Below are 922,746 nucleotides of genomic sequence, written 5' to 3'. Positions count from 1 at the left end.
GCTTCCTTAGCAATTTTCTGTAAGCGCTCTTGCTTCTTTTTACCTTTTTTCCCATCCCATTTGACAATTGATCGCTCAGCTTCAAAAGGAAGTAATGCATGCATACCTAACTCAGTTGACTTTTGGACAATTAAATCTAACTTATCGCCCTTTGGTAAACCACAAGCTATTGTTACTCGAATAGGTAGTTCGGGTGATGGCATTACATCGTCAGTCTTTTCTACATGTACGCCCTCTTCAGTAAAGTCCGATATACGACTGATTGTTGCTTCACCATTATGAACAACTATGATTTCATCGCCTACACGCATACGCATCACTTTTGTTATATGATGTGCATCTTCGCCACTAATTATGGCTAATTGATTATCAAAGGATTCGTTTATAAAATATCGTTGCATAGTAACACTCCATCAATTTACTGATTTTCGTGAAATAATTGCTACCCAATCTTCCATCATCATTACTTCTTCGATTATAAAGCCTGCTTTTTCAAGAGATACTTTCACATCGTCCTTCTTTGCTTCAATAATACCCGAAGTAATAAATAGGCCGCCAGGTTTTACGATTGTATAAGCATCATCTGTGAAGGTCATAATGACTTCAGCTAGGATATTAGCAACTACAACGTCTGCAGGCTCTTTAACAGTATCTAAAAGATTTCCTTGCATAACATCAATAACTTCTTCAACCTTATTTAGCTGAACATTTTCAATTGCTGAGCGTACGGCTACTTCATCCAAGTCAAGTGCATGAATATGTTTTGCTCCTAGCAACGCCGCACCGATAGATAAAACACCTGATCCTGTACCAACGTCTACAACTGAGTCGGTAGCTTTAATTGTTTTTTCTAATGCTTGTAAACATAAAACAGTTGTAGGGTGGGTTCCTGTACCAAAAGCCATACCCGGATCAAGTTCAATGATTAGCTCATCACTGTTTACAGGTTCATAGTCTTCCCAAGTTGGCACAATCGTGAAACGGTTAGAAATCTTCACAGGATGATAATACTTTTTCCATGCAGTTGCCCAATCTTCCTCATTCACTTCATTCAATGTCACTTTATTGTGACCAATATTAATGTCATAATTCACAAGATTATTGATGGCAACTTTAATTTCTTCAACAGTTTCACCTAAAAAACTTGTTTCAGCCAAATAAGCTTTTACAATGACACCATCCTTAGGAAAATCTTTAGGATTTAAATCATAAATCTCTCCAAATTGATCTGCACGTTCTTTACCATAATCCTCTGAATCCTCTATCACGACACCGCTTGCTCCAGCTTCGTGAAGAATATTCGAAATCGCTTCAACCGCTTCACTTGTTGTATGGATGGATAGCTCCGACCATTTCACTTGTAGCCAACTCCCTTATTCACCTTTAAATTTGTTTTTAATTTTATCAAACAATGTGCTACCTTGCTCTTCTGGGATATCTCCTGAAATACTAGCAAATTCGCGCAATAATTGTTTTTGTTTTTCAGTTAATTTCTTCGGTGTTACAACGCTTACGATAACATGTTGATCGCCTGTTCCATAACCATGAACGTTCTTGACGCCTTTTCCTTTTAAGCGGAATCTATCTCCAGATTGTGTACCTGTAGGAATTTTCATTTTCACTTTACCATGGACTGTTGATACTTCGATATCATCACCAAGAGCCGCTTGAGCAAATGTAATTGGTAGCTCTAGATAAATATCGTCGCCATCACGTTCGAATTTATCATGTGCACGAACATGGAATACGATGTAAAGGTCACCTGCTGGGCCACCATTCGTACCCGCTTCACCTTGACCACTTACGCGCAATTGTTGACCATCATCAACACCTGCTGGAATTGTAACTTTGATTTTTTTACGTTTTTTAACTGTCCCTGCACCGTGACAAGTTGAACACTTATCCTTGATAATTTGACCGCTACCTTTACAATAACCACAAGTACGGCGGTTTACCATTTGACCAAATGGTGTAGTCACTGTCTCATTGATTTGACCTTGGCCATTACAGTGAGAACATGTGTCTTTTGATGTACCTGGTTTTGCACCAGAGCCATGACAAGTTTCACAATTTTCATCACGAGGAATTTCGATTTCAGTTTCTTTACCGAATACCGCTTCTTCAAAACTAATCGTCATGCGATATTGCAGATCATCACCTTTTGTTGGTGCATTTGGATCACGACGACGGCTTCCGCCACCTCCGCCAAAGAATGAACTGAAAATGTCTTCAAAGCCGAAGCCATCTCCGCCACCGCCACCAAATCCTTGATTAGGATCTTGATGTCCAAACTGGTCATAGCGTGCTTTTTTTTGGTCATCGCTTAACACTTCATAAGCTTCAGCAATTTCTTTAAATTTTTCTTCTGCCCCTGCCTCTTTGTTCAAATCAGGGTGGTATTGTTTTGATAGTTTACGATAAGCTTTTTTAATTTCGTCTTTTGACGCTGATTTTTGAAGACCTAAGACTTCATAATAATCTCGTTTATTCATTTTTCACACTCCGCTCCGTTTGCATAAAATATATTGTAACATGGAAAGAACAAATGGCAAAAAACATTGAAAAAAGCCAAAGCCCGAGGCGGTCTTTGGCTTCTTTCAAAACAACAATGCATAAAATTAATTTGCACCGTTCAAGCGCACTAAAAATGCGCTCTATTTTTTAGCATTATTTGTTATCGTCAACTTCAGTGAAGTCTGCATCGACTACGCCGTCATCTTTTTTATCAGCTGTTGGGCCTTGTTCGCCTTGTGCTGCTTGTTGTTGAGCTGCTTGCTCATATACTTTCATTACTAAAGGCTGAAGAATGCCTTCTAATTTTTCTTTAGAAGTTTTGATGCCTTCGATTTCGCCAAGTTCAATTGCTTTTGTTAGCTCTTCTTTAGCATCTTCTACTGATTTTTTCTCATCTTCAGTGATTTGTTCGCCAAGGTCTGTGATTGTTTTATCTACTTGGAAAACAAGTTGGTCTGCTTCGTTACGAAGTTCAGCTTCTTCTTTACGTGTTTTATCTTCTTCAGCGTGTAATTCCGCTTCTTTTACCATGCGTTCGATATCTTCATCAGATAATGAGCTATCAGACTGAATAGTAATAGTTTGTTCTTTTTGAGTTCCAAGGTCTTTAGCTTTAACGTTTACGATACCGTTTTTATCAATATCGAATGTAACTTCGATTTGAGGTATGCCACGTGGTGCAGCAGGGATATCTGAAAGTTGGAAACGACCTAAAGTTTTGTTATCAGCAGCCATTGGACGTTCACCTTGTAATACGTGAATATCTACAGCAGGTTGGTTATCTGCGGCTGTTGAGAATGTTTGTGATTTAGAAGTTGGGATCGTTGTATTACGATCGATTAATTTAGTGAAAACGCCACCCATTGTTTCGATACCAAGTGAAAGTGGAGTTACGTCAAGAAGTACAACGTCTTTTACATCACCAGTTAATACGCCACCTTGTACAGCAGCACCCATAGCTACTACTTCATCAGGGTTAACACCTTTATGAGGCTCTTTACCAGTTTCTTTTTTCACTGCGTCTTGTACTGCAGGAATACGAGTTGAACCACCAACAAGGATTACTTGATCGATTTCAGAAGCAGATAGTCCAGCATCCTTTAATGCTTGACGAGTTGGAATCATTGTACGTTCAACTAAATCAGCTGTGATTTCATTGAATTTCGCACGAGATAAAGAAACTTCTAAGTGTAATGGACCTGCTTCACCAGCAGTGATGAAAGGTAGTGAAATTTGAGCTGTTGTTACACCTGATAATTCTTTTTTCGCTTTTTCAGCAGCGTCTTTCAAACGTTGTAACGCCATTTTATCTTTAGCTAAATCAATGCCGTTTTCTTTTTTGAATTCAGCAACTAAGAAATCGATAATTTTTTGGTCAAAGTCATCTCCACCAAGAGCGTTATCACCAGCTGTTGCTTTTACTTCGAATACACCGTCACCTAGTTCAAGGATCGATACGTCAAATGTACCACCACCAAGGTCAAATACTAGAACAGTTTGATCTACATCTGTTTTTTCTAAGCCGTAAGCAAGTGCTGCTGCTGTTGGTTCATTGATAATACGTTCAACTTCAAGACCAGCAATTTTACCAGCGTCTTTTGTAGCTTGACGTTGTGCATCGTTGAAGTAAGCAGGAACTGTAATAACAGCTTGTGTTACTTTTTCTCCTAAGTAGTCTTCAGCGAAGTCTTTTAAATGTTGTAAAATCATTGCTGATACCTGTTGAGGAGTATATTCTGTACCTTCTACAGTTATTTTGTAGTCAGTACCCATATGACGCTTAATAGACATGATTGTGTTTGGATTTGTAATTGATTGGCGTTTAGCAACTTCACCAACTTGGCGTTCGCCGTTTTTGAATGCTACAACTGATGGTGTTGTACGTGCGCCTTCTTTGTTAGCGATTACGATTGGTTCTCCGCCTTCTAATACTGATACACATGAGTTTGTAGTCCCTAAGTCAATACCGATAATTTTGCTCATTACATAGTCCTCCTAGATTTTCATTCATTTTTTCTTTTTAGAATTTATTCATTAACTTTAACCATTGCTGGTCGTAGTACACGGTCTTTTAGCTTATACCCCTTTTGTAGCTCTTGTAAAACGATTCCTTGCTCTTTAGAATCATCCTGTTCTTGCATAACAGCGTGGTGAATGTTTGGATCAAACGCTTCTCCTTCAGATGCTACCGGTTCTAAGCCTTCTTTTGTTGTTGCTTCTATTAATGAACGGTATACCATTTCAATCCCTTTTTTCATGGATTCGGCATCTTCCGTTGTAGCTTCAACTTGTAAAGCTCGTTCGAAATTGTCTAATACCGGAAGCAAATCCGTTAACAAATTTTGCGAGCGATACTTCTCTTGTGCCACGCGTTCAGTTTGAGAGCGGCGTTTTAAATTATCGTAGTCCGCACGTAATCGAAGGAAACGACTTTCTGCTTCGTCCAATTTTTGCTCTAGCGCTGTAATTTCTGCTTGATGCTGCTCCTCAACAGTTAGTTCAGGTGTAGCTTCTACAGCTTCAGAATCTACTACGTTTTCATCTTGTTCATTTAATTGTTCTTCAACTACTGCATTTTCTTCTACTGTTTGCTCTTTAGTTTCATTTGTTTTAGACACTTTCCATCCTCCTATAATGTCGCTCTCTACCTCGGTTTTTGTGTCAGTTGGCGCGTTAAATCGCCACTCATAAAGTCGAGTAATGCAACGACACGTCGATAATCCATCCTTGTTGGGCCGATAATGGCTATTGAACCACTTTGTCCCTCACCTACTGAGTAAGATGCTGTGATAACACTGCAATTTTCCATCGCTAAATGATTGTTTTCAGAGCCAATACGAATGTGTATTCCTGATTGGTTCAAAGGGAAAATGGATTGGATTTGAGTAGTTTTTTCCATTAGTTCCATAAGCATTCGAACTTTGTTTATGTCATGAAACTCAGGTTGATTGAACATATTCGTTTTGCCACCATAGAAGATTTTACCTTCTGATTGATGTGCTGTCACGTCTATTAATGACGAAAGTAATCCGTCATAAGTCCCGAGATGTTGTTTTATAACCGCTGCCGTTTCAAGTTCGAGCTTTCTTTGAAGATGCTCTAACGGAACGCCAATTAGTCGTTCGTTTAAAATATTTATGACCTTCTCTATATCCGACGGTGAAAAATCCGACGGTAAAGAGAAAATGCGATTTTCAACATGCCCATTATCTGTAACGATAATAGCGACTGCAGAATCAGTTGTTAAAGGTACAATTGAAAATCGTTTAACTTTATGCAACTGCACATCCGGCCCTAATAATATAGATGTGTATGACGTCAATTCAGATAAAATCGTAGCTGACTTCCGAATTACTTGTTCAGTTTCCATAATCCGATCTTGGAAAACAGATTGGATTTTGTGAATCTCTTTTGTTGTAATTACTTGAGGTTTAAGCAAATGATCCACATAAAATCTGTAACCTTTTTCAGACGGAACTCGCCCCGATGAAGTATGCGTTTTTTCTAGGTAACCTAGTTCTTCTAAATCCGCCATTTCGTTACGAATGGTTGCTGGACTAAAAGTAATACCTTCCTTCTTCGAGATCTGTCGAGAGCCAACTGGTTGCGCTGACATAATGAAGTCATCTACGATTACTTGCAATACTTGTAACTGCCGATTTGTTAGCATGATCATCACCTCTGTTAGCACTCACTAAAGAAGAGTGCTAATACTATATTTAACTTATCAAATCTATTATTTTATGTCAACGGAAACGCATGTGTTTATAGTAAAAATTCTTCAAAAACTTCATTTCCCACAAAACGTCCTTTTTTCGTTAACTTTACAGCGTCTTTATCATTAGATAAAAGCCCCACTGAAACGAGTGATTTTAGCTTTTCATCATATACGCTTTCAATCGTACAGCCAAACTTCTCTTCAAAATGAGATTTAGATATTCCTGCTGTTTTTCGTAAACCTAGAAAAAGTTCTTCTTCAATTTTTTCATTTTGTGTTACTTCATGCGTTTTTAGTATGGGTCTTTCTCCGGATTCTAATGTACTGATATATTTTTTTAATGGAGCATGGTTTGAGTAACGAATGCCATTGACATAACCATGAGCTCCTGCACCAAAGCCAGCGTATTCATCATTGTCCCAATAAATACGATTATGAATAGAAGAATGTCCATCTTTGGCGAAATTACTTATTTCGTATTGATGCCAACCATGTGACTCCATTTGTTGCATCAATTCCTCATACATATCTGCCTCTTTGTCTTCACCAGGCAAGCTCAATTTCCCTTTGTTCATTAAGTTATAGAAAATCGTCTTGGACTCTACAATAAGCGAATATGCTGAGTAATGCGGGAGATTTAAGTCAAAAGCCATTTTTAGCGTTGCTTTCCATTCGTCCATCGTTTGACCAGGTAGTCCATACATTAAATCAATGCTAATGTTCTCAAATCCTATTTTTTTTGCTTCCTTAATCGTTTCAAAAACATCTTCATTGGAATGTGTACGCCCTAGTTTTTTCAATAGTTCTGGTTGAAAAGCTTGTACACCTAAACTTAAACGATTTACTCCACCGTTAAAAAGTACTTTTAATTTTTCTTTTGTTAATTCATCTGGATTTGCCTCTGATGTAAATTCTGTAACATGTTCCATTGGAATATACGTTTTAATCAAAGTTAATAATCTTGAGAGTTGAGCTGGGGATAAAGATGTTGGTGTTCCTCCACCTAAAAAAATGGTTTCTATATGACTAAAAGCCTCTTTGTCTTCAGTCCATAATTTCATTTCCATACCTAATGCTTCTATATATTCATCGACCGGCTGGTTTTTGAAAAACACTTTATTAAAATCGCAATAATTGCAAATTTGATGGCAAAATGGAATGTGTATATAAACGCCTCTAGCCAATCTGATTCCTTCTTTCTTGTCGAAATTTATCTGTTCTTATATAAATTCACTCTTTCAAACACGTAGCTTCATTCTATAGTATTTAAGCTGAAACGCAAAACAATGGAATTATCGTCACTTTAAAACGAAAAAAAGTTACAGCGATAATAATACCCACTGTAACTTCTTTACACTGCTTTTTTATATTCAACAATTTCATGCTGTATATTTGCTTCTTCTTGTTTAATTTCATTTAATTTTTCCTGCATATGAGCCACACGTGCCTCAAAAGCTAAAAGTTCAGCTTCTAGCGTTGCCATTAAGCGATCCAAACGGTCGTTTCCATCACGATAGTCGATTTGAACTCACTCCTTACATTCATTAATCCATAAATTCACTATACATATAGTGTTTAATAAGCTTATCAAAACTTTTGTATTTTGAATACCTCAAATCTCACTTTTTAGCGAAAAATGTCGAAAACTTCCCTGTTTTTATATGATTTTACCTCGTAATAAGTTTTTACCCTGTTTATTCCTGCGTTAAACCTAAAAATAAGGTACAAAGTCAAAAAAATTTTAAAACCCTTTAATCTCTATAAAAAAACAAAAAGCGGTGGTAATATGGTGGCTTCAAACCTCCATATCACACAACCGCTTAGTTATAATGATTTATCATGTGGTAAATCATTATTATTTTTTAGGTGCATCGTCGTCCATTTTAAGTACAGCCATGAATGCTTCTTGAGGTACTTCAACTGAACCGACTTGTTTCATACGTTTCTTACCTTCTTTTTGTTTATCTAAAAGTTTACGTTTACGAGAGATATCTCCACCGTAACATTTAGCTAAAACGTTTTTACGCATCGCTTTAATTGTTGAACGAGCAACGATTTTTTGACCGATTGCTGCTTGAATCGGTACTTCAAATTGTTGACGTGGAATTAGATTTTTAAGTTTTTCAACGATGACTTTACCACGTTCATAAGCAAAATCGTTATGCACGATGAAGCTTAGTGCATCGACTTGTTCACCATTTAAAAGGATATCCATTTTCATCAATTTAGATGGATGATAGCCAATTAATTCATAATCGAAAGAAGCGTAGCCCTTCGTACTTGATTTTAATTGGTCAAAGAAATCATAGACAATTTCTGAAAGTGGAATCTCATAGTAAATACTTACACGAGTCGAGTCAATATAGTCCATCGTCATAAAGTTACCACGTTTACGTTGGCAAATTTCCATAACTGCTCCAACATAATCGTTAGGTACCATAATTGTTGCTTTTACATATGGTTCTTCAATACGATCAATTTTTTGAGGGTCCGGCATCATAGACGGGTTGTCCACTTGAACTTCAGAACCGTCTGTCATCTGCACATGGTAGATTACGCTTGGTGCAGTAGTGATTAAATCGATTTTGAATTCACGTTCAATACGCTCTTGAATGATTTCCATATGAAGTAAACCTAAGAAACCACATCTGAATCCGAAACCTAAAGCTTGTGAAGTTTCAGGTTCATATTGTAATGCAGAGTCATTTAGCTCTAGCTTTTCTAATGCATCACGAAGATCATTATACTTAGCAGTATCGATTGGATATAAACCACAATAAACCATAGGATTTAACTTACGGTAACCAGCTAATGGCTCGGTAGCAGGATTGTTGGCTAAGGTAATAGTATCACCTACGCGCGTATCACCTACGTTTTTGATAGATGCTGTTAAGAAACCTACATCACCGACAGTTAATTCTTTACATAGTGTTGGCTTAGGTGTTGATACCCCTACTTCAACAACTTCAAATTCTTTACCTGTCGCCATCATACGAATTTTATCGCCAGCCTTAACTGTTCCTTCTACAACCCGGATGTAAGTAATTACACCACGATATGAATCATATAAAGAATCGAAAATTAATGCTTTTAGTGGCGCATCAGGATCTCCTGTTGGCGCAGGTACCTTTTCAACAATTTGTTCTAAAATATCTTCAATACCGATACCTGCTTTAGCAGAGGCAAGTACTGCTTCAGATGCATCTAAACCGATGACATCTTCTACTTCTTGACGTACGCGTTCTGGATCTGCTGAAGGTAAATCGATTTTATTAATAACAGGAAGAATTTCAAGGTCATTGTCTAATGCTAAATATACGTTCGCAAGTGTCTGCGCTTCAATACCTTGAGCAGCATCGACAACTAAAATAGCACCTTCACAAGCTGCAAGACTACGAGATACTTCGTAAGTGAAATCGACGTGTCCAGGAGTATCGATTAAATGGAAGGTATAAATCTCTCCATCCCTAGCTTGATATTGTAATTGAACTGCATTTAATTTGATGGTAATGCCACGTTCTCTTTCTAAATCCATAGAATCTAGAAGCTGATTTTTCATCTCGCGGGAAGATAAACTTTTTGTAGTTTCCAATATACGATCTGCTAATGTTGATTTCCCGTGGTCAATATGAGCAATAATGGAGAAATTTCTAATATTTTCTTGTCGTTTCAAACGTTCTTCTCTGTTCATGCGTGTCCACTCCTATATAAACTATTTTGAATTATAGCAGTGAACAGCTATTTTATGCAATATTATGATGAAGTTTGATTTGAAAATGCTTCCGAAATTGCTCTTGCCAAAATGGCAATGGTACGGTTTAATTCGTCTTCCGTATTATCTACTCCACCTAATTCAACTACTAGAAGTTTTTTTGAAAGATCTTGGTTATATATACCGTTTACGCCCGAACCTTCTTTTTTCATAACACCTCTAGAGATATTAGGAACGAGCTGGTTTAAATGAGAGGATAGCTGATTAGCATAAGCTTCATTCCATTTAGAGTGTTTATTTTCACCACCAACTACAACAGCAATTCGCGCGTACTTTTCACCATTAAAGGTTGTTGTTGTGGCTTTTTTATTTGCTGAATCACGATGGATATCTAGCACCAAATCATATTCTTTTTTCTCTAATTGTTTTTCCACATATGGCCTTACAGCATCATACGCTTTAAAAAGCGCTATATTTTTCTTCTGCATTTCTGTCATCGTATCAACTTCTAAAATATCAGTTGAAAGATCATTTTGTTTAAAATGGGCTTCGATAACTGAACCTAGTTGCAAAACATTAGTAGCATTATGATAGGCTGTTATTTTTTGATTTCGGCTTTTCAAAATAGGATAGTAAGCTTCATGGGAATGCGTGAAATATATTAGTGTATTAAATGAAGCGTCCTTATTATTTGTCAAAGCATTTTTTTCAGTGGCAGTATTGGCAGCATAGACTATTTTCGTATCTTGTTTTGCTGATGGTGTTGTTGTTGTTGCCTCTTGCTGTGGCCAGATTGGTAACTTTACAGTAATAATTGGCAGCATAAAGAAAAAACATAGAAGACCAATCCACATTTGCATTTTCCGTCGCATCTAACATCCCCCTCCTCCTATCAATGTATGGAGGAGGGGAGTTAATTAGAACAGTTTACGTACTTTCAATCCATTCCGTTAACGTATCGGAAATCAGATAAGCATAGTTGTGTACCCATTCATCTATGTTTTTCGGTGTTACAAACAATCGGTCATGCCCAACAAGAGACTCTTCAAACAGCTGTAAACGCTCCTCTTTTGGCCAAGTCGACCATTCGCCAAATATCGGTTTTATTACCTCTAGATCTACCTTAGACGAGTCTGATGGTCTCCAGGGTGTTACAGACAAAGCGGAGGACGGACTATTTTTTTCCTGTATTTTAGCTGCAATAGATTGGAAAAGTGTATCGACAGCATCTGCGATAAGTACTGGTCCGTCGACAACTGTAGGTAAGCCAATTGCAGTTACAGGACAACCAATTGTTTCTTTTGAAATTTCTTTACGCATATTACCTACGCCAGACCCGGGATGAATCCCCGTGTCTGTCATTTGAATGGTTTTACAAAGTCGATTACTAGCTCTTGTAGCAAGTGCGTCTACTACAATAACTAGTGCCGGTTTTATTTGTTCAGCTAAAGCTTTTATAAAAGAACTCGTTTCGTAGCCTGTCTGTCCTGTTACTCCTGGTGCATAAATAATACAACGCTCTTGAATCGATGTGGCACTATTTTGCAGTTCATCAATTGCTAGTGGCCCTACTGCATCAGGGGTAATGGTCTTATTCCCCAGCCCAATAATAAGTACTTTGCTGTCATTTTTGTCTTTAATAAAAGGATGAAGTGTTGTTAATTCTTTTGCTAAAACTTCCCCGAGTTGCTTGAATCCTTCTTCATCATCTGTGGTTAATGTCGGGATGGTAAAAGTAAAATAAGTCCCTTCCTTCTTTCCTATTTTTTCTGCGCCACTCGAATCGACATCTACGCGCGTAATTTTAACGCGCCCGCGATCTTCCTCTAACACCTTAATACCTGTAGAATCACGCAATGTTTCGCGCTCTTCCTTTGTCCTATGATTAATAAATTCTTCCGTCTCATCTACTAAATCTGTTCGATACCATTTATTCTTTTCCAAACTAATCACCTCTCTTTTTATTTTGGTCCAACTGTCAAGTAAATATTCTTTGCATTTGATGCTTGATTTTTATACTGTGATTTGCTAAAATGATGTCTGTTGTATAGACACTTGAAACAGTTGAGAATTTACTCATCTCGATCCTTTTTAGGAGGTGAAAGTTAATGCCAAATATTAAATCTGCTATCAAACGCGTAAAAACTAACGCAAAAGTTAATGCACAAAATTCGCAAGTGAAATCTGCTATGCGTACTGCTGTGAAAAAAGCTGAAACTGCTTTAGTTGCTAAAGAAGATAACGCAAAAGAACTTTTAAGCGTAGCTGTTAAATCATTAGATAAAGCAGCATCTAAAGGCTTAATCCACAAAAACGCAGCTTCTCGTCAAAAAGCTCGTTTAATGAAAAAAGCTTAATCCATAATGGATTCAAAGGGACTAGAGATATATCTCTAGTCTTTTTTTGTGTTTAAAATTTAAATATTTTTTAAGTATTGCATTAAAACAATACGAACAACTAACAACTTCGTAGAAAATGACTACTTAAAGCGCTCTCATATTAGTATCACGAAAGATTTTCAACATCTTAATCTATATGTTACGATTCGGATTCATACAGTCACCTTCGTTTTTTTATTCAAATAATCCCTCATTAACATTTCATCACAAATATTTAAATAATAGGAAATATCGTTATAATTAGATATATCATCTCTACTCAGTCATTACCCTAAGGTACTTAGTACAGTTTTACGAACTTATTTGAAAAGAAGGTGTGAATGTATGGGAATAACATTTATATTCATTAGTTTTTACTTTACTCCAATTTTATGCATTATTTTTTGTCTAAATCTCGTAGCAATCCTAAAAAAAATAAAGAACGATGAAAAAACAGCTAAAAATACATTTTGGCTTACAACATCATTTCTTTTAATTGTATGGAGTATTGCAGTAACAGCTATATTAGATACATAAGTTAGTAATTAAGACTTATTTAACAATCCAGGATGCAGATTTTTTTTATTACATGTTTAGTTGATTGGAGCGAAGGTGGCGACTCCTGCGGGAAAAGCGGGACAGTCCAAGACCCTGCAGGAGCATAGCGACGAAGCGACTTGGCGCCCGCCCGCGGAATGCGTCCACCGTAGCAGAAATCAACGGTCTTATTTGTTTATTTATTAGTTTATTTATTAGTTTATTTATTTGTTTATATTACATGTTTAGTTGATTGGAGCGAAGGTGGCGACTCCTGCGGGAAAAGCGGGACAGTCCAAGACCCTGCAGGAGCATAGCGACGAAGCGACTTGGCGCCCGCCCGCGGAAAGCGCCAACCGTAGCGGAAATCAACGGTCTCATTAAAATAAAAAAGACTGTATAGAAACTCAAGTTTCTATACAGTCTGACGCACTCACACCAGAGAGTGCATTCCTCTTTAAATTGGTTTCATCATAAATAATTCTAAATAGCGTTCTCTTCTTCCGCTCATTGTTTTTAACTGATAATCAACTTCGCTTAATCCAAATAATGCTTTTAGTAAACTATCCTCTGAAATTTTCCGACGATCTTCAACAATTCGTTTAACACGATAAGGATTGACCTTTAGTTGTTTTGCAATTTGTTGCGAATGGTATCCCTTTTTTAGTAAATAATAAACATTCGACATTAAACGAATTTGGGATGCAAGTAATGCTACAAGTGCGATGGGCTCCTGTTTTTGACGAATAAGATCATGGTAAATAGTTAGTGCACTAGAAACATCTCTGTGTAAAAAAGCATTAAGCATCTTAAAGGCATCTTGCTCAAGCGTTTTCGCAACCATTTCCTCTACCAGGGCTTGCGTAATTGTATTCTCGTCACCTAAATATAAGCTTAGTTTTTCAATCTCTGACTGTAAATGAAGCATATCCATACCTACTAGCTCGATTAATTTACTAGCGGCATCTTGGTCAATTGTTTTTTTTTGCTGACTTACTTCATTTTGTACCCAAACCATTAAATCATTTTCTTTCGGCGTTTCAGCAAGTAAATAAACAGCTCTATCTTTCATTAACTTTGTTACTTTTTTACGCTCATCAAGCTTTTCATAAGGTGCAATAAAAATTGTTATCGATGTATCTGAAGGATAGTCTAACCATTTTTCTAATCGTTTTAAGTCATGATCAATTTTCTCTTTGCCTTTTTCGGTTGCTTTTAAAAACGATGCATTTTTTGCAATGATAAGTTTTTGACTTGAGAAGAATGGGATTGTATCTGATTCATCAATCACATAATCGACTGGCTGCTCATCCAAATCAATTGAGATTGTCTCAATTTCTCCAGCTTCTTCAAGTTGCGTTTTAATACGTCTTATTGTTTCATCTATAAAATAAGACTCTAAGCCCGCAAGTAAGTAGACAGGCTGTAAATCTCCCTTTTTAATATTTTTCCATAATGTTGAAAACATAGTCTCACCTCTAATTGACATTGATTACAGTATACCGTAAATTTCTCATTCTGTGAGTTTGAACAAATTGTGTCATTCTAGCGCAGTCATCTATTTTTGCCTTTTCAATATAGCTTTTTTAATATGCATACCGTATAATTAATGAGAATTAGGAGGGGTAGCAATGAATCCATTTGAAGAAAACGTACAATCAAAGCGTAACGACGCAATCGATTCAGGAGTAGGTTTTGGCGTATCATTCGTGTTTTTCGCACTTATTTTCATCATTGCGACTGTCATCGATTACGCAGCTCTATAAGATACAGTTAAAAAGACATTATCAATTTGATAATGTCTTTTTCTGTTTTTGCAGCTCTTTTGTTTTAAACACTGTAAATCCACTCTTAGAGATGATTACTTCAATTGTTCCCACTTCTGCCGTATTTAAAGTCGGTAGCTGCATTTCTTTGAACCTTGCAACAACATCCTTATTCGGATGACCGTAACGATTATTTAAACCGCTAGAAAATATCGATAGTCGAGGCTGCACTAATTTTAAGAAAGGGTCTGTTGAAGACGTCTTACTGCCATGATGCCCCACTTTCAAAATATCTATTTTAGAAATAGTTTCTTGATAATTTTCTACCAAGATTTTTTCCCCCGTTTGTTCTAAATCACCAGTAAATAACGCCTTAAAACTTGCATGCTGTAACATTAAAACAAGAGAATCATCATTGCCCTCATAAATCAAATCATCTGGGGATAAATAAGATAATGTAGTTTCTCCTTGCATCCAACTCCTCCCTGCCATCTGCTCACGAATTGGAATACCGTCCTTATGTGCGATGTCTACCACATCTTTCATAACTGATTTTTGCCATGAGTTTGGCGACACATGAATTTCCTTAACACTAATCTCTTCCATTACCTCCTCAGCACCTTCAGCATGATCTGCGTCAGCATGTGTCAATATAAGCGTATCTACAGTCCGTATACCACTTCCTTTTAAATAAGGAACCACAATCCCTCTACCGACTTCATACGGCTTTTTAGGCTGCTTCCATGCCTCCTGATCAAATCTTAGTACTCCTCCGGTATCTATGACATAAATTTTCTTTCGAAATGGTAATTCAATAATCGCACAATCACCCTGACCTACACTTAAAAATATAATTTTTAAGTCTTCATCCCAAGCAGGACTTTCATGAATCAAAAATGCAGGAAATAATAGTGTAGAAGCAATAAGGAACCAATGTTTTCTTTGTTCTATTTGCATTAGCACGAAAATTACACTAGCAAACGCTAAAAGCAGAAGACAGACAGAAGGTCTTCCTGGCGTCCACATTTGGTATGGGATCGTCTGTAACCACATGATAATCGTAGACAATAACTCACGAGCAGGTTCATATATAAAAAAACAAACCCCAGCTAATGGATTTGACACGTAGGTGAACATTAACAACATTAAATTTGTTGGTAATACAACAAACGAAAATAGCGGAACAAAAAAGATATTGGCAATAAACGAAGACAAACTAATTTCAAAAAAATGATACAAAAGCAAAGGATAGACGAGTAGCTGACACACAAAAGTAATCGCAAATGATTGTTGCCAGGTATTTCTCGCTAATGAGAAGATCTTTCCCGAAAATATTAACGATACAGTCGCCAAGTAAGATAATTGAAAACCGATTTGAAACACTACGCTCGGCTGTAATAATACAAATCCGATAAAACTCAATGCTAGCGCATCATCAATTGATAAGCGATTCGAAACAATTCTGCTTAGCATTACAAGCTCAACAACTGATACAGCCCGCCAAACGGACGGTGCACCTCCTGCGATACAAGCATATATAGGAAGTCCTATAATAAGAGCCCATGTTGCATGTTCTCTGCGTATATGTAACCTCAGTAACAATTCATACACAAGCATCGAAACGAGCCCAACATGCAAACCTGAGATAGCAAATAGATGTGTTATACCTAGTTTTTGATATGCACGTTCAACATCCATATCGACATTTTCACGTTCACCTATTATAAGTGACTGCGCTTCAGCTACTAAACTTTCTGGGAATGTATTTTCTATATGCTTTTTCACTCTAAATCGTTGCTCTGCAAAGAACACAGATAACGATCTTTCTTTTGATACAAAGTGGAAACTCTTTGCTTCAAAAATACCTTGTGCACCATTACTTTCAATATAATTAGCCATCGAAAAAGCGTAACGATGAGCAGGTATTGCAGGTTCAACCAATTCACCAGATACCCGAAAAACTGAACCGCATAAAGATTGCTCTTCAAATTTTTTCTTTTGCTGTTCTGATTGTAGAGTGAAAATAATATATACTTTTTGACCATTTTGCAATTTGGCAAAACCTCTTAGCTTCTGTCCATTTACCTTATATTGATCGGTCCAAGTAATATTTATGTCATTTGGGATAGGGGTAACTCTAGTAGTTATAATATGTGAGAAATAACTATATGCGGAGAGAGTGACAAGGATAATACATAGCATCATGATTATTTTTTCTTTTTTTAAATAAAGCCAAATACTATAGGGGATTAATATAAAAAGTAGCTTTGCCGATTCATGAGCAGCAACCGTTGCTAGTAAGATCGACAAAGCAAAGAAAATTATTTTATGTTGGATATTTGCAAGCCAAATAGTTCTTTCACCTTCTCTTCAAAAGGAGCTAATTCCTCATTTGAAGCACCGCTGTCACGCAGTTTATTTAATAGTTCAACGTACAGCGCCATTTTTTCATCGCTTAAAAAGTCAACTTTTCGTTCATCAAAAGGAACATACACAACATTTACTCCAGCTTGCTTAAACAATTCGATAGCATATTCATTGTTTTTATAATCTGTTGCGTAATATAAATTATGAATACCTGATTGAATAATAGATTTAGTACAAGGGAGACAAGGGAAATGTGTCACATATAAATCTGCTCCGTTTGTTGATGTCCCGTATTTTGCACATTGTAATAATGCGTTTGTTTCTGCATGCACTGTACGCACACAATGGTTGTCCACAACGTAACATCCTTTGTCGATACAATGATCATCTCCAGAAATCGAACCATTATAGCCACCTGCAATAATACGTTTATCACGTACAATTGTTGCACCAACAGCTAATCGGGTACATGTACTTCTTAATGCTAATAAATGGCTTTGTGCCATGAAAAATTGATCCCAAGTAATACGCTCCATATGAATGCCTCCTGAATAAATCGTTCTAGTATAAATTTAGCCACAACCAACTTAAACCGTCAATGCATCATTTATTGAACGGTAATAAAGTCGCGTAAATTTTCGAACGTTTTATCGCCAATTCCTGTTACATTTTTTAAATCTTCTATCGTTTTGAACGGACCGCTGTCATCACGATAACTTAAAATCGCTTTTGCCTTTGAAGGACCGATTCCATTTAAAGTCATAAGTGCTACTTCATCAGCTGTATTTAAATTGATTTTATCTGACTGATTACCAGTTTGACTACTACCCGATTGAGTAGATGGTGGTACCGTCGATTGTTGAATACCAGCAATTGCTTGTACTTCCGTCGGCTCTTCACCTATTTTAGGTACATAAATGACCATTTCATCCAGTAGTCTCTGGGCATGGTTAATACCTACTGAATCAGCATTTTTTGCGTAGCCACCAGCTAGTAAAATAGCATCAATCACCCTACTTTCTGCTGATAATGAGTAAACCCCAGGGTTTTTGACCGCCCCCTTGACATCTACAATAATGGATGTATCCGCAATAATACCTTGTGATTCTTGCTGTTCAGTAATTGATGGTTTTTCCGTTTTTGTTTCTTCTGGGATTGTTTCGAAAATGTCGGTTTGGGGAGTGTCCGACTGGTTGTTGGAGAAGTAGAAATAAAAAAAGCACGACAAAATCATGATCCCTGGGAGGAGATACTTTTTGCCATACTGCTTCAAAAAAGAAGGAATTAGTTCGCACCATCCTTTCTTTTCAGAAGGCATAACACACGAAGCTAATTCCATATTATAGTATATTTTAAGAATTGAAAAGAGTTTATTTTACAGCGTGGAAGAATAATCGTTCAGATTCTGCTACTGGAGCTTCTTCCTTATAATCTGCTGTAATTGATACTTTAGAAAATCCTGCATCATTAAGCCATTTAACGTATTGCTCAGCCGAGAATGTACGTTGATAATGATACTCTTCAAATCGCTCGAAAAGCTGCTCATTTGCATGGACATAAAATGTCATATCATGGTGTACAGAATGTGGAGCTTCTCCCGCCTCCGTATCCCAAATATAGGTGATTTCTCCGTTGTCATACGTAAATGGTCCATCTAGGAAGATAGCATCCATTTTGAATAATGAGTGAACATCAAAGAATAAATGACCACCATCACAAAGTGCCGCATGTATGTGCTCAAATGTAGCAACAACCGCCTCTTCATCCGCTAAATAATTAAGGGAATCAATTGGAATCGTAACAACATTTAAATCAGAAAAACCATCAAGCTCGTCCATTGATTGACAAAATAATGGGATAGCGAGTTTTTCGTTCATAAAGCGTTCACTTGCAATTGCTAGCATTTCTTCCGATAAATCAACACCACTCACATCATATCCTTGTCGTGCAAATTTTGCAGCCATCACGCCCGTCCCACAACCAACATCTAATAACTTAGGTGCAGTTATGCTCGGTGCATGTTTCACTACCCAATCTACATACTGATCATATGGGATATCCGTCATTAATGTATCATATACTTCGGCAAAACGCTGGTAGCTACTCATAGTTCTTCAACATTTACGAACGGAGCATCTCCCCATAAGCGTTCCAAATTATAAAAAGTACGTTCATCGCGGTGGAATACATGTGCCACAACATCGCCCATATCTACTAGTACCCAGCGAGCTGCGTCAAAACCTTCTAAGCGTTTCACTTCAAAACCTTCTTTTTGTGCTACATCTACCATTTCACGTGCAATTGCTTGCACTTGACGATCAGAATTGGCATGACAAACGATAAAATGATCTGCTAATGGTGAAATTCCTTGCATATTCAATACGACGATATCCTCCGCACGTTTGTCGTCTGCCGCTTTATATGCAAGTTGTAATAAAGTTTTAGTCATTCTTTCACTTGTCCTCTCTTTAACATCAAATCGTTATAACATTTGAATGAATCCGGATACACCGGTTGATTTTTATTTATTAAAAATGCGATGGAATGGCGTATGCACGCAATCATCACTTCGTTTAAATCGTCACCCTTTGCAGCAGTTCGTAAGTCTTCTACGCCAGGGTATCGACGATTCGGTTCAATCATATCTGCAATATAGACAATCTTTTCTAAATCGCTCATACCTTTACGTCCTGTAGTATGGTAGCAGATGGCGTTTAGTATGTCTTGATCTTCAATATTAAATTCTTTTTTCGCAACATAAGCGCCCATTGGTGCATGCCAAAGTTCATGATGGTATTTTAGTAGGGTCGAATCCATCTCTTTGTCGATAATTTTCGATTTCATCCAATCTCTATCAGCATACTTGCATGAATCATGTAGAATTGCTGCAGCTTCTGCTTTTTTGGGATTGCTCCCAAAGCGTTCTGCCAATGCAATTGCCGTTTCAGTAACACCAATTGTATGGATATAACGTTTTTCAGGCATACGGTCTTTCATCGCTAATAATAATTCATCGCGTTCCATATAACCCTTCCTCTCGTATAAACTGTTCAACTTCTGTTGGTACTAAAAAAGTAATTGTGCGATTTGACTGCACCCGCTCGCGAATTAAAGTGGATGATAACTCAATGAGTGGTGCATCTATTATTTGCACAGGATATGTTGTTTCTGCTTTCGAATGTGGACGATTAACACCAACGAATTTCACAAGTTCCATTAGTTCATCAATTTTATACCAGTGATCAAGCATATCAATCATATCACCACCGATAATAAAAAAAAATTCACAGTCAGGTTCACTTGCAGTTAGTCTCTTCATCGTTTCATACGTATAAGAAATGCCACCACTCTCTATTTCAAATGGCTCTATTTTAAAGTGCTCATATGAAGCAATAGACAATTCCGTCATTCTCATACGATCTTCAGCTGTAGCATCGTGAGTCGTCTGCTTATGAGGTGGAATGGCATTGGGCATGAACCTAACTTCATCAAGCCCAAGTGCATCATATACTTCATTTGCCATTATTAAATGACCGATATGAGGTGGATTAAACGTACCACCTAATAAACCAATTCGTCGCATAAAACCAAATCCTTATTTAGATTTTGGTAATTCAATACGTTTGTTATCACGAGATTCTTTATATAATACAACTGTTAATCCAATTAGCTGCACAAGTTCTGCACGAGCACCTTTTGCTAATGCTTCTGCTACTTCATGCTTATCTTCTTCACAGTTATCTAAAATACGAACTTTCATTAATTCGCGTACTTCAATTGCTTCTTTAATATGTTTGATTAATGCGTCATTTACCCCGCCTTTACCTACTTGGAAAATTGGATTTAAATGATGTGCTTCCGCACGTAAAAAACGTTTTTGTTTACCTGTTAACATTATTTCCTCCTAATTGTTCCGTTAACGAATCTTTCATAGAAGTCGTATTTGGGAACTGTCCTAACCAATAATTAAATGCTAAAGCCCCTTGATGAACGAACATTCCTAATCCTGTCACCACAGTTGCTCCGCGTTGTTCTGCCACCTGTAAAAAAGGCGTCATTAAAGGATTATACACAATATCCGCAACAATTGCTTTAGTTGTGAGCTGATCTAGTTCAAATGGCAGTTGTAAAGTACCATTTTTTAGACCAGCTGGTGTTGTTTGAATTAATATATCATAGTCACCTAAAGTTGCTTCTGCCTCTTTCAGTGATACTGCTTTAGCTTGATCGCCAAGTTCTGTACAAATTTGTTCTGCATTCGCTACAGTACGGTTTGCAATCGTAATGGAACGATATCCAGTATGCTGTAGAGCAAAAGCAATCCCTCTAGCTGCTCCACCAGCACCGATTAACAATACATTGCCATCTCGGTGTGTGGTGCCAATTGCTTCCTCAAGAGAGCGTACAAATCCAAGACCATCTGTATTATAGCCTTTTAACTTGCCATCCGCTTGTCTTACAACTGTATTCACAGCCCCCATTTTTTCCGCCATAACATCTAGCTCATCCAGAAATGGGATAATAGTAGTTTTATGTGGAATCGTCACATTCCATCCACTTGCTCCAAGTAATTTTAAAGACTTGATAGCGTCTTCTAATTTCTCGGGTAATACATGGATTGGTAAGTAAGTTGCATCTAAATTTTCTTCTGTGAACCACTGATTGTGCATTGCTGGGGACATTGAATGCTCAATAGGATCTCCAATAACTGCAAACCATTTTTTCATAGCAAAATCCTCCTAAATAAGCGATGGGCGAATTTGAACTTCGACACCTTTAGGGGCATATGCCGCAATGACAACATTTGCATTTTGAACGGTAATCCAACCTAAACCAGAAAAGACGATATCTGTTTTCGCTTCTTTAATCGAGAATTCATAACGCACTAACTCTGGCAATTGATCGATATACTTTTCAGAAGGTGGAGCTAATAACTCACCTCTGTGAGTTTCATATAAGTCATCTGCTTTTTCTAATTTTGTACGATGAATTTGTAAGTCATTTGCAATATGAACAGTGAATGCAGCACGAGCACCTTGTATGAAATCAAAGCGTGCTAATGCACCAACAAATAATGATTGGCCTTCGTTCAATTGGAATACTTTTGGTTTAATTTCTTTTTTCGGCATAATATATTTAAGTTCAGACGGGTCTAGATAATGTGCCATTTGATGATGATTAATAATTCCTGGAGTATCAAAGATTGCTTTACCATCCTCTAAAGGAATTTCAATCATATCTAGAGTTGTTCCAGGGAAATAAGATGTCGTAATAACTTCTTTTTCACCTGTTGCTTGTTTAATAATACGGTTGATAAAAGTTGATTTACCAACATTCGTACAACCAACAACATATACATCTTGTCCACGACGATATTCATCGATAGCGGCCATTGCTTCTTGCATGCCCATACCTTTATGAGCGCTAGCAAGCCTAACGTCAATTGGTTTTAACCCTAATTTTTTCGCTTCTTGCTTTAACCAGTTAACAACTTTTTGTTTTTTCACTGACTTTGGTAGTAAATCTGCTTTATTGGCAATTAAAAGTACTGGGTTATTGCCCACAAAGCGGTGTAAGCCAGGTAACCAGCTTCCATTGAAATCAAAGATATCAACGATTTTAACAATTAAGCCTTTTTGCTGACCTAAACCATTTAAAATACGCAAGAAATCATCATCCGTTAATGCTACCGGTTGTAATTCATTATAATTTTTCAAACGGAAGCATCGTTGACAGATGATACTTTCCTTTTCAAGAGATGAAGCCGGTGCATAACCTGGCGCTTTTGAATCGTCTGTTTGAATAATTGTTCCACAGCCGATACAATTTGGCATTTCATTCATTTATTTATTCCTCCCAAGTTTTGACACCATGTTTTTTCAAATAATTAAAGACACGTCTTTCGACCATACGATTAAAGCGTGTGACGAAGCCATCAGATTGAGCAACTGGCTTCACTAGAATAGTGTGAATGTGTAAACGATTTCCACCGAGTACATCCGTCAGCATTTGATCGCCTACCATGACAACTTCATGTGGCTGCATATTCAGTTTCGTTAAAGCTTGTTTAAACGCATTACCCAAAGGCTTACGGGCTTTAAAGATATATGGTAGCTCTAACGGATCTGCGAATGCTTTAACACGAAGCTCGCCGTTATTTGAAACGATCATCACTTGAATATCTGCTTCGCGAATTGTTTTCAACCAATCGATTAGCTTTTCAGTCGCATCTGGACGATCCCATTCGACAAGCGTATTATCCAAATCTGTAATAATTCCGCGAACACCAAGTTGCTTTAGTTTGTCAGGTGTAATTTGATAAATCGATGTGACAAATTCTTTTGGCATTAAAAAGTTATACAAATCATGTTCCCCTTATCTATCATAGTCAACGTTATTTAGTGTTTGCTCACTAAACTAGACGTATTCTCTTTAATTCACTTTATCGATTATAACATATGTGCGAACGCTTCTCCCACACGAATCCGTCCATCTTTCACAACATTTTCAAGGAATGCTGCACGATTCTTTTCGAAAATCATGACGACTGTCGAACCGAATGTGAAAAAACCAACTTCCTCGCCCTTTTCCCAAGTGTCTGACGTATTCGTTAATTGAATTGAATTCACGAACATCGCGCCAACTTTTATCACTTCACAATGCGCACCACTATTCGTTTTTAGCTCTGTAACACTACGATAATTGCCTGAAATCGGCTTATCACCATATGTAAGACCTGTGCCGTTAACTGGATACGACTTCGCACCAAGTATATATTGACGAACAACTTTCCCATCAATCGGACTATGGATACGGTGATAATCTCTAGGGCTTAAGTAAAAGACTATATATTGGCCATTTTCAAATGTTTTAGCATGCTCTTTTTTACCTAGTAGGTCTACTAAATCGTAGGTTTTCCCTTTTACCAAAAACGATGTATTGTTTTCAATCGTTCCAAACGATTCAATTTTTGCATCAACAGGACTTACATACATTTCTGGATTATGATCAATAGGTCTTGCTTCTATGACGAGCTTACGTGTGAAGAAATCATGTAAACTAGTAAAAGATTGCATGTTTTTTGAAACCTCGTCCGTTTTAATATCGTATATATCAATATAGGACGGTATTATCTTCTTACTTATAGACGATGTGGTAAAGCGTTTTAAAAGCACCGAAGACCATTTACCATTCGTTAGTTCAATCGCTTTTTGATAAAATTTTTCTTTCATCTTGCATTGTCCTCCATTTCAAAAAAGATTTACGGAACCTTATAAAAGAAGTATAATGTTCTAATACTGAATAACAAAGGAGTGTTGTCCATTGTTTTTACTTCACATGGTGGATACCACAGTTAAAAAAATGAAATCACATTTAGCAAACTTAATCACTATTGGAAATCTATCTTTTGGTGGTGCCTCTATTATGGCTACCATCAATGAATCATACGAATACAGTGTGTTATTTATTTTTATAGCTGCCTTGCTAGATCGCTACGATGGAAAAGTAGCAAGAAAATATAACCAGGAATCGGCGTTAGGTAAACAACTTGACTCGATGAGTGATATTATATCATTCGGCGTTGCCCCTGCGTTATTAATGTACGAAGTGGTGTTAAGTCAATTTGGTACCGTTGGAATGGTAGTGACTGTCATGTATATGGCTTGCGGTGCATTTAGACTAGCCCGTTTCAACATTACAGAATCAAACGGCTTTTTCACAGGCCTGCCAATTACAGCTGCAGGTGCAATCTTAACTGCCTCATTCTTTTTTATATCTATACTTTCAACGGCATTTTACATGTTTTTGTTCCCGATTTTATCTATTTTAATGATTAGTACTTTTTCTTTGAAAAAAGTTTAAAAAAGAATGTCTGAAGCGTCCAATAAAATTGGGCGCTTTTTTACGTACTTAGACAACCACAAGCTGTCATATATTGATGAACGATGACAGAAAGGATGTCTGAAATGAGTACTCTAATAACTACCATCATCCAACTTTGGATGGAGCTTCCCTCAATCGTCGGCTATTTAAAAGGTCAGGCGTTCCCTCAACCATTCTCTAAGGAAGAAGAGGCCATTTGTTTGGAGCGCTATTTAGCAGGCGATGAACAAGCGAAACTCGAGCTTGTCGAAAGAAATATGCGTCTTGTCGCCCATGTCGTGAAAAAATTCCACCCGAAACACGAGCAACTTGATGATTACATTTCCATCGGTACCATTGGTTTAATGAAAGCTGTTAGTAGCTTTACACCAGATAAGAAGACACGTTTAGCAACTTACGCCGCACGCTGTATTGAAAATGAAATTTTAATGTTCTTAAGAGCTCAGAAAAAAGTACAGAAGGATGTTTCTTTATATGAACCAATAGGAACAGATAAAGACGGGAACGCATTAGAAATTACAGATTTACTACAAAGTGATGAACGACCAACTGATGTGCAGATTGAGCAACAGGAGGAGGAACAGCATTTATACAGACATCTCGATAAATTGGATGAACGAGAACTCGAAATTATTCAAAATCGATATGGACTTGGCGCGTTTGAACCGCTGACTCAAAAAGAAATCGCAAAAAAATTAAGTATTTCCAGAAGTTACGTTTCTCGCATTGAAAAACGCGCATTGATAAAGCTTTATCAATATTTCAAACATGAAAAAAACTCCCTCTGAGAGGCATCTCAGAGAGAGCTTACTAGTTATAAAGTTAGTCAGTTGTTTCACCTGTAATAATTAAACTTGCAATTGCTGTAATCGCCATTGCTCCTGCCATTAAAAATACCATGTCAAATCCTCCTAACATCCCTAGAATAATGTGTAGCTTCCCTACATCTATTTTACCATTAGGACGTTTTTTAGATTAGATGATATATGAACATCTTCTGTCAAATAATAGGCAGAATTGTGAACATTACAGTTTCTCAATAACGCGTAACACAATTTCAGTTGAATGTTTTGCAGCCACTGGTAAAAATTCATCAAAACTAATATTCGATTCTTTTCCTGCAATATCAGATAACGCTCGAATAACGACGAACGGTGTGCCGAATTGATGACAAACTTGCGCTACCGCTGCCGCTTCCATTTCAGCAGCCTTCATTTGTGGGAAATGACTTCTAACAAGCGCTACACGTTCAGGATCGTTCATAAACGAATCCCCTGTCGAAATGAGACCTGTTGCAAATTGATGCTCTCCAAGCTCTGCTACGGCTTCCTCAGCTACTTTACGTAGCATCTCATCCGATTTAAAAGCAGCAGGCATTTGTGGTACTTGACCCATTTCGTAACCAAAAATAGTAGCATCTACATCATGGTGACGTACTTCATCAGAGATAACAACTGCTCCTACTTCTAAATTCTCATCAAAACCACCTGCTGAACCTGTGTTAATGACAACATCAGGTTTGAATTGATGTAACAGAATAGTCGTTGACATTCCAGCATTAACTTTACCAATTCCACTTTTAAGTAAAATAACATCATTCCCTTTATATGTACCTGTTGTATATTCACTTTTTGCGATTGTTGTTGAAGTTGTATTTTCTAGTGTTGCACGTAGAAGTTCTACTTCTTCTTCCATTGCACCAATAACTGCGATTTTCATATTTCTCCGCCTTTCTTTTTTCGACACTTCTCTAAACATAAAACAAAAGGCGTGCATCCGTCAAGAACGAGGATGACGCCTTTTCAATTTCATAAAAGAGATTATTGATTTGCACTGGGTAAAGTATTTAGAACTTCCATTTTAGTTGGTTTCCATCCTTTGTTTTTAACCCATTTCATATATACACGGTATTTATCTTTTTTATCTTTTGAAGAAACTGTCCCAATTGCTGTATCAGGACTGCCACCATTTTTCACGTACCATACAATCATATTCTCTTCATTTAGGCCGGTTGTTGAAGCAAGAGTAGTAACCTTCTCTTTCCAGTCTGTTGACTCTGTATCGTAACTAGAATTATGCGGTGCATCTGACTCCTTTTGAGAAGTAGCCGTTGGTTTCCAGTTAGAGTCTTTAATGACCTCTTTAACATTAGCATCTTCTGAATCCTCTTTTTTCGCTGTTGAACTGTTTGTTTTATCTTCTGATGAATTTGAGTTATTATTTGATTCTTTCTCTGTAGAAGTATTACTATCGGTTTGTGTTTGGTCTACCGAGTTATCATTCTCTGTATCTTCTTCGGTATTAGTAGTGCTATCAGTGCTATCTACATCATTATTCTCTTCATCATTGTCTTCTGTTACAGGTTCTTCTTCTGGCTCGTCTGTCTCTTCTTTTTCTTCTGCAGGTTGTTTAGTAACAGGTTCTTTTTGTTGTACTTTATCATCCTCTTTTGCAATGTCTTTGTCATCAGACTTGTCGCCCAGTATAATCATTGTCGCTACTACTAGTATAAGAAGTACAACGACACCTATTAGTCCATTCAATAATTTATCCATTTTTTTCTTTTTATCTTGCGGTCCATTTGGTTGTGGGTTGTATCGACGTTTCGTCTCAGCCATTTTGATTCCCCCTGTGTAAAATCTCTCTTATATCGTAACACGAATTGTTTCATTGTCCCAAGCAAAAAAAGCCTATTCATTTAGAATAAGCCTTTTTGCATAATCATTTTATTTGATTGTGATGATACGTACGTCCATGTCTCCACCCGGTGTAGAGACTTTTAACTCTTCTCCGACTTTACGGCCTAGAAGACCTTTAGCGATTGGTGAGTCATTTGAAATAAGACCTTCGATTGGGTCTGCTTCTGCAGAACCTACGATTGTGTAAGTTTCTTCATCACCATCTGGAAGTTCTAAAAATGTAACCGTTTTACCAATTGCTACAAAATCATTACTTAATTGGTCTTCTGTAATAATAACAGCATTACGGACCATTGCTTCAAGAATCGTAATACGACCTTCAACAAATCCTTGCTCATCCTTCGCTGCGTCATACTCAGAGTTCTCAGAAAGATCTCCGAAGCTACGAGCTATTTTAATTCGCTCTACTACTTCTTTACGTTTCGTTGTGATTAAGTACTCTAATTCATCTTGTAATTTCTGTTTACCCGCTGTTGTCATTGGGTATTGTTTTTCATTTGACAAAGTATTCCACTCCTTAGATAATTCACTACTTAATAAAAATACTATGCCGCTTCTATGGAAAGAATGCGACATAGTTTTTATGAAAATATTGCCAATCCATAAATATCATATTACACTATAGTTTCAGATTCAAGAATTGTTTTAATTTTTGTAACCATTAAATCGATTGCTACTTCATTTTGACCACCCTCAGGGATGATAATATCAGCATATCGCTTTGTCGGTTCTATGAACTGATTGTGCATTGGACGGACAACAGATAAGTATTGGTCAACTACAGAATCGATTGAGCGGCCACGTTCATTAATATCACGAACAATACGACGGATAATACGTAAGTCGGAATCTGTATCAACGAATAATTTAATATCCATTAAATCACGTAGACGTTCATCTTCTAAAACTAAAATTCCCTCTAAAATAATTACATCTTGAGGCTCGATGTGAATTGTTTCTTTTGCACGTGTATGTAGGGCATAGTCATACACTGGTTTTTCTATGGCTTGTCTATTTAAAAGACTTTTTATATCTTCAATTAATAAATCTGTATCAAATGCATTTGGGTGATCATAGTTTGTAGCTAAACGTTGTTCAAACTCCAAATGACTCTGATCTTTATAATAATAGTCTTGTTCGATAACTACAACTGAGTGCTCTTTAAATACATCATGGATAGCATGTGTCACACTCGTTTTACCTGAACCCGAACCACCGGCAATCCCAATTACAACAGGACGTTTTTTACTCATTAACGGGTCTCCTTACGCATCATATTATGTGGGAATAATTCTTTTTCGCATTTGAAGCGAACAATTTGTAATGGATGGCGTGCTGCGTCTAGTGTATTGCCATCCTCATCCCACACCTCATCTAGTGTTACACGGAAATTTTCAATTTCAGGACCGAAAAATTCTACTTCTTCACCTGGTTTAAAGAAGTTACGTTGTTGCAAAGTAACCATTTTAGTTTCCTTATCATAATCAAGCACCATACCTACGAAATCATATTTCGTTTGTTTGCCGTGCTCTCCAAACATTTGTTGCTCGTAACTTGGCTCACCTTCAAAGAAAGATGATGCCGCTTCACGATTTGCACATTTATCTAGTTCTTCTAACCAAGCTTTATCGATTTTGAAGTTTTCTGGGTCTGCACAGTATGCATCCATTACTTTGCGATATACGCTTACAACTGTTGCTACGTAGTGAATGGACTTCATACGACCTTCTACTTTTAATGAATCGATACCTAGCTCTATAATTTTCGGAATAGATTCGATTAGTTTTAAATCTTTGGGACTCATAGCAAACGCTTCATCATTTTCAGTAAATAATGGTTTTTCAACGCCATCTTCTACTTCGTATAAATCATAATCCCATCGGCATGATTGACAACATCCACCGCGGTTAGAGTCACGTGCTGTCATATGGTTAGATAGCACACAACGTCCACTATAAGCGATACACATTGCACCATGTACGAAAGATTCAATTTCGATATCTACTTTTTCTTTCATTAGCTTGATTTCCTCAGCACTTGTTTCACGAGCTAAAACTACTCGGTGTAAACCTTCTTCTTTCCAATACTGTACTGCTTTCCAGTTGGATAGAGATTGCTGTGTGCTTAAATGGATTTCAATTTTCGGTGCCACTTCACGGCATGTTTCAATGATAAGTGGGTCTGCCACGATAATACCTGTAATACCTGCTGATTCTAGGTCACGCAAATAATCTTCAAGACCGTCCATGTTATCATTATGAGCAAAGATATTCGTTGTGACATAGATTTTAGCGCCATATTTTTTTGCAAATTCAACACCTTCACGCATTTCGTCAATGGAGAAGTTGCCTGCATTTGAACGTAAACCAAATTCGCGTCCGCCGATAAAAACAGCATCTGCACCGTAGTGTACAGCTATTTTTAATTTTTCTAAGCTACCTGCTGGTGCCAATAATTCAGGTTTTCGCACGATGACTCTTTTGCCATCAATGATTTCGCTAATACGATCATTTTGTAATGTTGTCAAAGTGAACCTCTCCCTTCTTAATAGACTGTTTCTTTAAAGAAGAATCCAGTATCTAATGGACGAATTGCTGGTTGAATTTCTTCAATTTTTGCTAATAAGTCATTTTTAATTTCAAAATAGCTATCAGTTGATTCCGCATATGCATCGATTGCTTTACGATAACATTCAGTCACAGTAACTACATATTCAGGTGATTGCAGTACACCTTCAATTTTAAATGAATCAATACCTGCTTCAAATAACTCATCTAATTCATCAATAATACATAAGTCATTTGGACTGAAAATGTGTGTACCATTTAAATCTTCATAAATTGGATATTTGTTATTACGTTCGTCATCATGTAAGAACATATTACGATTTTCTTTACGGTTTTCAACTTCCATTGCTTTATCTTGGTATAAGAAATAGTTACCAAGTAATGAACGTTTTGATTGGAACATACAAGTCATACCATGCACTTGTACTTGGATTTCAAAATCAGTATTTTCTTTAATTTCAACCACTTCATCCATACTTAACTCACGAGCTAAAACCGTACGAGTTGCACCGCGTTTACCCCAGTAGTCTGCTTGGAACCAGTTAGTTGCAATAGTTTCCGGATTCCAATGTAGTGGAATCGTCACTTCTGCTTCGCGACGTGCAACGATCATAGCAGGGTCACCGAAAACGATTGCATCTACGCCAATTTCCGCTAATTTTCGCATATATGGCGCAAGTGAGTCTACTCGGTCATTATGGAAAATAGCATTCATCGCTACGTATACTTTTTTACCTGCTGCATGAATTTTCTCAGTTGCTGCAGCTACTTGTTCTATTGAAAATTCACCTGCTAAACGTAGACCGAATTGTTGTTCACCTATTAAAAAAGCATCCGCTCCAGCTTGGATGAGTGCTTCAACATGCTCAACAGATTGTGGTGTAACGAGTAATTCAGGTTTCTTCATGATTGGTCACCTCTTTATACATATCAATAAACCGTCCCCTACTGGAAAGAATGTGGATTTGTAATCAGGATGATTAATAATCCAATCTGCAAAATGATGTAGGTTACGGATCATCGTTCTTTTTCTTCTCGGCACATCTTTCATATCTAGATCTGATAGGCCATGCATATACATATTATCGATATATAGAATACCGCCTGAACGAACTAGCGGACTATATTTATCAAAAAAGCGTTGGTACTGACCTTTTGCCGCATCAATAAAAACAGCATCAAAAGTTGGATGATTCCTCTCCACATCCACTTCTAACGCATCTCCTTCAAGTAACTCAATATTCTCTTTAGCAACCGATTGTGCGATAAATTGTTTTGCGTGTTGAATACGTAGGGCATCACGTTCAATCGTCACGACCTGGCATTGTGGTAATGTCTCTGCCATACGAATAGCGGAATAGCCAATGGCTGACCCTATTTCTAAAATAGATGATGGCTGTTGTATACGCAGCATTTGAAGTAATATCTCGATTGCAGGTAATTGCATAATTGGTACATGGTTTTCTTCTGCGAAGCGTTCCATTTCCATTAGCAATTCTGATCTTGGTTGGATGAAGGTTTGAATATATGAATCCGAAATGTTCATACTTTCATAGCTCCTTAAGTATCAAAAATACACTTTATATTATCATGAAAATAGAAGAAAAGCGAGTGGTGCTTTTCTTCTACAGTTTGTTACTTAATATATTTGTCAACATTTCTCAAATGTTCTTCGTACTTTTCTGCGAAATGATTGATACCATTTTTATCCGCTAGGAAGTACAAATATGGCGTTTCAGCCGGGCTAATCGTCGCATCTAATGATTCTTTTCCTGCATTGGCAATCGGCCCAGGTGGTAAACCTTTCACTTTATAAGTGTTATAAGGATTATCTACTTCTAGGTCTTTATATAAGACACGGTCCTTATGCTCACCTAATGCATATAAAACTGTTGGGTCTGTTTGTAATGGCATACCAGCTTCAATACGGTTATTGAAAACACTTGCGATTGTTTCTCGGTCGGTTTTAGCTGTTGCTTCACGTTCAAGTAATGATGCAAATGTTAAAAATTCATGAACTGACATATCCTTTTCTTTTAACTGTGCACTATACTGCGTTACCACTGTATTTGTTTGAGCAATCATTTGATCTACAATTTCTTCTAAAGAAGGTTCTTCTTCAAAGAATGCGTAAGTAGCTGGATATAAATAACCTTCTAACGCATAACGAATGTTTTTATTACTCACTTTTTTAGTAATCAGTTCAGGATATTTCGCTTTCATCTTCTTAACGAAAGATTTACTTGTAACAAGCTTCATAAATTCATCCGAGGAATACTTCGTACTCTTCGCCACGCGATTTCCAATTTGATCGATTGTCAATCCTTCTGGAATGATAAGAGAGAAAGTTGGCTGACGATAAAGTTTACCTGTTTTTAAACTTTCAATAATTTCATCGATAGTCATTGATTTTGTTAATTTATATGAGCCTGCTTGGAACTCTGATTCATTTTTAAATTTTGTATAATATTTAAAAACCTTGGCGTTTTTAATGATGTTCTTCTTCTCAAGTGTGGCAGCAATTGAATTGAGAGTAGAGCCAATTGGCACTTCGACCTTCACTGATTTGTTAGAATCAGGGTCAACAGGTTTTAATGCACTAGATACATAAAAATACATGCTTGTACCGATTATGGCAGTAACAATAATAACGATTAAAGCAATGATGAAAACAATTTTACGGACGGTTTTAACTTCTTTTTTGTGTTCCTTCATTTTGTCTAACATTGCTTTTTTTTGAGATTCCTGGTCCACTAGCTGTCCTCCTATTACCTATCTAAACTATTATCATAAGAAAAAGCGGAATGAAAAAACCATTCCGCTTTCATAAAGGCTTACAGATTACTCTTCACCGAATTCAGCGTCAAGCGTGTTCAATACTTCTTCAACCATATCCCACTCTTCATCTGTTTCGATTTCTTCAAGTGATTCAAGTTCACCGTCTTCTGATAGTATTGTTTTAGCAGCGAAAACTTCTACTTGTTCACCCTCTTCAAGGCCCTCTTCATAATAAAGTACATATGATTGTTCAGTAGCATCTACTGTAAATTCATAAAGCACAGCATATGTGTGTTCATTGCCTTCTTCATCGATTAGATGGATATGTTTATGATCGTGTTCTTGTTCATTTGACATGCTTTTCACCTCTTATTTAAATTAAAAATTATTCAGCGTCGATATCTTCATCAAGCTCATTTACAACTTGCTCAATTAAATCCCATTCAGCTTCTGTCTCGATTGGTGCTAATTCACCGTCTTGACCATCTTCAGATGGAGTGAATGCTGATGCAAAGATTTCTACTTCGCCTTCTTCATCTTCAGTACCGATTACGTAGTAAAGTACGTAAGATTTACCGAATTCTTCTGAGTCAAATGTGTGTAATACTTCACATAATTGTTCGTTGCCTTCTTCATCTACCACTGTGATGTTGCGTTGTTCTTGTTCTTGTTCGTTTGTCATAATATATTCACCTCATAATTGTTTTCGGTCTAAAAATCCTTGAAGGATCATAACCGCAGCCATTTTATCAATAACCTTTTTTCGATCTTTGCGACGGACATCTGCTTCAATGAGCAAACGCTCCGCAGCCATCGTTGTTAGACGCTCGTCCCATAACGTTACCTTTAAAGAGAAGGTCTCTTCTAATAGCTCTTTATAGCGTTGAGAAGCTTCTCCTCTAGGTCCAACAGTATTGTTCATATTTTTGGGGAATCCAACAACGAATTCCGTTACTCCATATGATTGGACAAGTTCACGAATTCGGTCAATACCAAATTCTTCGTTTTCTTCGTCGATTTTTACAGTTTCAATTCCTTGAGCAGTCCAACCTAGTGCATCACTGATTGCTACTCCCACTGTTTTAGAACCAACATCTAAACCCATTATTCTCATCATTATGCCTCGTTATTCTTTTTAATGTAGAACTTCACAAGTTCTTCTAGTATTTCGTCACGCTCAAGCTTGCGAATTTTGTTACGAGCCTCTTGATGACGAGGAATATATGCTGGATCACCTGACAGCAGGTAACCAACAATCTGATTAATCGGATTATACCCTTTTTCTTCTAGTGCCGCATGAACATGAAGCATAGTTTGCTTTACTTCTTGTTCCATAGATTCTTCCGGAAAATTAAATTTCATCGTTTGATCGAACGAACTCATGCTCAGCACCTCACTTTAAGTTTTTGAAAGTATAAAAAATCTTCTATTCACAGTAAGTATACCGTATTAGAGCTACCATTTAAATAGATTTTACATAATCATAAACAGATTCAAGCGCTTCTGCAAGTTTAGAGCCATCTTTTGCTCCAGCCATCGCCATATCTGGGCGACCGCCACCTTTACCACCGCATTGTTCTGCTACTTGTTTTACGATATTTCCAGCGTGATAGTTCCCACCAGCTATGTCTTTTGTAACACCTGCGATAAGCATTACTTTGTCACCTTCAGTTGCACCTAAAACAATAACGCTGTTCGACATTTTCTCTTTTAAATCATCCATTAATTGACGTAATTGATTATTGTCTTTTGCGTCTACTTTTGTTGCAAGAACTGTCACTTCACCGATTTCTTTTGCCGCAGATAAAATGTTAGATGCTTGGGCATTCGCAATTTTAGAAGATAGTGCAGCATTTTCGCGTTGTTGTTCTTTGTAATCGTTTTGTAAACCTTCAACACGAGCAACTAAATCTTTTGGATTTGCTTTTAATAATGCTGCTGCATGTTCTAAAATGTGTTGCTCTTCTTTTGCTGCTAAGAAAGCTGCTTTACCTGTTACAGCTTCAAGACGACGAGTACCTGCTCCAATTCCGCTTTCAGATACAATTTTAAAGAAACCGATTTGTGATGTACGTTCTACGTGAATACCACCACAAAGTTCCAACGAGTAGTCACCTACTTGTACAACACGAACTACATCACCATATTTTTCACCGAATAGAGCCATTGCTCCCATCGCTTTTGCTTCATCGATTGCTTTGTTTTCAATAATAACAGCAATATCATCCCAAACTTTATCGTTCACAATTTGCTCAATTGTTTCTAACTCTTCTTTTGTAACTTGGCCGAAGTGAGAGAAATCAAAACGTAAACGATCTGGCCCTACATAAGAACCTGCTTGGTTTACATGATCACCTAATGTATCTTTTAATGCACGTTGTAAAAGGTGAGTTGCTGTATGGTTTTTAATCGTTTGATTGCGAGCATCGCGATCAACAACTGCTTGAACGGCATCTTCAATATGCATTTCTCCAGTTTCTACGATAACTGTATGCAAGTTTTGACCATTCGGTGCTTTTTGTACGTCTTTAATTGACGCAGAAAATGAGTCATTCGAGATTGTACCAAGATCAGCAATTTGACCACCTGATTCTGCATAAAATGGCGTTTCCGAAAGAATAACTAAGACTTCTTCACCTTCAGAAGCTTTTTTCACTTCTTGTCCATTTGCTACGATCGCAACTACTGTTGTTTCAGTTGCTAATGTTTCGTAACCCACAAATATACTTTCTTGATTTAAGTTAGCTAATACTTCAGATTGAACATGCATAGAATCAACGTCTTGACGAGCTGCACGAGCACGGTTACGTTGTGCTTCCATCTCTTTTTCAAAACCTTCGTGATCTACAGTCATATTCACTTCTTCAGCATATTCTTCTGTTAATTCAACAGGGAAACCATAAGTATCGTAAAGGCGGAATGCATCCTTACCTGGTACGATAGTTGAATTTGCTGCCTTTTGCGTTTCAACCACTTCATTGAAAATAGCTAAACCACCGTCTAATGTTTCGTGGAAACGTACTTCTTCGTTTTTAATTACACGTTGGATGAAATCTTGTTTCTCTTTTACTTCTGGATAGAAATCCATCATAATTTCACCCACAGTTGGTACTAGTTCATACATAAATGGTTTTTCAATACCTAATTGTTTTGCATAACGTACTGCACGTCGTAGTAAACGACGTAATACATAACCGCGTCCTTCGTTTGATGGAAGTGCTCCATCACCGATTGCAAATGCTACTGTACGAATATGGTCTGCGATAACTTTGAATGCTTCATCTTTGTTTGCATCAAAGTGATATTTTTCTCCAGAAATACGTTCAGTATGCGCGATAATAGGCATAAATAAATCCGTATCAAAGTTTGTTGGTACGTTTTGTACAACTGAAGCCATACGTTCTAGACCCATACCAGTATCAATGTTTTGTTTTGGCAGTGGTGTATATGTTCCATCAGGGTTATGGTTAAACTCTGAGAATACAAGATTCCAGATTTCTAAGTAACGTTCATTTTCTCCACCTGGATATAGTTCAGGATCTGATTCGTCAGCACCGTAAGATTCTCCACGGTCATAGAAAATTTCTGAGTTTGGACCACTTGGACCTTCACCGATATCCCAGAAGTTCCCTTCAAGACGGATTAAACGTTCTTCAGGAATGCCAATTTCGTCTTTCCAGATTGTATATGCTTCTGTATCTTCAGGGTGTATCGTAATTGAAAGTTTTTCAGAATCGAAGCCCATCCATTTTGCATCCGTTAAGAATTCCCAAGCATAGTGAATTGCTTCTTTTTTGAAGTAATCACCTATAGAGAAGTTTCCTAACATTTCAAAGAATGTATGGTGGCGAGCTGTTTTACCTACATTTTCAATATCATTTGTACGAATAGACTTTTGCGCATTAACGATACGTGGATTGTCTGGAATAACTCGTCCATCAAAGTATTTCTTTAATGTTGCTACTCCTGAGTTGATCCATAGTAATGATGGGTCATTAATTGGCACAAGTGGTGCACTTGGCTCTTGTTGATGTCCTTTTTCTTCAAAGAACTCGATAAATTTACGACGAATTTCTGCTGCTGTTTGCATTTGTTAATTCCTCCTTTAGACAATAAAAAACCTTCATCCACTATAAAAGGGACGAAGGTTGAAAATTCGCGGTACCACCCTAGTTACAATAGACCGGTCTTGCGTCTATTGTCTCTTCATTAAGCCTTAACGTGGCAAACGACAGGGATTAGCTGTACTCAGGATGAGCTTTCCAAAATGATTTGTGAAGGTTCTCGCAGCCTAGGAACCTCTTTCTGTGCACATTGCATAATGTACTTTTATCCTTCGTAGTTTTAAGCGATATATATATTGTTAGTTACAAATATTCGAAAATAAGATTGTTTTCAAATATCAACTCAATCTTATTTTAAAAAAGGTCTTTGTATCTGTCAAATCTCTTCTTCAAGAAAATCATAAGGACTAATACCTTTCATACCGATTAAAGGGTGAATATCCAAATAATTTTTGGCATTTAAGGACTGTGTTTCGAGAGATAATTGCTCAACTTCCACTTCGTCAGTTGTTGTTTCAGTGGTTTCGGATACTTGCGACAATTCAGGTTCTGCTGATTCCATAACGACTTCTAGCACTTCCTCTATTTGCAAGCGCTGTGCTAAAGTCGTATTTCTTTGCAGATCATCCGTTCTAAGCATGCCGTATTTAAACACATCAATTTCACCACAAAGTATAAGGAAGTTTTTTGCCCTCGTAATTCCTGTATATAGCAAGTTTTTACGTAACATTTTAGAATAACCACGTACTACTGGCATAATAACTGTTTGAAATTCACTGCCTTGTGATTTATGAATTGAACAACAATAAGCCAGGGTAATCTGATTCAAATCACCACGCTGATACGTCACTTCAATACCATCATAGGAAGCTACAAGTAAGTCCTGCTTCTCTATTGTCTCATTTGCTTTGATAATGCTAATTACTTCTCCCATATCACCGTTAAAAACATTACTATTTGGTTGATTGACAAGCTGTAATATTTTATCACCAATCCGATACGTCACATCACCGAATGTTATTTCCTTACTCTTTTCGGATTTTTTTGGATTAACAAGTTCTTGAATCATTTTATTAATAGCGTCAATGCCAGCCGGTCCTCTGTACATTGGAGCTAATATTTGCACATCATGAATGGAAAAGCCTTTCTTCACAGCACTTGATACGACTTGTTTAATGACATCAGCTACTTGGTCGGAGCTCGCTTGGATAAAAGAGCGATCAGATGTTTTTACGAGCATGTTTTGTGGCATCTCGCCTTTTTTCATTTGATGGGCAAGTTCAATAATAGATGACCCGTCTGCTTGTCTATACACATCTGTTAACTCGACAGTTGGAATTGCTTTAGAAGCGAGTAAATCTTTTAACACTTGTCCAGGACCTACAGGTGGCAATTGATCTTGGTCACCAACAAAAATAACTTGGCAATCATCATTTAATGATTTCAATAGTTGATGAGCGAGCCAAGTATCAACCATCGACATTTCGTCGACGATGATAAGTCGCCCTCCAACTTCCTTCTCCGTTTCCTCTTCCTTTTCTTGCCCAGTGAAGCCGAGCAAACGATGAATTGTCATTGCTGGTAATTCGGTCGATTCACTAAGACGTTTAGCTGCTCTCCCTGTTGGAGCCACTAATACAATAGGAAAAGGCTCTTCTTTTTCTGCATACTCTTTTGGATTCAAAGTTAGACCATGAAGCTCTGCATAAACGTCTACAATCCCTCTAACTACCGTCGTCTTCCCTGTACCAGGCCCACCTGTTAAAATCATAACAGCTGAGTTAATCGCCTTCTCAATTGCGTCCACTTGCGTTTCTGCGTATGAAACACCAAAACGCTCCTCAGCATCACCGATAAATTTCCGGATTTCAGATGTAGGGAACGCGGAGTGCTCAGCATTTTTTTGTACTAACTCTGTTATTTTAGAAGCGATACCAATTTCAGAAAAATACAGAGATGGCATATAGAGCCTAGTTTCTTCACCACAAATTTTACTTTCCTCACGAAGTTCGATACAAGCTTTTGAAATTGCTTCAAACGGAATTTCATATGCTTGACTCATTTCAAGTAGACTTTTCGCTTGTGGCAAAATATCCTGAGCATCCATATACACATGTCCTTCTGACAAAGCACCAGCATTTAAAAGGTGTAATACCGCTGCTTTAATACGGTCGGGATGGTCGCCTGTAATATGTAGTTTAGCTCCTAATTCATCTGCTCGTTGAAAACCTACACCTTCAACTTCTTCAATTAGTCTATAAGGATTTTCGGTTAACAGTTGAATAGTATCATTTTCATACACTTGGTAAATACGGACTGCAAGTTGTGGACCAAAACCCCAGTCATTTAATTGGATCATAATACGATCCAACCCCAAATTTTGTTCAAGTACGGAGCGTAATGTCTCTTTTTTATCTTCCGTAAGTCTTGGAATCTCATCAAGTGCATCCGGATTATTAATAATAATTTTGATAGCATCTTTCCCTAACTTTTTAACGATTGTCTCAGCCGTTTTATGACCTATTCCTGGAAATAAATCACTCGACAAATAATGAACGACCCCTTGTTCAGTGCCAGGGATCTCTTTGACAAAAGTATTTGCTTGAAATTGTATGCCGTATTTTGGATGTTGTTTCAATTGCCCTGTAAAACGATACAACGTCTCTTGAACGACAGAAGGAAAAAAACCTGTCACGATTATTTCCTTTTCTTGATACGTTGTATTCGTTTCTTGGATTTTCAACTTAATGATGGAAAATAAATTCTGAGGATTATGGAAGATAGAGACGACAGGCCGACCGACGATAAATAGCTGTTCTTCTTGAAACAATGATACATTTTCAGTCAACTCTGTCCCCTCCTTTTTATTGGTTCTTCATAGCAATCATATCGTGGATATAACGCGCTTGTTCAAACTCAGGCTGTAATGTAAATGCTTGTTTTAAATGATATAAGGCATCTTCAGTACGCTCAGTTGACACTGCATATAGAACGCCTAAATTATAGTGAGCATCTGCATTATTCCAGTCTTGATCGATAACATATTGCAATTCTTTTTGTGCCACATCAAACATTTCTAATGAGCATAGTAAAATTCCATACGCAAGACGAACTTGCACGTCTTCTGGAGCTAATTCCGCTGCTCTTTGTAAATAAGGTAACGCTAATTTTGTTTCACCAGCGCGTTCAAAGCTCTTACCAAGCATATAAAATGCATCTTCACCTTCAATACCAAGGCGAATAGAGATTTCATATAATTTAGCAGCTTCCATAAAACGTTCGCTGTTGTAATATAAATTAGCTAACCCGTAATAGGCTGTTGCTGCTTTTTCATCTAAAGTAATTGCTTTTTGGAAAAAGCGCTCCGCTCTTTCTGTTTCATCCATAGATGCTAGTAGGTTACCAAAGTTGATGTAACCTACTGTGTTATTTGGTTCTTCTTCTATTGCTTGTGTAAAAGCTTTCACTGCATCCTCGTAACGCTTTTCTTGAATAGCTTTTATACCTTGTTCGTTAAAATCCACTAATTCCACTCCTATTAACCAACATAAGTTAGTTTTTTACCGTCTTTAAATACTTCATCAATTGTTGCGCCACCTAAACATTCATCACCATCATAAAATACGACAGATTGTCCTGGTGTGATGGCACGTATTGGTTCTTCAAAAGTAACACGAACTTTATCCTCACCCAACATTTCAACTTCAACAGGTGTATCTTGTTGGCGATAACGGAATTTAGCTGTACAACTAAATTTCTCTTGTTTTTGCTTATTTGAAGTAAAACCTAATTTCACAGCTGTTAAGCTATGAGAATACAGTTTGTCATTATGGAAGTTTTGTCCGACTAATAATACGTTCTTTTCTAAATCTTTACCAAGTACAAACCAAGGTTCACCATCGCCACCAATACCTAAGCCGTGGCGTTGTCCAATTGTATAGTACATTAAACCATCGTGTTTACCCATAACTTTGCCATCCATTGTTTCCATATTGCCAGGTTGAGCGGGTAAATATTGGCTTAAAAATTGTTTGAAATTACGTTCACCAATGAAGCAAATACCTGTTGAGTCTTTTTTCGCAGCAGTTGCTAGTCCTGCCTCAAGTGCTATTTCACGTACTTTTGGTTTTTCCAAATGACCAATTGGGAACATTACTTTAGACAGTTGTTCTTGTGATAGTTGGTTCAAGAAATACGTTTGGTCTTTATTATCATCTTTTCCCCGTAGCATGACTGTTTCACCATTTCGTTCTGCTACTTGTGCATAGTGACCTGTTGCTAAATAGTCAGCACCTAGTTTTAATGCGTGCTCAAGGAATGCTTTGAATTTGATTTCTTTGTTACACATTACGTCTGGGTTTGGTGTACGACCTGCTTTGTATTCATCTAAGAAGTATGTGAAAACTTTATCCCAATACTGCTTTTCAAAGTTTACAGCATAATAAGGGATTCCGATTTGGTTACATACTTTAATAACATCATCATAATCTTCCGTTGCAGTACAAACACCAAATTCATCTGTATCGTCCCAGTTTTTCATGAAGATGCCAATTACATCATAGCCTTGTTTTTTCAATAAATACGCAGCAACTGAAGAATCGACTCCTCCAGACATGCCGACAACAACGCGTGTTTTTGAAGGGTCTTTTGTTGCGTTCATAACATTCACCTTTTTTCTTTTATTTCGCTAAGCGTTCTACAATTTCAACCGTTTTAGTAGCAGCTAATTGAACATCCTCTAAAGTGAGCCCAAGTCCGAAGCTAAAACGAATTGAATTACGCAGTTCTGGTGCACCTTTTCCGTACATTGCAACTAACACATGCGATGGATCGATTAATCCAGCCGTACATGCAGAACCACTTGAAGCTGCGATACCTGCCATATCTAAATTTACTAGGAAGGATTCCACATCCATACCTTTAAAACTAATGTTCAATACATGTGGTAAATAGTTATTTCCATCACCATTAACATGATAAGCAACTTTAGCTTGATCTAATGTATTTAAAAATAGTTCTTTGAATTTAATAAATTCTTGCTGTTTCACTTCAAAATTTGCTTGTGCAATTCGTACTGCTTCTGCAAAGGCACCAATAGCAGGAATACTTTCTGTTCCTGCTCGACGTTTACGCTCTTGTTCCCCACCAAGCAATGTGGATTGTAATGGTGTATTTTCACGCTGATATAGGAAGCCTATTCCTTTTGGTCCGTTCAATTTATGAGCAGAAACCGAAAGTAAATCGACTTGCAAATCTTCCACGTCAAATTTCTCTATACCATAAGCTTGTACTGCATCAGTATGGAATGTTGCCTTGTGACCTTTTAATAAAGAGCCAATTTCTTTAATCGGCTGTATAGATCCTACTTCATTATTACCATACATAATTGTTACTAATATCGTTTCATCTGTTAATGCTTGTTGTACGTCTTGAACAGAAATAACGCCCTGTTCATTGACAGGTAAATACGTTACTTTAAAGCCTTGTTTTTCAAGACGTTCGCAAGTATGCAATACTGCATGATGTTCGATTTGAGACGTAATAATGTGATGACCTTCGTTACGGCGCGCATATGCCGTACCGAAAATAGCTAAATTATCTGCTTCAGAACCTCCACTTGTCATAACGATTTCGTGGTCTTTTGCACCGATTGACTGTGCTAATATCGTTTTTGCATCGTCCAAATATTTTCTTGCATGACGTCCAATACTATGAATACTAGAAGCATTGCCGTACACAGAACCCATAAGGTCAGTCATTTTCGCAATAACGTCTGGATGCATAGGTGAAGTGGCTGCATGGTCTAGATAAATTTCTTTCATCGTAAAAAACTCCTATCAAATTCGCCTTGGCATATTTGTTCCTACCGCTTTGCTTTCATCGCAGAAAACAATGCTCACAGATTAATATCGGACTTACCCAATATTAATCTGCGGCATTTGCCTAAGGCTTTAACTTAATTCAGCCGGGGTTTGACCTCCACTGAATTATATACATCTGTTGCATGCATCTCATCAATTAATAAAATGATAAGATAAATTCATTTAAATATAAAACATATAGCCTTCATCAGAATCTTGTTCTTTATAAGCAGCTAAATCCTCTAATGATGTTGTATCTAATACATTTTTCACTGCATCACGAATACTCATCCATAGCTGTCGCTGAGGTGGTGCTTCATTTTCAATTCCTTCAACTGGTTGAATCGGTCCTTCAAGTACACGAATGACATCAGCCGCTGAAATTAAATGCGGTGGTTTGGATAACATATAGCCACCATAAGCTCCGCGAACACTCTTCACTAAACCTGAGTTTCTAAGGGGTGAAACAAGCTGTTCTAAATAAGCTTCTGACAAATCATTGTCCGCTGCAATTTGTCGCAAAGGAATTGGACCTTGCCCGTATTGTTTAGCTAATTCGATCATAATTGTTAGACCATAACGGCCTTTAGTTGAGATTTTCAAAGTATACACCTCTATATAGTAGCTTACATTTATACGTTAAAGTATAGCATATTTCCTTCCATTCTACTCGGGAATGCTTTATCATAAATGTTACAAGCTGTAAAATAGAACAAATGTACGAGAGGAGGTAATTGTTTTGCCAAATGAACCACTCGCATTCCGCATGCGACCACGTAACTTAGATGAAGTCGTCGGTCAAAAAACCATCATTGGAAAAGATACTACTTTATATAAAATGATTTCAAACGGGCATGTTCCTTCCATATTACTATACGGCGAACCCGGAATCGGAAAAACATCAATTGCCTATGCTATTGCCGGTACTTCTCATCTGCCATTCTTTGCCCTTAATGCCACACGCGCAGGAAAGAAAGATGTTGAGGACGTCGTCGCAGAATCACAGTTAACAGGTAAAGTACTACTGTTTTTAGATGAAATACATCGTTTCAACAAATTACAACAAGACACATTATTACCTCATGTAGAAAATGGCTCTATCGTGTTAATAGGTGCGACAACCGAAAATCCCTTTCATGATGTGAACCCAGCCATTCGCTCACGCTGTGGTGAAATTAAGCAGCTTAAGAGATTAACATATGAAGATATTGATGCACTAGTGTTACGCACTTTAGAAGATAAAGAACGTGGACTTGGTCGCTATACAATACGATTAAGCGATTCACAACGTGACAAAATAGTGGTCGCAGCACACGGTGATGCACGAAAAGCATTAACATTATTGGAGTCTATTTATTTCGCTTCTGATGAAGTGAATAATGAAACGATTGTACAGGATGATACAGTCAAAAATCTAGCAGAACGTATCGGGGTATTTGGAGACAAAAAAGGTTCACATTTTTATAATTTACTATCCGCTTTACAAAAGTCAGTCAGAGGTAGTGATACAAACGCAGCACTCTACTATTTAGCGCATTGTCTAGAAAATGGGGACTTAGTGGCCGTTTCACGTCGATTACTCGTTATGGGCTTTGAAGATATCGGCCTTGCAAATCCAGAGGTAGGTGGGCATGTATTGGCCGCTGTACAAGCAGCTGAGCGCCTTGGCTTACCTGAAGCACGTATCCCATTAGCACAAGCTGTTATTGAAATGTGCTTAGCATCCAAATCAAATTCAACGATATCAGCAATTGATGCTGCCATCGCTGATATTCGCGCCGGGAAAACAGGAGATATTCCTATGCATTTACGTGACGCTCACTATGCAGGCGCAAAAACATTAGGTGTAGAAGGTTATCAATACCCACATAACACCCCTATCGGTACATTTGGTGGCTGGGTCAATCAAGAATACTTGCCTGACGAACTTGTCGGCACCGAGTATTATAAACCTGTCATTGCCGGCGAAGAAAAACGCATGGCTGGAATTTATGACAAGCTGAAATCGTTTAAAAAATAGAAAAAGGGCTACCTGTAAGTCCTAACATTGTATGGTAAATTCTTTTGACGTAAATCTAATGTTTCGAATTTAATTAAATTATTATTTTTCATCGGAATTAATGATTACAAAATAGTGAAAACCCTCCATAACAAGTTAAGGACAAGCCACAGTTTAATACAGACGTAGGGGATGAATTAGATGACCATTAAAGCACTAGCAGAAAAAATATTACTTCAATTTTCTACACGCACATATAAAAACCGCCCTCTAATTGTGATCTGACCCAAGAAAGTTAGACATATTTAGTTAAGCAGCTTCTAAGACCTGAGTTCGGTATTCCACCGGGCTTAGGTCTTTTAATTTTTCCTTCATTCGTTTGTGATTGTAATAGTGAATATAATCTGCGAGCTCCTGTTCAAAATGTGCCATGGATTCAAATTCTTGTAGGTAAAGGAGTTCAGATTTTAATAAGCCAAAGAAGTTTTCGATGACTGCGTTGTCCAAACAATTGCCCTTACGGGACATACTCTGCGTAATTCCATGTTGCTTTAATGTTCGTTGATACTTTTGCATTCGATAGTGCCAACCTTGGTCCGAATGAAGGATGACTTGATTACCTGATTGAAGGCGCTCCAATGCTTGTTCTAACATATCATGGACTAGTTTATACACTGGACGATTCATTACCGTGTAGGCAATGATTTCACCATTACACAAATCAAGTACCGGTGATAAATAGCGTTTCTCACCAAATAGATGGAACTCTGTCACGTCTGTTACCCATTTCTCGTTCATCTTCTCCGCTGTAAAATCACGTTGTAATATGTTTGGGGCAGTTTTCCCGACATTTCCTTTATACGAACGATATTTCTTCATACGGACTGCACATTTTATGCCAAGGGCATTCATCAAACAGTTAATCGTTTTAGGATCATGATGAAAGCCGTATTTTTTCAATTCTTTGGCAATCCGACGATAACCATAACGTCCCTTATGTTCATGGTAAATGGAATGAATTGCGACTTTTACATCCGCGTATTTATCAGTACGATTCAAACGCTTTTCCCAATAATAATACGTGCTACGTGGAATATCAGCGACTTTGATTAATTCCACTACTTCATAGATTTCCTTTAGTTCATAAATTACTTGCGCTTTGATTTGATTGGTAATTTTTCTTGCATTTGAACTAAAGCATTCAACTTTTTTAAGTACGCATTCTCCATTTCTAATTGTTTTATACGTGCCTCTAATGCCCCGACAGATCCTTTAGCTGATGTTGGTTTCGTTGTTCTTTTTGTTTCTTTTTTCATGGATGGACGCCCCTTTTTCTTAGAAACAAGGGCATCATAACCACCAAACTCAAACTTCCTTCGCCATTTTCGAATCATGCCAGGAGATGAAATGTTAAATAGTGCAGCTGCGTCAATTGAAGATGTACCTGTTTCGTTCATATAATTTAGTACATTCATTTTATATTCAGCGGAATATTTTGTATAGGACTTTAAGAAAGTCTCTACACCATTTTCTTTATAACGGCGAACCCATTCACTGACAACCCGTTTTGTGATTCCGATATCTTTCGCGATTTCACTCATGGATTCATATCCATTTAAGTATCGTTGAACTGCTTGAATACGTTGTTCAGCACTTACTTTTGTCATAAAAAACCCCCGTAAAAGTTAGAGTGGTGTCTAACTTTTACGGGGCAGTTCATTGTTGCAATAGATGGTTTAAGTGGTGCAGGTAAAACCACATTAGTAAAAAAGATCGAGCAAGAATTAAATATCAATAATAAGGTGGTCATTTTACATATTGATGATCATATTGTGAAAAAAAATAAAAGATACCAAACCGGATACGAGGAATGGTATGAATATTACTATTTACAATGGGACATTAAATTGTTAACAACAAAATTATTCGAAGTATTAAAAAATAGTAAAAATGATATCAATTTACCTTTCTACAATAAATCTGCTGATACAATCACCACTAAACAAATTTCTGTAACATCTGATAGTATTATTCTTATAGAGGGTATATTTCTACAAAGAAAAGAATGGAGAAAGTTTTACGACTTTATTATATTTTTAGACTGTCCTCGCGAAGTAAGGTATGAAAGAATTTTAAATCGTGATTCGTATATCGGAGATGAACAAGCAATACTTTTAAAGTATAAAAGAAGATACTGGTTAGGAGAAGAACATTACCTGGATAAAGAAAATCCCATTAGAAATGCAGATATAATATATAACGTATGTATTTAAACAAAGGAACCCCTTGCTTTAGTAATTAAAGCAAGGGGTTCTCCTTTATATTATTATTGCTCATATATACTATCTAAACACAACAACACTTTATCATGTCGTTACTTTTAAAACCGTTTTGATCTTTTGGATAATACCACCCGCGCTATACGTTAGTACGCTACGTTTATAGAACGATAGACTAAGCATGAATAATAAAACTACAGTCGCAATAAGTATACCCAGTGAGATCATCGGCTCTGTTGCTGCAATATCAGTAGCCCCAATCCGTAGTGGCATAATCATTCCTGATGTAAATGGAATGTAAGAGAATACTTTTACAAGAATTGTATCTGGGCTATACATACCAGACATTAAAACGTAAAACCCAATCATTCCAAGCATCATTGCTGGCATTATCGCTTGACTTGATTCTTCTACTTTAGACACAAGCGAACCAAGTAAAGCTCCCATAATTAAGAACAACATGATTGATAATAATAAAAACGCAAGCGCATAACCAACATAGCCTGCAGACAACCCTTCTACCACTTCAATGACAGTATCCCATTTCGAACCGCCATCAGCTACGATAAATAGCAGCGATAGTGCCCCAAGTAAAATGACAATTTGTGTTAATGCTAATAAAAATGTACCCGCTAGTTTCGCCAAAAAATGTGTAACCGGTTTGATACTTGCAAGTAGTACTTCTAAAACACGTGATCCCTTCTCGGATGCAACATCCGTCGTAATCATCGATAAGAATGACATTACAAATGAGTAGATCATAATCCCTACTAAAAATGAAGCTCCAATACCAGCTGATTTCTCTTCCTCACTTTTCCCACCAGCTGTATCTTCGTTCAAATTTTTCATTGAAATTGTTGTTTCAGATTGCAAAATTTTATCCGCTTGCTCTGCTGATAAATTAAGTTGCTGTACTTCATAAATCTTCCCTGCATATTGAATACTAGAAGATACCGTTTGTTGGTCATTAAACGTTAGCGGAGTAAATGTCGCAATTTCCGCTACTAACGATCCGCCCTCGTCTTTAATAAAAATTGCAGCATCTAATTCTTCCTCTTTAACCTTTTTCTCAACTGCAGCTCTATCTTCTTTTGGGAATGAAAATTCCATCTCTGGGTTTGAAGTAAATAGCGCTTTTAAATCTGCATCTGTATCATTTAACAAAGCAATCTTCAAAGGCTCCTCTGCAAACAGTGCATCTTTAATATTTGACCAGAACATAACACAACTGATGATTACAATATATAATAGAATAGAGAAAATAAATGACTTCGCTTTAATCTTTTGTGTATATAATTGCTTCACTAACAGCCAAAACTTAGACATTGACGCCACCTACCTTATCTTTGAAAATTTCATCTAATGATAAATAATCAAGGCTGAATTTTTCAATATAACCACCATTCGAGACGATATCGAAAATCCCTTTTGCATACGATTCATCCTCTAAAGTAATTGTGTATTGCTCTTTTCCTATGGCTACATCTTTAACACCTGGTAAAACACTAAGTTCCGCAACCGTCTTTTCAGTTCTTACAGTTAACTTTGTTTTGCCATACTGTTTTTTCAAATCTAATAAACTACCAGAAAACAATGATACCCCTCGTTTTAACAAGCATAAATGATCACATAACTCTTCTACATTTTCCATCTGATGACTTGAAAATAGAATTGTCGTACCATTATTCTTTAAGAACAATATCGCTTCTTTTAATAAATCTTTGTTCACAGGGTCTAACCCACTAAATGGTTCATCTAAAATCAAAAACTCCGGCTTATGTATGAAACTTGCAATAAGCTGAACTTTCTGTTGATTCCCTTTAGAAAGTGTCTCTGCCTTGGCTTTGCGCTTATCTTCTAGTTCAAAACGCTCAATCCAATAATTCACATCCTCTTTTAAATCTTTTTTCTTGCGACCTCTTAGTTCTCCAAAGAAATACAGCTGATCTTCCACTGTCATAGTCGGGAAAATACCTCGTTCCTCAGGCAAATAACCAAGCAAATCACGATCTATCGAGTGTATTGACTGCCCGTTCCACGAGATCGTCCCCGCAGTTGTTTCTTGTAAATCTAAAATCATGCGGAAAGTCGTCGTTTTTCCAGCACCATTTTGACCAATCAGACCGAAAATCTCCCCTTGCTCAATCGTAAAAGAAAGATTATCTACTGCCACAAAATCTTGATATCTCTTTGTCACTTCTTGAATTACTAAAGCCATTGAAAGTCTCCTTTTATTCTAATTTTTCAATATATTACTATACGTATGTACATCAGATATGTATTCAATTTAATTATGGAAAATTTCTTTCTCTTTTTGTAAGGACCGTATTCTTGTATACACTTGTACCATTGCGATCAACAATATTAGCGATGCACTAACATTTATTAGCCCACCCCATACACTAGTCGATACAATAATATTTAAAATCGAACTAGATACATTTAAAATTAATACAAAACTATAGAGAAATAAAATTTTACACAAATAAGCGATTTTAGATGTACTATCCGAATACAATTCAAATGAACGCTCTTCTTCTTTTTTTCGGACATATGCCCAAAACATGAAAACCGCTACTATCTCCACTCCAGTAGAGGCTAAAAATTCTAAATACTCCTTACGCCCCTTTGGTAATAATACCAAGCGATAAGTGTATTTCTCTGGAACGCCTTCTTCAAATTGGTAGTAGCAGGGAATTGCTTTTTTTAAATGTAGTCCTTTTTGACTTTGAGCATCGAGCCATTTTTCCTCCTTTTCATAATCGATAAAAAAGCGAAGCGCTTTTATCATAAAGGCCCCTCCTGATTTAGTATATTTTGCCCATTCATATATAATTCTTTTAATCGTCTCATCTCCTCTTCGACAACTTCTTTGCCAAGAGCTGTGATGACATATTCCTTTTTCCTCCCATCTTCTTCATAGGGTACAATCCACTTTTTAGTCACTAAAGACTTTATAGCCCCGTATAATGTACCTGGCCCAAGCTGGACCCGTCCATTACTTAATGACTCCACCAATTGCATAATGCCATATCCATGTCTTGGCTCATACAAGGCTAGCAAAATATAATAAACACCCTCTGTTAAAGGAGCATTTTGCTGCATAAACCCCACCTCTTTACATCGCTGGAAGATATATCAGCAGACGATATAAAAAATATATCAGTAGACGGATATATTTGTCAATACATTTATGTCCATTTAATAACTACAATGGTATCTATTACATAAAAAATAGTGCAAAAGCATATTTGCTTCTGCACTATTTTCACTACATGAAAGAGAAATTTCTAAGCTTAGTCTCTTACCGTTTTTATTTCAATATCACTCAAAATATCTCGCACTACCCAGCTAGCAGCGATTAGACCAACAGATGATGGTACAAATGCATTTGAAGATGGTGGCAATTGCGCTTTACGAATTTCCGCTTCTGGTTTACCGACTGTTTGTACAACATCTGGACGAACAACAATCGGGCTCTCATCAGAGAAAATTACAGGTATTCCTTTTTTAATGCCTTCTTTACGCAATTTCACACGAATCACTTTTGCAAGAGGATCGGTATGTGTTTTAGAAATATCAGCAATTTGGAAACGCGTTGGATCCATTTTGTTTGCTGCACCCATACTCGCAATGATTTTCACACCACGTTTTAAACATTCTTTCATAATATGAATTTTATAAATAACTGTATCTGATGCATCAATTACATAGTCAGGTTCATAACTGAAGAATTTTTCGTACGTTTCTTCAGTATAGAACATATGCAAATCGATGACTTCGCAATCAGGATTAATATCAGCAATTCGTTCTTTCATAACAGCTGATTTTGAGCGACCGATTGTAGACATATAAGCAACTAGTTGACGGTTAATATTCGTAATATCTACATCGTCTTTGTCCACTAAAATAATGCGACCAACACCACTTCTTGCACAAGCTTCGGCAGCGAATGATCCAACACCGCCTATACCTAAAATTGCTACTGTTGTATTTTTTAGTTTATCTATTCCATCTGTTCCAATGGCTAATTCATTACGTGAAAATTGATGTAACATATGCCTTTCACTCCGTTTTATTTAAATTTTGTAAGTAATCCTATCCTATTACTAAGAAAATAGGTATCGTGAAAAATATATACAAAAAGCAAGAGGATTGCAAGGATTGACTTGAGAAATATGTATGTCAAGATGAATTAAGTTTAAATTAAGATTTCTTGAGTTACTACTTGCCCCAAAGTAATCATTTCGATTTGAACTTTTAAAAAATATATAGATAGGACCGTTGTTTTCCGCTACAGTGGACGCTTTCCGCGGGCGGGCGCCAAGCCGCTTCGTCGCTATGCTCCTGCAGGGTCTTGGTCTGTCCCGCTTTTCCCGCAGGAGTCGCCACTTCCGCTCCAATCAACTAAACATGTAATATAAATAATTTTTTTGAGACGATGGAAATTATGACGAGAAAAAATAAACATGAAATAGATAATAGCAACATTGCAGTATACTTTACACTTCACTACCTGATGCCAACATTTGTTCATTAAAAGTCTCGACAAACCTTTGATCAACATATTGCCCACATTTTCTTAGTGCTCCTACAACTGCTCCACCAATTGGTGACATAAGAGCAGGCTGAAACTTTATCTCTACAACTTCATTACTTGCTAACTTTTGAAGAATCGGAATGAAAAGTTCTACATTTGAGAACACACCTCCTGCTAATACAACAGGAATCGTCTCTTTTGACCAAGTCATTTGACCTAAACATGCTTTGATTGATTGGAAGTATTTTTCGCAAGCTTTTTGAATAATGATTCTTGCGACAATATCCCCTTTCAAAGCTTCTTCACTCACATACAAACTTAGTGGAGAAATAATAGCTCTTGGATGCCCTTCTCCATAGATATGATCTATTATTTGCGGAACCGCGTCTACTTGAAAGTGTTGGTATAACCTTGCTGTTAAATTGGTTTGATAACCTCGACCATCAAAAGCTTTAAATACTGCTTTTAAAACTTGTGTTCCTAAATCATAGCCACTTCCTTCATCATCAAATAAATATCCCCAACCGGAAGTTCGTACAATGCGATGTTGTTCATCTAACCCCAATGTAATTGCTCCAGTTCCCGCTATTTGTACAATTCCTTCAGAACCCAAAGTACCTGCATACAATGCATTTGTCGCATCATTTGCTATCTCAATCGTTGCCTCTTTTGGTAAGTGATTATGTAAAACATTCATTAGAATTGAATCATATTGTTTTTCTTTCACTCCAGCCATACCCGCAAAGCATCTTACAATTTGTGTAAAGGCAGTTGTGTTTTGTGATTTCAGTAGCATTAATACTTGCTCAATTACCTGTTCAAATTCTATTTTACTCATAGTCGTCGGATTACTTTTACCGACTGTTACCATTGCATGGATATGCCCGCGTTCGTCACAAATAACAGCACATGTTTTGGTGCCGCCGCCATCAATCGCTAATACAAACATCTTCATCCCCCTAGATACTTACTTCATCCAATATAGCAAAAAGGTTGAGAACTATAGATCATAGCACTCAACCTTTTTACTCATCCTACCTTTTTTTCTCTACCATTTTAAAACCAAATGATTCCCATGGCCGAATTTTCTCAAGTAAATAAATTTCTTCAGGTACTACTTTCGCTACAATATTCGTACTTCCTGAATTCGGTATATTCTTTAGCACTAATTGTAACTCACCTTTGTAGCGGATATCCTCGTCATTATCGATTGTAATGTCACCTGTTTGAATATTTAATACATCATGCGGTTTGAATTGCACTGCTTTGTATTTAACGCGTGATTGCGTACTGCGAATCACATATTCAGAGACATCACCCCGATTAAAGTGAGGTTCATCAAAAATAATTTTATTTTCCACTTCTGAATTTTCCGCTGATGGTACAATATCAAGTTCTAATTTTTGGCGATTCAGTTTTCCTAATGCTTGTAGCTCTTCTTCCGATGCATACATATTCCCAATGATCAAATCATCTATTAAACCCGTATGCCATAAATCCTTTGCTTGAACTGTAATTGGTAAACCGCGATGCTCCTCTAATGTAGGTAAGCCATGCAGTGTTTCCTCCCATGGTCCAAACTTTGCATGATTCGAAGAAATCATCGCCGCAGTACGGATATGATTATCTTTGAATAACTTTGAAGATTTAATAAAATGCGCTCTCGAAAGACCTGTATACTTTCTTGGATAGAAATTATGGCAGCCGATAATATTTTCAAGATTTGGTTGATAAGACAAAATATTTTCTACATACTTTGTACCATTACTAATATTAAGTTCGACTTTTAAGTTAGAAGCGTCCAATGACATGAACGCCTCCTCGTGTCCAGAGAATCCCATATCTAAGCGTAATGCAGCTAAATGATACTGTTCTTTCAAGGTGCCAATATCACGATAAGTTAAGCCTAATTCCTCAAAAACTTGCGGAGCGATGTCAGCGGAAATATCAAAGCCAAGCTGTTGCGCAAACTGATTGATTTGTTGTAACTTTTCTTTTTCCTCAGTATTTTTCACAGACATTAGACAAGTAAAAATGCGACTAAAACCATGATCATGCGCTAGTTGGATATAGTTTTGCATTTCTTCTAACGTACTATGTTGAGGATAAATTGAAATTCCTAATCTTCTCATTTGAATACCTCCGCTTACCATCTATTAAACGTTCACTTTTTCTGCTTCTGGTTTTTTCATTAGTTCTGATTGATTTGTTGTAGATTGTTTTTTTCCTTCTGTTTTATCTACTTTAGTTCTCGATGCTGCCACTATAAACGGTAAGTAGATACAAACTGAAATAGCGATTAAAACGACACTTAAAACTCCACCTGTCCATGATTGCGTTGTTAACCACCCATTGATGACTGGTGGAACCATCCAAGGCGTCGCAACAGTTGCTGCTGGAACCCATCCCCATTTCGTTACGAAATAAGCAATTGATACATTGATCATTGGTGTTAGAACAAACGGAATAACTAAGCTTGGATTTAAAATGATTGGTAAACCAAACATCAATGGCTCATTAATATTGAATAACGAAGGTGCGGCACCAACTTTACCTACCGTAGTGTACTGCTTATTCCTTCTAGCGAATAGGAATATAGCAATAACTAAAGCAATTGTTGTACCAGATCCACCCATATTTACGAAAGCATCAAAGAATGGTTTGTTAATAATATATGGTGCAACTTCACCAGCATTAAGTGCTTGAACGTTTTTAGCAATTGCATCAGCATTAATAGTTTGCATAAATGGATCGATAATATTTGCACCGTGAATACCAAATGACCAGAAGAATACAGGAACAAACGCTAAGATCAAAGCTGCAACCCACGTGTTTGTTAAACCCATAAATGGTTCTTGAACTGCTGAATAGAATGATGCAATAATATCAGACATATTAAAACTTGTTGAAATGATTGTTCTTACTAAAGCAAATAATGAAATTGTTATAATAGCGGGTAATAATGCCGCAAATGATTTTGTAACTGCCGGTGGAACACCATCAGGCATTTTAATCAATAAACGCTTGTTACCAGATAATCGTGAAAACAGTTCCGAAGATACGAGTGCAGCTATTAATGCAACGAATATACCACCGGTTCCTGTGGTTAGACCACTTAAGCCGCCTTCACCGAATGTTCCGAATGTCAGATAACAAGATAAACCAATTGCTCCCGCAGATAAGCCATCTTTACCATAGCTTTTAGCTAAATGGTACGAAACTGTAAAGGCAAGAAGTAAAGACATAATGGCGAATGTCGCACTCCACACGTTCCCCCCCCATTGCGTCCATGTTCCATGTGCCCAAATTGAATCCATTAATTTTTGATAACCTTTAATCGGTAAGTTATTGATTATTACTGCTAACGAACCTGCAATAGTTAACGGCATGATTGTAATAAAGCCGTCACGAATTGCAACTAAGTGCCTTTGATTCCCAATCCTCGCTGCTGCTGGAACGAACTTCTCCTCAAAAAAACGAAACATCCCTCTCCACTCTCCTTTGTGTTATAGATTATTTCTATGGTAAACACCAAAATTGATGTTAAGCCCCTTATAGACGGTCATATAAATCTATAATTTCTATTGCTAAATCTTTAAAAGTTATGGCATTCATCAAGTGATCCTGTGCATGAATCAACATTATAGAAACTTCTACCTTTTCCCCTCTAGCTTCTTGTGTTAATAACGCCGTTTGAGAATGATGTGCTTCTACTAAAGATTTATTAGCTAAGATTATTTTCTCTTTAGCAGCGCTTACATTTCCTTGTTTAGCAAGTTGAAGCGCTTCCATACAATCACTTTTTACGTTTCCACTATGCAAAATCAGCCCCATAATTGACTGTAACAAATCCGTTTCTTGCATGACCGTAAACCTCCTTGACTATCCAATTAAATTAAGTGCGTGTTGCAATACTTTTTCGCCATTCATCATGCCATAATCACTCATATTGATGACTTCGATTGGGAAGTTTTTAGCTTTATATTTTGCTTCAAATGGTCCTTTCAAATAACGCACTTGAGGCCCCAATAATAAGACATCGATATTTTTTGTTTCTAATGTTGAATCAACTTCACTTTCTGAAATTGCGAAAATATCTGCAGCTAAATTTTGTCCCTCAGCAGCTTTTTGCATTTTAGTTACTAGTAAACTAGTACTCATACCTGCCGCACAAACGAGCATAATATTTTTCATGAAGAGCACCCCTTTTTTGTAATATAACTCCTAAATTGAGAATAGCAGAAATTGGTCTATACCACAATACCCTTAAAGTGCATTATTTTCCTTTTTTCCGCATTTTTTAATTGGCATATTGTTAAACGGCTTGAATTTACTGATTCTTCTAACAACTGGTATAGTCCAAAATTTTCATCGAAAAAATTTTTTATATAAGATATAAATGTTTAAATACATATTAAAAATACTCATAAAATGACGGTTTTTCTGATCTTAAAGCTTTAATCCAGAGATTTAAGGCTTTTTCATCTAGTTGATGGTTAGCATAGAGCAAGGCTTCTGTAACAGTTAAATACCCTACTATCAGAGCTGAAAAAATATTAATCGACAATGATAAAACTTGATCATTCTCAATTATATCCGTTTCAACTACTTCAATATGTCCCCCACTAGTAATACAGTAAAGCTTCTCATTCCACTGGGCAAACGGGTCTTGAATACGTAAATACAAGTTTTCCGTTAATTCCGCCCAATTGTATTTTTTTAAAAACGCTGCAACATCTACAATTCTCACCATGCAGTCTTGAACAACCTCTTTTTTAAACTGTGGCTGGTTAAAATGGAATCCAAAATGACTCGTTGCTGCAGTAGTACCAGTAATATGATAAACACTTGCACTATGAGACGAAATATAACGCCAAATTGCCTGCTCAGCAAAATGATCCTTTACGACAAAGTCTTTAATAATAAAAGTGAGATTTTGAATTTGATAGCGTACAAAGCCATGGATTTTATCGTCTTTATAATAAATCGCAAAATGACTATCAGGCTCTCTGCGCTGAATTCTTTTCCACCAAGCAGTATCACGCTTCATAAAGCCATTAACATCATCTGCATTGTCATTATAAAAAGTATAGATGTCTTCAAAAAGTTGTTCATCAAGCCATTCAAAACTAAATCTTTTTATATCATCTAACTGGTTACCGAAATTAGGGAAGGCTGCACTAGGTATTGAATAATTCAGCTTATCAAAAAATAACTCCCATCCGAAATAACGATAAAAAGAGACAGAAAATGGAGCTAATACAGAAACGCATTGGCCATTTTCTCGCATTTCTTCCAAAGCACGAATCATAAGTTTTTTCATAATCCCTCTATTTCGATACTCTGGATAAGTACATACAAATCCAATGCCTCCCATCTTGTACGAGATTTGATGAATAGTCATATTCAAAGGGAGTACGAGCAATTGACCAACTAATTTTCTTCCATCATATGCTCCAATCGTTGTACTATATTCTACCCAATGTTGGAAATCTTCTCTTTTTTCTCCAATATATTTATTCGAAAAACTATAATCTCGCAAACGATGAACTTGTTCACTATCCTCTAGTGGTACTAATTGAATCATCGGTATCTCCCCCTTAATAGTACAACCGTGTTATATCTTCTAATTATGGGAATTATAATGGTTTTATTGATATTTTTTGTATAAAAAATGTCGACAATTCCAATCTTCAGGGGTTGCCGACATTCCATTGACGCATGAAAAATTCCTTTATAGTAATAATCAAATTAGTTGCTCATATTTAATAGTTTTTTCATATATTGTTCTACTTCCATTGATGTAGCTAATGATAAAATTTTTTCTAAATGTTGCGTTAATTCTTCTTTCGAGAGGTCTGAAATTTGCGCACGCGCACGTAATATAGAAGATGCACTCATTGAAAATTCATCCAATCCTAAAGCAAGAAGAATAGGTATAGCTATCTCATCTCCAGCCATTTCTCCACACATCCCTACCCATTTACCATTAGCATGAGCAGCATCAATCACCATTTTCACTAGGCGCAGAATGGCAGGATGAAATGGTTGATACAAGTAAGCAACTTTTTCATTCATACGATCTGCCGCTAAAGTATATTGGATTAAATCATTTGTACCAATAGATAAAAAATCAGCTTCTTTAGCAAATAAATCTGCAATGAGAGCCGCTGAAGGTATTTCTACCATCATTCCTACTTCAATATCTCTTGAAACTTCAATTCCTTCTACTAATAACTTTTCTTGTTCCTCTTCTAATAATGCCTTCGCTTTGCGGAATTCATCGAGTGTTGCAATCATAGGGAACATGATCTTTAAATTACCGAATATACTTGCACGAAGAAGTGCACGTAACTGAGTACGGAATATATCCTGTTGCTCCAAACAAAGCCTCACAGCTCTATGCCCTAAGAAAGGATTCATCTCATGCTCTAATTTCAAATATGGTAATTCTTTGTCTCCACCTATATCTAATGTTCTAACAACAGTAGGTTTATTCCCCATCTTTTCCAGTACTGTTTTGTAAGCAGTAAATTGCTCTTCTTCTGTTGGTAATTCTTGACGATCCATATATAAAAACTCTGTGCGGAATAAGCCAATGCCATCACCGCCGTTAGCTAAAACATTATCTACATCCTCTGGCTTACCAATATTGCCTGCTAACTCTATATGGTGTCCATCTGCACTTACACTTTCAGATGTCACAAAGTGTTGGAACATTGCACTCTCTGCTACAAATGCTTCTTGGGCTAATAAATACTCCGCAACTATTTCTTCTGTGGCATCTAATATTACAGTTCCTTTTGTACCATCTAATATAAGATTTGCTCCATGAGGTATAATAGTTGTTGCCAATTTCGTTCCTACAACTGCAGGTATCTCCATTGTTCTCGCAAGAATGGCTGAGTGAGACGTACGCCCTCCAATATTTGTTACAAAGCCCTTTACATGCGTTTTATCAAGCTGAGCAGTCATCGATGGTGTCAAATCGTCAGCAACGATAATTACATCATTTGATAGACGACTATAATCAGGCAATTCAATGCCCAATAAATTTGCTAATAAACGCTTTGCTACATCGCGTATATCAGCTGCGCGTTCTTGCATGTATTCATTATCCATAGATTCAAATAAATTGATAAACATAGTTGATGTTTCTTGTAAGGCAAATTCGGCATTTACACCTTCACTAATCTGGACTTCAATTGCATTTAACATCTCTGGGTCTTGTAATACTAGTAAGTGTGCAGAGAAGATTTCTGCTTTATCGTGACCAAATTTCTTCTCCGCAGCTTCACGAATCGCTTCTAGTTCCATTTTGGTCTTAGAAACAATTGCATTAAAGCGTAATTTCTCCGCTTCTATATTAGTAATAGTCAATTTGTCAAAGGAAAGATCCGGTTCTACTAAGCAGTACGCATTCGCTATAGCTATACCATTTGAGACTGCAATGCCTTTAATCTCTAACATTCTTGTCCTAGGCCTTCTGAAATCATCAATTCTGAAACTTTTGCGATTGCTGCTTCTGCATCAGAACCATCTGCTTTAATAGTTACCACTTCACCGGTTGGAACTCCTAATGACATAACGCCCAAAATAGATTTTAAATTGACTGTTTTACCTTTGTACTCGAGCTGTATATCTGATGCAAAAGGTGTTACACCCGCAACTAATACTGTTGATGGACGTGCATGTAATCCTACTGAACTAGTAATTTTAAATGTTTTCTCCATATTGATCTCCCCCGTACTTATATTTACTCGAAGTTTATTCGTCTACTATACTTTGCTATCATATAATCATTTTTCTCTTTACTACCATCTAGATTTGCACTTTCAAATACAGGTGGCTCTTCACCTTCTCTAGCAAGAATTTCAATCACTTGAGATAGCGTCGTATTCAATATGGCTGAACCGATTGTAGTAGAAGCAGGGCCATACTGTACGCTATCCTGCCATAACAATCCATCACCTATTGGAATATGTGTATCTAAAACGAAGTCTACTGTTTCCTCTAGGCGTTTCCGTGTACTATGTTTTGATACTTGCTCTTTATAATGAAGAGACTGTAATGAAATAACACGCACCCCAGATTCTTTTGCTAGTAGTGCTACATCAATGGGTACAACATTTCTACCTGACGTAGAAACAATAATTAATACATCATTTGAGTTAAACTCAAATTGATGACGATGTTGTGCTATGAAATTAGGATCCTTTTCATTAGAAGAAGAAGTTAGTGCACCCTTATGTAGCATCAAAGGCTCTATGAATATGGGACGAACAGGTACTAAACCACCTGCCCGGTAAAAACCTTCTTGAGCTAATATATGAGAGTGACCACAACCGAATAGTTGTAAAATCCCTCCGTTTTGAATACGTTCTGCAATCAATTCGGCAGCTTTTGTCATATTAGATTGTTCTTCTTCTACAATAACGTTTAATAATTGTTGAACCTCTTGAAAATATTGATGCATGTTATCACCTCTGAATTTCACTGATAAATTTATAGCGATCTGCACGATATGTACTTCGCACTAATTCAAATGGTACTCCAGTGTTTAAATAACTTTTTCGTTCAATAACTAATACAGCTGATGGTTGCTCAATATTCAGCAGTTTGCTATCTTCTTTTGATACAAGTGCTGCTTCCATTAATTGAGAAGCATGACCAATCTTTTGATGATTTCGCTCTTCAATTAGTGAGTATAACGAACCCAAAACCATACTCTTATCTAAATCGGGAATAATTTCTACAGGTATATATGTTCTTTCAATGGCCATTGGTAGCTGATCCGCGTTACGAATTCGAACAACCGAAAATACTTCATCACCTGTTTTCATTTGCAATGCTTTGGCAATGTCGATTGGAGGTATAATCTTTTCGAAACGAATAAGCTTATTGCTAGGTTCATAGCCTCTTGAACGCATATCTTCCGTAAAACTAGTCAGTCCACTTAATGGCTGCTCTAATTTTGGATTCGCTACGTAAGTACCTCGACCTTTTTCTCGATAAAGTAAACCGCTATTAACTAAATTTGTGATAGCATGCCTTACAGTCATACGACTTACGCCTAACTGTTCGGAAAACTCTCTCTCAGAAGGAATATTTTCACCTACTTTATATTCCTCTTCAAAAATTTTACCTTTTAAAAACTCTTCAATTTGTATATACATTGGAACTGGTGAATTTTTATCTAACAAGCATTTCTCCACCTTTCATGTAGTCAATTATAAACTACAGCTTGTTATTCTTTCTCAAATACAACTTTACCGTGGCATATAGTCTTTTGTACATTTAAATTTGTATCTAAAATAACTAAATCTGCATCCATCCCTGGATTAATATACCCTTTAAAAGGTAAATTCAGTTGTTTAGCAGCATTATTGGAAGACATAGATACTAATTCCTGTAATGAACATTTCGTGACAGCATACATGTTTTTGACGGCTTGCGCCATCGTTAATACACTACCAGCTAACGTACCATCAGATAAGTGTGCACCAGTTTCTGTTACCTCTACTGCCTGACCACCTAAATCATACACTCCGTATTCGAGTCCTTTAGCTCTCATTGCATCAGTAATTAATATAATTCGTGAGGCTTGCTTTAACCTATAAGCAAATTCCACTGATTTTGGATGACTATGTATGAAATCTGCTATTATTTCTACTTTTAAGTCATCTTCTAGTAGAACACCACCGACAACTCCTGGTTCTCTATGGTGAAAAGGACGCATTTGGTTATATAGATGAGTTGCTTGCTTTGCACCGAGCAGAACGGCACGCTCTACTTCATCTGACATAGCATCTGAATGCCCTATTGACACGACGATTCCTACTTTACTAGCGGCTTCGATAAATTCAAAACCGTTATTCACTTCGGGAGCTACTGTAATTTGTTTAATACGACCTTTACTAATATCTTGCCATTGAAGAAACTGTTGAATTGAAGGTTCAATAATATATTGTAGTGGTTGTGCGCCAGCTCTTTCCTTAGAAATATACGGGCCTTCAACATGTATCCCTAACATTTCTGCTTCATCTAAACCACCTTTATATGCAGCAGCATTTTGAAGAGTTTTCTCAATAGCATCTATAGACTGCGTCATAGTAGTAGCAAGAAAACTTGTTGTGCCCTCTTTAGGTAATGAACGAGCAATGCCTTGCAACGCTTCTTCCGTTGCATCCATTACATCAAAACCGTCTGAACCGTGTATATGCATATCAATATATCCAGGGAAAACAATCCAACCTTTAGAAGTTCCGTCAATAGTATGTTGTGCTTGAACTCTTAATCCCTTACCAACTTTAGCGATTTTACCACCTACAAGGTAAAGGTCACCTATAAATGCATCTTGGTCATAGTTTACAATCGTTACGTTTGAAATTAAAATTGTTCCACTCATATACTGTCTCTCCTAAGTAAAATCAGCATTAAATTTGTATATTCTGATTTTTATTATCCTAACTTACCTCAGCTAAATTGCTTACAAGTATAAAAACGTGGATAGTTCTCGTTCTCTATTGTATGCACATTAATATTTGAAAACTCTATCCTACTCTCTTATCCTATCTTCAATGCATCATTGTCATGATTGTGAATTTCAAAGATTTAATCATCTTTAAAGACACTTATTTAAAATCTCTTATTTAATATATCCATAATCACCTTTTGGTATAGTTGTCTATACCAATTATAAAACGTTTCCAAATAAATGAAAAGAAAAAACTCAATATTTCTTTATTTTTTTACAAAATAACTAGAATAGTAAGTCTATTTCAACTTATAACAGTTAGTTTAAAAGCTTCTTTTCTCAGTTTCGAGTTCATACTTTATTTCGCAAAAATGCTTCTCCTATATCTAAACTATATTCTCCCTCATAAGCATTTACTACTCTCACCAATATTTTTTCCATCTTTGGTATACAAAGAAATCTTTCAAGTTGCTTGGGATAGACAATACCCATTCACCTGAAAGATGTGTAAACAATCTATTTAGATCACCAAATCTGTTAACACAATTACATTCGGATGTTTTTTCAAGATCGTTACTGGTATTTCCTCTGTTACTTCACCTTTTAACAATGCTTCTAAAGCAGGACGTTTCTTCTCACCAACCGCAATTAATAAAATTTGTTCAGCACGCATGATTGAAGAAATCCCCATTGTAATTGCTTTTGCAGGTACTTCATCTAAAGAATTGAAAAATCGTGCATTTGCTATTCTTGTTGATTCTTCAAGTTCCACAACATGTGTTTCGCTATCAAACGGTGTACCTGGTTCATTAAAACCAATATGTCCGTTCTCCCCAATACCAAGTAATTGGAAATCCAAAGTCATTTGTTGTAGAAGCGTTTCATAACGAGCGGCTTCTACGTGTGGATCTACTGCTTCACCATTAGGTAAATTAGATTTTTTAAATGGTTTATCATTGAACAGCTGTTGTTTCATAAATGCTATGTAACTCTCAGGATGAGCTTTTGGTAGTCCAACATATTCATCTAAGTTAACACTTTCACACTGAGTAAAATCAAGGTCACTATTACGAATTCGGTCATAAAGCGGTAACATTGTACCACCTGTAGCCAAGCCAAAGTTTTTAGAACCCTTATCTAAGGCGTTTTTTACAACAATAAACGCTCGGTCATATAATGCTCCTAAATCATTAATTGTTTCAATCTTCAATTCGGTTTTTATGTGATTGCTCAACTCCATTAATACACCTTCTCATTTCAATTTATTTACTTACACTTTAAACCATTATTTCCATGGAAGCCAACAAAAAAATAAAAAAGTGTTTATTTCCCCAATGATATACCCATATTTTTAAAAAAACTATTGATTCCAATTTTTTATATAAGAACTAGTAAAAAGTAGCAAATGTACTAAAAAAGTTACAATTTACAAGTTACCAGTAAGTTAAATTAAATCCACATCATTAATCAGAGAATTTCAAATATACAAGACATATAAAAAACCTCCCAATTTTCATTGAGGGCACTGAAAAAGTCCATAAAATGCATTTTAGCCATGGCTTTTTCTTCGATGCCGTTAATTTCCGTTCCGGCGGACGCTTTCCTGGGGACGAACCTTGAGCCTCCTCGTCACTAACGTTCCTGCGGGGTCTCAAGATGTTCGCTAGTTCCCCAAGGAGTCGCCGCCTGCACTCCAATCAACTAGTTTATCTTTTTTCTGAGTTTTTCTTTCTTTCCGATTCACTAATTCAAGGTGGTACTATCCATGATTTCCAAACAAGAAACATTCAATCTAAGCCTTTATATCGTTACTATTCAGAAAAAAGGTAATTTACAGTATGCACAAACTGAAAAGATTCAACTGATATCAAAATTAAATCCGGTGATAACAAATGGAAGCGATTCGAAAATCGCTAACGAATAAAAAAGACGTAGATAAAAATCAAAAACAAACGTATTACTTTGACATAGAAAAATGTAAGGTTTGTCCAATACAAGATGGCTGTTATTAAGACGGTGCCAAAATTAAAACGTATTCAGTTTCCATAAAATCAACCGAACATGAAGAGCAAGGAGCTTTTCATGAAACGGAAAGGTTTAAAGACTTTGCGAAAAAGTACTATAAAATTGAAGCGAAGAATAGTGAGTTGAAAAATCCGCATGGCTACAATCGACAAAATCGGTGGTCTATTTGGCCTGGAAGAGACCAAGGAGCTACAACAATATTTGCGGTGAATTTGAATCTTATCTTAAAGCTATTAAATGAAGAATAAGAGAAATACCAAAAAACACCTGCACTTTCTGTTCAAAATCAAACAAAAAGTGCAGGTGTTTACTATTGAAGAACATTACATTTTAAATACGCAAGTTTTTCTGTGCCCTCAATTTCATTGAGAGGGTGTTATTTAATAATTAACGAATCCCGATTGTGCCGTCTTAAAATCTAATCGTTTTGAACCCGCAATAAGCAGGTGGGTGTTCTCTTCAAAACTTTAAACGTCCCATTACAGGCATGTTCGCCATTTCAAAATGTGAACTCCCAACGATAAAATGTTCGGTCAAAACTGATAAGCTTATAACGAACACATCAGGATTCGCGTTAAATATATATTAACACATTAATTCTGATAATTCAAAAGATTTATTATTCGTCCGCCAAAGTTTTTGTGCGGATATTTAGCTCGTCTAACTGCGCTAATGATACCGTGCTAGGAGCGTTTGTTAAGACGCAGCTCGCACTTGCAGTTTTAGGGAATGCAATAGTATCACGTAAGTTGTCACGGCCAGCAAGTAGCATGATGAAACGGTCAAGACCAAATGCTAAACCACCATGTGGAGGCGTTCCATATTCAAATGCATTCATTAAGAAACCAAATTGTTCTTTTGCTTCTTCATCTGTGAACCCAAGTGTTTTGAACATTTTTTCTTGTAAATCTTTTTCGTGAATACGTAATGATCCGCCACCAAGTTCATAACCATTTAATACGATATCGTAAGCTTGTGCTTTAACTGCACCCGGTTCATTCTCCATTTTCTCAAGATCTTCATCGAATGGACGAGTGAATGGGTGATGCGCTGCATAATAACGGTCATCTTCTTCGCTATATTCAAGTAATGGCCACTCTGTAATCCATAGGAATGCAAAGCGAGATTCATCAATTAAACCAAGGTCTTTTCCTAGTTTTTTACGTAAAGCACCTAGTGAATCAGCAACAACTGATTTTTTATCAGCTACAAATACTAATGTATCACCTGGTTCAGCTTGCATACGTTCAACAAGTTTTTCGCCGAATTCGTCATCAAAGAATTTACCGATTGGACCAGTTAATCCTTCTTCAGTTACTTTAATCCACGCAAGACCTTTCGCACCGTAACGGCCAACAAATTTCGTTAATTCGTCAAGATCTTTACGAGAGTATTTATCATTTGCACCTTTAATGTTAAGACCTTTTACTTGTCCACCGTTTTCAACAGTACTAGCGAATACTTTGAAGTTACAACCTGCAACAACATCGCTTAATTCAATAAGTTCTAGATCAAAACGAACGTCTGGTTTATCAGATCCATAACGAGACATTGCATCGTTATACGTCATACGTTGGAAAGGAGCTGGAATATCAATTCCTTTTACTTCTTTCATCACTTTTTGAATTAGTTTTTCATTTAATTCAATGATTTCATCTTGTGACATGAAGCTCATTTCCATATCGATTTGAGTGAATTCAGGTTGACGGTCAGCACGTAAATCTTCATCACGGAAACAACGAGCGATTTGGAAGTAACGCTCAAAACCACCAACCATTAGTAATTGTTTGAACAATTGTGGAGATTGTGGTAATGCGTAAAATTCGCCTTCATGTACACGTGAAGGAACTAGATAATCACGTGCGCCTTCTGGAGTTGATTTTGTTAAAATTGGCGTTTCAACTTCTAAGAAACCTTCATCTTGTAAAAAGTTACGAATTACTTTTGTCACGTCAGAGCGAAGTTTGAATGTATCAAACATTACTGGACGACGTAAGTCTAAGTAACGGTATTTTAAACGCAAGTCTTCGTTTACTTCCGTACGATCTTCAATTGCAAACGGTGGTGTTTTTGCTTTGTTAATGATTGTTACTTGATCGATTAAAACTTCAACCATACCTGTTTCCATGTTTGGATTGATCATTTCTGGATCACGTAATGCAACAGCACCTTCAACTTCTACAACGAATTCGCTACGAAGAGAATCTGCAATATCTAATGCCTCTTGTGAATTTTCAGGGTTGAAAACGATTTGTACAAGTCCTGTACGGTCACGTAGGTCAACGAAAATTAGTCCACCAAAATCGCGACGACGTTGTACCCATCCTTTTAATACGACGCGTTCACCTTCATGAGTGCCGCGTAAAATACCACATTCATGTGTTCTTTTTGCCATGATTATTTCCTCCAATTATTGTTCCTGTTGTTTTGTTAAGTAGTTCACTAAATCATGGAATTGTACTTTTTCTTGGCTACCCAATTCCATATTTTTCACATTAGCAGCTTGTTCATCCAATTCAGACTCACCAAGCACGATAACCCATTTAGCACCTAAACGATCTGCTGATTTCATCTGTGCTTTTACTTTGCGACTTCCATAATCAAGCTCAGTTGAAATACCTTTCGCTCTAAATGAGCTCGCTAATTCTACTGCTTTTAACTTCGCTTGGTCATCCATTGCAACGATGTACATGTCAAGTGCACTATTAGTATCAAGTGAACGTCCCTCAGCTTCTAGAGCAAGCAATAGGCGTTCAATACTCATTGCAAAACCGATACCAGGTGATTCTGGACCACCAATTTGTTCAACTAGCCCATTATAACGACCACCACCACATAAAGTAGTGATTGCGCCCAGGTCCGCTGCCGTGCTCATAATTTCAAAAGTCGTATGGTTATAATAATCCAAGCCACGTACTAAGTTCGGATCTACTACATACGTAATACCTAACACATCTAAGTATTTTTTAACAGCTTCGAAGTAAGCAGCCGATTCCTCATTTAAGTAATCTGTTAATGCTGGTGCAGTAGCCATTAACGGATTTTCGCGATCCACTTTACAATCTAAAATACGTAACGGATTTTTTTCTAGACGATTTTGACAATCTGAACAGAAATCTCCGATATGTGGTTCAAAATGTTTGATTAAAGCATCACGGTGCGCTGCACGAACATCTGCATCACCTAAAGAATTAATCACTAGTTTTAAGTTTTTCAATCCAGCAGTTTCATACACATCCATTGCAAGCGCAATGACTTCGGCATCAATTGCAGGATCTTTACTGCCTATTGCTTCTACTCCGAATTGTACGAACTGGCGGTAACGCCCAGCTTGCTGACGCTCATAACGGAACATTGGACCGATATACGATAATTTTACTGGTTGATCAGGTTGACCGAACATTTTGTGCTCAACGTAAGATCGTACAACAGCTGCTGTACCTTCTGGACGAAGTGTTAAGGAACGGTCTCCTCTATCTTTAAATGTGTACATTTCTTTTTGTACGATATCCGTCGTATCTCCAACACTACGTTGGAATAATTCCGTTTGTTCGAAGATTGGAGTGCGAATTTCTTGATATCTATATACTTGGCAAAGCTGACGAATGATTTCCTCAACCTTTTGCCATTTCTCAGACTGTCCAGGTAAAATATCTTGAGTGCCTCGAGGTACTTTATAATTCATCACATTAACTCCTTTCAAAAATTCAGATTAATTGTAGACTTACAATATCCTTTATTTCACGATTCTCTATGATGAAACTAAAAAAGCCCCCGCCCCTTGCATTAAATGCAAGGGACGAGAGCTGTATAAGCTTCCGCGGTTCCACCCTAGTTGATCTAGTATAACTAAATCCTCTCATGTCGGATAACGGCCGATTCCGTTTTCCCCTAATAAGCATAATATATGCCTTTCGAAGAAAAACCTCTCGAGTGTTATTCACCATACTGTACTGTAGAAAAGATTTCAGCCACGTCTTTTCCTCTCTTTATCAGCCTCATAAATATAGTTACTTGCTCGGTCATAGGTGATCTTAAATAAATTCAGATTACTAAATATCTTACCCACTATAAAGAAATATGTCAACTTTTTTGAAAAACTATAGATTTTTCATGTCACTTCCTTTTACAATAGATAAAAAGGAGGATTAACATGAAAACAAAAATAGTAAAAACGTTTAGTACTTTTTTGATATTAACCACACTTATATGCTCATATTTTTACCAACCAATACATACGGAGGCATCTTCTTCAATATCTTATAAGGTAACAGCAAGTCAGCTTACTTTACGTGAAGGTCCTAGTACAAGCACTAAAAAACTTACGTTAATTCCAAAAAGCACAAAATTAACAAAAATTTCATCTAAAGGATCTTGGATTAAAGTAAAATATAGTGGGAAAACAGGTTGGGTTTCTTCCCAGTACTTATCTAAAGTAAATACAAACGTTGTAACTGCTGCTGCATCGAAAACAGCTGTTGCAAAAATAGGCAACCTAAATATTCGCACCGGTGCTGCAGTTAGCTATAAAAGTCTTGGTAAATTAGCAAAAGGAACAAAAGGGACTGTGTTAGACGAAAAAAATGGTTGGGTGAATATTAAAACATCGAAATATACAGGCTGGGTCTCTAAAAGTTATGTAACGATTAACTCAACTACTTCTTCCAATACAACTACTTTGGCTAGTAATGTTGGTAAATATTACTACATAACAATTGCTGATTTGAATGTGCGAGAAAAAGCTTCTTCATCAGCTGACTCAGCTATTATTGGTAGTGTAGTAAAAGGCAATGAATTTAAAATTTTAAAGGAATCTGGTACTTGGGTACAAATTCAATATACGACAACTAAAAAAGGTTGGGTTTCTTCCAAATCAGCATATGGGAAGATAAGTTCTAAAAAACATACGAGCCAAACATCTAACCCAAACGGACCAGATGAGGAGACAGATTTAGAAACGGACCCGTCAGAACCTGAAAATCCAACACCAGAAGAACCGACTGACACGCCTGAAGATAATGTCGTTTATACGAAGCCTTCAAAAACAGAATATATCTTTATACAATCTGGTTACTTAAATATCCGTTCAAAACCGAATACAACTGGAAAAATACTTTCTGAAGCTAATGCAGGAAGTTACTATACAGTACTGCAATATGCGACTTACCCATCAAATGAATGGGTTAAAGTAATGTATGCTTCTGGACAAGAAGGTTGGATTTCAAATAATACATCAAATAGTTATATAACATTATCGAATCCAGCTACAAACCCACCTGCTTCAAAGAAAAAAACGATTATATTAGATGCAGGGCATGGTGGTTCTGACCCAGGTTCAGGTGGTGGTGGTTATAACGAAGCCGCTCTTACTTATACATTTACAATGAAAACAAAAAACCAACTTGAAAGTATGGGGTACACTGTATACACTACTCGCGGCCAATCAACCGCTTGCTCAGTCTCTACAAATAAAAAAGTAGATTTACAATGTCGTGTTAACCTTGCAAAAACAAAAAAAGCAGATATTTTCGTTAGTATTCATATGAACTCAGCAAGCCCTACTGCAAAAGGGACTGAAACTTATTATGCTTTAGGTAACCCGTATCCAACTAAAAGTAGACAATTAGCAAATGCGGTACACAATTCATATCAACCAGTTATGGGTAGTCTTGACAGAAAAGTTAAACCCTATTACTTCTTTGTAAACCTTTGGGCTCCTGTTCCCTCTATCCTTCTAGAGGTTGGCTTTATTTCAAATGTTGAGGATCGCAGTAAACTTATTAATGCGACTCATCAAAATAATGTAAGTAGAAGTATTGCACAAGGTATTCACAATTACTTCAAAGCGCAATAACCACATTTAATAACTAATAGCCTTACTAGTTCTTCTACAAGAAAACTATGGTAAGGCTATTTTTATAGCTTCTTCTATGCACGCATACTTAAATCCCAGAAAAAACATCTAAAACTTTTTTTACATCTAATAAACAATTATCTTGATGTTATTAACTTCTCGCTTGTTTAGCTTGTAACAACTTCTAAGTGGCTGTTATTGCATTGGCATTACTGATCCTGATAGAACAAAAAAACCTCGGGAACTTCCATACAAAATTGTATGAAAGAGTCCAAGGCTTTATGATTTTCAAAATTGTAATATAGGCGATTGTTATACATTTATCCTTATATTCATATATGAATATTTGCTAAAGTAATGACTATTATCATTTTGATTCAATGACTATTGTGACAGGTCCATCGTTTGTTAATTGGACATCCATCATGGCGCCAAAAATTCCTGTTTCAACACTTAAACCTAGGTTTCGAAGTGTTTCATTGAAATACTCCCATAAAGGCTCTGCTTCCTCGGGTCGTGCGGCTTCAATAAAGCTCGGACGATTTCCTTTGCGTATATCAGCATATAAAGTAAATTGTGAAACAGATAAAATAGCGCCACCGTGATCTAAAATAGAGTGATTCATTTTGCCATCAGCATCTTCCCATAGACGCATCTTCGCAATTTTATTTGCGATATACTCAGCATCTGCTTTTGTATCACCATGTGTAAGTCCAACTAACAATACATACCCTTGATCAATCGCACCTGTAACTTGTCCATCTACAGTCACTGATGCCTTTCTACTACGTTGCAGTACTACTTTCAAAATGAAAACTCCTATCTTAGTTTGTTACACGCTGTACAGAATAAATGTCAGGAATTTGTTTAATACGATCAACAACTTTATATAAATGAGCAATGTCACGAATACGAATTGTTAAGTTAATAGTAGCTAATTTATCTCTATCCGCTCTTCCACTTACAGCACTAATATTCGTTTTAGCTTCATTCACAACTTGCATTACTTCATTCAGTAAACCCGGACGATCATAGCCTGAAACTTCGATGTCAACAGAATACTCTTTTTTCTCATGAGCAAAAGCAGAATCCCATTCAACATCGATTAAGCGTTCTTGTTCTTCATTGGATTGCACATTTGGACAATCTGCACGGTGAACAGAAACACCTCGACCTTTTGTGATAAAACCAACAATATCATCCCCTGGTACTGGACTACAACAGCGCGAAAGACGAATTAGTAGATTCTCTAACCCTTTTACGACGACGCCGGACTCCGTTGACTTTCTCTTTTCAGGTGAATTCATTTCTTTATTGATTTTCACTAACGCTTCTTCATGATCTCGTTGTTTACGAATTTTTTCTGCAAGACGATTAACGACTTGTTGTGCCGTCATGCCATTAAAGCCAACAGCCGCTACTAAATCGTCTTCGCTTGCAAAATTCATCTTCTCACATACTCTTTTAAAGTTTTCAGGAGTTAAAACTTCTTTAGGATCGAAGTTTTGCTCTTTAATTTCTTTATCAATTAATTCGCGACCTTTTACAACGTTGTCTTCACGTAATTGCTTTTTAAAGAATTGTTTGATCTTGTGCTTGGCTTGTGAAGACTGTGCAATTTTCAGCCAATCACGACTTGGTCCAAATGATTGCTTAGACGTCATAATCTCAATAATATCACCTGTTTTTAAAGGTGTATCGAGTGGCACCATTTTGCCATTTACTTTTGCTCCAATAGTTTTATTACCAATTTCAGAGTGTACGCGATATGCAAAGTCAATCGGTACAGATCCTGCAGGTAATTCCATGACATCGCCTTTTGGAGAAAAAACATAGACCATATCAGAGAACAAATCAAATTTTAAAGATTCCATAAACTCTTCTGCATCAGAAGATTCATTTTGGAACTCTAAGATTTCACGGAACCATGTTAGTTTACTATCGATATTTGAGTTACTCATATCGATATTTTTGCCTTCTTTATAAGCCCAGTGTGCGGCAACCCCGTATTCTGCTATATTATGCATGTCCATCGTACGTATCTGCACTTCTAATGGGTCACCGTACGGTCCAATTACTGTCGTATGCAACGATTGGTATAAGTTTTGTTTTGGCATTGCAATATAGTCCTTAAAACGGCCTGGCATCGGTTTCCAAAGAGTATGCACTATTCCTAACACAGCATAACAGTCTTTAATACTATCGACGATTACACGTACGGCAAGTAAATCATAAATTTCACTAAATTGTTTATTTTGCATAACCATTTTGCGGTAAATGCTATATATATGTTTTGGACGACCTGATAAATCTGCCTTAATTTCAATATCATCTAGCTGTGTATTAATCTCACCCATTACAGACGATAAATAAGCTTCGCGTTCTACACGCTTTTTCTTCATCAAATTAACGATACGGTAATATTGCTGTGGGTTTAAATAACGAAGTGCTGTATCCTCTAACTCCCATTTAATCGCCGAAATACCTAAGCGATGAGCTAGTGGGGCAAAAATTTCAAGCGTTTCCTTCGCAATACGTCGTTGCTTTTCAACAGGTAAATGTTTTAATGTACGCATATTATGTAAGCGATCCGCTAATTTGATTAAAATTACACGGATGTCTTGCGCCATAGCAACAAACATTTTACGATGATTCTCAGCCTGCTGTTCTGCTTTCGATTTATATTTAATCTTACCTAGCTTTGTAACACCATCCACAAGCATAGCAACATCTTCACTGAACGCTTCTACTAGATCCTCGCGTGTTACTGGAGTATCTTCTACAACGTCATGTAGAAAGCCTGCTGATACTGTTTCTGGATCCATTTGAAGTTCAGCTAAAATACCTGCTACTTGAATGGGATGTAAAATATAAGGCTCCCCCGAGCTTCGAAACTGTTCTTTATGCGCTTCTCTCGCAACCTCATATGCTTTTTGTACAAAAGCAACATGTTCGGTATTCATATAAGAAGAAAGAGTTGCAAAAACGTCTTCTACTGTCATCACTTGATCCTTCGCCATGTTAGCCACCCTATTCCGTAAATTTTCCGATTAGATTTAACTTTTATTGTATAAAAAAAATAGCCTTGTTGTAAAGGCTATTTGCGTCAAAAGCGGTTGGCAATCATAATAACTCTATTTATACGATAAAAACCCCCTTGTTAAAAACAAGGGCACTGAAAAAGTCCATAAAATGAATTTTAGCCATGGCTTTTTCTTCGATGCCGTTAATTTCCGTTCCGGCGGACGCTTTCCTGGGGGCGAACCTTGAGCCTCCTCGTCGCTAACGCTCCTGCGGGGTCTCAAGATATTCGCTGGTCCCAGAGGAGTCGCCGCCTGCACTCCAATCAACTAGTTTATCTTTTTTCTGAGTTTTTCATTTTTTCCGATTCACACCTAACTCTTTATAATGAAAGGACTAATTCAAGGTGGTACTATCTATGATTTCCCCAAAAAAACATTCACTCTAAGTCCTCATTTTAGGGCATAAACAGGCGGATTCTTCTCCCTTTGGATTTAAAACGCACATTGCGATGAGTGATGAACGAATTATTACAGCGGCAGTTGTGACAACAGGTGAAAAAAGTGACTGACATTGGCAAAATCGGTGGATTTATTTGGCCTGGAAGTCCAAGTATCTACAACAATACTTGTGTGAATTTGAAACGTATTTTGATGCTATTAAATGAAGAATAAGGGAAATACAAAAAACACCGGCACTTTCTGTTCAAAATCGAACAAAAAGTGTCAGTGTTTACTAGTAAAGAACATTACATTTTATAAACGTAAATTTTACAGTGCCCTCGTTAAAAGCAAGGAGGTTAATTTATTAATATTGCATTAATGTAAAGATATCATGCCCTTTAATCTTATCACGGCCGTTAAGCTCTTCTAACTCGATTAAGAATGCACACCCTACTACTTCTCCACCTAATTCTTCAATAAGTTGGATTGCTGCTGCTACAGTTCCACCAGTTGCAAGTAAATCATCAACGATTAATACTTTTTGACCAGGTTTAACAGCATCTTTGTGCATTGTTAATGTGTCTTTACCATATTCCAAACCGTAATCAGCACTGATTACTTCACGTGGTAATTTACCTGGTTTACGAACAGGGGCAAAACCGATTTCTAAAGCATAAGCAACCGGGCATCCTGTAATGAACCCACGAGCCTCAGGACCAACGATTAATTCGGCCCCTACTTTTTTTGCATATTCCACGATTTGATCTGTTGCGTATTTATATGCTGTTCCATTATCCATAATTGTCGTGATATCCTTGAAAGAAATACCTTCTTTTGGCCAGTCTTCAACGACCGTCACGTATTTTTTTAAATCCATTACTGTTCCTCCTCAGAAACTGTTTGAGCGAATAATCTCGCATCAAACCACTCTCTTAAATCTTTATATGGTGCATACAACAAAGTCTGTTCTAAATCCATTTGTTGGGCACGTGTTTTATAAACGGTTGCACTTGATAATTGTTTTTTGGGAGCACCTTCTACAATTTTTGCAAGTCCGTTCTCTATTGTAACAAAACCGAGTTCAAAAAACACCTGGGTCATGAAAATTAACATATCACGACTCCACCCTTTATGTTTAGCCAAATCGTTTAAATGTTGTCTTAAATGGAATTCACGACGTTTATTTAAAAACGTATAGTACCAACCGAACTGTTCTCTCGTTGGCATACCATCAAAATAATGCGAATCTGGAATATAGAAGTGAGCATAAATTCGAGTTGGTTTTACTTTTGTTAATAGTTCTTCTAACATTTGAACATCTTGTGGCATATCTAATAAGACGATAAAAGGACTAACATTTTCTAATAATAGCTCTTCACTATAGGGCATTATCTTTTTTGGGATTAAAGATTCATAATATTGCATTGTATCAGGCTTAAATGCTATAAATGTAGATTCCTCTAAAGGTACCGTTTGTAACCATCTAGCAACTTGTCTAATTCCTCGTAAGTCAAATAACTGCCATTCATCTGTACGTACATCTGAGATCATAAACTGTGGCTTCTTTCGGCCATTCCATTCATTAATTTGCAAATCACCTGCAAAAGAAACATTTATACCATAAGTGAGCTCATCTGCAAGATACCCTTTGTGGAATCCAACTGCATCAATGGTGGCATCCGGTTGGCCTATTTCCATCTTCAAATGATCTTCATTGGCACCAATTTTCCGCATAGATTGTATATGTTCATCTTCAATACCATACATGGGTTTTGGAAAACTCATTCCAAAAGGGGCTAATTCTCTTACTTCCGCAATTGAATCCGTATCAATCTCATCTATTTTCAGAGGAATATCTACTTGAAGAATAGGAATTAAGTCTTCTTCAGTTAAACATTCTCTTCCTTGTATATCTAAGCGTTCACGCAATTCATCTACATCTTCCATCGCTAGTGTCATACCTGCTGCCATTGGATGTCCACCGAATGCTGGTAAAATGTCTCGATTTTTTGCAAGCTCTTGATACATATTAAAACCTTCAATGCTTCGCGCTGAGCCCTTTGCGATACCTTTTTCAATATCAATGCATAAGATAATCGTCGGTTTATAGTATTTTTCAACAAGTCTTGAGGCCACAATTCCTACGACACCTGGATTCCAGCCTTCTTCTGCTATAACTAGTACTTGTGAATTGCGAATTTCATCGATATTTTCAACCATTGCAACAGCTTGCTCAGTAATATCAGAAACAATTCCTTGGCGCTCTTTGTTTTTATCATTTAAGAGACTAGCCATTGTCGCAGCACTCGCCTCATCTTCTTCAAGCAAGAAGTCTACGCCAGGGTTGGCATCACCAAGTCGTCCTAATGCATTTAACCTTGGACCAAATCCAAAACCAATGGTCTCTTCTGTAATGTCATTTTGTTTCGTACCAGCTACTGTGCATAATGCCTTTATCGAAGGTCTTGTTGACTTTTGCAAGGCTAGAATACCTTGCTTTACTAAATAACGGTTTTCATCCAATAAAGGTACTAAATCAGCTATTGTTCCAATAGCTACAAATTCTAGCAAATGTTTTGGAAGTTCACCGTATAAAGCATGTGCCACTTTAAATGCCACACCAACACCCGCAAGCTCTCCGAAAGGATAGTCCCCCTTTGGATGTCTTGGGTGAATAATGACATCGGCTGGTGGCAATTCCTCTCCAATTTCATGGTGATCTGTCACAATGACATCCATCCCAAGCTCTTTTGCCACTTGTACTTCATGATTGCCTGAAATACCATTATCAACCGTGATGATTAATTTGAACCCTTGCTCATTTGCTTCCCGGAATAACTGTTCACTTGGACCATAACCATCAGTAAATCGATTAGGAATTTTGTGTTCTACTTTCGCATCCAAGTCTCTTAAAACGGTCATCATAACAGCTGTACTCGTTATGCCATCAGCATCGTAATCACCATAAACAAGTATCTTCTCATCATCATTAATTGCTTGATGAATACGATCTACTGCCTGTTGCATTCCGTACATTTGGAATGGATCATTTACAGATTGATGATCTATATTTAAAAAAGCACGTGCAGATTCGACTGTATCAAAACCACGTGCTGCTAATATTTTTGCAGAAATTGCAGGTATATCGAGTTCCTTTTGAAATGTTTTTACAAGCATTTCATCTGGTCTTTCTATTCGCCATCTTTTATTTGTCATTACCATTCTGTCACTTCCTCACGCGTTTCATTATACCTAATTTTGCTTACGAAAAAAACCTTTAGACATGGTAACTTAAAGGTTAGTCTTTGAAAAAAGATTATACCTATATGCCCTAATCGTTTACTTTCGATATTAATAAATCAAACTTTATCTAAAGCTATTCATAATCTAATAAATCCATAAAAAAACTACCCTACACTTTAAAAGTGCAGAGTAGTCTAAATGAGCTGAACACTTTCGTATTTAATTATACGACTGGTTCGTCAGTGCCCCATTGTTTTTTCTTTTTACCGACATCTAAGTTGCCTTGTTTTTTCATTTGGCGTTTTTTCAGTGAGAACCAAACTTGTGCTGCGATAAAGATTGAAGAATACATACCTGTAATTAACCCAATTAATAATGCAATCGAGAAGTTTTGGATTGAAGGTGCACCTAAGAACAACAATGCAACAACAACAATAATTACTGTTAATACTGTATTTACAGATCGCCCTAAAGTTTGACGAAGCGATTTGTTAACAATATTAGCAAGGTCTTCAGAGTCTTTCACTTTACCAACACGATGTAAGTTTTCACGAATACGGTCAAACGTTACAATTGTATCGTTTATTGAATAACCAACGATCGTTAATACGGCAGCGATAAATGTAATATCCACTTCAAGGCGGAAGAAACTAAATAACGCGACCATAAAGAATACGTCATGTAGTAATGATACAATCGCTCCAACACCCATGCGCCATTCGAAACGGAAGGCTACATAAATGATGATTCCAAGAGCTGCAATTGCTAATGCTTTAATTGCAGATTTCACTAACTCTTTTCCTACTGTAGGAGATACTGTACTAATACTTGGATCATGACCAAATTCTTTTTTGAATTCTGTTTTAACTTTTTTCACTTCATCTTTTGTTAAATCATCTTTATAACGAATAACACCGACGTTACTTTTATCACCAGAAATGACAATATCTTCAGATTCAAAGCCGATTTTAGTGATGAAATTAGATACTTCTTCTTTAGTTAACTTATGCTCAGATTGAACTTCCACTCGTGTACCACTTGAGAAATCAATCCCTAAGTTAAGCTTGAAGATTCCTAAAATAGTAAACCCAGCAATAATAAATATTACTGAAGCTGTGTAGAATTTTCTACGATTATGAACAAAGTCTAATTTATCAAAGCGAGTTGATAAATCTAGTGTGTCCAGGCCTTCTTCAATTTTGTGTACTCTCTTTTTGCTTACACCAAACCAAGCAGGCTTATTATCAAAGAATCCGCTGTTTACAAGTAAGCCTAGTAAAATACGAGTTCCCCAAACTGCAGTGATAAAGCTGACTAAAATACTAATTATTAATGTAGTTGCAAAACCTTTAACAGAGCTTGTCCCAAATATAAATAATACAGCAGCTGCAAGAAGCGTTGTAATATTAGCATCGAAAATCGCTGTGAATGACGATTTTGCACCTGAGTTATATGCCGTCTTAATGGACTTACCTACACGTAATTCTTCACGAATACGCTCGTACATTAAGATATTGGCATCTACGGCCATCCCTACCCCCAGTACGATAGCTGCAATACCTGGTAGTGTAAGCACTGCATTAATCCAGTCAAAGATAACAAGGACTAAGAATGTGAAAACAACTAATGTTAAATTCGCTACTAAGCCAGGTAAACGGTAATATACAAGCATAAAAATAAAGATTAATCCAATACCTACAAGACTTGCAAAAATGGTACTTTTCAGCGCTTGGTCACCAAATTGCGCTCCTACTGAAGTAGAATATTTCTCAACTAATTTAACCGGCAAAGCACCAGCATTTAAAATGCCCGATAAATCTTTTGTTTGTTGTACAGTAAAAGCACCTGAAATTTGAACGTCTGGTGAATTGATGACTTGCGTTACACGTGGATCAGAAACAAATTTCGGGTTTGCCTTTTTAACTTCTTCTGCGTATGAGTCTTTACCTTCTTCAAAGTCTAACCAAATGACTAATAAGTTATTTGGTTCTCCCATAGCAGCAATTTTCGATGTTACTTCAGCAAATTTCGATGGGTCTTTTAATTTCAAAGTAACTATCGGACGATTTTGATCATCAAAGGAATCTTTTGCTCCACCCTGTTTTAAATCGTTCCCGTCTAACAAAACTTTGTCATTAACGTCACGGAATGTAAGGTTAGCCTCAGTAGCAAGTAGTTCACGAGCAGTTTCTTGATCTTCAACACCTGCTAATTGAACTCGAATACGGTTGCCACCTTCAATTTGAATACTTGGTTCACTAACACCCATTGCATCTACACGTCGTGACAATGCTTGAGCCGTATCCTTTACATCATTTTCCGTTATTTTCGGACCACCATTTAATTCTTTTACTTGATAAAGAACTTCAAAACCACCTTGTAAATCAAGGCCTAGTTTAATATTGTTCAAGACTCCCTGAACAGTCGTACTCATCGTTGCACCTAAAACAACAACCAGTAGTAAAAAAGCAACGATACGGCTTCTTAATTTCATTCAAACTTCCTCCTCAAACAAATACAACGGTATGACTATAAAAACATTTTACTCAATAATCTATATTATGACACGAATTTATTCATAAAGCTTGTAAAAACTTCGAGACTAAATACTCATAATCTATGAGAAGTGATATAAAAAGTACCGAAAAATGTTTTTTAGTATAAAAACTGTTTTATTCGTACTACATTGAACTTTATAACTTAACAGGTCTATTATGAAACACGTTGACCCTACTGTCAAATTGACCCTTTTTTCGTTTATATAAAACTTTTATCATTATTTCTTTTTAGTGTTCCTCACTACCATTCCCGTGTAATAGCAGTTGTAATTCATCTTGATTTAACTCCGAGAACCAATTAGATGTCCTGGATTCTTCGATTTGAGTATAAGTCATATATTGCGCTGCGCTTAGAGAAAATAAATCCTCAACCAATTCGTAGGCATGCAACGTCTGAACATTTCGCTTTTTCCACTTCTTTTTCACACACACTCCCCAGATGTCCTCCACTGTAACAGTGTTATACCCTTGCATAATAAATTCATTTCTTTTACTAATTAAAGCTGGTAAAAACTTTTGAAATAAAGCTTCGTACTCAATCGCCATCATTTCACTTCCTTTATGGTAGTTTTATCCGCTTCTGTTCGTGCATAGGATAATTGTATACGAATTTTCTTGAATTGAGAAGGAAGGGATAATATTGACTTCTTTTTTTCATGGCACTTTTTTATTAATGGGTGCTGTGTTCTTATCTAAGCTCTTGGGTTTCTTGTTTCGAATGCAATTTATGAGGGTTGCGGGCGAAGAGGCTGTAGGTACATATATGGCGGCATATCCGGCTTTTATTTTCTTCCTATCCCTAGTCCAACTCGGCATTCCAATTGCAGTAGCGAAAATTATTGCTGAACTGCATGCGAAAAAAAAGAAAGATCAATTAAGTGCTGTTATGAGAACAGCTACTTTACTGACCTTTCTTGCTGGTATTATCTTATTTCCTTTGATAATGCTTTTCATTCCGTATTTGTCCAACAATTTACTTCATGACGGACAAACCAAGCTTATTTTATATGTTGGCCTGGCAACGGTTCCAGTTGCCGCTGCATCTGCCCTACTCAAATCTTTCTTTCAAGGGCTAGCACGTATTGCAGAAACGGCTTGGTCTCAAACGATGGAACAAGTTATCCGTATTATTCTTATTACTTTTTTATTACCTTATGGTGTAAATGTAGAAGAACCAGCTTTAACTGCAGGGTTTGCTATGGTCATTACAGCAATTGCTGAAGCCGTCGCTTTCCTCTATCTGTATTGGCATTATCGAAAAGCAAATCGTTCAGGAATTCTACAGCCATCGAAAGATTATTATCCACCTAATCCAATATTAAAAGTAGCTCTTCCCTCAACTGGTAGTAAAATTTTTGGTACATTCACATGGTTTTTAGAGCCCATTGTCTTTTTAAAAGCGCTAACCTTAGCTGGTATGACAACCGTCGTTGCGACAAAATTATACGGGGTCATTTCTGGAGTGCTTGTTCCATTATTGTTATTCCCAGCTTTTGTACCATTTGCTCTATCAGTTGTACTTATACCCGCTGTAAGTGATGCTGTTGCTCGTGGAAATCACAAGTTATTAAAAGATCGTGTCCAAATTTCACTTCGATTATCGACGCTTGTAGGCTGTTTTACGGCTACATATTTTTTCATTCACGGTGATGAACTTGCGATGAAACTTTTTCATCTACAAGAAAATCGTGGTTATGTGAAATTATTATCGCCTGTCTTTTTCTTTTATTATATTCAAAGTCCACTAAATTCAATTTTACAGGCAGTAGATGAGGCAAATGCAGCTATGATGAATGCAGTGTATGGCGGTATTGGTAAATTGTTTATCATGTTCGTCCTTGCTTCTCAGTCAGGTTTACAAGAAAAAGGTGCGGTCATTGCGATTGGTTTCGGCGTACTCGTCACATCCTTCTTACATATCGCAACTATTCGTCAGAAGAAATACTTGCATACTGGCTTCCGGTTATTTGTCGTCCCTTATGGCTTATTCATTTTCGTAATCGTATTACGAACCATCCTAATGCCTACTGCAGGTCTTTCTGTTATCTGGAATAGTGCTATAACCTTAGGTATACTTTCTGTGCTTTTAATACTTTTCAATCAAATTAGATGGCGTGACTTTATGTATTTAACAAGAACAATGAGGAAACGGCTATGATGCCGCTTCCTTTTTTTGTACGTACAATTCATTTTTCTCAAAACAGCAATAGAATACTTCGGTAATATCATTAATATCTCGTTGCAATAGCTTTTCCAATAACCATTCTTCTGTTTTTTGTGTTAGCTTGAGATTACGATGTTGTACATCTCCATCAATAATTAAAGGTAATGTGGGTGGATCTTCATCTTTTACAAAAACAGAAAGATTGCCAGATGGTTCTAAAAAAGCATAAGCAACTTGCTGAACAGATCCCACCTGCTGTTCTCTTAACTGCTGACATAAATCATTTAAGTTATAACGCTGCTTCCTCATTTCACTTTCCATAATTACCCCATCCCGAATAATCGTAACCGGGTCACCATCAATTAAATCGCGAATCTTTTTACTTTTTAAAGTTATAAATGACAAGACAACTTGAATAAGGAGTAGCATAAGCATTGGCAAAACAGATTCAAATAACTTGCGCTGTGGATCATCAATCGCAAATGCCGCCACTTCTGCGATGAGTACGAATATGACAAGGTCAATCATACTCAGCTCGCCAACCTCTCGTTTCCCCATGAGCCGAAAAATAATCAAAATAAGAAAATATAAAAAGAAGGTACGAAATGCAATGATCATTAAATCGTTCATAGACGACTCCTTTTTTAAATAGAATGTGGAATATTGAACGATTTATACGAAAAAACATCGGTTTCAAAATAACTATTGTCTACCTATTTTAAAAATAGAATTGTTTGACACTTTAATTAATGTTCTACTTATAAATTATGGTTATATACTTTCTTAAATTATTGTTAAAAAAAAGACTACTCCACAACTTAAGTGTGGAATAGTCTTTTGGTTCGCTTTTAATTAGTTAGTTGCATCTTCAACAACACGACCTATTGCTGCGCGCTCGAAACGTAGTTTTGTGCCATCAGCAACTTTGATGACAACTGTTGTATCGTCAATCGCGTCAACTTCACCGTGTAATCCACCGATTGTCACGATTTGATTGCCACGTGATAAACTATTTTGCATTTGAGACGTTTTCTTACGTTGTTTTTGTGCTGGACGAATTAATAGTAAATACATCACACCAAACATAAGAATAATCGGGCCAATACCTTGTAAAATATCCATTGTATAAAATCCCCCTTTCTATATCTTTCAATAGTATACAAGAATCAGAAATTTTTTGCATTTGGTTTGTTGAAACCATATGCTTCAAAAAATTCTTCTCGGAAGTCACCAAGTCGATCCTCACGAATCGCTTGTCTTACTTTTCTCATTAGATCTTGTAAGAAATATAAATTATGATAAGAAGTTAATCGGATTCCAAATGTTTCTTCCGCTTTCAACAAGTGACGAATATACGCACGTGAATAGTTGCGACAAGTATAACAATCACAGTTCGGATCAAGCGGACCAAAGTCTCTTGCGAATTTCGCATTTTTGATTACTAAACGACCTTCGCTTGTCATGCATGTACCATTACGAGCAATACGTGTTGGTAATACGCAGTCAAACATGTCAATACCGCGAATTGCACCATCGATTAATGAGTCAGGAGAGCCTACTCCCATTAAATAACGTGGTTTTTCTGCTGGTAATAACGGTGTTGTATATTCAAGCATACGGTTCATAATATCTTTTGGTTCCCCTACAGATAGACCACCGATAGCGTAGCCTGGGAAATCCATTGATACAAGATCCTTGGCAGATTGCTTACGTAACTCTTCAAATTCTCCACCCTGCACGATACCAAATAGACCTTGGTCTTGTGGACGAGCATGAGCCTCTAGACAACGTTCTGCCCAACGAGAAGTACGTTCTACACTAGCTTTCATATATTCAAAAGTAGCTGGAAACGGAGGACATTCATCAAATGCCATCATAATATCTGCTCCAAGTGCATTTTGAATTTCCATCGCTTTTTCAGGACTTAAGAATAGTTTATCACCATTTAAGTGATTACGGAAATGAACGCCTTCTTCTTCAATTTTACGGATGTGGCTTAAGCTAAATACTTGAAAGCCACCCGAATCTGTTAAAATCGGACGATCCCAGTTCATAAATTTGTGGAGACCACCTGCTTCACGAACAATTTCGTGACCTGGGCGTAACCATAGGTGGTAAGTATTACTTAAGATAATTCCTGCTCCCATATCTTTTACTTCTTCTGGAGACATTGTTTTAACAGATGCTTGAGTACCTACTGGCATAAATGCTGGTGTCTCGAAAGAACCGTGCGGAGTATGCACGATACCAAGGCGTGCGCCTGTTTGCTTATCTGTTTTAATTAGCTCATATCTGATTGCTTGAGACATTGATTAATTTCCTTTCTGTGCTTTTGGACGGATAAACATCGCATCGCCAAAGCTAAAGAAGCGATAGCGTTCTTGTACTGCGATATTGTAAGCATTTAATATTATTTCACGAGTTGTTAATGCACTTACTAACATAACTAGTGTTGATTTTGGTAAATGGAAGTTTGTGATTAAACCATCAATTGCTTTGTATTCAAAACCTGGGTAGATGAAAATTGAAGTCCAACCACTATCAGCTACAACCTTACCATCATGGCGCTCTGCTATAGTTTCAAGTGTACGAGTAGATGTTGTACCCACTGCAATTACACGACCGCCATTTTGTTTCGTATCATTAATAATAGCTGCTGTTTCTTCTGTTAGATTATAAAATTCAGAGTGCATTGCATGTGTTTCAATTGTTTCGACATTAACAGGACGGAATGTTCCTAAACCAACATGTAATGTTAAGAAAGCTATTTTAACACCTTTCGCACGAATTTCATCTAATAAGTCTGATGTGAAGTGTAAACCTGCAGTAGGAGCCGCAGCTGAACCACGTTCTTTCGCAAAAACAGTTTGATAACGATCTTGATCATCTAGCTTTTCACGAATGTATGGTGGTAGAGGCATTTCTCCAAGTTGATCTAAAATTTCATAGAAGATTCCTTCGTAGTTGAATTTGAATAGTCTTCCACCATGATCTAACTCACCTGTACATGTTGCTTTTAGTAGTCCTTCACCGAAAGTTATTTCAGTACCTACTTTCACACGTTTTGCAGGTTTCACCAGTGTTTCCCATTCATCTTCATTTGACGTTTGTTTTAATAATAATACTTCGACATGTGCGCCTGTTTCTTCCTTCACACCCATCAAGCGTGCAGGCAATACACGTGTATCATTTAATACAAGGCAATCACCATCGCGTAGTTCTTCGATAATATCACGGAAAGTATGATGTGTCACTTCACCTGAATCACGATCTACTACCATTAAACGGCTTGATGTACGGTCTTTCAGTGGTGTTTGTGCAATTAACTCTTCTGGTAGTTCAAAATCAAAGTCTTCTAATTTCATTATTAACTTCCTTTTGTTTTATGTTTGTGATGGCAATGGATAGCCAAAATGCTCATAAGCTAGCGTAGTAGCTAAGCGACCTCTTGGCGTTCGCTGAACGAAACCAATTTGCATTAAATAAGGCTCATAGACATCTTCAATTGTCATCGATTCTTCGCCAATACTTGCTGCAATCGTATCTAAACCAACAGGACCACCTCTAAAACGTTCAATCATCGTTGTGATTAGTTTGTGATCGATATGATCTAAACCTAACGGATCAACTTGTAGTAACTCAAGTGCAGCTTGTGCCATCTCTAGTGTAATATCCCCGTCTCCAATAACTTGTGCATAGTCTCTAACCCTTTTTAATAATCGGTTTGCGATACGAGGTGTTCCACGGGACCTTCTAGCAATTTCTCCTGCTGCTATTTTATCAATATTGACATCAAAAAGCTCAGCACTTCTACATACAATTTCTGTTAATGATAGCTCGTCATAATAATCAAGTCGTAACAATACACCAAAGCGATCTCGAAGCGGAGCTGATAATGCACCTGCTCTTGTAGTTGCTCCTACTAATGTAAAAGGAGGTAAGTCAAGACGAACAGAGCGTGCCGCAGGACCTTTCCCAACGACGATATCTAAACAAAAGTCTTCCATCGCAGGATACAGTACTTCCTCAATTGCTCGAGGTAGACGATGAATTTCATCGATAAATAAGACATCTCCAGGCTCAAGAGAACTAACGATTGCTGCCAAATCTCCTGGTCGCTCAATAGCGGGTCCGCTAGTCATACGAATTTGGACATTCATCTCATTAGCAATAACTGCAGCTAAGGTTGTTTTACCTAGCCCTGGAGGTCCATATAGAAGTACATGATCCAGACTTTCTTCGCGCATTCTCGCCGCTTCGATAAATATCTTCAAATTATCTTTAACTTTTTGTTGGCCAATATATTGTGCTAGGTTCTGAGGTCTTAGTGATTGCTCAAATTGTTCATCAAAGTTAGATGCTTCACTCGATACAACGCGCTCGTCCATGAACTATTCCTCCTTTCTTTTATTTTTGTTTTAATAATAGTTGTAAAGCTTTCTTCATATATGCTTCAGTTGAAGTAAGTAGATTATCTTCATCAAGTAGCGGTCGAATTTTTGTTAACTCACGTTCAGAATACCCTAAAGCCGTTAACGCTAGTAAAGCTTCATCTAATTCATGTTTGTTTGGATTCACTCCAAATAGAGGCAATTCATCTTCTCCACTTGGTAACTCAACATTATCAAGTAATGCATCTAGTTTTCCTTTTAAATCTAAAATCATTTGGCGAGCTGTTTTTTTTCCGACACCAGGGAACTTTACAAGGAATACTTCATCTTCTTGTTCAATTGCTTGTATAACTTGAGACGGATTGCCACTTGCTAAAATAGCCATTGCTCCTTTAGGTCCAATACCCGATACTTGTATTAGTTTACGGAATAATTCGCGTTGCTCTAATGATTTAAAAGCAAATAATAGATGTGCATCTTCTCTTACGTGATGATGCGTATAGACTTGTAGTGATTCTTTTTGAACATGAAACGCAAATGGATTTGGCGTATACAATTGCCAACCAATTCCTTGCTGCTCCATGACGATATATTCTGGAGTAACTCTTGTTACTTGTCCAATTATGTAGTCATACATAGCAATTCCCCTTATATTCAACGCTATGATTATAGCATATTATTTGTTTCATTAGGATGTCAGACCTTTGTCAGATGACAGTAGAAAAAGATAGATCGCCTAAACGACCTATCTGAAGCTTATCTGTCATATCCTTTTCTCAAAAAAAGACAAACATCTATTCTATTTAAGACTTCCACTATCATACCATAATTTCGGCCAAGATGAGAGCGCCACATTTGTAAATGCCACAAGTTCTTCGATGAAAGCCGCTTTGCGCTGCGTAGCAATGACATCAACATAGAGCCATTCTCTTAACAGCTCATTAGGATAACGAATCGCCAGTAATTGCTCTTTCGGAAATCCTTGCAAAAGTGGCTGCTCCTCTAAAAGTTTAGGCAAATTGTAATCGACATGAGGAAGTACACGATGCATCCACATGATGATTTCATCCTCAGCATAACCAATAGCTGCTAAATCAAAATCAATCAAATACACCTTGCCTTTCTCTGTCATTAAAAAATTATGATGCACAACATCTCCATGCAAAATTGTTGTTTTTTTGTTTTTTACAGGTGGCATACTTTTTAGCGCTTGTTCTGCATAAATAATAAGCTGTTCTACAGCCGGAAAACCTAAAAACTGCGCTATCTGCTCTTTTTTAGCCTTGAATTTTAACAAACGATCGTGCCACTTCAACTGTAAATCATATTGTGGCAAAAACACCCCGAACTCAGGCCAATTGATATCACTATTTGTTGCATGTAGCCTATACAACAATTCTAATGTTTTTGTTCGCTCTTCAATACGGTTAAATTTCACTGATCGCACATTAGATGCCCATGGTTGCACTATAGCAGCAGGGTCATCACTTGCAATAACCGGTAATATATTCGGAAATTCAGCCTTTTTTAATTGGTGATGAACAATACGAACCTTGTCAGCCGTTCCTTTATTCCCGTACCGTTTAATCGAATAATTATGCCCATTAATAGTCCATTGCCAAACGTTCGGCTTAACCCTTCTGAAAATACCGCTCTGATTCACTTCAATTATAATCTACAGAAGTTCTAGGTTGTGGGTACGGTTGGGGCTGTTGACAACCACCCGGAGATGTCGGCCAATTTGGCATTGGCATACTTGGCATCGGCATATTCGGCATTGGCATCGGCATTGGCATTGGCATCATATTGTTAGGTTGCTGCCATTGTTGTCCTTGAACTGGCCATTGCGGTGGCATTGGTTGCTGCCATTGCGGTGGCATTGGTTGTTGCCATTGCGGTGGCATTGGTTGCTGCCATTGCGGTGGCATTGGTTGTTGCGGACCATGGTGATGTCCAAAACCTAAAGACTCATCAAATCCACAATCTCTAGTTGATTCAGGCATTTGCCAACCTGATGGCGGCATTGGTGGCATTGGTTGTTGATTTTGCCAACTTGGTTCTTGTGGCATTGGCATTGGTGATACTCCACCCCATGGCGACATTTCATTTGGCGGACTTGCTGGCATGCCTGTTGGTGGCCATGGTTGTTGATTTTGCCAATTCGGTTCTTGTGCCATTGGCATTGGCATTGGCATTGGTGATACTCCACCCCATGGCGGCATTTCATTCGGTGACCATGGTTGTTGATTTTGCCAATTCGGTTCTTGCGGCATCGGCATTGGCATTGGCATCGGCATTGGTGATACTCCACCCCATGGCGGCATTTCATTCGGCGGACATGGTGGCATGCCTGTTGATGGACATTGTTGCTTCATTGGTGGCGGACATGGCGGCATCATTGTTGGCGGACATGGCGGCATCATTGGCGGCGGGCATGGTGGCGGCATTGGCGGCGGCATTGGTGGCAGACTAGGCTGTATCGGCTTTATCGGCGGCGGCGGTGGTGTAGGCTTATGTTCTCTTATCGGTTGAATAATTATTTCCTCTTCACGTTGTTCAACAAACTCTATACGTGTTTTGACTGGACGATGATGTTCATGTGGATGTATATGTGGAACAGGTACTGGCTCCACAATTGGTGCTTCTTTTACTGGGTGATGTATTGGCGCCTCTTTCACCGGACGATGGTGATGTATTGGTGCCTCTTTCACCGGATGATGGTGATGTATCGGTGCCTCTTTCACCGGATGATGGTGATGCTTTGGTGCCTCTTTCTCATGATGGTGGTGATGCATCGGTGCTTCCTTCTCATGATGATGGTGATGCATCGGTGCTTCCTTCTCATGATGATGGTGATGCATTGGTGCTTGTTTTACCGGTTGGTGCATTGGTGCTTCTCTTACTGGATGATGTATTGGTGCTTCTTTTACTGGGTGCTCCTTATGTGAGTGAGTCGGCGCGTCCTTTTTAGGTACAGCAGGCAAGAAAATCTCCATACCCGGTACGATATAATCGGGATTCGCCAAATGGGCATTTAAGCGTTTCAAATCTTCAAAAGAAATGCCATACTGTCTTGCGATTTTCCATAAAGTATCGCCTTTTTGGACCGTATGAGTGCGCATTTTATTCCTCCTTCCGTCTTTACATCATATGAAAAGCTTTCACAATTGGTCACCCGATTTTATATTTCAGTGAGGGCCTTTCATGTTACACTATGAGTTGAGAAGGGCAATTTATGCTTGCATTAGAGGTGATTTAGATGAAAAAATTATTAGGAGAAGAACGTAGAGAGATACTTCTGGATATGCTAAAGCGAGAAGGACAACCAATTACCGGTACTGAACTCGCAAAACGCACCAGTGTATCGAGACAAGTTATTGTCAGCGATATAGCCTTACTAAAAGCACGTAATGCACCGATTATTGCGACTAGCCAAGGTTATGTATTATTTACTGCTAATGCAGATACAACGCTCTATGAACGTCAAATTGCATGTCGTCACACATCTACCGATACTGAAGAAGAATTAAATATAATCGTTGATGCCGGAGTCACGGTGAAAAACGTTACTGTAGAACATGCCGTATATGGGGAAATTACAGCTTCCATCATGGTCTCAAGTCGTCACGACGTACAACAATTTATGCAAAAGCTGACCGACACAAAATCAAATCTTTTATTGGAGCTAACAGAAGGAATTCATATCCACCTTATTTCTGCTTCCTCTGAAGATAAATTAAATTTTGCTGTACAGCAATTACAACAAAAGGGCTTTTTAATTGCGACAAATTAATTTTCTGTATATAAAAACCTCTTAGCAAAAAGGCACTGACCTAAAAATATGAGACAAATAAAAACACCTTTCGTTGAAAAAATGGGTATCCTACCTTTAAAAACCAACGTGGAGGTGTTTTTTCTATGGGGACAAGAGTCAGTTATCCAGTAGAAATTAAAATGAAGGCAATTGAGATGAGGTTAGCTGGGATTCCTGTAAAGCAAGTATTAGAAGAGTTGAATATTCGTAATCACAGTCAATTAAAAACATGGTTGAAATGGTATCGAAATGGTGAATTACATCGGATTGAACAGCCAGTGGGTAAACAATATACCTTCGGTAAAGGCCCTGAATATGGAAGTGAAACCGCAAAGTTACAAGCTGAAAATCGTTATCTAAAACAACAGATTGAAGTATTAAAAAAGTACGCAGAGTTGGAGAGGAAGTGGTCTCAAGAGTCGTAGTTCAATTAGTGGAGGAGTTAAAAGGAAGAATGTCAATTGGTGAAATCTGTCTTCATTTAGGAGTTGCCCGTTCGTCTTACTATCGTTGGAAAGCAAAAGTTCATACGCAAACACCAAAGGAGCTTCGAGACCAACAAATTGGTAACTTGTGCAAGCTACACAAATTTAGATACGGTTATCGAAAAATCACAAAATCATTAACAGGTATTAGTGAGAAAACAGTGCAACGTGTGATGCAAAAATATAACTGGCAGTGCCGTGTAAAAGTAAAGAAACGTAAACGTACGGGCCAACCAGCTTACATCGCTCCCAATTTATTAGCCCGCAATTTTAGTGCAACAAAACCATTAGAGAAGCTCGTAACAGATATTACCTACTTGCCTTTTGGACAAACCATGATGTATCTTTCAAGTATATTAGATCTGTTTAATGGCGAGATTATTGCACAAACTATTGGGTCTAAGCAAGATACAGCCTTTGTTTTAGATACGCTCAATCAATTACCTAATTTACCAGAGGGCTGCATTCTGCATAGTGATCAAGGATCTGTATATACATCTTATGTATATCAAAAAACAATCAAAGAAAAGGGAATTACCATGAGCATGTCTTGTAAAGGCACGCCCGTTGATAATTCCCCAATCGAAACGTTTCACTCCTCGCTAAAGTCTGAAACGTTCTACCTCGACGAAATTTACCGCACGACAAATGCGCGCGTAATAAATATGGTCGAAGAATACATTTATTATTATAACAATATCCGGATTAAAACGAAATTAAACAGCCAGTCGCCGGTACAATATCGTCAACTGGCTGCAAAATAAGGTGTTTTCTTATTGTCTCAAAAATGATACTCAGTGCCAAAATGCTAAGAGGTTTTTATATTTGTTTTTCAACCTTGACTATTTTTATATGTATAATACGTGCCGAGTGATTTTACCGAACATCCTAATGCAGATAGCTCATCAATCGCACCTCTCATCATCGGTGCATTTTCATCTTCTAGCACATCAACAATAAAGAAATAGTCGCCTAAACCAGTTTTCAACGGTCTTGACTCGATTTTACTTAAGTTAATTTGGCGCCATGCAAATACAGATAGTACTTGATGTAATGCTCCTGAACGGTCATTAGGTAACGTAATCATTACCGTTGTTTTGATTTGTTCCTCGCGCTGCTCTTTTTCAATCCGTTTATTAGTTCTTGATAGAACGAAAAACCGTGTATGATTAAAATGGAAATCATGAATATTATCTTGAACAATGTTTAAGCCATAAGTCTCTGCTGCAGAAATATTACCAATTGCAGCAATACATTGATCAGGGTTTTCAGCTATATATTGAGCTGCTGCTGCCGTCGATGTGGTTTGATTTAACGGAGTCCCTCTAAATCTGTAATATAAATATTTGTGACATTGAGCAAGAGCATGAGGGTGTGAATAGATGCCCTCAATACCTTCCCAATGATCAGCGTATTTTGGATTTACCATTAAATGTTGTGCAATTGGGGATAATACTTCTCCAACTACATATAAATCCGCTTCATGATATAAATAGTCAATTGTTAACGGTACAGATCCTTCAAGCGCATTTTCTACAGGTACTACTGCTAAATCCACTTGACTGGATGCGACTGCTTCAATGCACTCCGGAATTGTTTTGTAAGGAATAAGCCATTCGTTTGGAAATAACTCTTGCGTAGCTAAATACGTAAACGTGCCTGCTGGGCCTAAATAAGCCACTCTATTTTCCCACTCTTTTGATGTCAATTCAAAAAAGCCCCCTTATAATGCGCCTGAACTAATTACCTCTGCTGACTCTACAAAATCTAATTTTTTTAGTTGCTGTATTAAATCATCTAACTCTATATCCATAGCTGTCACATCTAACGATAAAGTCACGTTCGCTCTTCCTTGAATTGGAATCGTTTGGTGAATGGTCAAAATATTACAATGCGTTTCAGTGACAGTCGATAATAGACGTGCTAATGTTCCTTTACGATCTTCAAGCTGTAAAAAAACAGTTAAAATACGCTCTTGAACAATAGAGTGAAAGGGGAAAACAGCATCTCGGTATTTATAAAATGCACTACGAGATAAATCTACTTGCTTAACAGCATCCCATATTGAAGAAACGGCACCCGTTTGTAATAGATACTTCGCATCAAGTGTCTTTTGCATGGCATCTGTCAGAACATCTTCGCGTACTAAATAATAGCGTTGATCTGCTACATTTTTCATCTCTTTCCCCCCTAAATACTTACTCTATAAATTCAAATTCAAATTCAAGTAATCGAACAATATCGCCGTTTTCAGCGCCACGTTCTCTTAATGCTTCATCAACACCCATACCGCGTAATTGACGTGCAAAACGTCGAATTGAATCTTCACGACTGAAGTCAGTCATTTTGAATAATCTTTCGATAGAAGAGCCACTTAATACGTACGAACCATCATCGTCACGTGAAATTTCGAAGTCAGGACCTTGTGATTCATGTTTGTATAAAACAGTAGCATCTGTTTCTTCTTCTTCTACATCATTCAATGCAAATTCAGGTGTTACTTCTAATAAGTCTGCTACAGCGAATAGTAATTCTTTCAACCCTTTACGAGAAACAGCAGAAATCGGGAAAATTTTCGCATCTTCTCCTACTTTTTCACGGAAAGCTTGTAAGTTTTCTTCCGCATCAGGCATGTCCATTTTATTGGCAACAATAATTTGTGGACGTTCTGTTAAACGTAGATTATATTGTTCTAATTCTTTGTTAATTGTTAAGTAATCTTCATAAGGTTCGCGGCCTTCCATACCAGACATATCAATAACATGCACGATTACGCGTGTACGCTCAATATGACGTAGGAATTGATGTCCTAGTCCAACACCTTGGTGTGCACCTTCAATCAACCCTGGTAAATCTGCCATTGCGAAACTACGGCCATCTTCTGTTTCAACCATACCTAAATTTGGCACGATTGTTGTGAAATGATAAGCACCGATCTTTGGTTTTGCTGCAGTAACAACTGATAGTAATGTTGATTTACCTACACTTGGGAAACCGACTAAGCCTACATCAGCTAATACCTTTAACTCTAATATAACATTAAGCTCTTGTCCTGGCTCGCCTTTTTCAGAAAGTTCTGGCGCAGGATTTGATGGTGTTGCAAAACGAGAGTTTCCTCGTCCTCCACGTCCACCGCGAGCAATAATAGCCGTTTGACCGTGTTCTACTAAATCAGCAATAACTCGTCCATCTTCTTCAGAAGTTACGATAGTACCAGGTGGCACTTTTACATAATAATCTTCTGCATTTTTACCATGTTGGTTTTTACTCATACCATGATTACCGCGTTCTGCTTTGAAATGACGTTTATAACGGAAATCCATTAATGTACGTAGACCTTCTTCAACGATAAAGATTAAGTCCCCACCGTTACCACCATCGCCACCTGCTGGGCCACCATTTGGTATAAATTTTTCGCGACGGAAAGCTACCATACCATCTCCGCCGTCTCCACCTTTAACAAAGACCTTTACGTGATCAACAAACATTTAAATACCCTCCTTGCTTACTTCTATGCAATAACACCAATCTTCATTTGTATAATGATTATTTTTAATCATTATTGATTGATGCTCTAATTTTTCTTCGAATGGCTTCATATCCCATGAGCCCTTTAAATGAAATGAAATTTCTAATTTTTCTTGCGTTGAGTTGATGTGAAGTGATAGATTTTGCTCTATATATGGGTTTAATGAAGAATATACATAGGAGACAGTCCGCTCTAAATGATCTTTGATCGGTCTATCTAATGCTATATCCACCTCAGAGTCAACGTTACTTAGAATTGTTACTTGATAGGACGGATAACGCCATTTCAATGTGTGTAACCATTCAATCGTTTTTGGTAATCCTAATTGATTAATATTGAAGAAAATACGGCATTGTTCTGCCACTCCAGAAACAACTTCCTTTGAGCCCTCAACACGTCCCATATCCAAATTAATCTTTATTAGTTGAAGCTGATTTAAAAAATCATGGTGTGCAAAGCGTAGCACTTCATTTACGGTGAGAGGCTTTTCAGTCATTGTACACACTCCTCCAATAAGATGTTCAGTCTTCAGTATACCAATTTTTCATCGGTTTTTCTCGCATTAGAAAAACAAGGCCTCCGCTAACTTGAGCGAAAGCCGATTTAGAACAGGAACTGGTTACTAAAAACATACTTTTTACCAGTGCATGAAAAAGGACTGCAATAAATGCAGTCCTTAGCTTTTGAAATTAAGCTTCTTGAGCGACAGGGTATACACTTACTTTTTTCTTGTCGCGACCGTAGCGTTCAAATTTAACTACGCCGTCAACTTTTGCAAAAAGTGTATCGTCTCCACCGCGGCCAACGTTTTCACCTGGATAAATTTTAGTACCGCGTTGACGGTAAAGAATTGATCCACCAGAAACGAATTGACCATCAGCACGTTTAGCTCCAAGGCGTTTTGACTCAGAGTCACGACCGTTCTTAGTAGAACCTACCCCTTTTTTCGAAGCGAAAAACTGAAGATCTAAAGTTAATAACATCATCTGTTCCACCTCCTACATTTGGGAATATGATATCTGAATATATTGTCCGTAACTCCCACGACTTTCCACAATTGATTCCAATTGTGTAATCATTGTTCGAACAATAAGTTGTAATTGACTGTCTAATTCTTCATCTAAATCGGCTGGCAATGTGACGTGGAGATATCCACCTTCACCATTTTGCTGAATAGTCGGCTCAACTTTTAGTATTTTGTACATGGCATTAACACCGCCAAAGGCAACTGTTGATGCTGATGCGCATACTAAATCTTTACCGTGTTCATCAAATTCTGCGTGACCTTTCATTTCAAATGAAGATACATGTCTGTTTTCATCGTGATTAATCGTTACTTGGATCATTTAATCACCCTCACTATTAAGCGTTGATAGCTTCAACTACTAATTTAGTGTAAGGTTGACGGTGACCTTGTTTACGACGGTAGTTTTTCTTAGCTTTAAGTTTGAAAACAACGATTTTCTTTTGACGACCGTGTTTTTCAACTTTAGCTGTTACAGTAGCGCCTGCCACGAATGGAGCACCAACTTTAACTGCTTCGCCACCTACGAATAAAACTTTGTCAAAAGTAACCACTTCACCATCTTCTGCGTTTAATTTCTCAACGTAGATTTCTTGGCCAGCTTCAACTTTGATTTGTTTACCACCAGTTTCGATAATTGCGTACATATCTGCACCTCCTCTTATAACTCAGACTCGCCCTCAATCAGGTGATCCCGAAAGATACTTAAAACCTTTTCAGCGCGGTTGTAGTAGCACGGGTGCTACAAACAATAACATTAAAATACTACCACATAGAATCTACTAAGTCAATATATTCAACGCATACTTTTCAAATGCTTTAGTATATTTTCGATATCGCCACTCTTTTATATTTTGAAATAAAATAAATAGAAATAAAAAGAGCAAAAAAACGGATTTTGGTAAAAATAAAATACAGCATACCAGAACCGCTAAACAAGTGATTATTGAATACTTTAAAAAAAACTCATGTATTTCATACATTGGTTCTTTTCCACTTATTAAAATTTCAACTATACGACCGCCATCTAATGGCCAAATCGGCAATAAATTGATAAATAAAATAAAGCACTGTATGTATATTAACGGTTCTTGAAGAGGCCCTGGCATGAATAGAGCCATAATTAAGAGAAAAAGTGTAGCAATAGGTCCAGCAGCCGCAACTACCAACCTATGCCTTTTACGAATCTTCTGCGTTTTCGAAAGTCTAATTTCCCCACCATAAGGCATGATCGTACAACCTTCAATTATAAGTTTATATTTACTTGCAGATATTAAATGACCACACTCATGCCAAAGCAATGAGCCGAGAATCATGGCATAATGAGCTACATTACCTGACAACAACAATATAATTATTATCGGTATCATTGTTGGATGTATACGAAATTTCTGTAACTTTATCTTCATCCTTACTTCATCCACTCTTTTATCGCAGTTGAATCAAGCATAGTACCCTTTTTCTCAACTTGTAAATAAAATCGACCTGACGTTAAATTCGAAATTGTTTCTCCTTCTTTAATAGAGGTATATGGTAGTATTGTCAACTCATCTAGAAAACCATACGTAACATTTTCTCCATTTTCATAAATGACAGTCATCGTCTTCCCTAACGATTGCGTATGTCCAGTAAAAATGACAATTCCATCTTGTCTTGCTCGGATACTAATATTCTCTTTATAAGAAAGAAGAGCACCGTTCGAAAACGGCTGTAAAGTTGAAAACGCAGCGAGCTCTCCCTCATACAGAGGGGCTGTTACAGTAATTGACTCACCTTGTTTACCATCCGGATTAAGCAAACCCTTTGTCCAATTTCGTAGCATAACAAAGTCTTCACCAGAACTTGTAATTTGCTTAATGTTCGTCTGCATCGTGCCATTTTTTTCAAGCAACGAAACCGTGACTACACTAAGTGTAATGAGGAATGCCAAAATCCACTTCATTTTATTTTTCAAAATCTTCACCTCATAGTATTCTTTATTGCAATATATGAGAAGAGTCAATATTTCATTACAGACTGTAGACAAACTCGAAAATACCGAGTTTTCTGCAGTCTTTTTATTCTTATACAAGATAGATCTGGTTTTCCGAAGCTTACCGCTCGCTTTCCACGGGCGAGCGCCGAGCCGCTTCGTCGCTACGCTCCTGCAGGGTCTCGTCTGTCTCGCTTTTTCCGCAGGAGTCGAACAGACGCTTCTCCAAACCAAAAAACGCCAACTCCCGCTTCCCCATTATTTACATGTTACATATAAACTTTATAGCAAATTATTTATGATTTTTGAGAGAAATGAATAATTAAACTCGTTTTTTCGGTACTGAGTTTAATTTCCTTATTCCCATATTTACCTTTAATATTACTTTCAAACAAAAAGACTACTCCACACATTTTAAATGTGGAGTAGTCCAACTAAAAGAGAACAATATTTACCTCATCCATGCTTGTCCAATTACGGAAGAGTTTATTTAGAGAATAGTGATTTGAGTTTAGCAAACATGCCTTTACTCTCACCTTCCAATGTCATAAGCGGCACCGATTCACCTAGGATTCGTCGTACGATATTGCGATATGCTAAAGCCGCTTGTGTAGTCGGCTCCATCACAATCGGCTCACCCTTATTGGATGAGCTAATCACATTTTCATCATCTGGAATGATTCCTACCAAATCAATTGATAAGTGTGTAGTAATTTCGTTCACATCTAATGTATCGCCGCGATTCATTAAATGTGGACGAATCCGATTAATTATTAATTTAGGTGGTTCTATTTCTTCTTGTTCTAACAAACCAATAATACGATCAGCATCACGTACCGCTGAAATTTCAGGTGTTGTTACAACTATTGCTTTATCTGCACCAGCAACAGCGTTTTTATAACCTTGTTCAATTCCTGCTGGACAGTCAATTAAGACAAAATCATAATCTCTTTTTAATTCACCAATTAACTGTTTCATTTGTTGTGGTGTTACTGCTGTCTTGTCTGTCGTTTGAGCAGCAGGTAATAAAAATAGTAATTCATCAAAGCGTTTATCTTTTACAAGTGCTTGATGAATTTTACATCGACCTTCAATAGCATCTACTAAATCATAAATAATGCGGTTCTCTAATCCAAGGATAACATCAAGGTTGCGTAAACCGATGTCTGTATCAACTAAGCATACTTTTTTTCCTTGAAGGGCCAATGCAGTTCCTAGATTTGCAGTAGTCGTTGTTTTACCAACGCCTCCCTTACCAGAAGTTATTACAATTGCTTCTCCCACATTAGCTTCCTCCTTTAAATGTAGACAGATTTGGTCTAAATAAACGCAAATCTTGCAAGCGGTCAATCGTAATATGACCATTTGAATGTATGTACGCACATTCCATTTCAGGTGTTTCAGATAAAACGGCTAATTCATTTGTCATAAGTTCCATCAAGTCTGCAATCAGTAGATGGGTGGCTTCAAGCCAAGACGCTGCTATAACTGCTTCACGGTTACCTTTTGCTCCTGCATGAGCAATTCCCTTTAAACGTCCTAAGACGAAAATACTACCGCCAGCTTCAACTCTAGCATTAGGATTTACATCTCCAACAACTACTAAGTCACCTTCCGCACGAATAGTTTGTCCCGATCGTACGATACCCACATAAGTAGCTGATCTGCTTTCTACCACTCTACGATTACTTTCCTCTACAGAAATTACATCGCTCTTAATCTTTGAAACTTTTAAATGCTCGGATTGCTGAACAATATGCAATATTTCTTTTAATTGTTCTTCATCACAATATCGATTTCCTAATTGAATCTGTACTTCAGCTTGACCTTCCATACCTTCTTCGGACACCTTACGCTTAAGTTCATCGATTAACTCTGAGTAAGCGCATTGATCGTCTAGTCGAAGCACAAGTCCATCCTTCGTACCTTTAATATAGACTAGCTGCTTTGTCGACAAATGCGTCACCTCACGATTTTTTATAAAATGGATTGATTTGCTTTTTGCAATACGCGCGCTTGTATTAAATATCTAAACGTCCAACCAAGCATAATGAGGAAAATGGAGTTCGCAATCATTGTTGGTATTAGACGCTGATTTAAAAATTCTGAAAATGGAATAGTCGTAAATCCAATTATTAAGAAAAATTGATGTAAGATTATCTCTAGTAATGCGACTAATAGTAACGATAATGTTGTTGTTACAAACAAATGCTGATGGATATATTTTACTGTAGAACCTGCTATAAAACAAATAAATGGGTACAAGAATGAATATAATCCAATAATATCAATGTAAAAGATATCATACAAGAGTCCAAAAATTAATCCATATAGCATAGCTCGTTTCCGATTATAATAAATCGAAAGAAATATCAAATATAGTATCAAAAATCTCGGTACTAAATAGGCTAACTCACCATTCCACTCAATCGGTGAAAATAGAGCGAATTCAGTTTCCAAAAAGAACAGCACAACAGCGACTAGAGGAATTAGAAAACGTGCCATCATTTTCCATCCCCAGTCGTGTTAGTAGTAGTTTTATTTGTTTCGTCATTGTTTGTTTTATTACCATCAGAACCATCGATATTAATAGATTCTCTTTTCGCAATAATAACATGATCAAGCATTGAAAAATTAGCAGCTGGTTTCACATAAGCAAGTTTTGTTAAACCATAATCATCTGTAGTAACTTTCGTTACTTCCCCAATCAGAATACCTTTCGGGAAAATACCGCCCAAACCAGATGTCATAACTTTATCGCCTTTTTTCACATTCAAACTAGAGTCAATACGTTTTAGTATTAATTCGTTACGTTTTTCATCGAATCCTTCTATTAAGCCAAATACTTGTTTTTTATTTGCAACAACCGCGGAAACACGATAGTTCGGATTATTTGTAGTCAATAACTCTACTTCGGATGTATACGGTGTAGTTTGCACAATTTTACCGATTAAGCCTTCAGATGTTCTAACAGCCATGTTGACTTTTATACCATCCATCGTACCTTGATCCAGGATCAACTTTTCTTCCCATTGATCAGGATTACGCGCAATAACCGTTGCTTGAATTGGGTTGAATTTCTTCAAATCCGCTTTTTTATCAATTATAGCTCTTAGCTTGTCATTTTCAATCTTTAAATCATTGACTTCGCCCTGCAGTACTGCAAATTCTTCCAAACGCGATTTTAATCTTTTGTTTTCATCATACGTGTTTAATAATGCATCGACATTATTAAAGATTCCTGTTATATAGTGCGCCGGCTTGGACACTATAGATTGTCCAAAACCGACCGTATCTTTAATAATTTGTTCAGGAAGCGAGGCGTTTTGACGATCGCGTAAGGAGAAGCTAATCAATGCCACGAGGAAAATTACGCCGACAAGCAGCAAAATTAATCGCTTATTCGAGAAAAACTGTGGCATTGCCTAAACCTCCTTAACCTTTCGTTTGTTGACGACGTACTAAATCGATATGATCTAGCGCCATACCAGTACCAATTGCAACACAATCAAGAGGGTTTTCAGCAATAAATACCGGCATATTTGTTTCGCTACTAATAACTTTATCTAAGCTTTTCAGTAAAGCTCCACCACCAGTTAATACAATACCGCGTTCCATAACATCAGCAGAAAGCTCTGGAGGAGTTTGTTCTAATGTTTTCTTCACGCCATCGATAATAGCAGAGATAGATTCACGTAATGCTTCAGCAATTTCGATAGAAGAAATTTCAATTGTTTTTGGTAAACCAGTTACTAAATCACGACCGCGAATTTCCATGCGCTCTTCTGGACCTTCAGTGCTAGCAGAACCAATTTCCATTTTAATAGATTCAGAAGTACGTTCACCAATTGTTAAATTATATGATTTACGAATATAAGCTGTGATAGCTTGATCCATTGCGTCACCTGCAACACGTACAGATTCACTTGTCACAATACCACCTAATGAAATAACAGCAACTTCAGTAGTACCACCACCGATATCAACAACCATACTACCTGTTGGTTCCCAAACTGGTAAGTTAGCACCAATTGCTGCAGCAAATGGCTCTTCAATTGTGAAAGCATCTTTTGCGCCCGCTTGACGAGATGCATCTATAACAGCACGTTGTTCAACAGATGTAATACCATAAGGTACACAAATCATCACATTCGGCTTCTTCCAGTTACCACCTGAAGATTTCATAGCCTCACGTAAATAATATTGAATCATAGTAGTAGTAATATCAAAATCAGCAATAACGCCGTCTTTCATTGGACGGATTGCTACGATTGAACCTGGAGTACGTCCAATCATATTTTTCGCATCGTTACCTACTGCTACGATTTCACCTGTTTTTGTATTTTTCGCAACTACAGAAGGTTCTCTGAGTACGATTCCTTTTCCTTTAATAAATACCAATGTATTTGCTGTGCCGAGGTCAATCCCGACATCTTTCCCACCTAATCCAAACACTATTATGTTCTTCCTTTCTCTATAGCCATAACTTTCTTAGCTGTCATTAAATCATAAGTTTTATTATAACGGAAAGGAATGAAAAATTACAGTGTTACATGTACCCTTTCTCCTTTAAACTTATAAATTGGTGATCCCCAATTATGACATGATCTAAAAGCTCTATACCTATTATATAGCCGGCTTCTTGAATTCGTTTTGTCACTTCAATATCTTCTGGTGAAGGAGCGGGGTTGCCAGAGGGATGATTATGCGCACAAACAAGCGAAGCAGCAGATCGTTTAACAGCTTCACGAAAAATTTCGCGTGGGTGGACGATACTCGCATTTAAACTACCAATGAAGATTGTTTGCTTATGAATAATTTGGTTTTTTACATTCAAAAACAACACTACGAAATGCTCTTGTAGTAAAGCAGTCATATCAGCCATTAAGTATGTAGCAGCATCTTGAGGAGAACGGATAGTATAGCGGTCTTCTATTCGCTGTTGCGACATCCTTCTACCAAGTTCGATAGCAGCAAGTAATTGAATTGCTTTTGCCTCTCCAATTCCTTTTACAGACATGATTTCCTCAATGGCTGCATGCTTTAATTCGTGAAGCTGTTCGAAAGAGGTTAACACTCGATTTGCAATATGTAAAACAGATTCTTCTTTTGTTCCTGTCCGTAATAATATTGCGATAAGCTCTTGGTTCGATAAACTCTCTGCGCCTTGTCGTTTTAAACGTTCCCTAGGGCGGTCATCTTGATGTACATCACGGATCATAATCGATTTAATAGTGTCAGTAGACATCGACTACCTCCTCTTCCTTTGCAACAAGAATCTTTTTGCTAATTAAATGCTCTTGCAAAGCGTTGATTGGTAATCCCGCGACATTATCAAAATCACCTTCAATAGATTGCGATAAATTTGCCCCTAATCCTTGTATATTATAACCAATATCATGTTCAAAAGGTTCCCCCGTTTCAACATAATGTTCAATTATTTTTTTAGAGAGCTTTTTCATCCTTACTTTAGACTCCACCACAAGCATTGTTACCTGCCCATGATATCTAACAGCAACCGCAGTCGTTACAATATGTTGACAATTTGATAATTTAGCTAAATAACGATATGCTGCCCGTCTAGTAGTAGGGGGGCATAAAATTTCCCCATCGATACTAATGGTCCTTTTCACCGAAATATATGCCTTATTATGATCCACCATAAACTGTCGCCACAAAGTCACAAAAGAACAATACACAGTAAAATCCAAAGGCGATGCAGCCGAAGGATAATCAATGGCTACATGATGATACTCAACCTCATAAGGTACCTGAATACTAGAAAAAATATCCTCTGCGTTGCCCCTTGGGCTCACTAAGACAATAGTCGTAACTGGATTTAAAGTCATTCCAATTCCCTCCTTTTTTTGACATCATAATCGAAACGACATTTTTTTCAAAAGTGTTAAAATCAAGATTTGACCGTTATTAACACCTTAAAATCCAATTTTGAGACATTTGTTTTGAGCTGTATAATGGCTAATTAGCTGTAATCTAATCACTAGAATATCATCAGAAACCTTTGACACCGCTTCAATGTTAGAAGCCCATTTAGAAGGTGGTTCTATCTTTTTCTTAGAGCTATCAAAAGTAAACTTTGACACTTTTGAAGCACTCAGCACTTTCGGCATTTCGACAAGTGCAGGATTTTCACACTTAGCACCGCTAAAGCTAATCTCTTTTACGAAAGAATCTTTATCTACCCTTTCTTTAATTTCTTTTTCTTTTGTTCCAACAGCAGACCATACAAAATATTGACCACCAAATGAAACGATAGCACTGTTATATAGCTTTGGATTAGTACCTAGAAATTCCGTTGCGGATTGCTCACTTGAAAAAACACCATATTGCTGCACATAAAAAGTATATGCTTTGTCATCAACCTTAGCAGTTGTTGTCGTTTTTGTTGCAGTTTTCTTATTACTAACTTGTTCATCTGCTTGTCCATCAAAAAAATGCAATGCAATGAAAAATAGAAATACTCCTGCCACACCAATAATCACACCATGGACCATAGACAAGAGCAGCATTTTTTTATTATTTCTAGATTCAAATTTCATCTCATCACCCCTCTATTAACCGTAGCATGATGACCATAAAAAAAGACAAGACTCTTGTCGTCTTGTCTACAAAATTTATCTTGTTAAAATAACAAATTCATATACCATTCGAGGATTTGTTCACCATAGAAATACGCAAGTATACTTGCAACTGCAATCGATGGACCAAAAGGAATCGGCGTTTTACGTCCCTGCTTTCGGTAGATTAATAGTATAGCACCCGCTATTAAACCAATGACCGAAGCCAAGAATAACGCAAGTAATGTCGAAAAAATACCTAACACTAGTCCTATAATGAAAAATAATTTAATATCCCCGCCCCCTATACCACCTTTCGACAGGATAGACACAAGTAATAATATTAAAAAACCTCCAATTGCACCAACAATACTATTCCACCACGGATCCGTCTGGATGAATATACGTCCCACCGCTAATAACACACCAAAAAACAATAAAATCCTATTAGGTATCAACATATACGCAATATCTGAAACAGTAATAATGATTAACATCGAAATAAACAATAGTGCGATAATTAATTCCGGCTTCAATCCCAATTCCAAATATGCCAATGCAAAAAAAACACCTGTTAAGAGTTCCATTAACGGATATATCCAGCGAATTTTTTCATCGCAACTTCTGCACTTACCTTTCAAAAACAAAAAAGATAAAACAGGCACTAAGTCCTGATATGTTAGACGCCTTTGACAATTTGTACAATGTGAAGGCGGTCGAACAATCGACTCTCCTTTAGGTACCCTTAACCCAACGACATTAAAAAACGAACCAAAAACTAAACCAAATATAAAAAAGAATAGTGCATAAACAGTTATCATTTATATCCCTCTTATTATAGTTTTATTTTTCTAGTGGGCCCTCATAATAGAATACCGTAAGTTGTACGGTTGCCTCAAGACCTTCCACTGTCTCTGAACTTTGTACATCTATATTTGGCACCTCATACTCAACAGAGTCAATACGCATAATACGAGGCAATACTTCTACCTCTTTTAAGAACGCTCTTATTTCCTCCTTATCTTGTGCGCTAATTGATAGTTTCATAGTCATTAACTTTAAAGTTTCAGGTAAACTGCTAGAAGTAATAGGGGAGACAGGCGTAACAACCTCTTCATTATCACTATTTTTTGCATCAGTACTAGGTGATTGATTTTGAGTTTCAACACCAGTAGAAGAAGTCACCGGTTGTTCGGCAGTTTGAATACTTTCTTTTACAGCAGTATCATAGTTATTAAAAGTAACGTCAAGCACCTTCGTTTCACTTACTAATTCAACCTGTTCAATCGAATTTAGTATATTACTTAGCTCTCGAGTTAAAGGTACTTTTGTTTTTAACTCATTAATACTTTTCTTATTAGCCTGCTGTTCTTTCTTTATCACACCAAGTTGCTTTGCTAAAGTAGCTTCCTTATCCCTCGCATCAGCTATTTGATATTTCAATAAATTACTTTCCTCCATTTTCGGATAGATAACGTAATAAAAGATAGAAAATAACAAGGCAAAAACAAGTACCCCGATTAGAATATATGCTGATTTCCTATTGTTTGCTAATGAAGTCATGGATGTTCTACCTCCGCAAGTAAATCTGAATTACTAATAGCCAATTTTATCTCTGCTGTATAACGGGGTACTAAGTCCTCATCTGAATCGGCATTATTATACTCATTTTTTTCTGGTTTAAAAGCCGTAACTTTATCAATTTGGACATCTGTATATAAATTGTCCTCTAATAACTTTTGAACATATATAGAGACATCATTAAGCGTTTCAAAATCGATATTCACCGTGATACCCTCATCATTAAAGTTCATCTTTGTAAATTTTTCGTAAGGTTCAAGATGTCTCTCTACACTATCTATTATCGGTGTAACCGGATAAGAAACTGATTCAACAAATTGTACTGATTGTTCAAGAGAGCCTTGTGATTGTTGCTCAAAATTAGAGATTTGATCATTATAGTCATCAATTTTAGCCGATATCTCTTGCTCCTCTGCAGTCAGTGTTTCAATCTCACTTTTTAATGCAAAATATTTCACCCCAGCAGCAATAAGCAACAAACAAACGACAGCCACAAATAACCATAAAAGTAGACTGCTTGTCTTTTTCCTTTCTATCTTAGGTAAGAGATTAATATCTGGAATCATATCCTACTCTACCTCCTTTAAGGCTAATCCAATTAAACTCGATTGTGATGTCTTAAAGTTAGGGAACTTACTAGTAATCACTGAATCTGTTAAAGTATGTATCGGCAAAGCTAATTGACTTTCTAGCATGTCAATTATATAAGGCAACTCTGGAGAATCTCCTATAACAACAATATCTTCAACACTTTTTTCACCCTTATTCAAAGAATAATGATAGAAGTTTAAAATACGGTCAATTTCAGATAACGGCTCCATCAATGCTGTTTTATAATTCATCACATTATCACTGTAACTGAAATAAAAGGCATCTTCTGTATGTTTAGGAAACCATTTACTACGCTCTGTATTAATCGTTTGATAACGTAAAAATTCGACTTCCCCCTGCGAATAAATCGTTAATGAGAGCTCGTTAATAGACCAATCTGTGATTAGCGTGATGCTATTATGTATATTCGGCATAACCATCTCAAGCAAACGTAGATTAGAAATAGCTTTAATATCTGCAACAATAGGCGTTAAACTAGCATCAGCTAAAAGCCCCGTCAACTTCTGTACCTCATCTGTACTCGTAGCAAACAAAGTCGCCTTGCCATCCCCAGACTGTGCATCATAAATATCAATAAGCGCATCTTCAAAAGGTAGATGAATAGAACGGCCTAGCTCCATCTCCACATACTCTTCAATCTCTTCTTCTCCTTTTAATTCCTGCGGATGGTCAATCATCTTCATCATGACTGTGCTATCCGGCACAAAAAAACGTACATCCTGGCCTTTCAAACTCCACTTCTTCACTTGTTCCTTTAATATCTCAAAAAAGGAAAGCTCGTCCTCAATAATTCCATCAACAACGATTCCCTCTTCTAATGGCTTACTTTCTATTTTAGATAGTGTTAAATCATTTAAACTGACTATTAACATATGCATTGCGTAGTCATTATAAACTAGCGACAACTGCCGCTTCTTCTTCTTAAATATCATCAGAGGACCTCCTAGATGCAAGCTTTAATACTTCGGTGGAGAAAGCAGAGAATGCAAAAGAAATGCTATGACTTTCTTCAACGAAAGATTAAAGGGAATACAGCAGCGAAGGGCTACTGTATTCTGTTTTTATTCTTTTGTTCCTTCTTTCTTATTACCCATTAATTCTGCCAGTTTATCACTTGTTATGGTACCTTCTACTTTGCCCTTTAATTTCCCTTTCATATTAGCTAGTTCAGGATAAGTTAAAGTGTAAATATTTTTATCGCGTGTCACACTAACACCCGTTAAATCAGTTCCATCTTTACTAACAAATTCCTTCAAATTCTCTGCAGTGCATGACGTTTCACTCTCACATTCACCATCCGTAAATGCAATTTTTGCACCAGAAATAATACTTGAAGCATCAGCTAGGATTGCTTTATCATGAGAGTTATTAATAATATTCCCAATTGCAGGAATAGCAATTAATGCGATAATCGCGATAATTACGATTACTGCTAATAGTTCGATTAGTGTCATACCTTTTTCATTTTTCATTAATTTCATTAGTTTGTTCATGATAAATCCTCCCTCATTTTTGTATGTAAGCTCTTCACTAGATGTCAGTTCTATTCGGTCGTTCGTCATCTACTTTTCACCTCCCTTCAATTAGAATTCACTAAACTTGTTCATATAAACTAAACATCGGCAGCATAATCGCAGCTACTATAAATCCTACAATTGCCGCTAAAAGTAAAATCATTAATGGCTCGATTAAGGACTTCAATGAATCTACTGTACGATCCACATCATCCTCATAAAACTCTGCAACTTTTTCTAACATATAGTCTAGCGAACCCGTTTGCTCCCCAATGGATACCATCTGAGTTACTAGCGGCGGAAATACCCAACTTTGCTCCAATGGTTTCGCAAGCGGACTTCCTTTTTCTAACGAACTCTTCGATTCACTAATTACTTCTTCAATAATTGGGTTACCGATAACTTTCTCAACAATGGCTAATGCATTTAATATAGGTACAGAGCTACTAAAAAGAGTTGCTAAAGTTCTTGTCATACGAGCAATCGCAGATTTTTGAAGTACTTTACCGAAAATAGGCATTTTCAATAGTACATAGTGTGTAGAAAAATAGAATTTTTCATTTTTTTTATATAGAAATATAAATCCTACAATTATAGCTAAAGTTATGAGTAAAAAAGCCCACCAAAAGTTTCTCAATGCATCGCTAAACGCTAAAACAATCAATGTAATTGCAGGAAGCTCTGCTCCGAAACTAGCAAAAGATTCAGTGAATCTTGGCACAAGCCATAGAAGCATAAAGAATGCTACAAAAATAATTAATATAATAAGAACAACCGGATAGGTCATAGCAGATTGAATCTTCTTCTTTAACTTAAACGATTTCTCATAGCTAAAAGCCATTCGATCTAATGTATCGTCCAAATTACCCGTCGCTTCTCCAGCCTTCATCATGTTTATAAAGAGCATTGGGAAGACCTTAGGATTTTTTGCTGCAGAAGCAGAAAAGGCAATACCAGAACGAATATCTTCTTCCACATCTTGTAATGCTTTTTTTAGCGCTTTACTAGAAGTCTGGGTACTTAGAATTCGCGTAGCTTCTACGATTGAAATTCCTGCACGAATTAGCGTTGCGAATTGACGACAATATATAACAAAGTCTTCTTTCTTCACACCACCACCAAACTTTAAATCTTTGTGCAAAATACTTTTAGACTCTTCAATTTGCCTCGGGTTAATGCCTTTATCTCGTAATTTTTTTACGGCTATTTGTTTTGAACTCGCTTCTATAATCCCTTTCTCAGCAACACCTTTAGAAGATCTACCACTATAGCGGTATACTGTCATGCAAACTCACCTGCACTCAAATATGTCTTGGCAATTTCAAAACCAATTTTTTTCTGAGCTATAAGCTGTTGAATAGAACTATCAATCGTATGCATACCAATCGCTCGGTTTGTTTGCATAACATTAGGTATTTGATGTACTTTATCGTTCCGTATTAGATTTGAAATTGATGAAGTCTGTACTAAAATCTCCGTTGCCGCTACTCTCCCTGGCTTGTCTATACGTTTAAATAGCCTCTGCGAAATGATCCCTTGTAACACATTGGCAAGTTGAATACGAATTTGACTTTGTTGATGAGGTGGAAAGACATCGATTATGCGGTCAATCGTAGTTGGAGCACTACTTGTATGTAGTGTCGCCATTACTAAGTGACCTGTTTCAGCAGCAGTAATTGCTGTTGAAATCGTTTCATGATCACGCATTTCTCCCACTAAAATAATATCCGGATCTTGCCGAAGAGCTGCTCGTAAACCATTTGCAAAACTCAAAGTATCAGTACCTACTTCTCTTTGATTAACTATCGACACCTTATGTTTATGCAAATATTCGATTGGATCTTCGAGGGTGATAATATGTTTAGCATTATTCGTATTAATATAATCTATCATTGCCGCTAAAGTAGTTGACTTACCAGAACCTGTTGGACCGGTTACAAGTATTAGCCCTTGAGGTTTATTACATAAGGTTTTTAATACTTCAGGCATGCCCAATTGCTCGATAGTCGGTATTTCAGATGTGATTTTACGTGCAGCTATTGTACAGCTATTTCGTTGATGATAAGCATTTATACGAAACCTGCACCTTCCAGGTAGCGAGTAATTAAAATCGGCTTCACCTTTTATTTCATAATCTTCTTGCCGATGCGTGGGTAGAATTTCTTTAATCATTAACTCTAGGTCATCAGGAGTCAGCTTCTCTTCTCCATAAGGTTGCAATTGACCGTTTATACGATAATACGGGGGAACACCAACAGTTGCATGTAAATCCGAAGCATCGCTATCGTCCGCATAAGTTAGTAATTCTATAATAGATTTTGTCATAATCCTCACATCCTAATTATCAGTTGCTACACGTAGTATTTCTTCTGTAGTTGTAACACCCTCTGCCACCTTTAACAGTCCATCTTCTAACAATGTCCGGTAATTTTGGGTATACATATACTTTTTAATTTCTGCAATCGCAGCTTTATTTAGTATCATTTCTTTTATGTGATCATTGACTTCAAGTATTTCATGAATTGCTAGTCGCCCTCTATAACCAGTCTTATTACATGATGGGCAACCTTTCCCACGTTTCACTTTGTCAATTTGAATATTGTATTTTAGGAAGATATCATGCTCCTGCACTGATAAGTTATGATATTCACCACAATCTCGACAGACACGTCGAACGAGACGTTGCGCCACGACTCCTACAACTGATGATGAGATCAAGAAAGGCTCGATTCCCATATCAAACAACCTAGAAATTGATTCAACTGCACTATTTGTATGTAACGTACTCAATACTAAATGACCTGTTAAAGATGCACGTGTCGCAATTTGAGCTGTTTCTAAATCTCGTATTTCACCTATCATAATGATGTCCGGATCCTGACGTAAAATGGATCTTAAGCCGTTAGCAAACGTCAAACCTATTTCCTCACGAACTTGAATTTGATTTACACCATCCATCTGATATTCGACTGGATCTTCAACTGTAATAATGTTTACATCATCACTATTTAAATGTTGGAGGGTCGCGGATAGTGTAGAAGATTTACCAGAACCCGTCGGACCTGTAATAAGTACAATTCCATTAGGTTTTGAAATCATTCCTTTAAAAAGCGTTAAGTTATTATCCGAAAAACCCAATTTTCTTATATCTCCATGCGAGTTATTCAAATCTAATACGCGCATAACAACTTTTTCACCGTAAAGAGTAGGTAACGTAGATAACCGAATATCGACCGGATGAAGATTAATATTCGCCTTTATTCTTCCATCTTGCGGTAAACGATTTTCAGTAATATTCAAATTCCCCATAATCTTAATACGAGCAATAATCATATTTTGCATATGCTTCGGAAGTGCACGTTCATTTTTCAAAACACCATCAATACGAAAACGAATACTAAGTTCTGTTTCTTGAGGATCAAAATGTATATCACTAGCTCTTTGGACAACAGCACTTGAAATAATTTGGTTAACTAACTTAACAATGGGAGAATCATCGTCAAGAATTTCGTTTTCTTCATCCTTTTCTAATGGTATAAAATCATTTAATGCCGCATCCATCGTTTCCTGTAAATCGTAGTATTTAGAAATAGAACGGTATAAATCATCCTTCATCGCGATACTCGTTTCTATTTGGCAGCCCGTCACCATTCGTACTTCTTCAATCGCGAAATAATCCATAGGATCCGCCATAGCAATGAGTAATTTATTCTTTTCTCGCGTCAAAGGCATTAATAATGAGCGTTTAGCTAATTCTCTTGGTACTAGTTGGATGAGCTCCGGCTCAATTGCATATTGACTGATACTAATATGAGGTACACCTAATTGGAATTCCAGTACTTCAATTAATAGTTGTTCCGTTAGTAAATTTTCTCGAATTAGAAAATCTCCAAGCCTTTCATTTGTATTTCTACTTTTCAGAGCATAATCTAACTGTTCTTGAGTGATTGCGTTTGCCTCGACCAATAAATCCCCTAGTCTTTTTCTTTTCACCCTGCTCATTGTTCATTCACCTCTTTACCACCTTATTTTGTATCACCAGGCGTAACAATATCTCCTGATTTGGTATAATAACTCCCCTCTGGAACAGGGCTACCATTTTTACTTTTGGTTGCTGTTTTACGTTTAGTAATTGTTTGTTTACAAACATTTGAAGAGGTAGATGTATCATCTCCATTACATTCATCTAAAGCTGTTTCTTCACTTGAATTCGTTTCAACAAGTGTTTGTATAGATGACAACTCAATGATTTCATTTAATGGAGCGTAGTAATTTTGACTGATCAACTCGGTTTTTTCTTCCTCGGCATCGTTAGTAATCGTCCGATAAATTAATAGTTGTAAACCAGATTTTGAATGTTGAGCTATCTCTTTTTCACCTTCTTCAATATAAGAAGAATATCTATATATAGTACGTGGCTTAACACTCTTTTTGCCATTGTCAAAGACGGACACTTTTGGATTCCCCGGAAGTGAATATAGTTCAATTTTTAATTTACCTGATTTTACTTTGGCTACAATTTTCGCAGGAACTTTACTATGAGATACAAATCGAAAGTCCCTCTTTAACAATGGATTAACAACCGCTTCATAACCTGCATTCACATAGGTTGGAACTTCATTAGCTTGATGCCTTTCCAATATTTCAAAGCTACTTTGCAGCACTGCACTATGTAAAGCTGAGGCTACAATCGTCATTGTATTTTCATTGTTGGAAGTAGTAGCAATTAGATCATTAAATGAAACTTCAATTTCCGGCTCGATCATGTAGTCATTTAATTTATTGGCAATTTCCGATATTTCCGCAAATTGGTTGTCATTTATTGCTATGGTTTCAAACGAGATTCGTTCGGCGTTTTCAATAGATAAACTTTTTACTTCAACCTTTATAGGACCGTTCTTTAAATAAGATGCTGCTTCAAGAACTTGAGTAGTTAGATTTTCATCTTTTAAATTTGTTTGATATTCAATTTTCTCTTTTAAACTAGCATTTCCTTCTACTATCAAAGGTTCATTTACAATACGTTTCTTTTCCCAAAAAGCATACCAAGGTCTCTCTACACTAAGTTCATATTGCTTAATAGAGGCATTTATATCGAAAACAAAATCTTCTCCAGGTAATGTGACTTCTTTTTCTCCAATAGTTATATATATTTCACTACCTTGCCATTCAACTATAGCTGCATTTAATTTTTTCTTCATTTCTCCTTTAGACAAATCCTCGATAGGTATATTACCAATAGTAGATCCTTTAGAAGCAGCTAATACTTTATCCCCAACATATTCAAATGAAACAAGAAAACTGAATACCAGTAGGGCAATTGTGATTTTCGTAAATAACCTCATATTCCAATTCTCCTATTATAAATATTTTTATATACACATATATTTCTAACTATAAAATAGATTATAAATAAAATTTTTCCAAAAAGATACGACTTTTATCACACTTTAAAATTTATTTAGGAATTTTATCTAAAAACGTATGCTATATATCACAGAAGGAGTTATGATTAAAGTGTATATTTAAATATATTAAACTATGATATTTGATTTTTTTATATTTATTGACATTTATTATGCTATTTTTTATATGGCAGCCCATATTGTTGAAAAGATATATTCTATCAATCTTACGAAAGAGGTTTTAAATAATGATTTTTAAACAGGTTCATTCAAATGAAAAAGGGTTCACACTTGTCGAAGTCATGGCATCGTTCGTAATATTAGCAATTCTATTAACTGCATTTTTCACCTTCTTTATTCAAACAGCGAAAACAGGAAAGAGCTCTGAAAATATTGTAGATGCGACTTATATCGCGCAAAGTGAAATGGAAAAAGCTTTCGCAGTTAGTAAAAAGGCTACCAACCGAGAAGAAGCGATTAAAAGCTTAGGTTATAAAAAAGAGGATAGCAGTTCCGATTTCACTAAAAAAGATTCTAAAATCACTATTAAATTAAAGCTAAAAGGAAACAACAGTGCTCCGAATTTGACAAATATCATTATTGAAGTCTACGAAAATAACGAAAATAACTTGAAAGCAAAAATGGAAAATGTATTCGTATGGAAATGAGGTGAACCATGAGAAATATATTAAATAATGAAAAAGGGTTAACATTGGTAGAAATACTAGCTGTTGTCGTCTTAACCGCTCTTGCGGCTATTCTAATATTTAAAGTTCAACTAACTAGCTCTGAACAATATGACAAACAATTAAAACAAAACCAACAACTCAATGAAATGTCTTATGTACTTAAAGTCATTACAAAAGAAATGCGGAAAACGACTGATATTACCTCTATTAATGATGGGATAAAAATAAACAATGTAGAATATAAATTCGATAAGAACACAATGAGCATCAGTAAAGACAATGAAAACTTTGCTACGAATATTAGGGAATTTAATGTCAAATATAAAGACAATGGGTGGAATATTATTATTGAAAATCTTGATGGGAAAAAAGCAGAAACAAAAATAGTCGTTAGGAGTGGGAGCTAATGAGAAAAATAATAAAAAACCACACTTTTATTAATGAAAAAGGCTATACCCTTGTCATTGTTTTAATGGTACTAATCGTCATGTCAGTACTTGGTGTTGCATTAATGAGCGTTACAGCCACAACAATGAAGCAATCTTCAAACGAGCGCACTGACCAATCTGTTTACTATATTGCAGAAGCAGGTCTTGTACAAAAAAGAGAAGAACTAAATGATAGGGTTAATGATGCTTTTATTACTACTAAAAACCACTATGCAACTTTAAGTAATAAAGACAAATTAAAGTTCAAATTCAAAGACTATTTCTACCAAGTGGCAGAAAGGAATATTGCAAGTTCAACAGTTAATCAGTTTAGTAATTATGAAGAACATTTTGGTAAAAAACCCAAATCGACTATAACATTAACTAAAGATAAAGATGATTCTAACAAATACAATATAAAATCACTTGGTGAAATTGGTGATAAAAAAAGGGTAGTTACCCAAGTGTATATGGTTTCTCTAATTGTCCAAACAACTCCCACACCGGAAACATATACACCTAAATATGCAGTCCATGTTAATAATAAAATTTCATTATCCGGAAGTGCTAATATTTATGGAGCAGATATCGCAACCGAATCATCTAATCCCGGTAGTATAGATATTCCTTCTTATTATGACCATAAACCTAAAGCTGATCTTAGCACACCTATCGATATCGAGTTACCTTCTTTTCCTGAGGATGATTATAAAAATCTTGAGCTTTTAGGATATCCTAAAAATGAAATAGTCAAGATAGACAATTCCGAACAAGCAAACGTTATACATGACGGGGATTTATTAATTAATCACAACCTTACTGATAAATATACACTTAACATGACAGATAATATGAAATTCAAAAACATCATACTATCAAGTAATTATTCTTTAACAATCAATGTTGGGAATACTGATAAAGCAATCCTAATTGATCACTTAAATATTGAAAATGGACATATAAACATAGTAGGCTCCGGAAAACTATCTATTTATGTGAAAGACAAAATAACAACAAATTCCTCAAGTTCAGTAAATAACAATGGGGATATATCCCAATTAAAAGTATATTACAAAGGAAATAATGCAATAAACATGAGTGGTGATCAAAAAATATTTGGTTCACTTTATGCGAAAAATGCCAATATTAAATTCAGAGGTAGCGGCGGATTCCAAGGCGATATTTATTCTGGCGGAAGTAAAGTTGAATTAGATGGAGATTCATCAGCTATTACCAGGGTATTTTTTACACCTAATGCAGATGTCACTTTATCTGGTAGTGGAAAAATTACAGGAGCAGTCATTGCAAAATCTTTTACTGCTTCTGGTGGATCGTTTGTTCAATTTGCTTCCTCTAACCCTATACCTATTGAAACAATTCCGACTTATGATGATGCTAAACAATTATCCAGTCAAGGAGCTTTAATAGAAGAATAGAATTATATTGTTATACTATTGCAAAAGAGGCGTTTCAAAGTCAGATCAAGACTTTGAAACGCCTCTTTATTTTTTACATTTTCTTCAAAAAGAATATCCACTAATACGTCTTATCCTTATAGTAGAAAGTCGTGAGCTGCAGTGTCGTTTGAATGGTTTCTTTTAAACCATTTAAAACTGCATCTCCGTTTGGTACAGAAAAACTTATTTTATCTATACGAACTATGCGCTCTAATCTTTCTACTTCTTTAATAAAATCATAAACATCATCATAATTTGGAGAGGTTAGTAATGCATCAAATGTTATACACTCAGGCTTAATTGAGCTCGCTTCAGATGCATTTGTAAATACGGGAGTTTCAGACTGCATTTCCTCAACTTGTTGTTTAGCTGACGGAAGATTAAGGGGTTTTGTTTCTTCAGTAGTTATTGATTCGTTATTATGATTAGTTATTCCTTCAAATAATTCTTTTTTAGACAAATTAGTTACAATTATGGTCTCATCATTTTTTATTACAACGCGATTAATCTTGGTGATAGTTAATTGTTCAATATTCTGGAGTGCTCGAATGACCTTTTCTAACTGTCTTTTTCCAGGATCTTTGCTTAGATATTCAAGTTGATTGATTTTAAGTACATCCTTTCTTTTAAATTCCACGTTTTCTCTACGCATTTTCTACAGTATATCAATAGTAGTGCTGGCATTCATAATCAATTATGCCTCGGCATAATTGCGTCCGGAATTGGCTTTGTGCTTGCACAAAGAACTCCTTTCCGATTCCGTGACATCCACCGGAGGCTTTAACTTCTTTCAGCGGGCGTTTGGACACCCGCTGAAAAGTAGCTTAAATCCGCATTCATCTCACCACCTATAGAGGTGGGAGACTTCTGCTGAAAGAAGTTAAAAAAAAATGTTTAACTGATATGTATACTGCTATTAATTATATGTTGCAATAGCTAAGAGAATTCTAGAATCCCCTTAGCTTTTGTTTAGGTTTTTAGATACTCCGCTACGCGATTTCGACCTTTTTGTTTAGCTCCTACATACAAAGCCCTATCAGCATTTCGTAATAGCGCCATAGGATTATCACAATCCTCAGGAGCAGTTGAAACACCAACACTAGTCGTGATTGTAACATGTTCTCTTATATGATTCACACTCAAATCCGATTCGATTTCAAATGATTTAAATTGCACTTTCATACGAATTTCTTCCGCTAAGTGAAGAGCCTCACTTTTAGATACGTTAGGCAGTAGAATTACGAACTCCTCACCACCAAATCTAGCTAGTATCCCTCTATCTCCCACTTCTTCCTCTAATGTTCGAGCAAAGTCACATAAGATATCATTGCCGCTTTGGTGACCATATGAATCATTAATAAGTTTAAAATGATCAATATCGAGCATGATTAACGATAGCTGACGCATTTCTCCATCTAGCAATTCTTGCATTTTAAATGTAAGTTGTTCCTCAAAATACCTGTAATTATATAACCCAGTTAGGCCACAACGTTCACTTTTGTTTAATGTTACCTCAAGATATCGTGAGCGCTCCAACGAAACTGCAAAATAAGAACATAGTAAGTCCAATATACGAATTTGATATTCTTCAAAGGATTTCTTCTTATTAGAAGCTAGCAATAAAATTGCTACCATTTTTTGATTTATCGAAATTGGCATCATGACTATACTTTGCGTGTCAAAGGGTAAAAAACCAGCCCCCATACTTATCCATTCGGACTGTTGGTTATACACTATTGCTTGCTCTGTATTCATTATTTCTTTGATTGGAGTTTTTAAAATATTTTCGTGAGAAACATTAACATCTGTATCTACACCATTTTCATGTGACCTGTCGAATTGTAGTTGACCATTCACTATATCGATAATGTAAGCATGATCTACAGGCATGATTTCAATTGTTTTACCCATAAATAAATCCACAACTTCATCACTCGTTAAGCTATCCCCTAACTGATGACCAAAATGCGCTGCCATCGATAAGTATTCATTTACTCTTTCTGAAGTACTATACATTCTTAAAATCTGAGTCACTATCAAAAATGGCATACCTAGTAAAACAAATGCTATAGGCCCTACATATTCTGACAGTAGATATAGTGTTAATCCCATAGGAAAAGTGAATAGCATACTATTATAATCCCAATAATCATCTTTTGTTAGAAATGGAGCTCTTTTCTTCATAAAGATTAAACTTAATTTCAGTAATACATGATTTATAAAAGTATTCACTAATAAATAAATCATTCCGAATACGACAATATGAGGTATACTAAGCGAACCAAATTTTCCACCAATTAAGATAAAAAATAAACCACTAATAAATGATACGAGGAAAAACATAATCGAATTCCAAGGAATACGGTATAAGTCTGGCTTTAGTAGTTTAGCTCGATATAAAAATGGAATTAGTGCAATTTGGAATACAATTAATTCTATAAATAATCCATATTTCAAAAAAATCGCTAAGTTTACCCATTGCATAAAAAATAAAGATACTCCGTTTATAACAATAGGAAAAATGGTTGTAATGATTGCCAACACTATGAAACCTATAAACTCAGACCAATCAATATTTGTTGGCGGAGGGAAATAGAGATATACCACATATAAACTAATTGGTACAGTGGCCAACCATACTGCAAAGACGGTCCATTTGAACTTTAGTGACAAATTCACTTCTCACACCCCTCACCGTGAGTATTTATGCCTACTTTTAAGCAATTATAGCAAATCGTTTTACCAAAGTCATCCATTTAATGCAATTCAATTAAATGTTTCATGCAATATTTTTCGCCATTTTGCTAACAAATATAAGGAACCAGTCATGAAAATTACTTCATTCAACAGCAACTTTTGTTGAATAGTAGTCAAAATGTCATATGTTGTCGATTTATTTTCTGCATTACTCATTTTCACAATTTCATCTGCAGCCATTGCACGTTCATTCGCAACCTCTACGAAACTAAAAGTTGTACCCACTTTTTCTAATTCCTCAAGAACTCCTCGGACATCCTTGTCCGCTAACATACCAACGATAAAATGGATGGGTTCATTAGGAAATTGCTCACGGATCGCGTCTACTAAACTTTTTGCACTAGCTGGATTATGCGCTCCATCAATGTAGAGCTTTGGCGCAAGTTGTTCAAAGCGACACGATAACTGAGCTCCTTGAACCCCACTGTGAATTGCATCGACACTTATTTTCACTTCATTTATTTGTGCAACGATTTTAAATGCCGTAATTGCAAGCGCCATATTACTACGCTGGTGTAACCCCAGCATTGTACGTGTTAAATTCGTTATTCGTATATCATTAGCAATATATGTTTCCGTCGCATTTTCCTCAATAACATTGAAATCTTCAGTATAGATAAGTAATTGTGCGTGATGTTTCTTCGCTTCTTGTATAAAAATATCCATTGCTTCAACTGGTAGAACACCTGTCACTACTGGTTTTCCACCCTTAATAATACCTGCTTTATGGATTGCAATACTTTCAAGGGTTGAGCCTAAAAAATTCGTATGTTCTAATGCAATACTCGGTATAACTGACACAATAGGCATCACAACATTTGTGCTATCAAAACGCCCCCCCATGCCACATTCAATAATAGTAATGTCAGGTGCAAATCGCTCGAATGCCAGAAAAGCTGCTACTGTTAGAAGTTCAAAATCTGTTAACTTACCGTCTAACCCTGCATCCGCCATAATGCGAAATACTACATCCATCTCTGCTGGCGAAATCGGTTGTTCATTTAACCTAATTTGATCATGTACATCTTCTATACACGGTGACATAAAAGTAGCAGTCGAAAGTCCGTGAGCCTTACTTATATGCTCTAAAAAGGTAATGGTTGAACCTTTCCCATTAGTACCCGCCACATGGACAACGGATAAGTTCTTATGTGGATTTCCTACTAATTGCAATGCTTCAGTAATTGCTGTTAACCCTGGTTTTATCGAGGCATCACTACGTACTCCCCATCTTTCTTTATAACGATCTAATTTTGGAATCATGTCAGCACCTCATTTATTGCTTCACTTTATTGTTTAAAAACGCACGTACTTCAGAAATAAAATACAGAGATCCTGTTATGACTAATACATGCTCTTCCTCTTTTTCCTCGGCTGCCCGTTTCACTACACGTTCCCATTCTGCATCAAAATGAGTATGGTGGTGCTGTGATAGTGCAGCTAATTCAGCGGCTGGTGCGGCATTAGGCATACTTATTTGCGTAAATGTCATAGAGGATGCTACTTCCTCCATCATTTGAATACTTTTCAGATGATCCTTATCCTGCATAGCAGCATAGATAAAATCGTATTCCCTTGTTGGATATTTCGCTTTTAAAGTAGCGATTAATGCCTCTGTACCTTCAGGATTATGGGCACCATCAATTATGATATGATGGGCATATTCTTCAAAGCGACCAGCCCATTTTGCTTCTTTTAAGGCTTTTCGAACGGCTTCTTCTGTTATATCAAAGTATCCAGCATCTCTTAATAATAATGCCGTCGTAATAGCTAATGAAGCATTGTTAATTTGATGAGGTCCTGCCATACGTAATTCAACATCATTTATTACGTAATCCCCTTTAGCATAATTAAAAATCTGCGTATGTTCCTTTTGAGTGACTTTTGTAACCACAAAGTCCTCATTGATAATTGCTATAGATGCGTGCTTCTCTTCAGCTATTTTCCGCAGAACTTTTAACGCTTCCTTATTTTCTACCGTTGTTACAACAGGTCTATTTTCTTTAATAATGCCACCTTTTTGATAGGCAATTCCCTCAAAAGTGTCACCCAATATTGCTGTGTGCTCTAAAGAAATCGTTGTAATAATTGAAACGAGGGGATTAATAACATTAGTTGAATCTAATCTGCCCCCAATGCCAGTTTCAATTAGAGCCACATCTACTTTTTCATCCGCAAAATATAAGAATGCTACAATCGTCATAATTTCAAAAAAGCTAGGGTAAACCCCGTCCTTTTCATCTATAGCTACAAATACTTTATTGATGTAAGAAAGGAATTGCTCATCCGATATTTGCTTGTCACTTATAGTAATACGCTCATTTATACGCTCTAAGTGCGGAGAAACAAAGCAGCCTATTTTTTCAACTTGGCTGTACTTTAATATTTCCTTTAGTGCATTTAAAGTAGAGCCTTTGCCGTTTGATCCTGCTAAATGGATTGTCTTAAATGTATGTTGAGGGTCGCCAAACTCATGTAAAAGTGATTTAACGACTTCTAACGGAATCGAAGTACTACTACCTTTTTTTAATGAGGATAAAAACTCGACGCACTGTTCTATATTAGTAAACACTATTCAACACTCCTGGTATGTATATTGTGCTTGTTTTCTTCTTATTTACTTTCCTATTATAAGCCATTTTAAAGACTAATAACTACAATACATTTTGGTTATAATTACCGCTTGATTTTTACTACTATACCGTTTTAAATTGGCCTAAAATATTTATCAACATATATCCAGAGGGTTTTACTTAGTAAATGATTTCGCTTAATTTATCGGATGTTGTTTATTTTAGTTAACAGAAAAAATCGCTCAAGCAAAATACTTGAGCGATTTTTTTGATTACATATTTTTTAATTCGTTAATACGTTTCTCTACTGTTGCGTATTTTTCAATATAGTCTGCTTCTTTTGCACGTTCAGCAGCTACTACATCATCTGGAGCTTTAGATACGAAACGCTCATTGTTCAATTTACCTTGAACACGTTTCACTTCTTTACCCCATTTCTCAAGTTCATTTGATAAGCGCTCAACTTCAGCCGCTACATCGATTAACCCTTCAAGAGGTAAGAATAGTTCAGCACCAGATACTACAGCTGACATATATTGACCAGGAGCTTCAATGCCTTCACCAAGCGTTAACGGCTCTGGGTTACAGAATTTTTCTAGATAAGATTTGTTATCTTCTAGCACTGCAAGTGTTACAGCATCTTTAGCTGAAACATAAAGAGGTACTTTTTTACTCATTGGCGTCTGTACTTCAGCACGAATGTTACGAACAGCACGAATAATGTCCATTAATAATTTCATGTTATCCGATTGCGTTTGTGAAGTTAATGATTCATCAACTTTCGGCCAAGCTGCTACTGTGATCGATTCACCTTGATGAGGTAGGTTTTGCCAAATTTCTTCAGTGATAAATGGCATAAATGGATGTAACAGGCGCATTGTATTATCTAAAACATATGCTAGTACAGAGCGCGTTGTTTTCTTCGCTGCTTCATCTTCACCGTATAATGGCAATTTCGCCATTTCGATGTACCAGTCACAGAAATCATCCCAGATGAAGTTGTATAATTGACGACCTACTTCACCAAATTCAAACTTCTCAGCTAAAGTTGTTACTTGTTCGATTGTTTCGTTCAGACGAGTTAGAATCCATTGATCTGCCACTGATTTTTTACCAGTTAAATCGATTTCATCGAAAGCCATGCCTTCCATGTTCATCAAAGCAAAGCGTGAAGCGTTCCAAATTTTGTTTGAGAAGTTCCAAACAGCTTCTACTTTTTCATTTGAATAACGTAAATCTTGACCTGGAGAAGAACCAGTTGCTAAGAAGTAACGTAATGAGTCAGCACCGTATTTTTCGATAACATCCATTGGATCAACGCCGTTACCTAGAGACTTAGACATTTTGCGACCTTGTTCGTCGCGAACTAGACCGTGAATTAATACGTCTTCAAATGGACGTGAACCAGTAAATTCAATACCTTGGAATATCATACGAGAAACCCAGAAGAATATAATATCATAACCCGTTACTAAAGTATTGGTTGGGTAATAACGTTTAAATTCTTCGTTCTCTTCATCTGGCCAGCCCATTGTTGAAAAAGGCCATAACGCAGATGAGAACCAAGTATCTAGTACATCCGTATCTTGATTCCAGTTTTCAGCATCAGCTGGTGCATCCGTACCTACGTAAACTTCACCTGTTTCTTTATGGTACCAAGCCGGAATTCGGTGTCCCCACCAAAGTTGACGAGAAATACACCAATCACGGATATTCTCCATCCAACGAGAATACGTATTTTCAAAACGTGAAGGTACAAAGTTTACTTTGCCTTCTTCATCTTTTTGAAGCTCTAGTGATTTATCAGCAAGAGGTTGCATTTTTACGAACCATTGTGTTGAAAGATATGGCTCAACAACTGCATCAGAACGTTCTGAGTGTCCTACTGAGTGCACATGCTCTTCAATTTTGAAGCAAACATCCATGTCTTGTAAGTCTTTAACGATTGCTTTTCGGCATTCAAAGCGATCCATACCTTTATATTTACCAGCATTATCATTCATTGAACCATCTTCGTTCATTACAAGAATACGTGGTAAGTCATGACGGTTACCTACTTCAAAGTCATTCGGGTCATGAGCTGGGGTAATTTTCACAACTCCCGTACCAAATTCCATTTCAACGTAATCATCTGCTATGATTGGAATTTCACGACCTACAATTGGTAATGTTACTGTTTTACCGATTAAATGTTGGTAACGTTCATCCTTAGGGTGAACAGCGATTGCAGTATCACCTAACATTGTTTCAGGGCGAGTAGTTGCAATCTCAATTGTTCCAGTTCCATCAGTTAAAGGATATTTGAAGTGATAAAAAGCACCTGGAATGTCTTTGTAAATAACTTCAATATCAGATAACGCAGTTTTAGTTGCTGGATCCCAGTTGATGATATATTCACCGCGATAGATTAAACCTTTTTCGTAAAGTTTTACGAATACTTCTTTTACTGCATCAGAAAGTCCTTCATCTAATGTGAAGCGTTCACGAGAATAATCTAGCGCTAAACCCATTTTCGCCCATTGCTCACGAATATGACCTGCATACTCTTCTTTCCATTCCCATGTTTTTGCTACGAACTTTTCACGGCCTAAGTCATAACGAGTAACGCCTTCTTCACGAAGTTTCGCTTCAACCTTTGCTTGTGTTGCAATACCTGCATGGTCCATACCTGGTAACCAAAGTGCATCGTACCCTTGCATACGTTTCATACGAATTAGGATATCTTGTAATGTTGTATCCCAAGCGTGACCTAAGTGTAGTTTACCTGTTACGTTTGGCGGTGGAATTACGATTGAATACGGCTCTTTGCCACTTTCAGGTTGTGCTTTAAAGAAATCTCCCTTTAGCCACCATTCATAACGTCCTTGCTCGATAGACTGTGGATCATATTTCGTTGGCATTGATGTCGTTTGTTGTTCTGTCAAATTGACGACCTCCTTTTAATTTTTTTGTTAACAACGAAGTATCTTGTAGTTTTTTGCAAATAAAAAACTCCTATCGCCTAAAAAGGACGAAGGAGTTGAATTCGCGGTACCACCTTTATTTCAACACAAAAAGACGTGCTGACACTTCATTGTATAACGGCTTCTAACCGGCTTCTGCTAAGCTTTATCAGGTTCACAGAAACTGCTCCAGGGCGACCTTCAAATGTGTGTATGCGGAAACTTTCACCATACGTTTCCTCTCTTTGGCAAACACAATGCATTTTACTCTTCCCTATCTATGCATCTATATTAAGATGACCTAATTGTATCGGAAAAAAGATGCATTTTCAAGTTTTTTAGAAAGGAGGGCTACATTTCATGTCACGTAGAAAATATAATCCTTATTTCCTGCCACCTTGGCTACGGAAAACAAGATTTTACTGTAGACATATTATCGTTCCTATTTGTCTCTTCCAAGGTATACGTGTAATTATTATCCCGACAACAGGGGACATTATCTTACTTTTTATTTTAGCGTTATTGTGGTGGTTACTGTTTACGGATTTCCTTTAAATGATAAGTTTTAATCGTATACGCTTCTGCTAAATCCCATAAGAATGCATTGGATTCTGGTTTTTCTTCCGCGCTTGCCTCTGCAGTTGTAGTAGATGGACTTTCTACTACCTCTGCTTCTACTTGCGCAGTAGCAACTTGCGGCTCTTCATACTGACATGTTGCCCGCCAGTTAAAATGACAGCTACCATCCTCTTGGAATGTTGTCGTTATATGCTCTACTTTGATTTCCACAGGGACGTCTTTATTCACTCGTTCTCGTGGTAAATTTACATGTAATGGCACAGCATATTCAAAATAACCTGATTCACCTTGCATGTCTAGATCTTCTATTGTTGTCCAAGTTGAAGTCCCATGATGTGGTGTTTCGCCTTCCGCAAATGCTACATTGGCAGAAATATGATATATACCTGTTAAGAATAATGATTCACCTGACTCTTCCTGTGTCCAACGAGGTGTAATTTTCACATTTGATGTATCTTGCGGTTTACCAAAACTTTCAGGAAAGTTAAATCCTTCTGCAATTTCCCAGGAAATATGTTGCATAGCTTGACCTCCTTCATATATCTAATAGATTATATGCTAGGTAGTATAATGATTATGCATTATGTTATGTTGATGGTTTGAAAGGTTTTAATTAGTCAGTCGTTTGTCGAGTCTGAAATTAAAGAAGATACTCTAAATGAAAAGATTAGCTATTTCATGTACATTATCAATGTATTTATATGCATTGAAAAGGGCTTTCTCAAAATAGAGAAAGCCCTTTTCTTATAGTAGTATAAAATTATCGAGCAAGTTGTTTGAATACTTTTTGGAAAGCTTGAACTGTTTTTGCAATGTGTTCTTCAGTATGCTCTGTAGAAACAAATACACCTTCAAATTGTGACGGCGGTAAGAAGATTCCTTCATTCGCCATTAAACCGTAGTATTCAGCAAACAATTGTAAATCAGAAGTTTTTGCTGTTTCAAAGTTAATAACATTTTCATTCGTTAAGAAATAACCAATCATCGAACCCGCACGATTTACTGTGTGGGGGATGTTATACGTTTCTGCAGCTTCACGGAAACCTGCTTCTAATTGATCACCTAACTTTGTAAAGTAATCATATGTTTCAGGTTTTAAATGACTAATTGTCGCTAAGCCAGCAGACATTGCAAGTGGGTTACCTGATAATGTACCCGCTTGATAGATTGGACCTGCTGGAGCAATTTTCTCCATAATCTCACGCTTACCACCAAATGCACCTACAGGCAGACCACCACCGATTACTTTACCAAGACAAGTTAAATCAGGTGTTACACCGAAGTGTCCTTGAGCACTATGATACCCTACACGGAAACCAGTCATTACTTCATCAAAGATCAATAGTGAACCAGCGTTTGATGTTAATTCACGTAATCCTTCAAGGAAGCCTGGAAGCGGAGGAACGACACCCATATTACCGCAAACTGGCTCAACGATTACAGCAGCAATTTCTTCTCCAAATTTTTCGAAGACTAGTTTAGCCGATTCTAAATCATTATAAGGAACAGTTAATGTGTTTTGAGCGATTCCCATTGGTACGCCTGGGCTGTCTGGTAAACCAAGTGTTGCTACACCTGAACCAGCTTTAATTAGTAAACTATCACCATGTCCGTGATAACTTCCTTCAAATTTTAAAATTTTGTCTCTACCTGTAAAGCCACGGGCTGCACGTATTGCACTCATCGTCGCTTCCGTACCTGAAGATACCATACGAATCATTTCGATTGAAGGAATACGATCAATTACTACTTTTGCTAGTTCATTTTCTACTAGTGAAGAAGCTCCAAAACTCGTACCTGTTTCAGCTACCTTTTGAATAGCAGCTACTACATCAGGATGTGTGTGACCAATAATTAGTGGACCCCACGATAATACATAGTCAATATAATCATTGCCATCAATATCAGTAATGATTGCACCTTTACCACTAGCCATGAAAATTGGATCCATATCCACTGCTTTAAACGCACGAACTGGGCTATTTACGCCGCCCGGCATTAAGTTCACAGCTTCTTTAAAAGCTTGTTTTGATTTTTCATATGAACGTGTCATAAATTATTTTCCCTCCATCCAACGAACTGCATCTTTCGCATGATAAGTAATGATTAAGTCTGCTCCAGCACGTTTCATACCTAGTAGTGTTTCTAGAACAGTTTGTTTTTCGTCAATCCAGCCATTAATAGATGCTGCTTTAACCATTGCATATTCTCCACTTACATTGTAAGCAACAATCGGTAAATCGTAATTATTACGTACATCACGTACGATATCTAAGTAAGCTAATGCTGGTTTAACGATTAGGAAATCTGCCCCTTCTTCCACGTCTGAAGTGGCTTCACGCATTGCTTCCATACGATTTGCAGGATCCATTTGATATGTTTTACGGTCGCCAAATTTAGGCGCGCCATCAGCAGCATCACGGAATGGACCATAGTATGCTGAAGCATATTTTACTGCATAAGACATAATTGGAACATCTTCAAATCCAGCATCATCTAAGCCTTTACGAATCGCAGTTACAAAACCATCCATCATATTAGAAGGCGCAATAATGTCTGCTCCCGCTTCTGCTTGTGAAACTGCTGTTTTTGCTAATAAATCTAGTGAAGGGTCATTTAAAATTTGTTCTTTGTCATTCACAACACCACAGTGACCGTGAGAAGTAAATTCACATAGGCATGTGTCCGCTATAACAACAATTTCCGGATAATTCTTTTTCACAAAACGAGTTGCCTCTTGAACTATCCCGTGATTATGGAATGCTTGAGTACCAACCTCATCTTTTTCAGCTGGTAAGCCAAAAAGAATAACTGAAGGAATACCTAGTGATACTACTTCATCCATCTCTTCTCCTAAACGGTCAATTGAAAATTGGAAAACACCTGGCATTGAAGATACTTCATTTTTAATATTTTCGCCTTCCATGACAAAAATTGGATAGATGAAATCTTCTTTATGCAAGTATGTTTCTTTTACCATTGAACGCATAGTAGCAGATTGACGTAAACGTCTATGTCTTTTAAATGTTAAATCTTTCATTTTAGATGTTCCTTTCTATTAGCTAACTCTTGAATTAATGCCTTCATTGTATAAGTGGATGGCATTATATCAACTTTAGATCCTGCCTTAATTAACGCTTGCTCAGTAATATGTCCTATGGATAGAACTTTAAATGAATCCCAACCAATTACCTTCGCAATATACTCTGTAAAAACCTCTACTGCAGATGGACTGGCAAAGGTAATACTTACATTTGACGATGCTTTTAAAAGAGTTAGCAGTTCTGTGATATGTTCTGTCGTTTGAACCGTTTCATAGATAGTCCATTCATCGACACGATAAGATAAACCTTTTACTATAGTATCCTTTGCCATCGAGCCTTTAAAAAACTGACAAGATACGCCGTCTCCTGCAACAGCAGGAAACTCTTGTACAAATATATCTGCACTAAAAGTTGATGGCATGAAGTTTATCTCAAAGCCTATCGTCTCAAGAGCTTCCGCTGTTTTTGCACCTACAGCAGCTACTTTACATGACCATTCAGATGCATTGAAATGAAAACGCTGTATTTTACTTTTAAAAGCAAGGACCGCATTTTGGCTTGTGAAAATAAGCCAATCATACTGCTTACTTTTTTCAAGACGCTGTCGGTCCATATCACTTTTAATCTCATTAATAGTAATAAGCGGTAGGTGTATAGCCTGACCGCCTAATTGTTCGATTTGCTTTTCCACGGATGCTGTAACATGCGTGCCTGTTAAAACTATTTTCTCTCCTCTAAGAGGTAAATCATTTAGCATCTTGCTCAGCCTTAACTTTTTGAATTAAATCAAAGGCTCCTTGCTCTGTCAAAATACGAGCAACTTCTTCACCAACTGCTTTAGCATCTTCCATCGTTACCGTTTCTTTATAAATAACAGAGGCATCTGGAGCAGCTACTAAACCAGTTAATTCAATTTGTTTTCCGTCATATTTTGCGTAACCCGCGATTGGTACTTGGCAACCGCCATCCATCGCTGCAAGATATGCTCGCTCCGCATGTGCTTCTTCCCAAGTTGCTTTGTCTGTTAATTTTGCAAGCTCAGCTAATAATTCAGCATCATCACTACGACACTCAATACCTAGAGAACCTTGTCCAACAGCTGGGATACACATTTCGGCAGATAAGTATTCTGTTACGACATCTTGACTCCAGCCAAGTCGTTTTAGACCCGCTGCTGCTAAAATAATCGCATCATATTCACCTGTTTCAAGTTTCGCCAAACGTGTATCTACGTTTCCACGAATCCATTTAATCTCGATATCTGGACGTTGAACTAATAATTGTGCACTACGGCGTAAGCTACTTGTTCCAACAACCGCACCTTTTGGAAGGTCCGCAAATTTCACATGGCCTTTTGAAATGAAAGCATCACGTGCATCTTCACGCGGAGGTATACAGCCGATTACAAGACCTTCTGGTAGAACAGCAGGCATGTCTTTCATACTGTGCACGGCAAAATCAATTCCTTTATCGAAAAGTTCTTGTTCGATTTCTTTTACAAATAGACCTTTACCGCCCACTTTAGAAAGTTGTACATCTAAAATTTGATCACCCTTAGTCACGATTTCTTTGACTTCAAATTCAAACGGAGCCCCCGCCTGTTTCATTTGATTGATAAACCAATTAGTTTGCGTTAAAGCAAGTTTACTTCTTCTTGAACCTACTACTATTTTCCTCACAATAATCCAACCTCTCTATTAATACCAAAGATGAAAATCAGACAACCTGCTTCCTAAAAAGAAATTGATAATCACGAATAGAAATGCATACACATGAGCCCATGCATAATTCGTTGAATATAATTTTCCTTTTCGATTTCCATATATGATGAAACAATATATTAACAATGAAATAAATGAGCCCATAATTTTCACATCAAATACAGATATGTTATCTAATGTTAAATATGCCCATTGTAAGCCTAAAATTAAACTTATTAATAATAACGGTATACCCGTTAATAATGAAGCCGTCATCCCTTGCTCAGTTTGCTGTAATGATGGAAGTCTCGACCATTGTTTCGTCCATTTCTTTTTCTTTAATACATTATATAGAATCAAATATAATGTCGAAAAAACAAATGATAACGAGAATGCCACATACGAAAGTATTGCAAACGTGATATGGATAAATAAAAGTTCAGAACTTAAAGCTTCTCCTACTGGTGACTGTCCAATTTGCGCTGGTGCAAATGTATGAATCGTCATGAAGATGAACCCAATTACGTTGATAAAGAACACAGGTAAATCTACTCGATACACACAATGTAAAAGAATCGAAATAGTAATTAATAACCATGCGTAGAAATATATCCCTTCAAACAATGATAGTATAGGGAAACGATGCGTCTCCACTATATACATTACTAAAAACACTGATTGTAAAACCCATACGATGGAAAGTAGCCAAAATGCAACACGGTGAGCTTTTGCATCCTTATTTAAATAATCTATAAAATAGAATACAAGACTGATTGCATATAAGACGACCATCGCTTCATGTAGTCTTGTCATCGTCAAATCAGCCATAACTTACTCCTTTATATTTAACTTTCGTCCGAAAAAAAAGACGATTTCGCATCTATTAGTTTACCATACAGATACGAAAACGCCTCCTAAAAAAATTTCATTAATATGATAATCCAGGACTAGAAGATTGTGCTTCTTCTGCTATTTTTTGCATTCGATTTTTTTCTTCAAGTTGGTGCTTTTCCACCTCATCTTGCACAGCATCTTCGATTCCGAAAATTTGTTGGAATAGCTGTAATTGTTCATTGGCTTTTGATGAACTCGCCATTTCCTTAGCTTGCAAAATTGGTTCTTTCAATAGTTGATTAATGATTGACTTCGTATGCTTACTTAATACTTTTTTCTCTCGATCAGTTAAATCAGGCATTTTATTTTCAATACTTTGCATTGTTTCCTCTTGAATTGTTGCCGCTTTTTTACGAAGTGCAGCAATTACAGGGACAACACCGAGCGTTGTTAACCAATCTTGGAAGTCACCGATTTCTGTGTCAATCATTGACGAAATTTGCTTAGCAGCACGTTCACGCTCAGCAAGATTTGCCTCAACTATACCTTGCAAATCATCGATATCATATAAAAAGACATTTGGTAAATCGCCAATACTTGGATCTAAATCACGCGGCACAGCAATATCTACCATAAACAATGGCTTTCCTTTTCTTAAACGTTCTACAAATTGCATTAGTTCTGAGTCAATCACATAGTTTGTCGCACCAGTTGAACTGATTAAAATATCAGCTTCAAGAAGTGTACATTGGAGCTCTTGCATTGATTTTGCTGTTCCTTCAAATTTAGAAGCAAGTAATTCTGCCTTTTCAAATGTACGATTAACGACTGTAACTTTACCAACACCGCTACCATACAAGTTTTGAATCGCTAGCTCACCCATTTTACCTGCGCCTAAAATAGCCACATGCTTCTGTTCTAGTGAGCCAAAGATTTTCTTAGCCAGCTCTACAGCTGCATAAGAAACAGACACTGCATTTTCGCCAATGGCTGTTTCACCATGTGCACGTTTTGCAAATGTAATTGCTTGTTTAAATAACTTATTGTATACCGTACCAGTTGTACCGATTTCTTGACTACTTAAGAAGCTTGTACGAACTTGTCCAAGGATTTGTGTCTCTCCAAGTACCATTGAATCTATTCCTGCAGTTACACGGAACAAATGCTCCATCGACTGTTCATCTTCACGAATATATAAATGAGCAGAAAAAGTTTCAACAGGTACTTTAAACCAATCTGCAAGGAATTGTTTTATATAGTGGCGTCCGGTATGCAATTGATCGACAACAGCATACACTTCTGTTCGGTTACATGTAGATACAATTACGTTTTCTAATATGCTTTTTTGATTTTGAAGAGCTCTCATAGCATTCGGTATTTCACTCTCAATAAATGAAAATTTTTCACGAATTTCTACGGGCGCTGTTTTATAATTCAAGCCTACTACGATGGTATGCATGAAATCATACACCTCTCACGTTCATCTAATTCACGATTTCTATTATAGCATAAATGTCTGTCACGGCTAGGTTTAATTGTGAACAGCGTATGAATGATAATAGATAGTATCTTATTTAGAATAATTATAATGTAAGTGTATCAAAAATATTGTCGAACAACAACTATATTGCTTTAAAATTATTTTCCCCAAACGAACACATAACTATTCAATACATAATAAAAGAGCACAAGAAAATATCCTTGCGCTCTTTATATGAAACTCTTACATTCTTTTTTCTATCTCTGCCCAAGCTTGGTCCATTCCCATACTTTTTTCAGAAGAGAATAAAATAAGAGGATCATTCGGATCCATATCTAAAACTTCTTTAACAACTTTTTTATGCTTATCCCACTTACCTTTTACAATTTTATCTGCTTTCGTTGCAACAACGATAACCGGAATATTATAATGCTTCAAGAAATCATACATCATACAGTCATCAACTGTTGGCTTATGACGAATATCTACAATTAACACAACCGCCTTTAAAATCGGGCGACTTGTGAAATATTGTTCAATCATTTTGCCCCAAGCTTCACGCTCAGATTTCGAAACCTTCGCATACCCATAACCTGGAACATCCACAAAAAATAGCTGCTCTTCAATTTTATAAAAGTTTAGCGTTTGCGTCTTCCCTGGTTTAGATGAAATACGCGCCATGCTTTTACGTCCAATCATTCGATTGATAAAAGATGACTTCCCTACATTTGAACGTCCTGCCAAAGCGAACTCTGGCAGACCGTCCTCTGGATATTGTGCTGGTCGAACTGCACTAATGACCATTTCTACATTATTAACTTTCATATTTCTCCTCCGTCTAACGCTATTTCCAGTACTTCATCTGCGTTTGACACTATCTTAAATGAAAGCTGTTCACGAACACTATCTGGTATATCATCAATATCGCGTTCATTGTCTTTCGGTAAAATAATTGTCGTTAAGCCTGCACGATGCGCCCCTAACGTTTTTTCTTTCAAACCACCAATTGGTAATACTCTTCCTCGCAACGTCACTTCTCCTGTCATACCAACTTCTCGTCGGATTGGACGTTTCGTAATAGCAGATGTAATGGCTGTTACCATTGTAATACCCGCTGATGGGCCATCTTTTGGTACGGCTCCTTCTGGCACGTGAATGTGAATATCATGTTTGTCGAAGAATTCTGGGTCAATATTCAGATCCTCCGATTTTGAACGTACATAAGATAATGCCGTTTGAGCAGATTCCTTCATCACGTCACCAAGTTTACCAGTTAACTGTAATTTACCTTTACCAGGAGTTAATGATACTTCAATTTGCAAAGTATCACCACCAACTGTTGTATAAGCTAATCCAGTCGCCACACCTATTTGGTTTTCTGTTTCAGCTTGTCCGTAATGGAAACGGTGTTTTCCAAGAATATCTTCAAGGTTTTTAGCCGCCATTACAACACGCTTTTTATCACCTGCAACTATTTGCATCGCTGCTTTACGGCAAAGTGTTGCAATTTGACGCTCTAAGCCCCTAACACCTGCTTCGCGAGTGTAAAATCTGATTAAATCAATAATAGCATCATCACGAATTTGCAATTGAGTTTTCGTTAAACCATGCTCTTTCAGTTGCTTCGGAATGAGATGTTTTTTCGAGATTTCATGCTTTTCTTGTTCTGTATATCCCGCAATTGTAATGATTTCCATACGATCAAGCAATGGGCCAGGAATCGTACTTAAATCATTTGCTGTCGCAACAAATAATACATTTGATAAATCATAAGTTTCTTCAATGTAATGATCACTAAATGTATTGTTTTGCTCTGGGTCTAACACTTCAAGCATAGCAGCCGAAGGATCTCCTCGGAAATCATTTGACATCTTATCTATTTCATCTAGTAGAAATACAGGGTTTACTGTACCGGCTTTTTTCATACCTTGTATGATACGGCCAGGCATTGCGCCCACATATGTTCTTCTATGGCCTCGAACCTCAGATTCATCTCGTACACCACCAAGTGAAATACGGACAAACTTACGATTTAAGGCTTCAGAAATCGATTTAGCTAAAGAGGTTTTACCTACTCCAGGAGGCCCCGCTAAACATAGAATTGGACCACGTAAAGATTGTTTTAATTGTCGAACTGATAAGTATTCAAGAATACGTTCTTTTACTTTATCAAGCCCTTCATGATCACGATTCAAAACTTTTTCTGCCATTTTAATATCGTGTCTATCTTCCGTCTTTTCCTTCCATGGTAAAGCAACAAGCCAATCAATATAACTACGAATAACGCCACTTTCAGCTGCTGCTGCAGGCAATTTTTCGTATCGATCTAATTCTTTATACGCTGCTTTTAATGTAGATTCAGGCATTCCTGATTCTTGAATTTTCTTTTTTAGCTCAGAAACTTCACCGGTTTTGCCTTCACGATCACCTAGCTCTGTTTGAATCGCCTTCATTTGTTCGCGTAAGTAGAATTCTTTTTGCGCTTTTTCCATTGCACGTTTTACTTTAGAGCTGATCTTTTTCTCAAGATTCAATACTTCTTGCTCATCATGTAAACGTTGGATTAATATCTCCAATCGTTCCTTTACGTCGATGATTTTAAGAATCTCTTGTTTACCATTAATTTTTAACGGCAAATAAGAAGCAACCATATCTGCAAAGCGGCCTGGTTCTTCAATATCAGCAACAGTATCATATGTTTCTGTTGTTACTTTACTCGAAGCTTTTGAGTACTTTTCAAAATAGGTAAGAAGAGTGCGCATTAAGGCTTCTGTTTCAGGATCTACAGTGTTGGAATCTTCGAAGTTTTCTATTTCTACAACTGCAAATTCTTCAGCATCGCGATAATCAATGACTTTCGCGCGATTTAGCCCTTCAACTAGGACACGAATTGTTCCATTTGGTAACTTTAGCATTTGTTTTACATATGCGACTGTACCGACTGAATATAAATCATCCGGCGTTGGGTTTTCAATGCTCATCTCTTTTTGAGTGACTAAGAAGATAAGATTATCTTCCAGCATTGCATGTTCAAGAGCTGCAACAGAACGCTCACGACCTACATCGATATGTAATACCATTGTGGGATAAACGAGTAAACCTCTTAAAGGCAATAATGGGATATTTTTCGTTTTTTTCACTTCAGTCATGCGGGTGATCACCTCCATTAGATTTTGTCCGATTTACCCGCAAATCAAACATTATTAATTGCAGAAATGATTACCATTTCAATTTTACTCTTCATAATTGTTTATCGACTGAGTTTTATCTAAAAAAAGCCGGCTTTCGAGTAGTGCTGATTGGCACTTATTCGAAGCCAGCTTTTCAATCAGTGATTAAGCAGATGTTTTTTCGCTGTCTGATTTTAACTCAGTTCCATCTTCAAGTAGAAGTTTTGGACGAGCTTTTTCTGTAATCGTTTCTTTCGTAATGATACATTTTGAAATATCATCACGAGAAGGTAGTTCAAACATAACATCTAACATAATGTTTTCGATAATCGAGCGTAAACCACGAGCACCTGTTTTGCGTTCGATTGCTTCTTTAGCAATTTCCAATAATGCATCTTGATCGAACTCAAGTTCAACATCATCAAGAGCTAGCATTTTTTGATATTGCTTAGAAAGCGCGTTTTTAGGCTCAGTTAAAATTTGAACAAGCGTTTCAGCATCAAGCTGTTCAAGACTTGCTAATACCGGAAGACGACCAATAAATTCAGGGATTAATCCAAATTTCAATAGATCTTCTGGGATTAAATATTTCATCAAGTTATTATCTTCTGGTTCGTTTTTCTTACCATTCGAACCGAAACCAATTACTTTTTGGCCTAAACGTCGTTTAATGATAGATTCAATTCCGTCGAATGCTCCACCAACGATGAAGAGAATATTTGTTGTATCAATTTGGATAAATTCTTGATGTGGATGTTTACGTCCACCTTGTGGAGGAACACTAGCAACTGTGCCTTCTAAAATTTTCAGAAGAGCTTGTTGTACACCTTCACCAGATACATCACGAGTGATCGATGGATTTTCTGATTTACGGGCTACTTTATCGATTTCATCAATATAGATAATCCCTTTTTCAGCACGCTCGATATCGTAATCTGCAGATTGGATTAGTTTAAGCAGAATGTTCTCAACATCCTCACCAACATAACCAGCTTCAGTTAAAGATGTAGCATCCGCAATAGCAAATGGTACATCAATAATACGTGCCAACGTTTGAGCTAGTAATGTTTTACCACTACCAGTTGGTCCGATTAATACGATGTTCGATTTTGAAAGTTCTACATCGTCAATTACACTATTTGAGTTCACACGTTTATAGTGATTATATACCGCAACAGATAGGGCCTTTTTCGCACGCTCTTGACCGATGACATAATCATCCAAAATTGCAAGGATCTCTTTTGGTTTCGGAATATCTTTTAGTTCTACTTCTTCTTCTGTACCTAGTTCTTCAACTACGATTTCAGAACACAACTCGATACATTCATCACAAATATATACACCTGGTCCTGCAACCAGTTTACGAACTTGTTCTTGTGGCTTGCCACAGAATGAGCATTTTAAATTGCCTTTTTCGTCATTAAATTTGAACAATTATTTCACCCCTATTCAAGCAATAATGTTACAAGATTACGTTAACATTATCAAATATAATGATTTCGTTCCTCATGTTACACTTCGCTTTATTATTCTCTCTATGTATTACAAAGTATTAATTATGTATGTGATAAAACAAGGTACGCTAAAAACCACGTACCTTGTCCTATCAATTCATGGTGCTATTTAAATATTACTCAGTAATTTTTGCGTTATTAGCTAAGAACTCAACTGTTTTTTGGATTTTGATATCGTGTTCTAAAACATGAGTACCACCTAAAGCAGTTTTAATTTGTTCTGCGTCCATACCGAATTGAGCAGACATTTTTTCTAACTCAGCAGTTAAATCTTCTTCAGTTACTTCGATTTTTTCTGCTTCAGCAATTGCTTCTAAAACTAATGATACACGTACGCGGCTTTCAGCGTCAGTTTTCATTTGTCCACGAAGAGCTGCTTCGTCTTGACCTGAGAATTGGTAGTAAAGATCAAGATTCATACCTTGCATTTGAAGGCGTTGAGTGAATTCTTGCATCATACGATCAATTTCAGTGTTAATCATAGCTTCAGGAATATCCATTGAAGCATTAGCTGCTGCTTTTTCTACTAGTTCATCACGTAAAGCTGTTTCAGAAGCAGTTAATTTTTCAGCTGCAGTTTTTTCTTTTAGTTTAGTACGTAGAGCATCTAAACCTTCAACTTCGCTATCGATTTCTTTTGCAAGATCATCGTTTAGCTCAGGAAGTTCTTTACCTTTAACTTCGTTAATAGTTACTTTGAAAGTTGCTTGTTTACCAGCTAACTCAGCTGCATGGTATTCTTCTGGGAATGTTACTTCAACTTCTTTTGCTTCACCAGTTTTTGCACCTACTAATTGTTCTTCAAATCCTGGGATGAATGAACCAGAACCGATTTCAAGAGAGTAGTTATCGCCTTTTCCGCCTTCGAATGCTTCGCCATTAACGAATCCTTCGAAATCGATTACAGCAGTATCGCCATTTACGATTGCTTCATCTTCTTTAACAACTAGCTCAGCAAGACGTTGTTGTTGTTCTGTTAATTGAGCTTCGATTTCTTCATCAGTTACAGCTGTGTCTTGTTTAGTCGCTTCTAAACCTTTGTAGTCACCAAGAGTTACTTCTGGACGAACAGTAACTTTCGCTGTAAATGTGAAAGCTTCGTTTTTATTGATAGCTTCGAAGTCAATTTCTGGTTGATCAACTGGTTCTACTCCAGCTTCATCAAGAGCTAATGGATAGTTACCATTTACTAAGATTTCTAATGCATCTTGGTATAATGATTCAACACCAAAGCGTTGTTCGAACATTTGACGAGGCATTTTACCTTTACGGAAGCCCGGTACGTTAATTTGTTTTACTACTTTTTTGAAAGCTTGATCTAAAGCTTCGTTTACTTTTTCAGCAGATACTTCTACTGTTAATAATCCAGTATTACCTTCTTGTTTTTCCCATTTCACTGACATTTATTCTACCTCCAAAAATAATTTCAAATGTTAGACATTCATTCGTTTTTACGATTTTGACAACCATTTTAGTATATCATAGATAGCTATACTTTCAACTTATTTCATACATCAGGCAGTTCAGAAAGTTGCTCAAGCTTGTGGAAAAAGTCCATCAAGTCATAGTCGGTTTCTTTTACTTCTCCGAACATTGCATGTACAAAATCTATGTAGCCATCCGCTATTTCCCGTGCATCATAATCGAACCATTCGAATGGATAAGTTACGACAATATGTCGTTGTATTAAATATTGTACCATATCTAGTGCCGATGGTTCCTGCTGTAGGTCATCTTCAACAACTGCCATTACTGTTTTTGTTACTGGTAAAGTAGTTGGTTCTGCTAACTCAGCGGGATTAACCGTACACTGAACATTGAATTTAGTAACCGTTACAGTTGTATCTACCTGTTGATTTACTAATAATAGCAATGCCTCACTTTGAAGTAATGGATGAATCCGCTCATCTTCGATAATAGCTACTATTTCCTCTTTTATATGACGAATATTCACTTGCCGAATACTCTGTAACAATTGAAATTGTTTCATATAAGATAAAGAGAAAAAGCGCTCCGGTTGCAACTCTGTATTATCAATCTTCATATCGACAATAGGGTCATCTATCTGGATAAGATTTTCTGCTATGCGGGCGTTTAGTTCTTGTAAGCGAATAAACTTAGGAATTGAATCCTCAGGAATCACATTTTCTTCAAGTAACGATCTGATTAACTCTTCTACCTGATTGAACTCTTTCAATTCCATGCAGACAGTGAGATATAATTCCATCGCTTCTATGTATTTATGAGGACCTATTGCGAGCAATTCCTCACATGCCTCTTTCGCTTTTTCAAAATTTCGTATTTCATATAAGGAGAAAGCATATACACTAAGCGTACTTTCATCACCTTCAGTATACTGCAATGCTTCACTAAGAGCTTGCACAGCTAAGTCGTATTGATAATGCTCAGCAAAGTGATGCCCATCAGCTATTAGTTTGTTAATAGTTCCAGGAAACACAATGATATTATCTTGTTTTTGAATATTGTGTCGTTTTTTTCGCAAGTGAGCTCACTCTCCCATTCTATTTTATCATATGTTGTATATACAGAAAAACATTTTATACCTCTATATTATTCCTTATTAGACAATAGATTATTGAAATAAAAAGGATTTTACTTCCATTATTATATAGGTAGAAACTCTGCCTATCTCTTTCTAAAATAGGCGTCTTCCACCCATTATAACCGTCTTCTTTGCTATATAATCGATGACTCCTTGTTAAATATACTACAAGGGTTTATTTGTTGAAAAATGTTCCTCAACTGATTGCAAGAATTGTTGTATTGCTACTGGTAGATGGCGATTTTTCATATATGCTAGATAGACAGTTCTTTCAAGGAAGGGGTGATCGATCGGTCTTCGAATAACCGTCTTGTCAATTGGCTCCATAACATAATTTTCAGGGACAATTGTAACTCCTAAGTGATTTCTCACTAAGGAAACTGCTGTTTCAAAACGTTCTATCTCAAATAGAATATTCAACTTTAATTGCTCTTCTTTAAAAGCGTTAATAATATCTATTCGTGTTTGAAAACCTTCCGTGCTAATAATGAAGGACTCCTGCTCTAAATCAACTAAGCTTATAGTCGTTTTTTTTGACAGTGGATGCTCTTGCGGCAATACGGCTACTAATCGTTCTTTATAGAGTGGAATCGATTCTATATCCTCCTCATAAATCAATTGATTCGTAATGATTGCATGTGATTTATATGTTTGAAGAGTTTGTTTAACATGCTCTACACTTAATACATCAAAAAGCTTAAATACCATCGCAGGGTAGCTTTGTTTATAGTTATAAATCAACTTAGGTAGCCAAGTCTTAAGTGATTCAATAATACCTAATACAATTTCACCTTTTCCTCCAACAATTACTTCTTTCATTTCTTTATTCATAATATCCATTTGAGATAGCATGATTGTTGCTCTCGTATAGAGCAGTTCACCGGCATCCGTTAATGCAAATTTCCGAGTACTTCTTTCAAGCAAAGGTGCTCCAACTTCATATTCAAGCTTCTTCACCGCATTGCTTAAGGAAGGTTGCGAAATATGTAATTTTTCAGCTGCTTTTGAATAGCTTTTGTTATTCACAATTGTGATGAAATAATTTAATCGTTTTAAATCCATTCTAATTATCTCTCTCCACTTATAGTTTTTAACTATTATTTTATAATAATTATATATTAGAAATTATAATTTTTGAAATATATAATGAATTTACAATCAAGTTTCATTATTCTAAACGTTGAGGTGAAATATATGTATACAACGATTACAAAAGAACAATGGCAAGGACGTACAGACCATCCGACTAACAGAGTGAGTTTTAGATATCACCAAGTGGTCGAACCAATTAATATTCAAGAGATTGAGGTAAGTACAACGCCCACTTCAACTATTATTGGCTTTGAATGCGAAGAAGGCGTTAGAAGAAATCAAGGGCGTCTTGGCGCAGCTGCTGCTCCTAATGCTATAAGATCCTCATTATCAAGTTTGCCTTGGGTACTATCAACTGAACATCGGTTACAGGATGCTGGCAATATAGCTTGTAAAGCGACAAATCTTGAAGAAGCTCAAATAGAGTTAGGTAATGCTGTTACAAACATTGTGAAGTCTAAGTCTAAGTGTATCGTACTCGGAGGAGGTCATGAAACTCTATACGGTCATTACTTAGGCATTAGAGAAGCAATTGGAGCAAATAAAAAACTTGGCATTATCAATATAGATGCGCATTTCGATTTACGATCATATGAAGTTGAACCGTCTTCTGGCACGATGTTCCGACAAATTTTAGAACAAGATACGAATGCTAGCTATTTTGTACTTGGTATTCAACGGTATGGCAATACAATGGAATTATTCGAAAAAGCTGATGAACTTGGTGTTCACTACATCTATGAAGATGAGCTAATTACTGATACATCTCAATTTTATAATAACGAGATACAAGAATTTATCGATAATCATGACGCAGTGTTGCTGACACTATGTACCGATGTATTAAACGCTGCATTTGCTCCTGGTGTTAGTGCACCTTCTCCATTTGGTTTATCTCCCCAAATTGTGCGTTCTATTATTCAATTTGTTACAGGTCATGAAAAAACACTATCATTTGATATTTGCGAAGTAAATCCATCGCTAGACGAAGGGGGAAGAACTACTAAATTAGGTGCTTATTTCGTCAACGAAGCGATAGTTTCATTTAAAAAGGGGTATGGTAGATGTTAGAAATTAATCAAATTACAACCGTCTTTCTAGCGGTTGCGCTATTAACGCTAGGTAGTTTCTTCATAAAAAAAATAGGTATATTACAGCGTTTTTGTATACCTGCACCAGTTGTTGGAGGCTTAATATTCGCAGCACTTACAACTACATTACAAGCAACAGGTACTTTAGAAATTTCATTAGATACTTCTTTACAAAGTTTATTTATGATTACTTTTTTTACGACAGTTGGCTTAGGTGCAAGCTTTAGATTAGTAAAGCTTGGTGGGAAAATTTTAATCATTTATTGGCTAGCTTGTGGCTTTTTAGCGCTTATGCAAAATGTAATTGGTGTCTCACTCGCATCATTATTTGGCATCGACCCTTTAATAGGAATGATGGCAGGCGCTGTATCAATGGAAGGCGGGCATGGTTCTGCCGCCGCATTTGGACAAACATTAGAGGATCTAGGGATCTCCTCAGCTATGACTATTGGCGCTGCAGCTGCAACATGTGGTCTTGTAGCAGGTGGCCTTATCGGTGGTCCGATTGTAAAATATTTAATTACTAAACATGACTTAAAACCTGCAGAAGAAGAGGAAATTGCAAGCCATGAGGATGATGACTATCCGATTACCTCTGAGTCTTTCTTATTCCAAGTGTTTATCATTACATTCTGTATGGCTGTTGGTACATATTTAGGTACACTATTCTCTGAAGCTACAGGATTTGTTCTTCCTGGGTATGTTGGAGCTATGTTCACTGCTGTCATTGTACGAAATGTGTTGGACAAAATCAAACCACATTCTGTTCATATGAAGAGTGTAAACTTAATTGGTGATGTGACATTAGGCATCTTCCTTTCAATGGCATTAATGAGTATTAAACTTTGGGAAATTGCAGATTTAGCATTACCATTATTTGTTATTGTATTTGTTCAAGTATTATTTATCGTTGTATTTAGTATCTTTGTATTATTCCGTATACTTGGAAAAAACTACGACGCCGCTGTTATGGTTGCAGGATTTGCCGGACATGGACTAGGTGCGACACCAAATGCAATGGCCAATATGTCTGCCGTTGTAAACCGTTTTGGTCCATCTCGCAAAGCATTTTTAATTGTACCGATTGTTGGCGCATTCTTAATTGATGTCTTTGCAATTCCAATCATTATCACGACCATTAATCTATTCAAATAAAAACTGGACCGTTATCCACTTGGGTGACGGTCCTTTTGTCTTTTCCTACCGAATCCTATAGCTATCTTGTTATGCCCCAAAACTGCTCTTGTTGCTGTTGGAATTATCAAAAGATAACTATTCTAAAAAAGACATCTAGGCACCCCATTTTTCGCCCTTGTTAATTTCACTTTTTTTCGATATCGTCCTTTATTTATTGTATTTACGAAAGAATTCTTGATCTTATACATGAGCAACATGCAAAGGATGATCAATGTCCTCCCCCGTAATAATAAGGATTCTGTACCGCATTATAATATGGATGATAATTTATAATTGGGGTACTTGGTTGTTCTATGTTCGTATTTCTAGGTTGTTTTACACAATTGTCCGTTGGTCCAATAAGAATTGATTCGTTATTTAATGGTGCAAGTGTTTTTTTCAATTGATTGGGATCTAAACAATAAGCATACGCCAGCACTTCAGTTGGTGTTTTTGTTAGGAGATCTGACCCTAATATAGATTCTGGATAAGGGGCATCAAATATCGCCAGTAAATGTGTATTCTCTTTAGTAGCTATTTCCCAATGCCACCAACCCTGTGGAACATTCGCAACTTGACCAGGAGTTATAGGTATATGTGACACTTTATTAGTAAATGGATTAATCAAAGAAACGACAGCTGATCCTGAAATACAATTTACTAGCTCCGCAGCATTTTGGTGGTAATGCGGTTCTATTATACGATCTTTGCTTAAAAATATATCAAAGAGCGACACGTCACCAAGCGTGTTTAAATTATTTCTCCCTAAACTATTAATAAAATTTTCATTGTTACGTGTAAATAATCTGTTTTTATTAAGATCAAAAAAGAATTCTACATTTGGCTGTGTAAAATCCATGTAAGAAATAGACATTAAGCAAAAACCTCTTTTCCTTAAATAATTCGTTTCATCGTATTTTATGCGAATGGCAACAATGCGTGACAAATGCCTATACGAAAAAAGGAAACCCTTTAATTTAAGGATTCCCTGGATTCTTACACTATTAATTTCATACACGTTGCCAGAAACGTTGAATCGTCATCGCTTCTATAAATTCCTTTGCGAATGTTTGCGAATTTTCATCTACTAATACACCTGGCTTCCCTAAAATTCCTAGCGACTCTAAAATTGGTTCAGCCGCTTTTGAAGCACCAATTGGTTTAAAATGATTATACGTATCTATTAAAAATGACTTAGTTTTCCACAGGAAGTTTTCATTTGCATTTGGACTCACTCCTACATACAATCCATCATAAAGTAAAGGCGAACCCGTTAAAAAACTTTGATTTACTTTCAATTCACTTCCATCACTACCTTTCACTACACCTAATTCCTCGTGAACAATGACAGGTTGGAGTCCAACTTTTTTCCACTGCTCCAATAAATAATTTGTTTCCCTACCATTAAATCCACTCTCTAAAATAACACCCACTTTTAGAGTTTTTGGAGAAAGTTTAGTATTAAAAAGACTTAAGGCTGGTGACGACTTTTTCACCTGTGATTCTTGCACTTTTGGAACCTCTAATCCTAATGAATTAGCTACAACAGTAGCTAATTCTGTACTAATATGCCCTAGCATATTTACAACTTGTTGCCTTACAGAGACACTTTGTACTTTACCTAACTCAAAGCTAAATGCTTGCATAATATGGTCTTTTTCCACTGGAGTCATACTATTCCAAAACAAACGTGCTTGCGAGAAGTGATCTTCAAAACTTTCCGCTGTTTCTCTGACTTTTTTTCCATTTACCAAAGAAGGATAAGTGACAAATCCTCCTTTTGCTCCAGGTACTGTGTATGGTGTATTATCCGCTAATGAGTTTTTATGGTAAGCTATTCGATCTTTATCGATAATATAGCGTGAAGCACCATCTCGCTGGTTATTATGGAAAGGACAGATAGGACGATTAATCGGTAACTCTTGATGATTCGTTCCTACACGATAAAACTGTGTATCAGAATAAGAAAATAATCGACCTTGTAGTAATGGATCATCTGTAAAATCAATACCACGCACAATATTTCCAGGATGCAATGCCACCTGTTCCGTCTCAGCAAATACATTATCTACATTTCGATTCAAAGTAATTTTCCCAATCATTCTAACTGGTATATCTTCTTCTGGCCATAATTTAGTGGAGTCCAATATATCAAAGTCAAACTTAAATTCATCTGCTTCTTCCAACACTTGAATACCTAGTTCATACTCTGCATAATTACCATGTTCTATATTTTCCCATAGATCTCTTCTATGGTAATCTGCATCAGCCCCACCTAACTTTTGGGCCTCATCCCAAATGAGTGACCGTAAGCCAAGTACTGGCTTTATATGAAATTTCACAAAGCGAGATTTACCATGCTTATTAACGAAACGGAATGCATGAACACCAAAGCCTTGCATCATGCGGAAACTTCTTGGAATAGTTCTATCTGACATGATCCACATTGCCATATGGGCAGATTCCTGATTATTTGCTATGAAATCCCAGAATGTATCATGCGCAGTTTGCCCTTGAGGCATTTCATTATTCGGCTCAGGCTTAACTGCGTGGATTAGATCCGGGAACTTAATACTATCTTGTATAAAAAATACGGGAATGTTGTTTCCTACTAAATCAAAATTACCTTCTTCTGTATAAAATTTTGTTGCAAAGCCGCGAACATCTCGGTTCGTTTCATTTACCCCTTTAGAACCTGCTACTTGCGAAAAGCGAATAAATAATGGTGTTTTAACAGCAGTATCATTAAGGAATTTAGCCATCGTCAACTCTTCTAGTGACTCATACAATTCAAATTCACCATACGCTCCGTATCCACGGGCATGCACAACTCTTTCAGGAATTCTTTCTCGATCAAAATGTGCCATCTTTTCACGGAAAAGAAAATCTTCAAATAGGGTCGGACCTCGGTCCCCTGCCTTTAAAGAATCTTCATCGTTGGAGATTTTAGCTCCTTCATTCGACGTCATGATTTTCCCTTCATTTTGGCGTACAAATTGCTGTAGTTGCTGTTCCTTTTTATCCATCTTATCGTTATTATTTTTCAAAATACCACCTCATTCATACTCTATGCACGTGTTGATTTCATTAGTAGTAAAAACTGGATAAAATATAAATACACACAAAAGCACCTTTTAATGAGGAATAGAAGGTGCTAAGTCCAGTTATAATTCTTTTGCCATAGTGGATACTATTTTGTCGATAGTTGGAATGGTGTCTTCTTTATTCTGCACAAGTACACTAAAAATGTACCACTCCCCACTATCAGCTTGCACATATCCGCTTAATGTATTAACGCCATTTAGTGATCCTGTTTTCGCAATAACCTTACCTGCTGTTAAAGGCTCTTTAAAACGATTACGTAACGAACCCCCGACCATGCGTTCAGCATTTGCTGCTACGGGAAGACTATTATAAAATGTTTTGTACCAATTTTTTTCATTTTGAACTTTGTAAAGCAGATCCGTTAATGCCTTACTTGAGACACTATTCTTATGAGACATACCTGAACCATCTTCAAAATTCCATGAGCGCATATCAAGCTTTAATGATTTACCGTATGATTTTACAACTTTTAAACCAGCTTTTGTGCTGCCATTATGCTTTTTAACTCTCCCCATTGTTTTCACTAAAATATCAGCAATTCCATTATTACTGAGTTTCATATATGGAATCATAATTTCTTTTAACGGCATTGATCTTTTTTCAACCAATAAAGTAGTCTTTTTAGGCGTCTTCATTACTTTTAGTGTATGACTGCTTTTTAACTGGATTCCAGCTTCTTCTAAAACCAATTGGAACAATGATAGTGTGTGTATAGTCGGGTGTTTCACCGTAATCCACTCTCGACCAGTTTTACCTATTGGTAGGTTTCCGCTAATTGCAATCTGATTGGAATTATATAATCTCGTAATATCTAATGTATTCTTTTCATTTTCTTTTACTGTTTTTGCATTATTAATGACTTCCATTTCCCCAATATATGGTGTGACTTTGATCGTAGGTGCTGTATCAATTGACTCTGCCGATACATCTACAATAACAGTTCCTGTATCATAGTCAGTATTAGGTGAAGTTGTTAATGCTGTAATCGGCGCAGCATAATAGTACGGTTCATCATCCCATACAATGCCTGGCGTAAGTAATTCACTATCAAACCAAGTGTCATCACCGATAAGATCCCCTTCCACTGAATGCACACCTTTTGACTTCAACTTCTCTGCAAACTGTTCCAAATCTTCTTTCATTAATGTAGGGTCCCCTTCTCCCCTTATGTACAAATTTCCTTTTAAAAGACCATCAATAATCTTACCGTCAGTAAACAATTGTGTTTTAAATCGATAATTATTGCCTAATACATCTAAAGCGGCTGCTGAGGTTAGCAATTTCATATTAGATGCTGGTTTGATTTCTTGACCGCCTTGGTATGAATAGATCAAACGCCCAGAATTTTTTTGCCGAATGGAAATACTCACTGCTGCTCCGTCAAGCTGCTCTTTTACAACCGTTTCGATATCGTCTCTTAAATGATTTAGATCTTGGGTACCAGCATCAATTGTTTGGCCAAACAACAAAAAACTGACCATGAGCATGAATACTTTCAATAATAAGGAAAACCTGCACCGCATACTTATCCCCCTTTTCTAATTTGTTAAAGTTATGTAAATTAAACTTTGGTCCAGTAGTATATGCTATGTTTTCCCTCTCAATTCCCATTTACTATTATTGATACATGCCCTTTTCAGAAGTGATAAATAGTGTGATTGGTATTACGTCTCATTGAACCGCTTGAATACGTTGTTCAACACTTACTTTTGCCATAAAAAAACACTGTAATAGTTGAGATCACTGAAAAAGTCCATAAAATGAATTTTAGCCATGGTGGAAACGATTAATTCGTTTCTGCCATGGCTTTTTCTTCGATGCCGTTAATTTCCGTTCCGGCGGACGCTTTCCTGGGGACGAACCTTGAGCCTCCTCGTCGCTAACGCTCCTGCGGAGTCTCAAGATGTTCGCTAGTTCCCCAAGGAGTCGCCGCCTGCACTCCAATCAACTAGTTTATCTTTTTTTGAGTTTTTCATTCTCTACGATTCACACCTAACCATTTATAATGAAAGGACTAATTCAAGACCGTGCCAAAAGCAAAACGTATTCAGTTTCCATAAAATCAACCGAACATGAAGAGCAAGCAGCTTTTCAAGAAACGGAAAGATTCAAAGACTGGCGAAAAAGCGCTATAAAATTGAAGCGAAGAATAGTGAGTTGAAAAATTCGCATGGCTACAATACTGCAAAATCGGCGGGTTTATTTGGCTTGGGAGTCCAAGGAGCTACAACAATATTTGCGGTGAATTTGAAAAGTATCTTGAAGCTATTAAATGAAGAATAAGGGAAATACAAAAAAACAGCGGCACTTTCTGTTCAAAATCGAACAAAAAGTGCCGCTGTTACTATTGGAGAACATTACATTTTAAAAACATAAGTTTTTCAGTGCCCTCAAAAGATAGATTGGTATCTACTTTTACGGGGCAATTCATTTTAGGTGTGCTTCAACTTAATTACTTTTTGCATTTCAAAACGACAAGCGTCAATAATTGCGTCTTCTAATTTGATATTCCTTACCTCATACCATGGTATAGCTACATTTTTCCCACTAGTTGTACATTCCATCCTTACTAAAATGCTGTCTTTTTTATCTACAATATAAACATCCCAAATCCAAGTATCAACACTTTTGCCAGATGAGACATATGGTACATCATAATTCATCTCTAAAATTCGATGTTTTACCGTATAGAATTTCCCTTCCAACTCAACACCTCCCTCTACGTTAAAGTATTGAACAGATAAGAGGTGTATATACACAAATCAAAGTTACGACTAGAGGATTAGTTTAATTAATTTTTAATTCTAACAAATAATTAAATTGTCTTTAGTATTCTTGCCACTCAATCAAATTAGGATTTCCGTCTAATATTGAGGTATATTGCCTAATATCCCCATACTTAGCTCCGGGATCTAAAGTTTTATACCTTTCAAATTTTTGCAAACGCTCTTGCTCGTTCGCCCAACCTAGATGTTTTAAACGTAACTGACTAATACTGTTTGGTAAATTAAATATATTTTGCGGATAACGACCACAGTGCTGAAGTGTATCTTTCCAAGTGTAGTCAAAATCTTTGCGATATCTAAGTAAGAACGGTCGATAATATAGATGAGCCTGCCAATATTCATCTTCTCTATATTGGGTCAAATTCCAGAAGTCATATAACCGAAAACTATAAAGATCGAATTCATCCTGCTCCAGTAATTTATGCACTTCATCAGCGAACTTATCCTCAAAAATTTCATCAGCATCTAAGTTTAAAATCCAATCAGGATTCGTACTTATCGTCTCTTCCCACTGCTGTTTTCTAAGCTCTACTTCATTTCCAAATTTAGATTCTTTGTTTTGTACCATCCGAATAGGAATATCTTTTAATACTTCCAAACACACTGCTACACTATCATCAGTACTAGCATCGTCAATAATAACTGCTTCATCAATAAACTTCCGATGCGCTTCGAGTGCCTTTTTAAGATAACGACCACTTTCATTTTTCACTACCATAGAAAGAGTTAGTTTTGGCTTTCCCTTAGTAATGACCTGTACTTGGCTATTTGGTGTTTCCCAACTTTTTTTATATGCCTCTACTTGTTCCAAATCTGATGCGCGGTACAAATGTAATGGGGGGACATGCGTATCTACATGCATGGATAATCCTAGTGCACCAGCTCTAATACAGAAGTGACGGTCTTCTCCCCAGAACGAGAGATTTTTAATCTGTTTAAAATTCACACCTGCTAGAAGGGCTTTCCTACTGATTAATGTACAAGCCCCTAATCCACCAACCTCATAAACTCCAGGTATCCGTAACTTTGAGAGAAATTGCATATAACGCGCCGCTTTTTCTTGCTCAGTCAAATGCTCTCCTCTTTGTTGATCAAATTGCGTATACTCATTTGATACCCACACTTGTGGCTGTGCATGTGCCTCTGGTTGCCACTTCGTCCAGAAAATCTCCGAAATAATATCCTTATCCGCCTTGAGAAGCCAGTCAATTGTATCCGGATGAAGGATTAAGTCCGAATCAACTAAAAATAAATAATCATAATTTTCATCAATAGCCATGTCAATGATCTGATTTTTGTAATCCGCTACTTTCCAAATAAGCTGTTCATTCCAATAATGTGTATGGTCGTTACGAGCATACACATCAGATACTTCCACTTGTTCGATTCGTGTATTATTATTCTGCTCTTTAAATTCTAGCAGCATGTCGGTCGAGAGGGATTCTTCATTATTTTCAAGAAAAAAAATATCGAGATTAAATTGATCTTTTGGCAAATTAGATACCGATGACAAAAACTCTTTAAGAACCTCAGGACTTTGACGAACAGGACTTCCCAACAGAATATTAGGTTTACTTGCTATCAAATGACCATCCTCCTTCAATAGTACTTAACAATCCATTGTAGTATAGAAATTCTACCGGTCTATCAGTCGATGATTAAAATCCTGCTTTTTTTATACACTTAAATACATATGTTTAATTTGATTAACTCGCCATAACAGGTTAGTCCTTCTTTTTTTCAATTAAACACAGGCTAATTATGCTAAAGGGAGAGCATATTTTAGAAACAACCTTTTTTTAATCAGACTACAATTTATCTCTAAAATCCCTTTTTCAAAAAACTAATTACGGTTCATCTAAACCTTATATACAATATATGTCGAGTTATTGAATCGTACCAGGCTTTGTGACTTACTCAATTTGGGAGAGCAACATTTAAGGTTTTGGCTTATTCAAAAGTTTTTTCAGAAAAAATGTCCATATTTATTTCAATGCCTGAGAGAAGCAATAATTATTTTATATTGAGGAATTATTCTAAGTTAAAAAACAAAAATACTCACTGCGATTGCAGTGAGCATCATAAAATTCTTCATTATGTTCATAATTCATTTTTCACCTACACCACCGCCAATAACAACGATTTCATTTAGACATCCACTCAGTTATGGATTGGATACATAAATACAAGTAATTGTTTTATACGACCCTCATGATTATCTAGAAGATGATCAACCTCTTCAATTTTCTCCAATTTTTCCACTCACCTTTCCTGAGTAGGTAAAAAGCACATCCAATTGGATGTGCTTTTTATGACATTTTTTTGCTATTTCACTCTTAAAATTTGTCCTACATAAATTGTATAGTTGCTATCAAGACCATTCCACGATTTGATTTGATCGACTGTGCTGCCATATTGCACACTCAGTGAATAAACTGTATCACCTGAAATAACAGTATGATACGTTGCAGAGTCTTTTTTTGGAAGATTGAAGCAGTTTACTAAGCCGTTTACATGCCCACGCGCTACACTCGTAATCCACGTATCATTCTTCATCTTTGTAGCATCGCTTGCAGTATCGATAAAGCCGTTTTCAGTTAAAAGTGCAGGCATGTTCGACTCTCTTAAAACATGTAAATCGGATTGTTTTTTGCCACGGTCCGTTAACTGATTCACTTTCATAATTTCCGAGTGAATATTGGTTTGATATGTTGTAGAGGGTACCCCAACCCCTGGATACACATAACTTTCAAAACCAGTTCCCCCACCAGCATTGATGTGGACTGAGAGGAAGAAATCCGCACCCCATGCATTTGCTGCATTAGTACGTTCCGTGAGACTTGGAAACGAGTCACTTGTTCGAGACATTAAAATAGTTACATTATTATATTCCGCTGTGAGAATATCTCGAATCTTTGTCCCAATTTTTAGCGTAATGTCCTTTTCTTGAATTCCGTTTCCTAAAGCCCCCGAATCGCTCCCACCGTGTCCTGGATCAATAAAGATTTTTACCATACTAACATCCCCTTCGTTTGTTATTAGTAAGTACTTACAACTCAATAATATACGAACAAACGTTCTAAATCAAATACTTATTTCATATTATTGTAAAAATAGATAATAATACCTAATATTCTCATGAAGAACTGTTTAATAAAGAATAAGGGAAATACAAAAAAACACCGGTACTTTCTGTTCAAAATTGAACAAAAAGTGCCGGTGTGTATTATTTAAGAACATAACATTTAAAAACGTAAGTTTCTCGGCTGCTTTGCATTAAATCACTTCGAAATATCTACAATTCTACCTTCTGTTGTTGGTTTAATTTCTTTTAGTGATGTTAAATGCTCCGCTAGATTTTCCCAATCTGATAGGCCTAGATCTGTTACGCGGCCTTCTGCATATGCTTTGGCAAAGATATCGTAGCCGTCTCCACCTTTTGCTGTGAAGGCGTTAGTTGCTACTGTGTAGTTTTCGGCGTCTTGGATCGCAGTGTAATTGCCACTTGCATCTTTGTATTTAATCGAAACTACACGTTGGCCTGCTGGTTTGCTTGAGTCAAATTCTACTTTGGCACCAGATACGTGAAGGAAGCCACCGCTTTCTGCCGGGTACTCTTTAAAACTTGTTTCGAATCCTAGCTTTAAATCGGCACCTGTTAGTGTCATTGTTGCTAATGTATTACCAAATGGTAGTACTGTAATCACTTCGCCTACAGTGATTTCACCCGCGTTAATACCTGCTCGAATGCCACCGCCATTTTGAAGCGCCATAATAACATTTTTATTTTTAGACTTTGCTTTATTAAGCATACCGTCAGTTATAATGTTTCCAAGTGCTGTTTCATTACTGCGTACACTAATACTGCCCGCTTCTGAATTTGTTTTTCTCGGATTTGTCAGTTCTCCTTTTGCTTCTGCGCCAATAGGTTTACTATTTACTTCAACGAGTTTATCAGAATATGTTTTTAATATTGCCGCTGCTTCTGGATCAGCTGCTACAGGTTCTAAATCGATGAGCTTACCATTTGATTTGACTACTGTGCCTTTATCATCAAACTCTACATCTAACGTGCCTAAAAAATCGCTATATTGGTAGGCTTGAACAATTACAGTTGGATCTTTTTTCTGTTTCTTGATATCTTGATCTACAATAACAGGTTCAGCTAATTTTGTATGGCTATGTCCACCAACGATGACGTCAATGCCTTTTACCGTTGCTGCTAATGTTAAATCATTATCTACTTCCGCATTGTCATCAAAACCAATATGTGTGAGCGCAATAATTTTATCGACGCCTTGACCTTCAAAGGCTTTTACTGCTTTTTCGGCCTCTGCAATATAATTTTCGAAGACTATGCTACCAGGACTCGCAATATCTGCTGTTTCTTCAGTTGTTAATCCGAAAATCCCTACTTTTTCTCCATTAATTTCTTTAACAATACCATTATAAATCTTTCCTTTTTCAGGTTCACTTGAAATTAAATCTGTAAATAGACCTGTAAAACGCTTATCCGCTGAGAAATTCACGTTTGCGCTAATGAATGGGAAGTTTGCTCCTTTAATGAAGTCTGCTAAAGCTTGATGCCCTTCTGGACTTGAACCTAAATCGAACTCATGATTACCAAAAGTCATGGCATCATAACCCATTAAATTCATCAACTTCAGGTCTGCTTGTCCTTTAAATTCATTGAAATACAACGTTCCACTGAATACATCACCTGCATCAAGTAGTAATGCATTTGGGTTTTCGGCTCTAATATTTTTGATTGCAGCTGCTCTTTTTGCCGCTTTGTCTAAATGAGCATGCGTGTCATTTGTATGCATGATTGATAATGAGTAGTTCTTTTCTACGCCATTAACTACTGTAATTTCTTTGCCATCAGGTGTTTTGATTTTGCCGTTCGCAATCGTAGAATCTTTATACCAGATGTCTTTGTATTTAATGACACCTGTATTCGGCTTGTCACCGTTATATAATTTTTCTTTATATAGAGCTAAGCCTACATTTAACTTACCTTTGACAAAGTAACGTCCAGTTTTTTCTGAGACCCCTGTTAATGGCTTGCCCTGCACATAATAAGTGCGTTTGGCTCCGTCACCATACCAACCTGTACTTAATTTACCTTTTTTAAAATATCGGCCCGTACCGGCAGCTATTCCTGTTAGCGGTTTGCCCTTCACATAATAGGTGCGAGCTTCGCCTTTACCATACCAGCCTGTCGCCACTTTGCCCTCTTTATAGTAAGTGTTGTTTTTCAATCCTGTATAAGCTCGTCCTTTTGAGTAATACACTCCTTTGTATTTAGCAGTACCCTTTTTGCCACCTTTATAATAAATGCCACCTTTTAATCCTGTATATAGCTTGCCGTCTTTGTAAAGTTTACTGTTATATTGCTTATAACCTTTTACAGATTTACCCGTTTTTTTAACTACTAATTTACTATTAGAAACTTGATATTTTGAAGAGGCAGCATCCGCTGATTCCGTCGTTGCAAGAGAACCTATTAAAACGGTTGCTCCTAATATTAATGATGCAGCTGGTTTTACAAATTTATAATTATGTTTCGCCATTTAAACATCCTCCTAAATTATCCTTCTATTGGTTTTGTACAATCCAAAATCGATGACTCTACCTTTATCATTATATAACTCTTTGAATATAATTACATAATATTCTTAATTTTTTATGAAACTGACATTTTACTACCAAATACGATATAGTTGTATAGTGCCTATATTTAAAAGATACGAAAAAAAGAGTAGCATTGCTACTCTTTTCAGACTATAGATAAACCCGAAGAAATTCGAGTTTATCTCGGTCTTTTTTCTTTTTAAAAAATCGAAAAGACCGTTGATTTCCGCTACGGTGGACGCTTTCCGCGGGCGGACGCCAAGTCGCTTCGTCGCTATGCTCCTGCAGGGTCTTGGACTGTCTCGCTTTTCCCGCAGGAGTCGCCACCTTCGCTCCAATCAACTACACATGTAATATACAAATCTTTTGAGGTGATAGAAAATAATAATAAAATCCTGACAGAGATCAAATTGAAATGATTGCTTTGGATTCAATAGTTTCTCAAGAACATCTTTTGGGAAAAATGAAGATGCGGTGGAAACTTTAAAAGGTCTAAAGAGTGTCCTTACAGAGATGCTTACTGGCTGTGAATTTAAAGAAACTCGGCAATTGTACTTGGCAAAGTTCAAAAATAGAGGACAAGTTAACACTCAAAGAGTATTTTATCTATAACAGAGGGCCTCCAATACTTAAAATATATAAAAATAACAAAAGACATTCAGGATGTGAACACTCTGAATGCCTTTTGTCGACATACTGAAAAGAGGAGCACTGCTACTCTTTTTTATTTTTATAGAAGAATCTTTTTATGCAAACTTAATCTAATCAAAAATGACACGAATAGCACCTTTGATCATATCAAAATCATTACAAATTTTTTCAAATGCACTTCTTGTTAATTAGCATGATTAAATTCGATTTCAACAAGACAAGCTTATTTTACTCTTTACACTTGACGACTAAGAGACTATTTAAAGTTATTTTTCTTGCAGACAAAATAATTCAACACCATATATCAGAGCGGTTAATTTCATATACTGATCATCATAATTTTCGAATGTATAATCTGAAAAAATTGAAAGAAAAGCATCTTCTGTGATCTGTATACTCGCACTATCAAGTCCAAAGTAATAATTGATTACCTGCGGCTGATAGGTCTCTTTATACATATAAAGCTGTTGTATTCTGTTTACAATTTCACTCAGCCTTTCTTTAGTTAAGGTATCTTGTTGATTGTTAACAGTTTTTGAAGGAATATAAGGTGCCTTTTCATACACACCGCATATTTCATATACATCTGGAATCGGGTCTCTCTCCCAACCAAGGACATCTCTTTCAATTCCTTCTTCATCAAAATACACTCCCCCATCTTCATACCCACCTGACTTGAACACTTTATACAATTTCCCGTTTATTGTATTTACTTTAAACTCATCTGAACGGTGTAGGTTATGGAAACGAATGTAGTCGCCAACTTTAGCTTTACGAAATACTTTGCATAATAGTTTACCTTTAAGATGGATTACTTCATCCTCTTCTTGCGCATCATTTTCTATAAAATCCATCTTTTCTAAGCGATTAAATTGCTTCATGCTACTACCTCCCAAATGTAATTTGTTAAAAATGTGTATGATAATTTGCCAAGTACGAATAGAGTAGCTACATCTATTATTCCTGTAAGGAACTGATTGTATTCTTCTATCAATTCACTATTTCTATGTAGTTGTATATTATCCGATTTTTCTCGGAATGTAAAACGATTATTTTCGAATTATCTATATTATTTCCGATTATTCCCGGAATTTTAATTGCACATAAAAGTGTAATCGATTATGATTAATTTAACTATTTTAGGTAATTGGAGGAAATAATATGTTAGACAGAGATTTACCTCTTAAAAAGGAGATTGCCAAAAATATTAAAGATCTCCTTAAAAAGAACGGTTTAAATCAAATCAAGCTTAGTGAGCTATCTGGTATTTCAAAAAGTACGCTTTCTGATTATTTAAATTGCAAAACGCTCATTAATATTAGCAATGTAGAGAAGATGGCCGCTGCCTTAAACGTAGAAAAGTCAAGAATTGACCCATCATTTGCAACTCATAAAGAATTATCATTAAAAGAAAAAACGATAGAGACCATTGCAGCACATATAGATGATGATGTAACTGAGGAAGAAATGGAGGTTATCAAAAACTACATAGATTTTATTAAATCACAACGTAAATAGTGAGGTGAATTAATGTTATACGAATCACTTATGTCGCAATATAGACATTTAACATTCAAAGAATCCTTGTTAATGCCGACAGGGCTATCCGGACTCTATATAGATAAACAAATCATAATAAATAACCGACTAAGCCTTTACGAAAAACATTGTGTTTTAGCAGAAGAGATTGGACATTATGAAACAACTTATGGAGACATTACGAATTTAGAAAGTGTCAGCAATCAAAAATTAGAACTTACAGCTAGAAGATGGGGTTATGAAAAGATAGTTTCCTTGGATAAATTAATTGAATGCTATGTAGCTGATCACAGAACCGAAGAAGACATTTGCACTTATCTAGAAATAACCCCACAATACTTATATAGCGCTATAGATAGATATCGACAGCGCTTTGGCTTATCTACAGTATATAATGGCTATCTTTTATTTTTTGATCCTTTGAATATTGAAAAGGATTTTTTCAGCAACGAATAGAACATACGTTTATTTTTACGACAATTAAATTTGACGTGTATTTATAAGGGATCAGGATCCCAGTAATTCAAATGGCAAGTGCAGTGTGTAGAATAGAAGATGAAAAAATTTAAGAGTATTGGATTCAGATTGATAGGTCTGGAATCCAAAGGCAATTAGAGTGCAATAAAAATATTACGTAGTTTTCATCTCATTTACAATTAGTTTTACATTATTTAAATACATTGATGTTAGACCGTTCAATTTGAACGGTCTTTTTATTTATCTTCCGAAATTTCAAAAGAATTTGGCTAAAAGTAAGCAAAAGTGGGTATTCATAGAAGGTTCATTTGTCTTATTTTCCATTTCATCAAATTGTTATGGAACAACAGATATAAAAAAAGAGTTGCAATAGGAACAACAACTACGCAGGCAAAATATATTAATGTGAAAACAACTTCGTTAGCGCATCCAATCATCAAACAGAGTTACTTCTTACGTAAAAGGTACTCTTCAAAAAAACACATACGATATTGTCTAAACAAAGCATAGATGGACAGGATTTAGCTAAGCAGGGCTGTTATTATTCGATTAAAGGGTGAGAGGTATGGATTGTGTTGAGTCATTAAAGTAAGCAATTGAGTGTATGGAAAAACATTGGTCAACTAAAATCTTATTATCGCTTAGTAATCCAAGTTAGTCAGAAAGGAGTAACACATGAAAAATAAAATTGTTAAAAATGAAGAAAACATTAATGGTATCCTTGATTTCGAGGATGAAGTTAATGTAAGTGAAATAGATGGTTTATTATTCGAATCGAACAATGGAGAAAAAAAAGTTCATGGTGAATGTGTAAACAGTAGAGTTATACAACCTGAAGTTAAAATGAATTATTGGAAAGCCAGAGTATATTTTAGAAACTGCTATTAGTGGTCAAAAATAGCCTAGCATCATTGCATAACTAGTCAAAGCTTGAGCAATAAAACAAAGCCACTTCATTATGAGTGGCTTTGTTTTTTACTGTGAGAACCAATAAAGTGCTAATACAAATCAACATAGTTCAATTGTAGACACTATAAACTGTACGGTGCATTTACAGTCCCTATTAGCCTTATCCTTTGTAACGTTTATGTAGTTTTTCTTGATGAGCATTAAAAACTTCTTCGAGGGGTATATCATATTTATTTGCGATAACAATAATATTCCCTAAGACATCGCCAAGCTCTTCCACTAATTCTTGTTTTTTTTCCTCGTAGGAACTTATTACTTCATCCGGGCGATCTCGTCCAATTTCAATTGCTCTAATTGCACGTGCTACTTCACCTGTTTCTTCCGCTAAGAAGCCTATTCTTGTAAAAATATTGAGATCAGACCAACCTCGTTCTTTATAGTAATCCTTCACCCATTGCTGAAATACATTTAACTCCATTCATTTAAACCCCGTTTCATTTAAAAAACTTAATATACTAATCTAGTATAATAGAAAATAGTGGGAAGTGAAAAAGAGCGATGACCACTAAAGTCTATCACTCTTTAACACTTACTATATTTCAACCCATTTCTAGCCTTACCTTCTTTATTCTTTTAACCTGTATATAATAGTATATAATGAATTGCTTCCTAGATTGGACTTGTTATTTTATCTCTTCTTTCCGTATGTCATATAGCGCCATACTTTCTCCAATGGTCCCATAGGAAAGAACTTGAACCAGATATTACTGAAAATAATTTGGATAACATAAATCATGATTGCGATATAAACAGCATCCTTTGGCGAAACGACTTCGAGGCCAATTAGTGAAATGATTATCGTCCCTATAATGCTTTGTGCAATATAATTTGTAAATGCCATTTGTCCCACACGTGCAATTGGTTTCAATACTTTTTCGATACGTTTATTTTCTAACATTAAAAATAAAGTTGATAAGTAAAACAGTGTTGTTGGAATTACTCCTAATTCAACAAATAATTTCATATTATTATAACCGCTTTGCTCAGCATACCAAATGCATATAGAGGAAATAATGAACAATACGAAAGTTATCATTTGAATTAGTCTAATCTGTTTTGACAATTCTTTTATCTGTACTAGCCATCCTGATTTAGCGGTTAAAAACCCAGCTAAAAACATGATAAAGATTAGTATAAAATCATTAGAAAAGAAATCTAGTATAGGTGAGACTATTTTAATAGTTGGAAAGAAAACCTTCACTATCAAAGAAAATACGTAAATAGTTACAATACCAACAAACCACTTTTTCACTGTAGCAACCTTCGTGGCATAAAATGGAATTAATATTAACCCTACGATTGAGTATATCGGTAATATTGTGCCCCAAAAGATAAAAAAGTGGACAATTCCAAGAAGTAAGAGGGCTAGTAAACGTCGTACCATTCGCAATGTAGGTTTATCTCCACGACTTTCCGCTCTTGAAGCGAAAATATATAGACCAACTCCAAATAGAAAAGAAAAAATAGAAAAGAATTTTTTTTCAACTAGGATTGTTATCAATGTACTAATAATTCCATTAACGCCACTGTAGTCTGGCAAGGCGCCACCTTCTGTAATAACTATAAACGCTCCAACATTAATAAGTAGTATGCCAAAAAGAGCAAGTCCACGTATAATGTCCAATGAAATAATTCTTTCTTTTTGTGTAATGGATGGATTCATGTATATCTCCTTTAAAATTCTTTATTTTGTATAATAACCAGTATAGCTTGCTAATCTTACGTCATATTAATGCTAACCTTACAGGAACCTTAAAACATTATCCGTACTCAACTTAAGATCACCTCAGAACTTATCCTATTTCCAAAAAACTCCATTGACTTAAAAATCATTATAAAAAGCCCAATCCTCCATGTGTATATGGAAGACAGAGCTAGTAAAATTGAATTCATTTAAAAATAAAAAAGAACAGCTACTTGTTAATGTAACTGTTCTCTAGTTAGATACATCTATTATTATTGGTTTTCTGAATTTCCTTTCACCCGGAGCTAGAGTCCATTCTTTAATAAATGCACTTTAGAACTCGTAGTTTAAAGCTTTCGATTTAATCAATAACAATTTTATTTCCTATTATTGTTGAGATAATTTACCGAATTCTTCTACAAGCTCACTGAATATCTTCAATGCATTTTCAATTGGTTCTGGTTTCGTGAGATCCACGCCAGTTTTCTTCAATAATTCAAGTGGATACTCGGAACTACCGCTTTTTAAGAAGTTTAAGTAGTTTTCAAGTGTACCTTCTTCTCCAGATAGAATTCGATCAGCAATATCGATTGCAGATGCATAACCTGTCGCGTATTTATATACGTAGAAAGGACGATAGAAATGAGGAATGCGTGACCAGCCATACTTCACTTCTTTATCTAAAACAAGATCTACACCATTATATTCGCGGAAAATCTTTTCAAAAACGTTATTAAAGGTTTCTGCGTTTAATGGTTCATCATTTTCAGCTTTTTCATGTGTGATTTTTTCGAACTCACCAAACATAACTTGCGTGAAAAACGTGCGTTTAAAACTATCTATGAAGTGATTCAGAAGATACTTTTTCTTATTTTCATCGGTTGTAGTCTTTAATAGATAACGAATTAGGAGAATTTCATTAACAGTTGAAGCCACTTCGGCAACGAAAATTGAATATCCCGCACTGATTTGCGGTTGGTATTTTGAGCTATAATAGGAATGCATCGCATGGCCTGATTCATGAGCTAGCGTAAACAAACTGTCTAAATCATCATGATGATTTAGTAGAACGAACGGATGAACACCATACAACCCCATATTATAAGCCCCCGAGCGTTTTCCAGGTGTTTCTCTTACATCGTAATAACGATTTTTCTTAAAATCTGCAAGTGTTGACACATATTCATCCCCGAGTGGTTTAAGCGCTTCAAGCATGATAGAAAATGCATCCTCGTAGGAAATTTCTTCTTTCGCCTCGTGAACGAGTGGCACGTTTAAATCATAAGCACGTAACTCTTCAACACCTAAAATCTTCTTACGTAATTTTATATAGTCATACATCGGTTGGATATTCGCTTTCGTAGCTGCGATTAAATTCTCATAAACCGTTGTCGGTACTTCATCAGAGAACAGTGATTTCTCAAGAGCTGATGGATAGTTTCTAGTCTTTGCAAGTGTCACATTGTTTTTAATAGCAGATGACAGTGTACTAGCAATCGTATTTTGTAATTGCAAATATGGCTGATAATACGCTTTATAGGCTTCTTTTCGTTTATCGCGATTCAAATCTTCCGTTAATTTGCTGTACATCCCCCGAGTAAGCTCCACTTTTTCTCCTTCATCGTTTGTAACCATACCAAACTTGATATCGGCATTATTGATCATACCAAATGTTTTTTGCGGAGAAGAAAGTGCTTCTCCGAGTTTGGATAGAATCGCTTCTTGATCCTTATTTAGTACATGTACCTTATATCTGTATGAATCCAGTAAATCATCCTCGAAGTAGCGAAGCCCCTGAATCTCTTCTATGTATGATTTCAATCTATCTTCCTCAAGGCTTAATAAAAACGGCATGAAAAACGAAGTGGCACTGCTTATTTTTTGCCCTAATTGACTCGAACGATCTACTAAAGCCTGTGATGCTGGTACCCTTGTGTCAAGGTCTGACTGAAGCATAGCGTATACATAGAGCTTCTTATACTTGTAGCCAAGTTCCTCACTTAGAGTTAAATAATCGTAAAGTGACTGAGCACTATTAATTTCCCCATCGTATTGCTTTAATTTTTCAGTCTCCTTTAAAACTGATTGATAATCCCGCTCCCATGTCTCCATACTCGGATAAATATGTTGGAGATTCCATGTTTCTTCAACCTTAACATCTGCTCTTGAATGATATTGTGTCATTGTTAGTCCCCTTTTCATAAGTATTATCTCCATTATATAGAAAAAACGCCAAACAGTATAACTGGAAAACACTTTCCCTTCAATGCTTGATGAATATAACTTTTAGAGAAATAATAGTAAAAAAATAAAAAGGCCAACCAGAAATTTCTGGCTGGACTTTTGAATTGTTCACACCTATCATCAAATACAAATTGTAACAGTATTTAACAAAGCTAATTAAATAAATAGACCAACTATTGTAGCAGATAAGATAGATGCAAGCGTTGATCCGAAGAGTAATTTCAGACCAAATGATGCAACTTCTGATCCTCGTTTATCATTTAGGGCTTTAACTGCACCTGTAATAATCCCAATTGAACTAAAGTTTGCAAAACTTACTAAGAATACAGATACCATTGCTTCTGTTTTATCTGATAAGTTCGCTTCAATATCTTGGAAACTAAGAATCGCTACGAATTCATTCGTTACAAGTTTAGTCGCCATAATACCACCTGCTGTAACAGCCTCAGACCAAGGAATACCCATGATGAAAGCAATTGGAGCAAACACATAACCAAGGATATCTTGGAATGAAATGTGGAATACTAGATCAAATAGATTGTTAATCATTGCCATTAATGCAATAAATCCAATCAACATAGCACCTACAATAACCGCTACTTTAAATCCATCCATAATTGCTTCACTGATCATTTGGAAGAAAGATTCTTTTTCTTTGTGTTCAGCTTCATCACTGATTACCGTATAATCTTCCTCTGGTTTTAACTCATAAGGATTCAATAAGTTCGCAACAATCAATGCTGAGAAAATATTGATGATAATCCCTACTACAACATATTTAGGTTCTAACATAGTCATGTATGCGCCGATTACGGAAACGCTTACAGCACTCATCGCAGAAGTACACAACGTATACAAACGTCGTTTAGAAATTTTGTTTAACTGTTCTTTCGTAGTTAAAAATACCTCTGATTGTCCAAACAATGCAGATGATACAGCTATATAGTTTTCTAACTTACCCATACCGTTTAGTTTACTCATAGCAATCCCTACATATTTAATAAAGATTGGAAGTACCTTAATGAAATTTAATATTCCAATAAGGACAGAGATGAAAACGATTGGTAATAGTACGTTTAAGAAAAATACAGCTCCTGGCTGATTTTCCATACCACCAAATACAAAGTTTACACCTTCTACACCGTATCCCATTAAAGTATCAAATAATTTTGATACAGCGCCAATAATGCTCAAACCAATTGTTGTGTTAAGTATAAAGAAACTTAGCGCTAACTGCGCTATTATCATCATTGCAATCGGACGTACTCGTATATCTTTTCGGTTATAACTAAATATATAACCCATCAAAAATATAAAAAGTAAACCTGTAACTAAAAAAACAAAGTTCATATTTATCCTCCTACATATTTAAAATTTTTTTAGTTAAAGTAAGAACTAATTCTAAATGAACTAACTCAATTTAAGTCATTTATCTCAAATTTTTCTCTACAGATATTATCAAAATAAACTTGATATGTAAAGTATCTCCCACTGCATTATAACATTATACTCAAAAAACGAATATTCATTAGTTATTAATTTATTTTTTTGAATATTCACTTTATACATACCTAATAATGTAATATTTAGTTGAAATTAAACTAATTCATCAATAATTATACCAAAACAATAAATTATTTAAATATAATAATTTATTGTTTTCATTAGACATTGGTTGCAAAAAAATACGCGGTAAACAATACCACACTTTATACTTTTTCATAATCTTGGTGTATATAAAACAAAATATTTATATCTTTAAAACTTGTTAATAAAGCCTCTAACAAAAAAGCATCACATTAAATAGGGACTGACCCTATTTAATGTGATGCGAATGTTCAAGTGACGTTTTTGGCGAATATTAACTGTGAAATATTTAAGTTCAACAACTCTACAATCACTTCACGTGAATTTTTTAACATAAGTCCTGATACTACTTTATTGGCATCAAATAGTAATCTCCTAAGAAGTTTAAGAACTGGACTAATTTTTCCGCATTGTTTGTTTAGTATACCAACTATGGTTTTATTTTAATAACTGGTCAATCCAATTTTGCACCTTTAAACCTTCTGCAAATGAAACTGTCTGTGCCTCTCCGCCATTTAACAAGCTATGACAAGCATCTAGTAGTGTAATAGGCTCTATAGCTGGTATCATTTGGACAGCCTCTTCATTTATCCTGCTTACCCATAGCTCCGACCAATTTCGAAGTGTAATTACTTTTTTCGTACCGAAAATCTTGAAATCTATACGTTCTTGCTGTCCGATTCCTGATAAGCCATTCAGCACAATAGGGATACCACTTTCTGTTTTAGCTAAAGCTGATATTCCTGTTTCACATAATTCTAAATCTTGTGGATAGGTAGTCTCGTGAGAAAGAATCGTTAAATCGCCAAATAAGTGATTCATCACTTGAAGATAATGTGGGAAAATTTCTCTTATAAAACCACCTTGCTCTCTCGAAGCAATCCACGGATTTTGCTGCCATTTTCGTGGCCACTCTGGAAAATACGTATGTAGTTCAATTCGAACAATTTCACCAAGTGAAGCTGTCATAATTTCTTGTTTTAAACTATGTACTGACGGACTGTACATTAGCGGAAAATGCATCGCTGTATGCACATTTGCATTAGCTGCTGCTGTTACCATCTTCATTCCGTCTTCCATATCATGAGCAAGTGGCTTTTCGGAAAGAATATTCAAACCAAGCTCAGCTATTTTTTCAGCTAAAGATGCATGACTGACAGGAGGAGTCCCGATATAAACCCAAGTTGGTTTTGTTGCCAAAAGCTCGTCTAAGTTTTGGGCAACTGGAAGATGATACTTTGTTGCAATTTCCTGTAACCTTATTTTGTTCTCATCGAATACAGACACAATTTCACAATTAGAATTAGCCAAAATCTGATTAATGATTCGCTCTCCAACAACGCCTGTTCCTATTAATGCGAAGGTTGTTTTTGTCATAAAAGTATTCCTCCCTATATGTACTTAGTATCATTTTAAAAAACTAAATTTTCCAACAAAACCTATCGTAGCATAGCCGAAGTAGAATAGAAATATCACATATCCATAATTAACAACAAATTCTCTGTATTAGAAATATTAAATCCAAAACATCCATAACTAAAGAAAGAGTGACAGCTTATAATACAGCTTGCCACTCTTTAAATCCCTCTATATTCCAAACATAATTATTAGTTCTTAGCTTATTCCACTTTCAGCAAAGCTCTCATGTACAGAAGTTGTAAAGGAATGTTTTCTAAGACTTTATTTATCAATCGTCTCTTTAAATGATTTTCTTTGGGTTTTGAATTTATTGATTTTTACACTGAGCTTCATGGAATCCTCATTTAACTCCACTTTTCCGTTCTTCTGAAACTTTTTCCACGCCCTTACATTTTCCCGATATAAGTACTCTGATAATCGATAGATGTCTGCATCATTTTCCAACGCCTCTTTATAAGTATCTTTAATTTCTTTTTCAACTTCTTTTATTACCTCTTTGCGAATTTGATCGATTGGTACTTTTTTCTGGAACTCACCAATGTTCGCATTGAGTTTTATATCTATATCAAACTTCACTTTATCTTCACTAACGATGGGTTTCACTTTTACCTTTACTTTATCAATTACCACTGTGAAGTGTTGTTCATTATTCGAACCTACTGTGGTCGTAACTTCTCCTCTCTTTGTATCTTCCGACATCCATTGTAATCCTCGTGCCTGTTTTGCTGGGATAAAACCTTTAAACTCATGAGGAGAAAGCACACCAACTCCCGATAATACAGCCTCATTTTTGACCTCTTGTTCCGTCTCCCATTCTTTGATAGAAACGAAAGGTATACTTACTTCATGATTTGGCTCATTCAGTCCAATTATCAATGTTCGAAAATCGATTGGTTTAATAAAGGATTCTTGTTCATAAGAATTCTTTGGATTTCCTAACTCTGATAATATAAGGGATTTATTGAGGTTCGGTGTGGTTAACAGTACATCTTTTACAGACCCCATAGTACCGTACATCCAAATTTGATATCTCGTTTCTCTATATCGAATAAAAGTGTCAATAATTTGATTGGCTCTTTCGTTTTTCAAAGCTTCTTCAGAGAAAATGATATACGAAAAAAAGCCCCAAAGAACCTTAGAATCCAAAGAATGATATAATTTAAAAACCGCTTCATTAACGGTTTTACCTGTGGCATACCCAACTTCAGACTGCGTAGGCTTATTAACTGTTTGTTCATTTTTAGCAGTATTAGAAAAATCAATAATTTGAGCATATACTTCATACTGTCCGTCCTTGAAATCAACACCCATACCATGAATATATAACATCTGTTCAGGATCGTTTACATCCCAACAACCCGTGAGAAGAGTCGAGAGTATGATTACTATTATCAATAGTCCCTTATTCATTTTTGTCCTCTTTTGTCCGCGATTTATCTTGAGGATCTAACATATTTGGACGTTTATTATAATATTTTTGTGGCAGTCGAAATAGGGATTTTGTGATTGTTGACCAACTTAAATCTGTTGCAATATTCATGTAGGGTACACCAAATGTTCGTATACTTGATAAATAAAAGAGCGTAAAGAAAAGTGACATAAAAAAACCAAAAAAACCTAAAAACGCAGTAGCTACGATGAAACAAATACGTAAGACACTTATTGCAGTAACAAGTGACTCATTTATTAACGTAAATGTTGAAATGGTTGAAATAGCTATAACCACAATAATTGCTGGACTTGTTACCCCTGCTCGAATGGCAGCATCTCCTATAATTAGCCCACCAACCACACTAATTGTTCCACCTATGGCTGTTGGAAGGCGCATGCCAGCTTCACGGAACAACTCAAACATGAGTAGCATAAGTAGCATTTCGATTGCGGTTGGAAGTGGTAAACCTGTATTTAATTGGACTATTGTCGCTAGCAATTGGAGTGGTAACTGATTTTGATGAAAGGTCGTTAAAGCGAGAAAAAAGGACGGTAGAAGTAATCCAATTAATAAACTTAATACACGCAATACCCGTTCAAATGAACTAAAGACGGTGGTATTCTCGTTATCCTCACCCGACTTTAAGAGTAACAACATATTGACTGGCGTGATGACAGCATAAGCTGTCCCGTCTACTAGAATAATAAAACGTCCTCTGACAAGAGATTGAATAGCATGATCTGGTCTACCTGTATAATCTATCCTTGGAAGGAGCATCCCACTTGTAATAATACGTTCCATTAACAAATTCCCGCTCCAAACGATATCTGTATCGACTTTTTTTAATTCATTTTTGATTTCATGCAATATTTGTTTATTGGCAATATCATCAAAATAAAGGACGGCTACTGACGTTTTTGAACGATCTCCCAATTCGAATTTTTCTACGCTCAATGAATTTGTAGGTAATCTCTTCCTTATAATAGCTATATTAACTGATATATCTTCAATGAAGTTATCTCTTGGTCCTTTTATTACCATCTCCATACGTGTCTCTTCAGGTTTCCTATTCGGCTTTTTAGCAATATTGCTAGAAAATAAGAGGAATTCATCCTCAAAATAAATTAGTAGATGGCCGGTAAACACACGTAATATGGCGTCTTCTTTATCTTCTACTTTTAATATACTTGGTATATATAATTTAGCTAATACTGCATCTTCCAAAGATTCCTCAGCTAAGTTTGCTATGACATTTTGAACTCTTTGGACAATAACTTCATTTAATAGCTGTTGATCAATCATTGCATCACATGTAATGAAATGCACTCTATGTTGATGGAATGTATACGATTGAAAATGAACATCCGCAGACTTTTGAAATAATTCCCTCAAGGTTTTTATATCTATTGGTTTTTTAGCCGATTCCATACCATTCCACTACTTTCTACATAATTATTTTGTTTTGGGCTTTTTAAATGCTCTTCCTGAAAAGAAAGCTACAATCGCAATAATATAGAACACAATGGAAGAAGCAACTTTAGCTATTCTCCTTTTTAACTAATTTTTAATCGGCTCTTGTTCTGATTTATCATGTATATAAACTAAAGTAAAAAGCCAAGGAATGTAGCTACAGTGGCTATTATGACAGAGGCCACTCTGCAACTTTTAATAATAATTGAAAATTAGTTACATGTTTTTTAAACTGATGACATTCATCGGCAAAAAAAATAACATTATACTAGTTGCATATCATTTTTTATTGGTACTTTTTAGTTTTGCCAATAATGTTTAATATTATAAGTAACTTTATGTGGTTGAAAAAAGTTAACACTTGTAATGGTGATGGTAACTTATCCAATGGAGCTTGTAGGTTAATATTATTACTTTAGAAATAATAAAGTTATTAAATTTTGCCGTAAAAAATCAAAGGGAGATACTACTTGTGAATGTAGTATCTCCTTTAAAGTTCTTTTAATATATGCGTATCTAATATAAATTTAGCGAATCAAACGAATAATATAGTTGTTTAATTCGAACTCGCACATTTAAGTTAAGTCCCCAAATTTTAATTAGCTTTTTTAGCAACTGTTGATTATGCAAATAAATCGCACAGGACAATAAAATAACTACATAACTTAAACCTCTCCATTCGATAGAATTTTCTGTCATTAATAAGTAAAGAAATGCAAAGAAATTTATTAATCGAAAGCGTTTTAATTCGTATTTATATTTTTAGCTGATATGGGAATAATAAATATTAAAGGAGGTTTAACATGTTTAGTTTTATTTGGTTTCTTATTATCGGCGGTATTTTAGGATGGGTAGCGAGCCTGATTATTGGTAAGGATATCCCAGGTGGAATTATTGGTAATATTATTGCAGGTATTATTGGTGCTTGGATAGGTGGGAAATTATTAGGTAAGTGGGGGCCTACACTAAGTGACTTCTATATTATCCCGGCTTTAATTGGTTCCATCGTGTTGATCTTTGTTGTAAGTTTCATTTTAAAATTAATGCATAAGGATTAATTTAGACCTGGGCGATTTGCTCAGGTTTTTTAATTTACTTAGAAATTAATAAGACCTATGCAATTTAAGATTGGGCTATTTTTTTATATTTCACAGTTTATAGTATAACTAGAATACTCTCATTTACTACACTTTTTCTTCAAATTTCTGTTTCAGTGCAATTTACATACTACTTATTGTTATTAAATGATATGCATTGCCCTCTTTAAAGCTATCTACAATCGGCTTTTTCATTAACTTTTAAGCATGTACTTTTATAATCACCAATGTTAACCTTTTTTAATCTATTGACTTTTGTGATTTTTTTTGCAAACTTCAGCCGACCTAGTAAATTATGGAATCACACTCAACCTAATAATAAGAAGAATCCGCTTCTAGCATTCATAGATATATTAGCCAAATTAGCCAAATATAAAAAATAATTTTGATATTATTGAATTGTGTAGATTATTGTCGAAATATAACTATATATAGTTGTGGGGGAAAGCAAATGAAGAAGATAAATTTACAGTTACGAAGCATCTCAGGGAAGTTAATGCTACTAATCACAGCTATTATACTTGTGACAGTTGTGATTATTGGCTCAACAAGTTATTTTGTTGCCAAAAGTCAGCTCTTAGACTCAGGTGAAAGAGAACTACAAAGCATTGTCGAGGGGGCCTATACTTCATTAGAATTGATTAATAAAGAAGTGGAAATTGGCAAAATAACACTAGAAGAAGGAAAAGAACAAGCGAGAATTATTCTAAATGGACCAGTAAATGAAAATGGAGAGTACGATTATCAAAAGTCCCGTTTTACTTACAAAGAAAATGGTTATATTTTAGCTTTTGACGAGGATTTAGTGTTACAACTCCATCCTTCTAAAATAGGTGGAGCTCCTGCCGATGAACTAAACAGAAGTAATCGAGAAAAGATAGTTGCAGGCGGCAAGTCCAAAAATGAATCAGATCGCTATGTCGTTTATAATGACAAACAGCCAGATGGTTCTTTTAAAGATAAAACAGCCTATACAGAATATTTTGAGCCTTGGGGTTGGACTATTGGAATTGCTGTTTTTCAAGATGAATTTTATGGAGAATTAAACATTTTACGATATATTATCTTTGGTGCAACAGTTGTACTCATTATTTTAAGTTCACTTGTTTTTTATTTAGTTATTCGGAGGAAGGTAAATACATTAAAAGAGGTAGCTGAAGCATCTACAAAAATTGCTGATGGTCATATAATTGTTACCCACCTACCTGAATCAAGTGATGAAATTGGACAACTTGCGATTGCTTTTAATAAAATGTCACAGCAATTAAGCACGCTCGTTGAAAAGACTAAAAATACTAGTGAGCAATTATTGGATTCAGCTACTAGCTTATCAGCAATTTCAGAAGAAACATCTGCTAGTAGTGATGAAGTTGGTAGAGCAATTACCGAAATTGCTACTGGTACACAAGAACAAGCCCATGATTTGGACAAGATAAACCGAACAGTAGAGCTATTATCAAGTTCTATAGAAACCATGGAAAAACAAAGTAAAGTTATGTACGACATTACAAAACATGCAGAAAAAATATCATCCGAGGGAATTGAAATAGTTCATCAATTACAACAATCAAATACTGATTCGTTAGCAGCATCACAAGAAGTCAGTTATGAAATTAAAAATTTAAATGGTAAAATAAATCAAATTACACAGGTAATGGAAACAATTGTAACGATCGCCGAACAGACAAATTTACTAGCTTTAAATGCGAGTATTGAAGCAGCAAGAGCAGGTGAGTATGGTAAAGGATTTTCAGTTGTTGCCGATGAAATAAGGAAATTAGCAGAACAATCAAAAAATGCAACTCACCAAGTACAAGGAGTGGTTTCATCCATTGTTTCAGAAACTACTAAAACAGTTGAAACTGTAGAAGGAACAATGAAGACTGCTAAAAAGTTAAATGATGATGTAGTTCTAACACAAAGTAAATTCAATCAGATGTCTGATTCTGTTAAACAAATTGTAGAATCAATATTAGCAGTTAGTAAAGAAATGGACGTTATGACATCCTATAATAACTTGATGAGTGAAGGAATCGAAAGTGCGTCCAGCGTATCAGAACAGAATGCCGCTTCAGTGCAGGAAATTGCTTCTTCCATAGATGAGCAAATTAAAGCAATTGCTGATGTTGCTAATGCTGCTGAAAAACTAACGGATTTAAATCGTGAATTAAATTCCTTAATGGAACGATATACTTTATAAAAGACTAGTGATGTTATTAACATAGTCTAAAACGGCTACAAAAGATAATCGTTTTATTAATGAAGGTATTCCAGAGCGTTTGGAACTTTTGATGAAACATACAATAGATTATAAAACAAATGCATCGAATCAAAAGATTCGATGCATTTGTTCTTTTTAGTAGGTTGACTATTCAATTTCCCCTTAAATCCCCCAAAAATTGATATCCAAATTTTTTGGTGTTGTTCAACAATATGGCCCTTTTGTTGAATACAAGTTAAACAATACTCTATACTCTTCAACTAACCTGCTCGTTAGTTGAATAAAAAAGCTGTTTGAACAGCTCAAAGATTTTCTACTAAAGCACCTGTTCGTGAAATAAACTAAGACATTCTTACTTTCAAAAAACTCTTTTAGCCTAAATTAAGAAATTTCATTCTAACTCTACCTATTATATATTAGTCCGACTTATGCGAATAATTAACAACTTCCCATTTTCTCTATTTCATGTCGTGAGTTTTCATTTTATCCAGTTCCTTTTTTCTTTTCTCGTGAAGATACTTTCTACCTCCATTCCATTCTGCACATAGGAAAAGTATCCCTAATAATAGGTAGAGGAAAAAGCCCATATTACTTTCAATATGATTCGTTACAAACAGCCATGTCAAAAATACAAAATATGCTACTGGTAAAATCGCTCCCCAATAGATATTGTTCCTAGTTGAAAAGAAGAATTGAACAGCTAAAATACCAGCAATAATAAAAACCCCATAAATCCCTAATGACATTACTTCTCATCTCTTTCTTGTTTATATTTTTCAATAATTAATTTTGCATCTGCTACACTTATGCGATCATCAATCGACATGCTCTTGATAAATTTAATAAATTCCTCGTTTTCTACGGCATCATTCATTTTTATTTTATTGATTAATCTATCAAGTTTAAGTCTTACTGTTGGATAAGATACCTCATAAACCTTTGCAATCTCTTTTAAAGAACCTGAATGAAGTACTAAGTTTTTAACAAACTCTAAATCCTCATTTTCCAAGACTAAAATCCAGTTTGGAATATTGTTAATATCCACGGATATGCCCTCCTTTTACTTTTGATAATATCACTTTAACATAATTATTAATAATGTTAAAGTGTTTTTTAACTTAGTTAAAAATAATATGTTATTTTTATTTAATTATTTATAAAATAAAAGAATCCATTTGAATTAAACTCCTCAAATGAACTCTTTCCTTATCAATTCAACTATGCTTTTTTTAAAATTTAAATTACTTTTTTTGTGTGTGAAGCATCCGATTAGGGAAGATAGCTATTTATGAATAACTGGCTCTATCCTTACTGTAAATTTCATAAGCAAAATATCCAAATAATAACCCTACTCCAGCACCTAAACTAATGGAAGTTGGCAGAGCTGTATGGAAAAACATGCTAAGAATCACACCGAAAGCACTACCAAAAAGCATTCCTAATGGAATTAAACTATCTAAGAAATTCTGAGCATTTTTTGACTCTTTCTTACCAAGGGAACCTTTTTTATATTTAAGTTCAAGTCTTTTAATTACAAAAACCACAATCGCTCCGACTATAGCAAGTGGTAGTAAAAGACGTATGATCTCCACAACTAACACCAAGTTAGAACCTCCCTTCAATTTTAACAATCTGGCACGATTGTTGAACACAAGTTCAACAACACTTTTCAACTATCCTGCCCCGTTAGTTCAATAAGAAAAAGGCTCTACTTCTTATTGAAGCAAAGCACCTCATTAGTTGAATAAAAAATATATCCTTTCTACAACTTCTTTAGGTCTAACATCTATTGATAAAAGGCTTTCTATGTCTACCCACATCGGCTGATATGTACCTCTATTTCTATTTTCATCTGTGTATTCTTTACCTTGCCCAGTACCAAAAGAACCTTCAATAATTTTAGCTAAGAAAAAGTATTGTATACCGTTAAATTCAACTTTAGAAATGCACTCGTTAACATTGACTTTAACACCTAATTCTTCAAAAGCCTCTCTTTTTGTGGCTGATTCAGGAGTTTCACCTTTTTCAATTCCACCACCAGGAAAGACAAAGTAAACTGAACCTTCTCTAACTCTTTTAATTAGTGCTACCTTATTATTTTCTATAAGAACTACAGAGCCTCTATCTCTCAAAATGGTTCCCCTAATCCATATTTTTTTATTTCTATTTTCCTCCGTTAGTGGGATAAAAATAGAGCTGTCTGAACAGCTCAACGATCTTCTACTTAAGCACCCGTTAATCCAATAAGAAGCCCTGTATAGGAACGAAGAATTTAAACAAGGAGACAATAATGCACATGTATCCTTCAAATCTCTTTCTATCTTTTTGAAGTTCTTCTAATCCCATTACCAACATAAACGCAATCGGATTGTTTTAGAATTACTAGGTAGAAAATGATCAAACTTTATTCCAAACCAACTGCTTATCAGTTATTGTTATTGCATTAGCAGGTTATAGTCTAATTACCAAAAACTTTGAGTTTATGTCATATTGGTATAAATATTATATTTTTGCTAAGACCGAGTTAACAAAATCGTTTTTTTCTTCTGGATATTTGTGTTTATTATGGGTCAAGACGTTGATAGCTTACATTTCTTTGGATCCTATTCTACTAAGGATTCTGTTATTTTCCCATCTAGATTTTTAATCGCATGCACCGAATTATCCTGAATGATGCCTGTTTCTACAAAACCAAATGAAGCGTATAATTCTTTAGCTATGATATTACTTTTATGATAAAAGAGGTCTACATATTGTGCTTCCATATGGGATATTTTCAATATCCGCCAACATTTTTTCAAAGGCAAGCTTGCCATATCCTTTCCCCTGACAACTCTTATCATCATAAAATGCCAAATGAAATAGGTCTTCTTCCCGTAATAAACTTCATTTTGAAATGATTCATGATCCGTCGTATCATAAATATACATCAAAAATCCGACCGCAACTCCATCGGCATAAATGGCAATGGGAGTCGCTGGTATCCCGTCTGCGTTCAACATATGAGCGTCTGCAAAGCTTCTGAGGTTAGTAGTTTCTATAAAGTCTTTCTGGTTTTCTCCAACTTCTAGTGCTATTACTTCATCTATGTTATCCCCGGTTATTTTTCATAATTCAATCATTTTTTTATCCCCTCTCCTAAGACAAGCCACCTTTCACAAAATGGCCCGTTTGTTGAATTGTCATAATCCATCTTATCAATGCAATTGCATTATATCTTTTACAAATTATAGGATTATATTACAAATTATAGGGCTTCATTGCAAATGATCAATCTTTATTTTAAATCTACATCAGTATCTTTAAATTCACGAATAATCAATTTATATTTTCCCCTACTAAAGAATCGTATTTACTTATGATATAATTCTCCATCCTTTTTCTATATAGGGCTCCCGTCAAAATGCCAGAATAAGATACCTCCTATTATGGTATAATTGTTATATGTTTACATTTCGTTATCTATGTTCTACGTAACGGGGGTGGATATGACAATTCATTCCCTTACTGACGAAAACTAATTTTTTTGAGGAGGATGTTCTTATGAAAAAGATAATTGGATTAAGTTCTATTCTATTTGCTGGAATCATATTATCCGGATGTTCAGATACAATAGAAGAAACTAAACGAGAAATAGAAGATTCTTTAGATTCAAGTGATAGAGCCGGTATTGAAATTGTTACTAAAGGAGAAACTGGAAACGGAAGTATTGAATTATTAACACCAAAGATTACAACAAAAGATGATCAATTAGAATTTATGACTGAGGGAATTGATGAAAATAAAGTGACCTTTATTTTTGTTGCCAATAAAAAAGTATTTGAACAAAAAATAAAAAATGATGAATCCTACAAACTTGACATTAATGGTATCAAAGATGCTCATAGGACTGACTACAAGCCAAAAGTTCAACTTTTGCAAACTATAGATGATATTGAAGATGGAGACATAGTAACCTTTAAACAAGTTAGATATACAGTTAAAAAAGATTAGTTTTATAATTATTTAATTCCCATCCTAATGAAAAATTATCGGAACATATTTCTCCATTAGGATGGGAACACATTGATTGTCCTACTCCTTATTGTAGTAAAGCCTCCTTTAGTTTAAGTGCAATCATTCACATACTAAAGGGATCGTTAGTCAAATCGTTGAATTAACCTTAGAATTGATTCCAGTCTCTTTTTAACAAAGAAAAAGAGTAGTGGTCATAATACTTACCTCTAAATAAATGCTTATCTCTGTAAATCCCTTCATTCTTAAATCCTAGCTTTTCTAATAATTTTATAGAATTGATATTTTCCAAAGCTACAAATGCGTTAATTCTATTCAGTGCCATATTATTAAAGCCACTTTCGATAGCAACTATCAATCCCTCTTTCATATATCCCTGTCCCCAATATTCGTGCCATAAATCATAGCCTATCTCCGCTATATGGTTCGTTCTATCCCAAGAATCATATCCACACGTTCCAATTTGTTGCTGATTATTTTTTTCGACTAATATCCACCGATTAAATCCTTTTTCTTCAGGATTTGAATTCCATTCAACAAACTCTGTAGCTTCATTTCTAGTCGTATACCATTCTTCATCATATAAAAATTCACATACTTTTTCGTTGCTGAAGTGTCGATAAATAAAGTCAATATCCTCATTTCCCACATTCCGCAAAATCAATCTCTCAGTTTCTAAATTAGGGAATTTACTATGTACAGTCAATTTAAGCACTCCTTATGATAACTAAATTAGGAACGTTTATTCTTAGATGAACAACGTCAAATCTTTACATCTTAAATATTTCGACAGTCTTAAAAAAATACCTTCTTATTCAACTATCCTGCCCCTTTAGTTCAATAAGAAAAAAGAGCTACCTAAGCAGCTCAATGTTCTTCAAATAAAGTACCCGTTAGCCATCCATGAAGCGCAAAATCAGCGCTTCACCACAGAGAATGAAAATGGTGAAAAACCGTCCATACTGATTCTACGGCTGGGAGAGGAAGGTCGATGAACTATGGTGCGTTAGAGCCCATCCGTTAGTCTGACTCCAACGACCACGGTGCACCACTGACTGTCGCTCCCTTACGGGAAGCACACATGGTAGATTAATCCTATTCTGATTGTTGCACCAGCCTCCAATAATAATTAGAGCCGTAGAAAGGATGTTTTTCAATGGATGTTGTCATTGAAAGAGCATGTGGAATGGATGTGCATAAGGACAATATAACCGCATGCATTATCACACCAGAAGGAAAGGAGATTAAAACGTTTTCAACTAAAACTATTTTTTTAATACAGTTGGTCGACTGGATTAAGGAGAATAACTGTACGCATGTTGCCATGGAAAGCACAAGTGTTTACTGGAAACCTATTGTGAATTTATTAGAAGCTGAAGATATTGAGTTTCTAGTTGTGAATGCCCAACACATGAAGGCGGTCCCTGGACGTAAAACAGATGTGAAGGACGCAGAATGGATTGCTAAACTCCTTAGTCATGGGCTTTTAAAAGCTAGTTATATTCCCGACAGAAATCAGCGAGAACTCCGAGAACTAGTTCGATACCGTCGAAGTATTATTGAAGAACGCGCTAGACAACATAATCGCATACAGAAAGTATTAGAGGGTGCAAATATCAAACTTGGTTCTGTTGTTTCAGATGTCATGGGTGTTTCTTCACGAGATATGCTTAACGCTATCGCCAACGGCGAAGCAGATCCTGAAATTCTATCAAACTTCGCTCGACGTACTATGAAAAAGAAAAAAGAAGAACTGGAGCTAGCCCTAAGGGGATATATTAATTCTCATCAACGCTTAATGTTAAAGACTATTTTAAAACATATAGACTTTTTAACTGAGCAAATCGAGATGTTAGATCAAGAAGTAGCTGAAAGAGTAAGCACACATCAAGATGATATTGACCGACTAGATTCTATTCCTGGAATAGCTACAAGAATGGCGGAACAAATTTTATCTGAAATTGGTACTGATGTGAAAAAGCAATTTCCTAGTGCAGCTCATATGTGTTCTTGGGCAGGATTAGTTCCTGGTCATAACGAAAGTGCTGGAAAAAGAAAATCAGCTAAAACCAAGAAAGGAAACAAATATCTGAGATCAGCATTAACAGAAGCAGCTCATTCTGTAAGAGGATCTAAAAACTATCTCGGCGCACTGTATAGGCGTACAGCAGCTCGAAAAGGCAAAAAACGAGCAGGAATTGTAGTAGCACATGCCATGTTGCGAATATCTTACTACCTATTAACACGAAAAGAAATGTATGTAGACTTAGGTGAAGACTACTTTGATAGAAAGAGACAACAATCCATTGTTCGGCATTCCTTACGAAGACTTGAGGGTTTAGGATACACAGTTACATTACAAGAACCTGAAGCATCTTAATCCATTCCATCTACCTACAATATTCCATTGAATTAGACGCTCTCCCCTTTTTTAAAGACGAATGAGCTGCGTCTTCTTAAGTATTGCCTTTTCCCCTAAATTACAGAAGTTTATTTTCATGGTAGTTGAAGAAAAGTTAAGAATTAATAAATGTTAGTACAATTTTTTACCTCTCCAAAAGTAATTTTCATACTTGGTGTGTATACTAAAGATGAATCGAAACTAAATACTTGTGAAAACAGTTGCTCGACTTCATACTGTTCCTGAGCATCCTTCAATGTGACCCCACGATTTTTCAAACCTTCAATAAAGGCTTGTCTATTAGTAAGTTCTTCACCCAAGCCTTCTTCTTTTAAAGAATTATACAATTTTTGTTTATCTATTTGATTCATATTGGGATTGAGGAAATTAACTTTATCACTAATTCTGCACTCAATGTTCTCCACACCCAATTCTGTTAAATATAACGGAATTTTTGCTCCTATATTTCCATCTTTTCCTTTTTGTTTTACATCCTCTTCAAATAGTTTTTGAAGAATGCCAAGTTTGATAATTTGCGTTTGTTCATACCCACTTACATAGTATGATGACATATTTGAAATCCAGTGTGGTTCAAAACAAATTATTTTGCCTGTGTTAACAACAGATTTGACCATTTTTTGAAGCATTCTTTTGGGTTCGGACATATGTAAAAGAAAAGCATGGCAAACAGCAATATCATACTTACACTCAATCTCTATCTCATTTGTATCAGCTACAATGAATTCAGTTTCATATTTCAGATTATGAAAAAGCTCTCTCGCCTTATTAATAAGCTGTTGCCCTTTATCTATTCCTGTATATTTTGAACCAGTTGGTAATAGAGGTAATAATTTAAGTCCTAAATAACCATATCCACAACCAAAATCAACAATATTTACAGGTTTAGAAAGCTTCCAAACGTATTTCACTAAAAACTCTAAATAGTCATCGTTATAATATAAATCTCTTGTTCTTTTGAGGTATTCAAGTTTGGTATCCCAATAATACTCTTCCAATTAATGTCCTCCTTTATCTAAATAGGCTATTGTATATTGTTCGACAGATTATAGAGTTTCCCCTGTTCTTATTGAACAAAAATGTACTTTAGTGGAATAAGAAAAAGGGCTGCCGTTGCATGCTTGCTCATATGTCTCCCTCATCCAGCCAACTACCTAATAACTCTTGGAAAAAGAGTCCCGGTGCAGATTGCTGGTCATTTCGTAGCTGGCTTTTTGCCACAGCCATAATATTTAACTTCGGAACAATAAATATATATTGTCCAAATATGCCATTAGCATAGTAATAATCAATCGGGGTGTTAGTATTAGTATATTCATAAGTCCATAGCTGATATCCATATCCATATGTTCCTTCTTTTGTGGTTTTAATTTGTTTATATGGTCTTTTTGCCTGAATGAGCCAGTTGGATGAAATCACCTGATTTGAATTAAATCGCCCTTCGTTTAAAAACAACAATCCAATCTTCACCATATCATCTAAATTTAACGAAATACTAAAACCACCCCCGTGAATTCCTTGTGGGTCCTTTTGCCAAGTGTATTTATTTATCCCTAATGGACGGAATAGATATTTTTCAGCAAATGAAGCGGTGGGAATTCCAGAAATTTTTTGTATTATCGCACTTAGTAAATGAGAGTCTCCTGAATTATACTGAAAAGTTGAACCTGGTTTATGTATAATTGGTTGTCCTAGTATGAATTTAACCCAATTTTTCGATCCTTGGAAATTCCCTACTTTTAAACCCGAAGTCATGGTCAGTAAATGAAATATTGTAATTTCTTTCTTTTGCGGATCATCAGACTCTAATATTTCTGGAAAATAGTTTTGTATGGGTTCTTGAATATTTTTAATTAAACCTTTATCTACCATAATTCCAATTAATATAGAAACAATGCTTTTTGTAATGGAATAAACCTTTGACGGCTTTTCTATAACCTTTTTATTCTTCAAGTATTCGAATATCCGTGTATTCCCTTTATAAATGACAAATGCTTCAATTCTAATACTTTTAAGTTTCTTTTCTAACTCAAAAAAAGATATTTTACTCATATCTCTAACCCCTTTCAAAAACTATACTAATATATTCTCCTTTTATAACTTATTTCCTTCTTTATTATGCTAACCTGTCCCGTTAGTTGAATAAAAAAAAGCTGTCTGAACAGCTCAAAGAATTTCTATTAAAGATGAAGTTTGATCATTTTTGAGATCCATCTTCCATTAAAGCGCCCGAAACTTGAATAAACATTTTGTTATTTTAGCTGGAACATGCTTGTTTTCTAATTTATACTTCATCTTTACTATTAATATAAGAATGTCTAAAAAACAAAAATAAAGGTAGGGCTAAAGATAATCCAACTGTAAACAGAGATAAAAGACAAATCCATTTTTCTTTCATGTTATACTTTCGTGATTCATTGAACATAAATACCAAGAAAACAACACATGAGATTAAAAAATCAACTGCAAAAAATGCTGATATCTTGTTAGTAAATAATAATTCCATTAATAAACCTAAATCAAGTCCGTTATCCCTAAGGAACTGAATAAAAAAATAATACGGAAAAACAGTACCAATTAGCCCTAAAATTAAATATAAATTTTTCACTGGATAATTCCCCCTTCTTTACAAAGTTGCTATTAGATTACCATAACTAGTTCTAAGGTCATTCAAAATATATATATTATTGGAAATCCTTTACTGAACAATCTGACCCTTTAATTGAATACTACAGATGGAGTTTAAAAGCCAAAAGAAAAACAAAACTATATCTGTCTGAACAGCTCTACGATCTTGTACTAAAGCAGTGTTAGTGACCAGTAAATCTTTTTATTTACATTAAACAATTTTAATTCCACTTCCTTTATATACTATTCAACTATTAATTCTACGAAAGGGGGTATAACTCCTTCCTGAAGTAAACTGCCCCGTTAGTAATCTATTAGTTATAAACCCGAATTGTTTAGAAAAGAATAATTTTTTTAGACCAAATTATCAAATATTAAAAATAGAGACAAAGATTATTTATTTAGCCGTCATTCTTCCAAAATGGATGAATGACGTTTTTTATATTCGATAAAAAGCAAATAAATTTACCTTAAATAGAAAAAAATATAATTTATTGAGAGGAATTAGAGATTTGTTCGTTATAGTAGTAGGGAGGTGAATCGGATGGAAATGGATGAAGTGATTGTGCGTGTAAAGAACGGAGAAGATCATTACTTTGCACACGTAATCAAACATTATGAACAGATAGTATTTACCACTGTTCTACGAATTGTCCGTAATCGTATTGTTGCAGAAGATATCGTTCAGGATATTTTTATAAAGGTGTACTATAGCCTACATAAGTATGAAAAAACAGGGTCATTTAATGCATGGCTTTATCGAATTGTGGTCAATAATTGTTTTGATCATTTACGAAAAAACAAGTATCAAACTAAACCAGCCGATATCGAAGTAACGGATAGTCGATATCCTGAAAAAATATTGTTATTATGTGAAAAAAATGAGCAAGTAGAGCAGCTTCTTCAGCAGTTAGATGAAACCGAATATTTTGTATTGTTATTGAAATATGTGAATGGGCTTAGCTACGATGAAATTGGGCAAGTGCTACAAATTTCTTTAAACGACGTTCGTAACAAACTGCACCGTAGTAAAAGAAAACTAAGGTCAATCGGAACTACAAAGGGAGGTTATTTTTATGAAATGTGATTCGCTACTGTTAGAAGATTATGTGGAAGGCTTTTTAGAGGCTAACAAGCTACAGAAACTTGAAGCTCATTTGCAATACTGTAAAAATTGTCAAAATGAATATGAGCAATTAGTAAATGAACAAAAAACATTATTTGCACAGCTCAATAAGCCAATGATGACACATAGTCAAGCTGATTTCATAATGCAACGTATTCAAACAAATACTAAGCGTAAGAAATTGTGGCATAGCTTAAAAATTAGTGTAATTAGTGCTGCAGTTCTGGTCTTAAGTTTCGCACTTTATTATTGGAATCGAATGCCGAGTGATGAACCAACGGCATTAATCGAACCTAACAGTGGTAAACAGGAGGGGCTTGCAACTGGTGAACAAAATCGTAGCTTAGATGCACCGTTTTTGGATGTTTCAATCGAGCAAGTGGTTGATGATGGAGATAACATTGAAATTCAATTTCGCGTAAAATTCAATGATGAAAATCAGCGTTATTATGAAAATTTATACAGTCAAATTCTAACTCGATATGAATATGATGAATTTCTAAATCCACCATATGATAAAATGGAAGATTACTTTTTCGGTCAAGTTTTGACAAAGGTCTATTTTGCCCTTAGAAATGAAGCGGGTAAATTGATTGCAGGGCAGGGATTAAATGAAAAACCGTTAGTCGACATTTCTTTTAGTGGGAAGGGAACTAATGTATTAGGTGAAATGATTTATTCGGTTTCTGTTCCAAGTAACACAAAGCCAACTATATTTGAAGTGTATGCTATGGAAAAAAATGTACACAATTTAAATGAGACGCAAGTAAATCCTCAACAGCCGCAACCATTTCAATTTGAAAACACAGAATATACAGTAGATTCAGTGGGAATTAAAAATAATTCATTGCACATTCAAATTTCTACGGAAGGTGAACCGAAGATAAGGCCGACTGGATGGAATATTGTACTCGATAATCGCTTATCTGTTGCTAATAAAAGTTCTAGTCAATTTAATGGAAAACGTACCAATAATCGTACCGTTTATAAACTACAATTTGATGGTCACGAACAAATTCCAAGTAAATTCAAATTAGTGCCGGATACTGTAAAAATAAACAAACAAATTGAACCAATCGTATTAGAATTAAACTGATTACAAGACTCTCACTTAGTAAATAATTGCAGTGAGAGTCTTTTAGTGATGAAAAATATTTTAGTTGTTTAGCATTTTAAAATTGATAATAATCTTTAATCATCAATAGCAAAATTTCTAGCGAAAAGAATATTAAAATTTTTTTTAATATCAATAAAAGGTATCCCAATTGAATCAAGTACCATTGTGAAGTACAGCCATTGCAAAATCATGGTATAAAAGGATTTACTCCTTCTTGATGTAAAGCATCCGTTCGTATTATAAGGTCAGCCAGAGAAATCTGGTTGACTATTTTTTATTCAATTTATAGATTGATAGTAGCCGGGGTAGAACGGAAGCACCCGTGGGACTTGATCCCGACAACTAAACTGTTCGCCCTCTACTTGTTAACACATGATTAGGCTGGTTGGGACATAGTGATCCCGTATAACAAGCGAAGATATGAATAACAAGCTAGATAGAGGTTACCGGTCAATACACTACATGAGGAGGAGATAAACTATGAATCCAGTAGTAGGTCTGGATGTCGCAAAAGGTGAAAGTCAGGTTCAAATGTTCTTGGATAAAAAAATTCCCTATAAAAGCAGTGTGAAAGTGGACCATACGGTGGAAGGATTGGAAGAGTTACACTCTTATTTATTAGATGTAGAGAATCAAACAGGGATGAAACCACCTATTGTTTTAGAAGCGACAGGTCACTATCATGCCCCAGTTGTACAGTTTTTAGAGGCAAGAGAGTACATTGTCATAATCGTAAATCCACTGGTATCTTATCGAGCAAAAAGCTCTAACTTACGAAAAACTAAAACAGATGCCATTGATGCCTATCACTTAGGTGAACTGTATTACAAAGAGGATTTAGAGCCTCAGAAAAAGCGTGGTATTCAGCTTTTAAACCTTCGGCATCTAACAAGGCAACACGAAAATATGACAGGAATTATGGTTCAAACAAAGCTTCAATTTCAAGCTGTATTAGATCAAGTATTTCCAGAGTATAAAGGCGTTTTTGGTGATTTATACGCTGAGATTTCATTAAGGACTTTACAGTCCTTCCCTACATCGGAGTCTGCCTTAAAAGCAGGTGTAGATAAGCTTGCACAATTTATTGATAAGCATTGTAAAGCGCGTTCATTTAATTGGGCGTATGAAAGAGCTGAGTTATTAATCGCCGCTGCGGAACGTAACCCATTTCAGTCAACGCTTTATCAAAGCCTTCTCGTCAGTCTGAATATGTATATTGATTTACTTCAAGCGTACCGACAACAGCTTTCTACGTTAGAGCGTGAGATTAATCAATTGGCGGCACAACTCGAAGAATATGAATTAATCCAATCGCTTCCCGGTATAGGTGAAAAAATCGCGTCCACGATACTTTCAGAAATTGGGGAGATTGACCGGTTTAATCATCCAAAAAAGTTAGTAGCCTTTGCGGGACTAGACCCAAGTGTGTTTGAATCAGGGCGCTTTAAAGGCACGAAAAATCACATTACCAAACGCGGCTCAGCTAGACTTCGCCACATGCTTTACACAGCCGTCCGTTGTTCAATTCGAGATAGCCGTAAAAAGAAAACAACAGATGAAACCCTTGCACGAAATAAACGATTACGAGCCTTCTACGATTTAAAACGCGAAGAAGGTAAACCGTATAAAGTAGCTATTATTGCCTGTGCTAATAAGCTTTTACACTGGATTTATGCGATTTTAAAAACGAAAACACCGTTCCAAGAAACTATTTAGTTACAGTATTTTAAAATAAAACAAAATCCTTCCAAATTAAATTCGGAGGGTTATTTATCTTGTGCTTTTTAGTATAACATGAAGTGTTTTTCGATTAAAAATGTTTTACTTGACATTCTATTAGCTGGTTTAGTTGAACAACATTTTTTTATGATAGTACGCTTTTTAGGACTCGCTTAAACTTGAACTCTTCTTCTAAAAATGGATAATGGTTACTTTGTTCAAATATATGTAATGCAGCATTCGGAATTAAATCATTCATTTCGATTGAAAAATCCACTGGGCATTGAACATCATGCCTACCGCAAAGAATGATAGTTTTTGTTTTAATAGCTGATAATTGGCGGGTAACATCAAAAATCAGTTGTTCTCTACTAAAAAAATTCAATCTATTTGCAGACATTTTTTTCATTATATTTCCCGAAAAATATAGGTCATAATTTTCAGGTTTAAATAAAGATAATTGAGTTCTTTCCTTAGACAATCTATTCCTGTCATCACCGACTGTACGTTGAAGCTTTAAAAGTTCCATTAATTCTTGCATCCTTTTAAATTTAGGATGTCCATCATTATATATACACTTACTTGATGATGAGCTATATTCTCTTGCAGAAGAGCCTACAAGAATGAGGGAATTTAAAGAGGCTGAAAAATGAATACCATATAAAACTCCAATCATTCCACCTGTAGAATGTCCAGCAAATATCCATGATGAGTAACCCTTCGCTTTTCGAATCTCTTCAAGGTCAAGTACTGCGTCCACCATGCTTAATTCATAGGCATTCTTTGCTTTATCTGACCTTCCTGCGTCTTTTAAATTAACTAAAAAAACTTTATTATTGTCTATAAATGTTTCAGCAAAGTAGTCCCCAGACTCATTAAATTCCGAATAATGATGAGTTATACACACAGGTTCACCCACTCCTTTTTGAAACACCTCAAAGCACCCACGAGAAGTTTCAATCATCTCTCTTTTCCATTTGGACATAATAAGCTTCCTCCTTTCTAAACCTACTACTCATGTTCACTAAACTGCCCCTGTAGTTAAATAAGAACAATTATTAGGCTTATTTCGTTAGAGAGAACACTTGAATAATACCCTCATAATTCCTTCATTTTTATTACTTAGACTGTTTCATCCTTATGTATCCTGTGAGGATATCCATTATAAAAGCTTAAAATCTTTCATACTTTCTCCAAGAATCCACCCCTGCGGTGTTTTAACAACTCTTTAATTGTCAGTTGATTGCACCAATCAAACCATTCATCTCTTACCTGCCAGTTGTATTAAAGAATTTAATCATTGTAAGCAATCCAATCTAGCTTATTACATTATATTTCGATGTAGATGCAACTATTTCCTTCTTCAACTAACCTGTCCCGTTAGCCATCCATGCAGCACAAAATAGTCCTGCACCACAGAGAATGAAAATGGTTAGTGGAGTCAATACTAATAGTCTACCGAAAACAATAGTCTTATTAATGTCCGCTCTCCTCTTTTTTTAACGATTAGGCAGGGTCTTCTTAAGTATTGTCATTTTTCTTTTCTTGAAGAAATTAATTTTCATGGTAGTTGAAGAAGAAAAAAAGAGCCATCTGAACAGGGCACTGAGTATCATTTTTGAGACAATAAAAAAACACCTTATTTTGCAGCCAGTTGACGGTATTGTACCGGCGACTGGCTGTTTAATTTCGTTTTAATCCGGATATTGTTATAATAATAAATGTATTCTTCGACCATATTTATTACGCGCGCATTTGTCGTGCGGTAAATTTCGTCGAGGTAGAACGTTTCAGACTTTAGCGAGGAGTGAAACGTTTCGATTGGGGAATTATCAACGGGCGTGCCTTTACAAGACATGCTCATGGTAATTCCCTTTTCTTTGATTGTTTTTTGATATACATAAGATGTATAGACAGATCCTTGATCACTATGCAGAATGCAGCCCTCTGGTAAATTAGGTAATTGATTGAGCGTATCTAAAACAAAGGCTGTATCTTGCTTAGACCCAATAGTTTGTGCAATAATCTCGCCATTAAACAGATCTAAGATACTTGAAAGATACATCATGGTTTGTCCAAAAGGCAAGTAGGTAATATCTGTTACGAGCTTCTCTAATGGTTTTGTTGCACTAAAATCGCGGGCTAATAAATTGGGAGCGATGTAAGCTGGTTGGCCCGTACGTTTACGTTTCTTTACTTTTACACGGCACTGCCAGTTATATTTTTGCATCACACGTTGCACTGTTTTCTCACTAATACCTGTTAATGATTTTGTGATTTTTCGATAACCGTATCTAAATTTGTGTAGCTTGCACAAGTTACCAATTTGTTTGTCTCGAAGCTCCTTTGATGTTTGCGTATGAACTTTTGCTTTCCAACGATAGTAAGACGAACGGCCAACTCCTAAATGAAGACAGATTTCACTAATTGACATACTTCCTTTTAATTCCTCCACTAATTGAACTACAACTCTTGAAACCACTTCCTCTCCAATTCTACGTACTTTTTTAATACTTCAATCTGTTGCTTTAGATAACGATTTTCAGCTTGTAACTTTGCGGTTTCACTTTCATATTCAGGTCCTTTACCAAAGGTATATTGTTTACCCACTGGCTGTTCAAGCCGATGTAATTCGCCATTTCGATACCATTTCAACCATGTTTTTAATTGACTGTGATTACGAATATTCAACTCTTCTAATACTTGCTTTACAGGAATCCCAGCTAATCTCATCTCAATTGCCTTCATTTTAATTTCTACTGGATAACTGACTCTTGTCCCCATAGAAAAAACACCTCCACGTTGGTTTTTAAAGGTAGGATACCCATTTTTTCAACGAAAGGTGTTTTTATTTGTCTCATATTTTTAGGTCAGTGCCACAGCTCCAAGACCTTCTACTAAAGTTACCGTTAAATGAAGAGCATAAAATCCTTACTTTTAATTAAAGTGGAACATATTCTCTATTTCTTCGCTAGCTTTGGGCAAATCCATTCCTTTTTTCCAAATCAAAATATTATCCTTTGGGCTTCCATAATACAACGCATTTATCCCCTCACCACGAACTATTTCTTGTTCCTTAATGTCAATAAAGTCATATCCCTTTTCCAAAACACTTAGTGGTCGTACCGTCTCTTGTTTAATAATTGGTCGTAAAGGATTGATATATAAGTTACCTTCTTCATCCATATCGTATTTTAAGCTATTCAAACTATAACCATCATTTATCTCGGCATAATAGACAATTTTGCCATCTGCCATTTCACTAATGTTCTTTATCTCTACCCTATCAGTTGGAACGCTTGTGATGTTCCAATGAAATAAACCAAAATATCCAAGTATGATAAGAGAAATAAATAATGCACTAATTATTCCCCCTTTAATAAATGATTTGGCTCTTGAACGGTTCCAGGAAGAAGATATATTTTTTATAACATTACCATCATTTTTATTTCTTTCAATTTCTTCTTTTGATAGTTTAAAATCAACTTGTATTCTGTCTAATTCTATTTTACAAATTTCACACTCGACAAGGTGTTCTTCTACCATTCTTTTACTAGCATCACTGCATACGTTGTCATAATACAATGGAAGCAAATCTTTAACTATTTCGCATGATACTTTACACAATTCTATTCCTCCCTCAGCAAGTCTTGAATTTTACGTTTAGCTCGGTGAAATGTGACTCTCGCCCAACTTTCTGTTCTCTCGAAAAGTTCACTTATTTGTTTAAAGGAAAGTTCTCCAAATACTCTTAACGTGAAAACTTCCTTATAAGGCTCTTCTAAGCAACGTAAGACTTTATGAATACGGAAAGTCTCTTCTTTATTTAGTATCATTTCTTCAATACTATATTCATTTTCTTCAGGTATATCCTCTGTATCTAACCGCTTTTGTTTGTCGAGATAGGTAAAGTATGTGTTTTTGGCTATTTGACAAAGCCAAACATTGAGTTTACATTTCCCGTTGAATTTATCAATGTTTTTTAATGCTTTAAAAAATGTTTCTTGTGTTATTTCTTCGGCTATCTTTTCGTTACGACTTAAAAATAGTACAAACGAGTAAACCTCTCGAAAATATTGATTGTAAATGCTCTCAAATTCGGTCACATTTCAACCTCCTTTCATAAGTAAGACTAAGTTAAGAGGGTTTCGTTACAAAAAAATAAAAAATTGGCAGACTCATACGTCTGCCATTAAGTCATATTCTATTTGCAAAATGGAATAATTGACCCTATAATATGTATTCTGTTAATTTTATTTTTCATACTACCTCTATACATTTCAAGTTATCTCCTCATCTCTAATCTGCCCCTTTAGTTGAATAAGAAAAAAGAGCCGTTTGAACAGCTCAACGATCATCTACTATAGCACCGGTTTGCTTAATAAACTTTCTTATCTAACCTTTGGTCTCCCAGCATATATACAATGATTTTTATCAAAAATAAACGATTCTTTTTCTTTAGTGAAACCAATTTTATCTGCTACACGTATAGATGGAACATTTCTAGGATCAATTATACTTATCAATTTATTCAAACCTAATTGATAAAAGCCATATTCTTTACAACCTTTAGCTGCTTCAGTTGCGAAGCCATTTGACCAATAGTTTTTATTGATATGATAGCCGATTTCTACCTCCGTTCTTCCATCTACTTTCTGTTTAACAAGTCCGCAATCACCTATTAATTCTTCGGTTTCCTTCAGACAAACTCCCCATAATCCATAGCCATCTTCTTCGTATCTTTCTTGGTTTTTCTTTACCCAATTTTGGGTTTGTTCTAAGTTAAATGGGGCTGGATAATATTCCATTGTTTCTGCATCTGAAAAAATAGAAAAAAGGGTATGTATGTCCTCTTTTCTATATTGTCTCAAGTACAACCTTTCAGTTTCTAAAATAATCATTTCTTTAGCTCTCTCCTATCTTTTTAAAAGTGTATTACCATATAATTCTGTGTTGTATCTTATCTTTCCTTTATTGACCTAACTTGCCCCGTTAGTTCCATATTACTTCTATTTAATTAATCATAATGCCTTAACCGCAGAGAATAAAATGTATAACGAAGTGCATAAAATGAAGATACCCCACAATAAACCCTGAGTTCTTTTATATTCTCGTAACCCCATTATAAGTATCGTTATACCCAGAAGTATGAGCATCAATGGTAGTAAGTTGTAGTTTTCCGTAACCTTACTGTAAATACTAATTAACATAACAAGGATTGCAAAAATTATTTGAAATAACATTAAAATATCAAACTTTTTTTCTTCCATTTATTTATTCCTCCCACTGATAACCTGTCACTTTCAAAAGATACCTTTTCAAACTAAACTGCCCTTTAGTTGAATAAGAAAAAGAGCTGCCTATGGGCACCCCCATTCAGTTAGCAACTAATGGAGATGAACTTGATTATTCTTTCATTCATTTTGAATCACCCGATTGTTGGTTAAAGCAAAAACAAAGAAATGACGTGAAAAATCTAAAAAAGAGTGAACCTTTGCCTTTTTAACTTACTTGATAAGGCTGTTATTTTATATAATCATTTTTATTGAACTAACCTGTTCCTTTAGTTGAACAGCTTTATTTGTCTTAATGCTTCATTAACTGCCCAACTTTGATGTTCGTGGAATAAGTTTACTATCGCTTGGATTGGTTCAATCCATTTAAGGAAATTGTGTTCTTCTGTAGGTTCACTTATTTGCCTACCCGTGTTGCATAAATAAAAATACCCTTCGCTAAGGTAATATTTATATTCATTTGTAGAATAAAAGTACCTTCGGGCACACCCTACAAAATGACCTACCTCAATATCCATCCCCATTTCCTCAAGAGATTCTCTTTTTAAACACTCTTCGTGTGTCTCATTTTTTTCTATTCCCCCACCTGGAAGAAAATACTTACCATCACTTGTTTGAATAATTGCTATTTTATTTTTCTGACTATCGAACATTAAACAATAAACAGCGGGTCTCAATATGTATTCCTTACCATCCTCTTTTTCACCGAAATTGATAATATCCATAATTAAACCACCTATTCCTTTTATTAACTATTATTAATTCTATCATTTCTTCTTCAACTAAACTGCCCCACTAGTACAATAAGTTCAAAAAAAAAGGGGCTGTCTAATAAGTCCCTAAAATAAAAGTTCCAAAGAAAAACGTACTGTTTTTCTTTGGAACTTTTTTCGTTTTTCTCTGTTTTGGTGAAAATAGCTGGAGGATTCCAGCTATTTTCAGTAAATTGTGGGCCATTGCCACAATGCCGTACTCCGTTCTCACTTTTTCTAAACCTCGAAGTGAGAATCGACGAAACGACCGATTGCCCTTGATATGACCAAATACACTCTCTACCTCGATTTTCCGTCGAGCGTAAATTTGTGCGTTTGGTTCAGACCAAAGGCTAGTTTGTGCTTTTGCTTTGAGTTCTTCATAAACGGTATTGTAGTGAATCTGTCGATTCCCTTTAGATTTTGAACATTGTGCTTTCAATGGGCAATCTGTACAATCTTCACATTCATATATTTTGAAGTCTCGTGAAAAACCATATTTATCTGTACGTGTAGAATAACGTTTAAAAGGTACTTTTCGATTGTTAGGGCATATGTATGTATCATCTTGTTCGTTGTAAACCCAGTTACTTGCATGACGAATGTCTTTTTTATAACTTCGTTTTTGTTCACTTAAAAATGTGCCATAAGGAATCAATGCCTGAAATTCTTGGTCCATTGAATAGAGATAATTGCTTTCACTTCCATAACCGGCATCTGCTATGACGTTTTTTGGGAACGGAACGGATGATTTTTTCAATTCTTCCAAATGTGGAATAAAGCATCGTGTATCAGTTGGACGTTGATGCAGAGTATAAAAAAGAATGAATTGATTTTCTGTTGCCATTTGTATATTGTAACCCGGTTTTAATTGTCCATTTTGCATGTGATCTTCTTTCATCCGCATGAATGTGGCGTCGGTATCCGTTTTAGAATAGCTATTGCGCTCACCGAATAACTGTTGTTGGTATTCATACTTTTCAAGGCGTGGACGAAAATCTTCACGAATTTGCTTTTTGAGTTTCTTGGATTCGCTTAACTTTCTACGTTTTTCCTTTCGGGCTTCTGGTTCTGTTTCATCTTGGAATTCTTTGGTTTGCTTGCTGATTTGGCGTGTAAGAATCTCTTCTGCTTGTTCTAGCTTCTCTTTTGGCGTAATAGAGGACTGGTTGTCCTCACTCACGATAGAGCATTCATCCCCTTTTACGACAGATTGAATAAATTGATAAGTCTCATCAATTTTCTCTTTCAGTTTTTCTTCAAAACGAGTTGTTGCTTTTTTCCATACAAAAGAATACTTATTAGCGTTAGCTTCAATCTTTGTGCCATCTAAAAAGTAGTTTTCCATTGTTATATACTTTTGTTCGATAAGTTGATGAATCATTTTTTCAAATAATAGTTGAATTCGTTCAACCATAAACGATGTTCTGAAACGGTTAATTGTACGATAATCTGGTTTTTGCATCGCAGCTAGCCACATTGCTGGGAGATTTTCATTCAGTAATTTGGCGATTTCTCGGCAAGAATATACTTTTTGCGAATACGCATAGAGAAGGACTTTTACCATCATTTTAGGATGATATGCACTGCGACCACCACCTTTGTATGGTTCGAAGAAGTATTCATCGTCTATTCCTTCGATCATTTCATCCACTACTCGCGCAATATGATTAATTGGAATAAGGTCTTGAAGATCGAAGAGGCATATACTTTGTTGGTTATTATATGGAATGAATGTAGGGTTTTCATTTTGATTTCTAGAAACGAGAGTTTCTTCCCCAATTTCTAGTGGAAGCGTTGTTTGAGTCATGTTATAATTTTCGTTAGTAGTCTTTGGATTGCTCATAAAAAATCGCCCTTTCCGTAATTGTTTGTTTTGTCACTTACATTTTACAAGAAAAGGCGATTTTTTTGTATTTAAATTTAAAGAAATAGGGCTGCACTCAAAAGTCGGTTTTCACCGACTTTTGGGACAGCCCCACCCGTTTATTGAATAAGGATTTACTGTTAGGAAATGAATAGTACATCGCACGACTTTTACCTTATCACCAACTTGAAATGTTTCGTCAGGATTCTTCGCCAGATTTACAGCAATTATTCCATAAACTGCATTACCTTCATCTTCAGATACATAAATTGCGGCACTCTGTCCAATACAGGAACATATTCTCCAGTTAAGTTTTCATTAGAATACACTAATTTAATTGAGAAATATCCTAAAGGTGTGCTTAAAATTATTACGATGAGCCCCAATAAGAAATACCACACTTGATTCTTCACAAACTATTCCCTCTTTTATAGTGACTTATTGAAGCAAAGCACTCATTAGCTCAAAAAGTATAAATGGCGACAAAAAAACCAAATGCTGCAGCAAGTATAGAAAGTATTGCACTTGTTTTCCGTTTTGCTTTTAGTTCCAAAAACCCCGTAACCAAAGAAGACACACCTAAGAACAACAGCATATATGGCATAAACTCAAAGTTTTTAGTAATAAGGCTATAACCTGCTAATGCAAAAGCTATAACTAACGAGATATCTCTTAATATTTTTAACATTACTTCTCCCCTATTTAAATCACATCATTGTGAATTCTATTTTTTGTTATGAAAATCGAATTCTTTCTTCCACTAAACTGGCCCGTTAGTTCAATAAGAAAAAGGCTCTACTTCTTATTGAAGTAAAGCACCCCGTTCGTATTATAAGGTCAGCCAGAGAAATCTGGTTGACTATTTTTTATTCAATTTATAGATTGATAGTAGCCGGGGTAGAACGGAAGCACCCGTGGGACTTGATCCCGACAACTAAACTGTTCGCCCTCTACTTGTTAACACATGATTAGGCTGGTTGGGACATAGTGATCCCGTATAACAAGCGAAGATATGAATAACAAGCTAGATAGAGGTTACCGGTCAATACACTACATGAGGAGGAGATAAACTATGAATCCAGTAGTTGGTCTGGATGTCGCAAAAGGTGAAAGTCAGGTTCAAATGTTTTTGGATAAAAAAATGCCCTATAAAAGCAGTGTGAAGATTGAACATACGGTGGGAGGACTTGAAGAGTTACACTCTTATTTACTAGATTTAGAGCGTCAAACAGGGTTAAAACCACCTGTTGTATTGGAATCAACAGGTCACTATCATGCTCCAGTTGTACAATTTTTAGAAGCTAGAGAATATATTGTCATTATCGTCAATCCGCTCGTTTCATACCGAGCTAAAAGCTCTAGTTTACGAAAAACTAAAACAGATGTAATTGATGCCTATCACTTAGGCGAACTGTATTACAAAGAGGATTTAGAGCCTCAGAAAAAACGTGGTATTCGCCTTTTAAACCTTCGGCATCTGACAAGGCATCACGAAAATATGACGGGGATTATGGTTCAAACAAAGCTACAATTTCAAGCTGTATTAGATCAAGTTTTCCCTGAGTATAAAGGAGTTTTTGGTAATTTGTACGCAGAGATTTCATTAAGGACTTTACAGTCCTACCCTACATCTGAATTAGTACTAGACGCAGGTGTAGAAGAGATTGCACAATTTATTGATAAGCATTGTAAAGCACGTTCATTTAATTGGGCGCATGAAAGAGCTGAAGTATTAATAGTAGCTGCAGAATGCAACCCATTTCAGTCAACGCTTTATCAAAGCCTTCTCGTCAGTCTGAATATGTATATTGATTTACTTCAAGCTTACCGCCAACAACTTTCTACGTTAGAGCGTGAGATTGATCAATTGGCGGCACAACTCGAAGAATATGAATTAATCCAATCACTTCCCGGTGTAGGTGAAAAAATCGCGGCCACGATACTTTCAGAAATTGGGGAAATTGAGCGGTTTAATCATCCGAAAAAGTTAGTAGCTTTTGCGGGATTAGATCCCAGTGTGTTTGAATCAGGTCGCTTTAAAGGCACGAAAAATCACATTACCAAACGCGGCTCAGCTAGGCTTCGCCACATGCTTTATACAGCCGTTCGCTGTTCCATTCGAGATAGCCGTAAAAAGAAAACAACAGATGAAACTATTGCCCGAAACAAACGATTACGAGCCTTCTACGATTTAAAACGTGAGGAAGGAAAGCCGTATAAAGTAGCCGTTATTGCTTGTGCTAATAAGCTTTTACACTGGATTTATGCGATTTTAAAAACGAAAGCACCATTCCAAGAAACTATTTAATAACAGCATTTTCAAATAAAACAAAAACCTTCCACACTGAATGAGGAGGGTTATTTGTCTTGCGCATTTTTAGTATAACATGAAGTGTTTTTTGATTATCAATGTTTTTCTTGACATTCTATTAGCTGGTTTAGTTGAACACGGTTTTGTGGTTTCCGCCTAAAAATCCAATTATTTAGTGAAGTTCCTCTACCTTTACTTTTAGTTTTATATCCATAGGAAACCCTTCTTCTACTACTAGGTAAGATATGACATAAGCACCTTCAGGGAATCCGTCAAATACCTTCTCATAACTTTCATTACTTTTTAAAACACCATTTGCTACAGTTGTTTCTTTATCTAGATTTTGAATTTTGTATAAAAAGCTTTCAGTACCAGTATTTAATAAGGTTATTTTAAATGGACTATCACCAGAATGAGTAAAATAAGATTTACTTTCACCTATAGGAGACGCTATCTCTTCATCAATCGCATGAGGATAAAAACCTCTTATTGGTTCTTCTTTCTCCATATCCGTAACATCTAAAATAACAGGTTCCTTTTTTACAACTTTTGTTATTTCTTCTGACGCTACTTTTAAGGATGGTTCTTCTGAAGCTACTTTTAAAGATGGTTCTTCTGTTTGAGAGGAAAATGCATTACACCCTGATAAAAGTATAATACAAGTACTTATACAAGCTATTTTATAATTTCTCATAACTTCTCCTATTCGAATGGTTAATTGTTATAATTATACCATAAATTACAGGTTGTTATTAAGTTTAAATTCGACATCTCCCACTTGATTTAACTACGGATAATTAATGTGAATTACATCAACTATCCTGCCCATTAGTCCAATAAAGAAAAAAGAGCTGCCTATGCAACTCAATGATCTTCAAGTAAACCACATTAGTTTAAGAAGTTCTAAAGTAAAAAGGGAACAATTTCATTCTCTTTCACTTTAATTTATGCTTTCAACTATTGTCATAAAGCTTTTAGTATTTTAAGACAAACACCTTTGACAGATTATTACCATGATTGTTTTTTGGGGAAATGCTAAGAGTTCGGTAAACCTCTTCGTAAAGATAATGCGTAAATACAAACAAAACCAGCAAAACACCTTTTCGGTGTCGTACTGGTTTTTTTGACGTACATCTTAAATTGTAGTTAGTTCAACGTAATTGCAAATTCCGAGTTCGGCGCGCCAGCAAATACAACCGTTCCGTTCTTCGGCAGTTTTACTTTGTTATTGCCGCTCACAAAGGTAAAGTTGACACTTACTCCATTCTCATCATACACCGCGAACGAACTCTTCGATGGCAACGCCACGGTCATCGTTTTCCCTGCTACCGCTTGCGGGATCGTAAACCATCCCGCATGCCCATTTGCTTGTAGCGTAACTTTGGATGATTGGCTTGCATCAAGCGGTTTCACGTTGGTTCCACTTACGTATAACAATCCGGACATTTCCATATATTCATTACCGCCTTCTGTATAGAAACGAGATTCCGTCGTATCACGGCCTGTCATCACGGGGATCTGGAGCTGATGCGCAGCCGTGTTTGGGCCTGTAATTTTTCTGCCGTCCCAATAGCCCTCTAGACCTTCATTGCGATTAATTTGTGTTGTAAGCAACATTGGTAAGAGATATTGAGCAGAACTATATTTCTCGTTTACGAGATAGAACTTAACGCCTTCCCGCTTCGCCCATGCGGCAGTGGTTTCCTTCGATAGCACATTGTCATCTAGTTTCTCGGCTATATATTGAGTAGCCGCTGTTTGCCCTAAACCTGGCAACGATATAAATGTGCTCTCCCTCAAATATGTTCGTCTATTCTTCTCTGTGACGAAGTTGAGCTTGGAGGTACCTGTCTCATTAATAAAGCTTCCATTCGCAGTATATACATATTTTTCTTCTGGATTAGCTGGTAAGATCAGTTCTCCATTCTTCGTAATTTTTATTTTGAAATGACTGAAACTATTGCCGTAAAAACCTGCTTTCTTTGCTATGTCTTGAGGCATCTTGGCCTTAACCGGCTTACCAAAGGATTTGTTCGGCTTGATATCCTTAATTGTGCCCTTCTCTTTTAGCGCAGCGAGCAGTATTTCTGTCGCCATCAGTTGATTTGTAGAGCTGCTACCGCCGGATGACAACACAGCCACTGCCATCTTCTGTTCAGGAAGTACGACCAGTGTAGCATGTTGCAGTCCCGTGTCGCCGCCTTTAGCCAAGCCCTTTATCCCATATTCACTGAATGGATATAGTTTCACGCTATCCCAACCAAGACCATAATTTACAATGTTATATCCATCCCCTGGCCACATTCCTTTTTTATATTCCTCTTGCTCCATCGCCTTGACTGCCTTATCAGAGAGGATTCCTTTTCCCCGTCCCATAAATATTTGTGAGAATCGCACCATATCTTCTGCCGTGGAAGAGATCCCTCCCGTACCAATCACATTCACCGATTCAGTAGGAAGCTGTCCTTGGTACGTTGGAAAATAAAGTCCAGCCCGCTTATCGTTTTCCCATTTGTCCTGCGGCGTTTTCGTATGATTTAGCTTTAAGGGTTCTGTAAACCGTTGATGTATAAATTCGGTAAAGCTCATACCGCTTACTTTTTCCACCATAATCTCAGCCAGCGTAAAGCCGTCGTTACAGTATACCGAGAACGCGCCAGGGTCCGCCTTCAAGCTCTGGCTGGACAATTGTTGCAACAAGTTATCATGGGCATAGGTATCATTATCTTTAAATAAAAAATTATTGCTATACTCAGTACCTTGCAAACCGGAGGAGTGGTTTAACAGCATACGTGGCGTAATGCGTTTGTAACGCTCGTCTTTCATCTGGAAATCAGGAACATAGTGGACGACAGGAGCATCCAAATCGACCTTTCCTTCGTCGACCAATTTCATCACAGCCGCCGCTGCATACATTTTACTGACTGAACCAATCCCGTATAGAGTATCTTTGGTCAGCGGCTGTTTCCCTTTCATATCGTTCTTGCCTGTCTGACCCGACAAAATAAGTTTGCCATTATCAATTAGCGCATACTGCACGCTAGTCGTCTCATAGGACTTCGTGAGTAGAGTAGCCTTCTCTGCCGCAATCTTTTTCAGTTCTTGGCTAGCAACTTCTTGGCTAACTACAACCATAGTCTGACTGCTAGAAAACGCCATCGCTCCTGTTGGTAGGTTCATCGTTAACGCTAATGTAGCAGCTAACACCCCAGATAATTTATTTTTCATAAAAGAATTGCCTCCTTAGATAAGTGATCGATTTTATTGCTTATTTCGAACAAAGATAACTCCTTGTTGTCCTTATTTAGCAGTAGACATAAACAAAACTAAAAAAGTAAACAAATGGTAAAATATATAAAAGCTGCCTTCCGTAAATACCATATGATATTAGTGGAGCTCAACTTATTTTTATCTCTTGTAATACTTATGTTTATAAACTTTTTGTAGACGCAGTATTGATTTCGTCGCTTTTCTATAAAGAATGGATTTAAGGCTATCATATAAGAGTATTGCAAAACTCCGCACTGTTTATATCTTGCCTACTTTCCTGCTTGTTTGTTGTCCGCTCTAACTTAACCAAGTTATCAAGTAATTTCTCAAAATTGATTGCAAGAGATTCAATTTTTTTCATTCATTTCTGTGTATAAGGAAAAGAAGCCTAAATCAATTAAACGTACAGTCTTTTCAAGCTCCAAATTTGTCGATTCTAGCTTGTTTTTAGTGCCAACATGCATGTGAAGCAAGGTGAAATTTATACATACCGTAGCACAAAAATGATGAAAGATTGAAAATAGCTCCCTTCAAAGACTTTTGTCAGCTGATTTGTTTTTAATATAAGTCATTTAATACCCCCTTTTATCTTGTACTTTTATTGTAAGAATCGATTTTTTCTTTTTTCTTACTCATTCCTTACAAATTTATTAATTTTAAAAAGGATCGTCTCATATGGCTTTTGGGGGAATCCTTCGCTATTTATGTAGCTTGAGAAGAAGGAATTATATGATGTAATGCTACAGCCCAATCCAATCTTTCTTTTTGCCATACATAACACAACCTGATTTTCACAATCCAAAAAATCCTATTAAATGTAATAATCACCTTAATTAGGGCGCGACAAGTTCAACATAATCCCCATCCCCGTAATGCGCTTTATCTAGATAGTTAATCGTATCTATTTTTTACTTTTCACCGAGAGTGCTGATTAGCCAAAATATTTTTTATAAAGTGCTCGTTTAGTCGTCCATTATTGCAATTGTCTACAAAATATAAGAAAAAACAAAAAAATTCAATATTTAGTGAAACCTTTTCATCTAAAATGTTACTCTAACAGTAATAGGAGGTATTTAAATGGAACAATTAGTAAGAGCAGCTATCGACGGTCAGCAAGATGCATTTGAGCAGCTAGTAGAAGCTGAAAAGCCTAAGCTTCTCGCAAAAGCTTACTCCTATGTTGGTAACAGAGAAGACGCATCAGACATTGTACAAGAAACATTGCTGCAAGCTTTCAAATCTATGCATCAATTAAAAGAACCAAAATATTTCTCTACATGGCTGTTTAAGATATTAATACGACACTGTTTTGCTTTTCTACGACAAAAAAAGCGTACACTAGTAGTGGAAACCGAGCTTATACAGCAACGGCTAATTGAACAAGAACAATCAATGAACTACGAATTTGTCCATGAGGCATTGTCTTTACTTCGAAAAGATTATCAAACCGTACTTATATTATTTTATTTTTATGATTTTAAAGTACAAGAAATCTCCTATCTCCTAGATAAGCCAATCAATACAATCAAAATGTATTTACATCGTGGTCGTATCCAATTAAAAAAGCAACTAGAACAACGCATGAACAAACCAATTAAGCAGAAAGAAGTGATACATATGCTAAAGGAACAACTAGCGAAATTAGCGTTAAACTTTGTGTCAGTTCCCGATAACTATCAATTACTAGTAGAGGATTATTCAAACGAACAAGCTACATTTATGTGGTCGACAGACGATTTAGAAGATGGAATTGAAGTGTCACTTGATCCGAACGGAAAATTATTAGATTTAACTAGACCTCCTTCGACAACAGGTACACTTGTCACAACGCAGCAGCAGCAAGCCATTGCAGAACAATTTTTAACAGAGCAATACACTGAAGCATTAGATTATTTAACTGTGTCTACTATCATTGAAAAAGAGGATGAAACAAAGTTTTTATATGAACAATTTGTGGGAGGCTATCCTCTTGAAAGCTATTACACAAAAATAATCGTTTCCAAGTACGGAGAAATCATTGATTTTAAGTACAATGGCTACACGAAAGCTCCACCAAAATTCCCAACGCAGCTTGTCAGCAAAGACAGGATTTTACAACAAGTATTTAAAGCCCCATGGACTTTATCGATGAAGTATTTAGTTAGTGACCATTATTCTGTTGCACAGTCTGACCTGTACCCGATTTACGAGAGTCCAATTGTATACCAGTCATTTAATGCAATTGATGGAAAAGCATTATTTGAAGAGGAAGTTGAGGAAGATGTAGCTTCCTTCACCAAGTTTCCATACGTACAACCACTCGAAAAGCAGACGACACTTGAAAATATTATAGGTGTAACAGATTGTATGGAAAAGCTACGGGAAGTCGAAATGGATGAAAATACACTCGGCATTGTATGGCGAAAAAAGGATTGGAAAGCTCCGAAAGATAAATCGATGGAAAATTTCCTGCTTGAACGTATGGAGGATACGGTGAAGGCTATGGTTGATAAGCATTCAAGGAAATTAAAGGAGTTCATGTGGTTTAAAGAGCGTACAGGTGAACTGGATCTTTCGTTTGAAGCTTGTTGCGATATTGCTTGTACATTTATTGCGACATATTTTAAAAAATATGTTCCTTATGTACAATTGCAAATCAAGAAACCATCCTTTAATGAGGTGAACCGTGCATTTTTCACTTTTCCGCTGCACGTAGCTCATGGCTTACAAATAGAGGGTGAACATTTTTACGTTGGCGTAGACAAAACGACAGGTTTCATCGATACATTTAGGTCTCCTCGTATTGACCTAGAACTTCTTTACTCCTATGATTCTCCAACTATTCAACCTATAGAGAACGTAATACCTGTCTTAAAAGAGGCCGATGCCTTTTTACAATGGTCTAGACAGTATGATGAAAATAAAAACGATGACGTATTACAATATCGATTGGGACAATCGGAAACAAAACAGCGGATTGTTGGTATAGATGCAACGACAGGACAACTTATCGTCAGTAAACTTTAAATAAAGCGGAGTAAAATAGCCCCGAGAATATATAACTTTTAAAAGCCTACAAATGAAACAAAGAGACCCAGAACAAGTTATCTTTTCATACCAAATTTAATCTAATTTATATTGAGGTTAGTGTTATCAAACTAAAAACTCTCCTATTCATTCTATAGAGAAAACCACCTAAAACATTATTAATCAATGTTCTAGGTGGTTCTTCTTATAAACCGCACTTACTTATGATACGGTTCACCGAAACTAATATTAAAGTGTATGGCTTCTTTTTCTTCTTCCATCTATTTCTATTGTTAAATGATATAACAAGCACCTTATTGAACTAACCTTCCCCGTTAGTACAATAAGTTCAACAAAAAAAGCGTTAATCCTTCTTGGATCAACGCACTCGTTTATTGAATAAGGATTTACTGTTAGGAAATGAATAGTACATCGCACAACTTTTCTATAAGATATTACTGAACTAATTCTACAGTAAGAGTAGTAATACTAAGTGGTGCTGTGTCTCGTATTGTCCCATTGTAACCGACTTTTACCTTATCACCAACTTGAAATGTTTCGTCAGGATTCTTCGCCAGATTTACAGCAATTATTCCATAAACTGCATTACCTTCATCTTCAAATACATAAACTGCGGCACTCTGTCCATTTATCTCTTCAATCACTCCTGTAAAAGTTGCCTTTACTTCACTCTCCGACCATACAAATAATAAACCGCCGCATAGTAGAAACGTAAATATCAAAATAACTTTCTTTTTCAAAATACAGTCATCCTTCAAAATAATATTTTTTTCAATCTTCACTGATTAATTCTATATAAAAAATCTTTCGTACATTAATATATATTCATTTTTATCTGTTTCTTCAAGTAAAGCACCCGTTAGTGACTTATATACAAAGCTAAATAATATTCACTTTTGAATTTCTGTTACTGAAACTCCTTCTGTTGTTACATGAAAGGTTAATGTGACAGGACCTTCAGGTGGATTTAAAGGACCTGTATACGTATCGTATTTTATTTTAACAATAAAATCATATTGAGAAAATCCACCCGTTAATCGTTTCACTTCTAATATTTCTGCATCCCAAAGTGCATAACTGCGATTAGGATATTGCTTTTCAATTACTTTGTTTGCATAAGGGTCTAATAACGCTAATAATAAGTCGTAGAAATCAGAATGGGAATTCTTTACGTGCTTTTCTTCAGCTCTGACTTCCTCAGTTTCAGCTGTACCTTTGTCCGACAACATCACTACCGTAGAAAATAACGTTAACACCAAAACAAACAAAGTCAAATTAAAGGTAAATTGTTTGCATTTCATATTTTTAATTACCACCTTACTTTATCAGCTATGGTAGTTTGCCCAGTTCAAATAAATTATGATGAGTTTGCCTAAACTGCTTCGTTAGTTCAAATAAAGAAAAAAAGAGCTGCATATGCAACTCTATGATATTTAAGTAAAGCACCCCGTTCGTATTATAAGGTCAGCCAGAGAAATCTGGTTGACTATTTTTTATTCAATTTATAGATTGATAGTAGCCGGGGTAGAACGGAAGCACCCGTGGGACTTGATCCCGACAACTAAACTGTTCGCCCTCTACTTGTTAACACATGATTAGGCTGGTTGGGACATAGTGATCCCGTATAATAAGCGAAGATATGAATAACAAGCTAGATAGAGGTTACCGGTCAATACACTACATGAGGAGGAGATAAACTATGAATCCAGTAGTAGGTCTGGATGTCGCAAAAGGTGAAAGTCAGGTTCAAATGTTCTTGGATAAAAAAATGCCCTATAAAAGCAGTGTGAAGATTGAACATACGGTGGGAGGACTTGAAGAGTTACACTCTTATTTACTAGATTTAGAGCGTCAAACAGGGTTAAAACCACCTGTTGTATTGGAATCAACAGGTCACTATCATGCTCCAGTTGTACAATTTTTAGAAGCTAGAGAATATATTGTCATTATCGTCAATCCGCTCGTTTCATACCGAGCTAAAAGCTCTAGTTTACGAAAAACTAAAACAGATGTAATTGATGCCTATCACTTAGGCGAACTGTATTACAAAGAGGATTTAGAGCCTCAGAAAAAACGTGGTATTCGCCTTTTAAACCTTCGGCATCTGACAAGGCATCACGAAAATATGACGGGGATTATGGTTCAAACAAAGCTACAATTTCAAGCTGTATTAGATCAAGTTTTCCCTGAGTATAAAGGAGTTTTTGGTGATTTGTACGCAGAGATTTCATTAAGGACTTTACAGTCCTACCCTACATCTGAATTAGTACTAGACGCAGGTGTAGAAGAGATTGCACAATTTATTGATAAGCATTGTAAAGCACGTTCATTTAATTGGGCGCATGAAAGAGCTGAAGTATTAATAGTAGCTGCAGAATGCAACCCATTTCAGTCAACGCTTTATCAAAGCCTTCTCGTCAGTCTGAATATGTATATTGATTTACTTCAAGCTTACCGCCAACAACTTTCTACGTTAGAGCGTGAGATTGATCAATTGGCGGCACAACTCGAAGAATATGAATTAATCCAATCACTTCCCGGTGTAGGTGAAAAAATCGCGGCCACGATACTTTCAGAAATTGGGGAAATTGAGCGGTTTAATCATCCGAAAAAGTTAGTAGCTTTTGCGGGATTAGATCCCAGTGTGTTTGAATCAGGTCGCTTTAAAGGCACGAAAAATCACATTACCAAACGCGGCTCAGCTAGGCTTCGCCATATGCTTTATACAGCCGTTCGCTGTTCCATTCGAGATAGCCGTAAAAAGAAAACAACAGATGAAACTATTGCCCGAAACAAACGATTACGAGCCTTCTACGATTTAAAACGTGAGGAAGGAAAGCCGTATAAAGTAGCCGTTATTGCTTGTGCTAATAAGCTTTTACACTGGATTTATGCGATTTTAAAAACGAAAGCACCATTCCAAGAAACTATTTAATAACAGCATTTTCAAATAAAACAAAAACCTTCCACACTGAATGAGGAGGGTTATTTGTCTTGCGCATTTTTAGTATAACATGAAGTGTTTTTTGATTATCAATGTTTTTCTTGACATTCTATTAGCTGGTTTAGTTGAATAAGAAAAAAGAAACGCACATTAAACAATCGCGCCCTTTAATGGACTAACGAACTAGCTTCTATTAGCTGATTTTTGTTAAACTAAGGGTAGAATATTAATAGAAGGAGAAGAACGATGAATAAGTTATTACAAGAAATCATAGATTGGGTCAAAATGACTGATGAACAGATTGTTATTGGCATTTCAGGACATGGTGCTGCTGGAAAAACAACATTTGCTAATAGACTCGTAAACCTATTAAATCAAAATGAAGTGAATTATATTAATACAGATCCATATATTGTTAGTTCAAACATACGTAAGCATGCAATTATCGACTATACATTTCAAAATGAAAATCATCGTTTTAAAATGACGGCTTGCCATCCATCAGCGCATCACTTGCCTTCTTTAGAAAGAGATGTTCAAATGGTTAGAGCTGGTTTAAATTTATATACCATAGATACACATTATATGAAAAGCGAGTTAATTTCTTCGAATAACAAAGTAACAATTGTAGAAGGTATGAGTGTCGCGTTTATTAATCCAGATTTATTTGATTTAAAAATTTACTTCTATACAGATGGTGAAACCGAATTAATGAGAAGATCGAGCCGTGATATTGTTGAAAGAGGGACCGATATCAATTATTTAAAACAGTCTCATGAAGAACGTAGGATTCAATATGAAGTATTTATGCATCCCTACAGTCAGCATTTTGATTTTATTATTAATACTTCTAATGAAGCAATATATCTAGAAAAAAATACATTTGAATTTAAATACAAGTAATCAAATGTTTAGTTTGTGAATAGCTTTTGCAGTTCAATAGATAGAAGAATAGCCCTTACACTGGAAATCCTTTTATCCAATTTCTTTGAAATTGATCTTCAAGAATATGGCCCGATTGTGTCACAAGTAGTCAGTTGGAAATATAGACGTACCTACAATAGATAATTATGCTATCTATATATTAGGGTGAAAACTTATCTGCTCTGGGTTCGCAAATAATTGTAATTAAACCAATTATAGAAAACATTTTTTCTTCGTGGTTTTTGAGAAGTTGTGCTATATTCAAAGTGTCAGGAGTGAGTTGATGAAAAAGTTTTTAACAATTACCGCAATAATTCTTGTTTTACTCGGAGCAGCTGGCTATGCTGTGTGGCATTTTGGGACAAATATCGCTTCCGAAATAATAATCGAAAAAGTGGAATCTACTTTAGATGACGAAAATCTAGAAGAAGTAAAATCCTATATCGAGCACGATTCGAAGGTTCAAGAAATTGTAAGCGAGGCAGCAACTATAAATCCGGATACTCTTCCCTTCCAAACTAAGGGAGAAGCAACACGTGTGTTAATAAAAAAAGTGGGCGTTAATCGTTTACTTGATATTCAGGAACAAGCGCAAAATGGTTCAATTAGTAAGGATGAAGTATTATCCGAAATTGAAGGTAAACTGTCTGAAGATGAAATTTCTGCTTTAAAATATGTTTTATATAAGGAATTGAATAAATAAAACTAGCCATTTAAAAGTTTAAATTAAAAAAGCAGAGAGGCTGAGATTCACATAAGGATTTTCAACATAGCTATTTTTTATTTACACTAACTCCAACCACTCGACAGCCTCGCAATGGGTCGAGTGTATGTGGCAACACATTGGTGCTGGTAGGTTTAATTATATAGGCTCGATTCCTATTTAGAGGAATCGAGTCCTTTTTTTCTTATCATTCTTCTACTGTTGCTTTATTAATCTAAAGCGCCGATTGTAGAACAACGAGTACCTATTGGTAATTCATACTAGTTCCTATCTTGAGGCTAATCCGTATGCTATTGCATAATTCAGCTAACTTCTCTAATATACAAATCGCAATTTTAGATGTCGTAGTGTACATCCTTAAACGTGCAGCTTCTAATAGATATTTGTCAGCTCTTCTTAAGTTCCTACAAATCCCTTGAATTTTGGCTTCATCACTAGAGGAAATAACAAACAATAAAGTTGGTAGCTCAACACCTAAATCAGAAGTATCTAATCTTTCGTTAATTAGTTCATTAACTCTATCTAAAAAGTCTCCTATTATCCCCGTACTTTTAATATCCTCTAATTCTTGGTCCTCTTCAGCAAACTCATCCAAAGCTTCCCCACTTAAAGTCATTAAATCAGATAAAACGGTCATATATCAGTCTTCTTTTAATCCTTCTAAGTCCCATAATAGGTTTGTCCCTAGTGCTTAAGTTAACTTGGTCTGTACCAACTGATCCAATCTGACACAATCTTCACCGTCAGGATGCGTTGGAAGGTATTGTTTTTTTTTCCAAAATAGGTTATTCTATAGACAGCTTAGCGATAAGCAAGTTCCTGACACGAAAGGAGATGTATTTTAATGGCAAATTCTACTTATATGGTGGTTTGGTCTTAAAACTGAATAGTAGGCATACGTGAAAAAAGCGGGAAAAAGCCCGTATTATTTGGTATGCCATTCAAAGTAACCTTTCGAAAATATTGCTGTTTGCAAGATACGATGAAGGTCGTATCTTTTTTGCGTCCTGATGCCGCGCGACAGCAGCTTCTTTAGAGGCTGCTTGTCCGTGGCATTTTTGCGTCCAAAAAACAACATTAAAGGAGCTAACAAAAAAACATGATGAATTTGAAAACCTATGGCTACACGGAAATAGAAGCAATTCCCGACGGATTATTGCCCGGCAGGGTAACGGAGCTTCGGCGCGAACGCTTCACGGTCGTGACCGAGCGCGGCGAAGTAACGGCGGTACTCAAAGGAGCGTTCTATCACAGCACGGAAACGCATGTAGACTTTCCGTGTGTCGGTGACTTTGTTTTGCTGCACTACAACGAGAGCGGAGATTCTCTCATCGTTAAGGTACTGCCCCGCCGCTCTAAATTCTCACGCGCAGATTACTCAGGGCATGCCGCAGGCTATGCCAAAACCATACTGGAACAGGTCGTTGCAACCAACTTTGACTATGTATTTATCCTTTCTTCTCTGAATTGGGATTTCAAGGTTTCCCGCATCATGCGATACCTGACACAAGCCAGGCAGAGCAATGCCCAGCCAGTCATCATTCTGACCAAGGCTGATCTCGTTGAAGATTATAGCCTCCCACTAGCAGAAGTTACACAAAGCATCCCTGATGTGGCGGTTCACGCAATCTGCAGTCATACAGGGCTGGGGCTGAACGAACTCGCCCCCTACTTGATGCCTGGTAAAACAGTCGTCTTTCTCGGCATGTCCGGCGTCGGTAAATCGTCTCTGCTCAATTCGTTGATGGAACAGGACGTAATGAAGGTTCAGGCGATCCGGGAGGTCGACAGCCGGGGGCGGCATACGACAACGCACCGTCAGCTGTTCATGCTCCCCTCCGGTACGATGGTCATCGATACGCCGGGTATGCGTGAGCTTGGGCTATTTGATGCCGATGAAGGCATACGCGCAAGCTTTACCGATGTGGAGGAATGGTTCCAGAAATGCCGATTTAGGGATTGCCGCCATCAGGCCGAGCCGGGCTGTGCCGTTCTCGCCGCGCTTGCCGACGGTTCGTTGCCGCTTGAACGGTGGGAGCAATATGTTGCCCAGCAGCATGAGAACAAGTTTGTCCAGGACAAGACCAGTTACCTCATCGACAAGAGGGCTCGAAACAAAACGAACGCCATGTGGAGCAAGCAAACGAAGAAAAACGGAGGACAGAAGAAATGATTATTAAATTAGAAACGCTAATCTATGCCTTAAGCCGACGGTTCAAGAAGGATATCATCTCTGCCGACTGCCAAACCATGCCGTTACAGGGAGGAACTGTGGGAAGTGTGTACCTAGTAACAGGGATCGCCGAAACCGTAGATGGTGAAGAATTGCCGTACCGTATCGTGCTGAAAATCCAGAAGAAATGGGAGCGTTACGGCGATCCGGGTTCATGGCGCCGGGAATATGATCTCTATGCGTCCGACTTGGGAGCGACGTTCTCAGATGCCTTCCGCTGGCCAACATGTTATCTCGCCGAGATCAATGCCGAAGAAAATGAATTCCAGCTGTGGCTGGAATATATCGATGGCGTAACCGGTTTAGACTTGACCGGTGACATGTTTGAACAGGCCGCGCTGGAGTTAGGACGCTACCAAGGAAAACTGTATACGGAGCAGCCCGCTGTGCTGCAGAGCCTGAACAACCTGAGCCATGCAGATCTCATGAAGAATACGTATCTGCATTACCGGTCATGGCCGGTCGTCTACAATTATATACGCTCGGAAGACTGCGAATTGCCGCAGCACGTGCGGCAAATGCTCATCGACATCGATAAGCACGCAGCCGAGATACTCGCCCGTATCGAAAGACTGCCCCTCGTGCTATGCCACCGGGACTTCTGGGTGACCAACCTAATCTATGCCGACGGGAAAATCGCGCTCATCGATTGGGACACATCCGGATGGGGTTACTTGGGAGAGGATCTCGCAAGCCTGATTGCGGATGAAACGGATATCAATCACATGGTCGAATACTACCAGCGATGCGTCCCCGCGTATTATAAAGGCTTTTCGGAGTATGCGGATGTATCCCATATCGCTGATCATTGCGTCTACGAGATGATCCTTCTCGTATTCGGTTACAGGCTTGTGGAGTCGTACCTCCACACAGAGGACGGTGACGAGAAGACAAAGCATGTCCTTACGCTCAAAAAAATCTATGAAATGAAGACCATCCCTGTGCAGGGTTGACTCTAAAAAAAGAAACTCCAAAAACCCTAGAATGTAGTGGGTTTTTGGAGTTTCTTTCATTACTCCCACTCGATCGTCACCGGCGGCTTGCTCGTGATGTCGTAGACGCCGTAGGGCATTCCAGTCGGTGAATCAACAGAGGAATTGACATACGTTTGCGGCGTCACATCGGACGATACATGCGATGAGTAACCAAACAATTTAAGCCCAAGAGGGATTCGAACCCCCGAAGTTCTTTAAACGTAAATTTATAGATACTCTTAGCACATCAATAATCCTTTTTGCACCATTGGCATAGCTGGAAGTGCACTCTTTGTACATCGGAAATCCAACTACGACAAATTGTCTCAGTTGAACTGTGAAGAAAATTCACAGTTGGGAGCAACCCCAATTTTTGGAACGCTTGATGTGGTGAAGGGAGGCTCGTTTCGGGCCCCCTTTGGAATAATACTTCACGAAAGGACTCCTGATTTAAGGCTCCCTTTTAAGGAATGCTTCACGAAAGGTGTCGTGAAACACGACACCCTTGGCGGAAAGGCTATAACCTGAGGTTATACCTTTAATGGAGTCAAAGTTGACTCCATTAAATATCCATTGAACCTTGTCTCAATCTTCTGTTATTATTATCATAATTACACAATATTAACCAATACATAATTACTTAATGATAAAAAATTACTGAGGGGTAATAACATGAAAAGAAAAACAAAATCGGTTATCAGTATCATTTTAATTTTAATCATTTTCGGTGGAGCATTTAGTTACTTCAAATTCACCGAACAAATAGAAAAACCTGTTCCTGAAAAAGAAAAAGCAATTGTTGAAAATGATGGAGAAATTCTTGAAAGTAAACCTATTACAAAAGAAGAACTGCTTTATCCTGACAACTTAATAGAACACAAAGTGAACGAAGCCATTCACAGCATGTCCCATCAAAAGGTTGAAACTAAAGTAAAATGGGGTCACGAGCAAATAACACAAGAAAAAATTGATCGATTGCTGGCTGTATGCAAAATGAACGATTATAAATTTAACGAACTTTACATTCCAATATTGGAAAGATGGTCAAAGGGTGATTTCTCTCATGCTGTAGAAGATCATAACGTAATTTGGGAAATGCAAGGTGGCGAAGATTCAAGAAACGCAGGGAGAGCAACTCGCTTATTAACTGCCGAGGAAGAAAAGCAATATATAGAACACAATTTAAAATTTGACTTATATGATGGCACTCATTAAATTTTTCATTGCTACAACATAAAGATATTTCAATAGGCACCAAACGTCATTTACTTAACCGTATTGACGTTTTTTGTTTAGGCGGATAAATCCATATGTAAAATTGTTTTCGATTAATAGTCGTTGTAATTTCGCCTTTAGCTTTGTTATTCTCAGATGTGCAGCTTGGCGACTGATTTTTAATTCTTTACTCAAGTGAGTTGAATTGTATAGCTTAGGGTTTAGGACATATTTGAGTACATTCAGTTCACGTCATTGTCTGTATCGCCACTGAATCTCGTAAACCAATAAATGTTGTAATATCCAAGAGTGAAAGCAAGACGTCTAAATCGTTTGAAGCTGCACCCTTCTTCACCTTTTTATCAACTTTGATTTGAATGTTTAACCAAAACTTAATCGGCAACCAACCATTATTATGGCATTTACCCAATACTGCCTTTAGACATTTTAATCGAGTTAATTTTGTAGAATCTGTTACGTTCATGCTTTCTAACCATTTGTAAATTGTATTCACATTGATTTCTTCAATGTATTTAATTCCTGCTGTTTCAACGAATTGATTAAAAATTAATTTGTAATCTTTTAATGTACGTTCACGATAACCATTCAACTCCATTTGACGAGCAACAATTTCAAGAGCATTTTCCGTAGTCATTCCTTTTGGTTCTGGTGCTACTTCTTTCGGTTTTAAATCATCAACTGCGATAGAAACATCAAATATACCTTTTTTCTTTGTCAAAACAAAAAACCTCCAATAATTATATTGGAAGTTGATTGCAACGATTTATCGGTGAGTTTTACGTTAGGTTCGAATACCTTTAGTAATACCTACGCCCGACAAACCATTGGTACTATTGAGTTTTCTCAAAAGTTTTTAGACGTCCCAGGAGGGATTCGAACCCCCGACCGACGGCTTAGAAGGCCGTTGCTCTATCCTGCTGAGCTACTGAGACAAATGTGCAATCCCGCGTTCCAACGGGAAAGACAATACTTAGTATATATCAGATATTTAAAAGTGTCAACATTATTTTTTTAATATAGAAAAATTCTCTTGTGTAATGATTTCATTTGTTTCTGTTTTGAATGTGACTTGCCACTTTTCACCGTCAAAATCGATGATTGCGTAGCTCTTTTCTTTACGCCCTCTAGGCAATTGAAGGCTTCCTGGGTTAACAAACAGTGTATCACCTATTAACTCCGCTCCTAGCAAGTGTGAGTGGCCAAATAACACGAGGTTAGCGCCTACTTCTGCTGCGCGGTATGAAAGTGGTAATAAAGTCAGTTTGACGTTGTATAAATGGCCGTGTGTCATATAGATTTTTTGACCATTTATTTCTTCAATGACGTCGTCTGGAAATTGTTTATCGTAATCGCAATTTCCTCTTACTTTGTACATATCACGTAATTCATCAGCTTCAAAGGATAATTCACTATCGCCGCAATGGAACACTGCATCGATATCCTGAACATTAGAAATGACTTGTTTTATAACGGCAGCATCACTGTGGGTGTCACTCATTACTAGAATTCTCATCATTTATCACTCCACTTCTGAGACCCAAGTTGGTAGTTGATCCGCTAATAAGCGAATGGCATTACCACGGTGGGAAATGGCTCCTTTTTCAGCAGGCGTTAGCTCTGCCATAGCTTTGTTAAGTTGTGGAACAAAGAAAATCGGGTCGTATCCGAAACCATTTGTACCGCGTTTTTCTGTTAAGATTAGACCTTCGCAAGTACCAAAAACAGTTGTTGTTTCTTGATTTGGTCCAGCTATGGCTAGTGCACAACAGAAGCGTGCTGTACGGTCTTCTTCTTTTATGCCTTCAAGGTTTTTCAATGCTTTTTGCATATTTGCCTCATCATCATGATCACCTGCATAACGTGCTGAGTAAACGCCTGGCTCACCGTTTAATGCATCAATTTGAAGGCCACTATCATCAGCAATGACGATTTTGCCAAGCATGTTAGCAACTGTTTCTGCTTTTAGAATGGCATTCTCTTCGAAAGTTGTTCCAGTTTCTTCGATATCTAAGTCAGGTGCTACATCAAATAATGTAACTACTTCAAAACCTAAAGGGCCAAAAATTGCTTCAAAATCCATCGCTTTTCCTTTGTTTTTCGTTGCGATTACGACTTGTTTCATTTTCCCGCCTCCAAATTACGTTCTATTCGAAGTGCTATTTCACCTAAAACTTCTTTTTGTGCATTGATTAATTGTTGAACACCTAATTCTCCTAATGCCAAAAGCTCATTTAACTGTTCACGTGAAAATGTAGATTCTTCACCTGTACCTTGTAGCTCAACAAATTGACCTTTGCCTGTTTGAACGATATTCATATCCACTTCTGCTGCAGAGTCTTCAAGATAGTTTAAATCTAAAATAGCGCCCTCTTCAGCAGCGATTCCTACACTTGTTGCCGCTAGGAAGTCTTTTAATGGGTAGTTGGTGATTTTACCAGCGTCTTGTAGTTTTGCCACTGCGTCTGCCATTGCTACAAACGCACCTGTAATAGAAGCTGTACGAGTACCTCCGTCTGCTTGGATGACATCACAGTCAATCCAAATTGTTCTTTCCCCAAGTTTCTCTAAATCCACTACTGCACGTAAAGCTCGTCCAATTAAACGTTGGATTTCCATTGTACGACCACCGATTTTACCAGCAGATGCTTCGCGGCGTGTTCTTGATGCAGTTGCTCTTGGTAGCATTGAATACTCAGCTGTTACCCAACCTTTGCCTTCTCCGCGCATAAATGGTGGTACTTTTTCTTCAATAGTAGCATTACAAATAACTTTTGTATTTCCTACTGTTATTAATACAGATCCTTCTGGGTGCATTAAATAATCCTTGTCCATTTGAATAGGTCTTAGTTCGTCTTTATTACGTCCATCATTTCTTGTCATGATGTACCTCCAATTAAGTTGTTTTAATTCATAGGAAAACCCCGAAATGTCCATCATTTCGGGCTTTTTCTATCCTTTTATTAACGCTATTACTTTTTTAAAGTAATTCTTTTCACTTGTATCTTCTGAAGTGGTAACCATTTGCTCGCAATTAATTGGAACATCGGCACCGAGCCCGTCGTAAAGAAACGGTGCTCTGGTGCTAATTGTTCCATTCTTGCGATATGATGATAACTCAGTAGATCTTGGACGTCCTTTGCAGTTTCTTCTGCTGAAGAAACAACATGAACGTGTTCACCTACTATTTGTTCAATATTTCGCTGAATAAGTGGATAATGTGTACAGCCTAAAATAACCGTATCAAAACTTGTTTTTTGTAATGATTGTAAACTTTCTTTTACTAACTGGTCAGCAAATTCCCCTTCGTACTCGCCACTTTCCACTAAAGGAACAAATGACGGGCAAGCAAGTGATGTTACCTTACTAGATGAAGAAAGTGAATAGAGCGCCTCTTCATATGCACCACTTTTCACTGTGCCCTCTGTACCAAGGACTACAATGTCGTGGCTTTTCGTCGCTTTAATCGCTGCTCTAGCACCTGCGTTAATAACACCGATAACTGGGAAAGGACATTTCTTTTGCAAACTTTCTAAAGCAACTGCTGTTGCGGTGTTGCAAGCAATGACAAGCATTTTGATATTCATTTTGGACAATGTATCCGCCATTTGCCATGTAAAGGTTCTCACTTGTTCTTGTGAACGTGGTCCATACGGGCATCTTGCTGTATCACCAATATAATATATGGATTCGTTCGGTAGTAATCGTAGCATTTCTTTTACAACGGTTAGTCCACCAACACCCGAATCAATCACTCCGATGGGAGCATTCACGTTAACCGCCTCAATCCTGGTTCATTTCATTATATAGTTTGTGTAATAATCTTGATAATTCTAGTACTTCTGTTTCGCTAAAATCTGTTACGATATCATTCAAGTATTTTTGACGTTTTACAATTACTTCTGCAATTATACGTTCGCCCTCTTCTAATAAATGAATTCGAACAACTCGACGATCTTCATTATCACGAATACGTTTAACTAGTGCATTTTTTTCCATGCGATCGACTAAGTCTGTAGTTGTGCTAAACGCTAAATACATTTTATTTGATAAATCTCCAATTGTCATGTCACCAATCTCATGAAGCCATTGTAACGCAACAAATTGCGGAGGTGTAATTGTATAGTTACTTAAAATTTCTCGACCCTTCTGCTTAATTAATGCCGAAATATGTCGAAGTTCTTTTTCCAAAAACGCTACTTGTTCAGCATTATGTGTGGACTGTGAATCTTGATTTGTCATGTGAACCTTCACTCCTCAAAAGGATTACTTATCCCTATATTGTGAAGTGTTTTGGCAAAAATGGCAAGGGCACATTCATCCTAAAGACAATTCTCCTAGTCGAAGAAGCTCTATCATTGCTTGTGCACGGCCTGACACACCGAGTTTCTGGATAGTATTGGAAATATGGTTGCGAACAGTTTTTTCACTTATGTGAAGTTGTGTCGCTATTTCCTTTGTCGAAAAGTCCTTTACAAGTAATTGAAAAATTTCACGTTCACGCTTAGTTAACAATGAACGATGATGTGAATGACTCATCACACGCGGCCCTCCAATCCCCTCTTCCATGTAGCGTATGTTGGAAGGAGCAAAGCGGTGACGGCTATTCAAATATTATGCTTCAACTCTTTCTAATTGTGTTTCAGTCCAACGTATAGACTTCCCTGTGACGCGGTTCATTTGTACAATTGTTCCGCGCCCAGTAAAGCACATCTCTTCCTTATTATTCATCGCTAAATAGTGTATATCTAATGATGAGTTGCCGATACTCTCTATTTTCACATAAATATTTAATTGTTCTTCAAAGTACACTTGCTTCACATAATCGCATTGAATATCTGCCACAACCGGTATAGCTTCACTATCTTCATGCATCCATTTACCCATAAAACCAAGATGCTTTAAAAATTCGATTCGTGCATATTCAAAATATGTAATTGGTACTGTATTATTCATATGTCCAAACATATCAGTTTCTGAAAATCTTACTTGCACAGGTACTGAATATGAAAACCCCTTTTTCCATTCTTCCATATTACTAATGTATGACGATTGCATCCGCTTTCCCCCTTCGAAAAATGAACAATGATTCATTTTATTATAACAGAAAACCCCAGAGACAAAAACGGATAACTATTTTTTATAAGACGCAAAAACAGCTCCACACTTATGTGTGAAGCTGTTTTATAAGTTTCTAATCTGTTACTTTTCAATAATAGATTAGTCAACCATATGGTCAGAACCAAAGAAGTTTTTGAACATTTGTACTGTAGTAGCACGGTTCAAAGATGCGATAGAAGTAGTCAAAGGAATACCTTTTGGACATGCAACTACACAGTTTTGAGAGTTACCACAGTTTGCAAGACCGCCTTCGCCCATGATTGATGCTAGACGTTCGTCTTTGTTCATTGCACCTGTTGGATGAGCATTGAATAGACGTACTTGTGAAAGTGGAGCAGGTCCCATGAAATCAGAGTGAGTATTCACGTTTGGACATGCTTCAAGACAAACACCACAAGTCATACATTTAGATAATTCATAAGCCCATTCACGTTTACGCTCAGGCATACGTGGACCTTCACCAAGATCATAAGATCCATCGATTGGAACCCAAGCTTTCACTTTTTTAAGTGAATCAAACATGCGGCTACGGTCTACTTGTAAGTCACGAACGACAGGGAAAGTGCTCATTGGTTGTAATTTAATAGGTTGTTCTAATTGGTCAACTAATGCTGAACATGATTGACGAGGACGACCATTAATAACCATTGAACATGCACCACAAACTTCTTCAAGACAGCTCATATCCCATGAAACTGGAGCAGTGTTTTTACCATCTGCAGTTACTGGGTTACGTTGAATTTCCATTAATATAGAAATTACATTCATTCCATGACGGTAAGGTACTTTGAATTTTTCCGTATATGGCTGTGCATCTGTAGCAGCTTGACGTTGAATTTCTACATCAATATATTTCGTTTCAACTGCTTGTCCCATGTTTATTTATCCCCTTTCTTAGAAGAATAGTCACGTTTACGTGGTGGGATTAACGAAACATCTACTTCTTCATAGCTTAATTTAGGCTCAGTTGAAGGAGTGAATTCCGCAATAGTTGTTTTCAAGAAGTTTTCATCATCACGTTCTGGGAAGTCTGGTTTATAGTGCGCTCCACGACTTTCATCACGATTTAATGCACCTAAAGTAATAACGCGAGCAAGAGCCATCATGTTTTTCAACTGACGAGTGAATTGTACACCTTGGTTACTCCATTTAGCTGTATCGTTAATATTGATGTTGTTATAACGTTCTTGTAATTCCATAATTTTATCATCTGTTGCTCTTAATTTATCATTGTAACGTACAACAGTAGCGTTTGCTGTCATCCATTCACCAAGTTCTTTGTGAAGTAAATAAGCATTTTCGTTACCATCTAATTTCAATGTATCATCCCATTTTTGCTGTTCTTCAGCAATTGCGGAATCGTAGATTGAAGAAGGAAGATCTTCAACATGTTTTTCAAGTCCTTTGATGTAATTTACAGCATTTGGACCTGCAATACTACCACCGTAGATAGCAGAAAGTAATGAGTTAGCTCCTAGACGGTTACCACCATGTTGAGAGTAATCACATTCTCCAGCAGCAAATACACCTGGAATAGTTGTATGTTGATCGTAATCTACCCATAGACCACCCATAGAATAGTGAACAGCTGGGAAGATTTTCATCGGTACTTTATGTGGATCATCACCAACGAATTTTTGGTAGATTTCAATAATACCACCTAGTTTAATGTCTAGTTCATGCGGATCTTTATGTGAAAGATCTAGATAAACAACATTTTCACCGTTAACACCTAGTTTTTGGTTAATACAAACATCGAAGATTTCACGCGTTGCAATATCACGAGGTACTAAGTTACCATAAGCAGGGTATTTTTCTTCTAAGAAATACCAAGGCTTGCCGTCTTTATAAGTCCAAATACGGCCACCTTCACCACGAGCAGATTCTGACATTAGACGAAGTTTATCGTCACCAGGAATTGCTGTTGGGTGAATTTGGATGAACTCACCATTCGCATATTTAGCACCTTGTTGATAAACAATAGATGCTGCAGAACCAGTGTTGATCATTGAGTTAGTAGATTTACCGAAGATAATACCAGGACCACCACTTGCCATGATCACTGCGTCAGAACGGAATGCTTTGATTTCGTGTGTAGTAAGGTTTTGTGCTTTAATACCTTTACATACGCCAGATTCATCAAGAACTAGTCCTAAGAATTCCCATCCTTCATACTTTGTTACTAAACCTTCTACTTCCCATTTACGAACTTGTTCGTCTAGAGCGTATAGAAGTTGTTGACCTGTTGTCGCACCAGCAAATGCTGTACGGTGCATTAATGTACCACCGAAACGACGGAAGTCTAGTAAACCTTCTGGTGTACGGTTGAACATAACACCCATACGGTCGAATAAATGAATGATACCAGGTGCTGCATCAGCCATAGCTTTTACTGGTGGTTGGTTCGCTAAGAAGTCTCCACCATAAACTGTATCATCAAAGTGGATCCATGGAGAATCCCCTTCACCTTTTGTATTAACGGCACCGTTAATTCCGCCCTGTGCACATACAGAGTGTGAGCGTTTTACTGGTACCAATGAGAATAATTCAACTTCTGTGCCCATCTCGGCTGCTTTCATAGTAGCCATTAAACCAGCAAGACCGCCGCCAACGACTATCAATTTACTTTTAGCCATGTTTTTTCTCACTCCTCTTTCAAATAGTAATCAAGCGCTTACATGATGTTAAGTGCATTCTTTTAAACGAATGCAAGTAATGCACTTACGCCGACTACTGATAACACTAAGAAAATTAAAACAGTAATGTAAGTTGCAATTTTTTGAGATTTTGGAGATTGAGTAATTCCCCAGCTTACTAAGAATGCCCAAACACCATTTGCTAAGTGGAAAGTTGCTGAAATAATACCTGCAACATAGAATGCTAACATCCATGGGTTAGATAGAACATCTGCCATCATGTTGTAGTCAACTTCTGTTCCAAGTGCTTTTTGGATACGAGTTTGGAAAATATGCCAAGCGATAAAGACAACTAGGAATACTCCAGTGAAACGTTGTAATACGAACATCCAGTTACGGAAAGTGCTAAAACGTTTAGTATTTGGTTGTGCAGTGAAGGCTATGTACACACCATAAAAAGCATGGAACATTAATGGAATGTAAATTACAATCCATTCTAGAGCCCATAAGAATGGGAGATTACCCATAAATTCACTCGCAGAGTTAAATGATTCTGCACCTTTTGTTGCTGTAAAGTTAATAAACAAGTGTTGCGTCAAGAACAGTCCAACTGGAATAATTCCAAGAAGTGAATGCAGACGACGCAATAAAAACTCTCGATCTTTCGACAAAACTGTTACCCCCCTTAATACTGAAAATAGACAGACGAACAACTACCGATGCTTTTCAACATGGTATCCATTGACTGCATATTTCATCATGGTACAATATTATGACAAGTTCATTGTACTCTCATCATGGCAGAGCGTCAAGGTAACCAACACTATTTCTAACTACCTTTAATATACGATTTCTTCTCGTAAATACATAAATATTCTACTAGAAAACGTTATTTTCTAACTCTGACAAAAATTAGACAAAATTAAATGAAAGAAGGCAAATCATGTCATCTACTAATACTCAACACTTCCCATTATTTGGTTACGAACTAATAAGAGATCACGTACTCTCATCTGTTCTTGGAAAAAACGAAGAGGATATCTTATATTGGTGCGGAAAAGAGTTAGCACGCAAGTTTCCTTTATACAGTATGGAAGAAGCTATTTCATTTTTCCACGAAGCTGGATGGGGCGATCTTTCTATAGAGAAACAATCTAAAGATGAAACGTTTTATACTTTAACTGGGGACCCTGAAGCATTACAATTTGAAAAACGCTGTTTCCGTCTTGAAAGTGGCTTCCTAGCAGCACAACAAGAAAAAATCAGTGGTTTCTTAACAGAATGTTACGACGAAAAGAAAGTAAAACGAGGGGTTGTCCGATTCCAGGTCAAATGGGATTTAAAAGATCAACTATAAAAAGCAGCTGACTAAACATCTATCAAGATGCCTAGTCAGTTTTTTTAATTTATATTTTTAAACTTGAATTGCGAGACTAGCTGCTAACTCAAATTCATCATGTAATGCATTTGCAGCCAAAAACATTGAATCCTGAGGTATGATAACAGAAATTTTAATTTCAGAAGTACTTACCATTTTTAGTGTAATATTTTCTCTATGTAAGCGATCGAACATTTTTGCAGCTACGCCAGGATTAGATACTATACCCGATCCAACAATTGACACTTTAGCTACGTCTTCTTCATAATTCACATGACGAAAACCAATTACAGATTTATTTGCTTCCAATACACGAGCGGTGTCTGCTAAATTTTCTTTTTTAATAGTAAAAGATACCGAAGGCTCTACACCTTCAATAAGAGTTTGGACGATTATATCTACGTTAATATGATTGTCTGCTAAAACTGTAAAAATATTTACTAAAGAACCATTATAATTCCCTTCATACCCTACGGTTACACGAATAATATCTGACATAAATGCAACCCCGCGTACTACTAAACCTTTTTCCACTTCTACTTCCTCCTTCATAATTGTTCCTTCATCATCTACATAACTAGAGCGAACTGCTAATGGAATATTATAGTTTTTCGCAAACTCTACAGCACGTGGATGCAAAACACCTGCTCCTAAATTCGCCAATTCCAGCATTTCATCATATGACAGTCCTTGCAGCTTGCGAGCTTTAGGAACATAACGAGGATCTGAAGTATACACACCATCAACATCTGTATAAATATCACAGCGTTCAGCACCTAATACTGCAGCTAAAGCAACTGCTGTCGTATCTGAACCACCACGACCTAGAGTTGTAATATTATTATTACTATCGATTCCTTGGAAACCTGCAACTACAGCTACACAGTCTCTATCCAATGCTTTCTGTATATTTGCCGTTTGGATTTCCACAATGCGCGAATCACTTGGAACGCCTTCTGTTAATATTCCAGCTTGCCAACCAGTGAAGGACTGAGCTTTTAAACCTATGCTTTGCAAAGCAATCGATAATAATGAGATAGTCACCTGCTCACCTGTTGTTAAGAGCGTATCCATTTCTCGCTTCGATGGATTTGGCATAATTTCATGCGCCATATCTACAAGTGTATCTGTCGTTTTACCCATTGCCGAAACAACAACGACAATATTATTGCCCTTTTCTTTCTCTTTCTGAATGCGTCTTGCTACATGCATTACGCGTTCAATCGTTGCAACTGATGTACCACCAAATTTAAAGACTAAACAACTCACCCATAACCTCTCCTTTACTTGTTATGACGACCGTATTCACAATGACATCTTATGAAAAAAGCAGCCTTTCACACGTTTCCATGTGAAAAGCCGCCTCCGTAGAATGCACGTTTAAAAGAACATTCATGTGAGATAGCCCTCCAGAACCGAAACGGATCTGACAATTCTACACTTGTTAAATGTAGAACCAGAAATAAATTGGAAATAGTCAATTTATCACTTCGGCGGCCTCCCCTTTCATCAACAGTCTTAGGATCTATTCATCCTCTTGCTGATTACTCTTGAAATCCGCGCCTCTATCATCACTAAATAGTGATTATTTAAATAGTAATGTTACCTTAACACAATTTTCTGATTACTACAATTTATTTTTCAGAAAAATAAGTAAATATTGTATAAGCTAGTTTTTTTGGTACATTCGCAGCAATTAACTCTTCATAGGATGCCTCACTAATCTTTTTTACCGAACCAAATTGTTTGAGAAGTTGCTGCTTCCGTTTCGGACCAATTCCTTCAATTTCATCGAGGACAGATGTGATGGCATTCTTCTCATGTAATTGGCGATGGAAGGTAATAGCAAAACGATGCACTTCATCTTGAATTCGCTGTAATAGATAAAATGCTTCACTCGTTCTCTTTAATGGAATAATTTCTGGCGGCGAGCCATACAGCAGTTGAGAAGTTTGGTGTTTATCGTCTTTTGCTAAACCAGCAATAGGGATATCTAAACCAAGCTCATCTTCTAATATTTCTCTTGCCACTTCCATTTGCCCTTTCCCACCATCGATAACGATTAAATCAGGTAAAGGCAAGCCATCTCTTAATACACGAGTATATCTTCGGCGAATGACTTCTCGCATTGCACCGTAATCGTCATGCTTTGCAGCCACTTGAATTTTATATTTACGATAATCCTTTTTGCTTGGCTTTCCGTCAATAAAAACAACCATTGCTGAAACGGCGTCAGCTCCGAAAATATGGGAGTTATCAAATGATTCTATGCGAAGCGGTGTAGCGATATTCATCGCATTTCCTAATTCTTCGCATGCACCTATTGTCCTTTTTTCTTGACGCTCAAGTAACTGGAATTTCTCAGAGATAGCGATTTGAGCATTTTTACTGGCTAAATCAACAAGTTCTTTTTTCTTTCCCCTTTGTGGGATTGTCACTTTTATATCAAGCACAGTCGCTAAAAGCTCTCCTTCAATATTCGAAGGTATGAAGATTTCCTTTGGCTTAATATGTTCTGCTTGTTCATAAAAGCGCCCGACAAACGTTAAGAATTCTTCCTCAGGATCTCTATAAATCGGGAATAACGAAACATCTCTTTCAATTAACTTACCTTGTCGAACAAAGAATACTTGGATACACATCCAGCCTTTATCTACCGCATAACCAAAAACGTCACGGTTCGTAAAATCAGTAAGGGTGATTTTCTGACGTTCCATGACCGTTTCTATATGGGCAATTTGATCTCGGTATTCTTTCGCTCTTTCGAAATCTAATTTTTCAGCTGCATCGAGCATTTTTGCATTTAAATCTTCTTTAACTTCTCCGTAACCACCATTTAGGAAACTCGTTATACCTTGAATGATTTCTTGATATTGGTCTTTCTCAACTTCTTTTACACAAGGAGCTAGACATTGACCTAAATGATAATATAAACAAACTCGGTTTGGTAAATTCGTACATTTCCGAAGAGGATACAGGCGATCAAGTAATTTTTTCGTTTCATTTGCAGCAAAACTATTTGGATAAGGTCCAAAGTATTTACCATTGTCCTTCTTCACTTTGCGAACGATAAGAAGTCGCGGGTGCTTCTCATTTGTGATTTTAATATATGGGTACGTCTTGTCATCCTTCAGCATAATGTTGTATTTCGGATCATGAGTTTTAATGAGGTTTAATTCTAAAATAAAAGCCTCTATATCCGAAGATGTCACTATGTATTCGAAATCTTCTATTTCACTTACAAGTCGTTGCGTTTTACCATCGTGACTGCCTGTGAAATAAGAGCGTACGCGATTTTTTAGCACCTTTGCTTTGCCGACATAAATAATTGTACCTTGTCGATCTTTCATCAAGTAACAACCTGGTTGGTCAGGTAGAATGGCTAATTTTTGCTTTATTAATTCGTTCATCTTATCACCTTCTTAGAAAAGTGCAAGCGCCTTGTTCATTCCCGATATGCATAAGACGAATTGGCATGGAGGTAGCTCTTTAACCTCATTTCGAATTTGGGTTATGACCTCGAGGGGCTAGGCGCTGGAACTAGATCATGTACAGAATAGTTTTATACTTCATTATTTCTAAAAAAAACCGGGTACCATTGTAGGAACCCGGTTTTATATTTATTTTTTCAAAGATTAAGCGTGTTTTTGAATGAATTCAACTAATGCTTCTTTCGGTTGGAAACCAACTGTTTTATCAACTGGCTCTCCGTCTTTAAATAACAATAGAGTTGGAATTGACATAATGCCAAATTTACTTGCTGTTTCTTGGTTTTGGTCTACATCAACTTTAACAATTTTAGCTGCACCGTTTAGTTCAGAATCTAGTTCTTCTAAAACTGGAGCGATCATTTTACAAGGTCCGCACCAAGTTGCCCAAAAATCAACTAGTACTAAACCTTCTGCGATATCATTTGAAAAGCTTGCATCTGTTGCGTGTACAATTGCCATATTAAATATCCTCCTTCAACTTGCGTATAACGGTAGTATAGCACGGATAAAAAGCACGAGCGACTGTTATGCTTATAACAGCATTATTTTGCAATAACGATAGTAAAATACGTATTTCACATGTCTATTTGTATACTTGTATGAAAAAAACCCTGTAAATAGTGTATCCATTTACAGGGTTTAGAAGCGTCAATTACGCGTTTACTAATAATTTTTTGAACTCTTCGGTAAGCATTGGGATAACTTCAAAGAGGTCTCCAACGATGCCGTAGTCAGCTACTTTAAAAATATTAGCTTCTGGATCTTTGTTAATCGCAACGATTACTTTTGAGTTAGACATACCAGCTAAATGTTGGATTGCACCTGAAATACCTGCTGCAATATAAAGATCAGGTGTAACAACTTTACCAGTTTGACCGATTTGCAATGAATAATCGCAGTAATCAGCGTCACAAGCACCTCGTGAAGCACCAACAGCGCCACCAAGTACGTTAGCAAGCTCTTTTAATGGAGCAAAACCATCTTCACTTTTCACGCCACGACCACCAGCTACTACAACTTTTGCCTCTGACAAATCAACGCCATCTGTTGATTTGCGAACGACCTCTTTAATAATAGTACGTAGATTCGTAATATCTACTGACATTGATGTCACGTCACCTGAGCGAGATTCGTCTTTTGTGAGAGGTGCAATGTTATTTGGACGGATTGTCACAAACACAAGACCCTCTTTCACTTGTACTTTTTCAAATGCTTTACCAGAATAGATTGGGCGGATGAAAACTGCTTTTTCATCTTCTCCTTCAATATCTGTAACATCTGATACTAAACCGCTTTGTAATTTACTAGCTACTTTAGGAGAAAGGTCTTTACCTAGAGCAGTATGACCGAAAACGATTGCTTCTGGTTGCTCTTGCTCAGTAACAGCCATAAATGCTTGGCTAAATCCATCAGAAGTATACTGTTTTAAATGTGGGTGTTCAACAGTCACTACACGGTCTGCACCGTTTTGAATAAGTTCCTCGGCAAGATTCGCTACAGCGTCTCCGATTAGAACGCCTACAACTTCTCCGCTACCAGACACTTTTTTTGCAGCTGCAATAGCTTCGAATGATACATTTCTTAAGCTTCCTTCGCGTACTTCACCTAATACTAATACTTTTTTAGACATGTTATGTCCCTCCCATACAATTTAAAATCAGCTTATACTACTTTTGCTTCTGAATGTAATAGACTAACAAGCTCTTTCACCTGATCAGATAAATCGCCTTCTAATACACGTCCAGCTACTTTTTGAGCTGGTAAGTAAATTTCAACTGTTGTTGTTTTTGCTTGAACATCATCTTCATCAATATCTAAATCATCTAATTCTAGCTCTTCAAGAGGCTTTTTCTTCGCTTTCATAATACCAGGTAAAGATGGATAACGAGGCTCGTTTAAACCTTGTTGTGCTGTAACTAGAAGTGGTAATTCAGCTTCAAGAACTTCTGAATCTCCTTCTACATCACGAATGATTTTAGCTGTTTTGCCATCGATTTCAAGTTTTGTAATTGTAGTTACATAGTTCATACCTAGTAATTCCGCAACACGTGGACCTACTTGACCTGAACCACCATCAATAGCAACGTTACCACCTAATATAAGGTCTGCCTCTTTATCTTTTAAGTATTCAGCTAAAATATATGCTGCTGAGAATTGATCAAGCTCATCTAAATCATCTTCAGTGTTGATTAAGACTGCTTTATCAGCACCCATAGCTAAAGCCGTACGGAGTTGTTTTTCTGCATCTTCACCGCCGATAGTAACAACTGTTACTTCTCCGCCTTGTGCATCACGAACTTGAATAGCTTCTTCGATTGCGTATTCATCGTATGGGTTGATGATGAATTCTGCTCCATCTTCTTGAATTGCTCCACCAGTTACAACAATCTTTTCTTCTGTGTCAAAAGTACGTTTTACTAATACAAAAATGTTCATTCAACAAACCTCCTAATACTATTTTTTATTTACCTGTGAAAGTAGGTTCACGTTTTTCGATGAATGCTTGAATACCTTCTTTGGCATCTTCAGACATGAAAACGGTTCCAAAAGCTTTTGCCTCAGCTTCAATGCCTTCATAGAATGAAGTGTGCTTAGCATATTGCAACATATCAATTGCAGCTTTTAGAGCAACTGAACTTTTCTTCGCAATACGTTTGGCTGTTGCAATCGTTTGAGGTAGCAATTCCTCATCAGAAAAGGCAGCGTTGGCTAAGCCCCACTTTACAGCCTCCGTGCCAGAAATAGGCTCACTAGTGAACAACATTTCTGCCGCTTTTGCTACCCCTACATAACGAGGTAGGCGCTGTGTACCTCCAAAACCAGGAATTAGCCCCAATTGTAATTCAGGTAATCCTAATTTCGCATTTTCAGTCACATAGCGGAAATGACAACTCATCGCTAGCTCAAGTCCCCCACCTAAAGCTGCGCCGTGAATGCCAGCAATAACTGGCTTAGGGAATTTCTCTAAACGTTCAAAAACATCTTGCCCGTTCGCAGATAATTTTACAAATTCAGCACCTGAAGCAACATCTGTAAATTCTTTAATATCTGCTCCTGCTGAGAAGAATCTTCCTTCCCCATGTAAAACGATAACTCGAACTGTTTCATCATGCTCTACAGCACTTAAAAGTTCGTTTACTTCTAAAATTAGACCCCGCGATAAGGCATTTGCGGGTGGGCGCTGAATCGTTGCAATTGCAACTCCATCTTCTACTGTCCAACGTAAAAACTCCATACTCCCATTTCCCCCTTTGCATTTTGGCTATGTAAGTAGTTTACTAGATGAATTGAAGTAATGGATTGGCTACTATCAATTCAGCTGTTGTTTACAGATGCCTATGCTTTTATTCCATTTAATATTAAATGTTGTACTTTCGGTGCTAGCGCAGTTAAGTCATATTTATGATCATTCATGACCCATGATGTCGTTACTTCATCAATCGTCCCAAAAATGAGCTGGCGCGCGAGTCGCAGATCCATTTCTGAATTAAATTCTTTCGTCTCCATACCTTCTACTAATATTTCATCAAGTAATATTAAATACTCTCTTAATACCGCATTAATTTTGAGACGAACATCTTTATTAGACTGACGAAGCTCTAATTGTGTAACTGTAGCCAAATGATGATCCCCTGCTAGAACCTGGAAATGATTCTCAATCATCGCCTTTAACTTTTCAGACGATGACTTTCCATCTCTAATTATACACTGTAAATTTTCTACAAACACAGACATTTTTTCCTTAAATACCGAAATTAATATGTCTTCTTTGTTTTTAAAGTATAAATAGATTGTTCCATCGGCGACGCCTGCCTGTTTAGCAATTTTGGAAACTTGTGCATGGTGATAACCATTTTCCGCAATTACAATAACGGCCGCATCGATAATTTGTCTATACTTCGGTTTGTCTTTCTTCAATACGATCACCACCATATAAAAAATGAAAATATGAATGACTATTCATTCATATTTTCATCTTATAATTTCATTTTACACTTGTCAAGCAGACTTGTCATTATTTTCACATAATTTTCAGTGTTCTTTCTTTATCTTCTTCTTGTAAAGTACGGCGCAGTATTTTACCGACAGCTGTTTTTGGTAGTTCATCACGGAATTCATAAATACGCGGAACTTTAAATGCGGCTAAGTTTTCTCGACAATACGTATTGAACTCTTCTTCTGTTACTTTCATGCCTTCTTTTAATACGATAAAAGCTTTCACTGTTTCACCCCGATATGGATCAGGAACACCGAGTGCTACACATTCCTGTACAGCCTCATGCTCATATAACACTTCTTCAATTTCCCTTGGATAAATATTGAAACCACCAGCAATAATAATGTCTTTTTTACGATCAACAACATAAAAGTAGCCTTTCTCATCCATATAACCAAGATCTCCTGTTAAAAACCAACCATCCCTCATGGTCATCTCAGTATCTTCAGGACGATTCCAGTAACCTTTCATAACTTGAGGACCTTTAATAGCAATTTCACCAACCTCACCAACTGGTAATCGTTCAGTTGAATCCATTTTGAAGATAGCAGAATCTGTATCAGGCCAAGGAACTCCGACAGAACCTCTCATCCGTTCACCATGCCAAATGAAATTCGAATGTGATACTGGTGACGTTTCTGTTAAGCCGTACCCTTCTACAAGCTTACCACCAGTAATTTTCTCGAATTTCTCTTGCACTTCTATAGGTAACGGTGCAGAACCACTTAAACACGCCTTAATGGAAGATAAGTTGTATTTCGCAATATCTGGGTGATTTAATAGACCAATATAGAGCGTAGGCGCTCCAGGGAAAAGCGTTGTCTTTTGTTTTTGAATCGTTTTTAACGTCGTTTCAACATCAAACTTAGGTAATAGTACCATTTTGTCTCCGCGCATAACCGATAATAATAATACTGTAGTCATCCCATAAACATGGAAAAATGGCAACACACCCATAATCACTTCTTCACCAGATATACACTCAGGCATCCATGCACTACACATTTGTACGTTCGCTACTAAGTTTTTATGTGTCAACATAACTCCTTTTGGATAGCCTGTCGTACCACCTGTATATTGCAACAGTGCAATATCCTCTTCAATGTCAAAGTTTAAAGCGATTGGTTCAGTTGTAGCTACCCTCAATATTTCAGTAAATAAATGATTGCTACCACTATGCTCAACTGTAACTTTAAAGCCATATTGCTTCTTTTGTATAAATGGATAAATTAAATTTTTCGGGAAAGGTAAGTAGTCTTTAATCTCTGTAATAATGACATGTTCTAAATGTGTATTCTTCATAACTTTTGCAATACGTGGATACAAAATATCCATGGATAAAATTACTTTTGCACCGGAATCCTTCATCTGGTATTCAATTTCTCTTTCTGTATAAAGCGGGTTCGTTTGAACGACAATACCTCCGGCATATAGCACCCCAAAGTAACCTATAACGCCTTGAGGACAGTTTGGTAGCATTATGGCTACGCGATCACCTTTCTCAATACCAAGAGATACTAAATAATTAGCAAATTTCAATGAGTCTTCATACAATTCTTTGTACGTAATATCCCTCCCCATAAAATGAATTGCAATTTTGGAAGGTGTTTTACTACTCGCTCGTGTCAAATACTCCTGCAACGGAATTTCTTCATACTCCATAGACTTAGGTATATTATCCGGATAATTTGACAGCCAAATCTTTTCAGTCATGTTCCATTCCCCCTTCGTCATTAAATTGTAAGAATACTTCTACAATTAAGTATAAATAAAAATGGTAACGCTTTCAAATTTTACCTCAATTTATTGAAAACCATCTTTCTTTTTATTTGTAATTGTAAAGATCTCAAAGTTCGTCCCCAGAAAAGCGTCCGCCGGAACGGAAATTAACGGCATTGAAGAAAAAGCCACGACAGAAACGATTTATCGTTTCCGCCATGGCTAAAATTCATTTATGGACTTTTTCAGTGCCCTCATTTATTCTTGAAATCATGTTTTTGTACTTGGAATACATTTACTTATTTATTTAATTCACGAACGAGATAGATACTGGATACATAGCCTAGTTTTCCATTCGGTAATTTTACTTTATACCAAGTGCCACTCATAATCGGCTTATTATCTTTATCTATTACGAGTTCAACAAATTGATAATTCAATAATTCACCAATTTTAGAACTGGATGCATTTCCTTCAGAGCGAACATTTAATGCTATTCCATTAGCTGAAGAAGTATTAACACGAGCTAAGTTCTTCACAGTAAAAAATTTATTGTAAGTGCTGAACTTTTGAACATTTGTATAATACTTTTTCCCTTTATATGATACCGTTAGCCAGTAATCATTGGACTTCTCTAGCAAGTTGAACGTTTCACCTTTTGCAATAGTTGATGAAACACTATCTGTACTTCCCTTTTTGCTGTATAAATTCAAATTACTATTCGCAATTGCTACCGTTCCAGTTGGGAACACATCTTTAAGATCAGGATAACTTGGTTCAGAAGGAACGTCTGTATTAGGGGTTTTTGAAACTGCTCCTTCTTTATCATATGCAAGAATAGCGTTCATATGATTAGCGATTGCGTTTCCCCAATTAGTATCACTTGCATAATAGAAATTCATCCCTTTACTTAAAGTATCAATGCGAACGCCATTAATGTCTTTAACAGAGTATCCTAAATAGGCACCACCATTATATTTCCAATTTAAAGGATTTAAATAGGTTGCTTTCATCGATTGTGCCACAAATTCCAAATTATCTCCAACTGAATCGAATTTAACAGCCCCTATGAATGGGGTGATATCATATGCTCCAAAGCCAAATAAGTTATTTCTTCCAAACGAAATGTCGGAAGTTCCAAATTTGCTCTCATGAATTGCATGTGCTGCAAAGTACAGAGCGTTTATCCCATACTTATCCGCTGCCTTAATAATAGCTTGTCCTTGACCTGTTAAAACACTAGTTTTTCCAACAGTCTTACTAGCAATATATTTATTAATTTGATCTGCTGCCACAGATGAATTGGTACGAAGATCCATGAACAGATAGCTATTTTGATTGGATTCTAGACTAGCGATTTTTAACTTCGTTGTTTCATCTATTAAATATGAACCTGATACAAAGCCTGTCATGCCTTCGTAGCTCACTTGGTACCAGCCATTATTCGTCTTATACGTTGTTTTCAACTGTGTATTTGCAGGAATCATCTTTAACAAATCTGATGATGTAGAATTCGATTGACGTAGTTTCAAATCAGCAATATTATAAATGTTCATCTGACTTATTGATGAACCACTTGGTAATGTTGGAGTGCTGTCGTCTGTACCATTAGCTGTCGTATCCACACTTGGCGTATAGACACTAAATTTAGTACTGTCTATATACCCCTCCTCACCTTCGTATGATACCTTTAACCAATTACCTATTCGATCAATCGATGTCACTTTTGTATTTTTAGGAATGCTTGTAATTTTAGTATGCGATACTCCCGCTTCCGCATATAAAGAGGTTGCTGAATCAGCTGTAAAATCCGTATTTTTTACTTTTGTAGGAATTACTTTACTAACTACAGTAGATTGCACAAAATAATACTTACCCTTATAGGATACACGATACCAAGTTTCTCCCTTACTATTAACAACTAATTGTGTTGACTTGAAGATATTATTTGTTGAAATTGAGTATACTTGTGCTTTCTTGGTGTTAGGTGTTATACGAAGTGTAGCTGTTTTCTCTGTTAGGTAATAAGTGGTTGCCGTCTTTTTATAGGCGTCATACTCTTTAACATATGAACTACTTACCCAACCAGTTTTACCTCCGTATGTTACTTTATACCAACCTCCAGATTTCCCAGTAGCTTTCACCGTCTTTCCTTTTGGTATCGATAATAGAATTTTCCCTTTTGTTGAACCGCTAGACCTTAATTTAACCTTTTCAATTGTTTGATAATTTGTTGCAGCAAAAGTGGAAACCGCCGTCATTTTAGTTGTTACTTTAATAGAGTTTGTACTGACATAGCCGATTTTCGCGCCATATTTCACCTTATACCAACCGCCAGTTTTAGAAACATATGTAACAGATTTTCCTTTTGGTATTGATAAAAGAATTTTTCCTTTTGCCGAGGCCTTAGATCGTAAATTAACCTTTGCAGTTACTGTATATGTTTTTACGGCAGCCGCCTCAACTTTTTTTGGTGATATCGGTGTTTCAAACGGATTCACACTTGAAGCGAAAAGAATTCCTATTGATACAAATGTACAATTTGTTAAATATAAAAATGTTTTTTTATTATTAAAACTCATATTGAACCCTCCTATATATTCGAAAAATTAATTCTACGAAAACATATACTTCCATAGAATATTGCTAAACTATTAATATTATATCTCTCTTGCTATTAAAATAGAATCATAACATATACACTATTTAACATATTTCGAATCATATTCTTTTTTCTGTAACGCTTTATGCGGGAATAGCGAGACAGTCGAGACCTGCAGAAGCGTAGCGACGAAGCGGCTCGGCGCTCGCCCGCGGTAAGCTTTGGTAAACCTTATCTATCTTGTATACATATAAAAGAAAGTAAAAGGTAGTATTTTATTGGTTTGGAGAAGCGTCCGCTCGACTCCTGCGGGAATAGCGAGACAGTCGAGACCCTGCAGGAGCATAGCGACGAAGCGGCTCGGCGCTCGCCCGCGGTAAGCTTCGGAAAACCTTATCTATCTTGTATACATATAAAAGAAAGTAGAAGGTAGCATTTTATTGGTTTGGAGAAGCGTCCGCTCGACTCCTGCGGGAATAGCGAGACAGTCGAGACCTGCAGAAGCGTAGCGACGAAGCGGCTCGGCGCTCGCCCGCGGTAAGCTTTGGTAAACCTTATCTATCTTGTATACATATAAAAGAAAGTAAAAGGTAGTATTTTATTGGTTTGGAGAAGCGTCCACTCGACTCCTGCGGGAATAGCAAGGCAGTCGAGACCCTGCAGGAGCATAGCGACGAAGCGGCTCGGCGCTCGCCCGCGGAAAGCAAGCGGTAAGCTTCGGTAAACCTGATCTATCTTGTATACATATAAAAGAAAGTAGAAGGTAGCATTTTATTGGTTTGGAGAAGCGTCCGCTCGACTCCTGCGGGAATAGCGAGGCAGTCGAGACCCTGCAGGAGCATAGCGACGAAGCGGCTCGGCTCTCGCCCGCGGAAAGCGAGCGGTAAGCTTCGGAAAATCTGATCTATCTATCTATCTATCTATCCTGTATACAAATAAAAAGACTGTAGAAAACTCGTTTTTTTCGAGTTTATCTACAGTCTGAGGAGCCCTATTACGGACTTCAAGATTAGTTCATTATTAAATAGACAATTCCTACTAAAATGAACGCAATACATACGCCAATTAGTATCTTCGATAAAGTTTCCATATACTCTCCCCTAAGAAATACTTGCACCAATAACAAATGACAGACCTACTGAAATCGTAAACGAAATAAAACCAACTGATCGATTATCCTTTTCAATTTCTTCATCTACCTTAAATGTCGGCGTCATAAATTCAAATAAAACATATGCAAATATTAGTAAGATAAAACCAAACAATCCCCAACCCATCATTTCTACGAGCGAGTTATGCTTCTCAATGGAGTAACGGAAAATATTACATACCCCTAATATCTTCCCACCTGTTGCAAGTGCAACAGCTACATTTCCTTTTTTTATTTCCACCCAATTTTTGTATTTTGTTACGATTTCAAATATCACCATTGATAGGATTAAGCAAAGGACAACAACACTGAAGTTACCAGCAGCCTCGACAGCAGGATATCGCCAAAATTCATTTAACAACTTTAACATCCCCCTTTCAGTGTCAAATTTTTTCTCTATTTTTGATTACTTTAAAAGGTTATTTTAGCTCGGCTACTGTTACGCCATAGCCGCCCTCTCCTGCTTCACCAAAACGATAAGATTTTACACGCGGATGTTTTTTTAGTAAGGCTTGAATTCCTTGGCGTAATGCCCCAGTTCCTTTACCGTGAATAATTGAAATGCGTTGATAATTTGACAGTAATGCATCATCAATATATTTTTCCGTGCGTACAATCGCATCTTCATAACGTTCTCCGCGAAGATCTAGTTCTAGCTTAACATTTGAGTCTCGATTACGAACGCTTGAAACATTTACAGTTTGCTTTTCTTTTTCAGGTTTCACGTACTCTAAATCTGATTCATTAAGCTTCATCTTCAGTATACCAATTTGCACGATCCATTCAGAATTTGATACTTTTTCTAGTAACACACCTTTTTGACCATAGCTTAATACTTTTACTTCGTCACCCTTAGATAATTCTTGAGCTCGTGCTTTTAATTGCTGTTGCTTTTTCAATACTTTATTTTCCGGTGCAGCTTTTTCTAGCCGTTTACGAGCATCAATGATTTCATGCTCTTTGACAATCTTGTTTGCATTTAAGCGCATTTTATGAAGTTCTGAAATAACCTCTTCAGCTTCTTTTTTTGCTTCATCCACAATTTTACGCGCTTTGTCTTTAGCTTTTTGTTCTAATGATTCTTTTTTATCATCATAAGCTTTAAGCTTTTCATCTAACTCTGCTTGAAGTGCTTCTGCTTGCTGGCGTAATACAAGTGTTCTTTCAGCATCTTCTTCTGATTGACGACGACTTTCCTCTAAAGACGCAATCATCGATTCTACTTCATGACGATCAGTACCTGTGAATGTTTTAGCACGATCAATAATAGCATCTGGCAAACCAAGACGTGTAGAAATTTCAAAGGCATTACTACGCCCTGGAACTCCAATTAATAGGCGATAGGTTGGGCTCAACGTCTCAACATCAAATTCTACACTTGCATTGACAACACCTGGGCGATTATAGCCGTATGCTTTTAACTCAGGATAGTGAGTCGTTGCCATTACTCGCGCTCCACGACCATGTACCTCATCTAAAATAGAAATAGCCAGTGCTGCACCTTCTTGAGGGTCAGTTCCTGCTCCAAGCTCATCAAAAAGAATCAGGGAACGGTCATCAAATTGATTTAAAATATCAACAATATTCACCATATGTGATGAGAATGTACTTAAGCTTTGCTCAATAGATTGTTCATCTCCAATATCAGCAAATAACTGATCAAATACTGCAAGATGAGAGCCATCAAGAGCAGGGACTGGAATACCAGACTGCGCCATTAGTGTACATAGTCCCACTGTTTTTAACGTAACCGTTTTACCACCTGTGTTAGGCCCAGTAATTACGATTGCGGTGAAATCTTTTCCAAATTCAATATCATTTGCTACTGCTTCATCGATTGGTAGTAAAGGATGACGCGCTTTTCCTAATTTAATATATCCATCATTATTCATAATTGGCTTTGAACATTTATTGGCTTGGCCGTATTTTGCTTTTGCCAAAATAACGTCAATTTCGCCAAGTAATTGCACAGTGATAAAGATGTCGTGTGCTACCTCTTGTACTTTTAGAGATAACATTAATAAAATGCGCGCGATTTCAACTTGCTCTTTCGATTTTAATTGATGAATTTCGTTATTCGCTTGTACGACTGCATCCGGTTCAATATATAATGTTTGACCAGATGAAGATTGGTCATGTACAACACCACCGTAATGACTGCGGTATTCTGATTTAACAGGAATAACAAAACGATCATTACGAATTGTAACTATTGCATCAGAAAGCATTTTCGTAGCATTAGTACCGCGTGTTAAGCTCGCTAACTTTTCACGAACACGCCCTTCTTGTGCTCGTAATTGCTGACGTATTGAACGAAGCTCAGAGCTAGCAGAATCTAAAATAGCACCGTTATCATCAATACAAGCATTAATCTCATGCTGCAAGCCTGCTAATGTCGGGATACTTTCTTTCTTCTGAATGAAGTAAGGAATTTGTATATCCTCTTCTACTTCAATTCCTTCAATAAACTGACGAAGTATACGACTTGCACGAATTGTGCTCGAAATCTCCATCAGTTCAACTGGGCTGAGAACTCCTCCAATTTGTGCACGTCTTGCATGCGGACGCACTTCGAAAATGCCACCCATTGGCACATTTCCTTTAACTCGAAGAATGGATAAACCTTCATCCATTTCGTCTAATAGTTGCGTTACTTTTTCAAAATCAGTTTCAGGGACAAGTTCATCTATTACAGTTTTCCCTAAAGAGCATGTACAATATGAAGCTACTTGAGCACGTACTTTATCAAATTCTAGTGTTTTCAATGCGCGTTCTGCGATCATTCAAAACACCTCCCCTTCATTTGTTCTGTATAAAACGGACAAAATCTTCAAATGTCCACGTATTCACGATATTATTTTTCTTTAACCATGCTTTTTGAGCGTATTTCGTTCCAACTTCCATGAAGCGAAGTTGGTCAATTGCATGTGCATCTGTATTTATAGCGATCGGTACACCAGCAGCTGCTGCCATTTCTAAATGTTCTTCACATAAATCAAGACGATATGGATTAGCATTTAACTCTAAAATTTTACCATATTCTCTCGCCCATTCAATCAATTGTGGGACATCTGGGTTATATCCTTCTCGATCACTGATAATACGACCTGTAGGATGTGCAATCATATGGACATATGGATTTCGCAGAGCATTATGTAATCTGTCCATAATTTTCTCTTGAGGCTGTGAAAAGCTAGAGTGAATTGATGCAATGACAAAGTCTAATTTCTTTAGTACATCATCTTCAAAATCAAGCGATCCATCTGGTAAAATATCCATCTCAGTTCCTGCAAGTAAGCGGAAGTCTGGATGCTTTTCATTGAATGCCCAAATTTCTTTGCGCTGTTCAATTAAACGTTCAGGGGTTAATCCATTAGCAACCTTCAAATATTGCGAGTGATCTGTGATGACAGCATATTCATAACCTCTAGCAATGAGTGCTTCACCCATTTCATGTACTGCATACGCGCCATCAGACCATGTTGTATGCATATGCAAATCAGAACGAATATCTTCTAATTGAACAAGCTCTTTGATGTCCTCTAAACGGTCAAATTCTTTATTACCTACTCTTATACTAGGTGGGATAAACGGTAAGTCAAAATGAGCAAAAAAGTCAGTTTCAGAAGCAAATGTTGTGACAGATCCATCCGCCTGCTCCACACCATATTCACTAATTTTCTTACCTAAATCCTTAGCCAATTGACGCATTCTTACATTATGTTCTTTTGAGCCAGTAAAGTGATGAAGGGCCGTTGCATATTCATTTTGTGTCACTAGACGGAAGTCGACGCTAACTGGATCTTCAGCGGCCAAAGTTACGGAAATTTTAGTATCACCTGCTGCAATAGTCTCAGATATGACAAGCGCCTCTAAAAGTTGCTCTTTCACAGATTCTCGGTTTGCCGTAGCAATGATAAAATCGACATCCTTACTAGACTCTTTAACACGTCTAAAGCTACCTGCAACTGAAAACTGTTGCACTTCAACAATTCCACTTAAAATACCTTCTATTTCTTGTACGACTTTTTCTAGTTGCCAAATAGGTAATCGCTCTGAACGAGTTCCAAATGCCTCTAGTTCTTTTAATATCTTCTCTTCAGTTTTTTTACCAAAGCCTGCTAACTCAGACACTTTTCCTTCATTACACGCTGCCTTTAGTGCCTCTGCCGAATCTACACCTAACTCTTGATATAGCTTTGCGATTTTTTTCCCACCAAGGCCTGGTAATTTTAATAATGGCGGTAATCCTTTAGGTACTTCCTCTTCTAACTCTTTTAGAACAGAAGATTCTCCAGTTGTAAGTAAATCTTCAATAACTGCAGCGGTTCCCTTACCAATGCCTTTTATCGCTGTAATATCTTCAATTTCACTTAAACTTCTAGTATCTGCTTCAAGTGCTGCCGCAGCTTTACGAAATGCTGAAATTTTAAACGGGTTGACTCCCTGTAACTCTAGATATAATGCTATTTTTTCAAATGTACGGATGATTGTTTTTTTATTCAAAAAATGACCTCCTTATTCGTGAAAAAACTGCTCTCGGTTGAGAGCAGTTATTTCATGTAGACAAACCACATATTTTTGAACATGCTGGAAATAATCGGTGTGTATTCAAGCATTAATTTTGTTAGGATTGAATTATCCACAGATTTTTGGATACCATCTAATGGTAATAGAGCTAAAATATAAAGTAAAATAAATACTAATATATAAGCTTCTATAAATCCTAATATTCCACCTAAAAAGCGATTGAACGGACCTATAATAGGCACATATTTTAAGAAATCAAAAATTGACGCGACAATCTGCATTGCAAATTTGACGACAAAGAAAATAATTGCAAAGGCTAGTAGCTGATAAAATGTTTGGCTAAGATCTAGTTGTTCCATCGCATAAGTTAACGTAGTATTCCCATCAACTGCTGGATATGGAATCCAAAGCACAAATTTTTCAGCTAAAGGTTTATAATAAAAATAAGCGACAATCATCGCGATTAAAAATCCAATGATATGTATCAACTGGACTACTAAACCTCTTCTTCCACCAGTGATAATGCCGGCAAGTAATAAAATAATTATAAGTATATCAATCATTTACTTCAATCCTTTAGTTTTTTCAGTTCTTCTTCTAATAATACAAGTTGCTCTTTCAATTTCAAACTATCATTTACAGAATTTACAGCTGTTAGGACGGCCAGTTTAGTGCTGTCAAGGCTCGGGTTTGCCTGTTTAATCTCTCTCATAGTATTGTCAACTGTTGACGCGACTAAACGCATATGTGATGTTGACTCTGTACCAAGCATAGTATATGTTTGACCATATATATCAACTGAAATTCGATTTTTTGGTTGCTCTGACACAGCTGCCCCTCCTTAAAATCCTATTTCTAATCATACCATGAAATTGTTTGTCATGTGAATAACGAGAGTAGAAAGGACTATAAAATGTCTAATATTGTAATTTTATTAACAACCGAAAAGCAAGGAGAACTTGCTTCTTATTATGCCTCATCTAGAGTAGAACGCAATGCGCCAGGAGTCATATTTGCCGCAAAATTAAGCGATACTTCTATCACTTCATATAAATCTGGCAAAGTGATGTTCCAAGGAAACGGAGCCGAGCGGGAGTCTAGTCGATGGGGAAAACCTAATGATCCTACTACTAAAAAGACGTCATCGAAGGGTGATAAGTTGCCTTCCAATTTTGAACAACTCTCCGTAATGGGGTCTGATGAAACAGGAACAGGTGATTATTTCGGACCTGTAACGGTAGCCGCAGTATATGTATCTTCTGATAAAATCGAACTCGTTCGTGAACTCGGTGTTAAAGACTCTAAAATGTTGACGGATGACTTTATGCGACAAATCGCGCCTGACTTAATGCGGGCACTACCTCATAGCATTCTAACCGTACGGAACGACAAATATAACACTATTCAAGCTAGAGGCTGGTCACAAGGGAAAATTAAAGCAATGATGCACAACCAAGCACTACATAACGTGCTAGGTAAAATTGCACCAAAAAAACCAGCACATATTTTAATTGACCAATTTGCGGAGCGTGGCATTTATTATAACCACCTAAAAAATGAAAAGACTATCGTTAAAGAGAATGTATTATTCGCTACAAAAGCAGAACAATTACATGTCTCAGTAGCAGCTGCCTCTATTCTAGCACGATATGCCTTCTTAAAAGAAATGGACCGCCTTGGCGATTTAGTTGGCTTTGATTTACAAAAAGGCGCAAGTAATAAAGTAGATGAAATGGCAGCACGTATTTTACTATCAAAAGGCGAAGAGACATTAAAATCAATGACAAAATGGCATTTTGCAAATACCCAAAAAGCACATGCCATTGCCACCAAAAAACGTTCCAAATAAAACAAGCTATTCCTCTCTTTCACGAAGAGAAGGAATAGCTTGTTTTTTATATTTTTACATTCTCCATATTCTTTTTTGCACCGAACACACCGATAACCATCAACACCAATATAACAATGATTGTTGTGGCTACCGATAACCAAAAGTCACCGCTGTCTGGTTTTGAACCAAGCCAAGTTACAGCGTACGTACCCAACTTCCAAGGTGACACTGTCCAAAACTGCCCGATAATACCATCGATTAACTGTAGAAAAAAAGTTAGAAAAATTGCTAGCGTACCGGCAACACCCGTAGAGAACAATGCACTTGATGTAATTGTGACAGTCACTACGAACACTACCCATAGACTATACGTGCCAATGAGGGCTGCTATCCGCCAAACATCTACCTCATCATATAAAATCACTGTATAATAGCAACTTGCTAATAAGCCTATTATTGTACTAAAGAGCGCAACAAGTGTTGCTCCAGACCACTTACTGAAGTAATACGAAGAAAAAGAAATTGGTCGTACATACAGTAGCGCGGCTGTTCGATTTTTTCTTTCCTTACTAATACTCCCCATAAAGCTTAAAACAAATATAAGTGCAACAATGAGATGGAACTGACCAACTGTAGATGCTATTACTTCAAGTGATGTCATATCTGTCATACCCATATCAAAACCCTCAGGCATATTGCCAACAGCCTTCATAATATCTTCCATGTAATATAGTGTTACTGGCTGCATAATGCCATATAACATAAACACAAGTGGAATCCATAAAATCTTTAAGCTACGTACATGATCACGCCATTCTTTTTGTAAAAGCACACACCATTGCATCATAGTTTCGCCACCTTCATGAAGATTTCCTCTAAGCTAGCAGATTGCTGCTCGACTTTGCGAATTGCAAAGTATCCTTTTGCTAACTCCTGAATAACTTGTTGCATTTCATCTGTTTGCAAAATTACGATGTTGCCTTGTTGCTCTGTACTGAATGAACTATTCACTACAAATTGAGCAGCCGCTTCAGCCTCTTTAAATTCCACTATAATTTGACGATGTTCATATTTTGCTTTTACATCATTTAGTGAACCTTGCTCAACTAACTTGCCAGCTTTCAAGAATAATAACTGATCTGTCATTTGCTCAGCATCATTCAAAATATGAGTTGAATATAAAATCGTCATTTCTTTTTGTAGCGATTTCATCAAATTCATCATATCTAGGCGTCCAGCTGGGTCAAGTGCGGATACTGGCTCATCCAATAAAAGCAATTTAGGTTTATGTATAATTGCTTGAACTAGACCTAGTCTTTGTTTCATACCGCCCGAGAACGTGCCAATTTTCTTATTTGCTGCATCTTTTAAGCCAACGAACTGAAGCATTTTCTCTGACTCTTCTTTCGCAACTTGTGCAGTCAACCCACTTAATCGTGCAGCCATAATTAGAAATTCACTCGCTGTGAGCCAAGTATTAAACTGTGGATACTGTGGCAAAAAACCAATAGATGCTCTTGGGTCTCCCGCCATTCCATCGAATTGAATGTGTCCACTTGTCGGTTTTAATAACCCAGCAAGCATCGATAATATCGTTGTTTTACCTGCTCCATTGGGTCCAATCAAAGCAGTTGCCGTGCCTTTTGTTAACTCAAAAGATATATTTTTAATCACTTCATGCTGTCCATAATTCTTTTGCAACGCTGAAACTTGTAATAACTGGCTCATACTTGTTTCCTCCCGAAGATAAAGTAAATAATCGAACCAATAATATTTCCACAGACAATAACAATAGCCCACAGCCATTTTGGACCATTTGTTTGCGGGATTTTCACTAGATCGATTAAAGCAACAATCATCAAAATAAACTGAATAATTATAATTGGTAAAAGCATCATTAATAATGAACTCATCCTGCTCACCTCTTTTTGTTATACAATAAATATAACAGATTGAAACTTCCATGAAAAGGATAATATAAAAAACACCTGATCAAGACAGTTCGTCTGATCAGGTATTTAGTATGGAAATCTATTTATTAACGAATTTGCGCATTCGCTTCTGCTAATGCTTTTAACACTTCTTCATGTGCTGCTACTACTTCTTCATCTGTTAAAGTACGCTCAGGTTCAAAGTATTGTAATGAGAAGGCTACTGATTTCTTGCCTTCTTCCATTTTGTCTCCTTCATATAAATCGAAGACACGAACATCTTTCAATAATGTGCCACCTGCTTGACGGATGATTGCTTCAAGATCAGCTGCTGCTGTGCTTCTATCAACAACTAGTGCAATATCACGTGACATCGATGGGAAACGTGGAACTGGAACGTAAACTAGCGCTTCAATAGATGCGTCTAAAATAGCTGCTAAGTTCATCTCCATTACGTATGTTTCTTTTAAGCCACTAGCTTTTTGTTCAGTCGGGTGCAATTGACCGATTAAACCGATGCGGTTGCCATTTAATAATACGCTAGCAGTACGTCCTGGGTGTAAGCCATCTACAGTTGCACGTTCATATGTTACTGCATCTGCTAAACCTAGGCGATCAAATAACCCTTCCACGATTCCTTTTAATACGAAGAAATCTACTTGTTTATGCTCACCTTGCCAAGCATGATCTACCCATTTTCCTGTGATAACAGCTGCTACATGCTCTTCTTCAAGTGGCAGCCCTTCCTCAGTTAAACCTAAGAATACAGAATCCACTTCATAAAGTGCTACAGTATCCGCTTGACGAGCGATATTATAAGAAGCTGCTTCCACTAAATGTGGAATCAAACTTTGACGTAATGTGCTACGTTCTTCACTCATTGGCATTAACAATTTTGTAACTGAAGCTGTTTCTATAGCATATTTTTGTGAAAGTGCTTCAGATGTTAATGAATAAGTAAGTGCTTGGTAAAGACCCGCACTTTCTAAGTAAGAACGCACGATACGACGTTTTGCTTGATAAGTTGTTAAACCGCCTGGTGTCGATTCGCCAATTGGCATTGTTGCTGGAATTTCATCATAGCCGTAAAGGCGTGCGATTTCCTCCACAATATCTTCTTCAATTTTAATATCTTGACGGCGAGTTGGTGCATCTACATAAAGCATGCCATTCGCAGTTTCAACATCAAATTTTAAACGTTTTAAAATTGATACCATATCATCTAAAGAAATCTTCATACCAAGACGAGCATTGATAAAGTCAGGAGACACGATTACTTTTGAAGGTGTTTTATCCAATTCATCAAAAACAACTGATCCAGCTAATACTTCTCCACCAGCTAATTCTGCTAATAATTTTGCTGCACGTTCTGCTGCAGGAATAACACGGTTTGGATCAAGTCCTTTTTCGAAACGTGCACTTGCATCACTACGTAAGCCTAAGTCTTTTGATGTATAACGTACTGATAAACCTTCGAAGTATGCAGATTCAATGACAACTGTTGTTGTTCCATCATGTACTTCTGAGTTTAAACCACCCATAACACCAGCTACTGCGACAGGTTCTTTTCCATTTGTAATAACAAGGTTTTTTGCATTTAATGTACGTTCTTTATCATCAAGAGTCGTAATTTTTTCGCCTTCATTTGCAAGACGAACAACAATTTCACCTGTTCCTAAACGGTCATAGTCAAATGCATGAAGCGGTTGACCATATTCCATTAAAATGTAATTTGTTACGTCAACTACATTGTTATGTGGGCGAACACCAGCTGCCATTAGACGTTGTTGTAACCATAATGGAGACTCAGTAACTTTGACGTTTTTCACAACTTTTGCTACATACATAGGGTTTTCTGCTGGTGCATCTACACGAAGATTTAAATAATCAGCAGCTTTTTCAGCTGATTCTGTATAATCTAATTCCGGTAATTTAATATCCTCTGAAAGAATTGCACCCACTTCATAAGCAACACCTAACATACTCATAGCATCAGAACGGTTTGGTGTTAAACCAAGTTCAAGCACTGTGTCATATAGACCAAGCACTTCAAGTGGGTCAGCCCCTACTGGCGTTTCTGCAGGTAATACAAAAATACCTTCACTGTAAGCTTTCGGTACTAATTTACCTTCGATACCCAGTTCTTGTAATGAACAAATCATACCGTTTGATACTTCACCACGAAGTTTGGCTTTTTTGATTTTACCACCTGGTAAATGAGCACCTGGACGAGCAACGATAACTTTTTGGCCAACTGCTACGTTTGGAGCTCCACATACGATTTGTGATAATTCCTCTTCACCAAAATCAACTTGGCAAATATTTAATTTATCCGCTTCTGGATGTTTTACTTTTTCTTTTACTTCGCCGACCATTAGCTTTTTCATGCCTTCTGCTAAGTCTGCTATACCGTCAACTTCAATACCAGCGCGTGTAATTTTTTCTGCTAAAACTGCTGGCTCAAGGCCTTGTAAATCTACATATTGTTCTAACCACTTTAATGATACTAGCATGATTTCCCCTCCTTACTGTTCTGTGCGATGGAATTGCGATAAGAATCTAATGTCATTTGTGTAGAAATGACGGATATCATCCACCCCATATTTCAACATTGCAATACGTTCTTGTCCCATACCAAATGCAAAGCCTGAAACTTTCTTAGGATCATAACCTGCCATTTCTAGGACGTTTGGATGTACCATACCAGCACCTAAAATTTCAATCCAACCTGTTTTTTTACATAAGCTACAACCATCTCCACCACATTTGAAACAAGAGATATCCATCTCTACTGAAGGTTCAGTGAATGGGAAGAAACTTGGACGTAAACGAATTTCACGTTCTTGACCAAACATTTTTTTAGCGAAAAGATCCAAAGTACCTTTTAGGTCACTCATTGTAATGTTCTCACTTATTACAAGTCCTTCAATCTGATTGAATTGATGCGAGTGAGTAGCATCGTCATTATCACGGCGGAACACTTTACCTGGACAGATTATTTTCACTGCGGCACCTTGTTTTTTTTCCATTGTACGTGCTTGAACAGGAGAAGTCTGTGTACGAAGTAAAATTTCTTCAGAAATATAGAATGTATCTTGCATATCACGAGCAGGGTGACCTTTTGGTAAGTTCAATGCTTCAAAGTTATAATAGTCTTTTTCAACTTCTGGACCTTCTGCAATTTCATAACCCATGCTGATGAATAAGTCTTCAATTTCTTCAACTACCTTTGTCAGCGGGTGTTTATTACCTACTTTTAAAGATCTCCCTGGTAAAGTTACATCGATAGATTCTTTTTCAAGTTGTTCTTGGATTGCTTTTTCTTCTAGTAATTGTGCACGTGCTTCAAGCACCTCAGTCACTTCTTGACGTACCACGTTTACTAATGCACCCATTTTAGGACGTTCCTCTGCTGGAAGTTTACCCATCCCTTTTAATAAATCCGTAATCGGACCTTTTTTTCCTAAATAAGCAACACGCACATCATTCAACTCTTTAGAGTTTGATGCCGCTGCAATTTTCGCTAAAGCTTCTTCTTTTAGCTGATTTAATTGTTCTTCCATTGCCATTTAAATTCCTCCTTTCAATATCGAAAAGTAAAAACAGGTTGTTTTTACTTTTCATGCAAACCTTCTTTTCAAGTAGCTAAAAAAATTCGCACAAAAAAACTCGCCCCCTAAAAAGGGACGAGGACATAGTTCGCGGTACCACCCTAGTTATTGTACATAAGTACAATCACTTCATTGAAATAACGGCTCTAAACCGGCCAACCTTTACAGCAATTGCTGGTCCCGGTGGCTGCTAACGGAGTGAACTTCCATGTAACACAACTTTATGCACGCTTGCAGTCTTTGGCGGGCACTCCCTAAAAAGTGTAGAAACATATACTTTTTCCGATCGAAGCATTTAAAATATTATTAATTATTGTATGCAATAATAATCATTATACGCAACTAAATTGTTTTCTTCAAGGTCACTTTGCTGAAACTGAGAAGTTATATAACAAAATCCCAGAAGCTACTGCTACGTTTAAAGATTCAGCTTGCCCTAAAATCGGAATGATAACATTTGCATCAGTTTTTGCCAGTAAGTCTGGGTGAATACCATTACCTTCATTGCCCATAATAAGTGCAAATTTATCGCCTTTTTTTACTTCAGAATATACTACTGCATTATCTAAAGCTGTCCCAATTACAGGAATTAGACGATTTTGTAAACTGTCAATCCAGTCTCCCAATTCCCCTTTTACAACTGGTATATGGAAATGTGAACCTTGAGCAGAGCGTACTGTTTTTGGATTAAAAGCATCAGCTGAGCCTTTGCCAAGAATAACAGCATCAATACCAGCAGCATCTGCAGTACGAATCATTGTACCTACGTTACCTGGATCTTGAACTGCATCGATTAATAATAATTTTGTCCAGCCTGCTTGTTCTTCTTCCGTTACCTCACGTTGTTTACATTGTGCGAATATACCTTGAGGGTGTTCTGTTTCAGACAATTCTTTTGCGATTGGTTGTGTTACTTCTACAACAAAAATGTCATCGATATTCCAAGAGTGTGGAATGTCCACACCTTCACGAACAATAATTGTTAGTACCTCACCATTGTTTTTAATTGCTTCTTCAACTAAATGGAAACCTTCAACGATAAATTCCCCAGAACGTTCACGTTCTTTTCTAGTTGTCACTAGCTTTTTCCAATACTTAACTAGTGAATTTTGTGGTGATTCTATTCTTTTCATAAAATGTATACCGCCTTTAATTTTTAAATCGTTATAGTTATTTTGCCAAACTGATGGTTTTCTTTTAAATATTCAAGCGCTTGTTCTGCTTCATCTAACGAGAAAGTACGGTCCATCACTGGATGCGTGTTAAATTCCGTTAAATGCTTAAGGCATGCACGGAATTCATCGCGACTTCCCATTGTAGTCCCATACAATGTATATTGTCCATAGAAAAATTTTCGTAAGTCAAAATCAACAACGTCTTCTGTTGTCGCACCGAACAACACTATTTTACCACCCTTTTTCAAAACATCCAAAGAGCGATTAAAAGTTGCACGTCCAACACTCTCAATGACAATGTCGATTTGTTCTCCATTTAATAATTCTACCCAGTCTCCGTTCGTATCAATCGCTACGTCAGCACCGATTTCAAGCGCTGCATTACGTTTTTCTTCACTTCGAGATGAGACTATGACTCTTGCTCCAACGTTTTTAGCCATTTGGATTAAAAACGTCGCGACACCACTACCTGCTCCGGGGATAAATATTGTATTCCCTGCTTCTATTTGCCCTTTTGTAATTAATGCACGATAACCTGTTAATGGTGAAATACCAATGACAGAAGCCTCTTCAAATGAAAGGTGCGAAGGCTTTCGCTCTAATTGTTCGACTGAAATGGCAATTTTCTCGGCGAAAGTTCCGTTATCAGGGAAGCTTAAAATATCAAAATCGGCTGGAGGGACATCCGAATTTTCGTACCAACGCAACGAAGGATTAATAATTACTTCATCGCCAACTTGCCAATCAGTCACTCCCTCACCGACTTCTTCAATAACGCCTGCTGCATCAGAACCTAAAATCAGCGCCTCGCTATCATTTCCTAAACGTCCTGATGTATACAAATCTCGACGGTTTAACCCCGCAGCTTTAACCGCTACAACTGCTTCTAAAGTGCCCGCTTGCGGATTAGGTAATTCAGTTACTTTAAAAGAACCTTTTTCAAAAACAAATGCTCTCATGATAAAACAACCCCTTAGTTATGTAATTTTTTTCAAAAAATTCTCAATAGTAAATAATATCAACCATTCTAATTTTAACAAATGAATGTATAACTATCGAGCCTAACGGCAAAAATGATAATAGGAGGGATGAAGTATGAATTTTCAAATACGAGAAGCCGTTAAAACTAATGTTCAAGGTCAAAGTGCCGACGAACTGAAGAATGTTGTTGAAGATGCGATTACACGCGGTGAGGAGCATTTACTCCCAGGACTCGGTGTCTTTCTAGAAGCATGGTGGAACAATGCAGATCAACAAAAACAACAAAACTTTATGCAAGATTTAGCCAAAGCCATGGCCTAATAAAAAACTGTCCAAGCGGTGAAATGCGCTCGGACAGTTTTTTCTTTTTAAGAAAATTCAGAAACTTCCTCTTTATCTTCTTTTACATATTTACGGATTTCAAAATAATACATGAGGTTTTGTATAATAGCGATTAATAAAATGATTAGAATATACCAAAAATGATTCAGGGGGATTAAGAATATTAGCACTGCTAACGGTAGTGCATAAGAAATGAAAGTATACACCTTTTGCGTTGCACGCTGTGTAACAGCACGCATCATTTCATCCTCTTCTAAGTACTCAGGAGGTTGGATACTAAACATAGATACTTTATGTTGTGGATTCAATTTGTTATGTTGCCTAAATTTATAAGCATAAGCAGGCAAATAAATTAGACTGAACAACATAGCGGAAATTAGTTGCCAATTAATATTGTTTGTTATATAAATTTCAATCACCCCGTCTTTCCCTTTGCTCCACTCAATAGGGAAAGAATGTGTAACACCATATGCCGCTATAACTAAAATAACAATCCCTAAAATATTCCACAATGGGCTCTGTACACGTAAATCCTTTTTCATTCCTCTTCCTTCCCTTCTAACCAAAATAGTTCATCTACTTTAATTTGTAACTCTGTTGCAAGTTTTAGAGCTAATGTGATTGACGGTGAGAACTCCCCTTTTTCTATAAAGCCAATAGTTTGCCTTGTTACACCGACACGATTTCCTAATTCAGATTGTGAAAAGCTATGTCTTGCTCGAAGCTCCTTCACCCGATTTCTGAGCATTCTACAACCTCCAAAAGTTAAGTTTTATATGCATATTGTAATCTAAACATAACATTATGTAAATTTTTTCAAATTATTTTATAAAAAAACCACAAAAAAGAGAGCTCATTGGCTCTCTTTTATTTGAATATTAATTATCGTACTCGCGCTGCACTCGAGAACATAGATGGGTTGTATGATGCGATTTTCACGACATCACCCGTTTGTGGTGCATGTAGCCATTGTCCATTTCCGATATACATACCAACGTGATACGCTGGGCTACCAAAGAACACTAAGTCACCAGCTTGTACATCATTTGGTGAAATACGAGTACCTGCATTTTGTTGTTGACTAGACGTTCTTGGAAGACTAATACCTTCAGAACGGTAAACATATTGCATTAAACCAGAGCAATCAAAGCCTGATGGTGAAGTTCCACCCCATACATACGGTACACCAAGAAAATTCTTCGCGTAACCAATGAGACCTGATGCATCTCCGCCAGAAGGTTTTTGATTTATTAAATTTAGAACATCATCATTTTTGTTCGATGTTTTTGTGATATTCACTACTGGTGATAAACTTACTTGCTTGTCATCATCTTTTGATGCTGTTTTCACTGCTTCTCTTGCAGCTTTCTCAGCACGCTTTTGAGCGGCCTTTGCAGCTTTTTTAGCGGCTTTTTCTTCTTTAATTGTTTTTTTCGTAGCTTTTAGTTTTGATTCAACTTTCTTTTTATCTTTTTTGATTTGCTTCATTTCTTTAGCTAAATCTTTTTTATCTTCTTTCAACTCTGTATTCACTTTTTTAAGAGATGTTTTAGAAGCAATTAGTTTGTCTTCTTTATCATTTAACTCTGTCATTAAAGATTGATCACTATCTAAAATTTGAGTAACAGCTGTTGTACGGTCGATGAAATCAGACATACCCTCAGATGATAGGAAGACATCTGCATATAACATAAATGTACTTTTGCTTTCACCTTGGATATCTCTTAGTCGTTCTTCATATAATGTTTTGCGCAATTCATATTCTGTTTGCGTTTGTTTAATGTCTTTTTTTGTTTGAGTAATTTTCTCGTTTGAGTTTTTAATTTTCTTGTTTAGTCGATCAACCTTATCCATTGCTTCAATAATACTGTTATCAAGCTTTTGAATTTTTTGCTCTAGCTTTAAGGCTTTTTGTTCAGCTTTTGTTGGAGCTGAGTCATTTGAAGGACTAGCGTAAGAAGGGGATACTTGTAATAGAGCAGCCGCTAAAACGGTTATTGCTAAAACGTTTTTTAATATCTTCTTCATTAATTATCATCTACTTTTCTATGTAATATTATGGATGTTTTGCTATGTTTTTTTACTTGACTAATTTCCAGTTTATACTTCTACTATTTGAAAAACAATATTTCGACATGCACTGTAATATAATTGTAATCTTTGGAGGAGATAATTTAGTCATTCTAAACTTAAAGTTTTATCAAATTAGTACTATCCAAATTTTAGCTTGCGTAATATGGTGACAATATTATAATAAATTCTATTACATTATTAATTTTCCGAAAATAACAACATTTCGGATTGTTCTAAAAATATAAAGTGAGGCGATTTAAAATGACAGTAACAGTCGACACCATTACAGAAGCGTTAAAACAATTCCTTGACGAAGATCAAGTTTCTGTCAACGAGACAGTTAGAGAACTGCACGGACAAGACGAATCTTATCATGAGGCTTGCCTTCCAGATATCGTTGTATTTCCTAAAACGAAGGAGCAAGTAAGTGAGATTATGAAACTTGCCAACGAGCTAGTAGTTCCGGTTGTTCCTTTTGGTCGCGGCTCTAGTTTAGAGGGCCATGTAATTCCTTATGAAAACGGAATTACAATCGACTTTTCTTTAATGGATAAAATTTTAGAAATTCGCCAAGATGATTTGCTTGTAAAAGTACAGCCTGGCGTTACTAGATTGCAATTAAATAAAGAATTAAAAAAACATGGCCTCTTTTTCTCTGTTGACCCGGGTGCCGACGCCACTTTAGGCGGAATGGCTGCGACAAATGCGAGTGGCACAACTGCTGTACGATATGGCGTCATGCGCGACCAAGTACGTGACTTAGAAGTTGTTTTAGCTGACGGTAGAATTATCCACACTGGAAATTTAGCTGCAAAATCATCATCTGGTTACCATTTAAATGGTTTATTTGTTGGCTCTGAAGGTACCCTTGGCTGTTTCACAGAACTTACATTAAAAGTTTATGGTATTCCAGAATTTGAAACGGCTGCCCGCGCTGTCTTTCGAACTGTCGAGAATGCAATTGCTGCTGTTACTTCTATTTTACAAGTCGGCATTCCAATTGCTCGAGTTGAATTAGTAGACGAAGAGTCTATTCGCCAAGTAAATCATTACAGCGACACCGTTTATCCTGAAAAACCAACCCTATTTATCGAATTCCATGGTAATGAAGCAGGCTTAGCACAAGATGTTTCATTTACACGTGAAATTATGGAGGATCATGGTTGCGTAGAAGTGCAGTTCGAATCGGATAACACTGCTCGCACCAAACTGTGGGATGCCCGTCACAACTTAGCATACGCTTATACACACGGTCATCCAGGTAAAAGACAGATGGTAACGGATGTGTGCGTAGCCATCTCAGATTTAGCAGATGCTGTACGTTTTGCACGTCAGCAACTAAATGCTGCTAATCTTCCAGGTGGCGTATTAGGTCATGTCGGTGATGGTAACTTCCACGCAATAGTTATGATTGATTTGAAGAATGCAGAAGCAGTTAAAAGAGCCGATGCCTTCAATGAAGCTATTGTACAATTTGCATTAGATCGCAACGGTACTTGCACAGGAGAACACGGCGTGGGAGTTGGTAAACAAAAATACCAGGCTAAAGAACATGGCGAATCGTATAATGTCATGAAAGCTATTAAAATCTCACTTGATCCAAAGAACATTTTGAATCCAGGTAAAATTGTTCGAATTGAAGAATAATATTAAAATCTGATATTCCGCTTCTAATTTTTATTAGGAGCGGAATTTTTAATTGATTTTCATAATCTTCTTGAAAAATCCTTAATCATCATTATAATAAATATATTATTATAAATATTCAGAATAATATATTTATTTCTTTTCGCAGAGTAGTACTTACTTTCAATAGTTTTTACTTACCCTATTTTAAAAATTTTCAAGCAAGATAAAGAAAGGATGTTGTACAAATGAAAACTCTTGAAACGTTTAGTACTTTTATCGGAAAATACTTTGCTGTATGGGTAATGCTTATTGCCGTAGTAGCTTATTTAGCACCCACACCCTTTTTAGGATTAGGACAATATATCACAATACTACTTGGGGTTGTCATGTTTGGAATGGGACTTACACTAAAAGCCAGTGATTTTAAATTAGTTTTGACAAAGCCGTTACCAGTATTCATCGGAATCGTAGCACAGTTTACGATTATGCCTCTTACTGCACTTGCAATCGCTTATATATTGCAATTACCTTCAGAATTAGCTGCAGGTCTTGTATTACTAGGTTCTGTTCCAGGTGGGACTGCTTCCAATGTTATGGTGTATTTAGCAAAAGGAAACGTGCCCCTATCTATTACAATGACTTCTGTTTCTACATTACTTGCACCAATTTTGACACCACTATTATTATTGCTATTAGCTGGTCAATGGATGCCTGTAGATGCAAAATCAATGTTTATGTCTATTATTCAAGTTATTATCGTTCCAATCGCTCTTGGCATACTTGTTCGCAAATTCTTGCCAACTGTCGTTGATAAAAGTATTTCCATTGTGCCTTTAATTTCCGTTTTCGCAATTATTGTCATAGTATCAGCCGTAGTTTCAGGGAACCAAGATAAAATCGCTTCTGCAGGCTCACTAGTATTCTTTGCAGTATTTTTACACAACGGTGCAGGGTTATTATTAGGATACTACGCAGGCAAATTATGTGGGCTTTCTTTACAAGATCAACGAGCTATTTCTATAGAAGTAGGTATGCAAAACTCTGGATTAGGTGTCGCACTTGCTGCAGCACACTTTGGTCCCCTAGCTGCTTTACCAAGTACATTTGGAGCTGTATGGCATAATATCTCTGGACCAATCCTTGCAACATATTGGTCAAAACGCCCAGTAGGTAATGTTGAGGTTGATAAGATTACTTCTACTGTTACACAGAAGGCCTAAAACGATATAAGATTGCTTCTCAAAAATAAAAAAATCCCCACTAGTTATTGAGGGCACTGAAAAAGTCCATAAAATGAATTTAGCCATGGCGGAAACGATTAATCGTTTCTACCATGGCTTTTTCTTCGATCCGTTAACTTCCGTTCCGGCTGACGCTTTCCTGAGGGCGAACTTTGAGCCTCCTCGTCACTAACGCTCCTGCGGGGTCTCAGCTAGTTTCCCAAGGGGTCGTCGCCTGCATTCCAATTAAGCAGCTTTTCAAGAAACGATGGGTATTTAGTATGTTTATGATTAGTAACAATACAATCTATTTTACGCTTACTTTTTTGGTGTATAAATGGATTTATCCTTTCCATCAATTATTAATACTGATTTCCCGGGTATTTTTTCTCCTTGAGCGATGGTTTCATCTTCAGAGAAATTGGCTATTACACTCAAAGCTTCTCCATATTCAGTCATCTGAACTAATCTGTCATCTGAGAGAATTTTATAATCTGTCATTTCTTCCTTTATTGCTTTTTTGCTGAAATTTGTCCACACTTTAGAATGGTTCATTATTGTTTCTTTGTACTTTTCCCACTCGTGTTTATCAATATGATAAAGAGGGGGTACATTGTAAAGTATTTCATACAGCATTCTATTTTCAATTTCATCTTCTATTTTTAGAGTTCCCCATCCCCACCAATATGTCGTAATTACTGAATCGTTGTAAACTAACTTATATAATGGAATGGTGTAGTTTGAATCCAAAAATAGTTTCTTGTACTTATCCTTTACAGGTATTTGTTTAGAAAATAGTTCTGGAACTCCGCCAGTACTCGAATAGTATCTTCCTACATAATAATTACTCTCTTTATTTTTGCCCATATCCTCATCCATCCAGGAAAATGAGGGGGTTTCTATTCCATGTGCAAAAGCAATCGTTTTGTTAGCAAAATCATTTCCGCCCTCAGTTCCGACTACCATTCCCCATTCTTTTTGTAGATACTCCATTCTCTTAATTCGAGCTTGGACATCTTCTGCTTCAGTAGTAGTATGTTCTGGTGAATAGTCATCAAAGATTTCTCCAGTACCATCTGTATCTAAAAACCATGAGTTAAATGGTAAACCAGTATTTAAGATCGACGTTACTCTTTCTTTCACACTTGGCATTGCTAATGTCGGATTCAACTTTCTACCTACACCTTGGAATCCTTCAATTTTACTTCCATCTTTTTTAGTGACGGTTGCGTTTTCAAAAAGTGAAGTGTCCTTAAATTTAGCCGTTTCCCACTGCTCTTTACCTGGTTCATGGATTGAATGATACGAATCGTAAGTACCGATTAAATATCCCTGATTTTCTGCTTCTTTTACTAACTCTGGTTTAATAAAGCCTTCTTGCCAGTCATCTAAACCGATCCATAAATTTGCTAACCCTGAATGCTTCATATCCTTTATGACATCTATTGTATTAGCATCTGCCCACTTTTCTATTGGATCCACTACGTTACCAAGCTCGCTTTTTAATAATCTCTTATTAAGTTCAATTAATTCTACTGGATTTAATTTGTCTATTTTCTTATTTATTAACTTTTGAATTTCTTTATCCTCTTTAGTAAATACTTCCGGATTGTAAAATTCTTTTAGTTGCATGACAGCACTTAAGCTTTTTACTATTCTATTTTTTGTATATTTGTCTACGTAATCGTAAGTATTTAAATCATCATACGCAGCTGCAAGCTCTGCCCCATCTTCAACTTTAGTAGTTAATAACTCCTGAATCCATAATTTCAGCTTATCAGGGAAACTACTTCTCAACCTTGCCCATTGTATATTTTCTTCTGAAATTACAATTCTGTCCCAAAAATAAACATGAGGAGCACCATAAAGTTTTTCAATATTATTATTTTCTTTAGCCTTCTCATTCAAGGATTTAAAGTCACCTTGCTCAATCAAATAATTTTTATAAGTTTTGGCAACATGTACTGGATTTTTTTTCGTTAAATATATTCTAAAACCATATTCCTTCTGTTGATTGATAGACGGAAACTCATGATTAAAAGTAAACTCTATATTTTTCTTTGTATCAAAAGAAATTTCATTATTGTAGGGATTTTTAATAATATATACTAATGAATATTCATCTTTATCGACCGCAAAAAACTGCATGGAGAAAGATTCAACCAATTTCATTTTTTCTTCATTTAGATGGTCTTTCCAAACTGGATCATCGCTTGGAATGTACTTACCTTGATTTAATGGGAGTAGGTATCCATTACCTTTCACTTTCGGCCAAGCAAACGTATTTTCATTGTCTTTACTGGATTTGATGGTTACATCTACAAACTTTTCTTTCTTTTCGATATCAATATCAAGATCCTGTTCTGCATAGGTCCAGCTAATATTATCTTTACTGTCTTTTAAATTTGAAACTTTCATTTTCTCCAATGGTTCTGATACCTTTTCCTTAGTTCCATTGGATTCCACCTCAAGCGTAAAGGTTTCCGGATCTACACTAAAGTTAAAATCTAAATTATCTTTTTGCGTGTAGACCACTTTGTTTGGCCTTTTTTCTTTGCTAGCGCATCCTATAAGAAAACTAATAGCAAAGACTACAATTAACATGATAGATATTATTTTTTTCATGTATCGCACCTCCTAGTCTTAGACTAACTCGGGCTTGTTACACGAATGTGACAAAAAACTCTAACTTATTATTTTTTAATTCAAATCCATAATCCACATTGTGATTATCTAAAATGGTCTTAATAATAGGCAAACCCAATCCTGTTCCAGAAAGCTCCTTACTTCTTGATTTTTCTAGTACATAGAAAGGTCTCCAAATATTTTCTAAATCATTTTCATTCATTTCACCTATCCCGTTAGCAATCGTCAGCTTCACGGCATTATTGGTTTTCTTTAAAGCAATTTCAATATTCTTGTCATAGGAATATTTAATGGCATTCGTAATTAAATTATCGAGGACAATATCGATTCCTTCTTTTTCAGCTTGAATCAAATATTCTTTGCTCGCATCTACATTTAGTGATAAATTAATATCGTATTCCTGCAGAATCAGCTTGTACTTCTTTGTCATTTCAATAATTCTTTTACCTATATCAAAAGTAGATTTGTTTAATGCACCATTCTCTAGTGCTGTCCAAAACAATAGCTTCTCTATTAGAGCATTCATTTTCTCAATTTGTTCTTCAATGGTGTCTCTGTAAGTACCGTCATCCAGACCGTCCGATATTCCTTGTTCATATACTTTCACTAATGATAGTGGTGTTTTCAACTCATGGGATATATCTGCCATTAGCTCTTTCAAACGCTTATTTTGACTATTAATTTCTTCATGAGCTTTTTCTAATTTTCCACTCATAATGTTTATACTTTTTGCTAGCTCTCCTACTTCATCATTTGTCATTATCTCTTCTTTCCTAAAATTTAAGTTGGCTATATCATGAGATAAATTTTCCAAGGATTCTAATGGTCTTGTAATTTTGTTGGATATAATCACTACTAAAAAGACAATTAACATGACAGAAATGGACATCAAAACAATATTAAATCTATTTATTATGGAAATAGTATCTTCCATATGCGGCAAAGGTAATCCAATTGCGATTATATAATTATCTATTTTCATAAATTTAGTCAAAACTTTATATTTACTCATCCCTTGGTCGTATATCTTATTTACGCTTTTTTCTTGCAACTTATCCAACGTCTGTTCAGTAAGCCAAAATTTGTTTAGCTTTATTTTTTTCTTGTCAAATTCCATAATTATTCTTTCATTAATTTGATCCAAACTTCCACTTACTTCTGAATAGACAATAGTAATAGCGTATTTCTCTTCTATCTTTTTCAAATCATTTAAAAGGTTTTTCTTAGGCTCCTTGAGTATATCGCTAGACGCCTTATCCAAAACCTTTCTTTGCTCATGAATGTAATATCTGTCTACCAAAAATATATTTGCTAGTATCGAGAATATATAGATGCAAATTACTACTGATGATATACCAATAGAAAATTTATTTCTTATTTTAATCTTCCTTCACCTCCAGGCAGTATCCAATGCCTCTATAGGTTTTAATTAGGTCATCTCCAATTTTAGTTCTTAATCTTCTGATATGAGTATCTACAGTTCTATGATCCCCCTCATAATCCAAGCCCCAAACTAAATCAATCAACTTATCCCTTGATAAAATCACGCCTTTATTTTTTATGAAGAAAAGCAATAAATCATATTCTATCTTTGTTAGTTGGATAGGTTCTTCTTGTTTATATACTTTCTTTTCACTCTCTTTGATGAGAATATCTTTCACTTTTATTTCTTCACTCATATTCAATAGCTTTTTTACTCTTAAAATTAAAATACGCGGATCAAATGGCTTTTTAATATATTCATCAGCTCCACCATGTAAGGCGTGTATTTCATCTTCATTTTGCCCTTTTGCTGTTAATATTAGAACTTTAGTTTGACTGTTTTCCTTAATATATTTGCATACTTCTATTCCATCAATTTTAGGCATCATCCAGTCTAAAATTGCTAGCTCAATCTTAGTTGTTTCAAAAATATCTAACGCTTCCTGTCCATCTCCAGCTTCTAGAATATTAAATCCTTCATCTTTTAAATAGGCTGAAAGTATTTTAACCATATGCTGTTCATCATCTGCAATTAGAATATTCATTTTCTGCTCTCCTTTCCGATTTCATATATAGGTAAGCGTCAAATGATTCCCACCTAGCGCAAAGAGGGTATTATTTGACGCTTATCTTTTAAAAGTCATTTTATAAAGTTATGTTAAACACCGATACTTCTGCAGGGTTCCAAAATCGAACTGGTATCCTTGTAGTACCAATCCCGCTATTTACATATAGATACTTATGGATTCCAAGTTGATATAACCCTTTGGTATATTTCTCTGCAAGTGGGGGCGTATATATAGCACCAATTACTGGGACATCAACTTGTCCACCGTGACTATGCCCTGCAAGTGCGACATCAATATTATCATCTTCTACCTGGTCTATAAGGTCCGGCTGATGTAATATAAGAAGGTTTATCCCCTCACCATTTGTACCAGCATATGCTTTTTGAACATCAGGATTTCCAAGCATCCCTTCATCCAATCCTATAACATTTATTACTTTTCCATTTTCAAGATCTATAACGCTACTTTCATTAGTCAGTAATTTAAATCCAGATGAGCTCATTATCTCTTCATAAAACCTAACTCCACCGCCTCCACGGTCATGGTTTCCCCATACTGCATAATTCCCATATTTACTACGTAGTTTGCCCAATATTGCACTTATTTTTGACCTATCTTCAAATTTAGAAGGTACATCCATTAAATCTCCTGTAAAAGCTATTACATCAGGTTTAAGTCCGTTAATTTTTTCTACAAGCTTCTCAAGTTGCTCTAGCGAATAATTCGGGCCTAAATGCACATCTGAAAATTGCACTACCTTTAATGAACTTTCTCCTCCCTCTACGAGTTCCAGTTCATATTCCTTTGTGATCAGGCGTTTCGGCTCAATCTTAAATGCATATATGACGATTCCCGCTACAATTATACTTAATACAATTAGGCATTTTATAATATTAAAAATTAATCTTTTCATACTTTCACTACCATTCTAACGTATTATTAATAACTTTATCTAAGGTCAATTCCATAGTTATTTGTGTCACAAGCCAGACAAGGCCCCCAATCTTCACCCTTTATAGTTAACAACTTTTGAATCAACACCAAAACCAAAATCTATATTTTCTACTTTCGAAAAGACCTCGTGGATTAGACTAAACCAAATCTGTTACGCGAATGTTACATACTCAAATCTATTCCGGATAGTTCCTTTGGGTTTGGAGAAGCGTTCGCTCGACGCCTGCGGGATTAGCGAGACAGTCGAGACCCTTCAGGAGCGTAGCGACGAAGCGGCTCGGCGCTCGCCTGCGGAAAGCGAGCGGTAAGCTCCGGAAAACCTGATCTATCCTGTATAAGAATACAAAGACTGTAGAAAACTCTTTTTTTTCGAGTTTGTCTACAGTCTAACATCTATTAAAATGAATGAGTAAATAGAAAAGTAGAGGGTAGCACTTTATTGGTTTGGAGAAGCGTCCGCTCGACTCCTGCGGGATTAGCGAGACAGTCGAGACCCTTCAGGAGCGTAGCGACGAAGCGGCTCGGCGCTCGCCTGCGGAAAGCGAGCGGTAAGCTCCGGAAAACCTGATCTATCCTGTATAAGAATACAAAGACTGTAGAAAACTCTTTTTTTCGAGTTTATCTACAGTCTAACATCTATTAAAATGAATGAGTAAATAGAAAAGTAGACGGTAGCACTTTATTGGTTTGGAGAAGCGTCCGCTCGACTCCTGCGGGATTAGCGAGACAGTCGAGACCCTTCAGGAGCGTAGCGACGAAGCGGCTCGGCGCTCGCCCGCGGAAAGCGAGCGGTAAGCTTCGGAAAACCTGATCTATCCTGTATAAGAATACAAAGACTGTAGAAAACTCTTTTTTTCGAGTTTGTCTACAGTCTAACATCTATTAAAATGAATGAGTAAATAGAAAAGTAGACGGTAGCACTTTATTGGTTTGGAGAAGCGTCCGCTCGACTCCTGCGGGATTAGCGAGACAGTCGAGACCCTACAGGAGCGTAGCGACGAAGCGGCTCGGCACTTGCCCGCGGAAAGCGAGCGATAAGCTTCGGAAAACCTGATTTATCCTATATAAAATAAAAAGACTGTAGAAAACACTTTTTTTCGAGTTTGTCTACAGTCTAAGTACATCACTGTTAGTAGTGATGTACTTTTTTAAATATATGAAACATGTAACCTTATACACTTTTTGTTAATGACAGCATCGTTTTCAATTAGTATCTACCCTAAGATAGAAGCTAAAACTGCTTTTTGAGCATGAAGACGATTTTCCGCTTGTTCGAAGATAAATGAGTTCGGTCCATCAATAACAGATGTCGCTACTTCTTCTTCACGGTGGGCTGGCAAGCAGTGCAAGAACATATAATTTGCTTTTGCATTCGCTACTAATGCATCGTTAATTTGATAGTCTTTAAAGTCTGCTAAACGTTTTGCAGCTTCCTCTTCTTGCCCCATAGAAGTCCATACATCTGTATAAATCACATCTGCATCTTTTGCTGCTTCAGCAGGATCATATGTGAATAATACAGTACTACCATTTACAGCTGCAATTTCCGTTGCTTTTCTCATGACTGCCTCACTTGGTTCATACGCTTTAGGTGTTGCTACAACAACATTCATTCCAACATGTGCAGCAGCTACTACTAATGAATGGGCTACATTATTTCCATCACCAATATATGCTAGTTTTAAGCCCTTCACATAACCTTTTTCTTCTGCAATTGTTTCAAGGTCAGCAAGTGCTTGGCATGGATGAGCAAGATCTGTTAGCCCGTTAATAACAGGAATAGATGCGTGTTCAGCGAGTTCTTTTACCATTTCATGTGAATTTGCACGGATCATAATTCCGTCTAAATAACCTGATAATACATGCCCAGTATCATAAATAGATTCTCCACGTCCTATTTGCAAATCGCGAGCATGCATAAACATACCTTTTCCACCCAGTTGATTCATACCTACTTCAAATGAAATACGAGTACGTGTAGAATGCTTTTCGAAAATCATCCCTAACGTTTTCCCTTCTAATAACGGAGGGCATTTCCCTTCTTTAGTAATAGTTTTCAATTGAATGGATAAGTCTAGTAAGCTCTGTACCTCTTCACTTGTATAGTCTACAAGTGAAATTAAATCTTTGCCTTTTAAGCTTTCTACTAATTTTAGCTGCACTAATTCTAAAAGTTTCATATATGATCACTCCCAATTGTTTTATTGTTAATGACCATTATACATATGCATAAATATTAAATCAATTGCATTTTTATGTTTTTTTCTAAAAAATTAAAATCCTTTACTCACGTGAGCAAAGGATTTTAATATAAACCTTATTCAAAGATGATTTTATTTACTGTTTCACGGTCTAATTTCTTAATTACTTCAATGATTAATTTGACCGTGTTTTCAAAGTCATCACGATGTAAAATACCTGCATGTGAATGAATATAACGTGTTGCAATACCGATTGATACAGATGGTACACCATTAGCAGTTATGTGAATTGCACCTGCGTCTGTACCGCCTCCTGGAATGCTTTCATATTGGAACGGGATGCCATTTTCATTTGCAGTATCCACAACAAGATCACGTATACCTTTATGTGCAATCATCGAAGCATCATAAATAATAATTTGTGGACCAGCACCGATCTTGCTTGTCGATTCTTTTGATGTAATTCCTGGTGTGTCACCAGCAATACCTACATCAACTGCAAAACCTATGTCAGGTTGTATTTTATGCGTCGCTACTTTAGCTCCACGTAAACCAACCTCTTCTTGGACAACACCACATCCGTAAACAATGTTCGGATGTTTTTCGTCTTTTAGCCCTTTTAATACTTCAATTGCAATCGCACAGCCGATACGGTTATCCCATGCTTTAGCAAGTAAATGTTTTTCGTTTTTCATCACTGTAAATTCAAAATAAGGTACGACCATATCACCAGGAGTGATCCCCCACTCTTCCGCTTCTTCTTTTGAAGTAGCGCCAACATCAATGAACATATCTTTGATTTGGAAAGGTTTGTTGCGTACTTCTGCTGGTAAAATATGCGGTGGTTTAGAACCAATTACACCAATAATCGTTTCACCTTTACGCGTAATGATTTGCACGCGTTGTGCTAGCATTACTTGTGACCACCAGCCACCGATTGTTTGGAATTTCAAGAAGCCTTTATCGTCAATTTGAGTGACCATGAAGCCAACCTCATCTAAATGGCCGGCTATCATAACTTTAGGTCCGTTTGCATCACCCACTTTTTCAGCGATTACTCCACCTAAATTATCACTATCCATTCTGTCAGCAAAAGGTGCGATGTACTTTTTCATTACCTCGCGTGCTTCACGTTCATTACCTGAAGCAGCACGTGCGTCAGTTAGTTCTTTTAACATTGTCAAAGTCTCATCCAATTGTTGCATTATTTCGACCTCCTAAATATTCGAATCTTCAACTATTATAATTCAATAATAGTCAATTTTCAAAAAATATTCTAGTATCCATTGCGCTGACGTTCATAATTTTTTTCATTTTTTTCAATATACGCTTGCACGATATCATCAGCTGTAAAATCTAATGCATTTGCCAGTGCCCCATATAAAATCCACGCATCTTCATATTGCGCTCTCTCGGGCTTAAGAATGAAGTTTAGAACTGCCCCCTCCGTCTGGATGAAGAGATCTGTCAAATCTCCTTCACGACATGCTATTGGCCACTCTACTAAATCATCGAAACCCTTCATAATACCTAATGATAATAAAAAGTGAATAGAATCTACAAACTCTTCTAAAATCACTGAACGCTCAGAAGGTCCCTTTGTGCTCCAAAATTTAAAGCAACGTGTTTCATTTGCAAGCTCACCTAGCTCAACAAGTAACGCTAACCCTTTTTCACGGAATACATCCTTTGTAATTTGTTGTGTTTCTTCAATAAATGCATCAAGTTGTTGCTGCATTGTAAAAAGTTTTTGTAAATTCATTATAATTCCCCTAACATTTTTGAAACTTTTCTATCTCTTCTATCGTATAGGAAAGAATAATGTTTGTACAAGGGGGAACTGTAGATGCTTGTTCTCATTCGTGTTTTATTAGTTGTGCTCATTTTATATGTCATGTATAAAGTCATTCGCTACTTTTTTAATCCAAAGCGAAAATTTGATGATGCGGTACAACGTAGAAGCTACTACTTCTATGATGATTCAAAAAACGCACGAAAGAACTTTTTTATTTCTTATAAAGGCGCTATGTTCGAGGGTGAAAAGTATCTAGGATCAGCTAATGATACATTAGATGTTGTATCCATCTTCATTGATACAAAAAATGTAATGGAACTCCAAGGTTTAAAGAAAGATGATTTTCTATTTTTAGAAAGCGAAATCCGTTGCCACTATCCAAATGCGACAATTAGTTGGAAAAATCCAATTGAACAATTGATGAAGTAAAAAAGTACTATCTTTTTAAGACGGTACCTCAGACTGCAAACAAACTTGAAGAAATTCGGTTTGTCTACAGTCTTTTTTATTTTATAAAATATATAGAAATAGATAAGACTGTTGATTTCCGCTACGGTGGACGCTTTCCGCGGGCGGGCGCCAAGTCGCTTCGTCGCTATGCTCCTGCAGGGTCTTGGACTGTCCCGCTTTTCCCGCAGGAGTCGCCACCTTCGCTCCAATCAACTACACATGTAATATAAACAAAACAGTTAATGAAAAATAATAATAATAAACCCTAAAAGAAAAAGAGTATCTTAACTAACCAAAATATATAAAAATAACAAAAGACATTCAGGATAGTACCATTCTGAATGCCTTTCGTCGACAAGCTGAGGTACCGTCTATTTATGACGGTACTTTTTTTATTAATAAATAGCTAGCGAAATGACAGCATAAATTACCGCAATCGCCGGTAAGCCAAATACAAAGGAGGTATGTTGCGTTTTATGACGAAAAATTCGCATACCGATATACGAACCTATTCCCCCTCCAAAAAGCGCAACGAGCCATAAAGTCCTTTCTCTAATACGCCATTCATGATTGATAGCCTTTCTTTTATCATAACCCATTAAACTAAAACCAATGGCAGACATAAGTAGTATCCAATAAAGTATAATTGCACTCATCTTATTCTCCTTCCAGAGACATATTTTTGTTATAAAAAACACACAATCTAATTGCTGTGTTTTTTTACTGATTATTACAATTATATATACTTATACGAATACTATACTAATTATTTTGCTGTTACATAGGTTTTCTTCGCTGTAATATAATAACCATTCGTTAATTTTAATCGTGGGGTACCATTCGTTCCGTATGCAATACTACTTACTTTGATAGTAGATCCTACAGCAATTGCTTGTCCTCTATTGGCTGCCGTAAAAGAAGTACTTTTATATTGATATACTTTCTTAGTAACTTTTACTTGGCCAGGGTTACTTGTCAAATAGTCATAATAGTTAGTTGGTAGCTTTAATACGTAGTCTTTATTTGCAGTGATATATGAGCCCGATGTCGTTATTAATCTCGGAGTACCATTCTTCGTATACGCAATGTCTTTAATACTTAAAATCGTATTCTTTTTGACACCTGAAATTTTATTACTAGATGTAAGATTTACGCTCTTGTATGCATTTAATCCTTTTTTCACAACAATATTTTTTGGCACTGTAGTGTAGTACTGATCAATATTACTTGTTACTTTTAAAACAAATTTTTTGTTCGCGGAAATATATTTACCATTCGTTAATTTTAGTCGCGGAGTACCGTTTGCAGTTTTAACAATACCTGAAACTGATACTATAGAATTCTTACTTAATGCCGCACCTTTATTTGCAGTTGTAAAACTTGTGGAACTATATTGATAGACCGTTTTCTTCACTACTACTTTTTTAGGGTTAGTTGTATAATACTCATCTTTCCCTGCTGTGTCAGTTTCAGCTTCTTCTGTAAAGAAATGCAGTGGTGTATTTGGATTTAAACGATTTAAATCCACGTAAGTTGGAATACCAGGAACAACTCCCTTATCTGTATATTGCCATAGGTTATAATTATAAGCTGGAACAGTATTTGTATTGTTGTAACGCGGAATCCAAACAAAATCAAATTTTGACGTATCAATATTTAAATTTTCATATAAATGGTGCGCAATGTAGACACCTATTTTTTTATCTGTTTTAGTACGCAGTTGCTTCACGTATGCGTTGATAATTGTACGCATACTTTCACCAGATTTACTCGTATTTTCTTCAACATCTAATACATAAAATTTAGCATCTTTACTAGCACGGTTGTAAAAAGAATTTGCCTCTGCTTTCGCATCTTCTGTAGATTCCGCTAGGCTATATGAATATACACCAAAAGGTACGCCGTATTTGAGAGCACCAGCTTCATATTCCTTGTGTTTTATATCTTCTAAAATTGAACCATATTGGGTGCGGATAATAACCAGATCTAAATTCTTACTTGCTGTCGCCCAATCAATAGTTCCTTGCCATTTCGAAATATCCGCAATAACCGGTTCCGCCGTAGCACGTAATTTCAAATTAGATTTTGCCTTCACTTCAGGTTCGGTTTCCCACTTTGTTTTGCTATCTGGATTAGCAGGTCCTAATTCATTTGCCGAAGTGGTTTGCACGGCAAAAAAACTTACAGCGACTAAACAGAATAGCATTGTTATAAAACGTAGTTTTTTCATATTTTGTAGCTCCTTATGTATTTTCTTGCTATTTCAATATGTGAACAATCTAGAAATAGCCAGCTTAAGCATAACAAAGTCTATATAACAAATTGAACACAACTCTAAATCATTTCCTTTACGAACTTTAAATTCCTCTAACAGTTGTATATCATAACAGTTGCAAAATGTTATATTTCACAAACAAAAAATGAAACTAAAAGAAAAACAATGAAAGGGAACTACACTCCCCCCATTGTTTTATTTTCCCCTATCAACTATTACTGCACATAGCTTTTATTTGCAGTAATAGTTGATAGTTTAAGTCTTGGCGTACCGCCTTTTGTATAGACAATTGCAGATACTTTTAGCATTTTACCTTTCGCTATTGCCAAATCTCTATTTGCCGAAGTTAAAGAAGTACTTTTATATTGATATATTTTCTTTACTGCCTTTACTTCTCTAGGTTTAAATTCATATGACTTTATTAATACCTCTTCGTTTGCTACATAAAAATGCCATTAATAGATTTTACACTACTAACGGCATTTGAGGTTCTTATGCTTTTATCTCTAATTGCATGGCTGGTCCGAAAAATTCATAATGTACTTGCGATTCTTTGAAACCTAAAGTATATAAGTCATTGATAACCGCTTCCATAAAACTAGCTGGACCACATACATAAACGTTGCTACCTTCAGCTACATGTTGCTGTATAAAAGCACTATTGATAATACCATTGTGTTCATCAGAATTTAATTTTAAATACTTCGCATTTGGCATTTCCGCTAATAATATATCAATTTCTTTTTCAAATGCATGGTAGTTTTCTGAACGAGCGCAATGGATAAAAGTTGTCTTGCGATCAGCATCTGTAGTTTTAATTGTTTCAAACATACTCATTAAAGGTGTAATACCTACGCCACCACTAATGAATGCAACCGGTGCTGTTGAAGACATATCTAATTGGAAATCACCAGCTGGAGCACTTACTTGTAATGTATCTCCCTCTTTTAACTGTTCATGTAAATAAACTGATACGACTCCATTTGGATGTCCTTCATCTTCACGCTTAACTGAAATTCGGTATGCATCTTCACCAGCTGCTTGCGATAAGCTATATTGGCGATTATGCAAGTACTTTTCGCCTGGAATTTCAATTTGTACTGTAATATACTGACCTGGTTTATATGCAGGTAATTTTTTACCATCAGCTGGTTTTAAGTAAAAAGAAACGATTTTTTCGTTTTCCTTTACTTTTTTTGCTACCACGAATTCTTTAAAGTAGCGCCAACCACCTTCTTGAGCTTCTGCTTCTTTGTACATCACTTCTTCTGTTTTGATAAATGCATCAGCAATTACGCCGTATGCTTCTCCCCATGCTTGGATAATTTCATCTGTTGCCGCATCTCCAAGAACTTCTTTAATAGCTTTCAATAAAAATTCTCCAACAATTGGATAATGCTCTGCTTTTATGCCTAAGCTACGGTGTTTATGAGCAATTTGTTTTACAACAGGTAAAATGGCTTCTAAGTTTTCAATATGCACTGCGGCTGCATAAACAGTGTTTGCTAAAGCAGTTTGTTGACGCCCTTTTGCTTGATTTGCATGATTAAATATATTCAATAGTTCAGGATGTACTTCAAATAGATTACGGTAGAACACTGTTGTAATGGCCTTACCATGGACTTCCAATACTGGTGCTGTCGATTTTACAATTTCCATTGTTGATTTAGATAACATATCAAACACTCCTTTTCTTAACTGTCTATAATTTACGCCTATTTCTAATTTAAAGCAATATCTAAAATACATCTTTAACACAAAAGACACATTTGAAATACATCTTTTAATTTTTTTAGACACAATTCAATGCCATGTTATAATATAAAAGAAATGGTGGTGAACCAAATGCGTTTAACTTTGTATACAGATTATTCTCTACGTGTCCTATTGTATCTAGGCGCAAGAAACATTGAAGATCTCTCTACAATTAAAGAAATTTCGGATGCTTATGGTATTTCTAAAAACCATTTGATGAAGGTAACGCACGAACTCGGAAAACTTGGTTATATTGAAACTGTTAGAGGTAGAGGTGGGGGTATCAAATTAGCGTTAAAGCCAGAAGATATTGTCATCGGAAAATTAGTCCGACAAACCGAGGAGGACTTTTACCTTGTAGATTGTTTTAATCCAGAATCGGTGGGCTGTATTATTTCACCTGTCTGCAGTTTAAAGGGTGCCCTAAATAAAGCATTACATGCATATATTGCAGTTCTTGATGAATATACTTTAGCTGATTTTCTGCACTCAAAAGAGGAATTAGCTGCACTGTTATTTCCTGACCAAAAATAAAAAGAGATAATCTCCTTAATCAAAAAGCGATTAAAGATTATCTCTTTTTTATTTGAAAAAAATGCACACAATTGCACATGCTATACTTAAGTTTATTTTCCTCTAATAAAAAACTCATGAATCATAGATTCATGAGTTTTTATAAATCACGCTAGAAAGCATGAATTATTTTGCGATTGCTTGTTTAGCAGCATCTGCTAATTGAGCAAATGCTTGTGCATCAGTTACTGCTAAATCAGCTAACATTTTACGGTTAACTTCGATTTCAGCAAGTTTTAAACCGTGCATTAAACGGCTGTATGAAAGACCGTTTACACGAGCTGCTGCATTGATACGAGTGATCCATAATTTACGGAAATCACGTTTCTTTTGACGACGGTCACGATATGCATATTGACCTGACTTCATTACTGCTTGGTTAGCTACTTTATAAAGAGTATGTTTAGAACCGTAGTACCCTTTAGCTAATTTTAAAACTTTTTTACGACGCTTGCGCGTTACTGTACCGCCTTTTACGCGTGGCATAGTGATTACCTCCTGCTATTCATATAGAATGAATTTGTATGTTTTCGAATCGAATTATTTCATGTAAGCAAGTAGAGACTTGATACGTTTGTAGTCTCCTGAAGAAACTAATTGACCTTTACGTAGGTGACGTTTCGCTTTAGTAGATTTGTTTGCGAATAAGTGGCTACCAAATGCGCGGTCACGTTTTAATTTACCAGTACCCGTTCTTTTAAAACGTTTCGCAGCACCACGGTGAGTTTTCATTTTTGGCATGTCGAATTCCTCCTAAACTGTTCGTGTAACTATAAAATTACTCTTTTTCGTTCTTTGGTTGTAAAACTAAGAACATGCTACGGCCTTCCATCTTCGGTTTAGATTCAACCGTAGATACTTCGGCACAAGCTGCAGCAAAGCGGTCTAATACACGTTGGCCAATTTCTTTGTGCGTAATTGCACGACCTTTAAAGCGAATAGATGCTTTAACTTTGTCTCCTTTTTCAAGGAACTTAATGCCGTTACGTAATTTCGTTTGGAAATCGTGTTCATCGATAGATGGGCTCAAGCGAACCTCTTTCATCACGATAACTTTTTGATTTTTACGTACTTCACGGTCTTTCTTTTGTTGCTCGAATTTAAATTTACCATGGTCCATAATACGAGCGACTGGCGGTTTGGCCTGAGGAGCCACAAGGACAAGATCCAGATTGGCGCGTTCGGCAATCTCCAAAGCTTCGTTACGTGTCTTAACTCCTAGCTGATCACCGTTATGGTCGATAACACGAAGTTCACGTGCGCGAATACCTTCGTTTACATACATGTCTTTGCTAATAACAATCCACCTCCAAATAGTGTCGCGAATACATGGTTTGGGCTAGTTGCCCGATGATCGGTACGAATATTTCGATGTCCACAAAAAAACGAGCGGACATAGTCGAAATGTCCGCCCGCCGATATATGTACACGCCTTAATGCGTGATCCGTTCTATCATGTAACCTGTAAACATCAACTGATGAGTCAAACAGGTGAGAAGCGGGCAGCCTCTTCTTCAACCACAAACTTTGTATTCATTAACCTTTATAACTTTATCATGTCTATTTGATGTTGTCAATGGTTCACTCAACATTTTTGAAAGGAAAAGTATCTACGCTTAAAATGAACGTAGATACTTCTAATTTGGTTATATTAAATATTCATTAAAACCTGCTCTTTAACCGGGAATTTGCATGCATTACGAATAATTTCTTGAACTTGGTCTACTGTTGGTTTACGTGGATTCGATGCGGCACAAACATCTAGCATCGCATTTTTTGCTAATATTTCAATGTCTTCATCCTTCGCACCAAGTTCCGCAAAACCAGCTGGAATTCCTAAGTCTTTTGATAAACGCTCAATCGCAGCAATAGCAAGATCGGCTGCATCACGTTGGCTTAATCCTTCTACATTTTCACCTAAGTGTTTAGCAATTTCCGCAAAACGATCTACTTTTGCCACTAGGTTGAAACGACATACATGCGGTAATAAAATCGCATTACATACACCATGTGGTAGATCATAAAAACCTCCGAATTGGTGTGCAATTGCATGGACATAGCCAAGTAAGCCATTATTAAATGCCATACCTGCTAAAAATTGTGCATATACCATTTGTTCACGAGCTTCCATATCTTCACCGTTCGCTACAGCACGAGGTAAGTATTCTACTACTAACTGCATCGTCTTTACTGCACACGCATCTGTAATTGGTGTAGCTGCAGTAGATACAAAAGATTCAATCGCATGTGTTAATGCATCCAGACCGGTAGCCGCCGTTAATTGTGGAGGCATACCAACCATTAACTCAGGATCATTAATCGATGCAAGTGGAGTAACATGCTTATCGACAATCGCCATTTTCACTTTTCTTGTTGTATCAGTAATAATAGTGAACTTCGTCATTTCGCTTGCCGTTCCAGCAGTTGTATTAACAGCAATAAATGTAGGTAATGGATTGCTTGTTAAATTGACACCTTCATAATCCGCAATTTTACCACCATTCGTTGCTACAATACCAATGCCTTTTGCCGCATCATGCGCACTACCGCCACCTAATGACACAATCGCATCACAGCGTTCGTTTTGGTATACTTCTAATCCTTCTGCTACATTATCCGTAGGGTTTGGGACAACTTTAGGGAAAATTGCTACTTCCACACCAGCGTCACGAATAATTGTTGCTAGTGTTTCGGATAAACCTAGTTTGTGTAATCCCTCATCTGTTACAAGAAGTGCTTTTTTTACTTTGTAGCCCTTTAAACGACTACCTACTTCTTGAATTGTCCCAGCTCCAAATAAATTAATAGACGGCATATTAAATTCGCTTTGTACACCCATGGATAATTTCCTCCTCAGACTCAAATGGTTTGTAATTACATGCAATAACTACTTTTCAAGTATCATCCATAATTTCAGTATTCTCAACTTCTAATTTTGGCAGTTGTTGTCTTTAAAAACAGAAATAATGTAATTCAAAGCAAATGTTTTATCAAAAAATAGCAGATGATATTATTTGAATTATACGCATATAAAAAAGTTGACTGAACATTTCTGCACCAGTCAACTTTTGCTTATTAGATATTATTTATTCAAAAGAAACGTCAGCTTTTAAATTCGCTAAGAAATCTTCAATCGCAATGCTTTCAGAATCTTGAGAGCCGTAGCGACGTACATTTACACTACCGGCTTCTAATTCTTTATCACCTAGTACTAGCATGTAAGGAATTTTCTTCATTTGTGCTTCACGGATTTTATAGCCAAGTTTTTCTTCACGGTCATCCATTTCAACACGGAAGCCTGCTGCTTGAAGTTTTTCTTCTACTTGTTTTGCATAGTCGAAGTGAACTTCGTTTGATACAGGAATGATTTCCACTTGTACTGGCGCTAACCAAGTTGGGAACGCACCTTTGTATTCTTCGATTAAGAAGGCTACAAAACGCTCCATTGTTGATACAACACCACGGTGGATTACAACCGGACGATGTGGTTTACCATCTTCACCAACATAGCTTAAGTCGAAGCGTTCTGGTAATAAGAAATCAAGTTGAACAGTTGATAAAGTCTCTTCTTTACCGATTGCAGTTTTTACTTGTACATCAAGTTTTGGACCGTAGAACGCTGCTTCACCTTCAGCTTCGAAGTAATCTAAGCCTAGCTCATCCATTGCTTCTTTTAGCATGCTTTGCGCTTTTTCCCACATTGCATCGTCATCGAAGTATTTTTCAGTATCAGCTGGGTCACGGTAAGACAGACGGAATGAGTAATCATTTAAGTCGAAGTCTTTATAAACACCAAGTACTAATTCTACTACACGTTTAAATTCTTCTTTAATTTGGTCTGGACGAACGAAAATGTGCGCATCATTTAGAGTCATACCACGAACACGTTGAAGTCCTGATACAGCACCTGACATTTCGTAACGGTGCATTGTACCAAGTTCAGCGATACGTAATGGTAGGTTACGGTATGAGTGCATTGACGATTTGTAAACCATCATATGGTGAGGACAGTTCATTGGACGTAATACAAATGTTTCGTTATCCACTTCCATTGGTGGGAACATGTCATCTTGATAGTGTGCCCAGTGTCCTGAAGTTTCATATAGCTCTTTAGAACCTAATACTGGAGTGTATACATGTTTATAACCAAGAGACAATTCTTTATCTACAATATAACGTTCGATTGTACGACGGATTGTAGCACCATTTGGTAACCATAATGGTAGACCTTGACCTACTTTTTGAGATGTAGTGAATAATTCAAGTTCTTTACCAATTTTACGGTGATCACGCTCTTTTGCTTCTTCTAACATTTGAAGATGCGCTTTTAAATCGTCCTTTGTGAAGAATGCTGTTCCATAGATACGTTGTAGCATTTTGTTATCTGAGTTACCTCTCCAGTATGCACCAGCGATTGATAACAATTTAAATTCTTTAATTTTACCTGTAGATGGAACGTGTACGCCACGGCAAAGGTCGAAGAAGTCACCTTGTTCGTAAATAGATACTTGCTCATCAACCGGTATAGCTTCAATTAGCTCTAATTTATATTCATCATCAATTGCAGTGAAGCGTTCGATAGCTTCATCACGTGAAATGTCTTGGCGAGTAATAATGATGTTTTCAGATATAATTTTTTTCATTTCTTTTTCGATTTTAGGAAGATCATCAGCAGTGATTGGTTCCGGTGAGTCGATATCGTAGTAGAAACCACCTTCAATTACTGGACCTACTCCAAGTTTTACACCCGGGAACATACGTTTAACAGCTTGTGCTAAAAGGTGAGCTGTAGAGTGACGCATTACTTCTAATGCTTCTGCATCTGAAGGAGTTACGATTGCAATGTCACCGTCTTCTTCTAAAGGTGTTGTTAAATCTACTAGTTGTCCGTTGAATTTACCAACGATTGCTTTTTTACGAAGTCCCGGACTAATTGATTGAGCAATTTCTTCAGTTGTTGTACCTTTTGCATATTCCTTAACTGCGCCGTCTGGGAATTTTAAATTAATCATGTCTGCCATTTTGTAATCTCCTTTTAATTTTATTTATTTTTTTATTTACGAGAGGTTTAGGGCCCGCACGATGCGGGTCACGCAGTCGTTGCCACAAGATGTGGCGTTTTTAGACTGTGTCCCTTTAAACGAGCCACTACAGCATTTAGGCATAAAAAAGCCCCATCCCAAAAAGGGACGAGGCTGTATTCTCGTGGTTCCACCCTTCTTCCTTCTACTGCCTACAATTAAAGAATGCAGGTATAGACGAAGCTCTCGATCGGCTAACAGGCCGTTACCGTCGACAATTACTACTACTTTCACTGTCGCAGCTCCAAGGGGGTAAATAATTTGCCGTACTAAGAAGCTTCCAGCCTAGGCTTCTCTCTCTAAAAGTCGTACAAAAAATTGTTGTCCTTTTCAAAGCATTTTTTATATTATGACTGAAAGTATACGCTCGATTAAGTTGAAAATCAAGTAGGAAAAAGAGCCATCAGCAAAGATATAACTATTTCTGATCTCTTCTATTTTGACCACTCATTCGAATTGGTGTCGTCAATGCTTTAATACGCTCCATAATTCGAGAGGCTTTTAACATATCACGATCACCTTTTTGGTTATATGCTAAATGGTCCTCTAATTCATCATATCCAAGATTCGATGTGATGAATGTTGGCAATTGTTCCGCCATTCGGAAATGCAAAATAGTTCCTAGAATTTCGTCACGTGTCCAACTCGACAACGTTTCTGCTCCTAAATCATCTAGCATTAAGACAGGTGCCTTTTTCACAAAATCGATTTTCTCTTGTAAAGATTGATCTTGGATTGAACCTTTCATTTCACGTAAAAATTCGGGTACAAATACTACAACCGATTTAATTTGTAAAGTCGCCAGTTCATTTGCAATAGCGCCTAACACAAAAGATTTACCTACACCAAATTCACCGTATAAATAAAACCCTTTATGAGGCAGTTCACCGGTTTCTTTAAATTCACGCACAAAATCAGCTGCTCTATTAGCGATATTCACGCGTGAATGATCATCAATCATCAAGTCTTTGATTGTAGCCTTTAATACTTCCTTCGGCATATGCATACTTGCAATCATTGAAGCCGTTTTACGACGCTCGTCATCTATACGTTTTTGTTGACATGGCGTATATTCGACTTCGATTGAATCGCGGATAATTGATAATATTGGCACAAATCCTTTTAATACATTTTGACATTTTGCAACGGATACACATTCATCACAATCATGTTTTTTGTCTGTGTATTCATATAATTTACCTAGACCACGGTCTACCATGTCTTTGTTTACTTCTTGATCATTGTCAGCTAAAAATTGCTGGACACCTTTATTTTCAAGAATTTCCCGCTTCATTTGCTCGTACCGTTCTTGAAAAGTTTGTGAATCCATCACTTTTCTAAGTTGATTATTAATCGGTTCCATGTGAATCCACCTGCCCTTCTTCTATTCCTAGTTTTTCGAGAATTTTACGTCGTTCCTCTTCAAAATCGGTATTGCTTTTAACTGCTTCTTTTGATGTTTCTTTTACAGTAACTTCTTTTTTCTGTTTCTTTTCTTTATTTTTATTAAACCAGTCAGGTACTTTTTCTTCTCGCCCACCGCTATAGCGTTTTTTCGCCACTGGTTTTTGCTCAGCTGTTTTCCATTCCATATACTGCTTATGCTCTTTACGCGCTAAATCCATTGCTTCTTTCGCCGTTTTCACACCTTTTCGCATCCAATGCGATGCAATCTTTTCGACATAATTTTTTGTTAACTTCATATCTGTGCGTAAAAGAACATACTGAAGTAAGGCATTTACAACACCTATAGGCATTTGATATTGGAGGACAAGGTTTTGGGCAAGCTGAATGTCAGCAGGGATTGGTTCTTTTCCATCGGCAATATCACGTAAGACATCAATTGGAGCAGTTGTTTCTAAATAATGAATCAATAACTCTTCCTTCGACTGTACAGCTTGCTCTTTTTCACTCTTTTTCTCTACTTCTTTAACTGCTGATTGGAAAGCATGTTGCATAGCAGGTGGTTCTGTAGAAACAGTCAATTTATAATAATCAGCTGCTGTTTTCTTTAGTCTTGACTCGGATAATATCATATGATCATCTAAAGCGAGCATAACAACTTTCTGCATATCTAATGGTGTTAAATGATATAAAAAAGCTAGCTTCGCAATCGTTGCATTCGCTTCAGCAGTAAGTGCTGAAGATGGTACGAGTTGTTCCGACAATCCAGCTCTAAGTAGAGAAAAGTCAAAATCCTCATAGTTAAATGGTAATTCTTTAGGCTTCTCTTTTTCCTCAACTGTTTGCTCATTCGCAAAGGATGGTAAATGATGCTGAACAGGACGATAAACATCTGTAAATGTTCGTGACACTTCCTGATAGCCATCATTTGATGGACCTTTTTGAACAAAACGTTGGCGCAATTGTCTATAGGCTTGTTCACCAATTTTGCTAAATAAAAACATTGATAATAATGGATCATTAAAAAAAGCTGATGCTTCTAAAGGGGGCAATACGTCGTACATAAACGAGCGTACATCCTCGGAATCCTTACGCCAAGTGCGCATTAAACCAATAGCTTCTAACGCGATGCGTGACTCGAAAATTTTAGCGATCGGCATGTCAAGCGAATTCATTAAATGGTAATGTGATATTTCGGCTTCAGTCGCACTTTCCCCTTCAGCCCAAAGCATGAAATATAAACTAATGGGTTCAGCACCTATTAACGGCTGATATAGCAGTGTAATAAGCTGGCGATCATAGCTCGATACAGGAAATGGCATTCGAATGGATAATCGATCAACAGGCTGTATTTCTTTATATAAATGCACCACGATCACCATCCTCCATATCGCATTTATTTGTCATCGGATTGTCTTTCTATTAATTCTTTTAATTCGTCAATAAAGACATTGATATCTTTAAATTGTCGATATACAGAAGCAAATCTTACATAAGATACTTCGTCAATTTTCGCTAGGCGATCCATAATCATTTCACCGACGTCTTCTGTCTTCACTTCAGAATTACCAATTCTACGTAGATCTTGTTCTATAGCAAATACTAATTCCTCTAATTCATTAAGGGCTACCGGGCGTTTTTCACACGCTCGAATAAGGCCTCGCAAAACTTTTTCACGGCTAAATTCCTCACGTGAACCATCTTTTTTCACGACAATTAATGGCATTTCTTCAACTTTTTCAAACGTAGTAAAGCGATATGCACATGACTCACATTCTCGACGCCTACGGATTGCCTTATTGTCATCTACCGGTCTTGAGTCAATAACTTTTGTTCCATTAAACTGACATGCTGGACATTTCATATTTTTTCTCTCCTGATTGCAAAACATTTTAGTTTATCTATTATATCAAATAATGCCTTAAAAAATCGAAAAAATGCAGTGGAAATTCTCTAATGCATGATAAAAATACTGTTTTAGGACAATATAGGGTCGATAAAAACAGAAAAAACAGTCATATATTCATCACTTATATGATATTTTGTCTAAATTTAAATCAAAAAACCCTTTCTAGTACACACTAGAAAGGGCCATATTATATTAAATTTAAGCGTTTACAGACGTCTTAAGAGCAGTTGCAACTTTTTTCGTTAAATCTACTACGCGAGTTGAATAACCCCATTCGTTATCGTACCAAGCAAGTACTTTTACTTTACGGGTACCCATTACCATTGTAGTTAAACCATCAATCGTAGCTGATGCTGGGTTTGTATTGTAATCTACTGATACCAGTGGTTCCATTGTGAAATCTAAAATCCCTTTAAGTGAACCAGCTGAAGCTGCTTTAAACGCTTCATTCACTTCTTCAACCGTGACGTCTCTGTTTAAATCTACCACTAAGTCTACTAATGAGACGTTTGGAGTTGGAACGCGAAGTGCCATACCATGTAACTTACCTTCTAGTTCTGGTAATACTAGAGTTAGAGCTTTAGCAGCTCCCGTTGAAGTAGGAATAATTGACGCAGCACACGCACGAGCACGACGTAAGTCTTTATGTGGGTTATCAATATTTTTTTGATCATTTGTATATGAATGTACAGTTGTCATTAAGCCATTGTCAATTCCAAAAGTATCATTTAATACCTTAGCAACTGGCGCAAGACAGTTTGTAGTACAGCTTGCATTTGAAATTACATCATGTTTTGTAAGGTCTAACTTTTCGTCATTAACACCCATTACAATTGTTACATCTTCATTTTTCCCAGGTGCTGTTAAAATAACTTTTTTAGCTCCTGCTTCTAGATGCAATGCTGCTTTTTCACGAGCATTGAATTTACCTGTTGCTTCGATAACGATATCAACATTCATTTCTTTCCAAGGTAAGTTCAACGGATCACGTTCACTAATAAGTTCAACACGTTTACCATTTATGATTAGGGCTTTTTCTTCAAATTGTACGTCCCCATCAAATTTTCCGTGATTTGTGTCATACTTAATCAAATGTGCTAACGTTTCAGCCGGGTAACTAGCATTAATTGCAACAATATTTAAATCATCTTGAAGTATCGCTTGACGGAACACCATGCGGCCAATACGGCCAAATCCGTTAATAGCAATAGAAACTGTCATGAATAATATCCTCCTGTAACTGCGTTATACTTATTTTATTAATTCGATAATTAGTATAACACATTTTCGAGAAAGTAAAACCTATTATGATGAACATTTAAAAGTTCGTGAATTCTGATTTTTCCGAAACACCTTATTCAATCACATTCCACTTACGTAATATTTTATGCAATTGCTCACTCGTTGACTCGAGCGATTCATTATTATATATAACTGCATCAGCACCTTTTTCCTTTTCAGATAACGGTAGTTGAGAACTAATTCTCGCCTTAGCTTCTTTTTCAGACAAATTATTACGTTCCATTAAGCGCCTTAATTGTGTTTCTTCTGTGACAGATACAACTAAAATTTTCTCAACGAAATGTTGAAGGTGACTTTCAAACAATAATGGAATATCCATTACAACAAAACGTGCACCATGTTTTAATAGTTCATCACGTTGGCGAAGCATTTCACGGCGAATAGCTGGATGTATAATATCGTTTAACGTTTTACGTGCTGCAGGTTCATGAAAGATAATATTCCCTAGTTTAGGACGATCAAGCGTACCATCATCTAGCAGAACGTTCTCGCCAAATGCTTCTACTATATTTTTTAGCGTTTCCGTCCCAGGTTCTACTACTACACGTGCTACTAAATCAGCATCAACAATCGGCAATTGTAACACTTTTAGCATTTCTGCAACTGTACTTTTACCACTCGCAATACTTCCTGTTAATCCAATAATCATCTAAATCACACCTTTAACGTTGGCAATTAGAGCAATAAAATGAGTTCCTGCCACCAATTGTCTTTTGTTTAGTATTTCCATTACAAACTGGACAAGTCTTTTTTCCATACATTTTCAAACGATGTTGCATACTGCCCGCTTCCCCATTTATATTCCGATAATCCGAAATAGTTGAGCCGCCAACATCAATACTCTCTTGCAAAATATGAACAATTGTTTCAAAAAGTTCAATTTTACGTTGTTTACTAATTCGCGACAATTTACGTGCTGGATGCATGTTCATCTTAAATAACGCTTCTGTCGCATATATATTGCCGCAACCAGCAATTACATGCCCGTCCATAATGACCTCTTTAACTGCCTTATTTGCATATTTTGTCAGATTTGCTTTTTCCAGAAAATGAGATAGTGCTTCACCTGAAAAAGGCTCAGGCGCCATTTCAAGTAGTGGCGGATGCTCTGCTAGATCATGCAAAAAGCGCATTTCACCAAAACGACGAATATCAGAATAGACAAGCCACTCGTCATCATCGAACTGGATTAAAACATGCGCATGCTTTTGAAACTTCTCTTCTGTAATCTCACTAAGTTGCGATACATGGAACCATGCGCCCGTCATACCTAAATGGTTGACGAGCACATACGAATTCCCCTCTTTTTCCAAGTGAAAAAAGATATATTTTGAGCGACGTTCAATGCTTTTAATAGTCATGCCTTCAATCGCGTGTTGAAATGAATCAGGATCAACTGCTTTAATAATGCACTCTTTTCCTTGTTCTTTCGCCTGTTTAATAACTTTTGAAATCGTCACATGATGAATCGTTTTTCCCGTAACAACCGGCTGTAATGAACGCACAACACCTTCTACTTCTGGTAATTCTGGCATGCGATCACTCCTTTATTTTGTATCATACCAAGTTGGACCAAATGCGAAATCTGCTCTTAGCGGTACATTTAGTTCAAATGCATTCCCCATTACTTCTGGTACTAATTTTTCAAGAATTGCAATTTCTTCTTTCGGTGCTTCAAAAATTAACTCATCGTGTACTTGCAAAAGCATTTTCGTTTGTAAATTTTGCTCTTTTAATGCTGCTGCCATATCAATCATTGCTTTTTTTATAATGTCAGCTGCACTACCTTGAATTGGCGTATTCATAGCAGTTCGCTCTGCAAAGCTACGCAAATTGAAGTTTGAACTTTTCAGGTCTGGCAAATAGCGTCGTCGATTTAAAATAGTAGTCACATAGCCATGTTGCTTCGCTTCTTCAACGATATTTTTCATATAGTCTTGTACACCTGGGAAGCTCACGAAATAGCGTTCAATGAAATCTGCCGCCTCTTTTCGTGTAATATCTAAGTTTTGAGATAACCCGTAATCACTAATACCATATACTATTCCGAAATTAACCGCTTTGGCTGCACGACGCATATCTGACGTTACTTCCTCTTCTGCCACATGAAATACATTCATCGCAGTATTCGTATGAATATCTGAACCATTTTGGAATGCACTAATTAGATTTTCGTCACCACACATATGAGCTAATACACGTAACTCAATTTGCGAATAATCAGCCGCGAAAAGGAGCCAATCTGGATTTGAGGGAACGAATGCTTGACGTATTTTACGTCCCTCTTCAAGTCTTACTGGTATGTTTTGTAAATTTGGATCTGTCGAACTTAAGCGACCTGTAGACGTTAATGCTTGCTGGAACCTTGTATGAATTTTTTGATCTTCTACGTGAATTTCTTTCAATAATCCTTCTATATACGTTGATTGCAATTTCCCAAGCTGACGATACTGTAAAATATGACGAATTATTTCGTGTTCTGGCTCTAGTTTTTCTAATACATCTGCTGCAGTAGAATAACCTGTTTTTGTTTTCTTAATAACAGGTAACCCCAATTTTTCAAACAAAATAACACCTAACTGTTTCGGTGAATTAATGTTGAAAGATTGACCAGCGATTGAATAAATATCTTCCTCAATCGCTTTTAGTTTCGTTGTTAAATCATGTCCCATTTCAACAAGTCGTTCACGATCAACCGTGATACCTTCACTTTCCATTTCACTTAATATTCCAGCTAGTGGCAGCTCTAATTGTTTATACAATTCAAATTGTTCATTTTCTCGAAGAAGTTGCTCCAGCTTTGGTTGTAAAATGTATACCGCATTTGCTTTACGACAAGCATGCTCCGCAACAGCTTCTATTGCCGGAGTAGCTTTTTTTGCACCTTTACCATATACATTGTCATTTGATAGGACATCAGTATAACCAAATTCTCTCGAAATGGTTGCGACATCATCAGAAGGGATTGCGGGATTCACAATATATGTAGCTAATAGCATATCGAATTCCACGCCCGCTAATTTAACACCATCACGTAATAATGCGGCTTGCGCTGCTTTTGAATCGACCATATACTTCTTCTTTGAAGAATCTTCTAACCATTTTTTTAACGTTGAAGAAGCGATTGCTTTGTCATAAGGAATATAATATGCTTGCTTGTCATCTACTAACGCTATTCCAAATCTGTCACAAGTATGATAGTGCTCATCAGCAAGTTCAATATGTACAGCCATCGCATCTTGTAATTGCTCTGCTGATACATCATCTAATATAGAAAAAATTAATTCCTTCGTTGTTGTCGCTTCTGATTCAAATTCACTTTTTTCGATTAATGATTTAAAAGATAAATCTTGCCACAATGAAAACAGCTCATCTACATTTGGGCCATCATATACTAAGTCATCAAGTGTAATAGAAATGGGTGATTGACGATCAATCGTTGCTAGCTGTTTGCTCATTTTCGCTTGTTCTTCATTGGTCGTAAGTTTTTCTTTTAACTTTGCACCACTCACTTGTTCTACATTTTCATATAGTTCTTCAATAGTTGGATATTGCTTTAATAATTTGATAGCTGTTTTTTCACCCACACCAGGTACGCCAGGTATATTGTCTGATGCATCCCCCATTAGACCTTTCATATCAATAATTTGCTGCGGCGTTAAACCATATTTTTCTTGAATATGATCTGGTGTATATTTTTCAATATCTGTCATACCTTTACGCGTAATATAAACAGTTGTGTTCTTTGACGCCAGCTGCGTTAAGTCTTTATCTCCTGTAACAACGATAACTTGTAGCTTTTGGTCTTCAGCTTGTTTACTCAAAGTACCGATAATATCATCTGCCTCGTACATCTCCAGCTCATACTGTTTAATGCGATATGCGTCTAATAATTTTCGTAAATACGGGAATTGCTCTGATAATTCAGGTGGTGTTTTCTGGCGTCCTCCTTTATATTCTCCGTATGTAGAATGACGGAATGTTGTTTTACCAGCGTCAAATGCTACAAGCATCTTCGTTGGTTTTTCCTCTTCTAATATTTTCTGTAACATCGTAGTAAAGCCATAAACCGCATTTGTGTGAATACCGCTATCATTTGTTAATAGTGGTAAAGCAAAAAATGCTCTATAAGCTAAGCTATTTCCATCTAAAAGTAGTAGCTTTTCCTTTGTCATGTGTACACTCTCCTCATTCTTCTTACTCATTTAAGTTGTTTGGTTTATATGTTATTATGCACGGAATTTCTTTTTTCCTAAACGTCAAAAAGCCGTCTCTCTTTTCTATTTTACCACGCGTGTAAGTAGAAAGGAAAATGACGGCTAATGAAAATACGAAAAAATGTTCGCATTTTATTGTTTCTGTATTCTGCTATTAAAAACCTAAAAAAGAATCTAGGAAATCCTAGATTCTCGCTTCCATAAACACTGGTTGAAGGGGGCTTCGAATATTATATTAACAAAGGATTATGAAGGGTATATATATATATTGTAAAGGGTGTGTTAATTTGGTTGTTTTTCCGGCAAAATAACACGCATTGTCGTCCCTTTACCAACTTCACTCTCCACTTGTATTTTACCGTGGTGCGCCTCAATTAAATGCTTTACAATTGCAAGACCTAGGCCTGTTCCACCCGAGTTACGACTACGAGCTCGATCAACACGATAAAAGCGCTCAAAAATTCTTGGAATTTCAGGTTTCTCAATCCCAATCCCTTCATCAACGATTTCAATAATGCCATTTTTATTTTGCTCATATAACTTCACTTTAATTTTAGTATTCTCTGGAGAGTAAGTAATCGAATTCGTCATTAAATTCATAACAACTTGAATTAGTCGATTTGAATCACCTTCAACTACAACATCCTGCTCAATTTCAGCTTCGAATGATATGTTTTTTTCCTCAATACGTGGCACTGTCATTTCAGTGGCTCTTACAATAACATCCTTTAAACTTGTCTGTTCAATATTGACTGTAAAACCATGCTTTTCAATTTTTGATAACTCAAGCAAATCTATAATAAGCATTTGCAGGCGATTACTCTCTTTATTAATAATTTCTAAAAAGGACAATAATGTACCTTGATCCTTGTATGCGCCGTCTAATAACGTTTCTGAAAAGCCTTTAATCGATGTAATAGGGGTGCGTAATTCATGTGATACATTTGCTACAAAGTCCTTACGTATTTGCTCTAGCTTTTTCAATTCCGTAATATCATGCATGATAATCACAATTCCTAGCCAGTGACCATGCTCACCTATAACTGGAGCACCATATACTTCCATATGTCGAAACTCTTGTTGAATTTCTATTTGCATTTGCTTACGATATGTTATTTCTGTCATAAAGACATGGTCTACGAATTGTTCTAACTCATTCGGTAAACCTAACTCGCGGAAAACCTGTTTATAGACTGTATTGTAGGGCACATCGAATAATTCCAAAAACACTTTATTAACAATAGATATATGCCCTTCCTTCCCAATCATTATAAGTGCACTACCCATATTCTCAATCAGCGTTTTGAGGCGCTCTTGCTCGATCTCTCTAATCATCATAATATCTTGCAAGTTACGAGCAAGGACATTAACTGCATTACTTAGTTGGATCGTGGGTGATTCGGCATTTTCATATGCCCTTGCACGATAGTTCCCTTTCGCTAACTCTAGCGCTGTATTTGTTACATTGTCTATAGGCTGAGCTAAATTCTTTATCAAGCGCGAAGTAATAATCATCAGTAATATAAAGGTAATTATTAAAGCGATAATAAGCATAATCCATAGACGAATTCTTATATCCGCTAATTCACTTCCGCCAAAATCAAGTGGCAAGGCATCTATTATTGCACGTTCTTGCTCTACAGTTAAATCGATCCTTTGTTTTTCAATTGCACGTAAAATATTCTCATGTGATCGAAGGGAATTAGAACGTATCGAATCTTCTACATATACAGGAAAAAGCTGGCCTAGTATAAAACCAAGACCAGCTAGTGCTGTACCATACAGAAATCCAAAAGCAATGAGCAGCCTAGCTCTAAGAGATTTCATCATAGCTTCGGCTCCTCAAATTTATAACCTAAACCTCTTATCGTTTTTATGAATTTTGGTTTGCGACTATTTTCTTCAATTTGTTCGCGTAAGTGGCTAATATGCACATCAACAATCCGCGTATCTCCCGCAAAATCATAATGCCATACAGCACTTAGTAGCTGGTCGCGTGTTAACACACGATTTTTATTTTCCAATAAATAAACAAGCAGCTCAAATTCTTTCGGAGTGAATTCTAACACTTCCTCTCCTAAGAAAGCTTCAAAGCGATCAGGAAATACTTGCAGTTGCCCAAATGAATAAGTTTGTTCAACACGCTCTTCTTCTTTCACTACCTCAGTCACTTTAGAACGGCGTAATACAGCCTTAACCCTAGCCATTACTTCACGTGGACTAAAGGGTTTTGTCATATAATCATCTGCACCAAGTTCAAGACCCAGTACTTTATCGAACTCATCGTCTTTTGCTGTTAACATGATAATCGGTGTATTGATTTTCTTAATACGTAACTCCTTGCAAACTTCCATGCCATCCATTTTAGGTAACATTAAGTCTAGTAATAGCAAATCCGGCTTTTCCAAAATCGCTTTGTGTAATCCGTCTTTCCCGTCATTCGCAATTACTACATCGTATCCAGCCTGTTGAAGATTGTATTGTAATAATGTTGCAATTGAAATCTCGTCTTCTACTACAAGTATTTTATTTGTCATGTTTGTTATCCTCCGCAATTGATTTGAAACCCCCATTTCAAACCTTTGCTACTAGATTTCTTCATTCTTATTTGCAGACTCGTCTTGTTCACGATTCGGCGGATTTACTGTCACTTTACCTTGCATGACTAGAATACTGTCATCATTGTGCCCTTTAATATTCACGGTTACTTCATTTAGCTCTTTATTTACTTCAGTTACTTCAAGTAAAATTTGAATTGTATCATTATGATATACCGGATGTGGATATTCAAATTGCTGAGAAGTAATATAAGAACCAGGGCCCGGAATATATTTTGATATAGCTGATGTTACAACACCATTCAACATGATCGTAGGCACTACAGGTTTTTGAAAACTAGTCTGCGAGGTAAAGTCATGTTGTATGTATAGAGGATTACTGTCATTGGTTAAGCCGAGATATAATAGTAAGTCTTTATCTTCGATTTTCTCTGTTAGTTGTAATGATTCGCCAACAGATATCTCTTCAATTTTTTTACCTAACTTTCTCTTCTTGCCAAGTAACACAATATTCCCCCTTAAATAATTTGTTAATTCAATAGTATCAATAATCAGTAAAAAAAGACAGTATGATTGCATACATATAATATATTGTCTGAATTTTTTTGACACTACAAAAAAACGAGAAGGTAAAAACCTACTCGTTTTAAAAAATATATAAATTAAGCTAGAACTTTCATAACATTTTTAACTGCTTCTGCAGAGTTATCTAAAGCTGCTTTTTCTTCTGTTGTTAAATCTAATTCAATAATCGATTCGATACCGTTAGCACCTAAGATTGTTGGTACACCTAGGTATATATCATTGTAACCATATTCACCTTCTAGGTAAGCGATAGATGGTAATACACGACGTTGGTCTTTAATAATTGCTTCAGCCATTTCAACTAATGCTGCAGCTGGAGCGTAATAAGCAGAACCGTTACCAAGAAGATTTACGATTTCAGCACCACCGTTACGAGTACGATCAACAATTTCTTCTAAACGCTCAGCAGGTATTAGTTTTTCTAGTGGAATACCGCCAGCGAATGAGTAGCGAGTAAGTGGTACCATTGTGTCACCGTGGCCACCAAGTACAACGCCAGTAATATCTTTGACTGAGATGTTTAACTCTTCAGCGATGAATGAACGGAAACGAGCTGAATCAAGAACACCTGATTGACCAATTACGCGGTTTTTAGGAAATCCAGATTCTTTATAAACTGTGTAAGTCATTGCATCAACTGGGTTTGTTAAAACGATAATTGTTGCTTCAGGAGAGTGTTTTATAATTTCTTTTGTTACGGCTTTCATCACACCTTGGTTAATTTGAACTAAATCATCACGGCTCATTCCTGGTTTACGCGCAACACCAGCAGTAATAATTACTACGTCTGAATTAGCAGTATCAGCATAATTAGAAGTACCCATTACACGTGCATCAAACCCTTGTACTGGAGAAGCTTCGAACATGTCAAGAGCTTTACCTTTTGTTGGGTTTTCAGCTTGTGGAATGTCTACTAATACAACATCACCAAGTTCTTTTTGTGCAGCTAAAAAAGCAGATGTAGCGCCTGTGAAACCGCCACCGATTACAGAAATTTTACTACGTTTCAAAGTCATTTGAATACGCCCCTTTTATTATATATGTAAAGAGGGAAAAGGGATAAGCACCCGATTCCCTCTTTCATCTAGTCTAATATTACAGGTTTTTAATTAATTCATCGGCAAATGCAGAACATTTAACTTCTGTAGCGCCGTCCATTAGACGTGCAAAGTCGTAAGTTACAACTTTAGAAGCAATTGTTTTTTCTACTGATGCAGTTACTAAATCTGCAGCTTCTTTCCAGCCTAGGTGTTCAAGCATAAGAACGCCAGAAAGTAATACTGAAGATGGGTTTACTTTATCAAGACCTGCATATTTTGGTGCTGTACCGTGAGTAGCTTCGAAGATCGCATGTCCACTTACATAGTTAATGTTAGCTCCTGGAGCGATACCGATACCACCAACTTGAGCAGCTAATGCGTCAGAGATGTAGTCACCGTTTAAGTTCATTGTTGCAACAACGTCAAACTCTTTTGGACGAGTTAAGATTTGTTGTAAGAAGATATCAGCAATAGAATCTTTAACTAAGATTTTACCAGCAGCAAGTGCTTCTGCTTGTGCTTTATCAGCAGCTTCAGCGCCTTCAGCTTCTTTGATTGCATCATATTGGTTCCAAGTGAACGTTTGATCAGCAAATTCTGTTTCAGCTAGTTCGTAACCCCAAGTTTTGAATCCACCCTCAGTGAACTTCATGATGTTACCTTTGTGTACTAAAGTTAAAGATTCGCGCTTTTCTTTAATAGCATAGTTAATAGCAGCACGAACTAAACGTTGTGTACCTTCTTTAGATACTGGTTTAATACCGATACCTGAAGTTTCTGGGAAGCGGATTTTGTTAACGCCCATTTCAGTTTGAAGGAAATTGATTAGCTTTTTAACTTCATCTGAACCTTCAGCATATTCGATACCAGCATAGATATCTTCTGTGTTTTCACGGAAAATAACCATATCAGTGTCTTCAGGACGTTTAACTGGAGAAGGAACACCTTCAAAGTAACGTACAGGACGTAAACAAACATAAAGGTCAAGTTGTTGACGTAATGCTACGTTTAGAGAACGGATACCGCCACCGATTGGTGTAGTAAGAGGTCCTTTAATTGCGATTAAGTATTCATTGATAGCATCAAGAGTTGCTTGTGGTAACCATTCGCCAGTTTGGTCGAATGCTTTTTGTCCAGCAAGTACTTCTTTCCACTCGATAGATTTTTCGCCATTGTAAGCTTGTTTTACTGCTGCATCGATTACACGAGATGCTGCTACCCAAATATCTGGACCGATTCCGTCACCTTCGATGAATGGAATGATTGGATTGTTTGGTACGTTAAGTACGCCATTTTCAACTACAATTTTACCGTTAGACATAAACAAATTGCCTCCTAATATTCATAATCAAAGGGCAGGTGCCAAAACTTAGCACCGCCCTCGACTTTTTTATTATACCAATTATCTTTCGTTTACAGGTACATATTTTTGCATTCCTGGTCCAACATACTCAGCACGTGGACGGATTAAACGGTTATTAGCATATTGTTCAAAAATGTGAGCTACCCATCCAGATACACGTGAAACCGCGAAGATTGGTGTGAATAAATCGTGATCGATACCTAAAGAATGGTATACAGATGCTGAATAGAAATCTACGTTTGGTGGTAGATTTTTTTGTCCAGTCACCATTTCGTGGATTTTCACTGACATTTCATAATACTCAGGTTGTCCTGTTAGTTTAGTTAACTTTTCAGACATAACTTTTAAGTGTGGAGCACGTGGGTCACCTTTACGGTATACACGGTGTCCGAAGCCCATGATTTTAACTTTGTTAGCTAATTTATCGTTGATATAATCTTCAACGTTTTCAACTGAACCAATTTCAGAAAGCATTTTCATAACTTGTTCGTTAGCGCCACCGTGTAATGGACCTTTAAGTGCGCCAATTGCAGAAGTAACACCTGAATATACATCAGATAATGTAGCTACACATACACGAGCAGTAAATGTAGATGCATTTAATTCGTGGTCAGCATGTAGTACTAATGCTTTGTTGAATGCTTCAACAGCGATTGCTTCTGGTTCTTTACCAGATAACATATAAAGGAAGTTTGCAGCATAGCTTAATTCACTCTTAGGTGCTACTGGTTCTAAACCTGCACGAATACGAGAGAACGCAGTTACAACAGTAGAAATTCTAGCTTGTAATTTGATTGCTTTACGATAGTTTGCTTCGTCAGACATATCCTCAGCATCTTCATCATATAAAGCTAGTAAAGAAACTGCTGTGCGTAATGCAGCCATTGGGTGAACAGATTTGATGTCATAAGTTTTGAAGTGATCTAATACCGCTTGTGGCACTTCCATATTGTCAGCTAATTGTTGTTTCAATTCAGCTAATTCGTCTGCTTTAGGAAGACGTGTGTGCCATAGTAGGTAAACTACCTCTTCAAAAGATGCATTTTCTGCTAAGTCATCAATGTTGTAGCCAACATATGTAAGAGTATCATCAATTATAGAACTGATTTTAGTCTCTGCTGCTACGACACCTTCTAATCCGCGTGTTGCTGTCATAATATATCGCTCCTTCTTAAAATGTATTAGATTGCATTTACAAAATTACACAAATGCAACCTACGTATTTTCGATATGAACCTATAAGTAAATCGCTTACATTGATATTATAATAAATTTTGACGGCTTTGTGAATGAAAAGCCTTCATTTCATATGAAAAACAAAATTTAAACAGAAATATCGCATTTTGTAGAAAAAAATCGACATTAACAAGGATGGAAAAATCACATTTATTAAAGGATGATGTTTTGTTACAAGAAAAAATCAAGAAATCCACCATGTATCGAATCCAACTATTCGTACTAATTGCTCTAATTTTAGTATTATGTTGGTTAGTTTTACCTGTATCTCTTGCAATTTTAACAGCTTACTTCGCACAACCATTACTAAAGTATTTAATTTCGACATTAAAATTGCCTCGATGGCTCGCTGCATTAACTACCGAGGCTATTATTTTATCCATTTTCATCGCAACTATACTATTTTTAACTTCTGTTTTAATCGAAACTTTACCAGAGATTAAACGCATAATTACCCAAGTTCAGTTTTTCTCTGATATGCAATCAATGTTACTTCTTAATCTGCAGGAAAAATTCATTTCCCTAGTGGACATGGCTATGGAATCGCTCATAAATATCGTACAATCCACCTTCCAAAACCTAATTAATTTTACTTTTTATTTAGTAGCTTTATATTTTGCTTTATATGAAACAAGCAGGAATAGATTATGGTTCTTTATCTATTTTCCTGCTCGTTTTAGAAAACCTATTCAACGTGTCTATGAAGAGGCTTCTCAATTATTTGGTTATTTTCTATCAGTAGAATTACGTTTATTATTGATGACATTCGCGCTTTTATCTGTCGGCTTAATGGCACTTGGATTTTCATTTCCTGTTGGAAAAGCATTGCTCATCTCTGTTGCAGATAGTCTTCCCTTTTTAGGTATCGGTATTTTCCTTATCCCTATGTGTATATACTTCTTTGTAACAGGCAATGAGATGCTTTGTATTTATTTACTGGTCCTCTATGCCGTGATTCAGCTTTCAAGACAGTTCGCTGAATCGTATATGTGGGCTTCAACTTTACATATCCGTTCCGTGCACGCATTTATGATAAGTGCCATTAGCTTATTACTCTTTGGCATTGCAGGTATTTTAATTAGCCCATTCTTATTACTACTTGCTGTAAAATTAAAAAAACACCCTATTTTTGCATCAAAATAACTTGACCGTTTTTCATCTTTTTTCGTAACCAGTAATATAGCAAAGGTTTAAAGAGGTTCCTTGTTGGACCAAAGACTAAAAGAAGTCCAATAATATCAGATACAAAACCCGGTAATACTAAAAATATCCCACCGATAAAAATAAGTAAACCATTAATCATGGCATGACCCGGTGGTTGTCCATTTTGTATAGTCTGTTGGATATCCCGAAAAGCTTTAACTCCTTGCGTTTTGGCTAAATAGATCCCTAAAATACCTGTTACGACAATTAATATTAGTGTATACATGGCACCTATTAGTTTGCCAGATATTAAAACAACGGCAATTTCTATAATAGGAATTAATATAAGAAAAAGTAAAATTTTTTTCAATTTATTCACCTCTTTTAAAAAACAACCTCAGCCAAATACGCTGAGGTTGTTTTTATATTACAAAATACTTGAACGTCCGTAGTAAATGACACCAGATACTGCGTCAATTGATAACTCTTGTCCATCACTTATCATCGTTGTAGCGTCTTTCACGCCCACAATAACAGGTATACCTAGACTCAAACCAACAACTGCTGCATGACTCGTAAGTCCACCTTCTTCCGTGATTAACCCCGCGCATTTAGAAATAGCAGGCATCATATCACGATCCGAACCAATCGTTACAATGATTTTCCCTTCAGTATCTTGAGCTAGTGCTTGCTCTGCATTTCTGACGACTAATGCTTTACCAATAGCAGCAGATTTACCAATACCTTGACCTTTAGTTAGCATATCGCCGATTACATGAACTTTCATCAAGTTTGTTGTACCCGCTTCACCTACTGGCACACCAGCTGTAATTACAACTAGATCTCCGTGGTGAACGTAGCCTTTGTTCAAACTTTCTTGGACAGTTAGCTCTAAAATTTCATCAGTTGAACTTACTTTAGGCCCAACGATAGGGAATACACCCCATACAAGCGCTAATTTACGACATGTTTGTTCAGACGATGTGACTGAAATAATCGGTACACCTGGACGATACTTGGCAATCATTTTTGCTGTATGGCCACTCTCAGTAGGTGCTAAAATAGCTGAAACTTGCAAGTTAAGAGAAGTATAAGCAACTGCTTGGCTAATTGCCTCTGTCATGCTAGCACCTTTCTCACGGCTACGTTTACTAACGATTGCACGGTGATCCAATGAATCCTCTATACGGTTCGCAATTTTATACATTGTTTTTACAGATTCCACCGGGTAAAGTCCAGCTGCTGTTTCACCTGAAAGCATGATTGCATCTGTACCATCAAGAATAGCATTCGCTACGTCACTTGCCTCTGCTCGAGTAGGACGAGGATTACGCTGCATTGAATCAAGCATTTGTGTAGCTGTAATAACCGGCTTTCCTACTGTGTTACATTTTTGGATAAGACTTTTTTGGACAATCGGTACTTCTTCTGCCGGAATTTCAACACCAAGATCACCACGAGCAACCATTAAACCGTCGGAAACTTGGATGATTTCATCGATATTATCGACGCCTTCTTGGTTTTCGATTTTAGGAATAATTTGGATGTATCCACCGTTATTATTTTCTAAAAGCTCACGGATTTCTAATACATCTGATGCACGACGTACAAATGAAGCAGCGATAAAATCTACACCTTGCTCGATACCAAATAGAATATCTTGTGCATCCTTTTCCGTAATACCAGGCAATTGAACTGAAACGCCCGGTACATTCACGCCTTTTTTGTTTTTAAGTAGACCAGCATTTTCAACCACAGTATGAATTAATCCGGCCTCAGTATCTTTACCAGTTACACGTAATTCAATTAAGCCATCATCTAGTAAAATGATTGAACTTTCTTCAACATCGTCGATTAATTTTTCGTAAGTAATAGAAAAAATTTCTTTATTTCCAAGTACTTCAGTCATTGAAATATCAATTGTTTGACCTGTTTCTAATTCAACAGCGTCATTTTCCATTGAATGAGTGCGAATTTCAGGACCTTTTGTATCAAGTAAAATAGCTACAACTTGTCCAGTTTTTTTCGCTGCTTCACGAATGTTTTCGATTCTTGCTGCGTGTTCTTCATGACTACCATGCGAAAAATTTAAACGAGCTACGTTCATTCCAGCTTCAATTAATTGAACTAAAATTTCTTGCGATTCACTAGCGGGACCAATAGTACATACAATTTTTGTTTTTCTCATCTGCTTGACCACTCCAATTTATTTAAATCGATAATTCTTTCGATAAAGTATACATCGACAAATCTGTATTACGTTCTTTCATAAATGCCTCTGCTAAGTCATAGTCTACCACCACATGATTCCTCATGCCAACTGCAAGGCCACCACGGTTCTCGATTAATAATTCTACTGCTCTTGCAGCAAAAGTACTTGCCAGTACACGATCGCGTGCTGTCGGCGATCCACCACGTTGGATATGACCTAAAACCGAGACTCTTGTTTCAATATTTTTTTCTAAAAGTTTTTTCGCCAAATCACTAGCTGACATAACACCTTCGGCAACTATTATAATACTATGCTTTTTCCCACGCTCATAACCTTGTTCTAAACGTGTGACTAGTTCATCTAAATCATGTGGTACTTCAGGAATCAATATAGTTTCAGCTCCACCCGCAAGACCAGCCCATAAAGCTAAATCCCCCGCATCACGCCCCATTACTTCAATGATAAATGTACGTTCATGAGATGTTGCTGTATCACGAATTTTATCAATACTTTCAATTACCGTATTCAAAGCTGTATCAAAACCTATTGTATAATCTGTTCCTGGAATATCATTATCAATGGTTCCCGGCACACCTACGCAAGGGAAACCACGCTTCGTTAACTCTAAGGCCCCTCGATATGAACCATCTCCGCCGATTATAACTAACCCTTCGATACCATGCTTTTTCAACTGTTCAATTGCTTTTAGTTGTCCTTCTTCTGTTTTGAATTCAAGACAACGCGCAGAGTGTAATTTCGTACCCCCTCGTTGAATAATATCCCCTACAGAACCGCGATCTAAACTTTCAATTTGACCTTCTATCAAACCTTGATAACCATAGTAAATACCTGCAACTTCTAAATCATGATATAAAGCTTTCCTGACAACTGCACGGACAGCTGCATTCATGCCTGGTGCATCCCCGCCACTTGTTAAAACACCAATCTTTTTCATATGATTCATTCCTCCTACAAGCGTCACTATTAAAACATTAACATGAAACTGTATTCTGTGTCAGTATTGCGTCGAAAGAAATAGGCTGTTTCATGTATCAAATTTATCGATACAGAATCAGCCTACCCCTAAAATTGTAGTTATTCGGCAAAAACACCAATTTCTCTAAATTTATCATAACGATTTTGAATAAGTTCGTCGCCCGATAAAGTTTGTAGTTGTACTAATGAATTGCTTAAAACAGACTTCATATTAAGTGCTTGTTGCACTACATCATTATGCGCGCCACCTAATACTTCTGGAATAATCTCATCTATAATTCCTATCTCTTTTAAGTTAGGTGCAGTAATACGCATAGCTTCAGCTGCTTTTTGCGCTAAAGTCGCATCTTTCCATAAAATTGAAGCTGCACCTTCTGGTGAAATAACAGAAAGAGTTGCATTCTCTAACATATGGATTTGGTTTGCTACACCTAAAGCAAGAGCACCACCACTACCACCTTCACCTATAACAATACTAATAACAGGAACTTTTAAACCTGCCATTTCGAATAGGTTGCGAGCTATAGCTTCACTTTGTCCACGTTGTTCAGCTGCTTTACCAGGATACGCACCTTTTGTATCAATCATACATATAATTGGTCTTGAAAATTTCTCGGCTTGCTTCATTAAGCGCATAGCCTTTCTATAACCTTCAGGATGAGGCATACCGAAGTTACGACGAATATTCTCTTTTGTATCCTTACCTCTTTGGTGGCCAATAATTGTAATTGGTTGTCCTTCAAAAGAAGCAATACCACCTACAATCGCCTCATCATCACCAAAGTTACGATCTCCATGAAACTCGATAAAATCTTCGAAAATAGCATTTATATAATCTTTTGTCGTTGGACGCTCAGGATGTCTAGCAATCTGTACACGATCCCAAGGTTGAATGTTGTTATAAATTTCTTTTGCTAATTTACTAAAACGGTCCTCAAGTTGCTTAATTTCTTTAGACATATCTACATCTGCATTGGCAGTGAATTCTTTTAGTTCATTAATTTTTTCACGAAGCTGCATAAGGGGTGCCTCGAACGGTAAGTATTTCACCATTATTATTGCGCCTCCTTTACGTGAAGTTTAACAATTGTTGAAACTGTTTTGCGCATGTCTTTGCGATTTACTACGGCATCTAACTGACCATGTGCCAATAGAAATTCAGCAGTTTGAAAATCTTCTGGTAATTTTTCACGCACGGTCTGTTCAATAACACGACGACCGGCAAAGCCAATCAACGCTTTTGGTTCAGCTAAATTGATATCACCAAGAGAAGCAAAGCTTGCAGATACACCACCAGTTGTTGGGTGTGTCATTATGGAAATAAATAGATAACCTTCTGCACTATGACGTTGTAAAGCAACACTCGTTTTCGCCATTTGCATAAGAGATAACACACCTTCTTGCATACGAGCTCCACCGCTCGCAGTGAAAATGATGAATGGTACACCTAGTTCAGTAGCCTTTTCAATTGCACGGGTGATCTTCTCACCTACAACAGACCCCATTGAACCCATACGGAAGTGCGAATCCATAATCGCTACAACAATTTGTTTGCCATCTAACTCACCAATACCTGTTAATACTGCTTCATTTAACCCTGTTTTCTTTATATCTGATTGGATCTTCTCAATATAACTAGGAAACTCTAATGGATTAACCGATTGTAAGTGATCATCCAAAGATGTAAATGTACCTTCATCAAAGAAAATATCAACACGCTCTTGAGCTGTCATTTTGTAGTGATGATCGCACTTTGAACAAACTTTTAATCCTTTCACTAAATCCTTTGTTAACTCTACATGACGGCATTCAGGACATTTAGTCATGATCCCTTCTGGCACATCATTTTCTTCGCGCTTTAAAGAATTACGCGCTTTATTTTTAATTTTATTGGTTTTAAATAAATCTTTAATACTCATAAAATATCTCTCCCCTTATGTAGCAACTCGGTCCATTTCTCAAACCAGCTTATTGCTTCAGCAGTATTTCCTATCATTAATTCACTTATAAAGGCTTGTAACATAGGCTGTTCATGCTCGGTAGAAAGTCCACTATACATCTCTTTTCCATATTGCTTTAACAGGATCCACATTTTCAGTACTAGGCGATTTTCTGATACGATAACGATTTCTCGCATAATATCCTCGCGTGCAATTACACCTTCAGTTTCAAGGTTACGCCACAAACTTTCCCATACCGGTAATTTACGTAATGTTTCATTTGAAGACACGATACGAATAGCATCTCTTTCAAGAATTTTTCGTGTTTCATTCACATTCTCTAGATCTGTTCCCTCCTGCAAAATGAAGGTAGACAATACTTCTACTAGTTTATGATTTCGAAAATCGGTTAAGAATGTCCCTTCGCCTCTACGCGTTTCAATGAGTCCAAGTAGCTCTAAACTACGTAGTGCTTCTCTTACAGATGACCTACCAACATTCAAACGCTCAGCTAGTACGCGCTCTGATGGGATTTTACCACCTGCCGGAATATTTTCATCACGTATTAATGCTCGTAGCTCACTGACAATTTGTAGAAACATTTTAGAAGTTGGTTTTTCTGCACTCATTGAATTTCTCCTTGGACAATATAAGTTTGAAATAGTGGTCTGACCACTTTTGATAATAGCATACAGAAAATCCCTCAAAGAGTAAAGTAAAAATAAAAAAACCGTGTGAAAATCACACAGTTTTAGTCTTTTATTCTATTTTTCGGTTAGATTCGTCATTAATTTCTTTACAATCATTTGTGGTTTACCGTTACGCTGCTCTACAAAACCTTCTGCTAAAACAACTTGTTCCTCTTGTAACCATTCTTGAATATGGGTATATTCACGAGGAAAGATTGTTATTGAAAGCATTCCAGATTCATCTTCAAGATCAATAAACGCCATTTGCTCGCCTTTTTTCGTACGAATTTGCTTAATCCCTGAAACGATGCCGAGTATTTTCGCATATTTTCGACTTTGATAATTTGAAATATCAGTAGCTGATATTGAATCAAACTGCAATTCTTTCTTTAATTTCATAATTGGATGCTCTGACATATAAAATCCCAGCACTTCTTTTTCATATTGCAATAACAACTTTTCTGGCATTAAACTGGCATCTGCATATTTTGGTTTACCAAATAAAAAATCACCATCACTTAATAAACTCTCTTCATCGCTTGGTCGATATAAATTTGCATGCTTGACTACCGCTTCTATAGAAGCTAAAAGTTGCCCACGATCTCGTCCGAAGTCATCTAATGCTCCTGCTTTTATTAAAGGTTCTAATGCTTTTCTCGTAAAATGAACACCTGTCATATCAAGAGCAAAATCAAATAAATCTGACCAGTTGGAATGACCATTTTTTCGTAAGGTCAGAAGTTTTGTTAAAAATGATTGTGGTACACCCTTTATTGCCGAGAGTGCAAAACGAATAGCTCCGCTTTCCACCCGGAACGTGCTACCGCTGTGGTGAATGGATGGTGACAATACGATTATTCCTTTTTGCTTCACTTCTTGCAACAAACGCATAAGACGATCTTGATTTCCTATTGCACTAGTTAAAAGTGCCGCATAAAAATACGCAGGGAAATTCGCTTTTAAATACGCCATATGGTAAGAAATGATACTATATGCCACAGCATGACTTTTCGGAAAACCGTAATTTGCAAAACGAACAATTAAATCGTAAACTTCCTTCGCTACTTGCTCAGTAAATCCTTTTGCTACAGAGTTATTCACGAAATGTTGTTGTTCTGCATCTAATATTTCTTTTTTCTTTTTACTAACTGCTCGTCGTAAAATATCTGCTTCTCCCATTGTAAATCCTGCCATCACTGCTGCAATTTGCATGATTTGTTCCTGGTACACGATGACACCATAAGTCTCACTTAAAATAGGTTCAAGTACGGCATGTGGCATGCTTATTACTTCTCCACCATGTTTTCTTTTGCTATACACAGGAATAAAATCCATTGGACCAGGACGATATAATGCGTTGACTGCCACAATATCTTGAAAGACAGTTGGTTTTATATCACGTAATGCTTGACGCATACCGTCGGACTCTAATTGGAAAACACCTGTTGTATCACCTTGTTGCAATAATCTGAATGTCGCTGCATCGTGTAGGGGGATTTTTTCGAAATCAAGAAATTTCCTTGTATCATAATAAATCATTGAACGGATACGCTCTAAAATAGTTAGATTACGCAATCCAAGGAAATCCATTTTTAATAGGCCTATAGATTCTACTTCTTGCATCGGCCACTGCGTTATATAAAGCCCTTCGTTACCTGGCTCAATAGGGACTATATTTACTAAAGGTTCTGGACAAAGTACAACACCTGCAGCGTGCGTTGATGCATTTCTTGGCAGCCCCTCTAAATTTAATGAGACTTCAAACCATTTTCGTCTTATATCTACAGCTGCAATCCAATCACGCAATGCTGCAGATTCCGCTAAAGCTTCTCTTAATGTAATGCCCACTTTATTTGGTATAAGGGATGAAATTGTCGACATCTCTTCACTAGTGAAGCCAAATACACGTGCAACATCTCTAGCAACTGCTTTAGCAGATAATGTACCGAATGTAATGATTTGCGATGTATATGTCTTACCATATTTATCTGCAACATATTGAATAACTTCTTGCCGGCGATGATCTGCAAAATCCACATCTATATCCGGCATCGTAATTCGCTCAGGATTTAAGAAACGTTCGAATAATAAACCATATTGTAACGGGTCGACATCTGTAATACGTAATGTATAAGCAACAAGTGAACTCGCTGACGAGCCACGTCCAGGACCCGTTAAAATTTGCTTACTTTTCGCATACTGAATATAATCCGAGACGATTAAAAAATAATCTGCATAGCCCATTTCCTTGATAATCCCTAGCTCATAATGCAATCGGTCTATATAAGTTGCATTTGCATTTGGCACGCGCTCATGTAAACCTCTCAAGCTATTTATTTCAAGTAAAGAAGTAGCTGTCTCACCTTCTGGAGTTGGAAATTTAGGCATCAAAAATTTATCGAATGCTAGATCAACCTGACAATCAAGCAACATTTGCTCGGTTGTCACAAGCCACTCAGGATAATCTGCAAACCACTCCTGCCATTGGTTATGACTAGGTACAAATTGTTGACGTTCCCGTGCGGTTAACTGATCACTATTGTTCATCTTCATACCTTGTTCAATCGCTCTTGCTACTTCAAATGAAAATGCATGCTCCTCACGAATAAAAGTACTGAGATGTGTAGCACAAATAGACAGTTCTTGTTCACGGCAATAACTGATAATGCTCTGCTCTAAATCAGACTTCATACCACCTGGTCGGTCAATCCCTACATATAATCTCCCTTTACCAAAAATAGCTTGAAGTGCTTGTACATCTTCAAAAGAACCGTCAGCTGTCCAGTCTGGTGAAGTCATAGGTATCATCATAATGCAGCCCTCATGGTAGCCCTCAAGCCAGCGTAATGGTAATACCTCTCCTTCACGAACTGAAATAGCAGAAGTCACTTTCAGTAAATGTTGATATCCTTGCTGAGTTGCCGCATATAAAACGACTGAACGTACTCGCTGTTTTCCAAACTGTACACGAACAGTTAAACCAATAACTGGATGAATCTCAGCTGTTTTTAAAGCACGCCAAAAAGGCAACAAACCGTACAATTTAGAATTGACGATTGCTGCTGCCTTCGCATGTTCTTGTTGTAAGAAAGAAATGAGCTCATCAATGCGAATCGTACTTTTTAACATATCCGCAGCCGTCACAATTTGTGGATATACATTTTGCAACTTCATCTCTTCCTTTCTATAGTCAGTATTTCGCACAAAGTTCTTTTAATTTTGAGATAACCTCTTCAGATTCTTCCCATTTATAAATTGTTGCACCAGATGCCAATGGATGACCTCCCCCATTGTATTGCTTTGCCAGAGTATTAATAATAGGTCCTTTTGAACGTAAGCGAACACGAATTTGATCAGCTTCTTCAACGAAAATTGCCCAAGCTTTAATCCCCTTCACATTACCTAATGACCCTACTAATAAAGAGGTATCAGAAGCCGTAACGCCAAACTCCTGTAATACTTCACTCGTTAATTTAATATAAGCTGCACCATTATCATCCATCACAAAATTTTGGAATATATAACCTTGCATATGCAGCAATTCTCGGTCCAATTCATACATACCATCAAATAATTCTGTACGATCAAAATTGTATTTGATTAATTCTCCAACAGTGTAAAATGTCATTTCTGTTGTACTCGGATAGATAAAGCGGCCCGTATCTCCAACGATTCCAGCAAATAAGAAGCGAGCTGCTTTAGCGTCCATTTTCCAATCCGCTACTTCTTTTCCTTCAGTGAATAAATCATAAATCATTTCACTACAAGAACTTGCATTTGTGTTGATCCAAAGTAAATCCCCATATGCATCATCATTTGGATGATGGTCGATTTTAATTACCAACTTCCCTTGTTTGTAACGTTGATCATCGATACGCTCTGTATTGGCCGTATCAGTAACAATGACAAGCGCATTTTCAAACTCATTATCTGCAACAACTTGAGGCTCCCCAAGAAATGAAAGTGATTCTTCATGTTCCCCTGTTGTGTATACTGTTTTTTCCGGATATGTCGCTTGTAAAATAGCTTGTAAACCCATTTGCGAGCCATAAGCATCTGGATCTGGTCTAACATGTCGATGAATAATAATTTTGTCATATTGTTTGATTGTATCAATAATTTGTCGTTTCATTAAGATTCTCCTTTAAACTATAGTGGATTCCTAAATACTTTCAGTACAAAGGGTATCATATTAATATTTATCAATGTATTTCTATAGAAAGATTTAAACTATCATAGCATTTATATTACAAGTTTCCTTTGGATTTCTACTCGCTTTTTCTTGTATTTATCGTTAAACTAGAATCAGCTTTGCTTTTATAGGAGGAACACCATGTCTAATATTTTGAATATTGTTCTAGCAATATTGATTGCTATTACAGTTGCTTTTTATTTTTACCTTAAGACTAAACAATTCCGTTCTGATTTACCTATTCACAAAAAATGGTATTCAAGTCGTGCTGGTGTAGCTTTAGGCGGCTTATTAGTTATTTTCGGTATTAACCAAATGATTATGTACCACACCAATTTAACGTATATTATATGTGCAGTTTTAGTTCTTTTCGGTCTATTTACTGCATTTAATTATAATAAACGAGTTCGCCACTATGGACAATTTGTTGAAGAAGAATATCGTTTGAATAAAAAGTGATGCACAGTACTGTGCATCACTTTTTTGTAGAATTCAATACGTTTAGCGCTCTAATAATTGGAAAGTCATCATTGCTTTTCCTACTAAAACGGCTTCACTATATACTTCGAAATCCATTTTCACAAATTTACGACTCATATCTAAAATGCGTGGTTTTACGACTAATGATGTCTCCATTTGAACTGGTTTCATATGATAAATTGTCATATTTTCTACGACACTTTCACCACGCTTAAATTTTTTAAGTGCACTAGAACCTGCTTCGACTAATAACGTAGTAAATGCTCCGTATGAAATGGCACCAAATTGGTTTGTCATTTGAGGTGTAACAGTAAATTCTACTGTAGTTTCCTCATCATCTCGCGCCATTTTGATTTCATTTTTTACTAGGTCATCAATTGTTTCACCGTGTTGGGGCTGTCTTTGAGCCATTTGTAACGCTTTTAAGACATCCTGACGACTAATTACACCTTGTAACAATCCATGATCATCGACTACTGGCAGTAAATCAATGCCTTCCCAGATCATACGATGCCCTGCAGTTGCAACACTTGTTTTCATCGACACAGTAATAGGGTTACGTGTCATTAATCGATCTATCGGGTCGTCATCTTGTTTACCGATCACATCACGTGATGTCACGATTCCAACAATTTTATGATGCTTATCCACTACTGGGAATCCACCATGAGTCGTTGAGGCATTTAATAAATTGTACTCACGAACCGAATCAGTCGATTTTAAGAAGGCAGTATCTTTCATTGAGACGAAAATATCTTCAATTAATAAAATCTCTTTCTTAATCAGTTGGTCATAAATAGCACGGTTAATCATTGTTGCAACCGTAAAAGTATCGTAGCTTGTTGAAATAATTGGCAGTTCTAATTGATCAGCGAGCTTTTTCGTTTCATCCGCTGCATCAAAGCCCCCTGTTATTAAAACAGCTGCTCCTTCTCTTAAAGCATTCTCATGCGTACGACTACGGTTCCCAACAATTAAAAGACAGCCTGCATCGGTATAACGCATCATATCCTCAAGCTTCATCGCACCGATGACAAATTTCGTAAGTGTTTTATGCAACCCGTCTTTACCACCTAGCACTTGTCCATCCACTATATTAACGATTTCAGCAAAAGTAAGTCTTTCAATATTTTCTTTTTTCTTCTTCTCAATTCGAATCGTTCCTACACGTTCAATCGTGCTTACGAGTCGTCTTGTTTCTGCTTCCTTAATTGCACGATAAGCAGTACCCTCACTCACGGAAATATCCTTTGCGATTTGTCGCACAGAAATTTTATCTCCTACAGGAAGTGATTCTATATATTGAAGAATTTTCTCATGTTTTGTTGCCATAAAATCACCTATTTTCCAACATCATTATCGTTTAAGTGTACCACATTCCAGTCATTTTCATTAAATTTTCATTAATTGAAAAACCAATAAGGACATAACCTTTCTTTCTTTTATCTAAATATCCATTTCTTCTCCCGGATTTAGTACTTTCACTTCAGTTATCGAGACCATTTCAGCAAAATCATGTGGATCTTGTTCGATCACAGGGAACGTATTATAATGCACCGGAACAACAACTTTCGGTTTTAAAAGAGCCACCGCATACGCTGCATCCTCAGGTCCCATTGTAAAGTTATCTCCAATTGGCAAAAACGCTACATCAATCGGATGACGTTCGCCTATTAATTTCATATCACTAAACAGAGCTGTATCACCGGCATGATAAATCGTCTTTCCATCTGCAAAAAATAAAATACCAGCTGGCATACCTGTATAAATAATTTCACGATTTTCTGTCGTATAAGACGAACCATGGAATGCTTGTGTTAATTTTACTTTACCAAAATCAAATACATGAGAACCGCCTATATGTAATGGATGCGTTCTAACGCCCTGCCATGACAAATAATTTGCTAGCTCGTCAGGTGCTACGACTAAAGCATTAGAGGCTTTTGCAATCTCTACTGTATCCCCGACATGATCATTATGACCATGTGTCAACAATATCACATCTGGCTTTTGGTCCTTTACGTTTAAATCAGTTAATTTGTTTCCATTAATAAAAGGATCGAATAAAATAGTATAACCATTCACCTGAATTTTCACAATTGAATGCCCATGGTAAGAAATCTTCATAATTAAATCCTCCTAATATTTCGACTTACTAAAAAATATTCGTTATCAATACGTTTTCTCCTTCTTTTTTGGTATTCTTATACTATAATACTGAAGGCGCCAGTTTAGTTTCAGCCTGTTAAAACAATCCGAGGGGGATTAATAGTGAGTAAAATACAAACGATTTCAAACTATTTAAAAGAGCAAAGTATTGATGCTGCATTCATAACAACACCTGATAATGTGTTTTATGTATCTGGATTTAAAAGTGATCCACACGAGAGACTTCTGGGCGTAATGATTTTCCAAGATGCAGAACCATTTTTAATTTGCCCTAAAATGGAAGTACCTGATGCCAAATCTGCAGGCTGGTCACATGAAGTAGTCGGTCATGAAGACACTGATAATGCATGGGAACTATTACATCAAGCAGCAGAAGCACGTGGACTTTCATTACAAAACATTGCAATCGAAAAATCACATTTAACTGTTGAACGTTTAGAAGCACTTAATGCCTTCTTCCCAGCAACAAAATTTGTTGGCTTTGATGACCAATTAAATAATATGCGTTTAGTGAAATCAGAAGAAGAACTTGAAAACTTACGTCAAGCAGCTGCTCTAGCAGATTACGCTATAGAAGTAGGTTGCAGTGAAGTTGCTGAGGGTAAAACGGAACTTGAAATTTTATCTGCCATTGAACTAGCCATGAAGAAAAAAGGCGTTTATATGTCATTCGACACAATGGTTTTAAGTGGTAAGAAAACAGCTTCTCCTCATGGTAATCCTGGTGAACGTAAAATTGAAAAAGGGGATTTCATCTTATTTGACCTTGGTGTTGTCTATAACGGCTATTGCTCCGATATTACACGTACAGTGTCATTTGGCGAACCAACATCAGCTCAAAAAGAAATTTACGAGGCTGTTCGCAAAGCCAATGAATCTGCAATTACAGCTGTTAAACCTGGCGTACGTGCGATGGATTTAGATAAAATTTCTCGTGACGTTATTACAGAGGCTGGTTATGGTGAATATTTCACACACCGTCTAGGGCATGGCCTAGGTATTTCCGTACATGAATACCCATCTGTTCACGGTGCTAACAAAATGCCCCTTCAAGAAGGAATGGTCTTCACAATTGAACCTGGAATTTATAAAGGGGATGTTACTGGCGTCCGAATTGAAGACGACGTGTATGTAACTAAAGATGGCGTAGAAGTTCTAACGAAATATCCAAAAGAATTAATCATTCTTTAATAATAAAAAGGACTACGCTTCAATTGAGTAGTCCTTTTTATTTTGAAGACAAAAGACAGTTAATTGGCTCATTCCAAATTCCTATTAAATTTTTCTCAATAAATTTATTATTATAGAGAGTAATACACTAAGAGCAGCGAAGAAGCGGCTCGACGTTCGCCCGAGGAAAGTGAGCGGTAAGCTTCGGGGGAACCTGATCTATCCTGTATAGCATGGAAAACAGAAGGTAGCACTTTATTGGTTTGGAGAAGCGTCCACTCGACTCCTGCGGGAAAAGCGAGACAGACGAGACCCTGCAGAAGCGTAGCGACGAAGCGGCTCGGCTCTCGCCCGCGGAAAGCGAGCGGTAAGCTTCGGAAAACCGGATCTATCCTGTATATATAGGAAACAGAAGGTAGCACTTTATTGGTTTGGAGAAGCGTCCACTCGACTCCTGTGGGAAAAGCGAGACAGTCGAGACCCTGCAGAAGCGTAGCGACGAAGCGGCTCGGCTCTCGCCCGCGGAAAGTGAGCGGTAAGCTTCGGGGGAACCTGATCTATCCTGTATAGCATGGAAAACAGAAGGTAGCACTTTATTGGTTTGGAGAAGCGTCCACTCGACTCCTGCGGGAAAAGCGAGACAGACGAGACCCTGCAGAAGCGTAGCGACGAAGCGGCTCGGCTCTCGCCCGCGGAAAGCGAGCGGTAAGCTTCGGAAAACCGGATCTATCCTGTATACAAATACTGTAGTAAACTCATTTTTTCCGAGTTTGTCTACAATTTGAAAGGACTACTCTTCAATTGAGTAGTCCTTTTTTATACAAAAAGCCACTTAGTAATTTTACTAAGTGGCTCTCTCTATCATTATCTTAACAATGTATCCGCATCTATATAAGGATGATTTAATGCTTCAGCAACAGCTGCAAAAGTAACGTGACCATCTAAAGTATTTAATCCCTTTTTCAACGCTTCATTGTCTAAGCAAGCTTGTTGATAGCCTTTGTTAGCAATTTGTAAAGCGTAAGGAACAGTGTTATTTGTAAGTGCCATTGTTGAAGTACGTGGCACAGCCCCTGGCATATTTGCTACAGCATAATGTACTACTCCATGTTTCACATAAGTAGGATTGTCATGAGTTGTAATACGATCAGAAGTTTCGAAAATACCACCTTGATCAATTGCAATATCTACTACTACAGAACCAGGAGACATTGATTTAATCATTTCTTCTGTTACAAGTTTAGGCGCTTTTGCTCCTGGAATTAATACTGCTCCAATAACTAAATCTGAATTTTTTACAGACTCAGCAATATTGAATGGGTTTGAAATAAGCGTTTGTACATCGCTTCCAAATTGGTCGTCTAATACGCGTAATCGTTCTGGGCTTAGGTCGATAATTGTTACGTCAGCACCCATTCCAATAGCAATTTGCGCTGCGTTTGCACCAGCCATTCCTCCACCAATAATAGTAACTTTACCACGTGGCACACCTGGTACACCACCTAGAAGAATACCTTTACCACCTTCCATTTTCTCAAGATACTGAGCACCAATTTGAGTTGCCATACGTCCTGCAACTTCACTCATAGGTGTTAATAACGGTAATGATCTGTTTGGAAGTTGTACTGTTTCATAAGCAATACCTACAACTTTTTTATCTAGCAATGCTTGTGTTAACTCTGCCTCTGGTGCTAAGTGTAAATATGTAAACAGAATTAGACCTTCATGGAAATAACCATATTCAGAAGCAATTGGTTCCTTTACCTTCATTACCATTTCTTGAGACCAAGCTTCTTCAGCTGTCGCTACAATATGTGCTCCAGCAGCTACATAATCTTCATCTCCAAAACCAGATCCTAGACCTGCTCCAGTTTCGATGAATACTTCATGTCGGAAAACTGTTAAGTTGACAACCCCAGCAGGTGTCATAGCAACACGATTTTCATTGTTTTTAATCTCTTTCGGAATACCAATCTTCATAATCCATCCTCCTAAATGTGAAAAGCTATTAACTCTTGTTGTATTGATAATATTAACAAGGATTGCTATTTAAAAACATGTTCATTTTAACAGATTTTAACACTCATTTGTGTATAAATTTAGAAAATTATATTTTTTTATTATTCTATCAATATAAGTCTTTTATAAAATGCAATCTTTAGCATATATTTTTTATTGATTTACATGGAATTGTTCACACTTTTATTGGAAAACTTTCATAATTACTTCAATATTGTGGGGTTTATTTGTTTCTTTTGGGTGGTATAATATTATTAACTATAGAGGAGGAATTACATATGACATTATCCTATAACAATATCATTGTGGCTGTAGACGGTTCTGAAGAAGCAAAGTGGGCATTCAAAAAAGCTGTTGCAATTGCAAAACGTAACAATGCAACGTTAAATTTAGTAAACGTAATCGACACTCGTTCATTTGCTGCTGTTGAAGCATACGATCGTTCAATTGCTGAACGTGCACAGGGCTTTGCAGAAGAATTACTTAGTGGATATAAAAAAGAAGCTGAAACAGCTGGCGTAGAAAATGTTAAAGTTTTAATCGAATACGGTTCCCCGAAAACAATTATTACAAAAGAAATTTCAAAAAAATACGAAGTGGATTTAATCATCTGTGGTGCAACTGGTCTAAACGCTGTTGAACGTTTCCTAATCGGTAGTGTTTCTGAAAACATCGTTCGTTCTGCAAAATGTGATGTACTTGTAGTACGTACACCAGAACCTGCTGCTGAATAATTATTAAATAAAAAGAGGCTACTAATAATAATTAGGAGCCTCTTTTTCACGCACTATTTTTGCTCTTTTTTCCAAATTTGAACTTTTGTAAAGAACATTTCTAATGCTTGCTTATTAGTCATACTTGGTACTTTAGCAAGCAATACTTCCTTCACAGGTTTTCCATCAGCACTTTTCTTTTGTAAGATAAATAAACTTTTCGAATGTGTTTTATTCGAGAAAAGTGAACTTGGTAATTGAATTACTGCTTGAATCCATGCCGTTTTTTGTAGATATTTATACAAACCTTGCGCTTGTTCTGATTCGAAAATATTCTCTGGTACTAAGAAGAATAAATAACCGCCATCCTTCGAATATTTTAATGATTGCTCGATAAATAAGTGATGCGCATATGTCATGCCTTCAGTAGCCTTCAGCTCAAATTCCTTTGCAACCTCATCATTTGGATAGTAACCTACTGGTAAATCACAAACTACAGCATCAGCAGGGTCAATCATTAAATTTTGTAATGCGTCTTGACGGAAAAGCGCAACAGGCTGCTCCGTTAAATCGGCAGCTGCAGCCGCTAATTGGATAAGTAGCTCGTCAATTTCTACTCCGATCCCATCCACTCGGTCTTGTAGTAAGTTCATTACTGTTAATAGTAAATTCCCTGTACCAACTGCTGGGTCTAGAAGTTTGATTTTACCGTCTGCCTCCTCTTTACTACCCAAAAATTGTTCCACGAAATACCCAACTAACAATCCTAGTGCATCTGGAGTCATTTGGTGATTAGGTTGTGCATTTTCACGCATCCCTTTTAAAATTGCCAGCTGAATTGCCTTACGGATTTCTTCTTTTGAAGCGACTTTACCAGCAGGTATACTATCGCCATCCAACCACGCATTCAAAACTTCTAAAACACTATCTAAATATGATAATTCTTGTTCCTTTTCTATCTTCTGAGCATTGTCATTAATAAAAGAAAAGAGATTTTCAATTGTTTCCATATATACTCCTTCAAACGTGAAACCCACTCAAAAGGCAGAGTGGGTTTCATGTTGTAATAATCATTAGAATTCTTATTATACTAGTTCTTTAACAGCTGCTAATGCACCTTCGTAATCCGGGTGTGTTGTACCTTCAGATACATACTCAGCATAAACAACTTTTCCAGTTTGGTCTACAACGAATACAGAACGCGCTAATAAACGAAGTTCTTTCATATGTACACCATAAGCATCACCGAATGACATACTGCGGTGATCTGATAATGTATAGACATTTTCGATACCGTTCGCGCCGCACCAGCGTTTTTGAGCGAAAGGTAAGTCACATGAGATTGTTAAAATGGCTACATCTTCACCTAAATCAGAAGCAGCTTCATTGAAACGACGTGTTTGTGCATCACAAACACCTGTGTCTATTGAAGGTACTACACTTATTAGACGAATTTTACCTTCAAAATCTTGTAATGTTTTGTCAGAAAGATCTGGAGCTACCACTGTAAAGTTAGGTGCTTGATCCCCTACTTTTACTTCGTTACCTACTAATGTTACAGGGTTATTTTTAAATGTTACTTGTACCATTTCAACGCCTCCTTGTATTTAATCTTACTCGAAACTTTTAGGCTCTTGCAACTGAGAAACCTCAGAATCAGTTGCTTCTTTATCAACAGATAAATTTCTCTCTTCTTTTGATTCGGCGATAGTAGGTTCTTTTTGTTCCACTCGTACCATCTTATCATGTTTTTCATAAGTATTTTCATGAACTACAATTGTATCCGCAATATAATCATGCAAACCTTTTTTATTTGGTGTGAAAGCTACCATCCAATAGATAACTGGTAAAGTAGCTGAAAAGAATCTTCCAATCCACTCTCGGAATATTACTGTACCCCACTTTAACTTTTCCTCTTTTTCATGGATTACTTTAAGTCCTAGCACCATTTTCCCAACTGTTTGATTCCAAAACTTTGTCATGATTACAAAGTATAAATAAAAGATAACACTAGAAACAATCGTTACCGGTGCATACCATGGCGCATTCGCAGTATCAATTCCGAGTATAGTTACAATCGGATTCACTGTTAAGCCTGAAATCGCGCTAATGATAGCTAAGTCCAATAAGTAAGCCCAAAATCGAACCCAAAACCCTGCTGGTTTTAATTGATATTGTTCTATTTTTCTAACCTGTACCGGCTCTTGACTAATCGTGTTTACCTCAACAAATCCTGTCAATTTTCATCGCCCCTTACTCATCACCGTACATATACATCATACGTGGTGCAGAATTGTAGTTAGAAAGAATTTTACTAATTGCTTGTGTTTCAGCAGAAGCGCCGCCGAATAGATTATTCATTTTCACAGAGAATAATGAAGTCCAATCTTCAGTTGCTGTATATTCAAATACTTCTGCACCTTTTAGATTATGATCCTTCTTCATCGCTTCAATCGTATCTTCTGCATAGCCGATTTCGTCTGCTAAGCCAGCTTTAATCGCTTGAGTACCATTTAATATTCGGCCATCTGCAACTTTCTTAACTTCTTTTTCACTCATGCCACGACCATCCTCAATAACATCCACGAAACGTTCATAGGAATCATTAATCATTTCTTGTAGCATAGAACGCTCATCAGACGTCATTTCACGTGTAGGGCTCATAATATCTTTGTACTTACCTGTTTTGATTGTTTGAAATTCAATTCCATACTTTTCTGCTAATTTGCCATAATTCATACCTTGCATAATTACACCGATTGACCCAGTCATCGTTTCTTCATCTAAAAAGATCTTATCAGCTGGTGCTGAAATATAATAACCACCTGAAGCAGCCATTGATCCCATAGATACATAAAACGGAATTTTACGTTCCTGTTGAAGTTCTTTAATCTTGTCATAAATTTGTTTTGACTCAATAACAGTACCACCTGGTGAGTTCACTTTTAAAACTACACCTTTAATAGACTTATCATTTATAATCGACTCTAATTGATTCATAAAGAACTTATGATTGTAACTTGGTGACCCTCCTAATAAAGAACCAGAACCTCCATTATCTTGAATTGTACCGTTTACGGATAATACAGCAATTCGCTTATTAAAATCACCTGATTCAATTGGTATTTCGCTATATGTAGTACCGCCAGACATATTAAGCATGTTATCAAATTTTGATGTAAAGTCTGTTGTAGCAAGCTTTAATACAGTATTTACGCCAATTGAAGCAACTAATAAAAAAGTAGCTGCGCCTAAAGCGATCCATCTTTTTGCATTCATCTTTTTTTCCTCCTTTTACCTTCTATTAACTTACGAATCAAACTTGATAATGTTTCGTTTTTTTGAAATTACTAATTTTTTGTTTTTCTTACCTCTATAATCTTAGTAATTGAAAATAATATTAATGCTACCCAAATGAAAGTAAATGATAATAAATCTATACCACTAAATGATTCACCGTATACAATTACACCTAAAAACAACATAATAGTTGGTGATACATACTGGATAAATCCAACTAAATATAAAGGAATATTCTGTGCACCAGTCGCAAATAATATTAATGGTACCGCTGTTACTATACCCGTCCCCAAAATAAGTAAATCTGTTTTCATATCGATATGTAAAAATGAAATATTTCCGTGGAAATAAACATAGACATAATATGCGACTGCAACAGGTAATATAAAGAATGTCTCTAATACTAATCCTCTTGTTGCATCCACTAGTACTTTCTTTTTCAGTAAACCATATACCCCAAATGATAATGCTAAACCAAATGACAGCCAAGGAATTTGACCGTATGAAATAGTTAATATTAACACTCCGATAGCAGCGATTATGAAAGATAGCACTTGTGCCTTAGATAGTTTTTCCTTTAAAAAGAAAATCCCTAATAATACAGACACTAATGGATTCATATAATAACCTAAGCTAGATTCTACGATATGATTATTATTAACAGCCCATATGTATAAAAACCAATTGAATGAAATTAAATAAGCTGCAGCAACTAGTAACCAAAATGATTTTGGTTGCTGCCAAAGTTGTTTAAAATCTGCTATTAATGTTTTTCCTTGTTTTAAGATGCATACAAATATTAATGTTAAAATGAATGACCAAATTACACGCCCTGCTAATACCTCTTCGCTTGAAACATGCTGTAACCCTTTCCAATAGAAAGGAAAGAACCCCCACATTATATACGCCCCTAAGGCAAAAAGTATGCCTTTCTTTTCGTTCTGCAAAGAAACACCTCATTCTATATTCAATTTATAGATTATCGCTACAATTATATGATTTTAGTGTACGAAAGTAAACGTAACATAAAAAAGAAGACCTATTCCGCCGCCATGTTGCAGTGACTATAGGCCTTCTACTTATCTATTATTATGCTTTATTTAATTCTAGATTCCTTAACTCAACTCGGCGAATTTTACCGGAGGTTGTCTTTGGTAATTCATCTATAAACTCAATCGCTCTCGGATATTTATAAGGTGCCGTTAGCTGTTTCACATGGTCTTGTAACTCTTGTATAAGCGTAATTGAACCTTTATCTTCTATATTTTTTAAGACGACAAATGCTTTTACGATATTACCACGAATCTCATCTGGACTTGCGATAACAGCGCACTCTTGTACTGCAGGGTGTTTGACTAAAGCATCCTCCACTTCAAATGGTCCAATTGTATAGCCTGAACTAATGATAATATCATCAGATCGCCCTTCGAACCAGAAGTAACCATCTTTATCCTTTTTAGCTTGGTCGCCTGTAATGTAATAATCACCACGGAATTGCATACTCGTTCTTTCTGGATCTTTTAAATATTCTTTAAAAAGAGCAGGTGTCGTTACATGTACTGCAATATCGCCAACTTCACCAGCTGGGCATGGTTTGCCGTATTCATCAACAACATCAACGATATTACCTGGTGTTGGTTTCCCCATTGACCCCGGTCTTGCTTCCATACCTTTCATTGTGCCGACTAATAGTGTATTTTCTGTTTGCCCATAGCCATCACGGACTTCTAAGTCAAATAATCTTGCAAATACATCGATTACCTCACGATTTAACGGTTCACCTGCAGAAACTGCACTGTGTAATGCAGATAGATTATATTCTCCTAAACCGTCAACCTTCGCCATAATGCGATATTCTGTTGGCGTACAGCACAATGCATTAATTTTATAGCTTTCCAATAATTGCAAGTATTTTGTTGCCTCAAATTTGCCATTATAAACAAAACCAGTTGCTCCACTACCTAATACCGATAAGAAAGGACTCCAAATCCATTTTTGCCAACCTGGACTTGCCGTTGCCCATACAAGATCACCATCTTTAATACCAAGCCAATGAGCTGCCGCTGTTTTTAAATGTGCATAAGCCCAACCATGCGTATGGACAACGCCCTTAGGATTTCCTGTTGTGCCACTTGTATATGATAAAAATGCCATATCTGTATTTTTTGTCGGTGCCATTTCAAATTGTTCAGATGCTGTTTCTGCTTCTTGAATAATTTCAATCCAAGGTTTATGTGCTTGACCAATAACAAAAAGTTTTAAGCCTTCTAAATGTTTTACTTCATCAAATTGTTCAATATATGGCTCGTAAGAAACGATGGCCTTGGCTTCACTATGTACAAGGCGATAATCAATATCCTTTGCACGTAACAGCTCAGAACTAGGAATAACGACTAGTCCAGCTTTCAGAGCAGCTACATACGTAACATATGCATCGATTAAGCGAGGTACCATTATAAGGACTACATCACCTTTTTTCAAGCCATGATTGGTAAATACATTTGCCACTTTATTTGCCTTTTTTATTAATCCAGCATATGTGATTTCATCTGTATTACCACTTTCGTTTTCATAAACAATGGCTTTCCTTGCCTCATCATGAATATACCTTTCAAATTCCTCAACTAAATTATAGTCTTCTGGCGCAAGTAAATCTTCGCGTTTCATGAAAAAACCCCCCTTAAGATGCTCACATTAAGAATATTTATATTATACAGAAAATTCTAACTTCTAACAACTTTTTATGCACTATCACCTATTAGTACTAGGTAATAAAACTTATACAAAAAGAAGCCGGTGACAAATTTGCCACCGACTTCTGCTTTGGTTACTTAATCATTTGATTATTTGTTGTAACCTTTTAATTGTTGCTCAGCCATTTGCACTAATCGCTTAGTAATTTCTCCGCCAACGGAACCGTTAGCACGCGATGATGCGTCTGGACCAAGTTGCACTCCGAATTCTTGTGCGATTTCGTATTTCATTTGGTCGATCGCTTGTTTAGCACCTGCTACTTCAAGTGGATTTGAATTTGAATTTGCCATGTGTATCACCTCCTTGTGAATATAGAATGCGCCGAAGGAGGAATTTCATACAGGCAAATTACAGGAAATTCTTTCTTGTATTAGAGTAAATCTGCAAATTCATCTTGCTTCTGCTTCGGAAACGTATGAATTTCGCGGTTTTGCACTGCTTTTTGAATCATTTCATCGAAGTCAGTAAAGCTTTCATAATACACAACTTTCTCTAATTTCGGTTTTGTTTTTGGACTTGCAGGTGTAAATACCGTACAGCAGTCCTCATATGGACGTATTGAAATATCATAAGTGTCAATTTTTCTTGCTACATCAATAATTTCTAATTTATCGTATGTGATTAATGGGCGTAAAATAGGCGTTGAAGTTACTTCATTAATAGCAGCTAAGCTTTCTAAGGTCTGGCTTGCTACTTGTCCTAAGTTTTCGCCGGTTACAATTGCTGTTGCACCAATTTCTTGTCTTACGGCACCTGAAATCTTCATCATCATACGTCGTGTTGAAGTCATAGTTACGTTTTCTGGCACTTGTTGTTGGATTACTTGTTGAATTTCAGTAAATGGAATGATATGAAGACGCACATTTGCGCCAAAGCGACTCATTCTTTCCGCTAAATCTTTAACTTTTTCAAGTGAACGATCGCTTGTAAATGGCGGACTGAAGAAATGAATTGCTTCTATTCGTACACCGCGTTTCATCATATAATAGCCTGCAACTGGACTGTCGATACCACCAGACAATAATAACAATGCTTTTCCGTTGGCACCTACTGGTAAACCACCAGCACCAGGAATTACTTCTACCATCATATATACTGCATGTTCACGTACTTCAATACGAAGTTCAATTTCAGGTTCTTTCATTTGAACATGTAAATTCGGAATGTTGCTTAATACATGTCCACCCATTTCAAGTTGTAACTCATATGTGTCTAACGGAAATCTTTTATCTGAACGCTTTGCATTTACTTTAAACGATTTACCATCAGTATCGATTGATTTCATAATATTAATTGCAAGTTCTTTCATTGCATCTAAAGTGGGTTCGCATTTTGCAACAGGACTAAAAGAATGGATACCAAAAACTGTTGGTAAACGTTTAATCAGTTCATCCATATCATCGTCGTTATCACTGCTAATATACATACGATCTCGTTCTGCACGAATTTTCATATCTGGTATATCTGCAAATGAGAAGCGTAAATTTTCTCTTAATCGTGTGATAAATTGTTTTCGATTACGTCCTTTAGTCGTTAATTCACCGTAACGTATTAGTATTTCATGCCATTTCATAGTTGAATTGTCTCTCCTTTTAATTGTTTCATCATTTTAGCAAATACTACTTTAAATTGTTCGATATCTGAATTTGTTAAGCCATTACCAAGACTTATTCGTATAACACCTTTTTCAAAACTTTCTTCTATATGAAGTGCTTCTATAACATGACTAATACTGGAATCTTTTGAAGAACACGCACTAGATGTTGATACGATAAACCCTTCACTTTGCAATGCATTGACAACTACTTCACCTTTTAAGCCTCTTACACTGCAACTTATAATATGCGGAGCACCATCATTACTTGAAATAACGTGAACATGATAAAAGTTATTAAAAAATGCATGTAAATCATCGCGCCACTTTGCAAATTTCGCTGTACTTTCTGCCATTTGCTCCATAATTAAGCGCATAGCTTTTGCTAAAGCAACATTTTGTGGTACAGCAACAGTTCCGCTACGGTAACCTAGTTCTTGGCCACCACCATGTAAAATCGGTTGGATTTTAATGCGCTTAGAAAAGGCTAATAATCCTGTTCCTTTTAAGCCATGTATTTTATGACCAGATATAGTTAAAGCATCAGGCCCGCTATCTCCGTGAAATTGCACTGGTAATTTACCGAAGCTTTGCACTGCATCCACATGGAAAAATGCACGACTATTTGCACGGATTATCTTTGCCATTTCCGGAATTGGTTGAATAGCTCCCATTTCATTATTTACGTGCATAATACTAACAAGAACAGTATCTTTACGAATTTTACTTTGCAGGTCGGAAAGCATAATTCTTCCATTCCCATCAACTTCGATGAATTCTAATTCAAAACCTTCTTTTGTTAAATGACGAGCACTTTCGATGACAGATGGATGTTCGATAGCGGAGATTAGAATATGCTTGCCACGATGTTGGTTTGCTCTAGCAAGACCTTTAATAGCAAAGTTATTTGATTCTGTTCCACCCGACGTAAAAATGATATGCTCAGGCTCTGTTTTCAGAATTTGTCCGATTTGTTCCCTTGCTTTCATTAATAATGTATTGGCTTCTGTACCCATTTGATGAAGCGAAGCTGGATTTGCATAGTATCTTTCATTCGCTTGAATAAATGTTTGCAAAACAGCAGAATCTGGTTTTGTCGTCGCGCTATGATCAAGATAAATCAATTGTGTAACCTTCCTTCCAAAAGAAAGCCACCTGCACTCTACCGTGCGGTGGCTTTATGCTTCTCTTATTATGAACGTCAATTGTCGTCTTTGGCAAGTACTTGAATTTTTTTCATGGCACCTGGTTCTGCTTCTTCTACAGCTGTAGCCGCGTTTTCTAGCGCTTTCGCATAACGGAATTCACGGAATGCCTGCTCTGCTTCTAATAAACGTTGGTGCATTGTCGGATTAGATGCACGGTAACGGTTACCGTATTGAATAATTCTTTCGATCAAAAGTACGTTTTCAAGCATTTCTGTTGCTGTATTATGTACATCTTGAATACATTTTTCAGCGGTATCCAAATTCTTATGTACGACTATCATATTCAACGGCACTTCTTTTAAACTTTGAACAACTACAAATAATTGTTCTTCAGCTTCTTCTAAGCGTATATCCATTTCTTCTGGAATCCCTGGAATATTCGCCTTATTTAACATACGATCTGTTTCATGCAATAACTGCTTTAGATTTCCAAGTGTAGCTCTTGCTTTATTTTCATCAATTCTTAAACTCTTTAAGCGATCAGCAAATCGATCTTGCTCTTCAAATAGACGTTCTGTTTCTTCTTTAACTCCCTTTAACTCCTCTTGTAAGCTAGAATAGGCAGATTGTTCTTCTTTTACTTGTACCGATAACAATTCATAACGCTGACGAACTGACATCAATTGTTGTTTACAATTGGTAGGAAGTGCAGCGTCTTTTTCTGATAAATGATATCCTTTTTGAACTTCTTCTGCTTCTCTCGCTGTTTCAACAGTTGATAAAATGACGTCCTCTAATCGATTACCAATTTGTTCAAAGTTTTCATCGACAAATCGCTTAGCCATTACTTCTTTTTCTAATGCATCGTAAAATGAATCGATTTCATCTTTGATTTCATTTACACGATGCTGTACTGAAATTATGTTCAGATCAGCAATTTGTTGTTTAAACTCAGCGATACTCTCTTCAATCACATCTAACTTTTCATTCATTTCTAGATGCTTTAGGAAGAAAGATTGTTCTTCCATTTCACGTTGACCGTTTCGCAGTTCGTGAATATGAGATGGAATTTTGTGTTGAATATCCGTTAATAACGCTGGAATTTCATTTATCAATTTGAAAATTTGTTGACCCTCTTCATCTAACGTAATAACAATTTCTCTTGCTTGCAAATAGTTACCTGATTCCGTTAGTACTTCATATTCTTCAAATTTCGGATTAAATGCCTCCATACGTTTTTCTAATGGATCTGCTGCAGGACCGTAAGAATATTGATGCGCTAACAACGTCTTTCTTGCTGAACGGTACTGATCCTTCAGCTGTTCAATCTCGATTTTGTTTTTCTCTTCACTACCGATTAATTCACCAAGCTCTTTTAAAATTTGGTTCATCTCTTGATCGTACTCATTAATACGTGATTCAATTTCTTTTTCAATGTCTGTCGCTTTGCCAAATTGAAATTTATCCACATGCTCTTCGGCATCAAATAATAGCACGTCGATTTTGGGCATTTCAACGTCCATAAGCTCCGTCCATTTATTACGCCAACGCTCAAACATTTCTTCTGTTTGACCATTCATATTCAGAGCTTTCACTTTTGTTAACTCCTCCAAAACAGGTTTGTTTTGAATTTGAAGCTTTTTCTGTTCCAACCTCTGAATTTCGTTATTATGTTTTCGACGCAAAATGAAAATAAATACTACTATAATACATAGTACGATGATGACGGGAATGATATACTGCATCGTAAGACCCCCTGTTCCTAAATCACTATTTCAGCCAATTAATTAACCTTAATATTACCATGTTTTCGGTGAATTTGTTTACCGTTTACACGTATTTTAAAAAAATATCTACCATATCACTATATTATACAAGTTGGAGGAATATTTTATGAAACGAGATGCTCATATTCACTCACCTTTTTGCCCTCATGGAACGCTGGATGATTTTGAAGACTACATCAAAAAAGCAATCAATTTTGGATTTACTGACATTACGTTTACAGAACACGCACCTCTTCCCAACAATTTTACTGACCCAACGCCTATGAAGGATAGTGGTATGAAAACCGAACAATTAACGACATACATAGAAAAATTAAAAGAACTAAAAAAACAATATGCATCAGAAATTCGTATCCGCATTGGTTTAGAAGTCGATTATATTACCGATTATGAACGACAAACACGGGACTTTTTAAATCACATCGGTCCACAGTTGGACGATGCTATTTTATCAGTTCACTTTTTAAAACATGACAATGCCTACACATGTGTAGACTATTCAAGCGAGACTTTCCTGGAGTTTGCCGAAAAAGTTGGAACAGTAAAGGAAGTTTACAATCTATATTATGAAACAGTAAAAGAATCTATTTCTGCTGATTTAGGTCCTTTCAAACCAAAACGAATCGGCCACCCGACACTCGTTCATAAATTTCAATTAGCTCATCAAGAAAAAATAGACGATCACAAACAAATCGAGGAGATTTTACAACTGATGGCCAACATGGACTATGAACTAGATGTTAATGGAGCAGGTTTATCAAAAAAAGATTGTAAAGAACCTTATCCTCCATTACAATATGTTAAACTTGCTGATACTCTAAAGATTCCGCTTGTTTTTGGGTCTGACGCTCATCAAGTTACAGATTTACACCAACATTATGATAAAATTTTCCCTTTAAGATAATTTAGAATGGAGAGATAAAATGTTTACACAATCCTCTTATAGTGGCAGCTCAACAGAGCAATATGCTTTATTAGCTAAGCAATTAGATGCATTATTAGAAGGCGAAACGGATGCCATTGCTAATTTAAGCAATGCCTCGGCATTACTAAATCAATTTTTAGATACAATTAACTGGTGTGGATTTTACTTACATAAAAACGATGAATTATTGTTAGGACCATTCCAAGGTTTACCTGCCTGTGTTCATATTGTAATTGGACGTGGAGTTTGTGGTACCGCAGCTGCTAAACAAGAAACAATCGTCGTTAAAGATGTTCATGCATTTCCAGGTCATATTGCTTGTGATGCAGCTTCTCAATCAGAGATTGTTGTTCCAATCATCATTGATGGTAAGCTTTTTGGTGTACTTGATATCGATAGTCCTATTCAAAATCGCTTTTCTGATGATGATCGTAAAGGTATTGAACATTTTGTACAAGTGTTAACAAAACATCTTTCATCTTAAAATACCAAAAGAGTTACGCCCCAATTATATTGGACGTAACTCTTTTTTAACATCTTAATATGTGACATCGTCCATTTCAAACAAACGAAATTGATTTTTGCCGTTATTTTTCGCTTCATATAATGCAATATCTGCATTTTGAAAAACGCTATGAAAATTGTGTTTAACATTTTTTTGCCAAGCAGCTACACCGGAAGATACAGTCACTGATGGTACCGTTACTTCTGGAATAGATGCAACAATTTTATCGACTAGATCAATTGATGCCAATAATGTTTGATTAGGTAAATAGATAGCAATTTCTTCGCCACCCCATCTAGCACAAATCCCTTGGCCTTGCACCGTATCTGTCAAATGTTGTGCTATCGTTACTAAAATCGTATCACCTTTTTGGTGCCCATATGTATCATTTATCATTTTAAAATCATCGATATCTAATAGAATAAAGACTCCGCTTTCATCCTTATCCATCGAGACTTCAACATACCGGTCCAAATATTTTCTAGCAAACAATTTAGTCAAATGATCTCGATCTACCATTTCCTGAAGTTGCTCACGTAAAATTGTATTCGAAATCGCCAATGAAGAATGACGTATTAAAGATTGCATTAATTTAAAACTATCAAAAGAAAAGAAATAAGGATCATTATGTAAGACGATGCTAAAACCATGTACTTTTTCACGAATAATGATAGGTATAGCCATCATGGACATAAGCGATACTTTATCAGTCACTAAACTGCTGAAATCTGCTACAAATAGCGGATCTGTCGATTTATCAAAATGATCAATAACATATTTCAAATATGGCTTAGATACAATTTCAAAGAAAAAAGCTGTACTCCCAGTTGTTACTTGATAATCATCATTTTCCTTTAAAACAAAACAAATCTCATTAGGATTAAACGACTTTGTTAACTGTTTTGCTAGAAACAATAGCATTTCTTCTTGATTCAATTTCATGTTTAATCGGTGGGACGTTTCATTTATAAGTTGAAGATCTGAAACTAATCGATGGGATTGATGATATAATTTTGCATTCTCTAACGCATTCCCTGATATTTCAGCTATATGCATAATAAGGTCTTGCTCTTGTTGACTAAAAACATACTTAAGCGGTGCGAAAATTTGTAGCACCCCATAAATTCCTTGACGGCCTTTAATTGGTGCATTTAATACACACCATTCGATGTCTATTGCCTGCTCAATTTTCATATCGCCAGAGACAAAGGCTTCTATAGTAGAAGAACGTTCAGACATATAATCAAATGTATGCGTATCAACAGTTAAATGCCGATCTTGGTCATTTGATAAAATAAGTTTTGATTCAAACTTTGGGAGAGCGCTTTTGACACCATGAAGAAGTGCTTTCAGTATTCGATCTATATCCATCGATGAATGGAAAATACCAGTCATTCTAACTAATTCAGTGTTCATCTTTTGTTCATATGTGGTTCTTTTATTTTTTTGTATTATTTGAATAACACGCGAGATTAGCATTTCAAAATCATGTATATACTTTGACTTCGTAAATTCTTTCCAATACCCAGTTTCTTGCACAATAATAATGCCAAATGGTTTCTGATTTACTTCCCGTAAAACTATTGCGTCATCAGCAAAATCATATTTCTTTTCCAAAATATCAACAAATGCGCTTGGGAATGGATACTGTTGATGAAAATACGGCTCTAATAATGCACTCGGAATACCATGTATTTTATTCTCTTGTTCTACATCAATAGAGACAGGGGAGAACATATCTTTCTTTAAATGTAAGTATTCACTTTTTGAAATACCGAAGTATTTTAAGAGGATTCCTTTTAATAGTCCGAAATATTCACTACTATTAAGTTTTTCATCTATTAAATCTGTCCACAAGTCTAGGATCTGACATTTTACATTTTGCATTGTTTGTTGATAATCTGCCATGCAATCACCTTTTCCTTCAAAACATGCTATATATGATCTTGTCTAACTCTATTATACATAAAATAAGCCTTTTCAACTATAGTTCTTTTGGAAAAAACTTCTTAATTTAAATAAACTATATCAAAACTCCTTGAATTATCCTTAATCCACTTGTTTTATCATTTCTGCAATCTCTCATTTTTCTTGACACATTACTATGTAAAAGTTACAATTGGCTTTGTGTAAAATAAACGCAGCAGTTGTATGGTTTTATTGCTTTCATTTTATTCCTCCAGAAATGGATGGTGTAACACGTAACCCTTTGGCTGCATGGGCGAAGTTACATGAAAATAAAATGACATTAATTCTGGATACATCTGGTTTTTATTTTACAACAAAATAAAACCAATTGAAGGAGGAGACTCTCTATGTCTCGTTATACAGGTCCATCATGGAAACTGTCTCGTCGCCTTGGTATTTCACTAAGCGGCACAGGTAAAGAAATCGAAAAACGCCCTTACGCACCAGGACAACACGGTCCTAACCAACGTAAAAAATTATCAGAATACGGTTTACAATTACAAGAAAAACAAAAACTTCGTCATATGTATGGTATGAACGAACGTCAATTCCGTACTCTATTCGACAAAGCTGGTAAAATGCAAGGTATCCACGGTGAAAACTTCATGATCCTTCTTGAAACTCGCCTTGATAACTTAGTATACCGTTTAGGTCTTTCACGCACTCGTCGTGGATCTCGTCAATTAGTAAACCACGGCCACATTATGGTTGATGGCAAACGCGTTGATATCCCTTCATTCCGCGTAAAACCAGGTCAAGTGATTTCTCTTCGTGAAAAATCTCAAAACCTTGATGTAGTTAATGAAGCAATCGAAGTAAACAACTTCGTACCAGAATACCTATCATTCGATGCAGACAAAAAAGAAGGTACTTTTGTACGTCTTCCAGAACGCAGCGAATTATCAGCTGAAATCAACGAAGCTTACATCGTAGAGTACTACTCTCGTTAATCTTCTTGCTTTCCAAAAGCAGATTATCTCAAAACCTTGGAACTGTTATATCAACAGTTTCAAGGTTTTTTCTTTTTCTCCAAGTATCCAAAGTTACTCAAAACAACTTTATTATCTGTGGGACTTACTCGAGGAAAGTTCAAAGAGGTGGTTTTCTTCGTGCTAAAATTTTGTGGGGAAACACTTAAACCCTTGGTACCTTTGCTGGGTGAACTTATTTATTTTTAGGAATAACATGCAGGCAGACATGTTTAACTTATCAGACAGCAAAAAGAGCAAAAGCCATCATCAGCTATTGCTCTTTATCATATTTTAACTTTAGTCGCATTTTTACTTTTTCATTCATCTTATTACGTAAAGCTACTTTTAAATAGTGTTTTTTCTTATGATCCCCTCGAGTTTTAATAGAATATGCAACGAAGTATTCATCAATATCTTTAATGTTTTTCCAATACCTTCAGTCCACGCTTACCTATTGTTATGTATTTAAAATTTTTACTATGAGATAAAACTTAGTGAGGATAGACAGATATCAAAACTACATGTTTTTTATTATATATTTATTACCAAAAATATACTAGAGTAGTAATCATAAGGAGGATGAAATTTAATGAAAAAAATAATGTTTATATTTTTATTAAGTCTACCATTTTTTATTTTCTCTAGTACTGCACAAGCAGAGACTACAGTTTCTGAAAGTTTAATTCCAAAAATGACATCGAATGATGCACCATCTGGTAAAGTAACAAGTAGTTCCAAAGTATTAGAACCATTTTTAGCTTTTGACGGAGTACCACACTATTCAGTTAGTAATAACTTCAAAGCTTGGGGAACTAATACACAAACGGGTTGGCTAGGATATGAATTTGATACACCGAAGATATTAACTAAGTATATTTTATTTTATGGGCAACACCAAAGTAGTAATCCTGGTTATATGTCTAATTTACCGAATTCTTGGACTTTTGAAGGATCTAACGATGGGGTTAATTGGACAAAGCTTGATAGTGTTAGCAATTATGCTATATGGCAAGATGGTGAAAATGCCTTTGAAATAGATAATAAACAACCATTTACGCATTTTAGAATTAATATTACCAAAAATAATGGAAGTACAACCAATGTAGTTAATCTTACTATTCATGAATTAGAACTTTGGGGGTATGACGCTACTATTAAACCTGAACCTAACGTTGAAACAATCTCATTAGATAAATACAAATTAGAATTAGTTGAAGATAGCCACGATAAACTTACAGCAACCGTATTGCCCGAAAACGCTGCAAATAAAAAAATCATTTGGACAAGCAGTGATGAATCAATTGCGACTGTTGACCAAGAAGGTAATGTAACAGCTCTTCGTGAAGGAGAAGCAATTATCACTGCAAAGATAGAAAACACAGATTTAGCAGCTAGTTGTACAGTTATCGTCAAGAAACAAAACACTGAACATTCGAGTGCTATTCTAAGTATCACTTTAGTAAATGGCATAACAAAAGAATATGATGTGACTAATAAAGTTTTAAATAATTACTTAATTTGGTTTGAAAGTTCTCAGGGTACTTCAACATTCAAATTTTCAAAAACACTTTCGCCTTATAAAAAAGTAACGGAATATATAGTACATGACAAGATTGCCTCATTTGAAGTTAGGGAATATTAAGATAAAGAACGTGTATCAATAATTTAACGAAGTTTTAGAATCAAACTTTGATGTAACTGTATAGAACATTAAAAGACCAGGACTCAATTATATTGCGAGTACCTGGTCTTTATTATTTTTGTACACATTTAATTTCCATCATATGCAGAACATGGTTTTAAAATGCGGTATAACCCTGTTCCTTTCTTATAGTATTCTTCTGTATCGTTTGATTTGCTAATTGTAGTAATTTCAATATCTAATCCATTCTTAATATCTTTTTTGAATCGAGCTCTCGCTAATCCAGTTCATAACAGCTTTAAAACCTTTAGAAATGTTGAATTATCAACAATTTCTAAGGTTTTTTTATTACAAAAAAGCCCTTCCGATTTAACGAAAGAGCAAAAAATTTATACTTGAATAGCCAATATGAGTCCCACAATAGCAGCTATTATAGCAATAAGGATAATAATAAAAATAATACCAGGAATTAAGATAGTTAATACAGCACGCCATATTGAGAATCGATGTACCTCAGATACAATAGCTACGTTAATAACTATTGACCAAACTCCAATAATGATTGATGCAATTGATGCTACTATAGCAATAATCGTAAATGAAACATTTCCAGGAACTATATCAATTTTAAAATAAGTCGCTGGCGAGAAAGCCATCCATATAAACATAAATGGAAATAACCAAAGTTCCGGAATTCCGACGATACTTAGCCCTTTGAACATTTCTCTATAAGTTGCCTGACCACCAAACAGTTTACCAAACAGCCATACTACAAGGCTAGAAACGGAAACTGATAGTAAACCTAAAATTGGACCTAACAGCGTACATAGTATGATAATTCCCCAAATAGGCATAGTTGGATATATTTCCGAGTCTGACGTTGCAATTATAGTACCCGCAATGCCGCTAAGTATAATAAACATAATGGCATAACCAATTGATTTTTCTTCCAATACAAATCTAGCTGTCTTTTTCGGATTAAGCCAAATAGAAAAAAACGGTTGTATTTGATCTTTTTCTTTCATTTCATCAATAGAATTCATTTTACAAAAAAACACTCCTCATTAAATAAAAACACTTCTTTTAATAGAATAACAGAAAAAACAAAAAAAATTAGCATTTTCTTTAAAACGATCCAAGTTCAGTTGATTATGACTGAAATGTACATTATAAAAAAGAGTATGTAAATCACATACTCTTTAATACGGAACTTATAGCTGAATCTTATTCAATTATTCAACATTGCCAGCCCAAGCTAACATGCCGCCATCCATATTCGCTACATTAAAGCCTTGATTTCCTAAAAACATTGTTGCGTTGCCACTACGCCCACCAGAGCGACAAACCATAATGTACTCTTTTGATTTATCCAGTTCATTCATACGAAATTCGATTAAACCTAAAGGAATATTAGTAGCTGTTGGAATTATGCCCGTTGCTACTTCATCCACTTCACGAACATCTATCAAGTTCAATTTTTTACCAGATTCTAATAATTGTTGTACTTCTTCTACTGAAATTGATTTCATTTTCATTATCTCCTTACCCCACCGGGTATATAGTATGTTAAAATAAGGAAGAGACGATTATCGGCTCTTCACTAATAGATCAACAGCTTCTTTAATTAAAGTTTCTTTATCTTTTCCTTTAAGCTCATTTTCATCTTCCATGCAACGTACTAAGTTAGTACTTACAATAAGTCCAATTGCACGATCAATTGCTGATCGAGAAGCAGATAGCTGTGTGATGACATCTTTACACTCTTTCTCTTCTTCAATCATACGAATAATACCTTTTAACTGCCCTTCTATTCGTTTCAATCGATTTTTAATTTGATCGTTATACTCCATTATCATCACCTCAATTCAAGCATATCGAGTAACAGTTAGATATTATACCCCTAAAGGTATTGTGTCAAGTAAATATACTATAAACAAAACATTTGAAAATTAATACCCCTGGTAGTATATTGAAAATACCTATTAGTATATATAAAAGGAGGGAATACGAAATGACATATGACGTAACTGTTTATTCGTCTTCAAATTGTGGTTATTGCGTGTTAATGAAAAATTTTCTAAACGAACAAAACATTCCTTATAAGGAAGTAAATATTCAAGAAAAGCCTGAAATTGCACAAGAATTAATGTCTGCAACTGGTCATCTCGGTGTACCACAAACGAATATAAATGGCAATTGGGTACTTGGTTATGATCCCAATTCTGCTATGAAGATTATTCAACAATCAACAACAGTTAATGGAAACGAAGAATTAAGCTAATGGAATATCATACTGCTACTTGTAATCGCTGTATCCAAAAATAGCCAACCGTTATGGTATAATGACGCTTAACGAATGGCTTTTTTATTTAACAAGGAGGTCTTTTATAGATGAAAATCATATCAATTTGCCCTAGCAATACTGAACTACTAACCTATTTACAGCTTGAACATCAGTTGATTGCTATCGATGATTTTTCTGATTGGCCATCTGCTATTCAGCATTTACCACGCCTTGGTCCTGATCTTTCCATTAATATGGATTTGCTTGAAAGCATGGAGCCTGAGCTCGTTCTCGCTTCACTTAGCGTTCCTGGAATGGAGAAAAACATTGAAGAACTTGAAAATCGTAAAATTCCTCATATCGTTCTAAACCCTAATAGTCTACAAGAAATTGCTGAAGATTTACGTATACTAGGTAAAGCATGTGGCGTACTCGAGCACGCTGAAACAAGAGCTGCTGAATTTGAAGGCTTTGTTGCTAATATGAAGAAAATCGGCGAAAGTTGTGAAATTAAACCTTCATTATATTGGGAATGGTGGCCGAACCCTATATTCACGCCAGGTGGTATCAACTGGCTGACTGAAGTAAGTGAAATCGCAGGTGGTCTAAATCTCTTTGCTGATGTTGAATTAGCTAGTGTACAAACTGATTGGAACGATGTACTAAATCGAAATCCTGATTATGCATTTTTAGCATGGGTCGGTGTGCAGCATCACCGAATTAAGCCTGGGCACCTACTGAAAAGACCTGGTGCTTTAGAGATGACTGCCATAAAGTTAGACCGCCTTCATGTAATGGAAGAATGGCTCTATTGCCGACCTTCTCCTAGATTACTAGAAGGAGCATTGAAGTTAGCTAACTTGTTGCATCCAAAAGAGTATGGAGATTTAGTTTTACCTGAATGGATACTTGAAAAATAATCTGAATAAAAAATAGTAAAAGACTTTTCACATTTAGTGGGAAGTCTTTTTGTAATCCTTCTTATTTTTCAATATTTTAAGATTAATTAGGGTTAATTTTGCACAAAAGAGCCTACTCTATATAAAGAATAGTTTTGTTTGATTATCATAATATTTATATGTTCTATGCTCCTTCACAAAGATAAAAAAAGACTGCCACTCACTTTAAAGTGAGTAGTAGTCTTTGTGCACTAGCATATTTTTCTCGGACAAAAGCTGAAATGACGCTTTTGTTTCGAGAGCTCCAGTGCTTGTCGAGGGCCCACACGATGTGGGTCACGTAACCGTTGCGGCAGGACGCCGCGTACTTAGGTTACGTTCCTTAAAACGAGCGTCTTGGGCTAACAGGATGTTAGTCATGCAACCGTTGCGACAGGACGTCGCGTACTTAGGTTGCCTTCCTTAAGTAGCATATCCAGCTTCGGACGCCAGCTTCTCGGGTCACTTCGGTCTCTCGGTCAAAAGCTGAAGTAATGCTTTTGATTCGAGACCTCCAGTGCCTGTCGAGGGCCCACACGATGTGGGTCACGTAACCGTTGCGGCAGGACGCCGTGTACTTAGGTTACGTTCCTTAAAACGAGCGTCCTCAGCATTTAGTCAGATATCCAGCTTCAGCGGCCAATCCCTCGAGGTCACTTCCGCTCTCTCGGACAAAAGCTGAAATGACGCTTTTGTTTCGAGAGCTTCAGTGCTTGTCGGGATTAAACGGGCCGCTTCAGCATTTAGTTGAACTGTACCATGTGGTATTTCTTTTTGCCTCTTCTTACGATTGCGAATGCATCCTCTAGGCGGTCTTTAGCGTCTACAGTGTATGCTAAATCTGTAATTTTTTCACCGTTAATTGAGATGGCGCCGTTTGTTACATCTTCACGAGCTTGACGTTTTGAAGATGAAATTTTAGCTTCGACTATTAGATCTACGATGTTTTGATCTTCTTTTGAGATTTCAACAGAAGGTACACCGCTAAATGCTACTTTCATTTCTTCTACTGAAAGTGCTTTTAAATCACCTGAGAATAAAGCTCCTGTGATGCGGATTGCTTGTTCTAATCCTTCTTCACCGTGAATTAGTTTTGTCATTTCAGCAGCTAATGCTTTTTGCGCTTTACGTAAATGTGGCTCAGTTTCTACAGCAGCTTCTAATACTTCGATTTCTTCACGGGATAGGAATGTGAAGATTTTCAAATATTTAACGACATCAGAGTCAGCTGTATTGATCCAGAATTGGTAAAACTCATATGGTGATGTTTTTTCAGCATCTAACCAAACTGCTCCGCCAGCAGTTTTACCGAATTTTGTACCATCTGCTTTTGTTACTAATGGAATTGTAATACCAAATGCTTTTGTTTCTTCTTCATGTGTTTTACGAATGACTTCAAGGCCAGTTGTAATATTACCCCACTGGTCAGAACCACCAACTTGGATACGGCAGTTCATATTGTCGTATAAGTGGTTGAAGTCAATACCTTGAATAATTGTGTATGCAAATTCCGTAAATGAAAGGCCAGTATCAAGGCGAGATGAAATTGTATCTTTACCAAGCATGTAGTTAACATTGATTAATTTACCATAGTCACGAAGGAACTCGATTGTATCCATTGAACCAATCCAGTCACGGTTGTTTGCCAATTTTGCACCGTTTTCAGAATTGAAATCGAAAATACGCTCTAATTGTTTTTTAATAGCTTGAACATTTTTCTCTACTTGTTCTACTGTTTGTAATTGGCGCTCTTCAGAACGACCTGATGGGTCACCTATCATACCAGTAGCACCACCGACTAATAGAATTGGTTCGTGACCTGCCATTTGGAATCTTCTTAAAGTAAGTAGTGGAACAATATGTCCGATATGCATACTATCAGCAGTTGGGTCAACACCACAATACAAAGAAACAGATTCCTCGTTTAATAATTTTTCCATGCCTTCAGCATCTGTTTGTTGGTACAGTAGGCCACGCCACTGTAAATCTTCCAATAATGGATTTGTCATATTCCTTACCTCCTAATATAAATAAAAAAGTCCCTGCATATAAATATGCAGGGACGTTAATCACAATTTAACGCGGTACCACCCAGCTTGAAGAAAAAATGATTCTTCCGGCTCATACGTCTTAACGCGACGCATACGTTCTCGCTCCAAATGTGTAATTCGTGTCCATATTGTGACTAGCTTTCACCAACCGCTAGCTCTCTATACAGGGAATATGTTCACTACTGCGCACTTTTCAACGCTCGAAAAACTATTAATGACTATTGTACTTCATTTAGATTCATTGTCAATAAATATTATTAGTCATAATTCAATTATGGTATAATTAACGAGATTTTAGGAGGTCGATTTAGTGATAGAACAATTTAAAAAATGGGTTGAAAAAATAGACAATCGCATTCAAGAAATGACTTCTGTGAGATGGATGAAAACCATACGTATAACATCAAGCGTAATCTGGAATTTATGTTTATTATTTATCATATTAGCAGTTGTAGGTTTTGTATTCGTAGGGTCTATTGGCGCTGGATATTTTGCCTCCCTCGTAAAAGAAGAGCCTTTACGAGCGAAGGCTGAAATGCGTAGTGATATTTTAACTTACGATGAAACGAGTGATCTCTACTTCGCAGGTGGAAAATATTTAGGTAAAATGCGTTCGGACTTAGAACGACGTGAAACAACTCTAGATAAGATCTCGCCTTTTGTAATTAACGCGGTTCTGGCTACAGAGGATGAGTACTTCTACGAACATAACGGAATTGTGCCAAAAGCAGTTTTCCGTGGATTGTTACAAGATGTAACGAACTCTGCTACACAAACTGGTGGTTCAACATTAACGCAACAATTAATCAAAAACCAAATTTTAACGAATGAAGTTTCATATGAACGTAAAGCGAAGGAATTATTACTAGCAATGCGTCTTGAGAGTTTCATGGAAAAGGATGAAATTTTAGAAGCTTATTTAAATATTATTCCATATGGTAGAAATTCATCTGGACGTAATATTGCTGGAATCGAAACAGCAGCTGAAGGAATTTTCAACAAAAAAGCTAACGATCTTAACCTTGCACAAGCTGCTTATATTGCAGGTATTCCACAATCACCATATGCCTATACGCCATTTACACAGCAAGGACAACTTAAAGATAAAAAAGCATTAGCACTTGGTGTTAATCGTATGAAAACTGTTTTGTATCGTATGCATGAAACTGGTTATATTACGGACAAGCAATATAAAAAAGCATTGAAATACAAAATAAAAAAAGATTTCCGTAAATCTGAACTTCGCCCGGAAGAAAAGTATCCATATGTAACGTATGAAATTGAAAGCCGTGCAAAAGATATAATGGCTACAATTTTAGCTAAAAAAGATGGCTTAGATCCAAAACGTTTAAAAAATGAAAAGAAATTAAAAGAAAAGTATACAATCTTAGCAGATCGTGAATTGCGATCAAAAGGTTACAAGATATACTCTACGATTGACAAGAAAATGTATGACAATATGCAAAATGTAAAAGACAACTTTGCCTATTACGGTGCTACATTTAAAAAGACAGTTACAGATTCAGAGACTGGAAAAAGTAAACAAGTTGATGTACCTGTACAAGTTGGTAGTATCGTCATGGAAAACAAAACAGGTAAAATTTTAAGCTTTATCGGTGGCCGTGACTTTAAATTGATAGAGTTAAACCACGCGACACAAGCAAAACGTTCAAATGGTTCTACTATGAAACCACTGTTAGTATACGCACCAGCAATTGAATACGGCTTAATTGGTGCAGGTAGTCCAGTAGTCGATGTGGAATTTAGCATCCCTGGATGGTCTCCGAAAAACTATACTGTAAGTGATAACCGGGGTATTATTTCGGCACGTGAAGCATTACAAGATTCGCAAAACTTACCAGCCATTCGACTATATAGCCAAATCATGAATCGTAGACCAGCTGATTTACTTGCCAAAAATGGCTTCTCAAATTTAGATGCAAGTGATTATACAAACTACGCAACTTCAATCGGTGCACTTAAATACGGTGTAACAGTTGAAGAAAATACAAATGCATTTGCGACTTTCGCAAATGGCGGTAAATTCGTAGATGGATATATGATTTCAAAAATTGTTGATTCAGACGGTAAAACTGTATATAAACACAAATCTAAAGCGAAACAAGTATACAGTCCACAAACTTCATATATCATTACGGATATGATGCGTGATGTATTGAAACAAGGAACTGGAACTACAGCAAATGCTGGACTGAAATTTAGTGCAGACTTCGCAGCTAAAACAGGTACAGCTCAAGATTATAATGACGTTTGGTTGGTTGGGTACAATCCAGACATTTCACTAGGTGTATGGATGGGTTATGATACTCCTCAAACACTTAATCAATACAATGAGACCTACTTGCAACCAAGTACTCGTATAAATATGTTATGGGCTAAACTGATGAACTCTGTTTATGATTCTAATCCTAAATTAGCTACAGCATCTGGTAAACGCTTCTCTGCTCCTGCAGGTGTAGTAAGCCAAACATTCTGTGGTTTGTCTGGACGAGCATTATCATCAGCGTGTTCAAAAGCGGGCTTCTCACGTACTGACTTATTTAACTCGCAAGTAATGCTACCTACTAGTCCAGATGATAGTTTCAATTCAAGTGGTGGCTTAAATCCTGACTTTATCTCTCGTATGTTGGGTATCTTTGGCGGTGATCCTTCAGGTATTCTATCGTCGAAAGAGAAAGAAAAACTTAATCCTACTATCAAAGATGAAAAAGATAAAGACACGGATAAAGATAAAAATAAAGACAAAGATACACAGCCAAATAACAATTCTTCGAATTCAAATCCGAATTCAAATCCGAATTCGAATACCGATAAAGACAAAAACAAAGACCAAAATGAGAAACCTAGTACAGACAATAAAAAGCCGACAACAGATAAAGACAATTCAACTGAGCAAGATAAAGACAAAAACCCAAGCACCGATAAAGGTAAGGATAAAGACAAAAATACTGGCACTGAAAATAATGGCACTGGTAACAACAATTAATCCTTCAAAAAGAGCATTCTACATATATGTAGAATGCTCTTTTCTTATACCATCCAGTTATACTTAAACTTCCTTGTTCATCTTTTTAAAGCTACACAAACTTACGACACTAGACATATAATTTTCTCATTTGTGTGATTATTCTCTTTTTCATTCATGTATAATTGAAATACAATATCTTTGTAAGGCGGTGAAATAATGGAATATATCAAAACTTATTATGACGTTAATATGGATACGAAATCAGGTGAAATTGTAGTTGAAGGTCCTATCCCTCCTGAACAATTAGAAAAACTAAAGTTCCATGAGGATTTAACAGCTTTTCGTGTTGCTAAACAACAATTTAAAGCGCTAATAGGAATAGCAAAATTACCGGAAGGACGTATTATTATTGCTCGTAATGAGGATACCATCGTCGGTTATGCAACCTTTTTATATCCTGATCCATTAGAACGTTGGTCTGAAGGGAAAATGGAAAATTTAATTGAACTAGGAGCAATCGAAGTCATACCAGAATTTCGCGGAACAGGCGTAGGCAAACAAATACTTCGCGTATCTATGATGGATGATGCGATGGAAGACTATATCATTATTACGACCGAATATTATTGGCACTGGGATTTAAAAAGAACAGGACTAAATGTCTGGGAATATCGTAAGATTATGGAGAAAATGATGAATGCAGGAGGTCTAGAGAACTTCGCCACTGACGAACCTGAAATCTCTTCACACCCTGCAAATTGCCTAATGGCACGAATTGGTAGTAGAGTTGATAATGAATCAATTCAAAAATTTGATCAGTTACGTTTTAAAAGCCGTTTCATGTACTAAACAACTAAACAAAGGGGATTTTGTCTATGATTGTTGAAGAAATCATGAATACAACTGTGTTTTCCTTACAACCATCCAGCACTATTAAGGAGGCAGTTCAGTTACTTAAAAAAGAACGGATTCGTCATTTACCTATTACAAACGCAGCTAACGAAGTTGTTGGCTTGGTGACAGAAAGAGATATAAAAAACGCTCTTCCCTCTTCACTGCACAAAATATCCGACGGAGATATCTATAACCAACCGTTAGAAAATATTATGAAAAAAAATATTATTGTCGGGCACCCACTTGATTTCGTCGAAGAAATCGCTATTATTTTTTATGAACAACGCATTGGCTGTTTACCTATCATTAGTGGAGGAAAGTTAGTAGGAATTGTAACAGGAACAGACTTACTATATAACTACATTGAATTAACAGGAGCAAATAAACCAAGCTCACATATTGAAATTCGTGTACCAGATATCGTTGGCATATTATTTGAAGTAACAAAAGTATTCCATAAGCACCACGCGAGTGTATTGAGTGTATTAGTATATCCAGATAAAAAGTTTGATGATATGAAAATACTATCTATCCGAGTAAAAATCATGAATCCTCTATCCATCATTGAGGACTTACGAAAAGAAGGGTTTGATGTTCTATGGCCAAATATGCCGGGCATGAAACTGTAGCAAAGAACGCAGTATTCATCTACTCGGATAACCAACTTGGATATAAATTTTCTGACACTCATCCTTTTAATCAAAAAAGACTAACTTTAACAGTAGATTTACTAAATGAACTTGGTGCCTTAAATAAAGCAGATATTATTGAACCGCGTATCGCAACAGATGAAGAAATTCTCCTTGGTCACGAAGAAAAATATGTAGATATTGTAAAAAAAGCTAGCCGTGGTGAAATAACAAATGAACAGGGTGAACAGTATGGTATTGGCACAGAGGATACACCAATCTTCCCTTATATGCATGAAGCGAGTGCTCATATCGTCGGTGGCACCCTAACGGCATGTGATTATGTGATGCAAGGAAAAGCTAAGCATGCTGCTAATCTAGGTGGTGGACTTCATCACGGTTTTAAAAGTCGTGCATCGGGATTTTGTATTTATAATGACAGTACTGTAGCCATTAAGTATATGCAACAAAAATACAATGCTAGAGTACTCTATATCGATACAGATGCACATCATGGTGACGGTGTTCAGTGGAGCTTCTACGATGATCCAAATGTGTGCACTATTTCTATTCATGAAACAGGTCGTTACCTATTCCCTGGTACTGGAAACGTTACAGAAAGAGGAACTGGCGAAGGTCATGGTACATCCTTCAATTTACCGATTGATGCTTTCACAGAAGATGAGTCATTTTTGGATATATATGAAACTGCCTTTAGAGAGATTGTCGCTCATTTCAAGCCAGATGTAATATTGACACAAAATGGTGCTGATGCACATTATTTTGACCCCTTAACTCACCTGTATTGTTCAATGAAGATTTATAAAGAAATTCCACGGATTGCTCATGAGTTAGCGCATAAATATTGCGATGGTCGGTGGATAGCAGTCGGTGGTGGAGGCTATGATATCTGGCGTGTTGTTCCAAGAGCATGGTCACTTATTTGGACAGAAATGACTGACCAAAAAGCTCCTGATGGACCGCTCCCGTCTACTTGGTTAGAGAAGTGGCAACCTGAATCGCCTGTCACCCTTATACCTACTTGGATGGATTCAGATAATATGTATAATGAAGTGCCACGAAAAGCAGAAATCGCAGAAAAAAATCATCAAATATTAGAAAAAGCATTATACATGATTCGTTCTATTCAAAGCTAATTCTACACAAAAAGGATCGCTACTGACGTCTTTTTCAAGACGTTAGAGGCAATCCTTTTTTTATTGAAGCACTTATTTATTTTACTGAATCTCGTTCTTCAATACGGTGTGGAAGTATAACGATTCCATCTTCCACTGTTTCTTTGTTCATAAACTTAGTTAATAGGCGCATTGAAACCGCACCAATATCATACAACGGTAATACAACACTTGTTAATTGAGGTCGTACCATACGTGCTAGCTTAGAGTTTTCAAAACTAATCACTTCAATTTCCTCAGGGACTTTTTTGCCTGTATCTTGTGCGCCATGAATAATACCGATCGCTAGCTCATCGCTACCTGCAAAGAAAGCTGTTGGTGCATTTTCAAGCTGGCTTAACTCTGACCAATCTTCGATACCACTATCATAAGAATCTTCATTAGCAACAACTAGTTTGTCATCAAATTCAATGTCAGCTTCTTCTAACGCCCTCTTATATCCAGCAAATTTATATTCTCGGTTAATCGTAGAAGTGAATGGTCCTGATACGAAAGCAATTCGTTTATGGCCATTATCTATTAGTCGGCTAACCGCTTCATAAGCCGCTTGTAAATAATCGATATTTACTGATGGTATTTCTTTTGTTTCATCAATTGAACCTGCCAAAACAATTGGTACGGGTGAATGACCCATTTTATCTAATAGCTCTTTTGTAACTTGTTCGCTCATTAAAACAATTCCATCAACTTGCTTACCATACATATTATCTAATAATTGTAGTTCCTTATCTTCTCGTTGATCAGAATTCGATAAAATAATATTATAGCGATACATTGTCGCGATATCCTCAATACCTCTCGCAAGTTCAGCATAGAAAATATTAGATATATCCGGAATGATAACGCCTACTGTCGTCGTTTTTTTACTTGCTAAGCCACGAGCAACCGCATTTGGTCTATATTCTAAGCGTTCAATTACATCAAGAACTTTTTTTCTAGTTGACGGCTTAACGTTTGGGTTGCCGTTGACGACACGCGAAACTGTCGCCATAGAAACATTTGCTTCACGTGCAACATCATAAATTGTAACGGTCACTTGATGACCTCCTTTTCTTTTCTTCTTTTTATGATACGACAGTTCGTAAAGATTTTTCAACAAAAGAAAAGTGACGATTCAAGTAATTTGAATCGTCACCCTCTATTATGCTTGAATTTCGTAAGATTTCATGAACTTTTGAAGTGTTTCGTAAAATTCGTCGAATTGTGGAATGCTCATTTGTTGTTGAGCATCCGATAATGCTACTGCTGGATCTGGGTGAACTTCTGCCATGACACCGTCTGCTCCAATAGCAATGGCTGCTTTAGCACATGGTAATAGTAAATCGCGACGACCAGTTGAGTGTGTTACATCAACAAACACTGGTAAATGCGTTTCTTGTTTTAAAATCGGAACTGCTGAAATGTCTAATGTGTTACGTGTCGCTTTTTCGTATGTGCGAATACCACGTTCACAAAGAATAATTTGATCATTACCTTTTGAGATAATGTATTCTGCAGCATTGATGAATTCATCAATTGTTGCTGCTAAACCTCGTTTTAACAGTACAGGTTTATTTGTCGCTCCTGCTGCTTTTAATAATTCAAAGTTTTGCATATTACGTGCACCGATTTGGATAACATCGATGTAATCTAGTGCTTCATCCAAATGTGAAGGTGTAACAATTTCAGAAACTACAGCTAAACCATATTCTTTTGAAATCTGTTTTAAAATTTTCAAACCTTCAAGACCTAAACCTTGGAAGTCGTATGGAGATGTACGCGGTTTGTAAGCTCCTCCACGAATCATTTTTAAGCCTTTAGATTGAATCGATTCAGCAACTGCTGCTACTTGCTCATACGATTCGACCGCACATGGCCCAAATACGAATGTTGGTTCTCCAGTTCCAATTGCTTCTCCGTTAATATTAACAATTGTATCCTCTGGCTTACGTTTACGAGATACTAGTAATTCTTTTTTATGATCTGTTTCTTGTAATTTTAATGCTGATTTAAAAATCTCTTTGAAAATATGTTCAATCGTACCTTGACTAAGTGGACCTTTATGATTTTCTTTTAATAGGTTCAACATATGTCTCTCACGAAGAGGATCATAACGATTAACACCTTGTTTTTCTTTAATCTTACCAATTTCTTGTACGATTTCTGCACGTTCGTTAATTAAACTTAAAATTTCAAGGTTTAATGCGTCTACGCGGTCACGTAAGTGATCTAAATTTTGATGACTCATTGCGTTTCTCCTCGCTTTCTCGTATCAGGCACTTTCAGTAGACTGAAAACTGTGATACATTTTTAAATAATATGACTATTATAATCAATATATTTTAAAAAGTCACGAATTATTTCTTTAGCGCTTCAACGCGCCGAAGTAAATTACTTTAAATGAACATGAAAGGACGTGGCAAATCGCAATGTCTAAGCTATTTGCATTAGATATAGGTACACGCTCTGTAGTCGGAATAATTATAGAAGAACAAGATGAAAATTTCCACGTTGTCGATTTAATGATTGAAGAACACAAGGAACGTGCCATGGTAGATGGCCAAATACATAATGTGTTACATGTAGCTACTTTAATAGAGAAAATTAAAACACAACTTGAAGAGAAACATGGACCTCTTCATAAAGTAAGTGTTGCTGCTGCTGGTAGAGCTTTAAAAACTGAACAAGCTACTGTCACAATTAATATAAAAAACCGACTTGCTTTCACTGAAGATGACATTAGTCGTTTAGAACTTGCTGCTGTTCAACAAGCTCAGCAACAACTATTACAACATAAAGAAGAAAAAAATAGTAGTAGTCATTATTATTGTGTTGGTTACTCGGTATTATACTATCGTTTAGACAATGAAGAAATTGGCAGTTTAATTGACCAACAAGGCGAAGAAGCTTCAGTGGAAGTAATTGCTACCTTCTTGCCTAGAGTCGTCGTAGAATCTCTGTTAGCGGCCCTTAAACGTGCAAATTTAGAGATGGAAGCATTAACCCTTGAACCAATCGCAGCTATCAATGCGTTAATTCCTCCTTCGATGCGACGTTTAAATGTTGCACTAGTGGATATAGGTGCAGGTACGTCAGATATAGCCATTACAGATAAGAGTACAGTTGTAGCATATGGGATGGTACCTACAGCTGGTGATGAGATCACAGAGGCATTAAGTGATCATTATTTGCTAGACTTCCCTGTTGCTGAAAAAGCAAAAAGAGAAATAGCTACACAAGAAGAAATTAATATCCAAGATATATTAGGTTTCGATCAATTCTACCCACGCTCTGAAATTATGGAAAAATTACGTCCGGCAGTCGTACAACTTGCTACAGCGATAGGCACTGAAATTTTACGATTAAATAATCGAATTGCACCAAAAGCTGTTTTACTAGTAGGTGGGGGCAGTTTAACACCTGATTTACCTGTAGAAATCTGTAAAATATTGGGATTACCTGAAAATCGGGTTGCTGTTCGAAATATAGATGCCATTCAACAACTCACAAGAGAAGATCATGTTCCCGCTTCGCCAGAGCTTGTAACACCAATTGGTATTGCCATAGCAGCAAAACGAGCACCAATAAAATATATGACAGTGGAAGTAAACAAACAAATCATCCGTTTATTTGAATTAAAAGAGATGACGGTTTCAGACGCATTACTTGCAGCCAATGTGTTAGCTACTAAATTATACGGTAAACCAGGATTAGCTCTTTCAATTAAAGTAAACGATCAGGATATCTATATACCTGGTGGTCATGGCAGTCCAACTGAAATTTTCGTCAACGGTAAAAAAGCAAACACCAAACATCTTATCCAAAATGGTGATATCATCGAGTTAAAAGAAGGCGAAAACGGAGCACCTGCTCAAGCTTCGGTGAAAGATATACTAGATGACGCTAGTATAAAAAAAGTTTATATTCAAGATCTACCCTACGAAATACAGCCGAAAATCATGGTAAACGGTCAAACAGTCTCATTGGATACGCAATTGAATGATCGTGATATTGTGTCTATTAAAACAGCCGATACCATTGAAGAAATTTTGCATTGGACTAACAATCAAGTTCTAACAAAACGACTAACACCATTTACAATCTATGTTGATAACAAGCCTGTAAATTTACCAGAATTCGCGTGTAGTTTATCACTTAATAGTCTGCCAACAAAACTACACTATTCTATAAAAAGTAATGACCGCATAACACTTCAATTGACCGAATTGCCGACAGTTGAATTAATCACTAAGTGTCTTAACATGCAATTAGAGGACCGTATAATCGTTACATTCCAAGATGAAACATTAGAGATGTTTAAAACTTGTATGACAGTTTATATAAATGGAGAAATTGCTCGTAAATCAGATGTTATATCAAACGGTGCTAAAATTCAATTTGTCACAAAAGATACTAGTAATTGGATTTATCAAGATGTATTCCGTTTTTCAAATTGGCAATTACCAACAGACTTCAAGGGATCTTTTTCAATATTACGTAATGAAAAACCTTCAAAATTCGACGCAGAAATTTTCGGTGGTGATCGACTTTCTATTACATTAAGTAAAGTAAAGCAACAAATCTTATAAATAACGAAAAAAAGCTATCTCAAATGTTCTTCTAACGAACTTTGAGATAGCTTTTACTATTAGTACATTATCTATTTTTTTGTTGTTTCAGCTTCTGCTTCTTGCTTTTCAGCTTCGACTACTTCAACTGCTTCTTCAAGAGCCAAACTAACAGCTGTTGGCTCATTAGTTTCAGCTTCATATTCTGCAATCGTTTTTTCCATTGTTTCCATGATATCTAATGGCTCTTCACCTTCAAAAGAAACCGTTCCATCATCCAATGGCTGAGTTGTTTTAGTTTTAATTGATTTTACTTTATCAACTAGTTGACCTGATTGTTCTTGAAGCGTTTTTGAAATTTGAGCTGATTTTTCCTTTGCAGTGGTAGAAAGCTCAATACTTTTTTCTTTGATTTGGCTCGCTTGTGTTGCCACATCTTCACGCAATTCTTTACCTGTTTTAGGAGCTAAAAATAACGCTGTAGCAGCCCCAACAATACCACCTACAAATGCACCGATCACAAAATCTTTTACGTTTACATTTGATTCGTCGTAGAGAGATTCAGCTTTATGTTCATAAGGTTGTGGTAAGTAAGCATTCACTTCCGAACCCTCAATTCCTTGGTTACCATAAACATCATAATTATTTCTCACATCATTGTAATTCGGTTTTTGTTCTGACATACCTAGCGCCTCCCAAAATCTTATTTTCTTCTTTGTCTTTTAACAGTTGCATCTGGTGTATTCACCGTGACTGTCTCACTGTTTGCTTTACGCTCTTTCATCTTACCACGTATTCCCATAAAAGCGTTACTCCATTGAATAACTTGTGCGATTTGATCGCTGTTTTTCGAAACGTTAGAATAAATAGAAGATGTTACTTGTTGCACTGAATTATTCAATCCATTTACTGAATCTCCAAAACCTTTTACGGCTTGTACTACCGTATTCAGTTGCTTAGATTTGTCTTGAATATCCTCTGCCAAACTATTCGTTTTTTCTAATAAACCTGTTGTCTCACGTGTAATCCCTTGCATTTGGCCTTCAATTCCAGCCATTGTATTCGCTACATTATTTAATGTCGTTTTCAACGAATTTAATGTCATCGCTAAACCAATACATAAAACAAGGAACCCAATCGCTGCAACTAATGCTGCTATATACAAAATAACTATCATCTTACACCCTCCTAACTATATACATTTAAGTTCCCACAAAATGAATGTATTTAAACATTACATATTACAATACATTCAACAAAACATTGCTAAATCCTGCTAATCATCATCACTATACTACAAAAATAAAGAATTTTCCATAAAAAAAAACAGCTTAGCCTCTACTAGAGATTAAACTGTTTTCTAATATATTTGCGCTTGTATTATGCGTTTCCTTCTAATAAAAGTACTTCAAATGCTTCTTGGAATTTATGAACATCTCCTGCGCCCATAAACAAGAATACCGAATCTTTATGCTCAACTAAAGAAGGAATATTTTCTAACTTCAATAAATCGCTGCCTTCAATTAGATCTACTAAATCTTGTATAGACAGTGCACCTGATTTTTCACGCGCAGAGCTGAAAATATCACAAAGATAAACACTATCTGCTTCACTTAAACTATCCGCAAAATCTTGTAAAAATGCTTGCGTACGTGTAAATGTATGTGGTTGGAAAATAGCTACAACTTCGCGATCCGGGTATTTTTGGCGTGCAGATTGAATCGTCGCTCTAATCTCTGTTGGATGATGAGCATAATCATCAATTAATGTGCGTGCGCCAATTGCTGTCTCTGTAAAACGACGTTTAACACCATCGTAAGTACTTAAACGAGCTTGAATCGTTTCAGCAGGAACTCCTTCATAATGGCACAAAGAAATCACAGCAAGTGTATTTAGTACATTATGATCTCCAAACATCGGAATATGGAACTTACTATAGAATTCGTTACGTACGAAAACATCGAAGGTAGAACCTTCAGTCGTTTTTTCTACATTACGTGCTTCAAAATCATTTTCAGAACCTAAACCGTAAAATACGACTGGTACATTGGCTTGAATTTTTTGTAAGTGTTCATCGTCACCGCAAGCAATAATAGCTTTTTTCACTTGTAATGCCATTGATTGAAACGCATCAAACACATCATCTATGTCTTTATAATAGTCAGGGTGATCAAAATCAATATTCGTCATCACTGCATAATCTGGATGATAAGCTAAGAAATGTCGACGATATTCGCATGCTTCCATTACGAAGTTTTGAGCGCCTACTGCTCCGCCACCAGTACCATCACCAATTAAAAAAGAAGTCGGCTTGTCTCCTTCTAACACATGAGACATTAAACCTGTTGTTGAAGTTTTACCATGGGCTCCTGTAATAGCGACTGATGTATATTGTTCTAAATATTCCCCTAGGAATGTATGATAACGAATTACTTCTACACCGATTTCACGGGCTTTTACTAACTCTGGGTGCTCGTCCGTAAAAGCATTACCCGCAATTACAATCATTCCTGTTTGAATGTTGTTCTCATCAAAAGGCAAGATGGTAATATTGCGCTTTCTTAGTGGATCTTCAGTAAAAAAGTATGTTTCGATATCGGAACCTTGAACCGTCTCACCTGAATCAAATAGAATTTGTGCAAGTGAACTCATTCCTGATCCTTTAATTCCTGTAAAATGATAAACTGTCATGTTGAAACCTCCCGGGAAAGTTTCCTTACCCTTGATTAATCAAATCTTTAAAACATATTACATTATAACATGGATTACTACACTTCTAAAATAAACGATAATTCCCACTCTTTCACTTTTATTATTCACAAATAATAAGTCATTAGTCATGAATAATTTACATTTCGTCATATCCGTTATTAAAGAGATTCTCCAAATCTTGTGTTTTCAAAAAGACATCACGTGGTTTTGTACCCTTTGACTCGGAGATAAATCCTTGAGCCTCCATCATGTCTACTAATCTGGCCGCTCGATTATAGCCGATATGGAATTTTCTTTGTAAAGAAGACGTCGAGACCGTACCTTGCTCACAAATATGACGGCATGCCTCTTCAAATAATTCATCTTGTTCCTCAACAGCCTCAGCTTTTCTTAACAATTCTTCTTGTTCAAAAATATATTCCGGTTCACCCAAGGAACGCATATAGTCTGTTACTGCTTCTATCTCTTCATCCGTTACAAAGGTACCTTGCACGCGAATAGGAGCAGACATGCCATTTCCTAAATACAACATATCACCTCGACCTAACAACCGTTCCGCACCTTGGCTATCCAATATTGTACGTGAATCAATTTGCGATGATACAGAGAAAGCAATACGTGTTGGTATATTAGACTTAATAAGCCCTGTAATAACATCTACAGATGGGCGTTGAGTTGCAAGTACTAAATGAATACCACAAGCTCTTGCTTTTTGAGCAATTCGACAAATAGCCTCTTCTACATCAGTAGGAGCCATCATCATTAAATCTGCTAATTCATCAATGACAATAACTAGATACGGCATTTTCAATGAAAATTTACGTTCTTCTTCAACCATTACATTGTATCTCTTAATATCTCTTGCTCCAACATGTGCAAATAATTGATAACGTCTTTCCATTTCCTCTACAGCCCATTTTAAAGCTGCAGTAGCTGCTTTGACATCGGTAATCACTGGACTCACTAAATGAGGAATATGATTAAATGCAGCCAATTCCACCATTTTAGGGTCAATTAATAGCAGCTTTACATCTTGAGGGCTTGCTTTTAATAATAGACTAACCAAAATTGAGTTAATACAAACAGATTTACCAGACCCTGTTGCGCCTGCAATCAATCCATGAGGCATTTTACGAAGATCAAGTGTCACCGGTTTTCCTGTTAAATCTAAACCTAAAGCCGCTTCGAGAGGTGAATCTGAATCAATAAATAACTGGTCACCAACTATCTCAGAAATACGTACTGGTCGTGATTTTTGGTTTGGAATTTCTATTCCGATTGAGCTCTTCCCTGGTATCGGTGCTTGAATACGTATGTCCCTCGCAGCAAGAGCAAGTTTCAAATCATCTGCTAAGTTACGAATTTTGCTCACTTTAGTACCGTGACCAACTGTGATTTCAAATTGCGTTACTGCAGGCCCTTGCACAATTTGAACAATCTCCCCTTTTACTTGAAAATAAGAGAGTGCTTCAATTAGTTTCTCACCTTGCATATCCATCCATTCAAAATCCTCTGTTTTTTCTTCTGGTGACTCTAAATACCTTAGAGATTCATCAAGGTTTTCGTTAATCCGTGATGGCATAGGCTCTTCAATTACATGTTCATTTACTGATTCAACTGTTGTTGTCGCAATTTCTTGATAGTCAGGCGCCGTATTTGCTTCTAATATAGGTTGTTGTACAGGGATTTCTGTAATAATCGTTTCCAAAGGTTGCTCTTTTGCGACCGAAGGAAGTACAGTCTCATCTACGCTCGTTTTTAAGAATTGCTTAGTAGTTGCTTCTTTCAGTGCCCACTTCTCTTTATCTGTTTTTAACATGAGAACATTAAATGGAAGTTTACTTTGTTCTTTTTTTATTGACTCTGCCACCGGCTGTAGGTACTCTCCCTCTTCGGAAGATAATGATTCCTCAATCTGATTTACATTTTCAGATGGCTTTATAGATGCTTCTACAATTTCACCATCTGTTCTTGAATACTCATCTTCAGGCTCTTCCGCTCGGTGAAGAAGTTCTTCGACAATGGTTGGTTTTTCTTCTATAGTAATCTCTTCTATGGAAGTTTGTGCCTGCCCAACTAAATTTACTTCTAAATTTTGTTCTACAATTTCATCTCGCTCTTTTATTGCAACAGATATTGACTGTTGCTGGAATGGCGCTTCCACATAATGCATAGTGACCGGAGAGGGATTTTCATCACAATCAGTAGCTGAACTATTTGATTCTGCCATTTTTAAAGCGGATGCAGTCATGCCTGAGTCAATTGCAACTTTTAAAGGTTGTACTTCCATACCTTTTGTTTCATTAATAGCTTGCGCTTCTATCATTTCTGCCACAGTAATTGCTTGGTCAACATTCACTTCTGTCTCAACGATAGCTTGGGCCTCTTCCACTTCTGTCTCAACGATAACTTGAGTTTCTTCCACTTCTGTCTCAATGATAGCTTGGGTTTCTTCCACTTCTGTCTCAACGATAGCTTGGGTTTCTTCCACTTCTGTTTCAATGATAGCTTGGGTTTCTTCCACTTCTGTCTCATCGATAACTTGGGTTTCTTCCACTTCTGTCTCAACGATAGCTTGGGCTTCTTCCACTTCTGTCTCAACGATAGCTTGGGTTTCTTCCACTTCTGTCTCAACGATAGCTTGGGCTTCTTCCACTTCTGTTTCAACGATACCTTGGGCTTCTTCCACTTCTGTCTCATCGATAACTTGGGTTTCTTCCACTTCTGTCTCAACGATAGCTTGGGCTTCTTCCACTTCTGTCTCAACGATAGCTTGGGTTTCTTCCACTTCTGTCTCAACGATATCTTGGGCTTCTTCCACTTCTGTTTCAACGATACCTTGGGCTTCTTCCACTTCTGTTTCAACGATACCTTGGACTTTATTCACTTCTGTATCTACAACAGCTTGTACTATTGAAGCAGGGTGAGATAGTGACTCCATTATTTCTGCAGAATTTTGTTGTGTTACTGCTAAATTATCATCCGACTCATTTATCTCATTTGATACTTGGTTCGCTAGCTGATTATGCACCGAGCGCCCAGGTGGCTTTTGGAAACCGTAAACGGGTGACGGAACATTTGTGGGTTTGAATTTTTGCTTTTTCACCTGCTCTGGCACTGTAGTAGCTGCAGTTTGACTTTCACTCTCAATCAATCTACGGCTAGGCGAAGAACTTGGACGTTCCTTATAAGGTGCGGTTGTATCATAACTTGGCGTTGGATTAAATGGATTAATACGCTCTTGCTTTTTTGGCACCTCGTTATAGCGATTCCTAGACGTAGGTCTTGGTTGCTCACGCGTTTCGAAAGGAGTAGGCTCCTGACTTTGCTGTGCCTGACCTTGAAATGGTGACCTTCTATTTTGCGATGTTACTTGGTTATTAGATGATGGTTGGAAACGATCCTGTTGTTGCTTTTGTCGCTGTTTCTGCCATTGATCTTGTTGAAGTGGTTGCGCTTTTGGTCTAACTTGTTTATTTGATTGTGGTGGCACTTGCTTGCTTGGATTTTCTTTTTGTATCATTTGCGAACGCTCAGCATCAGAAATTAACGGGAAACGAAAAGCATCTCTTTTTCGTAAAAACGCAGGAATATGATCTTCTTGTTGTATTGTTTCAAATTCATGTTCTATATATTCTTCTTTATATGTATCTTTTGTTTCTATTCTCTCATCATTAAACTTTTTTTCATTATCATATTCTTCGACTTCGTCACCCATAATACGAGCAACTACATTTTTAAACCATTTCATAAGAATCACTCTTTTCCAAATCGATGCATTCATTTTATCAGTAATAACGCTGACTATGCAATGAGAAGAGAAAGAATGCACTAGAAAATTACCATTTTTCTCAATTTATTTTTTATATTAAAATAATTATTTCTTTTTTGTTACAAAATTAAAAATCGACACCCCTGTAATCAAGGGATGTCGATTTAACAAATATTTACGCTTGGAAAGGTGTACCTGCAACTGTATCATTATCAAGTACTAAAATCCCTTTTACTTGGGGAGCGTTTGGTATTGCTAATTCGCGCGCTGAACAAATCATCCCTGAAGAAGGTACGCCGCGTAGTTCAGCATCTTTGATTAACATACCTGAAGGCATAACTGCCCCTACTTTTGCTACAACTACTTTTTGTCCTGCTTCAACGTTTGGAGCGCCACAAACTATTTGTAATGTTTCATCTCCAACATTTACTTTACAAATATTTAATTTATCTGCATTTGGGTGTTTTTCTTTTTCTTCTACTAAACCAACAACAAATTTTGGTGTTAAGTCAACATCTAAATTTACTACTGCACCATTTTTAGCAATAGCTGCATCAATTGCTGCTACTAGCTCTTCCGTAATTTCAACATTACCTTGCTGTTCAATTGGCATATGTTCGCTCGCGTTAAAAAGGTTAAATCCTTTTACTTCGCCAGTAGATTCTTCTTTTAATAGAACTAAATCTCCGTGTTTTTCTAAAATAGTTTTTACGATTGATTCTGTTGATAATTGAACGAGTAATACGTCTCCAACGTGTGCTTTGTTGTATGATACAATCATTTTTTCTCTTGCTCCTTTTTCACTCTGTTTTTAGCTAATATAAAGATTGGCTCTAAATCGCCATCTTCATATATAAATGACAGCGATGTAATTGGCACTGTACCTACAGTAAAGAAATGCATCGTCATTTGGGCTAGTACATCATAACCTGCTTCATTACGAATATCACCTATGATTAACACATCTTGATGAGGTACTGACACTGTCATATCCCCTTCAATTTTACCACGCATTTCTTTTAAAAAGGCATCATTTAAAATACGGCTGGCATCATAACCATCATTTTCATTTAAAAAATAGAAAATATTCTCCGCTACTACGTCTTTTTTCACTTTCGTATTCAGCTTTCTTATTTGAAAACGTGCAGCTTCTTTTAATTGATCTGCTGATATATGTAACTTGACCAACATATCAACATCAACTAGGCGATACGTATTACCTAGGTCAAGTGCATAGTAAATACGTGTTTCTGCTGTATGATCGCTTGTAACGAAAGCATGCCCTTCTTTTGACTTTTTCGGAAAAGATGTAGAACGAATGATTGGGAAGATATTATCTAAATTCTTAAATCCTTCTCCATATTCTTTTTCCATCGCTGTAAATGTCTCTTTAATTGTGTATATCACTTCATCAATTGCAAGTTCTTTTTTCGTTTCATATTTAGAAAGGATACCTGGTAATGATATGTCCATCCCTTTACCTAGCTCTTTATGATCCAATCTTACTTTGTTGTGTTTTTCATCAAATTGCCATTCAAAGTGAGTATCACTCAATCGTTCTTGTAGCCTTTTGATTAGCTCTTTAGATTTCAACTGCTTCAACTCCCTTTTATTTTTACATAAACAAACGGTTCACTTTTTGTGAACCGTATCAGATAGCTTTGCTTACACTATCATCAATATTTTATAACGACTCTAAAAACTCTTCAATTTCACCTTGTGTTTTACGATCTTTACTTACGAAACGACCAATTTCTTCACCATTCTCGAATGCGACGAAGCTAGGGATTCCAAATATATCTAAGTCTCCACATAAATCGATAAAATCATCACGATTAACTGATACAAATTGAATATCGTTAAATTTCCCTTCTATTTGTGGCATAAACGGATCGATAAAATGACAATCTGGGCACCAGCCTGCTGTAAATAGATAGACTGTTTTCCCTTGTGCATTTAAGTCAGAAAATTGTTCAATAGCTTGTAGAATTTGCATATCCTTGACCTCACTTATTAGTAAACTTCACTGAGCGAACAATTTGCATCATTTGCTCTATTAGTTCATCTATATTTTCACCATTTGTAAGGGTTGTTAATTTAACTCCTCCATTACTTACAATGACCTCATACTGTTTGTCTTCTTTCTTTAATACACTTGCAAAGCCAAATTGATTCTTCTTTTTAAAGGTTTGTTCTTTTACTATATTAGCTTTTTTATCAGCTTTCAAAGCATTATAAAATCTTTCACTATCATTACTTTCTTTTGGATTAATAAATAGAACAAATGCATTATCATCTTTTGACAATATGATATTCGTATCATCAGATGAAGTTTCTAAAGTAAATTCGGAAGGTAGATAGAATTTGATTTTATTTGCTTCTACTGTGCTTTTCTCAGGTTTATCTTCAAATACACTTTTGGCATTCTCCATTCCCTGATCCATTTGTTCTTCAATAGTTTGTCCACAACCTACTAGACTTCCCAGTACAGAAATAATTAGTACCAATAAAATGGTGTATCTTGACATGCCATCCTCCATCTTTGCCTGAACTCCATTCTATTTTAAAGATGTTACAGAGTCCATGCAACTTTAGTGCTTTCCCCCTAAACTTCTAATAAAGAGGGGGAAAGTCATTCTTTTTTGAAGAAGTATTGCCCAATTAACAATTTTATAACATGTTCAAACATTTCTTTTCTATCAATTAAGTCATGAGTGAAAATGCCGATGGCTCCAGAATGTTGTCGGATATCATGTTGTTGTGTGTATTCATCCATAACTGGCCCGAGCTCTCTACCACTTTTCACCTGTTGCGCAACGGTTTCAGGTAGTGGTATTTGTGCTCCAGCCGCTGTTATGACATGGCCGTCTTTTAAAACGAGTGCGCCCCAATTACAAACATACATTATCCCATCAATTAATTTTACTCCACCTTCTAATCCAAATGAAAATTCTGCATTGGATACATTACGTGTATTTTTTGCACGATTGATTGCGCCTTCCCTTGTTTCAGAATCTGACATGGGTTGTGCAGATACGCCAGATGCAACTGCAATATGTTGGAATTCTAATTCATCATCTATAAATTGTTTTACAACCGCTTCTACAGCACCTGTTTTTGCTTTATTTTCTGTTCCAATTGCTATTAACATTTTTCATACTCCTTCAGTAAATCATCTATGTATAGAAAAAGAGGGCCCTTGACGGAACCCCCTTACTAGTATAACAAATTAACCGTTTGCACGGATTGTTTCTAAAGTTGTACGGTCTGCATTTTTGACAAGCTTCACTATTAATTCCTTAGCTGCATCTAAATCATCCGTATGAATGATCGAAGCATGTGTATGAATATAGCGTGAACAAATACCAATAACAGAACTTGGTACACCATCATTAGAAATATGTACATTTCCAGCATCTGTACCACCTGGTGAGACGAAGTATTGGTATGGAATATTATTAGATTCAGCTGTATCTAATATATATTCACGCATTCCTCTATGAGTAATCATTGTACGATCCAAAATACGAAGTAAAGGTCCTTTACCAAGTTGACCAAATTGTGTTTTATCACCTGAAGTATCATTAGCTGGACTAGCATCTAATGCAAAGAAAAGGTCTGGTTTAATCATATTAGCTGACACTTTAGCTCCACGTAATCCAACCTCTTCCATCACATTCGCACCTGAATATAATGTATTCGGTAATTTTTCGTCCTTCAGTTCTTTTAATAATTCAATTGCCAGTCCACAACCATAACGATTATCCCATGCTTTTGCCATTATTTTTTTCGGGTTTGCCATCGGTGTAAATGGACAAATCGGAATAATTGATTGTCCTGGAATGATGCCCATCTTTTCAGCATCCTCTTTGTCATCAGCTCCAACATCAATCAACATATTACTGATTTCCATTGGTTTTGACTGCATTTCAGGTGTTAATAAATGTTTTGGCACAGAAGCAATTACACCTGGAATTGCACCGTTAGTTGCATACACTTCAACACGTTGCGCAAGCATAACTTGACTCCACCAACCACCAAGTGGCTGGAAACGAAGCATGCCATTTTCAGTAATAGACGTTACCATAAATGCCACTTCATCCATATGGCCTGCAACTAAAATACGTGGGCCATTTTCATCACCTTTTTTTAGTCCGAAAATGCCACCTAAATTGTCTTGCACAATTTCATCAGCATACTTAGATAACTCCTGTCGCATAAAAGCACGTACAGCACGTTCATCTCCCGGCGCTCCCGGTAATTCAGTTAATGTTTTAAACATATCCAAAGTTTCTTGATTCAATTGAAAAGCCTCCTTTAGTAAGCCACTATATCTTTTATTTTATCCAAAAACTGCATTTATTACTAGCACTTTATTTCGGCACCCGAAATTTGGCGACGAATGTTTCGTTGATAGCGGTATCTTCATTTATTAATTTACTCCGAACTTGCATTAGCATTCCTAAAAGAATTACCCCTCACATTTTCACTCCATATAATGGATGTGGTACACTAGCTTCATATGAAATTTGGGGAGGCAATGATTTATGAAATTACGTGATTTCCTATTTGGTGTTGCAACAGGACTTGCTGCAGCTTATTTAATTAAAGAAGCTAGTGAAAAAATTTATCCAAACAAACCAGCAAATTCAGTATTGACTGATATTAAAAACTTATTTAAACAAGAAGGACCTATCGATGGCTCATGGATATTCATGGAGCCAGAAGTTTTCAAAAAGGAAAACATTGAAATCCCTGTGTATAAAGGCGGTATTTCTCGCGTCCATAATGGTGAAACGCAAAGCTTCGAATTCGCTGCTGATGCGAAAACAGGCTCAATTGTTGACTTAGTGCGCGTCTAACCCATACTCTCTTCTAAAACTCCTCAATCATGAGGAGTTTTTTTCATAAATGAAATGTAATTTGACCTTCAACAGTGGACTAAGCTCTACTATTTCATATAAAAAAGGTATCTTATGAGCCAACCTTACAACTCAGAGATACCCTACTATTATAAATGCATAAGAAAAAATTATCCTTTAGGGACAGCTCCTTCTTTCATTTCTTCTCTTGTACGCTTCAATTCCCCTATTACTTCTTTACCAGTCTCATTCCATTTAATTAAGCGATAGTGTGCATCATGATAGAAGCTAAACCAATAACCGTTTTCTAATGCTTCCTTCATTAACTTTTCTTTCGCGAAAACAGATGTCATTGGGTAGTCATCATACGCAAGCACCCATAGCGGGTTTTGATGCGCATGTGTCGGCATAATGTCCGCCATATGTAGTATAGTCTCACCATTTTGTGTTAGTTTTATAATACTATGTCCATTACTATGACCACCTGTATGAATCATTTCGATACCAGGAAATACGTCTAATTTATCTGTGAATGGAGTTACTAAATGTTGTACTGGTTCCCAATTTTCTTTCCAATACGTATTAGCTGAACGAACATTAGGTTCGCGCATCTCATCCCACTCAACTTGCGATACGAAAATTTTAGCATTCGGAAAAGTAGGTACAAGCTTGTCCTGTTCCCATTTAGTTAAGCCACAAGCATGGTCAAAATGTAAATGTGTCATTAGTATATAATCGATATCTTCAGATAGTAATCCCATTTCCACTAAACCATCATCGATAAATGATTGCTCTGTCACTCCGAAATTTCTTAACTGCTTTTCTGTAAATTTATTGTTTCCAACACCTGTATCAATTAACATATTCTTGCCTTGATACTGAATAAGAATTGGATCTGTCGGTAGTTCGATTTGGTTGTTTTCATTGACCGGATATTTGCGTGACCAAAGCGGTTTTGGCACTACTCCGAACATTGCTCCACCATCTAAAAAAGTGGTTCCCCCTTTGAGCCATGTTAATGTCATATCATGAAATTTATATTGATCCATTTCCTTTTCCCCCTTGTTTTGAAAATTAGAGTTATCCATTAGTTATCCATTTCAACATTTAGATAAAAAATGAATACCACCACATATAAATTGTAACATGTCTAAAATGGTTGTTCTATTTTTTCTATCCTTTTTCCTTTTCCATTTTCACAAACAAAAAAAGCAGTAGCTTTATATTAGCTACCGCAATTTCTAAAGTCTATTATTTTTCTTCTGGTAATTGGAATTGTGCTTCTACACGATAAATAGGCTGACCTTTTGCAGAGAATTTCTCTTCGTATTCAGTCATAATATTATCTTCAGGCATTTCTTTGTGTAAGTCTAAAGAGACATAAACAAGTTTCATACCATATTGTGACATGCTCACTAAAGAGTACTCAAAAAGTCCGCGGTTATCTGTTTTGAAGTGTACTTCACCAAAATCAGGTAAGATATTCTCATAAATGTTTAAGAAACCTTCGTGTGTTAACCTTCTTTTAGCATGACGTGTTTTTGGCCATGGATCCGAGAAATTTAAGTATAAGCGATCTACATCATTTTTCTCAAAAAACTTCTCTAAGTCCGAACCGTTAACTTTTAATAATCGTAAATTAGTTGGCTGTCCTGCAGCTTGTACTTTTTCAACCGCCTTTACGATTACACTGTCAAAAAGTTCAATACCGATATAGTTAATCTCTGGATTAGCAAGCGCCATTCCAGTGATAAATTGTCCTTTACCTGTTCCTACTTCAATATGCAATGGATTGTCGTTTTGGAATACTTCATTCCATTTACCTTTTTGTTCTTCAGGATTTTGAACGACGATGTCTGGGTGACTAGCGATAAATTCTTCAGCCCATGGTTTATGTCGAAGTCTCAATTGTTCTCCTCATTTCTGTTATTTCTACTGTTCAACTTCTCATTATTCAAGAAAGCTTTACATTCGTCAAGAAGACTTTCTTGCCAATCGCCACCCTTTATGGATTACCCCAAAGTGAATTGACTCATTTTTCTTCGTCTTACCCGCGAATTCTCCATCTGTATGAGCAATAACCTCGTCACAAATTTTCACTTCAAATCTTTCACTTGCATACTGCTGGACTGCTTTTAAACGGGTATGTTTTCCAAAAAAGACCGTACTAAATAGGAATAATAATTTCAAACGTGAAATTTCATAAACAATGGTCAATTCGATATTTTGATCATTAGGGATTGAACATGGGGAAATTTTCATTCCTCCGCCAAAGTATGGCTGATTACTTGCTACGACAAGCCATACTTTTTCAAAAACTTTTTCTTGCCCATTATGTACAACTTTAGCTGAAAACGTTTTAAAGTTTATTAATGCCTTCAGTAAAAAATAAATATATGTCAGTTTCCCTAAACGCAGAATATTGAAGTATTGCTTAAGCTTCGACTCATTTGCCACTTTAGCTATATATGCATCGATGCCAATTCCTGCGTTATTGACATAATAATATGTATCACCATTGCTTTGCATAGTACCGATATCCATTAATATACCATTTCTATGTTGTTTGACAAATGCTTCGATTTCTGTCGCCGTTTTAAATGTCTCATATCCTCTTCCGAAGTCATTTCCAGAACCTGCACCAATCGCTCCAATCCATACTTCTTCACCCTCTAAAATACCCTGTACAACTTCATGAACCGTTCCATCTCCACCAATCGCAATTAATAAATACTTTTCAGATTGCTCTGTTGCTTCATTTGCGTAACGCTTTGCAATTTCTGTTGCATGACCTGGGTAAGCGGTAAATTCTAGTTGGTATGGTATTGTCAAAGATTCTTCAAGATATCTCCATTTCCTTTTAGCAGCACCATTTCCCGCTTTTTCATTCATAATAAAAACAACTTTCACTGATCCGTATCCTTTTTTTCGATCTTTGAATCCCAATTTGTACGATGGAATGATGTTGTTTGTACTGTATTTAATATAGATTGCGCTGCTTTAAATTGCATATGCTTCATAGGTGATGGGTTCTTTTTCAAAAGTGAAAACCATTCTGGAAATTTGCGTTTATCAATAAATTGAACACCATATGCAGAACCAGGATAATCGATAAAACCATTACGAGATAGGACTATTTTATGGATTGGTATATCAATTTGGTCTTGTGTAAACAATTGTTTTAATATGGATTCCATACGATTTAAGCTAATTAATGGGCTTAACACTTTTTTGTCTGTTGTACCTACCTTTTTCAACCAAAAGCGATCTCCGCTACCGATAAACGAAGCGCGATCTTCCTCCTCAAGTACTTGAATACAAAGACAATTTGTTGGTGTTAATAAAATAACCCCCATTTCAATTGGTGCTTTTTTCAATTGTAAAATTGGATTATAGAATAACAAGTAACTATCTGGAAGGTTTTGCGTCAATGCTCTTAATAAAGAATCGCGTTGATATCTTGGCTCAACATATGATTTTTCTCTTAAAGTTGAACTAGCCCATTTTAATTGAAATTGAAATAGTTGATCCATATACATACGCTTTAACTCCTCAGCAGTTTGAGGTCTAAACAGTATATTTGGTTCAAAATCCAAAGTCATTATTTCTTCAGGTAATTCATCCTCATCTGTTGCGCCATGACGTAGAATTGCTTCACCTTGTAATTCGTCATTTTGCTCAAGCTCCTCTTGCTCAAAAGCTTCTTCTTTCTTTTTAAGTGAAAAAGAGAATACCTTTTTAAAAAAAGGATTGCGCTTTTCTTCTAATTCTTCAGACTCATGTTCCCATTGCTCTATTTCAGCGCCAGTTTCCCATTCCTTTTTCATACGTTCCCACTGAATTTGTTTTAATCTTACAAATTGCGATGGATAACGTTTTAAATTAATTTGATAACGTGAAATATAATCTTGTAGCTTAACTAATTGTGCCATTATAAGCATCCCTTCTAAAATAAATTCGTTCAAAAGTAGGGCTATTTCTATTACATTATGTTTTCATTTTACATGAGGTAATGAAAAAAAAATAGAGAAGGCATCGAATTTGCCTCCTCTATCGCTATATTCTGTAAAATTATAAGGATCCTAATTGCTGTACACGCGCATCAAAAGCAGCTTGTAATTTCTTAGTCCATTCACCTGGTTTGCCATTACCGATTATGTTGTCATCGATTTGAATAATAGGCGTTATTTCTGAACTTGTTGAGGACATGAAGAATTCATCCATGTCAATTGCTTGATCTGTTGTGAAAGCTTCTTCTACACAGGGTAGAGCAATTTCCTCACAAAGTGACATAATAACTCTTCTTGTAATCCCATTCAAAATTAAATTGTTAGTTGGATGTGTATACATTACTCCGTCTTTAATACCATACATATTTGATGAAGAGCCCTCAGTTACGATTTTGCCACGATGTTGGATTGCTTCATAACAATTTGCTTTTTGAGCAGCTTCTTTTGCTAACACATTACCCAGTAAGTTTAAGCTTTTAATATCACAGCGTAACCAACGAATATCTTCTATAAATTTTGCTTTTACACCCTTTTCATACTTCTCAATTGAACGCTCGCCTTTCATTGTATAAGCGATGAAAACAGGTTCTACCGGAGTAACGGGGAATGCATGCGCACGTGGTGAAGAACCACGGGTAATTTGAAAATAGACATATCCATTATCAATTTCATTGTCTTCAATCAGATCATATAACATTTTATGAAGAACGTCCTTCGTATACGGAATCACTATACTAATTTTTTCAGCACTTTCATAAAAGCGATCAATATGCTCAGTTACTGTGAACATTGAACCTTTATAAATTTTAATGACCTCATAAACGCCGTCACCAAATTGATAGCCACGGTCTTCTACAGAAAGTTGGATTTCTTCCCCTCTCACTAAACGGTTATTCCAAAGCATTGTTGTCATTCAAGCATCTCCTCATGTTGTTTCTAAACAATTATTCTTAGTTATCTGCCTCATTTTTATCATAATCATCAAAAAAGCGCAATGAATAAATATACTTCATTGCACTTTTAGTATCAAAAATAATTGGATTTATTATTTTTTTATATATATTTTTTCAGGTTTCAAGTAATTTTTAAACTCATCATTGGATATGCGGATAAAATCTTCTTTCATGTTATATCCCTTGTTCATAGCTAATGCTTTTTTATTCTTTTCACTTAAATCATTAAAAATAGGCTCATATTCTTCCCCTGGTCCATTATTCTGCCAAACAATAAATTGCATTGCACGGCTAACATCAGTGAATACATTATTTTGAAAAGTTGGATTTACTGCACCACTTGCTAAAATACCACGTAAATTCCCTTCATTTACATTTGTGATGGTATTATTTTCAATAACTGAATTTGACCAATTCATTACGCGAATTGCATCTGCACGCATATTGGTAATTTCATTGTTTCTAATAATAATACGATCATGGTATTTCCCGCCTGAATATTTATGCGTTCCAATTGCTCGGTCAAGTAGATTAAATTTATTGTTTTCAATGACGACATTGAAATTTGGCTGAGCGTCGAATTTACTCCAGATTTGGCTCCAACCACTTGTTTTTGCATCTGGTGTATCAATGTTAATGGCTTCTTTATTATAGCCTAGATAGTTTCTAGAGCCGTCAAATGTACAATTTTTCACAACTACATTTTTTGAAGCATCCATTTCAATAAAATGTCCTGAGTACATATTTAAAAAAGTAATATTATCTACAACTATATTTTGGTTATGCCCCATAATAATAGCGATAGCAGCAAGATCAAAATCCATATCAATCGTTACTTCCCCATGGCCAATTAAAGAAATATTCTTTTCTCCTTTAAATTTGCCATATGCGTCATCTTCTTTTGCTTTCGATGGTCTCACAAATTGGAATACAGATTTGGATGGCTTCATACTAGTGCCCGTGTCTGTTGCTTTAATAATTTTAACACCATCTTCAAATTCAATCGTTACATTAGATGGTACATACAATGCATTTGTAACTATATATGTACCCTCATTCAAAATCAGTGTACCGCCACCCGTATTTTCTAGTTTTTCGAGATATGAACGTAACATATAATATTGCATTGTTTCATTAGTATATGTTGAATAGTTCATATAATTTTCATTGATTGGTTCTGATAAAGGGGTAACCGTGTAAACAGGCTTATCATCTTCATCTGTGGCATTTGCTGCATCTGTTGATATGTATACTAGTAGACTAAAGAATAGAAATGTGGCTCCAAATAAAATACTTATTCTCTTAAAATTAAGCATTGATCTAAAATCTCCTTTATCTTGAGTATCTTATATAATAAACCCCCATCCAAAATTTAGAAAGGGGGTTAATAATTAGTGTACTATACTTTTCTACTTCAAAAAAGGTAAATCTTATTTAGTTGCGAGTTCGACAATGGCATCTGCATAAATGGCAGCAGCCTTTACTAAGTTTTCTACTACGACAAATTCATCTGCCTGATGTGCGATATCAGGCTCACCTGGGAACAACATGCCAAACGCTACACCTGTTTTTAATTCCCGTGCGTAAGTACCTCCACCAATTGATAATAGCTCGGCTTTTTCACCCGTATTACGCTCATAAACTTTAATTAGCTTCTGGATTAACTCTTCTTTCTCATCTACATAATGCGGCGCTGAATTTTCGACGATATCTAAAGCATATCCGATTTTAGCAAGCTGTTGTTGAACTGCGTTTATTTTTTCATCATATGGATATGTTACAGAATAACGTAAACTTACTTGTACTTCTCCACCTTTACCTGCTTCAAATGATACTACCCCTGCGTTAAGTGTAGTATCACCAGACATGTCATCATTGAAAGCTAGTCCTAAAGCATGTCCACGAGTTTCCTCACCAAATGCAGTAACTAAAAACTGTACAAATTCTTTTGACCCAGGTGTAGATAATTGTGTATTCAAAAAGGCTGCTAATTTTACTGCTGCATTAACGCCATCATTTGGCTCCATTGCATGAGCAGACTTACCTTTAATCGAAATAGTAAATAAATCAGATGCCTTTTCAATAGTGCCTTGTAAGCTATTATTTTCTAAATATGCTTGGAATGATTCATCAATATCAGCAGATACAGATTGAACTTTGGCTTCGGCAAAATCAGGTACCATATTCGTACGATGACCTGCTTTGAAAGAAATTAATTGTTCGTTTTCAGCCACTTTTTGCTGTTGGCTAAATACCAATACTGCTATTCCTTTTTCAGCATTAATAATTGGAAAATCCGCATCAGGTGCAAACCCTAATGCTGGCATTTCTTCTTTTTCAAAATAGCGATTTACACATCTGAATCCAGTCTCTTCATCAGAACCTATAATTAATCGTACTCTGCGATCTAATTGAATACCTGCATCCTTCACCATTTTCATAGCGAGCCAAGCAGCCATTGTTGGACCTTTATCATCAATTGCACCTCGTCCAAATAATTTGCCGTCCTCTATTACACCACCAAATGGAGGATGCTGCCAATCACTACCTGCAGGCACAACATCAACATGACAAAGGATTCCGACTAATTCTTCACCTTGACCCATTTCAATATGCCCTGCCATATTATCGATATTTTTTGTCAATAACCCTTGCTCTTCACCTTTTTGTAATAACCATTCCATAGCTTTTAATGGACCTTCACCAAAAGGTGCATTTGCTGAAATTGTTGTTTCATCTAAAACGCTTTCAATTTGTACTAATTCCTGTAATTCTTTAATCAATTCGTCTTGTCTTTCATGAGCTTGTTTTAACCAATTCATATTCTTTCCTCCTTACACTTTTCATAAATCCATTTTACACGGTTACTTTCTTCGAAGATAGAAATAACATAGAGTTTGTCAATACACGAACATTATTCCAATACAACCATATAATTATTCGCATATAACCATGAACATACTGTTACAACTTTGTGAATCCAAACAAAACGTTGGAAAAGTATAAGATTTTTCGTTATAATTGAATTGTCAGACAATCATATTCTGACGATCAACTAAGAGAAGGGGATGTCTAAGGCAAAAGAAAAAAAGCCTGAAATACCTCGCATATATTGTCGTCCGCTAGTCTTTGCCATGAGAATTAAGATGAAGGAGTGGTTCAACTTTGAAACCAACTACTGATCGGATGCTCAATCGTATTAAAGATGTGTATATGTACATTCTTAGCAATGGGACTGTAACTACACAAGATTTAGTCGATGAATTCGGCATCACTCCTCGCACCATTCAAAGAGATTTGAATGTGTTAGCCTTTAATGACTTGGTGGAAAGCCCAAGTCGAGGTAACTGGACAACGACGCGTAAAAAAGTGAAAATGACATCATAGAACCATTCGACGAGTTAGATCTCACGCTTTTCGTTGAGCAAGACGTTAACATTTGCCTTTATTAGATTTATCATGCTGATTGCAAAAACGTCTTTTCAAATTTACTTTTAAACTCATAACATGTAAAAAGAAGAATGACCATGCTGCGTCGCTTGGTCATTCTTTTTATTTTAAGATTTTAAACTATTCAATTCATCCTCAGTTAACTCGCGATATTCACCAAGTTCTAATTGCTCATCTAATTTTAATGATCCCATCGATAAACGTTTTAAATACGTCACCTTTTTACCAACGGACTCAAACATACGCTTCACCTGATGGAACTTTCCTTCTGAAATCGTCAATTCGATTTCAGATGTAGGGCCTGCGTTTAAAATAACTAGTTCGCCAGGCTTTGTCATATAGCCGTCTTCTAGCATTACACCTCTTGAAAATGCTTCAATATCCGCTCCTGTTACTTCACCATCAATTTGCGCATAATATACTTTCGGAACATGCTTTTTCGGTGACAATAAGTTATGTGTTAATCCACCGTCATTTGTGATCAACAGTAACCCTTCTGTATCTTTATCTAAACGTCCTACAGGGAACGGTTCAAAATGTGCGTGAAAAGGATCCAGTAAATCAATAACCGTCTGATCGTGCAAGTCTTCTGTTGCTGAAATAACACCTGGTGGCTTATGCATCATCAAGTAAATGAATTCTTGATAATGCACTCGCTCACCTAATACAGATACATTTTGTTTTACAGGGTCTACATGTTTTGAAACATCTTTTGCTACTTCTCCATCAACAGTTACTGCTTTCATTTTCAGTAACTGTTTTACTTCTTTACGAGAGCCGTAGCCCATATTGGATAATAATTTATCTAAGCGCATTTTTTCCTCCTACATGCCAAGCTTTCGTGAAATTCTTGTGATTCGTTCTCCTAATAATTTTTGGGCTAAGCCGATTCGTAGTGAAAGGAAAGCATAAACAACTCCCCCTACACATGAACAAATCACTACATTTATTAGCGCTAGCCCTTTAGAAGGATCTGGTACAATCAATGTTAACCCTTTATGCACTACAATAACAAATGCGGCCATAACAACAGTTAATACAATGATTAATATTGAACGTCTAATGACCAGTTTTGATCTATAATCTAGCGCTTTTTTTAATACAAGCATATTAATTGTGATCGAAACCGCATAACCAATCGCAGTTGCTAATATAGCACCTTTTGTTTGCATCGCTTCTATCAAGGGGATATTAATCGCCAGTTTAATCAAAATACCTGTTAATAAACTAAAAACAATCCATTTTTGATAATCAATGCCTTGTAGTAATGCCGCTGTTACTTGGAAGAAAGCAAATAAAATAGCTACTGGTGCATAGGCAGCTAAAATACTCGCTCCTGCTGCACTATTTGAATAAAGCACATGGTACAAATCAGTAGATAAAAGCGAAATACCAACTACAGCTGGTAACGTGATAAACAATAATATTTGATATGTTTTATCCATTGCATTTATCAATGCACCATGTTGTTTTTTCGTGTAATATTGCGTAATCGTTGGTACTAAAGCCATTGAAAAACCTGTAGCAAGCATAACAGGAATAATGACAATTTTATGTGTATTGAAATTTAACATGCCAAGATAAATATCCGTTACTTTAGAAAGTCCAATATTCGCCATCGCTGTATTGAATGTCAGCATATCCACCAATTGGAACAGTGGATTAGCCACCCCTACAAAAACAAATGGAATGGAATAACGAATAACTTCTGAATAGATTTCTTTATATGATAACTTTCCTGAAGAAACACTTTGCGCTAGCTTCAAATCAAACTCCGGCTTCAATCGTTTCCAATAATAATAGAGAATCACTAATCCTCCAAGTGCTCCGATAAATGCTGAGAACACAGCAAATGACACAGCTGTCTCTGCTAAACCACCAAATACTTTTATTATTAAAAACGAACCTACTAATAGCGCTATAATACGCACAATTTGCTCGATTAATTGAGAAATAGCAGTTGGTTTCATATGGTCATAACCTTGGAAGAAACCACGAGCTAAACTCATAAATGGTACAACAATAAGCGCGAAACTAACCCAGCGAATAACTGAAGCTATTTGAGCAACAGAAAAAATTTGCTCTTCATCTTTAATAACTAAATGTGCAATCGGCGTTGCCAGTAAATAAAGGATTAAAAATGATAAAAAACCAGTGAGTGTCATAATAAGCAAACCAGACTTCACCAGTTTTCGTCCTGACTCATAATCGCCTATACTATTGTATTTTGATACAAATTTTGAAACTGCAATTGGTGCGCCTGAAATCGCCACCGATAGCATAATCGTATATGGAATGTAGGCATACGAATATAACGCCACATTTTCTTGCCCTATAATGGCGTAAAACGGGAATATGTAGACGAGGCCAAGTACTTTCGATAAAAACATGCCAATAGTTAAAATGGCAGTGCCTTTCATTAATGATGACATACAACCCTTCCATTCTTCGTAAATCTAATGAACCTAAATGATAGTTTACAACTCAAAGAACAATTACTCAAATAGTTTATTTAAATCATGTATAATAAATAAAAAAAGAAAGTGAGTTCACATATATGTATGACGTCATAATAATCGGTGGGGGTCCCTCGGGCCTAATGGCCGCAATCGCTGCTGGCACTGAAAAAAAGAAAGTATTACTGCTTGAAAAGGGCACTAAATTAGGTAAGAAATTAGCTATCTCAGGTGGCGGTCGCTGTAATGTTACAAATCGTCTACCTGTCGAAGAAATCGTCAAACATATCCCAGGAAATGGTCGATTCTTATACAGTCCATTTACTGTTTATAACAACGAAGACATCATTGCCTTTTTTGAAGGCTTAGGTGTTGCTCTAAAAGAAGAAGACCATGGGCGTATGTTCCCTGTCTCCAATCGTGCTCAAGACGTTGTAGATGCCATGATAAACGAATTACATCGCTTAAAAGTAGATGTTCGATTAAGTACAACCGTAAGTAAATTATTAATGGATGATGACAAGATTCTAGGCGTACGCCTAGCAAATGGCGAAGAAATACGCTCAAATGCAGTCGTAGTCGCAGTGGGTGGTAAAGCAGTACCTCAAACAGGCTCTACTGGAGATGGCTATCCTTGGGCTGAGAAGGCCGGTCATACTGTAACAGATCTCTATCCAACAGAAGTTCCCCTACTATCTAATGAGAACTTCATCCGCCTTCGTGAACTACAAGGATTAGCACTACGTGATGTAGATGTTTCCGTACTAAACAAAAAAGGGAAACCATTAATATCTCACCAAATGGACATGCTTTTTACTCATTTTGGTTTAAGTGGGCCTGCCATTCTACGCTGTAGCCAATTTGTCGTAAAAGAAATGAAGAAAAACGGTGGTAACCCAGTTACAGTTCGCATCCAATCATTAATGGATTACAACGAAGAATCTGCATTCCAAATGCTCTTTAAACTGGCAAAAGATGAGCCGAAAAAAGCTTTAAAAAACGTTTGGAAAGGCATTGTACTTGAACGTTGGCTATTATTCTTACTTGAACGTGCTGGTATTGATCCACAGTCTATAGGTGCTGATCTCGCTGCCGATAAAACACGTTTATTTGCAAAAGAATTGGTAGCATTTGAGATGACCGTTAATGGTACACAACCTCTAGAAAAAGCTTTCGTTACTGGTGGTGGTGTTTCAGTAAAAGAAATAGAACCTAAAACAATGGCTTCTAAAAAGAAACCTGGGCTATTTTTCTGCGGTGAAATTTTAGACGTACATGGTTATACAGGTGGTTACAATATTACCTCTGCTTTAGTTACTGGGAGAATTGCTGGGATGAGTGCGGCTCAATCTGTTGAATCTTAATATCTCTTGTGTATGTAGTTTTTGTGCTTAAACCTTTTCAAAAAAAGAGTTCATAAAACCGAATTTGATGGACTCTCTTTGTTTAAAGAGATAATGTATTCACACTTGAATAAACTGCTGTATGTATAATCCGGAATATATTACTTAGTTAATTTGCAATATAATCCATAACTAAAAGATAGGGAAAGCATTGATTAGATGCTTTCCCTATCTTTTTATTAGTTAATCTCTATCTATTATATTTTTCAAATGGTAAATGAGTTTTAATAGTTCCGTAAATAGGTTGATAAAGTCTAAATATAGATTTAATGCAACGAGCGGCACTTCTTCATCACTAATATAACTTCGAGCGATTTGATTCATATCGTATAATGTATAGCCGACAAATAGTAGAACACCCACCGCACTTGCAAAGACCATTACAATATCGCTAAAACCGACGAAAATCGTAATGATAGAAAAGACGATGACACCAATTAACACGATAAATAAAAATTTACCCCAATTACCTAAATTACGTTTTGTGTTATAGCCAATAATACCTGCTACGATGAAGATTGCTGCAGTTGTGCCGAAGATGACTAGTACAAGACTTCCACCAAGTGCTCCAATATAAAATTGAAGCAAGCTATATAAGGTCACACCCGTTAAAAAAGCAAAAAGAATGGAAATCGATTTGCTCGCTTTCCGCGCGGCTCGACTGAACATAACGATTAACAGTAAGACAACTGTTGCTATACTAATAGGCATTACTAGTGATACTGGAACGAATATCCCAGCAAATAATCCTAATGCTGTAATTACCCACAGCAAGGTAAAGAAACGAAGAACTTTTGGAAATTGTGATTCCATTAATTTAATCTCTCCTATTTATTAAAGCTACTTCTAGCATAAAGTTTATAAGAATTGTTTGATGGTAAAGATATTACTCTATTATTCGTCGTATTTAAAGAATTATGATTTTCTTATTGAACTGAATTAGAGAAACACCATAATATAGAATAATCACCTCTCTTATATAGTTATTTAAAACTATATCGTTTTCTAATTTATTTGCACTCCATACTTCGATAAGAGTTGAAATATTCAGCGTTTATAATTGCTATAGATTAGTCATTATAATATGTAGGGAGATTGAATATGAATACTTTCAAGTTTATTCCGTTAATACTTTTAACGACATTTTTAATGGGTTCTTCTTTTCTTTTGCAGTAGTTAAAATTGGTTTGCCCTATTCATCGCCATTGTTACTAGCATCATTAGTAATGAAGTGGTATTTACCTTAAAATTTATACCACTCTATCTTTACACTGGTATTCATACACACTAATATTGTATGTCTTTAATTTTTTCATTAAATTACTTTGGAACTATTGTTGTTTTCAAACGTATATAGGGTATCATATCTAAACAGGAGGTCATAAATATGTTCTTAATCCCTACAATTATTGCTTTTCTATATGAGTTATTATTAGCTATCCCCATTTTAGGCGGAGCTATTATGATTGGTTCAGGATATTCAGCTTTAACGACCGCGCTCGTTATTCACGTAATCGTTCTTGTCCTACGTTTTGTTACTGGTCACTCAAAAGTTGTACCAATTTTAGCGATTATTTTAACTTTACTGACTTGGATTCCTATCCTTGGTTGGGTCATTCATATATTAATCGCTGTTGCTTACTTCATTGATTTTTTTATTGGTTTAGGCAGAGGTTCGATACAGAGAGATTCCTAAAATGAACAACAATAATAGACAGTCTTTTTAGAAATAGAAGATGTGTATTTTTTTGAATTGAATATGAAAAACCAGTTTCCTAACTTTTATCTAAGAATTTAAAAACCACATCTTCTCTCATACATTAAAGAGAAGATGTGGTTTATTTTCTATATACCAGAAATCTCACCACCTATAGAGGTGGGAGATTTCTGCTGAAAGAAGTTAAAAATGGACTTAAATCGCTACAATATTCACAAGTTTCCCAGGAACAGCGATAATTTTTTTAATTTCTTTACCGGCAATTTGTTCAGCAATTTTTTCATCTGCAAGCGCAATTTCTTGTAACTCTTCACGAGAAGCATCTTTTGATACTAAAATTTTGGCTTTTACTTTACCGTTTACTTGCACTACTACTTCAATTTCGTCGTCAGTTAGTTTTGACTCATCAAACGTTGGCCACGCAGCGTAAGTTAATGTTTCTTCTTGGCCAAATTTCGCCCATAACTCTTCGGCAATATGTGGAGCTATTGGCGCTAACATTTTAACAAAGCCCTCAGCATAAGCTGTCGGCACGACGTCAGCTTTGTAGCAATCATTGATGAATACCATCATTTGTGAAATAGCTGTGTTGAAACGGATATGCTCGTAGTTTTCAGTTACTTTTTTCACTGTTTGGTTATACACTTTTTCTAAAGTTGTATCATCTGAAGCTTGGATTTTATCTGATATTGTTCCATCTTCGTCGATAAATAGACGCCATATACGATCTAAGAAGCGTCGAGCTCCATCAAGGCCGTTTTCAGACCATGGAATAGATGCTTCAAGTGGGCCCATGAACATTTCGTAAAGACGAAGTGTATCTGCACCGTGACTCGCAATGATATCGTCAGGGTTTACTACATTCCCTTTTGATTTAGACATTTTCTCGTTACCTTCTCCTAGAATCATCCCTTGGTTGAATAATTTTTGGAAAGGTTCTTTAGTTGGTACAACACCTAGATCATATAATACTTTATGCCAGAAACGTGCATATAGTAAGTGCAGAACAGCGTGTTCTTGACCACCAATGTAAATATCAACAGGTAACCAGCGTTTTAATAACTCTGGATCTGCCAGCATTTCATCATTCGTTGGATCAATGTAACGTAGGAAGTACCAGCTTGAGCCAGCCCATTGTGGCATAGTATTTGTTTCACGACGACCTTTTTTGCCTGTTACAGGGTCAACTACATTTACCCACTCTGCAATATTCGCAAGTGGTGATTCACCTGTTCCACTTGGGCGGATATCGTCTGTTTTAGGTAAAATTAGTGGTAGCTCTGATTCATCAAGCGTTGTTACTTCGCCATCTTCCCAATGGATAACTGGGATTGGCTCACCCCAATAACGTTGGCGGCTAAATAACCAGTCGCGTAGACGATAAGAAATTTTCTTTTCACCGACACCTTTTTCTTCTAACCATTCAATCGCTTTTGCAATAGCTTCTTCTTTGTCTAAACCATCAAGGAATCCAGAGTTAATATGTTTTCCTTCTCCAGCGTAAGCTTCTTTTTCGATATTTCCACCAGCTACAACTTCAACGATTGGTAAATCGAATTGTTTCGCAAATTCATAATCACGTTCGTCATGAGCAGGAACAGCCATAATTGCACCTGTACCGTATGTTGCAAGTACATAGTCAGCAATCCAAATTGGCATCTTTTCGCCATTAATCGGATTAATAGCATAAGCTCCTGTGAAGACACCTGTTTTTTCTTTTGCAAGGTCAGTACGTTCAAGATCTGATTTCATTTTCACTTCGTCTAAGTATGCTTCAACTGCTGCTTTTTGTGCACCTGTTGTAATTTCTGCTACTAGTTTGTGTTCCGGAGCAAGTACTGCATAAGTAGCACCAAATAATGTATCCGGACGTGTTGTGAACACTCGGAACGTTTGCTTTGTACCATCTACTGTGAATGCCACTTCTGCACCTTCAGAGCGACCAATCCAATGACGTTGCATATCTTTAATATTTTCTGGCCAGTCAACTTCTTCTAAATCGTCAACTAAACGGTCAGCATAAGCAGTAATTTTCAGCATCCATTGTTTCATAGGACGACGTTCAACAGGGTGCCCGCCACGTTCTGATTTACCATCAATTACTTCTTCATTGGCAAGTACTGTACCAAGTGCTGGGCACCAGTTTACAGCTACTTCATCAATATAAGCTAAGCCTTTTTTATATAGTTGAACAAAAATCCATTGAGTCCATTTATAGTAACTCGGATCTGTTGTATTGATTTCGCGATCCCAGTCATATGAGAAGCCAAGTTCTTGAATTTGACGTTTAAATGTCGCAATATTTTTTGCAGTAAATTCAGCTGGGTCATTACCTGTGTCTAGAGCATATTGTTCAGCTGGTAGTCCGAATGCATCCCAACCAATTGGATGAAGGACATTAAAACCTTGCATACGTTTGAAACGACTTAAAATATCTGTTGCTGTATATCCTTCTGGGTGTCCAACATGTAGACCTGCTCCTGATGGATAAGGGAACATATCTAGTGCATAAAATTTTGGCTTTGACTCGTCATTGACAGTTTTAAATGTATTATTTTCTTCCCAATACGATTGCCATTTCTTCTCGATTTCTTGATGATTAAAATTCAATGATTTCTCCTCCTTAAACTAATAAAACAAGTTTCACCAATTGCGTTGTCATAATATTCCTATACTTTAGACAAAACAAAAACTCCCGTCCCTAGAAAAAGGGACGAGAGCTTAAAAAGGTTCCCGCGGTACCACCCAAATTAGTGTATGACACTCAACTTGACTCCTTAACGCGGAAAACGGCTTTGGTTACACTTGTATTCACCATTGCAGACTCCAAGGCGAGTTCAATTTATCCATTTACTAGCTTACACCACCCGCTAGCTCTCTTGAAAATCAAATAAATTTACTATTCCTTTTCATAGTCATGTTATATTGAATTTAATTCTAATCGAATTGAGCGAAAATGACAAGCAATTTAAAAATCATTGGAAATAATATGATTATTTTTTACAAAATGAAATGAATTACATTATATGTAAAGAGTTGATTTCCCCTATTTAGGTGTTAAGTATATGATACCAATTATATAGTTATGAGCTACCAACATCTTACCAAATCTAAACGCGCTAAAATAGAATCATACTTACTTCAGGTTTCCTTTATTCGAGCGATTGCCAAACAAATTAAGCGAAGTCCATCCACTGTGTCTCGCGAAATCAATTATGCCTCGGCATAATTGCGTCCGGAATCGACTTTGTGCTTGCACAAAGAACTCCTTTCCGATTCCGTGACATCCGCCGGAGGCTTTAACTTCTTTCAGCGGGTGTTTGGACACCCGCTGAAAGGCAGCTTAAATCCGCATTCATCTCACCACCTATAGAGGTGGGAGACTTCCCCTGAAAGAAGTTAAAACGTTTTTAATTGCTCAGTAGAAGTTGCACAAAAGCGCTATAAAGTTAATAAATCTAACTGTACCTTAGATAACAAATAAATTGTGGTTGAACAAAAAGTACAAATAAGAAGGATATTTAGAATTTGGGTCGAATATTTTTTTACATAGTATCCAAAGAAATGTTTGGAGGTCGCAATTTTGTTACTTTACTTTTGATATATATCATCTGCCTAAAATTTCAAAAAAATTTAGGAGTTGATATATGATGATATACAAAAATTCTCTTGATGGCATTTCGTCTGATATGTTGAAAGGCTTTTTTGTGAATTGGCTTAATCCACCAAACCCACAAACTCACTTGAAGTTGTTAAAAAATAGCAGTAAAGTGGTCATTGCATTAGATGAAAATACCAATCAAGTAGTTGGATTTATAACAGCAATTAGTGATGGGGTTTTATCTGCCTACATTCCGTTCCTTGAAGTTTTGCCAGAGTATAAAAATAAAGGCATTGGCAAGGAATTAGTAAAACGAATGTTTGAAGAACTTGATGATATTTATATGGTTGATTTGTGTTGTGATGATGACTTAGTTCCTTATTATAAGAAGTTTGGAATGATAAAATCAAACGGAATGTTCATAAGAAATTACGAAATGCAGTCTGGAATTTCAAACAAATAAATATAAAGAAAAACGCTTGGATATTTTCCAAGCGTTTTTCTGTGCTAAATTATTCTCTAATTTCATTATAATTTTACTGCGATTTCGTTTGTGATATGGTCTGCCTTTTTACTCTTCTCAATATTATCTGAGCTACTTAATTTCATAAGCCTTTCTTTTTATCCAGAAATCCCTTATCTAACAACTACATTTTCTTGCACATTTTCAACGTTTAAATCGGCTCCAGTAGCTGCGACAACTTCTTCTACTGTATATCCTTCATATACTTCTCTTAGTACCAGTCCTGAAGGTGTTACATCAATGACAGCGCGTTCAGTAATGATCTTGTCGACAACGGACTTTCCTGTCAAAGGTAGCTCACAAGCCTTTTTAATCTTAGGCGAGCCATCTTTTGCTACATGTTCCATGATTACAATAATTTTCTTGGCACCATGTACTAAGTCCATCGCTCCGCCCATACCTTTAATCATTTTCCCTGGAATCATCCAATTGGCTAAGTCACCAGTTTCAGACACTTCCATTCCACCTAAAATAGCGACATCAATATGTCCCCCGCGGATCATCGCAAAGGATTCGGCATTGCTAAAGAAAGCTGAGCCATGGATTGTTGTCACCGTTTCTTTCCCTGCATTAATCAGATCAGGATCTACCTCATCCTCTGTCGGATAAGGTCCTATTCCTAGTAATCCATTTTCTGATTGTAAAATAACCTCTTTATTTGGAGCTATATAATTAGCCACTAACGTTGGCATACCAATTCCTAAATTAACATAATTCCCATCAGCAATTTCCTGCTCCGCACGGCGTGCAATTATTTCTCTTACATTCATATCTCAAAGTCCCCTTTCTTTAAGAACGAATCATTAAGCGTTCAATTCTTTTTTCCTGCTTTGCCTGTACTATACCTTGGACGTAAATACTCGGTGTTTGCACTTGGTTAGGATCAATATCCCCTGGCTCCACTAGTTCCTCTACCTCAGCAATTGTAAAACGACCAGCAGCAGCCATGATTGGATTAAAGTTTTGTGCTGTTTTGTTATAAATTAAATTACCAAAACGATCTGCTTTAGCTGCTCTTATTAAGGAAAAGTCTGCACGTAAGGCTTCCTCTAAGACATATTCCTTACCATTGAATATGCGCGTTTCCTTCCCTTCCGCAACAGGAGTCCCCACTCCCGCAGGTGTATAAAATGCTGGAATCCCAGCTCCTCCTGCACGGATTTTCTCGGCTAGAGTACCTTGAGGTGTAAGTTCTACCTCAATTTCACCAGACAGCACTTGACGCTCGAACTCCTTATTTTCCCCTACATAAGAGCCGATCATTTTCTTTATTTGTTTTTTATGTAGCAAAAGTCCAAGTCCCCAATCATCCACGCCACAATTGTTTGAAATGATGGTTAAGTCTTTCACTTCTTTTTCAACTAAAGCTATAATGAGTTGCTCTGGAATACCTACTAAGCCAAATCCACCAACCATAAGCGTCATACCATCTTGAATGTCAGCAATCGCTTCACTTGCAGAAGTATATATAGGCTTCATCTTCCTTACCCCTTTCTTTATTTGAAATTTCTCCCTCTTCTATTTTCTCAAACAAGTATCAAATATTCAAATTCTAGCAAATATATGTATTTATTTAGTATTTTATACAAACAAAAAGGGGCTGTCCCAAAAGTCGGTGAAAACCGACTTTTGAGTGCAGCCCTATTTCTTTAAATTTAAATACAAAAAAATCGCCTTTTCTTGTAAAATGTAAGTGACAAAACAAACAATTACGGAAAGGGCGATTTTTTATGAGCAATCCAAAGACTACTAACGAAAATTATAACATGACTCAAACAACGCTTCCACTAGAAATTGGAGAAGAAACTCTCGTTTCTAGAAATCAAAATGAAAACCCTACATTCATTCCATATAATAACCAACAAAGTATATGCCTCTTCGATCTTCAAGACCTTATTCCAATTAATCATATTGCGCGAGTAGTGGATGAAATGATCGAAGGAATAGACGATGAATACTTCTTCGAACCATACAAAGGTGGTGGTCGCAGTGCATATCATCCTAAAATGATGGTAAAAGTCCTTCTCTATGCGTATTCGCAAAAAGTATATTCTTGCCGAGAAATCGCCAAATTACTGAATGAAAATCTCCCAGCAATGTGGCTAGCTGCGATGCAAAAACCAGATTATCGTACAATTAACCGTTTCAGAACATCGTTTATGGTTGAACGAATTCAACTATTATTTGAAAAAATGATTCATCAACTTATCGAACAAAAGTATATAACAATGGAAAACTACTTTTTAGATGGCACAAAGATTGAAGCTAACGCTAATAAGTATTCTTTTGTATGGAAAAAAGCAACAACTCGTTTTGAAGAAAAACTGAAAGAGAAAATTGATGAGACTTATCAATTTATTCAATCTGTCGTAAAAGGGGATGAATGCTCTATCGTGAGTGAGGACAACCAGTCCTCTATTACGCCAAAAGAGAAGCTAGAACAAGCAGAAGAGATTCTTACACGCCAAATCAGCAAGCAAACCAAAGAATTCCAAGATGAAACAGAACCAGAAGCCCGAAAGGAAAAACGTAGAAAGTTAAGCGAATCCAAGAAACTCAAAAAGCAAATTCGTGAAGATTTTCGTCCACGCCTTGAAAAGTATGAATACCAACAACAGTTATTCGGTGAGCGCAATAGCTATTCTAAAACGGATACCGACGCCACATTCATGCGGATGAAAGAAGATCACATGCAAAATGGACAATTAAAACCGGGTTACAATATACAAATGGCAACAGAAAATCAATTCATTCTTTTTTATACTCTGCATCAACGTCCAACTGATACACGATGCTTTATTCCACATTTGGAAGAATTGAAAAAATCATCCGTTCCGTTCCCAAAAAACGTCATAGCAGATGCCGGTTATGGAAGTGAAAGCAATTATCTCTATTCAATGGACCAAGAATTTCAGGCATTGATTCCTTATGGCACATTTTTAAGTGAACAAAAACGAAGTTATAAAAAAGACATTCGTCATGCAAGTAACTGGGTTTACAACGAACAAGATGATACATACATATGCCCTAACAATCGAAAAGTACTTTTTAAACGTTATTCTACACGTACAGATAAATATGGTTTTTCACGAGACTTCAAAATATATGAATGTGAAGATTGTACAGATTGCCCATTGAAAGCACAATGTTCAAAATCTAAAGGGAATCGACAGATTCACTACAATACCGTTTATGAAGAACTCAAAGCAAAAGCACAAACTAGCCTTTGGTCAGAACCAAACGCACAAATTTACGCTCGACGGAAAATCGAGGTAGAGAGTGTATTTGGTCATATCAAGGGCAATAGGTCGTTTCGTCGATTCTCACTTCGAGGTTTAGAAAAAGTGAGAACGGAGTACGGCATTGTGGCAATGGCCCACAATTTACTGAAAATAGCTGGAATCCTCCAGCTATTTTCAGTAAAACAGAGAAAAACGAAAAAAGTTCCAAAGAAAAACAGTACGTTTTTCTTTGGAACTTTTATTTTAGGGACTTATTAGACAGCCCCTTTTTTATCTTGCAACGGTCGGTCATACATGATGTAAGGTATTATTGCAATCGCAAGGAAAATCGTTAAAACGATAAACATGATATGCATTCCTAGTTGATCAGCCAATACTCCCCCTATGAAGGGGCCGACCATACGACCTATCATCGCTGCACTGTTTACAATCCCTTGATAAAATCCATCCCGTCCTTTTGGCGCTAATGCGCTAGCAATTGTAGGAATTGCTGGCCATACGAACATTTCACCAAAAGTTAAAATGATAATCGCGACCATGAACATTTGGAATGATTCTGCAAAGCTCACTACAATAAAGGATACGATGTAAATGGCAATCCCTAACACTAGCTGCGCTTTCATGAGATGTTCCAATTTCTTTACAATCGGATTAATCAAAGGTTGCCCAATTACAATCAGTAAACCATTTACAGTCCAAAGCAAACTATATTGCTTCAATGAAATACCTAAATCTTGTGTATAGGATGAAATTGTTGTCGTCCATTGTGAATAGGCAATCCAACTGAATAGGAAACCTGATGACAATATTAATAGTGCTATAAAAGAGGATTTATCCTTCACGCGTTTACTTTCACTGACAACAGATGTTGGCCCCATTGATTGTTCACCCATTGAACGAAATCCATAAAATGCAATAAAGAAAAATACAATATACATCAATAAATTGGCACTAAATAAATAGTCAAAACTATACGATGCGACGACTCCTGCAAGAGCTGGCCCAATCGCTACTCCTAAGTTTTGAGCTAAGTAAATCGCATTAAATCCACGTCGACCGCCTTCAGGCCAAGCAGTACCTACCATTGCGAACATACTTGGGAATACTACTCCACCGCTAAAACCAATAAGTGTTAAAAACCACACATAATGTGGCCAACCATGCCAAATTGTTAAGCAGATTAGACCTAAAATCGTCACAATTATGCCGAACATGATTGCCTTATAACCGCCATATCGGTCAAATAAATAACCACCTAGTAAATTACCAACAACACCTGCAGCGCTATTTGCCATTAACACAAGCCCTGCCACAGATAGAGATTGCCCTAGGTGATCATGCATATAAATTGTATTTAACGGCCATAAAAACGAACTACCTGTAACATTTACAAGCATCCCAATAATTAATAACCAGACACTTTTCGGCATCCCCATACCTCCATTGTTTCGTGTAACTAAATAATCTTATTTCATTTCCACTATTTCAACAACCCCAATAACCATTTTTCTATTAATTTTTTTCACTTGAAACAAAATGATTCGATGAATAGGCCATTCCCATGTTAAAATAGTTCGTTAGAGGAGTGAAAATGCATGACTGAAAATTTATTTCCGTTCCCTTCTGATGGGAAGCGTTATTATACATGGAATCGATATTTACGTGACGAGTTTGGTCACAAAGTATATAAAGTAGCTTTGGATGCAGGTTTTGACTGCCCAAACCGTGATGGTACTGTAGCATTTGGTGGATGTACATTTTGTAGTGCAGCTGGCTCGGGTGACTTCGCTGGTGATCGCGTTGACCCAATTCCAGTTCAATTCGAAAAGATCAAACATAAGATGGAGCAAAAATGGAAAAACGGCAAAACGATGGCTTATTTCCAAGCGTATACAAATACACATGCTCCATTACCAATCTTAAAAGAGAAATTTGAGGCAGCCTTAGCTCAAGAAGGTGTTATGGGGATTAGTATTGCTACCCGACCTGATTGCTTACCTGATGATGTCGTTGAATATTTAGCTGAACTTAACGAAAGAACTTATTTATGGGTGGAACTAGGTTTACAAACTGTCCATGAAAAAACAGCGACAATGATTAACCGTGCACATGATTTTGCGACTTACGTTGAAGGCGTCGAAAAATTACGCAAGCATAATATTCGAGTATGTAGTCATATCATTAACGGGTTACCTCTAGAAACAAATGAAATGATGATGGAGACTGCACGAGCTGTAGCTAATCTTGATGTACAAGGGATTAAAATTCATCTACTTCATTTATTAAAAGGTACACCTATGGTTAAACAATACGAAAAAGGCATCCTTGAATTTCTGGATAAGGATGAATATATTAAGCTGGTAGCTGACCAACTAGAAATCATTCCCCCTGAAATGATCGTGCACCGAATTACTGGTGACGGACCTATCGACTTAATGATCGGTCCGATGTGGAGTGTTAACAAGTGGGAAGTTTTAAATGGCATTGATGCCGAACTAGAAAGACGAGGTAGCTGGCAAGGGAAGCTTTACAATGCGGAAGTGACAACTAAATGAAGCTTCAACGCGTTCTACAATACACAAAAGCTTTACTAGCAGATACAGTAGTAGTTGGTGATTCTGTTGTTGATGCGACAGCTGGTAATGGTCATGATACAGCCTTTTTAGCAGAGCTTGTAGGTGATACAGGTCATGTCTATGCTTTTGATGTGCAGCAGCAAGCTGTTGACGCAACAAAGTCACGCCTTGCTGAAAGCCAATTAGACAAGCAAGCCACTGTTATTTTAGATGGACATCAAAACGTAAAACAATATGTTTCAGAGCCTATTAGAGCAGCTATTTTTAATCTCGGTTATTTACCTGGCAGTGAGCACTCAATTGTCACAAAGCCTGGTACTACAATCGAAGCTGTTTCTGACTTACTAGACCTACTACATGTAGGTGGTATGATTATTCTCGTTGTGTATCATGGTCATGAAGGTGGCAAGGATGAGCGAGACAAATTATTAGCCTTTGTTAGTGACCTTCCACAAAAATACGTCCATGTATTACGCTATGAATTTATTAATCAAAAGAATGACCCTCCATTTATTATCGCTCTAGAGAAAATGAAGGACCTATCATAGCAGACTTGCTACAAATTTATTACTTCTATTACCGTTCATTCAGGTAATAGAAGTCTTTTTTTACCTTTTTCACCTCATTTCCTTAAAAAAATACATGAATAAAAGGTATTACACATAGTGATACTAATAACATTCTATATTAATAAGGAGAATCATTATGCCAAAAATCCATGCAGTTAGTACATATAATCCTCCATTTACATTAGTACAAACTCAAGCTGAGCATTTTGTTCGCACTCTTTTTTCACAAAAAATAACTCAACTCGAGCGCTATCTAAAAGTTTTTGAGAATGGTGAAATTCTTAATCGCCATCTTACTATGCCAATTGATTGGTATAAACAAGATCATGATTTCGCTGAACGTAATCGACTTTACATTGAGCATGCTGTCTCTTTTGGCGTTACTGCTATTGAGCGATGTTTAGAAAAAGCTGGTGGGGTAAATACGAAGGATATTGATGCGATTGTATTTATCTCTAGTACTGGCATTTCTACGCCAAGTATTGATGCTCGAATTATGAACAAACTCCCTTTTTCTGAGCATGTTGTACGGATTCCTATTTGGGGGTTAGGTTGTGGCGGTGGTGCTGCAGGAATTAGTCGGGCTAATGACTACTGTATTGCCCATCCTGCAGCAAAAGTTTTAGTACTATGTGTTGAGCTATGTAGCCTTACCTTCCAGGCTAATGATTTTACTAAAAGTAACCTTATTGGCACATCCCTTTTTGGAGATGGTGTCGCTTGTGCACTCGTTTGTGGCGATGCTGTCATGGCGCCTTCTCGCCAACCACTACCCGCTATTCAAGCTACCGCTTCCAAATGGCTTCCAGACTCAGAAGATGTCATGGGATGGGCTGTTGAAAATACAGGCTTTCACGTCATTTTCGCTAAAAGCATTCCAAGCGTTATTGAAAACTGGCTAGCACCCTTTGTAGAAGAATTTTTGCAAGCTAATAAAACCGGACTGTCAAACCTCAATCATTTCGTAGCACATCCAGGTGGGAAAAAAGTATTGGCGGCTTATGAAATAGCTTTACGAATAGATTCGCAATTACTCATACCATGTAAGAATATTTTGCAGGAACATGGCAATATGTCCTCACCTACTGTTTTATATGTACTAGAAAAAACAATGACAGAGTATGCTAATAAAGGAGATATCGGTTTAATGGCCGCTCTTGGTCCTGGCTTTAGTGGTGAATTATTACTCTTAGAATGGAAGTGATGACTTGCTATTTACGATTGTCTTTACCCTAATTTGTATACAGCGCTTGGGTGAATTAATGGTTGCACGGTCAAATGAGCGCTATCAAAAAGACAAAGGAGCTATTGAAGCTGGGCAGGGACACTACCCTCTTATCGTGATATTGCATACTCTCTTTTTATGTAGCCTACTCGTTGAATATTTATGGTTCAAACCTTCACTGAGCCCGCTCTGGCCTTATCTACTAATAGCCTTTTTAACACTACAATTTGCACGTGTTTGGGCTATTCAATCACTTGGTCGTTTTTGGAATACGAAAATTATTATTTTACCTGGAGCCAAACTTGTAAAACAAGGACCGTATAAATGGATGCCACATCCAAATTACGCCATTGTTGCACTCGAAATCGCCATCATACCTCTTATTTTCCAGGAATATTTCACGGCTATTCTTTTTACGTTGCTTAATTATGGCATGATGCTTATACGTATTCCGGTAGAAGAAGAGGCACTATCACAATATAGCAATCACCCTTCCAATGAATCTGATAAGATTTCTAGTTAAAAAAATAACCTCTACATAGCTAAATTGGCTATGTAGTGGTTATTTTTATAGTATTTCCTTTGCAATTAATTCAAAGGATTTTAATTTGTCTTCAAAATTGTAAGCAATCGTTACAAGCATTACTTCTTCTGCTTGGTATACTTCTGCTAAGTTTTCAATTTGTTCTTTCACTTGTTGAGGATTTCCTACAATTAATCTTTTACGGAACTCTTCAATGCTTTGCAAATCATAGATTGTATATGGATAATTCATAGCTGTTTCAATAGACGGCGTTCCAGCAGATGGCTTACCATGTGCTAAACGGAGCATAGATAGTTCCTTTGATGACGCAATTCTCTTAGCATCTTCTTCATTTTCTGCACAAACAACAAAAACTGCAACTGCTTGTTTTGGCTGTTGCAAATATTTAGATGGCCTAAAGCTATCTCTATATGCCTTTGCATACGATTCACCACCATCACCATTTATAAATTGGGCAAACATATATGGTAGGCCCTTTTCCGCAGCTAGATATGCTGAATTAGCACTTGAACCAAGCATCCAAACAGGTGGTGTATTGTTGGTTACTGGCGTAGCTTTTAAGCCTTGGAATGGATGACCTTCTGGTACTGCATCATGCAAATACATAAGTAAATCATCAATCTGTGTAGGGAACTGATTGACATCACGAAAATTTCCATCATGTAAAGCATGGGTTGCACGTGGCATACCACCTGGCGCTCTGCCCATCCCTGCATCAATGCGCCCTGGGTATAAGGCTTCTAATAACTTAAAATTCTCAGCAACTTTATACGCTGAATAATGAGGTAGCATGACACCACCTGATCCAATGCGAATACTTTTTGTTACTGACGCTATATGAGCTATTAGTATTTCAGGCGATGAACCCGCTAAAGTTGTTGTGTCATGATGTTCTGAAACCCAGAATCTTGAATATCCCCATTCTTCTGCTTTCTGCGCTAAAAACGTTGTTTGTTGCAACGCCTCCATAGCATTGGAACCTTCAGAAATGGGTGACTGGTCTAAAATACTTAATCGAATGTCCAAAAGATCGCCTCCTAGCTAAAGAGTAACGAAACTTATAATATAACACCAATAAAAAGTACTAAGGGTATATGAAATCCCCTTAGCACTTAAAATGTTATTCTGATCTTTTATTTTTATTGTATTTAACCCAGAAGTCTGCATTCTTTATGCCTAATGGTTCTGGATTAAACACAGGATCTTTTCCTTGTTTTTTCTGAGCTTCATAGTCTTTTAATGCAAGTAGAGCCGGCTTCATAACGAATAGAATCCCTATGACGTTTACCCAAACCATTAATCCTAACCCTACATCACCTAGAGCCCATGCTATTGTAGACGTTTTCACGGTACCATAGAACACTGCAGCTAAAAATACAAATTTCATTATCCAAATCCATATCTTCTCGGTCTTTCCTTTAAATAGATAGGATATATTGGTTTCCGCGATATAGTAATATGCCATAACGGTTGTAAAAGCAAAGAAGAATAACGCAATGGCTACAAATCCTGAACCGAAGCCCGGTAAAGCAGAGTCCACTGCGTATTGTGTATACGACGCCCCAGCCTCAATAGTAGATGCCACGATCCCTTTACCGAAGTCACCTTGATGAAGGAATGTTGCATTCGCTTCATCATAAACATTAAAGGTTCCTGTAAATAAAATCATAAATGCTGTTGCTGAACATACTAGTAACGTATCAATGTAGACAGAAGCCGCTTGCACAATACCTTGTTTAGCTGGGTGAGATACTTCTGCTGCTGCTGCAGGATGGGCTCCTGTACCTTGGCCCGCTTCATTTGAGTAAATACCACGTTTTACCCCCCAGGCAATCGCTGCCCCAATAATACCACCAAAGGTAGAATCCAAAGCAAAGGCATTCGCAAAGATTAGCTTAAACACTGCCGGTACTTCAGAAATATTCATAAAAATAATCACGATTGCCATTAAGATATAAGCAATCGCCATAAAAGGAACGACATATTGCGCTACTTTTGCAATTGATTTAATACCACCAATAATAATAATTGCTAATAAAACAACGATAATAAGTCCTGAAACCCACATTTTAATACCAAAAGCACTTTCCATTGCACCTGCAATTGCATTAGTTTGTACACCTGGCATTAAAATCGCCATTGCTATTAATGCACTAATCGCGAAAATTACACCAAAACTTTTTTTACCTAAGCCTTTTTCAATATAGAAAGCTGGGCCTCCACGATATTGATCATCTTTTTCTTCTTTATAAATTTGAGCGAGTGTCGATTCAACGTAAGCTGTCGCAGCTCCAATAAAAGCAATAGCCCACATCCAGAATACTGCACCTGGACCACCAAATGCGATAGCTGTAGCTGTACCTGCAATATTACCTGTACCTACTCTACCTGATAACGCAATCGACATAGCTTGGAATGAGGATATACCTTTTTCCGATTTTTCACCTTTGAACATAAGAACACACATATCTTTTATCAATCTAACTTGTAAAAAACGTGTAATGATTGAGAAAAATAAACCTACAGCGAGTATGCCGTAAATCATCCATGGTCCCCATAAAAAGTCATTTAGAAACGAAACTAAACTCTCCATACATTCTCCTCCTTTGTTTTATTTTTTAGCAATGCTGTTTGTCCCTCTATTAGTTGAATGGAATATGAAATTCCCCCAAATAACACTAGTGGAAGACATTTGTCACGTTCTGTTATACAGCTAAATTTCATAAACCGTAAACCATTATATGTGTTATGTATCAGAAAAATCCGAATTATCTGTATTATTATTTAAGTAAAGAGCTTTTCCTTTTAATCATAAAATCTATATTTTTCAATAAAGCATAATGTGATGATTATTACATATATCGTATCTTTAGCTAATACAACATTTCCCAACAAAAGAAGCGCCCCTTAGTCGTTTTCAGACTAAGAGACGCTCCTATAATAGATATTATTTAATGATAATCTTCATTAAACATAAAAATCACTCAAATGTTAGATGAACAATTATGTTCTTTCCTTATTTCTTTGTTCCCAGAAATCAGCATTTTTGATACCTAATTTGATAGGATCAAATTGAGGATCAATCCCCTGTTTTTTCTGCTCTTCGTAATCTTTTAATGCAATAAGAGATGGTTTCACCAAGAACAATAGCGCGATAATGTTCACCCAAACCATTAGACCAAGACCAATGTCACCTAACACCCAAGCTAAATCAGATGTTCGAACGGCCCCATAAAAAGTCGTGGCAATGATAATAATTTGTACTACGCGTATACCTACTTTCTGTCGCTTCCCTTCAAACATATAAGCAACATTCGTTTCAGCAATGTAGTAGTAGGCCATTGTAGTTGTAAAAGCAAAGAAGAATAATGCAATGGCTACAAAGCCAGAGCCTACTCCAACACCGGGGAATGCATTATCCACCGCAGCTTGAGTATAAGCTGTCCCCGCGATAATCCCTGGCGCATTTTCAACTAAATATTCACCTTTCCCATCATCAAGTTGAACATTGTACATACCTGAGAATAGGATCATGAATGCTGTAGCTGTACAAACTAAAAATACTGCTAAGTATACAGACGCTGTTTGAACTAGACCTTGTTTTACTGGGTGAGATATTTCCGCGGCTGCAGCTGGATGAGGACCCGTACCTTGTCCCGCTTCACTTGCATAGACACCACGTTTTACTCCCCATGCTATTGCAGCACCAATCATACCGCCAAAAGTCGAGTCGAGACCAAAAGCACTTCGAATAATTAAAGAAAGCACTTCGGGTACTTTTTCAATATTTACAACAATGACAATAGCCGCTACAAGAAGATATCCTAACGCCATAAACGGTACGATAAAAGAAGCTACTGAGGCTATACGTTTTACACCACCGAAAATAATAGCACCTAAAATAACACATACGACTAAACCTGAAATCCAGTGCTTTATGCCAAATGCAGTATACATCGAGTCAGCAATGGCATTTGATTGCACAGTTGGTTGTAGAAACGACATTGCCACAACTGCTGCTACAGCAAAAATCATTCCTAACCAACGTTTCCCTGTACTTTTCTCAATGTAAAATGCAGGTCCACCTCGGTAAACACCATTTCTTTTCTCTTTATATATTTGTGCTAATGTTGATTCTACATAAGCTGTTGCAGATCCGATGAAGGCAATTACCCACATCCAGAAAATCGCACCCGGTCCACCAAAAGCTATTGCTGTTGCAGTACCCGCGATATTCCCTGTCCCAACACGACCAGATAACGCCATAGACAGTGCTTGGAAAGAGGACACTCCTGCTTCAGATTCTTTTCCACTGAAGATTTGTTTAAACATATCTTTCAATAAACGAACTTGTACACCTTTTGTTAATATAGTAAATAATAATCCAACTATCAGAATACCGTAAATCATCCACGGTCCCCACAAAATTCCATAAACACGGGTAATAATGGCTTCCATTTATTGTCCCCCATTGATCATAATAAATTATTCTTCGAATAAATATATTGCCAGTTTCTAATAAAGGAAAAATTTATTCTATCGAAATAGCAATTGTTATGTATTATATATCAAAACCATCAAATTTGAAATATCCCTAATGTGTTATAAGACAATTGAAATCGGTTACAATAAAAAAAAGACGGAATTCCGTAAAATTCCGTCAAACTTTATATGATGTAACCAACTGATTTTAATGCATTAAAGATAAAACTTTCCATATATGCATAAATATCCTCACGTTCAGGTTCTTGGTATAAATCATGATAACAGGCTTTCCATTCTTTATATTGATATTCTGATAGACTTTGTTGCGAAAGCCATTTTTTGCTATATGTCACATCCGCTATTTTATCGTTGCCACCATTCATTAATAAAATAGGAATATTCGGGAATACTGTTTGTTGTGATATTCCCTTCATGAAACCATGAAGTTCGCGATACCAATTGACAGTAATAACATCATTATAATAAATATCGTCTTTTTCCTCTTTATAAAATTCATAACTTCTTGTTAAGTGCTTTATATTAATTTCATGATTGATTTTTAGATTGCCAGTTAGTTTACTTAAACCTGTTAATGCATTTGATAATTTTGATGGTTGGTGTTTTAAATGCATCCATGGTGATGTTAATATAATCCCTGTACATTCATACTTGAATTTTTCAACAACATGGATTCCTAAAATAGCGCCTAAACCATGTCCTACTACAAATACAGGTAAGTTATACGTTAAAGCCGCTTGCATTAGTTGTTTAACAAATGTTTCGTAACTTTTAAACTCTTCACTATGCATACTTTTATGTCTACTATCCTCGCCATGTCCAGGTAAATCTCCTGAAATAACATGGATACCAGATGTTCTTAAGTTTTCAATTAGCCATGCATATCGACGATGATGTTCGTATGCACTGTGTATAATTACAGCGACAGCTCTTGCTTGGCCGTCAGTTTCCCATTTCCACATTACTATCTCACCTCATAAATTCCTATGTATATATTTTAACGTATTCTGGCTATTACTGTTCCATTCATTGCTTCCTTTTGTTACGATAATAATACATAATAACTTGAAATGAGGCGTTTTTCGATGATTTATCCATTCAGAGACAAAAAACCATCTATTGACCCATCCGTTTTTGTCGGCGATAACGTTATTATCACTGGCGATGTTACTATAGGACCTGATTCTTCTATTTTTTATAATACGGTTATCCGTGGAGATGTTTCTCCTACGATTATAGGGCGCAAAGTAAATGTCCAAGATTTATGTTGTTTACATCAAAGTCCTGCATATCCACTTATCTTAGAAGACGATGTGACAATTGGGCATCAAGTAACATTACATAGCTGTACTGTAAAAAAAGGCGCTCTTGTTGGGATGGCTTCAATTATCCTAGATGGTGCTGAAATTGGTGAAGGTGCATTTATTGGTGCTGGCAGTCTCGTTTCACAAGGTAAGAAAATTCCTCCAAACACATTAGCATTTGGACGCCCTGCAAAGGTTATTCGCGAGTTAACTGAAGAAGATAAAAAAGATATGGATCGCATTGTGAATGAGTATTATGAAAAAGGACAATATTATAAATCACTACAAAAATAGCTAAATCTAGAAGCCTGAGTATCTTTTTTCATACGATTTCTCAGGTTTTTTAATTTCTTATTGTGAGTTTCTTCTATATAAAAACAAAAAATATCCCAAGCTACATTTGATTACTAAAATAATCAATATGTAACTCGGGATATTTAGTATTATTGGGATTTTCCAGAATGAATTACAGTCCGGCTTTATCTTTTAAAACGGCAGCTTTATCTGTAGCTTCCCACGGAACATTCAAATCTGTACGGCCGAAATGACCATAAGCAGCTGTTTGTTTGTAGATAGGACGTCGTAAATCAAGCATTTTAATAATGCCTGCTGGGCGTAAATCAAATAATTCACGAACCCACTCAACTAAATCTACTTCTTTCACTTTACCAGTACCGAAAGTATCGATTGCAATTGAAACTGGTTGTGCAACACCAATCGCATAAGCAAGTTGTACTTCACAACGCTCAGCAAGTTCAGCTGCTACAATATTTTTTGCAACATAACGTGCTGCATAAGCTGCAGAACGGTCAACCTTAGTTGCATCCTTACCAGAGAATGCACCGCCACCATGACGAGCGTATCCACCGTAAGTATCTACGATAATTTTGCGTCCTGTTAACCCTGCATCACCTTTTGGTCCACCAATTACAAAGCGACCAGTTGGGTTGATAAAGTATTTTGTGTTCTCATCAAGTAATTCAGTAGGAACAACCGGAGCAATTACGTGCGTTTGTAAATCTTCTTTAATTTGCTCTAATGTCACTTCTGGATCATGTTGAGTTGAAATAACGATTGTGTCAACGCGAACAGGATGATTATTTTCATCATATTCAATTGTCACTTGAGTTTTACCATCCGGACGTAAATAAGCCAACTCTTGTGTTTTACGAACTTCTGATAATCGACGAGCTAATTTATGTGCCAAGCTAATAGGTAAAGGCATTAACTCAGGTGTTTCATTACAAGCGAATCCAAACATTAAACCTTGGTCACCTGCACCAATTGCTTCAATGTCTTCATCAGTCATTGAACCTTCACGTGCTTCAAGAGCTTGGTCAACTCCCAATGCGATATCAGCTGACTGCTCACCGATTGCTGTTAAAACAGCAACGTTTTCACCATCAAAGCCATATTTACCACGCGTATAGCCGATTTCCATTACCGTTTCACGAACGATTTTAGGAATATCAACATAAGTTGATGTTGTAATCTCTCCTGCTACTAATACAAGACCAGTTGTTACTGTAGTTTCACACGCAACACGTGCATTCGGGTCTTTTGAAACGATTTCATCTAAAATGGCATCCGAAATTTGATCACAAATTTTATCTGGATGTCCTTCTGTTACACTCTCTGATGTAAACAGTCGACGGTTTGTCATTTGGTTTCCTCCTATTATCTGCGAGATTGCCTCGGAAATGATACGGTACTCATTACCCATGTTAGTTCTTTCCAGTAGGATTGAACGCCAAGCCGTTGCTGCTTTTAACACGAGGATTCTAGAAAGTGCCACTATATATAAATAGAACCGCATAAATTACATATACTTATCAAAAATTTAGGAATTGGTCTATTTTAAATAAAAAAACCCTTCCACCCATTATTACTAATGAGTGGAAGGGAATAATTCATAAGCACCTTTCACTCTTATCGTTCAAGGATCAAATCCTTGCATCAGATTAAGCACCAGCGCATCACATAAAAACACAATGCAGGTTGCCGGGTTTCATAGGGCCTGACCCTCCACCAGCTCGGGATAAGAGTATCCGTTCAATACCACATATTAGAACATTATAGCTTAGTTGTCAACACCTTTTTTATTTCTTAAAAAAAAGTACAATTTTCATAAAAATTATATTGCAATTAGTATAGATTATTTAACTAAATGTGTTATACTAATTTCGAAAATGAAATATAAATCCCCTCTAACAAGAGAAATAATATAAAAAGGATGGTACGTAAAACGATGAATTCAGTAGAAATTACGAATGAACTGAAGGAATTATTGAAAGGTGAAAATATTCTGGAACAACTTTCAGTACCACAATTAACAGAAAAAGCTACTTCACGCGGTGAAGCTATCCTAACTGTTGATGGTGCTGTAAGAGCAGTCACAGGAAAATATACAGGTCGTTCTCCTAAAGATAAATATATGGTCGAAGAAGAAAGTTCGAAAGACAAAATTGATTGGGGTAAAGTAAATAGACCAATCTCATCAGACATCTTCGATTCATTGTACACTAAAGTAGTTAACTACTTGAAAGAAAAAGAAGAATTATTTGTATTTAACGGTTTTGCAGGTGCAGATACATCATCTCGTTTAGCTATTCGAGTAGTAAATGAATACGCTTGGCATAACCTATTTGCACATCAATTATTCATTCGTCCTACTGAAGCAGAGCTAGAAACACATGAAGCTGACTTCACAATCGTTTCTGCTCCAACTTTCAAAGCGGACCCAGCAGTAGATGGAACTGATTCTGAAACTTTCATTATCGTTTCTCTTGAAAAACGCATCATCCTAATTGGTGGAACTGAATACGCTGGTGAGATGAAAAAATCGATTTTCAGTATAATGAACTACTTATTACCACAACAAGGTATTCTTTCAATGCACTGTTCAGCAAACGTTGGTGAAGCAGGCGATGTAGCACTATTCTTCGGTTTATCTGGAACAGGTAAAACGACTTTATCTGCAGATGCAGATCGTAAATTAATCGGTGATGATGAGCATGGTTGGTCTGACAACGGTGTATTCAATATCGAAGGTGGATGCTATGCAAAAACTATCAACCTTTCTAAAGAGAAAGAACCTGAGATTTACAATGCTATCAGTTTTGGTACTGTGTTAGAAAACGTAGTAGTTGATGAAGAAACACGTATTCCTGACTACGACGATGGTTCACTAACAGAAAATACTCGTGTTGCTTACCCAATTCAAAATATCGAAAACATTGTTGATCCATCTGTTGCAGGTCATACAAAAACAATCATCTTCTTAACTGCAGATGCATTTGGCGTATTGCCTCCAATCAGTAAATTAACAAAAGAGCAAGCAATGTATCACTTCTTAAGTGGTTTCACATCTAAATTGGCAGGTACTGAACGCGGTGTTACTTCACCTGAACCAGTATTCTCAACATGCTTCGGTTCTCCATTCCTACCACTTCCAGCAACAGTTTATGCTGAAATGTTAGGTAACAAAATCGATGAACACCAAGTAAATGTATTCTTAGTAAACACTGGTTGGACTGGTGGAGAATATGGCGTTGGTAACCGTATGAAACTTTCTTATACTCGTTCAATGGTTCGTGCCGCAATCGATGGCAAATTAAATAACGTCTTCACTGAAAAAGACGCTATCTTTGGCCTAGAAATACCTGTAGCTATTGAAGGTGTTCCAACTGAAGTATTAAATCCACGTAACGCTTGGGAAGATAAAAAAGCTTATGATCAAAAAGCTTCTGCTCTTGCTGACATGTTCCGAGAAAACTTCAAAAAATTCGGTGTTGTATCAGAAGATATCATGAAAAACGGCGGTCCTATCGCTTAATACAACTGAATTAAATTAGGAAAGACCACTCTCTGGGTGGTCTGCAGTAGTCGACAAAAGGCATTCAGAATGCTCACAACCTGAATGTCTTTTGTTATTTTTATATATTTTGGTTATTTGATCCTCTTATAGAGATAAAATGCGCTTTAAGTGTTAACTTGTATTTCGTTTATGAACTTTGCCAAGTACAATTTGCGAATTTCTTTAAAGTAGCATAAGGCCTTTTAGGTTGTCCACCACATCCTCAATTTTTCTCACAAGATGTTCTTTAGGTACTAATTGATCCAAAGCAATAATTTCAATTTGATCTCTTTCAGAATTTTTCTATTGTTATTATTTCCTATCATTCAGAAGATTTGTTTATATTACATGCGTAGTTGATTGGAGCGAAGGTGGCGACTCCTGCGGGACAAGCGGGACAGTCCAAGACCCTGCAGGAGCGTAGCGACGAAGCGGCTTGGCGCTCGCCCGCGGAAAGCGCCCACCGTAGCGGAAATCAACGGTCTTATATATTTAAAATAAAAAAGACTATAGAAAAACCCAAATTTCTTCGAGTTTGTCAACAAAAGTAACGTGGTGGTAAATCTCAATTTAGAGGAATTAGTCACGAACAAGTTTGTGCATTAGTTTGCGGTGGAAAGTTGCTTACACTCAATAAACGAAAACGCAACGATTCCATTAAGAAAAATGATACCATAACAATGCCTCCGTAAATATTTGTAGAGTAATAGCTATAATGAAATAATGAAGCCGTTTTAGCTAAGAAAAGGGAAGGTGTTTTTGAAAAGTTGACTATTTTCAAATTTGTTTATTTATCATTTAATTTAATTTATTTAATAGGATTAATTGTTTTATGGATATTTTATTTGCGATACAAAGATAAAGAAGTAAATGTTCTTACAGTGCATCGTATCATTACTATTATTATAATTTTTATTATTTTGAATATGGTGTTAGGGCTAATTAATGCTTTTGTGTAATTTTGGGGGCCATTATTAATTATTCGCTACTCAAAACAAGAAATGTATTCGATTTATATTTCGAATACGCTTATAATTTGAATGAAATCAACAATCAAGTTAGACATAGAATAAAGATAAAATACTCTTCGAATATTATCTTTTAAGGTTGTCCACCACATCCTCAATTTTTCTCACTCACAAGATGTTCTTGAGGTACTAGTTAATCCAAAGCAATCATTTCAAATTGACCTCTTTCAGAATTTTTCTATTGTTATTATTTCCTATCATTCAGAAGATTTGTTTATATTACATGCGTAGTTGATTGGAGCGAAGGTGGCGACTCCTGCGGGAAAAGCGGGACAGTTCAAGATCCTGCAGGAGCGTAGCGACGAAGCGGCTTGGCGCCCGCCCGCGGAAAGCGTCCACCGTAGCGGAAATCAACGGTCTTATCAATTTATATATTTAAAATAAAAAGACTGTAGATAAACCCAAATTTCTCCAAGTTTATCTACAGTCTGAAGACCACTCTCTGAGGGGCTTTTTTTCCATATTATTCAACGTCATCATCATAAAATACCGCTTCTGTATAAGGATCGGAAAACTGTTGTATCATTTCTTCAGAATGTGCTCCAGTGACTTTATTAAACCGCAACTCAAGGCCGTAATCCCTAACCTCTATTCTGCCATTTCCATCTTCATCATAATAGCGCATAGAGAACCATTTCAATTTACCTTCTTTACTAGCCGCATGATTTTTGAAAAATGCACGATTCTCATCTGTTAGAGGAATTCTTTGAATTTTTATAAGACCTTCATCTTTAGAGATATCGGATATTTTTTCTAATTCTTCAATAACGTCATGTTCTTCTTGCCAACATTGAATCTCCACATCTACACACTCTTTTGTGAATTCATCGCAAAGAGTTGACCAAAACGCAAATTTTTCCTCAAAACTTGCGCCAAATTTCACTTTTTCCGGGTCGACTGTTATTTTTACATAACCTAGCATAAGTTCACCCCTTTTGGAGTTTCATCCAATTACATGCGCTCTTAACTATCTTGTGATTGACTGCACTAGGGAAAAAATGCGTATAGTCATTAAAATACCATGTTTCTACATGCTTATTAAATACCTTTAAGCTTTCTTCAAGTAATAAAGCATGATGCATTCCAACGTTTTCATCTTTTTTACCGTGAATAATTAATACTGGTGCATTTAATTTCTTTATCTCCGCAATTGGTGAACGTTCATCATAAGCCTCAGGTACCTTAGTAGGTGATCCACCTATTACCCTTTTCATCATTTTGCGCATATCTACTCGTTCTTCATACGTAAATTTAGGATTAGAAACGCCTGCCCAAGTCACAATCGAGGTAATATCATCTCGCAAAACCCCAGTCCAAAGAGCCATTAAACCGCCTCTAGAAAATGCGAAAATATGAATGCGCTGTGTACGACAAAATTGTTTTAATACATCAACACCATTTACTGCATCATAACGGTCATTTCCACCAAATTCATCTCGGCCTTCTCCCCCACGATTGCCACGGTAATACGGCGCAAAAACAACTAATCCTTGTGATGCGAATTGCGCAATACGAGCAGGTCGCACCATACCAATTCCCTGCATGCCACCACGCAGATAAAGTAGTCCTTCATAAATACCCTTAACGGCTGGCTCTGCAAGTAATCCTTTCACTCGTAAACCTTCTGACCAATATGTAATTTCAGATAGACGAACTTTTGGATTTGGGGACGGATAATCACGACGACTTTCAACGAAGCCATTTATCTTCACGTTCACTCACCTTCTCCAGCATTTTTTTCATCCCTGCATCTTTCATGTAGAAGCTTAGTCGATCACTATTATGTAACTCTTCATCCGATAGCAATACAGCTCCATTCGTTTCAAATTGTTGCTGAATGTCATCGATTTTCAATACATTTGCCACATATACTGCTTTACTAAATGGACGTTCATCATGAACATAATATGTTGCTAACCATTCTATCTCATGAATGATAGCACCTGTTTCTTCATATACTTCCCTTTCAGCAGCTTGTTCTAACGTCTCTTCACCTTCTACTTTGCCACCTGGGAATTCAAGGCCTCGTTTTGGATGATCTGTTAATAACCACTGTTTTTGATATTTAGCCAAGACTAATACATGCTTTGGCTCCCTATTAAAAGCATTTTTTTTAAAAGATAATTCAACACCATTACCGTTTAAATCCGTAAATGTAAACATACCTTCAATCACTCCTTATTGCTCTAAGTGTATCGAAGGTATGTTTTTCAATCAACTATAATACGGCATTTGTTCAATTAGTTGCTTTGTTTCAGTATCGCCGAATTCATGCACAAGCGCATACAGCTTTTTCAAGCGTAAATCCACTTCATCATTTTCCTGATCTAAATGATATGGAATGTAAGGTAATTGTGCTCTCCATATACTCTTTCCATCAAAGTGATCTGCTTGGCTAAAAAGCTGGTCAAAAATTTTTATATACTGAGGCTCTATTTGAAGTTTGAATTCCCACGGTGATTCGTAAGGGGAAGTATAGTAACGCTGATTTGCTATCGAAACGTAAAGTGTAATGGGTTTAGTCATCATATCATCCTTTTTTAATAATAGGATAACCTTCTTTTGAATAAACATACTCCCAAAATATTGTAGTCATGGATTTTCTTTATTTTCGAAGCTATCTTCTGATACATATATAATTTTCAAAATAAAGAAAGTACAAAAAGGCTACTCTAAGTTTGACCTTTTTAAGATCCTTTAGAGCAACCTTCTTTTTTATAAATAATTAAACGTATTTATTTTTTATTCAAAACTATTTTCTATTAAATCTTGCTGATAATCTACCAGTTCGTTATACACACTAGAATAAGCTTTTTCTAATTTACTTAATTGTTCGTCAATATTTTCAATTCCACTCTTTTCAATGGAGCTTTTAATGACATTCTTCGCCTGTAATAAAGTACAAACTTTAGCTGTTACTTGTGACAGCATCACCATCGATTTTAACTGTAATTTAAACTCTTCAATATTCATTCATATTCCCCTTATCTGTTCAATAAAAAAACACCTTTTATCAATTAATAAAAGATGTTTTTATGATTAATTAATATGTTCCCTGTTTCGACAATACATACTAGAATAAACGTTTCTAAACTGAGAAACAGAAGTTTTAATCACTTCTAAATCCTCATAAGTCCAAACGCTTTCTCTAATACGCTGTCGTACAGTGATCATATAAATAGGGTTTCTATTCATTATCACATAACACCTCCTATCCACGTAGGGTTTTGGTGTGTACTAAACTAGGCAGGTCTCCTGGCTTGTCATCATCGCTCACTTTTTCCTTCCCATTACAGTTCTAACAGTGGATCTAAAAGTTTGCTCCTACATACAGTTGCGGGACAGCATCGGATTCTAACCGATTTCCCTTTTAAGCAGCTATCTATTGAAAATAGTGCACCCAATTCTACACGTTATTCAGTTGTATCACCATCTTACCATAGTGTAATACAAATATTCATAATATTATTTACATGTAATATAAAAAAGGGTTACATTGGATACAAATTAAATTTAATGAAGTGAATTCTCGATAGAATATTAGTTTTTCTGTCTACTAATAGCAAGGTGTATGCTTTTTTTATTGTTATAAATGAATTATTCAATGGAGGGTGTGACAAGGAGGGATTCTATATTCAACTACTATTTCAAAAAAGTTGATATTGTTTAGACAAGCCATATTAATATGCCAAATTTTATTCAATAAAGAACTAGCAACTGTTCTTAATTTCAAACAGTTGCCTTTGTTAATACAATGTCCTTTTGTTTATCTTATTAAAGTTTTGGACAATACTGCGAAAAGTTTATATCCAACACCAAATATATTAAGCTTCCGCACTCTCATGGCTAAACTGCCATTCAATACCAAACTTGTCCTTTAAACTGCCATAGCATTTGCTCCAAAAAGTTTCTTGTAACTCCATAGCAACTTTACCACCAACTTTTAATGCTTCATAAGCGGCTCTAAGTTTTTCTTCATCGTCACTAACAACGGCTAGGCTAATGTTATTTCCTTCTACAAAAGGTGAACCAGGAAAAACATCAGAAAACATAACATTACTACCAAAAATGTTTAATCGAGTATGCATTACTAAATCTTTAGCTTCGTCTGGTAAAGTATATTCGGGACTTTGAGGTGATTCTCCAAAAGTCATAATTTCTGGTTTTTCTGCATTAAAAACCTCCGCATAAAACTCAGCTGCTTCGCGGCAATTCCCATTAAAATTTAGGTATACATTAATAGCCATATTTAGCACACTCCTCTTTCCCAATTCATATTTTTCCAAAGCGTATTACATATTAATTTTATAGCTCCAAAATATAGTAGTCAAATTTTTCAGATACTAATACCAATAAAAAAAACCATGCACTACAAAGTAGATGTGCATGGCTTTAGTAAATCAAACTTGAACGTCAATAGTTGCCCCTTTATAAGGGTGAGCCGCTTGGGCTGGTTCTGGCATTGCTTCTAATAATTGTACAGCTGCTGTTGTTTGCATATTCATCGCATTTTGCAAAACGCTCATCTGTACAGTTTGTTGAAGCTGAGCAAGATCCATTGACATCATAGAGTTAATATCCATTTGTATCACTCCCTTATCTTTCATAATATCGGAAGTTCCAAATGAATATTAAATGTATGTACTATTTTAAGGTTTTTCAACTAACGAAGATGGATATTAAATATCTTCCTATGAGCTTAAGATGACAAAATGTTCATTACACTTCCATGTGCAAGAGACTATATTTCATCTTATTTTGTAGAAAGCTCCACACTCTCAATGGTAACCTTGCAATCTGCTTCACCATATTTTCCATAAGCCGCATGATAAGTAGGTCCAACACCTTGTTTAAAGCCAAATGAATGACGGGGCACTGAAAAAGTCCATAAAATGAATTTTGCCATGGCGGAAATGATTAATCGTTTCTACGATGGCTTTTTCTTCGATGACGTTAATTTCCGTTCCGGCGGACGCTTTCCTGGGGACGAACCTTGAGCCTCCTCGTCGCAAACGCTCCTGCGGGGTCTCAAGATGTTCGTTGTTTCCCCAAGGAGTCGCCGCCTGCACTCCAATCAACTAGTTTTATCGTTTTTCTTAGTTTTTCATTCTTTCCGATTCAAACTTAAACCTTTAAATGAAAAGTATACCTGCGCAGGTCTTTTATCGTACATTTTTGACGAAGTCATGTTATGTTGAATGAACAGCTGAGGAATCCTATGCTTGGCGCAATTTTTTAGAATTCAAGTTACAATAATATGTTAAGTTCCAGAATCTTAAATCAACTACTTTATCTACGTCCAGCTTGGAAAGATGGATATAAGGTCATCCCACCTTTACTAGCTGTATAGTGCACAAACAATGGCCATGGAATTTTCTCGTGAACACTAGACATGTTGATAACAGTAACTTTAAATTCATACTCTACAAAATATTTGATTGCTTCTCGACTTTCTATAAGCAAAAGAAAAAGCCAATAGCAAAAGCTACTGACTTTAATATTTTTTTGATTAACCTAAGAATGCTTTTAACATCCAAACATGTTTCTCAAGGCTTTGATAGATGGCATTTAATAAATCTTCCGTCATATCATCCTCTTCTTTTGCCGCTTCATCCATACCTGATTTTAATGACTTCATGACGATTTCAAAATCACTAATTACCACGACAACCATTTCATTTGTAGATTCGTTACCAGTCGCTTCTTTTACATTCGACAGTTCCAAATGCTCTTTTAACGTTGCGACAGGTTGTCCACCTAAGGTTAGTATACGTTCTGCAATTTCATCTAAATGAGTTGCTGCTTCATTGTATAATTCCTCAAATTTCTCATGTAGAGTAAAGAATGATGGGCCTTTAACATACCAATGGTAGTTATGTAACTTTGTATAAAGCACTGACCATGAAGCTACAAGTTGATTTAATTCGTTTTGTAAAGCTGACATAAAACTTTCACACTCCTCTTTCTGTTTTAAGCACTATACTGTTAATATACCGCTATTTTAAGTAAAATAAACATGATGAGATTATTGAGGTGAAACAAATGTCGATTGCTTGGATTGCCATAATGCCTGTTGTCGTTTTGACAGTAGCTTTAGCAAGTTATTTAATTTACTATATCGCAAAAAATAATCAAAAAGATTCTCATAAAACGATTGATCCTAAACCAACGCAGCCTCTTTATACTGCCGAGAAAGAAGATAAGTAAATGAAGTATATTTTCAAATTTCTTATTCGCGTTTATCAAAAAGTGATTTCGCCTTTGACTCCGCCAACTTGTCGCTTTTACCCAACATGCTCAAATTACGGGTTGGAAGCGATTGAAAAACACGGTGCTTTTAAGGGAGCTTACTTAGCAATCCGTCGCATTTTACGCTGTAATCCACTTCATCCAGGTGGATATGACCCTGTACCAGAAGAATGGCCTCCGAAAAAAGATTAATTTCGGGGCTTTTTTTATTGTGTTTTTTTATAAACTCTTGTATGATAAAACATGTCAAACAAACAAATCGTAATGATTACTATTTAAGAGGTGCTATTATGAAAAAGGCTTTATCTATATTTTTAATTGCCATATTTGCTTTATTTACCGCTGCTTGTAATGCAGATGATCAAGTAAATCAAGATAAAAGTAAAAAAGACGTACTTTCTATTTATACAACGGTTTATCCTTTAACTTACTTCGCAGAACGTATTGGTGGTGAGCATGTTGAAGTTAATTCAATTTATCCTCCTGGATCAAATGAACATTCATTTGACCCAACACAAAAAGATATGATGAATTTAGCTGACGCGGATTTATTTTTCTATGTTGGCTTAGGTCTTGAAGGCTTTGTAAACAATGCCCAAAAAACATTAAAAAATGAAAATGTAGACTTTGTTGAAACTGCGGCAAACGTATCTGAAGAAAAGCTAGACGTTAGCACAAGTACTGCTCATGAACATGAAGCGGAAGAAGAAGATCACGATCATGCTCATGGTGATATTGACCCTCATGTATGGCTATCTCCTATCATTAGCCAAGATTTAGCACTTTCTATTAAAGATGCTCTAGTAAAAACTCAACCAAGTCATAAAGACGAATTTGAGCAAAATTACGAGACTTTAATATCAGAACTAAAAAAATTAGATAAAGATTTTAAAGAAATGGCAGATACTTCGCCTTCTAAAACATTTTTCGTATCCCATTCTGCTTTTGGCTACATTGCAGGGACATACGGGTTAACTCAAATTTCAGTAGCAGGATTGAATTCACAAGATGAACCATCACAAAAAGAGTTAACTAAAATTGTTGATCAAGCAAAAGAGAATCATATACGCTATATTCTATTTGAACAAAACGTTTCGTCTAAATTAGCAGAAGTAATCCAAAAAGAAGTAGGTGCTGAGCCACTTACTCTTCATAATTTAAGTGTTCTTACAGATGAGGATATTAAAAATAAAGAAACATACTTTACTTTGATGAAAAAAGATATCGAGACATTGAAAAAGGCTCTAAATAAATCGAAATAACATGAACTAATCACAAACTAAACCCGTACAAAGAGTCATATCGGCTCTAAGCACGGGTTTTTAATTTTATTCAAAGTTAACGTGAAAACTTTGTTAATCCACCATTCGCTTTTTAAATGTTACAACTGTAGCAATAGCTGCTATAACAACCCATCCAATAATCACTACAAATGGTTTAACTAGATCCCCAAAAGTAAAACTATTTTCAAGTATCTCCCCTAAAATTATGATTTGCGAACTTGGAAGCCATGCGAGAATTTTCAAAATAGGATAACTTTCAACAAGGTTCATAGCAATTGGACCTAATGAAAATATGCCTAGTACAGGTAACACAATGACTGAGGATTCCATAACAGACTTAGCAAAAAGACCAAGAAATGACCCGATTGCAATGTAAAAGAATGCTGATAATATAAGTGCTAATGCCATCAATGCTAGATTTCCTGGCATATACCCTGATAAATACATGCATCCCGCTACAATTAACATAGTCGATATAAATGTAAGTGCACTTTTACCAATTAAAATTTCAGAAATAGATGCGGGAGATAGCATTAAACTGCGCAATGTATTCTTCTCTTTCTCTTCAGCAATCAGACAACATTGTACATATGTACATACAATTGAAAATGTAATATTAATCGACATAAAATATCCTGGAATCGTATCAACACCCATTCGAGCATAAAAAGCTGCTAAAATAAGCGGTAAAAAGATCATTGATGATACCGCGATATTTCGTGAAAACTCCTTGTAGTCCTTAACTAAAATTGCTTGAATTCTTCTAACTGATGTATTCATAGTAGTTCCCTCCCTGTTACTTGTACGAAAATATCTCCTAAACTAGGTTCATTAGTCGCTATCCGCTCTACTTGATTATTTTGCATCCACTCAAACATCTGTTTTGCATCCTCTGGACCTTTGCTAATAATCTCCTTACGCCCATCCATTAGTTCAACTGTTATCGAATCATCTCCAAACTGGCGCTTTAACTCGTTTGGTGAACCAATTGCACGTATTGTCCCTTTATCTAAAAAAGCAACTCGATTACAAAGTGTTTCAGCTTCTGCCATATCATGAGTTGTTAAGAAAATTGTCGTTCCCATCTCATTTAATTTACGTAATCCTGCATAAATATGATTTGTATTCACAGGGTCAAGCGCTGAAGTTGGCTCATCTAGAAAAAGTAATTCTGGTTTGTGCAAAATTGCACGTGCCAATGTAACTCGTTGAATCATTCCTTTTGATAAAACACTGACTTTCTTTTTACGCTCTTCATATAAGTTAACAAACGTCAGTGCTTCTTTGACAGATAATTCAGATAAATTATATAATTTACTATATAGTAGGAGATTTTCTTCAATTGAAAGTCTTGTATATAAACCACTATTATCTGTTAAGATACCAAAACGTTTACGTGCGGCTGGTTGCTGTAATGCTCTAGCATCACTATTAAAGACTCTTACATCTCCGCCAGTAGCCGTAAGTTGCCCTGTTAAGATTTTAATCGTCGTTGTTTTACCCGATCCACTCGGTCCTAGAAAACCGAATATTTCTCCTTTTTTAATTTCAAAAGAAACATCGCGAATTGCTTTCTCCTTTTGAAAGGTCTTTTCTAAATGACTTACTTCAATTATTGTTTCCATCATTATTCCTCCTGTATTCGTTCTTGACCTAAGAATACAAGAGGCTACAAAACCGTGCATTATTAATTGGATGAATGGAGCTATATGATGGTGAATGATATCAGATTATGTGTGAATGGAGCACAATTATTTCCTGAGAAATAATTTATATTCCGACTATTTTCTTTAATTCGACTAACTTACTTTTAGATAAGGGAATGTGTGTTCTGTCGTTTCCGGATAAAATTAAGCTATAGCTGTTTTTAGTCCATGTAACAATTTCTCTAACCTTTTGTAGGTTAACAATATATGACCTATGACAACGGAAGAAACCGAATGGAACTAGACGCTGTTCGAGATCATTAAGTGTTAATGTACACGGAAATGAATCTCCACTGACATATACATTCACTAAACCGTCTACACTTTCAATATAATCAATCTCCGGTGGATTAAATAAAATGAATTTATCATTCAGCTTTGTAGGGATCTTCTCTAATTTGATCAGCTGATTTTCTATTTCCGATATTTTCTCAGATTCTTTCCTTTCTTCTTGTAAATCCAGTGACTCTAAACCTTTAGAATCCAATCGGTATAATTGATCTGAGGAACCAATCAGGTCTTCTAAATTGTTCGCCAAAAGATATACAATACAACCTCTCTCTTTTAATGTTGTAATGACAATATCGACAATACGCTTTGTTTCAATATCAAGATTTTGAAAAGGCTCTTCTAAAATATGTATAGGATGCTCGTGAATTAATAGTTTGGCAAATCGAACTCTTTGTATTTGTACATCATTTAGATTCTTGATTTTCACATTTTTTTTATCCATTAACCCGGTTATTTTGATAATATCTTCAAGTACTGCTTTGGAATTATATAGTGCACGTTCATATTTCAAGCTTTCTATAACTGTTAGCCGTTCATAGCACCCCTCTTTTCTAAAGTGAAGATTTATTTGATTATTATGTTGGAGTTGCTCTACTATATAGCTTATTTGTTCTACATCTGAGTATATACCTGCCACAGCACCAGTATTAAATGGTAGTTCGAATGAAGGACAAATAGTGACACCACCAATAACCGACTCTGGAATTGTAATTTGTATATGTTCTTCTGTCATAAGTTTTAACTTCCTCTCTCAAATAATAAAATTATACAATATAATGGTAATTAATTCATTTAAACCAAATAAATACATATACAAAGTGCTGAATTTAAATAAATTTTACTGTCTTAAAAAATAAACCACCTATGATATTAATCATCATAGATGGTTTGAGTAATTCTACTATCTCAATCTTAAGCTTAAGATTATTCTTTATTTAATAAATCTTTTAATTTTCTTCGCAACAACTTATTTGAACCATTTCGAGGTAGCTCATTAACAATATGAATTTTATGAGGTACTTTATACTTGGCTAATTGTTCTCTGCAATATCCGAGCAATTCCTTTACATTCACTTCTTTCTTCAGAACAACAAATGCATTAGGTACTTGCCCCCACTGGTCATCATCTACTCCACAAACACCAGCTTCACGCACAGCTTCATGTGATATTAGCACATTTTCAATCTCAGCAGGGTAAATATTCTCACCACCAGAGATGATTAAATCTGAACGGCGGTCAACTACATATAAATAACCTTCATCATCTAAATAACCAATATCTCCAGAATGCAACCATCCATTTACCTGAGAAGGTTTATCTGCAAAGCGTCCAATATATCCAGGAGTTACATGAGAACCACGTATTAATATCTCACCTTGATCGAAGGCTTTTTCTGCACCCTCAATACGTATTTGATTGAAAAAGAGCGCTTTACCTGCAGATCCTAATTTACGTAATGCATCTGCACTTGATAAAGTTGCTGTTTGAGAAGATGTTTCTGTCATACCATATGTTTGAGCGACCTTTAGATTAAGTTGTATTGCCCTCTTCAAATAATCGATAGGAACCGGCCCGCCTCCTGCAAGCATCGTTAAAAATTTTGGAGAAACTTTTGCATTTCGAGCTTCTAACTCCGATATAATTCTTTCTAATGTTACAGAAACTACAGACATTCTTGTAACTGTACCTGCTACTAGCTCATTTACGATTTCCTTGACATTAAATTTAGGGAACAGCTTAATCTCTACACCGTGTAATAATGACTTGGCTAGCATTGAATATCCACTGATATGAAATAATGGCATTGTGCAAAGCCAACAATCACCTACTACTAAGCCCATATTATAGACGGAAGATGTAGCACTTGAAACGTGATTTCCTACCGTTTGCCTTACGCCTTTTGGAAAACCAGTTGTTCCAGACGTATACATTATCGTCATCGTTTGATCTTCATCCCACTCTGCAACAAGGGTGAAATCAAGTCCACTACTTGCATTTATTGCATTAAAACGTAATACAGGTACCTCTGTAACCGGTAAATTCCCTACCAATGCATCTTCTACTAAAAGAAAATCGACTTCAGCATCTTCGATTTGATATGCCAATTCTTTTTCTGTTAAACGTAAATTTAATAGAACCATTTCACATTGTAGATGCATACAAGCATACATCATCCATATTATTTCCGGATTAGAAGATGCATAAATTGCTACACGTGATTGCTGCTTCACCCCATTTTCCGTTAACTTTTTAGCAAGGATGAGTGCTTTATCATTCACTTCTTTAAATGTCCATCTCTCACTTTCAAAGCTAAGTGCAATTCGTTCAGGTGTTAACATACTGCGTTGTAAAAGCCAGTTTGGAACCATCTTTTTCACCCCTTTATTAAATATTTTGATAAAAAAAGCTGCCCTAGATGGACAGCTTAAAACAAATGACAACTATATTGAGCCGCCTTGTGCCAACAGGATGTTGGTCAGGCAACCGTTGCGACAGGATGTCGTGAACTTAGGTTGTCTTCCTTAACTTTAATTAGATATCCAGTTTCAGCAGTCAATCCCTCGAGGTCACTTGCATCTTCTCGGTCGAAAGCTGAAATGATGCTTTCGATTCGAAGATTCCAGTGCTTGTCGGGATTGAACGGGCTGCTTCAACATTTAATTAAATATCCAGCTTCGGTCGCCAGCCTCTCGAGGTCACTTCCACTCTCTCGGACAAAAGCAAAGTGACGCTTTTGTTTCGAGAGTTACAGTGCTTGTCGAGGCTTAACGGGCGCCCTTAGCACTTAAGGGAATCTTGGGAATTGGCCGAAGTCTGGTTCGCGTTTTTCTTTGAATGCGTCGCGACCTTCTTTTGCTTCGTCTGTTGTGTAGTAAAGTAAAGTTGCGTCTCCAGCAAATTGTTGAAGACCTGCTAAACCATCTGTATCTGCGTTGAATGAAGCTTTTAGGAAGCGTAATGCAGTAGGTGATTTAGAAAGCATTTCTTCACACCATTGAACAGTTTCGTCTTCTAATTTTTCTAGAGGAACAACTGTATTTACTAAGCCCATATCCAATGCTTCTTGTGCATTGTATTGACGGCATAGGTACCAAATTTCACGCGCTTTTTTATGACCAACGATACGTGCTAAATAACCTGCACCGTAGCCAGCGTCAAATGAACCTACTTTAGGTCCAGTTTGTCCGAAGCGAGCGTTTTCTGCTGCGATTGTTAAATCACAAACGATGTGTAACACATGTCCTCCACCAATTGCGTAGCCAGCAACCATTGCTACTACAGGTTTTGGAGTGATACGGATTAAATGTTGTAAGTCTAATACGTTTAGACGAGGAATGTTATCATCACCAACATAGCCACCGTTTCCACGAACTTTTTGGTCTCCACCTGCGCAGAATGCTTGGTCGCCTTCACCAGTTAAAATAATTACACCGATATTAGCATTATCACGTGCACGTGTAAATGCATCGATTAGTTCCGCTGTTGTTTTTGGACGGAATGCATTGCGCACTTCCGGACGATTAATTGTAATTTTCGCGATACCATTGTAAGATTCATACTTAATATCTTCGTATGTACGCTCTGTTACCCATTGACGAGTCATATATATGATCCTCCTATTTGTGAATTTTTATATTTGTTCCTCTATTATTGTAGCAAAAGTTTCTGGATTTTCCACATGAATTGCATGTCCAGCTTTTGGCACGACTATACACTTACAATTTTGGAATAGATTATTCATATCAATAGCTTTTTGATTGAACTTTTTATCTAACTCCCCTGTTACTAAGACTACCGGCTTAGTAAAGCTTGCCAACTCATCCCAATATGAATTCTGCTGTCCTGTGCCAACGCCTCTTAAGCTATTTGCTAATCCTATTTCATTTTGCAATAAGCGCTCTGCACGAATCTGCTCTTGAATGTCTAAAGATAAGTCTTTTTGTGATTCGAATAAGGATATATTCTCCCAATAGTCTACAAAAGCTTGGATACCCTCTGCTTCAAGACGCTCAGCTAAAATATTATCTGCTTTTACTCTTGATGTACGCTCTTCAGCCGTTTGTAAACCTGGTGAAGCACTTTCTAAAATAAGCTGTTCTATTGTTTCAGGATATTGCAAAGCATAAGCTAATGCGATGCGTCCCCCCATAGAGTAACCTACTAATGAGAACAAATTGACTCCACGATGCACTAATAATTCATGTAAGACTTCAACTTGCTTCTCCATGGAATAATGTTCTACAATTTTCGGACTATCTGTGTAACCATGTCCGATTAAATCAATTGCAATGATACGCACTTGATTCCCCATTAAACTTATTACTTTATCCCAAGTAGCAGAACTTCCAGTAAATCCATGTAATAATACTACGGTTTTTTCGATACGTGGATTAATAATTTCATAATGCACGTTTAAACCGTTTACTGTCATCATTACGCTTGCCATTTTGTATCTAACTCCTCACCAATCGCTCTCCATAATTTACGGTGTGTAGCTACGTTTACTTGACGATTTGTAAATACTTCAATCAAGCGTAGCGGTTTTTGTTTTGGTGTTTGTAACACTTCTACAAATGCCTCTTTTGTTTCAACAGCCTGATATTCAGCTCCATACATTATCGCGATTTCTTTAAAGTTAAGCCCTGAAGGTGTTCCGAACAATTCTTCATAATGTGCTTCTTCTGTAGCTTGTGCTAAATAAGAGAAAATACCACCGCCATCATTATTCATCACAACGATTGTCATATTACACTCTTGATATCGTGTCGTGATTAAACCATTCACATCATGCAAAAATGCTAAATCGCCTATCAATAAATACGTTTCACGCTGTCTAGCAAGTTGCACACCAAAAGCAGTAGATACTACACCGTCAATACCATTCGCACCGCGATTCGCAAAAACTTTCACATCTTTCTCCGTTTTATTGAAAAATGTATCTACATCTCGGATCGGCATACTACTACTAGCAAATAAATCGCTCGATTCAGGTAAATTAGTAAATAGTGTTGCTGCCATCGCACCCTCGTCAGATTCAGCTTCCAAATAAAGCTCAATATATTTTGTTGCAATGTCATTTGCAGTAATCCATTTCTCTCTATAAGTAGCATCAATTGTAGGTTCAACAACGACATCTTCTAACCAGTCACTGATACTAGCATGCACATGATGTGTTGCAATTGCTAAAGAATCACGGAACATCGGATCCTCATCTACTACAATAAATATTGCAGGTTTGACCTTTGTTAAAAATAAAGAAAGCGGTTTTGATACTAGCTGTGCACCAAATCGAATCACGGTATCAGGTGCCATCGAATCTTTAAAAGCTTCGTTTTTCAAAATAGCATCATACTGATCAATAATATAATCCATACAATCAGCAGGAATATTCGAACGTAAATGAGATAAGCTCTCTACAAGAACAGGCCATTTCACCTTACGAATAAAATTCCAAACAGTTTCTAAGTCCGCTCCTGGATTCATCTCACCAATGATTAACAATCCTTTTTTAGTTTCATTAATTACCTCTTCTAGCATGTTAAATGCTTTTTTCGAAGGACGTAATTCAGCTCTATAGCTTTCCACAAAAGTCCCGACTGGTAACGTTTCTTGGAAATTAATCAGTAAAGGTTCGCGGAACGGTACATTAATTTGTACTGGTCCAGCAGGTGCAGTAGTCGCAATCGACATCGCACGTGCTATATGACGTTCGATAAATGACATTGTCCCTGTTGATGTTTCTGGTAATGGAAAATCCACAGACCATTTCACATGTGAACCGTATAAATGTACTTGATCAATCGCTTGTGGTGCTCCAACTTCACGTAACTCATGGGGACGGTCAGCCGTTAATATGATTAAAGGTACACGCGCATAGCTTGCTTCTACAATTGCAGGAAAGTAATTCGCTGCCGCGGTTCCTGATGTACAAACTAGCACAACTGGCCGGACACTTGCCTTCGCAATACCTAATGCCAAGAATGCTGCAGAACGCTCATCTACTTGACGATATAAATTAAATTCCTTTGAAGAAGCAAAGGCATAAGCAAGTGGCGTCGAACGTGAGCCTGGACTCACAACTACATCTCGTGCTCCCGCTTCATATAAAGACGCCACAAGCTTATAAACATAGCTCGTTAAAGTCTCTTTCTCACTCATGTAATTGTCCTCCTAAAGCTCGTAACATCGGACGGAATTTCACTAAAGTCTCATCATACTCACTGCTTGGCTTTGAATCAGCCACAATGCCACCACCAGCATATAAAAATGCTTGGTCTTTAGCTAAAAGAGCCGAACGGATTGCTACAGCAAATTCCCCGTTACCCTGAGCATCTAGCCATCCAATTGGAGCTGCATACAGACCACGATTCATCGGTTCATATTCACGAATGACTTCCATCGCCTTCATACGAGGTACGCCTCCTAGAGCTGGTGTTGGGTGCAACGTTTTAACCAACTGTAAAATAGTAGCCTCTTTTTTCATAGGCCCTTCAACTGGTGTAAACAAATGCTGTATATCTCTAATTTTCAACAACTCAGGTGCATGAGGTATTTCATAACTTGCACAATTTTCTTTAAATGTTTGTAGAATCATATCTACAACATATTGATGCTCCGAGCGATTCTTTGCATCATTTAATAAGCCTTGTCCAAGCAATTCATCTTCTTCCACCGTTTTCCCACGCTTCACAGAACCTGCGACACATGAAGAATACGCATACATATCCGAAACCTTTACTAAGCGCTCAGGAGATGCTCCGAAAAATAATTTCCCTTGCTCCTCTAAGCCAAATAAATAACTCTCAGGCTGCTCCATAATAACTTGTGACAATACATTTGGAGATGATACTTGCTCCTCAAATTGCAGTGCAAGTGAGCGTGCTATGACAACTTTATCAGCTTCTTTTAGGCGAATTAAAGAAGTAACCTTACTAATAGATGCCAAATATTCTTCTTTATATGGCTCATAGCTACTCTTAATTTGTGGCTTCGCATATGTTTTTAATGCTTTTACCTGCGCTGTATGAATTAGCTCATCACGCTCTTTACGTAAAGCTGCAAGCGCGTCCACAGTATTTTCTTCCTCTGTAATTAAATGAATGCTCACATAAGCTTGATCATTTCGCATCACAAGCTGGTATGTTGCCACAGCAAAAAAAGCTTCTGGGAAGCCTGTCCATTCACCCGATACTTTATTTTCCGTATCAAATGTAAAGCCACCAAACAAAATTGGTTGTAAATTATGATCATCATTAACCACATTTTGCGTTAACTTTTTCCATTGTTGTTCCACGTCATCAAATCTGTGTTCTTTTGCATTGCTTGTAATGGTATGAGCATGTCCCAGACCTACAAGCGTAAATGTTTTTTCACGATTTTGCCAAAAAAATCGTTGTCCAGCAAATGATTGCTCACCTGCTTCAAAAAAAGCGAGCGCTGACAATCGACTTACTTCTATTGTTTCTGTATGAAAATGTAATATCGATTGATCCGTTTCAATTCGGTCGCCGGTTGTTGCTGACAACTTCCGATTCATGAAAATTCCCTCCGTCAACGGATTCCACCAATTACTGGAATCCACTCGTACATACTTAAATATCCTATACTATCATACATCTTTCTCGCCGATTCGGCACTTCATTTGCAATGTTCTATCGCAATTTTTACGCACTTTCGCCACCAATTTACTAAAATTCCAGTACTACAAAAATATAAACGTCAATATAGCTTGTGTCATGCCGGTTTATCTATTAACATATATTGTATATATACACTAACATGCTTGTATGATGAATTTTGAAATCGACATGAATACGAGAGTTAAAACACTAGAAGAAAAGGGGTTATCACTATGGGGAAACACTTTGATAATAAGCCACTAAAGACAGGATTTATTAAATTAAAACGAAAACTTTTGAAAAAGCCACTTATCACCGCGAGCCTTGCAATTGCCTTCTTTTGCTTTTTAGTAAGTAGTCCCACTATTTCCCCTGCAATGGCTAATGGTATAAAAAAATTAGCTCCTATTCAATTGGATTTGAATGGCACTAGCTTGACAACGGAAATTTTTGAAACCCTAGGTAAACTCGGTTATTCAGTTGACAGTGCAGGATACATGACGAATCCTTATACGATAATTGTTTCTCTTAATTCAACTAAAGAAGGATTTAATAAAGAAAAACTAAACGTCACAAAACAAATAGAAAAGATTCTTGCGAAACGACACATTGATAATTATAAAATCAAAATTGAGCAATCCAGAAAATTCCATCCCGATGAGGCGTCTAAAGAAATCACTAAAAAAATGATGATCATATCCCCTGTCATTTCAAAAACCATGAAAAAATTCGGTTATGATACGTCGGGCTTTGGATATAATAATGATGTAATCAGTATAGATTTACCTAATACTGAGAAGAGAAAAAAGGCTATTAAGCAAGCTGTAGAAAAAGCGTTAATGAAGGAAAAATTTGAGTTTAAAAAAGTTGAATTTAACCTGTATAACGAATTAAAAAGATTACAAGAATCGAGATGGAGTCCAATTATAAGCACTATTTTTGATAATCTTATTGGAAAAAGTGATTACAAACTAGAAGGCGTAGGCTATAGAGTGAAGGATGGAAAAACTTACATTTCTTTAAATACGGGGTTAGACAACTCTGAGGATCTAGCTGAAAATGTCACTTATTTAAAAGAAACTTTCGAGAAATTTTTCGCCTTAAGTTCAACTAAAGTACAGATAAAAAAAGACCGCTATGAACTTATTATTTATGGTGAAAATAAACAGGGTCTAGTGAAAATAGAAAAGAATTAAATAATATTTTGTAAACAGTTTTCTATAGTAAAAAAACGTCATGATAACTTCATGACGTTTCTTTATGCTTACTTTTGTATACTTTTTACGTAAGATAAAAAGTTCTTACTCGCTATACCTTTCACTTCATCTTCAGTAAAATGTTCTTGCAACTTCTTTATTAAATTTTGAGTCTGTGAAGCATTGCTTAAATTCTCTACAGAATAGTAAATACCATCAAAATCAGAGCCCAGCCCTAAATTCTCTACACCTACAACATTTGCTAAATGAACGAAATGTTGAACAAATGCATCCATTGCTACTGATTTATCATGATTTTCAATAAATCCAGGATAATAAACTAAATGGATATGACCACCATGTTCTATAAGAGCCTTAGCTTGCTCATCTGTTAAATTTCGGGGATGATCACATAATGCACGTGCATTCGAATGACTAGCGATAATATGCTTAGCTATCGGTAGCAAATCCCAAAATCCTTGCATATTTAAATGTGAAACATCTATAAGAATATCACGCTCATTTAATAATGCAACTACCTCTTTTGCAAAATTTTTCAAACCTAAATTAGGGTCATTTTGTGCACCATAAGCAACTGCATTCTCATTATTCCAAGTGAGTCCAACTAGTTTCACGCCAGCGTCCAATATCGCTTGTAATTTGAACAGATCCGCTCCGATGGTATCACAACCTTCTAAAGTTAAAACCGCTCCAATTTCACCTTCTCGAAGCGTCTCTATTTGACGCCAATCTGTAATATGTACCATCTCAGGATTAGGTGCAAGAACTTGCGTTTGAAATAATTCTATTTGGCGGAGTGCCTCTAAATACTTTCTACTTTGAGGTACATCCTCGTCAACGAAAATCGCAAAAAACTGTACTTTTACTTTTCCTTTTTTTAAGCGTTCTAAATTTGCTTGTAATTGTGGTGCATTGCTAAAATTAATTGGTTCTTCAGCAATAGATAATTTCCACAGCACATCACAATGTAAATCGATAATATTCATCTCTCGGTCCCCCATTAGCTTTCTTACTGCACATATTATACATGGTTACGATGTTTCAGCATAATATCTCTGATTAGGCTTTTGAAATACTTGAGTACACAATATTAACGACAATAGGACTGCAATTGCAGAAAATCCTATCGTCACTATTTGTAAAGAGAACCATTCAGCTAGAGCACCAATGATAAAAGTAAATGAAATTTGTAAAATACTTAAGAACATCGCCGTTACACTACCGAACCGCCCCATAATTTCTGTTGGCACATTTTTTTGATAGAACGTATCATACCCTGAGTTGGCGAATGACATAAAGAATCCTAAAAAGATAAACGCTGCAGTTGCAGACCAAAATCCTATAGAACTATAAAATAATAAATAACCAACTGTTGTCATTAACATTCCTATTGCAAAGTAGGTTTGTAATGATATTTTTTTCACTAGCATTGCTGATACAGATGCTCCAATAATTGAGCCTATTCCTGTAATACTGACAATCATTCCGTACATTTTATTAGATAATCCCAAGTTCTGTTTAATAAACGTTACCTCCTGTGAATCTAGAGAAAAAGCAATCATTAAGGCAACCTGAAATAATAAATATATTTTTATAAAATAATGATCTTGTTTTATATATAGCTTAACCACTTGCCAATCCGCCATTATCATTTTCAACGTAATTGGTTCTCGCTTTATTGTAGTTTCAATTTCGACATTTGGTAATAGATAAATACAAACCGCACACAAGAAGAATGTAATTGCATTAATCACAACACATATGGTCGTACCAACTGTTGCAATTAGTATTCCTGCAAGAGCTGGCCCTATTAAAAAAGAACCTGAATTCAACATACTCATGATTGAATTAAATCGTCGACGATCTTTTTCCTCTACAAATTTAGTAATATAAAAGGTCGAACTTGGCCCAAAAAACGAACTTGCCATATTCGCTATAAACAATATGGCATAGACAGTCCATATTGATCCCATAAAAGGAACAAGTAATACAAGTAAGCCACGTATCACATCTGAAAGTATCATTAATCTTCTCTTATTCTGCCTATCAATAATGGAGCCTGCAAAGAAATTAGTCAGTAATTTTGCAACAGGCCCCACAATATAAATACCTGCGACTGCTGCAGCTGAGTTCGTCATATCAAGCACTAATACATTCAAGGCGATTAAATAAATCCAATTACCGAAGAATGAAACGCCAATACCGCTAAGTAATAGAGAATATTTTTTCCACATCCCTATATCAACACCCCTTTGTTGTTAATCAAATGATGAAACTGCCTTCTTTCTGTATTTACTTTATTCACTATAAAAAACTATTTATTTCCATTTTACATTTTATATTACCAATTATGTATATATAATATTAATAAACTGCTCCGAAATTTTTCTGATATCCATATTTCTGTCAAATCCCTAAGTACAAAAAAAAGAACTGTATCACTACAGTTCCATCATAACTTTATTCAATTTGATCAGCTGGTGAATCTGAGGAACCATAAGACTCTACTTCTTGGAAGCTGTCTTCATAATCAACGATTGCTCTTGATTCATTAACAGGCTGTTCCGTAGAAGCGTTCAGTACCTCTTCTTCAACGGGTCTATCTTTCGGCACCTTATTTTCTGGTGCATGATCTACACATGTTAGAGCTGTAGGCATAACTTCTAATCGACCGTGTGGAATATTTTCTCCACATACAGTACATTTCCCATAAGAGCCATCTTCTATTGACTGTAACGCTGCTTGAAGCTTTTCAATTTGTTCATCGTTATGGTCTTCTATTGCCATTTCAGTTACTTGATCTGTTAATTCTGTTGCTTGGTCTGCAGGATGATTATCATAATTGGATAACTCCGTTGATTCTGGAAGCTCATGTGTATATTTTCTTCCCTGCAACACATATAATTCATCTACCATTTGATTTTTTAAACTTTCATATTTTGTGTTTGTCATTTAATTCCTCCATTGATATAACCTATTTATTATTATTTCCTATATTTTTTAAATCAAACATAAAAAAAGAGTGCTGCTTTTTGCAGCACCCTAATTATTCATTTTGAGTATATATTAATATAGCATCTCTTAAGAGTTGCGCTGTTCCTGTTTGCTCTTTGTCATAATAGCTCGTAAATCGTTCATCTGCTATATACATTTCTGCAAGTCCTGCATGTGCCTCTTTACTATACTTTGGCCAATAATACATTAACCATCGCTTATGTGTCTCGGCAGCACGCTGAGCTACATTACTATCAGGTCGACCAGTTTGCATTGCTTGTTTTAGTAAATTCATCACTTCTTGCTCTAATGCTTGCACTTCTTCATATTGCTGTTCCGTCATATGCTTCACTTTTTTATTTGAAGCATCAACTGTAGTATCTCCATAATTTCGCCGTATCTCTTGGCCATATTGTTTTTCATTATCTATAATCATCTTTTCCTTTAAACCTTCAAATTTTTCTTCATTTGACATTTGAATTCCTCCATTCATTGCACTGATCGTTTTAGTTACTGTTGTAATCATGACATCCAATTGTTGGCGCTTCTCCATTAATGCTTTGTAATGCTCCATTAAAGCGTTCTTATAGTCAAAGTCCTTGGCAGTTACCATCTCTTTTATTACTTCTAATTTAAAACCTAATTCACGATAAAATAAAATCTGCTGTAACAAATCAATCTCTTCTTGACCATATATACGATAGCCTGAAGAATTTATACGAGCAGGCTTTAACAATCCAATATCATCATAATAACGCAAAGTTCTAGTACTCACTCCAGAAAGCTGAGCAAGTTTTTGAATCGTCATTTCCATCTCAATTCCCCCCATATCTTTACTATATAGTTTGACGTAACGTTAAGGTCAACAGTTACTAAATAAAAAAATCTAAGTATCAGCAAACAGCGATTACTTAGATTTTCTCTTCATATATTTATGAAATTTTTCATTTTATCCAATTGTAAATTTACTGCTATTTTCTTTTTCGTAGTTTACAACAATTGCATTATTTCATTCTTAAATTGCTCAATCAATTATGCCTCGGCATAATTGCGTCCGGAATCGGCTGTGCTTGCACAAAGAACTCCTTTCCGATTCCATGACATCCGCCGGAGGCTTTAACTTCTTTCAGCGGGTGTTTGGACACCCGCTGAAAAGCAGCTTAAATCCGCATTCATCTCACCACCTATAGAGGTGGGAGACTTCTGCTGAAAGATGTTAAATAATATATAACTAACGCCTATTAATCTTACTTCTAAACACAAAAAAACCTTTAGAATCAAATATGATTCTAAAGGTTTTTCAAAGTATGACCCCTACGGGATTCGAACCCGTGTTACCGCCGTGAAAGGGCGGTGTCTTAACCGCTTGACCAAGGGGCCTATATGGCGGAGAAGGAGGGATTTGAACCCTCGCGCCGCTTACGCGACCTACACCCTTAGCAGGGGCGCCTCTTCAGCCACTTGAGTACTTCCCCATATATGGCTCCGAAGGTAGGACTCGAACCTACGACCGTCCGGTTAACAGCCGGATGCTCTACCACTGAGCTACTTCGGAATAATTTTAATGGTGGGCCTAAATGGACTCGAACCATCGACCTCACGCTTATCAGGCGTGCGCTCTAACCAGCTGAGCTATAGGCCCATAAAATTGGAGCGGGTGAAGAGAATCGAACTCTCGACAACAGCTTGGAAGGCTGTGGTTTTACCACTAAACTACACCCGCATCATGGTGGGTCAGGACGGAATCGAACCGCCGACACTTAGAGCTTCAATCTAATGCTCTACCAACTGAGCTACTGACCCATGATGATTAATGAAATATTTTTTTAAAAAATGGCGGTCCGGACGGGACTCGAACCCGCGACCTCCTGCGTGACAGGCAGGCATTCTAACCAACTGAACTACCGGACCATTTGGTTGCGGGGACAGGATTTGAACCTGTGACCTTCGGGTTATGAGCCCGACGAGCTACCGAACTGCTCCACCCCGCGATAATGATATTATGAAATTAATTTTTAAAAATGGAGGAGGAAGAGGGATTCGAACCCCCGCGCGGTATGACCCGCCTGTCGGTTTTCAAGACCGATCCCTTCAGCCAGACTTGGGTATTCCTCCAAAAAAATATGATGTTGTGTAGATGGTGGACCTTGCAGGACTCGAACCTGCGACCGGACGGTTATGAGCCGTCTGCTCTAACCAACTGAGCTAAAGGTCCTTTAGTTTGGTTAGTATGGCGGCAGAGGGGATCGAACCCCCGACCTCACGGGTATGAACCGTACGCTCTAGCCAGCTGAGCTACGCCGCCATGATGATATTTAATTTATTGATTGTAATAATAAATTGGTGGAGCCTAGCGGGATCGAACCGCTGACCTCCTGCGTGCAAGGCAGGCGCTCTCCCAGCTGAGCTAAGGCCCCATAGGGTTAAAGTATTAATGGTCGGGAAGACAGGATTCGAACCTGCGACCCCTTGGTCCCAAACCAAGTGCTCTACCAAGCTGAGCTACTTCCCGTTAATGGCGCGCCCGGCAGAAGTCGAATCCACAACCTTCTGATCCGTAGTCAGACGCTCTATCCAATTGAGCTACGGGCGCATTTATATCACGTGCATTATGTTAAAAGATGGTGCCGAGGACCGGAATCGAACCGGTACGGTAGTCACCTACCGCAGGATTTTAAGTCCTGTGCGTCTGCCAGTTCCGCCACCCCGGCATATTTTGGAGCGGAAGACGAGGTTCGAACTCGCGACCCCCACCTTGGCAAGGTGGTGTTCTACCACTGAACTACTTCCGCAATATGCTGATAAACTTAAATATTATGGTGCGGGTGAAGGGAGTCGAACCCCCACGCCTTGCGGCGCTAGATCCTAAGTCTAGTGCGTCTGCCAGTTCCGCCACACCCGCATATAATTTTCTTGAAAAATGGTGAGCCATGTAGGATTCGAACCTACGACCCTCTGATTAAAAGTCAGATGCTCTACCAACTGAGCTAATGGCTCATATGAAATGAATGGTGCCGGCGAAAGGAGTCGAACCCTCGACCTACTGATTACAAGTCAGTTGCTCTACCAACTGAGCTACACCGGCATGATTTATTAAAAATGGTGGAGGATGACGGGATCGAACCGCCGACCCCCTGCTTGTAAGGCAGGTGCTCTCCCAGCTGAGCTAATCCTCCATATTGTCCGCCTAGCAACGTCCTACTCTCACAGGGGGAAACCCCCAACTACCATCGGCGCTAAAGAGCTTAACTTCCGTGTTCGGCATGGGAACGGGTGTGACCTCTTTGCCATCGTCACTAGACTATTTTCTTAAGGACAAGAATTATTATATCATCTTTTTTAAAGATTAGCAAGTGTTTTTTTGCTATTTTAGAAAAGTTTTTTTCTTGTTCTCTCAAAACTGGATAAATTACATTGAAGTTTGTTAAGTAAATTTGGTTAAGTCCTCGATCTATTAGTATTCGTCAGCTCCGTATGTCGCCACACTTCCACCTCGAACCTATCTACCTCATCGTCTTTGAGGGATCTTACTTACTTGCGTAATGGGAAATCTCATCTTGAGGGGGGCTTCATGCTTAGATGCTTTCAGCACTTATCCCGTCCACACATAGCTACCCAGCGATGCCCTTGGCAGAACAACTGGTACACCAGCGGTGTGTCCATCCCGGTCCTCTCGTACTAAGGACAGCTCCTCTCAAATTTCCTACGCCCACGACGGATAGGGACCGAACTGTCTCACGACGTTCTGAACCCAGCTCGCGTACCGCTTTAATGGGCGAACAGCCCAACCCTTGGGACCGACTACAGCCCCAGGATGCGATGAGCCGACATCGAGGTGCCAAACCTCCCCGTCGATGTGGACTCTTGGGGGAGATAAGCCTGTTATCCCCGGGGTAGCTTTTATCCGTTGAGCGATGGCCCTTCCATGCGGAACCACCGGATCACTAAGCCCGTCTTTCGACCCTGCTCGACTTGTAGGTCTCGCAGTCAAGCTCCCTTATGCCTTTACACTCTACGAATGATTTCCAACCATTCTGAGGGAACCTTTGGGCGCCTCCGTTACTCTTTAGGAGGCGACCGCCCCAGTCAAACTGCCCGCCTGACACTGTCTCCTACCCCGCTAAGGGGCATGGGTTAGAAGTTCAATACAGCTAGGGTAGTATCCCACCAACGCCTCCTCCGAAGCTAGCGCTCCGGAATCTCTGGCTCCTACCTATCCTGTACAAGCTGTATCAAAATTCAATATCAGGCTACAGTAAAGCTCCACGGGGTCTTTCCGTCCTGTCGCGGGTAACCTGCATCTTCACAGGTACTATAATTTCACCGAGTCTCTCGTTGAGACAGTGCCCAGATCGTTACGCCTTTCGTGCGGGTCGGAACTTACCCGACAAGGAATTTCGCTACCTTAGGACCGTTATAGTTACGGCCGCCGTTTACTGGGGCTTCAATTCGCACCTTCGCTTGCGCTAAGCACTCCTCTTAACCTTCCAGCACCGGGCAGGCGTCAGCCCCTATACGTCACCTTACGGTTTTGCAGAGACCTGTGTTTTTGCTAAACAGTCGCCTGGGCCTATTCACTGCGGCTCTCTCGGGCTTTCACCCTACTAGAGCACCCCTTCTCCCGAAGTTACGGGGTCATTTTGCCGAGTTCCTTAACGAGAGTTCTCTCGCACACCTTAGGATTCTCTCCTCGACTACCTGTGTCGGTTTGCGGTACGGGCACCTTTTACCTCGCTAGAGGCTTTTCTTGGCAGTGTGAAATCAGGAACTCCGGACATACGTCCTCGTCATCACAGCTCAACGTTATAGAAATGGGATTTGCCTCATTTCACGCCTCACTGCTTGAACATGCATAACCAACAGCATGCTTACCCTATCCTACTGCGTCCCCCCATTGCTCAAATGGTAAATAGGTGGTACAGGAATATCAACCTGTTGTCCATCGCCTACGCCTATCGGCCTCGGCTTAGGTCCCGACTAACCCTGAGCGGACGAGCCTTCCTCAGGAAACCTTAGTCATTCGGTGGACGGGATTCTCACCCGTCTTTCGCTACTCATACCGGCATTCTCACTTCTAAGCGCTCCACCAGTCCTTCCGGTCTGACTTCACAGCACTTAGAACGCTCTCCTACCACGGACATCTAAGATGTCCATCCACAGCTTCGGTGAATTGTTTAGCCCCGATACATTTTCGGCGCAGCGTCACTCGACCAGTGAGCTATTACGCACTCTTTAAATGATGGCTGCTTCTGAGCCAACATCCTGGTTGTCTAAGCAACGTCACATCCTTTTCCACTTAACAATTACTTTGGGACCTTAGCTGGTGGTCTGGGCTGTTTCCCTTTTGACTACGGATCTTATCACTCGCAGTCTGACTCCCGTGCATAAATCACTGGCATTCGGAGTTTGTCTGAATTCGGTAATCCGGGATGGACCCCTAGTTCAAACAGTGCTCTACCTCCAGGATTCTCTATCACGAGGCTAGCCCTAAAGCTATTTCGGAGAGAACCAGCTATCTCCAGGTTCGATTGGAATTTCTCCGCTACCCACACCTCATCCCCGCACTTTTCAACGTACGTGGGTTCGGGCCTCCAGTAAGTGTTACCTTACCTTCACCCTGGACATGGGTAGATCACCTGGTTTCGGGTCTACAACCACATACTCATTCGCCCTATTCAGACTCGCTTTCGCTACGGCTCCGTCTTCTAAAACTTAACCTCGCATGTAATCGTAACTCGCCGGTTCATTCTACAAAAGGCACGCTATCACCCATTAACGGGCTCTAACTACTTGTAGGCACATGGTTTCAGGATCTATTTCACTCCCCTTCCGGGGTGCTTTTCACCTTTCCCTCACGGTACTGGTTCACTATCGGTCACTAGGTAGTATTTAGCCTTGGGAGATGGTCCTCCCAGATTCCGACGGAATTTCACGTGTTCCGCCGTACTCAGGATACACTCAAGAGAGAATGAACTTTCAACTACAGGGCTGTTACCTGCTCTGGCGGGCCTTTCCAGACCGCTTCGTTTAACTCATTCCTTTGTAACTCCATATAGAGTGTCCTACAACCCCAAGAGGCAAGCCTCTTGGTTTGGGCTATTCCCGTTTCGCTCGCCGCTACTCAGGGAATCGATTTTTCTTTCTCTTCCTCCAGGTACTTAGATGTTTCAGTTCCCTGGGTCTGCCATCAAGACGCTATGTATTCACGTCAAGATACTGCTCCATTACGAACAGTGGGTTCCCCCATTCGGAAATCTCCGGATCAAAGCTCACTTACAGCTCCCCGAAGCATATCGGTGTTAGTGCCGTCCTTCTTCGGCTCCTAGTGCCAAGGCATCCGCCATGCGCCCTTAATAACTTAACCTAAAAGTTAGTTATTAAGCCTAAAAAACTTAATAATAAAAAATGTGTTACTTAATTTGCTTCAATGTCGTTTTATCCAGTTTTCAAAGAACAAGGTTTTGAAGATCATTTTACAATGAGCCTTCAAAACTGAACGCAAGACGTTAATCGACAGATCCAAGATCTGTTTCCGTAATTATCCTTAGAAAGGAGGTGATCCAGCCGCACCTTCCGATACGGCTACCTTGTTACGACTTCACCCCAATCATCTATCCCACCTTCGGCGGCTGGCTCCATAAAGGTTACCTCACCGACTTCGGGTGTTACAAACTCTCGTGGTGTGACGGGCGGTGTGTACAAGGCCCGGGAACGTATTCACCGTGGCATGCTGATCCACGATTACTAGCGATTCCGGCTTCATGTAGGCGAGTTGCAGCCTACAATCCGAACTGAGAACGATTTTATGAGATTAGCATACCCTCGCGAGTTAGCGACTCTTTGTATCGTCCATTGTAGCACGTGTGTAGCCCAGGTCATAAGGGGCATGATGATTTGACGTCATCCCCACCTTCCTCCGGTTTGTCACCGGCAGTCACCTTAGAGTGCCCAACTAAATGATGGCAACTAAGATCAAGGGTTGCGCTCGTTGCGGGACTTAACCCAACATCTCACGACACGAGCTGACGACAACCATGCACCACCTGTCACCAATGTCCCCGAAGGGAAAACTCTATCTCTAGAGCGGTCATTGGGATGTCAAGACCTGGTAAGGTTCTTCGCGTTGCTTCGAATTAAACCACATGCTCCACCGCTTGTGCGGGCCCCCGTCAATTCCTTTGAGTTTCAACCTTGCGGCCGTACTCCCCAGGCGGAGTGCTTAATGCGTTAGCTGCAGCACTAAGGGGCGGAAACCCCCTAACACTTAGCACTCATCGTTTACGGCGTGGACTACCAGGGTATCTAATCCTGTTTGCTCCCCACGCTTTCGCGCCTCAGTGTCAGTTACAGACCAGAAAGTCGCCTTCGCCACTGGTGTTCCTCCAAATCTCTACGCATTTCACCGCTACACTTGGAATTCCACTTTCCTCTTCTGCACTCAAGTCTCCCAGTTTCCAATGACCCTCCACGGTTGAGCCGTGGGCTTTCACATCAGACTTAAGAAACCACCTGCGCGCGCTTTACGCCCAATAAATCCGGACAACGCTTGCCACCTACGTATTACCGCGGCTGCTGGCACGTAGTTAGCCGTGGCTTTCTAATAAGGTACCGTCAAGGTACGTTCAGTTACTAACGTACTTGTTCTTCCCTTACAACAGAGTTTTACGATCCGAAAACCTTCATCACTCACGCGGCGTTGCTCCATCAGACTTTCGTCCATTGTGGAAGATTCCCTACTGCTGCCTCCCGTAGGAGTTTGGGCCGTGTCTCAGTCCCAATGTGGCCGATCACCCTCTCAGGTCGGCTATGCATCGTTGCCTTGGTAGGCCGTTACCCCACCAACTAGCTAATGCACCGCGGGCCCATCTAGTAGTGACAGCCGAAACCGCCTTTCAGCATTTTGCCATGTGACAAAATGGATTATTCGGTATTAGCCCCGGTTTCCCGGAGTTATCCCAATCTACTAGGTAGGTTGCCCACGTGTTACTCACCCGTCCGCCGCTAAATCAGAAGAAGCAAGCTTCTTCATCATTCGCTCGACTTGCATGTATTAGGCACGCCGCCAGCGTTCGTCCTGAGCCAGGATCAAACTCTCCATAAAAGTAGTTTGAAAGCTCATTAGCTTTGCTAGCGTATCATCCGAAGATGATATCTATTTTTGTTTTGATCCACCAACAGAGTTGATGTCCAAAAACATTTATTGATTAACGTCTTGCATGTTCAGTTTTCAAGGTTCATTTTGTCGTCGTTTCTTAGGCGACTTCAATATCTTATCATCATCTGTTTTCTTTGTCAATTACTTTTTTGAAAAAGTTTTTTGAGATGTTGTATTCATATTTTGTAGCACGTCTTAACGACATTTATTACTATACAACATCTTATTTTAAAAATCAATAGTTTTTTCGAAATAACTTTATTACCTTTTTTTCATCAATTACAAACAGCATAATACCAGCTATTACAATCACTCCTCCTATTACTTGAGTAACCATTAGTTTTTCATCAAATATAATGTAGGCTAAGATTGCCGCTCCGATTGGTTCAAATAGAATCGCTATTGAAAGTCCATTTATGCTCACCCATTTTAAGGACCAATTGAAAAGATTATGTCCTAACAAATTAGGTACCACAGCTAATAATACAAACCAAAACCAATCAATTGCCGGATACGGACCAAATGATCCCCCTTTTATAAGAACATAGATGAATAAAGTAATCGTACTAGCCGAATAGACAATCATTGTATAGGTCATTAAAGATAATCTTTGTCGGATATCTTGTCCGAATAATAAATACCCGGTCACTAACACACAAGCAACAAGCGCAAGCATATCACCAAAAAAAGCTGAACCACTTACCTTTAAATCCCCCCAACCAATTAATACGCAACCCATTATTGCAATAAAACCAGATGACAGCGTTTTTAAAGAAGTTTTTTCTTTAAAGAAGAAATACGTTCCGGCAAAAGCAAAGATAGGTTGTAAAGCAACAAGAACTGTCGAACTTGCTACCGAGGTGTAACGTAATGATTCAAACCATAGAATAAAATGAAACGCTAAAAAAATACCCGCAATAATTGAATATAGCCAATCTCTTCTTTTTAATTGGCGTATTTCATGCGTATATTTCATAAAGAATAATGGAGACATTAATAAAATAGAGAAAAGCATTCGATAAAATGCTATGACACCAGAATCTGCATCAGCTACAAGCTTAACTAAAATAGCAGAGGCAGAAACAGAAATGACACCTATGATGATCGGGATGTACGGATGAATAATAGGTTTTTCCAATTAGCCCACTCCTATAAAAAGTAAATTTCTCCACCTACATAGTGTACAATACGAATACTAGATGTGCCGCATTTTAATACGAGTGATTGCTACGGTATATAAAAACTAAATTAGAGGAGGATTCTTAAATGGATTTTTTATTGGAGAATAATTTAACTCATGAAATGTTTATCAAGTTGATTGTTGCTGCAACTTTAAGTTTAGTGATAGGGATTGAAAGAGAGTTGAAAAGGAAACCCGTTGGACTTAAAACGAGCTTAGTAATTGCTACATTTAGTTGTTTACTAACAATCATTTCAATGGAATCTGTTTATAACGCTAAACCTGTACCAGGCATAAATGTCACAATGGATCCACTCCGCTTAGCCGCACAAATAGTTAGTGGAATTGGTTTTTTGGGTGCTGGAGTCATTTTACGTAGAGGTAATGACAATATTAGTGGCTTAACAACTGCAGCTATGATTTGGGGAGCAGCAGGAATTGGTATCGCTGTTGGAGCCGGATTTTATGGGCAAGCCATTATTGCAGTAGTTATTATTATGATTGGCGTAGAAATCCTTGCTCCTATTTTTATGAAGTTTGGACCAAAGCGTCTTCGTATGCGTGAAGTATCATTGAAAATAAGAGTAAAAAATATACAAGATATCAATGATATATTACTATTTTTACAGAAGAATGATATGGATGTAGATAATATGCGTATTAAAGATATTCGTCTAGAGAATAATGAATTTAAGCATGAAGTTGATTTACGTTTTTCATCTCTTCCAAAAAAAGATACTATTTCATTATATAACAGCATTCGCGAACAACCTTATATAGAAGAAATAGAAATAGAAATCCTGTCTTAGAGGAGGCATTTTATGGGGAATATTTGGAGTTTATTAAAGAAAGGAAATAAACCTTCGCTATTAGCGGCAATAGTCAATTTGTTTTTAGGTGTTTTAAAAGGAGTCGCTTTCTTCTTTACCGGAAACGTTGCAATGTTCGCAGAAATGATGCATTCATTAGGTGACTCTGCCAACCAATTCTTTGTATTTATCGGCTCTGCTTTATCTAAAAAAGCACCCACTCGACAATTCCCAACAGGCTTTGGTCGCGTTGTTAACTTAGTGTGTTTAGGAGCCGTAATTATAGTAGGAATATTATCTTACGAAACGATAAAAGAAGGTTGGCATCAAATTACACATCCAACTACTTCAAATGGGATGTGGATCAGTTTAAGCGTTTTGGCAATCGGGATTGTATTAGAAGGTATTGTATTAATGAAGGCTGCAAAGGAAATCCTTCATGATTCCAATGAGACAGCTACAATTTTTTCAACCCTGCCGAAAGCCTTTTCCAATTTAAAAAGAGCGAAACCTGCAACAAAACTTGTCTTTATGGAAGATTTAGTTGCAACATTAGGTGGCATTTTAGCTTTTGTAGCTGTAGTATTCGCACATTTCACTGGATTCTTACAAGTAGAAGGTATTGCGTCAATTCTAATTGGTCTTATGATGTTCTACGTTGTCGGCGTTGTATTCTTAGAAAATGCACGTGGAGTTATTGGTGAAACGGATGAAGAAATGTTAAATCACATCGCTCATTTACTATGGGATGATAAAAATGTTCGAGATATACAAAAGTTAGAAGTTGTAAAGGAAGGCGAGTTTTTACACGTAGAATGTCTTGCTGAGATTGACCCTACTCTCACTTTTGCTGAGGTGGATGATATTCGTGATCATTTGATGAAGATTTTATTATCTCAAAGCAAAGTTTCAAAAGTGACAATTGCCTTTGATGAAGATGATGGTATTACAAATTGGAATCACATTGATGATCACCCTGATATACTGAAGTAAACGAAAAGATTGGGACGTATTGTTACTTGCACGTCAATAACATACTTCCCTTTGCTTCCCTTTATACTTAATCCATCGAAAAGAGTGTTAAAAATGCAAAAAACAATTCTAATTAGCGATATACACGGCGAACTTAAGAAGTTTCAAGACCTTTTAACGCTTGCAAATTATTCGCCAGATGAAGATCGATTAGTTTTACTTGGCGACTATATTGATCGAGGGCCTGATTCTGCTGGTGTATTAGATTTAGTCATGAAATTACAACGAAATGGTGCGATTGTTTTAATTGGTAATCACGAAAGTTTAATGGAAAAAGCATTTACAGAACAAACAGAATACGCATGGAAGCATTGGACAGAACGATGTGGTGGGAAAGAAACCTTACTTAGTTATGGCTTTTCTGAAGAAGAGGTGCAAGGGATCAGTGAAGGTGAACATTTCATTGTTCCACAATTACAATCTGCCAAGCTTGATGAGCATTTGGCATTCATAAAAAATTTACATACTTATATAGAAGATGAAGATTATATATTTGTACATGCAGGTATTGATCCTAATATCCCTGTAAATGAAACGGAAAAAGAAACACTTATTTGGATTCGCGAAGAATTTCATAACGGATACACTGGCAATAAAACAATAGTATTTGGACATACACCGACCTCTAATTTACATCAAAATGAAAATAATCATAATGTTTATTTTGGTCAAAATAATATTATCGGAATTGATGGAGGCGCAGTTTATGGCGGTCAATTAAATTGTCTAGAATTACCTAGTAAGAGCATTTACTTTATTAAATAAAAACTCGTATGATTTTCAACATCACAACACACTCTAGCTGTAGGAGGAGGTGTAATGATGAGCGTTTTACAAAGAACGGCCTTATTCTTCACTATTATCGGTGCTTTAAATTGGGGTGTACTTGGCTTATTTCAATTTGATGTTGTCGCAAGTCTTTTTGGAGGACAAGCAAGCGTTGTCTCTAGAATCGTCTATACTATCGTTGGAATTGCTGGACTTGTGAATTTAGGATTAATCTTCAGACCATCAGAAGAAATAGAGCGTTCTGAACCTCAAGTTGTTCGTACTATGTGATGATTAATATACACAAAAAAACCCCAAGAACATTTACATGCTCTTGGGGTTTACTTCTTAAGTCAACTATTATACCCAACCTCTGAAACGAGAAGCCTCAGCTGTTTTACGTACACCTACCATATAAGCTGCTAAACGCATATCGATACCACGTGTTGTTGCAACTGTATAGACATTATCAAATGCCTCAACCATTTTTTTAAGAAGTTTTTCATTCACTTCTTCTTCTGACCAGTAATAGCCTTGGTTGTTTTGAACCCATTCAAAGTAAGAAACTGTAACACCGCCAGCACTTGCAAGTACGTCTGGTACAAGTAAAATGCCACGGTCATTTAAAATTTTAGTTGCTTCCGATGTTGTCGGGCCATTTGCTGCTTCTACTACAATACTTGCACGTATATTATGTGCATTGTCCGAAGTGATTTGATTTTCAATCGCAGCAGGGACTAGAATATCACAATCTAGTTCAAGTAGTTCTTTATTTGAGATTGTATTTTCAAAAAGAGTTGTAACAGTACCAAAACTGTCACGACGATCTAATAAATAATCAATATCCAGACCTTCAGGGTCATGCAAAGCTCCGTGAGCATCAGAAATACCAATAACTTTAGCACCTAAATCACTCATGAATTTAGCTAGGAAACTACCTGCGTTACCAAAACCTTGGATAACAACACGTGCACCTTTAATGTCAATGTTACGACGTTTAGCTGCTTCTTCAATCACAATTGTAACACCTTGTGCAGTTGCGCGGTCACGACCTTGTGAACCACCTAAAACAATAGGTTTACCTGTGATGAAACCTGGAGAGTTGAATTCATCAATACGACTGTATTCATCCATCATCCATGCCATGATTTGTGAGTTTGTGAAAACGTCTGGAGCAGGAATATCTTTTGTCGGTCCAACGAATTGACTAATAGCACGAACATAGCCACGGCTTAGTCTTTCAATTTCCCCCATAGACATTTGACGTGGGTCACAGATGATACCACCTTTACCACCGCCATAAGGTAAATCAACAATACCTGCTTTTAAAGTCATCCACATTGAAAGCGCTTTAACTTCATCTTCAGAAACTTGTGGATGGAAGCGCACTCCACCTTTTGTAGGACCTACTGCATCGTTATGTTGTGCACGATAGCCTGTGAATACCTTCACTTTACCATCATCCATTTTAATAGGTATACGTACTTCTAACATGCGTAATGGTTCTTTTAAAAGTTCATACATTCCTTCATCATAGCCTAGCTTGTGAAGAGCTTCGTGAATAACCGCCTGTGTTGATGTAAACAGGTTAAGATTTTCTGCCATTTGATTTTCTCGCCTCTTTATTCATAATGTTTTTTATACTGTATAACGCAAACATTGTAACACAGTTCAAGTGTTTGTGGGATATATTTCAGCTTATTTTGTAAAGACTTTTTTAATTTTTTCAATTGCCCAATCTAATTCTTCTTTGGAAATAATTAAAGGTGGTGCAAAACGAATCACTGTATCATGTGTCTCTTTGCATAATAAACCTAGTGTCATCAACTTCTCACAGTAAGGACGTGCTAATTCATTTAACTCCATTCCAATGAATAAACCGCGACCTCTTACTTCTTTTATCGCATCATTATCAATTTTTTTCAGCTCATCCATGAAATAATTTCCTAACTCTAAAGAACGATCAGCAAGCTTTTCTTCTTTTAATACGTTTAATGCTGCAATCGAAACAGCACAAGCAATTGGATTACCACCAAAAGTAGAGCCGTGTGAGCCTGGGTTGTAGACACCTAAAATCTCTTTACTTGCGACAACACATGAAATCGGGAAAACTCCACCACCTAGCGCTTTACCTAAAATGTACATATCAGGATTTACATCTTCCCACTCACATGCGAACATTTTCCCTGTACGCGCTAGGCCAGCTTGAATTTCATCTGCAATAAATAATACGTTATTTTCACGACACAACTCACGCGCAGCTTTTAAGTAACCTGCTGGCGGAATAACAATTCCCGCTTCGCCTTGTATCGGTTCAACTAAAAATGCAGCAGTATTTGGAGTAATAGCAGCCTTTAAAGCTTCTAAATCACCGTAATCTACTAATTTAATACCAGGAAGCATTGGTCCAAAACCTCTTTTATACTCTGCTTCTGAAGAAAGAGATACTGCCGTCATTGTACGGCCATGGAAGTTCCCATTGCATGCGATGATTTCTGCTTGACCTTCTGCTACTCCTTTTACATCATAAGCCCAACGTCTTGCTGCTTTAAATGCAGTCTCTACCGCTTCTGCACCTGTATTCATTGGCAATGCCATTTCTTTTCCTGTTACTTCACAAACTAACTCATACCATGGCCCAAGTTGATCACTATGGAAAGCACGAGATGTTAATGTCACGCGGTCAGCTTGATCTTTTAAAGCTTGAATAATTTTAGGATGGCGATGTCCTTGGTTTACGGCTGAATAAGCTGACAACATATCCATAAATTTATTTCCTTCTGGATCCTTCACCCATACGCCTTCTGCTTCTGAAATAACGATTGGCAGTGGCAAATAGTTTGGTGCACCAAATGTTTCTGTTTGCTTAATAATCTCATGCGTCTTTGTCATTATTTTTCCCCCTAAAATGTAAATGCAGGCTTTCTAACAGCCAATGCCCTCTTTAAATAAGGCAGACATTTGTAATATAGTCTGCCTTTTTTATCTTTTTATCTAAATCAATTCGGTACAGATTGATTAAAGTGTCTCTGAAGTTGTTTTTGCTTGCATATGCAATTGTAAGTAATCCGGTCCGCCTGCTTTAGAATCTGTTCCAGACATATTGAAGCCTCCGAATGGTTGGTAGCCTACGATTGCTCCTGTACAACCACGGTTAAAGTATAAATTCCCTACATGGAAATCTTCACGTGCTTTTTCTTGATGCATACGATTCTTTGTAATGACTGCACCTGTTAAGCCATATTCAGTATTATTGGCAATCGCTAATGCTTCATCGAAGTCTTTTGCTTTTGCAATAGCTACTACTGGTCCAAAGATTTCTTCCTTCATCACACGCGCTTCTGGTGTCACATCAGCGATTACTGTTGGATTGACGAAGAAGCCTTTTGAGTCATCTGCTGTGCCTCCAGCAACAATACGACCTTCTTCTTTACCAATTTCAATGTAACCAGTAATTTTTTTGAATGCAGCAGCATCGATTACTGGTCCAGTAAAGTTTGATAAATCTGTTGGATCTCCAACTGACAATTCTTTTGTCAATTCTTCAACACGAGCTAACACTTCGTCGTATACATCTTCTACGATTACTGCTCTTGAGCATGCTGAACATTTTTGACCACTAAAGCCAAATGCTGATTTTACGATTGATTGTGCAGCCAGTTCTAAATCTGCTTCTTTATCAACTACGATAGTATCTTTACCGCCCATTTCAGCAATTACACGTTTTATCCAAATTTGACCTTCGTTTAATTTCGAAGCACGTTCGTTAATACGTAAGCCCACATCACGAGAACCAGTGAAGCTAATGAAGCGTGTTTTCGGATGATCTACTAAATAATCTCCTACTTCTGCCCCTGATCCTGGAATGTAGTTAACAACACCTGCAGGTAATCCTGCTTCTTCAAGAATTTCTACGAATTTGGAAGCAACTACTGGAGTCGTAGAAGCTGGTTTTAATAGTACTGTGTTCCCTGTTACTACGGCAGCCACTGTTGTACCTGCCATTATTGCAAATGGGAAATTCCAAGGCGAAATGATTACTCCTACCCCTAATGGAATATAATCATAACGGTTGAATTCACCCGGTCGACTTTCAACTGGTTGACCGTCTTTTAGTCGTAACATTTGTCGACCATAATATTCTAAGAAGTCAATTGCTTCTGCTGTATCTGCATCTGCCTCATTCCAAGGCTTACCTGCTTCTTTTGTTAATAGAGCTGAAATCTCATGCTTACGGCGACGAATAATCGCGGCTGCTTTGAATAAAACATCTGCACGGATTTCAGGTTTTACTTTCTTCCATGTATGAAAAGCTTCATCTGCTACTTGCATTGCTTTTTCAGCTAATTCTTTGTTAGCCTTTGAAACTGCGCCGATGACTTCTTCTTTATTTGCTGGATTATATGAAACGATTTGATCATAAGTTGTAATACGTTCTCCACCGATGATTAACGGATATTCTTCCCCAAGATATCCTTCCACCTTTTTCAAAGCCTCTAAATACGCTATGTTGTTCTCTTCTTTAGAGAAATCTGTAAATGGTTCATGTTTGTACGGAATCATTTGTAATCCTCCTTTGTGATGTAGGTGCAAAAATTATTTGCATTTATATTTTGTTTACACTTATAATAATGCAAAATATTGTTGCGTTTTTCAAGTAAAAAATATTTAAAATTATGAAAAAATTTTAAGGTGATAACATATGAAACCAATTAACAACGATTTAACGCCCTTTTACCGCCATGCAACAGAACACGCTTCTGTTGGCATTCATGCAGTAAATGCCAATGGGCAAACGATTATTTATAACGAAAAAATGAAAGATATTGAGGGCCTAAACTTAAAAGATGTTCAAGATCGGACTATTTTAGAGCTCTTTCAATTTGAGCAAGAAGAAAGTACATTACTTCAAGTACTTCAAACTGGAGAAAAAGTACTTAATGTCAAACAAACTTATTGGAATCATAATGGTCAAGAAATAACGACTATTAATGATACATTTCCTGTCTTTGAAAATGATGCATTGATTGGTGCTATCGAGTTTGCTCGTGATATTACTACACTTGAAAAGCTCGTTTACCAACCATTAAGACGTTACGGAGAACCCATTACGTTTTCGACTATAACCGCTGTTTCTCCGCCTATGAAATTAGTTGTTCAAACAGCTGAAAAAGCTGCAACAGCAAGACTCCCAGTACTTTTAATCGGTGAATCTGGCACTGGCAAGGATTTAATTGCCGAAGGCATTCATCATAATCTGGATCCTGTTAATCAACACTTCATCACTATTTTTTGTCAGCGTTCAGATTCAGTCATCTTAGAAAAACTATATGAAAGTACAAATTCACTCCAAAATTGCACGATATTCTGTGAACGTATTGAATTTTTATCTTTGGCATTACAGGAAAAGTTATTACGGTTATTAGAAGAAAACCATATGGGAAATCATATGTTTATCGCTAGTATCGGTGGTGACCCTGTAGATTTAATCGCCTCTGGACAACTGCTAAAAGAACTCTATTACTTTTTCGCAGCCGTCACGATTAATGTGCCACCATTACATTCAAGAAGGGAAGATATTAAGCCATTTATTGAGAATTCCCTGAAACGTCATCGCCAACGTTTCGGCTCTAATATTCAAGGCTTGTCTAATGAGGTAAATGAACTTTTTCATCTCTATGATTGGCCGGGGAATTTAAAGGAATTAGAGATTTTGCTTGAGGAAATTGTCTCAATGGTAACGACAGAAGAATTGATTACATTTGAAATGCTACCGCTTCACTTTAAATGGAAAGTGCAAGCATTGCGTGACTCTTCACACGATGCATCCTATTTTGTCGTACAAAATGCAAAGGAACTACTACCACTTGATGAGTATTTACGTGAGGCGGAAGAATACTATTTGCAAAAAGCATTGAATATGTATGAAGGAAATATTACAAAAACAGCTAATGCCCTTGGAATGAGTAGACAAAATTTACAATACCGAATTCGAAAAATGAAGAAATAAAAAAGAGTCCACATTTAAGTGAACTCTTCAGACTGTAGACAAACTAGAAGAAATCCGAGTTTGTTTACGGTCTTTTTATTTTATAATATAGATAGATAAGACCGTTGATTTCCGCTACGGTGGACGCTTTCCGTGGGCGGGTGCCAAGCTGCTTCGTCACTACGTTCCTGCAGGGTTTTGGACTGTCTCGCTTTTCCCGCAGGAGTCACCACCTCTGCTAATCGACTACACATGTAATAAAAACAATTCTTTTGAAGCGATGGAAAATCTAAAAGAAATTAAATAACTAAAATAACAAGAGACTTACGGGATAAGACCATTTTGAATGCCTTTTGTCGACAAATTGAAGAGAGTTCACATTTTAGTGAACTCTCTTTTCAATTAACCTTTTATACCTGATTGGTCTATCCAATCCTGTAACTTTTCTTTTAATGAATTGAAACCAACTGCATCTTTTTCGTCAACACGCGCTTGTAACGATTTTCTTGGTGCATTTTCTTTGCGTTTCATTGGTGGGCGTTCCTGCAGTGCACGAATAGATAAGCTGATTTTACTTGCATGTTCATCGATTTCAAGTACCTTTACTTGTACTTCCTGTCCAACCGATAAAAGTTCTGCAATGTTTTTTACGAAGCCGTACGTAATTTCAGAAATATGCACAAGTCCTTGGGTATTTTCGTCAAGAGCGACGAATGCACCATAGGGCTGTATTCCTGTTACCTTACCAGTTAACACATCTCCTACTACATATTTGTCTGCCATAAGCCCTTCCTACCTTCTGTAGCTATATATACACTATATTCATGTTAAATTATAACATAGTGGTATAGTACGGGCAAAAAATCACTTTGTTGGATTTAATGGTATACGCCATCCATTTTCTTCTTTCACTAATTGAAGGTCCAGTGTCTTTTCTCCATGTCTCTCTTCTCCTGATTGGAAAGTCCAAGTTACTAAACCTACTTTTCCATCTTCATAATCTGTGTCTTGTATAAATAATACACTTTTAAATTCTTCACTTAGTTTCATATTATTAGTTATAGTAGATTCCATTAGATTTTTACTCTGCCAAATTTGGTCTTTGATTAACTGTTTATTTAGTTGCCCATACGCCTCATTTTTGGCCAGTAATTTGTAAAATGATTCAAAATCATCCATTTGGATTGTATAAAAGTATAAGCCTGCAATTTCAATAGCCTTTGCATTTTTTAAGATGGCTTGCTCGTGTTTCTTGGAAAAAAGACGATACAAACTTTGAACATGATTTTCAAATTCTACAGTGACATCTGTCGGCATTTCAAAATATGGACCTTCAAATCGGCTATCAGGTACTGAATTAACTTGATCGACATAAAGCGCGTTATTTAAAGCTGATTCAACATCAGAAAAATCGAAATACTCCCATTTTGTAGACGAGTTCCATTTCGACGCTTCAAATTCCTTAACGATGGGGTATAGATAAGATTTCGATGGCGTAGTGTATGTTCCATTCTCCATTAATATATTCCAAGCTTTACGATATACCTCTTCTACTTTCCCATTAGCGTCAAATACCGGAAATTGATCTGACCCTTTTACTAAATAGTATGCCATATTGATGTAGTAACCTTTATATACATCTAATAATCCTGTTTCTTCATCCTTGTAACTCATTGTGTTTTCAAATTGGACTAATATTTTTGCTGTTTCTTCTGGAGAAAACGCTAAAGATCCACCTACAGTATAAGGCTCTCCATTCATCATCTCTAAATAGCCAAGCATCCTTTTTGTTATAACATTCTCTAATTGAGAAATAACTGGCTTAGTATCAAATCCAAATATCAATTCTGATTGAACTGATCTCAACACTATATTTTGTTCCTCTGCCATTTGTAAGGCTTTTTGAAATTCTTCAGGTAATTGCTCTTTTTCAGCTAAAATATCTTGAACATCTATCGCTCCACCTTTTTGTAAAGCTTTTAACTCATCATAATATTCGATTAGAAGGCTATTTAAATAATCTTTTAATACTATCATCTTCGAGCGATAGTTGGGTACGGTATATTCACCTCTATCTGGAAATTCCTCTTTAGATTGTTTAACCAACGTTGAGATAAGATACGTTGGTGGCATTATTTCTCTGATTAGTTGCTTGTATTCAAATTTTGCATTCTTCTTATCTAAAGTTACCTCTGTGTATTTATTATCCACAAGTATATCTTTATAAAATCTAAATTGGGCATCAGCTGATTGTACGAACTTCAATTCTTTAAAACGCTTTTCTGTCATATGCAACGATTCACGTGATTGCTCCCTATATTTTGGATAACCTTCTATTAACTCTTTATAACTGGCCTCAAACGGCTGTATTTGTGGTGTTGGTGTTTGTCCTTGTTTTAATTGATGGTCATTACCGTAGAGCATAATTATACTGATTATCCCGATGACAAAAAGACTTGCTACTTCAACAAGCCAAGTTGGTAGATTGCTCGACTTACTAAATGCAGGTTTTTCTATTATCATGTTTTGTTGCTCTATCTTGATTTGTTCCAAAACTTCTTGTTGTTGAAATTTTGATGGCACCTTGTCATACGATTTTTTCAGTAACTTCATACGGTCTTCGAATTTTTTATCGTCCACTTTTGACACCCCCGTTCTTTGATAGCACTTTTTTGAGTTGCTCTTTAGCACGTAGAAGCCGTGTTTTGACTGTTGATAATGGTGTATTTAACACTTCCGCAATTTGTTCGTATGTTAGTTCATGAAAGTAATAGAGTACGATAGGATACCGGTATTTTTCATCAAGTTGCAAAATAGCTTGATGTAGTTCTTGATCCTCTTCAAAGACTAGAATTTGTTCTTCAGCTGAAGGTATATATGTATGGTTCGAACTGTTTTGTGTAAATTTATGTTCCTTCGCCACTTCTCGAGATTCCTTACGATAATAGTCTCGTGTTGCATTTAAGGTGATTTTATATAGCCAAGTTGTAAATTTCTCATGATTAAATTGGTGTAAAAAGCGATATAGCTTTATAAATACTTCTTGGGTGACATCTGGTATGTCGTGCGTATGAACACCACATTGAAAAGCAAACTTTTCAATAGTCCGATGATGTAATTGCATAAGTATGCCATATGACACCAAATCACCACTTTGCGCTTTGGTGATTAGTTCTTTATCTGTCATTGTTCCCCCTCACTCTCTGTTGTTCTGTATGTGATACGACCAAACTTTCAATTTTGTTTCATAAAAATTCTATACTTTTTCTAATTGACTGATGTAGAATAGAACAATCCTTACTAAAAGGAGGACATAATAAGTGTCAAACAGGGATCAATTTGCGTCAAAGATAGGATTTATTTTAGCGGCAGCTGGTAGCGCTATCGGTTTAGGGGCTATTTGGAAGTTTCCGTATATGGCTGGAACTAATGGCGGTAGTGTCTTTATATTGCTATTTATTTTATGTACATTAATTATTGGCCTGCCTATATTAGTGGCTGAGTTTATGATTGGACGACGTGGTCAAACGGATGCTGTTTCCTCATTTAAAAAACAAGCTCCAGGTACACGTTGGTTTTTAACAGGTTGGGCAGGTTTTATATTTTCTGCTATCATCTTATCCTTCTACAGTGTTGTTGGAGGATGGATATTAAGTTATATTATTCGTGCAATTTCTTTTGAATTATCTGGTAGTGGAGAAGATTATTATGCTGAGCTATTTGGCTCTATTACATCTAATCCATGGGAAGTTGTCATTGCCCAAGGTGTATTCTTATTCCTAACAGTCTGGATTGTTCAAGGTGGCGTGAAAAACGGGATTGAAAAAGCAAGTAAATGGATGATGCCATTACTATTTATCTTCTTTATCGTATTAGTTGGACGTTCTCTAACATTAGACGGTGCAATTGAAGGCATCAAATTTATGTTCGTACCTGACTGGTCCTTTTTCACAGGTAAAACATTATTGATGGCTTTAGGACAAGCATTTTTCTCATTAAGTGTTGGGGTTGCGGCTATGCTTACCTATGCTTCTTACTTATCAAAAGAAACTAAAATAGGTAGCTCTGCAATGAATGTTGCTTGGATGAATATTGGTATTTCACTATTAGCAGGCTTAGTAATATTCCCTGCAGTGTTTGCATTAGGTTACTCACCTGATCAAGGGCCAGGCCTTGTCTTTATCATTATACCTGCTGTATTTCAGCAAATTCCTTTTGGTTCAGTGTTTATGATTATTTTCTTTATCTTACTATTATTTGCGACAGTGACATCTGCAATTGCTATGTTAGAAATTGTTGTAGCAACTGCGATGGGTTCAAAATATGATAAACGTAAGCAATATTCATGGTTATGCGGCTTGGGGATTTTCATCGTGGGCATTCCTAGTGCGTTGTCTTTTGGTGTATTGTCCGATATTAAAATTTTCGGTCTATCGATTTTCGATTCAGCTGATTTCCTTACGAATAATATTGGTATGCCAATTGGAGCGTTACTTGTTGCAATCTTCGCAGGTTATAAAATTTCGAAAGCAGACGCTGCTGCTGAATTGAACACAAAAGATTGGATATTCAAAACTTGGCGTATTCTCGTTCGATTCGTCGCTCCAATTGCTATTATTATTGTCTTTATACAAAGCGTATTCTTTAGATAAACGTCATTTTTTTGTCACTTACGATAGAAATTCCTTCGCTCAAGCCGTGTTATAATTTTATTACAATTATTGTAGACGATTTGAAAGGAGTGCTTTATTTATTATGATGAATCAAGATTTTCATACTCAACTTCGCCAACTTCGTGGTGAACGTAATATTTCACTCGAGGAATTATCTTTACAAGTTCGTGTTAGTGCAGAGAAACTAGGGCGCTATGAATCTGGAGAAGATGTCCCTTCAATTGAGACAATTTTCAAACTTTCAAATGCATTGGAAGTACCGTTATCTAACTTAACGGACGGTTTGCAATTTCATTAAGTAAAAAAGCCTAATTGCTCGATTTTCATCGATCAATTAGGCTTTTTCGTTTTATACGATGCATTTTGCTTCGAACTTTACGGCTAATAACTTATAAGAAATTTCGATACATTTTTCGATAGGAATCCATCTTTCGAATGATTGCTCATAAATTTCTTGAATTCTCTTACCTAGAACAGTTGGATCATCGATATGCTGTAATTCCGCTACGACATCGGCTGCTTCCGTATCATAAGTGAAATCACCCATTTCAAACGGATCCCACTCTTCAAGGATGTGTACAGCCTTTCTATTCATTGCAATATTCTCCATATTTTTTCACCTAATTACTTTTCATCTTTAATGGTTATGATAACATAGAAATAAAAAAAGAAAAGAGAGATATGCTTGAATAGATTTGATCAGAAGATTAATAGGCGAGATACAAACTCATTAAAATGGGACATGATGGAGACAATTTACCAAATTGAAGATGCTTCAACTATTCTACCAATGTGGGTTGCAGATATGGATTTTGCTGCTCCTGAAGTTGTAATTAAAGCGATTCGTGGGCGTTTGGAAAACCCAGTACTAGGTTATGCTGTCGCAGATGATTCTGCAACAGCGACGTTCGTCAATTGGGTTGCAAAACGACATAATTGGACAATTGAAAAAGATTGGGTGCTCTATCATAGTGGTGTTGTCCCTGCTATTGGATCAATTATTGAAACTTATACAAAACCAAAAGACAAGATTTTAATTACACCTCCTGTTTATCCGCCATTTACTAATGTCCCTATTGCATTAAAACGTGAAATGGAAGAGTGTATAATGATAGAGAAAGATGGTCATTATTCATTAGATTTTGAAGCCTTTGAAAAAAGTGCATCAAAAGACGACGTAAAGTTATTCATTTTATGTAACCCACATAATCCAGGAGGGATTGTTTGGAGTGAAAATGAACTAAGAGAAATGCTGAGAATATGTACAAAATACGATGTACTCATTTTGTCAGACGAAATTCACGCTGATTTAATACTGGATGGACATAAGCATATTCCTCTCGCAAAAATTGCTGGTGAAGAGGCTGCTCGTGTCATTACTTGTATGGCACCAACGAAAACATTCAACTTAGCTGGTGTACAAGTTGCTATGATGATTGTTTCTGACGATGCTATGCGTGATAAACTTGCTCAAAACGCTTTTTCTCATGGTCAAATGGGACCTAATATCTTTGCCATTGATGCTATGAAAGCTGTATATACTGAAGGTGAAGAATGGTTAACTGACTTATTGGATTATATTTCAGGTAATATGGATCTTGTCATTGAGCAGATTCCAGTTGCTGTTCCTGGTATTAAAATCGCAAAACCTCAAGGTACATACTTGTTATGGATTGATTATCGTGAAACGGGGTTAGAAGAAGAAGAGGTAATGGAACGATTATTACATACAGGTAAGCTTGCTTTGGATCCAGGCTCTAAATACGGAGATTCAGGTCGAGGATTCCTTCGTATGAATGTAGCTTGTTCAAGAACTACACTACAAGATGGTATTGAAAGATTTATAAAATCATTTAAGTAGATAAAGAAAAACCAGTCGAAACTAATTCGACTGGTTTTGTTTTGCGTCTTGTTGACGCTGTTGAAGAATTTCTTCCTCTAGCATTTTTGTTTTAAGCTCTTGTTTTTTTGCCATTTTCTTTACTGTGTAAAAAACAGCTATACATAGAACTAAAATAATTGCAAATTCAATTGCTGCAGGTAGATACTCCGATTTGTCTTCAGGAAAATAGAGAAACTCATTTAATACCCAAGTTTTCATCTGAGAACACTCCAATTATTATTTTTGAAGAACTTCAATTGATTGAATTGAAATATCTTCAAGTGGTTTGTCACGCATATCTTTTTCTACATCAGCCATTTTGTCAATGATGTCCATACCTTCTACAACTTGACCAAATACAGTATGTTTGTGATCTAACCAAGGTGTACCGCCGTTCTCTGTATACGCAGCGATAATTTCTTCTGGATATCCAGCATCTTTCATTTGTCCGATCATGTTAGCAGGAACTGATGGCATTTGAACGATGAAGAATTGGCTTCCATTTGTACCCGGACCAGCATTTGCCATTGATAAAGCACCACGAATATTGAATAAGTCATTTGAGAATTCATCTTCAAAAGTTGATCCATAAATGCTTTCTCCGCCCATACCTGTACCAGTTGGGTCTCCACCTTGAATCATGAAATCTTTAATAATACGGTGGAAAATGATGCCGTCATAATAACCATTTTCAGCGTGAGTTAGAAAGTTTTGAACCGTTTTAGGTGCATGCTCTGGGAATAATTTAATCTTGATTGAACCTAGAGTAGTTTTCATTTCTACTAATGCTTCGTTAGCTTGTACTTCAGTTGTTAATTGTGGATACATAATATACTCTCCTTTAAAATCGTGAATGTTTAGTTACCCGTGTTATGGGGAAAATGATAGTAATTTGCAAAGTGGGTTTACCCCACCATCGCAACCTTAGTAGTTTCAACATGTTGAGGTTACGAATAATTACTTAAATACCTCGTCATAGTCTATCATAATTTACACTATTTTTCAGTTAAAAACACTACCTATTGAAATTGAAGAGCTTCATTCAACATTCATAATGCTTTATACTACGAATAGACCAAATAATACAGCGAAAGAAAGTGCTCATATGAACCCACAACAAAAACGCAATTTTATTATTATCTGGTTTGCAAACTTATTAGTTGCAGGAACAACTACTATGATTATGCCCTTTCTTTCATTATACATCGAAACGATGGGCAATTTCACCGAAAGTTATGTCCAAAAATGGGCAGGTTTAATCTTCGGTGCTACATTTGTCTCTGCTTTTTTAATGTCACCTATTTGGGGACGAGTAGCAGATAAATATGGCTATAAACCAATTTTAATTATTAATGGCTTTGGCATATCTATAAGTATTTTCTTCATGGGGCATGTACAAAGTGTAGAACAGTTTTTCTTATTACGGTTATTCATGGGCATTGTAACAGGATTCATCCCGACATCCCTTGCTTTTATTAGTAGACAAACACCAAAGGAAATCGCAGGGAAAACACTTGGAACACTACAAATGGGCAGTGTAACAGGTACACTTTTTGGGCCTGTAGTAGGCGGTTTGTTAGCAGATAACTTCGGGTTTCAATATACGTTTATTATTACCGCTATCACCATTTCAGTTGCTGCCTTACTTATCCTATTCGGCGTCCATGAAATTAAAAGAGTGAAAAAGAAAAGTGCGATTACATACTCTCGAATCGCAGTATTAAAAGGTATATTCCATCATCGCTTATTATTCAACGTCATGATGATTACTTGCCTTATTCAAATCGGAAATTTTAGCATCCAGCCTTTACTTTCACTTTATGTATCCGATTTAACAACTAGTGGACAAGTGGCCTTTTTAGCAGGATTGACCTTTAGTGCTGCTGGTGTAGGGAATTTATTATTCGCGAGATTCTGGGGGAGGCTAGGAGATCAAATTGGTTATGAAAAAGTATTAACAATTCTATTAGCAATAGCTGTTATTTTCATCATTCCACAAGCTTTTGTCACATCTCTTTGGCAATTGATGGGGCTGAGATTGTTATTTGGTATTGCAGTAGGCGGTTTAATTCCTACTACTACTGCTCTAATACGTCGCGAAGCACCTATAGACATTCAGGGTGAAGTCATGGGTTATAATACTAGCTTCCGTTTCCTAGGGAATATTATCGGTCCAACATTTGGAGGAATCGTCAGTGGGTTTATTGGAATTTCTTCCGTTTTCTACGTCACAGGCACATTATTTTTTATAGCTTTCATTATTTTAAAATGGACACGTAAATATCCAAAACAACATTTAGAAGACATTTTGGAATCGTAAATTCGGATAGCATATTTTTATCAGAAAACGGTTGGAAATTCATATATTTTTTGACAGCCTTCTTGTAAAATGTGCTATTCTTTTTTATGGGAGTTTTCATTTCTTTAACCTTACTATACATACAGAAACCTTGAATTGAGGGGGGTATCATTGAGAAAATTAGTTGGTAGTCTTATTATTATCCTTTGTGTTCCTCTGCTATTTTTCCTATTCAATCTAATTTCTATAGAGAAAAATACAGCAAATACTTTGGATAAAAAATTCACATCATCCATTCAACTAGATGCGATAAACACACTCATTCCAACTGTCTTAAGAGATCAAAATAAAGATACCTTTTCAGAGGAATATACGGAATGGCGCAAACCGATGAAGCTTGCCGACATTCCAGTGTTTGTTCAAGAACTATTCTTATATAGTGAAGATGAACATTTTTATGAACATATTGGCTTTGATTTAAGTGCCATTGCACGTGCAATTGTTGCAAACTCATCAAGTGGCGCCTCTTCGCAAGGTGGCAGTACCATCACGCAACAACTTGTTCGTATGCGTTATTTATCAGAAGAAAAGTCATACGAGCGAAAAGTACTCGAAATTTTCTATTCATACGAGTTAGAAAGAAAAGCTTCTAAAGATGAAATTTTAAATATGTATTTAAATGAAATGTACTTTAGCAATGGCGTTTACGGTATTGCTGGCGCATCAACTTACTACTTTCAGCGTCCTGTAAGTAAATTAACAAAAGCTGAGATGGCCTTTCTAGCTGCAATTCCAAATAATCCTTCTTTATATGATCCTGTCAAACATTTCGATAATACGAAAAAAAGACAAGAACGCCTTATTAACAAACTAGTGGATAAGGAAATTCTAACAGCTAAACAGGGAAAGAAAATTAAAAAAGAAAAAATAACACTTACTATCAAGCAGAAAAAACAACTTTATCCTGCCTATAGTACGTATGTATTACATGAATTACGATCATTAATCGCTGACAAAGAAGGATTTACAAAACAACTTAAAGCAGCTAAAACAATTACTGAAGAAAGAAACATTAATAAGAAACTTACAAAAAGAGTTAATACTTTGCTCAATGATGGTCTGATTATCGATACTGCTCTTTCTCCTGATAAGCAAACAGCAGATCAAATTGCCATCGATCAAGCCATTTCCTATACTCAAGATTTACAAGCAGCCTCCGTCGTTATCGATAATAACAGTCGCGAAATTGTTAGTATTTATGGCGGTAAGGGATATGAGAAGTTTGATTATAATCGTGCATTCCAGGGAGTACGTCAGCCAGGCTCTGCATTTAAGCCATTAATTGATTATGCACCTTATTTTGAACTAACATCGGCAACACCTAATACAATTGTCAGCGGTCAGCCTTTCTGTATTGGCTCTTACTGCCCTCAAAACTACGGAGGCCAAGTGGTTGACAATGTAACTCTTCAACAAGGTTTCCGAAATAGTTACAATACTGTTGCTATGCGACTGTTTCATCAAATTGGTGCTAAAAAAGCATTTTCCTTCTTGAAGCCGTTCCAATTTAATTCACTTTCAAATGCTGATCACGTTTACCCTGCTGCTATCGGTGGATTAACACATGGCGTTACTACTTTAGAATTAGCGGATGCTTATACTAGCTTTATCAACGGAGATTACGAGCCTGTTCATGCTATTCGCCAAGTTCAAAGTCGAGATGGCAAACTCCAATATAAATGGGAGCAAAAGCAAAAACAGATTTGGTCACCTAGTACGATCCAGCATATGCGCACATTATTAACAGACGTTGTTCAAAATGGTACCGGAGCTGGCATTCATATTAACGCCCCCTATGTAGGGGCGAAAACAGGTACTACCAATGATTATCGTGATTATTGGCTTGCCGGTTTAACTGATCGATATACTTCTGCTGTATGGATTGGATTTGACCGACCAAGAAATATGTACTGGCTTGAAAATGCTAAGATTCATCATCGTATATTCTCTAACATTATGCAATAAAACCAAAAGCTGTCATGGGCGAGTATCGCCCATGACAGCTTTTTGTCTTCCGACATTTAAATTGGTAAACTTGCTAAAATTCCGTTATACAATTTAAAAACGACATAAACAATTAATGTTATCAAGATGGTCCAAAGTGTAATATCGAATATTAAAACACCTATTGTTGAACTTAACGTCATGTGACTACTAATTTTATAAATGACATAAATAAAATATGTAAGGACCGTTAGTAGGAAAACAACCATTAGCAATATGAACGATTGAATGCCAAAAGCAGAGGCTAGGGCTCCAAAAAAGAAAATAACATTTCCTCCTCGTGCTTCAGCTACTGTTTTACCATCTATATCTTTTGAAAAGAAAAGCATTGCTAATTCATGAATTGTTTCTCCAATCAACTTTAACGCAGAAAACAACATAAAAAAACAAAGTGCAAAAACAATTAATAAAAATACACGCAACTGTATTTCTGATAAAAACTCGCGCATACCAGTGTATACACCTATAGATTTGGAGACTTCTATGGATTCTGATACTGTATACAATCCAAACGTTAAACTAAATAGTATGATCGTAATCAGTGGTAAATATCCATAAACATAAGGGTTTTTCATCTAAATTCCTCGATTATTTTATTATTTACTTCCTATTTATAATATCGAACAAATACCTATACTATCAAGGGGAAGAATAAAGATTATGCCATGCAAATGTAAGTATTATGAGCTATAATATGATTTGTTGACTGCATCTTAAGATTTTTCTGAAAGGAGGATTTACTTGGTACAAGTATTATTTATATTCATACCAATTATTGCTGCAATCTTTATACCTGTACTTTTTAAAAAGGTAAGAGGAATCCATACTGGTTGGTTTGTATTAATTGTTCCAGTTGTGCTAGCAGCTATTTATGCCTCATATATTTCGCAAGTAATGCATGGGGAAACAATTGTATCAAAGATCAATTGGGTTCCATCACTTGATATCTCATTTATCTCCTATATTGATGGCTTAAGCCTGTTATTTTCGCTTCTTATTACGGGCATAGGTGCATTGGTCGTTTTGTATTCTATCTTCTACTTAGACCGTAATCGCGAACAATTACATAATTTTTATGTATATCTATTAATGTTCATGAGTGCCATGCTTGGCGTTGTACAATCAGACCATTTAATTAGTTTATATCTATTTTGGGAACTAACATCTATTTCTTCCTTTTTATTGATTGGTTATTGGTATGACCGCGATCGCTCTAGATTTGGTGCATTGAAATCAATGATGATTACTGTATTTGGTGGCCTAATGATGCTAGGAGGATTTATTCTTTTATCCATCATGGGTGAAACGTACTCAATTCGGGAACTCATCGCACAAGCTCCTACACTTGCTTCACATGAATGGTTCACCCTATCACTAGTACTTATTCTTTTAGGGGCATTTACAAAGTCTGCACAGTTCCCATTCTACATTTGGTTACCTGATGCAATGGAAGCGCCTACACCCGTTAGTGCATATCTTCATTCGGCAACAATGGTCAAAGCAGGCATTTATTTAGTAGCACGTTTAACACCTATTTATGCTAGCTCTGAAACTTGGGTGTGGCTCGTTTTGGGAGTCGGTTTATTTACATTATTCTGGGGTTCTTTCTTTGCTGTGAAGCAAACCGATTTAAAAGGCATATTAGCTTTTTCAACTGTCAGTCAATTAGGACTAATTATGTCTTTGCTTGGTGCAGGAGCCGTTGCATTCCATGTTGACCAAGCGCAGGATACTGTATTTAAATTTGCTGCCTTTGCAGCTATATTTCACCTAATAAATCACGCAACATTTAAAGGTAGCCTATTTATGATCGCAGGTATCGTGGATCACGAAACAGGTACGCGTGATATTCGCAAGCTCGGTGGGCTTATGAGTCTTATGCCAATCAGCTTTACAATAGCAGCCATCGGTAGTTTCTCAATGGCTGGTATACCTCCATTTAATGGATTCTTAAGTAAAGAGATGTTCTTAACATCTATGCTTGCCATAAAAGATTTCAATCTTTTTGCAATGGATACTTGGGGGGCTATCTTCCCTATCGTCGCATGGATAGCAAGCGTCTTTACATTCGTTTATAGCTTTTATTTCGTATTTAAAACATTTACCGGCAAATATAAACCTGAATTATTACCGAAAAAAGCCCATGAAGCACCAATTGGTATGCTTATTTCACCAATAATATTAGCTTCACTAGTGGTGATTATATTCTTTATCCCAAATGTAATAGGAGACGTCTTTGTAAAACCAGCAGTTCTAGCCATTCAACCGTTCTTATATGACTCCGCTAGTACTATTCCTATTCATGTATCTGCATGGCATGGCTTTACACCTGAGTTATTTATGACAATTGGTATTTTCGTTGTTGGCTTCTTGCTTTTCTTAACAATTCCAAAATGGCAAAAGTTATACAAAGTCATTCCCGATTGGATGTCACTAAATCGTTTATATGATCGCTTAATGACATTTTTAGAAAAGGACTTAAACTTTATTTCAAGACTATATATGACGGGTTCTATTCGTAATTACTTAATCTATATGTTCTCTTTCATCGTTGTGATTACGATTAGTACTTTATTTACTAAAGATGCTTTTAGTTTCTCAATGGAGGGTACAGCCCCAGTTCATCTGTATGAGATTATTTTAATTCTTGTATTGATCATTAGCACTGTGACTGTCTTATTCTCAAAATCGCGCTTGACAGCCATCATTGCATTAGGAGCTGTAGGTTATACAGTAGCATTGTTCTTCGTCATCTTTAACGCACCTGATTTAGCTTTGACACAACTAGTAATTGAAACAGTGTCAGTAGCACTATTCTTACTTGCATTTTATCATTTACCGAAACTTAGTCGACATGAAGAGCGACTTCGATTCCGCTTAAACAACTTTATCATCTCATTAGGCGTTGGTGTAATGGTGACACTCGTTGCTTTGTCGGCACAATCTCAAAAGCTTGTGCCTTCTATTACTGAGTACTACAAAGAAACCGTCAATACGTTAGCTGGTGGCGGTAATATTGTAAACGTAATCTTAGTAGACTACCGTGGATTCGATACATTATTTGAAATTACGGTGTTATCTATTGCGGGTATGGCTATCTTAGGTATGATTAAACTCCGCCTAAGTAGAAAGGAGAATGAGAATGAAAACAAATGATGTCATTTTAAAAACGACGTCTCATGTCGTATTTTTTATCATCTTTCTCTTTTCAATTCACCTCTTTTTAGCTGGACACTTTGCACCTGGTGGCGGTTTTGTTGGAGGGTTACTTACTTCAAGTGCTCTCGTACTTTTACTTTTAGTTTACGATTTAAAAACAGTACAAACATTGTTACCAATCAACTATACAATCATGACCGCAAGTGGTTTAGTGTTAGCACTAGGGACTGCTTCAATCGGTATGTTTTTGGGTAAACCTTTCTTCAAGCATTACTTTGATCATTTCTATCTCCCGTTAATTGGTGATACAGAATTACATACGGCAATGATTTTTGATACAGGTGTTTACCTTGTAGTTGTTGGAGTTACTATGACAATCATTCAATCGATTGGAGGGGATGATTAATGGAAGTCATAATGGCCTTCGCCATAGGTTTTCTATTTATGGCAGCTGTCTATTTAATGCTATCAAAAAGTTTATTGCGCATTATTATAGGTACTGGTCTTCTCAGCCACGGTGCGCACTTACTCATTTTAACAATGGGAGGTTTAAGTGGTAGTGCACCCCCAGTTCTATCAGAGGGTGTTACGAATATGGCTGATGCCATCCCACAAGCATTAATCTTAACAGCTATTGTTATTAGCTTTGGTGTTACTGCTTTCTTCTTAGTACTAGCATATAGAGCTTATCAAGAGCTTGGCACGGATGATATGAATTTAATGAGAGGAACTGATGAAGATGATGAGTAATTTCTTATTATTGCCAATCATCATCCCGTTCTTCTTTGGAATGTTGTTGATGTTTGCGCCAAAAAATATTCGTTATCAACGAATTGGAGCAATGACTGGTTTATCAATTGCAGTAGTTGCTGCTATTGTACTGTTGTTTAAAGTAAAAAACGAAGGCCCACAAGTTGTAACATTTGGGGACTGGCCTGTTCCATTTGGGATTACAATGGTTTCTGATATGGTATCAGCGTTGCTTGTCCTGACATCTGTTATACTCGCCTTCTTTACTGTCTGGTATAGCATTGCAGCCATAGGTAAAGAACGTGAATCGTTCTTCTACTATCCCGGTATTTTATTTATGCTGACTGGTGTGAATGGTGCCTTTACTACAGGTGATATTTTCAACTTATTCGTTTTCTTCGAAGTGTTGTTAATGTCTTCATACCTATTAATCGTTCTTGGGGGAGAGAAGGCACAATTACGTGAGTCTATTAAGTATATTTTAGTCAATGTTATTTCATCTGCTCTTTTCGTTATAACTGTAGCCTATCTATACTCGGTTGTAGGAACACTTAATATGGCTGATATCGCAGTGAAAATTGCGGATATTCAGCAGCCTGGTATTATTACCGTTATAGCTGTTTTATTCTTAATTGTATTTGGTTTAAAAGCAGCCATTTTCCCAATGTTTTTCTGGTTACCATCCTCTTATGCCGCTCCACCAATTCCAGTGCTTGCACTATTTGGAGCGTTGCTAACAAAGGTTGGAGTTTATGCTATTACTCGTACATATACGTTATTCTTCGTACATGATATGGGCTTTACACATGAACTACTAATGATTTTATCCGTACTAACGATTCTAGCCGGCTGTATCGGTGCTTTAGCATACTTCGATGTGAAGAAAATCATTATCTATAACATTATTATTGCTGTTGGTGTCATTTTATTTGGAGTATCTCAAATGAATGACAATTCATTAATGGGGGCAATGTTCTATTTAATCCATGATATGCTGATAAAAGCAGCACTATTTTTCTTAGTCGGTATAATCATTGCTGTTACAGGTACTTCAGATTTACGGAAGATGGGCGGTCTTATGAAAACGCACCCTGCCTTAGGTTGGTTTTACTTAATCGCAGCATTTGGACTCGCTGGTATCCCGCCATTAAGCGGTTTTATCGGTAAACTTCTAATCGTTCGTGGAGGTTTTGAAACAGGTAATCTATGGGGGAGCTTATGGATTTTATTATCCAGCTTAGTCGTCTTACTTTCTGTAATTCGTATTTTCATCTATGCGTTTTGGGGCAAAGAAAAAAATCCACTACAACCTGTGGATAAAGGTTACTATCGTATGATGTTTATCCCTACTGTTATTCTAGTAATGCTGACAGTATTTTATGGTGTTGGATCGGAATGGATTACACCATTTATGCAAGATGCAGCAAATATTTTAAATAATCCATCTGTGTATACAGATGCTGTGTTAAAGGAGTAGATGACGATGGCATTTCAAATCTTGTTAAACTTCTTTATCGCATTTATATGGATGTTTTTATCTACTAACTTCGCATCAAGTAACTTTGTGGTGGGCTTCATCTTAGGTATGATTATGATTTATATCATGCGGAATTTCTTCTCAAGCCGCCTTTATATTAGCCGATTCTGGGCAGTTATTAAACTGTCTGTATTGTTTATGAAGGAGCTTATTCTCGCTAATATTCAAGTTTTTATGGTCATCATTAAGCCTAAGCTTGATATGAGTCCAGCATTTTTCGCTTTGCAAACTGAACTGGAACAAGACTGGGAAATCACATTGTTATCCAGTTTGATAACATTGACTCCTGGTACGATTGTTGTCCATGTGTCAGATGATTCGAAAACACTTTATATTCATGCAATTGATATTGATGATGTCGATTCAGCAGTTGACTCTATCAAAAACTCCTTTGAAAAGGCCATCATGGAGGTGAGCCGCTCATGACGTACTTTATTTGGGCTATTATTGTTATTGTGACACTATCGCTGATTGGCTTAGTTTATCGGCTTGTAAAAGGTCCTTCTGTTCCGGATCGTGTAATAGCACTAGATTCAATAGGTGTATCTATCATTTCACTTGTCGGCTTGTTTTCCATTTTCATCAAAACAAGTTTCTATTTAGATATTATTTTACTGTTAGCGATTTTATCCTTTATCGGAACTGTAGCTTTCTCTAAGTTTATAGAGAAAGGAGAGATCATAGAACGTGACAATTCTCGCTAATATATTAATCGTTTTAACAATCTCTTTTGGGGCTATTTTCATCTTGGTTACAGCGATTGGCCTAATTAGACTACCCGATGTATATTCTCGTTCTCATGCGGCTTCTAAGAGCGCTACATTAGGAGTAATGAGTATTTTAATCGGAGTTTCCTTACACTTTTGGTTAAAAGAAGATCATTTTAACCCTCGTATTTTACTCGGCATCTTGTTTTTATTTATCACAGGACCTGTTGGTGGTCATGTCATAGCACGCGCAGCATACTTTTCAGGTGTAAAAGCCTGGAAAGGTACTGTGAAAGATGAATTAAAACCAGAATATGAACGCAAAGTAAAAGAAGCTTCTTTAAAAATAAAGGAATGAAAAAAGGCTTTTGTCTCCACAATAAGTGGGACAAAAGCTTTTTATTTTACCAATAAGGTATACCACATGGAGGTCCAAACGGTGGTCCGCACTGTGGTCCGTAAATTGGTCCAAAATTTGGCCCGAAGCTTGGTCCGAAGCTTGGTCCGAAATTTGGTCCGAAGCTCGGTCCAAAGTTTGGTCCATAAAATTGATTGTGAAAATGACGTGGTCTAATGGATGACCCGACTAAGCCACCAAGAAAGCCACCAAAAAATGGGCCGCCGAAAAATCCGCCGCGAAATGGAAACATAAGCCTCCTCCTCTCTGCTCTATACTATGTGTCATAGTAAGGAACAACTAGGTCTTGGCCTATTACACTACTTTTCTTCCTCTGCTAAACGTTCGATGAATGTTGCAATGGTACGTACCATTACGCCTGTACCACCTTTAGGACCTAAATCATATGCACCGTGAGCGTCAGATGTTCCAGCAATATCTAGATGAATCCAAGGTATATCACCTACGAATTCACCTACAAAGCCACCACCGAAAATCATATGTCCATCCGAACCTGGCGAGTTATTTAAATCTGCTACATCGCTTTTACGGATTCGTTTCTTATCATTTTCTGTTAATGGTAATTGCCATACGAATTCTCCTGCTTCTTCAGACGCTTCTAAGAAAGACCCGAAAAATGACTCATCATTTGTTAAAGCTCCTGTTTTATCGTAGCCAAGAGCTGTAATGACGCCTCCGGTTAACGTTGCCACATCGATGATAAAGCTTGCACCCTGTTGTTTCGCATAAGTTACAGCATCAGCTAATACAAGACGACCTTCGGCATCAGTATTTAATATTTCAACTGTTTTACCACTATAGGTCGTAATTACATCATCTGGTTTAAAAGCTTCACCTGAGATCATATTATCTGTTGAACCTATGACTGCGATAACATTTTTGTTTGGACGTAATTCGCCTATTATTCTCATTGCACCAAGAACAGCTGCAGCTCCGCCCATATCGCCTTTCATACCAACTAATCCTGTTTTAGGTTTAATCGAATAGCCACCTGTATCATATGTAACACCTTTACCAACTAGACCAATAACATCTTCCCATTTATCAGTTGCTTGGTATTTAATCGTAATAACGCGTGGTTCTTCTACCGAGCCTTTATTGACCGCTAAAATAGCACCCATTCCTAGCTCTTCTAATTCGGCTTTGTTTAAAATTTCAATTTCGAAATCATATTGCTTAGCAAGCTCTTCAGCATAATCTGCTAATTTTGTAGACGTTAATACATTACTTGGTAAATTCACTAAAGTACGTGCTTCGTTAACAGACTCAGCATATACTCGTCCTACTTCAAAACCAGCAACTATTTCTTGCATATCGGTTGTAGTAATGAAGCTAACTTCATCTATTGTCACATCAATAGCATTAGATGTTGTTTTATAATTTTGTACATTATAGTAACCTAATCCCACACCTTCAGCTGCAATAATTGCTACTTCTGTCGGCTCAATATTAGATGTTACAAATGAATCTGCCCATAATGTAACAGCTGTAGCATTTACTTTTTGTAGTTCTTTTCCAACTAAACCGAATGCTTCACGTAATTCATCTATGCTTAGAGTTTTACGGTCTCCAAGTCCGACAAATAAAATACGTTTCACTTGTGTTGATGGTACAAATGTTGGGATTTTCGTTAGTTTCTTTAAGCCTGTAGCAATGTCACCCTCTTTGATCCATTCTGTAATTGGATTGCCAAAGACTTCTACGAAATCTAACCAACCTTCTAGCTGCTCTTGATGCTTAGATACACCAACAACTAATACATCTGCTTGTGCAGATTGAAATGTTTGACCTTCTTTAATTATGTTCATTGGAATCCTCCATTTCTATATTTACAACTCTATTATACCAAATATTACACCATGCGAAATGTTCGGAATCCGAATTTCTTTAGAGTTTTTTCAATGTTCTGTCCTATGTTATAGTATTACTAACTTATTCTAGGTTTAGAAAGGTGCTGGTTTAATGGAGCTTCTCCACAATATCCCCCTACTCTCCTCACTCTTTGCAATCATTTTCGCACAATTTGTTAAAATCCCTATACATTTCATTGCAACTAAAAAGATTGATTGGTCACTTTTCACGTCTACAGGAGGAATGCCGAGTTCGCATTCTGCAGCTGTATCAGCTCTGACAACTGCTATTGGCTTTGAAAATGGTTTGGATTCTCCTTTGTTTGCCGCCTCTACAGTATTTGCTATTATCGTTATGTTTGATGCAACAGGTATACGTTATCAAGCCGGGCAACAAGCCGTCATTATTAATCAACTGCGCAAAGATTTTCAAGTTTTCGTAAATGAGGCAAAAGGATGGAACAATAAAAAAGAAGAAGAAAAAATGCAAGAACTTAAAACGCTATTAGGTCATAGACCGAGCGAAGTATTCTTCGGTTGCTTAACTGGTATACTTATTTCTGTTATCGTCTATACAACCTTTTAAAATGTAAAAAAGCAGTGTCCGATTAAAATCGTGACACTGCTTTTTTACAAATTGATTCTTCGAGTTAGAACATACGATAGCCATTTCTTCTTAGTGCTTTCATTACTAAACCTGCAATAATAGCACCTGCAAGTCCACTTGCTAGAATGAGAATATCAACTATTTGTAATGATACTAGTTTATCTCCTAATGCAGGAAATGCTGTTCCTGGCTTAAAGAAATAATCTAAAAAACCTACATCATCAACAATGAAGATGACAACTATCGGATAGACAATCGCCATGAACCAAGTAGCACGGAGTAACATATTAAGTAAGAATCCGATACCAAAGAACATAACGAGGAATAATATCATTGATAATACCAATTGTACAATTGAAAATGAACCAGCCATATATTCGAAACCTCCATTTTTCCTCTCATAAGTGTACATGATTGGACCAATGCTTTCAACGACTAGTAACTAATTTCAAAGCTTTGTCATAATTCAAAAACTACTAGAAGAATAATTTATATGAGGTGTAACCAAAAACATTATCTGGTTCTAGATTTTCTAACGCACTTTTACGTGCATTTATTTCTGTTTCTAATAATTCTAAAATCATTAACGAAGTACGCTCGTCCTTTTTTAACGCTAATGGAGTCATCCAACATGCTTCATATAATTCATCTAATTGCGCAATTACATGCTGTAAAGGATCGTTCGCGATTAAATGGAAAACTGCCATGTTATCACTAATATCATTTTTTAACACGCCTGTCCGCAGACCTATTAAACCTAAAATGGTAGCGTCAATTCCTGTTTCTTCTTTTATTTCTCTAACGACAGCTTGATCTGCCGTTTCTGCAGGCTGAACAAATCCAGCCGGTAATGACCATTTCCCATCAAGACCACCATAGCGTTTCATAACTACAAGCCATTCACCATTATTATTCTCAACTAAACCTGATACGCCTAACCAAACTTTCATATGGTCCTGTTTATTCAATGACATTACCTCCCAATAAAAAAACTCCCTACAGTTATAATAACTGAAGGGAGTGTGAAAGGTACAATTATAGTACGTTGAATTTACCTTTTTTAAGTACTAAGCCAGCGCCACCAACCATGTAAAGTGCACGGTTATCGATGACTTTCTTCATAAATGAAGCTGATTTACCAGTGATTTCTTTACCGAATACTTCACCGATCGCATCAGAATCACCAAGAGAACATACAGTACCTTTTAGTTCTGGAACGAATTCTTTAGTGTCTTTTTCTTCGATTAAAGCAATAAGGTTTTCAGCAACTGTAATTGCTTGTTGCATTGCGATTTGAGCTGTTGTTGGGTAAGGACGACCAGCTTCTTCATTCATTAAGAATGCGCAGTCACCAACGATGAATACTTCAGGGAATCCAGGAACGCGTAAGTCTTTTTCAACTGCAACGCGAGCACGTTTTGATGGGATATCTGATTCTTCAACAATGCGAGAACCACGAACACCAGCTGCCCATACTACAGTACCAGCTTTGATGAACTCGAATTCATCTTCACCTTTTTTAATTTTAACGCCTTCTGGAGTAGCTTGAACTACTGGAGTACCAATTGAGAATTCGATACCTTTTTTAGTTAAGTAACCAACAGCATATTCTACTAATTCACGAGAGAACATAGGTAATACAGTTGGAGCTGCTTCTACACAGATAACGCGTACTTTTTCTTGTGGTGCATCGTATTCTTTGCAAAGTTCTGGAATACGGTTAGCTAATTCACCAAGGAATTCGATACCAGTAAACCCTGCTCCACCAACTACGATTGTTAATAATGTATCATCTTTTTCTGCAGGAGCTTGTGAAGCCCATTCAGCAAATTGAGAGTTAATATGATCACGTAGTTTACGAGCTTCGTTTACATCCGAAATACCGAATGCAAATTTATCTAAACCTTCGATACCGAAAGTTTCACCTTCAAAACCAAGACCTACTACTAGGTAATCGTATGTCATTTCACCAGCATCAGTAATTACTTTTTTATTAGTAGCGTCAATAGATTCAACAGCTGCTTGGACAAAGTTAACTTTGTTATTTAGCACACTTTGAATGTCATAACGTACTTTCTCTGGAGATAGAGTACCTGCTGAAGCTTCGTGTAACCAAGTTGACTCATAGTGGTATGAGTTTTTGTTTACAATTGTAATATCGGCTACGTTAACACCAATTTTCTTTTGCAAGTTAACAGCAGTTGTTAAGCCACCATATCCAGCACCCAATATTAATATTTTCGGTCTATTCACTAGAATCGAAACCACCTTTAGTTATTTTATTCTTCTGACCAATAAAAAAGAAGTATTTAACATACTTCGTCTCCACCATCAGTTTGTCTATTTTTCGACAAATTACCTACATACTATATTAGCCCTTTTGTTAACTGATTTCAATAGAATAATATTGAGGATATAAGCGAATTGAGTTACTATTTTAGGGGTATATTTTTATCTTTTTTAGTACCATTTAATTACTTTTTCAATTAATCATTATGATTTAGAAAAGCATAATATATGTTCATAAGCAACTAATTTGTTCTTAAATCTTATTTTATTTATTCCCCTAAAAAATTAAAGTATCCACGAAAAAATAAAAACCTTCTCAAATTATCGAAATGAGAAGGTTTTTTATATAGTTTTCTTAATTTAACAGCTTTCAGGAGTACCTTCTGTTTTGGCTGTTCTAAACGAAGTTCCACAACCACATGATGCAATAGCATTTGGATTATCAATGGTAAATCCGAAGGCTCTTGTTCAACAATGCAGAAGGCTGTTATATCAACGTTTAGTCGTGTTTTTATGGGTTATAAATTACAAGCATGATTATAAATTGCATATCTCTATGATTGTAAATGTCGTTAATTTAAAAGTGTTGAATTCCATTATATTGGAAGGTTATAGTAGTTGTCCACTATTATCAAGTTAATTTAAAAATCAACAATCCTGTACGAGTTTTGTCTACACCTTTGATTGTTAATTTAGTACCTTTGAAATTAACTTCAGTATTTATTTTATATGTTTTGCTCACTTTTTCATTATCTTGAATTGTAATGTAGATAATATCATCTATTGTGTTTACAACAGTATTTTGAGCATTCTTATATGAAAGGTGTTCTACAATGCACGAATAATCACGATCAGGTACTACTGTAGTTTCATAAATTGGACGACCTAACCTGTCATAACCAACGATAACTTTTATCGTTTCACCTTCTGTTGGCAATATAAAGTTACAATATTGAACCTTTGTTTTATACTTGTTATTTCGCATCGTGGTATTTTCAGATACATTCAGATAAGTTTCTTCATTAATTGTTATGTATGCACCTTGTGGTACTGATTCAAGAGTATGTATATGTCGACATTCTACTTCACCTATTTCTGCATTAGTTACAATTGCAATCTTCTTAACATCATCAATTATTATTCTTTGCCCTACTGTATCCATAATAAATTGAATATCTTGCTCATTAGTTGTATTTTTAAACATTCATCTCACCTCAATTTCCATATAACATGAAGATACCAGACCCACTTGTATCTACTTCATCTGTACGCAAGTTATCAATTTTATTTTGTAACTGATCAATACGTGACATAAGGTTTTCGTGGAACTGGCTTACCGTCATATCGTCCAGAGAATAACTTTTCATCCCAACTGGATCATTTGCCAAACTCTCTAATACGCTCAAGGCAGATAAATAGAGTTTCTTCTTATTAAGAATAGAACTTGCATCATACGCTTCAATAGGAGTTAATCCATTCTCTAATAGATAAACATTCCACTCATCATCAGTTAATGTTATTGAACGTACTTCCATTTTCAATCTCTCGATATTTAACATTTCATCATTCCTTTCTAATTTTTTCATAAAAAAAGGGCAACCGATTTTTCGGCTACCCCAACTTACAGACTGTATTAATTTAATTCCATTCTTAAATGTTCATTAGCATTAATCTTTTTTATTAACCTTCTATTTTTTTCCATCAATACTCATAAAAACTCTTCCTATTTATTTTCTTTTTTCTTATCTTTTTCATATTTAGCCTTCAACTTCTTTACATCAGCAGGTAAAGTAATTAATAATTCTTCTTGTTGTTGTTCAAATTGACTATATAATTCGTTTGTTTTTCTATTAAAGTCTATTAGTGAACCAGTAGGTGATAAACTTTGTTCTAGCATTTTAGAATAATTACCATACATTTGCTTTAATACTATGTATGAATCTGTATATTCCTTAGGCGGATTTTGTAACAATTTCATATTTTCACGTATTTTATCCTGTGCCTTTTCTCTTTCATCTAAAGTTCCCTCATTTGATAAATTATCACGAAAAGTTGCCAATACAGTATTAAAATCTTTTTGATTGTCTATTGCTTTACGCCAAACATCTGAATATGAAGCAACAACAACACTTGAAAATACAAATTCCATATACATATCAACAGAAGTCTGCGCTAAAATAGTTGCATATTCTTCTTTTTGATTTTGCTGATATTTTAACCACCCTATAATAGTTCCTGCAATTAGTAATATAACTATTATCAAAAAAATCATTAACTTGGTACGCCTTTTGCCTTTTTTAACTGGCAAATTATTAACTTCTAATACTTCTTCCACTAACTCCACCCCACCAATACAGCATTAAAACTATCATACTACACAAAAGGATATATTTGTATATAATATAAGCATTTTGTTTAAACTTTTCTTGATTCCTTCCACTTTACTTCAAGATGCTTCTTATATGGAATTCCTCTTTCTGATTTAGCGCCGTATATCTCTAAGAACTTTTTTACTTCTGGTCTCACGTCGCTATAAAGCCCAGTTACTTTAGCATTAATTAAATTATATGATTGATCTATAATATCATTGTAAATCTCCCAATCCTTGTGTAATAAATTCAGATCATTTATTAAATCACTTTTTTTATATAGACTCAATTTATTAATATCATATAACTCCATGAATCTTTTTAACATTTCAGGTTTTTGATATTTAATATAATAATATTCCTGATATTGTTTAGACAAAATTATTATTCTAGCATTATTAAAATCTACTTTATCAATTTTTTTCTCTAACACATCAATTTTCTCACCGACAGTATTGCGTTTATCCAGAAGTTCTATTATTAATAACTCTGCTTCTTCAATAAATTTCAATCTATCCATTTACATCACCTCAAAAAAAGAATCCCCTTAGTTATAGGTTTTTATTCCAGAAACATCGTGAAATCAATATTTTTTCGTGGGTGTGTAAAATGATATGCTATCTGACAATTTAACAAATTAGGGTGATTGACTATTAAAACTAACCTCTAACATCGTATTTCACGACCTTACACTGATCACATGCCTACTAAACATTCCTTAGTGAGTCTACATGGTAATACTGTTACTATCCCTTCTAACTTCTCAAAATGGAATTTATGATCTCATAACGATACAATCCCAATTCAGGACTCCATTATAATTTACAAAGGTGTCATATGTTTTAATATTTGACACCACTATACTTCTATTGGTATCATTGACTTATAAAGGTGTCATATATAAGTGTCAACAACTAAGGAGGATATTATATGAAATATGGGTACGCTAGGGTTTCAACTGTACAACAAGATTTAGAATCACAACTACAAACACTTACTAGTGAAGGTTGCGATAAGATTTATTCAGAAAAATATACTGGCACTAAAACAAATAGACCACAATTTAATGAACTCTTATCAAAACTAGAAACTGGTGACACTATTGTTGTAACTAAACTGGATAGATTAGCACGAAATACAAAAGGTGCAATTTCAATTGTAGAATCCTTATTTGAAAAAGGAATTAAAATTCACATACTCAATATGGGATTAGTAGAAAATACACCAACAGGCAATCTAATTTTCAATGTACTATCAGCATTTGCACAATTTGAACGAGATATGATTGTTGAACGTACTCAAGAAGGTAGAGAGTTAGCAAGACAGAATCCTGATTATAAAGATGGCAGAAAACCTAAATACACTAAATCACAATTGGATCATGCAATTTCACAATTAGATACTCAATCATATAATCAAGTTGCAGATATTACAGGAATAAGTAAATCTACACTAATTAGAGAAGTTAAAAGACGTAGAGCCAACTCAAATTAATGAGAAGGTTCTTTTTTTATGTATATTTTTAAAAGGTGACATGTTGTCCCACTTTAGTACGCTAAAATTTTCAAATTCGATAATCCAGCCGTGAACTGTATCACTTATATAATTATTATTGAATAGGACAGTAAAGCAGGATTTTTATAACAGGAGCGTGTAGATTAACATTACACTAATACTAATCTGCCTTGATATAACAACATTCTTGTTAAACTTACTGCTCACCTACTAACTCATATCCACTACACTACTTCATTGACTGTTACAACATCACTGACACCTGTATTAACATTTGATTTAGATAACCGTTGTAACTCCATTGAGGTATCATTTGTATAAGGTGATTTCTCTAATAAACTCTCCAAACTCACACCACCAATATCATTTAACGTTTTAAGATTGTTAATGATTTCAGTATCATTGCTTGGTAAATTATATTGGAATGTCATATTAAGAGTTTCAAAATCATCATCTGTAAATGTCTTACCTTGTAATGCTAACAACTTTCTAAACTTATTTAACCTCTCCTCAAAACCATCTCTCATATAAACTTCATTCATCTTCGCTTTAACATCACCCAGATAGAATAGGATTTTAATACTCGTTTCAGAAATGTTGCTTACTTCTGCTCTATTCATACTTACAGCAGGAGTTGAACTAATATCAAGTAAACTTGAAAGTAACTTCTCATACAACGTATTGAACGCTTCCACATCTAAATCAACGCTGGCATATTTGAAATCCGCCCCATCTTCTAAACGTAATCCTTGTCCAACGATATTTGATTGCAAAGGTTCATCTTTTAAGTCCATTCCAATCGCTATAGGTAGTGGGTTCATATTTTTGTATACAGTATCAGTAAATTTACTAATTAGATTTTCCATTTCATCTAACTTATGAATCCAACTATCTAATTCAGATTTCCCCTTCGTTTCACTCATATCATTATCAGTTCTATAGATTACTGGTAAGCCACTCAAGTTAGGATATGATGCTACAAAGTGAATCTCACCACCTTCGTTATTGTATTCAGTAACAGTATCCTTGTCGTAAATAATATAATAGCCAATACCATCATTCACATAATGTTGAACAAACGCTAATTGCTCATTATTGTGATCGTACAATGGATAACCCTCTGAAGTATCTATAACCTTAGATTTAATCTTGTCATCTTGAATATAGATGTACTCATAAACCTCACCAAACTTAAGTAACTTGTCCATTAGTTTTATGTTCAAACGGTCAAACTTACCCTTTCGATTGATATTATTGACTGCCTTCACAACTTCCTCATTACCTGTATATGTGACAGGGTTAGCCAATAAGAAAGCCTTTTGAAAGTCTAACAACGTATTAGCATATTGGAGTACAATACGTCTCGGATTGTATATAACCCCCTTGTATTCATATGAAGGGGTATTTAAAATTGCATGATTTCCATTTAAGTACTCTTTTTTAGCCAATACATCGTTAATTCTCATTTGATTAGACGGCTCATTCACTAACTCAACAAACCAATGAGGTTCATTATTATATTTTGCTTTTATGTATTCTTGTAAATTCATTTTATTCCTCCTATGTATCTAATACGCTGAATTGACGTTCTAGTTATCCGAAGTATCATTTCAATACATTAGATTATTATTTACTAAAAATTAAGTACCCAAATTGAGTACGCAGGTAAAGGTAAACAATGTTTACCCCTGAGATGGTGATTTGCCACCCTAGATTATCACCAAAGTTGGGGAATCATATATTCACGTAATAACGATTCATCTTCATTGCTTGCACAGCAATAGCAACTGATATCGCGTTGTCATCATGATTATTTTTACCTCGTTTATTCCCCATCTTACCGCTGTCTTCTTGATAGATTTTCATTTCATCTAAAGTTTCTAAACAATGAATATTGATAAGTCCAACTTCAAAGTGCTCTTTCATATCATTAATCAAATTAGTTTTAGTTACAGTTGTTGTCATGAAGCCTAATTGTCGGATTTTCTTACCCTTTTCATTGAATGTTTTCTGCTTTAATAAATTTATGTATTTGTACTCTTTTCTCAACTTTTCAAGTAATGGCAAGCCATATGAGTTACGCTCTACACATAAAAAGGCATAATTAAAGTACCTCCCCAATGAATCAACTATTTTAGCCAGTTCATAGACAGGTACTTTATTTGAGTAGAATGATACACATTGCTCAAATTTTTCCTCAAAGTGTGCAGTAACTTTACATTTATTTAAATGTTTAATCATGTAACCCAATATCTTTAAAAATATAACATCAAAAATGAACGATTTAATTTATAGTAAGATTGTTAGCCAATTGCCCACTCCATTTTTTGAATGAATAATATATTACAAATGGAGGTGGAAAAATGGATAACTGTAATAACTGTAATAAACAATCCTGCTTATGTGAAAGACAAAAAGGCCCTTTCAGAGCTGTTGAACTCTGTGGAATTACTGGTGTGTCTCCTATACCAATAACAACAACATGTAGTGGTTTATGTGAATACGGATATATATATAATCTAGGTGCTGAGGTTGTAGCTATAGATGCTGATATTATTTTTGATTCAACAGGCATAGTTACACCTGGAATTACCCATGTTCCAGGAACCTCTCAAATTATTGTTACCACACCGGGAATCTACGAGATTAATTTCGTCGTATCAGGTGTTGAGCCTAACCAATTCACACTATTTTTAAATGGCGCACCGGTTACGGGAACAACCTATGGTTCAGGGGCTGGCACTCAACAAAACACTGGTCAGGCAATAATTTCTTTAGCGTCCGGCAGTAGTCTTACACTTAGAAATCATTCTTCTGCTGCAGCAGTTACTCTGCAGACTTTAGCAGGAGGCACACAAATAAACGTAAATGCTTCTATTGTACTTAAATTGTTAAGTCCAATTGTCTAGAGATAAAATACTCGGTATGATTTTCTTCATTTCAAAACTTCAAAAGAATAGATTCTCCATTAGTTAGGAGTGATAAACCTTTAGCGCAGGAATTACTCCTCTCCTTTTTTCTTTTCAGATTTATTCACCCTTCCTGAACAATATCTTTCAGATATTCATTCAATATAGTGATGAAATTTAAAATTCAACTTTGGTATACCTGTCCCTGTTTAAAATAACCTTCCACTTATTCAACTAAACTACCCCGTTAGTTGAATAGCAACAATCTTTAAGAAAAGAGCGCCACCCCCTGTCATATCTCCGTAATACTTCAAACGTTTATTCATTTACGTACCTCTTACTTCTTCTCCGTTGCACGAAAGGAAAATCCGCTTAGCGTGCGGGAAGTGCGTTCGATTCTCGTCTATTAATTCAAATAGCAATTTCAAAGTTTCCGGTGAAAGCGGTATGACTCGATAACTTCGATTCTTATTAAACTCCGCTGCTAAGTGTAAACTGCGTGATTTAACGTCTATAGACTCGGCTGAAATTGAAAGCAACTCGTTCATACGCATTCCAGTATCCAATAAGCATATTTGAAATACATAGTCACGGAAGCCTACATATGTACGCTGATCACATGAATTTAATAACGCCTCAATTTGCTCATCCGTGAAAGATTCGATTTTATTTATATCATCTTTTTGACATTTGATATTATCCATTGGACTAACACGCACCATATTCCACCTTTGAAGCACGTATACGCATGTTTATAGTGGCCGTAGATAATCCAACACCATAATCACCACTCATATACTTATGGCCCTTATAACGAGGCGCTTTAGTTGTTAAATAGTGAATATATTCACAGCATATAGTCGTTGTTATATGGCTGACATACTTTGCTTTGTAATCGCCTTTAAGAAGCCAATCAGTAAAATAGCACCAGGTATTCGAATAATCATCTTGCGTTCGTTGGCGTATGCCCTCGCCCACTTTCGCAGTAATAAAGATATTCCACGCATCTGTTAATCCAATCGTGTGTATTCGTTCGGCGGAAGTTGCACGATCGCTTACCTTTCCTCTACGCTTTTTAATCGATCTATTTTCTTCCAAAACAAAAAACGCCCCTTACGTATCGTTAAATACGTAAAGAAGCGTCTATAATTAGCGCTGATATTCAAATAATCGCTGATAGTCGACTAACAACTATCGAAAGTAAATACGTAAGCATAGCGGTACACTGTCCGAACACTTAACGGATTAACAGCTTTCAGGAGTACCTTCTGTTTTTGCTGTTCTAAACGAAGTTCCACAACCACATGATGCAATAGCATTCGGATTATCAATGGTAAATCCGCCACCCATTAATGATTCTTTGTAATCGATTTTAGTCCCTTTTAAGATTGATGCATCTTCACGGGAAACAAGGATTTGTAAACCATGTTCTTCTTGTATAAAATCAACTTCTGTTTTTTCTTTTTCAAAACCCATACCGTATGACAGACCACTACAGCCGCCACCTTTTACAGCAATGCGTAAAAAAGAGCCTTCTTCTTCATTGTGCTGCATCATTTCTTTTACATGGATAGCAGCAGCTTCAGTAATTTCAATTACTTGCGTCATCTGTGTCACCTTCTTTCATATTTCTATCATAACAATAATTTATGTTGTAGTAAAACATCTCATACTCGAAAAATAGACACTTTTACAGATCTTTTATCTGGTATAATTGATTCATATATTAGAATAGGAAATGAGGGCTATGTTATGGAAATTTCACCTTATTACGAGAAGCAAATAGACTGCATTCATTGTAAAAAGAAATTTAAAACTACAAAAGTGCGTTCAAAATTTATCAAGGTCAGTAATAATGAAAGTGATTTTCATCCACTATACGAAAATGATGTTAACCCTCTATTATATAATGCATTTGTTTGTGAGCACTGTGGGTTTTCTTTCACGGAAGACTTTACAAAATATTTTGGACCAGGCGTATCAGAAGAGATTGATCAGAAAATCAGCTCTCATTGGAAAAAACATTCATTTGATAAAGAGCGAACAATTAATGATGCACTTCAAGTTTATCAATTGGCACTTGTTTGTGGACAAATGAAAAAAGAAAAGCATATTACACTAGCTGGACTCGCACTAAGAACAGCTTGGTTATACCGTACACTTGAGAACAAAGAACAAGAAAAACGATTTATGCACATTGCTCGTGATCAATATATAGATGCTTTCTCTAATGGCGATCATAACGGTACATCTATGTCAGAAGTTCGTGTAATCTACTTAATAGGCGAATTATCAAGAAGATTAGGAGAACGTGAAGAAGCCATTCGCTACTTTTCTCGTGTTATAGAAAAACAACGCTCTTCAAATGAAACTAAAATCATTGAAATGGCTAAAGAACAATGGCAAATAATGCGACATGAAAAGGAAATTGCTGAACGTACCGAAGTTTAATGATTCTTTTTATGAATTACACTTATCTATAAGAAAAAAAGAACCTTCTTTAAAAGGAAGGCACTGAAAAAGTCCAAAAAATGAATTTTAGCCATGGCGGAACGATTAATCGTTTCTGCCATGGCTTTTTCTTCGATGCCGTTAATCCGTTCCGGCGGTCGCTTTCCTGGGGACGAACCTTGTGCCTCCTCGTCGCTGGTGCTCCTGCAGGGTCTCGAGATGTTCGCTAGTTCCCCAAGGAGTCGCCACCTGCACTCCAATCAACTAGTTTTATCTTTCTCCTAAGTTTTCTATTCTTTCCGATTCACACCTAACCCTTTAAAATAAAAGGACTAATTCAAGATGGTACTGTCCATGATTTCCAGACAAGAAGCATTCACTCTAAGCCCCTATACGGCGAGGTTTGTCCATTACAAGGGTGGCTGTTATAAAGACAGTGCCAAAAGAAAAACATATTCAGTTTCCATACAATCAACCGAACATGAAGAGCAAGCAGCTTTTCAAGAAACGGAAAAATTCAAAAACTTAGCGAAAAAGCGCTATAAAATTGAAGCGAAGAATAGTGAGTTGAAAAATCCGCATGGCTACAATACGGCAAAATCGGCGGGTTTATTTGGCCCGGAAGTCCAAGGAGCTACAACAATATTTGCGGTGAATTTGAAACATATCTTGAAGCTATTAAATGAAGAATAAGGGAAATACAAAAAAACACCGGCACTTTCTGTTCAAAATCGAACAAAAAGTGCCGGTGTTTACTATTGAAGAACATTACATTTTAAAAATGTAAGTTTTTCAGTGCCCTCTTAAAAGAGGGCTCTTTTTCAACTCTATACAGTTGTTGCTTAGAATACTTGTTCTACCTCAATAATACCTGGTACTTCTTCTAATAACGCACGTTCAATCCCTGCTTTTAAAGTGATTGTAGAACTTGGGCAGCTTCCGCATGCGCCTAGTAAACGTAATTTTACGATACCATCTTCTATATCAACTAATTCACAGTCTCCTCCATCACGAAGAAGGAATGGGCGTAATTTATCTAAAACTTCTTGTACTTGTTCTTGTACTTGTTCTTGCATTTACAATCGACTCCTTTCCTTATAATTATTATAATATCAGACGAACGCAAAGGAAAGTATTTAAAACGCTCAATTAACGGTATAACAATATTTTAATTAAAATCCATTCAAAAAACACTATTCTCCCTGCGTTTAATAAGGTTGTAACTTATATATATCTATTTAACTTTTTTAGACTAAACTAATGAACGATTTTTAGCATCTTTTTATTAAAAGATATTTTTTAATAGTTTAAAATTGTCAGTGACAATCTTACTGTTTAACTTTATATTTATATGTGAGTACATATGGAAAAATTTTAGTATTTTAAACGAGAGGATGAATTGTAAGTGGCAGAAAAGACAATTGCAATTGAAATATTCGGAGCTAGTGTTATGTGTGCAAGCTGTGTTAATGCGCCTTCTTCAAAGGATACTTATGAGTGGCTACAAGCTGCGATTGACCGCAAATATCCGGAACAACCTTATCAAATCACATATATCGATATTGAACATCCTATTGAAGATGAACGCCATAACCAATGGGCAGAACGAGTAAGAGATGATGAATTTTTCTATCCATTAGTATTAATTAATAATGAAATTATTGGAGAAGGCTATATTCAGTTAAAGCCTGTTTTCAAAGAGCTTGAGAAATTAGGCTTTGAACCGATCGATAATTAAATATAATAAGCTGTCTCACCGCACAATTCTATCATTGTACATGAGACAGCTTTTTTTAACCATTTTGACGTTTGTACATCCAAAGTAAGCCTGATTTCATCAAGCGAGCAATTCTACCTGTTACAGTCTTATCTGCTAAATAGACGAAGCCTTGTTTCTTTCCTAAAGAACCCATAAAGCCTTTCAGCTTAATTTCAGGCATTTTCTCCGGAAGGGCTTCATTTTTCCAACGCAATTTTAATATACGAACAATATGTTCAGCTTGCTCTTCAGCTAATTGTGCACTTGGACCAAACTGTGAGGATGCACAGTCCCCAACCACATAGACATGTTCATCATTAGGTATATTCATATATTGAGTTATAACTACTCGCCCAGTACGATCAGACTCTAGACCTAAATCACGGACCACTTTTACTGGTTGAATTCCTGCTGTCCAAACAACTGCATCTACCGGAATTTGCTCTTCATGATTATGAAGCATATGTTGTTCTACTTTTGTAATATTCGAGTTTGCAATAACTTCAACATCATTATTATCGAACCATTTTTTAACATAATTACTTAAACGTTCTGGGAAATCTTTTAAAATACGAGAGCCACGATCAAATAATTTAATTTTAAGATCAGAGCGACTTTCTCGTAATTCACTTGCTAATTCAATGCCACTTAAACCTGCGCCTACGATTCCTACAACAGAACCAGATGGAAGGCCACAAAGAGCGTTATAAGCTTCACGTGATTTAGCCATTGTTTGGATGCTGTACGAGAATTCATCCGCACCAGGTACACCGTGATACTTATCTTCACAACCTAGACCAATGACTAAATCGTCATATGCTACGCTATTGCCACCTTCTAATAGTACAGCCTTGTTAACTGTATCAATATTTTCAATTTCTCCATAAACGATCGATAACCGTTCGTTATCCGGGAAATTTACACGAATCTGTTTCTCAGGTGTTGTACCTGCAGCTAAAGCATAAAAATCGGTTTTCAAGCTATGGAATGGTGCGCGGTCTACTAGAGTGATTTGTACATCTTCTGGTAAATTATTCGGTAATAAACGCAAAAGTATACGCATATTACCGTAGCCGCCGCCTAATAAGACTAATTTTCTCATAGTAATCTCCTTCTTCTTACAATATTACATGCCGTTTCATTTCAAAACTGTCCACTAAGAGTATAAACGATTGTGAGAAGTTTCACAATATAGACTCGAAAATTGACGAATGAAAAAAAAAATAGTAGCATTTCGAGTAGTGAGGTGAGGTGCACATGAATCCGCTTGTTGAGTTTTGTGTTAGTAATTTAGCAAATGGCTCCCAAGATACATTTGAAGTGCTAGAAATGGATCCGAATATAGATGTTTTAGAATATGGCTGTTTGAGCTATTGTACGAAATGCTCTAATTCTTTATATGCATTAGTAAATGGCGAAATAGTTGTAGCTGAAACGCCGGAAGAATTAACAAAAAAAATCTATCAATTTATAGAAGAGAATCCTTTATTTTAACCAAAAAAGTCGCAAGCTATGTGAATAAACTACATAGTTTGCGACTTTTATTTTATAATTGCCAATCGAGTAAGCTATTCATACTATACGTTGGTTGGATATCCTTTTTCAAAACAGATTCAGTAGGTGTTACTCCAGTATTCACATGTAATGTATCGATACCGAAGTGGATACCTGCTAATATATCCGTATCATAATTATCACCAATCATAAGCATATCTTCTTTTTCAAACCCATTCAATTGCTGTAAAATCGCTAGCATATGAGGCTGTGGTTTTCCGATATACGTAGGTTTCACACCTGTCACTTTATGAATTAACTCCGCAATCGCACCATTTCCTGGTGCAAATCCTTTTTCATTTGGAAATTTAATATCACCATTTGTAGCTACAAACTCAGCTCCATTTTGTATAGCATAGCAAGCATTTTCTATTTTAGAATAATTAATTTCTAAATCAATACCTTGCACTAACACATCCGGCTGGTCGGAAGTGAATGTTATATTTTCAGCAAGTAGAGCTTCTCTCAAGCCATCTCCACCTATCATTTGTACTGTTGCATTTGGATAGTGATTGCTGATATATTTTGCAGTTGCTATTGCTGAAGTTAAAATGTGAGCTTCTGGAGCAAAAATCCCCATTTTCAATAGTTTCTGCTGAACTTGTTGTTGCGTCATACGTGCGTTATTCGTGATATAGAAAGGTTCTATCCCATTCTTTTGCAATGCATGTATAAAAGCAACTGCAGACGGAATCGGTTCAGTCCCCTTGTACACAGTACCATCTAAATCTAAACAATAGGCTTTGTAAGCTTTCATTAGTGTACCTCTGGAATAAACGCAGATACTGGACCTAATTCATTCACTAAATAATGCTCTACTTTCGGTGCAAATGCTTTAATAGCACCTAAATTATTATTTAATACAGCTACTAGCTCTTCATCATTTACCTCTAAAATATCACGCACAAGTGCACGGCGTAAGCCAATTAACTCTTTTAATGGTTGATCCATTTCAGCAGTAATGACTTTTTCATCGACTAAAATATCGATTATATCCTCATAACTTCCAGGGTCACGCATAATAAAACCATCAATCATGGAGTTACCCACATCAATTATCGCTTCGATTAATGTATTCGCAATACGTTCCACAGCCAGTTTACGGATATCATCTGATAGCCAATCTTTTTGGCCTTCAAAAACCACTATTAATGAATTCATATATTCAAGATTTTTTATTATTTTTTTACGATCAACGAAATACACAGTACTTCCTCCATTCAAATTATAAAAGTTGATAGTCTTCTCCTTTCTATAGTACCATATCTTTAGAATCGGAAGGAGCTGCACGCGCAATGGAAAGATTTTTCTTATACGACGATGTCGAAGATACAAAGACTCGTTTTGTTAGCTTCACAGGCGAATCACAACGCTATGATTTAGCTATTTTACAAAGCGGACGCTTTTTTGGTAAAGTGCTCGTTTTAGATATGCAACTCGGCCGCTTCGCTATTCTCGGCTCAGACGACCTAGAAGAGCCAGGATACTTAGAACAAGTATACAATCGTCCCGAAGACGAAGCACAAGAACTACGAGAATACCTACATGAATTAATTGGGTAACCCTAAATGCTGAAGGCGCTCGTCCAGCTGCGAGGTCGTTGGAAGGCGGAAGACAAAGTCGCTCTTTGACTTTGAGCGCCCGACTGAAACGACCCGAGCAGCTAGCGCCTGAAGCTGGATAATTTTAAATGCTGAAGCGGCCCGTTTCGAGGAAGATACCCTAAGAACGCCACGTCCTGTGGCAACGGCTATCTGACCCACATCCTGTGGGCCTCCTACAAGCACTGTACAAAGGAACACAGTCTAAGAACGCCACGTCCTGTGGCAACGACTGCGTGACCCGCATCGTGCGGGCCTGAATCAAAGGCGCTTTTTGCCTTTGACCGAGGGACTGAAGTGACCTCGAGGGGCTGGCCGCTGAAGCTGGATATGCTAAATGCTGATGGCGCTCGTTTAGACTCGACAAGCACTGGAACCTTCGAATCGAAAACGTCTTTTCAGTTTTCGACCGAGAAGGTGGAAGTGACCTCGAGAGTCTAGCGCCTGAAGCTGGATATCTAACTAAATGCCCAAGGCGCTCTTCCAGCTGTGAGGTCGTTGGAAGGCGGAAGCCAAAGTCGCTCTTTGACTTTGAGCGCCCGACTGAAACGACCCGAGCAGCTAGCGCCTGAAGCTGGATATCTTTCTTTAGGTCCACAACCTAAGTCCGCGACGTCGTGTCGCAACAATTGACTGACCAACATCCTGTTGGCAAAAAAAAACATCGATCCAAGCTTCTAAAGCTCTGAATCGATGTTTTTTTGTTCTTCTTGATATATTTCATTGATAATGATTTCAGGCTCATCTAAATCCTCAGATACTACCTCTTCGGGCGCATCTTCTTTTACAGGAATAGGTGCCTTTCCTGTTTTCTTCAGTACGAAATAAGAACATCCAAAATTACAATATTCGTATAGATAATCTTGTAATGTGCTAAATTTCGTATCGAAAGAAGCCTTTTGATTTTTGTCATCAAAAAAGCCTTTCAAACGTAATTGGCCGTAACCCCAATCACCAACAATATAATCATATTTCGTTAAAATATCGCTAAATCGTCCAAGAAATGCTTCTTCTTGGAAACCTTCACGATAATCTGTTAATACATCATACGCCATTCGTTCTGCAATGACCATGTTACCACCATCCGTTAGTTATTCGTGATAGCGCCTTTTTCTTCGCCTAGCAGTTGTTTTTGTTTCGCTGCGGCATTTACTTGTTCATCGGCATGATAACTACTACGCACAAGTGGACCAGCTTCACAGTGAGAGAAGCCTTTACTCATAGCGATTTTACGCAGTTTACCGAATTCTAATGGTGAGTAGTATTTTTTCACCGGTAAATGTTTTTTCGACGGTTGTAAATATTGACCTATCGTCATTATATCTACATTATTTGCGCGTAAATCGTCCATTACTTCAATTATTTCCTCTTCTGTTTCTCCAAGGCCAAGCATTAATGATGACTTTGTTGGAATGTCAGGTTGCATTTCTTTTGCACGACGTAAAAACTCTAATGAGCGATCGTATTTTGCACGAGCGCGAACTCTTGGTGTTAAGCGTTTTACAGTTTCTATATTATGGTTTAAAATATCTGGTTTTGTATCCATTAATATACGTAAATTTTCTTCAATTCCACCCATATCTGAAGGTAATACTTCAATTGATGTGAACGGGCTTTTGCGACGAATTGCACGAACGGTTTCTGCGAAAACCTCTGCTCCTCCATCTTTTAAGTCATCACGTGCTACTGCAGTTACAACGACATGCTTTAAGTTCATAATTTCAACTGAATCTGCTACACGTTCTGGTTCTGCTGTATCTAATTCATTTGGAAGACCTGTTTTAACAGCACAGAAGCGACATGCACGTGTACATACAGCCCCTAAAATCATAAATGTAGCTGTACGTCTTTCTCCCCAGCATTCATGAATATTCGGGCATCTGGCTTCCTCACAAACTGTATGTAAATTCTTTTCTCGCATCAGTTTCTTTAGGCCTTTATAGTCGTCGTTCGTATTTAGCTTTATTTTTAGCCAATCTGGTTTTCTTATATGTTCTTCTTTAGTTGGTTTACATGATGTCATTGAAGATTCGTCTCCCATCATAAGGCTGATTTATTTATTGTATTACTTTTGTCAATGTAACATAATAAATAGTTTCAAACAACCTTCGATTACTAATATTGTCAAAATATTTTGCTATACCACACATTATTATAGATAATTAATTTTAATGAAATAAAAAGGGAAATTATTCTCTCTCTTACTTCAATTTAATTGGCACTTCTACTGATGGTGTCGTACCTCCACCATTAGTATAGATATTAGGTACAGTCCCTTTAAGCATGCCAAAGGCAACTGGAATACGTTGTTCCACAGTTGTTGATTTGGTTGCAAATGGAACAATAACTTGAACATTTACAGATAAATGAATACGTACTTCAACTACTGCATTATTAATACCAAATTCTTTAATTTCCGTCTCTACATTTGTATTTATTTTACCGATGACATGAAAACGTATAGGAATTTTAGGTCCTAAATTCCCTAATAACGGTAAATTTGTTGCCTGCCCTAGTGGAACAAAAAACACAATACCACCATCTTCTTGCATTGCATTGGCATCATATTCGATATTATCGTATTTTGGCAAACCACTTAAATTTCCAGATTCTGCTTCTTCAAGGTGGTTTTGTACAAGTGTATACGTTTCTGTCATGACACGATTAATAATTTCAGCATTAAATTTCGTCATTTTAGTATCTTCGCCTGGTACTTCTTCTATTATATCATTCACATCGAGGACATTTGAAGTTCTTGCGTTAATAGCCTTACTAATAACTTCAGATGCTATTCTATTCGTTTGAACTTCCGCATATTGCAGATATGTTGGCATCAGTCTTACATTCACTATATAAAATAAGAGCGCAATCGTACCAAAGAAACATACGATAATAATAGGCAATAATCGAGAGCGTTTTTGTCGTTTTTGCATTAATAACCTACGTCTTCTTTTTGGTAAACGCAAAAAAATTCCCCCTAATCATATGCTATGACTAAGGGGTGTTATTTATTCACTATGTACGAGGTATTCCACTTCAACCTGATGGATATGAACAGCTGGTTCGTCTTCCAAACAACATTCATAGGTTGCTGGCAATATTTCACCATTCTCCTCAAAAATGCGAATCCAAGGTTTATCTGTAGCGCTATGATTTTGTCTTGAGACAATTCCTCGTCGATCATCAGATAGTAAAACAACTGTCCCATTAGGATATATCGCTATACATTTCTGAAATGCCTTCACTACTTTTTCATCGTATAACGTACCGATTCCTTGTTTAATAATTTCCATTCCATGAGAAGGTAACATTTTCTTGCGATACACTCGATTAGATGTCACTGCATCAAATACGTCAGCAACAGCAATAATTTTAGCATATGGATGAATTTCAAAATCAACCAATCCGCGTGGATATCCGCTGCCATCAAGTCTTTCGTGATGTTGGAAAGCACAATGTGCTGATAATAAAGAAATAGTATGTAAGTTTCTTAATAAATCAAAGCCATACTTTGTATGAAGTTTCATTATATCGTATTCTTCATTTGTTAAGAGCCCCGGTTTATTTAATATGTCTTGTGGAATTAGCATTTTACCCACGTCATGTAACATGGCACCAATTCCAATTTGGCGTATTTCATCAGATGTATATTTCATCTCTCTTGCAATCGCAATAGAATAGATGGCCACTTGTAATGAGTGTTGATAGATATATTCGTCATATATAAATGCATCACTCAAAACTGTGATCATTTCTTCACTTTTTACAATACTTTCAAGTAACTGTTCTATAATACATCCAAAATGCTTTGACTCTTGATCTAAACAATAAGTTAAATCAGCATTTTTTTGATTTTTTAATATGCTGAAGGAATCTGTAATTTTTTCTACAGCTTTTCTTCTTACAAGCATTGGCACAGCTTCAACTATATTAATATCATGAGAAATTTCATCGTTAATATATACATATTGAACATTTAATTGTAAAAGTCGGTCGGCTATTTGATTTGATGCTACGACCCCTTCATGTAGTAAAGGTCTTCCAGCCTCATTCCAAATTGTCCTGCCGATCACCATACCAGGTTGCAACACTTTAGTTGAAATCAGCCTCATACTATTTCCCCATTCATAAACATAATCTATTCTCTATATTTTGACTCCTACAGAACTTTTATCAGGTCTTAATTTTCCCCTTTGAAAAATTCAAGTCCATACTGAATTAGAATATCACGTAAAAATTGAGGTAACAAGTATGATTTTGGTGTATTTTTGAAATCAGGAAAGAAATAACCAAAAGTATACATATCTAAAGTCACAAGTCTGTAGTTTTCTTTCAAGTTTGCTATACGTCCTCCTACTACTAACTGCCCCGTTCCATTGACTTCAAATTGATAGTTTAGCATCTTCCCCATCACGACACCTCTGAACCCTAAGCCCTTCACTTCTTTTCTTGGCCAATCTACATTTTGCGCTTCCATATAAACTTCTTTCAAACGCTCGCCTGTAAGTTCGATTACACAAGCATTGATTGGGTGTGGGAGCATACTGTGAATATCGTTAGCTGTCACTCTACCTTTTGGAAGTCCAGTTAAAAAAATCCCTGCATTGAATAAAGCACAATCAGCATTTGAAAATTGCAATAATGCTTTAGCAAATAGCCGTGAAAGATTTGAATGATGATACCATTCCTTATTGTAATAGCGATCTGTATAAAATACGGGTACATCGAGTAGTTCACGTCCTAATTGTTCAAGACCAGCTACTTGTTCTTTTTCTTTTTCTACAGATGCAAGGTCAATCGCTCTGTGAAGCATCGTTTTTTTCGTCACAACTTTTTTTGTATCGGTATCAAATAATATTTCAGTATGCCCTACAAATAAGCCAAATTTCCCTCCACCTGTTAACAGCACACCATTTACTTTTTTACCTTCATGTAAAATATGATGCGTATGTGCTCCGAAAATAACATCTATTTCAGGACACTGCTCAGCTAACAGCGTATCATCCGACAAACCTAGATGTGACATACAAACGATTATATCCACTTGGTTACGTAGTTCAATTACTTGTCTTTGCAATACTTCGAGTGGTTCTAGTACCTGCCAATCAAGTTGCTCATAAAATAGATAAAAAGGAGCAGTAGCTGCAATAACCCCAACCTTTATACCAGTTGCTGTATTATAAATCTTATATGGTTTGGCCCACTGAGGAATGTCACCATTATTATTCTGCAAATTAGCTACTATGATATCGAAATTTGCGTCATCATATAATGTATTCAATTCATTATTAGATAAAGTAATACCTTCATTATTCCCTATCGTTACAGCATCGTAATTTGCCTTATTTAATAATTCTACATTTCCTTTTCCAAGCGTTGCCTCAGTAAAAACATTTGAACGATCCATATAGTCTCCTATATCAAGAACAAAGCAACTATCGCCTACTTCTATATGCCACTTCTTTCGTGTCACAAGAAATTCGTGAGTACGTGGCCAATGCTCAAAATGACTATGGACATCATTTGTATGATAGAAATGGATTGTCTCAACCATAATATCCCCTCCTTACTTTCAAATTAACGCATCAACGATTGAACGAATTCCGAGAAGTAATAATATAATTCGTAAAACAAGCACTAATGTATCTGATCTAATACGTTTATTTAGCGCTGCTCCCATTTTCGCCCCAATATAAGCCCCTGGAATGACCGGAATTGTATACATCCAAGGTACATTCCCTAGGTAAATATGGCTTGCTGAGTTAACGATAGATGATAGAAATACCATGAACATGGATGTAGCAACTGCCACATGAGGTGGGAACAAGAATAATAAAATCATCGCAGGAACAATCATTGATCCCCCACCAATTCCAAACAAACCCGAAGCAAAACCAATTGCAAATGTCAGTAATAATGCAAACCATACCGGATAGCCATAAACAAAGGCTTGACCATCTTCACCGATAAATGTTCTTTTTGTTCCATGATCTACAAACCATTTAACTGGCTTTAATTTGTCTCGAACAATTAAGATCGTTGCTAAAATAATTAATAAAATACCGAAATATAAATTAAATGATGGCAAATCTAATCCTTTATTCACCCACGCACCAAAAATTGTTCCAGGTACGCTCCCAGCAAAGAAAATCACGCCACTCTTATAGTCAACTGTTTTCGATTTCATATAAGACAATGTGGATGCTAATCCAGTAAATATCATCATAACTACAGATATACCTACTACTTTTTGTGGTGTTATATCCGGAATTAAGCCAAGTGTGAGGCCTACAAACAATGTAGCTGGTACTAATATTACGCCCCCACCTAGGCCTACTAAAGCGCCAATTAGGCCTGAACATAACCCAATTACAGCAATTAATATATATTCCATTATGATTCTCCTTCAAAAAAATCTAATTGTTTTGGAGATAATCCTTCATATTGTACTCCCAGCATTTTTTGCAACTGTTTTGCATTTTTTGCTGCATCATTTCCAGAGTTATTATTAAATAACACAAACACATCGTTTACTTGCTGTTGTAACGCTACAATATGTTGTTGTAATCCTTTTAATTCTTCATCATTATAATTGTAAAGAAAACGAATTTTACGCCATTCTTCATTATTGCCAGGATTTCGCCAACCATGTACATTACGACCATGAATCCGTACAAGGACACGTTCACTTGTCGCTTTTGGTACAAGTGGTACTGAACCTTCACCTGCCTGTGGCTCATCACAAATTGTATGTATTAAACCCTCTTGACGTAAAAAATCCAATGTACCATCCATAAATTTTTCGCTATACCAAGTTCGATTCCGAAACTCAATCGCTACAGGGAAATTCTTTAATTGTTGCTTCACATAGCGAATATACGTAACATTTTTTGCTTGGCAGTCAAACCAGGGTGGGAACTGTACTAAGATCATTGCAAGCTTTCCCGCTTGTTGAAAAGGTTTTATCGCAGTTTTAAAAGCCTCAAACATTTCTTCTCTTGTTTCATACGGATTATCTTGCCTCAAATGACCTGTCATGCCTTGGTATGCTTTTACGACAAACTGAAAATGTTCGGGTACTTCTGCAATCCACTTCCGGACATTTGATTCAGAGGGAATGGAATAGAATGAAGTATCCACTTCAACAACTGGAAAATGCCCACTATAATCAAATAATTTATCCCGTGCTGTAGACAACGGACTATAAAGATCAGGATGATCTCCCCATCCAGTTAAACCAATATATATCATCTCATATCCCCCATTTTCAGCTTATAGTTTATGATAGCATAAGCCTCTTCTGTGTTAGAACAGATTAACCCTAGCACTTTTTCAACTAAAGAAGACATTCTAGTTATACGAAAAAAGCTTCGGCATCAATTTGGGAATCCAAATTGAGTTGCCGAAGCTTAAAAGTTAGCTCTGATTAACCAATAGAGCCTTCCATTTCGAATTTGATAAGACGGTTCATCTCTACTGCATATTCCATTGGAAGTTCTTTTGTGAATGGCTCGATGAAGCCCATTACGATCATTTCTGTAGCTTCTTGCTCAGAAACACCACGGCTCATTAAGTAGAACAATTGCTCTTCAGATACTTTTGAAACTTTTGCTTCATGCTCTAAAGAGATTTGATCATTCATAACTTCGTTGTATGGAATTGTATCAGACGTCGATTCGTTATCCATGATTAATGTATCACATTCGATATTTGCACGAGCGTTGATTGCTTTTTTACCAAAGCGAACAATACCGCGATATGTTACGTTACCACCATGTTTAGAAATTGATTTTGATACGATTGTAGAAGATGTGTTTGGTGCTAAGTGAATCATTTTCGCACCAGTATCTTGGTTTTGTCCACGCCCTGCAATGGCAATTGATAATGTCATACCACGAGCGCCTTCACCTTTAAGGACACAAGCTGGATATTTCATTGTTAATTTAGAACCGATGTTACCATCAATCCATTCCATCGTAGCGTTAGCATCACATACTGCACGTTTCGTAACTAGGTTATAAACGTTGTTAGCCCAGTTTTGAATTGTTGTATAACGGCAATATGCATCTTTTTTGATGATAATTTCTACAACAGCACTATGAAGAGAGCTTGTTGTATAAACAGGAGCAGTACATCCTTCTACGTAGTGTACACTTGCACCTTCATCAACAATAATTAATGTACGTTCGAATTGACCCATATTTTCAGAGTTAATACGGAAGTACGCTTGTAGAGGTGTTTCTAGTTTCACACCTTTTGGTACGTAGATGAACGAACCACCTGACCATACTGCAGAGTTTAATGCAGAGAATTTGTTGTCTTGTGGTGGAATTGTTTTACCGAAGTACTCTTTGAAAAGTTCTTCATTTTCACGAAGTGCTGAGTCTGTGTCTTTGAACACAACACCCATATCTTCAAGTTCTTCCTTCATGTTATGGTAAACAACTTCAGATTCATATTGTGCAGAAACACCAGCTAGGTATTTTTGTTCTGCTTCAGGGATACCAAGCTTATCAAATGTTTCTTTGATTTCAGCTGGTACTTCATCCCAAGATTTTTGAGTTGCTTCTGAAGGTTTTACATAATACGTAATCTCATCAAAGTTTAACTCAGAAAGGTCGCCACCCCATTGAGGCATTGGTTTTTCATAGAAAATCTCAAGTGATTTTAGACGGAAATCTAACATCCATTGAGGCTCGTTTTTCATTTTAGAAATTTCTTTAACGATATCAGCAGTTAGTCCACGTTTTGAACGGAAAATAGATACGTCCTTGTCATGGAATCCATACTTGTAATCGCCAATTTCAGGCATTTTTTTAGCCATCGTTTCTCCTCCGTTCAGAGTTCAATAATTTATTTATTTTCAGATTCGTTTTGCACGCCTTTTTCCATTGCTTTCCAAGCCAAAGTTGCGCATTTAATACGAGCCGGGAATTTCGAAACACCTGAAAGTGCTTCTACATCACCTAAATCGATCGAATCATCATAGTCTTTTCCAAGCATCATATCAGAGAAAATATGTGCTAGGTTTTGAGCTTCCTCTACTGTTTTCCCTTTGACTGTTTGCGTCATCATGGAAGCAGAGGACATTGAGATGGAACAACCTTCTCCATCAAATTTAGCATCTTCAACGATGCCATTATTTACTTGTAAAGTTAAACGGATACGGTCGCCACACGTAGGGTTGTTCATATCGATAGTGACATTACTACCTTCAAGAGCCCCTTTGTTTCTTGGCTTTTTATAGTGATCCATAATAACTGAGCGATAAAGTTGATCTAAATTATTCAAAGACATCAGCAAAATACTCCTTCGCAGTGCGCAACCCTGCAACAAGACGGTCAATATCTTCCTCATTGTTATAAACATAGAAGCTAGCTCGTGCAGTTGCAGTACATTGTAACCATTTCATCAGTGGCTGTGCACAATGATGTCCAGCACGTACAGCAATGCCGTTCATATCTAGAACTGTTGCTACATCATGTGGATGAACATCATCTAAATTAAATGTTACAAGACCTGAACGTTTTGCAGGGTCAAGTGGTCCATAAATTGATAAACCATTAATTGTTTGCATTTTGTCTATAGCATAACGCGATATATCATGTTCGTGTTTTTCAATCGTGTCTAGACCGATTTCTTGAAGGAAATCAATAGCTGCACCTAATCCAATAGCTCCAGCAATGATTGGAGTACCACCTTCAAATTTCCAAGGTAGCTCCTTCCATGTAGATTCATGAAGTCCTACAAAATCGATCATTTCGCCACCAAATTCAACCGGCTCCATGTTTTCGAGAAGCGCTTTTTTACCATATAATACACCAATACCAGTTGGTCCGCACATTTTGTGTCCAGAGAATGCTAAGAAATCACAATCTAAATCTTGCACATCTGTTTTAAAATGAGGTACACCTTGCGCTCCATCAACAACCATAACAGCTCCATGCTCATGAGCTATAGCTGCGATTTCTTTGATCGGATTGATCGTCCCTAAAACATTTGAAGCATATGCCATTGAGACGATCTTTGTTTTGTCAGTAATTGTTGCACGCACTTTATCTAATGATAAAGTACCATCTGACTCTAAATCGATATATTTTAATGTTGCACCTTTTTCCTTCGCAAGTTGTTGCCAAGGTATTAAGTTAGAATGGTGTTCCATATAAGTGATGATGATTTCATCGCCTTCACCTACATTTGTACGCCCATAACTTTGTGCAACTATATTTAATGCAGTAGTAGTCCCTCTTGTGAAGATAATTTCTTCAGTCGAGTTTGCATTGATAAATTTACGAACTTTTTCACGAGCACCTTCATAAGAATCTGTTGCTCTGTTCCCAAGTGTATGAACTCCACGGTGAACATTGGAATTTTCGAATTCGTAATAGTTTTTGATTGCTTCAATTACTTGAATTGGCTTTTGAGAAGTTGCAGCACTATCAAGATAAACAAGCGGATGCCCGTTAATCTCTTGATTTAATATCGGGAAATAGCTTCGAATGTCATCTTTGATCATTAGCGAACTTTCCTTTCGATAACCTCCGTCAGTTGCTTTTTAACGCCCTCGATAGGCAATTTGTTTACAACTGGCGCAAGGAATCCGTGAATAACTAAACGTTCAGCTTCTTCTTTCGCAATACCACGACTCATTAAATAATACAATTGAATTGGGTCAACGCGTCCAACAGATGCTGCGTGTCCAGCAGTTACATCATCTTCTTCGATTAATAGAATCGGGTTAGCATCACCACGAGCATTTTCGCTAAACATTAACACACGTGATTCTTGTACAGCGTCTGCTTTCGTAGCACCATGTTCGATTTTACCAATACCGTTGAAAATAGCTCGAGAAGAATCTTTCATTACGCCGTGTGTAAGGATGTAACCAGTAGATGCTTTACCCCAATGGCGAACTTCAGTTGTGAAGTTTTGACTTTGCTCTCCGCGACCAACAACAACTGATTTACTATCAGCATTTGAACCGTCTCCGATTAAATGTGAAATGTTTTCAGAAATAGTATCACAGTCATTCATTAAACCAGTAGCCCATTCGATAGTTGCGTCACGATGTAGAATACCACGACGGTTAACATATGTCGTTAAACCTTTTGCAAGTACATCTACAGCACCGAAAATTACTTTTGCATTATCATTTACGATAACTTCAGCAATAATATTCGCTTGTCCAGTTGCTTCTTCAACAGTAGAAAGATAGTTTTCTACATAAGTAACTGAACTGTTTGCTTCAGCAACAACTAATACATGGTTGAATAATGATGCTTCTGCGTTGTCATGTAAGAACACAACTTGTAGAGGTTCTTCAATAATTACGTTTTTAGGAACATAAACGAAGACGCCACCGTTAACTAATGCAGCATGTAATGCAGCTAGTTTGTGAGCATCAGCTTTTACGCCTTCAGTCATATAATATTTCTTCACTAAGTCACTGTGTTCGCGACTTGCAGTGATAATGTCTGTCATAATAACACCCTGTGCTTTTAGCTCTTCAGAAAGTTCTAAATATGCAGGTGTATTATTGTGTTGGATATAGATGTTATGTTGGTTTTCAACATCTACGATTGATTTCACTTCTTCTGGAAGTTCTTCTAGTGATGCATATGTTGTACTTTCTACAACATGTGTTGGAAATTCTGTGAAATTCCATTTTGTAATATTAGTTTTATCTGGTTTTGGCAATGGTAGCGTTTCTACGTTCGCTAGTGCACTTTCACGAAGCTCAGTTAACCAGCTTGGTTCATTGTTCGCTTCAGAGAAGGAGCGTACGTCTTGAGCGGTTACCGCCAATTTTGTTTCAACCGTCATTCTGCTCGTCCTCCTTCTTATGCTTCTTGTTCAGCAGTTTCTTCGTCTTCAATGCCTAATTCTTGTTTAATCCAGTCATAACCTTCAGCTTCAAGTTTATGAGCTAATTCAGCACCACCAGATTTCACAACTTTACCTTGCATCATAACGTGTACTTTATCTGGAGTGATGTAGTTAAGTAGACGTTGATAGTGAGTGATCATTAAGCAGCCGAAGCCTTCGCCACGCATTTCGTTGATTCCTTTAGAAACAACTTTTAATGCATCGATATCAAGACCAGAGTCAATTTCATCTAAAATAGCGAATTTTGGTTTAATCATCATTAATTGTAGAATTTCGTTACGTTTTTTCTCACCGCCAGAGAAACCTTCGTTTAAGTAGCGTTGAGCCATATCTAAATCCATTTCAAGGAATTCCATTTTCTTATCTAATTCACGGATAAATTTCATCAGTGAAATTTCGTCACCTTCTTCACGACGTGCGTTAATAGCAGAACGTAAGAAGTCAGCGTTTGTTACGCCAGAAATTTCTGATGGGTATTGCATACCAAGGAAAAGACCAGCTTTAGCGCGTTCGTCTACTTCCATTTCAAGAACATCTTCACCATCTAAAGTGATTGTCCCTGAAGTTACTTCATATTTTGGATGACCCATAATAGCAGAAGCTAAAGTAGATTTACCCGTACCATTTGGTCCCATGATTGCATGGATTTCGTTTGTATTGAGTGATAGATTTACACCCTTTAAAATTTCTTTCCCGTCAATTTCAACGTGAAGATCTTTGATTACTAATGTTGACATTCGATTACCTCCATTTGAGTTCAATGAATGGTTTCCCATTTCTAATTTAATATCATTCTAATCTTAACTTAAAAAGAAGTGGCTTGCAAATCTTTTGAAAATTATTCTCACTTCCCCTGTAAACAGTAGGTATTCACTAGCTTTACATCAAGTATACTAGCAATTCTTTGCTATTTATTAAAATTATATTCATTTTCATTCCTGATACTCTAATTGAGAATCGATTTCACTCTCAGTGTAGTGATAACCTTATTTTTCTGTGAATTTATGTATTTTCATATAACTTCTTTCGACAAATATTATCGTTTACAGCCTATTAATTTACTATACATCGCTATTTTTCGCAAAAAAGCCTTATAAATATAACGGGTTCTGTTTTGAAGTACAAAAAGCAAAATCGCAGGTTAAAAAGACAATTAATTAGCACACTAAAAGGTACTGCAATTCGCAGTACCTTTTTTTGTACAACTTGGTTTGATATTTCGTGAATCAAAATTTAACAAAAGCACACTATAGTTGAACAAGATAAAGTATGTTATTCATTATTTTGTTTTATCATTGGTTTTCCATCCTTATCCAACAAAGGGGTTATTCCCCCTGAATATCCACTCCAACTAAATAAATAATGAATTCCTGTTTCGTTATCTACTATTATTCTGTTTCCATTAGCCACACCATTTTCTGTAAAGATTTCTTCAAATCTCTTCTTTGACCCTTTATTCTTCTCTGTGTCTTTATTAAACATTTTTTCGCCCCCATATTGTTAACGATATTACTGAAATTTCAAATAACCCCTTTTTATACTACGCTCTTACCAGGTGATTATTACAAAAGTAGTAAAAAGGCAACAATTTTCTTGAAAACTACCTATTGTATTAACCTGCTCAGTTAGTTCAATAAGAAAAAGGCTCTACTCCTACAGCATTCATACCTTTAACGACTTTCCAGAATTTAAGATGAAAAATCATCAACAATTTCTACCACTTCAATTTTTCCATCTATCAAAAGTTCAGTAAGCTCGTGTTTAACGTTACCCTTCCAATATTCTCTAGCTTGTTCAATTTTTTGAGAGAAAGGAACCCCATCCTCCTTTGGTAAAAGGTTTGCATCACCTTCAAAATAATTCCCAATAACTCGAAGTTTAACAATCTGCAAAACATTACGATTGTATGAATCAAATATTTCTTTCCATTTCAAAGCGTCTTCATAGCTTTTAGCAGCGTATAAGCACGACAATCTTGAAGGATAATCAGGATGTTCTTGTAGTCTAACCATTTCTACTAGCACTTCTCTAATAGCTCTGATGGTTTGTCCCACATACTTAATAGCTACTTCGGCATTCTCTTTACTAATGTTCAAGCCCTCATTTGTATAATGACCGTATAAAATCTTGATAAAGTCTTCACCTTTAGCGTTCAATTGTTCCCTTTCAAAAAAGAAGCTATATAAGGTATTTTTCTGGTTCTTGTCAAAGTTAATTATCTGCCCCATGCTCATTTTATTCCTAGTAACGATATGATAAACATAAAATTCGTTCTCGTTCATGATCCGCCCCCTGTGATCTTCATAATTAACTCTTATTTTACCAGAATAAGGGAGTATATATTAAACTAACCTGCACCGTTAGTTGAACAAAAAATGAAATTTTTATTACGCTAAACAACTATGAGAAATAAAAACACATTCAGGTTAGAATAGCCATCGCTAAAACGGGTATCAATATAAAAAGGAGATGAATGGATGAAAGAACGAATATTCAAGTGGTTGTTGGTTACGGGGTTTTTATTTTGTTTGCATATAACAGATATCATGATTGTTTATGCTAATGAGGGACCCTTGGCAGATGTATCGAAGCAATGGTTAAAAACGGACTTACGAGATGATCCGGAAGAAGATTTACCTGACCTTAAAGGAGGATCTGAAAATTCCGGGCGGGATCCTCTGCAGCCTGTTGACCTAAGAATTTTACAACAACGGTATCCAGAAATATTTTTCTTAAAAGGTCCTACTGATCAAAAACGAGTTGCTTTAACTTTTGATGATGGTCCTGATCCACGTTTTTCAAATGATGTATTAGATGTATTAAAACAGTACAATGTACCAGCAACATTCTTCGTGTTAGGTTCAAAAGCCGTTGCAAACCCTGAAATTGTCAAGCGAATGCAAAACGAGGGTCATGTAATCGGAAACCATACCTACACCCATCCTAACCTTGTCAAAGAATCCGACCTCGGAACCCTAGAGCGGGAAGTAACTAGAACGGAAGATGCTCTTAACGACATTATTGGTTACCGGACAAAATTATTTAGACCACCATATGGCTTCTTATACAATGAATTAGTCGAGAAGCTTAGGGAAATGAACTATTACGTGATTGCCTGGTCGGTTGATTCGTTGGATTGGCAGGAAGACCCGCCGGAAGTTATTGCTTCGAATGTAGTAGACAACATTCATCCAGGCGCGATTATTCTCATGCACGATGGGGCAGAATCGGGTGGAGATCGAACGAATACGATCGAATCACTTCACCAAATTATCCCAAAACTACAAGAGCAAGGTTATGAATTTGTCACAGTTCCAGAATTGTTGAATATCTCCTTTAAGAAATAGAATGCATCTCTTACATTTACCTTTAATATTTTTTCTTGAAGGCTTTTTTTGTATTACTAAATGGGGTACCACCAACATGTTTACAAAAAGCACATCTATTGCATTAAAAAAGACAAAGAAGACATATTCCCCGCGCTAAAGGGAATATGTCTTCTTTTTTAAGACACTCAAACTCTCATTAATTAATAACCATATTTTCTTCCCCATATCACTACCCCAATCACTGATTACTGACACACTATATAGTCGCTATTATTATTTTTCTTGTTCTACTAACCTCCCATTTAGTTGAACAAGAAAAAATGAGCTGTATGAACAGCTCAATAATCTTTTGCTAAAGCCTCCGTTAGTTGAATAGCAATGTTCTATTTGTTCCTAATCATAATTTTTTCAATTGCATCCAAAATATCCCTCTTCATAATTGGATATTCAGTAACTGTCCATAACGTAAACAATTTAGCAATTATTTCAACTTCACTAATTTGACCTAAAACAAATATCGCAGCAATTTTTTCATCGTCTTCTTCAGAATCCAATGCTTTTAATGCTGCTTCATTTGCAAATCTATCATTTAAATTAAATAGATGAATAATAGCCCAGCCTCTTTTAATATTATTTTCATCTATACTTATTTCACGAATTTCTGAAATATCTAAAGTGGGATCGAAGCGGTTGGAAATACTCTTGAAATTATTTAATGGACGATATTCAAAAGTTGGAATTTCACCTTTTAATTTTTGAATTGTAAAGTCACTAAAAATAATATCGATATAGCCTCCACAAGCAATTTGCATTCTTAAATGATAATTCGAATTGTCGCTTTCTTTATTGAAAAGTTCTAACTTAGCACTATTCTTAAATCTCCCATTTAAATATTCAATTGGGAAATCATTTATCTCCATGTTTAAATGAATACAATTCTTAAAATAAACATTATAATGGAAAACTTCGTTTACATAATGATCTATCCAATTACCTTTACAAGACTGCTCTCCCCACTCTCTTTCGCAGGAGAACTTCATTCTTACGGAATTTTCACCAATACAATCTATGGAAAGAATGAATCCATCATGAAAGTAGTCATTACCAAAAAAATCGTCTAATTGTTTATTTTTTATTTGTTTAATTTCATTTTCAAAGTTATACATCTACATACCTCAATTATTATTTATTCGATTTATGATTCAAATAGCCTTTCCTTCTTCAACTAACCTGCCTCGTTAGTTTAATAAAGAAAAAAGAGCTGCCAAAGCAACTCAATGATTTTTAATTAGCGCCCCCGCTAGTGAAAAGGTGTACCCAGCTGGATGCCCCATAATTAGGATTAAGCCATTATATAAATTTACTTTAAGCTGCTAATCTCGCTGTAATAATGCGCCATTTTGTTTATCGTATATTTTATAATGTATACCAAAATCAGAACCTTCATAATAGGTAACTTCGCAATACGCCTTTGTTAATGAACCTTTGTCCCAATGATTTGGAGGTACACTAAAAAACAAATCCTCCGAAAACGTAATATCTAAATAAGAACTTTTTGTAGTGCTCCAGTATTCAACTGCACACGCACCCTTTACTATGTCGTGATCTCCCTTTAAAATCTTAGGCATCACCGTTAGGGCATCCCAAAATACGACGAGAGATAATAGGGCACTTAATAAGAGTCCAAGCTGGATTCCATAGTATTTAATATGTGGTAAAGGTTTCTTTTTTCGATTCTTTCTCATATACACAATACCTGCTATACATAAAACAAAGCCTAAAATCGTTAATGAAAATGCGCCTATTAGTTCCATCATTTTACTTTCACCTGCTCTGTCTATCGTATTGATTCATTTTACATCAATTTTAGTAGTGTTTTAATTTCCTGCAATAGTTGAATAGCAACAATCTTTGAGAAAACAGCCTATTTATAAGAACTATTTATTATAAATGAGATTGATTATTTAACTCTACTTATTCTACTAAAGATCCCGTTAGCTTAAGTACATTAGTTCACATAGACTTCTTATAAGTAACAAGAAAAGGTGCCAACAAAGAACCAATTATAAAAATAGCTATGCCAAGTGTCACAAGACCATTGCTAAAAGGGGACAGGGAATACGCGAAGATGAGCATTGGAAGAATAGTAAAAGAGACAAAAATAAATCTGCTTGGTACTGTTATCTTATGTGTTGTATCGCATACGTTATATTTAATCGGTTTATAATTCCGCCAAAAGAATGCACCCGTTAGCCATCCATGCAGCACAAAATAGTCCTGCACCACAGAGAATGAAAATGGTTAGTGGAGTCAATACTAATAATCTGCCGAAAACAATAGTCTTATTAATGTCCGCTCTCCTCTTTTTTAACGATTAGGCAGGGTCTTTTTAAGTGTTGTCATTTTTCTTTTCTTGAAGAAATTAATTTTCATGGTAGTTGAAGAAGAAAAATCACACATTTTGGAATTCATAGACTCTTTGAAAACCGCATTAGTTAGTTTCAAATTCTAATATCTTCCTGAAATTAATATAAATAAGAATAAACTTGACCAAAGTAAACCAAATAAAAATATTAATATTCTTTTAAACCGAGTTGAAGATAAACTAAAAACTAAACTAACTACTACCAAAATTAAATCTGTTACCCCGTAAGCAGATAACATTTCAATATCTTTATCTTTTGTGTAGATTGCACAATACATTAATGCAAATCCAACCAATATCATCAATGAAATCATTATTATTGCAGTCAAGTTTTTCAGTCCATTCCTTGTTTATTACATAAACAATATTAACAGAAAGCAGATAATAAAATAACTGGATAAAAGTCAACTTAACTAAGCATACATACTCTTTATTGAAGACGGAAAATCAAAGTTAATATTCAACTATGCTGCCCTGTTAGTTGAATATAGTTCCTTGCCATTTAAATTAACAATTTAACTAATTCGAGCGGAAAAAAGATTATGTATTCGCATCGTTATAGGACTTTCTATAATGTAACTTTAATAATGAGATTTGATATACCCAATTGTTAAAAAGCCGCTTTATATCAATTAAAAAAGGATATCCAAATCATTTCGATTTGATATCCTTTTTATAGTGTTTTTTTAGTTTTGTACTCTAAAACATAACCCATTATTATAATTAGCATTTTTAGATATTCTACTATTGTATAGCAGCGCATTTCGATAAATATGCATCAACACTTACTGCTACACCACGGCCTTCTTTAATCGCCCAAACAATTAGACTTTGACCTTTACGTGCATCACCTGCAGTAAAAACACCATCTACATTAGTAGCATATTTTTCCCGAACTGACGCAATTTTGTTGTTCGTTACTTTAACACCAAATTGTTCTGGTAAAGCGTGCTCCACACCTTCAAAGCCGATTGCAACGAATACGTGTTGTGCAGGCCATATTTTCTCAGTTCCAGGTACTTCTTCAAAATAAACGTAACCTTCATCATTAATAACTTTATTCATATGGATTGTGTGTAATTCTTTCACATGACCTTTTTTATCCGCTACAATTTTCTTTGTTTGTATGCAATACTCTCTTGGGTCTTTACCATACTTCCCATCCGCTTCAGCATAGGCATAATCTAATTTATAAATATGAGGGTCAGTTGGCCATAAATTATCGTCAGCACGATTAACAGGTAACCGAGGATGCTTACCAAACTGTACGACGCTATTACAATTTTGACGAATTGCTGTAGCTACGCAGTCAGCCCCTGTATCACCACCACCAATAACGATAACATCCTTTCCATTTGTATTAATAAACTTTCCATCTTCAAAATTAGAATCCAGCAAACTTTTTGTTGTTGAAGTTAAATAGTCCATCGCTAAATGGACCCCTTCTGATTCGCTTCCTTTCATATGAAGCGCGCGTTGCTTTGTTGCACCAGTACACAAAATGATAGCGTCATTCCCAGCTTTTAACTGTTCAGCCGTAATATCCTTACCTACTTCGGTATTTAAGACAAACTCTATGCCTTCTTCCATTAATAATTGAATACGACGTTCCACAATATCTTTTTCGAGCTTCATATTCGGAATACCGTACATTAACAAGCCACCAGCTCTGTCAGCTCGCTCATAAATAGTAACCGAGTGTCCGAATTGATTTAATTGATCCGCTGCAGCAAGTCCTGCTGGTCCCGAACCGATGATGGCAATTTTTTTACCTGTACGTAGCTTAGGCATACGTGGTTGAATCCAACCATTTTCAAACCCTTTATCTATAATAGTAAGTTCAATGCTTTTAATAGCAACTGCAGGGTCTGTGATTGCTAGTGTACATGATCCTTCACAAGGCGCCGGACACACGCGCCCTGTGAATTCCGGGAAATTATTTGTAAGTAATAAACGCTCTAATGCTTCCTTCCATTTACCTTTATACACTAAATCGTTCCACTCAGGGATAACATTATTAATCGGACAGCCCGCAGCTGTACCGCGAATCTCAATTCCCATATGACAAAATGGTGTCCCACAATCCATACATCTAGCACCTTGGATTTGAAGAGCTTCATCGGTTAATCTCGAAGCATATTCCTTCCAATTCTTAATGCGCTCTAGTGGTGGCTGTTCCTTTCCTATTTCTCGACGATATTCCATAAATCCAGTTGGTTTCCCCATCTAGAACCCCTCCTCCATTATTTATTGGAAAGCACTACTTCCTCTTTTTTAGACGTAGCTAAAAATGCTTTCATTGCCGCATCATCGGCAGATAAACCTTCAGCCTTTAAATCACTAATGCGATTAATCATTTTCTTATAGTCTGTAGGGACAACTTTTAAGAATTTAACCACAGACTGAGACCAATCAGTTAAGATTGTTTTGGCTTTTGAACTATCTGTATTCAAAATATGTTCTTCAATTAATGTACGAACAAATTTTATCTCTTCCTCATTTTCTAAATCCTCAAAGCCTATCATTTCTGTATTGCACTTTTCTTTGAAAGTTTTTTCATCTTCTACTAAAACGTACGCAATACCACCGGACATACCAGCTCCAAAGTTCTTGCCGACGTCACCTAAAATAACAACATGGCCCCCAGTCATGTACTCACAACCATGATCCCCTATTCCTTCAACAACAATATCCGCCCCACTGTTACGTACTGCAAAACGTTCTCCAGCTCGACCATTGATAAATGCTTTACCACTCGTAGCACCGTATAAACAAACGTTTCCGGCAATGACATTTTTCTCAACATCGCCTTTTATTGGTGCAGAAACGACAACTTTACCTCCTGATAGTCCTTTACCGAAGTAATCATTTGCATCTCCATCTACATGCATAGACATCCCTCTAGGAATAAACGCACCAAAACTTTGCCCAGCTGATCCTGTGAAATGGAGTGAAATTGTATCGTCCACTAAACCTCTTTCACCATAACGTTTCGATATTTCACTACCGATAATAGTACCAACAACTCGGTCTGTGTTTTTAATCGGATAATGCAGTTTAATAGGACTTCCATCTATTATCGCTTTCTCAACCGAGCTAAGAATTTCACGCATATCAAGAGAATCTTCGATTTTATGATTTTGTATCACTTGTTGAGTACGAGGTCCTTTAGATTGATACAATAAAGCCGAAAGATCTAATTGACCAGCTTTCCAATGATTTTTAGCCCTATCACTAATTTCTAAAACATCTGTGCGGCCAATCATTTCATCCATTGAACGGAAACCAAGCATAGACATATGCTCTCGTACTTCTTCAGCAACAAATTGCATGAAGTTTACGACGTGATCCGCATTTCCCATAAATTTCGCTCTTAGCTCTGGATTTTGAGTAGCTACCCCAACTGGACATGTATCTAAATGACAAGCTCTCATCATTACACAACCAAGGACGATTAATGGCGCTGTTGCAAAACCATACTCTTCAGCTCCAAGTAAAGCCGCCATAACGACATCTTTTCCTGTCATCAATTTACCATCCGTTTCTAAAATGACACGATTACGTAGACCATTTAACATGAGTGTTTGATGCGCCTCAGCAAGACCAAGCTCCCACGGTAATCCAGTATGCTTAATACTCGTTTTCGGCGAGGCTCCTGTTCCACCGTCATATCCACTAACAACAATTACGTCAGCAGCACCTTTCGCAACACCAGATGCGATTGTACCGACCCCTGCTTTTGAGACCAGTTTTACACTAATACGCGCATGACGATTAGCGTTTTTCAAATCATGAATCAGTTCAGCCATATCTTCAATAGAATAAATATCATGATGCGGTGGAGGTGAGATCAATCCTACACCTGTAGTTGAACCACGAACATCCGCTACCCATGGATATACTTTATTGCCAGGTAACTGGCCACCCTCACCAGGCTTTGCCCCTTGTGCCATTTTTATTTGCAACTCATCTGCATTCACTAAGTAATGGCTCTTTACACCGAAACGACCTGAAGCAATTTGTTTAATTGCACTTCGACGATTATCTCCATTAGCATCGATTTCATAACGGCTCGGGTGTTCCCCACCTTCACCACTATTACTTCTACCACCTAGTTTGTTCATAGCGATTGCTAACGTTTCATGCGCTTCCTGACTTAATGATCCAAATGACATGGCACCTGTTTTAAAGCGTTTGACGATTGATGCAACAGATTCTACTTCTTCTAGCGGAATACGACGCTTTGCTTTTTTGAATGCAAATAAATTACGTAAGAAGCCAATTCGCTCTTCATTTGCCATTTCAGCATATTGTCTGTAAAGACCGATATCCCCTTTACGCGCAGCCCATTGCAATGTATGAATTGTTTTTGGATTAAAGGCATGGTGTTCACCCGTGCTTCTCCATTGGAAATCACTACCCGATTGCAATACTTGCTCAGTAGACTTTACCGCTTCTGCATGTTTACGTAGTGCCTCTTTCCCGATTGTTTCTAAATCAATGCCACTTAATTGTGAAGCTGTCCCAGTGAAATATTTTGCAATCACATCTTTGCTAATACCCACAGCTTCAAAAACTTGTGCACCACGATAACTTTGTACTGTTGAAATACCCATTTTAGACATGACTTTGACAACTCCATCTGCAATGGCTTTCGTATATTTGGTAACTGCCCTATCATATGTTTGTGTCAAATGACCATCTTTTATTGCTTGATAAATTGAAGCAAATGCTAAATAGGGGTTAATCGCATCTACACCGTAACCGATTAAAGCTGCAAAGTGATGCACTTCACGTACTTCAGCAGACTCTACAATAATGCTCACTTTCGTACGGTTTCCTGTTCTCACTAAATGTTGATGAATACAGCTAGCAGCAAGTAATACTGGAATCGTCGGTGTCTCTACATGTAAAAGGCGGTCAGATAAGACAAGTAATTGAGCACCTTTCGCAATCGCCCGATCCGCTTCTTTCATTAGTCTATTTAAGTCATTTTCTAATTCTTCTGAAAAATCAAGGTGCAATAATGCACTTTTGAAATTTTCATCATTTACTATTATTTGCTGTAGTTGACTATTTGTAAGAACCGGCGTCTCTAGGTAAATACGGCGACTATTTTTTGCCGTTGGATGTAGTAAATTACCTTCTGCACCTAGAACTGTCATAGTCGACGTAACAATATGCTCACGAATCGAATCGATTGGTGGATTAGTCACTTGTGCAAAAAGCTGTTTAAAATAATTGAATAATGATTGTGGGCGGTCAGATAATACCGCTAGCGGTGTATCATTTCCCATTGAGCCGAGGGGGTCTTTCCCCTCAGCTACCATTGGTACAATATATTTGTGAATATCTTCGTAAGTATAACCATTGACCTTTTGACGGAATAGCAAATCCATTATGTCCTCTGGTTGATCTTCTGTCGTCTTCACAGTCACAAGGTTTTCTTCTAACCATTGTGCGTATGGCTCTTCCCCTGCCATATCTGATTTTAGTTCTTCATCTGAAACAATCCGTCCTTGTTCTAAATCAACAAGCAACATTTTCCCCGGGCTTAAACGTTCTTTATAAGCGACATTTTCTTCCTCTACATCAACTACACCAACTTCAGATGAGAAAATGATGTAGTCATCCTTTGTGACATAATAGCGAGCTGGTCGTAAACCATTACGATCCAAAATTGCACCAATTTGCTTACCATCAGTAAAGCAAATCGCTGTTGGCCCATCCCAAGGTTCCATTAAACAGCTATGATACGCATAAAACGCTTTTTTCTCTTCTGAAATATGTGGATTCTCAGTCCACGGTTCCGGTATCATCATCATTGCTGTAAGAGCAGGCGAACGGCCGGCTAAAACGAAAAACTCAAAGGCGTTATCAAGCATTGACGAATCACTACCACTCTGGTCAATAATCGGTAGAAGCTTCTCTAAATCATCCCCAAATGCTTCTGAAACAAATTGTTGTTCACGTGCTTTCATCCAGTTAATATTGCCACGTAATGTATTGATTTCCCCGTTGTGAATAATGTAGCGATTTGGATGTGCACGTTCCCAGCTCGGAAATGTGTTTGTGCTATAACGCGAGTGAACTAATGAAAATGCTGATGCAAATCGCTCATCTTGCAAATCCGTATAAAATTCATCCACTTCTTGTGGTGTTAGTAAACCTTTGAAAACCATTGTTTGGCTCGAAAAACTTGCACAATAAAACTTCTTGTCATTTTTTGTTGCCCAGTGCTCTGTTTGCTTACGAACTAGATACAACTTACGCTCAAAGGCGAGGGAATCACTGACATTAGCAGCTTTTATAAACACTTGACGAACAACTGGAGCCGTTTTCTTAGCAGTGTCACTTAAAGGGGCTATGTTGATTGGTACTGTTCTCCAACCTAATAACTCTTGGCCTTCTTCAGCAATCAATTCATTCATCTTATTCTCTATATCTTGTCGTTCTGTATCGTCTTGAGTGAAAAATAACATACCTACACCGTAGCGTCCCTGTTCGGGTAAAATCCACTCTGTACAAATCGCTCTGAAAAACGCATCCGGAATTTGAACCATTAACCCAGCACCATCACCCGTTTTGCCGTCACTACCTCGCCCTGCGCGATGATCCAGACGACACAGCATTTCTAACCCTTTCATAACGATGTCATGCGTGGCTTTTCCTTTTAAATGAGCATATAAACCAATACCACAGGCATCATGCTCGAATTGTGGGGAGTATAATCCCTGTGCTGTTGGAAGTTGATGAAATGTCATGCAATCCCTCCCTCTTCACTTAAAAGTGACTTAAATTTATTTTAGATTTCCAAACCGATATAAACAATATATAATTTATATATTATTAATCTAAAAAACAGATGAATGGGAGATGACATACAATGGAACTACGCCAATTACGCTATTTTGTTGCAGTTGCGGAGCTTGAACATATTTCTGAAGCTGCCGAAAATTTACATATTGCCCAATCTGCTATAAGTCGCCAAATAGCCAATTTAGAAGAAGAACTTGGTACAAAGCTATTTGAACGAGTTGGACGAAATGTAAAACTGACACCAATCGGTAAAACATTTCTTGAACATAGTATCGCTGCCTTACAAGCAATCGATTTTGCAAAAAAACAAATCGATGAATACTTAGATCCTGAAAAAGGGACAATTAAAATCGGCTTTCCTACAAGTTTAGCAAGTTTCTTGTTGCCAACTGTCATTTCAGCATTTAAAAAAGAGCACCCCAATGTATCCTTCCATTTACGCCAAGGCTCTTACCGATATTTAATAAGTGCAGTGAAAAATAGAGAATTAAACTTAGCATTCCTTGGCCCCCTTCCCCAAAAAGATGATTCCATTAATACGAATATCTTATTTACTGAAAACATGGCAGCCTTATTGCCCGCGACTCATCCTTTAGCACAAAAAGAATCTATTCATTTGACTGATTTACGAAATGAAGATTTTGTTCTTTTCCCTGAAGGTTATATTCTCAACAAAGTAGCCGTTGAAGCTTGTAAATCTGTTGGTTTCACACCTAAAATTACATCAGAAGGAGAAGATATGGATGCTTTAAAAGGTTTAGTTGCCGCAGGAATCGGTATAAGCTTGTTACCTGAAAGTGCCTTTTATGACTCCACTCCTAGAAGAACTGTAAAGTTACCGATAGTATCACCAGAATTCACCAGAACAGTCGGTATCATTTCACCTACCAATCGTGACCTAGCTCCTTCTGAACAAGTTTTCTTAAGTTTTGTAAATAACTTCTTTTCATTGTTAACTCAATTTAAATAACAAAAAGGCCTTGGAATTATTCCAAAGGCACTGAAAAGGTTCATAAAATGAATTTTAGCCATGGAGGAAACGATTAATTCGTTTCTGCCACGGCTTTTTCTTTGATGCCGTTAATTTCCGTTCCGGCGGACGCTTTCCTGGGGGCGAACCTTGAGCCTCCTCGTCGCTAACGCTCCTGCGGGGTCTCAAAATGTTCGCTGGTTCCCCGAGGAGTCGCCGCCTGCACTCCAATCAACTAGTTTTATCGTTTTTCTTAGTTTCCCTTCTTTCCGATTCAAATCCATACCTAACCCTTTACCCTTTATTTCAGCTTCCATAAAATCAACCGAACATGAAGAGCAAACAGCTTTTCAAAAAGCGGAAAGATTCAAGATTTAGAGGAAAAGCGCTATAAAATTGAAGCTAAGAAGAATAGTAGTAGAAAAATCCTCATGGCTACAATACGGCGAAATCGGCGGGTTTATTTGTCCTGAAATTCCAAGGAGCTTTAACAATATTTGCGGTGAATTTGAAACGTATCTTAAAGCTATTAAATGAATAATAAGGGGAATACAAAAAAACACCGGCACTTTCTGTTCAAAATCGAACAAAAAGTGCCGGTGTTTACTATTGAAGAACATTACATTTTAAAACGTAATTTTTTCAGAACCCCCGATTATTCCGAAGGCCTTTTTATAGAGCTTGTTTATTTTCTATCTATGCTTGCTTTTTAGTACTAAAGCGGTCAACAATCATTGAAAGTGCACCGTCACCTGTTACGTTTGTTGCAGTACCAAAACTATCTTGTGCAAGATATAGAGCAATCATTAACGCAATCATAGTTTCATCAAAACCTAACATTGATTGAAGAACTCCTGTAGCTGCCATTACTGCCCCTCCCGGCACACCAGGTGCTGCAACCATCACAACACCTAACATGAAGATGAAAGGTATCATCTCAGTTAAAGTATAGGCTTGATTATTTAACATCATTACGGCAATTGAACATGTTGTTAGTGTTATTGTACTACCTGATAAGTGAATTGTTGCAAATAACGGAACTGTGAATCCTGTTACTCGTTCTGAAGCACCTGCTTTACGTGCTTGCTTTAATGTTACCGGAATCGTCGCAGCTGATGACTGTGTTCCAAGAGCTGTGAAGTATGCAGGTGCCATTGTTTTTAATAAATAGAACGGATTTTTTTTATTAACAGCGCCTGCCACTACATATTGTAAAACTAAAATACATATATGCATTAAAATGATTAATAAAAATACTAGTGCAAATACTGAAAGAATTTTTGCCACTTGACCAGCGAAAGTCATGTTTAAGAAAATGCCAAAAATATGGACTGGTAATAGTGGTATAATAATTTTCGAAATTACTTTATCAATAATCAAATTAAATTCATCAAAGAATTTTTTCATAACTTCACTATTAATAGCTGCCATACCGATACCAAGGATGAAAGCTAGTAATAACGCCGTCATAACACCCATCAATGGAGGCATATCAATTACTACGAATGTTTTCGCCAAAGATTCCTCTGGGTTAGCAAATTGCTCACTACCCGAAGTTGAAATTAACTTAGGTAGAATATTTGACGCTATGAAGAATGCAAAGAATCCAGCGATTAAAGTAGAGAAGTACGCAAAGAACGTTGCTAGTCCTAATAACTTTCCTGAACCTTTACCTAATTGTGCAATTCCAGGTGCAATAAACGCGACGATCAATAACGGTACGACGAAGTTTAAAAAATTCCCGAATAAGCCATTGAATGTTGCAAATATGCGAACGCCATCTTTCGGCATGATAGTCCCAAGTAAAGCCGCCAATATTATCGCTACAATAATTTGCGGGAGTAAACCAAACTTGATTTTCATAAATTGTCCTCCTCATAAATACATATGTCTTTTCTAAAAGCATAAGCACACTTTATCACACCCACTTATTAAAGTGAATAGTTTATTAATTATCCAAAAAATTAAGTATTTTCTGATAATTATAATTAGAACGTAATAATTAAGTAATTACGAGGTTTACGCACTATTTATTCTATAGAATCCCTTAAGTATTAAAAAAAATACCAAAGCAAATTCCGAGTGCACTGAAAAAGTCCATAAAATAAATTTTAGCCATGGCTTTTTCTTCGATGCCGTTAATTTCCGTTCCGGCGGACGCTTTCCTGGGGGCGAACCTTGAGCCTCCTCGTCGCTAACGCTCCTGCGGGGTCTCAAGATGTTCGCTAGTTCCCCAAGGAGTCGCCGCCTGCACTCCAATCAACTAGTTTTATCGTTTATCTGAGTTTTTCATTCTTTCGATTCAAACCTAACTATTTATAATGAAAGGACTATTCAAGGTGGAACTGTCCATGATTTCTAAACAAGAAACATTCACTCTAAGCCCTTATATGGCGCTTTACGATTTAAATGTGCCTAAAGAGAATATGCTTCGTCAAATCAAGAGATTCAAAGACTTAGCGAAAAGGCGCCATATAATTGAAGCGAAGAATAGTGAGTTGAAAAATCAGCATGGCTACAATATGGGAAAATCGGCGGGTTTATTTGGCCTGGAAGTTCAAGGAGCTACAATAATATTTGCGGTGGATTTGAAACGTATCTTGAAGCTATTAAATAAAGATTAAGGGAAATACAAAAAAACACCGGTACATTCTGTTCAAAATCGAACAAAAAGTGCCGGTGTTTACTATTGAAGAACATTACATTTAAAAACGTAAGTTTTCAGTGCCCTCGCAAATTCAGCTGGGGCGTTTCAATTAGTTCTTATTCAGAAACAGGAACGATATCCCCATTCCATTCTTTTAAGATATAGTCTTGCATTTCTTTTGAATGAAGAACTTTAACTAGTTTTTTAATCTTTTCGTTGTTCTCATCTTCTTTACGAACAGCAATTATATTAATGTATTGAGACTTTTTATCTTCTAATGCAATTGCATCTTTTCCTGGGCTAATACCTGCATCAATAGCGAAGTTAGAATTAATTAATACTGCGTCACCTTCGTTATTTTTGTACATTTGTACAAGCATTTCAGGTGCAGTGTTTGCATCAAATTTAAAGTTTTTCGGGTTCTTTGTAACGTCTTTAATTTCAGCTGCAGTTTTATCTATGCCTTCTTTTAATGTGATAAGACCTTTCGCTTCAAGTAAAGATAACATACGTCCATGGTCAGCTACAGAGTTACTTAAAAGAATTGTTGCTCCTTCTGGAAGATCTTCGAGTTTTTTATATTTTTTAGAATAGATACCGATTGGTTCGATGTGCACTCCACCAACATTAACGAAATCATAGTTTTTCTTCTTGTTTTCAAGGTCTAAATAAGGTATATGTTGGAAATAATTTGCATCTAAATCGCCGTTTTTTAGATCTTGGTTCGGCAAAACAAAGTCTTGATATGTTTCGATTTTTAGCTCAACACCTTCTTTTTCAAGAAGTGGTGCTGCTTTTTCTAAAATTTTAGAATGCGGTACATTAGCTGCACCAATTACTAATTTCTCATCTGATTTACCACCACAAGCTGCTAGGCTTAGTGCTAGTACTCCCGTTAGGATTCCTGCTACAAGTTTCTTCATGTTGTTAACTCTCCTTTTTAACTGATTAGTTATATATGATCGGTTATACCGTTAAACCCAAATTATCTTTTATCTATTTTCGTTGTCATAAGGTCGCCTATAAATTGAATTACAAATACGACAACTAATATGAGAATTGTTGCAACAAACGTTACATCACTTTGACTTCTTTGGAAACCGTCCAAGAACGCTAAGGTCCCTAGACCACCTGCCCCAATAACACCTGCCATTGCTGTATAACCAACAAGCGCGATAGCAGTTACAGTAATACCCGAAACTAAAGCTGGTAAAGATTCTGGTATTAGTACTTTACCGATAATTGTAGACGTCTTTGCACCCATTGAACGTGCCGCTTCAATGACCCCTTTATCAATTTCTTTCAATGCTATTAAAACCATACGCGCATAAAATGGAGCTGCTCCAATGATTAATGCTGGTAAACCTGCATTTGGACCACGAATTGAGCCTAGCAAAAGCTTTGTAAATGGAATTAATAAAATTACTAAAATAATGAAAGGAATCGAGCGGAAAATATTCACTAGCGAACCTGTTAACCAACTGACTAATTTATTTGCCCATAATTGTTGGGGGCTTGTCAAAAATAGCAAAATACCTAAAGCTAAACCAATTACGAATGTGAAAACTGTAGCAATACTTGTCATATATAGTGTTTCTAATGTTGCTTCCCACATTTTCACCCAATCTACATTCGGAAAGAGATCATTAAGCATTTTCGATCACCTCCGTTTTTACTCCATGTTCATTCATATATGTCACTGCTTTTTGTACATTATCCTTGTTACCATCTAGCTGTACGATGAGCGTACCATATGGACCACTCTTCGTTTGCGATATATTCCCATGGACAATATTCACATCCAGATTAAGTTCACGACTCAAATGTGAAATAACTGGCTGGCCAGTTGAAGAACCTACAAAAGTTAATTTCACAAGTGTTCCTGATGGGTAGTTTTCAATAATTTGTCCAATTGATTCTTTACGCTCGTTTGTGTCAGTAATTTGAGATACAAAGCGTTTTGTAACATCTGCTTGCGGTGATTGGAATACTTCTAGAACATCACCGTTTTCTACGACTTGCCCTGCTTCCATCACAGCCACACGATGACAAATTTTACGGATTACATGCATCTCATGCGTGATAAGTACAATTGTTAAGCCTAACTTTTCATTGATATCTACTAGTAAATCTAAAATTGAATCCGTTGTTTCAGGATCAAGCGCTGAAGTCGCTTCATCACAAAGCAATACTTCTGGATTATTAGCTAATGCTCTTGCAATACCAACACGTTGCTTTTGACCACCTGATAGTTGAGAAGGATATGCTTTCTCTCTTCCTTTTAAACCAACTAATTCAATAAGCTCTAATACCTTCTTTTGACTCTCAGCTTTAGATAAACCTGCAATTTCTAATGGAAATGCTATATTTTCTTCTACAGTGCGTGACCAAAGTAAATTGAAATGTTGGAAGATCATGCTGATTTTTTGACGTGCATTACGTAACGCAATTCCTTTAATCGATGAAACTTCCTGTCCATTTACAACAACTTTACCGGATGTCGGTTGCTCCAAACCATTTAATAAACGAATGAGCGTACTCTTACCCGCTCCACTGTATCCAATAATGCCGAATATTTCTCCGTTTTCAACAGATAAATTCACATCTTTGACAGCAGTTAACTCTCCGTTAGCGGTTTTATATTTTTTCATTACATTTTCTAACTTAATCACTGTCATACCACCTTTATTTTAAAACTAAAAAGTATGCACTTTCTAATGGCATCTTTTTGAAATTAAAAAAACCCTTCTGCAGATAAGCAGAAGGGTTCAACGCAATACTATATACGTAAAACCGTTCTCTCATCTTCCAAAGTAAATACTTTGTGTGATTTGGCACCGTGTCATATAAATATGACGGTTGCCGGGCTTCATCGGGCACTTCCCTCCACCTCTCTAAATAAGAGTAACGACAATATTTAATTAGTTATGATTGCTACTTTATCACGCTATTACTTTAACGTCAATCATTTAATTGTAATTTCTCAAATAAATAAGGTACTGATTGAAATGCGTAGATTTTATCGCGGATTTTACCATTTTTTGAAATAATTAAACAAGGGACACTTTCAATTTCATAATCAAATGCTACGTCTTGTATATAATTTAAGTTCGCTTTACCAATCGGAATATCATTTACGACATGCTTTACAACATCCATCATTTTCGACGCAACTGCACATGTACCACATAATGGTGTATACAAATAAAAAGCCGAAAGCGATGATGTTTTCATCATCTCTTCCCATTGTTCACGTGACCATTCTTCCATGTTTGTCATTCCTATACTATAAGATATTCTTTATGAACTTTAAAATCTGCAGCTAATAATATTCTAGCTAAATGTCTTCTTGGAGTAGCTTCTACTTGTTTATAAGTAGGGGAGGTGTGTAAATAACGAGCATTTGGGAACTCTCTCTTAAAAAGAGCACGGAGTTTATCACCAGATGAATCAGCATCAAAAAACGCATACATCTCGTAATCATCATAGAGTGCCAAGATCTCTTCTAATCGACTTGCACTAACGGTTCCATTCGTACATATTATCGGAATATTTTCTGCTAGTATTGGCGCAATTTTCAATTTATCTTGGCGCCCTTCCACGATAATCAGCTTGTTAAAAGTCATATATACCCTCCTAACAAATACTTTTTGCCGCTTACTAAGTTTAAAAAAACGCCGAGCAAATGCACGGCGTTTCTGAATCTTATTCTTCGATAATTGCTTCGTATTGTTCAGCAGTTAATAGTGCATCAACTTGAGCTTTATCTGCTGGTTCAACAACAACCATCCATGCTTTTTCATATGGAGATTCGTTAACGAACTCTGGGCTTTCTTCTAGCTCTTCGTTAATTTCAACTACTTTACCAGAAATTGGTGCGTAAAGTTCAGATACAGTTTTTACAGATTCAACACTGCCGAATGGCTGGTCTGCTACTAATTCATCTCCAACTTGTGGAAGTTCAACGAAAACGATATCGCCTAGTTCTGATTGTGCGAAATGTGTAATACCGATACGTACTTTTCCGTCTTCAGTTTTTACCCATTCATGTTCTTCAGAATAGCGTAAGTCTTTTGGTGTGCTCATGAATACCCCTCCAAATATGTAATTACATTCACTTTAAGTTTGACATATTCCCAGTGTAAAAACAAGCATATGTCTGTATTATTTCCACGTCTCTTCAAAGTCTGTTTCTTTAAATCCTAACGTTACTTTTTTACCATCTGTAACAATCGGACGCTTAATTAACATACCATCTGAAGCAAGCAATTCTAATTGCTCATCTTCCGACATTTCAGCAAGACGATCTTTCAATTGTAACTCTCTATACTTTATCCCTGAAGTATTAAAAAATTTCTTCAACGGTAAACCACTAGCATCTAAATACTGTTTTAATTCTTCTTTAGTAGGCGTTTCTTCAACGATATGCTTCGCTGTATAGTTTACCCCATTTTCTTCTAACCATGCTTTTGCTTTACGACAAGTTGTACATTTTGGATATTGAATCAATAAAATAGACATATACATGCTCCTTTTTCCAAACTATTTAATTCTATTGTAGTGGGAGTATAGTCTACAAGCAAGAAATCCGAACACAATTTTGTGTTCGGATTCTCATCTAGCTTATTTTAGACAACAAATTTTTCTGCTTCAATAAGTTTAACTGAAGCTTCACGTTTTTTCGCAATAACATTGTAAGGGTTATTACGCGTTAGTTTACGAAGAGCAGAAAGCATCATTCGAGCGTTGTCGCCGTCTACAGCTGTAATGATTGTTTCTTTTGCTTCTTTTTCGATTTCTTCAAATGCTTCCTGGCAGAAGATTTGAGTGTATAGTAGTTTTTGACTTGCTTTATCTAATCCATCACGCGCAATAGCTTTTTCTGTACGTAATACAGTAGACTCCATTGCAAATAATTGGTTAGCAATATTCGCAATATTCACTAGCAATTCTTGCTCAGCATCTAATTTAGGACCGTATTTTTGTGCAGCAAGACCGGCTGCTAATAAGGCGATTTTCTTCGCATTTTTTACAAGATATTTTTCTTGTGCTAATGGTTCATCGCTGATTTCTTCAGGCATTAGCATTAATAATTCTTGTTGTAGGCTCGTTGCTTGTTGCAATAATGGTAGCTCACCTTTCATAGCTTTCTTCAAGAATGTACCTGGAATGATGAAGCGGTTAATTTCGTTCGTTCCTTCGAAAATTCGGTTAATACGTGAGTCACGATAAATGCGCTCTACTTCATACTCCTGCATGAAACCATATCCACCATGTAATTGCACCGCTTCATCGGCGATGTAGTCAAGTGTTTCTGAACCAAAAACCTTATTGATAGAACATTCAATTGCATATTCTGCAATTGAAGCTGCAATTGCTTTACCATCTTTTTGTTCTTCTTCACTTAATTGACCCATACGATCTTCAAAATATCCTACTGTACGGTAGATTAAACTTTCAGTAGCGTAAAGCTTAGAAGCCATTGTTGATAATTTCTCTTTTGTTAAATTGAAAGATGAAATCGGTGTTTTAAATTGTTGACGTTGGTTTGTATACGAAATTGCTAATTCTAGTGCACGTTTTGATGCACCAATTGAACCAACACCTAACTTGTAACGACCAATGTTCAAAATGTTAAATGCAATGATATGACCGCGCCCTACTTCTCCAAGTAAGTTTTCTACTGGCACTTGTGCGTCTTCTAAAATTAGCGTGCGAGTTGAAGAAGATTTAATACCCATTTTCTTCTCTTCTGCACCTACAGATACACCTGGGTATTCGCGTTCTACTATGAATGCTGAGAATTTATCGCCATCAATTTTCGCATATACGACGAATACATCCGCAAAACCAGCGTTTGTAATCCATTGCTTTTCGCCATTTAATACATAATGTGTGCCTTCTGCGTTTAATTTAGCAACTGTTTTAGCACCTAACGCATCTGAACCTGAACCCGGTTCTGTTAATGCATAAGCAGCGATTAACTCACCTGATGCAAGCTTAGGTAAGTACTTTTGCTTTTGCTCTTCATTACCGAATAATACGATTGGTAATGAACCTATCCCAACATGTGCACCGTGTGTAATAGAGAAACCGCCCGCAACTGACATTTTCTCTGCGATTAATGCAGATGTTACTTTATCTAAACCAAGTCCTTCATATTCTTCAGGTACATCTGCAGCTAAAAGTCCAAGTTCACCAGCTTTTTTCAATAATCGTACTGAATGCTCAAACTCATGGTTTTCTAAATTCTCAACGACTGGTAATACCTCGTTTTGGACATAGTCTTCTGCCGTTTTAGCAATCATTTTATGTTCTTCAGTGAAATCTTCTGGTGTAAATACTCGATCTAGTTCCACATCTTCAGTTAAAAAGCTACCACCTTTAATGATATTCATTGTTTTTTCTGTCATACTAATACATCCCCTTTTGTATGTTATTTATAAAACTTCAAATACGCCAGCAGCTCCCATACCGCCACCAATACACATTGTTACTACACCGTACTTTTTACCTTGTCGTTTTAACTCATGGATTAACTTTAGCGTTAAGATGGAACCTGTAGCGCCAAGCGGATGCCCTAATGCAATAGCACCACCGTTGACATTTACTTTTTCAAGGTCTATATCAAGTTCGCGAACCACTTGGATTGATTGTGAAGCAAATGCTTCGTTAATTTCCCAAAGATCAATATCTTCAATAGATAGTCCTGCAATTTTCAGCGCCTTTGGTACAGCAACTGTTGGACCAATACCCATAATTTCAGGAGGAACTCCCCCTACAGCAAATGATAAAAATTTTGCCATCGGCTTTAAGCCTTGTTCTTCAGCCTCTGCACGATCCATAACAAGCACTGCGGCTGCACCATCTGAAGTTTGCGATGCATTTCCTGCTGTCACACTTCCAGTTATTGAAAACGCAGGGCGTAATTTCGCAAGTGTTTCTTGAGATGTACCAACACGTACACCCTCATCCATATCAAAAGTGAATTTTCTCTCTTGTAAATTGTTCCCTGCGTCAACGTATCGTTGCACGACTTCCACCGGCACGATTTCATCGACGAATTTACCCTCTTGAATTGCTTTTGCAGCCAGTTCATGGGAACGTACAGCAAAAGCATCTTGATCTTCACGACTTACATTATATTTCTTCGCCACTTCTTCAGCTGTGTGTCCCATCCCCATATAGTATTGTGGGGCAGTTTCTGCCAAAGTCGCATTAGGTCTAATCACGTTACCCATCATAGGCACTAAACTCATCGACTCAATACCACCTGCAATAATAGCTTTTGAATGACCAAGCATAATACGTTCTGCAGCATAAGCAATTGATTGTAAACCAGATGAACAGAAGCGATTTACTGTTACAGCTGGAGTAGTATCTGGTAACCCAGCAAGCGCTCCGATATTACGCGCGATATTCATCCCTTGTTCTGCTTCAGGCATAGCGCATCCAAGAATTAAATCATCTATGTCCCCTTCATATCCAGCTCTTTGCAATGTCTCTTTCACAACTAATGCTCCAAGATCATCAGGACGTATAGTTGCTAAAGATCCTTTTTTCGCTTTTCCAATAGGTGTTCTTGCACCTGCTACAATAACAGCTTCACGCATAGTAGATTCCCCCTTAATCACTTCTCTAAAATTAGTTGCGAAGTGGTTTTCCTTTCACTAACATATGTTGCATTCTAGCTTGCGATTTCGGTTCTGCAACAAGGCTTAAGAATGCTTCACGCTCTAAATCTAGTAAGTATTGTTCATCCACTAATGTGCCATATGGAACTTTGCCACCTGCTATAACATAGGCAAGCTTTTTTGCGATTTTCAAATCATGTTCACTAATGAACCCTGATTGGTACATCCCTTGGGCACCTGATAATAATGTTGCATAGCCTGTTTCACCTACAACTGGCACCTTCGTTCTAATTGGTGCAGTATAGCCACCTTCATAAAGTGCCAATGCTGCTAGTTTTGCATCATACAGTTGGTGATCAGGGTTAACACTAATACCATCTGCAAAGTTTAAGAAGTTATTTTCTCTTGCTTCCTCAGCAGATGTTGAAACTTTCGCCATTGCGATAGATTCGAATACTTTGTTTGCGATATTTTGATAATCAACTTGTACTCCATTTGGTAACCCTTTTAAATGCTTCATGTACAACTCTTTATTACCGCCACCGCCAGGAATTAGACCTACGCCTACTTCCACAAGCCCCATATATGTTTCCATAGTTGCTTGAATATGCGCTGTTGGTAAACATACTTCAGAACCGCCACCAAGCGTCATCGCAAATGGTGCTGCTACTACTGGCTTTGAACTATACTTAATTTTAGTCATCGCATCTTGGAAACCACGTATCGTGAAATCTAATTCGAAAATATTGTCATCTTGGGCTTCCATAAGAATCATTCCTAAGTTAGCACCAACGCAGAAGTTCTTCCCTTGGTTACCAATAACAAGCCCTTTGTAATTAGCTTCTACCTCATCAATAGCGTAGTTAATCATTTGTATAACATCTAATCCAATGGCATTCGCTTGCGAATGGAATTCAAGTAACGCAATACCATCACCCATATCGATTAAACTCGCACCTGAATTCGATTTAATAACACCGTGTTTTTTCTTATAACGCTTTAAATCGATTGCTTTTTCATTGACTGGTACAAGCTTGTAATCTTCCCCGTCGAAGTAAGCTAACCCATCCTCTAGTTCTTTATAAAAAGTTTCATAGCCTTTTGCTAGTAATCCTTCTACAAAACTAGGAATCTCTTTACCTTCAGCAGTCATCTTCTCAACTGATTTCTTGACTCCTATTGCATCCCAAATTTCGAATGGACCTTGTGCCCAACCGAAGCCCCATTTCATGGCATTATCAATTGAAACAATATCATCGGCAATTTCACCGTGAAGTTGCGCTGAGTAAAGTAAAGTTGGTGCTAGCACACTCCACAATAACTCACCTGTACGGTCATCAGCATAAGTTAACAATTTCACTTTCGCTGCTAAACCTTTTTGCTGCTTTGCCATTTCAGTTGAAGGTGTGCGGAGTTTCTTCACTGGTTCATATTCAAATGTATCTGTATTTAACTCTAATATTTCTTTTCCTTTTTTAATGAAGAATCCTTGACCAGACTTTGCTCCAATCCATCCATTATCAACCATTTTCTGAACATACGCTGGTACTTCAAATACTTGCTGCTCTTCACCTGTTGTTTGGTCATATACATTTTTTGCTACGTGGACGAAAGTATCTAAGCCCACAACATCTAATGTACGAAGTGTTGCTGATTTTGGACGACCTATTAAAGGACCCGTCACAGAATCTACTTCGCCAACTGAGTAACCGCGCTCTTGCATTTCGCGCAGAGTTACGAGCAAGCCATATGTACCAATTCGATTAGCGATAAAATTAGGTGTGTCTTTAGCTAGAACGACACCCTTTCCTAGTTTATCTTCTCCAAATTCTTTCATAAATGCCACTACATTAGGGCAAGTGTTCTTCGCCGGAATTACTTCAAGCAGTTTCAAATAACGTGGTGGATTGAAGAAATGAGTGCCTAGGAAATGCTTTTGGAAGTCCTCAGAACGATCCTCAGCCATTGCATCAATACTAATACCAGATGTGTTTGAACTAATAATTGTACCCGGCTTCCGTACTGTATCAATTTTTTCATATAAATTCTTTTTAATTGCCAAATTTTCTACAACAACTTCTATGATCCAATCCACTTCTTTTAGCTTCTCAAGATCATCTTCAAAATTCCCTACTGATAATAACGCTAAGTTCTTCTTAGCAGTTAACGGTGCAGGTTTTTGTTTTAAAAGCTTTTGTAATGCAGTTGTTGCAAATCGATTACGAACGACCGGACTGTCTAAAGTAAGCCCCTTCACTTCTTCATCTTTCGTTAATTCCTTTGGCACGATATCAAGCAAAATTGTTGGAATACCGATATTTGCTAAATGGGCTGCGATCCCCGAACCCATTACCCCCGAACCTAAAACAGCTGCCTTCTTAATTTGATAAGCCATGAGCAAATCCTCCCTTTCCCCATTTTTGAATGAACACTCATTCATTTTATGAGTAAAAAAAATAAAACTTCCTTATCTGCTTATAAGTTTAGACCATTTTCTATATTTTCGCAATAATCAAATTCGCAAAAATACAAAAATATGGATTTAATTTTAAATATATTCCTTTTTACAGGCGTGCCTCACTTTTTTAAAGCAAGTTGCTTTCAGGGCCAACAAAAAACGTGTACACTATTTCAATAGGAGGGATTTACTTATGAAACCAATTACAACTATCGAACAATTTAATGAAACGACTGCGACAACAAAACCTGTGATCGTAAAATTCCACGCTGGATGGTGCCCTGACTGCACACGCATGGATATGTTCATCGATCCTATTATCGAAGAATACAATCAATATGATTGGTATGAATTAAATCGCGATGAGCTTCCAGAGCTTGCTGAAAAGTATGATGTTATGGGTATTCCTAGCTTACTGATCTTCAAAGAGGGCGAAAAATTAGCTCACCTTCACAGTGCAAATGCTAAATCACCAGCTCAAGTAACTGAGTTTTTAGAAGCTCAAAAGTTAAAAGCGTAACATTGTTTAACGGATAGACTGTAGACAAACTCGAAGGGATTCGAATTTATCTACGGTCTTTTTTCTTTTTAATAAGGCCGTTGATTTCCGCTACGGTTGGCGCTTTCCGCGGGCGGGCGCCAAGCCGCTTCGTCGCTACGCTCCTGCAGGGTCTTGGACTGTCCCGCTTTTCCCGCAGGAGTCGCCACCTTCGCTCCAATCAACTATACATGTGATATAAACAATCTTTTAAGATGATGCGAAATAAAAAATTTGGAAAGAAATCAAATTGAAATGATTGCTTTGTATCAACTATTACCCAAGAACATCTTAAATGGGAAGCAAGTTAGTGTCTATACGTTTTTTCTTGTTCATCTTGTAATATACTATGTATTCTATTCATGAAAAGTTCTAACATTTACATACTTACGTTGCAATAATAATGTAAAAAAAACAAATCAAATTTAAATATTTTGTTGTCCGGAAATGCTTGTATCTTAAATCTTTTTCAAATAGTAACTATGAGTTGAATCCTAACTCATTTATATTCATACATTCTTTTTATGGAGGCGATTTATATGCGCATTCAGTTACCTGTAAATGGGCAATCCCAACACGCCGATAATGTGCTTAAAAAATTTCGGAATTCTGCATGTGGACCAACAACCGCCGCAGTCATGTTGGACTACCTATTACCTCATGAAACAACAAAAAGCATCAATCAGCTTTATAAACAGCTCGGAACGACACCAATCGGCCTTTTTAAGTACCGCTTCATTCGTAATATGCGGAAATTAGTTGGGCCAGATTGGTCTATTCAAAGCTGTAGCTTACATGATGCTTTGTTTGAATTGCGCGAGGGAAGACCCGTTGCAATGAAGTTTGATAAATATTTTTCATTTCATTTTTGCTTAAATCCCACATATGCCTATCACTGGGTACCACTCATCGGTTTTGAAGAGGTTGAGAATGATGTCATTCTTATTGTTCATGATAATGGTGGACAAAATCGCAATAGCCAAATACGCGAAATTTCATATAAAGCCAATCAAAAAGTGCTTAGCTTTGTAAAAATGACACCTTTAGCCAATTGGGAATAATGATTTTGCATGGCGTGAAATAAGTGAATAACCATCCAACGTTAATCGATCAAGCTTTTCTTGCGTTAGTATTGGCAAAGATAAATCATCGATTGTCGCATGAATTGGCACTTCCGTATGAATTTTTGCTAGTTGATGTGAAAGCTTTAACATCTCTTCATATTCCGTGATTTTAGAACGTTGAGCTGGTTTAAGTTCGTCAATAGCAGCTAATACGCCATCAACTGAACCATATGTTTGAATAAGGTTCAACGCGGTTTTCGGACCTATACCTTTAACACCAGGATAGCCATCACTTGAGTCACCCATAAATGCTTTGACATCAGCAAATAATGCAGGTGCAATCGCGTATTCTTCTTCGAAGCGTTGTACGTCATAGACATTATATTCTGTATAGCCTTTTTTCGTTAAGGCAATTGTCGTTGAAGGGTTTAATAACTGTAGTAAATCCTTATCTCCACTTACAACAGTTATCTTCGCATCGTTCTTCCATTTTTCAACCATTGAGCCAATTGTATCGTCCGCTTCCATTCCTACTTCACCAAAGTTTTTCCAACCAATCATTTCCGAAACGTCCTTCGCCATATCAAATTGTGGTTTCAATTCATCTGGTGGACTCGGGCGATTTGCTTTATAGCCATCAAACAAATCGTTACGGAATGTATGCATTCCCATATCCCAGCATACGGCTATATGTGTTGGTTTCATCATCGATTGCGCAGTCAAAATATGACGTGCAAAACCTTGTACTCCATTTGTCGGGGTACCGTCTTCTTTTCTAAAAAACTGGTTCATCGGAGCTGTTGCAAAAAAAGAACGGAATAACAGGGCCATTCCATCTACTACTAAAATATGTGGTTGTTCATTCATTATATATATCCTCTCAATCTATTAACTGTTATCTATTAAGCATTCATTATAACAAATATCTAGAGAGAATGATTATGTTGTGCATTCAATAGGTAAAAAAGAAGAGATAACTAAAGAGGATGCTCAGCTCTAAAAATTTTTATGACTTGATAAAAAGTCGTGAAAACAAAAATGCCGATCTCGTCACTTTAGATCGACATGATGCTGTTATTTGATTTATCTATCAGCGCGTCTATTATTGGCAGATCCCTCTAAATAGACGCGTTTTTATAGTTCTTTAATGACTAGTTGGTGATAACAACTGAGCCAGCTTTTCTACATCTTCGCTAAAAATTCGATCTTCATTGATTGTAGGTACAACTGTGCGTACTTCTTGCCATTTAGTATAAAGTTCTTTAGACATTTTCTCTACGCCCCTATATTCAACTGCTTGTGTTGCACAAATGGCTTCTATTGCTAATACCCTTCTAGCATTTTCAATTATTTGATATGCGTGTCTCGAACCTATTGTTCCCATACTAACATGATCTTCTTGATTGGCTGAAGATGGAATAGAATCGACTGATGCCGGATGAGCCAACGTTTTATTCTCTGATACAAGGCTTGCTGCTGCATATTGTAATATCATGGCTCCAGATTGCAGACCTGGTTGTGCGCTTAAAAAAGCCGGTAACCCTTCACTTAATTGAGGATTTACGAGACGTTCAATTCGACGCTCCGAAATGTTTGCTAATTCAGCCATACCAATCTTCAAGAAATCCATAGCAAAAGCGATTGGTTGACCATGAAAATTCCCACCTGATATAACCTTACCACCATCATCAAAAATAAGTGGATTATCAGTAGCAGCATTTATCTCAATTTCAAGTTTCTCTTTCACATAATTGAGTACTTGCCAGCTAGCTCCATGAATTTGGGGAATACAGCGAAGGGAATAAGCGTCTTGCACTCGTTTCTCCCCTTGTTTAGTTGCTAATTGACTTCCAGCTAACCAATTACGCATACGTTCCGCTACGTCCATTTGCTCTTTATAGCCACGTGCTTCATGAACTGCCGGATGGAAGGCATCGACAATTCCGAATAACGACTCCATTGTCATTGCTGCAATCCATTCGCTGTCATACGCTAGTTTTTCAGCTTCTAAATAATTTATAACACCTTGAGCTGTCATTGCTTGGGTTCCATTTATTAGCGCTAAGCCCTCTTTCGCCTCTAATGTAATCGCTTTCAAATTATGCACTTGCCATACTTCAGCTGCTGGCACTTGTTCATTCTTTTGCCAGACAAAACCTTCACCAATTAATACTAAAGCTAAATGTGATAATGGTGCCAAATCACCTGATGCACCGAGTGATCCTTGCTGAGGAATAACTGGATGAATTCGATTATTTACCATATATGCAAGGCGTTCTAACACTTCTATCCGAATGCCAGAAAAACCTTTTAATAAAGCATTTAAACGTAGAACAATCATTGCTCTAGAAACGACTTCAGCAAAAGGAGCACCTATACCACAAGCATGTGAACGAATTAAATGAAGTTGTAATTGTCGCGTATCCTCTTCTGCAATTTTCACATCACTAAATTTTCCAAAACCCGTATTGATACCATAAACAGTTTGATCTTCACGGACAATTTTCTCAACAGCTAAACGGCTTTTCTTAACAAGTTCTATCGCATTTTCGTCTAATTTAACTTTGACGTCATCATTTAGAATAATATTTAGATCCGCCAATGATAGGTTCTTTCCGTCTAATGTAATCATTTAACAGTCACATCCTTATTATCATTTTGAAAATACTCTATAGCAATTCGCCGAATATGAACGATCCAAAAGGCGATTTGAATGAGAAATTCTCCTAAAACACTACTTTCATTCTACATAAAATCTAATTGAAATTAAGTACTTTTTGTAAAAAAGTAAAAATTTCTCATGTGCTATCAGTGCAGTATTTTAGCATGATAAAGTAATTGACATGGTTTTGAATAACTTCAAACACGATTACTTTACTTAAATTATTCTTCTTCCATCGTAAAAGGTTCTATAACTCTTTTTTCATAGGACGATAACACAATATTTGTTGATGGTGTGCCATATTGCATAGAGTCATCAATAAATCGTTCTAGACTTTCTACAGAATGCGTTGCTATCTTAACAATATAACTAATCTCGCCTGCCACTCGGTAACACTCAAGTACATCCGGATGATTATGACAAAAATTCGTTAATGCTTTACAGTCTTTTGATTCAAACAAAATAATCGCACGCATTAAACGATTCATCTTCTTCAATGCAACTTGTGCATGATAACCTTCAATAATTTGCTGTTCTTCAAGCTTTCTAACACGCTCTGTAACTGCTGGAGACGATAAATGAACGATTTCTGCTAATTCCTTCATAGTAATTTTGGCATTTAACTGTAGTTCCCTTACTATTTTCTTATCTACCTGATCCATATTTCCACGCACCTTTTTTTATTAAATAGAATAACCTAAAATCTTAATAATTTAAATTCAATTGAATAAATATCCTTTTTTAACTTATGTAATATACCTTTTTAGTCAATTAAAATAAAAGGTATCGGAGGAGGGATTAAGAAATGAAAAAAATATTACTGTTATTAGCTGATGGCTTTGAAGCCGTAGAGGCTAGCGTATTTACAGATGTGCTTGGTTGGAACAAATGGGAAGGAGACGGTTCGACTGAGGTTGTGACAGTTGGTCTTCGAGATAAATTAACTTGCACTTGGAATTTCAACGTTGTACCTGAAAAAACAGTTGATGACATTCAATTAGATGAATTTGATGCATTGGCTATTCCCGGGGGATTTGAAGAGGCGGGCTTTTATGAAGACGCATTTAGTGAATCATTTTTGAAAGTAATCAGGCATTTTGATGCAAAACAAAAACCTATTGCTAGCATTTGTGTTGCATCATTAGCCCTTGGTAAAAGTGGCATTCTTGCAAATAGAAAAGCAACGACTTACGCTCACCCTACAAGTATAAGAAAAGAACAGTTAAAGAATTTTGGCGTAAACGTACAAAATGAGAGAATTGTTCAAGATGGCAATATCATTACATCTTCAAATCCCGGTACTGCTTTTGATGTCGCATTCCTATTACTTGAAATGCTAACGACAAAAGAAAATACACATCATGTGAAAGACCTTATGGGATTTGCCTAAAAAAGTACAATCAATCCTATTGTCAATTATTTAAAAAAACTGCTAATCAATCGACTTTGATTAGCAGTTCAACTTACTCTTCTATTATTAATTGCACTTGCAATTCAAGTGCTACATTTCCTTGAATTGCTTTACTGATCATGCATGTTTTTTCAGCTTTTTCTGCAAGTTTTTGCGTTAGACTAGCATCTCGTGCCGTTGAACCGTTTGATAAAATAATTTCTGGTTTATGGATGATCTTTTTATAAGTAAAGACTCCATTCGTTACATCAACGACTCCTTCAGATTGCATCGATAAACTCACTACATTGATACTTGAGCGCTCAAGCATAGCAGCTAACGTAATAATATAACAAGTCGCAGCAGCTCCTAACAACATCTCATCTGGATTTGTACCAATACCAGGCCCATCCATTTCAGATGGAATTGATACTTTTGTTTGTAGTTGACCAGATGCGATTGTACCTACCTCATTACGACCTCCTGGCCAATTCGCGGTCAAATGAAAACTGTGTTCTGCCATGATTAAACCTCATTTCTAATCCGCAAATGAATAGTATTTTTCTGTATATGGATCGAATGCATAACGCGAAACTACTTTATTCTTTTCAAGCGTAATAATGTACATTTCTAGCCCCGAATAGTCGACAATTGTCCCGCTAAATTTGCGGTCTTTCACAACTTTTCCGCCCTCGGTACGCGAAATAATTTGCGCTGCATCTTCTACATTAAAACTCGGTACATGCTTTTGAAAATAGAATGGAGCTATTATTAAAAGTACATATGCAATTATGATAAGTATATTCTTTTTTCTTATATTACTTTTTTCAACCAATATAAAGTAAGCGACGAACAATAATACATTACCGCCAATAATATAAACTGGCATATCTCCTAGACCATTAATAAACAGGTATTTTTTTCCTATAAAATAATAATACAGCATCTGTAATGTTGAAATTACAAGTATACCTTGTAAAAGTCGTTTTCTCTTATACATCTATGTTTCACCTCAAAAATTTTATAAATCCTATGTTCAATAAAAGCATTCGAAGCCCACGACAAATTATGCCATAATAGAATGAAGATTGATAGAAGGAAAACCGGTCACTCAATTGAAGAAGCATCGGACAAGCATTTTTCGTTTTCACAACTACTCTTTTCGCCTCACCCCATAGCTTTTCTAATGAAAAAGATGTTTGATGGTGGCGTTGCAGTTTAGCCTGAAAAATATAATGCCATGGAGAAAAAAACAAATAGCTTGAATACTATCGATTATGAATTATAAATATAAAGACGGTTACCTTAATATCATTGTTCCCAAAGACAGGTCAGAACATGTAAACGTAATGATCAATTATGCCTCGGCATAATTGCGTCCGGAATCGGAAAGGATTTATAACTATGCTTTTAGGCCAAAGAATTATTATTACAAGTATAAGCTTCTATTCACTTTTCGTGATAATACTTTTATTGTACAAATTAAGAACTAGTAAATATGAATATTTCGAAGAAAACAATTTAATTAAATTAGAAAAAATTATGACAGCTCTTTGTATTCTAAACTTCCTATGTATAATAGTTAATCCTTCTCTCCTGATTATTAATATTGGATTGAAAGCAATGTTACTAACACTATCATGCAAAATAGGAATTAGATTTATAAATGATAAATCCAATAAAATTTATAAAATTATCTTAGCTATACTCTTTTTTATCTATCTAGTTATGCAGTTTATTACTCCAATAATAAGTAATGAATTTAATTGAAAGAATAATAGCTGATATTTTATTAGATGCGTGCCTTGCCATCGCTCCCTAATAGCAAAAAGCCTAGCTTTCTCTATAAGAGTGAGCTAGGCTTTTTGTTTATTTGATTTGGATGGATGTGTTTCCTTTTAAATAATTTGGATATGCATTGAAGTACACTTTAACTGGATTAACTATTTTCTGTGGTTCAAGCCCTACTTGCCAATGGGTAGAATCATTATCCGACCATCTAGACCATGAATCTGTGTCTAGTTCTCTGCCAGATGCATCTTCTAATCCAGAGAATAATTGATAGGGTAAATCTTCATGTTTTCCTTTCATTTCCGCCTGAATTAAAAGCTTCGAAACATCAGTAATTTTAACTTTATCCTGATAAGGACTTTTTAATACTTTTTCTCTGTTCAAGTCTACGACTATATAGGCATCTTCTTTCGGCAATGCTTGAACTTTATCAAATTTTAAAAATAAATTTTTAGGCTGTTTAAAGAAATTACTTTGCAAGAAAAATGTTCTTTGGTGATCGTCATTTCCTCCGAAACTTGAAATTCCATTCCTAATACTACTCCAAACTTCCCCATGCTCATCTTCAATTCGGATATCCTCAAAATTTAATATTCTCATCTTATTGCGCTGATCAAAGGCGATATTAACAGCAACTCGCAATGGATATAGCGTAATATCTTCTATCACGATTTTTTGACCATCCATTATTATTTCTTTATTTATTGTGAATACTTTACCTTTCTGAATATCCTTTTTAAGCGTAAACGGAATAATAAAGCTCGTTTTTTGCTCGTTCCTTAAATTTATTTTGAGTTCAAACTCTTTAGAAATATATTTTTGCTGTTCAGCAAATGTGAAGGTTATTTCATCTTTTCGATATTTTTTATTCTCGTGATCTGGATTACTATACTCTGTTGAACCTACGAGACTTTTACCATTATGGAAAATTTCAATCTCCCCATAATCTCCTGAACTTAGTTTTGTAGGTGATTCAGTTGTATAAAATATAACCATACCTGATTCATCCACAATGACCCCATCTATAGTGACAGTAATATTATCTATTGTTTGCGATACTCCTACAGTTTCATAATATTCATTTTCAACAATTGCTTGAATGCCTTTATCATACTGGATTAAATCAACTAAATGTTCTAGCCCTGGAATGCTCGCAACGGTTTTCGCAAAGGCCGGTGACACTCGAATGGATGCAACGAGTGTGATAAAAAGAAGAGCTGCAATAGAAATGGTCCAAGCAACACGTTTGAGGGAACGCTTCTTTCTACGTTTCGAAGATTGTGCAATTTGCATTCCTTGTTGGATAGCTTGATCAAGTGCTACATCAGGAATCGGTAATTTTTCTAAGCCCTTTTGCATGTCATGTAATTTAGCTTCTTCCTTTTCATACATCTGCGTCCTCTCCTCCCTTTGACCAAAACGTCCGCAATGATTGTAATGCTTTATGTAATCTCGATTTAACTGTGCCTTCTGGTATATTTTCAAGTACTGCAATTTCTTTTATCTTCGTATTTTGCAAGTATTTCAATGTAATAAGTTGTTGGTCTTTTTTAGATAAGGATGCCATTGCTTCATTCAATTCTAAAAAACGTGTGTCATCCATGACTGCAATTTCTTGTAACTTATCATTTGAAGTAAAGCGCTTGTTCTTTGCTATTTGATCCTGGCAAAAGTTCATCATGATACGGATGAGCCACGTTTTTATGTAGGCAGGTTCCTTTAGTGTATGTATTTTTTGATAGGCACGGACTGTTACTTCCTGAACAGCTTCTACCGCATCATGTTCGTTCTTTAGAAAGGCAAAAGCAGTACGATATAAATCATTCTTATACAACTGCATGATAGCTAAAAAGGCAGGGTCATCCCCTTTAATCGCTTGTTGCGCTAGCTCTAGTGGTTCCATCCTGTCACCTCGCTTTGGGCTTTGTATGTATTAGACCTGGTAGTAAGGAAAAAGTTCATTTATTTTTAACTTTAACAAAAAAACGCCAATCGATTTTTCCGATTGACGTTTTACAATTATAATTCGTCGGCAAGACCGAGGATGACGATACCAATCATTATAATCGCAATTACTAAGTATTGTTTCTTTGTTAGTTTTTCTTTTAAGAAAATACGAGATAGTATAATTGAGAAAATACAGTATGACGAAATAATTGGTGCAGAGATAAACGCATATGACGAAATTGCGTATACATAGAAGAACTGACCAATTGTTTCTAAAATTGCTGCGTAAGTACGATCACGCTCTTTAAATACATTGAATTTCACTTTTTTATAGAAGCGAAGATAGATAAAGCATACAACCGCTACGATAAAGAATGTATATTCATATGCTAGTAGCGCTGCATCTTCAGTCATAATTGTTAACTCATCTAAGTAGATACCATCAGCGAAGGTTCCTACACCATCTATTAATGCGTATAAAATCGGGAATAACAATGCGAAAAATCCAAATTGATATTTACGTTCAATTTTAACTTTTTGAGAACGTAATAATGCATCGTCCTGTTGCTTTTCAATAACAGCAATCCAAATAACACCGGCTGTAATAGCAATGATACCTGCAAAATGTATCCAAGTAACTTCTTGTGGAAAGAACATATATAGTAAAATCGTTGTAACCGCACCTGAAGCATTTTGCACTGGTGCTGCAATGGATAATTCTAAATAACGTAACCCAACATAACCAAAAACCATTGACACAATGTACAATGTTGAAACGGGTAAATACGTTAACATATCTTGCGGGTGGAATTCTAAACCTTTTACGATCATATAAATCGTAGCGTGAACCCCCATAACAAGACCAACCATAATAGTAATTTTCGTATGACTATTTTTGTCGTTTGTGTCCGAGCCCTTTTTATAAAATAAGTTCGCTGCTCCCCATGCGAGCCATGTTAATATTGCAAATAAAAACCACATAATCTAAATAAACTCCTTTTTAATGGTAACCTAATAATTTTGAATGAATAGTAAGGTAAATAACCATTAAAATTATGGAGAGTAGTGCATTGTGAAAGCTTCAGTTACTTCTTGCTCGGTAGTGGAAATTACACCATTCTGTATAATAAGTCCATTGACAAATAGATTGCCTAAACTGGACAGACCGTTGGCTAAATAAGCTTTTTTCATGTAGAAATACCTCCGTTCTGTCTAATTGTATGTATTTTTTCATTCATTGACAATAAGTATTTTAATAAGAGCGCTTTCAATTACTCAAGAACTTTAAGCCCTCTATACAATAGAATGAGAACGTTGATTTCCGCTACGTGCGGACGCTTTCCGCTCCAATCAACTGAAATATGTAACTATTACAGCAGACTATAAACGATATTCTTGAGGTGACGGAAAAAAATAAAGCTCATCACTTAGACATGGCGAGCAGCTTAATAGTGGGAAGTTGATTGAAAAGTACGCTTAATTAAATGAATTATCCTATTGTTTAAACCTAAAAAAGAATGTAAAAATGACAAAAGGCATCGAGAATGCACTTCCCGATGCCTTTGTCGACACTCTGAGCCTTCTTAAAAGAATTAATTTAAGAGGGTTGTTTATTTAGCAGATATATTTTAAATATAAAAAACATACTGTCCCAGATTTAAGCTATTCGATTAAATAATTCTTTGTACTTCTTCAATGTTCGGTATTCCTTTTTCTAAATTATACTCTGCCCATTTCTTTACTTCACTTTCTATCGCTCTATTCTGCCATTCAAAACAGCCACATTCCCTGCAATGACTTTCCATATACGTGTTATTACTTCGTCTTTTTTGATACACCGTCTCTTCTTTGCAATAGTAGCAATACAATTTTTTCTCCAATTCCATCAGTAGCCACCTAACCTTTCTTTTCATCGGTTTTAATTGTGGCTACAGCTTTCTCTATTTATGCTCTATTTAATCTCTAATGGAGACTTTTTTATTTTCTCCATATCATTTTAAAACCTACAATAAGAGGTATTATCACGAACAACTATATAGACACAAAAATAATTAATTGACATTTGTTAAACCTGTAACTATAATAGTTACAACAGAGAAGTTAAATTAGTAGTCGATTTTTAATTGCTGTTCATATTTTATTTCTCTAAAATAGAAACATCACTAGTATATGCTTATTTATGATTTCTATATTTTTTTGAATGCGTTGTAACTTAGACAGTTACACCTTTGTGCTATTACTACTAAAAAGAAAGGTGACTTTAAGATGACTTTAAAAATTAAAGCTTATTCGGATTTTATATGCCCATTTTGTTTTTTAGGTAAAGGTCCTTTAGATGAAATTGTAAAGGAAAAAGACGTTGAAGTAGAATGGATGCCATTTGAATTACGCCCAAGTCCACATTCTAAAATTGATCCATGGAATGAACCTGATAAATTAGGTTCATGGGATTCCTTTATCCTACCTACTGCAAAAAAACTAGGAGTTGACATGCGTTTACCACGTGTTTCTCCACACCCATATACCAACTTGGCATTTGAAGGGTGTCATTTCGCAAAAGAACATGGAAAAGGAAATGAATTTCACCATAGAGTATTTACTGCGTTTTTCCAAGAGGAACAAAACATCGAGGACGTAGAAGTATTAACAAATTTAGCAGGTGAAGTTGGTTTGTCTATGGATGATTTTAAGGACGCTTTAGTATCACGCAAATATCGTGAGGTTCATCAAAAAGCTCTAAATCACGCTTATGAAGAAGCGCAAATTATGGCTGTTCCGACATTCATTATTGGTGATGAAGTGATTCAAGGATTAGCCAGCAAAGAAAGATTAGCACAAGTCATTGATAAGGAATTAGAAAAAAAGAAAACAAATGACTTTGATGGCATGCAATGCGATATAAATGGGTATTGCTAATACTAGATTTAAACTACAGTAGAGTTTTGTAAGTATATACTTACTTTAAATAACAGCTTGCTCTGTCAGAAAAATCTAATGTGTTTTTATATTATTTTAAAATTAAACTTATTTGGAGGAATTAAAATGTCATTAACTACAACCAACTTAAAAGAAGCAATTATTAACCGTCGATCTATTCGTAAGGTAAAAAAAAATGAAAACATTACAAAAGAAAGAATCAGTGAACTATTAAAAACAGCTTTACATGCTCCGACATCATTTAATATGCAAAGTGGACGTATCGTCGTAGTAATGGAAAATGAACATGATAAATTTTGGGATATTGTAAAAGAAACATTACGCTCTCGTGTACCGGCAGAGAATTTTGAAGCAACTGTAGAAAGATTACAAGGTTTCCGTGATGGAGTAGGAACAGTACTATTTTTCGAAAACCAACAAACAATAACAACGATGCAAGAAAATGCACCATCTTATAAAGAACAATTCCCATTTTGGTCTCATCAAGGTAATGCAATGTTGCAATACGCAACATGGATGTCTTTAACGGCTGAAGGAATCGGCGCATCACTGCAGCACTATAACCCAATTATAGATGAAGAAGTAAAACAAACTTGGGATATCCCAGCAGAATGGAGCCTAGTTGCGCAAATGCCATTTGGTGAGCCAAACGAACAACCAGGTGAAAGAACATTCTTACCTTTTGAAGATGTTGTGAAGTTTTATTAAGATAAACGGGTCACAAGCATATGGTTGATAGTAAAGTGAAACTAAATCAAATAAATACTGGTACTTTTTTTACTAATTTAACTCTTATCCTGACTAACAGACAAATAAAAAGAATCCATTTTGAAATAGTTTTTTCAAAATGGATTTTTTGTTTTTAAAGAAAGAACAGTTTTTTTAATAAGTTTGCTCAATTTTTTTAATAAACAATTGTATTTCATATCAAACTTAATATACAAAACTACATTAGCTATCAATTAATCCTCGGCATAATTGTGTCCGAAATCGGCTTTAACTTCTTTCAGCGGGTGTTTGGACACCCGCTGTAAAAATAGCTTAAATCCGCATTCATCTCACCACCTATAGAGGTGGGAGACTTCTGCTGAAAGAAGTTAAAAATTCCTACCAATTAATATAGGATATTACACTAAAGTAAAGTCTAAAGTTCATCACCTCTCCATATTCCTTACTTCTTTCATATGGAAGCTCATTGTCTTTACGGTAAGATTGACAATTCTTCAGTTTATGTATCTCTCATTGAAAAGGCTAGTTCATTCACTACTAATCCTGTAGTTTGAACCGGTAAGGATTTTGGTCAAAATTTGGTGATGTATCATGAGAAAATTAAACTCCAGAAATTATTGAAATGGCAATTAATATGTTCTAGTTTCATATTCCCTTTTGAATCTATGCTGTCGTTTTTTTTGCTTCTTCATTATATAATTTTCTGATATCAACCACATATGGATAACCTACTTTTTTCCCTGATTTATGGCAAATAGAAAGTTTATAATTTTTATCAAAAACTAATTCATTTAACTCAAAATTATTATCTTTTTCAATCGTTACAGGGGAATTTTTCAATAAAACAGTAAACGAATCGAGCTCTCTTGAAAGCCCTTCTCCTATAGCTTTTAAATAGCTTTCTTTTAAAGTCCACAGTCTATAGAAAACTTCATTTCGAAGTTTATTGGGGACTTTAAAAAATGTCTTTTGTTCTTCCAATGAGAAAAATGAGTTAACCACTTCCGAGTAATCAAACTTTTCCATAAATTCAACATCTATTCCAACTTCATCTGAATCTATTGCTAATACAACCCAGTCTCCAGAGTGGGAAATATTATAGTGAAACTTATCAAATTCTTTAAAATAAGGCTTGCCCCACTCATTTTTATCGATTTCCAAATTTTTTATTTCACAGTCTAAATAGTTACTGGCTAGAATAAAAAGTGCAGCATATCCAATCAATGACCTTCTATAGTCTTTTTTACACTTATATTTCCCTACCTCTCTAATAACTGAGGTAGGAAGTATTCTTTCTAATTCCCAATTTTCAGTAAAACTACTATTGAGATTTAACGCATATATTTCCATACTCCCTTCTCCATTCTAAAATTATTTTTCTAGAGCGAGGCCACTTGAAAAAGATTGTAAAAATCGCCTTTTGACGATACTAGTTTGTTAAAGTTTCCTCTTTCAGATATCTCTCCATTCTTAATATATAAAATTTCATCATACTTACTAAGTAAAGATTCATCCAATTTATGAGTAATAATTAGTGATGTAAGATCTTTTACGTTTAAAATTGAATTTTCAACTTCATAAGTTGTTTTTTTATCTAGTGATGATGTAGCTTCATCCATTAATAGTATTGGTGTTTTTCTTATTAGTGAACGTGCAATTGATAAGCGTTGTTTTTGCCCTCCAGAAAGTAAAGAGCCATTTTCACCACAAGGAGCTTCAATTCCTAAAGGGTTTTCCTTTACAAATTCACCTAGACCAGCTAGCTCTATCGCTTCTAATACCTTTTCATCAGAAAACTCTTCATTTAATGTGATATTAGCTTTCAAAGAGTTATCAAAGACATATACATTTTGCTGAACAATTGTCATCATTTTATAAATACTATCTAAAGATAAATCATTAACATTTACTCCATCTAAAAGAAGCTTTCCATTCTTTTTTCCAAGCTCAAAAAATCTTAGCATTAAATTCATAATTGTTGATTTCCCACTTCCAGACATTCCAACTAAAGCATATTTTTTCCCTTTTTCTAGTTTCAAATTTAAATTATTTAAAATCAACTCTTCTTTTGCGGATCCAGGATAAGTGAAATTAACGTTTTCAAATTCAATTAAGGATTCAAAGCCACTTTTATCAATACCATTTCCTACAACTTCTTCATCAGATAATTGAATAGAATTAAGTGCTTCCTTTCCAGCCTTGTAGCGATTCACACTTATTCCAATCTCATTTAAAGGCATTACAACGAAGTTAACTAGTTGGACAATTGCGGTGACACTGCCGATTGTAGTATGACCGTTTAAAGCCATATACATCCCACCACCGAAGGCTACAAGAAAAACCAACATTCCTGATAATTCTGAAATAGCTCGTGCAGCCGCATCTAAACGTTTTTGCTTTTTTTGAATATTTGATAATTTACTATTCTCTTCCATGTATTCTTTAGTTACTGTTTTTTCAACATGGAAACTCTTAATAACCAAAAATCCTAAAAGCATATCTTTAATTTTTGTCGTATACTTTTGCTCCTGAGAAATCGCTTCAACTTGTGTTTTTGTTACATTTTTTCCGATAATCCCTGTAATCATCATTGGAATCATACAAGCAAACAAAATCAGTAAAGCAAGTTCCCAATTCCCAACAAACATTGCGATTAATGAGAAAATCATCAATGATACATTTTTTACAATATTGAAATACTGTGTTAAATAATCTTCTTCAATTTTTTTCATATTATTTGTCAAGATAGAAATATAGCTTCCAGAATTTTTTTCTGAAAAGTTCGTATAGCTTTTATTAATGACTGATGAAAATACTTTATTTTTATAGTTATCCATTACTTTTTTGATGTAGCTATCTCTTGAAATCATAGTTACATAATTAATAACTGCGTATAGGAAAATCACTGCAGCTCCAATCAATATGGCTATTTTTAGCGCCGCACTATCCTGTGCTATACCAGCATCAATAATTATTTTAATTGAATATGCAAAAGCCACATTGATTAATGGAGAGAGCATGGTTATTACTAAAACTAAAATAAATGGAAGTTTAAAACTCTTTAAAATAGCATTACTTTTTCCCAACTAAATCTCTCCTTAATAATTCAGATTCACGGTTTGTGATGATTTAAAATGTGTCATAAAATACGATTCTAAATCAATTTGTTGTTCTTTAAGCGATTCCATCGATACTTGTTCAATCATTCGACCATTTCTAATTACACCAATTGTATCTGCGATGTGTTCGATTTCTGATAGGATATGGCTAGAAATAAGAATTGTCATTCCTTTTTCCTTAGACAACATACTCAATACATCTCGAATATGTTGTACTCCCATTGGATCCAATCCATTAATAGGCTCATCAAGAATCAATAACTTTGGCTTTGTTAAAAGAGCTCTTGCTAATCCTAGACGTTGCTTCATACCTAATGAAAATTCATTTACCTTTTTATCAACAGTAGATTCCAATCCTACTAACTTCAACACCTCAGGAATAGATGCTTTTGCATCTATCCCCATGTAATTAGAGTGAATCTCTAAAATTTCACTTGCGGTACAGTTATCATAGAAAATAGGTACTTCAATAATGCTACCAATTTCTTTTAAAATTTCTTCTCGATTGCTACTTAGGTCTTTTCCAAAAATTTCAATACTACCCGAAGAAGATGAAGAAATTGTTAAAATAGTTTTCATTACCGTTGTTTTACCTGCTCCGTTTGGTCCTAAAAAACCATAAATTTCACCTTGCTTCACTTGCATACTGATATCTTCTAAAATAGTTTTTCCATTTACTACTTTAGTCAAACCATTGATATTAATAACATTATTCATTTGGGCACTCTCCCTATTTCGCAAAAGCGATTTTTTTTTCACTACTAAATTCTTTCAGCAATTTAGTCTTAATCAGATCTGCTACCTCTTTACTTACAAACATTCTGAGATGGATTATTTTCTCAGATAATGCAATAATCAATGCCTTACTATTTGTCTCTTCTTGTATTCTTTTGATTTCTATTGAATCACAATTACTTTCAGTATTTATAAAATCATATAATCCTAAAAAATTTAATACTGGCACCTTTTCAATCATTGAAATTGTAAAATTACCTAATGATTTGGATTTTAAATACTCTAAAATATTTATACTTCCCTCTTTTTTTATTTCTTTATATTTTTCTAAAATAGAGGTGAATTCTACTTCTAAATCATCAACATTTGAATTAGAAAGCCTGATAGGTACTAATTCTAAGAAAAGACCCAAAGTGTTTTTATATTTTCCAACTTTACCTTCCCTTGCATGGTGTAAAATCAACAAAGGGATACTCGAATTTGTATCTCGAATCGCAAATAAATCATCAGTACTCTTTATAATATTACCTAGTATTCCCCATGTATTAGATAACACTTTATTTTGATAGTAATCAGACAAAGGAATTGGAATGGTTGCTAAACTGTCCGCATAATTTTCTCTATTAGTTTGAGTATAAAGTTTTATGTTTTCGATGAAACTTTCAATTTCCATTTTTTCACCATAAACGTCTAGTAAATTTTCATTCAAACTATGAGCATTTACCATTTCCACGTACTCGCTGTAAGGGTATATTGAAGAGTACCGCTTTTTATCACCTGAAAGGTATGCTTGTACTTGTGATTCAAATAATTCAGCTGACATTCCGTCCCAAAACATGTGATGAATTCTTAAAAAGATTTTATACTCACTTTTATCTGTTTTGTAAACATGTAATTCAGAAGCTAATTTACCATCTTTAAAGATACTATTTTCGTCAAAACGTTGACTTTCTAAATTTAAGATTGATTCTTTTTCATCTTTACCAAAATATTCAATATTAGTAAACGGTATTTTCCAATTTTTTGTCATCGGATACTCACTGATAAATAATTGGTTCGAGTAAAACCTGTAGGAGCTTCTTAAAACAGCTTGTTCAGAAATAATACATCTCAATGCACTTTCAATTTTCCCGAAATTATAATCACCATAAATAGTGAATTCATGACCCGAAACAATCCCAGGTTGGTGAGATATCCACTTTTGCATCTCTGTGCCCTTATATGCTTTTGAATTTACACAATTTATAATATTTTCTTTATATGCACTAGCTTTAAGTTCAATATTATTCGACTGATTGAATCGATTCGACTTATCAAAATGTAAGGTTAACTTTTCATCCATTTTTGGTTTGATAGTAATCTCTTCACATTTTTTAGCAAGAGTTTTGATAGATAAGCCGTCTAATAAATCCTTGACTTTAATCGGGAAATTTAGTTTCTTTGACTTAAAAGTTACTCTTATAGCACTAATAGAATCACCACCTATATCCATAAAGCTTTTATTTGGGTTTTGATTGGTTGTTCCTAGTACTTCATTAAAGATTTGTATAATGCTTTTTTCATTGTTTGTAAGCTCATATTCCGTTTCCGTTATAGGTGATATCAAGTTTTTTAAAGACTTTTTATCAGTTTTTCCATTTTGAGTTAATGGAATGAATTCAATCTGATGAAATCTTTCAGGAATCATATAATTTGGTAGTGTTTTTTTCAACCCTTCTTTTAAATCCGATAAGTCTATCAATGAATCGCTCACAATATATGCAGCTACATAATTTATATTAATATTGTTTTTTTCTACTACAGCTACTACATCCTTAACAAAATCGAATGATTTAAGTGATTTTTCAATTTCGTTAAGTTCAATACGATGCCCTCTAATTTTCACTTGATTATCAATTCTACCTAGATATTCAAGTTCTCCAGATTCGCTTCTTCTGACCAAGTCACCAGTTCGATAAAGCTTATTTTGAGAGATGTCTTTTAGATCAACAAACATTTGATTTGTTGTTTCAGGTCGATTCAAATAACCTCTTGATAAACTGACTCCTCCAATACACAATTCTCCAGGCATTCCATCTCCAACTAAATGTCCACCATTTAAAATATATGTTTCAATATTCTGAATCGGTTTGCCAATAGGATTCTTAGTAGGCAGCTCACTAAGTTGTGAAGCTTTCCAGGCAGTAGTTAAAATACTGGCCTCGCTTGGACCATAAGCATTAATATAATTAGTGTACTGACTCCATTGATAAGATACATCTGGATCTGCTTCTTCTCCTCCATTTATTAAATATTTAAGTAATTTTAGTGAGCCAGCTTTTATAAAACTCATTAGAGCTGGAGGCAATACCGCAAATGTAATTTCTTCATCGTTCATAAAGTTTACTAATTCATCAGGATTTTTTCTAATGTTCTCAGAAGCAATAACTAGTTTTGCTCCGTTCACCAATGCTCCAAATATCTCTAGAACTGACGCATCAAAAGATAAACTGGCAAATTGTAAAACATTATCACTTGAATTAATTTCAAATTCATTATTCATGTAGTCAAACAAATTCATTAGACCTTTATATTCAATTAGTGAACCTTTTGGATTACCAGTCGATCCAGAAGTATACATAATATAAGCTAAATGCGACGAATTAATCGGTATATTCGGATTACCTATAAGGTCTTCAAAATCTAATTTATTGATATTTATAATTAGTGCTTCGCTATCAGTAATATCATTATCAGAAATAACAACCTTAGCATTGCTATCTTTTATCAAGTAATCAATTCGCTCTGTAGGATTTCCTGGATCTATTGTTAAACAAACTGCCCCAGCTTTCATTACTCCGAGCATCGATACAATTGATAAATGTGACTTTTCCATCAAAATCGCTACTGTTTCTTCTAACTTAACTCCCCTTTTAATTAGATAATCAGCAACTACATTGCTCATTTGATTCAATTTAGAATAAGTTAGTTCCTTTTTTTCGAAACTTACAGCAATATTATTCGGAAATAACTCTGCATTCTTCTCAATTGCTTGTGGAATTGTTTGTTTTGCAATTTCCTTATATTCTCCTAAACCTACTTTAATTTCCTCTTTTTTTTGTATTTCGTTTAGAATTTGAATTTCACTAATCTTTCTTTCTGGATTAGAAACAATTTGATCAAGAATATTTTCTGTAACTGACAGAACTAATTTAACAGCTTGTTTGCTGAATTTGTACTGATTGTAAATCAACTGTATGTTTATCTCTTGTCCTAAATCTGAAATTGAACAGACTAAGTCATAATTAGTTTTATCTCTTCCTGATACAATTGTTAATGATGTTTCATCATTTAAAGGAATTTCCTCTTCATTTGAAAAGAAATTTGAGTATGAAATCAAAGTTTGAACCAGATTAGTAGGACTTTTAAGATTTCTTTGAATTGAAGATAAACTACTATAACTATACTTATTACTCTCAAAGGATTGCTTTTGTACCATGTTAGTTACATCTTTAATAATTTCATTTCCACTTACTTTTACTCTTACAGGAATAGTATTTATCAATAAGCCGGCTATTTCTTCAATATTCTGGACAGGGTACCCTCTTCCAGATACTACCTTTCCAAAGACCACATCATCTGAAAAATTATATTTTTGAAGAACTAAACCCCATACTGTCTCTAGTACATTATTCTTTGTAATATTAAACTTTTTACTAAATTGATTTAACTTTTTAACAATTTCAGGGGAAATCATAATATTTTCTTCAGCTTCCGACTCCGGTTCCTCTAAATCAAGTACTCCTTCTTTTAAAATCAAATCAAAGTTTGTAGCTTCTTCGTAACCATCAAGTAAGTTTCTCCAATACGCTACCCCTTCATCTTTATTAATTCCCCCTATATATTTCATATATTCTCTAAAATTATCTCTTTTTTTAATATCTTTTTTTACTCCATCGATATCTCCATATATCAAAAATCGATAATTTTTCTGAACACTATTTAATAAATTTGGAAGTGACCAACCATCAAGTATAATATGATGGAAATTTATAAGTATATAATTTTCATCATTTTTAAGCTTAATAAAGTGAACTTTAAACAAATCCCCATTTTCTAGATCGAATTTCTTATTTAGTTCTGTTAACTTAATTCTTTCAAGTAATACTTCAGCTGATTCATTGCTACAAGTATAATCATACTCTTCGATTATTAATTCTTTTGGCTCATTAATAACTTGCATAAATTTATCTACTTTAGTATTTTTAAATCTTATATTTAATCCATGATGTTTTAAAGGAAGTATAGAAAATGCTTTTTTTAGTACTTCAAAATTCGTATTTATTCCATTCACTTTGAATAGGGTTTGCGTCGAATAATTTGTAGAGTTTTCATCTGATAATTTATGAAACAACATCCCTTCCTGAAGGGGTGTTAAAGAAAATTCACTCGGATTTTCTAATTCATTTTCGCGAAATTCTACGTCGTTGTAAGATTTGTTATTATCCGTGCTAGGGTTTATCAATTCAATAAAACTATTTTTAATTTGTTTTGCAATTTCATTTGCAAGATTTACTGGGAATAACTCTAAATTATAATCAATAACAAATTTTAGTTTTCCATTCAATATGACACTATTTAGATTAAAATCAGACCATAATGTATTTTTTTCACTAATTGTAGGTCCAAAATCAAAATCACTTATTCTTATCGAATCATCTTCAGCATCCATAACACCCATATAATTAAAAGCAACATTAGGATTACTGTTATTATTAAAATATCCAGAAATAAACTTCAACACGCTAAATCCTATTCCATTTTTAGGAACATTTCTTAGTGTTTTTCTTGTTGCATTCAAAACTTCATTAATACCACTCATGTTCGAATCTAAAATTACAGGATAAACTGTTGTAAACCAACCTATGGTTCTATCTACCTTAATGTTTTTATTAATTAATTCCCGACCATGACCTTCCATATTAATAGACAATTTTGTTTGACCAGTAACTTTTTTAATTCCATTTATTAAGGCAGTTAATAAAATGTCATTAATTTGAATATCATATTTAGAGTTACATAATGAAGTAATCATTTTTGTCACTTTTTGATCAAACTCAAATTCAATATTAGAAAAACCATTTTCATTTTGATTTGGTACGCCTTGAAGTCTGGATTTTTGAATATGATTAGAAATTCCCTCCCAATAAGGAAGTTCACTTTTTAAATCTTCCGAGTCCGAGTATTCTGAAAGACCAATAAGCCATTTATCAAATGTACTTGTTCCTGGTGGTAATTTTAATGAATGGTTTTCTTTGATTTGCTGCTTTAATTGCTGGAAATCATCCAATAGTATTCTCCAAGATACTCCATCAATTACAAGATGGTGTGCACATAAGAAAAGTACCATTGAATTTTCTAAATTAAATGCAGCTACTTTAAATAAGGGACCATTTGTAATATCAAAACTACGTTGAATTTCAGAACACTTTTTAGTAATAAATTCTGGTGTATTAGATGGATCTACTTCGAATAGCATCGCTTCGAAACGTGGTCCATAATTTTCTACAAATCTATTATTAGTATTAAAAGGACTAAAGTTTTTAGAAAAAATTGTATGTTCATGTGTAATCTTGTCAAATATCATATTGATTTCATTCAGTGAAAGTTTATCTTCAAATTCAATCATGTTTGCTTGATTGAAATAATTTCTATCACCTATTGATGATTGACTGAAGAATGTTTCAATAATCGGAGAAATTAAAAGTTTCTTTGAATTAGCTACTTCTCTATCCTCAGAATTATTTAACAAGATATTACTAGATAGCATTTTATCTAGACTGATCTGGATAGTTTTTTCTTGCAAAAATTCCCCAGCTTCTATCTCAAATCCAACTTCTCGAAATTTTGAACATAGACGAATTGCTTTAATAGAATCTCCGCCTTGTTCTAAGAAACTTTTCTCGCAATTAATATCTTCTACTTTCAATATTTCTTTTACAAGTTCAACAAGAATTGCTGATTTTTCACAAGAAGAACCCTCTTCTGATTTGATAACAAGACCTACTTTATTATTAGTTACTTCCTCTTCAATTAGGAATTTCAAACTATTAGCTTGCAAAATCATTTGTGCATCCACATTAACTCCTAGTTCGTTTAATTTAGAAGAAGCTCTAATCGCTTTAATTGAGTCTCCACCTTGTTCTAAAAAGCTTTTTTCCAAACTAACTAAATCCTTACCTAACAACTTGCTTAGCACTTCTTTTATTTGATTTTCACTCACATTATCTTCACTAAATTTTGAGACATGCTCAATATTTTTTGGTAAGAATTCTTTAATTGATTTTGATTGAAGAATTGTTTGTGCATCTAATTCTACGTTGACGTCTCTTAATTTTGAAACAAGACGAATTGCTTTGATTGAATCTCCACCTTGTTCTAAAAAACTCTTTTGAAAATCTATTTCATTTCCCAAAAATTCAGATATTACTGAAATAATTTGTTCCTGTTGAGTTTTTTCTTGAACACTAACATTGTTTTCTGTTAATGAAAATTGGCCAATATTAGTTTTATCTTCAACTAAAATTTGTTGCATCAGATACTTGAACTCGATATTCATCTCTTTAATCGTATTTCTATTAAAGATGGCTGATTTATACTCCCAGCGTAATGTAATCTCATCATCTACATGCAAAATATCTAACGTTAATTCAAATGGAGAAGTTTGAGTCGGAAACTGAATTTTCTTGAATTCTAAGTCTTCTGATGCTGCTGAATCTGTGTTGTAACTATTAAAGGCAAGCATAACATCAAATAAAGGATTTCGTTTATAATCATCGTTAGAGTCATTAAGAGCAATGATTTTTTCAAGAGGACAAGATTGATTCAGGAAAGCTTGAATAGTTTGTTCCTTCATCTCATTTGTTAACTCTTTAAAAGTTTTAGCTGCTTCAATATTCGCTCGTAATGGAAGTGTATTAACAAACATCCCCACTGTTTTTTCTGATTTTTCAGTATCCCTTGCATTAATTGGAGTACCAATAACAATGTCACTTTGTTTTGTTTTTTTACCTAAATACAGCATAAATACAGATAAGAAAAACATATATAATGTAAGATTATTTTTTTTACAGTAACTTTTAATTGAAAGCTGCATCTCTTTATCCATTTTGCTCAGTAAATCTTGACCTTTAAAATCATTTCTTGATGTACGCTCACTATCAAGAGGTAAATTTAATGGTTTAGGATTAATTTCATAAAGTTTTTTCCAGTAATCAATTGAACCATTATTTTCATTTTTGTTTTGAATATCAGAGAATTCTAGTAAATTCATCTCAACCTGAGGTAAAACTTGACCGTTATAGTAATTTAAAATTTCGTTGACAATTAATTCGAAAGAGTTACCATCGCAAACAACATGATGGATATCAACAAACAAATAGTTATTCTCATTGTTATTAATTACTTTCACTCTAAATGGTAATTCATCTTTTAAATTGAATGGTTTTATTGATTTCCTATATAGTTCTTCTAATTCTGAATCATCGATTACACTTTCAACAATAGGTTTTACATTAGCTCTAACATTTATCAATACATCACAATCTGTCAAAATGAAATTAGCTCTCATCGCTTCATGTCGAGAAACAACCTCTGATACCGCTTGCTGTAATTTTGTTTGATCTAAAATACCTTTAATTTCATATAAGGCCGGAATATTATAAGCAGTTGTCCCTGTTGAAATTTCTTGTAAAGTAAACAATCTTTTTTGAGTAGAAGTGGCACTATGGCTCAAGGATGTTTCAGTTTGGGCATTTTTAGACTTAGACTTTTTAATGATTCTTTCGGTTAAGTTTACTTCTTCCCTTTTAATTAAATTATAGAGCTCATCAATTGATGGATTATCAAAAAATACTTTTAAAGGCAACTCAATTTTAAATTCCGCATTAATCATATTAACTACTTTAGCTGCTCTAATTGAATGTCCTCCAATATTAAAGAAGTTTTCATAGAGTTCTACTTTTTGTTTATTCAGTACTGATTTAAAAATATTGATTAGTTTTTTCTGAATCTCATCTACTTCTTTTATTTCGATTTTAGATGACTTTTCACTTAAAACATTAGGGTCTGGTAATTTTGTCCTGTCGACTTTACCGCTAGAACTTTGAGGTAGTTTGTCTAACACTACAATATATGATGGTACCATGTAAGAAGGTAAATTCTTCGATAACTCATTCTTAACTGTAGTTACATCAATAGTGCTATTAGCTGTCACATATGCGCAAATTGTTTTTTCATTTTGAATATCGGTTGCTACCACAACCGCATCTTTAATACTTGGATTACTTCGCAAGTGACTGGCAATTTCACCAAGCTCAACTCTATTACCTCTGATTTTGACCTGTCCATCTTTCCGACCCATGAATTCAATGTTTCCATCATCCATCCACCTTGCATAATCTCCAGTTCGATACAAACGGCCTCCGTTAGTAAAAGGATTAGATTGGAATTTTTCTCTAGTTAAAGCTTCTCTATTCAAATATTCTTTTCCGATTCCCGCTCCACCAATACATAATTCACCCGGTACGCCAATTCCACACAATTTATCTTCTTGTAAAACATAGCATTGAACATTTGGAGCTGGCTTACCAATAGGAACCGAATGAGATTTCGAATGAGATTTCGAATGACTCTGATTTGCGAACCATGTAGTAGACCATACAGTTGCTTCAGTAGGACCATATCCATTTGCATAATTTACTTTATTGCTCCATTTATCAACCATTTCCCAATTCGATTCTTCACCAGCCGTTTTTAAGCTTCTCAAAGTTTTAACATTCTTATCATTGATTTCAGCTACAAAAATTGGTGGCAAAACAGCCCAAGTCACTTTTTCTTGATTCCATAATTCAACTACACTATCTGGATTTAATTTCATTCTTTCAGGAACTACAACCAATGTTAATCCATTTAGGAACGCGGATAACATTTCTAAAATTGATGCATCAAAAGCAAGACTTGCAAATTGTTGCAGAACATCATCGAATTCAAACTTAAATTCTTTTTTCATTCCTCTTGCCATGTTAACGGCACTATGGTGCTCAATAACTACTCCTTTTGGTTTACCTGTGGATCCTGATGTATAAATGATATAAGCCGAGTCAGATGGTTTCACTTCATTAACGTATTGGTTTACTTCAAATGTATCGTTTAAATTAATGCTGTTAAACAAAATTTTATTTAAAGAAGTATTTCTTAAGCAACTTTCTTTTTCTTGAACTAGCTTACTTGTAGTAACAATATAGTCAGCTTTACAATCATTAATAATGTAATTTATTCGATCGTCTGGATTGGTAGGATCAATTGGTAAATATATTGCACCAACTTTTAAAATTCCAAGAAAAACTTCAATCGCTTGACTACCCCTACTCATCATGGAAATTACAATTGATTTTTCTTTTACCCCACTACTTAACAATAATTGAGCTACTTTATCTATCTTCTGATTTAACTCAGAATATGAGATAGAAGTGTTTTCATGTTTAATAGCTATCTTATTAGGATTAAAAGCTACCTGTTCTTCAAAAGCTTCAATAATTGTACGATTGTTTAATGAATCTTGAACCATTTCTGAGTTAAATTTGGTCAATATCATTTTCTCTTCATCTGATGTTGCAATTTCTAAATTTTTCATTTTTATATTTATTTGTGAAACGCATTGTTTAAGAATACAAATAAATCTATCTAACATACTGTTCATAACGAATTTGTCGTACTTACTTGAGTTATAGATTAGACTAAAATTCAATTCTTTGCCGTGAGTAATTGCAAAATTAAGATCATAATTTGTTTGTTCAAAAGTTTTTATATGTTTTAAAGATAATCCTCCACCGGTTTCTTCAGAATCGAAAACATCATAACTAATTAAACTTTGAACAGCTCCTCTATTAAATGAATTTATCTCTGAGAGAGAAACTGGATTATTCTGCTCACTTTGCCTGTTCTGTTTTTGGATATTATTGATTAATTGTTTAAAAGTTAGTTCTGGGTTTATCTTAATTCTTATTGGAATTGTATTAATGAATAAACCAACCATCTTTTCAATTCCTTTTATTTGATAGTTTCTCCCAGAAACAACCTTTCCAATAACAATATCATTGGTAAGATTATATTTTTGTAAAAGAATACCCCATGCCGTTTCTAAAATAGTACCTACTGAAATATTATTAGAAGCACTGACCGAATTAATTAACTTTAATAATTCTTTATCAGTATTAACTGAAGTATTATCATAGCTATTTTTGTTACTTTGATTATTTTTTTCTGGAATCATCAAAGGTTCAGAAATGTAGTCTTCTAATAATTTTTTCCAATAACTAATAACTTGAACTCTATTTTGGTTGTTAACTAGTTCTACAAACTCTTCATAACTTCCTTTGCTACTTATCAGTTCTTCTTTACTACACTCAACATCATCTAAATACAACGCCTTAAAAGCTTCCATTAAAACATCTAAGCACCACCCATCCATTAGAATATGATGGAATGACCACAATAATAGTGTTTTCTCAGAAGTGAGATGGACAACATGTAATCTTAGTAATGAATCATTTTCTAAATCAATTCCTTCTTGTCTATCGAGCTTGAGAATTTCTTTTAAACAATCCTTTTGTTCGTTTGAATTCATTAGCGATAAATCATGAAATTGAACAGGAATCTTTCTTTCTATATATTGAACTGTTCGAGGTTCTGAAAGTCCTTTATAGTAAATAGATGTTCTGAGTGGCTCATATATCTCAGTAAGTAAATTGATAACTTGTAAAGTCTTATCTTCGTCTAATCGAGTGTTGGCTTCAGTTACTACCTGAACAAAATAATTGTCCTCAACGTCATTCATTTTATTAAACAAAAAGTTTTCTTGCATAGGTGATAATGGATAAATTTTTTCTAATTTTAAACCATTGAATTTAACATTTTCTAATACTTTGCTAAACTCTTCCTGGCTCCATTGATTTTCTCCAAAACTCTTCGGATGTTTTAACTCATCATCTAACTCTTTGCATATAGAAATTGTCTTTTGAATTTCTAATTCAAATTTTGTCATAGCTTCATGTACTATATCGTTTGAATAAAATTTTGTATCAAATGTAAAATCAAAAATAATTTGTTCATCTACATATTTACCAGTTATTGTAAGTGGAAACCACAACGTATTAGCTTCTGAATTCCTTTTTCCGGTATCTAATTCAACTACTTCAAACTTATTGGTTATATTTTTCATATCACCAAGATAATTGAATATCATGTTAGGTTCCGAGATAAAATTGCCCTTTTTTCTTTGTCCTTTTTTAAATGATAAATAATTAAACCCTTTTAATGGTACTTTATTAAACTCTTCAACTGCGTAAGAAATATTTTTCAAGGTATCCCCTTGATCTTCTAATACCATCGGATACATGGTAGTAAACCAACCTACAGTTCTGTCAACAGAAACATCTGAAAACACTTCTTCTCTGCCGTGACTTTCCATCATCAAAATTAGGTCATCAGAATCAATACCTTTTAAAGCCGGTACAAGACTTGCAGTAAATAATTCGTTGATTGATGCATTGGCTTTCCTACCGATACCTAACACTAAGTCTTTGCTTAAATTTGAATCTAACTTTAACGATTTAGTCAAAATATCAGTAGATTTTGTTTTTTTATCTTTGTCACTTTTTTCTGCAACTTCTGAAGTAACCTTGATCCAATAATTTTCCTCCTCAGTATTCAAATCATTACTAAATTCTTCAACTTTATAAGCCCATTCGTCAAATCCCGAGGTTTGTTTAGGAAGCTTAACTCTTTGGCTTAATTCAAGCTGCTCATATGCCGTTTCAAAATCTTCTAAAATTATTCTCCAAGATACTCCATCTACAATTAAGTGATGTGCAACGATAAACAGGTACGCTCCATCATTTGTATTCACTAAAGCAACATTCGTTAAAGGCTTTGTTTCTATATCAAAAGATTCATGACAATATTGACAAATATTTCTGAAATAAGCACTGAAATCTCCATCTAATAATGGATCATATTCATAACTATTAAAGATAAATGGTTTGGTATTTTCGTTCATAAACGGTTTATGTTCAAAATTAAAATTAATTTTCATCTGTGCGTGATGATTTACTACATTCGAGTACGCCTTTTTAACAATTTCTTCATTAAAACCATTTTTACAATATAACGTAATAGATTGGTTAAAGTGATTTTCAACAAACATTTGTTTTTCAAAAAACACTTCTTGAATTGGACTTAACTTTTTAGTTCCTAAATAGCCATCACTTAAATTCACAACTGGATTAATTGTATTTTCATCTTTTGTTAAATGAGCTACTAACTTAGTAATTGATTTTGTTTCTAAAATTGTTTTAGAATCCACCTTAAATCCATATTCTCTTAGTTTTGAGACAATTCTAATTGCTTTAATTGAATCTCCCCCTAAAGAATAAAAATCAATGTTTGTTGATGGAATAGGGGTTTTTAAAACTTCTTCGTAAACTCCACTTATTAATTCTTCTGTAGTATTATTCTTTGCTGTTTTATGATGTATAGCTAGTTTTGGTTTAGGCAATTTTGAAGAATCTACTTTACCATTAAGAGTCATAGGTAACTTTTCCACTTCAATAATATGATGTGGGTACATATAATCCGGAAGTGCTCGCTTTAAATTGTTTTTAAATTCTGTCATTTTAAAATGTACATCAGTCGAAATGTAGAGAACAATTTCTTTATCCCCATCATCATTTTCAATAATGTTTGTATATGCTTCTTCAATATTGTTTTGAATCATTACTTTGTTGTTAATTTCTCCAAGTTCTATTCGATGTCCTCTAACTTTAACTTGACTATCATTTCTTCCGATAAAATCTAAATCACCATTACTCAACCAAACAGCTAGATCCCCTGTCTTATATGCTATACCTTCAATATTGGGTAAATGAACGAATGATTTCTGAGTTAATGCTATATCATTTAAGTATCCTTCTGCTAAACTTACTCCAGAAATATATAATTCCCCTGGAATTCCAACACCACACAACTTCCCATCTTGAACGACATGACATTGGACATTATCCATTGTTTGACCAATAGGAACCCTACCAATATCCGAATATTCTTTATTAGATAGCCAACTGGTTGTCCAAACAGTCCCTTCACTAGGACCATATGCATTGATGTAAGTCAATTTGTCACTCCACTTTTTAACAAAACTCCATTGTGCCTCTTCTCCAGCAGTCATTAAGTATTTTAATGGTGTCTCTCGTTCATGATCTAAATTAGTCATATAAACAGGTGGAATGATTGCGAAAGTTACTTTTTCTGCGTCCCATAAATCTTGTAAAGCCTGAGGATCTTGTTTTGTATTATCATCAACAAAAATCACTTTACTTCCATTTAATAAACCTCCAAAAATCTCCAAAATGGAAGCATCGAATGAGTGACTTGCAAATTGTTGCACCGTATCCTCTTCACTGATGTTCAAAAGATTTTTAAAGTATGAACACATATTAACAACTCCAAGATGCTTAACAACAACACCTTTAGGTTTTCCTGTCGAACCTGAAGTATAAATAATATATGCAGAATCTTCTGCCTTGCATTGATTCTCTAATCTAGTGCTTGAAATTTCTAAATTATGATGATTAAGTTCCAAATCTAAAATAGGTAAATCATTTTTTATTTTCGATAAAATAGTCTTTTTCTCTTCAATTAATAATTTCGTTTTACTATTTACCAAGATATATTCTAATCGGTCAGAGGGATAATTTTTATCAAGTGGTAAATATATTGCATTAATTTTTAGTATCCCCATAATAGCTATTAATGCATTGATTCCAGTTAATGAGGTTGCAATAATATCCCCTGTATTGCCTCCTGCTTTTCTCAGATCTAATGCAAAACTTGTTGATTTTTGGTCTAAGGTTTTAAAAGAGATAGATTCTCCTAAATATTTTGCTGCTATATTTTCAGGGGATTTTTCAACTTGATGATAAAACATTTCGAGAATGTTATTATATTTTAATTCAAACTTATTGCTAGTTCCCTCCAATAAGTGTTTATCTTTTTTTGTAATAAATGAAATATCACTTAGTTTTTTATTTTTTTTCATTACAAATTGGCTGAATAAGTGAACTAATAACTCATGAATTTCACTCACTTTATTTTGACTAAATTTCATTTTTTGAAACTCATATTTTAATATAGCCTTTTCACTGAAGTTATTTCCGTCAACTGTGATTGTTAATGGATTATGTTTTACTCCAGAAGAAATTGTTTCATATTCATAACCCTTTTCTAGATATCTTTGACTTAATGATTTTGGCTTTTCAATACAAGATATCTCAACTAGACTATTAAGATTATCATTTGAACTTTCGGCTAAAATATCAACCATTGAGCAGTTCTCATTCTCATAAACTTCTTGAATTTTCCCAACAACTAGTCTGAAATAATTTTCAATATCAGTATCTTCATTAAATCCATGAATTAATGGCAATACTTTAGTCAATGGTCCTAAAACTTTTTCAGAAGCATTCACATCCCGACCAACAGCAATCCCAATGCTACTAGAATTATTCATCGTAATTACTTTTTTAAGATAAAGCATATTTGCTAAATGGAAATCATAAAAATTCAGACTATTACTATTACAATAAGATTTAATTTTCTCCCAAACATGCCCTTCTATAGTAAACTCAATTTCATCAGTCAAATCACTATTGTCACTGTTGTTGACTTGATGGAATGCCTCAGATCCCTCAAATTCATTTGTTAATTCTCTCCAAAAATTCTTTTCTTTTTTATTATCAATAGAAATATCAAGCTGCTTTATAACGTCAGTATAACCAGTTGTATTTTCATTTTCTAATAAGGAAATTAGCTTTTCTGCTAATTCAGACATCGTGTATAGATCAGTAATTAAATGGTTTAGTTTCATCATTATTTCAATTTTATTCATTGGGTTTATAACAATATTAAAACTACATAGCATAGAATCATAAGCAAATAGAGATATCTTTTTCCACTCAGAAACCCATTTTTGATATTCATGGCCCTTATCTTTGAAGTTGTAAGTCTCTACTTCAACTGCTGAAGTATCTACTATGTACTGTGTTCCGTCTTCGCTAACTTGTACTCTTAAAATGTCTATTTCTTTAATCAATAAGTTGATTGCTTCTTCAAGTTTATTCAAACTAAAGCTTTTGTTAACACTTAAAATACCAGTAATGTTGTTGACAGCTTTATTAGCCGCCAACAATTCTACATTATATAAATTCATTTGTGTTCTAGTAAATTCAAAATTTTGTAGTTTTTGTAGTTTCATTATCTCTTACCTTTCCTAATTTATTTTGCCAATACATCTTTCTTTGTAATGTTAATAATCGTTAGTGCTGCTACAACAAAACCAATAACACCTAAAATCATCATAAAAGGAATACTGTTCATCAAATTTCCTGCTAAAGTTCCTGGAAATGCGTTGCAGATAACTACTACTACTCCTAAAGAAGTTAAAAGTGTAGCTATAGTAGAATATTTAATTAGACCAACTGCCATTGGTATTAATCCAATAAAACAAGCCCCTAGTGAACCAATAAGAATTTTGACTAATACACCTGGAGTAATCACATATGCATAACCTGTATATATAGCGAGTAATTTAATACTACCCACCATTGCTACCTGAGCTGCTACTTGGAACAGCAATGATAGTACTATTACTAAAATTACTTTGCTCCATAAAAGACGCGTTTTTTTCACTGGATAAGAAAATAACTGATGGATGGTTTTATTTTTAAATTCATCAATGATAATCTTTGAAATTAACGCTCCTTCAAAAATAAGGAAGGCGGCTTTAGTAAATAAACTTCCAAAAGTAGCTGCAACCATCGGCCACCCAAACCATTTATCCGCAGTTGCTGATTCATTGGCATCAAAAAGGCCATTTTGTTGAAGAATGGAAACGATTTTTCCTTCCGTACCAATTCCCATAACAATGATCCCTGTAACAAAGAAAACTGCAGCAAGTGTCAATAGCCAAGTAATTCCTAGCTTTCCTTTTGAGATCTTTTTTAATTCATCCTCAATTAATCGCAACATTTTATTCCTCCTAAAAAGTATTTTGTTTTACTAACTAATTGCTTAATTTAATTATATATTCTCTAAAGCTCTATCTACGTTTTCTTCCTAACTCGTAAAGATACGTACATTCATGAACTTAAAATAGATTATTTTTACAGATAGGATAGTTTTTTTAACAGCTATTTAGAAATTTAATCAAATTCTCTATGAATACATTAAAGAAAAAAGGACACTCCAATCACTATGGGCATCCTGTTTCTCTACTATTTTTGACTTTAAATTTCGACTATATTGCTTGAATTATATCGAGGAATAGATAGGGGAAATTACGATTATCGAATTAAAAAGAAAAAGAAAAAAGAACCGCTTACTCCAGCTATCAACTGAAAAGTAAGAGATTCCTATTTCGCCAAACCTGATTCCCTATAAATGGATGTTATTTTAGATAGATTTGGATGCTAATTCTTAGTTAACAATCCTTTCAAAGCCCTGACAGATGCGTAACACTCTTCGCCGTTTCTCATAGTAATTATTTTTTCCTTTTTATCAATCTCAACAATGTTGTCTTTATTTACAACATAAGAATTATGACATCGATAAAAATTTTCATCAAGTTCTTCGAATTCCTTTAATTTACCGTAAAACTCCATCTGTCTATTATCACAATGCATAATGATTTTATGTAGATTTGAACTGGATTCAATAAACATGATGTCATCATAATAAACATTAACTACTTTATCACCAAATTGTTGTTGTAGCCTCTTTCTACTAATTGTTTTTGGAGTGCTATTTCTATTTCTAACAATATTAATACATTCAATAATTCTACTTTTGATATTGTTAACTTCATCTTTGAAAATATAATCTAAAGCTTCAACTTTGTAAATAAATGTTAAATAGGATAATTCCACATGGGTGGTAATAAATACAATAGTGGCCTGCGGATCAAGCTTTCTAATTTCACTACCTAAAACAATACCTGTAATGTCAGCGTTTAAATCAACATCTAAAAAATAAAGGCCTTCACCCTTGAATTTCTCACCTTTTATGTAATTTAATAATTCTTCTGGACTATCAGTTGATAACGACAAATTCATATCTAAATTTTCTATCATTAAATAATTATTAATATAAGTATTCACTTTTTCTCTTTGAACAGCGTTGTCTTCGCAAACAAATATTTCATTCATTTTTGTCTTCCCTTTCCTAATATACCTTTGTTAACTATTAAATATCTCTATTTCTTGGATAAATAAATTATTTTCAATTCTTGTATCTAAATTAACATTATCACAAGCTGAAATCATTTCTTTCAAATTACTTAAACCTAGTCCCCTATTTTCGCCTTTTGTTGAATAGTTTTCTTTAAATAATTGAAATAATTTTTCTTCTATATCGCGACAAGTATTTACTACAACAAATATAAGCGAATTTTCTTTTTTAATAAAAGCTACCTGCATCTTTCCTTTACCTAATAAATCTAACTCTTCTATAGAATTATCGATAATTATTCCTATTGAACGGCATAATATCAAAGTGTCCATATTAATCATATCGATTTCTTCAGTATTTTCAAAACTAACATTTATACCCTTCTCTTGAGCCTTTATTAGTTTTGAAGATAGTATTCCTTTTACTTCTTTGACTTTTATATTTTTTAAAGAACTTAATTTTAAATTATTAGAGTCCATAACTTTGCTAACATCCATTATTTTTTCTTCATAATATTTTCTTAGGGCTTCCATATTTTCATCTTTAATATATTCTGACATTGAGCTTAAAATATTTACATAATCATGCCTAAACTTTCTCATGTCACTGTATAAGAGTTCTAACTTTTCAGTGTATTCCATCAATTGTTCATGTTCTTTAGTTTTAGACTCACTTTTCATCTTATTAATTACACTTTTAATTAAAATTAGCACTAATAATATTGTAAATAAAAGGTATAGACCAAAAAAAATTAGATTGATTTTCACAAAGGAATGTACTTCCGAAGAAGTATCTGTACTAACTATATTAAAATAGAACAGAATCATTGTTATTGAAAACATTCCAATAATAGTAAAAATTATTTTATTGGATAATTTAAAACCAACTCTATACCTTTGAACTACTTTGCTTAATATTTTTATTGAAAAAAAGGCTACTACGATTGGTACAGAATTTTGTAAGATTTGATCAAAAGGTCTTGGCGATATTGACATATCATATTCCCAAAGGGTTGACACTATTAATATCAATGCATAGTTATAAATAATAGATAATAGTAATAGCAACATTGGTAAAAGTACACTAGCCAATATTTTTTTGGAAAAATAGTAATTGATTATCGACAAAAATATTATTACTATTATTCCAGCACTTGGACCTATCAAAGTTACTAAAAAAATTGATACTGAATTAAAAGCCGCCAATATTAAAATAAACTTAGGTTTCTTAGTATCATAATGAAAGAACTTAAAATTCAAAATAAAAAACAAGCTAAACTGAATTAACAAGGAAATATAATACATATGCACTAACAACTCCTATTTCTTACAACAGCTAATAAGTATTATAGCACGTTGAGGCGAGTGCACACCTAATATTCCCAATTTTTTATTCATCTTTTTTAGGTTCAAAAAGAATACCCGTACATGAAACGTTGCCTATATTAGCAAAAATAAGAGCCACAGAAAATACTAATCTTAACAAGTTATGAAACAATATTCTTTTCATTTTATACCACCATTCCCGTCATTTTTTTTACTTTTGGAATTAGAACTACTATTGAAGATATTATTCCTATAAAAATTGATTTCGAAACAAGTGCAAAAGAAAAACTGCAACAAAATAGCAATAAGGCTGTGAATAATATTGAACTCATTAAACTGTTCTCCTTCTTAATTGAATATTTAAGAATCACGCTAACTCCAGTTACAAAGACTAATAAAAATAATTCTAAACTTATTTTAATATTGGAAGGAGTTAGCCCAACAATTATAACTAAAGCTATTGTCCAAAACGTACACCCCAAACTAGTTTTTGAATGAGTAGAACCCACAAATATTCTCATGATAAAAAAAGTAATATGAAATACAATTGTTTCTATAAATGAATGCAAAATAAGTGCTGTTGAGTATATAAATGATAATTTCACAATTAATTGAAACAACACCTCTAATCCATACTTTACTTCTATAGTACTTACTTTTCCTAATCCATATTCTTCAGATATCCTTAATGCTATAGCTCTTGCTAACCTTGCTTCAAAACATTGGTTCATTAATCTACAACACTCCATAAATAATTATTTAGTACATATATCATACATCTACATTTCATAAAATACCAAATCTTTACATAGATTACCATTTTATACTCATTATTGATTGATCCACTATATTTTATCTACAGATATGTATACTTTTTTAACAGTTAGGATAATTCTTTGATAAACTTTCTCCTTAATTAGACAACAGAATCCAAATCTCTTATGGATAAAAAAAGAGAAAGAACGCCCGTTTATCGGCATCCTTCTCTTTTTATAAACCATGCTAGTATCAAAATATACGGTTAAATGAAATCCCGCACTGCTAAGCCTTCTTCTTATTTTTCGCCTGTTGTCAGCATCCTTCTCAGTTGGTACCGCAAAATCGTCATGCTTCCGACCTCCGATGTCATACAAAAAACCTCCTAATTTTATAATTAGAAGGTCACCGAAACAATATGTAAAATCAGTAGAATAATATGTAAAATCAGTAGAATAATATGGTGAAAATGTCATTTTCAAAACTAGCACTGTTTAAAGATAATGTCTGATGTAGAGGCAGTGCATTCATTAATGCTTTTTGTAGTCTAAATACATATATTTCAATAAAAGCTACTAGATGTATTATAGATGCATAGACATACCCTGGTTAAAACACTAGAGTTGAGGATAGGAGAGGGCTTGTCTAACCATGTGTCAAAGAAAAACACCTTTCATTGAATAACGGGTATTGAAACCTGAAAAAATCAATGAGGAGGTGTTTTTCTATGGGAGTTTGTCCTGTTAGTCCTCACCTTTTAAAGCCTTTTCCATTCCAACATTAAACCCAACACCATGACCAGTTTTATAAGCTAATTTCATTATCTCAATTTCTTCCTCTGATAGATTCCTGTCTAAGTAATCCTCAATATAATTCTTTGTCGCTAAATTCATATCTTCAATGGGCTGTCCTGAATTGAAATGGTTATTAGAAAGATATTCTAAAAATAAAAGCCTTTCCCCATTCTCCATATTCTTCATATATGAAATCATTTGTTCAGCAATCATTTGATTATTTTCTGTCATGGCAGCGGTCACCCCAAATCCTCTTCGGCATTGGCGTCCACCAACCGCACACCACCACCACATCCCCAATTATATTTCTCTACTAAATCAATGAATTCGTCAAGAAACTTATCCATTTCATTCTCTGTAATACTTTCATCATCATTATGTGTAATGAAGTACGCTAATTTGATACCCATTTGTTTAGATTCAGTCATTACAATCACTCCTAATATGTTTTAAAAATACCCCGATAAATTTTCCGTCTGAAACGCTTATTCAATTTTAGCATATTAGCAAGGTACCTTTACTTAAAGTAAGGCCTTCGCTAGCACAATAAGGATTTATTCTTTAAACATCTTTTCAATATTGTTAAGTTCTATTTTTTCTTCTTCTTTTCTATAATCGATATACTCATTTTCCTCCATTATCTTTATCAGTCCTTTTTGAAAAAAAGACACTAATCGCATTGCCTCATTTATAATCTTAGGTTTAATACTATTTAGTATTTCTCTTTTACTATCAAATTCGTTTTCATCCCATTCATCTTTTTCTTGTAGCTTAGGAAAAGCATCAATTCCAGTAATATAAGCAATCCCTAAATATCCTAGAAATGAGTATCCACTGCAATAATCATCATATAATTGCTCTAATATCTCTACTATGTCACCTTTTTCATATATTATGTTTTCCAAAAGTGAAATAATCCGTGTCTGTTCAAATTCATCAAATGGAATTTTCATCTCAATAAGTTTCTCTAATTCATTTTTTATATGTTTCTTTCTATAATCCAAATCAAGTAAGTTGAAGTAAAAATCATTGCCATAAACACTTTCAATTTCTTGTGTTTTATAAAGCCATTCTTCAAATTCTGAAATACTAATCATTCCTTTATAAATTTTAAAAAACTGTTTTTGAATGTTAGTTTTACTATTCATTCTCTAACTTCAACTCCCTTAACTGACAATTACCTCTTCTGCAACTATCCTGCTACTTTAGTCTAATAATAGAATAATAGCCCACGAAGTAAAAGTTAATTCACTTAGAAGCTTCCTCACAGATACTATTGACTGTAAAAAGGTTTTAAAACGACGATGTATACTTTGCAGAAAACAAGCTGTAGTCCATCCTTGTCTCGTCCTACGTCCTGTGGTCACTTGTATTTCTTCAATAGCATAAACGCCCTGCTTCCTATTTTTAGACAATAAAAAAAAGCCTACTCCATTTGGAATCAGAAGGTTTATAAACAGATTTCATATAAATAATGTAATTTCCCTTAGCAAAAAAAGGGTAATTCAATAAGAGTTTAACTCCAAATCACCCTAACTTTGTTTAAACGTTGATCTAACAGCATTTTTACCGCTAAATTCAAATATGGAGACGGCAGGAGCGAACCCGCACCTCTTATAAATCTTATAATAACAGTATTTAAAAGGGTTTTTAGCACCTTATTTAAATTGCCAAATGCCAAATTAAATGCCATTACTAATAACTAGCGTTGTCGGGGGGCAAGTCTAATTTTATTGTTGAGTTTATAAAAATTATCATCTAATAACTTAGTCATAATAAAAGCTAGAAAAGGCAGATTTTCTCCGCTTGTTTTTGGGTAAGATACAAGCCTCTCTTACTGATCTATTTTCTTTAATTTGTCCTATTAGTAATTCCGATTAATTTTATTGCTAGATTAACTCGTAAATTAAAAATATCTTCTTTTTTAATACTACCAATATCGGTACTATATTCATTTTCTACATTACGAACAAACACTAAGCGGCCAGCTAGACGGCTACGATCTCCATAAGAACTTATAATTTCAAACACGGGATTCAATGATTTTTCAAAACCTCGATCATCTACTAGAATAACAATTTCATCACTATAATCATAAAAATCATATCCTTCTGCATTCAATATCTTCCTCAATTCCTGTTCAAGAATATCCTCCGTTTCATTATGTAATTGCAGAACTTCCGCTTGGACCTTCATAATTTGCGGATCAAAATATAATAAATATACCTGTAGCATAGTTCACCTCATTAATATTATTTCAGTAAATCTTAATACTTTTAAAACTTTTTGTCCCCATTTCCCCTAAAAAAGTAGTAATATAGATTATAGCATATAGGTATGCAAGAACTTTTGTTCGTTTTTTGAACGTCAGTTCTTAATATAGGAGATGATAAAATGATTTTTAGAAAAGGAGAATTGTTTAACGGCCCAGGTGGTTTGAGTCTAGCTGCTAAGAATGCCATCGTTATACATCCTGAAACTAAGGAAGAATTCCGAATTGAACATACATGGTCAAATGATTATGATCAAAATGCTTGTAATACATTTTCTTTAAACATTTGTGGTGAAGAAGGACACCATAGCGTTATTTGTGGTCCTGTTGAAAAACTACCAATTGGAGACCGTTCATTAATGCCTGATATAGATTGCTTTTCATTCGGTTTCCCATGTAATGATTACAGCCAGGTTGGGGAAAAGAAAGGCTTAGGAGGTACATTTGGTCCTCTCTATAGCTACGGTGTAAAGGTATTGAATGAATATAAACCTAAATTCTTTGTCGCTGAAAATGTTGGTGGCTTGCAAAGTGCTAATGAGGGACGAGCTTTCATCAAAATCCTAGAAGAAATTTCTAATCCTGGAGATGTTGAATACGTCGTTACACCTCATTACTACAAATTTGAAGAATATGGCGTACCACAAGCACGACACCGTATCATTATTGTAGGGATTCGTAAAGATTTTGCTGAACAAGGTGTGGAATTTAAAGTTCCTGCACCAACAACACCAAATTCTGCAGATTATAAAACAAGTAAAGAGGCGATTGAAAACCCGCCGATTTCGGAAAATGCACCTAACCATGAAATGCCTCGTCATTCAGCGAAGGTCAAAGAAATGTTAAGCTATATTCCACCTGGTGAAAATGCTTGGTATATTGGGATTCCAGAAGAGTTGCAACTGAATGTAAAAGGCGCACGCTTAAGCTCTATTTACAAGCGCCTTGATCCAACACGTCCGGCCTATACCGTAACAGGTAGTGGCGGTGGCGGTACGCATATGTACCATTGGGAAGAGGAACGTGCCCTTACAAACCGCGAAAGAGCACGTCTACAAACGTTCCCAGATGATTTCGTGTTTACTGGTAGTAAAGAAGCTGCACGTAAACAAATTGGGATGGCTGTACCTCCTGCTGGGGCTCAAATTGTGTTTGAAGCAATTTTAAAATCTTTTGCAGGAATTCCATATGATTTCGTTGAAGCAACGCAAAAATTTCAATTAGAAAATTTACAAAAGGAAAAATCTAGAAAAGTTGCAAAAAAAATCAATGAAGATGAACGTCAATTGGCGTTTAGTACTATTTAAATATCCATATACGGGCATAGAAAAAGATATTTTCTATGCCCTTTTCTTTTACCAGATACTTAGTCCAATAAAAAAATTAAAAACCTAACTTGGAAGTTAGGTTTTACTTTCATGAACTTTGATTACTTCTTGAATCCTTAGCACTTAGGACAAAGCATTGTTCAACCACTCCAACATCATTTGTCCGATTACACACTAAAATCCATATAATAAGTTTCATCATCAATCTTATAAATTCGCACACTATTTCTTCCGTAACGAACTAAATCATCAGTAACAACAAATGCTCCATCTGGTAATCCTAAACGTCTTCGGAAATATGCTCCCATGATACTATTATTCTCACGCGTATGTATGGCTTTACGGTTTGCTTGCGCCATTACACAAACTAGATCTTCTCCATCATCCGTTATCATTATAAATGGTGCTTTTAATGGTGGGAAGAAATCTGGTCTTTCACCGTGTACACCCTTTACTGATAAATATGCTTGATTATGGTTTCTACCTTCACGTTGCCCCCAATTTAATCCAGATTTAGTAGGCACTTGGCCAGTTTTTTTATCAACTAAAGAAATATCAACATACTCATTATAAGTATGTGTAGGTGTACTTAAAGCTTCAACATCTGCAGGTTCAAATACAACTTCACGTGGATGCTCGCCTGTTGTAGTAGGAGAAGCTTGGGCTACTACACGCCGAGGTAAAACATTATACAAGCTCACTTGTTCTTCTACATCTGCATTATCGCATCTGATAACATCTAAATCAGAAAAAATCTCATCGATATTGTCGTATGTAGACTCCACTAATATTTCTCGTTGTCTACCAAACCCATTTTTCGTAAAGTTAGCAGACCCTACAAATACCTTTGTTTCTAAAACAGAGTCTTGCCAATTATATACTTTTCGATGATTTCCTGGAAGACTCACTTGATAAAAGATACTTAAACGGTCAGCAAATAGATTTATCAATCGCAAAAATGCCCGGTGTTGCCAAGTAGATAACCCATCATTTGGTACCATACCTACCGTTACTTCTAAATTCAACTCACTATATGTTTCTAAAACATGTTCAATAAATACAGGACTCACATATCCGGATAAAACCCTTAAATGACGATAACCCTCACTATAAGGCATTTCTAAAACACGACTCTCTAAATCTTGTATTAAATACATAAATCCACCTCCTAATACGACTTAAATCTCATTAAATACTCTCTAGCACTAGTAAACGCTTATTCACATACTTCCACAGTTTCTCCACGGCTTCTTCATGGGTTAAACTATCCCAAATTGTGATAGCACCAATGAAGTTTACTTGCTTCATTAAATCACGAGTAAATTCACGTTTACCTCTAATTTTTTCGATTTCACCGTTTTCCTCTAATGTATCAATACGTTGAATGATTTCTAGTGTTGCCTTTAAAGCTTTGAAATTTCGAGAAACAGTTGTTGTTTCTAAAATTAATCCTGCTTGATCCTGATTTTTCATCATGATTCTCGTATAAAAGTAGGGATCTTTAGCATTGCTTTGGTCATACGTTAACGATGCGTATAACCATAATCGCGACAAACCATTACGATAATATCTTTTGTTTTTCGTATTGAACATATAACGTGTTTGAATAAAAGAAAGTACGTCTTTTTGAGCAGCTTCTATTGGCCAACGATTTCGCATGTAGTCCCAATAAACCGTATGTGTTAAAAACGTCCAATAGTTTTCATTTGTGACTACTGTATAAGGTAAATCCTTCAATGCTTCATATAATAAAATGGCGTTTTCTAAATCATGTTCCCCTTTGTCGCCCTCTATTATTTTCAATTCTGCTGGCTTATCCAATTCATCCAATTCAACTTCTAATATCTCTTCACACCAAGGAGTAGGTTGTTTATAAAAGTACATATTGTTTTCGATTCCATTTTTCATATCTTCTAAAATTTTGTCATCAATGTAATAGAGTTTGCTCATGTTTCAAGCTCTCCTTCTTCATCTTCAATTCCGAATATACGTGCAATAGATACTAAGGCCCGTTCGTTTACGTTATCGAGTATCTGAATAGCTAAATTAGGTAGATTATCTTCTTGATCGATTTGCTCAATATTTTTCCCCAGTGTTTCTATACGTTTTGCAATAGATAGATACCAAACTGTATTTTCGATGAAATGAATTTCATCTGAATCTATTAAATCTTGAATATAATATAGACTTTCAATTAACGCTGGCATATAGTACATGGAGATAAGTAATTGATCGATATCTGCTCCAATTAAGCCTCGTAAGTTTGTAATTTCTTCGTAAGCATGCTTTGGTATAGAAATAACTATTTTTTCTTGGAAATCTGTCGCAATTAATGGTGCTGTTTCAAGAGGGTTGACTGCTAATTCGAAAATACTATTTGTTTTAGCAATCGGCTCTTTTGTAATATTCATCTTCACTGTTTCAGTAAATGCAAGCTGGTCACCTTTTTGAATATTGAACAGAGCTCCTTCAAAGTCTTGATGAAAACTCGTATTATGGTACGCATATATATCTTCGTTTGCGACTATAAAGAAATTAATCTCCACCGCATTATTTAATAATTTTTGATCAATTGTAAAGTCAAATGTCGGCTGTACTGACCTTTCGTAGAAACGTTTCATCGTTGAGCTACATTCTAAATGAACAGCATACACTGCTTGCCCAGTTTCAATTAATTGGCGTAATGTTTCATTTTCTAATTGAAATGTAACCTTGAATTGCAAATCATCATCGATTGCCTGTGCTTCAATTTCAGCTTTTAATGGGTCTCCAACAATATCGTCGCTAAATGGCGATAAAACAGGATACGGGAAATGTCTATGCTTGATCTTCATACACTCACCTCTAACGAATAGCGCTCATTCTCCATAAATTTCACTTCAAATACAAGGCGTTCTTTATCATCAACTGTCACAGGTCCAATGATGTTGTTACTGTATGGTACAGCTTCACCTGTTGTTATGTTTTTCACTTCTTTAATTTCAATCGGTGTTTTTGACCCGTCTTCACCAGAGATATGAACGTTGAAAGAGAGCTCACCTGTTCCTTTGGGTGTGATGATAAAGCGGTATAGTCCGTGTTCTTCATTCAAGCAAAATGAACGTGCATTACTAAGATCTGCTTTTTTGGTTTTTTTTGGTTTATCTACTTGTGGTTTCGTCGTTTTTTCTTTTTTCGGCTTATCATCAGGTAATAAAGTGTTTTTCTTTTTCTTCGTTTTCGATTTAATCTTTTTCGGCTTAGAGACAGTTTGCTTCATTGCAAATGAAGTGATTTTTTCACTTAAAGCTTGATCATTCACTTCTTTTAATGGGGCTTCTTCTTTTGTTACGTCAGGTAAAATACCTTCTAATCCACGTAGCTCTATTTTTTCAGTTGCTTGAGATTTAGCTAGTTCTCTCGCCTGACTGTTGAGCCAGTCGTAGATTTGTTTTAATAAATAGAGCGCATATTGTTGATCATCTTTGTATAAACCAGCAGCCCAACGATCGTGAGTGGGTGGCTCCATTTTGCGTAAAGCAGCATTTAATTTTGCACCTTCTACTACCATGACACCTGCAAAATCGATAGGGGCACGGAATCGATCTTTATCAAAAATTTTCATCCCTGTTCCTCGGTACATCGAAACTCGACGATTAAACCCTTCTTTAACAAGCAATGATACATTGATTGGTTCAAAATCGCCGTCGTATGTTTTGAAGTACTTCGTTACTTTTACACTGTCTGGAGATGTATAAGCCTCATAGTATTGTGATGCTTTACTATTTTTATATTTGCCCATAATGTATTTCACAATAGAAGGCATTGTTTGTTTATTAATTTTAAGTCCTGCAATATGTACTTCTAGCTTCTCTTCCATTACAGCAACTAAATAACTCAAAATGATTGTTTCAATCACTTCATCTGCCCAGCCATCTTTTGCCGTGAAGCCCATAATAAATTTGTCTGTTCCATAGCCTGATCGCATGAACATAGGATGATACGTTGTTAAATCCTTTATGGGCTCTAATACACCCTTAACACCGTAGTAACCTGTACCTTGTGTGTAATTACCGTCGCCCATGTCATAACTTGCTAATTTTGATACACCCTGTAAGGCATACACGTTTTGGCGATTATATGTACCATAAAACATCGTGCGAATAGAGGAAGCTGCAAATGGAGCGTGTTTCCCAATCCCAAAAGAGCCACTTGCTGAGGCGTCTTTAAATGTAACCCCCACTGATTTAACTAGACTAGCAAAGCTTCCGTTTATTTTTTTGTCAACATTCTCTAAACCTGTTGTATTAAAGTCACGAATTGCGAGTACGGGTATAGTTTGTTGTTGAAGTACTTGAAGGCCTTCTTCAAAAAACTTTGATGCATCTCCATGAGATATCCAAGTATCTTTTCCTCGTTGAAAAACTTGTTTAAGTTCAGCCACCTCTGGTAGTGCTTGTTGTGGTAACTGATGTAGCTCAAACTTTACAATAACCGGCTGAGTTGAGGCCGATGCGTCGAGTGAATCCTGCAATACTTCTCGTGTCATAGATACTATAGGTGCTTCTGTGAAGTGGTGAATTCCAGAATCATTTAATCCATCAATACGTCCATTATTATTCGAAGGAAAGTCCCAACCAATATTCATTTATATCCCCCTAAAAACATTCTTATCCAATACTATTTTACTATATATTAAAGGACAATCAATATCCTCTGTCTTCCAATAAAGATATTTTAAATATCTATATATGTTAGATATTTAATGATGAATGGAGCCGTTAATTAAAATAAGTTCTGAGCTAACAAAATCTTTATATGAATTTATACTATGGAGGAGATTTATAGTGACACTATTGAATTTATATGCGGTACATCAAAATACTCTAGATGAACTAAAGCAAGGGAATAAAGATGTATTACAAGGTATGGACGCTACTATGAAAGTAACTTACGGACTTGTCCTACAGAAAGAATTTGGGATTGCTGACACTTCATCAATTAACTACGAAGTCGTTGGGCAAGCCTTTCAAGAACGTTTAAAGTATCAGCGTAAGACGGAAGAAAATCGTGAACGCCTTCGTCAAGAACATATCTCCCGAGAAGCAAATGAATGGGCACGCAAAATGGCAGTAGTACGTTCTATTCAATACTAATTAAATATTATCAGACCGTTACGTTTGCAGCATTGCAGATTGTAGCGGTCTTTTTTCATTTATATCAAAACTACAGGGGAAATTATAATGTCATTACTATTACAACAAACATAGAACTTGTTTCTGACAAGCTGAATGTGGCCAGTCATTACGTATATATAATCGAAAATGACCTCTACAACCCTTGTCATAAAGATTGAATAGGGCAAATTCCCACTAACTCGTATTTCAATCATTCACACACACTTTTTTCTCAATTATCACTTTAAGAGTCTACTAAAAATACTAGTAAGAACATTTATATCAGACGCATCTTCTGCTAATCTATATCTACTATCTTCATCTAACAACTTCCATTCGTCTGAATTAAAATAGTCATCATCGAATCCCTTAAATTTTAATAGTTGTTCCGGCGTAATCTCTACAATTTTAATATTTACTTTAGAAATAGCTGTCGATGTATCCAAAGTTATTTTCATATTTTCTATGAAACTTTGGCTAACAATCTTCATCATTATATTGAATAAAATATCTGAAATTTGATTATAAATATATGCACATGTTGTATTTTCAGTAAAAGGATATAAAACTTTTTTCCCCTCTTCATTAACTTCTAAATTGTATTTAGAAAGTTGGGCATGAGTAAAGATATTCCTTAAACTTCTAATACTATTCTTACCTTGATTTAGAAACTTTCCCTCTCGGTTAGTGATATAATTTCGTGATTCTAACTCTTTAATCACTTCATATAATTTCGTTTTATTATCAAAATCACCTATAACATTTCTCATTACATTTTCAGTGATGTTTAACAAAAAAATTAAAGCAGGTAAACTATTACTACTCTCTTCGTCCATTAAACCCTCACAGAATATCAGAAGATTACCATGATACTTCGAATATTGATAAATGTAATCAATGGCTTTACCTTTAGGATACAAAATGTTTTCCATACTATCCCTCATCCCAGTATTTTAAATTGACATATTTAACATATATAGTACAATCTTTTTTGCTTCTTGCATATAACATTTAAACTTATATTGTGCATGAAAAGGTTCAAAAATGGTGCGTATATTTTGCAAGTGTCAGACAGCCCATAGGGGTTTGGAACGTGAAGGATTTAAAGCTATGCTAAAAGCTATGCGATCAGGTGATACTATTTATATAAAATCTATTGACCGTTTAGGTCGGAATAAAGAACTTATTAAACAGTACCTACAGTACTTCAAAGATAAAGGTATACGTGTAAAAATTATTGATTTACCTACTACAATGCAAGATGTACCTCAAGGGCAAGAATGGGTTATTGATATGATTAATAATATTATTATTGAAGTATATACGGCGATGGCAGAACAAGAAAGATTAACGTCTAAACAACGTCAAGCTGAAGGAATTGCAGTTGCTAAAGCTAAAGGTACGCACTTAGGTCGTCCTATTATGAAACTGCCAAACGAGTGGGGAAAGCTATATAATCAGTGGAAAAATGGAAAAATTAAAGCCGTGGAGTTCATGGCAGCAATGGATATGAAGAAAGCTACGTTCTACAAAAAAGTAAAAGAATATGAAGCAACATTGTAAGGATGCCTTATGACATTCTTTGTTTTTGACTTTGTCTTATTTGGCGAGTTATTAATTACACCCATGTGTGTCCTTGAATCAGTGTCCTTAAAGCTGTGACTTTGCAACAGAAAAATACGAAATTACTAGTCAAATTAGAATCATAACGGGGTTTGACATAGGTTAATCACTAATTTGTTACCTTTGGAGAAATCCAATCATATCAATACTTTGGGCAATGTCCCTAAAGTGTTACCTTTACTTTACCCATCTTTTTGGCTGGTTTCAAACACTATAAAGCAAAGGGGTCTTATAACGGTGAACTAAACTTACTAAACCTTTTCTAATAACAATAACCTGGCTAAAGCCACTACTTAACTAACGTTCGTAGGAATAACAACTAACACAAATAATATCTGTTCTACTATTTGCTAGCATAGATAAAGATAATGTTACTTGTTTAAAAATCCTTAATGAACTAATGTGAATTAAGTGCTTTAGCATAACCACTTTATTCTTTAGTAAATCTAGTAAATAGCAATAGCATAATAAACACATTCCCAATAGCACATAGATCAGGCACTAATGTAACCAATGTACTTCACTGTATGTTAGTGCCCTTTTTTGCGTTTATTATAATAAGTTTTAATGAACTTGATTAGGTAATAAATTTCTAATTCTTATTGTGCATCTGTACATAACTTTTTTTACTTCCACTCTCCCACTACTCAAAACAAAAGTGGCGGACAAATTAGTCACCCCAAGCATTGTGCAAAAATTTCACAAATGGTTTGTATCGGCAACAAACAAGCGTTTATTTTGCATTCTAATAGCACAATAATTGGGTACATTCAAAATTACATCATATGCAATCATTCCTAGTTCATTTTTAGCTTTATTAGAAGGCATTTTAAGCATTCCAAAACTTTCGGATAAACTTATGGCTTTAGCAATTCAGACAAGCCAAATGCCTTCTCTATAAAGGGTTTTAAAAAATAAAATAGAATTATATTTATACAACTGACTTTAGGGGGCATTGCATGAAAACATTAAAAGAAGAGTATTTTAATTTATTATTTGCTACTGAAGAAGTACCTTTACATCTTGCAGAACTAACACTTTTAAAGCTAAACATTCTCCCACAAAAATTATATCGATATCGACCTATAAATGATTTTTTAGAAGATACTTTAAGGAATGATATTGCCTTTTTAAGCCCTGCAAACAGTTTTAACGACCCATATGATAGTGGATTAACTGTGGATTATAACGAAACACATTTAAATAAAGTCAAAGAAAGTGTACTATTGGAGTTTTGTAAAGAATTCCAACATTTGATACCAGATCAAACTTTGGAAAGCTTTTTTTCAGAGGTACATACTTTAACGAAAGATGTGCCCTTAAAATACCTTGGCTATTTATTAGGAAAAACATTGAGTCAAGATGAGAAAGTAATTGAAGATATTAATTCGAAAATCAACTTTTACATAGAACAAACCTATGACATCTATGAGAATTACGTAAAAGAACTAAATGATAATTACCAATCCACAGTCTATGCAGCTTGTTTTAGTGAAACTAATGATAATATTCTAATGTGGAGTCATTATGCACAATTTCACGAAGGTATTTGTATTGAATATGACTTCTCAAATATTGATTATAGAAGTAGGTTGTTACTTACACTCTCGCCCGTTAAATATAGTAATGAATTATTTGATATGAATAAATATCCGAAGAGAAGCCCTATTGATAGAATTCAACTTGCTACATTGAGTAAGTACGATTGTTGGAAGTATGAGAATGAATGGAGACTGATTTCTTTTCTAAAAGAAGAACAAAAGTTTAATTTAGAAAAGCCTACCGCAGTCATTCTTGGTACAAAAATTTCAGAAGAAAATAAAGTTTGGATTTCAGAATTATGTGCTGAACGTGATATACCTGTGAAGCAAGCCGAATTAGACCGTACCCAATATAAATTACACATTAAATAAAAAAGCCGATAGCTGCCGTAATTTACGGTATGCTATCGACTCTTCCTTAACTTGATTCCGCTATTTAGTTTTCTTCGTTCTTCCCATTACTAATGCAGCCTTATGTGCTTCACTAATCTTTCGTTTTGGCTTTAAAAAGCTATTATTAGAAAGTGTTTCTGGAACTACTAACTCAATGGTGGTGGATTTACCTTCCCACTCTGTTAATACCTTAAAATCTACATTCATAGAAGTAGCATAATTGATATATTGTCGGATATATTTAGGCGTTGCAGAATACACATACCACATTCTAACTACCGAATCTAAGCGGATTATTGTTTCTTGTTCTTCTTTACTAAATTTCATTTGTTGAATATTAGACATTGTTTAATCCCCCTTCAAATCCGCCATTAACAGCGAGATGTGACATTAGATATTCAACCTTCCATTTTAATTCTGCCTGAACTTCTTCTTCTTCAAAAATGCTAACAAGTAAATTAAATAATTCATGACGCTTTAATCGCAATTCTTTACATAAAGAATCAACTTCATAGGTAAGATTATCTCCAAATAAACTAACTCCGTCCATCTTAATCAAATCAATTAATAACGTAGCTATAAATTGTATCAATCGTAATTCCCTCTACATAGTGAATTTTGTTCGATTCACAATATCCCCGAAAAATATAATCATAACTACCAATGGTACACGTGGTCTATTGCCAGCAATTTTCATTTGCTTAACCACAATTTCTAATCCGTAATCAATTGGTATCCATTGATTATTACTAGCTTTAGGATTAACGTGACGTGCATTTCCCATCGAGAATACAACATGCTTTCCGCTTTTATCCAAACAAAAACCCCCTATTCATCGTGTGAATTAGAAGGTTTATAAACGCAAGTATTCAATTAAATGTACCCTAAAAAACGAAAAAAGTTAGGGAGTCTTTTTTGAAAGTTAACACCTTCATCAAGACACCCTAACTCTTATAAACGTTGATTTAACAGCATTTCTACTGCTAATTTAAATATGGAGACGGCGGGAGTCGAACCCGCGTCCAGAAACTCCAATACTCAAGCTTCTACGCGTGTATCTTGCCTATTTAGGATTCACGCAGCAATAGCCAGCAAGCAGGCATCATGAGCGCTAACTTGGGAAGCTCTTGTTACTAGCTCAAGTGGCACTAGTAACCGTATCCCACTATAAGTGAGCCTGACTATTCTACATGGGCGATAGAGTAGACAGGCAGTTTCATCAGCTTACGCTGCGAAAGCTAAGTTGTTTTGTTGTTTGCCAGTTATTATATAACTTCCGTTGATGACGAAGCCGAGACCTCCGACGCGCAACTCAAGCTCAGACCATCCCTGTCGAATCCGTAACGTCCCCTTAATAGCGGCTAAATCTCTACAAGGTATTTCTACTACTTGTAGTTAAATGCCTTAGGGAACCTTATGACAATAAATGTCTTAAGGCCGTTCGGAAATACTTTAGAAAAAGTATTTATACTGGCTTGTTTACTTTTTAAATTATAAGGCAAGATTGGTTAAACTTCAAGTTTGAGCAACTCAATTAGATTTGGTTTTTTGCCTTGAATGTACGTTCCATATCACGTTTTGCTTCTTTTTTACGTAGGTCATCACGTTTATCGTAGTTTTTCTTACCTTTACCGACACCGATTAATAATTTTGCATAACCGTCTTTTATGTACATTTTCAGCGGTACGATAGTATAACCGTCTCGTTTAACTCTTCCAATTAGCTCTGCAATTTGTCTTTTATGAAGCAATAATTTACGTGAACGTAATGGATCATGATTAAAACGATTTCCTTGTTCATATGGACTAACGTGCATGTTTGAAATCCAAGCTTCATTACCACTGACGCGGACGTATGAGTCTCTCAATTGCACTCTACCGTTACGAATTGACTTAATCTCTGTTCCTTGTAATACCATTCCTGCTTCAATCGTTTCCTCTATAAAGAAATCATGTCCTGCCTTTTTATTTTGTGCCAGAACCTTACCTGACCCTTTAGCCATTATCAATCACCTCATTGAATAGAGGAGAAGCGACTAGCGCTTCTCTTTATTTTTCTTTTTACCATTGCTACCTTTTTTCTTTTTAGCAATACCTTCGTAGAACTTTTTCCTTTGGCTACCGCTTTTACCGGAAGCTTTACGTTCTTCCTTGCGTGTTTTACCATTCACTTTTGCACCACTTGGTTTTCGAGTTCCGCTTCCGCTTCCGCTTCCACTTCCACTTTCGCTTCTGCCTTTCCCTCTACCACCTCGAGAGCCTTCTTTTTTCTTCGCGTGAATGACACGTGGCGCTTCTTTTCGAGTACGACTGAATTCGCGTTTCATGCCGACAATTTCAAAGTCCACTGAAGACTCTTCAACGTTGACAGCTTTAACTCGAATTTCTACCCCATCACCAATACGGAAAATACGACCTGTACGTTCGCCAATCATTAACATTTGGCGGTCGTCAAAACGGTAGTAATCATCTGTCATATTGCTAATATGCACTAGGCCTTCAATTGTATTTTCTAATTCGATAAACATACCAAAGTTTGTAATTGAACTAATGATACCTTCGAATTCGTCACCAATTTTATCAGCCATGTATTGTGCTTTTTTCAGTGCATCTGTATCGCGCTCTGCATCAACTGCACGACGTTCTCTCTCAGACGTATGCTGTGCAATTTCGTCCATTATAGCATTCCAGTGTGCAACTGTGGCTTGTGAAACGTCGCCGTTAATTAAGTACGTACGGATTAATCTGTGAACAATTAAGTCCGGGTAACGACGAATTGGAGATGTAAAGTGTGTATAAAACTCTGTTGATAAACCAAAGTGTCCTAAACATTCTGCACTATACTTTGCTTGTTGCATAGAACGAAGCATCATAGTTGAAATAACAGGCTCTTCAGGTAATCCTTCAACTGATTCTAAAATCTCTTGTAATGCACGTGGGTGAACTGTGTTACCAGTACCTTTTATAACTAACCCAAAGTTTGTTACAAATTCAAAGAATCGTTGGAGTTTTTCTGGCTTAGGGTCTTCGTGAATACGATAAATGAAAGGTACATCCATCCATTTGAAATGTTCTGCAACAGTTTCATTCGCTGCTAACATAAACTCTTCAATAAGACGCTCAGCAACTGTACGTTCACGTAAAACAACATCTGTTGGCCAACCATTTTCATCTACAAGCACTTGAGATTCTTTAAAGTCAAAATCTACAGCACCGCGATCCATACGCTTATTTCGTAGGATTTGAGCTAATTCGCCCATATCCTTAAACATAGGAACAAGATTTGCGTAGCGTTCTTTTAACTCTTCGTCGTCTTCTTCTAAAATTTTATATACATCTGTATACGTCATACGTTCAGTTGTGTTAATAACACTTTGGAAAATTTCGTGTCCTATTACTTCACCACTACCAGTAATCGTCATCTCACAAGATAATGTTAGACGGTCAACTTGTGGATTTAAAGAACATATACCATTTGAAAGTCGATGTGGAATCATCGGAATTACACGGTCTGTTAAATATACACTTGTCGCACGATCATATGCTTCTCTATCTAAATCTGATCCCTCAGTTACATAGTAGCTAACATCAGCTATATGGACGCCTAGCTTATACGTACCATCATCATTTTTTGTCACTGTTACAGCATCATCTAAATCCTTAGCAGTTTCACCGTCAATTGTAACAATCATTTGATCACGTAAATCGATACGGCCTTCTAAATCTGCTTGTGTTACCTCATCTGGAATTGCTGATGCAGCATCAATTACCTCTTTTGGGAAGTCGATGGCGATACCATGTTTATAAATAATCGATAAGATATCGACACCAGGGTCATTTTTGTGACCTAAAATTTGTGTTACAATTCCCGTTGCTGAGCGGTTATCCTCAGGCCATCCAGTAATTTCAATGACTACTTTGTGACCATCCATCGCACCAAGAGTATCCCCTTTTGCGATAAAGAAATCGATTGATAATTTCTTATCATCTGGAACGACAAAGCCAAAGCCACGATTTGCTTGAAAGACCCCGACAACCTTCGTTGTTCCTCGTTCTACAATTTGTATAATTCTACCTTCACGTCTATCTCCTGAAGTTGTTTGAGATACACGGATTAATACTGTATCTCCATTTAATGCGCCATTAAGCGCATCTGGTGGAATGAACACATCATCCATTCCTGCTTCTTCAGGTGCAACAAAGCCAAAGCCTTTTGCATGACCGATAAAGCGACCCTTTAATAAATTCATACGTTCTGGTGTACCATAACGATTCGTATTGGAACGCAATACCTGCCCTTGCTGTTCCATTCTTACTAGTGTTTTTACTAGTTCTTTAAATTCATCCGCGTCTTTAAAACCAAATTGTTGTTCCAATTCAGCTACAGTAAGTGGTTTATATTGTTCTTCTTTCATGAAAGTTAATAATCGTTCTTGCAATGTTAAATCTTGATTGTTCATCTTTCTTCCCTCCTTCTATTAGCGTTTGCGAAGATTGCCCTTTTTACTCATGCCAGTCGAGTTTTTCTAAAAAAGCATATAAATCTTCATGTAATTGTTTTTTCTCTTTGTCAAGAGTAATAACGTGTCCAGACTCTTTATACCATTTTATATCCTTGTCATTGGACTCCACTTGATCATAAATGATTTGCGCCGAATTTATATCAATCACGTCATCTAATAATCCTTGTGCAACGAATACTGGAGCATATATAAGATCAATCTGGTCACGAACATGATAAATAAGCTCACGTAATTCTGAAAGCGAAGGCATCCCTTGTTTCTTTAGCTCCATTATCCCTTGCTCGATTTCATCTGGTTTTTTACCAATAAATTTTTTAAAGTCACGTGCATATTTCAACACACCCTCGAACATTAAATCCGTAGTGCGCATTGACATTGGTGCACACATTGTCGCAATCCCCTTAACAGGTAGTGTATACCCTAAACGCAATGAAAATACACCACCTAAAGATAAACCTGCAACCGCAATTTCCTCATATCCGGCTTCTTTTAAAGTATTATATCCCTCTAGAACGTCTTTCCACCAATCTGATGGTCCTGTATGGATTAATTCCTCTGGTGGTACACCGTGGCCTTTATAATGAGGAGCATACGTAGTATAGCCCTTTTTCTCCAAAAATCTTCCTAACATTCGTACATCAGATGAATTTCCAGTAAAGCCATGCAACAGTAAAACTGCGCGTGGACCAGCTTTAAAAAAGAAAGGCTGTGACATTAATACTTCCATGAAGCAAACCTCCATTAATAATACAATTCATGTATGTAAGTGTTCTATTATTAATTATATGCTTTTATAAAAGAAAACGCCTAACCATAAGGTGGTCAGGCGGTTCAAATATCGCTCATTAAATTTTAGCAATAGCTATAGCTAGTACAAAAAATAAAATTGATAATACTACCGTAATGCGGTGCAAAATAAGGTCCATGCCTCGAGCTTTTTGCTTACCAAAAAGTTGCTCAGCTCCACCAGAGATGGCTCCCGAAAGACCTGCACTTTTACTTGATTGTAATAATACTAAGACAACTAATGCAAGAGAAACAATGATTAATAAAGTCATAATCACAGTATGCATATGTTCCACCTCCTGATTCGAAACATCACAACAGTCTTATCTTACCAAAAACTGTACGTAATGACAACGTTGTTCTAATTCAATCATGCTATGTAGTCTTTATATAGACTAGCTCTTAAGTTATATTCTAACATTTCCATACAATTTTGACGACTATCAATTGAAAAAATAGAGCTATTTCTACCGTCTTTTTGCGACAGTGAAATAGCTCTACGTTATTCAGAGCTTAAGTAAATTTTCTAACTTATTTATTTAAGTTGTAGAAAGATTTTAAGCCATTATATCTTGCTGTAGTGTGTAGTTGATCTTCGATGCGAAGTAATTGGTTATATTTCGCAACGCGGTCAGTACGTGAAGGTGCACCTGTTTTGATTTGGCCAGCATTTACAGCTACTGCGATATCAGCAATTGTTGCATCTTCAGATTCACCTGAGCGGTGAGAGATAACAGCTGTGTAGCCTGCTTGTTTAGCCATTTCAATAGCATCTAAAGTTTCAGTTAAAGTACCGATTTGGTTTACTTTAATTAGGATTGAGTTACCAACGCCTTCTTCGATACCACGAGATAATTTATTTGTATTTGTTACGAATAAGTCATCACCAACAAGTTGTACTTTATTACCAATACGTTCTGTTAATAATTTATGACCAGCCCAGTCATTTTCATCTAAGCCATCTTCAATTGAGATGATTGGATATTTAGTAGTCATCTCTTCGTACCAAGCAACCATTTCTTCAGAAGTTTTCACAACGCCTTCACCATCTAAATGGTATTTACCGTCTTCTTTACTATAAAGTTCAGAAGATGCAACGTCCATTGCTAAGAATACTTCTTCGCCTGGTTTGTATCCAGCACGTTCGATTGCTGTCATAATTGTAGAAAGTGCTTCCTCGTTAGAAGAAAGGTTTGGCGCAAAGCCACCTTCATCACCAACTGCAGTATTATGTCCAGATTCTTTTAATACAGCTTTTAAGCTGTGGAAGATTTCAGTACCCATACGTAATGCGTGGCGGAAAGATTCAGCGCCTACTGGCATTACCATAAATTCTTGAATATCTACGTTGTTATCAGCGTGTTCGCCACCATTTACAATGTTCATCATCGGTACTGGTAATTGTTTAGCATTTACTCCACCGATATATTGATAAAGAGGAACTCCTAAATAGTCTGCTGCTGCATGTGCAACTGCTAAAGATACTCCAAGAATAGCATTTGCTCCAAGTTTACCTTTGTTTTCAGTGCCATCTAATGCGATCATGCTGTTATCAATTGATACTTGATCAAGTACAGCATAGTTACCGATTAACTCAGGTGCAATGACGTTGTTTACATTATCAACTGCTTTTAAAACACCTTTTCCAAGGTAGCGACCTTTATCGCCATCGCGCAATTCTACTGCTTCATATTCCCCTGTAGATGCACCAGATGGTACGATTGCACGACCAAATGCACCGCTTTCTGTGAATACTTCTACTTCTACTGTTGGGTTACCGCGTGAATCTAATACTTCACGAGCTTGTACGTCTGTAATAATTGGCATTGTTTTAACTCTCCTCAGTTTTAAAATAATGGTTTTCCTGTCATTTCAAGTGGTTGTTCCACTCCAAGTAATTTTAACATGGTTGGAGCCAAATCGGCTAAAATTCCACCATTTTGTAAAATGATATTTTCTTTTGTGATGATTACCGGTACAGGATTCGTTGTATGAGCTGTCATCGGTTGTCCTTCTAAAGTAGTAACCTCATCAGAATTACCGTGATCCGCAGTTACAATTGCTGCCCCACCTTTTGCAATGATAGCATCGACAATTTTACCTAAACACTCATCAACAACTTCAATTGCTTTAATCGTTGGTTCTAACATACCGCTATGTCCAACCATATCTGGATTTGCAAAGTTTAAGATGATACCATCAAACGTATCAGATTCAATTGCTTCTAACAAAGCTTCTGTTACTTCATAAGCACTCATTTCAGGTTTTAAATCATATGTTGCTACTTTAGGTGAGTTAATCAAAATACGCTCTTCGCCTGCAAATTTCTCTTCACGTCCACCACTCATAAAGAATGTAACATGAGGATATTTCTCAGTTTCAGCAATGCGTAGTTGAGTTAATCCTTCATTTGCTAATACTTCGCCGATAGTATTAACTAAGTTGTCGTTTTCAAACGCAACCTCAGCAGTTACTTCATCACTATAATGCTTGAACGTTACATATTTGATATTTGTAGGGTGTTTTTTGCTTAATTCAAAGCTATTAAATGCAGGATTCGTAAAGGCTTTTGAAAGTTCAATTGCTCGATCAGGACGGAAGTTAAAGAAAATAACCGCATCATTTGAATCGATTGTTGCTACAGGTTTGCCGTCTTCTTTTACTACAAACGGTACAACAAATTCATCTGTAATATCTTTTGCATATGAGTTTTGTACGCCTGATTTTGCAGAAGTTGCTTCTTCACCTTTAGCATCGACAAGTGCATCGTACACTTTTTCAATACGATCCCAACGATTGTCGCGATCCATTGCATAATAGCGTCCACTAATTGATGCGAATTTCCCTACACCAATTTCAGCAATTTGTTTTTCAGTTTCTTCAATATAAGAAACAGCTGATTTTGGTGCTACATCACGGCCATCTAAGAAACCATGTATATAAACTTCATCTAATTCATATTTCTTAGCTAGTGTTAATAGAGCGAATAAGTGCTCATAATGACTATGTACACCGCCATCAGAAAGTAAGCCCATTAAATGTAATTTTGTATTATTCTCTTTTGCATATTTTACTGCTTGCACTAGTGCATCGTTTTCGAAGAAGTCACCATCTTTAATAGACTTTTGAATTCTCGTTAAACTTTGATACACAATACGTCCGGCACCAATATTCAAGTGACCTACCTCTGAATTACCCATTTGTCCATCTGGCAGGCCTACTGCTTCACCTGAAGCGAGCAGTGTTGAATGAGGATACGTATTCCATAAACGATCAAATGTTGGTTTTTTCGCTTGAGCCACGGCATTTCCGAACACTTCATTACGTAAACCTAAACCGTCTAAAATAATAAGTGCTACTGGTTTTTTAGGCATTTGCGCCCGCCTCCAAGAGTTTTAAATATGAATCTGATTGTAGGCTTGCTCCACCGACAAGAGCTCCGTCAATGTGCTCCATTGTCAATAATTCTACAATATTTTCAGGCTTCACACTTCCACCATACTGAATTCGAATCGCTGCAGCAGCTTCTGCACCTGCAATTTCTTCCACTGTGGCACGAATCGCTCCACAAACTTCATTTGCATCTTCTGCAGTTGCCGTTTTACCTGTACCGATTGCCCAAATAGGTTCGTAAGCAATGACAGATTGTTGTACTTGCTCTGTTGATAATCCTTGAAGCGCTGCACGCACTTGACCATCTACTTTTGCAACTGTATTTCCAGCTTCGCGCTCTTCTAAAGTTTCACCAACACATACGATTGGGATTAAGTTATAGTCAAAAGCAGCATGTGCTTTTTTATTGACTGCTTCATCTGTTTCGTTGAAATACTCACGACGCTCTGAGTGACCTAATACTACGTATGAAACAGCAATGTCCGCTAGTTGAGAAGGACTTACTTCACCTGTAAAGGCACCTTCTTTTTCAAAGTGCATTGTTTGTGCACCAATTGCTAAATTAGAGCCTTTAGCTTGTTCTACAAGTGTTGGCAAAAATAATGCTGGAGCACAGATGACTGAGTCAACTTGAGCTTTGTTTGGGATTGATGACTTTACCGCTTCTACGAATTCTACTGCTTCATTTAAGTGCTTATACATTTTCCAGTTACCTGCAATAATTGGTTTACGCATGTGAATCATCCTCCATTACTATTTATCGTTTAGTGCGACAACGCCTGGTAAAGCTTTGCCTTCCATAAATTCAAGGGATGCACCGCCACCTGTTGAGATGTGGTTCATCTTATCTGCTACATGGAATTTTTCGACTGCAGCGGCTGAATCGCCTCCGCCAATGATAGTGTAGGCATCAGTTTCTGCCATTGCTTGTGCAACACCTTTTGTTCCGTTAGCAAAAGCATCCATTTCAAATACACCCATCGGTCCATTCCAAATGACTAATTTTGAGTTTTTAATAACATCTGCATATTCTGCAGTTGTTTTAGGTCCAATATCAAGCCCCATCCAATCAGAAGGAATTTGATCGATATCAACAACTTTTGTATTAGCATCTTTAGAAAAAGTATCTGCCACAATAACATCAACAGGCATATGCAATTTCACACCTTTAGCTTCTGCTTTTTCAATAAATGATTTCGCTAATTCAATTTTATCTTCCTCTAATAAAGATTGGCCAATATCGTAGCCTTGCGCTTTAGAGAATGTGTATGACAGACCGCCACCAATGATTAAGTGATCTACTTTATCTAGAAGATTTTCGATTACGCCAATCTTGTCTTTTACTTTTGCTCCACCAATAATCGCTGTGAATGGACGTTCTGGAGTCGATAAAGCTTTGCCTAGTACATCAAGCTCTTTCTCCATTAATAGACCTGAAACAGCTGGGATATATTCAGCAATGCCCGCTGTCGTTGCGTGTGCACGGTGAGCTGCTCCAAATGCATCGTTAACATAAACATCTGCTAATTTAGCAAAGCTTGCTGCAAGGTCAGCATCATTTTTTTCTTCGCCAGCATGGAAACGAACGTTTTCAAGTAATACAACATCACCGTTTTTCATGTTTGCTGCTACTTTTTCAACCGTTTCACCGATTGATTCGTCTAATTTTGTTACAGGTTGTCCTAGTAATTCAACTAGGTGTTTACCTACTGCTGTTAAACGTAACTCTTCTTTCACTTCACCTTTTGGACGTCCAAGATGACTTGCTAAAATTACTTTAGCGCCTTTTTCAACTAAGCTAGAAATTGTAGGAAGTGCTGCTCTGATACGAGTGTCGTCGGTGATTTTACCGTCTTCCATAGGTACATTAAAATCTACGCGTACAAATACGCGCTTTCCGTTTACTTCTACATCATTCATCGTCTTCTTCTGATACATGAAGAGAGCCTCCTCCAATTGTTTATATTGCTTTTTCAACCTCGCGAAATAAGCATCGTATTAATAATTTTCTATAATAAAACAGCCCTTCGACTATATATTCGAAAAGCTTGTTCCAATACTACTAGAAAGCAAGCGCTTTCTCTTTGTAGTAATAAAAGAAGGAGAAGAGTAATCCCTTCTCCTTTTACCCTAATACATTATAAACGCTCGGGTTCATAAAGGCTATGGTTTTTCTATTACAAACCTTGATCGTACATGTAAAGCGCTAAGTCGATACAACGAGCAGAATATCCTGATTCGTTGTCATACCAAGAAAGTACTTTTACTAGGTTATCTTCAAGGACCATTGTTGATAAGCTATCGATTGTTGATGATGCTTTATTACCATTATAATCAATTGAAACTAGTGGTAAATCTGTGTAATTTAAAATACCTTTTAGCTCGTTTTCTGAAGCGTCTTTTAGCACTGCATTGATTTCTTCTACTGATACCGATTTGTCTAATTCAGCAACTAGGTCTACTAAAGATACATTAGGTGTTGGTACACGTACTGCCATCCCATCTAGTTTGCCTTTTAAATTCGGTAAAACTTTTGCTACCGCTACTGCAGCACCTGTAGTTGTTGGAATCATTGATTCGCCAGCTGCACGTGCACGACGATAATCAGAATGCGGTAAGTCTAAAATACGTTGGTCATTTGTATATGAGTGAATTGTAGTCATCATGCCACGTTTAATACCAAATTTCTCATCTAAAACTTTTGCTACTGGTGCTAAACAGTTTGTAGTACAAGATGCATTTGAAACAACATCATGCTCTGCAGAATTGTATTCTTTATGATTCACACCCATAACAAATGTCGGCATATTACCTTTACCTGGTGCTGAAACAATTACCTTTTTAGCACCTGCTTCAAGGTGTTTACTTGCTAGTTCTGTTTTAACAAAATGTCCTGTAGACTCGACGACAATATCGACTCCAAGGTCTTTCCAAGGTAAAACTGCTGGATCTTTTTCAGCATAAACACGTACTCTTTTACCATTAACAATTAGATACTCGCCTTCAGAAGATACTTCTGCATCTAAAATACCGTGTACGGAATCATATTTTAACAAATGAGCCAGCATTGCTGCGTCTGTTAAATCGTTTACTGCTACTACCTCAATATTCTCATGCTGCACTGCATTTCGAAATACTAATCGTCCAATACGTCCAAATCCGTTAATCGCTAATTTTAAAGTCATGTTATATTCCTCCATTTGTTTGTAATCACTTAAGTAATAGAATCATTTCTTCTGCCGCACCTAAATCTGTTATAAGAATAGTTTGCTCAGCAGGGTTTTTAATATACGAGAGAATTGCCTTAGCTTTCGAAGTTCCTCCTGCCACCGCTAAAATGGAAGGGCATTTATGAACTTGTTCCAGCTGGATACCAACAGTACGAATTCTATGTACTGCCTTACCCGTTTCATCAAAATAATAACCAAATGCTTCACCGACTGCTCCAAAACTTTGTAGCGCTTGTAAATCTTCAGTTGATGATTTTCTGCGAACGGCCATTTCCTCTGCAGAACCGATACCATGTAAAACAATATCAGTCTGTTCATATAGATCCATCATTTCTCTCACAATAGGTTCTTTTATCATTGTAGAATAAGCATTTTCACTTAAATATTCTGGTAAATACAACGTACGATAACTACCACCTGTTTTACTAGCAAAAACGGATGCAATGGTATTTGCTTGTAGCTGCATTTCTTCACCAATGCCGCCCCTAGCTGCTATAAACTGTAGTTGTGAAAGTTTATTTGTTGGAGTCAAACTTTCAGCAATTGCACTAATTGTACTTCCTCCGGTGACAGCTACGGTTTTCTTACTATTTGCTAGATGTTCTAGCTCATTTGCAGCCTCCGCACCCATTAAAATTTTGACAGAAGGCTCAAAATCGTTATTGCCCGGAACAATGATTACTTTTTGAATATTAAAATGTCTTGTGAGTCTAGTTTCTAATGACGATATTCCTGACCATTCATGTACGAGAGACTTTAGTTTACTGAGTACATGATGCCCACTATCCGAAATACTCATACCTAAACGGCTGGTAATTATCAATCCTTGCTCATTTAATAAATCAGTTTCCTTACGTACTTCACGCTCAGTTACTGATAGTTGCTCTGCTAATACTCTACGGCCAATCGGACCCATCATCTGAATCGTTTGAAGTAGTCGATATCTGATTTGAAGGATGTCAGACATTTCGGGTAGTAATTTTAATTGCGCCTCCGATAATGTATACATATTATTGCGTCCTCCATCAGTCGTGGGTTACTTTCCGTCCCACTAGTTTCATTTTTGTCCCACTAGGGGTAAAAAAATTTATTTCCTGCATTCAGTATACAATTGCTATTCAAATTTCGCAACTAATAAGTGAACTGTAATTCATCTATTTACATTTATCTGAATATAGAAAAAGAGGGTGACTCTCCCTCTTAACCAGCTAACCCCTCTAACAAAGTCACATAATCCAGTGCACCGTATTGTATAATTTCCCCGTTCTTTTCAACGACTGGGATCATTAACATGAAGCGCTCATGCAATAAATCATCCGTTTCAATATTAATTTCTTCTATTGTAAAGGGAACATCTTCTTGTACTAGCTTTAACAGTACTATTCCTTCTTCACAAAGCCCACAACCTGGACGACTATAATATTTAATGTTCATTTATTCACCTCATTACTCAAATCTTTTTCGTTTCGTCGAAGCAAGTATGCCCAATTGCTCCCGATATTTCGCTATGACTCGTCTTGATAATACTAAACCTTGTTGATCAAGCAAACTTTTTAATGCTTGATCAGATAACGGTTTTGTCTTATCTTCAGCTTGAATTAATTGTTGTAATTGAGTTTTAACACGGTCTACAGAAATATCTTCGTCTTTTATCATCGTTGAACGCTGTGAAAAAAATCTCCGTAATGGCAAAGTGCCCAATGCAGAATGGATATATTTATCTTTGACTGTCCTACTAATCGTGGACTCATGTAATTCTAATTTTGTAGCTAATTCTGTCATTGTATAAGGAACAATAGCATCAAAACCTTTCGAAAAAAATGCTGATTGCTTTTTAACAATTTCTTGAATAACTAGGCGTAATGTTTCTTTTCTCTGCAATAATTGCTTTTCAATAATACGTACCTGTTCCTTCATTACATTAATATAAGCAAGTGATTCTTGATCCACTTGGATTTGTTTAACATACTCTTCATCTAACTCGACCGAAGGGAATGCCTCTTTTGCATATCGAATCAACAGTTTACCATTTTCCATAAAAACATCTGCTTCTGTATTTACATATTCTGTTTTTGATGTTCTTAAATAATCAATAGGAGATGGATTCAACGTACTAATTGCATCAGCTGCTTGTTGGATTTGCTTTAAAGAATATTTAGATATACGCCCTAGCTCTTGCCATCTTTTTTCAATAAATAATGTATAATAACTGGACAAAATATTACAAACAACTTCATCCATTTGCCTTTTTTCTGCTTGTAATAGTAAACAATGTGACATTGAGTAAGCGCCAATGCCAATTGGTTCACATTGTAATATGTATTGTCTCGCTTGTTTTATCGTCAGAATATCCAAATCTATCCACTCGGAATATTCTTCATCTGTACTTGTTAAGAAGCCAAAATCATCAAAGTCATTAATTAACCAAGAGATGGCTCTTTTACATTCAGGAGATAAGCTTTGATTTAGTAACTGATCCATAATAGAACTTTGAATCGAATCTGTTACTGTTGAAGCTGTCCATTCTACCCAATCTTTAGTTAGTTGATTCTTTGATGATTTTACTTTTATTTTTAAAAAGGGATTTTCCACTTGTTTTTCTTGTAGAAAAGCGTGCAGTTCTTCAGAAGAATATTGCAGTAAATCTAATGATTGCCGCATTTCTTGCGTTAGCGCTAGTTTTTGAACTTGTGTTTGCGATTGCTCTAAGCGAAATGACATTTCTTTACACCCCCACTTCAATTATAAAGTTTTTGCGATGAGCATGCCAAATGAAAACACATTAACTAAAAAACGGTTCCGTAAATTTTACGAAACCGCCTCTTCTACCATTTACGACCTGCTCCCCCACCAGCAGATGAACCTCCGCCACCATTGAATCCCCCAAAACTTCCTCCACTGGATTTACCTCGACCACCGGAATTAAAACTCCCCCAGCCTCCACCATAATCATACATACCTCTTCGGCGACCTCGTGAACCACCAGATCCGCCCCCACCTTTTGAAAATATGCTATATATGATTAAAAAGAGGATAACGAGGATGATAATCGTTAGTGGTGATAAACCATCTTCTTCAGGTTTTACAGGATTATCTACTGTCCCATCCCAGTTATATTCCTCTGCTACGATATTGTATATAAGCTTATATGCGGAACTAAAGGCAGCATTATAATTCCCAGCCTTTAAATTCGGCACCATATATTCATCTAAAATCCGACCAATTTTAGCATCAGGTAGAGCGCCTTCAAGACCTTGACCAACAGTAATATGTAAATCCCGATCGTCTTCAGCGTCACCAAAGCTCGCTAAAATAAGAACACCATTATTTTTTTCCTTACTTCCTATTCCCCATGAACGAACAATTTTCATACCGTATGTGGCGGCATCCATACCACCTAAACTATCTACGGTTAGAATATAAATCTGTGCACCAGTTGCAATCTCTAATTTTTTGGATAGCTCATTCAATTCTTCCTTTGTGTCATTTGATACAACATGTGCGAAATCCTGCACGTAACCATCCTGAACAGGCTGTGGCAAAGTTGCCGCTTGAGTCGTTGCAGAAGTTATAAAAAATAGCGTCCAAGTAAATAATACACCTAGCACCAGTTTGAATTTTTTCATTTTGAATCATTTCCGCCAAAATCTACTGGCGGAGCAACACTAGCATTAGGATTTGCTTTAAAGTATTCTCTTTTCTCAAAATTGAACATTCCCGCAATAAGATTACCAGGAAATGATCTTCTTATTTTATTATAGCCTTTTACTTCTTCATTATAATCTTCACGTGCAACAGCAATACGATTTTCCGTTCCAGATAGTTCATCCATCAACTGGCGGAAATTCGCGTCTGCTTTTAAATCAGGGTATTTCTCTACAACGACCAATAATCGATTCAGCGCTCCTGTTAATTCATCATTTGCGATAGCCTTATCTTGCGGTGTATTTGCTCCAGCTAATTTTGATCGTGAGTCAGCGATGCTCGTCATAATCTCTTTCTCATGATTTGCATAGCCCTTTACAGTATTCACTAAATTAGGTATTAAATCTAAACGTCTTTGTAATTGATTTTCAATTTGAGCAAACTTCGAATCAACTTGCTCATCTGCATTTACTAAATTGTTGTAGCGTGGCACAATCATCATCGCTAAAACACCAATAATTACAGCTATTATTATTAATGGTGTGACCAACTTTTTCAAATGAATAACCTCCTCATTTTTATCATTCTTTTTTAAATCATTCTTACCTTACTTCCTTATGAAAAAACATACGACTTATTATACGCTCCAAACATTTGGATGTTTCATTTTCATCGTATAATGTTTTGCATTAAATCCATACTACTGTTGCGGAAACGCTATTTTATTAAGGAGGCCAAATCAATTGACTAATAACCAATTTGGACAAACACCACAACAGGGTAATATGTATCAACCACAATCTGCGATGATGAATCATGGTGGCCATGAAGTTTTAGATATGAAAGAAACATTATCTGAATCTGTTGCTATGCTTAATCAAGCTGTGATTTTGCGTCAACACGTACAAGACCCTGAATTACTCGATATTTTGGACCGTCAGTACAATTTCAGCTTAGATGAGTACAACATTACAGTTGAATCATTTAGAACAGGACGTGACCCATCACATCCTACAGGAAGTTATCAGATGAAACTTAGCCATGATTTCATCTATGGTCTAGAACCATCTCAACCCAAAAAACCAATGACCAATGCTTCTGAGCTAAATGACGAAATGATTTCAGGTTACTTACTCGGTGGCCATAAACAGCTTGCCGCATGTAAAGCAATGACTGCCGTCGAAGTAACTAACCCAGTCGTAAGACGTGTGCTAGCAGACTCCATACCGAACTGCATCGAAATGGCTTACGAATTATCCCTTTATCAAAACAAACATAAGTATTATCAAGTGCCACAATTAGATGGTAAGGATATGCAGGCATTGTTAGACGCCTTTGCCCCCGCTCCAAACTCCCGTTTACAATAACAAAAACGCCTAATCATGACCCCACATCATGATTAGGCGTTTTCTTTTTTCAATTATTTAAGCTTTAATTTCTTCATTTTGGTCTTGCGTGTTTTCTGTTGGTTTCATTGAATTCCCACTAACCGGAACACGTTTAACAAATAACGCTAAGATAAAAGCGACGATTGTAACACCCATCGCTACTAAGAATGAGAAGTTAATACCATCAATCAACGCTTGTTCACCAATTTGCGCTTTCATTTGAGCAATCTCTGTAGCACTTGGTACTTTACCAGATTGCGCAGCTGAAGCCATTTTTTCTTTCATTTCTAAACCAAGTTCTTTTGCACGAGTTGCTGTATGTTTAGTCATAATTGTGATTAATACAGCTGAACCAATCGCACCAGAAACTTGTTGTAAGGTATTATTCGTGGCAGTACCATGCGGATTCATCTTCATTGGTAATTGGTTTAAACCATTTGTCATAATTGGCATCATAACCATCGACATACCAAACATACGAATTGTGTATGCAAACATTAAGTAACCATAACTTGTATCAGCAGTTAACTTTGTTAACTCATATGTCGCAAGAGTCGTAATTGTTAATCCAGTAAGAGCTAATGCTTTAGGACCGAATTTATCAAATAGTTTACCTGTAATTGGTGACATAATCCCCATCACAACTGCACCTGGTAACATTAGTAATCCAGCATCTAATGGTGAGATACCACGAACTGATTGAACATAAATAGGTGTAATAATCATTCCCGAGAACATTGCCATTGAAACGGCAATTGAAATCGCTGAAGATAGCGCAAACATCGGGTGCTTGTAGATTCTAACATCTAGCAATGGTTGTTCTAAGCGTAGCTGTCTAATAACAAATGCACAAACACCTAAGACACCGACAATAATTGTGCCGTAGACGATTGGACTATCCCAACCTTTGTCTCCAGCTGAACTGAAGCCATAAAGTAATGAACCAAATCCAATTGTAGACAAGATTAAAGATAAGACATCTAGATTTACTTTTCTTGTCTCCATAACATTCCCTAACTTAAAGATCGCTAGTAATAATACAAAAATTGCGAAAGGCAAGATGATTTCAAATAACATACGCCAGTCATAGTGCTCTACAATCCAGCCTGATAATGTTGGTCCGATAGCTGGAGCAGAAATCATTACTAGACCAAAGATCCCCATAACAGATCCACGTTTTTCAATTGGAAAACTTGTTAACATGACATTCATTAATAATGGTCCTAATACAGCTGCACCTGCTGCTTGAATCATACGAGCTGCAATAAGTACCCAGAATTCAGGAGCTAAGATAGCTAATGCTGTACCTATAGAAAATAAAGTCATTGATGTAATAAATAAATGACGGTTTTTAAATCGAGTGATAAAGAAAGCACTTGCTGGAACTAAAATCCCACCGACAAGCATATAACCTGTTGATAACCATTGAACTTTAGAAGGCCCTACTTCAAACTCCTTCATGATCGTTGGTAATGCCACATTTAATAATGTGTTGTTAAGAAAAGAAACAAAAGCACCTATAAACAAGATTACTATCATTGCGTAAGGTGGCTTTTTCTGTAATTCGTTACTATTCATATTTTATCCACTCTACTTTCATTATATTTCGTATATAGAAGTTTACTTGATTTATTTTATACTCACGGTACAAATTTTTCAAGAAAAAAATATTATCATTTTATAAACATTGATATTAAAGCGTTTTCAAGTTAGAATGATAGTACACTAATTGAAAAACAGGTGAATTTATGAACAATCGTAAACGTCAAGTTATCGTTGCCTCTCAAAAGCTTTTCGTCGAAAAAGGTTTTCAAAATACATCCATTCAAGACATTCTAGATGAATCGCATATTTCTAAAGGTACTTTCTATAATTATTTTGCTTCAAAAAACGAATGTTTAATCGCTATATTAGCTAAAGGCCGCGAGGAAGCAGATGTTCGCAAACACGAAATGCTTATAGGACAGGACCCAAAAGATAAAGACCTATTAGCTAAACAAATAGCTGTATTGATGCAAGTGAACCGTGATCAAAATTTAATCCCTATTTTTGAATCGATTTTCCACTCTGGTGACCCTGAACTCAAAAAAGTCATGATGAGGTTCCATTTGAATGAGTTAAATTGGCTTTCAATGCGTATTGTTGATGTTTATGGCGAAGCATCAAAGCCACACTGTTATGATGCTGCCATTCTAACATTCGGGATGATTCAACACATGGTACATCTTTGGAAGATAACGCGTGAAGATGCAATAGACACAGTACAAGTAGTAAAATACGCTATCAATCAACTAGACGCCATTTTACCTGCTCAAATCGAAAAGGGTGAAAATTTCCTTGGATGCGATTTAGCAAAGTACTTACATCAAAATTTCAAACATAAATTTGTAACGAAAGAATATTTAACCGAACAGCTAGGTGGATTTTCAAAAGGTCTTATTGAAGATGATTTACAAGCTGGTAAAGAATATACAACTTGCCTAATAAAAGCGTTACAAGAAGAAAACATCCCATTTTATATCATCGAAGCAATAGTATTGCCCTTTAACAGTAGTTTTAAAGGCACTATACATGCTGCAGAAGCTCAAGAAATCGCTAATCTGTTATGGCTATTTATACGCCAGAACAACAGCTTAGACACATTAAACAGTAATTAGCTGGACACAAAAAGCCGCTTTTCAATATAAAAGCGACTCAGTTTGTCGACGAAAGGCATTCAGAATGCTCACATCCTGAATGTCTTTTGTTATTTTTTATACTACGGTTATTATAATCCTCTTTTTGTGTGGTTAACTTGTATTCCATTTCTTATTTCTACAAGTATGATTGGCGAGTGTCTTTATATTCACAGCAACAAAAGTAAGCACCGTATGCATAGAAACTATTTTAAAACCATTAAGGTTGTCCACCGCATTTTCAGTAATATTACATGTGTAGTTGATTGGAGCGAAGGTGGCGACTCCTGCGGGGAAAGCGGGACAGTCCAAGACCCTGCAGGAGCATAGCGACGAAGCGGCTTGACGCCCGACCGCGGAAAGCGTCCACCGTAACGGAAATCAACGGGCTTATTTGTTTATATTACATGTGGAGTTGATTGGAGCGGAGGTGGCGACTCCTGCGGGAAAAGTGGGACAGTCCAAGACCCTGCAGGAGCGCAGCGACGAAGCGGCTTGGCGCCCACCCGCGGAAAGCGCCCATCGTAGCGGAAATCAACGGGCTTATTAAAAAGAAAAAGACCGTTGATAAATTCGGATTTCTTCGAGTTTGTCTACAGTCTGAAAAGATCTCGTCATTTTTTTCATCGCATCAAAAGATTTCGTTTTGTTACATGTATAGTTGATTGGAGCGGAGGTGGCGACTCCTGCGGAAAAAGCGGGACAGTCCAAGACCCTGCAGGAGCATAGCGACGAAGCGGCTTGGCACCCGCCCGCGGAAAGCGCCCACCGTAGCGGAAATCAACGGTCTTATCTATTTTTCAAAAGAAAAAAGACCGTGATAAATTCGAATTTCTTCGAGTTTGTTTACAGTCTAAAAGGAGCTCGCCATCATTTTTAATCGCCTTAAAAGATTATTCTAATTACATGTGCAGTTGATTGGAGCTGAGGTGGCGACTCCTGCGGGAAAAGTGGGACAGTCCAAGACCCTGCAGGAGCGCAGCGACGAAGCGACTTGGCGCCCGCCCGCGGAAAGCGTCCACCGTAGCGGAAATCAACAGTCTTATCTATTTTCCAAAAGGAAAAATACCGTTGATAAATTCGAATTTCTTCGCTTTGTCTACAGTCTGAAAGAATCTCGCTATCAATTTCCATCCTCCGGGAAAAGCAGGACAGTCCAAGACCCTGCAGGAGCATAGCGACGAAGCGGCTTGGCTCCCGCCCGCGGAAAGCGTCCACCGTAGCGGAAATCAACGGTCTCATCTATTTTTCAAAAGAAAAGAACCGTAGCTAAATTTGAATTTCTTCGACTTTATCTACAGTCTAAAAGGGTCTCGCCATCATTTTTCATCGCCTCAAAGATTATTCTTATTACATGTGGAGTTGATTGGAGCGGAGGTGGCGACTCCTGCGGGAAAAGTGGGACAGTCCAAGACCCTGCAGGAGCGCAGCGACGAAGCGACTTGGCGCCCACCCGCGGAAAGCGCCCACCGTAGCGGAAATCAACGGGCTTATTTGTTTATATTAAATGTGTAGTTGATTGGAGAGAAGGTGGCGACTCCTGCGGGAAAAGCGGGAAGTCCAAGACCCTGCAGGAGCGCAGCGACGAAGCGGCTTGGCGCCCGCCCGCGGAAAGCGTCCACCGTAGCGGAAATCAACGGGCTCATCTATTTATATATATTTTAAAATAAGAAAGCGACTTTTTTTATATAACAGTTTATTATTCTATTGATTTGGGCATATTATCATTAATGGAGCCCATCATACAAAAACATCTATGTCGCTATTTAAATAACGACATAGATGTTAAAAGTGCATTTTATTTACGCCCTCGGAGGGAATCGAACCCCCAGCCTAAGAACCGGAATCTTATATGTTATCCATTACACTACGAGGGCAATTCATCAACTGCGACTTTACTATTATACAAAGGAAACTAAAACAATTCAACCATTGGAATATTGGATTCGAATTATTTGACCTTCCTTGACCATAATGTGTATGATAAAGAGACAATAGAAGCAAATTGCTTTTATACAGGAAAATTGAATTTACCTTTTAAGGAGGATATTCTTATGAACTTAATCCCTACAGTTATTGAACAGACAAACCGCGGTGAACGTGCTTATGACATTTACTCACGCTTATTGAAAGACCGTATTATTTTATTAGGTAGTGCTATCGATGACAACGTTGCAAACGCAATTGTTGCTCAACTACTATTCCTTGAAGCTGAAGATCCAGAGAAAGATATTTCTCTATACATCAACAGCCCTGGTGGTAGCATTACAGCTGGTATGGCAATCTACGATACTATGCAATTTATCAAACCAAATGTACAAACAATTTGTATCGGTATGGCTGCATCTATGGGTGCTTTCTTACTTGCTGCTGGTGAAAAAGGTAAACGCTTCGCATTACCAAACGCAGAAGTTATGATTCACCAACCACTTGGTGGTGCACAAGGTCAAGCGACTGAAATTGAAATTGCTGCAAAACGCATTTTATTCCTTCGCGAAAAACTAAACGGTATTTTAGCTGAACGTACAGGTCAACCAATTGAAGTTTTAGCAAGAGATACAGATCGCGATAATTTCATGACAGCTGAGCGTGCGAAAGAATACGGTTTAATCGATCAAATTTTTGAACGTAACGAAATTAAATAAACACCTAAAAACCGCCATTCTCACAAGTGATCTGACCCAAGAAAGTTAGACATATTTAGTTAAGCAGCTTCTAAGACCTGAGTTCGGTATTCCACCGGGCTTAGGTCTTTTAATTTTTCCTTCATTCGTTTGTGATTGTAATAGTGAATATAATCTGCGAGCTCCTGTTCAAAATGTGCCATGGATTCAAATTCTTGTAGGTAAAGGAGTTCAGATTTTAATAAGCCAAAGAAGTTTTCGATGACTGCGTTGTCCAAACAATTGCCCTTACGGGACATACTCTGCGTAATTCCATGTTGCTTTAATGTTCGTTGATACTTTTGCATTCGATAGTGCCAACCTTGGTCCGAATGAAGGATGACTTGATTACCTGATTGAAGGCGCTCCAATGCTTGTTCTAACATATCATGGACTAGTTTATACACTGGACGATTCATTACCGTGTAGGCAATGATTTCACCATTACACAAATCAAGTACCGGTGATAAATAGCGTTTCTCACCAAATAGATGGAACTCTGTCACGTCTGTTACCCATTTCTCGTTCATCTTCTCCGCTGTAAAATCACGTTGTAATATGTTTGGGGCAGTTTTCCCGACATTTCCTTTATACGAACGATATTTCTTCATACGGACTGCACATTTTATGCCAAGGGCATTCATCAAACAGTTAATCGTTTTAGGATCATGATGAAAGCCGTATTTTTTCAATTCTTTGGCAATCCGACGATAACCATAACGTCCCTTATGTTCATGGTAAATGGAATGAATTGCGACTTTTACATCCGCGTATTTATCAGTACGATTCAAACGCTTTTCCCAATAATAATACGTGCTACGTGGAATATCAGCGACTTTGATTAATTCCACTACTTCATAGATTTCCTTTAGTTCATAAATTACTTGCGCTTTGATTTGATTGGTAATTTTTCTTGCATTTGAACTAAAGCATTCAACTTTTTTAAGTACGCATTCTCCATTTCTAATTGTTTTATACGTGCCTCTAATGCCCCGACAGATCCTTTAGCTGATGTTGGTTTCGTTGTTCTTTTTGTTTCTTTTTTCATGGATGGACGCCCCTTTTTCTTAGAAACAAGGGCATCATAACCACCAAACTCAAACTTCCTTCGCCATTTTCGAATCATGCCAGGAGATGAAATGTTAAATAGTGCAGCTGCGTCAATTGAAGATGTACCTGTTTCGTTCATATAATTTAGTACATTCATTTTATATTCAGCGGAATATTTTGTATAGGACTTTAAGAAAGTCTCTACACCATTTTCTTTATAACGGCGAACCCATTCACTGACAACCCGTTTTGTGATTCCGATATCTTTCGCGATTTCACTCATGGATTCATATCCATTTAAGTATCGTTGAACTGCTTGAATACGTTGTTCAGCACTTACTTTTGTCATAAAAAACCCCCGTAAAAGTTAGAGTGGTGTCTAACTTTTACGGGGCAGTTCAAAGATGAGAATAGCGGTTTTTATATTTTATTCATTTAATCCGCAGATTGAATTAGTTTTACTAAGCCTTCTAATGCAAGTGCTTCATCAGCACCATCTGCAGTTAAAATAACTTTAGATCCTTTTGCAACAGCTAAACTCATAATACCCATAATACTTTTCGCATTTACTTTTTTATTATCTTTTGTCAAAAATACATCCGCAGAGTAGCGATTTGCTTCTTGTACAAACAGGGCTGCTTGCCTTGCCTGTAATCCTGATTTAAGTTTTACTTCTACTTGTTGTTCTGCCATTCGTTTTACTCCTCCTACTAATTACTTGTATATTCATGATCCGTGCATTTTCATTCCATTAAAGCTTCACTGCTTCACCTCGACGTAATGCTTCAGCAATATCGTCAATTTTACGAAGGCGATGATTGACACCTGATTTACTAACGCTACCTGCTGATACCATTTCACCAAGTTCTTTTAATGTTACTTCTTGATATTCCACACGTAATCGTGCAATCTCTCTAAGCTTCTCAGGTAGTTGATCAATACCAATACTATGATCGATATATCGGATATTTTCTACTTGGCGCACAGCTGCACCAATCGTTTTGTTTAAGTTGGCCGTTTCACAGTTCACAAGTCGATTCACACTATTTCTCATGTCACGTACAATGCGCACATCTTCAAACTTCATCATGGCCTGATGTGCACCTACTAAACTTAAAAAGTCCGAAATTTTCTCAGCCTCTTTTAAGTATGTGACAAATCCTTTTTTTCTTTCGATTGTTTTTGCATTTAAATCGAAATTATTCATTAAATCAGCAAGTGCCTCACCGTGCTCTTTGTACAATGAATACACCTCTAAGTGATACGCAGATGTTTCCGGATTATTAACGGAGCCACCAGCTAAAAATGCACCTCTTAAATATGAACGTTTACTATTTGTTGTATCTACTAACTCATCTGAGATTGTATGATTGAACAAAAAATTTCCAGAGACAATCTCTAAATCCTCCAAAATTTCTTTTGCACCTTCTCTAACACGACAGATATAAACATTATTCTTCTTTAAACGCATTTTCTTTCGAACAAGAAGCTCTACTCTATAACTATAAAACTTCTTCATAACTGTATAGATTCTTCGTGCAATTGCTGCATTTTCAGTTTGAATATCAAGACTAAGTTGACGATTTGCAAATGACAGAGAACCATTCATTCGAATGAGGGCAGATAATTCTGCTTTTAAGCCTGTATCGCCTGCTTCAACTTGCGTTAATTCTTTTTTTGTTTCTGAAGCAAATGACATATTAATCCCCCTCTCTATCATAATTTATATAAAATAACGGATTTTATATCATTTTTATATCATTATTTAAAGAATGTGCGTACTCAACTAACCATTCAGCAACCTTTGAGGCTTCATGTCGTACAACACCATCATGAATTGTAGCAATTTCTTTTTTCACGACTTGGATGCCCATTTGTTCTAATGCTTCAACATCAAAATAAACCGGCTCTGCTTCTTCTTCTTTATAAGCCGCTCGTACAGATGCAGGAACCTCTTCTTTATTAATTAGAATCGTTTCGATAAAAGGTTGCCCTACATGATCATTTAATGCTTGTACATGGTCCGATGCCGTGAAATTTTGTGTTTCCCCTGCTTGCGTCATGAGATTGCAAATATAGACTTTCTTTCCCTTAGCACTAATAATGGCCTTATGGATATCATCTACTAACAAGTTCGGTAAGATACTTGTGTATAAGCTTCCAGGACCTATAATAATAATATCTGCTTTTTTGATTGCGCTTACAGATTCTGGTAGCGGCTTCACATCCTCAGGCGACAAAAAGATCCTTTTGATGCCCGTATTGAATGTCGGGATTTTAGATTCACCTTTTACAATTGTACCATCAATTAGCTCAGCAAAAAGGGTAATTCTTTGATTTGCTGCTGGCAATACTTTACCATGCACATTTAAGACACGGCTCATTTCTCGTATCGCATGGGAAAAATCCCCTGTGATCTCCGTTAATGCAGTTAACATTAAATTTCCAAGTGAATGACCACTTAAATCATCCGATGCTGAAAATCGATATTGGAACATTTCTTCTACCAGAGGTTCAACTCCAGATAGTGCAGCAATGACATTACGAACATCACCTGGTGGCGGTATTTCATAGTCATCTCTTAATCTACCAGAGCTCCCTCCATCATCCGCTACCGTCACAATGGCGGTTATATCAATCGGAAACTTTTTCAAACCTCGTAAAAGAGTTGATAATCCAGTTCCTCCTCCAAGAATGACGACTCGCGCATTTCTTTTCCCCATAGAATTAGCCCTTTCTTTTCGCAATATCGCGATGCGTAATAACCGTTGGCACATCTTTATTCAAATAATCACCAAAATATTCGGCTAAAGTAACAGAGCGATGCTGCCCACCCGTGCAACCAAATGCAATAATGAGTTGTGTTTTACCCTCTTTTTTATAAAGAGGCACCATAAATTCAAATAAATCCGTCAGTTTTTTTATTAACGTCTGCGCTTCTTCATATTTTAGAACATACGATGATACGTCCTTCTCTAGTCCTGTTTTAGCCCGTAAACTTTCCACATAATAAGGATTTGGTAAAAAACGCACATCAAATACTAAGTCTGCGTCAATTGGGAGGCCATGCTTAAAGCCAAATGACATAACATTCACTGTAAATCTTCGAGAATTTACACCTGAAAATTGCGCAATAATTCGCTCACGCAACTCTCGAGGTTTCATACTTGATGTATTATATATAAATTGTGCTTTCTGTTTCACTTCAGCAAGTAATTCTCTTTCATGATGAATCCCTTCTAACGGCAATCCACCAGCAGGAGCAAGTGGATGTGAGCGACGTGTTTCTTTATAACGTCTCACCAGTGTTTCGTTATCTGCATCTAAAAACAAAATTTTTGTCGCTACTAAATCTTGTTTCTCGATTTGCTCTAATGCATCAATTAGTGACGAAAAGAAATCACCACCTCTTAAATCCATCACAGCTGCAATACGAGAAAATTCTTTTTTTGATTCTTTCATTAGAGTTAAAAAAGTGGGTAGTAATGCAGGAGGTAAGTTATCGATGCAGTAGAAACCTAAGTCTTCAAAACTTTGGATTACGACCGTTTTACCTGCTCCTGACATCCCTGTAATAATGATCAATTCATTAACCTGTTGAGTACTAGGCATCATACGCCATCTCCTTCAGTTGAAATTTGAATTGTTTCATTTAATAGTTCAAAGTCTTCTGTATAAGTAAAAGTACCATATTGCATGCCTTTTTCGTATACTGCAAACAATAGATTAGTACGATCTCCTTCAGCCATAGGCAAATGGTGCAAACTTTCAATTGGATGCCATTCTAGGACACCTTCAACTGTATCTTCATAAGGCGTGCCTTCTAAGCCCTCTGCAACAAAAGTAAAGAGCATCCACTCATTTACAATATCTTGATCATTCTTTATCACCATTGTATATATACCTTTTAGATGCGGGTTTAAAGGAGTTGTCCCCGTTTCTTCCCGGAATTCACGGTTAGCAGCTATATAGATAGACTCTCCACTCTCTATTTTACCACCCGGCGCAACATACCAGCCTCGTCGTGGTTTTTTCAGTAAAAGAATTTTGTTATCTTTTTTAACAATTAAATTTGCTATTCTCTGCACTCACGACACTCCAAATCATTGTAAACTTTTAATCATTATTATACATTGTAATCCATTAGCGTACAAAAATATGTACGCAAGGACAGTGATTTCACATGTTTTCACTAGACTAGTCCCTTTTTCAAAACTATATATCCATTATGTATAAAAAAAGAGGCTGCTTCTAACGGCAAAATACCGCGAAACAGCCTTACCAATATATCTATCTTAATAGGGGGTTATTGCACTTACAACTATACCCTTATTATATTGCAAATGAGTTACAGCTATGTTAAGAAGACGTTAAAATTAGCAATTAATTACTAATTTTTTCTTTCAACATTTCAATATAATGTTGTACTGCTTGAGCTGCAATACTACCATCACCAGTTGCAGTTACGATTTGACGTAATGTTTTTTCACGTACGTCACCAGCAGCGAAGATACCAGGAACAGTTGTTTCCATCTCTTCATTTGTTGGGATATATCCAGCTTCATTTAAGATTCCTAAGCCCTCAAATGGTTTTGTTAATGGTAACATTCCGATATAAATGAATACACCATCAGCAGCAAATTCTTGTTCAGTACCATCCACTGTAGAAACAAGCGTTACACTACCTACTTTACCGTTTTCTTCATTCACTTGTTTAACAGTATTGTTCCAGATAAAATCAATTTTATCATTTGCAAATGCACGATCTTGAATGATTTTTTGGGCACGTAATTTATCACGACGGTGAACAATTGTTACTTTTTCTGCAAAGCGCGTTAAGTAAATTCCTTCTTCAACAGCAGAGTCTCCTCCACCGACAACAACTAAGTTTTTATTTTTAAAGAATGCTCCGTCACATACTGCACAATAACTTACGCCACGGCCACCAAGTTCTTTTTCACCAGGTACGCCCATTTTTTTGTACTCAGCACCTGTAGTAATGATGATAGCACGAGTTTTAAATTCTTTTGAGCCTGCTTTAATTTTTTTATAATCTTCGCCATCTATAATTTCGGTAACATCGCCATAAGCGTATTCAGCACCAAATTTTTTCGCATGGTCGAACATTTTAGTAGATAATTCAGGTCCTAAAATAGAATCGAAACCTGGATAGTTTTCAACTTCTTCAGTATTAGCCATTTGTCCGCCTGGAATACCGCGTTCTAGCATTAATGTAGACAGGTTGGCACGAGATGTATAAACGGCAGCTGTCATTCCAGCTGGACCTGCTCCAATAATAACTACATCATAAATTTTTTCTTCTGACATATCTGTTCCTCCTAGATCTTATAAAGCATTTCATTATATTTAATATCCATGGTAGAGGATAACTGGTGTACGTTCAATAATTCTGCTTACCATTTCGACATTTACGCGTCAAACACAGGTAAAAAACGTATTAATTCGTTCACATATTTCGTTAAAGTAGCCGCTGTTACTCCATATGCTTCTGCAATTGATTTTTTAGTTACACTTTTCATACGTGAAGATTTATACATATAATCCGTTGCTGCTGCAAGTGCTTTTGGATTTTTAAAATGATAATTATCATCTAATGCTCTTTCGCATAATACGAACCACATTTGGAACAAAAATGTGGAAGGCATTGTAATAGGCATGGATTGCCTATATAAAATATCAGATGCTTCCATTGCTCTTAAAAACGGTACGATACTTTTATCCTGCGCATCAAATTCATGATCGAGTGCATAGGCTAGGAAGAGCTTTTCCATAGAAGAATATTCATCGACATCTATCCAACTAGGATGTGCAATAATTTCTTGTTTATGAATTGTTTTCCCTAATAAATAAAGACCAAACAATCGATCACTTCGATATTTACTTTCAAGCTTTTCAACGATATATTCGCGATTTTGCTCGATGGCATTTGGATTTGTCACACGGCTTTCATGTGCCCATGGTTCAAAGCCATCCTTATCAGGATCGATTTCTAATAATTTTTTCCAAGCACTTTTCCCAACAGCTTTTCTGCCTGAAAAATAAGCCGCATGCGATAACCAAAAGTAAAATCCAGGATCGCCTTCAAACCCACGTTTTTGCAAGCTACGTAGCCATTTATAAGCTTCCTCATAACGCCCAACAAGAGCCAGTGTAGCGCCTAATTTATATCGATGGTCAAATGAGTATGGCTGGATTTTCACTAACAACTCAAGAAGCTCGTCCAATTCTTCTTTATTTTTTTCGTAATAAGCCATAACCGTTAAATTACATAGCGCATGTAAATTACCAAAATTCCCTTTTAACACTTGATGTAATAAAGCTCTTGCTTGTTCAGCCTCTCCTAGATAAAAATAAGCAAGGGATAAATTATTATATGCTGCCCAGAAATCTGGGTTAGCTTGAATGATCTCTTCAAATTGCTCGATGGCCTCTTTAAAATTTCCCTCTTCCATCATACGGCGAGCCTTTTCTTGTAAATACACAACCTCTGAGTCTTGTGGTTCCTCAGCTGTTGGTTGCTCTTTCATTTGCTCAGAGAAGTCGATAATTTCAAGCGCTTCTTCAGCATAGACACCTTGTTGATCTAATTCTAGATAAAGCTTTGCGTATTTTCCAGCTTCATCTGACATACCAAGATGAGCAGAAACTTCAGCTAAAAACAATACAATCTCCGGCTCATCAGGGTCAATTACATGTGCTTTTCTTAATAGCTCTAAAGCATGATCATGCTGTTCGAGCTCCATTTTAATGACGCCATATTGCATTAATATAAGTGAATCATCAGGACTAAGTTCTGCTGCTCTTTGTAAGTATTTATGCGCCTTATCAAATTGCTCTCGATCTAACGCTTGTAATGCTTTATTATAATAAAAATTTCCATCTGGAATAAAAGATACGACATTTTCTCGCGGTTTTAGTTTACGTTTTTTTTCCAAAAAAATTCCTCCGAAAAAAATAAGGAACGTATAGAACGTCCCTTATACTCTAGTATCCTTCATTATAACATATTTAATGTTGCTCATGGCGCTTTTGAAGTACACCTAAAACTTCAAAGAAATCTAGTTTTTGCTCTTGTAATAGTACCAATAGATGATACATTAAATCCGCTGTCTCCCATTTTAACTCTTCCATATCGCGGTTTTTTGAAGCAATAACAACCTCTGTTGCTTCCTCACCGACTTTTTTACAAATTTTATCGACACCTTCATTAAATAGGTAAGTTGTATATGCACCCTCAGGCATTTCTTTTTCACGGTTTTGAATGACACTACGAAGTTCCGTAATAATATCTAAAGAACCCACATTTGCTGATTTTTCTTTAAGGATTTCCGTAAAGCAACTGGTCGTACCGATATGACATGCGGGTCCTACCGGTAAAACTTCTACAATTAGTGCATCTTGATCACAATCGGCACGAATAGCTATCACTTTTTGTGTGTTTCCACTTGTTTCTCCTTTATGCCATAACTCTTGACGAGAACGACTATAAAACCATGTTTCTCCTGTTGTTAAAGTTCTTTTTAAAGATTCTTTGTTCATGTATGCAACTGTTAATATTTCTTTCGTTTGTGCATCTTGTACTACCGTAGTAATCAAACCTTTTTCGTCAAATTGAAGGTTTTCTATCATCTCACGAACACTCCCTTTTGTCGCAATTCATTTTTCACTTCTGCGACACTTGTTTCTTTATAGTGAAATATAGAAGCCGCTAATGCAGCATCTGCATCTACTTGTTGTAAAACATCGTAAAAGTGTTCTGCATTTCCTGCACCACCACTAGCAATTAATGGTACATTGACTGCTTCACGGATTGCTTTTGTTAAGGGTAGATCAAAACCATTTTTCTCTCCATCTTGATCCATGCTTGTGACAAGTAATTCACCCGCGCCAAGTCTTACTGCTTCTTTCGCCCAAGCCACTGCTTGCCATTCTGTTTTGTTTCGACCTCCGTGCGTGTATACCATCCAAGTGCCTTCTTCTTCACTCCACTTAGCATCAATTGCCACAACGATACATTGTGCTCCGAAGTAATCTGAACCTTCTTTAATAAGCTCTGGACGTTGCAATGCAGACGAATTAACTGACACTTTATCTGCACCTGCACGCAGAAGTCGTTTCATATCTTCAAGTGTTCGAATACCGCCTCCAACTGTAAAAGGAATCGCTAAAGTAGATGCTGTTTGTCGTACCACATCAACCATCGTTTCACAACCTTCATGCGAAGCCGAAATATCTAAAAAAACAAGTTCATCTGCACCTTGTTCATTATAAAACTTAGCAAGCTCTACAGGATCACCAGCATCTCGTAATGAGACGAATTGGACACCTTTTACAACGCGACCTTCCTTAACATCAAGACATGGAATAATTCGTTTCGTAAGCATTATTCCGCCTCCTTAAGTGCCTCTGTTAATGTAAATCGACCTGCGTAAAGGGCTTTGCCAATAATAACGCCACTTACTGTTGAATGTTGTGCCGCCTCTTTCACTTGCTGAATATCTTCAAGTGAACTAATCCCACCAGATACGATAATTACAGCTTTTGTCGCTTCAGCAAGTTTTACATTAGCAGCAATGTTTGGACCGGCTAAAGTACCATCTGTTGCAATATCAGTGAAGATAAAATACTTTGCGCCAGCCTGTGCAAAGTATTGACCTACTTCAATAGCGGATTTGTTAGACGTTTCAAGCCAACCGTGTGTTGCTACCATGCCATCCTTTGCATCTAGCCCAATGACAATGCGTTCTGCCCCAAACTCTTTTATAAAGCTTGCGACTAGCTCCGGTTCACGAATTGCTAGACTACCAATTATCACGCGATCCACACCATTTTCAAGATAGAATCGGATATCCTCCTCAGAACGAATACCACCACCAATTTGTACTTTCAAAGGTAATTCTTTTGCAACACGTATTACTTCAGCTGCATGTGTACGCTCACCATCTTTTGCCCCGTCTAAATCGACCATATGTATAAAGCTTGCACCTGCATCTGCAAAGCTTTTTGCCATTTCAAATGGTGAGTTAGCATATACTATTTCTTGTGCGTAATCACCTTTAAATAAGCGTACGCATTTGCCACCTCTCATATCGATTGCTGGGAAAACTTGAATAGAACCCATTACACGACAACTCCTTTTTTCACACCATCTAACCATTGTTTCAATAATAGTACTCCGAATTCACTTGATTTTTCAGGATGAAATTGCATACCTGTAATTGAGCCTTTTTGTACAATACCGGGCACTTGTTCATCGCCATAATGAGCAAATGCAACTAAGTCTGCTTGATTCATATTAGTTGCGAAATATGAATGAACAAAATATACGAAACGATCACCTGTCATTTCATTTTCTTGTAACCATTCTGGACGTCTAGCAAATTGTAGTCCGTTCCATCCCATATGTGGTACTCGATAAGGTCTACCATCATCATTAATCCCACCAAAGCGCGCAATTTTCCCTGTGAAAATACCTAGTCCTTTGCCACCGCCATTTTCTGCGCTTTCTTGAAATAATAATTGCATACCTAAGCAAATACCTAGTAAAGGTTTATTACTTTTTTCTGACTCATTTATTAGTGAAACCAAATTCGTTTCTTGTAGTCTTTTCATAGCATCTTGGAAAGCACCAACCCCCGGTAAAATAAGGGCATCTGTTGCTAGTAGCTCTTCTTTATTAGTAGATACTAAAACCTCATAGCCTAAGCGCTTAATAGCCTGTTCAACGCTAAATAAATTCCCCATACCATAATCGATTATGCCAATTTTCATGTTAACAGCCCCTTAGTGGACGGTATACCTTTCACGCGTGGATCAATCGATACCGCATCATCAAGCGCTCTAGCTAATGCTTTGAAGATCGCTTCTATAATATGATGAGCATTGTGCCCATAAGGAACGATGACATGAACATTCATACGTGCCTCTAATGCAAATTTCCACAAAAATTCATGCACTAGCTCGGTATCAAAAGTACCAACTTTGTCTGTTGGGATTTCTACTCGGAATTCTAAGTGTGGACGGTTTGAACAATCAATGACAACTTGCGCTAATGCATCATCCATTGGCACAAATGCGTTACCGTAGCGCTTAATACCTTTTTTATCACCTAACGCTTCTTTAATTGCTTGACCTAAAACAATACCTAAATCCTCGGTTGTATGGTGGTCATCAATATATATATCACCATTTGCAGTAATAGAACCGTCAAATAAACCATGTTTCATAAACAGATCTAACATATGGTCCATAAAAGGAACACCAGTTGAAATAGTCGATTTCCCCTCACCATCTAAATTAATTTCTACTGCAATCTGAGTTTCATTTGTTTTTCGTTCAATTTTTGCAAAACGCTTGTTAGTCGCCTCCACTTGATTCATCTCCTTTATCCCAACCTCTAGACTCTACTGCTCTGGCATGAGCTTCTAATCCTTCTAGTCTTGCAAGTCTAGCTATTTTCGCCGAATTTTGTGCCCAAGTTTCTTTTGTATAATAAACAACGCTTGTTTTTTTTATAAAGTCATCAACATTTAAACCACTAGCAAAACGTGCTGTACTATTAGTCGGTAACACGTGATTTGTGCCTGCAAAATAATCTCCTACTGGCTCTGAACTATAGCGCCCGATAAAAATAGCGCCCGCATTTCGTATTTGCTCAGCAACAGCTTCAGCGTTGTTAGTAACAATTTCTAAATGCTCTGGTGCTAATTGATTGATAGCTTGCACAGCATCAGCGAGTGTCTCAGCTATATAAATACAGCCAAAGTTTTCGATTGCTTTACGTGCAATTGCTTTTCGCGGTAATGATGTTAACTGATTTTCAACTTCCTCCGCTACTTCTTTAGCAAGTCTTTTACTCGTTGTAATTAAAATCGCACTTGCCATCGGGTCATGCTCCGCTTGAGATAATAAGTCTGCTGCTATCTCATCTGCATATGCATTTTCATCTGCAATGATAGCAATTTCACTTGGTCCAGCAATCATATCAATAGCTACGTCCCCAAACACTTCACGTTTTGCTAATGCAACAAAAATATTGCCTGGTCCTGTAATTTTATCAACTGCATGAATAGATTCTGTACCGTAAGCAAGGGCACCAATTGCTTGTGCGCCGCCAATTTTATAAATTTCTGTTATTCCTAAAATAGACGCTGCGGTTAAAACAGCAGCTGGTAGCTTACCGTCTTTTCCTGGAGGTGATACTAAAACGATGCGTTCAACACCAGCTACTTGTGCTGGAATAACATTCATTAAAACAGATGAGGGATAAGCAGCTGAACCACCTGGTACATAAAGTCCAACAGCCGCTAACGCGGTAATACGTTGACCTAACCAAGAATTGTTTTCTAATTCTAGACGAAAACCTTGCCGTTTTTGCTTGTCATGGTATGCTCGAATATTCGTAGCAGCGTCTTTCAGATCTCCAATTAATTGGGCATCCATACTGCTAACTGCTTCAGTTATTTCTTCCGGCGACACGCGCAGTTCATTAAGCAAGACGCCGTCCCATTTGGCACTATATTCTTTGACAGCAGCATCACCATTTTGACGAACATTGACAAGTACTTCCCTAACTGTTTGTAATTGCTCCTCGTTGCCTCTCTCTAAAGGGCGTTGTAAGGATATATTATTTGTTAAGTCTTGAATCTTCATCGTTTGAACCTTCTCTCATTTCACACATTTTTTTAAACGTTTTACGAGATCTTGAATACGCTCATTCTTCATTCGATAGCTCACCGGATTTGCGATTAATCGAGATGACACATCCGTAATGTATTCATATTCTATGAGTCCATTTTCTTTTAACGTTTGGCCAGTTGAAACAATATCCACAATACGATCAGCAAGTCCAATCATTGGAGCCAATTCAATCGAACCATTTAGCCCAATAATTTCAACTTGTTCCCCTTTTTCACGGTAATAGTTAGAAGCAACTGTTGGATATTTCGTCGCAATACGTGGTGCGATATCATTTAACATTGTATTTGGCAGTCCTGCAGAAGCGATATAACATTTACTAATTTTCAAATCAAGTAATTCATGTACCGCTCTTCCTTGTTCTAACAGAACATCTTTGCCCGCTATACCAATATCAGCTACACCGTGTTCGACATATGTAGGTACATCCATTGGTTTTGCTAAGATAAACCGAATTTTTTCAGATGGAATCTCGATCATTAGTTTACGTGATATTTCGACATCTTCAGGCAAGTCAAAGCCCGCTTGAATGAGCATTTCATATGCTTCTTCGAAAATGCGCCCTTTAGGCATCGCGATTGTCAACTCAGTCATGGCTTTTTCCCCCTTGCTCAATACGTACGACTTGAGAAAATAGTTGCTCGAACACCTCTTTATTCTCTAATCCATCAATCGATTGCAAAGTTGTACGTTTGCCTTCCTTACGGAGAGAAGCCGCCTTGGCTACTGCTCTAAGAAACTCAGTCTGTTCAAATAATACGAGTACCTCTTCTTTGTCCGTTTGAAGCGAAGGCATAGCTTCTAACAATTGGTCCACGCGTAGTCCAAAGCCAATAGCTCCAACTTGAGATCCAAATTCATCAAGTAACCCGTCATACCGACCACCATTTCCTAAAGGGAAACCTGCCCCTGTTGCAAATACTTCAAATAGCATTCCAGTGTAGTAATTCATATGACTTGCTAATGTAAAATCAAAATAGATGTACTTTTCTGCTTCGGAGATCGCTAATATCTTTTGCAATCTTTCCATATATATAAAATCATCTTTTTCTACTAAATATTTTTCAATTTGGTTAATGCTTTTTAAGTTTGTCGCTTCTTCAATAAAAGTTAACAATGTTTTTTTGCTTTTCTGAGGTAATTCGAAAAGTTTAACTGCTTCTTCAAAACCTACAATATTCTTTTTCACAAGCAGTTTATTCAATTTTTCGAATTGCTCTTCTGTTCTTACATTTTGAGTTAGAATTGTATTTAAAATCCCTGCGTTTCCGATTGTTAACTTAAATTGCTTTACTTCTAATGCTTTTAATAAGTCAATTACTGTTAATATACATTCAGCGTCTGCATAGACTGAGGAGTCTCCAATAATTTCAATACCCATTTGTTCAAATTCTGCTGGGCGTCCACCTTCTGTTTCTTGAGCACGGAACACGTTTGCGAAATAAGCTAAACGTAGTGGGATTTTTTCTTTTAACAGCTTTGATGAAGCAACACGTGCGATTGGTGCTGTCATATCTGGGCGGAGGACTAATGTATTACCTTGACTATCCACTAGCTTAAATAAAGATGACTCGACGATTGCAGAGGCTTTACCAACTGTATCGTAATATTCAAGCGTCGGTGTTTTTATAAAGTCAAAGCCCCTCAATTGTAGAAAGTCTCTGCCGGTCTGTCTAACAACTTCTTTTTTCTCAAAAATCTTCGGAAACGTATCGCGCATTCCAAGCGGTTTTTCAAACTTTCGAATTGGTGACATAGGGACACTTCCTAATCTTTATACTTTACTTCACTAGAGTGGTAGAGTGGTGATGTATGAAAGTATTTTATCTTAATTATTATTTGTCGTCAATAGAAAAAACTCATAAAGCATACAAGCTTCATGAGTTTTTTGAATTAACTGTCTTTTTCATATCCATTTGTTCTTTCGTGTAAATGATTTGCATCGGATTACCTCCGACAAATGCGCCAGCTGGAACATCTCGATTAACTAATGTTGCTGCAGAGACAATTGCATCATCTCCTATGATAACACCAGGTAATATTGTTGAATTTGCACCTATCATTACACGATTTCCGATAATTACATCGCCTAATCTATATTCTTCTATTAAATATTCATGTGCCAATATCGTCGTATTATAACCAATTATAGTATTACTACCTACTTGAATACGTTCAGGAAACATCGTATCCGGCATCACCATTAAGGCAAAAGCCGTCTTGTCTCCTATTTTCATGTTCAAAAATGTACGATATAGCCAGTTTTTCATCGATAAAAACGGCGTATAACGCGCCGTTTGTATAACGATGAATGTTTTTGCTACTTTCCAAAATGAAACTGTTTTATAAATTTGCCAAAGCGAACTAGCACCTTTAACTGGGTATCTCTCAGTTCTTCTCATTGGCAACTTCCTCAACGATCTTTAGTAAATCACTTATATGATGCAACATATAATCTGGATTAAACTGTGCTAAGAAAGCTTCACCTTTTAATGACCATGCAACACCAGCTGTTTTTACACCAGCGTTTTTACCACCTTCAATGTCGTGAGAGTTATCACCAATCATTATTACTTCGTTTTTTTGCAGGTTCATTTTTTCTAAAGCTAATAAAATCGGTTCAGGATCTGGTTTAACATTTTTCACATCATCTGATCCAATAATAACTTCAAATAATTCCTCTGCTTTTAATGCATGAAGTCCTCTTGCTAGCATATCTTGTCGTTTTGTTGAAACAATCGCAAGTCGAATCCCGGCAGCTTTCAATGCATGTAATGTTTCTAAAATACCATCAAATTCTGTTACAAGCTCATCATGATGAGCAGTGTTCCATTTACGATAATCTTGCACTAATTCATCTACATGCTCTAAATCGACAATTGAAAAGGTTTCTTTTAAAGAAGGTCCTAAAAAAGGTAGAACATCTTCTCTGCTATATTTCCCGGGGAATTTCGTATCTAATACATGTAAAAAAGTTTGAATGATAAGTTCATTTGTATCTAGTAAAGTACCGTCAAAGTCGAATAATAGTGCTTTAATTTTTCTAGTTGTCATACGAATGCAGCTCCTTTTTCTTTCTTTTCTTCAGCTTGTCGTCAAAGTGTCGGTACAACAATGGTTAAAGCGGATGCTGTCATAACACAGATTAAAAACAACGGCAGTATCGAAATTCCTAACAGCTCAAAGATGGGTGTATCTTCGACTTCTGTATGACATGCAATTAGAAAACAAATACTAGTGTCATATCATTTCGACTTGTCCTCTTGAACCGCCCGAATCAGAAGCAAGTTCAATTACTAAATCTGTCACATCACTTTTTCTGATATTCTATTTATCTAAATACTTCACAACTGGTTTTACCATCATTCTTCTATAAATGAAAAGTACAACACCTATTAATAAACCGACTAATGACATAATTTGTGCCATACGTAAATCACCTATTAATAAACTATCTGTACGTAATCCTTCTACAAAGAAACGACCAAAAGAATACCAAATAATATAAGTTAAAAATATTTCGCCACGGCGTAAGTTCACTTTACGTAAAGCAAGTAACAATACTAGACCTACTATATTCCATAGCGATTCATATAAGAAAGTGGGATGATGATAAATACCGTTCACATTCATCTGTTCAATGATCCAGTTTGGCAAATACAACCCTTCTAAGAAATCTCTAGTTACTGCACCGCCAAAAGCCTCTTGGTTCATAAAATTACCCCAACGGCCAATAATTTGACCGACAATTAGGCTTGGAGCTAAGATATCTGCAATTTTCCAAAAGCTAACCCCTCGGTTTTTAGCAAAAATATATGTAGTAATAAATGCACCAATTAATGCACCGTGTATGGCAATTCCACCATGCCAAATCTGAATAATCTCACCTGGATTTGCACTATAATAATCCCATTTAAAAATCACATAGTAAATGCGTGCAGAAATAATAGAAATTGGTACTGCCCAAATTAATAAATCCGTTAAAAAATCAACATGAAACCCACGTTTCACCATTTCACGTTGTCCGATTAAAAAGGCAATAATAATGCCTGTTGCAATAATAACCCCGTACCATCTAACTGAAATTGGTCCTAACTCAAGCGCTACAGGATTAATCGTCAATAATATTGAATCCATACTTTTCTCCTTCCAAATCACGAAGTTTTTTTACATTAATTCCCTTCCAACTCAATCACACTATCCAGTCTTCTTGAAAATTCTTCAGCTGCATTGACACCAAGCTTTTTCAATCGATAATTCATCGCTGCTACTTCGATGATAACGGATAGATTTCGACCTGGCTTTACGGGAATTGTTAACTTTTGTAATTCCGTATCAATGATTTTCATCGTTTCAGTTTCTAAACCTAAACGATCATATGTTTTATCAGAATCCCATACTTCTAAATCAATGACAAGTGAAATGCGCTTATGCCTTCTAACTGCACTTGCACCAAATAATGTCATTATATCGATAATACCAATGCCACGAATTTCAAGTAAATGTTGTATTAAAGCAGGAGCATTACCTATTAATGTATTTTCTCCTTCTTGACGAATTTCTACACAGTCATCAGCAACAAGACGATGTCCTTTTTTAACAAGTTCAAGCGCGGTTTCACTTTTACCTACACCACTTTTACCTGTAATCAAAACACCAATACCATATATATCTACTAATACACCATGGACAGCTGTCGTTGGTGCTAACTGACTTTCTAGATAATTCGTTAACATACTAGAAAAACGAGTTGTAGCCATTTTCGTCGATAATACCGGAACATGGTGTTCATTAGAAGCAACAAACAATGCTTCAGGAACTTCCATATCATGCGAAATTATAATAGCAGGCGTATCTTGTGAACATAGTTTGTTCATTCGATCAAACTGCACATCTTTTGGCAACATATCAAAAAATGATAACTCCGTTTTTCCTAATAACTGAACACGTTGAGCAGGATAATGCGTAAAATACCCTGCCATCTCAAGTCCTGGTCTAGATATATCACTTGTTAATATATGTCGGCCAATTCCCTCATGGCCACTGATAAGTTTCAAATCAAACATCTTGATAACATCTTTTGTACAGACTTGATCCAAAATCAACACTTCCTCCCATAAAACTACCCATTCAAATCAACAACACTTGCAATATATATTAACATAAATTTCAATGCTGAGCGCGTTTGCCCAGCTACGTCAGGCACTGGAAGAATCCAAACAAAGGCGCTTTTTGCCTATGTTTTAGAGACTGAAAAATCATAATTAGACAAACACGCATCCATACACTACCTAGATTGCTCATATTAGGTCATTTTTTCTCCACAAAAAAACTAGCTTCCCCCTCAGAAAGCTAGTTTTGATATAGAACTTACTTTTGCTCAGATAACCATTTAGCAACTGCATCCGCTTCATCATCTGAAATATCAGTTATTTTCGGCATGTTACCTTTACCATTTTTAATTACGTTTAAAATTTCATCTTTTGAAAGTTTCGCACCGATTTTTGAGATGTTAGGGAAGTTACCTTGACCTTGAAGATTTTCACCGTGACAAGAAATACACTTAGACTGAATAATTTGTTGCACATCAACAGCAGCAGTTTCAGAAGTTTCAGTAGTTTTTACATTTTCTTCTTTTACTTTTTCTTTACCACCACATGCGCCAAGTACAAGAGCTGAACCGAATAAAATAGCAAGTAGAGTTTTTTTCATTTGTCTTTCCCTCCCGAAAAATTTGTATTACTTCATAAATAATTATACCAAATTTAGGTATCTTTAAAACCTTGCACTGTCAGGTGTTTCAGTTAAAAAACGCTGTAAATACAGGCACATCAACGCTTCATCTAGTTGTTTCAACTTTGTGAATTTTACTTTTTCAGTATTCCCAAAAATGAAGGGCTTATTCTACTGTTTTAGTCTTTAGGTACATCGTTTTAGCACTATAACTATAGTACAAATTAAAGCATATCATCTGACCATTTATTTGCTTCTTGGTATATAGCAAATAAATCTTTTCCGCTTATCCCTATCTCAACCGCTAGTTCTGCAACTTTATCCCAGTTCAACTTGTCCAAAGCAATTGCCATTTGTAAATACGGCGTCATCTCTGTTTCTCTCCCTAAAATTGTTTCGATAATATTATCTGCTAAAGGCAATTGCGATAATATATTGTCCATCGACCTCTGTAAAATCGTATCAATTAATGAAAACATTCCTACTAAGAAATATTCGGGGTAATTCTCTTTATATTTATAACGTGCTAACATCTCACAAATTTTAGCTCTACATAATGAAGCCTTCATCAATTCATCATACATTTCTGCTTGTTCATCATTTTGTGATTCATGATACGCTAATATATAGATCCATTTACGTAAATCCTCTATGCCCAATAACAAGATAGCTTGTTTAATTGAACGAATTTTAGATTTTCTACGTTTAGACGATGAATTAATCAGTTTCAATAATTTGAACGACATCGCGACGTCATGTTCAATTTGCTTAGTAATGGCATCAATATCCGGATCTTTCCCACGTAATAATGAAATAACACGATAATATTGTAATACATTAATTGGTATATCATTACCTCGGATAATTTGTGGTTGTTTAAAGAAATAACCTTGAAAAAGTTGATACCCGATTTCTTTAGCAATGTGAAATTGTGAACGCGTCTCTACCTTTTCAGCTAATAAAATAATTTGTGGAAATTCATTTCTTACACGATTCTCAATTTCTTTTCTATCATCTTCTGAAGAAAGAAGAAAATCTACTTTTATAAAATCGGTATATGTAAATAATTCATTATAAAGTGTCACATCATTTTGCAATTCAAAATCATCGAGAGCAATTTTATAACCTTGGCTTTTTAATTGTTTGATTCTCTTCACGAGTTTTGCCGTAATGGGAACGTCTTCTAAAATTTCAATTACTACTTGATCAGGTTGTAAATGATCAAATATGTTACTCATTAATAGGTTTTCAGTAAAGTTTATAAAGCAAGGTTTACCATTTGCAAGCTCATCAAAACCAATTGAAAATAGTGAATTGATCAAAACTTCAACAGTTGCTTTATCTGAATCAATAGCTGGAAACTCGTTCATGACAGCTCCGTCTCGATACAATAACTCATAAGCGAAAACTTGTTTATGTTTATTAAATATAGGTTGTCGACCAATAAATACTTCCATATGGTTTCTCCTTTAAAATCTATTTCCATTTCATTATATCGGTAATTTTACTTAAAATATTTAGTTTATTCTATTACATTAACCCTTTTATTTTACCTATAATTTCAATTTGATACACATTTTATATAAATATTGTTTGTAATTTGAAATCTCCGGATAGTTTTCAGAGGTGAATAACTGGAAGTGATTATTTAAAGATGACGAAAAATCATAGTCATGCTATCGTTAATTTGGGAGTAATTTTTTTACAATAAGGGGGAAATTCTATTGGAAACACTAATTTATAAACAACAAGAACATTTGGCATTTGTTACGTTAAATAGGCCGCTTGCGATGAATGCATTCAATTATGATTTATTAGCTGAACTAGGACAAGTTGTTGAATCTATTCGTATTAATCCTGATATTCGTGTTGTCATCTTTACAGGTGCAGGTGACAAATCGTTTAGTGTTGGTGCTGACTTAAAAGAAAGAAAAACTTTAACAGAACAACGAGTAAAGCGTAATCTTTATAAAATTGGTGAAGTTTTTTCAGCTATTGAAAACTTGCCCCAGCCGACTATTGCAATGATCAATGGCTATGCTTTTGGTGGGGGTACCGAATTAGCATTAGCATGTGACTTCCGTTTTGCAGCCGATGATGTTACTCTCGGTTTAACAGAGACGAGTCTTGGCATTATTCCTGGGGCTGGTGGAACACAACGACTTCCTAGACTCATAGGAGAAGCGAAAGCACTTGAACTGATTTTAACTGCAAAAAGATTAAATGCTGATGAAGCTTTAACCTATGGTCTGCTGACTAAAATCGAAAAACGTGATGAACTTCTTGCAAAAACAGTCGCTTTCGCAGAGTTGATGCTTGCTAATGGTCCAATTGCTTTACAGCAAGCAAAATTTGCTATCAAACATGGTATGAATACCGACTTGCAAACAGGCCTTCACATAGAACGTAAAGCATATGAAATCACCATCCCTACAGAGGATCGTATTGAAGCACTTAATGCATTCTCTGAGAAACGAAAACCAAACTTTACAGGAAGATAATAATAAAGAGGCTGCTAGTATACGCAGCCTCTTTGCTGTTTATTCTTCTATAAAGATTTGTTTCCACTCATCACGCTTTGCAAGCATTTCTGTTGCAAGCTCCTTTGCACCTTCTAAACTATGACTCGCAGCCCAACCACATTGTACTTCGTTGCACGCTGGTACTTCCGTTGCAGCCAAAACATCTTCAAAAGTTTTTTCTAAAATATCGAGAACTTCATCAAAGTTATCATGATTAATCATTGATAAATAGAAACCCGTTTGACATCCCATTGGACTAAGGTCGATGACATGGTCCGTATGATTACGAATATTCTCAGCCATTAGATGCTCAATTGAATGTAGAGCAGGCATTTCCATATGCTCTTTGTTTGGTTGTTTAAAGCGAATATCATATTTATAAACTTCATCACCATTTACACCTTTTTTAAGGCCTGCTAAACGGACAAACGGCGCAACGACCTTAGTGTGATCTAAATTAAAGCTTTCAACATTCATTTTCCCCATGATATCAAACTCCTTTAATTAATTTTTTCTTATATAACTTCAATACTAACATTCTTCACTAAATATTCCAACAATTCTTATTAGTTAAATAGGATATAAAAAAAAGAAAACACTTTAGCCAAATAACTAAAGTGTTTTTGAATCTATTTTTTCTTTACTCTGGATTTCATAAAACCAATAATCGCTGGTAATACTGAAACGAAAATAATAATTAAGATAACTTTTGAGAAATTATCTTTAATTACTGGAATATTACCAAAGTAATATCCTGCTAATGTACAAATCGTAACCCATAAAAATGCGCCTATAATGTTATACATAATAAATTGACGATAATGCATCCGGCTCGCCCCCGCTACAAACGGGATAAAGGTTCGAATAAATGGCATAAAGCGAGCAAAAATAATCGTTTTTCCACCATGCTTATTAAAGAAGTCCTGTGCTTTTTGCATACGATCTTGATTAATAATACGCCCTAAAAAGCTCTTCGGTGAAATAGCAGTTCCAACTTTTTGTCCAATCTCATAGTTTACTGAATCTCCAAATACAGCTGCTACGAAAAACACTAAAAGAAGAATCGGTAAATTAAATGCCCCAAGTGCTGCAAACGCACCGCTAGCAAATAGCAAAGAATCACCTGGTAAGAACGGGAATATTACAACACCCGTTTCTACAAAAACAATGGAAAAGATTATGCCATATGACCAAACACCAAATTGTTGAATTATTTCAACTAGATGCTGATCAATATGCATTATAAAGCTAAATAAGTTCTGTATTAGTCCAATCATTCAATTCACTCGCAATCTTTTTTTGTCACTTGTTCATCATACTGTTTTCTCACTATACTGTCACGGATTTATAAATATGTATGTCTTTTAATTAACGTAGTGAAAAGTGAAAGGTTCCGTATGTTATACGGAACCTTTTGTTAATTTATTCGCAATCAGATATCACCATGGCTGTACGATGGAGACCGTTGATTTCCGCTACAGTAGGCGCTTTCCGCGGGCGGGCGCCAAGTCGCTTCGTCGCTATGCTCCTGCAGGGTCTTGGACTGTCCCGCTTTTACCGCAGGAGTCGCCACCTCCGCTACAATCAACTGCGCATGTAATATATACTGACCTTTTGAGACGATGAAAGATGATGACGAGATCCTTTCTGACTGTAGACAAACTCGAAGAAATTCGAATTTATCTACGGTCTTTTTTCTTTTGGAAAATAGATAAGACCGTTGATTTCCACTACGGTAGGCGCTTTCCTCGGGCGGGCGCCAAGCCGCTTCGTCGCTATGCTCCTGCAGGGTCTTGGACTGTCCCGCTTTTTCCGCAGGAGTCGCCACCTTCGCTCCAATCAACTACACATGTAATAGAAACAAACCTTGTGAGGCGATACTTATTATTAATTTGTACTACATGGAATTCCAGTTGGATTATAAATACTTCTCAAACCAACCTGTAATTTGTGTAAGTCTTTCTATACGTAAATTTGGTAAACCTGTTCGAGATAAGTTATGGTCTGCATCTGGGAATCTCACAAACTGTGTTTCTTTGCCCATAGATTTCAATGTAATATATAGTTGTTCAGCTTGTTCTATTGGACAACGGAAATCTTTTTCGCTATGCAAGATTAGTAATGGCGTTTCCACATTTCCTGCATATTTCAAAGGAGAATGTTGCCATAGCTTTTCTACATCCTTCATATCTGTACCCATTTGCCAGTCACTGAAATAGTACCCAATATCTGATACACCAAAGAAGCTAATCCAGTTCGAGATTGAGCGCTGAGTAACTGCAGCCTTGAAACGATTTGTATGACCGACAATCCAGTTTGTCATAAATCCACCGTAGCTTCCACCAGTAACACCCAATCGATCTGTATCAATCCAATCTTGCTCTGCAAGCACAGCATCTAATCCAGCCATAATGTCTTCATAATCACCACCGCCATAATCACCACGTACTGCATCTACAAATTCTTGACTATATCCGTGACTTCCTCTCGGGTTAACATATAAAACACCATACCCCTGTGCTGCTAGTAACTGCAACTCATGGAAAAAAGAATTAGCATACATAGCATGAGGCCCACCATGAATTTCAACGATTAACGGATATTTTGTACCTTCTTCATATTGAGCTGGCTTCATCAACCAACCATATACATCTAATCCATCTGAACTTTTAAAAGATATTTCTTTAGGTTGAACAAGTTCAACTTCGCCCACAAAGGCATCATTGAAATGAGTCATTTGTTCTCGTTCACCAGTAGTTACATCGTATTTGAAAAGTTCACCTGGAACTACAGGGTTACTAACTGCTAACAGCGCAAACGAACCATTACGCTCAACATCATAACCATAGACATGCTCACCTTCAGGACTCGCTGGATAAATTGCTCCATCCAATGTTGCATAATATAATCGTATATCTCCCATTGTAGACACTTGGAAATAAAGGTCATTTGCTTTCGTCCATACAACAGTTGGTGCAGTAGCTCCTTGTTGATGATCTGCTACAGCAACATCTCCTACTGGTGCATCCAAACCCTCAGTCAAGTTTCTGTAATATTGCTCTTCTGTATCGTAAATATAAACTGCTCCGTGAGTCGCATTTTTATATGTTTGATTACTGCCATAGAACGCTATATAACGGTCATCGTATGAAAAATAAGCATCTTCATAATGACCTTCTTCACGAAGAATGGTCGTCTCTTCCTTTGTTTCAATATCAACTAATAGCAGTTGCTGACTGAAATCAAAGTCTTTATTTTCTGCACGATTTACTGATAACACTAACTTTTCACCATTATGTGATACTGCTTCTAGACTATAATTATGATTGCCTTCTGAAAACAATTCGATATCACCCGTTGCTACATCAATTTTTCCAATTTGATTGTAACTATCTTGAGGTAATAATCCTTTGCTATCGGCTTTATATTTCATACCTTCTACTATATACGCAGTTGGCTTTTTCTTTTCTTCTTTTTCGATAGCATCAGTGAAGTTTTTACCTTCTTTAAGGCGACCACTAAACCAAATACTCTGACCGCATGGTGACCATTTGAATTGCGAAACGCCATTGGCTAATGTTGTAAGAGGGCGAGCCTCTCCACCACTTTTTGCAATAATGTAAATTTGATTTTGTTCTTCACGATTCGATAAAAAAGCGACGCTTTTCCCATCTACTGACCAAGTTGGAGATGAGATACGATCTTCTCCAAATGACCATTGTGTAACTGCGCCACTTTTAATATCTAGATGGAATAAGTGTGCTATATATTTATTTTTTTCTTCATCAATAATTGTACGAACAAATACTGCCTCTTCTCCACTCGGAGATAATTGTGGATTTGTGATTGAATGTAAGGCATATAAATCCTCTGCTTTTAACAAACGCTTAGACATAGAAAAACTCCCCTTCCTTTTATATGAGAATCTCTTTAATTTTCAATATATTTTCATTAGTCAAACATATATATGTATTGTAACCATAAATTACATAGAAAAACAAAGAGTTTACATGTTTTTTCTGTTTGATCTGGCGTGCGGATTCTTATTTATCAAATTTTGTGATAATATAGGGGAGTTATCATTAGCTTCGAAGGAGTCTTACATTATGAACAAGAAACCAGAGCTTCAACGCGGATTGGAGCAACGACATATTACGTTGATGTCGCTTGGTGCTGCCATAGGAGTCGGTCTATTTTTAGGTTCTGCAGGAGCTATAAAATTAGCTGGACCAGCTATTTTAATAGCTTATGCACTTGGTGGTGCTGTTATTTTCATTATTATGCGTTCACTTGGCGAAATGGCCGTAAACAATCCAGTTGCGGGTTCATTTAGTCGCTATGCTAGAGATTATTTAGGTCCACTAGCCGGATTTATTACAGGCTGGAACTATTGGTTCTTGTGGATTGTTACTTGTATGGCTGAAATTACGGCTGTTGGCGTGTACATGCAACTTTGGTTCCCCGATTCCCCAAAATGGTTATGGGCATTAGCCGCATTAATTGTCATGGTTATGGTGAATTTAATTGCTGTAAAAGCTTATGGTGAATTTGAATTTTGGTTTGCACTTATTAAAATCCTTGCAATTATTTCGATGATTGTACTTGGCTTAGGTGTTATTTTATTTGGTATTGGTAACGGTGGTATTGCTGTTGGCTTTAGTAATTTATGGAGTCATGGTGGATTTTTCCCTAATGGAATACAAGGTGTTTTCATGTCCTTACCAATAGTAATGTTCGCATACCTAGGTATCGAAATGATCGGGATTACAGCTGGTGAAGCTAAAAATCCTGAAAAAGTTATTCCTAAAGCAATTGATACTGTACTTTGGCGTATTTTATTATTCTATGTAGGTGCATTACTTGTAATCATGTCGATTTATCCTTGGAATGAAGTTGGCTCTACAGGTAGTCCTTTCGTTTTAATGTTTGATAAAATCGGTTTACGTTATGCTGCAGGAATTATTAACTTTGTTGTTTTAACAGCCGCATTATCTAGCTGTAATGGCGGTATTTTCAGTACTGGCCGTATGCTCTTTAACTTGGCTGAACAAAAACAAGCACCAAAAGTATTTGCGAAAATTAGTAAAGGTGGAGTACCCGCCACAGCCATTATGGCATCTGCTTTTGTATTACTAATCGGCGTGGCACTGAACTATTTTGTCGCTGAAAAGGTATTCGTATGGGTAACTAGTATATCTACTTTTGGAGCAATTTGGACATGGGGAATTATTTTAATTACTCAATTAAAATTCCGTAAAACATTGTCAAAAACGCAAGTATCTAAGTTAAAATATAAAGCATTTATGTATCCGTTCGGATCATATTTAGCTCTTGCCTTTCTATCACTTGTCATGATTTTAATGGCATACTTCCCAGATACTCGAATCGCGCTTATTGTCGGTCCAATATGGATTTTATTTGTATTTATTATGTATCAATTAATTTATAAAAAACCATAAAAAAAGGAGATTCCAAAACGGAATCTCCTTTTTATTATTTATTTAGAGCATGTTCTTTCAATGAACGACGCAAAATTTTTCCAGTCGTATTTTTAGGTAGCTCTTCAATAATTTCAATTTGCTTAGGTATTTTATATTTCACTAACTTTTCTTTACAATATTCATAAATATCTTCAGTAGTTAGATTAGGATCTTTTAACACCACATACGCAAAGACTTCTTCACCAAAATTGAGATCAGGTAATCCAATTACTGCCGCTTCCATGATACCTGGGTGTGCGTATAGTACTTCTTCCACCTCACGAGGATACACATTGAAGCCACCTACTATGATCATATCTTTCTTTCGATCAACAATATAAAAGTAACCTTCTTCATCCATTTTCGCAAGATCACCTGTATATAACCAACCATCACGAATGGTTGCAGCGGTCTCTTCTGGCATTTTATAATAGCCTTTCATCACATTAGGCCCTTTGACAACAAGCTCTCCTACTTCACCAACAGATACTTCCTCACCAAATTGGTTGAATACTTTGTTTTCTACATTGACGATATTCGTACCAATTGAACCTGGCTTGCGCTCACGATCAAGCGGATTAAAGCTGGTTACTGGCGATGCCTCAGATAAGCCATACCCTTCAGAAATACGTACATTAAACTTATCCTCAAAATTATGTAGCAATGCAACTGGAAGAGAAGAACCTCCAGAAATAGCTAAACGTAGAGACGAGAAATCTTCTGGATTACCTTCAGGGAATTGATATAAGAAATTGTACATCGTAGGTACACCTGCAAAAACGGTAGCCTTTTGCTCTTTGGCAATGTCAAATACGTCTTTCGGACTGAATCTAGGTACAATTAATAATGTTGCTGCATTTAATAGAGGTGCATTTACTACTACTGTAAGAGCAAACACATGAAAGACCGGTAAAGCCGTAATCACACGATCTTCAGGTGAAATAGTTAAATACTCTGCTACATCACGCGCATTTGAATATAAGTTTTTATGTGTTAACATAGCCCCCTTGGGTTGTCCTGTCGTTCCTGACGTATACAAAATAATAGCTGTATCTTCTGGATCTAATTCAGTAGGCTCAAAATCTGCAGAAGATGAAGCAAGTAACATTGAAAATGATCTTACTTTTTCTTTCACAGGACTTTCTAACTCTGAAAGCTTAGCTGCTGTTTCAGGAGCAGTTTCACATACAATAAATGCCTCTACATTCGGAAAGGCATTAACTCCTACTTTCACTACTGGTAATAATGCATCTAATGCAATAACTACTTTAGCATCCCCATTACGTACTATATACGTAATCTCATCTTGTGTATAAATTGGATTAATCGGAATTGCAGTTGCCCCTACGCGCATTGTTGCATATAAAGAAATTAAAAAATGAGGTGTATTGCCAAGTAACAAAGCAACATGATCCCCATTCCCTACCCCTAATCCCTTTAATGCTGAAGCAAAGCGTGCAACCGATTCTTCAAATTCACCATAATTCGTATCTTTCCCCATAAAATGATACGCAATCTTTTCCGGTTGCTCTATTGATGTTTTATGAACTGCCGAAACTAAATTCATATACTCATCTCCCCCTTTGTCAGAATAGAATGAATAGCCATTCATTTCTGTCTACATTATATAAAAATTTACAAAATAAAACAATAGACAGCCATTTATTACATAAAGAAGTATCGCCAAACTACTTTTAGTACACTAGATCGACTATTTACATCTACCTCACAACGCATCAATCAAATTCCGCACTTAATACCATCAAAAAAAAGCCTATCAACCACCATCGGTAATTGATAGACTTACTTAACCCTATAGCATTAGCGAATGTGGGATAAATATCGCCAGCGAATTAAATAGAAATATAAAAATTGAACACAAGTAATTGCTCCTAGAACGATTAATATTTCCCTCAATATTGAAAGCTCTGCAATACCTATCCAAAATGCCTGTAATGACATAAATGCAAATGTACTGTGCAACATTGCAAGACCCCACGGTAAAAAGAACTGTGGTATTAACTGTCTATTAACAATTTTCCGTAGTTCTCTTTCTGTAATCCCCATTCTCCTTAACGCATTAAATTGTTGCTTGTCACGCTCTAAACCGGTATATAATTTAAAGTAAATAAAACTACCCGATGCTAAGAAAAACACTGAAGCTGCTAATAATCCTATAAACAGCAACAAAGCAAACGTCGAACGAATGAATGAATAATCTAAACCCGAATTCTCAAAATAAAACGGTAATTCTTCTTGATGATTATTCAGGTAAGCATCAGTCACCATCGAATCTAACTCCAATCCAATAGTCTTTGTAGCTGTCCATTGTGGCACATGAAATACATACAAGTGATTCGTGGACTGTGCAGCATTTGCTCCAACCATTGCCTCATCGATTAAATTGAAATCATCATCATTTATAACAACGACATTCGTTCCAAGCTCAGTAGGAGAAAAAAGAACACGTGGATAAACTGAATTGATGAAGAGTGGAATACTATTTTCTTGTAATACTGTCCTGACTTTCTTATTCCTTAATTCCTCCAAGGACTTCTCAGAGTAAGCTAAAAAAATGGCCTCTCCTTGATCCAAATTAACAACAGGATAACCAAATACAAGTGCCAGTCGATTAATATCTGATTGTTGAATAATCTTTACCGGCTGTTGAGTATTTGAAGATGTTTGACGTTTAACCGTAAACTTATTTAAATGATAAGAAAGCCCTTTAGCTTCTAATTCTTTTGTCAAACTATTAATATGTGCTTCTTCATAAGGATTGTCTATTTTACTTGAATAGACGAGGCCTAATGGATTTAGCCGATGAAACTGATGAGTAAATGTCGACATGGAAATCAGAGTACCCATAGCTAAAAAAGCCAAGGTTGAGACCATTGAAGAGATAAAAAACATACGCGCATTTTCACGCATAATAATTGACACTTCTGAAACGGTTATTAACCGATATTTGTGCCAATACATCTTCTTACGCGAACGTACAAATGACATCAACCACTGCAATGAATCGGTGAAAAACAAATACGTACCCAAACTCGCTAAAGGTGGTAATATAGCTAATAAAATTATTAAGCGTTCTTGTGTCGTAAATGAACCCAAAACATAAGAAGTTATTAGCAGTAATAGCCCTAAAATAGCTCGCCATTTCGAATAAGAGGCAGTCTCTTCATTGCGCCAATAACCTTTTAACAAATCGATAACATCACGATCTCTTATGAACATCACACTAACAAACGAAATGATTACAAATAAACTTGTAAATGTTCCAATTGTTAAAGCAAATGGCTCCCATGAAAAATACAATGGTAAGCTATCAATTAGCAAAATTTCACGAACAATCATAAAAAAGAATTTGGCAAAGGCATAGCCAAAAACAATCCCCACAACAATCGAAGTTACTCCAATAATTACCGTCTCAAGTAATACCAGCTTATTTAACTGACGTTTTTCCATTCCAAGATGCATTAGTAAACCAAATTCCTTGGAACGAGCCTGAAGAAACGCACGCATTGAGTAAAATAAGAAGAACATCATAAATAACACCAATATGACTTCTGCGATAAACATTCCTTGGAACGCAATTTCTCTTAGAAACTCATCCTCTACCTTAGGGTGAAACATGAGCATCGAGTATATAAAAAACACCATAACGGAGGATACGCTCGACATAAAAAATGCTGCATAAACTCGGTAATTTCTTATTACATTACGGTAGGCGAACTGTCGAAAAGTCACCGACATGACCTCCCAATAGACTGAGCACATTCAAAATTCCTTGGAAAAATGTCTGACGGTGATCATCTTTATATATTTCATTGAAATACTCACCATCTTTGATAAATAGCACACGATCGCAATAACTTGCTGCAATCGGATCATGTGTCACCATTACAATTGTCGTACCCTCTTTTTTATTAATGCGGCCTAACAGCTCTAACACATCTCTTGAGGAATTAGAGTCTAAGTTTCCGGTTGGTTCATCTGCTAAAATTAGAGATGGTTTATGGATAAGAGCCCGTCCAATTGCTGTCTTTTGAGCTTGCCCGCCTGAAATTTCGTTTGGACGTTTCTCTAATATTGACTGGATGCCTAATTGCTTGGATACATTATGCACCCGCTCCTCCATTAGCTCAACATTCATATTATCCAATGTTAAAGGTAACACCATATTTTCCTCAACCGTTAGCATTTGTAATAAATTGAAATCTTGAAACACGAAGCCAAGTTGACGGCGTCGAAAATAAGCCAGTTCATTCTTTTTCAACTCATGAGGCTTAATGCCATCTAAGGTAATTTCACCTGACGTAGGCGTATCTATTGTCGAGACAACATTTAGCAACGTAGTTTTACCACTGCCAGATGGACCCATGACAGCCAAAAACTCGCCTTTCTCAACTTCAAAACTCAGCTGATTAAGCGCTCTGTGCGTCACTTTTCCTTCATAAACTTTTGTAACTTCATCAATTTTCAAGATAGACACAAATGCCACCTCACTTTCTTTGAAATGCTGAAAGCGCCCGTTCAGCCCTGACAAGCACTGGAACCTTCGAATCAAAAACGTCTTTTCAGTTTTTGACCGAGAATAAAGGAAGGCAACCTAAGTTCGCGACATCGTGCCGCAACGGTTGCATGACCCACATCCTGTGGGCCTAAGTGACCTCGAAGGGCTGGCGCTTGAAGCTGGACACTTTGAAATGCTGAGGACGCCCGTTTAGCTGCGACAAGCACTGGAGGGCTCGAAACAAAAGCATCTCTTCAGCTTTTGTCCGAGAGACCGAAGTGACCCGAGCAGCTGGCGTCCGAAGCTGGACACTTTGAAATGCTGAGGACGCCCGTTTCAAGGAACGTAACCTAAGTTCGCGACGTCCTATCGCAACAGTTGCATGACCCACATCCTGTGGGCCTCTACGACCGATTAAACAAAATTGTCATCTCTGTCCCTTTCCCAACTTCAGATTCAATTAGTAACGGGTGACCTAATTTATCACAAACCTCTTGTGCTAAATATAAACCCATTCCCGTTGATTCACCTATTTTACGACCATTCTCACCTGTGAAAAATGCACGTGTTACACGCTTCAAATCTGATGCAGGTATGCCTATACCTTCATCTCTTATTGACAGTGCAATATGATCCTTCGTTAAGTCTGCCGATAAATATACTTTCTTACCTTCCTCAAAAGTATATTTCACTGCATTTGTGATAAATTGCCCAATAATAAACTTCATCCATTTTGAATCAGTTGGTACCATAAGATTTTCCTCTATAGCAATATCAGGATAAACACGATGGGCAATAAATAATCGTTTATGCTCATTTACTGCCTCAACAACCATTTGACGAAGCTCAACTTGTTCAATTTTCATATCTTCTTCAAACGTATCAATTCTCGCATTCATCAATACAGTCTCAAGACCACATTTCATACGATCCACTTCTTCTTGCACACTTTTCTTATCCAATTCGCCCTCTTCTTGTAATAATAACTCTAATACAGCAAGAGGTGTTTTCATTTGATGTACCCATTGATTCATGAATTGTAAATGTCGATTTTGCTTTGCATATAATGCTTGTACTTCTAGTTGATATATTTTATAAAGCGTATGGATGAATACCTCTGTTTGCATATGCTCCGGCGTTTTTGCATTTTTTTGTAATGCATCTTCCATTGCTTTAGGCTTTACAGATATCTTTTTATAAAACGATTGACGCATAATATAACGTGTAGCTAAATATGTGAACGTTAATATTAACGTAATCACTATAGAATATACTGCCGTATCCACATTTTTGAAGCCGTCTAGCCAAAATAACACTAAAATGAACAGCACTAATAACACTTCAAAAAAGACTAATGTAATATTATCCTTCAGAAACAATCTGACATTCGGCATCATTAAGACTCCTCTGAGTGTAATACAAAGCGATAACCAGCGCCTCTAACAGTTTCAATCGTCGACTGTATTTCATAGTCTGACAGCTTTTTTCGTACACGTGTCATATTGACATTTAACGTATTTTCATCTACAAATGCTTGATCATCCCACAGCTCTTCTAGTAATTTCTCTCGCGAAACAACTTTAGGTGCTTGCCCCATCAACAATTCCAAAATTACACATTCTTTCCTTTGAAGAGGAATTTGGTCCTGTTTCGTATGCAATTCCATACGTTCTAAGTACAAATTAAGCTGACCTAGCTTTACATTTCTCTCTTCTTGCTTCGTTGCATATTCTCCATATGAACGACGTAAATGGCTCTTTATTTTTGCAAGCACGATTTCATAATGAAATGGTTTCGTAATGAAATCATCTCCACCATTTTCCAGAGCAAAAATTTGGTCCATTTCGCCAGAACGAGCTGATATGAAAATAATTGGACAAGTCGTCAATTGTCTTAGCTGACGGCACCAATAGTATCCATCATAGGAAGGTAAGTTAATATCAAGCAAAACAAGATGAGGATTGAACGCCGTAAACTCTTCAAGGATGTTATCAAAGGATTCAACCGTTTTTACTTCATAATGATATTTGCGTAAAGTATCAGCAAGTAACGAAGCAATTTTCAAATCATCCTCTACGATTAATATACGATGTGTATTCATTCCACTCTCCCCTTCATCTTGACCGCAATTCCAAACATTATGCTGTCAAATTTTTTAATAAATCAATTGTATAAATTGTTCTTTCGTAACACCACCAAAGTATGTTGGTATATCGATTGTATTTAATGCTTCTTCAATAACATTGCGTTCATATTTTTTCCCAACTAATGCTTGTTCTACATCTACCATATCACCAACGCCAAAGAAATCGCCGAAAATATGTACTTCTTCCATAACTCCTTTTTTAACTTCTAATCGAACATCAATGCTTCCTGACTGGAATCGATGAGAGCGTTGTACGTTAAATTTTGGTGATTGGCCATAGTTCCAATCCCATTGTTGATAACGTTCTTCAGATAATTTGTGAATATTTGCCCAGTCCTCATCTGTTAACTCATAATATTGAATATTCTCTTCGCCACCGAATATCGATTTTAAGATTTCCAAACGAAATTCTTCTACTGTCATTGGCTCTTTCATAAATTCTACAATATTCGCAACACGTGATCGAATCGATTTGATTCCTTTTGATTCAATTTTTTCTTTTTTCACTTTTAATGCAGAGACAACTGCATCAATTTCTGTATCAAACAGCAAAGTACCGTGACTGAACATACGACCTTTTGTAGAGAATTGTGCGTTACCTGAAATTTTACGACCTTCAGCCATAATATCGTTACGACCTGACAATTCCGAGTTAACGCCCATATTTTGTAACGCATCAACAACTGGTTGCGTGAACTTTTTAAAGTTTTGGAAGCTATCTCCATCATCTTTTGTTAAGAAGCTGAAGTTTAAGTTTCCTAAATCATGATACACAGCGCCACCACCAGATAATCGGCGTACAACGATAATACCATTTTCTTCAACATAATCTGTATTTATCTCTTCTACTGTATTTTGATTTCGCCCAATAATGATTGAAGGTTGATTGATATAGAACAGTAAGAAAGAATCTTTTTCTACATCCATCGTTTTTAACGCATACTCCTCAATTGCTAAGTTAATACGTGGATCTGTAATACCCTTATTATCTATAAAAAACATTCATTTCACTCCTCTTTAGTATCTCCACAATTATTTTAACTTAAAATTAGGTTTTTGTATTGACATAAATATCTGTATTATAATACAATACATTATAACAAATCAGTAATATAACAGATTGCTTAGGAGGCGGAACACAATGTTAGAAAATGTCGTTGAATTTTTCAAGAATTTGCCTGCAAAACAATGCACTGTATGCGGTGAGAAAATAGAAGAACAAAGCGAGTGCTATTCAAACACTTGTGAACATTGCAATTCTCTTTAATCGTTAATTATTGATCATCCGAATTCCCCTATTCGATTGAAAGCTCATGTTCATCACTATTTGAACCATAGAGATGAACCTATATTAAATCACTTACTTTTGAAAAAGCGAAGAGAGCCTGAACCACTCTTTTCGTTTTTTTCTTTTTATAAAAAATTTCAACAAAAAAGGTTAAAGAGCTCATTTCGCTCTTTAACCTTTTTAAATATTATTCTGCTATAGCGTCACTATTCGAATGACGTTTTTTAAAGATTAATGCAAAGTATCCGAATGTAATAGCTAAACAGCCTACCATAAAGCCGCATAGGATACCGCTATTTGTCCAGAAGAAACTCATTTCTCCAGTAGAAATCGCAGCTTTAAATCCTTGAACAGAGTATGTCATTGGTAATAACGTATTAAAGATGTGCAATGGTTTAGGTACTAATTCCAATGGGAATGTACCTGCACTTGTTGTCAATTGTAGAATCAAGATTAGGATAGCTACAAAACGACCTGGATCAGAGAAAATTGATACTAACATTTGAGTCAATGCTAGGAATGTATAACTTGTTACTATCGCCATTAAGACGAAAGCACCCATATTCATAGGCTCAAGATCTAGTCCCCAAACAACTATCGCCACTGCAGCCAATGATTGAACTAATCCAACAACTGCCAAGACAGCAACTTTACTAGCGAACCATGAGATACCATTAATTGGTTTAATAGCTGGTTCCACTAATGGGAAGACAATTGTAATTAATAGCGCACCTACAAATAGACCAAGTGCTAAGAAGTATGGCGCGAAACCTGTACCGTAGTTAGGTACCGCGTTAATTTCGTGTTTCTCTACCGCAACTGGTTCGCCAACCATGTCATAAGTTTTTTGGGTTGCTTTTACTTCAGAAGCTGTTTCATTCGCTTCTTTTAATTTCCCTTGTAATGTGTTAGTTCCATCTTTTAGTTCAGATGTACCGTCTTTTAATTTACCTGAACCATCTTGTAGCTTATCTAGGCCTGTAATAAGTGATGTTGTACCACCACTTAATGTAACTAAACCAGTTGTTAGTTTACCAGAACCATCTTGTAATTGACCCATACCACTTGTTAATGATTGTGTACCATTAGCAAGTTGTGATGAACCGTCGGCTAATTGTGATGAACCTGATTGTAATTTATCCATACCACCAGCTAGGTCTGTTAAACCGCCTTGTAATTGACCTGCTCCAGCATCTAATTTTTTAGCGCCTGCAATTGATGTACTCCAATTAGAAGCTAATTGATCAGTACCTCCAGCTAATTTTTTTGTACCAGGTGCCAATTCTCCACTAACAGTTTTATTCATTTTATCTAAACCAGCTGCAACTGTTGCTGCACCTTGTTTTAGTGAAGTTGCTTCTTCAGGTTTTGGTACTGGAATAGCAGAAACTTGTTCGTTTAATTTTGCTGTACCGGCATTTAATCTACCTGCGCCTGCACTTAAATTATCAACTGATGTATCAATTGCTCCTGCTGTTTTTAGTAAAGCTTGTTTTTGTGCTTCTGGAATATCCATAGCATTAATTTGAGCAATTAGTTGTTTCGTACCCATTGCTAATTTTTTTGTGTTTGCACTTAATTCTGTAACTCCATCATTTGTATCCTTAACGCCCTGTTGCAAGGCTGGCACTTTTGCAGTCATAGCACCCAGACCATCTACAAGTTTTGTAACTCCTGCAGAAACATTTTGTGCACCTGGTGCTAATTGACCTAAACCAGCACTTAAAGTGCCAACGCCTGTATTCACTTTTTGTGCACCATCATTTAAAGCGTTAATGTTTGATGTATTGCCTTCTAAACCTTTTACTAAAGTAGCGGTACCTTTTTTCAATTCTGTTGAACCAGATTGTAATTGGCTTGAACCGTTTTTAGCAGTAAGAATACCAGTGTTTAATTCTGTTGATCCTTTTGCTAAAGATAAAGCACCCTCGTTCAATTTAACTGCACCTTCTGCAGCTGAATCAATACCAGTTTTTAAATCTGATGATCCTTTTGCAGCTGTTTTAGCGCCATCATTTAGCTGAGTAGCACCATCTGTAGCAGTTCCGATACCATCATTTAATTGGCTAGCACCGTCTTTTAATTTTTTCGAGCCATTTTCAAGTTTACCAGCACCATCTGCTGCATCCCCGAAACCGTCTCCTAATTTTGCAATATTATCAAATAGTGTTTCAGCATAAGTAGCAGAAACTTTTTTATTTACTTCAGCACGCACAAGCTCCATTGCTGTATTACCGATTTGCCCACCTAAGAAGTTGTATCCTTCATTTGGTCGGTAAATAATTTTCATTTGTTCAGGAGTATCTTCTAATAAAGTACCAGCATTTTTTGAGAAGTCTTCAGGAATTTCAATTAAAATATAATAATCGCGATCTTTTAATCCTTCCTCTCCTTTTGCCTTAGATACTTCAACAAATTCAAATTCTTTACTATCTTTTAAATTATCTACTAAATCGTTACCTAATTGCTTTTCTGTTCCTTCTATTTCGGCACCTTTATCATTGTTGACAAGAGCTACCGGTAAATCCTGTAAATTTGCGTATGGATCCCAGAAAGCCCATAGGAACATACCTGCATATAGTACAGGAACGAAAAGAACTGCAATAATAGCAATTAGCATTTTTTTCGTGCGGAGAATTTTCGCAAACTCTGCCTTAATCATTCTTCATTCCTCCTATAAAACTAAGTGACTATATCTCTCAACCAGTCGTTTTTATTCAAAAAAAGAGTCTCAAGGTAAGAGACCTCGAAAAATGGTATCTCGAAACATTGAAGCTATTTTCTCTTCTGATAGTTCAAAATCATGCGTTTCTCCCCAGTCAGCTACAAAGCCGAAATACGCTTTTAGTAAAAGATATGCAACTAGATCTGGTTCACATTCCCGAATTTCCCCTTTGATAATGGCTGTTTTAATTTTATCACCAACAAAGTTAATAACCTCTTGTTCAATTCGAATGAGCACATGTTTCACAGCAGGTGTTCTAAGTTCCTTTTCTTCTTCAATCAATTTCGCATACAGAAGGTGTACTTCTCGAAACTCTAAAACTTTCATTAACACCGCATGTGCATTTTGCTGGAATGTCTGTTCAGCTGAGATTGCTTCATCCGCTGCCGTTTTCATTTCTTGAATCATTTTCACGACAATCTCTTGAAAAAGGATTTCTTTATTACTAAAAAAAGTATAAATAGTTCCTTTCCCTACGTTCGCGATTTTCGCTACTTGATCCATTGTTGTAGCTTTATATCCAAAAAGAGAAAATGACTTCGAAGCCGCTTCTAGTATTTCTTGTCTGCGGTCCATTTTGTTTCTCACCCACTTCCGTATTAAATAAAAATGACCAGAAAACTATTTTAGTCATCTGGTCATTTATTCTACACGCAACAAATGAAAGTTGCAAGTGTTTTTCATACAAATTAGTTCGCTATTTTATTTTGATGAATGATCAGATGTTTTTTCATCTTTTTTATCATGCATATCCATATGATTCATACCTTTTGAGCCTTCTTTTGATTCTTCTTTCACTTTACTCATATCTGGATTACCCACAATTAATTTTTGTTTTGGCATGACATGAAGGCCTCGAGCATTCGTATGAGCAAACATATAGTAAACACCATCATGGTCTAGAGTAATACTCGCTTTATATTCGCCTTTTTGATCGAGTTTACCTTCAATCATTTGTCCATCTTCACGCATACCTGATTCCCATACTTCAAATTTCACATCATCTGCATCATTCACATCTTCTCCACCTTGTGTTACATGTGCAGCTAATTCAATTTCTTTATTTGCATCCACTTTTTCAGGTGTTAAGATATCAACTTTTACTTCTACAGTTGTTCCTTCATTGTGTGACACATGGTCTTCTTGCTTTTTATCATTACACCCTGCTAGTAAACCTGTTATTACTAATAAACCAATTATCCATTTCTTCATCATTAAAACTCCTCTACCATTGGTATTTGTATTGTAATCGTTGTCCCTTCTCCAAACTCACTATCGATTTGCCAAGTACCATCATGCAATTTGACAAGCTGATCAACAATTGAAAGACCTAATCCACTTCCGCCATCACTACGGCTTCTCGCTTTATTTACTCTATAAAACCTCTCTGTTACATGAGGTAGATCTTCAGCTGGAATACCAATTCCATGATCTTCTATTTGAATATTAGCCAATTTCCCATTAGCTTTTGCAGTGATTTCAATCGATGTGTTCTTATTAGAATACCGTAATGCATTTTCAATTAAGTTGATGAAAATTTGCTTTAACTTTTCTTCATCTGCATTGACGATGATTTCATCACTAACATTAACATTCACCTGCATGTCCTTTTTATGTGCTTGTTGCTCTGTTAATAACACTACCTCACGAACAGTTTCAGCAAGCGGCAACGGATATAATGCAATAGGTTCAGATAAGTTAGTTGCTCGTGATAATTGTAACAATTCATTTGTCAGCTTCTCCATACGATTAGCTTCTCGAACGATTAAGGAAATCGTCTCATGCTGTTCTTGTTCAGGAATTATCCCTTCTTTAATAGCTTCTCCATATCCTTTTACATAACTAATAGGAGTTCGCAATTCATGTGATACAGTAGCTAAAAAACTTCTTTTCGCTTCATCCTCTTGTTGAATAGCGGTCGCCATTTTATTAAAGGTTTCTGATAACCGGCCTATTTCGTCCTTAGATGTAACTCGTACTCTCGTTTCATAATTCCCGTCAGCCATCTTCTCTGCCGCATTTTGCAAAGCATTAAGCGGCTTCATAATATGCCCTATTCCTTTATAAATACCAAAACCTACTATTATTAAAAATACCGCTGCACTTCCTAATAAAAAAATAACTTCTTTAGATGCCAATTCCGATATTTTCGCTAATGGAAAATAGATATAAATAATGCCTTCTAAACGATTTTGATCTGTTAGCGGTATTATGACAGAAATAATTTGCCGGTCAAAGCGCTCCTCATATCCCATCTTAGTAACAGCTTGTTCTTGTAGAAGCTGTTGTCGCTCGTCTGCACCAATCAATGTTTTATAATCAATATCAAATGGTACACAAGCACTTAGTTCACGTGGATTTCTTACGGCAAATACAGAGATATCTGAATAGTTGTTATAATTATCAATTTGCTCGATTAAATCGTCGGTTACTTTACCACCCTCATAAATTGTTGCCAATTTCTCCCCAACTTCAATCATCGACTGTTCCGTATCTTTGACATACAATCGTTCATATAAAAAATGGGTTAGTATGTACATAAAAAGAACCGTTAGTGTTAAGAAAATTAAAATCATTGCCCAAATGCGCGATGATAGCTTTTTCATATTCCTACCTCAAAACGATACCCTAGCCCCCATACAGTATGAATAAATTTACCAGCTTCTTTTCCTAGTTTTAATCGAAGTGTTTTAATATGTGTATCTACTGTTCTGGTTCCCCCTGCATATTCTATGCCCCATAAACTCTCTAATAATTGTTCCCGTGTATAAACCGTATTTTCATTTGTCATAAATAAATGTAGTAAATCAAATTCTTTTAGCGTTAGTGGAATTACATTTCCAGCTACAAATACTTTTCTCGATACCTCGTCCAAATCAATTGTACCTTTGCATAAATGCTTTACGTCCATTTCCACAGGAGTATTTCCCATGCGTCGCAATACAGCTGCGATTCGAGCTACTAGCTCAGTGGAAGTAAATGGTTTTACTATATAATCATCGGCACCAATCGTTAAACCTTTTACTTTGTCCTCATTCGCATCCTTTGCAGTCAGGAAAATAATCGGTACATTCGAAGTCTTACGGATTTCTTCGCATACTTGAAAACCATCTATACCCGGCATCATAACATCAAGCAACACTAAATCGACATTCTCTTGAGAGAGGATATTAATAGCAACGTGGCCATTTTCAGCTTGTAGCGTTTGAAATCTTGACTTTTTCAACATTATATCGATTAAATTTCTCATATCTTGTTCATCATCTACAATTAGAATAGATGTCATTCGCTCATCTCCCTTACAATCAATTGAAATGGACCTTTATCAACTTTAATTTTCTTTGTAACGTTATTATTTTTCATAAAGTATAACGTTTGATCATCGTACCCTGCCACTACGACATATTGTTCAAAAAGTTGTACCGCAAAAGGATTCGCACCAATTTCTTGTTTATTCATTATATGTCCTTCACCATTTACTTCATATAATTGACTTTGCCCATGACTGACGACAAATATTCGGTCATTATCTACCGCAAAACCGATTGGCATCATAGGTAGTGAAATCTCACGATTCTTCTTGCCATTATCTATATCAAAAATATCGACTGTAGTATTCGGCTTCATCCCTGCACCGTGTCCACCAAGCCATAGTTCTCTTCTTTTATCTAAAGCTGCCATTCCGTGAGAGGATTTTGGAATCTGCCACTTATCCTTTGTTTCAAGAGACTTTGCATCAAGGACCGAAAGTTTTGTATCTTTATAATTAACTACATACAAATTTTGTCCATGGATTAGCATAGACATAGGATAATTCCCAACCTTCTGCTCAGCGACTTGCTCTCCTTGAGCAGTGAAAGATGTAACACGATTTGTTTTACCATTTGCAATATAGAACATTTTCTTATCCTGTGCATAAATCGCATTCGTCACTCCAACTCCAGTTTCAATGGAATACGTAATTTCTCCGGTAGTTAAATTAAAAACATCTGCACTCTCTAATTGATTACCATAAAGTAATATATATTGTTGACCAATCAAAGTAGCTCCTGTGTAAGCTTTCTCTAATTGCCAAGTAGCAAAAATCTTAAGATTTTTATTCACAAAAGTTATTGAAGGCTGCTGTATATTGACTGCTGCAATAAAGGAAGTATCTGCTGGAATCGCAGGGTACGCATCCTTTCCACACCCAAAAAGAAACAGTAAAACAAATAATATGATGACCGTAACACTCTTTCTCAATCCCATCACCCCTCCCCTTTTTATCATACTGTATAAATGTGAAATAATAATGAAAGAAAGCAAAGCAATTTGTGAACAAAATGAAAAGCTGAAATCGCCCGTTCAGCCCTGACAAGCACTGGAACCTTCGAATCAAAAACATCTTTTCAGTTTTTGACCGAAAATAAAGGAAGGCAACCTAAGTTCGCGACATCGTGCCGCAACGGTTGCATGACCCACTTCCTGTGGGCCTAAGTGACCTCGAAGGGCTGGCGATTGAAGCTGGACACTCTGAAATGCTGAAATCGCCCTTCTAAAGGAACATAACCTAAGTTCACGGCGTCCTGCCGCAACGGTTATGTGACCCACATCCTGTGGGCCCCCGACAAGCGCTGGAGGGCTCGAACACAAGACGAACTTTCAGTCTTGTGCCGAGAGACCGAAGCGACCTCGAGCAGCTAGCGCTTGGAACTGGACTCTGAAAAGCTGAGGACGCCCGTTTAAAGGAACATAACCTAAGTTCGCGACTTCGTGTCGCAACGGTTATGTGACCCACATCCTGTGGGCTCCCGACAGGCACTGGAGGACTCGAAACAAAAGCATCTTTCCAGCTTTTGTGCCAAAAATAAAGGAAGGCAACCTAAGTTCGCGACATCCTGTCGCAACGGTTGCATGACCCACATCCTGTGGGCCTAAAGTCAAAAAAAAATCGCTCTTTTGTAGGCTATATGTAAACCAACGAAAAGAACGACTTTATTATTCAAATAATTTTATTAATAGCTCATCCACTGCGCTTCGAGCGTTGTCAACACAATTTGGTAAGCTTGTACCCTCATACGAACTTCCTGCCAACTTCACTGTTGGAAAGTGTTCAATTAAATCTTGTTTGGCTAATTCCACGCGCTGAGCGTGCCCAACTGTATATTGAGGCATAGTTTCTTTCCATCTTGAAACAACTGTAAACAAAGGACTTCCTTTTATCAGGGTCACTCTATTTAAATCTTGTAATACAATCTTCTCAATCTCACTATCCGATAAATCTACTATTGCTTCATCTCCAGAACGTCCTACAGAGACTTCCAACAACGCATAGCCATCTGGAACAAATGACGGCCATTTTCGATGTGTCAATAAACACGATGTAATTGAAAAATCACTATTACGCGGAACAGCGAATCTAGAACCAGCAAAATTTTCATCTATTGCTTCAATGGGAAATGCCATCGAAACAGTAGCGACAGTGGATAGGGGAATTTCTTGCAATCCTTGTAATAAACCTTGATTGGCAAACATTTTTTGGGTTATCAGATGTGGTGTAGCTAATATTACTGCATCCGCTGCAATTGAGGTCTTATTATTCAGAGATAATGTTACCTGTTGCGCTGTCTTTGCAATCGATTCCACTTTGACACTTTTCAAAATAGTCGTATCTATTAGCCGAGCTTCTAATGCCTCAATCAACGTTTCAAGACCATTTTCAAAAGTTTGGAAAGGACGCTTTTTATTACCTTGCGATTCATTAATAATAATATCAGAAGGTGCATTTTTCATCCCTATTATTAAACTTCTATATTCCTCTTCCATTTCGATAAGCTTTGGAAAATTCGCTTGTAGACTAAGTTGATCTATATCTCCAGCAGAAACACCTAATAAAAGTGGTTCGATAATATTCTCAACAGTCTCCTTACCAAACCTTCTTCGCATAAATTTCCCTAATGGCTGATCTTCTTGTATTCTGGACCGTGGAAGCCATAGGTCACATGTAGCACGTACTTTACCACTCCATGACACAATATCAGAAGCTAAAAAGGAAGATAACTTTGTGGGAATCCCTAAAATTGATTCTGCTGGTACTGGATATAGTTTTTCGTTGGCTGTAATGTAAGTTTGACCTGCTTCACTTCGAATAAGTTGGTCTTCGATACCTAAGTCTTTTACTAATTTGGACATGCAATTATTATTATCAACAAATGAGTTTGGACCACGTTCAATGATAAATTTGTCCTTACGTACAGTTTGAATCTTGCCACCTAAACGATGAGAAGATTCAATCAGTACTATTTCTAATGGAAGTTTTTTCTCTTTAGCCTCTTGTTGCAAATAGAACGCAGCAGCTAAGCCTGTAATCCCACCACCGATAACGGCTACTCTTTGCTTTTGTTCAGTCACATCAATCATCACTTTCTATTAGGCTTGAGATAACGTTTTATTAATAACATCAACCATAGCATCGATGAATAATGGATGATCGTTTGGCATAGCTGGACGACGGTAGTTAGCACCTAATTCTTCACAAACAACACGACATTCGTAGTCATTGTCATACAATACTTCTAAATGTTCCGCAGTAAAACCAACTGGTGTATAAACAAATGAACGGAAGCCTTTTTCATTGTATAGTTCGCGAGTTAAATCTTGAACATCTGGTCCAAGCCAAGGCTCGGGTGTTTGACCAGCACTTTGCCAGCCTACTTCCATATGTTCTACCCCTGTTTCTTTTTGAAGAATATTAGCTGTCTCATGTAATTGATCCGCATACGGGTCACCCATTTTAACAATCTTTTCCGGTAATGAATGGTTAGAAACAATTAGGCAAGCTGTTTTACGTTCTTCTGCTGACATTTCAGCAAACGCTTCGTTAATTTTTTCTGTCCAATATTGGATGAATTTCGGCTCTTTGTACCAGCTTTCAACTGAAGTGATTGTTAAACCACCTAATTCTTCAGCTTTTTCTTTCGCACGTCCATTGTACGATTTAATAGAGAATGTTGAAAAGTGTGGTGCGAGTACGATGGAAACTGCTTCAGTAATTCCATCTTTATGCATTGCTTCAACTGCATCCTCTACGAATGGTGCAATATGTTTTAGACCAATATATAATTTGTACTCTACTTCATCTTGTACTTCATTTAAACGTGCACATAAAGCTGCTGCTTGATTACGAGTTGTTTCAGCAAGAGGCGAAATACCACCGATAGCTTGATAACGACTACGTAAATCTTCGATTAACTCTTCGCTAGGTTTGCGACCATGGCGAATATGTGTATAATATGCTTCAATTTCATCTTCGTTGTTTGGTGTACCATAAGCCATAACTAATAAGCCCATTGTTTTTCTCATTGTAATTTCACCTCAAAAAGTTATTTGCTACTTATTAAAAACGTACTTTTACTTGTTCTGCACTATATTCATGGATAAGTGTTGTTAAACGTTTTAAGACATCTGGATCTACTGAAGGGAAAACACCATGTCCAAGGTTAAAAATATGACCTGGTACTTCTAAGCCTTGGTCAATAATTGCTTTTGTTCTTTCTTCAATGATAGACCAATCAGCTAATAATAATGTTGGATCTAAGTTACCTTGTACCGGTTTAGTCATACCCATAGCACGCGCTTCTTTAATTGGTAAACGCCAATCTAAGCCAATAACATCTACTGGTAAGTCATGCCATTCCATCGCTAAGTGACTTGCACCTACTCCAAATGTAATCATTGGGACATCTAACTCTTTTAGTTCACTAAAAATTCTTGTCATAACTGGTTTAATGAAGATACGGTAATCTTCTTTACTTAGTGCACCAACCCATGAGTCGAAAATTTGGAACGCTTTAGCTCCTGCTCCAACTTGCGCTTTAATATCCACTATTATCATATCTGCTAACTTGTCCATTAGCATGAACCAAGCTTGTGGCTCTGATACCATGAATGATTTTGTTAAGCTGTAGCTTTTAGAAGGACCGCCTTCAATCATATAGCTTGCAAGTGTAAATGGAGCGCCTGCAAAACCAATTAAGGGTACATCTAGTTGTTCTTCCGTTAAAAGTTTTATTGTATCAAGCACGAATGGTACATGTTCTTCAGGATTAAATTCGCGTAAAGCTTCTACATCCTTTACAGAGCGAATTGGATTTGAAATCACTGGACCAATACCTGCTTTAATTTTCACATCAACACCCATACCTGGTAGTGGTGTTACGATATCTTTATATAAAATAGCTGCATCAACATTATAATTTTGCACTGGTAAATGTGTTACATATGCACACAATTCCGGTTGATGTGTAATTTCCTCAAGTGAGTATTTTTCTTTAATCTTACGGTATTCAGGCTGTGAACGTCCTGCTTGACGCATATACCAAACAGGTGTATAGGCTGTCCTCTCTCCACGTGCTGCGCGTAAAAGCGTATCATTAATCGTTCTCATGAACAGATTCATTCCCTTCATATATATAAGTTAATCATTTCGACTTTCGTATCCGTTTTCACTATAGTCGTTTCCTATGTTATTGTATAGTTTTCAGACCGAAATGTCATAAAAATGTTTGTAATGTTGACATCTTTTTGACAAAGATGTCTGACAATCTAAAAATACTTAAATCCTTTTAATATATTTTGCTTTTTATCGATATATCAAACATACAATTATTAATTATGTACACTATAATGTTTAATTAATATAAGCTACGTCAAAATATATTATACAAAAGAATGCTAAAAGCTTTCGATTTCAGTAAGGTAATCTGAGTACACGACAGTTATGTGACCCACATCCTATGACCTTAAGTGACCTCGAAGTACACTCGCTTGAAGCTTGAAACACTACGGAAAACGTACAGCTCAAGGCTAAAGCAACTTACTACCGAAACTGAAAATAGTCCAAGAACACTCAAACTGAACAGGAGGCGTTATTATTGAATATTTATTTAACATCTGGAACACCAGAATTTATGAAGAGCTTACGAAACAAATACCCAAATGAAAAAATGATTGTATTACATGGCTCAGGTAACTCTATGTTACTACATGAGACAGAGGGAAAATCAGTATTTCAAACCCCTCGAAGCTACGAAGTAATCGATTCAATTAATCAATTAGAAGATCAAGGTTTTTTTGTACTGAATCATCTTCCTATTTCTGATGAAGGTCGTCCACTATTTGAACATCGCTTTTTAAGTCGGTCTCATATAATTGAATCAGACCCTGGTCTCAAAGCATACCGCTTACTTAAACCACTAAATTCCGAAACTTATATTGCCTTAACTGAATGGACTGGTCCAAACTCATTTGAAGCTTGGAAAGCATCGAATGCCTATAAAGACGCTTTTGAAAATCGTGTTGCTTTTGAAGGTATTGAAAATCGTAATATTTTCACAAGTAAGGCATATGCAACAACCTATACCACTGCTAAAAATGAAGAAACTAAAGATTAATTACTAAAGTCGAGTCAGGCACTCGGCTTTTTTTGCTATAATAGAAGTTAAGCAAAAAACTATCTATGAGCGGGGTATAGCAAATGAAAATACAACTTTTTGATAAACTAGATGCTTCTTATAAAGATATGGTGCAAATTCGTCGCCATTTACATATGCATCCTGAAGTATCTTTTGAAGAGACTGAAACAGCTAAATATATACAAAAGTTTTACGATGAGCTCGGTGTAGTTTATGAAGCAAATGTTGGTGGTAACGGCGTTGTTGCACGCATTAAAGGCGGAAAAACTGGTAAAACAATTGCACTGCGAGCAGATTTTGATGCACTTCCTATTCAAGAATTAAACGATGTTCCCTATAAATCAACTGTCGCTGGTGTTATGCATGCTTGTGGTCATGATGGTCATACTGCCTCATTACTACAACTTGCAAAAGCACTTCATGAAATGCGCAATCAGCTAGCTGGTGAATATGTCATCATTCATCAACATGCTGAAGAAATAGCACCTGGTGGGGCAAAACCTATGGTGGAAGCGGGCTGCTTGGATGGTGTCGATGCTGTTTTTGGCACACATCTATGGTCACAAACACCGTTTGGCACTATTGAACATCGCTCAGGACCTATGATGGCTTCAGCAGATCGCTTCGAAATTTCTATACAAGGCCGCGGTGGACATGGTGCAATGCCACAAGATACGATTGATACAGTAACAATTGGTGCACAACTTGTTACAAATTTACAGCAAATCGTCTCTCGCAGAGTTGACCCTATTAAATCGGCTGTAGTAACAATTGGTTCCTTCCACGCTGGAGATACTTTTAATGTTATTGCGGGGGAAGCTAAAATGTCAGGTACTGTTCGTACATTTTTACCTGAAGTCCGTGATTTAGTGGAAGCTGAAATTGAACGTATTATTAAAGGTACTTGCCTTGCAGCTGATTGTGCCTACACGTTCGAATACATTAGGGGCTATCCAGCTGTTGTCAATCATGAGAAAGAGTCTGCTTTCCTTTTTGACATCGCGAAGGATATTCCTGGTGTTAATGAAGTACTTGAATGCGCTCCACTTATGGTTGGGGAAGATTTTTCTTACTATCTAGAAAAAGTACCTGGTGTATTCTTCTTTACAGGTGCAATGCCTGAAGGTACTGCATATGCTCATCATCATGCAAAATTCGATTTCCGTGAAGAAGCGATGTTAATTGCTGCTAAAACGTTAGGTGCAGCTGTACTGGATTATCAAAATCTATAACAAAAAATCCTGAGATATTTTTACTATCTCAGGATTTTCTTTATTTTGTCATTCTTAAAGTAAGCTCGCTAACGATTAACATAATAATTGGTCCTACATAAAATAATGGATTACCTATGCCACTAATTAACACGATAATCGCTTGCACAATACTTACTACACGAACAATTTTATGAACTGCTAGTTTACGATAAACCGCTGGTATTGGATATAACATATACATAGTGAAATCTGTTGAAGAAATTAATGCTTGCTTCAACTGAATTGTCGTTGCAAAGGCAAGCGCTGCTAAAAAGACTCCAACAGGAACAGGCATATTAATGAAAAAGGCACCTAGGGCAGCTATTGCCGTTAAACGTACCCATAAATAGAAATGGTCATCTGTACGGACGAAAGTACGGAACACCAAATAAGCTTGTGTGTTTTCCTTTTTAAACGGCACCATTTTATACAGCGCATCCAACCACTGTCGTCTTTTAATGCTACCGTGTATATGCGGCACGTCTGTAAAATAATTAGCAAAACGGTAAAGACGCAACATACGATTTTGCTCTAGTTTTACGAAATGCTCATATGGGAAGGGATGCATTGTCTTTTGTTTTATCCAAGTAAAACCATAATAGATTACTGGAATAGCAACGATAATCATCATCCATACGTTCATCAATAACACTGATGCTAGAACTATAATAGAAATGAATACTCGTAGGAGACGATCTCCCCATACTGCTTGTCCTCGATTAGCCCAACGAAATGCAAAATCGACTTGTACATTCCACCACTTCATCAACACCACAACTACAAATGTGAAGCCAATCGTTCCACTAGATACTTGTCCTATTTGTTTTAGCATAGGTAGAGCTACGATAAACGGTATAACAACGACAAGAATCTGTGACCAAAATGTCCAATTTAGAGCCTTTCTAAAATAAATCGGAAGCTTTGTCTCAAGTGGCAATAAGTATACTTGGTCAGGCTCGCGGATTAAAGTCGTAGGACTACTAAATGCTAAGAGAAAACCTATGACAATTGCAGTTACTAATATAGAAGGAAAATCAGTCGGATTTGTTTTTAACCACTCACTATATTGATAACCACCTGCACCGATGATGAATACAAGTACGATTGCCATATGCCCTGTAAAGACATACTTCATATACTTTTGCACTTCATTTATATAATGAAAGAAGCGTGTACGCCACACATCATGCAAGTTATTCATGATCTTGCTCCTTTGTCATTGCGATATATAAGTCGTCCAAAGTCGCACCTGGCATATTGAAAGCTTGGCGTAAGTCATTCATCGTCCCTTGCGCGCGAAGTCGGCCATTATGTAACAATAAAATACGGTCACAATGCTTTTCAGCCGTCGATAAAATATGTGTAGACATCAAAATAGATGCCCCGTCTTTTTTCTTTTCATCCATATGATCTAATAATGATTGAATACCTAGTGGATCTAGTCCTAAAAACGGCTCATCAATAATATATAATGATGGATTAACTAAGAATGCACACATAATCATTACTTTTTGACGCATCCCTTTTGAGAAATGCGACGGGAACCAGTTTAAGCGTTTTTCCATACGGAATTCTTTTAATAATGGTTCAGAGCGTTCTTTCAATGTCTGTTCATCTAACCCATATGCCATTGCAGTTAATTCTAAATGTTCCTTTAACGTTAACTCATCATATAGTACCGGCGTTTCTGGAATATATGAAAATGATGAACGATATTGATCCATATTTTCCTTTATTGTGATCCCGTTTAGAAGAATGTCCCCACTTTTTTGAGTCATTAATCCGATAATGTGTTTAATTGTTGTACTTTTCCCTGCCCCATTAAGCCCAATTAGCCCCACTAGTTCTCCAGGTTGAATGGTAAATGATAAATCATGAATAACAGGCTTTCTCGTATAACCACCTGTTACGGACTGCAATTCTAATACTGTCATCCCTCGTCACTCCTATTCTTCTTACAGTTTATCAAAATTTTCGCAAACTAGCAGTTATCAATATGGTAAAATGAAAAGCAAAATGATGAAAGGTGTGTTTTTTATGAGCGATTGTTTATTTTGTAAAATTATCGATGGTTCAATCCCTAGCAAGAAAATTTATGAAGACGAATTTGTCTACGCCTTTATGGATATCGGTCCCTTATCAAAAGGTCATACATTATTAATTCCAAAAGAGCATGTTGCTAACGTTTTTGAAATGTCTTCTGAAGTAGCTGCTAATCTATTTGCAATTGCACCAAAAATTGCTAACGCTATCAAAGATACTTTCAATCCAGCTGGCATGAACTTAGTAAATAATAATGGTGAAGCGGCTGGGCAAACTGTTTTCCACTTCCATTTACACTTCATACCAAGATATGATGAAACAGACGGATTTAAACCTACTTGGATCACAAAACAAGATGAATATACACCAGTAATTTTAGCAGATTTAGCAGAACAAATTATCGTAAATCTAAATAAATAGGAATAAATTTCTTATTATCACTATTATATAATAGTGTTGATTTTCAGATAACTTACCTGTAAAATCATGTGTAAGTTTCGCTTTCGATCACGAGGATACGGAAGGAAATAACAAAAGTTGAGCTCAGTGTAGCTATAGGAGAGATGAGAAATGAATACGAAGAATTTAGTTTTAATGGCACTTTTAGTTGGTGTAGGTGCGGCATTATATGTCGTGATTCCAGGAATTAATGGTGGTATGAAGCCAGACTTCATGCTAACGATGATGTTTATCGGCATCTTATTATTCCCTGGCATTAAGGAAGTTTTCTTACTTGCGATAACAACAGGCGTGATTTCAGGCTTATTTTCAACATTTCCAGCTGGTTTTGTACCAAACATTATCGACAAATTTGTAACAGCATTTATTTTCTATGCAGCAGTTGTATTATTACGAAAGTTTGCTCAGAAAATTGCAGTATCAGCTGTTCTTGCTGGTGTAGGTACGATTGTTTCAGGAAGTGTTTTCTTAGGTTCTGCCATACTGGTTGTTGGAGCGAAAATTCCATTTACAGCATTATTAATAACAGTTGTACTACCTGCTGTTGCCATTAACGTCGTAGCATTTATTATTATTTACCCCATCATCATTAATTTGGTTAAACGTTCGAAATTTAATACAGCTTTAACACATGCCTAAATATCAAAATGAATGATAATATAATCAGAAGGTCACTATCTACAGTTATAGATAATGACCTTCTTTTTAATAGCTACAAAGAATAAATAGTTTTTGTTTTACTTTCTTTTATTAATTATCATGTTTTATTATAGTAAAAGAAGGATATACATAGTTAAAAGTAGGAAGGAGAAACGATATTATGAAAACATCTACATTTTTATTTGGATTAACAACTGGAGCAATTGGTGGTATGGTAGCAGTCCTTTTATCTACACCGCAATCAGGCAAAGAATTTAGAGCATCATTACAAACTACTAAAGAGGACCTGCAGAATAGAATAGCAGATATTAAAGGGGCTATTGAAAACATAAAAAACGAAGCGCAACAAACTATCCCTAAGGTTATTGAAGAATCTAAAGAATCCTTTGCTACTTGGCAGGCTGAGGCAGCGCCTATTCAAGAGAATCTCCAACAAGAGATCGATTCTTTGCAAAACTCTGTTGAAGAAATTGAAAAGCATTTAGCAGATTTTCAAAATCGCAAAATAAAAAAAGATAATGCATAAAACCATCTGAAAAAAAGTATATTTTTCGAGAAAAATAATTAAACTAATAAAAAATATCTTTTTTGTACTATTTTATATTGGAAAACGATTGTTTATTATTTACAAATAATGTTATAATGTTAGAAAATTGCGAAAGTTGGTGATAGCTATGTCTGAAGACTTATATTCGGTTCGTGAAGCTATGCTTTACAGCCAAAGAATCGCCCAGCTATCGAAGGCCCTATGGAAAGCTGCTGAAAAAGATTGGCAAGCATGGATAAAACCATATGATTTAAATATCAATGAGCACCATGTATTATGGATTGCTTCTAATCTTGAAGGCGCATCGATTTCTGATATAGCAAAATTTGGTGTAATGCACGTATCAACCGCATTCAATTTCTCTAAAAATTTAGAGGAGCGTGGATTGCTTGCATTTTCTAAACGTAATGACGATAAGCGAAATACATATGTCGAGCTCACCGAAAAAGGTAAGTCATTACTCGTTGAATTAACAGAAAATTACAACCAATCTAAACACAGTGTTCTCGAAGGATCTCTTCCATTAAAGGAGATGTACGGTAAATTCCCTGAGTTATTAGACCTAATGGCTATTATTCGTAATATTTACGGTGATGATTTCATGGATATTTTCGAAGGGTCATTACGCAATATTGAATAATATTCGAAACGAGTTCAACCTGAGAATTGCTCCGATTGAGCAATTCTCAGGGATGAAAACGCTATCTTTTTTTTAATATAAAATGACTTGATTTTCCTTATGAAAAGCATTAATGTTAGGTTTCGAAGATTATCATATTTTGAAATTGGAGATGCTATACCTTGCATTGCTGGAAAACAATTAATGTACAGAAACAATACGGCCACGATCGTATTTTTTTATTGTCTACTATTATCGTCATTAGCGTATTTTCTGTTTTTTATATACTATTAAATATATTTAAAGAAGATCCGTTATCAGATCACTTATTCCCGCTCTTTTTAATTGTCTTTTTTATGATTTACCCTATTCATAAGGTGCTGCATTTTATGCCACTTTTTAATTATCGTAAAAGTTTGCGCTATTCTATTGAGAAACAATATGGTTTTTTACCTGTATTGTCGATGCGTATCCATGAGCCGATTTTAAAAAGTCGTTATATTTTTGCATTGCTTGTACCATTTGTTCTGCTTAACCTAGCTTTAGTAATTGGAGCAATTTTGTTCCCATCCTTTAGACATTACTTTTCGATTTTGTTGGCTTATCACTGCGGACTTTGCTTAATTGATCTATTGTATGTCAAACATCTTATTCATTCACCTAAAACGGCTCTAATTGAAGAAACAGATAAGGGTTTTGAAATTTTAGTTCCATCTTCTAACCAATGATGATTAACTTGTCATTTCTGTTCTTCTTTTGTTATGCTTGTGGTGTAGATAGAGAGGAGGAAAAGACTTGATGATTGCTATTGTCGTCCTATTCTCGGTGTTTTATTTATTTCAAATCAACCGGATGACGTATGCTCTTTGTGTGCAAAAAGAAATTCCTGAAGAGAAACAACCAAAAATATATCGAACAATAAATGTGTTGATTACCATTTTGTTAATCTCCTTTTACTTGGAGATTCTGTTTACCGTGTAAGCAACATTCATTTTTAGCATCGAAAACAGCTTGTTGGATAAGATCTATCGATATTAAGTTAGTTCATCCATCCTCAAATTAGTGAAATGAAATTTATAAATAAAAAAGTCCATTCGCATTACTGCAAATGGACTTTCTTATGCCCTAAAACTTAGCACATAAATGCCGTGCCTACAATAATTAACAAAATAAAGAGCACGACAATTAAAGCGAAGCCTGAACCGTTAGAGTATCCTCCACCATTACTCATAACCTGCACCCCCTTCTAATTGCTATTTTATGCAAGGGTGTTTTTCTGTTTTAGGCTAATGAATATGGAACCTTTTTCTTTTTTTATCGTTTTGTGTTATAGTTACAAATACATTAGTTATAAGTGACTAAAGTTGGGAGAGATTTTAAAGATGAAGAAAACCGTATTATCACTTACACTAGCAGCATCTGTTCTTGCTCTTGCTGCATGTGGAAATAATTCAAGTGACGAAGTAGTAGCAGAATCAAAAGCTGGAAATATCACAAAAGAACAACTGTACCAAGAAATGAAGAGCTCGGCTGGTACACAAACGCTTCAAACATTAGTTATCAAAAGTGTTTTAGAAGATAAATACAAAATAACTGATAAAGAAGTAGACGCAGAGTTCAAAAAACAAAAAGAAGCAATGGGTGAAAGCTACGAACAAACTCTAGCTGCTCAAAACTTAACTGAAAAAGAATTTAAAGAAAATTACGTCCGTATTCTTTTATTACAAGAAAAAGCTATGGATATTTCTGAAAAAGAAATCGAAGCTTTCTACGAACGTATGAAAACAGAAGTGAAAGCAAGCCATATCTTAGTTGCTGATGAAGCAACAGCAAAAGAAGTAAAATCTAAACTTGATAAAGGTGAAGGTTTCGCTAAACTTGCTAAAAAATATTCTACAGATCCAGGTTCTAAAGAAGCTGGCGGTGAATTAGGATGGTTCGGCCCAGATAAAATGGTTGCTGAATTTACAGACGCTTCATATGCTCTTAAAAAAGGTGAAATTAGCGAGCCAGTTAAAACTAGTCACGGCTATCACATCATCAAATTAGAGGACAAGCGTGATGTTAAAGACCTTCCTTCATTAGAAGCTAGCAAAAATGAAATTAAACAAAAAATTGCTGCTACTGAAGCGGCTCAAAATAAATTCCTTGAAACAACTACTAAGTTAATCAAAGAAGCTGACGTGAAGATTAAAGACAAAGATCTTAAAGACGCACTAAGCCAATTTTTAAATGAAGATAAGGCTACTGGAAAATAACTAGCCTCATAAAAGTACTTGATCCATTCCGATGGGTCAGGTATTTTTTATTTATACGGGCCTCTGTCCTCTTAACATTTTGATTTATAGCATGTTATAGAGTAACAAGTTAGAACGGAGGTGATTCCTTTGACACGTCACAACCACCATCACTGCCACGGTTTCGGCCACGGTCATCACCATGGTCATGGTCACTGTCACGGCCAAGTAAAGCCGGTCGTCTGCCCTACACAATATCAGTTCAATGATTGCTTTGTTGAGAGAGAAGTTCCAGTTATTCACCCTGTAGTTACAGTAAACAGAAAACACATTGTTGATGTTCCACGTCATTATTACACACATGCAACTGAAAACGTAGTAGTTGACCCAGGCGACCCAGGCAGAAACAAAATGTTTTGTCATCCGCATAAACCGTGCCACAAACCATTCCATGGTTTGTTCCGTAACTACTAAAATCTCCCATTAGTAAACAAAAAGGACCTTTCAGTTTGTCTGAAAGATCCTTTTCTTTATTCTGTTAGTCAATTGTTGGGTTATAAAATGAGCGATTATCTAAAGGGAATAATCTTTCTGTGAATTCACCTGGTGCAGTTTTGCTTAATGCACGTTTTAGCATATTCATTTTGGCATCGATATTATCGATGTAGTGAAGCATTTCTGCTTCTTGCAACATTGGCTTTTTAGGACTTCCCCATTCTTCTTTACCATGGTGAGATAACACCATATGTTGCAATAACATGACTTCTTCACCTTCAATTTGAAGTGTATCTGCAGCTTTCGCAATTTCTGTCACCATAATCGAGATGTGCCCTAGCATATTACCTGTGACAGTATATGATGTTGCAACTGGTCCTGATAACTCAACTACTTTGCCGATATCATGTAAAATAATTCCTGCATATAGTAAATCCTTATTTAGAGTCGGATATAAATCAGCTATTGCTCGACCTAATTTTAACATCGATACAACGTGATCTATTAAACCAGATGCATAATCATGGTGATTTTTTGTCGCTGCGGGGAATGTCATAACCGCATCTTGGTTTTCTTTTAATATATGTCTAGTAATACGTGATATTTGTGGATTTTTTATTTCGAAGAAGAATTGCATCAATTGCTCAAACAATTCCTCTTTCGGTGTTTCAGCAGATGGTACTAAATCCACTACAGAAACTCCCTCATCATTCGTTACTGGACGAATTGCTTTTATACGCAGTTGAGCTTTACCACGATAATCATGGATTTCTCCACCGACACGTACAATACCCTCAGATTGATATAGTTTTTCATGCTCTTCGCCTGTATCCCATAATTTTGCTTCAATACTACCACTCTGGTCTTGTAAAATAAGCGTCATAAATGGCTTCCCCATTGTTGTAACACCTTTTGTAGCTTGCTTAATTAATAGATAATGATCGACTGGCTCTCCGACTTGAAGTGATGCTATACCATTCATATGGAAGTCAATCTCCTTTCACTTTTTAAATTTGAAACATGAATGACGAATGATTTTGTCCATTGATCAATCATATTTTCATGGCATGTAAAATAGAGTACCTGGTGTTTCATTTGAATACTATCAACTAATTGTACCATGTTCCCAATGCGCAAACGATCAAAATGGACAAAAGGATCATCCATAATAATCGGAAATGGTGCAGATTGTTGTAATGAATCCGCCAATGCAAATCGTAATGCTACATAGGCTTGCTCCTTAGTTGCTTGGCTTAGTTCAGCTATTGTATAGCGCATACCATCTTCAGCAACTGCTTCGAAAATACTTTCTGAGTTAATCTCTAAAGCCTCATATCGTCCACCTGTTAACTGTTTAAAATATCGTTCTGCATCTCGCAAAACTGCTGGCAGCCTTTTTTCTTTTAAGTTTCGCATTGTTTCTTGTATTGCAGTTGAGATTGCTTGATTAATAGCCCATTCACGCGCTTGCTCTGCTAGAGCTGCTTTTTGCTCTTCAAACCTTTGAATCTGAATACCATATTTCTCGTCTTTCAATAACCCTGTTGTTTTGGCTTGTAAATCAGCTTGTTCAGCGAGTAAATTATCTTTCTTTTCTTTTAAAGATAGCAGTGTAGCTGATATGTGCTCAAGAAGATTTTGAGACTCTGTATCATTTAATTGAATGTTAACAGCGGACTCATCAAACATTGCCAATTGTTCTTCTACTTGTTTTAATGAAAGGCAATTGTCCTTATAAAGCTGAAATTGTTCTGCAGCCTTATAGAAATCCTCTGCCGTTTCAACATCAGCTTCTTCAAATAAACTTAAAATTTCAGTTGTATAAGATTTATGCAAATTTGTCTTCTCATCAATAATACTTTCTAGTTGTTGTAGTTTTTCTTTAGCAGTTACTACAAACTGTTGTTGCTCAGTCATTTTGAAAAAGACAGCTTGAATGGTAGCGGATAAGTTTTCTCTCGTACAAATCATTTCACAAGCTTCTGAGGCATCCCTTATACGCCCATCTAGTTGAGCAGAAAGACTTTCTAATTGATATTCTTTCATCATTATACTTGTACTTTTTTGCTGAAGCTCACGTACTTGTCTAAATAACTCTGTTAAAAGTTCCGGCTGTAATGATCCGCTTATGTGAAACCGTTTCAAAAATAATTGAAGTTGCTCTTCACTTTGTTCGATAAATATATTAAATTTAGACACGGCTTGCTTTGCCTCTTTCAATTGCGCTTGCTTATCATCAAACTGTTCTTGTAACAGAGTAATACGATCTTCAAATTGGCGAATTTTCGTTAAAAGTTGTTCCATATCAGATTGCTGGGATTCAAAATCATGAATCTCGCGCATGAGAGCTTCTTTATCTATTGGGTTGTCTTCCTTTGGAACTGTACCATTATCTAAAATAAACCATAGTGCAACAGCTATAATAATGCCTATTGCACTCACAAGCCAATTAGATTGACTAATGCCAATTAGAATAGCTAATACTGCAATCGCTATACTGAAGAGTTTTACTGACTTTGCGCTTTTAGCTGGTTTTACACCTTGATTTAAAGTTGCCTTCGCTTCAGCTGCTCTTAGTATTTTTGCTGACCAATTGGCTGCTCGTTCTATCTCGTAGTCAGATGGTTGCTGTTCAAAAACGGTATCTAGTTTTTGTTCAACTGCAACTGACTCCTGTTGAAGTTGGTCCACAGTACGCTGACTAAATCGGTATTGCTCTTCATTTTCTTCCAATTGCTTTACTAATTGACGAAAATAATCTTCCTGTTCAAGGGAAACTTCCGTTTGCTCTAAAGCTTGTTGTTGTTCATAATCCGTAATGCCCAATAAACGGTATTGAGCCATTTTTTCTTGTTGCAGTATTTCTATATCATTTTCAATACTTTTCACTTTAGAGAGCCACTCGCGCCATTCACTATCTTGGTCACTGAGGTTCTTTAGTCGTTGATATCGTTCATCATTAAAATCTGCTTGGAGCTGTTTTTGGAGTACTTCTTTTTCTTGCTGAACTTGGTTTAACATTGCTTGTACTTCAAGTTTTTTGTCTTTGTACAGTTCATAACGATGCATTCCGTTTGTCGGAAATCCTCTCTGTAAAATAGAGTTGAGCCCTTGCTCTATCTGCTCTTTCTTTTGTAATAGAGGATAGAGTTGACGGAAAATATGTAACTTCTGCTGCTCTTGCAATTGCATAGATTCAGCTGATTTAATGTCATCTAATTCTGCTGTAATTTGCTGTAACCTCAAAATAGTAGGCTCATATTCCTCAAGTTTTTTACGCTCTTCTTTTAGAATTTGATCACTTTCACGAAGTTCCTCAATTTGTCTATTTATTGTTGGGTTTTTACCTGATTTCTTAAAGAGCTCTCCAATCTTTCTTTCAAGTTCCTTTTCCAATTTAGTTAGCTGGTCAACGCCTGTTGTACCTGAAGCTAATAATACTTTACTCAGTTCGTCTTCAGACATACGCCCTAGCTGTTGTAATTGATGGACAGAAAAAGAAAAAATGGCTTCAAAACCTTCGCGATTATAGCCGTGAACTATTTTCTCTAACGCCTCTTCATGCCCTCTTGTACCATCTTCAAAATAAACCGTAACATCACCTATTGCTTTCCCCTTTACTCGTTCAATAACACAGTCTCCAAATTCATCGTCTATTATATGCACTTGGCCCCCATATTTACCTCCTGATTTCGGTTCGTAGCGGAGCTGTTGCGCATTCTTCTGAGGAAAACCAAATAATATATGGAGTATAAATTGCTGAATCGTCGTTTTCCCTGCTTCATTATGCCCATAGAGTACATTGATGCCATTTTTCAAATTAATTGTGACATTCTCATGTTGGCCAAATCCAAAGATAACCAGTTTGTGGATATACATATTGTTCACTCCCTTCTTTTACTTCAAAGATCAATTATGCCTCGGCATAATTGTGTCCGGAATCGGCTTTTTACTTGCACAAAGAACTCCTTTCCGATTCCGTGACATCCGCCGGAGGCTTTAACTTCTTGAAACTAAGTTTTTAAATAAGTCCTTTGTTTGTACTGAAATTTGCTCCAAATCTACTTCAGATAGCGGCTCTAAATAACGTCCTCCCCTAGGATGCTGGTAAAGGTCTTTTAGTTTTTCTTTCCATTGCATATCGTCCCAACTGTCAATAACATGAAGTACTGCCTCTGTTGCTACAGTAGGATCATACTCCGTAAAATCTTGCCAATTGACGTGAACAGACTGCACCCAGATAGTGGGTGATTTCAATTCTTCTCTCTCGCGTATCAATTCAAGCCATTCTTCTATAGTAGTATCTTCAAATAACATTTTAGCGCTAGGTTCTATTTGCTCAAGTTTTAGTTCAACAACGCCCGCGCCAGATATATCTCGAAATTGTTGTAACGTACTTTCGCATGCTTGTAAAATTTCATTGGCGTGAATGAGGCCATCACAATTAACTTCGAGCTGCTCATAAACAATTACTGATGTCGGTATAAAGTCTAGGTTAGCGCAATGCTGGTCCATTTCTACATCATAAAACCCTTTTATCCCACGCTCTTTGCGATGGCGACTTTGAATATTACCTGAATAAACAATAGGTGGGTACTCATTTACTATTTGACGTAAGTGGATGTGACCAAGCGCCCAATAATTATATTGTTTTGAAAGTAAAGCTTCTTTTGTAAATGGTGCATAGACATCATGCGTTGTATTACCCATTAAACTACCATGAAGCATACCAATGTGAAGTGCATTCTTATTATTTGTAGCAACTGGATATGTATTAATCATGGGCTCTGTCACATGCCGATCAGGATAACTAAAACCATATATATGAACAGTAGTCTCACGGATTTGCAATGTCACTTGCTTCGTTTCTTTTGGTAGTACATGGACATTAGGAGGCAATTCAAAACGTGTCCACTTTCCATTTAGATGATCATGATTTCCATAACTTAAGATGACTGGAATACCTTTGGCATACAATTGTTCCATCCCTTTTTGGAAATGAGCTTGTGCACGTAAACTACGCTCTTCTCCATCATATATATCACCCACAATTACAATAAAATCTGGCCGTTCTTTTACTGCATATTGGATTAAGCGATCATACGCAGCAAATGTACTATTACGAAGCTCCTGTAAACGCTCCTTTGGGAGTGCAGACATCCCTTTAAATGGGCTATCTAAATGTAAGTCAGCAGTATGAAAAAATCGAATGGTTGACATGATTTCCTCCTATAACGGATACGAATATTTGTTCTTATTTTATCATAAAATTCCAGTAGTTTAAAGATAAATCAGGTTTTCCGAAGCTTACCGCTCGCTTTCCGCTGGCGAGAGCCGAGCCGCTTCGTCGCTACGCTCCTGCAGGGTCTCATCTGTCTCGCTATTCCAGCAGGAGTCGAGCGGACGCCTCTCCAAACCAATAAAATGCTACCTTCTACTTTTCTATTTACTCATTCATTTTAATAGATGTTAGACTAGCATAATCTAGCTTAACTAATAGACTACTATCATAATCTCATTGATGAGTTGTATGTTTTTTCTGACTTTTCTAGTATAATGAATACACATTCATAAAAAAGGGTGATGACTATGAAGGCATACCGATTTACGGCATTCGAAAAATCAGGGAAAACACTTTTTGACGAAGCATGGGAATTTGCAGACGATGAAACTGCTAAAAATCAAGGGCAACAACAAATTGAAGAAAAAGGGTTGGCAGACCAAACATATCGCTTAGTAAATTCTGCTGGCAAATTAATTTTGTTCCATTCATAATGAAAATGCCTTTCACAAAGTTACATTGTGAAAGGCATTTTTTTACTGTCCGTTGAAAACGGGTGTACGCTTCTGTACGAATGCTTGAATACCTTCTAAATGATCTACTGTTTTGCGCATTTTAGATTGCGCAACTGCTTCCATTTTGAGAACATTCGATAGCTCTGCACATTTTTGCGTATGCAATATCTCCTTTGATGCAATCATTGCAGCAACTGGTGATTGTAATAATTTTTTTGCTAATAAATCTGCCTGTTCGGAAGCCTTCCCATCAGGTACTACTTCATCCACCAAGCCTAGTTTTTTTGCTTCAGAACCCGTTAATACGTCACCTGACCAAATCATCTGTTTTGCAAGAGGCGTACCTAAACGCTCCTTCATGAAGAAATGCCCTGCTCCATCTGGTATTAGACCAATTCCAATGAAATTCATCGCAAGTTTACTATTTTCTTCTGCAATAATAATGTCACTAGCTAGCGTTAAACTAAAGCCTAATCCTGCAGATGCTCCATGAACTGCTGTAATTGTTATCATCGGTAACATATACATTGCTTTCACGAAGCGAGTAATATCAATCATAACTTCGTCAATATCCATTGGACTTTCTTCATGAAGCATCGCTTTAATATCTCCACCAGCTGAAAATACTTTCCCTTCCCCTTTAATAATGAGTACTTGTATAACCCCATCATCATTTAATGCTTCAAAGCAATCGGCTAATTCTCTCATCATTACTTCATTCATCGAGTTCATCGCAGCCGGTCTGTTTAAAGTCAACGTCGCCAGTCTACCACTTTTCTCTAATTTTAATGTTTCAAATGTCATTAAAAACACCCCTTTGTTTAAAAATGAACAGTTATTCATATAGTAATATTCTCTACTTTCTCCAGAACCCCTTTATTTTTTTGAAAAATTATTATTCTTTATATCTTTTAAAACACCACGCCCTGCCTGCCTACCGCTAAATAAAACCCCTCCTAAAAACGTTCCTTCCAATGCTCTATAACCATGAACTCCTCCGCCACCAAATCCAGCAAACTCTCGAGCAGCATACAAACCTTTAATCGTCTACATAGATTCATCTAATACTCGGCCATCTAAATTTGTCTGTAAACCTCCTAAAGTTTTGCGGGTCAATATATTTAATCGAACTGCAATCAATGACCCTTTGCTTGCATCTAAGTTTATGCGGTATTCCTTTTGAATGATTTCCCCATTGTTCTTCTAATAGAATCTTATCGTCCCACACAATTATTCCTAATGTCTTTGCTATAGGATACATTAACTTCCCCCCTAAATTCTCTATATTCTCTAAAACAACTTTCTAATCTTCATTCTATACGAATAGAGAAATGACATTCATTTGTAAGTATTTTTATCAATTTGCTGATTTTAACCCATTTTATAACTTTATTTATTCCCTATACTTAATGTTATTTCCGAACGATAGACTGTTTAAACGAAAAAATATCAAACTATTATTTTTTATTTACTTACAATAATTTGATATAATAGACCATTTTATAAAAGCGTTTCACTTCATCGTACTAATGTTAGAAAGCTTCTGGAATATACACTTTCCATTCATATATTATAAAAGATGGACACCATATTAAAAGTCATATTTTTTGATAATTAGTTCTTAAAACACGAAAATACACTAAAAACTGTCCTCCTCATTAACACGAATTATAATTATGTTTTTTGATATATTCGTTCGGTTTTATGTTAATTTAGAGCTCATTTAAACCTCATTTATATAATTTTTTCAAATCATTGTTGACATTACCCGAATATAGCATTAATATTGATTTAAATTTAAAACACAGCAAAAATATGATGACGGAGACATGCTTCCCGAATTTGAAATCTTTAGAGAGCTAATGGTTGGTGAAAATTAGCGGTTTCAGCGGCAAGTTCCACTCCCGAATAGATAGGTTGAACATTCCAAAGTATGCCTATACGGATCATGCACGTTACGCATATAGCAAAGACTGTCCAATATATACGGACAGTAATTCAAGGGTGGTACCGCGACTGTTAATTTAGCCTTTCGCCCCTTACATAATCTTATGTAAGGGACGGAAGGCTTTTTATATTTTCAAATACTTTAATTGTTTTTCAAATAAGAGAGGAGATTTAACATGTTACAAGATTATCAATTATTAAGAATTCCAGGTCCAACTCCAATTCCACCAAGCGTAGAGCGCGCTATGGCACAGCCAATGATTGGCCACCGAGGTTCAGAAACTTCTAAAATGATCCAAAACATTAAACCTGGCTTGAAAAAAGTATTCGGTACAGAACAAGATGTTCTTATGATTACGGGTAGCGGTACATCAGGTTTAGAAGCTGCTATCGTTAATGTTGTAAAACCTGGCGATAAAGTGTTAGTTGTAGCAACTGGTGTATTCGGTCAACGTTTCACGAAAATTTGCCAAGCGTATCAAATTGACGTTGAAGAATTTGACGTTGAATGGGGTACATCGTTAAATCCAACAGAGGTAAAAGACTACTTAAAAGAACACCAAGACATTACGGCTGTATTCTCTACTTATTGCGAAACTTCAACTGGAGTTATTAACCCAATTGGTGAACTAGCAAAAGCAGTTCATGAAGTATCTGAAGCACTAGTAATCGTTGATGGTGTATCTTGCATGGGCGGTATTGAAACAAAAATGGACGAGTGGGGCATCGATGTTCTTGTAACTGGTTCTCAAAAAGCATTCATGCTTCCTGCAGGCTTAAACTTTATCGGTGTGAGCGATCGCGCTTGGAAAGTCATCGAAGCTAATCCTAAAAAGGGCTTCTACTTAGACTTAACAAAATACCGTGACAACTTAGAAAAAGATACGACACCATTTACACCTGCTTTATCTTTACTGTTTGGTCTTGAACAAGTACTAAAAAACCTTGAAGCTGAAGGACTTGAAGAAGTATACAAACGCCACGCTTTAATGCGTGATATGACACGAGCAGCATTTAAAGCACTAGATATTCCATTGTTTACAACAGATGCTGATGGTTCTCCAACAGTAACAGCTGTTAAACCAGTTGATTTTGATGTTGAAGCATTCCGTAAATTACTAAAAACTGATTTCAATCTATCTGTTGCAGGTGGTCAACAGCACTTAAAAGGTCAGATCTTCCGTGTTGGTCATATGGGCTACTGCGCACCAACTGACGTGTTACAAACATTAGCAGCAATCGAAATTGCGCTTGTTAAAATCGGCAAGGAAATTGAGCTTGGTAAAGGTATAGCTGCAGCACAAAAAGTTTATCTTGAAGGAGCGAACAACTAATCATGGCTATTAACATTTTAATCAGTGATCCACTAAGCGAAGATGGTATCTACCCTCTTCGCCAAGAAAAAAATTTAGATTTAAATATTGTTATTGATACAGGCTTATCTCCAGATGAATTAAAAGCTAAAATCAAAGACTTCGATGTCTTATTAGTTCGTAGCCAAACAAAGGTTACCCGTGACATTATTGAAGCTGCAGATAATTTAAAATTAATTGGTCGTGCTGGTGTTGGTGTTGATAACATCGACCTTGAAGCTGCTACTGAAAAAGGAATTATCGTAGTAAATGCACCAGACGGTAATACAAACTCTGCTGCTGAACATACGACTGCAATGATTATGGCCCTTGCTCGTCATATTCCACACGCACATATGTCATTACAAGAAGGTCGTTGGGATCGTAAAAAATTCGTAGGTGTTGAATTAAAAAATAAAACATTAGGTGTTATCGGTTTTGGACGTATTGGTCAAGAAGTGGCACATCGTGCAAAAGGTAACCGCATGGATGTTATTGCATATGATCCGTTCCTAACTGCTGAAAAAGCTGAAAAACTAGGCGTAGACTTCGGATCAGTTGAAGATGTAGTTAAAGTAGCTGACTTTATCACAGTTCATACACCTCTATTAAAAGAAACAAAGCATATGATCAACAAAGAAATCTTCGCATTAATGAAAGACGGCGTTCGTATCATCAACTGTGCTCGTGGTGGAATCATTGATGAAGAAGCACTTTATGATGCAATCGTTGCAGGTAAAGTAGCTGGTGCTGCTCTTGACGTAATGGAGGAGGAACCTTTTGTAGGAAACCGTCTGTTAGAATTACCGCAAGTCATTGCAACACCACACTTAGGCGCTTCTACTATTGAAGCACAAGAATCAGTTGCTGTTGACGTAAGTCATGACATCCTTAGCTACTTCAATATTGGTACTGTTCGTAACCCAGTAAACATGCCTTCTATTCCAAAAGACATTATCGCGAAAATCGAGCCATTCTTCGATCTTGGCGAAAAATTAGGTGCTTTCGTTTCTCGTTTATCTGATGCAGCAGTTGAAGAAATCAACCTTTACTTTGCTGGAGAACTAGCTAACTTTGACGTTCGTCCATTAACAAATAACACTGTTAAAGGATTATTAAAACGTAATTTAGGTAACCACGTAAACAACGTAAATGCACGTTACTTAGCTGAACGTAACACAATTAAAATTAACGAACATAAAACTACTACAGCAAAAGGTTTCTTAAACTCAATCACTGTTGAATTAGTTACTGCGACTGGAACTCATAAAGTAACAGGTACTCTATTAAACGGCCTAGGTGCTCGTATCGTAAAAGTAGATGATTATGTAATCGATGTTGTACCAGAAGGCCACTTATTATTTATCAAACATACTGATAAACCAGGTGCAATTGGTCGTGTTGGTACTCTATTAGCAGAAAAAGGTATTAACATCGCAACAATGCAAGTTGGTCGTTCAAACCAAGGTGGAGATGCCATCATGATGTTATCAGTAGATAACCACATCGAAAACGTCGACTTCCTAAAAGCACAAGACAACATCTTTGACGCGAAAACTATTGATTTATAATAAATGCTGAAGCGGCCACTCTAGCCCCGACAAGCACTGGAAGGCTCGAATCAAAGGCTCTTTTTGCCTTTGACCGAGAGACTGAAGTGACCTCGAGGGGCTGGCCGCTGAAGCTGGATATCTCTCTTAATGCTGAACACGCCCGTATAGCTGCGACTGCCACTGGAGGGCTCGAATCAAAAGCATCATTCCAGCTTTTGTCCGAGAGACCGAAGTGACCAAAGCAGCTGGCGTGTGAAGCTGAATATGCTGATTAAGGAAGGCAACCTAAATGCGCGACAATCGTGTCGCAACGGTTGCATGACCAACATCCTGTTGGCCCATGGCGCTCGTTTAAAGGAACACAGTCTAAGAACGCCACGTCCTGTGGCAACGACTGCGTGACCCGCATCTTGCGGGCCTCAGGAGCGTTAGCGACGAGGAGGCTCAAGGTTCGTCCCCAGGAAAGCGTCCGTCGGAACGGAAATTAACGGCATCGAAGAAAAAGCCATGGCGGAAACGATTAATCGTTTCCGCCATGGCTAAAATTCATTTTATGGACTTTTTCAGTGCCATCTATTCTATAGATAGCTTTTTAAAGTATTAAATTGTTTTTAGAAGCGGTAATAATTCACGTAATGATTCAATTTCATAAGTTGGTGTAACGCCTTCAACAGGTGCTTTATCTTCACGATTAATCCAAGCAGAGCGCATATTAACACGTGATGACCCTAAAATATCAGTCATCAAATTATCCCCGACCATAATAGCTTCATCCGCTTGAATGTTAGCTGTTTTTAAGACATGTTCGAAAATAGAAGCATCCGGTTTGCCACGACCAAAATCGCCTGAAATGACGATATGTTCGAAGTAAGGAGCGATTTCGGGCGTGATCTCCAATTTTGTTTGTTGTAGACTTGGTGAACCATTTGTTAATAGAATCAATTTAAAGTCCCCTATTAATGCATCCAGTACTTCAAATGTTTCTTCATAAACAAAAGGACTTTGCTTACGCGCCTCGATAAAATATTCTCCTAGTTCTGCACCTAGCTTAGTATTATCTATTCCTAATTTTGCTAAACCTACTGTCCAAGAATCTTTACGATAAGTTGGAACAACTTGTTTTAATTGTTGAAACTCATCGGTTGGATCATCAAATGTTCCCCAAAGACCTTCAAATGGGTTAATGCCGATCATTTGTGTATATTCATAGGTAGGGTAAGACGCATAGAAATTACGTGCTGCTTCTCTCACTGTTTCTTCAAGCTCAAAGGGATCTACTGCCACCTGCTCTGCTGCCCTTTTACAAGTCAGCTCAAAAGCAGCCGTAATACTTTTTTTATCCCAAAGCAAAGTATCATCTAAGTCAAAAATCACCGTTCGAATTGTCAAAATAATCGTCTCCTTCATCAAAAGAAAAGTTTATGTATTATCATTATCCTAGCATATTTCAAGTTATATATTATGAAAATCCATCAAATTAAATCAACAATTTCATCATAATAAAACAAAAAGATCATTAGCTTAAGATTTTTAGCTAATGACCTAATATAAAGCGTTTCAATTATCTTCACCGATTTCATCCAATCCATCTGGATAAATTGTTTCACTGAATATTTTACCGTTTTTAGCATCTTTCATTTTGACAGTAACCTTCAGATCTTCCTCTGCAGTTCCGTCAAAGACTTGATAGAACATACCTGCAATACCAAGAGAGAATACCGCAAAACCATCAAAGCTATTTTCAAACTCTTTTTTATCAACTGTTACTGTAAACTCAGAGAAATTACTATTAAAGCTGATTTTAAGAACTGAAGGTATTTCTGAATCAGTTTCAATTTCTTTTACATTAGAAGCTGTACTCTCCTTCATTTCCTTCATAAGAGCATTGTGTTTCTCGCGTGACATAATGTAGGTTACAGAACCATCATTATTTTTTTCAACTTTTATATATTTATTTTTTTCCTTTGCATCCTTGATAATTGCATCTATATCTTCACCTTCATAAAATGAGGCTGGGACTTTTATTTCGATATTCTTTAAGTCTTTCTCTACTGTAAAGTCACTTTTTTTATTTTCTGCTTTCTCTTCAGATGAGCAGCCTGAAATCACTAATGCACTAGCGATTATTCCGCCTGCTAGTAAACCTTTGAAATCCATATTTCCCTACCTTCCGAACCTATAGTTCTCAATATTGTACCATATTAAAGGTAGTCATTTTAGGTTAATTATATTAATTTTGATCGTATTCGCTTACTTAAGGGCATTTTATCTTAAATTCTAAAAATTCTAATGCAATATATTAGTTTCCTGTTCAATCTATTTATGGAGCTTAGGTTTTATTTTACTTGAAAAACTTCAAACTATGCTATGGAAAATTATTCAACTAATTTCTTTCAAACAGCGTACAATCTTTCTCTCAATAAAAGCATACTTTTTATCCGTAGACGCTATATAATAGAAGCTTTTTAAAAATTTCTTACAGTTCGCTTGTAGAATAACAAATTTTTTAGTAGACGCCTTCTCTTTTTGCTTGGCCAAAAAAGGCGGAATCCTTTCAAAAAGTCCTTTGGCTATATCAATAGATAATCCATTTTCAAGCATCGTAAATATCGGCATTATTACTCGCTCATCCTCATCCGAAATATAAACTGCTTTCGATGTAAAAATTTTATTCACTAATGATTGAAAGATTTCGTCATAATCGGCTACTTTTAAAGTTGGATTCTTTACTAGTTCATCAACGGCATACGCAGTATTTGCAACACTATGAGCCCACCCTTTATTTGTAACATAGCCCCTTATATCTTCCTCTAAATCTAAATATGTAACTAACTTGTCCTTAACTTTTCCAATCATTTCTTCAGTCAAAAATGGATGCTGTAAGTCTTGATTTAATAGTAGAGCTATTAATAATGCTGTGTAAGAACGTTTAAAAACACTGTCCACGCCATTTTCACCAATTTCATCAAATAAATAAATGTCGCTAAGCGCAGTATTTAACATATCTATCATTAGCTCATCAGATAGATGTCTGTTATGAATTAGTTTCCAAAATGCTTGATAAATCAATTCATCTCGAAAATCAGCATCAGTTGACCCAATATGCTCCATCATCGAAAATACAAAACGATGCTCAGCTATATCTGCCCAATTCTTCTGACCATTTTGCAACTCTAATAGTAGACTCTTTACTTCTTTCTCATTCATAGCTACACCACCTTTAGTGATAATTCTCTTTTATTAACATATTCACTGGTAAAGCTATTCATGAATAATCTTTTACATCCTAATATTCTCAAAAAATAAATTTGATAGTATATTCCCTTAGCCGGATTAATTAAACTTCTTCATAAAAATAGAAAAAGCCCTTAAGCATTATATTTGGCTTTTGCTTAAGAGCTTTTATAAATTTTCATTTATTTCACAGCTACACATCTATTTCCGTACCGATCTTTTGTTTTTTGGCCTTTTTAAATACACCTTTTGCAACGGCCAAATCGTAGTAAGCAGCACCAACTGATTTGAAAATTGTTATCTCATAATTATTCTCTCTGCCCTTTTTATCATGTGTAACGAGTTTACCAAGTTCACAATGAATTTCATCAAAAGACCATACACCATTTTCAGCTGCATGCATAAATTCGCCTGCTTCACCTTTTACGCCATCTAAGTCGTCTACTACAATTTTACTGGCTTTTAAAATCGAAGCTTCATCAATTTCTCGCATATGAGGTAAATATGACCCTATTCCATTAATATGTACACCTGACTTCAAGTCTTCACCATCTAAGACTGCTTCATTTGATCTTGTAGCACAGCAAATGATATCTGCTTGTTTCACAGCATCAGACACAGTTTCAACGATTTCATAAGGAATTGTAATACCATGAGCTTGCAACTTTTCACCAAACTGATGTGCTTTTAATATAGTTTTATTGACTAGTAATATTTTCGTTATAGACCTTACAGCAGTCACTCCAAGCACTTGCTCAAATGCCATTCCACCCGTACCAATTACAGTTAACACAGTGGCATCTTTTTTCGCTAAATAGTCTGTTGCAATACCACTTAAGGCTCCCGTTCTTAGTCGTGTTAAGTATGAGGCATTCATCATAGCAATATGTGAACCATTTTCCGCATCTGTTAGTAAAATAACACCTTGGGTCGTTGGTATTCCTTTTGATGGATTTTGTGGAAAAATAGTTACCACCTTCATTGCAGCTACTTCACTAATCAAATCGGCACTTGGCATATATAATGCCGAAGCATCTTGCTCCGGAAATTCAATAACCGTACGGTGAGGGCTAGCGATTTTATGTTCTTCCTTTGCTTTTAATACTGCTGCTACATCTTCAATAGCATCTTTTATACTGTAGCTATTCATAATTTGTTCTTCATTTAATATCAACACTTTAATTCCCCTCCAAAAGAGAGCCGCATCATTGCGGCTCTATAGTTCCTAAAGGAATTTCCTTCGAATCTTCTTTCGAATCCCTTTGAATCTCATCATCTAAATTTTCTTTACTACGATCTTTCACAGCCCAAATGGCCAATAATGAAATAATTGCTGTAATGATAATATATAATGCTACTGGCACATAAGAGTTATTAAAATTAACTAGTAAGGCTGTTGCTACTAATGGAGCTGTTCCTCCAGCTACAGCCGCACCTATTTGATAACCTAAAGTGATACCTGTATAACGAACTTTTGCATCGAAAATTTCTGAGAACATTGTTCCTAGAACTGCCGTAATAGGTGCCCAAATAACACCTAGACCAATGATTGTTGCTATTACAAGCAATGCGACAGATTGTTGCTGTAACATCCAGAAATAAGGAAAGGCATAAAGCATCATTCCAACAGTTCCTGCTACATATAGTTTTTTTCGGCCATATTTATCCGATAGGCTTCCCATAATCGGAATTAAAATAGTCGTAATAACTGTTGCTACCATTACTGAATTTAAAACAGCAGTTCTTGAAAATCCTAAATTTGAAGTTGCATAAGATACAACGAATGTACCGAAAATGTAAAATGGTGCAGTTTCAACAACCTTAGCTCCGATAGCGATTAATACTTCACGCCAATAGTTTTTTAGTGTTTCTACAATCGGTAATTTTGGAATATCACCTGATTCTTGCACCTTTTTAAACGAAGGCGTTTCATCGATACCTTTACGAACCCATAAACCAAATAAAACTAAAACAGCGCTTATTAAAAATGGGACACGCCAACCCCAAGTCATGAACGAGCCTTCTGGAAGTAAAGACATAAGAGATAAGGCAATTGTTCCTAATACCATCCCAATTGTTACACCCATTTGTGGAATAGCACCGTATAAGCCCCTTTTCTCTTTAGGTGCATACTCGACAGCAAGTAATAATGCGCCTCCCCATTCTCCACCAATGCCTAAGCCTTGCACTAACCGAAGTGTAATCAGTAGAATCGGAGCCCAAACCCCAATTGCTTGATAAGTTGGTAATAACCCCATCCCAAAGGTTGCAGCTCCCATCAAGCTTAACGTTATCACAAGTGTTTTTTACGTCCTATTCTATCTCCAATATGGCTGAAGATTACTCCACCGAACGGTCTAATAAAAAATGCTAAAGCAAATGATGCATAGGATAGTAATAATCCTATCGTTGGGTCCTCATTCACAAAAAATACCTGATTAAAAACTAAAGCGGCAACTGTTCCGTACAAAAAGTAATCAAACCATTCAATAGAACTACCTACCAAACTAGCAATCCAAATCTTTCTCATCTGTTTTGCATCCATACATTTTCCCCCTTGCAAAATTGAAGTGTGACTTTAATTTTATATTTAACTTAATTTTCTGTCAATATTGTAAATTTTTATTTTTCAGAAGATTTTATTATTTATTTTGTATAATATGTACTAAGTACTAATACATAACTTAAAGGAGTTTTGCATGATGACAATTGATTTTCTTGGAGCGACACTAAAACAGTTACGTAAAGAACGAAAATATACTTTAAAAGAACTTGCATCTCAAACTGGGGTATCTATTAGTTTCTTATCACAAGTTGAGAGAGGAAAATCAAATGTAACATTGGAATCTTTAAAAAGGATTTCGGACGCTTTAGGCGTAAATCCAAGTATTTTTTTCGCTGGTAACAACGAAGTGATTGATGATAAGCATTGGCAATTCCATTATTCCGATTTATCAAATAGCATAGTCGGTGCATCTTATCTTCCAATGCTCGTTACTTTAAATCCTGGAGAAAATGAAGGTAATGCGTTTTCACACGAAGGTCATGAATTTATATTTGTTGTAGAAGGTGAACTGACAGTTAGTGTTGAAGGTCACGAATTTGTCTTAAAGCAAAATGAGTCTACAATGTTTGATGCTAAAAAAAGTCACTATTGGTATAACTATAATAATCAAACAGTTAAATTCTTGCTTATATCATCTAGATAACTAAAAACCACGCTATGAATATAGTGTTAAACATAGCGTGGCCTCATTTTATCTACTTTTCAGACACTAAGTTACACCTTTAGAAATAACATGTATTACGCCTTATACTTTTCTAAGATCATTTGCACCGTTTCATAAGTTCTATTTCTTAAATGGATGGCTGCGTGTTGGATTGATTCTTGCTGGGTAATTGATTGATTTGCAACACTTGCTATTGTTAAGAAATAGTTCGATAACTGCGCGAGACTATCCTCGTCTACATATCCTGAAATTAATATCACTGGTATTTGCATTTTTTTTGCTACTTTTGCGATACCAATTGGCGCTTTTCCCGAAAGGGTTTGAAAATCCGATTTTCCTTCCCCGGTTAAAATCATTGATGCTCCTTGTATTTGACCATGAAAATCAATTGCTGTCATAACGACCTCAATCCCTGGTCTTAATTCTACAGGGAAAAATGCTAAAAATGCTCCACCTATACCACCAGCAGCGCCCGCGCCTGGTTCATTATGCAATGCAACACCTGTCATAGCTTCGATCTTATCTGCTAAAATTGTTAAATTACAGTCTATTTGTCGCACCATTTCTGGCATTACCCCTTTTTGCGAACCAAAAACCTCCGTCGCCCCATTAGCCCCAACAAATGGATTATCAACATCACATGCGATAACAAACTCAGATACTTTAATACGTTCATCGAAAGACGAATCGTCAATTTTATAAAGCGTACTTAGTGCGCTTGCACCAAGTTTTAACTCCTGTCCGTCAGTATTTAAAAACTTCATACCAAGTGCATTTAGCATACCTGTACCACCGTCGTTCGTAGCACTTCCCCCAATACCAATGACGAATTTACGAAATCCAGCATCTAATGCATGACGGATTAACTCTCCAGTTCCATAAGTGGAAGCAATAAGTGGATTTCTCTCGTCATTCGCCAAGAGCGTTAAACCAGACGCTTTTGCCATTTCAATAACACAAGTTTCTCCATCCCCTAAAACGCCGTATTCAGCTTCAACAAGTCGACCTATCGGATCTTGTACCTTTACAGTAATAATTTGACCATTTGTAGCTTGCACTATTGGCTCTAGTGTACCTTCCCCTCCATCGGCTACAGGTAATAGTACCGTTTCAATGTCTGAATTTATTTCATGAATAGCAGCTGCCATTGCATTTGCCGCTTCGCTAGCTGTAAGCGAACCTTTAAAAGAATCTGGACTGACTACGATTTTCACCATAGCACCTCCTATAATTAGAACATTTACTATAATTATAGTGATAAATCCAATACTTTACATTATACTTAAAGTATATATTCCATGTGTTCTAACAACTAGTTTTTATACATCTCGGAGGAAAATTTATGATTTCAAAACAATTAGCAAACCAAATAGTGGAACAGACCATGCTACGATTACACCGTAATATAAACGTTGTGCATACAAATGGGAGAATTTTGGCTTCAGGGGATCGCCTACGTGTAGAAAGTATTCATGGAGGGGCACGAATTGTTGCAGAAACAGAAAAGGTGCTCATTATTACGGAGGAAAACAACCATCTTTTCAAAAATGCAAAGCCCGGTATTAACTTACCCATCTTCTTTCAAAATGAACTTGTAGGTGTAATTGGCATTACAGGAAATCCAGATGATATTGCCGAATGGGCTCCTCTCGTTCAGTTAACAACTGAAATGATGGTACACCAAGCACTTATAGCTTCGCAAAGCGAATCGAAACGTAAAATGCGTGAAACTATTTTCGAAGATTTGATGAATCAGCAACCATTGCAAAAAGTAAAAGAACGATTATCTAAACTTGGTTTCTTTCATGCACCACCTTTTTATGCGATTACATTGGATGTCGATGCAACATTGATGGCTTACCAATCTTTTGTAGAGCATATGGAAGACTTTTTTATTCATGAATCAGTCATCTTTGGTAGATACCAATTAAACGAACATTTTATCTTAGTATCAGGTATGGATGCAAAAGCGATTATAGATAAACTAACGCTGCTGTTAACTCAAGTGAGAAAATATTTTACCGTCAGAATCGGTATCGGTCAGCCCGTCCAAACATTAGAAAAAGTAGCTCACTCTTATGAAACGGCGAAAAATGCAATTGAATATGGTGATAAGGCAAAAACGATTAACTTTTTTGAAGAAGTCGAAGTTTTTTCCTTACTAAAAAAAAGCGACTCCCCGGAAGCTTTGCTCTTTACTAACCGGACTTTAAAAAATTTAAATAGTAAACTTATACATACGTTGGTTGTATATTTTTTAAATAATCAACAGCTCGCAATCTGTTCAGAAGAACTTGATATTCATCGACATACATTAACTTATCGCTTAAATCAAATACATGAATTGACCGGTTATAATCCGACCATATTCCAAGATGCAACCATTCTTCAAATCGCCATTTGGTTAAAAAACAAAGAAAAATAGGTGAACATCTCTTGATTAGAGATGCTCACCTATTTTTTATATTAATTCGGGTTCTTCTTTATAAAGTTCATCAAGAATTTCAATCTTTTTATCTATAGCATCTTCAAAAGTCATAATATAAGCCGCAGGGTCTTTAGGATTATGGAATTGCGTAATCTTGCCGGTTTCAGCGTTGACAAATTTACTTGAAGCACCACAACCAAGTCCAATAATTGTTTGAACTTCTTCCATAATAACGATGTTATAAATACTCTCTTCTCCTTTTTTAGAATATCCGACGTTTTCAAGATTCCCTAAAATGTTCTTTTGACGATATAGATAATAAGGGTCGTAGTTATTGTCAGCAGTCCATTCATGTGCACGATGCATCATTTTCTCTGCTGTTTCACGGTCCGCGACTTTATACTTTTGTTTATTATGAGTCATTTCTGAAGCACGTTTAAATGATAATGTATGAACCGTTAATGACTCTGGTTGCATTTTTTCTGTTTCAGCTAATGAGTGCTCAAATTCCTCGAGCCCTTCGTTTGGTAAGCCGATGATTAAATCCATATTAATATTATTCATTCCCATATCACGAGAAAGCCAGAACTTATCAATAGTCTCCTTGACTGTGTGATGACGTCCAATTGCTTTTAACGTTTCATCTGTATAGGATTGTGGATTAACACTAATGCGATCAATACCCCATTTTTTTAAGACTTCTAATTTTGCTGGAGTAATTGTATCTGGGCGCCCAGCCTCCACAGTCACTTCACGAATCGATTCAGCATGTGGGAATGATTCATACATCGTCTGATATAATGCATCCATTTCATCTGCTTCTATAGATGTTGGTGTACCCCCACCCCAATAAATCGATGTAATTTTCATATCACGGTCCTTCAACCATTTACCCATCTCACGAATTTCAATATGTAGCCCATCCAAGAATGATTCTACGCGGCCATTTTTTCGGTGAATAGCATATGCTGGGAATGTACAATAGGCACATTTTGTTGGACAAAATGGAATTCCAATATAAATACTCACTTCTTCACCAATTGTATCTAAGTCCGGAATAGTCATGAGCTGGCGATCTACAATTTTTTTCATAAGAGTAATTTTTTCATCCGATAATCTAAATTCTTCTTTTAACTTATTATGAATTTCGCGGTCCGTTAATCCACTTTTTCTAAATTTATGATACAACTTTGTAGGACGAATCCCCGTTAAGATACCCCACTTTTGGTGGATACCCGTAAGTTGTTCAAGTGTATCAAGGAGTACATGAGATAAGGCTCTCTTCAATCGGATATTTTGTTCCTTTTCATCGCCTTCCTCAGTGTACTCTTGTACAAATTCACTTGTATATTTTTCACCCTCTGAATGTAGTTCAGCAGTTGTTATTACTTTAAAGTTTGCATCTACATGCCAATCAAAATACACATTTAAATCTGTGTCTTTACCCGTTTTCGATACTTTCGAATCCTCAAAAAACAAATTCGTAATATGATTGAAGACTCTAATCCAATCTTGAGGGAAGTCACCATTAATTCCAAGAACTTTCATATCATTTATTCACTTCTTTCGTTTTTACTTTCATATAAAATGGTGAAACTTTCTACTATCCTTACTATAATGTTAAAGGAGTGAGTATATTGCCTCTACTCTCAAAGAAGTCAAAACACATGAATCCATCTCTAGAAATGTTAGTTTCTCAAGAACTTAAAACATTCATCATGTAACCTATTCTAGTCAAAAACATTGAATCCATTGTAGCAAAGTTTTATGAAAATCTCGACTATCCATAATGCAACTGAAAATCTAGTTTCTATGTAACAAGAAAACCTCGCACTGACAATTGTCAGTGCGAGGTTTTAATTACATATTAGTTCTGCTTCCCTTTATATAATACAGCTAAAACTTCACTTGCGGTATCCGTCACTTAATATTGCTTGCATTTTATGCTTTAGATGCAAATTGAAGAAAAATGATTTCTGAACAACGGAGAAATCATTTCTTCCTCCAAATAATTAATGTACTGCCATAACAAAGGATACATAAATGCCTATACGCCTCTTATTTGACTGAGCAGTAGTACTTAAGAAGCTAAGTTGGCTGCGCTTATTTTGCTGTTGCTTTGCGTTCCCCAAATGAGCTTTACCCATTCAGGATGATCGATGAATGGATTACGGTTGCCTTGCCATTCTTGAATGACATTGTTTCGGTTTATTTCAAACTCATCGACTGGATCTTGTAAATGCCATTGTAATAATACTGATAGCTTACCGTGATATGGGGCAGTTCCATTATTCAATTTTTCATTCAACTCAAGATCTACTTTATCACCTTTTTCATAACGTGTTGCCATATAAAACAGAATTCTTGCCACATCACCTTTTACATTATTAGGTGGTTCGAATGAATTAGAAGTTTTAAAACAACCCTTACACCCTGCAACTGGACTACCACCGTTATCAAAATCCAAATTGCCACGGCTACTGTTCACTTGAACATCGGTAGGACGTAAATGGTGGATATCTGTACCTGGACCTTTAGTAGTACCAAAGTTTCCATGTGATTTTGCCCAAGTATGTTCTCGGTTCCAGTCACCTACGTTTCCTCCGTTACGCGTTTTAGAACGTGATTCTCCCGAATAAAACAAAATCACATTATTTGAGTTATTTGGGTCTTCATCTGTTTCACGCAATGCTTCCCATGCTTGGTCGTAAGATAGTTGTTTATGATCATCTATAATGTCATGTAATGCAGTTTTTAAAGCTTGACCAGTTTTTCCAAATGCGTCTTTATAGTAGTCGCCAGCTGGAACGTCGGCTGCAGTAACGGTTACAGAGAAGCTAGTCGTTACTTCCTTTTTACCATCAGTAGCCGTAACACCAATAATATAGCTTCCTTCTTCAAGTGAAAGTGTTAGGGTAGAAGTCGCTTGGTTAACAGTTCCTTTTGTAGCTGTAAATGTTAGTTTATCACCATCTGGATCAGAGAAGTGGTTTGTAAGTAACACGGAAACCTTCTCCCCAGTCTTTATTGTTTTGTTTGGAATTGCACTCGATACGACTGGTGCTTTATTTTCTGATGGCAAAGAAGGAACCTCAATGGGTTCCCCTTTCGTATTCGTAAATTTAATTTGTTTTGCGTTGGCACCGTTAGTAAACTCAATGCTTTGAATATTTTCAGCACCTCTTATTTCCTTAACATTTGATCCGTCAATAATGATTTCCTTCATTTTAGTACCTTTTAAGTCGATAATCGCGCCTTCTTTGTTAGGATTAATCATGACTTTTGTCGTTTCAAATCCAGCACCATACAGTTCTGCATAATTACTTTTTAATAAGACACCTTCTGTGATGATAGATGCACCATCTAAATGTACTGCAACACTTGGTTTCGTAATAGTTAATTTCTTTGTTTTAAAATTCACAAAATCATACGTTTTTTCTGGTTTCAATGGTTCAACTTCTGTATCTTCATCGAAATCGACTTGTACCAAGACAGGGTCATGATCACTCGCCCGGCCAGCCATATCTGTAAAATCAGCATTAATGTGAAGGATATCAATTGCTGTTTTATTCGCTAAGTTATTAGAAACTAGAATATGGTCTAGCACTTGGGAATTCCCTTGATAAAGATATGTGTAACGATCGGTTTTTTCTACTTTATTAATCATATTGGTCATATGCTTACCTTCATGAATTTTTAGAGATTCAGTAAATTGGTAATCATTGAAATCCCCAAGAGAAATAATATTTTCCTTTGGATTTTTTGCCTTAATATCATTTATAAAATTTGAAACAATTTGCGCAATTTTCTTGCGTTGTATTTCACTCTTATAGACAGGTGGTTGCTTAGAACCAAATAATGGTGTATCACCTGATTTAGAGTTCCAGTGGTTCGCAATGACGATGACACTTTCACCTTGGAAATCAAATTGTGCTGTTAATGGTTTTCGGCTGCTGCTAAAGGCTTCATTTGTTGGTTCGATACGACCTGGATTAAGAGTGAGCTTACCATCTTTATACCCCACTGCAGTCGTTGCATCACCTGGTTGCATACCATCCGTTAATGTTACACGTTTTGGATTATATAAGAAGCCCACACGGATATTTGCATTTGGTGCTCCACCATCTTGATTGTTTACTGGATCAATGTTTACATATTTGTATTCCACACCACTTGCAGCTTTAATAGCTGTAATCAATCTTGCATAACTTTGGTCTGCCTTACTATCCCCTGCACTTTCACCATTATTATCTTGTACCTCTGTCACACCAACGATATCAGGACTTTGCATGTCAATACCAATTGCTCTTGCTAATTTACTAGCTTTGCTATCAGAAGTTGATGTCTTATTATTAGAGAAGTTTTCTAAGTTATATGAAGCAACTGTTAACTTATCATCTGCTTTGACAATCGTTGTTTTTTCAGGTGTTGCAGTTCCTTTTTTATGAGCTGTTTTCATCTCATCTAAAGAAGCATAAATTTTAAAGTTTTGATATGAATAACCTACTATCCCTGTAATTGGGCCATTAAATATATCGCCTGTTGCTACTTCAAAATCACGAGCAGGTCCATTTGGCTCTAAACGGAATTGGATACGATTTGGATTTTGGTTATTTTCTTCAAATAAAACGCCGCCATGAAGTGAATTCGTTGATGCACTTTCTAGAACGGTTACTAAATCTCCGTTATCTTGTGGCGCTACAGCTTTCACATTTCCGACTTGTACTCGCATACCTTCAATGCTTTCCCAGAAATCAATTGCATCTACTGTTGGATTAAAAACGGATAAATTATCACTATCGATTTTCTTTAACGACATTTTTTCTTCATCAATATTGATTGGTTTTGGCAATTTAACATCGCTTTTAATGACAGTAACCTTTCCACCTTGATCATCACGAATATTGATTTGAGTTGTTTTCAAGTCTGTATCTTGACGATCGCTATATCCATCGTATGCGTATTCACTTACTTTACCGGTGACAGATACTAAATCGCCCACTTTGATTGGCCAAGCTTTGTTACCGCTATAAAGTAAAATAGCTTCGGATGTATTTGGATTGTTATCTATCAAATCATCTGGCGTTTGGATCGTATAATAATTTGCAGTGCCTAGCTTAAATGAATAGGTTACAACACCTTCAATCCCCTCCACAGTTTGATTATCAAATGGAGTAACATGTTTGTCTCCTTGTATATCATGAATTTCAAATCGATCTGCGATTGTATAATTGAATGTTGAAACTTCACTCAATTTACCATCTTGAGCTTTAACAATTGCCTTGAGTGTTGCAGTTTTAGTAATTTGGATTGGCTTTTCATATTTAGTACTAGCATTAGTTGGCTCAGTACCATCTAGCGTATAATATATTTCTGCATTTGCACTAGTTGTAGATAACGTGACAGCTGTATCTTTAACATATGTCCCACTCCCTGGAGTAGCCACTGCAGGAGCTAATGCTGTGCTATCAAAAACAATGTCTGTTGTAGAACGAGGGATGATTTGATAGTCATTATCAAATTGTTGAACAATCCCTGTAATGGACTCATATTTCGCGTTTACTGTTAAACCTAGAGCATTCGTTTCATCCCGTATGATGAAATCAGTTCCATCATTTGCAGTAAAATTTGCCCAGCTACCCCCATCTTGCACTTTCGTCAGTGTAACCTTTTTCACTGTCACAAGTTTTGATTCGTTTTCTTCCTTAACATCAGCACCTGTAATTACTTTCGGCTGAGGTTCACCTACATTTTCCTTTTTCCCTACAATCGTCGCTCCATCTAATTGAAGCAATCCACGATAGTCTACTAAAGTCCCTGTTAAAGTTACTTCATCGCCAACTCTAGTGTTTAAACTTGTTGGACGTACTGCAATGCCTCCTGTCGCATCTTGAACTGAAATTGTATTCTTTAACTTTGCAGCTACTACACCTTTAATTGTTACGGCTTCTCCAATAGATTTAGTTCTAGCATCTGCAATTGTTTGTGTTGTAGATTCACCTACAACTGTATAAGTGAATTCAGAAATAGAGCTGTTCTCTAAACCATCTTTTACTGCAAAAGCTTTAATAATCATATTTTCATTAATCACAATTGGTTCTGAAAATACTGCACTAGAAGATGTTGGATCACTTCCGTCTAATGTATAGTGGATTGTTGCGCCCAAAGTGTTTGTTGATAATGTAATTGCTGTACCAACCGGAACACTTGATGACGGTGTAGAAACAGATACACTTTTTACTTTAGTTTCTACAGGCGGCGTACTATCATCAACTATTGTATGGGAACCTAAATTAGAAGAATCATCTTTGGGTAAAGCATCCCACTCTATCGTTTTATCAAATGCATCATCAATTACTGTGTCTCCAACTGTAACGTTACTTTTACGTATTAATGTGACATCAGCACCCCAATTATCCCTTGAGCCAACTTGTCCAATAGAATCTACGACTACATCAGACCTTTTTAATACAACCGGATCATCACCATTGAAGTTAATGACCGTACTATTTGCAACATCTCCTTTGCTCTTTATCTCTGCAGTTGCCGAATTATTATACAAAACATAGGTTTTTTTATTTTCCAATGTTCCCGATAATTTTAACGATGCAGTTGCAGCAGTTGCGCCATTAGAGTAAAGCTCTAATGTATAATTACTTAAATCGATTGCAGATCCTGTACCGTTAAAAAGCTCTATTGCCTTATTACTACCACTTCCTTCAATATACTCAGAAATAATTAAATCTGTCCCAGTCGTTGCCGCTTTTGCAGGTGTTGACAGTGAAGGCAATATGAAACTTGTCACTAAGCTTGCCGACAACAAAGTATTAAATGCCTTTTTCCAGTTCCCTTTTCTCATAGAGTCAGTCTCCTTCTACACTAATAGAGTTTTTTGTAGCGCTACATGATATTAATTGGGAAAGCCAACCGTTCATTCGCTGAAGACTCCGTTAAAAAATCATAAGATTGTTTCACCAGTTACTTCGATATTCTCAAAACTGTCATTACTATCCCCTTCAACAGCGGTTAAATCTAAATTACCTTCAACTTTAATATTAGAAATAGTAATTCCTTTAGATATAGTACCTTTGATAAATAAGTTACCTTTAATAACTGCATTGGACAAAGAAGCAACATCTGTTATATCAACGGTCACATTCCCGTTGTGAACTTTTGGAGATTCAGTTGTACCAGAGAATTCTGCACCTGGAATTTCAATATTTTGATTTCCACCCTTTTTCACGTCTACAATACGTCCGTCTAGTGTAGGTTTGATTGTTCCAAGAGATTTTAAATGGTCAGCTAAATTTTCCCAATCTGACAATCCTAAGTCTGTTACACGACCTTCTTCATAGGCCTTTTTAAAGACATCATAACCATCTCCACCTTTTGCAGTGAAGGCGTTAGTTGCTACTGTATAGCTCTCTTTGTCCTTTATATCCACGTAAGTTCCATTTGTATCTTTGTACTTTATTGAAATAACACGTTGTCCGGCAGGTTTACTTGAATCAAATTCAACTTTTGCGCCAGATACGTGAAGGAAGCCTCCGTTTTCTTTTGGGAATTCCTTAAAGCTTATTTCAAATGCTTGCTTTAATTCAGCTCCTGTAAGAGTCATTGTTGCTAATGTGTTGCCAAATGGTAGTACTGTGATGACTTCTCCAACAGTGATTTCACCTGCATTAATGCCTGATCGAATACCTCCACCATTTTGTAGTGCCATAATGACTTTATCGTTGTAAGTTTTTGCTTTTGCTAGCATTCCATCCGTAATGATGTTACCAAGTGCTGTTTCATTATTTCGTACACTTGTACCGTCATTTCCTGGATCTGTTGTTCTAGGATTAATCAATTCACTTATTGCATTTGCCCCGATTGGTTTACTTGATACTGCTTTAATCTTATCAGCGTATTTATTAAGTAAACTAGCCGCTTCTGCGTCGTCTGCAAGACTGCTAAGTTTAATCAGTTCACCATTTGCTGTAATAACTTTACCTTTACTATCAAACTCAACATCAACAGTTCCTAGATAATCACTATATTGATACGCCTGAACAATGATTGTTGGATCTTTTACATTGTTGTTATTATCTTTATTTATAATAACTGGCTTATTGAGTTGTGTATGACTATGTCCACCAACAATCACGTCAATGCCCTTAACTGCTGCAGCTAATGTTAAATCATTATCGATTGCGGCATTGTCATCATACCCGATATGTGTTATGGCAATAATTTTATCGACACCTTGTCCTTCAAACGCTTTAACTGCTTTTTCAGCCTCTTCAATATAATTTTCAAAAACTATACTACCAGGGCTTGAAATATCCTTCGTTTCAGCAGTTGTTAAGCCAAAGATTCCTACCTTTTCTCCATTGATTTCTTTAATGATTCCATTATAAATTTTACCCTTTTCAGGTTTACTTGAAATTAGATCTGAAAACAGACCCTTAAAGTGATCATCTGCAGAAAAGCCTACATTGGCACTAACAAATGGGAAATTTGCACCTTTGATAAATTCAGCTAAAGCTTTATTCCCTTCAGAACTTGATCCTAAGTCGAACTCATGATTGCCAAAGGTCATTGCATCGTAGCGTAATAAATTCATGAATTCCAAATCTGCTTTTCCTTGAAATTCATTGAAATATAGCGTTCCACTAAAAACATCACCTGCATCCAGTAATAATGCACTCGGCTTTTTAGCTCTAACATTTTTGATGGCAGTTGTTCTTTTCGCAATATTATCTAAATGTGCATGTGTGTCGTTCGTATGCATTAATGACAAAGTAAAGTTTTCTTCGCTATTCCCGTCTTATACCACATTTCGTGGATTTCGGTTCGGGCCTACACCGTACAGGCGACTTTCATCGCATACGGCGTGCTATCAGTAGAATGATTATCTTTTTATTTATTTCCCTGCCTCATTTAAATACTTATATTAACTAAATATTATGAATTTTCATAAGGGAGAGAAGCAATTTAGAGAATACTCTACTGACTGGGTTCCTTCGCTCCAACTGGTTTTATCCTTTTCGTATGTTACCATACAAATCCAAACGGCCAGCAATCATCACTACTACGAACCCGCTGCCGTTCTTCTTGCTTCTTTGGTGCTGATTCACCTCTTCAAGAAGAACTTCAAACGTTCCGTTAAATCCATCCCTTATTTTTACAGCCTTAGGTCTCCACTATTCAGGTATGAGAATGGTTAGTTTAACAGTCAATTCTACTAACCCCCATTACACCATTACATCTATAAGGATGAATGTTGAACTCCTAGCAATTCGCAACATTCACTACCTCACCCTGCCTACATGGATTCGTCTGCCTAACCATAGCTGTCTTTTAAAGAGCCCCGCCTCGTTTTTCGAGTACGACTTCACCTGACTTAACCCCTTCCGCTGATCAGCGCATCACTGGGTCCAGGAGGATTAGGCACTTGCTTTAAAAGACTGTTGAGCAAGAGTAGGAATTACACCTACCAATTGGAAAATAACAGTTAGAAACATTCATTATGAAGGTTTTTTTCTTATAAAATATTTTATTCATGAATGATTATTTCCACTTATTTCACTAGATATTTCTCTAGCTTATAAAGTAACGTTTCGTTTAATTTTATTGAGGAGTTACTACCACAGTTGGTAAAGTTGATGTTACGGCATTTCCTATCGCTTTATCATTTTTAGGTGTTACTTGCACAGAGATTACTTTGCCTACTTGGTCTGTTGTCAGTTTAAATGTTGATGTAGTTGCACCCGTAATTGCTTTTCCATCCGCATACCACTGGAATGTTGTACCCTTTTCTACATCTTTTTCTACATCTGTATAAGTATAAATTACTTCTAACGTTACACCTACTTTTGCAGTTCCTACAATCTTGAAATTTGATGCGATTGGAGCATGATCACTTGTTCCGCCATTGTTACCTGACGATGATCCATTACCTGGTGAACTTTCAACACCATTCTCAACCTGTATTTTTTTTCCGTCCGGGGTTGTAATAGTGCCTGACGCTAAGCTAGAGCCGCTGTACCATTTACCTCCATATTGTACGATGCCTACATTTAACGCTGTACCGCTATATAGTTTACTTTCAAATAGTGTTAAACCTTGATTTAATGCCGTGCCATTATATAGTTTACCTTCAAACAATATAAGACCTTGATTTAATGCTGCACCACTGTATAGTTTGTCTCTATATAGCGTTAGACCTTTGTTTAAAACTGCACCGTCGTATAATTTATCTTTGAATAAATACTTTCCAGTGTTTAAAACACCTTTAACGTATAAATCCCCTGTATTTTTACTTAGTCCAGTTAATGCTTTACCGTTTTCATACCATTTACCTTTATACCAATTACCCATTGCGAGCTTTCCATTAATATATAATTTACTAGTGTTTTTACCGAATCCAGTTAATGCTTTACCTTTTTCGTACCATTTGCTTTTATACCACCCAGTCGATTTAACACCTTTTTTGTAATAAACCCCTGATTTTAACCCTGTTAGTAACTTACCATCTTTGTAAACTTTTCCTTTGTAAGTTTTAGTGCCTTTTACAATTTTACTAGTTAATTTTGAAACTAGCTTCCCTTTGGTTACTTTGTAGCTAGAAGAACCTGCTGCCTCCGCGTTGTTTATCGGAGCTATGATGGCGCTTGTTAATAAAGTTGCCCCCAACACTAATGATGTTAACGGTTTTACAAATTTATAACTGTAATTCCTCACAATCTCACACCTCTCTATACGTTTTGGTTGCATCTACCTAACAGAAAATCTATTAAGTTTAATTTCGATTATATGGTATGCTTCACATAGATTCTAGACCACTTTGGTAACATTTACATATTTTACAATACCCATCCATTAGGGGTGATAAATTCACAAATTATGTATAATATCTTAATATTCCAGGACTCTCATTCTATTAATTGATTAATAAATCAAGCTATATAAATTCATATAATTACACCTGATAACTTAGACCTATAAAATATGCAGTTATATATTTTTTTGAACACTATCCATATGTAATCCCTTCAATTTAGGACCAAATTATTTATGTATATTCCTTGTTTCATCTATAGAAAAACATTGACCATTATTGGTTTTGCTGTATTGTTGGGAGTTTATAGATCATGAGATGAGATAGCAAAATTGTATGTAAATGGATTGTAATTGGACGTAAAAAAATGTTTGCATATTATGATGAATCCAAGCAAATTTCGTCGCTTTTTAGGCGTGATAGATTGAAATTGTTAGTGCGATTAAATTTACTAAAAAATAAAAAGGAGGTACTACAAAAATTGTAGTATCTCCTCTTCAAGTTCCTTTATTATTTTTACTTGGCCTAATCTATTTGAGTATATCTTACAGATTATATTCGTGATTAGATTTCTGCGTAAAGCTCTTGAACTGGTTTGATTAGAATGCGATTTACTTCTTCAATTAAACCACTTAACGCCATTTCAGCTTGAAGCATTTTTTCTATTTTTCCATTTTGTTGAGCAAGTTGCGCTGTTTTACCAGCATATGTTAACTCATCTTCTTGAATTTGCTCACCTTTTGCTTGTTTTTCTTGAAGATTCAATTGGACTTTACGGAAATTTTGAAACAAAGCAAGCGCCTCTGAATCATTTTTCACTTCCGCAACAGCAGCTTTTAATGCGTCAAACTCTGCTGTTTGACGGAATGTTGCTTCTAATTTGTTAATGTCATTATAAATATTAATCATTTTAATACCCTACTTTCAATTTTATTTAATCAATGTCATGATAATACCTTGAACAACCCCAATGATACCACCAAGTACGAAACCTAAAACTGTAATCATTTTAAATTCTCGTTTCGATATACCCAATACTAAATCTTCAAGTACTTCAACAGGGAAAGTATCCACTTGTTCCCGTACTACTTCTTCTAAATTTAATCGTTTTAAAACATCTTCCAATTTTGCTTCTGCTTGTACAAAAGCATTATCAATTACCTGGGGTACAACATGTTGTTGCATCCATTCAGCTCCACTTGCCCAATAATGTACAATTGGCTGGTCTAGACGATTTTCAATTCGCAATTCACTCTTCACATAACTTTGAATCGCATTTGTCGTAGAATTGAAATCTAAATCACCAACGAGCTGAGTAATCGTTTGATCTTGTAACTTACTCCACTCATTCGTTAACATATTCGAAACGAGCACAAATGTACCATCTGCATTAAGAAATTTTTTAATTTCCTTTTGAGCTTTGTTAACTATTGATGATGAATCGCCTAAGAACATTTGAATCATACCACCAAGCGTTCCTTTTGTATCAAGAAAATCGTCAATTAATCGTTTGACTGTCTGATAGCCTTCTTCTGATTCAAAATAAACATCGCCTTTATTTAAAATATAACGTGCGATATCAGGAATTTTTGTATTCGCCTTCTCTTGCCATCTTTCGGGTACAAGTTCGCGTACCGTTTTAGTAGATAGCACATTTTGTACTTTATCTACTTGATCAATGATTAAAGCATCAACTTTGTCTTCAATCGCTAAGTGGATATTTTCAACACCCGCTTGCTTAAGCCAATCATTGATTGTTTTATCATCTGTAAATAAAGTTGTTTCTATTTTTTCATTTAACCATTGTTCAATTTTCAAACGAATATCATTTGAAAAGAACTTTTTGCGAAATGTTTCAGGTGTGAGAAGATAATTCACTACTGTTTTCCCTAATTGTTTTGCTAAATCATCTCGGCGTTTCGGAATTAACCCTGGTGTAAAAGGAACACGCCAAGAACCAATATAAATTGCTTTATGTGGCCTAAAGAGCATTTTAATCGCTAAATGATTCGTAAAACCACCAATGACTGCTCCAATTACTGCCATAAATAGTATTGTTACGAACACACCCATATACTTCACCCATTTCTTCAAAAACTCTCCTACATTATAACAGACAGTCTAGTAGGTGAGAATTAATAGCTATTGAAGTTAGGGATTTCAAGCTATTTATAGAGCATTGTAAATTGTTGAAAAGCGAATCGCGTGCTCCATCTCATCTTGCATAGCGATAAAAAATGGATATTGTCCTTGTTGAAGTGGTGTATTTAAGAACATTTCTTTATATAAATCCGTCGCCTCCAACCTTTCGCCAATTGCTTCTTTAGCACAAGCTTTAAGGTTTTTACACGGTGGTCTTTTCGTTAAATTTTGTACATATCCTTCAGTCATCATATAATAAAGCTGTTGGAACATTTCATAATGACTCTTCTCGTCAGTCATTGCATGCTCGATATAAGATCTCCATGTCGGATCCTTTGTCAGCTCGAGCATCGATTTGTACCAAAAATAAGTCTGATATTCATCTTGAATCGCTTTCTTTAGCTGTTCTTCAAACATACCGCCATCTCCCATACGCTTTTTCACACTATATGCGAACGGGACCGACACTATGAAAAGAGGTATACATATGATTCAACATTTCAGCTTCAAACCACTATTCGAAAATACCAAATTACCAGGCTGGCAAATCGCCTTTTTCTACAAACACCAACGATACGAAGGCGAATACCAAAAAGACGGCTCCATCATCTGGACAGGACCAACACCTCCAAATGATGAAACTGTTAAGAAAATGATACATGAACTAATGCTTTATCATGTGTATGACTAACTAAATGCTGAAGGCGCTCGTTTAGACTCGACAAGCACTGGAACCTTCGAATCGAAAACGTCTTTTCAGTTTTCGACCGAGAAGGTGGAAGTGACCTCGAGAGTCTAGCGCCTGAAGCTGGATATCTAACTTAATGCTGAAGCGGCCCGTTTAGCCCTGACTAGCACTGGAAGGCTCGAATCAAAAGCATCACTCCAGCTTTTGTCCGAGAGACCGAAGTGACCAAAGCTGCTGGCGTGTGAAGCTGGATATGCTGATTAAGGAAGGCAACCTAAATGCGCGACATCGTGTCGCAACGGTTGCATGACCAACATCCTGTTGGCCCATGGCGCTCGTTTAGCTGCGAGGTCGTTGGAAGACGGAAGCCAAAGTCGCTCGGTTTAAGGAACGTAACCTAAGTTCGCGACGTCCTGTCGCAACGGTTACGTGACCCACATCCTGTGGGCCCTCAGAAAATGAACAGCGTACAAAATAGACAGCAGGATACTTCGACGTTTTTTCTGCTAATTCATTAGGGTTATTATATAAATCCCAATCACCAATAGAAATATCTTGATCTTGCTTAGAATAAATCACTTGTGCTAACACCATATCTTGCTCTACCTTTACTTTTTCTGAAACAATATTTGCTGAACCAGAAGAACCTGTTTTTGGCAGTTTGATATTACCTTCACTAGAATAAATTGCTTTATCATCTATTAAAGCGACTCTAACAATGGCGTTAGGTTTTCCATTTGGAAGTCTCTTGAAACTTACGACAAACTTACCCTCTTCTTCAATTCCCACGCTAATAGCTACTGCTTCCTTTTCTTTTAGTTGACCAAATTCATATTTCTCTACCCATAATTTTGCTGACTTCCACTTCTCACCAACTTTAAATTCATGTAAAAATGTTGGATTATCACCATCACCTGCGACGGCCTGAATTAAACTTTTCTCTCGTTTTGAAAGCTCTAAATGTTGAATATAGCTTTCGCTTATTTCCTTATCTACTTTCTCATTACACCCCACTAATACAAAAACAGACAAACAAGCAGCCAATAGTATCTGTTTCATTAATATAACCCCCAGTTCATTGAATAGCCCCCTTCATTATCCATCAAACAACATAAAAGGTAAATATTTCATTTAGTTTATCGGTATTTAAATAAGCTCATAAAATCATCGTTACTTAACTACAATTGCCACAAAATAAAAAAGCATTATTAAAAGTCCACTCCTTCAAAGAGCCCCTAATAATAATGCCTTCTTTAATAATATGTTCTAGTTATACCTTTAAATACTCTTCTCTCCACTTAACAACTTCTTTTTCAATTAGCAACTTCTCCAACTTTTCATCCCATTGAGATAATAATGTATTCCAAACTCGGACGAAAAGAAGGTCTTGTTCTCGGTTGTATAAAATGAACTCCAGACAAGGTATATCATTAATTTGCTGTGCTTCTTTTGATAAAACTTCAGTAATAACCGTTTGTTCTTCTCCTTCTTCTTCTGATTCTCGGCTATTTTGCAGAACTTCTATCAATTCGTCCTCTACAAATTTTAACGTCTCCTCAGGTTCCTCTGAAGCATATCGAAATAGATCTGGTAACTCGTCATACTCATTCATCTGATCTATTTCAACAGGCAAAAATGCCTCATGGCAAGCGCTATAAAGTAACTGTTGGGTTTCTATTTCTTGCTCTTCTTCAAATACACCGTTTTCGAGTTGGATTTTACCTTTAGATGTAAGAAGATAGTATTCCTCTCCTTTTTCAATCAGCCCTGTCTTCGTTAAACTGCTTAGTAGGTCTTGAATGAAGAGATCCTCAACTAACAGTAGTTCAGCTAATTCGGTAGCATTTGAAATTTCTGCTTGTTGGAAAGTCAGTAGTGTCATTTTCATTAAAATATCCATTTTTAAGCGTTTCACTGGTTGGTAGGTGACGTCAATTGTTTGCACGGGTACGCACCAGCTGGAATTTTTTAAAATCTCCACTTTTCCATTTTGTAATACTTCTCGTTGTAATCTTTTTTCAAGAGCTTTCAAACTCGGTCCTCCTTTTCCTTTTACTCTTTTACATTACCGTCTTGGTCTCGGAGGCCATTTTGTTCTTTCACTGTTTCTAATAATTGACTATACATATCTCTCGCATGTCTCTGTTTCGCCCTTTGTGTAAACATTTCAGTACTCCCTACAAGAATGAGCATTTCTCTCGCTCTCGATAGAGCCACATTTAATCGACGATAATCATTAGCAAAGCCGATATCGCCACCTTTATGTTGTGTATTACGAACCATACTTACGATAATAACGTCCATTTCCATCCCTTGGAACTTATCAACAGTTCCCGTGCGTAGATGTAAATGTTGTAGATTTAACTCTTGTTGGATAAGACGGTCAATTTTTTTAACTTGCTCTCCGTAAAAACTGATAACACCAATACTTTTACGTTCATTTTGCATTATCTTCCCTGCCGCTTTAGCCATCTCTGTTGCTTGGTCTAAATCTTGCAGCATATGACGAATTGTATCCAATTCACCTTGGTTAAAACGGCTTTTACCATTTTTCATTTGTTCTTCAAAATACGGCGCTTCATTTGGCATATCGATCCATAATAAGTGATCTGCTCGCTTTACATAATGCCCTTCTAGGAAATGGTCTCGAACATTATCTGAATCAATTAGACCACATTGCAATTGGTCATCTTCATTTTCATAAAAAGGCGTAATTGTTTTCATAATATTCTCGTGCATACGATATTGAATGGCTAGCATTTGTTTATTATCTCGAGGGAGGTTTTTAAATAGTCGTTCGAATAGAGATTCTTTTAATAATTTTTTTAGCTCTGCACTTTCTTCTAGTGCATCACTTTCATCTATAATAGCCTTTAATGTTTCTTCTAACGTATCGTCCCCAACTAATGGGGGTAGCTGATGATGATCCCCTACTAGTATGATTTTCTTTCCTTTTAACATTGGCAGCAACAATTCTGGTGGTGTTGCTTTTGATACCTCATCGATAATAACGACATCAAATGTTGGGTAATTATCCATAAATTCTTTACGAGCTGAAGCTACACATGTTGTCCCAATAACATTTGCATGTCGTACATACATTTTGCGAATTTCATCTAAATCATGCTCATTGGCTTCTTGTAATAATGTATACCATTGTTTTTGTAGCGCTTGTTTAATAGGTAACTGCGCTTTGTTATGCAGTAGTTTTGTTATTTTCTCTGTAAGCATTTTAATAGCATAATCTGTTTGTAATTGTTGGTCTTCATAATCTTGGTCAAGGATTTCTTCTAAAGCTTTTAAATTCTTTTCTTGTTGTAAGCCTTGAGAATTGATCTCTTGAATTACTTGTTTCTTTTCTTCGAGTTCACTAGCTATCGAAGTTCTTTCTTCCATTAACTTTTGATGTTGTTGCTGCATTTGTTCTAACTGAGGCATTGTTTGCAAAACTGCTTGATAGGTTGTTTTAACATGCTGTACTTCTAATTCTAGCTTGTGTAACAGTGCTGTTAGTTGCTCTGTATTGCTAGAGATAGGTACGTCCGACAAGTTTAATTTTATTTGGTCATATCGTTTTTGAAGCTGGGCTTGTTTATCCTTTAGTAGCATCCCTTTATTCGTTAAAGTACTTTTCTTTTGCTGTGCGTTAGTTAATACTTCAGTTGTTTGTTTAATCACTTCTCTTTTAATCATCTCAAACAATCTAATAGCTTCTTGTTTTAATTGTTGTAGGATGACACCTTGTTCCCAAACAAATTTCCTTCTTAAATAAAGTCGCTCTAAATGCATCTTTAACTGTGCTGGATTCACAACTTTTTCTGTTATTAAAAACTGCTTCATATAATCTATCGCTTCATGCACTTCTCGGATAGAATAGGATGAATAGCTATCTTCTGAACGTGCGTTAACTTGTTGCAAAATAATTTGAGCAGCCTGCCCCATTTGCTTCTCTACATAGTCAATCGCTGCTTTCAACTTATTATTTACAGCCATCCAATCGTGATAACTAACCATTTGACTTTTAATTTTTTCTAATGCATTAATCTGGCGTTCAATGATGAATCCCATTGGAATATCATACTGTTGCATAAAATTAATTAGTTCATCAACTTTCGTAAAGTCTTTTAACGCATGTTGCAATTGATGTAGTTCTAAAATATTTTTTTGCCAGTTCATATATTCTGTACGAGAAACATTTAGTTCTACATTAACAGTATTCAATTCCTCTTTAGCCTGAAGGTATAGCAATTGATTTCTTGTTTGTTCAATTTCATTTGCTAACCGATTAGTCTGCTCAAGTAATTTTTCACTGGATTCATTTGTTTCAAGAAAATGCTCTAGCTCTTCTACCTTTGCTAAGACTTGCTCGTATTTATTGGCTACTTCTCCAAAATGTTCTTCAAGGTCCCGAAGCTCTCTTCTTAAAGTTCCTAGTGTTTTCTTTAGTTTTTGAATTTCTTCAGTAATAGCTTCAGACTCGATTTTTGCTTGTTGTTGTTCTACTATTTTTTCCTTGATAACTAATAAACGGGATTCTAATGTTGGAAGTTCTTCTTCACATGCCGCTAATGTAGAAGTAAGTTCAGATTCATGAGTAGCGTGCAACGTTAGCTCCCGCTCAATATCTTGTAACGTTTGCGCTCTCCAATACTCTGCTACATTTTCTTCAATAAATTTCTTACCTTCTTCTTCAATACTTTCTGTTCGACCAAAGCGTAAAATGCGAATGTCTTTATTTGAAAGTAGTCGACTTAATGCATTATCTACAGCTAAGTTAGACTGAGATGCCACTAATGTACGCAAACCTGCCTTCGCATTTTGTTGGCAAATTTCTGAAATAACTGTTGTTTTACCAGTTCCAGGAGGTCCTTGAATAACATATAAGTCTTCAGCAGACATGGCACCAATCACTGCCTCCTGCTGAAATTCATTTAAACGGTTATGAAACTCTAGTTTTGCTCGTTTCTTTGGTGCTTGGATTCGAGGTCGATCTTCAAATAAAATCTTTTCTAGATTGGCATTTGCTGCTAAGCCTTTTTCTAAATCAGCAAACCCCTTACGTAACCTTCGAATCTGGCTTAAAGTAGCGAAATTACTAAAGATGACTTCTTTTATCTTTGGTTTTAGCTGATTTTTGCGAAGTTTCTCCCTTATATAAGGACGTAGTTCAATTTCTACCGTTCTGTTCGCACGATTTACTTTTAATACTTCACCAAGTTCATCTCTAGAGTCTTTAAATTTAGCACTTAAACCCTTTGCTTTATTCCATTCATTATCCTTTAAGCCACTACAATTTAGAGTTATTCTACTGAAATCTTCATTAACCGAAAGCTTTGAAAATGATGCTGTCATATCTTCTATCGTGGCATCACGCTCTTGAATTTTCAAATAACCTTCCCAGCTAGAAATGCGTTTTCTAACATATTCTGAACGCTCTTCAGCTATTGGTAACTGACGAATTTTAGAATGGAGTTCAATTGGCAATCCTACTGTATTTTTAGGAGTTGTCACGAATTCTAACTGAGTGGCAAATCTTCTATTTGTCCGTACAGGAACCCTAGAACTAATAACACGGAAATTTGTGGCCAGTAGCCCTTCATATTTCACAATACAATTCATCACTGCAACTTGACTATCTAGCTTCTCAGCAAGGTTCGTATTTGCTACATTGTCAAAATAAATTGTAATTGCTGTCTCTCCTTGTGCAGAATTACTCATTCTTTCAATATGTACTAAAAACGATTTTTGAATATGAAAAAAAGCATGCTCATCTTTTGACCATGCTAAAATTCCTTCACGTGCTTTGTTTGTCATGATTAGGTTTGTGCGCACTGTTTCAATTTTAGCTACTACTTGTCCCATGAACATATCTTCCTCTCTTCGAAATTGGTTAATTTTTAAAAACACTAATTTCTATAATAGCAGTTTTGCTATCGTATTTGAATTTTCGAACGTTAGAAAGGCGATGGTAATTGATGTATTATGGAATAATTATTGATCTAACTATAAAAAACATCTAAATGTTGATTTATATCTATCACAACATGTAGGGCACTGAAAAAGTCCATAAAATGAATTTTAGCCATGACGGAAAAGTTAATTTGTTTCTGCCATAGCTTCTTCTTCGATGCCGTTAATTTCCGTTCCGGCGGACGCTTTCCTGGGGGCGAACCTTGAGCCTCGTCGTCCGCTAATGCTCCTGCGGGGTCTCAAGATGTTCGTTAGTTCCCCAAGGAGTCGCCGCCTGCACTCCAATCAACTCGTTTTTCTGAGTTTTTCATTCTTTCCGATTCACACCTAACCCTTTATTATGAAAGGACTAATTCAAAGTGGTGCTGTCTATGATTTCCAAACAAGAAACATTCACTCTAAGCCCTTATATGGCGCTTTACGATTAAATTGTGCCTAAATATGCTTCGTCAACTCAAGGAACTCGTTATGTATTACTTTGACATAGAAAAATGTAAGGTTTGTCCATTTATAAGTTAGCTGTTATAAAGACGATGCCAAAAGAAAAACGTATTCCGTTTCCATAAAATCAATCGAACATGAAGAGCAAGCAGCTTTTCAAGAAACGGCAAGATTTAAAACCTTAGTGAAAAAGCGCTATAAAATTGAAGTGAAGAATGGTGAGTTGAAAAATCCGCATGGCTGCAATACGGCAAAATCGGCGGGTTTATTTGGCCTGTAAGTCCACGGAACTACAACAATATTGCGGTGAAATTGAAACGTATCTTGAAGCTATTAAATGAACAATAAGGGAAATACAAAAAAACACCGGCACTTTCTGTTCAAAATCGAACAAAAAGTGCCGGTGTTTACTATTGAAGAACATTACATTTTAAACCGTAAGTTTTTCAGTACCCTCTACAACATGTAGATGTTTTTTATTCATATGTTTTTCATGCCTCAGCCAGTTTTTTATTCCGTCCAAACACCAGATAAAAATAAGTCGATGCAATTAAGTACAATATCCCTGTAATCGTAAACGTATAGGCATAGCCCCAGTAGTGCCCAAACCTCGTAACAAAGAAGGCAGCTGGTAGCCCCATGGATGCCCAGCCAACTTGGAATACCATTTGATTAACTGAGTTTCCTAAACCTTTATATTTATCATGCACAATTTCCATAGCAATAGCCGATTGGATTGGATTTGCCGCATTCATCAATGCTTGGCGGAATAAAAAACCAATAGATGCTACAAATAAAGAATTCGTAAATGCGGTTAAAAATAGAAATGGAATGGACAAAAACTGAAATATAATAATAGCTCGTACTTCACCTACACGTTTAACTAGTGCAGGTCCTATCAGCATTGCAACAGCTGTCATTGCTGATCCTAGTGCCAAAATAAGTCCGATATATGCGTTGGATGCATTAAAGCGATTGGCAAAATACAAATTTAAATATGGAATGACCAGCCCAGAACCTATTCCAATAATCAATTGTGCTAAACCAAATAGTACAATAATTTTTATATTTTCTTTAAAGCTCATACTTTTTTTCGATTCTTTTACTACATCTTTGATAGAAGCTACTGAATCTATTGCAACTTTCTTTTCCACCTTCAAGCGGAACAATGGGATTAATCCAATGAGAAAGAATGCGACTCCACTATATAGTGATATTCGAATTCCTTCGACAGCAGACAATTTCAATAGAAAACTTGCACTGTCGGCTACAACTCCACCAAGTAAATTCCCGATAAAGCCTGCAATTGTCATGATTGAAAAGTGTATACTAAATAACTTCATTCTTTCGGAAGCCTTTGAGTTTTCAGCTAAAAATGGTACCCCTGAAACTTGAGCTACAGCCCATACAATTCCAGTTGCGAATGCTGCCCAAAGCATCGGTTGCTCAACAGTGACAATACTTCTATAGAAAAGTGTGATGGCTGTTAATGCTGTTCCTATAATAAGCGCCCACTTACGTCCAAAGCGATCACTTAGTAGACCCGCTGGAATTAGTATTATTGCGGTTGCTAATGCAGTCATTGCAATAACATTTCCATTAACAGCTTCCTTCATGCCTAATTCCCGAATATATAAATTATACATAACACTGAATACGCCCATTCCTATTTGAATAAGTATATTCCCAATCATGAACAATTTTATATTTCGATTAAAAGATTTGATACTATGTAACCAATCCTGCCACCAATTCAGAAGATACACCAACTTTCCACCAACTAATTAATTCGTTACCCTAAATATACGAGTATCGTCATAAATTTGCAATAGCTACTTGCATCAAATACACTAACCTTAATAAATATTTCATTATATTTCTCAAATCGGAGGATACATTGGTATGCCAGTAGTAATCTATTATTTAATCTTCTCCTTCTTTGTATCACTACTAATTAGTGGCATATTAAATGTCTTTTTGGAAACCACTTCAAAAATGAACTGGCTTACCTCTATTACCTTTTGTGCAGTTCTTTCTATTTTAATCGCCACTATATTGAACTAATTATTCCATTAAAAGAGACCCTTCATTGCATAAGCAATTGAAGGGTCTTCATATTAACTGATATTTTTTTCACCTGATTGGAGTTTATACATTTGTTCATAACGCCCGCCTTGTTTCAGTAGCTCGTCATGTGTACCCTGTTCTACAATTTCACCACGATCTAATACTAAAATACGATCTGCATTTTTAATAGTAGAAAGTCTGTGCGCGATGATAAATGTTGTACGTCCTTTTTTCAATACATCCATTGCGTGCTGTATGATTTCTTCGGTTTCTGTATCAATATTCGAAGTTGCTTCATCAAGGATTAAAATTGCAGGATCAAAGGCAAGCGCTCTAGCGAATGAAATCAACTGTCGTTGACCAGAAGATAATGTACTACCTTTCTCAATCACTGGCTCATCTAGGCCCTTCGGCAAATTTTTCAAAACGCGTTCACCACCGACTGCATCCAATGCTTTCTGCACGGTGTCACGTGTAATCCTAGGATCTCCTAAACTAACATTCGATTCAATTGTACCAGTAAATAAATAAGGATCTTGCAATACAATTCCCATATGCTCTCGAATGGTTTGACGAGAGTGCTCTTTAATGTTGATACCGTCGATTTTAATTGCACCTTTTGAAACATCGTAAAAACTGAAAAGTAAATTCATAATAGAACTTTTCCCAGAGCCAGTATGACCAACAAGAGCGACCGTCTCTCCTTGCTTTGCTTCAAAATCAATATCCTTCAGCACATATTCTTGCTCCTTATAAGCAAACCACACATGCTCAAAGCGAACATTCCCTTTATATCGAGGAATGCGTTTATCTACTACGGGTTCCCCTGGCTGATCTAATAACTCAAAGACACGCTCTGCTGCAACGTTCGCTCTTTCTAAGCGAGCCAACTGATTAACAATTCCAGTTACAGGATTAAATAAACGTGTAATATAATCAACAAAAGCATATAGCATACCGACTGAGATAGCAGCTGCTCCATCTAATTCAGCACTGCCAAAATACCATATAAAGAGGACAAATGTAAGCGAGCGAATAACACCTACTAAATTGTGAGATGTAGCTGCATCTAATATAAGCAACTTATTTTGATAGCGGTAATGTTCTTCATTTAATGCCGCAAATTCATCTTCAATTTGTTTTTCACGACCAAAAGCTTGAATGATTGTCATCCCATTAATCGATTCATTGATCATACCATTCATATCCGATACTTTTCCTCGCACGATATGATTATATTTGGAAGCATACTTACGATAGATAATCGTCCAAACAATCAAAATTGGTATTACAAATAAGGCGATTAACGCCATCTTCCAATCAAGGAAGAATAACGCGATATAAATACCGAAAATCGTCATGAAGCTCGCAGCGAATTGTGAGACAACTGTTACAAACAAATCACGAATGGCTTCCGTATCATTTGTAACACGTGCAACTACTTTTCCAGCCGGCAAATTATCGAAATAACGAATCGGCAATGTTTGGATATGTTCATATACTTCATTTCGCATTTTTTGGATTATACGATTTGCACCCATTTGAAGCAAAAGATATTGACCATAGCGGAAAATAGCTGCTACAACTGCTAATCCAAAGAATACAGCCAATAAAATGGCAATCGGTTGAAAATCAATTCCTGCAACTTCTGCTTTTGCAATATGCTCATCAATAATTTTCTTTGCTACTAATGGTCCCGCTAAATCTGCAGCAACAGCAATAGCTAATAATAACAGGCCTGAAATAAGTAGCTTTTTATACATCAAAGCATATTGAAATAATCGTTTACCAGTACCCATTATTTCACCCCCTCAACTTGCTGACGGTCATGCTGTTCTTTGTACCAGCCCTCTTCTTCAAGCAATGTTTGATGTGTACCTTCTTCAACGATACGACCATCCTCTAATACTATGACCCAATCAGCATGTTGAATTGCCGATAAGCGATGTGTCACAATAATGGTCGTTTTATCGCTTCTAGCTGTTTGGATATTTTGAATAATGGTTGCTTCTGTTTTAGCATCAACAGCAGACAAGGAATCATCCAATATTAATATCTCTGGATCACGAATTAATGCGCGAGCAATCGAAATACGTTGTTTTTGCCCTCCGGATAATGAAACCCCTTTTTCTCCAACTAGTGTTTGCAAACCGAGTGGTAGCATTTCTAAATCACGCTCAAAGTTTGCTAAACGAATTGCTTCATGTAATTCGTCATTTGTTGCATTCGATTTACCGAACAAAATATTCTCTTTCACTGTTCTTGAAAATAATACGTGGTCTTGAGGTACATAACCTATCCAGTTACGAACCTGCTCCTTCGTTTGATCATGTATCGGACTATTTGAGACAAATAGATCGCCTTCACCGTTTGGATATTCACGTAATAGCTGTTTAACGACTGTCGTCTTTCCACTACCTGTTTTCCCAACAATTCCAAGCGTTTGCCCTTTTTTCAAAGAAACTTCAAGGTTTGCCAGGTTAATAGAAGCTGATTGTGGATATTGGAATGTCACATCTTTGAAAACAATAGACTCTGGATTTTGAATAATTGTTGGAGTTTTTGGATCAACAACATCTTCTTTCTCGTCTAATGTTTCCTGTACACGATCAAGCGACGCATTCCCTCGTTGCATAACATTGATGAGTTCTCCAATTGCAAACATTGGCCAGACAATCATGCCTAGATACACATTAAACGTAACTAGTTCACCTAAAGTCATTTCCTGCTTAGACACTAAATAAGCACCGAAGCCAAGACCAATCATGTAGCTAAGACCTGTTAAAACCTTTGTGATTGGGTTAAATAATGCATCGATTTTCTCAACATGCATATTTTTTTTGTAAACGTCTTCTGTCATTTCACTAAACTGCTGCTCTGTAGCACGTTCTTGAACGTATGCACGAACAACACGTACACCCTCTACTGCTTCAAGGACGCTATCGTTCATTTCGCCAAATACATCTTGAGCTTTCATGTAGCGCTCATGAATTCTCTTACCAAGAATTTGCATAACAATTGCTAAAATCGGTAATGGCAATATAGCAGCTATTGTTAGCTTCCACGAAACAAGGAATCCCATTGTTAGTAAAATTGTTAATAAGTATAATGTCGAATCAATTAGCGTCATAATTCCAAAACCAGCTGTTTCAGAGACAGCTCGTAAATCATTTGTAGATCTCGCCATCAAATCTCCTGTGCGATTTCGTTCATAAAAAGGTGGTGACATTTTCAAAAACTTTGTCATGAGCTTTGACCGTAGTTTTCGCTCGATTACATTCGCTCCACCAAATAATTGATGTTGCCACACAAAGTTGACGATATACGCCAATATCAAAATAACTAGCATCGCAGCAATATAAAGCATAAGAGACTGACTAGTTATTGTTTCTGAGTGGATTGCATCAATCGATTGACCAATAATCCACGGCGGTGTCACTTCAATAGCGTTAGCCACTAATAATAAGGCAATAGCTATTGTATAACGCTTTCGGTTTTCTTTAAAAAACCATTTTAATTTAAATAATACATCAAACATTTAATATTCCTACTTTCTTATTTGGTTTTACACTAACCGTCTTCAATCGAATCCTTGTTAAATTTCTTTCTCCGCTTTTGAATATACATATTCAGCTCTCCTCATTGAATTTTGCACTCGTAATTCACTTAAAAAGGCAACAAAAAAAAGCGTATACTCCTTTCAGAGCATACGCTTTTGAAAAAAGATATAGGCACCTACACCTATACCGATTATTTACATAAGTTAAATTACAGACTTATTTCTGAATAGGTAGGCGTGGATTCATTATTTAGTTGTACAATTAAACTTCTTAACTTTTTCATAATCCATACCTCCATTTCCATAAATTATTTAGTGCCTCTTAATATTAGCACTCCGAATTTTGAATTGTCAATACTTTTAGAAAAGAATGAGTAATTTAATTTTATTCTTACTTTTGACAACATTTCATTCTTTAACAACCAATTATTATTAATAGGCAAAATAAAACATGTAGATAATTTGTTTTTTAGCGCTACTTGTCTTATCATTATATTACTTAACTATTTTTAATATCACAGGAGGTGTACACTTTGTTCTCTCCCCTCATTTGGGTCTGGAACAAAGGAAGTCTTTGGACATAGCCATACGGTTGACAGCATTTGCTGTCTTGATCGCATGTTCGGCTTTTTTCGTAGCAACTGAATTTTCTATCGTTAAAGTCAGAACAACTCGAATTGATCAGCTTATAGCTGAAGGTAACAAAAAAGCTTTAAAAGCAAAAAAAGTAGTATCTAATTTGGATGAATATTTATCCGCTTGTCAGTTGGGAATTACGATTACTTCTTTAGGACTTGGTTGGCTCGGTGAAGAGACAGTATCGATCTTATTAAGACCGATATTTGATTTGTTCGCACTCGAAGGAAATGTGACATCTGTTCTATCCTTTGTGCTATCATTCTCTATTGTGACATTTGTTCACGTTGTAGTTGGTGAATTAGCACCTAAAACGCTTGCCATTCAAAAGGCAGAGTCTGTAGCATTAGCAACAGCTGGTCCCTTGATTACGTTCCACAACGTCATGTATCCATTTATTAAAGCATTAAACTTCTCCGCACGCTCATTATCATCACTTTTCGGTTTAAAGGATGTTTCTGAATCGGAAGTAGCAATGACTGAAGAAGAGTTACGCATGATATTATCGGATAGCTTGAAAAGCGGTGAAATAAATCAGTCTGAATATAAATATGTGAATAGCATTTTTGAATTCGACGATCGTATTGCCAAAGAAATTATGGTACCTCGTACTGAAATCATTAGTATTGAAAAAGAATTGACACTTAAAGAAGTTTTCGAAGTGATGGGCGTCGAGCAATATACACGCTACCCTATTATTGATGGAGACAAAGACCATATTATTGGTCTCGTTAATATGAAGCATCTATTAACTGCTTACATTAAAGACCCCGCTAATGGATCTAAATCGGTGTTGGAATATATGCAGCCTATCATTCGAGTCATCGAAACAATCCCAGTTAGTGACTTATTGTTGAAAATTCAACGAGAACGTATTCATATGGCCATCTTAATGGATGAATACGGTGGTACTTCTGGCCTTGTAACAATCGAAGATATTATCGAGGAAATTGTCGGTGATATTCGAGACGAGTTTGATGCAGACGAGATTCCTGAAGTCCGTAAAGTAGATGAGCACCATTTTATCTTCGATGCCAAAATGTTAATTGAAAACGTAAATGATTTCCTTAACATTGACATTAATGAAGATGATATCGATACTATTGGCGGTTGGTTTATGACCAAAAACTTTGATGCCGTTAAAGGCGAAGTAATCACTGAACAGGGTTATGAATTTATCGTAAAAGAAGTAGATGGTCATCATATCTTATACTTAGAAGTTATTAAGTTACCAGATGAAACCAGCAACGATACATTAAACAATGAAAGTTCATCTTTAGAACATTAATAATGAAAATTTAACAAAGAACGACGCACACTCCTAATAGTGTGCGTCGTTTTATATTGCCCAGAAATCTTGCAGGGAGGAAACATTGTGGAGTTATATACAAATTTAAGACAAGGGGAAAAAGGCGCTTGGCTAAGCATAGCCACTTATCTTATGCTCAGCACTGCCAAGCTCACAATTGGTTTTATTGGTGCATCCACTGCATTAAAAGCTGATGGACTAAATAATACAACAGATATTATCGCTTCTGTAGCAGTTCTAATCGGGTTGCGCATTTCACAAAAGCCACCAGATGGAGATCACCACTATGGTCATTTAAGAGCTGAAACGGTAGCTTCTCTAATAGCATCATTCATTATGGCAGTCGTTGGTTTACAAGTTTTGTTCAGTTCAGGTAAAAGCTTTATCGATAACAACCACTCATCCCCTTCCCTGTTAACTGCAGTTGTTGCTATTATTAGTGGTATTATTATGTATGGTGTTTATCGCTATAATTTAAAGTTATCTAAAAGGACTAAGAGTTCTGCTGTTAAAGCTGCTGCACTTGATAATCGTTCAGATGCATTAGTCAGCTTTGGTACTGCCATTGGTATTTTAGGTGCAATTGTCGGTTTTCCAATAATTGATTCCGTTACTGCAATCATTGTTGGTATTATCATTATTAAAACTGCTTACGAAATATTTTTTGAAGCTGTCCATACATTAACTGATGGCTTTGACGAAGAAGAGGTTGAAACATTATCAACACTTGTCCGTAATGTAGATGGTGTTATTCAACTCGTAGATTTTAAAGGACGTAATCACGGGAATATGGTGTTTGTAGATTTAACTGTCACCGTTAACCCTGAGCTAAATGTTTGGAAAAGTCATCAAATTACCGAGGATATTGAAAATACGATTCGTCTAGCTAAACCGTTGACAGTTGTACTTGTCCATATTGAACCGGATGGTTTAATACATGAGAATAATTCCGCTTTAATGTAATTTTTTGATAATAATTGAATATTTATGTTGACATTATATTTCCATTTTGATAATCTAATAACAACTTTAAGGAAAGCAGGTGAGGTTTTATGACAAATTTAATGAGCATTGCATCAACGCAAATCGGTTTGTTACAAAATACTCGCCATCAGTATGCTTTTTAAGGATACTTTCCTTTATTGTGCGTGTATAAACTGTAGCTGCCGATTTGCAGCTACAGTTTTTTTATTTTAAATGCTTCAGGCGCTCGTTCAGCGGCGAGGTCGTCAAAGTCGCTCTTTGACTTTGAGTGCCCGGTTGAAACGACCCGAGCCGTTAGCGCCTGAAGCTGGATATGCTTAAATGCTGAACATGCCCGTTTAGCTACGACAGGCACTGGAGGGCTCGAACACAAGACGCTTTTTGTCTTGTGCCGAGAGATCGAAGTGACCCGAGGAGCTGGCGTGTGAAGCTGGATATCTTAATATGCTGAGGACCCTTTCAAGAAATATAGTCGCCTCAGCTCAATATCTCTACACACACAATAGGAGGATTTACAAATGACAAAATTACAAGATTTCGGCTGGAATACAACTTGGGAAGAAAAATATAGAATTGCCCAAGTTTCAAATAAATTAGCAAAAACAATTCCCGGACGTGTATTACTAGAGCATAAGCATTCTTACCGAGTCATTACTGAACAAGGAGAATGGCTTTCTAGTCCCTCTGGAAACTTCCAACATACCGCTTTTGAACGACGTGATTTCCCTGCAGTTGGTGATTGGGTATTAGTTGAACAAATGCCTGGTGAAGAAAAAGCGATTATTCACGCTGTATTGCCTCGCACTTCTTTGTTCTCGCGTAAAGTCGCAGGGGCTACTACTGCAGAGCAATTAATCGCAGTCAACGTTGACATCGTTTTTTTAATTATGAGTTTGAACTTAGACTTTAATCTACGGAGATTAGAGCGATATTTAATCGCTGCCTGGGACTCAGGTGCGACTCCAATCATCGTATTAACGAAAAAAGATTTATGTGATGATGTAGAGCCATTTATTCAAGAAGCAGAATCCGTTGCTTTTGGTGTCCCCATCTATACAGTAAGTAGTTTTACTGGTGAAGGTATTAATGAACTTCAACAATTACTAGTGGATGGCAAGACAGCTGCACTTCTAGGTTCATCTGGTGTTGGAAAATCTTCTTTAACCAATGCATTATGCGGCACTGAAGTAATGTTCGTCCAAGAAGTTCGTGAGGATGATGATAAAGGTCGCCATACCACTACTCACCGAGAATTATTTAAAATTCCAGGCGGTGGTTTATTAATTGATACCCCCGGAATGCGTGAGTTTCAATTGTGGGATCAAGGTGAAAGCTTAGATAGCAGTTTTAAAGATATAGAAGAATTATCAACTCAGTGTCGTTTTAGAGATTGTGAACATAAGCGTGAACCTGGATGCGCCGTACAAAATGCTATTCATGAAGGAACGCTGACAAACGAACGATACAACAGCTATATAAAGCTAAAACGTGAATTAGCTTATATCGAAAGAAAGACTAACGCTCAAGCACAAATTGCTGAACGTAATAAATGGAAACAGGTTTCAAAAACCATACGCCAAAAACCACAGAAAAAACGTTAAAAAAAGCTGTCTTATTAGTCATATCGATGACTATAAGACAGCTTTTCTTCTATTATTGTTCACTCGATTCAGTTAAGCCATGCTTTACTGCATAAAGTGCCGCTTGCGTGCGATCTTGTACTTCTAACTTAGAGAAAATATTCGAAATATGTGTCTTTACTGTTTTCTCTGTAACAAATAGTGAGGATGCAATTTCTCTATTACTCTTACCTTTAGTTAATTCAGCTAGTACATCACGTTCTCGAGGTGTCAAAGTATGCTTCATATGTGGCAAATCTTCTTGCATTTCACGACTTTTAATAAGTTGTGTTGTCGCTTGTGGATGCAATGTATTTTCCCCTGCCATTATTCTACGAATTGATGTCACCAATTCATCTGGTTCAATATCTTTCAACTGGTACCCTGCAGCACCAGCTTCAATCGCTGGGATGACATGATCACTATCGGAAAAACTTGTTAGCATTAATACTTGCGTGTTAGGGAATTTTTCCTTAATACGCTTTGTAGCTTGGATACCATCTAACTCTGGCATGACCAAGTCCATTAAAACGATATCCGGCTTTAATTCTGATGTTAATGCCACTGCTTCCTTACCGTTTTTAGCTTCACCAATAACCTCTATATCCTTTTGCGTTTTCAGAAAAAATAATAATCCTCTTCTTACAACATGGTGATCGTCTGCGATTAATACTCTAATCATCGAAATCCCCCTTAATATGGTAGACGAATTAAAATTTCCGTTCCCCTTCCAATATTGCTCACCCAATCAACCTTACCGCCTAACGCCTTCGCACGATCTCTCATACTTTGCAAACCAATTGATGGCAAATTCACATGTAAGTCTACTTGGAATCCTCTACCTTCATCTTTAATTACTAACAACACATCTGTCTGTGTAATAATGACAAAAATTTCTGCATCCTTTACTCCCGAATGCTTGCGTACGTTATTTAGTCCTTCCTGTGTAATACGAAATAACGTTTCCTCTACACGAGAAGGCAATTGTAAAACACCTGATACATTCACAGATAGGTTAAGGCCTAACATTTCTGCATAACCTTTAATTGCCTCCATTAAGCCACTTTCTAATCCTTTAGGACGTAACTGCCAGATTAAAGCACGCATTTCTGTTAAGGCTTCCTGTGTTAAATTTTGAATTTCCTTAAACGTTTCCTTCAATTCTGATTGCTCAGCCATTTCAATTCCTGCACGAGATGTTAACGTAACAGAGAATAATAATTGATTCACTGAATCATGTAAATCTCTCGCCAATCGATTTCTCTCTTCTACTAGTGCCATCTGCTGTTCTTGTTTTGTTAGTAAAATTCGTTTAATCGCGGATCCCATTTGAAAGGCAACTGATTCTAACAGAGCAAGCTCATCATCAGAAAAACTGATGGTGTTTGGCGTAGCTACATTTAATAGTCCAAAGCGCTCTTGTCCTGATTGCAAGGGGACTGTAGCATGATGAGTAATGCCTCCATCACCCTCTAGTTCAGCTGCGTTGGCACTTTCAATACGTTGACATTCAATTATATTAGATGCTTTTTTTAATTCATTGTTCCGATATCGTGATACGCACCAGCAGCCACCCTTTTCTAAAAAATGACACTTATTATGCTTTAAAGCTTGTGGCAAATTATCATGTGCAATGAGCTCATGTTTACCTTTTTTATTTATAAAAAATACCCAACCTGTTTCAAAATTCGTACCTGCTAAAAACTTTCGCAAAGCGCCTTGCAACATTGCTTGAATTTCAGTTTCTTCATTTAGAAGTTCGGCAATTTCCTTGAGTAAACTGATGTTAGAATGATCATTTGGCTGCATGTAATTGCCTCCTTCCTTTTTCCATCCATAAATATATTGTACCTACTATGATAACACTGCCTGTCATACCTTCGCATGAAATAGCTCTCATCCTTTTGACTGAGAAAATAGAAAAAATCACCTTATCTATTCATAAAACAAGATATGACGACGATCTTTTAAATAAGCAACAATAACACTTATCGTTGGCTCCTAAAACTTCAAATCAACATCATCAATGAATACTTCACGAAGTGATTATGATAGATTGGAATACGTTCCCCTAAATAATAGATTTCGAATGAATTGACGAGCCAAATCTATTCATGCATCATAAAGACATTGCCCCACTTTCATTCATTGATAATTTGAGTCTTCTATGATTTCGATTCCGTATAAATTATAGCTATCTAGATTATGCTTGATAATATACCCATTATCCGTTACATCTGAACACCTATAACGAACATCATTAGTTATTCAGACATTACACCTTCATAAGAAAGCTCTTTAAAAGATTTTTTTATCAAGGATAAATATTTTACATATATTCTCATTCCCTATATAATTCAAAGGGAAATACTCTAATACTAGGAGATTTATATATGACAAAAAAAGTTGAAAATAGTTTACTATTCATATGGGTTGTCTCATTGGTCGCAATGCTTGGCTCCCTGTTTTTTTCAGAAATCCAACAATACGAACCTTGTAAACTTTGTTGGTATCAACGTATTTTAATGTACCCAATTGTCATCATTACAACTGTGGCTTATATTCAAAAAAATGCACGTATTGCGGTAACCTTAGCTGTTTTCTCCATAATCGGGGGCTGTATTTCTATCTATCATTATGGCATTCAAAAGTTCGAATTTTTATCCAGCTCTGCAATTACATGTGGTCGTGTGCCTTGTACAGGGCAATATATTAACTGGTTTGGCTTCATCACCATCCCATTCCTTGCATTAACAGCATTTGTCTTAATCGCTGGAGCAAGCTTTTACTTGTTAAAAGTATCGAAGGAGGAAAAGTAATTGAAAAAACTATTGATCATTGCCGGCGTGATTGTAATCTTATTTGGACTAATCATCTTCTTGAACAATCAAGGAAATGAAGAAAAATTAAAAGCTAGCGTATATGACAAAGACGATTTAAAACAATCTACAATTGATTTACTTAGTGATAAAAACTATCAAAACATCATCACACCGACAGAACTTGAGAAAAAGCTATCTAAAGGCGACCCAACAGTGGTATACTTCTTCAGTCCAGAGTGTACACATTGTAGAGCTGCAACACCTAAATTAATGCCATTAGCAAAAAAATTAGGTGTACACATCGATCAATTGAACTTACTGGAGTATGATTTATTTAAGCAGTACAAAATCGAAGGAACGCCAACACTTTCTTACTTTAAAGATGGTAAAGAGATTCAACGTATGGAAGGCGATGCTGATAAGGCTACTTTCGAAGCATTCCTAAAACAAACTGATCTCGTGAAGTAATACAACTAATAAGGATTATGTTGTACAAACAACGTAATCCTTATTTTAATGGAGGAATAATAATGAACCAATCTTGGACTTTTACGATTTTACAAGATAACCAAACAATTGAAGAGCTACTCCGTGCGCAGTGGAGGCTTGGTAAAAAGACTGTACATGAATTACGTATGACAAAAGCCATTTCAGATACAAATGGTGAACTTTTACAATGGAAGGACCCTCGTCCAAAAGGTATGGAAATCGTCATCACTATGGATGTCCCTGAATCTTCATATGAAGCAACTCGTGAATGCGAAGTTAAAGTAGTGTACGAAGATCCACATTGCTTAATCGTTTCTAAACCAAAAGGTATGGCTACCCATCCAAATGATCTTTGGGATCGCTTTACATGCATGAATCATGTTATGAAATATATACAAGACCAAGGTGGCGTGTACGCAGAACATGTACATCGTCTGGACCAAGGTACAGCTGGACTTTTACTCGTTGCTAAACATCCAATCGCAAAATCTATTTTCGACCGTTTGTTAGAAGAGAAGAAAATCCTTCGCGTTTACGAAGCTGAAGTTCAAGGTCATATGAAAGAGCGCAAAGGCACAATTCGCGAAGCAATTGCTAAAGATCGTCACCATGGTACTCGACGTCGTGTTGCACCCGAAGGACAAATGGCTATTACAAATTTTGAAGTTGTTCGTCATCTGCAATATTCAACAATTGTCAACCTTGTATTAGAAACAGGACGTACGCATCAAATTCGTGTCCACCTTTCGCATATCGGTCACCCAATTGTTGGAGATACTTTATATGACGCAAGAGAAACAGCATCTGGCGATTATTCTCTACACGCAAGAAAACTCCAATTTACTCATCCATTCACAGATAAAAAAATGGAGATTATTGATCAATAAATATTAATATAGTATCTCCGAGCAGTTTATTGCTCGGAGATATTTTTCTATTTATGGGCAGGTGCTACTCTCTTTGGCTCTGGCTTTGGCGCTTCTCGCTCCGGCTTTAGCGCTTCTCGCTCCGACTTTAGCGCTTCTCGCTCCTGCTTTAGCGCTACTCACTGGCTTTAGCGCTACTCGCTCTGGCTTTGGCGCTACTCACTCCTGCTTTGGCGCTACTCACTGGCTTTAGCGCTTCTCGCTCCTGCTTTGGCGCTACTCGCTCCCGCTTTAGCGCTACTCACTCTGACTTTAGCGCTTCTCGCTCCTGCTTTGGCGCTACTCACTCCGGCTTTAGCGCTACTCGCTCTGGCTTTAGCGCTACTCACTGACTTTGGCGCTACTCACTCCGGCTTTGGCGCTACTCGCTCTGGCTTTGGCGCTACTCACTCTGGCTTTAGCGCTACTCGCTCCGGCTTTGGCGCTACTCACTCCGGCTTTAGCGCTTCTCACTCCGGCTTTGGCGCTACTCGCTCTGGCTTTAGCGCTACTCACTGGCTTTAGCGCTACTCGCTCTGGCTTTGGCGCTACTCACTGGCTTTAGCGCTTCTCGCTCTGGCTTTGGCGCTACTCACTCCGGCTTTAGCGCTTCTCACTCTGGCTTTAGCGCTTCTCACTCCGGCTTTGGCGCTACTCGCTCTGGCTTTAGCGCTACTCACTGGCTTTAGCGCTTCTCACTCCGGCTTTGGCGCTTCTCACTCCGGCTTTAGCGCTACTCACTGGCTTTAACGCTACTCACTCCTGCTTTGGCGCTACTCACTCCTGCTTTAGCGCTACTCGCTCCTGCTTTAGCGCTACTCGCTCCTGCTTTAGCGCTACTCGCTCCTGCTTTGGCGCTACTCACTGGCTTTAGCGCTACTCGCTCTGGCTTTGACGCTACTCACTTCCGCTTTGATTTAACTGAAGCAATAAAAAAAAACGCAAGAAGAAAACACAATATTTTTCTTCTCGCGCTTTTTATTTTTTTCGCTTTTGGCACATCCCTGAAAGCGTACCTCTTTAGAATTTATTCTAGATACCAAGCTTCAGGTGCTAGCCGCTCGTTACGTTTCAACAGTTCTCTCGAAGTCAAAGAACAAATCTAGCTTCTATCGCTTTTCAACATTAAAACTTAAAACTAAAGTTATCAGGATGTGCGCCGGTTCTTTCGTCTTTGTTTAATGCACTTATCAATTGCATGTCTTCATTTGTCAGTTCAAAATCGAATACTTCAGCGTTTGCTTTTATACGACTCGGTGTTACAGATTTCGGAATAACAATATTACCCAGCTGTAAATGCCAACGAATTATAACTTGCGCTGCAGATTTTCCGTATTTTTGGCCAATACTAGAGATAGCTGAATCTTCTACAATTTTGCCTCTTGCTAATGGAGACCATGCAGTAACGGCGATATCATTTGCTGCACAGAAGTTACGCACTTCTACTTGTGTTAAGTATGGGTGTACTTCGATTTGATTGACCATCGGTTTGACATTAGCTTTAGCAAAGATTTCTTCTAGATGGTGAATTTGGTGGTTAGAAACACCTGTTGCACGGAGTAGTTTTTCATCATAAAGGCGTTCAATCGCACGATATGTGTCTTTATATTTTTCAGGTACTGCCCAATGTGTTAAATATAAATCTAAATAGTCCATATCTAATTTCTTTAATGATACTTCAAAAGCACGTAAAGTTTCATCATAGCCTTGATCTGTGTTCCAAACTTTTGATGTAATGAATAAATCTTCACGTTTTACATTAGAAGCTCTGACTGCTTCCCCAACCTCTACCTCATTGTTATAAAGTGAAGCCGTATCAATTGCGATATAACCTGTATCAATTGCAGTAGTCATCGCTTGAATCGCCTCTTCACGATCCGTCATTTTGTACACGCCAAGTCCAAAACGTGGCATTTCCACGCCGTTATGTAGTGTTTTCGTAGATGCAATATTCAACACATAGCACAACTCCTTCTAATTGATTAATTTTATTATACAAATATAATCAAATTATTTCGAGAATAACGACTTTGAGGAAAATAATTGATTTTTCGAATAGGGGAAATTATTAAAATTGCGTCTGATTTCTCCAATAAGAACGAATATAGTACTTCGTGTCACAAAAATTGTTCACCACCAAGAGAGAGGGTATTAGGATGTTTCGTTTAAAGGAAAATGGAACGAATGTTAAGACTGAACTAATAGCAGGCATGACTACATTCTTTACAATGATATACATCGTTGTTGTGAATCCAAGTATGTTGTCTGCATCTGGGGTTCCACTTGATCAAGTTTTCATAGCGACAATTATTGCTATCGTTATAGGAACTTTATGGATGTCTCTTTTTGCGAATTATCCACTCGTTATCGGGCCAAGTATTGGGTTAAATGCATATTTTACTTATTCAATCGTCGTATCATCAGAAGGCAACATTGATTATTTAACCGGTTTTGCTGCTGTTTTTGTATCAGGTATTATTTTCGTTCTTCTATCACTAACACCACTACGTGAAAAACTAATTTTAGCAATACCTGAAAATTTAAAACGTGCAATTGCTGCCGGTATTGGTTTATTTATTGCTTTCCTAGGCTTGCGTATGGGGAATATTATTGTCGATAGTGAAAGTAACTTAGTGATGCTAGGTGATTTAACTTCCCCCGGTGTGCTACTAACATTATTCGGATTATTTGTTACTGTAATTTTAATGGTACGGAATGTCAGTGGTGCCCTATTTATCGGTATGTTTATTACTGGCATTGTTGCAACTTTAACAAATCAATTGCATATTGAAAAAGTGGTTGCAGTTCCTCATCTTCCTGAAGGCATATTAGTCTGGAATCCGATTGAAGCAATCGGCCAGGTTATTTCTTATGGATTATACGGCGTAGTCTTTTCGTTCATTTTAGTTACACTATTTGATACGACTGGTACTATGATTGGGGTTGCGAAACAAGCTGGTTTAATGAAAGATGGTAAATTACCACGCGCACGTAAAGCATTGTTAGCTGACTCAGTTGCTACAACTTTTGGTGCTATGTTCGGGACAAGTCCAACTACAGCATTTATTGAATCTTCTGCCGGGGTTGCTGCTGGTGGCCGTACAGGTTTAACGAGTTTAACTGTCGCTATTCTATTCGTCGCTGCTTCCTTCTTTGGACCATTAGTTAGTGCTATATCAGGGGTTTCTGCGATTACTTCACCCATATTAATTATCGTTGGTACGTTGATGATTGGTTCTATTAAAGAAATTGAATGGGAGAAATTCGAAGAGGCTTTTCCTGCATTTTTAATTATTTTAATCATGCCACTTACTTCAAGTATCGCGACAGGAATTGCCTTCGGATTTATCTCTTACCCTATTTTAAAAATAGCGAAAGGCGAGGCAAAAAAAGTACACCCTTTGCTTTATGTATTTGCTATTTTGTTTGCATTCCAATTAACTTTCTTAGCTTAATCATGCACAAAAATACCCACTGCAGGGGTGCTGCAGTGGGCGTTTTTTAATCCTCACGTTGATGAATTAGTGGTGCTTTATCTGACTGTACCGGATCTTGTATGCGACCAGCACGTTCAAGTTCCTCACCATCACGCATTCTATCCATTTGCTTGCCTAATTGTTTAAGCTCCTCCATTGAAGTTGCCATTGAGCCATTTACTGGTTGCTTTTCATGCTTATCCATATTATCCGCTCCTTTAACAAAAATGCATTACTTAGGAATTATTAGCACCTTTTATTCATCCTATGCAATTAGTAAGAACAATACTAATAATAAAGAACGATTTCTGCCATAATTTTATAACTTGGGAATATTTCATTTTAATACAAAGTAGGCTATACTTGATAAAGAACTTTTTATAAACATGAGGAGGGTACTTCCATGAAATTAATTTTAATTCTTGGTGTTTGTGTAGCATTCTTAACTGCAATTTTCACTGCAGGTTATGAAGACAAACAAGGAACTTCTGAAAAATAATCCATTATATAAAAAGAGGACAACCTACTTCATAGGCTGTCCTCTTTTTATTTTAAGCCTGGGAAATTTTGTTGGCGTAGTGCTTCAAAAATTAAAATAGCTGCAGTATTTGAAAGATTTAACGAGCGTATATTATCACTTTGTGGAATACGCAAGCATCGATCCTGTTGTCCCTCTATTAACTCCATTGGGATTCCTGTCGTTTCCTTCCCAAAAATAAAGAAAATCTCTTCATCTTGGTTACTAAAGTTAAAATCTGAATAGGCTTTATCACCATATGTTTCAATATAATAAAATGATCCACCATCATTTTTTTCGAAAAATTCTTCCGCTGAATCATAATACGTAATATCGACACTATGCCAATAATCTAATCCAGCTCTTTTCAACATTTTATCATCCGTTGAAAATCCCAAAGGACGGATTAAATGTAAGCTTGTATTCGTACCAGCACAAGTTCTGGCGATATTACCAGTGTTGGCCGGTATTTCTGGTTGATATAAAACGATATGCAAAGACACTTTGACACTTCCTTTATTTTTCTGCTAAAAAGGCTAATCCTTTTTCTATTTCTATTATAACCTCAGGATCTTGTTCTTTTTGTAGTGCTGTTTGTAAAATTTGTTCTGCTTCTACTACACCTATTTTACCAATAGCCCATGCAGCTGTTCCACGGATTACTGGACGTTCATCATTCTGTAAAACTTCGATTAGTTTGGGCATGGCTGACTCTTCTTTGAAATGAGCGAGTGCAATTATAGCATTACGCTGAATTGGTTTCTTTCCTCTCCATGAGCCAGATATATAGCCGAATTTTGCCTTAAACTCCTTATTTGAAATTGTTAATAATGGCTCTAGTAGAGGTTTCGCAATTTCAGGATCTGGTTTAAAGGCATCGTGTAGCCAATTGATTTTGCCTTTGTTTTTTGGACAAACCGTTTGACAAGTATCACAACCATAAATTCGATTACCGATTTTCGTTCGAAATTCATCAGGCAAAAACCCTTTTGTCTGTGTCAAAAACGCTACACAGCGGCTTGAGTTTAATTGGCCTCCTTGTACGATAGCACCTGTCGGACAAACATCGATACAAAGTGTACAATCCCCACATTGGTCAGTCATTGGTTCATCAGGTGCGAAAGGAATATTCGTAATCATTTCTCCTAAATAAACGTAAGATCCAAATTCAGGGGTAATGATTGAACAGTTTTTTGCACTCCAACCAATGCCCGCTCGTTCAGCTACAGCACGGTCAGACAACTCTCCTGTATCGACCATCGAACGCATTTTAGCGTGCGGGATTTTCTCCTGTAAAAATGCTTCAAGTAATGCTAATTTTTCGCGTAGCACTGTATGATAATCCATTCCCCAAGATGCTCGACAGAAAACACCTCTGCGCTCACCACGTTTACCTTTAGGTGCATTTTCCATTCGTGAAGGATAAGCAATCGCGATGGCAATAATACTTTGTGCTTCTTCTAGCAAAAGGGTTGGTTCAGTGCGTTTTTCAATATCAGATTCTTCAAAGCCAGATTGGAAGTTGAGCTCTTGCTGGCGACGCAATAAGTTCTTTAACTCCAAAAATGGTGTAGCGGATGTAAAACCAATTTTATCTATGCCAATGGTTTTTGCGTACTCAATCAGCTCTTCTTGCAAGTCGTTGACAATCACTTGGTTCTACTCCTCTCTATATGTTACACTTGTGAAAATACAAGATTTAGGTGATGTTCATGATAAAAGTTGCATTAGATTCTACTTTATTAAACAAAGTACCAGACTTTAAAATCGGCATTATCCATTATACCAAAATTGTCGTGTCTGAATCTCCTCAAATGATTAAGGGACGTACTCAGTTATATCAAGAGAACTTATTTCTAGAATTACAGGATAAACCTGTAATTGAGCGTGTTGGTATTTCTGAATGGCGTAAGCTTTGGAAATCACTTGGTGCAGATCCAAACCGCTATCGTCACTCAGCTGAAAGTTTGATGCGTCGTATTGCCAAGCAAAACTACATAACGCCATTTCATTCGGCAGTAGACTTAAATAATTTCTTTTCATTACAATACGAAATGCCAGTTGGTATTTATGATATTAACAATTTAGATGGTGACATAACAGTATCACTTGGTAATGAGGAAACGGAATATGAAGGGTTAAATGGCCGCCTCAACTCGCTAAATAATATTATTGTCACTTCAGATACAAAAGGACCATTTGGTAGCCCCTTTGTCGATTCAAAACGGACAGCTGTAACAGAGAATACGACCGAAGCGCTTCACGTATTCTATTTACGTCCTTCTTTATCTCCTGAAGAGAGCACTGAATTATTAGCAGCTGCAGGCAAAATGTTCACGCAAGTGCATGGTGGCGACTTCACGACTGGTCTACTATTTAAAGATCAACAATCGCTTGAAATTTAACGGGGTTCTATATCGGGTACTTTTACATTTTGCCGTTACGAAAAAACACGCTTCTCCATTAAGGAGAGCGCGTTTTTTATATGCTCTTTAGTGGGCAAATGTCTCAACCTGCTCCATCGCAAGCACTTCTTCATCATATAAATGGCAAGCTACATAATGCCCTTCGCTTTTTTCTAGCCATTTTGGTTGTAGTTGGGAACAAACTTCCTGCGCCTTTGGACAGCGGGTGTGGAAAACACATCCTGTTGGTGGATTAATCGGGCTTGGTAATTCTCCTTCAAGAATAATACGTTCTCTTTTCTCCTCAATATCCGGATCTGGTATCGGAATAGCTGATAATAAAGCTTGTGTATATGGATGAAGAGGCTCATGATAAAGTTGTTTACTTGTCGTCAGTTCTACCATTTGCCCTAAATACATAACGCCAATTCGTTTTGAAATATATTTTACCATTGATAAATCATGTGCGATAAATAAATACGTTAAACCTTTTTCCTTTTGGAGCTTCTGCAACAGCTTTACTACAGATGCTTGAACAGATACATCTAAAGCTGAAATCGGCTCATCGGCAATTATAAACTTCGGCTCAAGCGCAAGGGCCCTGGCAATTCCTATTCTTTGACGCTGGCCACCTGAAAATTCATGAGGATAGCGATTTGCATGATCTCGGTTCAAACCAACATCCTCTAATAATTCATATACTCTTTCTTTTAGCTCTTCTTTCGATTTATTTAAATGATGAATTTCTATTGGCTCTGCAATAATTTCAAAAACAGTAGAGCGCGGATTTAATGACGCATATGGATCTTGGAAAATCATTTGCATCTTTTTCAAGAAGCTGTTGCGCTCCTTCTCAGTCATTGAATGGACATCTTGATCTTCGAATAACACTTTACCATCTGTACGATTATACAAACCTAAAATTGTCCTGCCTGCTGTAGATTTGCCACATCCCGACTCGCCAACTAATCCAAACGTTTCACCTTCCATCACGTCAAAGCTTATCCCATTCACCGCTTTTAATGTTGCACCTTGTCCTAGATCAAAATGTTTTTTTAGTTGTTGTACGGATAATATTGTCTTCTCTGTCATGCTGTTTTCACTCCCGGTCCATAGCGTCTAACTGCACATATTTCTTCCTCGAATATTGTGCCTGCAAGTTTTATCAGTTCAACTGTTTTACCTGTTTGTGGCGAATGAAGCATTTGGCCCTCACCGTAGTAAAGACCTACATGCCTCACAGATTTTGTACCCTTTTCATCTGCAAAGAATAATAAATCTCCGACTTGCCATTCCTCTTCATTGTTCTTTGTTATAGCCATCCCATATGTAGCTTGATCTCCCGCGTCTCGCGGAATTCGTATGCCGCAAGCCTTGGCCATATTATAAGTAAAGCCGGAGCAGTCATAACCATACGATGACATACCTCCCCAAATATAAGGTAAGTCCAAATAATTCAATCCAAACTGCACAGCCTTATCCATCGCCTGAACAATGTCGCCGGTATATTTTACTGCACTCAATTTTAATACTCTTCCTCTTCCTATTGGTGTATCAACAATATAATACTGTCCTTTCTCGTCTAATACAGGCAATACCGTATTAAAAGATAAAACGATTTGTGGTATACCATCTTCTGACCATAATTGTGTTTTATCTACATTCACAATGATGTTTTCCATTGAATCTGAAAGTTGTTGCTTAGTTAGTTGCACTAAAGGAACCCAGCCAGGATAACCTCTTTCATCCTTATGAGTAGGTTGCAAAATGGCAATAACTTTCGCCCATTCTCCGTGAATCTCCTCTACTATTACAGGTTCTCCAAATAACAATTGCGTTTGAATTCTATTGCTATCACATAAATCTAATCGTTCTTTATAAGGGAGTGCTTCTAACCATTTTACGAGCTGTACAGGGTTTGTAATAGCCGGTTGATCAATATCACGAACTAATTCTGGCTTCGTCCAAACCGAGGCTACTGCTACAGAGCAATGCCAAATATTATGTAATGCTGCCATCTAGTTTTCCCCCTTAAATACTTCCTCAATGCCTAGCCCACTACGTTCTGAGAAACAAATCTTTCTTTCTTTATATGTAATGCCTCCCTTGATTGTTTCAAATTTCAACATTAGAGGAGCATCAAAGTCGTAATATTGTATATTTGGCTGACTTGCTGCAAAATGGGCTGCAGCAGTAATACCAATTTTGGTTTCTATCATACTCCCTGTCATACATTGCACTCCACAGCTTTCGGCTAGTGCATTGATTTTCAAGGCTTGATAAATTCCTCCTGCTTTCATCAACTTAATATTGATTAAATCTGCTGCACGCATCTCTAAAATAAATTTTGCATCATGCACCGAAAAGACACTCTCGTCAGCCATAATTGGTGTTAATGTATGATCCGTTACAAATTTCAAACCATGTACATCATGTGCTAATACGGGTTGTTCAATCAATTCTATTTCTAGACCTAGATCTTCCATTTTAGAAATGGCATACACAGCTTCCTTTGCATTCCAACCTTGATTGGCATCTAGTCGAAGTTTTGTTGTATAACCAATTTCATCTCGAATTGCTTTTATCCGAGCGATATCTTCAGAAATTTCTCCAATACCGACCTTTACTTTCAATACATGAAATCCATTAGCAATATATTTTGCTGCATCGGCTGACATTTCTTCTGGAGAATTTACGCTTACTGTATAATCCGTTTCTATCGCCTTTTTATGCCCACCCAAAAACTGATAAAGTGGGAGTTCTGCTCGTTGTGCAATCAAATCATACAATGCCATATCTATTGCTGCTTTTGCACTTGTATTACCCACTATTGCGGTATGCAACTTTTGAAAAACTTGCTCATAAAAGCGGAGATCTTGCCCACTTAATAATGGTGCAAATACTTTTTCAACAGCATATTGAATACTTCCTAATGTTTCACCTGTTATCACATGTGTTGGAGGCGCTTCTCCCCAACCTACTCGCCCATCCTCTACTGTTACACGTACATAAATGGACTCTGCGACTATTACCGTACGTAATGCTGTTTTAAATGGCTTTTGTAAAGGTACAGCAACTTTAAATGCTTCTATGGATTGGATGATCATGACTTGTCACTCCTTAATTTATTGGACCCCTGGTAAAATGGTCAATGTTTTATCATTAGCATTTAGAATAGCCTCTGCTCCTAAAGGTATTGCGAAATGGGGCTCACAATGTCCAATTTTAAACCCCTTTACTACTGGCACATTTAAGGCGCCTAAATAATGAGTTAACACTTCCTCTAGCGTCAATGATACTTTGCGCTTTTTCGGTTCTGTATTACTAAAATCGCCTACAATGAAACCTGCTGCATCTTGTAATTTGCCCGCTTGTCGTAGTTGGTTTAGCATACAATCTATTCTATAAGGCTCTTCATCTACATCCTCAATTAATAGAATTTTCCCTCTCGTATCGACATCAAATTCTGTTCCAAGTCCATTGGATAAGAGACTTAAGTTACCTCCTGTGATTTCTCCTTTTGTTACTCCCGCAACCATTGTCTCCAAGGGTGAGTAATCCTCTGTATACTGTAACTCCATTGGTTGGAAAAGTTGTTTAAACATTTGACCTGACTTTTCACGGAATGTTGGCCTCCCAACATCAGAAGCTAGCATTGGTCCATGAAAGGTGATGAAATTAGAGTACTTTCCTATCGCTGTATGTAGAAATGTAATATCTGAATAACCCCAAAAGATTTTAGGATTATTAGCAAGGAGCTGAAAATCAATTTTATCTGTAAAACGTGCTGAGCCGTATCCACCACCAGCGCAAATGATACCTGCAATTGTAGGATCTGCAAACATTGTATGTAAATCATTTAGTCGTTCTTCATCAGTACCTGCTAAATAGCCCTCTATATTCTCCACGGATAGACCAAATTTATAATGCAATCCAAGCTCTTCAAGAAACGCTAGTGAATGTTGTAAACTTTCAAGGTTTGGCGGACTTGATGGAGCTACAATCCCAATCGTGTCACCCTTTTGAAGTCTCATAGGTCTATTTTTCATCATCGTTTCCTCCCTTTCTAAAATAAATCAAAGAACGTGGCATAGACATTCCCTCATTTATTGAAGAAAGTGCAGTGCCTATAAAAGGCACCGCTTCTTTTTAGTTTTTATCTGCCCACTTCAGTTCCGTATAACCAACTGGGTGACGGACAATACCTGATACATTAGGTTTCTCTAATGAAACTTGATTATAGAAGTATAATGGTACAATTGGTGCTTCATCAATTAGCACACGCTCAGACTCTTGTAATGCTTCCCAGCGTTTTGTTGCATCTGTTTCTTGTTTAGCCGTTTTAATCAAGCTATCAAATTTTTTGTTTGACCATGCTGTACGGTTCATTGGAGAACCTGTAATAAAACTTTCAAGTGCATTGATTGGATCTGCATAATCATATAAGAATGATGAACGAGATGTTTGATGCTTCAATTCTTTTTGTTCAGCTAAGAATACACTAGCTTCTACGTTCTGAAGTTTTGCATCTACACCTAATGCCTCTTTAATTTGGCTCTGTAAGGCTACAGCGATATTTTGATGTTCTGGGCTTGTTGAATAAGTTAATGTCACTTTCGGAAGCTTAGACCAACCTTCTTCTTTCATACCTTCTTTTAACAATTTCTTTGCTTCTTCTTTATCTAAAGAAACTAAATCTCCAACTGATTCGCGGAATTCTTTACCATCTGGACCTTTGAAGCCATATGTTACGAAACCATGTGCTGGTTTCTCACCATTTTTTGTTACATATTGCACGATATTTTCTTGGTCTATTGCTTTAGCAAAAGCTTGGCGTATTTTTTTATTTGTAAATGGCTTTTTCTCTACATTAAATCGATAGAAGTATATGCCTGCTTGATCTTCTACATGTAATTCTTTATCATCCTTTAACTGTTCTGCTAGTTCAGCAGGAACGCCTGATACATCTAGCTCATTTGATTTGTACATTTGATATTCAGTATTCGTATCATTCACCATTGCCCAATCGACTTTATCAAGCTTTACAGAGTCTTTATCCCAATACTGATCATTCTTTTTGAAGACAAATTTCACATCATGCTCCCATTCTGATAAATTGAATGGCCCATTACCGACGAATGAATCTGCTTCTGCAAACCATTTCGGATTTTCCTTCGCAACTTTCTCATTCACAGGAAAGAAACTAGGATTTGTAATGATGCTCAAGAACGCATCAGTCGGTGCATTCAATTTCACTTCAAATGTCTTAGCATCTGTTGCTTTGATTGCTACTTCCTCTGCCTTACCTTTACCAGTGTTATAAGCTTCAGCGCCATCAATTGAATAAGCTAAGAATGCTGCTGGTGAAGCCGTTTCTGGATTAAGCATATGTAGCCATCCAAAAACAAAATCTCCTGCCGTTACTGCATCACCATTTGACCATTTAGCACCATCTCGAATTGTAAAAGTATAAGTTAATCCATCATCAGAAACAGCAATTTTGTCAGCTGTTGCTTCTACAGGTTGATCTTTGTCATTAAAGCGAACTAAACCTTCCATCAAGTTATTTAATGCATTCCAAGATACTGCATTAAAACCAACAGATGGATCAAAAGAAGTTGGTTCACTACCATTATTTAAGTAAAGAACTTTTTCTTTAGCATCTCCCTCACCCTTTCCGGACGATGGTTCTTTGCCTGCGTCTTTACTTGCCGTACAAGCGGATAAAACAATTGCAAATACTGCTACAAATAAAACTGTTAACCACTTTTTCATGAATAATCCCCCTTTAACTCTTTTGTGAAATATACTAAGCACAATGTGCCTCTCACCATTTTCAGTTAAATAATCCTTTTGCACGTTCATCTTGTAACCAACAATCTACCTTATGCTTCTCAGATAGAGATGTTGCAACTGGATATACATGACTACATACTTCCATCGCATAAGGACATCTCGCTGTAAAAGCACAGCCATCTGGTGGAGCAAATAAATCTGGTGGTGTGCCTTCAATTGGCTCTAATTCTTCCTCTACTAAATCTAGTCGAGGTACAGAATTCAACAGTCCCTTTGTGTAAGGATGTGTGGGTTCATAAAAGATTTCTCGCTTCGTACCTATTTCAATAATCTTACCTGCATACATAACTGCAATCCGATCAGCTATTTTAGCAACTACTCCCAGGTCATGTGTGATTAAGATAATGGAGACGCCTGTTTTCTTTTGAATTTCATCAAACAGTTCTAAAATTTGAGCTTGAATCGTAACATCCAGTGCAGTTGTTGGCTCATCCGCAATTAATAAGGCTGGTTCACATATTAAAGCGATTGCTATAACAATCCTTTGTCGCATACCACCGGAAAACTGATGAGGATACTGTTTTAAACGTTCACTAGGATTTGATATTCCTACAAGTAGTAGCATTTCAATAGCCTTAGTTTTAGCTTCTGCCTTACTTATCTTATGATGCGTACGTAGTCCCTCAGTCAACTGTTCTCCAATTGTCATCGTTGGGTTTAATGCCGTCATTGGATCCTGGAAAATCATCGACACATCGAGACCTTGAATTTTACGAAGGTCTGACTTCTTATAAGAAGTCAAATCTTTTCCTTTAAAGATTACTTTACCGTTTGTAATTTTCCCTGGAGGTTGTGGGATTAATCCCATAATTGCATTTGATGTAACACTTTTACCGCAACCAGATTCCCCTACAATGGCAAGTGTCTCACCTTTATGCAAATCGAATGTAACGCCCCTTACAGCTTGAACTACACCTCCAAATGTAGTAAATGCCACCTGTAGATTTTCCACTTGTAAGATTTTCTCACTCATCTTCTCTTTTTCTTCGACTGTAGATTGCCCCGTAAATTTGTTGTCTATCGCTTGTTCACGTACCATCCCACTCACCCCCTTAGTTTTGGATCAAGCGCATCTTGTAGTCCATCTCCAAGAACATTAAATGCAAACATCGTTAAGGAAATAAATAGTGCTGGGAAGAATAAGCGCCACCAATCTCCCGATAAGATAACCGGTAAAGCATCATTTGCCATAACACCCCAGCTAGCAAATGGTGCTTGAATTCCTAAGCCTAAAAAGCTTAAAAAGGCTTCAGCAAAAATTGCACTTGGTACTGTCAGGGTCATCTGTACAATAATAGTACCCATTGTATTTGGTAACAGATTTTTTCGTATGATGCGTGAAGTCTTAGCCCCAAAAGACTTAGATGCTGTTACAAATTCATAATTCTTGATTTGCAATACTTGACCACGAACAATTCGTGCCATACCAACCCATCCTGTAATTGTTAAGGCAACGATAATTGTCGTTAAGCTAGGTCCCATTACGACCATTAACAAAATAACTACAAGTAAATGAGGTAGACCATATAAAACTTCAATGATTCGCATCATGATTAAATCAGTTTTGCCACCCTTATAACCACTAAAACCTCCATAAATAATACCTATAAAGAAATCTATAAATGCAGCCATCAAACCCACAAATAGAGAAATTCTAGCACCGTACCAAGTTCTCGTAAAAACATCTCGCCCCGCTTCGTCCGTTCCAAACCAATAAGTCATAGAAGGTGCTTTGTTTTGATTTGGATAATCCGTTGCAGTTACTGAATAAGGCGATAATATAGGGACAAATATAGCCATCAAAGCAAGAAATATTAAAAAAAATAGCCCTAACATTGCTAGCTTATTCTTTCTTAACTTACGCCAACCATCTGCCCAATAAGATAATGATGGCCTAACTACCATTTCAGCTTTTTCCAAGTTCTTCGATTTAGATTTAAACCACTCGTCTTTTATTTCAACGTCTTTTATATTGGTCATGATGATTCACCTTCTTTTTTGTGCAATTTAATACGTGGATCTAAAATGCCATATACAATATCGACTAGGAATAACATGAATACTAAAAATGCACTATAGAAAACAGTAGCGCCCATTATAACGGGATAGTCACGATTATTAATACTTTCAACGAAGTATTTTCCCATACCTGGAATTGCGAAAATACGTTCAATTACGAACGTACCGGTTAAAATACCCGCTAGCATCGTCCCCATAATTGTTACAATCGGCATCATTGCATTTCGGAGTGCATGCCGAATAATAATTCTAGACGGCTTCAAACCTTTCGCTTTCGCCATCTTTATATAATCCTGAGTAAGTATTTCTAACATGCTAGAGCGAGTGAGCCTGGCAATAATCGCCATTGGCCCTGTTGCTAATGCTAAAGTTGGCAAAATCATATGTAGTGGACTCTGCCAAGTTGCTGCTGGTAACCACCCCAATTCACCGGCAAAAATTTGAATGAGTAATGTTGCTAAAATAAAGTTAGGGACTGAAATACCTACAACTGCAAAAGTCATCGCTAGATAATCAATTATCCCGTTATGCCGGAGTGCTGCTAATGTGCCTAATGCTACACCTGATAAAACGGCCACTAGTATTGTCACAATCCCTAGCTCAAACGAAATAGGAAACCCCCTTGCGAGTAAACTATTAACTGAGTCATTTGGTTTCTTAATCGAAGGGCCAAAATCAAATGTTACAATTGCCTTCAAATAATTCATATATTGCACCGGCAATGGCTCATCTAGCTTATAGTATTTTTCAAGATTTTCTTGAATTGTAGGATTTGAAGTACGATCATTATCGAATGGCGAGCCGGGAACTGCATGCATTAAAAAAAACGTTAATGTTGCAATAAGCAATACTGTTACAATCATCATGAAGAAGCGCTTTATAATATATTGAATCATTCAAACCCTCCCTCTCTTCTTTATTAGCAATATCGCGTTTGATAAGCCAACTCCGCCATTACGAGCATTGCTCTATATGCTTCTAAAATATCTCTTGCCTTAAACTCCACCATTGTTGTACCTTCAATAATTCTCGTTCCTGGCATTAATGCAGCCCATTCGGCTTGCCCGTAATTTGTAAATTCAATACGTAAAGTCGGTGTAGCTGGTGGTACAAGTGGTTTAATCGAATCCTTTTTCGCAATCGCCTCAGCCGTTTTTTCAGCTAATAACGCACGTGCTTTTTTAGGATGTAATGTCTTCACGGCCGATCTCGAAATTGATTCTTTTACCGTTGCAGTTACAACACCAGGAATAAGTGCTTCAATCTCGCGACATGCACAATCATCACCTGCTAGGAAAATAACTGGAACTCCAAAATAGCCAGCCACATATGAATTAAAACCAATTTCACCGATTTCCACATCATCAATGAACATTGTTCGAATACTAAATGTCATTGAATGGCTCATTACCCCAGGTTGCCCCGCCCTCGCATGATAACCAGCGAACATAACGCCATCAAATGTTTCATCTACGTTTTGAACCATTGAGAGAGGCTTTAAATCTCCCGTGATCAAATCTGCATCCTCATGTAAATCCTCGACCAATAAATTATTCATTTTGGAATGGCTGTCGTTTACTAACACTTCCTTAGCCCCGCTTTTAAAAGCAGCACTTATTATTGCATTAGCCTCATCTGTCATAATCTTCCTAGAGTGTTCATAATTATTTTCTGATTGAGATACAAACGTATAATCCGGTAACCCCGTAATTCCTTCCATGTCTACTGATAAAAAATACTTCACAATACCACCCCTATTATTTTTATAATATTCTGATAATATTATAAAAATACATTAGCAGAAATTTACTTTAATATCAATTATTTATAAATTAATACATTTACTTTTTAATTACCGAGATATACTACTAGATATAAAAAAACTCACCTCGTAGAGAGATGAGTTTCATAGTAAAAGTTTTGTAGTTTTAAGCCAATTTTATTAAAAGAAGCTATTGTATTTTAAAATAATGTCTGGAGAATTATGATAAATAGTATTGAGTATTGTACCTTCAGCTAATATCTAATTTTAAAAATTTTTATTGAATACTACAGTAAGGCATTATTGAACACCAGGTAAAATAGCCAAACGCTTACGATCTGCATCTAAAATAGCATCCACGCCTAATGGAATAGCTACATTTGGTTCGCAATGTCCTATTTTAAAACCGCTCACAACGGGTTTGCCTAGATTACCAAAATAATGATCAAATACTTCATCTAGTGTAAGTGACTCTACATACTCTTTTGGCTCTGCGTTTGTAAACTCTCCAATAATAACACCTGCTACTTCATCTAGTTTGCGTGACAGCTTTAACTGATTGAGAAGACCATCAATTTGAACTGGCTCTAAACCAATATCCTCAATAAGCAAAATCTTACCTTTAGTATCGATTTCATACTTGGTCCCAATACTGCTGACAATTAGCGATAAATTACCCCCTGCAAGTTCTCCTCTTACAGCACCGCCTGACACGGTTGTAAGCTTGGAGATATCTTCTTCATAATGAATCTCAGCAGGTTCAAATAATTGCTTAAACATATGTTTAGAACGTTCAGTAACATCTTCCCTACCTATACTAGATAAAGTTGGACCATGGAAAGTTACAATATCTGAATACAAACCAAAAGCGGTATGTAAATACGTAATATCTGAGAAGCCCCAGAAAATTTTAGGATTCTCCTCTAGTAATTGATAATCGATGCGTTCTGCAATACGTGCAGCACCATAGCCACCACTAGCACAGAAAATCGCTGCAATGCTAGGATCTTTAATCATATCGTGTAAATCCGATAAACGCTCCTCATCTGTTCCTGCTAAATAACCATTCTTCATTTGTACAGAGTTGCCAATAACATATTTCAAGCCAAGCTCCTCCAAAAAAGCAAATGACTTTGTTAACGTTTCTATATTTGGTGGACTAGCAGGTGCAATAATTCCAACTGTATCTCCGACTTGCAATCTCTTTGGACGTATTTTCATATCTAAAAACTCCTAGTCATATATTCTCTTTCTTATTTCTACTTTAACAAACTATATGTAAGAAAAGCGAATAAAGGTGCATTCTTTGATATTCTTATTCATAATGTATCTTAAGTCAGCTGTGAGTACAGTTTAAAATAGGTTTCCTCATGAAACTTTAATTACATTGTAAATTATTAGAACTGAACCTCTACCACCAATAATCAATCCTTTTTACTGGAATCTGATGAAAAATAGCTTCCAATTGTTTTAAACTTGTATTTTCTTCTAGAACCAGTTTAAATTCTTTTCCATCAACTAATTTTAAAGTTAAAGTACCACTGTTACCATGTATGGTATGCAGTGATTGCAATTCGTTGATGGTCACTTCTGCGAGATCATCGAAACTGATAATACGGTTTCCTTTTCTAATTAAAAATTCTCTTGATGATAAAATTGCATCTGATGCTTGTTCCCGTTTTTTCCCTCTTGGTACAATGCACCAACGTCTGAGACTACTAAAAACTAATTCCAATATAATTGAATTCCCTCCCAATTGCTGCATACCATATAGTTGTCGCCCTATTTGTCCAAACCATAGCTCTTTCTGTTTAATATACACTTTATAATAGCGATCTCTAGCGAAAGAATTACCTTTTATTGCATAAAAAAAATTCATGTTGTCACTCCAAATAGTATTGTTAGATCTATTATATACTCATCTTTTATAGAATAAATCTTGACTTTAATTTATTACTAACTAAAAAATAAAAAAACTATATGCTCCAATTTTTATGAACTAATACGGTGGCCGGGGGCGAAAACCGACGCTCCCGAAAGAATACAATTTTGAGTATTCATCAAAATAGGAGTTCCTATTGTTATATATACCTTAATGCTTGATGCGTGCTTTATGTTGAAGATAATGTCATGTTTGGTCCTACCTTGACACTCACAAAATATGGTTGTCCAATCACACCAACGCTTCGAAATAATCGCTCACATTTACAATTCAACTCAGATATTCATATTGGGGAAAGTTTTTGGTTTGATGCTGGGGTCATAGTAATGCCAGGTGTGACAATTGGAGATAATTCGGTTAATGGTGCGGGAAGTATCGTGACAAAATGATACTTCGGCAAACGTGATGGAGTAGGAAACCCTTGTAAAGTGCTTCGTGAAATTAGAGAGTGATAAGGTGTGCTATTTTAAAAATCCGAAAATAGATTTTGAATTTTAAGGTGCAAATGTTTAATGTCCGTCAGTACAAAGGGAGCAATCTTTATTTTGCTCCCTTTTATTTCTTCAAGTAATCTACCCTTTTTATTGAACAAGAAAAAAGAGCGGTCTACGCAGCTCATTGATCTTCGAGTATAGCCTCCGCTAGTTCAATAACAATTTTTTTAATTAACCTAATATTGTATACAGTCCAGATAAAATCTCTTTTTAAAATTAGCCTTCTCAAATAGTAAAGGCAGTTACATTTCTCTAAACCTCAATTCGAAGACAAGTTCTTGTTATTAAGGGCTAAATATTTGGCGTAATGAATCGTATTTCTTGCTACGTCTAATTCACTATTAAATATTATTGGGATTCCAGGCCGCCAATTTACTTCAAATAACCACAGCCTCTGGTTCTCATCGATTCCAACGTCGATTCCTAATTCATCGAGTGGGGAATCATCGTATAATGAATCAAAATGGTTAGAAAAGCTTAATGAAAAATACTCAAGTGATCTTTTGACATTGAACCAGTCATCATTAAACTCTTTTTGTAAAAAATTATCAAGATAAGCAGTGTAACCGCCACTACCTAAATTAGATGTAATACTGCCCAATGGTCCTATACGGGGATATATTGATGTTATGACCCATTTGCCTTCTCCATTTTTTTGTACATGCAAACGGAAGTCGGATACATGGCCTGATTTTATCTGACATGAAATAAACCTTTGAACTATATATTCTTGTTCCTGAATTCTAAGTAACACCAAGTCAAACAACTCTTTTTTCGTATAAATTGAGATTTTGCCTGCGTCATTAATTTTGAATTCATCATCTTCTTTTTCAATGAAAAGGATGCCCTCACCTTGGTGGCCAGAAATAGGTTTCATAATGATTTTTGGATATTGATTAATCATGTTCAGTAAATCTTCGAAATTAGTTAGCTCGATTGTTGGAATCAGGTATTGTTTAAAATCCTTACCTTCCTTAATCCTTTTATAGACACTCAATTTATCTCCGATTGAATGACTAGTAAAAGTAATTCTCTCAGATAAATAGTCGAAGGTTTGCTCTGCTTTTTCACCTAAGGGATAACTTGCATTATAAATGACATCTGGAAATGGATATTCCTTGTCAATCCACACACCATTTTCATAATATTTCCCGATAATTTTCTGGTTTTCAATATCAACTTTTCCAGGTGTAAAGTAAAAAAACTCCACACCTTCAGCTTTAGCCACAACAGAATAGGCATAGGCCTTCTTTACGTTCTCGGGTTCTGCCCTATGATGCAGCATTCCAATTAAGATCATATTTTTCCACCTCTCCTTATAAAAGATGACATTCTAAGAAAACCATTAGAGAAGGCTATCCAGTACTCCCCTTTTTATGAACACCTAGATTCTATATAATTAATGTACAATGACTAAGATACGTGCATAATATATCCAAAAGCCTAGCAGTCCAACTTCCCATCAAGTTTGAGATGCTTAGTAAAACCGATGAACCAACGATTCGAAAATGCTAATCCGTCTTTTGTTCCTAACACTTTTGTTCAACAATGATACTTTGACGATCTATTAATTTAGGACTGATACACTGAATACCGGAAAATTCTTGTATGGATACAGTCACTTTAATATTCGTTTTTTCTAATCGATAAAGATTGTATACAGTATCTAAACAATTTCCTTCTATATCAATTGGACGTAATAATGATAGGGAGACATTCGAGTCAATTAAATCCTCAATACGGAAAAAACAAGTTCTAAATAGGGATTGTGAGGTCGTGGTAGTACCAAAGGTAAAATAAGGTTCAGAAGTTGCAGCGGAATATAAAATAAATGGGATGGTTTCCTGAAGTATACCTTGAAAGATTGGTAATTGCGCCTTGTTCTGGGTTTCATAAATCATTTTCAAAGTAGATTTCAGATTACAAACGGACTCGTATTCCTCATGTCGGCCATCTATCATTTTTTATCCACTCCAATTAAATAGGTTCAATATAAAAACGGATTTCTTTTGCTGCTTCCTTAGCAGTCCTGATTGCTTCTTCTTTATTTTCTGAAGATGCCAACACATATCCATAGCGATCGCCCATGGATAAAGGCGGATGTAATACCTTCCCTTTTTTAGGCTTAATAAATACTTCCTCTACCCCATCTATCCGAGAACAGCGATTTTTTCCTGTCACCTTTATTAAAGTACCCGTAGATTCACTTGTTAAATATTGTGCATATACAAATCTTTTGTATTTTTTTTCGAGATTAGGCTCTTGCCCCAAAAAAATCTTTATGGTTTCTTCAACTAAATTAATTCCATAGGCCGTTTCAATTATTCGATTCATTGCTCCCCCTGATATCCGAGGGTTTATTTCAATTAGTTTCCATTCATCATTAATTAATCGCATTTCTAAATGGCAAGATCCATTATTCAAATTAAACCGTCCCAGTACCAAACAAACGGTTTCATAGATTTTATTGTAAAGGACTATGTCCATATCTCCCAACAAACAATAACCAGTAACAATAAAACGATCTGAAAACGTTATTTCCTGTTCAAGAACTGCAATAATATGAACTTTTCCTTTGTAAACACATGCTTCAATCAAATATTGAGGCCCCTCTAAATATTCCTCAATTAATACCTCTCTGTTCCCTTTTTTTAATAACGTATTAATGGATTGTTCTAATTGCTTGTCATCTTTGACAAATAACACATCTTTAGAACCAGTTGAAATAGGGGTTTTTACAATGAGAGGAAATAACCCTTTTTGGTTATTGATAAAGTCTTCTAAGGAATCATCTTTATCAAACTTTGCAAAATAGGGGGATACAGGAAGATTTTTTAAAAGTTCACGTGTTGAAAGCTTATCTTCCATTTTTTCTAAAGGTTCAGGGGATACAGCAGTCAAACCTAATTCTTTTGACAGTTTTGCAGCTACATGGACATAAGGATCAATAAAGCTCAATATAGCTTCTATTTTTTTTCCTTGTGCTTGTATTGCTCTTATATTTTCTTTTAACATATCGTGGTTCCCCAATTCAGTAAGAACCATTTGGTGAACTTCAGGGAAATCGAGTCTGTTTACAAGGAACCTTTTCCTATCGGTTAATAGTATAGTAAAAAAACCTAGCTTTTCAGCAGCCTTTATTGCTTCCCTACTTGAACCAGATTTATTACTACCTATAAAAATAATTGTTTTCATAAATTAGTTTATCAACCTTTCTGGTGCCTATGTTGGCATTTTTAGTCTGTGAAAATAGTTTATTCAATGGCGACTTGATTTGTTTAGGTCAACTTAACTATTAATTAATAATATATAATTGAGATAATTTAATTTAAACTCTACTTTTTCAAAGCGAAATCGGCAAATAACCCTTCCGTATGTCCTAATATCGTCATTATGATAAAGGTATCTATACCTGCTGCTACCATGCGTCTTGCCAAAGTAGCCTAAATATATGTGGGCTAACTCGCTTTAGTTCCTGCTAGGCTAGCGTATTTCGTAAAACGATATTGAATGGTATTTACTCGTATCTAAATCTCCTCTCCCAAAATACTGTAGCAGAACCCATAGAACTTTTAGCGATTTTGGCACAAACATAGGGGAAATATTTATTACTTTCTCTCAATACGTCTGGATCTAAACGATTTGTTTTAATTAATCTAATAATTTTTTGATATGATACACTATATAGATTTGCTATATCTTGATATATCATTTTATTTTTAGATAGTCAAAGTTCTAACAAAACTATTCACCTCAACAATTGTCTTTTGCAAAATAAAAGTACATATTGGCTATGGCAAACTGAAAATTGTGATGTGATTTATTCAGAACATTTTACAGGTACAATTAAAAGAACATACGGAATTTCAAAAGGTATTTGGAGTGGTTAAACACGGGGATACATTTCAAGAAGGTAAAGCAATATAATGATATAATGAGATTATTTTAATAAGGGCTTTGAGGAGTTTGAAACGATGAAACGATTTCTAAATATAAAATTCAATTTAAGAATGAAAATGATTCTGCTTATTAGCTTATTGATTATTAGTATTTGGATAATCTTCTCAGTATTCCTAGAGCGTTTTATATCGGATATGGCGGAGGATCAAATCGGCAAAAGAGCATTGAGTCTTGCCCATAGTGTAGCAAATATACCAGAAATTAAGGAAGCATTTGCATTGGAGGATCCTTCTTCAGTAATCCAGGGCATCGTTCAACCGATTCAGCAGGAGTCAGGCGCAGAATTTATTGTTGTTGGAAATAAGGAAGGAATAAGATACTCTCATACCAATCCAGACTGAACTGTCAACACTAAACTAGACAACTATTATAAGGTCTGTTGTTTAAATTCAACGGGCGTTTTATAGTCCAAAGTTTGATGAATTCGAATATTGTTAAACCAATTCACATAGTCTCGAAGTTCAAGTTCAAGTTGTTCAAGAGAAGTAAAAGAGCGTTGGTAAATAAATTCCGTTTTGAAGCTCCTAAATGTTCTTTCAGCCACGGCATTGTCATAAGGACATCCTTTTGTACTTAACGAACGTGTCATTCCAAAAGCTTCAACAGCTTCTGAAATCAGGTGATTATCAAATTCTTTCCCACGATCACTATGAAACATTTGTACATTTGTTAAGTTTCCTTTAATCCGACTTAAAGCTTGGTAAACAAGAACGGCGTTCTTATGTGAACCAGCACTATATCCGACCAGTTCACGATTAAATAAGTCGACAAATAGACAGACGTAGTGCCATTTATTAAGAACACGAACGTACGTTAAATCACTAACTAGGACGGCAAGTTCTTGTTCTTGCTGAAATTCACGGGCAAGCACATTTCCAATAGGTGCTTCATTACATGTTTCCTTATAAGGTTTAAATTGCGCTACTGTATAGTTTGAGGTAAGACCTAGTTGCTTCATGATACGACCAATCCGACGTCGAGAAACGATTTTCTCTTGCTTCTCAAGTTCCTTCTTAATTTTACGTGTACCGTAATTACTACGGCTTGCTTTGAAGATAGTCAAAATACACTCCGTTAACTCGATTTCATCGGCTGCTTTTTGTTCATCTTCACGTAAACTTGCGTAGTAATAATATGTACTACGTGGAATTTCAAGGACGTCGCACATTGCTGATACCGAATATTTGTGAGTGTTGTTTCGAATCACATCTATTTTCGTCCCATGATCAGCGCGGCTTGCTTTAAAATATCATTCTCCATCCGTAAACGTTGAAGTTCTTTACGCATTTCTATCAGTTCGTTTTCTTCAGGCGAACGATTATCTTTTGCTTTAAAGGAACCGGTATTTTGATGCTTTTTAATCCAACTATCTAGAGCCGAAGGCGTTAAGTCGTATTCACGTACAATATCTGCACGTGATTTTCCGTTCTCATAAAGCTGCACCATTTGTAATTTAAATTCAGCAGTAAACGTTCGGCGTTTTTGTCTCATCGGATAGCACGCTCCTTTTTGATTGTTAGAGTAAGTGTACTAGCCCTTATTTTATTTGTCTAACTTAGAGTAACCTGTCCACTCCACTTGTATACTCTGCATTGGGACTAATCATAATCCAAGTACATGTTGCTCTCTGCTAATTCTTGCTGACCATTTATTAATAGAACGCAAACCATCATAAGTGCTAATCAAGTGATGCCATACTCTTTCAATCTCTTTATCAGTTATATCTCCTTTAATTTTTAGGACAACCTGTTCCATGTATTCGCTCGATTTAGGATCCATCTGATATTTAAAGTGTAGTCCTTGCTGTGTAGGTGACAACGATAATATTTCCTGAATATTTTCTTTTCTTAATATTTTATTATTTATCAAGTAAACAATCCTTTTATTTTGTAGTGAATTTCAGTTAGATCGACTGTAATTATTGCTTCAGTAGATGTTCTTCACGCCCAAAATTTAAATTCCATAGTTATTGCGCTTTGGATTAATTTGATTTAATATACAAATTATGACTATCTAACTATTAACTTACAAGGAAAATCATGAAAATTATTATGCTATTGCGGATTGTCTCTGATCCTATCTGTACCTTATAGTAAGGGAAGAAGGGTACGGGAAGAAGCCGTATAGTCAGTAGAAACCCTTGAAAAAGTTAGTTCAGAAAATTTCTAGTAGGAGCGTGTAAAATGAATTTAAAAGAAAAGTTGATATTAATAAAAGAAAATGGGTACCAAGCACCCCCCGATACATTCCAGTTGATACTAGAAATGATAAATAACATCGGTTCTTTGGATGCCCAACTACGTGATGAGCTAATTTATACAACCTTATCACATTGGATTCCTGATAATTCTCTAACAGCAAACGAACTAGAACAACTTCTACCGGTTGTTTTGGATAAAAACCATTTGCTTTTTAAGCTTGGTGAAACAAATACAGACTCTGTCTTCACTCGATCTTTCTCCATGCTAGTCATACCGCTCTTCTTCATAAGGCATAGAGAATCACCATTTCTCTCAAGAGAGCAAATTCATCAGATAAAAGAGAAAGTATTTTACAATGTACAAGAAGAACGAGATTACCGTGGGTATGACGAAGAAAAAGGCTGGGCTCATGCTATAGCCCATGCAGCAGATGCTTTAGAAGATTTGGCTCAATGTTCCGAACTGGATAAAAATGACCTCTTAACTATCCTCGATTTGGTTTACGAAAAGATGACCATAACAGATCGAATTTACTCCGATGGGGAAGATGAGAGAATGGTAAAATCCATAATTAGTGTTTTAAATAGAAAAATACTTAGTCAGACTTATGTAGAGCAATGGATTCAAAGTTTTGGTGATGTGGAGAAAAATTCAGAATTTCTCCCTGCCTTTAAGCAAAAAAATAATATAAAGAACTTTTTGAAAAGTTTATACTTTCGAGTTAAATTTTACAAAGTGGATGCCGTTCTCTGCTCGACTATCGAGCAGACATTATATAAAGTAGAAAAAGTATACTATTCCTAATTAAAAAAATTGAGGGGAAAGCACCCGCACTTGTCCGTCTCCACTTCAAATGTGGTAACAGGCAAATAATAGCCCTCAGGGGACATTTTCACTTCACACTTTTCAGAGAAAATTTGATTTGCGGGGATTCAGATGGATCTCCGTTCTACATGGCAAAACAGACTATTCAACTAATTGTTTTACCATATTTTAGTATTAATTCACCTATTACTTTGAAGTTTCTTATTGAACTAACCTGCCTCGTTAGCTTAAGTACACTGTTTCACAAACTCACATCAAGACTAACATAAAATCCTATTTTTAATTTAGAAGTGTTATTCAATTAAATGGCCCGATTGTTGAACAAAGCGTTAGTGAAGTGTACTAAACATTGAACTTCTTGATTTTCAACAGCTTCTTTCATATTTACCATGATACTACCATCTCCCTTTAAATAGAAACGATAACAGTTTAAAAATATTTTATATCAACTATAATGTTCTTTCTACAAATTTTCTACAAAAAAAAGAAACCCCTGATATATCAAGGGTTTCAAGTTACTTTAGATACCGGTGGTCGGGGTCGAACCGACACTCTCGAAAGAACACGATTTTGAGTCGTGCGCGTCTGCCAATTCCGCCACACCGGCATAATATTATTATATGCAATATGTAGATATTTTAAAAATAATTGGAGGCGGCAACCGGATTTGAACCGGTGGTAGAGGTGTTGCAGACCTGTGCCTTACCACTTGGCTATGCCGCCGTAAATAAAAAATGGAGCGGAAGACGAGGTTCGAACTCGCGACCCCCACCTTGGCAAGGTGGTGTTCTACCACTGAACTACTTCCGCAAATTTAACTGGGGTACCTGGATTCGAACCAGGGCATGACGGAATCAAAATCCGTTGCCTTACCGCTTGGCTATACCCCAATAATATGGGGCGACTGATGGGAATCGAACCCACGAATGCCTGAACCACAATCAGGTGCGTTAACCACTTCGCCACAACCGCCATAATATTATTATTATATTTCAATCATTTTATTGTCAAAAATTAAATGGGGCGACTGATGGGAATCGAACCCACGAATGCCTGAACCACAATCAGGTGCGTTAACCACTTCGCCACAACCGCCATTATAAAATTAAATTGGCAGGGGCAGTAGGAATCGAACCCACATCAAAGGTTTTGGAGACCTCTATTCTACCGTTAAACTATGCCCCTAAAATAAAAAAATGGTGGAGGGGGACGGATTCGAACCGCCGAACCCGAAGGAGCGGATTTACAGTCCGCCGCGTTTAGCCTCTTCGCTACCCCTCCAGAAAAACATGGTGCCGGCGAAAGGAGTCGAACCCTCGACCTACTGATTACAAGTCAGTTGCTCTACCAACTGAGCTACACCGGCATTATTATGGTGGGTCAGGACGGAATCGAACCGCCGACACTTAGAGCTTCAATCTAATGCTCTACCAACTGAGCTACTGACCCATAATAATTTAATATTCTTTTTTAAAAAATGGCGGTCCGGACGGGACTCGAACCCGCGACCTCCTGCGTGACAGGCAGGCATTCTAACCAACTGAACTACCGGACCATTTGGTTGCGGGGACAGGATTTGAACCTGTGACCTTCGGGTTATGAGCCCGACGAGCTACCGAACTGCTCCACCCCGCGATAATGGTATTATTAATTTAAATGGTGGAGGATGACGGGATCGAACCGCCGACCCCCTGCTTGTAAGGCAGGTGCTCTCCCAGCTGAGCTAATCCTCCGTATAATGTTATAAATGGTGACCCCTACGGGATTCGAACCCGTGTTACCGCCGTGAAAGGGCGGTGTCTTAACCGCTTGACCAAGGGGCCATTTAATAAATGAGAATGTGTATGGCGGAGAGCAAGGGATTTGAACCCTTGAGACAAGGTTACTCGCCTACACGGTTTCCAACCGTGCTCCTTCGGCCACTCGGACAGCTCTCCAAAAATGGCTCCGAAGGTAGGACTCGAACCTACGACCGTCCGGTTAACAGCCGGATGCTCTACCACTGAGCTACTTCGGAATAATATGATCGCCTAGCAACGTCCTACTCTCACAGGGGGAGACCCCCAACTACCATCGGCGCTAAAGAGCTTAACTTCTGTGTTCGACATGGGAACAGGTGTGACCTCTTTGCCATCGCCACTAGACTATTGTATTACCTAAGGACAAGAATAATTATATCATCTTTTTTAAATTTTAGCAAGTGTTTTTTGCTATTTTAGAAAAGTTTTTTATTATTCTCTCAAAACTGGATAAATTACATTGAAGTTTGTTAAGTAAAATTTGGTTAAGTCCTCGATCTATTAGTATTCGTCAGCTCCGTATGTCGCCACACTTCCACCTCGAACCTATCTACCTCATCGTCTTTGAGGGATCTTACTTACTTGCGTAATGGGAAATCTCATCTTGAGGGGGGCTTCATGCTTAGATGCTTTCAGCACTTATCCCGTCCACACATAGCTACCCAGCGATGCCCTTGGCAGAACAACTGGTACACCAGCGGTGTGTCCATCCCGGTCCTCTCGTACTAAGGACAGCTCCTCTCAAATTTCCTACGCCCACGACGGATAGGGACCGAACTGTCTCACGACGTTCTGAACCCAGCTCGCGTACCGCTTTAATGGGCGAACAGCCCAACCCTTGGGACCGACTACAGCCCCAGGATGCGATGAGCCGACATCGAGGTGCCAAACCTCCCCGTCGATGTGGACTCTTGGGGGAGATAAGCCTGTTATCCCCGGGGTAGCTTTTATCCGTTGAGCGATGGCCCTTCCATGCGGAACCACCGGATCACTAAGCCCGTCTTTCGACCCTGCTCGACTTGTAGGTCTCGCAGTCAAGCTCCCTTATGCCTTTACACTCTACGAATGATTTCCAACCATTCTGAGGGAACCTTTGGGCGCCTCCGTTACTCTTTAGGAGGCGACCGCCCCAGTCAAACTGCCCGCCTGACACTGTCTCCTACCCCGCTAAGGGGCATGGGTTAGAAGTTCAATACAGCTAGGGTAGTATCCCACCAACGCCTCCTCCGAAGCTGGCGCTCCGGAATCTCTGGCTCCTACCTATCCTGTACAAGCTGTATCAAAATTCAATATCAGGCTACAGTAAAGCTCCACGGGGTCTTTCCGTCCTGTCGCGGGTAACCTGCATCTTCACAGGTACTATAATTTCACCGAGTCTCTCGTTGAGACAGTGCCCAGATCGTTACGCCTTTCGTGCGGGTCGGAACTTACCCGACAAGGAATTTCGCTACCTTAGGACCGTTATAGTTACGGCCGCCGTTTACTGGGGCTTCAATTCGCACCTTCGCTTGCGCTAAGCACTCCTCTTAACCTTCCAGCACCGGGCAGGCGTCAGCCCCTATACGTCACCTTACGGTTTTGCAGAGACCTGTGTTTTTGCTAAACAGTCGCCTGGGCCTATTCACTGCGGCTCTCTCGGGCTTTCACCCTACTAGAGCACCCCTTCTCCCGAAGTTACGGGGTCATTTTGCCGAGTTCCTTAACGAGAGTTCTCTCGCACACCTTAGGATTCTCTCCTCGACTACCTGTGTCGGTTTGCGGTACGGGCACCTTTTACCTCGCTAGAGGCTTTTCTTGGCAGTGTGAAATCAGGAACTCCGGACATACGTCCTCGTCATCACAGCTCAACGTTATAGAAATGGGATTTGCCTCATTTCACGCCTCACTGCTTGAACATGCATAACCAACAGCATGCTTACCCTATCCTACTGCGTCCCCCCATTGCTCAAATGGTAAATAGGTGGTACAGGAATATCAACCTGTTGTCCATCGCCTACGCCTATCGGCCTCGGCTTAGGTCCCGACTAACCCTGAGCGGACGAGCCTTCCTCAGGAAACCTTAGTCATTCGGTGGACGGGATTCTCACCCGTCTTTCGCTACTCATACCGGCATTCTCACTTCTAAGCGCTCCACCAGTCCTTCCGGTCTGACTTCACAGCACTTAGAACGCTCTCCTACCACGGACATCTAAGATGTCCATCCACAGCTTCGGTGAATTGTTTAGCCCCGATACATTTTCGGCGCAGCGTCACTCGACCAGTGAGCTATTACGCACTCTTTAAATGATGGCTGCTTCTGAGCCAACATCCTGGTTGTCTAAGCAACGTCACATCCTTTTCCACTTAACAATTACTTTGGGACCTTAGCTGGTGGTCTGGGCTGTTTCCCTTTTGACTACGGATCTTATCACTCGCAGTCTGACTCCCGTGCATAAATCACTGGCATTCGGAGTTTGTCTGAATTCGGTAATCCGGGATGGACCCCTAGTTCAAACAGTGCTCTACCTCCAGGATTCTCTATCACGAGGCTAGCCCTAAAGCTATTTCGGAGAGAACCAGCTATCTCCAGGTTCGATTGGAATTTCTCCGCTACCCACACCTCATCCCCGCACTTTTCAACGTACGTGGGTTCGGGCCTCCAGTAAGTGTTACCTTACCTTCACCCTGGACATGGGTAGATCACCTGGTTTCGGGTCTACAACCACATACTCATTCGCCCTATTCAGACTCGCTTTCGCTACGGCTCCGTCTTCTAAAACTTAACCTCGCATGTAATCGTAACTCGCCGGTTCATTCTACAAAAGGCACGCTATCACCCATTAACGGGCTCTAACTACTTGTAGGCACATGGTTTCAGGATCTATTTCACTCCCCTTCCGGGGTGCTTTTCACCTTTCCCTCACGGTACTGGTTCACTATCGGTCACTAGGTAGTATTTAGCCTTGGGAGATGGTCCTCCCAGATTCCAACGGAATTTCACGTGTTCCGCCGTACTCAGGATACACTCAAGAGAGAATGAACTTTCAACTACAGGGCTGTTACCTGCTCTGGCGGGCCTTTCCAGACCGCTTCGTTTAACTCATTCCTTTGTAACTCCATATAGAGTGTCCTACAACCCCAAGAGGCAAGCCTCTTGGTTTGGGCTATTCCCGTTTCGCTCGCCGCTACTCAGGGAATCGATTTTTCTTTCTCTTCCTCCAGGTACTTAGATGTTTCAGTTCCCTGGGTCTGCCATCAAGACGCTATGTATTCACGTCAAGATACTGCTCCATTACGAACAGTGGGTTCCCCCATTCGGAAATCTCCGGATCAAAGCTCACTTACAGCTCCCCGAAGCATATCGGTGTTAGTGCCGTCCTTCTTCGGCTCCTAGTGCCAAGGCATCCGCCATGCGCCCTTAATAACTTAACCTAAAAGTTAGTTATTAAGCCTAAAAAACTTAATAATAAAAAATGTGTTACTTAATTTGCTTCAATGTCGTTTTATCCAGTTTTCAAAGAACAATATTGGTGGAGCCTAGCGGGATCGAACCGCTGACCTCCTGCGTGCAAGGCAGGCGCTCTCCCAGCTGAGCTAAGGCCCCGAAAAGAAAATATGGTGGGCCTAAATGGACTCGAACCATCGACCTCACGCTTATCAGGCGTGCGCTCTAACCAGCTGAGCTATAGGCCCCTTTTGGGAAAATATATAATTGAAGTATGAACCTTCAAAACTGAACGCAAGACGTTAATCGACAGATCCAAGATCTGTTTCCGTAATTATCCTTAGAAAGGAGGTGATCCAGCCGCACCTTCCGATACGGCTACCTTGTTACGACTTCACCCCAATCATCTATCCCACCTTCGGCGGCTGGCTCCATAAAGGTTACCTCACCGACTTCGGGTGTTACAAACTCTCGTGGTGTGACGGGCGGTGTGTACAAGGCCCGGGAACGTATTCACCGTGGCATGCTGATCCACGATTACTAGCGATTCCGGCTTCATGTAGGCGAGTTGCAGCCTACAATCCGAACTGAGAACGATTTTATGAGATTAGCATACCCTCGCGAGTTAGCGACTCTTTGTATCGTCCATTGTAGCACGTGTGTAGCCCAGGTCATAAGGGGCATGATGATTTGACGTCATCCCCACCTTCCTCCGGTTTGTCACCGGCAGTCACCTTAGAGTGCCCAACTAAATGATGGCAACTAAGATCAAGGGTTGCGCTCGTTGCGGGACTTAACCCAACATCTCACGACACGAGCTGACGACAACCATGCACCACCTGTCACCAATGTCCCCGAAGGGAAAACTCTATCTCTAGAGCGGTCATTGGGATGTCAAGACCTGGTAAGGTTCTTCGCGTTGCTTCGAATTAAACCACATGCTCCACCGCTTGTGCGGGCCCCCGTCAATTCCTTTGAGTTTCAACCTTGCGGCCGTACTCCCCAGGCGGAGTGCTTAATGCGTTAGCTGCAGCACTAAGGGGCGGAAACCCCCTAACACTTAGCACTCATCGTTTACGGCGTGGACTACCAGGGTATCTAATCCTGTTTGCTCCCCACGCTTTCGCGCCTCAGTGTCAGTTACAGACCAGAAAGTCGCCTTCGCCACTGGTGTTCCTCCAAATCTCTACGCATTTCACCGCTACACTTGGAATTCCACTTTCCTCTTCTGCACTCAAGTCTCCCAGTTTCCAATGACCCTCCACGGTTGAGCCGTGGGCTTTCACATCAGACTTAAGAAACCACCTGCGCGCGCTTTACGCCCAATAAATCCGGACAACGCTTGCCACCTACGTATTACCGCGGCTGCTGGCACGTAGTTAGCCGTGGCTTTCTAATAAGGTACCGTCAAGGTACGTTCAGTTACTAACGTACTTGTTCTTCCCTTACAACAGAGTTTTACGATCCGAAAACCTTCATCACTCACGCGGCGTTGCTCCATCAGACTTTCGTCCATTGTGGAAGATTCCCTACTGCTGCCTCCCGTAGGAGTTTGGGCCGTGTCTCAGTCCCAATGTGGCCGATCACCCTCTCAGGTCGGCTATGCATCGTTGCCTTGGTAGGCCATTACCCCACCAACTAGCTAATGCACCGCGGGCCCATCTAGTAGTGACAGCCGAAACCGCCTTTCAGCATTTTACCATGTGACAAAATGGATTATTCGGTATTAGCCCCGGTTTCCCGGAGTTATCCCAATCTACTAGGTAGGTTGCCCACGTGTTACTCACCCGTCCGCCGCTAAATCAGAAGAAGCAAGCTTCTTCATCATTCGCTCGACTTGCATGTATTAGGCACGCCGCCAGCGTTCGTCCTGAGCCAGGATCAAACTCTCCATAAAAGTAGTTTGAAAGCTCATTAGCTTTGCTAGCGTATCATCCGAAGATGATATCTATTTTTGTTTTGATCCACCAACGGAGTTGGTGTCCAAAAACATTTATTGATTAACGTCTTGCATGTTCAGTTTTCAAGGTTCATTTTGTTGTTGACGTCGTTGCTTGCGGCAGCGACTTTAATATCTTAACATCATTCACTTTCTGTGTCAATAACTTTTTTGAAAAAGTTATTTGAGTGAAAGTTTTAAGTTTTAACAACATGTCTTAGCGACAATTAATATAATACAATAGTATCGATACATATGTCAACACTTTTTCAAAAAGAATTTTGAGGCGTTTTGAACGCCTCAATTACTATACAACTAATCAGCAATTTCTTCAACCTTATAATCTCTATGATATATGTTATTCCCCTTAGTTTCTACACGCTCTACAGAGATATATCCTTTGTCTATTAAATATTCGATGAAAACTTCAAGGTTAACTGAATAGTTTTTGAGCTCCTCTTGTTCATGCAATTCTTGTATTGTCCAGAAGTCTTTCTGAGACATTACTTCTATAACATGCGTTGCTCCATCTGCAGTACGGGAATGAATGAAGAACTCACTTGCTAAAAATAATAGCTCTAATCGTTTATCCAATGATTCTTCACTCGTAATAAGTTCTTCATATAATTTATAAATGGCTGGATCAATTTGTTTTACTTGCGACCATACTGTAACCTCAGGGTACAGTCCTCTATCCATTACAGCAAGACGCGCTAAATGATGCAATGATTCAACAACATGATTATATGCATCTAAGTAATTTTTCTCTTCGAAGCATACTTTGCCTTCTAAGTATCTGCGAATTAACTTTGCAAACTCAATACCCATTTTGATTTTCCGACCATAGAAAGGGAACTCTTTCAGTTCCTTTTTTAAATTAGAAAGATACTCATTACGATCAAATAATACTTTTCCAAAGAATAGCCAATCTACTATCTTCTTATTAGTTCCTACTAATAACCATTTATTTAACTGCTTCTCAGAAATAATATGCATAGCAGCCTTCTTATCTTTAAATGTATAGTGTTTTGTAAAGACAGGTCGCTCACTTTGTTTTGTTATAATAAGAAGAATCGTATCAAATGTATCTGTTATCGGGCTAACTTCTTCCCTTTTTTCTATTAAAATTACACCTATTGTATTTGGGTGACTTGCTCGTTCTTGGTATATGGGTCGTAGTAACTGCTCCATAATGATCCTCCTATAGTCAATAGTCAATTTACTCTGTCTTAAACTTTCGACAGCAATAATAAGATTCCTGCATAAAACTTTCACTTCATATTACGATATCATTTTGTGTTATAGTATGTTGTAGATTAGGAGGCTTACAAATGAAACCATATAAAAACAAGATAAATAAAATCCGTTCATTTGCTTTATCTCTCATATTTATTGGGTTTATCATCATGTACGGTGCCATTTTCTTCAGAGAACACCAATGGTTAGTTATTATCTTCATGACGCTAGGTATCCTCTGTGTTCTTGGAAGTACTTTTGTTTATGGATGGATTGGATTCCTTTCAACTCGAGCAGTATTAGTAGAATGTCCGGGTTGCCATAAACACACGAAAGTTCTTGGCCGTGTAGATATGTGTATGTATTGCAATGAACCACTTACTTTAGATCCTTCATTAGAGGGACAAGAATTTGATCAATCACTAAACAATCGCACAAAGCATAAAGATTAATGCCTTCGCCTCGTTACTAAATTGTAACGAGGTTTTTTTATAAAAAAAGCATTACATAGTTTACCATAAAAAGAAGCTACCTATGTGTCATTGTTGACAGTTAAGTAGCTCCCTTTCTTATTGAACTTTCGTAGCTTGTTCAGTACATGTTGGACAAGTTCCGTAAATCTCCATACGGTGTGAATTGATTTTGAAACCAGTGACATGAGCGGCGAAATGTTCAACCTCATCAAGCCCTGGGTAATGGAAGTCTACGATTTTTCCACAGCCTTCACAAATAATGTGATAATGCTTATTTGTAACAAAATCAAAACGACTTGCGCTATCCCCGTAAGTTAATTCTTTTACTAACCCTGATTCTCGGAATACACGTAGATTATTATAAACCGTTGCTACACTCATATTAGGGAATTTCCCTTCAAGTGCTTTGTATATTTCATCAGCTGTTGGATGTGACATTGATTCGATTAAGTACTCTAAAATAGCATGACGTTGGGGAGTAATCCTTACGCCAGTTGTCTTTAGCGTGTCTAGAGCGCTTTTTAATTGCACCTCAGTCATCGCCATGCACCTCAATTCATAAAAATTATTAGTTTATAATTGTTATAATTAGTTTACTTAACAACTAGGGCAAATGTCAACATATCCATCCACAAGTCACTTCTTTGTTCGTGTATTAATAAGGTGTTGTTTATTATCAATCGAAAATTAGTATAAATTAGCATAAATTTATCATTTTATCCCTAATAGCATTCTCAATTGCTTTACATGAATGATACTTTCTCCATTAACTATAAAAGTTCTTGATTAGTACCCCTTAGTAATATCCATTTTGTTAATGAGCTCTGACTCTCCCTCTAACCATTTTTTTAAGTTAGGTTTGAAAATTTCTAAACTACGCTCCAAATATCTTGAAGAGTGGCTTGAGACATGAGGTGAAACAGTTACATTAGTCATCTGCCAAAAAAGATGATCTGATGGTAGAGGTTCTTCTTCATATACGTCCAATATCGCATGTGCGATTCTTCCTTCATTTAACGCATCCATCAAAACATCCGTTGACACTAAGTCTCCGCGGCCAAAGTTCATGAATAAAGCACTGTCTTTCATCGCTTCGAAATGTTCGCTTTGTAATAAATGACGTGTATCGGGTGTACTTGGCAAAACAGAAATAACTATATCCGCACTCGGTAAAGCCTTTTGCAAAGTACTAAAAGAAATCATATCATCCATGTAATCTGCCTTATGTCCTGAACGATTACACCCTATTGTATGTACACCAAAAGCTTGCAACAATCGTCCAATCTCTGAACCAATTGCGCCAGGTCCTAAAATGAGTGCCGTTGAACCATGAAGCTCTGTAGCTTTCGACTTGCGGCTCCATTCTGCTTTCTTCTCTTGTTCATATATCCATGCTAGACCACGTTTATATGATAGAATATGTGCTAGAACAGATTCTGCCATTGGAATTTTATGAATACCACGCACATTTGAAACAACAATACCACGCTCAGCGATTTCCTTTTGAGGCATCTTCTCGATCCCTGCAGAAGCGACCATGATCCATTTTAACTTCTCTGCTATACTGATGTGCTGTTCTCCAAGATCTTCGCCATAAGTGACAACAACTTCTGCCTCTTTTAAAACAGCATAATCTATTTTTTCATGAAAGATAAACTCAATAGTAGGAAAATCTTGTAGGAGTCCCTCTTTTAAATCTGGCCTCGGATCAAATGTAAAATATACCTTCATCTATTACTCTCCCTTCTCACGTATATAAGTTAGGACTGCTTCAATATGTCCCTTCACCCGAACTTTTCGCCACTCTTTAATAACTACCCCATTTTCATCTATTATAAAAGTAGTGCGTTCAATCCCCATATATTCACGACCATACATTTTCTTCAATTTCCAAACGCCGTATTCTTCCGCAACAGCATGATCCTCATCCACTAATAACGAAAATGGTAAGCCATGCTTTTCTATAAATTTCTCATGTCGTTTTTCATTATCAGGGCTTACACCTAAAATAACAGTATTTAAATCCGAAAAATCACCGTAATAATCTCTAAAATCACACGCTTCTGTAGTGCAGCCTGGTGTCATATCTTTTGGATAGAAATATAGCACAACTGATTTTTTTCCATTGTAATCTGCAAGTGATACCAGTTCACCTTGCTCATTTTTTAATGTGAAATTTGGTGCTTGTTGACCTTCTAGTACTGTCATATTTTTTCCTCCTGTTCACTTTTACAATAATTGTATCAATTTTTTGAAGAAACGTCGTTTTTTTGTCTACACTATAGGTTATCAGCATAAGTTAATTAAGCTCATGGATAATCCGTTGTTGACCATTTTTAGGTAATCAGTTAAAGTAGCGGAATACTAGTATACAGAAAGAGAGGTTACCCATTTCAAATGAAATTAGGTGCCCGTATTTTAAAAACAGGTGTAGCAATTGTATTTGCACTGTATATTGCAAATTTGCTTAACTTGCCATCGCCCGTCTTTGCTGGCATTGCTGCTATTTTCGCAATCCAACCATCAATTTATCGCTCTTATTTAACAATTTTAGAACAAGTACAATCGAATTTAATTGGCGCTGCAATCGCTGTATCATTTGGTTTATTATTCGGCCATCAATATGTAGCTGTTGGTTTAGCTGCCATCATAACTATTTCTATCGTCATTCGACTTGGTTTGGAAAATTGTATTTCCTTATCTCTTGTAACCGTCATTGCGATTTTAGAAGTCCAAGGTGATGATTTTCTTACTTTCGGTTTGATTCGATTTGTTACAGTACTCATCGGGGTACTTGCAGCTTTTGTCGTAAACCTTGTCTTTTTACCACCTCGTTATGAAACAAAATTATTTCATTCAATCCATCTATTGCAGGATGAAATTATTCGCTGGACACGTCTTGCTGTTCGTCAAGCATCTGAACATACATCAACGAAACAATCTTTGAGAAAGTTAAAAGAGCATTATTTAAAGCTCAACCAATTGTATTCATTTTATAAGGAAGAACGTAGATATATAAAAAATGAAAGACATGTAAAAGCAAGAAAGCTCGTCGTTTACAGACAAATGATTACAACATCCAAAAAAAGTTTAGAAGTTTTGCAAAGACTTCATCTACATGAAAACGAGTTGTCAAAACTTCCTGAGCAGTTTCATATTATGATTCAAGAACGTTTAGATTTCCTACTCACCTATCACGAACAGCTCTTTTTGAAGTATTCAGGGAAACTTAAACCAGAACATAAGGCATGGATTGGCCAAGAGGAGTATTTACAAAGAAACGAAGTAATGGATATTTTCGCAGAACAAATTGCAATTGCACGCGAAAATGATGAGGACGAAGAATTTTCAAGTTATCACTTACTGCATATACTCTCTCGTATTTTAGATTACGAGGAAAACTTAGAGCATCTAGATACCCTTATAATGTCGTATCAAAATCATCACGGTGATGAAATCAAACTTGAAATTGAAGACAGCATATTCTAAAAAAAGCATCCAATGTATCGATTTAATCGACACATTGGATGCTTTATCATTTAGTTTTTCATTTTAGGATCAAGTGCGTCTCTTAACCCATCACCCATTAAGTTAAACCCTAGAACAGTTAGCATAATCGCTAAACCCGGGAAAATCATAGTCCACGGGGCATTGATTAAATAGATACGTGCATCTGCTAGCATTTTACCCCACTCTGGAGTAGGTGCTTCTGCTCCAAGTCCAAGGAAGCCAAGTGCAGCCGCTTCAATAATTGCAGAAGCAATTGCAAGTGTTCCTTGCACAATAACCGGCGTCATGGAATTCGGTAAAATATGCGAAAAGAGAATACGCCCATCCTTCATTCCAATCGCTTTTGCAGATATTATATATTCTTCCTGTTTAATGCTAAGCACCTTCGAACGAATAAGTCTTCCAAAGTTCGGAACATTAATAATTGCAATGGCAATTAAAGCATTTTGCAAAGATGGCCCAAGTATTGATACAACAGCAATAGCTAGTAATATACTTGGGAACGCCAACATAATATCAAAAATTCGTGAGATGATTGTATCAATCCATCGGCCATAATAACCAGCAATAATCCCCAACATACTTCCTACTACAACTGAACCAATAACCGAGAAAAAACCAACCCAAAGTGATATTCTAGCGCCGTGAACGACTCGTGAAAAAATGTCTCGCCCAAAATCATCTGTACCAAACCAATGATCAGCTGAGGGTGGCTGTAAACGATCCTTTAACACTTGTTCATTAATTCCTTCTGGAACAAACAATGGACCAACTATAGCTAGAAGGATGAAGAACACAACAATTACTGCCCCTACTAGCGCAGCTTTACTTTTCTTAAAGCTACGCCACGCTTCTTTCCATGGACCAACCGATTGATCTTGTTTAATCACTACATCTATAGTTGCATTCGGTGCCATTTCAGACATATCGGACTCCCCCCTTCTTAGTCATATTTAATCCTCGGATCTATAAAACTATATAAAATATCTACAATTAAATTGATCATTACAAAAACAAAAGCGATCACTAAAATACCAGATTGTATAACTGGATAATCGCGGTATCCAATAGCATCGTAAATGTAGCGACCAATACCAGGCCAACTAAAGATAGTCTCTGTTAAGATAGCCCCACCTAATAGTAGTCCCATTTGCAAACCAATTACTGTTAATACAGGAATGATAGCATTTTTGAGAGCATGTTTATAAACAACCCAGAACATATTTTGCCCTTTAGCTCGTGCTGTTCGAACATAATCTGAACGCATCACTTCGAGCATACTTGACCGAGTCATTCTTGCAATAATTGCCATTGGGATAGTCGCTAATGCAACTGCAGGTAATATTAAATGTTTTACTACATCCCAAAGCTGATCATATCGACCATGAATTATTGTATCTACAACATACAAGTATGTAATAGGATCGACAGGATTCCTGGCATCCTCTCTACCTGATGTCGGGAGTAAATCCATTTGAACACCAAATACCCACTGCCCCATTAAACCTAACCAGAAAATAGGCATAGATACACCGATAAGCGCTAAAATCATTGCAAAATAATCAAACCAAGAATTTTGGAACCACGCTGAAACAATTCCTGCATTTACTCCAATGATTACTGCTAAAATCATTGCAAAAAGAGCCAATTCAAAAGTAGCGCCTAAATAAGGCCACAATTCGCTTGATACTGTTGCTTTCGTACGCATCGACTCGCCTAAATCACCTGTCAATAGATTACCTAAATAATTAAAGTACTGAATATACCAAGGGTTATCTAATCCTAGGCTTGCTCGCAATGCCTCTCTCGCTTCTTTTGTAGCATGCTGTCCTAAAATTACTTGAGCAGGATCACCTGGAATTGCACGTATTATTAAAAATACAATAAAGGTCATTCCGAGCAAAACCGGGATTAACTGCAATAGCCTTTTTCCAATATATTGAAGCACTCTCTTCACCTCTCCATCTCATCATGTTGAATAACTCTTGTTTGAAAAAACTCGCCTTCCGCCAAGTAAGCGAAAGGCGTAGTTTAGTTGTCTAGCTTATTTAAAATCTACTTTTTCTAATCTGTCAGAACCAGTTGGGTGTGGTAATAAGTTAATGACATCTGACTTACTAGCTAAAAGTGGTGTAGAGTGAGCAAGTGGAACCCAAGGTGCTTCTTCATTAAAGATTTCTTGGACTTCTTTGTATAACGCATTACGTTTCTCTTCATCTACTTCTGCTTGAGCTTTAATTAATAATTTGTGAGTTTTAGGATTTTTGTAGTAAGTGTAGTTATTACTACCGATGCTATCCTCATCAAGAAGCGCATATAAGAAGTTATCCGCATCTCCGTTATCACCAGTCCAGCCAAGTAAGAATGCATCTGCTTCCCCTTTTTCAGCTTTTTCTAAATATACGCCCCATTCATATGAAACAATTTTACTCTTCATACCAACGTCAGCTAAGTTCTTTTGAATTGCTTCAGCAATTTTTTGGCCATCTGGCATATACGGACGTGGTACAGGCATTGCCCACAACTCGATTTCCTTACCATCATAGCCAGCTTCTTTTAATAGAGCTTTAGCTTTTTCTGGATCATATTCATAGCCTTTAACATCGTCATTGTAGCCACTGATTAATGACGGCATTTGGTTTTTCGCAACTTCAGCTTGACCTTCGAAGAAAGCATCAACAATTGCTTGCTTATCGATTGCATAGTTCATCGCTTGACGAACTTTTACATTATCAAAAGGTGGTCGCGTTACGGTCAAACCAAGATAACCAATGTTCATTGATGGACGTTTAAGTAATTGTAAATCTGCATTACTTTCAATCGATGCTGCATCCGACGGACTAATACCATCTGCTAAATCGATTTCACCTTTAATTAAAGCATTTAAACGAGCAGAGTTGTCTTTCATAGAACGGAATACTACTTTATCTAGTTTCGGTAAGCCTTCTTGCCAGTAATTAGGATTCTTCTCGATTGTTATTGAATCGTTGCGTTTCCAAGAGACAAATTTGAATGGTCCAGTACCTACAGGATTATCACCAAATTTATCACCAAACTTTTCGAATGCCGTCGGGCTCGCAATAGCGAATGGGCTCATTGCAAGGTTTTTCAAGAATGGAGCTTGAGGTTGTTTTAAAGTGATAACCACTTTTAAATCGCCGTCAGCTTTCACAGATTTGATTACTAGACCCTTTTCATCTTTGAATCCGCCAAATACTGATTTAAAGTAAGGGAATTTTTCTGCATCACCGTTCATCCAACGCTCAAAATTTTTCACTACTGCATCAGCGTTGAAGTCTGTTCCATCATGGAATTTTACGCCTTCTTGTAAGTCAAATGTGTAACTTAAACCATCTTTAGCTGCCTTCCAAGACTTAGCTAAACCTGGATTTAATGTTGTATCTTGATCACCAAAGTTGATTAGTTTTTCATATAAGTTCTCTGTTACTTTGTAAGTCTCTCCCTCTGTAGTACCAATAGGATCAAGTGTTACAGAATCTCCCCCACGACCAAAGACTAACGTTTTTTCTTTTTGCTCTCCGCCGCCTTTCTCGCCACCCTTAACATCATCCTTTTTATCGGATGAACATGCTGCTAATGCTGTAGACAATACTAGCAATAACATCAAGCCTAAAGCTAACCATCTCTTTTTCCTCATATACATAACCCCTCCACACTTTGCTCTATTATCATTGTTGACCTTGATCATTATATAAATGACAAGCAACAGAATGACCTTTCTCAACTTCCTTTAATACAGGTACTGTTTCAGCACAAGTATCCATTTTAAATGGGCATCTTGTATGGAAAGTACATCCCGCAGGAGGATTTGATGGGCTTGGAATATCGCCTGTTATCAATATTTGCTCCCGCGTAAAGTTTGGATCTGGTACCGGAACTGCTGATAATAAAGCCTGAGTATATGGATGCAATGGCTTACCATATAACGATTCACTATCTGCCAACTCAACCATCTTCCCTAAATACATTACCCCTACACGGTCACTAATATGACGAACAACCCCTAAATCATGCGCTATGAATATATAAGTAAGCTTTAAATCTTTTTGCAGATCTTGCATTAAATTTAAAACTTGAGCTTGAATCGAAACGTCTAAAGCTGATACAGGTTCATCTGCAATAATCAATTTTGGATTTGTCATTAATGCTCTTGCTATACCAATACGTTGCCTCTGTCCCCCACTAAATTGGTGTGGATATCGTCTTGCATGGTAGCTACTGAGCCCTACAATTTCAAGGAACTCATTGACCTTTTTCTTACGTTCCTTTGCATCTCCAATACCATGAACAACTAGAGGTTCCTCTAGAATTTTACCTATTGAGTGCCTAGGATTTAGTGAAGCATAAGGATCTTGGAAAACCATTTGAATTTCACGACGAGCCTTACGCATTTCCTCTTTCGATAAGTCGGATAGTAACTTACCATCAAATTCAATGCTTCCTTCTGTTGGCTCTAGCAATCTCATAAGCATACGTCCTGTAGTAGATTTCCCGCAGCCAGACTCTCCCACAATCCCAAGTGTTTCACCTTCATTCACATAAAAGGAAACATCATCAACTGCCTTTACTTGACCAGATACTTTTCCAAGCATCCCTTGACGAATTGGAAAGTATTTCTTCAATCCTTTAACTTTCAACAACGGCTCTGTCAACTGCAGACACCTCCTTTCTTTCGTGCAAGAAGCATCTCGTCTTATGTTCTGGGCTTGTTTGATATAGATTCGGATTTTCTACATTACATTGCTCAAATGCAAACTCACAACGAGCAGCAAAACGACAACCAGTACGAACAGATCCCGGTTTCGGCACGTTTCCGGGTATAGAATATAACCGCTCTTTTTTAAAGCGCATATCAGGTACAGATTGAATAAGTCCTTTTGTATATGGATGTTGTGGATCATTGAATATTAATTTGACAGGCCCCTCCTCTACTACTTGCCCGCCATACATAACAACAACTCGCTCACAAGTTTCTGCCACAACGCCTAAATCATGTGTAATCATCATAACGGCTGTATTCAACCGTTCATTTAAGTCTTTCATCAATTGTAAAATTTGTGCTTGAATCGTTACGTCTAACGCTGTTGTTGGTTCATCTGCTATGAGCACCTTCGGATCACAGACAAGTGCCATTGCTATCATCACACGCTGACGCATACCACCAGATAATTGATGAGGATATTCTTTAATCAATTCTTCTGCTCTTGGTAAACCTACTAACTTCATCATTTCAATCGCACGATTTCTAGCCTGTTTTTTTGACCAATCTTTTTGATGGATTAATATCGCCTCCATCAACTGATTCCCTATTGTAAAAAGCGGATTTAATGAAGTCATTGGTTCTTGGAAAATCATCGCAATATCTTTGCCACGTACTTTACGCATTTCTTTTTGAGAAAGCTTAGTTAAATCCTTGCCATTAAACTCAATTTGGCCACCTGTAATTTTTCCTGGCGGAGATGGGACAAGCCCCATAATTGATAGAGCACTTACACTCTTACCACAACCCGACTCTCCAACAATGCCAAGTATTTCACCTTCTCTTATTGAAAAATCAATATTATCTACTGCAGGGATTTCACCATCATCTGTGAAAAATGTCGTCTGGAGTCCTCTCACTCGTAGTAATTCTTTACGATCACTCATATAGTCCCTCCCAAAATTCAATAATTCGATATTTTCTAAATATTCAAATCTTTTTATCTATTTTATACTGTTAATTTAAAAAAATGCAATACTTTTCATTGTTAAGTATTTTTATGACAAAAAAATAAAGACTCCCCATAAACGAGAAGTCTTTATTTTATGCTATTTCACAGTCCTATTATGCATCTAGCCTTTGCATATGGAACAAATTGTGATAAATGCCCTGTTGCTTTATCAACTGCTCATGTGTACCTTGTTCTTTTAGTTCACCATGGTCTATAACTAAAATTCGATCTGCATGTGTGATTGTTGATAAACGATGAGCTACGACGATTGTTGTTCTATCATGTGCTAACTTGTCTAATGATTCTTGAATTAATGATTCACTTTCTAAATCTAGAGCTGATGTTGCTTCATCCAAGATAAGGATTGGTGGGTTTTTCAAAAAGACTCTGGCAATAGCAACTCGTTGTTTTTGTCCACCAGATAATTTAACACCACGTTCTCCAACCTTAGTATCATAACCTTCTGGTAATGACATGATGAAATCATGAGCATTAGCGGCTTTGGCTGCTGTTATTACTTCCTCATCTGACGCATTTGGACGCCCCATTAAAATATTCGATTTAACTGAATCACTAAATAGAATGTTATCTTGAAGTACGATTCCGATTTGTGAACGTAGCGAATGAATTGTCGCCTTTTTAATATCAATTCCATCAACTTTTATAGCGCCTTCCACCACATCGTAAAATCGAGGTATTAATCCAACTATCGTGGATTTACCACCACCACTCATTCCGACCAGCGCAATCGTTTGACCTGATTGAATGTTAAAACTCACATTGTTCAATACATTTTGCTCATCATCAGTATAACGGAATGATACATTTTCAAATTTCACATCTCCTTGTAGTGGAGGTAGTGTAGTTGCATTTGGCTGATCTTCTACATCATACTTTTCATCTATTAACTCAAATACGCGGTCCATAGAGGCAATTGATTGCGTAAGTGTTGTTGACGAAGTTACAAGCCTACGTAACGGTCCATAAAGGCGATCGATATAAGCAACAAACGCTACCATCGCACCAACAGAAAGTGGTCCTTGAATAACCATATATCCTGCAAAACCAATAACAAGTAACGGCGCTACTTCAGTAATCGTATTGATTACAGCAAAAGCTTTAGCATTCCACTTAGTTTGATCAAGTGCCTTATCCAAAAATTCTCCGTTTGTCTCATCGAAAATTTTCTGTTCATGCTTCTCTAAAGTGAAGCTTTTAATAATACTCATTCCTTGAACACGTTCATGTAAATAGCTTTGCACTCCTGCTAATGCTTGTGAACGTTTACGTGTTAAATCACGCAGTCTACCAAAGAAATATTTTACACAAAACGCATATAACGGAAAGACAATTAGCGTTACTAATGTCAGCTTCACATCTAATGTTAGCATTATCCCAATAGCGATTAGAATCGTTGCTAAGTCCAGCCAAACATTCATCAGACCAGTCATAATAAAGTTCTTTGTTTGTTCTACATCATTGATGACACGTGAAATGATTTCTCCAGCACGTGAATTTGCGTAATAGTTCATGCTTAGTTTTTGAAGATGTCCATACAATTCCTTGCGAATATCATATAATATCTTATTACTTACATGCTGAGCAAAATATTGTCGATAATATTCTATTGGTGGTCGTAAAATGAAAAATACAACTGCTGTCCCACCTAGCCAATAAAATAGCTGTATTGTTTTTTCATCACTTGTCAAATCTTTAGCCATCACGATATCATCAATTACAATTTTGATTAATATCGGAATAAATAATGGAATTGCAAATTTAACAATTCCTATAACTAGTGTTAATAAAATCTCCCAATTATAAGGCTTTACGAAGCGCATATAACGTTTAATACTGTCCAAAAAGTCACTCCCTTTTCAAGCGAAAAGCCTGCTGGTTTTCACCAACAGGCATTTATTAGTCATTATCATGAAGCTTTCTTTGAAATTGATAACGGCTAGTCCAAGCATCTATAAAGTCAGGCGCAAATGGTCCACGTCTTTGTTGAATCCAACTAAGTAATTTATCAACATTTGATTTTAATATTTGATCAATTACAGATGGATAACTCATTTCCTGCTTGTGTTGTTCATACTCATCTTCATCAAGTAAAGTATAAGACATATCGGGAAACACCTTTACATCTAAATCATAGTCAATATACTTAATAGCGTTATTATCAAAAACAAATGGAGAGCTCATATTACAGTAGTAATATACTCCATCTTCTCTCAACATACAAATAATATTAAACCAGTGCTCCGCATGAAAGTAGCAAATGGATGGTTCACGTGTTAACCATGTTCGACCATCTGCTTCCGTTACGAGTGTGCGTTCATTCGCTCCGATGACTATATTTTTTGTGCCTTTCAATACCATCGTTTCTTGCCAGACACGGTGGATACGGCCATTGTGTTTATAACTATGTATTTGTATTGTTTCACCTTCTAATGGAATCGCCATGTTAATGCCCACCTTTTCGATAAACACTTATTGGAAAAGCGCTCTTTGCTTAACATTATAACAATCATGAATAAAAACTTGTAGCAAAAAATAAGCGAAGGCCAAAAGCCTTCGCTCATTAGAGAGTAACCCATGATTAGTTCGAGTTGTTTTGATTATTCTTAGCATATTTACCCGAAGCTTTTTGCTTGTTTTGCTCAGCTTTATTATTTTGCTTCGCTACTTCGTTGAAATCAGTTTCAGCTCCAAACTCCTCAAACATGTTTTGTGCATTGTTTTGCGCATTGTTTTGCGGGTTGTTTGCACCATTTTGATTCTTTTTCATGGAAATCACCTCCGTGCTATCTAATTTGCGTAGCTTGGAGAATTTTATTCTTGGTAATATTTCCTTTATAAATTGGACATTTCGATTTGATAACTTTGCCACACTTTTTGCATTGGAACTGGCATTGGTAACACACCCATCTCTTCAACCGTGAACCATTGACAATTATCAGGTATAACCTGTTGCACTTCACAACCAACAAAGTAACTTTCAATATGCCAAGTTAAATGAGAAAAAATATGTTTGAATGAAGTTAATTTTTCGCGTGATAATAAACTTAAGCTATATTGTTCAGCTAATGTCGTTTCGTTTGTAGTATCGTTATCTGCAATCTGTTCAATCATTGGAAATTGCCACATATTTGCTAGCAGGCCTTTTTCAGGACGCTTTTCAATTAAAAATTGGCCTTTAGTATTTCTCACAACAAACACATCATAAGGCATATGTTTCATCTTTATTTTTTTCGTTTTAATAGGTAGCTTCTCCGGATTCCCCTCATTAAAGGCTGTACAAAATTCGCGTACTGGGCATAATAAGCACTTAGGAGAAGTTGGAGTACAGATCATAGCACCTAACTCCATCAACCCTTGATTAAATTCGGATGGATGAATTGGATCAATGAGTTCCATAACTGCATTTTCAAACGTTTTCTTCGTCTTTGGCAGTGCAATATCTTCTTCTATTAGTAAAACTCGGCTAAGAACACGCATAACATTGCCATCAACAGCATGCTCTGCTTTATTATAGGCAATACTAAGTACCGCTCCTGCAGTATATGGTCCAACGCCTTTTAATTTTGAAATTTCTGGGCGATTATCGGGCACTTTACTATTGTAATTTTCAACTACTTCTCGAACGCCTGCTTGTAAATTACGCGCACGTGAATAGTACCCTAGCCCTTCCCATTGCTTCAACAACTTCTCCTCTGGGGCTTCCGCCAAATGTCGAATTGTTGGAAATTCACTAAGGAATCGTTCATAATATGGGATAACCGTGTCGACTCTTGTCTGTTGAAGCATTACTTCTGATACCCAAATTTTATAAGGGTCATTTGTTCTTCTCCACGGTAAATCTCGTTTTTCTTTTTTAAACCACTCGACTAATGCTTGTTGGAATTGATGTTTATATTGATAGTACACTTTTTCCTCCTAGGTATTTTCGATTTATTTTAAAAATGTATAAAGCTATAAAATGTAAACCAACCGATAATTTCAACTTGTAAATTTGAAACAATTTCTCTCCCAATATTTAAGGAGCTGATTATTTTTGGATTCAGGTACACATTTAGTAATGGGTATTGCACTAGGTGGTTTAGCATTAGCTGACCCAGTTGTAGCAGGTAGTTCCATGACAACAGCTGCAGTTATTACAGCAACAATCATTGGATCACAAGCACCCGATATCGATACAGTTTTAAAACTGCGCAATAATGCAGTCTATATACGAAACCACCGTGGGATTACACATTCTATTCCCGCAATTATATTATGGCCTATTTTGATTACAGGGGTATTTTCTTTGTTATTTCAAGGCGCCAATATATTACATCTATGGCTTTGGACATTTTTGGCCGTTTTTCTTCACGTTTTTGTAGATATTTTTAATGCTTATGGAACACAGGCACTACGGCCAATATCAAAAAAGTGGATTGCACTCGGTGTTATTAACACGTTCGATCCTATAATTTTCAGCTTACATGTATTAGCACTTATGCTATGGGCGTTTGGCTTCAATCCCGTTTGGACGATGGCCAGTTTATATTGCATTATTGTGGTTTACTATTTAATCCGCTTTACCTTACAGCAAGCCGTTAAGCATGCTGTCAAAAAGACCATACCAGGTGCCGAAAAAATAATACTCTCACCTACAATGCGCTTTTTCCAATGGCGTGTTGCAGCCAACTCAAGCTCGACTCACTACGTCGGACGAGCATATGGGCGCTCTATCACCATATACGATAAATTTCCAATCGAACCACTACCAGACACTCCATTATTCCACGCAGCATTAGAAGATTCCAATTTAGCTGCATTTGTGTCATTCTCACCCCTTTACCGTTGGGAAGTAAGTGAGCTTGAAAATAATTATCATGAAGTACGATTAATCGACCTACGTTATCGAAGCGAAAATCACTATCCATTCGTAGCCGTCGCCCTACTAAACGACAATCACGAAGTAGTCCAATCCTACACAGGCTGGATCTTCAGTGAAGATAAACTACAAAAGAAACTGATTGTGGAATAACTTAAATGCTGAAGACGCTCGTTCAACTGCGAGGTCGTTGGAAGGCGGAAGCCAAAGTCGCTCTTTGACTTTGAGCGCCCGACTGAAACGACCCGAGCAGCTAGCGCCTGAAGCTGGATAGCTTAAATGCTGAAGGCGCTCGTCCAACTGTTGCACTAACTCAGGTGATTGTTGCATTGTCATTGCTGATTGTTGCACTATATCCATTGATTGTTGCACTAACTTGATTGATTGTTGCACTAACTCACTCCATTGTTATTTAGCAGAATATTCACGTCCTAAGACCGCTATATTTCTGACTCTGATGGAGTTGCTCAATTTAGATTATGAACCAGTCTCCATTTGTAATGAATTATCTCATTTTAAGAATGTTATCAATAAAAAAACAACCTCAATAAACTGACCGCTACATATTGAATGTAGCGGTCAGTTTATTATAATCAGTTGTCAGTTGCTTCTAATAAGTGAGCGTATTTTGGATTACGTCCTGCAAATTCATGTAGCTGATGACCATAACCTTGGATCCATTGGCGAATAATCTTCTCAGTCATTTCAGCTCCTTGATAATCATAACCAGCTTTTGCGTATGTCGCTTCAAAATCAGACCACAATAATTCAATCCACACGCGAGCGCGTTCTTCAGTTAATAATTCATTGCTATCTTTTAACTCTAATACAAGTTGATCTATTATAGCTTCCAATTACATGCCCCCCTTTAAAGGTGTTAACATTGAAATTGGTAAAGCTTCTTCATAATGATCGCCGCCAAGTCGATATCCCCATCCAAAGCGCCCTTTTAAGTATTCCAATTGGAAGAACACTCCGGGATCACCTTCTATACGATACATTTCACCTGGTTTAAAATCGTCTGGATTCAACAAAAATGCTTGAGCCATCAATGCTTTACGTTCATAAACGGCAAATTCATTAAGAATACCTAGTTGCTCTGCTTTTCTCGCTTTTTCTTTTAATGTTGCGACCTCTTCGCGTAATTCTGATGGTGTCATATCGCTATATTTTTTATCCATGATCTTGCTCCTTCTCTTCTATGAAAGTTTCTATAATATCAGCTGGGAACCCTTTTTGATATAGTGTTTGCTTTACACGCATATGCAGATCATAACCACTATATTTCGTAGCATATTTACGCCACGCTTTATCACCTTGTACCTGAACCATTTGTTGCCATTCATCAACTTCTCGTGAAAATTCGATTTGTTCGAGTACTTGCTCTATTATCGCAAACGAATATCCTTTACGCATTAAGTTATCTTGAATTTTCTGCTTTACTTGAGTCGGTGTTTTACGTCGTTCAGAAAAAGCTACTTTTTCGCCTAACTTTAATGCAATACTAAGTTGCTCTTCCTCGGAAAAAGTTTCAAGCACTTCTTCTTGTAATTTCTTATCTATACCCTTTTTCTGCATATCTTGTCTAATTGCCCGAGGACCTTTTTTAGCAGTCTTCTTCTTTGTTTCAAGTAGTGCCATTGTATATGTTGCATCATTTAAAAAGCCATGTTTATTTAGTTTTTGAATAGCCTCTTGAATAACAGCCTCTCCAAATTCTAAGTCAAGAAGCTTCTTCCTCACTTCATATTCACTACGCATTTGATAACTCAGAAAGCTCAGTGCACGATTGTACGCTCTTTGAATTTCATCATCAAAGGCAATCTCGTCTAGTTCAAGCCCTTCTATCACTTTACCCTTTGTCAGACCAAACTGAATTAGAATGGTTTCATCGACACTAAAAGCATATTCTTCATTTAAAAAAATATTATAGCGCTCTTGATTTTTCTTTTGGCGCGTAATTTTTGTGATTACTCGAGTCATTGAAACACTCCTTCACTAAAATATAGTATACAACTTTTCTCTGTTACCTTCATTTCATCTATACTTACATACAATGAAAGCATACATATAGATAGAAAGCCATTACACTTTATTTAATTGGAGCTTTCTAACTGAAGTAGTTCATGTTTATTTACAAAACTTACATGGAGGGACGGCGAGATTATGAAAATTGCAATTACAGGTGGTACAGGTTTTGTAGGAAGTGAGCTTACAAAACTTTTACAACAACAAGGTCATGAAATTTTTATTTTAACACGAAAAAAAAGCCACAAAACTAATGGCATTTACTTTATACAATGGCTTACCGAAGATGCAATGCCTGAAGCACATTTGCAAAGTATAGATGCCTTTATTAATCTAGCTGGTACTTCTTTAAATGAAGGTCGATGGACAGATAAGCGTAAAAAGGACATCTACGACAGTCGTATCTCTGCCACTAAAGAAGTCCTACGTATTATTGAAACACTTGATGTGAAACCTAAAGTACTAATTAATGCCAGTGCCATTGGTATCTATCCATCTTCAAAAGCTGCAACTTACACAGAAGGCTCCATTCAAGTGGCAAAAGACTTTTTAGGTAAAACCGTCAGACACTGGGAACAAGAAGCGCAAAAAGCAGAAAACTTTGGGGTTAGAGTAGCAATGGCACGTTTCGGTGTTATTTTAGGTAAGAATTCTGGTGCACTATCTCTAATGGTTTTACCATATAAACTTTTTGTAGGTGGTACAGTTGGTTCTGGCTCACAATGGGTTTCTTGGATTCATGTCAAAGATGTCGCATCTGCAATAAGTTTCGTATTAGAAAATGATCATGTAGTTGGACCATTTAATGTAACATCACCTAATCCAGTTCGGATGAAGCAAATAGGCGAAATAATTGCTTCAGTTCTTGGGCGACCTCATTGGTTTCCAACTCCATCATTTTTACTAAAAATTGCATTAGGTGAAAAAAGCAATCTCGTTTTAGAAGGACAGCATGTTTTACCTAAAGTTTTACTAACAGAAAACTTTCAATTTGAATTTCCCACTTTAAAAGCCGCATTAGAAAATTTGCACGCATAAAGAGCGTTCCTTGGCGCAACCTACTATTAAAAATAGAAAGGTTGCGTTTTTATGTGGAAAAACCATTTGCTCGGAATTGTCATTGCAAGTGCAATCGTTTTTGTTGGTGCCATCGTCAATCCATTTAGCGCTTTTGCAGATGAACTTCATTGGGGTTTTAAAAAGGCTCAAAACGAACAACAAGCAGAAGCTGGTGCAGCATTTGATCAAACCTTAGAAAAGTACGGCGCCCTTTATAAAGGAAGTCCAGATGAAAAGGTTATTTATCTAACTTTCGATAATGGTTACGAAAATGGCTATACAGCAAGCATACTAGATACTTTAAAAAAGGAAAAAATTCAAGCAACATTTTTCCTAACAGGTCATTATTTAACGAGCGCTACCCCTCTTGTTAAACGTATGATTGACGAAGGTCATGATATTGGAAATCACTCGTATGGTCACCCGAATATGGCAAGAATAAGTGAAGACGAAATGTTAAAAGAATGGAAGAAATTTGATGATAAGCTAAGAGAGATTACAAAAGTTGAACGAACTATATTCGCAAGACCACCGGAAGGTTCGTTTAATGAAAAATTACTTCAAGTAGGTAACGATGCTGGCTACAGACACATTTTCTGGTCAGTTGCCTTTAAAGACTGGCTTGCTGACAAACCTCAAGGCTGGCAATATGCATATGACAACCTTATGTCACAGCTACACCCTGGGGCCATCGTCCTCATGCATACAGTGTCACCTGATAATGCGGAAGCTTTACCAAAATTCATCGAAGCGGCACGCAAGAAAGGTTATCGATTTGACTCCATCAATAATCTTGTAAACGAAAAAGCTGGCTTAGCTGGTTCTTTCAATCCACACGACCGTTCGTTATAATGAAGGAAGATAGCGAAAAAGGACGTGTAATTTTTGACGCAACAATCAATCATGGAAATGGGACAAAAACTCAATATAACAATTAAAAGGCTTGGTATTAATGGTGAAGGCATCGGCTACTATAAACGTAATGTCGTTTTCGTCAAAGGCGCGCTTCCTGGTGAAGACGTCATTGCACAAGTGACGAAAGTAAATCGCAACTTTGCAGAAGCTGACGTTGTGAAAATTCACAAAAAATCACCAATACGCCAAACACCACCATGTCCAGTTTATGAGGAATGTGGTGGTTGCCAACTACAACATATAACATACAAAGGACAATTAGCAGCAAAACGAGATGTCATCGTACAAGCTCTAACAAAGTATGTAAAATCACAAGCAAATAAAATCAATGTTCGACCTACTATTGGCATGGAAGATCCTTGGCATTATCGAAATAAGAGCCAATTCCAAGTACGTAAGCCTGGCAATAAAGTACTTGCTGGCTTATATTCTGCCAATAGCCACAAGCTGTTGAACATTGAAGAGTGCTCTGTACAACACCCAGCAACAACGAAGATCACGACAGCGACAAAACATATTTTAGATGAGCTAAACATTCCAATCTACGATGGTCGCTCAAAAGGAATCGTCCGTACAATTGTTGTTCGTACAGGAATAAAAACAGGTGAAATACAACTAGTGCTTATTACGACACGAAAAAACTTCCCTAAAAAAGAAATACTCGTTGAACGTCTAAAACAAATTAATCCAAGTGTCGTATCCATCGTACAAAATATTAATGCTGAAAAAACCTCATTAATATTTGGTGACGAGACATATACACTAGCTGGAAAAGAAACAATTCACGAAGAACTTGGAGAACTGGCTTTTGATTTATCAGCTCGTGCATTCTTCCAGCTTAACCCTACACAAACTGTCCATCTCTATAATGAGATTAAAAAAGCGGCTGCACTTACAGGGAAAGAGACTGTTGTCGATGCTTATTGTGGCGTTGGTACAATCGGTCTTTGGTTGGCAAAAGACGCAAAAGAAGTGCGTGGGATGGATATTATTCCTGAAAGTATTCACGATGCTAAGCTTAATGCGAAAAAACATGGCTTTGAGCATGTTAAATACGTGAAAGGCTCTGCTGAAGAATGGTTAGCGAAATGGCGAAAAGAAAAATTCGTACCTGACGTACTAACAGTAGATCCTCCTAGAACTGGTCTTGCGCCAAGTCTGCTAAATACAATTGTACAAGTTAAACCTAAGCGCTTTGTCTATACTTCTTGTAACCCTTCAACTTTAGCTAAGGACTTACAGGAGCTTACAAAAGTATATGACATTCAATATATTCAACCGATTGACATGTTCCCCCAAACTGCACATGTTGAGTCAGTCACTTTATTAACGTTAAAATAATGTATAAAAAGATTGAAGTTCTTATGAGCTTCAGTCTTTTTTATTGTTCTTCTTTGCCTCTTCTATAGACTTAAATCCCTAAATACTAATGACAAATAAAGGACAAATCCCTACAAATAACATAATGTATTTTTCTAAAATAAAACATTTCCCCCTTATTAGTGATAAAATATTACAATTTTCTATGAATTTTCTCATTGCTTATCATAGTTCGCGAATTCATAATAGAATTAACATATTTTCTACAATGAAGGAGGGGTCTCAATGCAAAGGATACGTAACTCAATTCAATGGAAGCTCATGCTAAGTTCGTTTCTTCTTGTCGCAATACCTTGTATTATTATTGGCTTTTTCAGTTATCAAAGTGCAAAATCTAATATGGATAAACTAGGTGAAACGATTGTTAAAAATAGTGTACAGACGACAATGCAACTAATCGCTTCACTTGATGCTGAAGTACAAAAAGGACACTTGTCATTAGAAGATGCACAAGAAGCTGTGAAGGTTCAAATCATTGGTGAAAAGACAGAGGATGGACACCGAGAGATTACATACCCTGGTGACTTAGGAAAAAGTGGTTATATCTTCATTTTGCAAGAAGATGGCTTAATGCTTGCCCACCCCAATATAGAAGATCAACAATCTTGGGAGCTAAAAGATAGTAGTGGACAATATTTTATCCAAAAAATTATAAAAAATGCACAAGCCGGTGGCGGATTTGTCGAATATCCATTCCACCTGCCTGATAATGAAAAGAAGCTTGCTAAAAAAATTACATATGCAGAAATTGATCCGCACTGGGGTTGGGTTGTAAGCGCCGGAAGCTACAAAAAAGACTTCAACTCATCCTCACAACAACTACTTGTCGTCATGGGTATTGCATTAATTGTATCATTTATCATCGCTACTATTGTTATGTTCTTTTTAGCAAAACATTTCGGCAATCCAATTTTAAAACTAACAAATAAAGTAAATAAAATTTCTACTGGCGACTTAACAGTTCAATTACATGAACTAAAACGCGGAGATGAGTTAGGTCAATTAAATGGCCATTTTGACGTGATGGTAACACAATTAAAAACATTAATAAGCGAAGTCGATACGACAATAAATGATATTCAAGATGCCTCTACAACTTTAACAGCCGTATCAGAAGAGGCTACTGCTTCTACTACAGAAATCACACGTGCTGTATCGGATGTCTCTGCAGGCTCATTACAGCAAGCAAAAGATGCAGAGGAAACTAAGCTAGTTATCGTAGGAATATCTGAACAAATAAAAAATCTATATCAAAAAAATGAGTATATGCAACAATCTTCAGAACAGATGCAAAACTCTAATGAACAAGGGCTTAGCAATTTAACATTATTAAAAGAGAAATCGATAAAATCAGCTGACCTAGTAGATCATGTTCAGAAAGTATTCCAATCCCTTTCTTCAAAAATGAAAGACATAGAAAATATTATTCAAACGATTAATCAAATATCAGCTCAAACAAATTTACTGGCTCTTAATGCAAGCATTGAGGCCGCTAGAGCTGGTGAACATGGTAAAGGGTTCGCCGTTGTTGCGAACGAAGTAAGAAAACTAGCTGAGCAAACTGCATCTTCAACAGAAAGCGTTCAACAAACACTACGTGGTATTGAACATGAAACCTTACTAGCAAATCAAGAAATTGACAAAACATCTGCAATTGTCAAAGAACAAAACGAGGCTGTTTCGAATACAGAAACTTCTTTTGAAGATATAAAGTTGAATGTAGGTACCATTATTACCTCTATAGAGGATGTAACAGAGAGCGTCAACATTTTAATGGCTTCTACGGAAATGTTCACTTTTGCAATTGAAAGTATTGCTGAGGTAAGTGATCAAAATGCCAAAGCTTCTACAGAAGTATTTGCTTCGGTTGATGAACAACAAGATGTCATCGATATTGTAGCTAAATCTGCCACGCTATTATCAGATGAAATTAGTAAGTTAAAATCGTCGATTGCACAATTCAAACTAAAATAAGCAGACAAAAGGCATTCAGAATACTCACATCCTGAATGTCTTTTGTTTATATATATTGGTTATTGTAGATCCTCTTTTATGCCATTATTGGACTTTGCCAAGTCCAATTGGCGAGTTTCTTTAAATTTGCAGCAACAAAAGTAAGCATCGCCTGCTTGGACACCCCCAAATCAATTCTTTCGAGTTTCCCTACAGTCTTTAGCCTTTTAATGAGGACAGCTTTCTATTTTATAAGCTATTAGGTCTCCAATACAAAATGGCAGCTTTAAATTGATGTTTATATATATATTGACCTTCTTTGTATTCAACATATCTCTGCACGGCTTCCTCAACTTGCGACCGTTCTACATTTGGCGTCAATAGCTTCACACTATTAGCTTCAATCATTTCATCATAAGAATCATACGTATACGTTTTCTCCAAGTCTACTATCTGACAATTAGTATGGATATCAAGCTCATAAAGAATATTCATCAAATCTATATAATCTCTTCTAGGATACTTTAACGAGTAGCCGAAGTTATTATGTAAATCAATATAATGCGGACGCATCGGAGCAAAAGTCACACCAATGATGGCTAACTTCCTGGCACTATTATGTATTTGTTGAAGAGCTCTTTTTATTTCATATATACGATAAAAACAATTCATCCCAAAAACAATATCGTATTGCTCAGGTCTCTGATAATCCTCCCACTTTTCATGAATGAAGGAAATATTACTATAACGATCGGTATCACATTTATTTTGCAAATAATTTATCATACTTGCAGAACTATCAACACAAGTTAACTTCTCTACATGCTTCGCAAGTGGGAACGTATAATTCCCCCAACCAGGTCCGATTTCTAGAACGGTATCAGTTTGGTCAATAAACTTACAAAGTTCTTTAAAGACATCTTCTGCATAAGGATCTTTCTCCTTACCTTCATTTTTTTCAATATATCGTGCCCAAAACTGCTCTTCTAAGTCATCATTAATCATACGCTCGGGCATCTTCCCAGACCAATCTTTCATCCCTTCTTGCCAAACCTTTTCGAAATCCACTTTATTTCTCGTTTCAGTAATCATTGCACACTTCCTTTTCCACTATATTCAAGTGCCTTATTGTCTTTATCATATATTGACAATATCACTCTCGCAACGATAAAAGGATTGCACTCACAAGTACAATCCTTATTATTAGAATGGTTGATTATAAACCGTAATAGCATCCGTCATATGAAACTGCTCCGTATTATGATTTCCAGGTGCTCCCGTTGTAATGAATATATACTGCTTGCCATCTTTTTCAGCTAAACTTGCCAAACAAAGACCTGCTTTATCTGTATAGCCTGTTTTGCCACCTAAAATCGTGCCGCCTTTAATAGAAGTAGATGGCAGTCTTTCAAACATTGAACTGTTAAAAGTAATTCCATCTGGATGTACATTTGTTGCAGAAGTTGTATAACGCTTTGCGGTAAACACTTCATAGAATTTTTCATTCTGTAAGGCATAACGTAATAACTTCGATAAATCCTTAACAGTCGAAAAGTGCTTACTATCTTGTAAACCTGTCGCATTCATAAAATGTGTATCATTCATACCAAGCTTTTTAGCCTTATCATTCATTATCTTTACAAAGTCTTTCTCTGAGCCAGAAACAGCAATAGCTAAGCTAATGGATGCCTCCGCTCCAGATGGTAAAATATTGCCGTATAATAAATCGCGTACACTAACCTGTTCCTGTGCGGCAAATCCTGCTACTGAAGCATTTTCAGCGCGGATTTTATCAAACATCTCATCAGGAATTGTGATTCGTTGATCTAAATCAGGTAAGTTCTCTATTGCTAAAATAGCGGTCATCATTTTGGTTAGAGATGCAGGATAAATCTCCACCTCACTTTGTTTATCAATGTAAATTGTCAATTCAAGTCGAACATGGCAGATAACTCATGAATATCTCAAAAGGCGTATTGAAATTAAGAACTTTTCTAGGTACTTGATTGAAATTCAAAAGAAACGTCATGATTTCATTTCGAGTTAACTTGTTAAAGTCGGTTCCTTTTGGATATGTGCGTCGGATTCGACCATTTGTATTTTCATTAGTTCCACGTTGACCTGGGACGCCAGGATCTGAAAAGTAGAATGGGATTTCCAGTCCTTTTTCAATTTCGATCCACATGTGAAATTCCTTTCCCCTATCGGCTGTTATTGATTTCACTAGTTTTTTGGGGAGGTTTTTCAGAAGAGATATAATTTCTTTAGCTGTTTCGTAGGCAGTTTTAGATGCTAATTTTTGAACGATTGTAAATCTGCTCATACGTTCTGTAAGTGTGAGAATCTGGCTTTTGTGACCTTTACCAATTATTGTGTCTACTTCCCAGTGTCCTATTTCGCTTCGTGGAGCCTGTCGTGCATGAATTTTTTTCAACTGTGGCATTTTTCCACGTGTTTCTTCTTGGTTGTTTTTCAGTTTCTTTCCTTTACGGATGAGGAGCTTTTGAGACAATTGGAATAGTCCTGCTGCTGCGTATCGGTAAATACTTGAAACGCTTATAGCGAATGGTTTTTTGTGTTCTTTTTCATATCGTCCAACAATCATTTCAGGCGACCAGCCTTTCTTTAAATGGACAAGAATATACTTGATATCATCTAAATCAACCATGGGCTTACAACCACAGTTTTCACGCTTATTTTCATAATCCATTTGCGCTTGAAGTGCATTGTAAGGGCAGACACGGTCCAATTCGTATTTAATCGTGCTTTTGCTTCTTTTTAGTTGTTTTGCGATATAGGAAATAGATTTATTAACCAGTCTATATTCTTCGATTAAAACACGTTCCCATGGTAAAATGTGTGTATAGCTCATCGGGAGCACTCCTTTATTAGTTGATTGGCGTTAACTAATGTGTACCCGATTGAGCTATTTTTTATTTATCTTTCGTTCGACTTAATATGATAATCTACACAAACAAAACTTTCCCACTATTTAAATCAACCAGAATAGCATTTTCACTAAATAACCCCTGTTCTCCCTCAATTATTTGTTGCTTATCATTTATAAATAAATTAGCAGTCCATAGTACACCTAATACTAATAGTACAATCACTATTTTAGCTCTTCTTTTCAACTTTCTTGCCTTCACATGAAACAACTCCTTTCAATTCTATTAAACCAAACAGAAATGAAGGAAGTTTAAAGGAAATCTGATTTTTTTCTTAATTTTCCAATATAAAAGGCCTTCGTCACTTTAATAAGTGACAAAGACCCTACATTATATTATTTGCTTTACAGTTCTTCCTCCAATTAAAGAGATGAAAAAGACAATTAGCAACATGATTGATACAAGTAATAGGAAGCTATACTCGGTGACAAATTGTAAATAGAGTCCGCCTAAAAATGGCCCGCTCAAGCTACCTAAGCTAAAAAATATTCCACATAATAAATTGCCAGTTGGCAGTAATTCTTTAGGAGTTAAATCTGTCATATATGTAATCCCTAATGAGAAGAGTGAACCTGCAAAAAGCCCTGCACATAAAAAGACTATAGCTACTATAATTTCAGATCCCTCGAGGAAACTGCCTATACCGAACATCGCTCCCCCACCTGCTAAAGCAATTAATAGAATTTTACGACGTCCAATCTTATCCCCCAGCATCCCCAATGGTACTTGTGAGATAATCCCACCTACCGAGAAAGCTGACAAAATAATAGATAACATGGCTACATCAAATGAAAGTCGTAGTGCATAAACCGGGAACAATGCATTTAATGAGGACTCTAAAAAGCCGTAACAAAAAGGTGGTAAAAATGCTACCCATGCATATTTTAATGTCGATACATAACGTCCCCATGCTTTTTCGTCTCCTTTGGACATTTGAATCGACTCTGGACGCTCATTTTTCAATAAGAAAATAAGCGACCATGCTACTATACAAAGAAGAGACGAGACGATAAATGGTAACGCTTCGAAAATTTTCATCAATGGGACAAATAAAGGTCCCAATGCAAAACCTAGACCAAATGATAAACCATAAATTGCAATGCTTTTACCCATGCGATGTGCTGGTGCTGTACTAGTAATCCAAGTTTGGGTAGCATAATGCAATGCGTGATCTCCTATACCAATCAGCAAGCGTAACACAAACCAAAACGTGATACTTTTCCATAATGGAAACATTAATAATGATAAAAAAACAAGCGCTCCGCCAACCACAATAATTGGCTTATAGCCAAACTTACGTAATGGTTGTTCGATAAAAGGAGATATTAATAATGTCCCAATATATAAACCTGTTGCATTCAAACCATTTAAAGCAGAAGAAACCCCATCCTGCTCGAAAATTACCGACACAAGCGGCAATAACATACCTTGAGAGAAGCCTGAAATGGAGACCATAATTACCAAAATCCAAAATCTTCTCTTTTCAAAATTAGTACTATGTCCCATTTCTTCCCCCTTATGATTATAAAACAATTGAAGTATTACTTAATTCTTGTACAATATTACCATAACTATGTTGGAAGCCGATATAATTTTTCCCATAAAAAATGAAGGCCCAGTTCACATTAATAACATGTGTACTGAGCCCTCTAACAATAACTATTATTCATTTTAATTTGCAGTTGCTTTTAAATCCTTAGCGGTAGTTCGCCGTTGACTGCTAAATCCCTCCCTCTACTACAGGATTTTCATATTTACTTTTCTTAGTATCCTCCTTCCCCTTTCTTATATATACCTTATCACAATGTTTAAATAATGTAAATTTTCTAAATATAAAAAATGTTAAAACATTAAATAAGTCCTAGTATTTCCTTATTTCAATTGAAAAAACTATATAAATCAGCTACTATTGGGTAGAAGAAATGAGGTGTAATAATGGGTAAATCAATTACAGATAAAGATCAACAAGTGACCTACCTAAAAGAACGTCTTCAAATCTTTTTAGAAGTGCTAGACGCAATCGACCCTGAAACTACTGAATTAGAAGATATCGATCGCCTTATTCAGATGATGGACGATTTAGAAGATAAAATGGATCAATTCAATGACAGACCTGAAAACCAATAAGTAAAATGAATGATTTCTTTCATTTTCATCAGTTTCTAAAAGAGCGAGAATTCACGCTCTTTTTTTCATATTTTGAAAAGAGTATAATAAGTATGGAATTAATATATTTCCTTATTTGAGGGGGCAATTTACATGAATTTAGAAAAGCTTGAACAAAGCATTTATGATTTAGTAACTGAAACATCGACAAACTTACCAAAAGATGTACGCCGCGCGATAAAAAAAGCAAAAGATGCTGAAAATGCTGGTACTCGTGCTGCTATGAGTTTAGATACAATCTCTACTAATATCCATATGGCTGACGATAACATTTCGCCAATCTGTCAAGATACTGGTCTTCCAACATTTAAATTAAAAACTCCAGTTGGTGTAAACCAAATGGAAATCAAAAAGGTTATAAAAAAAGCAATTGCTCGAGCTACTGCTGATGCGAAGTTACGTCCAAACTCAGTAGACTCATTAACTGGTGCAAACAGTGGTGATAACTTAGGTGAAGGTCTACCTGTTATGAAATTTGAACAATGGGAAAATGACTTCATCGAAATCAAGTTAATCTTAAAAGGTGGTGGCTGTGAAAACAAAAATATTCAATACAGCCTACCAACTGAATTAGAAGGACTTGGACGAGCTGGTCGTGACCTAGATGGTATCCGCAAATGTGTTCTTCACTCTGTCTACCAAGCACAAGGACAAGGCTGTTCTGCTGGATTCATCGGTGTTGGAATTGGTGGAGACCGCTCATCGGGATATGACCTAGCAAAAGAACAATTATTCCGTAACGTTGATGATACAAACCCAAATCCTGATTTAGCCAAATTAGAAGATTATATACTTGAAAAGGCTAATACATTAGGTATCGGTACTATGGGCTTCGGTGGTGAAGCAACTTTACTTGGCTGTAAGGTTGGCGTTATGAACCGTATTCCGGCATCATTCTATGTATCTGTAGCATATAACTGTTGGGCTTACCGTCGTATGGCAATCGATGTTGATGCTACTACTGGCGAAATCAAAAACTGGCATTACCAAGACGGCGAGAAAATCTCGTTCAAAGATGAACCCCAAACAGAAGAACCAAAATCAGAGAAAAAAGTCGTTGAGCTAACAGCACCAATCTCTGAAGAACAAATTCGTTCATTAAACGTTGGTGATGTAGTTAAAATCACTGGTCGTATGTATACTGGCCGTGACGCTATCCACCATCACTTAATGAGTCATGATGCTCCAGTTGATCTAAACGGCCAAATCATTTATCACTGTGGTCCAGTAATGGCAAAAGATGAAAATGACAATTGGACAGTAAAAGCTGCTGGTCCTACAACTTCTATCCGTGAAGAACCGTATCAAGGCGATATTATGAAAAAATTCGGTATCCGCGCTGTTATGGGTAAAGGCGGTATGGGACCAAAAACACTTGCTGCTTTAGCTGAACACGGTGGCGTTTACTTAAATGCAATCGGTGGGGCTGCACAATATTATGCTGACTGTATCAAATCAGTTGATGGCGTTGACTTAATGGAATTTGGTATTCCAGAAGCAATGTGGCATTTATCAGTTGAAGGCTTCACAGCTGTTGTAACAATGGACTCTCACGGTAACTCTTTACACGCAGACGTTCAAAAATCATCTCTTGATAAATTAGCTCTACATGCTGAACGCGTATTTTAATAGAATATAAATGTTACTCTCGAAGACTACTGACAGTTTTCGAGAGTTTTTTTATTATCTAGATGCACAATTTCTCATAAATTAACATTTATTAAACAATACTCTTCCACAATTCTCACCTCTATGTTATAATGATTCTAAATTAAAAATAATTGTAAAAATTACTGGTAAACCCTTGTGGTTAGCCAGTTTTATTCATTAATAAAGATTTTGATATTGATATTCATTATCAGGAGGTATGACAATGGAAACTGTAAAACAGCAAAATCACTCTCTAATTGAGAAACTAAAAGAACATGCTGAACTAATTGCTGCATTAACTTCAGGTGTCATCATTTTAATAGCCTGGCTACTAGAAAAAAGTGATTTGAACACTTTATCCATACCATTTTTCGTCCTTGCCTTTGTAATCGGAGGCTTTGCAAAAGCTAAAGAAGGTGTTGAAGAGACAATTGCTAACAAGGAACTAAATGTAGAATTCCTTATGATTTTAGCGGCAATCGGCTCTGCAATCATTGGTTATTGGACTGAAGGTGCAATTTTAATCTTCATCTTCGCAGTAAGCGGTGCACTTGAAACGTATGCAATGAATAAAAGCCACAAGGAAATATCAGCACTTATGAATTTACAGCCTGAAGAAGCCTGGTTAGTAGATGATCAAGGTGAACTAACTCGCGTCTCTGTTCCTACTTTGCAAAAAGGTGACCATCTTTTTATTAAACCAGGTGAGCGTGTTCCTGCCGATGGAGTAATTATCGAAGGAACTACCGCTATCGACGAGGCCGCTATTAGCGGTGAGGCTTTACCAGTAACTAAACTTGAAGGTGATGAAGTATTCGCGGGAACTGTTAATATGAGTGGTGCAGTGACTATGGAAATGACGAAACCAAATTCCGAATCACTATTCCAGAAAATCATTGACCTTGTACAATCTGCTCAAGATGAGAAATCACCTTCTCAGCAATTTATTGAACGATTTGAAGGTACTTATGTAAAATTTGTTTTAATTACTGTTGTCCTAATGATGTTCATCCCCCACTTTTTACTTGATTGGGATTGGACAACTACTTTCTATCGTGCAATGGTGCTACTTGTTGTTGCATCACCTTGTGCTCTCGTTGCATCTATTATGCCAGCAACACTCTCAGCCATTTCTAATGGTGCAAAAAGCGGTATTTTATTTAAAGGTGGCGTTCACTTAGAAAATTTAAGTGTATTAAACGCAATTGCATTTGATAAAACAGGAACACTAACAAAAGGGAAACCAGTTGTCACGGAGTTTATAGTTCGTGATGGTTTGGATCAACAACAAATGCTCTCAATTGTTGCTGGTATTGAATCACAATCAAATCACCCACTTGCTCAATCGATTACCACTTTTGCGAAACAACAAGGAATAAAAACCTTTCATAAAGCGCAAATTGAAGACGTACCTGGCTGGGGTCTAAAAGCAGTTGTCGATGACATTGGTTATAAAGTAGGGAAAGCCGATTTCGTAGGTCATGAAGATGCGATGAGTTTTGCAAATGGTATTGCACCTTCCTTAGCAGATGAAGGTAAAACGGTTATTTTCGTTCGTGATGAAAAAGGAATTGTTGCCATTGCTGCGATGAAAGATACCGTTCGTGAAGAAGCAAAACGCGCAATTGCTCTTCTTAAAGAGCTAGGTATTCACACAGTTATGTTAACCGGTGATAATGAAAATACGGCGAAAGTGATAGCAAATGAAGCAGGTGTTGATGCTTATATTGCAGAGTGCTTACCTGAAACAAAAGTACAACATATGAAGGATTTAATGGCTAAGTACAAACATGTCGGAATGGTCGGCGATGGTATTAACGATGCCCCTGCCCTAGCAACAGCTACGACAGGTATTGCAATGGGTGAAGGAACAGACATTGCTTTAGAGACAGCTGATGTTGTATTAATGAAAAATGACCTTTCTAAAATTGCTTATGCGGTTAAACTTTCACGTAAAATGCAAAAAACAGTCAAGCAGAATATTGCATTTTCCATTTCAGTTATCGCATTGCTTATTATCTCAAACTTCCTACAAACAATAGATTTACCTTTAGGCGTTGTCGGGCATGAAGGTAGTACAATTTTAGTGATTTTAAACGGTTTAAGACTTTTAAATAAAAACATCTAAAAAAAGAGTGACCTCTCAAATGAACTGCACCTCGAATTTTAGACTATGTCTAAAATTTAGGGTGCAGTTCAAAATGGTCACTCTCTTTTTTGTGCTTCTAGTCTAATCTGCATAATGGCATTAATCTGTCCACTGGCCATTAAAATCATTCCTGTGAAATATAGCCATAACATTAAAATGATAATTCCACCGATACTACCATATGTAGCAGAGTAATTTGCAAAATTACTAACATAATATGAAAATCCATAAGATAGAACAAGCCACGCAATCGTTGCAACAGCCGAACCCAATAATACACTTCTTAAATATAATTTCATGTTAGGTAATATCCAGTACATTACCGTTAATACTGTGAAAATCAACAATGGAGGAATAAGCGAGCGAATACTATTCCACACATTTAAAAATTCTACAGCTATTCCAAAGTGAGAAAATAATACAACACCAATTTGTCTACCAAAGACAGATAATAACAGTGCAATAATTATTAATCCTACTAATAAAAATGTGAAAATAACAGACACTAATCTCGCAATGATAAAAGGTCTTGTTTCGTCTTTATCATAGGATCGGTTTATGGATTTGATTAGTGCATCTACTCCTTTAGATGCTGACCAAATCGTAGCGATAAAACCGATGGACAATAATCCACTATTTCTATTTTCTAGTACCTCACTAATTGTCCCACTTATTAATGAATATACTTGGTCAGGTAAAATTGCATTCAAAAACAAATAAACTTGATCTGGATCTATATTTAAGAACGGTAGTAATGTCATTAAGAAAATGAGTAAAGGAAAAAAGGATAACAGGAAGAAATAAGCTAACTGCGCACTAAACCCTGAAATGTCCGCATCTTTTAGTCGTTGTATAAACTCCATCATAAATCCTTTTGATGTCGTTACATCATTAACCTCCCCATTCTTTCCCTTTTTCTCTATACCCATCATCTTCATCTTATCAAATACTTCTGAAGACCTTGAATCGTAACGATTGTTTCTACTCATTTCCCTCCTCCCCTTTGTTCAGATCAAAGATGAATTATATTTGGATCTTCTTCTGTTTCTTTTGGAGATACAAATGCATTTTTAGTATCTGCTAAAAGGTTTTTCACTTGTGGCGTATAAGTTCGAATCTCATCGATTTTTTCCATTAAGAAATCTTTTTCTGATGAAAATGAATCGTATAGCGTTTGATACTTTTCTACTTTATTTTGTACCTTTTCAACAAACTCATCGCGATTTTTTGCATAGTACTTTACATCCTTTGAGATGCTTTTAGCTTTATTGCATGTGCTTTCACGTGTACTACGATCCAACATACTAATTGCTGCTCCTGCAATTGCTCCAATTGTAATTCCTACAAATAACTTATTCGACATTATAAATTCCTCCTTGCAAATTTCTTTGAAATAGTATGCCCTTATACTTTAACAATAAAACTAAAGTGATGGCTATTCAATGTAATCTCTCAAAAAAATATTTCTTGACTTATAGACAGAATTTTTAGAATAATAGAATATAATGGAGAAAAAAATAGAAATAGGAGGAATATTTCACAAAAATCAACGTACAAGGGGGAAATATTAAATGGATAAGTTAAATGAGATTTTAAGTTCGATATCAGGCGTATTATGGGGAATCCCATTAATTGTCTTAATCGTTGGTTCAGGGATTTATCTCACTATTCGAGTGGGTGTATTACAACTCAGACTATTACCAACAGCTCTTAGACTAGTATTCTCTAAAAAACATGCTTCAGATGCTGAAGGCGATATTTCACAATTTCAGGCACTGACAACAGCTCTTGCTGCTACAGTTGGTACAGGGAATATCGTTGGAGTTGCAACAGCTGTTATTTTAGGGGGACCTGGTGCTATATTCTGGATGTGGTTCTCTGCATTCTTCGGTATGGCAACGAAGTATAGTGAGGCCATTTTAGCAGTTCGCTTCCGAGTAAAAGATTCAAAGGGTCAAATGGCTGGTGGACCAATGTACTATCTTGAACATGGTCTTAAACAGAAATGGCTAGCTGTATTATTCGCATTATTTGGCGTTTTAGCTTCATTTGGTATCGGGAACGGTACACAATCTAACTCAGTTGCTGGGGTTGTAAATTCTACTTTTAAAATTGATCCATGGATTACTGGTATTATTTTAACTCTTTTCGTAGGCCTTGTTATTTTAGGGGGAATTCAATCTATCGGTAAAGTAACAGCCGTTTTTGTTCCAGTTATGGCTGTTTTCTATTTAGCTTCTGGTTTAATCATTATTGTCATGAATATTACTGCAGTACCTGAAGCATTCATAACAATTATTAAAATGGCATTCTCAGGAGAAGCTGCGGCAGGTGGTGCAATTGGTGCTGCAATTCGCTATGGTGTTGCTCGTGGGGTATTCTCCAATGAAGCTGGTCTTGGTTCTGCTCCAATCGCAGCAGCTGCTGCGAAAACAGATTTACCGGGAAGACAAGCACTTATATCAATGACACAAGTTTTCTTCGATACTTTTTTAATCTGTTCGATCACTGGCTTAACAATCGTTATGTCTGGTGTTTATACAAATCCAAATCTAGAAGCAAATGCAATAACAACACAAGCATTTGGTCACTTTTTAGGTAGCTGGGGACCAATTGTTGTAGCGATTGGATTGATATTCTTCGCTTCTTCAACTATTTTAGGTTGGGCTTATTATGGAGAAAAGTGCTTCCAATACTTATTTAAAAATCCGTATGCTCTTTTAGCTTACCGTCTTATTTTCGTTGCTTTCGTATATATCGGTGCGACAATTCCACTTAATATTGTTTGGACATTCTCTGATGTTGCAAACGGCTTAATGGCAATACCAAACTTAATTGGTCTTATCGGCTTATCAGGTATTGTCGTTATAGAAACAAAACGTATTAAAGAAAAGCTAAAAGAAGAAAAAGAAGAAAAATTAAATAAAGAAGCTGAGCAAACTGTAAAGGCATAATCAATTTGTAATTGACATTCATTTCATTGCATGAAATGATACTATGTATTGAACGAAAGGTAGGGAATCCTATGAATCTAACTGAACCCTCTACTGAGAATGTCATCTATATGATTGATATGATCAAAGATAAACTTCGTATGGTAAACGCAGATGCAATGAAACCAGAGCATTTTGATACCGCACAATACGAAGACCTTGTCTATCTTTATGAAATGGTTATGAAACGCGATGCGTTTAGCCCAAGTGAAATGCAAGCAATCGTAACTGAACTAGGCTCACTTCGTAAATCATAAAAAAGCTAGGAACAGCCATACTTTTATGGCTTTGTTCCTAGCTTTTTTATCTGATTATTTATTTAAAGCTACAGCAATTTTAGAACCAACTACTGCATTGTATTTTACTAATGCAATATTAGCTACTAAGCTCTTACCTTCTGTTAATTCTTTTACTTTACCTAATAAGAATGGTGTTACTTGTTTACCATTAATACCATTCTCTTTAGCTTCTTGTAGTGCTGTTTCAATGATGTTAGTGATGAAATCGTGATCCATCGCATCTGCTTCTGGAATTGGGTTAGCTATTACTGCTCCACCTGTAAGTCCTAGATCCCATTTTGTACGTAACATTTCAGCTACTGTTTCAGGATTATCTGCACGGAAGTTTACAGAGAAATCACTTTCACGTGTGTAGAATGCTGGTACTAAGTCTGTTTCATACCCGATTACTGGAACACCTTTTGTTTCAAGATACTCTAGAGTCAAACCGATATCTAGAATAGATTTTGCACCAGCACATACTACTGCAACATTAGTTTGTGCTAGCTCTTCTAAGTCTGCTGAAATATCCATTGTTGTTTCAGCGCCACGGTGAACACCACCGATACCACCTGTTACGAACATTTCAATGCCAGCTAATTCTGCACAAATCATTGTTGCAGCTACTGTTGTAGCACCTTTTTGTTTTGTTGCTAGTAAATAAGCAAGATCACGACGAGATGTTTTTGCAACATCTGGTGAGTTACCTAGTACTTCTAATTCATCATCAGAAAGACCGATTTTGATTTTACCATCTAAAATAGCAATTGTAGCTGGAACTGCACCGTTATCGCGGATGATTTGTTCTACTTCACGTGCAGTTATAACGTTTTGCGGGTACGGCATACCATGTGAAATGATTGTAGATTCTAACGCTACGATTGGTAGCCCTTTTTCTTGTGCAGCTTTTACTTCTTCTGAGAATGATAGATATTGTTTCATGAATTATTCCTCCAGCTCATTTTTTAGTTTATTTGCGGATAAATCTGGTCTTACTGTAAATGCGCATTGTAAAGTTTTCGCTGCATTCATCAAACCATTTTGAATATTTTCTACGAAAGGCTCTTGTAGGATCCAGCTATGTAGCAATGCCCCTACAAAAGCATCACCAGCACCTGTAACATCTTCAACATGATCAATTTGTATAGCAACATAATTCTCCGCCGCCAGGTCTTTAGATGCGGCATAGACCCCTTTACTACCTGCTGTTATAACAACATTTTCTGCACCTTTATCTAACAATGCTTGTACTGCATTTTTCCAGTCTTCCTCTGAAGAAATTGTAATATCCAAATACGTTTCTGCTTCATCTCGATTACAGATAAACCATGTTACGCCGATTAAATCTTTTGGCATACGATCCATCTTCGGTGACGATACTGGAATTAATGCAAATGGAATATGTCTTAGCATTGCAAGCTCTTTAATGCTTTCAACTGTTTCTTTAGGACAATTTAAATCCATTACGATACATGTTGCATTTGACATCGCTGCCTCGTGCTTCATTAGCAACTCTGGCTTTAATAAATCATAAACTTCCATGTTCGCTACAGCTAATAGCATTTCTCCTTGCTCATCTAAAACAGCCGTATACGAGCCCGTCGATGCGTTTTGAAATAGTTCTACATTAGAAACATTCATATAACTTGTTGAAGCTTCTTTAATCGCATTCCAATCTGAATCCTTACCTGCACCTGTTAAAAGTGATACATGGTGTCCTAGACGCCCTAAATTTTCTGCAATATTTCGAGTTACACCACCGATACTTTGTGTAACGGCTGCAGGATTAGAAGTACCTAACTGAGCTTTACCTTTAATATGAAATTTACGGTCCATATTGGCTCCACCAATACAAATCACTTCATTTTCTTCCGGCAATATATAAGCCCTCCCGACAATTTTACCTTGACGAGTTAAACCTGAAATAATATTCGCTAAAGCGGGCCTAGACATCTTTAATTCTTCAGCCATTTCTTGTTGAGACAAAAATGGATCTTGGCGAATAAGCTTTAGGATCATTAACTCTTTATCATTCATGTCATCACCCTCATTACATTTGTTTAAATTATAAACTTTTGTTTTTTAAATGTCAAAAAAAAAAAAAAACGATTTGTGAAATACATGTCGTTTCAGTATGTCGACAAAATGCATTCAGATCACATCTTGAATGTCTTTTGTTATTTTCATATATTTTGGTTATTTTTGATCCTCTATTATAGATGAAGTGCTCTTCGAATATTAGCTTTTATAACATTTTTGGACTTTGCCAAGTCCAATTGGAAAGTTTCTTTAAATTCATAGCAGCAAAAGTAAACATCGCCTTGCATGGACACTTTTTTAAGACCCTTTAAGGTTGTCTGATGTAGCGGAAATCAACGGTCTTATCTGTTTATTTTTAGAAGAAAAAAGACTGTAGATAAACCCGAATTTCTTCGAGTTTGTTTACAGTCAGCCTGAAACGATTTGTGAAATACATATCGTTTTTTCTTATTCTGATTTTTTTGATGCTTTTTGTTCGTTTGTATTTGTACCGTCCTTTTTCACTAAAGGTTGAATAAGTACTTCTACACGTCTGTTTTTTGAACGACCTTCATCCGTATCATTTGTAGCAACAGGTTCATTTTCTCCGTACCCTTTTGCACTAAAGAACGCAGTGTCTAGATTAGCATTGTCGTCTACAACTAATTTCAAGAAATTAACTGCACGCATAACACTCAGCTCCCAGTTTGAAGCAAACTCTGCATTATTCATAGGTACTGTATCTGTATAACCTGTGATTATGACATGACGTGGTGGATCAAATACAAGTAACTTGGACAATTCTTTTGCAAGGCTTTGATACTCTTTTTTAACATCTGCTTTACCCGGATCAAAAAGAATACTATCTCGGATTGTTACGAGCAATCCTTCATCTGTGAGCTTTGTTGCAAATTGCTTTTCAAGCTCATTGACAGCTATAAACTCATCTACATTCCCTTTAATTTTTGATAAAGCTTCTTGATCTTCTAAATAAGCTGCGTCTGCATTGCTATCTTTTTCAGTACTTTTTGGCTTTAGTGGTTCAACTGGTGATGGCTGCTCAAAAACACCATCACCTGAATCGAAGATAGAACTAAAAACAGTAGAAAGCTGTTGCATTTTTTGTACATCAACAGTACTTGATGCAAATAGTACGATAAAGAGCGCTAATAATAATGTTAAAATATCGGCATATGGAATTAGCCAAGATTCATCTGTATGCTCTTCATGCTTTTTCCTTCTTCTAGATTTCTTTGCCAAGGCCACTCGCCCCGCTTTCGTCCATTATTTGAGAGCGATCTTCTTTAGTTAAGTAAGACGCTAATTTCTGTTCGATTACGCGAGGGGCTTCACCTTCTAGAACCGATAAAATACCTTCAATCATCATTGTTTTTTGACGAATTTCTTGGCTAGATTTACGTTTTAACTTATTTGCAAATGGATGCCATAGTACATAACCCGTGAAAATACCTAGAAGTGTCGCTACGAACGCTGCTGAAATAGCATGTCCTAATTTTTCAATATCGTTTAAATCTCTTAGTGCTGCAATCAGACCAATTACTGCACCAAGCACCCCTAAAGTTGGGGCATATGTACCTGCTTGTGAAAAAATTAAAGCTCCGCTTGCATGGCGATCTTCCATCGCTTCCACTTCTTCGTTTAATACGTCGCGGATATAATCTGCATTTTGACCATCAATAGCCAAAGTCAATCCATTTTTCAAAAATGGATCATCAATTTCGGATACTTTGCTTTCAAGTGCAAGTAGCCCTTCTCGACGAGCTAAATCTGCCCATTGCGAAAACATTTTAATAATTTCTACATCACTTACTAACTTTTGCTCCTTGAAGATAAGACCAAACAGCTTAGGTATACGTTTTAGTTCACTCTTAGGAAATGCGATCGTAATCGCTGCGATCGTACCGAAGATGATAATAAGTATCGCTGCTGGATTCAGTAATGCATCAGGAGTAACACCTTTAAAATACATCCCTGCTAATAGCGAAACAAAAGCTATTATTAAACCAATAATCGATGATAAATCCATTTTAGTACCCCCAAAATCGTCATTCTTTTTTTTATTTCGGTTTATATTTCATTATCTTAATAATCTATTACAAACAATAGGAGATATTTGCCGAAATTTCGTGAAATGGATAAAAATATGGTCTTTTACTTTTTCTTTTCTAATCTTTCAAAAATTGTTACAATTAACTTAATTTAAGGAGGAATGTCGTCATGATTTCATTCAATGAGAAATTAAATCGTTATGCTGAACTTGCTATTAAAATTGGTGTCAACATCCAACCCAATCAATTTCTATATATTAGCACTTCTGTTGATAATGTAGAGTTAGTCCGATTAATTACTAAAAAGGCTTATGAAGCTGGTGCCAAACAAGTATTTGTTGATTTTGCGGATGATCAAATTAGTCGTCTACGTTACGAGCTAGCTCCTGCAGACTCATTCGACTTTTATCCACATTGGAAAACGGAAGAACGTAATTGGTTAGCAGAACAAGGTGCTGCCTTTATAAGCATTGTTTCTCAAAGTCCAGATTTACTAGCCGGGATTGAATCTAGCCGTATCGCCTCTTTCCAAAAAGCGACAGGTAAAGCATTGAGCAAGTATAGAGAATATGCACAATCTGACAAAATTAGTTGGAACGTTATTGCAGCATCTTCAAAAGATTGGGCTGCCAAAGTTTTCCCTGAACTGCCTCAAGAGCAACAAGTTGAGCATCTTTGGGAAGCTATTTTTAAAGCTGTAAGAGCTGATGTAGCAGATCCGATTAACGCTTGGAAAACACTCGATGAATCGTTGCATGACAAAGTATCCTATTTAAACGAAAAAAAATATCATAAATTGCACTATCGTGCTCCTGGAACAGATCTTACAATTGAACTTCCTAAAAACCATATTTGGTGCGGTGGCGGTAGTGTCAATGTGAACGGCAAAGAATTTATGGCTAATATGCCTACAGAAGAAGTATTTACTGCACCATTTAAAACCGGTGTTAACGGTTATGTATCTAGTACTAAACCATTAAGCTATGGTGGTAATATTATTGATAATTTTAAAATTACTTTTGAAAATGGTCGAATCATAGACGTATCTGCAGAACAAGGAGAGGAAGTACTTAAACAACTTGTGGCTACTGACGAAGGTTCACATTATCTAGGTGAGGTTGCTCTAGTTCCTCACAATTCACCTATTTCACAATCGGGCCTATTATTCTATAACACACTGTTCGACGAAAATGCTTCTAACCATTTGGCTATTGGTAGTGCTTACGCTTTCAACATAGAAGGTGGTAAAACCATGTCTCGTGAAGAGATTGCAGAGAACGGCTTAAACCAAAGTCTAACCCATGTAGATTTTATGATTGGTTCTGACAAGATGGATATAGACGGTATTTCGGAAGATAACAATGTAGAACCAATATTCCGCCAAGGAAATTGGGCATTTTAATATCCCAGCATGTATTCTATTAAAATAACAATATAATTCTTATATCATATCTTATTTTTATTAAAATTTGCAATTTAAACCAGTAAAAAGCATGAGTAAATAGTTTATCCATAAATTAGACTTATCTTCAAACAAAATATCATGTATACTGGTAGATAATGAATCTTTAATAATGGTAGAGAGGAGTTTTATAATGTTTACATTTATTTTAACAGTTTTAGGATATTCAGCACTTATCCTAATCACTGGTGGGATCCTTATTCACTATTTACTAGTAGGATTAGATACATCAACTGCAACTCTTGTTGATCCAAAACCTAAAAACTAATAATCCAAAACAGTTACTTATAAAGTAACTGTTTTTTTATTTTTTCCTCACAATTTCATAACAAACTCGTGACATTTTAAACCTATTTACCCTTAAATTTCCCAATAACTGATTATTTATAAATACTATTTCCACACTTATTTCCTAAACAACTTACAACTTCCAATATGTAACATAGGGGTTTTGCTGTTTTTCCTCTATACTTATGAGGCAATGTTATAAAGGAGGAAATATACAATGTTTTCAACAACTGCAATTGGAATCGATCTTGGCACTGCCAATACGTTAGTATATACAAAAAACAAAGGAATTTTATTAAATGAACCATCAGTTATTTCAGTAAATACAACTACAAATGAAGTAATCGCAATCGGTACAGAAGCAAAGAGTATGATTGGGAAAACGCCCGCGAATATTCAAGCAATCCGTCCCCTTCGTGATGGTGTCATTGCCGACTTTGATATGACTACCGCAATGATTAAAGCCATTATGCAAAAGGTAGGAAAAGTTATTGGTGGCTCAATCCGTAAACCGAGTGTAATCGTTTGCACTCCATCCGGTGCTACTTCAGTTGAGCGTTTAGCTATAAGAGATGCTGTTAAACAATGTGGAGCTAAAGAAGTCTTTTTAATTGAAGAACCTGTTGCTGCAGCAATCGGTGCTGATCTTCCTGTTAGTGAACCAATCGCAAGTGTCATCGTTGATATCGGCGGAGGTACAACAGAGGTTGGAATCATATCATTTGGCGGCGTTGTAACTTCAAACACTATGAAACTGGGTGGCGACCGAATGAATGAAGAAATCATTCATTTCGCACGTAAAGAATACAGCGTACTAATTGGTGAGCATACTGCTGAGAATATAAAGAAAGAAATTGGTTATGCTTTAATCCAACACGAAAAAGAGTACATGGAAGTGCGCGGTAGAGATATTGTAACTGGTTTGCCAAAAACGATTACGGTAAATTCAGAAGAAATTCAAAGTTGTCTTAAAGAATCTCTTCTTTCAATTTTAGAGGTTATCCGTAGAACTTTAGAAAGCTGTCCACCTGAGTTATCTGGAGATATCGTAGACCGTGGCGTTGTTTTAACAGGTGGCGGCTCTCTATTAAAAGGTATGCCTGAATGGCTTTCAGATGAACTACTTGTTCCTGTTATTCTAGCTCCATCACCATTAGAATCTGTTGCAATCGGTACAGGCCGCTCGTTAGATACAATGAATCTTTTACAAAAATTAAATTCATAATTTCTTTAAAACTTATTCTCTTTTCTGAATAGTTATTCTAAAATAAGTATGTAAGGAAAGGGGAAAGTCTATGTCAATAATAAAAGATATTCTTACATTCAATGAAACCTTCGTAGAAGAAAAGCAATATGAGCCTTTTATTACAAGCAAATTCCCGGATAAGCATTTTGTAATTTTAACATGTATGGATACTCGCCTTGTAGAACTATTACCAAAAGCTATGAATTTACGTAATGGCGATGTCAAAATCGTTAAAAGTGCAGGTGCCACTTTAAATCATCCGTTCGGTGGTATTATGCGTAGTCTACTTGTAGCAATCTATGAATTACAAGCAGATGAGATTTTTGTCATTGGGCACTACGATTGTGGTATGAGCGCAGTTAACCCTGACAAAATGCTAGCTAAAATGGTTGACCGTGGGGTCTCTCAAGAAGCAATTGATCTATTAAATTATTCTGGTGTAAACTTACATGATTGGTTACGTGGCTTTGACGATGTAACAGAAAACGTACGACATAGCGTCGAAGTAATTCGAAATCACCCACTAGTTATCGACTCTATTCCCGTTCATGGTTTAGTAATCGACCCAAGTACAGGTCGTCTTGATATAGTTGAAGACGGTTCTAAATAATCGAAATTACAAAAAGCGAGAGTCACCTTAAAGGTGCCCCTCGCTTCTTCTTTTTCAAACAGAAATCGACGCATTTCCCAGGAAATGATTCGCTAATTATTTCATTCCGTAAAGCATTCCTCTGACAGTACTTTTCCATCTCCGCCAGACGGCCTTACCCTTTCAAAAATCATCATCTATATAAGAATACAAATAATGATCTTCCCAATTTCCATTAATGTACAATAGTTTTCTTAATAACCCTTCACGTTGGAATCCAGTTTTCTCTAAAACGCGAACAGAGCCAATGTTTTTTGGGGATACATACGCTTCCATCCGATGCAGCGACAAATCTTCAAACCCAAATTTCACTACTAGTTCTAACGCCTCAGATGCAATTCCTTGACCAATATAACGTTTATCTACTGAATAACCGACAAAAGCACTTGCAAATGGTAATCTCTTGATAGAATAAATCGATATATGTCCTACAAGATCCGACGTTCCCATTGCAAATATTGCAAAACTATACTCACGGTTTAGTCTCATACGCTGAATAGACTCAATAATTTTCTTTCTTTGAGTATGTTCTGTATAAAACTCATCTTCATGTAATGGCTCATAAATCGACCAATAACGCTTATTCCGCTTTACTAGATTTGTAAATGCCGAAACATCGGCTTCTTCTAACGTTCGCAAATAACAGCGATTTCCTTCAAGAAACACCATGTCTGATCACCCTTTTTGAGTGGTTAATTCTAAAAACTGTTCTACATCCTGTTCACAAATACGAATCCCCTTTTCCCAGAATGACTTTTCTGTAATATCCTCACCTAAATGTTTCATCGCTAAGTCTTCTACAGTCATAACAGCTGTATCTTGCAATAAAGCGATATATTTATCTTCAAAGCTACTACCTTCTTCTTTAGCCTTGACATAAATGCTTAATGAGAACAAATAGCCAAATGTGTATGGGAAATTGTAAAATGGCACACTTGTCATATAGAAGTGCAATTTTGAAGCCCAAAAATGAGGATGAGTTACATTTAGTGCACCCGCATAAGCTTCTTTCTGTGCTTCTTCCATTATTTCGTTCAACCTATGAGCTGGTACAATTCCTACCTTACGTTCTTCATAAAAACGAGTTTCGAACAGGAAGCGCGCATGAATATTCATGAAGAATGCGACACTACGCTGAATTTTATCTTCAAGTAATGCTATTTTTTCATCTACTGATTTTGCTTCTTGAACAGCTGCATCTGCAACAATCATTTCAGCAAATGTAGAGGCTGTTTCTGCCACACCCATTGCATAGCCAGTATTCAATGTATGAATCGGACGTAAAGCATACGAATGAAATGCATGCCCCAGTTCATGCGCTAATGTTGCTACATTAGACATAGTACCACTATAAGTCATGAAAATACGTGACTCCTTCGTTAATGGCACACTGGTACAAAATCCACCTGGACGTTTATTTGGGCGATTTTCAGCTTCAATCCAGCCGTTTTCAATTGCACTTGCCGCAAAGGCCTCTAGCTTCTTGCCGAATTGCCCGAAATTTTTTATGACGAAAGCAGCACCTTCTTGATAAGAAATCGTTTCAGTGGATGCTGTAATTGGTGCATCTAAATTAAACCAATCCATTGTACTTGTGTTTAGTAGCTCCGCTTTACGTTTTAAATATTCAACGAAAGGTGCTTTATGGTCTGCAATTGCACCCCACATTGCATCAATTGTTTCAGGTTGCATACGGTTAGTTTGTAGTGGCTCTTGTAATATCGAATCCCAACCACGTTTTTTATATGTTTCTAATCGGAACCCTGCTATATGATTCAACGTTTTTGCAAAGAATTCCTCTTTTTCAGTCCACGTTTTTTCAAGTGCTTCATAAGCAGCTTGACGTACTGCAGCATCCGGATGTGAACTTAAGTTATTTGCTTGACCTACAGATAATTCTTTTTCTTCACCATCAATTGTAAAAGGGATTTTAATATCACTAATCAATAGATCATACATTTCGCCCCAAGCATTATAACCATCAACCTTTAATGCAGAAATTATATTCTCTTCTTGCTCAGAAAGTTTTAATTTAGTTTCATCTCGCCATTCATTTAAGGTGAATTTGAATTGTGATAGCTCCTCAGTAGCTAGTAGCTCTGTCCATATTCTTTCTTCTATGCCACTTAGCTCTTGCTGAAATTGCAATTTAATTGGTGCAAAACTTGCAGCTAGTGATGAAATTTCACCTCGCAATAAGGAAGCTTTTTTGTCCGTCATATCTTGTGCTTCTAGACACGAGATAAATGAACCAATTTGCCCCATATTAACATATACTTCTTTCATTAATTCTAGAACATCTAAAATGGATCTGGCATCTTCTACTATAATACTTGAAACGGCTTTTTGTAATATTTCTAATTCAACTGGAATTCTGTCTAACTGTACCCTTAGCTCTTTTGAATCGCTACCCCCAGCAAATATAGACTCTAAATCCCATACTTCTGGATATTGTTGTTTTGTCATATTCAAGCCCCCATTACTAAAATAGATTACATATTTAGTATAATGCTTCTAGACACGAAATAGTTATACTTCTTCGCTAATAGTTTCTAATGGATCAGTAATTTGTAAACCTCTAAGTTCACATTCCTTTGTAACATGCGCGATTACCTCTTTTAGAACTTGAATGCGTGCATATTTTTTATCATCACCTGATATTAAAATCCATGGTGCTTGTGGTTTATCAGTCTTCTCAAACATATCATTTGCTGCCTCAACATAAATTGGCCATTTGTCACGATTTCGCCAATCTTCATCCGTTAGCTTCCATTTTTTATAAGGATCTTCTTGTCGTTCTTTAAATCGATTTAATTGTTCTTCATTTGACACTTGAATCCAGAATTTTGCTACGATATAGTTATCATCTGTAAGTAGTTTTTCAAATTGGTTAATTTCTTCGTAGGCTCGTTGCCATTCTTCTTTTTTAGCAAAGCCTTCAATACGTTCTACTAGTACACGTCCGTACCATGTACGATCAAAAATACCAATTTGGCCTTTGTAAGGCAGGCGCGTCCAAAAGCGATGTAGATAGTTATATTTCAGCTCGAAGGGTTGCGGTGCAGCAATTGGATGAACGATATATCCACGAGGATCCAGTCGTTGTGTTAGACGTTTAATGGCGCCACCTTTACCAGCTGCGTCCATTCCTTCAAATGCTAATACGAGCCCAATATCATGATTGAACAAGAACTGTTGAATATTTAACAATTCAAATTGTAGTTTTTTTAGTTCCTTTTTGTAGGAAGGCTTATCGTTTAGATGTTTGTCTAACTTCATATCTTCAATGCGTTTACTCACTTTAAACACTCCTTTTACTTTTATACTAGTATTTTACAGCAAATTGTTCTGAAATGATATTTGTTGTTCTAACTAATCAAATGTATACTTTATACATACGCACTATAATTGGTAGTGATTATTTGTATATTTACGCAATTACTAACAAGATATTTTTCTACTTCAGACTGCAAAGAAATTTAGGATTTTATACTAATCTCAACATGAAGGAGGAGATTTTATTGGGGAGATTACTAATTATTACTATTGCTTATATTGCAATGGTAACAGTAAACTTAGCTGCTAATATTCTTCCACTAAACGGTCAAACTACTGGCGACATCTCCGACAGTTATACGGTTCTTTTCACTCCAGCACGATATGTTTTTAGTATTTGGGGCTTTATATACATAATTTTAGCTTACTGGATTTACAAACATTGGTACAATTACCAGAGAGAGAACACGATTTCTATTCAGCAAACGCTGTTATTTACAGCCAGTTCATTACTTAATATTTTGTGGATTTTCCTGTGGCATTATAACTACTTCCAAATTACAGTTATCGTAATCCTATTATTATTAGCTTGTTTAGCACTTCTATATTTCTCATATAGTAATGATGAACAATCATGGTCAAAACGCATACCTTTCTCTATTTACTTTGCTTGGATTTGCGTAGCAACAATAACAAATATCGCTTTCGTACTAACGTCTAATCATTGGAATGGTTTAGGATTAAGCGATCCTTTATGGGCTGTTATTATGCTCACTCTAGGTACCGCTATTGCACTTCATATGCGTTTCCACCATTTCGATATTTACTTTCCTATCGTCTTCATTTGGGCTTATATAGGGGTCGCGATAAAAAATGGATTTGAGGAATTACTCGTAACGACTGCTGCACTTTTTTTAAGTGGTGTTTTATTGGCGGGAATATTATTTATTAAAAAACAAAAGCCTTCTAAATAACTGTATAAAACAAAAAGGCCTTCCTTGACGAAAATTCAAGGGAGGCCTTTTCATTATTTTAATCTAATTTAGTTGTAATAATCGGTTCACCATCTGTTACGATGATTGTATGTTCATATTGTGCAACTAGTGATTTATCAGGCGTTATAAATGTCCAACCATCACCTGACTCAACGATATGTTCTGCTTTTTGTGAGATGAACGGTTCAACAGCTAAAACCATTCCTTCTTTTAAAATTGTACGATCCCATGCATCAAAATAGTTCAATACATGTTGTGGATCTTCATGAAGTGAACGCCCAATGCCATGCCCAGTTAAGTTCATAATAACCGCTAAACCATTTGCTTTGGCTTCACGTTCTACAGCTTTACCGATCTGATTTAAACGGGCACCTGTTTTTACTTTCGTCATCGCACGATCAAATGCACTTTCTGCAACTTGACAAAGTTTATCGATTTCTGGATAGGATCCACCACCTACAACAAATGACACACCTGTATCTGCAAAGTAACCGTCAACATGACCTGATACATCGATATTAATAAGGTCTCCCTCTTTTAATGTAAGGTTCCCTGGAATGCCGTGTGCAACTTGTTCGTTCACACTTATACATGTATATCCGGGAAAATCATATTCACTTTTAGGTCCTGAAACGGCTCCATTTTCTTCAAACAAACGGCCACCAATTTCATCTAATTCTTTTGTTGTAATTCCTGGTTTTGTTGCAGCCTTCATCGCTTCACGGATTTGGGCCATTACACGTCCAGCTTTTTTCAATGCTGCAATTTCCTCTTGAGTTATAGCTATCATTTTATACGGTCCCTTCTTCTCATATGTCTACTCTCTACTATAACACTTTTTTCGCAAAATGAAGAACATGAAATTCGAGTATCTCTCCATTTCAAATGTCTATATATTTAGAAAATTTTTGTTTAGTTCTTATATTAAATATATGAAATTGTGTTACTGAAAGTACTAAAAGAGGACTCCATCTATAAGGAATCCTCTTTTTTTGCATCAATTTTTTTGTTGTAATAAACGAGGTGCTGAAGTAAATAAAAGTACAGCTACAACTGCTGTTAGTATAGTAGCTGGTAGCATATACGTACCATTATAACTGATAGAATACCAGTAAACATTTTGGTCACCTGCATATTCACTAAAGAAGACAACTCCTGCAGTAGTGTGAGCAATGTATCTCAATAAACCACCAAGAGTTGTACCAAGCACAATATACAAAGTCATTGTTTTTTTGTTTAATTGTTTACTTGCTGCAAACACTAGATGTCTCACAACACCAGCGAGACCGACTACAGTAAATGCTATAAAGTAATCGATAAATCCTTGAACAGGTGTAAAAATTGAGGCACCCATCATCACTTGCAATAAACCAACTAAAAATCCGGTAATCAAACCACCCAATACACCCCAACGGAATGCCATTAAAACAATCGGCACCATAACAAGACTTATAGAACCACCTTGAGCCCACAGCTTAAATGACAGCTGATCCAAAATCAAACCGATTGCAGCAAAAATTGCAATCTCGATTAAAAACAATAATCTCTTCTTATTCACAATAAATATCCTCCCGTTGTTCTGATGTAGAACACACAAGACCTAAACGTATCTCATTTATAAATGAGCTCTAGATAGTAAAACTGTCGGCAACAAAAAAAACGACATCAGGACAGGTCCTGACATCGGTTATATGTCGGTTTCTATCCACATTCCTACGCAAGCATTAACTTACAGGTTCAAAGGGTTAGAACTTTGGGTTCACTCTCAGCCGACCATTTCGGCTCCCCTTGTGGTAAATACATCATTTAATTGTAGTTTTCGAACAACTCTATTGTACTCAAACAATTCTTATATTTCAATAGATTACTGAAATGTTAAAGAACTCTCTGCCAAAAACAATTATAATGAACAAAATGGAATTTAATGAAGGGAATGACAATTAGATGATTGATTTACTAAAAAAACTTATTACATACAAAAGTGATACACCTATAGGCGCCAATGAAACTTTACAATTTTGTGCTAATTGGCTTAAACAACAAGGTATAGATGTTAACCTTCATCATAATAATGGACTTGATATTTTAACAGCTGAGGTTGGGCAGGGCCAAGATTGCCTTATCTGGAACGGTCATGTGGATGTTGTACCAGCAGCAATTGAACAATTCACTCCCACTGTTGATGGTGACCTTTTATACGGGCGTGGAGCTGCTGATATGAAGGCCGGAGTCGCTGCGATGATGTTCAGCTTTGTAGAGCTATCTAAATCAGCTTATAAGCTTCCTAGACGCCTCCAACTCCATCTGGTGACAGACGAAGAAACTGGTGGTGAAAATACATCAGGATGGCTTGCTCGTAATGGGTATAATGGCCAATTTGTTATTTGCGGCGAACCGACACATCTGCAAATTGGATTACAAGCAAAAGGCATTTTACAATTCGAACTTCAATTCAAAGGTCAAGCATCACATGGTAGTCGCCCTTGGGAGGGGGTGAATGCTATTTTACAAGCCATGCAATTCCACTCAAAACTGCTAGAATCACCAATAACAAATGCTCGTAATGCATTTTATGATTCTCCATCGATTAATTTGGCTACAATACAAGCAGGTGAACGTTTTAATGTTGTCCCAGATCAGTGCAATGTACGTTACGATATCCGATACGTCCCAGGGCAATTAGCAGAAGATATTCTAAAAGATATTCAAAAAATTCTAGATGACGGAAAAATCCAAGCTGAAATCATTATTCACAGTATTGCTCCTGCAGTTACAACAAATGCTGACGATCCATTTGTTTTATCATTATTAAAAACAACTGCTGAGGTTTGTGACAAGCAAGCCATGCTATTTGGACAACACGGTTCTGCTGATACTCGATTTTATGCAGCAGATGGCGTAGCAGCAATCGAATTCGGACCAGATGGAGCAGATTGGCATGGTCCTGCTGAATATGTCAGTATTTCATCTATATACCATTTTGCAGATATAATAAAAAGACATGCGTTGAGTTGAATCTTTTTGGGCGCTGTAGCGTAAATAATAATATGAATGGAGGTGCTTGTGCTGGATAATAATAGAGTATTATCTGCATTATGTTATTTCAGTATCTTTTTTGCGGGATTTCTTTTGCCAGTGATTGTTTATTTTGTAAGTACTGATTCGGATGTAAAACACCATGCTAAACGAGCATTCATATCACACTTATTACTTATAATCCCATCAATATTTGGTTTCGTTATTTTCTTTTTCGTGTTTGGTTTTTATGGAAACAGTTCTGATAATGTGTTGAGTGCAGGGCCTATTTTAATTATCACGTTTATTATTGTAGAAATACTATTGTCTGCGGCAGTGATCATTTGGAATATCATACAAGGTGTTCGTGTACTACGCGTTTAAGATGAAGCATCTAGGGAATAAAAATAATATTAGCTTTTAAGAAATGGAGTGCTACTGAATGAAGGTAAGAAACGTAGTAAAAACTGCAATAAAATTAGCACCACTTGTTTACCCAATTATTATTAAAGTTATTGATTCTCGTAAAGCCAAATCGAAACAAATCCCAATGAAAAGATATAGACCATAGTATTAAGTACTCTTATGCGGATAAATTCATGCATAGGGGTTTTTTTATGGGTTTTTGATTGTTATGGTAAGTGAGATGATTGTTGTGGTAACTCCTTTGATTGTTGCGCTAACTTCTTTGATTGTTGCACTAACTTCTTTGATTGTTGCACTAACTGAGACGTTTGTTGCGCTAACTCACTCGTTTGTTATTTAGCAGAATATTCACGTCTTCTCTACCTCGATTTAAGGATAACTATACTCAATCTACATTCTTCTATAACAATAAAAAAACTGGTACGTCCCAAGGGAGCGTACCAGTTTTTCCTTATTTAATTAAAATGCCCAACTTCCGTTGCGGAAGATTGGTTCTACTGTACCATCTGTTAAAACACCGTCGATATTCATGTCGGCACTACCAATCATGAAATCTTCATGTGTAATAGAAGTATTAATACCATGCTCTTCTAATTGTTCGTGAGATAGAGCACTACCACCTTCGTAACATGTTGGATAGGCTTCACCAATAGCTAAGTGATTAGAAGCATTTTCATCAAATAATGTGTTGTAGTAAAGAATATTTGATGCAGAGATTGGTGATTCATGTGGTACTAATGCTACTTCACCAAGATATTTTGAACCTTCATCAGCTTTAATTAATTCTTGTAGTAAATCGTTCCCAACGCCAGCTTCTGCTTTGATGATTTTGCCATTTTCAAATGTTAGCTTGAAATCATCAATGATATTGCCTTGGAAGACAAGTGGTTTTGTATTCGATACAACTCCGTTTACTCCATACTTAGATGGCATTGTATATACTTCTTCCGTCGGCATATTAGCTACAAATGAAGTTTTCTCTGGCGTTTTACTAGCACCAGTTTGCCAAATATGTTTGTTAGGTAATTCAATTGTCAAATCAGTTCCTGATGCTGTGTAGTGAAGTTTTGCATAGCGTTTAGCATTCAGTATTTCCGCGCGTGTGTATAGATTTACTAAATGGCCTTGCCAGTTTTCAACAGCATCTCCTTCACCAATACGAACCGTTTTGAAAATTGCTTCCCATAAAGCTTCTACTTGCATATCAACTTCTACATCTGGGAAAACTTTAGCTGCCCATTGCTTTGATGGTACAGCAATAATTGCCCATGCAATTTTGTCATTCATCACAGCTTTACGGTAATTCGTTAATGCTTTACCTGCTGCTTTTTGCTGTGCAGATAGCTTGAATACAGGGACACCTGATAATAAATCTGGATCCGCGGCATCAATCCATAATAATGCACCTTTGCGTTCAATTAGCTCGTTACGTTGTTCGCTAATCCAACGAGGGTATTTTGCAAATTCATCCTCAGGAGCATTGTCAAAAAAAGCGCGGTCAATTTCTCCATCAGAGAAATTGACTGTAACGCGGCCTGCTCCTGCTGCATATGCTTCTTTTACAACTAAGCGTGTGAACTCAATTGTATCCGTAGTCGTGTTAATTAGAAGTGTTTGACCTTTTTGAATATTGACGCCTACTTTTACAGTAAGCTCAGCATATTGTGCTAATTTCTCCTGGAATGTCATACTTATTTGCCCCTTTTCACAGTAGGTTTGGTTGTTCCTTCGATTAATTTACCAGCTGTCCACGTTTTTCCAACGGGTTTTGATGGTAGCTCACGAGTCCATTTACGATACGTATGCTCTTCATGGTGTGCAAGTAATGTTAATACTTCACCATCTGCTCCTGCACGTCCTGTACGGCCTGAACGATGTAAGTATTGCTCCATTGTATGCGGTACGTCCACATGTATTACATGTGTTAGGCCTTCAATGTCTAATCCACGTGCAGCTACATCTGTCGCGATTAAAATACGTGCTTCCCCTTTACGGAATGAATCAAGTGCTTTTTTACGCTCTTCTTTTTTCATTTCTGAGTGTAAAACAACAATTGGTGCAGCACGGTATGAAAGCTTTGTTTCTTTCATTAATAATTGGTCTAAATTATTTACGAATGCTAAACCACGTAAACCACTTACATTTGAAAGTTTGCGTAACATCTCTGTTTTATTTCTTTCTTCAATTTTCATAAATGAGTGAGTTACTAATCCTTGGTTTGGCATTTCATCTAAGCTAACTTTGAAGCGTACAGGCTCATTCATCATACGTGCAGCAACTAGCTCGATTTCTTCAGTAATCGTTGCAGAAACAACGGCTACTTGACGGCCATGGCTTGCTCCGTCGATAAATGATTTTACTAATACGCGATAGTCACGACTAAGAAGTTGATCCCCTTCATCAAGGATAATTTTCGTTAGTTCATGAAGCTTTAGTTTTTTCGCTTTCACTAATTCATTTAAACGTCCTGGTGTACCGACAACGATTGTTGGTTTTTTCTTTAGTTTATCAATTTGACGTTGTGGATTTGCACCACCTATTAACGGAACAACTGTAATGTTCGTTCCTGCAACCCACGTACGGATAACTTCAACAATTTGCATACATAACTCTTGTGATGGAGCGATAATTAGTGCTTGTGTCGCTTTTTTAGAACCATCAACTGTTTGTAAAATTGGTAATAGATATGCAAGTGTTTTACCCGTTCCTGTTGGAGATTCCGCTACTACGTCCTTGCCCTCAAGTAATGCAGGAATCATTTCATCTTGGATTGGCATCGTATGTTCGAAAGTCCATTTTTTTTGTAAATCTTCGTTTAATAAAGTTAAAAAAGACATTGCTGTTCCACCTTCTCTCATTCACATATTCATAATGTGAAATATAGTTTTTATATAAAAACCTGCCCTTTAATTAAGATGAAGGACAGGTTTTTCCGCTCTAATCTAGTAATTCATATCCACAACTAACAATAGCACAATCAGCAAGTACAAGTAACGAATCAATATAAGAATCGTCAAGAGCTAGCTCACGGTTTACAATCGAAAGCTCAGTACATCCTAAAACTATACGATCGCAACCTTCTGCTTTTATCGCTTCTTCGATTACATTCCATTCATCGCTTGTAACAGCCTTACCTGCTTTTACGCTATCATAAATGATAGACATGACTTGCTTTTGCAGTTGTTCATTTGGAATAACTGGTTCTAAACCAACCTCTTCTAATGCTTGTTGATAAACGCCTGAGGTAAGCGTACCAATCGTTGCTAATACTCCAACGCGTTTAGCACCGAGTTGTTTCGCTTTAATTGCTGTTTCTCGAATCATATGCAGTACTGGTACTGGAGAGTTTTCTTGTAGCTCATCATAAAATGTATGTGCTGTGTTACAAGGGATTGCAATTAGCTCTGCTCCAGCAGTTGCTAGCTTATGCGTATCCTCAACCATTAAGGGTACTGGACTTGGTTCAGATGGATTCAGAATATGAGCCGTTCTGTCAGGAATACGAGTATCATTATCTATAATAAAATGCACATGTTCCTGATCTTTGATAGCTTTCGTTCTGCGAACAATCATTTCTCCTACAAGCATTGTCGCAAGTGGTCCTACTCCGCCAATAATACCTAACGTTTTTTTATTCATGACTTAAGACAAACCTTTGTTATTAAAATATTTTTTGTATTTGCGGTAATAATTCAAATTGTTTAGCGTTAATTTAAACCAACGTTTAATGTTAAAATCTTTTTTATAAAATAACGAATTCGTCATTTTACCGGCTCTGATTAAACGTTTTGCTTCTGCTTTTAGTTCCTCATTTTGAGCGTATTTGAATAGAACTCCTTTAGGGATGATCATCCATAAATGCTTTTCTTTCGCATACGTTAAACCTAAATCTTTGCCTAACATACGGTCATCTGCTACGTACTTCATCAAGTTATGCCCACTTGCTGTTACGTAGTAGCTACTACGACCGTTACGTAAATTGATTTCGAATAATTTATATTCGCCATCACGAGAATCGTACTTCATATCGAAGTTAGCAAAGCCTGTGTAACCGATATCTTCTAGGAAAACACGTACTCGGTCCATGATTTCTTTATCATATGTGTTAATGATTGCTGCATAACTACCAATACCTTCTGGTGAATGTTCTTCAAGGATTGGATTACCAAGAGACATCAATTTCACTTTACCATCTTGTCCAACATAGGCGTTCAATACACGCATATACGAATCGTCACCAGGGATGAATTCTTGGATAATTAGATGGTCTTTATATGATGAGCTATAAATAGCTTTTAAAATTGCTGTTTTCTCTGCTTCATCATGCGCCACGAATACTTTTTTCTTACCTGGGAAGCTACATGCCCAGTATTCAACCGAGTTAGAGGCTTTAATAATAATAGGGTATTTAAATTTTACGTCAAAGCTTTCATATGTTTCGTACGTGCATGTATCAGTTTTTGGATAGCTGAAATTATATTTCTCACACATTTTGTAGAAGTTTTCTTTCAACAAAATTTGGTCCATTAATGATTCATCAATATACGGCACTGTGAAGTATTTGATTAACTCAGGTTTGTTTTTAATAATTAGCTTTGCATAATCATCGCCACAAGCTAATAGCAATAATTTTTTATGAGAATATTTCTTTGCCACTTTCACCAATTCATCTACAAAATTTTCCTGTTTGTTTATATTGGGTACTTGTACAAAGTGAAGAATACTACTATTTTGTGTTGCTGTTAAATGTGAACGACCGATAACGATTGGTTTAATACCGTATGCTTCATAAAATGAACGAGCCATTCCATATGCATTCATATCGGATCCGATTAATATTGGTAAAAATGGTTGTTCTGCCATTGTATATCATCTCACTTATAATCTATTGTTTTGCCATTAGTGTACCATATTTCGCAAATTCTTTTCGAATCTTCATATACGACTTATGTACCCTTATCAAAAAATCACAGAGGACAATCCCCCTGTGATGATTACTTCCGAATTGCAACAGCTTGTGATCCGAGTTTCTTGTAGCTTTTGAAGAAGCTAGTTTCATCGTGAGAAACATAGCCATGTAACGGATCCATCACAATTACTTTATCATCTATATGCCCAATTAGGACTACAGCATGAAGATTACGATACATATCCAGCTTGTTATTTGTTCCCTTAATCCACCAGCCCTCTTTGAAAGTAGGCTTGGATAAATCAAGTGTAACCCAAACTACAACAGGTATTCCCTCTTGTACGAGCGAAATTATTTCCTTTGAACTTTGACCGCTTACATTTTCTACTTGCAATGATACGTCTTTATCTTTGGCTATTTTCTTAGCTGCCTTTTCAATAACTGGTGCAAAGACATATGTACCTGTATGTTTGTTAAATGGGTCACCCGCATATGCTTTCGCTGGATCGGGACCTATTCGTTTATTACCTTTTTTAACAATCTCTTGTTTTGGTAAGTAGTTTTTAGCCATATCTGTTTTTGATAGATTTAGCCCATAATAATTAAGTGCTGCTGTTAAAGCTGTAATTTCACAGCCATGGGGTAGTTCAGGATTTTGCATTATAATCGGCACATCTAATTGCTGTGCCTCACGCTCAAAATATGTCTCCAAAACTACATAGCCCATATCTTTTTCAATTGTTACAACTTTACCGACGCTTTTTGTTTCTTCACTTTCATCTGTATAAATCGATGAAGTGACAAACAAATATTGATGCCCTTCTTGTAAGTCAGAAACGATAGCTTCACCTTCTATGTCCCCAGTTGCTGTCGTTACATCCTCATCCGTCTCCATATCTCGGACGGTCACTTTCATATCTGGTACCGGTGTGCGGCTACCGAATTCAACAATGAGTACTTTTATGCCCTCATTTTGCTGCTTTTCTTTTGCTGGGGAAATGCTACTGCAACCGCTCACCGCTACCAGCATTACAAAGCAAAAGAGGAGCAGCCTCATTGGCATTTTACCTCTCTTATCCAATGCTGATGATCCCTTCTACTTGTCACTTGTTTTTAGCTAAAATATTTTTTGTACCAAACTAAGAACATATAAATTGTCCAGATTTTACGTTGATTTTTCGCTTTGCCTTCATAGTGGTCTGTTAATAATTTTACGATTGCTTGTTGGTCAAAGAATTGTGCTGCTTCTGGAGATTCAAATGATTCTTTAATCTTGTTGAAGTATTTCTCTTCTTGTATCCATAAACGAATTGGTACTGGGAAACCGATTTTTTTACGGTTAGCCCATGCTTCTGGCAATGCACGTTTAGAAGCTACTCGGAATGCATACTTCGTATCTTTATCATTAATACGGTAGCGAGCCGGTACTTTCGAAGCAACTTTCATTACTTCTTTATCAAGGAATGGTACGCGCAATTCAATTGAGTGCGCCATACTCATTTTATCCGCTTTTAATAAAATATCGTCGACTAACCATAAGTTTAAGTCTAAGATTTGTTTTTTCGTTAAATCGTCTTCACCAGCAGCTTTTTTATAAATAGGCATAACGATATCTTTGACTGTCGGTGCATCGTTATATTTAGCTGTTAAAATATCAGTTGCCTCTTGCTCTTCGAAAATATGAGCTTGTCCAATAAACGTTTCTTCTACTGGTAAGCCACCTTTCATCAAGAAGTGTTTACCTCTTACTTCTGGAAGCTTTTTGGCTATTCCTGATACTGGACGACGGATGAAGCCCGGTACTTTTTTATATTTTTTCATAGATGCTGATTCATCGTACTCTTCATAACCACCGAATAATTCATCGGCACCTTCACCAGATAACACAACTGTTACATGTTTACGTGCAAGTTCTGCCAAGAAGTAAAGTGGTACAATAGATGGGTTTGAATGAGGTTCATCCATGATATATTGAATATCCTCAATTTTGTTAAAGCATTCATCTGGATCAAGCACTTCATTGATATTTTCAATACCAAGCTCTTTAGAAAGTTCTTTTGCATTGTCAATCTCAGAGAAGTTTTGAGCGCTAAAGCCAACTGAGAATGTTTTATCTGGTTTTAACACAGAAGCTACATAACTTGAGTCAACACCACTAGATAGGAATGAACCCACTTTAACATCCGAGATTTTATGAGCTTTAATCGAATCACGTACAACACTATCGATTTCTTCAACGATTTCATCAAGTGGACGCTCTTCAGGGTTGAATTTTGGTTCCCAGTAGCGAGTAGTAGTCACTTTACCGTTTTCGTACGTCATATAGTGAGCAGCTGGCAATTTGAATACACCTTTAAAGAATGTTTCATTTAACACTGGGAATTGGAATGTTAAATAAGGTTTCAACGCTTTTTCATTTAATACTTTATCGAAATGTGGATGTGGTAAGAATGTTTTAATTTCTGAACCGAACATTAAAGTACCGTTCATATGACCATAATAGAAAGGTTTAATACCGAACATATCGCGCGCGGCAAATAATCGTTTTTTGTTGCGATCCCAAATAACGAATGCGAACATACCACGTAGTTTTGTTACTAATTTAGTACCGTATTCTTCATAACCATGAATTAAAACTTCACTATCTGTTTCAGTTTTAAATGTATGACCTTTTTCTACTAAATCTTTACGGATATCTTGATAGTTATAAATTTCACCATTAAAGATCAATACTAACGATTGGTCTTCATTATATAAAGGCTGGCTACCATTTTCTAAGTCAATGATACTTAAACGACGGAAACCAAGTGCAGCCTCGCCATCTGTATAAGTACCTGCAGAGTCTGGTCCACGGTGAATAATTTGGTTCATCATATTCTCTAACACTACGTCAGGGTTTGAAACCTCACCTATAAATCCTGTAAATCCACACATATATTTAAACTCTCCTATCTCGTTACATTCAGTCTTATATTTTTACATACTTTAGTTTGCTTAATAAATTAAAAATCACATAGTAATTATACGCTATTTTCTCAATTTCTCCAATGTTTGTCCCTAATGACAAAGTCATTTTATCGCCTAACATTCGTGATTATTGTACTATTTCCTCACAAAATTGAAAAAAGACTGCCACAAAGTAGCAATCTTTTATTGACAATGCTTTTGATATTCTTCCACAAGCTCCTCAATAGATACTTGATAAAGCTGTTTATCATTTACTTTAAAAACACCTAAAGCCATTAAATCATCTATGATATGCATCTTTTTACTATCTTCCAATAATTGTTCTCTTTGTTCAATCATTTAAAAAACCCCTTACATAAATTGCTTTATTACCCATACCCGAAAGTTCGTAAATCAAACAATTTGTTTACATTTTGACCCGATAAGTGGCATCCACTTTTTAATCCCTTTGTATACAAGATAGCCTAATACCGCGCCCAATGTATTTAACCAAAGATCATCTACATCAGTACTACGCATTTGTGGTAGTTGCATTGTTTCGATAAAGAAAGATAAGCTCAATGCTGTGATAAAAACATATGGGAACATCTCCATCTTGCGCCATAACAAGGGTAGTAAAAATCCAATTGGCATGAAGATGGCTATATTACCTAGAAAGTTAATGAAAAATGGTTGCCATAAATCTAAATAATGAATGGCGTTATACACGTCAGTAAACACTTGGAACAACTTTAAATTCACACCTAAAATTATATCCTCTTGAAAACGCATTTGAAAATTCTGTAGACTCATGCCATTTCTAGGTGCGATTGTTTCATAGAACAGACCAATTACATACACAGAAAAGAATAATAATCCTATTTCATGCCACCTATTGGTCGGTGGATTCCCTTTTCTTTTGCGAGACTTAAATCGTAAATAAACAACAAAAGGAATCGCTATAATCATAACAGGGATCATTTCAAGTAGGTAATACAGTATATCTGACAACCTTTTCACTCATTTCATACTTTCTATTTAACAGGACAAATTATAAAGGATTAGGTTGCAAGGAAATATTAAAATTCGATTACAATCTTATATCACAATAACTTAATATAAAATTTGCTCATTACAAGACAGGGGAATCACCATATACAAATACCATATTTAAACAATCGTGATTAGCCTAACTATAGCATATAATCCATTCTTTTTGTGAACAAAAACGTTAAATTTAAGAGACTTTAATTTCTCTACTAATTCAGTACTGACAGGGATATGTAAGATTCCATTTTAGAAAAAATCGAACATTCTATCTATGGAATTGTCTATTTTTTTAACGCTATTTTTCTGCCTACTATTCAATTAATTAAGTCCATTCACACCATAATAATTTTAATAATTTGCTTTTCCCAAACTAATCCCTTGAATATAATGTCCAATTAGTTTTACTAAAAGAAAAGCATTCCAATAGATTACTTCTTACTAACAAGTTGCTAGAAAGTAAAAAAGCCGATTAAATTAACTCTTCATTAGAGATTAACTTAATCAGCCCTCATATTGTTAATGAATATATTGCTTTTTACTGTTCACTATTATTTGTTTTAGCGTTGTTAGTTTACCAATGACTATTTGTGAAAGTTCAGTCAGTTCTATTAAGTATTCTTCAGCAAGTGCTTGGTTACCATTGTTATATGCATGTACTGCTTTTTTGGCAACTTCATGTACTAGCGCATGAGGCTTTTCCAACTCTTTATAAGCAGGTTCTGTACCTAACAATTCTTTCCCTTTGCCGTGATACCATACGCCAAGACGAGAATCATTGTGTGATGAAATATCATTTTCACTCATTTGTTCAAAGCCGAGCATTAAATTATAAATTCTCCAACGCCATAGTAAATGGTCTGTAATAGTTAATTCAATTATGTCTTCTTGACTAATAATAAAGTTTTTTGAAATGGTTTCTGTACGATATCGATTAATCATTTTGCTTAACTCGTATATTTCCTGACCAGTTTTATAAGAAATATCTTTACTACGGCTTGAATTTTCGGCAATGTTCTTATTACGAATTGTAATATCATTTGCAGCGGATGCCTGTTGATGTGTAGTACTTGCAATTTCCTTAAAATGCATCCCCTGTTGTTGTAATGCAACGTTTAAATCTGCTAAAGCCGTAGAGATATTCGCTGTATCATTTACACCACGGTGCAGATCCTCTGCTGACTTCTTCGTAAGTGTATCAATATTATTCGTGATTTCTAAGAGCTTCTGAATATCATTATGAATCGATAGAACAGACGATTTAGTATTGTCTGCTAGTTTACGAACCTCTTCTGCAACAACAGCAAAACCTTTGCCGGATTCTCCAGCACGAGCAGCTTCAATTGACGCATTTAACGCTAATAAATTTGTTTGTTCTGCAATCCCTTTAATGAATTCCATTAATTGAGAGACACTTTTCACACGATCAACTAGCTCAGTAACATTATCCTGCACCTGATGCTGCCCTTCGTCTGTCGTTTTCAATAATTGCGTTACATTTTGTAAGGCATCAATACCATTATGTAATTCTTCCAATGAAGATTGAGTATGCATTGAAACTTCTCCTACGGATGCTGCAATTTCATCAACACTCGCATCTAATTGCTCCATAGAAGCGTTCGCCGACAAAACGTCTAACTCCTGTCTTTCTTGGAATTGAATTAAGTTTTTAATCTGATCTAATTGCACATTATATTTAATAATTTCACCCAACCCATTTACAATGGATCCAGCTTGTATTTCTATATAAGTTTCAACAATAAGCTGTTGATCAATCGTAACAATACTATCGTAAGCAAGTAACACATCTAGCATTTTCTTACGGTCTTTTGGGAATGCCTCAACAATTAGAGGAATAATAAATTGATTGATAAGTGTGTATGCTGAAATCATCCAGTTAGGTAATACACCTATTTTGGCATGGGTATAAGCAATTTTCCTTCTACGGAAAATATAATTCAAATCCAATTCATCTTGGAAAATGCTCATAAAATGCTTATGAATTAATTTTTTCAGTTTATCTACAGATGAATATTGGTCGATTACTTCTTTAAACTCATCAATTTGCATTAAACGATTGTAAAACTTGTCTAAAATCATTTCGTGGTTCTTCTCGTATATATCCTTTAACTCAGCGACAGATCCCCTACCCACTTGTGATAATCCTAAAAAGTTCAGTTTTTCCTGAAAACGTTCATTGGAAATAATATCTGAACCAGGTGTAGATGAAAAATATTGATAATGACCTTTCGTTTTACCAAACATATATATCCCCTTTGTACTTAATGTTTTCACAATCTACAGCGACATTTCGATTAATAAAATCTTATTCACATTTATAATGCATTTTCTACTATTCCCACGAATTAAACGAGTAGTATATTAATACTACTCATTTCTAATTCCATGGTCTATACCGCTCATGATTAACATATAGCAAAAAGTACCAAATAATCAATGGTTCATTAAAATGTTCACAAATTATTCTTTTCTCAAGATAATTAGGTCACTATTTTCATAAAAAAATCGAGCCACTTAGAGAGGCTCGATTTAATATGTAAATACACTATCGTATTCATGTTAGATATCTACTTGCCTATCGATTCCACTTCCACTTAGTCGTTATCGACATTCTTTTTTCAAAAAAAATAACCGTCCCCTCCACAAAAGGTTTGACGGTTATCTCTGACCTCGGACCAACCACTTTTTCTGTGGTTACTAGTCAATAAACTGAACGTTCGCAGCGTTCGGTCTTTTTATGTTATGCTTTTCTATCCCTATTATACAATTCTGTCAATTAATTTTCAAGAAATGGGTTGTATTGCCTTATTTATATAATAGTAATGTTCTATTATTTAGGAGACAATACTTTGTTATCAAAAGTTACAATCACAATCTCAGCATTTGTGATTCCTGGTAACGATTTCGTCATTAATGGTGAATGGTATGCAGAAATTTTCATACCTGGCTTTAATTCCGTTTCCCCACCCAACATCGGGATTACTTTTGTATCTTTCAAGATGTTCAGAATTACATCGTTGTCTGTGGATTGATCAGATCCAACATTGACATACACTTGCCCTTTCGTCGTCCTATTCGATTCAACAATTGTACCCTCAACTTTATTGTATTCTATTTCTTTCACAACAATTTTATCGGCATGTGTTTGAGCTGGGTAGATCATTGTCATTATTTCACCGTAATAGGCATCCACACGAACATCAGCCTTCAACGCTTCTAACGTTAGTACGTTACCTGATTGGTTGACAATTTGGGTATTCTCATCCACCGATAGCATTACATGATTTACTCCGCCCTTTTTCATCGGATCCCCGATTACGGTGAACTTGTTATTTGCTACATTCGTAATAATGCCGTTTGTTCCTACAGCTTCCTTTTGAACCTCTTCTTCAGTTGCCAAGTTAACCACGACATAGTCAGTTGTTGATTGAGCCGGAATACTCATCGTAACAGCTGGACCATAGAATGCTTTGACAGTCATGCCTGGTTGGATGGCACTTACTTTGATTGCTTTTCCATTCTGGTCTAAAATCTGAGCTTTATCAGCGAAATGTAAAACAATCGTATCTTTGTTCGAAGTATAGATATCTGTCCCCTCAACGACAATCCCACTTTTTTTCACTTCAGATACTGTGCCGTTAATTCCTGTAAAGTTCTGATCTTGAATGACAAGCTTTAGTGCTTTTCCACGCGCTGGAAGGCTCTTCGTAATTTTAGGATCATAAAATGCCTTAACAGTTTTCTTTTCATCGATAATCTTTTTTAATGATACTTTTTTGCCTTTGGAATCAGTGATTTTTGTACTTTTGGTAATTGATAGAATTATTTCACTTTGATCAGTCGTAGCAAGCCCATGACCTTTTACTGTAATAAATTTACCAGTCTTATCATGTACGAAATTTGTTATTTGACCTATTGTACCTGGAGCAGCTTTTACTTTATTCTGGGCAATCCCTTGACCATATTGAATTGGCTTGGCTAGAATGCTTTGTGCACTTGTTGATGCCGGGAGCGTAGCCATCAATAATATAGATGCTGTTACTAACACTTTTTTCATTTTATATCCCTCCATTTAAAGAAGTAGAATTTTAACTCAGTAACCTTTTATACCTATTTTGAATGATTTATTTGCTCGTTCGTATAAAACATAGATAAATTCTAATTTATTTACATCATTTAGTTTCACTTGTCATTCATTTTATATATCTTAAGAAATCATCTGTCACATTAGAATTGTAAATTCGCTGCACCTATACACCTAAATTATACCATCGCATATATATTTAAGGGAAATATTAGAACACAAATTCCTTATCTGGTAAAATAAAGATAACTAGTTATGCAGGTCGGGCGGTTGGTCACTTCCAATGAATTGGAGGTGATACTATTGACTACTTACGAAATAATGAGTCTATTAATTCAACTCTCTGTTGGATGGATAGCTTTCATTTCCGTTTTGTTGTCGATACTCTTTTTTCTTTTAAAAAAGAAATAACCGTCCCCTCCACATAAGGTTTGACGGTTATTTCTGACCTCGGACCAACCGCTTTTTCTGCGGTCACTAGTCATTAGACTGAACGTTCGCAGCGTTCAGTCTTTTTATATTATGTTTTACTATCTTAATAATACAAATGTATTGTTAAAATCCCCACAAATGCAATTACTTCTGCAAAGTCTTACATCATACCATTGCCGCTAAATATCTATTCCTTTATAAATCCTTTAATTGTCTCAACTAATACTGTAGATAGTGGAAGTGTAGGATCTGAATAAGTAGCCATATTCCCTTTTATGTCCTCTGGTGCATCTTTTAGAACATGATTCATCTTATCCACAATCACTATTTTAGCCTTTTCTTTATGCGCCTTTAATATTCTCGCATCATTTACTGACACTTGAATATCATGAGCTCCTTGTAGGATTAAAACAGGTGCTGTTACTTTTTGAATGCTCTTCGCTGGGTCATATTTAAACCATGACATAAGGTATGGCTGAACAGAAGGTCTAAATAATGATTGTAATTCTGATGATATCGTTGACACAGGTTTTCCTTCTTTTAATGATGCTAAGATTTCGATGGTTTCTTTTTTTAAATCCGATGTTAATTTACCCTCTAATTGTTCTAACAGTATTACATCAGCTGGCCGTCCTGCACCTGCTAGCGAAGTAAATGAAGCAATGTCACTATCCTGTGCTGCTAACATGCCTATTAAAGAACCCTCACTATGCCCAATAATATGAATGCTTTTAAATTTTTTTTCTGATCTTGCGTATTTAATAACCTGGCTAACATCTTCTACAAATTGTTCTATTGATACATCTTCTTCTTTTGTAGCTAATGATGTATTATCGCCAATTCCCCTTTTATCATAACGAATAGATGCAATCCCCTGTTTAGCTAGGTCTTCAGCTAGCATTTTCAAACTATTATTTTTACCAGCACCAATAGTATTTCCATCTTTATCAGTTGGACCAGAACCTGCTATTATAATTGCCAACGGATATATACCTTCCTTTTCAGGGCGTTGCAAGGCAACTTTTAGATTACCATCATTGACTGGGATTGTAATAGGTGTATAACTTACCTTCTCTTCTTTGTATCGGGATAATTCAAAAGGTATTGCATTACCATTTTGCTTAAACGTACCTTTTATTAATTTATCTTGTAACTTACCTTCTATTACGATATTCGAGCCTTGTAAATTGATTGTAACCAAAACTTTATCGCCATCATATGAAACTTCTTTAAATGGATAGTCCTTTAACCCTTGTGCAGGCACAGATAATGTACCACTTTTCTCTTTGAGAGATAAAATAATTTCTAATGGTGCTTGCGGAATTTCAATATTTCCTCGCCATTGTCCTAACATGTCATCATTCACACCCGTCTTAGCCGCTGGATTTTCTTGCTTGGAACAAGCTACTAAAAAAACTAACAAACAAAGCCACATTACAAATTTCTTCATTAATTAACCCCTTTTCTACCAATTAATCAAGAGATAAACTAAAACCCATTTAATTGTTCTATTATAAGTATTACAGATTAAAGGTGGAATTCCAAATATTTTATGGTAATATTATGTAAAATTTAATTATCCCGGCGTAATTTGAGTTATACATTGCAATACCTTATCAAAATGAATAAAACAAACATATCGTAACTTCACAAAAGAGCAACTACGTTTACATTATTATTAATTATGAAAAGGGGTTTTTTAGTGAAAATGAAATGGATTCCTATTGTATTAGGGGCAGTATTACTAGCAAGTTGTGGAAATGATACAGAAGCTTTAGAAAAGAAAGTCGATGCACTACAAAAAGAAAATCAAACGCTTAAACAACAACTTGAAACACTTGAAAAAGAAATGGCATCTGTACCTGCAAATCCTAACTTAGAAAATTCTTCAAAACCTTTGGAAAATGAAAGCGACCTTTCAAAGTTAGATTCTGCTGTTACAAAATTAATTACTTCATATGAGGATGCAATCAATACCAAAGATGTAGATGCTTTGCAAAAACTATTTACAGATGACGTTTCTTTCGAAAAAAATGACAACCAAATTGAATTACATAAAGATGGTCAAAATCCTATACCAATCGTTTCAACAAGAAATTCAAACGTTCCAAATCGCTTTCAAATCGAATGGTTTAATTATGACGGCAAGGGAAAATACTGGATCCGTACGTTGCGAATCGCTGAAAACGAAGATTCTGGTGCTGAAACATATTTCACAGTTGTCAAAACAAGCAAGGGATATAAAATATCTGCTGTTGAAAGTTAACCCATAATTCAAATTAAGAAGGATGTTTATACTTTCGGGGATAGACATCTTTTTTATGTTTTCATTTATTCAGTTCTACACAGTTTATGGAATTGACTTCCGCACTATTCATCTTAGCCACTTCATTCCGTTACAAAAAAAAGCCTTCCAATCGGAAGACTTTGAAATAAATTATGAGTTCGGTAAAACTAAAAAAATTGATGGTATGAAAGAAATGCCAAAAAATAAAATATACCATAAAGACATACGTCGTAACGAAAATTGACGTTGTTTCTTCTGTGCATAGAAAATGTCCGTAAAAATAGCAACGACGAGCGGAATACTCATACATGCAATAGCGATTAAAATCACATCTGAAAAGTTCATTGTGCATCCCCCAATTTACAAATGTCTTAATTTAAATTGTGACGAAAATGTGTCTTAATTTATTGTACACAATTTCGTCACAAATTGTCAATGGTTTTTTGCCATACTTTTCTAGCTATATTTTTGGGGGAAGATAAAAAAGAAGGTAGAACCAGGTCTTTTTCCTGAGGTTCTACCTTCTTTTATTTGGCTAATAACATTCTTGTTTCATTTATAAAACAGATGCTAGTCTTTTAATACCTTCTTCAATTGTTTCTGGATCTGAATTTGTATAATTAAGGCGTAAAGTTCTAACATCTTTGATATTCGTATAGAATGGATCACCAGGAACAAAGGCTACTTTCTTCTCAGTTGCTCGTTTAAAGACTTCAACTGAAGAAACTCCTTCACCTAAATCTACCCATAAAAACATACCGCCCTCTGGTTTTGTGAACTTAACATGAGCTGGTAAATATTTTTCCATCGCCGCTATCATTGCTTCACATTGTAGTTTATATAACGCTTTAATATTGTTAATGTGTGCATCGTAATCATTATTCATTAAATAATCATAGATAGCATATTGAGCAAGTACATTCGTATGTAAATCAGAAGCTTGTTTTGCACTCGTTAAATGGCCCATTAGTTCTTTATTTTTTGTACATAAAAAACCAATACGCATACCTGGTGATAACGTTTTAGAGAAAGAACCAAATAGGACACTATTCGTCGTTTTTCCACCTGCGATGTAAGGCAATGATTCTCCTTCAAAGCGTAGTTCACCATAAGGATCATCTTCAATTAAAACTGTATTAGTCTTCTTAATGATTTCAAAAATAGCCTCACGTTTCTCTTTTGAATAAGTTAAACCTGTAGGATTTTGGAAATTTGGCACAGTATATAATAATTTCACATCATTATTTTGTAAAGTTGCTTCAAGCTCTTCTAAATTTAAGCCATCATCTTCAAGGCTAATAGGTAAAAATTCAGGTTCAAAAAGTGAAAACGTTTGGATAGCAGCAAGATAACATGGACTTTCAACTGCCACTTTATCTCCCTTATTAATCAAAGCTTTCCCCATCAAATCTAGTCCTTGTTGAGAACCCGTTGTAATTAAAATATCGTCCGCTGTAACATCCATACCAAATCGTTTTTTATAACGATCTGCAATCCATTGTCTTAATGGTAAATAGCCTTGAGTTCCAGAATACTGGAATATCTTGTCACCAGATTCTTGTAAAACACGATTAATTGATTCTTGAAACTCACTCTTTGGGAAAGAAATAGGATTAGGTAAACCTCCTGCAAATGAAATAATATCTTCTACATCAGTCAAATTCAAAATTTCCTTTATAAACGAGCTATCTGTTTGTAATACTCTATCTGAAAAAATTTGCGTCATAATCAATTCTCCTTCTAAACTACTTCTTCTATATTCCGTTTATTTTTTTATATTATTATAGCAAATCACATAACATTAGGAATTGTCAATATTTTCTCGAAAATAGAAAGTGATTGTAACTATCCAGATTCGATGTTTAATATATATAAATGAACCAGACGTAAATCTCTCTTACTAGTCTTACAACACGACTTATTCGTTATAGCATTTAGTCTACTCGGGCTTTCATTTGACTCACTCGGGCTCTCATTTGACCTATTCAGCGGGGCTTTTAACTCATTCGCTTTCTTTTAATCTACTCAGGCTTTCTTTTGACTCACTCGGGCTCTCATTTAACCTATTCAGCGGGGCTTTTAACTCATTCGAGTGTCTTTTTGACTTACTCAGCCTAGATTCCAAACAAAAAGCACCTCACAAGGAGATGCTAGAACTACTAACACGATATTAACATAAACTTCGTTAGAACTAATTACTTCTACATCCCAAATTTCTGTCTAAAACCGCACTTTCTGCATAATTCCTCAACCGCTTCTCTTCTAGTAAATCCGTCAAAGAGATTATTGGCTCTCTCGCCCTCTACGATTTCAGAGAATGAAGTGTTATTTATATTTCCTAGATTAATGACGCCTTCTCCATCTAGGCAACATGGAACAACAGTACCGTCAACAAGAATCGCTGCTTGACTACGAAGGGCATGACAAAAGCCTTTTCCTTCATCCTCAGGTGCTAGCAAACTCGGCCATTGGAATTCATGATCTTGGTTAAGATAAACACGATCCGTAATTTTAACGCCTTTTCCTGGCTGTACTTTTTCTTCAATCATAAAGTCTAAGTTGTATTCCTTCTCTAAAATGTCTAGTGTTTCACGGTTTCTTCTCTTTTCCAAATCTGTAACCTGATCTTTTTGTAGATTCCATAATCGGTACGATATGATGATATTTTGCTCCGCAGCATCACGCACAAATTCTAGAATATCCCCTAAGTATTTTTCACGATTCTCTGATCCCTCATGTCCGTCAAAGCTATGTAATGAGAAGTTGATTTGGCGTAGCGCAGGCTTTCCTAATAATTTCTCTCGATTCTTTTTGATCAGTGTTCCGTTTGTTGTGATATTCACCTTAAATCCTTTTGCATGAGCGGCATCAAGTAATTGGTCGACCTTATTATGTAAAAGAGGTTCTCCTTTCACATGTAGGTAAATATATTTCGTATGTGGTCTAATCTGATCGAGTATATTATTAAACGCATCTAGCTTAATAATATTCGCCTTACGACTCGTTGGCGGACAAAAGCTACACGCAAGGTTGCATACGCTTGTAATTTCGATATAGACTTTTTTAAATGTTTTCAAGGCTCGTTCACCATTCCAGTTCTATATATATTCAATGACTATACTTATTGTAATCAAATCTAATGATACTGAACAGTCTTTCGAATTTTCAATACATATGGCTGACTTAATGCCTAGCATATAGCCTTTTTTCATTCGTAGAAAGTAATTTTTAGTGGATAGAAAAAGGCAACAATTCTCTCAGAGTGAAATATCGCCTTTCTTTATCAGTTGGCTAGCTTCATCGAATTTTTAGGGATAGCATCAGATAACTAAAGAACAATATGAAAGTTGGCAAGCATCTGTCAAAACCCTCTAGTAATGAAAAAAGGTGACTTCAAAAAGCCGTTGAATAACGACTTTTTGATTCACCTTTTCCTTTTTTACTTTACTTTCAATGATAATGTATACGGATCAATTGAAGCATGACCTTCGCTATCTCGAACTTTCACATAGTATGTTCCTTTTGTCATTTTTAAGAATAGAATTTCCTTATCACCTTTTCCATATATATCGGATTTTGCTACTCTTTTGCCATTACGATAGACTTCAATAGCTCCATCTATTTCTTGGCTTGTATCAAGTGTCAACGTCACTTGCTCTGTTTTCTTTGGTTCATAAATAAACCAATCTTCATCGCCATTTTCGTACCCTGAATTAAAATAGGCTTGCGAAGTAAATAATTTGTTACTCTTCTTCTGTAGCTTGATTGGCTTAGATGGTTTGTTATTTTTTACTTTGGAGTTTGCATCCTCATCTTTTTTATTCACAGAGTCCAACTTTAGTTGATATGGCCACAGTGATAATCCTGATGCTGATTGAACAGAACTAGTTACAGTAACAAAATACGATTTTCCTTTTTTCGCAGCAAAGGAGCCTGTTGTCGTACCATCTTCCGTATTTTTTAATAGGTATGATTTGTATTCCATTTCCTCCTCATCTATTTTGTGATTTTTATTGATATCCTCGGTAATTTCCATGTACCCATAATAAGGGCTCAGTAACTCTTTTGGATACTTCGCTTTAAGCGAGGAAGTAAGTGGCGTACGAGAGAATTTCCCTCCATATACCGCGTTCTCTTTTGCAGTAAAATAGTACATATCAATATCATTTGCTGTAGAGAAGTTTGCCGTAACACCAGTATCAGGTAGTTTTTTTGCTTGCTCTGGTCGGTCATTTTCTTCATAGCTATCAGCAGGGTTCTCAACAAGAACTTTAGATGTCACCTTATATCCATCATACGGAATTTGGAACGTATCGTAGTTTGGTTTAATGGCAAGATAATACGTTTTATTTGCTTTTAAACTCGCTACAAATTCACCTTTTATCCATTCCTCTGAAAACCAATCCACATTAGCTGAAATATTAGATAATATTTGCTGTGGCTTGCCATTTTCATCTTCTTCCTTCACTACCTCATATATTTCTACAATTGGAATATTTTCCGTTGGAGTAGGTAATTGGAATTGATAAATACCAGCGCTAGAAGAATCTAATTTATACCAATCGTCATCCATCGTATTTTGAAGGTATCCCTGAATAGTTCCACCTAATTCGTAAGGGAGAGCTACTGAATCTAATAAGGCGATTCGTTCTGAATCATCCTGTGTTTGTTCATTCTGTGTTTGTTCATTTTGCCCTGACTCTTCGTTCAGAGTAATATTCATAAATAGTTGATTAACCCCTGACGATTCTTTCATACTAGTATAGTTATCTTCATCCGCTGGAATCGTCTTTCCTACAAGACTAACACTATACGGAAGAGCTGACTCAGCAGGTTTACTTTCTTTTATGCCTCCCATTAAACTAAACAACATTTGAAGTATATTACCATTAAATAATGAGCTTTTATTAGTCACTTTTAGATAATATTCTTTGTCAGGTTCAGTTTGAAACGATAGTGTTTCACCTTCTCCAAAACCGTTCGTATTACTTGTATATAATGCTGGCATTTCTTCTGCGGGAAGTTCTATTCCTGCTTCCTCAGATGGTGCAGGGAATAGCTGTTCCTTATTATAAACAGAGGCGCTTATATCCACTCCCGGTATCCCCGTAACTTCAAACTTCATAAATTGTGCTTCTTTTGATGTGAAGTGGAAGTAGTCATCATCACCATTTTCCCCTGTCATATAAAGCTTTTCTTGATTAAATGGCCATTTTTCTATTTTAATTGGTTTTTCTAATGTTGACTCATCTTTAGGAAGTTGAGCAATCTTGTCTACTTGTAATGTAAAGGTTGACTGCTTCTGACCCGAAACATCGAAACTACCATTCACATCTTTTACACCAATTGCCACTGTTCCACTAAACGGTGCTTGGATTAGCTTTCCTTCTGTTTTTCCTTCTGTCACATCATTGACATCCGTTAATTGCTTTTGACCATTCCCATAGAAATGAATACTCATTTTATAATCATACTGAGCTGCACTAACCAATGACGTTTGGATGTACTCACCCTTTTCTACAGGAATTTTAACCCACTTCTGTTCTGAAGGTTTTGTAAATGAATGCTTTACTTGCGCAGGAATCGTAAGCTGCTCCGCGTTCTTTAAAATTTCTTTTTCTCCCCACGTTTCTTTCACTAAAGAAGGGATCTTTTTAACATCATATTTCATCACAGCAACTGGGTCAATGAGACCATTCCCGTACTTATGATCAAATCCTTTTGCGCCTAAATCTTTCGCTGTTTTTTCTAAAATATACTCCACTTCAACCGGTTTTAGGTTTGGATGCTTGGATAACAGCAAGGCTACTGTTCCAGCAACTACTGGTGAAGCCATAGATGTCCCACTTAACTTTGCAAAACTCGATCCTTTTTGTGTGTCATAATATGGAGCATACACACTATCTCCAGGGGCTACCACGTCAGTAGAGGCACCATATGATGAGAATTCACTTAACTTTTTATCGCTATTTACAGAACCTACACTAATTACACCTTCATACTTAGCTGGATAAACTGGCATATCGGACCCTTGATTTCCTGCTGCTGCAACGACAACAACACCACTACTAATCGCCTTTTCTACAGCTGCTTCTAGAACACTAGAGGGAACACCCCCACCTAAGCTCATGTTAATAACATTCGCTCCTTGATCCACCGCTTTTAAAATTGCATTTGCAATCGTATAATCTAATGTAAATTGATCTCCGTCAAAGACATCATAAGATAGAATCTTTGCATTTGGATTTAAGCCGTAACCACCGATACCGTTATCTTTTTTTGCAGCGATAATCCCAGCAACATGCGTTCCATGTATGTCAGCCGTCGTTGGATTCATTGGGTTTATAGTGTTTGTACTTGAAAGAATGGATCCTTTTAATTCAGGATGATTACGATCAATCCCCGTATCGATAACCGCTACCTTTACCTGATTCTTCCCAGTTAGCTTTTGGGCATCCGCCGTTTTTAATAAGTTATGCATATACTGCTCACTTATTTTTGGATCTATTGTACCCGTAGACTTATACTTTGGACTGAGACCTACAGAAACAACTTTGCTATTTTTTTGATAATTTCGAATTGTTTGTTGTAGCTTTTTCTTATTATTGACCTTTATAGCCACATATTTAAGTCCGCTGATTTGATTCACAACCGTTCCACCAGCTTTGCGATGATCGCTTGTGCTTAACGGACTCGAGTATTTAACAATAATTGTGTCCTCACTATAATTTGCCGTCTTTTCAATCTTAGGTGTTTGGTAATTTTTACTAAGCGAGTGTAATTTAGCAGTGATAGATTTAGTATTTGCTTCTACTTTTAAACTACTAACTAGAGAAAAAGATAATGCACAACTTACTCCAACTGCTACTACTTTTTTTGTAATTAGATTCACAATATTCCCCCTAAATAACATTTCATCCTTCTCATCTTATTGTATTCCAAATTTACCATATTTTATACATAATATTAAATTATATTTTTTTTAATAGTAACTGTGTCTCCTTAATTTTCCGATAATTTATCTTTAAAGACCTGATTTCCACTAGAAGTTGAATAAAATTCTATCTAATTTTATCGACAGCGAGATTCACAAAATTGTCACATATAGCAAAATTAGGATTTGATAATGGATTTTTTTCTACTATGTCAGCCACAGACTCTTTTATAGTTTCAGTTTCTATTAACATTTTAAGTATTTCCGAATCTGTGAAAATACTTAAAATGTATATTCAGCAATTGGTAAAATTACCTTCACGTTGTTTCGTAGTGTTTTCCTTATATCAGCAATTTTAATAATCCAAGTATATTTTTTTGATAAGACATTTAATATTTATCGATAGAAATTGCTTTTATGTCTTTCACTTCATACGCATTCTGATACTTTCTAAATAATCCTACACGCAAAAAAGGACCATTGAATATTTTCATATCTATGATCCATCCTTTCATTATATTAAGCTGTTCTGAATTCACCGTTTTGCAAAGATCAAGTATTTGTTTTGTGGTTATGTAATGAAAGCTACTTCATAGTCATCCCTCTGACCTTCCAGATGCTCGCATAACACTTTAGGTTGCCGTACATTCACATGAAGATCGATCCATTATTGTAGATGCATGGCCAAAAAATGCATTCCTAAATTAAAAGAAGTGAACCTCTACTAATATAGAAAAACCTGCAAGTTATCATTTTTGTCAATTGTCGCTAATAATACACCTTTAATATCTATGTTATACGTTGAAGTGACTTCGCTTTTTAGCCAATCCTCACTAATATCCTTTTTATTTAACTCATAATAATCAATTTTACCCTCTTTAATAAGTACAGTAGGCAGAGAAAATGATTCAGGTGCTATCTTCATGTCCGCCCTGGTTAGTGTTTGATATTGAGGATATAAAAAGCTTGAAATCGATCCATCCGGCTCCCATAAAGCAAGGGCAACTTTTTGAACATCTTCTATTTTTTCTTTCCTTAGTTCAGATAAAAGTAAATCGACGGAAATCTTGGCCTTTGTTAAGTTCTTCGAAATAATTTGTCCATTCTTTATGAGTAGGATTGGGGAAGAATCTATAATATGTCGAAATGGGACCCATTTAAGGCTCAAGTATACGCATACTGAATATAGAATAACTAAAGATGACATGGTGATCATGGAACCCTTCATCCCTAATCCTTCATCAGACAAGGGATGGGCAATGATATTACCTATAGTGATTGCCATAGCAAAATCGAGTAATCTTAACTGAGAAATAGAACGTTGCCCCATAACTTTTGCTGCAATGAGTAAAAAAAGAAAAGCAACAATTGCTCGAAGAATCCATTGAATTGCTGTAAGCGTTTCTTGTGCATGAAAAAAGTCCACAATAATACATCCTTTCAATCTTTTCGCTTTCATATTATTGTTTCCTGTAACTCCATTATTATGAGGAAAGCTTGCAGCAATGACTTGCCATATAAAAATAAAAGATCAACCTCCTATTACTTTACGTAATGGAGATTGACCCTTTAGCTCAATTATTATAATGTTTTCTAGCTTAACTAAAGATCATTACTACTATTCATTTCTTAGTGTTAGCAGCATTTAAGTCATTTTTAACAATGCATCTGCCCCAATCATTCCTTTAACAATGCCAAATTGCTCTGCTTCAAGGGTAACGGACTCAAGTGGCGCGTTTAACAATTGTTCTATTGTTTTCACACCAACCGCTCGACCAGCAATTATTTTACGATCGGCTAATTTAGTATTCAAAAGTCCAACATCTAACGCACCACACATAATATAACCTACGTCATTCGAAATCGTTAACAACGTCGTTTTAGGTAAACTTACAGTAACAGCCTTGAACATAGAACCTTCAATATTAATTGTTTCAGTTGAAACCATCTAATTCGCCCCTTCCTCTATATACATATGAAACTGGGCAGAAAGGTGTTCGAGATATTTCAATTTCAAGAGCTCTTTAATTTCATATTTAATTTCACAAAAATCTCCGGGAATTCTTTTTCCCGTCAAATGAATAGAGAACCGTCCTTTCTTCACTATACGTTTCTACATGAGCAGGGCGCCCCCACAGCTGATAAATATACTGTAGTACATTTTCTAAATAGCGTGTATCTAGTTCCATTCCTTCATACCCATGAACTAGATATAATTCTCCATTTCGTAAGTAATCTCCATCCTTCACAACAATATATGGGAATCCACCGTTCACACGCATGGATACGAGTTGATCGCGTACATGCTCATAATCTTTATCTGTAATTTTATATTCATTGCCCTTTTTTTCAAATAAATAAAGATCCTCTTTCTTCGCTAAGTCCTTGGTTAAATAGTTTCGGATAAAGGATATGTCCGATTCGACTTCCCGTACTTCAAACATTTTCTCTCGACCAGAGTGTTTTTTGATCCCTAATTTCTGCATCTCTTCAGTTGGATTATCATATCTCTTCTCAATATCTTCAAAAATTTTTAAACCAAGATAATATGGATTAATCGTCGTTTTAGACGGTTGGACAACTCCTGCATTTAACTTCGCATATTCAATCGATTCATCCGTTGTTAAATTTAGCTCTCTCATAATACGTTGATGCCAGTAAGAAGCCCAACCTTCGTTCATTATTTTCGTTTCTAATTGTGGCCAAAAATAGAGCATTTCTTCGCGCATCATCGTTAATATATCTCGTTGCCATTCTTCTAGTTCACGACTATGTTGCTCGATGAATAGCAATAAATCTTTTTCTGGATATGGCGGAAACTGTTTCTTTTTTTGTCGTATTGTCTTCTGTTCATTTACTATTTCATCAATTCTCCAAAGATCATCATAAGGCGTTTTACGGGCAACATCCTCATCTTCATCTATATCGTTTTCATATGTTAACAGCTTAGGTCGTTGTATAGATGGATCAATATGCTCTTGAATAGCTAAAACAGCATCTAAAAACTGTTCTACTTCATCCTTTCCGTAGAGCATTTCATAGTTGGCAATACGTTCAGCCGTAGCTGTCATACTTTCGACCATATCTCTCCTTGTATTTGAGAAGCGAACGTTATTCTTAAAAAAGTCACAATGAGCCAATACATGCGCGATAATCAGCTTATTTTGAGTTAATTTATTCGTATCGAGCAAGAATGCATAACAAGGATTAGAGTTAATAACAAGCTCGTAAATCTGGCTTAAACCTAAATCGTATTGTAGCTTCATTTTGTGAAACTGTTTACCGAAACTCCAATGTGAAAAACGAGTAGGCATACCGTATGCTCCAAATGTATAAATAATATCCGCAGGACATATTTCATAACGCATTGGGTAAAAGTCTAGACCAAACCCGGTCGCAATTTCCGTAATTTCATCAATCGCTTGGTGAAGCTCTTTTTCCATTTATCTAAATCCCCCCGTGTGTGTTATTAGGGAATGAGCGCTTAGCACCATCCGTTTCTAACTTAAGACTCCACTTTTTGGAAAAAGCTTTTTAACGCTTCATAAACGTCACTTTTATGTCTCAATATATAGTAACGAAATTTCTGATCCTCGATTTTTTTATAGTTATACATTAATGTAGAAAAACGATTATGTTGATTCACTTCTCCGTACCCGAACATACTGGATAATTTCATTAATTCCTGGACCAAATTCAAACACTTTTCATTATCCGTTGACATGTTTTCTCCATCCGAAAAATGTACAGGATAAATATTATATCTAGCTGGATTATATTTTTGCTTAATAAGTTCCAATGCTTTTAAATAGGCGGAAGAACAAAGTGTTCCCCCACTTTCCCCTTTAGAGAAGAAATCTTCTTCGGATACTACCTTTGCTTCTGTATGATGAGCAATAAATTCAATTTCAACCGTTTCATACTTAGAGCGCAAGAATCTTGTCATCCAAAAGAAAAAGCTCCTTGCACAATACTTCTCAAAATTACCCATCGAGGCACTTGTATCCATCATCGCAAGGACTACTGCCTTTGATTCAGGTTTTGTCACTTCATCCCACGTCTTAAATCTTAAATCGTCATTATGGATAGGTGTAATCTCTGCTTTTCCATTAATAGCATTACGTTTAATCGCATTTAAGATTGTACGCTTCTTATCGATATTACCCATAAGTCCTTTTCTTCGAATATCGTTAAATTCAATTTTTTCGGTTGTGATATCTGCCATTTCTTTTTGTTTTAAGTTGGGTAGCTCTAACTCTTTAAATAAGGCATTCTCTATCTCTTCTAGACTAACTTCTGCCTCATAGTAATCTTCACCAGGTTTGTCACCTGCTTCTTTACCATTTCCTGCACCTTTACCTTTATCCCCTTGTTTAGGACCTCGTGCTACTACATCACCTACCTGACTATCTCCCTGTCCTTGACCAACATGTTTTGATTTATCGTAGTTATAGCGAATTTTATATTCATCCAGAGATCGTATAGGAATTTTAATAACCTCACGACCGTTTGACATAACTATACTTTCTTCGCTTATTAAATCTGGTAAATTATTTTTTATTGCATCTTTTACTTTTTCCATATGGCGCTGTTGATCTTGGTGCCCTTTGCGATGGAGGGACCAATTTTCCTGAGAGATGACAAAGCGTTTATCCTGATTTCCGCTCATTTTTATCCTCACCCATCTATAAAGTCAATTTCTCTGAAGCGTATTAGCAACTGACGTTCCACCATAGTCGAAAAGAACATTGATTCTTAATATAGAATCACTAAGTATTTCTTTCTGAAAGCTTTACATATTACCTGAGATTTCTTAAAAGAGGAAGTCACTTTTCTTATAATATGTTAGTTTTTAGAATTGTTTGACTTCTTTTGATAAATAAAAAAGAGTGCCCTAAAATTAACCTGGACACCCCCTATTAAATCATTAACGATTCAGTAAGCTACCTACATATTGTAATAATTCATTTGCAGAAGTTGAATTATAGCCATGCTCATCTATAAGCCTTGCGACAACTTCGTTAATCTTTTTAAGCTGAGATTCATCAGGCATTTTTGAGGACGTTGTAATTTTCACAACGTCTTTTAAATCAGCAAACAATTTCTTTTGAATTGCTTCTCTTAATCTTTCATGAGAATGATATTCGAACCTCTTCCCATTTCTTGCATAAGCCGAAATGCGAATCAAAATCTCCTCTCGGAATCCTCTTTTCGCATTTTCCGAAATTCCAATTTGTTCTTCTATGGACCGCATTAGTTTTTCATCTGGATTCATTTCTTCTCCAGTAAGGAAATCTCGAATTTTATTTTTATTACAATAAGCCTCAACATTATCGAGATAATTGTTCATTAAAGTTTTTGCAGATTCTTCATACGAGTAGACAAATGCTTTTTGAACTTCATTCTTCGCAATGTCATCGTATTCTCTTCTTGCAACTGCAATATAATTTATAAATTTTTCCCGATCTTCTTGGGAAATCGAAGCATGTTGGTCAAGCCCATCTTTAAGTGAACGCAAAACGTCTAATGCATTAATTGACGGCACTTCTTTTCGAATAATGGCAGATGAAATTCGATTTATAATATAACGTGGATCAATACCATTCATACCTTCATTTGGATACTCTTTTTTCAATTCCTCTACATCAACTGAATTGTAGCCTTCCACGCTTTCTCCGTCATACATACGCATCTTTTTCACAAGGTCAATACTTTGCTTTTTAGGTGCTTCTAGTCTTGTTAAGACGGAAAAAATTGCAGCGACTTTTAATGCATGAGGAGCAATATGAACATGTGCCATATCGCTTTCGTTAATCATTTTCTCGTAAATCCGTTCTTCCTGACTTACTTTTAAATTATAAGGAATAGGCATCACAATAATTCTTGAGTGAAGTGCCTCGTTCTTTTTATTTGAAATAAACGATCGATATTCAGTTTCGTTCGTATGGGCAACTATTAATTCGTCGGCACTAATTAATGCAAATCTGCCCGCTTTAAAATTTCCTTCTTGCGTTAATGATAATAAGTTCCATAAAAACTTTTCATCTAATTTAAGCATTTCTTGAAACTCCATCATGCCTCGGTTTGCCTTGTTTAGTTCCCCGTCAAATCGATATGCACGAGGATCTGATTCAGAACCAAATTCCGCAATCGTTGAAAAATCGATACTACCAGTTAAATCAGCGATGTCCTGTGATTTCGGATCAGAAGGTGTAAATGTCCCAATTCCAACACGTTTATCTTCTGAAAAGGTAATGCGTTCAATCATAACATTTTCAATAAGTCCATCATATTCTTTTTCAAGCCTCATCGTGTTTAAAGGCGATAAATTACCTTCTATACGTAAACCATACTCTTCATAAAAATCTTTTCGCAAATGATGTGGAATTAGGTGGAGTGGATCCTCATGCATCGGGCATCCTTTTATGGCATATACTGCACCTTCATCCGTTCGTGAATATTGCTCAAGCCCCCGCTTTAGCAATGTCACAATGGTCGATTTCCCTCCACTCACGGGACCCATTAATAATAAAATCCGCTTACGAACATCCAATCTTCTTGCTGCAGGATGAAAATATTCTTCTACCAATCGTTCAATTGCTGTTTCGAGCCCAAAAATTTCTTGTCCAAAAAAGCTAAATAATTTATGTCCGTCTCGTTCCTCTAATCCAGAGCTTTTAATCATATTGTACACACGTGAATGGGCTGTTTGAGCAACTTCCGGCCTTTTCTTCACAATACTTAAGTAATCCGCAAACGTGCCTTCCCACTTCAGTCTGTTCTCTTCTTCACGGTAAATCTTAAACTTACTTAAAATGTCTATAGCCTTCCCTCCATTCTTAGCCTGATTTATAACATAGTATGAAATTAGAGAAATAATGATACCCAATAATGATTCATTCCCGAAAGCAATTTGTTTAGTTAATTTAATTACAGCATGTCGCCTACTACAGATTAAGGATTTTTACTTAGATGATTTATCGGTGATGTTTATTTGAAGAAACAAAAAGTATGCGAAGAAAAAAGGCTAATATTAGATACTGTTATGGCGATACAGGAGTATGTAAAAAAGTATTACTTGCAGGCTGAAGATTATTTAATTGGTAGCATCCTTAAACTCGTTTCAATATGCATGAGCGTGGCGCAGATTTAGCGACAGTAGCCAAACAAACAGGTCATAAGTCGATTAAGACAATCAATGATCACTACTTGAAGGTATTAAATAGAACTGTTGATAAATTTCTACCTTAAATTAAATAAAGAGAGTGACGAATAGAACACTCCCTCATTCTCTTTTTGTTGCTGCTGAAATAAATTTTTAATTATAGGTTTGAAAATGCCCCTAATAATAAAATCTCAATCATTAATGCTAATCCTATTTATATAAACCGTGAAATTAATAACTTTTTAATGAATTTAAGAATTACTTCATTTTTTCTAAAACAATTGCCTTATATCCTTACAAACCAATCACCTGACCTTCAAATATACTCGGTATATACAAAACGTATTTATATCCTCTTATCCCCGTTCTTTGCCCTATCTTTAAAACGTCCTCTTTTTCTCTACCCATTGTCTCTGTTCCTCTGGCCGATGGCTGCATACCTATAGTCGCTCGTGAAATAGAAGAATTTTAAAGGGTTAAAAGACTATTTTTTTGCCTTCGGGGAAAGCAGTCGATGGTAGTACTCTATAAATACAAATGGGATAGTATTATTCATGAACGCATGTCTGAATAATACAGAATAATACATCTGAAATAAAACATTAACATCGACAAGCACGCCAATTTTTCTTTGTCTTATCAGTTATAGCAATCATGAAGGTAGATGGGAAAGAAAATCACAGAACCATTAAAACCAATATTAAATTATATTAAATGTAAAATTATGTTACAATACCCAGGTTGTAACTTCATAGTTTTCTAATTGAATATAAAGGAGGTAATTACCAAATTTAAAATAGCATTATGGATTATTGTAGGTGTAGTAACTTCATTAGTTTTAATAAGAGGAATTGTAACTTTGATATCTCGGAGGGGAAAGAAAAAGCCAGATCCTAAATACATCACACGTTTTATCAAAGAAAAATTAGAAAGTGGAAATGTTTCATTATCTATAAGACACAATGATCAAAATTGGATAGATATTAACACGAACCAGCTACTTCCTCTAGCAAGTACTGTTAAAATTATAATAGCAATTGAATATGCCCAACAAGCAGCAGAAGGGAAAATTGATCCAAACAAAAAAGTAAGATTAAAAGAATTGGATAAATTTTATATTCCAAAAACAGATGGTGGGGCACATTAAGAATGGATTAAGCAATGGAAAAGAGTTGATATAGATAGTGTTCCATTATGTGAAGTAGCAAATGGAATGATTGCTTATAGCTCTAATGCAAATACAGAGTACATGATTGAGGTACTTGGTCTTCAAAATATCAATCAGGTTCCAAAGAGTTTAGGAATCTTAAATCATGACCTTTTGTATCCAACTGCAAGTGCATTATACATACCTACTCAATTGATGATTGAAAAGAATTTATCGAAACAAGAAATACTAGAATTAATGAAAGACATGGATATGTCTGAATATCGTAGCAGAGCAATAGATATTCATAATAGATGGATAAATCAACCACTCTCTGATCAAAAAAAAAACAATTAATAAAAAATTTAGATATGGATTTCCAAAAAAATTGGTCTAACCGTTTGCCTAGATCTACTACAAGAGATTATGTATCGATGATGAATAAACTGAATCGTAAAACCTATTTAAAAGAAAATGTGTATAGATATCTTGATCCTGTAATGGAGCAATTAATGAAAAATCAAAAAAATCGTGAATGGCTTGTTCATGCGGGACAAAAAGGAGGTTCTACTGCATTTGTTCTTACAATTGCAATGTATGCAACAGATAAAGAACAAAATAAGACGGAGATTGTATTCTTTGCAAATGATCTAACTATATTAGAGCAAAAAAAGCTCTCACGCAATATTAATGAGTTTCAATTAAAATTTTTAAAAGATGAAAAATTTCGAGCACAAGTCAAAGAGAGTATCTAATCTAGTTGGATAAGATGAAGAAAAGTCTGATTCTACTGAAATAACTGGTTTGTTAGTAAAGCTTTTTTTCTATGATATTGATATTTTTTAACCCAAAATTGAAGTTTACTATAATGAACTCCAATGTCTTTTGCAATAGTTGAATAACCTTCACTTCCATTTAAGTAGCGTGTTATGTTATTGCATTAACTTTTTCTTCAATTGTAAATTTAACCAAAATAATAGCACCTCAAATTTTAGATTATGTCTAAAATTTGGGGTACAGTTCAGAATAGATAACACTCCCCTACCCTCTCTTTGCAGTTTTAGAATAAAGTTTGATTAAAATAGCTTATCCGTACTATCCAATCACAAATCGGAAAGCTTTTCTCCTGTTAATATTTCAAATAAATCAGTTGATTCTTCCTCGTTTAGTTGAACATATTCACTTCCTACTACAACATCCACTTTATCTTTATTTGGACTTATCCAAATTTCATATAACGCTGCTTTTGCTGACATTTTATCACTTTTATATTGAAACACAAAATTGTAATCAGCAGGACGTTCCATATCTACTTCGCTGTTTTTCCAATCATCCCTATCTAATATAATATCTCTTACCTTTTGAACTTGTTTATTATCAGTAATTTTTTTGAAGACTTCATATTTATTTTCATCACCAATACGTTTTTCTACTTCTATATATTTTTCTGTGTCAACTTTTCCATTAGAACACCCTGTAATAACAAATAAAATCATTGCCAATGAAACAAATAAGGTCTTTGTAAATTTCATATTAACTCCCCTTTATTTATCATTTCAAGTACATTACCCCACAACTGTAACATAAATCACCAATTTGTTGTTCAAATAGTATATCCTTAAAAACCTATTAAACTAGCGATGTATTTACAGAACATATTTTAAGTGACTAATATTTAAAAGGAAATAATGATAAAATCACTGTTTCTAAAGTACGGAAAAACGATGTAGTGGCAGTCTATAGTCTGCTTTATACTGTTAAGGCTAAAGGCTCTACAGTAATCCTTTCTAACATAAAGCTAAATAAGAATAGCGGTACAATTTTCGTATTATGAAACTATATATATAACAAACATATAATGTACTGTAACAACTTTGGAGGTGATCACACTGATTCATACGGTTAAACAAGGTGAAACACTCTTTCAACTTTCTAGAGATTATCGTACTCCACTATCCGCAATTATTAGCGCGAATCCATCTATAAATCCAAATGTACTTTATATTGGTCAACCTATTGTTATTCCAGGTTTTCCTGACCCTAATACGATTCCATATCAAATTGATGTTTCACTCAACAATCGTTGGCTTAGATTATATAAAGATGGTGTTTTACAAAAGCAATATCCCATTGCGGTTGGAAAAATGTTAACCAATACACCTTTAGGGCAATTTATTATTATTAATAAAGCACCTAACCCCGGAGGCCCATTCGGAACGATGTGGATGAGCTTATCAAGAGATACGTATGGAATTCACGGAACAGATGATCCAAGTTCAATTGGCAAAGCAGTATCACACGGTTGTATTCGCATGCATAATGAGGATGTAGAGGAATTGGCTAGTATTATTCCTATAGGAACAGCGGTATTTATACATCCTTAATGGTAAAAAGGACCCCGACCCCCGCAATATATCAGTAAACTTTTTCACTAATTCATCTGGATCAAATCCCTGTTCTTTTAGTTTATCTCGGAAAACATCACTGAACAAAGCTCCCCAGCTTGTATCATCTAATAGGCGACCGCTACTATACGCATAATAAAACAATGCCAGGTCGATACTAGACCTGGCATTGTTTTTAATGTAGATTAAGTTTTTCTTCTACTTTTTGACAGACCTCATTTGCTGATAGGCCAGCCGCTTCGATAATTGAACCTTGAATGGACGTATCGTGGATACCTAGTGCATTATTGTCCAACCCTGTAATGACACAACAATCTACACCCGTTGCATCCGCTTCATGTTTCAATTCAACGACTTCATAACCCTTTGCAAGTAAAGCCTCAGATACATTCGTTAACGATTGCTCTACACCGATTATCGACATAGTAGGGTCCACCTCCTTGTTGATAAGATGTCCGTTTCTACTTATATTTATGTATGCAATTTCAACTAAAACAAAGACTAAACCCATAATAAGGTATCTAGTATAAGCAGTGTAAGTGACTATGGGCCATAAAATTAAAGAAACACACATCTTAAAAGATGTGTGTTTCTTCTGCTATCTATAATTACCCTCTTCGTCCGCCTCTTCCACCGCGTTTAGACTCGGTGCTGCGTTTTAAAGTGGATAAGTTATCTTCACTTGATTTTAAGAATTTAGCCATCTTATCTTCAAAGGTTTCCTTCGGTTGGAAATTACCTCGTGGACGATTATCCTTCTGGCGATATGGGCGCTTCGTATAAGAAGACGTATTTTCAACAGGTTTATCAATCGCTTTTTTTATAGATAAAGCAATTTTTCCTTCTTTTTCGCTTAGGACCTTCACTTCTACTTGATCCCCAACTTTAAGATGTTCATTAATATCTTTTACGTAAGCTTCTGCAACTTCACTAATGTGCACAAGTCCTGTCACCTTATCTGGCAACTCAACAAACGCACCAAAATTTGTGATTCCTGTAACCTTACCTTGTACCTTGCTACCAATTTCTACTGACAATCCATTTCCTCCTAATAAAGACGATACTCTATTATATCAAATTTAATTTTTGACGCCAATCATCCGTTCGATTACTTGTGCATTTAATTTATAATATGTTTTCTTTAATTCAGCAAGTAGGTGAAACAATGGGTAAATACCAATTGAAATGCTTTTCTTTTTCCATACTTTCCGTATTTGCCGCGAATGAGTACCACCACTTCACTAGTCAAAGATGCTGTTAAAATCTAATCTAATTCTACTATACTAACTTAAGTAGTATTGGTGATTCGCACCGTTCGCTATATTTTTAATTCAACAATACTATTCAAAATTCCTTTGATAAAAAACTTTCTTGAATTTTATTTTATTTTTTGGCATCATTCAATTTAACCTATTCAGACTCTTATTTAATCTACTCAGGCTTTCATTTAACCTACTCATGCTCGGATTTAACCTACTCGTGCTTTCATTTAATCTACTCAGACGCTCATTTTTCTACTCACGCTTTCATTTAACCTATTCAGACGCTCATTTGATCTACTCACGTTCCAATTTAACCTATTTAGGCTCATTTTAATCTGCTCACGCTTTCATTTAATCAATTCCTCCTAATGTTGGTGCCAATCAGAAGTTCGTTCGTATGAAAATACCAGGCTTCTGATAAAATGAGTTTATCTGAGAGCCTGGTATTTAGATTTATTTATTGATTGGAAAGCTTTTTACTTTTTCGACTGCTTGTAATAGTTTGACCGTAACAATTTCTGATTCGTCTATATGATTCATTAATACTTTATTCGTTTCATCAAATAAGGATGTTGTCGTTTTGAAATTATTAATTACTTCTTCATTAGAGGTTTTTTGATTTTTTATATTGTTTAGTAATTCATTAACTTCACCTTGAACATTTGTAATGATTTTTAGTAATAAATTAATTTGTTCAGATGTTTCGGAACTCGTTTTTATGCCTTCATTGACTAGATGCATATTCGTTTGGTTATCTTTGACTGCTTCCAAAATTTGTTCTTGTATTTTATTAGTAAGATTTGCTATATCTGCAGTACTAGCCTTCGTACTCTCGGCTAGCTTTCGCACTTCATCTGCTACAACAGAGAATCCTTTGCCATGTTCTCCTGCTCTTGCCGCCTCAATCGAAGCATTTAAAGCTAATAAATTTGTTTGATTGGAAATATCACTAATTACGTTGACAATTTCTGCGATTTGTTTAGAGCGCTCACTGAGTTGATCCATGCTAGAAGAAGTTTTTCTAGACTGCTCGCCTAAGTTATCGATTAATTTTTCTACTCCATCAACTGCCTCTTTACTCTTTTCGGATAAAGTAACCATTTTGTCAGATGAAGTAATTAAAGAAGTACCTTTAACTAATGCGTTATCCGATATATCGTTTGATTTAATCGTGCTTTCTTCTACATTATTAAACTCCTCTAATATTTCTCCCACCATTTTACCTAAAATCATATGTTGGTCATTTACTAGGTCATGTTGTTCAATTGTAGAAACTAATTCTTTATGTAATTCATTTAAGAAAATTTGAAATGCGTTATCCTTTACATCTAGCTTGGAATTTAATTCGTCAATTTTTTGATTAAACTTTTCTATATCTTCTTTTCTAGATTTAAATGCACTTAACATCGTTTATTCACTCACCATTCTAATTCATATATTTAGAGAAAGTAATAAAAGATCCATTTTAGATACTTCTTTATACCATTTTATCATACGAAGTAAAAAGTACAATTTAACTACTTTTCTTTCGAAGATATTAAACAAAAAGAACTAGACTCTGTAAAGCTCGCATTGATTGCCCTTTAGTTTTATAAAAATCATTACGCCTCCATTCGGTTTTACAGAATAAAATTTTTTTTTAATTGCTATATTTTCATTTCAAAAACACAATTTAAAATTCCTTTAATCAAAAGCTTCGTTAAAATTTTTTTGTTTTTTTGAAGATGATTCAAAGAGGCGTTTATATTGCTGTAGCAGCCTAAAACAATTTGTAGGATGAACTTTCCACCTCTTCACTAAATGTATTAAAATCAAATCCTTGTCCATTCTAATATCACGAGGAGGTGAAAGTTATGGCTAACCGAAGTTCAAATAAACTCGAAGTACCAGGTGTTCAACAAGCGGTTGATCAAATGAAATATGAAATTGCACAAGAGTTCGGTGTACAACTTGGAGGAGAAGCTTCTTCTCGCGCAAACGGTTCAGTTGGTGGGGAAATCACTAAACGCCTCGTAGAAATGGCTGAAAAACGTACAAAAGGTTTATTATAATAATAAATTTCAGAAAGAACGAATCCCTTTTTTAACTGGAATTCGTTCTTTCATGTTTTAACTATTTAATTTCAACTACGATAATCCATTCTTACGATCCTCCAGTTTCTTGTTAGTTGCAATAGTATTTCTGGATTCCTTATGACATCACCTACATATTTGCCATAAAAATAACATATAGAAAGGCTAAGACAATGCCTACTAATATTGGGATAAAGATATGATTGTCATCTTCTTTATCAACCTCTGAAAAAGGGATTTAAATATAATCATATAAAGGCATCAAATGACATTCAAGATGAAGAAATTTTAGTCTTTGGAAAGATTAAATATGGCTAACGTGCTCGCACTATCCAAAGTTGTAAATTATGTTTGATACGATGGTGTAGCTATGTTAATGTTAAAGGTAATAATATCCTTTTAAAACAGTTTTTGTTAACAAGAAATTGAAGTCAAAAGGAAAAATTTATTAAGGGGAAGTCGCATACCTAGCCTTTTTACCTGCGAAATCTCCTACTGAGGGGGATTATTTTGAACCAATCATCAACAGAGATTTTCATACGTAACTTTGAAAATGAAGACATGCCTTTACTTGGCGAGTTGTACCGAACCGTAACAGCAAAAGAAAATGCAATATTTTGGTGGGTCGGGGACGAAGATAATTGGAGTAACGTTTATTGCGCATTTGAAGATGGGAAAATGGTCGCTAAGGGGCAAGTTAGCATCATTAACGTTGTACCTCCTGGTCGTTCAAAAGAGAACAATCACTCCATATACGTTAATCTTAAAACCATTTCTGAAAGAGAAAATGACATTGCTCTGCTCGACAAAGTCTATCAATATCTTTTCACAAGAGCACTTCAATTAAAAGAAACTTTGCCTAAAGAATATGGAACAATACTTTGTGTTGGTAACGATTCGGAAGAAACGGCAAACAATCAGTTTTTTATCCAAAAAGGATACCTCCCTCTGAATAGTTTGTATAGCATGAATCGAGATTTGAATGAACCGATTCCTGAGTTAAAACTTCAAGAGGAGTTTCAATTCTCACACTGGAACATGGAGACATCTAGCGAGGAAAGAGATTACCTCGATATAGAAGCTGAAATTTGGCCTGACACTCCACTTGGTCTAAATAGGTTATCTGAATACAAGAATAACAAACTTTGGACATCCATGGTCATACGTCAAACAGACGCTATTGTTGGCGGATTAATGGCATGGCAAGAAGATGACCATGGTGTAATAGAGGATGTTTTTGTTCGTGAATCATGGAGGAAGCGCGGTATTGCCAAGTATTTGCTTACACAAGGTTTGAGATATCTTAAATCTCATAAGCTACAAAAAGCTACTCTCATGGTATTAACTACAAATAATTCAGCCTTATCTCTATACGAATCTGTTGGCTTTTATACGGATAAAGAAGAGATAAGGTACTTTACAAAACTAAATTAGGCAACAAAAAAGAGGGGCTCATCGCCCCTCTTTTCTATTTTCGCCAATACATTCTTATTTAATTGTCCTTTAGTACTAACAGTGAACAGCACTCTACATACGCAGAGTGTATGTGGCAACACCAGGATAAGTCCACATGAGTTGATGTGATTCATTTTCTCTCTAACTTTTTAAGAGGTACACCATTTCACTGTTCCCGCCCCATCAACATTCTTTTCCAAAGTTATCAAGCAATGCACGCACTTCATCTGTTGATTTCGTGTTCATCAATTGATTTCTTAATTCAGCAGCTCCAGGGAATCCTTTGACATAAATTTTGAAAAAGCGATGAAGCCCTGTGATTGAACGTGGTAGTACTTCCGCATATTGATCTTGAAGATCAAGCTGCAGTCTTAAAAGATCAAGGTACTCTTTACTGCTATGCTCTTTTGGCTCTTTTTCAAAAGCAAAAGGATTTTTAAAAATACCTCGCCCGATCATGACACCATCAATACCATATTGTTCAGCAAGCTGCATTCCAGTTTGACGGTCAGGAATGTCTCCATTGATTGTTAGTAGCGTATTTGGTGCGATACGGTCACGTAATTTCTTTACTTCTGGAATTAGCTCCCAATGCGCATCTACTTGGCTCATTTCCTTTCTTGAACGTAAATGAATAGAAAGGTTCGCAATATCCTGTTTTAAAATATGCGTTAGCCACTCCTCCCACTCATTTACATCGTTATAGCCAAGTCGTGTTTTCACGCTGACAGGTAGTCCGCCCGCTTTTGCTGCTTGAATAAGTTCTGCCGCAACACCTGGACGCAGAATAAGGCCACTACCTTTCCCTCTTGATGCCACATTCGGTACTGGGCAGCCCATATTAATATCGATGCCTTTAAATCCTAGCTCTGCCATGCCAATACTCATTTGACGGAAATATTCGGGATTATCCCCCCAAATATGCGCCACTATTGGCTGTTCATCTTCTGTAAAAACCAAACGGCCTTGCACACTTTTCATGCCCTCTGGATGACAATAGCTATCCGAGTTTGTAAACTCTGTGAAAAATACATCCGGTCGACCTGCTTCACTTACTACGTGACGAAAAACAACATCTGTCACATCTTCCATTGGTGCAAGTACAAAAAATGGTCGTGGTAAATCACGCCAAAAATTATCTATCATTTCAAACTCAAATCCTCTCACTATGGATACAACATCAATCTCTCGGTCAAAAAACATAAAGCCAAATGTTCCACTTCTTTTACACTTATATCATGCTTAATAACTTATTATCAAACACAAGTACATTTGGACATTTATTATTTGTGAAAGTCGGCAATGTTTATTTTAACGAAAATCGGTCCTGAATGGTATTTTTATAAACAAAAAAGCAGATGGTATAGATTTTTTCTATATCAACTGCTTTTCTATTATACCAACTTCATCCACGCGACCGCTTCGCAATGCGGTGAGTGCTGAGGGTGGTTAAAAATAAAAATATGTAGTAGAAATTCACCGAAAGCTATACTCAATTAAATACAAATCTCCAAAAAATCTTAATTATCTAAAACTAATAGATCCCATTTCTCAGATAAATAATCGACAATTCCCTCTTCATTTTGCTCTAATTTTCAAGTTAATAAATTTTTAATATCATTATCATCGAAAAATAAGATATACTTCCTATCTCTCAGGGATCTAAGATTTAATTCAAGATGCTAAAGATAAAAAGTTTGATGTCGTACTCGCGAAAGAGTTATCTCGTATTTCGAGAAACGGAGAGTTCTCATACGAGTTTAAAAATGTATTAATCATAAACCAAATTCATTTCATCACATTAGACGGAGCAATTAATACGCTAGAGGATAATTCTATGAATTTCGGATTATTCGCATGGCTTTCAGAAACGGAAGCTACACGTACTAGTAAGCGTGTTAAAGCTTCTTATGAAGTCCGTGCTAAATCTGGACGATTTGACGAAGCACCATATGGCAACACTTTAGAAAATGGCAAGCAATATGTATTTACTAGTGGCAGAGCGGAAGTTGTTCAACGAATTTTTGAAGAATATATTTATATTAAGGGGAAAAGCTTTGATGCAATCGGACGCTCTTTGTTTAATGAGGGCATTCCTAGGCCTGCTCAAGAAAAGGGACATAAAAATGCCAATGTATTTTGGCATGGCTCTACAATACGCCAAATCCTTGAACGAGAGGCCTATACAGGCTGTTTGGTAGCAAAGAAAACCTCTACCATCTCTCCTACAACAACGAAGCGTATTATTAATAAAGAGCAAGACTGGATTGTACGTGAAAATACACATGAGCCAATTATCAGTAAAGAGGACTTTGCATTAGTACAGCAATTAATCAAATCCCGAAAACGTATTCGCTCACAACAGCAATCACACCTCTTCACAGGCTTACTCATTTGTGGAAATTGTGGTGCTGGTCTGCATTTCAAACGTGATCGGTACGTGTGTGGACACCAGAATAAATACGGAAAGAAAGCCCGTCCTGACAATTTCTGTACTATTGAGAAAGAGCTAATTCAAGCATTATTAGAAGACATTAATACATTGTACTTTTCAAATATTTCGGTTGCTTCTATGGAGAAGCTATTAGACAACCATTTGGAGAAATTAAAATCAAAACCAGTGAATGATACTGAAAAGTTTCAAAAGCAGCTAACTAGCCTCCGTACTAAGAAACAAAAGGCACTTGATATGTTATTAGACGATAAGATTGATCAAGACGCTTATGACGGTGTTGTGGCAACTTTAAATCCTCAAATAGAAAAGATAGTTCAACAGTTTAATATGCTGCAATATGAAGAAAATAATACGACTGTAGAGGTTGCGGAATTAAAAGCATATATTCTTCGACAATTAAACCCAAAAGAACCATTAAAGGAGCTAACCCCAACAATATTAGCTCGCTTCATTCATAAAATAACAGTAAAAGCAGACGGCCAATTAGAGGTGCATTATCGCACTTCTAAACCGTCTGCTTTTTTATATCTCAACGAATATTAAATTAGATATACCTAAGACACATCCTAACAAAAGCTTTTGTTGGAAAGTACAGTTAAAGTTAGGGTTATTCTTTTAACTCCAACCACGCCACAGCTTCACAATGTGTCGTATGTGGGAACATACCCACAAATGAAAGAAATTTAACTAAACATAATTAATCATACATTTTTAAAAAATCACCTTTAATATTCGTGATTTTATTGTTAAAGTATAATCAATAAAATACAAAAAGCCCTTTCCAAAGAAAGAGACTTTTTATAATAAATTGAATATACTATTCCCTTACGCTCTATATCTTACTGCCAAGCCTTTTAAAAATTTTCGTGCAAAATTATCTCCACAATCTTTATGTTTTCTTAAATTAGCGCCCAATTCGCCTTTTGATACAGCTATCCCCTATCATCAAGGAATTAGTGTCGTTGAAAGGCACTGTTATATTTACATATTCACTTATTGCTTATTTTATATAATAGAGTTTCCAATCCTCACTAGGCGTAAACCGTAGCATATTAATACCTTTCTTTGTGCCGATATAAAAATGTATATCGCCTTTATAAGTTTCATAGGCTACATAATATTTACCAGCTTTATAAGCTCTTTTCGCTACTGGTTTTCCAAAATATCTCTTCAATTGTTTAGCTATTTCTTGTTCTGATTGATTTATAGATAATCCTTTAGTGATCACAACAACCTTTTGTTTTGAATAAATTTTTTCATATACTTTCCCATATCCAAAAAGGAAACCATAACTCTCTTTTGTTGTCGTATGCCAAAGGAAAGATTCAGATAGGCCATATGTGCCTTCATTTTTCTTTTTTAAAGATCTATAAGTCATTCCTACATTACCTGGAGCAGCTCTCAATTCCCCATTTTTCGCTAAAGTAGCAAATTCCTTATCAATATAAGAAGTTTTAGTCATCTTTCCATCTTGCGTTAGCTTATAAAATTTATGGTTACCCTTTTTTCCATAACTAGTTAATTGGACATGATTGCTCGATATAAACTCAATTCCTGCATATTTATCGTCTTTAAATACTTTCTTAAAAATAACCTTACCTTTTTTGTTAATACCGACTATTTCACCAAAATACGAAGATTTTGTTCTGGTAGAAAAGTTGATAAAAACATCGCCATTTTTTGCGTAAGTATATTGCATAATCACACCCTCTGAATCAATAATATTTGAAGCAGACCAGATTATCTTACTTCCTTTTTTGACAGCGGGTACCCTAAAATCACCCCAATACGGATCATACCTCACAGCCGCCATTGTTAATCCATTGGAAAGCTTTTTAGGAAATCCCTTTTTAAATTCCTTTTGATTAGAAATCAGCCATTCTTTCGATACAAATGTTTTATACCTTGCTGCATCAGATTTAGCTGGCACCGCAAATAAAACAGTAAGCACGACAATAATACTCATAAGTGATGCTATTATCCTTTTCACAATAATTCCTCTCTCTTTCACTTCTAAAGATTCAGGTCTATTATACTATATAAAATTTTAAAAGTACTCTTTCTCTTCCCTTAAGTATTTGGTGCCAGTCACCCGCTCGATTAAAACAAAAAGCCCTTTCCAAAGAAAGAGGCTTTTTTTAAAAATTAAGTATACTATTCCCTTACGCTCTATATCTTACAGCCAAACCTTTTAAGAATTTACGTGCGAAATTATCTCCACAATCCTTATAATTTCTATGCCCTGGTTTTCTTAATATAGCTCCTAATTCACCTTTTGAAACAGCTATACCGCCATCGTCAAGGATATCCAACATATCTTCCGTTGTTAATTGTAGTGCTACTTTCAATTTTTTAAGAAGCATATTATTCACATGATCCTTATGCGGTTCAGGAGCTTTTGGTTGTCCTGGTTTTGAATCTTGTTTTCCTCTTTTAAAAGTAATGAAGCCATTTAAAAATGACTCTAACATCTTATAATCACATTTTATCTGATCGTCATTTTCTTCTATATTAACTTCATCTTCGAACTCATCTTTTGATTTTGTAAGTATTTTTGGTACTTCTTCTCTTGTTACTTCCATACCACCAAGTTTAAATATCTCTACCATATCTCTATTTTTTATATCTAGAGCGTATCTTGTTCTGATTAAAATATCATTGTTATCCATTTATAAACCTCCTAATATTTTTGCCTAAATAATTGTCATTTCATTATTTTATGGACCTTTTAATAACCCATACTTAGCATTACAAACTAAAGAGCACACTGCTATAAAGGAAAATCCGAGAATCTTTGTTAGATTCTCGGGCTCTTTATTCTCCTAATTCCAACCACGCTACTGCTTCACAATGAGCTGTATGAGGGAACATATCTACAGGTTGTACTTCTTGTGTTTTATAGCCACCATCTTCTAAGATTCTTAAATCTCTTGCCAATGTAGCTGGATTACATGATACATACACAACACGTTTTGGTCGTTGCTCTAAGATTGTATTTAACAGTGCTTCGTCGCAACCTTTGCGTGGAGGATCGACGACTAAAACGTCTGCTGTTTTGCCTTCTTTGTACCAGCGTGGAATGACTTCTTCTGCTGGACCTGCTTCGAAATACGTATTTGTAAAACCATTCAGTTCAGCGTTACGTTTCGCATCTTCAATTGCTTGCGGTACGATTTCTACACCCATTACAGATTTCGCTTTTTGTGCTAGGAATAATGAGATTGAACCAATGCCACAGTAGGCATCGATAACTGTTTCGTTCCCTTTAAGATCTGCGTAATCTAATGCTTGCTTATAAAGCACTTCCGTTTGCTCTGGGTTTACTTGATAAAATGAACGCGCTGAAATTTCGAAGCGTACGTCACCAATTGTATCTTCAATAGTGTCATTGCCCCAAAGTTTTAACGTTTCATTGCCGAAAATAACATTTGTTTTTTCACCGTTAATATTTTGCATAATCGATGTGACATTTGGTACGAGTTGTTTGATTAGTTCCACTGCTGCTTCAGCTTGCGGGAATTTACGCTTTTTCGTAACAAGTACTACCATTACTTCGTTTGTTGCACGACCTGTACGTACAACGACATGACGTAGCATACCTTGTCCTGTTTGCTCATCATATGGTTTGATGCCTAACTTCCAAAGGCGTGGCTTTAAGCCTTCTAAAATGGCGTCTGCCTCTGCTGTTTGGATTAGACAACGATCTGTGTCGACGATGTCATGCGATTTTGTTTTGTAAAAGCCTGCAATCGGTGCTTCACCATTTAAGCCAAATGGAATTTGTGCTTTATTACGATAGTTCCATGGATTGTCCATACCTTTAACAGGCAATACTGGCGCATCAATCTTACCGATACGTGTCATGACATTACGGACCATTTTTTCTTTCCACTTCAATTGACCTTCATATGATAAGTGTTGTAGCTGACATCCGCCACACTGCGCAAATACAGGGCATGGTGCTGCTACGAGGTCAGGTGAAGGTTCTGTAATATTGATAATTTTTGCGAAGCCGTAGTTTTTTAATGTTTTTAATACATGGACTTCAGCTGTTTCATTAGGTAGGCCACCTTGGATGAAAAGTGGGTAGCCGTCGATTTTCGCAACCCCTGCTCCGTCATGCGTTAAGTCTTCTATATAAACCGTCAAGCGGTCATTCTTCTTTACTGGTGCTGTCATTATCGTACTTCCTCCATTTCAGTTCTTCTATTGTACCATGACCTTTCAGAAGAAAAAAATCCAAGTGCCAGAATCGACACTCGGATTTAACAGTCAATTATTCACTTTTTGTAACAGGCCCATCTTTTAATGCAACAAAGAAGGCTACTGCTATGGATGCCGCTAAAATAATAAATGGTGCATAGAAAATTAGAAAATTAACCATTCTGAAAATCCTCCCTTATGCATGATGGTCTTTTTTTCCACGAATATAATCTTTGTTGAATAAAAATAACTTCAAGAGCAAATATATTGATGGGATTAACAGTAAAAGTCCTAGAACGAAGACGAATACTAAAGAGATTGCCATCGCTGGATTTGTAAAGCCATCGTATATTGTCAAATACGGGTAAAGTAGGTATGGATAGTGTGAAATACCATAGGCAAAGAATGCTAATGCAAATTGACCAAATAGTAAACCTAACGCCCAGTTATAATGCTGTTGCTTCCAAACAAACCATACTGTAATGACAAACATGATTGCTGATAAACCGAATAGCCAGCCCAGATCGACCATACGATTAAAATGCTCCACATTATGCTTACTTAGTTCAAACATAATACCAATAACAGAAATTGCTAATGGACCTGCCCAAATTAGCGCATATTTTCTTAGAAGCTTTGTAGCGGTTTTATCTCCAGCTTTATCTGCATACCAAGTTAAAAATACCGCTGATATATATAGAACAGCCGCTATTGCTAAAACGACAATACTCCAAGTTAATGGACTTGTAAATAATGCACGATAATCCAACACTGGATTATCATTCACCATCGATACAAAGCCACCTTCAGAAATCGTTAACACTACTGATAATGAGGCTGGAATTAGTAAACCTGCCGCCCCGTACATAAACGAATAACCTTTATGTCCCCTAGAACCATACGATTCAAACGCGTAGTAACTACCACGAATGGCTAGGAGGATAATCGCAATACTTGCTGGTACAAGTAATGTTGTTCCATAATAAAATGCTGTTTTTGGGAAGAAACCAATAACTCCCACAAAAAAGAATACTAAAAATACATTCGTTACTTCCCATACTGGTGATAAATAACGTTGAATAATATTCGTTAAAATATGTTGTCGCCCCGTTAATACACCATATGCATTGAAAAATCCTGCGCCAAAGTCAATCGAACCGATAATTAAATAGCCTAATAAAAACAGCCATAATACGGAAATTCCCAAAATTTCTAATGTCATGAGAAGTCACCGCCTTTTTCAGCTTTGCGATCTTCAATCTCTTGTTCAATTGGATTGTGACGGAACATGCGACGAAGTACAACGACACTACCAATTCCTAAAACGATATATAAGCCGCAGAATAATATCAACATAATGTCCACATGATCACTTGTTGTAGCAGCTTCTGCTACCTTCATATACTTCCGTAAAATCCACGGTTGGCGTCCAACTTCTGCAAGCCACCAGCCAGCTTCAATGGCAATAATGGATAATGGTCCACCTGCAACAATGACCCAACGGAACCATCTTGAACTAACAAATGACCAGCTTCGAATTTTACCTAATACATACAATGCTGATACTAGTACCATGAAAATACCGATCATGACCATCGTATCGAACAAATAGTGAATGTAAAGTGGTGGTGTTTCATCTTCCGGAAATTCATTTAGTCCAACAACCTCAGCTGTAGGATTTGAATGCGCTAAAAAACTTAAAGCATAAGGCACTTTAATGGCATATTTCACTTCTTCACCATCGGTTACGCCAAATAGAACAAGTGGCGCATTTTTTCCAGTTTCAAAATGCCATTCCGCTGCAGCTAATTTTTCTGGTTGATATTCTACTAAATATTTTGCAGAGAAATCTCCAATGATTGCTGCAGCAATGGCAAATACTAAACCAACTTTCATTAATAAGAACAATGCCTTTTTGTGATAAATATGATTTGAACCTTTAAGCATTTTAAATGCTGCAATAGCTGCTAAAACAAAAGCTGCTGTCATGTAGGCTGTTACGACAACATGTGCTACTTTAGTCGGCATTGCGGGGTTTAACATTGCTAAAATTGGTTGAATATTAACGAGCTGACCCTCTACAATATCAAACCCTTGTGGTGCGTTCATAAATGCATTCACTATTGTAATAAAAACGGCAGACATCGATGCACCAATTGCAACAGGAATTAATAATAGTAAATGTTTCTTTTGATTTTCAAAACGGTCCCACGTGTATAAATAAATACCTAAGAAGATTGCTTCAAAGAAAAACGCAAATGTCTCCATAAAAAGTGGTAATGCAATAACATTACCTGCTAACTGCATGAAGTTCGGCCATAGTAGCGATAACTGCAAACCGATAGCAGTACCAGTTACTACACCAACTGCAACGGTTATAACGAATCCACGTGCCCAACGTCTTGCAAGTAAAATATAGTGCTCATCATTCTTCTTAATCCCTACCCATTGTGCAATCATAATCATTAACGGGACACCTACGCCAATCGTAGCGTAAATGATATGGAAAGATAATGTAAGCTCCGTTAAGATACGGCTAAAAAATACTGCACTTTCATTTTCCATGATCGTTCCTCCTCAGCTTCCGAAAATTCGTCCGACGAGTGACAACAGCATAATACCTGCAACGATAAAGCTTAACCAGATTAATTTCTTCTCATGTGTTTTATACATAGCGCACTCTCCCTTACTTACTATTATACCCATTGCAACCAATATTCTAACTTCCGAACGTGACAGATTTATCACGTATTCATGTTCAAAATATGAAAAAAGATTGTTCAAAATGTGAATTGATATTTATCGTGAGCAAAGAATTTGCATTTCAAGTACTGAATAAAAAAAGACTAGAAAGCAGTTTAGCTTCTAGTCTTAAGTCATTCATTATATTATGGTCTATCTTGTTCTCGAATATCATCAATTGGTACAAAAACTTCAATATGTCTTTTTAAATTTCTAAATTCAGCAGGAATATCTCCACCGTATTCACCATCTAAATTTAACTGTACTACTTCATCCGAAGTCACTTTTACATGACTAGCCTTTGCATGGATAATATGCGGGTCTTTAAAATGTTCTCCTCGAACTGCAAGTGATACAAGCTTAATAAAATCAGCAATATTACATTTTTTTAAAATGAACATTGAAAAGTAGCCATCATTAATACTTGAATTTGGTGATAATTTTTCGAAGCCACCTACAGAGTTTGTTAAACCAATTAAAAACATCATCGCTTCATCATCAAAAACTTCTCCGTCGTATTCAATGCGCATTTTAGAAGCCTTTATTGACGGCAGCATTTCGATGCCTTTTAAATAATAAGCTAGTTGTCCAATCATTGTTTTAAGCTTACTCGGTACTTCGTAAGTCAGTTCAGTGATACGACCACCACCAGCGATATTAATAAAATGACGATCATTAACTAGTCCTACATCTACAGGAATAGTATCGCCTTTAATAATAATATCTACAGCTTTGCTAATATCTCGGGGAATATGTACCGCACGCGCAAAGTCATTTGTTGTTCCCATCGGTATTAATCCAATTTGAGGTCTCTCTTCAAAACCACTAACCCCAGCGACAACTTCATTTAATGTACCATCTCCACCTACAGCAATGATAACATCAAATTTACGCTCAACCGCAGCCTTTGCAGCAGTGGTTGCATCTCCTGCACAGGTAGTAGCATGACAAGAGGCTTCATAGCCGGCGACTTCTAATTTTTCTAATACTTCAGGTAGATGCTTTTTGAAAATTTCCCTACCCGATGTGGGGTTATAAATGATTCGTGCTCGTTTCATATCATTACCTTCTTTGCTCTACAATTTTCTAATTATATTAACGGAAAAATTCTAAGGAATGTTCCCAAAAGTACTAAACGCTCAAAATAGGCTGTCTAAACGTTTATGTTAAATACGTTTAGGCAGCCCTTTATTTCTTGTAATGTCATATCTAAGATTTAAAGTTTGAAGCCGTCCAAACTTGAAAAGCTTCCAATCTCATTATACAGAATCATACTTATTATGCAAATGACGGTTTTAAAGTATCTGTTACAACTTTGCGGAAGTCATCATATACCCAGCCCCAGAATTCTTCATTTGAAGCATTCTCTTCAGTAATTCCTGCAAAAAGTTCCTTTTGCTTCTCTGTAAATGTCGGATCATCTTGTGCAGGTAGTGTGGCTTTTTTAGCTAATACATATTCTTGTAGTTGTGGTGCACGTGGTCCCCATTTTCCAATTACTTTTCCTGCTTCACTTAAAATAATATATACAGGAATAGAACGACCACCATTTGTCAAATATTGATCCATAAGCTCTAAATTTTGGTCACGATAGACACAGCGCATTTCAAGATTAGCTGCCTCTGCAATTTTACGAATGATGGGATTATTCATCATCGCATCACCACACCAGTCTTCTGTGATTGTTAAAATATGTGGTTTTTTTGATGCTAGTAAAGAAATAAATGCTTCATCCTCAGGTAGTTGATAATTGTTATAGACTTTGAAGCTATTATCCTTCTGCGTTGTCATGCTATCCATATAATCTTGAATTGAAATCGCTTCTTCAAAGTATTGTTGTTCAGTTTTCATATGTAAAACCTCCTTGAAAATAGTGTAAATCTTTTATTAATTTTTGGCAAAGTTCTAAACTTACTTATCACAAATAAGATGCTGTTACTAAGCTATTTTAAATTAACTTTGCATTTAATTGGGTTAGAATTGATTTTGGTAATACGAAGCGCACAGTCATTAGTGGATCGACCATCTGGCAAATTTCAATTTGACCAGCTGCGCTCAATAACATAGTGACTTCAGCTATTGATCGCCCAGTTTTTTGTACAATCCTATTAGCCATTAGCTCCGTTGCAAGCTTGCCTGCTTCATCTAATGTTTTGGCAGAAGCAATTTGTGTAAACACTTCTTCATTTTCTAGTAAAGGTTGTTCAATTGCCTCTCCTTTTAAAACCTCTAATGTAACTGTTGCTGCGCCTTCAATTTCAACACCAGTAACACCAACTTCCCCATCGCCCATTGTTGCATGGAAATCACCAAGACCAAATAATGCACCTTCCACGAAAACAGGGAGGTATAATATTGCTCCCTCTGTAATCATTTTATTGTCCATATTCCCTCCATGTGGACCAGGTGTGCCACAATTAATTGCTTCTTCTTTAGGTGCGACTCCGATAACTCCAATCATCTTATTAATGGGTACTTTAATATCATTTAAGAGCATATGGTCATCTTTGATCGGCAAAATTTTAATCGTTGTTTCAGTAAAGCGGTGCCCTAATATGCCTTCATTTGGCAAGGTCATCATTACACCCTGTGAACCAATTTCGATTTTGTTAATCTTGACTTTTAGAATATCTCCAGGTTTCGCTTCTTCAATATAAATAGGCCCAGTTACAGGATTTGTTTGATCCCAATTTAATTGCTCTAACTTATCTGTTTCAGCTGTTACTTGATTTTGAAAGCAATCAAAAGTTTCCATACGAATCGTTGTACCTGATGAAATGGTTATAACCGGCATGTGGTTTTTATCAAAAGTGTAAATGATACCTGCAGAGCGACTAAGTGTTTCCATATGAATACCCCTCCTTTTTTCTCTACTATAGCAAAAAAGACTACTTGAAGCACGGATGCTCAAGCAGTCTTTGAAAGTGTTAAATTAGCGTTTGTTGATTTCTTCAAGAAGGATTTTGTTAACCATTGGTGGGTTAGCTTGTCCTTTAGTAGCTTTCATGATTTGACCTACTAAGAAGCCGATTGCACGATCTTTACCATTTTTGAAGTCTTCAATTGATTGTTGGTTGTTGTCTAATGTTTCTGTAACAATTTTAAGTAAAGCTGTTGGATCAGAAAGTTGAACAAGACCTTTATCTTTAACGATTTTTTCTGCGTCGCCACCGTTTTCAACTAACTCTTTGAAAACTTTTTTAGCGATTTTAGAAGAAATTGTACCTGCAGAGATTAATTTTACCATACCTGCTAGACCTTCAGGAGTTAAAGCAGTATCTTTTAACTCTTTTTGTTCTGCGTTTAAATAAGCAGAAACTTCACCCATTAACCAGTTAGAAGCAAGTTTTGCGTCTGCTCCAGCTGCTACTGTTGCTTCAAAGAAATCTGCGATGTCTTTTTGCAATGTTAATACGCCTGCATCGTATGCTGTTAAGCCTAGTTCTTCAACATAGCGAACTTTACGAGCTGCTGGTAATTCAGGGATTTCATCTTTTACGCGTTGTAACCATGCGTCGTCGATAACGATATCAACTAAGTCTGGCTCTGGGAAGTAACGGTAATCGTCCGCGCCTTCCTTTACACGCATTAGGATTGTTTTACCTGTTTTCTCATCGAAACGACGAGTTTCTTGCTCGATAACACCGCCTGCATTTAATACAGCTGCTTGGCGTTTTTCTTCAAACTCAAGACCACGACGAACGAAGTTAAATGAGTTTAAGTTTTTTAATTCAGTTTTTGTACCGAATTCATCTCGGCCGTATGGACGGATTGAGATGTTGGCATCACAACGAAGTGAGCCCTCTTCCATTTTACAGTCAGATACGCCTGTATATTGGATGATTGATTTGATTTGCTCTAGGTAAGCATAAGCTTCTTCTGGAGTGCGGATATCTGGTTCAGATACGATTTCCACAAGTGGTGTACCTTGACGGTTAAAGTCAACTAGAGAGCTGTTTTTACCGTGTGTAAGTTTACCAGCATCTTCTTCCATATGAAGACGAGTAATACCAATACGTTTTTTCTCTCCGTTTACTTCAATATCAACCCAGCCGTTTTTACCGATTGGTTTATCAAATTGTGAAATTTGGTAAGCTTTCGGATTATCAGGATAGAAATAGTTTTTACGGTCGAATTTAGTGTGTTGTTCGATTTCCATATTAAGTGCTAGAGACGCACGAATTGCGTAATCTACAACGTTTTTATTTACAACTGGTAAAACACCTGGGTAACCAAGGTCAATTACTGTTGTATTTGTATTCGGTTCAGCACCAAAGTGGTTTGGTGAACCAGAGAAGATTTTAGAGTTTGTTTTTAACTCTACGTGTACTTCTAAACCAATGACTGTTTCAAAGTTCATGTTATTTTACCTCCCAAATTTGAGGAGTTTCTTTGTGGAATTCAGTTGCTTTTTCGAAAGCATCTGCCACACGGTAAATTGTAGCTTCATCGAAGTATTTACCGATAATTTGTAAACCTAATGGTAGACCATCTTCGAATCCACATGGAACTGAGATAGCTGGTACACCTGCTAAGTTAATAGGAATTGTTAAAATATCGTTAGCGTACATTGTCATTGGATCTTCAACGTTTTCCCCAATCTTGAATGCTGGTGTTGGCGTTGTAGGTCCAAGAATTACATCAAATTCTTCGAAAACTTTATCGAAATCTTCTTTGATTAATGTACGTGCTTGTTGTGCTTTTTTGTAGTAAGCATCATAAGTACCTGCACTTAGTGAGTAAGTTCCAAGCATAATACGACGTTTTACTTCATCACCGAAGCCTTGAGCACGAGTTTCTTTGTAAAGTTCTTCTAAGTTTGTAACGTTTTCAGCGCGGAAGCCGTAACGGATACCGTCGAAACGAGATAAGTTTGAAGATGCTTCAGAAGAAGAAAGGATGTAATATGCTGCTAAAGCATATTTAGAATGAGGAAGTGAAACTTCTTCCCAAGTTGCGCCTTGAGCTTCTAATACTTTAAGTGCATCTAGAACTGATTGACGTGCAGCTTCTCCAACACCCTCGCCTAAATATTCTTTAGGTACAGCGATACGAAGACCTTTCACATCACCAGTAAGAGCTTCTACAAAGCTTGGTACTTCAACGTTTGCTGAAGTTGAATCGTTAGCATCTACACCTGAGATTGCTTCAAGTAATAATGCATTGTCTCGTACGTTACGAGTAATTGGTCCGATTTGGTCAAGTGAAGAAGCAAATGCTACTAAACCGAAACGAGAAACACGACCATAAGTTGGTTTCATTCCAACAACACCACAGAATGATGCTGGTTGACGAATCGAACCACCTGTATCAGAACCTAATGAGAATGGTACTTCTCCTGCTGCTACAGCCGCTGCTGAACCACCTGAAGATCCACCAGGTACGCGGTCAAGACTCCAAGGATTACGAACTGGTTTGATACCTGAGTTTTCATTTGAAGAACCCATTGCAAATTCATCCATGTTCAATTTACCGATTGTTACCATTCCAGCTTCGCGTAATTTATTGACAACTGTTGCGTCATAAATAGGGTTAAAGCCTTCTAGAATTTTACTTGCACAAGTTGTTTCTAAACCTTCAGTGACGATATTATCTTTAACACCGATAGGTAGACCGAATAATGGTCCTCTTTCTTCAAATGGGACTGCATCCATTTCTTTTGCTTGTGCTGTTGCTTTTTCTTCATCTAATGCTAAAAACGCGCCTACTTCTCCATCAAGTGCACCTACACGTTTGTAAGCTTCTTCTGTTAAGTCAGCGATTGAGATTTCTTTTGTTTTTAAAAGTTCTTGTAACTCTTGCGCTGATTTTGTAAACAATGTCATATGTGGCCCTCCTTACTGACTATTATTCTGTAATGATTGGTGGTACTTTAACTAAGCCGTCTACTTGTTCTTTTACGTTTAACATCATAACTTCACGATCTAAACCTTTCACTGCAACGTCTTCACGTAAAACGTTTACAAGTGGTAAGACATGTGTTGTAGGTTCAACATTAGTAGTATCTAACTCATTAAGTTGCTCTGCAAATTTAGTAATCGCACCTAATTGTTGTGCAAACTTTTCAGCTTCAGCTTCTGTAATAGCTAGACGAGCTAAGTTAGCAACGTGCTTCACTTCTTCTTTTGAAATATTCGCCATTCTTCACACCTCCGAATTCAATAACCATACCGATAATAATATCATTTTTAGTAATATTTATGCAAGGCGATACTTTTCGCTAAAGTATCGCCAAACGCTTGAAAATAAAGGCTTTTCTTTCCTCTATTAACGACCTCAATATAATCCCAATCCATTATAACGGAAATGAATAGAGATAATTGACTACCTTCAGATTATACAATTTATCGACACAAATAAGTATGGTTTTCATATTTTCTACAAAAGTAAAAGAGTGGGACAGATTCGTCGCACTCTCAGTTTTTCGACAAAAGGCATTCGAAATGGTCATATCCTTGGTTACATATGTAGTTGATTGGAGCGGAGGTGGCGACTCCTGCGGGAAAAGCGGGACAGTCCAAGACCCTGCAGCGGCTTGGCGCCCGCCCGCGGAAAGCTTCCACCATAGCGGAAATCAACGGTCTTATCTAGAACGCCATCTTTTGCACCGTAATTAGTGATAGATAGTATTTGTTATTATTGGAATCAGCATTGCAAAAATGACATTTGCAATGCATTTCTTTGTAATTAAGAGAACGGGGATTAATGGTGTGTATTATTATTGTTCTAAAGAGGAGGTTTTTATTTGAAAAGAATATATATAGCTTTTTCACTCTTATTTTTTTTATTTGGTTGTTCAGAAAATCAGGTAGATGGAGGAGTATTAAGCAAGGAGCAAGTCTTAAAGGCTGATAAGAACGCTGACATATTTGAATTTGATGAAGGAGTCTATAAATACGGTATTGATTGGGTTAATAAAGAAAAGCTAACAAAATCAGAGGAATTAGGGAGTATAAAAGAAGGTATGGCAACAAAGCTACCAATAGGTGCTAAAATCTATAGTGTCAAAGAACATAACGTTATTCTTCTTGTTGAATATGATAATACTTCCAAACCGTATCTTTTAATGACTGGTGAATAGTTAGTATTGGAAACGGACTTAATATCGTCTTTTTTAACGTAATTTTGCACAAGGTTGCGTTATAGAAAATCAACAGTAAAGGTAAAAAGAGCCTAAAAAAAGACCATAGATAAACTCAAATTTCTTGGAGTCTATCTTCAGTCAGAAAGGATCTCGTCACTATCTTTCATCGTCTCAAAAGGTCTGTTTTTATTACATGTTTAGTTGATTGGAGCGGAGGTGGCGACTCCTGCGGGAAAAGCGGGGCAGTCCAAGACCCTGCAGGAGCATAGCGACGAAGCGGCTTGGCGACCGCCCGCGGAAAGCGTCCACCGTAGCGGAAATCAACGGTCTTATATATTTTAAAATAAAAAGACCATAGATAAACTCGAATTTCTTCGAGTTTATCTACAGTCTGAGAGTGCGACAGATTCGTCGGACTTTTTCTTTAAAAACTAATCATTATAAATATGAACATCTGGCTCACTTGAATTAGCCTCTTTTACTACTAATGCCTCTGGTCCATTAACTGAAGTAACATTGACCTCAACCTTTAAGCCTTTAGGGAATTGATCAATTACTGCCCCAGCCATGAATTGGGTGAAACCAACAATTTCAGAAGTACTATAAAATTTAATCGGAATATCTATCTTTAACTTTTTAATTTCATTATTTTGATAGAATCCTGTTCCAATAACATTTGTATAGTTAGAAAAGTACTTTTCAATATCTTGTTTAAATTTTTTAAAATACTGATTCATTTCACGATAGTTTTCTTTTTCTTTAGTATCATTTGTTGGGAATAACACGTATTCCTCTTTAAGCGGTTTCCATTCTGACACTTTATTAGATCCCTCATCTACAATTCCGTAAGAGATATATGTGCCTGGAACGATGGCGCTACGACTTTGCTGTTTAAATAGCCCAACAACCATTGGAACGTTTTCTAGTCCCTCTTTTTGACGTAATCGTTGGATGACTTGAGCAGCAATTTTTTTCCCTTGTTCTGTTAAAGCCGGTTCAGGTATTGGTTCTTCATAAGTTGCACCATAATCTTCTTTTTGATAATAGTAAATAGAGTTTAGTGCCAAACCGATTGAAACACCTGCAAGCTTCACTTTATTTTTGCCTGCTTTTTCAAGATAATTTTGTTCTACGATATGTGCCAAATAGATAGGTGCATTTTTAGCACGTTCTGTTGGTGACATTTTGTTGTTAGTAGCAGGATTTAAACCATCATCTTCTTGAGAACTACGCATAAGCCATGAAGTGGCTGTTTTCTTATCTAAATATTGACCCTCTTGGAAAAAGTACTTACTTGGGTCAAATGCATTTTGTGATAAACGTAATAATCCACTTTCTGCTTCTGTTATATCGTATTTAGAATAAATATTTGAAACAATCAAACCTCTACTTGCACTTTCTTTGTAAGGTAAAAGAGTACGGTAGTATTGGTCATCAAGTTGCAAATTAGGAATGATCGTTGCTTCTTCCTTGTCTTTAGCATCGCTTTGTACTACTTCCGTGTCATTCTTTAATGATGGAACGCAACCTGCAAGCATGGTAACAACAATCATCGCCGGTATCCAGCGAAGTCGTTTCATGATCTTGATCTCCTTTACACAGTTAATTCTTGAAGAAGGCGATTTTCATCCCAAACTTCTATGCCAAGTTGTTCAGCTTTAGCTAGTTTTGAGCCTGCTTCTTCTCCAGCAATTACTAGGTCTGTTTTCTTACTAACACTGCCAGTAACTGTACCACCTAACTGTTCTATTTTCTCTTTTGCATCTTGTCGTGTCAATTGTTCTAATTTACCGGTTAAAACAACTGTCTTGCCAGAAAATATACTTTCTATGTCAGCCACATTTACTTTTTTACCTTTAAAGTCCATGTTGACACCTGTATCAGAAAGCCTTTGTATTAATGCTTGAACTTCTTCATTTTCAAAATATGAAAGTAATGATTCAGCCATTTTCTCACCAATATCACTTACATTTACAAGTTCGTTCGTTGTAGCCTTCATTAAGTTTTGAATAGAACCAAATTCTTCAGATAATACGCGTGCTGCTTTTGCTCCAACATGACGAATACCTAAGCCGAATAATAAGCGCTCCATTGAATTTCCTTTCGAATTTTCAATAGCTTGGACTAAATTATTTGCTGATTTTTCGCCCATACGCTCTAACTGGACTAGTTCCTCTACATTTAATTTATATAGGTCTGATACATCTTTGACAAGATCAGATTTTAATAATTGCTCTACAACTTTTTCCCCGCACCCATCAATATTCATCGCATTTCGTGATACAAAATGGGCCATGCCTTCTGAAATTTGTGCGAAGCATTGTGGATTCACGCAACGAAGTGCGACCTCGCCTTCTATACGTATAAGCTCGCTGTCACAAGCAGGACAATGTGTCGGCATTTCATAAGGAACCGAATCTTCACTACGTTGGTCAAACAATACTGAAACAACTTCAGGGATGATGTCTCCTGCTTTACGAATGATAACTTGGTCTCCGATTCGGATATCCTTTTCACGGATAATATCCTCATTGTGCAATGTTGCGCGTCCAACTGTTGTCCCTGCTACAAGAACTGGTTCAAGTATAGCTGTAGGGGTAACAACACCTGTACGACCAACAGTCAGGTCAACATCTAGAACTTTAGTGACTACTTCTTCAGCTGGGAATTTATACGCGATAGACCAACGAGGACTTTTCGCTGTAAAACCTAACTCCTCTTGCTGATCATAACGATTTACTTTAATGACAATACCATCAATTTCATACGGCAATTCTGGACGTTTTTCTGTCCATTCTTCAATATAAGCCATTACTTCTTTAATATCTTTACATGCACGGCGCTCATTATTAGTGTGGAAACCTAACTTATCCATATAATCTAATGCTTCACTATGACTGTCTAAATTATAAGCCTCACCACTACCTCCTATAGCATAAATGAAGGTAGATAAATTACGACTTGCTGCAATTTTAGGGTCTAGTTGACGAAGCGATCCAGCCGCTGCATTACGAGGATTTGCGAATAATTCCTCGCCTTTTTCTGCACGTGCCTGATTTAGATTTGTGAAAGATCGTTTTGGCATATAACATTCTCCACGAGCTTCAATGGAAACCGACTCTTTTAAACGTAGCGGTATAGAACGAACTGTTTTTAAGTTTTCTGTAATATCTTCACCAATTTGACCATCACCGCGTGTTGATCCCACTACAAAAACGCCATTTTCATAGCGCAGTGAAATCGCTAAACCATCAATTTTTAATTCACAAATATAATTAAAATTGTCACCGATAATGGCACGTGCTCTTCTGTCGAAGTCATTCAAATCCGCTTCGTTAAACGCATTAGAAAGACTAAGCATTGGATAGTCATGTGTAACCTTTCGGAATCCTTGTAATATGTCCCCTCCTACGCGTTGTGTAGGAGAATCCGGGTATATTAAATCAGGGTTTTCTTTTTCAATTACGATTAACTCATTTAATAATTGATCGTAAATTGCATCTGAAACAATCGGTTTATCCAGTACATAATAGGCATGTCCATATTCATGAAGAAGCTCATTTAGTTCAGCTACACGCTTTTCCAGTTGAATTTTGTCCATTCATTTTCCTCCGCAACTACGCCTATACTTTATCGATAGGCGCAAATTTTGCTAATAATCGTTTGATACCTGTCGGGCTCGGGAAAGCAATATCTAACTCAACATTATCCCCTTCACCGCGGACGCTAACAACTGTACCGACACCCCATTTTTTATGAGATGCTTTGTCACCAGAAGCCCATCCAAGTTTTTCACCACCAGATTGTGTATAAGCTGGTTTTGTCACTACTGTACGAGTTGTCTGTGCTTTTGATGTAGCAAAACCTGACTGACGCGGTGAACGTCCAACACTAGCACTGTTACTGTTAGCCGAAATATCTTCAATAATCTCATTATCAATTTCCTGTAGGAATCTTGATGGATTATTATAACTACTACGACCAAAAATAGTACGTGTTTGTGCACAAGTTAAGAATAGTTTCTCCTCTGCACGCGTGATACCAACATAGGCTAGACGACGCTCCTCTTCCATTTCATCCTCATCTTGCAATGAACGTGAGTGTGGGAATATATTTTCTTCCATACCAATGACGAAAACGACTGGGAACTCTAATCCTTTTGCAGAGTGCATTGTCATTAAGACAACGCTACCTTTAGACTCATCCTCTTTATCAAGAGAATCAATGTCTGCTATAAGTGCTAAATCTGTTAAGAAGGCAACGAGCGTCTTATCATCACTTTGCGCCTCAAATGCTTTTGTAACTGTCAAAAATTCATCGATATTCTCTAAGCGGCTTTCTGCTTCAATCGTTTTTTCAGTTTTCAACATCTCACGATAGCCTGATTTTTCGAGTACTTGCTCAACTAGTTCTGTTACAGACAAAAATTCCTGCATTCGTGTAAAATCTGAAATCATCGCATGGAATTTTGCTGCTGCATTAGCTGCTCTTGCAGGCAAGCCCATAAAATCAACTTCTCTTAATGCATCAAAAATAGAACGATCTTGTTCGAATGCGAATTGCGCCATACGATCAAAAGAAGTTGCACCAATACTACGTTTTGGTTCGTTAATAATTCGTGCTAAAGATAGATCATCGTCATTATTAGCAATTAAACGTAAGTATGCTAGTAAATCCTTTATCTCTTTACGATCATAGAACTTCGTGCCTCCAACAATTGTATAAGCCATGTTCGACTTTACAAGTACTTCTTCCATTGCACGTGATTGTGCGTTTGTGCGGTAAAGTATGGCGAAATCATCAAGTGAACGATTGTCTTTTAACATTAATTCTTGAATTGTTTGTATGACAAATTGCGCTTCTTGTTTCTCATCATAAGAACGTGAAATAGCAATTTTCTCACCTTCAGCATTTTCCGTACGAAGTTCTTTTGGATAGCGACTAGTGTTATTTTTTATGACGTCATTCGCCGCTTGAAGGATGCGTGCAGATGAGCGGTAATTCTGTTCTAGCATGATCGCTTTTGCCTTAGGATAGTCTTTTTCAAAAGATAAAATATTTTGGATATCTGCTCCGCGCCAACGATATATTGATTGATCAGAGTCACCAACAACACAGATGTTTTGGAATTTCTTCGCAAGCATTTGGACTAATTGATATTGAGAGTGGTTCGTATCTTGATATTCATCCACATGAATGTACTGGAATCTATTTTGATAATATTCAAGTACTTCAGGCACTTGTTGGAATAAACGAATAGTAATCATGATTAAATCATCAAAATCTAGTGATTGGTTTTTTCGCAAACGTCTTTGATAACTTTCATAGACATCTGCAACTGTTTTTTCGTATGGGTTTGTTGCACTCACTTGCGCTTTATATGTTTCAACATCGATACATTCGTTTTTCGCAGAACTAATCGCATTTAACATAGAACGTGGGTCATGACGTTTAGGATCAATATTTAACTCTTTCAAAACGTTTTTAATTACCGTTAATTGATCAGTTGTATCTAGAATGGAAAAGTTTTTGTTGTAGCCAATACGGTCGATATCCCGACGTAAAATTCGTACACACATAGAGTGGAATGTCGATACCCACATTTGTGCACCAGTACCGTTACCTAATAGTCCGTCAATACGATCTCTCATTTCACGTGCTGCTTTATTCGTGAAAGTGATGGCTAATATCTTCGAAGGATAAACCTTTTTTTCAATTACTAAATACGCGATACGATGAGTTAGTACACGCGTTTTTCCTGATCCTGCTCCTGCCATTATTAGCAATGGACCTTCTGTTGTTTTCACGGCTTCTGCCTGTTCAGGGTTCATTCCCTTTAATAAATTATTCGTTAGCTGCTCCATAACGCACCACCTTTTTACAATACAAACATTTGTTCCTGATTATACTATAGTTTTATATTTCTTTCACAGCTTTTACTGTACTAAGCGCTGCTTTTAAATCTTCATAAATAATATTGCCAATTACAACGGTATTTGCTGATTGAGCCATTTCCTTTGCCTGTTCAGCGTTAGAAATGCCTCCACCATAAAATAATCGTGTATTTACTAAAACATCTTGAACATCTTTTACTATATTAGGATCCCCGTAAGTACCACTATATTCTAAATAAAAAATGGGTAAATTAAAAAGATTTTCAGCCATTCTAGCGTAAGCAACTACGTCATCTATATCTAACTCAGTATTTGCTTCCGTCACTTTTGCAGCCTTACAATCAGCATTTAATATGCAATAGCCTTCTGCAAATAGTTCATCCCACACCATAATATCCCCGTATTCTTTAATCGCTTGATGATGCAAATCTTTTACCCAAGTTGTTTCCTTGCTATTTAACACTGTCGGTATAAAGTAATAATCGAAACCTGGTGTAACAGATTCTAAATTAGAAATTTCCAAAACAACGGGTACAGTAAAACGTCGAATCCTTACCAATAAATCCAATACATTATCGATTGTCACATCATCCGTACCACCAACTATTACTGCATCTGTGCCTGATTCACACAATTGTTCTAGTACCTCATCCGTCATTGGTTTTGCTGGATCAACTTTAAATACATGACGCCAATTTTGAAACTCCATTTTAACCCACCTATCTGTAATATTAATATCTATTAGACTTAGCCAAGGAACAACCAAGTTTTTCTCTAATTACCAGTATACATTAGTCAAACATGCCCTCAATTGTAAAATCGGCATAGCTAGAAAGAATTGATCAAAATTTTATTTCACAAGAAAAAAACTGAACAGACATCTGCTCAGTCGGTTTCTTTATATTTGCTATACAGCTTCTCAGTCTTTAGGAGCTAGAAAAGGTTTTTCCTCTGGATAAAGGCGGCCAAGCATTTCATCATACGTATCATTTCCATAATCAAAACAACGACGCACGCGAGAAATAGTTGCTGTAGAAGCACCTGTTTCCTTTTTAATTGTCTCATACGTTTTTTTCAGGCGTAATAAATGTGCTACTTCAAAACGTTGTGCTAAAGATTGGATTTCGCTTATTGTACATAAATCATCAAAGAATTTATAGCATTCTTCTATATCATTTAACTCCAAAACAGCTTTAAAGAGTTGTTCTGTTTGATGACCTCTAATTTTTTCTATTTGCATGCTTCATTCCCCCTTTCCTTCATTAAGGTTCATATGTGACCGCTTTTGCTAATCCAGGATTGGAAGGTACGAGATGAATCCACGACTTACCAGGCACTAGTTTAATAGGTTGATCATCTGCATATGGTGCCAGTACACCATCTACATTTCGCCATTTAACATCTAGCTTTTGCCCAGCTTGAAAGACATAACCACTTCCACCTGAAGTCAAATCAAGCGATTGACGTCCCTTTTGATCAACAGTACTTTGATTCACTTCAAAAAATAACACATTGGCAACTTGTACAGATTTATCATTTAATAAATCCTTTGTGACAATACCGCCAGATTGACGTTCGTATAATTTACTGTCTTCATTATAATTATAAGTGTTATGGAATTGCTCATCAACACCATAACGAATATCTATTTTCGATATAACTTTTTCTATTTTAACATCTTCAGCGGACTCATAAAAAGAGAAAGGTATTTTTTTATTCATTTTTTGTGAGGCTCCCACCTTTTCAAACCCCAACTTTACATTATCTTCCGAGATATAGGAGTTGTGAGGTGCTACACGATCCGTTGAACGTTTAAATAAAGAACCATCATATTGCATACCATTAATATTATCCACTACACCGCTACTCAACATACTTTTTGCCTCTGGACTATAGCCATGTGCGATATAAAATGCGTCTAAACCTTTTGCTAGATCAACAAAATAATCTCTAGCACTTCTAACAGGTCCCATATTCTCTGGTAGCTCACTTTGGAATACTGCTAGTAAACGAGTAATATTGCCTTCTGCTACCATTTCATAAACAAGGTCAGCCGAAGTTAGACCAGATTGAGGACGAGCTTGCGGATGATTATTAATAGTCACCATTACGGGACGCATCTTTGGTTTCTGCTCTACTTCTAATCCAGTAAACGGTGTAATAAAAGTCTTTTTCTCTACTTCTGCTTGCACTGCCGTTTTTTCTGGTTCCTTCTTTTCTTCCTTCACTTCTTTCTCTTTAGAGCATCCGACTATTAAAACCCCAAGTACTAGTAGCCCTACCATCAACTTCTTTTTCAAAAGATTTCCTCCTATCTCATAACGGACGGGAATAGAACGGTTTTCTTCATCACATCGAAAATACCGCGTTGAGTAATCCGAATATAAGGTAAATGTGTAGATTGTAAAAACAGTAAAGTATAAATAGCATCACCAAGATTATAGCCACGCTCACGCAAAGCCTTCTTGAGTGTTAATTCTTGTTCTATTAATAGTTCAACAGGCTCGGCGGATAATCCTCCTCCAATTGAAAGTGGTAAGTTTTCTACAACTCTTCCATCTTCAACGATTACGATACCGCCTTTCATTTTTTTCATTTCGTTGAAAGCTATTAACATATCTTTTGTATTTTTTCCTATTAAAATTATATCTCCTGTACTTGAATACGAGGATGCAAAACCTTGGAGATGTGTCGCGAATCCTTTTATCAAAGTATTCACACGCCATTTTCCATTTTTATCAACTAACATTAAGTAGCATTCATCATGGTCTGTGTGAAGTTTGCCTTCATTCGTATGAACGGATATGCTATATGGTTTTGTTATTACATCATTTACTAATTGAATCCCAAATGGCATCGAAAATTGGAAGTCATCATCTGATAATTCAAATTTCAAATCGAATGTATCCATTGCTGACCAATCGATTGATGGTAGGGTGAATTCCTTTTTATTTTCTCGTTTTAACCAAACACCTTTTGATAATACACTGACAGGCACTGGATTAAATTCATTTTCTAAAAAGTTTAATGTTGCATAACGTCCTGTAGCAATAAGCCCGTGTAAATTACTCATATCATAATAGCGTGCGACATTATAAGACGCCATTTGATAGGCATCAATTGGATCTACACCAGCATCAAGGGCAACTTGAATACATTTGTCCATTACACCATCTCTATGGAATGAAGGTGTAGCACCATCTGTTGTCATCATTAAATGATCGAAAATATTCAACTTTTTCTCAAGGATATCTTTCAAAAGTATAGGTAAATCTGGTCGGATGGATGAATGACGTAATGTCACGGCATATCCATGCAAAATACGATTTTCGACTTCCTCTAAAGTCATGGATTCATGGTCCCCGTCTGCACCAAATAATTTCATACGAGTTAATGTTCTTTCAGATGCCCCCGGTAAATGTGCTTCGACTTTTTTGCCATGGGATTTTGCAAGTTTTAACCAATAAAGCATTTGGTCATCGCCTGCTAATAATCTTGGCCAGCCTGTTAACTCTCCACCTAACATGACATCTGTTCGTTCAAGCCAATCATTAATTGCTTTTGTAGTAAAGAGATCATGCTCATTTTCAAGCTCTGTTTGCGAATCAAATCGCGCCCACCAGTAAAATGAAAAAGGAAGCTTCTTTAATTGGTCTAAAATTGAAAACGCTTTCTTGTTTTTTATTGCTAAAAATAGCATTAAGTTATCGGATAGGAATGTCGTTGTTCCAAGTTGAGCTGCATAATCCGCAAAGGATTGGGGATTATAAAGCTGAAATGGATGAACATGTGGTTCAATGTATCCTGGAACAATTGTCTGTCCCTCAGCATCAACAATCTCAGTTGTCGCTGTATTTGTTGGCATATTAGGCCCTGCGTATATAATACGATCTTTTTCAATCCAAATATTCCCCTGGATCCATTGTTTATATACTCCATGTAAATAACGCGCGTTTTTAATTACAATGTTAGGTGCTTCTTTACCATCAATGATGGCTATTTGTTGACGGATTTGACTGATTTTCCACAAGGGTTCTTGCATTACATCCATCTCCTTTCTCTTTTCTTTATTATTTTTATGCTCGTTAAAGCGATTATTTAATTTATGTCAAAAATAGGATTTAATACTGTTTTGCCATTATTGAATTATCGTATCACAGCAATTTAGGAAAACAAAGTTTTTAGTAACACTTTTGTGGGAAAATTTGTATAGGAGGGTGAATTAATTGACACAATCAGAAAACTTAAGTACGAAAAATGCTTTTATGCGGTTAACTTGTGGTATAACTATGACTGCATTTGGTATTGGTAAAATTTCGCGCGATTCTAATTGTACTGGTGGCCGATTGATGATTATTTTCGGTGCTATGAAAACAGCGGAAGGTATCTTAAAGTATTGTCCAACAAAAGCTATGATGAGCACCACTATGAAATCCGTTGTGGATAGCTCTATGACGAGTGCTTTTGGCGGTCAAGCTGGAAGTATCATTCCGAATATTGATCAATTGATGAAGGATTTTGCTGGTGGAAATTCGAATACTAATACAAATAGTAGTTCCAATAGTAATTCGAATACTAATGGTGAAAAGAATAACGCCCAAAACAGCAATTCTAAAAACCAGTCTAATGATCAAAAAAAGAACAATATCTAACTCAACTACTTCATAACTCCCATACTGTACAAAAAGCTGTCCGACCTTTTAATCGGACAGCTTTTCGTATTACTTCATCGTACGCCAACCAATATCTGAACGGTGGTAAAAGCCTTCCCACGTTTCTTTAGATAAACCTTCATATACTTTTTGTTGTGCTTCTTTCAATGATACAGCCTTTGTAGTAACTAGTAGAACACGACCACCGTTCCCAACAAAGCGCTCTCCTTCTAGCTTAGTACCTGCATGGAATACATCGAAATTGGCTGATAGTTTTTCAAGTGGAGGTAACTTGGCACCTTTTTTTACATCGCCAGGATATCCTTCAGAAGCGATTACTACACCTAGCATTGCATCGTCCGACCATTCCAATGTGTAAGGTTCTTCATTCATTAACGCCATTATAAATTCACCAAAGTCAGAAGCCATACGTGGTAATACAACTTGTGTCTCAGGATCACCGAAACGTGCATTAAATTCAATTACCTTTGGACCTTCAGCAGTTAAAATAAGCCCTGCATATAAAATCCCAGTGAATGTTGCACCCTCAGTTGTCATTGCTTGAACAGTCGGTACCACTACTTCTTCATATGCACGTTTAACAACGGCATCAGAAATTTGAGGTACAGGAGAGTAGGCACCCATTCCACCTGTATTTGGACCTTTATCGCCGTCATAAGCACGTTTATGATCTTGTGCAATAACCATCGGATAAATTTGGCCATTATGTACAAATGACATGTAAGAAAACTCTTCTCCATCAAGGAATTCTTCTATTACAACGCGAGAAGAAGAATCGCCAAAGCGTTGATTACCAATCATGTCTTTGATGCCTTCAATCGCTTCCTCCTCAGTTAAAGCAACGATTACACCTTTTCCAGCAGCTAGACCATCTGCTTTGACAACAATTGGAGCACCCATTTTTTGCACGTGTGCAATTGCAGCTTCTGCTTCAGTAAAAGTTGCGGAAGCGGCTGTTGGGATATTGTATTTTTGCATTAGTTCTTTGGCAAAGGATTTACTTCCTTCGATTTTAGCCGCTGCCTTAGTTGGACCAAAAATGAGTAAACCCTCTTCTTGGAAAGCATCTACGATACCAGCTACTAAAGGTTGTTCTGGTCCAACAAATGTTAAGTCAATTGACTGCTCTTTAGCAAAAGCTATAAGCTCCGCAAAGTTGAAAACGTCGATTGCAACACACTCTGCATCATTTTTCATACCATCATTACCTGGAGCTACAAATACTTTCTCAACAGATGCTGCATTTGCAAATTGTTTGGCAATTGCATGTTCGCGACCGCCACTACCAATGACTAATACTTTCATTAAATTTTCCTCCTATAAATTAATGGAACACGCCGATGGTTAATCGGTGTGTTCCTTAACTATCATATCCAGCTTCAGCGGCCAGACTCTCGAGGTCACTTCCACTTTCTCGGCCGAAAACTGAAAGATGTTTTCGATTCGAAAGTTCCAGTGCTTGTCGAATCTTGACGGGCCGCTTCAGCATTTAAGTGTATCCAGCTTCAGCGGCCAGACTCTCGAGGTCACTTCCACTTTCTCGCTCGAAAACTGAAAGATGTTTTCGATTCGAAAGTTCCAGTGCTTGTCGCCGATGAACGAGCGCCTTGGGCCAACAGGATGTTGGTCATGCAACCGTTGCGACACGATGTCGCGCATTTAGGTTGCCTTCCTTAATCAGCATATCCAGCCTCAGCGGCCAGACTCTCGAGGTCACTTCCACTTTCTCGCTCGAAAACTGAAAGATGTTTTCGATTCGAAAGTTCCAGTGCTTGTCGCCGATGAACGAGCGCCTTGGGCCAACAGGACGTTGGTCATGCAACCGTTGCGACACGACGTCGCGCATTTAGGTTGCCTTCCTTACTTAGCATATCCAGCTTCAGGCGCTAGCTACTCGGGTCGTTTCAGTCGGGCGCTCAAAGTCTAAGAGCGACTTTGGCTTCCGCCTTCCAACGACCTCGCAGCTGGGCAAGCGCCTGAAGCATTTAATGTTTAAAGTGTCTTACTCCGGTAAATACCATTGTGATGCCGTATTCGTTTGCTTTGTCGATTGAGTCTTGGTCTTTGATTGAGCCGCCTGTTTGGATGATTGCTGTAATGCCCGCTTTTGCAGCAGTTTCTACAGTATCATTCATTGGGAAGAATGCATCTGATGCAAGTGCAGCACCTTTTGCTTTTTCACCAGCTTGCTCTAATGCGATTCTTGCTGATCCTACACGATTCATTTGACCAGCACCAACGCCTAATGTCATTTTGTCATCTGTTACAACGATTGCATTTGATTTAACGTGTTTTACAACTGACCAGCCAAGCTTCATTGCTGCCCATTCTGCTTCAGTCGGTTCGCGATCTGTTACTACTTTTACTTCTCCATCTTTTAAGCCAAAATGATCTGGCTCTTGAACAAGTAAACCACCTTCAACAGAAACTGTGTTGAATGCATCGCGTTTTTCTTGTGCGAATGAGATTGTTAGTAAGCGAATATTTTTCTTCGCTGATAACTTTTCAAGTGCTTCAGCAGTGAATGCAGGTGCAATGATAATTTCTAAGAAAATTTCAGCTAGTTGTTCTGCTGTTGCTATATCTACTTCACGATTCAAAGCAATGATACCACCGAAGATAGAAGTTGAATCTGCTTCATATGCTTTCGCAAATGCTTGAGAGATTGTTTCAGCTGTACCAACACCACATGGATTCATATGTTTTACTGCTACTGCAGCTGGTGCATCAAATTCTTTGATAATTTGAAGTGCGGCATTTGCATCTTGAATATTATTGTAAGAAAGTTCTTTACCATGTAATTGCTCCGCTGATGCGATTGAGAAATCTGAGCCTAAATGCTTCTGGTAAAAAGCTGCTTTTTGGTGTGGATTTTCACCGTAACGAAGTGGTTGTTTTAATTCGTATGTTAAAGTCATTTGCTCTGGGAATTCTTCTCCAGTGTATTCTGTTAAGTAGTTAGAAATATACGAGTCGTATGCAGCTGTATGACGGAATACCTTTGCACCTAGACGACGACGTGTTTCAAGTGTTGTTTGATCATCTGTTTTTAGCTCTGCTAACACTGTTGCGTAATCATTTGAATCGACGATGACAGTTACATATTTTTGGTTTTTAGCGGCTGAACGAAGCATTGTCGGGCCACCAATATCAATGTTTTCAATAGCATCAACAATTGTTACATCAGGCTTTGAAATTGTTTCAACGAATGGGTATAGATTGACACAAACGATTTCAATTGGTTGAATACCATGCTCTTCCATTTGAGCTTGGTGTTCTGGATCGTCATGTTTTGCAAGTAATCCACCATGAATAAGCGGGTTCAATGTTTTAACACGTCCACCTAAAATTTCTGGGAAGTTTGTTACTTGGTCAACAGCAGTTACTGCTACACCATTTTCTTGTAAATGTTTTTTTGTACCGCCAGTTGATAAAATTTCATAGCCTAATGCCTCTAACTCTTTAGCAAACTCTAAAACACCTGATTTATCAGAGACACTAATTAACGCACGTTTTGTCACAATTATTTCCTCCTTAAATTTGAAAGCGAGTTGTAATTCTATGTATTAGAACCAAAGCTCAAAGCTCTGGTTCCAATTATTTAATTATTTTAAAGTTGCCTTTAACGCTTCTGTATAAAGCTCATGCTCAATAGCATGAATTGCTTGCTCAGTTGCCACGCGATCACCATCAGTAACTGTTACAGCACGCTGAGCAATAATTGGGCCTGTATCCATTCCAGCATCTACAAAGTGAACAGTTACACCCGTTACTTTCACCCGATGTGCCATTGCCTGTCCAATAGCATCCTTACCAGGGAACGAAGGTAATAGAGAAGGGTGAATATTGACAATTTTCGAAGTATACGAATCTAATAATGTTTTACCGATTAAACGCATATATCCCGCAAGAACAATCCATTTTACTTCATATTCATAAAGCTTAGCTAAAATGGCTTGCTCATAAGCTACCTTTGAATCAAAATCCTTCGGGCTTAGTGCTAATACAGGAATACTTTTTGCTTTAGCACGTTCAACGACATAAGCACCTGGCTTATCCGTCACAACAAGCTCAATTTTCGCATTCAATTCATCGCGTTCAATAGCCTCTTCAATAGCTTGGAAATTAGAACCGCTGCCTGATGCGAATACTGCAATGGAAACGATATTACTCATTAGTTAGGCTCCCATCATGATTACCATTGAATAGAACACCTTCACCTTTCACAACACGGCCGATTTCGTACGCCTTTTCACCATGCTGTTTCGCAATCTCAATAATGCGAGTTGCTTCAGAAGCCGGTACTGAAAGCACGTAACCAATGCCCATATTGAAGACATTATATAAATCACGCTCTTGTAGATTACCTTTCTCTTTTAAGAATTCAAAGACAGGTAATACAGGCCAAGTGCCTAAATCAATCTCAGTTGCTAGTCCTTCAGGCATCATACGCGGTAGGTTTTCGTAGAAACCACCACCTGTAACGTGTGCCATGCCATGAACTTCACACTCTTTTAACATTGCTAAAACAGGTTTGGCATAAATTTTCGTTGGTACTAATAAAGCTTCACCAATTGGACCTAAGTTTTCATAGCCATCAACAATTGTTTCGGGTGTGAAATCATTATCAGCAAAAACGACTTTACGAACTAGAGAATAACCATTTGAGTGAATACCGCTAGAAGCTAGTCCAACAAGAACATCACCTTCTGAAATTTTCTCGCCTGTTACGATGTTCGCTTTTTCAGTAGCACCTACTGCAAAGCCCGCTAAATCATATTCGTCCTCTTCATAAAGACCTGGCATTTCAGCTGTTTCTCCGCCGATTAATGCTGCGCCTGCTTGAACACAACCATCAGCAACACCTTTAACAATTTGCTCGATTTTAGCAGGTTCAGCTTTACCAACTGCTACGTAATCTAAAAAGTATAATGGCTCTGCGCCTTGTGCAACGATATCGTTGACACACATTGCTACACAGTCTACGCCGATTGTATCGTGCTTATCTGTCATAAATGCTAGTTTTAGTTTTGTCCCAACACCATCTGTTCCAGAAATAAGAACGGGTTCCTTCAAATTTAATTCGGACAAATCGAACATGCCACCAAAGCCACCAAACGAACCCATGATGCCTTTTCTAGCTGTACGTTCAACGTGTGATTTCATTCTTTGGACTGCTTCATAGCCTGCTTCTATATTAACGCCTGCTTGTTCATATGCTTTCGACATGTAGATCGTCTCCTTAACGTAAAAGTTCTTTTTCGTGTGGCAAGATAGTATCAGGGAAAATTTCTGTTGGATATTTTCCAGTAAAACATGCTAAGCATAGACCACGTTCTGGACCTTCATGTTGACGGCCAATAGATTCTACCATGCCTTCAACAGATAAAAACGTTACCGTATCAGCACCAATTGCATCACGGATTTCTTCAACATTATGACTAGAAGCTATAAGTTCTTCGGACGAAGATGTATCAATACCGTAGTAACATGGGTCTGTCATTGGAGGGGAACTAATGACAACATGTACTTCTGCCGCTCCAGCTTCCTTCAACATTTTGACGATACGTCTTGAAGTTGTACCACGAACAATTGAATCATCTACCATTACAACACGTTTTCCTTGAACAACTTGACGTACTGGTGATAATTTCATCTTCACACCACGTTCACGTAACTCTTGTGTCGGTTGAATAAAAGTACGGCCAACATAACGATTTTTAATAAGACCTAATTCGTAAGGAATACCACTCTCTTCAGCAAAACCAATTGCTGCGGAAATACTTGAATCAGGAACACCAGTTACAACATCTGCCTCTATATGAGCACATTCTTTTGCGAGTGTTTTCCCCATACGTTTGCGTGCCATATGCACGTTAATACCACCAATTTCTGAATCAGGTCGTGCTAAATATACATATTCCATCGCACACATTGCACGATTAGCTGTTTCTACAAAACGATCGCACTTCACTCCAGAATCATTAATAACAAGTAATTCTCCTGGTTCTACTGAACGAACGAATTCTGCGCCAATTAAATCGAACGCACAAGTTTCAGAAGCAACAACCCAGCTGTCACCTAATTTACCAAGTGCTAACGGACGTAAACCATGTTGATCACGAGCTACGATTAAACCTTCTTCAGATAACATCAAGATTGAAAATGCACCTTTTAACAGGGAAAGAGCATTTTTCACTTTTGACAGGAATGTAGGATGTGTACTTTTCTTAATCAAGTGGGCAAGTACTTCCGTATCAGAAGTTGAGTTAAAGATGCTACCTTGACGTTCTAAATGTTGTTTTAAGTGATTTGCATTAACTAAATTTCCATTATGTGCAATTGATAAACTGCCTGTTGATGAGCGGAACAGCAGCGGCTGAACATTCTCAATTCCGCCGCCTCCTGCTGTCGTATAACGTGCATGAGCTATTGCTGCTTGTCCTTTTAAGCCTTCCAATTTACCTTCACTAAATACGTCGTTCACAAGGCCCTCGCCTTTTACAGCGCGAAGTTGCTTGCCATCTTGGACAACAATTCCAGCCCCTTCTTGACCACGATGTTGTAGTGCGTGTAAACCATAATAACTAAGCTGCGCTGGGTTTTCATTACCCCAAATCCCAAACACGCCACATTCTTCATTTAAGCCTCTGAGTTCACCAAACATGGTATTGCCCCTTTCCAAGCATCTTGGAATTCTGCAACTGAACCTTCGATTAATGTAGAACCATTTTCACCGCGAACACTCAAAGTGGCATCTGCTGAAACAACACCAATTTTTCGAGCATCTTTTACAGCTGCTTCAAATGCTTGTGCATTCTCAGCTTTAACTGTCACTAAGAAACGAGATTGCGATTCACTAAATAAAGCAGTTACTGCCGAACCTTCTAAGATGATTTCTGCTCCAAATTTTGTTCCGAATGTTTTTTCCGCTAATGCAACAGCTACGCCACCTTCAGCAACATCATGTGCTGATGCAACTAACCCTTGTTGAATAGCTTTTAATAACGAATCTTGACGTGTTGCTTCTACAGTTAAATCGATTTCTGGTGCTAGACCGAAAATACGGCCTTCATTTTGCATTTTTTGAAGCTCTGATCCACCAAATTCAGTTTTTGTATCACCGATTAAGTAGATATAGTCTCCTGCATCTTTTACTTGTTGTGTTGTAACATGAGCTAGGTCTTCTACTAAACCAACCATACCGATTGTTGGTGTTGGATAAACAGCTACACCACTACGCTCATTGTAAAGAGAAACGTTACCACCGATTACTGGGGATTCAAGTGCTATGCAAGCCTCTGAAATACCGTCAGCTGATTTTTCGATTTGCCAGAAAATTTCTGGTTTCTCTGGGTTACCAAAGTTCAAACAGTCTGTAATTGCAAGTGGCTTACCGCCTGAACAAACGATGTTACGAGCTGCTTCTGCTACGGCAATTTTACCGCCCACTTCTGGATCTAAGTAAATATAACGAGAGTTACAGTCAGTTGTCATTGCAAGACCTTTATTCGTACCACGTACGCGAACAACTGCTGCATCAGATCCTGGTGCTACAACTGTTGATGTACGTACTTGATAATCATACTGATCATAAACCCACTCTTTAGAAGCAATTGTAGATTGTTTTAATAGTGAAATTAAAGTTTCTTTATAGTCGTCAACTGTTGGCTCTACATTTTCCATCGCTTGGAATTCATTGTAGTAAGCTGGTACTGCTGAAGGTTTATAATAGACAGGCGCTTCTTCTGCAAGTGCATCTGCAGGAACATCTGCTACAACTTCTCCTTTATGTATAAGGCGAAGCATCTTATCGTCAGTTACATGACCGATTGTTACAGCATCTAAACCATACTTCTCGAATAACGTAACGATCTCAGCTTCATGCCCTTTTTTCACAACGATCAACATACGCTCTTGGGATTCTGAAAGCATCATTTCATAAGCTGTCATACCTGTTTCACGTTGAGGTACTAGATCTAAGTTCATTTCAATACCGTAACCTGCTTTAGAAGCCATTTCGGCAGATGATGAAGTTAGGCCTGCAGCACCCATATCTTGAATTCCAACTAGTGAATCAAATTTCACTAATTCTAAACATGCTTCAAGAAGTAATTTCTCCATGAATGGATCTCCAACTTGTACAGCAGGACGTTTTTCTTCTGATGATTCACTTAATTCTTCAGAAGCAAACGTTGCTCCGTGAATACCATCTCGACCCGTTTTAGCTCCAACGTACATTACTGGGTTACCTACACCTGAAGCAATTCCTTTTTGAATGTCTTTATGATCGATTAAACCGACACACATAGCATTTACTAGTGGATTCCCTTCGTAACAATCATCAAATTGAATTTCGCCACCAACTGTTGGAATACCTATACAGTTACCGTAGCCTGCAATTCCTGCCACTACTTCTTCAAATAAATATTTTACACGTGGTGTTTTCAACTCACCAAAGCGTAGAGAATTTAACATAGCAATCGGGCGTGCACCCATTGAGAACACATCACGGATAATACCGCCAACACCTGTTGCTGCACCTTGGTAAGGTTCAATTGCAGACGGGTGATTATGTGATTCCATTTTGAACACAACGGCTTGGTCATCGCCGATATCGACAATTCCTGCACCTTCACCAGGGCCTTGTAATACACGAGGTCCTTTAGTTGGGAATTTACGTAGCACTGGTTTAGAGTTTTTATATGAGCAGTGCTCTGACCACATTACTGAAAACAGACCAGTTTCAGTCCAGTTCGGTTGACGTCCTAGAATACTTTCAACTAGCGCAAATTCTTCATCTGACAAGCCCATTTGTGCATAGAGTTTTTGCTCTTTAATTTGCTCTTGTGTTGGTTCAAGCTTGATTGACATGTGTTTCCCTCCACTGTTTGACGATTGATTTGAATACTGCAAGGCCATCTGAGCCACCAATTAATTCATTCACTGCTCGCTCTGGGTGAGGCATCATACCAAGTACATTACCGCGTTCATTGACGATTCCTGCAATATCTTCTAAACTACCATTTGGATTTTCGCTAGAATAAGTGAAAACAATTTGGTTATTGTCCTTTAATGATTGCAAAGTATCCTCATCACAGTAGTAATTTCCTTCACCATGAGCGATAGGTACTTTTATTACTTCATCTTTTGCATATTGATTTGTAAATTGTGTATTGTTGTTAACTACTTTTAAATCAACAGTACGACACATGAATTTTAAGTTTTTATTACGGAGAAGAGCACCTGGAAGTAAACCTGCCTCCGTTAAAATTTGAAAACCATTACAAACGCCAAGTATCGGCTTCCCTGCTTCAGCAGCTTTTACTACTTCAGTCATAACGTTTGAAGAGCGAGCAATCGCTCCACAACGTAAGTAATCTCCGTAAGAGAATCCACCTGGTAGTAAAATACCGTCATAACTACTTAAATCTTTTGTATCGTGCCATACGTATTCTGCTTCTTCACCAAGTTCGTCCTTAATTGCGTGATACATGTCTAAATCACAGTTCGATCCTGGGAAAACGAGTACTGCGAACTTCATAGTTAGTTAGCCTCCTCGACTTCAAAACGGTAGTCTTCAATAACAGTATTTGTGAGTAATTTTTCGCACATTTCTTTTACCACTACATTTAAGTCACGGTCAGAAGGTTCGATTTGTAATTCAAGATATTTACCAATACGAACGTCTGCAACTTCTTTGTAGCCCATTGTGTGCAATGAACCTTTCACTGCAGAACCTTGTGGATCTAATACACTTTCACGTAATGTTACATAAACTTTTACCTTTTTCATTTTGATAGTCCTCCTAGGCGTTCTAATATGATTGTATAAACATCTGTTAAATTGCCAAGATCACGGCGAAAAACGTCTTTATCAAGTTTTTGATTTGTTTCTACGTCCCAAAGACGGCAAGTATCTGGTGAAATTTCATCTGCTAATAGTACTTGATTATTAGCATCACGCCCAAACTCTAGTTTGAAGTCTACTAGAGTAACACCTATTTCCAGGAATAATGGACGGAGAACTTCATTCACCTTTAAGCCATTGTCATAAAGAGCTTGCACTTCTTCTGGTGTAGCGATATTCAATATTTCAATATGCTCTGTTGTGATGAGCGGATCTCCGAGATCATCGTTTTTGTAATAAAATTCAACGATTGGACGACGAAGAGTTGTACCCTCTTCGTATCCAAGTCGTTTTGCAAGGCTACCTGCTGCAATATTGCGGACAACCAATTCAATTGGAATAATGTCGACATTTTTTACAAGCTGTTCGTGTTCTGAAATTTGTTCAACGAAGTGAGATTCGATTCCTGCTGACTTTAATTTATCGAAAATTAAAGTTGTAATGCTATTATTTAAAATACCTTTACCTGCAATTTCTTCTTTTTTCTCTCCATTGAATGCTGTAGCACTATCTTTGTACTCAACAAACAAAATATTTTCTTCTGCTGTTGAGTACAATCTTTTAGCTTTTCCTTCATACAAAAGTTGACCTTTTTCCACTGTTAATTCCCCCGGTTTAGTTTAATCCAAGACGTTCAAAAATTGTATCTACATGTTGTAGGTGATAATTGTAATCGAAGCAATCATCTAATTCTTCTTTTGATAAATGAGCAGTGATTTTCTCACTTGCATCAACTAGTCCACGGAACTGAACTTGTTCGTCCCAAGCTTTTGCAGTTAGGGGCTGTACTGTATCGTACGCTTCTTCACGTGCTAGACCTTTGTCGATCAAAGCAAGTAATACACGTTGTGAATAAATAAGGCCAAATGTGCGATCCATATTGCGTTTCATATTGTCAGGGAATACTGTTAAGTTTTTCACGATATTCGCGAAACGATTTAACATATAGTTAAGAGTGATTGTACCGTCTGGTAAAATTACTCGTTCAGCTGATGAATGTGAGATATCACGTTCATGCCATAGTGACACGTTCTCATAAGCTGTCATCATGTAACCGCGAAGTAAACGAGCCATACCAACCATATTCTCAGAACCAATTGGATTACGTTTATGAGGCATTGCTGATGAACCTTTTTGACCTTTTGCGAAGAATTCCTCCACTTCACGTGTTTCTGATTTTTGTAAACCACGAATTTCAGTCGCAAATTTCTCAATTGAAGATCCAATCAAAGCTAAAGTCGCCATGTATTGTGCGTGACGGTCACGTTGTAAAGTTTGTGTTGAAATTGGTGATGCTTGTAATCCTAATTTTTCGCAAACGTATTTTTCAACAAACGGGTCGATGTTAGCATAAGTACCAACCGCACCCGAAATTTTACCTGTTTCAATTACTTCAGCAGATGCTTCGAAGCGTTCTAAATTTCGTTTCATTTCTTCTAACCATAAAGCCAGTTTTAAACCAAATGTAGTTGGTTCAGCATGAACACCATGTGTACGGCCCATCATTACTGTGTATTTATGTTCTTTCGCTTTATTCTCTAAAATTTCGATAAAGTTTTTAATATCTTTACGTAAAATTTCATTAGCTTGTTTAATTAAATAAGAAAGAGCAGTATCTACAACATCCGTAGAAGTTAAACCGTAATGTACCCATTTACGTTCTTCTCCTAGAGTTTCAGAAACAGCACGCGTGAATGCAACTACATCATGACGAGTCTCTTTTTCAATTTCTAAAATACGATTGATATCAAACCCTGCATTTTCACGGATTTTTGCAACATCCGCTTTTGGAATATCACCCAGTTCAGCCCAAGCCTCACATGATAAGATTTCAACCTCCAACCAAGCTTGATATTTGTTTTCTTCTGTCCAAATTGCGCCCATTTCGGGACGAGTATAGCGTTCTATCATATTGTTCTCCTTCTATTCCTACCAAACGTGGGAATCCTTAATTTCTGTTAACGTTTTTTCAATGTCGCTTGTCATAATTGTGACATGGCCCATTTTACGGTTATGTTTTGCTTCTTGCTTACCATATAAATGAATAGACCAATCAGAGTATTTTGAAATAGAGTTGCTCAGTGGTACGACATGTTGTCCAAGCACATTAATCATAATCGAAGGCGACCATAATTGTGGTTCGCGTAATGGCCAACCACATACAGCACGAATATGCTGATGGAATTGTGAAATGTTACAAGCCTCAATTGAATAATGTCCTGAGTTATGTGGACGAGGTGCTAACTCATTAATAATAACGTGTCCGTCCTCTAAAACAAATAGTTCAATAGCTAGTGTACCCACTAATTTAAGATGATTCGCAATTTTTTCTGCTTCTTCCGTAGCTTTATTAGCAGTTTTCTCTGAAATACGTGCTGGTACGATCGTTTTGTGTAAAATATGATTCACATGAATATTTTCTCCAATAGGAAGACAAAACGTTTCTCCTTGAACATTACGTTGTACGATGACAGAAATTTCTTTCTCAAATGGTACAAACGCTTCTGCTACACAAGCAGAATGTTCAAATAGAGATTTCGTTAATGGCAGATCATTTTTTGATCGTAGTGTCTGTTGGCCTTTTCCATCGTAACCACCTCGTGCAGTTTTTACGACGCAAGGGTAACCAACAGTTTCGATTTTACTTTGAAGCTCCTCGAAGCTTTCAGCAGCTATGTATGTTGCAACTGGACAACCGGCTTTATTAATAGCAGCTTTTTCAAGAATACGATCTTGTGTAATACGTACGAGTTCCGCACCTTGAGGTACATAGGCAATTTCAGATAATCGTTTCAAACCTGCATAATCAATATTTTCAAATTCAAATGTTATAACATCACTGACCTCCGCAAGCTCTTCTAATGCCGCTTCGTCGTTATATGGGGCGACGATCCGTATATCTGCAATTTGGCCACATGGTGAATCCATTGTAGGCTCAAGTACAGCAATTTTAAAACCTGCTTCCTTTGCAGCCATTGCCATCATACGCCCAAGTTGACCGCCACCAATTATACCGATAGTTTGACCAGGATAAATTTTCGTCACTCTAACTCACCTGAACTTTCTAGAGCTTTCATTTTCATTGCTTGGCGTCGCGCTTCAATTTTTTCTGTAATTTCAAAATCGGTTGTTGATAGAATTTGAGCTGCTAGAAGTCCTGCGTTAGTCGCACCCGCTTTACCAATAGCTACAGTTGCTACTGGAACACCACCAGGCATTTGAACGATAGATAATAAAGAATCAAGGCCATTTAATGCTTTTGATTGAACAGGTACACCAATGACCGGTAAAGTTGTTTTTGCTGCTACCATACCTGGTAAATGCGCTGCACCACCTGCTCCTGCAATAATGACATGAAGCCCTCTTGTACGAGCTTCCTGTGCATATTCAAACATCAAATCTGGTGTTCTATGTGCCGATACCACTTTTTTCTCATATGGAATCTGCAATTCATCTAATACCTCACACGCATGTTTCATTGTTTCCCAATCACTCGAACTTCCCATGATCACGCCGATTTTTGAACTCATACATTCCGCTCCTTTAAACAAATAAAAGTCCCCAAATAAAATACTTCACACAACCATGCGTGAAAGCAATTTACTTGAGGACATAACAAAAGAGGCAGGCTTAGATACATTAGCGGTACGCAATTGTGTCACACCTTTCACTCTCATTCCAAAAGTTGCTTTCCCGCATAGTCCGACATTTACGGTGTCGGGTAGAGACACTAAGGCCAATTCCTTAGCATATATGGGGATTCGATGTTTTCCTTCTCACATTTTAACAATTGAATGAGTACAAGTCAATGTAAATATACGAACAATATATTTTAGTTAAAAGAAATCGTTCGTATTTAGATTAATTTTCTAGTTAATCTTCACATAACATACCTTTAAATCGTATTATTTGACGAACTGGAACTGGATTTCCTTCTTTCATTTCAAAAAGAGGTTCCTCTTTTCGTGCAATCGGCATATACCCTGCCTTATTCATGCGTTGCAAACACGCATCAATCGTTTCGTTTTCTTCCACTTCAAACCACACTTGCTTTTTACTCACACTTTCACTTCCTTTAATAACATTATTCTTATTATAGCTTGCTTTCTTCATTTCTTACTCGTAAATTTTCATGAAATTATGTTCTCTTCTATTTAAATGTAAGAAAAAGGGCTGCCATTTCAAAAGTCATTTTTATCGACTTTTTTAGGACAACCCTTTACTTTAATTATTTTCGATAACTTTAGTTTTTTTTCTAACACCTGTGCTGATTGCAGCTTCACTAACAGCTTTTGCTACTATTGGAGCTACACCATCCTGAATAATCACACTTTGTGCTATATCATTATCATCAATTAATGATGCAATTGCAAAAACAGCTTCCTTTTTCGCGACCTTCATAGATGATACCTGTTGAATCACAGATAATAATGTGTTCATAGCTAATTTGTTTCAATATCTTTATAATAGCTACACCTGAAGCTCCTACACCATTTATAACAACGCGTACAGTGCTCTTATCCTTATCAAGGATCTTTAGGGCATATTTTTAGACCAACACCAACTACTATCGCTGTACCAGGCTAATCATCATGAAATACAAGTATGGAACATTCTTTGCGTAATCCTTCCTCGATTTCAAAACATCTAGGAGCTGCTATAAAACAGTTGCTGGATCTTTCACTATCTCCAATACAAGGTTCAACACCCCCTGAAGAATAAGCTAAGCTTAAAACGTCTACAGTATTAATTTCCATCATTTTTTAATTCACTCATATCGAAAATAAAAAAGACACAACTGATAAAATCAGTTGTGCCTTAGTATGCCTAGCAACGTCCTACTCTCACAGGGGGAAACCCCCAACTACCATCGGCGCTAAAGAGCTTAACTTCCGTGTTCGGCATGGGAACGGGTGTGACCTCTTTGCCATCATCACTAGACTATATTCGACTTCCAATACATGTTGTATTGAAACTCTTTTATAGAGAACTTGTTCTCTCAAAACTGGATAAATTACATTGAAGTTCGCTAAGTAAAATTTGGTTAAGTCCTCGATCTATTAGTATTCGTCAGCTCCGTATGTCGCCACACTTCCACCTCGAACCTATCTACCTCATCGTCTTTGAGGGATCTTACTTACTTGCGTAATGGGAAATCTCATCTTGAGGGGGGCTTCATGCTTAGATGCTTTCAGCACTTATCCCGTCCACACATAGCTACCCAGCGATGCCCTTGGCAGAACAACTGGTACACCAGCGGTGTGTCCATCCCGGTCCTCTCGTACTAAGGACAGCTCCTCTCAAATTTCCTACGCCCACGACGGATAGGGACCGAACTGTCTCACGACGTTCTGAACCCAGCTCGCGTACCGCTTTAATGGGCGAACAGCCCAACCCTTGGGACCGACTACAGCCCCAGGATGCGATGAGCCGACATCGAGGTGCCAAACCTCCCCGTCGATGTGGACTCTTGGGGGAGATAAGCCTGTTATCCCCGGGGTAGCTTTTATCCGTTGAGCGATGGCCCTTCCATGCGGAACCACCGGATCACTAAGCCCGTCTTTCGACCCTGCTCGACTTGTAGGTCTCGCAGTCAAGCTCCCTTATGCCTTTACACTCTACGAATGATTTCCAACCATTCTGAGGGAACCTTTGGGCGCCTCCGTTACTCTTTAGGAGGCGACCGCCCCAGTCAAACTGCCCGCCTGACACTGTCTCCTACCCCGCTAAGGGGCATGGGTTAGAAGTTCAATACAGCTAGGGTAGTATCCCACCAACGCCTCCTCCGAAGCTGGCGCTCCGGAATCTCTGGCTCCTACCTATCCTGTACAAGCTGTATCAAAATTCAATATCAGGCTACAGTAAAGCTCCACGGGGTCTTTCCGTCCTGTCGCGGGTAACCTGCATCTTCACAGGTACTATAATTTCACCGAGTCTCTCGTTGAGACAGTGCCCAGATCGTTACGCCTTTCGTGCGGGTCGGAACTTACCCGACAAGGAATTTCGCTACCTTAGGACCGTTATAGTTACGGCCGCCGTTTACTGGGGCTTCAATTCGCACCTTCGCTTGCGCTAAGCACTCCTCTTAACCTTCCAGCACCGGGCAGGCGTCAGCCCCTATACGTCACCTTACGGTTTTGCAGAGACCTGTGTTTTTGCTAAACAGTCGCCTGGGCCTATTCACTGCGGCTCTCTCGGGCTTTCACCCTACTAGAGCACCCCTTCTCCCGAAGTTACGGGGTCATTTTGCCGAGTTCCTTAACGAGAGTTCTCTCGCACACCTTAGGATTCTCTCCTCGACTACCTGTGTCGGTTTGCGGTACGGGCACCTTTTACCTCGCTAGAGGCTTTTCTTGGCAGTGTGAAATCAGGAACTCCGGACATACGTCCTCGTCATCACAGCTCAACGTTATAGAAATGGGATTTGCCTCATTTCACGCCTCACTGCTTGAACATGCATAACCAACAGCATGCTTACCCTATCCTACTGCGTCCCCCCATTGCTCAAATGGTAAATAGGTGGTACAGGAATATCAACCTGTTGTCCATCGCCTACGCCTATCGGCCTCGGCTTAGGTCCCGACTAACCCTGAGCGGACGAGCCTTCCTCAGGAAACCTTAGTCATTCGGTGGACGGGATTCTCACCCGTCTTTCGCTACTCATACCGGCATTCTCACTTCTAAGCGCTCCACCAGTCCTTCCGGTCTGACTTCACAGCACTTAGAACGCTCTCCTACCACGGACATCTAAGATGTCCATCCACAGCTTCGGTGAATTGTTTAGCCCCGATACATTTTCGGCGCAGCGTCACTCGACCAGTGAGCTATTACGCACTCTTTAAATGATGGCTGCTTCTGAGCCAACATCCTGGTTGTCTAAGCAACGTCACATCCTTTTCCACTTAACAATTACTTTGGGACCTTAGCTGGTGGTCTGGGCTGTTTCCCTTTTGACTACGGATCTTATCACTCGCAGTCTGACTCCCGTGCATAAATCACTGGCATTCGGAGTTTGTCTGAATTCGGTAATCCGGGATGGACCCCTAGTTCAAACAGTGCTCTACCTCCAGGATTCTCTATCACGAGGCTAGCCCTAAAGCTATTTCGGAGAGAACCAGCTATCTCCAGGTTCGATTGGAATTTCTCCGCTACCCACACCTCATCCCCGCACTTTTCAACGTACGTGGGTTCGGGCCTCCAGTAAGTGTTACCTTACCTTCACCCTGGACATGGGTAGATCACCTGGTTTCGGGTCTACAACCACATACTCATTCGCCCTATTCAGACTCGCTTTCGCTACGGCTCCGTCTTCTAAAACTTAACCTCGCATGTAATCGTAACTCGCCGGTTCATTCTACAAAAGGCACGCTATCACCCATTAACGGGCTCTAACTACTTGTAGGCACATGGTTTCAGGATCTATTTCACTCCCCTTCCGGGGTGCTTTTCACCTTTCCCTCACGGTACTGGTTCACTATCGGTCACTAGGTAGTATTTAGCCTTGGGAGATGGTCCTCCCAGATTCCGACGGAATTTCACGTGTTCCGCCGTACTCAGGATACACTCAAGAGAGAATGAACTTTCAACTACAGGGCTGTTACCTGCTCTGGCGGGCCTTTCCAGACCGCTTCGTTTAACTCATTCCTTTGTAACTCCATATAGAGTGTCCTACAACCCCAAGAGGCAAGCCTCTTGGTTTGGGCTATTCCCGTTTCGCTCGCCGCTACTCAGGGAATCGATTTTTCTTTCTCTTCCTCCAGGTACTTAGATGTTTCAGTTCCCTGGGTCTGCCATCAAGACGCTATGTATTCACGTCAAGATACTGCTCCATTACGAACAGTGGGTTCCCCCATTCGGAAATCTCCGGATCAAAGCTCACTTACAGCTCCCCGAAGCATATCGGTGTTAGTGCCGTCCTTCTTCGGCTCCTAGTGCCAAGGCATCCGCCATGCGCCCTTAATAACTTAACCTAAAAGTTAGTTATTAAGCCTAAAAAACTTAATAATAAAAAATGTGTTACTTAATTTGCTTCAATGTCGTTTTATCCAGTTTTCAAAGAACAAGGTTTTGAAGATCATTTTACAATGAGCCTTCAAAACTGAACGCAAGACGTTAATCGACAGATCCAAGATCTGTTTCCGTAATTATCCTTAGAAAGGAGGTGATCCAGCCGCACCTTCCGATACGGCTACCTTGTTACGACTTCACCCCAATCATCTATCCCACCTTCGGCGGCTGGCTCCATAAAGGTTACCTCACCGACTTCGGGTGTTACAAACTCTCGTGGTGTGACGGGCGGTGTGTACAAGGCCCGGGAACGTATTCACCGTGGCATGCTGATCCACGATTACTAGCGATTCCGGCTTCATGTAGGCGAGTTGCAGCCTACAATCCGAACTGAGAACGATTTTATGAGATTAGCATACCCTCGCGAGTTAGCGACTCTTTGTATCGTCCATTGTAGCACGTGTGTAGCCCAGGTCATAAGGGGCATGATGATTTGACGTCATCCCCACCTTCCTCCGGTTTGTCACCGGCAGTCACCTTAGAGTGCCCAACTAAATGATGGCAACTAAGATCAAGGGTTGCGCTCGTTGCGGGACTTAACCCAACATCTCACGACACGAGCTGACGACAACCATGCACCACCTGTCACCAATGTCCCCGAAGGGAAAACTCTATCTCTAGAGCGGTCATTGGGATGTCAAGACCTGGTAAGGTTCTTCGCGTTGCTTCGAATTAAACCACATGCTCCACCGCTTGTGCGGGCCCCCGTCAATTCCTTTGAGTTTCAACCTTGCGGCCGTACTCCCCAGGCGGAGTGCTTAATGCGTTAGCTGCAGCACTAAGGGGCGGAAACCCCCTAACACTTAGCACTCATCGTTTACGGCGTGGACTACCAGGGTATCTAATCCTGTTTGCTCCCCACGCTTTCGCGCCTCAGTGTCAGTTACAGACCAGAAAGTCGCCTTCGCCACTGGTGTTCCTCCAAATCTCTACGCATTTCACCGCTACACTTGGAATTCCACTTTCCTCTTCTGCACTCAAGTCTCCCAGTTTCCAATGACCCTCCACGGTTGAGCCGTGGGCTTTCACATCAGACTTAAGAAACCACCTGCGCGCGCTTTACGCCCAATAAATCCGGACAACGCTTGCCACCTACGTATTACCGCGGCTGCTGGCACGTAGTTAGCCGTGGCTTTCTAATAAGGTACCGTCAAGGTACGTTCAGTTACTAACGTACTTGTTCTTCCCTTACAACAGAGTTTTACGATCCGAAAACCTTCATCACTCACGCGGCGTTGCTCCATCAGACTTTCGTCCATTGTGGAAGATTCCCTACTGCTGCCTCCCGTAGGAGTTTGGGCCGTGTCTCAGTCCCAATGTGGCCGATCACCCTCTCAGGTCGGCTATGCATCGTTGCCTTGGTAGGCCATTACCCCACCAACTAGCTAATGCACCGCGGGCCCATCTAGTAGTGACAGCCGAAACCGCCTTTCAGCATTTTGCCATGTGACAAAATGGATTATTCGGTATTAGCCCCGGTTTCCCGGAGTTATCCCAATCTACTAGGTAGGTTGCCCACGTGTTACTCACCCGTCCGCCGCTAAATCAGAAGAAGCAAGCTTCTTCATCATTCGCTCGACTTGCATGTATTAGGCACGCCGCCAGCGTTCGTCCTGAGCCAGGATCAAACTCTCCATAAAAGTAGTTTGAAAGCTCATTAGCTTTGCTAGCGTATCATCCGAAGATGATATCTATTTCGTTTTGATTCACCAACAGAGTTGATGTCCAAAAACATTTATTGATTAACGTCTTGCTTGTTCAGTTTTCAAGGTTCATTATGTTTACCGCTTCTTTAGCAGCTCACTTATTATATCAGGATAACTTTTCGTTGTCAACAACTATTTTAGAATTTCTTTTTAAGTTGTTTACCTGAATACAACAGCGTTGCTCAATCAGCAACTTTTATATCATAACAACTTAATAGCTTGTTGTCAACACCTTTGTATAAAATGTTTTAACTAAGTGTTTAAGTTGTAATTTCATTGTCTCTGTGACAACGTTACTTACTATATCACCTAAAGTGATATGTTGCAATAGTTTTCTATTAAAAAGTTTCATTAATTAGTAAAAGATTCTACAACTCTCTTTATATATAGAAGAAGCTCCCTACCATTTGGAGGGAGCTTCTTCTATATAATACTGTTTTATTTATCGTACCCAGATGAAGTAAGCAAGGAAAACAAAGAATAGTACATACATTAATGGATGAATTTCTTTCTTTCTACCTGCTAATAACATTGTAATCGGGTAGAAGATAAAACCTACTGCAATACCTGTTGCGATACTATAACCTAACGGCATCATGATCATTGTTAAGAATGCCGGTACTGCAATTTCGAATTTATTCCACTCGATTAGGCGTAATGATGAAACCATCAACACTCCAACAATCACTAGCGCTGGCGCAGTTACTGCTGATGTAATTACATCCAATAGCGGGAAGAAGAACATTGCTAGTAAGAATAGTACTGCTGTTACAACTGCCGAGAAACCTGAACGCGCTCCAGCAGCAACACCTGATGAAGATTCAACATAAGCTGTTGTTGTAGATGTACCAAATAAAGAACCGATTGTTGTTGCAATAGCATCTGCCATTAAAGCACGACCTGCACGTGGTAATTTATCATCTTTAACTAAACCTGCTTGGTTTGCTACAGCCATTAGTGTTCCCGCTGTATCAAAGAAATCCACGAATAAAAATGTTAGTACAACGATTAAGAATTGAACATTGATTAATTCTTTGAATCCATTTGAGAATCCATCAAAAATAGGATCTAACGCTACCCCGAATGTTGAAGACACATCAGGAATACTTGATACAACAGCAGTTGGTGTATCAATTAAGTTGAAGATCATACCAACGATTGCTGTAATGATAATACCTAAGAAAATTGACCCTTTAATATTTCTAGCCATAAAGATGACTGTTAAAACGATACCGAATACCGCTAATAATGTTGCCCCTTTAAACTCCCCTAAGGTAACAAGTGTTGCTTCATTAGCAACAATAATTCCTGCTCCCTTTAAACCAACAAAAGTTACGAATAAACCAATACCTGCTGATACTGCATATTTTAATTGTGTCGGAATAGCATTAATAACGGTTTCACGAACACCTGTTAAAGATAAGATAATGAAAATAATGCCTGAGAAGAATACACCAGTTAAACCTGTTTGCCATGGAATACCATATGTTAATACTACTGTGTAAGCGAAGAATGCGTTAAGCCCCATACCTGGCGCTAATGCAATCGGGAACTTAGCAAAAATCCCCATCACCAATGAACCAGCAGCTGCTGCTAATGCTGTAGCTACGAACACAGCACCTTTATCCATACCAGCGTCCCCTAAAATCCCTGGGTTCACCGCCAAAATATACGCCATTGCTAAGAATGTTGTGATACCACCTATAATCTCGCGGCGGTAATTTGTTCCAAGTTCTTCAAATTGGAAATACTTTTTCATGATAATCCTCCGTATGTCGTCTCATACATTTTTGAGAATAAAAAAGACATGCAACTAGTTTAAAATAGTCGAATGTCTACGATTCCTTGCTAAGTATTCATACTCACAAGTTAATAAAAGTATCGGCAAAGCCAATTCTTTTAATCGTAGTCAAGTTTTTTAAGGTAACTTGGTAGATACTCTCGGGCCATATTCCCGTGATTATACGACGACGTTATTTATTTATAGTAGTTAATATATCACTCCCACTCATTACTTTCAATACCTTTTCCGAACATTTTTATATTTTCCCTCATTATAGTTCGTGTATGGGGTGTTTTATCCCTAATCACTTTATTTTTACATTACATATTCCAGCAGTTTATTATGTGTTTATCTAGAGTATTATTGATAAAATGATACAAAGTGGATTGGAGAGGATTTATAACATGCCTAAAATAATAGAACCTTCGCAACATTATTTATCAACTATCGAAAATGAAGAGATAATGCTAGAAGAAATTGAAGCGAACTCATTACTAAAAGGATGTCAAATTGATTGTCGGTTTGGTACTCGCCAATTAAACGAAGTTAAATTCGAGAACTGCGTGTTCCTTACAGATGATTTCACTAAAATGGAATTTTTAGATGTCATTTTCTCAAAATGCGATTTATCAAATTGTAATTTCGCCGAATCTGTTTTTTATCGAGTCAAGTTTGATACTTGCAAACTAATTGGTTCTAGCTTCTTCCGTACACAGCTCAAAAATGTTGAATTACTCGATTGTCTTTTAAATTACGGCACATTTTCCGAATCGAAAATGAATGCCGTTGCTTTTAAAGATGGCCAATTAAACGAAAGTACTTTACAAGATGTAAATTTAACTCAAGTAACGTTCCAAGGAATGGAACTAAACGCAGCTGACTTTTCTGATACACATTTAAAAGGAATCGATTTATCTTCTTGTTATTTCGAACAAATCAATTTAGACCCAACATTAGCAAAGGGTTTATCTATTCGCCATGATCAAGCTACTGCTATCGTCGCTATTCTTGGGATTAATATTCAATAGAAACTGTAAAATAGCCGTACCTCCTTCGATTAGGAGGTACGGCTATTTTTTTCTTACACTACTCTATAATATTGCTTTGATTTAATCTCTTTTACCGAAACATGGAGCTTCCACAATTCAAATACAATTTGCAAAGCCTCTTCACTATCATCATTTTGAAGCGCTACATCTCTTGCCTTTAACAACGCATTTGCTTCAAGCGGTAAATCAGTTAATCCAGGTACCCATTTCTTAAATTGTTCCTTATATGGGTTTCCATCCTTAAAAAGATAACCCCATTCACCAAGTTCTTCTTTTATTATTTTAGTGCTAAGTTCTTTTTCATACCTAAAAAGTTCATAACCATCATGCCCAATTACAACTAAATCTTTGTGATCTACATAAATATAGCTAATATCATCTTTGTCATAACTCATATCAATTTTCCCAATTTTAAAAGCTAATGTATCTTCGCTAATATAAATATTCAATATTTCATTATAAATGAATAGAGTCAATATTATGCCCGCGGCTAATCCAAATGCCATCGTAGCAAAAATAACCCACCCCTCATTGAGACTAGCGACCAAATTAAACGGCCCTTGAAACGGAATCCACTCTAACTTACTTACCCATTCTGATATTGGAGGCAAAAAATAACCTATTACTAAACCAATGAGCGGTAAAATCAACCAAAGAAATAATTTATCCACTTTAGAAAAATTCAAATGCACGGTTGAACGATTCATCCCTTCACACTCCTCTTACTTCATTACATCTGTAATTGTTTGACTCCAAATAGCCGATTCCTCTATTTGCATATCTAGCATTTTATAATTCAAAAGGTTATCTAGCATTAAAGCTAAGACTCCAGCTTTTGCTTGAAGGTTGTTTTCCTCCATTAAGCCAAACTCTGTAGCTTTCTTTAATACATGAACAAAGCCATCAATAAACATTTTCTGTACTTCTTTTATTTTTTGAATATAAGTCTCGTCTACTTCTTTATTACGATTTGCATACAAAGTATATTCACTTAATAAGTTCAACAATACTTCCTGCTCTTGAATCTCATTTAAATAAGTCATACCACCTGTATATAGCTGATCCATTAAATTATCTTTTGTCATATCTTCCACTTTAAAATAATTCTCAAATGCATAGTCTTCAAAAATATAAACAAAAACCTTTTTAATCAGTTCATCCTTCGATTCAACATAATAATAAAGTGACGGCTTTGTCATCCCCACCTCTTTAGCAATCATTGCAAAACTTGTTTTATGTATTCCTTCTTTCGCAAATAGATAAATAGCAGTATCGATTACTCTTTGATAAGTTTCTTGACCTTTATTCATATCGCACCTCTTTTTTACCTTCCGTAAGGTAGATTAAACATTAAAATGCGATTATTGTCAACTTTATATTAGGTTGAGTCTTCAGTGAATGCGTAAAACACCCTTTGCATAGACACATTGCCATCGATTGTAATAAAATTCAATACTCCTTAATGCTGATACCGCTGAATATACCGTTTGATGTAAATATGTTTTACCACTTCAACATCAGCTATCCCAAATTCCTAAACGTAGATGTACCATCTATTTAACCTGTATATGGATTGGTAAATCAACGTACCATGTCTTAATAATGGTTCTACTGGATTCAGATGTATCTTTATACTAATTATTCCTTTTTATCTTGTCAATCACTATATAGATTTTTTCGTATATGTAACAAAAATACATATACATTAAATATTGACATATATACTGCGCGGTACGATATACTATGTAAGAGGCAGGTGAGAATGTGACCATTATTGAATGGAAATCACAATTAAAAAGGGGTATCTTAGAATATTGTATTTTATTATTAATAAATAAAAAGCCTCGTTATGGATATGAAATCATTCATGAAATTAGCCATTGGAATATTATAGCGGCGAAAGAGAGTACTGTATATCCACTGTTAAGAAGATTGCAAAAGGAAGATTATCTTGAGTCATTTTGGAAAGATTCATTAGAAGGATTACCTTCAAGAAAGTATTATGAACTTACAGATAAAGGGAAATCGCATTTAGATTTGATGTCTAATGAATGGTTTGATTTAGTATCAGTTATTTCTGAACTTCAATTAAGAGAGGGAGAGTAGCGTGGAGCAAAAAATAGAGAAGTATTTACAGACAGTTTTTAATTACCTAAAACCACTGTCACTGTCTGAAAAAACAGATATTATCAATGAAATAAAAAGCCATATAAAGGAAATCCAAATAGACCAACAGCTAGATATAGATACTATATTGAAAAACATGGGTGACCCTGTTAACTTAGCTAAATCTTATGTAGGTGAAACATTGGCTAAAAACACAACATTTAATTTAATGCAGATATTTCGCTTAATAGCTTTTTATAGTATCACTGGTTTTTCCGGTATGATTGTTATCCCATTTCTCTCAATATTATCAGCAAGCTTATATGTATGTGCCTTTATCACGCCAATCGCGGCAATCATTAAAACAGTCGGTACATGGTTAGGATTCAATGTTCCTTTCGCTATAATTAACCTTGGATTTTGGGAAGTTCCTGCTGCTCTTAGCATTCCTGCTGCTCTCCCATTTACTCTTCTGTTTTATATTGCAAGTAAAAAATTATGGATGATTTTGAAGAAGTATTTAGCTAACGTTTCAAAAAATTATCAAACACTACATTAGTCTTGAATGCACAATTCTTATAAAAACCATTCTCTCTTATGTAAGAAAGATAGGAGCTATCTATATAGAAAAAGCTATAAACCTTATAAATTAAAGGTTTATAGCTCTTTTTCATTATTCCCACTCAATCGTAGCAGGTGGCTTACTCGTAATATCATACAGTACGCGGTTAACCATTGATATATAAAGGTTTTACCCTTTTTATCAAAACAGAAAAATCCGTTCAAATCAAGTAATTCTTGTCCTCAATTGTAGCTGGTGAACCCCCTATTTACAACGTTATCATTTTGAATGATGGCTATGTCGTTTCAATGTCAAAATCAATTAGTGAGGAATGGATATCTGATGCCGAGTTTTTTGTCACCGAATCTAAAATTTAGTAGAATAATAAACTCTATCATCAATTGAAAAAAGAACCTCGAATAAGAAAAACATAGGGAGATTTTAGTCTTCCTATGTTTTCATTCATATTATTTATCTGTTTGTTTTTGCTTTTTTTTCAAATACTCCGCACGTATTTTTTCAAGTTGCTGCTTTTTATCAAATTTGGCAGGCGTGTGTTTTTCATGATACTTTGCCACAGCCACCTTACCTTTGGTATCCAATTGATATTTCCCCACTTTGTTCACCTACTTTTCTTGTCTTTAAAGAGAATCTATTCAACAAATATAATATACCTTATTTTACTGAAGTAAACCTTTTTACTTTATTAGTGTACTGCCTAACCTTGCATATATCAGTAAAAACTTAGTGAAATAATTCATAGCCAAATGGTATTCATTATACTTATCTTTACGACCTTAAATTTGCTGATTCATTTTAAAGTCATCAATCAAGTCGCTAATTTTAACTATAACAAAAAACCTCTTCCAGTTATTTGTTATAAATAACTAAAAGAGAGTTTATTTTTTGAAATATAAATAGTTGTACGTTAATCATTGATTTAGTTCTTAACAAGCTACGTTAGACATTGATATGACTGCGTTTATAACCTGTTTAGTTTATATTGCTGAACAGTCCTATTCCCACTCGATAGTTGCTGGTGGCTTAGACGTAATGTCATACAGTACGCGGTTGATGTGATCAACTTCGTTTACTAGACGTACTGAGATTTTTTCTAGGACATCCCAAGGGATACGTGCCCAGTCAGAAGTCATTCCGTCAATTGACGTTACAGCACGGATACCGATTGCGTAATCGTACGTACGTTGGTCTCCCATTACGCCTACGCTTTTTAGGTCAGGAAGCACTGTGAAGTATTGCCAAATGTCGCGATCAAGGCCGTGCTTGGCGATTTCTTCGCGTAAGATTGCATCTGATTCACGTACAATATTTAATTTTTCTTCTGTTACTTCGCCAAGTACACGGATTGCAAGACCCGGACCTGGGAATGGTTGACGCCATACGATTGCATCAGATAGTCCAAGTTCTGAACCTAGCGCACGTACTTCATCTTTGAATAATGTTTTTAATGGTTCGATAAGTTCGAACTGCATATCTTCAGGTAATCCACCTACGTTATGGTGAGATTTAATTGTTTGAGCAGTTGATGTACCAGATTCAATAATATCAGTGTAAAGAGTTCCTTGTGCAAGGAAATCCATACCTTCTAATTTTGAAGCTTCTTCATCGAATACATAGATAAATTCGTTACCGATAATTTTACGTTTTTTCTCAGGATCAGAAACGCCAGCTAATTTACTCATGAAGCGTTCACGAGCATCAATTTTGATAACGTTCATGTTGAAACCTTCTGTGAAAGTTTTCATAACTTGTTCAACTTCACCTTTACGGTTTAAGTTGTGGTCAACGAACATACAAGTTAATTGGTCACCAATAGCTTTGTGGATAAGAACAGCAACAACTGATGAATCTACACCGCCAGAAAGTGCACAAAGAACTTTCTTGTCGCCAACTTGTTCGCGAATTTTTTGAATTTCAATTTCTACGAAACTTTCCATTGACCAATTGCCTTTAGCTTTACATACGTCGAATACGAATTGACGTAATAAGTCATTTCCGTAAACTGAGTGACGTACTTCAGGGTGGAATTGAACTGCGTAGAATTTACGTTCAGCATTTGCCATTGCAGCGATTGGACATGAAGCGCTTGTTGCAATTGTTTCAAAGCCTTTTGGAGTTACAGTTACTAAATCACCGTGACTCATCCAAACAACTTGCTCTTTCGGTAATTCGCCGAATAAAGCATTGTCATTCAATACTTGAATTTCCGCTTTTCCATACTCACGGTGTGCAGCTTTTTCAACTTTTCCACCTAAAGCATGTGTCATTAATTGCATACCGTAACAAATCCCTAAAATAGGAAGACCTAAATTGAAGATTTCTTCATCGATATGGAATGCATTTTCATCATATACAGAGTTAGGACCACCAGAGAAAATAATTCCTGTAGCGTTCATTGCTTTTAATTCTTCTGCAGTAATAGTATGCGCATGCAATTCGCTGTAAACTCCGAATTCACGAATACGACGAGTAATTAGCTGATTATATTGGCTACCAAAGTCAAGAACGATAATCTTTTCTTGATCTTGTAAAATTGAACTAGCTGACAATGTTTCCACCTCTTCTTTATTAATAACTGTTTACCTACTCATTTTAACATTAATATACGCAAAGAACGCGTCTGAAATAATATCCAACGCGTCCTTATGCTCTATATCAAAAAAGGTGAATGCTAGCATACGGGTATCCGCGCTGTCATTCACCTTCATAGTCAAGTCATTTACGGTAACTTGGTAGAGACATCCGAACCTTATCTTCGAACATATATGAGGGTAATCAGTATATATAATTTTTCTCAATTTTACATGTTGTACCGCCTAAAATCAACTGCTTGTACGATTGATTAAATATTCCCAACTTTCTTTAATATCTAACCAATCTAATTGAGTATAATTATTACTATAAATTTGTCGCTCATATAAAGTAGTTATTTTACTCATATGTGACGTACCTAAGCGTTTATCTACATAACTAGCAAAGTCTTGCAATGTCTGCCCATTCCCTTTTTTCAGACCAGCATGCTCTAATTGCTTCAACAACTGATGATAAGCATGGTCTATTGAAATACTCTCCGGCTTCTTCATACGATAATAACCAATCATTGCTTTAGGTATCCATTTTCTACGTAATAATATTACAATTAAGGATAGTATTATTACAGCACCTATTATTGTTGCTATCATAATTGCAGACTTCTTACTCATTACTGGTTCTTCCGTTTTTTCTTTTTGGCCTTGTTTTTTCTCTTTTTCTTGTTTCTGTTTCTTTTCTTTTGGCTGTTCTTTCTTCTTCTCAGCTTCCTGTTGTTTTTGCTTTTCTTCTTTGTCTTCTTTTTTAGGATTGATCGGTAAAGGTTGTTGTTGGTTTTTTACATCATCTAACACATTATCAAAACCTTCAAAGCCTATTGTAGGTTCAAAAGACATCCAGCCTATTCCAGGTAAATATGCTTCTACCCATGAATGAGCATTATTATTTGTAATGACAAATCCCTTCTGTTTACCAGCAACATTCTGTACTTCTTCACCTTCAGAAAAACCTTTTACCCAACGTGCAGGAATACCAATAGAACGCAGCATAACAACCATCGAGCTTGAGAAGTTATCACAATATCCCATTTTTGTATCAAACAAAAATTGATCAACATAATCGTCATTTTTCCCCGGAATCGCCACTTCGTCACGACTATAGACATAATTGTTATATTTAAAATAATCTACAATTGCATTTGCCTTACCATATAAGCTCTTTTCATCTTTCGTAATGTCTTTTGTAAGGTTTCTCACTCGTTTTGGTAATGTTTTAGGTAATTGTAAATAAGTATTATAATCCTTCGATAACTTGTCTAAATCGTTTGGGCGTGTTTTCTTGAGGGACTGTAAACTATATTTTGGTGAACTATAGGTTATCGTATACGCTTCTAATGCAATTTCATCTTCGTCCTTTAAAGGTCGAATTTTTTCCCCATCTATTTCTCGGTAGAAAGATACTCCTGATTCTACATCTCCAACTGACATCAAACCATATGGCTGCATGATAAATTTAAAATCTTTCTTCATTTCAATTTCCGCAGTAGTTTGATCTTTCTTACTTCCTGGTTTTATAGTGAGAGGGATGTTCGCATTTTGATTAAAAGCTTCAACATAAACGTCCCCTTTTTTACGTTCCCATCCTTTAGAGGTATAAATATCTTTTGTTTCTACTCTCCAATATTGTTTACTATCTGCTGTTGCATTAAAGACGATACGATCATCCATTTTAAATGGACCACCTAACTTTTTATCATCCTCAACATAACCGATTCTCCCAATAGCAGAATTGCCTTTACCCTGTTGTTCCATTAGTGCAGAAATTGATTTTGGTATAGTTACCATAGGGCCTTTTTTGGGCATCGCATACGCAAATATAGTGCTTGCAATAAGCATAACTGCTAATGGAATTAGAACAGCAATATACTTCATTCCTTTTCTCTCTATATCATTTGTCTCAAATAAATGACTAGCATATAAAGTGCCAAGTAAAAGTAGTCCTAAAAACATAACTCTTATAATCGCAAACTTAGCATTATAATCACTAAAAGTATCTAACAAAGCTAAAAAAACAATCGTTACGAATAAGAAATGGATAATAGTATGCTTCACCGTTACCCAATAATGAATCAGATAAATTGTCATCCAAAGTAAGATAAAGAATAAGATACTTCGGAACGAATTCGTCACACCATTCCAATCTCTTTGCATCAATGCTAACCAACTATTTTGAATTTCACTACTTAATGTTAGTACACTCTCAATTGAAAATACTTTCGTACCTGTATATACGTACATTAAAAACCATAATACATAGGCAAATTTAATAATAGTCGATAGCCATCCATTTAAATGGACTATATTCGCCAGTAGACAGATAGCTACGAATAATAAGAATAAGTTTAGATGACCTGTATTAGTCAAAACAACTACAGGCAGAAGCCATTCTCTTAACATGAAGAAAATCACTATATATAGAGCCACTAATCCAATCATTCTCTTAATAGGGTGATTTGTCATTTCAACACCCCCATAAAGGCTTCTGTAAATTGTTCTTTACCAATCGTAATAACTCTTATACCACGTGTGCGAGCCAATTTCTCCATAGCCTGTTCCTGGGTAGACATGACTTGTCCTTTACTTCGTATAACAAAACAAAGACAGGCACGAGATGACATTGTTGCCTTTGTTAAAATATCAAGCCACTCTGTTGTAAGCTTACTTGTTACAAAAAGAAGTTGAGCTGCATTCGCTAACGTACGATCTTGTCCATACAAACGATTGACTGAATCTACTAAATCATCTTGTACACTCGCTAAATGGAACATCGCTTGCTGCAATTGGCTTTCTGTTTGAACTGCTTCAAAATATATGCGCTCTCTACCCGCAGATAAAAATGCCATCGCTATTTGCTGACGAACACTGGCATTCAAAATAGAGGCAACAAATTCAACCTGATCTTCAAATAATGCTGATGGCGTACAATCTAGCACTAGGCATAAATCTTGTGATTGTTGATCTTCAAATTCTTTCGAACGAAGCTCTCCCGTTTTCGCAAATGTCTTCCAGTGAACCCAAGACATGCGATCTCCTGCTTGATACTCGCGCAACCCTGACACCATCGTCGTATCTCGTACAATTGCGGAAGATACCGGTCCATTTCCTGTTTGCTTGCTCATATTAAGTGGTCTAAAAATCATTTTAGTCACATTCGGATACACTACGACCGTACGCTTTGCAGAAATGAATTGCGTTTTTTTATTCCAACCAAAGAAATCACTTACTGTTATTTCAACACCATGTAAATAGTGCTCCCCGCGCGGTATTTCTTCAACTTCATATGTCCACTTAACTTGCTTTTTAAATCCAATTAACAATAACCTTTGCATTGGTTCCGTTGTTGCATTTACCAAGACTTCACTTGGCATCGCTTCACGAATTACTGCATATACAATAGGCCATCTATTATTGCGCTTTAGAGTCATTGTCATCTTCAATGAATCACCATTTCTCATATGTTCCTGTTCAATACTGCGCTCTACCTTCATCTTTTTTAAAGGTGTAAAAACCAACAACAATGAATACATTGAGAAAGGAAGTAACATGAAAAAGATAAACCAAATTACAAAACCGCCTGCTATGAAGCCAAATGCTAGTGTAGTAAGCAGTAGCAAAACGACTAGCATCAGGCGCATAATTCTTCCTGAAACGTATCGTAATCTACTTATTGTCATTGATTTGCAGACCTTTTTATGGGCACAGCTGTATTAATTAAAATGCGTCCAATAATTTCTTCTGGTGAAACACCGTCATAACGAGCTTCAGGACGTAGCATTATACGATGTGAGAATACAAATGGTGCTAAAAACTGTACATCATCCGGTGTGACGAAGCTACGACCTCGTAGTAATGCATAAGCTTGCGCGGCTTTCATTAGTGCAATAGAGCCTCGTGGACTAACTCCCAAATACACATATTGGTTTTCTCTCGTTGCACGAGATAAATCTACAATATAACCTTTCACAACTTCATCAACAAACACATCTTTCACTTGTTGCTGCAAAGTGATTAACTCTTCTAAGGTAATGACAGATGTTAATAAATCGATTGGCTTACCTTGTTCAGCACGGCGCAGTACTTCAATTTCATCATCATAAGATGGATATCCCATTTTCATCTTCAACAAAAATCGATCGAGTTGTGCTTCTGGCAACGGATAAGTTCCCTCATACTCAATTGGATTTTGTGTTGCCATTACAAAAAAAGGTTTTGGGATACTATAAGTTTCGCCATCAATCGTTACAGCAGCCTCTTCCATGCCTTCAAGTAAAGCAGCCTGCGTCTTCGGAGAAGTACGATTAATTTCATCAGCCAATACGATATTGCCCATGATTGGCCCCGGTCGAAAATGGAATTCCATATCTTTTGGGTTATAAATAGATACACCTAGAACATCGGAAGGCAATAAATCCGGTGTAAATTGAATACGCTTAAATTGTGCTCCTACTGATTTTGCTAAAGCTCGTACCATCATCGTTTTACCAACGCCAGGTACATCTTCTAGTAAAACATGCCCTTGAGCAAGCAATGATACTACACTCAATTCTGCTATATGCTTTTTACCTATCATAACTTTTTCAATATTACGTACGACCTCTTGAAGCTTTTCTTGTGTTTCCATCAATTGAACCTCCACTTTACAAAGTCTATAATTTTAGCCATTAGACAATAAGTAAGTCTTATGAACTGAAATATTCCATACAATTGGACTTATTATACCATGCACATGTACTCTCTTTCGTTTACAACCCTTTTACAAAATTTAAAAGCATGACTATAATAAGCCATGCTTTCATTAGTATTACACTTATCTTCGATTTGCTAACCCTACTTTCTTTATAAACATCTCCTCTAAATGAGTGCATTTTGATTCTTTTAAAACTTTATGAATGGGACCTTGCATTAGCACCTTCCCCTCATGTAATAACAGTACATCTTCCGCTAGCTCTTCAGCAAAGGACAATAAATGAGTGGAGAACAATATTGTTTTACCCAATTGTTTTTGTTCTTGTAAAATCATTTTCAACTCTGCAATCCATAGTAAATCTAGTCCATTTGTTGGCTCATCTAAGATAATTAACCGCTCATCACCAAGCAAACTCTGAGCTAAATTTAAACGTTGACGCATCCCCTTTGAAAATTGACTTACTCTTTGTTTACGAAATTCCCATAAACCAACACGCTTCAACACCTTTTCACGTTCACCTACCGACACCTTTTTCAGCCCGGCTAATAACTGCAAGATTTCTTCTGCTGTAAGTGCAGATGGAAAATTAATATCATCTGGCATATAACTAATCGAACTTTCGCCTGAGAAAAAAATTTCCCCGCTCGATTGCTGTTCTTGGCCAATCAATAGTCTGATAAGCGTACTTTTCCCTGCCCCATTACCACCAGCGAGTGCGATAATCCGACCTTCATTTAAAGAAAAGGATACATCTTGCAATCCTTGATGCTCGGAATATTTCTTCACAAGTTCTTTTCCTTCAACAATCACACTTGACGCCCCCTTCTATTCAATAAAAATTGAGCAAACACTAATGGTAAGGCAATCCAGAACATAGTTACAACAGCATACACGATAAATCCTGACACTGAACTATAGAAGTTCGTAAAGCCATAAAATGACGGCCCTAAAACAGATGATTGACCTGAGAATATAAAATAGCCGAAGCGAATCCACTCAGCAGGATTTAAATGAATCATAACAATCGTTAACTTTTGCAATATATGCCCTGCAACAAGAGTCCCTACAGCCATTAACACATAGGATAGTAACAATAATGCAAAAGCCCAGACAACCAATGACAAAGCCAATGCATGCAAGCGACTTTTCGCCATGACACCACAAAGTACTGCAAGCGCCGCGAAAATAATCACCGTCAGAAAAGCTACACCTACAAAAACAGGAGGTAAACTCAATTGCCCTGCAAATCCACTCATCGTTAATACAACACTAAATGCTAATATCAAAATCATAAAGAAAGATAATAGTAATGCCACATATTTACCAACAATGTATTGTGTTACTGTCATCGGATACGTTTTCAACAGCGAGAACCAGCCCGACTCTAGATCACTAGCTACCCCCATACTACCAATCGTTAATATAAACAGAGGCAATAGTAACAATAGTAAATTTAAATAACTTGCCGTTTGTCTAGTAAAACTTTCTACATCTGGTAGAGCAATTTGCTGAATCATTGAAATTGCTGCGAAAATCAGTACAAATAAAGCGGCAACTAACTGCATCCAACGACTTCTTAGCATTTGCTTCCACTCAAGCCTTATAAATAGCGCATTCATCACTTATGAACTCCCCACTTAAAATCTTCTAAATCATTGAACCTTAGTAGAGTGCCACCCTTGTTCTTAGTCATCCAGTCTTTTGCCACCGCTTCAGATTTAAATGCGATAACCCCATAAGACATCGGCGTCCAGATTTCTTTATCATAGACATAGTTAGCTGACTTCACATCGACCCAGTTCTTACCACCTTCATCTTTGATAAAGGCTTTTCCTAAATCGCCATCATCCATCTCCTTCATATACTCAATTAAGCAACCTAAATCATCAAACATTCTATAATCTCCATTTTCCAACGCAATTTGCCCTGCATAATCCTCGTGGACAATACTCATATTGCAAACTTCACATACATCCGTTTCACTGACGATTTCTTTAGGTTTATATTCTTTATCAGCACATGCTTGTAGTATGGCGACCACCATCACCACTAATATTATCAACTTCACTTTCAAATCGTCACTTCCCTTCTCCATAGCCATAATCCACATAATATAATTGCAACGCCCATTACAATCCGCCCTATATTCTGTTTGCGAGGTTGCTCTACACTTTGCAAACTCACCATTCTCGGTTTTTCGTCGACTAATTGATCTGTTTCTATCTTATTCGTTTGTTTATCTATTTCATTTAATAAAACGACACTTGGCGATTCGATAAAATATTGATAAACCGGCTGTCTGACCATCCATTGGCCGAAACTCTGCAACGCTACGTAAGAACGATCTCCAATACCATCACCATCTACATCGATACCATCATAATCATCGTAATAATTATGTTGAACCGTCGTTTCCGAACCATCTGAACGTAAATTGACGATATTGCCAATAAAATCATTCTCGATGACGCTATTATCAGTATTAGAACGAATAAGTTCAACAGCATTTTGATTCATCTGAAATCTATTTTCTTTCAAAGTAGATTGTTGTAGCTTTTGTGCTGAAATAGCCGTTCTATTATTTTTAAAAATATTACCATTTACATCAATATTTTGTGCATCAAACAATACAATACCAAAACCATTTAAACCGTTTTGCTCGTTTATTTCATTAAGATGCAAATCAGTCTGTTTTGTCATCATCAGCATTATACCTGTAACATTTTTATTAAATGTATTTTCAATAGCTTTGGCACCTTCCGTATACATAAAATGAATGCCATACCGACTATTACTTACTATGTTATTTTGCAACTCAATTTGCGAGACGTTTTCAATATAAACGCCATCTTGTACTTGATTAATTTTGAGACCATTCATCTGTAGTCGCTTGCTATTAAAAATCGCTACACCATTACCTTTTTTAGAATAATGTCCTTCTACCCCTTGAATTTCTGTCTTCTCAATCTTGGCACCCTCTGCATAGTAAAACTGGATACCACTATAAATTGATGTTAACTTTAATCCACTCAAATATAAACGTTTTACCTTCTTCACAGAGATACCAGTTTTAGCCTTTTTTAGCTGGAGATTTTCAAGTATCACATCATTAGTATTTTCGATTCTTAACAATGTTTCTTTCGTAGTTCCTTGTAAAATCGTATTTTCTGAACCAATTATTTTTATTGGTTTATTTATTAAAAAAGAGCCTTTATAGATACCATCCTGCAGATGTAGCTCGCCTCCAGCTGGTGTAGCGTCGATTAAGTGCTGTAAGTCTACCGCTTCCGCTTTCGTAGGGGGTGCTACTAACAGGAACAATACACTTACTAACAACCACTTTTTCATCAAGAATCATCCACCTCCATTGAAACGACAAAAAGGCTAGAGCTTTCCCTAGCCTTTGACGTATTATTAATGGTTATGTTTATCGGAATCCGTCTCAGATTTATCATGTCCGTGAGAACCCATATCCATTTTACTTTCAGAATCCTTATTTTTCATTTTTTCCATTTTCTTTTTATAACGCACGTGTGCTATTTCATCAATTACTGATACATCAACAACCTTTGCACCTTTGTTATCAGTGATAAATGCATCAGCACCTTCTTGATCTTTAAAGAAAGCAAAGCCATAACTCATCGGTGTTTTTATATCCCCTTGGACGATGACAGCATCATCTAATTTCAACCAATCTTTTGATGTAAAATCTCGTACGAATTTATCCATCTTAGCACCATCTACGCGCTCTTGGTTTAACATACAACCAATGTCATCATAAAATGCAGTTGCACCGTCTTTTTTTATACCTTGCACACTAAATGCACCGTAATCATGTGTAGCTTCATATACTTTCATATTGCAGTATTCACAAAGTGAATCCTCAGTTGGTTCTTTCAAACGCTTATCTACTGCATTACTTGCTGTGACCGTAATTTCTTTGTCACTTGTTTCTGTTTCTACAGCTTCTTTCTGTTTCCCTGAATCTGAATTAGATTCCTTGTCACTCTGTCCACATGCAGTCAACACTGCAACAACCAATAATAATAATAACCATGATAGCTTTTTCACTTAACTCTCCCCCTCAATATACCTATGCCTATAACTATATCTAACAAATGTGATGAAAGATAAAAGTTACTGTGAAAATTCCGTAGAATAAGTGTGACAATTTTAATACAATCGTCCATATTTCGGAGAATTTATCAAACAAAAAACCGAATGCACACTCAGGCATTCGGCTCATTCAATCTATTCAATTACTTCCAAAAATCATCATAAACCGTAATCGGTAAATGGCGTTTATGTTGTGAACGTAAATAATGTGCTTCTAATACTTTACGTGCATCTTCAGGAATTTCTTTACCTTCCAAATAATCATCGATTTGGTCATATGTTACACCTAGTGCAACCTCATCAGGTAATGACGGGCGGTCTTCTTCTAAATCCGCTGTTGGTGTTTTTTCGTACAGATGTTTTGGGCATCCAAGTTCTGCAAGTAACGCTCTACCTTGGCGCTTGTTTAAACGGAATATTGGTACAACATCCGCTCCACCATCACCGAATTTAGTGTAAAATCCTGTAATGGCTTCTGCAGCATGGTCTGTCCCTATGACAATACCAGCATTTTTTGCAGCAATTGCAAATTGAACTTTCATACGTTCGCGCGCTTTTTCATTCCCTTTTACAAAATCAGAAAGTACTACTCCCGCATTAGCTAATGCTTGTACACCAGCATCTACAGCTGCTTTAACATTCACAGTATAAACTTTTGTCGGTTGGATAAAATCAATCGCGTCCTGGCAATCCTGTTCATCAGCTTGTATTCCGTATGGAAGACGCACTGCCCAAAAAGAGTATTGCTCTTTACCTACTTGTGCATTCAGTTCATCTACAGCAATTTGTGCCAATTTACCACTCAAAGTGGAATCCTGACCACCAGATATACCTAATACAAAACCTTTTACGAAAGAGTGCTTAAGTGCGTATGCTTTTAGGAAATCTACTGAACGACGAATTTCTTGTTGCACATCAATTATTGGTAATACTTGTAGCTCTTCAATAATTTGTGGTTGTAAATTTGCCATACTACTTATCTCCTTAACCAAGCTGGATTTCTTCGACCATATCTTTAACTTCTTGAATGTTTCGCATTTTATTATCCCAGCATTTTTGGCTTAAATCTACAGGGTATTCCTCTGGATTTAAAGAACGCTTATATTCATCCCATAGTAAGTCTAAATTATTGCTTGCATATTCACGCATTTCTTGGACAGAAGGACTTTCGTAGATTACTTGTCCATTTTCTACTACTTTCGTGTGTAAATTTTTAGCTTCAAAATTAGTGACGAATTTGGAGATGAATGTATGAACCGGATGGAACATTTTAATACGTTCCTCCAATTGCGGCTCTTCATCAACCATCGTAATGTAATCACCTTCAGCTTTACCGTTCTCTCGATCGATGATGCGGTATAACTTTTTCATACCAGGCGTAGACACTTTTTCAGCGTTAGCAGAAATTTTAATAGTATCCTCCATTTGTCCATTTTCTTTTTCAATGGATACTATTTTGTACACTGCACCTAAAGCGGGTTGATCATATGCCGTAATTAATTTTGTACCGATTCCCCATATATCAACCATTGCATTTTGAGCTTTTAAATTCAGTATTGTATATTCATCTAAATCATTTGATACAACGATTTTGACATTCGGGAATCCAGCGTCATCTAACATTTTACGTGCCGCTTTTGATAAAAATGCAATATCACCACTATCTAAACGGATACCCAAAAAGTTAATTTTATCACCAAGTTCTTTTGCTACTTTGATAGCTGTTGGAACTCCTGATTTTAATGTATTATACGTATCAACTAAAAATACACAGTCTTTATGACGTCTTGCATAAGCATGAAATGCCTCGTAATCGTTTTTATAAGCTTGAACAAGTGAGTGAGCATGTGTTCCTGCAACTGGCAAATTAAATAATTTACCTGCACGCACGTTACTTGTCGATTCCAATCCACCTATAATTGCTGCACGTGTACCCCAAATGGCTGCATCCATCTCTTGCGCACGACGTGTACCAAATTCCATAACCACATCATCTTTTACAATTTGCTTAATACGACTAGCTTTTGTTGCAATCAATGTTTGGTAATTGACAATGTTCAGGAGCGCAGTTTCAACTAATTGTGCTTCTACTAAAGGTGCTTCAATTCGAACAATAGGTTCATTACCAAAGACTAATTCACCTTCTAGCATCGAATACACATCTCCGGTAAAACGTATATCACTTAAATACTCAATGAAATCTTCGCTATAACCCAATTCATTTTGCAAGTACGCTAAATCACTTTCACTAAAACGGAAATCACGTAAATAGTCCAGCATTCTTTCTAGACCAGCAAAAATTGCAAAACCGTTACCAAATGGTAATTTTCTAAAATACAGCTCAAACACTGATTTTCTATTATGTATACCATCTGCCCAATAAGATTCTGCCATGTTGATCTGATATAAGTCTGTATGCAGCGCTAAGCTATCATCTGGATATTTCGATTTCATACTTAGTCCCTTCTTCCACCATCGTAATTAGTCATAGTATACACTATTTACCTTCAAACATGTTTTGAAAACGCTATTCTATCTCGTAAACCTTGTATTTTTTCATTAATTCCACTGCAAATTTCTCAATTTTCCCAGTAATCCATAAATTATTAGTTTGAACAATAGTTTTAAAGGTGTTAACATTGTTTTTAAATCGAACAATCCCGTATACTTCCAGTAATGTGTATTGAAAGTATCTAGATAGTCATCTGAATTGCTATATTAAGGAATGTGTCACGTAATTTTTTTGATGATGCGCATTATTACGATTTAAATTATCTGAAAATGCAAAGACTATTAGAGACCTATTTTTATAAGCCATCGGGTATTTTTTGAATTTGTCTCATTAGTCATTTTAAATCGGAGGATTTTATGCAATGAAAAATTATGAATTACATGTCGTAGGTTTAAAGCGCCATTTGCCCATTATTCAAATTAAAGAAAATCTATCCATAGCTAGCTTTGTTTTATTAGGCGATATAGAAATGGTAGATGCAGCAGCTACTGCCCTTGCACAAAAGCTACCTGATGTAGATCTACTCATTACGACAGAAGCAAAAGGAATTCCTTTAGTTTATGAGCTTTCAAAGCGTTTGAAATTACCACGTTATGTCGTAGCACGTAAATCAGTAAAATCCTATATGCTAGAACCACTTATCCATGAAGTGAAATCAATTACGACAGAAGAAAAACAAATCTTATGTCTAGATTTCCAAGACTCAGCTTTTATAAAATATAAACGCGTTGCAATCATTGATGACGTTATTAACACAGGTGAATCTATCAAGATCTTAGAAGAGCTTGTGACAAAAGCCGGTGGTCGAGTAGTTGCAAAAGCTGCTATTTTAGCAGAAGGCGATGCTACTCAACGAAATGACATTATTTTCTTAGAGGAATTGCCACTCTTTCCTCATCCCTTATAAATTTACAATCCGCAGGCCAATTCAATCAATTTTTGGATTGGCTTTTTATTTTATCAAAATAAAATAAGCGCTAATAAAATATTCGATTCTCATTCTAAATTAAATAAAGATTTCAAACTTCCATAGATGACATTTTATTATCCGAAACAATTTAAAACAGACGGAGATTATTAGGAAAATAACTATGATTACCTACAAAATGATGTAAGAGCCTCGCAGGTATTATTATTCTATTTTATGATTAATATATTTATATAGGAAGAAACTCAATTTTTTTGCATCAATTTGGTAATATTTTTTTACATTCTCATTTCCCATATATTTTATTGTTCTAATGCAAGTAGCGCCATTTTCATAGGAATACCGCTACGGAAACCAGTAAGTTTTCCATCCTTCCCGATAACACGATGACATGGTACGATTATCAAAATTGGATTTGCACCAATTGCGGTACCTACAGCTCGAACTGCCTTTGGATTTTTAATTTGATTGGCGATTGCTGAATATGTTGTTGTTTGGCCATAAGGAATTCCCTGTAATGCTTGCCAAACAGATTGTTGAAACTCTGTACCGCCTGTATCAAGAGACATCGTAAATTCCTTATTCTCACCTTTTAAATAATCTATCAACTCTTTTTTATAAGCCTCTAACTTTTCATCCGCCTCTATTAAACTATACTTTTTAAACCTTTTTGCAGTCATAGTCTTTAACTCACCCATACTAATACCTACATAACTAAGTCCATGGTCAGTAGTAGCTATATAAATTTCCCAATCTTCATATTGAAAAGATGTCCAATATATTTCTTTTATCATGCTAACATTGCTCCTTTTTCTTCGACAATAGAGTTTTTATCATTATGCGTAAGAACTTGCCTTTGCTCTTTAGTTGGACATAGTATATTATTTCTCATCATCACATCAACCCTTACTTTTTAGTGTAATTATAATATACCCAATATTTCTGGATTAAAGGACAAATTGGGTATGTAAAAGAGCAACATATAGAAAATCTATTACGAGACCGACAAATAAAGGGATTTAAGATTACGCAAAGCGCTGCTCGGAATGAGAATCATATATTCAATTTTCTATTTTAGGCCTTTATTATATTAATAAATCCCCCCGGAACTAATATAGAGGATTACTCTAGAACTATGGTACATTTATAGTAAAGACTTATATTCAGGAGGCTTACAAATGGATAATGTATATGAGCCGGCCATACATTTTAGCCATGTTGATTTCCAAACTGGTGATACTAAAATAATTAAAGGCGTTACCGGCTCTTTCCCTAGAGGGAAAATCACAACACTCGTTGGCCCGTCTGGTGCAGGTAAAACTACTTTACTAAAAATGTGCAATGGCTTAATCTCACCTACTGCAGGTGAAATTTTTATTCATAACAAACTCATTACTACTTATGATCCAATTGATTTACGCAGAAATGTTGGGATGGCTTTGCAAGCTGCTCCTATGATTAAAGGCACAGTTTTTGAAAATTTGGAGCTTCCGTTAGCATTGCAAAATAAGAAACTACTTGAAGAAGATGCTATCTCATATTTAGAAGATGTGGGTCTGGAACGTTCTTTTTTACATAAAGATGCAGATGAATTATCAGGAGGGCAACGTCAAAAAGTATCAATTGCTAGAACCCTCGTCAATCAATCAGAAATATTGTTATTAGATGAAATTACCTCTGCACTCGACCGCGCTTCAGTCAAGGAAATCGAAGATCTAGTCGACAAAATCAACAAAAAATATAACGTTACGATGATTTGGATTACACATAACCTGGATCAAGCATTGAAAATCGGTCACTTCACTTGGGTTTTAATGGAGGGTAAACTTATTGAGTCCGGTGAAAGTAAGCTATTAGAAGATCCCCAAAATGAACTTGTAAGGCGCTTTGTACAAGGGGTGATTAAATGAGTTATTTAGCGTTATCCTTAACATTGATTTTCGTACTTATTCCTTTAATTTTATCAAAAACTTTAAAACTCGGATTAGAAAAAGATACATTTATTGCAACGATACGCTCCATTATTCAGTTACTTGCTATCGGCTATGTATTAAAATTTGTTTTTGATTCCAATCATTTCATCTATATTTTCTTAATGATTGCTTTGATGATTGGAACTGCTACACTAAATGCGCGTAAAAAAGGGAAGTCCATTGACGGCATTACATGGAAAATCGCCGTCACGTTACTAACTGTTGAAGCATTGACGCAAGCTATTTTACTAGGCTTTCAAATAGTACCTGCAACTGCACAATATATTATTCCAATTAGCGGTATGATAATAGGAAACTCCATGGTATTATCTATTTTATTTTTAAATCGTTTCACAGCTGAAATGCACGCTCATCGCGATCAAGTAGAGCTTATTTTATCATTAGGTGGTACACCAAAACAGGCCATTCACCATCAATTAATTAATGCCATTAAAGCAAGTATGATTCCAACAATAGAGAGTCAAAAAACTATTGGGCTTGTCCAGCTACCAGGCATGATGAGTGGTCAAATCATCGCTGGTGCTGATCCTATTCAGGCAGTACAATTTCAATTACTAATTGTTTTCATCCTGCTTACAACAGCAGCTGTATCGAGCATTTTCCTTGGATTTTTGTCTTATCCAACGTTGTTTAATAGTCGTATGCAAATGTTAAAAGGAAAATTTTAATTAAAAAGCTTCTTCTCTATACGTCCTAGAGAAGAAGCTTTTTTGGCATAATAATGTACTGGGGAGCTATATATTTATTTAGTGTGTTTATCGTAAAAAGAGATGAAGTTATCTACTACTGTATCAAGGAACGCAACTGTACTTTCATCTGTTAATTCACCAGCATCGTCTAATTTCGTGTGGACTGCTCCAATATATACTTCATTACCGGGTAGTAATACTGGCCCTAAAGCTGGGTTGGATAAGATTTCACGTAGATGAATTTGTGCTCGTACACTGCCTAGTACACCCATTGATGAACCTACAATGAATCCCGGTTTATCTTTGATTGTGTAATCACCACCACGTGATAACCAGTCAATTGCATTTTTCAATGCACCTGGAATTGAGTAGTTGTATTCAGGAACAGCAAATAATACAGCATCAGAATCTTTAACATTTGTTTTGAAAGCTGTTGCTCCAACAGGTGGATTATTTTCAATATCAATTGAGAACATTTCAACGTCATTAATTAATACTGGTGTAATATCCAGTTTGTCTGCGTAGCGTTTTTTCATGAAATTTACAAGTTTTAAATTATTTGAAGTTGAGCTAGTTGAACCTATTATTGCTTTTACTTTAATAGTCATTTAATGTCTACTTCCTTTTCTATTTTAAAATTTTGTAACAAGTAAAGCATATACCCTAGGAATAGGAAATTCTAACAATTTGACTCAGTGACAAGAAAACACCTTCCATAGCATGTACAATTCTTTATTAAAGTATTAAAGAATCTTCGGTAATTTTTTTTTTGGGAAGAGGAAAATAGTAAAAAACATGAGATTTGTAAACCTCACGTTTCTTTTTTAATATGGTTCTGCGTCTTGCCCCATATCATTGGCCTTATCAGGTGCTTTATCTCCATCAATATTCGCTAGTGGTCTGTGCGTAGACGAGTGCTTTTTCGAATTTTGTAGCCCTTCTTTTAATCTACGTCCGTAGTCTTCATCAGCTTCCTCTGCCAATGCAATCATTGCCTTTTGAATCTTTTCATCACAACTTGATAAATCACCGATAAGATTTTCTAGAAGCTCATCTTTTTCCCAGTCCTCAAAATTACGATACGTTTCTCCTGCTTGTTTTGTATTACTTTGTCGATCAATGGATTCGTGTACAAGATTACCTTCAATAAATGGAGTATACTCTTTTGCATTTTGCTTAGCTTCTTGCAAGCCACCAAGCATGGATGGCTCATAGTTAACATGCGGATTCTGTCCTGGAGCTAAATCGCGCTTATACAACATTTGACCACCATTTTGGTTTGTAGCTACGCGTTTCTTTGGTGCATTAATTGGGAGTTGTAAATAGTTTGCTCCGACACGATGGCGCTGTGTATCGGAATAAGAAAATGTTCTACCTTGTAACATTTTATCATCAGAGAAATCGAGGCCATCGACTAATACGCCCGTTCCGAATGATACTTGCTCTACTTCCGCAAAGAAATCTTCAGGATTTTTATTTAACACCATTCTTCCTATAGGATGCCAAGGGAATTTATCTTCAGGCCATAGTTTCGTATCGTCTAACGGATCAAAATCGAGTTCTGGATGTTCTCCATCAGACATAATCTGAACATTCAATTCCCACTCAGGATAATCGCCATTTTCAATCGCATCATATAGATCCTGTGTTGCATGGTTAAAATTCTTGGCTTGGATTTCTTCAGCTTCTACTTGCGTCAAATTCTTTATTCCTTGTTTTGGTTCCCAATGATATTTGACCAAAACAGCTTCTCCATCACTATTTACCCATTTATACGTATTCACTCCAGATCCTTGCATCATTCGATAATTTGCAGGGATTCCCCATGGTGAATAGATAAAAGTGACCATATGGAATGTTTCTGGCGAGCTTGCACAAAAATCAAAAAAGCGTTCAACATCTTGTATATTTGTAATTGGATCCGGCTTAAATGCATGAATCATATCAGGAAATTTCATAGCATCGCGAATAAAGAAGATTTTAATATTATTCCCTACTAAATCCCAGTTACCATCTTCGGTATAAAATTTCACTGCAAAACCTCGGGGATCCCGCAAAGTTTCAGGTGAATGATTACCATGAATTACAGTTGAGAATCGAACAAAAACGGGTGTTTGCTTTCCCTTGTCTTGAAAAACTTTTGCTCTTGTATATTTAGAAACAGGATCATTACCTACTGTTCCATACGTTTCAAAATAGCCATGTGCTCCAGCACCACGAGCATGTACTACACGTTCTGGTGTACGCTCCCTATCAAAATGACTCATCTTCTCTAAGAAATCATAATTTTCTAAGGTAGCTGGCCCACGATTACTAACCGTTCTCAAATTTTGATTGTTCGTAATTGGATGCCCTTGTCTGTTGGTAAGAGTGTCTTCCTCTTCAATATGATTATCATTATGCGTCATAAAATAGCCTCCTTGAGTATCTTCTCAATCCATTTTGTCCTGTATTTTATGGAATTAAACATATGTGAGGGATTCTTAATTTCTTATTTGATTTACAAGTTACTCGGGCTCTCATTTGATCTACTCAGCATTTCTTTTATCTCACTCGGGCTCTCATTTAATCTACTCAGCCCTTCTTTTATCTCACTCGAGCTCCCATTTGATCTACTCGCTCCTTTTAATTCACTCGAGCTCTCATTTGATCTACTCACTCTTTCTTTTATCTCACTCAAGCTCCCATTTGATCTACTCAGCATTTCTTTTATCTCACTCGAGCTCTCATTTAACCTACTCGCTCCTTTTAATTCACTCGAGCTCTCATTTGATCTACTCGCTCTTTCTTTTATCTCACTCGGGCTCTCATTTAACCTACTCGCTCCTTTTAATTCACTCGAGCTCTCATTTAACCTACTCGCTCCTTTTAATTCACTCGAGCTCTCATTTGATCTACTCAGCCTTTCTTTTAATTCACTCGAGCTCTCATTTGATCTACTCGCTCTTTCTTTTATCTCACTCGAGCTCTCATTTGATCTACTCAGCCTCGCTCGAGCTCTTATTCGACCTCTTCAACTCTCCTACCCCCACAATTTTTCCAACAAAAAAGCACCTCACAAGGAGATGCTAATAAAATTACAATATAGAAATCATTTAGCCATTTTCATAGCTCTATTTATTCCATCCTTTTTCCTTAAAACGAGCGATTGCTTCAATTCGATTGCTTACTTCTAGTTTGTCTAAGATTGTTGAAATATAGTTTCGCACGGTACCGGGCGAAAGAAAAAGCTCCCCCGCTATTTCCTTCGTCGTTTTACCCTCCGCTACTAGCTCAAGTACTTCGCTTTCGCGTTCTGTGAGCGGATTTTCAATGGCCTCTTCATAGACAATATCGATTAACTCTGGTGCATATAAGCGTCTGCCTTCCATAATTACACGGATAGAATCTACAAGTTCTTCAATAGGGCTGTCTTTTAATAGATAACCACGCACGCCAGCTTTACGTGCACGCTCAAAATATCCAGGACGAGCAAAAGTTGTTAGGATGATAATCTTACAAGGATGATTTTGTAATTCTTCAGCGGCATCTAATCCAGTTTTCAAGGGCATTTCAATATCCATAATACAAATATCAGGATTATGCTCCTCGACAAGCGTGACAGCTTCTGCGCCATTTTTGCCAATGCCGACTACTTCCATATCATCTTCCATATTGAGTAAAGATTTCATAGCACCAAGAAGCATACCTTGGTCTTCAGCTATGACGATTTTAATCATGTTGGTCACTTCCCTTTTGATGTGTGATGACGACTGGTACAGTAATATTAAGCACTGTGCCATTTTGTTCAGTAATTTGCAGATTGCCGTTGACGAATTCTAATCGTTCTCGCATACCATTTAGGCCATTACCGTCTGATTTTACTTTTTTTGTTGATAGACCCACGCCATTATCTGCAATGATAATCTGTAATTCATTTTTATTTTGGACGAAAGTAATTTCACATCTCGTTCCATCACTATGTTTTACTATATTATTAACAGCTTCCTTTAAACACATGCTTAGTACATTTTCTACAATTGTTGGAATCTTATCGAAGCTAGGATTTCCTACAATAGTTAACTCCATTTCGGCAGCATCTATTATTTGCTGAATGCGGATAAGTTCATCTCGTAACTTCACAGTACGCATATCTGCGACAAGTTCACGTACTTCCTTCAAAGCAATGCTTGCTGTTTGGCGAATATCTTTTAATTCTATCACTGCTGCTTGCGGATCTTTTTCCACTAAACGTGCTGCCAAATCACTTTTCAAACCAATCATTGAAAGCTTTTGTCCAAGCGTATCATGCAAATCGCGCGCAATACGCTGGCGCTCTTCATAAACGCTAAGTTCAGAAATACGTTCTTTTGCAGACTCTAGTTGTCCTTCAAGCTTTTCACGCCTATTCCAGTTATATAAATTAAACGGTAATAGGACCGTTCCAATAACCGAAATAATGACAAAGTGAATTTGAGGAAGAAACAAATCAATTTCAATGAAAAATCCTGCTACTATCGCGCCAATTGTAAAAGCGATATGTAATCCATACATAATGTAAAACCCTACCGTATTACGGATATTCCCGATAAAAAACGCAGTAAATAATGACAGATACACATAACCAAAAAGTAATGTCATAGCAACATTGATTAGCATTTCAAAGGAAACCCACATATACACGAGTCCATTTTGTGATTTATGTGAAAAACGATACGAAATAAAATATAATAATAAAATTGAAATTCCTATCGCTATTTCTAAAAACGAAGATGAGCTAAATATGAAAAAGAACGGTAGCAAACAGAAAATGACCCAAGCATAAATACTTAGCCAAGGGCTTTTAGGGAAAATACTAAACCAACTCAGCATAAATTCATTCACCGTCCCATCTATTTGCCCCTATTATATCAAATGTCATCCAAACAAAAACAGTCATCTCCGTTTAAAGAAATGACCGTTTTCATACTTAGCTTGCTTTTTTCATAGTAACATCTGGATCTTTTGACAAGCGATCATGTTCATCTACTAACCTTTGTACAGATTTAAAAGTCACAAAGGCTTTATGTGATGGATCATATAATTTATAACGCAATGATTCAAAACTCGTTTTGATAGTTATTGTTGTTGCTCTTTGAAGTGGTGGCACTTTTTCATGCGCTTCTTCTAACAAGTAATTAGGTACTCGTGGTGCTAAATGATGCACGTGATGGAAACCAATATTGCCCGTTACCCATTGTAAAACAAGTGGCAATTTATAATATGAACTTCCTTCAATTGCAGCTTTTACATAATCCCACTCAGACTCTTCTTCAAAATATGAGTCTTCAAATGTATGTTGAATGTAGAACAACCAAATTCCTAGTGAACCTGCTACAAACATCGTAGTACCTTGGACGGCTAAAAATGCAGCCCATCCGACAGTCATTACAAGCGTAGTTGCTAATGCTAAGATAATAATATTTGATAGATACGTATTCATACGTTCTTTTCGTTTTGCATCCTTGCGATTAAAACGACTTGAAATTAAAACTAAATAAAGTGGTCCCAATCCGAACATTACAAGCGGGTTACGGTAAGCACGATATTTGAAACGTTCCATTTTTGATGCTGCAATGTATTCATCGATTGTCATTACCCAAACGTCGCCAACACCACGTTTGTCTAAGTTTGAGCTTGTTGCATGGTGAATAGCATGTTCACGTTTCCATTTTTCATAAGAAAACAATGTTAATACTCCTGTCAATGTACCAACAATATCTGTTGCTTTTTTATTTTTAAAAAATGAACCGTGAGTACAATCATGGAATATAATGAATGTACGAACTACAAATCCTGCTGCGATAACACTCAATCCAACTGATGCCCATACAGATACAGGGAATAACAGATAGGCTGCTGTCCATAAACTGATTAGTGGCAATAAAGTATTAACCAATTGCATAATACTTTTCTTCAAATGAGACTTAGCGAACGGTGCAACGTCCTTACGTAATTGCTTCGTCTTTTCTATATTATTCATGTGATGTCCCTCACTTTTCTTCGCTTTAGATATTCTCATCTTAAAACTTATTGAAAAGTGATAGTAGATATAGTTGTCATGATTAACATATGACATCTGTCATATAGCAAGTCTTAATACTTGGTAATAAATCTAATATACATTTGATAATACTTACTTTGTTGAACATCTATCATTAAACCAAAGTAATGGATTTTCTTTATTACACTTTAAATGACACATAAATTTATCTAAAATAAATGCAGAAAGCGAGACGGTATAAAACCATCACGCTTTTTCTTATTCTACATTGAAATATCGTGCATCAGGATGCGCAAAAACAATTGCTGAAACGGATGCTTCTGGCGACATCATAAATTCCTCTGTAAGATGTACACCTATATCTTCTGGCTTGATCAAACCAAATAGCTTCGATTGATCTTCTAAATTTGGACACGCTGGATAGCCAAATGAGAAACGCTGTCCTTGATATTTTGCCGCAAAACGATCGCGCATTGTGAAATCGGTGGCATCTGGGAATCCCCATTGGTCCCTTATTTCTTGGTGGATACGTTCTGCAAAACCTTCAGCTAACTCGAGAGCTGTCGCTTGTAATGCATGACTTTCAAGGAATTTCCCTTGCTCCTTCAAACGTGCCGCTGCTTCACGTACGCCATGACCCGCCGTTACTTGCATGAAAGCAACATAATCCATTTCACCACTATCAACTGTTTTCAAGAAATCAGCTAGACATAAGTATGGTGTCTTATTTTGACGTGGGAAAGTAAAGCGCTCAATAATGGTTTTACTATCTGCTGGATCATAAATGATAACATCATCGCCGTCTGCTTGTGCAGGGAAAAACTGATACATACCTGATGGATTCAACATACCTGATTCCAAAAATTCTGTAACTAATTCGTATAATTCAACTGCTCGGGATTCGCCTTTTTCAAGCATTTCATCGCTATAACCTCTTAAACCCAAGTGATGGCCAATTAATGTTCGCATATTCACATATGGATACAGATGTGATACAGAATAGTCCTTTAAAACGTGGCGTCGTAAATCAGCTGGTACAAAAACAGGTGCATCTGAACGCACTGTTTTAACAGGTTTTTCAGCTATAGCAATAGCTGGTCTTGCAGCACGTTTTGCCTCCGAAGCTATACGTTTTTCAATTGCGTTTTCTAATTCATCTAGTAATTCACCTTTATCGACACTTTGCAGTCTATTAGCTAGCTCAAGCCCATGCATCGCATCTTTTGCATACATAACTGGACCATCATATTCTGCTGCAATTTTTGTTTCTGTAAAACGTCTTGATAACGCCGCTCCACCTACGAGCATCGGTGTAATGATACCCGCATCCTTGAAATCTTGCGCCGTAATAACCATTTGCTGAGCTGATTTTACGAGTAATCCAGATAAACCAACGATATCTGGATGTTCTTTTTTAATAACTTCAATCAGTGCTTGTGGTGTAACTTTAATACCGACATCAATTACCTTATAACCATTATTACTTAGAATAATATCGACAAGGTTTTTTCCGATATCATGTACATCTCCTTTAACAGTTGCTAAAATAACTTTCCCTTTACCAGTGTCATTTTCATTTTTCTCCATGAACTGTTCTAGGAAAGAGACAGATGCTTTCATAACCCCTGCACTTTGTAATACTTCTGCTACAATTAACTGGTTATCATTGAATAGACGTCCAACCTCAGCCATCCCCGTCATCAATGGTCCATTAATAATTTCTAACGGTGAATCGTACATATTCATAGCAGCTTCTAAGTCAGGAATTAGTCCTTCTTTTGTACCTTCAATAATGTAATAAGCCAGTCGCTCTGGTACTGTTTTCGGAATATCATCTTCGGTCTTTTCTTTCTTTTTGTCACGGTAGAAATCGGTGAAATCAGCAAGTGTTTTATCATTTGTTTTATAGATTAAATCATTTGCTAAGTTAATTTCGGCCTCTGGAATTGAAGCATAGCGCTCCAATTTCTCGGTATTTACAATTGCGTAATCTAATCCAGCTTGTGTACAGTGGTATAAATACACAGCATTTAATACTTCACGCCCAACAGGAGGTAAACCAAACGATACATTACTAACACCTAAAATAGTTAGTACACGTGGCATTTTTTCCTTAATTAAGCGAATACCTTCAATCGTTTCTTCAGCTGCACCTATATATTGTTCATCTCCAGTGCCTACTGGGAATACAAGAGGATCGAAAATTATATCTTCTGGTGCAATTCCCCATTTGTTAACTAGTAAATCATATGAACGTTCAGCAACTTTCAATTTACTATGGCGGTCAACAGCCATCCCTTTTTCATCGATTGTTCCGATGACGATAGATGCACCGTATTTCTTTACGATGGGCAAAACCGCATCATAACGTTCTTCACCGTCCTCTAAATTGATAGAGTTAATGATTGCTTTACCTTGGGAATATTTCAGTGCTTCTTCTATTACTTTTTCATCCGTCGAATCGATTACAAGAGGAACTTTAACTTTCTTCACTACCTCTGTCATGAAGTTTTTCATATCGTCAAGTTCATCACGGTCTGGGTTTGCTAAGCAAATATCCATGACGTGCGCACCATTTTTTACTTGGGCACGTGCAATTTCAGCCGCTTCTTCAAATTTACCTTCTATAATTAGACGCTTAAATTTGCGTGAACCAATAACATTTGTACGTTCTCCTACAAACAACGGGCGCATTGAATCATCATAAACAAGCGGTTCAATTCCTGCGACGACATGCCCATGTTCCGTTTCGGGCATTTGGCGAGGCTGCTTATTTTCCACCACTTTACGAATTGCTTTAATATGATTTGGTGTCGTACCACAACAACCCCCTACGATATTTAACCAACCTTTATCTGCAAAACCTTCAAGCTTTTTAGACAGTGATTCCGGAGTCTCATGATAATGCCCTTCTTCATCTGGTAAACCAGCATTCGGATAACAACTTACATAGCTTGTTGCTAATTCTGAAAGCGAACGTAAATGATCCGTCATAAATTCAGGTCCTGTTGCACAGTTCAACCCAACTGATAAAGGATTAATATGTTCAATTGAAATATAAAACGCCTCAATACTTTGCCCTGCCAGAGTTGTTCCCATCGGTTCGATTGTCCCTGAAATCATCACTGGAAGTTCCTTATCTAGTTCTTCAAATGCTTGTTTAATACCTAAAGTGCCCGCCTTAACATTCAGCATATCTTGACTTGTTTCAAGTAATAATAAGTCCGCTCCACCTTCGATTAATGCCTTTGCTTGCACATAAAAGTCATGCAATAGCTCATCAAAAGTAATACCCCCAGTCACTGAAAGGGTTTTAGTCGTCGGTCCCATTGCGCCAGCAACATAACGTGGCCATTCAGGGGTTGATAATTCATCTGCTACTTTTTTAGCGATCTGTACTGCTAATAAGTTGATTTCATCTGCTTGATCACCAAGTGCATATTCATTTAATACAACAGGTGTTCCACCAAATGTATTTGTACTAATAATATCTGAACCGGCCTCTAAATAAGCACGGTGTACATTTTCAATCACGTCAGGTCGTGTAATATTCAAATATTCATTACAGCCATCATATTCATCTCCACCAAAATCCTCAGGTGTTAAATTAGCGTTTTGGAGCATAGTTCCCATCGCACCGTCTAAAATAAGAATATGTTGTTGGAGTCGTTCTTTAATTGGTTGTTTTAGCATAGTTGTGATCTCCTACTTTCTGTTTGTCTAGCTCTTGAATATAATGAATCAATTCCACCGACATGTCGTAACGAGTGAATGGTGTAATAATATAAATGCCGTTGAATAACTCTGCAGCTGTATCGATTAATTCCTTAGCAATCGCAATACCTTCTGCAGTTGCAAGGTTTTTATCGTCACCTGTTGCACGCATTCTCTCAAGTACTTCATCAGAGAGCTTAATACCTGGAACTTCATGATGTAAAAACTCTGAATTTCGGATACCGGTTAATGGCATGATTCCTAAGAAAATAGGGGTTTCTAAATGTTTCGTAGCTTCATAGATTTCTATTATTTTTTCTTTTGTATATACAGGTTGTGTGATGAAATAATCTGCTCCGCACTCAATTTTCTTTTCTAATCGTTTTACAGCTCTGTCAAGCACTCGAACGTTAGGATTAAATGCAGCTGCAATAGAAAAATTAGCCTTTTTGCGAAGGGGTTTACCAGAAAATGATATCCCTTCATTCAATTGTTTAATTAACTGAAGTAACTCTAAGCTTGAAACATCATAAACACTAGTTGCACCTGGGAAATCACCTACTTTCGTAGGGTCTCCAGTAACTGCAAGAATCTCATTAATGCCCAATGCATCTAGGCCCATTAAATGTGATTGTAAGCCGATTAGATTACGATCACGACAAGTAATATGGGCGAGGGAACGAATATTATTTTGCATTTTCAAAATAGAGCCCATTGCCATGTTGCTAATACGAGGTGATGCTAACGAATTATCAGCCATAGTGACAGCATCAACCCCTGTTGCATTGAGTATTTGCGCACCTTCTATAAAGGCAGCAGTATCAAGATGGCGAGGTGTATCAAGCTCTACGATAATTGTACGTTCCTTTTTCGCCTTTTCATGAAGTGGCACATGATGATCTGGTGTCGCCTCTTTAATCTCAATTACTTTTTTCTTTTTTACAATTTTATTTTCAATTGGTGGTAGGTCAGCAATACGTTTTTTAACCGCTTCAATATGCTTCGGCGTCGTACCACAGCACCCACCGATTAAGCGAACACCTTGGTCACGTAGTAAAACACCTGCACGACCAAAATAATCAGCCTCTGATTCATAAACAATTTTGCCATCTTCTACATCTAGTAGACTTGCATTTGGATACGCAGATAAGAGTGCCTTTGATGGTAATTCAACATCTTCAAACGCTTGGATTGTATGGTGGGGGCCTAAACGGCAGTTTACTCCAATAATATCTGCACCCAAAGCTTCTAATTGGTGTAGTGCATCATTTAATAGTAAGCCATTTTGTAAAATTCCTGGCTCGTGCATGGATACTTGCGAGATGATTGGTATATCTGTTACTTTGCGCAAATGCTTCACTACTGATGAAAGCTCTTCAAAATCATAGTATGTCTCAAGTAATAAACCGTCTGGATTACCCGATAGTAGATACCCAACCTGCTCATCAAGTGCAGCTATAATCTCATCTAGTGTCGCTTCACTTTTACGAATACCGCGAATACCACCAATTGTCCCTAAGACGAATTGTCCTCCAGGTGCCGCAGCACGTTTTGCAATTGCGATTGCCGATTCATTAAACTCTTTTACTGAACTCTCTAAACCATAACGTTCTAATTTAATGGCATTCGCTGTATATGTATTAGTCTGAATAATGTCAGCGCCAGCTTTAATATATTGTTGGTGAATATTTTCAATCACTTCAGGTTTAGTGATATTCAATTCCTCATAACAATAATCGATTCCGTAAGAATATAATAGAGTGCCCATCGCACCGTCAGCCGTTAAAACTTGTGTTTGCAGTTTTTCAAGTAATCCCATTAAAATCTCTTCCTTTCTACATAAAAAAGCCTTCTTATAAATAAGAAGGCTTGACGATAACGATGTTCGCTCCTTCTTATCTTTTCGGACAATCAGTAAATCCGCTGGAGTTAGCACCTGACCAAATGGCTGGTTGCTGAAGCTTCAAAGGGCCAGTCCCTCAGCTTCTCTTGATAAGAAATATTTATTTAATTGTTAGAATAATTAAAAGAATCATAACCCTTGAAATGAATATCGTCAAGTGGATTTTCGCAATTGTAGAAAAAATCAGTATTATACGTATATATTAGCTTCAAAACAAAAAAAGAGGACTTTTGAAGACCTAATATTAAAAGATTGATCTTTCTTTCATTGCTATTTATTTGCAAAAATTTCATTACTTTCTGCTTTATCATAATCCTTCGTTTCAACCAGTTTACCTTGAATGATCATGCGTTTAGAGCCATCATAATTACATGTGACAAGAGTGATCATTTTGTCATTTGTATCATCAATAACATCAATTTGCTCCGGTTGTACAATATGCATTTTTTCAATTTTATATTCATAGATTTTTTTAAAGTCAGTCAAATAAACTTGCATACCTTCCTCTGCATTTGTAAGAGGGCTAAAAAGTGCCTTCCCATTATTCATATTATGTCCAGCTAGCGCATAGTTAGCCTTCCCCATCTTTTGATCTGGTTTCATCGTACCTGCACCAACTGCTAGGTTTGTATTCGACACACCATATAAAACGGGCAATCGCATATTCACTTGAGGTACACTAATAGCTCCAATGGCATTTAGTTTCTTTTGATTGAATTGTGCCTTTACAACATCTTTGACATTTAAATCAGCTACTTGCTCAAAATCAAATGACGTATCTGGATTTTTCATAGCCATCTCTATGTCTTGTTGTTCAATCGTTGCTTTTGACATATTCGAGATGAAATAACCCATGATAGGTCGATAGAAAATAAATACTAAACCGATTACTAGGAAGAGAATACCTAAAATCAAACTTCCCTTTTTCCTCATGTTATCCACCTTCTTTTTACTCATTCATTTTATAGTAACAATTCATTTAGTATTTTCAAGCAGTTTTCCAGTTTGTCATAAACTTATAATTTGTGCAAAAAGAAAGAGCTAAAGAAATTGTTATTTCTAATAGCTCTTTCCCACTAAACTGATTATTCTTTACTGTATTTTATTTAGTATCGATTCTGCTGTTTCTTTTCCATTTTTAATACAAGAGCCAATACCTACACCGTAATAAGAGCAACCTGCAAGTACTACATTTTCATATGAAGAAGCCATTTTAGTTGATAAAGTTTCTACTGTTTTTGCATGTCCAAGATGGTAAACTGGCATTAAATCATTCCACTTTGTCACCTCTACAACATTAGGCTCTGCTTCTATTTTCAGGCTTTTTGCAATATCCTCTAATGCAATTTTAGTTAATTCTTCTTTACTTAAATGCTTCATCTCTGCAAAAGCTGGGTTTGAATTTTTATAAAATAATCGTACAAGTAATTTGCCGTCTTTTGAAGTATGACTCCATTTACGACTTGTCCATGTACAAGCATTACATTTTACATTACTATTTTCAGACACGATAAATCCTGTACCGTCTGCAGGTAATTGGCTATCAGGAATGTTAAAACCTAAATAAATGGTAATTAGTGATGCATTGCTAAATTCGTTGAAGTCCTCGTCCAATTTTGGATCCTGTAATAGCTTTTGAGTTACATCATGGGGTGTTGTTAACACGACAAAATCAGCTTCAATTGCTTCATGATTATCAAATGTCAGTCTATATTTATCGCCATTTTTTTTGATATGATTTGTTGAAATGCCTTTTAGTATTGTAACGTCTGTTAACTTCTCCTCAAAACGATTAAATAATGAAGATAAACCATTTTTAAAAGAGATAAATTTTTTATTTGCCGCTTTTTGAAATTCCTCTTTATGTGCGCCAAACCCCTTAATAATACTTCCATACTGCTCTTTATAATCGAGTAGATAAGGTAATGTCGATGCCATTGTCAACGTATCTAATTTCCCTGAATAGACCCCCGATAACACTGGAGCAATTTGCTTTTCAACAAGCTCTTTTCCTAAGAAATACTCTAAAAAAGAACCAATTGAACTGTCCTTTGTAAAATGCTCATTCGACAATTCTAAATCTTTTAGCGCCTCTTGCTTTCCTTCTGCCGAAACTAACGTACTACTTTCAAGAGACTCTACACTTGTAGGAATGCCAAAAACGCTGTCTGCCGGAATCGCGTGCAATGTATTATTTGTGTAAATATACGAAATTCCTGTACCATTATATACAAGGTCATCTTGTAACCCTAAGTCTTCTACTAAAGGCATAACACTTGCATGGCGAGCAACAATGGAATCTGCCCCCGTCTCCAAAATAAAGCCCTCACGTTCTACTGAAAGCATTTTACCGCCTAAGTAATCATTCTTTTCAACTAACACTAAATTTATATCTAAGCCTTTATTTACTTTTTCCTTTTGCAAATAAAGCATAGTAGAAAGGCCTGTTATACCGCCACCGACTACAGCAACTGTTTTCAATATCTTCACTCCTCACAAAGGATTCTGTCTTATTTAAAATGTTTGTAGCTCTAGTATAAACTTTCATTTTCAAAACTGTCATGATATCCATCACATATTCATGTACATATTTTGAACGTTTACAGCTTTGTCAAATTTAACATGAACTTTTCATTCATAATCATGATATTTTATACAACACATTTATTTCTGTAAAAGAGCAATGAATAAATACTTACTTTTATATCGATACTTTTTTTGAAGGGAGCTTATTATGGATTTATTAATTACAATACTTCTACTATTAGTTTGCTTATTGTTGTCGAATGTAATTGGACATTATATTCCATTTATACCTACAGCACTAATTCAAATAGCACTTGGTGTTCTACTAGCTATATTCGCTAATGAGATGACACTTCAGCTTGAATCCGAATGGTTTTTATTACTTTTTGTTGCTCCACTTTTGTATAATGATGGGCGTAATTTCCCTAGAGAAGAACTATGGAAAATGCGTGCTCCAATTCTCGGGAATGCTATTATATTAGTTCTTCTAACGACGCTCGGTGGCGGCTACTTTATTCATTGGTTAATTCCAGAGATACCACTTGCTGCTGCATTTGCACTTGCAGCTATTTTATCACCAACTGATCCTGTAGCAGTAAACGGTATTGCAAAGCGTATTCAAATACCGGAGAAGATTTTAAATCTTGTTCGTGGTGAATCACTTATCAATGATGCTTCTGGTTTAGTTGCTTTCAAATTCGCTGTGGCAGCTGTTGTGACAGGTTATTTTTCAATTAAGGAAGCTTTTTTTGAGTTTTCGTATACATTTCTAGCTGGAGCTATTCTTGGTCTAATTTTAGGTATCATTATTACACAACTGCGCTTTACACTTAGAAAAAAGGGCATTCATGATGTCGTTTTTCATTCACTATTACAACTATTAACACCTTTTATCATTTATTTCATTGCAGAGGATGTCTTCCATGCATCCGGAGTTATTGCTGTTGTTGTAGGAGGAATTGTACACGCACTTGTAAAAGATCATACGGAGACTTTAATTGCAGAGGAACAACTAATTACTGAAAATACTTGGTCTATAGTACTGTTCATTTTAAACGGGGTCGTCTTCCTATTACTTGGATTGAATATTCCACTTTCTATGACAGAAACGCTAGAAAATCCATCTATGAATAACTGGCAAATTATCGGCTACTCTATTGCGATTGGTTTCGTTATTTTAGGTATTCGCTTCATTTGGTCTTATGCCTTTTCTCACTACGAGTATAAAAAAGACTCTATTCAAGAAATTGAAAAGCCTAGTCTGAAAACGAGTCTACTGACGAGCTTAACAGGTGTACGCGGTGCTGTAACGATGGCAGGGGTCTTATCCCTTCCTTTACTAGTTGATAATGGCGATTTATTTCCAGAGCGCTCGTTGATTTTATTTTTAGCATCTAGTGTTATTTTATTTACTTTGCTGATTGCTACAATTTTCTTACCGCTATTAATTGATGAAGAAGAAATTCTAGAAATGCGAGAAGGTAAACTTACATTCAATGAAGCCAAAAGACGTTTGCTGCTTACTTCAGTGCGCAAAATCAATACAGTGATGACTGAAGAAAATCAAACTGTCGCTTTTGAATTAATAGACGAATATAAAATGATGTTTAATCAAATTGATGTAGAGCTTAATGCGGAAAAGTTAGCTTCTAAAGAACGAAAGAATCAAATAAAGAAACTGCGTTTAATTGGTTTAAGAGCAGAAAAGGACTATATAGAAAAGACTCAAAAGGAGCAAAACTTAGACCCTGATATTTACTCTGCATGCCAAGCTGCTTTTAAAGAACGCGAAAAGAATATTAATAATCCAAATCGTCCTAAAGTAATCTCCATTCTCTATAGAATTTTACTTCACTGGCGAAGTACCCGGAAAAGATATAGTCTAAATAAAGAAAGACGCTTTGAGTATTTCCGTCAAAAGAAAGAATTACGTATGCGTGCTCTTGGAGCAGGTATGGATGCTTTAGAACAACAAGCTGAATCAGAAGAAAATCCTGATCTTGCAAATACTATTATTTACGAATATCGCAAAATTATGGACAGAATGAAGCAATCCGTCACTCATAATTCTGAACGCCATGATGAAATTAAAGAAGAATTACGAGCTCTTTTAATTGAAACTGAACGTTTAGAAATCCAAAAGATGTACGAAGCCGGTGAGATTGACCGAGCAGAAGAAAAAGAACTACGCCGCTTTGTAAATTATATTGAGAGCATATCGTTGTATGAAGTAGTGGAATAGAAAAATGCTCCTTTTTTATAGGAGCGTTTTAGACGTGAACAATTAGATAAGACCGTTGATTTCCGCTACGGGGGGCGCTTTCCGCGGGCGGGCGTCAAGTCGCTTCGTCGCTATGCTCCTGCAGGGTCTTGGACTGTTCCGCTTTTCCCGCAGGAGTCGCCACCTCCGCTCCAATCAACTTTACACGCAATATACAAATCTTTTGAGGTGATAGAAAATAATAATAATAATAAAATCCTCACAGAGATTAAATTGAAATGATTGCTTTGGATTCAATAGTTTCTCAAGAACATCTTATGGGAAAAATGAGGATGCGGTGGAAACTTTAAGAGGTCTAAAAAAAGTGTCCTTACAGAGATGCTTACTGGCTGTGAATTTAAAGAAACTTGGCAATTGTACTTGGAAAAGTTCAAAATCGGAGTACAAGGTAACACTCAAAGAGTATTTTATCTATAACAGAGGATCTTCAATACTTAAAATATATAAAAATAACAAAAGACATTCAGGATGTGAACATTCTGAATGTCTTTTGTTGACATACTGAAACGCTCCTTTTTTAAAAGGGGCGTTTTTCATTATTATTGATTGTTCACAGAATTCGCTATAGCTTCACGTACAAGTGTAGCATAAAATTTTCCGCCCTTTTCATTTGGGTGAATCTTGTCAGGATAAAAAATGTCTTTATTATTATTTGTTTCACTATACCAATCTACTAATGTTACATTACTATTTTTTTCGGCAGCTTTACTTAATTTTTTATTAACCCCGTCTTGCCAATCCCTTGGCAACCTTGTATTCATTAAGTAAATTGTACGGTCCTTGCCAATAGCTTTTAATAATGTATCTAATTGTGCTGTACTAAAATCACCATTAGAGCCAAGACCTATTACAACAACATGTCCAAGTTTTCCTTGGCCTTTCAAGTTAGCAACAACCTTCGAAGCATCATATACTTGACGCCCTATTTGTGCGTCAACGACTATCTGAGGTATCTTCTTCTGTAACTCCGTAGCAGCACTTAACATAACCGAATCACCAATTGCACTAACCGTTACTTCGTTTGGTATTCCATGAGCCTTATTAGCCTTTTCCTTTTCTAAAGCTTCAACGTGTTCTTTTGCAGCTTCAGTTTTCGCCTTCGCTTCTTCACGTCGCTCTTCTTCCTCTTGCATCATTTTCTCTTCATTAGCTTTCTCTGCTGCTCTATTCTGTTCTTGCTGTACTTTTTCTAGTTTTTTTTGTTCTGCTATTAAATGGTTTTCCAATTGTTGGCTCGCAGACTGCTTATCTGGCGTGAAAATCATCCCCATGATGAAAATAATCATTACACATCCAGCTATTGCTGAGCCTATACGATAAGGTATATCCCACTGAGTCCACGCCCAAGACCATTCTTTTGATTGAAATTTATTTAGCCAAACTCGCCATTGTCCTCTACGAATTGGGTCCTCCACATATCGCCAAGATAAACCAGCAAAAAGAAACGTTAGGACAATAATTATCAACAATTTAGTAAAACCAATTGCCTCATTTCCAACCCCTGCCCCCATTAAAACAATGATTGGGAAATGCCAAATATAGATACCGTAAGAGCGAGCTCCTATCCAAATAAGTGGCTTAAAGCTAAATAGATTACCTATATAACTTGCCGGGTGTACTATAACTGCGATTAAAATAGCAGTCACAACTGAAGCTAGTAACATACCGCCCATATATAAAAATGAACCTGTCTCATCCATCGTCATCATCATCAATACTAATAAAGCTACGCTAATGCTTCCTACAATATTTAGAAGTTTTTCAGCATCCTTCGTGACATTTTTAGCAAGTTTCCTACTAGGCCACACAAACGCCAACGCGGCCCCTATTAAAACCGAAAATGCACGAGTATCCGTACCATAATAAACACGACTTGGATCGACACCCGGTTCATACATTACGAACATTAAAATAGCAGATACAAGCGCCGCTATGAAAATACCTAACGCAAGGGTTCCTCTATTCTTAACTAACTTTAAACCCATCATAATAATAATTGGCCAAACTATGTAAAATTGCTCCTCGACTGCCAGTGACCACATATGTTGCAATGGTGATGGCGGAGCAAACGACGTAAAATACGAATGATCCTGCGCTATGTAAAACCAATTGCTAAAATATAATGCAGCAGCTACAATTTCTGAACGTAACCCTATTAATAGTTCCCCTTGGAAAAGAGTAATCCATGTTCCGACTAAGATTAACATTATAAGCAATGCGGGAATTAACCGTCTAAATCGCCGAATCCAAAACCCTTTCAAATCAATCTTACCTGTCTTATCCCATTCGCTCACTAGTAAATCTGTTATTAAATAACCTGACAAAACAAAGAAAATGGTTACACCTAAGTATCCACCATCTACTGATTTAAAATGTAGATGATATAAAATGACCGCCAACACCGACAAAGCCCTTAGTCCGTCCAAACCACTTATATATCTGCGATTACCTTTCACTGGCTTTGGCATTACACTACCCCCTAATACGCAACACTTTTATCTATTTATATTTGACGAATTAATCAAAAGAATAGTTTTTAAAATATAGTTTTTTCTTCAAAAAAAATAAAAATTATTTATTAATTAAATGATGTTACTTCTATACTGCTTCTAGCATTTTATAGTAAACTCTCTATTTATTCATAAATATAACTACTTAATTTTTAAAAGTACTTTCTCCTATTTATTTTCAAATTATAACCAACGAAAACACTTCCCCTATACTATTTCAACGTAAATCTAAATAGCAACTATTTTTATAGTTTTAGACCGAGTTTTGGTACGCTCTTTTAAGTGTTTTTTCATTTCAAAACATGTATGATTTTCACAGCCAGAATAATTTACCAATAATAATATAGTGTTATTTTTTTTGTAATGTAGTATGTTAAAAAATAAAGTATGTAATCAGTATGTTAATAAGAATTCACTATTATATATTGTCTATAAAACAAATATATCTTCCATATTTCACTAGCAATACCAATGAGTCACTGCACTTTGGCCCCTAGAGTATAACGATTAAAACATTTCCTTTTTTCGTTATAGTACAGCCGCGATTTTGACTCTTGTCCATATACCTATCCTCTTTTCGTGTATTGCACTGTAGCCTATTTTGCACAGATAGAGACAGTGCACATCCTACATTTATACACTGAAATCATCTGTTTCTAGACATCTTCAAATGTACTTTTTATTACATCAAAAAGCCTCTTAAACCTACTACACCATTTCAAAAAATAAATATTTCCATATAAAAAGTTTAAATCCAATGATTCTATTTACTTACCAAAAGACTATAACCACAACCAATACTTTAGTCATGATTATATATTCACTTGGTTATATATATCCATTTTCCCATACCACTTTTCAGTACAACTTCATAGTAATATATCGATTAATTTTATTAAATATTCGTTGCATTTTTGTAACAAATAATAAAAAAATCTCACGTTTCATTTAAAATACGCCTTTTTTACTAAATAACCATTAATATAGCTAATGAGGAGGTATAGAATGAAAAATAATAGATTTAAATTCATGTTTTTACTTCTCCTATGTTGCATAATAATCATTCCTTCCTTTGCCGGTACAAAGCAAGCAAGCGCTGCATCTACCGTTACTATGAAAGTGAATGCTGAAACACTCAATATGCGCTCAGGTCCAAGTACAAACTACAAAGTTGTTAAAGTTTTAAAAAAGGGTAATAAGGTTACAAAGATTTCTACAAAGGGTACTTGGACCAAAGTGAAATCTAGTAATACAACGGGCTGGGTCTCTTCTAAGTATGTTAACAAAGTCTCAACTACAGCCACTTCAAGTAATACGAAAAAAGCCGTCGCTACAGTTAGTAATTTGAATATCCGTAACGGAGCCGGTACATCGTATAAAAGTCTTGGTAAGTTATCTAAAGGAACAATAGGTACAGTCCTTGCCGAAAAAAATGGCTGGGTACAAATCAAAACGAGCAAGTATACAGGGTGGGTTAGTAAATCGTATGTCACTATTACGACTAAACCAAGCACATCTACTAGCAGTTCGAATGCTTCAACAGTAAAACCTGCTGCAACTTCAACTGCTAATGTTGGTAAATACTTTACTGTAAAAGTTGATTCGTTAAATGTTCGAAAAAGCACTTCAGCTAGTTCCGCAAAATTAGCAGTAATTAATAAAAATAGCTCGTTTAAAATTCTTGCTCAATCTAGCAATAATTGGGTTAATATTACATACGCTAAAGGCAAAACAGGTTGGGTTTCTGCAAGTACTAGCTATGGCAAAATCACTAAAACAAAACCAACAACCACTTCAGCTAATGGTAATTCGAATACTGGGTCAGTAGTACCTTCAACTGACATTGGAAAATACTTTACTATTACAGCTGATTCTTTAAATGTTCGTACAAGCGCTTCTGCAACTGCTACAAAATTGAGTGCTGTTAAATACGGTAACTCATTTAAAATTTTAGATAAGTCGAGCAATAACTGGATTAAAATTACATACGCTTCAGGTAAAACAGGTTGGGTTTCTGGTAGCTACGGTAAAATTACGCAATCTAAACCAACAAAGCCGGTATCAAATGATGGCTCAGATACATCTGGTGGTTCTTTATATGGTAAAGTTATTGTCGTTGATGCAGGTCATGGAGGATCAGATTCAGGTGCAGTCTCAAATGGCGTACTTGAGAAAGATCTAAATCTCCAAGCTGCATTGGCTTTGCGATCAAAATTACAAGCTGCTGGTGCTATAGTGAAAATGACACGAACTACGGACATTTTCCCAACATTATATGACCGTGTTGCCTTTTCAAATATGATGAAGCCCGATGCTTTTATTAGTATTCATCATGATTCAGCTACAGCTTCAGCTCGCGGTTTCAGCGTTCTATACACAAAAGGTAAAGAAAGTACTCTTGCCTCGTATATCAAACAAGGAATGGGCGACTCTCTACCGAACATGATTAATCGTGGACAAAAATATCAAAATCTATATGTATTAAGAGAAAATCCACAAATCGGGGTCCTTGTTGAATTAGGATTTATCACGAATCTACAAGAAGTACAAACTTTAAAAACTGCTACATTCCGTAATTCTGCTGCAAATGGAATTACAAATGGTCTAATTAATTATTTTAATTAGAAAAAGAAAAAAGGAAATACCTCTTTAATTTAGAGGTATTTCCTTTCAGACTGTAGACAAACCCGAAAAAACGGATTAACTACAGTCTTTTTTTTTAAAACAGGATAGATTAGGTATTCCGAAGCTTACCACTCGCTTTCCGCGGGCTAGCGTCGAGCCGCTTAGTCGCTATGCTCCTGCAGGGTCTCGTCTATCTCGCTTTTTCCGCAGGAGTCGAGTGGACGCTTCTCCAAATCATAAAATACTACCTTTTACTTTTCTATTTACTCATTCAATTAAATAGACTTCAGACTGTAGGCAAACTTGAAAAAACCGAGTTTTCTACAGTCTTTTTATTTGTATACAGGATAGATCAGGTATTCCGAAACCTACCACTCGCTTTCCGCGGGCGAGCGCCGAGCCGCTTCGTCGCTATGCTCCTGCAGGGTCTCGTCTATATCGCTTTTTCCGCAGGAGTCGAGTGGACGCTTCTCCAAATCATAAAATACAAAGACATTTAAAGAAATATATGCCGTGATAAAATTGAATTCAACTGCTTTTTCACTTTAAATCGTTAATTTTTCTGTTTAAATGGTGATGTTTTATATATAAAGTAAGTAATTCCAGCAATAATTAATACGATGATAAAATATTTATAAAATAGAAGTGTGACAAACAATTTCATAATTGACATACCAAACTTCAAAATAATAAATAGAAAAACAATAATGCTCAGTAACTTTAAGATAGGATTCATAGCTAACACCCTCCGTATCAGCTTTTAATGCGCCGACTTTTTGTTAGCTATTATAACATGTCCCCTTAACTAAAATTCTATTTCTTAACGATACTTCCCTTGCTTAATGGTTACTATCTCCATATAAGTATTTTCAGTTATTCATCTTAAAAATTACACATTCATTTATCTATTATGCCTCGGCATAATTGCGTCCGGAATCGGCTTTGTGCTTGCGCAAAGAACTCCTTTTCGATTCCGTGACATCCGCCGGAGGCTTTAACTTCTTTCAGCGGGTGTTTGGACACCCGCTGAAAGAAGTTAAACTAATAACCAAAAGACTGTCTCATCGTTCAGTTACCGTCGATGATGCAGTCTTTTGGTTATTTATATATACTTATTTACTTGAGGCATAATTTTAGTCGCTAGTAATTCAATAGATCTTGCTATTTCTTTATATGGAAGAGCACCAACATCTAGCTGAGCTAAGAATCGAGTATGGCCCAGCAATTCATGTTGCTTTAATATTTTTTCAACAATTTCATCTGGTTCTCCAACAAACAGTGAACCTGCGGGAGATGTCATAAATTCATAATCATCACGATCTAAATAAAAAAGCATATTACGCTGCTGATTAACATATGTCCCATAATTATTAAAATACGGATAGAACGCATCCCTCGCTTGCTGACCATCTTCAGCAAAATACCCATGACCAGTTACAGCTATTTGACACTGTTCTTTTGGATGGCCCGAAGCATTAAATGCGGATCGATATTTTTCTACTAATGGTACAAAGATACTTGGATCATCTCCAAGTATAACGATTGCCATACCTACTCCGTAACGTCCCGCTCTAGTGGCACTTTCTGGAGTACCACCAACACCAACCCATGTAGGAATGGTATTAATCGCCCGTGGTGAAATCATTACGTTATTTAGCTCAGGTCGGTGATTTCCTTGCCAGGTAATACATGCCTCTTTGTTTATCTTCAAAAATAATTCTAGATTTTCTTCAAATAATTCGTTATATTCCTTAATATCATAACCGAACAATTCAAATGAATCTAAAAAGGCTCCACGCCCTGCCATAATTTCTGCACGGCCATCAGATAATAAATCCAACGTTGCAAAATCTTCATATAATCGCACTGGATCTACAGTACTGAGAACTGTTGTTGCACTTGTTAAGCGAATATTTTTTGTCTGCTGAGAAATTGCACTTAATACAACAGGCACCGAAGAAACTGCATAATCCGGCCTATGATGTTCACCTACACCGAATAAATGAAGTCCAGCTTCATCCGCAAGTTTCGCTGCTTGTAGTATCTCTTGCAAGCGCTCCTTTGCATTGCTTATCTTTCCCGTTTGAGGATCAACCCCTAAATCTGCTAAGGTATATACTCCAAACTCCATTTTGCCACCTCCACATTGTGAGATTAGAATATGATTGCCGGACGAATCTGTTACTTTAAAACCATTTATTATTTAAGAAATAGAAACACTAAAATTTGGTAGATCCTTAAAATTTGCTTATCACTATCACGTAACAACTTGGTGAAATGCCAAGAGTAATCATTTCAATTGTTTTATATCTAACATCATATTCGTAATTTTAGTTTTTTTAAGTTGAAGCTCTTGCTCAGCTTTTAGAACGAGTTCTAGTTCTCTATCTAAGCTATTTATAAATCCTTGGATTAACTGATCTGAACCACATCCATTTGACTGCTTCAAATTGAATATCTCCTGTATATCCTTTAGTGTAAATCCGACTAATTGCATTTCTTTAATTGCATGAAAATCGCTAATATCTTTTACTGAATAATCCCTCACTCCGTTGATCCAATTCGGTTTAACTAAATCTAATTCCTCATAGTGCCGAACCGTATCCTTCGTTGTATTCACCTGTTTTATGAATTCACTAATTTTCAATGCTTCAACTCCTAAAAAAGTAATTGGTTGACATGGGGTTAACCCCATACTTTATCCTTCAGTAAACATGAAAGGATGGATGAAATTGGTTAGTAGTTTAATAATATTATTATATTCTATGGTATGCATTATTGGTGCATTTGCCTTGATTATTAGAAATTTAAAACAGGGCATAATGTTAAGCTTTTCGAAAAAGATTTCACTGACTTTTTTCGTAATCAGTCACTTCTTATTTTTAGCATTAGGCATCGCAACTTTATTTAGCGCACTATCTTTCATCTGGTTAGTAGCTACTGGATGCTTAATTATTGGGTCAAGAATACTTAACGGTTTAACTCTTTATGGTAAGAATAATTGGCGACATTATATAGTCACTGGAACTCTTTTATTTTCAATTATTTCGCTTTATTTAATGGGCATCTAATTCTTTTTTTAAAATATATTAGTTTTCCTCAACTAGAATTCAAATGAAATCATAAAAAAGTTGCCCTAAATCAAATTAGATTTAGGGCATTCTTGTAGTCAATTGACCATCTCGAATATCCCAATACAGATAAGTAGTAGACCTGAGAGTACTGTGGAATATTTGCTGATAAATGTATTGGTCAATAGAGAGCCACAATGGTTGCCTACTCCAATCGTAATTATTGAAAATAAACCTATTGAAATAACTGTCCATATAGCGGAAATACCATTGGCACCAATCGCTATACCTCCTGCCAGGCAGTTTGCAGATAGAGCCAGACCTAGTGGCACCGCTTCTTTCACAGAAATAATTCGGTTCATATCTCTATCCATTATTTCAGGATTTTTCAAAGACTCCTGATTATTGAATCTTCTAGAAAATAGAGTCCATAGTCCAATACCGCACAACAAAAGACTCCCTATAAAGCTTGCGTTATGGGGTGATATATATCTAGTCACCTCAGAGCCTGCGACTACCGCAACATACGTTATGACCATCGCCACAAACGCAATAGTAATGTTCGATATCATAGGAATTTTTGTTTGTTTAACCCCATAAGCTAGACCAATTCCTAGGTTGTCTAAATTAGCTGCAACCCCTATAAGTATAATGGTAACCCAATGCATAATGACCTCCTTGTAACGATACACTCATTCTCTAAATGATATGCGTAAATAATCAAAGGGTGCATTCAAATGATTTGAATGCACCCCTTTTAGTTCGAACCAAACCTTACGTAAATTCGTCCAGTTATTGGGTGATTATATGGAGAAGTTATTAAAATTTACATACTTACAGGCGGTGTCATGCATTTTCCCCGTCATTATCTTTGCAACACTGGCTTTATCGAATTTGTTGAGAATTCCACATTTACCACGCTATGATTTTATATTAATCATTTGTCTAGCCGCACAAGTTTTTATGCTCCTCTTAAAATTAGAAACTTGGGATGAATTCAAGGTAATCTGCTTGTTTCATATCATTGGTCTTGGGCTTGAATTATTCAAAGTACATATGGGGTCTTGGTCATATCCCGAGGACGCGTACAGCAAAGTTTTAGGAGTACCACTATATAGTGGCTTTATGTATGCAAGTGTAGCGAGTTATATCTGTCAAAGCTGGAGGCGTTTAGATTTACATATCCTAAACTGGCCTACACCTTTTTTTGCTTACAGTATTAGCTTACTCATTTATATGAATTTTTTTACGCATCATTATCTATATGATTTACGTTGGATTTTAAAAGCATTGTTGTTTGTGATCTTTTTTCGTACAGCAGTCACATATAAACTAAATGAGAAAGTCTTTAAAATGCCCCTGATTCTATCCTTTTTCCTAATAGGTTTCTTTATCTGGATTGCTGAAAATATCGTGACATTCTTCGGTGCATGGCAATATCCAAATCAAGAACAAACTTGGTCACTCGTCCCAATCGGGAAAATTAGCTCATGGTTTTTGCTAGTCATCATTAGCATTATTATCGTAGCGCAATTGAAGCAAGTGAAGAGCCGAATTAAATGATGAACATGATAAAATGAAAGAACAAATTAAAAGAGACTTAGAATTCTGTTTAAATCACATGGGAATGTAGTTAAGAATCCTTAAAGTAGAATGCTTAGTGCAAATTAAAAAGGATATAGACCTCTTCTATAAAAAGAGTCTATATCCTTTTTGTGTTCCCCAATTCAACTCACCTATATTATTTATTCAAGTAACATAAATGACATCTATCCAATTATTTCTCCATTACAAATGCAGTTTTACCACGCTGATCATCACTAAGATAACCCTCAGCTTCTAGCTTATCATGCCATAACTTTTCAATGACAGCAGCTTTTGAAGCATCGTCTTCTTTGGTAGATAGTTCGACCATAATTTCATCTTGATAATTCCAAACTTCAATATCCGCTTCATATCCCGCATAACTACCCTTATATGTTATTGCCTTTGCAGGTCCATAAACAACAGCTTGTGATAGTGTGTTATTATACCAAACTTCAGAATCCCAATTTTGAAGTTTTTTCGGTGCATTATCTAAAATTAATTTCTTTGCTGCATCAGTATCAACAGAATTGAAGGAAACTTTTGATGTTTCTTTTAATGACTCTTTTCTGCTTACCGCAAAAGTATGATTACCTCCCTTAATATCTAACTCAAATTTGTAATTAGACTCACCTCCAGTGAAACCATGATCTTGTGTTATCGCAATTGCTTCATCAAGTGGCGTGTTTAAGAATCGCTTTTTGTAAGTAATATCTATCTTATTGCTATCTTTATATACACGTAAACGATGGTTATAATCTGCTCCTAAAAACGCCTTATTTACTGTATCGAAGTAGTAAATTTTCACTTCATCCTTTTTCGTAGCTGAAAAAACACTTATTATCTTAGGTTCTATAAAAATATCTGATTTAATATTATATTTGATTTCATTCCCAGGATTAATCGCCGCTCTTACCTGAACAGAACCAAATCCACTAATACAAAGAAGAACAAGACTAGCCATAATTAATCGTAGTGCCATTTTCTTTACACTTTTCATCATATTATTTCCTCCTCATTTTCAACTATTATTGAGAGATTAGTTTCGCTATTCGTTAGCTGACTATGAAAATATATAGTCTTAGGAGCATTTATCTTTTTTGAGACCCCTAAGATATCTGAATAATCTAAATGCGTTTTATAAAAAAACTGTTTTGATTGAGCTTCATTTTCAGCTAGCCTCTTTAAATATCCATCTTTTTTCATGTAGCCTGTAAAGACCACTATTGCAGTTGGATATACCTGTAGCAATTCTTCAACTTTCCACTCATTAGCCTCTGGGACAAAATAGATTGCATCTTTGCTTTCTATCCTCTCTCTAAAACAGTCCCTCTTAAATGGTTTCAAGATCTTTTCATATCTTGATGCCCGAACATTTTCGGGTGAATTATAATAATCCTCAAAAAAAGAAAAGAATTCTTTATCAATGTGCATTTTTCTTTCAGTATGTTGAAAAAGATACGTAGCAATATCAGCTGTTTTACCTGACAAAGAAGTCGGAAAAATAATAGGACGACTTGGTTGTTCATTAATGTAGTTCTTAATCTGTTGCAATACTTCCAAATTATTAATCTGCTTCTCAATATGCCCACTATCAATTAATGCTAGATCGTACTTGGTATCTTCTTTTGGTAAAGTAGCATTCAACAAATAGGAATCCATGACATAGTCGCCTGAGAAAAATATCACCTCCTCAAAGAATCGAATCTTGTACCAAACACTCCCTACTATATGGCCGCTATAACCCCATTGAAATTCAAGATAGTCATTAACTCTAAGCCATTTTCCTATCGTATCTGGTTGAAAAATCTTCGTATTTTTGAAGGATCGTTTTAATTGTCTAGCTGTCATTTTACTCATGAAGATTTCACCTTTATAGTTCCATGTTCCAAGCATCGGCAATGCACCTGTATGATCAATATGCGAATGTGAGATAAACACAGCATCAAGCTTTTCTACATGAGCTTTTGTTAAATCAGGAGTCGTTTTTTCAGCGTTATTCATAATGCCACAATCGAGTAAAATAGCCTGTCCTGCATTTTCAATAAAAAAGCAATTACGCCCATACTCGCCAACTCCCCCTAAAACTTCGACCTTAAGCACCTGCATGTCCTCCTCTTTTTTGTAACCAATCTAATAGGAACATGAAAACAATAGTCATAGCTACTGTAATAACCGCAACGGCCATTCCTAAACCAACATTACCTTGTTCAAACTGGCTATAAATAAATGTTGCTCCTGTCTCAACTGAAGGTGGCAAAATGAGTAATCCAGCTACAAGTTCACGCATCGAAATAATAAAGGTCATCATCATACCAGCTAATATTCCCTGCATTAATAGTGGAATTAAGATGTAACGATACACATCCCAACTGTTCCGTCCAAAAATAGCAGCTGATTGCAAAATGGATTGATCTAGTTGAGATAAAGAAGATTTAGTATATTGAACTGAGTACGGTAAGAAAAGTACACAATAGGTCACAACCACCATTGCCTTCGTATTGTATATCGTTGTGGGTAGCAGCGGTGAATTCCAGAACATGATTAAACCTACTACAAACACAATTCCTGGAATGATATTTGGCATTAGACTAAAGAAATCTAATACTTGCTGTTTTTTCGTCTCACCTTTTTTAATATAAAGTGCAATGAATAATCCTATAACAGCAGTTACACCTGCTGTTATCAATGAAAATAAGATACTATTCAGAAATGCTGATAGTCCGGCACTACCACTAGTGAATACTGCTTGATAAGAAGCAAAACTAAAATTCCCTGCACTTAGGCCATCTCCACGTACTTTTTGTAGTGATGTCACAATAATTGAGAAGTAAGGAATGCCGATTGAAAGCAGGAGTACAATCCCTACAAATAGCCATGCACCTAGCCTTAAATACCACTTATCTTTCATTTCACGAATAGCTGGTGTTTTTCCAGATAACACGCTATATGTATTTTTTCGTCCGATTAAATTTTGGAAATACCAAATGATTAGACATACAGAAAGTAAGAATAAAGAAAGCGATGTAGCCATACTAATGTCTACAGGCCATCTTGATAAATAAGAATGGATTTCTGTAGTAAAAACTTGAAAGCCAATTCGACTTCCGAAAGTTGCAGGAGTACCAAATTCGGCCAAGGTTTTTATGAAAATTAGTAATACCCCTAGTACATAACTCGAAACTAGTAAAGGTAAAATAATTTTAGCCCAGTTTCTCCAAGGATTTCGTCCGAATATCAATGCCGCATCTAGAAATGATCCATTAATTCTTAGCAATGTATTTCTCAACATTAAATATAGAAAAGGAAATAGATGCAAGCTCATCACCATTACCATTCCAAATAAAGAAAAGAAATAATCTGACATCCATGCTGCACTTGGTATTAGTTGTTGCAAGAAACCATTATTCTGCATAAACAATATCCAGCCCATTGATCCAATATATGGCGGTGTCATAAAGGGAATCGTTAGAATAATGTCTAACCAATCAAATTTAATTAAGCTAGTTTTCGTACGAATTAACGCCATTGGTAAAGCTATAATCGTAGTACCCAAAATTACTAATACACCTAATAATAAAGAATTGCCTAACGTATGCCACATTCTATCATTTTCAAACATTCTACTAATCTGGGAAAAATCTAATTGCCCACTATTAACAAATGTATAATATAGAATTGCTAATAATGGTGCGATAGCAAACGTTCCAACAATGGTTAGTAATACTCCAAAAGTTCGTCTACCTTCCATAATCATCGAAATTCATTCCTTCCTTAGAAAACAAAAGCTGAGAAACATGTCTCAGCTCATAAATTATTATTGGAAAATATCATTAAATTTCGTTAATATATCGATTTGTTTTGTCTCAGCGCCTTTCCAATTAACCGTTAGTTGAGGAATCTCATCCAATGTTGCGCGATCTTTCACTGGAATTCCCTTGTTGCCTGGAAGTAGGTAAGCATCTGTCACTAACTTTTGACCTTCATCTGAAAGTAAGAAATTAACGTAAGCTTGAGCACCCTCGACGTTTTTAGCATCCTTCATAATTCCAACTGCTCGAGGGCTTACAACTGTTCCACTTTTCGGATAAACAATTTCTACAGGCTCGCCGTCTGCTTTTGCTTTATAAGCCATGTAATCTACTCCAGAGATTGTTGCATCTTTATCTCCTGTAATAACTGAATCCAATGCTTCCTTATTTGCACCATTTACTTGTAAACCATTTGTCTTCCACGATTGGATAATGTCCCAACCAGTTTTTTCTGCTTCCGTATAACCGTAGATGAAGTCAACAGCAGATCCTGATAGACTTGGATCTGGAATATTGATTTTATCTTTCCATTCAGATTTTGCTAGATCTGCCCATTCGCTTGGAGCAACTTTTGCATTTTTTGTATTGTAAGCAATTCCTAAAGCCGATGCACTATAACCATAGTAGTAGCCTTCTGCATCTGACCAATTGCTATTAATTTTATCTGCATTTTTTGCACCTTTATAACTCTGAAGTTGATCGGCTTCTTTCATTCCATCCATTGAAGCTACTGAAGCTAATACCACAACATCAGCAACCGGGTTAGTTTTTTCTGCTTCTAAGCGAGATAAGATTTTCCCTGTTGTTCCTTGGAACATTTCTACCTTCATTCCGGTTTTTTCTTCAAATGCTTGTTGAACATTTGCTGCCAAACCATCTGGCCCTGCAGAATAAACTGTTAATGTTTTATTTTCTTTAGTTTCTGCACTTGCTTCACCATCTTTTTTGGATGTGTCGCTATTTCCACACCCTGCTAACACTAATGTCAAAAGTGTTCCAACTGTTGCTATCATTTTCAAACTACGTTTCTTCAATGTAATCCCTCCAATTGATAAATTTGTTTTTCATCTATGAAAACTTTAAGTTGCTTTCCTTTTTCGAGTGGAGCATTTTCGTAAAAGCTCCATTGATTACCTTCTACTTCTGCCTGAACTAAATAACGATCTCCAATAAATGTACTTTTTAATATTTTTGCTTGTTTCGCAATTCCACCTAATTGTGAATGTCTAGAAACACCTTCAGGTCGAACAATACGGCTACCTTTATCAACCCAATTTACTTTTCCGATAAAGTCTGCCACATAAGGTGTCGCTGGTGAATGATAGATTTCTTGTGGTGAACCAACCTGCGCAATTCTCCCTGCCTCCATCACAATTATTTGATCTGACATTGTCATAGCCTCTGTTTGGTCATGTGTTACAAAAATAGCTTGGCAGTCTAGTTCGTGAATAATATGCATAATTTCTTCTTGCATTTTTTCTCGTAGAACTGCATCTAACGCTGATAAGGGTTCATCAAATAAAATTAGCTTAGGATTTGTTGCAAGTGCCCTCGCGAGTGCCACACGTTGCTGCTGACCACCTGATAATTCTCCAGGTTTACGTTTCTCAAATCCCTCCATTTTTACCAATCTCATAACATGATCGACACGTTCTTTAATATCTTGCTTGGGCAATATCCCCTTTAAAGCAAAAGCGATGTTCTGAAAAATAGTCATATGAGGCCAAAGTGCAAAGTCCTGAAAAACCATTGCAATATTTCGTTTGTTCGGTTTAACATTCTTGCGTATTTCTGATGAATAGATAACCGTATCATCAAATCTGATTTCACCATTTGTTGGTTTTTCTAATCCAGCTATTATTTTCAATAACGTCGTCTTACCGCAACCCGATTGACCTAAAATCGTTACAAACTTACTGTTTAGTTCTACATTAATCGGCCAGAGTGCTTGAGATTTCCCATACTTCTTTTCTATATTCGTAATCGAGATTTTCATAATGCCCTCCTCGTCTATAACAACTATAAAGTCCTGATATTTAGGAACTATTAACCTAGTATTAACAATTCGTTAAAAAAACTCTAATATACTATAGCTAATGCAATAGTTTATCTAATTTACTTCAGGGGGATAAAATGAAGAATCTTAAATTACAGGCATTCTGCTTGCTCGTGAATTATAAAAAACTAGCACCTGTCGCTAAAGAGCTAGGTATTACTGCGCCTACAGTATCCTTTCATATTCGTTCAATTGAAGAAGAATATGGTGTACGATTATTTCGTACGAATGCTGGAGGCTATCGTTTAACTGAGGCAGGAGAAGGACTCTATCACTATGCGCGTCAAATCGTCCAGTTACAAAAAGATATGCACCAATTTTTTGAAAACCTAATAGTGGGTAATATTGGCTCAATTCGTTTAGGCGCCAGCGGTTTACCCGCACATATTTTCATGCCTGATATTATCGATCAAATTTCAACAGCTTATCCAGATATACGAATCTCTCTGGAAGTAAAAACAGCTCCAGAAATCGAAAAGCAGTTAATACTTCAAGAACTAGATTTCGGGCTTATAATGGAAACAAAGCAAGAAGATCCCGCACTAATTTATGAAACTATTGGTGAAGATTCTCTCGTTCTTGCATTAAGTCCCGCTCATGAACTTGCAACAAAAAAAGACATCTCAAAATCAGATGTCCTTCAAAACAAAATACTTTTGCACACCTCTTCAAGTTCAACCAATCATTTCATTGAAAAATGGTTGGATCCTTACGCACCATCCATCTATATAATTGAACTAGATTCAGTGAGTACCATTAAAAAGATGTTAACTTACGGTAAAACATTAGCATTTCTATCTGTTGCTCTTATGGATGAAGAATTAAAATCAGGAACATTACTCAAAAAAGAATTGAATGATATTACGCTAGACCGAAAGATTCAGCTCGTATACCCTAAGTCTCGATTAGACAGTAAAGTTGATGAGTTTGTAAAGAAAGTAATTCACAATTTAGCATGTGTTCACAAAGCTACTAATTAATATATCTTACACCGGTAAACAACGGACTATAAAGCAAAATAATATACTTTTTCATTTGGTAAAGGTAACATATATGAATACTAAATTATTTAATTGTACGATTTTAGAAAATGGTAGGGAGAGATTCACATGCAAAATATTAATGGTAAAACAGCTCTTATTACTGGTGGAGGACGTGGAATTGGGCGTTCTACTGCAATTGCTTTTGCAAAAGAAGGCATTAACATCGGCTTAATTGGACGCACTCTTGAAAATTTAGAGAATGTAGTAGCTGAACTAAAAGAATACGGAGTGAAAGTAGCCATTGCAACTGGTGATGTATCGAATATCAATGAAGCGAATGCAGCCGTCGAAAAAATTCGCGGAGAGCTTGGCGCTATCGATATTTTAGTGAATAGTGCTGGTATTTCTAAATTCGGAAACTTCCTTGAACTCGATCCAGAAGAATGGGCGAAAATCATTCAAGTAAATGTAATGGGTGTATACTACATTACACGTGCTGTGCTTCCAGAAATGATTGAACGTCAAACTGGAGATATCATTAATATTTCTTCAACAGCTGGTCAAAAAGGCGCACCTGTTACTAGTGCATACAGTGCTTCAAAAGCTGCTGTTATTGCCCTAAGTGAATCATTAATGCTTGAAGTAAGAAAACACAATATTCGTGTTAGCACTCTAACACCAAGTACAGTTGCTACTGATATGGCTGTTGAACTGAATTTAACTGATGGTAACCCAGATAAAGTAATGCAACCAGAGGATATCGCAGACTTCATGGTTGCCCAGCTTAAATTGCATCCAAGAGTCCTTCTAAAATCAGCTGGTTTATGGTCAACAAATCCATAAGTATTAAAAGTAAAAAAGAGACTAGCGCTTTAAAATGCTAGTCTCTTTTTTTTATAATATAACTAATTATTATGCGGACTTACTGATTGAAAAGCTCCTAACCTTTTTTTATAAGGTGAGGGGGTTAAATAAATTTTCTGCTTCAATTTTTAAGAATGAACCCTTACCCTTGAAGAATGGGATAATTCTATTACTAGGATGGATTTATTTCAGTAGAAGCCGTATTCAAGGATGTTGACATATTAGTTGGAGATGCAGATGAATCATAGGCAATCAATGTGACGCCTAGTTTCTCTTCCATTTCATTAAGTTCTTTCAATTGTTTATGGTCAAGCTGGGCAAATTTGTTTTCTTCCATCTAATCACTCATCCTTTCTGTAATTTTAGTCTATCCAAGGGAAAATGGATTATGCGATAAAACATTTCAACAATCCCTAAGCTTAAAGATAAATTTTATGAACTCATTTTTAACTTAGAAAAACCCTTTTCCTAATTAAGAAATCCTCCTTTGCTAACTGTGTTATTAACTAAGGGTACGATTAGAATTTTGGAATTATAGGTATTGTTATAATTACTATTACGAAGTTTCTTTGTGTGGTTAAATATTATTTCTACATAACAATATTTTATCTAATAAGGAATTACGAGAAGATGAATAAAGAAGTAACCTTGCAGCAATAGCTGGGTTTCTTCCAATTTCTTTATACTATTAATATAATCCTCCTTGTTTCGGATATTCCTTTCCATGCATTTAACCAATATTTAAACTATTATTTTAAAGTAATATTAAAACCTATACATAACTTATAAATTGATACGGGACTTGATCAAAAATCATCTGCTATTACAAAGCAAATTAACACCTCTAGATCAGTCGGATTGATGGTTTATTCACATGAGATAAATAAAAAAGGCGTGCTATATTATCTTAAAATTATAAGTTGACAGTTTATTTTTTTACTGCTATGCTTCTAGTCATATTAGAAAACAAAAGATATTCCTCGTTAGGTGAGGCTCCTATATGAAGATATGCTGCTGCCCAGAAACGTCCAAAGACGCCAATGGGTCAACAGGAACCATCGAATTAAGGTGGTTTTTAATGTAGCTGGATTGATATTTCTATCCTATGTCATACAGTGCTAAAGCTCTACGAAAGAGGCTTATTCAATCATGTATAAATGTATTGAGCACCCTTCTTCGTTGAGGGTGCTTTTTATTATTTTAAGGAGGTGATGAGAAATGGACAGCAATCCTGATTCCGGTGAGCGAACATCGGACATATGTAAAAAAAGAAACTGGATAGCCGATTTCTTATCGCCTTATGGGAAATCGAATTCGTGAAAGGTGCATAATGATGACAACCTTGCAAATCATAAAACTACGTTTTAATTTGGTGGTTTGAAAGGTACTGGAGTCACGCCGAATCTGTTGTTTTGCCCGCACAAAACAGCGGGGCTAAATATGAATGCCCTTACTTACACATCGATCCATGTCCTTAGGTAATAAAATACGAGGAGAATTTATGATGATAAAAACATATCTTTACAAACACGGGAATAAAGAGATAGAGCATAATTTTGATTTTACAAAGATTGACGATCACTTAACTAATCAAGACGATTTATTATGGATTGATGTATATGATTATCAGAACAACGAGCTACATGAAGTAGCTGAAATATTTAAATTCCACCCACTAGCTATTGAAGATTGTATGCATGGGGATTCACGGCCAAAGATGGATAGTTACGGAGATTATAAATTTTTCGTTTTTCATGCCCCTCTATATAATGAAAAAGGCGAAAATGAGATTTCAACCGTAGAGTTAAATATTTTTGTAGGCTCCAACTATGTTGTCACGATTCATAATCAAAAATTAAAATGGCTAAAACAAATGGAAACCATTTGTTCAGAAAGTCCGAGGTTTATGAGTAAGGGTGCTGATTTATTGCTACACACAATAATTGATGGAATTACGGATGAATATTTTCCTGTTTTAGATCGAATTAGAACCCGTATAGATGAACTAGAAGATGAAATGTATGACCACAAGCCAAAGAAAGTTACAGAAGAGTTTCTTGCACTTAAAAGAGCTATCATTTTAATTCGCCAAGGTATTATGCCACAAAGAAGAATCTTTTCGAAAGTGAATGGGAAGTGGCAATTTGATATTCAAGCGGAAAACATACCTTTTTATAAAGACTTAAATGATCATTTAGAACAAATTGTAGAATCTACAGAAACTTACAGAGACTTAGTTAACAGTGCCTTAGATACGTATTATTCTATAATTAGTGCAAAGTCAATTGAACAGCTAAATCTGCTTACGGTTATATCCACCATTATGTTACCTTTATCAGTTATTACAGGCTTTTTTGGTATGAATGTGCCTTTACCATTTCAGGATACATGGTTTACTACAGTAGTTATTTTTGTATTTTTAATAACCTTTACGTGGGGCATGTGGGTATTTTTCAAGAAAATTATTAGTTAAAGTATTATTACATTTCAACTAATAATAATGAAACTAGAGGCTGATTCCATACCTCTACCATACTCCGGTTGTCTTGGGATGGCTGGGTTGAAGGCTGTTTCATAAGTTATTAATAGTAATTTTCCGCTCATATAAAAACCCCGTCATTAATTCAGGACCGAACTGATGACGGGGTTGTTTTACGCTGGGAAACTGGCACCTATTATCTATTGATTTATTGTTTTTTCAGTTTCTTCTTTACCCGATACTCCAGCGCTTTCGAATGTAGCCATTTCATTTATCATATGGACTGCAGACTGTAAAATTGGATAAGCGATGGCTGCACCAGTTCCTTCACCTAGGCGCAGATTCAATTGTACCAAGGATTTTTTCTGTAAATATTTAATCGCCGTTTGATGTCCAGGCTCTACTGATTCATGCGATAAAATCATATAATCCGCAACTGTAGGAGCAATCAATTTTGCGAGACATGCAGAGACGGTACAGATAAAACCATCCAACAAAATAGGGACACGTCTTTCTGCTGCTGCAAGCATTGCCCCTGCCATTGCAGCCATTTCAAGTCCTCCCACTTTTGACAGAATATCAATGGCATTTGCTGAATTGGGCTGATGCAGGCTGATAGCATCACGTACAACTGCAATTTTTCGTTTATGCTGTTCAGTGGAAATTCCAGATCCTACCCCCACAATTGTTGCAATATCTGCACCAGTTATGGCAGCAAGTACCGCACTGCTTGATGTTGTGTTGCCAATACCCACCTCACCAACAATTAGACACTTCACACCCTTTTCGATTAATTGAAGTGTTTCTTCATAACCGATTAGAATAGCTTTTTCTGCTTCTGCCTTTGTCATAGCTAATTCAGTGAGAAAGTTGCCAGTACCTTTTCGAATTTTTCTATGAATCACTTTCTCCTCTGTTACATCTCCATTTACACCAACGTCAACCGCTTTAATAGTGGCACCGATTTGTCTACCGAATACACTAATCGCTGCACCACCTTGCACAATATTTGACACCATCTGAATCGTCACTTCCTGTGGAAATGCGGATACACCTTCTTTCGCAACTCCGTGATCAGCAGCAAATACGATGATGCCGGGCGGTGTTATGTCCAACGTTAGATTCCCTGTTATTTCAGCAAGGTGAATTGCAATATCCTCCAGTCTACCTAAGCTTCCTAGTGGTTTTGTTAATGTTGCTATGTACTTCTCTGCCTTTTCTCCAGCTTCTTTATTCAGTAAAGGTATGTCCACTTCGATCATTATTTCTCCCAACTTTCTGTTTAATTGACTTGGATAAGGCTCATGTATCCATTGGAAACAAACTCATAGTCATTATCACACTATAATTATTCCATATATTAACAACAAACACAATGAAGGTCTCTATATATGGGGGGGTTCTTATGAAAAGTACATACCTCTGCAGCAACCAATTAAAGTTACAAAATGTACTATAAAAGGGCTAAAACCTAACCCTTGTAAAAAAACTAGATAGGTCGAGGACATTTCTCTAAGAGTTACTTACATGGCTAGTAAGTGTGTACAAGATTGAAGTTTACATAAACTAATCCAATAGAAATGTGTTTATATATGAAGAAAAGCAATACTAATTAGCAAAAAACATTTAAGTATATTAAGCTACTCTTGAAAGATTGGTTCGTATACAACATAAAATTATCGTTCTTTATGACTTTAATATTATTCTATGAGTCAAAAAGTCAAGTCGTATGCAACAGCACTTATTTTCCTTTTTAAGTTGATTGTTTATTAAATAATGTTATAAACTTAGAGGTATGCAATAAAGGAGGCAGGTAAATGGAGTGGATCGGTAATATAGTTGATGAAACAAATAATGTTTTATGGAAATATATATTAATCGTATTATTACTAGGTGCTGGATTGTATTTTACACTTGGGACTAAGTTTGTACAATTTCGTATGTTTGGCGAAATGTTCCGTTTGATAATGGAGAAAAAGGAAAAAGACGAGGGCGTTTCCGCGTTTCAGGCTTTTACTATTAGTACAGCTTCTCGTGTAGGTACAGGGAATATAACAGGAGTTGCACTAGCTATCGGTGTAGGTGGACCTGGAGCTATATTCTGGATGTGGATAATTGCCATTATCGGAATGGCAACTGCATTTATTGAAAGTACACTTGCACAGGTTTACAAAGTAAGAGATGGTAACTCTTTCCGTGGTGGACCTGCTTATTACATGGAAAAAGCGTTAGGTCAACGTAAACTGGCAATCGTTTTTAGTATTCTTTTAACATTAAGTTTTGGCTTTATCTTTAATGCAGTGCAGTCCAATACGATTGCTACTTCTGTAGGTGAAGCATTTAATATCCCTCCTTATATCATTGGGATAATATTAGTCGTGTTAACTGCTATGATTATTTTTGGTGGCGTACATAGAATTGTGAAAGTTACACAAGTAATTGTACCCGTAATGGCCATCTTCTATCTACTCATTGCTCTTTACGTTGTCGGGACTAATTTGTCCGAAATACCAGGAGTCTTTAACCTGATTTTATCACAGGCATTCGGCTTTAAAGAAGCAGCTGGAGGAGCTATTGGTGTTGCAATTATGCAAGGTGTACGCCGAGGTTTATTCTCAAATGAAGCTGGTATGGGGAGTGTACCAAATGCAGCAGCCACTGCAAGTACTTCACATCCTGCAAAACAAGGGCTTGTTCAAAGTCTAGGCGTATTTTTTGATACAATTGTTATTTGTTCTGCCACTGCCTTCATTATTATTTTGGCGGGTCTTTATTCAACTGGTGCAAATGACGGGATCGTCCTAACTCAAAATTCTTTCGCTGTACATGTAGGGAGTTGGGCTCCATACTTTATAGCAATTGCGATTATTTTCTTCGCATTTAGTTCAATTGTGGGTAATTACTATTACGGTGAAACAAATATCGAATTTATGAACGCACATAAAGGGTGGTTAACTGGTTACCGTTTAGTAGTTCTAGGCATGGTTATGTTCGGTTCTGTAGCACATGTATCACTTGTTTGGAACTTAGCCGATTTATTTATGGGGCTAATGGCCATGTTAAATATTATCATCATTATCTTACTAGGAAGAGTAGCTTTCCGTGTGTTAGATGACTTTACGAAGCAACGTAAAAAAGGTGAAAACCCATCATTCTATGCAAAATCAATTCCGGGATTAAAAAATACGGAATGTTGGGAAGAAGAAGATAGATAAAGATGAAAACGTGCAGCATTTGCTTGCACGTTTTTTTAAATGCAAAAACATAATTTATTATTTTTGTGCAAATGAATGAAAATCTCTGGAGATTTTGAATTACCCTTGCGACTTCCAGAACCTGCAACGAAAGTACTTATGCACAAAAAACTGCACCTTCAATTGTCAGTTTGCATCTAACAATTGAGTGCAGTTCTATTTACTCCCCATTTTATGGCCTTGTTATTCAGCCAAAGCAAGTGTTTGCCCCATTTCTCTTTTTAATGTACAAGAGATAGATTAATGGAAGTTATACTATGCTTGTGAAATAGTGTAATTGTTTATAGTAAGGTAGAATTTGTTTTACCAGAAAAATGCCGAAACTAATGCAATCCCAGCAATTGCACCAAGAGCTATACCGAATCCAAAACCAAATCCACGTCTAAATCCAAATCCACGGTTGAATCCAAATCCACCATCTCCAAAGAATCCCTGACCAAATCCACCTAACCCACCAGCAGGTTGGATCCAGACCATATCTCTATCAACTCTAGTAATTCTACCAACATGGACTTTACCATCGTGACAATTAATTCTCACTGTTTTCCCATGAAAACTACAACATTGATTATATACTCGACTCATTTCAATCCCCCTCTCCCTACTATTTACATACACGTATGCTCTGCTAGTATATGGGAGTAATAAATCCTCGCAATGGACAATCGTCTAAAGAAAAACAGATTAGTAACAATTTATATTTATTAAAAACAATGAGGCGTCCAATACATATACTAAAAGACATCAAAACTAAAAGGATGAGATAGATGTCAGTAATAAAAACGCAACCTTGGCTTTATGAATTTATTGAACTATGTGAAGAGAAGTCTGGTAAAGGGGCATCTTACATACAATGTGAGACACTATGCGGACCACTCGAGGGATTAAAACCTAAAGCCAATAAAGAAGTCTGGCAATATGAACTTCAGAATTATGGACTTTTTGAGCCATATGAATGGACTGACTTAAAAAGCACCGTAAAGAAATTAGAAGAACAAAAAGTTTGGCGAATAGTCGAGGATGAATATCAGTATTTACGGAGGCTATGGAAGGGTCCAAAGGTTTCAATCTATATTTTCCCTATAAAAAACGCAAATATGGAATCACGAAAACAAACCCCCATTAAAAACGGTGTAGCATATAGTGGAGCATTATTTTTATTCGTATCAGTAGATCTTCCGACTAAAGAGCTAAAAGCATTATTGGCCCATGAATATAATCATGTTTGTCGACTAAAATATTTAGATTTGCCTTCGGATAAAATCACGTTGAAAGATTCAATCATAATTGAAGGGCTTGGAGAATATGCAGTAAAAGATTTGTATGGTGAAAAGTGGCTAGGTCCTTGGGTCAATCTCTACTCATTTGAAGATGCTTCTGCTATATGGAAACGACGCTTTGTACCTTCTTTAAACGTTCAAGACATAAAAAATCACTACCCTTTTTTATATGGTAAAACTAGAAGTCCACTCCCAAAATGGATTGGGTATCATCTAGGCTTTCAAATCGTCGATAGCTATCAAAAGAATCACGGCCCTTTTCAAAAAGGGGAATTATACTATAAATCCTCTGACGAAATAATTGCCGGTTCCAAATTTGCAATTGAAGAGTAACTGTAAGAACACCATTTCAATTTTATAATTTCAGTTAGAAATAGCATTTAAAAGCACGGTAACCGATGATATGACGGTAAAGAGGGATTAATTCGTTATGCTCTTCCCATAAATCATAGAGCTCTTTTTTTATGTTATCCGATTGATTGATATCTTCTATTTCACTTGGGCTAATTTCAGATGGTGTATCGATTATTTCAATACGAGTAAATCCAGCTTGCTGTATCTTTATCCGCCATTCTTCTTCACTTATAATTTCTTTGATGCCATATAAGTTGCATACTTTTCTCTGTAATTCTTCCGATAGGTTCTGTTCAGCTGTCATTTCAAGAAGGATTAACCTTCCACCACTTTTCAAAACTCTAGCAAGTTCATGTAATGTCTTCTCAATATCCGTAAACACTATAACGGACTCAGCTATGATGAAATCAAAGGAGTCATCCTTAAAGTTTAAATATTGAGCGTCTCCTTCCATTACATTAACTTTGGCAGGATCATTCTTAAATCGTTCCATTGCTTTTTCTATCATAATTGGATGTTTATCTATTGCAGTCACATGGCAATGATATCGTTTCGCCAAGAAAGCTGACGTCTGCCCTGTACCGCAACCTACATCCAGCGCCAATTCATTCGGTTGAATGCTTTCATTATCTAATATAGATTGGGTTAGATTAAACCCGCCAGGATGTGCACCACCAATTCCAAAGTAAGCCAATAAGTCTAAGTAAGCGTTAGACACTTGATATCCCTCCTATTTTTTATAAGATTATAGTATGCACGCTCTTTAGATATGTAGATGTATAGAGTAAGCACTTACTGAAATTATTACATCGTAGTAAATAATTTTTGATATGCAAAAAGCAACCTCGCAATGATGATTGCAGGGTTGCTTTTTCTTTCATAAGAAACCGACGCTAAAAATTTAGAGTATTAAACTTTTGGTACGGATTATATTTTATCTGCTTTGCTATTTTTCTGTAATTTAGAATCCTTAAAAATGTAATACATCCATTCTTTATCGAATAATCGGAAACCTGGATAAGGATTGTTGATTGCAGGGTTGCTTTTTCTTTCATAAGAAACCGACGCTAAAAATTTAGAGTATTAAACTTTTGGTACGGATTATATTTTATCTGCTTTGCTATTTTTCTGTAATTTAGAATCCTTAAAAATGTAATACATCCATTCTTTATTGAATAATCGGAAACCTGGATAAGGATTGTTGATGGTGAATATATAGAAGAGTTGAAGCAGTATTCCACTGCTTATTTGTTCTAGGAATTCCTGCCTTTTTCAAAAAGGTATTTTTTTTGAGTGAGGTTCACATTTTTGAATAAATGATAAGCTCTTGTAGGAAGATAATATGGAATCCAAATGAAAGGATGAGTTAAAATTATGAGTCAACCGTATTTATGCCCACAATGTCGAACTAACCGTACTCGCTTTGCTATTATTGAACAGACCCCTGTTTATGTAAAATTAGATCCAAAGAGCGGGGAGATTATCCAACAATACGATAATTCGGAGCAACTGCAAATACAATACAATGGGAGTGGATTGCGTGTTCATTGTGGAGCATGTGGTTTAATAGAAGATGAGCAAAGCTTTATCGCTACTGCTAAACACTTAAAATTCGGAGAGGTAACTTCACCGTCACAAACAGCAGTCAATCCTAATGGACAGTTTGCACAAAATCAGTTCGGTCAGCCTTAGATTTTGAAATACATTTTAATTGAATTCCTCTTTTCACAATTCAACCATATACCCTTCAAATTTAAAATAAACTAGCAAAAATATCCCGCCTTTCTAAAAAGCAAAAGAAACCCCTCACCAATTCACTTAAGAATTGCACTGACCTAAAAATATGAGACAAATAAAAACACCTTTCGTTGAAAAAATGGGTATCCTACCTTTAAAACCAACGCGGAGGTGTTTTTTCTATGGGGACAAGAGTCAGTTATTCAGTAGAAATTAAAATGAAGGCAATTGAGATGAGATTAGCTGGGATTCCTGTAAAGCAAGTATTAGAAGAGTTGAATATTCGTAATCACAGTCAATTAAAAACATGGTTGAAATGGTATCGAAATGGCGAATTACATCGGCTTGAACAGCCAGTGGGTAAACAATATACCTTCGGTAAAGGACCTGAATATGGAAGTGAAACCGCAAAGTTACAAGCTGAAAATCGTTATCTAAAACAACAGATTGAAGTATTAAAAAAGTACACAGAGTTGGAGAGGAAGTGGTCTCAAGAGTCGTAGTTCAATTAGTGGAGGAGTTAAAAGGAAGTATGTCAATTGGTGAAATCTGTCTTCATTTAGGAGTTGCCCGTTCGTCTTACTATCGTTGGAAAGCAAAAGTTCATACGCAAACACCAAAGGAGCTTAGAGACCAACAAATTGGTAACTTGTGCAAGCTACACAAATTTAGATACGGTTATCGAAAAATCACAAAATCATTAATAGGTATTAGTGAGAAAACGGTGCAACGTGTGATGCAAAAATATAACTGGCAGTGCCGTGTAAAAGTAAAGAAACGTAAACGTACGGGCCAACCAGCTTACATCGCTCCAAATTTATTAGCTCGCGATTTTAGTGCAACAAAACCATTAGAGAAGCTCGTAACAGATATTACCTACTTGCCTTTTGGACAAACCATGATGTATCTTTCAAGTATATTAGATCTGTTTAATGGCGAGATTATTGCACAAACCATTGGGTCTAAGCAAGATACAGCCTTTGTTTTAGATACGCTCAATCAATTACCTAATTTACCAGAGGGCTGCATTCTGCATAGTGATCAAGGATCTGTATATACATCTTATGTATATCAAAAAACAATCAAAGAAAAGGGAATTACCATGAGCATGTCTTGTAAAGGCACGCCCGTTGATAATTCCCCAATCGAAACGTTTCACTCCTCGCTAAAGTCTGAAACGTTCTACCTCGACGAAATTTACCGCACGACAAATGCACGCGTAATAAATATGGTCGAAGAATACATTTATTATTATAACAATATCCGGATTAAAACGAAATTAAACAGCCAGTCGCCGGTACAATACCGTCAACTGGCTGCAAAATAAGGTGTTTTCTTATTGTCTCAAAAACGATACTCAGTGCCAATCAATGAGGGGGTTTCTTTTTAGTAGATGAGTACTCTAATGCTAGGGTCTTACAAACACAAGGTTAGATAGTGCCTTGTGTTTTTTACTTTGAAAAGCGCATTTAGCGCAGTGAAAGCGTACGTGATGTCTTACCACAATGGTAAGGAGGAACGTAACCTAAGTTCGCGACGTCCTGTCGCAACGGTTACGTGATTCGCATCGTGCGAACCCTACATCATGCCACCCATGCCGCCCATACCGCCCATATCAGGCATAGCAGGAGCTGCTGGTTCTTTAATGTTTGCTACTACTGCTTCTGTAGTTAAGAATAGAGCTGCTACAGATGCTGCGTTTTGTAGTGCTGAGCGAGTTACTTTAGTTGGGTCTACGATTCCAGCTTCGATCATGTTAACCCATTCGCCGTTTGCTGCGTTGAAACCAATGCCGTTTTCTTCGCGTTTTAGGCGGTCTACGATGATTGAACCTTCAAGACCTGCGTTGTTAGCGATTTGACGAACTGGTTCTTCAAGAGCGCGAAGAACGATTTTAACACCAGTTGCTACGTCGCCTTCGTTTGCTGTAGCTACTTCAGCTACTTTATTGTAGATGCTTACTAGTGCAACACCACCACCAGCTACAATACCTTCTTGTACCGCTGCGCGAGTTGAGTTTAGAGCATCTTCAATGCGTAGTTTGCGTTCTTTAAGTTCTGTTTCAGTTGCAGCACCAACTTTAATAACTGCTACACCACCAGCTAATTTAGCAAGGCGCTCTTGCAATTTCTCTTTATCAAATTCAGAAGTAGATTCTTCGTATTGTGCACGAATTTGGCCTACGCGAGCTTCGATTGAACCGATTTCGCCAGCGCCCTCTACTACTGTAGTATGGTCTTTAGTTACAACAACTTTCGCTGCGCGACCAAGCATATCGATTGAAGTTTGTTTAAGGTCTAAACCGATATCTTCAGTGATTACTTGTCCACCAGTTAAGATTGCGATATCTTCTAATAATGCTTTACGACGGTCACCGAATCCAGGAGCTTTAACTGCTACTGCATTGAATGTACCACGAAGTTTGTTTACTACTAATGTAGCAAGTGCTTCGCCTTCTACGTCTTCAGCAATGATTAAAAGTGGTTTACCTTGTTGAACAACTTGTTCAAGTACTGGTAAGATTTCTTGAATGTTAGCGATTTTCTTGTCAGTGATTAAGATGTATGGGTTGTCTAGAATAGCTTCCATTTTATCTGTATCAGTCACCATGTAGTGAGATGCATAACCACGATCGAATTGCATACCTTCTACTACGTCAAGTTCAGTAGTGAAGCCTTTTGATTCTTCGATTGTGATAACGCCGTCATTACCAACGCGTTCCATAGCTTCTGCGATTAATTCGCCAACTTCTTCATCAGCTGCAGAGATAGCTGCTACTTGAGCAATCGCTTCTTTGTTTTCAACTGGTTTAGAAATAGTTTGTAGTTCTGTAATAGCTGTAGCAACTGCTTTGTCGATACCTTTACGGATGCCGACTGGGTTAGCACCAGCTGTAACGTTTTTCAATCCTTCACGGATCATTGCTTGCGCAAGAACTGTTGCAGTGGTAGTACCGTCACCAGCGATTTCGTTAGTTTTAGAAGCTACTTCAGATACAAGTTTTGCACCCATATTTTCGTATGGATCTTCTAACTCGATCTCTTTTGCGATTGTCACACCATCGTTTGTGATTAGTGGTGAACCGAAAGATTTTTCTAGAACAACGTTACGTCCTTTAGGTCCTAATGTTACTTTAACAGCGTCTGCTAATTTATCTACACCGCGAAGCATTAAGCTGCGTGCTTCTTCACTAAATTTAATATCTTTTGCCATTGATGCGTACCCCCTAAATAGTTTTTAGTTTCAGTTATTAGCCGATAATAGCCAAAATATCGCTTTCGCGTAAAATTAAATATTCTTTACCTTCGTATTTTACTTCTGTACCAGCGTATTGAGAGTAGATAACGCGGTCTCCTTCTTTTACGTTAAGTGGAACTGTTGTACCACTGTCAGTCAAGAAGCCAGTACCTACTGCGATAACGTTACCTTCCTGAGGTTTCTCTTTTGCAGAGTCTGGAAGAACGATGCCGAATGCTGTTTTTTCTTCTACTTCGACTAATTCGATAATAATGCGATCACCTAATGGTCTTAACAAGTGAAACAACCTCCTAGAAATGTGGAATTTATATTTTATTAGCACTCTTAAGCAATGAGTGCTAACACAATTCTTATAATAAAGAATTCCATCTTTTTTTGCAAGTAAGAAGCATAAATTATTTTGTTTTCGAAAGCGAGTATTCTACAATAGAGGTAGTATCTTTTTTAAGAGAGGATTTTAAATTTGAAATCAAAGAAAACCGCATTTTTCGTTTTGATTGTCTACATTATTATGCAACTGTCATCTATTCTTTTTTTGAAACCGCTTCTTAGGTTAATACAGAAAATGAATCCTGACCTTAGTTTAAAAACAGCTGTTCTGATGACCCAGGGTTGGTGGATTTTCATCAGTATGGGTACCGCTCTAATTATTTCACTCATTCTTGTAGGGCGTGACAAAGGTTTTTGGCAAGTCTTTAAAGGGGAAAAAGCATCTATTCCTATGTCAATTGGTTGGGGTCTAATCGGATTCTTCCTCGTATTCTTTGGGCAAACAGTTGGTGCTCTTATCGAACAAAGTTTAGGTATTAAAACTGGCTCAGAAAATACAGCCAATTTAATTGAAATTGCAGATGTGGCTCCAGTAGCTATTATAGGTATCGTACTGTTTGGACCGATTTTAGAGGAATTTATCTTCCGTCGTGTTATTTTCGGTTCAATTTTCCAAAAAACTAATTTCTTTATCGCTGCCGCTGTAAGTGCAATTGTCTTTGCTGTTATCCACTTCGACTTTTCACACATAATACTGTATGCAATTTCGGGCTTTATATTCGCGTTTTTATACCATAAGACACAACGTATTATTACATCAATTATTGCTCATATGATGTTAAATGGCTTTGTGACATTAGTACAGCTATATCAAGATGACCTTATGAAGTTTTTAGGACAATAAGATTGCAAGCCTACTCGTTTGAGTAGGCTTTTCTTATATTCAGTTCTATCTATAACTCATTTTTTTATAAAAAAATCCCTCTACTGATTATTCATCAGCCGAAGGATTGTTTGCTAATTCAATTTGACGTTGCTGTTCCGCTTTTAAATACTTGCGGTAGCCTGCACGAGAAATAAGGATACTAATTTCATATAAAACACAAAGTGGTAATGTTACAAACATATGAGACATAATATCTGGCGGTGTAATGATAGCAGCAATGACTAGTAAGATAAAGTACGCAAACTTCCGTACTTTAGCCAACATCATTGGTGTGATTATACCTAAACGTGTAAGGAATAAAACCACTATTGGCAATTGGAAGATGACTCCAAATGGCAATGTTATATGCATTAAAAACTGGAAATATTCATTGATTCCTATAGTTTGCTGAACATCTAATTCCATAGACATTTGCATCATAAACTTAATAATATAAGGGAATAATACCTCATAAGAAAAGACTACGCCACCTAAGAAGAGTAATACACTGTAAGGAATATAGCTCAATGTTACTCTACGTTCTTTTTCATATAAACCTGGACTGATAAATGACCAAATCTGATATAAAATAACAGGTGATGTCATGACAACAGATAGAATGAAAATAACTTGAAAATAGACCTTTACCGGATCTGTTACTTTAAATGAATGTAATTGTAGCTGTTGTGCTTCTTCACTATTAAATTGTAAAAAGTGGATTAACGGTTCCGCTAAAAAGAAGCTACCGATAACACTAATAACAAAGAAAACGGCAACAATGTATAACCGTTTTCTTAATTCTTCTATATGTTCGATAATCGTTAGTTCATTATTGTTCATCCAACTAACATCCTAACTTATTTTTCTTCTACTTTTTTAGTTTCGATGACTTTTTTTGAATCATCTTCGTCATCTGCTAAACCTTTAGTAGCGTTTTTGAATTCGCGGAGAGTAGAACCCATTGCTTTTCCAAGCTCAGGCAATTTCTTCGGTCCGAAAATAAGTAGGGCTACGATCCCAATGATAATAGCACTCCCTGGGCCAATTCCCATACCAGACACCTCCTCATAATATGCTCTTATTTTAACTCATTTCGCTCAATTATGCTATTTTATAAATGTGAATATTTCGAGTTATTCTTCATCATTTCGCATGAAGTATATTAGCGTTTGTAACTCGATAGATAAGTCAATCGTATGCACCCGGATTGAATCTGGTACTGCTATTCTAATCGGTGTAAAGTTTAATATACCTCGTACATTCATCTTCACTAGACGATCCGTCATCATCTGAGCAGAACGTGATGGGACTGTTAAAATAGGAAGCTCTGCTCCGTATTCAACAAACTTGTCCTCCAACGCATCAGGATGGTAAACAGGTATACCACTTATAATTTTACCTTCTATTGGCGCTTTTGTATCAAATGCAACGACAATTTTTGTATTATGGTTTTTTTGAAAATTATATTTCAAAAAGGCGTTTCCTAAATTCCCTACCCCTATAAGGGCTACATTCATTCTCTCATCTTGATCTAAAATATTTCTAAAAAACGCTAGCATTTTTTGAACATCGTAACCGTAACCTTTTTTTCCTAGTGCTCCAAAATGAGAAAAATCTCTACGAATGGTCGCAGAATCAATTTTCATCGCTTCACTTAATTCTCTTGAAGAAACGCGTTCCTGCCCTGCTTTAGCGAAATTTTGAATAAATCGATAATAGAGAGGAAGCCTTTTTGTCGTAGCTTGTGGAATTTTAGTTGATTCTTGTTTCACACAGTTTCCTCCTGCAATCAATCCGAAATCGTTTCAATATTACATGACGATTGAACTCCTGTAAAGTTATCTCATTGCACCCTTCTGCGCAATCCGATAAACTAAGATTGAACTGAGGTGTCTAAAATGATTGTTTTACAAGTCAATCAATTATATAAATCTTACATTGCGGATGAAATTTTAAGTGGCGTTAAGCTAGAAGTACAGCATCGAGATCGTGTTGCACTTGTTGGCCGTAACGGCGCTGGTAAATCTACATTACTGAAAATTATAGCGGGTCAGCTTTCTTATGATTCTGGCGATATCATTATGCCAAAGGATGTTCGTCTAGGATATTTAGAACAGCATGCTGGTTTAGAATCTTCTCTTACTATATGGGAAGAAATGATGACTATTTTCGAACCAATAAAAAAACAAGAACAGCAGTTACGGAACTTAGAGCATAAAATGGCTGATCCAGCAGTTTATGAGGATGCAGAAAATTATGCCAAGGTGATGGCTGAGTACGATCAGTTGCAGCATGATTTTAAAGAGCAAGGTGGCTATCAATACGAAGCAGATACACGCTCCGTATTGCATGGTATGCAATTCTACCCAGCTGATTATGATAAGTATATTTCAGCTCTTTCTGGTGGACAGCGTACGCGCCTTGCACTTGCAAAGCTTCTTTTAACTAAGCCTGATTTGCTAATTTTGGATGAACCGACAAACCATTTAGATATCGAAACATTAAGCTGGCTTGAAAACTATTTAAAAAATTATGACGGCGCTATTTTAATCGTATCACATGACCGCTATTTCTTGGACCAAGTTGTATCTATTGTGTACGAAGTTTCTCGTCATCATGTCACAAAGTTCACAGGTAACTACAGTCGCTATTTAGATGAGAAGGCGAAAAACTATGAACGTGATATGAAAATATTCGAAAAACAACAAGATGAAAAGGCAAAATTAGAAGTCTTTATCCAAAAAAACATCGCTCGTGCTTCAACGACTAAAATGGCTCAAAGCCGTCGTAAAGTGCTGGAGAAAACGGATTGGATGGATTCACCTGATGGCGATGAAAAATCAGCTACATTTACTTTTGGCATCGACCGACAAAGTGGGAATGATGTCATGGCAGTAAATGATGTGGCAGTTGGATATGACGGGAAATTAGTATCGCAACATATTAATATGCGTATTTTCCGTGAAGATCGTATCGCACTTGTTGGACCAAATGGAGTTGGTAAATCTACTCTACTTAAAACTATTGTGAAGGACAAACCATTGCTAGCGGGGGACATTCATTATGGTACGAATATTCAAATCGGTTATTATGATCAAGAACAAGCCAAGCTCACTAGCAATAAAACCGTTCTAAAAGAGCTCTGGGATGAATGGCCATTGATGAATGAAAAAGACATTCGCACAGTACTGGGCCGCTTCCTATTCACTGGTGATGACGTTGGTAAAATCGTACAAGATTTATCAGGTGGTGAAAAAGCACGACTAGCACTTGCCAAACTAATGCTTCAAAAATGTAATTTCCTTATTCTTGATGAACCTACGAACCATTTAGACTTAGATAGTAAAGAAATATTAGAAAATGCGCTCATCGATTATCCAGGCACATTACTATTCGTATCACACGACCGTTATTTCATTAATCGTATAGCGACAAAGGTTATTGATTTAGCAGCTGATGGAAGCTTTGAATATTTGGGGGATTATGATTATTTTTTAGAGAAGAAAAAAGAATTAGAAGAATTAGCAGCTGAAAAGCTTGCCGCAATGCCTCTTCCTAAAGAACAAGCTCCAGTAAAAGTGACTACAGGGGGTAAAATTGATAAGGAAGCGAAAAAGAAAGAACGTCAAATTCGTCGTCGAATCGAAGAAATTGAAGGCAGCATGGCGAACTATGAAGAGCAAATCCGTGTTATAGAAGAGCAGCTGTGTGATCCAGAAATCTTCCCAGATCATGAGAAAGTGATGGCCCTTCAACATCAGCTTGATGAAACCAAAGAGGGACACGAAACAGCTGAAATGGAATGGCTTGAACTAAACGAACAACTTGAAATATTTTAAGAGGAAACCGCGTGTCGATGAGCACGCGGTTTTTGTCGTTTAAGAACAATTCATGTCCCATATATAGGTCAAGTAGAAATTTCACCGATATTTTCTCCACAGGGTTATACACATTATAACTCCTTTATTTTCAATAGATTCATATAGTTATACACATTATTAACAATACAAATTTATTTTACACACATTTATATGTGCAAAAGACAATACTATATGTTGAAAACACACATATTATCCACAACTTATCCACAAATTGTGCATAAGTACGGATGTTCGCATTTTTCATCCTGTGTTCCCATTTTATGAAAAAAAGATCACTTTCTGACGAAAGTAATCTTTTCTTATACACAATTTAGTTTTAATAAATAGAAGTAAAATTATTCATGCCACGATACTAGTTCCATACCCGGGCGCCCATTCATTCCCATATCGCTACGCTTTCCAGCTTCAAACATAAATGTACCTGCAGCAGCAATCATCGCTGCGTTATCTGTACATAGTTTAAGTGGTGGCACGTAAAAAGGAATACCTTCATTTGTAAATGTTTCTTCTAATGATTTGCGCAGACCTTTATTAGCTGAAACGCCACCAGCTGCAATTACTTGCTTCACATTAAACTGACGCGCCGCACGTAATGTTTTTGCTGTTAACACTTCTACAACACTATCTTGGAACCCTTTTGCAACATGTAATGGATTCACCTCGATACCTCGTTGCTCTGCGTTATGTTTATAGTTAATCACTGCAGACTTCAAACCACTAAAACTAAAATCATATGAATCCTCTTCCAACCAAACTCGAGGGAATTTAACTGCTTCATCACTCTCATGCGCCATACGGTCAATATGAGGACCACCTGGATATTGAATATTCAATACGCGAGCCACCTTATCATAAGCCTCTCCTGCAGCATCATCACGTGTTTCTCCAATCAATTCAAATGAGCCATGCTCCTTCATTAAAACAAGTTCAGTGTGTCCACCAGATACGACTAGAGCAAGTAAAGGAAATTCCATCGGTTGCATTAAAGCATTCGCATATATATGCCCTGCAATATGATGTACACCTATTAATGGTAGGCCATTGGCAAATGCAAAAGCCTTCGCTGCATTAATGCCGATTAAAAGTGCTCCAACTAATCCAGGACCTTCAGTTACAGCAACCGCATCCAAATCCTCTGGTTGCATATTTGCTTGCGCTAATGCCTCTTCAATCACTAGTGTCACTTGCTCTACATGATGTCTTGAAGCGATTTCCGGTACCACACCACCAAAACGTTTATGACTCTCAATTTGAGATGCCACTACGTTCGATACAATTTCACATCCATTTTTGACAATAGAAGCTGCCGTTTCATCACAGCTACTTTCGATTCCTAATATATATCGATTTTCCATTATAAATTCACCCACATGACAAGAGCGTCCTCTTGATTATCTGTATAGTAGCCTTTACGGATACCACCATTTTGAAAGCCAAGTTTACGATAAAGATTTTGGGCAACTGTGTTTGTAACACGTACTTCTAAACTCATGACCACAACTGCCCGTTCACGAGCAATACGAATTGCTTCACGCATTAGCCCTTCACCTATTCCTAAACCTCTAGCAGATGCCGTTACTGCCACATTTGTAATCTGACTTTCATCTAATACAATCCACATGCCACAAAACCCTACAATTTGCTCTGTGTCGTCCACAGCAACAACATAGGTAGCTTGTGTATTTGTAGTCATTTCATGATAAAAAGAATCCATCGTCCACGGTGATGGGAATACTTCGACTTCAATTGCATGCACTGCTGGTACATCCGCCACTGTCATCTCTCGATAAGTAATCATCGTTTCACCTATTACTGACCTTTCTGCTCTTTTATCCAATTTGCCTCAGCCTCAGCTATACGACGATACTGAGGTACAAATGAATGTACTGCTTCAATATCAGGTAATTCCTGTTGTGAAGCTAATCGGATTAGCTGACTAGCACTAGGCAGATCCAGTGTAAAAGGAGCACGTACTGCATGATCTCCTAGTTGAACTTGAATTGACTCCCAAAATAAATCCACATCATGTCCAACGAACATCACAGGTACATTTAGGTCCTTTAATTTTTCAAGTAATCCCTGCAAGCTATAATGCCCATCCTCAACTACTGACGTAAGACTTGCTGACGTATTATAAGCACCTGCATAGACATTTTGCCTTCTCGCGTCAATAATAGAGCATACAACTCCATTATAA

General features: G+C 36.5%; 819 protein-coding genes, 40 tRNA genes, 9 rRNA genes, 2 other RNA genes, 14 pseudogenes, 10 riboswitches and 9 other annotated features (2 of these 903 cut by a window edge). Of the genes and pseudogenes, 196 read left to right on the top strand and 688 right to left on the bottom strand.

All coding sequences use genetic code 11. The annotated features are described in order from the left end of the window. The 11 genes from ACZLO7_RS07360 to gpr form a co-directional block, all read right to left on the bottom strand. Nucleotides 1–401, bottom strand: the 5' portion of a protein-coding gene (locus tag ACZLO7_RS07360) for a 16S rRNA (uracil(1498)-N(3))-methyltransferase (protein WP_464938676.1). 337 nt of this gene lie to the left of the window's left edge; the window shows 401 of its 738 coding nt (coding positions 1–401); it begins with the start codon at nucleotides 399–401; its stop codon lies off the left edge, out of view. A 12-nt stretch (nucleotides 402–413) separates the two neighbouring features. Continuing rightward, complete coding sequence (gene prmA, locus ACZLO7_RS07355; protein ID WP_464938677.1) at nucleotides 414–1,358, bottom strand: 50S ribosomal protein L11 methyltransferase; 945 nt, start codon at nucleotides 1,356–1,358, stop codon at nucleotides 414–416. A 15-nt stretch (nucleotides 1,359–1,373) separates the two neighbouring features. Further along, a complete protein-coding gene (gene dnaJ, locus ACZLO7_RS07350) occupies nucleotides 1,374–2,492 on the bottom strand; it encodes a molecular chaperone DnaJ (protein ID WP_464938678.1) in 1,119 nt (372 codons plus the stop codon). A 175-nt stretch (nucleotides 2,493–2,667) separates the two neighbouring features. Continuing rightward, the gene (gene dnaK, locus ACZLO7_RS07345; RefSeq protein WP_464938679.1) at nucleotides 2,668–4,497 is read right to left on the bottom strand and encodes a molecular chaperone DnaK; all 1,830 of its coding nucleotides are present in this window, start codon (nucleotides 4,495–4,497) and stop codon (nucleotides 2,668–2,670) included. A 44-nt stretch (nucleotides 4,498–4,541) separates the two neighbouring features. Further along, nucleotides 4,542–5,132: a nucleotide exchange factor GrpE gene (grpE, locus tag ACZLO7_RS07340; RefSeq protein WP_464938680.1), complete on the bottom strand. Its 591-nt coding sequence runs from the start codon at nucleotides 5,130–5,132 to the stop codon at nucleotides 4,542–4,544. A 26-nt stretch (nucleotides 5,133–5,158) separates the two neighbouring features. Further along, nucleotides 5,159–6,184 (bottom strand): heat-inducible transcriptional repressor HrcA, encoded by a 1,026-nt coding sequence (gene hrcA / locus ACZLO7_RS07335; protein ID WP_464938681.1) that lies wholly within the window; start codon nucleotides 6,182–6,184, stop codon nucleotides 5,159–5,161. A gap of 95 nt (nucleotides 6,185–6,279) precedes the next feature. Then, nucleotides 6,280–7,416 carry a radical SAM family heme chaperone HemW gene (gene hemW / locus ACZLO7_RS07330; protein WP_464938682.1) on the bottom strand — a complete coding sequence of 379 codons (1,137 nt, stop codon included), beginning with the start codon at nucleotides 7,414–7,416 and terminating at the stop codon, nucleotides 6,280–6,282. Nucleotides 7,417–7,583: 167 nt separating this feature from the next. Next, entirely contained in the window at nucleotides 7,584–7,727 is a 144-nt protein-coding gene (locus ACZLO7_RS07325) for a hypothetical protein (RefSeq protein ID WP_464938683.1), read from the bottom strand. Nucleotides 7,728–8,087: 360 nt separating this feature from the next. Continuing rightward, on the bottom strand, nucleotides 8,088–9,923 hold the full coding sequence (lepA, locus tag ACZLO7_RS07320; protein WP_464938684.1) for a translation elongation factor 4: 1,836 nt from the start codon (nucleotides 9,921–9,923) through the stop codon (nucleotides 8,088–8,090). A 62-nt stretch (nucleotides 9,924–9,985) separates the two neighbouring features. Further along, complete coding sequence (gene spoIIP / locus ACZLO7_RS07315) at nucleotides 9,986–10,816, bottom strand: stage II sporulation protein P (protein ID WP_464938685.1); 831 nt, start codon at nucleotides 10,814–10,816, stop codon at nucleotides 9,986–9,988. Between the two features lie 55 nt (nucleotides 10,817–10,871). Further along, nucleotides 10,872–11,888: a GPR endopeptidase gene (gene gpr / locus ACZLO7_RS07310; RefSeq protein WP_464938686.1), complete on the bottom strand. Its 1,017-nt coding sequence runs from the start codon at nucleotides 11,886–11,888 to the stop codon at nucleotides 10,872–10,874. Between the two features lie 164 nt (nucleotides 11,889–12,052). Between gpr and rpsT the strand changes: the two genes are divergently transcribed. Both rpsT and ACZLO7_RS07300 read left to right on the top strand, forming a co-directional pair. Beyond that, nucleotides 12,053–12,301, top strand: a complete 249-nt coding sequence (rpsT, locus tag ACZLO7_RS07305) for a 30S ribosomal protein S20 (RefSeq protein WP_038187177.1) — start codon at nucleotides 12,053–12,055, stop codon at nucleotides 12,299–12,301. A 366-nt stretch (nucleotides 12,302–12,667) separates the two neighbouring features. Beyond that, nucleotides 12,668–12,859 (top strand): hypothetical protein, encoded by a 192-nt coding sequence (locus tag ACZLO7_RS07300; protein ID WP_511261399.1) that lies wholly within the window; start codon nucleotides 12,668–12,670, stop codon nucleotides 12,857–12,859. A 457-nt stretch (nucleotides 12,860–13,316) separates the two neighbouring features. Here the strand turns inward: ACZLO7_RS07300 and holA are convergent, their stop codons facing one another. Beyond that, nucleotides 13,317–14,327, bottom strand: a complete 1,011-nt coding sequence (gene holA / locus ACZLO7_RS07295) for a DNA polymerase III subunit delta (protein WP_464938687.1) — start codon at nucleotides 14,325–14,327, stop codon at nucleotides 13,317–13,319. A 163-nt stretch (nucleotides 14,328–14,490) separates the two neighbouring features. Here holA and ACZLO7_RS07290 point away from each other — a divergent pair, with 163 nt between their 5' ends. Then, nucleotides 14,491–14,625: a YqzM family protein gene (locus ACZLO7_RS07290; protein WP_038187184.1), complete on the top strand. Its 135-nt coding sequence runs from the start codon at nucleotides 14,491–14,493 to the stop codon at nucleotides 14,623–14,625. 21 nt (nucleotides 14,626–14,646) lie between these two features. Here the strand turns inward: ACZLO7_RS07290 and ACZLO7_RS07285 are convergent, their stop codons facing one another. The 12 genes from ACZLO7_RS07285 to ACZLO7_RS07230 form a co-directional block, all read right to left on the bottom strand. Continuing rightward, a complete protein-coding gene (locus tag ACZLO7_RS07285) occupies nucleotides 14,647–16,677 on the bottom strand; it encodes a DNA internalization-related competence protein ComEC/Rec2 (RefSeq protein WP_464938688.1) in 2,031 nt (676 codons plus the stop codon). Between the two features lie 269 nt (nucleotides 16,678–16,946). Then, nucleotides 16,947–17,528: a ComE operon protein 2 gene (locus ACZLO7_RS07280; protein ID WP_464938689.1), complete on the bottom strand. Its 582-nt coding sequence runs from the start codon at nucleotides 17,526–17,528 to the stop codon at nucleotides 16,947–16,949. A gap of 71 nt (nucleotides 17,529–17,599) precedes the next feature. Continuing rightward, on the bottom strand, nucleotides 17,600–18,226 hold the full coding sequence (locus tag ACZLO7_RS07275) for a helix-hairpin-helix domain-containing protein (protein WP_464938714.1): 627 nt from the start codon (nucleotides 18,224–18,226) through the stop codon (nucleotides 17,600–17,602). 136 nt (nucleotides 18,227–18,362) lie between these two features. Beyond that, complete coding sequence (locus ACZLO7_RS07270) at nucleotides 18,363–19,100, bottom strand: class I SAM-dependent DNA methyltransferase (protein WP_464938690.1); 738 nt, start codon at nucleotides 19,098–19,100, stop codon at nucleotides 18,363–18,365. Then, complete coding sequence (rsfS, locus tag ACZLO7_RS07265) at nucleotides 19,097–19,441, bottom strand: ribosome silencing factor (protein WP_464938691.1); 345 nt, start codon at nucleotides 19,439–19,441, stop codon at nucleotides 19,097–19,099. Before rsfS ends, ACZLO7_RS07270 begins: the two co-directional genes overlap by 4 nt. Beyond that, nucleotides 19,438–20,016, bottom strand: coding sequence for a bis(5'-nucleosyl)-tetraphosphatase (symmetrical) YqeK (yqeK, locus tag ACZLO7_RS07260; RefSeq protein ID WP_464938692.1), 579 nt, complete (start codon nucleotides 20,014–20,016; stop codon nucleotides 19,438–19,440). The genes rsfS and yqeK overlap by 4 nt, the downstream gene beginning before the upstream one ends. After that, the gene (locus ACZLO7_RS07255; RefSeq protein WP_464938693.1) at nucleotides 20,003–20,575 is read right to left on the bottom strand and encodes a nicotinate-nucleotide adenylyltransferase; all 573 of its coding nucleotides are present in this window, start codon (nucleotides 20,573–20,575) and stop codon (nucleotides 20,003–20,005) included. Before ACZLO7_RS07255 ends, yqeK begins: the two co-directional genes overlap by 14 nt. Before the next feature lie 12 nt (nucleotides 20,576–20,587). Next, nucleotides 20,588–20,887: a ribosome assembly RNA-binding protein YhbY gene (yhbY, locus tag ACZLO7_RS07250; RefSeq protein WP_053416422.1), complete on the bottom strand. Its 300-nt coding sequence runs from the start codon at nucleotides 20,885–20,887 to the stop codon at nucleotides 20,588–20,590. Further along, the gene (aroE, locus tag ACZLO7_RS07245) at nucleotides 20,874–21,719 is read right to left on the bottom strand and encodes a shikimate dehydrogenase (protein ID WP_464938694.1); all 846 of its coding nucleotides are present in this window, start codon (nucleotides 21,717–21,719) and stop codon (nucleotides 20,874–20,876) included. The genes yhbY and aroE overlap by 14 nt, the downstream gene beginning before the upstream one ends. Before the next feature lie 12 nt (nucleotides 21,720–21,731). Then, a complete protein-coding gene (yqeH, locus tag ACZLO7_RS07240) occupies nucleotides 21,732–22,835 on the bottom strand; it encodes a ribosome biogenesis GTPase YqeH (protein ID WP_464938695.1) in 1,104 nt (367 codons plus the stop codon). A 4-nt stretch (nucleotides 22,836–22,839) separates the two neighbouring features. Further along, the gene (locus ACZLO7_RS07235) at nucleotides 22,840–23,355 is read right to left on the bottom strand and encodes a YqeG family HAD IIIA-type phosphatase (protein WP_464938696.1); all 516 of its coding nucleotides are present in this window, start codon (nucleotides 23,353–23,355) and stop codon (nucleotides 22,840–22,842) included. An 86-nt stretch (nucleotides 23,356–23,441) separates the two neighbouring features. Then, nucleotides 23,442–24,224 carry a phosphatidylserine decarboxylase gene (locus tag ACZLO7_RS07230; RefSeq protein ID WP_464938697.1) on the bottom strand — a complete coding sequence of 261 codons (783 nt, stop codon included), beginning with the start codon at nucleotides 24,222–24,224 and terminating at the stop codon, nucleotides 23,442–23,444. 91 nt (nucleotides 24,225–24,315) lie between these two features. Here ACZLO7_RS07230 and pssA point away from each other — a divergent pair, with 91 nt between their 5' ends. Together pssA and sigK are read left to right on the top strand one after the other, a co-directional pair. Continuing rightward, on the top strand, nucleotides 24,316–24,855 hold the full coding sequence (pssA, locus tag ACZLO7_RS07225) for a CDP-diacylglycerol--serine O-phosphatidyltransferase (protein WP_427751476.1): 540 nt from the start codon (nucleotides 24,316–24,318) through the stop codon (nucleotides 24,853–24,855). 104 nt (nucleotides 24,856–24,959) lie between these two features. Then, nucleotides 24,960–25,664 (top strand): RNA polymerase sporulation sigma factor SigK, encoded by a 705-nt coding sequence (gene sigK / locus ACZLO7_RS07220; protein WP_464938698.1) that lies wholly within the window; start codon nucleotides 24,960–24,962, stop codon nucleotides 25,662–25,664. Nucleotides 25,665–25,902: 238 nt separating this feature from the next. Here the strand turns inward: sigK and mtnN are convergent, their stop codons facing one another. The 18 genes from mtnN to cymR form a co-directional block, all read right to left on the bottom strand. Then, the gene (gene mtnN / locus ACZLO7_RS07215) at nucleotides 25,903–26,595 is read right to left on the bottom strand and encodes a 5'-methylthioadenosine/S-adenosylhomocysteine nucleosidase (protein WP_427751472.1); all 693 of its coding nucleotides are present in this window, start codon (nucleotides 26,593–26,595) and stop codon (nucleotides 25,903–25,905) included. 101 nt (nucleotides 26,596–26,696) lie between these two features. Beyond that, nucleotides 26,697–27,494: a YrrS family protein gene (locus ACZLO7_RS07210; protein ID WP_464938699.1), complete on the bottom strand. Its 798-nt coding sequence runs from the start codon at nucleotides 27,492–27,494 to the stop codon at nucleotides 26,697–26,699. Nucleotides 27,495–27,602: 108 nt separating this feature from the next. Next, nucleotides 27,603–28,079 (bottom strand): transcription elongation factor GreA, encoded by a 477-nt coding sequence (gene greA, locus ACZLO7_RS07205; protein ID WP_464938700.1) that lies wholly within the window; start codon nucleotides 28,077–28,079, stop codon nucleotides 27,603–27,605. A 110-nt stretch (nucleotides 28,080–28,189) separates the two neighbouring features. Then, nucleotides 28,190–28,828, bottom strand: a complete 639-nt coding sequence (udk, locus tag ACZLO7_RS07200) for a uridine kinase (RefSeq protein ID WP_464938701.1) — start codon at nucleotides 28,826–28,828, stop codon at nucleotides 28,190–28,192. Continuing rightward, nucleotides 28,828–30,102, bottom strand: coding sequence for a peptidase U32 family protein (locus tag ACZLO7_RS07195; RefSeq protein ID WP_464938702.1), 1,275 nt, complete (start codon nucleotides 30,100–30,102; stop codon nucleotides 28,828–28,830). Before ACZLO7_RS07195 ends, udk begins: the two co-directional genes overlap by 1 nt. 17 nt (nucleotides 30,103–30,119) lie before the next feature. After that, nucleotides 30,120–31,049, bottom strand: a complete 930-nt coding sequence (locus tag ACZLO7_RS07190; protein WP_464938703.1) for a peptidase U32 family protein — start codon at nucleotides 31,047–31,049, stop codon at nucleotides 30,120–30,122. Nucleotides 31,050–31,055: 6 nt separating this feature from the next. Next, nucleotides 31,056–31,688 (bottom strand): O-methyltransferase, encoded by a 633-nt coding sequence (locus tag ACZLO7_RS07185; RefSeq protein ID WP_464938704.1) that lies wholly within the window; start codon nucleotides 31,686–31,688, stop codon nucleotides 31,056–31,058. A gap of 89 nt (nucleotides 31,689–31,777) precedes the next feature. Then, nucleotides 31,778–32,896: an endolytic transglycosylase MltG gene (mltG, locus tag ACZLO7_RS07180; protein ID WP_464938705.1), complete on the bottom strand. Its 1,119-nt coding sequence runs from the start codon at nucleotides 32,894–32,896 to the stop codon at nucleotides 31,778–31,780. Between the two features lie 87 nt (nucleotides 32,897–32,983). Further along, nucleotides 32,984–33,277, bottom strand: a complete 294-nt coding sequence (locus tag ACZLO7_RS07175) for a DUF1292 domain-containing protein (protein ID WP_427751459.1) — start codon at nucleotides 33,275–33,277, stop codon at nucleotides 32,984–32,986. Between the two features lie 28 nt (nucleotides 33,278–33,305). Continuing rightward, nucleotides 33,306–33,602, bottom strand: coding sequence for a DUF1292 domain-containing protein (locus ACZLO7_RS07170; protein WP_390392994.1), 297 nt, complete (start codon nucleotides 33,600–33,602; stop codon nucleotides 33,306–33,308). A gap of 12 nt (nucleotides 33,603–33,614) precedes the next feature. Continuing rightward, nucleotides 33,615–34,034, bottom strand: coding sequence for a Holliday junction resolvase RuvX (gene ruvX / locus ACZLO7_RS07165; protein WP_427734490.1), 420 nt, complete (start codon nucleotides 34,032–34,034; stop codon nucleotides 33,615–33,617). Nucleotides 34,035–34,036: 2 nt separating this feature from the next. Next, entirely contained in the window at nucleotides 34,037–34,303 is a 267-nt protein-coding gene (locus ACZLO7_RS07160; RefSeq protein WP_038187270.1) for an IreB family regulatory phosphoprotein, read from the bottom strand. A gap of 79 nt (nucleotides 34,304–34,382) precedes the next feature. Continuing rightward, nucleotides 34,383–37,010 carry an alanine--tRNA ligase gene (gene alaS, locus ACZLO7_RS07155; RefSeq protein ID WP_464938706.1) on the bottom strand — a complete coding sequence of 876 codons (2,628 nt, stop codon included), beginning with the start codon at nucleotides 37,008–37,010 and terminating at the stop codon, nucleotides 34,383–34,385. 44 nt (nucleotides 37,011–37,054) lie between these two features. Then, nucleotides 37,055–37,269: a binding site (T-box leader), on the bottom strand. A gap of 91 nt (nucleotides 37,270–37,360) precedes the next feature. After that, complete coding sequence (gene recD2 / locus ACZLO7_RS07150) at nucleotides 37,361–39,832, bottom strand: SF1B family DNA helicase RecD2 (RefSeq protein ID WP_464938707.1); 2,472 nt, start codon at nucleotides 39,830–39,832, stop codon at nucleotides 37,361–37,363. A gap of 16 nt (nucleotides 39,833–39,848) precedes the next feature. Continuing rightward, a complete protein-coding gene (locus ACZLO7_RS07145; protein ID WP_427751452.1) occupies nucleotides 39,849–40,508 on the bottom strand; it encodes a tetratricopeptide repeat protein in 660 nt (219 codons plus the stop codon). A gap of 14 nt (nucleotides 40,509–40,522) precedes the next feature. Then, the gene (gene mnmA, locus ACZLO7_RS07140; protein ID WP_464938708.1) at nucleotides 40,523–41,644 is read right to left on the bottom strand and encodes a tRNA 2-thiouridine(34) synthase MnmA; all 1,122 of its coding nucleotides are present in this window, start codon (nucleotides 41,642–41,644) and stop codon (nucleotides 40,523–40,525) included. A gap of 19 nt (nucleotides 41,645–41,663) precedes the next feature. Further along, nucleotides 41,664–42,806, bottom strand: a complete 1,143-nt coding sequence (locus ACZLO7_RS07135; RefSeq protein ID WP_464938709.1) for a cysteine desulfurase family protein — start codon at nucleotides 42,804–42,806, stop codon at nucleotides 41,664–41,666. 222 nt (nucleotides 42,807–43,028) lie between these two features. Then, nucleotides 43,029–43,448: a cysteine metabolism transcriptional regulator CymR gene (cymR, locus tag ACZLO7_RS07130; RefSeq protein WP_464938710.1), complete on the bottom strand. Its 420-nt coding sequence runs from the start codon at nucleotides 43,446–43,448 to the stop codon at nucleotides 43,029–43,031. Nucleotides 43,449–43,584: 136 nt separating this feature from the next. Between cymR and ACZLO7_RS07125 the strand changes: the two genes are divergently transcribed. Further along, nucleotides 43,585–44,865, top strand: coding sequence for a replication-associated recombination protein A (locus tag ACZLO7_RS07125; RefSeq protein ID WP_464938711.1), 1,281 nt, complete (start codon nucleotides 43,585–43,587; stop codon nucleotides 44,863–44,865). Between the two features lie 288 nt (nucleotides 44,866–45,153). Here ACZLO7_RS07125 and ACZLO7_RS07120 read toward each other — a convergent pair. Further along, nucleotides 45,154–46,511, bottom strand: a protein-coding gene (locus tag ACZLO7_RS07120) for an IS3 family transposase (RefSeq protein WP_511261369.1) whose coding sequence is annotated in 2 segments (ribosomal slippage) — nucleotides 45,154–46,058 and nucleotides 46,058–46,511 — 1,359 coding nt in all. Because the reading frame shifts where the segments join, the coding sequence is not laid out codon by codon here. 51 nt (nucleotides 46,512–46,562) lie between these two features. Between ACZLO7_RS07120 and ACZLO7_RS07115 the strand changes: the two genes are divergently transcribed. Then, nucleotides 46,563–47,117, top strand: coding sequence for a kinase (locus ACZLO7_RS07115; protein WP_464940759.1), 555 nt, complete (start codon nucleotides 46,563–46,565; stop codon nucleotides 47,115–47,117). A 93-nt stretch (nucleotides 47,118–47,210) separates the two neighbouring features. On the opposite strand, the gene ACZLO7_RS07110 is transcribed toward ACZLO7_RS07115, so the two are convergent. The 17 genes from ACZLO7_RS07110 to ACZLO7_RS07030 all read right to left on the bottom strand — a co-directional run bounded on the left by ACZLO7_RS07110 (nucleotide 47,211) and on the right by ACZLO7_RS07030 (nucleotide 63,380). Further along, nucleotides 47,211–48,449: an ABC transporter permease gene (locus tag ACZLO7_RS07110; protein WP_464940724.1), complete on the bottom strand. Its 1,239-nt coding sequence runs from the start codon at nucleotides 48,447–48,449 to the stop codon at nucleotides 47,211–47,213. Beyond that, on the bottom strand, nucleotides 48,442–49,341 hold the full coding sequence (locus tag ACZLO7_RS07105) for an ABC transporter ATP-binding protein (protein ID WP_464940725.1): 900 nt from the start codon (nucleotides 49,339–49,341) through the stop codon (nucleotides 48,442–48,444). The genes ACZLO7_RS07110 and ACZLO7_RS07105 overlap by 8 nt, the downstream gene beginning before the upstream one ends. Before the next feature lie 69 nt (nucleotides 49,342–49,410). Further along, the gene (locus ACZLO7_RS07100; protein WP_464940726.1) at nucleotides 49,411–49,914 is read right to left on the bottom strand and encodes a DUF2812 domain-containing protein; all 504 of its coding nucleotides are present in this window, start codon (nucleotides 49,912–49,914) and stop codon (nucleotides 49,411–49,413) included. Continuing rightward, nucleotides 49,911–50,228: a PadR family transcriptional regulator gene (locus ACZLO7_RS07095; RefSeq protein ID WP_464940727.1), complete on the bottom strand. Its 318-nt coding sequence runs from the start codon at nucleotides 50,226–50,228 to the stop codon at nucleotides 49,911–49,913. The genes ACZLO7_RS07100 and ACZLO7_RS07095 overlap by 4 nt, the downstream gene beginning before the upstream one ends. Nucleotides 50,229–50,419: 191 nt before the next feature. Next, nucleotides 50,420–51,181 carry a tRNA threonylcarbamoyladenosine dehydratase gene (locus ACZLO7_RS07090; RefSeq protein ID WP_038187302.1) on the bottom strand — a complete coding sequence of 254 codons (762 nt, stop codon included), beginning with the start codon at nucleotides 51,179–51,181 and terminating at the stop codon, nucleotides 50,420–50,422. 444 nt (nucleotides 51,182–51,625) lie between these two features. Further along, nucleotides 51,626–52,612, bottom strand: coding sequence for an N-acetylglucosamine kinase (locus tag ACZLO7_RS07085; protein ID WP_464940728.1), 987 nt, complete (start codon nucleotides 52,610–52,612; stop codon nucleotides 51,626–51,628). Nucleotides 52,613–52,697: 85 nt separating this feature from the next. Then, a complete protein-coding gene (locus ACZLO7_RS07080; protein ID WP_464940729.1) occupies nucleotides 52,698–53,795 on the bottom strand; it encodes a DUF871 domain-containing protein in 1,098 nt (365 codons plus the stop codon). A gap of 24 nt (nucleotides 53,796–53,819) precedes the next feature. Further along, nucleotides 53,820–55,148, bottom strand: coding sequence for a PTS sugar transporter subunit IIC (locus tag ACZLO7_RS07075; RefSeq protein WP_464940730.1), 1,329 nt, complete (start codon nucleotides 55,146–55,148; stop codon nucleotides 53,820–53,822). 67 nt (nucleotides 55,149–55,215) lie between these two features. After that, entirely contained in the window at nucleotides 55,216–55,527 is a 312-nt protein-coding gene (locus ACZLO7_RS07070; RefSeq protein WP_464940731.1) for a PTS sugar transporter subunit IIA, read from the bottom strand. An 18-nt stretch (nucleotides 55,528–55,545) separates the two neighbouring features. Continuing rightward, a complete protein-coding gene (locus tag ACZLO7_RS07065; protein WP_464940732.1) occupies nucleotides 55,546–55,857 on the bottom strand; it encodes a PTS sugar transporter subunit IIB in 312 nt (103 codons plus the stop codon). A 220-nt stretch (nucleotides 55,858–56,077) separates the two neighbouring features. Further along, the gene (locus ACZLO7_RS07060; protein WP_464940733.1) at nucleotides 56,078–57,250 is read right to left on the bottom strand and encodes a GNAT family N-acetyltransferase; all 1,173 of its coding nucleotides are present in this window, start codon (nucleotides 57,248–57,250) and stop codon (nucleotides 56,078–56,080) included. Between the two features lie 164 nt (nucleotides 57,251–57,414). Beyond that, nucleotides 57,415–59,133, bottom strand: a complete 1,719-nt coding sequence (gene ptsP / locus ACZLO7_RS07055; RefSeq protein ID WP_464940734.1) for a phosphoenolpyruvate--protein phosphotransferase — start codon at nucleotides 59,131–59,133, stop codon at nucleotides 57,415–57,417. Then, a complete protein-coding gene (locus ACZLO7_RS07050; protein ID WP_464940735.1) occupies nucleotides 59,127–59,396 on the bottom strand; it encodes a phosphocarrier protein HPr in 270 nt (89 codons plus the stop codon). Before ACZLO7_RS07050 ends, ptsP begins: the two co-directional genes overlap by 7 nt. Nucleotides 59,397–59,419: 23 nt before the next feature. Then, on the bottom strand, nucleotides 59,420–60,139 hold the full coding sequence (locus ACZLO7_RS07045; RefSeq protein WP_464940736.1) for a sugar isomerase domain-containing protein: 720 nt from the start codon (nucleotides 60,137–60,139) through the stop codon (nucleotides 59,420–59,422). Nucleotides 60,140–60,143: 4 nt separating this feature from the next. Continuing rightward, the gene (locus tag ACZLO7_RS07040; RefSeq protein ID WP_464940737.1) at nucleotides 60,144–60,866 is read right to left on the bottom strand and encodes a GntR family transcriptional regulator; all 723 of its coding nucleotides are present in this window, start codon (nucleotides 60,864–60,866) and stop codon (nucleotides 60,144–60,146) included. A 44-nt stretch (nucleotides 60,867–60,910) separates the two neighbouring features. Beyond that, nucleotides 60,911–62,071, bottom strand: coding sequence for an N-acetylglucosamine-6-phosphate deacetylase (gene nagA, locus ACZLO7_RS07035; protein WP_464940738.1), 1,161 nt, complete (start codon nucleotides 62,069–62,071; stop codon nucleotides 60,911–60,913). Between the two features lie 589 nt (nucleotides 62,072–62,660). Next, a complete protein-coding gene (locus ACZLO7_RS07030; RefSeq protein WP_464940739.1) occupies nucleotides 62,661–63,380 on the bottom strand; it encodes a glucosamine-6-phosphate deaminase in 720 nt (239 codons plus the stop codon). A 525-nt stretch (nucleotides 63,381–63,905) separates the two neighbouring features. On the opposite strand from ACZLO7_RS07030, the gene ACZLO7_RS07025 reads away from it, so the two are divergent. Then, the gene (locus ACZLO7_RS07025; protein WP_464940740.1) at nucleotides 63,906–64,064 is read left to right on the top strand and encodes a hypothetical protein; all 159 of its coding nucleotides are present in this window, start codon (nucleotides 63,906–63,908) and stop codon (nucleotides 64,062–64,064) included. 491 nt (nucleotides 64,065–64,555) lie between these two features. On the opposite strand, the gene ssrS is transcribed toward ACZLO7_RS07025, so the two are convergent. The 3 genes from ssrS to hisS all read right to left on the bottom strand — a co-directional run bounded on the left by ssrS (nucleotide 64,556) and on the right by hisS (nucleotide 67,850). Beyond that, nucleotides 64,556–64,737, bottom strand: a non-coding RNA gene (ssrS, locus tag ACZLO7_RS07020) — 6S RNA. 47 nt (nucleotides 64,738–64,784) lie between these two features. Further along, nucleotides 64,785–66,560 carry an aspartate--tRNA ligase gene (gene aspS, locus ACZLO7_RS07015; RefSeq protein WP_464940741.1) on the bottom strand — a complete coding sequence of 592 codons (1,776 nt, stop codon included), beginning with the start codon at nucleotides 66,558–66,560 and terminating at the stop codon, nucleotides 64,785–64,787. 15 nt (nucleotides 66,561–66,575) lie between these two features. Further along, nucleotides 66,576–67,850: a histidine--tRNA ligase gene (gene hisS, locus ACZLO7_RS07010; RefSeq protein ID WP_464940742.1), complete on the bottom strand. Its 1,275-nt coding sequence runs from the start codon at nucleotides 67,848–67,850 to the stop codon at nucleotides 66,576–66,578. A gap of 107 nt (nucleotides 67,851–67,957) precedes the next feature. After that, nucleotides 67,958–68,200: a binding site (T-box leader), on the bottom strand. A gap of 118 nt (nucleotides 68,201–68,318) precedes the next feature. On the opposite strand from hisS, the gene ACZLO7_RS07005 reads away from it, so the two are divergent. Beyond that, on the top strand, nucleotides 68,319–70,019 hold the full coding sequence (locus tag ACZLO7_RS07005) for an N-acetylmuramoyl-L-alanine amidase family protein (protein ID WP_464940743.1): 1,701 nt from the start codon (nucleotides 68,319–68,321) through the stop codon (nucleotides 70,017–70,019). Nucleotides 70,020–70,386: 367 nt separating this feature from the next. Here ACZLO7_RS07005 and dtd read toward each other — a convergent pair whose 3' ends face one another. The 6 genes from dtd to ACZLO7_RS06975 all read right to left on the bottom strand — a co-directional run bounded on the left by dtd (nucleotide 70,387) and on the right by ACZLO7_RS06975 (nucleotide 79,833). Next, nucleotides 70,387–70,827, bottom strand: a complete 441-nt coding sequence (gene dtd, locus ACZLO7_RS07000) for a D-aminoacyl-tRNA deacylase (RefSeq protein ID WP_464940744.1) — start codon at nucleotides 70,825–70,827, stop codon at nucleotides 70,387–70,389. 16 nt (nucleotides 70,828–70,843) lie between these two features. After that, nucleotides 70,844–73,039, bottom strand: a complete 2,196-nt coding sequence (locus ACZLO7_RS06995; protein ID WP_464940745.1) for a RelA/SpoT family protein — start codon at nucleotides 73,037–73,039, stop codon at nucleotides 70,844–70,846. A gap of 808 nt (nucleotides 73,040–73,847) precedes the next feature. Then, nucleotides 73,848–74,360 (bottom strand): adenine phosphoribosyltransferase, encoded by a 513-nt coding sequence (locus ACZLO7_RS06990; protein ID WP_464940746.1) that lies wholly within the window; start codon nucleotides 74,358–74,360, stop codon nucleotides 73,848–73,850. Next, nucleotides 74,360–76,705, bottom strand: coding sequence for a single-stranded-DNA-specific exonuclease RecJ (gene recJ, locus ACZLO7_RS06985; RefSeq protein WP_464940747.1), 2,346 nt, complete (start codon nucleotides 76,703–76,705; stop codon nucleotides 74,360–74,362). Before recJ ends, ACZLO7_RS06990 begins: the two co-directional genes overlap by 1 nt. Before the next feature lie 244 nt (nucleotides 76,706–76,949). After that, entirely contained in the window at nucleotides 76,950–79,220 is a 2,271-nt protein-coding gene (secDF, locus tag ACZLO7_RS06980) for a protein translocase subunit SecDF (RefSeq protein WP_464940748.1), read from the bottom strand. 292 nt (nucleotides 79,221–79,512) lie between these two features. Continuing rightward, nucleotides 79,513–79,833, bottom strand: coding sequence for a post-transcriptional regulator (locus tag ACZLO7_RS06975; protein WP_464940749.1), 321 nt, complete (start codon nucleotides 79,831–79,833; stop codon nucleotides 79,513–79,515). Nucleotides 79,834–79,924: 91 nt separating this feature from the next. On the opposite strand from ACZLO7_RS06975, the gene ACZLO7_RS06970 reads away from it, so the two are divergent. Beyond that, nucleotides 79,925–81,442 carry a putative polysaccharide biosynthesis protein gene (locus ACZLO7_RS06970; RefSeq protein WP_464940750.1) on the top strand — a complete coding sequence of 506 codons (1,518 nt, stop codon included), beginning with the start codon at nucleotides 79,925–79,927 and terminating at the stop codon, nucleotides 81,440–81,442. Here the strand turns inward: ACZLO7_RS06970 and ACZLO7_RS06965 are convergent. From ACZLO7_RS06965 to ACZLO7_RS06930, 8 genes are all read right to left on the bottom strand, one after another. Next, nucleotides 81,437–82,078 (bottom strand): DUF421 domain-containing protein, encoded by a 642-nt coding sequence (locus ACZLO7_RS06965; protein ID WP_464940751.1) that lies wholly within the window; start codon nucleotides 82,076–82,078, stop codon nucleotides 81,437–81,439. The genes ACZLO7_RS06970 and ACZLO7_RS06965 overlap by 6 nt on opposite strands. A 222-nt stretch (nucleotides 82,079–82,300) precedes the next feature. Next, complete coding sequence (gene yajC, locus ACZLO7_RS06960) at nucleotides 82,301–82,570, bottom strand: preprotein translocase subunit YajC (RefSeq protein WP_464940752.1); 270 nt, start codon at nucleotides 82,568–82,570, stop codon at nucleotides 82,301–82,303. 44 nt (nucleotides 82,571–82,614) lie between these two features. Beyond that, nucleotides 82,615–83,757: a tRNA guanosine(34) transglycosylase Tgt gene (gene tgt / locus ACZLO7_RS06955; protein WP_427750727.1), complete on the bottom strand. Its 1,143-nt coding sequence runs from the start codon at nucleotides 83,755–83,757 to the stop codon at nucleotides 82,615–82,617. Nucleotides 83,758–83,760: 3 nt separating this feature from the next. Continuing rightward, complete coding sequence (gene queA, locus ACZLO7_RS06950) at nucleotides 83,761–84,813, bottom strand: tRNA preQ1(34) S-adenosylmethionine ribosyltransferase-isomerase QueA (protein ID WP_464940753.1); 1,053 nt, start codon at nucleotides 84,811–84,813, stop codon at nucleotides 83,761–83,763. An 18-nt stretch (nucleotides 84,814–84,831) separates the two neighbouring features. Next, nucleotides 84,832–85,836 carry a Holliday junction branch migration DNA helicase RuvB gene (ruvB, locus tag ACZLO7_RS06945; protein ID WP_464940754.1) on the bottom strand — a complete coding sequence of 335 codons (1,005 nt, stop codon included), beginning with the start codon at nucleotides 85,834–85,836 and terminating at the stop codon, nucleotides 84,832–84,834. Nucleotides 85,837–85,855: 19 nt separating this feature from the next. Continuing rightward, nucleotides 85,856–86,476: a Holliday junction branch migration protein RuvA gene (gene ruvA / locus ACZLO7_RS06940; protein ID WP_464940755.1), complete on the bottom strand. Its 621-nt coding sequence runs from the start codon at nucleotides 86,474–86,476 to the stop codon at nucleotides 85,856–85,858. A 162-nt stretch (nucleotides 86,477–86,638) separates the two neighbouring features. Continuing rightward, on the bottom strand, nucleotides 86,639–87,502 hold the full coding sequence (locus ACZLO7_RS06935; RefSeq protein WP_464940756.1) for a phosphotransferase: 864 nt from the start codon (nucleotides 87,500–87,502) through the stop codon (nucleotides 86,639–86,641). Between the two features lies 1 nt (nucleotide 87,503). Next, entirely contained in the window at nucleotides 87,504–88,961 is a 1,458-nt protein-coding gene (locus tag ACZLO7_RS06930) for a LysM peptidoglycan-binding domain-containing protein (protein WP_464940757.1), read from the bottom strand. 137 nt (nucleotides 88,962–89,098) lie between these two features. Between ACZLO7_RS06930 and ACZLO7_RS06925 the strand changes: the two genes are divergently transcribed. Both ACZLO7_RS06925 and ACZLO7_RS06920 read left to right on the top strand, forming a co-directional pair. Next, nucleotides 89,099–89,632 carry a transcription repressor NadR gene (locus ACZLO7_RS06925; RefSeq protein WP_464940758.1) on the top strand — a complete coding sequence of 178 codons (534 nt, stop codon included), beginning with the start codon at nucleotides 89,099–89,101 and terminating at the stop codon, nucleotides 89,630–89,632. Nucleotides 89,633–89,757: 125 nt separating this feature from the next. Then, nucleotides 89,758–90,902 (top strand): IS3 family transposase gene (locus ACZLO7_RS06920; protein WP_511261377.1). Its coding sequence is split into 2 segments (ribosomal slippage): nucleotides 89,758–90,031 and nucleotides 90,031–90,902, totalling 1,146 coding nucleotides; the frame shifts between segments, so codons are not numbered across the junction. Nucleotides 90,903–90,970: 68 nt separating this feature from the next. Here the strand turns inward: ACZLO7_RS06920 and pheA are convergent. The 26 genes from pheA to ACZLO7_RS06790 all read right to left on the bottom strand — a co-directional run bounded on the left by pheA (nucleotide 90,971) and on the right by ACZLO7_RS06790 (nucleotide 112,293). Then, entirely contained in the window at nucleotides 90,971–91,846 is an 876-nt protein-coding gene (pheA, locus tag ACZLO7_RS06915) for a prephenate dehydratase (RefSeq protein WP_464940999.1), read from the bottom strand. Nucleotides 91,847–91,861: 15 nt separating this feature from the next. Continuing rightward, nucleotides 91,862–92,317, bottom strand: coding sequence for a transcriptional regulator ThrR (thrR, locus tag ACZLO7_RS06910; RefSeq protein ID WP_038187384.1), 456 nt, complete (start codon nucleotides 92,315–92,317; stop codon nucleotides 91,862–91,864). Nucleotides 92,318–92,336: 19 nt separating this feature from the next. Then, the gene (obgE, locus tag ACZLO7_RS06905) at nucleotides 92,337–93,626 is read right to left on the bottom strand and encodes a GTPase ObgE (RefSeq protein WP_464940998.1); all 1,290 of its coding nucleotides are present in this window, start codon (nucleotides 93,624–93,626) and stop codon (nucleotides 92,337–92,339) included. Beyond that, the gene (locus tag ACZLO7_RS06900; protein WP_464940997.1) at nucleotides 93,627–94,163 is read right to left on the bottom strand and encodes a Spo0B domain-containing protein; all 537 of its coding nucleotides are present in this window, start codon (nucleotides 94,161–94,163) and stop codon (nucleotides 93,627–93,629) included. It abuts the gene before it with no gap. Nucleotides 94,164–94,356: 193 nt separating this feature from the next. After that, entirely contained in the window at nucleotides 94,357–94,650 is a 294-nt protein-coding gene (rpmA, locus tag ACZLO7_RS06895; RefSeq protein ID WP_038188306.1) for a 50S ribosomal protein L27, read from the bottom strand. 15 nt (nucleotides 94,651–94,665) lie between these two features. Continuing rightward, nucleotides 94,666–95,013, bottom strand: coding sequence for a ribosomal-processing cysteine protease Prp (locus ACZLO7_RS06890; protein ID WP_464940996.1), 348 nt, complete (start codon nucleotides 95,011–95,013; stop codon nucleotides 94,666–94,668). Nucleotides 95,014–95,029: 16 nt separating this feature from the next. Beyond that, nucleotides 95,030–95,338 (bottom strand): 50S ribosomal protein L21, encoded by a 309-nt coding sequence (gene rplU, locus ACZLO7_RS06885; protein WP_427733436.1) that lies wholly within the window; start codon nucleotides 95,336–95,338, stop codon nucleotides 95,030–95,032. A 13-nt stretch (nucleotides 95,339–95,351) separates the two neighbouring features. Next, nucleotides 95,352–95,428 (bottom strand) — a sequence feature (ribosomal protein L21 leader region). A 45-nt stretch (nucleotides 95,429–95,473) separates the two neighbouring features. Continuing rightward, a complete protein-coding gene (locus ACZLO7_RS06880; RefSeq protein ID WP_464940995.1) occupies nucleotides 95,474–96,100 on the bottom strand; it encodes a site-2 protease family protein in 627 nt (208 codons plus the stop codon). Nucleotides 96,101–96,102: 2 nt separating this feature from the next. Then, nucleotides 96,103–96,645, bottom strand: a complete 543-nt coding sequence (locus tag ACZLO7_RS06875; protein WP_464940994.1) for a peptidoglycan DD-metalloendopeptidase family protein — start codon at nucleotides 96,643–96,645, stop codon at nucleotides 96,103–96,105. 504 nt (nucleotides 96,646–97,149) lie between these two features. After that, entirely contained in the window at nucleotides 97,150–97,947 is a 798-nt protein-coding gene (minD, locus tag ACZLO7_RS06870) for a septum site-determining protein MinD (protein WP_464940993.1), read from the bottom strand. A gap of 1 nt (nucleotide 97,948) precedes the next feature. Further along, nucleotides 97,949–98,620, bottom strand: coding sequence for a septum site-determining protein MinC (gene minC, locus ACZLO7_RS06865; protein WP_464940992.1), 672 nt, complete (start codon nucleotides 98,618–98,620; stop codon nucleotides 97,949–97,951). Between the two features lie 20 nt (nucleotides 98,621–98,640). Beyond that, nucleotides 98,641–99,168, bottom strand: coding sequence for a rod shape-determining protein MreD (mreD, locus tag ACZLO7_RS06860; protein WP_464941001.1), 528 nt, complete (start codon nucleotides 99,166–99,168; stop codon nucleotides 98,641–98,643). Beyond that, nucleotides 99,168–100,085: a rod shape-determining protein MreC gene (gene mreC / locus ACZLO7_RS06855; protein ID WP_464940991.1), complete on the bottom strand. Its 918-nt coding sequence runs from the start codon at nucleotides 100,083–100,085 to the stop codon at nucleotides 99,168–99,170. The genes mreD and mreC overlap by 1 nt, the downstream gene beginning before the upstream one ends. 13 nt (nucleotides 100,086–100,098) lie before the next feature. Continuing rightward, complete coding sequence (locus ACZLO7_RS06850; protein WP_038187415.1) at nucleotides 100,099–101,118, bottom strand: rod shape-determining protein; 1,020 nt, start codon at nucleotides 101,116–101,118, stop codon at nucleotides 100,099–100,101. 94 nt (nucleotides 101,119–101,212) lie between these two features. Further along, nucleotides 101,213–101,911, bottom strand: a complete 699-nt coding sequence (gene radC / locus ACZLO7_RS06845; RefSeq protein WP_464940990.1) for a RadC family protein — start codon at nucleotides 101,909–101,911, stop codon at nucleotides 101,213–101,215. Next, nucleotides 101,901–102,512 carry a Maf family protein gene (locus tag ACZLO7_RS06840; RefSeq protein WP_464940989.1) on the bottom strand — a complete coding sequence of 204 codons (612 nt, stop codon included), beginning with the start codon at nucleotides 102,510–102,512 and terminating at the stop codon, nucleotides 101,901–101,903. The genes radC and ACZLO7_RS06840 overlap by 11 nt, the downstream gene beginning before the upstream one ends. A gap of 87 nt (nucleotides 102,513–102,599) precedes the next feature. Continuing rightward, nucleotides 102,600–103,223, bottom strand: coding sequence for a hypothetical protein (locus ACZLO7_RS06835; RefSeq protein WP_464940988.1), 624 nt, complete (start codon nucleotides 103,221–103,223; stop codon nucleotides 102,600–102,602). Nucleotides 103,224–103,306: 83 nt separating this feature from the next. Further along, complete coding sequence (locus ACZLO7_RS06830) at nucleotides 103,307–104,062, bottom strand: prepilin peptidase (RefSeq protein ID WP_464940987.1); 756 nt, start codon at nucleotides 104,060–104,062, stop codon at nucleotides 103,307–103,309. A 22-nt stretch (nucleotides 104,063–104,084) separates the two neighbouring features. After that, entirely contained in the window at nucleotides 104,085–104,804 is a 720-nt protein-coding gene (locus ACZLO7_RS06825; RefSeq protein WP_464940986.1) for a hypothetical protein, read from the bottom strand. Continuing rightward, on the bottom strand, nucleotides 104,801–105,388 hold the full coding sequence (locus ACZLO7_RS06820) for a PilN domain-containing protein (RefSeq protein WP_464940985.1): 588 nt from the start codon (nucleotides 105,386–105,388) through the stop codon (nucleotides 104,801–104,803). The genes ACZLO7_RS06825 and ACZLO7_RS06820 overlap by 4 nt, the downstream gene beginning before the upstream one ends. A 3-nt stretch (nucleotides 105,389–105,391) precedes the next feature. Further along, entirely contained in the window at nucleotides 105,392–106,366 is a 975-nt protein-coding gene (gene pilM / locus ACZLO7_RS06815; protein ID WP_464940984.1) for a type IV pilus biogenesis protein PilM, read from the bottom strand. A gap of 129 nt (nucleotides 106,367–106,495) precedes the next feature. Continuing rightward, nucleotides 106,496–106,996: a prepilin-type N-terminal cleavage/methylation domain-containing protein gene (locus tag ACZLO7_RS06810; RefSeq protein ID WP_464940983.1), complete on the bottom strand. Its 501-nt coding sequence runs from the start codon at nucleotides 106,994–106,996 to the stop codon at nucleotides 106,496–106,498. Nucleotides 106,997–107,027: 31 nt separating this feature from the next. Then, on the bottom strand, nucleotides 107,028–108,233 hold the full coding sequence (locus tag ACZLO7_RS06805; RefSeq protein ID WP_464940982.1) for a type II secretion system F family protein: 1,206 nt from the start codon (nucleotides 108,231–108,233) through the stop codon (nucleotides 107,028–107,030). After that, nucleotides 108,230–109,273: a type IV pilus twitching motility protein PilT gene (locus ACZLO7_RS06800; protein ID WP_464940981.1), complete on the bottom strand. Its 1,044-nt coding sequence runs from the start codon at nucleotides 109,271–109,273 to the stop codon at nucleotides 108,230–108,232. The genes ACZLO7_RS06805 and ACZLO7_RS06800 overlap by 4 nt, the downstream gene beginning before the upstream one ends. Nucleotides 109,274–109,285: 12 nt before the next feature. Then, nucleotides 109,286–110,950, bottom strand: coding sequence for a GspE/PulE family protein (locus ACZLO7_RS06795; RefSeq protein WP_464940980.1), 1,665 nt, complete (start codon nucleotides 110,948–110,950; stop codon nucleotides 109,286–109,288). A gap of 23 nt (nucleotides 110,951–110,973) precedes the next feature. Further along, nucleotides 110,974–112,293 carry a VanW family protein gene (locus tag ACZLO7_RS06790; protein WP_464940979.1) on the bottom strand — a complete coding sequence of 440 codons (1,320 nt, stop codon included), beginning with the start codon at nucleotides 112,291–112,293 and terminating at the stop codon, nucleotides 110,974–110,976. A gap of 308 nt (nucleotides 112,294–112,601) precedes the next feature. On the opposite strand from ACZLO7_RS06790, the gene ACZLO7_RS06785 reads away from it, so the two are divergent. The 3 genes from ACZLO7_RS06785 to ACZLO7_RS06775 are packed head-to-tail and all read left to right on the top strand — an operon-like array spanning nucleotide 112,602 to nucleotide 114,906. Next, nucleotides 112,602–113,021 carry a type IV pilus modification PilV family protein gene (locus ACZLO7_RS06785; protein ID WP_464940978.1) on the top strand — a complete coding sequence of 140 codons (420 nt, stop codon included), beginning with the start codon at nucleotides 112,602–112,604 and terminating at the stop codon, nucleotides 113,019–113,021. Between the two features lie 8 nt (nucleotides 113,022–113,029). Beyond that, nucleotides 113,030–113,449, top strand: a complete 420-nt coding sequence (locus ACZLO7_RS06780) for a hypothetical protein (RefSeq protein ID WP_464940977.1) — start codon at nucleotides 113,030–113,032, stop codon at nucleotides 113,447–113,449. Next, nucleotides 113,449–114,906: a pilus assembly PilX family protein gene (locus ACZLO7_RS06775; protein ID WP_464940976.1), complete on the top strand. Its 1,458-nt coding sequence runs from the start codon at nucleotides 113,449–113,451 to the stop codon at nucleotides 114,904–114,906. Before ACZLO7_RS06780 ends, ACZLO7_RS06775 begins: the two co-directional genes overlap by 1 nt. A gap of 100 nt (nucleotides 114,907–115,006) precedes the next feature. Here the strand turns inward: ACZLO7_RS06775 and ACZLO7_RS06770 are convergent, their stop codons facing one another. The 5 genes from ACZLO7_RS06770 to ACZLO7_RS06750 form a co-directional block, all read right to left on the bottom strand. Further along, complete coding sequence (locus ACZLO7_RS06770) at nucleotides 115,007–115,564, bottom strand: type 4a pilus biogenesis protein PilO (protein ID WP_464940975.1); 558 nt, start codon at nucleotides 115,562–115,564, stop codon at nucleotides 115,007–115,009. Nucleotides 115,565–115,896: 332 nt separating this feature from the next. Then, nucleotides 115,897–117,606 carry a sensor domain-containing diguanylate cyclase gene (locus ACZLO7_RS06765; RefSeq protein WP_464940974.1) on the bottom strand — a complete coding sequence of 570 codons (1,710 nt, stop codon included), beginning with the start codon at nucleotides 117,604–117,606 and terminating at the stop codon, nucleotides 115,897–115,899. A gap of 87 nt (nucleotides 117,607–117,693) precedes the next feature. Beyond that, nucleotides 117,694–118,947, bottom strand: coding sequence for a bifunctional folylpolyglutamate synthase/dihydrofolate synthase (locus ACZLO7_RS06760; protein WP_464940973.1), 1,254 nt, complete (start codon nucleotides 118,945–118,947; stop codon nucleotides 117,694–117,696). Nucleotides 118,948–118,960: 13 nt separating this feature from the next. Further along, a complete protein-coding gene (locus ACZLO7_RS06755; protein ID WP_464940972.1) occupies nucleotides 118,961–120,256 on the bottom strand; it encodes a bifunctional folylpolyglutamate synthase/dihydrofolate synthase in 1,296 nt (431 codons plus the stop codon). A gap of 273 nt (nucleotides 120,257–120,529) precedes the next feature. Then, nucleotides 120,530–123,157: a valine--tRNA ligase gene (locus ACZLO7_RS06750; protein WP_464941000.1), complete on the bottom strand. Its 2,628-nt coding sequence runs from the start codon at nucleotides 123,155–123,157 to the stop codon at nucleotides 120,530–120,532. Between the two features lie 103 nt (nucleotides 123,158–123,260). After that, nucleotides 123,261–123,489, bottom strand: a binding site (T-box leader). Nucleotides 123,490–123,559: 70 nt separating this feature from the next. Between ACZLO7_RS06750 and ACZLO7_RS06745 the strand changes: the two genes are divergently transcribed. Beyond that, nucleotides 123,560–123,754 carry a YszA family small membrane protein gene (locus tag ACZLO7_RS06745; RefSeq protein WP_511261398.1) on the top strand — a complete coding sequence of 65 codons (195 nt, stop codon included), beginning with the start codon at nucleotides 123,560–123,562 and terminating at the stop codon, nucleotides 123,752–123,754. Here ACZLO7_RS06745 and ACZLO7_RS06740 read toward each other — a convergent pair. The 13 genes from ACZLO7_RS06740 to ACZLO7_RS06680 form a co-directional block, all read right to left on the bottom strand. After that, nucleotides 123,731–124,300, bottom strand: a complete 570-nt coding sequence (locus ACZLO7_RS06740) for a hypothetical protein (protein WP_464940971.1) — start codon at nucleotides 124,298–124,300, stop codon at nucleotides 123,731–123,733. The genes ACZLO7_RS06745 and ACZLO7_RS06740 overlap by 24 nt on opposite strands. Nucleotides 124,301–124,538: 238 nt before the next feature. Further along, on the bottom strand, nucleotides 124,539–125,831 hold the full coding sequence (gene hemL, locus ACZLO7_RS06735) for a glutamate-1-semialdehyde 2,1-aminomutase (RefSeq protein WP_464940970.1): 1,293 nt from the start codon (nucleotides 125,829–125,831) through the stop codon (nucleotides 124,539–124,541). A 3-nt stretch (nucleotides 125,832–125,834) separates the two neighbouring features. After that, nucleotides 125,835–126,818, bottom strand: a complete 984-nt coding sequence (gene hemB / locus ACZLO7_RS06730; protein ID WP_511261397.1) for a porphobilinogen synthase — start codon at nucleotides 126,816–126,818, stop codon at nucleotides 125,835–125,837. Then, nucleotides 126,815–127,579, bottom strand: coding sequence for a uroporphyrinogen-III synthase (locus ACZLO7_RS06725; protein WP_464940630.1), 765 nt, complete (start codon nucleotides 127,577–127,579; stop codon nucleotides 126,815–126,817). Before ACZLO7_RS06725 ends, hemB begins: the two co-directional genes overlap by 4 nt. After that, nucleotides 127,569–128,501, bottom strand: coding sequence for a hydroxymethylbilane synthase (gene hemC, locus ACZLO7_RS06720; protein WP_464940629.1), 933 nt, complete (start codon nucleotides 128,499–128,501; stop codon nucleotides 127,569–127,571). Before hemC ends, ACZLO7_RS06725 begins: the two co-directional genes overlap by 11 nt. An 18-nt stretch (nucleotides 128,502–128,519) precedes the next feature. After that, a complete protein-coding gene (ccsA, locus tag ACZLO7_RS06715; RefSeq protein WP_464940628.1) occupies nucleotides 128,520–129,350 on the bottom strand; it encodes a cytochrome c biogenesis protein CcsA in 831 nt (276 codons plus the stop codon). Nucleotides 129,351–129,450: 100 nt separating this feature from the next. Next, a complete protein-coding gene (hemA, locus tag ACZLO7_RS06710; RefSeq protein WP_464940627.1) occupies nucleotides 129,451–130,815 on the bottom strand; it encodes a glutamyl-tRNA reductase in 1,365 nt (454 codons plus the stop codon). A 264-nt stretch (nucleotides 130,816–131,079) separates the two neighbouring features. Then, nucleotides 131,080–131,661: a ribosome biogenesis GTP-binding protein YihA/YsxC gene (gene yihA / locus ACZLO7_RS06705; RefSeq protein ID WP_427750662.1), complete on the bottom strand. Its 582-nt coding sequence runs from the start codon at nucleotides 131,659–131,661 to the stop codon at nucleotides 131,080–131,082. Further along, nucleotides 131,658–133,985, bottom strand: coding sequence for an endopeptidase La (gene lon, locus ACZLO7_RS06700; RefSeq protein ID WP_464940626.1), 2,328 nt, complete (start codon nucleotides 133,983–133,985; stop codon nucleotides 131,658–131,660). The genes yihA and lon overlap by 4 nt, the downstream gene beginning before the upstream one ends. Before the next feature lie 186 nt (nucleotides 133,986–134,171). Beyond that, nucleotides 134,172–135,440, bottom strand: a complete 1,269-nt coding sequence (gene clpX, locus ACZLO7_RS06695) for an ATP-dependent protease ATP-binding subunit ClpX (RefSeq protein ID WP_464940625.1) — start codon at nucleotides 135,438–135,440, stop codon at nucleotides 134,172–134,174. 196 nt (nucleotides 135,441–135,636) lie between these two features. Further along, nucleotides 135,637–136,923, bottom strand: a complete 1,287-nt coding sequence (gene tig / locus ACZLO7_RS06690; RefSeq protein ID WP_464940624.1) for a trigger factor — start codon at nucleotides 136,921–136,923, stop codon at nucleotides 135,637–135,639. 104 nt (nucleotides 136,924–137,027) lie between these two features. After that, the gene (locus ACZLO7_RS06685) at nucleotides 137,028–138,023 is read right to left on the bottom strand and encodes a tetratricopeptide repeat protein (protein WP_464940623.1); all 996 of its coding nucleotides are present in this window, start codon (nucleotides 138,021–138,023) and stop codon (nucleotides 137,028–137,030) included. A gap of 225 nt (nucleotides 138,024–138,248) precedes the next feature. Continuing rightward, nucleotides 138,249–139,145: a LysR family transcriptional regulator gene (locus ACZLO7_RS06680; protein WP_464940622.1), complete on the bottom strand. Its 897-nt coding sequence runs from the start codon at nucleotides 139,143–139,145 to the stop codon at nucleotides 138,249–138,251. A 132-nt stretch (nucleotides 139,146–139,277) separates the two neighbouring features. Here ACZLO7_RS06680 and hutG point away from each other — a divergent pair, with 132 nt between their 5' ends. Together hutG and gltS are read left to right on the top strand one after the other, a co-directional pair. Then, nucleotides 139,278–140,246, top strand: coding sequence for a formimidoylglutamase (gene hutG / locus ACZLO7_RS06675; RefSeq protein ID WP_464940621.1), 969 nt, complete (start codon nucleotides 139,278–139,280; stop codon nucleotides 140,244–140,246). Then, nucleotides 140,240–141,421 (top strand): sodium/glutamate symporter, encoded by a 1,182-nt coding sequence (gene gltS, locus ACZLO7_RS06670; protein WP_464940620.1) that lies wholly within the window; start codon nucleotides 140,240–140,242, stop codon nucleotides 141,419–141,421. The genes hutG and gltS overlap by 7 nt, the downstream gene beginning before the upstream one ends. A 250-nt stretch (nucleotides 141,422–141,671) precedes the next feature. Here the strand turns inward: gltS and ACZLO7_RS06665 are convergent, their stop codons facing one another. From ACZLO7_RS06665 to dacB, 3 genes are all read right to left on the bottom strand, one after another. Next, entirely contained in the window at nucleotides 141,672–142,316 is a 645-nt protein-coding gene (locus ACZLO7_RS06665) for a cupin domain-containing protein (RefSeq protein ID WP_464940619.1), read from the bottom strand. A gap of 136 nt (nucleotides 142,317–142,452) precedes the next feature. Continuing rightward, a complete protein-coding gene (locus ACZLO7_RS06660) occupies nucleotides 142,453–144,468 on the bottom strand; it encodes a catalase (protein ID WP_464940632.1) in 2,016 nt (671 codons plus the stop codon). A gap of 138 nt (nucleotides 144,469–144,606) precedes the next feature. Beyond that, nucleotides 144,607–146,070 (bottom strand): D-alanyl-D-alanine carboxypeptidase/D-alanyl-D-alanine endopeptidase, encoded by a 1,464-nt coding sequence (dacB, locus tag ACZLO7_RS06655; protein ID WP_464940618.1) that lies wholly within the window; start codon nucleotides 146,068–146,070, stop codon nucleotides 144,607–144,609. A gap of 503 nt (nucleotides 146,071–146,573) precedes the next feature. Between dacB and ACZLO7_RS06650 the strand changes: the two are divergent. Further along, a pseudogene (locus ACZLO7_RS06650) lies at nucleotides 146,574–146,830 on the top strand (transposase); the annotation flags it as partial. 149 nt (nucleotides 146,831–146,979) lie between these two features. On the opposite strand, the gene ACZLO7_RS06645 reads toward ACZLO7_RS06650, so the two are convergent. The 5 genes from ACZLO7_RS06645 to ACZLO7_RS06625 all read right to left on the bottom strand — a co-directional run bounded on the left by ACZLO7_RS06645 (nucleotide 146,980) and on the right by ACZLO7_RS06625 (nucleotide 154,499). Further along, the gene (locus ACZLO7_RS06645) at nucleotides 146,980–147,252 is read right to left on the bottom strand and encodes a hypothetical protein (protein WP_464940617.1); all 273 of its coding nucleotides are present in this window, start codon (nucleotides 147,250–147,252) and stop codon (nucleotides 146,980–146,982) included. A gap of 121 nt (nucleotides 147,253–147,373) precedes the next feature. After that, on the bottom strand, nucleotides 147,374–148,918 hold the full coding sequence (locus ACZLO7_RS06640) for a glycosyltransferase (protein ID WP_464940616.1): 1,545 nt from the start codon (nucleotides 148,916–148,918) through the stop codon (nucleotides 147,374–147,376). A gap of 740 nt (nucleotides 148,919–149,658) precedes the next feature. Continuing rightward, nucleotides 149,659–150,348 carry an N-acetylmuramoyl-L-alanine amidase gene (locus ACZLO7_RS06635; protein WP_464940615.1) on the bottom strand — a complete coding sequence of 230 codons (690 nt, stop codon included), beginning with the start codon at nucleotides 150,346–150,348 and terminating at the stop codon, nucleotides 149,659–149,661. 266 nt (nucleotides 150,349–150,614) lie between these two features. After that, nucleotides 150,615–152,906 (bottom strand): bifunctional metallophosphatase/5'-nucleotidase, encoded by a 2,292-nt coding sequence (locus tag ACZLO7_RS06630; RefSeq protein WP_464940614.1) that lies wholly within the window; start codon nucleotides 152,904–152,906, stop codon nucleotides 150,615–150,617. A 978-nt stretch (nucleotides 152,907–153,884) separates the two neighbouring features. After that, complete coding sequence (locus ACZLO7_RS06625; protein ID WP_464940613.1) at nucleotides 153,885–154,499, bottom strand: hypothetical protein; 615 nt, start codon at nucleotides 154,497–154,499, stop codon at nucleotides 153,885–153,887. Nucleotides 154,500–154,779: 280 nt separating this feature from the next. Here ACZLO7_RS06625 and ACZLO7_RS06620 point away from each other — a divergent pair, with 280 nt between their 5' ends. The 4 genes and pseudogenes from ACZLO7_RS06620 (at nucleotide 154,780) to ACZLO7_RS06605 (ending at nucleotide 156,522) form a co-directional block, all read left to right on the top strand. Next, entirely contained in the window at nucleotides 154,780–155,136 is a 357-nt protein-coding gene (locus ACZLO7_RS06620) for a helix-turn-helix domain-containing protein (protein ID WP_464940612.1), read from the top strand. A 12-nt stretch (nucleotides 155,137–155,148) separates the two neighbouring features. Then, on the top strand, nucleotides 155,149–155,613 hold the full coding sequence (locus tag ACZLO7_RS06615; protein ID WP_464940611.1) for an ImmA/IrrE family metallo-endopeptidase: 465 nt from the start codon (nucleotides 155,149–155,151) through the stop codon (nucleotides 155,611–155,613). A 56-nt stretch (nucleotides 155,614–155,669) separates the two neighbouring features. Next, nucleotides 155,670–155,795: pseudogene (locus ACZLO7_RS06610) on the top strand (ester cyclase); the annotation flags it as partial. A 514-nt stretch (nucleotides 155,796–156,309) separates the two neighbouring features. Next, nucleotides 156,310–156,522, top strand: a complete 213-nt coding sequence (locus ACZLO7_RS06605; RefSeq protein WP_464940610.1) for a hypothetical protein — start codon at nucleotides 156,310–156,312, stop codon at nucleotides 156,520–156,522. A 181-nt stretch (nucleotides 156,523–156,703) separates the two neighbouring features. Here the strand turns inward: ACZLO7_RS06605 and ACZLO7_RS06600 are convergent, their stop codons facing one another. From ACZLO7_RS06600 to ACZLO7_RS06570, 7 genes are all read right to left on the bottom strand, one after another. Next, a complete protein-coding gene (locus tag ACZLO7_RS06600) occupies nucleotides 156,704–157,021 on the bottom strand; it encodes a MazG nucleotide pyrophosphohydrolase domain-containing protein (RefSeq protein WP_464940609.1) in 318 nt (105 codons plus the stop codon). A 210-nt stretch (nucleotides 157,022–157,231) separates the two neighbouring features. Further along, nucleotides 157,232–158,266 (bottom strand): DUF418 domain-containing protein, encoded by a 1,035-nt coding sequence (locus tag ACZLO7_RS06595; RefSeq protein ID WP_464940608.1) that lies wholly within the window; start codon nucleotides 158,264–158,266, stop codon nucleotides 157,232–157,234. Nucleotides 158,267–158,674: 408 nt separating this feature from the next. Then, nucleotides 158,675–160,471: an oligoendopeptidase F gene (gene pepF / locus ACZLO7_RS06590; RefSeq protein ID WP_464940607.1), complete on the bottom strand. Its 1,797-nt coding sequence runs from the start codon at nucleotides 160,469–160,471 to the stop codon at nucleotides 158,675–158,677. Between the two features lie 216 nt (nucleotides 160,472–160,687). Next, nucleotides 160,688–161,881 (bottom strand): NupC/NupG family nucleoside CNT transporter, encoded by a 1,194-nt coding sequence (locus tag ACZLO7_RS06585; protein WP_464940606.1) that lies wholly within the window; start codon nucleotides 161,879–161,881, stop codon nucleotides 160,688–160,690. Nucleotides 161,882–162,556: 675 nt separating this feature from the next. Next, on the bottom strand, nucleotides 162,557–163,495 hold the full coding sequence (locus ACZLO7_RS06580; protein ID WP_464940605.1) for a Gfo/Idh/MocA family protein: 939 nt from the start codon (nucleotides 163,493–163,495) through the stop codon (nucleotides 162,557–162,559). Between the two features lie 303 nt (nucleotides 163,496–163,798). Continuing rightward, nucleotides 163,799–164,947 carry a Ger(x)C family spore germination protein gene (locus ACZLO7_RS06575; protein ID WP_464940604.1) on the bottom strand — a complete coding sequence of 383 codons (1,149 nt, stop codon included), beginning with the start codon at nucleotides 164,945–164,947 and terminating at the stop codon, nucleotides 163,799–163,801. Beyond that, nucleotides 164,940–166,397 (bottom strand): spore germination protein, encoded by a 1,458-nt coding sequence (locus ACZLO7_RS06570; protein ID WP_464940603.1) that lies wholly within the window; start codon nucleotides 166,395–166,397, stop codon nucleotides 164,940–164,942. Before ACZLO7_RS06570 ends, ACZLO7_RS06575 begins: the two co-directional genes overlap by 8 nt. Before the next feature lie 845 nt (nucleotides 166,398–167,242). Here ACZLO7_RS06570 and ACZLO7_RS06565 point away from each other — a divergent pair. After that, nucleotides 167,243–167,497: a GlsB/YeaQ/YmgE family stress response membrane protein gene (locus ACZLO7_RS06565; protein WP_464940602.1), complete on the top strand. Its 255-nt coding sequence runs from the start codon at nucleotides 167,243–167,245 to the stop codon at nucleotides 167,495–167,497. 490 nt (nucleotides 167,498–167,987) lie between these two features. Further along, complete coding sequence (locus ACZLO7_RS06560; protein WP_464940601.1) at nucleotides 167,988–169,736, top strand: methyl-accepting chemotaxis protein; 1,749 nt, start codon at nucleotides 167,988–167,990, stop codon at nucleotides 169,734–169,736. 479 nt (nucleotides 169,737–170,215) lie between these two features. On the opposite strand, the gene ACZLO7_RS06555 is transcribed toward ACZLO7_RS06560, so the two are convergent. The 6 genes from ACZLO7_RS06555 to ACZLO7_RS06530 form a co-directional block, all read right to left on the bottom strand. Then, the gene (locus ACZLO7_RS06555) at nucleotides 170,216–170,503 is read right to left on the bottom strand and encodes a hypothetical protein (protein WP_464940600.1); all 288 of its coding nucleotides are present in this window, start codon (nucleotides 170,501–170,503) and stop codon (nucleotides 170,216–170,218) included. Continuing rightward, nucleotides 170,503–170,802 (bottom strand): DUF2089 family protein, encoded by a 300-nt coding sequence (locus ACZLO7_RS06550; protein WP_464940599.1) that lies wholly within the window; start codon nucleotides 170,800–170,802, stop codon nucleotides 170,503–170,505. Before ACZLO7_RS06550 ends, ACZLO7_RS06555 begins: the two co-directional genes overlap by 1 nt. Nucleotides 170,803–171,043: 241 nt before the next feature. Then, nucleotides 171,044–171,349 (bottom strand): hypothetical protein, encoded by a 306-nt coding sequence (locus tag ACZLO7_RS06545; RefSeq protein ID WP_464940631.1) that lies wholly within the window; start codon nucleotides 171,347–171,349, stop codon nucleotides 171,044–171,046. Between the two features lie 144 nt (nucleotides 171,350–171,493). After that, the gene (locus ACZLO7_RS06540) at nucleotides 171,494–171,889 is read right to left on the bottom strand and encodes an NUDIX hydrolase (RefSeq protein WP_464940598.1); all 396 of its coding nucleotides are present in this window, start codon (nucleotides 171,887–171,889) and stop codon (nucleotides 171,494–171,496) included. A 103-nt stretch (nucleotides 171,890–171,992) separates the two neighbouring features. Next, entirely contained in the window at nucleotides 171,993–172,103 is a 111-nt protein-coding gene (locus ACZLO7_RS06535) for a DUF3953 domain-containing protein (protein ID WP_464940597.1), read from the bottom strand. A gap of 257 nt (nucleotides 172,104–172,360) precedes the next feature. Next, nucleotides 172,361–172,759, bottom strand: a complete 399-nt coding sequence (locus ACZLO7_RS06530) for a hypothetical protein (protein ID WP_464940596.1) — start codon at nucleotides 172,757–172,759, stop codon at nucleotides 172,361–172,363. A gap of 541 nt (nucleotides 172,760–173,300) precedes the next feature. On the opposite strand from ACZLO7_RS06530, the gene ACZLO7_RS06525 reads away from it, so the two are divergent. Further along, nucleotides 173,301–173,750 (top strand): hypothetical protein, encoded by a 450-nt coding sequence (locus ACZLO7_RS06525; RefSeq protein ID WP_464940595.1) that lies wholly within the window; start codon nucleotides 173,301–173,303, stop codon nucleotides 173,748–173,750. A gap of 169 nt (nucleotides 173,751–173,919) precedes the next feature. Here the strand turns inward: ACZLO7_RS06525 and ACZLO7_RS06520 are convergent, their stop codons facing one another. After that, a complete protein-coding gene (locus tag ACZLO7_RS06520) occupies nucleotides 173,920–174,477 on the bottom strand; it encodes a GNAT family N-acetyltransferase (RefSeq protein WP_464940594.1) in 558 nt (185 codons plus the stop codon). 450 nt (nucleotides 174,478–174,927) lie between these two features. Here ACZLO7_RS06520 and ACZLO7_RS06515 point away from each other — a divergent pair, with 450 nt between their 5' ends. Beyond that, nucleotides 174,928–176,151 carry an IS110 family RNA-guided transposase gene (locus tag ACZLO7_RS06515; protein ID WP_511261352.1) on the top strand — a complete coding sequence of 408 codons (1,224 nt, stop codon included), beginning with the start codon at nucleotides 174,928–174,930 and terminating at the stop codon, nucleotides 176,149–176,151. A 143-nt stretch (nucleotides 176,152–176,294) separates the two neighbouring features. On the opposite strand, the gene ACZLO7_RS06510 is transcribed toward ACZLO7_RS06515, so the two are convergent. The 3 genes from ACZLO7_RS06510 to ACZLO7_RS06500 all read right to left on the bottom strand — a co-directional run bounded on the left by ACZLO7_RS06510 (nucleotide 176,295) and on the right by ACZLO7_RS06500 (nucleotide 178,798). Further along, complete coding sequence (locus tag ACZLO7_RS06510) at nucleotides 176,295–177,188, bottom strand: methyltransferase domain-containing protein (protein WP_464941416.1); 894 nt, start codon at nucleotides 177,186–177,188, stop codon at nucleotides 176,295–176,297. Nucleotides 177,189–177,315: 127 nt separating this feature from the next. Continuing rightward, complete coding sequence (locus ACZLO7_RS06505; RefSeq protein WP_464941417.1) at nucleotides 177,316–178,242, bottom strand: serine hydrolase domain-containing protein; 927 nt, start codon at nucleotides 178,240–178,242, stop codon at nucleotides 177,316–177,318. 232 nt (nucleotides 178,243–178,474) lie between these two features. Continuing rightward, nucleotides 178,475–178,798 (bottom strand): DUF2834 domain-containing protein, encoded by a 324-nt coding sequence (locus ACZLO7_RS06500; RefSeq protein WP_464941418.1) that lies wholly within the window; start codon nucleotides 178,796–178,798, stop codon nucleotides 178,475–178,477. 564 nt (nucleotides 178,799–179,362) lie between these two features. Between ACZLO7_RS06500 and ACZLO7_RS06495 the strand changes: the two genes are divergently transcribed. The 3 genes from ACZLO7_RS06495 (at nucleotide 179,363) to ACZLO7_RS06485 (ending at nucleotide 182,777) form a co-directional block, all read left to right on the top strand. After that, complete coding sequence (locus ACZLO7_RS06495; protein ID WP_464941420.1) at nucleotides 179,363–179,905, top strand: RNA polymerase sigma factor; 543 nt, start codon at nucleotides 179,363–179,365, stop codon at nucleotides 179,903–179,905. Further along, a complete protein-coding gene (locus ACZLO7_RS06490; protein ID WP_464941421.1) occupies nucleotides 179,895–181,040 on the top strand; it encodes an anti-sigma factor family protein in 1,146 nt (381 codons plus the stop codon). Before ACZLO7_RS06495 ends, ACZLO7_RS06490 begins: the two co-directional genes overlap by 11 nt. Nucleotides 181,041–181,541: 501 nt before the next feature. Next, the gene (locus ACZLO7_RS06485) at nucleotides 181,542–182,777 is read left to right on the top strand and encodes an IS110 family RNA-guided transposase (protein ID WP_511261372.1); all 1,236 of its coding nucleotides are present in this window, start codon (nucleotides 181,542–181,544) and stop codon (nucleotides 182,775–182,777) included. Between the two features lie 148 nt (nucleotides 182,778–182,925). Here the strand turns inward: ACZLO7_RS06485 and ACZLO7_RS06480 are convergent, their stop codons facing one another. The 11 genes and pseudogenes from ACZLO7_RS06480 to ACZLO7_RS06430 form a co-directional block, all read right to left on the bottom strand. Then, on the bottom strand, nucleotides 182,926–183,765 hold the full coding sequence (locus ACZLO7_RS06480; protein WP_464941450.1) for an alpha/beta fold hydrolase: 840 nt from the start codon (nucleotides 183,763–183,765) through the stop codon (nucleotides 182,926–182,928). A 215-nt stretch (nucleotides 183,766–183,980) separates the two neighbouring features. After that, nucleotides 183,981–184,064 (bottom strand): annotated as a pseudogene (locus tag ACZLO7_RS06475) (DinB family protein); the annotation flags it as partial. A 355-nt stretch (nucleotides 184,065–184,419) separates the two neighbouring features. Next, a protein-coding gene (locus ACZLO7_RS06470; protein WP_511261396.1) for an IS3 family transposase occupies nucleotides 184,420–185,564 on the bottom strand; the annotation gives its coding sequence in 2 pieces (ribosomal slippage) (nucleotides 184,420–185,291 and nucleotides 185,291–185,564; 1,146 coding nt in all). Between the two features lie 153 nt (nucleotides 185,565–185,717). Then, nucleotides 185,718–186,407 (bottom strand): zf-HC2 domain-containing protein, encoded by a 690-nt coding sequence (locus ACZLO7_RS06465; protein WP_511261395.1) that lies wholly within the window; start codon nucleotides 186,405–186,407, stop codon nucleotides 185,718–185,720. A 2-nt stretch (nucleotides 186,408–186,409) separates the two neighbouring features. Continuing rightward, nucleotides 186,410–186,886 (bottom strand): RNA polymerase sigma factor, encoded by a 477-nt coding sequence (locus ACZLO7_RS06460; RefSeq protein WP_511261394.1) that lies wholly within the window; start codon nucleotides 186,884–186,886, stop codon nucleotides 186,410–186,412. A 285-nt stretch (nucleotides 186,887–187,171) separates the two neighbouring features. After that, a complete protein-coding gene (locus tag ACZLO7_RS06455; RefSeq protein ID WP_464941441.1) occupies nucleotides 187,172–187,681 on the bottom strand; it encodes a GNAT family N-acetyltransferase in 510 nt (169 codons plus the stop codon). 120 nt (nucleotides 187,682–187,801) lie between these two features. Further along, entirely contained in the window at nucleotides 187,802–187,936 is a 135-nt protein-coding gene (locus ACZLO7_RS06450) for a DUF3953 domain-containing protein (RefSeq protein WP_511261417.1), read from the bottom strand. Nucleotides 187,937–188,343: 407 nt separating this feature from the next. Further along, on the bottom strand, nucleotides 188,344–188,799 hold the full coding sequence (locus tag ACZLO7_RS06445) for an NUDIX hydrolase (protein WP_464941443.1): 456 nt from the start codon (nucleotides 188,797–188,799) through the stop codon (nucleotides 188,344–188,346). Between the two features lie 103 nt (nucleotides 188,800–188,902). Then, on the bottom strand, nucleotides 188,903–190,672 hold the full coding sequence (locus ACZLO7_RS06440) for an IS1182 family transposase (protein WP_511261366.1): 1,770 nt from the start codon (nucleotides 190,670–190,672) through the stop codon (nucleotides 188,903–188,905). Nucleotides 190,673–190,920: 248 nt separating this feature from the next. Continuing rightward, nucleotides 190,921–191,106: a hypothetical protein gene (locus ACZLO7_RS06435; protein ID WP_464941460.1), complete on the bottom strand. Its 186-nt coding sequence runs from the start codon at nucleotides 191,104–191,106 to the stop codon at nucleotides 190,921–190,923. 50 nt (nucleotides 191,107–191,156) lie between these two features. Then, a complete protein-coding gene (locus tag ACZLO7_RS06430; RefSeq protein WP_464941462.1) occupies nucleotides 191,157–191,381 on the bottom strand; it encodes a DUF3953 domain-containing protein in 225 nt (74 codons plus the stop codon). Between the two features lie 384 nt (nucleotides 191,382–191,765). Here ACZLO7_RS06430 and ACZLO7_RS06425 point away from each other — a divergent pair, with 384 nt between their 5' ends. Then, complete coding sequence (locus tag ACZLO7_RS06425) at nucleotides 191,766–193,001, top strand: IS110 family RNA-guided transposase (protein WP_511261344.1); 1,236 nt, start codon at nucleotides 191,766–191,768, stop codon at nucleotides 192,999–193,001. 175 nt (nucleotides 193,002–193,176) lie between these two features. Here ACZLO7_RS06425 and ACZLO7_RS06420 read toward each other — a convergent pair whose 3' ends face one another. Continuing rightward, entirely contained in the window at nucleotides 193,177–193,698 is a 522-nt protein-coding gene (locus ACZLO7_RS06420) for a hypothetical protein (RefSeq protein ID WP_511261393.1), read from the bottom strand. A gap of 452 nt (nucleotides 193,699–194,150) precedes the next feature. Further along, nucleotides 194,151–196,232 carry a serine hydrolase domain-containing protein gene (locus ACZLO7_RS06415; protein ID WP_464941408.1) on the bottom strand — a complete coding sequence of 694 codons (2,082 nt, stop codon included), beginning with the start codon at nucleotides 196,230–196,232 and terminating at the stop codon, nucleotides 194,151–194,153. 1,119 nt (nucleotides 196,233–197,351) lie between these two features. Between ACZLO7_RS06415 and ACZLO7_RS06410 the strand changes: the two genes are divergently transcribed. After that, complete coding sequence (locus ACZLO7_RS06410; RefSeq protein ID WP_464941407.1) at nucleotides 197,352–199,280, top strand: sigma-70 family RNA polymerase sigma factor; 1,929 nt, start codon at nucleotides 197,352–197,354, stop codon at nucleotides 199,278–199,280. Between the two features lie 455 nt (nucleotides 199,281–199,735). Here the strand turns inward: ACZLO7_RS06410 and ACZLO7_RS06405 are convergent, their stop codons facing one another. Both ACZLO7_RS06405 and ACZLO7_RS06400 read right to left on the bottom strand, forming a co-directional pair. Further along, nucleotides 199,736–200,041 (bottom strand): hypothetical protein, encoded by a 306-nt coding sequence (locus tag ACZLO7_RS06405; protein WP_464941406.1) that lies wholly within the window; start codon nucleotides 200,039–200,041, stop codon nucleotides 199,736–199,738. 150 nt (nucleotides 200,042–200,191) lie between these two features. After that, entirely contained in the window at nucleotides 200,192–200,602 is a 411-nt protein-coding gene (locus tag ACZLO7_RS06400; protein ID WP_464941405.1) for a DUF3888 domain-containing protein, read from the bottom strand. Nucleotides 200,603–201,000: 398 nt separating this feature from the next. Between ACZLO7_RS06400 and ACZLO7_RS06395 the strand changes: the two genes are divergently transcribed. From ACZLO7_RS06395 to ACZLO7_RS06385, 3 genes are all read left to right on the top strand, one after another. Beyond that, on the top strand, nucleotides 201,001–202,236 hold the full coding sequence (locus ACZLO7_RS06395) for an IS110 family RNA-guided transposase (protein ID WP_511261392.1): 1,236 nt from the start codon (nucleotides 201,001–201,003) through the stop codon (nucleotides 202,234–202,236). A 255-nt stretch (nucleotides 202,237–202,491) separates the two neighbouring features. After that, nucleotides 202,492–203,148 carry a uridine kinase family protein gene (locus tag ACZLO7_RS06390; RefSeq protein ID WP_464938072.1) on the top strand — a complete coding sequence of 219 codons (657 nt, stop codon included), beginning with the start codon at nucleotides 202,492–202,494 and terminating at the stop codon, nucleotides 203,146–203,148. 304 nt (nucleotides 203,149–203,452) lie between these two features. Beyond that, nucleotides 203,453–203,872, top strand: a complete 420-nt coding sequence (locus ACZLO7_RS06385; protein ID WP_464938073.1) for a hypothetical protein — start codon at nucleotides 203,453–203,455, stop codon at nucleotides 203,870–203,872. 265 nt (nucleotides 203,873–204,137) lie between these two features. Here the strand turns inward: ACZLO7_RS06385 and ACZLO7_RS06380 are convergent, their stop codons facing one another. After that, complete coding sequence (locus ACZLO7_RS06380) at nucleotides 204,138–204,530, bottom strand: hypothetical protein (protein WP_464938074.1); 393 nt, start codon at nucleotides 204,528–204,530, stop codon at nucleotides 204,138–204,140. Nucleotides 204,531–204,992: 462 nt separating this feature from the next. On the opposite strand from ACZLO7_RS06380, the gene rsgA (ACZLO7_RS06375) reads away from it, so the two are divergent. From rsgA (ACZLO7_RS06375) to ACZLO7_RS06365, 3 genes are all read left to right on the top strand, one after another. Next, nucleotides 204,993–206,066 (top strand): ribosome small subunit-dependent GTPase A, encoded by a 1,074-nt coding sequence (gene rsgA, locus ACZLO7_RS06375; RefSeq protein WP_464938075.1) that lies wholly within the window; start codon nucleotides 204,993–204,995, stop codon nucleotides 206,064–206,066. Further along, nucleotides 206,063–207,079, top strand: a complete 1,017-nt coding sequence (locus ACZLO7_RS06370; RefSeq protein WP_464938076.1) for a phosphotransferase family protein — start codon at nucleotides 206,063–206,065, stop codon at nucleotides 207,077–207,079. Before rsgA (ACZLO7_RS06375) ends, ACZLO7_RS06370 begins: the two co-directional genes overlap by 4 nt. 693 nt (nucleotides 207,080–207,772) lie before the next feature. After that, entirely contained in the window at nucleotides 207,773–208,315 is a 543-nt protein-coding gene (locus ACZLO7_RS06365) for a DUF6241 domain-containing protein (protein ID WP_464938077.1), read from the top strand. Between the two features lie 247 nt (nucleotides 208,316–208,562). Here the strand turns inward: ACZLO7_RS06365 and ACZLO7_RS06360 are convergent, their stop codons facing one another. The 12 genes from ACZLO7_RS06360 to ACZLO7_RS06305 all read right to left on the bottom strand — a co-directional run bounded on the left by ACZLO7_RS06360 (nucleotide 208,563) and on the right by ACZLO7_RS06305 (nucleotide 216,761). Continuing rightward, on the bottom strand, nucleotides 208,563–209,054 hold the full coding sequence (locus tag ACZLO7_RS06360; protein ID WP_464938078.1) for a hypothetical protein: 492 nt from the start codon (nucleotides 209,052–209,054) through the stop codon (nucleotides 208,563–208,565). 140 nt (nucleotides 209,055–209,194) lie between these two features. Continuing rightward, nucleotides 209,195–209,268 (bottom strand) — tRNA-Arg (locus ACZLO7_RS06355). A gap of 71 nt (nucleotides 209,269–209,339) precedes the next feature. Next, a complete protein-coding gene (locus ACZLO7_RS06350; RefSeq protein ID WP_464938079.1) occupies nucleotides 209,340–209,852 on the bottom strand; it encodes a metallophosphoesterase in 513 nt (170 codons plus the stop codon). A 3-nt stretch (nucleotides 209,853–209,855) separates the two neighbouring features. Next, nucleotides 209,856–210,458: an XTP/dITP diphosphatase gene (locus ACZLO7_RS06345; RefSeq protein ID WP_464938080.1), complete on the bottom strand. Its 603-nt coding sequence runs from the start codon at nucleotides 210,456–210,458 to the stop codon at nucleotides 209,856–209,858. Further along, nucleotides 210,455–211,216 carry a ribonuclease PH gene (rph, locus tag ACZLO7_RS06340; protein ID WP_464938081.1) on the bottom strand — a complete coding sequence of 254 codons (762 nt, stop codon included), beginning with the start codon at nucleotides 211,214–211,216 and terminating at the stop codon, nucleotides 210,455–210,457. The genes ACZLO7_RS06345 and rph overlap by 4 nt, the downstream gene beginning before the upstream one ends. An 89-nt stretch (nucleotides 211,217–211,305) precedes the next feature. After that, nucleotides 211,306–212,106 carry a glutamate racemase gene (gene racE, locus ACZLO7_RS06335; RefSeq protein ID WP_464938082.1) on the bottom strand — a complete coding sequence of 267 codons (801 nt, stop codon included), beginning with the start codon at nucleotides 212,104–212,106 and terminating at the stop codon, nucleotides 211,306–211,308. A 10-nt stretch (nucleotides 212,107–212,116) separates the two neighbouring features. Beyond that, nucleotides 212,117–212,575 (bottom strand): MarR family winged helix-turn-helix transcriptional regulator, encoded by a 459-nt coding sequence (locus ACZLO7_RS06330; protein WP_464938083.1) that lies wholly within the window; start codon nucleotides 212,573–212,575, stop codon nucleotides 212,117–212,119. Nucleotides 212,576–212,650: 75 nt separating this feature from the next. After that, on the bottom strand, nucleotides 212,651–212,872 hold the full coding sequence (locus ACZLO7_RS06325) for a helix-turn-helix domain-containing protein (protein WP_038187611.1): 222 nt from the start codon (nucleotides 212,870–212,872) through the stop codon (nucleotides 212,651–212,653). Between the two features lie 75 nt (nucleotides 212,873–212,947). Then, the gene (locus ACZLO7_RS06320) at nucleotides 212,948–213,391 is read right to left on the bottom strand and encodes an acyl-CoA thioesterase (protein WP_464938084.1); all 444 of its coding nucleotides are present in this window, start codon (nucleotides 213,389–213,391) and stop codon (nucleotides 212,948–212,950) included. A gap of 162 nt (nucleotides 213,392–213,553) precedes the next feature. Beyond that, a complete protein-coding gene (sdhB, locus tag ACZLO7_RS06315; protein ID WP_464938085.1) occupies nucleotides 213,554–214,330 on the bottom strand; it encodes a succinate dehydrogenase iron-sulfur subunit in 777 nt (258 codons plus the stop codon). Between the two features lie 2 nt (nucleotides 214,331–214,332). Continuing rightward, complete coding sequence (gene sdhA / locus ACZLO7_RS06310) at nucleotides 214,333–216,090, bottom strand: succinate dehydrogenase flavoprotein subunit (protein ID WP_464938086.1); 1,758 nt, start codon at nucleotides 216,088–216,090, stop codon at nucleotides 214,333–214,335. A 62-nt stretch (nucleotides 216,091–216,152) separates the two neighbouring features. Continuing rightward, a complete protein-coding gene (locus ACZLO7_RS06305) occupies nucleotides 216,153–216,761 on the bottom strand; it encodes a succinate dehydrogenase cytochrome b558 subunit (RefSeq protein WP_427752818.1) in 609 nt (202 codons plus the stop codon). 272 nt (nucleotides 216,762–217,033) lie between these two features. Here ACZLO7_RS06305 and ACZLO7_RS06300 point away from each other — a divergent pair, with 272 nt between their 5' ends. Continuing rightward, nucleotides 217,034–217,447 (top strand): YslB family protein, encoded by a 414-nt coding sequence (locus ACZLO7_RS06300; RefSeq protein ID WP_464938087.1) that lies wholly within the window; start codon nucleotides 217,034–217,036, stop codon nucleotides 217,445–217,447. Between the two features lie 57 nt (nucleotides 217,448–217,504). Here the strand turns inward: ACZLO7_RS06300 and ACZLO7_RS06295 are convergent, their stop codons facing one another. The 14 genes from ACZLO7_RS06295 to zapA all read right to left on the bottom strand — a co-directional run bounded on the left by ACZLO7_RS06295 (nucleotide 217,505) and on the right by zapA (nucleotide 235,786). Then, complete coding sequence (locus tag ACZLO7_RS06295; RefSeq protein ID WP_464938088.1) at nucleotides 217,505–218,737, bottom strand: aspartate kinase; 1,233 nt, start codon at nucleotides 218,735–218,737, stop codon at nucleotides 217,505–217,507. A gap of 125 nt (nucleotides 218,738–218,862) precedes the next feature. Further along, a riboswitch (Lysine riboswitch) is annotated at nucleotides 218,863–219,044 on the bottom strand. 58 nt (nucleotides 219,045–219,102) lie between these two features. Then, nucleotides 219,103–220,878, bottom strand: coding sequence for an excinuclease ABC subunit UvrC (uvrC, locus tag ACZLO7_RS06290; RefSeq protein WP_464938089.1), 1,776 nt, complete (start codon nucleotides 220,876–220,878; stop codon nucleotides 219,103–219,105). Nucleotides 220,879–221,103: 225 nt separating this feature from the next. Next, the gene (gene trxA / locus ACZLO7_RS06285) at nucleotides 221,104–221,418 is read right to left on the bottom strand and encodes a thioredoxin (RefSeq protein ID WP_464938090.1); all 315 of its coding nucleotides are present in this window, start codon (nucleotides 221,416–221,418) and stop codon (nucleotides 221,104–221,106) included. A 193-nt stretch (nucleotides 221,419–221,611) separates the two neighbouring features. Beyond that, nucleotides 221,612–222,589 carry an electron transfer flavoprotein subunit alpha/FixB family protein gene (locus ACZLO7_RS06280; RefSeq protein WP_464938091.1) on the bottom strand — a complete coding sequence of 326 codons (978 nt, stop codon included), beginning with the start codon at nucleotides 222,587–222,589 and terminating at the stop codon, nucleotides 221,612–221,614. A gap of 32 nt (nucleotides 222,590–222,621) precedes the next feature. Then, the gene (locus tag ACZLO7_RS06275; RefSeq protein WP_464938092.1) at nucleotides 222,622–223,395 is read right to left on the bottom strand and encodes an electron transfer flavoprotein subunit beta/FixA family protein; all 774 of its coding nucleotides are present in this window, start codon (nucleotides 223,393–223,395) and stop codon (nucleotides 222,622–222,624) included. A gap of 25 nt (nucleotides 223,396–223,420) precedes the next feature. Continuing rightward, nucleotides 223,421–224,194: an enoyl-CoA hydratase gene (locus ACZLO7_RS06270; RefSeq protein WP_464938093.1), complete on the bottom strand. Its 774-nt coding sequence runs from the start codon at nucleotides 224,192–224,194 to the stop codon at nucleotides 223,421–223,423. Nucleotides 224,195–224,295: 101 nt separating this feature from the next. After that, the gene (gene fadR / locus ACZLO7_RS06265) at nucleotides 224,296–224,877 is read right to left on the bottom strand and encodes a fatty acid metabolism transcriptional regulator FadR (RefSeq protein WP_464938094.1); all 582 of its coding nucleotides are present in this window, start codon (nucleotides 224,875–224,877) and stop codon (nucleotides 224,296–224,298) included. A gap of 103 nt (nucleotides 224,878–224,980) precedes the next feature. Beyond that, complete coding sequence (locus ACZLO7_RS06260; RefSeq protein WP_464938095.1) at nucleotides 224,981–226,669, bottom strand: long-chain-fatty-acid--CoA ligase; 1,689 nt, start codon at nucleotides 226,667–226,669, stop codon at nucleotides 224,981–224,983. A gap of 305 nt (nucleotides 226,670–226,974) precedes the next feature. Then, a complete protein-coding gene (locus ACZLO7_RS06255) occupies nucleotides 226,975–229,257 on the bottom strand; it encodes an SH3 domain-containing protein (RefSeq protein WP_464938096.1) in 2,283 nt (760 codons plus the stop codon). 1,120 nt (nucleotides 229,258–230,377) lie between these two features. Next, on the bottom strand, nucleotides 230,378–230,797 hold the full coding sequence (locus ACZLO7_RS06250) for a DUF350 domain-containing protein (RefSeq protein WP_511261391.1): 420 nt from the start codon (nucleotides 230,795–230,797) through the stop codon (nucleotides 230,378–230,380). 49 nt (nucleotides 230,798–230,846) lie between these two features. Beyond that, nucleotides 230,847–233,210, bottom strand: a complete 2,364-nt coding sequence (locus ACZLO7_RS06245; protein WP_464938098.1) for an endonuclease MutS2 — start codon at nucleotides 233,208–233,210, stop codon at nucleotides 230,847–230,849. 16 nt (nucleotides 233,211–233,226) lie between these two features. After that, nucleotides 233,227–234,933 (bottom strand): DNA polymerase/3'-5' exonuclease PolX, encoded by a 1,707-nt coding sequence (gene polX / locus ACZLO7_RS06240; protein WP_464938099.1) that lies wholly within the window; start codon nucleotides 234,931–234,933, stop codon nucleotides 233,227–233,229. Between the two features lie 47 nt (nucleotides 234,934–234,980). Continuing rightward, entirely contained in the window at nucleotides 234,981–235,520 is a 540-nt protein-coding gene (locus ACZLO7_RS06235; protein ID WP_464938100.1) for a CvpA family protein, read from the bottom strand. 5 nt (nucleotides 235,521–235,525) lie between these two features. Further along, a complete protein-coding gene (zapA, locus tag ACZLO7_RS06230) occupies nucleotides 235,526–235,786 on the bottom strand; it encodes a cell division protein ZapA (protein ID WP_464938101.1) in 261 nt (86 codons plus the stop codon). A gap of 84 nt (nucleotides 235,787–235,870) precedes the next feature. On the opposite strand from zapA, the gene rnhC reads away from it, so the two are divergent. Further along, on the top strand, nucleotides 235,871–236,806 hold the full coding sequence (rnhC, locus tag ACZLO7_RS06225; RefSeq protein ID WP_464938102.1) for a ribonuclease HIII: 936 nt from the start codon (nucleotides 235,871–235,873) through the stop codon (nucleotides 236,804–236,806). Nucleotides 236,807–236,852: 46 nt separating this feature from the next. Here the strand turns inward: rnhC and ACZLO7_RS06220 are convergent, their stop codons facing one another. The 7 genes from ACZLO7_RS06220 to ACZLO7_RS06190 all read right to left on the bottom strand — a co-directional run bounded on the left by ACZLO7_RS06220 (nucleotide 236,853) and on the right by ACZLO7_RS06190 (nucleotide 244,464). Next, the gene (locus ACZLO7_RS06220) at nucleotides 236,853–237,635 is read right to left on the bottom strand and encodes an ABC transporter permease subunit (RefSeq protein WP_464938103.1); all 783 of its coding nucleotides are present in this window, start codon (nucleotides 237,633–237,635) and stop codon (nucleotides 236,853–236,855) included. Further along, entirely contained in the window at nucleotides 237,632–238,516 is an 885-nt protein-coding gene (locus tag ACZLO7_RS06215; protein ID WP_464938104.1) for an ABC transporter ATP-binding protein, read from the bottom strand. Before ACZLO7_RS06215 ends, ACZLO7_RS06220 begins: the two co-directional genes overlap by 4 nt. Then, nucleotides 238,513–238,701: a PLD nuclease N-terminal domain-containing protein gene (locus ACZLO7_RS06210; RefSeq protein WP_100794463.1), complete on the bottom strand. Its 189-nt coding sequence runs from the start codon at nucleotides 238,699–238,701 to the stop codon at nucleotides 238,513–238,515. The genes ACZLO7_RS06215 and ACZLO7_RS06210 overlap by 4 nt, the downstream gene beginning before the upstream one ends. Nucleotides 238,702–238,826: 125 nt before the next feature. After that, on the bottom strand, nucleotides 238,827–241,232 hold the full coding sequence (gene pheT / locus ACZLO7_RS06205) for a phenylalanine--tRNA ligase subunit beta (RefSeq protein WP_464938105.1): 2,406 nt from the start codon (nucleotides 241,230–241,232) through the stop codon (nucleotides 238,827–238,829). 12 nt (nucleotides 241,233–241,244) lie between these two features. Beyond that, nucleotides 241,245–242,282: a phenylalanine--tRNA ligase subunit alpha gene (gene pheS, locus ACZLO7_RS06200; RefSeq protein WP_464938204.1), complete on the bottom strand. Its 1,038-nt coding sequence runs from the start codon at nucleotides 242,280–242,282 to the stop codon at nucleotides 241,245–241,247. Between the two features lie 116 nt (nucleotides 242,283–242,398). Continuing rightward, nucleotides 242,399–242,629: a binding site (T-box leader), on the bottom strand. 63 nt (nucleotides 242,630–242,692) lie between these two features. Then, a complete protein-coding gene (locus ACZLO7_RS06195) occupies nucleotides 242,693–243,463 on the bottom strand; it encodes a TrmH family RNA methyltransferase (protein ID WP_464938106.1) in 771 nt (256 codons plus the stop codon). A 23-nt stretch (nucleotides 243,464–243,486) separates the two neighbouring features. Beyond that, entirely contained in the window at nucleotides 243,487–244,464 is a 978-nt protein-coding gene (locus ACZLO7_RS06190) for a zinc-binding dehydrogenase (protein WP_464938107.1), read from the bottom strand. A gap of 136 nt (nucleotides 244,465–244,600) precedes the next feature. Between ACZLO7_RS06190 and sspI the strand changes: the two genes are divergently transcribed. Next, nucleotides 244,601–244,807, top strand: a complete 207-nt coding sequence (sspI, locus tag ACZLO7_RS06185) for a small acid-soluble spore protein SspI (RefSeq protein WP_427752842.1) — start codon at nucleotides 244,601–244,603, stop codon at nucleotides 244,805–244,807. A 47-nt stretch (nucleotides 244,808–244,854) separates the two neighbouring features. On the opposite strand, the gene ACZLO7_RS06180 is transcribed toward sspI, so the two are convergent. From ACZLO7_RS06180 to ACZLO7_RS06170, 3 genes are all read right to left on the bottom strand, one after another. After that, on the bottom strand, nucleotides 244,855–245,370 hold the full coding sequence (locus tag ACZLO7_RS06180; protein WP_464938108.1) for a hypothetical protein: 516 nt from the start codon (nucleotides 245,368–245,370) through the stop codon (nucleotides 244,855–244,857). Next, a complete protein-coding gene (locus ACZLO7_RS06175) occupies nucleotides 245,367–245,576 on the bottom strand; it encodes a helix-turn-helix transcriptional regulator (RefSeq protein ID WP_464938109.1) in 210 nt (69 codons plus the stop codon). Before ACZLO7_RS06175 ends, ACZLO7_RS06180 begins: the two co-directional genes overlap by 4 nt. A gap of 134 nt (nucleotides 245,577–245,710) precedes the next feature. Further along, the gene (locus tag ACZLO7_RS06170; RefSeq protein WP_464938110.1) at nucleotides 245,711–246,856 is read right to left on the bottom strand and encodes a C40 family peptidase; all 1,146 of its coding nucleotides are present in this window, start codon (nucleotides 246,854–246,856) and stop codon (nucleotides 245,711–245,713) included. 306 nt (nucleotides 246,857–247,162) lie between these two features. On the opposite strand from ACZLO7_RS06170, the gene ACZLO7_RS06165 reads away from it, so the two are divergent. Together ACZLO7_RS06165 and ACZLO7_RS06160 are read left to right on the top strand one after the other, a co-directional pair. Continuing rightward, nucleotides 247,163–248,548: an FAD-binding oxidoreductase gene (locus tag ACZLO7_RS06165; RefSeq protein WP_464938111.1), complete on the top strand. Its 1,386-nt coding sequence runs from the start codon at nucleotides 247,163–247,165 to the stop codon at nucleotides 248,546–248,548. Nucleotides 248,549–248,775: 227 nt separating this feature from the next. Beyond that, the gene (locus ACZLO7_RS06160; RefSeq protein WP_464938112.1) at nucleotides 248,776–249,750 is read left to right on the top strand and encodes a bile acid:sodium symporter family protein; all 975 of its coding nucleotides are present in this window, start codon (nucleotides 248,776–248,778) and stop codon (nucleotides 249,748–249,750) included. Between the two features lie 318 nt (nucleotides 249,751–250,068). Here ACZLO7_RS06160 and ACZLO7_RS06155 read toward each other — a convergent pair whose 3' ends face one another. From ACZLO7_RS06155 to ACZLO7_RS06125, 7 genes are all read right to left on the bottom strand, one after another. After that, a complete protein-coding gene (locus ACZLO7_RS06155; RefSeq protein WP_464938113.1) occupies nucleotides 250,069–252,375 on the bottom strand; it encodes a glycoside hydrolase in 2,307 nt (768 codons plus the stop codon). Between the two features lie 37 nt (nucleotides 252,376–252,412). Next, nucleotides 252,413–253,657: a sensor histidine kinase gene (locus ACZLO7_RS06150; protein WP_464938114.1), complete on the bottom strand. Its 1,245-nt coding sequence runs from the start codon at nucleotides 253,655–253,657 to the stop codon at nucleotides 252,413–252,415. Nucleotides 253,658–253,775: 118 nt separating this feature from the next. Then, nucleotides 253,776–254,423 (bottom strand): response regulator transcription factor, encoded by a 648-nt coding sequence (locus ACZLO7_RS06145; protein WP_464938115.1) that lies wholly within the window; start codon nucleotides 254,421–254,423, stop codon nucleotides 253,776–253,778. A gap of 100 nt (nucleotides 254,424–254,523) precedes the next feature. After that, nucleotides 254,524–255,360, bottom strand: a complete 837-nt coding sequence (locus tag ACZLO7_RS06140) for a metallophosphoesterase (RefSeq protein WP_464938116.1) — start codon at nucleotides 255,358–255,360, stop codon at nucleotides 254,524–254,526. A 1,255-nt stretch (nucleotides 255,361–256,615) separates the two neighbouring features. Next, nucleotides 256,616–257,581: an ornithine carbamoyltransferase gene (argF, locus tag ACZLO7_RS06135; RefSeq protein WP_464938117.1), complete on the bottom strand. Its 966-nt coding sequence runs from the start codon at nucleotides 257,579–257,581 to the stop codon at nucleotides 256,616–256,618. Between the two features lie 137 nt (nucleotides 257,582–257,718). Next, entirely contained in the window at nucleotides 257,719–258,807 is a 1,089-nt protein-coding gene (locus tag ACZLO7_RS06130) for a M42 family metallopeptidase (protein ID WP_464938118.1), read from the bottom strand. Nucleotides 258,808–258,878: 71 nt separating this feature from the next. Further along, complete coding sequence (locus ACZLO7_RS06125) at nucleotides 258,879–259,364, bottom strand: dUTP diphosphatase (protein ID WP_464938119.1); 486 nt, start codon at nucleotides 259,362–259,364, stop codon at nucleotides 258,879–258,881. Between the two features lie 84 nt (nucleotides 259,365–259,448). Between ACZLO7_RS06125 and ACZLO7_RS06120 the strand changes: the two genes are divergently transcribed. After that, nucleotides 259,449–259,826 (top strand): sigma-w pathway protein ysdB, encoded by a 378-nt coding sequence (locus ACZLO7_RS06120; RefSeq protein WP_464938120.1) that lies wholly within the window; start codon nucleotides 259,449–259,451, stop codon nucleotides 259,824–259,826. 416 nt (nucleotides 259,827–260,242) lie between these two features. Here ACZLO7_RS06120 and ACZLO7_RS06115 read toward each other — a convergent pair whose 3' ends face one another. The 4 genes from ACZLO7_RS06115 to hmpA all read right to left on the bottom strand — a co-directional run bounded on the left by ACZLO7_RS06115 (nucleotide 260,243) and on the right by hmpA (nucleotide 263,799). Next, the gene (locus tag ACZLO7_RS06115) at nucleotides 260,243–260,503 is read right to left on the bottom strand and encodes a DUF1294 domain-containing protein (protein ID WP_464938121.1); all 261 of its coding nucleotides are present in this window, start codon (nucleotides 260,501–260,503) and stop codon (nucleotides 260,243–260,245) included. Between the two features lie 110 nt (nucleotides 260,504–260,613). Beyond that, the gene (locus tag ACZLO7_RS06110; RefSeq protein ID WP_464938122.1) at nucleotides 260,614–262,077 is read right to left on the bottom strand and encodes a DUF5776 domain-containing protein; all 1,464 of its coding nucleotides are present in this window, start codon (nucleotides 262,075–262,077) and stop codon (nucleotides 260,614–260,616) included. Between the two features lie 260 nt (nucleotides 262,078–262,337). Continuing rightward, nucleotides 262,338–262,544, bottom strand: coding sequence for a DUF5776 domain-containing protein (locus tag ACZLO7_RS06105; RefSeq protein ID WP_464938205.1), 207 nt, complete (start codon nucleotides 262,542–262,544; stop codon nucleotides 262,338–262,340). A gap of 70 nt (nucleotides 262,545–262,614) precedes the next feature. Then, entirely contained in the window at nucleotides 262,615–263,799 is a 1,185-nt protein-coding gene (gene hmpA, locus ACZLO7_RS06100) for an NO-inducible flavohemoprotein (protein ID WP_464938123.1), read from the bottom strand. Between the two features lie 168 nt (nucleotides 263,800–263,967). Here hmpA and ACZLO7_RS06095 point away from each other — a divergent pair, with 168 nt between their 5' ends. After that, nucleotides 263,968–264,411: an RrF2 family transcriptional regulator gene (locus ACZLO7_RS06095; protein WP_464938124.1), complete on the top strand. Its 444-nt coding sequence runs from the start codon at nucleotides 263,968–263,970 to the stop codon at nucleotides 264,409–264,411. Nucleotides 264,412–264,576: 165 nt separating this feature from the next. Here the strand turns inward: ACZLO7_RS06095 and rplT are convergent, their stop codons facing one another. The 18 genes from rplT to citZ form a co-directional block, all read right to left on the bottom strand. Then, nucleotides 264,577–264,936 carry a 50S ribosomal protein L20 gene (gene rplT / locus ACZLO7_RS06090; RefSeq protein WP_038187728.1) on the bottom strand — a complete coding sequence of 120 codons (360 nt, stop codon included), beginning with the start codon at nucleotides 264,934–264,936 and terminating at the stop codon, nucleotides 264,577–264,579. A 54-nt stretch (nucleotides 264,937–264,990) separates the two neighbouring features. Beyond that, nucleotides 264,991–265,191 carry a 50S ribosomal protein L35 gene (rpmI, locus tag ACZLO7_RS06085; RefSeq protein ID WP_038187730.1) on the bottom strand — a complete coding sequence of 67 codons (201 nt, stop codon included), beginning with the start codon at nucleotides 265,189–265,191 and terminating at the stop codon, nucleotides 264,991–264,993. 37 nt (nucleotides 265,192–265,228) lie between these two features. Next, nucleotides 265,229–265,735, bottom strand: coding sequence for a translation initiation factor IF-3 (gene infC / locus ACZLO7_RS06080; protein ID WP_038187731.1), 507 nt, complete (start codon nucleotides 265,733–265,735; stop codon nucleotides 265,229–265,231). Between the two features lie 366 nt (nucleotides 265,736–266,101). Then, on the bottom strand, nucleotides 266,102–267,289 hold the full coding sequence (locus tag ACZLO7_RS06075) for an iron-containing alcohol dehydrogenase (RefSeq protein ID WP_464938125.1): 1,188 nt from the start codon (nucleotides 267,287–267,289) through the stop codon (nucleotides 266,102–266,104). A gap of 247 nt (nucleotides 267,290–267,536) precedes the next feature. After that, on the bottom strand, nucleotides 267,537–269,471 hold the full coding sequence (thrS, locus tag ACZLO7_RS06070; RefSeq protein ID WP_464938126.1) for a threonine--tRNA ligase: 1,935 nt from the start codon (nucleotides 269,469–269,471) through the stop codon (nucleotides 267,537–267,539). 161 nt (nucleotides 269,472–269,632) lie between these two features. Further along, nucleotides 269,633–269,874: a binding site (T-box leader), on the bottom strand. A gap of 75 nt (nucleotides 269,875–269,949) precedes the next feature. Next, nucleotides 269,950–270,894, bottom strand: coding sequence for a primosomal protein DnaI (gene dnaI, locus ACZLO7_RS06065; RefSeq protein ID WP_464938127.1), 945 nt, complete (start codon nucleotides 270,892–270,894; stop codon nucleotides 269,950–269,952). After that, nucleotides 270,881–272,317 (bottom strand): replication initiation and membrane attachment family protein, encoded by a 1,437-nt coding sequence (locus ACZLO7_RS06060; RefSeq protein ID WP_464938128.1) that lies wholly within the window; start codon nucleotides 272,315–272,317, stop codon nucleotides 270,881–270,883. The genes dnaI and ACZLO7_RS06060 overlap by 14 nt, the downstream gene beginning before the upstream one ends. Before the next feature lie 14 nt (nucleotides 272,318–272,331). Continuing rightward, nucleotides 272,332–272,799 carry a transcriptional regulator NrdR gene (nrdR, locus tag ACZLO7_RS06055; protein WP_427750461.1) on the bottom strand — a complete coding sequence of 156 codons (468 nt, stop codon included), beginning with the start codon at nucleotides 272,797–272,799 and terminating at the stop codon, nucleotides 272,332–272,334. 243 nt (nucleotides 272,800–273,042) lie between these two features. Next, nucleotides 273,043–274,065 (bottom strand): glyceraldehyde-3-phosphate dehydrogenase, encoded by a 1,023-nt coding sequence (locus tag ACZLO7_RS06050; RefSeq protein WP_464938129.1) that lies wholly within the window; start codon nucleotides 274,063–274,065, stop codon nucleotides 273,043–273,045. Nucleotides 274,066–274,198: 133 nt separating this feature from the next. After that, nucleotides 274,199–274,795, bottom strand: coding sequence for a dephospho-CoA kinase (gene coaE, locus ACZLO7_RS06045; RefSeq protein WP_464938130.1), 597 nt, complete (start codon nucleotides 274,793–274,795; stop codon nucleotides 274,199–274,201). 13 nt (nucleotides 274,796–274,808) lie between these two features. After that, a complete protein-coding gene (gene mutM, locus ACZLO7_RS06040; RefSeq protein ID WP_464938131.1) occupies nucleotides 274,809–275,681 on the bottom strand; it encodes a bifunctional DNA-formamidopyrimidine glycosylase/DNA-(apurinic or apyrimidinic site) lyase in 873 nt (290 codons plus the stop codon). 12 nt (nucleotides 275,682–275,693) lie between these two features. Continuing rightward, entirely contained in the window at nucleotides 275,694–278,321 is a 2,628-nt protein-coding gene (polA, locus tag ACZLO7_RS06035; RefSeq protein ID WP_464938132.1) for a DNA polymerase I, read from the bottom strand. Between the two features lie 324 nt (nucleotides 278,322–278,645). Continuing rightward, a complete protein-coding gene (gene pnpS / locus ACZLO7_RS06030; RefSeq protein ID WP_464938206.1) occupies nucleotides 278,646–280,190 on the bottom strand; it encodes a two-component system histidine kinase PnpS in 1,545 nt (514 codons plus the stop codon). Next, complete coding sequence (locus ACZLO7_RS06025) at nucleotides 280,190–280,900, bottom strand: winged helix-turn-helix domain-containing protein (RefSeq protein ID WP_464938133.1); 711 nt, start codon at nucleotides 280,898–280,900, stop codon at nucleotides 280,190–280,192. The genes pnpS and ACZLO7_RS06025 overlap by 1 nt, the downstream gene beginning before the upstream one ends. 51 nt (nucleotides 280,901–280,951) lie before the next feature. Then, nucleotides 280,952–281,428 (bottom strand): MaoC/PaaZ C-terminal domain-containing protein, encoded by a 477-nt coding sequence (locus tag ACZLO7_RS06020; protein WP_464938134.1) that lies wholly within the window; start codon nucleotides 281,426–281,428, stop codon nucleotides 280,952–280,954. Between the two features lie 155 nt (nucleotides 281,429–281,583). Next, nucleotides 281,584–282,522 (bottom strand): malate dehydrogenase, encoded by a 939-nt coding sequence (gene mdh, locus ACZLO7_RS06015; protein WP_464938135.1) that lies wholly within the window; start codon nucleotides 282,520–282,522, stop codon nucleotides 281,584–281,586. A 79-nt stretch (nucleotides 282,523–282,601) separates the two neighbouring features. Further along, nucleotides 282,602–283,867: an NADP-dependent isocitrate dehydrogenase gene (icd, locus tag ACZLO7_RS06010; RefSeq protein WP_464938136.1), complete on the bottom strand. Its 1,266-nt coding sequence runs from the start codon at nucleotides 283,865–283,867 to the stop codon at nucleotides 282,602–282,604. Between the two features lie 81 nt (nucleotides 283,868–283,948). After that, nucleotides 283,949–285,064 (bottom strand): citrate synthase, encoded by a 1,116-nt coding sequence (citZ, locus tag ACZLO7_RS06005; protein WP_464938137.1) that lies wholly within the window; start codon nucleotides 285,062–285,064, stop codon nucleotides 283,949–283,951. Between the two features lie 249 nt (nucleotides 285,065–285,313). Here citZ and ACZLO7_RS06000 point away from each other — a divergent pair, with 249 nt between their 5' ends. Next, the gene (locus ACZLO7_RS06000) at nucleotides 285,314–286,288 is read left to right on the top strand and encodes an AI-2E family transporter (RefSeq protein WP_464938138.1); all 975 of its coding nucleotides are present in this window, start codon (nucleotides 285,314–285,316) and stop codon (nucleotides 286,286–286,288) included. Here the strand turns inward: ACZLO7_RS06000 and ACZLO7_RS05995 are convergent. From ACZLO7_RS05995 to ACZLO7_RS05960, 8 genes are all read right to left on the bottom strand, one after another. Continuing rightward, on the bottom strand, nucleotides 286,269–286,658 hold the full coding sequence (locus tag ACZLO7_RS05995; RefSeq protein WP_464938139.1) for an FxsA family protein: 390 nt from the start codon (nucleotides 286,656–286,658) through the stop codon (nucleotides 286,269–286,271). The genes ACZLO7_RS06000 and ACZLO7_RS05995 overlap by 20 nt on opposite strands. 57 nt (nucleotides 286,659–286,715) lie before the next feature. Continuing rightward, entirely contained in the window at nucleotides 286,716–288,476 is a 1,761-nt protein-coding gene (gene pyk / locus ACZLO7_RS05990) for a pyruvate kinase (RefSeq protein WP_464938140.1), read from the bottom strand. Nucleotides 288,477–288,498: 22 nt separating this feature from the next. Beyond that, nucleotides 288,499–289,455, bottom strand: a complete 957-nt coding sequence (gene pfkA / locus ACZLO7_RS05985) for a 6-phosphofructokinase (protein WP_464938141.1) — start codon at nucleotides 289,453–289,455, stop codon at nucleotides 288,499–288,501. Between the two features lie 140 nt (nucleotides 289,456–289,595). Beyond that, nucleotides 289,596–290,549 (bottom strand): acetyl-CoA carboxylase carboxyl transferase subunit alpha, encoded by a 954-nt coding sequence (gene accA, locus ACZLO7_RS05980; protein WP_464938142.1) that lies wholly within the window; start codon nucleotides 290,547–290,549, stop codon nucleotides 289,596–289,598. Between the two features lie 2 nt (nucleotides 290,550–290,551). Beyond that, nucleotides 290,552–291,415 carry an acetyl-CoA carboxylase, carboxyltransferase subunit beta gene (gene accD / locus ACZLO7_RS05975; protein ID WP_464938143.1) on the bottom strand — a complete coding sequence of 288 codons (864 nt, stop codon included), beginning with the start codon at nucleotides 291,413–291,415 and terminating at the stop codon, nucleotides 290,552–290,554. Beyond that, nucleotides 291,412–292,065, bottom strand: coding sequence for a FadR/GntR family transcriptional regulator (locus ACZLO7_RS05970; protein ID WP_464938144.1), 654 nt, complete (start codon nucleotides 292,063–292,065; stop codon nucleotides 291,412–291,414). Before ACZLO7_RS05970 ends, accD begins: the two co-directional genes overlap by 4 nt. A 135-nt stretch (nucleotides 292,066–292,200) precedes the next feature. Next, complete coding sequence (dnaE, locus tag ACZLO7_RS05965) at nucleotides 292,201–295,293, bottom strand: DNA polymerase III subunit alpha (RefSeq protein WP_464938145.1); 3,093 nt, start codon at nucleotides 295,291–295,293, stop codon at nucleotides 292,201–292,203. Nucleotides 295,294–295,315: 22 nt separating this feature from the next. Further along, entirely contained in the window at nucleotides 295,316–296,257 is a 942-nt protein-coding gene (locus ACZLO7_RS05960) for a DHH family phosphoesterase (RefSeq protein ID WP_464938146.1), read from the bottom strand. A 201-nt stretch (nucleotides 296,258–296,458) separates the two neighbouring features. Here ACZLO7_RS05960 and ACZLO7_RS05955 point away from each other — a divergent pair, with 201 nt between their 5' ends. Beyond that, nucleotides 296,459–296,776, top strand: coding sequence for a YtpI family protein (locus ACZLO7_RS05955; protein ID WP_464938147.1), 318 nt, complete (start codon nucleotides 296,459–296,461; stop codon nucleotides 296,774–296,776). A 42-nt stretch (nucleotides 296,777–296,818) separates the two neighbouring features. On the opposite strand, the gene ACZLO7_RS05950 is transcribed toward ACZLO7_RS05955, so the two are convergent. Then, a complete protein-coding gene (locus ACZLO7_RS05950) occupies nucleotides 296,819–298,129 on the bottom strand; it encodes a DRTGG domain-containing protein (RefSeq protein WP_464938148.1) in 1,311 nt (436 codons plus the stop codon). A 114-nt stretch (nucleotides 298,130–298,243) separates the two neighbouring features. Continuing rightward, nucleotides 298,244–298,924, bottom strand: a complete 681-nt coding sequence (locus tag ACZLO7_RS05945) for a metal-dependent hydrolase (RefSeq protein WP_464938149.1) — start codon at nucleotides 298,922–298,924, stop codon at nucleotides 298,244–298,246. A gap of 144 nt (nucleotides 298,925–299,068) precedes the next feature. Between ACZLO7_RS05945 and ACZLO7_RS05940 the strand changes: the two genes are divergently transcribed. Beyond that, nucleotides 299,069–300,157 carry a M24 family metallopeptidase gene (locus ACZLO7_RS05940; RefSeq protein WP_464938150.1) on the top strand — a complete coding sequence of 363 codons (1,089 nt, stop codon included), beginning with the start codon at nucleotides 299,069–299,071 and terminating at the stop codon, nucleotides 300,155–300,157. An 843-nt stretch (nucleotides 300,158–301,000) separates the two neighbouring features. On the opposite strand, the gene ald is transcribed toward ACZLO7_RS05940, so the two are convergent. Further along, nucleotides 301,001–302,116 (bottom strand): alanine dehydrogenase, encoded by a 1,116-nt coding sequence (gene ald, locus ACZLO7_RS05935; protein WP_464938151.1) that lies wholly within the window; start codon nucleotides 302,114–302,116, stop codon nucleotides 301,001–301,003. Nucleotides 302,117–302,433: 317 nt separating this feature from the next. Here ald and ACZLO7_RS05930 point away from each other — a divergent pair, with 317 nt between their 5' ends. Continuing rightward, the gene (locus tag ACZLO7_RS05930; protein ID WP_464938152.1) at nucleotides 302,434–302,889 is read left to right on the top strand and encodes a universal stress protein; all 456 of its coding nucleotides are present in this window, start codon (nucleotides 302,434–302,436) and stop codon (nucleotides 302,887–302,889) included. A 53-nt stretch (nucleotides 302,890–302,942) separates the two neighbouring features. On the opposite strand, the gene ACZLO7_RS05925 is transcribed toward ACZLO7_RS05930, so the two are convergent. From ACZLO7_RS05925 to ezrA, 10 genes are all read right to left on the bottom strand, one after another. Next, nucleotides 302,943–303,878: a class I SAM-dependent methyltransferase gene (locus ACZLO7_RS05925; protein WP_464938153.1), complete on the bottom strand. Its 936-nt coding sequence runs from the start codon at nucleotides 303,876–303,878 to the stop codon at nucleotides 302,943–302,945. A gap of 75 nt (nucleotides 303,879–303,953) precedes the next feature. Beyond that, on the bottom strand, nucleotides 303,954–304,457 hold the full coding sequence (tpx, locus tag ACZLO7_RS05920; RefSeq protein ID WP_464938154.1) for a thiol peroxidase: 504 nt from the start codon (nucleotides 304,455–304,457) through the stop codon (nucleotides 303,954–303,956). Between the two features lie 24 nt (nucleotides 304,458–304,481). Next, a complete protein-coding gene (locus tag ACZLO7_RS05915) occupies nucleotides 304,482–305,108 on the bottom strand; it encodes an RDD family protein (RefSeq protein WP_464938155.1) in 627 nt (208 codons plus the stop codon). Between the two features lie 13 nt (nucleotides 305,109–305,121). Then, nucleotides 305,122–306,147: a signal peptide peptidase SppA gene (gene sppA / locus ACZLO7_RS05910; protein WP_464938156.1), complete on the bottom strand. Its 1,026-nt coding sequence runs from the start codon at nucleotides 306,145–306,147 to the stop codon at nucleotides 305,122–305,124. A 71-nt stretch (nucleotides 306,148–306,218) separates the two neighbouring features. Continuing rightward, entirely contained in the window at nucleotides 306,219–307,115 is an 897-nt protein-coding gene (gene rarD, locus ACZLO7_RS05905; RefSeq protein ID WP_464938157.1) for an EamA family transporter RarD, read from the bottom strand. A 142-nt stretch (nucleotides 307,116–307,257) separates the two neighbouring features. Beyond that, nucleotides 307,258–308,835 (bottom strand): acyl-CoA synthetase MbcS, encoded by a 1,578-nt coding sequence (gene mbcS / locus ACZLO7_RS05900; protein ID WP_464938158.1) that lies wholly within the window; start codon nucleotides 308,833–308,835, stop codon nucleotides 307,258–307,260. Nucleotides 308,836–309,011: 176 nt separating this feature from the next. Beyond that, on the bottom strand, nucleotides 309,012–309,212 hold the full coding sequence (locus ACZLO7_RS05895) for an alpha/beta-type small acid-soluble spore protein (protein ID WP_038187843.1): 201 nt from the start codon (nucleotides 309,210–309,212) through the stop codon (nucleotides 309,012–309,014). 80 nt (nucleotides 309,213–309,292) lie between these two features. Next, a complete protein-coding gene (gene thiI / locus ACZLO7_RS05890; protein ID WP_464938159.1) occupies nucleotides 309,293–310,495 on the bottom strand; it encodes a tRNA uracil 4-sulfurtransferase ThiI in 1,203 nt (400 codons plus the stop codon). Further along, a complete protein-coding gene (locus tag ACZLO7_RS05885) occupies nucleotides 310,492–311,640 on the bottom strand; it encodes a cysteine desulfurase family protein (RefSeq protein ID WP_464938160.1) in 1,149 nt (382 codons plus the stop codon). The genes thiI and ACZLO7_RS05885 overlap by 4 nt, the downstream gene beginning before the upstream one ends. A 77-nt stretch (nucleotides 311,641–311,717) precedes the next feature. Continuing rightward, complete coding sequence (gene ezrA, locus ACZLO7_RS05880) at nucleotides 311,718–313,409, bottom strand: septation ring formation regulator EzrA (RefSeq protein ID WP_464938161.1); 1,692 nt, start codon at nucleotides 313,407–313,409, stop codon at nucleotides 311,718–311,720. 148 nt (nucleotides 313,410–313,557) lie between these two features. Between ezrA and hisJ the strand changes: the two genes are divergently transcribed. Beyond that, a complete protein-coding gene (gene hisJ, locus ACZLO7_RS05875) occupies nucleotides 313,558–314,355 on the top strand; it encodes a histidinol-phosphatase HisJ (RefSeq protein WP_464938162.1) in 798 nt (265 codons plus the stop codon). Nucleotides 314,356–314,374: 19 nt separating this feature from the next. Further along, a complete protein-coding gene (gene msrC, locus ACZLO7_RS05870; protein WP_464938163.1) occupies nucleotides 314,375–314,860 on the top strand; it encodes a free L-methionine (R)-S-oxide reductase MsrC in 486 nt (161 codons plus the stop codon). Between the two features lie 54 nt (nucleotides 314,861–314,914). On the opposite strand, the gene ACZLO7_RS05865 is transcribed toward msrC, so the two are convergent. Next, complete coding sequence (locus ACZLO7_RS05865; protein ID WP_464938164.1) at nucleotides 314,915–316,789, bottom strand: sensor domain-containing diguanylate cyclase; 1,875 nt, start codon at nucleotides 316,787–316,789, stop codon at nucleotides 314,915–314,917. A 407-nt stretch (nucleotides 316,790–317,196) separates the two neighbouring features. Between ACZLO7_RS05865 and rpsD the strand changes: the two genes are divergently transcribed. Both rpsD and ACZLO7_RS05855 read left to right on the top strand, forming a co-directional pair. Then, nucleotides 317,197–317,799 (top strand): 30S ribosomal protein S4, encoded by a 603-nt coding sequence (gene rpsD, locus ACZLO7_RS05860; protein ID WP_464938165.1) that lies wholly within the window; start codon nucleotides 317,197–317,199, stop codon nucleotides 317,797–317,799. 610 nt (nucleotides 317,800–318,409) lie between these two features. Beyond that, nucleotides 318,410–319,462 (top strand): Ig-like domain-containing protein, encoded by a 1,053-nt coding sequence (locus ACZLO7_RS05855; protein WP_464938166.1) that lies wholly within the window; start codon nucleotides 318,410–318,412, stop codon nucleotides 319,460–319,462. 389 nt (nucleotides 319,463–319,851) lie between these two features. Here ACZLO7_RS05855 and ACZLO7_RS05850 read toward each other — a convergent pair whose 3' ends face one another. The 3 genes from ACZLO7_RS05850 to ACZLO7_RS05840 all read right to left on the bottom strand — a co-directional run bounded on the left by ACZLO7_RS05850 (nucleotide 319,852) and on the right by ACZLO7_RS05840 (nucleotide 321,312). Further along, nucleotides 319,852–320,505 (bottom strand): YIP1 family protein, encoded by a 654-nt coding sequence (locus ACZLO7_RS05850; RefSeq protein WP_464938167.1) that lies wholly within the window; start codon nucleotides 320,503–320,505, stop codon nucleotides 319,852–319,854. 189 nt (nucleotides 320,506–320,694) lie between these two features. After that, nucleotides 320,695–320,991, bottom strand: coding sequence for a rhodanese-like domain-containing protein (locus ACZLO7_RS05845; RefSeq protein WP_464938168.1), 297 nt, complete (start codon nucleotides 320,989–320,991; stop codon nucleotides 320,695–320,697). Nucleotides 320,992–321,048: 57 nt separating this feature from the next. Next, on the bottom strand, nucleotides 321,049–321,312 hold the full coding sequence (locus ACZLO7_RS05840) for a metal-sensitive transcriptional regulator (protein ID WP_038187870.1): 264 nt from the start codon (nucleotides 321,310–321,312) through the stop codon (nucleotides 321,049–321,051). A gap of 161 nt (nucleotides 321,313–321,473) precedes the next feature. On the opposite strand from ACZLO7_RS05840, the gene ACZLO7_RS05835 reads away from it, so the two are divergent. Then, complete coding sequence (locus ACZLO7_RS05835) at nucleotides 321,474–321,743, top strand: glutaredoxin family protein (RefSeq protein WP_464938169.1); 270 nt, start codon at nucleotides 321,474–321,476, stop codon at nucleotides 321,741–321,743. 110 nt (nucleotides 321,744–321,853) lie between these two features. Continuing rightward, nucleotides 321,854–322,666: a cobalamin-binding protein gene (locus ACZLO7_RS05830; RefSeq protein WP_464938170.1), complete on the top strand. Its 813-nt coding sequence runs from the start codon at nucleotides 321,854–321,856 to the stop codon at nucleotides 322,664–322,666. 761 nt (nucleotides 322,667–323,427) lie between these two features. On the opposite strand, the gene tyrS is transcribed toward ACZLO7_RS05830, so the two are convergent. Continuing rightward, a complete protein-coding gene (tyrS, locus tag ACZLO7_RS05825) occupies nucleotides 323,428–324,693 on the bottom strand; it encodes a tyrosine--tRNA ligase (protein ID WP_464938171.1) in 1,266 nt (421 codons plus the stop codon). 46 nt (nucleotides 324,694–324,739) lie between these two features. Next, nucleotides 324,740–324,941 (bottom strand) — a binding site (T-box leader). A gap of 158 nt (nucleotides 324,942–325,099) precedes the next feature. On the opposite strand from tyrS, the gene ACZLO7_RS05820 reads away from it, so the two are divergent. From ACZLO7_RS05820 to ACZLO7_RS05805, 4 genes are all read left to right on the top strand, one after another. Then, entirely contained in the window at nucleotides 325,100–327,742 is a 2,643-nt protein-coding gene (locus ACZLO7_RS05820) for a transglycosylase domain-containing protein (protein ID WP_464938207.1), read from the top strand. A 198-nt stretch (nucleotides 327,743–327,940) separates the two neighbouring features. Next, entirely contained in the window at nucleotides 327,941–328,573 is a 633-nt protein-coding gene (locus ACZLO7_RS05815) for a GNAT family N-acetyltransferase (protein WP_464938172.1), read from the top strand. A gap of 26 nt (nucleotides 328,574–328,599) precedes the next feature. Then, a complete protein-coding gene (locus ACZLO7_RS05810; RefSeq protein ID WP_464938173.1) occupies nucleotides 328,600–329,247 on the top strand; it encodes an acetoin utilization AcuB family protein in 648 nt (215 codons plus the stop codon). After that, the gene (locus ACZLO7_RS05805) at nucleotides 329,217–330,404 is read left to right on the top strand and encodes an acetoin utilization protein AcuC (RefSeq protein WP_464938174.1); all 1,188 of its coding nucleotides are present in this window, start codon (nucleotides 329,217–329,219) and stop codon (nucleotides 330,402–330,404) included. Before ACZLO7_RS05810 ends, ACZLO7_RS05805 begins: the two co-directional genes overlap by 31 nt. Before the next feature lie 76 nt (nucleotides 330,405–330,480). Here the strand turns inward: ACZLO7_RS05805 and ccpA are convergent, their stop codons facing one another. Then, on the bottom strand, nucleotides 330,481–331,479 hold the full coding sequence (ccpA, locus tag ACZLO7_RS05800) for a catabolite control protein A (protein ID WP_464938175.1): 999 nt from the start codon (nucleotides 331,477–331,479) through the stop codon (nucleotides 330,481–330,483). A gap of 105 nt (nucleotides 331,480–331,584) precedes the next feature. Continuing rightward, the gene (locus ACZLO7_RS05795; RefSeq protein WP_464938176.1) at nucleotides 331,585–332,670 is read right to left on the bottom strand and encodes a bifunctional 3-deoxy-7-phosphoheptulonate synthase/chorismate mutase; all 1,086 of its coding nucleotides are present in this window, start codon (nucleotides 332,668–332,670) and stop codon (nucleotides 331,585–331,587) included. A gap of 181 nt (nucleotides 332,671–332,851) precedes the next feature. On the opposite strand from ACZLO7_RS05795, the gene ACZLO7_RS05790 reads away from it, so the two are divergent. Next, nucleotides 332,852–335,011 (top strand): cell division protein FtsA, encoded by a 2,160-nt coding sequence (locus tag ACZLO7_RS05790; RefSeq protein WP_464938177.1) that lies wholly within the window; start codon nucleotides 332,852–332,854, stop codon nucleotides 335,009–335,011. A 71-nt stretch (nucleotides 335,012–335,082) separates the two neighbouring features. Here the strand turns inward: ACZLO7_RS05790 and ACZLO7_RS05785 are convergent, their stop codons facing one another. From ACZLO7_RS05785 to ACZLO7_RS05740, 10 genes are all read right to left on the bottom strand, one after another. Continuing rightward, the gene (locus ACZLO7_RS05785; RefSeq protein WP_464938178.1) at nucleotides 335,083–335,673 is read right to left on the bottom strand and encodes a YtxH domain-containing protein; all 591 of its coding nucleotides are present in this window, start codon (nucleotides 335,671–335,673) and stop codon (nucleotides 335,083–335,085) included. Between the two features lie 20 nt (nucleotides 335,674–335,693). Then, nucleotides 335,694–336,167 carry a DUF948 domain-containing protein gene (locus tag ACZLO7_RS05780; protein WP_464938179.1) on the bottom strand — a complete coding sequence of 158 codons (474 nt, stop codon included), beginning with the start codon at nucleotides 336,165–336,167 and terminating at the stop codon, nucleotides 335,694–335,696. 203 nt (nucleotides 336,168–336,370) lie between these two features. After that, a complete protein-coding gene (gene murC / locus ACZLO7_RS05775) occupies nucleotides 336,371–337,681 on the bottom strand; it encodes a UDP-N-acetylmuramate--L-alanine ligase (RefSeq protein WP_464938180.1) in 1,311 nt (436 codons plus the stop codon). Nucleotides 337,682–337,838: 157 nt separating this feature from the next. Then, nucleotides 337,839–341,453 carry a DNA translocase FtsK gene (locus ACZLO7_RS05770; RefSeq protein ID WP_511261390.1) on the bottom strand — a complete coding sequence of 1,205 codons (3,615 nt, stop codon included), beginning with the start codon at nucleotides 341,451–341,453 and terminating at the stop codon, nucleotides 337,839–337,841. Nucleotides 341,454–341,649: 196 nt separating this feature from the next. After that, nucleotides 341,650–342,255: a YtpR family tRNA-binding protein gene (ytpR, locus tag ACZLO7_RS05765; protein WP_464938182.1), complete on the bottom strand. Its 606-nt coding sequence runs from the start codon at nucleotides 342,253–342,255 to the stop codon at nucleotides 341,650–341,652. Continuing rightward, nucleotides 342,252–343,067 carry a DUF1444 domain-containing protein gene (locus tag ACZLO7_RS05760; RefSeq protein WP_464938183.1) on the bottom strand — a complete coding sequence of 272 codons (816 nt, stop codon included), beginning with the start codon at nucleotides 343,065–343,067 and terminating at the stop codon, nucleotides 342,252–342,254. The genes ytpR and ACZLO7_RS05760 overlap by 4 nt, the downstream gene beginning before the upstream one ends. 91 nt (nucleotides 343,068–343,158) lie before the next feature. Then, nucleotides 343,159–343,470 carry a thioredoxin family protein gene (locus ACZLO7_RS05755; RefSeq protein ID WP_464938184.1) on the bottom strand — a complete coding sequence of 104 codons (312 nt, stop codon included), beginning with the start codon at nucleotides 343,468–343,470 and terminating at the stop codon, nucleotides 343,159–343,161. Between the two features lie 10 nt (nucleotides 343,471–343,480). Further along, the gene (locus ACZLO7_RS05750) at nucleotides 343,481–344,002 is read right to left on the bottom strand and encodes a hypothetical protein (RefSeq protein WP_464938185.1); all 522 of its coding nucleotides are present in this window, start codon (nucleotides 344,000–344,002) and stop codon (nucleotides 343,481–343,483) included. Between the two features lie 104 nt (nucleotides 344,003–344,106). After that, nucleotides 344,107–344,625, bottom strand: a complete 519-nt coding sequence (locus tag ACZLO7_RS05745; RefSeq protein ID WP_464938186.1) for a DUF84 family protein — start codon at nucleotides 344,623–344,625, stop codon at nucleotides 344,107–344,109. Nucleotides 344,626–344,703: 78 nt separating this feature from the next. Further along, entirely contained in the window at nucleotides 344,704–345,777 is a 1,074-nt protein-coding gene (locus ACZLO7_RS05740) for a M42 family metallopeptidase (protein WP_464938187.1), read from the bottom strand. A gap of 244 nt (nucleotides 345,778–346,021) precedes the next feature. Between ACZLO7_RS05740 and ACZLO7_RS05735 the strand changes: the two genes are divergently transcribed. Continuing rightward, nucleotides 346,022–346,336, top strand: a complete 315-nt coding sequence (locus ACZLO7_RS05735; protein WP_464938188.1) for a hypothetical protein — start codon at nucleotides 346,022–346,024, stop codon at nucleotides 346,334–346,336. Nucleotides 346,337–346,506: 170 nt separating this feature from the next. Here the strand turns inward: ACZLO7_RS05735 and ACZLO7_RS05730 are convergent, their stop codons facing one another. From ACZLO7_RS05730 to pepV, 7 genes are all read right to left on the bottom strand, one after another. Next, nucleotides 346,507–347,385 carry a YtnP family quorum-quenching lactonase gene (locus tag ACZLO7_RS05730; protein ID WP_464938189.1) on the bottom strand — a complete coding sequence of 293 codons (879 nt, stop codon included), beginning with the start codon at nucleotides 347,383–347,385 and terminating at the stop codon, nucleotides 346,507–346,509. Between the two features lie 202 nt (nucleotides 347,386–347,587). Next, nucleotides 347,588–348,244: a tRNA (guanosine(46)-N7)-methyltransferase TrmB gene (gene trmB / locus ACZLO7_RS05725; protein ID WP_464938190.1), complete on the bottom strand. Its 657-nt coding sequence runs from the start codon at nucleotides 348,242–348,244 to the stop codon at nucleotides 347,588–347,590. Nucleotides 348,245–348,310: 66 nt separating this feature from the next. Beyond that, nucleotides 348,311–349,246, bottom strand: coding sequence for a diacylglycerol/lipid kinase family protein (locus ACZLO7_RS05720; protein ID WP_464938191.1), 936 nt, complete (start codon nucleotides 349,244–349,246; stop codon nucleotides 348,311–348,313). Beyond that, on the bottom strand, nucleotides 349,243–350,268 hold the full coding sequence (locus ACZLO7_RS05715; RefSeq protein WP_464938192.1) for a nuclease-related domain-containing protein: 1,026 nt from the start codon (nucleotides 350,266–350,268) through the stop codon (nucleotides 349,243–349,245). Before ACZLO7_RS05715 ends, ACZLO7_RS05720 begins: the two co-directional genes overlap by 4 nt. A gap of 139 nt (nucleotides 350,269–350,407) precedes the next feature. Then, nucleotides 350,408–351,259, bottom strand: coding sequence for a D-amino-acid transaminase (gene dat / locus ACZLO7_RS05710; RefSeq protein ID WP_464938193.1), 852 nt, complete (start codon nucleotides 351,257–351,259; stop codon nucleotides 350,408–350,410). A 132-nt stretch (nucleotides 351,260–351,391) separates the two neighbouring features. Then, a complete protein-coding gene (locus ACZLO7_RS05705; RefSeq protein ID WP_464938194.1) occupies nucleotides 351,392–352,615 on the bottom strand; it encodes a right-handed parallel beta-helix repeat-containing protein in 1,224 nt (407 codons plus the stop codon). 114 nt (nucleotides 352,616–352,729) lie between these two features. Continuing rightward, nucleotides 352,730–354,121: a dipeptidase PepV gene (gene pepV / locus ACZLO7_RS05700; RefSeq protein ID WP_464938195.1), complete on the bottom strand. Its 1,392-nt coding sequence runs from the start codon at nucleotides 354,119–354,121 to the stop codon at nucleotides 352,730–352,732. Nucleotides 354,122–354,464: 343 nt separating this feature from the next. Between pepV and ACZLO7_RS05695 the strand changes: the two genes are divergently transcribed. Beyond that, nucleotides 354,465–354,686, top strand: a complete 222-nt coding sequence (locus ACZLO7_RS05695) for a DeoR family transcriptional regulator (RefSeq protein ID WP_038187960.1) — start codon at nucleotides 354,465–354,467, stop codon at nucleotides 354,684–354,686. 170 nt (nucleotides 354,687–354,856) lie between these two features. Here ACZLO7_RS05695 and ACZLO7_RS05690 read toward each other — a convergent pair whose 3' ends face one another. Together ACZLO7_RS05690 and ACZLO7_RS05685 are read right to left on the bottom strand one after the other, a co-directional pair. Then, complete coding sequence (locus ACZLO7_RS05690; RefSeq protein WP_511261389.1) at nucleotides 354,857–355,564, bottom strand: pseudouridine synthase; 708 nt, start codon at nucleotides 355,562–355,564, stop codon at nucleotides 354,857–354,859. Nucleotides 355,565–355,573: 9 nt separating this feature from the next. Further along, a complete protein-coding gene (locus ACZLO7_RS05685) occupies nucleotides 355,574–357,181 on the bottom strand; it encodes a putative polysaccharide biosynthesis protein (RefSeq protein WP_464938197.1) in 1,608 nt (535 codons plus the stop codon). A 125-nt stretch (nucleotides 357,182–357,306) separates the two neighbouring features. On the opposite strand from ACZLO7_RS05685, the gene ACZLO7_RS05680 reads away from it, so the two are divergent. Beyond that, entirely contained in the window at nucleotides 357,307–358,569 is a 1,263-nt protein-coding gene (locus ACZLO7_RS05680) for a BaiN/RdsA family NAD(P)/FAD-dependent oxidoreductase (protein WP_464938198.1), read from the top strand. A 222-nt stretch (nucleotides 358,570–358,791) separates the two neighbouring features. Here ACZLO7_RS05680 and ACZLO7_RS05675 read toward each other — a convergent pair whose 3' ends face one another. Beyond that, entirely contained in the window at nucleotides 358,792–359,421 is a 630-nt protein-coding gene (locus ACZLO7_RS05675; protein ID WP_464938199.1) for a Bax inhibitor-1/YccA family protein, read from the bottom strand. A gap of 574 nt (nucleotides 359,422–359,995) precedes the next feature. On the opposite strand from ACZLO7_RS05675, the gene ACZLO7_RS05670 reads away from it, so the two are divergent. Then, nucleotides 359,996–360,304, top strand: a complete 309-nt coding sequence (locus ACZLO7_RS05670; RefSeq protein ID WP_464938200.1) for a hypothetical protein — start codon at nucleotides 359,996–359,998, stop codon at nucleotides 360,302–360,304. A gap of 216 nt (nucleotides 360,305–360,520) precedes the next feature. Here ACZLO7_RS05670 and leuS read toward each other — a convergent pair whose 3' ends face one another. Continuing rightward, complete coding sequence (leuS, locus tag ACZLO7_RS05665) at nucleotides 360,521–362,935, bottom strand: leucine--tRNA ligase (RefSeq protein ID WP_464938201.1); 2,415 nt, start codon at nucleotides 362,933–362,935, stop codon at nucleotides 360,521–360,523. A 96-nt stretch (nucleotides 362,936–363,031) separates the two neighbouring features. Continuing rightward, nucleotides 363,032–363,247: a binding site (T-box leader), on the bottom strand. A gap of 163 nt (nucleotides 363,248–363,410) precedes the next feature. Between leuS and ACZLO7_RS05660 the strand changes: the two are divergent. Both ACZLO7_RS05660 and ACZLO7_RS05655 read left to right on the top strand, forming a co-directional pair. After that, nucleotides 363,411–363,536: pseudogene (locus tag ACZLO7_RS05660) on the top strand (helix-turn-helix domain-containing protein); the annotation flags it as partial. A gap of 439 nt (nucleotides 363,537–363,975) precedes the next feature. Then, a complete protein-coding gene (locus ACZLO7_RS05655) occupies nucleotides 363,976–364,389 on the top strand; it encodes a GNAT family N-acetyltransferase (protein ID WP_464938209.1) in 414 nt (137 codons plus the stop codon). A gap of 173 nt (nucleotides 364,390–364,562) precedes the next feature. On the opposite strand, the gene ACZLO7_RS05650 is transcribed toward ACZLO7_RS05655, so the two are convergent. Continuing rightward, the gene (locus ACZLO7_RS05650; RefSeq protein WP_464938202.1) at nucleotides 364,563–365,219 is read right to left on the bottom strand and encodes a 3-oxoacid CoA-transferase subunit B; all 657 of its coding nucleotides are present in this window, start codon (nucleotides 365,217–365,219) and stop codon (nucleotides 364,563–364,565) included. A gap of 19 nt (nucleotides 365,220–365,238) precedes the next feature. Further along, the gene (locus tag ACZLO7_RS05645; RefSeq protein WP_464938203.1) at nucleotides 365,239–365,928 is read right to left on the bottom strand and encodes a CoA transferase subunit A; all 690 of its coding nucleotides are present in this window, start codon (nucleotides 365,926–365,928) and stop codon (nucleotides 365,239–365,241) included. A 251-nt stretch (nucleotides 365,929–366,179) separates the two neighbouring features. Here ACZLO7_RS05645 and ACZLO7_RS05640 point away from each other — a divergent pair, with 251 nt between their 5' ends. Continuing rightward, nucleotides 366,180–367,949, top strand: a complete 1,770-nt coding sequence (locus ACZLO7_RS05640) for an IS1182 family transposase (RefSeq protein WP_511261388.1) — start codon at nucleotides 366,180–366,182, stop codon at nucleotides 367,947–367,949. Here ACZLO7_RS05640 and ACZLO7_RS05635 read toward each other — a convergent pair. Continuing rightward, nucleotides 367,946–369,121 (bottom strand): MDR family MFS transporter, encoded by a 1,176-nt coding sequence (locus ACZLO7_RS05635; RefSeq protein WP_464940840.1) that lies wholly within the window; start codon nucleotides 369,119–369,121, stop codon nucleotides 367,946–367,948. The two genes, ACZLO7_RS05640 and ACZLO7_RS05635, sit on opposite strands and share 4 nt — an antisense overlap. Before the next feature lie 165 nt (nucleotides 369,122–369,286). Here ACZLO7_RS05635 and mnmL point away from each other — a divergent pair, with 165 nt between their 5' ends. The 4 genes from mnmL (at nucleotide 369,287) to ACZLO7_RS05615 (ending at nucleotide 372,584) form a co-directional block, all read left to right on the top strand. Then, on the top strand, nucleotides 369,287–370,246 hold the full coding sequence (mnmL, locus tag ACZLO7_RS05630) for a tRNA modification radical SAM protein MnmL/YtqA (protein WP_464940841.1): 960 nt from the start codon (nucleotides 369,287–369,289) through the stop codon (nucleotides 370,244–370,246). Continuing rightward, nucleotides 370,243–370,815: a tRNA 5-(aminomethyl)-2-thiouridylate-methyltransferase MnmM gene (gene mnmM, locus ACZLO7_RS05625; protein WP_464940842.1), complete on the top strand. Its 573-nt coding sequence runs from the start codon at nucleotides 370,243–370,245 to the stop codon at nucleotides 370,813–370,815. The genes mnmL and mnmM overlap by 4 nt, the downstream gene beginning before the upstream one ends. A 157-nt stretch (nucleotides 370,816–370,972) precedes the next feature. Further along, a complete protein-coding gene (locus ACZLO7_RS05620) occupies nucleotides 370,973–372,040 on the top strand; it encodes a type III polyketide synthase (RefSeq protein ID WP_464940843.1) in 1,068 nt (355 codons plus the stop codon). 58 nt (nucleotides 372,041–372,098) lie between these two features. Then, nucleotides 372,099–372,584, top strand: a complete 486-nt coding sequence (locus ACZLO7_RS05615; RefSeq protein WP_464940844.1) for an isoprenylcysteine carboxyl methyltransferase family protein — start codon at nucleotides 372,099–372,101, stop codon at nucleotides 372,582–372,584. Between the two features lie 45 nt (nucleotides 372,585–372,629). On the opposite strand, the gene ACZLO7_RS05610 is transcribed toward ACZLO7_RS05615, so the two are convergent. The 4 genes from ACZLO7_RS05610 to ACZLO7_RS05595 form a co-directional block, all read right to left on the bottom strand. Then, on the bottom strand, nucleotides 372,630–373,631 hold the full coding sequence (locus ACZLO7_RS05610) for an LLM class flavin-dependent oxidoreductase (protein ID WP_464940845.1): 1,002 nt from the start codon (nucleotides 373,629–373,631) through the stop codon (nucleotides 372,630–372,632). A gap of 94 nt (nucleotides 373,632–373,725) precedes the next feature. Beyond that, a complete protein-coding gene (locus ACZLO7_RS05605; protein WP_464940846.1) occupies nucleotides 373,726–375,198 on the bottom strand; it encodes an alanine/glycine:cation symporter family protein in 1,473 nt (490 codons plus the stop codon). 410 nt (nucleotides 375,199–375,608) lie between these two features. Continuing rightward, nucleotides 375,609–377,063, bottom strand: coding sequence for an alanine/glycine:cation symporter family protein (locus ACZLO7_RS05600; protein WP_464940847.1), 1,455 nt, complete (start codon nucleotides 377,061–377,063; stop codon nucleotides 375,609–375,611). 209 nt (nucleotides 377,064–377,272) lie between these two features. Beyond that, entirely contained in the window at nucleotides 377,273–378,070 is a 798-nt protein-coding gene (locus tag ACZLO7_RS05595; protein ID WP_464940848.1) for an alpha/beta hydrolase, read from the bottom strand. Nucleotides 378,071–378,193: 123 nt separating this feature from the next. On the opposite strand from ACZLO7_RS05595, the gene ACZLO7_RS05590 reads away from it, so the two are divergent. Then, nucleotides 378,194–378,706: a gamma carbonic anhydrase gene (locus tag ACZLO7_RS05590; protein ID WP_464940849.1), complete on the top strand. Its 513-nt coding sequence runs from the start codon at nucleotides 378,194–378,196 to the stop codon at nucleotides 378,704–378,706. A 172-nt stretch (nucleotides 378,707–378,878) separates the two neighbouring features. Here the strand turns inward: ACZLO7_RS05590 and metK are convergent, their stop codons facing one another. Beyond that, nucleotides 378,879–380,075, bottom strand: coding sequence for a methionine adenosyltransferase (gene metK, locus ACZLO7_RS05585; RefSeq protein WP_464940850.1), 1,197 nt, complete (start codon nucleotides 380,073–380,075; stop codon nucleotides 378,879–378,881). Nucleotides 380,076–380,338: 263 nt separating this feature from the next. Then, nucleotides 380,339–380,457: riboswitch (SAM riboswitch) on the bottom strand. A 203-nt stretch (nucleotides 380,458–380,660) separates the two neighbouring features. Here metK and pckA point away from each other — a divergent pair. Then, nucleotides 380,661–382,247, top strand: coding sequence for a phosphoenolpyruvate carboxykinase (ATP) (pckA, locus tag ACZLO7_RS05580; protein ID WP_464940851.1), 1,587 nt, complete (start codon nucleotides 380,661–380,663; stop codon nucleotides 382,245–382,247). Between the two features lie 1,512 nt (nucleotides 382,248–383,759). Here pckA and ACZLO7_RS05575 read toward each other — a convergent pair. The 10 genes and pseudogenes from ACZLO7_RS05575 to ACZLO7_RS05530 all read right to left on the bottom strand — a co-directional run bounded on the left by ACZLO7_RS05575 (nucleotide 383,760) and on the right by ACZLO7_RS05530 (nucleotide 389,240). Then, nucleotides 383,760–384,218, bottom strand: coding sequence for a hypothetical protein (locus ACZLO7_RS05575; RefSeq protein WP_464940852.1), 459 nt, complete (start codon nucleotides 384,216–384,218; stop codon nucleotides 383,760–383,762). Between the two features lie 4 nt (nucleotides 384,219–384,222). Then, the gene (locus ACZLO7_RS05570; RefSeq protein ID WP_464940873.1) at nucleotides 384,223–385,008 is read right to left on the bottom strand and encodes an alpha/beta hydrolase family protein; all 786 of its coding nucleotides are present in this window, start codon (nucleotides 385,006–385,008) and stop codon (nucleotides 384,223–384,225) included. After that, nucleotides 384,986–385,459 (bottom strand): RNA deprotection pyrophosphohydrolase, encoded by a 474-nt coding sequence (gene ytkD, locus ACZLO7_RS05565; RefSeq protein ID WP_464940853.1) that lies wholly within the window; start codon nucleotides 385,457–385,459, stop codon nucleotides 384,986–384,988. Before ytkD ends, ACZLO7_RS05570 begins: the two co-directional genes overlap by 23 nt. A 51-nt stretch (nucleotides 385,460–385,510) precedes the next feature. Continuing rightward, on the bottom strand, nucleotides 385,511–385,870 hold the full coding sequence (locus ACZLO7_RS05560; protein ID WP_464940854.1) for a transposase: 360 nt from the start codon (nucleotides 385,868–385,870) through the stop codon (nucleotides 385,511–385,513). Between the two features lie 168 nt (nucleotides 385,871–386,038). Further along, complete coding sequence (locus tag ACZLO7_RS05555; RefSeq protein WP_464940855.1) at nucleotides 386,039–386,269, bottom strand: hypothetical protein; 231 nt, start codon at nucleotides 386,267–386,269, stop codon at nucleotides 386,039–386,041. A 66-nt stretch (nucleotides 386,270–386,335) separates the two neighbouring features. Then, nucleotides 386,336–386,491 carry a hypothetical protein gene (locus ACZLO7_RS05550; protein ID WP_511261387.1) on the bottom strand — a complete coding sequence of 52 codons (156 nt, stop codon included), beginning with the start codon at nucleotides 386,489–386,491 and terminating at the stop codon, nucleotides 386,336–386,338. Nucleotides 386,492–386,524: 33 nt separating this feature from the next. Beyond that, nucleotides 386,525–386,715, bottom strand: a riboswitch (cobalamin riboswitch). Between the two features lie 405 nt (nucleotides 386,716–387,120). After that, complete coding sequence (locus ACZLO7_RS05545; protein ID WP_464940856.1) at nucleotides 387,121–387,543, bottom strand: VOC family protein; 423 nt, start codon at nucleotides 387,541–387,543, stop codon at nucleotides 387,121–387,123. Between the two features lie 153 nt (nucleotides 387,544–387,696). Continuing rightward, nucleotides 387,697–387,879 (bottom strand): YjfB family protein, encoded by a 183-nt coding sequence (locus ACZLO7_RS05540; protein ID WP_427753886.1) that lies wholly within the window; start codon nucleotides 387,877–387,879, stop codon nucleotides 387,697–387,699. Nucleotides 387,880–388,615: 736 nt separating this feature from the next. After that, nucleotides 388,616–388,747, bottom strand: a pseudogene (locus ACZLO7_RS05535) (glucose-1-dehydrogenase); the annotation flags it as partial. A 58-nt stretch (nucleotides 388,748–388,805) separates the two neighbouring features. Then, complete coding sequence (locus tag ACZLO7_RS05530; protein WP_464940857.1) at nucleotides 388,806–389,240, bottom strand: Dps family protein; 435 nt, start codon at nucleotides 389,238–389,240, stop codon at nucleotides 388,806–388,808. 98 nt (nucleotides 389,241–389,338) lie between these two features. Here ACZLO7_RS05530 and ACZLO7_RS05525 point away from each other — a divergent pair, with 98 nt between their 5' ends. From ACZLO7_RS05525 to ACZLO7_RS05515, 3 genes are all read left to right on the top strand, one after another. Continuing rightward, a complete protein-coding gene (locus ACZLO7_RS05525; protein WP_464940858.1) occupies nucleotides 389,339–389,503 on the top strand; it encodes a hypothetical protein in 165 nt (54 codons plus the stop codon). Next, on the top strand, nucleotides 389,504–389,737 hold the full coding sequence (gene yidD / locus ACZLO7_RS05520; protein ID WP_464940859.1) for a membrane protein insertion efficiency factor YidD: 234 nt from the start codon (nucleotides 389,504–389,506) through the stop codon (nucleotides 389,735–389,737). It begins immediately after the preceding gene. A gap of 98 nt (nucleotides 389,738–389,835) precedes the next feature. Next, a complete protein-coding gene (locus tag ACZLO7_RS05515; RefSeq protein ID WP_464940860.1) occupies nucleotides 389,836–390,807 on the top strand; it encodes a metal ABC transporter solute-binding protein, Zn/Mn family in 972 nt (323 codons plus the stop codon). A 93-nt stretch (nucleotides 390,808–390,900) separates the two neighbouring features. Here the strand turns inward: ACZLO7_RS05515 and ACZLO7_RS05510 are convergent, their stop codons facing one another. The 8 genes from ACZLO7_RS05510 to ACZLO7_RS05475 all read right to left on the bottom strand — a co-directional run bounded on the left by ACZLO7_RS05510 (nucleotide 390,901) and on the right by ACZLO7_RS05475 (nucleotide 400,363). Next, nucleotides 390,901–391,608 carry an ABC transporter permease gene (locus tag ACZLO7_RS05510; RefSeq protein ID WP_464940861.1) on the bottom strand — a complete coding sequence of 236 codons (708 nt, stop codon included), beginning with the start codon at nucleotides 391,606–391,608 and terminating at the stop codon, nucleotides 390,901–390,903. Continuing rightward, the gene (locus tag ACZLO7_RS05505; RefSeq protein WP_464940874.1) at nucleotides 391,605–392,453 is read right to left on the bottom strand and encodes an ABC transporter ATP-binding protein; all 849 of its coding nucleotides are present in this window, start codon (nucleotides 392,451–392,453) and stop codon (nucleotides 391,605–391,607) included. The genes ACZLO7_RS05510 and ACZLO7_RS05505 overlap by 4 nt, the downstream gene beginning before the upstream one ends. Nucleotides 392,454–392,598: 145 nt before the next feature. Then, nucleotides 392,599–393,558: a response regulator transcription factor gene (locus ACZLO7_RS05500; protein WP_464940862.1), complete on the bottom strand. Its 960-nt coding sequence runs from the start codon at nucleotides 393,556–393,558 to the stop codon at nucleotides 392,599–392,601. A gap of 191 nt (nucleotides 393,559–393,749) precedes the next feature. After that, nucleotides 393,750–395,195: an o-succinylbenzoate--CoA ligase gene (locus tag ACZLO7_RS05495; protein ID WP_464940863.1), complete on the bottom strand. Its 1,446-nt coding sequence runs from the start codon at nucleotides 395,193–395,195 to the stop codon at nucleotides 393,750–393,752. Between the two features lie 416 nt (nucleotides 395,196–395,611). Continuing rightward, nucleotides 395,612–396,430 carry a 1,4-dihydroxy-2-naphthoyl-CoA synthase gene (gene menB / locus ACZLO7_RS05490; protein ID WP_464940864.1) on the bottom strand — a complete coding sequence of 273 codons (819 nt, stop codon included), beginning with the start codon at nucleotides 396,428–396,430 and terminating at the stop codon, nucleotides 395,612–395,614. A gap of 27 nt (nucleotides 396,431–396,457) precedes the next feature. Then, on the bottom strand, nucleotides 396,458–397,273 hold the full coding sequence (menH, locus tag ACZLO7_RS05485) for a 2-succinyl-6-hydroxy-2,4-cyclohexadiene-1-carboxylate synthase (RefSeq protein ID WP_464940865.1): 816 nt from the start codon (nucleotides 397,271–397,273) through the stop codon (nucleotides 396,458–396,460). Further along, a complete protein-coding gene (gene menD, locus ACZLO7_RS05480) occupies nucleotides 397,261–398,985 on the bottom strand; it encodes a 2-succinyl-5-enolpyruvyl-6-hydroxy-3-cyclohexene-1-carboxylic-acid synthase (protein WP_464940866.1) in 1,725 nt (574 codons plus the stop codon). Before menD ends, menH begins: the two co-directional genes overlap by 13 nt. Beyond that, nucleotides 398,978–400,363: an isochorismate synthase gene (locus ACZLO7_RS05475; RefSeq protein WP_464940867.1), complete on the bottom strand. Its 1,386-nt coding sequence runs from the start codon at nucleotides 400,361–400,363 to the stop codon at nucleotides 398,978–398,980. Before ACZLO7_RS05475 ends, menD begins: the two co-directional genes overlap by 8 nt. Before the next feature lie 378 nt (nucleotides 400,364–400,741). Between ACZLO7_RS05475 and ACZLO7_RS05470 the strand changes: the two genes are divergently transcribed. Continuing rightward, nucleotides 400,742–401,641: a hypothetical protein gene (locus tag ACZLO7_RS05470; protein WP_511261386.1), complete on the top strand. Its 900-nt coding sequence runs from the start codon at nucleotides 400,742–400,744 to the stop codon at nucleotides 401,639–401,641. 68 nt (nucleotides 401,642–401,709) lie between these two features. Here ACZLO7_RS05470 and ACZLO7_RS05465 read toward each other — a convergent pair whose 3' ends face one another. The 28 genes from ACZLO7_RS05465 to ACZLO7_RS05330 form a co-directional block, all read right to left on the bottom strand. Then, complete coding sequence (locus ACZLO7_RS05465) at nucleotides 401,710–402,648, bottom strand: dipeptidase (RefSeq protein WP_464940869.1); 939 nt, start codon at nucleotides 402,646–402,648, stop codon at nucleotides 401,710–401,712. Nucleotides 402,649–402,693: 45 nt separating this feature from the next. Continuing rightward, the gene (locus ACZLO7_RS05460) at nucleotides 402,694–403,896 is read right to left on the bottom strand and encodes an MFS transporter (protein ID WP_464940870.1); all 1,203 of its coding nucleotides are present in this window, start codon (nucleotides 403,894–403,896) and stop codon (nucleotides 402,694–402,696) included. A 226-nt stretch (nucleotides 403,897–404,122) separates the two neighbouring features. Further along, nucleotides 404,123–404,614 carry a TraR/DksA C4-type zinc finger protein gene (locus ACZLO7_RS05455; RefSeq protein ID WP_464940871.1) on the bottom strand — a complete coding sequence of 164 codons (492 nt, stop codon included), beginning with the start codon at nucleotides 404,612–404,614 and terminating at the stop codon, nucleotides 404,123–404,125. Nucleotides 404,615–404,708: 94 nt separating this feature from the next. After that, the gene (locus ACZLO7_RS05450) at nucleotides 404,709–405,470 is read right to left on the bottom strand and encodes a MerR family transcriptional regulator (protein ID WP_464940872.1); all 762 of its coding nucleotides are present in this window, start codon (nucleotides 405,468–405,470) and stop codon (nucleotides 404,709–404,711) included. A gap of 494 nt (nucleotides 405,471–405,964) precedes the next feature. Next, nucleotides 405,965–406,036, bottom strand: a tRNA-Glu gene (locus ACZLO7_RS05445). 4 nt (nucleotides 406,037–406,040) lie between these two features. Further along, nucleotides 406,041–406,131 (bottom strand) — tRNA-Ser (locus ACZLO7_RS05440). A gap of 5 nt (nucleotides 406,132–406,136) precedes the next feature. Further along, a tRNA-Asn gene (locus tag ACZLO7_RS05435) sits at nucleotides 406,137–406,211 on the bottom strand. A gap of 10 nt (nucleotides 406,212–406,221) precedes the next feature. Continuing rightward, nucleotides 406,222–406,298 (bottom strand) — tRNA-Ile (locus ACZLO7_RS05430). Between the two features lie 7 nt (nucleotides 406,299–406,305). Continuing rightward, a tRNA-Gly gene (locus ACZLO7_RS05425) sits at nucleotides 406,306–406,379 on the bottom strand. 4 nt (nucleotides 406,380–406,383) lie between these two features. Further along, nucleotides 406,384–406,459 (bottom strand) — tRNA-Phe (locus tag ACZLO7_RS05420). Nucleotides 406,460–406,490: 31 nt separating this feature from the next. Then, a tRNA-Asp gene (locus tag ACZLO7_RS05415) sits at nucleotides 406,491–406,567 on the bottom strand. A gap of 3 nt (nucleotides 406,568–406,570) precedes the next feature. Continuing rightward, a tRNA-Met gene (locus ACZLO7_RS05410) sits at nucleotides 406,571–406,647 on the bottom strand. 31 nt (nucleotides 406,648–406,678) lie between these two features. Then, nucleotides 406,679–406,771 (bottom strand) — tRNA-Ser (locus ACZLO7_RS05405). Between the two features lie 23 nt (nucleotides 406,772–406,794). After that, a tRNA-Ile gene (locus tag ACZLO7_RS05400) sits at nucleotides 406,795–406,871 on the bottom strand. 16 nt (nucleotides 406,872–406,887) lie between these two features. After that, nucleotides 406,888–406,961 (bottom strand) — tRNA-Met (locus ACZLO7_RS05395). Nucleotides 406,962–406,997: 36 nt separating this feature from the next. Beyond that, nucleotides 406,998–407,073, bottom strand: a tRNA-Ala gene (locus tag ACZLO7_RS05390). Between the two features lie 18 nt (nucleotides 407,074–407,091). After that, nucleotides 407,092–407,168: transfer RNA gene (locus ACZLO7_RS05385), tRNA-Pro, on the bottom strand. A 4-nt stretch (nucleotides 407,169–407,172) separates the two neighbouring features. After that, nucleotides 407,173–407,249 (bottom strand) — tRNA-Arg (locus tag ACZLO7_RS05380). A 29-nt stretch (nucleotides 407,250–407,278) separates the two neighbouring features. After that, a tRNA-Leu gene (locus ACZLO7_RS05375) sits at nucleotides 407,279–407,367 on the bottom strand. 6 nt (nucleotides 407,368–407,373) lie between these two features. Beyond that, nucleotides 407,374–407,448 (bottom strand) — tRNA-Gly (locus tag ACZLO7_RS05370). Between the two features lie 25 nt (nucleotides 407,449–407,473). Beyond that, nucleotides 407,474–407,558: transfer RNA gene (locus ACZLO7_RS05365), tRNA-Leu, on the bottom strand. 19 nt (nucleotides 407,559–407,577) lie between these two features. Next, nucleotides 407,578–407,653, bottom strand: a tRNA-Lys gene (locus tag ACZLO7_RS05360). A 12-nt stretch (nucleotides 407,654–407,665) separates the two neighbouring features. Beyond that, nucleotides 407,666–407,741, bottom strand: a tRNA-Thr gene (locus ACZLO7_RS05355). 15 nt (nucleotides 407,742–407,756) lie between these two features. Then, nucleotides 407,757–407,832, bottom strand: a tRNA-Val gene (locus ACZLO7_RS05350). A gap of 9 nt (nucleotides 407,833–407,841) precedes the next feature. Continuing rightward, nucleotides 407,842–407,957: ribosomal RNA gene (gene rrf, locus ACZLO7_RS05345) — 5S ribosomal RNA — on the bottom strand. 133 nt (nucleotides 407,958–408,090) lie between these two features. Next, a 23S ribosomal RNA gene (locus ACZLO7_RS05340) occupies nucleotides 408,091–411,020 on the bottom strand. Between the two features lie 184 nt (nucleotides 411,021–411,204). Beyond that, a 16S ribosomal RNA gene (locus ACZLO7_RS05335) occupies nucleotides 411,205–412,757 on the bottom strand. Together the 16S, 23S and 5S rRNA genes with 20 tRNA genes alongside form the textbook arrangement of a ribosomal RNA operon. A 289-nt stretch (nucleotides 412,758–413,046) precedes the next feature. Next, on the bottom strand, nucleotides 413,047–413,949 hold the full coding sequence (locus tag ACZLO7_RS05330) for a DMT family transporter (RefSeq protein ID WP_464938461.1): 903 nt from the start codon (nucleotides 413,947–413,949) through the stop codon (nucleotides 413,047–413,049). A 128-nt stretch (nucleotides 413,950–414,077) separates the two neighbouring features. On the opposite strand from ACZLO7_RS05330, the gene ACZLO7_RS05325 reads away from it, so the two are divergent. The 4 genes from ACZLO7_RS05325 to ACZLO7_RS05310 all read left to right on the top strand — a co-directional run bounded on the left by ACZLO7_RS05325 (nucleotide 414,078) and on the right by ACZLO7_RS05310 (nucleotide 416,891). After that, nucleotides 414,078–414,800: an MgtC/SapB family protein gene (locus ACZLO7_RS05325; protein WP_464938460.1), complete on the top strand. Its 723-nt coding sequence runs from the start codon at nucleotides 414,078–414,080 to the stop codon at nucleotides 414,798–414,800. Nucleotides 414,801–414,812: 12 nt separating this feature from the next. Beyond that, nucleotides 414,813–415,793 (top strand): cation diffusion facilitator family transporter, encoded by a 981-nt coding sequence (locus ACZLO7_RS05320; RefSeq protein WP_464938459.1) that lies wholly within the window; start codon nucleotides 414,813–414,815, stop codon nucleotides 415,791–415,793. 93 nt (nucleotides 415,794–415,886) lie between these two features. Next, on the top strand, nucleotides 415,887–416,597 hold the full coding sequence (locus ACZLO7_RS05315) for a metallophosphoesterase family protein (RefSeq protein ID WP_464938458.1): 711 nt from the start codon (nucleotides 415,887–415,889) through the stop codon (nucleotides 416,595–416,597). A gap of 57 nt (nucleotides 416,598–416,654) precedes the next feature. Further along, complete coding sequence (locus ACZLO7_RS05310) at nucleotides 416,655–416,891, top strand: DUF378 domain-containing protein (protein WP_464938464.1); 237 nt, start codon at nucleotides 416,655–416,657, stop codon at nucleotides 416,889–416,891. A gap of 69 nt (nucleotides 416,892–416,960) precedes the next feature. Here ACZLO7_RS05310 and ACZLO7_RS05305 read toward each other — a convergent pair whose 3' ends face one another. From ACZLO7_RS05305 to pruA, 3 genes are all read right to left on the bottom strand, one after another. Next, complete coding sequence (locus ACZLO7_RS05305; protein WP_464938457.1) at nucleotides 416,961–418,205, bottom strand: Glu/Leu/Phe/Val family dehydrogenase; 1,245 nt, start codon at nucleotides 418,203–418,205, stop codon at nucleotides 416,961–416,963. Between the two features lie 93 nt (nucleotides 418,206–418,298). After that, nucleotides 418,299–419,492 carry an ornithine--oxo-acid transaminase gene (locus ACZLO7_RS05300; RefSeq protein ID WP_464938456.1) on the bottom strand — a complete coding sequence of 398 codons (1,194 nt, stop codon included), beginning with the start codon at nucleotides 419,490–419,492 and terminating at the stop codon, nucleotides 418,299–418,301. Between the two features lie 126 nt (nucleotides 419,493–419,618). Then, complete coding sequence (gene pruA / locus ACZLO7_RS05295; protein ID WP_464938455.1) at nucleotides 419,619–421,163, bottom strand: L-glutamate gamma-semialdehyde dehydrogenase; 1,545 nt, start codon at nucleotides 421,161–421,163, stop codon at nucleotides 419,619–419,621. A gap of 139 nt (nucleotides 421,164–421,302) precedes the next feature. On the opposite strand from pruA, the gene ACZLO7_RS05290 reads away from it, so the two are divergent. Next, nucleotides 421,303–422,610 carry a sigma 54-interacting transcriptional regulator gene (locus ACZLO7_RS05290; RefSeq protein WP_464938454.1) on the top strand — a complete coding sequence of 436 codons (1,308 nt, stop codon included), beginning with the start codon at nucleotides 421,303–421,305 and terminating at the stop codon, nucleotides 422,608–422,610. A gap of 381 nt (nucleotides 422,611–422,991) precedes the next feature. Here the strand turns inward: ACZLO7_RS05290 and yugI are convergent, their stop codons facing one another. From yugI to ACZLO7_RS05275, 3 genes are all read right to left on the bottom strand, one after another. After that, on the bottom strand, nucleotides 422,992–423,372 hold the full coding sequence (yugI, locus tag ACZLO7_RS05285; protein ID WP_464938453.1) for a S1 domain-containing post-transcriptional regulator GSP13: 381 nt from the start codon (nucleotides 423,370–423,372) through the stop codon (nucleotides 422,992–422,994). Nucleotides 423,373–423,453: 81 nt separating this feature from the next. Beyond that, the gene (locus ACZLO7_RS05280) at nucleotides 423,454–425,229 is read right to left on the bottom strand and encodes a hypothetical protein (protein ID WP_464938452.1); all 1,776 of its coding nucleotides are present in this window, start codon (nucleotides 425,227–425,229) and stop codon (nucleotides 423,454–423,456) included. After that, a complete protein-coding gene (locus ACZLO7_RS05275) occupies nucleotides 425,219–425,776 on the bottom strand; it encodes an RNA polymerase sigma factor (RefSeq protein WP_464938451.1) in 558 nt (185 codons plus the stop codon). The genes ACZLO7_RS05280 and ACZLO7_RS05275 overlap by 11 nt, the downstream gene beginning before the upstream one ends. A gap of 133 nt (nucleotides 425,777–425,909) precedes the next feature. Between ACZLO7_RS05275 and ACZLO7_RS05270 the strand changes: the two genes are divergently transcribed. Beyond that, nucleotides 425,910–427,241 (top strand): sodium-dependent transporter, encoded by a 1,332-nt coding sequence (locus tag ACZLO7_RS05270; RefSeq protein WP_464938450.1) that lies wholly within the window; start codon nucleotides 425,910–425,912, stop codon nucleotides 427,239–427,241. A 103-nt stretch (nucleotides 427,242–427,344) separates the two neighbouring features. Then, nucleotides 427,345–427,560, top strand: coding sequence for a helix-turn-helix domain-containing protein (locus ACZLO7_RS05265; RefSeq protein ID WP_427751157.1), 216 nt, complete (start codon nucleotides 427,345–427,347; stop codon nucleotides 427,558–427,560). 51 nt (nucleotides 427,561–427,611) lie between these two features. On the opposite strand, the gene ACZLO7_RS05260 is transcribed toward ACZLO7_RS05265, so the two are convergent. After that, complete coding sequence (locus ACZLO7_RS05260) at nucleotides 427,612–427,872, bottom strand: DUF1871 family protein (protein ID WP_464938449.1); 261 nt, start codon at nucleotides 427,870–427,872, stop codon at nucleotides 427,612–427,614. A 75-nt stretch (nucleotides 427,873–427,947) separates the two neighbouring features. Here ACZLO7_RS05260 and ACZLO7_RS05255 point away from each other — a divergent pair, with 75 nt between their 5' ends. Beyond that, nucleotides 427,948–429,123, top strand: a complete 1,176-nt coding sequence (locus ACZLO7_RS05255; protein ID WP_464938448.1) for a MalY/PatB family protein — start codon at nucleotides 427,948–427,950, stop codon at nucleotides 429,121–429,123. 21 nt (nucleotides 429,124–429,144) lie between these two features. Here ACZLO7_RS05255 and ACZLO7_RS05250 read toward each other — a convergent pair whose 3' ends face one another. Both ACZLO7_RS05250 and ACZLO7_RS05245 read right to left on the bottom strand, forming a co-directional pair. Further along, on the bottom strand, nucleotides 429,145–429,363 hold the full coding sequence (locus ACZLO7_RS05250) for a hypothetical protein (protein WP_464938447.1): 219 nt from the start codon (nucleotides 429,361–429,363) through the stop codon (nucleotides 429,145–429,147). Between the two features lie 18 nt (nucleotides 429,364–429,381). Next, nucleotides 429,382–429,972, bottom strand: a complete 591-nt coding sequence (locus ACZLO7_RS05245) for a peptidylprolyl isomerase (protein WP_464938446.1) — start codon at nucleotides 429,970–429,972, stop codon at nucleotides 429,382–429,384. Between the two features lie 277 nt (nucleotides 429,973–430,249). Between ACZLO7_RS05245 and ACZLO7_RS05240 the strand changes: the two genes are divergently transcribed. Both ACZLO7_RS05240 and ACZLO7_RS05235 read left to right on the top strand, forming a co-directional pair. Then, entirely contained in the window at nucleotides 430,250–431,464 is a 1,215-nt protein-coding gene (locus ACZLO7_RS05240) for an MFS transporter (RefSeq protein ID WP_464938445.1), read from the top strand. 150 nt (nucleotides 431,465–431,614) lie between these two features. Then, nucleotides 431,615–433,468 carry a transglycosylase domain-containing protein gene (locus ACZLO7_RS05235; RefSeq protein ID WP_464938444.1) on the top strand — a complete coding sequence of 618 codons (1,854 nt, stop codon included), beginning with the start codon at nucleotides 431,615–431,617 and terminating at the stop codon, nucleotides 433,466–433,468. 56 nt (nucleotides 433,469–433,524) lie between these two features. Here the strand turns inward: ACZLO7_RS05235 and ACZLO7_RS05230 are convergent, their stop codons facing one another. Next, a complete protein-coding gene (locus tag ACZLO7_RS05230) occupies nucleotides 433,525–434,082 on the bottom strand; it encodes a DUF5366 family protein (protein WP_464938443.1) in 558 nt (185 codons plus the stop codon). A 166-nt stretch (nucleotides 434,083–434,248) separates the two neighbouring features. Between ACZLO7_RS05230 and ACZLO7_RS05225 the strand changes: the two genes are divergently transcribed. Genes ACZLO7_RS05225 through mnhG form a run of 7 tightly spaced genes read left to right on the top strand, consistent with a single transcriptional unit; the run spans nucleotide 434,249 to nucleotide 440,018 of the window. Next, a complete protein-coding gene (locus tag ACZLO7_RS05225) occupies nucleotides 434,249–436,663 on the top strand; it encodes a Na+/H+ antiporter subunit A (protein WP_464938442.1) in 2,415 nt (804 codons plus the stop codon). Beyond that, nucleotides 436,650–437,072 (top strand): Na(+)/H(+) antiporter subunit B, encoded by a 423-nt coding sequence (locus tag ACZLO7_RS05220; RefSeq protein WP_464938441.1) that lies wholly within the window; start codon nucleotides 436,650–436,652, stop codon nucleotides 437,070–437,072. The genes ACZLO7_RS05225 and ACZLO7_RS05220 overlap by 14 nt, the downstream gene beginning before the upstream one ends. Then, nucleotides 437,072–437,416: a Na(+)/H(+) antiporter subunit C gene (locus tag ACZLO7_RS05215; RefSeq protein ID WP_427751173.1), complete on the top strand. Its 345-nt coding sequence runs from the start codon at nucleotides 437,072–437,074 to the stop codon at nucleotides 437,414–437,416. The genes ACZLO7_RS05220 and ACZLO7_RS05215 overlap by 1 nt, the downstream gene beginning before the upstream one ends. Next, a complete protein-coding gene (locus ACZLO7_RS05210; RefSeq protein ID WP_464938463.1) occupies nucleotides 437,409–438,893 on the top strand; it encodes a Na+/H+ antiporter subunit D in 1,485 nt (494 codons plus the stop codon). Before ACZLO7_RS05215 ends, ACZLO7_RS05210 begins: the two co-directional genes overlap by 8 nt. A 6-nt stretch (nucleotides 438,894–438,899) precedes the next feature. Continuing rightward, nucleotides 438,900–439,379, top strand: coding sequence for a Na+/H+ antiporter subunit E (locus tag ACZLO7_RS05205; protein ID WP_464938440.1), 480 nt, complete (start codon nucleotides 438,900–438,902; stop codon nucleotides 439,377–439,379). Then, nucleotides 439,376–439,657 carry a Na(+)/H(+) antiporter subunit F1 gene (locus tag ACZLO7_RS05200; RefSeq protein WP_193740830.1) on the top strand — a complete coding sequence of 94 codons (282 nt, stop codon included), beginning with the start codon at nucleotides 439,376–439,378 and terminating at the stop codon, nucleotides 439,655–439,657. The genes ACZLO7_RS05205 and ACZLO7_RS05200 overlap by 4 nt, the downstream gene beginning before the upstream one ends. After that, entirely contained in the window at nucleotides 439,641–440,018 is a 378-nt protein-coding gene (gene mnhG / locus ACZLO7_RS05195) for a monovalent cation/H(+) antiporter subunit G (RefSeq protein WP_464938439.1), read from the top strand. The genes ACZLO7_RS05200 and mnhG overlap by 17 nt, the downstream gene beginning before the upstream one ends. A gap of 46 nt (nucleotides 440,019–440,064) precedes the next feature. Here mnhG and ACZLO7_RS05190 read toward each other — a convergent pair whose 3' ends face one another. Next, the gene (locus ACZLO7_RS05190; protein WP_464938438.1) at nucleotides 440,065–440,310 is read right to left on the bottom strand and encodes a penicillin-binding protein; all 246 of its coding nucleotides are present in this window, start codon (nucleotides 440,308–440,310) and stop codon (nucleotides 440,065–440,067) included. Nucleotides 440,311–440,377: 67 nt separating this feature from the next. Further along, entirely contained in the window at nucleotides 440,378–441,886 is a 1,509-nt protein-coding gene (locus ACZLO7_RS05185) for a leucyl aminopeptidase (RefSeq protein WP_464938437.1), read from the bottom strand. A 154-nt stretch (nucleotides 441,887–442,040) separates the two neighbouring features. On the opposite strand from ACZLO7_RS05185, the gene ACZLO7_RS05180 reads away from it, so the two are divergent. After that, nucleotides 442,041–442,514, top strand: a complete 474-nt coding sequence (locus ACZLO7_RS05180) for a divergent PAP2 family protein (RefSeq protein WP_464938436.1) — start codon at nucleotides 442,041–442,043, stop codon at nucleotides 442,512–442,514. Between the two features lie 64 nt (nucleotides 442,515–442,578). Here the strand turns inward: ACZLO7_RS05180 and ACZLO7_RS05175 are convergent, their stop codons facing one another. The 8 genes and pseudogenes from ACZLO7_RS05175 to ACZLO7_RS05140 form a co-directional block, all read right to left on the bottom strand. Then, nucleotides 442,579–442,908, bottom strand: a complete 330-nt coding sequence (locus tag ACZLO7_RS05175) for a YuiB family protein (RefSeq protein ID WP_464938435.1) — start codon at nucleotides 442,906–442,908, stop codon at nucleotides 442,579–442,581. 103 nt (nucleotides 442,909–443,011) lie between these two features. Next, nucleotides 443,012–443,509 (bottom strand): NUDIX domain-containing protein, encoded by a 498-nt coding sequence (locus ACZLO7_RS05170; protein WP_464938434.1) that lies wholly within the window; start codon nucleotides 443,507–443,509, stop codon nucleotides 443,012–443,014. A gap of 61 nt (nucleotides 443,510–443,570) precedes the next feature. After that, on the bottom strand, nucleotides 443,571–444,788 hold the full coding sequence (locus tag ACZLO7_RS05165; protein WP_464938433.1) for an NAD(P)/FAD-dependent oxidoreductase: 1,218 nt from the start codon (nucleotides 444,786–444,788) through the stop codon (nucleotides 443,571–443,573). Nucleotides 444,789–445,184: 396 nt separating this feature from the next. Further along, a pseudogene (locus tag ACZLO7_RS05160) lies at nucleotides 445,185–445,280 on the bottom strand (iron-sulfur cluster assembly accessory protein); the annotation flags it as partial. 175 nt (nucleotides 445,281–445,455) lie between these two features. Beyond that, entirely contained in the window at nucleotides 445,456–446,028 is a 573-nt protein-coding gene (locus ACZLO7_RS05155; RefSeq protein WP_464938432.1) for a hypothetical protein, read from the bottom strand. Nucleotides 446,029–446,038: 10 nt separating this feature from the next. Continuing rightward, entirely contained in the window at nucleotides 446,039–446,383 is a 345-nt protein-coding gene (locus ACZLO7_RS05150) for a hypothetical protein (protein WP_464938431.1), read from the bottom strand. Nucleotides 446,384–446,547: 164 nt separating this feature from the next. Further along, a complete protein-coding gene (locus ACZLO7_RS05145; RefSeq protein ID WP_464938430.1) occupies nucleotides 446,548–447,159 on the bottom strand; it encodes a hypothetical protein in 612 nt (203 codons plus the stop codon). A gap of 80 nt (nucleotides 447,160–447,239) precedes the next feature. Continuing rightward, entirely contained in the window at nucleotides 447,240–447,713 is a 474-nt protein-coding gene (locus tag ACZLO7_RS05140) for a hypothetical protein (RefSeq protein WP_464938429.1), read from the bottom strand. Nucleotides 447,714–448,123: 410 nt separating this feature from the next. Here ACZLO7_RS05140 and ACZLO7_RS05135 point away from each other — a divergent pair, with 410 nt between their 5' ends. Beyond that, the gene (locus tag ACZLO7_RS05135) at nucleotides 448,124–448,687 is read left to right on the top strand and encodes a recombinase family protein (RefSeq protein WP_464938428.1); all 564 of its coding nucleotides are present in this window, start codon (nucleotides 448,124–448,126) and stop codon (nucleotides 448,685–448,687) included. 245 nt (nucleotides 448,688–448,932) lie between these two features. Here ACZLO7_RS05135 and ACZLO7_RS05130 read toward each other — a convergent pair whose 3' ends face one another. Continuing rightward, nucleotides 448,933–450,258, bottom strand: coding sequence for a phage portal protein (locus ACZLO7_RS05130; protein WP_464938427.1), 1,326 nt, complete (start codon nucleotides 450,256–450,258; stop codon nucleotides 448,933–448,935). A gap of 184 nt (nucleotides 450,259–450,442) precedes the next feature. Beyond that, nucleotides 450,443–450,949: a hypothetical protein gene (locus ACZLO7_RS05125; protein ID WP_464938426.1), complete on the bottom strand. Its 507-nt coding sequence runs from the start codon at nucleotides 450,947–450,949 to the stop codon at nucleotides 450,443–450,445. A gap of 122 nt (nucleotides 450,950–451,071) precedes the next feature. On the opposite strand from ACZLO7_RS05125, the gene ACZLO7_RS05120 reads away from it, so the two are divergent. Continuing rightward, nucleotides 451,072–451,617, top strand: coding sequence for a collagen-like protein (locus tag ACZLO7_RS05120; RefSeq protein ID WP_464938425.1), 546 nt, complete (start codon nucleotides 451,072–451,074; stop codon nucleotides 451,615–451,617). A 326-nt stretch (nucleotides 451,618–451,943) separates the two neighbouring features. On the opposite strand, the gene ACZLO7_RS05115 is transcribed toward ACZLO7_RS05120, so the two are convergent. The 3 genes from ACZLO7_RS05115 to ACZLO7_RS05105 form a co-directional block, all read right to left on the bottom strand. Next, nucleotides 451,944–452,339: a tyrosine-type recombinase/integrase gene (locus ACZLO7_RS05115; protein ID WP_464938424.1), complete on the bottom strand. Its 396-nt coding sequence runs from the start codon at nucleotides 452,337–452,339 to the stop codon at nucleotides 451,944–451,946. After that, on the bottom strand, nucleotides 452,326–452,715 hold the full coding sequence (locus ACZLO7_RS05110; RefSeq protein ID WP_464938423.1) for a hypothetical protein: 390 nt from the start codon (nucleotides 452,713–452,715) through the stop codon (nucleotides 452,326–452,328). The genes ACZLO7_RS05115 and ACZLO7_RS05110 overlap by 14 nt, the downstream gene beginning before the upstream one ends. Before the next feature lie 147 nt (nucleotides 452,716–452,862). Continuing rightward, nucleotides 452,863–453,225 carry a HesB/IscA family protein gene (locus ACZLO7_RS05105; protein WP_427751190.1) on the bottom strand — a complete coding sequence of 121 codons (363 nt, stop codon included), beginning with the start codon at nucleotides 453,223–453,225 and terminating at the stop codon, nucleotides 452,863–452,865. A gap of 144 nt (nucleotides 453,226–453,369) precedes the next feature. Here ACZLO7_RS05105 and ACZLO7_RS05100 point away from each other — a divergent pair, with 144 nt between their 5' ends. Together ACZLO7_RS05100 and ACZLO7_RS05095 are read left to right on the top strand one after the other, a co-directional pair. After that, nucleotides 453,370–454,068 (top strand): DUF2225 domain-containing protein, encoded by a 699-nt coding sequence (locus tag ACZLO7_RS05100; RefSeq protein ID WP_464938422.1) that lies wholly within the window; start codon nucleotides 453,370–453,372, stop codon nucleotides 454,066–454,068. Between the two features lie 414 nt (nucleotides 454,069–454,482). Continuing rightward, a pseudogene (locus ACZLO7_RS05095) lies at nucleotides 454,483–454,761 on the top strand (transposase); the annotation flags it as partial. A 149-nt stretch (nucleotides 454,762–454,910) separates the two neighbouring features. Here ACZLO7_RS05095 and ACZLO7_RS05090 read toward each other — a convergent pair. Then, complete coding sequence (locus ACZLO7_RS05090; protein ID WP_427751194.1) at nucleotides 454,911–455,144, bottom strand: NifU family protein; 234 nt, start codon at nucleotides 455,142–455,144, stop codon at nucleotides 454,911–454,913. 329 nt (nucleotides 455,145–455,473) lie between these two features. Here ACZLO7_RS05090 and ACZLO7_RS05085 point away from each other — a divergent pair, with 329 nt between their 5' ends. Further along, entirely contained in the window at nucleotides 455,474–455,806 is a 333-nt protein-coding gene (locus ACZLO7_RS05085) for a YuzD family protein (RefSeq protein ID WP_464938421.1), read from the top strand. A 55-nt stretch (nucleotides 455,807–455,861) separates the two neighbouring features. Here ACZLO7_RS05085 and ACZLO7_RS05080 read toward each other — a convergent pair whose 3' ends face one another. After that, nucleotides 455,862–456,929, bottom strand: a complete 1,068-nt coding sequence (locus ACZLO7_RS05080; RefSeq protein ID WP_464938420.1) for an NAD(P)/FAD-dependent oxidoreductase — start codon at nucleotides 456,927–456,929, stop codon at nucleotides 455,862–455,864. 155 nt (nucleotides 456,930–457,084) lie between these two features. Here ACZLO7_RS05080 and ACZLO7_RS05075 point away from each other — a divergent pair, with 155 nt between their 5' ends. Then, a complete protein-coding gene (locus ACZLO7_RS05075; RefSeq protein ID WP_464938419.1) occupies nucleotides 457,085–457,321 on the top strand; it encodes a YuzB family protein in 237 nt (78 codons plus the stop codon). 52 nt (nucleotides 457,322–457,373) lie between these two features. Here the strand turns inward: ACZLO7_RS05075 and ACZLO7_RS05070 are convergent, their stop codons facing one another. Both ACZLO7_RS05070 and hepT read right to left on the bottom strand, forming a co-directional pair. Further along, entirely contained in the window at nucleotides 457,374–458,138 is a 765-nt protein-coding gene (locus ACZLO7_RS05070; RefSeq protein WP_464938418.1) for a TIGR01457 family HAD-type hydrolase, read from the bottom strand. After that, nucleotides 458,138–458,587, bottom strand: coding sequence for a type VII toxin-antitoxin system HepT family RNase toxin (gene hepT, locus ACZLO7_RS05065; protein WP_464938417.1), 450 nt, complete (start codon nucleotides 458,585–458,587; stop codon nucleotides 458,138–458,140). The genes ACZLO7_RS05070 and hepT overlap by 1 nt, the downstream gene beginning before the upstream one ends. 89 nt (nucleotides 458,588–458,676) lie before the next feature. Between hepT and ACZLO7_RS05060 the strand changes: the two genes are divergently transcribed. Continuing rightward, nucleotides 458,677–458,943, top strand: a complete 267-nt coding sequence (locus ACZLO7_RS05060; RefSeq protein ID WP_053418631.1) for a DUF3055 domain-containing protein — start codon at nucleotides 458,677–458,679, stop codon at nucleotides 458,941–458,943. Between the two features lie 716 nt (nucleotides 458,944–459,659). On the opposite strand, the gene ACZLO7_RS05055 is transcribed toward ACZLO7_RS05060, so the two are convergent. The 14 genes from ACZLO7_RS05055 to ACZLO7_RS04990 form a co-directional block, all read right to left on the bottom strand. Then, complete coding sequence (locus ACZLO7_RS05055) at nucleotides 459,660–460,055, bottom strand: YutD family protein (protein WP_464938416.1); 396 nt, start codon at nucleotides 460,053–460,055, stop codon at nucleotides 459,660–459,662. A 14-nt stretch (nucleotides 460,056–460,069) separates the two neighbouring features. Then, entirely contained in the window at nucleotides 460,070–461,005 is a 936-nt protein-coding gene (lipA, locus tag ACZLO7_RS05050; RefSeq protein WP_464938415.1) for a lipoyl synthase, read from the bottom strand. Nucleotides 461,006–461,183: 178 nt separating this feature from the next. Continuing rightward, nucleotides 461,184–461,948, bottom strand: coding sequence for a sporulation protein YunB (gene yunB, locus ACZLO7_RS05045; RefSeq protein ID WP_464938414.1), 765 nt, complete (start codon nucleotides 461,946–461,948; stop codon nucleotides 461,184–461,186). 42 nt (nucleotides 461,949–461,990) lie between these two features. Beyond that, nucleotides 461,991–463,094: an HD-GYP domain-containing protein gene (locus tag ACZLO7_RS05040; RefSeq protein WP_464938413.1), complete on the bottom strand. Its 1,104-nt coding sequence runs from the start codon at nucleotides 463,092–463,094 to the stop codon at nucleotides 461,991–461,993. Nucleotides 463,095–463,162: 68 nt separating this feature from the next. Continuing rightward, nucleotides 463,163–464,536: a bifunctional metallophosphatase/5'-nucleotidase gene (locus tag ACZLO7_RS05035; protein ID WP_464938412.1), complete on the bottom strand. Its 1,374-nt coding sequence runs from the start codon at nucleotides 464,534–464,536 to the stop codon at nucleotides 463,163–463,165. Nucleotides 464,537–464,554: 18 nt separating this feature from the next. Then, on the bottom strand, nucleotides 464,555–465,376 hold the full coding sequence (locus ACZLO7_RS05030; RefSeq protein WP_464938411.1) for a sulfite exporter TauE/SafE family protein: 822 nt from the start codon (nucleotides 465,374–465,376) through the stop codon (nucleotides 464,555–464,557). Next, nucleotides 465,376–466,233 (bottom strand): DUF72 domain-containing protein, encoded by an 858-nt coding sequence (locus ACZLO7_RS05025; RefSeq protein WP_464938410.1) that lies wholly within the window; start codon nucleotides 466,231–466,233, stop codon nucleotides 465,376–465,378. The genes ACZLO7_RS05030 and ACZLO7_RS05025 overlap by 1 nt, the downstream gene beginning before the upstream one ends. 175 nt (nucleotides 466,234–466,408) lie before the next feature. Beyond that, a complete protein-coding gene (sufB, locus tag ACZLO7_RS05020; RefSeq protein WP_427735245.1) occupies nucleotides 466,409–467,806 on the bottom strand; it encodes a Fe-S cluster assembly protein SufB in 1,398 nt (465 codons plus the stop codon). Between the two features lie 29 nt (nucleotides 467,807–467,835). Next, nucleotides 467,836–468,279, bottom strand: coding sequence for a Fe-S cluster assembly sulfur transfer protein SufU (gene sufU, locus ACZLO7_RS05015; RefSeq protein ID WP_427735246.1), 444 nt, complete (start codon nucleotides 468,277–468,279; stop codon nucleotides 467,836–467,838). Next, on the bottom strand, nucleotides 468,266–469,498 hold the full coding sequence (locus tag ACZLO7_RS05010; protein ID WP_464938409.1) for a cysteine desulfurase: 1,233 nt from the start codon (nucleotides 469,496–469,498) through the stop codon (nucleotides 468,266–468,268). Before ACZLO7_RS05010 ends, sufU begins: the two co-directional genes overlap by 14 nt. Further along, nucleotides 469,498–470,805: a Fe-S cluster assembly protein SufD gene (gene sufD / locus ACZLO7_RS05005; protein ID WP_464938408.1), complete on the bottom strand. Its 1,308-nt coding sequence runs from the start codon at nucleotides 470,803–470,805 to the stop codon at nucleotides 469,498–469,500. Before sufD ends, ACZLO7_RS05010 begins: the two co-directional genes overlap by 1 nt. Before the next feature lie 17 nt (nucleotides 470,806–470,822). After that, complete coding sequence (sufC, locus tag ACZLO7_RS05000; protein WP_464938407.1) at nucleotides 470,823–471,605, bottom strand: Fe-S cluster assembly ATPase SufC; 783 nt, start codon at nucleotides 471,603–471,605, stop codon at nucleotides 470,823–470,825. Nucleotides 471,606–472,140: 535 nt separating this feature from the next. Beyond that, nucleotides 472,141–472,350, bottom strand: coding sequence for a DUF6440 family protein (locus ACZLO7_RS04995; protein WP_464938406.1), 210 nt, complete (start codon nucleotides 472,348–472,350; stop codon nucleotides 472,141–472,143). Between the two features lie 206 nt (nucleotides 472,351–472,556). Further along, the gene (locus tag ACZLO7_RS04990; RefSeq protein ID WP_464938405.1) at nucleotides 472,557–473,150 is read right to left on the bottom strand and encodes a DUF2441 domain-containing protein; all 594 of its coding nucleotides are present in this window, start codon (nucleotides 473,148–473,150) and stop codon (nucleotides 472,557–472,559) included. A 195-nt stretch (nucleotides 473,151–473,345) separates the two neighbouring features. Here ACZLO7_RS04990 and ACZLO7_RS04985 point away from each other — a divergent pair, with 195 nt between their 5' ends. Then, on the top strand, nucleotides 473,346–474,215 hold the full coding sequence (locus tag ACZLO7_RS04985) for a polysaccharide deacetylase family protein (RefSeq protein ID WP_464938404.1): 870 nt from the start codon (nucleotides 473,346–473,348) through the stop codon (nucleotides 474,213–474,215). 365 nt (nucleotides 474,216–474,580) lie between these two features. Here the strand turns inward: ACZLO7_RS04985 and ACZLO7_RS04980 are convergent, their stop codons facing one another. The 4 genes from ACZLO7_RS04980 to gltB form a co-directional block, all read right to left on the bottom strand. Then, nucleotides 474,581–475,363 carry a HEAT repeat domain-containing protein gene (locus ACZLO7_RS04980; RefSeq protein WP_464938403.1) on the bottom strand — a complete coding sequence of 261 codons (783 nt, stop codon included), beginning with the start codon at nucleotides 475,361–475,363 and terminating at the stop codon, nucleotides 474,581–474,583. 207 nt (nucleotides 475,364–475,570) lie between these two features. After that, nucleotides 475,571–476,014 (bottom strand): flavoprotein, encoded by a 444-nt coding sequence (locus ACZLO7_RS04975; protein ID WP_464938402.1) that lies wholly within the window; start codon nucleotides 476,012–476,014, stop codon nucleotides 475,571–475,573. A 1,352-nt stretch (nucleotides 476,015–477,366) separates the two neighbouring features. Then, complete coding sequence (gltD, locus tag ACZLO7_RS04970) at nucleotides 477,367–478,848, bottom strand: glutamate synthase small subunit (RefSeq protein ID WP_464938401.1); 1,482 nt, start codon at nucleotides 478,846–478,848, stop codon at nucleotides 477,367–477,369. Nucleotides 478,849–478,865: 17 nt separating this feature from the next. Next, a complete protein-coding gene (gene gltB, locus ACZLO7_RS04965; protein WP_464938400.1) occupies nucleotides 478,866–483,386 on the bottom strand; it encodes a glutamate synthase large subunit in 4,521 nt (1,506 codons plus the stop codon). Between the two features lie 122 nt (nucleotides 483,387–483,508). On the opposite strand from gltB, the gene gltC reads away from it, so the two are divergent. After that, nucleotides 483,509–484,411, top strand: a complete 903-nt coding sequence (gene gltC / locus ACZLO7_RS04960; protein ID WP_464938399.1) for a glutamate biosynthesis transcriptional regulator GltC — start codon at nucleotides 483,509–483,511, stop codon at nucleotides 484,409–484,411. A gap of 306 nt (nucleotides 484,412–484,717) precedes the next feature. Further along, a pseudogene (locus ACZLO7_RS04955) lies at nucleotides 484,718–484,952 on the top strand (IS5/IS1182 family transposase); the annotation flags it as partial. 155 nt (nucleotides 484,953–485,107) lie between these two features. On the opposite strand, the gene ACZLO7_RS04950 reads toward ACZLO7_RS04955, so the two are convergent. Further along, a complete protein-coding gene (locus ACZLO7_RS04950) occupies nucleotides 485,108–486,274 on the bottom strand; it encodes a dicarboxylate/amino acid:cation symporter (RefSeq protein ID WP_464938398.1) in 1,167 nt (388 codons plus the stop codon). 584 nt (nucleotides 486,275–486,858) lie between these two features. On the opposite strand from ACZLO7_RS04950, the pseudogene ACZLO7_RS04945 reads away from it, so the two are divergent. Beyond that, nucleotides 486,859–487,035 (top strand): annotated as a pseudogene (locus ACZLO7_RS04945) (IS5/IS1182 family transposase); the annotation flags it as partial. Nucleotides 487,036–487,174: 139 nt separating this feature from the next. Here ACZLO7_RS04945 and ACZLO7_RS04940 read toward each other — a convergent pair. The 10 genes from ACZLO7_RS04940 to ACZLO7_RS04895 form a co-directional block, all read right to left on the bottom strand. Continuing rightward, nucleotides 487,175–487,981 (bottom strand): MetQ/NlpA family ABC transporter substrate-binding protein, encoded by an 807-nt coding sequence (locus ACZLO7_RS04940; protein ID WP_464938397.1) that lies wholly within the window; start codon nucleotides 487,979–487,981, stop codon nucleotides 487,175–487,177. Nucleotides 487,982–488,043: 62 nt separating this feature from the next. Then, a complete protein-coding gene (locus ACZLO7_RS04935; protein ID WP_464938396.1) occupies nucleotides 488,044–488,712 on the bottom strand; it encodes a methionine ABC transporter permease in 669 nt (222 codons plus the stop codon). Then, nucleotides 488,705–489,730 (bottom strand): methionine ABC transporter ATP-binding protein, encoded by a 1,026-nt coding sequence (locus ACZLO7_RS04930; RefSeq protein WP_464938395.1) that lies wholly within the window; start codon nucleotides 489,728–489,730, stop codon nucleotides 488,705–488,707. Before ACZLO7_RS04930 ends, ACZLO7_RS04935 begins: the two co-directional genes overlap by 8 nt. Before the next feature lie 126 nt (nucleotides 489,731–489,856). Further along, a riboswitch (SAM riboswitch) is annotated at nucleotides 489,857–489,963 on the bottom strand. A 56-nt stretch (nucleotides 489,964–490,019) separates the two neighbouring features. After that, nucleotides 490,020–490,328, bottom strand: coding sequence for a thioredoxin family protein (locus ACZLO7_RS04925; RefSeq protein WP_464938394.1), 309 nt, complete (start codon nucleotides 490,326–490,328; stop codon nucleotides 490,020–490,022). Nucleotides 490,329–490,339: 11 nt separating this feature from the next. Then, on the bottom strand, nucleotides 490,340–490,684 hold the full coding sequence (locus tag ACZLO7_RS04920; protein ID WP_464938393.1) for a toprim domain-containing protein: 345 nt from the start codon (nucleotides 490,682–490,684) through the stop codon (nucleotides 490,340–490,342). A gap of 79 nt (nucleotides 490,685–490,763) precedes the next feature. After that, nucleotides 490,764–491,144, bottom strand: coding sequence for a glycine cleavage system protein GcvH (gcvH, locus tag ACZLO7_RS04915; protein ID WP_464938392.1), 381 nt, complete (start codon nucleotides 491,142–491,144; stop codon nucleotides 490,764–490,766). 78 nt (nucleotides 491,145–491,222) lie between these two features. Further along, on the bottom strand, nucleotides 491,223–491,579 hold the full coding sequence (locus tag ACZLO7_RS04910; protein ID WP_464938391.1) for an arsenate reductase family protein: 357 nt from the start codon (nucleotides 491,577–491,579) through the stop codon (nucleotides 491,223–491,225). A gap of 107 nt (nucleotides 491,580–491,686) precedes the next feature. Further along, nucleotides 491,687–493,471 carry an acyl-CoA dehydrogenase FadE gene (locus ACZLO7_RS04905; protein ID WP_464938390.1) on the bottom strand — a complete coding sequence of 595 codons (1,785 nt, stop codon included), beginning with the start codon at nucleotides 493,469–493,471 and terminating at the stop codon, nucleotides 491,687–491,689. Nucleotides 493,472–493,498: 27 nt separating this feature from the next. After that, a complete protein-coding gene (locus ACZLO7_RS04900; protein ID WP_464938389.1) occupies nucleotides 493,499–494,671 on the bottom strand; it encodes an acetyl-CoA C-acetyltransferase in 1,173 nt (390 codons plus the stop codon). 31 nt (nucleotides 494,672–494,702) lie between these two features. Continuing rightward, nucleotides 494,703–497,087: a 3-hydroxyacyl-CoA dehydrogenase NAD-binding domain-containing protein gene (locus ACZLO7_RS04895; RefSeq protein WP_464938388.1), complete on the bottom strand. Its 2,385-nt coding sequence runs from the start codon at nucleotides 497,085–497,087 to the stop codon at nucleotides 494,703–494,705. A 256-nt stretch (nucleotides 497,088–497,343) separates the two neighbouring features. Here ACZLO7_RS04895 and ACZLO7_RS04890 point away from each other — a divergent pair, with 256 nt between their 5' ends. Both ACZLO7_RS04890 and ACZLO7_RS04885 read left to right on the top strand, forming a co-directional pair. Continuing rightward, nucleotides 497,344–497,670 carry a thioredoxin family protein gene (locus ACZLO7_RS04890; RefSeq protein ID WP_464938387.1) on the top strand — a complete coding sequence of 109 codons (327 nt, stop codon included), beginning with the start codon at nucleotides 497,344–497,346 and terminating at the stop codon, nucleotides 497,668–497,670. A gap of 557 nt (nucleotides 497,671–498,227) precedes the next feature. Next, nucleotides 498,228–498,749: a C39 family peptidase gene (locus tag ACZLO7_RS04885; protein ID WP_464938386.1), complete on the top strand. Its 522-nt coding sequence runs from the start codon at nucleotides 498,228–498,230 to the stop codon at nucleotides 498,747–498,749. On the opposite strand, the gene ACZLO7_RS04880 is transcribed toward ACZLO7_RS04885, so the two are convergent. The 3 genes from ACZLO7_RS04880 to ACZLO7_RS04870 form a co-directional block, all read right to left on the bottom strand. Next, complete coding sequence (locus tag ACZLO7_RS04880) at nucleotides 498,732–499,619, bottom strand: 5'-3' exonuclease (protein WP_464938385.1); 888 nt, start codon at nucleotides 499,617–499,619, stop codon at nucleotides 498,732–498,734. The genes ACZLO7_RS04885 and ACZLO7_RS04880 overlap by 18 nt on opposite strands. Before the next feature lie 277 nt (nucleotides 499,620–499,896). Further along, a complete protein-coding gene (gene hutH / locus ACZLO7_RS04875; RefSeq protein WP_464938384.1) occupies nucleotides 499,897–501,384 on the bottom strand; it encodes a histidine ammonia-lyase in 1,488 nt (495 codons plus the stop codon). Between the two features lie 251 nt (nucleotides 501,385–501,635). Beyond that, nucleotides 501,636–502,076 (bottom strand): Lrp/AsnC family transcriptional regulator, encoded by a 441-nt coding sequence (locus tag ACZLO7_RS04870; protein WP_464938383.1) that lies wholly within the window; start codon nucleotides 502,074–502,076, stop codon nucleotides 501,636–501,638. A 143-nt stretch (nucleotides 502,077–502,219) separates the two neighbouring features. On the opposite strand from ACZLO7_RS04870, the gene ACZLO7_RS04865 reads away from it, so the two are divergent. Continuing rightward, nucleotides 502,220–502,804 (top strand): DJ-1/PfpI family protein, encoded by a 585-nt coding sequence (locus ACZLO7_RS04865; RefSeq protein ID WP_464938382.1) that lies wholly within the window; start codon nucleotides 502,220–502,222, stop codon nucleotides 502,802–502,804. A gap of 73 nt (nucleotides 502,805–502,877) precedes the next feature. Here ACZLO7_RS04865 and ACZLO7_RS04860 read toward each other — a convergent pair whose 3' ends face one another. The 6 genes from ACZLO7_RS04860 to ACZLO7_RS04835 form a co-directional block, all read right to left on the bottom strand. Beyond that, the gene (locus tag ACZLO7_RS04860; protein WP_464938381.1) at nucleotides 502,878–503,327 is read right to left on the bottom strand and encodes an OsmC family protein; all 450 of its coding nucleotides are present in this window, start codon (nucleotides 503,325–503,327) and stop codon (nucleotides 502,878–502,880) included. Between the two features lie 15 nt (nucleotides 503,328–503,342). Continuing rightward, nucleotides 503,343–503,804, bottom strand: coding sequence for a hypothetical protein (locus ACZLO7_RS04855; RefSeq protein ID WP_464938380.1), 462 nt, complete (start codon nucleotides 503,802–503,804; stop codon nucleotides 503,343–503,345). A gap of 869 nt (nucleotides 503,805–504,673) precedes the next feature. Continuing rightward, nucleotides 504,674–505,987 (bottom strand): DUF4179 domain-containing protein, encoded by a 1,314-nt coding sequence (locus tag ACZLO7_RS04850; RefSeq protein ID WP_464938379.1) that lies wholly within the window; start codon nucleotides 505,985–505,987, stop codon nucleotides 504,674–504,676. Further along, nucleotides 505,980–506,498, bottom strand: a complete 519-nt coding sequence (locus tag ACZLO7_RS04845; RefSeq protein WP_464938378.1) for a sigma-70 family RNA polymerase sigma factor — start codon at nucleotides 506,496–506,498, stop codon at nucleotides 505,980–505,982. The genes ACZLO7_RS04850 and ACZLO7_RS04845 overlap by 8 nt, the downstream gene beginning before the upstream one ends. A 116-nt stretch (nucleotides 506,499–506,614) precedes the next feature. Then, nucleotides 506,615–507,523, bottom strand: coding sequence for an EamA family transporter (locus tag ACZLO7_RS04840; RefSeq protein ID WP_464938377.1), 909 nt, complete (start codon nucleotides 507,521–507,523; stop codon nucleotides 506,615–506,617). A 689-nt stretch (nucleotides 507,524–508,212) separates the two neighbouring features. Continuing rightward, nucleotides 508,213–508,428, bottom strand: a complete 216-nt coding sequence (locus ACZLO7_RS04835; RefSeq protein WP_464938375.1) for a hypothetical protein — start codon at nucleotides 508,426–508,428, stop codon at nucleotides 508,213–508,215. A 379-nt stretch (nucleotides 508,429–508,807) separates the two neighbouring features. Between ACZLO7_RS04835 and ACZLO7_RS04830 the strand changes: the two genes are divergently transcribed. Then, nucleotides 508,808–509,458 carry a DsbA family oxidoreductase gene (locus ACZLO7_RS04830; protein WP_464938374.1) on the top strand — a complete coding sequence of 217 codons (651 nt, stop codon included), beginning with the start codon at nucleotides 508,808–508,810 and terminating at the stop codon, nucleotides 509,456–509,458. A 126-nt stretch (nucleotides 509,459–509,584) separates the two neighbouring features. Continuing rightward, entirely contained in the window at nucleotides 509,585–510,187 is a 603-nt protein-coding gene (locus tag ACZLO7_RS04825; RefSeq protein WP_464938373.1) for a nitroreductase family protein, read from the top strand. A 684-nt stretch (nucleotides 510,188–510,871) separates the two neighbouring features. On the opposite strand, the gene ACZLO7_RS04820 is transcribed toward ACZLO7_RS04825, so the two are convergent. The 13 genes from ACZLO7_RS04820 to ACZLO7_RS04760 all read right to left on the bottom strand — a co-directional run bounded on the left by ACZLO7_RS04820 (nucleotide 510,872) and on the right by ACZLO7_RS04760 (nucleotide 536,491). After that, nucleotides 510,872–511,558 (bottom strand): 4'-phosphopantetheinyl transferase family protein, encoded by a 687-nt coding sequence (locus tag ACZLO7_RS04820; protein ID WP_464938372.1) that lies wholly within the window; start codon nucleotides 511,556–511,558, stop codon nucleotides 510,872–510,874. Between the two features lie 29 nt (nucleotides 511,559–511,587). After that, the gene (locus ACZLO7_RS04815; protein WP_464938371.1) at nucleotides 511,588–513,294 is read right to left on the bottom strand and encodes an ABC transporter ATP-binding protein; all 1,707 of its coding nucleotides are present in this window, start codon (nucleotides 513,292–513,294) and stop codon (nucleotides 511,588–511,590) included. Nucleotides 513,295–513,306: 12 nt separating this feature from the next. Further along, nucleotides 513,307–514,044: an ABC transporter ATP-binding protein gene (locus ACZLO7_RS04810; protein ID WP_464938370.1), complete on the bottom strand. Its 738-nt coding sequence runs from the start codon at nucleotides 514,042–514,044 to the stop codon at nucleotides 513,307–513,309. Between the two features lie 13 nt (nucleotides 514,045–514,057). Then, complete coding sequence (locus tag ACZLO7_RS04805) at nucleotides 514,058–529,411, bottom strand: non-ribosomal peptide synthetase (RefSeq protein WP_464938369.1); 15,354 nt, start codon at nucleotides 529,409–529,411, stop codon at nucleotides 514,058–514,060. Nucleotides 529,412–529,431: 20 nt separating this feature from the next. Then, entirely contained in the window at nucleotides 529,432–530,184 is a 753-nt protein-coding gene (locus tag ACZLO7_RS04800) for an ABC transporter permease (protein ID WP_464938368.1), read from the bottom strand. Between the two features lie 440 nt (nucleotides 530,185–530,624). Further along, nucleotides 530,625–531,359: a LytR/AlgR family response regulator transcription factor gene (locus ACZLO7_RS04795; RefSeq protein WP_464938367.1), complete on the bottom strand. Its 735-nt coding sequence runs from the start codon at nucleotides 531,357–531,359 to the stop codon at nucleotides 530,625–530,627. 30 nt (nucleotides 531,360–531,389) lie between these two features. Further along, nucleotides 531,390–532,685, bottom strand: a complete 1,296-nt coding sequence (locus ACZLO7_RS04790) for a sensor histidine kinase (protein ID WP_464938462.1) — start codon at nucleotides 532,683–532,685, stop codon at nucleotides 531,390–531,392. 85 nt (nucleotides 532,686–532,770) lie between these two features. Continuing rightward, nucleotides 532,771–532,890, bottom strand: a complete 120-nt coding sequence (locus ACZLO7_RS04785) for an AgrD family cyclic lactone autoinducer peptide (RefSeq protein WP_464938366.1) — start codon at nucleotides 532,888–532,890, stop codon at nucleotides 532,771–532,773. A gap of 1 nt (nucleotide 532,891) precedes the next feature. Beyond that, nucleotides 532,892–533,437 (bottom strand): accessory gene regulator B family protein, encoded by a 546-nt coding sequence (locus ACZLO7_RS04780; protein ID WP_464938365.1) that lies wholly within the window; start codon nucleotides 533,435–533,437, stop codon nucleotides 532,892–532,894. A 768-nt stretch (nucleotides 533,438–534,205) separates the two neighbouring features. Continuing rightward, complete coding sequence (locus ACZLO7_RS04775) at nucleotides 534,206–534,499, bottom strand: hypothetical protein (RefSeq protein WP_511261385.1); 294 nt, start codon at nucleotides 534,497–534,499, stop codon at nucleotides 534,206–534,208. Then, nucleotides 534,496–534,684, bottom strand: a complete 189-nt coding sequence (locus ACZLO7_RS04770) for a hypothetical protein (protein WP_464938363.1) — start codon at nucleotides 534,682–534,684, stop codon at nucleotides 534,496–534,498. Before ACZLO7_RS04770 ends, ACZLO7_RS04775 begins: the two co-directional genes overlap by 4 nt. Nucleotides 534,685–534,810: 126 nt before the next feature. Further along, nucleotides 534,811–535,404: a hypothetical protein gene (locus ACZLO7_RS04765; RefSeq protein WP_464938362.1), complete on the bottom strand. Its 594-nt coding sequence runs from the start codon at nucleotides 535,402–535,404 to the stop codon at nucleotides 534,811–534,813. Nucleotides 535,405–536,107: 703 nt separating this feature from the next. Beyond that, on the bottom strand, nucleotides 536,108–536,491 hold the full coding sequence (locus ACZLO7_RS04760; RefSeq protein WP_464938361.1) for a hypothetical protein: 384 nt from the start codon (nucleotides 536,489–536,491) through the stop codon (nucleotides 536,108–536,110). A gap of 159 nt (nucleotides 536,492–536,650) precedes the next feature. Between ACZLO7_RS04760 and ACZLO7_RS04755 the strand changes: the two genes are divergently transcribed. Continuing rightward, nucleotides 536,651–537,835: a DNA cytosine methyltransferase gene (locus ACZLO7_RS04755; RefSeq protein ID WP_464938360.1), complete on the top strand. Its 1,185-nt coding sequence runs from the start codon at nucleotides 536,651–536,653 to the stop codon at nucleotides 537,833–537,835. A gap of 188 nt (nucleotides 537,836–538,023) precedes the next feature. Here the strand turns inward: ACZLO7_RS04755 and ACZLO7_RS04750 are convergent, their stop codons facing one another. Genes ACZLO7_RS04750 through ACZLO7_RS04735 form a run of 4 tightly spaced genes read right to left on the bottom strand, consistent with a single transcriptional unit; the run spans nucleotide 538,024 to nucleotide 542,483 of the window. Then, nucleotides 538,024–539,013, bottom strand: a complete 990-nt coding sequence (locus ACZLO7_RS04750) for a restriction endonuclease PLD domain-containing protein (protein ID WP_464938359.1) — start codon at nucleotides 539,011–539,013, stop codon at nucleotides 538,024–538,026. 31 nt (nucleotides 539,014–539,044) lie between these two features. After that, nucleotides 539,045–539,806 carry a DUF6339 family protein gene (locus ACZLO7_RS04745; protein ID WP_464938358.1) on the bottom strand — a complete coding sequence of 254 codons (762 nt, stop codon included), beginning with the start codon at nucleotides 539,804–539,806 and terminating at the stop codon, nucleotides 539,045–539,047. Continuing rightward, nucleotides 539,803–540,690 (bottom strand): hypothetical protein, encoded by an 888-nt coding sequence (locus ACZLO7_RS04740; protein WP_464938357.1) that lies wholly within the window; start codon nucleotides 540,688–540,690, stop codon nucleotides 539,803–539,805. The genes ACZLO7_RS04745 and ACZLO7_RS04740 overlap by 4 nt, the downstream gene beginning before the upstream one ends. Then, the gene (locus ACZLO7_RS04735; protein ID WP_464938356.1) at nucleotides 540,687–542,483 is read right to left on the bottom strand and encodes a hypothetical protein; all 1,797 of its coding nucleotides are present in this window, start codon (nucleotides 542,481–542,483) and stop codon (nucleotides 540,687–540,689) included. The genes ACZLO7_RS04740 and ACZLO7_RS04735 overlap by 4 nt, the downstream gene beginning before the upstream one ends. A 199-nt stretch (nucleotides 542,484–542,682) precedes the next feature. On the opposite strand from ACZLO7_RS04735, the gene ACZLO7_RS04730 reads away from it, so the two are divergent. After that, nucleotides 542,683–542,991, top strand: coding sequence for a hypothetical protein (locus tag ACZLO7_RS04730; protein WP_464938355.1), 309 nt, complete (start codon nucleotides 542,683–542,685; stop codon nucleotides 542,989–542,991). 260 nt (nucleotides 542,992–543,251) lie between these two features. Here the strand turns inward: ACZLO7_RS04730 and ACZLO7_RS04725 are convergent, their stop codons facing one another. Beyond that, entirely contained in the window at nucleotides 543,252–543,944 is a 693-nt protein-coding gene (locus ACZLO7_RS04725) for a hypothetical protein (protein WP_464938354.1), read from the bottom strand. Between the two features lie 112 nt (nucleotides 543,945–544,056). Here ACZLO7_RS04725 and ACZLO7_RS04720 point away from each other — a divergent pair, with 112 nt between their 5' ends. Together ACZLO7_RS04720 and ACZLO7_RS04715 are read left to right on the top strand one after the other, a co-directional pair. Then, a complete protein-coding gene (locus ACZLO7_RS04720) occupies nucleotides 544,057–544,575 on the top strand; it encodes a recombinase family protein (RefSeq protein ID WP_464938353.1) in 519 nt (172 codons plus the stop codon). A gap of 1,019 nt (nucleotides 544,576–545,594) precedes the next feature. After that, nucleotides 545,595–546,548, top strand: coding sequence for a DUF2971 domain-containing protein (locus ACZLO7_RS04715; protein ID WP_464938352.1), 954 nt, complete (start codon nucleotides 545,595–545,597; stop codon nucleotides 546,546–546,548). Between the two features lie 60 nt (nucleotides 546,549–546,608). Here ACZLO7_RS04715 and ACZLO7_RS04710 read toward each other — a convergent pair whose 3' ends face one another. The 18 genes from ACZLO7_RS04710 to ACZLO7_RS04625 all read right to left on the bottom strand — a co-directional run bounded on the left by ACZLO7_RS04710 (nucleotide 546,609) and on the right by ACZLO7_RS04625 (nucleotide 562,704). Next, the gene (locus tag ACZLO7_RS04710) at nucleotides 546,609–546,914 is read right to left on the bottom strand and encodes a hypothetical protein (RefSeq protein ID WP_464938351.1); all 306 of its coding nucleotides are present in this window, start codon (nucleotides 546,912–546,914) and stop codon (nucleotides 546,609–546,611) included. Then, on the bottom strand, nucleotides 546,907–547,161 hold the full coding sequence (locus ACZLO7_RS04705) for a hypothetical protein (RefSeq protein WP_464938350.1): 255 nt from the start codon (nucleotides 547,159–547,161) through the stop codon (nucleotides 546,907–546,909). Before ACZLO7_RS04705 ends, ACZLO7_RS04710 begins: the two co-directional genes overlap by 8 nt. A 12-nt stretch (nucleotides 547,162–547,173) precedes the next feature. Next, nucleotides 547,174–547,386, bottom strand: a complete 213-nt coding sequence (locus tag ACZLO7_RS04700; protein WP_464938349.1) for a hypothetical protein — start codon at nucleotides 547,384–547,386, stop codon at nucleotides 547,174–547,176. A 175-nt stretch (nucleotides 547,387–547,561) separates the two neighbouring features. Beyond that, nucleotides 547,562–547,920: a transfer-messenger RNA gene (ssrA, locus tag ACZLO7_RS04695) on the bottom strand. Between the two features lie 183 nt (nucleotides 547,921–548,103). Then, nucleotides 548,104–548,571 (bottom strand): SsrA-binding protein SmpB, encoded by a 468-nt coding sequence (gene smpB / locus ACZLO7_RS04690; RefSeq protein WP_038188785.1) that lies wholly within the window; start codon nucleotides 548,569–548,571, stop codon nucleotides 548,104–548,106. Between the two features lie 33 nt (nucleotides 548,572–548,604). Further along, nucleotides 548,605–551,028: a ribonuclease R gene (rnr, locus tag ACZLO7_RS04685; RefSeq protein WP_464938348.1), complete on the bottom strand. Its 2,424-nt coding sequence runs from the start codon at nucleotides 551,026–551,028 to the stop codon at nucleotides 548,605–548,607. A gap of 43 nt (nucleotides 551,029–551,071) precedes the next feature. After that, nucleotides 551,072–551,818, bottom strand: a complete 747-nt coding sequence (locus tag ACZLO7_RS04680) for an alpha/beta hydrolase (RefSeq protein WP_464938347.1) — start codon at nucleotides 551,816–551,818, stop codon at nucleotides 551,072–551,074. A gap of 118 nt (nucleotides 551,819–551,936) precedes the next feature. Continuing rightward, complete coding sequence (gene secG, locus ACZLO7_RS04675) at nucleotides 551,937–552,164, bottom strand: preprotein translocase subunit SecG (RefSeq protein WP_464938346.1); 228 nt, start codon at nucleotides 552,162–552,164, stop codon at nucleotides 551,937–551,939. Between the two features lie 244 nt (nucleotides 552,165–552,408). After that, entirely contained in the window at nucleotides 552,409–553,704 is a 1,296-nt protein-coding gene (gene eno, locus ACZLO7_RS04670) for a phosphopyruvate hydratase (protein ID WP_464938345.1), read from the bottom strand. A 20-nt stretch (nucleotides 553,705–553,724) separates the two neighbouring features. Beyond that, the gene (gene gpmI, locus ACZLO7_RS04665) at nucleotides 553,725–555,251 is read right to left on the bottom strand and encodes a 2,3-bisphosphoglycerate-independent phosphoglycerate mutase (RefSeq protein ID WP_511261384.1); all 1,527 of its coding nucleotides are present in this window, start codon (nucleotides 555,249–555,251) and stop codon (nucleotides 553,725–553,727) included. Further along, nucleotides 555,244–556,005: a triose-phosphate isomerase gene (gene tpiA / locus ACZLO7_RS04660; protein ID WP_464941323.1), complete on the bottom strand. Its 762-nt coding sequence runs from the start codon at nucleotides 556,003–556,005 to the stop codon at nucleotides 555,244–555,246. The genes gpmI and tpiA overlap by 8 nt, the downstream gene beginning before the upstream one ends. A gap of 18 nt (nucleotides 556,006–556,023) precedes the next feature. Continuing rightward, on the bottom strand, nucleotides 556,024–557,208 hold the full coding sequence (locus ACZLO7_RS04655) for a phosphoglycerate kinase (RefSeq protein WP_464941324.1): 1,185 nt from the start codon (nucleotides 557,206–557,208) through the stop codon (nucleotides 556,024–556,026). A gap of 239 nt (nucleotides 557,209–557,447) precedes the next feature. Continuing rightward, nucleotides 557,448–558,455: a type I glyceraldehyde-3-phosphate dehydrogenase gene (gap, locus tag ACZLO7_RS04650; protein ID WP_464941325.1), complete on the bottom strand. Its 1,008-nt coding sequence runs from the start codon at nucleotides 558,453–558,455 to the stop codon at nucleotides 557,448–557,450. 25 nt (nucleotides 558,456–558,480) lie between these two features. After that, complete coding sequence (locus ACZLO7_RS04645) at nucleotides 558,481–559,509, bottom strand: sugar-binding transcriptional regulator (protein WP_464941326.1); 1,029 nt, start codon at nucleotides 559,507–559,509, stop codon at nucleotides 558,481–558,483. Between the two features lie 191 nt (nucleotides 559,510–559,700). Next, the gene (locus ACZLO7_RS04640; RefSeq protein WP_464941327.1) at nucleotides 559,701–559,934 is read right to left on the bottom strand and encodes a glutaredoxin family protein; all 234 of its coding nucleotides are present in this window, start codon (nucleotides 559,932–559,934) and stop codon (nucleotides 559,701–559,703) included. A gap of 12 nt (nucleotides 559,935–559,946) precedes the next feature. Then, nucleotides 559,947–561,221, bottom strand: a complete 1,275-nt coding sequence (gene rpoN / locus ACZLO7_RS04635; protein WP_464941328.1) for an RNA polymerase factor sigma-54 — start codon at nucleotides 561,219–561,221, stop codon at nucleotides 559,947–559,949. Nucleotides 561,222–561,325: 104 nt separating this feature from the next. Beyond that, nucleotides 561,326–562,126 carry a TPM domain-containing protein gene (locus ACZLO7_RS04630; protein ID WP_464941329.1) on the bottom strand — a complete coding sequence of 267 codons (801 nt, stop codon included), beginning with the start codon at nucleotides 562,124–562,126 and terminating at the stop codon, nucleotides 561,326–561,328. Next, nucleotides 562,123–562,704 (bottom strand): LemA family protein, encoded by a 582-nt coding sequence (locus tag ACZLO7_RS04625; RefSeq protein ID WP_464941330.1) that lies wholly within the window; start codon nucleotides 562,702–562,704, stop codon nucleotides 562,123–562,125. The genes ACZLO7_RS04630 and ACZLO7_RS04625 overlap by 4 nt, the downstream gene beginning before the upstream one ends. Before the next feature lie 184 nt (nucleotides 562,705–562,888). On the opposite strand from ACZLO7_RS04625, the gene ACZLO7_RS04620 reads away from it, so the two are divergent. Beyond that, on the top strand, nucleotides 562,889–563,512 hold the full coding sequence (locus tag ACZLO7_RS04620; RefSeq protein WP_464941331.1) for a spore coat protein: 624 nt from the start codon (nucleotides 562,889–562,891) through the stop codon (nucleotides 563,510–563,512). Nucleotides 563,513–563,569: 57 nt separating this feature from the next. Here the strand turns inward: ACZLO7_RS04620 and ACZLO7_RS04615 are convergent, their stop codons facing one another. Beyond that, a complete protein-coding gene (locus ACZLO7_RS04615; protein WP_464941332.1) occupies nucleotides 563,570–565,111 on the bottom strand; it encodes a DHA2 family efflux MFS transporter permease subunit in 1,542 nt (513 codons plus the stop codon). A 170-nt stretch (nucleotides 565,112–565,281) separates the two neighbouring features. On the opposite strand from ACZLO7_RS04615, the gene ACZLO7_RS04610 reads away from it, so the two are divergent. Further along, nucleotides 565,282–566,190: a TetR/AcrR family transcriptional regulator gene (locus tag ACZLO7_RS04610; RefSeq protein WP_464941333.1), complete on the top strand. Its 909-nt coding sequence runs from the start codon at nucleotides 565,282–565,284 to the stop codon at nucleotides 566,188–566,190. A gap of 1,823 nt (nucleotides 566,191–568,013) precedes the next feature. On the opposite strand, the gene ACZLO7_RS04605 is transcribed toward ACZLO7_RS04610, so the two are convergent. Continuing rightward, a tRNA-Arg gene (locus ACZLO7_RS04605) sits at nucleotides 568,014–568,085 on the bottom strand. A 177-nt stretch (nucleotides 568,086–568,262) separates the two neighbouring features. Between ACZLO7_RS04605 and clpP the strand changes: the two genes are divergently transcribed. Next, nucleotides 568,263–568,853, top strand: a complete 591-nt coding sequence (gene clpP / locus ACZLO7_RS04600; protein ID WP_427753092.1) for an ATP-dependent Clp endopeptidase proteolytic subunit ClpP — start codon at nucleotides 568,263–568,265, stop codon at nucleotides 568,851–568,853. Between the two features lie 59 nt (nucleotides 568,854–568,912). Here clpP and ACZLO7_RS04595 read toward each other — a convergent pair. From ACZLO7_RS04595 to ACZLO7_RS04490, 22 genes are all read right to left on the bottom strand, one after another. Then, nucleotides 568,913–570,270 (bottom strand): IS3 family transposase gene (locus tag ACZLO7_RS04595; protein ID WP_511261369.1). Its coding sequence is split into 2 segments (ribosomal slippage): nucleotides 568,913–569,817 and nucleotides 569,817–570,270, totalling 1,359 coding nucleotides; the frame shifts between segments, so codons are not numbered across the junction. A gap of 86 nt (nucleotides 570,271–570,356) precedes the next feature. Then, nucleotides 570,357–570,614 carry an HPr family phosphocarrier protein gene (locus tag ACZLO7_RS04590; RefSeq protein ID WP_464938813.1) on the bottom strand — a complete coding sequence of 86 codons (258 nt, stop codon included), beginning with the start codon at nucleotides 570,612–570,614 and terminating at the stop codon, nucleotides 570,357–570,359. Between the two features lie 58 nt (nucleotides 570,615–570,672). Next, nucleotides 570,673–571,620 (bottom strand): DNA-binding protein WhiA, encoded by a 948-nt coding sequence (whiA, locus tag ACZLO7_RS04585; protein ID WP_464938812.1) that lies wholly within the window; start codon nucleotides 571,618–571,620, stop codon nucleotides 570,673–570,675. Nucleotides 571,621–571,663: 43 nt separating this feature from the next. Beyond that, a complete protein-coding gene (gene mgfK / locus ACZLO7_RS04580; protein ID WP_464938811.1) occupies nucleotides 571,664–572,644 on the bottom strand; it encodes a gluconeogenesis morphogenetic factor MgfK in 981 nt (326 codons plus the stop codon). Nucleotides 572,645–572,648: 4 nt separating this feature from the next. Further along, a complete protein-coding gene (rapZ, locus tag ACZLO7_RS04575) occupies nucleotides 572,649–573,533 on the bottom strand; it encodes an RNase adapter RapZ (protein ID WP_464938825.1) in 885 nt (294 codons plus the stop codon). Further along, entirely contained in the window at nucleotides 573,533–574,009 is a 477-nt protein-coding gene (locus tag ACZLO7_RS04570; RefSeq protein WP_464938810.1) for an NUDIX domain-containing protein, read from the bottom strand. Before ACZLO7_RS04570 ends, rapZ begins: the two co-directional genes overlap by 1 nt. A gap of 295 nt (nucleotides 574,010–574,304) precedes the next feature. Next, nucleotides 574,305–575,249, bottom strand: a complete 945-nt coding sequence (gene trxB / locus ACZLO7_RS04565) for a thioredoxin-disulfide reductase (protein WP_464938809.1) — start codon at nucleotides 575,247–575,249, stop codon at nucleotides 574,305–574,307. 101 nt (nucleotides 575,250–575,350) lie between these two features. Beyond that, complete coding sequence (locus ACZLO7_RS04560; protein WP_464938808.1) at nucleotides 575,351–576,877, bottom strand: tetratricopeptide repeat protein; 1,527 nt, start codon at nucleotides 576,875–576,877, stop codon at nucleotides 575,351–575,353. A 73-nt stretch (nucleotides 576,878–576,950) separates the two neighbouring features. Next, a complete protein-coding gene (hisIE, locus tag ACZLO7_RS04555; RefSeq protein WP_464938807.1) occupies nucleotides 576,951–577,571 on the bottom strand; it encodes a bifunctional phosphoribosyl-AMP cyclohydrolase/phosphoribosyl-ATP diphosphatase HisIE in 621 nt (206 codons plus the stop codon). Continuing rightward, nucleotides 577,568–578,326 (bottom strand): imidazole glycerol phosphate synthase subunit HisF, encoded by a 759-nt coding sequence (gene hisF, locus ACZLO7_RS04550; RefSeq protein ID WP_464938806.1) that lies wholly within the window; start codon nucleotides 578,324–578,326, stop codon nucleotides 577,568–577,570. The genes hisIE and hisF overlap by 4 nt, the downstream gene beginning before the upstream one ends. Then, on the bottom strand, nucleotides 578,326–579,063 hold the full coding sequence (gene hisA, locus ACZLO7_RS04545) for a 1-(5-phosphoribosyl)-5-[(5-phosphoribosylamino)methylideneamino]imidazole-4-carboxamide isomerase (RefSeq protein ID WP_464938805.1): 738 nt from the start codon (nucleotides 579,061–579,063) through the stop codon (nucleotides 578,326–578,328). The genes hisF and hisA overlap by 1 nt, the downstream gene beginning before the upstream one ends. Next, nucleotides 579,063–579,713 carry an imidazole glycerol phosphate synthase subunit HisH gene (hisH, locus tag ACZLO7_RS04540; protein ID WP_464938804.1) on the bottom strand — a complete coding sequence of 217 codons (651 nt, stop codon included), beginning with the start codon at nucleotides 579,711–579,713 and terminating at the stop codon, nucleotides 579,063–579,065. Before hisH ends, hisA begins: the two co-directional genes overlap by 1 nt. Beyond that, nucleotides 579,710–580,321, bottom strand: a complete 612-nt coding sequence (hisB, locus tag ACZLO7_RS04535; RefSeq protein ID WP_464938803.1) for an imidazoleglycerol-phosphate dehydratase HisB — start codon at nucleotides 580,319–580,321, stop codon at nucleotides 579,710–579,712. The genes hisH and hisB overlap by 4 nt, the downstream gene beginning before the upstream one ends. Continuing rightward, nucleotides 580,299–581,594: a histidinol dehydrogenase gene (gene hisD, locus ACZLO7_RS04530; protein ID WP_464938802.1), complete on the bottom strand. Its 1,296-nt coding sequence runs from the start codon at nucleotides 581,592–581,594 to the stop codon at nucleotides 580,299–580,301. Before hisD ends, hisB begins: the two co-directional genes overlap by 23 nt. Nucleotides 581,595–581,609: 15 nt before the next feature. Continuing rightward, nucleotides 581,610–582,233, bottom strand: a complete 624-nt coding sequence (gene hisG, locus ACZLO7_RS04525; RefSeq protein ID WP_464938801.1) for an ATP phosphoribosyltransferase — start codon at nucleotides 582,231–582,233, stop codon at nucleotides 581,610–581,612. Continuing rightward, a complete protein-coding gene (locus tag ACZLO7_RS04520) occupies nucleotides 582,226–583,395 on the bottom strand; it encodes an ATP phosphoribosyltransferase regulatory subunit (protein ID WP_464938800.1) in 1,170 nt (389 codons plus the stop codon). The genes hisG and ACZLO7_RS04520 overlap by 8 nt, the downstream gene beginning before the upstream one ends. Before the next feature lie 121 nt (nucleotides 583,396–583,516). Next, nucleotides 583,517–584,041 (bottom strand): acyltransferase, encoded by a 525-nt coding sequence (locus tag ACZLO7_RS04515; RefSeq protein WP_464938799.1) that lies wholly within the window; start codon nucleotides 584,039–584,041, stop codon nucleotides 583,517–583,519. Continuing rightward, on the bottom strand, nucleotides 584,028–584,693 hold the full coding sequence (gene ppaX / locus ACZLO7_RS04510) for a pyrophosphatase PpaX (RefSeq protein ID WP_464938798.1): 666 nt from the start codon (nucleotides 584,691–584,693) through the stop codon (nucleotides 584,028–584,030). Before ppaX ends, ACZLO7_RS04515 begins: the two co-directional genes overlap by 14 nt. Before the next feature lie 273 nt (nucleotides 584,694–584,966). Continuing rightward, nucleotides 584,967–585,776, bottom strand: coding sequence for a prolipoprotein diacylglyceryl transferase (lgt, locus tag ACZLO7_RS04505; protein ID WP_464938797.1), 810 nt, complete (start codon nucleotides 585,774–585,776; stop codon nucleotides 584,967–584,969). Nucleotides 585,777–585,811: 35 nt separating this feature from the next. Then, nucleotides 585,812–586,738: an HPr(Ser) kinase/phosphatase gene (gene hprK / locus ACZLO7_RS04500; RefSeq protein WP_464938824.1), complete on the bottom strand. Its 927-nt coding sequence runs from the start codon at nucleotides 586,736–586,738 to the stop codon at nucleotides 585,812–585,814. A gap of 271 nt (nucleotides 586,739–587,009) precedes the next feature. After that, complete coding sequence (gene cccB, locus ACZLO7_RS04495; RefSeq protein ID WP_464938796.1) at nucleotides 587,010–587,351, bottom strand: cytochrome c551; 342 nt, start codon at nucleotides 587,349–587,351, stop codon at nucleotides 587,010–587,012. Nucleotides 587,352–587,596: 245 nt separating this feature from the next. Next, complete coding sequence (locus ACZLO7_RS04490; protein ID WP_464938795.1) at nucleotides 587,597–588,829, bottom strand: EAL and HDOD domain-containing protein; 1,233 nt, start codon at nucleotides 588,827–588,829, stop codon at nucleotides 587,597–587,599. Nucleotides 588,830–589,096: 267 nt separating this feature from the next. Here ACZLO7_RS04490 and ACZLO7_RS04485 point away from each other — a divergent pair, with 267 nt between their 5' ends. Then, a complete protein-coding gene (locus ACZLO7_RS04485) occupies nucleotides 589,097–589,873 on the top strand; it encodes an enoyl-CoA hydratase-related protein (protein WP_464938794.1) in 777 nt (258 codons plus the stop codon). Nucleotides 589,874–589,912: 39 nt separating this feature from the next. On the opposite strand, the gene ACZLO7_RS04480 is transcribed toward ACZLO7_RS04485, so the two are convergent. The 3 genes from ACZLO7_RS04480 to ACZLO7_RS04470 form a co-directional block, all read right to left on the bottom strand. Then, on the bottom strand, nucleotides 589,913–590,380 hold the full coding sequence (locus ACZLO7_RS04480) for an S-ribosylhomocysteine lyase (RefSeq protein ID WP_464938793.1): 468 nt from the start codon (nucleotides 590,378–590,380) through the stop codon (nucleotides 589,913–589,915). Nucleotides 590,381–590,523: 143 nt separating this feature from the next. Further along, nucleotides 590,524–591,168, bottom strand: a complete 645-nt coding sequence (locus tag ACZLO7_RS04475) for a DedA family protein (RefSeq protein WP_464938823.1) — start codon at nucleotides 591,166–591,168, stop codon at nucleotides 590,524–590,526. 644 nt (nucleotides 591,169–591,812) lie between these two features. Then, nucleotides 591,813–593,789 carry a S9 family peptidase gene (locus tag ACZLO7_RS04470; protein WP_464938792.1) on the bottom strand — a complete coding sequence of 659 codons (1,977 nt, stop codon included), beginning with the start codon at nucleotides 593,787–593,789 and terminating at the stop codon, nucleotides 591,813–591,815. A 211-nt stretch (nucleotides 593,790–594,000) separates the two neighbouring features. Here ACZLO7_RS04470 and ACZLO7_RS04465 point away from each other — a divergent pair, with 211 nt between their 5' ends. Beyond that, nucleotides 594,001–595,353, top strand: coding sequence for an amino acid permease (locus tag ACZLO7_RS04465; RefSeq protein WP_464938791.1), 1,353 nt, complete (start codon nucleotides 594,001–594,003; stop codon nucleotides 595,351–595,353). A 34-nt stretch (nucleotides 595,354–595,387) separates the two neighbouring features. On the opposite strand, the gene ACZLO7_RS04460 is transcribed toward ACZLO7_RS04465, so the two are convergent. The 6 genes from ACZLO7_RS04460 to lplA form a co-directional block, all read right to left on the bottom strand. After that, complete coding sequence (locus ACZLO7_RS04460) at nucleotides 595,388–596,941, bottom strand: fatty acid--CoA ligase family protein (RefSeq protein WP_464938790.1); 1,554 nt, start codon at nucleotides 596,939–596,941, stop codon at nucleotides 595,388–595,390. A 254-nt stretch (nucleotides 596,942–597,195) separates the two neighbouring features. Continuing rightward, complete coding sequence (locus ACZLO7_RS04455) at nucleotides 597,196–599,133, bottom strand: ABC transporter permease (protein WP_464938789.1); 1,938 nt, start codon at nucleotides 599,131–599,133, stop codon at nucleotides 597,196–597,198. Next, entirely contained in the window at nucleotides 599,099–599,872 is a 774-nt protein-coding gene (locus ACZLO7_RS04450) for an ABC transporter ATP-binding protein (protein ID WP_464938788.1), read from the bottom strand. The genes ACZLO7_RS04455 and ACZLO7_RS04450 overlap by 35 nt, the downstream gene beginning before the upstream one ends. A 425-nt stretch (nucleotides 599,873–600,297) precedes the next feature. Then, complete coding sequence (locus ACZLO7_RS04445) at nucleotides 600,298–601,287, bottom strand: sensor histidine kinase (protein ID WP_464938822.1); 990 nt, start codon at nucleotides 601,285–601,287, stop codon at nucleotides 600,298–600,300. 2 nt (nucleotides 601,288–601,289) lie between these two features. Then, nucleotides 601,290–601,994, bottom strand: coding sequence for a response regulator transcription factor (locus ACZLO7_RS04440; protein WP_464938787.1), 705 nt, complete (start codon nucleotides 601,992–601,994; stop codon nucleotides 601,290–601,292). Nucleotides 601,995–602,048: 54 nt separating this feature from the next. Further along, nucleotides 602,049–603,041 carry a lipoate--protein ligase gene (lplA, locus tag ACZLO7_RS04435; protein WP_464938786.1) on the bottom strand — a complete coding sequence of 331 codons (993 nt, stop codon included), beginning with the start codon at nucleotides 603,039–603,041 and terminating at the stop codon, nucleotides 602,049–602,051. Nucleotides 603,042–603,180: 139 nt separating this feature from the next. Here lplA and yhfH point away from each other — a divergent pair, with 139 nt between their 5' ends. After that, nucleotides 603,181–603,306 (top strand): protein YhfH, encoded by a 126-nt coding sequence (yhfH, locus tag ACZLO7_RS04430; protein WP_076034471.1) that lies wholly within the window; start codon nucleotides 603,181–603,183, stop codon nucleotides 603,304–603,306. 208 nt (nucleotides 603,307–603,514) lie between these two features. Here yhfH and ACZLO7_RS04425 read toward each other — a convergent pair whose 3' ends face one another. The 9 genes from ACZLO7_RS04425 to hemE form a co-directional block, all read right to left on the bottom strand. After that, complete coding sequence (locus ACZLO7_RS04425) at nucleotides 603,515–605,989, bottom strand: YhgE/Pip family protein (RefSeq protein WP_464938785.1); 2,475 nt, start codon at nucleotides 605,987–605,989, stop codon at nucleotides 603,515–603,517. 69 nt (nucleotides 605,990–606,058) lie between these two features. Beyond that, the gene (locus tag ACZLO7_RS04420) at nucleotides 606,059–606,628 is read right to left on the bottom strand and encodes a TetR/AcrR family transcriptional regulator (protein WP_464938784.1); all 570 of its coding nucleotides are present in this window, start codon (nucleotides 606,626–606,628) and stop codon (nucleotides 606,059–606,061) included. 126 nt (nucleotides 606,629–606,754) lie between these two features. Continuing rightward, nucleotides 606,755–607,267: a FixH family protein gene (locus ACZLO7_RS04415; protein ID WP_511261383.1), complete on the bottom strand. Its 513-nt coding sequence runs from the start codon at nucleotides 607,265–607,267 to the stop codon at nucleotides 606,755–606,757. Next, nucleotides 607,267–608,658, bottom strand: a complete 1,392-nt coding sequence (locus ACZLO7_RS04410; protein WP_464938782.1) for a sensor histidine kinase — start codon at nucleotides 608,656–608,658, stop codon at nucleotides 607,267–607,269. Before ACZLO7_RS04410 ends, ACZLO7_RS04415 begins: the two co-directional genes overlap by 1 nt. Continuing rightward, on the bottom strand, nucleotides 608,655–609,338 hold the full coding sequence (locus tag ACZLO7_RS04405) for a response regulator transcription factor (RefSeq protein WP_464938781.1): 684 nt from the start codon (nucleotides 609,336–609,338) through the stop codon (nucleotides 608,655–608,657). The genes ACZLO7_RS04410 and ACZLO7_RS04405 overlap by 4 nt, the downstream gene beginning before the upstream one ends. Beyond that, nucleotides 609,335–610,294: a YncE family protein gene (locus tag ACZLO7_RS04400; protein WP_464938780.1), complete on the bottom strand. Its 960-nt coding sequence runs from the start codon at nucleotides 610,292–610,294 to the stop codon at nucleotides 609,335–609,337. Before ACZLO7_RS04400 ends, ACZLO7_RS04405 begins: the two co-directional genes overlap by 4 nt. A gap of 735 nt (nucleotides 610,295–611,029) precedes the next feature. Next, complete coding sequence (gene hemY / locus ACZLO7_RS04395) at nucleotides 611,030–612,451, bottom strand: protoporphyrinogen oxidase (protein ID WP_464938779.1); 1,422 nt, start codon at nucleotides 612,449–612,451, stop codon at nucleotides 611,030–611,032. 9 nt (nucleotides 612,452–612,460) lie between these two features. Further along, nucleotides 612,461–613,393: a ferrochelatase gene (gene hemH / locus ACZLO7_RS04390; RefSeq protein WP_464938778.1), complete on the bottom strand. Its 933-nt coding sequence runs from the start codon at nucleotides 613,391–613,393 to the stop codon at nucleotides 612,461–612,463. A 34-nt stretch (nucleotides 613,394–613,427) separates the two neighbouring features. After that, nucleotides 613,428–614,477 carry a uroporphyrinogen decarboxylase gene (hemE, locus tag ACZLO7_RS04385; RefSeq protein ID WP_464938777.1) on the bottom strand — a complete coding sequence of 350 codons (1,050 nt, stop codon included), beginning with the start codon at nucleotides 614,475–614,477 and terminating at the stop codon, nucleotides 613,428–613,430. A 487-nt stretch (nucleotides 614,478–614,964) separates the two neighbouring features. On the opposite strand from hemE, the gene ACZLO7_RS04380 reads away from it, so the two are divergent. After that, on the top strand, nucleotides 614,965–615,483 hold the full coding sequence (locus ACZLO7_RS04380) for an antibiotic biosynthesis monooxygenase family protein (protein ID WP_464938776.1): 519 nt from the start codon (nucleotides 614,965–614,967) through the stop codon (nucleotides 615,481–615,483). An 83-nt stretch (nucleotides 615,484–615,566) separates the two neighbouring features. Further along, complete coding sequence (locus ACZLO7_RS04375) at nucleotides 615,567–616,736, top strand: M20 family metallopeptidase (RefSeq protein ID WP_464938775.1); 1,170 nt, start codon at nucleotides 615,567–615,569, stop codon at nucleotides 616,734–616,736. A gap of 40 nt (nucleotides 616,737–616,776) precedes the next feature. Here the strand turns inward: ACZLO7_RS04375 and ACZLO7_RS04370 are convergent, their stop codons facing one another. Together ACZLO7_RS04370 and ACZLO7_RS04365 are read right to left on the bottom strand one after the other, a co-directional pair. After that, nucleotides 616,777–617,958, bottom strand: a complete 1,182-nt coding sequence (locus ACZLO7_RS04370) for an ABC transporter permease (protein ID WP_464938774.1) — start codon at nucleotides 617,956–617,958, stop codon at nucleotides 616,777–616,779. Then, nucleotides 617,951–618,691 carry an ABC transporter ATP-binding protein gene (locus ACZLO7_RS04365; RefSeq protein WP_038188991.1) on the bottom strand — a complete coding sequence of 247 codons (741 nt, stop codon included), beginning with the start codon at nucleotides 618,689–618,691 and terminating at the stop codon, nucleotides 617,951–617,953. Before ACZLO7_RS04365 ends, ACZLO7_RS04370 begins: the two co-directional genes overlap by 8 nt. A 103-nt stretch (nucleotides 618,692–618,794) precedes the next feature. Here ACZLO7_RS04365 and ACZLO7_RS04360 point away from each other — a divergent pair, with 103 nt between their 5' ends. The 6 genes from ACZLO7_RS04360 (at nucleotide 618,795) to ACZLO7_RS04335 (ending at nucleotide 622,066) form a co-directional block, all read left to right on the top strand. After that, entirely contained in the window at nucleotides 618,795–619,220 is a 426-nt protein-coding gene (locus ACZLO7_RS04360) for an HIT family protein (RefSeq protein WP_464938773.1), read from the top strand. 150 nt (nucleotides 619,221–619,370) lie between these two features. After that, nucleotides 619,371–619,898 (top strand): tryptophan transporter, encoded by a 528-nt coding sequence (locus ACZLO7_RS04355; protein WP_464938772.1) that lies wholly within the window; start codon nucleotides 619,371–619,373, stop codon nucleotides 619,896–619,898. Between the two features lie 181 nt (nucleotides 619,899–620,079). After that, nucleotides 620,080–620,445 carry a YtxH domain-containing protein gene (locus ACZLO7_RS04350; RefSeq protein WP_464938771.1) on the top strand — a complete coding sequence of 122 codons (366 nt, stop codon included), beginning with the start codon at nucleotides 620,080–620,082 and terminating at the stop codon, nucleotides 620,443–620,445. Nucleotides 620,446–620,587: 142 nt separating this feature from the next. Beyond that, complete coding sequence (locus tag ACZLO7_RS04345) at nucleotides 620,588–621,106, top strand: HTH-type transcriptional regulator Hpr (protein ID WP_464938821.1); 519 nt, start codon at nucleotides 620,588–620,590, stop codon at nucleotides 621,104–621,106. A gap of 161 nt (nucleotides 621,107–621,267) precedes the next feature. Continuing rightward, on the top strand, nucleotides 621,268–621,813 hold the full coding sequence (locus ACZLO7_RS04340; RefSeq protein ID WP_464938770.1) for a DUF3267 domain-containing protein: 546 nt from the start codon (nucleotides 621,268–621,270) through the stop codon (nucleotides 621,811–621,813). Nucleotides 621,814–621,883: 70 nt separating this feature from the next. After that, on the top strand, nucleotides 621,884–622,066 hold the full coding sequence (locus ACZLO7_RS04335; RefSeq protein WP_427750451.1) for a hypothetical protein: 183 nt from the start codon (nucleotides 621,884–621,886) through the stop codon (nucleotides 622,064–622,066). A gap of 151 nt (nucleotides 622,067–622,217) precedes the next feature. Here ACZLO7_RS04335 and ACZLO7_RS04330 read toward each other — a convergent pair whose 3' ends face one another. Next, nucleotides 622,218–622,316 carry a YjcZ family sporulation protein gene (locus ACZLO7_RS04330; protein WP_511261382.1) on the bottom strand — a complete coding sequence of 33 codons (99 nt, stop codon included), beginning with the start codon at nucleotides 622,314–622,316 and terminating at the stop codon, nucleotides 622,218–622,220. Nucleotides 622,317–622,467: 151 nt separating this feature from the next. Between ACZLO7_RS04330 and ACZLO7_RS04325 the strand changes: the two genes are divergently transcribed. Then, complete coding sequence (locus ACZLO7_RS04325) at nucleotides 622,468–623,343, top strand: peptidylprolyl isomerase (protein ID WP_464938768.1); 876 nt, start codon at nucleotides 622,468–622,470, stop codon at nucleotides 623,341–623,343. 517 nt (nucleotides 623,344–623,860) lie between these two features. On the opposite strand, the gene yhaM is transcribed toward ACZLO7_RS04325, so the two are convergent. The 3 genes from yhaM to ACZLO7_RS04310 form a co-directional block, all read right to left on the bottom strand. Beyond that, nucleotides 623,861–624,799, bottom strand: coding sequence for a 3'-5' exoribonuclease YhaM (yhaM, locus tag ACZLO7_RS04320; protein WP_464938767.1), 939 nt, complete (start codon nucleotides 624,797–624,799; stop codon nucleotides 623,861–623,863). After that, the gene (locus ACZLO7_RS04315; RefSeq protein ID WP_464938766.1) at nucleotides 624,796–627,696 is read right to left on the bottom strand and encodes an ATP-binding protein; all 2,901 of its coding nucleotides are present in this window, start codon (nucleotides 627,694–627,696) and stop codon (nucleotides 624,796–624,798) included. Before ACZLO7_RS04315 ends, yhaM begins: the two co-directional genes overlap by 4 nt. 120 nt (nucleotides 627,697–627,816) lie before the next feature. Further along, the gene (locus ACZLO7_RS04310; RefSeq protein WP_464938765.1) at nucleotides 627,817–629,037 is read right to left on the bottom strand and encodes a metallophosphoesterase family protein; all 1,221 of its coding nucleotides are present in this window, start codon (nucleotides 629,035–629,037) and stop codon (nucleotides 627,817–627,819) included. Between the two features lie 369 nt (nucleotides 629,038–629,406). Between ACZLO7_RS04310 and ACZLO7_RS04305 the strand changes: the two genes are divergently transcribed. After that, entirely contained in the window at nucleotides 629,407–629,592 is a 186-nt protein-coding gene (locus tag ACZLO7_RS04305) for a YhzD family protein (RefSeq protein ID WP_464938764.1), read from the top strand. Nucleotides 629,593–629,634: 42 nt separating this feature from the next. Here ACZLO7_RS04305 and ACZLO7_RS04300 read toward each other — a convergent pair whose 3' ends face one another. Then, nucleotides 629,635–630,417, bottom strand: a complete 783-nt coding sequence (locus tag ACZLO7_RS04300) for an enoyl-CoA hydratase (protein WP_464938763.1) — start codon at nucleotides 630,415–630,417, stop codon at nucleotides 629,635–629,637. Nucleotides 630,418–630,489: 72 nt separating this feature from the next. After that, nucleotides 630,490–630,774: pseudogene (locus tag ACZLO7_RS04295) on the bottom strand (FAD-binding protein); the annotation flags it as partial. Nucleotides 630,775–631,422: 648 nt separating this feature from the next. Further along, nucleotides 631,423–631,656: a binding site (T-box leader), on the top strand. 80 nt (nucleotides 631,657–631,736) lie between these two features. Here ACZLO7_RS04295 and ACZLO7_RS04290 point away from each other — a divergent pair. Both ACZLO7_RS04290 and serA read left to right on the top strand, forming a co-directional pair. Then, nucleotides 631,737–632,894 carry a pyridoxal-phosphate-dependent aminotransferase family protein gene (locus tag ACZLO7_RS04290; protein ID WP_464938762.1) on the top strand — a complete coding sequence of 386 codons (1,158 nt, stop codon included), beginning with the start codon at nucleotides 631,737–631,739 and terminating at the stop codon, nucleotides 632,892–632,894. A 2-nt stretch (nucleotides 632,895–632,896) separates the two neighbouring features. Then, entirely contained in the window at nucleotides 632,897–634,483 is a 1,587-nt protein-coding gene (gene serA, locus ACZLO7_RS04285) for a phosphoglycerate dehydrogenase (RefSeq protein ID WP_464938761.1), read from the top strand. Between the two features lie 582 nt (nucleotides 634,484–635,065). On the opposite strand, the gene ACZLO7_RS04280 is transcribed toward serA, so the two are convergent. The 5 genes and pseudogenes from ACZLO7_RS04280 to ACZLO7_RS04260 all read right to left on the bottom strand — a co-directional run bounded on the left by ACZLO7_RS04280 (nucleotide 635,066) and on the right by ACZLO7_RS04260 (nucleotide 640,244). Then, entirely contained in the window at nucleotides 635,066–635,854 is a 789-nt protein-coding gene (locus ACZLO7_RS04280) for an HAD family hydrolase (RefSeq protein ID WP_464938760.1), read from the bottom strand. A gap of 168 nt (nucleotides 635,855–636,022) precedes the next feature. Then, the gene (locus ACZLO7_RS04275; RefSeq protein WP_464938759.1) at nucleotides 636,023–636,622 is read right to left on the bottom strand and encodes a hypothetical protein; all 600 of its coding nucleotides are present in this window, start codon (nucleotides 636,620–636,622) and stop codon (nucleotides 636,023–636,025) included. A gap of 222 nt (nucleotides 636,623–636,844) precedes the next feature. Continuing rightward, a complete protein-coding gene (locus tag ACZLO7_RS04270) occupies nucleotides 636,845–637,672 on the bottom strand; it encodes a DUF2785 domain-containing protein (protein ID WP_464938758.1) in 828 nt (275 codons plus the stop codon). A 220-nt stretch (nucleotides 637,673–637,892) separates the two neighbouring features. Then, a complete protein-coding gene (locus ACZLO7_RS04265; RefSeq protein ID WP_464938757.1) occupies nucleotides 637,893–638,876 on the bottom strand; it encodes an ornithine cyclodeaminase family protein in 984 nt (327 codons plus the stop codon). 28 nt (nucleotides 638,877–638,904) lie between these two features. Further along, nucleotides 638,905–640,244: pseudogene (locus tag ACZLO7_RS04260) on the bottom strand (MFS transporter). Between the two features lie 154 nt (nucleotides 640,245–640,398). Between ACZLO7_RS04260 and relB the strand changes: the two are divergent. Beyond that, complete coding sequence (gene relB / locus ACZLO7_RS04255; protein WP_464938756.1) at nucleotides 640,399–640,908, top strand: type II toxin-antitoxin system RelB family anti-toxin; 510 nt, start codon at nucleotides 640,399–640,401, stop codon at nucleotides 640,906–640,908. A 95-nt stretch (nucleotides 640,909–641,003) separates the two neighbouring features. Here the strand turns inward: relB and ACZLO7_RS04250 are convergent, their stop codons facing one another. Then, nucleotides 641,004–642,146, bottom strand: a complete 1,143-nt coding sequence (locus tag ACZLO7_RS04250) for a glycerate kinase (RefSeq protein ID WP_464938755.1) — start codon at nucleotides 642,144–642,146, stop codon at nucleotides 641,004–641,006. A 125-nt stretch (nucleotides 642,147–642,271) separates the two neighbouring features. On the opposite strand from ACZLO7_RS04250, the gene ACZLO7_RS04245 reads away from it, so the two are divergent. After that, nucleotides 642,272–643,354, top strand: coding sequence for a CdaR family transcriptional regulator (locus ACZLO7_RS04245; protein ID WP_464938754.1), 1,083 nt, complete (start codon nucleotides 642,272–642,274; stop codon nucleotides 643,352–643,354). Between the two features lie 36 nt (nucleotides 643,355–643,390). Here the strand turns inward: ACZLO7_RS04245 and ACZLO7_RS04240 are convergent, their stop codons facing one another. The 7 genes from ACZLO7_RS04240 to ACZLO7_RS04210 all read right to left on the bottom strand — a co-directional run bounded on the left by ACZLO7_RS04240 (nucleotide 643,391) and on the right by ACZLO7_RS04210 (nucleotide 656,741). After that, nucleotides 643,391–644,905, bottom strand: coding sequence for a coproporphyrinogen III oxidase (locus ACZLO7_RS04240; RefSeq protein ID WP_464938753.1), 1,515 nt, complete (start codon nucleotides 644,903–644,905; stop codon nucleotides 643,391–643,393). 532 nt (nucleotides 644,906–645,437) lie between these two features. Then, nucleotides 645,438–650,216, bottom strand: coding sequence for an endonuclease (locus ACZLO7_RS04235; protein ID WP_464938752.1), 4,779 nt, complete (start codon nucleotides 650,214–650,216; stop codon nucleotides 645,438–645,440). Between the two features lie 99 nt (nucleotides 650,217–650,315). Further along, a complete protein-coding gene (locus ACZLO7_RS04230; RefSeq protein WP_464938820.1) occupies nucleotides 650,316–652,133 on the bottom strand; it encodes a bifunctional metallophosphatase/5'-nucleotidase in 1,818 nt (605 codons plus the stop codon). Between the two features lie 839 nt (nucleotides 652,134–652,972). Beyond that, complete coding sequence (locus tag ACZLO7_RS04225) at nucleotides 652,973–654,085, bottom strand: hypothetical protein (RefSeq protein WP_464938751.1); 1,113 nt, start codon at nucleotides 654,083–654,085, stop codon at nucleotides 652,973–652,975. 661 nt (nucleotides 654,086–654,746) lie between these two features. Then, nucleotides 654,747–655,091, bottom strand: coding sequence for a YlbF family regulator (locus ACZLO7_RS04220; RefSeq protein ID WP_464938750.1), 345 nt, complete (start codon nucleotides 655,089–655,091; stop codon nucleotides 654,747–654,749). Nucleotides 655,092–655,112: 21 nt separating this feature from the next. Then, nucleotides 655,113–656,255 (bottom strand): DUF445 domain-containing protein, encoded by a 1,143-nt coding sequence (locus tag ACZLO7_RS04215; protein ID WP_464938819.1) that lies wholly within the window; start codon nucleotides 656,253–656,255, stop codon nucleotides 655,113–655,115. 96 nt (nucleotides 656,256–656,351) lie between these two features. Beyond that, entirely contained in the window at nucleotides 656,352–656,741 is a 390-nt protein-coding gene (locus ACZLO7_RS04210) for a ferritin-like domain-containing protein (protein ID WP_464938749.1), read from the bottom strand. Between the two features lie 70 nt (nucleotides 656,742–656,811). Here ACZLO7_RS04210 and ACZLO7_RS04205 point away from each other — a divergent pair, with 70 nt between their 5' ends. Next, complete coding sequence (locus ACZLO7_RS04205; protein ID WP_464938748.1) at nucleotides 656,812–657,015, top strand: YheE family protein; 204 nt, start codon at nucleotides 656,812–656,814, stop codon at nucleotides 657,013–657,015. A gap of 336 nt (nucleotides 657,016–657,351) precedes the next feature. Here the strand turns inward: ACZLO7_RS04205 and ACZLO7_RS04200 are convergent, their stop codons facing one another. The 3 genes from ACZLO7_RS04200 to ACZLO7_RS04190 form a co-directional block, all read right to left on the bottom strand. Beyond that, nucleotides 657,352–658,071 (bottom strand): YgaN family protein, encoded by a 720-nt coding sequence (locus ACZLO7_RS04200; protein ID WP_464938747.1) that lies wholly within the window; start codon nucleotides 658,069–658,071, stop codon nucleotides 657,352–657,354. Between the two features lie 211 nt (nucleotides 658,072–658,282). After that, nucleotides 658,283–659,044 (bottom strand): hypothetical protein, encoded by a 762-nt coding sequence (locus ACZLO7_RS04195; protein ID WP_464938746.1) that lies wholly within the window; start codon nucleotides 659,042–659,044, stop codon nucleotides 658,283–658,285. Between the two features lie 20 nt (nucleotides 659,045–659,064). Continuing rightward, nucleotides 659,065–662,874: a DEAD/DEAH box helicase gene (locus ACZLO7_RS04190; RefSeq protein WP_464938744.1), complete on the bottom strand. Its 3,810-nt coding sequence runs from the start codon at nucleotides 662,872–662,874 to the stop codon at nucleotides 659,065–659,067. 579 nt (nucleotides 662,875–663,453) lie between these two features. Here ACZLO7_RS04190 and ACZLO7_RS04185 point away from each other — a divergent pair. Next, a pseudogene (locus tag ACZLO7_RS04185) lies at nucleotides 663,454–663,771 on the top strand (transposase); the annotation flags it as partial. 143 nt (nucleotides 663,772–663,914) lie between these two features. Here the strand turns inward: ACZLO7_RS04185 and ACZLO7_RS04180 are convergent. Next, complete coding sequence (locus ACZLO7_RS04180; protein ID WP_464938818.1) at nucleotides 663,915–665,180, bottom strand: MFS transporter; 1,266 nt, start codon at nucleotides 665,178–665,180, stop codon at nucleotides 663,915–663,917. A 145-nt stretch (nucleotides 665,181–665,325) separates the two neighbouring features. On the opposite strand from ACZLO7_RS04180, the gene ACZLO7_RS04175 reads away from it, so the two are divergent. Then, nucleotides 665,326–665,487, top strand: coding sequence for a hypothetical protein (locus tag ACZLO7_RS04175; RefSeq protein WP_511261381.1), 162 nt, complete (start codon nucleotides 665,326–665,328; stop codon nucleotides 665,485–665,487). A 53-nt stretch (nucleotides 665,488–665,540) separates the two neighbouring features. On the opposite strand, the gene ACZLO7_RS04170 is transcribed toward ACZLO7_RS04175, so the two are convergent. Both ACZLO7_RS04170 and ACZLO7_RS04165 read right to left on the bottom strand, forming a co-directional pair. Further along, entirely contained in the window at nucleotides 665,541–667,289 is a 1,749-nt protein-coding gene (locus ACZLO7_RS04170; RefSeq protein WP_464938743.1) for an ABC transporter ATP-binding protein, read from the bottom strand. Continuing rightward, nucleotides 667,289–669,028, bottom strand: coding sequence for an ABC transporter ATP-binding protein (locus tag ACZLO7_RS04165; protein WP_464938742.1), 1,740 nt, complete (start codon nucleotides 669,026–669,028; stop codon nucleotides 667,289–667,291). Before ACZLO7_RS04165 ends, ACZLO7_RS04170 begins: the two co-directional genes overlap by 1 nt. 595 nt (nucleotides 669,029–669,623) lie before the next feature. Here ACZLO7_RS04165 and ACZLO7_RS04160 point away from each other — a divergent pair. From ACZLO7_RS04160 to rsgA (ACZLO7_RS04150), 3 genes are all read left to right on the top strand, one after another. After that, a complete protein-coding gene (locus tag ACZLO7_RS04160) occupies nucleotides 669,624–670,973 on the top strand; it encodes a hemolysin family protein (protein ID WP_464938741.1) in 1,350 nt (449 codons plus the stop codon). 87 nt (nucleotides 670,974–671,060) lie between these two features. Beyond that, the gene (locus tag ACZLO7_RS04155) at nucleotides 671,061–671,957 is read left to right on the top strand and encodes a cation diffusion facilitator family transporter (protein WP_464938740.1); all 897 of its coding nucleotides are present in this window, start codon (nucleotides 671,061–671,063) and stop codon (nucleotides 671,955–671,957) included. Between the two features lie 539 nt (nucleotides 671,958–672,496). Then, nucleotides 672,497–673,579 (top strand): ribosome small subunit-dependent GTPase A, encoded by a 1,083-nt coding sequence (gene rsgA / locus ACZLO7_RS04150; RefSeq protein WP_464938738.1) that lies wholly within the window; start codon nucleotides 672,497–672,499, stop codon nucleotides 673,577–673,579. 52 nt (nucleotides 673,580–673,631) lie between these two features. Here rsgA (ACZLO7_RS04150) and ACZLO7_RS04145 read toward each other — a convergent pair whose 3' ends face one another. Together ACZLO7_RS04145 and ACZLO7_RS04140 are read right to left on the bottom strand one after the other, a co-directional pair. After that, a complete protein-coding gene (locus ACZLO7_RS04145; RefSeq protein ID WP_427750351.1) occupies nucleotides 673,632–674,279 on the bottom strand; it encodes a response regulator transcription factor in 648 nt (215 codons plus the stop codon). A gap of 11 nt (nucleotides 674,280–674,290) precedes the next feature. After that, entirely contained in the window at nucleotides 674,291–675,406 is a 1,116-nt protein-coding gene (locus ACZLO7_RS04140) for a GAF domain-containing sensor histidine kinase (RefSeq protein ID WP_464938737.1), read from the bottom strand. A gap of 584 nt (nucleotides 675,407–675,990) precedes the next feature. Here ACZLO7_RS04140 and ACZLO7_RS04135 point away from each other — a divergent pair. The 3 genes from ACZLO7_RS04135 to ACZLO7_RS04125 all read left to right on the top strand — a co-directional run bounded on the left by ACZLO7_RS04135 (nucleotide 675,991) and on the right by ACZLO7_RS04125 (nucleotide 677,795). Beyond that, on the top strand, nucleotides 675,991–676,416 hold the full coding sequence (locus ACZLO7_RS04135; protein ID WP_464938736.1) for a disulfide oxidoreductase: 426 nt from the start codon (nucleotides 675,991–675,993) through the stop codon (nucleotides 676,414–676,416). Further along, the gene (locus ACZLO7_RS04130) at nucleotides 676,417–676,887 is read left to right on the top strand and encodes a thioredoxin family protein (protein WP_464938735.1); all 471 of its coding nucleotides are present in this window, start codon (nucleotides 676,417–676,419) and stop codon (nucleotides 676,885–676,887) included. 62 nt (nucleotides 676,888–676,949) lie between these two features. After that, a complete protein-coding gene (locus ACZLO7_RS04125) occupies nucleotides 676,950–677,795 on the top strand; it encodes an RluA family pseudouridine synthase (RefSeq protein WP_464938734.1) in 846 nt (281 codons plus the stop codon). 751 nt (nucleotides 677,796–678,546) lie between these two features. Here ACZLO7_RS04125 and ACZLO7_RS04120 read toward each other — a convergent pair. Beyond that, a complete protein-coding gene (locus tag ACZLO7_RS04120) occupies nucleotides 678,547–678,678 on the bottom strand; it encodes a hypothetical protein (RefSeq protein WP_464938733.1) in 132 nt (43 codons plus the stop codon). A 260-nt stretch (nucleotides 678,679–678,938) separates the two neighbouring features. Beyond that, entirely contained in the window at nucleotides 678,939–679,769 is an 831-nt protein-coding gene (locus ACZLO7_RS04115; RefSeq protein WP_464938817.1) for an aldo/keto reductase, read from the bottom strand. 200 nt (nucleotides 679,770–679,969) lie between these two features. On the opposite strand from ACZLO7_RS04115, the gene ACZLO7_RS04110 reads away from it, so the two are divergent. Further along, nucleotides 679,970–681,268, top strand: a complete 1,299-nt coding sequence (locus ACZLO7_RS04110; protein WP_464938732.1) for an NCS2 family permease — start codon at nucleotides 679,970–679,972, stop codon at nucleotides 681,266–681,268. Between the two features lie 46 nt (nucleotides 681,269–681,314). Here ACZLO7_RS04110 and ACZLO7_RS04105 read toward each other — a convergent pair whose 3' ends face one another. From ACZLO7_RS04105 to queG, 3 genes are all read right to left on the bottom strand, one after another. Beyond that, nucleotides 681,315–681,494 (bottom strand): hypothetical protein, encoded by a 180-nt coding sequence (locus ACZLO7_RS04105; RefSeq protein WP_464938731.1) that lies wholly within the window; start codon nucleotides 681,492–681,494, stop codon nucleotides 681,315–681,317. Nucleotides 681,495–681,835: 341 nt separating this feature from the next. Beyond that, nucleotides 681,836–682,309 carry a tRNA (uridine(34)/cytosine(34)/5-carboxymethylaminomethyluridine(34)-2'-O)-methyltransferase TrmL gene (trmL, locus tag ACZLO7_RS04100; protein ID WP_464938730.1) on the bottom strand — a complete coding sequence of 158 codons (474 nt, stop codon included), beginning with the start codon at nucleotides 682,307–682,309 and terminating at the stop codon, nucleotides 681,836–681,838. 13 nt (nucleotides 682,310–682,322) lie between these two features. After that, the gene (gene queG / locus ACZLO7_RS04095; protein ID WP_464938729.1) at nucleotides 682,323–683,459 is read right to left on the bottom strand and encodes a tRNA epoxyqueuosine(34) reductase QueG; all 1,137 of its coding nucleotides are present in this window, start codon (nucleotides 683,457–683,459) and stop codon (nucleotides 682,323–682,325) included. A gap of 62 nt (nucleotides 683,460–683,521) precedes the next feature. Here queG and ACZLO7_RS04090 point away from each other — a divergent pair, with 62 nt between their 5' ends. Further along, on the top strand, nucleotides 683,522–684,211 hold the full coding sequence (locus ACZLO7_RS04090; RefSeq protein ID WP_464938816.1) for a B3/B4 domain-containing protein: 690 nt from the start codon (nucleotides 683,522–683,524) through the stop codon (nucleotides 684,209–684,211). An 87-nt stretch (nucleotides 684,212–684,298) separates the two neighbouring features. Here ACZLO7_RS04090 and ACZLO7_RS04085 read toward each other — a convergent pair whose 3' ends face one another. The 11 genes from ACZLO7_RS04085 to ACZLO7_RS04035 form a co-directional block, all read right to left on the bottom strand. Further along, nucleotides 684,299–685,303: an ABC transporter ATP-binding protein gene (locus tag ACZLO7_RS04085; protein WP_464938728.1), complete on the bottom strand. Its 1,005-nt coding sequence runs from the start codon at nucleotides 685,301–685,303 to the stop codon at nucleotides 684,299–684,301. Continuing rightward, on the bottom strand, nucleotides 685,300–686,229 hold the full coding sequence (locus ACZLO7_RS04080; protein WP_464938727.1) for a C40 family peptidase: 930 nt from the start codon (nucleotides 686,227–686,229) through the stop codon (nucleotides 685,300–685,302). Before ACZLO7_RS04080 ends, ACZLO7_RS04085 begins: the two co-directional genes overlap by 4 nt. Further along, the gene (locus ACZLO7_RS04075) at nucleotides 686,230–687,318 is read right to left on the bottom strand and encodes a dipeptide epimerase (protein WP_464938726.1); all 1,089 of its coding nucleotides are present in this window, start codon (nucleotides 687,316–687,318) and stop codon (nucleotides 686,230–686,232) included. Nucleotides 687,319–687,336: 18 nt separating this feature from the next. After that, the gene (locus ACZLO7_RS04070) at nucleotides 687,337–688,260 is read right to left on the bottom strand and encodes a S66 peptidase family protein (protein ID WP_464938815.1); all 924 of its coding nucleotides are present in this window, start codon (nucleotides 688,258–688,260) and stop codon (nucleotides 687,337–687,339) included. A gap of 100 nt (nucleotides 688,261–688,360) precedes the next feature. Continuing rightward, the gene (locus tag ACZLO7_RS04065; RefSeq protein WP_464938725.1) at nucleotides 688,361–689,986 is read right to left on the bottom strand and encodes a peptide ABC transporter substrate-binding protein; all 1,626 of its coding nucleotides are present in this window, start codon (nucleotides 689,984–689,986) and stop codon (nucleotides 688,361–688,363) included. A 61-nt stretch (nucleotides 689,987–690,047) separates the two neighbouring features. Next, complete coding sequence (locus tag ACZLO7_RS04060) at nucleotides 690,048–691,040, bottom strand: ABC transporter ATP-binding protein (protein WP_464938814.1); 993 nt, start codon at nucleotides 691,038–691,040, stop codon at nucleotides 690,048–690,050. A gap of 71 nt (nucleotides 691,041–691,111) precedes the next feature. Further along, the gene (locus ACZLO7_RS04055; protein WP_464938724.1) at nucleotides 691,112–692,047 is read right to left on the bottom strand and encodes an ABC transporter permease; all 936 of its coding nucleotides are present in this window, start codon (nucleotides 692,045–692,047) and stop codon (nucleotides 691,112–691,114) included. After that, nucleotides 692,044–692,982 carry an ABC transporter permease gene (locus tag ACZLO7_RS04050; RefSeq protein ID WP_464938723.1) on the bottom strand — a complete coding sequence of 313 codons (939 nt, stop codon included), beginning with the start codon at nucleotides 692,980–692,982 and terminating at the stop codon, nucleotides 692,044–692,046. Before ACZLO7_RS04050 ends, ACZLO7_RS04055 begins: the two co-directional genes overlap by 4 nt. A gap of 23 nt (nucleotides 692,983–693,005) precedes the next feature. Continuing rightward, on the bottom strand, nucleotides 693,006–693,830 hold the full coding sequence (gene dppA, locus ACZLO7_RS04045; protein WP_464938722.1) for a D-aminopeptidase DppA: 825 nt from the start codon (nucleotides 693,828–693,830) through the stop codon (nucleotides 693,006–693,008). A 318-nt stretch (nucleotides 693,831–694,148) separates the two neighbouring features. Beyond that, nucleotides 694,149–695,069, bottom strand: a complete 921-nt coding sequence (locus ACZLO7_RS04040) for a S66 peptidase family protein (RefSeq protein WP_464938721.1) — start codon at nucleotides 695,067–695,069, stop codon at nucleotides 694,149–694,151. 190 nt (nucleotides 695,070–695,259) lie between these two features. After that, nucleotides 695,260–695,727 carry a hypothetical protein gene (locus tag ACZLO7_RS04035; RefSeq protein ID WP_464938720.1) on the bottom strand — a complete coding sequence of 156 codons (468 nt, stop codon included), beginning with the start codon at nucleotides 695,725–695,727 and terminating at the stop codon, nucleotides 695,260–695,262. A 251-nt stretch (nucleotides 695,728–695,978) separates the two neighbouring features. Here ACZLO7_RS04035 and ACZLO7_RS04030 point away from each other — a divergent pair, with 251 nt between their 5' ends. Then, nucleotides 695,979–696,179 (top strand): LbetaH domain-containing protein, encoded by a 201-nt coding sequence (locus ACZLO7_RS04030; RefSeq protein WP_464938719.1) that lies wholly within the window; start codon nucleotides 695,979–695,981, stop codon nucleotides 696,177–696,179. A 364-nt stretch (nucleotides 696,180–696,543) separates the two neighbouring features. Here ACZLO7_RS04030 and ACZLO7_RS04025 read toward each other — a convergent pair whose 3' ends face one another. The 3 genes from ACZLO7_RS04025 to ACZLO7_RS04015 all read right to left on the bottom strand — a co-directional run bounded on the left by ACZLO7_RS04025 (nucleotide 696,544) and on the right by ACZLO7_RS04015 (nucleotide 699,479). Beyond that, on the bottom strand, nucleotides 696,544–697,584 hold the full coding sequence (locus tag ACZLO7_RS04025; protein WP_464938718.1) for a YheC/YheD family endospore coat-associated protein: 1,041 nt from the start codon (nucleotides 697,582–697,584) through the stop codon (nucleotides 696,544–696,546). 229 nt (nucleotides 697,585–697,813) lie between these two features. Next, nucleotides 697,814–698,245: a CotY/CotZ family spore coat protein gene (locus ACZLO7_RS04020; RefSeq protein WP_464938717.1), complete on the bottom strand. Its 432-nt coding sequence runs from the start codon at nucleotides 698,243–698,245 to the stop codon at nucleotides 697,814–697,816. A gap of 16 nt (nucleotides 698,246–698,261) precedes the next feature. Further along, nucleotides 698,262–699,479 carry an ATP-grasp domain-containing protein gene (locus tag ACZLO7_RS04015; protein WP_464938716.1) on the bottom strand — a complete coding sequence of 406 codons (1,218 nt, stop codon included), beginning with the start codon at nucleotides 699,477–699,479 and terminating at the stop codon, nucleotides 698,262–698,264. 779 nt (nucleotides 699,480–700,258) lie between these two features. Between ACZLO7_RS04015 and ACZLO7_RS04010 the strand changes: the two genes are divergently transcribed. Further along, complete coding sequence (locus tag ACZLO7_RS04010; RefSeq protein WP_464938715.1) at nucleotides 700,259–700,585, top strand: hypothetical protein; 327 nt, start codon at nucleotides 700,259–700,261, stop codon at nucleotides 700,583–700,585. A 26-nt stretch (nucleotides 700,586–700,611) separates the two neighbouring features. On the opposite strand, the gene ACZLO7_RS04005 is transcribed toward ACZLO7_RS04010, so the two are convergent. Then, nucleotides 700,612–701,735, bottom strand: a protein-coding gene (locus ACZLO7_RS04005; RefSeq protein ID WP_464941456.1) for an IS3 family transposase whose coding sequence is annotated in 2 segments (ribosomal slippage) — nucleotides 700,612–701,456 and nucleotides 701,456–701,735 — 1,125 coding nt in all. Because the reading frame shifts where the segments join, the coding sequence is not laid out codon by codon here. A gap of 111 nt (nucleotides 701,736–701,846) precedes the next feature. After that, nucleotides 701,847–702,113 (bottom strand): condensation domain-containing protein, encoded by a 267-nt coding sequence (locus ACZLO7_RS04000; RefSeq protein WP_464941436.1) that lies wholly within the window; start codon nucleotides 702,111–702,113, stop codon nucleotides 701,847–701,849. A 314-nt stretch (nucleotides 702,114–702,427) separates the two neighbouring features. Between ACZLO7_RS04000 and ACZLO7_RS03995 the strand changes: the two genes are divergently transcribed. Beyond that, on the top strand, nucleotides 702,428–703,249 hold the full coding sequence (locus ACZLO7_RS03995) for a DUF2785 domain-containing protein (protein ID WP_464941437.1): 822 nt from the start codon (nucleotides 702,428–702,430) through the stop codon (nucleotides 703,247–703,249). Nucleotides 703,250–703,795: 546 nt separating this feature from the next. Here ACZLO7_RS03995 and ACZLO7_RS03990 read toward each other — a convergent pair. From ACZLO7_RS03990 to ACZLO7_RS03885, 22 genes are all read right to left on the bottom strand, one after another. Further along, nucleotides 703,796–703,877 (bottom strand) — tRNA-Leu (locus tag ACZLO7_RS03990). A 42-nt stretch (nucleotides 703,878–703,919) separates the two neighbouring features. Next, nucleotides 703,920–703,993, bottom strand: a tRNA-Cys gene (locus tag ACZLO7_RS03985). Between the two features lie 12 nt (nucleotides 703,994–704,005). Continuing rightward, nucleotides 704,006–704,080 (bottom strand) — tRNA-Gly (locus ACZLO7_RS03980). A gap of 8 nt (nucleotides 704,081–704,088) precedes the next feature. Further along, nucleotides 704,089–704,160, bottom strand: a tRNA-Gln gene (locus ACZLO7_RS03975). A 6-nt stretch (nucleotides 704,161–704,166) separates the two neighbouring features. Further along, nucleotides 704,167–704,242: transfer RNA gene (locus ACZLO7_RS03970), tRNA-His, on the bottom strand. Nucleotides 704,243–704,289: 47 nt separating this feature from the next. Further along, nucleotides 704,290–704,365: transfer RNA gene (locus ACZLO7_RS03965), tRNA-His, on the bottom strand. A gap of 16 nt (nucleotides 704,366–704,381) precedes the next feature. Next, nucleotides 704,382–704,455 (bottom strand) — tRNA-Trp (locus ACZLO7_RS03960). Nucleotides 704,456–704,467: 12 nt separating this feature from the next. Then, a tRNA-Tyr gene (locus ACZLO7_RS03955) sits at nucleotides 704,468–704,551 on the bottom strand. Between the two features lie 9 nt (nucleotides 704,552–704,560). Beyond that, nucleotides 704,561–704,636 (bottom strand) — tRNA-Thr (locus tag ACZLO7_RS03950). 7 nt (nucleotides 704,637–704,643) lie between these two features. Then, nucleotides 704,644–704,719: transfer RNA gene (locus ACZLO7_RS03945), tRNA-Phe, on the bottom strand. Between the two features lie 29 nt (nucleotides 704,720–704,748). Next, nucleotides 704,749–704,825: transfer RNA gene (locus ACZLO7_RS03940), tRNA-Asp, on the bottom strand. Between the two features lie 3 nt (nucleotides 704,826–704,828). Beyond that, nucleotides 704,829–704,905: transfer RNA gene (locus tag ACZLO7_RS03935), tRNA-Met, on the bottom strand. Nucleotides 704,906–704,927: 22 nt separating this feature from the next. Continuing rightward, a tRNA-Val gene (locus ACZLO7_RS03930) sits at nucleotides 704,928–705,003 on the bottom strand. A gap of 15 nt (nucleotides 705,004–705,018) precedes the next feature. Next, nucleotides 705,019–705,093: transfer RNA gene (locus ACZLO7_RS03925), tRNA-Glu, on the bottom strand. Between the two features lie 22 nt (nucleotides 705,094–705,115). Continuing rightward, a tRNA-Ser gene (locus ACZLO7_RS03920) sits at nucleotides 705,116–705,207 on the bottom strand. Between the two features lie 5 nt (nucleotides 705,208–705,212). Beyond that, nucleotides 705,213–705,287, bottom strand: a tRNA-Asn gene (locus ACZLO7_RS03915). An 11-nt stretch (nucleotides 705,288–705,298) separates the two neighbouring features. Then, nucleotides 705,299–705,414 (bottom strand): 5S ribosomal RNA (rrf, locus tag ACZLO7_RS03910). 136 nt (nucleotides 705,415–705,550) lie between these two features. Further along, nucleotides 705,551–708,480: ribosomal RNA gene (locus tag ACZLO7_RS03905) — 23S ribosomal RNA — on the bottom strand. A 96-nt stretch (nucleotides 708,481–708,576) separates the two neighbouring features. Continuing rightward, nucleotides 708,577–708,652: transfer RNA gene (locus ACZLO7_RS03900), tRNA-Ala, on the bottom strand. A 12-nt stretch (nucleotides 708,653–708,664) separates the two neighbouring features. Continuing rightward, nucleotides 708,665–708,741 (bottom strand) — tRNA-Ile (locus ACZLO7_RS03895). A gap of 96 nt (nucleotides 708,742–708,837) precedes the next feature. Then, a 16S ribosomal RNA gene (locus ACZLO7_RS03890) occupies nucleotides 708,838–710,390 on the bottom strand. A 357-nt stretch (nucleotides 710,391–710,747) separates the two neighbouring features. Continuing rightward, nucleotides 710,748–711,623 carry a nucleotidyltransferase-like protein gene (locus ACZLO7_RS03885; RefSeq protein ID WP_464941208.1) on the bottom strand — a complete coding sequence of 292 codons (876 nt, stop codon included), beginning with the start codon at nucleotides 711,621–711,623 and terminating at the stop codon, nucleotides 710,748–710,750. A gap of 140 nt (nucleotides 711,624–711,763) precedes the next feature. On the opposite strand from ACZLO7_RS03885, the gene ACZLO7_RS03880 reads away from it, so the two are divergent. Further along, nucleotides 711,764–712,120: a YgzB family protein gene (locus ACZLO7_RS03880; RefSeq protein ID WP_464941207.1), complete on the top strand. Its 357-nt coding sequence runs from the start codon at nucleotides 711,764–711,766 to the stop codon at nucleotides 712,118–712,120. Nucleotides 712,121–712,237: 117 nt separating this feature from the next. Here the strand turns inward: ACZLO7_RS03880 and perR are convergent, their stop codons facing one another. The 3 genes from perR to bcp form a co-directional block, all read right to left on the bottom strand. Beyond that, nucleotides 712,238–712,681, bottom strand: a complete 444-nt coding sequence (perR, locus tag ACZLO7_RS03875; protein WP_464941206.1) for a peroxide-responsive transcriptional repressor PerR — start codon at nucleotides 712,679–712,681, stop codon at nucleotides 712,238–712,240. Between the two features lie 246 nt (nucleotides 712,682–712,927). After that, nucleotides 712,928–713,872, bottom strand: a complete 945-nt coding sequence (locus ACZLO7_RS03870; RefSeq protein ID WP_464941205.1) for a D-2-hydroxyacid dehydrogenase — start codon at nucleotides 713,870–713,872, stop codon at nucleotides 712,928–712,930. Nucleotides 713,873–713,875: 3 nt separating this feature from the next. Beyond that, a complete protein-coding gene (gene bcp / locus ACZLO7_RS03865; protein WP_464941204.1) occupies nucleotides 713,876–714,349 on the bottom strand; it encodes a thioredoxin-dependent thiol peroxidase in 474 nt (157 codons plus the stop codon). Nucleotides 714,350–714,538: 189 nt separating this feature from the next. Between bcp and ACZLO7_RS03860 the strand changes: the two genes are divergently transcribed. Further along, nucleotides 714,539–715,630: an FUSC family protein gene (locus ACZLO7_RS03860; RefSeq protein WP_464941202.1), complete on the top strand. Its 1,092-nt coding sequence runs from the start codon at nucleotides 714,539–714,541 to the stop codon at nucleotides 715,628–715,630. Nucleotides 715,631–715,680: 50 nt separating this feature from the next. Here the strand turns inward: ACZLO7_RS03860 and ACZLO7_RS03855 are convergent, their stop codons facing one another. From ACZLO7_RS03855 to mutY, 9 genes are all read right to left on the bottom strand, one after another. Next, the gene (locus tag ACZLO7_RS03855) at nucleotides 715,681–716,577 is read right to left on the bottom strand and encodes an ABC transporter permease (protein WP_464941201.1); all 897 of its coding nucleotides are present in this window, start codon (nucleotides 716,575–716,577) and stop codon (nucleotides 715,681–715,683) included. A 17-nt stretch (nucleotides 716,578–716,594) separates the two neighbouring features. Next, nucleotides 716,595–717,599, bottom strand: coding sequence for an ABC transporter permease (locus ACZLO7_RS03850; protein WP_464941200.1), 1,005 nt, complete (start codon nucleotides 717,597–717,599; stop codon nucleotides 716,595–716,597). Between the two features lie 96 nt (nucleotides 717,600–717,695). Next, a complete protein-coding gene (locus ACZLO7_RS03845; protein ID WP_464941199.1) occupies nucleotides 717,696–719,309 on the bottom strand; it encodes an ABC transporter substrate-binding protein in 1,614 nt (537 codons plus the stop codon). A 31-nt stretch (nucleotides 719,310–719,340) separates the two neighbouring features. After that, nucleotides 719,341–720,324 (bottom strand): ABC transporter ATP-binding protein, encoded by a 984-nt coding sequence (locus tag ACZLO7_RS03840; RefSeq protein ID WP_464941198.1) that lies wholly within the window; start codon nucleotides 720,322–720,324, stop codon nucleotides 719,341–719,343. Continuing rightward, on the bottom strand, nucleotides 720,299–721,318 hold the full coding sequence (locus ACZLO7_RS03835; RefSeq protein ID WP_464941197.1) for an ABC transporter ATP-binding protein: 1,020 nt from the start codon (nucleotides 721,316–721,318) through the stop codon (nucleotides 720,299–720,301). The genes ACZLO7_RS03840 and ACZLO7_RS03835 overlap by 26 nt, the downstream gene beginning before the upstream one ends. A gap of 178 nt (nucleotides 721,319–721,496) precedes the next feature. After that, complete coding sequence (locus ACZLO7_RS03830; RefSeq protein WP_464941196.1) at nucleotides 721,497–723,245, bottom strand: ABC transporter ATP-binding protein; 1,749 nt, start codon at nucleotides 723,243–723,245, stop codon at nucleotides 721,497–721,499. A gap of 55 nt (nucleotides 723,246–723,300) precedes the next feature. Then, nucleotides 723,301–723,846 carry a nucleoside tri-diphosphate phosphatase gene (ntdP, locus tag ACZLO7_RS03825; RefSeq protein ID WP_464941195.1) on the bottom strand — a complete coding sequence of 182 codons (546 nt, stop codon included), beginning with the start codon at nucleotides 723,844–723,846 and terminating at the stop codon, nucleotides 723,301–723,303. Nucleotides 723,847–723,982: 136 nt separating this feature from the next. Continuing rightward, nucleotides 723,983–724,171, bottom strand: coding sequence for a gamma-type small acid-soluble spore protein (locus ACZLO7_RS03820; RefSeq protein WP_464941194.1), 189 nt, complete (start codon nucleotides 724,169–724,171; stop codon nucleotides 723,983–723,985). A 65-nt stretch (nucleotides 724,172–724,236) separates the two neighbouring features. Next, the gene (gene mutY / locus ACZLO7_RS03815) at nucleotides 724,237–725,310 is read right to left on the bottom strand and encodes an A/G-specific adenine glycosylase (protein ID WP_464941193.1); all 1,074 of its coding nucleotides are present in this window, start codon (nucleotides 725,308–725,310) and stop codon (nucleotides 724,237–724,239) included. A 127-nt stretch (nucleotides 725,311–725,437) separates the two neighbouring features. Between mutY and ACZLO7_RS03810 the strand changes: the two genes are divergently transcribed. Then, nucleotides 725,438–726,415 carry a metal-dependent hydrolase gene (locus ACZLO7_RS03810; protein ID WP_464941192.1) on the top strand — a complete coding sequence of 326 codons (978 nt, stop codon included), beginning with the start codon at nucleotides 725,438–725,440 and terminating at the stop codon, nucleotides 726,413–726,415. A 440-nt stretch (nucleotides 726,416–726,855) separates the two neighbouring features. Here the strand turns inward: ACZLO7_RS03810 and ACZLO7_RS03805 are convergent, their stop codons facing one another. The 3 genes from ACZLO7_RS03805 to recX are packed head-to-tail and all read right to left on the bottom strand — an operon-like array spanning nucleotide 726,856 to nucleotide 728,245. Further along, the gene (locus ACZLO7_RS03805) at nucleotides 726,856–727,116 is read right to left on the bottom strand and encodes a YfhJ family protein (RefSeq protein ID WP_464941191.1); all 261 of its coding nucleotides are present in this window, start codon (nucleotides 727,114–727,116) and stop codon (nucleotides 726,856–726,858) included. Continuing rightward, nucleotides 727,117–727,443 carry a YfhH family protein gene (locus ACZLO7_RS03800; protein ID WP_464941190.1) on the bottom strand — a complete coding sequence of 109 codons (327 nt, stop codon included), beginning with the start codon at nucleotides 727,441–727,443 and terminating at the stop codon, nucleotides 727,117–727,119. Beyond that, complete coding sequence (gene recX, locus ACZLO7_RS03795) at nucleotides 727,436–728,245, bottom strand: recombination regulator RecX (protein WP_464941189.1); 810 nt, start codon at nucleotides 728,243–728,245, stop codon at nucleotides 727,436–727,438. The genes ACZLO7_RS03800 and recX overlap by 8 nt, the downstream gene beginning before the upstream one ends. Before the next feature lie 183 nt (nucleotides 728,246–728,428). Between recX and ACZLO7_RS03790 the strand changes: the two genes are divergently transcribed. The 4 genes from ACZLO7_RS03790 to ACZLO7_RS03775 all read left to right on the top strand — a co-directional run bounded on the left by ACZLO7_RS03790 (nucleotide 728,429) and on the right by ACZLO7_RS03775 (nucleotide 733,618). Then, entirely contained in the window at nucleotides 728,429–729,328 is a 900-nt protein-coding gene (locus ACZLO7_RS03790) for a TIGR01777 family oxidoreductase (RefSeq protein ID WP_464941188.1), read from the top strand. A 51-nt stretch (nucleotides 729,329–729,379) separates the two neighbouring features. After that, nucleotides 729,380–730,201 carry a polysaccharide deacetylase family protein gene (locus tag ACZLO7_RS03785; RefSeq protein ID WP_464941187.1) on the top strand — a complete coding sequence of 274 codons (822 nt, stop codon included), beginning with the start codon at nucleotides 729,380–729,382 and terminating at the stop codon, nucleotides 730,199–730,201. A 33-nt stretch (nucleotides 730,202–730,234) separates the two neighbouring features. Further along, nucleotides 730,235–731,605 carry a 23S rRNA (uracil(1939)-C(5))-methyltransferase RlmD gene (gene rlmD, locus ACZLO7_RS03780; RefSeq protein ID WP_464941186.1) on the top strand — a complete coding sequence of 457 codons (1,371 nt, stop codon included), beginning with the start codon at nucleotides 730,235–730,237 and terminating at the stop codon, nucleotides 731,603–731,605. 264 nt (nucleotides 731,606–731,869) lie between these two features. Further along, a complete protein-coding gene (locus ACZLO7_RS03775; RefSeq protein WP_464941185.1) occupies nucleotides 731,870–733,618 on the top strand; it encodes a methyl-accepting chemotaxis protein in 1,749 nt (582 codons plus the stop codon). A gap of 228 nt (nucleotides 733,619–733,846) precedes the next feature. Here the strand turns inward: ACZLO7_RS03775 and ACZLO7_RS03770 are convergent, their stop codons facing one another. The 5 genes from ACZLO7_RS03770 to ACZLO7_RS03750 all read right to left on the bottom strand — a co-directional run bounded on the left by ACZLO7_RS03770 (nucleotide 733,847) and on the right by ACZLO7_RS03750 (nucleotide 738,051). Next, on the bottom strand, nucleotides 733,847–734,689 hold the full coding sequence (locus ACZLO7_RS03770) for a class I SAM-dependent methyltransferase (RefSeq protein ID WP_464941184.1): 843 nt from the start codon (nucleotides 734,687–734,689) through the stop codon (nucleotides 733,847–733,849). Nucleotides 734,690–734,800: 111 nt separating this feature from the next. Next, entirely contained in the window at nucleotides 734,801–735,526 is a 726-nt protein-coding gene (locus ACZLO7_RS03765; RefSeq protein WP_464941183.1) for a D-alanyl-D-alanine carboxypeptidase family protein, read from the bottom strand. 1 nt (nucleotide 735,527) lies between these two features. Then, on the bottom strand, nucleotides 735,528–736,469 hold the full coding sequence (locus tag ACZLO7_RS03760) for an IS30 family transposase (RefSeq protein ID WP_511261353.1): 942 nt from the start codon (nucleotides 736,467–736,469) through the stop codon (nucleotides 735,528–735,530). A gap of 94 nt (nucleotides 736,470–736,563) precedes the next feature. Then, a complete protein-coding gene (locus ACZLO7_RS03755; RefSeq protein WP_464939179.1) occupies nucleotides 736,564–736,746 on the bottom strand; it encodes a hypothetical protein in 183 nt (60 codons plus the stop codon). A gap of 129 nt (nucleotides 736,747–736,875) precedes the next feature. Continuing rightward, nucleotides 736,876–738,051 (bottom strand): MFS transporter, encoded by a 1,176-nt coding sequence (locus tag ACZLO7_RS03750; protein WP_464939180.1) that lies wholly within the window; start codon nucleotides 738,049–738,051, stop codon nucleotides 736,876–736,878. A 429-nt stretch (nucleotides 738,052–738,480) separates the two neighbouring features. On the opposite strand from ACZLO7_RS03750, the gene ACZLO7_RS03745 reads away from it, so the two are divergent. From ACZLO7_RS03745 to ACZLO7_RS03735, 3 genes are all read left to right on the top strand, one after another. Next, nucleotides 738,481–738,672 (top strand): SE1561 family protein, encoded by a 192-nt coding sequence (locus ACZLO7_RS03745; protein ID WP_464939181.1) that lies wholly within the window; start codon nucleotides 738,481–738,483, stop codon nucleotides 738,670–738,672. A 132-nt stretch (nucleotides 738,673–738,804) separates the two neighbouring features. After that, nucleotides 738,805–740,340, top strand: coding sequence for a fumarate hydratase (locus ACZLO7_RS03740; RefSeq protein WP_464939182.1), 1,536 nt, complete (start codon nucleotides 738,805–738,807; stop codon nucleotides 740,338–740,340). A gap of 244 nt (nucleotides 740,341–740,584) precedes the next feature. Further along, nucleotides 740,585–742,489 (top strand): heavy metal translocating P-type ATPase, encoded by a 1,905-nt coding sequence (locus ACZLO7_RS03735; protein WP_464939183.1) that lies wholly within the window; start codon nucleotides 740,585–740,587, stop codon nucleotides 742,487–742,489. A gap of 77 nt (nucleotides 742,490–742,566) precedes the next feature. Here ACZLO7_RS03735 and ACZLO7_RS03730 read toward each other — a convergent pair whose 3' ends face one another. After that, complete coding sequence (locus tag ACZLO7_RS03730) at nucleotides 742,567–743,499, bottom strand: YihY/virulence factor BrkB family protein (RefSeq protein WP_464939184.1); 933 nt, start codon at nucleotides 743,497–743,499, stop codon at nucleotides 742,567–742,569. A 23-nt stretch (nucleotides 743,500–743,522) separates the two neighbouring features. Continuing rightward, on the bottom strand, nucleotides 743,523–743,873 hold the full coding sequence (locus ACZLO7_RS03725; protein WP_464939185.1) for a YtxH domain-containing protein: 351 nt from the start codon (nucleotides 743,871–743,873) through the stop codon (nucleotides 743,523–743,525). Nucleotides 743,874–744,081: 208 nt separating this feature from the next. Between ACZLO7_RS03725 and ACZLO7_RS03720 the strand changes: the two genes are divergently transcribed. Beyond that, on the top strand, nucleotides 744,082–745,464 hold the full coding sequence (locus ACZLO7_RS03720; RefSeq protein ID WP_464939186.1) for an alanine/glycine:cation symporter family protein: 1,383 nt from the start codon (nucleotides 744,082–744,084) through the stop codon (nucleotides 745,462–745,464). A 71-nt stretch (nucleotides 745,465–745,535) separates the two neighbouring features. Then, complete coding sequence (locus ACZLO7_RS03715; RefSeq protein WP_464939187.1) at nucleotides 745,536–745,760, top strand: DUF1128 domain-containing protein; 225 nt, start codon at nucleotides 745,536–745,538, stop codon at nucleotides 745,758–745,760. Between the two features lie 54 nt (nucleotides 745,761–745,814). Here the strand turns inward: ACZLO7_RS03715 and ACZLO7_RS03710 are convergent, their stop codons facing one another. The 4 genes from ACZLO7_RS03710 to motA all read right to left on the bottom strand — a co-directional run bounded on the left by ACZLO7_RS03710 (nucleotide 745,815) and on the right by motA (nucleotide 749,847). Continuing rightward, complete coding sequence (locus tag ACZLO7_RS03710) at nucleotides 745,815–746,723, bottom strand: pseudouridine-5'-phosphate glycosidase (RefSeq protein ID WP_464939188.1); 909 nt, start codon at nucleotides 746,721–746,723, stop codon at nucleotides 745,815–745,817. 3 nt (nucleotides 746,724–746,726) lie between these two features. Beyond that, on the bottom strand, nucleotides 746,727–747,818 hold the full coding sequence (locus tag ACZLO7_RS03705; protein ID WP_464939189.1) for a carbohydrate kinase: 1,092 nt from the start codon (nucleotides 747,816–747,818) through the stop codon (nucleotides 746,727–746,729). A gap of 450 nt (nucleotides 747,819–748,268) precedes the next feature. Beyond that, a complete protein-coding gene (gene motB, locus ACZLO7_RS03700) occupies nucleotides 748,269–749,060 on the bottom strand; it encodes a flagellar motor protein MotB (RefSeq protein WP_464939190.1) in 792 nt (263 codons plus the stop codon). Continuing rightward, complete coding sequence (motA, locus tag ACZLO7_RS03695) at nucleotides 749,044–749,847, bottom strand: flagellar motor stator protein MotA (RefSeq protein WP_193737513.1); 804 nt, start codon at nucleotides 749,845–749,847, stop codon at nucleotides 749,044–749,046. The genes motB and motA overlap by 17 nt, the downstream gene beginning before the upstream one ends. A gap of 191 nt (nucleotides 749,848–750,038) precedes the next feature. On the opposite strand from motA, the gene ACZLO7_RS03690 reads away from it, so the two are divergent. The 4 genes from ACZLO7_RS03690 to ACZLO7_RS03675 all read left to right on the top strand — a co-directional run bounded on the left by ACZLO7_RS03690 (nucleotide 750,039) and on the right by ACZLO7_RS03675 (nucleotide 753,475). Beyond that, complete coding sequence (locus tag ACZLO7_RS03690) at nucleotides 750,039–751,271, top strand: aminopeptidase (RefSeq protein ID WP_464939191.1); 1,233 nt, start codon at nucleotides 750,039–750,041, stop codon at nucleotides 751,269–751,271. A 193-nt stretch (nucleotides 751,272–751,464) separates the two neighbouring features. Then, entirely contained in the window at nucleotides 751,465–751,599 is a 135-nt protein-coding gene (locus ACZLO7_RS03685) for a hypothetical protein (protein ID WP_464939192.1), read from the top strand. A 237-nt stretch (nucleotides 751,600–751,836) separates the two neighbouring features. Then, the gene (gene mreBH / locus ACZLO7_RS03680; RefSeq protein ID WP_464939193.1) at nucleotides 751,837–752,844 is read left to right on the top strand and encodes a rod-share determining protein MreBH; all 1,008 of its coding nucleotides are present in this window, start codon (nucleotides 751,837–751,839) and stop codon (nucleotides 752,842–752,844) included. Nucleotides 752,845–752,914: 70 nt separating this feature from the next. Further along, nucleotides 752,915–753,475: a beta-class carbonic anhydrase gene (locus ACZLO7_RS03675; protein WP_464939194.1), complete on the top strand. Its 561-nt coding sequence runs from the start codon at nucleotides 752,915–752,917 to the stop codon at nucleotides 753,473–753,475. A 162-nt stretch (nucleotides 753,476–753,637) separates the two neighbouring features. On the opposite strand, the gene ACZLO7_RS03670 is transcribed toward ACZLO7_RS03675, so the two are convergent. The 3 genes from ACZLO7_RS03670 to ACZLO7_RS03660 all read right to left on the bottom strand — a co-directional run bounded on the left by ACZLO7_RS03670 (nucleotide 753,638) and on the right by ACZLO7_RS03660 (nucleotide 756,793). Then, nucleotides 753,638–754,183, bottom strand: coding sequence for a GNAT family N-acetyltransferase (locus ACZLO7_RS03670; RefSeq protein WP_464939195.1), 546 nt, complete (start codon nucleotides 754,181–754,183; stop codon nucleotides 753,638–753,640). A 6-nt stretch (nucleotides 754,184–754,189) separates the two neighbouring features. Next, complete coding sequence (locus ACZLO7_RS03665; protein WP_464939196.1) at nucleotides 754,190–755,980, bottom strand: M3 family oligoendopeptidase; 1,791 nt, start codon at nucleotides 755,978–755,980, stop codon at nucleotides 754,190–754,192. A gap of 63 nt (nucleotides 755,981–756,043) precedes the next feature. Then, on the bottom strand, nucleotides 756,044–756,793 hold the full coding sequence (locus ACZLO7_RS03660) for a polyphosphate kinase 2 family protein (protein ID WP_464939262.1): 750 nt from the start codon (nucleotides 756,791–756,793) through the stop codon (nucleotides 756,044–756,046). Nucleotides 756,794–757,035: 242 nt separating this feature from the next. Here ACZLO7_RS03660 and ACZLO7_RS03655 point away from each other — a divergent pair, with 242 nt between their 5' ends. Continuing rightward, a complete protein-coding gene (locus tag ACZLO7_RS03655; RefSeq protein WP_464939197.1) occupies nucleotides 757,036–757,764 on the top strand; it encodes a TspO-related membrane protein in 729 nt (242 codons plus the stop codon). Between the two features lie 58 nt (nucleotides 757,765–757,822). On the opposite strand, the gene map is transcribed toward ACZLO7_RS03655, so the two are convergent. Together map and thiT are read right to left on the bottom strand one after the other, a co-directional pair. Beyond that, nucleotides 757,823–758,575, bottom strand: a complete 753-nt coding sequence (gene map, locus ACZLO7_RS03650) for a type I methionyl aminopeptidase (protein ID WP_464939198.1) — start codon at nucleotides 758,573–758,575, stop codon at nucleotides 757,823–757,825. 207 nt (nucleotides 758,576–758,782) lie between these two features. Beyond that, entirely contained in the window at nucleotides 758,783–759,343 is a 561-nt protein-coding gene (gene thiT, locus ACZLO7_RS03645) for an energy-coupled thiamine transporter ThiT (RefSeq protein ID WP_464939199.1), read from the bottom strand. Nucleotides 759,344–759,478: 135 nt separating this feature from the next. After that, a riboswitch (TPP riboswitch) is annotated at nucleotides 759,479–759,584 on the bottom strand. A gap of 145 nt (nucleotides 759,585–759,729) precedes the next feature. Between thiT and ACZLO7_RS03640 the strand changes: the two genes are divergently transcribed. The 3 genes from ACZLO7_RS03640 to yxzF are packed head-to-tail and all read left to right on the top strand — an operon-like array spanning nucleotide 759,730 to nucleotide 761,371. Continuing rightward, the gene (locus tag ACZLO7_RS03640) at nucleotides 759,730–760,800 is read left to right on the top strand and encodes a M20 family metallopeptidase (protein ID WP_464939200.1); all 1,071 of its coding nucleotides are present in this window, start codon (nucleotides 759,730–759,732) and stop codon (nucleotides 760,798–760,800) included. A gap of 48 nt (nucleotides 760,801–760,848) precedes the next feature. Next, the gene (locus ACZLO7_RS03635) at nucleotides 760,849–761,184 is read left to right on the top strand and encodes a magnetosome magnetite crystal formation protein family (protein WP_464939201.1); all 336 of its coding nucleotides are present in this window, start codon (nucleotides 760,849–760,851) and stop codon (nucleotides 761,182–761,184) included. A 58-nt stretch (nucleotides 761,185–761,242) separates the two neighbouring features. After that, nucleotides 761,243–761,371: a small protein YxzF gene (yxzF, locus tag ACZLO7_RS03630; RefSeq protein ID WP_464939202.1), complete on the top strand. Its 129-nt coding sequence runs from the start codon at nucleotides 761,243–761,245 to the stop codon at nucleotides 761,369–761,371. Nucleotides 761,372–761,685: 314 nt separating this feature from the next. Here yxzF and ACZLO7_RS03625 read toward each other — a convergent pair whose 3' ends face one another. From ACZLO7_RS03625 to ACZLO7_RS03575, 11 genes are all read right to left on the bottom strand, one after another. Then, the gene (locus tag ACZLO7_RS03625; RefSeq protein WP_464939203.1) at nucleotides 761,686–762,915 is read right to left on the bottom strand and encodes an aminopeptidase; all 1,230 of its coding nucleotides are present in this window, start codon (nucleotides 762,913–762,915) and stop codon (nucleotides 761,686–761,688) included. Between the two features lie 2 nt (nucleotides 762,916–762,917). After that, nucleotides 762,918–764,063: a DEAD/DEAH box helicase gene (locus ACZLO7_RS03620; protein ID WP_464939204.1), complete on the bottom strand. Its 1,146-nt coding sequence runs from the start codon at nucleotides 764,061–764,063 to the stop codon at nucleotides 762,918–762,920. 100 nt (nucleotides 764,064–764,163) lie between these two features. Further along, complete coding sequence (cuyB, locus tag ACZLO7_RS03615; RefSeq protein WP_464939205.1) at nucleotides 764,164–764,865, bottom strand: cysteate racemase; 702 nt, start codon at nucleotides 764,863–764,865, stop codon at nucleotides 764,164–764,166. Between the two features lie 3 nt (nucleotides 764,866–764,868). Beyond that, complete coding sequence (locus ACZLO7_RS03610) at nucleotides 764,869–766,089, bottom strand: carboxylate--amine ligase (protein ID WP_464939206.1); 1,221 nt, start codon at nucleotides 766,087–766,089, stop codon at nucleotides 764,869–764,871. A 131-nt stretch (nucleotides 766,090–766,220) separates the two neighbouring features. Next, on the bottom strand, nucleotides 766,221–767,216 hold the full coding sequence (locus ACZLO7_RS03605) for a C39 family peptidase (protein WP_464939207.1): 996 nt from the start codon (nucleotides 767,214–767,216) through the stop codon (nucleotides 766,221–766,223). Nucleotides 767,217–767,248: 32 nt separating this feature from the next. Further along, a complete protein-coding gene (gene asnB / locus ACZLO7_RS03600; protein WP_464939208.1) occupies nucleotides 767,249–769,069 on the bottom strand; it encodes an asparagine synthase (glutamine-hydrolyzing) in 1,821 nt (606 codons plus the stop codon). Nucleotides 769,070–769,285: 216 nt separating this feature from the next. Beyond that, nucleotides 769,286–769,441, bottom strand: a complete 156-nt coding sequence (locus ACZLO7_RS03595; protein WP_464939209.1) for a Fur-regulated basic protein FbpA — start codon at nucleotides 769,439–769,441, stop codon at nucleotides 769,286–769,288. A 54-nt stretch (nucleotides 769,442–769,495) separates the two neighbouring features. Next, entirely contained in the window at nucleotides 769,496–770,092 is a 597-nt protein-coding gene (locus ACZLO7_RS03590; protein WP_464939210.1) for a VanZ family protein, read from the bottom strand. A 555-nt stretch (nucleotides 770,093–770,647) separates the two neighbouring features. Then, nucleotides 770,648–772,393, bottom strand: a complete 1,746-nt coding sequence (locus ACZLO7_RS03585; RefSeq protein ID WP_464939211.1) for a methyl-accepting chemotaxis protein — start codon at nucleotides 772,391–772,393, stop codon at nucleotides 770,648–770,650. A gap of 586 nt (nucleotides 772,394–772,979) precedes the next feature. Beyond that, on the bottom strand, nucleotides 772,980–774,206 hold the full coding sequence (locus ACZLO7_RS03580) for a peptidase (protein WP_464939212.1): 1,227 nt from the start codon (nucleotides 774,204–774,206) through the stop codon (nucleotides 772,980–772,982). 646 nt (nucleotides 774,207–774,852) lie between these two features. Beyond that, nucleotides 774,853–776,115 carry an alpha/beta hydrolase gene (locus ACZLO7_RS03575; RefSeq protein ID WP_464939213.1) on the bottom strand — a complete coding sequence of 421 codons (1,263 nt, stop codon included), beginning with the start codon at nucleotides 776,113–776,115 and terminating at the stop codon, nucleotides 774,853–774,855. A gap of 252 nt (nucleotides 776,116–776,367) precedes the next feature. On the opposite strand from ACZLO7_RS03575, the gene ACZLO7_RS03570 reads away from it, so the two are divergent. Next, nucleotides 776,368–776,931: a hypothetical protein gene (locus ACZLO7_RS03570; RefSeq protein WP_464939214.1), complete on the top strand. Its 564-nt coding sequence runs from the start codon at nucleotides 776,368–776,370 to the stop codon at nucleotides 776,929–776,931. A gap of 171 nt (nucleotides 776,932–777,102) precedes the next feature. Here ACZLO7_RS03570 and ACZLO7_RS03565 read toward each other — a convergent pair whose 3' ends face one another. The 9 genes from ACZLO7_RS03565 to prkA form a co-directional block, all read right to left on the bottom strand. Further along, nucleotides 777,103–777,297: a hypothetical protein gene (locus ACZLO7_RS03565; RefSeq protein WP_427749987.1), complete on the bottom strand. Its 195-nt coding sequence runs from the start codon at nucleotides 777,295–777,297 to the stop codon at nucleotides 777,103–777,105. 211 nt (nucleotides 777,298–777,508) lie between these two features. Next, nucleotides 777,509–778,678 carry an aminotransferase-like domain-containing protein gene (locus tag ACZLO7_RS03560; protein WP_464939215.1) on the bottom strand — a complete coding sequence of 390 codons (1,170 nt, stop codon included), beginning with the start codon at nucleotides 778,676–778,678 and terminating at the stop codon, nucleotides 777,509–777,511. Between the two features lie 475 nt (nucleotides 778,679–779,153). Beyond that, nucleotides 779,154–780,029: a radical SAM/SPASM domain-containing protein gene (locus tag ACZLO7_RS03555; RefSeq protein ID WP_464939216.1), complete on the bottom strand. Its 876-nt coding sequence runs from the start codon at nucleotides 780,027–780,029 to the stop codon at nucleotides 779,154–779,156. 362 nt (nucleotides 780,030–780,391) lie between these two features. Then, entirely contained in the window at nucleotides 780,392–783,844 is a 3,453-nt protein-coding gene (locus ACZLO7_RS03550; protein ID WP_464939217.1) for a S8 family peptidase, read from the bottom strand. A 766-nt stretch (nucleotides 783,845–784,610) separates the two neighbouring features. After that, nucleotides 784,611–785,312, bottom strand: a complete 702-nt coding sequence (locus tag ACZLO7_RS03545) for a DUF421 domain-containing protein (protein ID WP_464939263.1) — start codon at nucleotides 785,310–785,312, stop codon at nucleotides 784,611–784,613. A gap of 219 nt (nucleotides 785,313–785,531) precedes the next feature. Next, nucleotides 785,532–785,834, bottom strand: coding sequence for a YunC family protein (locus ACZLO7_RS03540; RefSeq protein ID WP_427749997.1), 303 nt, complete (start codon nucleotides 785,832–785,834; stop codon nucleotides 785,532–785,534). Between the two features lie 94 nt (nucleotides 785,835–785,928). Next, nucleotides 785,929–787,329, bottom strand: a complete 1,401-nt coding sequence (locus tag ACZLO7_RS03535; RefSeq protein ID WP_464939218.1) for a SpoVR family protein — start codon at nucleotides 787,327–787,329, stop codon at nucleotides 785,929–785,931. Between the two features lie 62 nt (nucleotides 787,330–787,391). Next, nucleotides 787,392–788,555 carry a sporulation protein YhbH gene (gene yhbH / locus ACZLO7_RS03530; RefSeq protein WP_464939219.1) on the bottom strand — a complete coding sequence of 388 codons (1,164 nt, stop codon included), beginning with the start codon at nucleotides 788,553–788,555 and terminating at the stop codon, nucleotides 787,392–787,394. A 258-nt stretch (nucleotides 788,556–788,813) separates the two neighbouring features. Then, nucleotides 788,814–790,709 (bottom strand): ATP-dependent protease PrkA, encoded by a 1,896-nt coding sequence (gene prkA / locus ACZLO7_RS03525; protein ID WP_464939264.1) that lies wholly within the window; start codon nucleotides 790,707–790,709, stop codon nucleotides 788,814–788,816. Between the two features lie 1,105 nt (nucleotides 790,710–791,814). Between prkA and ACZLO7_RS03520 the strand changes: the two are divergent. Continuing rightward, a pseudogene (locus tag ACZLO7_RS03520) lies at nucleotides 791,815–792,555 on the top strand (serine hydrolase). A 77-nt stretch (nucleotides 792,556–792,632) separates the two neighbouring features. Then, nucleotides 792,633–792,953 (top strand): hypothetical protein, encoded by a 321-nt coding sequence (locus tag ACZLO7_RS03515; protein WP_464939222.1) that lies wholly within the window; start codon nucleotides 792,633–792,635, stop codon nucleotides 792,951–792,953. A gap of 348 nt (nucleotides 792,954–793,301) precedes the next feature. Here the strand turns inward: ACZLO7_RS03515 and ACZLO7_RS03510 are convergent, their stop codons facing one another. Beyond that, nucleotides 793,302–793,730, bottom strand: coding sequence for a hypothetical protein (locus ACZLO7_RS03510; RefSeq protein WP_464939223.1), 429 nt, complete (start codon nucleotides 793,728–793,730; stop codon nucleotides 793,302–793,304). Between the two features lie 357 nt (nucleotides 793,731–794,087). Between ACZLO7_RS03510 and ACZLO7_RS03505 the strand changes: the two genes are divergently transcribed. Continuing rightward, nucleotides 794,088–794,582, top strand: a complete 495-nt coding sequence (locus ACZLO7_RS03505) for a L,D-transpeptidase family protein (RefSeq protein WP_464939265.1) — start codon at nucleotides 794,088–794,090, stop codon at nucleotides 794,580–794,582. Between the two features lie 196 nt (nucleotides 794,583–794,778). On the opposite strand, the gene ACZLO7_RS03500 is transcribed toward ACZLO7_RS03505, so the two are convergent. The 3 genes from ACZLO7_RS03500 to ACZLO7_RS03490 all read right to left on the bottom strand — a co-directional run bounded on the left by ACZLO7_RS03500 (nucleotide 794,779) and on the right by ACZLO7_RS03490 (nucleotide 797,272). Beyond that, complete coding sequence (locus ACZLO7_RS03500; RefSeq protein WP_464939225.1) at nucleotides 794,779–795,027, bottom strand: YkuS family protein; 249 nt, start codon at nucleotides 795,025–795,027, stop codon at nucleotides 794,779–794,781. Nucleotides 795,028–795,211: 184 nt separating this feature from the next. Then, entirely contained in the window at nucleotides 795,212–795,640 is a 429-nt protein-coding gene (locus ACZLO7_RS03495) for a S1 domain-containing RNA-binding protein (protein WP_464939226.1), read from the bottom strand. Between the two features lie 678 nt (nucleotides 795,641–796,318). Beyond that, nucleotides 796,319–797,272 carry a methyl-accepting chemotaxis protein gene (locus ACZLO7_RS03490; protein ID WP_464939227.1) on the bottom strand — a complete coding sequence of 318 codons (954 nt, stop codon included), beginning with the start codon at nucleotides 797,270–797,272 and terminating at the stop codon, nucleotides 796,319–796,321. A 446-nt stretch (nucleotides 797,273–797,718) separates the two neighbouring features. Between ACZLO7_RS03490 and ACZLO7_RS03485 the strand changes: the two genes are divergently transcribed. Then, the gene (locus tag ACZLO7_RS03485) at nucleotides 797,719–797,916 is read left to right on the top strand and encodes an alpha/beta-type small acid-soluble spore protein (protein WP_464939228.1); all 198 of its coding nucleotides are present in this window, start codon (nucleotides 797,719–797,721) and stop codon (nucleotides 797,914–797,916) included. Nucleotides 797,917–798,447: 531 nt separating this feature from the next. Next, nucleotides 798,448–799,371 (top strand): GNAT family N-acetyltransferase, encoded by a 924-nt coding sequence (locus ACZLO7_RS03480; RefSeq protein ID WP_464939229.1) that lies wholly within the window; start codon nucleotides 798,448–798,450, stop codon nucleotides 799,369–799,371. Nucleotides 799,372–799,575: 204 nt separating this feature from the next. Here ACZLO7_RS03480 and ACZLO7_RS03475 read toward each other — a convergent pair whose 3' ends face one another. After that, nucleotides 799,576–800,559: a tRNA dihydrouridine synthase gene (locus ACZLO7_RS03475; protein WP_464939266.1), complete on the bottom strand. Its 984-nt coding sequence runs from the start codon at nucleotides 800,557–800,559 to the stop codon at nucleotides 799,576–799,578. 505 nt (nucleotides 800,560–801,064) lie between these two features. Here ACZLO7_RS03475 and ACZLO7_RS03470 point away from each other — a divergent pair. Next, nucleotides 801,065–802,390 carry a recombinase family protein gene (locus tag ACZLO7_RS03470; protein WP_464939267.1) on the top strand — a complete coding sequence of 442 codons (1,326 nt, stop codon included), beginning with the start codon at nucleotides 801,065–801,067 and terminating at the stop codon, nucleotides 802,388–802,390. Nucleotides 802,391–802,672: 282 nt separating this feature from the next. Here the strand turns inward: ACZLO7_RS03470 and ACZLO7_RS03465 are convergent. The 13 genes and pseudogenes from ACZLO7_RS03465 to gatC all read right to left on the bottom strand — a co-directional run. After that, nucleotides 802,673–802,786 (bottom strand): annotated as a pseudogene (locus tag ACZLO7_RS03465) (YehS family protein); the annotation flags it as partial. Nucleotides 802,787–802,847: 61 nt separating this feature from the next. Next, nucleotides 802,848–803,837 (bottom strand): hypothetical protein, encoded by a 990-nt coding sequence (locus ACZLO7_RS03460; protein ID WP_464939230.1) that lies wholly within the window; start codon nucleotides 803,835–803,837, stop codon nucleotides 802,848–802,850. A gap of 172 nt (nucleotides 803,838–804,009) precedes the next feature. After that, entirely contained in the window at nucleotides 804,010–804,516 is a 507-nt protein-coding gene (locus tag ACZLO7_RS03455; RefSeq protein ID WP_464939231.1) for a YehS family protein, read from the bottom strand. A gap of 145 nt (nucleotides 804,517–804,661) precedes the next feature. Next, entirely contained in the window at nucleotides 804,662–806,026 is a 1,365-nt protein-coding gene (gene rlmD, locus ACZLO7_RS03450) for a 23S rRNA (uracil(1939)-C(5))-methyltransferase RlmD (protein ID WP_464939232.1), read from the bottom strand. Nucleotides 806,027–806,123: 97 nt separating this feature from the next. After that, on the bottom strand, nucleotides 806,124–806,231 hold the full coding sequence (cydS, locus tag ACZLO7_RS03445) for a cytochrome bd oxidase small subunit CydS family protein (RefSeq protein ID WP_464939233.1): 108 nt from the start codon (nucleotides 806,229–806,231) through the stop codon (nucleotides 806,124–806,126). 15 nt (nucleotides 806,232–806,246) lie between these two features. Then, complete coding sequence (locus ACZLO7_RS03440) at nucleotides 806,247–807,272, bottom strand: cytochrome d ubiquinol oxidase subunit II (protein WP_464939234.1); 1,026 nt, start codon at nucleotides 807,270–807,272, stop codon at nucleotides 806,247–806,249. Then, nucleotides 807,269–808,615 carry a cytochrome ubiquinol oxidase subunit I gene (locus tag ACZLO7_RS03435; RefSeq protein WP_464939235.1) on the bottom strand — a complete coding sequence of 449 codons (1,347 nt, stop codon included), beginning with the start codon at nucleotides 808,613–808,615 and terminating at the stop codon, nucleotides 807,269–807,271. The genes ACZLO7_RS03440 and ACZLO7_RS03435 overlap by 4 nt, the downstream gene beginning before the upstream one ends. A gap of 323 nt (nucleotides 808,616–808,938) precedes the next feature. Beyond that, complete coding sequence (locus ACZLO7_RS03430) at nucleotides 808,939–809,850, bottom strand: diacylglycerol kinase (RefSeq protein ID WP_464939236.1); 912 nt, start codon at nucleotides 809,848–809,850, stop codon at nucleotides 808,939–808,941. Nucleotides 809,851–810,070: 220 nt separating this feature from the next. Next, nucleotides 810,071–810,643, bottom strand: coding sequence for a thioredoxin family protein (locus ACZLO7_RS03425; RefSeq protein ID WP_464939237.1), 573 nt, complete (start codon nucleotides 810,641–810,643; stop codon nucleotides 810,071–810,073). Between the two features lie 97 nt (nucleotides 810,644–810,740). Then, a complete protein-coding gene (locus ACZLO7_RS03420; protein ID WP_464939238.1) occupies nucleotides 810,741–811,640 on the bottom strand; it encodes an acetamidase/formamidase family protein in 900 nt (299 codons plus the stop codon). Between the two features lie 84 nt (nucleotides 811,641–811,724). After that, on the bottom strand, nucleotides 811,725–813,152 hold the full coding sequence (gatB, locus tag ACZLO7_RS03415; RefSeq protein WP_053418878.1) for an Asp-tRNA(Asn)/Glu-tRNA(Gln) amidotransferase subunit GatB: 1,428 nt from the start codon (nucleotides 813,150–813,152) through the stop codon (nucleotides 811,725–811,727). Nucleotide 813,153: 1 nt separating this feature from the next. Further along, complete coding sequence (gatA, locus tag ACZLO7_RS03410) at nucleotides 813,154–814,617, bottom strand: Asp-tRNA(Asn)/Glu-tRNA(Gln) amidotransferase subunit GatA (RefSeq protein ID WP_464939239.1); 1,464 nt, start codon at nucleotides 814,615–814,617, stop codon at nucleotides 813,154–813,156. A gap of 22 nt (nucleotides 814,618–814,639) precedes the next feature. Further along, nucleotides 814,640–814,933, bottom strand: a complete 294-nt coding sequence (gene gatC, locus ACZLO7_RS03405; RefSeq protein ID WP_427750029.1) for an Asp-tRNA(Asn)/Glu-tRNA(Gln) amidotransferase subunit GatC — start codon at nucleotides 814,931–814,933, stop codon at nucleotides 814,640–814,642. A gap of 604 nt (nucleotides 814,934–815,537) precedes the next feature. Between gatC and ACZLO7_RS03400 the strand changes: the two genes are divergently transcribed. After that, nucleotides 815,538–815,873, top strand: a complete 336-nt coding sequence (locus ACZLO7_RS03400) for a hypothetical protein (RefSeq protein WP_464939240.1) — start codon at nucleotides 815,538–815,540, stop codon at nucleotides 815,871–815,873. 434 nt (nucleotides 815,874–816,307) lie between these two features. Here ACZLO7_RS03400 and ACZLO7_RS03395 read toward each other — a convergent pair whose 3' ends face one another. The 7 genes from ACZLO7_RS03395 to ACZLO7_RS03365 form a co-directional block, all read right to left on the bottom strand. Then, nucleotides 816,308–817,456, bottom strand: coding sequence for a CamS family sex pheromone protein (locus ACZLO7_RS03395; RefSeq protein WP_464939241.1), 1,149 nt, complete (start codon nucleotides 817,454–817,456; stop codon nucleotides 816,308–816,310). Nucleotides 817,457–817,470: 14 nt separating this feature from the next. Beyond that, complete coding sequence (gene ligA, locus ACZLO7_RS03390) at nucleotides 817,471–819,477, bottom strand: NAD-dependent DNA ligase LigA (RefSeq protein WP_464939242.1); 2,007 nt, start codon at nucleotides 819,475–819,477, stop codon at nucleotides 817,471–817,473. Nucleotides 819,478–819,499: 22 nt separating this feature from the next. Beyond that, entirely contained in the window at nucleotides 819,500–821,740 is a 2,241-nt protein-coding gene (gene pcrA, locus ACZLO7_RS03385; protein ID WP_464939243.1) for a DNA helicase PcrA, read from the bottom strand. Between the two features lie 52 nt (nucleotides 821,741–821,792). Then, nucleotides 821,793–822,479, bottom strand: a complete 687-nt coding sequence (gene pcrB / locus ACZLO7_RS03380; protein ID WP_464939244.1) for a heptaprenylglyceryl phosphate synthase — start codon at nucleotides 822,477–822,479, stop codon at nucleotides 821,793–821,795. A 210-nt stretch (nucleotides 822,480–822,689) separates the two neighbouring features. After that, nucleotides 822,690–823,010: a YerC/YecD family TrpR-related protein gene (locus tag ACZLO7_RS03375; RefSeq protein WP_427750037.1), complete on the bottom strand. Its 321-nt coding sequence runs from the start codon at nucleotides 823,008–823,010 to the stop codon at nucleotides 822,690–822,692. 22 nt (nucleotides 823,011–823,032) lie between these two features. Further along, a complete protein-coding gene (locus ACZLO7_RS03370) occupies nucleotides 823,033–824,070 on the bottom strand; it encodes a DUF3048 domain-containing protein (protein WP_464939246.1) in 1,038 nt (345 codons plus the stop codon). A gap of 11 nt (nucleotides 824,071–824,081) precedes the next feature. Next, on the bottom strand, nucleotides 824,082–825,812 hold the full coding sequence (locus ACZLO7_RS03365) for an adenine deaminase C-terminal domain-containing protein (RefSeq protein WP_464939247.1): 1,731 nt from the start codon (nucleotides 825,810–825,812) through the stop codon (nucleotides 824,082–824,084). Between the two features lie 184 nt (nucleotides 825,813–825,996). Between ACZLO7_RS03365 and ACZLO7_RS03360 the strand changes: the two genes are divergently transcribed. Beyond that, a complete protein-coding gene (locus ACZLO7_RS03360; protein ID WP_464939248.1) occupies nucleotides 825,997–826,422 on the top strand; it encodes a hypothetical protein in 426 nt (141 codons plus the stop codon). Nucleotides 826,423–826,491: 69 nt separating this feature from the next. On the opposite strand, the gene purD is transcribed toward ACZLO7_RS03360, so the two are convergent. From purD to ACZLO7_RS03270, 18 genes are all read right to left on the bottom strand, one after another. Continuing rightward, on the bottom strand, nucleotides 826,492–827,748 hold the full coding sequence (gene purD, locus ACZLO7_RS03355) for a phosphoribosylamine--glycine ligase (RefSeq protein ID WP_464939249.1): 1,257 nt from the start codon (nucleotides 827,746–827,748) through the stop codon (nucleotides 826,492–826,494). A 680-nt stretch (nucleotides 827,749–828,428) separates the two neighbouring features. Beyond that, complete coding sequence (gene purH / locus ACZLO7_RS03350) at nucleotides 828,429–829,964, bottom strand: bifunctional phosphoribosylaminoimidazolecarboxamide formyltransferase/IMP cyclohydrolase (RefSeq protein WP_464939250.1); 1,536 nt, start codon at nucleotides 829,962–829,964, stop codon at nucleotides 828,429–828,431. 84 nt (nucleotides 829,965–830,048) lie between these two features. Continuing rightward, nucleotides 830,049–830,618 carry a phosphoribosylglycinamide formyltransferase gene (gene purN, locus ACZLO7_RS03345; RefSeq protein WP_464939251.1) on the bottom strand — a complete coding sequence of 190 codons (570 nt, stop codon included), beginning with the start codon at nucleotides 830,616–830,618 and terminating at the stop codon, nucleotides 830,049–830,051. Beyond that, nucleotides 830,611–831,672, bottom strand: a complete 1,062-nt coding sequence (gene purM / locus ACZLO7_RS03340; RefSeq protein WP_464939252.1) for a phosphoribosylformylglycinamidine cyclo-ligase — start codon at nucleotides 831,670–831,672, stop codon at nucleotides 830,611–830,613. Before purM ends, purN begins: the two co-directional genes overlap by 8 nt. A gap of 13 nt (nucleotides 831,673–831,685) precedes the next feature. Then, nucleotides 831,686–833,110, bottom strand: a complete 1,425-nt coding sequence (purF, locus tag ACZLO7_RS03335; protein WP_464939253.1) for an amidophosphoribosyltransferase — start codon at nucleotides 833,108–833,110, stop codon at nucleotides 831,686–831,688. Next, nucleotides 833,086–835,317 (bottom strand): phosphoribosylformylglycinamidine synthase subunit PurL, encoded by a 2,232-nt coding sequence (gene purL, locus ACZLO7_RS03330; RefSeq protein ID WP_464939254.1) that lies wholly within the window; start codon nucleotides 835,315–835,317, stop codon nucleotides 833,086–833,088. The genes purF and purL overlap by 25 nt, the downstream gene beginning before the upstream one ends. Continuing rightward, entirely contained in the window at nucleotides 835,301–835,987 is a 687-nt protein-coding gene (gene purQ / locus ACZLO7_RS03325; RefSeq protein ID WP_427735670.1) for a phosphoribosylformylglycinamidine synthase subunit PurQ, read from the bottom strand. Before purQ ends, purL begins: the two co-directional genes overlap by 17 nt. Before the next feature lie 2 nt (nucleotides 835,988–835,989). Then, nucleotides 835,990–836,238: a phosphoribosylformylglycinamidine synthase subunit PurS gene (gene purS, locus ACZLO7_RS03320; protein ID WP_038178699.1), complete on the bottom strand. Its 249-nt coding sequence runs from the start codon at nucleotides 836,236–836,238 to the stop codon at nucleotides 835,990–835,992. Further along, nucleotides 836,235–836,951, bottom strand: a complete 717-nt coding sequence (gene purC, locus ACZLO7_RS03315) for a phosphoribosylaminoimidazolesuccinocarboxamide synthase (protein WP_464939255.1) — start codon at nucleotides 836,949–836,951, stop codon at nucleotides 836,235–836,237. The genes purS and purC overlap by 4 nt, the downstream gene beginning before the upstream one ends. 16 nt (nucleotides 836,952–836,967) lie before the next feature. Beyond that, entirely contained in the window at nucleotides 836,968–838,263 is a 1,296-nt protein-coding gene (gene purB, locus ACZLO7_RS03310; RefSeq protein WP_464939256.1) for an adenylosuccinate lyase, read from the bottom strand. A gap of 18 nt (nucleotides 838,264–838,281) precedes the next feature. Continuing rightward, entirely contained in the window at nucleotides 838,282–839,397 is a 1,116-nt protein-coding gene (gene purK / locus ACZLO7_RS03305) for a 5-(carboxyamino)imidazole ribonucleotide synthase (RefSeq protein WP_464939257.1), read from the bottom strand. Then, the gene (purE, locus tag ACZLO7_RS03300) at nucleotides 839,394–839,882 is read right to left on the bottom strand and encodes a 5-(carboxyamino)imidazole ribonucleotide mutase (RefSeq protein WP_464939258.1); all 489 of its coding nucleotides are present in this window, start codon (nucleotides 839,880–839,882) and stop codon (nucleotides 839,394–839,396) included. Before purE ends, purK begins: the two co-directional genes overlap by 4 nt. Before the next feature lie 148 nt (nucleotides 839,883–840,030). Beyond that, nucleotides 840,031–840,129, bottom strand: a riboswitch (purine riboswitch). A gap of 96 nt (nucleotides 840,130–840,225) precedes the next feature. Then, nucleotides 840,226–840,414, bottom strand: coding sequence for an NETI motif-containing protein (locus ACZLO7_RS03295; RefSeq protein ID WP_464939259.1), 189 nt, complete (start codon nucleotides 840,412–840,414; stop codon nucleotides 840,226–840,228). Nucleotides 840,415–840,576: 162 nt separating this feature from the next. Continuing rightward, nucleotides 840,577–840,753 carry a hypothetical protein gene (locus tag ACZLO7_RS03290; RefSeq protein WP_464939260.1) on the bottom strand — a complete coding sequence of 59 codons (177 nt, stop codon included), beginning with the start codon at nucleotides 840,751–840,753 and terminating at the stop codon, nucleotides 840,577–840,579. 424 nt (nucleotides 840,754–841,177) lie between these two features. Beyond that, nucleotides 841,178–841,293 (bottom strand): 5S ribosomal RNA (gene rrf, locus ACZLO7_RS03285). Nucleotides 841,294–841,392: 99 nt separating this feature from the next. Next, nucleotides 841,393–844,322 (bottom strand): 23S ribosomal RNA (locus ACZLO7_RS03280). A 184-nt stretch (nucleotides 844,323–844,506) separates the two neighbouring features. Next, nucleotides 844,507–846,059 (bottom strand): 16S ribosomal RNA (locus ACZLO7_RS03275). A 508-nt stretch (nucleotides 846,060–846,567) separates the two neighbouring features. Beyond that, nucleotides 846,568–847,884 carry an NCS2 family permease gene (locus tag ACZLO7_RS03270; RefSeq protein WP_464940132.1) on the bottom strand — a complete coding sequence of 439 codons (1,317 nt, stop codon included), beginning with the start codon at nucleotides 847,882–847,884 and terminating at the stop codon, nucleotides 846,568–846,570. Between the two features lie 127 nt (nucleotides 847,885–848,011). After that, nucleotides 848,012–848,113: riboswitch (purine riboswitch) on the bottom strand. Nucleotides 848,114–848,312: 199 nt separating this feature from the next. Between ACZLO7_RS03270 and ACZLO7_RS03265 the strand changes: the two genes are divergently transcribed. After that, complete coding sequence (locus ACZLO7_RS03265) at nucleotides 848,313–848,936, top strand: pentapeptide repeat-containing protein (protein WP_464940133.1); 624 nt, start codon at nucleotides 848,313–848,315, stop codon at nucleotides 848,934–848,936. Nucleotides 848,937–848,989: 53 nt separating this feature from the next. Here the strand turns inward: ACZLO7_RS03265 and ACZLO7_RS03260 are convergent, their stop codons facing one another. Together ACZLO7_RS03260 and ACZLO7_RS03255 are read right to left on the bottom strand one after the other, a co-directional pair. Continuing rightward, on the bottom strand, nucleotides 848,990–849,664 hold the full coding sequence (locus ACZLO7_RS03260; protein WP_464940134.1) for a YqeB family protein: 675 nt from the start codon (nucleotides 849,662–849,664) through the stop codon (nucleotides 848,990–848,992). A 15-nt stretch (nucleotides 849,665–849,679) separates the two neighbouring features. Next, a complete protein-coding gene (locus ACZLO7_RS03255) occupies nucleotides 849,680–850,267 on the bottom strand; it encodes a TetR/AcrR family transcriptional regulator (protein ID WP_464940135.1) in 588 nt (195 codons plus the stop codon). Between the two features lie 454 nt (nucleotides 850,268–850,721). On the opposite strand from ACZLO7_RS03255, the gene ACZLO7_RS03250 reads away from it, so the two are divergent. Together ACZLO7_RS03250 and ACZLO7_RS03245 are read left to right on the top strand one after the other, a co-directional pair. Beyond that, nucleotides 850,722–851,063 carry a PadR family transcriptional regulator gene (locus ACZLO7_RS03250; RefSeq protein ID WP_464940136.1) on the top strand — a complete coding sequence of 114 codons (342 nt, stop codon included), beginning with the start codon at nucleotides 850,722–850,724 and terminating at the stop codon, nucleotides 851,061–851,063. Nucleotide 851,064: 1 nt separating this feature from the next. Further along, nucleotides 851,065–851,622 carry an HAAS signaling domain-containing protein gene (locus ACZLO7_RS03245; protein WP_464940137.1) on the top strand — a complete coding sequence of 186 codons (558 nt, stop codon included), beginning with the start codon at nucleotides 851,065–851,067 and terminating at the stop codon, nucleotides 851,620–851,622. Nucleotides 851,623–851,736: 114 nt separating this feature from the next. On the opposite strand, the gene ACZLO7_RS03240 is transcribed toward ACZLO7_RS03245, so the two are convergent. From ACZLO7_RS03240 to ACZLO7_RS03180, 13 genes are all read right to left on the bottom strand, one after another. Further along, a complete protein-coding gene (locus ACZLO7_RS03240) occupies nucleotides 851,737–851,805 on the bottom strand; it encodes a GMP synthase (glutamine-hydrolyzing) (protein WP_464940185.1) in 69 nt (22 codons plus the stop codon). A gap of 287 nt (nucleotides 851,806–852,092) precedes the next feature. Beyond that, nucleotides 852,093–852,242, bottom strand: coding sequence for a hypothetical protein (locus tag ACZLO7_RS03235; protein WP_464940138.1), 150 nt, complete (start codon nucleotides 852,240–852,242; stop codon nucleotides 852,093–852,095). 399 nt (nucleotides 852,243–852,641) lie between these two features. Further along, nucleotides 852,642–854,195: a glutamine-hydrolyzing GMP synthase gene (gene guaA, locus ACZLO7_RS03230; RefSeq protein WP_464940139.1), complete on the bottom strand. Its 1,554-nt coding sequence runs from the start codon at nucleotides 854,193–854,195 to the stop codon at nucleotides 852,642–852,644. A 138-nt stretch (nucleotides 854,196–854,333) separates the two neighbouring features. Further along, nucleotides 854,334–854,435: riboswitch (purine riboswitch) on the bottom strand. Nucleotides 854,436–854,468: 33 nt separating this feature from the next. Continuing rightward, on the bottom strand, nucleotides 854,469–856,694 hold the full coding sequence (locus ACZLO7_RS03225) for a DUF4129 domain-containing transglutaminase family protein (protein ID WP_464940140.1): 2,226 nt from the start codon (nucleotides 856,692–856,694) through the stop codon (nucleotides 854,469–854,471). Continuing rightward, entirely contained in the window at nucleotides 856,691–857,908 is a 1,218-nt protein-coding gene (locus ACZLO7_RS03220) for a DUF58 domain-containing protein (RefSeq protein WP_464940141.1), read from the bottom strand. The genes ACZLO7_RS03225 and ACZLO7_RS03220 overlap by 4 nt, the downstream gene beginning before the upstream one ends. Next, the gene (locus ACZLO7_RS03215) at nucleotides 857,905–858,855 is read right to left on the bottom strand and encodes an AAA family ATPase (RefSeq protein WP_464940142.1); all 951 of its coding nucleotides are present in this window, start codon (nucleotides 858,853–858,855) and stop codon (nucleotides 857,905–857,907) included. The genes ACZLO7_RS03220 and ACZLO7_RS03215 overlap by 4 nt, the downstream gene beginning before the upstream one ends. 186 nt (nucleotides 858,856–859,041) lie before the next feature. Continuing rightward, on the bottom strand, nucleotides 859,042–859,731 hold the full coding sequence (locus ACZLO7_RS03210) for an ABC transporter ATP-binding protein (protein ID WP_464940143.1): 690 nt from the start codon (nucleotides 859,729–859,731) through the stop codon (nucleotides 859,042–859,044). Then, nucleotides 859,728–860,540, bottom strand: a complete 813-nt coding sequence (locus ACZLO7_RS03205) for an ABC transporter permease (protein ID WP_464940186.1) — start codon at nucleotides 860,538–860,540, stop codon at nucleotides 859,728–859,730. The genes ACZLO7_RS03210 and ACZLO7_RS03205 overlap by 4 nt, the downstream gene beginning before the upstream one ends. Beyond that, a complete protein-coding gene (locus ACZLO7_RS03200) occupies nucleotides 860,540–861,016 on the bottom strand; it encodes a nitrous oxide reductase accessory protein NosL (protein WP_464940144.1) in 477 nt (158 codons plus the stop codon). Before ACZLO7_RS03200 ends, ACZLO7_RS03205 begins: the two co-directional genes overlap by 1 nt. Further along, nucleotides 860,992–862,269 (bottom strand): NosD domain-containing protein, encoded by a 1,278-nt coding sequence (locus tag ACZLO7_RS03195; RefSeq protein ID WP_464940145.1) that lies wholly within the window; start codon nucleotides 862,267–862,269, stop codon nucleotides 860,992–860,994. The genes ACZLO7_RS03200 and ACZLO7_RS03195 overlap by 25 nt, the downstream gene beginning before the upstream one ends. 66 nt (nucleotides 862,270–862,335) lie before the next feature. Continuing rightward, entirely contained in the window at nucleotides 862,336–862,992 is a 657-nt protein-coding gene (locus ACZLO7_RS03190) for a nitrous oxide reductase accessory protein NosL (protein WP_464940146.1), read from the bottom strand. Nucleotides 862,993–863,180: 188 nt separating this feature from the next. Beyond that, on the bottom strand, nucleotides 863,181–864,008 hold the full coding sequence (gene nadE / locus ACZLO7_RS03185) for an NAD(+) synthase (RefSeq protein ID WP_464940147.1): 828 nt from the start codon (nucleotides 864,006–864,008) through the stop codon (nucleotides 863,181–863,183). Nucleotides 864,009–864,021: 13 nt separating this feature from the next. Beyond that, nucleotides 864,022–865,491: a nicotinate phosphoribosyltransferase gene (locus ACZLO7_RS03180; protein ID WP_464940148.1), complete on the bottom strand. Its 1,470-nt coding sequence runs from the start codon at nucleotides 865,489–865,491 to the stop codon at nucleotides 864,022–864,024. A 419-nt stretch (nucleotides 865,492–865,910) separates the two neighbouring features. Here ACZLO7_RS03180 and ACZLO7_RS03175 point away from each other — a divergent pair, with 419 nt between their 5' ends. After that, nucleotides 865,911–866,456 carry a phosphoribosyltransferase family protein gene (locus ACZLO7_RS03175; RefSeq protein WP_464940149.1) on the top strand — a complete coding sequence of 182 codons (546 nt, stop codon included), beginning with the start codon at nucleotides 865,911–865,913 and terminating at the stop codon, nucleotides 866,454–866,456. A gap of 323 nt (nucleotides 866,457–866,779) precedes the next feature. Here the strand turns inward: ACZLO7_RS03175 and ACZLO7_RS03170 are convergent, their stop codons facing one another. Next, nucleotides 866,780–867,271 carry a methylated-DNA--[protein]-cysteine S-methyltransferase gene (locus tag ACZLO7_RS03170; protein ID WP_464940151.1) on the bottom strand — a complete coding sequence of 164 codons (492 nt, stop codon included), beginning with the start codon at nucleotides 867,269–867,271 and terminating at the stop codon, nucleotides 866,780–866,782. A 384-nt stretch (nucleotides 867,272–867,655) separates the two neighbouring features. Between ACZLO7_RS03170 and ACZLO7_RS03165 the strand changes: the two genes are divergently transcribed. Together ACZLO7_RS03165 and ACZLO7_RS03160 are read left to right on the top strand one after the other, a co-directional pair. Beyond that, nucleotides 867,656–868,387, top strand: a complete 732-nt coding sequence (locus tag ACZLO7_RS03165; protein WP_464940152.1) for an ABC transporter ATP-binding protein — start codon at nucleotides 867,656–867,658, stop codon at nucleotides 868,385–868,387. Continuing rightward, nucleotides 868,384–869,139, top strand: coding sequence for an ABC transporter permease (locus tag ACZLO7_RS03160; protein ID WP_464940153.1), 756 nt, complete (start codon nucleotides 868,384–868,386; stop codon nucleotides 869,137–869,139). The genes ACZLO7_RS03165 and ACZLO7_RS03160 overlap by 4 nt, the downstream gene beginning before the upstream one ends. Nucleotides 869,140–869,213: 74 nt before the next feature. On the opposite strand, the gene ACZLO7_RS03155 is transcribed toward ACZLO7_RS03160, so the two are convergent. From ACZLO7_RS03155 to ACZLO7_RS03115, 9 genes are all read right to left on the bottom strand, one after another. After that, nucleotides 869,214–869,768 (bottom strand): NADPH-dependent FMN reductase, encoded by a 555-nt coding sequence (locus tag ACZLO7_RS03155; protein ID WP_464940154.1) that lies wholly within the window; start codon nucleotides 869,766–869,768, stop codon nucleotides 869,214–869,216. A 216-nt stretch (nucleotides 869,769–869,984) separates the two neighbouring features. Further along, nucleotides 869,985–871,568: a catalase gene (locus tag ACZLO7_RS03150; RefSeq protein ID WP_464940155.1), complete on the bottom strand. Its 1,584-nt coding sequence runs from the start codon at nucleotides 871,566–871,568 to the stop codon at nucleotides 869,985–869,987. A 705-nt stretch (nucleotides 871,569–872,273) separates the two neighbouring features. After that, nucleotides 872,274–872,879, bottom strand: coding sequence for a response regulator (locus tag ACZLO7_RS03145; RefSeq protein ID WP_464940156.1), 606 nt, complete (start codon nucleotides 872,877–872,879; stop codon nucleotides 872,274–872,276). After that, the gene (locus ACZLO7_RS03140; RefSeq protein WP_464940157.1) at nucleotides 872,872–874,011 is read right to left on the bottom strand and encodes a sensor histidine kinase; all 1,140 of its coding nucleotides are present in this window, start codon (nucleotides 874,009–874,011) and stop codon (nucleotides 872,872–872,874) included. Before ACZLO7_RS03140 ends, ACZLO7_RS03145 begins: the two co-directional genes overlap by 8 nt. Nucleotides 874,012–874,108: 97 nt before the next feature. Next, nucleotides 874,109–875,161: a Delta(5) desaturase DesA gene (desA, locus tag ACZLO7_RS03135; protein ID WP_464940158.1), complete on the bottom strand. Its 1,053-nt coding sequence runs from the start codon at nucleotides 875,159–875,161 to the stop codon at nucleotides 874,109–874,111. Between the two features lie 279 nt (nucleotides 875,162–875,440). Then, on the bottom strand, nucleotides 875,441–878,875 hold the full coding sequence (metH, locus tag ACZLO7_RS03130) for a methionine synthase (protein WP_464940159.1): 3,435 nt from the start codon (nucleotides 878,873–878,875) through the stop codon (nucleotides 875,441–875,443). Then, the gene (locus ACZLO7_RS03125; protein ID WP_464940160.1) at nucleotides 878,856–880,715 is read right to left on the bottom strand and encodes a bifunctional homocysteine S-methyltransferase/methylenetetrahydrofolate reductase; all 1,860 of its coding nucleotides are present in this window, start codon (nucleotides 880,713–880,715) and stop codon (nucleotides 878,856–878,858) included. Before ACZLO7_RS03125 ends, metH begins: the two co-directional genes overlap by 20 nt. Before the next feature lie 73 nt (nucleotides 880,716–880,788). Continuing rightward, nucleotides 880,789–880,895, bottom strand: a riboswitch (SAM riboswitch). Between the two features lie 174 nt (nucleotides 880,896–881,069). After that, a complete protein-coding gene (locus ACZLO7_RS03120; protein WP_464940161.1) occupies nucleotides 881,070–881,732 on the bottom strand; it encodes a class A sortase in 663 nt (220 codons plus the stop codon). A gap of 159 nt (nucleotides 881,733–881,891) precedes the next feature. Continuing rightward, complete coding sequence (locus ACZLO7_RS03115; protein ID WP_464940162.1) at nucleotides 881,892–883,280, bottom strand: protoporphyrinogen oxidase; 1,389 nt, start codon at nucleotides 883,278–883,280, stop codon at nucleotides 881,892–881,894. Nucleotides 883,281–883,533: 253 nt separating this feature from the next. Between ACZLO7_RS03115 and ACZLO7_RS03110 the strand changes: the two genes are divergently transcribed. After that, nucleotides 883,534–885,567 (top strand): Na+/H+ antiporter, encoded by a 2,034-nt coding sequence (locus ACZLO7_RS03110; RefSeq protein ID WP_464940163.1) that lies wholly within the window; start codon nucleotides 883,534–883,536, stop codon nucleotides 885,565–885,567. A 578-nt stretch (nucleotides 885,568–886,145) separates the two neighbouring features. Here the strand turns inward: ACZLO7_RS03110 and ACZLO7_RS03105 are convergent. Further along, on the bottom strand, nucleotides 886,146–888,074 hold the full coding sequence (locus ACZLO7_RS03105; protein WP_464940164.1) for an acyltransferase family protein: 1,929 nt from the start codon (nucleotides 888,072–888,074) through the stop codon (nucleotides 886,146–886,148). Nucleotides 888,075–889,121: 1,047 nt separating this feature from the next. Here ACZLO7_RS03105 and ACZLO7_RS03100 point away from each other — a divergent pair. After that, the gene (locus tag ACZLO7_RS03100; protein ID WP_464940165.1) at nucleotides 889,122–890,741 is read left to right on the top strand and encodes an N-acetylmuramoyl-L-alanine amidase family protein; all 1,620 of its coding nucleotides are present in this window, start codon (nucleotides 889,122–889,124) and stop codon (nucleotides 890,739–890,741) included. A 553-nt stretch (nucleotides 890,742–891,294) separates the two neighbouring features. On the opposite strand, the gene ACZLO7_RS03095 is transcribed toward ACZLO7_RS03100, so the two are convergent. From ACZLO7_RS03095 to ACZLO7_RS03080, 4 genes are all read right to left on the bottom strand, one after another. Next, nucleotides 891,295–891,477: a hypothetical protein gene (locus tag ACZLO7_RS03095; protein WP_464940166.1), complete on the bottom strand. Its 183-nt coding sequence runs from the start codon at nucleotides 891,475–891,477 to the stop codon at nucleotides 891,295–891,297. Nucleotides 891,478–891,843: 366 nt separating this feature from the next. Then, on the bottom strand, nucleotides 891,844–892,872 hold the full coding sequence (locus ACZLO7_RS03090; RefSeq protein ID WP_464940167.1) for an LLM class flavin-dependent oxidoreductase: 1,029 nt from the start codon (nucleotides 892,870–892,872) through the stop codon (nucleotides 891,844–891,846). A 159-nt stretch (nucleotides 892,873–893,031) separates the two neighbouring features. After that, nucleotides 893,032–893,436, bottom strand: a complete 405-nt coding sequence (locus ACZLO7_RS03085; protein WP_464940168.1) for a MerR family transcriptional regulator — start codon at nucleotides 893,434–893,436, stop codon at nucleotides 893,032–893,034. A gap of 474 nt (nucleotides 893,437–893,910) precedes the next feature. Then, nucleotides 893,911–894,480: a manganese efflux pump MntP gene (locus tag ACZLO7_RS03080; protein WP_464940169.1), complete on the bottom strand. Its 570-nt coding sequence runs from the start codon at nucleotides 894,478–894,480 to the stop codon at nucleotides 893,911–893,913. 139 nt (nucleotides 894,481–894,619) lie between these two features. Here ACZLO7_RS03080 and ACZLO7_RS03075 point away from each other — a divergent pair, with 139 nt between their 5' ends. Further along, entirely contained in the window at nucleotides 894,620–895,375 is a 756-nt protein-coding gene (locus tag ACZLO7_RS03075) for a DUF817 domain-containing protein (RefSeq protein ID WP_464940170.1), read from the top strand. 214 nt (nucleotides 895,376–895,589) lie between these two features. On the opposite strand, the gene ACZLO7_RS03070 is transcribed toward ACZLO7_RS03075, so the two are convergent. Genes ACZLO7_RS03070 through ACZLO7_RS03050 form a run of 5 tightly spaced genes read right to left on the bottom strand, consistent with a single transcriptional unit; the run spans nucleotide 895,590 to nucleotide 901,204 of the window. Further along, a complete protein-coding gene (locus ACZLO7_RS03070; protein ID WP_464940171.1) occupies nucleotides 895,590–896,399 on the bottom strand; it encodes a hypothetical protein in 810 nt (269 codons plus the stop codon). Continuing rightward, complete coding sequence (locus ACZLO7_RS03065) at nucleotides 896,396–897,499, bottom strand: MBL fold metallo-hydrolase (RefSeq protein ID WP_464940172.1); 1,104 nt, start codon at nucleotides 897,497–897,499, stop codon at nucleotides 896,396–896,398. The genes ACZLO7_RS03070 and ACZLO7_RS03065 overlap by 4 nt, the downstream gene beginning before the upstream one ends. Then, nucleotides 897,492–899,153 (bottom strand): ABC transporter permease, encoded by a 1,662-nt coding sequence (locus ACZLO7_RS03060; protein WP_464940173.1) that lies wholly within the window; start codon nucleotides 899,151–899,153, stop codon nucleotides 897,492–897,494. Before ACZLO7_RS03060 ends, ACZLO7_RS03065 begins: the two co-directional genes overlap by 8 nt. A 60-nt stretch (nucleotides 899,154–899,213) precedes the next feature. Then, entirely contained in the window at nucleotides 899,214–900,242 is a 1,029-nt protein-coding gene (locus tag ACZLO7_RS03055; protein WP_464940174.1) for an ABC transporter substrate-binding protein, read from the bottom strand. Then, nucleotides 900,239–901,204: an ABC transporter ATP-binding protein gene (locus ACZLO7_RS03050; RefSeq protein ID WP_464940175.1), complete on the bottom strand. Its 966-nt coding sequence runs from the start codon at nucleotides 901,202–901,204 to the stop codon at nucleotides 900,239–900,241. Before ACZLO7_RS03050 ends, ACZLO7_RS03055 begins: the two co-directional genes overlap by 4 nt. Before the next feature lie 137 nt (nucleotides 901,205–901,341). Between ACZLO7_RS03050 and ACZLO7_RS03045 the strand changes: the two genes are divergently transcribed. Further along, nucleotides 901,342–902,244: a LysR family transcriptional regulator gene (locus tag ACZLO7_RS03045; protein ID WP_464940176.1), complete on the top strand. Its 903-nt coding sequence runs from the start codon at nucleotides 901,342–901,344 to the stop codon at nucleotides 902,242–902,244. Between the two features lie 129 nt (nucleotides 902,245–902,373). Next, nucleotides 902,374–903,090 carry a 3-ketoacyl-ACP reductase gene (locus tag ACZLO7_RS03040; RefSeq protein ID WP_464940177.1) on the top strand — a complete coding sequence of 239 codons (717 nt, stop codon included), beginning with the start codon at nucleotides 902,374–902,376 and terminating at the stop codon, nucleotides 903,088–903,090. A gap of 193 nt (nucleotides 903,091–903,283) precedes the next feature. Here ACZLO7_RS03040 and ACZLO7_RS03035 read toward each other — a convergent pair whose 3' ends face one another. Then, on the bottom strand, nucleotides 903,284–903,448 hold the full coding sequence (locus ACZLO7_RS03035; RefSeq protein ID WP_464940178.1) for a hypothetical protein: 165 nt from the start codon (nucleotides 903,446–903,448) through the stop codon (nucleotides 903,284–903,286). Between the two features lie 635 nt (nucleotides 903,449–904,083). Then, nucleotides 904,084–904,255: riboswitch (M-box (ykoK) riboswitch) on the top strand. Between the two features lie 360 nt (nucleotides 904,256–904,615). Here ACZLO7_RS03035 and corA point away from each other — a divergent pair. After that, nucleotides 904,616–905,584, top strand: coding sequence for a magnesium/cobalt transporter CorA (gene corA / locus ACZLO7_RS03030; RefSeq protein ID WP_464940187.1), 969 nt, complete (start codon nucleotides 904,616–904,618; stop codon nucleotides 905,582–905,584). 206 nt (nucleotides 905,585–905,790) lie between these two features. On the opposite strand, the gene cobT is transcribed toward corA, so the two are convergent. Beyond that, nucleotides 905,791–906,852: a nicotinate-nucleotide--dimethylbenzimidazole phosphoribosyltransferase gene (cobT, locus tag ACZLO7_RS03025; protein ID WP_464940179.1), complete on the bottom strand. Its 1,062-nt coding sequence runs from the start codon at nucleotides 906,850–906,852 to the stop codon at nucleotides 905,791–905,793. Nucleotides 906,853–907,407: 555 nt separating this feature from the next. Here cobT and ACZLO7_RS03020 point away from each other — a divergent pair. After that, nucleotides 907,408–908,805, top strand: a complete 1,398-nt coding sequence (locus ACZLO7_RS03020; RefSeq protein WP_464940180.1) for an alanine/glycine:cation symporter family protein — start codon at nucleotides 907,408–907,410, stop codon at nucleotides 908,803–908,805. A 342-nt stretch (nucleotides 908,806–909,147) separates the two neighbouring features. Here the strand turns inward: ACZLO7_RS03020 and ACZLO7_RS03015 are convergent, their stop codons facing one another. Continuing rightward, complete coding sequence (locus ACZLO7_RS03015; protein ID WP_464940181.1) at nucleotides 909,148–909,429, bottom strand: hypothetical protein; 282 nt, start codon at nucleotides 909,427–909,429, stop codon at nucleotides 909,148–909,150. A 182-nt stretch (nucleotides 909,430–909,611) separates the two neighbouring features. On the opposite strand from ACZLO7_RS03015, the gene ACZLO7_RS03010 reads away from it, so the two are divergent. After that, nucleotides 909,612–910,457: a DUF2268 domain-containing putative Zn-dependent protease gene (locus ACZLO7_RS03010; protein ID WP_464940182.1), complete on the top strand. Its 846-nt coding sequence runs from the start codon at nucleotides 909,612–909,614 to the stop codon at nucleotides 910,455–910,457. 34 nt (nucleotides 910,458–910,491) lie between these two features. Here the strand turns inward: ACZLO7_RS03010 and ACZLO7_RS03005 are convergent, their stop codons facing one another. Continuing rightward, nucleotides 910,492–911,196 (bottom strand): class I SAM-dependent methyltransferase, encoded by a 705-nt coding sequence (locus ACZLO7_RS03005; protein WP_464940183.1) that lies wholly within the window; start codon nucleotides 911,194–911,196, stop codon nucleotides 910,492–910,494. 656 nt (nucleotides 911,197–911,852) lie between these two features. On the opposite strand from ACZLO7_RS03005, the gene ACZLO7_RS03000 reads away from it, so the two are divergent. Next, nucleotides 911,853–912,170, top strand: coding sequence for a DNA alkylation repair protein (locus tag ACZLO7_RS03000; RefSeq protein ID WP_464940184.1), 318 nt, complete (start codon nucleotides 911,853–911,855; stop codon nucleotides 912,168–912,170). A gap of 227 nt (nucleotides 912,171–912,397) precedes the next feature. Then, a protein-coding gene (locus ACZLO7_RS02995; protein WP_511261380.1) for an IS3 family transposase occupies nucleotides 912,398–913,542 on the top strand; the annotation gives its coding sequence in 2 pieces (ribosomal slippage) (nucleotides 912,398–912,671 and nucleotides 912,671–913,542; 1,146 coding nt in all). Between the two features lie 251 nt (nucleotides 913,543–913,793). On the opposite strand, the gene groL is transcribed toward ACZLO7_RS02995, so the two are convergent. Next, a complete protein-coding gene (gene groL / locus ACZLO7_RS02990) occupies nucleotides 913,794–915,428 on the bottom strand; it encodes a chaperonin GroEL (protein WP_464941383.1) in 1,635 nt (544 codons plus the stop codon). 37 nt (nucleotides 915,429–915,465) lie between these two features. Continuing rightward, the gene (gene groES / locus ACZLO7_RS02985) at nucleotides 915,466–915,750 is read right to left on the bottom strand and encodes a co-chaperone GroES (RefSeq protein ID WP_038179465.1); all 285 of its coding nucleotides are present in this window, start codon (nucleotides 915,748–915,750) and stop codon (nucleotides 915,466–915,468) included. Nucleotides 915,751–915,936: 186 nt separating this feature from the next. Between groES and ACZLO7_RS02980 the strand changes: the two genes are divergently transcribed. Next, entirely contained in the window at nucleotides 915,937–916,647 is a 711-nt protein-coding gene (locus ACZLO7_RS02980; protein ID WP_464941382.1) for a CPBP family intramembrane glutamic endopeptidase, read from the top strand. 87 nt (nucleotides 916,648–916,734) lie between these two features. Here the strand turns inward: ACZLO7_RS02980 and tatC are convergent, their stop codons facing one another. From tatC to ACZLO7_RS02965, 3 genes are all read right to left on the bottom strand, one after another. Further along, nucleotides 916,735–917,508, bottom strand: coding sequence for a twin-arginine translocase subunit TatC (gene tatC, locus ACZLO7_RS02975; protein ID WP_464941381.1), 774 nt, complete (start codon nucleotides 917,506–917,508; stop codon nucleotides 916,735–916,737). A 17-nt stretch (nucleotides 917,509–917,525) separates the two neighbouring features. After that, nucleotides 917,526–917,720: a twin-arginine translocase TatA/TatE family subunit gene (locus tag ACZLO7_RS02970; RefSeq protein WP_427754048.1), complete on the bottom strand. Its 195-nt coding sequence runs from the start codon at nucleotides 917,718–917,720 to the stop codon at nucleotides 917,526–917,528. Between the two features lie 81 nt (nucleotides 917,721–917,801). Continuing rightward, nucleotides 917,802–918,440 carry a redox-sensing transcriptional repressor Rex gene (locus tag ACZLO7_RS02965; RefSeq protein ID WP_464941380.1) on the bottom strand — a complete coding sequence of 213 codons (639 nt, stop codon included), beginning with the start codon at nucleotides 918,438–918,440 and terminating at the stop codon, nucleotides 917,802–917,804. 126 nt (nucleotides 918,441–918,566) lie between these two features. Here ACZLO7_RS02965 and ACZLO7_RS02960 point away from each other — a divergent pair, with 126 nt between their 5' ends. Then, on the top strand, nucleotides 918,567–920,507 hold the full coding sequence (locus tag ACZLO7_RS02960) for an ABC-F family ATP-binding cassette domain-containing protein (protein ID WP_464941379.1): 1,941 nt from the start codon (nucleotides 918,567–918,569) through the stop codon (nucleotides 920,505–920,507). Between the two features lie 377 nt (nucleotides 920,508–920,884). On the opposite strand, the gene tsaD is transcribed toward ACZLO7_RS02960, so the two are convergent. The 3 genes in view from tsaD to tsaB are tightly spaced (at most 11 nt apart) and all read right to left on the bottom strand, a layout consistent with a single transcriptional unit that may run on beyond the window. Continuing rightward, the gene (gene tsaD / locus ACZLO7_RS02955) at nucleotides 920,885–921,904 is read right to left on the bottom strand and encodes a tRNA (adenosine(37)-N6)-threonylcarbamoyltransferase complex transferase subunit TsaD (RefSeq protein ID WP_464941378.1); all 1,020 of its coding nucleotides are present in this window, start codon (nucleotides 921,902–921,904) and stop codon (nucleotides 920,885–920,887) included. Next, complete coding sequence (rimI, locus tag ACZLO7_RS02950; protein ID WP_427754066.1) at nucleotides 921,904–922,347, bottom strand: ribosomal protein S18-alanine N-acetyltransferase; 444 nt, start codon at nucleotides 922,345–922,347, stop codon at nucleotides 921,904–921,906. Before rimI ends, tsaD begins: the two co-directional genes overlap by 1 nt. Before the next feature lie 11 nt (nucleotides 922,348–922,358). Beyond that, nucleotides 922,359–922,746 carry the 3' portion of a tRNA (adenosine(37)-N6)-threonylcarbamoyltransferase complex dimerization subunit type 1 TsaB gene (tsaB, locus tag ACZLO7_RS02945; RefSeq protein WP_464941377.1) on the bottom strand. Its footprint extends 314 nt past the window's final position, so 388 of the gene's 702 nt are visible here — the last part of the coding sequence; its start codon lies off the right edge, out of view; the stop codon is at nucleotides 922,359–922,361.

The sequence above is a fragment of the Viridibacillus sp. d25.2 genome (assembly GCF_055456015.2).
This window is presented reverse-complemented; position numbering and strand designations above follow the sequence as displayed.

Coding starts and splice junctions, on each gene's coding strand:
- ACZLO7_RS06780 (WP_464940977.1), top strand. CDS start 113,030: ATGAGAAATATATTAAATAATGAAAAAGGGTTAACATTGGTAGAAATA.
- ACZLO7_RS04200 (WP_464938747.1), bottom strand. CDS start 658,071: ATGAAACAGATACTATTGGCTGCTTGTTTGTCTGTTTTTGTATTAGTG.
- ACZLO7_RS04515 (WP_464938799.1), bottom strand. CDS start 584,041: ATGAGAAGAACTGAGAGATACCCAGTTAAAGGTGCTAGTTCGCTTTGG.
- ACZLO7_RS04745 (WP_464938358.1), bottom strand. CDS start 539,806: ATGAGCAAACTCTATTACATTGATGACAAAATTTTAGAAGATATGAAA.
- pcrB (WP_464939244.1), bottom strand. CDS start 822,479: ATGGAGTTTCAAAATTGGCGTCATGTATTTAAAGTTGATCCAGCAAAA.
- ACZLO7_RS04050 (WP_464938723.1), bottom strand. CDS start 692,982: ATGATTCAATATATTATAAAGCGCTTCTTCATGATGATTGTAACAGTA.
- ACZLO7_RS04610 (WP_464941333.1), top strand. CDS start 565,282: ATGAACAATCGTAAACGTCAAGTTATCGTTGCCTCTCAAAAGCTTTTC.
- ACZLO7_RS06320 (WP_464938084.1), bottom strand. CDS start 213,391: ATGCAATCGTCATACATTAGTAATATGGAAGAATGGAAAAAGGGGTTT.
- ACZLO7_RS06890 (WP_464940996.1), bottom strand. CDS start 95,013: ATGATCCAAGTAACGATTAATCACGATGAAAACAGACATGTATCTTCA.
- uvrC (WP_464938089.1), bottom strand. CDS start 220,878: ATGAACGAATTAATAAAGCAAAAATTAGCCATTCTACCTGACCAACCA.
- ACZLO7_RS06060 (WP_464938128.1), bottom strand. CDS start 272,317: ATGGTGATCGTGGTGCATTTATATAAAGAAATACAGCCTGTTGATCGA.
- tyrS (WP_464938171.1), bottom strand. CDS start 324,693: ATGACAAATCCATTATTGGAAGATTTACAGTGGCGTGGCCTACTGTAC.
- ACZLO7_RS04290 (WP_464938762.1), top strand. CDS start 631,737: ATGTTACAAGATTATCAATTATTAAGAATTCCAGGTCCAACTCCAATT.
- msrC (WP_464938163.1), top strand. CDS start 314,375: ATGTTTACACAATCCTCTTATAGTGGCAGCTCAACAGAGCAATATGCT.
- ACZLO7_RS06270 (WP_464938093.1), bottom strand. CDS start 224,194: ATGGAGTTTTTACGTTGGACAGTAGAAGATGGAGTTGCAATTGCAACG.
- ACZLO7_RS04850 (WP_464938379.1), bottom strand. CDS start 505,987: ATGTATGAAAAGGAAGAAGCTAAATTACATGACATGCAAAAGGGCTTA.
- whiA (WP_464938812.1), bottom strand. CDS start 571,620: ATGTCATTTGCTTCAGAAACAAAAAAAGAATTAACGCAAGTTGAAGCA.
- ACZLO7_RS05040 (WP_464938413.1), bottom strand. CDS start 463,094: ATGAGGCTGATTTCAACTAAAGTGTTGCAACCTGGTATGGTGATCGGC.
- ytpR (WP_464938182.1), bottom strand. CDS start 342,255: ATGATTGTATCATACAACAAAGCACACGTTGGAGACGTATTACTCGTT.
- ACZLO7_RS07070 (WP_464940731.1), bottom strand. CDS start 55,527: ATGCAAGAAACGGATTTGTTACAGTCAATTATGGGGCTGATTTTGCAT.
- rplT (WP_038187728.1), bottom strand. CDS start 264,936: ATGCCACGCGTAAAAGGCGGTACAGTAACGCGCAAGCGTCGTAAAAAA.
- hisS (WP_464940742.1), bottom strand. CDS start 67,850: ATGAATTATAAAGTACCTCGAGGCACTCAAGATATTTTACCTGGACAG.
- ACZLO7_RS07290 (WP_038187184.1), top strand. CDS start 14,491: ATGAATCCATTTGAAGAAAACGTACAATCAAAGCGTAACGACGCAATC.
- mreC (WP_464940991.1), bottom strand. CDS start 100,085: ATGCCACAGTTTTTCTCGAATAAGCGATTAATTTTGCTGCTTGTCGGC.
- ACZLO7_RS07175 (WP_427751459.1), bottom strand. CDS start 33,277: ATGTCAAATGAACAAGAACACGATCATAAACATATCCATCTAATCGAT.
- ACZLO7_RS03515 (WP_464939222.1), top strand. CDS start 792,633: ATGATGAATAAACTGAATCGTAAAACCTATTTAAAAGAAAATGTGTAT.
- ACZLO7_RS06365 (WP_464938077.1), top strand. CDS start 207,773: ATGAAAAGAAAAACAAAATCGGTTATCAGTATCATTTTAATTTTAATC.
- ACZLO7_RS04905 (WP_464938390.1), bottom strand. CDS start 493,471: ATGACAGAAAAAACAATGAATATCATTAAAGGTGGTAGCTTTTTAACT.
- ACZLO7_RS06490 (WP_464941421.1), top strand. CDS start 179,895: ATGAAATGTGATTCGCTACTGTTAGAAGATTATGTGGAAGGCTTTTTA.
- ACZLO7_RS04840 (WP_464938377.1), bottom strand. CDS start 507,523: ATGTGGTTTTTATTTGCAATATTAACATGGCTCGCATGGGGAGCAGCG.
- ACZLO7_RS06420 (WP_511261393.1), bottom strand. CDS start 193,698: ATGAGAAATTATAAAATAGCTTGTATAAGTACTTGTATTATACTTTTA.
- ACZLO7_RS03760 (WP_511261353.1), bottom strand. CDS start 736,469: ATGAGCTATACACACATTTTACCATGGGAACGTGTTTTAATCGAAGAA.
- ACZLO7_RS06345 (WP_464938080.1), bottom strand. CDS start 210,458: ATGAAACAAGTCGTAATCGCAACGAAAAACAAAGGAAAAGCGATGGAT.
- ACZLO7_RS05155 (WP_464938432.1), bottom strand. CDS start 446,028: ATGTTTAAAAATACAACTAATGAGCAAGATATTCAATTTATTATGGAT.
- ACZLO7_RS05105 (WP_427751190.1), bottom strand. CDS start 453,225: ATGACGCAAGTAATTGAAATTACTGAAGCTGCTGCTATCCATGTAAAA.
- ACZLO7_RS04020 (WP_464938717.1), bottom strand. CDS start 698,245: ATGATAGATGGCCGACATGAGGAATACGAGTCCGTTTGTAATCTGAAA.
- ACZLO7_RS03125 (WP_464940160.1), bottom strand. CDS start 880,715: ATGGGATTACTTGAAAAACTGCAAACACAAGTTTTAACGGCTGACGGT.
- ACZLO7_RS05705 (WP_464938194.1), bottom strand. CDS start 352,615: ATGCTTAATTTTAAGAGAATAAGTATTTTATTTGGAGCCACATTTCTA.
- ACZLO7_RS06775 (WP_464940976.1), top strand. CDS start 113,449: ATGAGAAAAATAATAAAAAACCACACTTTTATTAATGAAAAAGGCTAT.
- ACZLO7_RS03565 (WP_427749987.1), bottom strand. CDS start 777,297: ATGAACTTTTCAGATGTGATTTTAATCGCTATTGCATGTATGAGTATT.
- ACZLO7_RS06425 (WP_511261344.1), top strand. CDS start 191,766: ATGAATCCAGTAGTTGGTCTGGATGTCGCAAAAGGTGAAAGTCAGGTT.
- ACZLO7_RS03155 (WP_464940154.1), bottom strand. CDS start 869,768: ATGACTATTAAAGTAAAAGCAATAATAGGTTCAACTAGCTCAACTTCA.
- lipA (WP_464938415.1), bottom strand. CDS start 461,005: ATGACATCATGTAAACCAACTAAAGAAGAACATATAAGAAAACCAGAT.
- purM (WP_464939252.1), bottom strand. CDS start 831,672: ATGTCGAAAGCATATGAACAAGCAGGCGTTAATATAGAAGCAGGCTAT.
- ACZLO7_RS05125 (WP_464938426.1), bottom strand. CDS start 450,949: ATGATTAAACATTTAAATAAATGTAAAGTTACTGCACACTTTGAGGAA.
- ACZLO7_RS07095 (WP_464940727.1), bottom strand. CDS start 50,228: ATGCAGCAAAATGCTCCTTTAACAGAGGGTGTTTATTATATTTTGCTA.
- ACZLO7_RS05750 (WP_464938185.1), bottom strand. CDS start 344,002: ATGTCAAGATACACCATTTTATTGGTACTAATTATTTCTGTACTGGGA.
- ACZLO7_RS03995 (WP_464941437.1), top strand. CDS start 702,428: ATGAATTTAAAAGAAAAGTTGATATTAATAAAAGAAAATGGGTACCAA.
- pckA (WP_464940851.1), top strand. CDS start 380,661: ATGAATTCAGTAGAAATTACGAATGAACTGAAGGAATTATTGAAAGGT.
- ACZLO7_RS06235 (WP_464938100.1), bottom strand. CDS start 235,520: ATGATTGATATACTTATAATTATTTTATTACTTGCCGGCATTATCACT.
- ACZLO7_RS05675 (WP_464938199.1), bottom strand. CDS start 359,421: ATGGAATCACAATTTCCAAAAGTTCTTCGTTTCTTTACCTTGCTGTGG.
- gap (WP_464941325.1), bottom strand. CDS start 558,455: ATGACTTTAAAATTAGCGATTAACGGATTTGGACGTATTGGACGATTA.
- ACZLO7_RS05170 (WP_464938434.1), bottom strand. CDS start 443,509: ATGTCATTGAATAAACAGGACCATATGAAAGTTTGGTTAGGCGTATCA.
- gatB (WP_053418878.1), bottom strand. CDS start 813,152: ATGAACTTTGAAACAGTCATTGGTTTAGAAGTACACGTAGAGTTAAAA.
- ACZLO7_RS04175 (WP_511261381.1), top strand. CDS start 665,326: ATGCCAGTAGTAATCTATTATTTAATCTTCTCCTTCTTTGTATCACTA.
- ACZLO7_RS05035 (WP_464938412.1), bottom strand. CDS start 464,536: ATGGTTGAGACAATCCATTTCTATCATACAAATGATGTCCATAGTCAT.
- ACZLO7_RS06740 (WP_464940971.1), bottom strand. CDS start 124,300: ATGCAACATATTTCCTGGGAAATTGCAGAAGGATTTAACTTTCCTGAA.
- ACZLO7_RS04790 (WP_464938462.1), bottom strand. CDS start 532,685: ATGTATTATATTTCCTTGTTAATTCAGTTTAGCTTGTTTTTTATTTTG.
- rplU (WP_427733436.1), bottom strand. CDS start 95,338: ATGTACGCAATTATCGAAACTGGTGGTAAACAAATCAAAGTTGAAGCT.
- ACZLO7_RS05545 (WP_464940856.1), bottom strand. CDS start 387,543: ATGGCTATTAATGTATACCTAAATTTTAATGGGAATTGCCGCGAAGCA.
- ACZLO7_RS04470 (WP_464938792.1), bottom strand. CDS start 593,789: ATGTCTAAGCGTTTGTTAAAAGCAGAGGATTTATATGCCTTACATTCA.
- sufC (WP_464938407.1), bottom strand. CDS start 471,605: ATGTCAACATTAGTAATCAAAGATCTTCACGTTGAAATTGACGGGAAA.
- asnB (WP_464939208.1), bottom strand. CDS start 769,069: ATGTGTGGATTTACAGGATTTATAGGTGAGGTTTCAAACCCTGACGTA.
- ACZLO7_RS03160 (WP_464940153.1), top strand. CDS start 868,384: ATGAGTTATTTAGCGTTATCCTTAACATTGATTTTCGTACTTATTCCT.
- menH (WP_464940865.1), bottom strand. CDS start 397,273: ATGGCAAGCGTAATGATGACAGTAAACGGTTTAAACGTGCATTATGAA.
- icd (WP_464938136.1), bottom strand. CDS start 283,867: ATGTCTAACGGTAAAATTGTAGTTGAAAATGGCGTACTTAACGTACCA.
- smpB (WP_038188785.1), bottom strand. CDS start 548,571: ATGGCTAAAGGGTCAGGTAAGGTTCTGGCACAAAATAAAAAGGCAGGA.
- aroE (WP_464938694.1), bottom strand. CDS start 21,719: ATGAAAAAATGGTTTGCAGTTATTGGAGATCCTATTGAGCATTCAATG.
- gltS (WP_464940620.1), top strand. CDS start 140,240: ATGTTAGAAATTAATCAAATTACAACCGTCTTTCTAGCGGTTGCGCTA.
- ACZLO7_RS06190 (WP_464938107.1), bottom strand. CDS start 244,464: ATGAGAGCATTTGTTTTTGAAAAAGGTTCTTTTAAAGTAACTGAATTA.
- ACZLO7_RS06210 (WP_100794463.1), bottom strand. CDS start 238,701: ATGAGTTCATTATTAATGATGCTTTTACCAATTATAATTATTCAGTTT.
- ACZLO7_RS04355 (WP_464938772.1), top strand. CDS start 619,371: ATGAATACGAAGAATTTAGTTTTAATGGCACTTTTAGTTGGTGTAGGT.
- pheT (WP_464938105.1), bottom strand. CDS start 241,232: ATGCTAGTATCATTAAAGTGGTTAGAACAATATGTAGATTTACAAGGC.
- gltB (WP_464938400.1), bottom strand. CDS start 483,386: ATGACATTTCATCAACTTCCAACAGCACAGGGATTATACTCCCCACAA.
- ACZLO7_RS06485 (WP_511261372.1), top strand. CDS start 181,542: ATGAATCCAGTAGTAGGTCTGGATGTCGCAAAAGGTGAAAGTCAGGTT.
- tsaD (WP_464941378.1), bottom strand. CDS start 921,904: ATGGAAAATCGATATATATTAGGAATCGAAAGTAGCTGTGATGAAACG.
- ACZLO7_RS05135 (WP_464938428.1), top strand. CDS start 448,124: ATGAAATATGGGTACGCTAGGGTTTCAACTGTACAACAAGATTTAGAA.
- ACZLO7_RS05240 (WP_464938445.1), top strand. CDS start 430,250: ATGAACCCACAACAAAAACGCAATTTTATTATTATCTGGTTTGCAAAC.
- ACZLO7_RS07060 (WP_464940733.1), bottom strand. CDS start 57,250: ATGATTCAATTAGTACCACTAGAGGATAGTGAACAAGTTCATCGTTTG.
- ACZLO7_RS05510 (WP_464940861.1), bottom strand. CDS start 391,608: ATGAATACATCAGTTAGAAGAATTCAAGCAATTTTAGTTAAGGACTAC.
- ACZLO7_RS06440 (WP_511261366.1), bottom strand. CDS start 190,672: ATGAGCAATCCAAAGACTACTAACGAAAATTATAACATGACTCAAACA.
- ACZLO7_RS05640 (WP_511261388.1), top strand. CDS start 366,180: ATGAGCAATCCAAAGACTACTAACGAAAATTATAACATGACTCAAACA.
- ACZLO7_RS04085 (WP_464938728.1), bottom strand. CDS start 685,303: ATGACAGAGAAGACAATATTATCCGTACAACAACTAAAAAAACATTTT.
- ACZLO7_RS03225 (WP_464940140.1), bottom strand. CDS start 856,694: ATGACAAATCACCCTATTAAGAGAATGATTGGATTAGTGGCTCTATAT.
- ACZLO7_RS03015 (WP_464940181.1), bottom strand. CDS start 909,429: ATGAGTCGAGTATATAATCAATGTTGTAGTTTTCATGGGAAAACAGTG.
- ACZLO7_RS04145 (WP_427750351.1), bottom strand. CDS start 674,279: ATGATTAGAGTATTAATCGCAGACGATCACCATGTTGTAAGAAGAGGA.
- ACZLO7_RS04420 (WP_464938784.1), bottom strand. CDS start 606,628: ATGGACCGCAGACAAGAAATACTAGAAGCGGCTTCGAAGTCATTTTCT.
- ACZLO7_RS03870 (WP_464941205.1), bottom strand. CDS start 713,872: ATGAAGGTATATTTTACATTTGATCCGAGGCCAGATTTAAAAGAGGGA.
- ACZLO7_RS04460 (WP_464938790.1), bottom strand. CDS start 596,941: ATGAATTTAGTTTCGGCAGTTCATAAAACATCAATAGAGCAACCGGAA.
- ACZLO7_RS06115 (WP_464938121.1), bottom strand. CDS start 260,503: ATGAGTGCAATTATACTTTATTGGATACTACTTATGTCTGCCATTGGT.
- mbcS (WP_464938158.1), bottom strand. CDS start 308,835: ATGAAACGCGAAGATTTACTTGCGCCAGAAGACTATAATTTAGTTGAG.
- ACZLO7_RS06155 (WP_464938113.1), bottom strand. CDS start 252,375: ATGAAAAAAATAATATCTATCATGTTAATTGTAGTCTTTGCTATTAGT.
- ACZLO7_RS03265 (WP_464940133.1), top strand. CDS start 848,313: ATGCCTAAAATAATAGAACCTTCGCAACATTATTTATCAACTATCGAA.
- ACZLO7_RS05605 (WP_464940846.1), bottom strand. CDS start 375,198: ATGGAGAGTTTAGTTTCGTTTCTAAATGACTTTTTATGGGGACCATGG.
- ACZLO7_RS04755 (WP_464938360.1), top strand. CDS start 536,651: ATGATTTTTAGAAAAGGAGAATTGTTTAACGGCCCAGGTGGTTTGAGT.
- ACZLO7_RS05460 (WP_464940870.1), bottom strand. CDS start 403,896: ATGTGGAAAAAATATTCTCTATTACTTAGCGGTATTGGCGTTTCATTC.
- ACZLO7_RS05265 (WP_427751157.1), top strand. CDS start 427,345: ATGATGAATCAAGATTTTCATACTCAACTTCGCCAACTTCGTGGTGAA.
- ACZLO7_RS03110 (WP_464940163.1), top strand. CDS start 883,534: ATGGATTTATTAATTACAATACTTCTACTATTAGTTTGCTTATTGTTG.
- ACZLO7_RS06145 (WP_464938115.1), bottom strand. CDS start 254,423: ATGAATATTCTAATTGCAGATGATGAACAGCATATGGTTAAAATACTT.
- ACZLO7_RS06095 (WP_464938124.1), top strand. CDS start 263,968: ATGCGTTTAACTTTGTATACAGATTATTCTCTACGTGTCCTATTGTAT.
- ACZLO7_RS05865 (WP_464938164.1), bottom strand. CDS start 316,789: ATGGCAGATTATCAACAAACAATGCAAAATGTAAAATGTCAGATCCTA.
- ACZLO7_RS05120 (WP_464938425.1), top strand. CDS start 451,072: ATGGATAACTGTAATAACTGTAATAAACAATCCTGCTTATGTGAAAGA.
- ACZLO7_RS06300 (WP_464938087.1), top strand. CDS start 217,034: ATGTCATCTACTAATACTCAACACTTCCCATTATTTGGTTACGAACTA.
- coaE (WP_464938130.1), bottom strand. CDS start 274,795: ATGATTATTGGATTAACAGGAAGTATTGCGAGTGGTAAAAGTACAGTT.
- ACZLO7_RS06810 (WP_464940983.1), bottom strand. CDS start 106,996: ATGACGAACGACCGAATAGAACTGACATCTAGTGAAGAGCTTACATAC.
- hemY (WP_464938779.1), bottom strand. CDS start 612,451: ATGATTGATGTGACTGAACAAAAGCAAAGAGTAGCCGTTATCGGTGGT.
- ACZLO7_RS03575 (WP_464939213.1), bottom strand. CDS start 776,115: ATGAAGAAATTTGTAATGTGGCTTTGTTTGTTAGTTTTTTTAGTAGCT.
- ACZLO7_RS06725 (WP_464940630.1), bottom strand. CDS start 127,579: ATGCTAAATGATTTACCTCTTAGAGGAGAGAAAATAGTTTTAACAGGC.
- ACZLO7_RS04010 (WP_464938715.1), top strand. CDS start 700,259: ATGAAACGATTTCTAAATATAAAATTCAATTTAAGAATGAAAATGATT.
- ACZLO7_RS05540 (WP_427753886.1), bottom strand. CDS start 387,879: ATGGATATTAACTCTATGATGTCAATGGATCTTGCTCAGCTTCAACAA.
- accA (WP_464938142.1), bottom strand. CDS start 290,549: ATGGTGAAATACTTACCGTTCGAGGCACCCCTTATGCAGCTTCGTGAA.
- ACZLO7_RS04105 (WP_464938731.1), bottom strand. CDS start 681,494: ATGGATAAGCATGAAAAGCAACCAGTAAATGGCTCAATGGCAACTTCA.
- hemL (WP_464940970.1), bottom strand. CDS start 125,831: ATGACACGTTCATATGAAAAATCAAAACAAGCTTTTAAAGAAGCTGTG.
- ACZLO7_RS03440 (WP_464939234.1), bottom strand. CDS start 807,272: ATGACATTAGAAATTTTGGGAATTTCCGTATTATGGCTGTTTTTATTA.
- ACZLO7_RS03595 (WP_464939209.1), bottom strand. CDS start 769,441: ATGATTGAACAAAGAGAACAATTATTGGAAGATAGTAAAAAGATGCAT.
- aspS (WP_464940741.1), bottom strand. CDS start 66,560: ATGGCAAAAAGAACACATGAATGTGGTATTTTACGCGGCACTCATGAA.
- ACZLO7_RS07045 (WP_464940736.1), bottom strand. CDS start 60,139: ATGCATCAATATTTTCAAGAGGTTCAACAATTATTAAACGTTATTGTA.
- ACZLO7_RS06565 (WP_464940602.1), top strand. CDS start 167,243: ATGTTTAGTTTTATTTGGTTTCTTATTATCGGCGGTATTTTAGGATGG.
- ACZLO7_RS03120 (WP_464940161.1), bottom strand. CDS start 881,732: ATGAGGAAAAAGGGAAGTTTGATTTTAGGTATTCTCTTCCTAGTAATC.
- mnmL (WP_464940841.1), top strand. CDS start 369,287: ATGACTGAAAATTTATTTCCGTTCCCTTCTGATGGGAAGCGTTATTAT.
- gatC (WP_427750029.1), bottom strand. CDS start 814,933: ATGGCGAATATTTCAAAAGAAGAAGTGAAGCACGTTGCTAACTTAGCT.
- rsfS (WP_464938691.1), bottom strand. CDS start 19,441: ATGACTAAAACTTTATTACAACTTGCATATAAAGCGGCAGACGACAAA.
- tpx (WP_464938154.1), bottom strand. CDS start 304,457: ATGGTACAAGTAACATTTAAAAATAACCCTGTAACATTAGTAGGTAAC.
- ACZLO7_RS07050 (WP_464940735.1), bottom strand. CDS start 59,396: ATGGAGAAAACATTTAAAATTACTAGTTCAGTAGGATTACATGCACGT.
- secG (WP_464938346.1), bottom strand. CDS start 552,164: ATGCATACTGTGATTATGACTTTATTAATCATTGTTTCTCTTGCATTA.
- ACZLO7_RS04920 (WP_464938393.1), bottom strand. CDS start 490,684: ATGACTTTTAACAAGCTGATTATCGTGGAAGGGCGCCAAGATAAATTG.
- ACZLO7_RS03085 (WP_464940168.1), bottom strand. CDS start 893,436: ATGGGGTTAACCCCATGTCAACCAATTACTTTTTTAGGAGTTGAAGCA.
- ACZLO7_RS06180 (WP_464938108.1), bottom strand. CDS start 245,370: ATGAAAAAGGATTTACGTGTACAGAGCCCATTGTGGAATATTTTAGGG.
- ACZLO7_RS05475 (WP_464940867.1), bottom strand. CDS start 400,363: ATGAATCGGAAGTTGTCAGCAACAACCGGCGACCGAATTGAAACGGAT.
- hemA (WP_464940627.1), bottom strand. CDS start 130,815: ATGCATACCATCGTAGTAGGCTTGAATTATAAAACAGCGCCCGTAGAA.
- ACZLO7_RS04415 (WP_511261383.1), bottom strand. CDS start 607,267: ATGATGAAGAAATGGATAATTGGTTTATTAGTAATAACAGGTTTACTA.
- ACZLO7_RS06175 (WP_464938109.1), bottom strand. CDS start 245,576: ATGCTCAGAAATCGGGTGAAGGAGCTTCGAGCAAGACATAGCTTTTCA.
- ACZLO7_RS03610 (WP_464939206.1), bottom strand. CDS start 766,089: ATGGCAGAACAACCATTTTTACCAATATTAATCGGATCCGATATGAAT.
- ACZLO7_RS06110 (WP_464938122.1), bottom strand. CDS start 262,077: ATGAAAAAACTACGTTTTATAACAATGCTATTCTGTTTAGTCGCTGTA.
- ACZLO7_RS06255 (WP_464938096.1), bottom strand. CDS start 229,257: ATGAGTTTTAATAATAAAAAAACATTTTTATATTTAACAAATTGTACA.
- ACZLO7_RS03585 (WP_464939211.1), bottom strand. CDS start 772,393: ATGTTTGGTAAAACGAAAGGTCATTATCAATATTTTTCATCTACACCT.
- ACZLO7_RS02970 (WP_427754048.1), bottom strand. CDS start 917,720: ATGGGAATTGGCCCAGGGAGTGCTATTATCATTGGGATCGTAGCCCTA.
- ACZLO7_RS04310 (WP_464938765.1), bottom strand. CDS start 629,037: ATGTCAACCATTCGATTTTTTCATACTGCTGACTTACATTTAGATAGC.
- ACZLO7_RS04980 (WP_464938403.1), bottom strand. CDS start 475,363: ATGTATAACTTTGAAAATGAAATTAAACAAATAAAAAATAAACAATTA.
- ACZLO7_RS04810 (WP_464938370.1), bottom strand. CDS start 514,044: ATGAATAATGTTATTAATATCAATGGTTTGACTAAAGTAGTAAATGGA.
- ACZLO7_RS05770 (WP_511261390.1), bottom strand. CDS start 341,453: ATGAAATGGTTTAAAAATGTAGTTGCTCGTATTATGGGTGACGAAGTC.
- ACZLO7_RS06505 (WP_464941417.1), bottom strand. CDS start 178,242: ATGAGTAAAATATCTTTTTTTGAGTTAGAAAAGAAACTTAAAAGTATT.
- ACZLO7_RS05845 (WP_464938168.1), bottom strand. CDS start 320,991: ATGAAATCAATTTCAGTAGAAGAAGTACAACAATTATTAGAATCTGGT.
- ACZLO7_RS05735 (WP_464938188.1), top strand. CDS start 346,022: ATGAAATTACGTGATTTCCTATTTGGTGTTGCAACAGGACTTGCTGCA.
- ACZLO7_RS04640 (WP_464941327.1), bottom strand. CDS start 559,934: ATGAACATTAAATATTATAGTCGTCCAGGTTGTGGGCTTTGTGAAGAA.
- ACZLO7_RS05530 (WP_464940857.1), bottom strand. CDS start 389,240: ATGTCAGCTTTACAAAACGAATTAAATCAACTTGTAGCTTCATGGTCA.
- ACZLO7_RS06130 (WP_464938118.1), bottom strand. CDS start 258,807: ATGCAACAATTGGATGAGACTTTGACAATGTTAAAAGAACTAACTGAC.
- ACZLO7_RS04235 (WP_464938752.1), bottom strand. CDS start 650,216: ATGAGAAAAGGGAACTGGAAAAAGGCATTTAATACTTTGTTGTCGGCA.
- ACZLO7_RS03105 (WP_464940164.1), bottom strand. CDS start 888,074: ATGCCAAAGCCAGTGAAAGGTAATCGCAGATATATAAGTGGTTTGGAC.
- ACZLO7_RS06575 (WP_464940604.1), bottom strand. CDS start 164,947: ATGAATAAGGGACTATTGATAATAGTAATCATACTCTCGACTCTTCTC.
- yqeK (WP_464938692.1), bottom strand. CDS start 20,016: ATGGAACGCGATGAATTATTATTAGCGATGAAAGACCGTATGCCTGAA.
- pyk (WP_464938140.1), bottom strand. CDS start 288,476: ATGAGAAAAACAAAAATTGTATGTACTATTGGTCCCGCTAGTGAATCG.
- ACZLO7_RS03000 (WP_464940184.1), top strand. CDS start 911,853: ATGAGTCAACCGTATTTATGCCCACAATGTCGAACTAACCGTACTCGC.
- ACZLO7_RS05795 (WP_464938176.1), bottom strand. CDS start 332,670: ATGAGTCATCAAAATTTAGATCACTTACGTGACCGCGTAGACGCATTA.
- ACZLO7_RS05495 (WP_464940863.1), bottom strand. CDS start 395,195: ATGGTTCCAAACTGGCTTTTACAACGCAGTATGTTAACACCTGAACGA.
- nagA (WP_464940738.1), bottom strand. CDS start 62,071: ATGAGTGGAACAATTTTAATTTCAAACGTAACGATTGTAAACTATGAC.
- ACZLO7_RS03095 (WP_464940166.1), bottom strand. CDS start 891,477: ATGAATCCTATCTTAAAGTTACTGAGCATTATTGTTTTTCTATTTATT.
- ACZLO7_RS03835 (WP_464941197.1), bottom strand. CDS start 721,318: ATGAGTGATCGTAAAGAATTACTACGAGTGAGAGGACTCCAGACGACA.
- ACZLO7_RS06750 (WP_464941000.1), bottom strand. CDS start 123,157: ATGCCAACGAAATATGATCCACAGTCTATCGAGCAAGGACGTTATGAA.
- ACZLO7_RS04445 (WP_464938822.1), bottom strand. CDS start 601,287: ATGCCGAATGTCAGATTGTTTCTGAAGGATAATATTACATTAGTCTTT.
- rph (WP_464938081.1), bottom strand. CDS start 211,216: ATGACAAGAAATGATGGACGTAATAAAGACGAACTAAGACCTATTCAA.
- ACZLO7_RS04590 (WP_464938813.1), bottom strand. CDS start 570,614: ATGGCAGAACAACAAGTAGAAGTAAAACTTAAATCAGGATTACAGGCA.
- ACZLO7_RS06825 (WP_464940986.1), bottom strand. CDS start 104,804: ATGACTTCATTAGCAAACAATAGGAAATCAGCATATATTCTAATCGGG.
- ACZLO7_RS06595 (WP_464940608.1), bottom strand. CDS start 158,266: ATGAATCCATCCATTACACAAAAAGAAAGAATTATTTCATTGGACATT.
- ACZLO7_RS06560 (WP_464940601.1), top strand. CDS start 167,988: ATGAAGAAGATAAATTTACAGTTACGAAGCATCTCAGGGAAGTTAATG.
- metK (WP_464940850.1), bottom strand. CDS start 380,075: ATGACAAACCGTCGACTGTTTACATCAGAGAGTGTAACAGAAGGACAT.
- purQ (WP_427735670.1), bottom strand. CDS start 835,987: ATGAAGTTCGCAGTACTCGTTTTCCCAGGATCGAACTGTGATTTAGAC.
- cuyB (WP_464939205.1), bottom strand. CDS start 764,865: ATGAATAAAAAAACGTTAGGTATTATTGGCGGAGTAGGACCACTTGCG.
- ACZLO7_RS07075 (WP_464940730.1), bottom strand. CDS start 55,148: ATGTTTCGTTTTTTTGAGGAGAAGTTCGTTCCAGCAGCAGCGAGGATT.
- ACZLO7_RS06410 (WP_464941407.1), top strand. CDS start 197,352: ATGGAACAATTAGTAAGAGCAGCTATCGACGGTCAGCAAGATGCATTT.
- ACZLO7_RS04830 (WP_464938374.1), top strand. CDS start 508,808: ATGACTTTAAAAATTAAAGCTTATTCGGATTTTATATGCCCATTTTGT.
- polA (WP_464938132.1), bottom strand. CDS start 278,321: ATGACAAAGGAAAAGCTACTACTTTTAGATGGAAATAGCTTAGCTTAT.
- ACZLO7_RS06445 (WP_464941443.1), bottom strand. CDS start 188,799: ATGGATATTATCAATTTCGGTGAAAAAGAGGATGGTAAGGAATACATA.
- ACZLO7_RS06630 (WP_464940614.1), bottom strand. CDS start 152,906: ATGGCGAAACATAATTATAAATTTGTAAAACCAGCTGCATCATTAATA.
- ACZLO7_RS04490 (WP_464938795.1), bottom strand. CDS start 588,829: ATGGAAGTATTTATTGGTCGACAACCTATATTTAATAAACATAAACAA.
- ACZLO7_RS06680 (WP_464940622.1), bottom strand. CDS start 139,145: ATGGATTTAAAACGATTAAATTATTTCATCACAATTGTGAATAACAAA.
- rsgA (WP_464938075.1), top strand. CDS start 204,993: ATGATGAATTTGAAAACCTATGGCTACACGGAAATAGAAGCAATTCCC.
- ACZLO7_RS04880 (WP_464938385.1), bottom strand. CDS start 499,619: ATGAATGAACAACCACATATTTTAGTAGTAGATGGAATGGCCCTGTTA.
- ACZLO7_RS06605 (WP_464940610.1), top strand. CDS start 156,310: ATGAAAAATAAAATTGTTAAAAATGAAGAAAACATTAATGGTATCCTT.
- ACZLO7_RS05070 (WP_464938418.1), bottom strand. CDS start 458,138: ATGAAAGCTTACAAAGCCTATTGTTTAGATTTAGATGGTACTGTGTAC.
- clpP (WP_427753092.1), top strand. CDS start 568,263: ATGAACTTAATCCCTACAGTTATTGAACAGACAAACCGCGGTGAACGT.
- ACZLO7_RS04710 (WP_464938351.1), bottom strand. CDS start 546,914: ATGTCTAATATTCAACAAATGAAATTTAGTAAAGAAGAACAAGAAACA.
- ACZLO7_RS04765 (WP_464938362.1), bottom strand. CDS start 535,404: ATGAATAGTAAAACTAACATTCAAAAACAGTTTTTTAAAATTTATAAA.
- thiI (WP_464938159.1), bottom strand. CDS start 310,495: ATGAAATGGCATGAAATACTAATACGTTACGGTGAATTAACGACTAAA.
- rpoN (WP_464941328.1), bottom strand. CDS start 561,221: ATGTCATTTCGCTTAGAGCAATCGCAAACACAAGTTCAAAAACTAGCG.
- hutG (WP_464940621.1), top strand. CDS start 139,278: ATGTATACAACGATTACAAAAGAACAATGGCAAGGACGTACAGACCAT.
- ACZLO7_RS03665 (WP_464939196.1), bottom strand. CDS start 755,980: ATGACAAAACAACAATATCCAGAAGTATGGGATTTAGAGTCTATATTT.
- ACZLO7_RS06515 (WP_511261352.1), top strand. CDS start 174,928: ATGGATGTTGTCATTGAAAGAGCATGTGGAATGGATGTGCATAAGGAC.
- sigK (WP_464938698.1), top strand. CDS start 24,960: ATGAGTACTCTAATAACTACCATCATCCAACTTTGGATGGAGCTTCCC.
- ACZLO7_RS06840 (WP_464940989.1), bottom strand. CDS start 102,512: ATGACTTTAAATCCAGTTACGACTATTGTCTTAGTGAGCCCAAGGGGC.
- ACZLO7_RS04825 (WP_464938373.1), top strand. CDS start 509,585: ATGTCATTAACTACAACCAACTTAAAAGAAGCAATTATTAACCGTCGA.
- ACZLO7_RS03860 (WP_464941202.1), top strand. CDS start 714,539: ATGAAATTAGGTGCCCGTATTTTAAAAACAGGTGTAGCAATTGTATTT.
- ruvX (WP_427734490.1), bottom strand. CDS start 34,034: ATGAGAATAATGGGTTTAGATGTTGGTTCTAAAACAGTGGGAGTAGCA.
- ACZLO7_RS05715 (WP_464938192.1), bottom strand. CDS start 350,268: ATGGCACAATTAGTTAAGCTACAAGATTATATTTCACGTTATCAAATT.
- ACZLO7_RS04940 (WP_464938397.1), bottom strand. CDS start 487,981: ATGAAGAAACTTGTAGCAGGAATCCTAACGGGAGTACTAGCACTAAGC.
- pruA (WP_464938455.1), bottom strand. CDS start 421,163: ATGATTCCGTACAAACATGAACCATTTACAGATTTCTCTAAAGAAGAG.
- ACZLO7_RS07030 (WP_464940739.1), bottom strand. CDS start 63,380: ATGGAGTTGAGCAATCACATAAAAACCGAATTGAAGATTGAAACAATT.
- ACZLO7_RS03045 (WP_464940176.1), top strand. CDS start 901,342: ATGAAGAATCTTAAATTACAGGCATTCTGCTTGCTCGTGAATTATAAA.
- ACZLO7_RS04065 (WP_464938725.1), bottom strand. CDS start 689,986: ATGAAAAAGTGGTTAACAGTTTTATTTGTAGCAGTATTTGCAATTGTT.
- ACZLO7_RS06275 (WP_464938092.1), bottom strand. CDS start 223,395: ATGAACATTTTTGTATTAGTAAAACGTACTTTTGACACAGAAGAAAAG.
- ACZLO7_RS06495 (WP_464941420.1), top strand. CDS start 179,363: ATGGAAATGGATGAAGTGATTGTGCGTGTAAAGAACGGAGAAGATCAT.
- pfkA (WP_464938141.1), bottom strand. CDS start 289,455: ATGAAAAAGATTGGTGTTTTAACAAGTGGCGGGGATGCACCAGGCATG.
- ACZLO7_RS05030 (WP_464938411.1), bottom strand. CDS start 465,376: ATGGAATATATATTAATTGCTGTAATTGGGTTATGTTCAGGCCTAATT.
- ACZLO7_RS05525 (WP_464940858.1), top strand. CDS start 389,339: ATGTCGATTGCTTGGATTGCCATAATGCCTGTTGTCGTTTTGACAGTA.
- hisH (WP_464938804.1), bottom strand. CDS start 579,713: ATGAAAATTGGCATAATCGATTATGGTATGGGGAATTTATTTAGCGTT.
- map (WP_464939198.1), bottom strand. CDS start 758,575: ATGATAGCTATAACTCAAGAGGAAATTGCAGCATTGAAAAAAGCTGGA.
- ACZLO7_RS03620 (WP_464939204.1), bottom strand. CDS start 764,063: ATGTCTTTTTTAACTTTATTAAACGAAGATTTACAAAAAAAATGGACT.
- ACZLO7_RS06600 (WP_464940609.1), bottom strand. CDS start 157,021: ATGGAGTTAAATGTATTTCAGCAATGGGTGAAGGATTACTATAAAGAA.
- ACZLO7_RS05025 (WP_464938410.1), bottom strand. CDS start 466,233: ATGATATATATTGGTTTAACTGGATGGGGAGATCATCCTGATCTTTAT.
- ACZLO7_RS06260 (WP_464938095.1), bottom strand. CDS start 226,669: ATGACTGAAAAGATTTGGCTGTCAAATTATCCGGATAATATACCTAAG.
- ACZLO7_RS06480 (WP_464941450.1), bottom strand. CDS start 183,765: ATGTCCAAATGGAAAAGAGAGATGATTGAAACTTCTCGTGGGTGCTTT.
- ACZLO7_RS04995 (WP_464938406.1), bottom strand. CDS start 472,350: ATGTTTAATAAAGACACAGAGAAGAATAAAGGGTCAAAGAAGAGATTT.
- ACZLO7_RS07100 (WP_464940726.1), bottom strand. CDS start 49,914: ATGATAAAAGCGCTTCGCTTTTTTATCGATTATGAAAAGGAGGAAAAA.
- ACZLO7_RS04360 (WP_464938773.1), top strand. CDS start 618,795: ATGAGCGATTGTTTATTTTGTAAAATTATCGATGGTTCAATCCCTAGC.
- ACZLO7_RS03580 (WP_464939212.1), bottom strand. CDS start 774,206: ATGAAAAAAGTGTTAGTAACAGCATCTATATTATTGATGGCTACGCTC.
- trxB (WP_464938809.1), bottom strand. CDS start 575,249: ATGTCAGAAGAAAAAATTTATGATGTAGTTATTATTGGAGCAGGTCCA.
- ACZLO7_RS03785 (WP_464941187.1), top strand. CDS start 729,380: ATGTGGAAAAACCATTTGCTCGGAATTGTCATTGCAAGTGCAATCGTT.
- ACZLO7_RS06455 (WP_464941441.1), bottom strand. CDS start 187,681: ATGATTATTTTAGAAACTGAAAGGTTGTACTTGAGACAATATAGAAAA.
- ACZLO7_RS03175 (WP_464940149.1), top strand. CDS start 865,911: ATGAAAAATTATGAATTACATGTCGTAGGTTTAAAGCGCCATTTGCCC.
- gltC (WP_464938399.1), top strand. CDS start 483,509: ATGGAACTACGCCAATTACGCTATTTTGTTGCAGTTGCGGAGCTTGAA.
- ACZLO7_RS06535 (WP_464940597.1), bottom strand. CDS start 172,103: ATGGGATTAGAAGAACTTCAAAAAGATAGAAAGAGATTTGAAGGATAC.
- ACZLO7_RS05600 (WP_464940847.1), bottom strand. CDS start 377,063: ATGGAAGCCATTATTACCCGTGTTTATGGAATTTTGTGGGGACCGTGG.
- ACZLO7_RS07110 (WP_464940724.1), bottom strand. CDS start 48,449: ATGTCTAAGTTTTGGCTGTTAGTGAAGCAATTATATACACAAAAGATT.
- ACZLO7_RS06170 (WP_464938110.1), bottom strand. CDS start 246,856: ATGAAGAAGATATTAAAAAACGTTTTAGCAATAACCGTTTTAGCGGCT.
- ACZLO7_RS05175 (WP_464938435.1), bottom strand. CDS start 442,908: ATGGCTGGTTCATTTTCAATTGTACAATTGGTATTATCAATGATATTA.
- ACZLO7_RS05830 (WP_464938170.1), top strand. CDS start 321,854: ATGAAAATCATATCAATTTGCCCTAGCAATACTGAACTACTAACCTAT.
- ACZLO7_RS03290 (WP_464939260.1), bottom strand. CDS start 840,753: ATGAAGGTCGCGAAAAAGGAAGCTGTTTTTGCAATTGCATCATTAATT.
- recJ (WP_464940747.1), bottom strand. CDS start 76,705: ATGGTAATGACAAATAAAAGATGGCGAATAGAAAGACCAGATGAAATG.
- ACZLO7_RS06350 (WP_464938079.1), bottom strand. CDS start 209,852: ATGATGAGAATTCTAGTAATGAGTGACACCCACAGTGATGCTGCCGTT.
- citZ (WP_464938137.1), bottom strand. CDS start 285,064: ATGACAGCAACACGCGGATTAGAAGGTGTCGTAGCAGCAGAGACTAAA.
- ACZLO7_RS03195 (WP_464940145.1), bottom strand. CDS start 862,269: ATGAAAAAGTGGTTGTTAGTAAGTGTATTGTTCCTGTTAGTAGCACCC.
- ACZLO7_RS06430 (WP_464941462.1), bottom strand. CDS start 191,381: ATGTTAAAAATATTAAGAGATATCTCGTTAGTTATAGCTTTTGCATTA.
- ACZLO7_RS05100 (WP_464938422.1), top strand. CDS start 453,370: ATGGAAATTTCACCTTATTACGAGAAGCAAATAGACTGCATTCATTGT.
- ACZLO7_RS04720 (WP_464938353.1), top strand. CDS start 544,057: ATGGTGCGTATATTTTGCAAGTGTCAGACAGCCCATAGGGGTTTGGAA.
- ACZLO7_RS05220 (WP_464938441.1), top strand. CDS start 436,650: ATGAAAACAAATGATGTCATTTTAAAAACGACGTCTCATGTCGTATTT.
- ACZLO7_RS04230 (WP_464938820.1), bottom strand. CDS start 652,133: ATGCATACGAACGACACACATGCACATTTAGATAATATTGCGAAAAGA.
- ACZLO7_RS03715 (WP_464939187.1), top strand. CDS start 745,536: ATGAATCTAACTGAACCCTCTACTGAGAATGTCATCTATATGATTGAT.
- ACZLO7_RS04055 (WP_464938724.1), bottom strand. CDS start 692,047: ATGACCAATATAAAAGACGTTGAAATAAAAGACGAGTGGTTTAAATCT.
- ACZLO7_RS07065 (WP_464940732.1), bottom strand. CDS start 55,857: ATGAAAAATATTATGCTCGTTTGTGCGGCAGGTATGAGTACTAGTTTA.
- ACZLO7_RS03430 (WP_464939236.1), bottom strand. CDS start 809,850: ATGAAACGAGCACGAATCATTTATAACCCCACATCGGGTAGGGAAATT.
- ACZLO7_RS04820 (WP_464938372.1), bottom strand. CDS start 511,558: ATGGAAATATATGCGTTAAATCTCAATAGTAGTTTTACTGAAAATTGG.
- ACZLO7_RS03735 (WP_464939183.1), top strand. CDS start 740,585: ATGGAAACTGTAAAACAGCAAAATCACTCTCTAATTGAGAAACTAAAA.
- rnhC (WP_464938102.1), top strand. CDS start 235,871: ATGTCTAATATTGTAATTTTATTAACAACCGAAAAGCAAGGAGAACTT.
- ACZLO7_RS05590 (WP_464940849.1), top strand. CDS start 378,194: ATGATTTATCCATTCAGAGACAAAAAACCATCTATTGACCCATCCGTT.
- ACZLO7_RS04950 (WP_464938398.1), bottom strand. CDS start 486,274: ATGAAAATCAAGTTTGGTTTACTCCCGCAAATTATTGTAGCGATAATA.
- ytkD (WP_464940853.1), bottom strand. CDS start 385,459: ATGTTTACATTTACGGATTTAAACGGTAATGGTGTTGAATTATCTTTT.
- ACZLO7_RS05130 (WP_464938427.1), bottom strand. CDS start 450,258: ATGAATTTACAAGAATACATAAAAGCAAAATATAATAATGAACCTCAT.
- ACZLO7_RS05300 (WP_464938456.1), bottom strand. CDS start 419,492: ATGACAAAGACGCATGAGATTATTAAGCAAACAGAAACATTTGGTGCA.
- sppA (WP_464938156.1), bottom strand. CDS start 306,147: ATGAATGCAAAAAGATGGATCGCTTTAGGCGCAGCTACTTTTTTATTA.
- ACZLO7_RS03745 (WP_464939181.1), top strand. CDS start 738,481: ATGGGTAAATCAATTACAGATAAAGATCAACAAGTGACCTACCTAAAA.
- ACZLO7_RS04465 (WP_464938791.1), top strand. CDS start 594,001: ATGAACAAGAAACCAGAGCTTCAACGCGGATTGGAGCAACGACATATT.
- ACZLO7_RS03640 (WP_464939200.1), top strand. CDS start 759,730: ATGATTGATTTACTAAAAAAACTTATTACATACAAAAGTGATACACCT.
- ACZLO7_RS06660 (WP_464940632.1), bottom strand. CDS start 144,468: ATGGATAAAAAGGAACAGCAACTACAGCAATTTGTACGCCAAAATGAA.
- ACZLO7_RS03215 (WP_464940142.1), bottom strand. CDS start 858,855: ATGGAAACACAAGAAAAGCTTCAAGAGGTCGTACGTAATATTGAAAAA.
- yihA (WP_427750662.1), bottom strand. CDS start 131,661: ATGAAAGTTAATAATGTAGAAATGGTCATTAGTGCAGTTCGACCAGCA.
- ACZLO7_RS04170 (WP_464938743.1), bottom strand. CDS start 667,289: ATGGGTACTGGTAAACGATTATTTCAATATGCTTTGATGTATAAAAAG.
- mtnN (WP_427751472.1), bottom strand. CDS start 26,595: ATGAAAATCGCAGTTATTGGTGCAATGGAAGAAGAAGTAGAACTTCTA.
- ACZLO7_RS03060 (WP_464940173.1), bottom strand. CDS start 899,153: ATGATTATGGAAGGTAGACGAACTTTTGGAGTATTACTAACCATTGTT.
- ACZLO7_RS05945 (WP_464938149.1), bottom strand. CDS start 298,924: ATGAAGATTTCTTACCATGGGCATTCAATTGTGAAAATTCAGGTGAAT.
- ACZLO7_RS06580 (WP_464940605.1), bottom strand. CDS start 163,495: ATGACAAAAACAACCTTCGCATTAATAGGAACAGGCGTTGTTGGAGAG.
- lepA (WP_464938684.1), bottom strand. CDS start 9,923: ATGAACAGAGAAGAACGTTTGAAACGACAAGAAAATATTAGAAATTTC.
- sufB (WP_427735245.1), bottom strand. CDS start 467,806: ATGGCTAAAAAAATGCCTGAAATTGGCGATTACAAGTATGGATTCCAT.
- ACZLO7_RS05855 (WP_464938166.1), top strand. CDS start 318,410: ATGAAAAAAATAATGTTTATATTTTTATTAAGTCTACCATTTTTTATT.
- ACZLO7_RS04325 (WP_464938768.1), top strand. CDS start 622,468: ATGAAGAAAACCGTATTATCACTTACACTAGCAGCATCTGTTCTTGCT.
- bcp (WP_464941204.1), bottom strand. CDS start 714,349: ATGACAGTACTAGAAGGTCAACAAGCACCAAATTTCACATTAAAAAAT.
- ACZLO7_RS06620 (WP_464940612.1), top strand. CDS start 154,780: ATGTTAGACAGAGATTTACCTCTTAAAAAGGAGATTGCCAAAAATATT.
- ACZLO7_RS04110 (WP_464938732.1), top strand. CDS start 679,970: ATGTTTCGTTTAAAGGAAAATGGAACGAATGTTAAGACTGAACTAATA.
- ACZLO7_RS03455 (WP_464939231.1), bottom strand. CDS start 804,516: ATGGATAACAATGATATTTTAATCAGAACAAGATACGCTCTAGATATA.
- ACZLO7_RS04870 (WP_464938383.1), bottom strand. CDS start 502,076: ATGGATCAGGTAGATAAGAAAATAGTAAGGGAACTACAGTTAAATGCC.
- pepF (WP_464940607.1), bottom strand. CDS start 160,471: ATGACACAATATCATTCAAGAGCAGATGTTAAGGTTGAAGAAACATGG.
- yhbY (WP_053416422.1), bottom strand. CDS start 20,887: ATGTTAACAGGTAAACAAAAACGTTTTTTACGTGCGGAAGCACATCAT.
- thrS (WP_464938126.1), bottom strand. CDS start 269,471: ATGGCAGACATGATTAATTTAAAATTCCCAGACGGCGCAGTTAAGGAA.
- rlmD (WP_464939232.1), bottom strand. CDS start 806,026: ATGACAGCACCAGTAAAGAAGAATGACCGCTTGACGGTTTATATAGAA.
- ACZLO7_RS06250 (WP_511261391.1), bottom strand. CDS start 230,797: ATGTTAAAGTTGTTAAATGAATTTTGGCGATATCCTGCTGTCGAGGCT.
- dat (WP_464938193.1), bottom strand. CDS start 351,259: ATGACAACAATGCTTTGGAATAACCGTTTAGTGAGAGGGGAAGAAATC.
- ACZLO7_RS06585 (WP_464940606.1), bottom strand. CDS start 161,881: ATGAACTTTGTTTTTTTAGTTACAGGTTTACTTTTTATATTTTTGATG.
- ACZLO7_RS05645 (WP_464938203.1), bottom strand. CDS start 365,928: ATGAAGCCTATATATACTTCTGCAAGTGAAGCGATTGCTGACATTCAA.
- ACZLO7_RS05060 (WP_053418631.1), top strand. CDS start 458,677: ATGGAAAGATTTTTCTTATACGACGATGTCGAAGATACAAAGACTCGT.
- ACZLO7_RS04895 (WP_464938388.1), bottom strand. CDS start 497,087: ATGGCTTATCAAATTAAGAAGGCAGCTGTTTTAGGTTCGGGGGTAATG.
- dnaK (WP_464938679.1), bottom strand. CDS start 4,497: ATGAGCAAAATTATCGGTATTGACTTAGGGACTACAAACTCATGTGTA.
- ACZLO7_RS04335 (WP_427750451.1), top strand. CDS start 621,884: ATGATTGCTATTGTCGTCCTATTCTCGGTGTTTTATTTATTTCAAATC.
- sdhB (WP_464938085.1), bottom strand. CDS start 214,330: ATGGGACAAGCAGTTGAAACGAAATATATTGATGTAGAAATTCAACGT.
- mgfK (WP_464938811.1), bottom strand. CDS start 572,644: ATGGGGAAAAGAAATGCGCGAGTCGTCATTCTTGGAGGAGGAACTGGA.
- dnaI (WP_464938127.1), bottom strand. CDS start 270,894: ATGGAACCGATTAATAATCAACTTAGAAAAGTGATGGATTCACAAACT.
- nadE (WP_464940147.1), bottom strand. CDS start 864,008: ATGGCAAATTTACAACCACAAATTATTGAAGAGCTACAAGTATTACCA.
- ACZLO7_RS07185 (WP_464938704.1), bottom strand. CDS start 31,688: ATGAACATTTCGGATTCATATATTCAAACCTTCATCCAACCAAGATCA.
- ACZLO7_RS04990 (WP_464938405.1), bottom strand. CDS start 473,150: ATGAACGAGAACGAATTTTATGTTTATCATATCGTTACTAGGAATAAA.
- ACZLO7_RS03395 (WP_464939241.1), bottom strand. CDS start 817,456: ATGAAACGACTTCGCTGGATACCGGCGATGATTGTTGTTACCATGCTT.
- ACZLO7_RS06450 (WP_511261417.1), bottom strand. CDS start 187,936: ATGCTCATACTTCTGGGTATAACGATACTTATAATGGGGTTACGAGAA.
- ACZLO7_RS06075 (WP_464938125.1), bottom strand. CDS start 267,289: ATGGGTGTACAAAGCGAATTTAATATGCCGTCTATTAATTTATTTGGA.
- ACZLO7_RS04370 (WP_464938774.1), bottom strand. CDS start 617,958: ATGAATAACTTGCATGATGTGTGGCGTACACGCTTCTTTCATTATATA.
- ACZLO7_RS06370 (WP_464938076.1), top strand. CDS start 206,063: ATGATTATTAAATTAGAAACGCTAATCTATGCCTTAAGCCGACGGTTC.
- ruvB (WP_464940754.1), bottom strand. CDS start 85,836: ATGGACGAGCGCGTTGTATCGAGTGAAGCATCTAACTTTGATGAACAA.
- ACZLO7_RS06835 (WP_464940988.1), bottom strand. CDS start 103,223: ATGAAATTTGAATCTAGAAATAATAAAAAAATGCTGCTCTTGTCTATG.
- ACZLO7_RS03075 (WP_464940170.1), top strand. CDS start 894,620: ATGGAGAAGTTATTAAAATTTACATACTTACAGGCGGTGTCATGCATT.
- ACZLO7_RS04220 (WP_464938750.1), bottom strand. CDS start 655,091: ATGATTAATATTTATAATGACATTAACAAATTAGAAGCAACATTCCGT.
- ACZLO7_RS03855 (WP_464941201.1), bottom strand. CDS start 716,577: ATGTCTGAAATGGCACCGAATGCAACTATAGATGTAGTGATTAAACAA.
- ACZLO7_RS05310 (WP_464938464.1), top strand. CDS start 416,655: ATGAGCGTTTTACAAAGAACGGCCTTATTCTTCACTATTATCGGTGCT.
- ACZLO7_RS06325 (WP_038187611.1), bottom strand. CDS start 212,872: ATGAGTCATTCACATCATCGTTCATTGTTAACTAAGCGTGAACGTGAA.
- ACZLO7_RS06820 (WP_464940985.1), bottom strand. CDS start 105,388: ATGATTCCAGATATTAATCTCTTACCTAAGATAGAAAGGAAAAAGACA.
- ACZLO7_RS06830 (WP_464940987.1), bottom strand. CDS start 104,062: ATGATAACTGTTTATGCACTATTCTTTTTTATATTTGGTTTAGTTTTT.
- ACZLO7_RS04330 (WP_511261382.1), bottom strand. CDS start 622,316: ATGAGTAATGGTGGAGGATACTCTAACGGTTCAGGCTTCGCTTTAATT.
- radC (WP_464940990.1), bottom strand. CDS start 101,911: ATGTCTACTGACACTATTAAATCGATTATGATCCGTGATGTACATCAA.
- ACZLO7_RS04190 (WP_464938744.1), bottom strand. CDS start 662,874: ATGGGACAAGTAGTAGCTAAAATTGAAACAGTGCGCACAAACCTAATC.
- ACZLO7_RS05655 (WP_464938209.1), top strand. CDS start 363,976: ATGATATACAAAAATTCTCTTGATGGCATTTCGTCTGATATGTTGAAA.
- ACZLO7_RS03040 (WP_464940177.1), top strand. CDS start 902,374: ATGCAAAATATTAATGGTAAAACAGCTCTTATTACTGGTGGAGGACGT.
- ACZLO7_RS06160 (WP_464938112.1), top strand. CDS start 248,776: ATGAAAACTCTTGAAACGTTTAGTACTTTTATCGGAAAATACTTTGCT.
- hisIE (WP_464938807.1), bottom strand. CDS start 577,571: ATGATAGAAAACCTTCAATTTGACGAAAAAGGTTTGATTACTACGGTA.
- ACZLO7_RS06380 (WP_464938074.1), bottom strand. CDS start 204,530: ATGACCGTTTTATCTGATTTAATGACTTTAAGTGGGGAAGCTTTGGAT.
- ACZLO7_RS03820 (WP_464941194.1), bottom strand. CDS start 724,171: ATGAAAAAGAATCAAAATGGTGCAAACAACCCGCAAAACAATGCGCAA.
- purL (WP_464939254.1), bottom strand. CDS start 835,317: ATGTCAATCAAGCTTGAACCAACACAAGAGCAAATTAAAGAGCAAAAA.
- ACZLO7_RS05200 (WP_193740830.1), top strand. CDS start 439,376: ATGACGTACTTTATTTGGGCTATTATTGTTATTGTGACACTATCGCTG.
- ACZLO7_RS07190 (WP_464938703.1), bottom strand. CDS start 31,049: ATGAAGAAACCTGAATTACTCGTTACACCACAATCTGTTGAGCATGTT.
- ACZLO7_RS04210 (WP_464938749.1), bottom strand. CDS start 656,741: ATGTTTGAAGAACAGCTAAAGAAAGCGATTCAAGATGAATATCAGACT.
- ACZLO7_RS03740 (WP_464939182.1), top strand. CDS start 738,805: ATGAATTTAGAAAAGCTTGAACAAAGCATTTATGATTTAGTAACTGAA.
- ACZLO7_RS04715 (WP_464938352.1), top strand. CDS start 545,595: ATGAAAACATTAAAAGAAGAGTATTTTAATTTATTATTTGCTACTGAA.
- murC (WP_464938180.1), bottom strand. CDS start 337,681: ATGACAGTTTATCATTTTACAGGAATTAAAGGATCAGGAATGAGTTCA.
- ACZLO7_RS03200 (WP_464940144.1), bottom strand. CDS start 861,016: ATGGAGAAGGGAAGTGACGATTTGAAAGTGAAGTTGATAATATTAGTG.
- ACZLO7_RS06615 (WP_464940611.1), top strand. CDS start 155,149: ATGTTATACGAATCACTTATGTCGCAATATAGACATTTAACATTCAAA.
- ACZLO7_RS05730 (WP_464938189.1), bottom strand. CDS start 347,385: ATGGATCAATATAAATTTCATGATATGACATTAACATGGCTCAAAGGG.
- yajC (WP_464940752.1), bottom strand. CDS start 82,570: ATGGATATTTTACAAGGTATTGGCCCGATTATTCTTATGTTTGGTGTG.
- ACZLO7_RS04060 (WP_464938814.1), bottom strand. CDS start 691,040: ATGAGTGAGAAAATCTTACAAGTGGAAAATCTACAGGTGGCATTTACT.
- rpmI (WP_038187730.1), bottom strand. CDS start 265,191: ATGCCAAAAATGAAAACTCACCGTGGTGCTGCGAAACGTTTTAAAAGA.
- ACZLO7_RS07105 (WP_464940725.1), bottom strand. CDS start 49,341: ATGGCTTTAGTAATTCAAGAAGTGACAAAGAGATATCAAGATTTTGTG.
- ptsP (WP_464940734.1), bottom strand. CDS start 59,133: ATGTTAGAGATTAAAGGCATTGCAGTCTCAAATGGTATAGCTATAGCG.
- ACZLO7_RS04135 (WP_464938736.1), top strand. CDS start 675,991: ATGACAAAAAAAGTTGAAAATAGTTTACTATTCATATGGGTTGTCTCA.
- ruvA (WP_464940755.1), bottom strand. CDS start 86,476: ATGTATGACTACATAATTGGACAAGTAACAAGAGTTACTCCAGAATAT.
- purF (WP_464939253.1), bottom strand. CDS start 833,110: ATGTTTGGTGAACTCAGAGGCTTAAATGAAGAATGTGGCGTGTTTGGG.
- ACZLO7_RS05680 (WP_464938198.1), top strand. CDS start 357,307: ATGTATGACGTCATAATAATCGGTGGGGGTCCCTCGGGCCTAATGGCC.
- ACZLO7_RS04935 (WP_464938396.1), bottom strand. CDS start 488,712: ATGCTTAATGATCTCTTTCCGAATGTAGATTGGGTGAAAATGTGGGAA.
- purS (WP_038178699.1), bottom strand. CDS start 836,238: ATGAAAAAGGTAAAAGTTTATGTAACATTACGTGAAAGTGTATTAGAT.
- ACZLO7_RS04885 (WP_464938386.1), top strand. CDS start 498,228: ATGCGCATTCAGTTACCTGTAAATGGGCAATCCCAACACGCCGATAAT.
- ACZLO7_RS06570 (WP_464940603.1), bottom strand. CDS start 166,397: ATGGAATCGGCTAAAAAACCAATAGATATAAAAACCTTGAGGGAATTA.
- tig (WP_464940624.1), bottom strand. CDS start 136,923: ATGTCAGTGAAATGGGAAAAACAAGAAGGTAATACTGGATTATTAACA.
- ACZLO7_RS05055 (WP_464938416.1), bottom strand. CDS start 460,055: ATGGTCATTGCAGAACGAATGGCGTATGATGTATTAACAGATTATCGT.
- ACZLO7_RS06800 (WP_464940981.1), bottom strand. CDS start 109,273: ATGACAAAATCTATTATAGAATTACTAACTTATGCGGACGATAGCGAT.
- ACZLO7_RS04785 (WP_464938366.1), bottom strand. CDS start 532,890: ATGAAAAGAATATTGTTTCATAACTTGTTAAGATTAGTATTTTCTGTG.
- ACZLO7_RS05755 (WP_464938184.1), bottom strand. CDS start 343,470: ATGCAAATTCTACAAGCTATTGAACAATTTTCTGACTTAAATGCACAA.
- ACZLO7_RS05810 (WP_464938173.1), top strand. CDS start 328,600: ATGATTGTTGAAGAAATCATGAATACAACTGTGTTTTCCTTACAACCA.
- ACZLO7_RS04035 (WP_464938720.1), bottom strand. CDS start 695,727: ATGAATTTTTTTTATGCAATAAAAGGTAATTCTTTCGCTAGAGATCGC.
- ppaX (WP_464938798.1), bottom strand. CDS start 584,693: ATGACAACTAGAAAAATTAAAGCACTATTATTCGACTTTGACGGTACT.
- sufU (WP_427735246.1), bottom strand. CDS start 468,279: ATGTCTTTGAATAATTTAGATCAACTTTATCGCTCAGTTATTATGGAT.
- ACZLO7_RS06760 (WP_464940973.1), bottom strand. CDS start 118,947: ATGATTCCAAAATTAGATCGTTATAAAGAAAGATGGGGAGTACGTAGT.
- ACZLO7_RS05620 (WP_464940843.1), top strand. CDS start 370,973: ATGCCAAAAATCCATGCAGTTAGTACATATAATCCTCCATTTACATTA.
- ACZLO7_RS06990 (WP_464940746.1), bottom strand. CDS start 74,360: ATGGATTTAAAAAAATACGTGACGGTCGTTGAAGACTGGCCAAAAGAA.
- ACZLO7_RS05090 (WP_427751194.1), bottom strand. CDS start 455,144: ATGCAAGAACAAGTACAAGAACAAGTACAAGAAGTTTTAGATAAATTA.
- ACZLO7_RS03770 (WP_464941184.1), bottom strand. CDS start 734,689: ATGATTACTGAAACGAGAAATAAAGTGGATTTCGAAAAGGTTTGGCAA.
- alaS (WP_464938706.1), bottom strand. CDS start 37,010: ATGCAAACAGCAGCAGAAATTCGTCGTAAATTTATCGAGTTCTTTGAA.
- ACZLO7_RS04890 (WP_464938387.1), top strand. CDS start 497,344: ATGAAACCAATTACAACTATCGAACAATTTAATGAAACGACTGCGACA.
- ACZLO7_RS03140 (WP_464940157.1), bottom strand. CDS start 874,011: ATGCTGAGTTGGTTTAGTATTTTCCCTAAAAGCCCTTGGCTAAGTATT.
- obgE (WP_464940998.1), bottom strand. CDS start 93,626: ATGTTTGTTGATCACGTAAAGGTCTTTGTTAAAGGTGGAGACGGCGGA.
- hmpA (WP_464938123.1), bottom strand. CDS start 263,799: ATGTTATCTAAATCAACAATGGAAATTGTAAAATCGACAGCACCAGTA.
- hutH (WP_464938384.1), bottom strand. CDS start 501,384: ATGATTACATTAGACGGAAAGAACCTATCATTGGCGGATCTAAATATT.
- holA (WP_464938687.1), bottom strand. CDS start 14,327: ATGTTTTCAACATTATGGAAAAATATTAAAAAGGGAGATTTACAGCCT.
- ACZLO7_RS04480 (WP_464938793.1), bottom strand. CDS start 590,380: ATGGGGAAAATGAATGTTGAAAGCTTTAATTTAGATCACACTAAGGTC.
- ACZLO7_RS03690 (WP_464939191.1), top strand. CDS start 750,039: ATGATTTCATTCAATGAGAAATTAAATCGTTATGCTGAACTTGCTATT.
- ACZLO7_RS06745 (WP_511261398.1), top strand. CDS start 123,560: ATGTCACGTAGAAAATATAATCCTTATTTCCTGCCACCTTGGCTACGG.
- ACZLO7_RS03205 (WP_464940186.1), bottom strand. CDS start 860,540: ATGAATGCGCTATTTATAAGGCTTGAGTGGAAGCAAATGCTAAGAAGT.
- ACZLO7_RS06625 (WP_464940613.1), bottom strand. CDS start 154,499: ATGAAGCAATTTAATCGCTTAGAAAAGATGGATTTTATAGAAAATGAT.
- ACZLO7_RS05635 (WP_464940840.1), bottom strand. CDS start 369,121: ATGCCGAAAAGTGTCTGGTTATTAATTATTGGGATGCTTGTAAATGTT.
- ACZLO7_RS06125 (WP_464938119.1), bottom strand. CDS start 259,364: ATGAATTTACAAAAACTTTTTACAATGCAGCAACAACTTGATGCATTT.
- ACZLO7_RS05305 (WP_464938457.1), bottom strand. CDS start 418,205: ATGGCAGAAAATCTTAACCTGTTTACATCAACACAGGCGGTTATTCAC.
- ACZLO7_RS04270 (WP_464938758.1), bottom strand. CDS start 637,672: ATGAATGAGAAAGAAGTAAAGAGTCTACTATTAGAGTTGCAAAATGGT.
- ACZLO7_RS05785 (WP_464938178.1), bottom strand. CDS start 335,673: ATGTCAGAACAAAAACCGAATTACAATGATGTGAGAAATAATTATGAT.
- ACZLO7_RS07090 (WP_038187302.1), bottom strand. CDS start 51,181: ATGTTACATCAATTTTCACGTAATGAATTAGCCATTGGAACAGATGGA.
- ACZLO7_RS06165 (WP_464938111.1), top strand. CDS start 247,163: ATGACAGTAACAGTCGACACCATTACAGAAGCGTTAAAACAATTCCTT.
- ACZLO7_RS03775 (WP_464941185.1), top strand. CDS start 731,870: ATGCAAAGGATACGTAACTCAATTCAATGGAAGCTCATGCTAAGTTCG.
- hisG (WP_464938801.1), bottom strand. CDS start 582,233: ATGACTGAGTTGACAATCGCGATGCCTAAAGGGCGCATTTTCGAAGAA.
- corA (WP_464940187.1), top strand. CDS start 904,616: ATGATAAAAACATATCTTTACAAACACGGGAATAAAGAGATAGAGCAT.
- ACZLO7_RS06805 (WP_464940982.1), bottom strand. CDS start 108,233: ATGACAGTATACCGCTATAGTGGTAGATCTTCTAAAGGTGTTGCTGAG.
- ACZLO7_RS05805 (WP_464938174.1), top strand. CDS start 329,217: ATGGCCAAATATGCCGGGCATGAAACTGTAGCAAAGAACGCAGTATTC.
- ACZLO7_RS05075 (WP_464938419.1), top strand. CDS start 457,085: ATGAATCCGCTTGTTGAGTTTTGTGTTAGTAATTTAGCAAATGGCTCC.
- ACZLO7_RS06195 (WP_464938106.1), bottom strand. CDS start 243,463: ATGAAAAGAATAGAATCACCACAAAATTCACTAGTTAAGTATTGGAAA.
- dnaJ (WP_464938678.1), bottom strand. CDS start 2,492: ATGAATAAACGAGATTATTATGAAGTCTTAGGTCTTCAAAAATCAGCG.
- ACZLO7_RS04440 (WP_464938787.1), bottom strand. CDS start 601,994: ATGAATACACATCGTATATTAATCGTAGAGGATGATTTGAAAATTGCT.
- ACZLO7_RS05315 (WP_464938458.1), top strand. CDS start 415,887: ATGCAAAAAACAATTCTAATTAGCGATATACACGGCGAACTTAAGAAG.
- mnmM (WP_464940842.1), top strand. CDS start 370,243: ATGAAGCTTCAACGCGTTCTACAATACACAAAAGCTTTACTAGCAGAT.
- ACZLO7_RS03730 (WP_464939184.1), bottom strand. CDS start 743,499: ATGAGTAGAAACAATCGTTACGATTCAAGGTCTTCAGAAGTATTTGAT.
- ACZLO7_RS05925 (WP_464938153.1), bottom strand. CDS start 303,878: ATGGAAACAATTGAAAATCTCTTTTCTTTTATTAATGACAATGCTCAG.
- ACZLO7_RS03675 (WP_464939194.1), top strand. CDS start 752,915: ATGTCAATAATAAAAGATATTCTTACATTCAATGAAACCTTCGTAGAA.
- accD (WP_464938143.1), bottom strand. CDS start 291,415: ATGAGTATTAAAGATTTATTTAAAACCAATAAAATTAAAAATAAAGCG.
- ACZLO7_RS03885 (WP_464941208.1), bottom strand. CDS start 711,623: ATGGAGCAGTTACTACGACCCATATACCAAGAACGAGCAAGTCACCCA.
- ACZLO7_RS03880 (WP_464941207.1), top strand. CDS start 711,764: ATGAAACCATATAAAAACAAGATAAATAAAATCCGTTCATTTGCTTTA.
- ald (WP_464938151.1), bottom strand. CDS start 302,116: ATGAAGATTGGTATTCCGAAAGAGATTAAAAACAATGAAAATCGTGTT.
- ACZLO7_RS05560 (WP_464940854.1), bottom strand. CDS start 385,870: ATGTTTATTCAAAAGAAGGTTATCCTATTATTAAAAAAGGATGATATG.
- ACZLO7_RS03670 (WP_464939195.1), bottom strand. CDS start 754,183: ATGGTGTTTCTTGAAGGAAATCGCTGTTATTTGCGAACGTTAGAAGAA.
- ACZLO7_RS04125 (WP_464938734.1), top strand. CDS start 676,950: ATGAACCAATCTTGGACTTTTACGATTTTACAAGATAACCAAACAATT.
- trxA (WP_464938090.1), bottom strand. CDS start 221,418: ATGGCAATTGTACACGCAACAGATGCAAGCTTTTCAAATGATATCGCA.
- ACZLO7_RS05950 (WP_464938148.1), bottom strand. CDS start 298,129: ATGGCAACAAAACATGAGAAAATTCTTCAATATATAGAATCACTTCCT.
- ACZLO7_RS04630 (WP_464941329.1), bottom strand. CDS start 562,126: ATGAAAAAATTCAAACTGGTGCTAGGTGTATTATTTACTTGGACGCTA.
- serA (WP_464938761.1), top strand. CDS start 632,897: ATGGCTATTAACATTTTAATCAGTGATCCACTAAGCGAAGATGGTATC.
- ACZLO7_RS05955 (WP_464938147.1), top strand. CDS start 296,459: ATGTCTAATATTTTGAATATTGTTCTAGCAATATTGATTGCTATTACA.
- menB (WP_464940864.1), bottom strand. CDS start 396,430: ATGACTCGTCAATGGGTAACAGAGCGTACATACGAAGATATTAAGTAT.
- tatC (WP_464941381.1), bottom strand. CDS start 917,508: ATGAACAATAATGAACTAACGATTATCGAACATATAGAAGAATTAAGA.
- ACZLO7_RS03490 (WP_464939227.1), bottom strand. CDS start 797,272: ATGTTAAGTGCATTTAAATCTAGAAAAGAAGATATAGAAAAGTTTAAT.
- ACZLO7_RS05325 (WP_464938460.1), top strand. CDS start 414,078: ATGGATTTTTTATTGGAGAATAATTTAACTCATGAAATGTTTATCAAG.
- yhbH (WP_464939219.1), bottom strand. CDS start 788,555: ATGAGCGGAAATCAGGATAAACGCTTTGTCATCTCTCAGGAAAATTGG.
- ACZLO7_RS04455 (WP_464938789.1), bottom strand. CDS start 599,133: ATGTCGGTGACTTTTCGACAGTTCGCCTACCGTAATGTAATAAGAAAT.
- mreD (WP_464941001.1), bottom strand. CDS start 99,168: ATGGCACGTTTTCTAATTCCTCTAGTCGCTGTTGTGCTGTTCTTTTTG.
- ACZLO7_RS05290 (WP_464938454.1), top strand. CDS start 421,303: ATGAAACCAATTAACAACGATTTAACGCCCTTTTACCGCCATGCAACA.
- ACZLO7_RS03010 (WP_464940182.1), top strand. CDS start 909,612: ATGTCAGTAATAAAAACGCAACCTTGGCTTTATGAATTTATTGAACTA.
- ACZLO7_RS04240 (WP_464938753.1), bottom strand. CDS start 644,905: ATGAAAGTTCTTGGAATTAATGGTGACTTCCCTCAAGATTGGATTAGA.
- ACZLO7_RS03035 (WP_464940178.1), bottom strand. CDS start 903,448: ATGGAAGAAAACAAATTTGCCCAGCTTGACCATAAACAATTGAAAGAA.
- ACZLO7_RS03270 (WP_464940132.1), bottom strand. CDS start 847,884: ATGAAAAAGTATTTCCAATTTGAAGAACTTGGAACAAATTACCGCCGC.
- sdhA (WP_464938086.1), bottom strand. CDS start 216,090: ATGGCTAAAAGTAAATTGATAGTCGTTGGCGGCGGTCTTGCTGGTTTA.
- ACZLO7_RS04750 (WP_464938359.1), bottom strand. CDS start 539,013: ATGTATTTAATACAAGATTTAGAGAGTCGTGTTTTAGAAATGCCTTAT.
- ACZLO7_RS04760 (WP_464938361.1), bottom strand. CDS start 536,491: ATGCTACAGGTATATTTATTATATTTTGATCCGCAAATTATGAAGGTC.
- ACZLO7_RS03705 (WP_464939189.1), bottom strand. CDS start 747,818: ATGAATGATAAAGAGTTAATGATCCTAAAGCTTATTCGCCAAGATCCA.
- ACZLO7_RS04015 (WP_464938716.1), bottom strand. CDS start 699,479: ATGAAAACAATTATTTTTATAGGTAGTAATAAATCTGGTTCAAGTAGG.
- ACZLO7_RS03365 (WP_464939247.1), bottom strand. CDS start 825,812: ATGCAAGAACCCTTGTGGAAAATCAGTCAAATCCGTCAACAAATAGCC.
- ACZLO7_RS05500 (WP_464940862.1), bottom strand. CDS start 393,558: ATGACAGAAGAACATATACAAATTACAATTCCAGAGTCGGTTATTGGT.
- ACZLO7_RS04770 (WP_464938363.1), bottom strand. CDS start 534,684: ATGACTGAATCTAAACAAATGGGTATCAAATTAGCGTACTTCATTACA.
- ACZLO7_RS03100 (WP_464940165.1), top strand. CDS start 889,122: ATGAAAAATAATAGATTTAAATTCATGTTTTTACTTCTCCTATGTTGC.
- tgt (WP_427750727.1), bottom strand. CDS start 83,757: ATGTCTCAAGCAATCAGATATGAGCTAATTAAAACAGATAAGCAAACA.
- cccB (WP_464938796.1), bottom strand. CDS start 587,351: ATGAAAAAAACTCTACTTGCTATTTTATTCGGTTCAGCTCTTGTACTT.
- ACZLO7_RS05960 (WP_464938146.1), bottom strand. CDS start 296,257: ATGAAACGACAAATTATTGATACAATCAAACAATATGACAAAATTATT.
- yidD (WP_464940859.1), top strand. CDS start 389,504: ATGAAGTATATTTTCAAATTTCTTATTCGCGTTTATCAAAAAGTGATT.
- ACZLO7_RS05850 (WP_464938167.1), bottom strand. CDS start 320,505: ATGAATTCTATTGATGAAATGAAAGAAAAAGATCAAATACAACCGTTT.
- ACZLO7_RS04855 (WP_464938380.1), bottom strand. CDS start 503,804: ATGTATAAGAGAAAACGACTTTTACAAGGTATACTTGTAATTTCAACA.
- ACZLO7_RS04740 (WP_464938357.1), bottom strand. CDS start 540,690: ATGAAGATCAAGCATAGACATTTCCCGTATCCTGTTTTATCGCCATTT.
- ACZLO7_RS06525 (WP_464940595.1), top strand. CDS start 173,301: ATGAAAAAGATAATTGGATTAAGTTCTATTCTATTTGCTGGAATCATA.
- ACZLO7_RS03070 (WP_464940171.1), bottom strand. CDS start 896,399: ATGATGAAAAGTGTAAAGAAAATGGCACTACGATTAATTATGGCTAGT.
- ACZLO7_RS06120 (WP_464938120.1), top strand. CDS start 259,449: ATGCTTGTTCTCATTCGTGTTTTATTAGTTGTGCTCATTTTATATGTC.
- ACZLO7_RS04910 (WP_464938391.1), bottom strand. CDS start 491,579: ATGTCTATTTTATTGATTCAATATCCAAAATGTACAACTTGTCGTAAA.
- hemH (WP_464938778.1), bottom strand. CDS start 613,393: ATGAGAAAAACAATGGGCTTATTAGTTATGGCTTATGGTACACCAAAC.
- ACZLO7_RS03560 (WP_464939215.1), bottom strand. CDS start 778,678: ATGACGCAAATTTTTTCAGATAGAGTATTACAAACAGATAGCTCGTTT.
- ACZLO7_RS04925 (WP_464938394.1), bottom strand. CDS start 490,328: ATGGAAGAATGGTCACGTGAACAATGGGAAGAGATGATGAAAACATCA.
- ACZLO7_RS03435 (WP_464939235.1), bottom strand. CDS start 808,615: ATGGAAAATGAAAGTGCAGTATTTTTTAGCCGTATCTTAACGGAGCTT.
- ACZLO7_RS05790 (WP_464938177.1), top strand. CDS start 332,852: ATGTCTAAGCTATTTGCATTAGATATAGGTACACGCTCTGTAGTCGGA.
- ACZLO7_RS06215 (WP_464938104.1), bottom strand. CDS start 238,516: ATGAGCCAGTTATTACAAGTTTCAGCGTTGCAAAAGAATTATGGACAG.
- ACZLO7_RS03180 (WP_464940148.1), bottom strand. CDS start 865,491: ATGAAATCGAAATATCCAGATGATAGCTTAGCGCTGCATACAGACTTA.
- ACZLO7_RS05185 (WP_464938437.1), bottom strand. CDS start 441,886: ATGAACATAATTAAAGAAGGTCAAACATTTCAATCTGCACAAGCAGAT.
- rapZ (WP_464938825.1), bottom strand. CDS start 573,533: ATGCCTAGTACTCAACAGGTTAATGAATTGATCATTATTACAGGGATG.
- ACZLO7_RS04725 (WP_464938354.1), bottom strand. CDS start 543,944: ATGGAAAACATTTTGTATCCTAAAGGTAAAGCCATTGATTACATTTAT.
- ACZLO7_RS05930 (WP_464938152.1), top strand. CDS start 302,434: ATGACATTATCCTATAACAATATCATTGTGGCTGTAGACGGTTCTGAA.
- lplA (WP_464938786.1), bottom strand. CDS start 603,041: ATGTTTTTTATAGATAATAAGGGTATTACAGATCCACGTATTAACTTA.
- ACZLO7_RS04735 (WP_464938356.1), bottom strand. CDS start 542,483: ATGAATATTGGTTGGGACTTTCCTTCGAATAATAATGGACGTATTGAT.
- mreBH (WP_464939193.1), top strand. CDS start 751,837: ATGTTTTCAACAACTGCAATTGGAATCGATCTTGGCACTGCCAATACG.
- ACZLO7_RS07135 (WP_464938709.1), bottom strand. CDS start 42,806: ATGAAAGAAATTTATCTAGACCATGCAGCCACTTCACCTATGCATCCA.
- ACZLO7_RS04835 (WP_464938375.1), bottom strand. CDS start 508,428: ATGGAATTGGAGAAAAAATTGTATTGCTACTATTGCAAAGAAGAGACG.
- ACZLO7_RS07025 (WP_464940740.1), top strand. CDS start 63,906: ATGATTTCCAAACAAGAAACATTCAATCTAAGCCTTTATATCGTTACT.
- recX (WP_464941189.1), bottom strand. CDS start 728,245: ATGACTCGAGTAATCACAAAAATTACGCGCCAAAAGAAAAATCAAGAG.
- ACZLO7_RS04070 (WP_464938815.1), bottom strand. CDS start 688,260: ATGAAAAATAGACCTATGAGACTTCAAAAGGGTGACACGATTGGGATT.
- ACZLO7_RS05180 (WP_464938436.1), top strand. CDS start 442,041: ATGGAGCTTCTCCACAATATCCCCCTACTCTCCTCACTCTTTGCAATC.
- ACZLO7_RS06245 (WP_464938098.1), bottom strand. CDS start 233,210: ATGATCGCAGAACGCGCATTGAAAACACTAGAATTTGATAAAGTACGT.
- purN (WP_464939251.1), bottom strand. CDS start 830,618: ATGAGTAATATCGTTTCCATTGCAGTATTCGCATCAGGCAGCGGTTCT.
- ACZLO7_RS05555 (WP_464940855.1), bottom strand. CDS start 386,269: ATGAATATTGAAGAGTTTAAATTACAGTTAAAATCGATGGTGATGCTG.
- ACZLO7_RS04275 (WP_464938759.1), bottom strand. CDS start 636,622: ATGGATTTCAAAGGTTTACTAGCAGGCGGAATAATCGCTAGTGCATTA.
- ACZLO7_RS04350 (WP_464938771.1), top strand. CDS start 620,080: ATGAAAACATCTACATTTTTATTTGGATTAACAACTGGAGCAATTGGT.
- ACZLO7_RS04900 (WP_464938389.1), bottom strand. CDS start 494,671: ATGCGTGAAGCTGTTATTGTAGCAGGTGCAAGAACACCTATTGGAAAA.
- ACZLO7_RS05505 (WP_464940874.1), bottom strand. CDS start 392,453: ATGGAAACAATAATTGAAGTAAGTCATTTAGAAAAGACCTTTCAAAAG.
- ACZLO7_RS05575 (WP_464940852.1), bottom strand. CDS start 384,218: ATGCTAGGTTATGTAAAAATAACAGTCGACCCGGAAAAAGTGAAATTT.
- spoIIP (WP_464938685.1), bottom strand. CDS start 10,816: ATGCGACGGAAAATGCAAATGTGGATTGGTCTTCTATGTTTTTTCTTT.
- ACZLO7_RS05970 (WP_464938144.1), bottom strand. CDS start 292,065: ATGAGTGCAGAAAAACCAACTTCTAAAATGTTTCTACAAATTGTCAGT.
- tpiA (WP_464941323.1), bottom strand. CDS start 556,005: ATGCGTAAACCAATTATTGCAGGTAACTGGAAAATGTATAAGCACTTA.
- ACZLO7_RS03425 (WP_464939237.1), bottom strand. CDS start 810,643: ATGAAAACTGAACAACAATACTTTGAAGAAGCGATTTCAATTCAAGAT.
- ACZLO7_RS04615 (WP_464941332.1), bottom strand. CDS start 565,111: ATGAATAGTAACGAATTACAGAAAAAGCCACCTTACGCAATGATAGTA.
- ACZLO7_RS05835 (WP_464938169.1), top strand. CDS start 321,474: ATGACATATGACGTAACTGTTTATTCGTCTTCAAATTGTGGTTATTGC.
- metH (WP_464940159.1), bottom strand. CDS start 878,875: ATGCTAAAACAACCAATTAAAGAACGACTCCAACAACATATTCTTATT.
- ACZLO7_RS06415 (WP_464941408.1), bottom strand. CDS start 196,232: ATGAAAAATAAATTATCTGGGGTGTTAGCTGCTACATTAGCGTTAACG.
- ACZLO7_RS05780 (WP_464938179.1), bottom strand. CDS start 336,167: ATGATAGTTATTTTGTATATAGCAGCATTAGTTGCAGCGATTGGGTTC.
- hisA (WP_464938805.1), bottom strand. CDS start 579,063: ATGGGTTCTATTCAAGTTTTCCCAGCAATCGATATGAGAGGTGGCAAA.
- ACZLO7_RS05685 (WP_464938197.1), bottom strand. CDS start 357,181: ATGTCATCATTAATGAAAGGCACTGCCATTTTAACTATTGGCATGTTT.
- hisF (WP_464938806.1), bottom strand. CDS start 578,326: ATGCTTACGAAACGAATTATTCCATGTCTTGATGTTAAGGAAGGTCGC.
- ACZLO7_RS05275 (WP_464938451.1), bottom strand. CDS start 425,776: ATGACAGATAAAGAACTAATCACCAAAGCGCAAAGTGGTGATTTGGTG.
- ACZLO7_RS03800 (WP_464941190.1), bottom strand. CDS start 727,443: ATGGATAAAAAATATAGCGATATGACACCATCAGAATTACGCGAAGAG.
- desA (WP_464940158.1), bottom strand. CDS start 875,161: ATGAATAATATAGAAAAGACGAAGCAATTACGTAAGGACGTTGCACCG.
- ACZLO7_RS06880 (WP_464940995.1), bottom strand. CDS start 96,100: ATGAAGATAAAGTTACAGAAATTTCGTATACATCCAACAATGATACCG.
- ACZLO7_RS03260 (WP_464940134.1), bottom strand. CDS start 849,664: ATGAATCGTTCAACCGTGCATTTGAATTTTTCTAAAGTGGATAAATTA.
- ACZLO7_RS03540 (WP_427749997.1), bottom strand. CDS start 785,834: ATGGTTTCAACTGAAACAATTAATATTGAAGGTTCTATGTTCAAGGCT.
- ACZLO7_RS03485 (WP_464939228.1), top strand. CDS start 797,719: ATGGCTAACCGAAGTTCAAATAAACTCGAAGTACCAGGTGTTCAACAA.
- ACZLO7_RS05550 (WP_511261387.1), bottom strand. CDS start 386,491: ATGAATAGAAACCCTATTTATATGATCACTGTACGACAGCGTATTAGA.
- ACZLO7_RS04865 (WP_464938382.1), top strand. CDS start 502,220: ATGAAAAAAATATTACTGTTATTAGCTGATGGCTTTGAAGCCGTAGAG.
- thrR (WP_038187384.1), bottom strand. CDS start 92,317: ATGAAAAATGTAGCAGATCAACGCTATTATTTAGTACGCGAAGATGTT.
- ACZLO7_RS07085 (WP_464940728.1), bottom strand. CDS start 52,612: ATGTTTGTATTAGCGATTGATGGCGGCGGCACCAAAACATGTGCTGTT.
- ACZLO7_RS04410 (WP_464938782.1), bottom strand. CDS start 608,658: ATGAAAAAGCTATCATCGCGCATTTGGGCAATGATTTTAATTTTCTTA.
- ACZLO7_RS03420 (WP_464939238.1), bottom strand. CDS start 811,640: ATGGAAACACTTAGTCGCTCTGCAGGTATCATTTACACTTTTGATAAA.
- ezrA (WP_464938161.1), bottom strand. CDS start 313,409: ATGCAGTATATCATTCCCGTCATCATCGTACTATGTATTATAGTAGTA.
- ACZLO7_RS03145 (WP_464940156.1), bottom strand. CDS start 872,879: ATGATTAAAATCGTCATAGCTGAAGACCAAGGTATGCTTCTTGGTGCT.
- ACZLO7_RS07300 (WP_511261399.1), top strand. CDS start 12,668: ATGGGAATAACATTTATATTCATTAGTTTTTACTTTACTCCAATTTTA.
- ACZLO7_RS05210 (WP_464938463.1), top strand. CDS start 437,409: ATGAGTAATTTCTTATTATTGCCAATCATCATCCCGTTCTTCTTTGGA.
- eno (WP_464938345.1), bottom strand. CDS start 553,704: ATGCCAATTATTACAGACGTACAAGCTCGTGAAGTATTAGATTCACGC.
- ACZLO7_RS05840 (WP_038187870.1), bottom strand. CDS start 321,312: ATGGAGTATAACGATCAAATTAAAAATCGATTGAAACGAATAGAAGGG.
- ACZLO7_RS07160 (WP_038187270.1), bottom strand. CDS start 34,303: ATGAGTTCGTTCGATCAAACGATGAAATTTAATTTTCCGGAAGAATCT.
- ACZLO7_RS07255 (WP_464938693.1), bottom strand. CDS start 20,575: ATGCGACGAATTGGTTTATTAGGTGGTACGTTTAATCCACCTCATATC.
- rimI (WP_427754066.1), bottom strand. CDS start 922,347: ATGATTACTTATCGAGAGATGACAGTGGCGGATGTACCAGCAGTGCAT.
- pepV (WP_464938195.1), bottom strand. CDS start 354,121: ATGAATTGGTTAAAACAAGCTCATGAAAGACAAGACGAATTGATTAAA.
- infC (WP_038187731.1), bottom strand. CDS start 265,735: ATGTATGTAAACGAAGGTATTCGCGCACGTGAACTTCGTGTTATCGAC.
- ACZLO7_RS03090 (WP_464940167.1), bottom strand. CDS start 892,872: ATGGAGTTTGGAGTATATACCTTAGCAGATTTAGGGGTTGATCCTCAA.
- ACZLO7_RS06635 (WP_464940615.1), bottom strand. CDS start 150,348: ATGGTAAAAATCTTTATTGATCCAGGACACGGTGGGAGCGATTCGGGG.
- ACZLO7_RS03220 (WP_464940141.1), bottom strand. CDS start 857,908: ATGACAATAAGTAGATTACGATACGTTTCAGGAAGAATTATGCGCCTG.
- ACZLO7_RS06795 (WP_464940980.1), bottom strand. CDS start 110,950: ATGAGCAGGGTGAAAAGAAAAAGACTAGGGGATTTATTGGTCGAGGCA.
- cobT (WP_464940179.1), bottom strand. CDS start 906,852: ATGATCGAAGTGGACATACCTTTACTGAATAAAGAAGCTGGAGAAAAG.
- ACZLO7_RS04205 (WP_464938748.1), top strand. CDS start 656,812: ATGATTCAACATTTCAGCTTCAAACCACTATTCGAAAATACCAAATTA.
- dacB (WP_464940618.1), bottom strand. CDS start 146,070: ATGCGGTGCAGGTTTTCCTTATTATTGAAAGTATTCATGCTCATGGTC.
- menD (WP_464940866.1), bottom strand. CDS start 398,985: ATGAGTGAGAAAGAGACTTTAACGAGCTATGTTTATAAGCTTGTGGCG.
- ACZLO7_RS06140 (WP_464938116.1), bottom strand. CDS start 255,360: ATGAAAAGATTAATTTTTAATATTATAAAATGCCTAATTGTATTAAGT.
- ACZLO7_RS06050 (WP_464938129.1), bottom strand. CDS start 274,065: ATGACAGTTTCTATTGCTATTAACGGATTTGGCCGTATTGGCCGCATG.
- ACZLO7_RS03150 (WP_464940155.1), bottom strand. CDS start 871,568: ATGACGCATAATGATAATCATATTGAAGAGGAAGACACTCTTACCAAC.
- ACZLO7_RS04845 (WP_464938378.1), bottom strand. CDS start 506,498: ATGGAACCACTAGAGCTAGCGCAACAAGCGATTAAAGGGGATGACCCT.
- ACZLO7_RS05595 (WP_464940848.1), bottom strand. CDS start 378,070: ATGTGGAAATGGGAAACTGACGGCCAAGCAAGAGCTGTCGCTGTAATT.
- ACZLO7_RS04080 (WP_464938727.1), bottom strand. CDS start 686,229: ATGGCAGCATTACATAATATTTGGCATTGCTCTGTAGCAGTAGCCTCG.
- ACZLO7_RS04805 (WP_464938369.1), bottom strand. CDS start 529,411: ATGAAACTACAAAAACTACAAAATTTTGAATTTACTAGAACACAAATG.
- ACZLO7_RS07170 (WP_390392994.1), bottom strand. CDS start 33,602: ATGACAAACGAACAAGAACAAGAACAACGCAACATCACAGTGGTAGAT.
- ACZLO7_RS04860 (WP_464938381.1), bottom strand. CDS start 503,327: ATGGCAGAACACAGTTTTCATTTGACCGCGAATTGGCCAGGAGGTCGT.
- ACZLO7_RS06925 (WP_464940758.1), top strand. CDS start 89,099: ATGAAAAAATTATTAGGAGAAGAACGTAGAGAGATACTTCTGGATATG.
- ACZLO7_RS04985 (WP_464938404.1), top strand. CDS start 473,346: ATGAAAGAACGAATATTCAAGTGGTTGTTGGTTACGGGGTTTTTATTT.
- ACZLO7_RS04165 (WP_464938742.1), bottom strand. CDS start 669,028: ATGTTTGATGTATTATTTAAATTAAAATGGTTTTTTAAAGAAAACCGA.
- argF (WP_464938117.1), bottom strand. CDS start 257,581: ATGAAACTTTTAGAATTAGTGCAGCTAAAATTAGTAGAAAGCTTAAAA.
- nrdR (WP_427750461.1), bottom strand. CDS start 272,799: ATGAAATGTCCAGCATGTCAGTTTAATGGAACAAAAGTTATTGACTCA.
- ACZLO7_RS05515 (WP_464940860.1), top strand. CDS start 389,836: ATGAAAAAGGCTTTATCTATATTTTTAATTGCCATATTTGCTTTATTT.
- ACZLO7_RS05150 (WP_464938431.1), bottom strand. CDS start 446,383: ATGTTAAATATCGAGAGATTGAAAATGGAAGTACGTTCAATAACATTA.
- ACZLO7_RS03685 (WP_464939192.1), top strand. CDS start 751,465: ATGTTTACATTTATTTTAACAGTTTTAGGATATTCAGCACTTATCCTA.
- mnmA (WP_464938708.1), bottom strand. CDS start 41,644: ATGAACGCAACAAAAGACCCTTCAAAAACACGCGTTGTTGTCGGCATG.
- ACZLO7_RS06400 (WP_464941405.1), bottom strand. CDS start 200,602: ATGAAATGCAAACAATTTACCTTTAATTTGACTTTGTTTGTTTTGGTG.
- hisJ (WP_464938162.1), top strand. CDS start 313,558: ATGAAACGAGATGCTCATATTCACTCACCTTTTTGCCCTCATGGAACG.
- ACZLO7_RS04075 (WP_464938726.1), bottom strand. CDS start 687,318: ATGATCATCCAATCCATAGAAGCATTTAAAGTTGCTGTACCTTTACAA.
- rnr (WP_464938348.1), bottom strand. CDS start 551,028: ATGAACAATCAAGATTTAACATTGCAAGAACGATTATTAACTTTCATG.
- ACZLO7_RS03170 (WP_464940151.1), bottom strand. CDS start 867,271: ATGATAAAAGAAATATATTGGACATCTTTTCAATATGAAGATTGGGAA.
- ACZLO7_RS06530 (WP_464940596.1), bottom strand. CDS start 172,759: ATGTTGAACGCAGACGGGATACCAGCGACTCCCATTGCCATTTATGCC.
- queA (WP_464940753.1), bottom strand. CDS start 84,813: ATGAAATTAGAAGACTTTGATTTTGAACTACCAGAAGAGTTAATTGCA.
- ACZLO7_RS05260 (WP_464938449.1), bottom strand. CDS start 427,872: ATGGAGAATATTGCAATGAATAGAAAGGCTGTACACATCCTTGAAGAG.
- ACZLO7_RS03720 (WP_464939186.1), top strand. CDS start 744,082: ATGGATAAGTTAAATGAGATTTTAAGTTCGATATCAGGCGTATTATGG.
- relB (WP_464938756.1), top strand. CDS start 640,399: ATGATGACAATTGATTTTCTTGGAGCGACACTAAAACAGTTACGTAAA.
- ACZLO7_RS05820 (WP_464938207.1), top strand. CDS start 325,100: ATGACTTCTGTGAGATGGATGAAAACCATACGTATAACATCAAGCGTA.
- ACZLO7_RS04655 (WP_464941324.1), bottom strand. CDS start 557,208: ATGTATCAGAAGAAGACGATGAATGATGTAGAAGTAAACGGAAAGCGC.
- purE (WP_464939258.1), bottom strand. CDS start 839,882: ATGAGTTCAAAAATCGGCGTGATCATGGGAAGTTCGAGTGATTGGGAA.
- ACZLO7_RS06930 (WP_464940757.1), bottom strand. CDS start 88,961: ATGCGCACTCATACGGTCCAAAAAGGCGATACTTTATGGAAAATCGCA.
- ACZLO7_RS04245 (WP_464938754.1), top strand. CDS start 642,272: ATGATTTCAAAACAATTAGCAAACCAAATAGTGGAACAGACCATGCTA.
- purD (WP_464939249.1), bottom strand. CDS start 827,748: ATGAAAGTATTAGTCATTGGTAGTGGCGGTCGCGAACATGCAATTGCC.
- ACZLO7_RS05895 (WP_038187843.1), bottom strand. CDS start 309,212: ATGGCAAATTCAAATTCAAATCCACTTGAAGTAGCAGGTGCTAAACAA.
- ACZLO7_RS03165 (WP_464940152.1), top strand. CDS start 867,656: ATGGATAATGTATATGAGCCGGCCATACATTTTAGCCATGTTGATTTC.
- ACZLO7_RS03660 (WP_464939262.1), bottom strand. CDS start 756,793: ATGAAGTTAGACAAACATCTAAACGATAAGCCTTCCTACAAAAAGGAA.
- ACZLO7_RS06025 (WP_464938133.1), bottom strand. CDS start 280,900: ATGACAAATAAAATACTTGTAGTAGAAGACGAGATTTCAATTGCAACA.
- ACZLO7_RS06395 (WP_511261392.1), top strand. CDS start 201,001: ATGAATCCAGTAGTAGGTCTGGATGTCGCAAAAGGTGAAAGTCAGGTT.
- ACZLO7_RS04040 (WP_464938721.1), bottom strand. CDS start 695,069: ATGAAAATACGTCCAAAGAGATTGCAAGTCGGAGATACAGTTGGAATT.
- ACZLO7_RS03080 (WP_464940169.1), bottom strand. CDS start 894,480: ATGCATTGGGTTACCATTATACTTATAGGGGTTGCAGCTAATTTAGAC.
- ACZLO7_RS05205 (WP_464938440.1), top strand. CDS start 438,900: ATGGCATTTCAAATCTTGTTAAACTTCTTTATCGCATTTATATGGATG.
- yxzF (WP_464939202.1), top strand. CDS start 761,243: ATGAAGGTAAGAAACGTAGTAAAAACTGCAATAAAATTAGCACCACTT.
- ACZLO7_RS04975 (WP_464938402.1), bottom strand. CDS start 476,014: ATGATGGAACTAATAGGCGCATTTTCATTAACGATTTTAGGCTTTGTT.
- ACZLO7_RS04780 (WP_464938365.1), bottom strand. CDS start 533,437: ATGAACCAATGTTTTGAAGCAAGGTTAGCAAGAGCTATAGCATTAAGG.
- ACZLO7_RS07275 (WP_464938714.1), bottom strand. CDS start 18,226: ATGATTTTGTCGTGCTTTTTTTATTTCTACTTCTCCAACAACCAGTCG.
- ACZLO7_RS04250 (WP_464938755.1), bottom strand. CDS start 642,146: ATGGTGAAAATCGTAGTCAGTCCAGATTCTTTTAAAGGTTCGCTTACA.
- hemB (WP_511261397.1), bottom strand. CDS start 126,818: ATGAAAGATTTAACATTTAAAAGACATAGACGTTTACGTCAATCTGCT.
- ACZLO7_RS03535 (WP_464939218.1), bottom strand. CDS start 787,329: ATGGAAAAAGAGCTTCACCAAGCGATTGATGAAATTACGGAAATTGCG.
- ACZLO7_RS05670 (WP_464938200.1), top strand. CDS start 359,996: ATGTTCTTAATCCCTACAATTATTGCTTTTCTATATGAGTTATTATTA.
- yhfH (WP_076034471.1), top strand. CDS start 603,181: ATGTTAGAAAATGTCGTTGAATTTTTCAAGAATTTGCCTGCAAAACAA.
- ACZLO7_RS04215 (WP_464938819.1), bottom strand. CDS start 656,255: ATGGGTGTGTTCGTAACAATACTATTTATGGCAGTAATTGGAGCAGTC.
- ACZLO7_RS04305 (WP_464938764.1), top strand. CDS start 629,407: ATGAAGGCATACCGATTTACGGCATTCGAAAAATCAGGGAAAACACTT.
- ACZLO7_RS05455 (WP_464940871.1), bottom strand. CDS start 404,614: ATGACAAACACAAAATATGAAAGTTTAAAAAATCAAATGGTAGATGAA.
- ACZLO7_RS05690 (WP_511261389.1), bottom strand. CDS start 355,564: ATGCGCTTAGATAAATTATTATCCAATATGGGCTACGGCTCTCGTAAA.
- ACZLO7_RS04645 (WP_464941326.1), bottom strand. CDS start 559,509: ATGTATACATTATCGGAGGCGCAATTAAAATTACTACCCGAAATGTCT.
- ACZLO7_RS03050 (WP_464940175.1), bottom strand. CDS start 901,204: ATGAAAATCTCGATTACGAATATAGAAAAGAAGTATGGGAAATCTCAA.
- ACZLO7_RS03725 (WP_464939185.1), bottom strand. CDS start 743,873: ATGTCGAATAAGTTATTTGTAGGAATTACAATTGGAGCAATTGCAGGA.
- pilM (WP_464940984.1), bottom strand. CDS start 106,366: ATGATATTTAAGAAGAAGAAGCGGCAGTTGTCGCTAGTTTATAATGAC.
- gatA (WP_464939239.1), bottom strand. CDS start 814,617: ATGACATTGTTTACAAAATCAGCGCAAGAGTTACAAGAACTTTTAAAA.
- ACZLO7_RS04140 (WP_464938737.1), bottom strand. CDS start 675,406: ATGCAGCCAAATGATCATTCTAACATCAGTTTACTCAAGGAAATTGCC.
- cydS (WP_464939233.1), bottom strand. CDS start 806,231: ATGGTTAATTTTCTAATTTTCTATGCACCATTTATTATTTTAGCGGCA.
- ACZLO7_RS04795 (WP_464938367.1), bottom strand. CDS start 531,359: ATGAATGAAATATTTGTTTGCGAAGACAACGCTGTTCAAAGAGAAAAA.
- ACZLO7_RS07280 (WP_464938689.1), bottom strand. CDS start 17,528: ATGGAGCGTATTACTTGGGATCAATTTTTCATGGCACAAAGCCATTTA.
- ACZLO7_RS06785 (WP_464940978.1), top strand. CDS start 112,602: ATGATTTTTAAACAGGTTCATTCAAATGAAAAAGGGTTCACACTTGTC.
- ACZLO7_RS03020 (WP_464940180.1), top strand. CDS start 907,408: ATGGAGTGGATCGGTAATATAGTTGATGAAACAAATAATGTTTTATGG.
- ACZLO7_RS06220 (WP_464938103.1), bottom strand. CDS start 237,635: ATGATGCAATGGTGTGTGCTTTTACAAAAAGAATGGCGTGATCATGTA.
- ACZLO7_RS05815 (WP_464938172.1), top strand. CDS start 327,941: ATGGAATATATCAAAACTTATTATGACGTTAATATGGATACGAAATCA.
- ACZLO7_RS04300 (WP_464938763.1), bottom strand. CDS start 630,417: ATGACATTTGAAACATTAAAATTAGAGAAAAGTGGTAGACTGGCGACG.
- ACZLO7_RS06280 (WP_464938091.1), bottom strand. CDS start 222,589: ATGTCTAAAAAAGTATTAGTATTAGGTGAAGTACGCGAAGGAAGCTTA.
- hisB (WP_464938803.1), bottom strand. CDS start 580,321: ATGAATCAAGTGGAGGCGACTAACAAGCGTTTTGCAAAAATTGAACGA.
- ACZLO7_RS07230 (WP_464938697.1), bottom strand. CDS start 24,224: ATGAAAGAAAAATTTTATCAAAAAGCGATTGAACTAACGAATGGTAAA.
- ACZLO7_RS07080 (WP_464940729.1), bottom strand. CDS start 53,795: ATGAGAAGATTAGGAATTTCAATTTATCCTCAACATAGTACGTTAGAA.
- ACZLO7_RS05465 (WP_464940869.1), bottom strand. CDS start 402,648: ATGAATATTATCGATTTACATTGTGATGTGCTGTGGAAATTATCTATT.
- groL (WP_464941383.1), bottom strand. CDS start 915,428: ATGGCAAAAGATATTAAATTTAGTGAAGAAGCACGCAGCTTAATGCTT.
- ACZLO7_RS03625 (WP_464939203.1), bottom strand. CDS start 762,915: ATGACATTCCAGGAGAAATTAGCACAATATGCTGAGCTTACTGTAAAA.
- ACZLO7_RS06385 (WP_464938073.1), top strand. CDS start 203,453: ATGAAAAAGTTTTTAACAATTACCGCAATAATTCTTGTTTTACTCGGA.
- ACZLO7_RS04520 (WP_464938800.1), bottom strand. CDS start 583,395: ATGTCACCAATTCGAAAGTTTGAAAAACCGCTTGGAATGCGCGATACG.
- lgt (WP_464938797.1), bottom strand. CDS start 585,776: ATGGATTCAATATTATTGACGATTAATCCTGTAGCGCTTGAGTTAGGA.
- gltD (WP_464938401.1), bottom strand. CDS start 478,848: ATGGGGAAACCAACTGGATTTATGGAATATCGTCGAGAAATAGGAAAG.
- ligA (WP_464939242.1), bottom strand. CDS start 819,477: ATGGACAAAATTCAACTGGAAAAGCGTGTAGCTGAACTAAATGAGCTT.
- ACZLO7_RS03845 (WP_464941199.1), bottom strand. CDS start 719,309: ATGAGGAAAAAGAGATGGTTAGCTTTAGGCTTGATGTTATTGCTAGTA.
- pheS (WP_464938204.1), bottom strand. CDS start 242,282: ATGGAAGAACAATTAAATCAGCTAAAAGAAGAAGCTTTAGCGAAAATT.
- ACZLO7_RS06665 (WP_464940619.1), bottom strand. CDS start 142,316: ATGTCTATTTCTTACATGGATTTTACACAGCCAAATGTAGAATTCTTT.
- ccsA (WP_464940628.1), bottom strand. CDS start 129,350: ATGGCTGATTTGACGATGACAAGACTACATGAAGCGATGGTCGTCTTA.
- ACZLO7_RS03375 (WP_427750037.1), bottom strand. CDS start 823,010: ATGCAAATAGAAAAAATTAGAGGTCATCAAACAGAACAACTCTTTAAA.
- ACZLO7_RS02960 (WP_464941379.1), top strand. CDS start 918,567: ATGATTGTTTTACAAGTCAATCAATTATATAAATCTTACATTGCGGAT.
- ACZLO7_RS06965 (WP_464940751.1), bottom strand. CDS start 82,078: ATGAACGATTTAATGATCATTGCATTTCGTACCTTCTTTTTATATTTT.
- ACZLO7_RS06330 (WP_464938083.1), bottom strand. CDS start 212,575: ATGACAAATCAAGATTCACAGTCCACACATAATGCTGAACAAGTAGCG.
- motA (WP_193737513.1), bottom strand. CDS start 749,847: ATGGATTTATCATCGATTATTGGTTTAATAATAGCTTTTGTTTCGCTA.
- ACZLO7_RS07270 (WP_464938690.1), bottom strand. CDS start 19,100: ATGAGTAGCTACCAGCGTTTTGCCGAAGTATATGATACATTAATGACG.
- mutM (WP_464938131.1), bottom strand. CDS start 275,681: ATGCCAGAATTACCAGAAGTAGAAGGTGTTGTGCGTTCATTACAGCCG.
- ACZLO7_RS05245 (WP_464938446.1), bottom strand. CDS start 429,972: ATGTATCCACAATTAACAACTGAAGTACAAGCTAACGAAGCATTAGTA.
- ACZLO7_RS06995 (WP_464940745.1), bottom strand. CDS start 73,039: ATGGCGAAGGATCAAGTGATGACAGTAGAAGACGTTTTTGCAACTCTT.
- ACZLO7_RS05010 (WP_464938409.1), bottom strand. CDS start 469,498: ATGATCAAAGATGACATTCGAAGCTATTTCCCGATATTAAATCAAGAG.
- ACZLO7_RS05650 (WP_464938202.1), bottom strand. CDS start 365,219: ATGAATGTAAGAGAAATAATTGCACGCCGTGCGGAGCAGGAAATTGCT.
- udk (WP_464938701.1), bottom strand. CDS start 28,828: ATGAGTAAAAAACGTCCTGTTGTAATTGGGATTGCCGGTGGTTCGGGT.
- ACZLO7_RS06900 (WP_464940997.1), bottom strand. CDS start 94,163: ATGACTGAAAAGCCTCTCACCGTAAATGAAGTGCTACGCTTTGCACAC.
- ACZLO7_RS07005 (WP_464940743.1), top strand. CDS start 68,319: ATGAAAACAAAAATAGTAAAAACGTTTAGTACTTTTTTGATATTAACC.
- ACZLO7_RS04405 (WP_464938781.1), bottom strand. CDS start 609,338: ATGACATCTATTCTAATTGTAGATGATGAACAAGATATGAGAAATTTA.
- ACZLO7_RS04315 (WP_464938766.1), bottom strand. CDS start 627,696: ATGTATATCCACAAACTGGTTATCTTTGGATTTGGCCAACATGAGAAT.
- yqeH (WP_464938695.1), bottom strand. CDS start 22,835: ATGAATGAAATGCCAAATTGTATCGGCTGTGGAACAATTATTCAAACA.
- ACZLO7_RS06390 (WP_464938072.1), top strand. CDS start 202,492: ATGAATAAGTTATTACAAGAAATCATAGATTGGGTCAAAATGACTGAT.
- mdh (WP_464938135.1), bottom strand. CDS start 282,522: ATGACTTTGAAACGTAGTAAAATTTCTGTAATCGGTGGCGGTTTCACA.
- rpsD (WP_464938165.1), top strand. CDS start 317,197: ATGTCTCGTTATACAGGTCCATCATGGAAACTGTCTCGTCGCCTTGGT.
- lon (WP_464940626.1), bottom strand. CDS start 133,985: ATGACTGAAGTGAAAAAAACGAAAAATATCCCATTATTGCCTTTAAGA.
- ACZLO7_RS04800 (WP_464938368.1), bottom strand. CDS start 530,184: ATGTTGCGATTAATTGAGGATGAATTAAAAAAGATCTCAAAAGGAAAG.
- ACZLO7_RS05320 (WP_464938459.1), top strand. CDS start 414,813: ATGGGGAATATTTGGAGTTTATTAAAGAAAGGAAATAAACCTTCGCTA.
- ACZLO7_RS05745 (WP_464938186.1), bottom strand. CDS start 344,625: ATGTTAATAGCAATTGGAACAGAAAATAAAGCAAAAACAGGTGCTGTA.
- ACZLO7_RS03790 (WP_464941188.1), top strand. CDS start 728,429: ATGAAAATTGCAATTACAGGTGGTACAGGTTTTGTAGGAAGTGAGCTT.
- ACZLO7_RS05140 (WP_464938429.1), bottom strand. CDS start 447,713: ATGGATAGATTGAAATTTATTGAAGAAGCAGAGTTATTAATAATAGAA.
- ACZLO7_RS06555 (WP_464940600.1), bottom strand. CDS start 170,503: ATGTCATTAGGGATTTATGGGGTTTTTATTATTGCTGGTATTTTAGCT.
- ACZLO7_RS05615 (WP_464940844.1), top strand. CDS start 372,099: ATGGTTGCACGGTCAAATGAGCGCTATCAAAAAGACAAAGGAGCTATT.
- rsgA (WP_464938738.1), top strand. CDS start 672,497: ATGACAAAATTACAAGATTTCGGCTGGAATACAACTTGGGAAGAAAAA.
- sufD (WP_464938408.1), bottom strand. CDS start 470,805: ATGACGGTTGAAACAAAATTGGCGGTAACCGCTCAAGACGTACGCTCC.
- ACZLO7_RS05115 (WP_464938424.1), bottom strand. CDS start 452,339: ATGGTGCGTGTTAGTCCAATGGATAATATCAAATGTCAAAAAGATGAT.
- ACZLO7_RS05190 (WP_464938438.1), bottom strand. CDS start 440,310: ATGTTTCCATTTCGCGGCGGATTTTTCGGCGGCCCATTTTTTGGTGGC.
- pnpS (WP_464938206.1), bottom strand. CDS start 280,190: ATGAAATCTCTTAGAGCTAGGCTGCTCATTGCTTTTGGATTTCTGTAT.
- ACZLO7_RS06975 (WP_464940749.1), bottom strand. CDS start 79,833: ATGATGGCGATTGAGTACGAAGCTTTATTTCAAAAGTTTTTACCAGCT.
- ACZLO7_RS04375 (WP_464938775.1), top strand. CDS start 615,567: ATGAAAATACAACTTTTTGATAAACTAGATGCTTCTTATAAAGATATG.
- ACZLO7_RS04365 (WP_038188991.1), bottom strand. CDS start 618,691: ATGACAGTATTAGAATTGCAGTCCGTAACAGGTGGTTATACGAGAAAG.
- ACZLO7_RS03500 (WP_464939225.1), bottom strand. CDS start 795,027: ATGTCGATAATCGGTGTAGAGCAATCGTTAACGAATGTATCTGAGGCT.
- ACZLO7_RS04680 (WP_464938347.1), bottom strand. CDS start 551,818: ATGGAAGTATTAATGTCACAGCCTTTCTTTTTTAAAGCTGGTCCACGC.
- rpmA (WP_038188306.1), bottom strand. CDS start 94,650: ATGTTATTAACTTTAGATCTTCAGTTTTTCGCTTCGAAAAAAGGGGTA.
- ACZLO7_RS03750 (WP_464939180.1), bottom strand. CDS start 738,051: ATGGGACATAGTACTAATTTTGAAAAGAGAAGATTTTGGATTTTGGTA.
- ntdP (WP_464941195.1), bottom strand. CDS start 723,846: ATGGCGATTCCATTAGAAGGTGAAACAATACAAATACATAGTTATAAA.
- rpsT (WP_038187177.1), top strand. CDS start 12,053: ATGCCAAATATTAAATCTGCTATCAAACGCGTAAAAACTAACGCAAAA.
- sspI (WP_427752842.1), top strand. CDS start 244,601: ATGAATTTTCAAATACGAGAAGCCGTTAAAACTAATGTTCAAGGTCAA.
- hisD (WP_464938802.1), bottom strand. CDS start 581,594: ATGAAGATTCAAGACTTAACAAATAATATATCCTTACAACGCCCTTTA.
- secDF (WP_464940748.1), bottom strand. CDS start 79,220: ATGAAATTAAGAAGCCGTATCGTTGCTTTTTTACTACTGGTTGTTGTT.
- ACZLO7_RS04425 (WP_464938785.1), bottom strand. CDS start 605,989: ATGATTAAGGCAGAGTTTGCGAAAATTCTCCGCACGAAAAAAATGCTA.
- ACZLO7_RS03710 (WP_464939188.1), bottom strand. CDS start 746,723: ATGAAACAATATCTATCATTCTCAGAAGAAGTAAAAGCTGCACAAGAA.
- ACZLO7_RS05230 (WP_464938443.1), bottom strand. CDS start 434,082: ATGAAAAACCCTTATGTTTATGGATATTTACCACTGATTACGATCATA.
- ACZLO7_RS04025 (WP_464938718.1), bottom strand. CDS start 697,584: ATGATCTTAATTGGAATGCTGCATCATAGGGCAGAACCCGAGAACGTA.
- pcrA (WP_464939243.1), bottom strand. CDS start 821,740: ATGGAGCAGCTAACGAATAATTTATTAAAGGGAATGAACCCTGAACAG.
- ACZLO7_RS05450 (WP_464940872.1), bottom strand. CDS start 405,470: ATGGAAATGACGATTCAAAAACTTGCTCAGCTTTCTGGAGTGAGTACT.
- yugI (WP_464938453.1), bottom strand. CDS start 423,372: ATGGCAGACAAATATGTAGTAGGAGATGTGTTAACTGGTAAGGTAACA.
- ACZLO7_RS03255 (WP_464940135.1), bottom strand. CDS start 850,267: ATGAATAAAGGTCAAGAAACTTATCAAAGAGTAATCGATACTGCTATT.
- yhaM (WP_464938767.1), bottom strand. CDS start 624,799: ATGAATGGTATAGCATCACTTCAAGTCGGAGAGCCAGTCGATCATTAT.
- ACZLO7_RS05215 (WP_427751173.1), top strand. CDS start 437,072: ATGGAAGTCATAATGGCCTTCGCCATAGGTTTTCTATTTATGGCAGCT.
- ACZLO7_RS05080 (WP_464938420.1), bottom strand. CDS start 456,929: ATGAGAAAATTAGTCTTATTAGGCGGCGGCTACGGTAATATGCGTATA.
- ACZLO7_RS05250 (WP_464938447.1), bottom strand. CDS start 429,363: ATGAAAACTTGGGTATTAAATGAGTTTCTCTATTTTCCTGAAGACAAA.
- purB (WP_464939256.1), bottom strand. CDS start 838,263: ATGATAGAACGCTATACTCGTCCCGAAATGGGCGCAATTTGGACAGAA.
- gpmI (WP_511261384.1), bottom strand. CDS start 555,251: ATGCCTAAAAAACCAGTAGCACTTATTATTTTAGACGGTTTAGGTTTA.
- hrcA (WP_464938681.1), bottom strand. CDS start 6,184: ATGCTAACAAATCGGCAGTTACAAGTATTGCAAGTAATCGTAGATGAC.
- hemE (WP_464938777.1), bottom strand. CDS start 614,477: ATGAGAACGATTAATGATACGCTTTTACGCGCAGCACGTGGAGAGAGG.
- gcvH (WP_464938392.1), bottom strand. CDS start 491,144: ATGAGCACACCAAAAGACTTACGCTATTCTGAAGAACATGAATGGGTA.
- ACZLO7_RS06790 (WP_464940979.1), bottom strand. CDS start 112,293: ATGAGGTTATTTACGAAAATCACAATTGCCCTACTGGTATTCAGTTTT.
- ACZLO7_RS03510 (WP_464939223.1), bottom strand. CDS start 793,730: ATGAAATTTACAAAGACCTTATTTGTTTCATTGGCAATGATTTTATTT.
- ACZLO7_RS04030 (WP_464938719.1), top strand. CDS start 695,979: ATGTTTGGTCCTACCTTGACACTCACAAAATATGGTTGTCCAATCACA.
- perR (WP_464941206.1), bottom strand. CDS start 712,681: ATGACTGAGGTGCAATTAAAAAGCGCTCTAGACACGCTAAAGACAACT.
- ACZLO7_RS07210 (WP_464938699.1), bottom strand. CDS start 27,494: ATGGCTGAGACGAAACGTCGATACAACCCACAACCAAATGGACCGCAA.